The organism is Spongiibacter sp. IMCC21906 (genome assembly GCF_001010805.1).
Taxonomy (GTDB): domain Bacteria; phylum Pseudomonadota; class Gammaproteobacteria; order Pseudomonadales; family Spongiibacteraceae; genus Spongiibacter.
Map to the genome: position 1 here is coordinate 114,638 of NZ_CP011477.1, position 825,363 is coordinate 940,000.

Consider the following 825,363-nt stretch of genomic DNA (forward strand, 5'->3'; position numbering starts at 1 on the left):
AATGCCTCCCTTGGGCATATTGCAAAAAACATTATCCAGCGTCTCCACCACAACCGGATAGCCCGAAAGCCTTGTCTTAAAACAGCTTTAACACGAACTAGTGACTAATCATCCACGGTCGCTGGCTAGGAAAAACTTTGCTGCCATCGGCTAAGTAGATCGCTTTTTGACGCAGCGAACTGCGATCCGGATTTCCGCTCTCTGCATCATGACTGCAACCACAACCGCCTTTTTTAGCCGCGTACAATTTCCGGTCCGCCGCCTCTGCCCGGGTATCCAGGGTCGATCGCCTTGGGGCATGTATTGCTGCTTCATTTTTTGCGGCAGCTTGACGCTTATTAGGCGCCATAGCCAAAACTTCTGGTGGAATCATAATGACCCTTGCACTCGGCACTCCACACTTAGGGCAGGCGCAGGGTAAGTGCGCCGCCTCCATGCTCGCCAACTCATGGAACAGGCCATGATCTTTACACTTGTAGTCATATACCGGCACGACAGTGCTCCTTAATTTATCATTCGTCTCTTACTTATCTTTCGCCCCTTATTTATCTTTCGATAAGGGAATATCGACGCTGCCATCCAACTCAATCTTCGGCCCATCAACGTTGGGGTTCACATCAAAGTCGAAGATATCGGTGGGCAACCACAACGTCGCGCAGGCATTAGGAATATCCACCACACCACTGATATGACCTTGCACCGGCGCCACCCCAAGTATCGCGTAGGCCTGTGCTTTGGTGTAACCAAACTTGGTGAGGTACTCAATCGCATTCAAACAGGCTTGGCGATAAGCAATGTGTACATCTAAATAATGCTGGGTGCCTTCTTCGTCTACCGAGATACCTTCAAAGATTAAATAATCATCGTACTTAGGCGTGATTGGGCTGGGTTTAAAAATTGGATTTTTAATGCCGTATTTGCTCATGCCGCCCTTGATCAGGCTAACTCGCATATGAATCCAGCCGGCCATTTCAATGGCACCACAGAAGGTGATCTCGCCATCGCCCTGGCTAAAGTGTAAATCGCCCACGCTCAGGCCCGCGTCTTTCACATACACCGGAAAGTAAACTTTAGAGCCGCGGGACAAATCCTTAATATCACAGTTACCACCATGCTCACGGGGAGGCACCGTTCGAGCACCTTCAGCCGCTGCTGCTTTAGCGGCTTCGCCCGTCATCTTGCCCATATGGGCGGTATCGGCATAGGGGAGCGTAGCCAGTTCAGGCACCCGGGTTGGATTAGTATCGACCAGCCCCTTCTCCCGTGTATTCCAAATATCCAGCATTTCCTTTGAGGGCAGACAACCGATCAATCCCGGATGGATCAAACCAGCAAACTCCACGCCGGGCACATGCCGAGAACTGGTGAACATGCCTTTAAAATCCCAAATCGATTTTTGAGCTTCGGGAAAGTGTTCCGTTAAAAAGCCCCCACCATTCTGCTTAGAGAAAAAACCATTAAAGCCCCACTGACTATCGTCAAAGGCGCCAATATCCAAAATATCTACCACCAACAAATCGCCGGGCTCAGCACCCTCTACACCCACCGGACCCGACAAAAAATGCACCTTACTTAAATCGACATCCCGCACATCGTCGGCGCAATCATTGTCTTCAATCTGCCCGCCTGTCCAATCAACACATTCAATAATAAAATCATCACCCGGCTTCACCATCGAGGCCATGGGAATATCGGGGTGCCAGCGGTTATGGATGTTTTCGTTCTCGTAAGGGGACTTTTTTAGATCGACTTTTATGATGGTTTCAGCCATTGCGACGCTCCTGATAGGTCTTGATGCCTCGGCAAGATGAACAGCGACAGCGTCATCACCCAGCCACGAAATAGGTCGAGGCACTACTATCTAAAATCCCAGACAAGTCGACCATTCGGCAAAGCACCCCGGCGATTACGTCAATTGACGTAGAGCTCTAAGCAACAGCTCTGAACCCTGCTGGCAGTAAATGCCAACTCTGCACGACAAACTACGCGCTTAATAAAATGAATATCAGTATTTAAAGTGCAACAGAAATGCTCCCAAGCACCTCATGAAAGAGTGCTAATCACAGTAACAGATGGAATAAAACCGTCACCCCGAACGCGATGGCGATCCGGGATCCAGCCGCTCGAAGTTTAAATTACCCTTCAGTATGTATATGAAGCACGGTGGTTGACTGGATACCGGCTCGGGGCCGGTATGACGACAAAAATAAAAAGCATCACAGTTAAATATTAAGATACTACATTCTCGTCATCCCGGACGCCCCTTCTACACTTTGTCATCCTAAGCGCACCCTCCATACTTCGTCATCCCGGACGCGATTAGCGATCCGGGATCCAGTTGCTCAATGTTCCAATTACCCTCCAGTATGTATATGAAGCACGGTGGTTTACTGGATACCAGCTCGGGGCCTGCCCCGGCCTACGAGCCGGGGGCCAGCATGACAACAAAAAAAGGGGAATATGGCAGGACGTGGAGGACATGACGCAAAATATACCTGTTGCAATGACCAATTGAATCTACACCCCCCCTTAATTGCTTGTGAATTGCCGAAGCAGTTTCAAACTTTATAGTCATCCCGGACGAGATAGCGAGCCGGGATCCAGTACGACAAGGTAGGGTATGAAACCGCCAACCAAGGCGCCCAATTCATAAAAAGCCGTTAGAAAAATTAAAGCTGCTGCAAAAATGACAACAGCAAGGCATTGGTTTGCTCTGGATACTCTTGCTGAATCCAGTGGCCGCTGCCTTTAATAATTTCGCCGCCCATATAGTTGTCAATGTGCTGCGGCGCCAATGCAATGGCCTCTTTCCCCCAGCATGTCGCAACGTCGTATTCACCTCCGATAAAAAAGGCCGGAGGCGTCAGCGGTTTATCCGCCTGGGATTCAAGAAATTGCCAACTGGCATCGATATTAGCGTAATAACTTAGCGGCCCAATCAAACCTGAGCGGGTGAATTCTTGAACATAAAAATTTAAATCCGTTTCGCTCAACCATTTAGGCAACACCTCGGGTGCCAACATAGCATCGCCTAAACCGCCACCATGGGGCACGCACATTCCCCCATTACGAATTCCTTCAACCGTTGTTTGACTGGCCAAAAGCTGCAGCACTTCATTAGGCGCACTACCCGACAATGTATAAATCACCTTGGTCAGCCAGCCTTTCAAATCGGTTTCGACTTCATCAATAACTGCAGCCCGCGCGCCAAAGTAGGTCTGATAAAAATCGGCTCCCGGACCTGCCAGTTCTGCATGATATTCGTCGGGACGACGCTCACCAAAAGGACTACCCGGTAGCGCCACCAAACCACGCCCGGCAAAGGGTACACTCACCCCAACCACGCCACGAAACACCTTTGGGTGCAGCCACGCGCAAGTCCACGCAATGGGTGCGCCCCAGTCATGCCCAACCACCACAGCCTGACTCTCCCCCAGAGCGCGGACAACACCAACGGCATCGGCCACCATATTATCGATGCGGTAGGCGTCGGTTTTATAGAACTTGGAAGACTGGCCGTAGCCTCGCTGATCAATGGCCACGGCGCGATAGCCCGCATTCGCCAACGCCACTAATTGATGCCGCCACGAGTACCATGATTCGGGAAATCCATGCAGCAGCAACACCATAGGCCCTTCGCCTTGTATTGCGGCATGAATACGAACGCCATTAACATCTAACAGTTGAAATTCCGGATCCAGTGTCATTATTTTTGTCCTAACTAAAAGAAAAAAGCCCTTTAACAAACGGCATTGAATTACTCGCCCTGAGCTTAGCAAGTACGGATACAAAAACGCCATACTCAAGTATGGCGTTTTTGTATAATGAGAGCTTGAAACAAATCGGTAACACGACCCCGTGTTTATTTCATAGCGTCGTACCAGTCTTGCAGTACTGCTTTATGAACCCTGCCTATCGGCGAAGCCAGCGCTTTTTTAATCGTCTCTAGCGATTTATTCTTGCTGTGCCATTCTTTAAATACGTCTTTAACTGTAGCGTAATCCTGTTCAGTTTTTGTTACCCGCAATTCATCGCCAACCGCAACCGTACCCGGCGTAATAACCCGAACATAAGCGCCGGGCCGAACCGCCTGAACAAACTGCTTAACGATTTTGCTATCCCCCATTTTGACGCCGAGCTTAAAACAAGGGACTCGGGGTGCCGTAATCTCTAGCTCCACCCCATTGATGTTAATATGGTCGCCAATGACCCAATCAATATCTTTAGCGCCAGCGATGGTGAGATTTTCACCAAAGGCGCCCGGCTCTACACCTTTACCCAGCTGTTCAGACCACCAGTCATAATCTTCTTGATGATAGAGATAAACCGCCTGATCCAGGCCACCATGAACAGCTGTATCGATAATACTATCGCCCTCAATGCCGGTGGAATTAATAGCCACTGGTCCAGTCACCGACTGTTTATAAATGCCGGTACTGACATTCTCATTGTTAAATTGGATATTCGTCGGCACTGCGATATTAATAGATACAATTTTCATCATGCGCACCTTGGTAAGATGTTTGACGTGATCGTCTAACTGGATCCCGGCTCGCTATCGCGTCCGGGATGACGGAAATGTAGCATCTTGGTATTTAGCCGTGATGACAACAAAACGTAGGAGACTTGAGACTGTTCCGGTAATACAAACTACTGATGACAGGGGAACACCTAAGAATATCCAGCAATACCCTTATTGTTCCAGTCATGCCCCTCTCTTCCCGTATCACCCTTCCTTCTTTGTCGTCATACCGGCTCGTAGGCCGGGGCAGGCCCCAGGCCGGAATCCAGTCAACCACAGTGCTTAACGTATATCCCGAAGGGTTATTTGAACCTCGAGCAGCTGGATCCCGGCTCGCTAATCGCGTCCGGGATGACGAGAAACCTTAGGGCACTTAAAGCTGTTCCAACAATACCTAACTGATCGCTAAGGAAAGCCTAATGGCTATCCAGCAACACCCTTCCTCTCTTAGCGTTCTACCTTTTCCTTTTTGTCGTCATACCGGCCCCCGAGCCGGTATCCAGTCAACCACTGTGCTTAACGTATATACCGAAGGGTAATTTAAGCCTCGGGCAGCTGGATCCCGGCTCGCTAATCGCGTCCGGGATGACGAGAAACCTTAGGGCACTTAAAGCTGTTCCAAAAATACCTAACTGATCGCTAAGGAAAGCCTAATGGCTATCCAGCACTCCAATTCACCTTTTAACGCTCTACCTTCCTTTTTGTCGTCATACCGGCCCCCGAGCCGGTATCCAGTCAACCACTGTACTTAACGTATATACCGAAGGGTTATTTGAACATCGAGCAGCTGGATCCCGGATCGCTATCGCGTCCGGGATGACGAGAAACCTTAGGATATTTAAAGCTGTTCCAAAAATACCTAACTGATCGCTAAGGAAAGCCTAATGACTATCCACCACTCCAATTCACCTCTTAACGTTCTACCTTCCTTTTTGTCGTCATACCGGCCCCCGGCTCGTAGGCCGGGGCAGGCCCCGAGCCGGTATCCAGTCAACCACCGCGCTTAACGTATATACCAAAGGATAATTTGAACCTCGAGTAGCTGGATCCCAGCCTAACTCTGAGGCACCGACTCTCTCAGACTATCAGCTGCGACTGAAATTTTACTGTTCTGAAATACAGCAACAAATCGCTGCACATCGGCATGCGCGAGCATGGCTCTGGCGATTTCAGGTTCAAGGATTTGGCGAATGCGTCGAGCGATTTCTCGGGCACCGTAGCGTCGGTCTATGCTTTCTAATAAGAAATCATGACAGCAATAATCTATTTCAAGTTGGACACTGCGCTTGGCCAGTCGACGATGAAGCTTTGTTAGTTCAACATCTAATACCAAACGACACTGACCTGGGGATAAGCGTTGATAATCAACAATACGGTCAATGCGATTGAGAAACTCTGGATCAAAGTGAGATTCCAGCGCCTTAGCAGCAATTTTCTTTTCATTGCCGGAAAAAAATACTGAAAAACCAGCACTTCGACGCCGTTCAATTTCCTTGGCGCCAATATTACTGCTCATAAAAATCAGGGTATTGGTAAAATCAAGGGACTTGAGACCATTGGATAAAACCAAACGCCCGGTATCAAGTACATTCATCAACGCCCGAATAACATCATTATTGGCTTTCTCCAGTTCATCAAACAACACAATACCTGGCCTTGCAAAACTCCCTTTGATTTTATCCGGATCAAAAAGCGTCTGCCCTTCTTTACTGCCAACATAACCCGGCGGCGCGCCAGTCAGAGCCGCCGCGTAATGTTCTTGGGCCAGGGTGTTCATATCAATGCGACACAAAGCGTCGGCGCTGCCGTGAATAGCCTCAGCAATAAGCCGAACGGTTTCGGTTTTGCCTACCCCCGTTGGTCCCATCAACAACATGACAGACAAAGGTCGCTGACCTGCAGTAATGTCGGCCTTCACTACATGCAACATATCATCTACTGCGGTGAGCGCGGCATCCTGACCAACAATTTGACTTTTGAGCAGCGCCATAACCTCAGCAGGTTCAAAATAAAACCGAGACTGCCGAACGGGATGCTCTTTATAGGTCTTGGCCTCAGCAATCTCATGCTGCGCAGCCAAGCGATCATTAATATAGGGCATGGCAATGCTCACTGCTAAAAAGAAGTACGATGTCAGAGATAAATCTCACCCGGCGTTCTGAAGAGAGACCAAGGTAAAGCTGATCTTACTCCCTCGACACTAACCGGCTTCATTCTCCTTGCCATCATAAGGCAGCTTACCCACTGGGCATTCCGCCACGCCAATACTGCTGCGAGTAATCTCTTCAACCTGTTGCTGGGTTTTTTGCGCATCCATCACCCAACTGCGATAAAACTCAAAGGGACAATCTGCGACGCCTTTGTCACCGTCCCCCGAATTATGAACCCCGGTATACCCCCGGTGAAGCAGTTTGAAGAGATGATTTTGAGATTGGTCATTGGCGCGGGCGTCACGGATTTGACTGACTGAAAGCTGGGCATATTGCACGCCCATATCTTCTTCACCACACTCACCCAGAGTCCGGCCATCAAAACCAATAATAGCGGAGTGACCAAAATAGGAATATACGCCGTCAAAGCCGGTGGCGTTCGCAACTGCCACATAACTATTGTTAGCCCAGGCCATGGACTTGGCCATCATTACCTGCTGCTCTTTGGCCGGGTACATATAGCCCTGACAACGCACAATTAACTCGGCACCTTTCATGGCGCAGTCTCGCCAAATTTCAGGGTAATTACCGTCGTCACAAATAATTAAGCTGATCTTTAGACCCTTTGGCCCTTCAGAGACATAGGTTCTATCTCCTGGGTACCAGCCTTCTATCGGGCACCAGGGAATACACTTGCGGTAGCGCTGGACGATTTCGCCTTGATCATTAATCAAAATTAAAGTGTTATAAGGGGATTTCTTGGGGTGTTCTTCGTGACGCTCACCCGTCAGCGAAAAAATGCCCCAGGTTTTGGCCTCTCTGCAAGCGGCACTAAAAATCTCAGTTTCTTCACCGGGAATAGTAGCTGCTGTTGCCATCATCTCCTCGGGATCATACATAATCCCCATAGTGCTGTATTCCGGGAAGACCACCAAGTCCATCCCCGGCAGCCCCACTTTCATTCCCTTGATCATGTCTGCAATATTGCGGGCATTATCCAAGACTTCTGCCTTGGTATGCAGTCTCGGCATTTTATAGTTTACAACGGCAACGCCCACGGTATCGGCGCTGCTGGATATATCACCGTGTCTCATTGTGCCTCCGCGCTCTCTTCACAAATACATGTCACTAAAATCTTAAAAATAATTTACACCGACAGGTAGGCCCTGATCTTGTCGGTATCAACCTGATCCCTCAGATCTTCATGAATAAAATTGCCCTTATCAATTACAATTACCCGGTCAGCAATGGCCATGGTAAAACTCAACACCTGCTCAGAAACGATAATAGTGATATCCCGAAGTTTTTTAATTTCATTAAGAACATTGGCGATGTCTTTAATAATTGACGGCTGAATCCCTTCGGTTGGCTCATCAAGCAATAACACTTTGGGATTGGTCACCAGTGCTCGAGCAATAGCTAACTGCTGTTGCTGTCCCCCTGACAGGTTGCCACCCTTGCGCTTACGCATGTCTTGCAACACGGGAAAAAGCGCATAAATATCATCGGGAATTTTTTTAAGCTTGGAGACAGCCATACCCGTTTCAATATTTTCTTGCACGGTTAAATTTGGAAAAATCATTCGTCCCTGAGGTACATAAGCGATACCGCTTTCTACGCGCTGATAACTTTCTTTTTTGGTTACATCTGCCCCATCAACCGAAATGCTACCTTCCGAAACAGGCAACACCCCTATTAACGATTTAAATAAAGTGGTCTTCCCCATGCCGTTGCGGCCCATAATTGCCAATGTTTCGTTTTTAGGCACGTCAAAGTTTAAGCCGTGAATGACTTCACTTTGGCCGTAGCTTACCTTTAAGTTTTTAACATTCAGCATGTTGGTGTTCCTCTAAATATTCTCTAGCCTGTTTGGCGAAATGTAGATTTTCTCTATTGCTAAGCTGATTCATGAAGTTCGCAGTCTTCTCGTCACATTCTCGCGAGGTTGACTAATTCACTTTGTAGCACTGGATCCCGGATCATGTCCGGGATGACTCACTACTCAGTTTTAACTTTAGTTCAATGCCATTCCTGTTCTACTCGGCAGCCCGAAATCAGCTGCGCAATTGACTAATTCACTCCGTTGCGCTGGATCCCGGATCATGTCCGGGATGACTCAGGATTCAGTCTTGGCTTTGACCCTATGCCATTCCTGTCCTACTCGGCAGCCCGAAATCAGCTGCGCAATTGACTAACTCACTTCGTCGCTCTGGATCCCGGATCATGTCCGGGATGACTCACTACTCAGTTTTAACTTTAGTTCAATGCCATTCCTGTCCTACTCGGCAGCCCGAAATCAGCTGCGCGATTGACTAATTCACTTCGTCGCGCTGGATCCCAGATCATGCCCGGGATGACTCAGGATTCAGTCTTGGCTTTATTCCTATGCCATTCCAGCTCTACTCGGTAGCCCGAACTCAGCTTTGCGATTGACTAATTCACTCCGTCGCGCTGGATCCCGGATCATGTCCGGGATGACTCAGGATTCAGGTTTGGCATTGGCCCTATGCCATTCCAGTCCCACTCGGCAGTCTGAACTCAGTTGCGCGATTGACTAACTCACTTCGTCGCGCTGGATCCCGGATCATGTTCGGGATGACTCAGGATTCAGGTTTGGCTTTCCTCCTATGCCATTCCAGCTCTACTCGGTAGCCTGAAATCAACTGCGCGATTGACTGTCTCACTTCGTCGCTCTGGATCCCGGATCATGTCCGGGATGACTCAGAATTCAGCCTTGGCTTTGACCCTATGCCATTCCTGTTCTACTCGGTAACCGAAATCAACTGCACGATTGGCTGTCTCACTTCGTCGCGCTGGACTTCGAATCAACTCCGGGTAACTCCATATTTGTCTTCAACTCTGAAGTAACGTCATACCGGGCTTGAACCGGTATCCAGAAACGGGCTAACAGTTGGCACTAATGTCCCAGATACACCTCGATCACTTTAGGATCTTTTTGCACTTCATCCATGGGGCCTGCCGCCAATATTTTGCCTTGATGTAATACCGTTACCTTGTGGGCAATACGGGCAACAAACTCCATGTCGTGCTCAATCACCAACACCGAACGTCCGGCACTGATCTTGTTTAACAGCATCGCGGTTTGCTCCCGCTCTTTTACGCTCATCCCTGCGACAGGTTCATCGAGCATCAATAACTCAGGGTCTTGAATCAGCAACATGCCAATTTCCAACCACTGTTTTTGTCCGTGGCTGAGCAGTGCAGACTCGGTATCCAGAAAATCTTCCAGCATGATTTCCTTAGCAACCGCCAATACCTTGTTGTGAACCGTCTCATCCCGTTTAAAAACCAGCGAGCCAAACACGCCCCGGCCTTCTGGATAAGACACTTCTAAGTTTTCATATACCGTCAAATTTTCATAAATTGAGGGTGTTTGAAACTTACGCCCCACGCCGGCCCGAACAATTTCGTGCTCAGCCAGCTTGGTTAGCTCTTTGTTCATAAACTTAATGCTGCCAGACGTGGCTTTAGTTTTACCGCAGATCAAATCCAACACGGTGGTTTTACCGGCCCCATTAGGGCCGATCACCACGTGCAGTTCATTTCTATCCAGATAAAAATTAAGGCTATCCACTGCCTTAAAGCCATCAAAAGACACCGTCAAATCTTCTACTGAGAGGGTGAAATCTGTATTTGTAGTCATTGCCGACACCTTTCAGAAACTGTTTGATACACAAGAGCGTTTATAGACTAGTTGCTACCTTCAAGCTTGCCTTCACTTTCTGAGCTAGCTGACTTCTTAAACAGCCCCGTAATAAAACTCAGTCGATTCTTAAGGTGATGACCATAGTCTTCCCACAAACCTGCCAAGCCATTGGGGAAGAACATCACCACCGCAATAAACAAGCCGCCCATGAGGAACAACCAAAGCTCTGGGAAGGATTCTGAGAAAGCCGTTTTACCAAAGTTAATCAGTAAGCAACCATATACCGCGCCAATCAGGGACATACGCCCGCCAACTGCAGCAAAGATAACCATTTCGATGGAAGGCACAATGCCGACAAACGACGGTGACATGAACCCAACTATCAGGGTGAACATGGCGCCGCCAATGGCCGAGATCATCGCCGCCACGCAGAAGATAAAGATTTTAAAATTAGCGACGTCGTAACCGGAAAATCGCACTCGATCTTCTTTATCTCGCATAGCCAATAACAGGCGTCCAAACTTGCTGGTCAAAATAAACCGGCCGCCCATTACCACCGCCAATAACAAGAAGCAGTTGATATAGTAGAACAGGGTTTTGGCACTATCGCTGGTGATATCCCAACCATTCAGAGTGCGGAGATCGGTAATACCGTTAATGCCACCGGTGTAGCCCTGCTGGCCCACAATTAATACGGTAAGAATCAGCGAAATAACCTGAGTGATAATGGCAAAATAGACCCCACCTACTCGACGCTTAAACATGGCCACACCAATCAGGTAGGCAAATATTGTCGGTATCACCAGAATGGCAAGCAAAGTAAATGTGAAGCTATTAAACGGTTCCCAAAACCACGGCAGTGATGTGATTTGGTTCCAATCCATAAAGTCGGGAATGCCCGGCGTAGACTGAATCGCAGTGTTTTCGGGTGAGGATGCTTCCAGCTTCAGAAACATCGCCATGCCATAACCACCCAGGCCGAAGAAAATTCCCTGTCCCAGGCTCAGCGTACCGCCATAGCCCCAGAGCAAAACCAAACTGACTGCAGGGAAGGCGTAGGTCAGATACTTCGCCACCAAGTTTAAGCGGAAGGCATCTAACACCAGCGGAAACACCACGAGGATAATGGCGGCCAAAATCGCAAAGGCGATCGTGCCACTTTTACCGCCCATCAATTTTTCATAAAAGAAGCTCATAGAACTCTCCCAAACATACGTCGAAAGCGGAGAAAGGCGCGCATTAACGGCGCACCTTGCTGGCAAACAAACCTTCCGGCTTGAACATCAAGATCAATACCAAAGTGAACAAGGTGAAGACCTTGGCCATAGAGCCACTGATAAAGAACTCCAGAATGGACTGAGCCTGGGCGATAGAGAATGCCGAGGCGATTGTGCCAAGCAGACTTGCCGCACCACCAAACACCACCACCATAAAGGTATCGACGATATAGAGCGCCCCGGTGGTCGGACCAGTAGAGGCAATGGTTGTAAATGCAGCGCCAGCGACACCGGCGATACCGCAACCCAAAGCAAAGGTATAGCGGTCTACCTTTTTAGTGTTGATTCCGACAGCACTACTCATTAAGCGATTTTGCGTTGTCGCCCGAACCTTTAAACCCCAATCGGATTTAAACATGAGATAAAAAACACCAAGGGTAATGAACAACGTAAGTCCTAAAACAAACATACCGTTGATAGGAATATCGATCATATCGGTAGGCTGCACCGACCCCATCAGCCAGTCTGGCAGTGTCGGGCTAACCTCGCGGGCACCAAATATGGAGCGAAAACCCTGCTGCATAATCAAGCTCAAGCCCCAGGTTGCCAGCAAGGTATCCAGCGGCCTTTTATAGAGAAATCGTATGAGTGCAAACTCGGCGATGTAGCCCAATATCGCCGAAACAAAAAACGCGGCGACAATGGAGAAGAGAAAATAGTAAGGCAAAAAACCGGGAAAATATGTCTCGGTCAGGGTAGAAAGCAAATAGGTGGTGTAAGCGCCGGCGGCCATGAACTCGCCGTGGGCCATATTGATTACACCCATCTGCCCAAAAATAATGGCCAGCCCTAAGGCCATCAGCAAGAGAACGCTAAACAAACTAATGCCTGCAAATCCTTGCATGGCAAATATCGCGCCCAACTCGTTATATGTATAACCAAACATGATGGCGTCTCCCTAGGTATATCGGCTTGCAATGGGAATGAAGTCTTAGAAACGTCATTTTGAGCTGAAAGCCAGGCTCTTTATGATGCGTCAAGTTAAATACGTTTGATGTTTCTGGATCCCCGCTTGCGCGGGGATGACTGAGGTTTTACTTAGCTAAACAGTCTGTTGATATCGCCGACCACCATAAATAAAGCCTGGAGGTCGACGACAAACACTTACTGGTAGCCTTCTGGGAATGGATCTGGCTCAATCAGGTCAGAGGTAAAGACCACTTCTGCTTGGCCATCTTTCTTCCATTTAGCGACACGTGCCTTGCTCCACAAGTGGTGATTGGGATGCAGTTTCACGTAGCCTTCTGGTGCCGTCGTCAGCTCGATATCGCCTTTCTCTGATACCGCAACCACTTTATCGACATCGAAAGAACCTGCTTTTTCTACCGCGGCTTTCCACAACCAAGGACCAAGATAAGCCGCCTGGGTTACGTCACCGATGACGCTGTCATCGCCCCACATTTCCTTAAACGCTTTAACGAAAGCTTTGTTGTTTTCGTTATCCTGACTTTGGAAATATTTCATGATGGAGTAAAAACCTTCGAGGTTCTCACCGCCAATACCCAGCACTTCGTCTTCAGTAACCGAGATGGTCAACAACGTTTGTTTCTTAGCCGTGATACCCGCCGCTTTCAACTGTTTGAACCAGGCAACGTTACTGCCACCCACCACCGCTGCGTAGATCACATCAGGCTTTTTCAAACGGATTTTGTTGATAACGGAGCCGAACTGGGTATCGCCCAACGGCTTGTATTCTTCACCCACAACCTTGCCACCCAGCACGTTTTCAATATGCTTACGGGCAATTTTCATAGAGGTACGTGGCCAGATGTAATCCGAACCAATCAGGTAGAAGGTTTTAGCGCCCTTCTCTTTAGCTACCCAATCCAAACCTGCAAGAATCTGCTGGGTCGCTTCCTGGCCGGTATAGATTACGTTGTGAGACTGCTCAAGCCCTTCGTAAAAAGTAGGGTAGTAAAGCAAGCCATTTTCTTTCTCAAAAACCGGTAGTGCCGCTTTACGAGAGGCCGACGTCCAGCAGCCAAACACTGCCGCCACCTTATCATTCACCAACAGCTTGCGGCTTTTTTCAGCAAAGGTTGGCCAATCACTGGCACCATCTTCCTGAATGACTTTAATTTGACGGCCCAATACGCCGCCCATTTCATTGATCTGCTTAATGGCCAGCTTCTCGGCTTCTTGTGCACCGGTTTCACTGATTGCCATGGTGCCGGTCAACGAGTGTAAAATGCCCACGGTGACTTCATCGTCTGTCACTGCCAAACCGGTGCTATTCACCTCACTTGCAAAGGACAGCTGAGATGCCAGCAATGCCCCAACGGGCAGTAAACTCAAAGCCCTGAGGAGCTTACGGCGCCCCCAACGGCTATGATCTTTTTGATCGCGCATATTGTTGTCTCCTAGGATTAACAAGGTCAGATGTCCTGAGCCAGAACACTGCTAGTCTCTATTTGTGCAATCAATAAAGACATTCGCCGGATGCTCCCCCCAATTACGTCAGATGACGTATATCGCTAACCACCCCATTCACCACTCACACCTAGCACCAGCTTCGTTATCCCAGATACCCCTACTCCTCCGTCATTTCGAACGCTTACTTCCACCCCCGTCATCCCGGACGCACTTACCCCTCCGTCATCCCGGACGCGATAGCGAGCCGGGATCCAGTTACTCGGTGGCATGTTTTACCCTAGGCAGATATTCAAAGTGCGGTGGTTTACTGGATACCGGCTCGGGGGCCGGTATGACGACAACGGGGTTACCGACATGCAGAAAGCTTTGCCCAAACTTTCTCAGTATCTCAGACACCCCCACCCCCACTTTCCTCATCCCGGACACGCTGAACCCCACCTTCGTCATCTCGGCCACACTTACTCCCCTCGTCATCCCGGACGCGATAGCGAGCCGGGATCCAGTTGCTCGGTGAAATGTTTTACCCCAGACAGATATTCAAAGTGCGGTGGTTTACTGGATACCGGCTCGAGGGCCGGTATGACGAAATAAAACCAATGACCCGCAACCTTCGTTATCCCATACGCGCCGATCCCCACTTTCCTAATCCCGGACGTGCTAACCCCCACCTACGTCATCTCGGATGCACTCCCCCTCTGTCATCCCGGACGCTATAGCGAGCCGGGACCCAGTTGCTCGGTGAAATGTTTTACCCCAGACAGATATTCAAAGTGCGGTGGTTTACTGGATACCGGCTCGAAGGCCGGTATGACGAAACAAAACCAAGGGCCCGCAACCTTCGTTATCCCAGATACCCCTACTCCTCCGTCATTTCGAACGATTACTTCCACCCCCGTCCTCCCGGACGCGCTGATCCCCACCTTAGTCATCTCGGATGCACTTCCCCCTCTGTCATCCCGGACGCGATAGCGAGCCGGGATCCAGCTGCTCCGGGGAATGCTTTACCCCAGGCAGATATTCAAAGTGCGGTGGTTTACTGGATACCGGCTCGGGGCCTGCCCCGGCCTACGAGCCGGGGGCCGGTATGACGACAACGGGGTTACCGGCATGCAGAAAGCTTTGTCCAAATTTTCTCAGTATTTCAGATGCCCCCATCTCCACTTACGTCATCCCGGATGCACTCCCCCTCTGTCATCCCGGACGCGATAGCGAGCCGGGATCCAGCTGCTCCGGGGAATGCTTTACCCCAGGCAGATATTCAAAGTGCGGTGGTTTACTGGATACCGGCTCGAGGGCCGGTATGACGACAAAAACCAAGGGGCCGCAACCTTCGTCATCTCGGACGCGCCGATCCCCACCTTCGTCATCTCGGCCACACTTACTCCCCCCGTCATCCCGGACGCGACAGCGAGCCGGGATCCAGCTGCGCCAGGTAATGCTTTACCCTAGACAGATATTCAAAGTGCGGTGGTTTACTGGATACCGGCTCGGGGGCCGGTATGACGAAATAAAACCAATGTCCCGCAACCTTCGTTATCTCGGACGCGCTTACCTCCCACCTACGCCATCTCGGACGCACTTCCCCCTCGTCATCCCGGACGCGACAGCGAGCCGGGATCCAGTTACTCCGTGGCATGAGGCGGTGTATGCAAAACCCAAACATGGTTCGGCTTTTGCAGTAATCCTCACAAGATAGTGGCCATAATTCGATCTTAGCTGGGCATAAGCCAGGCAGGGATCTAACCACTTAACGACAAAAATTAGCTTCCATTTTATTTATCGAGGGAGCCTGTAACTCGCCAAAGCTCAGGCACATCTTTTTTTATGACTAAGCAGCGCCAGAACAATGCCCCCGCATCTCCCCCGGCGCAGCAGCGCGTATTTCGGGTGCGGCGCAGCTATAACCGCTGGGTAGCAAACCAAACCCTGGAAGATTACGCGCTGCGCTTTACTGCAAAAAGCGCCAGAAAATGGTCGCCTTCACGGGTTTCTCATACCGCATTAGGGGCTATTTCTTTCTTAGCATTGGAGGCTATTGGCGGGGCTATCACGCTGAGCTACGGCTTTAGTAACACCGTGGCGGCAGTGATGGTGGTCGGGCTAATTATCTTTTTGACGGGCCTGCCAATTTGCTATCACGCCTCAAAACAGGGCGTAGATATTGATCTGCTCACTCGTGGTGCAGGGTTTGGTTATATCGGCTCCACCATCACTTCACTTATCTATGCGTCGTTCACGTTTATTTTCTTTGCCATCGAAGCCGCCATCATGGCCTTGGCGCTGGAACTGACCCTGAACATTCCCTTGGAATACGGCTACTTCATCAGTGCGGTGGTGGTTATTCCGCTGGTGACCCACGGTATTACCCTGATCAGTCGCTTTCAGGTCTGGACCCAACCCCTGTGGGTTGTGCTGCAATTACTGCCGCTGATATGCATTGCTTTTCAGGCTGACGAAGCCATGAGTAATTGGACCAATTTCACCCCCGCCGGTCAGTCATCTGGCTTTAATCTGCTCGCTTTTGGCGCAGCCTCGGCGGTCATTCTGTCGCTGGTCGCGCAAATTGGTGAGCAAGTCGATTTTCTCCGCTTTTTACCCCACCAAGACAAACCCGATATGCGTTGGTGGCTGTCACTAATTGCCGCTGGTCCCGGTTGGATTATCAGCGGCATTATTAAAATTCTGATCGGTTCGTTTTTAGCGGTACTCGCACTGCAGCATGGCATCCCGATAGAAGAAGCCTCTGACCCTAACCGAATGTATCTGATTGCATTTAGTTATCTCAACGGCAGCCCTCAATTGAGCCTGTTGTTGGTAGGCGTATTCGTGGTGTTGTCGCAGCTTAAGATTAACGTTACCAATGCCTACGCGGGATCAATTGCCTGGTCCAACTTTTTCTCTCGCCTTACCCACAACCATCCTGGTCGAGTGGTCTGGCTGGTCTTTAATGTCGCCATTGCTTTGTTATTAATGGAACTGGGAATTTACCGGGTACTGGAAGAAATTCTCAGCGTCTATTCCATTATTGCCTTGGCCTGGGTGGGTTCATTGGTTGCCGATCTGGTTATTAATCGTCCTCTTGGGCTTCGGCCTAAAACCATGGATTTTAAGCGCGCCCATCTCTACGACATCAACCCAGTGGGAGTAGGCTCGATGATCATCGCCTCTACCCTGGGATTTATGGCGCATCAACATCAGTTTGGCGAAATCGCCCAGGCATTGGCCTCGTTCATCGCCCTTGGCAGCACCTTTATCACCGCACCTCTTATTGCCTGGATCACCAAAGGCAAATACTACATTGCCCGAGAGCCGGTAATATTCAGCGACCGCAAAGATATGCGTTGCTGTATTTGCTACCATCATTTTGAAGTGGAAGACATGACCCATTGCCCGGCCTATGCCGGAGCTATTTGCTCGTTGTGCTGCTCGCTGGATAGTCGTTGCCACGATATGTGCAAGACCAACTCGCGCTTGGCCGAGCAGCTCACCAGCACGTTAAGCTTTCTGTTACCTACCAACTGGATCCGTATACTCAACACCCGAATGGGCCATTTTCTGGGTCTGTTTTTGCTGAACAGCTTTATGATCGCCGGGGTATTGGGGGTGGTCTATGTACAGATCACCATTGATGAAGGCATGGACGGTGCCGCCGCAGCCAGCGCGCTAAGCAATGTCTTTTTTATTCTGCTGATTGTTTCCGGCGTACTCGCGTGGATGTTTGCCTTAGTCCATGACAGTCGCCGGGTCGCGCAGGAAGAAACCCAGCGACAGACAGAGTTGTTGACCACCGAAATTGAAGCCCACATCCAAACCGACCTAAAACTGCAACAAGCCAAGGAAGCAGCGGAAGCCGCGAACAAAGCCAAAAGCCGCTACCTAACCGGGATCAGTCACGAGCTGCGCTCACCGCTAAATGCCATATTGGGTTACGCCCAGTTATTGGAAAAAGACCCCGCCATTCCCCGCAATCGCCAAGAAGCACTTAGCGTCATTCGCCGTAGCAGCGAGCACCTTGCCGACTTGATTGAAGGACTGCTGGATATTTCCCGCATAGAAGCGGGGCGTCTCGACTTGGCCAGCGGCAACGTTCATCTCGGCAATCTGCTCGACCAAATCGTGAGCATGTTTCAGATGCAGGCCCAAAGCAAAGGGATTCGCTTTCAGTTTGATCGTAAAACACCACTACCCGAAACCGTCCGCACCGATGAAAAACGGCTGCGGCAAATTCTGATCAACCTCATCTCCAATGCCATTAAATACACCCACCAGGGCAGCGTGGAATTTACCGTCAGCTACCGCAATCAAGTGGCAGAATTCTCCATTCGCGATACCGGCGAGGGCATTGATAAAGACGATATGGAACGGATCTTTCGCCCCTTTGAACGAGTCCGCAAAACCGGCGCGGTACATGTTGCTGGCACCGGGCTCGGTCTCACTATCACCCGGCTGCTCACCGACATTATGGGCGGTGACTTGAGCATTAGCAGCCAACCGGGGCAAGGCACCCACGCCAAGACGATGTTAATGCTACCCAGCAGTAATAAGCTGACCAGCACATCCCCCGCCGAACGCAAAATATGGGGATATCAGGGCGAGCAAAAAACCGTGTTTGTTGTCGACGACGAACCCAGCCACCGCGGCTTACTCAACGATATATTAACGCCCCTAGACTTTGACGTAATACAAGCCCCCGACGCTGAAACCTGCTTAGATATGCTGAGCTACTTTGACAATAAACCACAAATTTATCTGCTGGATATTTCCATGCCCGGCATGAGCGGCTGGGAATTAGCCCAGGTACTGAGAAGAGACAATCCCGCTGCTTGTATTATTATGATTTCTGCAGACGCTATTGCCGAGCCACCGCCAGAAATTTCCCCGCCGCCCCATAGTGCCTATTTGCTGAAACCCGTGCGCATGGTGGAGCTGCTGGACACCCTCGCCAACCACGCTGGTATTCAGTGGATATACAAGGCAAGCGATACGCCTCCGGCGGCCACACAAAAAGCCAAGGAAAACACACCCTCCATACGGCAAACCTTAACCGAAGAGCACCGCGCCGAACTATTGCGCCTCGCTAAAATTGGTTACACCAAGGGAATAAAAAATTGTCTGGAAAAATTGGAAACCGAGTACACTGCAGCACCGGAATCTCTCAGCCAGTTACGCATTCTGGTCAACAGCTTCCAATACAACGCCGTCATCAAACTACTGGAGGACGAGGTAGCGTGAGTGTGGTTAAGCGCAAAAAAGATGTGGTACTGATAGTCGACGACTCCCCGGAAACCCTGGGGATGCTTAACGACACCCTGGACGAAGCCGGTGTGACAGTGCTGGTTGCACTCGAAGGTAATCAGGCCCTGACCATCGCCGCCAACATCACCCCAGATGTAATTTTAATGGATGCGCAAATGCCCGTTATGGATGGCTTTGAAGCCTGTCGGCAAATTAAAGCCAACCGGGATTTAGCCCACATTCCCGTTATTTTTATGACCGGCCTTAGCGATACCGAAAGCATTGTTAAAGGCTTTGAAGCGGGCGGCGTAGACTACATCACCAAGCCCATTCGAGGCGAAGAACTCATTGCCAGAATGCGCGTGCATCTGAGCAACGCCAGACTCACCCTTAGCGCCAGACTCGCGCTAGACTCGGCAGGACAGTATCTGATTTCCGCCTCGCCAACCGGCAACTTACTCTGGGCCACCCCGCAAGCCTATCAACTGTTTGAAAACGCCGGGCTGGATGAAGACTGGCTGGCCAGCGAACTCCCCACCCAGTTACGACAAGTACTTGCGCCCCACTACAACAAAGAAAAAAGTCTCAAGCTAAACGCCGGCAACAAGCCGCTGGAAGTACGCTACATCAGCCAAACCGAACCCGAAGAATTTTTACTGCAAATCATCGACCTTGAACGACCCAGTGATATTGAAATGCTCCGGGCCGCCCTACCCGTCACCGAGCGAGAAGGTGAAGTCTTACTGTGGATCGCCAAAGGCAAAACCAATCGGGAAATAGGCACCATCCTCGGCACCAGCCCCCGTACCGTTAACAAACATTTAGAACAATTGTTTAAAAAACTGTACGTAGAAAATCGTACCGCCGCCGCCATTATTGCCCTCAAACACCTGCAAAACTAAATGCTTTCCTTAGGCCAATGAATGGAGATTGGCGACAGTTGCAAGGAAACATATTGTTCGGAGGGTTATGTACTCCGTAACACTGGATACCGGCTCGGAAGCCGGTATGACGGCACGATAGTTGTGACGGTAAACTTTCGCCATCCCAGACACGCCTGCCTCTCGGCACCCCCACGCCTAGCCTCGCTCGCCATCCCGAACGCGCTCTCCACACTCCGTCATCCCGGACGCGTTCTCCATACTCCGTCATCCCGGACGCGATAGCGAGCCGGGATCCAGCTGCTCGATGGCATGTTCTACCTCAGGCAGATATTCAATGTACGGTGGTTTACTGGATACCGGCTCGGGGGCCGGTATGACCGAAAAAGCAGCGATACGAACTCCTGCGCAACAACGCGCCCTGCTCACCACAAACTCTCTCATCATCCCAGACGCGCCTTCCCTCTGGCACCCCCAACACTCCTACCCTCGTCATCCCGGACGCGTTCTCCATACTCCGTCATCCCGGACGCGACAGCGAGCCGGGATCCAGCTGCTCGGTGGCATGTTCTACCTCAGGCAAATATTCAAAGTGCAGTGGTTTACTGGATACCGGCTCGGGGGCCGGTATGACTACAAAAGGAACACGATGATCAGAAGGTCTTACAAAGCTTTCGTCATCCAGAGTGTACCCTTCACACTTTGTCTTCCCGGACGCACCCTCCACCATGAAAGCCTTCGCACCTTTACCAAAGCCAGACTTTGTCACCCCAGACGCCCTCCCCACCTCGTCATCCCGGACGCGTTCTCCATACTCCGTCATCCCGGACGCGACAGCGAGCCGGGATCCAGCTGCTCGGTGTCATGTATTACCTCAGGCAGATACTCAAAGTGCGATGGTTTACTGGATACCGGCTCGGGGGCCGGTATGACTACAAAAGGAACACGATGAGCAGAAGGCCTTACAAAACGTTCGTCATCCAAGGTGCACCCTCCACACTTTGTCGTCCCGGATGCACCCTCCACCATGAAAGCCTTCGCACCTTTACCAAAGCCAGACTTTGTCACCCCAGACGCCCTCCCCACCTCGTCATCCCGGACGCGTTCTCCATACTCCGTCATCCCGGACGCGATAGCGAGCCGGGATCCACCTGCTCGACGCTCAGTTTTACTGATAGCCTATTTACACATCGGTAGCTTTTATCGTCGCTGGCTAAGCCACGCTGTTATTTTTAAAAAGCAGGACAAATAGATTAGGCTAGGTTTCACGCCCCCTTACAGCAAGAGGCCAAAAACCACATGAAATACATCTTCGAAGTGCACATTAAACCCGGTCACAGCGCCGAGGAGTATGCCGATGCCTGGGTACGGGCGAGTGAGCTGATCCAACAAGCGCCGGGGGCAAAAGGCACCGAGCTGCATCGTAAAATGGACGACCCCAATGTGTTAATTGCCATCGCTAGCTGGGAAAGCAAAGCTCAGCGAGATGCCATGGAGAGTCAGCCCAACGAAACGATAAAAGCCATTATCCAAAGTGCGGGGCCCTGCTGTGAAGTTCATCCAATTGGTGAATTTGACGAGCCGGAATGGGTCGTGATGCCACCCGGAATGAGCCAATCATCGTGAAACAAGCGGTGGGCATACATTACCCACCCTGCTTTCAAGAAACGCGTTCAAACAACAAATCCCACACTCCGTGGCCTAGCCTTTCACCACGTTTTTCAAACTTGGTCACTGGCCGATAATCAGGTCGTGGTGAAAACGCGCCATCCCCGGCTTGGTTGCTAAAACCCTCGGCACTGCCCATCACCTCCATCATATGTTCAGCGTAATTTTCCCAATCCGTTGCCAAATGCAGTACGCCGCCGATCTTGAGTTTTTGACGAAGCATTTGCACAAACGGGGACTGTATTAAGCGACGCTTATGATGGCGCTTTTTATGCCACGGATCAGGGAAGTAGATTTGCACCCGGCTTAAACTGGCATCGGCAATACAACGCTCTAAAACCTCAACAGCGTCATCGCAATAGGCGCGCAGATTTTCCAGTTCCGCCTCATCAATCAAATGCATCAACCGACCCACGCCGGGACTGTGCACCTCTACACCAATAAAATCCTGATCTGGAGCCGCAGCAGCCATGGTCGCCAATGAATCGCCCATGCCAAAGCCGATTTCCAGCGCAACAGGCGCCTCCCGACCAAACACCTGCGAAAAATCCTGCAAGCCATTTTCAAGCAACAAGCCTTTGCTCGGCCAATGTAGGTCGTAGGCCCGCTTCTGCCCTTCCGTCATCCGACCGGTACGAAGCACAAAACTGCGGATACGGCGCAGGGGTCGTTCTTGTAGTTGTTCAGTCATTAAAATGTCTTCCATGCCGCAACCGCAAGGCAGACCCAAGCCGCCATAAACAACACACCGCCGATGGGTGTTATCGCACCAAGAATACGAATATTGGTCAGCGCCAGCGCGTACAAGCTGCCACTAAACACCACAATCCCTAAGGCAAACAGCCAAACACAAGCCTTTAACGTAGGATGCTGCACTCCTTGCTGCTGCAACAACACCGCCACCCCCAATAATGCGAGCGTGTGAAAAAAGTGGTACTGCACCGCGGTCTGATAAACCGTCATCATCTCAGGGCTGAGCTTGGCCTTAAGACCGTGGGCACCAAAAGCCCCTAGCGCAACGGCCAAAAACCCAAAAATGGCGGTAAGAAAAAGGCTAATAGAGGCCATGATAATTCCAGTGTTTAAAGCAAAGGCCGCTATTGTAGACAAAATCGCTTAACCAACCAAAAGTCTTTCTGTAATCACGCATAGAGCAGAGCTGGTATGGAGGGGTAATCTCTGGATACCGGCTCGGAGCCTACGAGTCAGTAGCCAGTATGACGATACGATGGCTGTGAAGATAAATCCTCGTCATCCACGGTGCACTCCCCACACTTTTTCACCCCAGACGCGCCCTCCACACTCCGTCATCCCGAACGCGCCCTCCACACCCGTCATCCCGGACGCGATAGCGAGCCGGGATCCAGATACTCGGTGGAATGTATTACCTCAGGCAGATAGTCAACGTGCAGCGGTCTACTGGATACCGGCTCGGAGGCCGGTATGACGACAAAGGAGCACGATGAGCAGAAGGTCTTACAAAACGTTCGTCATCCCAGACGCCCCCTCTACACTTTGCCATTCTAGGTGCGCCCTCCACACCCGTCATCCCGGACGCGACAGCGAGCCGGGATCCAGTTTCTCGGTGGAATGTCTTACCTCAGGCAGATATTCAAAGTGCGGTGGCTTACTGGATACCGGCTCGGAGGCCGGTATGACTACAAAAAGAACACGATGAGCAGAAAGCCTTACAAAACTTTCTGCATCCCAGACACGCCTGCCTCTACACCCCCACGCCTAGCCTCGCTCGCCATCCCGAACACGCTCTCCACACTCCGTCATCCCGGACGCGACAGCGAGCCGGGATCCAGCTGCTCGGTGGCATGCCTTACCTCAGGCAGATATTCGAAGTGCGGTGGCTTACTGGATACCGGCTCAGGGGCCGGCATGACAAGAAACACATTTTCTCCAGACACAAAAAACCCCGCCGCAGCGGGGTCTATACTTTTCCTTCAGAAGTGCAACAGACGCTATGCTTCCATTGCCGCCCGAAGTTTTTTCATTGCCGCTTGCTCTAATTGGCGAATCCGCTCAGCAGATACACCATAGCGGTCAGCCAAGTCATGCAAGGTGGACTTGTTCTCGCCCAGCCAACGACATTGCAGAATATCCCGGCTCCGCTCATCCAGCTCACTCAAAGCATAGCTAAGCTGCTGATGGTTACTCGCTTCCCAGTCGCTGGATTCCAGCAGGTCAGCGGGGTCATTACTGCGATCCTCAAGATAATGGACGGGAGCAACCGGACCGGTTTCATCATCCGCATCGGCATCAAAACCAATATCAACCGAGCTGAGCCGACCTTCCATACGGCGGACTTCAGCCACATCCACACCCAAATCTTCTGCAACAGCTTGGACTTCGCTATTGTTCAACCATGCCAGCTGCTTCTTAGCGCCGCGTAGATTAAAGAACAACTTACGCTGAGCCTTGGTGGTAGCCACTTTTACGATGCGCCAGTTACGCAGCACATACTCGTGAATCTCGGCTTTAATCCAATGCACCGCAAAAGACACCAAACGCACGCCTTTTTCGGGATCAAAGCGTTTAACGGCCTTCATCAGGCCCACATTACCTTCTTGAACCAGATCAGCCTGAGGCAAGCCATAGCCGTTGTAGCTTTTGGCAATATGCACTACAAAACGCAGATGGGACATAACCAGCTGACGCGCGGACTCTAAGTTGCCTTGGTAAAACAACTCTTCGGCCAGTTCTTTTTCCCGCTCAGCGGTCAGAACCGGAATACTGCTTACAGATTGAATATATGCAGAGAGGTCACCACCTGGCACAAGCTGCTGTAGCGGCTGCAGTTGGGTGCTGCTCATTGCACATCCTCCTAAATTCGTGTTGTTACCCTTTTCAGGGCGGGCACTTATTAGAGTACCATTTGCCGCAAAGTTCAAGGGGCACGGGGTTTATGACAGGTAACAACGGATAAAAAAATAACGTATTTTGCCCTTCTGCAACGATCAGAGAATCAGAGCCGATTCAGACAGAGTATAAAACCCTTATCATCACGCCCTTCGTCATCCTAGGCGCGTCCTCCACCTCCACACTCTGTCATCCCGGACGCGCCTCCACACCCGTCATCCCGGACGCGACAGCGAGCCGGGATCCAGCTGCTCGATGGAATGTTTTACCTCAGGCAGATATTCAAAGTGCGGTGGTTTACTGGATACCGGCTCGGAGGCCGGTATGACAACAAAAGGCAGTAACGAAAAGGCTTACAAGGCTAAAACTTAACCTCTTAAGTTATTCCGATCGCGTCTTCTCTCGTACACTCGCCACCGGATACCATCTCCACTCCTTTCACTTCCCGCGACTAACCTCTTCGTCATCCCCGACGTACCTTCCACACTCCGTCATCCCGGACGCGACAGCGAGCCGGGATCCAGCTGCTCGGTGGCATGTTTTACCTCAGGCAGATAGTCAACGTGTGGTGGTTTACTGGATACCGGCTCGGAGGCCGGTATGACGACAAAGGAGCACGATGAGCAGTAGGTCTTGCAAAACTTTCGTCATTCTTGGCGCGCCCTTCAGACTTCGACCCTCTAAGTTCCCTCCACACTCCGTCATCCCGGACGCGACAGCGAGCCGGGATCCAGCTGCTCGGTGGCATGCCTTACCTCAGACAGATATTCAAAACGTGCGGTGGTTTACTGGATACCGGCTCGGAGGCCGGTATGACGACAAAGGAGCACGATGAACAGAAGGCCTTACAAAACGTTCGTCACCCAAGATGGACCCTTCACACTTCGATTCCCAAAGCTCCCTCCACACTCCGTCATCCCGGACACCACAGCGAGCCGGGATCCAGCTGCTCGGTGGAATGTTTTACTTCAGGCAGATATTCAAAGTGCGGTGGTTTACTGGATACCGGCTCAGAGGCCGGTATGACCGAAAAAGCAGTGATGCGAACTCCTGCGCAACAACGACGCCCTTCTCACCACGAACTCGCCCGTCATCCCGGACGCGACAGCGAGCCGGGATCCAGTTGCTCGGTGGCATGTTTTACCTCAGGCAGATAGTCAAAGTGCGGTGGTTTACTGGATACCGGCTCGAAGGCCGGTATGACGACAAAGGAACACGATGAGCAGAAGGTCTTACAAAACGTTCGTCACCCAAGATGCACCCTCCACACTTCGTCATCCCAGACCCTCCCTACACACTCTGTTATCCCGGACGTGCCCTCCACACCCATCATCCCGGACGCGGCAGCGAGCCGGGATCCAGCTGCTCGGTGGCATGTCTTACCTCAGGCAGATAGTCAAAGTACGGAGGTTTACTGGATACCGGCTCGGAGGCCGGTATGACGACAACGGAGCACAATGAGAGAAGGTCTTGCAAAACTTTCGTCATTCTTGGCGCGCCCTTCAGACTTCGACCCCCTAAGTTCCCTCCACACTTTGTCATCCCAGACGGCGCCCTCCACACCCGTCATCCCGGACGCGGCAGCGAGCCGGGATCCAGCTGCTCGGTGGAATGTCTTGCCTCAGGTAAATATTCAACGCGCGGTGGTTTACTGGATACCGGCTCGGAGCCTGCCCCGGCCTACGAGCCGGGGACCGGCATGACAAGAAACACATTTTCTCCAGACACAAAAAACCCCGCCGCAGCGGGGTTCTCTACTTTCCCTTCAGAAGGATAACAGACGCTTACGCTTCCATTGCCGCCCGAAGTTTTTTCATTGCCGCTTGCTCTAATTGGCGAATCCGCTCTGCAGACACACCATAGCGATCAGCCAAGTCATGCAAGGTGGATTTGTTCTCGCCCAGCCAACGACATTGCAGAATATCCCGGCTCCGCTCATCCAACTCACTCAAAGCATAGCTAAGCTGCTGATGGTTACTCGCTTCCCAATCGCTGGATTCCAGCAGGTCAGCGGGGTCATTACTGCGATCCTCAAGATAATGGACGGGAGCAACAGGACCGGTTTCATCATCCGCATCGGCATCAAAGCCAATATCAACCGAACTGAGCCGACCTTCCATACGGCGGACTTCAGCCACATCCACACCCAAGTCTTCGGCAACAGCTTGAACTTCGCTATTGTTCAACCATGCCAGCTGTTTCTTAGCGCCGCGTAGATTAAAGAACAACTTACGCTGAGCCTTGGTGGTAGCCACTTTTACGATGCGCCAGTTACGCAGCACATACTCGTGAATCTCGGCTTTAATCCAATGCACCGCAAAAGACACCAAACGCACGCCTTTTTCGGGATCGAAGCGTTTAACGGCCTTCATCAGGCCCACATTACCTTCTTGAACCAGATCAGCCTGAGGCAAGCCATAACCGTTATAGCTTTTGGCGATATGCACTACAAAACGCAGATGGGACATAACCAGCTGACGCGCGGACTCTAAGTTGCCTTGGTAAAACAACTCTTCGGCCAGTTCTTTTTCCCGCTCAGCGGTCAGAACCGGAATACTGCTTACAGATTGAATATATGCAGAGAGGTCACCACCTGGCACAAGCTGCTGTAGCGGCTGCAGTTGGGTGCTGCTCATTGCACATCCTCCTAAATTCGTGTTGTTACCCTTTTCAGGGCGGGCACTTATTAGAGTACCATTTGCCGCAAAGTTCAAGGGGCACGGGGTTTATGACAGGTAACAACGGATAAAAAAATAACGTATTTTGCCCTTCTGCAACGATCAGAGAATCAGAGCCGATTCAGACAGAGTATAAAACCCTTATCATCACGCCCTTCGTCATCCTAGGCGCGTCCTCCACACTCTGTCATCCCGGACGCGCCCCCACACCCGTCATCCCGGACGCGACAGCGAGCCGGGATCCAGCTGCTCGGTGGCATGTTTTACCTCAGGCAGATATTCAACGCGCGGTGGTTTACTGGATACCGGCTCGGAGGCCGGTATGACAACAAAAGGCAGTAACGAAAAGGCTTACAAGGCTAAAACTTAATCCCTTAAGTTATTCCGATCGCCTCTTCTCTCGTACACTCGCCACCGGATACCATCTCCACTCCTTTCACTTCCCGCGACTAGCCTCTTCGTCATCCCCGACGTACCCTCCACACTCCGTCATCCCGGACGCGATAGCGAGCCGGGATCCAGCTGCTCGGTAAAATGTATTACCTCAGGCAGATATTCAATGTGCGGTGGTGTACTGGATACCGGCTCGGAGGCCGGTATGACGACAAAGGGGCACGATGAACAGAAGGCCTTACATAACTTTCGTCATCCAAGGTGCACCCTCCACACTTCAATCCTCAAAGCTCCCTCCACACTTTGTCGTCCCAGACGCGTTCTCCACACTCCGTCATCCCGGACGCGACAGCGAGCCGGGATCCAGCTGCTCGATGGAATGTTTTACCTCAGGCAGATAGTCAATGTGCGGAGGTCTACTGGATACCGGCTCGGAGGCCGGTATGACCGAAAAAGCAGTGATGCGACCCTGCGCAACAACGACGTCCTTCTCACCACAAACTCGCCCGTCATCCCGGACGCGATATCGAGTCGGGATCCAGTTGCTCGATGGAATGTTTTACCTCAGGCAGATAGTCAATGTGCGGAGGCTTACTGGATACCGGCTCGGAGGCCGGTATGACGACAAAGGGGCACGATGAACAGAAGGCCTTACATAACTTTCGTCATCCAAGGTGCACCCTCCACACTTCAATCCTCAAAGCTCCCTCCACACTTTGTCGTCCCAGACGCGTTCTCCACACTCCGTCATCCCGGACGCGACAGCGAGCCGGGATCCAGCTGCTCGGTGGCACGTCTTACCTCAGGCAGATAATCAAAGTGCGGTGGTTTACTGGATACCGGCTCGGGGGCCGGTATGACGACAAAGGAGCACGAGGATCAGCGCGGCTCAATCAATTTCAGTTCCCGCCCCACTACCAGCCAGGCGCCGCCCAACCCCAGCAGTGCACCAAAGGCCCACATCAGGATCGAGTCGATAAACCCTAAACCCAGCAACGAGAATTGGCTGCCATATAACGCACTTAAATGGCTAACCGGGCCAGAGAGCCAAACCAGGCTGCCTTGCACTAATATCCACGCCAGTAATCCTCCGCCAAGCCCATACCACAAACCGGTATAAAGGAAGGGGCGCCTGACAAAGGCATTGGTGCCACCAACCAGCTTTACCACCAAGATCTCAGCCCGGCGGCTTTCAATGGCCAGTTTGATGGTGTTGCCGACAATCAATAACACCCCCATCCCCAGCATCGCGGCCAGGGCTAAGGTCATTCGACCCAGTAGTTCGGTGATGCTGTTCAGGCGCTGAATCCACTCCATATCCAGCTTGATCAAATCCACCTCGGACAGTTGCGAAAAGTCTTTCTCTAACGCCGCGACGGCCTCGGCAGAGCTATGATCAAATGTCGGGCTAATAATCAGCACCCCCGGCAAAGGGTTGGCATCCAGCTCATCCAACACCTCGCCAAAGCCAGAGCTTTGCCGAAATTCTTCCAACGCCTGCTCGGGCGACACATAATCCACCTTGGCAATGCCCGACTTTGCTGACAAGGTCTGGGCGAGCTCTTGGGCTTGCGGGCCTGATACCCCGGCTTTTAAAAACAACGACAGCCGTGCCGCCCCTTCCCAGCCACCACTTAGCGCTTCAACATTTTTCAAGCCAACATGTAGCCCCGCCGGCAACGCCAGTGCAATGGCAATCACCAGCCAAGTCATTAAGGTCGTAGCAGGACGGCCGGTCATGCGTTTAAGGCTATCTAAAGCTACTTGGCGATGATGACTGCGGTAACTGGCCAGCCGATCTCGCAACCCCTGCTTACGCATCCGCGCACCGGGAGCGTCTCGCCGAGCAGGCTTAGGCGCGGTTAACGCGCCAAGGCGACGTTTTTTAGTCATCTGCCACCCCCGCTGTTATCAGCTGCCCTTGCCGTAGGGTAATCAGCCGATAAGGCATACGGGCGATGAGCCCCAAATCATGACTGGCAATTAATACGGTGACACCTACCTGATTAAACTGCTCAAAAAGACGCATGATTTCAGCAGACAGCTGAGGATCCAGGTTACCCGTGGGCTCGTCGGCCAACAGCAACTCGGGCTTATTAACCACCGCCCGGGCGATCCCCACCCGTTGCTGCTCACCGCCCGACAGACTGATCGGGTTTTGGCGCTCTTTGTCCAGCAACCCAACTTTATCCAACGCGGCCCGCACTCGGCGGCCCACATCCCGGTGGGCATAACCGGCAATAATCAATGGCAAGGCGACGTTATCAAACACACTGCGATCAAACAGTAATTGATGGTTTTGAAATACCACCCCCACTTTACGACGCAGTTCAGGAATATGCCGAGCCGACATATTGGTGAGGTTACGCCCACCCACAATCACCTGACCTGACGATGGCCGCTCCATCATCATAATCAACTTCAACAAACTGCTTTTACCCGCGCCACTATGGCCGGTTAAAAAGCGCATGTCGCCACGGGGAATATGAAAGCTCAATTGTTTGAGCGCCTCAAATCCTCCAGGGTATCGCTTGCTGACCTGATCAAACTGAATCATGTGATTCGCCAATATCCTCGCTTGCTACACTTATTCAATACTGGATCCCGGATCGCTATCGCGTCCGGGATGACACTTGTGGTGATATTGCGTTGCTTCAGCATGTAGCTTTGAATCCAGTCTAGGACGACAAATATTATGCTAACACTCGCAACACCATTTTCTGTCACACAAGCGAACGTCATGTTTTTCGTCACCCAGCATCGCTTTGTCATCAACCCGGCTTCACCTTCTTAGTTAGCCCAGCCTCGTTTTCTTCATCACCCCGGCCTCATTTTCTTCGTCATCCCGGCCCCCGAGCCGGGATCCAGCAGACCTCGCAACCATCCACATCCACTGTGCCACAAGCCAACACCGCAGCAGGATCCCGGATCGCTGTCGCGTCCGGGATGACACTTGTGGCGATTACCTCACTCAGGCCGCTCTTCCCGCCTCTATGCTCTTCGTCACCCAGCATCGCTTTGTCATCAACCCGGCTTCACGTTCTTAGTTAGCCCAGCCTCATTTTCTTCGTCATCCCGGCCTTGTTTTCTTCGTCATCCCGGTCCCGTTTTCTTCGTCATCCCGGCCCCCGAGCCGGGATCCAGCAGACCTCGCAGCCATCCGCATCCACTGTGCCACAAGCCAACACCGCAGCTGGATCCCGGATCGCTGTCGCGTCCGGGATGACGCTTGTGGCGATATGGCGTTGATTCAGTACTTAGCTCTGAACCTGGTCCAGGATGGCGCACTTAAACAATCCAGATTTTTCCGATTTGGCTAACGCTGTTCTCCGCCGACCAAACAACGCACCACTAAACCCATCGGCCTCAGCGCGACCTCCTACACCGCTCCCTGTAGGAGCGGGCGCCGACCGCGACAGCCTACCTCAGCACCACCAAAACCCATCGGTCTCAGCGCGACCTCCTACACCGCTCCCTGTAGGAGCGGGCGCCAACCGCGACAGCCTACCTCAGCACCACCGAAACCCATCGGCCTCAGTGCGACCTCCTACACCGTTCCCTGTAGGAGCGGGCGCGCCGACCGCGACAGCTTACCTCTGCACCACCAAAACCCATCGGCCTCAGCGCGGCCTTCTACACCGCTCCCTGTAGGAGCGGGCGCCGACCGCGACAATAAACCGTCTAATCCTGCGGTGGAGCAGTTCTCCGCCAACCAAATAAAGCACCGACAAACTCTTCCGCCCGAAAAGGCCGCAAATCGAGAATCCCTTCACCCACACCGATAAAACGGATGGGCATTTCCAACTGTTTAGAAATCGCAAAAACAATACCGCCTTTGGCAGTGCCGTCCAATTTCGTCAACACCAACCCAGTCACGCCAACGGCTTCCTGAAAATGTTTAGCCTGAGACAAGGCGTTTTGCCCGGTGCCCGCATCCAACACCAACATCACTTCATGGGGAGCTTCAGGATCAATCTTCTTCAAGACCCGAACCACCTTTTTAAGCTCTTCCATCAAGTTGTCTTTGTTGTGCAGACGGCCCGCGGTGTCGGCAATCAAAATATCCACACCTCGCGACGTGGCAGCTTGCAGGGCGTCATACAACACTGAAGCACTATCCGCGCCGGTATGCTGGGCGATCACCGGTACATCATTACGCTCGCCCCAAACCTGCAATTGCTCAACCGCGGCAGCCCGAAAGGTATCCCCCGCCGCCAACATGACCGAACGCCCGCCCGCCTGAAACTGCTTGGCCAGCTTGCCGATCGTCGTGGTTTTACCCACCCCATTCACGCCCACCATTAAAATAACGTAGGGCTTATCACTATGGGGAATCACCAGCTCCTGCTCTGCAGGCTCCAGCAACGCGCTCAATTCTTTTTGCAGGGCAATATACAGCGCTTCAGGGTCAGCCAACTCTTGGCGAGACACCTGACGGGTCAAGTTGCCAATAATCTCCTGGGTCGCATCCACGCCCACATCGGCCATTAATAAATGGGTTTCAATTTCTTCCAGTAACTCGTCGTCGATCTCTTTGCGGCCAAGAAACAAATTGGCCATGCCCTCGCCAAGCTGGGCACCGGTTTTACTAAGCCCATCGCGAAAGCGCACCAACAAAGAAGCCTGCTCTTCTGGCGATAACTCCAAGTGTTGCCAGGGAGCAATTTCTTCATCATTAATAAAGCCTTCAGCGGCGGCCAGGTCTTCCTCTGAGCCCACAAAGCTTTCTTTTAGACGCGCAAATAAGCCCTTTTTCTTTTCTGGGCCTTGAGATAAATCGGTATCCTGATCAGTCATGCAGAGTTAAACATCCTGGGTAACGGGCTTGGCCAACAATGGCAAGCCAAACAACAATGATGCCACCAAATCAGTCCAATAAATGCTCGCAAGGCAAGCGTACAAAGGACAAGAACTGGTAGGAGACCTCCCACACCGAGGGCGGCTGGGGGTTTACAGCAAAAGTAAAAACCGTATGCTACCACTTCTCTCTTTAGCAGGCACTGGAATCACCATGGCCGCCAGGCACAAGCCCCGTAAACCCTCCCAAACTCAAGGTCAGCTGCGCATTATTGGCGGGCAGTGGCGGGGGAGAAAGCTGCAATTCACCGAAGCAGAAGGCCTTCGCCCCACTGGTGATCGCATTCGTGAAACCCTCTTCAACTGGCTGGCACCCTCTATACAAGGTGCCCACTGCCTGGATTTATTTGCCGGTTCCGGCGCATTGGGGCTAGAAGCCCTCTCCCGCGGCGCGGCCAGTTGCGAGCTCGTTGAGCTTAACCGCAACAGCGCCCAACACATTGCCCACCACCTGCAGACCCTTAACGCCAGCAATGGCAGCGTGCATGTACGCTCGGCGGAAGCGCATTTGCAGCAAAGCCATTCTCACTACGACATCATCTTTCTCGATCCGCCGTTCAAACAAGACCTGATAACCCAGATCCTGCCATTACTTGCAAAGTGCTTAAAAAACGGCAGCCTGATTTATTTAGAAACCGCCAAAGATGAAGTCATACCCGCACTGCCCAAAGAATGGCAGCCGCTAAAGCAAAAACAGGGAGGACAGGTGGGCTATCAATTGTTCGAGGTTATTGCAGAGTCATAACCCCCAGCTCGACAAGCGAACTGGGGGCCGCGCAAACTTATACTTCCAGAGTTTGCCAATCCACTTTCAATTCTTTAGCCCATGTCTTAATGGTTTTATCCACCTGCGGGGCTTTCGATTTGGTGATTTCGCCGGTTTTAGGGTGCTTAAATTGACGAACCGGCCGCGGGCTTTGCTTTTTGCGTGCCTTAGGCTTAGCCGCACTTTTAACAGCCCCTTTCGTCGCTGCTTTTTTAGGACGACCTTTTTTAGCCGGTGCCACCGCACTCTCCGTTAAAATAGCCAACAGCTCGTCTGTGCTTTGACCATGTTTTTTCATTAACGCCTGCAACTCAGAAATAAACTTAAACTTTAAGTCGAGCGCTTTATGCTCTGCTTCCAATTGTTTTTGAAGCTGTTCAATATTCATCGTTATGGATAACCTTTTTAATTAAAAACCGAAGTCATAAAGACCATTATCAATTGTAAAAGTGCTTATTTATTGAAAATAATTAAAACAGCGCAATCCTTGCGGCTTTATAATTCGGCCGGATTTTACCGAATAATTTTATTAATCACAATTTCAGCTTATTAACTCATTATGCCGAGCTACTAATTATTTAAACGGATTTTTATTTTTTATCAGACAGACCATATCCGCTTCATAAATATTTTTTACTTCAACACTTCATTATTCAGAATAGCCCAGCACTACAATACTTCGCTGTGGTCATACCGGCCTATCTCTTTATACTGGCACCTTTCTTTGCTTTACACCGTCATACCGGCCTCCGAGCCGGTATCCAGTAAACCACCCAGCGTAATATAAACACCGAGGGTAATTTAACTTCCGAGCGACTGGATCCCGGATCGCTATCGCGTCCGGGATGACTAGATACGGCGATAATTCTTTGTCATCATACCGCCCTATCTTTATACCAGCACCTTTCTTTGCTTTCACCGTCATACCGGACTCTCTCTTTATACCGGCACCTTTCTCTGCTTTACATCGTCATACCGGCCTCCGAGCCGGTATCCAGTAAACCACTCAACGTAATATAAACACCGAGGATAATTTAACCCGAGCAGCTGGATCCCGGATCGCTATCGCGTCCGGGATGACTAGATACGGCGATAATTCTTTGTCGTCATACCGCCCTATCTTTATGCCAGCACCTTTCTTTTCTTTACATCGTCATACCGGCCTCCGAGCCGGTATCCAGCAAACCACCCAACGTAATATAAACACCGAGGGTAATTTAACTTCCGAGCAGCTGGATCCCGGATCGCTATCGCGTCCGGGATGACGAAAAGCTTTGGCAAAACCTCTTCCCAAATTCTGACAGAATGACAAAACACTAAAACGCCTCTTTGCAGTCATACCGCCCTCTCTCTTTATACCGACACCTTTCTGTGCTTTACACCGTCATACCGGCCCCCGAGCCGGTATCCAGTAAATCACCCAACGTAAGATAAACACCGAAGGTAATTTAAATCCCGAGCAACTGGATCCCGGATCGCTACCGCGTCCGGGATGACAAAACACTAAGAGGCCTCTTTGCAGTTATACCGGACTCTCTCTTTATATCGGTACCTTTCTTTGCTTTACACCGTCATACCGGCCTTCGAGCCGGTATCCAGCAAACCACCCAACGTAATATAAACGCCGAGGGTAATTTAATCCGAGCAGCTGGATCCCGGATCGCTACCGCGTCCGGGATGACTCATGCAGAGTAGACGCACCCGGAATGACGAAAAGCTTTGGCAAAACCTCTTCTCAGATTCTGACAGGATGACAGAGCATTAGGACACCTCTTTGTAGTCATGCCACCCTCTTTATTTATCCCGACACCTTTCTTTGCTTTACACCGTCATACCGGCCCCCGAGCCGGTATCCAGTAAACCTCCCAACGTAATATAAACTCCGAGGGTAATTTAATCCGAGCAGCTGGATCCCGGATCGCTACCGCGTCCGGGATGACTCATGCAAAGTAGACGCACCCGGAATGACGAAAAGCTTTGGCAAAAGCTCTTCCCAAATTCTGACAGGATGACAGAGCATTAGGACATCTCTTTGCAGTCATACCACCCTCTTTATTTATCCCGACACCTTTCTTTGCTTTACACCGTCATACCGGCCTCCGAGCCGGTATCCAGCAAACCACCCAACGCAATATAAACTCCGAGGATAATTTAAATCCCGAGCAACTGGATCCCGGATCGCTATCGCGTCCGGGATGACAAAACACTAAGAGGCCTCTTTGCAGTTATACCGGACTCTCTCTTTATACCGGCACCTTTCTCTGCTTTACATTGTCATACCGACCCCCGAGCCGGTATCCAGTAAATCACCCAACGTAATATAAACACCGAGGGTAATTTAACTTCCGAGCAGCTGGATCCCGGCTCGCTACCGCGTCCGGGATAACTCATGCAGAGTAGACGCACCCGGAATGACGAAAAGCTTTGGCAAAACCTCTTCCCAAATTCTGACAGGATGACAGAGCATTAGGACATCTCTTTGTAGTCATACCGGCCTTCGAGCCGGTATCCAGTAAACCACCCAACGTAATATACACACCGCAGATAATTTAACTTCCGAGCAGCTGGATCCCGGATCGCTATCGCGTCCGGGATGACTCGGGGAGAGCTAGCGGCATCGATGACTTGGGTAGGGGTAGTCGCCGGGACGACTACAATGGAGAAAAGAATCCAGAATAAGCAAAGAAAAAGGGCGTACCTAGGTTGACGATAAAACACAACAACCTAGAACAAAGGAACCCCATTACGCCCTACCGTAACGATCCTCAAAACGGACAATATCATCCTCACCCAAATACGATCCCGATTGTACTTCTATCAATTCCAAGGGGATCTTACCGGGGTTTTCCAAAGCATGGACTTCACCTATTGGAATATACGTTGACTGATTTTCGGTCAGCATAATCGTTTTTTCGCCAATAGTGACCTTGGCTGTACCCGACACCACAATCCAATGCTCGGCCCGGTGATGATGCATTTGCACCGACAATTTGGCACCCGGTTTTACGGTAATACGCTTAACCTGATAGCGATCGCCATTGTCAATGGAGTCATAAACTCCCCAAGGGCGATAAACATGACGGTGATGCAAAAACTCACTGCGGTTTTGCGCCTTTAATTCATTAACAATGCTTTTTACTTCCTGCACTTTATCTTTGGCCGCGACTAACACCGCATCGTTGGTTTCCACCACCACCACATTATCCAAGCCCACAGTGGCAACCAAGCGATGTTCTGCACGCACATAGGAGTTTGTGGTGTTATGACTTAACACATCACCGCTAAACACATTGCCCGACGTATCACCTTCACCCACTTCCCATAATGAAGACCAAGCACCAACATCACTCCAGCCTGCAGATAAAGGCACAACCGCCGCTTTATCAGTTTTTTCCATTACGGCGTAGTCAATAGAATCATCTGGGCAAGCCGCAAACGCCGCTTTATCTACCCGCAAAAAATCTGCATCGCGGCTCTTGCCTGCATAAGCCTTTTCGCAAGCGTCATAAATATCCGGTCGATGGGCTTTTAATTCTTCCAAATATAACTGGGCAGAAAATAAAAACATGCCGCTGTTCCAGTAATACTCACCTTCATCGACATAAATCTTCGCCGTCGCTTCATCCGGCTTCTCAACAAACCGTGACACCACAAAGGCATCATCCGCCAATGCGGCACCACGCTGAATATACCCATACCCGGTATGGGGCGACTCCGGCACAATACCGAATGTGACGAGCTTACCCGCGTCAGCCTGAATTTTGGCCTTAGCCACTGCCGCATGAAAGGCATCAACATCTTCAATTAAATGATCCGCCGCCATTACCAGCAGAAGGCAATCACCACCAATAGAATCCAGCGCCTCAAAGGCAGCCAGTGCAATAGCCGGCGCCGTATTACGTCCTTGGGGTTCAAGAATAATAGCGTCTGAACTCGCACCAAAAGCCTGAGCCTGCTGGGCCACAATAAAGCGATGCTCTTCATTACAAATGACCGACAAACCATCATCATTCAAGCCCGCAACCCGCTGCAAGGTGGTCTGTAACATCGTCTCATCACCACATAGCGACAAAAACTGCTTGGGATACAACCCCCGACTTGAAGGCCATAAACGACTGCCACTTCCACCAGCCATAATTACTGCACGCATATCATAACTCCTTTAAAAATAGTTTTTGTTCAACGTGTTCCTGTACTGAACCAAGGTGAGCATACAAAAAGATATTTGCTCTACCTATCGCTATTGGGACTCTTTCATTCCGCGCCAAGTATAAACACCAAATGTTAAACTCAACCCCGAGCAACTGGATCCCGGATCGCTACCGCGTCCGGGATGACTCATGCAGGGTAGGCGGCCCCGGAATGACGAAAGACTTTGCGCAAAACCTCTTCCCAAATCCTGACAGAATGACAGAGCATTAGGACGCATCTTTGTCGTCATGCCCGCACCTTTCTTTTCTTTACATTGTCATACCGACCTCCGAGCCGGTATCCAGTAAACCACCGAGCGCAATATAAACACCGTGGTTACATTCAACCCGAGCTGCTGGATCCCGCCCGGATCGCTATCGCGTCCGGGATGACTCATGTAGGGTAGGCGACCCCGGAATGACGAAAAGCTTTGCGCAAAACCTCTTCCCAAATCCTGACAGAATGACAGAGCATTAGGACGCATCTTTGTCGTCATGCCCGCACTTTTCTTTACATCGTCATACCGGCCTCCGAGCCGGTATCCAGTAAACCACCGGGCGCAATATAAAAACCGCGCTTAAATCCCACCCCGAGCAACTGGATCCCGGATCGCTATCGCGTCCGGGATGACTTGGGCGGGAGTAGGCACGAAGGTCAGAGGGTAATCCCCCAGTAGGCGCACCTATCCCTTTTCTTACAGCGGTCACCCCGGTCCCCGAGCCGGGGTCCAGTAAACCAGAGGACTCAAGCCATACTTTTACACATAGCCATCGGGGTTCTGACTTTGCCATCGCCAAGTATCTTCCATCATTTTCTCTAAACTGCTATCCGCAGTCCAACCTAGCAAAGCTTTTGCCTTTTCAGCATCCGCCCAAAACGCTGGCAAGTCACCACCGCGTCGTGGTGCAAATTGATAAGCAATTTTCTGACCAGTGACGCTTTCAAAACTATTCACCATCTCAAGCACTGAAACGCCTTTGCCCGTGCCTAGGTTTAATGGGTACAACCCCGGTTCATCCAATAAGCTTAATGCTCGACAATGGCCATCGGCCAAATCCATAACATGCAAATAATCCCGTACACAGGTGCCATCCGCTGTGTCGTAATCATTCCCAAAAATCGCCAACTCCGGCAACTTTCCTACCGCCACCCGGCTAATAAACGGCATTAAATTATTGGGAATTCCCTTTGGGTCCTCGCCAATTAAACCCGACGGGTGAGCGCCAATGGGATTAAAATAACGTAGCGCCGCTATCGCCCAGCGCTCGTCGGCAACCGACAAATCCATTAACATCCGTTCGACCATCGCCTTTGATGCCCCGTAGGGACTGGATGGCTGGCCAAGCGGCATGGACTCTTCATAAGGAACCGGCGCATCGGGCCCATACACCGTAGCCGAAGAACTAAACACCAGCTTAAATACGCCCGCTGCCGCCATCGCCTCACACAAGACCAAGGTGCCATGCACATTGGTCTCGTAATACAACAGTGGTTTTTCGACACTCTCACCAACCGCTTTAAGCCCCGCAAAATGAATAACCGCATCAATATTGTGGTTAGAAAATATATCCGACAACACTGCAGTATCACGAATATCCCCTTGGATAAAAAAAGGACTTTCGCCGATAATCTTTTCAATACGATCAAATACAAGTGCAGAGCTATTTACCAAGCTGTCTAAAACCACCACATCATGGCCTAAAGCCAGCAACTCCACTACAGTGTGGCTGCCAATATAACCAGCGCCACCTGTTACTAATATCTTTGCCATAAACAACGACCTAAACTAAATCTGATAGACATAAACACCTTGGTTACATTCAACCCGAGCTACTGGATCCCTGATCGCGTCCGGGATGACTAGGTGTGACGATACCTCCTTGTCGTCATACCGGCCTCCGAGCCGGTATTCAGTAAACCACCGAGCACAATATAAACACCGTGGTTACATTCAACCCGAGCTGCTGGATCCCGGATCGCGTCCGGGATGACTAGGTGCGACGATACCTCCTTGTCGTCATACCGGCCTCCGAGCCGGTATCCAGTAAACCACCCAACGTAATATAAACACCGAGGGTAATTTAACTTCCGAGCTGCTGGATCCCGGATCGCTTATCGCGTCCGGGATGACTAGGTGCGACGATACTTCCTTGTCGTCATACCGGCCTCCGAGCCGGTATCCAGTAAACCACCCAACGTAATATAAACACCGAGGGTAATTTAACTTCCGAGCTGCTGGATCCCGGATCGCTTATCGCGTCCGGGATGACTTCGGCGGGAATAGGCGCGTCTGGGATGGCTTCGTCGGGAGTAGGCGCGTCTGGGATGGCTTCGTCGGGAGTAGACGCGTCCGGTATGACGAAGGTTGGAGCAGGCGCCCGAGGATGACGAAAAAGTAGCCTCTACCCTTCGCAGTCATCCCTGTTTTGAGCCTGGCTCCAAAATACTCACACTCCGCCCACGCCCTATTCCGTAATAGGCGATGCCGTAAGACTCAAGCAATTCAGGGTCATAAAGATTTCGTCCATCCACAATGACTGGATGCGCTAATGTCTCTTTAATTAAATCAAAGTCAGGCGCTTTAAAAACATTCCATTCGGTGCAAACTACCAAAGCATCCGCTCCATTTAAGGCAGATTCCTTTGTTCCCATTAAACTTAATTCTTTTCTATTACCGTAAATACGCTGGGTCTCATTCATCGCTTCAGGATCATAAGCCTGCACTGTCGCGCCCGCGTCCCAAAGCGCCTCCATCAAGACCCGACTCGGCGCATCGCGCATATCATCGGTATTTGGTTTAAACGATAACCCCCACAATGCAATTTTCTTACCGTTTAAATCACCATCAAAATATGCAGACAAGTTAGCAAACAGCTTACTTTTCTGACGAGCATTAACATCCTCAACTGACTTCAATAGTACCGGGCTATAACCCACTGATTCTGCCGAACGTACCAAGGCCTGAACATCTTTCGGGAAGCACGACCCCCCATACCCACAACCAGGATAAATAAAGTGATAACCGATGCGAGGGTCAGAGCCAATCCCTTGCCGCACTTTTTCTATATCCGCGCCCAAACGCTCAGCCAGATTAGAAATTTCATTCATAAAACTGATCTTGGTCGCCAACATACAATTAGCCGCATACTTGGTCAGCTCAGCCGAACGCACATCCATCACAATCAGTTTTTCATGATTACGATTAAACGGCGCATACAACTCCCGCATACGCTCTTCGACGTTAGGATTATCTGTACCAATCACAATACGGTCTGGTCGCTGACAATCGGCAACCGCCGCCCCTTCTTTTAAGAACTCGGGGTTTGATACCACATCAAAACCAATCTCCACACCCCGCTGCGCTAACACAGCGGCCACACAAGCAGAAACCTTATCCGCAGTGCCTACAGGCACCGTGGATTTATTAACAATAATGCGATGCTCGGCCATATGTGTAGCAATCGTGTTGGCTACAGCCAGCACATACCGCAAATCAGCCGAGCCATCTTCATCAGGTGGCGTACCTACCGCAATAAATTGAACGCGGCCATGCTTTACGCCAGCCTCAGCATCAGTAGTAAAGTGCAGGCGACCTGCCTCATGATTTTTTTGCACCAACGGTGCCAAACCCGGCTCAAAAATAGGCACTATGCCTTTTTTCAGGTTTTCGACTCGCTCAGCGTTCACATCCACACAGACAACAGAGTGGCCGACCTCGGCAAGAACAGCGGCCTGCACAAGGCCCACATAACCAATACCAAATACGGTGACTTTCATTAGAAAACAAGCTCTTATGGTAGGGAAAATGCAATATTAACACGTATAAAGCAGCTTGGGCCTTCTCGCTGCAACACAAACATCGCAAAAAATGATTGTAGTAACTATCACAACAAACCAAGCTCAGGCCAAGACCTTCCTGCCACTAAAGGCTTATCAAGTTGCAGCCATTGCGGCATGAAGTCTGCAAAGATCCGGCAGGTTTTCGACATGCTCGGTAAGGGCCTGATGGCACAAGCCTGCGCGATTGAGGATTACGCCCAACGCAGACCTGCCTTCAATGCAGTGGGCCGTGCCATGGTGGAAACCTTCAGCCGGTCGGCCAACGCCCCCTACACACACTGCCTATAGAATTTTAATTGAATTCTCCCGTGCTTCAAATACTCCAATATTTGCCGAATGGTATCATCGGCTGATACCATTCGGCATGGAGAACGATGGCGGAATAGAAAATCTATTATTACTGGATGGATCGATCCTAGATCAAGGTGATGGCTACTGGGTAAAAATTGAAGCTCGGCAGCTTGCGCCAAATCAGGACATTCCGCATGGCATTCGGTATTCACTGACGCTCCATAACCGTTATGGAACTAGGTTGATTGGTTACGACAATGCCCATGCGGTGAAACCACCAAAAAAATTTAAGTACGCAGGCCAGAAACTACCGTACGACCACAGGCACCGTAGCGCAGTTGATAAAGGGGTGCCCTATTTATTTGAAACCGCCCACCAGATGCTGAAAGATTTTTTCAAAGACGTTGATGACGCCATGAAAAGAGAAAAGAAATGAAGACACTCAAAATTGGGATTATGCCCAAAGACAAAATTCGCGAGCGCACGCTGGCTATCGCCAAAGGCGAACTCACACCAAAACCCGGCGACCCAAAAGTATGGTTTACCTCCATGAAATCAATTGCCGAGGTGTTAAGTGACGAAAACAGAGCCCTGCTGCATGTTATTGCACAGACCGAGCCGAATACGATCGCAGATCTTGCGCGGTCAACAGGGCGCAAACCAAACAACCTATCTCGCACCCTAAAGACAATGGCTAACTACGGGATTGTGGAACTGAAAAAGAAGCATAACCGAGTTACTCCTCGCGCGAAGGCGACAGAATTTACCGTGTTAGCCAACTAGCCTAGCCTTTAACGTCTGGCGCTGAACCTGTAGGAGGCCGCTGGCCCAGGCCACCTTCTCTTGCGATGAACCCGCAATTCACCTTGGCCGAGGCCGATGAATTACGCATCGATCCAACCCAAACCCCATCGCGGTCGGCCAAGGTGAATTGCGTAGCAAGAGAGGGCAGCCTGGGCTGGCCCGCTCCCACCAAACAGGTACGCTGTAACACATCACGACACGATTGGGTGGTTTTGTAGGAGGCCGCGCCCGAGGCCGATAGAATTACGCACCAACCCAGTCCAAAAACGATCGCGGTCGGCGCCGCTTCTACACGCTCGGAATTGAAGGCTCTGCCTTACCTTCCAAGGCAGCTTGAACAAGTAACCCCAAAAATTTCGTGAAAGGCTCTATGTTTTGGTTTGTGCTGGCCTCTTCAAGTGCAGCCATGTAATCGTTGCGCTTTTCTAGCGGCACAATCGTCCAAGGGTAACCGCCACTGGCAAGCATCGCATTCATCAAAAAGCGCCCTGTACGGCCATTGCCGTCCATATAGGGATGAATATAAACAAATATAAAATGCCCTAGCACAACGCGCACAGCGGCATTTTCTTCTGCTTTTAATAACTCAAAAAACGCTGGCATTGCATCGCGCACCGCTTCTTTACTGGGCGGAGTGTGCATGGAGCGGCGGATAAAAACGGGCGCATTTCGATAACCCGCCAGATCGGCGGGCTTGTGAATGCCAGCCGCTACTCCGGGCGCAAACATTTCGCGATACCATACGCGATGATCGTTATCGACGACTTCCCCTGCATTATGCCCATCGAGTATTTGCTCTATACTTTTACGCACGGCTTGATAAGCTTGCCAATAGCCTCGGGCGGCCAAAGCATTCAGCCGCTCTTTATCATCGGTATTTTGTTCTGGGTTCCAGTCTCCAGTGCGAACGCGGTTGATCAGCTCTGGCGTGACGCGATAGCCCTCAATAGAGAGCGAGTGATAGGCGTCTGTTACATACACATCTTCAATGTGCTTCATGTATGCGGTTTTATCAACGGTTAGTGAGGGAGATGCAGGAAAGTGCGCTATCACGGTTTCTCTCATATCCTGCCACATAAGCCGAATACGATTCACAGATGGAGATTGCTCGCGCCGCGAGAAGCTTAGGCTTGATTGTTGCTCAAACGGGTCTGTTTCGCGCAAATCATACCCCGCCGCGCGCATTGTACCCATAATGTCGTCGGCAATTTGATTGCGGCCAATATTCCTGAATGCACCCGCCAAGCGGCCAGCAATAGAGCTATGTCCTCCCTCTAGCAATTGCTCCAAGACTTCAGAGGCATCACTGACCATGGATAATGCCGCGCGCATATCGGTTGGCTTTTGAGTGAAGCTTTGTTTACTACAGGCAATCAAAGCAGCGGGAAGGCTATACATACGCAACCCGTTTTTAGTCGTCACCTGAGCCGGTTCAGGGAGTGCAGCGCGAATATCTAATAGTGACGTGCCATGAGGTAATCCGGTTACATTGTTCCGTGCCTTAGTGGCTCGAACTAATAACTGCTTGGGTACAACCATATTCTCGGTATGAAGCGCGATAGATTGCTCAGGTGACAAGCACCAATCGTCGCCTTTTAAATAATTAAGATAAGCTGCACAAAATTGCCAAAAGGACGCATACCAAGCCGTGCTCTCCCCGCGCGTTTCATCAGGGCGTGCAGGCACATACCAGCCCTTGATAACCTCCTCAAGAAAGCCATTTTGAACGAGGCGCTCGCGGTGAGTACGCGAGAGATCGGCAGAACGTATGGCAACTGAACCATTTGCCTGAAGGCCGTAAAGGGCATCTAATGCATCAGCCAGCTTTTCGGAAGGGGTTGCCATAGTGGCTCTTCTCGCTTATCGCGCGCACCTATTGCTCGCTTATTGCGTTGTACCATTATTCGCTTATTATGTCGAACGATAATTCGCTTAATGACCGATATGCTTTGTAGGAGGCCGCTGGCCCAGACCACCTTCTCTTGCGATGAACCCGCAATTCACCTTGGCCGAGGCCGAGGCCGATGAATTACGCACCAATCCAACCCAAACCCATCGCGGTCGGCGCCCGCTCCTACCAAACTGGTACGTTGTATCACATCACGACACAATGGGGTGAACCTGTAGGAGGCCGCGCCGAGGCCGATGAATTACGCTCCAATCCACCCCAAACCCCATCGCGGTCAGCCAAGGTGAATTGCGTAGCAAGAGAAGGCAACCTGGGCTGGCCCGCTCCTTCACGTGGTGATACGGTGCTTTTGTACCATCGCGGTCGGCGCCCGCTCCTACCAAACTGGTACGTTGTATCACATCACGACACAATGGGGTGATCCTGTAGGAGGCCGCGCCGAGGCCGATCGAATTACGCACCAATCCAACCCAAACCCATCGCGGTCGGCCAAGGTGAATTGCGTAGCAAGAGAGGGCGGCCTGGGCTGGCTCGCTCCTACGCATTTTGGTGGTTTTGTAGGAGGCCGCGCCTGAGGCCGATCGAATTACGCGCCCTCACCCCTTGGGAACCCGCCCATACCGATCTTCAAAACGCACTATATCGTCTTCACCCAAATACGAGCCAGACTGTACCTCAATCAATTCCAAAGGTATTTTACCGGGGTTTTCTAAGGCATGAACAACGCCAACGGGAATATAGGTCGACTGGTTTTCCGTCAGCATTAATTCTTTATCACCATTCGTGACTTTGGCAATACCCGACACCACAATCCAATGTTCAGCGCGGTGATGATGCATTTGCACAGACAGCTTAGCACCCGGCTTTACGGTAATGCGCTTAACCTGATAACGCTCACCATTATCTATAGAATCAAACACACCCCACGGGCGATACACATGACGATGCTGACTCACCTCACTGCGGCCTTGCGCCTTTAATGACTCAACAATCTTCTTAACATCTTGAACCTGATCTTTAGCTGCAACCAAAATGGCATCATTGGTTTCAACCACAACAATATTATCTAAACCCACCGTCGCCACTAAACGGTGCTCTGCTCTAATATAAGAATTAGATGTGTTATGGCTTAACACATCACCGCTGCTGACATTGCCAGATGCATCTTGATCGCCAATCTCCCATAAAGAAGACCACGCACCCACATCACTCCAACCGGCAGACAACGGCACCACCACCGCCTTATCGGTTTTTTCCATTACCGCATAATCTATCGACTCATCTGGGCAGGCTTTAAACGCGTCGGCATCAATCCGTAAAAAATCGACATCACGGCTTTTACCCAAATAGGCTTTCTCACAAGCGTCATAAATATCAGGGCGAAAGGCTTTTAGCTCTGCCAAATACACATCAGCAGCAAACAAAAACATACCGCTATTCCAGTAATAGCCGCCGTCATCCAAATACGATTGCGCTGTTGCTTCATCAGGTTTTTCGACAAAACGTGAAACCGCATAAGCACCGTCGCCACTTTCAACACCACGCTGAATATAGCCATAACCAGTATGCGGGGACTCCGGCACAATCCCAAAGGTGACCACCTTGCCAGCCTCAGCTTGTAACTTGGCTACTGAAACGGCAGCATGAAATGCAGCCACGTCTTCTATAACGTGATCCGCAGCCATCACCAACAATAACGGCGCAGCACCATCAGAAGAATCCAGCGCATCGAAAGCCGCAAGCGCTATCGCTGGTGCGGTATTTTTGCCTACTGGCTCTAAAATTATTGAACCTAATTTCTCGCCCATTTCCTGAGCTTGCTGGGCGACTATAAAGCGGTGTTCTTCATTACAGATAACAGAAGTGCTGTTCGACAATCCCTGAACACGAGACAAGGTTGCTTGGAGCATAGTTTCTTGATTTGGAATTGATAAAAATTGTTTGGGGTATAAACCACGACTTGAAGGCCATAAACGGCTACCACTGCCGCCAGCCATAATTACTGCACGCATACTGCGATTCCTTTGCAAAAATAATTGAAACAGCCTGAGGTTGTAAGCAAAAGCCGCCCACTTAAAGCGCAGCGAATGCCTTGCGTCCGACTTCCGATCAGCACGTTTAACATGGCAGCCCCATGTCAAATAATAGCTTGCAAGCCCTTGTCAGCAATGACGTTAAGCAGTTTGAGCGCTGGGCCGGCTGGGCGCGTTTCGCCATGCTCCCACTTGCGTACCGTCGAAGCGGTGGTGTGCAAGTGATGGGCAAATACGGGTTGGCTAAAGTGTAATGCCTCACGCAGGTGTTTAATGTCGCTTGCACTGAACTCGCGCACTGGCGGCGGACAAAGTGCGTCAAACTCTCGCATCGTCACTTTGCTAACCGCGCCAGCCTCGTGCAATGCGGCCAAATCACCCCGCAGCGATTCAATGATTTTACTCGTCACAACATACCTCCAATAAAACACCAGCTTGTAATGCTGCTACCAACTCCTTAGACGAAAGCGCCAGAAATACCTTGCCGACATAGTGCAGCGCTTTTTTCTCGTCCCGTGTAATATTCGCCTTGTCGCGTTTCGGGAACCCATGCAGGAAAACATAACGACAACCGACACGGGCCGATAGTAGCGTACGGTAGCCGCCACTCTTACCCGCCCCCGGACGGGCTATCCGCTTTTTGTAGAGATGGCCGCCTAAATCGGCATCTATCAGCCCCCGCTCCATCTCCTGGGCCGCCTTGCACAAGACCTCATTGGGCAGCTTTTCGCTCGCCTGCCACCGTGCGAAGTCCTTTCGCTTTAAGATTGCCATATCTCTTCAGCCTCAAAACTATACCCGTAACGGGTATTATTATCTACTCCTTGTAAACAGATCGCCACCCAAGCCACCCGTAAAAGCTACTTCAGCTGCGACGAATCTTGAATCTAATACCACAACCTTTCTCGTCAGTCCTCCAGCATCCGGCGTACTGCTTCTGACCTTCTCGTCAGACTTCCGACACCCGGCGTCAGACCTTCTTTTACTCTATCGCCAAACTGCCAAGGTATTAAAACCCAAACGCTTTTTCACAAAATAAACCGCAAGTAAATTTTGAGTCGCTACGGCAATCGCTGTGCCAATCGCAGCACCAACAATACCGAACTGCGCCGTTAAAAACCAAGTGAACAGTAGCGCCAACGTTCCCGAGATTAACGTCACATTGCGCATATCTCGTTCGTGGCCAGACATCATCAGCAGAAAACCAACGGAACCCGTCATCGCATTAATAAATTGGCCAATCGCTAAAATCTGCAATAATGCGGCACCTTCTGTAAATTCCGCGCCAAATAGACTCATCAAAAATGAAGGGAAAACCAACATGACACCAATAACGGGAAGGGCGAATAAGCCAATCAATTTAACCGACTTAATCGCCAAACTTTCTAGCTGAGCCATGTCATTGTTGCGGTACAACTTAGCAAATCGTGGCGCCACAACCAAATTAACCGCTATCAATATAAAACTACTCAGCATCGCAGTCCGTTGCGCAACCGCCAATTGCGCTAAAGCCTCACTGCTCACATAGGCGCCCGCCATAAACTGACCTGACCACTGCACCATTTGCGACATAATCACAACGACCCATAATGGGCCGCAGCTAGCAAACAACTCACGCCATGAGATCGTTGACCTGCCTTCACGGGGCCGAAACCAATAAAACAGACTAAAACCGATAGCACCCACCGCAATAGAGGCAAAAGCATATACCCCCGCCAATTGCGCTGCAGATGAATATCCAACCAGATATAAACTAAGAATAAGTAATAAATTGATCGCAATATTGAGCACAAAAATAGACGCAGACACACGCCTCAATCCCTGCAATGCCATTGCTGAAATAGTCAATACAGACAGGCCAACAACCCCGAAAGCCATATATTGCAATACCGGCGCAAGCTCGGGCTTAGAAAAAAGCGTTTCAGCAAACAATGGCGCACAGAAATATAAAACTATCGCGCTGAATGAGCCAAGTAACAGGATTAAAAATACAGATTTTAACGTTGTATTTACCGCAAGATCCGGTGCACTTCCGGTATAACGCAAAACCGTATTATCTAAACCAGCACGTGAAAATGCAGAGATAATGGTAATAACAGAGAAGGCTAAAAAATAGTAGCCTGACTCAGCCGCACCTAAATGGCGAGCTATAAAAAAGGTCGCGGCAAAACCACTTATCGCACCTAAAACGCGGATGACAAAGGCGGCCGCACTACTGACTAATAGGTCTCGATTATCAGCGTTCGCTAAAATATGCTTTACTTTTGAAGGAAGCAAAAGGATTACTCATGAAAAAATTAAAAATGCATGTCTAATATTAGCGACTCGGCACCCATCTCATTCAACTAGAAAGCACATACTACTAATTAGTCGGAGCAAGACAATCTACATAAACTGAAAATCTCCCTTTCAAAATTTCGTAGAACTTTCTCACAATCGATATTCTCTTGAGCGTAATCCGCGGCCATTTTATTGGGAGTGTCACGTTTCAAAGCACACTCAATCCCATCAATTAAGGCGTCTACATCTTCCGGCTCAACCAACTCAGCAATTCCCGCGTATTCACTGCAAAGTATTCCTAGCTCTGTATCAGCCTCCGCAGTAATAACAGCATTGCCGCCAACAGCTAGTATATTCGTTAATTTAGAAGGTAGCACGGCATCAGCTACCCCACGCTTTTGAATCACCAAATGGCAGTCCGCAGATGCTAATAAAATTGGCAACTGCTCAAATGGCAACAATGATGCAAAGTGGACATTTTTTAAATCTTTACTAGCTGCTAAAGTCTTTAACTTGTCTTTGCCCGCACCATCGCCAACAATTACAAAATCATACGGCTTATCACATAATTTCTCAGCAGCCTCTATGACTTGCTCGAGTCCTTGCTTATCGCCAATATTGCCAGAGTATAGAACCATTTTATTTCCGGCAGTAACACCTAGCTCACTCCGTAATTGTTCAGAAGGGGTAACTCCAATAAACTTTGAGGTATCAGACCAATTTGGAAAAAATATAAGCTTCTCTTTAGAAACTCCTTTTTCCAGCGCTTTGCTCATCATAGAGAGTGAGATTGTAGACACTCGCTCAAAACTACGCAGCACCAAATTCTCAAAAACTCTCGCAAACTTACTAACTAAACCATCATTCGCCATACCAAGACCAAACATAGCGTCAATTTCATAGTCTTGAATATGTAAAATACTTTTGGCGCCACACAAGCGAGACACTAACGCACACATAGGCGAGGAAAAGAGCGAAGGAACTGGATTTATAATAATAGTTGGCCGCCAAAATAACTGACCAAGTAAAACAGGAAACGTAGACAACGCGAAACTAAGCAAATGTATTAGTCGTTTAATTGTTGTTATATCACTTGGTACGTATATTGGGCAGCGGCGCACATGAACACCATTAAGCACTTCTACTCTATAGCGGAAGCGACTATACGGGTGTTGAATTTTCCACTGGGGGTAATAAGGTGGCGCGGTAATCACCCTAACTGAATGCCCTTGCTCAGCAAGCCACTCAGCCATCTCGCCAGTATATTTTCCAATACCCGTCATTTCAGGCGCGTAATTTAATCCAACTATCAGTATTTTCATTTACGCCTTGCCACAAGCAGTATAAAAGTAGTCTTTACTGTACTGATGAACATCTGGACTACTGAGAATTTCATCAGCCGAGCGCCACGTATAATCACTGTGCTGGACAACGGGTAAATTAAGCTTGTCCTTATCCATTACAATTTCATAAGCCAATACAACATAATGAGTGCTTACATCCTCACCAAATACACAGTCGTCATAAAAATGCTGAAAAACGCCTACCCAATTGGCTTTTTCTCTAGAAAACACTAAACCCAGCTCAGTGCCACTTATGCGAAAAAAAGCATCATCTAAACGCTCATTTTTCTGAATCCGCCCTCCAGGTACAAACCAATGATTAGCCGCAGGCCTATTACGCCGCCAGCCTAATAAATAGCCGCCACTAGACGCGTCCTTTACTAGTAAGTCAATTGAAACTAAGGGGAGAGTTGCAATGCCTTGGGAGAACACTTGCTCATCAAGCCAGCCGCTCACAGACGAATATCCGACTCATGCTTCAAAAACCAAGCATAAGTTGAACGCAAACCTTCTTCTAATGATGTTTGAGCCTGCCAACCCATAGCCCCTAAACGTGAAACATCCATTAATTTACGCGGTGCACCATCTGGCTTACTTGTATCAAAAACAACTTCCCCTTTAAATCCGACGACCTTGGCCAAGGTATGTGCCAACTCTGCAATAGTGCAGTCAACACCTGTACCCACATTAATATGTGACAGCATAAGCTGAGTATTAGCATCGTAGGTTTCTTTATCGAGATTCATAACAAAAACAGATGCTTCCGCCATATCATCCACATGCAAAAATTCACGCATCGGCTTACCCGTGCCCCACACAACAACCTCAGCGGCGTTACTTTTAGCAGCCTCGTGAAAACGACGCATCATCGCTGGTATTACATGACTATTTTCAGGATGAAAATTATCATTCTCGCCATAGAGGTTTGTCGGCATCACGCTACGATAATCAACACCATATTGGCGGTTGTAAGATTCGCACAATTTAATGCCTGCAATCTTGGCAACAGCGTATGGCTCATTGGTTGGTTCGAGTGCTCCGGTTAGCAATGCAGTTTCTTGCATTGGCTGCTCAGCCAACTTTGGATATATGCAAGAAGAACCGAGAAACAATAATCGTTGTACACCAGACTTAAACGCTGAGTGAATAATATTGCACTCGATCATCAGGTTTTCATAAATAAAATCAGCGGGGTAACTATTGTTCGCCACAATCCCGCCCACTTTTGCCGCCGCCAGATACACTTCATCAATCTTCTGGGTAGCAAAAAAATCCGCCACCATTTTTTGATTAAGTAAATCCAAAGAGCCTCGATCTGCTGTGACTATGTCATAACCACCTAAAGACACTAAACGACGCACAATGGCAGAGCCAACCATACCTCGATGACCAGCAACAAATACGCGTTTCATTTAAAAAGCCTCTTAGTTTTCACGAGCAACCGACACATCAAAACCATGGTCTTTTAATAAAGCATGGCGTTTTGCTTTATCAAGATCAGATGCAACCATCTCAGCGCACATTTCTTCAACAGTGATCTCAGGAACCCAGCCCAGCTTGGCTTTTGCCTTACTCGGATCGCCTAACAAGGTTTCAACCTCGGCTGGGCGGAAATAGCGAGGGTCAACACGAACAATCACATCACCAACTTTAACACCTGGCGCTAAATCCGCATTTACGGCAACAACATTGGCCTGCTCATCTACGCCGCTACCAGAAAATTCAAGCTCAATACCGGCCTCCTGAGCAGACATACGAACAAACTCACGAACTGAGATTTGCTTACCCGTCGCAATCACAAAATCTTCTGCCTGCTCTTGCTGCAACATCATCCACTGCATGCGCACATAGTCCTTCGCATGCCCCCAATCCCGCAAGGCATCCATATTACCTAGATACAAACACCCCTCTAAACCTTGGGATATATTTGCAATAGCACGAGTGATTTTACGAGTCACAAAAGTTTCACCACGACGCGGTGACTCATGGTTAAACAAAATCCCATTACAAGCATACATACCGTATGACTCTCGGTAATTTACCGTAATCCAGTAAGCATATAGTTTCGCAGCGGCATATGGAGAGCGAGGATAAAATGGCGTGGTTTCTTTTTGTGGAATCTCTTGGACCTCACCGTACAACTCAGACGTAGAGGCCTGGTAGAAACGTGTCTTCTTCTCTAAGCCCAATAGGCGAATAGCCTCTAAAATACGCAATGTACCTAAAGCGTCGACATCAGCCGTATACTCTGGACTTTCAAACGACACCGCGACATGAGATTGTGCACCTAAGTTATAAACCTCGTCAGGCTGAACTTCTTTCAAGATACGCGTTAGATTAGATGAATCAGACAAATCGCCGTAATGAAGAATAAAGTTCTTATTGTCGGTATGAGGGTCTTGATAGATATGGTCAACGCGCTCAGTATTAAACGAAGAGGCGCGGCGCTTAATACCGTGAACCTGATACCCTTTTCCGAGAAGAAACTCAGCCAAATACGAGCCATCCTGCCCTGTAACACCGGTAATAAGGGCTACTTTTCCAACCATAGTAATACTCCAAATTCACTTTTTAACGTTAAAAATTTCTTTTGCTTTATCAAGCGGTATCTTCTCAAAAATCTGTAACTTTCCACCGATAGTGGCGTCATAAACTACTCGCCCATCTCGCTCAAATGCATCCCTCGCCATTTGATATTCCACTTCGCTCTGGTCGAGATTAGGAATCCCCCAAAATTGACCCTTCGCAAAATAATTTGGATCAAAATGATCTACGTCTTCTGTCTTTTTCTTTTCTATATCATGCGGCTTACCTTGGGCTTTAAACGAATGATCAACCCCAAAAAGGACGACAGGGTTTGCGCCTGTATAATATGCAAACTGAAGCGCTATGTAAGTGACCGTTGCTGACGATCCAGCCCCCATCGCCAAGTCTTCACTAAATTGGTTGTCCGAATTTGCGAGAAAATAATTCATCGCCTTTCGCTGGCTTCGCGGCAAAAAGTGCCGACATTTCCAGCCTATAAACACTGGGACAAGGGATGACTTAAATGCCTGCCAATTTTGTTGTACAACCAAGTTATTCAAGCAAACAACCAAAGAAGGGCGCCACTTCGTTTTTGAGTAAATCAAGTCGATTTTATTCATACCAATCGACGCACACCCTTCAAAATCGTCAAGCGGGGTGTTATTCAGGCTCGGGCCATTTCCTATAATCAGCAGAGGCCGTCCTTCATAACAGCCCTTCCACTGCTTAATTTTAGGTATCTCGCGAGGAGCAGGGTAAGTGATCCTATCCCACGCATATCGGATAGGCTTAGTCGCAAAAATCAAGAACCTAAGCATAATATACCTACCATCTCCAAAAAAATCTTCGTCACAATAACCTACGCAAAATTTCACTATGATCAAAGCTAACCCTGCTCGCAGGGTCTACAAAACCAAGAGGCTCTCCGGCCAACATTTTTCCCAAATACTCAAGCGAAGACAGAGATATTATTTTTTCATAATTCCCATATTGCCTTTCTAAATACCCACCTTTACGAATAACAACAGGCAATCCTAGCTGCACCGCCCTACCAAATATACCAGACGGCCTGTTCACTGACTGGTCATAGTATGCATAAACGAAGCCAGCATTGGCATAAAGAGCCAGAATCTCAGCATCACTCACATATCGATTCACTAATGTAATGTTAGGAATATTCTTTAACTTTTTTTCGTCCTCTAAATCCATCTTCCCAGCAAAAACCACAGGTATATCCCCAAAGGACGACACACTAGAAATCAACTCATTTTTACAACGCTTTTCATTGAGCGCGCCGAGCACCAAAAGATACCCCTTTTGGCCTAGCACCTCGCAAGGTGTCTCAGACTTACTTTCAATAAAAGGAAGATCCCACAATTGCGGATCATATATGCATTTTGTAACGTAACGCCCCTCATACTGACAGAGCTGCGGATAGTGGATTGATACATAACTTACGCGTTTAAACTTCAAAAGCAACTGTATCAACCGTCGCTTTACCCTTGACTTCAGGCGACTACCTAATAAATCCTCTGTTCTTACAGAAAGGAATAGTGAAGGCCGCCCCAGCAAAGCCCTCAATATAACAAAAGGAGCAAGCGCCAGATGTTGGGAATCTCCATCAATAAGAACAAGTGATTCGCAGCCTATGATATCAGCTATATTAGCTGACTCAGCAACATTGCCCTCTCCCGCTAAAGAATGGCATAGCTCTCCATAACTTTTATAGTGTCCGAGCTTATTTGTTGTAAGAAACAAAAAACCATTAGTCATTTTTATAATCAACCCTAAACAACCACAGACCCTTATTTGCCATCACACCTACAGCGAGCCCGCTAACAACGGCGATTTCAGGAACAAAAAATATTTCAGTTGTCACAAAGAAGTAAACCGCAGCAACAAAAAACAGAAAACTAAACCCCCTTCCATCAGGGTGATTAAGTGACAAAGAAAAAATAACCATTCGGTGAAAAACAAAAAAAACGAGAAAAATAGAAGAGATCAATCCGTAATGCAAGCTCATATAAAGCACCCCGCTATCTATACTATTTAGCAGAGGGAAATCACTATACAATCTCGGCCCTACAGATCGATCACCAAGACCTATTGGGAATAAAAAATAATAAATATGCGAAACAAGGTATTCCAAATAATAAAACCGCTGCGAAAACGACTGCTCAGACGCAACTCCACTACCTGAAAACACTCTAACCAAAGCATCACTTTTAGCAATAATTTGAGAGTATCTTGCCTCATCATCAAAAATTAAATTATAGACGTAGTCAAAAATACCAACCCTCTCCGAGACCCACGCCCCAGATAGAAAAATCGCGACGAGAAAAAATGATTTTTTTGCTGCTCCACTTTTAGATAAACCGCTATAATGCCAAACAGGAAAAACTGACATTGCCAACAAAAATAGATAAATTCTATAATTTGACAACATAGCAAGATAAAAGAAAAATCCTGACAAAATAATAAATACGATTGGCAACCCTAACCTGGATGCTGAAACCAACAAAGCAAGCATAAGCAGAAATGGAAGACGGTATTTATTTGAATACTCTTCATTCAATATCACACCTTGGTGATTAATATAGAAAAGCAAATACAGCGCGAGAATCCCTGAACCAAAGACCAGAAACCAAACTAAGGAGCGACTATCAATCTCGACTTTTTTCACCAACACAAAAAACACAAAAAAATAAATTATCGACCTGACGTGAGAAACTTGATCCGAAAGTGATATCCCATAAAGCAAACCAAGCAAAATAGCCATAAATGGGACAAGAATAAAAGTCGCGTACCCCCACAAGGACAACGCTGAAATAAAGCTGCTCAGCACAGCACGACTGTTAGCGAGCACCACAAAAAGAAGCGAAGGAACCAACAGCAGTTCAAGAAAGTAGAACCCATTAAAATTCAATAAAAGACGAGGGTAATAGGTTCCCGACAAAAGCGCAGACACAAGAATCAGCAGAAAATACACTCTACCTCTGCCTAAAGATGACACATCAAAGCGCGTCATTCTATGTATCCATATTCTTTCATTTCTTTCCGAAAAGTATCCTCAATCAATCGCACGGATTCTTCAGAAAGATGATCTACCCAGCCACCGCTAATCCCCTGCCTCATGAACATTATGTCACTTCTAGTATTGGCAACTTCCTTCCATTTTTTTTCTGACTTTTTTTCCGCCTCCTTCATTGACTCAAATGAAATTTTCTCAGAAATAATATGAAGGGCTCCTCCGGCAGAGACATCAACTCCGACAAAACTAGCAACCTCTGATATCAACTCCATAGGACGAAGCCGAATGTCCTCGTATCTAACCAGAAGATATTTTTTACTATTTTTGTTTATAGACGCCCAACTCCCGACATGCTCCGACCAGCTAGAAAAATTATCAACCTCTCCATTAACAAAAATCTTGCAAAAATCGTCAATTCCCATTTCGTCCGATATTGCGTAATTTTTCTTTAGATAAAAATAGTACGAAACACATACATCCCTCGGGTCGCGCACAACATTAATTACGCACTTGTATCTATCATCAAAATATTCATGACTTTTTAAATATCTTCGCCCCGTCATTGCTCTCAATTTGTATTGGCGAGTTTTATAGACATCAGGGACGTATTTATCTATCGCCTCGATATCAAGCTCCTGCCCATGGTATACCAAGTTTGCAATTAAGTTCCTGAGCCAAGTATTTCCAGACTTGGGGTATGAAACCAAGAAAATATCGGTAGGTCGAAAGTCAATATTATTGCGTGCAGCCAAGCTCAAACCAAGCATAGACTTTACGCCTTGAAAAAAATCATCCATAAACTCTAGAGCTCCATTCTCATGCAGGATCATGCAACTTACCGCTTATTCCACCTGAAATATCGATTATCGAACCATTTAAGAATGGACCTGCCTGCTCTATAACAAAATAAGCGATATCAGCCACCTCTGAAGGACGTCCAAGTACCCCCGCTGGATGACATGCCGCTAGCTCTTCATATTTTTCAGGCGCATCTTTAAAACCATCAACAAGCATTTCTGTTTCAATAGCAGCAGGTGAAATCATATTCACTCGAACCTCCCCAGCCAAATCCACAGCCATCGCTTTTGTCATCGTCTCCAATGCACCTTTAGAGGTTGCATAAGCAACAAACTGTTTTTTTGTCAGCCCCGAATGAATACTACCGATATTAAGAATTGCCCCCTTGTTGAGCTTCAAATTTTCAGCACAAATTTTTGCCAAAAAAAACGGGACAACGACATTCACATTCAATGAGACCTGAAAAGAATGCACACCAAGCTCAGACAAAGGAGCCAGTATTTGTACTGCTGAATTATTTATAAGCCCTTTAAGCTTATAATTAGAAAGCACATCAGCAAGCCAAGCCTTTGCTTGGCATTGAAGATCATCATTTTTAGCCAGATGATCAAAGTCGACTTGAAAATACTCTTCGCAGGAAGCTTTATCCGCACTCAACCCAATACCGATTACAGCATAGCCTTGAGCCGAGAACTTTTCTTTCAAGGCTCGTCCTATGCCACCGTTCGTTCCGGTAATAACCACAGCATTTTTCATGCTTTTATGCCCAGGAATTCAGCAATATGCCCAATAGCTTTGAAATTTGTTTTCTCCACAGCATCTTTGGTGTTTGAACTGTTATGGGAGCCGAACACACACAAAGGGTGACTACGCAAATAACTATCCATAGGAAGCGGCTCAACTTCAAACACGTCTAAAGCGACTGAATGCACCTTGCCCTCTACCAAGGCCGATTCAAGTGCAGTCTGGTCAATTAGTGGACCACGAGCCACATTAACCACTCGAACTCCAGGTTTGCATTTATCGATAACTGACGCATCCAACATATGGAAGTTATGTTTATTAAGTGCACAGGTAAAGACTAAGAAATCGCAATCTTCAACACCATCTGGCCAGGATTTCAACGAAGCAACCTCTGGGGCTATATCTTTTACACCTGGATCCCAAACAATCGAGTTCATACCACAAGCATTTAGGCGTCTTACAGCGTTAGAGCCGATATCGCCAAAGCCAATGACACCGACGGTTTTACTTTCAAGGGAGATGCCGCGATTTTTAGGCCAGCGCCCTTCACGAATACCTCTATCAATGGCAAACGTCTCTCTTGCAAGCGCTATCACGTAACCCAGTGCAACATCAGCGACTTCCGCTCCGAACATATTCGGCGTATTGGTTATTGGTATACCCAGCTCATGGCAAGCGTCGAAATCGACGTTATCTACCCCTATGCCCCACTTAACCGCTGCTTTCAGCTTACCAGCTATACCGGCCTTAAAAACTTCGGCGGTCGCAGGGTCATCACCAATAATCCAGCCATCTACGGTAGGCACCAACTCAATAAGCTCTTCCACCGACAGCGTTTGTGTTACTTCTGGGCATACCGCCTCGAGCCCCATAGATTCCATAATAGGAATAAACTGCTCTTTCATCCCTAGCATCGGCGGGCAAGTTACTAATATACGCATTGAGACTACCTTTTAGCGGTGTTTTAAATGGAGTGCCAAAGCTTCGGCCATAACCCAGTCTTCTGGCTCGTCGATATCTACTGATTCTAAAGCCGAAGTAATATACATCATCGGTTTTTCGCCAATTCTTGCATTTGTTTTGGAGAAAGACTCGCGGCTAAACAAGTACAGACATGAATTTTCTTCAAACCAGGGTTCTAAATCCTGAGTACGCACTAGATCTGCCGGATTGTGATTCACAGGCGTGATATCTTCTTTATAAAATCGAGTTTGAATCTTGTTTACGCTAAATAACGAGTCACTTGCTTTGTCGCGAGCGAAAACCTCAATAGCATCACGTATTGTAGTGCTAGAAATTAACGGATTTGTTGTATGTGTCATTAAGTACAATTCAGACTCCACGTTTCTTATGTCGTCTTCTAAAATAAGATTCATAGACACAAAGTCACCGCATAACTCTTGCTTTCTTTCACGGATGATTATTCGATCAGAAGGAACTAAGCCATTCTCTAATAAAATATGTTTTGCATCGGTATTAATTACCACACAATCAATTTCAGGGACTGCTAACAAAGCATCTAATATCCATTGAAATAATGGCTTACCTGCTAACAATCTAAAATTCTTCCCTTTTACACGCTCACTATTTGCCTTCATTGGCAATAATGCGACTACTCTCTTTTTCATACTCTTCTCTTTCAATATCTTTCGGGTAGAAGTATCTATACTTCATTTCTTGTGAGGCTTTGCGATGCTCATGGTGACCGCGATACGTACCCCAATATTGCATCAGTCTAAACAAAATAATGGATGGGAGCTTTTTTACTAGCACTCCTTTGTCTACGGCTGAAGCCATGTCTTGAAGCACACCGGCAAAGTAGAACCGAAAGAGGTCGGTAAGATTAAAATGCATACCCGGCATGATCTTTTGAAGCGCGTAAGCCTCACGCTCGTAGCGTATTTTTACTTGCCGCCAGCTTTCGTCATGTATGTGGTATACCGGCGCATCCGCTCTATACGCCACACACCCACCACCCTCTTCTACTATGCGACGCGCAAGATACATATCTTCCAAGCCCGTCAATTCTTCGTTAAATTTATACCGCTGCCATGCGCTGCGACTTACCGCCGCATTCGCATTATTGCAAAAGTAGCCCTCTTGCGGTTGCTTAGAATACTCAGGATAAAATTTATTAAATAATTCATTCTCAGAAAATTTTGTTGTATCTCTAGCAACTTGACGGCCGTAGGAATATTCGGCCGTACGATCTCTTAACGGCTGGATTAAATTTTTAAGCCAATTTTCTGTCGCGGGAATACAGTGCCCACTAATAAATATTAAATAATCACCAGAAGAAAATTCACAACCGATGTTTAATGATCGGCCAAATGTAAAATCTTCTTTTTTGATATATGTAATTCGACAACCGAATGATTTTGCTATCTCAATAGTTTTATCTGTAGAGCCTGAGTCAACAAGTACAACTTCAACATCGAAATCTTCTTTCGACTGATCACGGATAGTGGTTAATAGTTCAGGAAGATAGCGCTCTTCATTTAAGGTCCGAATCACTATGCTAGCTATTTCTTTCATACAGCACCGATTTCAAATTCATCTAAACTAACCAGAAAAGTCTTACCGGAGCAGGGGAACTGTTTCATCTCAATATCTGTCAATCCAACGCTAGCCGTTGTGACAAGGATTTTATTCCCCGCAACTGCACAGCTAGTAGGTTGCGGTACCGGTAATTTAAAGTCAGCGACCAATTTACCATCATGTAAACGTCTTTTTGTAACCCGCCAGCCACCCCACTCAGCGTTATAGAGGAATCCATTTTCAATAGCTGAACCGTCTGGCGTAGCGCCATTACTTAAACTAAAGAGCTCATGGCGGGAACTAGTAACACCAGAATATTCCGCATGAAACATGGTTTGAATGTACGAGTCGGCAAAGTAAATAACTGAACCATCTTCCGGCCAAACGAAAGTGTTTGGTATACCTATTTTTTCAATAAGTGTTTCAATAGTGCCGTTTAGATTAATTCTAGAAACCCATCCATTTAGTCCTGAAGGCTCCCACTCCATAACACCAAAAACAATACGCCCTATTGAATCAAGACCCGCATCGTTTGTTCTATGAGTATCTGGCAAATTATAAGAGTACTTTACGAAAGAAATCCCCGTGTCTAAGTTAAACTCGTAAACACCATTATTAGCGACCAATAAAACAACTGCGCCAGCTTCTCCAAAAGGAATTAATATTGCTGACGCCGTATATTGCAATTTATGAATAGATGTTGAGGCAGACCCAAGAACTGATTTTTCAAATAGCTTCCGAGAAAGAATATCAAGCCAAACAAACGACTGTCGAGCTTCTATCCAAACCGCACTTTCTCCCAGCTCACATGAAGTATCATCAAAAATAAAATAGCCCATATTTAGTAAGCGCTTTTACTTGCAAAGCCTCTGAAAATAGTTACAAACACTATTTTTAGATCCAACCAAATCGACCAATTCCGAATATAGTAAAGATCAAATTCAATCCTCTTTTCCATCTTACGAATTGTGTCAGTCTCTCCACGCCAGCCATTCACTTGCGCCCAACCTGTAATGCCAGGCTTGACCAAATGACGCTGCATGTAGCCACTGATTTGATCACGATATAACTCATTGTGAGCAACCGCATGGGGGCGAGGGCCAACAATACTCATTTTGCCCTGCAATACGTTGATGAATTGAGGGAGTTCATCAAGCGAGGTTTTTCTAATAAATGCACCGACTTTGGTAATGCGCGCATCGCCTTTGGTTGCCTGCACCACCACATCGCCATTATCGCAGGTGGTCATGGAGCGAAACTTCCACACGGTAATTTCTTCGCCGTTAATGCCGTAGCGGCGTTGTTTAAAAATTATGGGGCCTTTTGAGGTGAACTTTACTGCGGCCGCAATAAACAACATTGGTACAGCAATCAAACAGAGGATAACCGAGCTTAACAGCACGTCTTCTACGCGTTTAATAACGGCATCAAAAGAGTCAAACGGTGTATCATACACACTGACTACTGGTAGCCCACCTATTTCCTTACTGCGGGCATTGAGCATTTTAAAAGTGAACACATCCGGGACAATATGCACGCAAGAGGAACTGTTAGCCAATTCTTCTACCAACGTTTTAATAGCTTCTTCTTCCCGCATGGGCAGGGCGATATAGATATCATCAAAGTCGCCGTTACGGGCCTGCTTTTTGAGTTGATCAATATTCCCCGTAACTTGCAGGTCTTCTTCCAGCAGTGGATATTGACCAACTGGGACAGTGTCATCGTAAAAGCCAGCTACCTGTATTCCCATCCAGGGACTACCGATAAGACTAGCTGCCAGGGTCACACCGGGCTCCTTGGCGCCGACAATAGCAACTTTGCGGGTGTTAACCCCAGCCCGACGGAACTCCCTCAAGACAATCCGAACAGACACCCGGTAAAAACTGACAGTAATCGGTACCGCAATGGCCCAACTGACCATGATGGCACCACCGTATTCATCGGTGAGATTAAACAGAAAGGCAACAGTCAGCAACGTGCCAAGAACCACTAACCACGTAGTAGCTACCGTGCTAACTTCTTTTAATAAGGATTGACCACGCCATGAAAAATACAAACCGTTTTTATGCGCCACAACATGGTAACTAATAGAAGCGACAAAAGCGGCCACTTGGTAGCACATTTCCCAAGCAATCCCAGCAATGCCAACAAAAATGGACAGCAACCCCCAAATCACCAGTACGTCTGCCAGCTGATGCGCTGCTGTTAGCATTGAATGATGCTGTTTGATAAATCCACCACTGGCAGTGCTTCCCACTGCGCTGACTGGCTCAGACTTCACTGCAATTCCCTCGCATTCCCGTTCTGCTGCTCATATCAATCAGCACCCATTCCATTTCAAAGCAACCTTGCGTGCTATGGCATTAAACACAAATTAACGAGCTTAACCGTCTTCAATCACACGTTTTGGGCATCCGCCTCAATGAGGGGCGCAATTTTGCGCCATTTTCGCGCAAATTCCAACAAAATACGGTAATCGTTAATATCTTGACTTCAGTTAGTTGGCCAGCAATAGCCACTTAGATACGGAATCTGGCCGTACTAGAGTACTCACCGCAACATAGAGCTAGCAATTAATGCGCCACCAAACCAATTTGCAAAAGATATCATCACTAAGCAGACCTCAAGCACTTTAATTAAGACATGTATTGAAGCAACACACGTCGTCGCTATTCATTTGAAGGGCAGAATTGTGGCAGCCCATTGCTACAAAACGATGACGCTAGAGCGCGCCCGCGTTTAATCGCTGGCAGCAAGCCGCTTGAGAATGCCAGCGGCTCAAACCCCAACACCACCCCCGCTTGCACCACAGCTCCGGTCACAAGAAAGAGGCAACGTTTTTACTCGCTAAGAATATGCACAAACTGCATGCCTTGGCACAATTACTGCTTTTCGTCACCCTATTGCCCCATATAATGTGACACCAACAAGGTGGCATCCTGACGCCAGTGGCCGTATGATTGCCAAGCTCCATGCCCCGGTGCGCCCGGCTTACCGCGCTGGTAGGTCATTTAACCAGGTCAAATAAATACGCTCACGGAAGATTTATGCTTACATTGCGCTCTCGTTATTGGTTTGCCGCATCATTGATGCTAGCGCCACTCTTTAGCCACGCAGCCCCTTGGATAAAAGCCACTGACATTAGTGCCCGCAAACACATCGAGTTTCTGGCGGCCAGTGGGATTATCCACACACCCATTACTCAATGGCCTCTGATGTGGGGCAGTATTTTGCCAGATCTGCGGGAGGCACAATATCGAAAGCTCACAGCCCAACAGCAACGAGCTGTAGATCAATTAATGTCGCAATTTGATGAAGACCGTGCACCCAAACAACTCAGCATGAGTGCCGGTTGGGCAGACCAAGACAATACGGTGTTTGGCGGCTTCGGCGACAGCAACAATACCCCGCAATTTGCCAGCGTGTCGGCCAGCTTTGTAGGCAAACGCTGGGCTGGCGAGCTGAATGTTAGTTACGACATTTCCGACTACCCCAGAGAGCAACGCAAGCTGGACCAAAGCTATTTAGCCGGCGCCTTTGGCAACTGGGGAATCACCATTGGCGCTATTGATCGCTGGTGGGGGCCAGGTTGGCAATCTAGCGCGATTCTATCAAATAACGCGCGCCCAGTTCCGGGCGTTTCTTTACAGCGCAACAAAGCCACGCCCTTTGATAGTGCATTGCTTTCTTGGTTAGGCCCATGGCAACTCCAAGCGTTTATTGGACAAATGGAATCAGATCGGGCGGTCCCCGAAGCAAAGCTGCTAGGGCTGCGTATTGCCGTCAAGCCTTTGCAATGGCTTGAGCTGGCTGCTTCACGAACTGCTCAGTGGGGAGGCGACGGCCGGCCAGAGGGTTTCAGTAACTTTGGCGACTTGGTATTGGGTAAAGACAACCGCGGCAGCAGCGGCATTACCCAAGAAAACGAACCCGGCAACCAGCTTGCAGGACTGGATATTAAACTGGCGTTTGCCGTGCCCTGGGGCACCCAAGGTGCCTATGCCCAGCTAATTGGCGAAGATGAAAGCGGTTATGCACCCTCCAGGTACATTTACACGGCGGGATTGGATGGTAGCATCAGGCTTGGCAATAATAGTCTGCAATGGTTTTTTGAGCGCAGCGACACCCGCGCGGAAGCCCTAAAAAGCGAACAACGTTTTAACTATGCCTATGAGCATGGCGCGTATAAATCCGGTTACCGATATCAACGCCGAGCGCTAGGAGCCAGTATTGATAGCGACAGCACCATTAATACCCTTGGGCTGATTTTATTACTTCCCAGAGCCGACTTAGTGCAGTTCAAATGGTCGTCCATTACGTTGAATGCCGACGGCGGCAAAAATACCGGTTTTAGTGGTGAAGGTGACGTAGTGGAGTTGAGCTATCGCACTACGTTATTGAGTAGCGATATTGAAGTAGGGTATCGCCACATTGATGACAGCATTCGCGCACCGGGCCTTGGCGATAATGGCACCGATACCTTGTTTGTTGAAACAACTTGGCATTGGTAATGAACATAGGCGCTATTGCATTGCTTGGCTCTACTAGCTGCTCATATCTTGACTGGATTCCGGATCGCAAAAAGCGCGTCCGGAATGACAACGGTTTGCTATTCTCGTCACAGCTCCCTCACTTTCCGTCTTTCCCGCGAAAGCGGGAATCCAGCAATGACATAAAGCCTATTGCACTGCATAGCGCTACTGGCTCGTATTTTGACTGGATTCCGGATCGCAAAAAGCGCGTCCGGAATGACGGCGATATTAAGTGCTTTAGCAAGACAGAGCTGGCAGCGCAGGCTCGGAATGACGACTATGCTGAGCGCTTTAATGAGATAGGAGCAGCAGGGCACGTCCGGAATGACAGCGATTTGGTATTCTCGTCACAGCTCCCTCACTTTCCGTCTTTCCCGCGAAAGCGGGAATCCAGAAATGACATAAGAGCTATTGCACTGCATAGCGCTACTGGCTCGTATTTTGACTGGATTCCGGATCGCAAAAAGCGCGTCCGGAATGACGGCGATATTAAGTGCTTTAGCGAGACAGAGCTGGCAGCGCAGGTTTGGAATGACGGCGATGTTGAGCGCTTTAGTGAGATAGGAACATCAGGGCACGTCCGGAATGACAGCGATTTGGCATTCTCGTCACAGCTCCCTCACTTTCCGTCTTTCCCGCGAAAGCGGGAATCCAGAAATGACATAAAGTCTATTGCATTGCATAGCACTACTGGCTCATATCTTGACTGGATTCCGGATCGCAAAAAGCGCGTCCGGAATGACGGTGATATTAAGTGCTTTAGCGAGACAGAGCTGGCAGCGCAGGTTTGGAATGACGGCGATATTAAGTGCTTTAGCAATACAGAGCTGGCAGCGCAGGCTCGGAATGACGGCGATATTGAGCATCATAACGAAACGGGACTGGCAACAAGGTGCGTCCGGTATAACAATGATGCTGAGCACTTTAGTAAGGTGACGGCGCAATGAAGATGCATTCAACTCAATTTTATTATTTGGCAGGCAAGGAATAACTGCATGAAAGTTTCAACATTTTTGGCAGGCGCGCTAATTTTAACCACCGCAGGCTGCACGGTGGTGCCTGGTAGTGACATGGGGCGGATCAATTCTGTGTGGTTTGATGACACCCCTGAGGACTATAAACCTGCCAGTACAAACATCGATTACATTCCCATTAATGCCACGGTGTTAAGCCACTTAAAAAGTCAGCCTGACTATATCCCCCAACGCAATGCGGCCTTGGAACAAGCGATAGACAATTATAATTACCGTATTGGCCCTGGCGATGTGTTAACTATTATAGTTTGGGAGCACCCTGAGCTGACAATTCCCGCAGGTTCATTTCGAACAGCCGCTGAAGGGGGGAATGAGGTTAAAGCAGATGGCACCATTTTCTATCCTTATGCAGGCACCATGGCTGTGGCGGGCAAAACCACAGCCGAAGTTCAGCACCTTCTTCGCGATAAATTGAAAGAAGTTATTAAAAAACCGCAGGTAGATGTTCGTTTAGCTGATTTCCGCAGCCAACGTGTTTATGTTAGCGGTGCTGTACAACAACCTGGAGTGGTTCCTGTTACTGCGGTACCGCTAACACTACTGGACGCCATTGAACAGCAGGGTGGCCTGGCTGCTAATGCGAGCTGGCAGAATATTCAATTCACAAGAAATGGTGAAACACGCACGATCTCACTTCAAAAGCTGTATGAAAAAGGCAGCTGGTCAGAAAACCTGTTATTACAGAACGGGGATTTAATTCATGTTCCTAGAAACGATGCCGATAAAATTTTTGTATTGGGTGAAGTCAATATCCCACAAGGTATGCTGATGTCCCGCAACGGCACCACCTTGGCAGAGGCCCTTGCTACCGCCCGAGGAATTAATGAAAACCGTGCTGATGGTCGAGGTATTTACGTGCTACGCAACGCAGGTGTCAGTACAGATGAAGATGGCTTGCCCGTCTATAACGCAACCGTATACCATTTGAATGCTAATTCAGCAGTCGGCTTTATGTTAGCGGACAGCTTTCCGTTGCAGGCCCGCGATGTGGTCTATGTTGCGCCTGCTCCCATTACCAAATGGAACCGTTTTTTAAGCCAGTTGCTACCCACTATTTTGGCGACAGATAGTATTGGTGATGTTGAGAATAATTAATACGCTCCTTGTAGGTTACATAGCTATTTTTATGCCTACCAATTAAGACAGCGCTGCGCATTTATTAATGGAGAGATTTACAGTATGGATTTTTTTGTAGTTGAGGCTTCTTTATGACAAGTCAGAGCTCGGCGCCAACATCTGGGACGCGTCATCAACAGCAAGACGATGAGATTGATTTGCTGGCACTGTTTGGCACTTTGTGGGATCACAAGTTTTTTATTGCTGCTATCACTGCTGTATTTATGGTGCTGGGTGTTGCATACGCTCTGTTGGCGGCGCCGGTATACCGATCCAATGCCATTATTCAAGTAGAGGAGCAAAAACCATCTTTGCCAGGCATGGACGATGTTACCGAAATGTTTGGCGGCGAGTCTGCCGCTGTCACAGAAATTGAGCTCATAAAAAGCCGCGCCGTTATTGGCACAGCGGTGAACAAGCTCAACCTCGATATCATCACCCAACCCCACTACTTTCCGGTTTTTGGTGCAGCAGTATCGCGCCGATTTAACGGGCTGAACGGCGAAATAGCTTCTCCCCTCTTTGGTTTGAATAGCTATGCTTGGGGCGGTGAGAAAATTTCTGTCAGCCAATTTGATGTGCCCACCCGCTTATTCAGTGAAGAACATACTCTGATTGCTGGCGATAAGGGCAACTTCAGTCTTTACTCCCCTGACGATGAACTCATACTTGAAGGCCAGATTGGGCAACTGGCACAAAGCTCGGGCTATGCGCTTTATGTCGCCACGCTTCAAGCCAACCCCGGCACTCGTTTTGAGCTAATCCGCAAGCGCCGATTGAGCGCCATCATTGATTTCCAAGCGGCTGTAGGGGCCAGCGAACGCGGCAAAGACTCTGGCATTATTGCTCTGTCACTGGAGAATACCGACCCCGAAGAAGCAAGCAATATATTAAATGTCATTACAGAAGCCTATGTCCGACAGAATGTAGAGCGACAATCTGCCGAGGCGGCTAAAAGCCTGGAATTTTTACGGGATCAACTTCCTGGCATAAAGAAAGAGTTAGAGCAAGCAGAAAGCCAGCTTAATGAGTATCAAGTAAAAGTAGGGTCGGTGAATATTAGCGCCGAAGCCGAAGTCTTACTGGAACAAGTGGTAGAAATAGAGTCTGCTATTGCAGAACTACAATTACAAAAAGCCGAGCTGGATAGAAAGTACACCTCAGATCATCCCGCCTATCAAGCATGGCGTGAGCAGATGGCCGAGCAAAAATCACGCAAAGCAGAATTGAGCACGCGTATAAAAGATTTGCCAGAAACCCAGCAAGAGCTCATTGGCTTGAAGCGCGACCTGGAAGTGGGCACAGAAATTTACACGCAGATGCTCAATAATATTCAAGAGCTGGATATTGTTCGCGCTGGCACTGTAGGCAACGTACGAATCGTTGACGATGCCGCTGTAAATATTGAGGAACCCGTTAAACCCAAAAAAGCGTTGATTGCAGTTATCGCTACGTTATTGGGTGGCTTTTTGGGCGTCGCCCTTGTATTGGTACGCGCAGCCTTAAATCGGGGCATTGAAAACCCAGAAGATATTGAAGCGTTAGGGCTACCCGTCTATGCATCTATTCCGCTATCTGACGAGCAAAGAAAGCTAGACCGTGTAGATGACAAAGGCAAGCGCCTTCGCAAAGCAAAACACTTACACCCCAATGCCTTGCTCGCGCAACGCAACCCAACCGATATTACCATTGAGAGCCTGCGAAGCCTTCGCACCAGCTTACACTTTGCCATGATGGAAGCACCCAATAACATCATGATGATCTCTGGCCCCAGCCCCAATGTGGGTAAGTCGTTTGTTTCAGGCAACCTTGCCGCCGTGGTAGCCCAGGCAGGCCAAAAAGTGCTACTGATCGATTTGGACCTTCGCAAAGGCTATATGCACAAAATGTTTGATACCAGTCCAGAAAATGGCGCATCAGATGTTTTAAGTAAGCGCATTTCATTAGCTGAAGCTATCAAATCCACCAAGGTTGGCGAGCTCTCCTTTTTACCTCGAGGCACTATTCCACCCAACCCTTCGGAATTATTAATGAGCCAAGGCCTTAGTGATTTATTAAACGAAGTGAAGGATCAATACGATCTGATTATTGTCGATACCCCACCGGTTATGGCCGTTACTGACGCGGCCATTGTCGGTCGGCATTGTGGCGTAACTATGCTGGTGACCCGTTTTGCAATGAACCCAGTGAAAGAGCTGGAAGTCACCAAACAACGCTTTGAACAAAATGGCATTACCGTTAAAGGCGTTGTTTTAAATGCCGTAGAACGAAGGGCATCAGCGTATGGATATGGCTATGGCTATGGCTACTACCATTACGAATACAAATCCGATAAAACTTAAGGCACAAAGGGCTTGATATGCGGATAGCAAGTTGCGCATTTTGCAATGCAGGCTTGCTTGAGGCATTGGGGAAATTTCGCTAGTATTCCCCGCCCATAGCCCTTAGGCTGAACTTATGAAACGTATCGTCTATCCAGGCACTTTTGATCCCATCACTCGTGGCCATATCGACTTGGTTGAGCGGGCCAGCCGTCTGTTTGACACCGTTGTACTGGCGGTGGCCCACAGTGAAAAGAAAAAGCCTATGTTTGACTTGGCCGAGCGGATGCAGCTTTGTGCTGAAGCACTGTCTCATTTAAACAATATTGAGGTATGTAGCTTTACGGGGCTCACCGTTGAGCTGGCGAAAGCGCAAAACTGCGGCATTATTTTGCGCGGGGTGCGCACTGTGGCTGACTATGAATATGAGCTGCAGCTAGCCAATATGAACCGGGCGCTAGACCCCAGCATTGAGACGGTCTTTTTAACGCCTGGGGAATCCCTTTCTTACGTGTCCTCTTCGCTACTCCGGGAAATTGCTGGCATGGGCGGTGACGTGTCCCGGTTTGTGCCTGACAACGTCATGCGCGCCCTGAACTCCCGATTTGCTAAACGAACGTAATCGGGGCTGTTATGGCGTTAATGATCACCGATGAATGCATCAATTGCGATGTCTGCGAACCGGAATGTCCCAACGAGGCCATTTACCAAGGCCTGGATATTTATGAGATAGACCCCAGCCGCTGCACTGAATGCGTCGGACATTTTGATGAGCCCCAATGTCAGCAGGTTTGCCCAGTTGATTGCATCCCCCTCAACCCTGAGCATATTGAGACTGAAGACCAGCTTTTGGAGAAGTACGAAACGCTGATTGCTGTTGGATGAGCCGATTGCCTTCTGCTGCTACCTACGGCCTGATTTATTGAGCCTCCGGGATGACGGGGGTAGCGTGTCGCCATTTTCCCTAATGTCGTCATACCGGCCTCCGAGCCGGTATCCAGTAAACCACCATGCCATAAATATTCTCTGAGGTTGAATTCAGGTCCGAGCAACTGGATCCCGGCTCGCCTGCGGCGTCCGGGATGACAGGGGGGTACATCCGGGATGGACTATGGCGAGGCCCCGAGGGTCAGGATGACGGGGCGCTACAACCACCCTTGTCGTCATACCGCCCCCTCTACGTCATACCGGCCTCCGAGCCGGTATCCAGTAAACCACTGTGCCATGAATAGTCACCGCGGTTGAGTTCAAGCCCGAGCAGCTGGATCCCGGATCGCTGCGCGTCCGGGATGACGGGGGGGAGTTGGTACACCCGGGATGAACCATGGCTAGGCCCCGAGGGTCAGGATGACGGGGCGCTACAACCACCCTTGTCGTCATACCGACCCCCGGCTCGTAGGCCGGGGCAGGCTCCACTCCGTCATACCGGCCTCCGAGCCGGTATCCAGTAAACCACTGTGCCATGAATAGTCTCTGAGGTTGGATTCAAGCCCCAGCAGCTGGATCCCGGCTCGCTGCGCGTCCGGGATGACGGGAGGGGGAAGTTGGTACGCCCGGGATAAACTATGGCTAGGCCCCGAGGGTCAGGATGACGGGGCGCTACAACCACCCTTGTCGTCATACCGCCCCCTCTACGTCATACCGGCCCCTCTACGTCATACCGGCCCCTCTACGTCATACCGGCCCCTCTACGTCATACCGGCCTCCGAGCCGGTATCCAGTAAACCACTGTGCCATGAATAGTCTCTGAGGTTGGATTCAAGCCCCAGCAGCTGGATCCCGGCTCGCTACGCGTCCGGGATGACGGGAGGGGGAAGTTGGTACGCCCGGGATAAACTATGGCTAGGCCCCGAGGGTCAGGATGACGGGGCGCTACAACCACCCTTGTCGTCATACCGCCCCCTCTACGTTATACCGGCCTCCGAGCCGGTATCCGGCAAACCACTGTGCCATGAATAGTCACCGCGGTTGAGTTCAAGCCCGAGCAGCTGGATCCCGGATCGCTGCGCGTCCGGGATGACGGGGGGGAGTTGGTACATCCGGGATGGACTATGGCGAGGTCCCGAGGGTCAGGATGACGGGGCGCTACAACCACCCTTGTCGTCATACCGGCCCCTCTACGTCATACCGGCCTCCGAGCCGGTATCCAGTAAACCACCATGCCATGAATAGTCCCCGAGGTTGAATTCAAGCCCCAGCAGCTGGATCCCGGATCGCTACGCGCCCGGGATGACGGGATTTACAGCATCTCTTTGTCGTCATACCGACCCCCACTCCGTCATACCGGCCTCCGAGCCGGTATCCGGCAAACCACTGTGCCATGAATAGTCACCGCGGTTGAGTTCAAGCCCGAGCAGCTGGATCCCGGATCGCTGCGCGTCCGGGATGACGGGGGGAGTTGGTACATCCGGGATGGACTATGGCTAGGCCCCGAGGGTCAGGATGACGGGGCGCTACAACCACCCTTGTCGTCATACCGCCCCCTCTACGTCATACCGGCCCCTCTACGTCATACCGGCCTCCGAGCCGGTATCCAGTAAACCACCATGCCATGAATAGTCCCCGAGGTTGAATTCAGGTCCGAGCAACTGGATCCCGGCTCGCTACGCGTCCGGGATGACGGGAGGGGGAAGTTGGTACGCCCGGGATAAACTATGGCTAGGCCCCGAGGGTCAGGATGACGGGGCGCTACAACCACCCTTGTCGTCATACCGACCCCCGGCTCGTAGGCCGGGGCAGGCTCCACTCCGTCATACCGGCCTCCGAGCCGGTATCCAGTAAACCACTGTGCCATGAATAGTCTCTGAGGTTGGATTCAAGCCCCAGCAGCTGGATCCCGGCTCGCTGCGCGTCCGGGATGACGGGAGGGGGAAGTTGGTACGCCCGGGATAAACTATGGCTAGGCCCCGAGGGTCAGGATGACGGGGCGCTACAACCACCCTTGTCGTCATACCGGCCCCTCTACGTCATACCGGCCTCCGAGCCGGTATCCAGTAAACCACCGTGCCATGAATAGTCCCTGAGGTTGAATTCAGATCCGAGCAACTGGATCCCGGATCGCTACGCGTCCGGGATGACGGGAGGGGGAAGTTGGTACGCCCGGGATAACAGGAGGAAGTTGGCACGTCTGGAATGACGGCAAGTTTGGGTGGGGCGCTGCACGTCCGAAATGAAGGAAGATTGAGAGCATTTCTACACGTCCGGAGCAACAAAATATTGAAGCGATGACTACCGTATTTGAGTAAAAAATAAAAAGTAAGGATTTAAATCAAAAAAATTTACAGATTTCTTTGCAAATTCTGACACGGCGTCTATATTCTTAAGGTGGCTTAGGATGAGCCTTTGGCATGGAAGGCACTCTCAGGACGAGAGGTCAACACGGGATGGTTTGGCGTTGCCAAGGAGGCGACTGCTTTTCTGCCACCTTTTTATTAGCCGGCTTCTTTTAACAAGAAGCTTACGCACTTTGCTTTACAACATCTGACATAATTATCTGCCCCTGCTTGATCCTTCGCTTTAGCAAGGAGGCTAGCGTATGCATCAACCTGCTGTTTATATTTTGGCCAACCGCCGAAATGGCACTTTGTATACTGGGGTGAGCGCCGATTTGCCCGGCCGGATTTGGCAACATAAACAGCATTTGGTAGAAGGATTCAGTAAACGCTATCAAACACATTTACTAGTGTACTTTGAATGCCATAGCTCTATGTATGAAGCGATTGCCAGAGAAAAACAATTAAAGCGATGGCGGCGGCAATGGAAGCTGGAATTAATAGAAACAATGAATCCTAATTGGCAAGACCTGTACGACACCTTATTTTAAGGCCTTTCCCGAATTTTAATGTATTACCCACTGCCATTATTTCTTTAAAAGGCTTCAGGCTAAAACACTAAGACCTCGCCACATCGAAGGACTAGACAATACACAAAGACCCCGTCATCTCAGCCGGGATATAGATACACTGCGCTAAACTAACTCCCCATGCCCTTTTCTCGCACAGTGGTTTACTGGATACCGGCTCGGAGGCCGGTATGACGACATTAGGGAGGATCGGCAACATGCTCCCTTCGTCATCCCGGACACCGCAGGTGAGCCGGGATCCAGCTACACGGTGCTAAACTAACTCCCCATACCCTTTCCTGCACGGTGATCTACTGGATACCGGCTCGGAGGCCGGTATGACGACATTAAGAAAAATCGGTGACACGCACGTTCCTTTCGTCATCCCGGACGCGACAGCGAGCCGGGATCCAGCTGCTCGGGCTTGATTCAACCTCGGGGACTATTTATGAGACGGTGGTTTACTGGATACCGGCTCAAAGCCTGCCCCGGCCTACGAGCCGGGGGCCGGTATGACGACATTAAGAAGAATCGGTGACACGCTCCCTCCGTCATCCTGGACGCCGCAGGTGAGCCGGGATCCAGCTACGCGGTGCTAAACTAACTCCCCATGCCCTTTTCTCGCACGGTGGTTTACTGGATACCGGCTCGGAGGCCGGTATGACGACATTAGGGAGGATCGGCAACATGCTCTCTTCGTCATCCCGGACACCGCAGGTGAGCCGGGATCCAGCTACACGGTGCTAAACTAACTCCCCATGCCCTTTTCTCGCACAGTGGTCTACTGGATACCAGTTCAAAGCCTGCCCCGGCCTACGAGTCGGGGGCCGGTATGTCGACATTAAGAAGAATCGGTGACACGCACGCTCCCTTCGTCATCCTGGACGCGACAGCGAGCGAAAAGGACATGGAAAAAGCCAAAAACCTGTTCTTCGTCATCCCGGACGCGATAGCGAGCCGGGATCCAGCTGCTCGGGCTTGATTCAACCTCGGGGACTATTTATGACACGGTGGTTTACTGGATACCGGCTCGGAGCCTGCCCCGGCCTACGAGCCGGAGGCCGGTATGGCGATATAAGGAAGTAATCCCCCTGGGAATACCGAGCGAGCTGGTGACACTCACTGCCGTTACTATCGACATTTTGAGAGGCCTTCTAACTTTCCGATAGGGCTTGGACTCAGTACTATGGCTCATCCCACCAACAAAACACGGTCTGACAATGCGATTGTTTCTGTTTTTTACCATCCTGCTCATCTCCTTCGCGGCCCGCGCCAGCGATCCGTTGATTGTGCCGGAAGCGGCTAGCGGTCTGACCGAGAACAAATCGGCAAGCTACAAAACAGCCATCGCCGTCACGGCTAATCCTTACGCCAGCGAGGCAGCAAAGGCGATTCTTGCCCAAGGGGGATCTGCCGTAGACGCCGCGATTACCGCGCAGCTGGTACTGGGTTTGGTTGAACCCCAGTCCTCGGGAATTGGTGGCGGCGCATTTATGCTGCACTGGGATGCCCAGACACAGCAATTGAGTAGCTGGAACGGCAGAGAAACGGCACCAATAGCAGTGGAGGAGTCGCATTTCCTCAATCAACACGGGAAGCCCATGGGCTTTTTTGACGCGGTAATCGGCGGCCATGCGGTGGGCGTGCCGGGCGTCATCGCCATGCTCGACGCAGCCCATAAAGAGTATGGGAAGCTGCCTTGGGCAAGACTTTTTCAGCCAGCCATTGATCTTGCTCAAACCGGTTTTACCCTCTCTCCTCGCCTCCATACCTTGCTGAGTAAAATGCCAAAGGTTGCGGTAAACCCAGAGATCAGCCAATATTTTTTTAACAATGGCCACGCTAAGCCAGTCGGCACCTTGCTAAAAAACCCCGCCTACGCGGAAAGTTTGGCCCTGATTGCGCAAGAAGGAGCAAGCGCGTTTTATCGTGGTGCCCTGGCTAAAAAAATCGTCGCCGCCGTGCAGAGCGATCCAAACCGTTCGGGCAAATTGCAACTCACCGACCTCGCCGATTACCACGCTCAACGTAATGAAGCCGTGTGCACGAGTTTTATGGCATATCAGGTTTGTGGTGTGCCGCCGCCCTCTTCTGGTGGCACAACCGTGTTGGCAATTCTTGGAATACTGCAGTCTTTGGATATTGCCGATAAGCCTTCAGCAACACCCCATGCATTTATAGAAGCCTCCCGTTTGGCCTTTGCTGATCGCAATCATTATGTGGGAGATCCGGATTTTGTGCCGGTCCCAACACTCGGCATGGTGGACCACCGTTATTTAAAACAACGAGCGGCACTGATTGGCACAAAAGCCCACCAAGGAAGCTTTCTCCCCGGCAAGCCACCCGGAGCGCAGCCCAGACAAACAACGCCCTCTCCCGAGCTGCCTTCTACCAGTCATTTCAGCATTGTAGATACGCAGGGTAATGTGGTCAGTATGACCACCAGCATCGAAACCGCCTTTGGCTCCCGGATCATGGTGGGCGGCTTTTTGCTGAACAATCAGCTGACGGACTTCTCCTTTTCACCCATCAACGACGAGGGCGAAAAGGTCGCGAATCGCATTCAAGCAGGCAAACGCCCTCGCTCGTCGATGTCGCCCACTATTGTTTTTAAAGATGGTCAGCCCGTACTTGCTATAGGTAGTCCTGGCGGCGCCAGAATTATCGATTATGTTGCCCTGAGTTTGTATCGGATTCTCGCCCAAGGTGACAGCCTTAGTAATGCCATTTCCGAAGGGCATATTGTGGCAATGGGCGAGCAGGTAGAACTTGAGCGTGGACGGTTTACTCCGGGTAGTGTCACATCACTACAACAACTAGGGCACCGCGTAAAAGAAAGCGATCAAACCAGCGGTATTCATGCTGTTCGTATTACAAAAGACGGTTTAGAAGGCGTTGCAGACCCTCGGCGCGAAGGCACCATAGCCGGGTTTTAAGCTCGCGGTGTTCTCTTGGCCCCGGCTAGGAGGAATGTTTTGGTACCGGCGCTTACTCAACGTCTGGCGGCTTTCTGGATACCGGCTCAGAGGCCGGTAGGACGACGTAGGGCAGGTTGATGGCACTCACAGCTTTTACCGAAGGGCGGCATCACAAAACAAAAACGCTGGTACACACTCCCTCCGTCATCCCGGACGCGATAGCGAGCCGGGATCCAGCTGCTCGGTGTTATGTTTTTACTACAGGTAGATATTCATAGCGCGGTGGCTTTCTGGATACCGGCTCGGGGGCCGGTATGACGACATGAGGGCTGTCATCCACGTCTTACCGAAGACTGGCATGACTACACGAGGAGAGTCGGCCAAGCTCTCCCCCACTCATCCCCGCAGAATAATAACCCTCACCCCGTCATCCCGGACGCGATAGCGAGCCGGGATCCAGCTGCTCGGTGTCATGTTTTACTACAGGTAGATATTCATAGTGCGGTGGTCTTCTGGATACCGGCTCGGAGGCCGGTATGACGACATGGGGAGAGTCAATAGTAAGCACTGTCTTTACCGAAGACTCGTATAGCGACACGAGATGAGTCGGCGGCACACCTCCTCACTCATCCCTCGAAGAATAATAACCCCCACCCCGTCATCCCGGACGCGATAGCGAGCCGGGATCCAGTTGCTCGGTGTCATGTTTTTACTACAGGTAGATATTCATAGTGCAGTGGTCTTCTGGGTACCGGCTCGGGGGCCGGTATGACGATGCAGGGAGGGTTGATAGTAAGCACTGTCTTTACCCAAGGCCCGTATGACGACATGGGAATTGTCATCCACGTCTTACCGAAGACTGGCATGACGACACGAGGAGAGTCGACCAAGCTCTCCCCCACTCTCCCCCGCAGAATAATAACCCTCACCCCGTCATCCCGGACGCGATAGCGAGCCGGGATCCAGCTGCTCGGTGTCATGTTTTACTACAGCTAGATATTCATAGCGCGGCGGTCTTCTGGATACCGGCTCGGAGGCCGGTATGACGACATGGGGAGAGTCAATAGTAAGCACTGTCTTTACCGAAGACTAGTATAGCGACACGAGATGAGTCGGCGGCACACCTCCTCACTCATCCCTCGAAGAATAATAACCCTCACCCCGTCATCCCGGACGCGATAGCGAGCCGGGATCCAGCTGCTCGGTGTTATGTTTTATTACAGGGAGATATTCATAGTGCAGTGGTCTTCTGGATACCGGCTCAGAGGCCGGTATGACGATGCAGGGAGGGTCGATCGTAATCACTGTCTTTACCAAAGCCCTATGACGACGTAGGTAGGATTGAACCTACAAAACGACAAGGCACGTTTTTTAACTTATTGGTTATTTTTTCCGTATGCGCTGGCCATTCAGTTAATTAGCGCTACACTTATTTTTACATTCTTTGCAACGCCATGGATTGGCATTATGAAAATAGCGGCAATTTATATTCTTTATGATCCATCGGCCGGAGGTCGGTTGTATTTAGATGCCACGGCGGATTTGCAAAAGCGCCTTTGGGCACACAAGCATGCCCCGCCCAATCACGCAATTCGTAGCCTGCCAGAGCACACGCTCGTCTATTACGAAATTTTAGAAAACATGCATCAGGCGCTAATGCGAAAACGAGAAATTAAGCAAAGTGGCTCCCACACTAATATACGAATGATCAAGCAAAGCAATCCGGAGTGGCGGGACTTGTCTGCAGAGATTGCCAAGCAAGCCGGAGCTGTACATCCGAACCCACTGACTTAACGCTGGCAGCGACCACAATATACGGTTGTTCGCTGAGCGAGGCGTACCTCTTTCAAAACCGCTCCGCATGCAGGGCAGCCCTGCCCGCCTCGGCCATAAACCTGTAGTTCTTGTTTAAAATAACCGGGCTTACCATCGCCGCCGACAAAATCTTTTAAGGTGGTACCGCCTTGAATAATGGCGTTTGCTAGTACCTGTTTAATAGCCTGCACCAACAGCAGCAAACGGGCACGGCTCACAGAACCCGCACTGCGGTTGGGATGAATGCCCGCCATAAACAGCGCTTCATTCGCATAGATATTACCCACCCCGACCACTATCTTGCCATCCATCAAAAAGCTTTTGATGGGCTGTTTTCGACCTTTAGCTTTGGTCTGTAAATACTCGGGGGTGAAATCCTCCGACAACGGCTCAGGGCCTAGATGACTCAACAGTACGTGCTGACTGTATTCCGTTCCTGGCATCCACAGTACTGCGCCAAAGCGCCGAGGATCTGTATAGCGCAATACCCGACCGCTATCGAGCAGCCAGTCGATATGATCGTGCTTGGCCACTGCCGCATCGGCCTCTACCAAATACAGTCGCCCCGACATGCCCAAATGGATAATGAGCCAACCGCTGGCAAACTCAAGGAGCAAGTATTTTGCCCGTCGCTGAACAGATAGCACTTGCTGCCCTATCAACACATCGCCCAAGTCATCTGGCACCGGCCATCGCAAACTGGCATTGCGCACGGTAACGGCACGAATAGCGCGCCCCAATAAATGCGGTGACACGCCTCGGCATACGGTTTCGACTTCGGGTAACTCGGGCACGCGACTCTCTCAATATGAAATTTAATGACAGGCAGCAAGATACCAGCAGCGTCACAGCAACAAAAGTGTGATCTTGACCAGGTTTTGGGCACAATAAGGCCTTTTATATGAAACAGGCGGGGCATGAAGAACGCGACCAGCAACACTTTTCTCGGCGTGGATACCGGGGGCACATTTACTGATTTCGTGACGGTCAACGAAGATGGTCTGCGCAGCTATAAATGCCCCTCCACCCCCGACCACCCGGAACAGGCTATTCTCAGTGGTATTGCCGCGCTAGGTTTAAACGATCATGTTACCGATGGTTCTCTGGTGGTCGTTCATGGGTCGACCGTCGCCACCAATGCCGCGCTAGAAGGCAAGGGCGTTAAAACCGCCTTTATCACCAATCGCGGCTTTGCCGATATGCTCAGTATTGGCCGACAAACCCGCGCTGAACTCTATAACCTTCGTCCCGAATATACGCCACCGCCCGTGCCCGCTGAACTTTGTCTTGAAACCGGCGGCCGCCTTGATGCTCAAGGCAATATGATTGAGCCACTGACCGAAGCGGATCTCGCCGCTCTGCAAAACCAAATAGCCAAACTCCAGCCTGAGGCGGTAGCGATTAATCTGCTGTTTTCATTTCTGGACGCCAGTGCCGAACACGCCATTGCCGCCGCCATGCCCGCCTCGGTTTTTGTCAGCCGCTCCTCTGCCATTTTGCCGGAATACAAAGAATATGAACGGGGTATGGCTACCTGGCTTAACGCCTGGCTGGGACCCAAAGTGGCCGATTATTTAACCGCATTACAACGCGCCCTGGCGGGCACACCCTTGTCGGTGATGCAGTCCTCCGGCGGCACCCTGGATGCTGAAAATGCTGCCCAACGCGCGGTTAATTTATTGTTATCCGGCCCCGCCGGCGGCCTTGCTGCCGCCCGCCAACTGGGTATTGACCTGAACCGTCCCAAATTAATGACCTTTGATATGGGCGGCACCTCCAGTGATGTTGCGTTAATCGATGGCGATATCAAACTGACCAGCGAGGGCAAAATCGGCCCCTATCCCGTGGCGGTTCCCATGGTTGATATGCACACCATTGGCGCGGGCGGTGGCTCCATTGCGTTTATTGACGATGGCGGCCTGCTTCGAGTCGGGCCGGAATCTGCGGGGGCAAGCCCCGGCCCGGCCTGCTATAACAAGGGCGGCCTTTGCGCCACCGTGACTGACGCCAATATGGTGTTAGGGCGCATCCCCGCCGACGCTAAACTGGGCGGCGATATGCCCCTGAAACTCGACCTTGCCCAGCGCGCCGTCGCGAACCTGGCCCAACAGCTATCGCTGGGGATAGAAGCAACCGCTCAAGGCATTATCGACATCGCCAATGAACATATGGTGCGAGCACTGCGCGTGATCTCTGTACAACGCGGCCACGATCCAGCCGACTTCAGTTTGAGCTGTTTTGGGGGAGCGGGCGGCCTCCACGTTTGTGCGCTGGCAGAAGCCCTCGGCAGTCGTGAAATTATTATCCCCAACAATGCCGGTGTCTTTTCTGCATTGGGCATGCTCCAGGCTCCACGGGAGCGACAGCTATCGAAAACCCTGAACCAAAGCCTTAAGCAAGATAAAAATCTAGCCCAGACCCTAGGGGCAGAGCTAAGTAAACTAGCTGATACTGGCAGAGAGCAACTGCTTAAAGAGGGAGCCATCGCGAATACGCTACACACCTCAGCCAGCGTAGACCTTTGCTACCAGGGCCAAAGCTACACCCTCAACCTGCCCTGGGACCAAAACATCGCTGCATTACAAAAGGCATTTCATCGCGCCCATCAAGACCGCTACGGTCACGAGTTAGCATTGCCCGTACAATTAATTAATCTTCGTCAGGCGGTGCGTGCGCCCTCCGCGCTGGCATCAATACCTCAGCACAAGTACCTCACTGCCGGGGAAGCCAGCGATACACTCACCGTCGCCTTTCTCAATCAAGCGGTACCTCGCTATCAACGAACTCAATTAGCCATCGGCCAACGCATTGCCGGACCCGCACTAATTTGCGAAGAAGTTGCCACCAGTTGGCTGGCACCAAACTGGATCGCAACGGTGGTCGATAACGGCCATTTACTGCTGCATCCAACTACCACCGACAAAGCCACTGTAGACAGCCACTAGCGATAAGGCGTAAAACTTAAGGCACCTCTTATTAATTCGATGATATCTCAAGCTTAGCCAAAAGCGGCTCAACAAGGCGCCGACATGAAGGAATGCTGGTTGCCTTTCAAGTGGCGGCAACGCAGTTGAGCCGCTTTTGGCTAAGCCCCGAGGGGCGGGCCTCTGGCGCACACTGGACTGCGTTGCCATGCTCATTAAGGACAACCAGCCTTAATCTCGGCAACTGCTCCTGCGTTGCGCTATCTCCTGCATCCATGCAGTCGTTCGCATCGCGCCTTGCCAGTGCGCGCCAGAGACTCCGTTGAAACATTACCGAATTAATCAGAGGTGCCTTAATATACAAGCAACCGTCATCATAATAATCACCGTTATTTAAAGGAGAACCGGATCTGCTATGCCCAGCGATCCCTCAATACCAACACTGTTTGAACGCGGCATTAACAAAGACCGCCTCGCACAGGTTCGTGAGCGTTTTTTTGCCTTGAACCGCGAACGCTTGCTGCGCACAAGAACCGTCCTTAAATCTCGGCAACAACTGGTACTGGATCTGCTTCCGTTACTCTTTCACGTCAATCACCCAGTACTGCCTGGCTATGTCGGCGCCGAAACACCTTGCGGACTCAATAATTACCAACCCAGCTCCGACACTTTGGCCAGAGTCAAAACTCACCTCTCCGCCAGTTTTGATTACCGCCGCAACAAACAACCCCAAGCCATCCACAGTATTTTTCTGATGGGCTCCTGCGGCACCGTCGCCCAATCTCCCAGCTCAGACCTGGATGTCTGGCTATGCCACCAAGCTCGCTTAAGTGAACTGGCCCGGGAGCTACTGCAGAAAAAAGCCACCGCCATTTCACGCTGGGCAGAAAGTTTAGGCCTAGAAATTCATATATTTTTGATGGAAAGCGAGCAGTTTCGTCGAGGCCAGCGCAGCCAGCTCAGTGGTGAGGCGGCAGGCACTAGCCAGCATTATTTACTACTTGATGAGTTTTATCGCAGCGCGATTTTGCTCGCCGGGCGCTATCCTGTTTGGTGGCTGGTACCACCCGAAGAAGAAATTAACTACCCCGAATACACTGCCATTTTGCGCAGTCAAGGCTTCGTCAGCCCAGAAGAGTCCATCGATTTTGGCGGCGTGGCCGACATCCCCGCGGGGGAGTTTATCGGTGCCGGGGTATGGCAGTTATACAAAGCGATTAGCGCGCCGTACAAAGCGATTTTAAAGCTCTTACTGACCGAGGCCTATGCCCGAGAATTCCCCCACGTCACCACCATCAGTATGCAATTAAAGTCCTACCTTTATCGTGTCGATAATATTACTGATTCCTTGGGCACGAATACGCTAGACGCCGACCGGCTAGACCCCTATGCCATGGTCTATCGCAAGCTGGAGCGCTATTTATCTGAGCGCAATGAGACCGCCAGGCTCGAGTTGATCAGGCGGGCCTTTTATTTCAAAACGGCCCAGCACCTCTCCAACCCCGCCGCTAACCGGCCAGAATGGCAACGTAAACTGTTAGAAAATTTAGTCACCTCGTGGCAATGGCCCAGCGAGCGGATTATGAACCTTGACACCCAGTACCGATGGAAGCTGCGCCGGGTAAGAGAAGAACACAAACTGCTCGTTACAGAACTCACCGAAAGCTACCGTTTTTTGCAGGACTTTGCGCAGCAAGTTCAAAGCCCCGCGCTTATCAACTCACAAGAAATGAACCTGCTGGGCAGAAAACTCTACGCCGCCTTTGAACGAAAACGTTTTAAGGTAGAGTGGTTAAGTCCCGGTATTACTTTGAGTTTGGCAGAAGAGCAGTTGTTTTTTAGGGCCAGTGGTTACGGTGAAAAAAGGCAGTGGCTCGTCAGCAATCACGCTATTGACGGACAAGGCCAAGACGATGTGCTCAACAGCAGCGACCACCTTTGCGCGCTACTCTGCTGGTGCCATTGCAACGGTTTGATTGGTTCACAAACACGGCTTCGCCTCGGCGGTAACCCCGGCGGTATGAATGAGCGCCAACTGTTGTTGCTCAGCCAAGATTTAAAACATCATTTGCCAGCAAAAGCCGCCGCCGGAGACCCGCTCCAACACAATGCCTTTAAAGAACCCAAAAAGCCGCACACGCTATTGGCCTACGCCAATCTTGGCCACGATGCCCTAAGCAGCCTTGGCGGTAGCGGCTCCCCCAATGCGGATAATGCCTTTCCTGTCACCTACCTCGAAATGGTCGTTATTAACAGCTGGGGCGAAGTTTCTTCCTTAGCGTTCAGCGGTCCAGAAGCGCTTATTAACGGTCTTAAAACCTACCAACAGCTGATTTTAGCTAATGGCAAAAACGGTAAGCTCTGGCATTATTTTCGCTGTTTTAACGACAGCCAAGGCAAGCTTTACAGCAATATTAAGCAACTCGCTGAAACCATCGCGCCGCTCATCAAAAACCGTGAGCCCGCCATCCGTTTTGTGCTGAAACTCAGCAATGGTTATTACACGCTTTACCGTCAAGACGATGAGTTACATGCCCTGCATGCACCCGATTACCCTAGCCTGATTCAAAGCCTTGGTCGACGGCAGTCACAATACAGCCCCATCATATTAGAACAACACTGCCTGCCAGACTCAGCCCTCAAAACCGTGCTCGCCCACACTCAGCCTGATGCCTGCCAAGTTTTTTTAATAAAAGATGGCACTGGTGTCGAGGTATTTATCAGCGATGAGAAAGCCTCGCTCACTCAGTTTTCATACCCGCATATTACCGTTAGCGAGCTGACACCTGCGCTAGCGCTGTTTTTAACCCGAATCAAAATTGAGCAAGGTGCCGAACACCAAATAAGCGTTTTTTTGTTGCATAGAGAACTACTGCAATGGCGCGCCGAAAATATCAGTACTCAAGGTGAGATTACACTTCCTTTTATCATTGATGCTACCGCCGCCCCCCATCAAAGCGGGCGCTCGGTATTTGATATCACCTGTAACGGTGAGCTATTCCGCTTTGCTGAATACGGGCCAAAGCAACTTAAAGCCGTGGCAGAGGCGCTACTCAAACAGGCACATCCTGATCAAGTTCTCACTGCTCCCCGAGTCTGGCTTCGCACGCTGTCACTGGGCGAGCAACAACTTCAGAGTAGTGTCTATTTACGCTACAAACGACACCTGGAAGAACTGCTCCAAGCCGTTATCGCAGAACCCTCGCAATAACGAGGCTTTTAAAAACGACTTGTCCCTCGCGACACGCTTCCACTGCAAACAGCATCGTCATCCCGGACGCGATAGCGAGCCGGGATCCAGCTGCTCGGAGGAACGTTTTACCCCCGGCGTGAGTTCAAAGTGCGGCGGTTTTCTGGATACCGGCTCGGAGGCCGGTATGACGAAGCTCGGGAGAACTTTTTACCCTCGGCGTGAGTTCAAAGTGTGGCGGTTTTCTGGATACCGGCTCGGAGGCCGGTATGACAACCAAACAACACCGTCATCCCGGACGCGCAGCGAGCCGGGATCCAGCTGCTCGGAGGAACGTTTTACCCCCTGGGGGGGATTCAAAGCGCGGTGGCTTTCTGGATACCGGCTCAGAGGCCGGTATGACGAACCAAACAACACCGTCATCCTGGACGCGCAGCGAGCCGGGATCCAGCTGCTCGGAGAACGTTTTACCCCCGGCGGGAGCTCAAAGTGCGGTGGCTTTCTGGATACCGGCTCGGAGGCCGGTATGACGACATGATGAGAATCGACGACATACTCACCCTGCTCTGCAAATACGAACGCTGCAGGATAATACCCTCACACCGTCATCCCGGACGCGCAGCGAGCCGGGATCCAGTTGCTCGGAGAACGTTTTACCCCCGGCGGGAGTTCAAAGTGCGGTGGCTTTCTGGATACCGGCTCGGAGGCCGGTATGACGACATGGGGAGAATCGACGACATACTCACCCTGCTCTGCAATTACGAACGCAGCAGGGCGGCACCTTCCACCCCACCATGCCCAAAGCCACATCACATTCCAAACAACACCGGCATCCCAGACACCACAAGATAGCCCCCTCTTCGTCATCTCGACCACTGCAGGATAATACCCTCACATCGTCATCCCGGACGCGCAGCGAGCCGGGATCCAGCTGCTCGGGGAGCGTTTTACCCCCCCGCGGGAGTTCAAAGTGCGGTGGCTTTCTGGATACCGGCTCGGAGGCCGGTATGACGACATGGAGAGAATCGACGACATACTCACCCTGCTCTGCAATTACGAACGCAGTAGGATGGCACCTTCCACCCCACCATGCCCAAAGCCACATCACATTCCAAACAACATCGTCACCCCGGACGCGATAGCAAGCCGGGATCCAGTTGCTCGGAGAACGTTTTACCCCCGGCGGGAATTCAAAGTGCGGCGGTTTTCTGGATACCGGCTCGGAGGCCGGTATGACGACATGGGGAGAATCGACGACATACTCACCCTGCTCTGCAATTACGAACGCAGCAGGGCGGCACCTTCCACCCCACCATGCCCAAAGCCACATCACATTCCAAACAACACCGGCATCCCAGACACCACAAGATAGCCCCCTTTTCGTCATCTCGACCACTGCAGGATAATACCCTCACATCGTCATCCCGGACGCGCGGCGAGCCGGGATCCAGTTGCTCGGGGAGCGTTTTACCCCCGGCGGGAATTCAAAGTGCGGTGGCTTTCTGGATACCGGCTCGGAGGCCGGTATGACGACATGATGAGAATCGACGACATACTCACCCTGCTCTGCAAATACGAACGCTGCAGGATAATACCCTCACACCGTCATCCCGGACGCGCAGCGAGCCGGGATCCAGTTGCTCGGAGAACGTTTTACCCCCGGCGGGAATTCAAAGTGCGGCGGTTTTCTGGATACCGGCTCGGAGGCCGGTATGACGACATGATGAGAATCGACGACATACTCACCCTGCTCTGCAATCACGAACGCTGCAGGGTGGCACCTTCCACCCCACCATGCCCAAAGCCACATCACATTCCAAACAACACCGGCATCCCAGACACCACAAGATAGCCCCCTTTTCGTCATCTCGACCACTGCAGGATAATACCCTCACACCGTCATCCCGGACGCGCAGCGAGCCGGGATCCAGCTGCTCGGGGAGCGTTTTACCCCCGGCGTGAGTTCAAAGTGCGGTGGCTTTCTGGATACCGGCTCGGAGGCCGGTATGACGACATGATGAGAATCGACGACATACTCACCCTGCTCTGCAAATACGAACGCTGCAGGATGGCACCTTCCACTCAGTCATACCCGACACCACAAGATGGCCCCTCTTCGTCATCCCGATCGCTACAGGATAATACCCTCACACCGTCATCCCGGACGCGCAGCGAGCCGGGATCCAGCTGCTCAGGGAACGTTTTACCCCCGGCGGGAGCTCAAAGCGCGGTGGCTTTCTGGATACCGGCTCGGAGGCCGGTATGACGAAGCTCAAGGGAACGTTTTACCCCCGACGGGAGCCCAAAGTGCGGTGGCTTTCTGGATACCAGCTCGGAGGCCGGTATGACGAAGCTCGGAGGCGTGAGGACGAAGTGCATAAATTCTCTAGTGGCAGGAGTGACGAAGCGCGGCGGTCATCTAAAGACGGGGTTAACGCGCGAGAAGATCGCTATGACAGGCTTAACGGAGATGCATTGAATCGGCCAGGCATAACAGCCCTTTCAGCCCAGTACCTGAGCTGGGTATAATGCCCGGCTTACTTACCCATTGGAGGCCCGCTGTGGCTGCAATTCGCCTGCTAATCTGCGCTGTTCTGCTACTGCAAGCCTGTGGTCAGACCGGGCCGCTGATTTATCCCGCCGACAAAAAAGCGGAAACAAACAAAAATTCAGCGCCCAACGCCAGCGAGCCAAATAGCCAAGAGCGCGATGATAGCTCTGCCGTCATGCCCTCCTCTTCACAATAGAGCGTTTAATGAATCCCTTTAATTACCAGAACGGTGAGCTTTACGCAGAGGCCGTCCCCCTTAGCACCATTGCCCAGCACTATGGCAGTCCTTGTTATGTGTATTCTCGCCAGTATTTTGAGCAGCGCTATTTGGAGTACGCGGAGGCGCTAAAAGGCCAAGACAGCTTGGTCTGCTATGCGGTAAAAGCCAACTCCAATATTGCAGTATTAAATGTGTTGGCCAGACTCGGCGCCGGTTTTGACCTGGTTTCTGTGGGCGAATTAGAACGGGTATTGGCCGCCGGTGGCAGCGCCGACAAGATCGTGTTCTCCGGCGTAGGTAAAACCGCCGATGAAATGCGCCGAGCATTAGACGTGGGAATTTACTGCTTTAATGTGGAATCAGAAGCTGAATTGGAGCGCTTAAACACCGTCGCGGCAGAAATGGGCAAACAAGCGCCTGTTTCCATCCGGGTCAACCCCGATGTCGATGCCAAAACCCACCCTTATATCTCTACGGGTTTAAAAGATAATAAATTTGGTATCGATTTTGAGTTGGCCCCGGCGGTTTACCAGCGTGCCGCCGCACTTCCCAACATCGCTCTTAAAGGCGTAGATTGCCATATTGGCTCCCAGCTAACCGAAACCAAGCCGTTTCTGGATGCAATGGAGCGAGTGCTGGTGCTTATCGATCAACTCGCCGAGCAAGGCATTATTTTAGAGCACCTTGATTTGGGCGGCGGCCTGGGGGTGTGTTACCGGGACGAAGTTCCACCATCAACTGCCGACTATATTGCCCAAGTGCGTCAGCAATTGGGCGATCGCAAACTCAAACTGATGTTTGAACCGGGTCGCTCGATTGCCGCCAACGCTGGCGTCTTGCTCACCAAAGTCGAATATTTAAAGCTGAATGAGCATAAGAATTTTGCCGTTATCGATGCGGCCATGAACGATATGCTCCGACCTGCGCTGTATTCTGCCTGGATGAACTTACAGCCCGTGCAGCAACGCAGCACAGCCGAGCCCCGCCATTACGATGTTGTTGGCCCAGTATGCGAAACTGGTGACTTTTTAGCCAAAGATCGTGAATTAAGTATTGAGGCCGGCGACTTACTGGCCCTGGGGTCTAGTGGAGCCTATGGATTTACCATGAGTTCCAATTACAATAGTCGTGGACGTGTCGCGGAAGTCATGGTCGATGGTGACCAGCATTATTTAATCCGCGAACGAGAAACTGTCGCCGACCTGATGCGAGGCGAAACGCTGCTTCCCTGAGCATTGCTCAGACTTAAAGCCAGCCTGCATCGATTCAGACAGCCTCTGACTTAACTCAAGTTTAAATAGAGGCTGTCTTCAGCGCCCTCGGCGAGGCGCAATAATTGGATAATACGATGCTGTTACGCTTTACCAAAATGCACGGACTGGGCAATGATTTTGTCGTCATTGACCTCATTACCCAGCGCTTCAAAATCAAGCCCCATCATATACGCAAAATTGCCGACCGCCATTTTGGCATTGGCTGCGATCAAGTATTACTGGTCGAAATTCCGACCCAGCCCGACGTCGATTTTCAGTACCGCATTTACAATGCCGAAGGTAGTGAAGTTGAACAATGCGGTAACGGCGCCCGCTGTTTTGCCCGCTTTGTTCGGGACAAAAGGCTCACCGGTAAAAAAAGCATCAAGGTTGAGACACTCGCTGGCATTCTTGAGCTGGAAGTAACCGACAATCGTCAAGTACGGGTGGATATGGGCCAACCGATTCTAGACCCTATGCGCATCCCGTTTCAGGCAGAGGAAGAACAAGCGAGCTATAGCTTGACGGTACATGATCAGCAGTGGCAAGTTGGTGCGGTCTCTATGGGCAACCCTCATGTGGTGCTACCCGTCGACGACGTTGACAACGCCCCCGTTGAAACACTCGGCCCCAGTATCGAAAGCCACAGCCGCTTTCCCCAGCGGGTTAATGTCGGCTTCGCTCAAATCGTCAATCGGCAAACACTACGGCTGCGGGTGTTTGAACGCGGCGTTGGCGAAACTCTCGCTTGTGGCACTGGCGCGTGTGCAGCCGTTGTCAGCGGTATTGTGCAAGGCCAGCTCGATAGTAAAGTCAACGTCAGCTTACCCGGCGGTGAGCTGAGTATTGAGTGGCAAGGACTGGGACAGCCCGTTATCATGACCGGGCCCGCAACCACCGTTTTTGAAGGTCAAATTCAACTATAGGACTCACCGTGGACTCTAGTCAGAAAAAAACCGAGCTTCCCAGTGAAGAGGAAGTCACTCGTTATTTACGCAACCATCCCGGCTTTTTTCTTGCTAATGAAGACTTGCTGGTAGACCTGAAGCTGTCCCACAAAACCGGTAAAGCTGTAAGCCTGTTGGAACGACAAGTTGCCCTATTGCGAGAACGCAATATGGATATGCGTAACCGTCTTAGTAAATTGCTCGATAATGCCCAACGCAACGAGCAACTCTTTGAGCAAAGTAAGGCGCTGATCTTGTCGTTGCTGGAGGCCAAGCGCGCAGATGAATTAAGCAATACCCTGTGTCGCCACTTGGTGAGTGACTTTGAGCCGGTAGATTACGCCAGCCTAATTTTATTTGCTGACCCTAACAAACTTGGCGGCAGCCAATTGCGCGTCGAAAATCCCGAGCAAGCCCGAGAGCATATTGGCGGGCTATTAGGCAGCCACAAAGCCGTCTGCGGTGTTTTGCGTCCCCAAGAACTGGGGTTTCTGTTTGGCAAACATGCTGACCATATTGGCTCTGCTGCAATTATGCCCATCAAACCCGGCAATATTGACGGCGTCATTGCCATCGCCAGCAAAGACCCCGAGCATTTTAAATCAAGTATGGGGACCTTGTTTTTGGACTATATCGTCGAAGTCGTCAACCGCAGCCTACCCAAACTAATGCGCAGCCCCTTTGGTTAATCAAGACGCCTTCATCCCGAACGTCGCAGGACTCCACACTCCGTCATACCGGAGACCAAAAGATGTCCCCTCTTCGTCATACCAGATACGCCTTCCTCTTCGCCATCCAAGACACGCCTCTCTTTTCGTCATCCCGGACACGCCTCCCTTGCCGTCATCCCGGACGCGCCCCCCCTTTTCGTCATCCCGGACGCGATAGCGAGCCGGGATCCAGCTGCCCGGAGGCACGTTTTAACACTGGCGCTAATTCAGAGTTCGGTGGCTTTCTGGATACCGGCTCGGAGGCCGGTATGACGACATGGGGAGAATCGACGATATACTCACCTTACTCGCCGCAGAACCCCACCTTCTACTCCATCACCCCGAGCGCCGCTGAATGGCACCTTCCACTCAGGCATCCCCAACACCGCAGGATAATACCCCCACTCAAGTCATCCCAGACACGCCTCCCTTTTGGTCATCCCGGACGCGACAGCGAGCCGGGATCCAGTTGCTCGGAGGCACGCTTTAACACTGGCGGTGATTCAGAGTACGGCGGCTTTCTGGATACCGGCTCGGAGGCCGGTATGACGACATGGGGAGGATCGACGATATACTCACCTTACTCTACAGTCACGCAACAGAACCCCACCGTCTACTCCGTCATCCCGAGCGCCGCAGGATAATTCCCCCACTCAGTCCTCCCAGGCACCACAAAATAACCCCTCTTCGTCATCCAAGATATGCCTCCCTTTTGGTCATCCCGGACGCGATAGCGAGCCGGGATCCAGCTGCTCGGAGAAACGTTTTAACACTGGCGCTAACTCAGAGTACGGCGGCTTTCTGGATACCGGCTCGGAGGCCGGTATGACGACATGGGGAGAATCGACGATATACTCACCTTACTCTGCAGTCACGAACGCAACAGAACCCCACCGTCTACTCCGTCATCCCGAGCGCCGCAGGATAATTCCCCCACTCAGTCCTCCCAGGCACCACAAAATAACCCCTCTTCGTCATCCAAGATACGCCTCCCTTTTGGTCATCCCGGACGCGATAGCGAGCCGGGATCCAGCTGCTCGGAGGCACGCTTTAACACTGGCGGTGATTCAGAGTACGGCGGCTTTCTGGATACCGGCTCGAGGGCCGGTATGACGACATGGGGAGAATCGACGATATTCTCACCCTACTCTACAGTCACGAACGCCGCAGGATGACACTTTCTCCTCCGTCATTCCGAGCGCCGCAGGATAATACCCCCACTCAAGTCATCCCAGACACGCCTTCCTTTTCGTCATCCCGGACGCGACAGCGAGCCGGGATCCAGCTGCTCAGGGGCACGTTTTAACACTGGCGGTGATTCAGAGTACGGTGGCTTTCTGGATACCGGCTCGGGGGCCGGTATGACGACATGGGGAGAATCGACGATATACTCACCTTACTCTGCAGTCACGAACGCCGCAGAATGACACTTTCTCCTCCGTCATTCCGAGCGCCGCAGGATAATACCCCCACTCAATTCATCCCCAACACCGCAGGATAATACCCCCCACTCAAGTCATCCCAGACACGCCTTCCTTTTCGTCATCCCGGACGCGACAGCGAGCCGGGATCCAGTTGCCCGAGACACGTTTTAACACTGGCGGTGATCAAAGTACGGCGGCTTTTTGGATACCGGCTCGGAGGCCGGTATGACGACATGGTGAGATTCGACGATATACTCACCCTACTCTGGCAGTCACGAACGCAGCAGAACCCCACCTTCTACTCCGTCATCCCGAGCGCCGCAGGATAATTCCCCCACTCAGTCCTCCCAGGCACCACAAAATAACCCCTCTTCGTCATCCAAGATACGCCTCCCTTTTGGTCATCCCGGACGCGATAGCGAGCCGGGATCCAGTTGCCCGAGACACGTTTTAACACTGGCGGTGATCAAAGTACGGCGGCTTTTTGGATACCGGCTCGGAGGCCGGTATGACGACATGGGGAGAATCGGCAAAGTTAGTAGTGAAGCCGGTATGACGATATGGGGAGATTCGGCAAAGTTAATAGTAAAGTTGCTGTTCGTTGTCTGACAACATTCCCTGGCAATGGCTGTCCATAAATCGCAACATCAATTTTAAATACTCGCCTTGTCCCCAGTGCATCATGTGATTGCCAGGAAACCAGTGCAGGTGGGATTCGGGCCAATGAGAATGCATCAACCGGACAAAACGAGGGGGCGTAAAGCGGTCTCCTGCGCCACCAATGATCATCACCTTTTCGGGATCGAGTTTGGGCTGGTAGGTTAAAGGACTATGAATGGCCATTCCCTGCCGCAGATCTAACGGGGTAATGCCACTGTGCTGGCTAATTAAGTCTAATAAATGGCCCGTGGGTTGCCAGCCGCGCATCGTATCCACCGGCGCAACCAAAGGCGAGTTGGGAATACAGAAGGCCAAGCGATGCTCAACCACTGCCATCAAGGCGCTAATATAACCACCTAAGCTCAGCCCGGTAATGCCTACACTAGGCGTACCGCGCTCAACTAAATAATTGAAGAGTACCCGTAGGTCACTCACCGCATGTAGCACTGCCTCGTTTATCTGTGAAAACCCACCCGAAAACACCCCAAAACCATTAAAGAGACGATAGCTATCCGCGCGTTTGCCATGAAACGGCAGGGTAAACATCACCACGTCATAGCCTTGATCATAAAAAGACTTTAAGGAGAAAAATACGCTATTAACGCTGTACCAGCTCTCGACCACCCCGTGCACAAAAATCATGGTGGGGCGGGGGCCTTCGGGATGACGCCAGTGCAAAGCCCGTGCTCGACGGTTGTTTTTATGACTGAGGTAGCTGGCAGTGATATCTGGATTGAGGGGTGTAAAGGGGCTATCAAAACACAGCTCCACCGCCGGAATATCTTTCGGTATGCGGGTAAAAAAAGAGGGCTTGCACTCTTCTACGTAAACATCAGCCGGGGGCTGAAACACTTGATTAATGTCCCGGGCTTCGGCCATCTCTGTATAAAAATCCAGCCAGTGACGCTCTTTGCTTCCCATCGCTCCCTTGAGCAGCTTTGGTAACATTGCCGCAGTCACCATTGCCCCTAAGCCACTGCGAAGCACCCGATCAATGGCGGCAGAGCCATAAACCTTAACCGGATACTCTGAATCCAGCTCGGTACCATCTGATTGACAGTAAAAATCTTCTGGCAAGGTTCGCCACCACGGCGGTGACTCAGTCACCAAATGAAGGGCAGATTCCCGCATAGCTATGTCCTATTACGCTCTATCTTGCGCTCAAAAGTTCACCTCTCAAACGCCCAATATATTGATTATCCATGAAAATACGATGGCAGCCTATGACCATCAGCGGCAGTTTTGTTAAGCTACGAAGTAAGCCTCACCCCCGACTCCAGCTATGACAAGCCTAAGCATTGAGCCTGTACCCAACGCGAGCAGTGTTATGCCCCTCTCCTAATCATCAGCTTTCAATCCACCGGAACGCCTCAATGAATGATGTAAAGTTAATTTGTTTTGACCTAGACGACACCCTTTGGCCCGTTAGCACAACCATCAAACAGGCAGAAGCCGTATTCTTTGAACACTTACAAAAGCTGGCCCCCAAGCTCACGGCGCAATACAGTCAAGATGCTATTCGCGCTCACCGGCTCGATTACCTAAAACACTACCCAGAGCTAAGACACAACATTAGTGCCTGGCGGCGAGAAAGCTTAACCGCGCTGCTAAAAAGTTCTGGTCATGGGCTCCATAGTGAAAGTATTGCCGAAGAGGTTTTTATACATTTTTTAGAAGCCAGACAGCTAGTTACGCCTTTTGACCACTGCGAGACCACTCTGGAAGCATTGAGCAAGAACTATCAATTAATAGGGCTGACCAATGGCAATGCTGATTTGGCAAGAATAGCGGTGGGACAACACTTTACAGCGTATTTCAGAGCAGAAGAGTTTGGGGCGAGTAAGCCAGAGCCAGCACTGTTTAAAAAAGCACTGGAAGTCGCCAACTGCTCGCCTCATCAGGCCGTTCACATTGGCGATCATATAGAAGATGACATTGGCGGCGCTAAGGCACTGGGGTTTTATACTTTACAGGCAAGACTGACAGCAAAAGCCCCTTTGCCCAGCGACGAGGCTGACGGCCATTTTGATGACTGGCGCCAGCTACCTGAGTTAATTAAAGGGCTAGGGAAGCCCGCGCTAAAAAATATCTTGATCTGAATCGCTTAGCGCACTGTGCATATAAGATTCAAGATGCTGAATTTCGCCACCTTGCGCTAAGAAATCTTCGACATCTTTTGCCAACTGATCCCGCATTCTATCGTGGGAAGTCAGCACATTTGCCGCGCCTCTATTAAGCTGTTTTTTATTTTGATAGGTATTAATACGGGATTCCATAACGCCTCCTTCAGGAACAAAGAACACCCTATACAAGAGGCTTTATACTGCTAGCCCATATCAAAAGACAACGCCGTTTTTAGTATTTTTTATTCTTAAAAAGAAAAAATTGATAGCTATTTATTGAATACCCCGAAAACGCTACTGCCACAGGCCGATCCGCATTAAAAAATCGCAAAAATTTTTACGCGACCTGCTCGCAAACAAGCTTTTTCTCCCTCGCAATCGCATACCGCCAAAGACCATGTTGCCGCCAAAATTCTGTGTTTTACACGACGAAGACTACGCTACCGCAGAAACGCGATCTTAAGGCCAACAAAGAGGTGATTAAAGAGTGTTCTGGATATTCCGCAAAAGTTTAAATTGAACAGCCGCGGATACAGAAGTAGGCTGGCCGCGAACGGGCCAGCCTGAAAGTGCTAAATAGCGTCTTCGCCGGTTTCGCCGGTACGAATACGAATAACCTGTTCTAGCTCTGTCACAAAGATTTTGCCATCACCAATCTTACCCGTGCTAGCTGCCTTGGTGACCGTATCAATAACCTTGTCTAAAAGAGAGTCGGCTACCGCAATTTCTAGCTTTACCTTTGGCAGAAAGTCCACCACATACTCCGCGCCACGATACAGTTCGGTATGGCCTTTCTGACGCCCAAAACCTTTCACTTCCGTAACCGTAACGCCTTGCACACCGATCTCAGATAGTGCAGCGCGCACATCATCCAATTTAAACGGTTTAATCACAGCACTGACTAATTTCATACCCGAACAATCCCCCTGGCGGTGTTCTTTTGTTTGACCCGCTAACTTAGCCCAGGCCCGCTGGCTTGGCAAGCCACCCTTAAGGCATCTGATTAATTATAGCGGAACGATTAATACCAAGACCCTAAACCGATTACAAGCACAGGGCACAATCGTCAATAACCCCTGAAACATAAAAAAGGGCGCTCATTGCTGAGCGCCCAGTATCATCACCAAACGGGGGAGACTTACTTGTTGGTGAACTCAGGATAGGCTTCCATCCCACACTCGGAGATGTCGACACCCTCGTACTCTTCCTCTTCGGTCACACGCAGTCCCATAACCGCTTTGAGGATAGCCCAAACCACCAGGCTTGCACCGAAGGCCCAGGCAAAGATGATCACTGTGCCATAGATTTGTGAACCAAATGCCGTGTCACTGTTAGTTAATGGCACCGCCATCAAGCCCCAGATACCCACAACACCGTGAACCGAGATCGCACCGACAGGGTCGTCGATTTTGAGCTTGTCCAAGGTCAGGATGGCAAACACAACCAGCACACCACCAACCGCACCAATCAGAGTCGCCTCGATAGGGCCTGGTGTCAGCGGTTCAGCCGTAATAGCAACCAGACCAGCAAGCGCGCCGTTCAGTGCCATGGTTAAGTCCGCTTTACCGAACAGGATGCGTGCAACAATCAGCGCTGCAATCAAACCACCACTTGCCGCAGCATTGGTATTCACAAACACCTGTGATGTTGCGTTGGCTTCATCGATGTTGGATATCATCAACTCAGAACCGCCGTTGAAACCGAACCAACCCATCCACAGAATGAAGGTACCCAGCGTTGCCAAGGGCAAATTTGCACCGGGAATCGCGTTGACCTGGCCCGCTGCGCCGTATTTGCCCTTACGAGCACCCAGCAGCAGTACACCAGCAAGTGCGGCAGAAGCACCACACAGGTGAACTACACCAGAACCCGCAAAGTCAGAGAATCCAGCCGCGTCAAGGAAACCGCCGCCCCACTTCCACATACCTTGCAGCGGGTAGATAACACCTGTCATTACCACCGCAAAAGCGAGGAAAGTCCAAAGCTTCATACGCTCAGCAACCGCACCAGATACAATGGACATTGCCGTTGCAACGAACACCACCTGGAAGAAGAAGTCTGATGAGCCTGAGTAGTAGATATCGCCATTAGACGCGAGTACTTCTTCTACGCTAGCGTCGGCAATACTGTTGCCAAACCAGCCGTCAGGCAAAAAGCCACCCGCACTGCCACCATACATGATGGTGTAACCCATCAGCAGGTACATAGTACAAGCGATCGCAAACAGCGCGACGTTTTTAGTCAGAATTTCAGTTGTGTTCTTAGCCCGAACAAGGCCGGACTCCAGCATGGCAAAACCTGCCGCCATCCACATTACGAACGCACCACAGACCAAGAAGTAGAATGTGTCCAGGGCGTATTTGACTTGTATGATGTCTTCCATCACATGCCCTCCAAAGGGAGTTTGTTACAGAATATTTTTGTTAGAGCGAAAGCTCGACAACTCAATAATTTAGATTGCGTCTTCGCCAGTTTCACCAGTACGAATACGAACAACCTGTTCCAGCGGGGCAACAAAGATCTTGCCATCACCAATTTTGCCGGTGTTGGCAGACTTGCTAATCGCCTCAATGGTTGAGTCAACGCTACCGTCAGCGACCGCCACTTCAATTTTCACTTTGGGAAGAAAGTCCACGACGTACTCTGCACCTCGGTACAGCTCGGTGTGACCTTTCTGACGACCAAAACCTTTTACTTCTGTCACGGTGATGCCCTGAACACCGATATCAGACAGTGCTTCACGCACATCGTCGAGTTTGAAGGGCTTAATAACAGCCGTAATCAATTTCATCGGATATCTCCTATCAATGTGCGTCAACCACACATGTGAAATTGCTTATTAAAATTGGCTGGCGACCCAAAAGGGTCACCAGCCCCTGAAATTACATTGAGATAGGCAGGCTGTAAGAAACAACAAACTTCAGATCGTCATCGTTGTCTTCATCCATCATCTGGCTAAATGTGAACGCCAAATTGTCGTTGTAAGCATACGAAACGTCGAAGTGTGCATAGTTTGCATCTTCGTTGTTGTTCTCAGTACCGCCAAGCAAGAAAGAGAAGCTGCCAACGTCATAACCTAATGTGTAATAGTTATAACCCTGTGCACCCGCAATATTGTCATAAATGGTCAAGCTGACAGGCCCCACACCCAAACCAAGAATGACTTCACTCAGGTCACCATAGGTGTCGCCGTTGTCGACAAAGCCCGCGCTAGAACCGGGGTAGACATAGTTCCAAACACTCAAGTCGATACTAACTGGGCCCGCTTCAGTGGCGAAACCAGCATAGTAGTCAACTTCTTGGCCGTTAGTATCATCGCCGCTAGAACCCCAAACACCGGCATAGAAGCCAGCTTCGCTAATCGTGATATCACCAGAAACAGCAGGAGAGCCGTCGCTGAGATCAAAACCACGCCACAAATACAAACTGGCTACACTGGCACTCGCAGACACATCAACAGCAGACGCTGGAGCAGCAACCAAGGTCATTGACGCAGCCGCTACGCTAGCTGCAAGAAGGTTTTTTACGTTTTTCATGTCTTAAGTCTCCACTTAGGTTTGTAAGAGAGTGATCACACACAATCTTGTCGTTGTAATAGCATTTTCGATGCCAACATTATTTTTATAATTAAAATTCAATGACTTATGCATTAATTGCTATTCGTTTAAACGACTTTTACAAAGCTCAAAGAGCACATTAAGGGTGCATTTAATGTGGCCGCACAACTTAGGTGCATTTTTTTATAGCTTTAAAGGGGAATGCATCAAAACTAAGCAGCCTGCTCCGAGTAGACATGGAGGCAGAAAGGGAATGAAAACCAAAATGGTATAATTTCACAATTTAAAACAAGTGCTTAGTGAAACTTTCTGTGTCGCAACGTAGACGCTCTTGCAAGCGCCCCCGTAAATCGCACCACGATAGAACCACTGCACCGATGCGCACCACTCAAGCAGAATGGGCTAAGGGCATCACAATCTTTTAGCACCAAAATAGAATGGCATCAGTATGACTGGGCAGAAATGGAGCAGGCCCAGAGCTGGGCCTGCTGAAAAGATTTATTTTGCGTTTTCTAAAACTTTAACCCGGCGCTCCAAGGCCTCTAGGCGCTGCAATAGCGAGCGATTTTCTTTGGCTGATGATTGACTAGCCGCAGGGGACTGCATCATCAATGAATCAATCATGACGGCTCCGCTACTCCCTGGCTCACCGGACAAGCCCACGCTGCCTGATAAACCGGCCTCACCTCCTGAAACCCATTGACGGTTTCCCGCCAAGGTTTTCTTGGTAATGTAGTGACCACCACCGCCCTCACCGCTGCTGCCACCTCGGCCACCCGCACCGCCTTTCCCAGGCTCTGCACTGACCTTGACTCGCTGTGATACATCGATCGGCTCCAGATCACTGCCAAGCACTCTATACAAAATGGTGATTTCGCCACCGCTGCCACCTACGCCGCCATCACCGCCGTCGCCGCCATCGCCACCGCGCTCGCCGGCACAATCATCGTTATTATCAGCGCCATTACCGCCGCTGCCACCGTTACCCCCGTTTCCGCCATCAGCGAGAATATTGAGGCTACCCAGCGACTCGATTCCCAGTTGCAAGCGCATCGACACACCATCTGTGCCCGGCGCCCCATGGGCACCACCTTGGCCGTTTAACTGGTTTTTGCAATTATTAGCAGACACCCCACTGATGCCAGATTCGCCAACACTGCCACGACCATCAATAACAACATTGTCACCAATGACAGCCGTTTTAGCTTGAACTCGCCATGCCGCGATTCCCTCAGCAAAACGAATATGGGCGGCATCACCGATTTCCAAATAATCAAGAACCAGCTGAGAGTTGTCTTTCTCAACCAGATAACTTTGACCAGGCCCAATCTTCAGCTCAGCGGCTAAAGTCATTGCAGGCAATAAGCCCAGCATCATTACTGCAAAGGATCGCATCGTGTCATCATCCCAAATATAAATGTGGCAAAAGTGTAACCCGTAGTGGCTTTCATCGTCACACCTCTTCGCCACTGCTGTCGTTGTTTATTGCAGATACAAGCATGAAGTTAACAGCCGCCTTTATTAACCTAACAACAAAAACACCCCAAAACCCACCGCAAAACTGGCCAAGCTACCTTGTAACGAAATTTGCAAACGGCCATCGCGATTAGCGGCAATCAACAAACCTCTGCGAAGCGTCGCGCCAACCCCGAGCATGGCCAGCAACAGACCAAAATTAAACAATAAGATATGCAACATCCCCCACGCAGGGGAGGAAAAGTTAGCTGCGGGTATCAAGGCCAGCAACGGTGCCGAACCGGCACTGCCATGCACAAGCCCCACCAACATCGCATTGCTCCGCTTACCGTCATGGACGGTATTACCTTTATGCTGTTGCCAGAGGTGATAAAAAGTATGTACGCCGATCAATATCAACATCCACGCAACGGCAGACTCAGCAAACGCACTAAAGCGCTCTGGAATAGCCGCACCAAAGACAATCACTGCCGCGGCAATAATAATAACAGCGACACCGTGGCCCAAGCCCCAGTGTAATGCAAAGCGAACACTGCGCTTACCATCACTGCCACTGAGCCCACTTACCGCCGCCAGATGATCTGCATCAAAGGCGTGAAGTACACCGGCCGCAAACCCCATTGCCAACATACTCGGCAGAAAACCGATATCCATGTGCTAAATTCCTCTAAACCTTTTTAAGCTGCGCTTGTCAGCATGCCCTGCTCAATAACAAAAGTAACCACCTCATCAAGTCCCGACTCGTCCTTTAAGTTTGTGAACACAAAAGGCTTGCTGCCGCGCATTCTTGTAGCGTCTTTGTCCATAACATCAAGACTTGCACCAACTAAAGGCGCCAAGTCAGTTTTGTTGATAATCAGCAAATCTGAACGCGTGATACCCGGGCCACCTTTACGGGGAATTTTATCGCCCGCGGACACATCAATGACGTACAAGGTTAAATCGGACAGCTCCGGACTAAAGGTCGCCGCCAGGTTATCGCCACCGCTTTCAATCAAAATCAACTCAAGGTCAGGAAAGCGTTTATTTAATTCTGCTACCGCAGAAAGATTCATCGACGCATCTTCTCGAATTGCCGTGTGGGGACAGCCCCCGGTTTCCACCCCTAGAATACGATCTTGCTCCAACACCTCGTGGCGCAGCAAAAACTCCGCGTCTTCTCGGGTATAAATGTCATTGGTGATAACAGCAATATTGAAGCGGTTTTTCAAACGAGCACAAAGGGCTTTCACCAAGGCGGTTTTACCTGAGCCCACCGGGCCACCAATACCCAGACGCAATGCCGGTTTTTTCATTTCTTGTAAACTCCTTATTCGCGTTTATGAACGAAACAGCCGCGAGTACTGCGTTTCATGTTGTGCCGAGGCAACCGCCAAGCGGGGCAAACCCACACCTAACTCATCGTCCTCGCGTTGTTTTGCATTTATTACTGTTTGCTCAAGCAGAGGCATTAATCTCAGCAACAAACGCTGGCCGTCGGTCTGCCCCAGCGGCACTAATTTAATGGCCGCAGCAACTTGGTTTTCTAACCAGCTCCAAGCAAAGCCCTGCATGGCATCGGCCTCGGTCAACTGCCAATAACAGGCCGCCATGGCAAAGGCAGTGGCAAAGCTGGGCGTGCTTGCTTCAGGCCAACGGGCGGCAATATCCAAATTTAATGACAGCAGCAAACGCTGCAGCGCTTCACCCATTTGCCTATCTTCCAATAGCAGCTCATGGGATTCCCGAGATGCCTGCAGATAATCGTTCCAGTATTCAGCCTGAGCCAAATCGCCATTGCTAAAAGCCCGATACAAACGTTGCAATACCGGCAAATCCAAGCCACCCACGCTATGACTCAACACCGAACCAATCCAGTCTTCGGCCTCAGCCAAGGACGAGACCCAATGTTGCTCAACGGCAAATTCCAAACCCTGGGAATAGGCGTAGGCCCCCACAGGCAACGCCGGACTGACCAGATGCAATAAGTGAAGCAACGGCGCACTAGCCATGGGCGTGTCCGTGATGATGATCGTGAGAATCATGACCGTGACTGTGGCGATGCTCAGCGCCGCCATCATGGCTATGATAAGCACCATTTTCAGGGTGAAAAGGCTTCTCGGTCACCACAACCTGCAGCCCCAAGCCTTTAAGCATATCGTCCAGTACATGGTCGTGTTGGTAGCGAAGCTCACCAGCCATGATCTGCAGAGGCACATGGCGATTACCTAAATGGTAAGCCGCCCGGGCCAACAGCAAAGCATCCGCTGATTTCACTTCACTGACTGTCTCATCTGCCGCCAATATCGCGATTTTTTCGCCCGTACTGGCAACCAGTACGTCGCCCTGGGCCAACACCTCGCCACGCTCCACAAACCAACCCACGTCCTTGCCGCATAGGGTTTTGGCACGAAAGCGACTGCGCTGACGCTCTTGATAACAGAGCACTAATTGCAACTCCAGCTGAGTTTCTGCGCCCCTGTGGTGTTCAAAGCATTCGAGCATATATCTTATTCATCCTGATCCATTTCATTTTTCCCGCCACCTTACTTACTGGAGGGAGCGGGCACCGACCGCGATTCGTGCAAATCTCTTTCGGCCTCAGCGCGGCCTCCTACAAACCCTTCACCCCGCCCTGTAGGAGCGGGCGCCGACCGCGACAGAAGCGACTTCAACCCCTGCCAACCCCTTCGGCCTCGGCGCGGCCTCCTACAAGCCCATCACTCCGCCCTGTAGGAGCGGGCGCCGACCGCGACAGAATCGACCTCAATCCGTGCAAACCTCTTTCGGCCTCAGCGCGGCCTCCTACAAACCCATTACCCCACCTGTAGGAGCGGGCGCCGACCGCGACAGAATTTACCTCAAGCCCTGCCAACCCCTTCGGCCTCGGCGCGGCCTCCTACAAACCCATCACCCCGCCTTGTAGGAGCGGGCGCCGACCGCGACAGAATCGACCTCAATCCATGCCAACCCCTTCGGCCTCGGCGCGGCCTCCTACAAACCCATCACCCCACCTGTAGGAGCGGGCGCCGACCGCGACAGAATCGACCTCAATCCCTGCCTACCCCTTCGGCCTCGGCGCGGCCTCCTACAAACCCATTACCTCACCCTGTAGGAGCGGGCGCCGACCGCGACAGAATCGACCTCGATCCATACAAACCCCTTCAGCCTCGGCGCGGCCTCCTGCAACCCCATCACGCCGCCTGTAGGAGCGGGCGCTGACCGCGACAGAATTTACCTCAAGCCCTGCCAACCCCTTCGGCCTCGGCGCGGCCTCCTACAAACCCATCACCCCGCCTTGTAGGAGCGGGCGCCGACCGCGACAGAATCGTCCTCGATCCGTGCAAATCTCTTTCGGCCTCAGCGCGGCCTCCTACAAACCCATCACCCTCCCCTGTAGGAGCGGGCGCTGACCGCGACGTTCTCCCCAACATTAAAACAAGCAATAACGCTGCGCTAATGGCAACTCGGTTGCGGGTTCGCAGGTGAGCACCACACCGTCTGCTTTCACTTCATAGGTATTGGTATCCACTTCCATTACCGGCTGATAATCGTTGAGGACCATGTCGGCTTTAGTAATATTGCGGCAATTTTTAACGGCGACCAGCGGCCGCTGTAAACCCAGCGTTTCAGCCAAATTCGACGCCAGCGCCGCCTGGCTGACAAAGCTCACCGAGGTAGCCGTACAGGCTTTACCAAAGGCACCAAACATCGGCCGGTAATGCACCGGCTGCGGGGTGGGAATGGAGGCATTGGGGTCACCCATCGGCGCGGCGGCAATCATACCGCCCTTGATAATCATTGATGGTTTTATGCCAAAGAACATCGGCTTCCACAGTACCAAGTCCGCTAATTTCCCCACTTCAATCGAGCCGACTTCATGAGCCAGACCCTGGGTAATCGCCGGGTTAATGGTGTATTTGGCAATATAGCGCCGGGCGCGAAAATTATCGCTGTACGCCGAATCTTCAGGCAGCGGTCCCCGTTGCACTTTCATTTTGTGGGCGGTTTGCCACGTCCGGCAAACCACTTCACCCACCCGCCCCATGGCTTGAGAATCTGACGAGATCATTGAGAAAGCACCGAGGTCGTGGAGAATATCCTCTGCAGCAATGGTCTCTTTACGAATCCGCGAGTCGGCAAAGGCCACATCCTCAGGAATATTGGGATCAAGATGGTGGCAGACCATCAACATATCCAAGTGTTCGTCCACGGTGTTGATAGTATAAGGGCGGGTGGGATTGGTGGATGACGGTAAAACATTGGCGCTACCACAAGCCTTGATGATATCTGGCGCATGACCACCCCCGGCACCCTCGGTATGGTAGGTGTGAATAGTGCGCCCTTTAAACGCCGCCAACGTGTCCTCTACAAAGCCAGATTCATTCAAGGTGTCAGTATGAATCGCGACCTGCACGTCGTACTTTTCGGCCACACTCAAGCAACAGTCGATGGACGCTGGCGTCGTACCCCAGTCCTCATGAAGCTTAAGCCCCATCACCCCCGCTTTAACCTGCTCTTCCAGCGATTCGGGAAGACTGGCATTACCTTTACCCAAAAAGCCCAGGTTCATGGGAAAACTTTCAGCGGCCTGCAACATTTTGCCAATATGCCACGGTCCCGGTGTACAGGTGGTGGCATTGGTACCCGTGGCCGGACCAGTGCCACCACCAATCATGGTGGTCACACCGCTCATCAAGGCCTCTTCAATCTGCTGGGGACAAATAAAATGAATATGGGCGTCAATGGCACCGGCCGTCAGGATTTGCCCTTCACCGGCGATCACCTCGGTACCGGGGCCAATAATAATGGTCACATCCGGCTGAATATCCGGATTACCGGCCTTGCCAATCGCCGTGATACGCCCCGCTTTGATGGCTACGTCGGCCTTGACGACGCCCCAGTGATCCAAGATCAAGGCATTGGTAATCACCGTATCTGGGGTATGGGCACTGCCCAGCTGGCCTTGCCCCATGCCGTCGCGAATCACTTTGCCACCGCCAAACTTCACTTCTTCGCCGTAGGTAGTAAAGTCCTTCTCCACCTCAATCCATAGCGCCGTGTCGCCCAGGCGGACCCGATCGCCCACAGTTGGGCCATACATATCCGCGTAGGCGCGGCGGTCTATTTTGCTCATGATTTACCTCCAGCCTGACCATCCAACGGCCCCATCACATCGCCGCGAAAACCGTAAATTCGGCGCTCGCCGCTTAGCGCCACCAGCTCTACCTCACGACTTTGGCCGGGCTCAAACCGCACGGCTGTACCTGCGGCAATATTCAAACGAAAACCTTTGGCGGCCTCGCGATCAAACTGCAGTGCTAAATTGGTTTCATAAAAATGATAATGCGACCCCACCTGAATAGGCCGGTCACCACTGTTAGTCACCTCAACAATAAGGGTTTGCCGACCGACATTAAGTTCTATCTCGCCCTTGGCAACGTCAACTTCTCCGGGAATCATGGTGTTTATCTCCCTTTAAACAATGGGGTTGTGGACGGTGACCAGCTTGGTGCCGTCGGGAAAGGTAGCCTCGACCTGCACCTCATGAATCATCTCTGCCACACCGTCCATCACATCCTCCCGCCCGAGCACCTGCTTGCCTGCGCTCATCATTTGCGCCACGCTTTTGCCTTCACGGGCACCTTCCATCACCTCGGCAGTGATCAAGGCAATGGCTTCCGGGTAGTTCAATTTTAAACCCTTAGCCTTGCGCCGTTCGGCTAACAAGGCTGCCGTAAAAATCAGCAACTTATCTTTGTCTCTGGGACTTAATTCCATCGTTGTGCTTCCATTTTGTTGTCTTCGTCATAGTAGCCAGCACCGACCACGATATTCTTCACCAAAACCCATCGGCCTCAGCGCGGCCTCCTACAAACTCGGCATTGCCTCTAATCCCGTAGGAGCGGGCGCCGACCGCGACATTCTTCACCAAAACCCATCGGCCTCAGCGCGGCCTCCTACAAACTCGGCATTGCCTCTAATCCCGTAGGAGCGGGCGCCGACCACGATATTCTTCACCAAAACCCATCGGCCTCGGCGCGGCCTCCTACAAACCCGGCATTACCTCTAACCCTGTAGGAGCGGGCACCGACCGCGAGACCTCGATCCGCGCAAACCTCTTTCGGCCTCAGCGCGGCCTCCTACAAACTCATCACCCCACCTGTAGGAGCGGGCGCCGACCGCGACAGAATCGACCTCGATCCGTGCAAACCTCTTTCGGCCTCAGCGCGGCCTCCTACAAACCCGGCATTGCCTCTAATCCCGTAGGAGCGGGCGCCGACCGCGATGGATCAACACCCCACAGGCCAGGCCTTAGGTATTCCAAATTCTCGGTCGACAGGCTTCGCGACCATTCAACAACGGCCGCAACTGCCCCCATAAATATTCAAAGCCTTTGCGACAATGCTCCGGCGAGTTGCCAAGATAGCGGGCCATAAACACATCTCGACGTTGAGACAAACCCCACTCAGCCTGGCATTTGTCAAAATAAGGCTGCGCCGCCAAACCCTCTCGCAATACGTCCAAGGTGGCCCGGTCGGCCTCAAGCGTGGCAAACAGGCTGCCGCTCACCCAGCGATTCGCCATTCCCCAATTCGCGCGAAGCATATCGCTACCGCCTTCCCATAGGGTGCGCTCGTTCAGCAAAGGTCGGCCATCGCGCAGGATAGTAAATCTTTGCAGGCAACGCCCTGCGTCAAATGACTCACCACTGGCCCGACGACCCAGTACCACGATATCCCAAGCCAGTAATTTTGCATTACCGCTGAGGTGAAAATCATTGCGCAATTCAGCTTCAGCACCGTCAAAAATAATGGTTTCTTGGGGCAGCCATTCCAGACAAGCATCGCTGCTAATATGCGCGGTAATGCCTTGGAGCTGGGCCGTTTTCTGTTTGTCGCTTTTATAGGCCTTGCCCGCCGAAGGTGTGGTTAACAAAGCTTCGGCGCCAGTGCCCAGATCGATAGCCACCTGCAATTCATCTCCTGGCACCATGCCGCCAGGGGGGTGCAATAAATACACATGGCAACACTCACCTTCGGGATAAAAGGGTCGCTGAATACGCAGTGGCCCTTTATGCAAGACATGACGAATATCAGTTCGTCCAGGCCCCTTTAGCAGCTCCAGCTCAATAGCTGCTGACCAAGACCGGGCAATCTTGTCTGACTGCTGGCCAGCCACATCGGCGACGACTGCATAGGGAATGTTCAAGTAAAATCCTTCTTTTCATTGTCATCCAGAAGCAATATGCCCCCAAACTATAGCGGCGAAAAAGCAATATCTATACCAGCAAAATTGAACTGGCTGCTCTAAAAAGAATACAACAGTAAATGCCTTGCTGCTTTTGCGCTACACTTAGAACCAAGATACAGCCCCTACCACCAAAGCATTGAGTTAGTGGATTTATGAGTAAACCCGATTTTTTTAGTCAGCTTGCCGAACAGGCAAACCGCATCATTAAAGACGGCCCAGACATTCAGCAAGATATTGAGGAAAAGATTAAAGTACTGCTGCAAAGCAGATTACGCAAAATGGATATCGTCTCCAGAGATGAGTTTGATGCTCAGCTGGCCGTACTCAACCGAACCCGCGCCAAGCTGGAGGCCATGGAAGTGCAGCTGGCCGAACTAAGCCGCCAACTGGAAGCCTTGGAAAACAACAAAAGCGCCGACTAAGGCCTGCTACACCACACTAAAAATTCGCCACGGCCAAAACTCAAGGATGAGTCTATGCCCCTCGCCACTGTTTTTAGCCGAGCCAAGCTCGGCGTTAAAGCGCCATTGGTTACGGTAGAAGTCCACCTCTCATCGGGCTTACCGGCCTTCCATATTGTCGGCTTGCCAGAGGCCACGGTCAGAGAAAGCCGCGACCGGGTGCGCTCCGCACTCATTAACTCCCGTTTTGACTTTCCCGTCAGCCGCATCACCGTCAACCTGGCCCCAGCAGACCTGCCCAAAGAAGGTGGCCGCTTTGACCTGCCCATTGCCATTGGCATTTTGCTGGCGTCAGCTCAAATTCCCGTCAAGGCTGTTGATGGTTACGAATTTATTGGTGAACTGGGACTCAGTGGCGAGTTGCGCGCCGTAGATGCCGCGCTACCCGCCGCCGTGCAGACCCACCACGTTAACAAGGTGCTCATCCTCCCCGCCAGCAACGCAGGCTTGGCCGCCATTGTCGATAGCCAGCACCTCCGAGAAGCTCAATCCCTACTTGACGTTGTCGCACACCTACAAGGACAGAGCAGTCTGCCCTTTGGCTCCGATGCGCCTCCCGGCACAGGCACAACCAAAACCATCGACTACCCCGATCTTAGCGATGTATTGGGCCAGCAAACCGCCAAACGCGCACTGGAAATTGCCGCCGCTGGAGGCCACAGCCTGTTGCTAAGCGGCCCTCCCGGAACCGGCAAAACGCTGCTGGCCAATCGACTGGCCGGTATTTTGCCGCCCTTAAATGAGCAGGAAGAACGGGATATCGCTATTGTGCAGTCCATTGCAGGCAAGCCATTAAACCTACACCGCCCCTTTCGGGCGCCCCACCACACCGCCTCTGCGGTAGCGTTGGTTGGCGGCGGCAGTCAGCCGCGACCCGGCGAAATTAGCTTGGCGCACGGCGGCATTTTATTTTTAGATGAGCTGCCCGAATACCCACGCAAAGTACTAGAAGTGCTACGAGAACCTTTGGAGTCTGGCGAGGTGATGATTTCCCGCGCTGCGCAACAGCTGACGTTTCCTGCAAGATTCCAACTCGTCGCAGCGATGAACCCCTGCCCCTGTGGCTACGACGGTGACCCCACTCAAGACTGCCGCTGTACCCCGGACCAAATACAACGGTATCGGCAAAAAATCTCCGGGCCTTTACTAGACCGTATCGATCTGCGCATCACCGTGCCTCGACTACCACCAGGCGTATTGCAGTCCCTCTCAGCTGGCGAAAGCAGCGCCATGGTGCGAGAGCGGGTTTGCGCCGCAAGAGCACTACAGCTAATACGCAGCGGCGACTGCAATGCCAATTTAAGCGCAACCGAAGTGCGTCAGCACTGCGTACTTGGCCAGCAATGCAAAGAGCTAATGGTAAAAGCTGAGCAGCGTTTGGGCTTAAGTGCCCGGGCCCACCATCGCATTATCAAAATTGCCCGAACCATTGCCGACCTCGCCAGTGAACCGAAAATCACGCTGCCCCACCTACAAGAGGCCATTGCTTATAGGGGCGACTTCTAACCCCCTGCAAGTCTCGGTCAGCGCCCGATCTTACAAAGCGGGGAGTCGATGTGTAGGCGGCCACGCCGAGGCCGAAAGCGGGATAGCATAAATTGAGCGCAGTCAACGCTCTACTAAAACCCACCGAAGGTGGCCTACAACATTGTGTGAACCAAGGAAGGCGAGCAAATGACATATCAAGCCCACAGCAAAAATCTCCGCCAGGGCCGCCGCTCCTTCCCCGGACAAATCTATTTAATTACCACCTGCACCGAGCATCGGCGCCATTACTTTAGCAATTTATGGGTCGGACGCTGTGTGGTTAACGCTCTACGAGACGCTCAGTACGCGTCCACTCTGGCCTTTGTGGTCATGCCTGATCATCTACATTGGTTGATGGCCTTAGAGGATAAGTCGAATTTGTCCCAAACCGTACAATTCGTCAAAACCCATGCTGCCCGCCAATGTAATCGACTTATTGGGCGCACAGGCAAACTCTGGCAATCGGGGTTTCATGACCACGCCCTGCGGCGAGATGAAGATATTCAAGCCTGTGCTCGTTATATCATTGCCAACCCACTGCGAGCCGGTTTGGTGAAAGAAATTGGCCATTACCCACTTTGGGATGCCGTGTACTTTTAGACCTTTGTCGTCGCGGTCAGCGCCCGCTCCCACACAGGGGGGGGCAACATGTAGGAGACCGCGCTGAGGCCGAAGGGGTTGGCATGGATCGAGGTCAATTCTATCGCGGTCGGCGCCCGCTCCTACAGGCGGGGTGAGGGGGCTGTAGGAGGCTGCGCTGAGGCCGAAGGGGTTGGCATGGATCGAGGTCAATTCTATCGCGGTCGGCGCCCGCTCCTACAGGCGGGGTGATGGGGCTGTAGGAGGCCGAAAGCGGGATGGCACAGATCCAGGGAAGTTCTATCGCGGTTAGTGCTCGCTCCTGCAATGAACAAGAAATGGCCGTTGATGAATTTTCAACGTCAATGGTTCTTCCGCTTTGCTGCCGCTGCTACAATACCCGCCCCTCCAGTTTGATTTCGGAAGCCCCCCAGGCGTGAGTAAGCTCAACGACAGACAGCGCGAAGCCGTTCACTATATTGATGGACCACTTTTGGTATTAGCTGGCGCTGGCAGCGGCAAAACTAGCGTGATCACCCGCAAAATGGCTTATCTCATTGAGAAGTGTGGTATTCCTGCCCGCCATATTGCTGCGGTGACATTTACCAATAAGGCCGCAAGAGAAATGAAGGAGCGGGTCTCGCAGTTGGTAAAAGGCCAGGCGGCAAAAGGCTTAACGGTATCGACTTTTCACAATCTAGGCATGAATATTCTGCGCAAGGAATATCGTGCGCTGAACTACAAATCGGGCTTTTCTATTTTCGACAGCCAGGATGCCCAGGCGCTGATTCGCGACCTGCTCATGCAAGAGCATGGCGGAGAAACTGACAAAGCAGAATTAATCCAAAGCCGCATCTCCAACTGGAAGAATGATTTCATCCTGCCTGAGCATGCCATCCAACTGGCAGAAAGCCCCGCCGATATGCTCTGCGCCCAAGCTTATGCTCGCTATCAAAACGCCTTAAAGGCCTATAATGCCCTCGATTTTGATGATCTCATTATGCTGCCGGCCCAGTTATTTGATGACCGGCCGGATATTCTCGACAAATGGCAGCAGAAAATTCGCTATATGCTGGTAGACGAATATCAGGATACCAATACCTCCCAATACCGCTTGATCAAACAGTTAGTTGGCAACCGCCAAGGCTTAACCGTGGTGGGGGATGACGACCAATCCATCTACGCTTGGCGTGGTGCCAAACCGGAAAATTTGTCGTTACTGGGCAAAGACTACCCCCATTTAAAAGTGGTGATGCTGGAACAAAACTACCGCTCCACCGCCCGCATACTCAAAGCGGCCAATGTGGTGATTGCCAACAACCCTCACGAATTAAACAAAGCCTTATGGTCCGAGCTGGGTTACGGTGATCCCATCCGCATCATTAAATGTCGCAACGAAGATGCCGAATGCGAGCGCGTCGTCACTGAAATTCTCAGCCATAAAATAGCGAGCCAGCAAGGCCGATTTGGTAACTACGCGGTGCTTTATCGGGGCAACCACCAATCAAGATTGCTAGAACTAAAGCTGCAGGCCCACCAAATTCCTTACAAACTGAGTGGTGGCACGTCCTTTTTTGGCCGCAACGAAATTAAAGACATCATGGCCTACCTGCGACTCATCATTAACCAAAGTGATGACAATGCCTTTCTGCGCATAATCAATGTACCTCGCCGAAAAATCGGCACCAGCACCTTGGAATCATTGGGACGTTATGCAACCGAGAGAGAAATCAGTCTTTATAGCGCCTGCGAAGAATTTGGCCTTGCCCAGCAGCTCCCCGAGGCGGCGCTAAAACGACTTCAGGAATTTACCCAATGGCTGGATAAACTGCGTCGCCGTTGCTATGAAGATGACGCCATTACGGCCATTCGTCAGCTTTGCAATGATATTAATTACCTCGACTGGCTGATTCAAAACAGTTCATCCGTAGCCGTGGCAGAAAGACGCATGGCCAACGTCACTACGCTGATTGACTCACTGGAAAAAAACCTGAAAAACGATGAAGAAAACGCCGGCTTTGAAAATGCCATCAGCCGTTTAGTCTTGCGAGATTTATTAGAACGGCAAGAAGACGAGCAAGAAAGCCCCGACCAGGTTCAGCTAATGACGCTGCACGCCGCAAAGGGTTTGGAGTTTCCCTATGTGTTTATGATTGGCATGGAAGAGGGTTTACTCCCCCATCAAAACAGCATTGACGACGGCATGGTCGAAGAAGAGCGACGGCTTTGTTACGTTGGCATTACCCGCGCCCAAAAAGTATTAACACTGAGCTATTGTGCAAAACGTAAAAGCTTTGGGCAATTTACCAGCTGCGAACCCAGCCGCTTTTTAGACGAATTACCCAAAGACGATGTGGAGTGGGAAGGCCGAGGTGACAACAACCCCGCTGTAAACCAAAAAAAGGCCGACCAAACCTTGGCCAGCCTCAAGAGTATGTTTGATTGACCTCTGCGATTACCTGCTTCTGCTGAAACTCATAACAGCGGTCGCGTAAAATCAGCCCAGGTCAGCAAGGATACACCGGGCTGAATAAAGCCATTGTCTTTGGCGTATTGCAATGCCATATCCAGATTCACGGCCCCTCCCCGAACCGGAGGCGACAATAAGTTATCGGTACCAAAGACCAGACCAAAGGTATTGATAACCGCCAATGCCCGACCATCACCGGTTAACACTGGACCACCGCTATCACCCGGTGCCACCAACCCATCTAACAGCAGGTCGTAAGACCAGCCATTGCCTAATACATCAACAATCTCGCCCTGACGCACGACCAATGGATCCGCATCTAATGTGGCAGAAGATCGGCCATAGATCAGCACAGGATCACCGACACTGGCCACGCCAGAAAATAAAGAAATAGGACCACCCACAGAAAATACGGCGGGATGAATATTGGCAATATCATCTGGGTGCAATTTCACCAGCGCGAAATCATTAAACTGACAGGTATTAGACCCCGGTTGCTCCCCCGCCTGCTGCATGGCACTCCAACTGGAATACGCCAACTCAGCTGGCTGGCTCGCATTTTCGACAATGACCTGATCAAAGCCAATTGCCAGATTAGCCGTCTCACAGGGGTCAATCCCGGCATTGGTGTCGAGGCTGAAGCAGTGGGCCGCTACCCCGAGGTAAACCGTCTCGTCGTTAAGCGCAAATAAAAAATTACTGGTGCATTGAGATCCACTGGCTTGTACCAAAACACCAGGCCGGATTTGGTTGTTGTTCGGCTCGGAAAATTCAAAACGACTGGAGCTCTCACCGCCATCGTTAGCGGAACTAACACCACCACTTGACGAATCTCCACCGCAAGCCATCAAGCTCACAACACAGGCCGCTAGCCCAAACACGGCAAGGTCTTTTATTACCATTTAAGTTCTCCAGAAATACTATTATTGGTTTTCTACGTCTGATTTATCTATTTTAGACCTTAATCCGCCTGGTGACAGGCACAAAAAAGCCGCGACAAGCGCGGCTCTCGGCAAAGCTCGCTGGATGATTACTGGCTATTTTCAACCATATAGTCAACCGCAGCTTTAATTTCGTCGTCTGAACAACTCATGCATAAACCTTTGGCTGGCATCATGCCGACGTTATTCAAGCCTTCAATCGCATGGGTATAAAGCGTGTCTTTACCCTGAGCAATGCGATCACTCCAGGCTGCCGCATCACCAAATTTGGGAGCATTACCTGCGCCAACGGCGTGACAGCCCTGACAGCTACCCTCATACACTTCTTTACCTGATTTTTCACCGCCACCCGCAGAAGCGGTGGCAGCGCCGCAGCTGCTATCGCCCTGCAGACACACTTTACCGGCCGGTTGAATGCGTGACGTCACTTCATCACGCTGAGAATCACTCAATGCCCAAGCTGACACGGCAACGCACAGCATAGCTACAACCGCTGCAATTTGTTTTAAAACCACATTTTTCACTTTTATGTCCTCTCCGCTTGCAAGGCCACTGCCCCTGCACAGTACCAGCCGCGCATTATAGCGATATGACCGTCATTACTCCACTTACTTTCCATTGCCCCACCCTCTGCCTAATGACCCGCCGGTTGGGCTTGAAACACCGAAACCGCGATAGATTTGAATTGCGGCGTGTGACTACGAGGATCACTCAAGCGAGATGCCAACACATTCGCTTCTGGGTAATAGGCGGCCAAACAGCCCCGGGGCAAATCAAATATATGCACTTGCACGGCCTTCATTTCACCAAAATCCGATTGCAGATTCACCCAACTGCCTTCTTCCAGTCCCATAGCAACGGCGTCCTGCTGGTTCATTAATACCGTTTGGCGATGGGTAACGCCGCGGTAGCTATCTTTTTCTTCATAAATAATCGAATTAAACTGCCCCTCGCTGCGCAGCGTCGCCAACACAAAAGGGCGCTCTCCAGAATCAGCTTCAATCAAGGTCTCAGGCACCACAAATCGTCCTCGACCGTCTTTAGTCTTAAACTGCGGCGTATGCAGAACCTTGCCTCGCACCACAAACTCTTGCTTAGCGACGTCAATATCAGCTAACTCTTCAAGCCCCGGCACCACTTTAGCAATAGCTTCCCGCACCCGCCGATGGGCTTTAAAGGCTCTGAAATCAATGGCATTGCCCGGCAACAAACGGCTAGCAATATCTGCCAAAATGGCCACCTCCGAGCGAACGGAGGCGATACGCTGAATGCCGCCATCGCTCAATCTCACGTAATTAAACATCGACTCTTGGGTCGTTGGCTCAGGTTCTTCGTCTCGGGCACAGACGGGCAAAATCAAGACTTCGCCTTTATCAACACCAGTGATATGACCGCGATTCAGTGTGGTAGTCAAAAATAACTTAAAGCCTATATTATCCAGCGCCTCCGCAGCCCAGCGACTATCTGGGGTGGCTTCAAACAAATTGCCACCCAACATTAACGCCGCATCAATTTCACCACGATGGGCAGCCTCAAGAGATTGAAGCGTATGCATGCCTGGGCCCGTCGGTAAGCTAACTCCAAAGGATTTCTCTATTCGCTTAAATACCTCTTCCGGCAAAACCGGTTTCACCCCAATGGTGCCAATACCTTGCACATTACTGTGGCCCCGCAATGGCAACAGGCCCGCGTATTGCTTACCGACCATGCCTCTCATCAAGGCTAAATTACTGATCCATTCAATATTATCAACGCCGTGGCGGTGATGGGTCATGCCCATTCCCCAGGCAAAAATGGTATTTTCAGAAGCAATATAGAAGCTTGCTACCTGATCAACTTCGGCGCGACTCACCCCACAGTTTTGTAAAAGCTCATCCCAACTTTGCGCTTCAATATGGGCGTGTAAATCAGCAAAGCCATCGCCGTGTTCAGCAATAAACGTTTTTGCTTCGCCACCTTGCTCAAGTATGGCTTTGGCAATGGCTTTAAACAGAGATATATCGCTACCGATGCGGGGCTGCAAATACAGGCTGGCCACCTCGTCACCGCCTTTAATCAGTGAACTCAGCATTTTGGGCGCAGCAAACTGTAGCAAACCCGCTTCTCGCAAAGGGTTAATCACAATCACCTTGCCGCCCCGACGCCGCAATTCAATGAGTTTATGCAATAACCGGGGATGATTAGAGGCAGGGTTAGCGCCAATCAAAAAGAACAGGTCGCAACCTTTAATATCATTTAGCTCAACCGTAGAAGTCCCGGTGCCAATGGTATTTCCCAGCGCTTCGCCGGTGGCTTGATGACAATAATATGAGCAGTTACTGATGTTATTTGTGCCATACATTCTGGCCATTAACTGCAATACAAATCCGGCCTCATTCGAGGAGCGACCGGAACTGTAAAAGAAACTCCGCTTGGGGCTTACTAACGCAAATTTCTGTGCCGCTTGCGCAATCGCCCAATCCCAATCAACTTCTTGAAAACGGTCTTCGCTCTTGGCTTTGTATATTGGCTGACCCAATCGCCCCAAGTGCTCCAACTCTTTAGCGCTTAACTCTCGAAACGCCGCTAAATCATGCTTAAAAACGTCTTTAGGGATGGGTGGCTGAATATCAGTGGACTGGGCTTGAATACTTTTATTGCATACTGAAGGAAATTCATCCAGCTCGTTGGTCATCCCACCGTGCTGCCCGCCCATCCCTAAACCACAGGCCTTGCAGGCATTTTTTGCCTTTAGCGCCTTGGCTGAGTCGAGCAAACCAATACTACGTGCTGTATTGAGTGTGTATAAAACCTTCTTTGCACCGCCACCAATAATTTTCATGTATTTTATCCACGGAACTAACCCCCCCAGTTTTTCTAACGCAGGGCCTTAGGTCAACTCACACAGTTCAATTTAGCCGTATTGCGGCAAAACCTAAGCTTGATTTGCAGTGATTTAAGTCGAAGATTGAGAGTTTGGTCATAGCGTTTATGAGAATACACCCATATCAACCACGAAGCGATAACGCACATCCGAGGCTTCCATACGCTCATATGCGGTATTTATGTCTTCCATACAAATGGCTTCAGTTTCCGGCAGAATATTCATACGACCACAAAAATCGAGCAATTCCTGAGTTTGTTCAATACCACCAATAAGAGAGCCGGCAATACGACGTCGACCAAAAATCATAGGCAATGTAGAGGGCTCCGACAGTGGACCAAGCTGCCCCACCATCACCAAAGTAGCGTCAATATCTAACAGCGGGGTATAAATATTTACATCATGCTTAACAGGGACGGTATCTAATATGAAATCAAAACTAGACCGCTTCTTGACCATACTCTTATCATCGCCAGATACTAAAAACGCATCGGCTCCTAACTCCAAGGCATCAGACTCTTTATCTCTAGAACGACTGATAACAGTGACATGCGCACCTAAGCCAACCGCTAGTTTAATACCCATATGACCCAGCCCACCCATACCGATAACGGCAACACGACTGCCCGGTCCAATGCCCCACTCCCGCAAAGGTGAATAGGCCGTTATCCCTGCACAAACCAACGGCGCCACTCTGGCCAAATCCAAGTTTTTTGGCACCTGTAAAACAAATTCTTCACGAACTACAATGTGCTTAGCGTAGCCACCGAACGTTTGGCTACCGTCCACCCTATCCCGGCCACCGTAAGTCATCGTATTGCCTTGCCGACAGTACTGCTCATTCCCTTGGTGGCATTGGTCACATACCTGACAGCTATCCACCATGCAGCCCACAGCAACCGAATCGCCAATGTTAAAACGGCGAACATCCGAGCCAACCGCGCTCACACGACCAACAATTTCATGGCCGGGTACGCAAGGGTAAAGTGTCGACCCCCAATCGTTACGTGCATGATGCAAGTCACTGTGGCAAACACCACAATATAAAATATCTATAGACACGTCGTTGGCTCGTGGCGTACGACGCTCAAAACTAAATGGTGCCAATGGCTCACTAGAGGATCGGGCAGCATATCCTGAAACTTTCATCGCAATGTTCCTCTGTATTAATCGACAATACGGGGGCAATCAAAATTACCGTAGTTCTGTTATCCATACAGTTTGTCAGTCAGTAGCTCTATTCATTCCACCATTTTGCTATCAATCCGGTGCTGGGGGCGCTATAGCCAGCAAAAAACCTCCCCCAATATCGCTTAGTTTGAAACGAGGAACAGACCAAGTCCTAAGAATGTGCTTATGAAGACACACTCAAATCAAGTTAATCGGGAATACAGTTAACTGGGAATACAAAAATAGGCATTTGTGATCACGGTCTGCCCCCAAACCAATCGTGATAAATTATTCGCAAGCAAATCGGCAGGGTTGATTGAGGCGGAAAGCGCGCTCTGTTATAGTGTCGCGCTTCGCAAAATATGCGTTTTCCGCCCGTAGCTCAGCTGGATAGAGCGCTGCCCTCCGGAGGCAGAGGTCAGAGGTTCGAATCCTCTCGGGCGGGCCATTTATTGGTTTTAAACCATCGGCCATTCCTCTTTCCATCTATTTATATTCCTGCCACCAGCGATGCGTCCCCCTTACTGAGGGGTAACACTCATCACGCAGCTCTACCCCCATAAACAGGAACTGGCACTCATCTCTCGTCATACCAGCTTTAAGCCGGTATCCAGGCAACCTCGGTGCAATAAATTTCCGTCGTAGTAAATACCTTGCTCCGATGCTGGATCCCGGATCGCCTGATGGCGTCCGGGATGACGACAAATATGTGCGTCTGGTATTTACGAATCGTCTGCGTATTCCGCAAGTGCGCGCTGGTGACGTATATGTGATTTTAATCATTGAGAATCGCCGCTGTATTCCACAAATGGGCGTTGGTAACGCCTATATTCAATATTCCTTAATCACTTCGTCATACCGGCTTTAAGCCGGTATCCAGTCAGCCTCGGTGCAATACACCTCTGCCTTAGTAAATACCTTGCTTCGATGCTGGATCCCGGATCGCCTGATGGCGTCCGGGATGACGACAAATATGTGCGTCTGGTATTTACGAATCGCCGCAGTATTCCACAAGCGCGCGTTGGTGACGTATATGTGATTTTAATCATTGAGAATCGCCGCTGTATTCCACAAATGGGCATTGGTAACGCCTATATCCAATATTCCTTAATCACTTCGTCATACCGGCTTTAAGCCGGTATCCAGTCAACCTCGGTGCAATACACCTCTGCCTTAGTAAATACCTTGCTCCGATGCTGGATCCCGGATCGCCTGATGGCGTCCGGGATGACGACGTATATGTGCGTCTGGTATTTAGGAATCGTCTGCTGTATTCCGCAAGTGCGCGCTGGTGACGTATATGTGATTTTAATCATTGAGAATCGCCGCTGTATTCCACAAATGGGCGTTGGTAACGCCTATATCCAATATTCCTTAATCACTTGGTCATACCGGCTTTAAGCCGGTATCCAGTCAGCCTCGGTGCAATACACCTCTGCCTTAGTAAATATCTTACTCCGAAGCTGGATCCCGGATCGCCTGTTGGCGTCCGGGATGACGACAAATATGTGCGTCTGGTATTTACGAATCGTCTGCTGTATTCCGCAAGTGCGCGCTGGTGACGTATATGTGATTTTAATCATTGAGAATCGCCGCTGTATTCCACAAATGGGCGTTGGTAACGCCTATATTCAATATTCCTTAATCACTTCGTCATACCGGCTTTAAGCCGGTATCCAGTCAGCCTCGGTGCAATACACCTCTGCCTTAGTAAATACCTTGCTCCGATGCTGGATCCCGGATCGCCTGATGGCGTCCGGGATGACGACGTATATGTGCGTCTGGTATTTAGGAATCGTCTGCTGTATTCCGCAAGTGCGCGCTGGTGACGTATATGTGATTTTAATCATTGAGAATCGCCGCTGTAATCCACAAATGGGCGTTGGTAACGCCTATATTCAATATTCCTTAATCACTTCGTCATACCGGCTTTAAGCCGGTATCCAGTCAACCTCGGTGCAATAAATTTCCGCCATAGTAAATACCTTGCTCCGATGCTGGATCCCGGATCGCCTGATGGCGTCCGGGATGACGACAAATATGTGCGTCTGGTATGTACGAATCGCCGCAGTATTTCACAAGCGTGCGCTGGTAATGCCTATACTCAACATTCCTCTACCCCCGAGCCATAACGGCTTAAAGCCGTTATGGCTCGGGGGATGGCACTCATCTCACTCTGTTAATCACACCGTCCATCTATTTATATTCCTGCCACCAGCGATTCGTCCCCCTACTGAGGGGTAACACTCATCCACTACTTAAAGCGCCTTCAAGAGCAGCGCTTGACACTTCAAAAACGTACGCTAAAGACGCTCACTTTATTATTGGAATAAACTTCGTAACTCATCCACCTCGCGCCTTGCCTGTAGCAGAAATTCTACACCTACCGATGGCGCAGTACTGCCCAGCCCTAATTTATGAAACGCGGGTAAATCGTGCAACTTTGGAAGATGCCTGTGTTGAGAGGTATTCAGGTAAGTATGAAAACGGGCTATCAACACAAGGTCTACTAGCGTCTTTGAAGATTGACTGTCATGCAGCCAATTCTCTCGATACAGGGTAGTAGCAATAAGGTCACTATCAAAAGCCCATTTGTGTAAAACTAAACTGCCAATTTTACCCGTGAACTCGTGAATCAATTGTTTCAAACCTGTTGCAGAATTCAGCAGCTCAGGAAAGGCTTTTAAATTACTAAGCAAAGGAAGCGCACCGATGTCTTGCAGCAAACCCGCTAACATTGCCCGCTCAGGATCAAAGCCGCAGTGTTTAGCCAGAACATAACTTAATGCCGCAGTATGAACGCTTCGCTGCCAGCACTCTCGCATTTCTCGTTTAATGGCAGGATCATTAATGGAAAACAGCGTTTTAAGCGCATAACTCATCGTTAAGTCACGCGCCAAGTTCAAGCCCAAGCGATTAATGGCCGACTGTAGACCGGTAATTTTATTGCCACGACTATAAACCGCACTCAAACTGACTTTCATTAAATAAGCTGAAAGCCCTGGATCTTGTTGAATTAAGCGAACAAGATCGTTAATTTCAAGATCAGGGTTGGCCACAGCAACTCTAACTTCAATGGCAACATCAGGCAGGCTGGGTAATTCAATACTGCCATTGCGCAGCCTTTCCGACACTTGGGCCAGAAGACGCGATTTAGATCTGGCTAATACTTCAGTGCTCCCAGCAATCATAAAGCCACAAATGCTATAAATGGTGACTTTATAGCATCCCAATCCTGCGCAGGAGCCACAATAAGTACTTACCGCAGCCCACGTTGCTAATGCGGAAGCCAAAAACAAAAAAAGCGGCAACATACCAAAAGATCATTAATCTTCAGATATGGCCGCAAGGGTGGAATATTAAACCTGCTAGCGCCAGCTTATTGCTATCAATCAGCCCTGCAAGGGCATTAAATACAAACCTATCACTGCGAGGGTTATTGCCGCCGTCCACGCTTCAAACACCATTCTAAGCAATGTCGGCGCCTCTTTCAAATCCATAAAATGAACCAAAACCAATCGTATCTTGAACGCCGCGATAGCAATACTCCCCACCGCAGCGGCCTCAGCGGTAAAGCTGTCTTTAGATAGCAACCATGTGGTGGCGATACTCGCTACCATCAGCAGAAGCCAAACAATTGTCGCGCTGCCGCCATAAATTCTCGTCGACATACTCTTAGCTACCTACCTCAACAAATACAACAGAGGAAACAACATAATCCAAAGCAGGTCTACCATATGCCAATAAATCGTTCCCGCCTCTAGATTATTGATACCCTCGCCACCAATTAAACCAGCCTTGGCTCGTCGATAAAAAATAAATAACACAATAGTGCCAGCAATCACATGCAATAAATGCAAGCCTGTGAGGGCATAATAAAACATAAAAAAGTCATTGCTGATGGGCGTATAACCCGAGCTTAATTTGCCTTGATACTCAAATGCCTTTGAGGCAACAAAAGCCAAACCGCACAAAATACCCCAAAATAAATAGCCATGAACCTTCTTAAATTTGCCCTGTTTGGCGGCTCGCATTCCCAACACGACAAACCAAGAACTGGTAAGAAGAATCAAGGTATTGATACCGCCTATATCTTGATTCAACAGTTGCCGTGAAGACTCAAATACCGCTAGAGCTTTACCCCGCTCCATCATAAATGAGACAAACAACACGGAAAAAAAGAACATATCAGCGCCAACAAACACCCAAATACCTTCTACTCCGGGAATGCGCCGTTCTTTATTTTCCACCACTGTATCCATTCAACAACCTAACCGCCCTTACCCGTAAAATATTAAGCAGTCGCTGCCGATGAACTCATGTTCGATACCCTATCGCCTGCCTTTTCCTCTGCCTCTAAGCGATAAACAGCCTTGATGATAAAGAAGGACATTAACACAATCCAGATATACCAGGTCGGAAAAGCGACCCAAAAATTAAACAAGCCATCAAAGGCAAACGGGCCTGTCTTGAAGAACGGAATCAAACTAACTGGAAAGAAAGACGCAACCGTTACAAAACCCCACCAGCTCACATAGTTTGGTACCAGCTTTTTCTCGCGCTTGTCACGCATAAAGCAAACGGAACACGCGATAATTTGCCAGCTGGTCACCATATAAGCCAAGTCGATAATCATCCAAGCGCCAATGTACAGCATGCGAATTGTTTCTGGCGCAAGGGAGTCAACCAAAATTGAGCCCGTCAGCCATAGGCCACAAGCAACAATAATTGGACAGCAGGTAATTGTTGCACCCAGCATTTCCAGGTTAGACAACATCCCCTCTTCGCCATCTTCAATGCGGCGCATTACCCGAGAGACTGCAGACCCGAAAGTCATATAACAGGAACCCAACACGATACAAACAGACATCCCAATCATAATTGCCATTTGGTTGTCTTTATAATGCTGCCACATCCCTTCCGCGGGAACATTTGGAGACATCGGAGGGAAATTAAGCGCCAATAAGCCCCACATGACAAAAAAACCGATAAAGAACAACGGCCCAGTCCAAGTCATCAGCTTCCACATGCCATATTGTCTCGGGAGTGACTTACTATCCATATTACTGTCCTTTAAGGTATCAATAACTACCAGCTTTGCTTTTAAAACGCAGCTTTCTTTATGAAAGTCATGGTGCGAGTTATCAGTTAAGGCGGCAATCAGAAATCTGTTTCGATTTTGTAAGCAACAATTATTTTTATATCCGTTCTAAACCTAGTGACGGCAAATAATTCAATTTCTTTCCACTCGGATTATAAAAGTACCCTTTATTGACAATCCAGTCAACTACCTGTTGTTAATTCAGTCAATAAATATTTGCAAAGAGGATTGCAAGAGGGTGGACAACCCACTTGCAAATAATTGGCAGGAAAACACAGAACAAAAAAATTAAGAACACTTAGCGATCGCTAGAGCGACACTCATAACGAAATTTTAAGAAAGGATTTCTACCTGTTAGGCGCAATATAACTTAACACCAAAGAGTGTACTGTTTTCTGAATAACTTTCTGCGAGCTTCCAGAATAGCGCATATGCGCAATAGTGTGGGCCATCCCCATAATAACCCGAGAGGCGTCTACCGCATTAATTGTTGATGAAATAGAATCATCCTTACGACCCTGCAATAACATCTTACGAATTGCCGACGTAGCATCACGATAAAAGTTTTGATAAAGCTCCCACGTAAATCCGCGGGTAAAACCACTCCACTCTAACCACACCGTCACATAAGCTTTATCGCGACCTTCCATTGCTTCGCCAAAAGAAACAAGCAACCTTTCAATTTTTTCATACGCGGGCAAGTTTTGATAAAGTACTTTACCTATTAAACTTTCCATGAAGTGGTGGTGAATTTCTTGCAGAACCGCTGCCTGAAGTTCTTCAAGCGTCGGGAAATAATGGAACACTGTGGGGATAGAAACTTTAGCTCGAGTAGCAACATCAGTATGCTTGGCATTGATTAACCCGGTATCGGCAAAAACATCAATGGCGCACATCAAAATCTGGTGATGCCGCGCCTCTGCAGACATTCGTTTTGCGCGCGGCTTCCCATCTGATTTCTCTTGTAGGTCGCTATTATCAAGCACTGCTGACAACTCCATTTGGGTCCTTCTATAAATTAAGAAGTTTACAGAACTCGTTACAATAGGTACATCACAACGTAACCTGCGGTATCAATGCTTAAATAAAAAAGGTGGGCATAAATGCCCACCTTTAAGCCTCCTTTAACTCAGAGTGAATTACATTCACATACCAAGAAAAGAAAGCCCACCCACATCACCACTTAAAATCTCACCAATTGTCGGAACTGCACCCGTACCCAAATCAAGCCCTTGGGTAGCTAGAGCAGAAAAAACCACGGGACCTAACACCTGTACAGGATTTCGACCAACCACAGGAAGGCCAATAGGTAGAGTATAGTTCATCACCAAATCTTCCAAGCCTGACACTAAGCCCTCAGGAGTTAAAAAGTTACTCAGATCAACACCGACCAAAGGAATTGCAGCGATTCCACCTCCGCCAAGAACATTGCTCACAATATCCAGGCCTAAGTCAAGAACCGTATCCAGCCCACCTGTTAGCAGGCCAGTTGCAACAGGCGGCAACTCAAGACCCAGCACATCAGTTGCCGATACTAAGGAGCCAATCCCATCCAAAGACAAGGCGTCCAGGCCGTCTAAGCCACCCAGACCAGTACCCCCAACCAGCGGTATCGCGCCCAACAAATTATCGGACAACGATTCCAAGGAAAGAATGTTCAGCGGTAAGCCACCAGAAAGCAGCGGTATACCACCGCCAGACAGCAGGTCTAACAGCAACACCGCCAGTAATCTCCACAATAGCAGCGCCACAGACCACCGCCCAGTAAATCTCCCACAATAGGCAGGCCGCCACCAGACAAACCACCGCCCAGTAAATCTCCCACAATAGGCAGGCCGCCACCAGACAGACCACCGCCCAGTAAATCTCCCACAATAGGCAGGCCGCCACCAGACAGACCACCGCCCAGTAAATCTCCCACAATAGGCAGGCCGCCACCAGACAGACCACCGCCCAGTAAATCTCCCACAATAGGCAGGCCGCCACCAGACAGACCACCGCCCAGTAAATCTCCCACAATAGGCAGGCCACCACCAGACAGACCACCACTCAACAAGCTTCCAACCACTGGAATTTGCGCAGATGCAGGACCAGACATCAATGCCGTTGCACAAGCAACGCCATAAAGAGCAGATTTAGCTTTCTTAAATTTTACTGCCATTTTGATAACCTCATTATTTACGTAATAACGGCGCTAGCCACACCACTAATGTACGTCGTTATATCTCGTCTCGTCAATTTTGTAATCAAACCTACGTCACAAATTTGACCAATTGCTTAGGGATGCTCGGCTCCATCAGGCAGCGAAGTCATCTTAACTCGCCGCCCAACAACTACTCCCATAAGCCCGCTCAGGCTTTATAGTGGAAACCTGATACCCACATTAAATTGCACTTCTTCAAACTGACCCGGAGCGTTAATGTCTGCTTCAAAATCATTTTCTCTCTCAAGAAAACGATCCTTTATCAAATAAACAGCTTCTGCACGAATACCAAATTCTGTTTCGCCTAGCTGCAATGGCAACACATAACCCACGCCACCGCCGTAGTTAACAGTGATAAAGTCATCATCCGAGTCTTCAAATGCATCTGGCGTTTGGGTTAAGGGATACTCTACGTACCGTGTGGCACCCATCGCGATTTTGAAGTACAAATTAGAGTCATTAAAGGGGTACAAAAGCGTATTAAAATCGATACCCTGCTTCTGCACATCAGCGTCCTCGCCATCTTTGGCATAAGAGAAACCAAGCTCAAAGCCGTACCAACCCTTGCGCCGGAAACCCGCCAGCACGCTAATACCATGCGCCCTATCCAGCACTGGATCGAAGGTCGTGCTGCTGCCGCCACCCAAAAGGCCACCGGGCTCAGAGACCGTCTGAACGTCATCATCTTGGTTGAACTGTGTCAAAAACAGAACATCTACATAGCTTACAAACTCTGTAGACCCCGTTGAGCCACCGGAGGAAGCGCCGCCACCAGGCGCACCACCTCCACCCTCGCCGCCATACTGGGCGAAAGATGGGTTTGCCATTAGCAGCATAGAACCCGCTACCGGCATCATAATTTTCTTAACTAAATTCTTCACAGAGATCACCTCTAGTGCTGTTATTTTTGGAGTTTGAATTAAAGAAGTCCGCATAACTCACACTCAAAATTCGTAATCGACCGCCAGACCCAATGAACGTCTCGCGCCCAATGAACCAAGCGCACCAAAGTCCAACTTCAGCATACCTGCAGTGTAGAACTCATCCGCCAAGTTCTGGCCTGACAATGTCACACGCAAGTTGGATTCTTCAAGGAAGTAGCTCAAATGCGCACCCCAAAGATCATATTTTGGCTGAGAGAAGCGTGGATCGTTGGTTGCTGCATAAAAGAAGCCGTCGTTATAGTAATAACTCACTGTTGCTTCTAGCGGGCCACCAGGAATAAACCACGTGTTTGATAATGACGCAGAACCACTGAACTCAGGCGTACGCGTTACAGTATTACCCGTAAAGTCATTGTTCGGAGTAAAGATACCTGTTACAGGATCGTGACCGGCACCGTCAATGTATTCGGTATATTCCGCATCCAGGAAGGTGCCATTGATCGTCGCGATCAGGCTGCCTTCAAAGATACTGGGGAAGACATCTGCTTTAATGTCAAATTCCCAACCGTTAGACTCAGAGTTACCTGCGCTATCCAGTGACAATGCACCACCGTTGGTCAAGGAGATAGACTGAGATTGAAGGTTTTCAAGTTCGTAGCGGAAGGCCGCCAAGTTCAACTGAACCGTATCGTTAAAGAGACGAGTTTTGATACCCACTTCATATGCGGTTGTTTCTTCAGCAGGTACATAAGCCGGGTTCAAATAAAACGCAAATGCGTTGTACGAGTGCGCTTTAATCGCCTCTTGATATGACGCGTATATCAGCGTGCCATCTTCAAACGGCGTAAAGTCAACTGCAACCTTAGGGGTGAACGCTTTGGTGCGGTCACCCAGAGGGTAAGGCTCGTTGTTTTCATCCCGCGCCTGTTGCCAGTCAAACAGCGGGATTTCTTCGCCATTTAATATCCGCGCAGTGGTTCCGGATTCTGCGACACCAACATACTCATCCTGATAACGACCCCCCAGCGTCACCGCCATCCATTCAGTGACCTGCGCGGTAGCTTGCATAAACACCGACCACGACTCACCTTCAACCATGCCGATGTTAGACAGGGCGTAAACCGGGACTTTAACGCCATCCAGGACCTCACCAAGTACCGGAGTGAGAGCGCCTAGCAGATCCCCAAGCAGGCCGCCGGGGTTACCCAAGGCTGCGCTAAGGTTGGTCAAGTCTGCGCCACCCACGGTGAGCTCTACAGGGTCAAAGCCTTGCTCTTTCTTAAAGTAGAAGGCACCCCCCGTCAACGTCAGCCAATCCGAGAACGGCGTACCGTCATTAGATAAAAACTGAATCTCAGCTTCATCAATATCGGCATCATGACGTTGTACGATGAAAGACGCACTAGGAAATGACGTGCCATCATAGTCATAGTTGTAAGGGTTGCTGTGAGCCTGTTGACTCGCCAGAAACTTTACATCCATATAGGGCAAATACAACTCAGACTGACTGGAGATAACAAACGACTGCAGATGGCCAAAAATTGGCAGATCGGGGTCAACCTCGTAATTGCGGCCTTTATCTCCGTCAATACCTATCACCGTACCTAAAGGTGTGGGGTCGATGTTAGCCGCCAAAGTTGAAGTACCGTCACGCTTAGCACCCTGTATTGTCAGGCGAGTGTCAAACATGTCATTAGGTTGCCAACGCAACATAGCGCGACCCGCAAATATTTTATCTGCCGGAACTTCGCTACCCGCAATGGTACTAGAGTCAGAAAAAACCTTGTCATCTTGACCCACGCTACCGGCAAAGTTCATTGCCACAGTATCAGTCAGTGGCACGTTTACAAACATACCCACTTCATACTTATTGCGATCTTCTGCCTGACTAGCAGAAACAGATACTTCAGTCCAAGTATCTTCAAAATCAGGTTTTTTAAGAATAACGTTAATCGCGCCGCCTACAGCGTTACGACCAAACAAGGTACCTTGAGGCCCTTTCAACACCTCAAGCCGCTCAACACCTTTAAGATCTTGCGCCACTGAAGGAGCAAATGGGTAGTAAACACCATCGATGTAAGTTGCAACACTGGGGTCTGACGTCAACCACGCTTCAGAACCGATACCGCGCATAAACACACTGGTAAAGTCGCCAGCCTGAGTACCCATATCCAAACCTGGGGTCACCTTCATCAAGTCAGTAGTCGACTCAACACCAAAGGCCGCAAGCTGCTCAGGGCTAAATGCCTGAATAGAAATTGGTACATCGTTAGCATTTTCTTCACGTTTCTGAGCCGTCACGACCACTTCTTCTAGTGCTCGAGAAACCCGACGAGGTTTTTTCTCTTCTACAGCACCCTCTTGGGCGAAAGTCGCCAAAGGTAATGCTAAGACTGCGGAAGCTGTTACAGCCGCCAGCACATTCCGGTTACGAATAACCATTTCTCCTCCAATACATTGACTAAGCAAGGCAACTGCTAATGCAGGCGGACACCCACCCAACATATTCCATAGAGGTAAAAACCCAAATTAAGGCGAGACCGATCCACCCCAAACCATAGAACCTAACAGCTACATTACTGTTTTTATTGTGAAACCCTCACTACACCCACAAGGGAAACGCCACTAGCCTCGCAGGAGAACCTGCTGAAATAAAGATCGACAAATGAATCTTCCCTTATACATACCTACACCCCATTCACTATTGATATTTTTTATAGCATTGCATAGTACTCATATTGAAATTCTTGTCAACTAGTTTATTGACCATTACTTCAATACCAAAGCCGCCAGCAAAAAAGTGTGACGCAGTTCTAGTTTTTATCGCCGCCGAGTATGCCCCCAACAAAAAACCACGCCCATTTAGTTAGATTAGCCTAAATTGCGTAAAAATGCCGCATCCCGCTTTTTTAATCCAAAGTACATTCAGCTTTATGACCTCAATTGAAGTCTTTATCTCGCCACCTAGCGACACAGCAAGGAAGAGAACTCGCTGTTGAGTTTCGCTCAATAATGCGCTAGTTTCTACGCTATAAAATAAGTAATGAAAAAAACGAAAACCCGCAAAGCCCTACCCAAATGTCTCAGCGGCACTTCGTTAGCAAGCCCAGCGGGCAGTACCCGCAACGCTCAAATACACACGCTATCTAAAAGTACTCGAGCCTGATTCCACGCCTTTTGGCTCAAACAATAAGGCCACCACTTTGAGTTCAACAACAAAAAATAGCCCTCGGGTTCGTCATTCGCGGCAGTTCCGAGAAAAGCAGATTATTGACGCGGCACGCGGGATATTTGAGAAAAAGGGCTATGAAGCGGCTACGATATCCGAAATTGCCGACAGTGTCGGCGTCGTAGAAGGGACCGTACTCCATTACTTTCACAACAAACGTACTCTTATCGTAAGAGTTATCGAAAACTTCTACGCTGAAACACAGGCATCTATGGAGGGTGGCCTCAAAGCCATTCATGGTAGCCAAGATAAACTGCGCTACGCCATTCTCAGCCATATGACCTTTCTCAAAAATAACGCCTACCTGTGCTCGGTTATTTTGAATGAATCCAGAGGCGCGCAGCTAAAGCTCTCGGACAAGATGCATCAATTCAACCGCCTCTATACCAGCAGCGTGATTAATATCGTGAAAGAAGGCCAAGCAGCTGGCGAGATTTCGAAAACGCTCCCCCCAGACCTGCTCAGAAATATCGTGTTTGGCACCACCGAGCACTACCTTTGGGACTTTCTGAGCAATCCTGAGGCAGCAGAAGAAAACAGTTTAAAAGTGGCCGAGCTCTTAACCGCACTACTCTTTAATGGCATTCATCCCCAAGAATCAAACAAAAACGCTGAAATTAAACACCTAATCAACAAGCTTAATACGCTTATCTCCTAAAGAAACCTTAGCCACTCACCACCCCGATGCCACTGATCCACCCCAACAAACTTACACGTAATACATTCAAATCAGGTACATGGGTGTGTGATGAAGCAAGTATTAGAAGAGCGTATTGTCGTCAACCGCCAACTCGAAGACTGTTTTGAATACTTACGCGATTTTTCCACCATAGAACAGTGGGACCCGGGCGTGTATCGAGCAGAAAAGCGTACCCCAGGCGCAGCTCAAAACGGCACCGAATACGTACTCACCTTAAAACTGCCTTTAGGCCAACGTGCAGCAATGCGCTACGTCCAGCAAAGTACCCGAGAAAATAGTGAAATCATCTTACAAGGCTTGGGCGAGGACATAAGCGCGCTGGATAGCTTGCGCTTTGACGCACTAGGGCCAAGCTGTACCGCCATTCACTACCGAGCAGAACTGAAGTTGCTTTCACTTTCGGCTGTAACAAAGCTTGCTATCAAACCAATACTCAAGCGGGTCGGCAAGCAGGCTGCGACGGGGCTATATCATGCGCTATGTAACAACAACCCACCAACACCAAGAACATTTACCGAGCGATTAAGCGATAGACTGATTGCCCCAAAAGCACTGAGCTTTGGTAAACGCGGCTACCTCAACATGCCCAACAAAGCCCATTCACACCGCATGGATGGCAAAGTCGTGCTCATTACCGGCCCTACGGCCGGCCTGGGATTGGCCGCCGCCTGCGAACTCTCACGATTAGGCGCAACTCTGGTTCTGCTGGGCAGAGATCAGGAAAAACTCCATTCTGCCAAACAAAAAATCTGTGCATTTTCGGGTGGCAGCCCCAGCAGCATCACCATTTTTCACGCAGACTTTAGCGAACTCCAAGAAACCGCCAAGGCCGCTGAGTATATTGCAGAGCGGCATCACCACATTGATGTCGTGATTAACAACGCTGGTGCAATACTCCCTGAGCGTCAGGAGAACCGTGACGGGCTAGAACACACAATAGCCGTTAATTTACTGTCGCCGCTACTACTTATCGACTTACTACAAACAAGGCTGACATCCAAAAGCCGGGTGATTAATGTAGTGTCTGGCGGACTTTACCTTCAGGGGCTGGATGTTAATGATATACAGTTTTCTAATCGCCCCTTCAGCGGCACAAAGGCCTACGCCAGTGCCAAGCGCGCATTACTGACAATGACCGAGCTCCTTAGCAAAACTCGAGAGTTTCACCTCTTTGCCATGCACCCAGGCTGGGCTGCAACCCCCGGTGTAGCCAAGTCACTACCCGGTTTTCAAAAAAGAATGCAAAACCAGTTACGCGACGCCCGCATGGGTGCGGACACCATGATTTGGCTAGCTAGCAACCCAGCTTTAAATTCAACGGCAAGCGGACAATTTTGGTTCGACAGACGCCCACAAATCAGCGATATTTTACCCGGTACCGCAGTCAACAGCGCAGATCAGCAACGCTTAGCGCACTGGATCGACAACATCCTCTCGCACTATCGCAAGAACAACTAACAAAAGGACCTTTCTCTAATGGAGTCGAAAGAATTTAGCCATCATGGATGAACTCAATCACGATATAGACAACTGGGTTGCCATTTCTGGGGCTACCGGCTTTATTGGTCGAGCACTCTGCATTGCCCTGCAACAGCAAGGCTATGGCATTATTGCATTAAGCCGCGATCCTGCCCGCGCGCGTCGCGTCCTACACAAGCTCGACAAAAAGCGCTCTGTTATGTGTTCGTATAACCATTTAGATCAAATCACGCCACGCATTTTGATCAACCTTGCCGGTGCCAATATCGCAGCTAAACGCTGGACCAAACGACGCAAAAAAACATTAAGAAACAGTCGCTTACAAATCACTTCTCGTTTGACAGCCGCAGCAGAGTCACACTGGCGCGACAAGCTGGAGCTCGTTATCAGCGGCTCTGCCATTGGTTATTACGGTGATGGAGGCGACACTGTCCTCGACGAAAGCACTCCTCCTGGCAACGACTTTGCCGCAGAGCTTTGCCATGACTGGGAACAGAGCGTTCCAGTAAGCGAGAGTTACCGCAGAGTCATTATAAGATTGGGCATAGTACTGGGACCCACCGAAGATGGCGGCGCGCTAGCCTCAATGCGCTTACCCTTTGCGCTAGGTTTAGGCGCTCAATTTGGCAACGGTCAGCATTGGCAATCGTGGATCAGTCGCGATGACGTCATTCGCGCAATCATGCATTTAATAACTCACCCCGAACTGAATGGGCCATTTAATCTCGTTTCACCACAGCCTGTCAGCAATCGTGAGTTCAGCTTATGTTTGGCAGACACCTTGGAGCGCCCCATGTTACTCAGCATTCCCAATGCTGCTTCAACGCTTCTGTTTGGTGAAATGCGTAGCTTACTGCTGGCTTCCCAGCGGGTATTACCCACAGCCTTGTTGGCAAGCGGCTTTAAATTTCGCTATCCAGAACTGGATCGCGCCATGGCCAAGGCACTTAGGGCCTGTTAACACTAATTGGATTACGCCTGCTGGAGCCAAGCATCTCAAGAATCAAAGCGCTGATCTCTCACAACAGGCAAGGCAAATCTCGGCTGTTGCTTTTTAAGCAAAGCACTACACTTACAAGCGTCAGGGATGACGTAGGTGCGACAAGGACGTCTTGCACCGCTTGATCGGCCTGATCAGGCGATCACTTTGAAATATATTGCATTACCTTCAATAAAACTCCCAGCGCCAACAGTGCCGGGAGTTTTATGCTTCGTATTTTCCTTTCAGGCTTACTCAGCAGCGGCTTCTTTCTCTGCGTCTGCGTCAGCCTCTGGGTCAACAATGTCAATCAACTCAACTTCAAACACTAGCGCAGCGTTAGGGCCAATCATTTCACCAGCACCACCTGCGCCATAAGCCAGCTCAGAAGGGATGAACAATTTATATTTAGCACCTTCAGACATCAGCTGCAGTGCCTCAGTCCAACCCGGGATCACCCCCTTCACAGGAAAGCTAACCGTTTGACCACGCTCATAAGAGCTATCAAAAACAGAGCCATCTAGCAGCGTACCGCGATAGTGCACCTCAACCTTGTCTTCCGCAGTAGGCTTCTCGCCCTCACCCTCGGCCAAAACCTTGTACTGCAAACCAGATTCGGTGGTAACAACGCCTTCTTCAGCGGCATTTTTGGCAAAGAAGGCCTCCGCTTTAGCTTTATTCTCTGAACCCAACGCTTTGGCTTCCGCTTGACGCTCAGCCATTTGCTTCTGCTGATAGGCTTGCAGGGTGCTCATAATTTCTTCGTCGGTCATCTTCAGCTCACCGCCGGCCATAGCGTCTTTTACACCAGAACTAAACGCGTCCACGTCCAACGGCAGGTCATCGCCAAAACGAGAGCCTATATTTGCACCAATGCCATAACTCACTTTGGAGATTTCTGAGTCCAATGTTGGTTCGGCACCCTCGCCACAGCCGACCAATAGCCCTGTCGCCATCGCGACACAAAACAATGATTTTTTCATGTAACTCCCTAATATCGGTAAGATTCGATAGTGCCACTGAATATAAAGGACCACAGTCTGCCATAAGCGTTCCCCCATAGACACCGGGTCATAGATTCTGGTAAACAAGTTTGTATAATGCAAAACGATGTTATTACACATTATCTCAAGGTCTAAGAGCATGATTCGCAATAATAAAAAGAGCGATCCCCTTGCAGAGCTAAAACAACTGCAATCCAAGCTGGATTCACTCCGGGATAAGCACGTAGCAACACTGGATGCCCAACTCCAAGCTATTGAAAAGAAAACAGAAAGCTTGAAAGCAAAGGTCGACAAAAGTCGCGAGGCAGTCAACAGCACCAAGCAAAAACTGAATGCTGCCACGGGCGCCCGAGCCGGGGTGCAAAAGCGCGCCCAAGCCGCATTTGACAAGGCCAATAGCCAATTTGAGCAATACCAGGGCGAATTGGCCCAGCTACGTAGCGAAGGAATTGAGTTACGCTTAGAAATTCGCCGAGAAAAAGCCGTTCTCAAAGCAATTCAAGACGCAGAGCGCTCAATAAAGCGACAAAAACCATCCGCCTCGAAAACAGCGGCCACAAGCAAAGTACAAAAAAATACCGCAAAAAAATCGGCAACACCGGCCAAAAAAACCTCGACGGATAAAGCGCCAGCCCCAAAAACCAAAGCGGCGAGCGAGCCAGAGAACAGCCCAAACCAAAAAACGACTACCCCTGTAAAAGCAACAGCAACAAAGCCTGCCCCTCCCGAACAAAAAGCCCCAGTAGAAAAGGCCCCGCCAAAAAAAGCGGACCCTGAGACAGCAATAAGCAGCAAAAAAGCCAGCCCAGCTATCGACGCAGTCAAACCCAGACCTCGTCGTAGCAAATTGCCCATGAGCGACATCCCCAGCCATCCCGATAAAGCAGAAGACCGATTGGTCAGTTTATTCGATGACTTTAAAGATTAAGCGCGGCCACCAAGGCCAACAATTGATCACGTTCAGCTGCCTCAGCCGAAATCGCGCACAACAGAATATTTGAATTGTGCTGTTTCATGTCATTGCTAACGTCAGCCTTCAGCAATGACGCATATTCCTCTGACAATTTCTCAGCCAATATCGACAGCTGCCACTGTTCAAGCGCCAACTCCGCGTCCTTTAGCGCTTGATATGCTCTATCGGGAGCCTGAGCTTTAGCCGCGACTCGCATAGCCCGCATGGGTAAAATATAGCTCTGCCGCAGCTCAGCACAGGCCTTGCGAAGCCGCGCCACCGTCGCTGTGGACCACACCATCCCCTTGAGGTCGCTAAAACCTGCCGCCAGTAACATATTTACGTCCTGGCCAAATTGCGTTTGCAAAGCCAAACATAATTCTGCAACTTCAGGCTGGCCATAACGCGCCAAAGCATAGCGCCACAGCGCATCCGTGAGATTTTCTTTACTAAAGCCTTCTTTCACACCCCCGCTCCCACGCTATAATCCCGCCCTATGATTGAACTCCAAGAACTCAGCTTACAACGCGGTGGCAAGCCCTTGCTAGAAGAGGCCAGCCTGCGCATTAATCCCGGCGAGCATATGGCGCTGGTAGGCGCCAACGGCAGCGGCAAATCCAGTCTATTCCTGTTGCTTACCGGGGCACTGCATCAAGACCAGGGGGATTGCAGCATTCCCAGCCACTGGCAAATCTCCGAGATGAAGCAGGAGCTGGACAGCAGCGATCGTCCCGCGGTGGATTACGTCATGGACGGTCACCGCCGTTTTCGTGAGTTAGAAACAGCCATTGCCGACTGCAACAACGACAAACAGCTGGCTGAATACCACGCCGAACTGGATTTGATCAAAGCCTATCAAATTCCCAGCGACGCCGAGCGCTTGCTGCAAGGGCTCGGTTTTAAACAGTCAGAACTCCAACACCCCGTGAACAGCTTTTCTGGTGGCTGGCGTATTCGTTTAAATCTTGCCCAAGCATTGATGTGTCCCTCAGAGCTGTTATTGCTAGACGAACCCACCAACCACTTAGACTTGGACGCCAGCCTGTGGCTGGAGCAGTGGCTGCGGCGCTATGAAGGCACCTTGTTGTTAATCTCCCATGACCGGGATTTTATCGATGCCTGCTGTGATTTTGTGGTTCATCTGGAACAGCACACCCTGACCCGATATCGTGGCAACTACACGGCCTTTGAGCGCCAACGCGGCGAACGCTTGGCTCAGCAACAGCAAGCCTTTGAAAAACAACAAGCTGTACGCGCCCATATGGAAGACTTTGTACGTCGCTTCCGGGCACAGGCCAGCAAAGCCAAACAGGCCCAGAGCCGCCTGAAAGCCTTAGAAAAAATGGCTGAGATTGCCCCGGCCCACGTTGACTCGCCCTTTAAGTTTCAGTTTCTGAGCCCCAAACAGTTTTCCGATCCGCTACTCACCCTGTCCCAGGCCGACCTGGGCTATGGTGATACGGCAATATTGCGCAATATTAACCTCAGCCTGCATCCCGGCAGCCGGGTGGGTTTATTGGGGGCCAACGGTGCCGGTAAATCAACATTGATGAAAGCCCTGGCAGGCGCCGTGCCCTTAATCGCGGGGCAGCGCCAACAGGGGGAGCATTTTTACGCCGGTTATTTTCATCAGCACCAACTGGAGTCATTGGACCTCAAGGCCAGCCCCATGCTCCAGTTGCAGCGCTTGCGACCAGACGCGCGGGAACAAGATATTCGCAATTATATTGGCGGCTTTAATTTTCATGGCAAACGTGCCGAAGAAAGCTGCGAGCATTTTTCCGGCGGCGAAAAAGCGCGACTGGCCTTGGCCTTAATCGTATGGCAGCGACCCAATCTCTTACTACTGGACGAGCCCACTAACCACCTCGACTTGGAAATGTGCCAGGCCTTGACCAGCGCGCTACAAAACTTTGAAGGCGCGATTGTGGTGATTTCTCACGATCGTCACTTAATTCGCAATACCGTCGACGAACTCCTGCTGGTAGACAATGGGATCGCCGAAGCCTACGAAGGCAGCCTGGACGACTACCGCCAATGGCTGCTCAGCCGGGATAAGTCCAACCCCGCCGAACCGGGTAGCGACAACGGCAATAGCACAGAACCCATGGTCGACAAAAAGCAGGCGCGGCAACAAGCGGCTCAACGTCGCCAACAACTGGCGCCGGTGACCAAGCAAATCAAGCAGCTCGAAAACCAAATGGAAAAACTGGCCACCGCATTAAACGGTATTGAAGAGCAGCTTTCCGACGCGAGTCTCTACGACGCAGAAAACAAGGAGCAGCTCAAAACCTTGCTAGGCAAGCAACAGCAACTCACACATGAGAACAACGATGTAGAGGCGCGGTGGCTCGAATTACAAGAACAGCTGGACACCCTGGAAGCCAGCCTCTAAGCCATGAGTATTCTTCTCGATAACCTTAATATTGACGCGGTTAAGGGCTTTCTTTCCCGTACCGAAGGCAACGCCCTTTATCACTATGCCCTCAGCAGCAGCCACCTCGGCCCCATACTGGAAGTCGGCAGCTACTGTGGCAAATCCACAATCTACCTCGCCGCAGCCTGCCAGGCACAAGACAACCTGGTTTATGCCGTGGATCATCACCGGGGGTCTGAAGAGCATCAACAGGGTGAAATGTTTCATGACCCTGATCTTTTTGACCTGGCTCAGCAGCAACTCGACAGCTTCGGAGAATTTCGTCACAACTTAGCGCGGGCAGGGCTAACGAATTGGGTCGTCCCCATTGTCGCCAGCTCCACACAAAGTGCTAGATTTTGGCAGACACCGCTGGGCATGGTATTTATTGACGGAGGTCACAGCCTAGACGCAGCAGTCAATGATTACCGCTGCTGGGCTGGTCATATTCAACGCGGCGGTATACTCGCCATACACGATCTTTTTGCCAACCCGGACGAAGGTGGCCAGGCCCCCATCGCTATTTACCGACTGGCGTTAGCATCGGGCTTATTTGAAGAAGTGGAAAAAGTCGATAGCCTGGGAATACTGCGGCGCTGCTAAAGACCGCACGCGCTTAGCGCGGCGGATCAAGCTGGTGATTAACGCTGGCATTGACCCGAAACCAACCCGCAATACTGTAGCGACTGCGGTTTGCCGCCAACACCTCATGGGGCACCCGGTCGCTTAAAAACACCACCAAACTGCCAATTAACGGAATCACCCGACTGGCTTCGGCACCGTCATCACCGTAAATCACCAACTGACCACCATCACTGCTTAGCCAACCGGGGTTTAAATAAAACACCGTCGACAGCACCCGATTGCTGCGGCCCTTAAAAGCATCGACATGTTTTTTATAAAAAGCACCGGGAAAATAACGGGCAAAATGGGCCTCGTAATCAAACAGCCCCATAAACAAACGACGATTAATGCCCTCTCGCAAGCCTTCCATCCAATGCAGATAATCCGCCTCCGCATGATCGCCCTCGTTCAGCCAGCGAATTTCATCACTGCGTACAAAAGGGTTCACCGCAAAATCGCTTTGCCGCCCGACTCCTGCAGGACGAAAATGCGTATCGTCCAGCTGCGTCACCCGTATAAAGAGCCTATCCGTCAAGGCTGGCGGCAAAGCTGCGGGCACCACTGCATAACCGCGCAGGGTTAATGCCTCGGCAATATCGTCGAACAGCGCGTCGCGCAGATTGGGAAATTCAAGCAGTTCGGCGGACATCAGCTGGCAGCCCTCAAAGAAAGGCGTATTAACACCCAGACTCACGGCACTGTCACCCATTATTTCTGCTTAATTTTAGCAACACACGAAGGACACGGGGTTAGCGATCAAAACAGCTAGCACAGTGTTTATTTAAGGTGTTTTAGCAATTGAATAATATCGGGAATAAACTGCAAATAACCGCCAAATTGCAGCAGCCGTTCACTCACCGGCGCACGTAACTCCTGATGCACTCCGTCTATCATTGCCAATAATCGCCGCCTTGTTCCATAACGATTAAAGCCGTATTCAATAAAGGGGGACAGCAATGGCGTCGCCGCCACTACCACCGCCAAGCCGCCAACAGCACCACTTACCGCCACCCAGCCAGGCACACCAAACCAACTAGCCCACATAGCCGACAACACGCTTTGCTGACTGATATACACACTACTGGCCGCTAACACCCCAAGAATAGAGGCGCTGCCAAACAAAATCTTGTCGCTCAAACCTCGTCCCAATAACCCCAAGCCGAGGAACAGCAACAGCTCACGACTGCTGTCATGGCGTTGCCCCCACTGGGCAACCGCCTGCTGTAAACGCTGGGCAGCCTGCTCGCTATCATAGGGGGCCAGCAAACTTTTTAATTCTTCAAAATCTTGGCGATGATAATCGGGATGTCGCCTCAATTGCGCTAAAAGCAATTGCTGCAAGCCCGGCAAGTCCAAGACCTCATTGGCCATAATATCGGCCACCGCCTGCTCTTTGCCGGTCAGTGGACGAGAAACAGGGTGCCGCCCCCGCTTCAGGGCATGCCAAACCCCCCGGGGCATCGCCAATAAATCTGCGGGCACATCCCGACGGTGTTGCCAATGCCGAGCCAGCACCGCACGCAATGACGCAAAATGTTGACGATAAGCAATATCTACGCGAGTGCGGGCAGCACTGAAATGGCCATCCAGCTTGGCCAGTAGCTCAGCTCGCCATCGCTCCTCCGATTCATGGCCATTGGCGTCACTCATTTGCCCCCACTCTGGATGGTCCACATTTTCTCCGTAAAAATGCCTTGTAAGCCTATGACATTGCACACAAAATAGGCGTTCATTCACGGCAATCCCGGCACCGGCCATGTCAGAACAAACCGACTACGTAAAATGGTTTCGCAATTCCGCACCCTACATCAATGCCCACCGCGGCAAGACCTTTGTATTGATGTTTGGTGGCGAAGCCGTGGCACACCCCAATTTTGCCAATATTGTGCACGACATTGCGCTACTAAACAGCCTCGGCGTACGCATGGTATTGGTTCATGGTGCCAGACCCCAAATTGAAGAACGGGTAAGCAACGCCGGCTTGAACAGTCAGTATCACAATGATCTGCGGGTCACGGGCGAGGCAGAACTCGGTTGCGTCACCGCGGCTGCCGGGTCATTACGCGCCAATATCGAAGCCCTGCTATCTATGGGGGTCGCCAACTCACCCATGCACGGCGCCGCCATCCGGGTGTGTTCGGGCAATTATGTCACTGCCCGGCCCATCGGTGTGGTGGACGGTGTCGATTTTAAGCATACCGGCATGGTCCGGCGGATTGACGCCGCCGCACTGCAACAGCAATTAAATAACCAACACATTGTGATTTTGTCGCCACTGGGCTATTCCCCCACTGGCGAAATTTTCAATTTAGCCTCAGAAGATGTCGCTGTGCATACCGCTGTTGCTCTAAAAGCCGACAAACTTATTTTATTTACCGAGAGCGACGGTTTACACACCGCCGACGGTGCACTGCTACGGCAATGTGAATACCGGGACGTAGATGAGCTGGTTGATCAAAGCAGCGAATTAAGCAGAGACAATATTGTGCAAGCAGTGGTGGACGCCGGTGATTTAGGTATTCAACGCTGCCATATTGTGTCTTACAGCGCCGATGGTGCTTTGCTTCGGGAACTCTACACCCGAGATGGTTCTGGCACGCTGGTCACTCAAGAGCACTACGAGCAAATGTGCACCGCCGATATCGATGACGTTGTTGGCATTCTTGGCATTATTGAACCGTTAGAGGCAAAGGGCGTATTGCTAAAGCGCTCCCGAGAATTGCTCGAAAATGAAATAGACCATTTCAAAATTTTAGTCCGAGACGGCATGGTGATCGCCTGCGCGGCGCTCTACCCCTACCCCGAGCAAGCCACTGGCGAAATTGCCTGCGTAGCCACTCACCCCGACTATCGCGGCGCAGACCGGGCAGAAAGACTACTGGAACAACTCGAGCGAGATGCCAAGCAAACAGGGCTAAACAGTGTATTTATTTTAACCACCCAAACCGCTCACTGGTTTCAAGAACAGGGCTACCAGCAATGCACTGTCGACGAACTGCCCCCGGCTAAAAAGCAGCTGTATAATTTTCAGCGTAACTCAAAAGCGTTTATCAAAACTCTGTAATGCGCATCCCGAGAATCTATACTTCACTCCCATTAGACGCTGCAACCGAGCTAGCCTTAGATCCCCGTGCCGCCCATTATTTAGGGCAAGTGCTAAGGATGAAAGTCGGGCGGGAGCTGTTGCTGTTTAATGGCGACGGCTTTGCGTATCCCGCTGTCATCACCACCGCTAGCAAGAAAAATATTAGCTGCAAAATATCCGCACCCATTGCGCCAATCGAACCATCACCTACACTGCCCTTAGAGCTCGGCATCGCTATTTCTAAGGGCGACCGTTTAGATTGGGTTATTCAAAAAGCCACCGAGCTGGGGGTTCAACGTATTAGTCCCCTCACTACCGAGCGGGTGGATGTAAAGCTGAATGGCGAACGTCTGCACAAAAAGCAGCAGCATTGGCAGCAAGTTATGATCAGCGCCTGTGAGCAGTGTGGACGCAACCGTCTGGTCGACATCGCGGAACTGCAAACCCTGGACAACTGGCGACAAACACTTAACGCTGATTTAAAGCTTGTGCTCTACCCCATTGCCGAAACAGGCCTTGCCGAAAGAGCAGCACCAGCCTCTGCGGCCTTACTCATTGGGCCAGAAGGCGGTTTAAGCGAGGCGGAGATTATCGCCAGCAGACAATCTGGCTTTGAAGCACTACAGCTGGGGCCGCGGGTGTTGCGTACCGAAACCGCACCGCTGGCCGCACTCAGTATTTTACAATTTCGCTGGGGAGATATGGGCTAAGCTCGCTCTTAACCAAGCTTATTACTCAAAAGACGACTTACTCTGGATGCAAGTCATTTAAAATGCGCGCCTCTATCTGATCGCAGTCAGGAAGCATCATCGCCCTGCCCGCAATACTAACGTGCTGTCGACAACCGACGCGCTCTTCACCCTCAATACCCTTTACATCGTCTGCAGAAAGATGCAGCACCTGCGGAATAGCCGACACGACAATACCGTAAAACGGCAGTCTCTCGGGGTTTTGCAAACCCTTGATAATAGCCACTCGTCGCAGCGCTAAATTATTGGGAATCTGACCATCACAAAGCCCTTCAAAACTGATTATGGGCAGCTGGACATTCCGCCAGGGCAGCATCCCCAAAATAAACGTCGAAGACAGCGTCGAGCTGAGCTGCCGGGCTAAAATAATCTCTGGCACACTCGCATTGGGAAGGAGCAAGCCCCCTTTTTGCAGCGGCAATAACAGGCATGGAAGACTTTGGGGCAATTCCTTTCTATCCGCCGCGTCATTCATGGACTTTCTCATCACTGACGTCCTGGATAGCTCGCAGTACTTGTGTTTCTTGATAAGGCTTACCAAGGAAATGCGTCACCCCCAAAGACGCCGCTCGCTCACGGTGTTTATCACCCGAGCGAGAGCTAATCATCACCACAGGAATAGCCTGGGTTCGAGGGTTGCCCCTCAGCCTTACCAATACTTCAAAGCCATCCATTCTCGGCATTTCAATATCCAACAAGATGACATCGGGCAGCCGCTCAATATCCTGCAACACCGTCACGGCCTCCATACCGTCTCTAGCCAGCAAGACATCCATTTGCTGCCGCTCTAAAAACCGAGAGGTTACCTTACGCACGGTCACCGAATCATCCACCACCATCACCAAGCGATTTCCACTCACGGCGGTAGAGGGCAACAACGCCTGCTCACCGACCATCAGGCGGCGGGCAACATCATCACGGATACTGGCCAGTACATCCAAAATCACCACCACGCGACCATCACCTAATACAGTGGCTCCCGACAGCGAAGGCACCGAGGCAAACTGCGGACCCAGGGTTTTCACCACCACTTCCTGGGAGCCCAACAATGCGTCGACCTGCACGGCCGTTGGCGGCTCAGCATTACGAATCAACAGCACCGGCTTGGGATCAACCTGCCCCTCCATATGCGGAGCAGCATGACCCACAAGCTGGCCTAAATAACGTAGATTATATTGCTGACCGGCATATTCGTACTGGCTGTTGGCATCTTGATAATAAACTTCCAGCTCATAGGGACTCACCCGCACAATGCCTTCAATATTATTTAACGGTACCGCATAAGCCTCACCCGCTACACTGACCATTAGCGCCCGGTTCACCGACACCGTAAAGGGCAAGCGCACTTCAAAACGGGTACCCCGCCCAGCCTCGGTACGAATATCGATGCTGCCGCCCAGCTGTTTAATTTCGTTACGAACAACATCCATGCCAACACCGCGACCCGATATCTGGGTCACACTGCTGGCCGTACTAAAGCCCGCATGGAAAATATATTCCAACAATTGCCGGGTACTCAAAACAGCATCTTCTGTAATTAAACCCAAATGCTGTGCTTTGGCTCTGACAGCCTGAAGATCGATACCACCGCCATCATCACTGATGGCAATAACCACATCGCCGCCCTGGCGATCAAAACGCATGGCAATCTCGCCAACCGGCGCTTTTTCTGCCGCCAGCCGCGTCGACTCATCCTCGATACCGTGACCAATGGCATTGCGCAGCATATGTTCCAACGCCGGAATAATCCGCTCCAGTACCCGGCGGTCCATCTCACCTTCGGCGTTATACACTTTAAAGTCGACGTTTTTGCCCAGCTCCGACGCTATTTGACGAACCCCTCGCCGCAAGCGCGGGACCATCCTCGAAAAGTGGACCATTTGCGAACGCATTAAACCTTCTTGCAAATCGCCGTGAATCCGCGACTGTTGTAACAACAAGGTTTCCATGTCTCGACTTTTTTCTAGCAAGGTGCTCCGCAAATCCACCAAATCAGAGGCGGATTCCAGCAGCGAGCGAGAGTATTGCTGTAACTTGGAGTAGCGGTCGAACTCCAGTGGATCAAAGCCATCGGCGCCGTCACCACCAACTTGCTCTTGGCGGAAAAGGATCTGCGCCTCTGTTTCCATATCCATCCGTCGTACTTGGTCTTGAAGACGCTCGACGGTAATTTCCATCTCTTCCAAAGAGGCATGAATCTCGCTCACCTGCTCTTCACTACGCGCTCGCGAAATAGATGTTTCACCGGCGAGGTTAATGAGTTTTTCAAGCAGTTGAGATGACACTTTAATCATCTCTTGGGGTGCCCGAGCAGTCACAGGGACCGCGACTTCTTCTTTATCGGCCGCCACCAGCAAATTTTCTGCTGGCTGCTGATTCACCTTGCGACCAAACGCTGCCGCAAAATCAAACTCGCTTAATTCATTTGTCGGTACAGCTTGAACCGCATCAGTTTGCGGCGGCTTCTCGGCAGTATCCCCGGTCGCCTCTATCATGGCCACCAACTGATCCTGGTACTGGTGTATTCTCGCAAGCAGACTGGCTTTATCGGTTTGCTCTAAAGCGGCTGCGTCGGTAAGCGCCGCTTCAAATTCATGACTGACATCCCCCAGCTGAGACAAACCAACCAGCCTCGCGCCACCCTTGAGTGTATGTAAATGGCGCTGGATTCTATCGAGCTGCTCTAGCTCGTCGACATTGTCTGCCCACAAATGAATAGCCTGATCAATGCCCTCCAGTAAATCCCCCGCCTCTTCGAGGAAGATATCCAGAATCTCTTGATCGACATCATCGTCAAAAACAGTGCCCGGATTCGCAAGCGCAGGCGGCAGGCTTAAATCATGAGGGTTATCGACAGGCGAAAGAGGTGTCGTTGCGTTAAACGCTTCGATGCTAGATGCAAAATCTTCCTCAGCATCGACGTCACTATCCTGTTCAAGATGATCAGTACTGGCATGAGCTTGGCTTGCTCCGTCATCAATCGCAAACCCCGTGGAGGCCGAAGGCTGCGCATTGGCATCATAATCTCGCAAGCGGTTAAGCAGTTCAGCGCTTTCCTGCGGCGCCTGGTCCGCGGCAATTTGATTCAACTGCCCCAGTAAATGCTCAACGGCATCTGCAGCCAAACTCACCATATGCGAGGGAACAGGATCACTGGCGTGACCCAATAACACTTGCAAAGACTGGCTGAGTTCGGCCACGGTCTCTACCGAAAGCTCCTCGGCACGATAGGCAAATGCCCCCAACTCCGGTGCCATGTCTCGGAGCTTCTGGGCAGTGGGCAACGCTGGCGCGGCCAGTTCGTCAGCGAGGACAAATAGCGCCTCACTGTAGGTCGATAGAAAATGGTTTAAGACCCCTGGCGCTAACTGCCCATCTCGTCGCTGGAAAGCTGACATTTCAGCTTGATCAAGTAATGTGGAAGACAACGCTTCCAACCGTTGCAGCAAGTCTGCCGGTGTCCGCAAGGACGTCACCGGTTGGTGGCGAAGCGACTCCGTGAGTTGGCGACTGTAAGCAACAATATCCGCCATCATACTGACAAGCGATTTATCCGCCCCGATGCGCATAGAGCGCAGCTCTTTAACCAGCGCTTCCAGCGGCGCAATCAAATTGGCGATGGCCCACACCTCAGCCATATTTGAGGCACCCTTCAAGGTATGCAAAGACCGTTGAACCTCATCGCTTAAACTGGCAGGAAAGCTATCAACATCTGCCAAAAAATCTTCTAGAACGTGAAGGTGGGTGTCAGATTCAATAATAAAAATGCCCAGCAAACTATCGTCTGCTGGAGGAGCGGGCAGTTCAGAGCCACCATCGCTGGAAGCGTCCTGCTCGGAAAAAGTCTCCAAAGACCGTGCTGGTTCAGACAATTCGTTTTCCAAGGTTGCCGGCGTCTCGTCGGTCTCGGCAAGATCGTCAGCGACAGTATCAGCCGCTAGCAAATCATGTTGCCCAGCCAGAACACTCGCCCGCTGCTGAAGCTCAAACAGCTCGTCACTCAGCTGTTGTGGCTGCCCTAAGCGGTAATCTTCCAATAAGCGGGGTAAGGCGGCTGTAACGCCATCAATCAGCTCAAGTCGGGCAAGGTCCATTTGCACGCCCCCGTCTATTACCCGGTTGAGCATGTTTTCTATGGCCCACGACAATTCACTAATTTGCTCGGCCTGCACCATACGGCCGCTGCCTTTTAAAGTATGGAACCCTCGGCGAGCTTCCGTCAGCAGTGGTAAGGAATCTATATCGGCCCGCCACTTGGGAAGCACCTCCTCAAGCTGGGCCAGCACTTCAGCCGCCTCTTCTAAAAATACTGCGGCAATCTCAGGATCAATTTCGCTCGCGGACTCGATACTTTCCGAGCCATCCGTATTGGTCGTCGGCACCTCATCATCCGATGGCAAGGCATCGGCATCGGCCACATCATCTGACGCTTTCCGCCAAGGAATAACCGTGGCCAAAGGAGCAAAAGATTCCTCAACCGCTGGCACGGGGTAACCCAGCCGCTCAACACAATCCTCAGCAACGGACATTAACGCGCCGTCTTCACTCTCTGGACCAGTGGCGATGCGCTCAAGATAATAATCAACGGCGGCAATGGCGTCAGCGAGACAATCTAATTTTTGCCAACTGGGCTTTTCGTCCTCTAAGAGCAGGCTTTCGCTCATATATTTTGCACACTGGCCGAGCACTTGCGCCGGACGAGACAGCCCCGCCACCAACAAGGTAGAAGCCAAAGTCTGCAGTTGTTCTGGCAAGGGAGATAACAGCTCTTTACGAAACTGCTCCGCCACAAAACTGAGCAACCGCTCTTGGGCATCAACTAAAACGTCGCGGCTTTCAATAGAAACCGCTTGCAGCGCTGAATTCAGTTGCAGCTGCGCCTCGGGGTCATTATTCAGCAATGCCGGGGCAACATCAGGCTGTTGCGTTTGCACAAGCAAGGCAGCCAGTTTCTGTAAGGTTTGTGCAGCAGAATATTGCTGGGCCGGTGTCAATTCTTCGGCCAGCAAAGGTGTCATCGCATCCAGTGCATAGAGCACATCGCTATACCCCATAACGGCCACAGCATCGGCTACTTCTTTTAAATCAATATGCCCAGCTTGATAGCTTTCTGACTCCAGCCGCTGGCCAAGCTCGGTTAATGCCGCACTAATCGCATCCGACACGGCGACATCCGATTTCTCTGCCTCACCGCTGGCAGACAAGTTATCGCCATCGCTAACCACCTTGTTCAATACAAAAATGCGCTGAGCCTCGAGAATAAAGCGAGAGTCAGATGGTGAACAGGACACATAGAACAGGATATCTTTGCACAGCGCCCGATTGACCGACAGCGCCCCGTCCCGACCCAGTTCTGCCAACAACCCTAATGCAGAATCCAAACGTTCTAAAATACTTTCAACGGCAATGCTGCTGGCAATAGATTCGTTTTCCAGTCCTTCAAAAAGCGCTAACGCTGCCAGCCAAAGTGATTCTTGTGGTGTGCCTGCGCATAAGCGGGTAACCCGGCCAGCCACCTTCGCCATGTAAATAACACTTTTTTCCGGCGCTTCGCCCCGTTGCCAAGCGGCAACCGCAAGCTGATACATTTTTCGAAGTTTGGCAGACAAATCGATAAAACTGTCCGCAGTAAGATCCGTTGGCTGCTGGCTGTAATTAAGTTGTTCTTGCAGCTGAGGGGTAAACAATAAGGTTGAGGACAGCAGCGGTTGACCACAGGCCCCCCGTATTTCGTTAAACATCATGATCAATGACGCAGGCAATTCTCTGCGACTGCGCCGCAAACGAATAAGATAAGCCGGGACTTCATCACATAGGTTACGCAGAGCTTCCAGCCGCCGTTCGCGAGCTATATCGTCTAAGGTGTCGTCATCGAGTGTGGCAACTACCGCTAGCATTTCACCCAGTAAGCGCTGCGCGCCACTGAATTCAATCATGCGCAGACTGCCCTGCACTTGAGATAGCAAGCCCTCAGCACGCTCTAGCGCAATATCAGCACGGTGGTTTTGTTGATACTCATCAAGAACCTGCACGCACAGGCTTAAGCTGGTGGATATTTCTCCAGCCAGCCAGTCCAGCGCAATATAGTCCCGTTGATCAATCATCAATAACTCCGGCAGCGAGTAGGCGTTAACACGCCCTAGCTACCCTGCTCCGGCAGAGTAAAGCCCGCCACCGAGCTGCGCAGGTCATTGGTCATTTCCGCAAGGGCACCAATAGAGCGGGCCGTTTCGGTGGAGCCCGCCGAGGTCTGCGAGGTAATTTGCTGAATAATTTTCATGGTGCTGGATATCTGGCCCGCAGACTCGGCCTGATTTGCTGCCACGCTGGAGATATTCTGAATCAGTTCTGCCAATTCTTGAGATACCGTTTCAATCTCGTTCAAGGCCGCACCGGCGTCTTGGGCCAGTCGCGCTCCCCGCACCACCTCAGATGTGGTTTGCTCCATCGAGATAACGGCTTCATTAGTGTCAGACTGAATTGTTTTAACCAACGCTTCAATCTGTTTGGTTGCACCCGATGAGCGTTCAGCAAGGCGCTGTACTTCGTCGGCAACCACCGCAAAACCCCGCCCGGCATCACCAGCCATCGACGCCTGAATGGCGGCGTTCAGTGCCAAAATATTGGTTTGGTCCGCAATATCATTAATCAAAGAAACGATGTCGCCAATTTCCTGTGACGATTCACCCAGGCGTTTAATCCGCTTGGAGGTTTCCTGAATTTGCTCACGAATATTGTCCATGCCGTTAATGGTGTTCTGCACCACCTCAGCCCCCGTGCCCGCGATCACAACGGACCGCTGGGCTACCGCGGCAGAATCTCGTGCATTAGACGAGACTTGATCGATACTAACCGCCATTTCGGTAATAGCGGCCGATGCACCGGCAATCTCTTTGGCCTGACTTTCTGAGGCCTGGGCCAGGTTGAGCGCCGTGGTTTGGGATGTCTGCGCCGCGGTAGATACCCCCACCGCCGTGTCATTAATCTGAGAAACCAGTACCCGCAACTGGTCAATGGTGTAGTTGATTGAGTCGGCAATGGCACCGGTAAAATCTTCAGTTACTGTTGCCGAGGTAGTCAGGTCACCATCGGCCAAGTCAGCCAGCTCATCGAGCAAACGCAAAATTGCAGTTTGATTTCGCTCATTGGTATCCGCCGTGGACTGAAGTCGACGCTGGGTACTCTGCACCGACTGCCAACCCAATAAACCCAAGGAGATAACAATCAAGCCGACAAATAACAGTGCTGTTAAAACAGAGAGCGGCCGTTTATTTTCAAGCTCGGTAATCGCTGCCGATAACTGGCTACTGATCTGCATGATTTTTGGTACATCGACTGCAATAGCGCTACTAGCCTGTGTCGAGCGCAGCAACTGAGGCGAGACCTCGCGAATGTGTTTAACCGGTTCTCGAACAGTGTCGTAACTGGCGATTAGATCGGCGAGCAAAGCGCGAGCGGCGCTATTGTTTACCCGCTTAACACCAATACTGCTATCACCCTCTTGCATACCAACTAATACCGACACAAAGGTTAAGGTATCAGCATTAAACTGCGTCACCGCCTCCGCAGAACCCGTCGTCCCCGCCAGCACTCGATCAATATTTCTACCAATACGCTCTGCCAGCCAAAGCTGTTGCTGGGCAAGTGCGACTTGATTTGCTGTGGCGCCGTTATTAAGTAGTATCTCAACCAGCTCACTGTATTTAGTCTGCACCACCGGCAACAAAATATGGAGCTGATCGGCGATGTTATTTAAAAACAGAATTTGCTCACGATTACCCAGAATCGTTTGGGCTGCACTATCTACCCGTAACCATAACTGATCAAGCTGTTGAAGCTCCTCCCCCAGCATGGCCCTGGGGGCGGGCAAATCGCGACTGCCTTCACTCAGCTGCTTACGCACGGCATTAAAACTCGCCGTGGCAGTCGCCAATTCATCAAAAGCGGAGGGGGCACCTGCATTCGCCTCTTTGGAGGTATTGGCAATTTGCTGGGCATAAAGACGCATTTCGCTACTGAGCTCCAGGTAACGCTGGTCATAACCTGCATCCCGCAAAATAATAAAGGTATTAAGACCCGCGCCAACAAAACCAATGAGGATCAATATGACTAGGACACTGACCGCTCTATTGCTTCGCAGTCGCGCCAACGCGCCCTGATTTGTTGTTTTCATTTGCCCTGACTCCGGCAGAATTTAAAGTTAAACGTATTGACCGTTTGACGTAACTGCAGGTAGAAAACCGGCAGCTCGCTATGCGGCAACTTGAAAAAATTGACTACTCGAAAGGAGACGGTTGACCCGAAAAACCGACCATTCTTGCCCCTCATGCTGATAGCTGCCCCGCACATATTTACCCAGCTCGGCGTGGGCAAGGCCACGATCATCGCTATAGTCAGCAGTGTCAAAGTGCTGCAAGCCCAACACCTCTTCTACAATCAGCCCGGCGTACAACTCACCGTGTTCCAGCACCAACACCCGCCCACGGGAACAAGGCGGCTCACCCAAAAAACCATTCATGTCGATAAGTGGCAATAAACGTCCACGAACATTCGCCACACCCCGTACCCAGGGCTTAACGCCGGGCAACCGAGTCGAGGCCGGTTCGTGTAAGACCTCTGTGATATCCCCCATGGGCGCAACGCAGAAATGCCCGGCAATACGAAAACCGATGCCGTTCCATAAAGTAATATCGTCATCTTGTTGGGAGGGAAGGCGCGCGCCCGGACCCTGGGCCCGACTGGCAAGCTCGTTCAAATAGTGGAAGGCAGATTGATGAATATCGCTCACACAAACCTCAATTGATCACCGAGCGAATCTCGTCAATCAACGCCTTGGCTTCGATTGGCTTAGTCAAATACCCTTTTGCGCCCTGGCGCTGACCCCAGAGGCGGTCGGTTTCCTGATCTTTCGTCGTCACAATAATGACGGGAATCCCACTAGTATCAGGGTCGCGACTGAGCTGCCGCGTTGCTTGAAAACCATTGAGGCCAGGCATAACGATATCCATCAACACTAAATCGGGCTGTTCACGCTTGGCCATTGCTACGCCCGCCTCACCGGTTTCTGCGGTCAGTACTTGAAATCCATTTTTATTGAGAATCTCCGTCATCTTGAAGATTTCAGTAGGCGAATCATCAACAATCAACACGCGCGGCATTTATTCCCCCTCTATTGACTAAGCCAAGAACCATCATGTGGTTTCTTATACCAAATACCCGTAAGCAAAATACTAACAAACAAAGTTAGCAAGGATTATGCCTACGCAAGTGAAACGTGCACACTAATGGCATCGAGCAGTTCGGACTTACTAAACGGCTTGGTCAAATATTGATCTGACCCGACAATGCGCCCCTTCGCTTTATCAAAGAGACCATCTTTGCTAGACAGCATGATGACGGGAGTCGATTTAAACTCACTGTTATTTTTGATTAGTGCACAGGTTTGGTAACCGTCCAAACGAGGCATCATAATATCGACAAAGATAATATGGGGCTTGGTATCGGCAATTTTGGCGAGAGCATCAAAGCCATCAATGGCTGTCACCACCGTACAGCCCTCTTTAGCCAACAGGGTTTCTGTGGTGCGACGAATTGTTTTGCTATCGTCAATAATCATCACTTTCAGATTGGAGAAATCGGCATCCATATGGTCAAGCCCTTACATTCAGCGGGAAAATACGGCGCCACGCTACATGCTAAAATTGCCTCAGCATCCGCAACCGTGGTGAGCAGCACATTACACCCCTAGGAATATTCAACCTAAAGGTCCTAAAAAGTCCACGCCTAAGCTAATGTCCATATCAGATCAGGAAAGACGAAATTGCGGCGGTAAGCCACAATACGTTAATTTAGCGTTCTTAACTTACAATATGCGTCACCATTACGCACGTAATGGCAGTCAGTTTTTACCACCTAACCATAGGCAAAACAATGAGTATAAGTCTGGGGGTCGTGATGGACCCCATAGAAGCAATCACTTACAAGAAAGATTCTACGCTGGCCATGCTATGGGCGGCACAGGACCGAGGGTGGAAAGTCTTCTATATGACACCCGCCGATTTATACATCAGCAATGCTGAGGCGCGGGCAAGCTGTAAACAGATAACCAGCTTTCGCGACCCTACGCATTTCTATGAGCTGGGTGATAGCAGTGACCTGGCCCTGGGAGATTTAGACGCGATTTTGATGCGCAAAGACCCGCCATTCGACAATGAATTTCTCTACGCGACCCACGTATTGGAAATGGCCGAGTTACAAGGCGCAATGGTGGTCAACCGCCCCCAAAGCCTTCGTGATTGCAACGAGAAACTCTTTGCTCTGCAATTTCCCGACTGCGTCCCCACCCATTTAGTCAGTTGCGACCCGGCCCGGTTGCGGGCCTTCCATGCCGAGCATCAAGATGTGATCATGAAACCGCTAGACGGCATGGGCGGCAGCTCTATTTTCAGGCTTCCCCCCGACGAAAAAAATCTTGGCGTCATTATCGAGACCCTCACCGCACACGGCACCACCAATATTATGGCGCAGGTGTATCTACCAGAAATTAAAGACGGTGATAAACGCATCCTACTCATTGATGGTGAACCAGTTTCCCATTGTTTGGCGCGTATTCCGGCCAAAGGCGAAACCCGCGGCAACCTCGCGGCCGGAGGCACTGGTCGAGCCCAAGCGATTAGCGACAGAGATCGCTGGATTGCAGAACAAGTTGGCCCTGTAGCAAAAGAAAAAGGCCTGTTGTTTGTTGGCTTGGACGTGATCGGCGACTCATTAACCGAAATTAACGTAACCAGCCCCACCTGCATCCGCGAGATCGACGACCAAACTGGCAGCGATATTGCCGGTCAACTTATGGATTGCATTGCCAGCAAACTCGCTCAACGAGATAGCGCGGTTTAATGGCAGCCAGCCCTTCCCCTGAGGCAGTGTTAGCTGCCCAGCATCTGCCTCGACCACCAGAGCGACTGGGCTTTATGCTTTGCGTGGCCACGGCAATGCACTTAGCGTTGATTCTTGGGATTCGTTTTGCGCCAGAAGATCGCGACGTCAAAATGCCCACGCTTGAGATTACCCTTGCCAACTACCAAAGCCTTAGCGCTCCAGAGAAAGCCGACTACCTAGCCCAGCACGATCAGCAAGGCAGCGGCAGCCTCAACAAAAAAGCCGAGCTTAGCGCCGTTGCCAACAGCGACTTTCATGACAACGACGCCCGGCAAGAAGCCTTAAAAATGGCAAAAACCCAGCCCCTCAATCAGCAATCCGAAATTCTCAGCACCCAGCGTCAACAACCACGACAAACCCGTTCGCAAAGCAGTAAAACCATTTTGCAGCAGCGCCAATGGCAGCAACAAGACGAGGTCACCGAGCTGAGCGACAATATCTCAGCACTAGAGGCTCAATTGGCCCAATTAAATCAAACCTACGCTAATATGCCCCGGCCCAAATTCATTACCTCGGTTGCCACCAAAGGCTCCCCAGATGCTCTGTATTTAAACCGCTGGGAAGAGCGAGTAGAAAAAATCGGCAATGCCCACTACCCCGAAGAAGCCCGGCGAGACGGCATTGAAGGTGAGTTGCGATTACTGCTCATGCTAAAGCCCGACGGCAGCGTAGACCAGGTCAGAATTTTACGCAGCTCAGGCAAAGCCTTGTTAGACCGGGCCGCTAACCGCATTGTTCGTCTTGCCGCCCCGTACGAAGCCATTCCTGCCGATGTCCTGGACGGCAAAAACCGCTTAGGCATTGTCCGCACCTGGCGCTTTGAACAGACGGGACTCAGCGCAACCGGAAGTTAAAACGCCTGCGGAACACGACAATTTAAGCGGCAAGGCTATTCGGTGTTTATCGTTAAAAGCAAAAACTGACCGTCTTGTGAGCTTAAGCAACAAAACCGGCGTGTTCCCGATGCCCTGACACGTTTATCCCTTGTGTTTAAGCAAACTTCACTCATACTAGCGCTATGAGCGAAGCCTTTCCGTCACTAAAAAACCAATTTTTGATCGCCCTTCCCAGCTTGCGGGAGGGCATTTTTGCACACAGCATTACCTACCTGTGTGAGCACGACGAAGATGGCGCCATGGGCATTATTATTAATCGCCCATTGGATATGAACGTCGACGAGGTGCTGGATCAACTAGAACTGGACGAGCACCATCACACCCACCACCAATCTGTTTATGCGGGTGGACCGGTGCAAACAGACCGCGGATTTGTGCTGCACCGGCGCAGCCCGGAAGACTGGGAAGCCACGCTGTCGGTGAGTAATGAAATTAGTCTGACCAGTTCGGTGGATATTCTCGAAGCCATTGCCCGCAATACCGGCCCAACCCAAAGCCTGATTGCGCTGGGCTACGCAGGCTGGGCTGCTGGTCAGCTGGAAGCCGAATTGGCTGAAAGCTCGTGGCTAACGCTTCCTGTTGATGACCGTATTTTGTTTGATGTTCCCGCCCCCGCCAGGGTCGATGCCGCACTGGCAAAACTGGGAATCAGCTTTGCCCAGCTAGGCTCGGACAGTGGTCACGCGTAGACAATAATGATCATGAACAAGACCCGCTCACTCCTCGCCTTCGATTACGGCACCCGCTGGATTGGCGTCGCTGTCGGCCAGACTCTGACCGCAACCGCATCAACCCTGCCAGCATTAAAAGCCAAAGATGGTATTCCTCGTTGGGAAGAAATCGAACAGCTCATTAAGCAATGGCAACCCGATACGGTGGTGGTTGGGCTGCCGCTAAACATGGACGGTAGCGAATCTGATATGTCTCTTCGGGCCAAGAAATTTGGCAATCGCATTCACGGCCGGTTTGGCGTGAATGTGGCCTTTGCAGATGAGCGTCTTTCCAGCTTTGAAGCCAAAGGCGATATCTTAGAGAAACGTGGCTCCAGAGATTTTAAAAACGAGTCGGTAGACAGCCGTAGTGCCGTAATCATCTTGGAAAGCTGGCTACGAAGCGGCATTGCCCACAACACCGACTAGCGCCACCCTTATCGGCGGCGCCCTAAGATGCCATTGTTGCCGTTGTCACGGCTATCCTCACTGTCATCTTGCATCGTTAACCTCCCCGCCATGGCGTTAATATTATCGGGGCGATTGTCGGCCCCCAACTTTATTAACAAGCGCAAATCATTGGCAGAATCAGCATGGGCAATCGCGTCTTCGTAAGTAATTTCACCCTGCGAATACAGCTCATATAAGGCTTGATCAAAAGTCTGCATACCGTGTTCAGTTGACTGGCTCATCAACCCTTTTAAACCCGCCACATCCCCTTTACGAATTAAGTCGGCAGCCAGCGGCGTATTCAACAGTATTTCAACACAAGCCCGGCGACCATCACCGCTACGGGTTGGCACCAGCTGCTGTGCGACCATAGCCCGCAGATTAAGCGACAGATCCATCCACAACTGGGGGTGCCGCTCCGCCGGGAAGAAATGCAGAATTCGATCCAAGGCTTGGTTAGCATTATTGGCGTGCAGGGTACACAGACATAAATGCCCGGTCTCGGCAAAGGTAATCGCATTTTCCATGGTTTCGCGAGAACGCACCTCGCCGATCATAATCACGTCGGGGGCCTGGCGAAGCATATTTTTCAGTGCGGTTTCAAAGGACTCGGTATCAATCCCCACTTCACGCTGGGTGACAATGCAGCCACGGTGCTGGTGAAGAAACTCAATGGGATCTTCTACCGTAATGATATGACCTTTGGAATTATTATTTCGGTGACCGATCATCGACGCCAAGGAAGTCGACTTACCGGTACCGGTAGCACCCACAAAAATAATCAAACCACGCTTACTCATGGCAAGGTCTTTGATCGTATCGGGTAAACCTAAATCATCCGTGGTGGGAATTTTGGTCTCGATGCGCCGCAACACCATTCCCACTAAATTGCGCTGATAAAATGCACTGACCCGAAAACGACCAATCCCTCGGGCGCTGATGGCAAAATTACATTCTTTGTCCCGCACAAAGTCTCGGCGCTGCTGCTCGGTCATCACCCCCATCACCACTTCACGCGTTTGCTCGGGACTAAGTGCATTGCTGCTGAGCGGTCCAATCTGGCCATTAATTTTTATCGACGGCGGCACCCCAGCCGAGATAAATAAATCTGAGGCACCCTTCTCCTGCATAATTCGCAGCAGCTTTTCAATGTCCAAGTGACAACTCCTGTTTTAATCTAGCCGAGCAGGTCTTAAAAATTTTCCGGGAACCGCGCTTTCAGCTTGGCTGCGTCTCGGCTAATTTGACGAGACTCCACTAGATTCTTCAAGCACTGGTCTATGGTCTGCATACCGACATTGGCACCCGACTGAATGGCCGAATACATCTGGGCGACCTTGTCTTCTCGAATTAAATTACGAATTGCCGGTGTACCAATCATAATTTCATGGGCGGCAACCCGTCCCCCTTCCGGCTTTTTAATCAAGGTTTGAGAAATAACCGCCTGCAGCGATTCGGACAACATCGACCGTACCATGGCTTTTTCTTCACCGGGAAACACATCAACTACCCGGTCAATCGTTTTTGCCGCCGAGGTAGTGTGCAAGGTGCCAAATACCAAATGCCCCGTTTCGGCAGCCGTCAGCGCCAAGCGAATCGTTTCCAAGTCCCGCAGCTCACCCACCAAGATAATATCGGGATCTTCCCGCAGCGCCGAACGCAGCGCTTCGCTAAAACCGTGGGTGTCGCGGTGAACTTCACGCTGGTTAACCAGGCATTTTTTGGAGTCGTGAACAAATTCAATAGGGTCTTCTATAGTAAGAATATGCTCAAATTTATTGTCGTTGATATAGTCGATCATCGCCGCCAAGGTCGTGGACTTACCTGAGCCAGTAGGCCCCGTCACCAGCACCAGACCTCGGGGCAACATCGATACGTCTTTAAATACCTTGCCCATGCCCAAGTCTTCAAGGGTTAACACCTTGGAAGGGATGGTTCTGAATACCGCACCGGCACCCCGATTTTGGTTAAAAGCATTGACCCGGAAACGGGCAACCCCCGGCACTTCAAAAGAGAAATCCGTTTCCAGAAACTCTTCAAAGTCTCGGCGCTGGCGATCATTCATAATCTCGTAAATAAGCGAATGAACTTCCCGATGCTCCAACGGCGGCAGATTAATTCGCCGCACATCACCATCTACCCGGATCATCGGCGGCAGGCCCGCCGACAAATGCAAATCTGACGCATTTTGCTTGGCACTAAAGGCCAGCAATTCAGTAATATCCATAAGTTTCCTTAGCATCTAACTCATTGGCATCCAGTAACAGGGCTACGCCAATATTTTGCATCTGTATATTGTGCTCAGTAATGAAGCGATTGCATCAACGCGCTTTACATTTTCAATGCGAGCAAGGACATTATTAACCCGACAAGCTAGGCGTTTCCAGCAATCACAACCGAGACATTATGACTAACGGCTTCATCACTGAGAATATAGCAGCAATACAGCAGAGAATCCGCGTTGCCGAGACAGAATACAATCGTCAGCAGGGCGCGGTGACCTTGATGGCGGTATCCAAAACCCGCAGTGCCAATGAGGTGGCCGTCGCCGCCGAGGCAGGCATTGTGGATATTGGCGAAAATTACCTGCAAGAAGCATTGGACAAGCAAGCTCAACTTACCGACCGCGGATTGTGCTGGCATTTTATTGGGCCCATTCAATCCAACAAGACTCGGGCCATTGCCGAGCACTTTGACTGGGTACACAGCCTTGACCGCATTAAAATTGCCAGGCGCTTGAACGAGCAACGGCCCTCAGACTTGCCTCCCCTCAATATTTGTCTGCAGGTCAATATCAGCCAAGAGGACAGTAAATCCGGCTTTGCGCCACAGGCGGTATTAGCGGCGGCAGAGGACATCGCGCAGCTACCTCGCTTAGCGCTTCGAGGCCTAATGGCCATACCCCAAGCCAGTGATGATGAAGCGCAGCAGCGTCGTAGTTTCGCCGCCCTCCGGGAGCTACTTGAAGAAATAAAACACGCTCTCCCAGCTCAGCCATTGGATACATTGTCCATGGGCATGTCGGGAGATATGGCTGCAGCCATTGCCGAAGGCGCCACTATAGTCCGCATTGGCAGCGACATTTTTGGCCCCCGACAGTAAACAAGACAAGCAACAATTACTGGGCATGAATACTGGGCATGGCTTCGCTCTTAGCCTCAGACTGATATACTGCGGCCACTTTCAAAAACACGGCTAAGCCCGCTGGCGCACACCGAGCAAAGGACGTGCATCAGCAAAACAGGAGATATTGGTGAGTTTACCCACAATCGCATTTATTGGTGGCGGCAATATGGCGGCCAGCATCCTTGGTGGCCTCATCGCCAGCGGCGTAGATCCAAGCCGCCTTTGGGCCAGTGACCCCAACCCCGAAAGCCTGACAGCCCTGCAAGCGCTGGCGCCCATTAACACCACCGCTAATAATGCGGATGCCATTGCTGCTGCCGATATCGTCGTGCTCGCCGTTAAACCACAAATTATGGCAACCGTCGCCAAGGCCATCGCGCCGCTATTGACTGATACCCAACCGTTGTTTATTTCCATTGCCGCTGGTATTACCAGTGCCAGCTTGGATCAATGGCTGGGCGGCAAGCAAGCGATTGTGCGCTGCATGCCCAACACCCCCGCTTTAGTACAAACAGGTGCCACCGCACTATTTGCCAACAATCAGGTCTCAGATCTGCAGCGACAGCAAGCCCAGCACATCCTCGAAGCAGTGGGCATTGCCATGTGGGTCGAACAAGAGGCCGAGCTGGATATCGTCACGGCGGTATCGGGCAGTGGCCCCGCCTATTTTTTTCTAGTCATGGAGGCCATGCAGGCCGCCGGCCGTGAAATGGGCCTGTCTGCGGAAGTGGCCGAAAAACTCACCCTGCAAACCGCATTGGGGGCTGCAAAAATGGCCACCCAAGGCGGCGTCGACGCCGCTGAACTTCGTCGCCGTGTTACCTCACCCAATGGCACCACCGAACGCGCCCTGGGGATTTTTGAAGAAGGCGACCTGCGAGGACTATTTTTGAGCGCGCTTACCGGCGCCAAATTACGCTCAGAAGAACTAGCTAAAGAACTGGAAGACAACTAATGGCAGCAATAAACGAAATCACTATTTTATTACTCAACACCGCAATCAGCTTGGTCATGTTGGCCTTTCTCTTGCGCTTGCTATTACAGTTAGTCAGGGCCGATTTTTACAACCCCATTACCCAATATCTGGTCAAGGCCACCAACCCTGTCGTGCTGCCTCTGCGACGTATCATTCCGCCCGTGGGTATCATCGACAGCGCCTCGTTAATTTGCGCCCTCATTGTTCAAGCCATTGGTGTCACCTTGCTCGCCCAACTTTATTTTGGCGTTTTCCCCAACCCCGCGCAGATTTTTATCTGGGCCATCATCGGCATCTGTGGGGCGCTACTGAATATTTACTTTGTTGCCATTATCGCCAATATCATCATGAGCTGGGTCTCTCAAGGTGGCAGCCATCCTGCTGCCCAGCTGTTATACCAACTGACGGAGCCCGTTATGGCGCCGTTTAGAAAACTGCTGCCTAATATGGGCGGTTTGGATTTTTCACCGATCTTAGTATTTTTAATGATCAATGTGTTGGAAGTGCTACTGCGCCACTTAGCCGCCACTGTTGGACTCCATCCCGCTTTGGTTTTAGGAATATAACTTGGCAACATACGCTACTGAGTAATGAGCGATGACTTTTATCACTGGCAAAACCGCGACCTGATTCTGCACTGCCATCTTCAACCGGGCGCCAAACAGAGTTCGATCTGCGGCCGTCATGGCAATCGACTAAAGTTGCGCATAGCCGCTCCGGCGACAGAGGGCAAAGCCAATACCGCTGCGATCGCGTTTTTAGCACAACGCTTTGGCGTCAGCAAAAGCCAAATCAGCATCACTGCAGGCGCGCAAAGTCGGCAGAAAACTCTTAAAATTACCTCGCCTCAGCGGCTGCCAGAAGAACTGACCATTGCTTCACCCCTATAAGTGGAAATCTAGAGTGAAAATAAGGACACCGGGCTAAATGACAAACACCTCCTCCAACCGCCTCAACCAGAGCGACAGCGTGGGTATTGTCACACCTCAAACATTGCACTTTGATCAGCCCTTGCGGCTGGCCTGCGGCCAAGACCTGCCCGAGCACGACATCGTCTACGAAACATACGGCGAGTTGAACGCGGACAAATCCAACGCCATCTTGATTTGCCATGCCCTCAGCGGCCACCATCACGCCGCCGGTTTCCACAGTGCTGATGATCGTCGGCCCGGTTGGTGGGATAGTTGCATTGGCCCCGGCAAGCCCATTGATACTGATCGTTTCTTCGTGCTCAGCATTAACAATATTGGCGGCTGTCATGGTTCCACTGGCCCGCGATCAATCAATCCCGCAACCGGCAAACCCTGGGGCTCTGATTTTCCCCACCTGCGCTGCCGGGATTGGGTTGAAAGTCAGCGCCTGATGATGCATCACTTTGACATCAGCCAATGGGCGGCCGTCATTGGGGGCAGCTTGGGAGGTATGCAAGCCATGCGCTGGTCGTTGGAATATCCCAACGAACTGCGGCACTGTATTGTCATTGCTTCTGCAATGAAGCTGTCTGCCCAGAACATCGCCTTTAATGAAGTCGCCAGGCAAGCCATTACCTCGGACCCCGAATTTCACGGCGGTCATTATTTAGACCACGAGACCTTGCCCCGCACCGGCCTATCGCTGGCAAGAATGGTGGGGCATATCACCTACCTTTCTGAAGACGGCATGAAACAGAAATTTGGCCGGGAGCTAAAGGCTGGGGATTTGCGTGTGGGTTCAGTCGGCCCGGTGGAGTTTCAAGTCGAAAGCTATTTGCGTCATCAGGGTGAAACCTTTGCCAATAGCTTTGACGCCAACACCTATATTTTAATGACCCGAGCGCTGGACTATTACGACCTGGCCAGAGAATATAACGATGATCCGGTAGAGGCATTTCGTCACGCAAAATGCTCCTTTTTTGTGGTGTCTTTTACCTCTGACTGGCGCTTCTCGCCGGACCGCTCCCGAGAAATTGTCGACGCCTTGGTGGCAGCAAACCGACCCGTCAGCTACACAGAAATTGAAGCCGACCACGGCCACGATGCCTTCCTCATTCCCATTCCCCGTTATATGCAGGCCTTTAATAGCTATATGCAACGGATTATTGAGGAGATCAGCCATGCGTCATGATTTGGCATTGATCAAACCCTGGATTAAAGAAAACGCCCGCGTGCTGGACTTAGGCTGCGGCGATGGCACATTGCTGGCTGCCCTGCGAGATGAGCGCAAGGTTTTTGGGGTTGGCCTTGAAATTGACCACGACAATATCAACAAGGCACTGTCACTGGGGGTCAACGTTATAGAACATGACCTGAACACCGGGCTGGCCAATTTTCAGGATAATAGCTTTGATGTGGTGGTCATGACCATGGCCTTGCAAACGCTACGCTACCCCCACTTGGTCATTGACGAAATGCTGCGAGTGGGTCAGGAATGCGTAGTGACATTCCCCAATTTTGGTTACTGGCGCAGTCGCTGGCACTTGGGCATTAAAGGCCAGATGCCAGTCTCTAAATTCTTACCTTATACTTGGTACGATACTCCCAATATTCACTTTTGCACCGTCAAAGATTTTCAGCAACTGTGCCAAGACAAGGGCATACAAATACTGAGCAGCAGCTTTGTTGACGCCAACAATCGTCAAAGTGAGCTGTGCTCCCGCTTTCCAAATTTATTAGGCATCACTGCCGTTTATCACATCAGCAAGTGACGCTTGAGGAGAATTTTATGTTGCGACATTTTTTGCTGTCAGCCTTGTTATCACTAAGTTGCCTTACTGCCATTGCCCAACAACAAGCTGAACCCAGCACCCCTACCGAAAAGCAGTTTGGCGCCGATACCGTTTACTTCAGCGTGTTAAATACCAGCTTTCTCAGCCCTGACGTTGCCCGTAGTTACGGACTGGTTCGGGGCGACAAGAAATTTTTAATTAACGTCGCCATTCGCCGCCAGCAAGCAGGCAAAGACGTGGCTGTAGAAGCGCAGGTAACCGGCTCTACCTCGGACCTGATTCATCGCACTGAACTGGAATTTTTAGAAGTGGCCGAGCAAGACGCCCTCTATTACATCGCCAGCTTTGAAATTGACAACACCGAAAAGCGCGATTTTCGATTACAGATTCAAGCTGAAGGGCAGCGCCAAAGCTACGATATTAACTTCAACAAAAAACTTTATGTCGATGAATAAATCACCAGACCGTCACGTCGTGCTGGCCAGCGGCAACAAAGGTAAATTAAAAGAATTGGCCGCCATTCTTTCCCAAGCTGATTTGCAGCTTCACAGCCAAAGTGAGTTTGCCGTGATAGAGGCCGAAGAAAATGGCCTCAGCTTTGTCGAGAATGCCATTATCAAAGCCCGCAACGCCGCCAGGCAGACGGGGCTGCCCGCTATTGCAGACGACTCCGGCTTATGCGTTGACGCCTTACAAGGCGCCCCCGGTATTTACTCTGCCCGCTACGCCGGTGAAAACGCCACCGACCCGGACAACAATCGCAAGCTGCTGGCTGCTATTACGGAGCAAGACAACCGCCGCGCCCACTTTCACTGCGCACTGGTTTTTGTGCGTCACAGCGACGATCCCGCCCCCATTATTTGCGAAGGTATCTGGCAGGGCGAGATTATCGATAACCCCAAAGGTGACAACGGTTTTGGCTACGACCCACTGTTTTATATTCCCGAGCTGGCATGCTGCAGTGCTGAGTTACCGCCAGAACAGAAAAATCGCCTCAGCCATCGCGGCCAAGCCTTAAGTCAGTTATTACCTAGATTGAAAAAGGAATTGGGGTAAAACACCCCTGATACCACCCTAAACAAAAATAGCCCCAGGTCTAAATAAGCGCCACTTGCGTAGTTAGCCCTAATGGTTATGCTGGGCAACAGCGTATATTCGCCCAGCAACATCGTGTTCACGTGCAGAAATCCTTCTGAATTTGAAGTCGATACTGCAATAAGTACATCGTTATCAGTCTGGAGAGACAATCATGTGGAAATGGATTCTTCGCGGCCTATTAGCCATTGTCGCGTTAGTTGTCATCGTTGCAGTCTTCGCCCTTGAACCAATTGCCAAGTTCATGATCGAGTCCGAAGGCAGCAAACAAGTCGGCGCCAAAGTCGAAGTCGACAGCGTGGATATTCAATTTTACCCTACCCACGTTGCCCTCAACGGCCTGACAGTGGCCAATCCACAAGAGCCCATGCGCAACCTTTTTAACAGCGAGAAAGTATCTGCCGATGTGGATATCAAAGCGCTACTCAAGAAACAGGTCATTGCCGATAAAGTCGTGCTGTCTGGTCTGCAAATGTACACCGAGCGCAGCACGCCCGGCACCCTGGATGGCTCCATGCCGCCCCCCAAAGAAGAGGAAGGCAGCGGCCTCCCCAGCATTCAAATTCCCAACGCCAATGCCTTGATTGCAGAAGAAAAAGCTGAAATTCAAGCGGAAGTCGACGGTATTAAAACCGACCTCACCGCCATTCAATCGCGCTGGAAAGACAAATCACAAGAGGCCCCAGACAAAGCCAAAGTAGAAGAGTTTAAACAGCGCTGGGAAGCCCTCAAAAAGAAAAATGCCTTTGAACGCCTCGCCGGTGCCAAACAGCTCCGGGACGACATTAAAGCTGAACTGAGCCAGTTCAAATCATTAAACAGCGACCTAAAAACTGATATTGCTCAAGTTGGCCAGCTCACCAGCCGGGCGGCAAATTTGCCCGCCAACCAAGCAAACCGCATGCTGCAAAAATACGGTTTGGATCAAGGCTCCGAAGGCATGCTCAAGTTTTTATTGGGCGACGAGGTAAACAACTTCGTACAGCGCGGCCTCACCCTTTACAAAGAAACCGTGGGTGACATGGCCAAAAGCGAACCCGCTCCCGAGCCCCAGGGCAGCGGCGAGCTACCAGTAAATATTTTGATTCGCCAGATTCTCATCGACGGCTACCAAGTTATTGGCGGTGAAAAATTGGCATACAACGGTGAAATTAACGATGTCACCGACAAGCAGGATTACTGGAACAAACCCATTACCATGGCCATAAAAGGCGGTATGGAACAAAAAGCCCAGCTATTAATTGACGGGGTTTTTGATCAACGCAACGACACCCTGAAAAGTGTTTTTAACATGGGCTTGGAGCAACTGGCATTACAGGGTGTGGCTCTGTCCAAAAGTCCCGACCTGCCATTAAAGCTGGAAAAAGGCTTGGCCAATATTGCCGCTAATTTCTCTATCAACGGCGACAATCTTAGCGGTTCTGTTGAAGGTTTAGTCAACCAAGCTAAGCTGCTGGTCAGCGATGCTGCCGGCGATAATGAAACTGCCAAAATCCTCGCTCAAGCACTGGAAGGCGTTTCTAAATTAGTCATGGACCTTAACGTTAACGGCACCGTCGACGATCCCATTGTTAAACTCAAGTCTAACTTGGATAGCATTTTGGGCGATGTCCTCGGTGCCAAACTCAAATCAGAATTAGCTGAGGTAAAAACCAAGGTCCAACAACAAATTCAGGCTGACTACGGTGATGACATCGCCTCGCTCAAAGAAAAGCAAAATATCCTGGGCGAATACCAGCAATTATTGGGCGACAGAGAAGCTGCCTTTCAGGCACTGTTGAAACAGCTTTTATAATATCGACCAGACCTGCGCTACCGGGGAGAACTCTGATAGCGCAGGAAGACACCCACCAGCCTCCCCGAGCTCGTCACAGTCACCACCTTCGTCAGCCCACACCACTGTCGTCGGCCAACAGCAGCGGCCGTCACGCCACACCACCCGTCGTCATCCCGGACGCGCATAGCGATCCGGGATCCAGCTCCCCAAACCTCAAGCCAACAACGCAGTTAATTCAAAGCGCGGCGGGCATGGATACCGGCTCAAGACCGGTATGACGATGGTAATTGCGCTAAAGATAAAGCCCAAACCACCTTCATCATCCCACACCATCTTCGCCATCCCACATCGCCCGCGTCGGCCAACAGCAGCGGCCGTCACCCCACATCCCCCCTCGTCATCCCGGACGCGCATAGCGATCCGGGATCCAGCTCCCCAAGCATCACGGCAACAACGAGGTTAATTTCACTCACAAAGGGTATGGATACCGGCTCAAGGCCGGTATGACGATGGGAATTGCGCTAAAGATAAAGCCCAAACCACCTTCATCATCTCTCACCGCCTGCGTCAGCCCACGCCTTCACATCCCACACCGCCTGTATCAGCCCACGCCAGCTTCACCACCCCCCACCGCCTTCGTCGGCCAACAGCAGCGGCCGTCACTCCACATCACCCGTCGTCATCCCGGACGCGAATAGCGATCCGGGATCCAGCTCCCCAAACCTCAAGCCAACAATGGAGTTGATTCCAACCACTGTGGGCATGGATACCGGCTCAAGGCCGGTATGACGATGGGAATTGCGCTAAAGATTAAAGATAAAGCCCAAACCATCTTCGCCATCCCACATCGCCCGCGTCGGCCCACGCCAGCTTCACCATCCCCCACCGCCTTCGTCGGCCAACAGCAGCGGCCGTCACTCCACACCACCCGTCGTCATCCCGGACGCGGATCCAGCTCCCCAAACCTCAAGCCAACAACGCAGTTAATTCAAAGCGCGGCGGGTATGGATACCGGCTCAAGGCCGGTATGACGATGGTAATTGCGCTAAAGATAAAGCCCAAACCATCTTCATCATCTCTCACCGCCTGCGTCAGCCCACGCCTTCACATCCCACACCGCCTGTATCAGCCCACGCCAGCTTCACCATCCCATACCGCCTGCGTCGGCCAACAGCAGCGGCCGTCACCCCACATCCCCCCTCGTCATCCCGGACGCGCATAGCGATCCGGGATCCAGCTCCCCAAGCATCACGGCAACAACGAGGTTAATTTCACTCACAAAGGGTATGGATACCGGCTCAAGGCCGGTATGACAATGGGAGTTGCACTAAAGATATGGCCACTGGGTTAAAGATCAAACTCACCGCAGGCTTATCCAACTTGCATAAAAAAACCCCTTATAGCTACGGCAATAAGGGGTCAAGCATCGATCAATAAAACCTGGGTGTAACGTTGTTTACGTTTGAGTTTTAAGCGTGGGACAGCTGCTCGTCAGAAGACTCGTTTTCAAACCAGTCTGGCCAGCCGGCGTCTAGATTTTGTTGGCGCGCCATTTCACGCTCTTCCGCACTCGCGTAGTTTAAATCCCAATCTTTCAACGCTGGCTGAATAACAAACTTGTACCAAACGGGTGGAATCAGCGCCGACAAGAAGCAGACAAACACACTTGGCAGTTCCACAGAAGACGTATCTGGCTTCAAGCGATAGTAAGGAATATACGCATCCAAGTGATGGTCCGCATGGTTGGTAATTTCAAACGCAGTTACTCGGCTCAGCGGCTGCAAATGATTCCATACGTGACGACGACCTACTGGTTTGCCGGTAACCCGAACTTGTCCGTAGTGTTGGAAATAGTTGAAGGTCTCAACCCAGATACGTGCCAGTGATGCACCCGCCACACCGCAGATAACAGCTGTTACGCCACCCAGAATAAAAAGTGCTACCAAAAACACGGCCAAGGCAACAACCGCTTTCCAAACCCGGTGATGAATACCCCAGCGGGCATAACCACGTTTTTCAAGGGCATCGCTTTCCAGGTTCCAAGCCGTTTTCGTGCTGTGAATCACCGCAGCTGGCGCAAAAGAGTAAAGCGATGTACCGCGCTTAGCCGTATCACTGTCTTGCTCTGTACCCACATCAAGGTGGTGGCCGACCATGTGGGCAATATTCCGTGAAGAATCCAAGTAAATAACTTGCGAATATATGCCGATAAACTGCTGTAGCACACCTTGCTTATGGTAGAGCTCGTGGGTAGTAGGTACACCCACAATGACACCCAGCCAAGACACTGAGAGAGTTGCGCCAATCATTTCAGCAAGGCTCATACCACCTTGACCAATGTTGTAGGCCAATACCAAGTAGAGCCCAACAGCAAAGATCGCACCCAACCAAACCGGGATCTCGGCCAATTTGCGATTACGAATACTGCGCGGTTTTATATCCCGTGGCAGCAGCGAATCCACCACCGCAAAAATCACCAACGTAGAAACACCAAACCAGCAGTAAATACCGCCCGCAAAAATGCTTATCGCAGTCAGCACCTGTATTAGGGGAGAAAAATAGTAGCGTAGATAATCGAACATGACTGATGTCACCTCCATCAATGTTTATTATGTATCGGCGGCAAAAAGCATCTTCCGCCTGTCCGTCTTTCGGAGTTGATATGTATTATCCGCCCGGCAAAGAAAAGAAACAGGTCATTTTTTGCCAAATAGGAGTCATATCTTGCCATTCGGAGGTCATTTGTTGACAATAACCCCATTAAAGCCCGCTGCATCGTTTTATTTATGTCGCAACGACCAATTTTATCTTCTCAGCCAAGCTCGCCAGCCCAGGCTGGCTTTATCCAGCAATGGCGACTAATTAGTTAGCCTTAGAACAAAGAGTAGCATTTTAATGGATCATGTCGATATAAATCTCACTACTCCATCGATCCCCACAACCTACTCTCGGCTCGCCGCCCGGACACTCAACTTAAATGAAAAAAATTTAGGGCGAATGCTGTTTGGTGCCGGAATTACCAGCAAGGCATTACTCCGTGACGACACCTTGCTCACAGGTCGACAGCAAATCCAAATTCTTAATAATGCTTTAGAGATTGCCGGTGACGATGCCTTTGGTTTGTACTTCGGGCAAAAAATCACCCCATCTACTCACGGGCCACTGGGTTTTTTGGTCAATAGCAGTCCCACGCTGATTGATGCGCTAGAAGCCTTTAAGGATTATTTACCCGTACGAATGAACCTCACCCAGTTTACGATTAACCGCACCGATCGATGGCTGGAGTGTCATCTGCTGGTCAGTGCTGGCTTCACCGATAAAGTTCACCGTTTGCAAATGGAGGCATTAAGTTTAGGGATATTTGCTATTGCCGAATCGATACTGGGCAGACCTTTAACAGAGGGTCAGCTCAAGCTGAGCTATCCTGCACCCGGCTATCAGCAACTTTATAATAAATTTTACCCCGGCACAGTTGAGTTTGCGGCTCACGAAAATGTGTTGCGTATTCCAGCCAGATTAGGCAGTACGGTTAATGTCTCCGCAGACCATCACAATTATGAACACGCGCTGCAACAATGTAGAGAACTGTTAAAACATTTTAAAGAAGATCAGCACACCACGCTGACCCAGGTACGACGATTACTACTATCAGACCCCAATCACCAAATGTTAGAACAAGATGTTGCTGCCGCCTTGTTCGTCAGTAAGCGAACCCTTGCTAGACGGCTCAACGATGAAGCCACCAGTTTTAGAGTAATCAGAGATGAGGTGCTGACCTCCCTCGCAAAAAGCTATTTATTAAACACCCAGCTTTCTGTCGACGCTATTGCCAGTCTTTTAAATTACCACGACAGCTCAAACTTTAGACGGGCTTTTAAACGCTGGCTCGGCACGACACCCGAACAATTTCGAAAGCGCCAACATTCAATCTCACATACAATTTCCTAATCTCGCTCGCCAATAAAATACCGTTTAAATAAACTTTACTGGCGAGATATAAGGCAGTTGTTTATATTTCGCATACAAACAACATTGCCACCAAAATAATAATGGAGCTTGTAATGGGGAAGCGTTTAAAGGAACTCGTAAACTCACTCATCTTTCTTAGCGTATGCACCGCCAGCAATTTTACTCATGCGGGTCTAGGCAGTTACCTCAATGGTGCCGGCACAAATAATCGCGCGCTTTCTGGCGCCGGTGTCGCCTTTGCAGAAGATGCTATGGTTATTGCCACCAATCCCGCTGGCGCAGTGCAACTGAAAAAAGACCAATGGCTGGTAGGCTCCATCTTTTTAACTGCCAAGCAAACAGCCAATGCTAGCGAGGTGAATCCCGCTACCGCGCCCCCGGTGCCTTCGCTTTAGCACCGGGCAAACGCGAGGCGGAGCCTGATGTCCCCGCCGAAATCGACGGCATATTTCCTATCCCCTTTGGAGCCATAACCCAGCGTCTAGACGCTAAAAATGCTATTGGCCTGGCGATATACGGAAATGGCGGTATTAACATTAACTACAAAGCCTTTGATAATCCGGGCTGCCCGCCGGGCACACCAGCTCAGGGCTACCTCTGTTTTGGTGATGCCGGTTCGGATATTGCGCAAATTTTTATCGCCCCCACATGGTCTCACCAAGTCAATGATCGTCTCAGCATTGGTATTAGCCCCGAACTGATATACCAAACCATCGAGCTAAACGGCTACCAGCTATTTGCACCCGCCTCTGCTCGACCAGATAAACTCAGCAACAATGGGCATTCAAGCAGCTTCGGTTACGGACTAAAGTTAGGCGCCAACCTTCAAGCGAGCGATAGCCTCAGTCTAGGATTAAGCCTGCAGTCCCGTGGGTATATGCAAAAACACAAAGAATATGCTGGATTGCTAGCCGAGCAAGGCGACTTAGATATTGCACCTTTTATTCAATTTGGCTTGGCGTGGCAAGCGACCAACAAACTGCATTTTTTAGTGGATTTTCAGCGTATTTATTTCTCTAACATCAACGCCTATGGCAACGCCGGCAACGCTCCAGGTCGCTACGGCGATGATAATGGCCCCGGTTTTGGTTGGAGCGATTTATCGGTTATCAAACTGGGCGTACATTACCAATACAATAATCGCCTCACTCTGCGCTTAGGTATGTCTGACGTTATCAGAGAACCAGTGAGCCAGCAGCAAGTGCTGAATAACCTCAACTCCACTGCCGTATTTGATCAGCGAATTAATGCGGGTGTTTCTTGGGTACTAGATAAGAAAAACACCCTGGACCTGGCCATCAACTACATTCCCAAGCAGGATATTACCGGGGAGAACCCCCAATTTCCCGGTCAGGAAATCACCTTGTCTAACCAGCTATTCAGTGTAGATATTGGCTGGCGAAGAGCGTTTTAAGCACCGACTCCACATACAACTTACTTGCTAACCATAAACTACTGCAACCCGCGCCCCTACCCAACGCCACTCTCAAATATGATTGAGAGTGGCGTGCGTCTATCGCCTCTAAAAACCTTCTACTTTTGCCATTGAATTAAAGCAAACCCAATGCAACTAGTTGACAAAATCTTTCACCTGAAATATGATTGACATTATCAACCATATTCGAGACAACCATGCCCATCACGTCACTGAATGATACCCTTCATCAACTCATGCACACTTATAAAAAGCAGCTTCGTGCCGGTATCCAAGAGCATCAGATTTCTCTGCCAATAAATCATATTCGGGTACTAAAAGGCATCTGTCGGCTGCCAGACAGTACCGCACAGTCTATCGCTCATAAAATGAATCAAGATAAAGCGCAGGTGACCCGAGTGCTGAATGCGTTACTACAGTCCGGGTTTATTGAAAAATCAGAAAAACCCAGTGATCGACGCAGCCAATTGCTTATCCCGACAATAGCCGGGCAAAAAATGCTGTCAAAAATCGATGCTATTGAAGAGCAAGCTGCGGCTTATATGACCCGCAACTTAAATACCCAAGACCTGGAAGCATTTGTTCGTATAAGCAACGCCATGCTTGAGAAACCAAGTAAAGCCCACACCTCATCAACAGGAGGCACAGCCAATGGCTAAATCTATACCACGTGAGCTTTCAGTGATTCGCTCCACCCAAATCACTGAGCATATGCTCCGTATTACGCTAGGAGGCGACTCACTTACATCACTCCCCCAAGATCAAGAAAGCGCGTATATAAAACTGATTTTCCCTCAGGCTGATAGCGAACGCGCGGTGATGAGGACCTACACCATCAGACACCAACGCGGCACAGAGATTGATGTCGACTTTGCCCTGCACGACCAAACCGGACCCGCTTCAACTTGGGCAATCCATGCACAAGCGGGAGACCGGATTCTAGTTGGCGGCCCCGGCCCCAAAAAACTTATCAACCACGATGCCGACTGGTACTTGCTGGCGGGAGACATGACCTCACTCCCAGCGATTAGCGTAAACCTGAGCCAACTCCCGCCAAACGCAATAGGCTACGCCGTGATTGAAGTACTGAGTGAGACCGACATCCAGCCGCTGGAGCATCCGCAAAACATTGCATTGCACTGGGTGATTAATCCACACTCAAACCGCAGTGATACGGCTCTCCTTTCAAAGATTCAAACACTGCCATGGCTAATAGGACAACCCGCTATCTGGGCTGCTTGTGAATTCAACAGTATGCGGGCGCTCAGGTATTTCTTTCGACAACTCAATATCCCTAAAACCCATCTGTACATTTCTAGCTACTGGAAAATGGGGCAAAACGAAGACAATCACAAAATAGCCAAACGGCAAGACAGTGAGTTCAACGAATAGATTAACGGGGGTCGCAAAGGCCTTATTTCTCCAAACGTTTAAGAAACACAGCAATTTCCCGCTCGGTTTGTTTATCGCCTTTTTCTTTGGCGGCAGCCAAACCTTGTAACCAAGCCGTTCTCGCTTCGGCTTTTTTATCTGCCCCTAACAAAGCCTTACCCAATAGCTTCCACGCGGCAGAATAGTTGGCATCCATTTCGACGCAGCGCTGCAAATGTTCAGCTGCTGCCGCCACGTCTTTTGCATCTAAATAGGCTTTGCCTAAACCAAAACGGAGCATGGTGCTGTCTTGACCTTTGGCAAGCATGGCTTCTAATGTGTCTATATTCATGAGTCCCCTCTACGTCAAAACTGATTACGTCCACGCACGCCAGGCTGACATTTTACGAATCAACCATGGTCGCAGTTCGCGCTTTACACCGTAAGCCCTTGCAGGAGGCGCAACACCTGCACTATTCTTCCTCGCTCACTTACTTGCCCCAATAAGAAAGTCGTAAAGCCCATGCCCTTTAACGCACGAACGATCATTGCACTGCTGATTTTTCTCGCCCCCAACGGCTATGCTGCCCCCTCAGCGATGGGCTGCCTGTCCGTAAAAAATGACGAGAATGCGATGTTGTGGCGCAACAAATGTGGCCACGCTATTCGAGTTGCGTACTGCTCACCAAATAAAGACGCGTTAGACGCTACATGTGGCGAAGGTAAGAGCGCAGATAATCCCTTTTATACCCACGAATTTGTGATTGCAGCCGATGGCGTGCAAGCTCGTTACCACCACCAGATTTTTCGCTACGACTACGCCGTGTGCCCCGCCTCGCCTGACATCAAAATCACCAGCACCCCCGACGGCGGTTTTCTCTGCGAATAACCGGGCCGCCGAAAGCCTCAGGCTTTTTTGGGTGGTTGAGGCAGTGCGGGCAGCGCGTTGGAAAAATTATCTACGGCTTCGCGGGTGTAATGACTGCCAAGATCTTGCTCGCCCATATTGCTTAACAAACGACCCAGTTCAAGGCACACCTCATAGCTGCGACCATTCATATACGCGGTTTCGAAATATTCTCGGGCTTTGCCCCACAGCTGATTACGCAAGCTGATACGGCCCAGCGCCAACAGTAACTCAGCATTGCCGGTATGTTCTCGCAGCCACAATTCGGCAGTGGCCAATTGCTTATCGGTATCTTTAGCCTGCAGCCTGCCATAGATGGCAACCAATTCATCAGACCACTGGCTTTTAAGGGTCTGTCGCAGCAATTGCTCCGCTTGCTCGTCTTCGCCCAACTGATGCAATTTTGCAGCGTAAGCCGCCAGCACGGGTAGATCTCGCTGGCTGTTTTTGCTCAAGGACTTCCACCAGTTTTGCAGATCCTCAATGTCACCTTTTTGGCCAGCCTTTTCCAGGCCACCCATCAAGGCTTGGCGCTCCAAGGTCTGAATATCGTCTTCGGGGTAGACGTTAAATTTGCGTAACTCCGGAATTAACGCCAGCAAACCACTCCAGTCTTCTAAGCCTAAATAAACATGTTTTAACAGGCGAAGTGCCGAGGGATGACGAACGGCATTGCGGCGCACCCGAGTCAAGGTAGCCAGCGCTTCTTCCAACTGGCCATTTTTAAGTAATAACTCCGCCTGGGTAAGCTCCACAGCAATACCTGCCCGCGAGCTGCTGCCTTCCGCCAAACCCAGGTAACGGCGAGTAGCTTTGCTCTCACCCAGTGCCTGACTGGCTCTGGCCGCAAGCAGGTAATTCACTAAGGGGGCGTCGGTTTCTTTAGCGGCTTCAATAAGCAGCCGCCGGGATTTAACCCAGTTGCCTTCTATATAAGCGATTAAACCCAGCGTGGTTTTGCTCCGGCCACGCCGCAACCGACGTCGACTCCAAAAATTGCCGACGCTGTCGGAAAGTCGCGCCCCCCGTCGCAAACCAATAAACAGCGCAATGGCAATAATCAGTAAGATAACCAGCGCAGCAATACCGACCCACAGGGTCATTTCTACTGTAGTTTGACCGTAGGCAATAAGAATATAACCGGGGTCGTGCTGAATGGCCGCGGCCAGCCCTGCGGCCAGCAACAGAACGAGCAATACCGCAAAGAATACGCTCATCCCCGCACCTCTTGCTGCCAGCGACGGCTGTCAATATAGACCTTTAAGGCCGACAATGACGCAGAAATATCTGGCATTGTTCGGGTCAGCGGTAGCGTCAACAGCGCGTCAAGCTGCTCCAGCTGAGCCGTTACCGCATCGTCAAGCTGATAGTATTTTTTCAGCCAGTCCCGCGCCTGCTCCAAGGAACGACGATATAAGTCCGGACGCTCGGCAAGCAAGGCCATTTGCGCCTGCTCAACCATAAGCCGCAGGCTGTAACGCAAAGCGGCTTCCTGCTCTGGCGCTAACACTGGTTCAAAATTATCTTCGCGATGACTGATGCGGATATAGCTACTCAGCTTTTCCCACGCTCTGCGAAACCCACTGGCAAGGCGGTCTTGCCAGTTACCGTCCTCAGCCACCGGTTTTTCGGTCTCATAGCTGGGGGGCGTAAACAACGTCAAGGCTTCCAGCGCCTCGCCCAAACCCTCTAGCTTGAGGTACACGCCCTCAACATCAAAGTCGGCCACATTCTGTAACGTGGCAATTTCCTTGGCCAACTCAGCCCGCACCTTGTGCAAACCCGCGTCGTCCATTTCTTTTAATACCGAATCGGCACTGGCCAGAAGTTGGGCAGCAGATTTGGCATCCCGGCCCAATTGCAGACGCTGGTTGGCCAAACGCAGCAAATACTCAGCTTCGGCAATCAACCAGTCCTTGCGATCGACCGTGGCAAGTTTTTCTAGCTGGGATTCTAGCGCTTGGCTGCGGTTTAGCAGCTGAGCAAGCTGACTTTGCTGGTCGCTGCGTAATTGCGAGAGAGCTTCTCGCTGATTAGCCACCTGGCTTAACACCTCGCGCTGCTGCTGATCCAATCGCGAGAGATTGGTTTTAAGCGACGCCAGCGCCGGGTCGGCCTGCGGCGGCAACATATATTGCTCGCGATACATCCAAGCACTGGCCGCCAGCGCCACCACCGCGACAATAAAGGCCAACAGCGCCAACAATAACGTACCCCCACCGCCTTTGCGGCCAGGTTTTTTCTCGGTTTTCGCGTTGCCGCCTTTCTTTGCGTCAGGCTTGGCTTCCGGCGTGGGTTTCTGCTCGGCGCTAGGGTTCTGAGTTGTCGAACTAGGCGGAGTAGCCGGTTCTGTTTTATCGCCGCTCATTATATTCTCTCATCCATTTTACCAAGGGCGGCGAGGGTCGCTGCCGTGCCGGCATTTTCTGCCTGAATTATTCGAGTGTAGCCCAATTCGCTGGCCAGACCTGCCACACGCTGGCCGGGTAACACCAGTGCCAAAGTCTCTGAACAGGACGTTGGCGGACAATGCTGATAAAAATAGTCCAAGGTTTCACCGCTGTTCAAGCACACCGCATTTATCTGCTGTTTTACCAGCAATGCGTGTAATTCGCCATGTTCTAAAGTCGGGCTTTTGCGCTGATAGCACTCGGCGTAGTCCACAACCGCGCCACGCTCGCGAAGGCTAGTGGCAAGGGCTTCTCTGCCGCCCAAGCCGCGCACAATCAATACCTTGTCATGGTCTAAGTTTTGCAATTCTTTATGGCCAAGCAAGCTTTCGCTATTCATGGCGCCCCCCGCACTTTGGCAGGTAATGCCCCATTGTTGTAGCGCCGCCGCAGTGGCCTCGCCAATAGCATAGGCACTGAGACGCTGGGGCCACTGGGGCCAGAACTCGTCGATCAACGCCATGCCATATTCCACCGCATTCACGCTGATAAAAATAATCCGCCGATAATTATCCAAATCCATTATGCGGCTACGAGTCAGCCGAATAATGTCCAGGTGCTCCGGCTCTGCCAGTGCGTCAATCTGCATTAACGGCAGGTGGCTGCACACCGCCCCCGCCGCTGCCAAAGCTTGTAACAAAGTATCAGCCCGACCCGGGGGACGGGTGACCAGAATCCGCAAGCCACGAAGATCAGGCGGGTTTTTGATTGCCATACACCGCCTTCAGAATCTCTCCAGCGCCTTGGGCAATTAAGGCTTCGGCTACCGCAATCCCCAACGCTTCCGGCTGATCTAAAGGCCCATACTGTTCGGCCAATAACAGCTGACTACCATCGGGCTGCCCTACTCGGGCACGCAACCAAAGCTGCTCGGCATTATTGGGATCGACAATGGCATAACCGGCGATGGGCACTTGGCAGCCCCCTTCCAGTCGGCGGTTCATGGCCCGCTCTGCCCGCACGTCCCGATCAGTATCGGCATGATGCAAGGGTTGCAACATGGCAATCAGCTCGTGGTCATCGCTGCGGGTTTCAACCCCCACCGCACCCTGTCCACAGGCTGGTAAACTTTCGTCTACAGGCATAAATGAGGCAACACGCTCGGTAAGCTTAAGACGAATCAAGCCCGCGGCAGCCAGCACAATGGCATCAAACTGGCCTTCATCTAACTTGCGCAGCCGGGTTTGCACATTGCCCCGCAGGCTGCTGACTTTAAGGTCGGGGCGCAAAGTGCGCAGCTGACACTCACGACGTAAACTCGAGGTGCCCACATGGGCGCCTTGGGGCAAATCATGTACTGACGAAAAGTGATTGCTGACAAAGGCATCACGAGGATCTTCCCGCTCACAGATCACCGCCAACCCCAAGCCCTCAGGAAACTCCATCGGCACATCTTTCATGGAATGCACGGCAATATCTGCCCGGTCTTCGAGCATGGCCTGTTCAAGCTCTTTAACAAATAGCGCCTTACCGCCAATTTTGGACAGGGGCGAGTCCAGCAGCTGATCGCCACGGGTGGTCATACCCACCAGTTCTACCGTTAAGCCGGAGTGGGCCTTTTCCAGCTCTGCTTTAATATATTCGGCCTGCCACAGTGCCAACAGACTTTCTCGGGTGGCAATGCGGATGGTTTGGCGGGGCATATGCTAAATCCTGCTATTCATTGGGCCGCCTATGATACGCCAGCCAAGGGAGTCGATAAAACCGTGGTTACGGCAACCGAGCTTTAAAAGCCGCCAAATGACGACGACTAATGATGGGACCTTCCGTTACCCCTTCGATCATAACCCGGTAGCGACCTTGGGTAATCCGCTGCATACCCTGCACTCTGGCCCACACAACCAGGGCATTGCGATGTACGCGTTGCAAACGCTCACCAAATAATTGCTCCAGTTCTTTGAGGCTTTCATCCAGCAGTAACTCGCCACCACCATACACAGCAGTAACGTATTTATTATCAGCGTAAAAGAAGTGTACAGCGTCTAAAGCCAAACGCTGTATACCGCCACCTTGACGGGCACTTAGCTCTAACTTCTGCGTGGCAGCCAACTCAAGTTCATTAATTCGCTCAGAATCAGCAGGCTCAGTGGTGGCAGGAGTCAGTGACGCCAGCTGGGCGCGATTCAGTTGGGTGGCAGCGGCCAACACCTCAGTTAAACGCTGGGCCTTTACCGGCTTCAGCAGATAGGCAATGGCTTTTGCTTCAAAGGCGGCAATCGCATGGGCGTCATAGGCGGTGCAAAAAACAATGGCGGGCGCAGGAGACTCTGCCGCCAGCAACTGAGCCAATTCAATGCCGTTTTTACCCGGCATTTCAATATCCAGCAATAACAGCTCAGGCTTTGTCGATGCGTAGCGCTCTAACGCTTGCTGAGCATTTTCAGCTTCTGCCACCAACTCAATATGTGGCAACGGCTCAAGCAAGCGTTGCATTCGCAGCCGGGCCAGTGGCTCGTCATCTACAATCATTACCCTCATGCACTGGCTCCGCCTGTAATAGGTACGCTGAGGCGAGCGATGTACACCTTATTTTGACAACGCTCCGTTAATGAAGCGGCAGCGCCAAAGACATGCTGTAAGCGCTGGCGAATATTGTTATTGGCCATACCACTGCCTTCTGCGCTCGCGGTTTCTGGCACGGGGTTTTTCACCACAACCGTTAGCCTATCGGGCCGCGCAGATACCTGCACGTCTAGCACACCACCTGCTGTCAAACATTGAATGCCATGAAGCACGGCATTTTCCAAAAGCGGCTGCAAAATCAACGAGGGTAATTTGGCCCCGCTGAGCTCACCCTCTTCATGCCATTGAATTTGCAGGCGATCGCCCAAGCGATGCTGTTCTATACGCAGATAGCTTTCGCAAAGCTCCCGCTCCTGAGACCACGGCACCACGCGCTGACTACCGCCGAGGTTGGCCCGAAACAAACTGGCCAAATCTTCCACCGCCTCTTCGGCTTTAACGGGATTAATCGCAATCAAACTGGAGATACTGTTTAAGGTATTAAACAAAAAATGTGGACGAATGCGAGACTGCAAGGCATCGAGCTGAGCGTTGAGGGCGCTCTGTTGTCGCAGCCGCAACTGCTGGCTGAGGTAAGCATAACGCAGGCCAATGCCAATAATAATCGTCGCCATAACCAGAGTATCTAATATCCACCACCAATCCAGCTGGACGGACCGCCCGGCCATGACAGAGATGAGCCATTGACTGGCGACACTGAGCACGGCCACCCAGCACAAACAAACGGCAAAACTAAATCCGGCGCTGGCGGCAATGCTTAGCTTGCTAAAAACGGGTTTTAATCTGCACAACAACGCCGCGCCGCCCAAAGCGGCCCACAGCAAAAACAATGAGGCATAGGCGAGAATCAAAAAATTAAAGGCCGCGACACCCGAAGACAACACGGTATAGGCCACCGCCAGTAACTCGGAGAGCAGCGTTAGCATCAACAACGAGGTGGCGTTACACAAATCGCCAACAAAGGGCACGGCGCAGCCAAGCTCATCGCTGGAGCCTGACGTTGACGAAGTCTGTTTTGTTATCGAGGAGCTGTGTCGCACATCACGCGCCCATCCAATGCCGTTAAAAGCATGATAGCAGGACGGGGCCGTTATCGAAGCGAAATAGCAAAACAAACACAGGTCGCCGCGCCTCTACGACCGGCCCAAACGCTCGGTTCTAATTTAAACTGTAGTCAGACCAGCCATCAAACCAATGCTGTTGACTGCCGGGGCGAACCGCGCCTTGATAATTTGCACCTTCATCCCAAAACTCACCTTCGGGAATAGCGACAGCGCCTTGGGCCAACGCAGAGTTTGCAGGCACATCAAATTTAATTTCATTGAGCGCCTCTGCATTGCGCTGCCATAACGGCTCCCGCAGCAACTGTGCATGCTCATTGAAATAACGACTTTCATCCAAACCATTGTCGTCGTCTTGCGGGCCTTGCTCCGCAGAAAAATAACGACGTCCGCCTTCGCCAATATTGCTGATTGATACACCCGCAAAACTCAAACTGCCGTTGCCTAAGTTAACGCTGGTGGCGGTATCTTTAATATCGATGGCCTCCCCAGAAAAACCGCTGATCACCATATTATTAAAATGCCCCGCCGTACCCCGGCGCAAGGTCATCGCGCGTTGAAATTTTTCTCCGCTGGACAGACTCAGCAAGCTGACATTGTAAAACACGGGCTCTGAACGTGGTTGAGCAAGATGATCGCTCTGTAAATTATCTGCTTCAATGCCGTTGTCACCCATGCCCGGATATTGCAGTACCAACAAATGCTGTACCCGGCCCTGCCACCCCATATCCCAATCCAGTGAGTCATCACCGGCACCAGTGACAATGATATTTTTCAAATCCACATTGCCACCAAATACCTCGACACCGTCGTCCAATGCGCGATGCACCTGCACATTTCTGACAATGGTATTACTCCCGCAGCCACCCAGCGTTAGGCCATTGAGCTCATTATTGGCGTAGACCTCAAAGCCCGCGTACTCAATGCGCACAAACTCCAACACACCGCAGCTATCTTCTGCACTGCCCCCACCAAATGCGCCTCGGCTATCACTGGCGGGTACACCTTCTATCTGTGCGTATCGGGCGTTCACTGGCGCTGCGCCCAGCAACACCAAGCCACCCCAATCACCCGCACTGCGGCTGCCGGTATCTTTAGCACTGGTAAAAATCACCGGGGCATTGGCGCTGCCTCGGGCCAGAATAGTGGCGTCACGGGTCACCACCAGCGCACTGCCTGCCCGACCAGCCACGACGGCACCAGCCTCGATAGTCAGCCGTGCACCGGCTTCTACATAGACAATGCCATCAAGCAACCAGGTTTTATCACTGCCCCAATACTGGTCGCCGTAAATAGAGCCGCTAACCACTTCGGTTCTGGTATCCGCCGCCCAAAAAAATTGGTACATCAACGCCGAAACAATGCCCAGCAAGATCAATAAACCCGCACCCAAAACAACCGGACGGGGCCCCGGTTTTTTCTCTATATCAGCAGGCGATGCCGCCACCATTGTTTCGGCAATATCCGGATTAAACACCGGCCGCGCTGCAGCACTGCTATAACTTTGGGTGAGCTCGCCCTCTATATTCAATTGCCGCAGACGTTGGCCCAACTCCCGAATCTCTGGGTTACCGCTAATCACGGCCTGATCGATTAATTCTCGTCGATAACCCGTGTCTTTGAGCAAGGTACTAAAATGCACATAACGCACGCCACCATCGCCGTGTTTGTCATAGGTCTGCTTAAGCTGCCAGAGCAATTCCACTAACCTTGCTCTTGGCGCGTGTACCTCGTTCATACCGGTCCTTACTCTTCGACACAAAATCAATGGCAAGTATCGAGGCAAGGTATGACAGCGATGTGACGCTGGCCCAAACTTATTCCACCCTCTCAACGCATGGCATCCATTACTGCTATAATGCCGCCCTTTTAACGCCCGCCACGGCGGTATATTGCGAGTACAGGACAGCATCCATGACCGACAAAGAATCCAGCATCAAACCCTGGGGCGGCCGCTTCTCTGAAGCTACCGACCAGTTCGTGGAACGATTTACAGCTTCTGTCGGTTTTGACCAGCGCCTTTACCATCACGATATCAATGGTTCATTAGCCCATGCGGCAATGCTGGCCAAGGTTGGCGTGCTAAACCAAGACGAGTTGACACAAATTCAAAACGGCTTGGAAGAAATTCGCAGCGAGATCGAAAGCGGTCATTTTGAGTGGTCGGTCAGCCTTGAAGATGTCCACATGAACATCGAGGCCAAACTCACCGAGAAGATTGGTATTACCGGCAAAAAGCTTCACACCGGCCGCTCTCGAAACGACCAGGTCGCCACCGATATCCGCCTGTATTTGCGGGATGAAATTGGCGTGATTGTCGGCGAGCTCACCCGCCTGCAGTCAGGCTTGATTGAACTGGCCCAACGCGAAGCCAGCACCATCATGCCCGGTTTCACTCACTTACAAACAGCGCAGCCTGTCACCTTTGGCCATCACATACTGGCGTGGAACGAAATGCTCGAGCGGGACTTTAGCCGCCTGCAAGATTGCGTCAAACGCTTAAACCAGTGCCCCTTAGGCGCCGCGGCCCTTGCCGGTACCACCTACCCTATAGACCGGCACTACAGCGCCGAGCTGCTAGGATTTGATGCACCGACAGAAAACTCTCTGGACTCAGTGAGCGACCGGGACTTTGCCATTGAATTTGCGGCGGCTGCCAGCCTGATCATGACCCACCTCTCCCGCTTCAGTGAAGAACTGGTGTTATGGACCTCGGCGCAATTTAACTTTATCGATCTGCCTGACCGCTTTTGCACCGGCTCCAGTATCATGCCCCAAAAGAAAAACCCCGATGTGCCCGAGTTAGTGCGGGGTAAAGTCGGCCGGGTGAATGGTCACTTGTTTAGTCTGCTGACCTTGATGAAGTCACAGCCACTGGCGTACAACAAAGATAACCAAGAAGACAAAGAGCCGCTGTTTGATATTATCGACACCCTGCGCGACAGCCTAAAAGCTTATGCCGATATGGCCCCCGCCATTACCGTGAATGCCGACGTCACTCGCGAGGCGGCACTGCGCGGATTTTCCACCGCCACGGATCTTGCCGATTACCTGGTTAGAAAAGGCCTGCCTTTTAGAGACGCCCATGAAGTGGTCGGTAAGTCTGTCGCCTTCGGTATTAAAGAAGGTCGGGATCTGTCGCAAATGAGCCTGGCCGAGCTGCAACAGTTTAGCGATACCATCGGTGAAGATGTCTTTGATGTGCTAACACTGGAAGGCTCAGTAAATGCCCGCGACCACATTGGCGGCACCGCACCTGCTCAGGTAAAAGCAGCAGCCCAGCGCGCCAGCGAACGCCTTCAGCGTCGCAACTAAACTCTGCGAAGCTCACCACCGCGAACAAACCCAGCCGCAACCCGATATTTTTTCGGGTTGCGGCGTCGTCGTGAACACGCCAGAGCAAGCATCCCCACCCTCTTTTCTCCACTCTTGTACAAGTCGCTTTATCTTTCTTGGAAGGAAAAATGCGGTAACGGTGTTAAAGTATTTGTGGCACAGCCTTGTAACAGCGGATTGGATTCCCACTAACAGCGGATTTTTTCTGTTGTAGAAATACAGATTAAACGATTGCAAAACCCCGGCCATGAACGAAAATTTCGCTAGCCGCGTAAACTAGCAGCCTGTACACGTTTAATGCCCAACAAATAATGTTCGCTAAGTCATACCCAGCAAACTTCACCTTTATCGATAAGGAGCTACCCGACGATGCCCAAGCGTGCACGCCGATTGCTGTCTCTGATTACCCCCATCTTTCTTATCGCCGCTTGCAGCGGTGATACCACAAGCAGTGCCAGCCCCCAGCGGCCGCCCACCGCTGTGGCGGTAAAAATCATTACCCAGCAAGATGTGCAACGCCGTATTCAAGCCTTGGGCACCCTGCTGGCACGAGACTCCATCGACATCACCACCAATGTCAGCGAGAAAATTACCGCCCTGCATTTTCGTGATGGTGAGGTAGTGAACAAAGGCCAGTCGCTGGCCACACTCGCCCAGCAGGAAGAGCGCGCATTACTGGCCGCTGCCGAGGCGAACCTTGCCGAACAAGAACGCGAATTACAGAGATTAAAAGGCTTGATCGAGCGCAAAGTAGCGGCGCAAACAGAATACGATCAGCGCCAAACTGCCAAACTACAGGCGCAAGCCAGAATAAAAGAAGTGGAAGCCATGATTGCCGAGCGCAATTTACGTGCGCCGTTTGCCGGTCACGTCGGCCTGCGCCGAGTGAGTCCCGGTGCCTTGATCACGCCGGGGCAAGTCATTACGACTCTAGATGACATTCAGGTAATGCGAATGGATTTCCAAATTCCAGCATTGTTCTTAACTGCAGTTACCCAAGGGCAAACGGTAGAGGCTTATAGCGAAGCGCTGCAGCAAAGCTTCTCGGGAAAGATTACCGCCGTAGACAGCCGTATTGATCCCATTGCCCGCAATATTAATGTTCGCGCTGAATTGCCCAACCCGGAGCTGCAGCTCAAACCCGGCATGCTCATGCAGCTATCTTTAATTACCGAACAGCGCCCAGTCTTGATGGTGCCAGAAGAGGCACTGCAAAGCATTCAAGACCAGCATTACGTATGGGTGATGACAAACGAACAGACCGCTCGACAACAGCAAATTGAACTGGGACTTCGCAAACCCGGATTGGTCGAAGCCAGTAGCGGCCTGAGCGAAGGAGACAAGGTCATTTACGAAGGCTACGACATGCTCCGTGAGGGTGCTCCGGTAGCCCCTCAGGAGGAGAGCTAAACCATGCTGCTCTCCGATCTATCGGTAAAACGACCGGTATTTGCTTCCGTCATCAGTCTGCTGCTGGTGGCCTTTGGTCTGCTTTCATTTGACCGCCTGCCGTTGAGAGAATACCCCGATATCGATCCCCCCATTGTCTCGATCACCACTGAATATGTTGGTGCCTCAGCCGAGGTGGTGGAGTCGCGGGTGACCCAAGCCATAGAAGAACGTATTTCTGGCATCGAAGGCATTAAAACCATCAGCTCCAGCAGCCAGGATGGATTCTCGTCTATCAATATAGAATTTGAGCTGGACCGGGATATTGATTCCGCCGCCAACGACGTCAGAGACCGGGTGTCCCGGGTAATGGGCAACCTTCCTGACGAAGCCGAAGCGCCCGAAGTACAAAAAGCCGATGCCGACGATCAAGTTATTGTCTGGTTCAACCTCACCTCCACTACCCTTGATCGATTGGAACTGGCCGACTACGCCAACCGCTATGTAGTGGATCGCTTCTCGGCAATAGACGGTGTAGCTCGAATTAGAGTGAGCGGTGGCCCCAACTACGCCATGCGCATCTGGCTGGACCGGGAAGCCATGGCGGCCAGAAACATCACCACCGGCGAAGTCGAAAATGCACTGCGCTCCCAAAACGTCGAATTGCCAGCGGGTACCCTCAAGTCCATCAACCGAGATTTTACGGTCAAAATTAAGCGCCAGTATCTCACTGAAGAGGACTTTTCTAATCTGGTGCTGCGCAAAGAAGACAGCGGCTACCTGCTAAGGCTGGGGGATATTGCCCGGGTGAGCCTTGGCGCCGAAGAATACCGCAATATGTTCAGGGGCAACGGCGTGCCCATGGTCGGCGTGGGTATTATTAAACAAAGTACCGCCAACACCCTAGCGGTGGCCGACGCCGTTAAAGCCGAAGCAGAGAATGTGCGGCGCTCACTGCCCAACGGCACCCAGCTGCGCTCCAGCTACGACAGTTCGGTGTTTATCAGCGGTGCCATTAGTGAGGTATACAGCACCTTGTTTATCGCCGCTGCCCTGGTTGTTATTGTTATTTTTATATTTTTGGGCGACTTCCGGGCAATGTTGATCCCGGCTATCACCGTGCCAGTATCACTGGTTGCCACCTTCACCGCGCTGTATGCATTGGGCTATACCATCAACTTGCTCACCTTGCTGGCACTCGTACTGGCAATTGGCTTAGTCGTAGACGACAGCATTGTCGTACTAGAAAACATTCATCGCAGACTAATCAACGGCGAGCCACCTTTAGTTGCCGCCTATCGAGGTGCCCGCCAAGTCGGCTTTGCGGTTATTGCCACCACCGCTGTACTGGTTGCGGTGTTCATTCCTATTAGCTTTTTGGAAGGCGATATAGGCCGATTATTTGGTGAGTTTGCTGTTGCCATGGCCGTCGCGGTTATTTTCTCCAGCATTGTTGCTCTCACCCTGACACCCATGCTGTGTTCAAAATTACTGAATCGGGATGCTATGCATGGCCGCTTGGCTAATTTTGTCGAAACACTACTCCACAATATGGAAAGCCGTTACCGCCGGACGCTTGAATCCAGCCTGAAAAGGCCCATTCTTTCAGGCAGTGTGCTGCTGATCATGGTTGGTCTCTGCGTATTTTTTCTACAAAAAGTGCCTTCTGAATTCGCCCCCACTGAAGACCGCGGGGTGATTTTTATGATCATCCGCGGGCCAGAGGGCTCATCGTTCAACTACACCACCGAGCAACTGCGAAAAATCGAAAGCCGTTTAATGCCCCTGGTAGACGAAGGAGAAGTTCGTCGCCTGCTGCTAAGAGCACCCGGCGGCCGGGGCGGCGCCGATGTTTATAATGAAGCGATCGGCATTGTGGTATTAGACGACTGGGCCAAACGGCGACCCAGTGGTGAAATTGTCGCCGACATTCGAAAACGCCTCGGCGGGTTCACTGGCCTCAGCGTCTTTCCGATACAACCTCAAGCATTGGGCGGCCACGGCTTTAACAAGCCCGTGGAGTTTGTATTAGGTGGCAGTAATTATGACGAGCTGGCCAAATGGCGAGATATTGTGCTGGAAGAGGCTAGAAAAAATCCCGGCCTGATTTCAGTAGACAGCGACTATCGTGAAACCAAGCCCCAGTTGTCGATTACCGTAAATCGAGATCGCGCAGCCACACTGGGCGTCTCTACCGAAGAAATCAACCGAACCCTGGAAACCCTATTGGGCTCACGTCGCGCCACCACCTTTATGATGGATGGCGAGGAGTACGACGTGATTTTAGAAGGCGAGTTAAGTAGCCAAAGAAGTCCGTCCGACCTGGAAAACATCTACGTCAGGGCAAACAGTGGTAGCCTCATCCCCCTGGCGAATTTAGTTACCCTGGAAGAACGAGGCGATGCCGCCGTGCTCAATCGCTTTAACCGTGTACGAGCCATCACCATTGAAGCCAGCCTTGCCGAAGGCTATTCACTGGGTGAGGCCTTAAGCTTCCTTGAACAGACCGTACAGGACAAAACCCCCGAAGCGGTCATCGACTACAAGGGCGAATCGCTGGACTACATGGACGCAGGAGGGACGGTATTGTTTACCTTCGCCCTTGCGCTACTGGTGGTGTATCTGGTGTTGGCCGCCCAATTTGAGAGCTTTATCCATCCACTGGTCATATTGCTAAGTGTGCCCTTGGCCGTCGCTGGCGCCTTGCTGGGACTGTATGTAACCGGCCAAAGCCTAAATATTTACAGCCAAATTGCCTTAATCATGCTTGTCGGACTAGCTGCTAAAAACGGGATTTTATTAGTGGAGTTTGCCAACCAGCTACGGGATCAAGGGGTCGCTTTTAACGAGGCTGTATTGCAGTCAGCACAACAGCGGCTACGCCCCATTGCCATGACCGCCATTACGACTGTTGCCGGGGCAGTGCCCTTGATTCTGGCTGCCGGCGCCGGCAGTGAGTCACGCATAGTAATTGGTATTGTGGTGATATTTGGCGTCTGCGCCGCCACGGTCTTCACTTTGTTTGTGATTCCCATGGCTTACCAACTCATGGCCCGCCACAGCAGCTCGCCAATGGCGCTGAGCAAAAAGCTGGACGATCAGCTAGCAGCCCACAAAGATAAAGAAGGCTCTTAAACCAACGGGCTCTCATCCTAAAAAACGCGTATTGCCAAGTAACTACGGGCTCTCGGCAATACGCGTTTTTAAGCGATTACGGCTCATGCTGAATTGAGGGTATCCACCAATGCAATTAAGTAATTGCTGAATTCGTCTAACAACCCCTACCGTTTATTAAAAGCTTCTTTTCAACTTAAAAAATACCCCGTCCCAAAGTATATACGCGGTATCACGATTTGATTTTATGAATGTTGAGCCGGGTGCTGTCCACGTCAATGGGCACCCCACTTGCACCACCTCTGCTAAATCCCCCTCGAGGCTTAATTCAGAAAAGCTGGCTCGATAACGCTTTTTGAAATCATCTTCCGTTAGTAATTCAACGCTAAAAACAGGGCCGCTGCACACCTCATTGCGAAAACGCACTAATGAAGAAGAGTACACGGCTTTAGAGCCAAACCACTCCCTAGCCTCATCCAAGCCCATTGCGCTAATACCGGGAAACGTTGCGTCTGATACTGTCCACTCCCCAACATACCAATATTTAGCACACCCCGACATAATCAGAGCCGATATGAATAAAAGGAGATGACGCATTTAAGAGCCTTATAAATCGCTTTTATGTGCAAGGTACTTTTAAGATTATTAAAAATATTTTGCCAATCTTATTTTTTGTTCAGCTACGTTTTCAGCTTCTGCTTCAAAGGTTTTGACAGCGCTCGCCCCTTAGCTTTTTCTATAAATTACACTGCGGCCGTTGGAATAGAGTGCTTCAAACCTGAAGGCCTAGACATAAAAAAACCGGGCATCAAGCCCGGTTTTTTTATCGTGCAGAGAGTGCTTACAGCAAGCCACCGATAACAGGGATGCCACCGCCTAGCAGACTGCCAATAACAGGGATACCGCCGCCAGACAGACCACCGATGACGGGAATACCGCCACCCAGCAAGCTGCCTACAACGGGAATACCGCCCCCACCTAGGCCACCAATGACAGGAATACCGCCGCCAAACAAACTACCCACTACAGGCAACGGGCTGCCATTCAAAAGACCGTCAACAACAGGGATGCCGTTGGGCAAGAAGGTGCCATTAGAAATGTCGCTGACAACAGGAATCCCATCAGCCAAAATATCGCCGCTTAGCAAAATGTCAAAAATAGGAAATCCAGGCGTGACCAAACTTCCGATCACGGGCAGTCCAGATGTCACATCTGATGCGATATTTCCTAATTGAGCACCGATATCACCCAATGGATTTGAACCGCCAGACAAAAGATCAAGCCCGGGTAGGCCGCCATTGAGAAGACTACCGATAACGGGAATACCACCACCAGACAGTAAATCAAGACCTGGTAAACCGCCGCTAGTTAGACTACCGATAACCGGGATGCCGCCATTGAGAAGACTACCGATAACGGGAATACCACCGCCAGACAGTAAATCAAGACCTGGTAAACCGCCACTAGTTAGACTACCGATAACCGGGATGCCACCACCAGACAGTAAATCAAGACCTGGTAAACCGCCGCTAGTTAGGCTGCCGATAACAGGGATACCGCCGCCAAGTAAATCACCACCCAGCAAGCCGCCTACAACAGGGATGCCGCCACCAAGTAAATCACCACCCAGCAAGCCGCCTACAACAGGGATGCCGCCACCAAGTAAATCACCACCCAGCAAGCCACCTACAACAGGGATGCCGCCACCAAGTAAGTCGCCACCCAGCAAGCCGCCTACAACAGGCAGCTGCGCTTGAGCAGATACTGCAGAGCCAGCCATTGCCAGGCCAGCCACCAAACCTTTCATTTTTGCATTCATTTTATAATTCCTTATGTTTTAAAACTCTATGGGGCCCACCAAAGTGGCTAACGTGCACCACAACCCCAGAATATCGAGAACTGTGCATTTTGCACACTTCTCTTGTTGGTTACAATATTGTCAATATGTATATTTGATAATTGTGAAGCCTGCCCGTCTCGGATGGTGAATGAAGGTCGCTGAAACGCATTTATTGCCAGCACTTTCAACGCCTTCGCAAAAAGCGTAAGTAATGAAAGAGATGCTCATGCAATAAACCGATTCGGCTTCCGTTTTTATTACCGGCTTTATTAAAAGCTGCTTTCTACCTTGATTCTGCATATCGCATCACCTACCGACAAGCAAACTCTGACATTAATGGTAAGTTTTGTGAAAACGGTCATGTTTAGCGGTGATTTTTTGCTAGCAAACACGATAAAAATGAACGACCACCGTGATCCACGATATCGAAGCAGGGGGAGGTAAAGAAAATCAAAGGTCTCAACCAGACAGTTGTTTAACTCGACTAAGGTCCACATCTAATAGCCGAACCTCGGTAAACAACCGGCAAGCATTCGTATATTCGGTTAATGCATCCGCAGCCAAAAGAATGGCGGCAGCGGTCCACGTTGGACGCTCTTCCGGCCACAGCAGCTCATCTACAAACTGATAGCCTGTCCAGTATTCACCCTCATCGCCACGCCATTGCTGCAGCCAGCTAAATAATTGCACCGCTCGGGCGTGATCGCCAGCTGCCAACAAGGCAAGACATAACTCGCAAGATTCGGCCACGGTCACCCAGGGCTGATCGGCAACGCAGCGGCACCCCAGTTCCGGTTCAACAAAGTCGTGCCAACGCCGCTGTAAATGCCGACCCGCCAGGGATGCGGGAATCACCCCGGTAAGAACAGGATAAAACCAGTCCATTGAAAAACGCGACTTGCTTTCCCAGGTTCTGTCAAAGCGCTGGGGTTTATGCAGCAAGGCTTTTGCTAAAGTCTCTCGTGCACTCCGCCAACTCGTTTGAGGTCGATCCAACACAACCGAGATATTAAAAGCACACTCCAAGCTCTTATATATAGAAGAACAACCGGTGCGTAAGGCGTCTTCCATGGCCTCGCCGTTCGCATCAACGGCCCAGTGGATATCGCCGTGGGAGGTTTGCAGGGACAACACAAATTCTGCGGCTGCATAGAGGCAAGGCCACATTTCCAGCAAAAATTCACGATTACCGGTCACTAAGTAATGGTGCCATAGGCCTGTGGCGATATACGCCACAAAGTTGGTTTCTCGACGTGGCTCAGCGACTGGCTCGGTGCCACCATAACTGGACCACCAGCTACCGTCGCTAAGCTGTTCTGATTGCAACCAGCGGTACGCCTTCTCGGCAGCGCTCCATTCACCGCCAATACTTAAACCCATAGCGGCCTCAACGTGGTCCCAAGGGTCAGTGTGCCCCCCGTCAAACCACGGAATAGCACCATTGCTCTGCTGGCTACGAAGCAAAAACTCGACACAAGGCCGAAAAAAATCGACTGGAAACAAGCCTCGACTCAGAAACAGACCGCTCATTGATTAAGTTCTTTTTGAAAATACATCACCACCGACTTACCCATTATCGGGTTTAAACCCTGCTCCATAACGTGGCTTAGTCGCGGTTTTTCCAGCAGATCCCAAACAAGAAATCGGTGGTAATGTCGAATCAGAAAATGCTCGTCTTGCTCCCACAGCAAACACTTCAACCACCAATACGGCGAGTGCAGTGCATGGGCCCAATGGCGACGATAAAATCGAAATCCCAATTGCTGAATATTTGCCTTGAGGTGGCGGGCATGAAAGATACGCAAATGGCCTCCCTCAACCTGGTGGTAGGCCTTGCTCAAGCGCCAGCATATTTTTTCTGGCCAGCGCCGAGGAACAGAAGCACAAAACAAACCACCAGGGCGCAACACCCGAGCGATCTCCTTTAAAACCCCTTGATAGTTATCGATATGCTCCAATACCTCAGAGCAGATCACCTTATCAAAACTATGGTCTGCAAAAGGCAGTTGCAAGGCGTTGGCATTACTAAGGCAAAACTGCCGGAGCGAAGTATCTGGATCGATAAAATCGGCAGCGCGTTGGGATGCCGTCTTTAGGTCTGCAAAATTCAGATCGACGCCGACCGCGGTCACTTCAGCTTCTACATAAGCAGCAATGACATGCCGCCCTTCGCCACAACCCAAGTCGAGTACCTTGTCACCGGGCTGAAGTTTGAAATAGCGAAAATCAACGGTTTTCACTATCGATAACCTTTGTGTACAAAACAGCCATCTCTTGGGCTGCACGCTGCCAAGAAAAATTATTTTCTATCCGGCGACGTCCCGCTGCTTCAAACGCCTGGCGCTTGGGAGCATCGTTTAACAAATCGGCCACCGCAGCGGCAATGGCTTTGCTGTCTTTAATGGGAACCCGCTCAGCAGCGTCGCCAACCACTTCGGGAAGGGCACCGCCTTCGCTAGAGACTACCGCAGTACCACAGGCCATTGCTTCTCCCGCTGGCAGGCCAAAACCTTCATAGACAGACGGCACAACGACCACCTCTGCCTCATTGTAATAATGCACCAGCTGCTCTGTGCTAATACCGCTAACACACTGGATGTGGCCGCCAATTCCCAACTCATTAATCAGGCGCTGACTTTCCCCGTCGGCCTTGGGTTTGCCTACCAGTAGCAGCGTTAACTCTGGGTAATGCGGCAGCAATTCAGCCATCGCCTCAAGCAAGTATTTCAGCCCTTTTAAGGGTTGATCTGCCGATACCGTAGCCATAATGCGATATGGTTTTTTAACAATTTCAGGAATCGGTCTAAAGACGTCGGTATCAATACCGCAATGCACCAGATGTATTGCTGACGGCTGAATATCGAAGGCGGCAGCAATGTCCTGCCGAGACCGCTCTGACACAGTGACGATGTGGTGCAATTTGGCCGCGACTTCGCGCTGCATATCGATAAAGCTATGCCAACGACGAATCAACATGCGTTCAGTACTATCTTTTGCCGCCGCCAAGGCAATACTCAAGTCGCTGCTGATGGGATGATGTACGGTAGTCACCAGAGGAATGCCTGCTTTTTGTAACGCCAAAATGCCGTAACTCAAGCATTGATTGTCATGAACAATATCGTAACGGCGACCATGATGCCGAAGATACTTATAAACCCGACGACCAAAGCAATAAGGTTCGCTGAAAGCCCCCGTTAACTTGCCGGTCCACTCCACAATATTGGTCCATGACCGTAAATGCCCCCAACGCAGTGAACCCAAGCCGGTTTCGTAAAGATTCATACCTGGCATTTTAATCAACCGAACACCGGGGTCTAATTCAGGGTAGGGCTGGCCAGAAATAACATCGACCTCATGCCCCGCTTCAAGCAAGGCTTTACTGAGGTATTTAAGATAGATTCCCTGACCACCACTATAGGGCGCACTGCGATAGCCCAATAAGCAAATTTTCAGTGCTGGGATACTGTTGTTATTGTGATGGACTGGCACCACCGGTGAAGTAACTGGCGTGGAAATCGCCGTCGCAGGGCTAGTCATATAGGCATATTACTGAAGGTTCCGCCGTGGTTGTCTGGCGCGCTAACTATTTTTGTTACAGGATTGTAACCAGCGGATAAACAGAAATCCACATCGCTACCGACAAACCCGTGCCGCTGGCCCTACAGCAACAGCGTGATACACTCGCGGCTGCCTTGCCAACACTCTGAGAACGCGTTTTATGCCGCAATGCTTTATACCTCAATGCTTCAAATTCAACCTCGGTTTAGCCGCGCTATGTATGGTGTTAATAACAGCCTGTGCCAGTAAACCCGCAGGGATACAAGACGAAGGGCTTAACGGTAAGTTATTTACCAACATTGTATCGGGCGATATTCGGCTATTTCGCTTTGTCGTAGACGTACCCGAACAATCGGTTAGGCCAATCACCCAAAGAAATCAGAGCGGCCAACGGCGCGAGGCGCTGCAAGACAGGGCCGAGTTGCACAAAAAACAGCTGGAAAATATTGAAAAGGCATTAAAAGATGAACAATCGCTAACGGAGTTCTGCCCGAACGGCTTTACCGTGATAGAACGCTATGCGGTACTGAATGAGTTGGTGATAAGAGGCGAGTGTCAATACAAATGAGGAGGCTCGAACGAGCCCCCTCGAACAAAAGCACTTAGCGAACGGGCGAACACCACTGGGGATATTGCTCTCGGCAGCCTTTAACTTGATCAAAGTACATGCTTTGCAGCTGAGTGGTAATCGGGCCGCGCTTGCCCTCTCCAATCATCCGGCCATCCAGTTCACGAATCGGTAACACCTCTGCCGCCGTTCCAGTAAAAAAGGCCTCATCTGCCACATAAACCTCGTCCCGCGTAATACGTTTTTCACGCAGCTCAATTCCCAACTCCTGGCAGAAGTTAAAAATGGTATTACGGGTAATACCATCCAAACAGCTGGTCAGTTCTGGGGTATACACAACATTGTCGCGAATAATAAAGACGTTCTCGCCGCTGCCCTCAGCAACATAGCCTTCGTTATCCAGCAACAGTGCTTCTTCACAGCCGCTATCCAATGCTTCCCGCAATGCCAACATCGAGTTGATGTAATGACCATTGGCCTTGGCTTTACACATGGAAATATTAACGTGGTGGCGCGTGTAGCTGCTGCAACGCACTTTAATGCCCAAGTCTCTGGCTTCTGGGCTCATATAGCTTGGCCAATCCCATGCTGCCACAATCACGTGGGTTTGCAGATTGTCGGCACGCAGCCCCATACCTTCTGAGCCGTAAAACACCATTGGCCGCAGATAGGCTTCTTCTAGGTCGTTCTCTCGAACCACCGCCCGCTGGGCTTGGTTAAGCTCTTCTTTGCTGAAGGTCATAGGCATGTTCATAATATGCGCAGACCGAAACAGGCGGTCAGTATGCTCTTGCAAGCGGAAAATGCAGGTGCCGCGGTCACGGGTTTTATACGCTCGTACGCCCTCAAATACACCCATGCCATAATGCAGAGTGTGGGTGAGTACGTGAACCTTGGCATCACGCCAAGGCACCATTTCGCCGTCAAACCAGATCAGGCCATCGCGATCAGCCATGGACATGTTTTTTTACTCCTAATACGCAAACGCTAACAACGCGGCCTTTTTACCGGCGCTTAAGCTCACGGTAGGCAACGTTTACTCAAAGACTGGGTTCCATCAACGAATGCCAGAGGCGGACAACCGCTGCCCGTTGTTCAGGCAGCGCGGAGGCAGCAACACGGCCTTTTTGTTCTTGCAAACTAAGGCGGTGTGCCTGACTGCGGAACGCTTTGTAAGCGTCGATCAAAGCCTGCGCATCTGCATCTGAAATTAGCTTCTCGGTTTGGAGCGATTCCAGTATGCGAATGTTGTCAGTAAATTCGGCGAGCGGCGGGTGCTGATGGGCCCACGTTAAAACCGCGTATTGCACCATAAATTCGATGTCGACGATACCTCCAGGACTCTGTTTCAAATCAAATCCCGTGTTTTTTTCTTTATCTCCGGCAGGCAACAGGTGTTTGCGCATTTTCTCGCGCATGGCCACCACCTCTGTTCTCAGCTTTTGGGCGTTGCGGTCCCGGCCCAGCACCTCCTGCCGAAGAGCCTCAAAGCGCGCTGCCAACTGAGAATCACCAGCGGTCACTCTTGCCCTGACCAGGGCCTGATGCTCCCAGGTCCAGGCCTGATTGTCTTGATACTCTTTAAACCCTTTAAAAGAACTCACCAGCAAACCGGAGTTACCCGAAGGTCTTAGCCGCATATCCACTTCATAAAGGTTACCCATCCGAGTATGGGCGGTCAGAATATGAATAATGCGCTGCCCCAGGCGAGTAAAGTAAGTGCCGCTGTCCAAGGGTTTGTCACCGTCACTCACCGCGCCACTGTCGACGTCGTGGAGAAACACCAAGTCCAGGTCGGAGCCATAACCCAGCTCAATGCCCCCCAACTTGCCATAGCCAATCACCACAAAATGGCGCCGATCATCTGCGGACAGTACACCGTGTTTTTCGCTGAGATTCTGCCAGGCAATATCCAACACTGCCTCTAACACCACTTCGGCTATATAAGTAAGGTAATCACTGACCTTCATCAACGGCAGGCTACCCGTCACCTCTGACGCCGCCACGCGCAGCACATGGGCCAAGCGAAAATAACGCAGCGCTTCCATTTGCGCTTCAAGATCGTCTTCATCAATACGCAGCAATCGCTGACGCAACTCGCTGCGGAGGCCGTCTTTTTTGGGTAAATGAAACAAGCTGCGAGCATCCAGCAATTCATCCAACAGCACCGGGTTAGCCGCGAGCTGGCGAGAAATCCATGGACTGGCATCACAAAGCTGAACCAGCCGCGCCAAAGCGCCGGGATTTTCCATCAGCAACACAAGATAGGCGGTACGCCGCAAGACTGCCTCTATTAAGGGAATAATCCGCAGCAGGGCTGTCGCCGGGTGCTCAGCTGCCCTCAGGGCTTCTAATAAAAGCGGCATAAAATCGTCGAGCCGGTCTTTGCTGCTGGGCTGCATACGCTGCACCGCAGCGCCATTTAACAGAGCGATTAACAACCGGGCTGCTTCTTGACCATCATCAAAATCTGCCGATTCTAAAGCTACCTTCAGCTCGTTCTGCTCTGGCTCATCCAACACTGAACGCCATTGCCGAAGCTCATCTTGGCTAGCGGAGTCATCCTCTTCAGGTGGAGAAATTAATTGAGAGAAGTGGTTTGCAACCCGCTGACGATGCTCCTCCAGACTGTCAACAAAGCCTGTCCAGTCTGTAAAACCCATGGCAAAAGCCAGGGCCGCACGGACATCATCAGCCGTCGGCAATTGCTGTGTTTGCTGATCTCGCCAAGCCTGAATCGCGTGCTCGGTATTGCGTAAAAAGCGGTAGGCATCTCGAAGCTCGGCCACTGCTGCTGCGGGCAAAAACTCCCCGGTTAATAAATGCTGTAGAACCTGCTGCAACCCCCGAGCCTGTAACTCTATCTCTTGGCCACCGCGAATAAGCTGAAAACACTGGGCGATAAATTCAATTTCTCGAATGCCCCCAGACCCCAGCTTGATGTTGTCTTTTAAGCCCCGGCGCTGCACCTCTCGCTGAATCATGCCCTTCATATCTCGTAGTGATTCAAAGGCAGAGAAGTCCAAATAACGACGATAGATAAAGGGCCGCAAGTTGGCCATGAGCGTCTCACCCGCCGCAGCATCCCCGGCAATCACTCGGGCTTTGATCAGGGCATAACGCTCCCAATCTCGACCTTGATCCTGGTAGTACTCTTCCAGCGCATCGGCACTGACCACTAAGGGGCCACTCTGCCCATACGGCCGCAGACGCATATCTACCCGAAAGACAAACCCATCGGGGGTAGGCGCATCCAAGGCTTTAATAAGCCGCTGGCCCAAGCGGATAAAAAACTCCTGATTATCGCCGCTGCGCTTGCCGCCAGAGGTTTGCCCAGCTTTGGGGTAGGTGAAAATCAAATCGATATCTGACGACAGGTTCAACTCGCCCGCACCCAACTTACCCATGGCGATGACCAGCAAGCGTTGTGGCTCACCGTCGCGTGATAAAGGCTGCCCCCAATCTTTAACTAATTCATCGTGATGATAGTCTGTGGCAACCTGCACACAGGCATCGGCAAGATGGGATAAATCTGCAACCGTCTCCTCCAGCTCTGCCAGCCGGTTCAGATCTCGCCACACCACCCTCACCCAATGCCTGTTGCGAAATGCCCGCAGCAGCGAGGCAAACTCCTCTGCCGACGCGGCAGATGCACAATACCTGGCTAAGGATTCACCCCAAAAAGTATGATCCAGCCGTTGGTCTAATTCACCACTTTCAACCAGCATAGGGAGCAAATCAGGCTGACGAACGCAGTAATCCATTAACGCCGGGCTACAAGAAAAGGCCCGTAGCAACTCACCCCTGCGAGAAGACTGGGCAAACTCCCGATACCATTGTTGCTGGCTGGGTTCGCTCCGTTCCATTAAGGTCAACCAGCGATTATCCACTTCGCCATGCAAGCTCGCTGGCAGCTCAGTGTCGCTAATATTCAAAGATTCCGGGGCGCTTTGCTGTTTTTTCACATTATTCTCACTTTTCCCGATTTCACTGCCCTCACACCGAGTCCGGCTATCGAGGGATAACTAATCTATAGATGCACGACTCACCAAGAGCGGAGCATAGCGATAAATCTCCACCTCTAGTTTTGTACCGGCGGAGCCACACGCAGCACTTCGGCAACCGTTGTTTCACCCCTGGCCACTTTTTGGGCACCGCTCAAACGCAATGTGCGCATGCCATTTTTCATTGCACTCCGCCGCAACTCATCCAAGCCCATGCCATCAACTACCGCGCTTTGCACCCCACCATCTATTGCTAGAATTTCATAAATGCCCTGACGGCCATAAAAACCGGTATTGCGACATTCTAAGCAACCTGGCGCCTCATAAAACTGCTGGGGCGGCGGCGCTTTCCATGGCGCGGTCAACGCAGTCCACGCACCTTCATCTACCTCACAAGGGGTTTTACAGTGGGGACAGAGGGTACGCACCAAGCGCTGGGCCATGACGCCCAATACCGTCGCACGAATTAAATATGCTGGCACCCCCAGCTCGGTTAATCGTGTCACTGCAGACGGTGCATCATTAGTGTGTAGCGTAGACAGCACAAGATGGCCGGTTAATGCCGCTTGGACGGCCATTTCTGCCGTTTCTACATCGCGGATTTCACCGATCATGATGATGTCCGGGTCTTGGCGCAGCAAGGCCCGCACCCCTCGGGCAAAATCCAGATTAATGTTGTGCTGAACCTGCATTTGGTTAAAGGCGTCTTCCACCATTTCGATGGGGTCTTCAATGGTGCAAACATTCACTTCACTGCTGGCGATTTGTTTGAGGCTTGAATACAAGGTCGTGGTTTTACCCGAACCTGTTGGCCCCGTAACGAGAACAATACCGTGGGGAGCCCGAATCATGTTTTGCCAGCGATTAAGGTCCTCGCCCCGCAGCCCCAGCTCATCAAAACTGCGCAACAGCACTTCTGGATCAAAAATCCGCATTACCATTTTTTCGCCAAACGCGGTGGGCAAGGTGGACAGGCGCAGCTCAATCTCTTCGCCCACAGGGTTTTTGGTTTTCAGGCGGCCATCCTGGGGCCGACGCTTTTCTGCCACATCCATACGCCCCAATATCTTCAGGCGACTCACCACCGCGGTCAGCACTGCGGCGGGCAGTTCGTAGACATTGTAGAGCACGCCATCTATCCGAAAGCGGACATTGCCCTGATCACGCCTAGGCTCAATATGAATGTCGCTGGCCCGCTGGTCATACGCATATTGCAGCAGCCAGTCGACAATATTCACCACGTGACCATCGTTGGCGTCTAAGTCTTTAAGGTTGCTGATTTCCAGCAACTGCTCCAAATTTCCTGAACCCTTGCCACTAGTCCGGGCGCTGCCGTTGGCGCTGCGCACCGAGCGAGCAAGACTGTAAAACTCCACAGTGTAGCGATCAATATCCTCCGGGTCGGCGAGTACCCGGCGAATAGGTTTGTGTAAAATCTGCTGCAGGTCGGCTTCCCAGCCTTTTACAAAGGGCTCGGCTCCCGCCACCACAACCTCTTTATCAGTGACCGCCACCGCCAATATCCGATGCCGTTGGGCAAAAGCAAAAGACATGACTGATGTCACCGCAGTGACATCTATTTTTAAAGGGTCTATACGCAGGGTTTGCTGACCACAGTGGCTAGATAGGTTGTTCAGCAACACATCTACCGTCAAATGTCGCCCCGTCTGCCGGGCATCGGGAATCTGCTGTTTCGCTAAATGGTTGACGGGATGCAGGTATTTATCCCCTCGACGCTCTGGCTCCAGCCGAACCGCCTTAGCTGCTTCAGCATCGATCAAGCCATCGGCTACCAGCTGGCTCAGCAACACACCGGTATCTAACAGTTCTTTATTGTTCATTTGGCCGAGCATCATATTTCTGCCATATAACGAGGTTAGTATCCCCATTATGACAATTGCAGCACCAACTCGGCTAGGCCGATGACGTTGACTGACAACATTGATTTTATCTCGGCAAAAACTGGTGACAGGCCAATGGGGCACCTATAATCCCCCGACTGACCACTATCGATGACAGGAGCCGTCTTGTGCCATTAAATCGACTGAACAACCTGTTCGGAAAATCCCCTTTTGGTCCCATCCAGGACCATATGCTTGTCGTTCACCAGTGCGCCCAAACTCTTCCGGCTTTTTTCGAGGCGGTATTAGCTGATGATTGGGATGCCGCGGCCCTTCAGCACAAAGAGATTGTCGAGCTGGAAAATAGAGCCGACGACTTAAAGAAGAATATTCGCCTACAGCTTCCCAATAACTTCTTCTTGCCGGTTCCTCGTTCCGACCTGCTCGACTTGGTTGCCATGCAAGACCGTATCGCCAACAGCGCCAAAGATATAGCGGGCCTGACGATAGGCCGACGCATGAGTATTCCGTCCGTCTTGGCCGACAGCATGAAAGAATTTATTGAGCAAACAGTGGCGACCTCAAAACAAGCGCAGGCCGCTATAGAAGAGCTGGACGAGTTACTCGAAACCGGATTTCGCGGCCCCGAGGTCAAATTTGTCGAAAAGCTAATCGAAGAGCTGGATGACCTGGAACATAAAACCGACCAGTCCCAGATCAGTATCCGCTCCACCTTGTTCAAGGTTGAAAAAGATCTGCCACCGGTAGACGTAATGTTTTTCTACCAAGTTATCGATCTAATCGGCGAGTTGGCAGACCGTGCGCAGAAAATTGGCGCCAGACTGCAAATTATCATTGCACGTTAGAGCTAACTAAAGCCTAGCGGTAATTTCGTTATAAGGATCTTTCATGGATATCATTGCTGAGCACGGGCAACTCTTGCTCATATTGGCCTGCCTTTTCGGCTTTTTTATGGCTTGGGGTGTCGGCGCTAACGATGTTGCCAATGCCATGGGCACATCAGTGGGCGCCAAAGCCCTTACCATCAAACAGGCAATTTTGATTGCAATGCTGTTTGAATTTTGCGGCGCTTACTTGGCTGGTGGTGAAGTCACTGACACCATTCGCAAAGGCATCATCGACCCCGCTATTATTCAAGACACGCCTGGGCTACTCGTTTTCGGGATGCTTTCAGCCCTGCTCGCAGCAGGTACCTGGTTATTTGTTGCCAGCTTAATGGGCTGGCCGGTCTCTACCACCCACTCCATTGTCGGTGCCCTGGTCGGTTTTGCTGCGGTAGGCATTGATGTCAACGCTGTTGCCTGGGGCAAAGTTGGCCAAATTGTGGCCAGCTGGGTGGTGTCTCCGGTTTTGGCGGGCACCTTGTCTTTCGGCTTATTTATGAGTGCTCAACACTTTATTCTTAGTGCCGAAAAACCTTTTGAGGCCGCCAAAAAATACATTCCCTTCTACCTGTTTCTGGTCGGTTTTATGATCTCCATGGTCACCATGACCAAAGGTCTAAAACATATTGGTTTGGGCCTCAGCTTCGGTGAATGTATTTTAGCCTCACTGGTAGTCGGCCTTGTCGTCACCGGGATTGGCCAGTTGTTTTTGCGCAGAATTAAAGATGAAAGCAGCAGTGATGACCGCTTCCGTTTTGCCAGTGTCGAGCGGGTCTTTGCCGTATTAATGGTATTCACCGCCTGCGCCATGGCTTTCGCCCACGGCTCCAACGATGTGGCCAATGCTATCGGTCCGGTAGCGGCAGTGGTTAGCGTTATCCAGTCTGGCGGTGAAATCGCTGCTAAATCTGCTCTACCGTGGTGGATATTGATATTAGGGGCAGGCGGTATCGTTTTTGGTCTAGCTACCTATGGGTTTAAAGTTATCGCCACCGTCGGCACCAAAATCACCGAGTTAACGCCAAGCCGTGGTTTTGCCGCTGAAATGGGCGCGGCCTCTACGGTGGTACTGGCTTCGGCAACCGGCTTACCCGTATCCACCACCCACACCCTGGTCGGCGCGGTATTAGGCGTTGGCCTGGCACGAGGAATTGGCGCCCTCAATTTAAGTGTTATCCGCAATATCTTTATGTCGTGGATCATCACCCTGCCAGCGGGTGCCGGTTTAGCCATCGTGTTCTTCTTTATCTTCAAAGCCTTTTTAGGCTAAGTCTCTACTCTTAAGCTCAATCTAAACTCCCCCATCCTGCCACCATAAAACAGTGGTGGCAGGATGAATCGCGCCAATCTTGGCGCTACAATAGCCGCCCACACCTCCAGCGGCCGCCCATAATGTCCACCCCCTCGCTTATCAAAATGATCTCCCAGTTAGTTGGCACTCCGTCGGTCAGCTCTACCATGCCCAGCCGAGATATGGGAAATCGCCCGGTGATTGATGCATTGGCAAACTGGTTAGAGCCATTAGGTTTTGACGTAAAAGTCATGCCTCTCAAAACCCAGCCCCACAAGGCGAATTTAATCGCCACGCTGGGCACTGGCACTGGCGGGCTGGTGCTAGCCGGACACACTGATACTGTTCCCTGCGATGACGCACTGTGGCAAAGCGACCCCTTTGCACTAACAGAGCGAGATAACCGTTTATACGGTTTAGGCAGCGCCGACATGAAGGGCTTTTTTGCTATTGCAATAGAAGCCATAAAACCGCTGCTTGATAGCAAACTTAAGGCACCGGTTATTATTTTGGCCACCGCCGACGAAGAAAGCAGCATGGATGGTGCTAGAGCACTAGTAAAAGACGATTTATTGGGCGCTCGCTACGCTATTGTTGGTGAACCCACCGGCCTAAAACCCATCTATGCCCATAAAGGCATAATGATGGAAAGCATCGTCATTGAAGGCCGCTCAGGACACAGCTCCAACCCGCTGTTAGGCAACAACGCGATGGAAGCAATGCATGAGGTCATCACGGAGCTACTTACTTTACGAGGTGAGCTACAAGCCAAATACCAACATCCCGGCTTCGCCTACCCCACCCCCACACTGAACCTGGGTTGCATTCATGGCGGCGACAACCCCAATCGAATTTGTGGTCGCTGCGAGTTACATTTTGACCTACGCACCATTCCCGGTATGGGCAACGAGGAAATGCGTGAAAAAATCAGCGCCAAACTCAGAGAAGTCGCCCTGCGTCGACAAATCAATATTGGCATTAACGCCTTAATGCCCGGCATTGATGCCTTTGAACAACCGCTGCACTCCGAGCTGGTAACCGGCGTACAAGAACTGACCAAAACCGAGCCCGAAACCGTTAGCTTCTGCACCGAGGCCCCCTTTTTCCAAAAACTCGGGCTGCAAACCCTCGTTATGGGCCCCGGCCACATTGATCAAGCGCATCAGCCAGATGAGTTTATGCCGCTAGAACACATCAAACCCAGCATCGCCTTGCTTCAACAACTCATAAAACGATACTGCCTTGCGTAATACCCTACCCAAGTTACTTATCGTTAGTAGCAGCAATTAAGCAGGGTAAGAGATTTATAATAAAATGTATTATTTCCTGATATCTTCTTGAAATGTGAGCCACTTCAAGCTAAAAGTTACAGTGTAGGCGACCCAATAAGAATCTAATAAAAATTGTTAGAAGCATATTTACCGTCGTCTCTGGATCAGAGACAAAACTGCAGTCTCCATCCCAATAAAACAAGAATACCTACCTCAGGTAGGACGGCTTCCTGTTGTTCCGTTTTAAGCCAAGGTAGGCACGGCGCTGGTTTTAGCGCTATTTACTAGGAGTAGTAAAATGATAAACAAACCCGCATTTCGCAAAATGATCCTACCCATAGCCATTGCAGCTTCCCTTACCGCGTGCGGTGGTGGCGGAGGCGGTGGTGGCGGCAGCTCTGCACCAAGCGGTAGCGTTACCGGTAGCAGCTCTAAGGGGATTATTATTGGCGGCATTGTTAATGCCTACGGCCTGACAGAAACTGGCGAAGTCGATAGAGACACACCACTAGCCGAGCCAGCAACTACAGCTGATGATGGTAGCTACGCCTTGTCACTAAATGATGACTATGTCGCTGGCTCAGCAATTTACATTGAAATCACTGCTGAAGACGGCACCGTAATGAAATGCGACTTGCAGCAATGTAGCGAAGGGGTCGTTTTTGGCGACACATACCCGCTGGCCAGCGATTTTAAAATGTCTGCTGTGGCACCCAGCGCCAGCGGTGACAGCATTTCGGTTAATGTCACCCCTCTCACAGATATTGCCGCCCGCCTCACTAAACAAAAAGTCGTCTCAGGCGCCCGGGCCTCCGACGCGGCCGCAGCCTCAAACTCACAAATTGCCGACAGATTTAAACTGACCGGCGGCCTGATAGGCCAGCCCATAGTGGATATCACCTCTGCCGACGCCGTAAACGGTGCTACCAAAGCTGCGCTTGAATACAACTTGAAAGCTGCAGGTGCAGTCGCCGCGGCACTGGCAGCCAATAGCGGCGCTACCGTTGAAGAAGCGCTGGAAAGCTTCGCTACACAATATGCTGACACGGGTATTGCTGACCGGGAAGCCGAAGCCGCTGATAGTGTCAGCTTGGAAGAGCTGCTGGAACAATCTCTAGCCATTTTGGGTGAAGTTCAGGGTCTTGAAGGCATCGATAACTCGGAAGAGAGTGCGCTTGCCCAAACCAATACCAGCATTCAAAATTCCGAAGCCACTGCATCTGAAAGTGAAAATACTGAACCAACACAAGGTGATATAGACCCAGATGCTGGCAGCGCGGGGGTTGTGGCAGCGAAACTATTTGTAAAACAAATAAGAGATTTGGCAACCGCCACCACAATTGGCACCAAGCAACAGGCCTTTGCTGATGAAGTTGAGCTCGCCTCCGATGCGATTTCCGGTGATGCTAACGCTGTTGCAGAGGCAATGGGCCTGGCACTCAACGCTATTGCCGTTGCCGCGGGTCAATATGAAGATGCTGATGAAGGCCAGGAACCAAGCAGCGCCACCACCGATGGCATCACAGTAAGCATTAGCGAAAGCAACGGCGCGGTTACCTACAATATCGACCAAGATGTCACCATTGCTGATACTACCGTTGTCGCCTTGGACTTTACTGCGGTTAATGCCAATGACATTAGCTTTGAAGAAACCGAAGATGAAGACGGCGACTCAACTTTTGACGGCAACGCCACAATTGACATGTCTTTAACTGGCAGTGCTGCCAGCTCAGGCGTATCACTGGCAATTTCTGAAGGTTCTCTCTCTGGCTCAATTACTATTGATGAGAATGCCACCGTTAACCAAGATGACGAAGACGGCTTCGATGAAGATTTTGATGGCAACATTAACATCGCCAATATTAATGCCGATTTAGAAGTTGTTTTAACTCAACTCGGAGGTGATAACCCGGTTACCTTCACTGGCAATTTTGGTTTTGAGCTTGACGCACTGTCTGCTACCGAAGATGGGAATTACGCTGACAATAACAACGGCGTATTTGAAGAAAGCTACACCGAAGTCCTGTCGCTTGATAATGCTGTGCTTAGCTTGTCAGGTGCATTCAGTAATGAAAGCGGTGACTCCTCACTCAGCGCATCACTAACAGCGATGCTAGGAAATGTCTCTGAAACCTGTGTGATAACGGATGAAGGCAATTACAACACGAACCAGTTTAGTTACTCCGAAGAATGCACCGACGAAACGGAGCAGGATTTCGCAACGGCTAATCTCTCTATTAACTTCGCCTTAGATGTACCCGGTGTAGACGAAGATGTATCGGTTGACTTTGATGCCAGTCGCACAGGGCTAGAAACTGGAGAAGGTACTATCCAGCTCAGCTACAACGGTATGCAGCTGAACCTCGCTTACGAGGGTGGCGACTCTGTAACCTTAAGCAATCAAAACAATGTTGTGCTGACATTGACGGAAGCAGAAGATGAAAGTATCTCTGGCGCAATCACTCAAAACGATGTTGAGTACGCCACTGTCTCTAATGAATCCGGCACCATTATTGTTCGCTACACTGACGGCAGTTTTGAAAGCGCGATGTAAGCAACCACTGTAGCTTGCTATGACCCAAGGGGAGGCAATGCCTCCCCTTTTTATAACCTGATAAACAGGCTTTCACTTGAAGCTAAAATACCTAGCAATCACATTTCTTGCGGTTAGTAACACATCTATCGCTAACGCCTCAGGCAGGCTGTTATTTACTCAATTTGAGAGCGAAAGTTTCAGCGAAATAGCGCCAATAGAGCAAATCATTCACGACTTGGAAGGCGACCCTGTAAACCCGGGACACTTCGCATTTACCCATAATCAGATTGAAGTGGGACAGCAGCAGGGCAATATTGAACTGAGCTATTTTTTGCGCTACGACTACTTTGTCGAGTTCAGCCGCGACACTGCAGAACTAGCATATTTATTACGCAATGACTTACCATTGCCAGACAACAAAACCTACGACGTTGACCTGCGCGCCAACCATATTTTTGCTCAAGGCATTGCTGCAGCCTATCGATTTGAATTTCAAGAAACATTAAGCGGCAAAATAAAACTCAATTACTTAAACGTATCCAAGACTAAAGACGGCTCTCTTAGAGGCCTCCTAAGCAGTCAAGAAGACAGCTATAACGCCAATCTACATCTCGATTATGGCTACACAGAAGACACACTTTTAGACCGCCCTAAAAGCGCCAAAACCGGCCACGGTGTATCGCTGGATTTGGATCTATTCTGGCAAGCTAGCGACAAACTAACGTTGGGGCTGCAAGCCCGAGACATGCTGTCGTGGATACGCTTCTCTAAGCTCACCTACACCACCGCCGATGCAGACACCAACAATGTTTCCTTTGATGAGGATGGCAGAATTAGCACCAAGCCAGCAGTCGTCGGTGTAGAAGGATTTAGAAATCAAACACAAAAACTACCCCATCGCTACAGCGCATCCGCAAAATATTTTATTAACCAAAGCGATTACTTACGCGCCGAGACATTCAGCTATAACCGCAACGTGTTTCCGCGCCTGGCCTACGGCCGACAGTTTTCTGAGATTACGACTCAACTAGAATATGACTTCAGAAGCAAGGCGTTAGGATTGGCATTTACCGGTAAGTATTTGTCACTAAAGCTGCGCAGCGATGATTTAGACTGGGAAAAAGCAACTCATCTTGAGTTAGCAATAAGCTTTAAAATTCAACTATAAAAAAAGCCGCGACAAGCGCGGCTTTTTCAGAAGAAGCGTAACCAAGTGAATTTACTTGATTTTGGCTTCTTTGTAGGCAACGTGTTTACGTACTACAGGATCGTACTTGGACATTTCAAACTTGTCCGGAGTGTTACGCTTGTTCTTAGTAGTAGTGTAGAAGTGACCGGTACCGGCACTGGATACCATGCGGATCTTCTCACTAGCGCCTTTTTTAGCCATGACCGTTCTCCTTAATATTTTTCGCCGCGAGTGCGCAAGTCAGCTAGCACTTCGTCGATACCCTTTTTGTCAATAATACGCATGCCTTTGCTAGAGACACGCAGTGTCACAAAGCGTTTTTCTGCCTCAACCCAAAAGCGGTGGCTGTGCAAATTAGGCAGGAACCGACGACGGGTACGGTTCTTGGCGTGTGATACGTTGTTTCCTGTTACCGGACGCTTGCCCGTAACTTGGCATACTCTGGACATGATACTCTCGCCTCTTCAACCCTGATAGTCTCAGGATTTGTAAAATCGAATTCTTTACGGGCCCGCCGCGCAATCATGTTCAGACTAGCGGAATTTCCGCAAGCTGGAGGGACACGGCCCAAATGGAGCGCGACTTTATACCAGAAGCGTAGCCGACGCGCAACTTAATATGCAAAATCAGCTTGTTTTTATTCTCGGCTGCAAACTTACAACAAGCCCTTTTCAGCCATCGATACCACCACTGGACCCGCCACAATACAGTGATCCAGCAAGCGCATGTCCATCAAACCCAAGGCCTCCCTGATTCGGCGAGTAATTCGCTGATCGGCATCACTGGCCTCCGCCACCCCCGACGGATGATTGTGCGCCACGATCAAGGCCGCAGCGTTTAACTCCAAGCCTCGCCGCACAATTTCTCGGGGATACACTGCCGCCGCATCCAGTGTGCCAAAAAATAGTGGTTCATATTGAATCAGTTGGTGCTGACTATCCAAATACAGCACCACAAATACCTCTCGTCGCTCACCCCGAAGCTGGGTCGACAAAAACTGCCGGGTAGCCGTAGCCGAACTTAATACCGGCGCATTACGTAACTGCTCTTCATTATAGCGACGCGCCATTTCCAACACTGCCTGCAGCTGCACATATTTGGCATCCCCCAAGCCCAAGCCCCGGCAGAAATGGGCCCGGCTGGCACCCAGGAGCGCTCCTAAGCCACCAAACTGTCCTAACAGTTCGCGAGCAACATCCACTGCAGACTTCCCGGCAACCCCTGTGCGCAAAAAAATCGCTAACAACTCGGCATCAGATAGCGCCATAGCCCCGCGCTGCATTAATTTTTCTCTAGGACGCTCCTGCGCGGGCCAATCTCTAATCGCCATACTCCCTCCTTGGATTTGGCTTTTATTTAACAAATAGTTTAACAGCGGCATTGCAACATTTTGCGAGGCCGTCATAACTGTCATAATAGACGCCGAATTCCATGTCGGCACATACCATGAAGCAATTAAGCAATCGACAAATTTTATTAGGCGTCACCGGCGGCATCGCCGCTTATAAGAGCGCCGAACTCATTCGCCGTTTAAAAGATGCTGGCGCCGACGTTCGCGTGGTCATGACCCCAGCTGCACAGGAATTCATCACCCCATTAACGCTTCAAGCCTTGTCCGGCAACCCTGTCCACACCACCTTGCTGGACCCCGAAGCTGAAGCCGGTATGGGGCATATTGAATTGGCCCGCTGGGCGGACCTCATTCTAGTTGCCCCAGCCAGCGCCAACTTCATGGCCCGGCTTGCAGGGGGCCGAGGTGACGATCTGTTAACCACCCTCTGTTTGGCCACCGATGCGCCAATTGCCCTGGCCCCGGCCATGAATCAAGCAATGTGGCGCGACCCTGCCACCCAAAGTAATGTAGCGCTTCTCAAACAGCGCCACATTCACCTTTTTGGTCCTGCGGCAGGAGAGCAAGCTTGCGGCGATGTTGGGCCGGGGCGAATGATGGAAGCCGAGGCGCTGGCCAGCCTCGCTGCCAGCCTGTTTAAAACTCGCGATCTTGATGGCCTGTCAGTGGTTATTACTGCCGGTCCAACCCGAGAAGCGATTGACCCCGTCAGATACATCAGCAACCACAGCTCCGGCAAAATGGGCTATGCCCTCGCCCAAGCCGCCGCAGACGCGGGCGCACAGGTCACCCTCATTAGCGGACCGACCAACCTCGCCTGTCCTGAACGCGTGAAACGTATGGATGTCATCAGCGCCCAAGATATGTTGGCCGCGGCCACCGACACCGTTGTTGCCGCCGATATATTTATTGCTTGTGCCGCCGTAGCCGACTATCGTCCCGCTGAATTTATTACCCAGAAAATCAAAAAAAGCACTGACACCCTACAGCTAGAATTACAGCGTAACCCCGATATCGTCAGCACCGTTGCCAACCATGCAAACCGGCCCTTTACTGTTGGTTTTGCCGCAGAGACGCAAGACCTTGAGCACTATGCAAAAGATAAAATGCGCCGTAAAAACCTGAATATGATCATTGCCAACGATGTCTCGGACACCAGCATCGGCTTTAATGCAGATCAAAATCGAGTCGTCGTATTCTGGCCTGAGGGCCGCACTGAACTGGCAGAAATGGCAAAATCCCAACTGGCTAGACAATTAATCGCCATGCTTGCCAAGCACTACCACCAATACGCTGCCGCGGCACTAGACAGCTAAACCCTCGCCGTCGATGATAGGCAACGACTCACTGCGGCTGAGACAGGGAACATCACCAGAATATGAATAAAAAAGCCCGTGCGGGAAAACAAAAAATAAACGTGGGCTTCAATGCCAACCAACGCGACATTCTGCTGTCAGCATTGATTTGTATCAGCGCTATTTTGGGCGCCTTTTATTGGGTAGTGTATATCGAACAACCCAAAGCCTTGGCGCAACGAATCAGTGCCGTTACCGCCACCAGCGCCGACCACCAAACCCTCATCCTCCGCAACGTTATCAAGCAGCTCAGCGAGCGGGTCAGCAGTCAAGCATCCCGCAACGACCTCAAAGACGCTGTCCTAACAGGCCAACACGCCAGCACCAGCGATTTTGAAAAGGGCTTAAAAAATGCCTTTCCAGAAGCCACCAGCACCCAGCTTATTTTTATTGCAGAGCAGGGCGTAGCAGACGAAAAAAGTGAAACTGACCGCCTCCGCAACCACATAGAGATTGACCTGCTCCGCAAAACCATCGCAAGCAAGACCCTGGAAATTGAAGCTTACCGCTATCAAGACCAGTGGCTCATTAGCTTCAGTCAACTGGTGTCACCTCGGTTAGCTATTTTTGTCTCCTTTCCTGCCAGCTACTTTCAAGGGCTGCTCACGAGTTTGGCTGGCGAAGCGCTAAACCACCAGCTAGTACAAACCTATAAAAATCGCCGGGACGTAATTATTGCTGCCGCCAACACCGCTAACCAGCAATATATGGCAAGCCGCCCCTTGCCCGTGCCAGGCTGGACACTTGAAGTGATTCCACAAGCCGCCATGATCCGCTCACTGGAAAGCGAGGGGATCTTCTTATGGCTGGCCTGCCTACTCTGCGTCGCCCTGATTGCAGCCAGTCATGCTGTGTTTTTTCTACGCAGCAGTGCCATGCACCGCGCCACCGCAGCAACTAAACCTACGCCACCCACCGCCAAAGACACCATCCCAACGGCAAGCGCGGCACCAGAAACAACAGCAAGGCAAAATCCAAAGCCCAAGCCTGCAGACCAAAACACCGCTAAAACCGACTCGCCGCCGCTGCCTCAGCACAACGACCCTCAACAACTTGCCTTAAATGCTTTTCGTGCCTACGACATTCGCGGTGAGGCTGACCGAGACCTGGACGACTACAGCTGCAAACTGATCGGCCAAGCCATAGGCAGCGAGGCACTGGCCCGGGGCGAAAGCAAAATACTACTTGGCCGAGATGGCCGCTTAAGCAGCCCCAGAATTCGCGAAGCACTATTAACAGGGCTGCAAAGCACCGGCATCAACGTGATTGATTTGGGGCTGCTTGCCACCCCCATGCTCCAGTATGCCTGCCGTGAACTCAACGTCGGCAATGGCGTTATGATTACCGGCAGCCACAATCCCGGCCACCACAACGGCATGAAAATCTACATGCAATTCAACACCCTTGCCGCTGATGACATTCAAGCCCTGCGTCGCCGTATCGAAGCGCAAGACTTTTGCCAAGGCGAGGGCAAGCTTGATCAAGACAGCATTCAACAGCGCTATATCAATCGCATTACCAGTGATGTCGTTATTGCTCGCCCCCTCAACATCGTCATTGATGCAGGCAATGGCGCCACCTCCACAACGGCACCGGAATTATTTGAAGAATTGGGTTGCCATGTCAGCACCCTGTTTTGCGAAGTTGACGGCAACTTCCCCAACCACCCACCCGACCCCACCATTCCAGAAAATTTGGCCGCACTGAAAGAAGCCGTACTCGCTAATAATGCCGATATCGGCCTGGCCTTTGACGGCGACGGCGACCGTGTCGCCGTTGTCACTGCCGAGGGACAATGCCCGGCTGCCGACGAATTATTATTGGTCTTGGCTGAAGATATGGTCAGCCGCAACCCCGGCGGCCAAATATTGTTTGATATCAAGTGCTCTCGCACCCTGCAAAAACGCATCATTGACCGAGGCGGGCGGCCACTCATGTGGAAAAGTGGCCACGCTTATATGAAACAAAAAATGGTCGAAACGGGCGCACTGCTAGGCGGCGAGTTCTCCGGTCACATCTTTTTCAATGAGCGCTGGTATGGTTTTGACGACGGCATGTACGCTGCCGCCCGATTACTTGAGGCCCTGACGCTGGCCGACACATCTATGGATAAAGCACTGGCCAGCCAGGAGAAAATGTTTGCCACCGAAGAAATCTTAATCGCCGTAGCTGACGATAAAAAGTTTCAGTTAGTAGAGGCGTTTAAAGAGGCTCATAATTTTGACGATGCAAGCCTCACTGACATCGACGGCTTACGCGCCGATTTCCGCAATGGCTGGGGGCTGATTCGGGCCTCCAACACCGGACCCGCCATTACCTTGCGGTTTGAGGCGGACAGCGAAGTGGGCTTACAGGGAATACGCGAGCGCTTCTCTAAGCTACTCACAAAGATTGATCCCCAACTGGCAGATAGTCTTTAATAGCGCCCATTTAGAATGCATTCTTCTGGCGGCCTTCTCATATAGCGTCAGAAATAGAGTCAACAACACAGCGAGATCACCATGTCTATCAATCGCAAAGCAGCGGAAAATATCGCCCAGGTACTAACCGAGGCGCTGCCCTACATCCAGCGCTTCACCAATCGCACAATTGTCGTAAAGTTTGGCGGCAATGCCATGATAGACGACGAGCTGAAGGCCCATTTCGCCCGAGACATTGTGTTAATGAAACTGGTGGGGATGAACCCCATTGTCGTTCACGGCGGCGGCCCGCAAATTGGTGACTTGCTCAAGCGCTTGCAGATAGAGTCCCGGTTTGTCGATGGTATGCGCGTCACCGATAGCGCCACCATGGATGTTGTGGAAATGGTACTGGGCGGCACCGTGAACAAAGAAATTGTGTCCCTGCTCAACCACAATGGCGGCAAGGCTATTGGCCTCACCGGTAAAGATGGTCAGCTGATCCGCGCAAAAAAACTGACCGTTACCCAAAAAACCCCAGAAACCTCGGTCCCAGAAATTATTGATATTGGTCATGTTGGTGAAGTGGCCAGCATCTCTACCGACGTTTTAGACATGCTGATTAACAGTGATTTTATTCCTGTCATTGCACCTATCGGGGTCGGCCCTGATGGAAACTCCTACAATATCAACGCCGATTTGGTGGCCGGTAAAATAGCTGAAGTGTTACAAGCCGAAAAACTGATGTTGCTAACCAATATTGAAGGTCTAAAAGACAAATCTGGCACAGTTCTAACTGGCCTGCGCACTGAAAGAGTCGACGAGCTGATTGCCGACGGCACCATCTACGGTGGCATGTTGCCCAAAATTCGCTGCGCACTGGATGCGGTCAATTCCGGCGTGCAAAGCGCCCACATCATTGATGGTCGCGTCCCCCATGCGGTGCTATTAGAAATTTTCACCGACACCGGCGTAGGCACACTCATTACCAATAAACGCTCTTTGCTTGAGCCCTAGGAATTCACAACGATATGGCAAACCGCACCTCCCGCCGGGACGATATTCTCCAAGCTCTCGCCACCATGCTGGAAACTCAACCGGGAACACGCATAACAACGGCTAAATTAGCGGCCGAAGTCGGCGTCTCCGAAGCGGCGCTGTATCGTCACTTTCCCAGTAAAGCAAAAATGTTTGAAGGCTTGATCAGCTTTGTTGAGGACGCGATTTTCAGCCGGGTGGCGCTAATCCTCAAAGAAGATAACGGCGCCCTTCAACAAACCAGTAATATACTGCAGCTGCTACTGGGCTTTACTGAGCGCAACCCCGGCATTACTCGCATCATTAATGGCGACGCCCTTGCCGGGGAACAAGCGCGCCTTAAAGACCGAGTTGTGCAATTTTATGATCGGCTAGAAACCCAAATAAAGCAGGTTTTACGTGAAGCCGAAGTGAGGGAAGGTTTACGCACCCAGGCTACCGTCACGGCAACGGCAAACCTTTTACTATCCACCGCAGAAGGTCGCATCAGTCAATTTGTGCGCAGCGATTTTAAGCGCGCACCCACTCAGGGCTGGGACGAGCAGTGGCCGCTATTAGCAGCAATGATCTTTAGACAGTAGACAAGGACTTACTGAGCAAGCGCCCGACGCTTATCCACTTGCTCTTGCAACACAGAAAAACGGGCTTTGTCTCGCTCATACGCCTCGGCGACCGTATCCAGCTGTTCCGTGCGTACACTAATTTGCTCTTCCGTCGCTGCCAGCTCTCGCCGCAACAACATTTGGGTTTCGGCCATACTGCTTGGCACCGCAACGCCGCCACGCTCTAGCTCCGCTGCTTCTTTCTGGTTTTTCAATACCTGCTCTTTCACTACCCGCATATTGCTTTTAAGGATGCTAATTCGCACTTTAATATCATTGAGTGCCCGTTGTTTGGCAACCTCAATATCCGCTATGTCGCTATAGCGTAGCAGTAGCGACTCATCCCACTCGCGCATTTTTTGCGCCGCCTCGGCTCTCGCCCGGGCAATCGCGGCTTCCTGTGCATGGGCTTTACGTTGCCCCTCGGTCAACTGAGGAGCCACCGTTTTAACAATGCTGCCATCTTTGCGAATTACATCGTAACCCCGGGGAACCGCCTCAGGCGGGATACGGTCATCAATCACCACATTACCGCTAACACCAGGATAACGGTAATAGAGCTTCTCTGCTGCAGAAGCACCCAAGCCCCACAACAGCAGCCCGATAACGATGATGGACTTTATGAGCATACGTTTTACGTTCCTATCCAGCTACAAGCCGGACTCGTTTTCCATGAAGCCGGGCGATCATGGTAGCCGCACTTCCACTTAAGCAATACCATACTGCTGACGGTACGCATTAATGCTAGACAACAGTTTTTTATCGTTAGACTCACTATTTAAATACTCAACAATATCAGCAAGTTTGACAATGCTAACCACACTTAGTTTTTTGTCTTGCTCCAACTCCTGTATAGCAGAGCGTTCCCCCTGACCCCGTTCTTGGCGATCCAAGCCAATCGCCACCCCCGCCACCGAGCCACCCTCGGCAGAAATCATTTCAATAGCTTGGCGAATGGCAGTACCGGCAGTAATCACATCGTCAATAATCAAAACCTTACCTTTTACCGGTGCGCCCACGAGGCTACCGCCTTCACCGTGGTCTTTTTTCTCTTTGCGATTATAGCTATAAGGCACATCTCGGCCGTGATGCTCCGCCAGGGCATAGGCCGTTACTGCTGCCAAAGAAATACCTTTGTAGGCTGGCCCAAACAAAAGATCAAACTCTATACCTGAGGCGACAATGGCATCCGCATAACAGCGCCCCAAGGCGGCCAACGCGGCGCCACTGCAAAAACGGCCCGCATTAAAGAAATAAGGGCTAATGCGTCCAGACTTTAGGGTAAATTCGCCAAAACACAGAGCCTCACTTTTAATGGCCTGCTCGATAAATGCTGTTTGATATGCCGCTATACTCATTCTCAATCCTGAAATACTGTTTCATTACGGGGTGCATTTTACGCATAACGCAGCAAAAGCTCATCCACTCTGCTGCCAGTCTCTGTGAAAATGCAGCGAAATTGCTAAATCGCTCTCCAAATATGCTGCATTTCTCGGTAGAATCGCCATTTGATTGTCGTGTCTAATTTTTCGTTGTAGTCTACATTTAAACTTAACAACGATCAGTAATAAGCAGCTTTCAACTCTCACTTGCATAAGTTATTCAAAGACTTGGCAGCTAACTCTTAACGCTGCGCGCCGCCTTTGCGGCTCGATATGGGTAGAACAGGAAACCGATGAGAATTATCAGCTTTTGTGCTGACAGCATAGTCGATGCCGCTGAACGTGGTTTTTTTGACTGGATTGTAGAGCAGGATGCAGACGTCGTTTGCATCCAAAATCTCGGTATCGCCGAATACAAACTCCGGGACGACGTCTACTTCCCCAGAGAATACAACCCGTACTTCTTTGATTCTGCCGACGGCAAAAGCAACGGTGTGGCGATTTACACTCGCAAGCTGCCCAAAGCCATTATGACCGGCCTGGGATTTTTAGACTTCGACATGGACGGTCTTTATATTCAAGCCGATTTTGACGATATCAGCATTGGCAGCCTGTTGGCGCCCAGCGCCTACGACAAAGATGCCAGCGAGCAATCTCGAAAAAACCAGTTTTTTGAACAATATATGAATCACCTGACAAAAGTGCGCAACAAACGTCGGGACTTCATCATCTGTGGCAACTGGAATATTGCTCACCGCAGCATTGATATTCAAGACGTCAAAGGCAACCACGGCGTTTCCGGTAGTTTGGCAGAAGAACAGCAGTGGATGGATAGGCTGTTCAGAGAGCAGCACTACTCCGATGCCTTTAGACTGGTAACCACCGACGCCGATGAATTTAGCTGGTGGCCAAAAGGTGAACCCGGTAAAGATGGCTGGCGGGTTGATTATCAAATTGTCTCCGAGCGCTTAAAACCCAAAGTGGAATTTGGCGCGCTGTACAAAGTACAGCAGTTTGGTAGCCACGCCCCACTCATCATGGACTACGACTACGAACTGCCCGAAGCAGAGTTTTAGTCTTTATTGTTAGCTATTTAACAAGAAGGGAGGCCAAATGGCCTCCCTTCTTGATTTTAGCAAATCACTACCGCCATACAATAAAGCGGCTACAACGCCAGCGCTTCTCGCTGAGCCACGATAAGCTCACCAATTCCCTTCTCGGCCAGGTCCATCATCGCGTTCATTTCAACGCGACTGAAGGTCGCCCCCTCTGCGGTACCCTGCACCTCGATAACGCCCCCTTGGTCATCCATCACCACGTTCATATCGGTTTCAGCTGCCGAGTCTTCGAGATAATCCAAGTCCAGCACCGGCTGACCCTGATAAATACCCACGGAAACCGCAGCCACCATTTTTTGCAGTGGCTGCCCGGTCACCAAACCTTGTTTTTGTAATGTCGCAATCGCATCGGCCAGCGCCACATACGCCCCGGTAATGGAAGCAGTACGGGTACCACCATCGGCCTGAATGACATCACAATCCAAAGTAATGGTATTTTCTCCCAGTGCAGACAAGTCCAGCGCAGCCCGCAACGAACGGCCAATCAAACGCTGAATTTCTTGGGTACGACCACTTTGCTTACCTCTCGCGGCTTCGCGGCCCATCCGGCTGCCAGTAGAACGAGGCAACATGCCATATTCAGCGGTGACCCAACCCTGCCCTTTGCCACGCAAAAACCGGGGCACGCTGTTTTCCACCGAAGCGGTACAAATCACCTTGGTATTGCCCGTTTCAATAAGGACAGAACCTTCTGCATGACATGTGAAATGACGCTGAATACGCAGAAGACGCTTTTCATCAATAGCGCGCTGACTGGGTCGACTCATATTTACTCCTGATTTTGGGAAGGATTGGCAGGACCAACAAGGCGCAAAGTATATAGGTCAGCAGCAAACAACACGAACCCCAGCCGCCAAAATGGCTGCCCAGCTCAGCAGATAGTCGGCGCACAAACTGCTAGAATGCTCGTCTCATTTAAACGTTATAAGGGTTTCCAGTGACTATTTGCAGCATGACCGCCTTCGCCCATCTGCGCAACGAATACCCTTGGGGCACCGCCACCTGGGAACTGCGCTCGGTCAATCATCGCTACTTGGAGCTCAGCTTCAAACTCCCCGAATCGTGGCGCCAACTTGAACCCAGCTTGCGCGACGGGCTACGCAAACGCCTGCAGCGGGGCAAAGTGGAATGCAGCTTAAAAATTCAACTGCAAGACCAAGAGCAAGAATTAAAGCTCAATGACGCTCTGCTTCACCAAATTTTAGACGCCGCCAATAAGCTGCGCTCGGAAATCGCCCACTCCGCACCCGTCAATATCCTGGAACTGCTGCGCTGGCCCGGCGTAATAACGAACGCCGAATTAGACGGCGACACACTACAAGCCAAGCTGTTGGAGTGCTTCAAGCAAACATTAGACCTCCATATAGAAAACCGACAACGGGAAGGTGCAGCGCTTGCAGAACTTATCCACCAACGCCTGAACAGCATTGAAAATATCGTCACTGAAGTTCGGGGAAAAATGCCCGACATCGTCAAAAAACAACAGACAAAACTCCAGCAGCGCCTAGCCGATCTAAAAGCCGAACTGGATGCCGACCGGCTTGAGCAAGAAATTGCCATGATCGCCCAAAAAGCCGACGTCGACGAAGAACTAGACCGACTAGACACCCACGTGACAGAAGTGCGCCATATACTCAAAAAAGGCGGTGCCGTAGGCCGACGCTTAGACTTCTTAATGCAGGAACTCAATCGCGAAGCCAACACCCTTTCCTCAAAAGCAGTGGTGGCAGACAGCACCCAAGCCGCTGTCGAACTAAAAGTACTTATCGAGCAAATGCGGGAGCAGATTCAGAATATCGAGTAAAACCCAGCTACAAAAAAAAGAATACCCAAGCCCTCCAATTCAATATAAGCAAGCTCACTTAACAAAACCCACCTCGCCAGCAACGACGAGGTGGTGAAGTATGCTATGCTGCACGTCCATTTGTTCCAAACAAATATGTTGCTCTCAGACGCAGGTAAGCCCGGTGCCCATATCCACCACCGCCACACATAGCTCCACTCACCTCAAAGCTGATTTACTTCTATTGGCGGCAACCGTTGTGGCGGCAGCTGGCTGGATATTCTCCCGAGAGGCGCTTGCGGGCTTTCCGCCGTTAATGTTTATGGCGTTACGATTTACTGGCGCGGGGTTGTTGTTATCAGTCATTGGTCGCACTGGCCTGCGGCGACTCACCGCTCAGCAATGGCGGCAATCGGCTTACGTCGGTGTGTTATTTGGTATTGCCATGGTGTTTTGGATCATGGGCTTAAAAATGACCCAGCACATCGGCGTGGGGGCTTTTTTATGCAGCCTTGGGCTCGTTTTGGTGCCTCTTATTACGCTGTTTTTTGGCGAGCGTTCCAGCCTCTCTGTTTATCTGGCCATTCCCATCGCGATTGCCGGTTTGGCGTGTTTGTCGCTGGATAGCCACTTTAATCTCGGTCCAGCAGAGTTGTGCTTTTTAATGGCCGCGCTCTTTCTTGCCTTGATGTTTGTACTCAACAGTCATGCCGCGGCGAAAATTCCCGCGCTACCTCTAACAGCTATACAACTGCTCGTTACGGGTTTGATCACTGCCATCTGCTCAACCGTCGCAGAAGACTGGCAATTCAGCCAACCTCTTAATATTTGGGGCTGGTTTTTTGCCAGCCTGCTAATTGCGACCAGTCTACGGTTTCTCATTCAAACCCGGGGCCAAGGTATGGCGCCGCCCAGCCACAGCGCTATTATCATGACACTGGAACCGGTATGGACCGCATTATTAGCCAGCGTCTGGTTTGCTGAGCGCATGACCACTATGCAGCTGGCGGGCTGCGGGCTGATATTTGCCGCGATGCTGGTCAACCGCTGGCCATCGTTACAGCTATGGTTAAAGAGCGTACTGAAATAGGCTCGACGAGGTAAAAACAATTTTTTTTTAGTACACTGATCAAAGCCCTTGGGGACTGCTAAAAATTCGGTAGAATAATACGTTTTCTGCGCCCGTGACTCGCCTTCTATAATGGTGAGCATAAATGCGAGCAGCAGCTGATCGGGATCAAACATGAGTCAACAAGGCAGGCTTTACACCATTTCTGCACCCTCTGGCGCGGGCAAAACCAGCCTGGTGACCAAGCTCATCGAAAGTGTTGATCAACTCGGCGTATCTATTTCTCACACCACGCGCGCCATGCGCCCCGGCGAACAAAATGGCGTGAACTACCACTTTGTATCCCATGACGAATTTCAGCAAATGCTGGCGCAGGTGGCATTTTTAGAACACGCAAAGGTCTTTGATAACTTCTACGGCACCTCCCAAAAATGGGTAGAATCTCAACTTGCCGCTGGTGAAGACGTAATTTTAGAAATTGACTGGCAAGGTGCCGAGCAAGTGCGCCGCCTAATGAAAGACACCATTTCGATTTTTATTCTGCCCCCCTCTAAAGAGGCATTACGGCAACGGCTAACCGGACGCGGTCAAGATGACGACGCCATTATCAGTCGACGCATGCAAGACGCTGTTGCGGAAATGTCCCACTATAACGAGGGTGATTACATCGTAATCAACGACGATTTTGACACCGCGCTCGCCGACCTCTGCGCAATTATTCGCGCCCACCGCCTGCAACTTGCTCCGCAAAGCGCCAGAAATAAGGCACTACTAAACGAACTCCTATCATAAGCCTCTATTATAAGCGCATCGATTTTGGTAGACTCACTTTACTTGTCGGCGCATTTTCTGCGCCGTTCTATCGTTTCAGGAAACAGGTTTCATGGCTCGTATTACTGTTGAAGACTGCCTATCGGCAGTGGATAACCGCTTCGAACTGGTTATGGTTGCCAGCAAACGTGCTCGCGCACTCGCTACCGGCGGTAAAGATCCTTTGGTTCAAGAAGATGGTGACAAGCCAACTGTCTTGGCCTTGCGTGAACTTGCTGAAGGCAAAATCACCAAACAAGAAATCATGGCAGCAGACCGCAAAGTTGAAGAGCCTGAGCTAGATCTGGATGCCGAAATGGGTAACGCGGCAGTTTAATCGTGAATGGCCGGGGTGCTGATGCATCAGTACAGTATTTTTAATCCTGCACAGAGCAGACCTGAGCCAGCGCAATCTATTGACGCCCTAGCTCAAACCCTCGCCGAATACCTTCCCAACGATCAGGTTCAACAAATAAAGCGCGCTTACTTCTACGCCGAACAAGCCCACGAGGGCCAAAGTCGGCGTAGTGGCGAGCCCTACGTAACCCATCCCCTCGCCGTTGCCAGTATTCTTGCAGAAATGCATATGGACGCCCAAAGCTTAATGGCGGCCATGCTCCACGACGTCATTGAAGATACCGCCGTTTCCAAGCAAGCTCTGAGCAATCAGTTTGGTGAAGTGGTGGCCGAACTGGTGGATGGCGTTTCTAAGTTAACCCGAATCGAATTTCAATCCAAAGCCGAACAACAGGCCGAAAACTTTCAGAAAATGGCCTTGGCCATGGCCAAAGATATCCGGGTTATTCTGGTAAAGCTGGCCGACCGCTTACACAATATGCGCACCCTTGGCGTGTTGCGTGCCGACAAACGCCGCCGCATCGCAAGAGAAACCCTGGAAATCTACGCACCCATCGCCCAACGTTTGGGCATGCATAAAGTCCGGGTCGAGTTTGAAGATCTTGGTTTTCAAGCCATGCACCCCATGCGTGCCCGGCGCATACGCAAAGCAATAGAAGCCCGTTACGGTGACCGCAAAAAGGTCATGGAATCTATTCGAGAGAGCTTAGAAAACTGCCTCTTAGAAGAAGGCCACAATGCGCAAGTAATCGGCCGAGAAAAGCATCTGTTCAGTGTTTACAGCAAGATGCGCAACAAGCGGAAGTCACTCAAAGAGATTATGGATCTCTACGCCTTTCGCATTGTTGTCGATTCGGTTGACAGCTGCTATCGCGTCTTGGGCTGCGTACATGGCCTCTACAAACCAGTGCCCGGCCAGTTTAAAGATTACATAGCCATTCCAAAAGCCAACGGCTACCAATCTCTGCATACCGTATTATTTGGCATGCAGGGCGTCCCCATCGAAATCCAGATCCGCACCCAGGAAATGGAAGAAATGGCCGACAACGGTATTGCTGCCCATTGGCTATACAAAGCCAATGAACCCGAGCCCAAGCGCAACTCCAGCCACGCCAGAGCCCGCCAATGGGTGCAGGGGCTACTGGAAATGCAAGAACGCGCTGGCGATTCGCTAGAATTTATCGAAAACGTCAAAATCGACTTGTTCCCCGATGAGGTCTACGTCTTTACTCCCCGTGGCGACATTATGGAATTGCCCGCTGGCGCCACCGCCGTCGATTTTGCTTATGCCGTGCACAGCGATATTGGCAACAGCTGTGTCGCCTGTCGCATCAACCGTCGTTTAGCGCCCCTGTCAGAACCCCTGCAAAGCGGCGAGACCGTCGAAGTTATTACGACACCCGGCGCGCAACCCAATCCGGCGTGGATGCACTTTGTCGTGACGGCTAAAGCCCGCAGCGGTATTCGTCACTTTCTTAAACACCAGCGCCGTAACGAAGCCCTCAATCTTGGCAAGCGCATGCTCGACCGAGCGTTAGCCAGCCTGTCAGAGAACTTAGCTGACTTCAGCGACAGTCAGTTAAAAAAGCTGGTTAATTCCACCCACGCCCGCTCTATCGACAATATTTATGAGCAAATTGGCATGGGTAACCGCGTGGCTTATCTCACTGCCAAACAGTTAGTTAATCTGCGTGATGAGATTCGTGATACCGGCCGCGAAGATGTACCCCCTGCGCTCATGCGCGAAGCCATGATCATCCACGGCACGGAAGGCTTCCTGGTTAATTTTGCCCGCTGCTGCTACCCCATACCTGGCGACCACATTGTCGGCATCGTCAGTTCTGAAAAGGGCGTAGTGGTCCACTGCGAAAACTGTCACAACAGCATTGCCCTCAGCAGCCAACCCGAACGCGTCGTCCCCCTCACCTGGGCCGAGCAAATTGACCGTGACTTCTCAGTAGAACTGAAAGTAGAACTCAGCAAGCAGCGCGGTATTATTGCCGTATTAGCGACTCGCGTGAACGGCGCTGATGGCAGCATCGAAAAAATCAGTGTTGAAGATGAAAATCCAAAAATCAGCACCATCCATCTTATTATTGGCGTGCAGTCGCGCGTGCATCTTGCCCGAATAATGCGCCGCATTCGCAATATCCCCGCTGCCATTAAGGTAGAACGCGAAAAGCATTAATTGCTTATTATCCTGTCAGCCCTCCTGAAACAGCCGCTCACCTGGTCTGGTCTGCAAGACAAGCCAAGGCTCTTTCTCATTTGGGATAAAACAGAGAAAATTCAGCCTGTCGAAATTAACCTTTACCATCTCATAAAAAGGAGCGCCCCTTGAGCAAGAAAGAAATCATCAGCACCGACAATGCCCCCGCCGCCATTGGACCCTATTCGCAAGCGGTTAAAGTTGGCGATACGGTCTACCTCTCGGGGCAAATCCCCCTGATCCCGGCAACCATGCAAATGGTAGAAGGCGGTGTGGTAGAACAAGCCAAACAAGTTTTTGCCAACCTTTCTGCAGTGGCTGCGGCAGCAGGCGGCAGTTTGGACGATGCGGTAAAAGTGAATATTTCTTTGACCGATTTAGGAGATTTCACTCAGGTCAACGAGGTGATGGCCAGTGTGTTTAAGCAGCCCTTCCCTGCCCGCGCCTGTGTACAGGTTGCCGCGCTGCCTAAAGGCTCAATGATTGAAGTGGAAGTCATTTTAAGCCTGTAAAAAAACGTTTTCGCCAAGTCTTAGGCTTGGCGAAGGTCCTTTATCATTTCTTGAAAACCACTTCGAAAGTTGGGGTATTTCAGCTGATAGCCACTGTCTCTTAATCGCTTATTAGAACAACGTTTGCTACCGGTGCGCTTTACTGCTTCGCCATCGGCGCGATACTCCACCCGCAACAAATCAGCCAACCACGACTGAACATCTTGAATACTGGCTGGCTCATCATCTACCCCCAAATAACAGGCCTCAACCTTTTCTCCGGCTTCAGCTTTTTCCAGCAAGAAAGCAAGAAAGCCAACACAGTCATCGCGGTGAATGCGATTGGTGAAATGCTCTGGCTCAGGTGGCGCGCATTCACCATCAATCACTTTATTTATCATCTGCAAGCGCCCTGGCCCGTATATGCCACCAAAACGCACTACGCTATATGGCCAGCCGGTAGCTGCAATACGCTGCTCTGCCGCCAATAAACTTTGACCGGAGAAACGCCGGGGAATCGTGTCACTCTCTTCGTCAATCCACTCGTGATCGTGCTGGTCATAAACCCCTGTACTGGTAACAAAAAGTAATTGCTTGGGTGCACTAAGAGCATGCAAGACGTGATCAAGACCTTGCTCAAAAATAGTCTCATAGCCTTCTGGGCGATAGCTTTGCGGTGTCAGCGTCATCACCACATAATCGGCTTTTAATTTGCCCAAGCGGGCCATAGACTCTGCACTGCTAATATCGGCCTCAAGCGGCTCGACGCCTTCTGGCAAAGCATCGCAATTGCGACGCAAACCTATAACGCGCCAATTCTTAGCCAAAAAATATTTCGCTAGCCCAGAACCAATATCGCCGCAACCCACAATAAGAAGACTATTTTGTGCCATTAATAAAGCGATCCCTGTAGCAGAACATTGGATAAATATATTTGGTATGCAATGTGTTAATTGCACACTAGCGTAAACTTTGGCAGATTCAACAAACCTTTGCCAACCGATACACCAGCGTTGTTACTAATCGAAAGTTCACAAACAATAGCCAACCGAGCTTAACAAATTTCATCTACACCCGTGGAGCTAAAATGCCCAACAATAGCAAAAGTCGTCGTGTCGTACTGGTCGACAGCAATAACCGAAGCCTGTCCATTGGCAGCGAAGCACTGCCAGAACCTGCCGCCGACGAGGTACTGCTCAAGGTCTTTGCAGCCGGGGTCAACCGCCCAGACCTGATGCAGCGGCAGGGAAAGTATCCCGCCCCAAAAGGAGCCAGCCCAATTTTGGGGCTGGAAGTGTCGGGAGAAGTCATTGCCGTAGGCAAAGACGTAAAGCGCTGGAAAAAGGGCGATCTACTTTGCGGTCTTTGCAATGGCGGCGGCTATGCCGATTTTACAGTGCTCCCCGCCCGGCAATGTTTGCCCATTCCCAAAGGGCTCACCCTCACTCAGGCCGCAGCCCTGCCGGAAGTGTTTTTTACGGTTTGGCATAATGTGTTTCAACGAGGCAAGTTAGAAGCAGGAGAAAACGTACTGATCCACGGTGGTAGCAGCGGCATCGGCAGCGCCGCTATTCCACTGGCTAAAGCGATGGGCGCACGAGTTTACGCCACCGCAGGCAGTGCAGAAAAATGCGCAGCCTGCGAAGAATTGGGCGCACTCCATGCCGTAAATTACAAAACCGAAGATTTTGTCAGTGTATTACAAGATGCCACCAATGGCCGGGGCATGGACGTTATTTTAGATATGGTGGGCGGCGAGTATATTCAAAAAAATCTGGAGCTGGCCACACTGGACGGACGCATCGTCAATATCGCATTTCAGCAGGGCGCTAAATCCCAAATTAATTTTCTACCGGTGCTAATGAAACGGCTTACCCTGACGGCATCAACGCTGCGGGCTCAAAACGCCAGCCAAAAGGCCAGTATTGCCAAAGAGCTTGAAGAACAAGTCTGGCCCCTGATTGCCAGCGGTGAAGTGCTGCCCAAAATTGACAGCGTGTATGCCTTTGAAGACATCGAAAAAGCCCATGCCCGAATGGAAAGCAGCGAGCATATTGGCAAAATCATTGTGGAAATCAATCACTGAATTGTCTTGTTCGAGGCGCTATTATAGTCAAATTCTATTGCTTTGGAATTTTCGATGACGCTCACTGAATTGCGCTATATTTTGGCACTGCAGGATACTGGCCATTTTGGCAAAGCTGCCGAAAAGTGTTTTGTCAGCCAGCCCACACTTAGCGTTGCGGTAAAAAAACTGGAAGACGAGCTTGGTGTTTCCCTGTTTGAACGCAGCCGGGGGCAGGTTAAAAATACGCCTATTGGCGAGCAAATACTTCGCCAAGCGCAAGTTGTATTACAGCAAAGCGATCGAATTTATGAGCTGGCCGAACAGGGCCGCGATCCACTAGGTGCGCCACTGTCACTGGGCGCGATCCACACTGTTGGCCCCTACCTCTATCCGCGCTGCGTACCCGTTATTCGTGGCGAAGCACCCGACATGCCACTCTACATTGAGGAAGATTACACCAGCGTACTTAGAGAAAAACTCCGCAATGGCAAGCTAGATGCCATCGTCATCGCCCTGCCTTTTAACGAAGCCGAGGTGGTAACCCAACCACTCTATGACGAACCCTTTGTTGTATTGCTACCCTGCGACCACCCGCTAGCCAAAAAGACCGCCATCAACAATAAAGATCTGGAAAGAGAGAATGTGCTATTGCTAGGCGAAGGACACTGCTTTCGAGATCAGGTCATGGCGGCTTGTCCCAACCTGCGCAAACACGCCACGCGAGATGAGCGACTATTGCAATCCGTCGTTGAAGGCAGCTCCCTAGAAACCCTGAAACATATGGTGGTATCCAAGCTAGGCATCACTATTTTGCCCATGTCCGCTGCCCAAGTAGCGCCTTATGGCCAAGGGGTACTCTGTACCCGACCCTTTGAAAAACCACCCTATAGAACCGTGGCCTTAGCGTGGCGTAGCAGCTTTCCTCGGCACCAAGCCATCGACGTGGTTAGCCAAGCCATCAAAGCCGCCGCACCGGGGCTCGCTACAGCCACCGCCGCCTGATGTCAGATCCATTACACAATATTAGTGTCTTGCAATTAAAGGGCGTTGGCCCGCGATTGCGGGATAAGCTGACAAACTGTGGCATAAAGACTGTGCAAGACCTGCTGTTCCATTTACCCCTGCGCTACCAAGACCGTACCCGCATCACCCCCATTGGCGCTGTTCGCCTTGGCGATGATGTGGTGATTGAAGGCAGCGTGGCCGGCGCCGATATAGTCTTTGGCCGCCGCCGTAGCTTGGTGTGCCGACTGCAAGATGGCACCGGCACCACCACCCTGCGTTTTTTTCATTTTAGCGCCGCGCAAAAACAGCAACTCAGCAACGGTGCCAGAGTACGCTGCTACGGTGCCGCTCGACGCGGTGGTAGCGGCCTTGAGTTCTACCACCCCGAATACACCGTGCTACAAACCGAAGACAGCATGCCAGTTGAGGAGCGCCTCACACCTATTTACCCCACCACCGAGGGTTTAGGCCAAGCCAGCCTACGCAAACTTTGCGATCAGGCACTTGCGATATTAGACACCCATGTCGTAACGGAATGGCTACCAAACCGCGTGCAGCCCGGCCGCTGGTCGCTGGCCGATGCCCTGCGCTACCTGCACCACCCTCCTACCGACGCCTCGCTCAGCCAATTACAGGACGGGCTGCATCCCGCACAACAGCGCTTAGCCTTTGAAGAGCTACTCGCCCACAACCTCGCTTTGCAAGAGCTGCGCAAAGAAACCAGACAGTTTGGCGCGCCTGCTATGACCGAAGGTAAAAACCTGCAAAAGGAGTTTCTTAAAAATCTCGGCTTTAAACTGACCGGGGCTCAGAAACGCGTCAACCTGGAGATTAGCCAAGACCTCGCCAGCCCCAGCCCCATGCTCAGGCTTATTCAAGGCGATGTTGGTAGCGGTAAAACCGTGGTGGCAGCACTAGCCGCACTGCGAGCGGTAGCTAGCGGCTACCAAGTGGCGATTATGGCTCCCACCGAGATTTTGGCAGAACAGCATTATCAAAGTTTTTCTGACTGGTTGCTTCCCTTGGGTTTAAACGTCGCGTGGTTAAGCGGCAAGCTGGGGGCCAAAGCTAAACGCGAACAGAACCACGCCATTGCCGAGCACAGCGCCCATGTCGCGGTGGGGACCCATGCCCTATTTCAAGATGAAGTCAGCTTTGCCAAGCTGGGGTTGGTCATTGTCGACGAGCAACATCGCTTTGGCGTGCACCAACGATTGGCCCTTAGGCAAAAATCCGGCGCAGACCTGGGCCAGCCCCATCAATTAATTATGACGGCCACCCCCATTCCCAGAACCTTGGCGATGACCGCCTACGCCGACCTCGATACCTCCGTGATCGACGAGCTGCCTCCGGGCAGAACCCCCGTCACCACTGTGGTACTAGACAACAATCGCCGCGAACACATCATGCAACGCTTGCAAGCGGTCTGCCAACAAGGCCAGCAAGCGTATTGGGTGTGCACCTTGATTGAAGAATCCGACAAGTTACAAGCCCAGGCCGCCGAAGCAAGCTGGGAGCAATTAAAAAATACCCTCCCCGACCTCAACGTCAGCCTTGTTCACGGCCGCATGAAGCCCGCCGAAAAGGCTCAGGTGATGGCTGACTTTAAAGCTGCCAAAATCGACTTATTGGTAGCCACCACCGTTATTGAAGTCGGGGTCGACGTCCCCAATGCCTCATTAATGATCATTGAAAATGCCGAGCGGCTGGGCCTGGCCCAACTCCATCAGCTCAGAGGCCGAGTCGGCCGTGGCAGCCTGCAAAGTTATTGCGTACTGCTGTATCAAGCACCACTATCCCGCAATGGACGCCAACGCTTATCGGCCCTGCGTGACAGTAACGACGGCTTTGTCATTGCAGAGCAAGACCTGCAATTACGCGGCCCCGGCGAAGTGCTGGGCACAAAGCAAACCGGTCTGATGAGTTTTAGAATTGCTGACTTACAGCGCGACGATGCATTGCTAGATAGTGTCAAAGAGGCCGCTCAATGGATACTCGACTATCAACCGGAAAATGCCTCGCCGCTTATTGACCGCTGGCTGTCAGACAAAACCCTATATGCATCTGTATAGGTTTTTAACCAGCTAATAATATCAATTACGCATAACTCATATATTTAATATGTATTTTTGCCTCAATTTGCTATACTTTACCTAATCTTGGCATTTGCCTTTGATCCGAAACAGCGCTTATCCTAATCAGAAAGCGCCAACATTGTTTTAATTTCAAAACATAATCAAATAATACTCGCAGGCTTTCACTATGACTGTCACTACCAATCAATCTGTTCGAGAAGTTCTGAACCAGATCACCCATGATCCTCGCTATAAAAACGTGATGCGCATGGATAAGTATGATATTCCTCAAACTTTTCTGACTCTTGCGTGCCTGAGCATCTTCACGCTCAGCTGTTATTGGTATTTAACCGGCACCATTCCTTGGTGGCTGGCAATTCCCTTTAACATTGTCGCGGTGTTCCTGGCCTTTACGCCCATGCACGACGCCTCTCACCGGGCCGTGTCATCAGATAGTTTTGTCAACGACTTGCTTGGTACCGCCGCCGGACAAATTCTGCTGCCGGGTATGAATATGCCCGCCTTCCGCGCTATTCACATGGACCACCATCGCTATGTGGGCCAAGATGGTCGCGACCCCGATTGCGGACTGGTCAATGTTCCCAAGTGGGCGGGCTTGTCTTACCTGATGTTTACCGATATTCACTGGCTGACGTGGTTCTTTAAACACGGCCGGGATAACTGGTCGCCCCGCATCAAAATGTATGTCTATGTGATGATTGCGACCGTAGTTGGTCTGCATGCGGCCTTCCTGCTATCGCCTTACTGGGCAGAGTTTTTACTTCTTTATGTAGTGCCGCAACGCTTGGGCCTGGGTTTGGTTGCCTACACTTTTGCCCATATCCAACACCCCCACGGCATGACTTGGGAGAAAGAGCCATTCCAGTCAACGGTGCATATTTACGAGAGTTCACCGCTGCGCGGCTTGATGTTTGGTCAGGAAAACCACCATATTCACCACCTGCTGCCGCATCTGCCTTGGTACCGCTACCGTCGGGTGTGGGAACTGGCAAACGGCATTCTGCACAAGCAGCCTATTCCCCAGCGTGGTTGGCTGAAGCCCGCTCCAGAGCCTATTTATGTGCCGGGCGCAGAAGCCTTCGCGCCTGTAGACGTCCGGGTTGTCAGCATCAAAGAAGTGGGTGAAGGTATTCGCTCCTTTGAGTTTGAACCCACTGACAGCGACACCTTATTACCCGAAGGCGCCGCTGGCGCGCATATGGATGTCTATATTGCCGACGGCCTCATCCGTCAGTATTCACTGGTCTCACATGATGAAGTAACCAACCGCTACCGCATCGCCGTTAAACGCGAAGATAACGGTCGCGGCGGTTCACGCGCCATGCATGAGTTAACAGAAGGTCAGGTCATCAAAATTGGACCACCTAAGAACAACTTCATGCTGTACGAAAACGCCACACGCTTTATTCTGGTTGCTGGCGGTATTGGCATTACCCCAATGCTGGCCATGGCCCATCGCCTGATTCGACTGAATAAAGACTTTGAACTGCATGTTTGTGCCCGCAACGAAGACGCCGTGCCCTTCCAAGAAGAGCTGAGCGTAAGCCGTTTAGCCAAGCATGTGCACATTCATTTGGATCAAGACAATGGCCGTAGCGCCCTGTCACCAGAGAAGGTTCTTGCCAACCCCGGCGAAGGCACTCAGGTCTATATCTGTGGCCCGGGTGGCTTTATGAACTGGTTGCGTGAGTCAGCCATTGGTTTGGGTTGGAAGGATGAAAACATCCGCATCGAATCCTTTGCCGCACCAATTGCTAAAGATGTGGAGAATCACCCCTTCACCTTGCACTTAACCAAAACCAACAAAGAAATCGAGGTTAAGGCCGATCAATCCATTTTGGACGCACTCCAACATTCCGGTGTTGAACCCGCCTATGCCTGCATGCAAGGCACCTGCGGAACGTGCATCACCACCGTAGTGGAAGGTGAAGTCGATCACCGGGATGCATTCCTGTCAGAAAGCGAGAAATCCTCAAACACTGCTATGTGTATGTGTGTATCTCGTGCCAAAGGTGACCGCTTGAGCGTGGAGTTGTAAATCGACTAAATTCGATTCTTCAAGCGACTCAACATTGCGCTCCCCAGACCGAAAGGCTGGGGAGCGCTTTCGTTTGGAGCCTTAAAAACTATAACGGGCACAGAAGCATTGCAGCCCCTTGTCATCCCGGGTAATCCCCCCACACCTTGTCATCCCGGACGCGTTAGCGATGAGGGATCCAGCGGCTCGGTGTTCGCGGCAAGCACGGCGTATGTATCACGCTCGGTGGTTTACTGGATACCGACTCGGGGGCCGGTATGACGGTATAGGTGCATCGCTCCTCCCTGTGTCATCCCGGACGCGTTTAGCGATCCGGGATCCAGCGGCTCGATGTTCGCGGCAAGCACGGCATATGTATCACGCTCGGTGGTTTGCTGGATACCGGCTCGGGGGCCGGTATGACGACATAGGTGCATCGTTCCTCCCTATGTCATCCCGGACGCGTTTAGCGATCCGGGATCCAGCATGGAGCTCAGGGTTTACTTCAATGATTATTCACCAGATCGTCACCCCGTCTAATTCCACAATAACTAAAACCGTATACACTAAATAACAGCAACCCCGATTATTGTAATCTCTCATTCTTTTAGCCATTACGCTTTTGGACACGACCATGAGTCCACTTGAACTGCTTAATCTTTTTGCTGCGATGACGCTGTTGGCGTTAATCCCCAGCACCAGCGTTGCACTGGTTGTCAGCCGTGCCTCTACGAAGGGATTTGCCAACGGCGCAGCGGTTACCGCCGGTATTGTGTTGGGCGACCTTGTTTTTATCATGCTCGCGCTGTTGGGATTGTCGGCCTTGGCTGAGGCCATGGGTGAGTTATTTTTGATTCTCCGATATCTCGCTGGAGGCTACCTCATTCTTTGGGGTATCCAGCTACTGCGGTCCAAGCCAGCCACACCACATCGGCCTGCAGGTGCGCCGCTGGTCAACTTATCAACCAGTTTCATTGCCGGTTTAATGCTGACGCTAGGAGACGTTAAAGCCATATTGTTTTACGCCAGCCTGTTTCCTGCCTTTATCGACGTAACAACACTCAGTGCAGTCGACATTTCATGGATCATATTCATCAGCTTGATTGCGGTTGGCGGCATCAAACTCGGCTATGCCTATGGCGCGCAAAAAATAACATCCCTCAGCTGCGGTAGTACCAAAACTCATTTTATTCAGCGAGCCACTGGCGGCGTTATGATTACCGCCGGCGGCTATCTTATAATGAAAGCCTAGAACCATTTTAAAAATGAGGCCCTATGAAATACCTTCTCGTCTTTGCCCTGCTCATTGGCGGTTATTTTCTGTTTTTGAACAAGCAACCAGCCCCTGCGGCATTTAGCGGTAAAAAGCATAAACAACTCATTATGTATTCCCTCACTACCTGCGGTTATTGCAAGCAAAAAGCCAAAGCTTTAGAAGCGGCAGGTATTCCTTACCAAGAATATTTTATTGATGTTGATCAGAACCGACGAGAAGAACTGGATAAAAAACTGACGCTATCGGGTCTGCCTGCCAAAGGTTATGGCACACCTATTTTTGATGCCTACGGTTATATACTGCCGAACAACCCCTCTATATCCACATTGCAGTCATACCAGAATGACGGCTAACCCCATCTCTTTGGAGAAATACCATGCCCGCGCATGAGACTATTAATTATCTTCAATTTCCCGTCCGGGATTTAGACGCCAGCAAGCAGTTTTTTAGCTCGGTGTTCGCTTGGTCATTTACAGATTACGGACCGGATTACACGACCTTTTCAGCACCGGGCATAGAGGGAGGATTTTTCCGTTCACCGTTGGCAAGCAACACCGAAACCGGCGCAGTACTCGTGGTGTTCTATAGCCAACAAATTGAAAATACCTTGGCGAAGGTCATTGCCGCGGGAGGCGAAGTAATCAAACCAATTTTTTCATTCCCCGGTGGTCGCCGCTTTCATTTTAAAGAACCCAGCGGCAATGAGCTTGCGGTGTGGTCAGAGCCCGAGGTTTAGCACCCAGCCAAAAAACACAGCCGGTTACTCCAACGCTGGCGGCGATAACTGGTTTCCGGCAGCCCAGTTCACCAACTGATTAAAGCTATCAAGATAAGGCCTGACTGCAGGCCAGTCGGGACGTGTTATCTCAATATAGCGATTCTCTTCAGCCATATACTGAGCCGTCGCTGGCTTAGCGCTTTGACATTGCTCAGTGCGAATCTCTGCAAGAGTGGGCATGCCTTGTATCTGACTAAGCATTTCTTTTATTTGCGCCTCAGGCAAGCCCGCCGCACGCATCTGCTTAGCAATCTCTTCAGCTTTTTGCTGCTGCTCCTCTTCTAACTTATGCTTCTGGGCAGCGTACTCCTTCGCCTCTTGGCAGATTCGCAGGTCATCTTCAGCGCGTCTTGCCTGCGCCTGGCGAATGTCATCATATTCCTGAAGCATATTGGCCGCATTCACAACTCGCGCTTCTAATGCATGCCACTCATCAACGCTATAACCCTTGCTCTGTAAGTAGCTAGCCTCAGCGAGAGCATAGGTGCGCGGAGCATCCTTATATTGATCAGCATTTGCCTTGTAGTCCCGCAATAAATACTGCAATTCAAGCTCTGTCCGCAGGTAATCCTTTACTTGCGCTTCGCTTAGCGCAGCCGACTCGGCCAATGACCCAGCGCTAAGCCCAAGCATAAGCAACGCCACCAACAACGCTCTAGAGATACCCAACATATTCCCTACCATCTCGTATATTTCAACTCGGCCCAAGAATACGAATTTGCTGCAAAAGCCTCAAGCTTATTAAGGCACCTCTGATTAATTCGGTGATATCTCAAGCTTAGCCAAAAGCGGCTCAACAAGGCGCCGACATGAAGGAATGCTGGTTGCCTTTCAAGTGGCGGCAACGCAGTTGAGCCGTTTTTGGCTAAGCCCCGAGGGGCGGGCCTCTGGCGCACACTGGACTGCGTTGCCATGCTCATTAAGGACAACCAGCCTTAATCTCGGCAACTGCTCCTGCGTTGCGCTACCTCCTGCATCCATGCAGTCGTTCGCATCGCGCCTTGCCAGTGCGCGCCAGAGACTCCGTTGAAACATTACCAAATTAATCAGAGGTGCCTTAACTTATGGTGAATCGGTATTATTAATAATCTGACTTTATCGGCAAACCGTTATTTCTTTCACCAAGCCGATATATGTAACAATTAGCTCAGGGCGTATAAAGCCAATCAAAACGCTGCGGCGACAATAAGCACTTGAGGATTAATCAATGAGTCATTGGAGCAGCAAACCTCCTTTTCGCCACGCGGCACTTTCACTACTCCTTTTCATACTGGTCGGTTGCGCAACCTATATGGCAATGGACTTCGATAGCCGCTTTGGGCCCGCAGATGCGGAACAGTTTGAAACCCCAAAAACCACTGGCAGTGTCGACTACCAAGCAGATATTAAACCTATTCTTGAAAGTCGCTGCATTGTTTGCCACGCCTGCTACGACTCGCCCTGCCAACTCAAACTCGGCTCCTACGAAGGTTTAACCCGGGGCGGAAGCAAAGCACCCGTTTATGACGGTGCCCGTATCTTTGCCGCTGACCCAAGCCGTTTACACACCGACGGTATGAGCGTAAGTGACTGGCGAGAGAAAGGGTTTTTTCCTGTTCTAAATGAACGTGAAGACAGTCCCGAAGCTAATATCGAAGCAGGTTTAATGGCCCAACTGTTGCTGCAAAAACAGGCACACCCTCAGCCTAGCTCTGGCATTCTGCCCGACAGCTTTGATTTTAGCTTGGGTCGAGACCAACAATGCCCACAAATAGAAGAATACGCTTCCTATTTAGAGGATTATCCTCTGTGGGGGATGCCCTATGGCTTACCTGCACTCGACTCACACGATCACTCACTGTTAATGCGCTGGCTTGAAGAAGGGGCGCCTTATAAAGCTAAAACCCCCACGGTCTCTGCCGAGCTGCAGAAAACTCTCGATCACTGGGAATCTTTTTTTAACCAAAACAGCCCCAAAGCGCAGCTCATGTCTCGCTATATTTATGAGCATCTTTTTTTAGCGCATTTGTACTTTAGCGATGCCATGGAGGGTAGCGATGGCACACCGCAATTTTATGAACTGGTTCGTTCCTCTACGCCACCCGATAAGCCCCTTAAACTTATCAGTACCCGATTACCCTTCGATGACCCCGGCGTAGATCGCGTTTATTACCGCTTGCGCGCTGTGCAAGATACCCTAGTAGTAAAGGCTCATTTGCCCTACCAATTGAATAAAGAGCGAATGGACTTTTGGACTTCGTTGTTTATCGATGCGGATTATAGCGTCAGCTCACTGCCCTCTTATGAGCCTGCCAAGGCTGCCAATCCTTTTGTAACGTTTAAGCAAATTCCTTTTCGGTCTCGCTATCGCTTTATGCTAGAAGAGGCGGCGTTCACCATCATGGGCTTTATCAAAGGCCCGGTTTGCCGCGGCCAAACCGCCCTCAACGTTATTAACGATCACTTCTGGGTTACGTTTATGAACCCCGAGTTGGAATATGGCAAAGAGAGTGAAGCCAACTTTGGCAAGGTTCTAAGAACCATGGGCCTACCCGCCGAAAGCGAAGAAAATGCCTCGGTAGTACGCTGGATGAAATACGCCGAGCAAGAAAAAGAGTATTTAAAAGCCAAGTATCAATTTATAAACAAATTGGATGATCACGTTGACCTCGACCGCTCGCTAATCTGGAATGGCGACGGTGATAACGACAATGCCAGCTTAACAATTTACCGCCACTTCGACAGCGCCACCGTGATCAAAGGTCTGCATGGCGACAAGCCTCAAACAGCCTGGGTAATAAGCTACCCACTGCTGGAACGTATCCACTATTTATTAGTCGCCGGTTATGACGTTTATGGCAATGTCGGCCATCAACTTAACACCCGAATTTATATGGACTTTTTGCGTATGGAAGGGGAGTTCGATTTTCTGCTGCTAATCCCAAAAGATCGGCGACAAGCCGTTAGAAAACAATGGTACCAAGGTTCGGTGAGTGTGCTGGAAAAATACCTCAATGTACAAATGGATCGTATTCAACCTGATTCGGGCATTGAATACAGCAGCAACGACCCCTTAATGGAGTTGTACGGGATTCTGAAACACACTCTCAAAACCGTTCAGCCCACGCAATATGAACTTAGTAATGGCTTTACAGACAAAGCCTCTATCGACGCCTTGGATGCAATAGAGAATTTACCCGCTGCTGCCATTGCGCGACTGCCCCAAAGTGCTATTTTAGCCATTGAGTCAGACGACGAAAAACAGCGTCATTACTACACTGTGCTGCACCACAATAAATACACTAACATATCGCATATGTTTGGCGACGAAGATCGGCGACAACCTCAGCGGGATACGGTATCGGTGCTCTATGGCATAGCAAGCGCCTATCCCAGTGTCTTTATAAGCGTAAAAAAAGCCGAACTAAGCACCTTGGTTAAGCAGCTCCAAAACATAAGCAACGAAGAAGACTATGCCAGCTTACTAACACACTTTGGCGTGCGCCGCAGTAACCCAAGGTTTTGGGATTTCAGCGACACCCTGCATAAAACCTTTAAAAAAGCCCAACCCATTACCTCAGGTTTGCTTGATTACAATCGTTTAGAAAACCGCTAAAACATCTTATGTCGTGTTTGGAGAAGCAATGGAACATAATCCCCAGGGTCGCCCCATTCCTCAAGAAGCCTTTGACTGGTATGACGAATACGCCCATGGCTTGATTGACCGCCGAACGTTTTTGGCCAAACTCAGCGGCTTAACGGCATTGGGGTTTAGCATGAGCATGCTAGGCACTGCATTGATTCCCAACTATGCGCTGGCAGCGCAAGTGTCTTTTAACGACGCAAGCATTAAAGCTACCTACCAGACATTTTCATCGCCCAAAGGCTATGGCGAATGTCAGGGCTATTTGGTGCAACCTAGCGAACTCAATGAGCAAGCTGCAGTAGTGCTCGTGGTACATGAAAATCGTGGCCTTAATCCCTACATCAAAGACGTAGCAAGACGCTTGGCAAAACATGGATTTATTGCTTTTGCCCCCGATGCTCTTTATCCCGTCGGCGGTTATCCCGGCAATGATGACGATGGCCGTGCTATGCAAAAAGAACTAGATAAGACCAAGCTAGAAGAGGACTTTATTGCCGCCGCTCGATTTGCCAAAGCACTGCCGAATAGCAGTGCTAAACTCGGTGCCGTGGGCTTTTGTTTTGGTGGCTATATCGTCAATATGCTGGCGGCATCCATGCCCGACGAACTGGATGCTGGCGTAGCGTTTTATGGTACTCCGCCTGCAGAAGCACTTCGCGACAAGGTCAAAGGACCCCTCATGCTGCAATTTGCTGGCTTGGATACCCGCGTTAATAACACTTGGCCAGACTATGAAGCAGCATTAAAAGCCAATAAGGCAAATTACCGGGCTTTTACTTATGACGATATAAACCACGGTTTTCACAACGACTCCACCGGCCGCTATGCCAGAGACGAAGCCGAACAGGCATGGACCCGAACCCTCGATTTTTTTGAAAAGCATTTGCTGGAAAAAACCGTTAAAACGCTAGTCATGTGATTGACAGCCGGTAGCCTTGGCGTTAACGGCAAACGGCCGTGTCTGAACGCTTGTACTATTGATCTACGGACGAAAATATAATTATTTACTTCTTAGCTTAGCTACACTCTCTCAGATTTTTTCTGGAAGGCAGTCCATGAGCATCACAACTCACAAACCAACCGAAACCGTCCCCCGCATTGTTATTTACGGCACCGGCCAATACGGCTGTCATATTGCTCGTCTTGCCTTGCAACGGGGCTGGACAATTGTTGCCGCCGTGAACCGGGCTGGTAACAAAGTTGGCAAAGATCTAGGCCCACTTGCCAAACTGGGTAAAGACATTGGCGTCGTCGTGCAAGATTGCGACACCGTGGATTTCCGTGAACTCTCGGCAGACATCGGCATTGTCACTGTGAGTAATTTACTCAGCGTTAACGCCGATGCCCATGAGCGGCTGTTATCGGCAGGCATAAATGTCCTCTGCCACGGCTCCGAGTCGTACTTTCCCTATGGCTGCGATTCTAACCGAGCAGAAGCCCTCGAAGCGCTAGCCCTCAGCAATCAAGTCAGCTTCACCGGCGGCGGTATCTGGGACATGTCTCGGATCTGGAGTGGCATATTACTCCTTGGCCCCTGCACTGACATTAAATCGCTTTACCACAGCAGCATCACCGACATTCACGGACAAGTTGCCGCCTTTGAGCAGGCCGCTTTTATCGGCGTGGGTCTCAGCAAAGATGGTTTTTATCAGCGCGGCTTAGACAAAGCGCCGTTTGGGGTTTCTTACAAAACCATTGTTGAGCATGTGTTATGGGCCAGTGGTTACACCGTCAACCAATCCGATGTCACGATTGAACCCGTTATTTACTCAGACGCCATTGATAACCCCTGGGGGGGCGAACCAATTGCTGCGGGCGTTTGCGTCGGCACGCGTATTGTCGCCACGATAAATACCGCTGAAGGCGTAACTGCCAAGCTCAAGATTGAGCTGAAGCTCTTTCAAAGAGAGGAAGTGGAGCATGTATTTTGGTCGGTAGATGGCAACCCCAGAAACGAATTGCTTAACAACCGTAAAGACAGCGACCTCACCACGGCAGGCTGTTTATTTAACCGTATAAAAGATGTGATTTCTGCACCACCCGGCATCGTTCCCGTATCCAAACTCGGTCCGTTAAAACACAGCGCAATGACCGATTAACCACAATATAACTGATTATTATTTGGTCTAATAAAAAATAGGAAAAACCATGAGCGAGCATTATCTCATTGCCATGACTCTAGAAGAGTTAATGGCCGAAGCAAGACGCATCAGCCAAGTTGATATCCATGACCAAGAAGCCATTGAGCCCTTGGGGGTTTTATTGCACGCCCTCAACCATGACAGCCGACTGCATAAAGAGGGTGCGGTTGCCATGCAAAATAAAATACTTCGGCTGCTGAGTAATCGCTTAAGAATGCAGCGTGATTTTGCCGCGCATCCGGAGATTTCTGACGAAAAAATTGAGCAAGTCGTTTTTATTTTAGGCATGGCAAGAAGCGGTACCACTAAAACTCACCGGGTATTGTCTTCCACCGGCGACTTTAACTATATGCCTTTTTGGCAAGTACAGTACCCCGCCCTTATCAGTGGCGATCGCAATGAATCCCCCCAAACTCGCATTGACGCTGCAGAAGCATACTGCCGCTGGCTTGACGCGACCGTACCCGAAAGCAAGCTGGGCCATAATTTTGAAACCCATCTTGCCGAAGAAGACTCGCTGCTCACCGAGCAATGTTTGATCGCACCGTCATTTTTTGCCTATTCAGAAGTAGACAGTTACAGCGCCTGGTTTGCCGAGTTGGGCTCCGCAGGCATGGTTAGCAATTTTGAATTTTTGAAAAACGTATTGAAATACCTTCAATGGCAGGGTCTAGCCAGTGCAGACAAACCCTGGGTACTAAAAGCACCCACCTATTATGGTTTTGAGCCCGAACTCCTCAAGGTTTTTCCCGATGCCAATATTGTCATGACCCACCGCACGCCATTAAGTACAGTGCCCTCCATTTGTAAACTACTAGACTATTTTCATGCCCCCTTCGATAGTGCCCGCCTTGACCCAGCGGCTTTACAAAGCGGGCTTGCCGGACTGCTAAACCTACACTTACAAAACCGAAAAACCACCCCCGGCCTGAACATGCTTGATTTTGCTTTTGAAGATGCAGTAGCAAATGTCGAGGCGGTGGTTAAACGCATCTATCAACACGCAGGCATACCCCTCTCTGAACAAGCGCTAGAAAACGTACGACAATGGGATAACAACAACCCTATTCACAGCAAAGGCAAGTTTGAATATTCTCTGGACGAGTTTGGCCTGACGGCCGAGGGGATTGAAAAAGAAATGAGCAACTATATTGAATTTGTCAGCAAGCTACCGTGACTTGCCTGAAAGGAAACTCCGACTGTTATTAATAACAGTCGGAGTTCAAAAAAACTATTGATTAATACCTTCATACAGGTACGTCGAGGAATTCAGCATGTCATCCATATCCGGCAGGTCTCTCACATCCGGATCAAGGTTATTGCTTTTAAACCAGGTACGCTCTCGGGCTGACTGACAACGATTATAGTCCAACACCGTCGTAAACAGCGCAGCTTTAAATTCAGGGCTACCATCACTGTAAGCCGCACGAATCAGCGCATCTACCGCATGCCCCAGGTCGGCAATTAGCGTACTAATGGCACTTACCGTCAGGGGTAATATATCAGGTAGATTTGCCAATAAATCGACCAAGGTTTTATTGCTCAGCTGGCTTTGCTGCCCGCCCTCGGCGTAGTGACTCAAGGTACTTGCCAGAGCCACCATATTGTCAAAAGAACCCTTCTCGTAAAGGTAGGCCTTGTCCCACTGCTGATCAAGCATCTTTAAATGCCCTAACATCAGTGCAGCCTGTTCGGCCGCAAAGCTTTCGCCTTCGCCAATCGCAGGAATAATAACGCCTTCCAATGCCTTACTGAGATTATTTATCCGGTTTGAAATATCAGGCAACATGAGCCACTTCCTCCCGCAACAGTTTTTCAATTTGCTCTAAAAATACCGCCCCTGCAGAACCTAACCAAGTGATCAACAGGTCCTGATGATTATTCCCCCGCTGACCGGCGATGATCGCGCTGGATAAATCCATAATTGCGCACTTCCAGGCATTTAATACTTCGTAGTAACGCAAGGCTTCTGGGTTTATTTTTCGACCAGAAAGTCGCTGATACTCTTCTGTAAATTTATTGCGTTCCATCAACCCACAAACTAGAAACTGACCGTTCGCATTCCAGCTGCCAAACAGTTTTTGTAAAATCCATGCGAGGTCTTCATGGAAATCACCAAAGTGCGCCAGCTCCCAATCGAGAATGGTCGTAATATTGCCGCTGGGCTCTTCAAACATGAAGTTACCCACCCGGTAATCACAATGCACTAAGCAAGGCTCTTCACATACAGGTGCATTTTCACGCAACCACTGTTCTGTAAGCGTAATCATCGGCACCGGCTCAACACAGTCTTGTCGCCAGGTTTCAGCCCAAAGGTTTACCTGATACAAAGCTGCTTCCGTGCTATTCGGCTTAGGCATGGCATAATTAGGCAGTTCAGCGCTTTTCCAACCATTCCATGAATGAAGCCTAGCCAGAATATCCAAAAACTGCGGGGCAATAAGCTCGGCATAGTGGCCATAACTGGAACCAATGCCCGAAACACTTTGTCCTTCAAGGCTACTCGGTTTAGTCACTCCTGAAACAAAACCGGTAATCAAACCCGGATTGCCCAGTGAATCGCCTTCTGCGTCAATGGCCAAAATAGGTGGCACCGGAAAATGCCCCGATAGGGCCTGTAATAATTCGGCTTCACGCAAGCGACATGTTTCGACAATGCCTTCTAAGGGATCCATTCGCAAAACAAAACTTTGCGCAGGATTCATTTCGCTATGCTGCAATTGAAATAAAAATTGCTCCTTAGAAGCGCCCCCCGTCATCCGTTTAACGCCGCTGATTTTTATTTCAGACAGACCTTCCGCTTCAAACAAACGTGTCAGTGCTTGCTCGATCTCTGCTGCGGTTTTGGGTTGGTAAGGACCCAGCTTGCTGCGCTTTAGCTTGCGCTCAAGAATATAGGCCATTCTAGGTTCCATTAGGGTGGAACGCGTGTCATGTGCTACCGACATTGCTGACTTCATCATTTTCCTGCCTTGGGTGTTAACACCCATTTTTGTTATCGCTTTAGTTACCGTTTCCCTGCCAGGGAAAACTAAATCCACCCTCGCCCATGCCATACCCTTTAGTGCCATCGGCCAGGGTGTATTCCATCATTTGCTCTACAAACATGAAGGAGTCATAGGGGAACTGCCAACGGAATAGCGGTGTACCAGTAAATTCCCAGAGCTTGCCGTTCTCATCCCACACTTTCCAATGAACATGTTTGAAACCAATGTCATCGTCTTCGTAGGTAATCGTTTCTTCGACTTTTTCCAGGGCCAACCAACGCTCACCATCGTGAAGTATCTTTTGATAGCTGTCGCCTTGCGTCGTAATACCATGCACCGCGACACAACCAACACCATTGTCAAAAATCGGCCAAGCCAGACGATAGTGGATTAAGCCGGTCCAGTTTCGTGGCCCCACACTTAGATCACGAAAGCCTTTATCGTTAATGCTAATGGTTTCACCGGTGCGTAAATGAATATCACCTACCACATTGCAAAACCCCTCAGGGTGCACATAGGTTAATTCTTTGGCGATGGCATCCTCACCTTCATTTTTACTGAGCGCAATACTATCGCCCATGGGGTGAATCAGATCCCATTCTAATTCAGCATTGAAATCATCAGTTTCAATTTTAACAATGGCTGTTTGTTGGGATTTGGTAGATTTCATCGTCATACCTGCCACAGTAATACCTGGATCAAGACGTTGATCGGTATACGGCAGATTCATGTTTACCCGGGTAAAAAGTGGCTTTCCATCCCGAAAAAAAATGGCAAAGCAATTCACTTCACCCACGTTTTCTAAAATTCCTATGCGGAAAAATCCACCGGTTTTTTTGTGACGATCATAAAAATTAAAATAGAAGCTTTGATTCCACTTATAAATATCAGGGTTGGGTATATAGCGCTCAATATTTTCTGCCAGATATTCATTGCTAAGTTCAGCCATGATTCTCTCCTCGCATCAGTAAGCTTTGAAAGTAGTGAAAAAGGGCGACTCACTAAAAGAGTGGTGAGCCGCCTAAGGTTAATACTAGAGATTCGCTCTAACGATTTAGTAGCTGTAACCTACCGTCAAACCGAATGTTCTTGAGCGACCGATGAACCGTGCAGAAGTATCTGAGGAAGCAATAACGTTGGTGGTGTAATACTCATCAAAGATGTTTTTACCCCACAGGGTGACACGCCATTTTCCATCTTCAGAGCGGTAACCCAAGCGTGCATTCACAACGCTGTAAGCCTCCATCTCGTTAAATTTTGGCGTAATCGCTTTAGCACCCGCGCTCATTTGTGCGGCGGTATAACTCAGCCGGCTACCACCAAAGGCTGCATCCGATTCTGATTGACCATTGATATTGACACCCGCATAGACATCCGCACCGCCCGCTAAGGGGATGGTATATTCCGCATCCAGCATATACGTCAGCTCAGGCGTAAAGGGGATTGGGTCGCCAGAGAAGTCTTCTAAACCTGTCGCCAATACCAAGGCACCACTGCCATCTGTTACTGCTTCACTGGTAAAGCTCACACCTTGATAATCTTTAACTTCTGATTGCAAGTATGTAAATGCAGCCGAAAGGCGGAGTCGCTCAGTTAGCTGTGCAGTCACATCCGCTTCAAAACCGTAGATCTCTGTTTTGGGTACATTGTCCAAGGTATCGAGGAAACCAAAGATAGGATCAAGCACTTTGGTTCTCAGCTGCTTATCTTTATAGTCATAATAAAAGGCCGCCGCATTTAGCTGTACAGAGTTATCTCTCAATGAGCTTTTAAAACCAATTTCATAGGCCTGAACAGATTCCTGTGTTACAGGATCCAGCTGGAAAAAGTTTGCCGCAGCCAGGGCGGGATAGCTTCCCGATTTAAACCCCTTGGAGAAGTTAACGTAGACCAGTGTGTCATCGGTGAGAATGTAGTCTGCACCCAAACGCCATGACACATTGTCTTCATTCAGCTCGTCAACATAGGGGTCGCCAGGTACACCATTATCATTGAGGGTATAGCAACCATTGATGCCGATGGGTGTGAATGGCACCGTGCCTAGAGCATTACCCAAAGTGTTAAACAGTGTAGCCGTGTTGGCACCATCGCCTACATCAATTGATCCCGGTGCATTGGCCGCCGCATAGTTGCAACTATTTACGTCGATGGTGGAATCGGTATAACGCGCACCCACCTTAACGGTAAGCTGATCAGTCAGGCTGTAGTCTAGGTTGCCAAAAAAAGCGTAGGTTGAAATCTCTTGGTCTAACGCAATACCGCTTCTGTGAATATAGGCGTTTTGATCGGTGTAGTTGGTAGAGTCGATGTAGTTAAGGGTTTGGTCTTCAGAGGTGTTACTTTCTTCAAAATTAGCCCCAATCACCCACTTGCTGGTTGCATTAACCGACGACAAACGGATTTCACTAATCCAAGTATCAATGGCGCCGTGGCTGGGAGACAAGTCAAACAATTCCAATGGCAAACCATCACCGTCTGTGGACTGTTCCTGTTCAAAATCCTGATAGGTGGTTAAGGCCGTCAACGTGATCTCATCATTCAGGTCCCAATCGCCTCGACCAACCAACTGTAAATAATCTCGCTCAGATGAAGGGTCAATAAAGGGAGACCAATCTGCTGCTTCGGTGTCTTCATCAGTAAAAGGTTGCGCTTCAATGGCCGCCAATGTGCCGGGAGGATTACCCGTGGCAGCATCAACTTTGATTGCCGGGTTATAAGCAACATATTGCTGGGCTTGTGGATCACTGTCATCTTGCCAGGCATTGATATTAAACAAATAACTAGAGCGGTCAGTTGGTGTAAATTCCAGAACCAAGCGGCCAGCGAAATAATCCTGGGCGCCGTTTTCATCATTCCGGCTGGCACTTTTTTGCCATTCATCGGCTTGCAAAGACGTGAACGCAAAACGCGCGCCCAGGGTGTCGGTAACTGGACCACTCACAAAACCATTCAATTCTTTTCGAGAATAGTTACCGATAGAAACATCCCCGCCAGCTTCAAACTCTTGACCGGGTTTTGCTGTAATAAAGTTAATGGCACCACCGGTTGAATTCTGGCCAAAAAGAATACCTTGCGGGCCTTTCAAAACTTCAACCCTCTCCAGATCATATGCCGCATGGCTGGCCAACACGGGAAACGGCATTGGCGCTTCATCTATATATAGGCTCGTTGCCGGATAGGCGCCCAGACTTTGCTCATTAAAACCGATACCACGAAGCGTAAAGATGGGCGTATTAGATGTGCTTGAGGAGAATACCAGACCCGGCACCACTGAGGTGATCTCTTCCAGAGAGGTCAGCTTCTGCTCCGCCATTTGATCGCCGGTCACTGCAGAAATGGAAAGGCCTACGTCGTTGATATTTTCTGCTCGTTTATTGGCCGTAACGATAACCTCTTCAAGTGCAGGTGCAGCATAGACATTTGTAGATAACATCACTGCACTGGCAATACCCAATACAATGGGGTTCTTTTTACGAAAGTTATTCATGTGATACCCTCTGTTTATCGCAGCTAGAGGTCTGATATAGCTCATCTGTACTTTTAGAAACTGCCAAAAGCTGCTGGATTGTTACTATCTTTTACTTAGAGTTATTTAGCCCAACCATCCGATCTTTTATGTGCCATAGTCTTTTATTGATTGGCGATAAAAGATATTAGCTGGGTCTAGATACACAGTAGCAAGCAGTATGAGTTGTGTATATTGACGGATATCCGTTATTTTTATGTCCGTGTGTTAAAGAAATAATAGTTAAAATATCTATAAGTCATTGATTTATTATATATTGTCAATTCTAAGTAGGTATAAGTACTTATTATTACTTACGCTAAGTCATATACTCTTCGTTACATAAAGAAGGCCTTATGCAATGAACAATTATAATTTTGAACTCAGTAATCACAGTCACAGCCAAAAGATACTTCATCGTTCTAAGGCTGATGGGATATCGCTGTTTATTTTTGACAAACGCCAGCAAGATGATCAGGCGGTCAATTTTCTATACCAACGGTATACCAAGCCAGAGGCAATGGATGACTATCGTCTTCGTCTATACAAAGTCGATTCCTTTCTTCAAAAAATGGCCGAGCCCGGCGCACTTAAAAACGCAGAAGTTGCGGTTAAAACAAAACAGAACATCCAATCCAATCAATTGCCTAGCACTAACGACCCTACCAGTATTTATTGGCGTGGCCTTGGTAATTATGGCTATCGCCAAACTGCCTGCATGATCCACCCACTCAGTAAAAATCTGCAACTAATCATTGGAATGCAGATGCTACAACCACGGAAAAATCTCCAAGTTGAGCAAGCCTTATCTGCCATGGAGGATTGGATCTCCGACAGCAGTGATTATATCTTGGAGCATTCAATCAATGCCCTAAAGAACAATCATGTGGTGGTTTCCCCGCTACACGATCTAGAGACTGTCGCCGAGGGCATTAGCCCGAGAGAACAACAGGTTGTTTTTGAGATATTGCAAGGAAAGAGTAATAAGCAGATTGCAGACTCACTGTCCTTATCCTATTACACCGTAGAGAATCATTTACGCCGAATTTACAAAAAATTTGGTGTGCATAGCCGTACCGCTCTTATTGCTATTCTCAGGTCATGAACAGAATATAAGGCGTTAAGCTAATCCCGGTAGCAGCCCCGGTAACGAAAACAAAAGCCCAGGGTTGAGTCGGGATGGCGCTCAAACTGAAAATCTATCGTCATATCTCCAGCAAGATCGTAAACCCGGTCTTCAGTACCCCGCTCGCCATTAATAAAAATGCGATTCTGGGCATCGACATAAACCTCGTAGCTGGCCTGATTGGGCGTTCCATCTAAAAACAACGACGCGGCAAAGGCCAGCAACACAATTGCCGCCGCCGCTGACAAAATCGCAATCAGTAAACGTTTCAACACAAGTTAGTCCTTAGCTTCTAATCGCAGCGCCTGCAGCCCTTCCTCTATCGTGGCTAAATGTTCGCGAAGTCCTTTTTTATTGGTGGCAATCCCCACCGTCAGGATATCCAACACCGCCATATGGGCCAAGCGCGAGGGCAACGGCGTGTAGTTGCCGCCGTCTCTATCGAGATCAATATAAATCGGCACATCGCTGGCATCCGCAACTGGCGTGCCGCTTGGGGCTAAGGCGATCACCGGGGCGCCATTGTTCTGCGCCAGCTTGATCACATCTAACAATGCCCGGGTGCGGCCCGATTGGGAGATAGCCACCACCACATCGTGGCTGTGTAATGACATAGCCGACATCGCTTGCATATGCGGGTCAGAATAAACACTGGCACTGATCTGCAGGCGAAAAAAGTTGTGCTGAGCATCGCTGGCCACCGCGGCCGAGGCACCAAAGCCATAAAATTCCACCCGCCGGGCATTGGACAATAGCTCCACCGCTTTCTCGACCGCATCTAATTCAATGGCGTCTCGAACCTTCTTCATTGCCTCCATAGTCGCGTCAAACACTTTAAAGGTGTACTGGCGAGCACTGTCTTCATCGGTGAAGGTAAAGGCTTCGTACTCGGGGCTATGAGCGAGGTGTTGAGCCAAAGAAAGTTTGAAATTCTGAAAACCATCGCAGCCCACCGCTCGGCAAAACCGCACCACCGTGGGCTCACTGACATGCGCCTCTTGGGCCAAGTCCACAATGCGCATATGGATCACTTCACGCTGATTGGCCAAAATATAATCCGCCACCAATCGCTCACTGCGACGCAGTGAGTCTCTGGCAGTTTCAATAGCGCGAATGACATTTCTGGGTCTCAAAGTCGACGTATCCTCTTAGTATCACACGAGAAGTGTGCGCCCTCGAATTGTAACCCAAGCGCAAGTCAGAAGCCGCAGACCCGACAAAGATTCGGTTTTTCAGGTAAGCATTATGACAAGACATGAAATGTGATCTCGGCCATACACGCGAAGCCTGCTAGAATACCGCGCCATGGACGTATCTTATATTCTCGATGATCTCAACGATGCCCAGCGCGACGCGGTAACAGCCGATAGCCCCGGCACCCTAGTGCTTGCCGGTGCCGGCAGTGGCAAAACCCGTGTGCTGGTACACCGCATTGCCTGGAAGATTCAGGTCGAAAACCTGTCACCCTACAGCATTCTTGCCGTGACCTTTACCAATAAGGCTGCCAAGGAAATGCGGGGCCGCATTGAATCACTGCTGGGCACTGGCTTGCATGGCGGTATGTGGGTGGGCACCTTTCACGGTCTGGCTCACCGCTTACTAAAGGCCCACGCACCTGAGGCCAAACTGCCTGATAACTTTCAGATCTTGGACAGCGACGATCAGCTACGGTTGCTAAAGCGTATTCACAAAGAGCTGAGCCTTGATGACGCGCGCTGGCCACCCCGGCAATCTTGCTATTTTATCAACGGCCACAAAGATGAAGGCCGTCGAGCCGCGCATATCGATGATGCCGGTGGCGATCTGTATATCAAAACCATGCTGCAAGTTTATCGCCGCTATGAAGAGATCTGCCTACAACAAGGCGTGGTGGATTTTGCCGAGCTGCTGCTGCGGGCATTAGAGCTATGGCGAGATAACCCCGCTGTGCTGGATCATTATCAACAGCGGTTTAAACACGTGCTGGTAGACGAGTTTCAAGACACCAACGCGGTTCAGTATGCTTGGCTGCGACTGCTAGCGGGTAAGGGCATGGCCATTACCGCAGTTGGTGACGACGACCAGTCGATTTATGGCTGGCGTGGGGCGCGAATTGAAAATATTCAGCAGTTCTCCAAAGACTTCAGCGATACGCAAATTGTGCGGCTGGAACAAAACTACCGCTCCACCGCGAATATTCTACAGGCTGCCAACGCGGTTATTGTCAATAACAGCCAGCGGCTGGGCAAAGAGCTGTGGACCAGTGGTGAAGAAGGCGACAAGATCGTGCTCTTCTCTGCCTTTAATGAGCAGGACGAAGCCCGCTATATTACCGATCGCATTGAGTCCCTACTGAAAGAAGATTACCGACGTTCAGACATTGGTATTCTCTACCGCAGCAACGCCCAATCCCGGGTACTGGAAGAATTCCTGATTCGGGCCGGGCTACCCTATCGCATCTATGGCGGTCAGCGATTCTATGATCGTTTAGAAATTAAAAACGCCTTAGCGTATTTGCGGCTAATCGCCCTGCGAGATGATGACACGGCAGTGGAGCGCATCATTAACACGCCCACCCGCGGCATTGGCAACCGCACCGTAGAAATTCTTCGGGATTACGCCCGTCAACATCAATTATCGTTGTGGAAGGCTGCCGCTGCCATTGTCCAACAAGACCTGCTCGCCGCCAGAGCCAGCAATGCCCTGCGTAACTTTCTGTCCTTAATCGAAAACTTAGCTCAACAAACCCAAGAAATGGGGCTGGATGCACAAGTCGATCACATCATTGAACATTCCGGCCTGATTCCCTTTCACGAGAAAGAAAAAGGCGAAAAAGGCCAGGCCCGGGTAGAAAACCTCCATGAGCTGGTCAGCGCTGCCCGTAGCTATCAGGCCGAAGACGAAGAAGCCGACATCCTCCGCCAGTTTCTGGACGATGCCGCGCTGGATGCCGGCGACAAACAAGCTGACGAGCACGAAGACTGTGTGCAGCTCATGACGCTGCACTCGGCCAAAGGTTTGGAGTTTCCCGTGGTCTTTATCGCCGGGGTGGAAGAAAACCTCTTTCCCCACAAAATGTCGATGGAAGACCCCATACGTTTAGAGGAGGAGCGCCGACTGGCCTATGTTGGCATTACCCGAGCTGAACAAAAACTGTTTCTGACTTACGCCGAATCCCGTCGTCTGCACGGCCAGGAAAATTTCAACAGCCTCTCTCGCTTTATCCGTGAAATCCCCAACGAGCTTATTGACGAAGTGCGTATAAACAATACCGTTAGTCGCCCCAGCAGTTTTGCCAGCTCAACCATTTCTCAGCAAGCCGCCGCTGACAGTGGTATTGCCTTAGGCCAACGGGTTTTACACAGTATTTTTGGGGCTGGCATCGTCCTCAGCTTTGAAGGCCAAGGCGCCAGCGCCCGGGTACAAGTCAATTTTGAAGATGAAGGTAGCAAGTGGCTGGTGCTGCAATACGCCAAGCTAGAACTGCTTTAGTTTCCAAGCAACACCGAGTCTGACTAAGAGCCCCAATAAATGAGTCGCACACACAATAACAATTATTATCCGCTGGTGATTTTACTTTTGGTCGCCGCGCTTGTCGCCATAAGTTATTTATATGTGGCTGAGCGCGGCCGTCATTATGTAGACGATAGCAGTCTCAGTAATACTGAAAAAACCGGACTGCAAGGCCAGAAAGTATTTCACTGGAAACTGGTCACCACCTGGCCTAAAAATTTTCCGGGCTTGGGTACCGCCCCCGAAAAATTTGCCAAAGCCGTCGACACCATGAGTCAAGGGCGGCTTAAAGTCCGGGTCTATGGTGCCGGAGAATTAGTCCCCGCCATGGGCGTGTTCGATGCCGTTTCTGCAGGCAGCGTTCAAGCCGGACATGGCGGCGCGTATTATTGGAAAGGCAAAATACCTGCTTCAATCTTTTTCACCACCGTCCCCTTTGGCATGAACGCGCAAGAGATGAACGGCTGGCTTTATCACGGCGGCGGCATGGAGTTGTGGCGAGAAGTGTATGCGCCCTTTAACCTGATCCCCTTTGCAGCGGGCAACACTGGCGTGCAAATGGCGGGGTGGTTCAATAAAGAGATCAATAGCGTCGACGACATTAAAGGCCTGAAAATGCGCATTCCGGGTTCCGGTGGCGAAGTTTGGAGTCGTCTTGGCGGCGCGGCTATCAACCTGCCGGGGGCGAGTTGTATACCTCGTTGCAAACCGGCGTGATTGACGCCACCGAATGGGTCGCGCCTTACAATGATCTGGCCTTTGGTTTTCATGAAGTAGCCAAGTACTACTACTATCCCGGCTGGCACGAACCTGGCTCTGCCATGGAGCTCATTATTAATAAAGACGCCTATGGGGCACTGCCCAAGGACTTGCAGAAAATTGTGGAAATAGCCGCCCGCTATGCCAATGCCGATATGCTGGACGAGTATACCGCTCGCAATAACGCTGCATTAACCGAGCTGGTTGAACAGCATCATGTGCAACTAAAGCGCCTGCCTGACAAGGTTATCAAAGCGCTGCATAATGAGTCCGACGCCTATCTTGAGGAGCTTGCCGCCCAAGACCCTCTCACCGCAAAAGTCTACAAAAGCTGGAAAGCGTTTCGGGATGATGCCAAGGAATATCATCATATTTCTGAGCAGTCGTATATTAACGCCCGGGATTTATAGGAAGTATTTATGATGGTCACAGTAGCGCAGCTAAACCGCTTTCTTGCAGAAGAATTTCCGCAAAGTAAATGTGTGGTAGAAACGCTGGGAAAGCTGAGCGCGGTTATTCGCTACCCGGTTGGTGAGGCTGAACTTCGACCCGGTGGAACCGTGTCTGGACCAGTGATGATGGCGGCGGCAGACTTGGCTTTATATGCCGCCATTCTCGGCACGATTGGTATTGTGCCTCTGACCGTGACCACCAGCCTAACTTTTAATTTTTTGCGAAAGCCTTCGGCTGAGCGGGATATTATAGCCCATTGCGAATTGCTCAAATGCGGTAAAACCTTGGCGGTAGGAAACGTGCTGATTTATTCGGAAGGGGATGAGGCAGTGGTTGCTCAGGCGTCCGGCACTTATGCCATTCCGCCCAAGCAAGCCACTCAATCAAACCACTGAACGAGTGCGGCCATTATCATCAATTGCCACAAAGATAAAATCGCCTTCGGTGACCTTAGCTGGGTCATGGTGGTCTTTGTCAGTGATCCACACTTCTACTCGAATCCGGATTGAGCTGCGACCCACATCAACAATTTCGGTATAGCAGCTCACTACCGAGCCAACGCTGACTGGCGTCAAAAAAGCCATGCCTTCCACCGCAACGGTTGCCACTCGGCCACCCGCGCGACGGCCAGCGGTAATGCCTCCCGCCAAATCCATTTGTGACATCAACCAACCACCAAAAATATCACCATTGGCATTGGTATCTGCCGGCATGGCGAGTGTTTGTATGGCCAACTCGCCCGTAGGGAGTGGAGTATCATCGATGTCACGCATAGCGTTTGTCTTCCTTTTGCTTATTTAATCGCGGCCTAGTTAACGTGGAGGCCAAACTAATGTCAATGGCGAATACATCGTCACTCGCGACAAACTACGCTTAAATGACTAGAAAGCGCGTACTAATCCGCAATTGTCTCCGAACGTGAAGAATCTGTTTCCAGTCCACCCCTAATAAAGCGCAGAATAAATATAACCATATCAGCTGCTTAGCTTATCTACGTCGCCATTTCTACGTCGCCATTACCCCCTTACCCAAGCGGGCAGCCACGTAGCCAATTGCGGCCACTTGGCCAACACCAACAACATAAGCAACTGCATGATAATAAAAGGAATAACTCCCCGGTATATATCGCTGGTACGCACCGAGACTGGCGCCACCCCACGCAAATAAAACAGCGCGAAACCAAAGGGCGGGGTTAAAAATGAGGTTTGTAGGTTTAACGCAATCATAATGCCCAGCCAAATAGGGTCCACCCCCATCGCCAGCAATATTGGCCCCACAATGGGCACGACAACAAAGGTAATCTCAATAAAATCGAGAATAAAACCCAGCAGGAAAATGACCAGCATAACGATCAAGGTGGCTGCCACCACCCCACCGGGTAAATCGGCAAAAAAGGCCTCGATCAGCTCATCACCGCCAAAACCTCTAAACACCAGTGAAAACACCGCCGCCCCTACCAAAATCATAAAGACCATGCAGGTCACTTTCAGCGTATCCCGGCTGACCTCGGCAAGCCGTGCCCAGTTTAACTGGCGTTTTGCCACCGCCAGTATTGCTGCGCCCAGCGCACCCACCCCGGCCGCCTCGGTGGGTGTCGCCGCGCCCAGCAAAATGGAGCCAAGCACGGTAAAGATCAGTAATATCGGCGGCAACAGCCCTTTGATGATATCGAATAGCGGTGGTGGATTGAGATCAGATGCCGGGGGCACCCGTTCAGGCTGACGAAACGACACCCAGAACATATAGCCCAGATAAAGGCCCACCAAAATAAAACCTGGCACCAGCGCACCAATAAAAAGATCGCCCACCGACAGGGTTTTTGGGCTAAACACCCCCATATCAAGCTGGGCTTGCTGGTAGGCACTAGAAAGGGTATCCCCTAACAAAACCAAGGCAATCGAGGGAGGAATAATTTGGCCTAAGGTGCCAGTGGCGCAGATCGCCCCGGTAGCCAAACGGCTGTCATACCCCCTCGCCAACATGGTGGGCAGTGAGAGCAAGCCCATGGTAACCACGGTGGCCCCAACAATACCGGTGCTGGCGGCCAGCAACATTCCCACCAATATCACGGAAAAGCCCAAGCCGCCGGGCCTGCGACCAAATAACGCGGCCATATTTCCCAGCAATTCTTCGGCTAAGCGACTTTTTTCCAGCAGCACGCCCATCAATACAAATAATGGCACCGCAATCAGGGTACTGTTATTAATAATCCCAAATAACCTGTTGGGCAGAGCAGCAAGGAAGCTGGGGTCAAAGTGGCCAGCGACAATGCCTATGCCGGCAAACAGCATAGCCGTACCTGCCAGGCTAAATGCCACCGGATAGCCCAGCAGCAACACCAGGCAAATGGCAACAAACATTAATAACGGCATATATTCCATTAACATGGATCGGCCTCACCGCAAATTAGAACGCGGGCATTTTTAACTAATTCCAACACGCCCTGCAGTGCTAAGGTAATCGCCATTAACGGAACAAGGGATTTCAGCAAAAACACCAGCGGCAAACCGCCAGGTTCAACAGATGCCTCCCGGATCGACCATGATTTAAGAGTGAATTCCCAGCTACTGAGCAAAATCAGCCCACAAAGGGGCAGTAAAAATATCAAAGTACCCAAACAATCCACCCAAGCCCGATTGCGGGGAGAAAAATTCCGGTAGAGAATGTCCACTCGTACATGGCCATCGTGACGCAAGGTGTAAGCCGCGCCTAACATAAATACTGCGCCATGCAGGTAAGTGACTGATTCCTGAAGCCCGGTGGCCCCCAGCTGAAAGCCATAGCGCATCACCACAACAATAGCGGTAATAATCATCATTGAGGGAATTAACCAAGCCAGCGTACGTCCAAGACCCTCAGTAAAGCAGTCTATTATTTTGAGGCTGTTCATTATTTTTAATCGTCCAATATGAGCGGCACATTATAGCCAGCCTGATGCCGAGGAGCACTAATGCTTAGGAGCACACCATGCGCAAGCTACTGATAATCATAAGCCTGGGACTATTTAGCGCAACGATTCACGCCGATATCGTTGCTCGTTATACCTTGGGTAAAGAAACGGTTGTTCTCAGCTACAAAGATGCCGAACACATTCGCTTAGATACCAGCCGCGGCGGCTACTCGCTAATCAGCGGTGATCGAGCCGTTGCCGTGATTAACCAGGGCGGCCGACAAATGGTGATGGATGTCGATCAAATGGGTGCAGTCATTAGCGCGCTACGCAACAAGCCCAAAACCGAAGCGATTCCGACAAATGATCAAGTTACCATTACCGATACGGGTGAAGCACGCCAAGTGGCCGGTATTGAGGGCAAAGTGTTTATGGTTAACGATGGTCGCCAAGACTACCAAGTGGTGCTCACCGACGACAAGACTGTCGTGAAAGCTGGCGAGGCCATGGCAAAATTCTTTCGCCGCTTTGCCAACTCCATGAACAATGAACAGGGTGACAGATTACTCGCCCTTGAAGAAGTGTATCGAAATCACAGCCACCGCGGCCTACTGCAAGCCCAAGGCGGCTTAAAATTGATTTCTATAGGCGAAGAAGAACGCCCCGATAAAATCTACAACGCCCCCGCCAGTGCCATCAGTTTTACCATGCCGGGCTTAACCGCGCCCAGTAATCGCTAATAAAGTCCGCTCAACCAAGCGTCACCGCCACGGTCCGTGGCGGTGACCTTTCCCCCCAAAAATCGTTATTATATGCGCCCATTTAAAAGGTGATGCGCAGTACAAGCTGTAATGCAGCCGTAGCCGTAGAGCTTGCCAGCGGGCGTCCTGCCATAAGGTCGTCACAAAGCTGACTGCGGGCAACATCACCTTGAAGGAGTATCCGACATGAGTAGCGACGATTTTTCTGCCACAGAAACCCGTATCGAGTTGTTAGCTGGCATTCACCCCAGCAACCGCCAGCCCATTTTTGAGCAGGTATTGGTCACCCCCACCGACACAGAAGATCAGTACAAACTGCTGAAATCACCCTTATTTGTCCGCGGCGTGGCAGCCCAAGACGTCGTCTCCCTGCAGAAAGCCTCGCGGGGGCGCTTCGACGTGGTTTCCCGCAGTGGGGTTTTAGCGCTGCGCGTGTTTTTTAAATCTCCGGACCCAGACCTGGAAACCCAACTCAGCGCCGAAATGGAAAAACTAGGCGGCAGCTTAGATATTCAAAGCGAACGGGCGCTGGCCTATAGCATTCATTTTGGTGTGGGATTTAGCAGTATAGAAGGCCTCATCAGCCAATGGATTGGCGACAAGCAAGTGCAGTGGAACTATGGCAATGTCTACGACCCGAAAACTGGCGAGCCCCTAAACTGGTGGCAAGATATGCTCAACGCTTAATAAGAGGGAACACTAAGCATGTTAATTGTAATATCCCCAGCCAAAACGCTGGATTTTGAAACGCCTTCCCATGTTGAGGCATATAGCCAACCGGATTTTCTGAAGCAATCCCGTCAGCTCATTCATCAGCTACAGGACTTAAGCCCCGCTGATATTTCCTCTTTAATGAACATCAGCAGTAAGCTTGGCGAGCTAAATCACCAGCGGTTTATGAATTGGAAAACACCGTTTAAACCCAGCAATGCCAAGCCCGCAGCGTTGGCCTTTCGGGGCGATGTTTATACTGGCCTGGATGCCGACAACTTTGACAGCAGCGACTTTGAGTTTGCCCAACAACACTTACGGATTCTCTCTGGCCTGTATGGCTTGCTCAAACCGCTAGATTTGATCCAAGCCTATCGACTAGAAATGGGGACCAAGTTCAAAAATGATCTCGGCGACAACCTCTATCAGTTTTGGGGAGAGGAGCTCACCAACGCCTTAAACAAACAGCTGAAAAAGGTGGGCCCCGTGTTGATTAACCTCGCCTCTAAAGAATATTTCTCCGCCGTACACCCTAAGGCCTTAGGGGCTGAGGTGATAACGCCGGTGTTTAAAGACTATAAAAACGGAAAATATAAAATCATTAGCTTTTACGCCAAAAAAGCCCGGGGCTTGCTCAGCGCCTTTATCATCAAAAACCGCATAAGTGACCCCGAGCAAATTAAGGGCTTTGATAGCGAGGGCTATTACTTCTGCCCCGAGCAATCCACTGCACGCGAATGGGTATTTCTGCGGGACGAAGTAGTGTAAAACCTCAAACACCCGCTATTCCATCGCGAGAATAAGCCGCCACTCATCTTCGCTAACCGGCATAATGGATAAACGATTCCCCTTCTTGAGCAGCTGCATCCCCTCTAGTGCCGGATTTTCTTTTAGCTCGCTGAGGGGAATCAATCGCTTCAATTTGCGCTCAAACTTCACATCCACCATAAACCAGCGAGGATCCTCCCCACTGGCCTTGGGATCGTAATATTTAGACTCCGGATTTTGTGCGGTGTGGTCAGGGTAGGATTCTTTAACTATTTTGGCGATACCGGCAATACCCGGTACTTTGCAAGCAGAGTGATAAAAAAAGACTTTGTCGCCCTTCTTCATTTTATCTCGCATCATATTGCGCGCTTGATAATTACGCACCCCATCCCAGTGCTCGGTGCCTTTATCACGAGATTTTAAATCATCAATACCAAAGGTATCCGGTTCTGATTTCATCAGCCAGTACTGCATTCCAACCCCCTTAGACTTGCGGCTTGATTAAACACAATTGGTTTGAAAACAATAATAGTAGCCAGTGGTCGCTCACACCATCGGCTATGCAAGCAAACTCTGCTCAGTTACCCTGCCGTGACTGAATGTCAGGAATATCATCATGCACAAACCGTTCTCCCAAGCTTGCGAAAACAATAAAGGCCCCATTTTAGCTGCGCTTTCACCCCACTTGGCAACGGCAGGAAATGTCTTGGAAATTGGCAGTGGCACCGGCCAGCATGCGGTGTTTTTCGCCGCCAATATGCCTCAGCTCAACTGGCAGTGCAGCGACCAAGCCGAGAACCTAGCGGGCATTAAACTGTGGCTTGACGAAGCCGATTTACAAAACCTCCCAGCACCCCTCGCCTTAAACGTACTGGCGCAATGGCCAAGCTCAAACTCTGGTCCTAAAAGCTACGATGCAATCTACTCGGCCAACACCTGTCATATTATGAGCTGGGCAATGGTAGAAGCCATGTTTAAAGGCATTAACTTCGCGCTCAACCCTGGCGGTATAGTGGCCATTTATGGCCCATTTAACTATGCTGGGGAGTTTACCTCAGACAGCAACGCCGCCTTTGATCAGTATTTACGGGACGTGCACCCTCAGCAAGGCATTCGCGATTTTGAAGCGGTTAATGCTCTTGCAGAAGCCATTGGCACCCGCCTGGTAGCCGATTACGCCATGCCCGCAAACAACCGCCTGCTGATCTGGCAGAAAGCTTAAAAACCCTAGGTATTTCGCCAACCCTTCAAGCACACCACCAAGAAGATCTTACAAAACCTGCGCTCACAAAAAAGCCCGGCAAAATGGCCGGGCTTTTAACGGTGCTTAGAAGAGTATCAATTCATCCTTATGGGATGTAATCGAAATCCTCTGCTTCTTCAGCTGCATCAGAAGAGCTTTCTTCTTCCTCAGCAGGAGCAGCTTCTTCAGTTGAAGACTCTTCTTCATAGTCGTAGTCATAATCGTAAGAGGTCTCTTCAGCAGCTTCTTCTTCGGCTGCTTCCTCTTCCATCATTTCTTCGTCAGCTGCCTCTTCTTCGTCAGCTGCTTCGTCTTCAGGCATATAGTTATAGGGGTCTTCGTCTTCTTCATCAGAAGGCATGTAGACCTCTTCTTCCATCATCACGCCTTCGTCTTGACCAACGACTTTAAGCTCAACACGACGGTTTTCAGAACGTCCCGCGCGGGTTTCGTTGCTGGCAACCGGCTGAGTCTCACCGTAGCCTTTAGCCGTCAGGCGGCTTGATGATACACCTTGGTCAGATAGGTAGTTTTTAACAGACTGAGCACGGTTTTGAGACAGGTTCATGTTGTAGCTATCGCTACCTGTGCTGTCAGTGTGGCCTTGAAGCTCAACATCAAACCCTGGAGAGTCGTTCAGCGTTGTCGCAACACTATCAAGGATAGTTTCCGCATTAACCGTCAACTGAGCGCTATCCAGCTCAAAGTTTACACCGCGCAGAACTACAGACTGCTGTTCAGCACAGCCATTTGACATGACACGCTCACCCGCTGGGGTGTTAGGACATACGTCATCGTCGTCAGCAACACCATCGTTGTCGCTGTCGATGCTGCAACCTTCCGCGTTCACTTTAGCGCCAGCTGGCGTATTAGGACATTTGTCCAAGTAGTCAGCCACACCATCGTTGTCGCCGTCCAGAGGACAACCTACGCTATCAACTTGAACACCTTTAGGTGTGCCCAGGCACTGATCGCTTTCATCAGGTACGCCATCGCCATCTTCATCTTGAACACCATATTGGGCGTCAAAGAAGTTGTAGCGCACACCAGCCATCACACTTTGCGAACCGTATTCGCTATCAACTTTGGTGCCACCATTCTCGTAGCTAGGATCGTCAGCCATCGCAAAACGATAACCGATATCCAGTGCTAAACGTGGACTCAGGAACCAGCTCACACCAGCACCCAACTGACCGATAACCACATCGTCGTCACCAGAACCGGTATCGACATTCGCCATACCTAAACCGAAACCAACATAGGGACGAATCGCCTCTTCCATGTTGAAGTCGTACCAGAGGTTACCCAGCATAGACGTTGTTTCAAGCGTGCTGTCACTGCTAAACGAAGCAACGCCGGAATCTACGCTATCAATATCGTTTTCTTGTGAGCGGTACTCAAATTCTGCGCGCCATGGGCCTGTAAATTTGTAACCCAAGGTCAGACCATAACCGATGTCTTCGTCGTAGGAGGTTTCGAAGTTGGCTGAACCAGAAGTGCCACCCAACAAACCGCCAAGCAAGTCACCCAGAAGGGGCAGACCATCAAGTACTCCGCCAGCCTCGACAGTGGCAGTGCCATCGGCATCAAAAACTTGTGTATAAAAGGCGTTACCGCCCACATAAAACCCTTTTTCTTCTTCTGCATTTGCTGCGCTCGACAGCGAAGCAGCTACAACGCCTGCGGCTATCGCAGACTTCCATAGCATTTTCATAGCAATCCCCTGATTTTTGAAACTAATTGCGACTTATTTTTCAGTATGTAGCAAAACATGTTTATTGAGACGTGCCGATAGAACACCATATTCCCCCCTGTTTTCGCAACGGTTTTGTGGTGTTCAGCAGCAAAATTCACGGCTTTGCTAATAAATTCACTAAAAATAAGCCCCTAATTCACACTCGTTTCCGCAATTTGAGCAATTGCAGTATTGCACTAGAGAGCCATCTGGCTTCTCGACGAGGGGCACATACAGCAAAAAATCACTGATTACTCTGCCTCTCAACCAGCATGACGCAATACCAAGCTTACTCTGGTACCCAGCCTGTAGCGTATGCGCCAGATTGGCTCAGACGTTAGGACCGCCAATTTCGTAAATTGATCCATTCGTGCAGCAGCAAGTCTAAAGGAAGATGGCTCGCAAATCATTGTACTTATGTGCAGCGACCGACAACGCCGTACTTATCAAGCATGATTTACCCGTGCTTTTCGCCTATTTAAAACGCCTTTAAAACGCCAGCTACAATCAGGAACATTTAGAGCTACGCTCCTTTGCGGTACTATAGCCTCTTTGTTAAACACGGATACCCATGGCAACCGAACTCCTCTCCCCCGCTGGCAGCCTGCGCAATATGCGCTACGCCCTCGCCTATGGCGCCGACGCCGTTTACGCTGGCCAACCCCGTTACAGCCTGCGGGTGCGCAATAATGAATTTAAAGATTTGGCGGTTCTGGCCCAAGGTATCGATGAGTGCCACTCTCAGGGCAAGCAATTTTATCTCGCCTCTAACATCTCCCCCCATAACGACAAAATTCGCAGCTACCTCAGAGACCTTGAGCCAGTGGTCGAACTCGGCCCAGACGCCCTGATTATGGCCGACCCCGGCCTGATTATGTTGGTGAAAGAGCGCTGGCCAGACCTGCCCATCCATTTATCGGTGCAGGCCAATGCGGTTAACTGGGCGACGGTAAAATTTTGGTATCAGAACGGCGTTAGCCGGGTAATCCTATCCCGGGAGCTATCGTTGGATGAAATTGGTGAGATTCGCCAACAAGTCCCTGAAATGGAATTAGAAGTCTTTGTCCACGGTGCCCTCTGCATTGCCTATTCCGGTCGCTGCCTGTTATCCGGCTATATGAACCACCGGGACTCCAACCAAGGCGCTTGCACCAATTCCTGCCGCTGGCAATATCAGGCCCACGAGGCCAAAGAAGACGAAAGCGGCGACCTGATTGCGGTACAACAATTTCAACCCGAGCCCAGTCCAGAGCCCGTGCTGCTGCAACAGCGAGAGCGCCCCGGCGAATTTATGCCCGCCTACGAAGATGAGCACGGCACCTACATTATGAACAGCAAAGACTTGCGAGCCATTCAGCATGTCGAGCGGTTAATAGAAATGGGCGTACATTCCTTAAAAATCGAGGGCCGCACCAAATCCCATTATTACGCCGCCCGCACCGCCCAGGTCTACCGCCGGGCGATCAGCGACGCAGAATCGGGCCGCCCCTTTGACATGGGCTTGATGGATCAGCTGGAAACCCTGGCAAACCGGGGCTACACCGAAGGTTTTTACCGCCGCCATCCGCCCAAGGAATACCAGAACTACGAAATGGGCTTGAATAACAGCCAACAACAGCAGTTTGTAGCAGAAGTGGTGGACTGGGACGGTCAATTTGCCACCGTCGATGTTAAAAACCGCTTTGCCTTGGGCGAAACCCTGGAATTAATGACCCCTATGGGAAACCATCGCTTTGCACTAGAGTCTTTACTGAATAAGCATGGTAAGGCAATTGATGTGGCACCCGGCTCAGGTCATCGGGTAAAAATCCCGCTGAATATTTCAGCCTCTGCCGAAGCCATGCGCTTTGGTCTACTCGTAAAAAATATACAAGACGCTGCTGAATCAGCAGCCTGACTGCTGGGGGATTTATGGAACGACGGAAGCTTCGTCTTTTACGTGGTTTGGCCAACATCAGCCTGTTGAGTCTGGTTTTTGGCGCCATTCTCAATCTATTGGCCGGTTTATTGGGCAACTACTATGCCCTCACTGTCGCCATTTTGGTGGTATTGGTTACCTTTTACTGCTATCGCCGTGCCGACGCCGAAGAGGCCAGCAACCCAGCGTATTATCTCTGGCGGTATTTACCCACACTGCTGTTTGTCGCCATGCCCATTGGCGTTTACTGGTATGGCAATGACCAACAATGGACGCTAACCGAGGTTCTGTTGCTCACCCAGATTGTTGCCAGCTACGTTTTGCCAATTCTCTGCCTGTTATATGTAGAGCGGGCCTTGAAAAAAGCGCAGCAATAACCGCTTTGGGGGACCCTCGCTTAACCCCGCTTAAATGGCAGCATTGTCGCTGCATCTTCCAAATAAGCGTCGATATGAATGCGCTCTTCTTCCAAAAACCGCGCTACCGCCTCACTAAATGCTGGCTCAGCCAACCAATGATTAGAGTAAGTGGTAATCGGCGTGAAGCCCCGCTGGATTTTATGCTCGCCTTGAGCGCCGGGATCAAAATGTCGCAAACCATTGGCGAGACAGTAATCAATACCTTGGTAGTAACAGGCCTCAAAGTGCAGAAACTCAAACTCTCTGACGCAGCCCCAATACCGACCATATAGCGTCTCGCCACCGCGAAAATTCAAAGCCGCTGCCACCCGCTTGTCATCGTGATAGGCCACGACCATTACCAGCGCGTCAGGCATATCTGCCGCTAAGCGACGAAAAAAGTCCTCAGGTAAATAGCCGCCGTGACCACTGCGTTTAGCATAGGTTAGCTGATAGCAATGGAAGAAAAATTGCCAGTCACTCGCACTGATGGCCTCGCCTTCCAAACGCTGCAAAACCAAGCCCTGCTCGGCAACGACCCGGCGCTCCTTGCGCAGGGTTTTGCGTTTACGGGAACTAAAGCTGGCCAGAAAGCCGTCAAAGTCATGATAGCCCTGGTCAAACCAATGGTATTGGGCGCCCACTCGTTGCATCAAACCCTGACCCTGCCACTGCTTGGACCAATCCGCATCTGAAAACAGAATATGTACTGAAGACGCGGCAAGTCGCCGGGCTTCTTGCTGCAGGGCCTGAACAAGCAAATTTTGCAGCGCTGACACTCTCTCCAGATTCAACTCGGCAGCCAACAACAGCCGAGGTCCGGTAGCGGGGGTAAAAGGAATAGCCGACAGCAATTTAGGATAATAGGCCTGGCCGTGGCGCTGATAGGCATCGGCCCAAGCCCAGTCAAACACATACTCGCCGTAGCTGTGGCCTTTTAAATAGAGAGGCAAGGCCCCCAGCAATTTGCCCTCAGACCGGATAATAAGATGATGGGCCTGCCAGCCTTTGTCGGTCGCCACCGCGCCGCTGCTCTCCAACGCGGACAAAAAAGCATGCCGCACAAAGGGATAGCCATCACTCACCAAAGCGTCCCATTCCGTGGCGGACACCTCGGCAATTGCGGCGATGAAATTGAACTCCAGTTGCGTTACATCAGAGGCCATCATGGCGCCAATAAGTAATGGCAGACAATACCCACAAAGATCACAGCGCCCACCCAATTATTATTGAGAAAGGCCTTAAAGCACTGATCTCGATCCCGGTATTTAATTAACTGCTGCTGGTATACAAACAAACCTGCCGCCGCCATCAAGCCTGCATAATAAATAAAGCTCAGCGAAAACTGTACGCCCACCAACACCAGAATCACCAGCACACACAGCTGCAACATGGCGGTAATGGTTTTATCGTCGTCACCAAACAGAATCGCCGTCGACTTAACGCCAATCTTCAAATCGTCGTCCCGGTCTACCATGGCGTAAAAGGTATCGTAGGTCACGGTCCACAACAGCACCGCCATATACATCAGCCACAAGGCGGGGGGTAAGCTGTCAGTCTGGGCGGCAAAGGCCATGGGAATGCCCCAGGCAAAGGCGGCACCCAATACCAGCTGGGGCAGGTGAGTGTAGCGCTTCATAAAAGGATAACAGGCGGCCAAAGCCACCGCGCCGAAGGACAGCAAAATGGTCAGGCCATTGGTAAATAACACCAACACAAAAGAGATTAAGCACAGACTGGCAAACAGCATCAGGGCTTCTTTCTCGGTGACCTTACCCTGAGCAAAGGGTCGCTCGGTGGTGCGGCGAACATGGGCGTCGATATCGCGATCTGCATAGTCATTAATGACACAGCCCGCCGAACGCATTAGAAACGTCCCCAAACAAAAAATCAGCAATAAATGCCAGTCCGGAAACCCTTCAGCGGCAATCCACAGCGCCCACAGAGTCGGCCACAACACCAGATACGTCCCAATGGGACGAGACACTCGCATCAAGGCAAGATAATGGGGTAACTGGGCGCGCAAGATCTGGAATTGTGACTTCATGATATTTTTAAGGTTGAAAAGCAGAGTGGCAGTATAACGCTGCTGATGGCTTGAGCCAGAATCACGGCTGAAATGCAGGCAGAAAAATTTCGCTGACCATAATGGGCCGATCGCGCAAATCAAACCGAGATCGCCGTCCCCACAAGGCCTGCTCGTCACCGCCGACAATATCCTGTGACAACATAGCGACGGGCATTTGGCAAAACTGGTAGCCACCTCGGCGCATACTTCGCGTGTTAAACAGCAACGGCCCCAAGGGCCGGGAATCTAACTGCCGCAGCTGTCGCAGATCACCTACCAGCGACCGGGCAGGCATAACACTGCGGGCAAACACCCAAGGCTCGCCCCGCCCGCAAAGCAGGACTTCGCGAACCAGGCCCCACTCCCGCTCTCCCATCTCCAGCAACTCTCTCTCAGAGAAATGCGGCAAGGCCCAAGCCTGATTAAGCACCCTCACACTAAACTGCCCCGCCGATTTTTTGCGCAGCCGAGCCGTTAAGGAGCCAGTGTCTTCCAGCCAGGCACGCATGGGCAATGGCAGCTTGGTGGACAAAAAATGTCCGGCATCACGCCATTGCGGCTCGGTCGGCTGGCAGAATTTTGTCCGAAGGGTGTACAATCGCGAGCTTCCAATTGTTGGGAGTGGTCTGTAAAGCACGGCTTTTGGTAACACCAACCTGCACTTTATGTATCCCATCCCACAAGCTATTCGAGCGGATATTGGCAACAATATCGATTAAAACGAGGCGGCAGAATGCGTGATCCCCGGGCGACTTGCAAGCCTGCAGCGCCGGATTACAACCGCCAGTATCAAAGCAGAACTGTCAAAACGGAGAAAGGTACTCAACATGCGCAAGTGGGAATGTATCGTCTGTGGCTGGGTTTACGACGAAGAATTAGGCGATCCTGAGTCGGGGGTAGCACCGGGTACCGCATGGGAAGACGTTCCCGATGACTGGATGTGCCCAGATTGCGGCGTAGGCAAAGAAGATTTTGAAATGATTGAAATTAGCTAAACCCAAACAAACTCTGTGCCGAGCCGCCATCAGTGGCGGCTCCTGTTTTCCCTTTCCAGTTACACGTTCTTTGCCTCCTCTCTGCAACACTGTAAATTCACCCAAAAACTGCTCGCGTACTTAAAACCTACATTGCACTAGAAATAGGCATTGTCGCTATGTTCAAGCCCGAGACGCTGGATCCCGGATCGCTAAACGCGTCCGGGATGACAAAGCGCGGTAATCTTTTTTAGTCGTCCAAAAAGCCGGAACGGTGATAAGTCGAAAATTCCATTAAACTAAAGCAAAGGAGTTTTCTATGGGTAACAACGTCATCACGAAAATTACAGAAGCGCAGCAAAGAGAAGCTCAGCAAAGAAAGGCACTTGAGCGCCTGGAGAAATTCAGTCATTTTACCGACAGCAGTATTGGCATCCCCTTTACAAAGTTTCGACTTGGCGCAGACTCTGTAATTGGGGTGTTGCCGGTGGGGGGCGATATTGCGGGCCTGCTGTTATCGTCTTATGTGCTAGTCGAGGCACAACGTATAGGTGCCAGCAAGGAAGTGAAGCGGCAAATATTGCGCAATATGGTGATCGATTTTGCAGGTGGCCTGCTGCCAGTAGTGGGAGACGCCTTCGATGCTATTTTTAAGGCCAATACCCGCAATACCCATTTGCTAAAAAACTACCTGGAAGGACAGCTTGCAGTAGCGCCACCCCCAGCGCCTTTCCCTTGGAAAACCTTGGTCGTATTGTCTATTTTATTGGCACTGATTACGGCTGGAGCGATGCTACTTTTCTGACATCATGTAATGACAGTCACCAATGCCGAAACATAAATGGACTTTATTTATAAAGCACTCAAGGCAAACAGCTTATCAATAAAACTACATCACATTTGCCAGCGTCTTGAAATGTTCCTGCCAACAAGCTGCAGACTATTCCCACCGAGATAAGCAAGCGCTATGCTCTGAACAAGCCCTACAAATAATCACAATAACGCTGGAAAACCACTATGAGCTTTTATGAAAACCGCATTTTGCCAAGGATGATTGATACCCTGTGCAGTCAAAAAGCGGTAATGGAGATGCGCGAAAAAGTCGTGCCCAAAGCCTATGGCGTAGTGTTGGAAGTTGGCATGGGTAGCGGCATCAACCTTCCCCTCTACGATCCCGACAAAGTGGATTTTGTTTGGGGGCTAGAGCCGTCAGAAGGAATGCGCCGCAAAGCCCAAAAAAATCTCCAAAACGCCCCCGTTGAAGTCCGCTGGCTGGATTTACCGGGAGAAAGCATTCCGCTGGACGACAATAGCGTTGACACCGTGTTGCTCACCTACACCCTCTGCACCATTCCAGACTGGCACAAAGCCCTGGAACAAATGCACCGGGTACTGAAGCCAGATGGCGTTTTATTATTTTGTGAGCACGGCCAGTCTTGCGATCACGACGTCGAAAAATGGCAGCACCGCATCACCCCAATGTGGAAAAAACTGGCCGGTGGTTGTCATCTAAACCGGAATATTATCGAACTGATTGGCCGCGCCAATTTCAACGTCACCCGCTACGAAAATTGCTATATGACTGGCATGCCCCGTATTGCCAGCTATATGTATATTGGGGAGGCGCAAAAAGCCTAAACCTCAAACATACTGTCGCAAATCAAGGAGGATTTGCCATGCCTATACTGCTGCACTGGCCACAAGGGTTTCTGCTCGGTTTTTTACTCAGCCTCTCGACCGCAATTGCCGCCGACACCAATTCAAACCACGCGATACCAAGCAACACCGACTCGCCCCCACTGATGTTGGCCAATAGCTACCACAGCGCCATCGACCTTGACGATTATTGGGTAAGCGAAAAGCTCGACGGGGTCAGAGCGTACTGGAACGGCCGCCATCTCATCAGCCGGGGTGGCCAGGTGTTTACCGCTCCTAGCTGGTTTACCCAGGATTTTCCCGATCAACCGCTAGATGGCGAGCTGTGGATGGGGCGGGGCCGCTTTGCCGAAGTCTCCGGTGCCGTCCGACGGCAAACACCCAACCCGCAACAATGGCGGCAAATTCACTTTATGGTTTTTGATTTGCCAGCCCACAAAGGCGATTTCAATCATCGCCTGGCAGCCATGCAGACACTATTTGCAAAAACGTCCTCTCCGTATATTCAGCTAGTTAAACAACAGAAAATGGCGACCAAAGCACAATTGATGACGCATTTAGATACCCTGATTGCCCAAGGCGCCGAAGGGCTAATGCTTCACCTTGGCACTGCGCCCTATCGAGCAAAACGCAGCGATGATTTACTCAAACTCAAACGCTATCAAGATGCCGAAGCCACCGTCGTTAAACACCTTCCTGGCAAGGGTAAATATCAGGGAATGATGGGCGCCCTGTTAGTCGAGATGCCCAACGGCAGGCAGTTTAAACTTGGCAGCGGCTTCTCCGACGATCAACGCCGGCAGCCTCCCGCCCCCGGCACCACAGTAACGTATAAATACTACGGCTTAACCAACAGTGGCCTGCCCCGTTTTGCCAGCTTTATGCGGATTCGTCGCGGCCATTAAAATGGCCGTAGCCCCTATCCAAACCGCTCAATCATTGCCGATACTGGCCTTGATCTGGTCACCGCGCTAGAGTGTTGGGCAAATCACTATCATCGGAGTCCGCCCCTATGCCCAAACTCGCCCTGCACTGGCAAATTGCCATCGCCATTGGTCTGGCGGTGCTCCTTGGTAGCATTACCAGCGCAGACAGCAGCCTGCTTGGCGTATCTATTTTGGGCAGCTACGACTTTGTGGGCACTCTGTTCCTCAATGCTCTGAAAATGCTGATTGTGCCCTTGGTAATGTCCTCTATTATCAGTGGCATGGCAGGGCTGGGTGGCCCGGGTCTTGAACGTCTTGGCGGCAAAACTCTGTTGTTTTACGCTTGCAGTAGCTTGCTCGCCATACTGATTGGCTTAACCGTAGTGAACCTGATTGGTCCCGGCACCGGCGACAACCAGGCTCTGGCCGAAAGCATGCGCCCCGACGACGCCGTACTCAACGACACAATGGACAAAGTCGCTGGTCGCGATGCTAGCGATGTGATTCAAGTCTTTATTCGGATGGTGCCTACCAATGTGGTCGCGGCAGCCGCTGAAGGGCAAATGCTGGGGCTGATTTTTTTCAGTTTGTTGTTTGGTATCTTTTTGGCCAAGAGCGACAGCAAAGCGACCAAATTGGTCGGCGACTTCTTTCAAGGGGTCATGGATATCATGACCGACATCACTATGTGGGTCATGCGATTTGCGCCGCTTGGGGTATTTGGTCTGGTGGCAGAAACCGTCACCAATACCGGTTTTGCCGCCTTTAAACCCATGATGCTCTTCTTTGTTACCGCCTTACTCGCGCTGATGCTCCACGCCTTTGTCGCCTTGCCATTGGTATTGCGCTATGTGGGCAGAGTGCAGCCCCACAAGCATTATTCCGCCATGGCTCCCGCCATGCTAACGGCATTCTCTACCGCATCCAGCTCCGCCACGCTGCCGCTAACCATGGAGTGTATTCAAGAAAAATCTGGGGTATCCAAACGCACCAGTGGTTTTGTGTTGCCCTTAGGCGCCACTGTCAATATGGATGGCACTGCATTGTATGAATGTGTTGCCGCCATGTTTATCGCTCAGGTCTATGGTCTGGATCTGAGCCTGGGTCAGCAGTTTATGGTGGTGATGATTGCCCTGCTCACATCCATTGGTGTCGCCGGTATCCCCGCTGCCAGTCTGGTTGCCATCTCAGTCATTCTAGGTGCGATTGGTCTGCCACTGGAGGGCATCGGCTTATTGCTCGTCACCGACCGAATTCTGGATATGATCCGCACCGCCGTCAACGTCTTCAGTGACTCCTGTGCCGCCGTGGTGATCGCCCGTAGCGAAGGCGAAGAAACCCATATTGCCGTAACGAAATAGACACACCTATTCACTACGCCGGGGAGGCTTTATCAGCTTCCCCGGCCCGTAATTTTGCGCAGTTTTGTTCTCAATCCGTACTCGAGCTCCTTTCGGCCACAACCTCTGCCGACCTCTCTTATAGTATTTAACGCTTATCAATAACGCTGCCTTAGCATATTTGCTATAGTAGTACGCCAAATTTCTGTGGTCGTAGATGCTACACTGCAGGGCTGCCCTCACCTAGCAGGCTGTTGATTTTCGTTTTCGAGGTGGCCAATGCAAGGCAAAAACAGGCGAAAAAGCGGAGTTTACACGTAGTAAATGAGCATTTTGAGCCTGTTTTTAACGCCGCAGTGGCAACGCAGATAGAAAATCAACAGCCTGCTAGGCATACACTATTATTTACTAATCTCGCTGTTCCAATGACAGCCTCGATATCGGCAAGACGGAATACCTTTGATGAAAATGCGCGAACTGGAAACACGCACCGGCGTCAGCCGACAAATGATTCAGTTTTATTTTAAAAATGGCATGCTGCCCGATCCCGAGCGGCCAAAGCGCAATGTCGCTATTTATAATGAAAATCACGTTAACGCGATTTTATCCATCCGCCAGCTGCAATCCGAAGGCCGTCTTAGCATAGAAGAAATTAAGCAATTTCTAGCGGGGAACACCAACAACAAAACCACACGAGCGGCGGTGTTTACGCACCTTGATGAGCTGTTCGCTGCCCACGCCGGCGTTGACCTGCAATTGGTGCCGCTTAGCTCAATTACATCCCGCAACCCGCTGGCAGAACAAGACGCCCCCATTCTCCAACAAGTCGGGGCAATCGAGCTTATCGAACGCAATGGCGAACTCCACCTCAGCCATGTCGACGCCCAAATTATCGGTTGCTGGGGCGATATGCGTGCCGCTGGTTACACAGAGGAAGACGGTTTCGGTCCCGATATCGTATCCGCCCACGTTGAGTCCGCCGAAAAGCTCGCCAACGCCGAAGTCGATATTTTCTTAAGCCATGTACCAGCCGATTATCCCACCGAGAAAAAAGCCACCATGGCTCAAGCCGGTGCCAAAGTGATGCTCGACCTGTTTACGCTATTGAGGATGAAGGCGACCATCGCCGCCTTCGGACGAATAGACAGCCCCCAGTCATAACAACATCTTTGGCGGTGTCAGGCTCAGCCTTCCACTAACACCACGCCCTGGGTGGACACCGCAACAGCTCGTCCGCCATGTTGTTCTGCATGGCGTTGTGCCTGGTCAAAACTCGAAAACCAAAGATTGGGATAGCCTGCGTCTCTCAAATGTTTATCTGTATCGATAACACTATGGCCTTTGCCCGCCACCAAGAGACGGCGATAGTCTTGCCAGTTCGCTTCACCAGCCTCCATCGCCAGCATATGTAACAAGTGTTTACGCTGAATCATTGCCCGTTGTTTAAATAACGCAGGCAAAGACACATCTCGAATTACCTGACTAGCAAGCAAACGACGCAATATCGGCAGCGCAGTAACTTTAGCATCCGAGCACGCCCCTCGATGAAGTCGTTTTGCTTGCCAAAGAAGAGCGCTAATCACTGCCTCAGCAGCGTCAGAAGAAGTATGTGCAGAAGTCATAGCATATCGCCTCAATATGTTGGCCTGCTCGCTTTTGGCCAGAGAGATACGCGGTGATATAGAAATGGATGGTGTTAACACTTTTGCGAGGCGGGCGCCCATCACACCCTCGCTAAACTCTACAATGCCTGAAAATAAGATTCAATCCTTGCTTAGCCAGTGGGAAAATCCCCTCAACGGAGAGTCGAGGCTATTATGCTATTGCACTGCTTGGGAGAACTCCCGGCGCAGGGTTTCCAGTCGTTCACGATTCACAGCAAAATCATAATAGCCAATCCGAGACAATGACCGCTGCTGTATCTCACCATTGGGCTCGATCAAAAACTCAACATCGTCGTGATAACGCATAATGGCACTCACCACCACCGCATGAATATAGCGTGGTGTTTCTTCAACAATTTGCGTTCGCGGCTGGGCCAGAAGCAGGGCTTTCAGGCGGGCTTTCGCCGCTGCAACATCACCACCATATTTCAGCGCTGGAATGTGATACTCCTCATCCCTTGCTTTAGAAGAAACGCAACTCGGCCGGGGCGGGCAAGAAGGAAAAATGCCTGTCTTTGACCAGAGATCGTCTCGCTTACCCACCGTCGAGCAGGCGCTTAACATTAGCAACAACGCCAACACTGGCAATATTAAAATGCGTCTTACCATCATCGTTATTTCCTGACTGTCTGGTGACGAATTCCCATACTCACAAAGCATAGGTCTCTTTCAAATAACGAATAATATCCTGAGACTCAAACATGCCAATACCCGTGTTGGAATCAATCAGATAAGGCACTTGCGAGCGGCCCGTTAAGTCTCGTAAACGGATGCGATTAACGCTGGTAATCGGCGCATCTGAAAACCACTGATTTCGCACACTCGGCGGCCCCATTTCCTGCCAGCGCGATTTGGCAAAGTTGCGTAAAATATAAGGAATTTCCAACTCACATAGCAGTTCACGAACAGGGCGAGAGTAGGGGCTGGATTCAAAGCTAAACAGCTCCAGTGGTTGTGCCGGCAACTGGGAAGGCTTGGCCTTATACCCGCCCTTACCAATACTGCTTCGCAATAACGTCGCCGCCACAGAACCCGATAATTGCAAACCGCGTTTTACCCCCCGTGGGGCCCGGCGACGCCCCCTCGCGGAGTAGTGCTGATAGAGATGATCAATAATCTCAGCGGATTCCAGAATTTCATCGCCAGTATTCGGATCAATCAAAAACGGAAACTGGCTGATGCCACTCAATGCGGTCGCTTCTGGCCGATAGCGGCTTCCGCCCCGTGGGCAGGGATAAATCATGGCGTCCAAATCCAGTTCGCTCAGCACTTCACGCACTAATCGACAATAGGGGCTGCCCTCATATTCATACAGGACCAGCAGTTGTTCTGGGCGCGGGGCAGCACCTGCATGAAATGCCGCCGTTCCCCGCCAAGCGGCAACACTGCTCGCCAATAAGGAATTACTTAAGTCAATTAAGGCCATAAAAACCCCGACGCTCTGTGTGTTGTATAAGATACGCGCTCAATGTGCCTGTTTGGCACTCAACCGCCGCTGCCAATTGCCAGAATGCGCTTGTTGGCAGGCTTCTTCACTATCAAAATGAATCGTTCTTTTAGCATGACGCATCACAATACCCACCGATGCTAAGTGCTGCTTTATGACGCTACGTAAATAGTCGTCTTGTTGACCCCGAATGGCGGCCGATAATGCTGCCTCGGTGTCAAACACAGCTGTTACAACAAGAGACTGGGGGAAACGGCTATAGTTTAGCTGATGTGTTAACCAGCTAAAGCCTGGCACCTCTTCTAAGGCAATATTGCAGGCATCGCTTAGTGCTTCACGGATAGCCTTGTCATATTTTTTGTCCGTTTTTTTCATACACTCAACAATCTGTTTTAAAAAGTAAAACAGAAAGCGCATTTTTACGGCGCTTTCCTGCAAACTTGGCAGTCCCTGAACGGGATGCTATTCCCCCTCAAGCTTGCGATATAGTGACCGGGCGCTAATCCCCGCGATATCCGCTGCCATCTGTTTATCGCCATGACAATGTTGCAAAAGACGATGTAAATAGCGGCGTTGTTGGGTTTTTAAATCTGTCCACGTAGAAAGCTCATCACCTTCATTTTTAGCAATATCACCAAGGGAGGCATGGTTTTTCAAACTGCGTTCCAGTACGGACAAATCCAAGATATTAGATCGCGCAAAGATCATTCCCCGCTCCAGAACATTTCGCAGCTCGCGAATATTGCCCGGAAAGTGCTCTGACTCCAGGCGCATGACCGCTTCTTTCGTCAGCCGGTAGCTTGCTTTGCCTGCTAGTTTGTCGAGCAGCGATTGACTGAGCAGCGCCATATCACCCGACCGATCGCGCAAGGGCGGCAACACGATAGGAAACGCATTAATACGGTAGTACAGATCTTCGCGAAACTCTCCCCGGGCAATCATTGCCGGTAAGTCTTTATTGGTCGCGCTGACCAGCCGAAAGTCTGCCCGTTTTAGCTGGGTGCTTCCCACCGCGCGATAGGTGCCGGTCTCCAAAAGGCGGAGCAGTTTTACCTGCATACCCATGGGAACGTCGCCAATTTCATCCAAAAATAAGGTGCCACCCCCGGCCGCCTCCAGCAGTCCGGGTTTGTTTTGGCTGGCCCCAGTGAAGGCCCCTTTTACATGGCCAAATAATTCACTTTCAAACAAGGTTTCGGTCAGCCCTGCACACTCCACGGTAATCATGCTTTGATTGGCGTTTGGGCTGGCATCGTGAATAGCCTTGGCGGCCAATTCTTTACCCGTGCCAGATTCACCTAACAGTAGCACCGAGGTTTTTCGTGGTGCCACTAACTGAATCAACTCCAGCATGTCATTGAACGCTGGGCTGCGACCCACCATTTGCTCGCCATTAGTTTCTGCGCTGGCAATCGTGACCGGCTTAAGGATTTCTATAAAATAACTGGGTTGGCCACTGCGGTTTTTTAACGGCAGCATTTCTACATCAATGTGCTCCCGCCCCCTTGGGGTATTGTGAATATGCAGCACCCGCTCTTTGGCTTTTGACTCCCGGCAGGCTTGGAGCGGGCAGCTTTCACCCGCCTGATCACAGGGACGATCATAACCATGAGAAACCTGATAACAGTTTTGGCCTTCGCTCAACTCACCAAAACTGTCTAAGTACTTTTGGTTCCAAGCCAGAATCTCATATTCGTCCGATAGCAAGATGGCGGGATAGGCCACACTCTCCAATAATGAACTTACATCTAAGTCTGGGACAATTTGTCGCATCGCGTTTTGCCATATTTGTCATTTACTCTGTCGATTATGGCAACACCTCAAGGGGAATTGATAGCCCCACAATTGACACAAGTTCTAGACATTGAAATAACTATTTATATTTCAATGTCTTATAGTTTTTTACCTTAAAAAATACCGCTGGCATAAAGTTTGCACTTAACACCCAGCTCATGCGTGACGAACCTGGCAAGACCGGTTCAGCCAATCCGTCACAGGCCGCACAATGCATTGTGCTAATCGTGCTTTATAGGACGAACGCTATGGACCTCGACCCCTTTGTACTGGCACGGATTCAGTTTGCCGCCAATATCAGCTTTCATATTTTGTTTCCGGCCATTTCCATTGGCCTTGCCTGGCTGTTGCTGTTCTTTCGTTTGCGCTACAGCCAAACCGGTGACAAAGCCTGGGAGTTCGCCTATTTCTTCTGGGTAAAAATCTTTGCCCTCACCTTCGCGATGGGTGTGGTATCTGGCATCACCATGAGCTTTCAGTTTGGCACCAATTGGCCGGGGTTTATGGAAAAAGCCGGTAATGTCGCTGGACCACTGCTGGGCTACGAGGTACTGACCGCCTTTTTTCTAGAAGCTTCCTTTCTCGGCATTATGCTGTTTGGCAAAAACCGAGTATCCAACCGCCTACACTTAACCAGCACCTTTTTGGTGGCTTTTGGCACCACCTTATCTGCCTTCTGGATTCTGAGTTTAAATTCCTGGATGCACACGCCTACAGGTTACCGCTTGGAGAACGGCGTGGTAATGGTAGAAAGCTGGATAGACGTGATCTTTAATCCTTCGTTTCCCTATCGATTTTTTCACATGCTGACCGCTTCTTTACTCACCAGTGCGTTTTTAATTGCCGGGGTGAGTGCATGGCGAACGCTGAAAAATGTCGACGGCCCTGCTACCTGGAAAGTCTTAAAAACCGGGGTGATTTTGGCCGCAATATTGGCGCCGCTGCAGATCTTTATTGGTGATCTTCACGGCCTCAATACGCTAAAGCACCAACCCGCAAAAGTAGCGGCAATGGAGGCGATCTGGGATACCCAAGAAAGCGCCCCTTTTACGGTATTTGCGCTCCCCGATGAACAAAGCCGCAGCAACAAATATGCCCTTGAAGTGCCCTACGCGGCCAGCCTGATCCTAACCCACAACGTTAACGGTGAGGTCAAAGGTTTGAACGACTTTAAAGATCAGCATCCCCCTGTCGCCATGGTGTTCTGGTCCTTTAGAGTAATGCTTGCTATGGGTGGGCTCATGCTGCTTGTTTCCTGGTGGGGCATAATTGAAATCCGAAGTAAGCGCTCACCAAGGCGTGTGTTTCTTACCACACTATCAGCCATGACCTTCTCTGGCTGGATCGCGGTTCTGGCAGGCTGGTATGTCACTGAAATCGGTCGCCAACCCTGGATCGTCAACGGTGTACTGGCAGTAAAGGACGTAGTTGCTGATCACAGTGGCGCTACCGTTGCGGGCTCTTTAACCGGCTATATTCTGCTGTACCTGTTCTTGCTGGCATCCTATATCGGCGCCTTGCGTCATCTGTCTAAAAAGCCTGCAGCCTCTTTAATTATGGGGCCGGCCAATCGTAAACAAGACCCTGCCAACCACGTCTCTGGAGAGGCCTGACATGGAATATTATCTACCTATTATCTACGTTGGCATTATGGGACTTGCCCTGCTGATTTACGTCATTCTGGATGGCTTTGACCTGGGCGTGGGCATGTTGCTGCCATGGGCGAATGCCTCAGAAAAAGACACCATGATTGCCTCTATTGGCCCTTTTTGGGACGCCAACGAAACCTGGATTGTGTTGGGTGTCGGCGTTTTGCTCATTGCCTTTCCCATGGCCCACGGCATTATTCTCAGCAAGTTATATATCCCGGTCACGATTATGCTGATGGGGCTGATACTGCGAGGCGTGGCGTTTGATTTAAGAGTGAAAGCGGGGGATCAACATAAAGCCCTCTGGAACAAAGCCTTTTTTATAGGCTCGCTCACCGCATCGGTAGCCCAAGGTTGGATGCTGGGCGCATTTGTCAGCGGCCTGCAAGGTGATGCACTCAGTTTGTTGTTCTCGGCCTTGATTGCCCTGACACTACCTGCGCTGTACTTAATACTGGCCTGCGGCTGGCTGATGATGAAAACCGAGGGCGCCCTGCTCACAAAAAGTATTCACTGGGCCAGAAGTGCTATTTGGCCGATGGGGCTGGGCTTATTGCTGGTCTCCATCGCCACCCCCATTGTTAGCAGCCACATCGCTGGCAAGTGGTTTAGTCTTCCTAACGCTATATTACTGGCGCCAATTCCGATTCTCACCGCGCTTTGTTACGGCGGTATCTTGCTGCTGTTAAAAAACGATAACTGGATTTACCGGGGCCGAGGCTGGCTGATGTTTGCCGCCACCGTCACCATTTGTCTCACAGCCACTCTCGGTTTAGCCTACAGTTTATTTCCCGATATTCTTTTAGGGCAGATGAGCATTTGGGAGGCCGCTGCATCCGTTAAGTCGCTGAGCTTCACGTTGGTCGGGGTGCTTATCACGGTACCGATGATTTTGATTTATACCTTCTTTGTGTATCGGATCTTTCACGGTAAAGCCACCGAGTTGTCTTACGAATAAGCGACGCCGCACTGACAGCCGCTGGCGGTGTATACTGCTCCCTGCCAAGGTAATTTTGATAGCGATCGCATGACTACAGACTGGGACAAAAAACGCAAAGGCCTTATTTCACGACTCCGTCGAGTAGAGGGCCAGCTTCGCGGCATTCAAAAAATGATGGAAGAAGAGCAGGATTGTGAGCGCGTCGCCCAGCAACTTTCCGCCGCCCGCAAAGCATTGGATAAAACCTTCTTTGAAACCATGGCCTGCGCCATGCAGCAAGAGCTCGCCAAAGCCGACGGCGAAGACCCCGCAATGCAATCCTCGGCAAAACGGGATGAGCAAATTCAACATATTACTGCCCTACTCACCAAATATGGTTAGGGCAGCGCTTCACGCTTACAATTGATAGCTGATCTGACTATATACGTAGCTGGTGTCGCCAGTATCTGGCGCATTGGGCGCATCCTCAAGAAACTCTCCTTTTAATAAATACGCGCCCCCTAGCTCAAGCTGCAACTGGGCTGACAGAGCCCACTGCCAGCGGACTTCTAATTGATTTCCGGCAAAGCGGCCACTATCCCCAGCAGTATCCCGCAAACCAGACCGAGCCTGAGCCGCCTTGGCCGAGTCCAACCAAATCGCGCGATAAGCGAGATAGGCCGCGCTATTACTGCTGGGTTTGAAATCCCACTTCACCCCCGGCGACAGGATATTAGCCCGGGCAAAAGCACCATAAATTGCAGTGGGGCCAAAATCAAAACGGGTCACGCCAAACAGGGCGTTAAATTGATTGGATTCGTCATCGTTAGGATCATCATCACCGCTGGCATAATCCGCCATCAACTCAATCCGCGACGACAGCGGATCATCAAATTGATAACCAACGGCAGCGTGCAGCATAGCCGCACTCACATCCAAATTGCCGGTTTCACCAAACTGGTAGGCTGCCTCCACTTCGTAATGCCATTGCAAGGGAATAGCGGGTTTTAGGTTTCTAAACCCCACGGTGCTGATTTCAGCGCCATTATCGTCTTCATCCAGACCGTAGTAATACAGCTCTAGATCCGTTATCTCACTGCGGCTGACATGCAGCCCCCAAAAACGGTCGTCGCCCTGCTTGTCGAGTTTGATTTGATTGTCGTCTAAATCTTCCCGTTCGGCTGGACGGGGCTCAACAGGCTTTAAATAAAATGCCTGCCACTGCCACTGCTCCTGTTGGTAACTACCGTAAACCCCGTCGAAGGCATTGATGGTGTTACGAAACCGTTGCCGAGCCATTAACCGACGGCTGCCAATATCAAAATTTAAGCGGCCGACCTTGGCAACAAACGCCTCTTGTCGCCAACCAAGCCACGCCTGCAAAGGTTCAAGGGTGTTGACGTCATCTGTGCCCAACGGCGTGCCATTATCATCCAGCCAGGAGCGGGCATCCTGTATTTCCAGCTCGCCAAATACATGTTCACCGTTGGCTTTGACGCTGGCCAGCAGCTGTGACACCAAAATCTGGTCGCCGCCGCGGGTATTGGCACGATACGCATTATCCAAGGTTTCATAACGCAGCTTATAACTGCCATCAATACGCCAAACCGGATTGGTCTCGGCCATGATAAGCGAAGAAAACATCAACAATAGCGGTAAAAAAAACAGGGCCCGTGCCACAGCCATAAAAAATACTCCGTAAATGTATATCCTGATTTTTTGCGCATTTCAGCAGGTTATCCAATGCTCTGCATAACAGAAAAAGGCTTGCGCAACAGGGTTATGTCATGAATTATGTCTACGCAGACGTGACCTAAGCGGCGAGGAATCTACGATTAACAGTCTAAAAAAACTGCCGGTGATTTTACTCAGTTATTTACTGAGCATCACGGCAAGCGCCGAAAATATTCATATTGCCGTCGCCTCTAATTTTACTGCGGCGATGAAGTCGATTGTCACCGCGTTTGAAGAAGACACCGGCCACAAGGTCATTGTGTCCTATGGCTCATCGGGCAAAATATATGCTCAAATTCAGCACCACGCGCCTTTTCAGCTGTTTCTGTCAGCGGACCAGAGCAAACCCAAAGCCCTTGAAGAAGACGGGTTGACCGTCCCAGGCAGTCGCTTTACTTATGCTATTGGCGCACTGGCGCTGTGGTCGGCAAAAGTGGATTTTATCGATAAAGAATACCGCCCTTTAAAACAGGGCCGTTTTGACAAACTGGCGTTGGCAAACCCCAAACTAGCCCCCTATGGGGTTGCCGCACTTGAGGTGCTGGAAAAGCTGAACTTAAAAAGTAGCACCCAAACAAAATGGGTTCAGGGGGAAAACATCGCCCAAACCTATCAGTTTGTGGCGTCAGGGAATGCCGAACTGGGCTTTGTGGCGCTATCCCAAATCATGGACAAGGGCCATGTTAGCACTGGATCGAGCTGGCTGATTCCTCACCACCTCTATAACCCCATTCGGCAAGATGCCGTACTATTAAAATCGGCGCAACACAGTGCCGCTGCCAAAACCTTGTTGATGTATTTACGCAGCGATAAAGCCCGAGAGATTATTCATTCTTACGGTTATCAAACCGAGTAAGGCATCCATACCCTACAAACCCGCCTTGAATAAACAGAATTATTTCAGCCCCTGCTCACCGATTTTTATCGGCAGCACTGGCGGCCTTATCCGCATTATTGACAGTAGTGGCAATAATGTTGACAGATTTGACGAAAATCTTGCTGTAAGAACAAAAATTCTTAGCCTAAGACAGCTTTTTAAAAACATAAAACCCAGTAAAAACAAGCAACTACACTGCTCCCACAAATAGCCCGGCAAGCTGGCACACTTTGTGATATATCATAAAGGAATTAATATATTCTTTTTTTGTATATGGCATTGCGATAAAGGTCGCTATTCGCCATCAGGAGGACCGCATGAACAGCGCCATTCCCTTCACCCCCGACCTCAGCCAACAGCCCGAGGTAGTCCCGTTTTTTGATGCGCCAAGCAATACGTTTTCCTATGTTGTAAAAGATCCTGCGTCCAAGGCCTGTGCGGTGGTGGATTCGGTTATGGAGATCGACTACGCCGCTGGCCGTCTAAGCCTGGACGGGGCCGACAAAATTATTGACTACATCCAAGGCCAACAGCTCGAACTGCAATGGATTATTGAAACCCATGTCCATGCCGACCATCTTTCTGCCGCGCCTTATATCCAAGAAAAATTAGGCGGCAAAATCGGCATTGGCGCGGATATTGTGACGGTACAAAACACCTTCGGCAAAATCTTTAATGAAGACACTGACTTTGCCAGAGACGGTTCCCAGTTTGACGCCTTGTTCAACGATGGTGACCAATATCATGTGGGGCAGTTGGTTTGTCATGCGCTGCACACCCCCGGCCATACCCCCGCATGCATGAGCCATGTTATGGGTGATGCCTGCTTTGTCGGCGACACCTTATTTATGCCTGACGGCGGCACCGCCAGAGCCGATTTCCCCGGTGGCGATGCAACCACACTTTTTCAATCCATTCGCCGTTTACTGTCCTTGCCCGGCGAAACCCGGCTGTTTATGTGCCACGACTATATGCCCAATAATCGCGAAGTGGCCTTTGAAACCACCATTGCCGAGCAACGCGCTTCTAATATCCACGTTCATGACGGTGTCAGTGAAACCCAGTTTGTTGAAATGCGCGAAGCGCGGGATGCCTCACTGGGCATGCCCCGGCTGATTCTGCCCTCGCTACAGGTCAATATGCGCGCCGGTCACCTCCCCGCCAGTGATACCAACGGGGTGGTGTATTTAAAACTGCCCATCAACCAACTTTAGCCGGGGAGACAAGGCCATGCAATACAAAACCCTCGATGCGCAACTAAGTGTATCTGGACAAGTCAATGCAGATGATGTTGCAGCTCTTGCCAAGCTGGGAGTGAAAACCCTGATCTGTAACCGCCCCGACGGAGAGGCTGTAGATCAAATAGGCTTTGAAGACATTGCCCGGGTCGCCGCTGAACACCATATGAGCTGCCACTACCTGCCCGTTCAGTCTGGCCAGGTCCAAGACGACGAGGCAGCCCATTTTGGCACATTACTGGCCACCAACCCTGGTCCGATTCACGCCTATTGCCGCAGTGGTATGCGCTCTACCACTCTATGGGCGCTGAGCCAAAGTCAACAGCGACCGTTAAGTGAAATCAGCAATATGGCCAAACAGGCGGGTTACGACATCCACGGCCTGGCCACCCGCATCGCCAGCCATGGCAACAACTTTGGCAACCATGTTTTGGGGAGTTTTGATGTAGTCATTGTGGGTGGTGGCGCAGCTGGCATCGCTACCGCATCCAGTATTTTGGCTCGCCAACACAATATCTCTGTCGCCATTATCGATCCGGCAGATGTTCACTATTACCAGCCCGGCTGGACCTTTGTCGGCGCGGGCATTTTCAGCCCCAGCCAAACCGCCAAAACCATGGCGTCGTTGATCCCCAAAAATGTCGAATGGATTAAAGCGGGCGTTGCCGCCTTTGACCCTGACCGAAACAGTGTTGTTTTAGAAGGTTGCCGTTTAATAAGCTACAAACGGCTTGTTGTTGCGCCGGGTTTAAAGCTGGATTGGGCCGGTATTGAAGGGCTGCCAGAGACCTTGGGACGCAACGGTGTTACCTCCAACTATCGCTTTGATCTAGCGCCATACACATGGGAGCTTGTGCAAAACCTGCGGGAAGGACGGGCGCTGTTTACCCAACCCCCGATGCCCATTAAATGTGCTGGCGCGCCACAAAAAGCCATGTACCTCTCTGCGGATTATTGGTATCGCAATCATCGCTTGAACAATATCAATCTGGCTTTTTATAACGCGGGGCCAGTGCTGTTTGGGGTGGCCGATTATGTGCCTGCTTTAATGAAATATGTTGAAAAATATCAGGCCCAACTTAATTTCAGTCATAAGCTGGTCAAAATTGACGGCGAGACCAAAACCGCCTGGTTTGAAGTTGCAAAAGATAATGCCGAACCAGAATTAGTCTGCCGTGAATTCGATATGATTCATGTATGCCCACCCCAAGCAGCACCTGATTTTATTCGTGTCAGTCCATTGGCAGATGCCGCAGGCTGGGTCGATGTCGACCAGCACACCCTGCGGCATCTGCACTATGACAACATTTGGTCGCTGGGCGATGTCATGAATGCTCCCAATGCCAAAACTGCCGCTGCGGCACGCAAACAAGCGCCGATAGTCGCCCACAATGTGTTGGCCGATATGGGAATGTCCAAAGGCATTGCCCACTATGATGGTTACGGTTCTTGTCCGCTCACGGTCGAGCGCGGCAAAATCGTGCTGGCTGAATTTGGTTACGGCGGCAAACTGCTCCCCAGCATGCCTCGCTGGTTGCTTGATGGCACCAAACCCACCCGGCTGGCCTGGCTTCTGAAAGAATCAATGCTGCCACCCATTTACTGGAAGGCGATGCTACGCGGCAAAGAATGGCTGGTGAAACCGGTTATTGAGGACGCTTGATGGCGCCGACAAAACCCACTCACAAGCCAGGCTGCTTATACAGCCCCTGTACGCTAAAGGACATAACATGGTGAAAATACTCGCCAGGTATTTCCCCATACTGAGCTGGGGCCAGGAATACAATAAAGCGTCTTTGATCAGCGATGGGCTCGCGGCGGTCATTGTCACCATTATGTTAATCCCACAGTCGTTGGCCTATGCGCTGCTAGCCGGCCTGCCAGCCGAAATGGGGCTGTATGCCAGCATGCTGCCACTGGTGGCCTACGGTATATTTGGCACCAGCCGCACTTTGTCGGTGGGGCCGGTGGCAGTGGTGTCGTTAATGACCGCCTCTGCGGTGGGGCAAATCGCCAGTAGCGGCGATGTGAGCTATATGGCAGCAGCCATGTTGTTGGCGCTGATGTCGGGATTTTTTCTGCTGGCTATGGGACTGTTAAAAGCCGGATTTTTGGCCAATTTTTTATCTCATCCTGTCATTGCAGGCTTTATTACTGCCTCGGGAATAATTATTGCCTTTAGTCAGCTCAAACATATTTTGGGCGTCAATGCCCAGGGCGAAAACCTGCTGCAATTGTTAATCAGTCTGTTTTCTCAGCTCCAATATACAAACCTGAGCACTTTGGCAGTGGGCTTGCCGGTACTGGTTTTTTTATTTTGGGTACGCAGTGGTCTCAAGGCACTGCTGCTTACCCTAGGCATGACGGAATTCAGCGCCAGCATGCTGGCCAAAACCGGTCCCGTGGTTGGGGTCATTGCGACCAGTGTCGCTGCTTACGGTTTTGAGCTGGGCAATCAAGGCGTCGCGTTGGTGGGCCAGGTTCCGGTTGGCCTGCCCGAATTGCAGCTTCCCGCCATGGACAACCCCGCCTGGAAACATCTGCTGATCTCAGCCATTTTTATTTCGATTATCGGCTTTGTTGAGTCGGTCTCTGTGGGGCATACCTTGGCCGCCAAACGTCGCCAAAAAATTTCACCGGATCAAGAGTTGATTGGTTTGGGCGCGGCCAATATCGCGTCATCCCTGTCGGGCGGTTATCCGGTTACTGGTGGCTTTGCCCGCTCCGTGGTTAATTTTGATGCCGGTGCCGTCACCCCGGCAGCGGGGATCTTTACCGCCGTGGGCATTGCCCTCGCCGCCATTTTTTTCACCCCTTATTTAGCCTATTTACCAACGGCAACACTGGCGGCCACCATTATTGTCGCCGTGTTGTCACTGGTGGATTTTTCAATACTGAAAAAAACCTGGTCTTATGCCAAATCCGACTTTATTGCCGTCACCACCACCCTATTGGTAACGCTGATTTTTGGTGTAGAAATCGGGGTTGCCTGCGGGGTATTCGCCTCGCTGGCACTGCATCTGTATAAAACCTCAAAACCCCATATGGCCGTGATAGGCGAAGTGCCCGGCACCGAACATTTCCGCAATATCCATCGTCACAAAGTGATTACCCATAGCGATATACTGTCGCTGCGCATAGATGAAAGCCTGTACTTTGCCAACGCCAGTTATATTGAAGACCGCATATATGCTTTGCTGGAACAGCAGCCAAAAGTAAAACACGTTGTGCTAATGTGCACCGCCGTCAATGAAATTGATTTAAGTGCGCTGGAGGCGTTGGAATCGATCAATATGCGCCTCACTGACAGCGATATAAAACTGCATCTATCGGAAATTAAAGGGCCGGTGATGGATATGCTTGAACGCACGCATTTTTTAAGTAAATTAAGCGGTGAGGTGTTTTTAAGTCATCATCTTGCCGTGAGCAAGCTGGCCGATTCACCCCGTCAAACCCAGCCGCTGAACTGGGAAATTTAAGGAGTCTTTAGTGTCAGACCATCAGGATAATCAGCCAAAGTCCCAATCTAAGTCAGGGCCACTCACGGTGTTACGCAGTGTTATTTCTGCTGCATTTGGTGTGCGCAACAGCCGTCACCGGGGCAAAGAAGCCAAGTTTCGCCACTATGTATTAGCAGCCGTTATTTTTGTGGTGCTGTTTTTAATTGTGGTCAATTCCGTAGTGCGACTGGTACTCAGCCAAACCGCCTAACGCGGTTTTTTATCAATACGCCTGATCGAGCCTCAAGCATTTCTGCGTATTGATTGCATGACCCATTCCTCCGCCCAAACGACCCATTCCACCAACGAGCTGCTCACCAAACTGTGGCGGCCCACGCTGCTGTGCTGGATGGTTATTAGCTTGGGGCTGTGGTCGGGCTTACCTGCCGGTGGTCTTATCAACATTACGCCATGGGTATGCGGGATATTATTAGCATCTGTTGGCGCAAGCCTGTCGGCCATGCTGTGGCCTCTTCGAGAATCAGCCCGCCAAGTCCCAGGGTTTTGGGCAGTATTGCTATCAGCACTAGCAGCCCCTATTGCTGGTATTGCCTTTGCCCTAGAAGCCAAATCGCTGCTAAGCCTTTACCCCACTATCAAACTGGCAGGACTGCTGTGGATGATATGCTCGATGGGTGCGGTGTTAACCTTGGTGGTCTGTCGATTTATATTAGCCCTACAACAACCTCAGCGCATCATCGATAAGCCAACATTACCTACCGGAGAGAGCTTACAAACGGATTGAAGGACGGGGGAGGTTAAAACGTAAATCGGGTAAATTGCCGGCAATCCATCGTTCCAACAACAGCAGTGCCACTCCGATTAGTACGAGCTAGCCTTAAGAAACCAGTACCCCCTCCACCACCCACAAACCCAGAAAACTCAACAGTAAAATAGCAAACAGATTTATCATCAATCCTGCCCGCACCATATCTTTAATACTCACCTGCCCACTGGAAAACACCACCGCATTTGGCGGCGTCGCCACCGGCATCATAAAAGCGCAGGAGGCTGCCAGGGCAACGGGCACCGCATAAAGTAATGGCGAGTGGCCTTGAGCAACAGCCAAAGCACCCATCAATGGTAAGAAGGCAGCTGTTGTTGCCGTGTTGGAGCTCAACTCGGTTAGAAAGACAATGACCGCCACCAAACCTAAGATAATAAATAGCATTGGCATAACCGCCAACAAATCTAAGCTTTGGGCAATCCATTCAGCCAACCCGCTGCTTTTAATAACCGCCGCCAATGCCAGGCCACCACCAAACAGTATCAGTACGCCCCAAGGCAGACTTTGCAGATCACCCCATGTTAGTAAGCGCTTACCTTTTATTCCTGATGGCAAAATAAAAAAAGCGACGGCGGCGATAATCGCAATAACCGTATCGTTTAATCCCGGCAAGTATTGGCTTAACAATGGCCGAAGAATCCACGCCGTGGCGGTGAGTAAAAACACCGTCAATACCCGCTGTTCTGCTTTGCTTATGCTGCCCATGTCACTCAGTTCGGTATTGAAAAGCTGGTCTGAGCCTTGCGCCTTTAGCGTGGGCAGCGGGCCCCGGCACAGCCACCACCACACAAAGACCAACAAGCACAGGGAGATAGGCAAGCCGACCAGCATCCATTGCGCAAAGCCAATTTCAATACCGTGGCTGTCTTTAATATACGCCGCCAGCAAGGCATTTGGCGGCGTGCCAATTAAAGTAGCCATGCCGCCAATGCTGGCACTATAGGCCACAGCCAATAAAAGGGTTTTACGAAAATTATTGGCCTGGCGGCTATTACCTGAATGATAAGCCAGCACTGACAGGGCAATGGGTAACATCATCACGCTGGTGGCGGTATTGCTGACCCACATGCTCAAAAAAGCTGTCGCCAGCATAAAGCCAGCAATCTGCGCCCTCGCTTCACCTCCAGATCGTTTTAAAATAAACAGCGCAATACGCCGGTGTAAATTCCAGCGCTGCATGGCAATACCCAGCACAAAGCCACCAAAAAACAAAAAGATAATCGGGTGCGCGTAAGCCGGTGCCACTTCGGTCAAATCCGCTATACCCAATAACGGGCAAAGGATGAGGGGCAGCAGTGCCGTGGCGGGAATCGGGATTGCCTCACTGGCCCACCAAACCGCCATCCACAAGCCCATTCCTGCCACCCGCCAAGCGGGGTCCGCCAAACCCGCTGGCGCAGGAAGCAGTAAAGTCACTGAAAATACTAATGGCCCAAGTAATTGAGGAAACCATGCCATTAATTGTAGGCGCGTAACTTTCATGCTTGAGCCAACCATAACAAGGTGATTATTGTTTGCGACTGCCGGTCTGCAAGGCTACCATCTTTGCCGTAATCTATTTAAATCGTAGGGCTTATGAATTTTATCCGTATCTGTACAACCGTGTTACTGCTGGGAGGTCTTATTGGCTGCCAGTCCACTTACTACAACGCCATGGAGAAAGTCGGTGTTCACAAACGCGATATTCTGGTTGATCGCGTAGACGAAGCCAAAGAATCTCAGGCAGATGCTCAGGTAGAGTTTCAAGACGCCCTCACCCAATTTCGCAGCGTGGTCAATTTTAAGGGCGGCGACCTAGAAGAGCTCTACGACCGCCTCAACGGCGAATATGAAGATAGCGTCGAGGCCGCCGAGGAAATCCGCGACCGCATTGATAAAGTCGAATCGGTGGCCGAAGCCCTGTTCGATGAGTGGCAAGACGAATTAGAACTCTACAGCAATGCCCGTCTGCGCAACGAGAGCAAAGCCAAATTGGCAGACACTCAACGCCGCTACAAAAGTCTGATCAGCAGCATGCGCAAGGCCGAAAAAAGCATGGAGCCAGTCCTGTCAGCACTGCAGGATAATGTGCTTTACCTGAAGCACAATCTTAATGCGTCCGCCATTGGCGCCCTGAAAGGCGAGCTGAACAGCATCGACCGGGACGTCTCTTCGCTGCTTAATGCCATGAACAATGCCATTAAAGAATCGGATAGTTTTATTGCTCAATTGCGTTAGTGAACTTGGCGTCGTGTTCGACGTGCTCAAGCAGAATTGCAAATGCGCGTAGAACACACGCCATTCACAAAAGAGTACGCCTGCGTTGTCATTTTCACAGGGGTTTAGTGACTCCGAGTCCAGAAAATCCAACTCCGCCAGCCACTTACTGGATACCTGCAGACGTGGGTATGACTGCGTTTTAAACTTTATGAGCCGGGTCCTACTCGGCAACATTCGGTTTTCGTTACTTTTTAAGCTCCGATGAAGCAAAACCAGAGTGTTTCCGAACAAACTGTCGACGCAATACCGGGGAGACAAAAATCTGGTCGACTCCCTTACATCAAGCTCGTCATTCCGAACCCGCTTTACAGCGATCCGGAATCCAGAAAGCCCGGCGACGTCAGTTACTCGCCTTCGCGGCTCTGACGGGATTGAGACTTTGCTGAATCGAATCTCCACCTCAAATCCAGTCTTGTTGTCATCAATTGTCCAAACCTTGGAAACAATCTCCACAGTCCCCACTCTTATAGGTACCATGGTGTAATCGATACTATGGTGGTGCCTTTGGAACGGGAGATTTCCGGCAATGACGACAATGATCACTGGGCGCAAGATGCAACGCCTCACATTAATCAGTTTTATCCTCAGTATGCTGATACTTAGCGGCTGCGGTATTAACAATATTCCCACCTACGACGAACAAGTAAAATCAGCGTGGGGACAGGTCGAAAACCAATACCAGCGCCGAGCGGATCTGGTGCCTAACCTGGTATCAACAGTGAAAGGTTTTGCCGCTCAAGAGAAAGAAACGCTTACCGCCGTTATTGAAGCGCGCGCCAAAGCCACGTCCATTCAGTTGAATACCGATGATTTGGGCAATGCCGAAAAAATGCAGGCTTTTGATAAAGCCCAGAACAAACTCAGCGGTGCCTTGAGCCGTTTAATGGTGGTGTCAGAACGCTACCCCGATCTCAAGTCCAACCAGAACTTTCTCGCCCTGCAGTCTCAGCTTGAGGGGACCGAAAACCGCATCGCGGTGGCTCGCCGGGATTACATTAAGTCTGTGGAGAAGTACAACACCGAGATTCGTACCTTTCCCGGCCGGCTCTGGCACAGCATGATGTACAGCGATCTGGAAATTCGCGAAAGCTTTGAAGCCACTACCGAAAACGCCGAACAAGCGCCCAAGGTTGAATTCTAATGTTTTTTCTCCGTCCCCAGCTTTGGCTACTCAGCGCATGCATGTTGTTTAGCAGCTTAGCCTTAGCAGAAATCGACTTTCCCAAACTGAGCGGCCGGGTAGTCGATGAAGCGAATATGCTTTCTACCGCCACTGAGCGCAGCCTGAGTGAAAAGCTTGCCGGTCACGAACGCGCCACCAGCAACCAGCTGGTAGTGGTCACTGTTAATGACCTTCAAGGCAACAGCATTGAAGACTACGGTTATCAGCTTGGCCGCGAGTGGGGCATCGGCCAAAAAGACCAAAACAACGGCGCACTGCTGATTGTTGCCAAACAGGAGCGTGAAGTGCGGATAGAGGTGGGTTATGGCCTTGAAGGCCAGTTAACTGACGCCATCAGCTCACAAATTATCTTTCAAATCATCACCCCTGCTTTTCGCCAAGGTCAGTTCGACACCGGTATCAGCCAAGGCGTAGATGCCATGATTAAAGTGCTGGGCGGAGAGAGCCTCCCAGCCCAAGGCAATGCCAAACAAACAGGCAAAGCGCCCCCTGCTCTGGGCGGCTTACTGATGCTGTTTGTTGTATTAATGATGCTGGGCGGTGGCGGCCGTGGTGGTCGAGGCTTGCTGGGCGGGTTATTGCTAGGCTCCATGCTGGGCGGCAGTCATCGCGGTGGCTTTGGCGGTGGGGGTGGATTTGGCGGAGGCGGCTTCGGTGGAGGAGGCGGCGGTTTCGGCGGCGGCGGTGCCAGCGGTGGTTGGTAAGTTCCCCGTGCTTGATCCAAAACACGTCCCCACGGTTTCTATAATGGAGTGCAAATGAGCCTACTAAGCCAAACAGAACAAGATCAGGTCGCCGAGGCAATTCGCAATGCCGAAGCACAAACCGATGCGGAGCTGGTTACCGTGCTCGCGCGGCAATCCGACGATTACAGCTATATCCCCCTGCTTTGGGCGGGAATGATGGCGCTGATCCTGCCCGGTGCCATTAACTATTATTCCGGCTGGCTGGGTATGCATCAGTTAATTCTCAGCCAATGGAGTTTGTTTATTATTTTGGCATTGCTGTTTAGGCTGCCTTTTTTCGGCCCGCAACTGGTGCCAAAATCGGTTCGCCACTGGCGCGCCAGCAACATGGCCCGGCGGCAGTTTTTACAGCAAAACCTTCACCACACCAAAGGCGAAACCGGCATGCTGATTTTTGTGTCAGAGACCGAGCGCTATGTAGAGATTCTGGTCGACCGGGGCATTTCGGCCAAAATCCCCGACAGTCAATGGCAGAGCATTGTGGCGCGTTTCACCCAGCAGGTTAAAGAAGGTAAAACCTTGGATGGCTTTCTGCATTGCATCGCCAGCTGTGGCGAAGAACTCGGGCGGGCACTGCCTGCCAGCCAAACTAAAAATGAATTGCCGAATCACTTGGTGATCCTGGACTGACCCTTCCTGAATGGGGCCGGTTTTGCTCGGCCCCACATGCACCCACATCAGCACGGCAAAACTACCAGTCTTAAACTATTGACCGCTCCCTGAAGCTGCCCTAAAAAGGCAGACCTTTTCTTTCTGTGCAAACATCATGGCATGGGTTTCTTTCGATATTTTTCGCACCCTGGGCTTTGCAGATACCCTGCAGCTCAAACCAGAACAACTCTTTAAATACCGAGATCAAATCGGTGCTGCTGACTGGGTGTTGTTTCCTGAATACTGGCAGCTCAATGCCTTACGCTACGGCCTGAATGCCAAAGTCTTTCCCAGCGAAGCCAGTTATCACCTCGGCCATAACAAAATTGAAATGACCCGGGCCTTTGAGTTGGTCGCGCCCTCCCATACTCCATTAACCATTATCCAAGCCAATACCCCTGACAATGCCGAACAACTGTGGCAACAAATGCTGCTGCCCTTTGTCGCCAAGCTGCCCAAATCTTCTCAAGGTGACGGCGTCTGGCTAATCAATGATAAACAGGACTGGCGCGAGTATCTCCATCGCAGCGATGTACTCTATGTACAGGAATACCTGCCCATCGACCGGGATATCCGCATTGTCATTATTGGCGATCAACTTATTGCGGCCTATTGGCGGCAGCAGGCAACAAGAGGGTTTTATAACAACGTCAGCAAAGGGGGCTTTATTGATCGCAGCCCTGTTCCCCAACCCGCCATTGATTTGGCACTGAACCTCGCCAAAACCTTGGGGATTAACCATGCCGGGTTTGATATTGCTATGGTCGGTGATCATCCCTACATACTGGAATTTAACCGTCTGTTTGGCAATCAAGGTATAGAAGGAGGAGATGCACGACTGCGGGACGCCATCATTGACTATCTGAACCGGGAATCTACACCTACAGGACCAAACTTTCCTAATCGTCCAATAAGCAACCGTCGGCCACTCAAGCGGGCTGCCTAACTCAGCAAAGGCACTATTTTAGTGCGAATACTTGCCTTCCACACCCCATTAGTGCACCATCTTGATTCGTTCAAAATTCATGCATCTTTCTTCTGGGCTACGAAATAAACAGCTCAAAAATTTTACTGAGAAAGCCGCACTGCCATGGCGATATGAGAGTAGCGTTCTCCCATAATCGGTACACATTATAAATGGCGTTGCCTGCATTAAAAATTTTAGATTAGTAATAAAAAATAAATCATGTTGATTTAATTTCTAATATGTCCACTATGACAGAGATGAATCAGAACAATAAATTACCGCCAAAATCTTCTCGCCAGCCTACGGTAAAATTTGTCGTTAGGGCCTTTCTCTCTTTCGCCGACTAAAAGCAGAATTTTAGTCGGCAGACACAAAAAATCACACCGCGTTACTAAGCTCAAACTTGGGCGGTTTTTGCACACCTGTGTTTTTTTAAAGAGAAAATGTTGCCATGAATTACGAAAGCGATCTTGTTATCAGTGAATCAGACTACTTAAAAATTAAAAAATTAATTTCAACAAATCGATCAACCGCAACAATGGAGCTGCTCAGTAAGCTTACGCGCTGTGAAATTGCTAAAGACGAGGACACACCTACTACCGTTGTAAGATTGTTTAAAGAAGTTCTCTACCAAGAAATTGCCACGGGAAATACCCGCAAGGTCTGTATCGTAATGCCTTGGGAGTCCGACGTTATAAAAATGCGGGTGTCTATATTATCGCCCGTTGGCATTGCCTTACTCGGCACCTCCATCGGCGATACCGTTTGCTGGCCACTGCTCCACGGCAAATCACTACTTCTTAAAGTAGTGTCAGTTGACCTACCACAGCAAGATTATTCTGAGAGTATTAAATACGTCTATTAACACCATCACTAATGTTCACAGGTATGGAAAATCTCGCAGCATTACAAAGTTGTAATGCATTGCGTTATAGACACTGAAATAAAGGCACACGCGTCCAAATTAGGCATGACGTTCTGAGCTTGTCGCAACATTATTGATATTTTACTCAATTGCTTATTGACAAAATATTCAACAGGGTGTAATTTCCAGCCATTGATATATGCAATGATAATAAGCTAAGAATTTCGCCATCAAGGAGCAATGTTATGAATGTTCTTCCACATATGAGTAATGAGGAATATTTCAAGTACTGGCGCGTATGCTGCGCTATGGGTCCCGTTTTTCTCGCCTGTTTTTTATTTTTTTGGGGGTATCTGGGCTTCAATGTTCCACCCATTCCTGCGGATTGGACAGCTGATCAGATGGCCGCCCATTTTAGAGAAAACTACAATTCCACAAGAGCTGCCATGGCGGGTGCCATGTTGTTTGGCGTACTTTACTTACCTTGGACCCTATCCATTACAAAAGTGATGCAATGGATAAACCCCAATAAAAACGATATTTGGTCAACACTGCAAATGTGGGGTGGCGGCCTGACAGTGGTACCGCTAATTACATCATCCGTGTTCTGGTTAACGGCTTCTTATCGACCAGAATCCTTGCCTCCCTATATGCTGCAAATGCTGTATGACCAGGGTTGGCTGCTGATCGACATGTTCTACGCCATCACCACTATTCCAATGGTCGCCATCGGTGTTGCAGGCTTAACTGACCGACGCAAAAACGTGCTGTTTCCAAAGTGGGCGTGTTGGTTTTCTATTTGGGCTGGCGCCAGCTTTCTTTTTGAATTGTTAATGCCATTTTTTAAATCTGGTCTTTTTGCTCGCCAGGGCTGGTTGAATTTTTGGGTTGAATTTTTAGTGTGGTTTTTTTACATCGTCATTATTTCTTACTACACATGGAAAGCTATTCCACGCTTATATAACGAGAGAGAAACCTTGTTAAAAATGAATAATCTCTCACCCTCAGCTCATGATTTCAGCCCCGTTCAAAAAGAGGTGGCCTAATGTCAAATTCTCAAAATTCAACACTCCCCTGGAATGAAACCAAAGATCAATCCATATCCAGCCAAATTTCAGCGGGTGTGCATTTTTTTATGCTTGCCGACATTTTTGTGTTTAGTGGGATATTTATTGATTTTATGCTGAAACGGTCCCAAGACCTGGAAACATTTAATCAGTCTGCAGCTCTTCTCAACCCCTGGTCAGGAATTATCAACACACTGATACTTATCACCAGTGGTTTCTTTGTTGTGCTTGCATTTAATGCGGGTAAAGCTGGCAAAGTTGCAGATATGCGGCGCTGGGTGTTATTCGCTATTGTCATTGGTGCAGGTTTTGCCGTTAGCAAAGGCTTTGAATATAGCGGCAAAATTGCTGATGGTTTAACCATGCATAGCAATGAATTTTTTATGTTTTACTACACTCTGACAGGAGCGCATTTTCTTCACTTCATTGGCGGAATGATTGCATTATCAGCAATATTTCATAAATCTAAAAAAGAAGTCATCGATGAAGAGTTTCTTGGCAACTTCAAATCCGTTGCCCTCTACTGGCATATGGTCGACTTTCTTTGGATCTCCATCTTTCCACTTCTCTATTTGTTGGGGGCATAATGAACAGCACACAAATGAGTACTAAAACGGCTGCCGTGGTTTGGTTGTTATTAATTATAGCCAGCCTTGCAACAACCTGGGTGGGGGATCATAACCTTATTTTTGCACAGTGGGGCGCGGTTATTGTAATGCTGGTAGCGGCATTCAAAACACGGTTAATCCTCAGCTATTATATGGAGCTGAGATCAGCTCCTCTAATATTACGATTAAGCTACGATGCGTGGATATTGCTTACCACGGCTATCATTCTCTATCTTTGGCTTACAGCTTAAGGCACCTCTGATTAATTCGGTAATGTTTCAACGGAGTCTCTGGCGCGCACTGGCAAGGCGCGATGCGAAGATTAAGGCTGGTTGTCCTTAATGAGCATGGCAACGCAGTCCAGTGTGCGCCAGAGACCCGCCCCTCGGGGCTTAGCCAAAAACGGCTCAACTGCGTTGCCGCCACTTGAAAGGCAACCAGCATTCCTTCATGTCGGCGCCTTGTTGAGCCGCTTTTGGCTAAGCTTGAGATATCACCGATATTAATCAGAGGTGCCTTAATATTTATACGTTAACTCTCGATGATCAGCCATCTCGGTGAGATGGCTGATCTTTTTTTTCGATAACCCTAATAATATTCTATTCTCCCAACCCAAATACGGTTTTTGATTTCTCAAAAATCAGGCTTGCTTATTCAATATACTAACGGAAATTATTAACTATCTTATTAGAGATAATATTTCCCCTGCTGTCACAGTTCTTTTGCCTCTTTGTCACACTCGCTCTATAAACTCAAGCGTTCAAAAATATTCAGCGTGCTGATAAGAATTAAACGGGGAGGCCATAATGAAGAAACTACTAGCCACTACATTGATGCTAAGCAGCTTGTCTACGCAAGCCCTAGTCAGTAATGGTGATTTTGAAAACTGGACAGGTAATTCAGCAGACGGCTGGACCACAGTAGACAGTGGTATCAGCCTAAGCCCATCTTCTTCGGAAGTTCATACTGGCAGCCACTCCGCTAAAGTGACTGTCAATACTGCCACTCAGAGTAATACCGATTTTCGTCAGAATGTCAGCATCACCTCCGGCAGCAGTTATACTTTTAGTGTTTGGGTAAAACACAGCGAAGGCGGTGTAAAAGCTCGCCTCTATGTCGATGGTTATCAAGCTTACTCTGACCCTTCCGAAGTTAATCAGTGGCAAAAAATTTCGTATAGCTACACGGCTAACACCACTGGCACCATAGAAGTGGGGCTACGATTTTATGACGTAAGCGGATTTGACGGCAGTGAGGACGTCTACGTTGACGACTATGCCCCCGTAACCAGCAGCTCCAGCGGTGGTAGTTGCAACGAAACTGTAGGAACACTGGCACTAGACACTGACAACTACGGCGGCGAAACCAGTTGGGAAATTGCCAATAGCGTCAATGCCATAATAGCCAACGGCAGCGGCTACAGCAGCAATACGAGCTACACTGAAGAATTCTGCCTGAGCAATGACAACTACCGCTTTACCATCTTTGACAGCTATGGCGATGGTATTTGCTGCAATGTAGGCAGCGGTGCTTATACCCTTACAATAGACAGTAATATCGTCGCAAATGGCGGTCAATTTGCGAGTGCAGAAACCACAAGCTTTAATGTTGGGGGAAGCCCTTCTGGCGACGGCGCTAATCTCAGCGGCTATTACGCCAGTGCTGACGGGCTTAGTGGATACGCGCTTAAAACCGAACTCTATAACATCATCAAGGGACATTCATCTCAAGGTTACAGCGCGTTGTGGAGTTTTTATAATAACAACGAGCGTGATAACTACTTTGAAAATGACGGTTCTCTACTGGATATTTACTCGGAAAATCCTACTGGTAGTGACCCCTACATTTACAGCAACAGTGGCTCACAATGTGGAAACTACAACAGTGAATCTGACTGCTATAACCGTGAACACAGCTTTCCACGTAGCTGGTTTGGCGGCTCCCTAGAACCCATGAACTCTGACGTTCATCACATTTTTGCCAGCGACGGCTATGTCAACTCCAAGCGAGGTAGCTACCCTTATGGTGAAGTGGCATCAGCAAGCTTTACCTCACAAAATGCCTCCAAACTTGGAAGTGCGACTTCAAACCTAGGATACGGCGGCACCGTATTCGAACCCATCGATGAATTCAAAGGCGACTTAGCTCGCGCGTATTTTTACATGGCAACACGCTACGAAAATGTTATTGCTGGATGGGAAAATAATACCAGCAGCAGCGATGCCGTACTAAACGGAAATGCCAATACCGTATTTGAACCTTGGGCTCTGGATATGCTGAAAAGATGGCACGCTCAAGACCCCGTCAGCCAGAAAGAAATCGACCGTAATAACGCTGCTTATTCCTATCAAGGTAACCGCAACCCCTTTATCGATCACCCTGAACTGGTTAGTGAAATCTGGGGGAATTAAGCAAACTTACTTCACTGCGGTAGCATTGCTGCCGCAGTGATATTCATATTGTTTTTAGGTGCTTTCAAGATTATTTAATAATTTTTCCAGCTTAACCCGATGATCACTAAGTGATTCACGAACTTTTGCTTTAGCATTTTTATAGTCGCCAGCATTGTCAGATTTTTCCCATCGCTCATAAGGCAACAGAGCACAGTCAGCCTCTTGAATTAATGCGCTTAAAGCCATGATTTCTAATGACTGACGATTAGCTTACATTGATTTATTTAGGCTCTCCTGATTCGTTTTTACATCCAGCGACTGAAGCCATACCGTAAAAATTACCTAGCAAAAATGTCGCCTGCCTTTGATGCATTTAGTGGAATCCCATACTTTTATAAAAAATAATCCTGAGCCGATCCACAGTGCAGTGACAATAACAGCAAGAATAAAAAACCCTGAAAACCTTTTTATTAATAAAGCGTCCTTACTTATTTTCTAAAGTAACTCGATAAATTATTCTGTGAACGTTAACAGAATGTGCTTAATGCTTTTGGTCAAGCTGTCGAACTCAGCCTGTTCATTAAGCCTGCCGTCAAGAATATGGGGAACATGCACAAATAAGGCTTTGCTGGAAAGTTGCTTTTCCTTGATATCTGACAGCACATTGTAATAAAGAAAATTACATACATAGTCACCACAATCTTCCGATATCACGCAATGCTGCTTCTGATTGGCCAATGTAGCTTGGAGCTTTTTAGTATCAACAGCGGTGTGCAAAACGTCGCAAGCACTCGCAGAAATATAGGGTGCCTGGGGTACATAACCATCGTTATCTTCTATTTTGGTGGATAACCGGTTATGGGCCTGCTGCTCAATTCTAATATCCTGGCTGCTTGAGGCTACACCGAGCATAACGATAAAATCGGGTTGCAACTCTGTGATCAGCGCGCTTAAGGTAACAAAAGATCTCTCATACGAGGTTGGCAAAATGGCGCTATAAAGAATGCTTCCGCTTGTTTGCGTGGCGATAATGGCTTCAACAATGGCTTGCGAGGTATTACGATGCAGCTTGCCGAAAGCATCAAAGCCGCTGAGCAGAATTTTTGACCGCTGTGTCATGTTCCTAATACTCTTAAAAAAGTATGATTGCCCAGTTAAGCCGTTTTACGGGTTTGCGGTGTTAGCATTTTCTGCTCAGTGTTTTTTTGAGCAATTGCGTTCAATGGCACACTCTTTTTCAAGGTCTTACCTCAGCTTATACGCTTATATCCACCTAGTTCTCCCGAGGGAGAAAACACCCACTGCCACAATTGAATATCCCTGGCCCGAAACGCGCCCGCACAACTCAGTAGATAATAACGCCACATGCGATAAAAGCGCGTATCAAATTTTGGGGCGAGTGTTTCTGGCCAAGCTATTTCAAAATTGCGATGCCATGCCATTAAGGTTTTGTCGTAATCGGCCCCAAAATTATGAACATCTTCGGTGACAAACAGATTATCGGCGGCATCGCCAATTTGTCCCATACTGGGCAGATCCCCGTTGGGAAAAATATAGCGGTCTACCCAGGCATCGGGCACCGAGCGACGGTTATTTTTGCCAATGGTATGCAATAACATCAAGCCGTTGTCTTTTAAACAACGCCGGGCGACATTCATAAACGTCTGGTGATTTTTGCGTCCCACATGTTCAAACATGCCCAGACTGATGATGCGATCGAACTGGCCTTGAACCTCTCGGTAATCTTGCAACCAGAATGTTAAAGGCAGACTTTGATACTGTTGCTTGGCCCAATCCGCCTGTTCTTTTGACACTGTGACTCCGACACACTCCACACCATAGTGCTCGGCGGCGTAGGCCATAAAGCTGCCCCAACCACAGCCGATATCCAATATTTTCATGCCGGGTCGCAGGGCCATTTTTTTGCAGACCAGATCCAGCTTATCGGTTTGAGCCTGTTCAAGATTGGCGGCATTTTTCCAGTAACCACAGGTGTAGGTTAGCCGAGAGTCCAGCATGGCCTCATACACGGTATTACCAATATCGTAATGCTGCTCACCCACCTGAAAGGCGCGGGATAAACTTTGCAGGTTAAACAAGCGCGCTCGCAGTGAATCAATCAACATCTGTCGGGGTTTAATTTGCCGATCGATACCGTGGCGTAATATTCGAAAGAAGAATTCATCCAACCGTCGCACATCCCACAGACCTGCCATATAGGCTTCGCCCAGCGCCAGATTGCCTTGGGTGATTAACCTGGGAATAAAGCGTTTATCATGCAATTGAAGATCCCAACTGCGTGAACCGTTGATTTCGATATCCGCTTTGTTTAACAAGGCTTCAAAAACAGCATAGGGGCTGCCTTTAAAGGTAGTTTTCTCATTGCGCGTTTTAACGACACTGCCCACTGCTTCGCCTCCTCAATCCTATTGGATGTGAATCAATGCTGTGCTCAGTACTTAAAAGGCCTAGCTGCGCGCAGGCCCCTCAAGCCACCATCGGGTTTCTTAAAAAACCAGCAAAAAACGGGCCCATTCCATGGGCTGCTTGCGCGACGGTATGGCTCTAATACTGCAATGCGTTGGCGGGAATGTCTAATCAATACCGAAGAATAGGCAACAATGCCAGGTTCAATATGCCCAACAACGACGGCAAATACCGCCGCTGCCAGCCAGTAATTATGCGACCTGAGCTTTACGCAAACTAGGTGTTTGCCAATGGGTGAAACCCGTCGCCTGACCCGTGTCGTAAAGCGTTTTACCCAGCACACTATTCACCACACAGGCTGCCCGCCATGCGGAAAGACTCAGCTGAGGCTCAGCAATACCGTGGGAGTGCCGTCCCATATTTAAAAGATAGAGCCGACTTTGTTTCTGGCCGGGTAGCCTTGCCGAAAAATCATCTTGGAGCTGTAGCTGGCCACCCTCGTCTCGTGCAAGTAGGTAGCCAATATCCCCCAAGCAGGCAGGCAGACACTCTTCCAATCCCGTACAGAGAATAATCATATCGGCATTCAATAACTCTGCATCGCCATTAAAATTATTTTGCAGAGCCAATTGATATTGACCGCTGTGGCTCAGCTTTTCCAAACAGCGTCCCGGATATAGCCCCAAGCGGGTGCCGTCTTTCTGCAAATGGGTGAGTTGATAAAATCGCTGGTACAACGCCTTTAAGGTGATAGGGGAGATACCGTCAGAAGCCAGCTTTTGCTCCCTAAGCAGTTTTGCACGTTGCTGGGTATTCCACTGTCGAAAGCAGGCAACGTAATTGGGTGTAAACCAGTCGTTGCTAAATGGCGTTTCATCCAAGGGCAAAAAATTGCTGCGGCGTGACACCCAACTAACCTCGGCTGGCTCACCCCAATGATGATTGAGCAGATTTAATACGATTTCGGCACCGGTTTGACCACCTCCAATCACCGCCACCCGTTTAGCCGCGACGTTTAGGTTTCGCTTGGCTATATCTATAGCATGAAAGCACTTTGGTGAAAGTAAGTGCTTACAGTTTTCTGGTACATACGGACGTTTCCCCGCCCCTACACAAAGCCGTCGACTACGAACCTGCCCTTCTGGCAGCTGCAATAAAAAGTGGTCGCCTCGGTCCTCCACAGATTCCACCGAGCTGGAAAACTGTAAATTGGGCAGCTTATTGGCCACCCACCCCAAGTAGTCTGCATATTCCTGACGACTCACCGCGTCCTGCTCTGCATTCATAAAATCATAAAAACGCCGCTTGGCCACCAAGTAATTTAAGAAGCTGTAGGGGTTGGTCGGGTCAACCGGGGTCACCAAATCTTTCAGATAGGAGGTCTGCATCATGGCATTAGGCAACATCAAGCCGGGGTGCCAATCAAATTGTTGCTTGGCCTCAAAAAACTGACTACGGCAGGCTTGGCCTTGTAGCAAGGCGGCAACAGCCAGATTAAAAGGACCCGCACCTATACCAGCAAAATCCAATATCTCACTCATATTGATACCTCCTTTAATGTTGTTTCAGAATCTGCTTTCAAATGGCAATCAGCGAGATACAGCGGGTTATCAACAAAGCCATCGACAATCGGTACTGGACGCTGGGCGCTGTCGCCATAACCCTCTTTAAGCCGCACCCGGTTGATACACACCCGTTCAATTTTGGCGGCAAATAAATTTAGCTCCGCAAAAACCGGAGCTAAGCCCGGATGCCGCCCCTGATAATCTCGCAACACCTTGGCAAGCTGTCGATAAAAATCCAGCTCCGCAATCACCCCTTCTTTTGCCAACTGAGCCGATAAAAAACGCAGCACCGTGACACAGTGGCCGGTGTAAAGATCGTGAATCAAATAATTGCTGGGGAGGCGCTTCACCACATCGGCACTTGCCGGTAGGCCCGCCCGCTCTGCAACTCCAGAGTCCAACACCCGCAGGTCGCCCTGAAAGTCTTTTAGTAACACACGTTTTGGACGGTGCTGCGCTAGCATTACTGTGAGGTTTTGGGCATGGGCCACTAATCCCACACCGTAGGCACACAGCAAATGATAAAGGGGCACCATGACCGCCGTGAACAACTCGGACAACCATTGCTCCGGGCGGATTCCCGATTCCTCAATCAATGCGGAGGCGATGGACTTTCCAGACTCGTCACACTGTAAGAGGGCGGCCATTAACATATGTCGCTCACCGGCTTTACAGTGGCTAGCGGGGCTTTGTCGCCATGTCGCGCCAAGCATTTCTTTATAACGATAAGGACTGGCATCAAGCTGATTGTGCAGCACTTGCGGAACATGGACCCCGGCGATTTCTTCCATCACTGCTGTTCCCCGCTGCTGCAACTCAGCATCTTTTGCACACAGCGAAGCCATCCATGCAGACAACTCAGGACCACAGTGAATAAAGTCGCCTGGAATGCCTCTAAAACAAGAGGTGTTTAAAATGGTTATCGGCAGTTTGATATGCAGCGCGCCGGGGCGATCATGATTGGACAAGGTACGTAATGACACCTGCGGTAAATATTCGTCGCCAACCGGACCAAGATAAATTAATTGCTCCGTGGCCAACAGGGCCGCGTAATGATGGCGAATATAGTGTTGCCACTGCCAAGGATGCACCGGCAAAGGTAAATAACCTTGTCCAATCAAGCTCTGTAACCTGGCTGCGACCGGATCGCCAGTGCTGAAACTGTCATCCAATAACGACGCCCAACCGAGCTCGACACCAATACCACTTACATAGCGTGGCGTCTACGGCCAACCATACCAAGGCCCGGGGCTTTGAGCATTCAGGCGCATAGCGCTGGTAGTCCTCTGCCCCCCAGCCAATCCTACCTTTGTTAACAATGGCTTTGGGGTGACCGTCCAACAAGCACTGCAACTGCTCGTCAGCCATAAACGCCATAGCTCTGGCACTATGATTTTTGCGGGCTTGGCGCAACAACATATCTGCCGCTAACGTGTTTGCGGTCTCATGTAGCAAGTTGCCTAAATCGGCATCACTGAGTTCTAACTCAGACTGGGCATTTACAAAAAATTGCCCGGCATCCAAAGCATCACCACCGGCTTGATTTTCTGCTTGCCTTGCTGAAGTGGATGTCATTATCAAACTGCCCGGATCAATATTGAGACGACCCCAAATTCCTTCATTGGCACTAAAGCAATATGCTCGACCTGATTTTAAGTGCAACGCATACTCACCCGGCTTATAGCTGACAACTGAAAGGGCTTTTTCGTAATGCAGCTCGGCAATACTCTTCGCAATTAGCGCTAGATTTACCTGTTTCCAAAGTGTCGAATCAATCATCCCAGCTTGGCCTCCGCAAAAAATCGCGTCCTATCACACAGCAAAAGCCGGGCGCGCTTATGAGGAAAATCAAATTCTTTATCTAAAGTCCAACCGGGTAATTTGGGAATATAACGAAGCAAAGCTTTGTTGTCGTAGCGAGGCTCGCCAACTAAACACTGGGTACGGGGCTCATCCAAAAACATAAAATGACTGATGCTGTGCATCCAGGCATAAAAATATTTTGTCCCTAAAAAGCGCTTATCACCTACTAATAAATGCACTCCTCGGTCATAGGGCTTGGCGTTATAATAGGGTCCTAAACGATCTTCCATTGCCCAGTAAACTTCAAAGTAAGCAAAGGGCTGATTGCCAAAACAGGCAATAACAGGTTGTTTATGCGGGTCAGCCAGGGTTTTTTGAAGATATTCCCGCTGCTGCGACTTGGGCCAGGCTTGCTCCCAAAATTCGGCCACTCTGGGTTGATTCATCCACTCGGTGAATATGTCTAAATCGCTATCTATATTGAGCAGTCGCAAGCTGATATCAAGATCAAGACTGTGAATATGGCGCCGATAAAGTTCGCCCTCTGGCAAAAATTTTCGTTGCGGGTGACGCAGGCCATTTTCTGCGGTTACCCATATCTCAGGGTGGCTGCCACCATTATCACCGCGATACCAAAGCGCCGCTGATTCAAAAAATGCACTGCGAGAGATTTCTTGATCACCAATTTGATCACTCTTGCTGCGAATGGACAGATTTTTGATATCTAAATTTCGACTAAATACCCATTGAGCAATATGATTAGATAGCTCGCGATGATTAAGACCATCAATGCTTGAGTTTGGCTCCTCATCTAAACTCACTGAAGCCACGCTCCCTATGATATCCATCTTTAAAGCATCTTCTAAAACACGATAAATTTTGGCCTGTTTTTCTTTGCTTGCAATACTGGATTTTTGGCTTGGTGAAAATGGGGCCTCCATGTTTAAGGCACTTACAGCAGACATAACAACTCCTTCTAACTTAAATCTTTAGCGGATTGGCCATAGGGTGATAGATGGCCAACGGGTCTTCAGTTGTACTTTCATTCATACCCACAACAGAACATAAGAAATTGCCCTTGGACCAAAGTTGATCTGACTCCAAAAGGTAATCAAAGCAACTCCGGTCCTGGCGTGGACCATTTCGAAGCGCAATTAAAAAATCTCGCATCTGCTGAAATAACTTTTTTTCTGAACAGAGGCCATAAGACGCCAAGGCAGAAACAAGACCAAAGCTGCTGTTGATGAAAAGGTAATAAACAAAAAGAAGATTCGCCATACGCTCATCTAAGGTGTTCTCACTGGCTCTTCCTAATTCGGGTAGTTCGGGTTTCAGCAAGGTAATGCCCAAATTACTATAGGCGGTGCCCTGACAATCTCTAAAATAAGCACCGCTTGGCAATAGCCTATCAAAACGGATAATGAGGTTTTGTTGGTGGGCGCCGTATAACAATCCGTAATCTGCTTGGGCAATCATCAAGGGTTCAACGACCCGTTCTAAATAACGCTGGAACCAGGTTTTAACGGCTTTTTCTATCGGTAAATTTTGGCTTATGGCAAATTGTCTAACCAAACGCGCTGCTCGACACTCTTCTGCATAAGGATGATCTTGAGTAAGCGTCGCCAACAAGCACACATTATCCGCGCTGGATCCTATAAAAGGATTTTCTCGAAGCAACACCAAGGTTTCTGGAATGCCTTCAGTGGCGCCTTTTGGCTTTAGCATGGCATAGGCAGGCTCAGCTAATATCTGAAAATATGGATAGCGACGGGAAAACTCTTGCCCCACCGTCGTATTTCTTATCCGGCGAACCTCCAAGCCGCGACGCATCTCCTTGGGTAGTAGCACGCGCAAAGAATTGGTTAAACGCAAACTAAGCGAAAACTTAAGCATATAATCGCTGTCTGGCGAATATATTGCCCGTAGTGACGAGGTTGCGCGCCAGTCATTACTTGAATGACCCAGCACATAAATATCACCACGTCCCAGCATGTCGTTAATAATGGAATGACGCTGCAGTTGCTGCCACTGCCACGGATGAGCGGGGAAAACGCTGTAATTATCTAATAATTCCGTCGCCGGATGGGTTGACTTGTCATTTCGCCATAGTTCATAAAAATCACCAGCTACCACTGCTTGCGCGTTACTACTTCTTTCACTTCCCCCTTCACTGCTTTCACCCACCCAACATTCGTTGGCGACAGCCAACCAAATAATCGAAAATTTCCCAGCAAATTCTGGCGCATAATGTATCGCCTCTTGGGTGGAAAGCGGCTCGCGGCTTTTTGGGACTGGATGAATTGAATGGCCGCAGAGCAGACCTTGCTCTGCTTGCTGAAAGTTTATTGACTCAGAAAACAGCTTATCAAGATCATCCTGACGATGAGCCATAACCTCCCGCATATTATCGATACTCTGGCGACATCGATTTAAAAATGCAGCACGCTGCCCGGCGCTAGCATCAGGGAAATAGCTGGACTCAGCCAATAGCTCAGCCATTGCATCCAGCAACGCAATCTCTTGCCAATCACCACCCTCTTCCACAATAAATAGCGGCAGTTTAAATTGATGCCGAGAATTACCACCGCGACTGGCCAATGGTAAATACAGCTTGCGGTGGCTTTCTGTGAGCGGCACTACCAGCAATAACTGCCGACTCTGCATACAGCTTACATATTGACCCGTCGCCGTTTCGCGTATAAACGCATTAAAAAAACTGTTTGCCGAAAGCTGGTCTGCACCATGCTTTACCGCTGATTCTCCGCTGTCGATAAGTGATAGCGGCAACCCAGACTGTCGTTGATCGGAATATGGCTGTGTAATAGTATTCATAGGCCAATCATGCTAATAATAACTGTTCTCATTTGCAACTACTGTCATACAATCCTAGTGCCTTTTGTGACCAAGCGCATAGAACAGCATTGCTTAGCAGCGCGATATAGCCTTGCAAGCTTGATCTTTTATACGCTTTGCCACAGGCTGCCCCGGCCTATCTACCACCCACAATGAGATGTTTCATGAATCAAGCCAGTTATGGCAAAGCATTAATCAAGCGGCTTAGCGCGCTGGTGATCACCATTGGCGCCAGCCAAATGATTATCCTCAGTCAAATCAGCTTAATTAGTGAGTATTGTGGGCTCAGCGTTGCCGAATTGGGAATGTTGGTGGCCATCGGCACGGCTTGCATTATGTTTGCCGGACCCTACTGGGGGCAGCGCATTGACAGACTAGGTGCCAAACCCGTTTTACGGTTTGGTTTAATCACAAGCCTTTTGGCCAATGTTGTTTTTGTTGGCGTTATTCTGTTGCTAGGTTTACAACGTTTAGATCCAAGTCTAGGTTTTGCTATCTTAATCTGCAGTCGCATCGTCAACGGCATTGGCGCCGCGGGTATTTATCCTTCCTGCCAAAGCTGGGGGGTAAGCCACACACCGCCAGAACAACGAATGAAGGTGCTATCGTCACTGTCCGCAGCGGTCAACATTGGTCGCGTGATTGGCCCGCTACTGGCGCTGCCAACATTGGCGCTGCTGTCTTTACTCAAGCAGTTCCCTCCTTCACTGCAACTCACCACCTTATTGTGGATTTTAATTCTGCCTCTCTTTGGTTTATGGGCACTGGGTGGCCTGCAAGGTCAGGCCGTCAATACCGACGATAGCAAAGAGTCAACGGCGAAAGAACCATTCGCTGTCACCCCGTATTTATTATTCTTTCTGGCCGCTTGCTGCACAATCACCGTATCCCAATTACAGGTGCTGCTGGGGCCAGTATTAGAAGATTTTTATCACCTTTCTGCACTGGCTGCGAGTAAAGGCAGTGCTGCGCTGTTAGTCGCCATTGCGGTTGTTGCTGCAACCATTCAGCTCACTGTTGTACGCCGAATTCGCTCTGCACGATTTGGACTCATCCTTGGGGGTAGCTTGCTAACTGTTGGATTGATATGCATGCAAGCATTGTTGGGTGGTTGGGGAGCGTTACCGGGCTTGCTGCTTATTGTCGCCGGAATAACCTTGATGATTCCGGCTTACACCAGCCTGATCAGCGCCAGCGCTGGAACCAAGCAAGGTCGTATTTTTGGGCAGCTATCGATGGTCCACACTGGGGGCTTTACCATCGGCTTTGGCTTGGGCAGCTGGTTGTACACCCATGTTCACAGCTTCCCTCTTATCGGGCTACTGAGTTCCGCAGCGCTGTTGATAGTGGTATTGCTAATATGTTTACAAAGCAAGCTCACCGCTGAGGGTGCAACACAGGAAGTCAATTAAGATATAGGTTTTGGTGCACCGCGTTCTGCCAAAAACAAACCGCTTAATACAAACAAAATCGCCAGCATATGAAACCCCTCCAGCGATTCACCCAATAGCGTCACCGCCAGCAATGAACCAAAAATTGGCACCAAATTAATAAAGAGGTTAGCGCGGTTTGGCCCGATCAATTCCACCCCGCGAATATACAGTGATTGAGCAAACAAGGATGGAAAGATGGCGATATACAGAACCACACCCCAGCCTTGCAGATCGGGCCAACGTCCATAGCCTGCGGTCCATTCATATGCCGCAAAAGGTATCGCGGTAATCAGTGCTGACAGCGCCAGAACAAAAATGGTCGAACGCCAATGTAATGCCGGCTTGTATCGCAGCGCCAAGGTATAACTGCCATACATAAACACCGCTATCAACATTAGAGCATCGCCGCGATTTAAATCTAGCTGCAGTAATGCCTGGGGATGGCCATGGGTCACCGTCAGCACGACACCAACCACCGTGAGCAAAAATCCCACTACCTGTAGCAAGGTAAAACGGATGTGAAATAGCAGCAGATTTCCCAAAAAAACCATCAACGGCATTGCTGACTGTTCAATGGTGACATTAATTGCGGTGGTATGGTTTAACGCCCAATAAAACAAGGCGTTAAACCCCGTAAACCCCACACCCCCGAAGACAAACATCAATGCCAGATGTCGACGCAGTATTGGCCACTCCCTGCGTACATCTCCCCAGGCAAAGGGCGCAATAAGCAGCACCGCAAATATCCACCGCAGCAGGGTCAGTAGCATGGGTGAGACATGCCCTGCGGCAAGCTTTCCTGCAACAGCGTTGCCTGCCCAAATAATGCAGACCGTTGTCATGACCAGATAGGGATTGCGCAAATAAGTATTCATAAAAACACATTGCAAGTTACCAAGGGTCGTCATGGTAAGCCAATGTGGCTGGCTCCGCACTTCTAGCCGCTAATTAAGAACAGCAATGCCAGCGGTTTACCCGCAATTCATAGCAACAAGCTTATTATTTTTGCAATGAAGCTACGGCATCGTGAATAGGTGTATCGCCGTCGGTTAGCTCAATAATGTTGCGTTTAATTTCGGGAGTATCGATAAGTGCCGCCAACATAGCTGCAACATTACCTCGGGCAACCGATCCATAAGGGATGGCAAAATTTGCATTCACCAAGCCATCACCCTCCTCACTAAGCAAGGTGCCAGGTCGAAGTATCACCCACTCAAGACCAGAGGCAACCAATGCGTTATCGGCTTGTTTTTTAACGCGCATATAATGTTCAAAGCCGTCTTTTCTGGGTTTGTCGCGGCCGGCATCCATAAATACAGAGACAAGATAAAAACGGGAGATTCCATTCGCCTTTGCTGCTGCAATGGCTTTAACAACACCCTCACCATCTATTGCCGTTGTTCGATCTAAACCACTGCCAGCCGCACCGGCGGTGAAAACAATCACATCACAATGCTTTGCCTCGCTTGCCAAATCATCGCTGGTCATCGTCATAATATCGCCAAGACAAGGCGTGGTACCGGCCTCGGACAATTGTTTGGCCTGTTCCGGTTTACGATGAAGGGCTGTGACGTTGTGGCCCGCTTTTATCAGCATAGCTGTCAGCCTAGAGCCGACTCCACCGGTTGCGCCAATAATAAAAACATGACTCATATATTGAACCTTTCGCTTTGGGTACCCTTTAAAAGTACTTTTTAAACCCGTATTTTCTCACCTGGCCTAACATGCTTTAAAAATTGAATTTAACGGCGCGGTCCATCCCAGCAGTATCTTCTTTATAGAAGCCACTACCGACGCAGGTCTTTGTATGCCTGATAGTGATGAACAGCGTAACCCAGGTAACTGCTGTGGTTTTGTGGAAGCTGACTATCTACGCTACGCAAAATTGACTCCATATTTGTGCTGCCCTCTTCACAAAAAGTAATTAACTCTGGTGGAATACACATGGTTTCTACACCGACCACCACTTTTTTGTTACGCGCTGTTGCATATCGCAGCTCGGCATCTGCATCATTTACTATACGTTGCTCCGTATCCCGATAATCCATCAACGCAACTCGATCACTGGCATCAATTACCCATTGGTGCAGCGGCCGCGACACACCAGAACGGCTAACATTAAAGCTATCCCACCACACTGGCATATCGACCACCAGCTGCAAGGCCACGTCAGCAGCACGCCCCTTGACCAAGGTGATTAAATCCACCAACTGATTAGCAACCCAAGCCCGCTGATTTTGCCACTGGGAAACCAAATGCGCTTCAATATCCAAATGAATTGCCGTTGGTTTAGCGTCCGGATATCGACGAGTGTATTCAACCGCTTGATCGACCAAATCTAACACTTCGTGATGATTGTCCCGCAACGCCCACTCAGGCTTGCCAAACATGAGCTCCACAGCAATACCCCGGGACTGAAACGTGCGGATAAATTCCGATAACATATAGTGGTTATAGAGCACCGGAATTCTGGCGTCGATATAGGCGGTATTCAGTTCTTTGTTAAGCATAAACGTCAGCAGTTCGGTTCGCTTCTGCACATCCAAAACCGGATCTGCACGCCACACCCATAATCCCTTCTGAGAGACATTACTGGAGGAAGTGCTGGGCTGACTGGTGCTGGCATTTAAATGACTGCCCGCAGTGGAATCCGTAATGTGTGGCGACGAAAAAAAGACTCGGTCAATACTGGCTTGGGCATTGAAATACGGCGCTGAATTTCCTTGGGCGATGCCGAAATGCACACTAGTGACATTGATCGCAGAATAACGAATATTGACCCGATACCAACCGCCGCCTATTTGAGTGATTGCTGCATTATGTTCGGCACTGCTTGCTCCAAGCGAGCCATTGAGTAAATCAAAATAACTGCGATGAATCACGCCACTTTTTCGAGTCGCGAGGTAAACCCAGCGACGCCCTGTGTCTTTAAAATACGCAGACAGTACTTTATTACCTGTTCGCTGTGCTGCAGGAACATCATAAATTAAATCGTGGCCCCCTTTATTAAACGCTCTTACGGAATAATATCGATCGCCATTTGGACCACTCTCTCCAGCGATCACGGATTCTATTTGAAATGGGGTTAATCCAGACAGCGGTTCTGCTATAACAATATTGGAAAGCAGAAAAATTATTGCCAGAAAAAATGATTTACAGAAAATGGTTCTCATAGGGACCGGGTCCAATCAGGTCTTGCAGCGCCTTCTTTTTATTTTCAGATACTAAAATCGGCCGCAATATCCAGCACATCAGCTGATTACATTGTGTTACCAGAAATTTAAAATCGGATGGATAAAACCAAGGGATCGACAAGGCGAAAATGTAGAATTTTACAATTATAAAAAGGCCCTAGCGCCTTTGTATAACTATCATTCCCGTAAGCCTAAAAACTTACTACCCTGTAGCGCAAGGGTGATTTATTATTTTTTCTCACGCTGTGTTGCAGGTCAAACTTAACGATTACCCCTAGTGTCGAGCTGTTCTATAACAGCAACATGTAAATTGACAAAAAAGTATCATACTTTGAAAGCTCTAACTTATTGATTTTATTACAGTGCATATTTCGTCAAATTCGAAAAGTATCATACTTAGGGAATCTCTGCACAACCCCCAAAATTTGAGATAATTTCGCGATCGCCCCTTTCAACCGGAATATAGCATGAGCCAACTGACTTTCGCCGAAGCCGAATACCAAAACAAGAAGCGCAAGACGCGGCGGGAGCTGTTCCTCGAGAAAATGGATGGCTTGATTCCCTGGGCGAAGTTGGAGAAGAAACTCCGCAAGCACTATCCCAAGGGTGAGAACGGGAATCCGCCGTACCCGCTGGCAATAATGCTTCGGGTCCACTGCCTGTAGTTGTTCTACAACCTCAGTGATCCTGCGATGGAAGATGCCCTGTATGAGATCGAGTCGATGCGCCGCTTTGCCGGGCTCCGCTTGTCTGATCGCCTGCCAGACGAGAGCACCATTCTCCGCTTCCGCCATTTCCTTGAGCGCTACAAGCTGGGCAAAGTGATCTTCGATACCGTCAGCGCACAGCTCCGCCAGCAAGGCCTGATGATGCGTGAAGGCAGAGGGGATCAAGGCCAGCATTCGCGCCAAGGTTGAGCATCCGTTCCGGACGATCAAGCAACAGTTTGGCTATGCGAAGGTTCGCTACCGTGGGCTGGCGAAAAACACTAACCGCCTGTATGTGTTATCGGCGTTTACCAACCTGCTGAGAGCGGAGAAATACCTGCCCTCATAGGGTAGGTGCGCCTGTAGTCAGCCAAATGGCTGCTTACAGGCTGAAATAAACCGCGGATTGCTGCGTTTTACGCCGCTGAAGCGGAAATTTGGCGATATTTTATGAAAGCGGGAGGTTGTGCAGACCTTCCCTAGGAGTTACAAGTAATCCTAGAAAAAGTTTAACCAACTTATTACAAAATGTAGCTGAAATTCCTAACTGCGTTATCGTCTAACCACAATGCTGAATAACGTAGAACATTTCTGTACGAGCATGGAATATGTCTATTCTGCATATTCCATGGGCAGGCACTCCACAACATCCCATCAAGGTAATCATCTATCAATATCGCGATGGCTTTACTCTTCAGTTTTAAACTGAGGAGTAAACTCCTACGCATGTAATTCATGTACATCCTTTCACTATCATATGGCTACATAGAAAAAGAATTTCAGCAAAGCTGACTGTGTCGATGTGCCTTCACAAACAAACTAGTGACTCTTGATATATATGTAGAACATACATATCAAGCCTTACGGTGATGGTCATCGATCTGATAAGCGTATACGAAATGCCAATTCCAAAATAAAGCCGGAGCTAACAAGATTGAAACGGTCTCTATGAATCACGTAACTAATTTATCCAATTAATAACGCAATTTCATCAAGAATAATCGGATCATCAATTGTCGCAGGTACATTAAACTCTTCTTTATCTGCAATTCTTTGTAACGTCGCGCGGAGTATTTTACCTGACCTTGTTTTTGGCAACCGTTTTACAACAATCGCTCTTTTGAAGAATGCTACTGGTCCTATTTCATCGCGAACCTTAGAAACAACTTCAGCAACAATATCATTATCCGCTCGCAGTGTTCCTGAATTTAAAACGAGCAATCCTAGCGGTATCTGCCCTTTCATTTCATCCTTAATTCCAAACACTGCGCATTCTGCAACATCTGGATGTTTAGAAATTACTTCTTCCATCTGGCCGGTCGATAGGCGATGGCCTGCTACGTTTATTACATCATCAGTCCGACTCATTATGTAAACGTAGCCGTCGCAATCTATATATCCAGCATCACCAGCGCTGTAATAGCCGGGGTATTCTGAAAGATATTTATCAATAAATCCTTGGTCATTCTTCCATAAACTTGGCAATGTTCCTGGTGGCAATGGCAGGCGAATTGCGAGTGCTCCCATTTTTCCCGACTCTGATTCGCGGCCGTCCTCCGCCAACACCACTACATCGAAACCCGGTACTGGCTTCCCTGACGAACCATACTTAACCGGTAACAATTCAATACCAATACAATTCGCGACAGCCGGCCAGCCCAACTCTGTTTGCCACCAATGGTCGATAACCGGTATACCTAATTGCCTCTCGGCCCACTGTATAGTGTCTGAATCTGCGCGTTCGCCTCCCAAAAACAAATGTTTAAGGCTAGATAGGTCAAAGTTTTGCGGCCCTTCACCCGCTGGATCTTGCTGCTTTATTGCCCTTATTGCTGTTGGTGCCGTAAACATAGCCTTAACTTTATGGCGTTCTATTAATCGCCAGTAAGTTGCCGCATCTGGCGTTCCAACCGGCTTCCCTTCAAACATGATAGCTGTAGCGCCGCGAATGAGTGGTCCGTAAACGATATAGGAGTGCCCAACTACCCAGCCGATATCAGAAGCCGCCCAAAATACGTCACCGGGATTAATTCCATAGACATTTTCGAGGCTCCAGTTCATGGCAACCATGTGGCCACCATTATCCCTTACCACACCCTTGGGATTCCCCGTAGTTCCAGAGGTATAGATTATATAGAGTGGATCAGTAGACTTAAGAGGCTCGCAATCACATGGATCACCACCTTTCTCTACATCATGCCAATTGAGGTCACGACCGGCTAACATTGTTACCTGCAACTCTGGTCGCTGCAAAATTATGCAATGCTCCGGCTTATGCATAGCTCGATTTATTGCCTCATCAAGCAGTGGTTTGTATGGGACTAATCGACCAGGTTCAATACCGCAAGACGCCGATAAAATGAGTTTTGGCTGGCAGTCGTCAATTCGTGATGCTAGCTCATTAGCCGCAAATCCCCCGAAGACCACCGAATGAATTGCGCCTATTCTGGCGCAGGCCTGCATTGCAACTGCAGCCTCGGGCACCATCGGCATATAAATTACAACACGATCGCCCTTACAGACTCCCAGCTCTTTAAGTGCACCTGCAAATCGACTAACTCGATGCAAGAGCGTGCTGTACGAAATATGCTCAATAGTATTGGTAACAGGGCTATCATAAATAATAGCAGTTTGATCGCCACGATTATTTTGTACGTGCCTATCTAGACTGTTGTAGCAGGTATTACATTCGCCATCACTGAACCACTGATAGAGTGGCGCCTGACTGTCGTCAAGTGTTATCGAGGGCTCCTTAAACCAGTCAATTGATTTGGCAGCCTCAGCCCATATTTTTATATTTTGTTGTTGATCCATTCCTATTTTCCAACTCAATATTAGTCATTAGCTCGAAAACCACACGCAACATAAAAATGATAAACGAATCTAGTTAACGAACTTTAAATTTAGGCTACCAATATCGCTTATTTCTAACGACATTTGATCACCAACTGAAACTGGCTCTAGCGGTACTAGCGACCCAGATAAAATAATATCGCCTTTACAAAGACTGATTCCATATTTTCCTAACGTATTTGCAAGCCACGCGACACACGTTAGGGGATTACCCATTGCCTCAATCCCGCGCCCTTCGCTAATAATTTGACCATTTTTGTAAACCTGCATATTGCAATTCACAAGATCTACGGTTCTTGGGTCAATCCGACAATCTTGATTAACGGCAAACAAACCACATGAGGCATTATCGGCAATAGTGTCTTGAATTTTTATTTTCCAATTATCAATTCTGGAATCAACAATTTCGAAACAAGGCATAACCCATTCCGTTGCGTTAAGAACATCCAATTCACTTACCCCTGGCCCCACCAAGTCGCTTTTCAACACAAATGCGATTTCACCTTCCGCGCGCGGTGCAATCATATTCGAAATATCTGCTTCGGATTCACACAGCATTTGATTAGTAAGAAAGCCAAAATCTGGTTGCGGAACCCCTAACATCTCTTGAACGGCCCGACTGGTAACCCCAATTTTTTTCCCTATGACCCGCTCTCCATCTGATTCACGTTTGCTAAGAAAATGGAGAGATATTTTATACGCATCATCTATACTTAAATCGGGATAGCGGTCGGTTATTGGCTCTATGGCGGCGCCGTCCTTTAAAGCGCCATACAGCTCGTCGCCAATACTCTCAATATAATTTTTAGGCATATCAATAATTCAACTCTAGATTAAACAAACTGCTTTAATACATTTTCCACTATGCTGAGCTGCGACCGCATCATTAATTTTTTCGAACGGAAATTGTTGACACAATTTGTTAAATGGAAACTTATTATCCAAATATAAGTCTACCAATGTCGGAATAAACTCATGAGGATCTGCATCTCCCTCACAAATCCCCTTAACTTTAATCCCCTTTAATATCATCGTTAAAACATCAAAACTTGCGGCGCTGGCCTCTGGCTTAGGCATGCCAACTAAACCTAGCGTGCCACTAAATCCCATCGCGCTAAATACGGCTGAAATCACCGACTGAATACCGCTAGTGTCTAGCGCATAATCAAAACCGCCAACAGCAATTTCCAATAAAGCGTCACTTAGGCTACTTACGTTATTCGGGTCGACTACATGAGTAGCTCCCAACTCCAGCGCTAACTCCCGCCGATTCTGATGTGGCTCAATAATAACAATTGGATTACAGCCCTGGACAACGGCTCCCAATACGGCACTTAGGCCCACAGCGCCACCACCTGAAATCACTACCGAGGTACCTGCCTTACAGGAAAAGGCGCGCATGATTGCACCTGCACCGGTTTGGATGCCACATCCCAGCGGACCAAGGAGATCCAAGGGTGCATCATTTCTAACCTTTACAACATTATCCTCGTACGCTAAGGCAAAATTAGCAAAGGAAGACTGGCCAAAAAAGTGGCCCGATATCCTCTTCCCACCAGAAGACAACGCGGAGCTACCATCAGCACGTCCACCCGACATATTTAGAGGTGCAAAGCTCTCACAATAACTGTAATTATCTCTGCTACAACTTCGACAAATCCCGCAATGCGAGTAAGATAAAACGACATGGTCACCAGGCTTAACAGAACGCACTTCACTACCAACCTTTTCTACAATACCCGCCCCTTCGTGCCCAAGAACGGCTGGCAGTGGTATAGGGAGCTGCTGATCTCGCGCGACAATATCAGTATGGCAAATTCCAACACCAACTATTCTTACTAATACCTCATTTTTTCTAGGTTCCTCCATCTGGAGGCTTTCGATAGAAAAATCTTTACCAGCTTCTCGCACAACTGCAGCATTGATTTCCATAATAAATCCTAGTTACGTAAAGTTTAATTAACAATAATAAAATCTTACTCTAGATATAAAAAAGCGACTTGTAACACCAAATTTATAACTTAATATTAAAGTCGCAAGCTGGGTGAAGTTTCAACACAACTAATTAATCACTCTAAAACTTAACTTTCTAACGACATGCAAACTGATTTTGACTCTGTGAACATGAGCACACCATCTTCACCAACTTCTCTACCTATACCTGACTGTTTGAAACCACCAAATGGCATTGCTGGATCAAGGACAAAATACGAGTTCACCCATACTGTACCGGCATTTATTGCACTAGCCATACGATGGCTGGCTTGACCATCTCTGCAGTAAAGGTTTGCACCCAAACCAAAGCAACTCTGATTCGCGAGTGCTATCGCTTCGTCCTCTGTCTTAAATTTCGTAGCCGTCAATACGGGGCCAAAAATTTCTTCATTAAACACCCGAGAATCAGGAGAAACCCCAGACAAAATTGTAGGAGCCACAAAATATCCTTGCTCAGGAATCTTACTATTAGCACTAATTGCTTCGGCCCCTTCTTCTTGACCAATCCTTATATAATTCTCAATCCGATCCTTCTGCTTTTTATTAACTACCGGACCAATCATTGTCTCAGCTGCCTGACCATGGCCAATAGGCAAGTTTTTAGCTACCTCCTTTATACCGGCAATTACTTCGTCATAAACTGAGTCATGGCAGAGAAGGCGAGACCCCGCAAAGCAGGTTTGTCCCGAATTAAAGAAGATAGCCATCGCGGCATCAGGGATCGCCTTTTCTAAATTTGCATCTGGCATAATGATAGTGGGCGATTTCCCGCCGAGCTCAAGGCTAACCCTTTTCAAATCATTTGCAGAGGTACGTAAAATGTGTTTTCCAACGGGAGTGGAGCCTGTAAATGCAATTTTATTCACATCCAAATGCGTAATTAACGCTTCACCAACGGTTTCACCCTTACCCGTAACAACATTCAGTACACCAGGGGGAACACCGGCATCTAACATTAATTCAGCCATACGCAATGTGGTTAACGAGGTAATTTCTGATGGCTTTAATACTACTGTACATCCCGCAGCCATTGCTGAGGCAACCTTCCAGGCGGCCATCGGCAATGGATAATTCCAAGGAGTGATCGCGCCAATCACGCCGACAGGTTGCCGAATTGTATATGCATGATACCGGCTCCCATCACCAGAAACTGGCAATGTTTTGCCATAGATCTTAGTACACCAACCCGCCATATAGCGAAACACTTCTACAGCTGTGGGCACGTCTACCATCAGAGCCAAATGCTTGGGCTTACCATTATCGTAGCTTTCTAGCAGCGCCAACTCGTCTGCATGTTGTTCCAACTTAAGCGCCACCTGCTCTAGCAACCGACTACGATCAAGCGGCCGCATTCTTGACCATTCTATCGATTCAAATGCTGCACGAGCCGATTTAACTGCGAGATCGACCTCCAACGCGCTCCCCGAAGCAATCTGAGCAAAAATATCACCGTTGGCGGGATTTTCCACAGCGAGTGTCTCACCCGACTGCGCGCTTACCCAACTACTGCCAATCAACATTTTTCCTGCAGGTGCTTTTATGTTATCTAGATTATACATCCCGTGTTTAATCTCCATTTTTATAATTGGATTTTCATTTCATTAATTGTGGCGAGAAAGACCATGGCTCGCGTCTAGAAATTTATCTGCATGAATATTGTTGGCAGTAACACCTAATGCACCAACCGTCTCCGATACAGCATCAATCATTGGCGGCGGGCCACATACGTAAACTTGCGTTTCACCACTTAAATACTGACTTGCCGCTGACTCTATCGCAGAATTTACAAACCCGCGCATACCTGTCCAATCGCTGTCTTCAGGTTCATTGGACAACACCGGTATAAACTTGAACGGACTGTCCCAAGATTTTTCAATCTCATTTATTCTATCAAGACAATAAAGATCTTCCCGAGTACGTGCGCCAAAGAACATAACACAAGGGCGCCCCTGGCTACTTTTTGCAGCTTGTTCTAGTAAACTCACAATAGGCGCCAACCCACTACCGCCAGCAACACAAACAATTGGGCCAAGACCTTCACGCAACCAAAAGTTTCCCGCAGGACCATGAACTTTAACTGTACCTTGATCCAACTTCCCGTCGAACAACATACCAGTGAATTCGCCGCCTGGCACATGACGAATAAACAAGTCTATCTCTCTACATCCCGCATCTTTAGGCGCCATCGCGAATGAATATGACCGCGCACCATATATAGCTTCGTGATGAATTTGAACATATTGTCCTGCATCAAAATGAATCGGCCGATCAAGCTTAATCCTTACGCGTTTGGTATCGTGGGTTAGATCTTCTATTGCAACAATTTGACCATCAAAATCTTCGGGAGGAGTAAGCTTTTTTATTTCAAAATCAGGGACGCTCAAGGTGACATCCGATTTCAACGCAGCCTGACAGGTCAATATAACGCCATCTTTAAGTTCTTGCCCGTTCAATATATAAGCAAAATTACTTAGCTCACGAATACGCCCCTGCTGCAACTTACACTTACATGTACCACAAGTTCCTACAGTACAACTATGCGGCATTGCATAACCTGCGGCCAAGCCTGCCTCTAGTATGGACTGCCCCGGCTTCACCGAGAAACTAACGCCTGACGGATTAATAGTTACACGGTTACTTGATGACTTTAAAAATCGAAATAACGACAAATCTCATAATCCTGTATATTCAATGTAAACGATTTTTTATAAATTCAAATTTCGCAATCACCTCTATATACATAGACAACCTTAATCTCAAGTTTGAATAGGTAGGCAACGCGAATCGATTCAACACTCAATGAAGGCTCTCAAGAATCTCTTTGGTTAAATTATCAGGTGAAACCAAAACAGACAACTCATTAAAAATATCGAATGAATCCAATAAAAGCGTTCCATTTCCAGCGAGGGGCAAGGGAGACGATATTAACGGAATTGGCGGTAATACTATAAGCGATGAAGATAGCAGCGTCCCACCTCCGCTGAGATACGTAACTATATCGGAAGGTCGATCAAATAAAACCTCGACCCCAGGTATAAAGCCAAAAATCAACGTTGAACCAATTGATGACGGGACCTGAGCGCTAGGATCTCCAAGAATACCTTCTACTGCACCAATAAGTAGCCCCCCCCGATCTAACAGAAAAGGTATATCGGTCAATGAAGATTGTATATTTTGTAGACTCAATGTACCCGTAGATACATTGCCAACAATAGGAATTTCACCTAATTGTGGAACTAGAATTCCACCTAATTGTTGAACTAGATTCTGAGAAAATGTATAGAAACTCATAATAGACAACACCATAAACAATAATGCCTTTTTTATTTTATTCATCGTCTAACTCTCCACTAATAGTAAATTTAACTCTAAAACTAACTGTTTTTATTAGAGCTTTTCATATTATAAATACAACATGACTGCTATAGCAGAACATCAAAATTCCATTTAATTCGCATTCCATATGTCATAGGCGGAGCTAAGGTAACTGATCTTCCAAAATCATGTTGTAATATTGCGCTATAATAATCTTTATCTTTTATGTTATTTACAAAAGCAGTAAGCTGAATACCGGTAGGGTTATAAAAATATGAGACTCTTGCATTCCACAATTCATACTGATCCTGCACATAGAATTCTGAGTTTTGCGGAGTAGCGTAAAATCCACTGTTATAATAATAGTCCAGACCTAGCTCGATATCAGAATTATCAGTAACGCCAACGAACTGATTAACTGACATACTTGAACTAAATCTCGGAGTTCGAACTACTCTGTTGTTGGTAAAATCTCGAGAAGTATCGCCCACGACACCGTCTGGCCCAAAGTACAATCCAGTATCATCGTCAAATCCAGCACCATTTTTATAATCGGTGTATGTCGCGTCAATATAAGTTGCATTTCCCGCTATAGCCAAACCGGGATTGAGGACCGGCATTGGCTGCCACATAAAATCTGCTTCAGCACCCTCCGTCTCTGCTTCTCCTGCATTATCAAACCGGACAATGCCTCCGGAAGTAATCGATAGAACTGCAGTCAGAAGATCTTTTGTTTCCGTTTTAAAATAAGCTGCATTTAAACGAAGATTGCCATCAAATAGATCGCTTTTCACACCGATCTCGAAGGCTGTCACCTCCTCCCTGTCGACGCTCTCTGGACTGGAGAAGAAATTCACAATATTGTAAGTTGGGCTTTTATATGCACGCTGAAGCGATGCGAACATCTGCACTTGGTCTGCAGGGAAATATTGAACAGATACCTTAGGAGAAAATGTTTTATCCTCAACATCATCAACCTCGAACTCTGCCAACCTTACATTCCTGGAATAATCATTTCCCTCGAAGTATGAAGCCGGCGGCGGTGTAGGAAGGGTGTTTACCAAATCCAAGTAGCTTTCACTGATACCTCTTGTTTCCTCTTGATAACGTGCACCAAGCGTAAGCGACCATTCACTGTTAAATGACCATGTGCCCTGGAGATAAGCAGAATTTGACTCCGTTTCTAAAATTCCCGCAGCCTCCAATATTATATCTTGGTTTTGATTTACGAGAAGATCACTTACTATTTCTGGTAACCCAACAACATTTGAAACGAAGCCTAGGGCATTCAGAGATAAAAGCAATCTCCCATAACCTCCCTCCCCTTCTAGCCGATAAAGTCCCGCCACCCACTCAAGATTACTGCTTAGCCATGAGTCTTCGTTAGACAACAACTGAAGCTCATAGGTAGTTTGCATATTATATTGATCGTACGATGAGAATGTTGCTTGACTATTTTCTGATGAGTCAAAGTCGTACTGTGTCCAATCGACGTCCATATTTGTGTCTGCATAAATAAATTTCAGATCAACTGGACCTGGACTCCAATCTACGATAAGTCCGTATAATGTGCTTATATTTGCGCTTCCACCGTCATAGTTATGCTTAAAATCTCTGTCTTCTTCTTCTGCAGGAACACCCCCCGCTAAAATTGCGCTTGGGCGTGAGTTTTCCTGGCTCATCAATGATTTTCCATTAAATTGATTGATATAAGACCCTATGAAGGTTGCACTTATAGTATCTGAAATATCCCATTTTAATTTCAGTCTTGCTCCCTCTGAAAATTCATCTCTTATGGGCCCTGGCTCACCATTAACTATAGCTAAGTTTTTCCCATACGGATCATTTGAATCCTTGAATAACGCAACCGTCGCACCCAGACTGCTTGTTACCATTCCCCCCATAAACAATTGATATGATTCTGAATTGTATTTACTTTTTTCGGCCTTTAAATTACCTATAAATTCTTCACTAGGATCTGCCGTTACAATACTAATTGCACCACCTGTTGCGTTACGACCAAACAATGTGCCTTGCGGGCCCTTTAATACTTCCACACGCTGTACCGGCCCAAGGGAATCCATTTTTCCTTGACTCGCAGGTAAATTAATCCCATCAATATAAGTAGCTATACTAGGATCAGTATTAGCTAGAAATGCATCTGTACCAACTCCTCTTAAATAGATAACTGCGTATCCATACGTATAGGTAAAGGTTAATCCAGGTGTGATTCTAGCCAAGTCAGCCGTATTTTCTATACCAAAAGCATCTAGTTTATCTTCACTAAATGCCGTAATCATTATTGGGACATCCTGTGAATTCTCTTCTCTCTTTTGCGCGGTAACCATAACCTCTTCTATTAGCCTGCTAGATCGTCCAATCTCATCGGAAATCGCTAGTGACGAAACATATATCGAACAACAGACTGCCATAAATTTCTTCATAGTTTAACCCTTATTTTTATAATTAATTTAATAATACTAACATTATTTTTATTTATTTGCTGATATCGTTAGTGCCAGATCTTCGATCATATCTTCTTGACCACCGACCGTGCCGCGCCGTCCCAATTCAACCAATACATCGCGAGCCGAAATGCCGTAGCGCTGCTCGGCGCGTTTAGCAAATAGCAAAAACGAGCTGTAAACACCGGCGTAGCCAAGCGTGAGCGCATCCCGATCAATACGAATCGGGCTATCCATCATGGGTACGACGAGGTCTTCCGCCACATCCATGATTTTGTATAAATCTATGCCGGTTTTCATATCCATACGTTGTAAAACCGCGACCAACACTTCTAACGGGGTATTGCCTGCCCCAGCGCCAAGCCCAGCTACTGAACCATCAATCCGCGCCGCACCCGCGTTAATGGCGGCAACCGAATTAGCCACGCCCATCGCAAGATTGTGATGACCGTGAAAACCAATCTCGACGTTATCTGGCAAGCCATTTCTAAGCGTTGATATTTTCTCGGTGACTTCTTCTGGCAACATAAAGCCCGCCGAGTCTGTGCAGTAAAGACAGTTAGCGCCGTAGCTCACCATTAGCTTTGCTTGTTCTAATAAGGCGTCTGCAGAAATCATATGCGCCATCATCAAAAAGCCAACAGTGTCTAAACCCAGCTTTGCTGAGTAGGCGATATGTTGCTGAGACACGTCAGCTTCTGTGCAATGAGTTGCGACTCTTAAGGTGCTTACGCCACAGGCCTGCGCCATGCGAATGTGGTCAACCGTACCAATTCCCGGCAATAGCAGGGCCGACACTTTTGCCTGTGTCATTTTGGGGATAACCGCATTGAGATATTCTTCGTCGCTGTGCGCCGGAAAACCATAGTTAACCGACGCGCCACCCAAGCCGTCACCGTGAGTGACTTCTATTAGCGGCATACCCGCAGCGTCTAATGCCGTTGATACCGCAACCATTTGCTCAATGGAAATCTGATGGCGTTTTGAATGCATGCCATCGCGCAGGCTCATGTCATGCAATTTCACAAATTTATTTGTCATACTCTGCACCTTTCACTGGTCGGCTATTACAAGGTAGCGGCGTAAATTATTAGGCCGTAATAGCACTCGCTTCCGCGAGCTTTTGGGCAATCATTTCCGCTGTGCGCAATGCTGCCGCCGTCATGATGTCGAGGTTGCCCGCATACTTAGGCAAATAATCACCCAGCCCCTTAACTTCCATATACATAGAGACACGCTGGCCATCAAATACCGGCCCATTCACCAAGCGATAGCCCGGTACATAGCGCTGCACTTCACTTACCATTTCATGCACCGATGCGGTAATGGCGGCTTGATCCGCCTCGCCTTCAACCAAGCAGTGAATGGTATCGCGCATAATGAGTGGTGGCTCAGCAGGGTTAATCACGATGATCGCCTTACCCTGTTTCGCGCCGCCTACCTTCTCCACCGCGCTAGCGGTGGTACGGGTAAATTCATCAATATTGGCGCGAGTACCCGGACCAATTGAACGCGAAGATACCGTGGCTATAATCTCGCCGTAACTAACCGCTTGCACCCGCGACACCGCCGCCACCATCGGAATAGTCGCTTGACCACCGCAAGTGACCATATTGACGTTTTGAATATTGCCTTGGCTTAAGGCGTCTAAATTAACGGGAGGAATACAATAAGGGCCAATGGCTGCAGGTGTGAGATCGATCATCGTCACCCCAAGCTCATTCAGTTTGCGACTGTTTTCCGCGTGGACATAGGCAGAGGTCGCATCGAAGGCGAGAGTAATACCATCTGCTTTAATAAATGGCAGCACGCCATCCACGCCCTCTGCACTGACTTTAATGCCCATTTCTGCAGCGCGTTTTAGACCGTCGGACTCGGGGTCTATACCCACCATCCACACCGGCTCAACCCACTCCGAACGCAGCATTTTTATCAACAAATCGGTACCGATATTACCGGGACCAATAATGACTGCTTTCAGCTTCTTATTCATATTTCACCTATGATTAATCCTAGAATATTGAGAGATCAATATTTAAAGAATCAAAAAACTTTTTACTAAGTTAGAAAATTCAGCTGGCTTTTCAACTTGAGTCCAATGCCCGCATTCACCGTATATATGTATCTGTGAATTTTTTATTAGGCGATGTGCTTTGATGGAGTTTTCCATTGGCACAATGACATCTTCTCGGCCATGAACCATCAAGGCCTTATGCTGAATTTGTGCGATTTCGTCTTCAGGTATACCCAAGCCGTCCAGCTTTTCTTGCATGGGTTCTGGGAATAACTTCTCGTAAGCTTCTTGGTAGCCGGGGCGAATACTAGCTTCATAACGCGACTTGATAATTTCTTCGCTGACCAGATCTTGTCTATACGCAAAAATAGACATTAGGCTGCGCATTGCGTCTACCGAGGGCTTATAACCCCACACTTCGCGCAGGCCATCGGTTATTTCAAAATGAATACCCGCAGCGCCCATCATTACGAATCGGTCAACGCGCTCGCCGTGGCGTGCGGCCATGGCAAGACTAATTGCACCACCGAAGGAGTTACCCACAAAATGCGCTTTATCAACCTTAATCGCGTCCATGAACTGGCACATAAACCGCAACCAGTTATCTAAATTGTATTCAAAGCCGTCTGGGTTGTCGGTATAGCCAAAGCCAATGACATCCGGTGCAATCACGTGAAAATCATTTTCTAAAGCTGGAATAAGCAAACGCCAATTAGCGTAAGCCGTTACGCCGGGGCCTGAACCGTGTAATAAAATTACGGTGGGATTACTGCGGTCACCCGACTCTAAATAGTTCGCTTCGTAGCCGTCTGCCAATTCAACTCGTTTTCCCATTTCCGGGTTTAGATTGCTCACATTTACGCACCTTAATTTACGTATAATTTGTACAAATAAATTACACTGAGTAGATATCCAAAACATTGGGAATTATTTCATTCATCACCAGAACTTTACGTTTAGCGATCTTCATTTTATCGTTGTCTAAAAACAGGGTATGTATTTGACCGCCGAAAAAATAATGCTCAGTCCCATTTTTATAACTAAAAGTCGCCCAGTTTGACTTCACTTCAAAAAATGAGTTGCCTATATCTTTAAAGCTTGTGGGTGTAATAATATGACATGTGCGCGGCAAAGGAGTCGACGCCAAAGATCGCCCAGTTTTTATCCGATAAACACGATCTTCTAGCCCAGCTCGCTCGGAATAATAGATCATCGACAACTCGGTTTTAGGATCGTTGGTGCTGTCTAGTTCGTCGCGCCAACATGGAATCCAATACTCGGCATTGGTCAAATATAAATCCAACCAACCATCCCAATCTCTGCTATCCAACAACTGACCCTCAGACACAACTAAACGCGTTGCCAATCGTTCATTCTCAAAATTCATGATTTATTCCTAGTTTCTTAGTCTAGTCGTTAAGCGCTTGAAGCAGCATATCTTTCCACCGTCTATGTTGATTCAGGTAAATTCCCTCATCCTCTAGACCAGTGCCGTAAAACTGAGGTTTCAAATCTAATTGAAGAGTTCTTTCATCTGGAACTGTAAGTAAATTTTTAGCGCCACGAGAAATATCACTCCACTCAGCGCGCATAGCCATAAACCCTTCTTGACTATAATTAAACGCAGCAAGATCATCCGGCGTTGCCATTCCGGCTGCGTTAAAAAAGTCTTCATATTGACGAATCCGAAGGGCCCTTGCTTCTCGGCTTTCATTTTTTGGCGCAAAGCATAATGTCTGAATTTCTGTTTTATTCACAGAAATAGGCTGAATAATTCGAATCTGAGTGCTCATTTGATCCATAAGAAATACATTTGGATAGAGGCACAAATTTCTCCAACAATTATGCATCCACCACGAACGCACACCTCCTACTCGGGCCTCACGCTTTTCTCTACTAGCCCAAGTCGGTCTCGCATCAGGATTAGGCGTTTGATTCCAGAGTACAACATGACCATTTTCAAATGCATAATAGCCACCCGGCAGCTTTGAAAACCCACTGACATCCATGGGCTTTACGGCACTTTCAGATTCAAGCTTAGTGCGATTATTAACGGTCATCACATAATTGCCGTGTATTGAGCCTATGTGATATCCATCAACTCCATTTTCACACTGAAGCTTCCAATTGCCATCAAAAGTATACTTCTGGACACCCGGAATCACTTCTATTTCCCCATTAGGATCCTGATCAATAATGAGATCTATAAATTTTTTCGCCTCGCCCAAATGATCACTCAATCTCGGAACGTCATCCGCAAGACTCCCAAAAATGAACCCACGATAACTTTCAATTTTTGCTATAGGTGTTAGGTTTAACTTTGCTTTATCAAAATTATCACTGTATCCGGCTTTTTCCACATCGCCGCAACTTTGCAACTTGCCATCTGCATCGTACGACCACGAATGAAAAGGGCAAACAAACCGGCGCTTATTCCCCGCCGCAGTTAAGGCCAATTTCGCCCCACGATGCGCACACGCATTGAGGAGGCCACCTATTTTGCCTTGCTCATTACGATTAACTATTACCGGCTGCCGACCTATTTTACTTGTTACAAAATCACCTGGAGCCGGCAACTGACTCTCATGAGCAAGATATACCCAACCAGCCTCAAAGATATTTTCCATTTCAAAATTAAAAATATCTTCGTCTGTGAACATAGAACGCTTCACTCTATAAATTTGTCTTTCTTCATCCTCAGACAGAAGATCTTCTATTAAAATTTTATCGACGCTCATAGATATACCTTACAAAGAATCTCGATTTTATTTTAGTAATGCTAGCATGTCAGTTTATGGGTGACTAGCCTGAATTTTATTTATTTTCTATTATTGTAGTACATAGTTTGCTACGAAATAATACATCGGCTTCCGATATTTAATTAAAGCTGGCAAGTAGTCTTATCAAAAAAATCTCCTCGGCTACTTCTCATCTTCGGCAACCAATAAGGCAACTTACTCATCATACCGCCATCAACATCGATGGCCTGCCCCGTCACCATAGCTGACATATCTGACGCCAAAAATATAGCTACATTTGCAATATCAGACGGCGACGCAATTCGTGGTAACGGAGTTTCTGTTGCAAACAATTCAAATGCTCCATTATCCAATGTCTTTCGTCCTCGCTCTGTTAATACAGCGCCTGGCACCACAACATTGCAGCGAATATTATTGCGGCCATACGTGACTGCAACCTCTTTACTTAATTGATTCACTGCCGCTTTTGAAGCACTATAAGCTGCCAAATCGACCGTAGCAAAACGCGATGCAGCGGAAGAAATATTGACAATGGCACCACCACCAGCATCTATCATATGTTGCAATACATATTTACAGGCTAACATTGCACTAGTCGCATGGGCCCATAATGTCTTATTCCAGTCTTCCACCAACATATCTTTAATTTCACTATCTGGAGCAACTGTACGAGGCACACCCACACTATTAATAAGTACATCCACTCTTGAATATGTCATTGCTGTAAAATCGAATAGACCTTTTATTTGATCTTCATAAAAAATATCTAATTTAAAGAACTCAACTTCGCCGCCTTTACTTTTTATGCGATTTTTGAGCTCTATACCAACCCCTTCATTTATATCTGCAATCATCACTTTTGCACCAAGATCAGAAAGCTTATTTACACAAGACTCGCCGATACCACTCGCCCCTCCCATCACTACTACTACTTTTCCACGCAAGTCATTCATAGCAAGCCCTGTATAATTTTTAAAATTGATACCTATAAAGTTAAAGATATTTTTAATTAGCAAACCAATCGGGCCAGCCCGCCGCCTTATTCTGAGTTTTGGCGATAGCACGCTCACTATCATTCGCATGATTTAGATCCCACTCACGTAGCGCCGGCATAATGATAAATTTTGTCCACACTGGCGGTATAATTGCCGCCATAAAACAAGTAAATACACTAGGCAGCTTCACCGCATCCACATCAGGTTTTAACTCATAATATGGCATATATGAATTTAGATGATGATCAGCGTGATTTGTGATCTCAAATGTCATTGCACGACTTAACGCACCAAGATGATTCCATACATGGCGCTTTTCTATAGGCTCACCCTCTACTCGCACCTGACCATAATGCTGAAAGTAGTTAAACGCTTCCAATAAAAATCGAGCGAGGATACCAGCTACATAGCAAGCCGCCATTCCTTGCCACCCACCAATTAGGAACATCACAACCCCAAACACAATTAATGCTGCAAGCCCTTTCCAAATTCTATGACGGATAGACCACCGGCCAAACCCTCTTCTCTCCATTGAATCAGACTCCATGCGCTGCGACGTCACAAAACTATGTATCATCGCCTCAACTCCAAATGCATACAGAGATTGACCGCGCCTTGCAGTATCACCATCTTTATTGGTCCCTACATCAATATGATGCCCAACCACATGCGCTATGTCCCGAGTGGGATCCATATAGAACACCTGAAAACACAATCCAAAATTTCTTAAAAAAGAATCTCTGCGATGGAACATTTCATGGAAAGCAGGTATACCTACGATAGTTGCTGTCCAACCTGTAGAAATCACAGCGCCAATTGTATTAAAGGCCGTTAAACCACCTTCACCCACTCGCATAGATAATAGAAAATAGGCGGATGCAGCCAGTATCGAAGTAATAACTACTGGAACGTAGGCTAGCCACATTATTTTGATATTTCGTGTTCTTAAATCTCTGGGGAGAATTGCATCACCCAACGCTAAAGCAGGTAACGTTGCTAATCCTAGCCAGACATATCCTCCCCCTAAAACCAGACCAACAACACTTACCAATATTGTCAGCGGGGAAAGGTAATATATTATGTAATCTTTCATTATTATCACCAAATTCTATTTATCATTAATCACATAAGAAATATTATTATTTGATTAAAAATTAAAGTTCGACATCCAATCCCATTCCGGACGCCTCAATTTGGTGTCCAAAAACATCATTCTCGTGGTATTGCTGCTGCGATGACGCCACCACGCCACCCCACCCCAACTCCATCAACCATCCAGAAGGCGTTGCCGAATAGAAAGTTAAAGCCTGATCATTTGCATGTTTTCCAAGATTAAGCGCAACATCAATTTTCTTTGTACGAATAATGTCATGGGCCATACCTAAGTCATCAAGAGAACGGTATTCGATCATGAAATGATTTAGTAGTTTTTGGCTTGGAACTCCGAATGCAATAGAATGCTGTCGATTATTGCAATGCATGAATATTGGCTTCGCCACTCCATCAGGGGTTTTCAAGTGATACTCGATTGACCCACTCAAGCCCAGAAGCTCATAGAACTTATATGACGCGATTGGATCGTCACTTGCTACGAGCGCATGCCCCATCCCCATATCATCGGTAACAAACCCACTATGCATTCGACGACCAGGGTAAAGCGGCAGATGACCATCAACCTGTGGACCGTAAAATATTTCCGTTGGAACACCCGCTGGATCCCGGGTCTTAATCAACCCCAGAACACGCCGCTCTTTGGCCTCAGCCGAACTTCCTACCTTATATGCGATTCCCGCTTCTGAAAGCTTAACCGCCATAGCACTTAACTCAGCTGCGCCAGCTACTCTCCAACCCAAATAGGCGAGGTCATCCTCACTACCGACACGCAATTCTATACGGTGATGCCAATAGTCCATCCTTAGATAGAATGTATCGGCAACTTCGCTTTCCAGCAGCTCCATACCAAGGCAACTCGTAGCATAACTTTTCCAAGCATCAGCATCCGAAATACTCAAACCCATATACCCAAGCTCAGTTACCTTTGCCATACACTTCTCACTCACTATTATTAATTATCGTCGTTTTCATTTAACTCAAAACAACATCTGCTTAAGTTCTTACAAATGCTAGCATGCTAGTTTGGCGCCTGTCAAACTTCCTAAAGTTATGATTCCGACCTCACGCTAAGTTAGAATTTTCATACCACTAACCTGCCACTGCCACTGCCACTGGGATTGGTCAATACACTGCTCACCTCAGTTTCAAAAATCGATATATGACTTTATCCGCAGGCATCAATTTTGCGTGTCGCGCTTCAACCAGCCATATAATATCTATACCGATTATATTTGTAGGCTGGCGCTACACAATAGGATTCTTGCATCACTACACGTTCTCCTAGTGATAAATAGCTGAATGCATGATAGATTTATCGTCTTTAAATCTAAGCTACAAATTGTAGCCATGCGTCTGCTTCCAATGTTGGACTCCACCCTAATGGCAAATTACTTATTAGATGCTTCAAGCATCCAACCTGATCGAAGTCGCATAGGCTTTCCAACTGGAAAAGCGGGACAAATTGCATCATTACTTGAGCAAAGGCTCACTCTTGGCTACTACGATGCCGGGCAAAAACTGTCCTTTCAACAAATTGCTGAGGAGTTTAACGTTAGTAGACAGCCAGTTAGTGTGGCAATTTCTCATTTAAGAGCGTCCGGCTACCTAGAAGTCTCTCCGCAAGTAGGCTGCCATGTCGTGCGTCCAAAAGCATCTGAAGTAATTGATTTTTTTATGGTTTTAAGCAAACTTGAAAGCTGCGTAGTTAGAATGGCTTGCTCAAGACATAAAGACGGCGAGGCTCAGCTTTTACAAGCCATCAAACCAGCCCAAACCATTGATAGCCTCGATAAACTAGTATCCCGAACAGCCTACATTCAGTATATAGACAAATATCATGACTTTATCTGGAAAATGGCAAAAACTCCGTTGTTGGAATATAAATTATCCAGCCTCCGTAAACTCTCAAACTTTTTCTTGTGGCAAGGTAACCCATCAGTTACTCATAAGGCGGCACTTAAACTGACAAACGAGAGAAATGACATTGCTATCGCGATAGCATCTCGGAACGCAGATATTGCTGAAAAACTGATGGAAAAACATATCGTAGGTAAGCTTGAAGCCATCGACTTGATATAAAGTATCTTCACTACTTTATATCATATGGCATCCGTCAGTGGTGCGGAATGTAGAAAGATGGCTCCCGACCATCACCATGCTTTGAACTTGAATAACCGTCCCCGCTCACCTTCATCGTGCAATGTCACGACGATTTCTTCTGCCGCGAAAACTGGCTCATCATCGGTACGCCCCGGCAAGTCCGAATCGATCAGCGTGATGATAGGCTGTAACCCCAGTTCAGTGTATCGACGAATGACCGCTATAAGATTCTCCTTCTTGCGATCATCTAATGACTCGAATACACCATCGTGATAGACAAAACGTGGGAATTTGTCGTCGAGATGCGCACGTAAAACTGCAAGATCGAAGGCAATACACAGTAACTTGCGATAAGTGTACCCAAGGTCGGCGCTGGTCGCATTACCCGACTCATCCAAAATCTCCGCCTTGAACTCAAGGTGCCCCGCCTGATTTGGAGAAACACTCAACAATGCCTTTCTGTCGATCATTTCTTCAACAATTTCGCTGAAAAAAACTCGAATCGACGAAAACAAACTATCCGGGTCCGAGTTCTGTTTCTCGACATCAACCTCTATTTGGGTTTACAGATGACCACGCGATTCAGTTAACGCTCTAATGTCTGTGCGTAACTCTTGTAAACGGTGCAAAAAGCCTCGTTGGCGCTCTAAGGATGTGATGTCTGCACGCAGTGTTACCATTTCGTCAGAAACTTGTCTAAATTTTCCGAAAACGTCGGTTTCGCTCAAAAATGAAAGCATGTCCGAGCGCTTTTTCCCCAGCGCCCCAAGTTCAGCGCTAACACATTTCAGTTCAGCTTCGATCTCACCACGCTCCTCCTGAAGATAGCCACGGCGCTCATCCGTTATCGCCCGATTGAAGGCGATCAATTGCTGAAAGTCCTTCTTGACCTGCCCCTTGAAAAGGACACCCGCCTCCTCAAATAAGCGTTGTGCGTCCTCCGGATTAAATAAAATCTGATCTTCCTCCAACAAAGGGCTTATAATCTTTGCCGAATCCTTGGCCACACTTTTCCTTCTGTAACCTTTTTAGTATGGCCGGTTTAAGAAGGCCTTTGATCTCTTTAGGAAAGGGACTTAGGAAGGAAGTTTTAGGGTTCATATTGAAGCATCCAAGCTATGCCATATAGATTAAGCATAGCTTGAAAACGCAATAGTATGATAGTTTTTTGTTTAGTATGATAGTTTTTTGTTTAGTATGATGGTTTTTTGTCAATCTACACAACACTGTGAGGCGATTTTTTGTTTATTCTACTGTTACAGACTTGGCCAAATTTCTGGGTTGATCGACATCTGTGCCTTTTAAAATCGCAACATGATAAGACAATAACTGAAGGGGAATAGTATAAATAATTGGTGCGATAATATCGTCTACATGGGGCAACTCAATAATATCTAAGCCCGGCGCTTCTTTAAAACCCGTCGATTTGTCGGCAAAAACAAATAATTGTCCACCCCGAGCCTGCACTTCTTGAAGATTCGACTTCAGTTTTTCTAACAATTCATCATTGGGTGCGACTGCAATAACCGGCATATCGCCATCGACTAGTGCCAATGGACCGTGTTTTAGCTCACCCGCCGGATAGCTTTCTGCGTGAATATACGAAATTTCTTTCAGCTTTAACGCCCCTTCCATTGCCACCGGCCACTGCACACCCCGGCCAAGAAATAATGCATGTTGCTTTTCAGCAAAGGCATTGGACATGTTTTTAATATCGTCATCCAACGTCAGGGTTTCGCTAAGCAGCTCCGGCAAGGCATGAAGGGCTGCAACAATCGTTTCTTCTTGTTGTTCGCTCAGGTCATGGTAACGACCAAGGGCGACCGTTAACAAGATCAGGGCGACTAACTGAGTGGTAAAAGCTTTGGTAGAGGCCACACCAATTTCTGGCCCGGCTTCTGTCATCAAAAATAAATCTGACTCCCGTACCAAAGAACTTTGGTTAACATTGCAGATAGCCAAAGTAGCGGCGTAATTTAAGGTTTTTGCCAGCCTTAAAGCTGCCAAGGTATCGGCGGTTTCACCCGACTGGGAGATAGTAACCAGTAAGGTATTGGGCTGAACTTTAAATTTTCGGTAGCGGAATTCACTGGCCACTTCAACACGGCAAGTTAAACCCGCATAACCCTCTATCCAATATTTAGCTATCATGCCGGCGTGATAGCTAGTGCCGCAGGCTACAATCTGTACAGTTTCTATTGAAGAAAGTATCTCTCCCGCTTTTGCACCCAAGGCTTCGGCCAAGACCTTACGGCTTCCTAAACGGCCTGCCAAGCTGCGGCGAATCACCTCGGGCTGCTCGTAAATTTCTTTTAGCATGTAATGGCGATAACTGCCTTTGTCTGCAGACTCCGCCGCGGTATCAATCTGATTTACGGTGCGAATAACTGGTTCGTTGTGCTCGTCCCATACCCGAAAATGGCCTGCCGCTACTTCGGCAATATCACCTTCTTCAAGATAGGCAAAACGATCTGTAACTTGTCGTAATGCCAGTTGATCAGAGGCAATAAAGTTTTCACCAATACCAATACCAATCACCAACGGACTACCCTTTCGAGCACACACCAAGCGATCCGGTTGATCCGCATGGATCACCGCCAAACCATAGGCACCTTCAAGTTCTGTAACCGCCAACTTTACTGCACCCAACAAATCTCGTTGTTGTTGATAATAGTGATGCACTAAATGAACAATCGTCTCGGTATCGGTTTGCGATTGGAATTCGTAACCCAGTCCTTCAAGACGCTCTTTAAGGGCTGCATGGTTTTCAATAATGCCGTTGTGCACCAACGATAATTTTTCGGATTGGTGGGGATGGGCGTTTTTCTCTGAGGGTTGACCGTGGGTTGCCCAGCGGGTGTGAGCAATGCCAGTATGCCCCGGCAGTGGACTGCTATCTAAAGCTTCGGTCAGCGCCGATACTTTGCCGACTCGCTTTAAGGCCGACATAGTGCTGTCGGTATCGATGACCGCCATGCCTGCAGAATCGTAGCCGCGATATTCTAAGCGCCGCAAACCTTCTAACAATATTGCCGACACTTCACGCTGAGCGACAGCGCCTACGATTCCACACATAGTGATTCCTTTTTACATCTGTTTTTACAACGGTGGCTACTTTGACAACGGTAGTTACGGCTGTTTTTTAGTTGGCCGCTTCCAACCTGTAATATTACGCTGTTTGCCTCGGGCAACGGCCAGTTCGCCGTCGGCAATATTGCCGGTTATGGTGGAGCCTGCGCCAATGGTCGCGCCGACACCAACATTGACCGGCGCAACCAATGCCGTATTAGAGCCGATAAAGGCATTGTCACCCACTTTAGTTTGATGTTTGTTTACGCCGTCATAGTTGCAAGTAATGGTACCGGCACCAACATTGACACCACTGCCTAGCTCACTGTCACCAATATAGCTTAGGTGATTGGCTTTGCTGCCTTTGGCAAAGGTGGATTTTTTTACCTCAACAAAGTTACCAATGCGAACCTCTTCAGCCAACACGGTGCCAGGACGCAATCGAGCAAAGGGACCGATGATACAATTGGCGGCAAGGTGACTGTCTTCGATCATGGAGTTGGCTTTCACTTCTACCCCCTCTTCTATCTTGCAGTCTACCAATACACAGTTGGGACCTATTTTACAGTTCTCGGCAATTTCTACATTGCCTTCAAACACACAGTTCACATCTATGCTCACATCAGATGCGCAGGACAAGGTGCCACGAATATCAATTCTGCCAGCATCTGCCAGGGTGACGCCCGCTTCCATCAATTGTTGGGCACGGCGCAACTGCAATGCTCGTTCAAGCTCCTGAAGCTGCACCCGACTGTTGACACCCTGAATCTCCAGTTCGCTAGTGGGTTGCGCCACTGCAATCTGATAGCCCTCAGACACAGCCATTGCAATGGTGTCAGTAAGATAATATTCGCCTTGAGCATTATCTGACTTCAGGGCAGGCAACCAGCGGTTAAAGGAGGACGCCGACGCGGCAAGAATGCCTGTGTTCACTTCATTGATGGTCAGCTGTTCTGCACCGGCATCTTTTTGCTCAACAATGCGAATAACATCGCCATTATTATTGCGAACAATACGTCCGTAGCCATTGGGATTATCGAGGCTTGCCGTCAGCAGCGCCAAGCTCTGATCGCTTACTTTGTTCAATAAATCCTGCAGCGTAGCGGCCGAGATTAAGGGAACATCGCCGTATAATACAGCAACCGTTGCGTCCTTAGAGATATGTGGCAGTGCTTGTGCCACGGCGTGGCCGGTGCCGTTCTGTTCACGTTGCTCCACCCAGTTTACCTGGGGTATATCAATCGCTTGTTTTACCTGATCTGCACCGTGACCGACCACCACATGGATCTTTTCTGCACCTACTTGCAACGCAGCTTCGATTGCCCATTGCAGCAGGGATTTGCCAGCAAGTTTATGCAGCACCTTGGGCTGGCTTGACTTCATACGGGTGCCTTTTCCGGCGGCGAGGATGACGATTTCCAGTGACATAAAACAGTTCCTTGCTTAAAGGCGACCCAAAGCTAGGAATGGTAACCAATGCTCTTCTAGCTGGCCACGTCTTTGCAGCTTTGCAGACCAGGTTTTCACCCAGCAATAAGGTCGCGGTTTCAACTCATCGCCGTGTTGGACACAATGCCACGAAAAAAGTTATCCATGATCTGCGCTAAAAACCCGCTATTATTGCCACGATCTGTGCATTTGTCGCCATTATCCAACAGTTTCTATTTTATTAGCGTCGCTTTTTCAAGGCAGGTCTTTCTTGTTTCTGACTGGTGACGGACTTCGGTTAAGCAGATTTTGCAAACTACTGATTTAAAACACTATTTTTTAAAATTAATTAATTTCCGAATATGACCCGTTATTTCTTCAAAACTCTTTCTCGTTTCTAACGCTTTGTGTAGGATGCGCCACGCAGCTGCAGGTGCCCTTGGGGGTGGCAGTCGTACTCATCTGCAAACATGAAAAGGACGGTGCTTAATTGCACCTTATAGGGCAAATATTAATGCATGGCTTGAAACGTTTTCTCCTCCACTTTTTTCTTCCAATTTTTATCGTTAACGGTTTTCTTTCATCTTCGCTTCACGCACTGGAACTTGATCCGGCTGATTTTATTGCAGCACCACCCGGTACCAACCTAGTACTAATGTACAACCAGTTTTCCAGCTTCAATTCTCTATACAGTGATGGCAACAAACTGCCCATTAATGCAGGGCTTCGTACTAATGTTAATCTGCTCCGGGTCGTACATTTTATGGAATATAAGGGGATAACCTTTGATCCCCAATTTATCCTGCCTTTTGGTCGCCTGGAGGGCCGTAGAGATAACTCGAATTTAGGCGGTGAAGGTGGCACTGGCGACCTGTTAATTACTGCAGCAGCCTGGTTGGTTAATAAGCCTGCCAGTGGCCAATACTTTACTATTATCCCCTACCTGTTTTTACCCACTGGCAGCTACGATAAACGCTCCCCTTTAAATCTTGGTGAAAACCGCTACAAAGTGGCTTTGCAAGCCGGGGGGACTGTTGCGCTTGGTCCACGTTATCTTGTGGATTATGCCGCTGATGTCAGCTACTTTGGTGACAATGATGAGTTTGGACCGACATCACAGTTACTTGAACAAGCTCCCTTGTATCAATTGCAAACAAAGCTAAGTCGCATCATTAATGGCCATTGGAAAATTAGTACCGGCTTAACGTATACCTATGGCGGCGAAGAAAAAGTATCTGGGGTTGCGCTTGAGAATGAGAAAAATGATTGGCGTTTTGAAGTGGGAGCTACCCTGAATATCACTCCGGCGCATCAAATCATCGCCCTCTATAAACGTGACTTAAAGGTCGAGAATGGTTTCCGCATGGATCATGGTCTTTATCTACGGTTTCTGTACGCCTTTTAATAGCCTGGATGCTTTGGTTTTTAACCGACTTCAGGCTTTTTATAATTATTTTTTGTCGTTGTAGCCAATTATTTCTATAACAATAATGCCATTTCTTCTCTAATTTCCTCGCATAAAAAAAGGCAGCCGAAGCTGCCTTTTTAAACAAAATCTAAATAAATTAGCTTTTGTTCATAGTCTTGCGAATCTGCTGCAAGGTACGAAGTTGAGCCGAAGACGCGGCCAACTGAGCGGCCGCACGGCCGTAGTCGATGTCGCCACTTTGGTTCATCATATCTTGCTGTGCCTGCTTCTGGGCTTCCAGGGCAGCGGCCTCGTCTAAGTCGCCGGCGCGCAGTGCCGTATCGGCAAGAATGCTGACTACGTTGGGCTGCACTTCCAGGAAGCCACCGGATACGTAGTAGATCAATTCTTCACCGCTGTCCAACACAACACGAACCGGACCAGGCTCTAACGAGGTAAGCAGAGGCGCGTGACCGTAGGTGACACCCAGGTCACCATCAACACCGTTCGCGACAATTAATTTGGCACGGCCAGAATAAATTTCTGCTTCGGCGCTTACAATGTCACAGTGAATAGTCATAGCCATATCTTCTGCCTCTTAGGCGTGAAGCTCGCAAAGCGAGCTTACAATTTACCTGCTTTCTCAACTGCTTCTTCAATGGTGCCGACCATGTAGAAAGCCTGCTCTGGCAGGTGATCGTAGTCACCAGCAAGAATGCCTTTAAAGCCAGTAATGGTATCTTTCAAAGATACATACTTACCTGGGCTACCGGTGAAGACTTCTGCAACGTGGAAAGGCTGAGACAGGAAGCGTTCGATTTTACGAGCGCGTTCAACAGTCTTTTTGTCTTCTTCAGACAGTTCATCCATACCCAAAATGGCGATGATGTCTTTCAGCTCTTTAAAGCGCTGTAAGACCATCTGTACACCACGGGCCACTTCGTAATGCTCAGCACCAATGATCAGCGGGTCGAGCTGACGAGATGTAGAGTCCAGTGGATCTACCGCAGGGTAAATACCTTTAGACGCGATGTCCCGGCTCAATGTTACCGTTGAGTCCAAGTGAGCAAAGGTGGTGGCTGGCGAGGGGTCAGTCAAGTCATCTGCAGGTACATATACCGCCTGGATAGACGTGATAGAACCCGTCTTGGTGGAGGTAATACGCTCCTGAAGAACACCCATCTCTTCTGCCAGTGTTGGCTGATAACCTACCGCTGATGGCATACGACCCAACAGTGCAGATACTTCGGTACCGGCCAGTGTGTAACGGTAGATGTTATCGACGAAGAACAGTACATCACGACCTTCATCACGGAATTTCTCCGCCATGGTCAGACCTGTCAGAGCAACGCGCAGACGGTTGCCTGGGGGCTCATTCATCTGGCCGTAAACCATCGCAACTTTAGATTTGCTGAATTCTTCAACGTTAACAACGCCAGCTTCCTGCATCTCGTGGTAGAAGTCGTTACCTTCACGAGTCCGCTCACCCACACCGGCAAATACGGACAAGCCGCTGTGCTCAGTCGCGATGTTGTTGATCAGTTCCATCATGTTGACGGTTTTACCAACACCGGCACCACCGAACAAACCAACTTTACCACCCTTGGCGAAAGGACAAACCAGATCGATAACCTTGATGCCGGTTTCGAGGATATCTGAAGAGGCGGCTAATTCTTCGTAGGCAGGTGCCTTACGGTGAATTTCCATACGCTCTTTTTCACCAATAGGACCGCACTCATCGATAGGGTTACCGAGTACGTCCATGATGCGTCCCAGGGTTTCAACACCCACGGGTACTTTGATTTTTTCTTTGGTGTTGTTGACGTCAAGACCGCGACGAAGACCTTCTGAAGAGCCTAGTGCGATGGCGCGTACTACGCCGTCGCCCAACTGCTGCTGCACTTCAAGGGTCAAACCGCTGTCAGTCACTGTCAACGCGTCATAAACCTGCGGTACCGCATCGCGTGGAAATTCCACGTCGATAACGGCGCCGATGACTTGTACGATACGTCCGCTGCTCATGTCCGGTTCCTCTTAAAAACCTTAAAATTTCGAAATCTATTTCCGGGCCCGTCTAATCTCAAGGATTAAGACGATACCGCCGCCGCGCCACTTACAATTTCTGACAACTCTTGGGTAATTGCTGCCTGACGGGCTTTGTTGTAAACCAGCTGCAAGCCGTCAATGATATCGCCCGCATTATCGGTAGCGCTTTTCATTGCGATCATTCGTGCAGCCTGTTCACAGGCGCCGTTTTCTACTACGGTCTGGTAAACCTGCGACTCAACGTAACGAGTCAAAAGCCCTTCCAGTAATTCTTCCGGAGTAGGTTCGTAGATATAATCCCAGTGATGCTTAAGCGCATCATCCTGTTCCGCTTCCAGGGGCAATAACTGACGTACAAACGGGTTTTGAGTCATGGTGTTCACAAACTCATTCCCTACCAAAAACAAGCGGTCAATTTTGCCTTCGCTGTAGGCTTCTAGCATGACTTTAACGCTGCCAATCAGGTCTGAAACCGAAGGCGCTTCGCCTATGTCTCTCACTGAGGCAACCACGTTGCCGCCGAAATTTTTAAAGAAGCCTTGCGCCTTGGCGCCCACCAAGCAGAGGTCAACTTCTACAGATTGCTCAGACCACTGCTTCATGCCTTTGAGCGCAGCTTTGAACATATTGGTGTTCAAGCCGCCACATAGGCCGCGGTCTGTAGAAACAATCACAAAGCCAACGCGCTTAACGTCGCGCTCTTCCATGTACTGGTGGCGGTATTCGGGATTTGCATTGGCGATATGCCCAACCACCGCGCGCATGCGCTGCGCGTAGGGTTTACCCACTTCCATACGATCTTGAGCTTTGCGCATTTTACTGGCGGCCACCATTTCCATGGCGCTAGTAATCTTTTGCGTGCTCTTGATGCTGGAAATCTGGGTGCGTATTTCTTTTGCACCTGCCATGATTCAAAATCCTCAAAGCAGAAATGCTGCAGCGACTAGCAGTCATTGCAGCAGATCCGAATTACCAAGTTTGCGTTGACTTGAACTTCTCAACCAGTTCTTTGAACTTGCCTTCCAAGTCGTCGTTCCAGCTACCTGTATCGTTAATTTCTTTCATTACCGCGCTGTATTCTGCGTGGGCGAAAGAAATAACCGCACTTTCAAAATCCAGTACTTTGGCAACGTCGATATCTTTCAGGTGACCTTCGTTTGCGCAGTACAAAGACAGTGCCATATCGGCAATACTCATTGGGCTGTACTGTTTCTGCTTCATCAGCTCAGTAACACGCTCACCCTGAGACAGCTGGGCTTTGGTTGCTTCATCCAGATCAGAAGCAAACTGAGAGAATGCCGCCAGCTCGCGGTATTGAGCCAGCGCGGTACGAATACCACCAGACAGCTTCTTAATTACTTTAGACTGAGCAGAACCACCTACACGCGATACCGAAACACCCGCGTTCATTGCCGGACGAATACCGGAGTTGAACATGTCAGCTTCAAGGAAGATCTGACCGTCGGTGATAGAGATAACGTTAGTCGGTACGAAAGCCGATACGTCACCTGCCTGAGTTTCGATGATAGGCAGTGCGGTCAAAGAACCGGTTTTGCCTGTCACTTTACCGTCGGTAAATTTCTCAACGTAATCAGCAGATACCCGAGCAGCACGCTCTAGCAGACGCGAGTGGAGGTAGAAAACGTCACCGGGGTAAGCTTCACGGCCTGGCGGACGACGCAGCAACAGGGAGATCTGACGATAGGCCCATGCTTGCTTAGTCAAATCATCATAGATGATCAACGCGTCTTCACCGCGGTCACGGTAGTACTCACCGATAGTGCAACCTGTGAAGGGAGCAATAAACTGCATAGAAGCGGGATCAGACGCGGTGGCCGCAACGATAACCGTGTGGTCCATCGCGCCATGTTCTTCTAGTTTACGTACTACGGCTGCGATGGATGAAGCTTTTTGGCCTATCGCAACGTAGATACATTTAATCCCAGAATCTTTTTGGTTGATAATGGCGTCAACCGCAATAGCGGTTTTACCAATCTGGCGGTCACCGATAATCAGCTCACGCTGACCACGGCCGATGGGTACCATAGAATCAACCGCTTTCAGACCAATCTGTACAGGCTGGTCTACTGATTGACGCCAGATAACACCGGGGGCCACTTTCTCTATCGCGTCAGTTTCTTTGGCGTCGACAGGGCCTTTGCCATCAATAGGGCTACCCAGAGCGTTCACTACGCGGCCTTGCAGTTCAGGGCCAACGGGAACTTCCAGGATACGGCCAGTACATTTACAGGTCTGGCCTTCTGCGATACTGAGGTAATCGCCCAACACTACAGCACCGACGGAGTCGCGCTCTAGGTTAAGGGCCATGCCAAAGTGGCCGCCTTCAAATTCGATCATTTCGCCGTACATTACCTCGGTCAAACCGTGGATACGTACGATACCGTCGGATACCGATACTACCGTGCCCTCATTTTGGGCTTGGGCAGATACATCTAACTGATCGATGCGCTGCTTGATAATATCGCTAATCTCGGATGGATTCAGTTGCTGCATGCTCTGTTCCTCAATCCTATTCTCTAAACGCTCAGGAAGTTAATGCTTCAGCGAGTTTCGCCAAGCGACCGCGCACCGAGCCATCAATTACCAAGTCACCTGCCCGTACCACGACACCACCTAATAACTTGGGGTCGACTTGGTTGTGGATTTTGATCTCGCGCTTTAACTTCTCACGCAATTTCTCTGCTAGGCGTTTTTCAGACTCGGGGTCTAGTGCCAGTGCAGTGGTTAATTCCACATCTACAGTTTGTTCTTGGATGGCTTTTTGTGCTTCAAACAACTCGCTGATTAGCGGTAGCAAACTCAAGCGTTTGTTCTCTGCGAGAATCCTGATGAAATTTTGACCACCTGCGTTAAGCGCGTCGCCACAGACTTCTATAAAGCTCTGCGCCTGTTCGTCAGTAGTCTTTGACGGTGATGACAGCAATTTTTCTACCGCCTCACTGCTAGAAACTGCCGCTGCAGTTGCCAGCATAGTAGACCACTCTGCTAACGCAGATGATGCCAGGGCGTGTTCAAACGCCGCCTTGGCATACGGTCTTGCCATTGTGCTCAATTCAGCCATGATCAACCTCGCTTATAGGCCTGCGGCCAGCTTGTCGACCATGTCTTTGTGAACAGACTCATCGATTGACGCTTCGAGGATCTTCTCAGCACCCGCAAAAGCCAGTGTCGCAACCTGTGAACGCAGTGCTTCTTTTGCACGATTCACTTCTTGTTCAACTTCAGCTTGTGCAGACGCTTTCAGGCGATCGCCCTCAGTGCGTGCAGTGTCTTTTGCTTCTTCAACGATTTGACTGGCTCGTTTATTAGCAGCATCAATGATGCCTGCTGCTTCTGCTTTTGCCTCGCGCAGTTGTTTGGCGGCTTTTTCTTGAGCGAGCTCAAGATCACGGCCGGCACGATCTGCGGCATCTAAACCGTCGGCAATCTGCTTCTCTCTTTCTTCCATCGCGCTGCGGATAGCTTTCCAAACGAAAGCGTGGCAGAACCATACGAAGAATAGAAAGGTTATCGATTGTCCAATCAGTGTGAGATTAATATTCACGCCGATACCTCTGCTATGTGTGTTTGCTGGACGTAGTGTTTACGTGCGATACCTTAGGCAGGCAGGCCGGGAACAACGACGAACAACACATACATAGCGATACCTACACCGATCATTGGAACCGCATCAAGCAGACCTGCGATCAGGAACATTTTGCCTTGCAGCATAGGGGCCAATTCGGGCTGACGTGCAGAGCCTTCCAACAACTTACCGCCCAACAGAGCGAAGCCGATAGCAGTACCCAGTGCGCCAAAACCAATCATCAAAGAAACAGCGATCAGTGCCAAACCCATGGTAGTTCTCCTAGTTCATTTAAAGTTAAAAAGTAAGTAAAGCTTAAAAAATCAGTGGAACTGGTCTTCTTCTTCAATTTGGTGAGCCGTTGCCATATAAACAATGGTCAACACCATAAAGACGAAGGCCTGTAATGTAATGACGAGGATGTGGAATACGGCCCACGCCCACTGCAATACACCTGCGAATGCGCCCAGTAACAAACCTGCACCAAACATAGTCGCAATCAGGATAAAAATCATCTCACCAGCGTACATATTGCCGAACAACCGTAAACCGAGTGAGATTGGCTTGGATACCCAAGAAATTGCTTCCAATGCAAAGTTGATGGGCACCAGGAACACATTCACGAACCACTTGGGGTGGTGGAATGGGTGTAAGGTCAGTTCTTTGACAAAGCCCATCAAACCTTTTTTGGCGATGGTGAAATACACCATTAAGCCAAATACGGTAAAGCCCATGCCCAAAGTTACGTTGGGGTCGGTAGTCGGTACGACTTTAAAGAAGAAATGCGGGTTGCCAGTGATTTGGCCCATGGCCCACGGTAGCCAGTCGACAGGTACCAAGTCCATGGTATTCATCAACAAAATCCACACAAAGATGGTCAGTGCCATCGGTGCAATCATGGCATTTTTGTAGTGGAAGCCGTCTTTTACTGTCTGGTCGATAAAACCAACGACCATTTCGACAAAATTTTGCATGCCGCGAGGAACGCCGCTGTGCGCACGCTTGGCAATGCGGGCAAAAATCAGTAGGAATAATGCGCCTAGGCCAATGGACCAAAGCATGGAATCTACATGAAGGGCCATAAAGCCCATATCGGAGGCTTCGGCGCTGCTGTGAGCCAGCGTCCAGGTGTCGTTTTTGAGCACTTCATGAACGTGTCCGGATTCGTCCACACGCTCATAACCGGCAGGGAGCTTGCCAAAAGTGAGATTGGTTAGATGGTGTTGGATATATCCAACGGTGGTTTGGGATTCACCTGCCATGTGTCACTCTCGTATTGAATTACGCGGTTCGGCGCTCACGTTGTTTTTCCACCCGGCCGTAAAAGGCAACCAACAGAGTGTTTAACAGTAGCGCAGCTAAATAGGCTAAAAATAAGAAAAGCACGTTTAATGGAGAAAGCGCAGCAAAAACCCCGGCGAACAAAGCCACCGTGGTGATATATTTCCCCGCCTCTCCTCGATAAAAGGATTGGCTAATCTCCCGGGCATACAGCGCTCCCGAATAACGAAACGCTTGGCGTGCAAAATAGGCATTGGGTCCAATGGAAATCAACCCGCCCGCAAATACTGAGTACGCCTCTACCCAATCAAAGGGAAATAAAACTGCGACGCTCGCCATCACCAGCAACAATAATTGCAAAGCATAGATTTTAAACAACGGCGGTCTGGCAATCGTATGGGCAGCGTGCGGCGCTGAGATATGTGTCTCTACTAGTGTCATACGCTGCGTATTGCTAACCAATTTGCCGATGCGGCATCTGTTTTGGTGATGAAACGGCTTGTCTAAAAAGCGGGGCGAATTATAGGGTCTGTTTGGCTAAGTATCAACCAGTTTGCAGCTACATCGCGCCTAAAGTATGAAGCTGGGCCCTTTCATTTGCCCGCTACAATCAAGTAGTTAGCATCATAATTTTGTCATTTTTAAAAAGTTATACCAGATCAGGTGTATCTGCTAACAACCCTATACTATATAAGCTATTTAATATGAGCGAGAATTCCGTCCAGCTCGTCGAGACTACTGTATTGAATTACCAGCTTTCCTCGACCCTTATTGCCATGTTGAATCGCTACGGGAGACCCGACTCGCTCCGATAACTCTTCTTGAAGCTTGAGAATATCGGGATCTTTTTCTGCTGGCTTGGTTTGATCGGCTGACTTTTCTTCGACCAATTTTCGTACCAGCGCTTCAGTTTGGCGCACCGACAAGCCGCGGCTTACCACTGTATTCGCCGCAGAAGACTGCTGTTCCGGGGGCAAACCTAACAACGCCCGGGCGTGGCCCATTTCAATATCACCATTCTCCAGCAATTTTTGTACCTCTTCCCGCAAACCGGTCAGACGTAGCAAATTGGTGATGGTGGTTCTGGATTTGCCCACCAGACGGGCTATTTCCGCGTGGGTCAATTCAAATTCTTTTTGCAGGCGAACCATGGCGAGGGCTTCTTCCATCGGATTGAGGTCTTCCCGCTGGAGATTTTCGATCAGCGCCATTGCCGCTGCGGTCTCGTCGGGGACCTCTCGGATCAAGGCCGGTACCGTGTCCAATCCGGCCAGCTGGGAGGCGCGCCAGCGCCGTTCGCCGGCAATAATTTCGTATCGGTCCACGCCCAGCAAACGCACCACAATTGGCTGCATAATGCCTTGGGACTTGATGGATTCAGCCAGTTCTTCCAGCGCTTCGGGTTGCATATCCCGGCGTGGCTGATATTTACCCCGCTGTAAAAATTCAATGGGCAAATTGCGCATGCTACCTTCGACCACTGATTCTGACACCGAATGTTCCGTTATAGCGGGCGTTGGCGCATCACCGCTGTCAGTGATATCTGGCAATGGCGCGGGCTGTACCGCAACCGGTTCGGCAGATGCACCCAGCAGGGCATCTAATCCCCGTCCTAATCCTCGTTTTTTAGCCATCGATCTGTTCAGCCTGTGCACTGTTATTTTCAAGGACGCCACTTGGCGGCGTGGTACTAAGTCGCCGCAGCATTTCTCCAGCCAATGCCAGATAGGCTAGGGCACCTTTGGACTGCTTGTCGTAATACAACACAGGCAATCCATGACTGGGGGCTTCTGCCAACCGCACATTTCTGGGGATAACGGTGCTATAAACCTTATCGCCAAAATGGCGTTTTAATTCGTCGGTAACCTGATTGGTCAAGCTGGTGCGACCGTCATACATGGTGCGCAAAATACCTTCCACTTCCAGCTCGGGGTTTATCAGTTGCTTGACCCGATTCACTGTGTTGAGCAAGGCACTTAAACCTTCCAAGGCATAATATTCGCACTGCATGGGAATGATTACGCCGTGAGCTGCAGCAAGAGCATTGACGGTGAGCATATTCAGCGATGGAGGACAATCGATCAAAATATAATCATAGTCATCTAATATCGGATGTAATGCTTCTTTAAGACGAAATTCCCGGCCAATTTCATTAATCAGCTCAACTTCTGCCGCGGTTAGATCTTGGTTTGACGGTACAACACTAAAACCGCTGTCTTCGGCGTAGGTCAAAGTATCCGCAATACTTCGCCCGCCCACCAACACGTCGTAAACAGAGTATTCAACGTCGTCTTTATCGACACCGCAACCCATAGTGGCATTGCCTTGGGGATCGAGATCAATCATCAAGACCCGACGTTTGGTCGCCGCCAGCGACGCAGCCAGGTTAACGGTAGTAGTCGTTTTACCGACACCGCCTTTTTGATTGGTGATTGCAAAGACCTTGGCCACGAGCCGTCCCTTTTGGTTATGCAGTCAAACAGGAAACGCTGCGCGGTCGGGAACGAGTAGCAGCAAATGACGAGCTTCGTCCAAACCTGGAACACTGAGCGAATGATAGCGCTTGACGATAAAGTGTTTTGGCAGCTGACTCAACTCCTGCTCTGGGTATAAGCCCTTCATAGCGTATAAATACCCCGATTCACGAAGCAGCGGGCCACAGGCCTGAGCCATATCGCTCAGAGAGGAAAAAGCCCGGGACAGAATACCATCAAACTGCTGCGTTCTTTCAAAGTCTTCGATTCGCTGACAGTGAACACTCACATTTTTTAGATCTAAACGCGCTTTGCTTTCAATTAAAAAGCGGGTTTTTTTACCGTTACTATCCAGCAATGCAAACTGACGCTGTGGAAAAACAATGGCCAAAGGAATACCGGGTAAACCCGGTCCGGTGCCCACATCGAGAAAATCACTCCCCTCAATCAAATCAGTAATACTGAGACTGTCGAGCAAATGTTTAATCAGCATTTGCTCAGGGTCGCGAATGGCAGTGAGATTATAGGCCTTGTTCCACTTTTGCAGCAGCGCCAAATACGCTAGCAGTGCTTGTATTTGCGCGTCACTAAGAACGAGATTCAGCGCAGTGCAACCAGCACGCAGGCGTGATTCCAGGGCATTCACTCAGGCTGACTTCCTTTTTTCCAGCAAGCCGCGTTTTTTTAAATAAACCAGTAATAGCGAGACCGCAGCTGGAGTGACACCGGGAATTCGGGACGCCTGGGCCAGTGTTTGTGGCCGGGTATCCAATAGCTTTTGCTTCACTTCGTTGGAAAGCCCTTCGACAATGCTATAGTCAAAATCCACCGGCAAACAGGTATTCTCATGCCGGCGCAGACGCTCAATTTCGTCTTTTTGCCTGTCTATGTATCCCGCGTACTTCACACCAATCTCTAGCTGTTGAGCGACGCTTTCGTCCACTGCCTCAACACTGCCCAACAAATTTGCCAGATCGTGATAATCCAACTCAGGCCGCTTTAGCAATTCCAGTAAGTTGTATTCATGACTGAGAGGTTTACTGATTTTTTCTGAGAGTTTTTCTGCCGCTGGCGTACCGGGTTGAATCCAGCTGCTAGCAAGGCGTTGACGCTCTTTGGCGATTTGCTCGCGTTTTTCGCAAAACGCGGCCCAGCGCTCGTCGTCTACCAAGCCCAGTTCGCGGCCTTTTTCGGTTAATCGCAGATCGGCATTATCTTCCCGAAGCAATAAGCGATATTCCGCCCGAGAAGTAAACATGCGATAGGGCTCTTTGGTACCCATGGTGATGAGGTCGTCCACCAAGACACCAATGTAAGCTTCGTCCCGACGAGGACACCAAGGGTCTTTGCCTTGAGCCTGCAATGCTGCATTGGCACCGGCTAACAGCCCCTGTGCAGCCGCTTCTTCATAGCCCGTGGTGCCGTTAATTTGCCCTGCGAAAAATAGCCCGTGCAAAAATTTGGTTTCCAACGAGGATTTTAGGTCTCGTGGCTCAAAAAAATCATACTCAATGGCATAACCCGGTCGGGTCATATTGGCATTTTCGAAGCCCTTAATAGATCGCACCAGGCTCAATTGCACGTCAAAAGGCAGGCTGGTAGAGATGCCGTTGGGGTATAGCTCGTGGGTACCAATTCCCTCTGGCTCAATAAACACTTGATGGCTGTTTTTATCCGCAAAGCGATGCACTTTGTCTTCAATCGACGGGCAGTAGCGTGGGCCAATACCCTCAATCACCCCGGTATACATGGGTGAGCGATCTAAACCACCACGAATAATTTCATGAGTGCGCTCATTGGTGTGGGTAATCCAACAACAAACTTGCTGGGGATGTTGATTGCGGTTGCCAAGGTAGGACATAACCGGTTCTGGTGTGTCGCCCCACTGTTGCTCTAGACCATCAAAATTAACGGTTTTGGCGTCTATTCGAGGTGGGGTACCGGTTTTTAGACGATCTACTCGAAACGGTAACTCGCGAAGGCGATCAGCCAAGGCAATAGACGGTGGATCCCCTGCTCGACCACCACTGTGGTTATCAAGACCAATGTGGATTTTACCGCCCAAAAATGTTCCTGCTGTCAGGACGACGGTTTTGGCAAAAAATTTCAAGCCGATATTGGTAACCACGCCGCGAACAGTTTCACCCTCAACAATCAGGTCATCGACGGCTTGTTGAAAGATCGCTAAATTTTGCTGGTTTTCTAGCTGATTTCGCACGGCGGCTTTGTAAAGTACTCGATCTGCTTGTGCACGAGTTGCTCTTACAGCGGGGCCTTTACGGGCATTTAATACCCTGAACTGGATGCCACCTAAGTCAGTAGCTTTAGCCATGGCACCACCCAAGGCATCAATTTCCTTCACCAAATGGCTTTTACCAATGCCACCTATTGCAGGATTACAGGACATTTGCCCTAAGGTTTCTATGTTGTGGGTTAACAACAGCGTTGCACAGCCCATTCGAGCGGCCGCCAGTGCAGCCTCAGTACCGGCGTGACCACCACCAATAACGATAACGTCGAAGCTTTGCGGATAATCCACGATGCACCTGATTTTAGCTGGATGGAAAGAGGCGAAATTATACGGGTATCAGAGGCTGCTGCAATGAAATTGATGAAAATTTAATCAGTTAGTTTTAAGAATAAAGAAGTATATAAATATGTTGATATATATATGTTTTTTTATTCTTGTAGTAATTATTACTGAGTGCTCTTTTTGTTGGTAACTTACCTAAATAATTGATTTATATAACAAAATTCATTGTATAACCCTGCGATTTATCCACATTTTTCTTGTTGGCAGGCTGGGATGTAACTGGGGATGAAATGTGGATAACTTTGCTGTTTTCTGTGGCTTGTGGGTAAGCCACTCATTTTTAAGGGTTTGTATACATTCTGGAGAGAGCTTATGCCCTAGTTTTTCCCCAGGCAATTTAGCAATTTTTCTTTAAGTAAGGGCAATGAAACAGGTTTGCTTAAATAATCGTTCATGCCACATTGAAGTGCTCGGTCTTTATCTTCCTGAAGGGTATTGGCTGTTAAGGCAATAATAGGCAGTAATGCTAGATCGGGGTTTTGTCTTATTTTTTGGCAGGTTTCAAAACCATCCATGACGGGCATTTGCAAATCCATTAACACGACATCGGGCATATGATGCGCCAATACCGCTAGTGCTTCGCCGCCATGGTTTGCGGTAGTAACTTGTATACCCCACTTTTCGAGTACACGACTCACTAACATTAGATTAACGGGATTATCCTCTACGACTAAGGCTGAAAGCCCCACTAAGCTATTATTGACGGTAGGTTTAGCGGTTTTTAGTGGTCTTTTTGTCCGGTATTCACAATGCCACTGCAACGTGAATGTGGAGCCACTCCCTACATTACTATTTAATTGCAGCGATATATTCATTAGCTCGCAGAGCCGTTTTACTATCGCCAATCCTAAGCCGGAGCCACCGTAACGGCGTATAGTTGAGTTGTCTGCTTGGCGAAAGCTGTCGAAAATAACTTTTTGTTGATTTGGGCTAATGCCTATACCCGTGTCTTCGATACTTATTTCAACTAGCAGTTGTTTACTGGTTTTCTCTTTGCAAGCAATACCCAGCGTAACCTGACCATTTTCAGTGAATTTAACAGCATTACTGCTTAAGTTAAGTAGTACTTGCCTAAGTCGAGTCTCATCCCCTAATAGCTGTATCTCGTTGAGTGTTGTCTCTATATTCAGCTTTAAACCAATACCTTTGCTATTGGCCTCATAGCGGAGGGCGTTAACAGTTTTTTCCAGAAGCTCATCAATATTAAAGAAGTCATTGATGATTTCGAGTTCTCCTTTTTCTATTTTAGAAAAATCGAGAATGTCATTTACAATCCCAAGCAGTAATTCGCTGGAATCGCGAGCTACTGCCACATAGTGACTTTGTTCTTGGTTAAGTGACGTCTCTTCCAGCAGTTGCAACATACCCAGAGCGCCATTCATTGGTGTGCGGAGTTCGTGGGTCATCGTTGCCAAAAATAAGCTTTTTGCCCGGTTGGCTTCTTCGGCCTCTGCTTTGGCCAGTTCTAACTGGCTAACATGGGTTTTGATAGCCAGCTGCTGTTCATCGAGGCTGGCTGACATATTATTGATGTGTTTCTGTAGTTCACCGAGTTCACCCGATTGAACATTATTAATACGCACTCCAGTGCGACCGTTTGCTATGTCTCGGGTTGCGGCATTGATATCATCAAGAGGACTGGCGAGACGTCGACTAATTCGCCATGCCAAACCAATACTGATTATGATTACCAGTATGGCAATTGAACTGGAAACAAGAAAAATTTGCTGCTGAAGGCGTCTTAGCTCCAAATTAGATTGTTCTACGGCTACCGACCCCAGTAATTTGGACTCGCCGTTATTTAATGTTTCGCCTGTTATGGCGTCTTCCATCAACACACTACGTTGAAAAATATTGGCAAACACCATCTCACTTTTTTCGTCGAAGCGCTTTTTATTCACTACCCGCCATTGCTGGTTACTATCTACTTGGCTAACCGTAATGGAGATAATGTCTTCGGATAAAACGGACGGTAGAAGATCTTTTATTTGTTGTTGATCACCGCTAATAAGAGCCAGCTCAGCAAGAGCTGCAATATTCTCTGCTACTCGTCGGCCTATCTCCCGCTGACTTTGTTCAGCATCGTTGAGTCGAGCAGCCAGGCTATAGCTGAAAAGTGAAATAAACATTAACAGCATTGGTATCAGTCCAACCAACAGAATTTGTTGAAAGAGGCTGTGTTTTCGCAAGCTGTTTAGTAGTGGCATTGTCTACTGTTCCAACATTCGAGTTAGCAACGTTGCTTCACTAGGTAAAACAAGGCCTAGTGATCGTGCCACAGAATAATTCAGTTTGACCTCAAACTGGCTGGGAGGCCTGGGAGGAGGAATTTCTCCAGAGCGAATAAAATGATTGATCATGAGTATCACTTCATTGGTGTAATGATGTGTTTGAGATATCACCGATGCCAGTGCGCCAGCATCAACAAAACCCTGGCTAGGTCCGATCAGAGGAGTTTGGTGTCGATAGCTACTTAATAAAATCGCCCGGATACTTTGGGGGTTATATAAGTCTTGTTCTGGAGTCGCTAACAATACTTGGTTTTTTTGAATAATTTGATTAATTTTTCGAGTGCTGTCAGCACTCGCTATTTGCCTGGCATCTAAGTGAATTTCGTCTTGATTATTTATATTTTCTAGTAAGTGTTCATAGTAATAGGCATTTTTGTAGGCCATACCGATCTGAATACTTTGTCCGGAAAACAAAGTTTTTATTAATACCAGTTGCCGGGAAAGGGGTTGGTCAGAATATACGGCGGTGGTTTTATCCTGTGGAGTTGTTGTACTGAGAAAGTTGGCAGAATTAACGTATAAGGCAAATTTAGCATCGTATGAATTACTTTGGGTGAGAGGCAATAAAGCATCGGAAACCACCAGTAGTATATTGCCTCGCTCTTCGGGTTTGGGAAGATTTCCTATATAGGTTCTGATATTTAAATGACTATCTTTTGCTATCTTTGTGGCAATAGCCTGCAATACCTGATTTTTAACAGGTAAAATTAAATCCACAGCAGCGCTACTCTCCTGTCCTTGAAGAGTAGTGCTAAAAAATATCTGCGACACAAAAAATACGAGTGCCGTTATTATCGATCGGTAAATTTTCAAGAGACTAATCCTTAGTCCTCGTGCTTTTAAAATTTAACAATGCGTTAAAACTGGACACTAAGACTGAGCCACTGTCTTAGCTTATTATCATAAATATTGTTTGCCAATAATTCTGTATCGTTGTCATGCCGATACTGCGCTGTATAAGCTACTTCTATACGGCTGTGGCCAAGACGAAATCGTTTAGCTAACCGGATATCGCTACGCGAAAATTTGTTTAAATCAGTACCAATTGGTCGCGCGTAATACTGACTTATTGATAGTTGTAAGCTCGGTGTAAAGGAATAGGATAGCAAAGTACTACCAGCGGATGTTGGGGTGAAACTGAGTTCTTGGTATACATCACTTTGGGCGTCGATGTAGGCGTAACTAAAATGGAATAACCATTTGTGATTGGGTCGGAAATCGACCTCTGTTTCTATCCCTCTTTGAGAAAGCTCATTCTCATTAGTGGGATCGAAGGAAAAAAGAGCGATCGATTTAGAGATTAGTCGATCAAGCTTATCGTCAAATAATTTTACATCCCATTGCAAATTGTAATGGCGAAAATTTCCGTAGTAACCAATCTCTTTTGATTTTATTCTTTCGGGTTTTAAGTCTGGATTACCTTCAGCGGTAAAATAAAATTTTGCAGTTGTGTTGTTATTTGTAGAGGGCCGAATATTTCGGCCAGTGTATTGCCATTTTGCAGAGGTTTCTAAAAGATCAGGTGTGCGTATTGCTTCCGAGTAAATTGCCCGAAAACTGTGATCGGGTGAAATATGGTAATGAAGTGTGATACGAGGTGAGAAATTTTTCCCATTATTTTCTTCATATTCATAAGAACCTCCGCCATTAAGCGTTATTTTTTCTGTTATTTTTAACTCACCATTAAAAAAAAGTTGGTAACTATGATTATCAATAGTTCCGTCGTAGTACGTTTCTGAACTTACCCGAGATTGTTTTAAATGGAATCCTGCAATTGTTTGAAATTTCTCGCTCCATATATAGCTATCTTGGAAGTCTATGTCTTTTCGATTGATGGCAATATCTTCATCTGCATCGGCAAAAACAAGCGGGTTTGGGTTATCGTTGAGATTAAATCCTGCAGGTGGGATAGCAACAAGTAATTTTGTTTCTTGATCTTGACTGGAAAAATCAACACGTAAACTTTGGGTATGGAACGGAGAAAAATCCCAATCCAATTTTCCAGAAAAATAATAATCTACATTGTCTGATCTCGGTATAATTGTATCTATATCGGAAGGGTCATCATTGGTCCAACCTTTCTTATAACCAAATCCAAAACTGCCATTTATGGATTCTGAAAGCTGTTTTTCATAACGGCTATTAATCAGTTTTACACTTTTTGAATCTATTCGTTCGCCGCCATCTTTATTGCTATCAAAACCATTATCTTTACGGCTGTTTACAGTTATTTTATAAAAGCCATCTGCATACTCTCCAGCGTGACTAATGCGATAATCTTCACTATCTTCTGTACCCCGTCGAGCGCTCATTATTAGTTTTTCGCTATCGGCGGGATGTCGGGTAATTATATTAATGACGCCGAGAAAGGCATTGGCGCCGTAACTTGCAGTGGCGGGGCCGCGTACAACTTCGATACGTTGAATGTCTTCAATACTAATAGGGATATCAGTCCAGTCCACGGTGGCTAACCCGGCCTGATACACTGAGCGACCATCGATCAGCACCTGCATTCTTCTTGAATCCCGATAATTGCTCCCGTGGTAACTTACTACGTAATTGTAACCGTCTCTGGCACCTACGGAGGTGCCGGGGATTAATCTGAATAATTCGGGGATTTCTCGCAGGCCGGAGGCAATTATCATGTCTCTGTCGATAACCGATACACTGGCAGGCACTTCGGTTCTATTTTGTTTCAATCTTGCTGGTGTTAGTACGACTGGCAGGTTTTCGTCGCCGAGTAAACTGGCAGACGTATTATTAGTGGTAAGACCAATAGCAAAAAGCAGCACTAAACTGCCTGGAAGACGCGGGCAATGCATCCTCTCTCCTTTCATTTTTATAAAGTGATATTTAGCAGTTTATCCTTTGTTGCTGGAATACGGCTAGGCCTGTCACTTATATTTAGTGGCGATAGTGAGTCGTTGTTATTTTTATAGGGGGAGTCGCGTTATTTACCGATGCAGAAACTGGAAAATATTCGGCCGAGAAGGTCGTCGGCGCTGAATTCACCGGTAATTTCTGATAAGGCGTTTTGAGCGAGGCGAAGTTCTTCGGCCAGCAACTCACCAGCTTGATAATATTTGAGTTGTTCATCACTGGCTTGTAGATGTTGGCGGGCTTGCTCTAGCGCATCGAGATGGCGGCGACGGGCAATAAAATTAGAATCGCTTTCTTCAAAACCCATGCAATTCTTAAGGTGTTGACGAAGAGCATCGATGCCCTCGCCTTGTTTGGCAGCAATTTTCAAGGATGGGATGCCGTCAATTTCTGCTGTGATGTCATAGCCCAAGTCACATTTATTAAATAATACGGTGAGCCTGCCATCTTGCGCAGCGTTATGAAACTCTTTAGGGATAGCGCGATGATCTTGCGTGGTGGTGATATCGACAACAAGCAAGATTCGGTCAGCTTTATCTATTTCTGACCAGGCGCGCCGAATTCCTTCTTGTTCTACAGGATCTGCACTGTCTCGCAGACCGGCGGTATCGATGATATGTAAGGGCATACCATCGATAAGAATATTCTCTCTGAGAACATCTCTTGTGGTACCGGCTATGTCGGTAACAATGGCAGATTCTCGTCCAGCCAAAGCATTAAGTAAACTGGATTTCCCAGCATTGGGTTGGCCGGCAATGACAACGGTCATTCCCTCTCGCAGTAAACTGCCTTGCTTTGCTGATTTAAAAACAGCTTCTAGTTCTTGGCGAATAACAGAAAGATCAGTGGCGACTTTACCGTCACTAAGAAAATCGATTTCTTCTTCGGGGAAATCAATTGCAGCTTCTACATAAATACGCAGTACGGTGATGGCTTCTACCAAGGCGTAGATATGCCGACTGAATTCCCCTTCTAAGGATCGCATAGCCTGCTTGGCGGCTTGTTCAGAGGCGCTGTCGATAAGATCGGCAATCGCCTCAGCTTGGGCTAAATCTATTTTGTCGTTTAGAAAGGCTCGCTCTGAGAATTCACCTGGCCTTGCCATTCGGGCACCTGAGCGCAGTACTTCTCTAAGGAGTAGATCCATAATTACGGGGCCGCCGTGGCCTTGAAGTTCTAGTACATCTTCTCCAGTAAATGAGTTGGGGCCAGGAAAATACAGAGTAATTCCGCGATCTATTAGCTCAGACGGTTTGTTTTCTAGCTGTCGGTAGAAACTAGCAAAGTGTGCATAACGGGGTTTGAGCGAAGGGAGGTTGAGCAGTTTATCGGCGATATCAATACAAGCTGGGCCAGAAATACGCACGATACCGACACCGCCCTTTCCTGGGGCTGTTGCAATTGCAGCAATGGTGTCAGATATCGTGCCAGCCATAATGGCTTTACCAGTCCTTTACGTTTTCGCCAGCTCTTTTTTCTCAATACCTTTGGTAATGATGTATTGCTGAATAATTGAAAGGGTATTGTTTACAACCCAGTACAACACCAGCCCTGCGGGGAAAAACAGGAAGAAGAAGGTGAATATCAATGGCAGCCACTGCATTACTTTGGCTTGCATTGGATCTGGTGGTGGCGGATTGAGCTTTTGCTGAATAAACATGGAAATCCCCATCACTACTGGCAGGATGAAATAGGGATCCATAGCAGATAAGTCATTAATCCACAGCATAAACGGGGCATGACGAAGCTCTATACTTTCCATCAATACCCAGTACAGAGAGATAAATACTGGCATCTGCACAATCATAGGTAAGCAGCCGCCAAGTGGGTTTATCTTCTCTTTTTTGTATAGCTCCATCATCGCTTGGGATTGCTTTTGACGGTCGTCAGCGTAGCGCTCTTTAATATCCACAAGCTTGGGCTGTACTTTGCGCATATTGGCCATAGAGGTAAAGGCCTTAGCATTCAACTGGAAGAATGCGGCTTTAATTAATACCGTAACGGCAATAATTGACCAGCCCCAATTACCTAGAAAGCCATGAATTTTGGTGAGTAACCAAAACAACGGTTGGGCTATCCACCACAGCCAGCCGTAATCGACTGTTAAATCTAAACCGGGTGCAATGCCTTCAAGGCGGTATTGGTCTTTAGGACCTGTATATAAAGACGCGCCTATTTTACCTTGCTGGCCAGCGGGGACAGATACTTCGGCACCGGTCATGCGGGCGATATTCATACCCTGTTTAGTAACCACAGTGTTGAGCTGATTGGTTTGGTCCTGGGGTGGCACCCAAGCGCTCAGAAAATAATGTTGGCTTATACCAATCCAGCCACCGTCAACACTTTCTTTTAGTGGCTTGTCCTTCATTTTAGGAAAAGCCAATTTGCTGTAGAGGTCCTCGTTATTGGCATAGGCGACGCCCATAAAGGGCTTCATAGAGAATAGCCCGCCTTTATCATCAACACTGGGGTCGACGCTGTTGTCTCTTTTTAATTGACCAAAAAACTTGGCTTGGAAGTCAGTGCTGCTGCCGTTATCGATCAGGTACTCAACGTTAATAAGGTATTTTCCACGCTCAAAGATAAAGCGTTTTACCAATCTCACTTCCTGGTTGTATTGATAATGGAGATCAACGTTTAGTGTATCTTGGCCGTCTTGAAGTGAAAAACGAGTGGCGCTGGTTGAGAATGTGGGTCGACCATTTGCGGTATCGGTGGCGTTTTTACCGATTAAGCCACTTTGTGCAACATACGTTCTTTCCGCGTTGTTACTCAATACGACAAAGGGGTCATTAGATTCGAGTTTTGCGGTGAAATTAGGTAAAGCGCTGTATACGACATCGCCACCCTGTAAGGCAATTTCTATATTCAACACGTCGGTGGTGATTTTGATGCGGTCAGCATCAGTGACCACAGGGCCGTTTTCTTCTGGGACCTCGGTTGATTCACTGGCAACGGGTATATCTATAGAAGAAGGTGAGTCATTTGTGCCAGTGGAGTCGCTTTCGCTCGGGCTTTGCTTTTTGAGCGCTGCACTTTGTGTGGTTGAGTCAGGCAATTCAAAGTTGCGCCACTCTACCAGCAGCATGAATGACAGGGCGGCAATAGCGGCGATCAATAGATAGCGCTGAAAATCAATCATTGTGTGAGGGCCTAGAAAGTTGGAATTGTGGTTTTTTGCATTGGCAGGGCGGAACGGGGTCGTAACCGCCGTCATTTAAGGGGTGACAACGAGCTATGCGGCAAATACTCAGCCAGCTGCCACGGAGCGCACCGTATTCCTGGAGCGCTTCAACAGTATAGTGGGAACAACTGGGATAGAACCGACAGCGCCCAGCCATTACGGGGCTAAGAAGTAATTGATAGGCTTTAACCAGCAAAATTAGCAGCCGCCTCATGGAGCTTTAGACCTCTTTTTTGTCGCGTCTAACCTGCTTTTCTGCGCGTCGTTGTAGTTGCGACCAAAGTTGGTTACAGATGTCGTGAAGCTGATGGTTATCCATTTTATCTAAGCCACGTCTTGCTAGCACGATTACATCCAGACCGCTTAATTGGTTTTGCTGCAAACGAAAAGTTTCCCGCACAATACGCTTTATTCGATTACGCTGCACCGCTAAACGCACATTTTTCTTGGCGATAACCAATCCCAGACGAGGATGGTTGTTCTGGCTGGGTAGTGCAAGGAAGAGAATTTCGGGTGAAGAAACCTTCAGGCGAGACTGATCAAACACCGATTGATAATCGCTGGATTGAAGAAGACGCAGTGTTTTACCAAATTGAAAACTCACTGCGCCGCCAGCGGAATCCCTATCGGTTTCTGGCTTATGCAGAAAGGCTAGCGCGGCCTTTTGCACGACGGCGGTTAATCAGTTTGCGGCCGTTTTTTGTTGCCATGCGCGCACGAAAACCGTGGGTACGGGCGCGTTTCAGGTTGCTTGGTTGAAATGTTCTTTTCATGACTTAATCCGTCTATCTGTCTTTTGCACCCTAGTTTGGCGCATGGCCCAACACCGGTATGGCGCTGGACACAGTAAAATTGGATCGCGAATTTTAGTTGAGTAGCGCGTGAATAGCAACGGCTAAGCCCTTCCCTATTAAAAGAAAAGCTAAGGCTTAGCAGCTCTTAGTGTTATTTGTACTTTTAAACAAATTACGCACTAGATATCCACAGCTATCAAGCATAGTTATACACAGTGTGTGTTGTTTTGATTTTAGCGCTTGAAAGTTTTAAAAAAACCTGTATCGTTATGAATATAAAGAAGTTTTTATTTTTAAGCCAATAATAATATCTGTTAATTAATTGTGGATAAGTATTGGTTTCGAAGGTAGAATTCAGTCTTAATTACGTCTTTTTGGCTTAAATCGAATCCACGTTCCAAGCATTAAAATCAATAACAGCTCCCGCTATATATTTAGTGCCGGAGGCTGCATTACACCCCTGTTCATATGGAGAAAGCAGTGTCAGAAGCTACTTGGCAAAAGTGCGTGGCGCATTTGCGTGATGAGTTGCCCAGTCAACAGTTTAATACTTGGATCAAGCCGTTACGCTTTGATGCTCAAGAAGGGCGTATTGATTTAATTGCGCCTAATCGTTTTGTGCGCGATTGGGTGAGTGACCGTTTTCTCGAAAGAATTTTGGAGTTGGTGGCTGAATTGGCGCCGGCGGATAGTCGCCCAGAAGTTGCCTTGGGTGTTGGTCAGCGCAATTTGCAAACTGGAGCGGCAACGGTGGGCTCTATGCGGGTAGCCAGCACCAGCAGCTCTCCGCTTGAACCATCTGGAGTGTTGTCCTCTTCTTCTATAAATAATAAATTTTCTATTGGTTCTTCATCGTTACCTCAATCTGAAGATGATTCTCGGCAAGACTTTGTCTCTGACGCTGCTGCTAGCCCTGCAGCAGCTCAAGAGTCGCCAGAATTACCGGGAATGCAGCTGCGGGGAAATGGAAGCGGAGGACGGCGTTCGGTCGAAGTTGAAGGCCGCATTCGACATCAAAGCTCTTTAATGGAGGCTTATACCTTTGAAACCTTTGTCGAAGGTAAGTCTAACCAGTTAGCACGAGCTGCGGCTAGCCAGATTGCAGAAAACCCTGGTAAGGCCTATAACCCGCTCTTTTTGTATGGGGGGGTAGGTCTGGGTAAGACTCACTTGATGCACGCTGTCGGTAATGCTTTGTTGGCTCAAAACCCAAACGCTAAAGTGGTGTACTTGCATTCTGAGCGCTTTGTTGCCGATATGGTTAAGGCTTTGCAGCTCAACGCGATCAATGAGTTCAAGCGCTATTATCGCTCGGTAGATGCTTTGCTTATTGATGATATTCAGTTTTTCTCAGGTAAAGAGCGTTCCCAAGAAGAATTTTTCCATACCTTTAATGCGCTGCTAGAAGGCGGCCAGCAAATGATTTTGACTTGTGATCGTTATCCCAAAGAAATTAAGGGCTTAGAAGAACGACTAAAGTCTCGGTTTGGTTGGGGCTTAACCGTCGCCGTTGAGCCGCCAGAACTTGAAACCCGGGTGGCTATTTTGCTTAAAAAGGCAGAACAAGAAAAAATCACCCTGCCCTCAGATGCGGCTTTTTTTATTGCCCAGCGGGTGCGCTCTAACGTAAGAGAGTTGGAAGGTGTGCTGAAGCGAGTGATTGCCAGCTCCCGATTTATGGCAAAGCCCATAGATGTTCCGTTGATAAAAGATTCCTTGAAAGATTTGCTTGCGCTACAAGATAAGCTGGTGAGTTTAGAGAATATTCAGCGCACGGCTGCAGAATATTACAAAATTAAGATTTCTGATTTAATGTCGAAACGCAGAAGTCGCTCTGTCGCGCGCCCACGGCAGGTAGCGATGGCGCTGTCAAAAGAGCTGACTAACCACAGTCTGCCTGAAATTGGCGAGAGTTTTGGTGGCAGAGACCATACTACAGTGCTGCATGCCTGCAAAAAAATTAAAGAGTTACGCGAATCTGATGGTGATATTCGAGAAGATTATCAAAATTTGATAAGACTGCTGACAACTTGATGCCTGTCGTCCAAGAATATAATAAAGTGTCGTTATAGCTTCAAGCATTGCGACAGCACACGGCTACCATGTGGGGTGTTGCGGTGTGAGTTGAAAACTCCAATAGACTTTTAGTCATTACTCTTTACCTAGACGGACTCGATATAAGGAACGCTGGAGACATGAAATTTTCTATTCCTAGGGATGCGCTTATTAAGCCATTAAATTTGGTTGCGGGCGTGGTTGAGCGTAGACAAACCCTGCCGGTACTCGCAAATGTTCAAATTGTTACCGATGGCAATGAGCTGTCTCTTACTGGAACAGATTTGGAAGTCGAGCTGATTGGCCGGGTGTCGCTAGAACCGTCATCGGGCGCCGTCCCTGGTGAGATTACGGTACCTGCTAAGAAGTTGGTGGATATTTGTAAGGCACTACCAGAAGGTGCTCAGGTAGATATACAGCTAGATGAGCAAAAGCTGATTATTAAATCCGGCCGTAGCCGGTTTCAATTGTCGACGCTTTCTGCGAGTGACTTCCCCAGTGTTGAGCAAGGTAAAGGTGGGCAGCGCTTTACTGTTAAGCAAGGTGATTTAAAGCGGCTGATTGAAAAAACTAATTTTGCTATGGCCCAGCAGGATGTTCGTTATTATCTCAATGGTATGTTGTTTGAGGTAGAGAGTGGGCATTTACGCGTGGTAGCAACGGATGGTCATCGCCTTGCCATGGCTACCCTGCCCTGCGATATCAACGTCGATCAACCCTCTCAAGTTATTCTGCCTAGAAAGGGTGTCATTGAGTTGTCTCGCCTTTTGATGAATGAAGATCAAGATGCAGAGGTTATTGTTAGTAACAATCATATCCGGGTGGTTACTCAAGATTTCACGTTTACCTCAAAGCTCATTGATGGAAAATTCCCGGATTATGAGCGAGTTTTACCCCGTGGTAGTACTAAGCTGGTGTTGGGTTCACGGTCTGAATTAAAACAAGCCTTTGCGCGCACCGCGATACTATCCAATGAAAAATACCGCGGAATTCGTATCGTCTTAAGCTCTGGTAATTTACAAATTATTGCGAATAACCCAGAGCAGGAAGAAGCTGAAGAGACGGTTGCTGTCGATTATCAAGGTGAGAGCTTGGAAATCGGTTTTAATGTAAGTTACTTGCTGGATGTTTTATCTGCTGTATCAGGAGATACGGTTAAGTTTTCTTTGTCAGATGCCAATAGTTCGGCTTTGATAGAAGAATCTGAGAGTGAAGATTGCCAGTACGTTGTAATGCCAATGCGGCTTTAATCCACCATCTCCTCGTTTTTCTTTTTTGGGCAGGCTACTTTGCGATCTTCTAAGTATTTAAGGTTTCGCTGCCCCCTCTCCTCCCCTCTTTTTTATTTCATTTCGGTGGTCATTGTCTTCCAACAATGCTGGGCTTCTTCTTGGGCGGTTTTATGAGGTTGCAGCAGCTTTGTATTCGTCATTTTCGTAATATTATTAAAGCAGATTTGACCGGGCTTGCTGATTTTAACTTTATTCATGGCTTAAATGGCAGTGGCAAAACTAGCGCGCTGGAAGCCCTGCACACATTATCGGTAAGTCACTCATTTCGTAGTCGTAAAATAAAATCGGTAATTACTGAAGACCAAGATGCTTTGCTTGTACGAGGGGCATTGTCACCTAATAATCAAGCTGTTGAAAATGGCGAAGACTGGTTGGCCGTGCAACGTTCTCGAAGCCGAGGAACGTTGGTTAAATATAGACAGGAGCGCTTAGCTTCTGTGGGTGATATGGCAGGGTTGCTCCCTGTTCAACTAATTAACCCTGATAGCTTTGCCCTAATCGAGGGCTCCCCTTCCGTGCGACGACAGTTTTTAGACTGGTCGGTGTTCCACGTGAAACATCTAGACTTCTATATGTTTTGGCAACGTTATCGGAAAGCGCTACAACAGCGTAATTCTTTACTCAGACGTGGTAAAATAGACAAGGCTTTACTCGCAGCATGGGATAACGAAATTGCGGTGGTTGGCGAAAAAATAGCCCTTCAACGCCAACAACAATTCAATGACCTGGCTGTAAGGTTTGAATCAGTGTATTCCCGCTTGGGCGGTATTGAACCAAGCGAAAAAGACTACCCTGCTTTCAATATGCGCTTTAATGCTGGCTGGGATAATAGCCAAATTAGTTTGCTTGATAGTTTGGCTTCGTCTTTTGAGGGTGATCTTAGGCAGGGTTTTACCCGTCATGGCCCTCATCGCGCGGATATAGATTTTAGAGTGAATGGTCGCCCTGCGGCAGAATTATTGTCCAGGGGACAAATTAAAACCGTAGTGTGTGCTTTAAAGATTGCCCAGAGCCAGCTGCTAGAGGCTGCGGGTGTTACAGGTATTATGTTGATAGATGACTTACCTGCAGAATTGGATGCTAATCGCCGGGCAGCGCTTTTTGCGGAGTTAAGAAATATGCAGTCTCAGGTTTATGCGACCTCTATTGAATCGTCGGAGCTTGATTCGTCGTGGTGTGGAGGTAAAACCTTAAAAAGGTTCCACGTGGAACGTGGCAGTTTCTTTTAGGGTAGTTAGTACTCTTCTATCGTAAGTGGCTAGGAGAGGTAGGGCCAAAAAGGCTTTTTGCAGTATAGGCGAGAGAGTGAAGCTTGGGTTGAAGAAAATTTACCGAGCAAATTTGTGTTTTAGGTGGCGACTTTAGAGGTTATTACCGAGTATGGATGAGAACAAAAATTACGATTCTTCAAGTATCAAGGTGCTTAAAGGTCTGGACGCCGTCCGTAAGCGACCCGGAATGTATATCGGTGATACCGACGATGGTAGCGGCCTGCATCATATGGTGTTTGAAATCGTTGATAACTCTATTGACGAAGCCTTAGCAGGGCACTGTAGTAAAATAATGATCACTATCCATCCTGATGAGTCCGTATCTGTCGTTGATGACGGCCGTGGTGTCCCTACCGAGATGCATGAAGAAGGGGTTTCTGCAGCTGAAGTTATTATGACGGTACTTCATGCCGGTGGTAAATTTGACGACAATACCTACAAGGTTTCTGGTGGTTTACACGGCGTTGGTGTGTCGGTGGTAAATGCGCTTTCAGAAGAATTGCGGTTAACCATCCGTCGCGGTGGAAAAGTACATGAACAAGTTTATAAACACGGCGTACCACAGTCGCCTTTGAGTATTACGGGCGAGACTGAACGTACTGGCACAGAGGTTCGCTTTAAGCCCTCTGCAGAGACGTTTAGCAATATTGAATTCCACTTTGATTACCTGGCTAAGCGCATCAGGGAGCTCGCGTTTTTGAACTCGGGCGTCAATATTGAGTTGAAAGATGAGCGTAGCGGCGAGTCTGAAGTTTTTTGTTACGAAGGGGGGTTGAGCGCTTTTGTTGCCTACCTAAACCAAAATCGTAGTGCGGTAAATAAAGTTTTCCACTTTAGTACAGAAAGTGAAGATGGTGTGGGTGTTGAAGTTGCGCTGCAATGGAATGATGGCTTTCAGGAGAATATCTTCTGCTATACAAATAATATTCCTCAGCGCGATGGCGGTACGCATTTAGCGGGTTTTCGTGCGGGGCTAACCCGTAACTTAAACAATTATATTGAGCGTGAAGGCTTAGCCAAAAAAGCCAAGATCAGCACCACAGGTGATGATGCTCGTGAAGGTTTAATCGCCGTTATTTCGGTAAAAGTCCCCGATCCTAAATTTTCCTCACAAACAAAAGACAAGCTCGTATCCAGTGAAGTTAAAACCGTTGTAGAACAGGCAATGAGTGCCGAGTTTGGTGATTTTCTTATGGAAAATCCCAGCGAGGCCAAGCTTATTGTGCAAAAAATGCTGGATGCAGCCCGGGCTCGGGAAGCCGCCCGAAAAGCGAGAGAGATGACTCGCCGTAAAGGGGCGTTGGATATCGCCGGTTTGCCAGGAAAGCTAGCAGACTGCCAAGAGAAGGACCCTGCCCTCTCAGAAATTTACTTAGTGGAGGGTGATTCTGCAGGAGGCTCAGCCAAGCAAGGTCGCGATCGCCGTACTCAAGCTATTTTGCCGTTAAAAGGTAAAATTCTTAATGTTGAGAAAGCTCGCTTTGATAAGATGCTTTCCTCCGTTGAAGTTGGAACCATGGTGACCGCATTGGGCTGCGGTATTGGCAAAGATGAATTCAACCTTGATAAACTCCGTTATCACAGCATTATTATCATGACAGATGCTGATGTGGACGGCTCGCATATCCGTACCCTCCTCCTCACCTTCTTTTTCCGGCAAATGCCTGAGTTGATCGAAAATGGGCACGTTTTTATTGCCCAGCCACCCTTGTATAAAATTTCTCGGGGCAAGCAGCATCAATACCTAAAAGATGAACCTGCACTGGCCAATTATTTAACCCAATCTGCTCTAGATGGCGCTGCACTTTATGTGCATCCCGAAGCGGCACCAATTACCGGTACTGGGCTTGAGGTGTTAGTTAATAAATACCGTAAAGTCGAGTCGGTTATTAATCGCTTATCTCGAATTTATCCACCGGCAATTTTACGAGAAACGATTTATTTGCCGAGCCTAAAAGTAGAGTCACTTGCTGATAAATCAGCTGTGGATAGCTGGGCAACGGAGCTTGCTGAAGCTTCTGTAGAGTTAGAAGCAAAAGATCAGCGTTTTCGCTACGATGTCAGGGTAGTGGATAATCAAGAGCTGCATATTTTTGTTCCTGAAATTGAAGTTACTTCTCATGGAGTAAGCACCCACTATCAGTTTGGTCGTGATTTCTTCGGGTCTGGAGACTACCAAGCAATTGCAGATTTGGGTGAAAGCCTACAAGGTCTACTTGAAGAAGGCGCCTATATCCAGCGTGGTGAGCGCAAAGAAGAAATTGATACCTTTGATGAAGTTATGAGTTGGTTGATGCGTCAGGCAGAGCGTGGCTTTAACGTACAGCGTTATAAAGGGCTAGGTGAAATGAACCCAGACCAGCTATGGGAGACAACCATGGACCCCGATGCTCGGCGTATGTTGAGAGTCACTATTGAAGATGCAATCGCCGCAGACCAAATCTTTATCACCCTTATGGGGGATCAAGTTGAACCTCGACGGGCATTTATTGAGAGCAATGCACTTAAGGTCGCTAACTTAGATATTTAAGTTAGCCCTCCCCTTGAGCCAGACTATGTAATGGCCACAAAAAACCCCGCATTTGCGGGGTTTTTTGTGGGGAAAATATTTTCTGAAGGATACACCCTGCTATCTAAACCATTTCATCGCAGCGTTGTTCTATCCAGTTTGCTACTTCAACGATAAGCTCTTTGCTATTGCGCCCAACGGTTGGAATGGGTTCGCCAATGACTAAGGTGATGGTTCCGGGATAGATAAGTAAGCTTTTGGCTGGCCAGCAATAGCCAGCGTTGTGGGCAATAGGTAGTATCGGAACTTGACCGGCAACAGCGATATTGGCTCCACTGCGAGCATAATTCCCTCTGGTACCTACCGGGACGCGGGTACCTTCAGGAAAAAGCAATACATTGTAGTTTTCCTTTAAGCGAGCGACACCTTGCAGGGTAGCTTGTTTTAGCGCCTCTCGTGGGTTGCTGCGATCAATGCCGATAGCGTTCATCATTTTTAGCGCCCAACCAAAAAAAGGCACTTTAAATAACTCTCGTTTAACGACAGTCGCTACTGGGGATAAAAACCATTGAAGGTAGAAGGTTTCCCATTGGCTTTGGTGTTTAGAAAGTGCGACATAAGGTACTTGTTTGGGTAGTGTGCCAATAACTTTAATTTTGACGCCGCAGCAAATTCGTAGCCACCAAATAATCCAGTGATTACCAATAACAAAGTAACGGCTACGCACATGAAAGGGTAAATAAAAAGTGAAGACAACACCGGTGAGGCTGAAAAAAGTGGTTAATAGTGCGTAGCCTACGAAAAACAGCATCGACCGAGGATAAGCTAAAATTTTAGTGAGCGTGGTCATCCACATATTCCCAGTGCGTAAACAAAGCTATGGCCACCCTCTCCCACGCCCGGCGGTTAAGAGGTGGGAGGGATGACCGGTTTTAATTTTTGTTAACCAACCTCGAAATGTCAGCTGCTTGTAGAAATAAGGCTTGCAGCTGGCTTAATAAGGCCAGTCTATTATTCCTCACTTCAAGATTATCGGCATTCACCATGACCTGATCAAAGAACTGGTCAACGGGTTGTTGCAAACCAGCCAAGCCCTTTAAGGCTTCTTCATAGCGATGTTCAGCAAATAATGGCGACACACTTTGTGATTGCTTTGCTAGAGCGTCAGCCAGTGATTTTTCTGCGGGCTCTTGTAGCAATGCAGTATCCAGCGACAATGTTGAGGTTTCCGCTTTGGCAAGAATATTGGAGACGCGTTTGTTAGCCGCGGCCAAGGCCTCTGCTTCAGGAAGTTGGGCAAAACTTTGCACTGCATGTACCCGGGCATTTATGTCACTAGGTTGACTAAGTCCTTTGGCACTAACAGCTAAAAAGACTTCTCCACGAATGCCTTGGTCTTCATACCACGCTTTAAGACGCTCCAATATATAGTTAAGAATTTGCTCGCTTAACGCATTGCTGGCTTCAACCTTGGGATGTTGAGCGATGGCTTGCTCAACCAGTGGTCGTAAATCCAAAGCTAAATTCTTTTCGATAATTAACCGCAGTACAGCTAAAGAAGCACGGCGAAGTGCAAAGGGATCTTTGGAGCCACTCGGTAACTGGCCGATACCAAAGATACCGGTAATGGTATCTAGGCGATCTGCTAGTGCTAGCACCGTACCAACTTCAGACTCGGGAAGTGAATCGCTGGCGAAGCGCGGCATATATTGCTCGTTCATTGCGAGTGCAACAGACTCATCTTCACCGTCATTGCGGGCATAGTAATAGCCTGCAATACCTTGCATATCGTCAAACTCACCCACCATTTCGGTGACCAAATCACTCTTGCATAGCAGGCCTGCGCGAGTTGCTTTTTCTGCGTCAACGCCCAGCTCTAATGCTATTAGTTGAGCAAGTTTAGCTACTCGTTCTGTTTTTTCAAAAACAGTGCCGAGCTTATCTTGAAACACAATCTTGTGAAGTTTTTCTCTTTGTTTTAGTAAGCTTGTTTTGCAATCTGTTTCAAAGAAGAACGCCGCATCACTTAAACGAGGACGAATAACACGCTCATTACCGTCGATAACTTTTTGTGGATCGCTGCTTTCAATATTGGCAACAGTGATAAAATGCGGCATAAGTGAGCCGTTTTTATCTTCAACATGAAAGTACTTTTGATGTTCTTTCATAGATGATATTAATGCTTCGGCAGGGACTTTTAAGAAGCGCTCTTCAAAGCTGCCTGATAAAGCAACCGGCCATTCAACCAATGCAGTAACTTCGTTGAGAAGGTCATCAGCAATAACCGCATTACCGCCGAGCGCAACTCCGGCAGCAGAGACTTGATTGCGAATCATATCCTGGCGACGCTGGAAGTCAGCAATAACCTTCCCTTGCTGTTCCAGCAGGTTTTCGTAATCAGCGGCTTTACTTAAGGTGAGTTCACCTTGACTATGAAAGCGGTGACCGCGAGTGGTATTGCCGCTTTTGAGTCCGGGCACGGGCTCGCAGTTAAGGGTCTCTTCGCCAAACAAAACCAACAACCAGTGAACTGGGCGAACAAACTCTGCGCGAGAAGCACCCCATCGCATACGCTTAGGAATAGGCAGGCTCGCCAATGCTTGGCTGATCAGCTCCGACACAATATTTGCCGTGCTTGCCCCTTTGGCCAGGGAACGGTAGCAAAGCTTGTCTTGTTTTCCATCGTTAGCCACACAGTCTTTTAAAGACTCGACAGCAATGCCATTTTTGCTGGCAAAGGCTTGGGCTGCACGGGTGGCCTCTCCGTTATCATCAAAAGCAACTTTGACAGGCGGCCCCCATATTTCTAGCGATTTATCGGGAGCATTTTCGGCTAAGCTTGAAATCAACAGAGCAAGACGCCGAGGTGATGCAAAGATTTTAATACCGTCATGCTCAAGCGCTAATTCGGCAAGCTGCTGGCTGACTGAATCGCGGAAGGCTTCAGACAGGTTTTTGAGTGCTTTGGGTGGCAGCTCTTCAGTGCCAACTTCAATTAATAAATCACGATGGCTCATACCTTGTCCTCCAAGCTGGCAAGAACTTCCTTGCGAAGGGATTCCTCTGCCATAGGGAAGCCCAGCGCGGCTCGGGAATCAAAATAAGCTTGGGCAACGGCTCTTGCCAGCCCACGCACCCGCAGAATAAACCGCTGCCGTTCGGTAACCGAGATAGCGTGTCTGGCGTCGAGAAGGTTAAACGCATGAGAGGCCTTCATCACCATTTCGTAAGCAGGTAAAGGTAGGTTTTTTGTAATTAGGCGCTGGCTTTCCGTTTCATAGTGGTCAAATTGTTTAAACAACTGCTCAACATCGGCTTCTTCAAAATTGTAGCGGGACATTTCCACTTCGTTTTGATGAAACACATCGCCATAGCTGACGGGGCCAGACGGGCCGTGTGTCCACACTAAGTCATAGATGCTATCCACGCCTTGCAGGTACATAGCAATGCGCTCCAGGCCATAAGTGATTTCGCCGCTAACGGGGTAACACTCCAAGCCACCTACTTGCTGAAAATACGTAAACTGGGTGACTTCCATGCCGTTCAGCCATACCTCCCAGCCCAATCCCCAGGCGCCCAAGGTTGGGGACTCCCAGTTGTCTTCAACAAAGCGAATATCGTGCACGGTGGGATCAATACCCAGCATGCGCAAGGAGTCCAGATAAAGCTCCTGAATATTCAGAGGCGATGGTTTCATGATGACCTGAAATTGATAGTAGTGCTGAAGGCGATTGGGGTTTTCGCCATAGCGGCCATCAGTCGGTCGGCGGCAGGGCTGTACATAGGCGGTATTCCAGCCCTCAGGGCCGATCGCCCGCAAAAAGGTGGCTGGATGGAAAGTGCCGGCACCGACTTCCATATCCAATGGCTGCAAAATGACACACCCCTGTTCTGCCCAATATTGTTGCAGTGCCAGGATGAGTCCTTGAAATGTGCCAAGGTCTGCCTTGCTCACAGTGTTTCCCCGCTGTTCAAACAAAGAGACGAATTATACAGAGTTGGGCCCGGCAGCGGTAAACATGGGCGGAATTTCCTTTTCTGCGCTTAAATTGCATTGCCGCTGGTGCCTACTCGGGGGTAATTGTTACTATCAGTTAGCATTTTTAAGGGCGGTATTCTGATGGGAAAAATTATCGGCGCGGTTCTCGGTTTTATGATGGGCGGGCCATTGATGGCGCTGCTGGGCTTGGCAGTGGGACATTTCTTTGATCGCGGCTTGGGTAAAGCCATGCGCTTTAATTACGGTGCCGAGCGGGAACACATAGAAAAAGTGTTTTTTGACACCGTGTTTCGGGTGATGGGTCACTTGGCCAAAGCAGACGGGCGAGTGAGCGAATCGGAAATTGCTCAAGCCGAAGCCATCATGACTCAGCTTGGCTTGAGTGGCCAACGTCGTCAGGACGCGATTAGCCGTTTTAAAGAAGGGAGTGGCAGTGACTTTTTGCTGGAGCCACAGATTGCCGAATTTGTGCGTGTGGTTGGACGGCAAAACTTGTTGCGCCGCTTATTGCTGGAAGCGCTACTGGCCATGGCGTTAGCTGATGGTCATTTTGATGCGGCTGAAAAAGACGTTTTACAAAAAGTTGCCCAGTATTTAGGGGTTTCTGCGGCAGACTTTGAACGGCTTTTGCAAATGGCCAGTGCCCAGCAGCGTTTTCATCAAGGCGGTGGTCAACAACAGGGCTGGGGAAGCAGCCCCCGGCCGAACGAGCTTGATGAGGCATATCAAGCTTTGGGCGTTAGCAAAAGCGCGACTGATGCAGAATTAAAACGCGCATATCGAAAATTAATGAGCGAGCATCACCCCGACAAGCTGATTGCTAAGGGGGTACCGGATGAGATGGTTAAGCTGGCTACGGAAAAATCCCAAGAAATTCAGGGCGCCTACGAGCTGATAAAGAAGAGTCGCGGAAAATAACAGCCTGCTCAAATGTATTGGGCGGCTTGAATCTCCTGATAGCGTTTGGCCCAGGTTGTAAAGTGGTCTGCGGGAATAGCGGGAGAGTACAAAAACCCTTGGGCTTTATCGCATTGGCGTTCTTTTAATATTCGTCGCTGTTGCAGGTTTTCTACCCCTTCGGCGACCACTTCCATCTTAAAACTATGGGCCATGGCAATAACAGCATTGGCCAAGGTGACGCTGTCCTGGCTGGCCTCTATCCCATGAATAAAGCTTTTGTCGATTTTTAATGTATCAAAAGGGTAGCGTTTAAGGTAGCTGAGTGAAGCATAGCCCGTACCAAAATCGTCTATGGATAAGCGTACGCCCAAGGCTTTCAGGCGTTGAAAGCATTCCCTGACATAGGGCGCATCATTAATTAATAGGCCTTCGGTAATTTCCAGTTCCAGCATGGCGGGATCCATTCCCGTACGCTTTATGGTCTCTTCGACGCTATTTACAATATGGCCATCTTTAAATTGTCGTGATGAAATATTCACGGCCACCCGGATGGGTGGCAAGCCAGACTGCCGCCATTGCACAGCTTGTTGGCAGGCGTTCTGCAGGACCCAATCACCAATGGGAATAATTAAGCCGCTGTCTTCGGCTATGTGGATAAAGTCGTCGGGACCGGGGTTTAGTAATTTATCGTTGTGCCATCGCAACAATACTTCTACCCCAACCAATTGGTTATTTTTCAGGTCAATCACAGGTTGGTAGTGAAGACTGAGCTCTTCCCGCTCTATAGCATGCCGCAGATGGTTTTCGGTCAACATGCGTTGCTCGACACGGAAACTCATGGTCTCGTCAAACACGCAGTAGCGATTGCCCCCCTCTTCTTTAGCCGCAAACATGGCGGCTTCAGCGCTGCGAAGCAAGGATGCGGCGTCGCTGCCGTCGCTGGGAAACTGGGTTAAGCCGATACTGGCGGTGAGGTTGATCTCGTTATTATCAATGTAAAAAGGCCGTTTAATATCGTCAAGAATGACATCGGATATGGCCATGGCCTCGCCAAGAGAGCTTCCTTCAGATAATAACAGCAGAAACTCATCCGCGCCGACGTGGGCAAGGATTTGCTCGTCGCCAATGCAGGCACGGAGCCGTTCGGCTATAGCATTGAGCAATTTATCGACAACAATATGACCCAGCGAGTCATTGAGGTAGCGAATACGATCTATATCGATATGCGCCAGGCTAAAAACATCGCTACTATTGTGACAGCTGGCAGCGCAATTGTTGAGTTTTTTGATAGCCAGATGGCGGTTAGGCAAGCCGGTTAATACACTGTAATGCTCTTGAATAAACAGCCTATCTGCAATGGATTTGTGTTCAGAAATATCTTCGCAGTTGACCAGTAATTGTTCCCAGTGGTCGGCGGTATCTAGCAACGGTGTCACCGTAACCAACATATGTTTATCGTGGTCAGAGACGGGAAAGCGCAGTTCACCCTTCCATGATTTGCCTTGGTCTATACTTTTTTGTATTCGAGATTGGATCTTTTCGGGGATGTTTTTTCCCAACTCAAGAACGTTAAAATTATTGTAAAGCGTTTTGATATCAAGCTGTATCATCTCTGCAAAGCAGCAATTACAGTAAGTAATTTTAAATTGGCGGTTTACCAGCATTATTGCAGTTGAGCCCTGTTCTAATAATTGCTCTAGATAGCGACTGTGTTTTCTGGCTGATTGTAGCTGGCGGCTTTGTCGCTGCAGATAAATAGCGACACCGATTAGACTTAAAAACAAGCTTACAACCACGCCGGCAAGAGCTTGCTGTTCAGACGATAGGGTTTTTAGAGGTAAGAGGTAGGCGGCGCCAGCTAAGGCGATACCCGTACTTACTGTTAGGGCAAAGACAAGAAAACCCATCGACAACCTGTTAAATGATGTTGCTGTTACTATTACCAAGCATAGCCTAGCTTGAGTAGCAGTGGTACCAAAAGGATAGTGGTGCTTTTAATTGTTATTCAGGGCCAGGCTCAGCAACGCAGCTTTTGGGCCACCATGAGGGCGAGATCCGCGCCGCTATGGTCGAGCTTCGTTTCCTCGCTTCGTTCCTCATAATAACATAATTGTAAGCTTTGAATTTGCGAGGGTAGCTCGCCTTTTTGAAGGATGAAAGCGGGGTTGCTAGGTCCGTTATTTTTGCCCTCAGCGGCCAGAAACGTTTGATAAAACAACATACCGCCGGGCTTTAAGGCCAAGGCCAGCGCCGGTAATAGTGGGCGGCTCAAAAAATAACTCACGACAATAACATCAAAGCTGTGTTGGCTTAAATCAATATTGTCGAGGTTGGCAACACGGCTTGTTATGGGTAGCTGATGTTGTTGGGCATATTGATCCAGACGCTGCAACGCCATATCGGAAATATCCCAAGTCTCGCAATGCCAGCCCCGTTCAGCTAGAAATACCGCATTGCCGCCAAGGCCACAGGCTAAATCCAGTGCGGTCCCCGGTGATGCAGGTAAACGTGCGGCCTGCTCTTGCAGCACCGCGCATGGGGGTTTTGGCAGAGGCGTATCGCGGTGACGGTGGTTCCATTTTTTGCGCAGCTCATTCATGCGCTTAGCGGCGCCAAAATGAAGGTAGAAATAGCACCAGTAAAGTGAATATCTCTAGCCGTCCCAGCAGCATGGCGTAGCAAAGAATCCACTTGCCCGTGTCGCTGACACTGCGATAGCTTTGGGCAACATCGCCCAAGCCGGGCCCTAAATTATTGATTGAAGCGGCTGTAGCAGAGAATGCGGTAATGGCGTCTAACCCGAAGGCCATCATGGCCAAGGTGATGAGCATAAAAGAGATGATATAGATTGCCACAAAGCTCCATACCGCACTAACAACCTTGGCCTCTACTCGGTGGCGCCCGACTTTAAGAGGAATAACGGCATTGGGGTGTAATAATTGCCGCATTTCTCGCAGACCTTGTTTGGCCACCAGCATAACGCGAATGACTTTTATCCCGCCTCCAGTGGAGCCTGAGCAGCCGCCAACAAAGGACAGCATAATCAGCGCCATGGGTAAAAAGCTGGGCCAAATCGAGAAGTCTTCGGCACCAAATCCCGCGGTTGTAGCGACGGATACCGTGTGAAAGATGCCGTGGATAAAGCTGTCTTTAAGGCTGAATGTCTCGCTGTGATATAGCTCTAGACTAATGGCCATCGTGGCAATAGCTAGCAGCGAGAGATAAAACTTGCTCTCTGAATCTTGTAGATAATAGCGCCACCGGAAGCCTCGACAGGCGTGAAAGTGGGTGGCGAAACTCATACCGGAAATAACCATAAATCCGCTACAAATCATTAAAATCAACGAGCTGTCAAAATAGCCCATGCTGGCGTCATGGGTAGAAAAGCCGCCAATGGCGATGGTAGAAAACGCATGGCAGATGGCGTCGAATGCACTCATGCCAGCTAGCCAATAGCTGAGTGAGCAAATGATGGTAAGACCCAAATACATCAGAAATAAAAGTTTTGCGGTGCCAGCGATACGCGGGGTGAGTTTAGTGTCTTTTACCGGTCCGGGGATTTCAGCTCGAAACAGCTGCATGCCCCCTATTCCCAAAATAGGCAGGATAGCCACGGCGATAACGATAATGCCGATGCCGCCCAGCCACTGTAAAAACTGCCGGTAGAATAAAATGGATATAGGCAGTTCATCGAGGCCCACAATCACCGTGGCACCGGTGGTGGTCAGGCCAGAAATAGACTCAAACACCGCTTCGCTGATGGATAGATCGGGTTGATCAGAGAGGAGAAATGGCAGCGCACCGAATAAACCGAGAACAGTCCAAAACAGCGATACCACCAAAAAACCATCGCGAATGCCCAAGTCACGTTTTTGGCTGCGGCGGTTGGGAAGCCAGAACACAAGCCCGCTTAAAAATGTCACCGCAAACGCGGTGCCAAAAGCGTGGCTGGCGCCGTCGTGGAACAATAATGACAAACCGCCGGGCACAGCCATGGTCAAGCTGAATATCATCAACAGTACGCCGATAATGCGGGAAATAATGTTGAGATGCATGGCGGTTGCTGGGTCTCTTTAAACGTTGGTTACCTTTAAAAGAAGGTAAATCCGACTTGAAACAGTTTTTCTACCTGTTTGATCTTAGATTTATCAATCAAGAACAGAATGAGGTGGTCTTCCGACTCTACTACCAAGTGGCTATGGGCAATTTGCACTTCTTCACCCCGGACCAGCGCACCAATGCTCACTCCTTCTGGCAAATCAATTTCATCCAGCCGACGGCCGACCACTTTTGATGATCGACTATCGCCATGGGCGATAATTTCCAGCGCCTCGGCGGCACCCCGGCGTAGCGCGTGAACATTATAAATATCGCCTCGGCGCACGTGGGTAAGCAGGCTGCCGATGGTGATTTGTTGGGGCGACAGGGCAATATCAATATCACCCCCTTGCACCAAGTCGACATAAGCCGGGTTGGTGATCAGAGTGATGACTTTTTTGGCCCCCATCCGCTTGGCCAGCAGTGATGACATGATGTTGGCTTCATCGTCGTTGGTCAGGGCGAGAAAGACATCGGTTTCGTCGATGTTTTCTTGGGCGAGCAGGTCGTGATCAGAGGCACTGCCATGCAATACAATCGCGCGGCTTAAGTGCTCAGATAGGGTGCGGCAGCGTTCGTAGCTGCGTTCGATAATTTTAATGTGGTAGCGACCTTCGGTTGCCATTGCCAATCTTTCGCCAATATTGCCGCCCCCGGCAATCACCAAGCGTTTGTAATTGGTGTCGACTTTTCGCATTTCACTCATTACCGGCATGATGTTTTTCTTGGCGGCAATAAAAAAGACTTCGTCTCCGGCTTCCACCACGGTATGCCCTTCTGGTGCGATGGCGGTACCCCGCCGAAAAATGGCGGCGACTCGGGTGTCGACATTGGGCATATGATCGCGGATAGCAGAAAGCTCATTGCCGACCAAGGGGCCGCCGTAATAGGCCTTAACTGCGACCAGCTGTACTTTTCCGTCGGCAAAATCCAAAACCTGTAACGCACCGGGGTATTGCAACAACCGGCCGATGTATTTGGTTACCAACTCCTCTGGGCTAATAAAGACATCGATGGGGATGGCATCGTTGCCAAACAGCTTCTCAACATTGGTGTAAGCGTTGGCGCGGATACGGGATATTTTGGTGGGGGTTCTGAACAGTGTTTGGGCAACCTGACAGGCCACCATGTTGATCTCGTCGCTGTTGGTGACGGCAATAAGCATGTCGGCATCATCTGCCCCGGCCCTGGCCAATACGTCAGGGTGCGAGGCCGAACCCGTTACCGTTCCTATATCTAGACGGTCTTGCAGCTCCCGCAAGCGGTCCTGATCTCGGTCCACTACGGTAATGTCATTGTGCTCGCTGGCAAGGTTGGCCGCGAGGGTGCCGCCCACTTGTCCGGCTCCGAGAATAATGATTTTCATGGCAGGCGCTGGCCCCGGCTTGTTGTGGTGCTGTGCATTGTGCGACTAAGGTCCATCAGGACTCAAGCCTTGCGGCGTAGTTGCGCATAAAAGAAACCATCGGCCCCGGCTTTTGTCGGCAAAATTTGTCTACCAGCAGCTTGGGGTATGCCCCAGTCTGCTGAAATAGGGAGTAACTCTGCGTCAGCGTGATCGGCAAGAAAGGCGACGACGGTGTCGCTGTTTTCTTGAGGTAGCACTGAGCAGGTGGCATAAACCAGAATACCACCGGGTTTTAGCGTGACCCACAATGCCTGCAACAACTGTTGTTGTAATTGGGCAAGGGCAGCAATGTCGTTGGCGCGCCGGTGTAACAGGATGTCTGGATTGCGGCGGAGCACACCCGTGGCGCTGCAAGGCGCGTCCAGCAAGATTCGATCAAAGCCCTCTCCGTCCCACCAGATATCGGTTTCAGTGGCGTCGGCGGCCAGCAAAGTGGCATTAAAAGACAGCCTTGTCAGATTGCTTTCCACCCGAGCCAAGCGGCTGTCGTCAATATCCAGGGCAACGAGTTCGGCCAGTTCTGGTTGCGCTTCTAAAATGGCGCCGCTTTTGCCGCCGGGGGCTGCACAGGCATCTAATACCCGTTGGCCGGGGGCCAAATCGAGCAAGGTGGTACAGAGTTGGGCGGCTTCGTCTTGAACACTGGCCGCACCGGATTCAAATTCGGGTAGCTTATCAACCCCACAAGGCTGGTGTAGGCGCAGGCCGTGGTTGGCGAAATCACAGGGGCTGGCGTCTATTTCGACGGCAGCCATCGCTTGGGCATAGTCGGCGACCGAGTATTGTTGCCGATTAACCCGTAAACACATGGGTGGATGGCTGATATTGGCCGTGGTGATTTGCTCAATATGGTCGGGCCAGGATTCGGCTATGGCCTTGTACAGCCAGTCGGGGTGTGCGGTCGCAGCTGCGGGCTTGAGGTTTGAAAACAGCGCCTCGCCTTCTCGTTGGCAGCGCCGTAACAGCGCGTTGATCAAACCCGCTGCCCAAGGTTTGCCTAAAGCTTTGGCAGCGTCGACGGTGGTGTTGATAACTGCGTGGCTGGGTACCCGCGTGTAAAACAGCTGGTAAACGCCGATGTAAACCAATAACCGGATGTCGTCGTCTTTGCTTTTAAAGGGTTTTTTGAACAAGGGCATAAGGGCGGCATGTAAACGCCAGTAGTGCCGTAAGGTGCCGTAGCACAGTTCTCGAAACAGCGGACGTTGTTCTGGTTTGAGTGGTTTTTCATCAATGGGGAGCTGGCGGCTGAGAGACGCACCAGCCAGGACGGCGGCAAGACATTTTGCAGCGGCTTGTCTGGGATCAGTTTTTTTGTTTTTCACGCGCGACCCAACTGTGTGCCAGGGGCAAATAGTTGTGCTTTTGAGTTTAAAATTTCGGCGGCAGACATGGCTCTGGCTCCTGGCAATTGGATGGCGAGGAGGCGGAGCGCGCCGCTGCCACAGGCCACCGTAATGCCCTGTTTGTCGGCTTGCAAAATAGTGCCAGCTTCGCCGTCAGCGTCAGCGTCAGCTACAGGCTGAGCCTGCCAAATTTTAATTCGGGTCTCTGCCAAGTTGGTGTAACAACAGGGAAAGGGGTTAAACGCGCGGATTTTTCTATCTAGAGTCGCTGAACTTTGGCTCCAATCGATCTCGGCTTCTATCTTGTCAATTTTTGCCGCGTAATTGCTGTCGTCGTCATTCTGGGCCTGGGCGATTGCTGTACCGGTCGCCAGCGAATTAATGGCGTCAATCAGTGCGGGGCCGCCAAGTTTTGCCAAGGTGTCGTGCAACTCGGCAGAGGTGGTGGTGCTGGTAATCTCGCATTTGGCGATGCGCAGCATGTCACCGGTATCAAGCCCGGCATCCATCTGCATAATCGTTACCCCGGTTTCACGGTCGCCCGCTTCGATGGCCCGCTGAATCGGTGCGGCGCCGCGCCATCTTGGCAAGATCGAACCGTGTACATTGACGCAGCCAAAGCGGGGAATATCCAAAACCGCTTGGGGCAGAATCAAACCGTAGGCCACCACAATCATTAAGTCGGCACGGAGCCCAGCCAGTTCTTGCCGGGCGCTATCTTCTTTAAAATTAATAGGCTGAAACACCGGGAGTTCAGCACGTTCTGCCAGCTGTTTTACCGGGCTTGGTTTGGGTTTTTTGCCCCGGCCCGCAGGGCGATCAGGCTGGCTGTAAACGCCAACAATGTCGTGTTGTCCATTGTCCAAAAGCGCTTGCAAGTGCGCGGCGGCAAAGTCCGGGGTGCCGGCAAAAACCAGCCTCAGACGGGGTGTATCCATAAGGCTGATTTCCGATTAGGCTTGGCGCCGATGCTGTTTTTCCAGCTTGCTGCGAATGCGGTTGCGTTTTAACGGCGAGATGTAATCCACAAAGAGCTTGCCCAGCAGGTGGTCTTGCTCGTGTTGAATGCACACGGCTAACAATCCGTCGGGCTCAATCTCAAAGGCATCGCCATTGCGATCCAGCGCTTTTACGCGAATATGCTTGGGGCGCTCTACGGTCTCGTAGTATCCCGGTACCGATAAACAACCCTCGTCGTATTGAAAGTGTTCATCGTCCAGCACGGTGATCTCAGGATTGATAAAGACCAGCGGCTCGCTGCGATCTTCGGAGATATCGATGACAATAATTTGTTCGTGGACATCCACCTGACTTGCGGCCAGGCCGATACCTGGCGCCTCGTACATGGTGTCGAACATATCGTCGATCAGTTTGCGTACCCTGTCATCCACGGTTTTTACCGGTACTGCGATATTACGAAGACGTGGATCGGGAAATTCCAGAATTTCAAGCACTGCCATAAGCTGCTATGACCATTTCAGTATATTTGCGTATTTTACTGTCATTAACCCAGCTAAGGTAATGACAAATAAGGTAATCAGGCTATAAAAGCTTCGCCAGCTATGGCGAATGCTCTATATTATACAGTCAGCGATTAAGAAATGCCTGATTATGCGCGCCGGGATTTGGCGGGATAAAAAAAGGCCAGGGTAAGGATCGATGAGTAATATGAAAAAAACGTTGTTGGGACTCGCTCTGGTGCTGTGTGCCGCCGTGCTTCATGCCGGAGATGTGTTAAGCCTTAAGGCGGGCCACCCGGAGACGTATGTGGTTAAGAAAGACGACACCCTCTGGGATATCTCGGGTGTGTTTTTGGACGACCCCTGGCTGTGGCCCGAGCTTTGGTATTACAACCCCCAAGTCGATAATCCGCATCTGATCTACCCCGGTGATATTCTTAAACTGAGGTGGGTTGATGGTCGGCCGGTGCTGGTAAAAGACAGTGGCGGTGGCGTGGTTAAGCTTAACCCGCAAATGCGCATATCCGACCTCAATGACGCCATTCCGCCGATTCCGCTGGATGTGATCGCCCCTTTCCTAACCCGTAGCCGGGTGGTTAATCCCGAGGAGTTAGAGCAAGCGCCTTATGTGCTGGCGGGCCGCGACGGCAATATTGTCGCGGGTGCGGGTGATCAAGTGTTAGGGCGAGGTGATTTTTCCCAAGAAGATAGCTACGGCGTTTATCGTGCCGGTCAGTTATACCAAGATCCAGTGACAGGCGAAGTGCTGGGCATTGAAGCTAAGGATATTGGCACGGCTAATTTGCTCAGCAGCGAGGGTGAAATATCGACCCTGGAACTGAATCGCAGCACTGAAGAAATTCGCCGAGCGGATCGCTTTTTACCTCTTGAGCGCCGTGAGCTCTTGGCGCGTTTTGACCCCAAGGCCCCTAATGACGATGTAGGCGGCTTTATTATTGCGGTTGAAGGTGGTGTTTCCCAAATTGGCAGCATGGATGTCGTGACCCTTAACTTGGGTGAGCGCAATAATATGATGGCCGGCGACGTCATGGCCATTTACACCACGGGGGTCATGGTTCGGGACCCCATCACCAACGAGCGCTTAAAAGCGCCGGATGTCCGCGCTGGGATATTGATGGTGTTTCGCACTTTTGAAAAAACCAGCTACGCTTTGGTATTGAAAGCGGAGCAGGCGCTGAAAGTGGGGGATCGTGTTAGCCCACCCTAGCGGCTGATTCCTTACCGACAATTGTGAAGAGCCCGGTTGTGATATGACCGGGTTTTACCACCGACAGCAAGGATGCTAGATGTGGAAACCCTCGCCCTTGATTGGCTGATTGCCCAATCCCATACAGACCTGCCGCCAGCAGCGTTTCGCCGGTTGATACAGACCGTTTCCCACCCCGCTAATTTACTCAATCTCCCTGCAAAAACGGCCTCAGAATTACTGCTGTGCGCCCAACGTCTGCGACGACTTGAGCGGGCGCTAAGTTCGGTCAGTATCCGCGACCAGCTATCCGCGGAGTTGCGACGCGCGGGGGCGGGCCTAATCTGTTGCCATTGCCCTGGCTATCCCCTGTTGTTAAAAGAAATCCATGATCCACCGCCGCTGCTTTACTATCGAGGTGAGTTAGGATTACTGAGCCAACCACTGTTGGCGGTGGTGGGGAGTCGCAGGCCCAGCCGTGGTGGCGTGAGAGATGCAACGGACTTTGCTAAGGCATTGAGTAATAGCGGCTTAACCGTGGTGAGTGGTATGGCCATGGGTATTGATAGTGCGGCTCATCTCGGTGCGTTAGCGGGTAAATCAGCAAGCATTGCGGTGCTGGGTACCGGGATTGATATTTGCTATCCCCGTCGTAACCAAGGGCTTTATGAAGAGCTTGGTCAATCAGGTTTACTGCTCAGCGAGTTTGCGCCGGGCACCGGGCCTCGCCGCCACCAATTTCCACTGCGAAATCGGGTTATTAGCGGTATGAGTTTGGGGGTGCTGGTGGTTGAGGCGGCAATCAATAGCGGCTCGTTAATTACCGCTCGCCAAGCCTTGGAGCAAAACCGGGAAGTGTTTGCGTTGCCGGGCTCGATTCACAACCCTGCCAGCCGAGGCTGCAATAGTTTGATTCGCCAAGGGGCCAAATTGGTCGACTCATTGGGCGATATTATTGAAGAGCTTAGTGGCTGGAGTGGCAATAGCTGCGAAACAGCGGAAGCTCAGGAGCCGTTGCCGCCAGAGGCGGTGGTGCTAGACTTGGGCTTTGAGCCCACGCCATTAGATGTGCTGGCTCAGCGAGCCGAGTTGTCGACAGCAGAAATGCTGAGCATGTTGTCAGATCTGGAATTGTCGGGGTGGGTTGAGCAAACCGCTGGTGGGTGGCAACGCTGCCGCTGAGTCCTATTGCTAATACGCTATGAATGAAAGGTACCTAAGCGCCCCGCCTTGCATTGTGCGCTCAGCTTGGTTAATTTGCCGGTCTCTATCAGCCAGCGGCTTGTTGATCGCCCCCGGATACCCGTAATGACACGCAATTACTCCCAATTTCGACTGCGCTATGCCGCTGATGTGCTTTATTCGGGTGGTGTGGTCAGCCACCCTACCGAAGCGGTGTGGGGCTTGGCAGCCCTCCCGAGCAACCCTGTTGCGGTACGTAAAATCCTGCAGATGAAAAAGCGTGATCCGGCGAAAGGCTTGGTGTTGGTGGCGGACAGTGTGCAGCGGGTGGCAGAGCTGCTCGCGCATTTACCTGAGGATCGACGGGAGATTGTTGTGGCAAGCTGGCCGGGGCCGGTGACTTGGGTTATTCCCGACCAAGACTTATTGCCAGTGTGGGTGCGAGGTTCCTTTGAAAGCGTTGCTATAAGAGTAAGTGATCACCCACTTACGTCAGCGTTGTGTCACGCGGTTGATAGCTGGCTGATTTCAACTTCTGCAAATCCTGTAGCATTGCCACCAGCGCGAAATCAGCGCCAAGTACAGCGTTATTTTGGCACGCAGCTTGATTACATTCTGCCCGGGGCAACGGGTGAACGCAGCCAGCCCAGTGAAATTCGCGATGCTTTAAATGGCGAAATTCTGCGTCCCGGTTAACGGCCTTAAGACTTTGCGGCCCAACTATTTGAAAGGCTAACCCGTGCAAGAAATCGATATAGCGGCAGTAAAAACGTTTTTGATGTCTCTACAAGATCGTATTTGTCAGCGTTTAGAAGAAATCGATGGCAATGCGCGTTTTGTTGAAGACGACTGGGGCCGGGGGCGCAGTCGGGTGATCACCGATGGCACCGTGTTTGAAAAAGGCGGTGTTAACTTCTCCCATGTGCAAGGCGACTCCATGCCGGGCAGTGCTACCGCCCATCGTCCAGAACTGGCCGGTCGCAGTTTTCAGGCCATGGGTGTCTCTCTGGTCATGCACCCGCAAAACCCCTACGTCCCCACGAGTCATGCCAATGTCCGATTTTTTGTGGCAGAAAAACCCGGCGAAGCGCCGGTGTGGTGGTTTGGTGGCGGCTACGATCTCACCCCTTATTATGGTTTCACAGAAGACTGCCAACATTGGCATGCCACTGCCCAGGCCGCCTGCGCGCCCTTTGGCGACGAGGTTTATGGCCGTTATAAGAAATGGTGCGATGAGTACTTTTATTTAAAACACCGGAATGAGGCCCGTGGTATTGGCGGCCTGTTTTTTGATGATTTAAACGAATGGGGTTTTGAGCGCAGTTTTGCTTTTATGCAGTCGGTGGGTGAATCCTTTCTCAAAGCCTATTTACCTATTGTGGCTCGACGTAAAGAGATGCCCTGGGAGCAGCGTCAGCGGGACTTTCAGCTGTATCGCCGGGGACGCTATGTGGAGTTCAATCTGGTCTATGATCGGGGCACGTTATTTGGTCTGCAAAGCGGTGGCCGCACAGAATCTATTCTTATGTCGATGCCGCCGCTGGTCAGATGGGAGTATAATTGGCAGCCTGATGACAACAGCCCCGAAGCGGCACTGACTCGGGATTTTCTCCCAGTCCGGGATTGGTTGCGGTAAAACAATAAGCCCGTTGAAGTAGAGCTCAGGTTTAAAGACATATGACAGATCAATACGCCGTGTTCGGAAACCCCGTTAAGCACAGCAAATCCCCGCCCATTCACGCTGCCTTTGCCGAGCAAACCGGCCAAGAGTTGCATTATCGCGCGCACAAAGTGGAAATAGGTCGCTTTGCCGAGGCCGCTAAGCAGTTTTTTGAGCATGGCGGCAAGGGCTTGAATATTACGGTGCCCTTTAAGTTGGATGCTTTTGAGTTTGCCGACGACCTCAGTGATCGGGCTCGGCGCGCGGGGGCGGTTAATACGCTCGCGCTGGAAGAAAATGGCCGAATCTACGGTGATAATACCGACGGTATCGGCATGGTTCGGGACATTCAGCAGAATTTGGGCTGGGAGCTGCACAACCAGCGCATTTTGGTATTAGGCGCGGGGGGCGCGGTGCGTGGTATTTTGGGCCCGCTGTTGAAACAGCGTCCAAAACACATTTTGATCGCTAACCGCACTGTTGAAAAGGCGAGCCGTTTAGCTGAGCAATTTGCCGATTTGGGTGAGGTGAATGGCTGTTCTTTTTCTGACTTAGCGGGCGGCCAGTTTGACCTGATTATTAACGGCACCAGCACCAGCATGAGTGGCGAGCTGCCGCCACTGCCCTCCTTTATTCTCAGTAATGAAGGTTGTGCCTATGACATGATGTACAGTGATCAGCCTACGCCATTTATGAGCTGGGCTGCCTCAGAGACGGCTTGGGCCGTGTCCGATGGCTTGGGTATGTTGGTGGAACAGGCGGCTGAGTCATTCTGCATTTGGCGCGGTGTGCGCCCCGATACCAAGCCGGTAATGGAAATGCTCCGGCAAACACTCTCTGGTTAAGCTTCTTCGTTAAATCTGGAACACATTTTATGTTGCTTTCTACACTGGCCTTAATTTTGGGCTTGGTTCTCTTGGTCTGGAGTGCAGACCGCTTTGTAATAGGGGCGTCGGCCACCGCGTCTATTCTTGGGGTGTCTACCCTTGTGGTGGGCATACTCGTGGTGGGCATTGGCACCTCGGCCCCAGAAATGCTGGTATCGGCTATTGCCGCGGCCGACGGCCAAACTGGCTTGTCGGTGGGCAATGCACTGGGTTCAAATATCACCAATATCGCGTTAATTCTTGGCATCACCGCGGTGCTAATTCCCTTGAAAGTGCAATCTCGCCTCATCACTAGAGAAATCCCCTTGCTGATTCTGGTGATGCTCTTGGGCTACTTTTTGCTTCAGGACGGTCAGCTAGATTTGGTGGATGGCTTAATTCTGGTGGCAGGTTTTGCCGGGGTGGTGATTCGTCAATTGTGGGAGGCCAAACACGGTAAGGGTGATGCGCTGGAGGCGGAGTTAGAAAACGAAATTCCCAAAGATATGCCCTTAAAAACTGCGTTGATGTGGTTGGCAATTGGATTTGTGTTGCTGATTGCTTCGGCGCGGCTGTTGGTTTGGGGGGCAGTGGATATTGCCCAGTATTTTGGGATTAGTGACTTGGTGATTGGCCTGACGGTGGTTGCCATTGGCACTAGCTTGCCTGAGCTGGCGGCCTCGGTGGCGGCGGCTCGCAAGAATGAGCACGACATTGCTATTGGTAATGTGGTGGGCTCCAACCTGTTTAATTTGTTAGGGGTAATGGCGATGCCTGGCCTGCTGGCACCCGGGGCGGTCGATGCCGAAGTGCTTAACCGGGACTATCCCATCATGCTGGTATTAACCCTGTTGTTTTTCCTGGTTGCGTGCGGACCCCGAAAAGACCGTCGTATCACGCGTCTTGAAGGGGCCGGTTTGCTGGTCTTTTACTTTGTCTATCTCGGCTATCTACTGGTGGATTCCGGTGCTGTGGGTGCCGCCATCGCCGTGAGTTAAGGTGGGTTTGTTTAGCTTTCTTTGTTCAGTGCAGCGATATGGCGGTCTTTTAGCTTGGCGTAATTGGCCGCGCTGTAACTAAAGTATTCGCGCTCGCCCTGGCTGAGTTCACGCTGGGGTTTGGCGGGGCTGCCCACATAGAGCCAACCGCTTTTTAAGGTTTTTCCCGGTGGCACCAAGGAGTTAGCTCCCACCACCACCTCATCTTCAATCGTCGCACCGTCCATCACAATGGTGCCCATGCCGATTAGCACTTTGCTACCGATGGTGCAGCCGTGCAGGGTTACCGAATGGGCCACCGTCACATCGTCGCCCATATTTAACGGAAAGCCATCTGGGTTATAGGGCCCCGCGTGGGTGATGTGCAACACGCTATTATCCTGAATGCTGCAGCGGGCGCCAATTTTAATGCTGTGCATATCGCCGCGAACCGTGGTCTGGGGCCAGATAGAGCTGTCGGTACCGATAGTTACATCGCCAATTACCACGGCGCTGGGATCGACAAATACCCCTTCTGCCAAGTTGGGGTGGTGGCCTTCAAAGCTGCGGATAGAGTGTTGCTTGAGATAGGTCATAGGGTTGGCCTCATGAAATTATGTGTAGATTCTCTGTCAAAGAGCTTGCTTAAAACAAGCTACAGCAGCCAAGCGAGGACGGCATTTGCTACACTAGACAGCTCGAATTTCTAGAAATTTAGAATAGGTTTTGATTATGACTGCAGTTGCATCCCTGCCCCAGTTTAGCACCTTGAGCCCTGACTCTTTGCCCGACGTTTGCGAGGCTCTGCTCAATGAGGCCCGTCAAGAAGTGGCCAAGCTGCTGCAAAGCGATGCCCCGCCCAGTGCAGATAATCTCTTGCTGCCTTTAGAGGTGCTGGACGATCGTATTGGTCAATTTTGGGCGCCACTCAGTCATCTGCACGGTGTGATGAACACGGAACAGTGGCGGCAAGCTTATAACGAATGTCTGCCATTGTTGACGGCGTATAACAGCGAGATGGGCCAAAATCGACCCCTGTTTGAGCGAGTTCAAACCTTGGTAAATAGTACGGCGTTTAGCGAATTGTCGACACCGCAGCAGCAATCGCTGCGGCATATGCTCCGGGACTTTACTTTGTCGGGGGTGGCGTTAGAAGGTGAGGCGGCCAAGCGGTTTGCGGATATTCAGCAGCGCTTGAGCGAGCTATCTACCCAGTTTTCTAATAATGTTTTGGATGCCACCGATGGGTGGGAAAAGTTTGTCAGCGACCCGGCTGAGTTAGCGGGCGTGCCAGAAATGGTGCTTGAAAACCTGAAAGAAGCCGCTGCCGCTAAAGACCAGCAAGGCTACCGCCTCAGCTTGGATATTCCCAGTTATTTGCCGGTTATGCAGTTTGCCGAGAACCGCGAATTGCGTCGGGAACTGTATGAGGCTTACGTCACTCGTGCATCCAAGCACAGCCCCAGCGGTGACAAATGGGATAATGGCCCATTAATGGTCGAGATTCTGCAATTGCGGCAAGAATTGGCCGAGCTGTTGGGCTTTGAGCACTACGCTGACGACTCTTTGGCGAGCAAAATGGCAGAGTCCAGCGATCAGGTCGTGGCGTTTTTAGAGGAGTTGGCAATTGCCAGCAAACCGGTTGCCGAAAAGGAGTTTACCGAGTTGCGTGCCTTTGCCGCCGCCCAGGGCCAAGAGGATTTACAGGCTTGGGATGTGCCGTTTTTTAGCGAAAAACTAAAAGAGGCAAATTACGCGATCTCCCAAGAGCAATTGCGCCCCTATTTTCCTGTTGAGAAAGTGATTAGCGGTTTGTTTAGTGTGTGCAGCCAATTATTTGATTTGCATATTCAAGCTGTTGAGAGCGCAGACCTGTGGCACAAAGACGCCCAGTGCTATGAAATTCAGCGCAATGGTGAACCCCTCGCTCATTTCTATCTGGATTTATATGCCCGGGCCAATAAACGCGGCGGTGCGTGGATGGCCAACTGTCGGAGCCGCTGGCGGATGCCCAGTGGCGAGGTGCAACTGCCGGTTGCGTTTTTGGTGTGCAACTTTACTCCGCCTACCTCTGAGCGTCCTTCGCTGTTAACCCACAATGAAGTCACCACCCTGTTTCATGAATTTGGTCATGGCCTGCACCATATGCTGACTAAAGTAGAAAGTTTGGCTGTATCGGGAATTGGTGGTGTCGCTTGGGATGCAGTAGAGCTGCCTAGCCAGTTTTTGGAAAACTGGTGCTGGGAAAAGTCTGTAGTGCCCGAAATTTCGGCCCATTATCAAACCGGTGAGCCTTTACCTGAGGCGCTTCTTGATAAGTTGTTGGCAGCCAAGAACTTCCAATCAGGTATGCAAATGCTTCGGCAGTTAGAGTTTTCGTTATTTGATTTCCGTTTGCATATGCAAACAGATATTGCCAACGAGGACGGTATTTCTGACATTATGGCAGGCGTACGTCAGCAGGTTTCAGTGTACTCACCACCGAGTTTTAATCGTTTTCAAAATAGCTTTTCGCATATTTTTGCAGGTGGTTATGCGGCGGGCTATTACAGCTATAAATGGGCAGAGGTGTTGTCGGCCGATGCGTTTTCCTTGTTTGAAGAACAAGGTGTAATGAACCAAGCAGCGGGTCGAAAGTTTTGTCAGGAAATTCTTGAGCGCGGCGGCTCAGAAGACGCCGCCGTGCTGTTCAAAAACTTTCGAGGTCGTGAACCTGCCAACGATGCCCTGCTACGACATTGCGGTATTGTGCAAGAAAAAGGGGCGTAAACAGTGGCCGAAAAATATCAAAAACGCTTTATTGCAGGCGCGGTTTGTCCTAAGTGTGCCGAAATGGATAAAACTGTTATGTACCGGGTGTCTGACAAAGAACAGGTACGGGAGTGTGTGCGCTGTGGTTTTAAAGAGTCTATTCGGGACGATAAAAACCAGCCAGAAGAAGTGACGACGCGGGTTAATCAGCCAAGGGTGGGCGAACAACCCCTGCCCCACGAGGATGAAATCAGCGTGGTGAAATTGATGGACCCAAGTGATGGGCGCAACCGGCGGGACCATTAACAGGCGTTGCTGAGCCAAAGCTGATTGGTGTTAAAGCTCAGTATCGCCGCTTTTTTTGCCGCAACTTTTGTCTCTTTTACTATTTTCAGGGCTAAAACCTGTAAAAGTACCTACAACTATTCGGAACGCAAATCACCGGGACTTATCTATACTGTTAAATGAAGCAGTGTCCCGGAGGACGTATGATGCTCAAATTGTTGTCAGTCTCATCACCCCATGCGGTAGGTGTTCGGCTGTCTGGTAAGGTGAACCATAATGATATGGACACCATTGTTAATGAAGTGGAGCGCAAGCTTAAAGACGAGGATCGGCTGGGTATTTATATTGAGCTGGATCACTTTGAAGGCTTTACGCTGCGGGGATTTTTACGAGAAACGCGATTCGCATTGCGCTATATGGGGCATATCACCCGGGCGGCAATGGTTGGCGAGAGCCGTTGGTTTAATCGCGCCTCAACGGTGATTACGCGTTTCTTTCCCAATGTAGAAATCGAACATTTTACGCCGATTCAAAAAGACGAAGCCCTGATTTGGGTGGCAGAAAAAGACGTAGAACATTTCTCGTGATTTTTGTGAATAGTTGCTAGCGACATGATCAAGGGTCTTTTATTGGACATCGGTGGCGTCTTAACAGAAGACGGCGCCGCCCTACCCGATGCGGTATCGGCTTTATCGCAAATACGGGCTAGCGGCCTGCCTCTGCGCCTGCTGACCAACACCTCCCGGCGTAATGCCAGCCAGGTGTTGAATGAGTTACGGGCACTAAAATTTGATGTCGCTGATGACGAGCTGATAACAGCGCCTATTGCTGTAAAACATTACCTGCAACGGCGTCAGCTGCGGCCCTATATTATTGCGACCCCAGCTTTGCAACAGGATTTTGTCGATATCGATGACACTAAGCCCAATGCTGTTGTGGTGTTTGATGCAGCCGAGGGCTTCAGCTACCAAACATTAGATGCTGCCTTTCAATATTTGCAAGACGGGGCGGAATTGGTTGCGGTGGGCGACAATAAATTTTATCGCAGTGCGGGTAGGCTGCATCTTGACGCAGGGCCATTTATAAAAGCCCTGGAGTACGCTGCTGGTACTCAAGCTGAGGTTATCGGTAAACCTTCAAACGCCTTCTACCAAAGTGTTGTTAATGAAATGGGCTTGGCCCCCGACCAAGTGATGATGGTAGGGGATGACGTGGTCAGCGATGTTTTGGGGGCCAGTGCTGCGGGGCTTCAGTCGTGTTTGTGTTGCACCGGTAAATATCAGCGAGGGGATGAACTCAAAGCCCCCAATGCGATAATGATTGCCGAAATCTCCCAGCTGCTTCCTGTCATTGCGGCGGGGTAATGACCCCGCCTCTGGTTTTTAAAACATATCACTGTCTATTTGCGGCTTATTTCCTGTTTGTCTCCACTTAGGGTGTTATTCCTGAATGCTAAATTCGAGCCCGGCATGGGCTTCCAGTCGGGCCAGCAATGGGTCACTAAGCAGGCTGGCTGGTGTCCAGAATCCGCCTCCAGCATTGGGTCCCAAATCATCTCTTGCTAAGCAAATGGCGGCTTGGCCTAGCATTTTTCCTGTTGAACCATAACCGGGGTCGCGATCTCCGCTGACTTGAGTGATGATGGTGTTCCCCGCAGGGGTTGTGCCGTAAAAGCGGAGCTTAAAAAAGCCATTCTTTTGCTGATCTGGTGTGGGACCGTCGCCCGGCGCAGGCAATAAAAAGCGCTCCAACAGCCAGCGCCCCGGTTTGATGTTGCTGCCGAGCATTACGCCAGCGAGCCCGCCGTAGACACTCCAAGCGTTAAATCTGCCTTTTACCCCTTTGCCGGTATACATCGCCTCATCGTAGCGAAAGCCTTTACCGTAGCGGTGGCCTAGCAAGTCATTGCTGCGTTGCACTACCCGGGTATTAATGGCGGCCATCACAAATGGCGCTATCCAACCACCGCTGGCCTCGTCATATTTCGGGCCGTTGGTATTAGTTTGTCGAGTGGCGTTATCGGTGTGACAGAGCAGGTAGGGGTTGGCGAGTTTCTTTCGTAGCGTTGGGTCTTGTTTGGTCTCATCAATCAGGTTCATCATGCTGGCGACGGTACCGCCCGAAAAGCCCCCTTTGGCGGCAAAGACGCGCATGTTGATCTGTTCGCAGTACTCACCCAAGCGATGCAAGGCATGTTGCTGGGTAAAGAGTACGCCCAAATCTGAGGGTATGGAATCAAAACCACAGCAATGCACAATTCTGGCGCCAGAGGCTTTTGCGGCCTCTTCATGCTCATCCAGCATACGTCTAATCCATTGCGCTTCGCCGGTAAGGTCACAGTAATCAGTACCGGTTTCTACACAGACTTTAACCAATGGGCTGCCATACAATGCGTAGGGTCCCACGGTGCTGACGATCACTCTGCTTTGCTCACATAGGCTGCGCAATGCCACTTCATCGTCGGCATCTGCGATTAAGCTGGGAAGGTCCTCTCTGCCTAACTCCGCTTTGAGGGCGGTGAGCTTCTCTGCCGAGCGACCCGCAATGGCCCAGCGCAACGGCGGTTGCTCGTCGATATCGCTCAGATAGCGGCACAGTATTTTGCCGACAAAGCTGCTTGCCCCAAAAACGATTAAATCGTAGCGATGATCCGTCATACCCTATCCTCTTGAAATCAGGTCTTTTGCTATCGGTTGCTGTGACAAAAATAACGCTAAGCGTCTCCATCTTGAAACAGATAGCCATTTAAATAGTCTGTTAAAGTTAGATCAAACTGTAAAAAACGCACAGCAAAGGGGAGTAAATGGCTGAAATTTCGGTGCTAATCCAGCAGTTTCGCAATGTCCGCCAGCAAACAGAGCGCTTGGTAGCGCCTTTAAGCGAGGCCGATGCACAGCTTCAGTCTATGCCAGATGCCAGCCCGGCCAAATGGCACTTGGCCCATACCAGCTGGTTCTTTGAGAGCTTTTTGCTGCCGGGGCTTAACCCGAACTACCAAGTGTTTGATCCCTATTTTAGCTATTTGTTTAATTCTTATTACAACGGCATTGGCGAACAATATCCCCGGGAGCGACGTGGCATGATTAGCCGCCCCTCTTTGGCCGAGATACTGGAATACCGCCACTATGTGACTGAGCAAGTCATTGCGGCTGTGCAAGCACCCTCGTCGCAACAGATTTTTACCTTAGAGCTGGGAATTCACCACGAGCAACAGCATCAGGAATTGTTATTAACAGATATTCAGCATGGGCTTTGGCAAAACCCCATGTTACCCGTTTACCGTCCTCGTGATAGCAGCAGTATATCGTTAAATCCAGGCCCTATGTCGTGGGTATCTTGTCCAGAAGGTTTATACCGCATTGGTGCCGAGGGGGCTGGGTTTTGCTTTGATAATGAGCAGCCCCGCCACCGGGTTTTTTTAGATGCCTTTGAATTAGCCAATCGGCCGGTCAGCAATCGAGAGTTTTTGACGTTTGTTGAAGATGGCGGTTACCACAACCCTTTGCTGTGGTTGGCAGATGGTTGGGCGATGTTGGAGCAGCAATCAATTCGACACCCTCTTTATTGGCGCAAGGATGACAATGAGGGCTGGCAGCAGTTTTCTCTGCACGGTGAGCAGCCTTTAAATCTAGATGCGCCGGTGAGTCAGCTTTCATATTATGAAGCCAATGCGTTTGCCCAATGGGCCTCTGCACGCTTGCCTCGAGAAGCCGAATGGGAGCAGCTACTCAGCGCTTGTAATTTAGATACGCCTTGCACGCTACAAGCAGAATTTTATGATTTAAAGCCCCATAACTTGTATTCGGGAGGGGTGTGGGAGTGGACTCAAAGCAGCTATCAACCCTATCCCGGCTATAGAGAGTTTAGCGGGAAGGCTGGGGAATATAACGGTAAGTTTATGTCCTCTCAATTTGTATTGCGGGGTGGATCTTGCGTAACGCCACAGGGCCACATTCGTTCTAGTTACCGAAATTTCTTTTATCCCCATCAGCGCTGGCAGTTTAGTGGCCTGCGACTTTGCCGTGACAGCGGAAACCAATAATTAAAAGGAGATTGCTATGTCGATTGCGACCGCGTTAACGCCACAGAAAACAAACCAGACATTTTTACATGATGTTATTCAGGGCTTGTCTCAAAGTCCCAAAACGTTGCCTTGCAAATATTTTTACGATGAGCGTGGATCGGATCTTTTTGAAAAAATATGTGAAACCCAAGAGTATTATGTGACCCGCACTGAAATGGCAATTTATCGTGATCGGGCAGCCGAAATGGCCGCATTGATTGGCCCCAATGCACAAATTATTGAACCCGGTGCAGGCGCTTTAAAGAAAGTGAGTTTGTTGTTAAATGCCTTGCAAGATCCTTTGGCCTACACGCCAATGGATATCTCGGCAGATTTTTTGCGACAGTGCAGCGATAAATTGCGGCATCAATTTCCCTTCTTAGATATTGACCCGATTGCTGTCGATTTTAATAACCATGAGGCACTTATAGATGGCCTGCGTCGGCGGGATTTTGATGCCAGCCCGCGGGTGATATTCTTTCCCGGCTCAACAATTGGCAACTTTGCTCCAGCAGCAGCAACGACATTCTTGGCGGCGATTGCAAAAGGTCTGAAATCAGGTGATGGTTTGCTGATTGGGGTAGATCTTTTGAAATCAGAAGCGGTACTAGAAGCGGCCTATAATGATGTTGATGGCTTTACTGAAGCATTTAATAAAAATTTATTGCGCCGCATTAATGTAGAGTTAGATAGTGATATCGACGCGGAATATTTTTCCCATATAGCTTGCTTCAATCAGAACCAGCAGCGTATTGAAATGCATTTGCGAAGCGATCGAGAGCAATACTGTCAGGTTGGCGATAAGCGATTTTACTTTGCCGAAGGCGAGACTATCCACACTGAAAATTCTTATAAATATAGCAGTGAAGATTTTATTGCATTAGCTGCAGGGGCGGGGTTTAAATCCGAGACAGTATGGATGGATGCTGAACAATTATTCAGTGTGCACTTTATGCGCCGAGTATAAGTTTAAAGCTTGCGCTCAGTTGTGCTTAATTAATTGAACACGGGCGCTTATTAATGTGGTGTGGTCAGGGTTTAATTGGCAACGATATTCGCCGCCGCGGCCAGATAATTGCTGCACCGACATTTTTTGGCCGCTGGGTATAGAAAATAATAACAGCAAACAGGGTGCCGCTGAGCCGGTTGCTGAATCTTCAATAACGTCTATCTGAAGCGGTATCTTGGATTTGTTACTGAGGTGAGATGGATCGCGTAAACACCGAAAGTAGCGAAAATAAATATGGTTCTTATCCTGAGTTGCCACAATGAGAGAAGCGTTTTCACAGTGTTGCATTATGTGAGGATGGGGATTAAAGCGTGCAAGCTGAGCGACCGAGCCAAGTTTTAGTGCAATATATCCGGCCTCACCGCCGAGGCTTATCATATCAGTTGCGCCGCATAAGCTTGCTAATATCTGCCCGCGCTCATTTTGAATTGGCGTGCCGTAATCTGGCAATGTGAGCGTATATTCAGAGCCGTCGGCGCCAACATAAAATCTTTCACCAACGTGACTGTGAAGTACCGCTGTGGTTTCGACGAGTTTGTTGTGTCCATGGAGATAAGCCGCTGCTGCGAAGGCACCATGACCGCAGCGTTGAATGTCACCGTGGTAATCAAACCAGCGAACGTAAAACTCGCCCGCCGTTCTTGGTGACAATAGGCTTAACACCGCATTGTTCGGCAGGCGATTTACGAAAAGCTCTTTTGATAATGAGCGCGGGTCTTGTTGCTGTGAGCAAAAGCTAACTGCGGCGATATTGCCATTGGCTTGTGGGCCGCTAAAAACGCGATATATAAAAAAAGTCTGAGTCATTTTTTGAAGGACTACAGATAGTCTGGGGTATTTTTTCTACAGGCTGTTTTGTCTTCTTCGTAGAGTAGTTTTTCACATTGGCGTAGTCGCCACTCGCGTTGAGAGTCGTATTCAGGGTTGCTGCTGCAACCACTAAGCGACATGCAGGCCATGAGTATGGTTATAAAAATACGGAACGTGGACGCTGTCATTGTTGGTTTAACTCTTTTATCCAGAAGCGCAAGGGTTTAGTGCTGTTCTCGTCTGTCCCTACATCGGGCCAATCGAAGTGGCACATAATTTCGGTGGGCCGATAGTGGTGGCGCCGCCAGAATGCCTCGTTGCCTCGGTAGTTTAAGGGTTTTCGCGGATCGTCGGCGTGCCTTTCTACAGCACAAAAGCAGCCATTTTTCTTGCCGAGATGTATGCCGTGGTTTTCTCTTAGTTTAAAAAAATGCCCACCTAAACCCTGGCCCCGATACGGTCGAAGAATCAAGGATTCGCCGTAATAGAGGAATTCGTCAGCCGAATACCCCGCGCTTATCATAGGTTTTTGCATTTCTGTTTCAGCATGTTCTAGTGGCAGTGCGGTGGAGGCAGCAACCAATGTGTCCCCATCAAAGCAGAGCATACTGATACTGTCAGCGCAGTCGGCATAGCGTTGTAAATACATCGCCTCGTAGTGCATGTTGCCCTCGTAAAGATAGGGCCATTCCCGAAAGACAGACATACGTAACTGGGCTAAGGCGTTGAGATGTTCGCCGATTGCGCTGCCATTCAGGGTTTTGATGTTTAGAAAATTGAGCATTTTTCTCGGAGCACTTTGCACAGGAATTTATGGTATCAGCTTTGGGTAAGTATGGTGCCTAGCATGGCCAGGGCAAAACCGATAACAGCGCCGAGGGGCGGCCCCCAGTGTTTTTCTAGTTTGGCCTGTGGCGCAATATCTTGAAAGATGAGATAGAGAATACCGCCACTTGCCAATAGCAGCACACTTCCAAGCGCCATTTCCTGGCCTGCTAATACGCTGTAGCCCAATACTGCAAACAACGGCCCCAAAGGAATTAACACTAGCATTAAAAGTAAAATATTGCGCCGGGAATGGCCTGCGTCCTGTAACTCCCGAAAGGCGTTGAAGCCTTCAGGTAAATTTTGTAGGCCGATCAGTATTGCCAGCAGTGCGGCATCACTGGAGCCGCTGGCGATAATACCGCCCAATGCTAAGGATTCAGGGAGGTAGTCCAGCAGCATGCCGGTGAGTTGTGGAGCCGCTTTTTTCCTGACGCCAAGTTGTTGTTCCAGCAGAAAAAACAGTAATCCGCCGGACAAAAATAAGGCAATGGCACCCAGAGAGTAGTCCATGGCGGTGAGCGCTTCAGGCACCAATACCATGGCGACAGCGCCAGCTAGAATGCCGCCACCCAAAGCAATAACAAAGTGGCGAAACTCTTGCTCAAGCCAGTCGCGCTGAAACCGCGCCATGCCTGCGAGAGCGCCGCCTATTACAATACAGGCACCGGCTCCGGCGCTGTAGAACACGAGTAACCAGTGGCTAGCATTCATGGTTGATTTTTGAAGTTGGTGAGTTGGAACATAAATTTTTCCACCGCTTCGGTGTACTCGCCCTCGCTTCCCAAATTGCTGTTGATCGCCAGATGACTCAGGTTTTGGGGCAGTACGGTAGTGGCAACACCAAGGGCTTTGCCTTTTGCAGAAAAGGATTCCGCTTGATTGCAGCTATCGCTGCGACGGTTTGAGCATACCAAAAGTATGGGCTTCACTTTGGCGTGGAGGTGATGCGTCGCCGAATTTTGCCGCCAATATTCGGGTTCATCACCAAAGGCCCGGTCATAGAGTTTCGGGTGGCGCTTCTCCATGATTTGAGTGATATCGAGGGCGGCGCTATCCAACAATATGGCGCCTTGCCAGTGCAGTTTTGGATAAGCTGATGTCAACGCGGGATTCGTTGCGATGATGGCGACGAGTTGTGCTCCCGCTGAATGCCCCATTAACACCATTTGCTTTGGATCGGCCTGCCATTGGGGGGCAAGCTTTTGCACCTCGGCTAAGGCGCTGGCAATGTCCTTTGCTTGTTGATCCGGAGGTGTATCTGGCAGCATGCGGTAGTTGAGGGAAACCAGAACCCAGCCCTGTTCAACCCAGCGTTGGATTTTGTTTTTGACCACGGCGCGATTTTTCTTATCGCCAAAACGCCATGCGCCGCCATGCACCATTACCAACAACGGACGTTGCGAGGAGGCTTGATCGGGAAGATATACGTCCATGCGCTGGGCGGGATCGTTTCCGTAGGCGATATCTTCCAGTTTACTGGCGTTGGCAAGGCCGGTGAGTGAGAGAAGAAAAATCATGGCGATGCCAGCGCGGCGTCGGTGCCAGCAGTTTTTCATCTGCACGTCCCTGTTTTGGGCTTGGAATGTATTTAGGGAGCATCGCAGCTGGCGCGACTCTCCCAGAGTGCCGTCAAAATGGCACCGCGGGTTAGCAGACCAAGCAAAACGCCGTCTTCAATGACCGGATAGGATTTGGGGCGGTTTTTACCCATTGTTTGGGCAATGTCGACAATTGAGCGGTCGGGACTCACCGATAAAACTTCATTGTGCATCACGTCGCTGACGGTGGGCGAGCCTTCGCAGTGATAGCTGCTCACGAGCATAGCGTGAATGCAGTCTTGCTCAGAGACAAAGCCAATGACGGTGTTTTGATCATCGACCACCGGTAGGCCTGTGAGCTGGTGCTTAATGAGCGTGTCGACAACTTCACCCAGCGCCGCGTTGGCTTTTATCATTGGGGCGGGGCTGATCATAATACTGCTGGCTAAAAGACTTGTGCTCATAACATCACTCCTTGAAACGGATAATAAAATCATATGCCCGTTTTAGAGCTAGGCAAAGTCGAAAAATTCGATGGTGATCAATAATGGTGAACCTTAGGCCAAGTTAATCGCGTTCAATTTTAAGGCAGTGCCAAACGACCATCCCGGTAATCTTGAAGGGTTTGTTCAATTTCTTCGCTGCTGTTCATCACAAAAGGACCGTATTGCACGATGGGTTCATTGATGGGGCGTCCGGCAATGAACAAGGCCTGAACCGCGCCTTGACGGGCGCTAAGTTCGAGCGTGTCGCCCTCCCCCAATACGGCTGCGTGGGCCTCTGGGACCAGCTTGCTGCCGATAGTTGCTTCGCCTTCATAGACGTAAATGACCGCGTTGTGATGGGCGGGAGTTGCCAGCTGCAAGGTCTCGCCAGCAGCCAAGCGCAGGTCTGCATAAATGGGCGCGGTGCTTAAGGTTTTGCCCTCATGTTGGGTCAGGGCGCCGCTGAGCAGCTTATTGGCCAAGGTCAGCTCACCGGCGATCAATTTTATTTCGCCGCCGTGTGGGGTGGGATAATGAGGAATTTGATCCGCTGGTAAGTCTCGGTACCACGGGGCCTGCATTTTTTCTGTCGCAGGCAGATTGATCCACAGCTGAAAGCCACGCATGCGACCCTGATTTTGTTGGGGCATTTCTGAGTGGATGATCCCTCTGCCCGCCCGCATCCACTGGACGCCTCCGGACTTCAGGTCACCTTTATTACCCAGATGATCTTCATGGAGCATATGGCCGTCGAGGATATAGGTGACGGTTTCAAAGCCCCGATGTGGATGAGAGGGAAAGCCCGCTAGATAATCGGCAGGTTCGTCGGAGTAAAACTCGTCCAGCATTAATAACGGATCCAGGCGCGCGCCAGCGGACTGGCCCAAGCTGCGCCGCAGTTTTACGCCGGCACCGTCGCTGGTGTCGATGGCGCGGATGAGTTGTTTTACTTGGCGAGCAGGCATGTTTAACCCTCCCATTGCGATATCGTCATCAAGGTTTGGCTTTTAGGCCGCTAAAGTTGTAGCAATTTTACTTTGCGCATCTTTTAAGGCTGTGGCAGCAGTATCTTCGCCCAAGTTCAGTCCCTCGGCGTAGATAAATTCCACCTTTGTTAAACCCATTAAGCCTAAAATATGGCGCAGATACGTGCTTTGGGTGTCCATTTCGGTACCCTGATATTGACCGCCTCGAGCAGCGAGTACGTAAACGTTGGTATCGCTATTTAGCAGGCCTTGAGGGCCATTTTCAGTATAGCGAAAAGTTTGGCCAGCTCTGGCTACATGGTCGATCCAGGCCTTGAGCGTGGACGGCACACCGAGGTTGTACATGGGCACACCCAGAATCAGCACTTTGGCAGCTTTTAATTCGCTAATAAGGGTGTCAGAGAGGGCCAGCACCTCTTTTTGGTAGTCGTTAAGTTCGGCTTCCGGGCTGCTAAACGCGGCAAAGCGCTCACCGTCTAAATGGGGGATGGGTTGGCTGTGCAGGTCCCGGTATTGATACTGGCTGGCGGGGTTGGCGTTCAGCAAGGTATTGGCGAATTCGGCGGCCAGTCGGCTGGATTTACCCTCTTGGCCAAATAAACTGCTGTCGATATGAAGAATGTTAGTCATGGTTATTGGTCCTTCTGTCCTGTAATGGGTTTTGCTTTGCCATGTGCCCTATTTAATGATTGATTTAGTTGTTTAAAAAGCGCAATTTACTGGCTTAACCAATCAAGAAATTGAATATTAATGCTGGCGCATGATCGATGGCAGGGTTTACTGGCTGAGAGACAGGTGATCCAGGAGATTGTTCTTACGGAGCAGGATTCAGATACCATACGGCGGCGCTGACTCGGCTTAACAGAACACCGTTTTCGAAAGGTAAATCTAAAGGGCTACATACGCATGGAACAATAGGAGCCAGCGGGAAGGCGTTCACTGCTTTGAAGAGGCTTTACCGCCATTGCCGTAGGCGCTCCCAAAGTTACTGAAAAACAACCAAAATTCGAAATCGAACATGTTTTGCAATGGTGGGGCTCACTGGAATGCCCTCAGAGCCATATCTTGGGCGTCACGCCTGCAGGGCGACTTCCGCCATAATTCGGCGCAGCTGCGCGCCCAAATAAATAATTGACTAAGGGACCTGAATGGATCACAGCGCACACAACAAACTCGTATCCTTTATATGGAATATAGCCGATGACTGCCTGCGCGACGTCTATGTACGGGGCAAGTACCGGGATGTCATTCTGCCGATGGTCGTTCTACGCCGCCTCGATACCCTCCTGATGCCCACCAAGGAGACCGTGCTGGAGGAGGTGCGGTACCAGAAGGAGGAGATGGAAGCCACGGAGCTTGACGAGGAACCCCTCAAGGAGGCCTCAGGCTATGTGTTCTACAACATCTCGAAGTGGACGCTCACTAACCTGTATAACACCGCCACCAATAACCGCCAGATCATGCTGGCGAATTTTGAGGAGTACCTGAACGGGTTCAGCCCCAACGTTCAGGAAATCATTGAACGCTTCGAGCTCAAAAGTAAAATCCAGCATATGGCCCACAAGGACGTGCTTCTTGATGTGGTCGAGAAATTTGTCTCTCCCAAAATCAATCTTACCCCCAATGATGCTGTGGATCCTGATGGCTACAAGCTGCCCGGACTGTCCAACCTTGGCATGGGCTATGTATTTGAGGAGCTGATCCGCAAGTTCAACGAAGAAAACAACGAAGAGGCCGGTGAGCATTTTACTCCACGGGAAGTGATCGAGCTGATGACTCACCTGGTTTTCGATCCCGTCAAAGATTCGCTGCCGCTGACAATGACGGTGTACGACCCCGCCTGCGGCAGCGGCGGTATGCTCACCGAGTCACAGAACTTTATTGAAGAAAAGTACCCCTCAGGTTCTTCATCTCAAAGTCAGCGTGATATTTACCTCTACGGCAAGGAGATCAACGACGAGACTTACGCCATCTGTAAGTCCGATATGATGATCAAGGGCAACAACCCGGAAAACATCAAAGTCGGCTCCACCCTGTCCACCGATGAATTCGCCTCAAATCGCTTCGACTTTATGCTCTCCAACCCGCCCTACGGCAAGAGCTGGGCGTCAGAGCAGAAGTACATCAAGGAAAATGGCGATGTGATTGATGCCCGCTTCAAGGTCAAGCTGAAAGACTATTGGGGAAATCTGGAAGACTGCGACGCCACGCCTCGTTCCAGCGATGGTCAGCTGCTGTTCCTGATGGAAATGGTCAGCAAGATGAAAGACCCGGCCACAGGTACCAATGGCAGTAGAATCGCATCCGTCCACAACGGCTCAAGCCTGTTTACCGGCGACGCCGGCGGTGGCGAAAGCAATATTCGCCGGTACATTATTGAAAATGACTGGCTCGACGCCATTGTGCAACTGCCCAATAACCTGTTCTACAACACCGGCATTACCACCTATATCTGGCTGCTCAATAACAACAAACCGGAATCCCGCAGGGGAAAAGTACAGCTGATTGATGCCAGCCTGTTGTACCGCAAGCTCCGCAAGAACCTGGGCAACAAAAACTGCGAGTTTGCACCGGAACATATCGAAGAGATTACCCGCGCCTATCTGGACTGCGCCGCCATTGAGCGCAAGCTGGATGCAAACGGTAACCCGACCGGTATTGCCAGCCAGGTATTTCGCAATGAGGATTTCGGCTACTACAAAGTCACCATTGAACGGCCCGACCGTCGCAAGGCCCAATTCTCTGCAGAGTGCATCGCCAGCCTGCGTTTCGACAAGCAGCAAAGTGAAGTCATGGCGCATTTTTATGCAGAGCATGGTGACAAAGTTTACGATAAGACCGGACACGGCAAAGACAACAAGCAAAGCTTCCTGAAAAGCATTGAGAAAGCCATTCTTGCCTGGTGTGAAGAAAATGACATCAACCTCAATGCCAAGGCGAAAACCAAGCTGCTGGATGTAAAGTATTGGTTAGCACTGAAGGCTATTTATGAAACTGCCGGTGAGCTGATGGCGGCCATCGGTGAGCAGCAGTTCGATGACTACAACGTATTCAAAGAGCAGGTGGATACTGCGCTGAAAGCCAGAAAGATCAAACTCTCCGTCCCAGAAAAAAACGCCATTCTCAATGCCGTTAGCTGGTACGACGAATCTGCGGCCAAGGTGGTTAAAAAAGTCCTTAAGTTAAGTGGCGACAAATTGGATGAAGTGCTGGAGCGCTACGGCTGCACCCAAGCGCAACTGCCGGATTTTGGGTTTTACCCAACTAATAAGAAAAACGAATACATCACCTATGAAGCCAGTAGCGATCTGCGTGACAGTGAATCAGTGTCATTGTTGAAAGATGATGAGCGGCAAAGCATTCATCAGTATTTCCTGGATGAAGTAAAGCCCCATGTAGAGGAAGCCTGGACCAATCTGGATTCCGTCAAAATCGGCTACGAGATTAGCTTTAACAAATACTTCTATCGCCATAAGCCGCTGCGTTCATTGGAGGACGTTGCAAAGGACATTATCACCCTGGAGCAAAAGGCTGAGGGCTTGATTGCTCAGATTCTGGGTGTGGATATTGAGCAGGTGCAGGGGTGATATGAGTATGACGAGTATTGTTGAGCTGCCCAAGTATGAGGCTTATAAAGATTCCGGCTATGGGTGGATCGGCAACGTCCCATCAAAATGGGAGGTGTCAAAACTTGGTAGTTGTTTGTCTCCGATTTCAATCAAAAATCATCCAGATTTGCCCCTGCTGTCTATAACGAGAGAAAAAGGGGTAATTGAGCGGGACATAGAGGATCAAGATTCAAATCATAATTTCATTCCTGATGATTTGAGTGGCTATAAATTGCTCAAAGAGGGGCAGTTTGGAATGAATAAAATGAAGGCATGGCAAGGCTCTTACGGTGTGTCAAATCATACCGGAATCGTTAGCCCCGCATACTTCGTTTTTGATTTCGTAAAGCCTATATGTCCGTCATTCTTTAATTGGGCAATACGGAGCAATTTATATGTTTCGTACTTTGGTAGCGCTTCGGATGGTGTTCGAGTTGGTCAATGGGATTTGTCGAAAAGCAGAATGAAGTTTATTCCATTTCTGATTCCTTCTGAGCAAGATCAAAAGTTAATTGCCAATTTCCTCGACAAAAAAACCACCCAAATCGACGAAGCCATTGCCATCAAAGAGCAGCAGATCGCCCTGCTGAAAGAGCGCAAGCAAATCATTATCCAAAAAGCCGTCACCCAGGGGCTTGGTTCCACAAATTCGTCTGGAACGAATTTGAACAGCGGCTCTGCCGCTGGCCCGCAGGGCGAGGGCATGGATAGCTCGAGTAATGTGCCTATGAAAGATTCCGGCGTGGATTGGATTGGGGAGATGCCGACGCATTGGGACTTAGTTAAGTTGCGTGGATTGGGCAATATAGTTCGAGGCGGATCGCCACGACCGGCTGGACATCCGATGTACTTTTCTGACGAGGGTGTTCATTGGATTACGGTGGGCGAGGTGACCAAAAACGAAAATGCCTTTTTAGAAAAAACAACAGGATTTCTGACTAAAAGAGGTGTTGAGCAAAGCAGGTATATTGAGAGCGGTACTTTCTTGTTAACGAACAGTGGTGCAACTTTGGGGGTGCCAAAGATTTCCAGAATTTCCGGTTGCATAAATGACGGCGTACTTGCATTTCTCGGAGTAAATGAGAGCAGAATATCAAAAAATTTCTTGTATTACTTTTTTTCTTCTCAAACTATGAGGATTCGAGATGAGATGAATCAAGGCGCCACGCAGCCGAATTTAAACACGAATTTGGTTAAGAATATGAAGTTGCCGTTGCCTCCCGTTATTGAACAAGAAAAAATCGTCGAGTGGTTGAATAAGTTCACCATTGATGTTCGGGTGTGCATCACTATTCAAAATGAACAAATCAAAAAGCTAAAAGAATACAAAACCACCCTGATCAACAGCGCAGTGACCGGCAAAATCAAAGTCACCCCTGAAATGGCAGAGATGCAGGAAGCAGTGGAGGCATAAGGATGTTCACCGTCAATCACCAGACCAACCGCATTAGCCCGGTAAAAATCAAAACCTTCAGCGAGCTGGGTTTTAGCGAACGAAAGCACCTACAGGAGTGGTTGGCCTATCAGCCCGATGCATTGGGTGAAGAACTGCTGATTATCCAGAAGGAGTTTGATGGCTTTGACGACACCCGTGAGCGCCTTGACCTGCTGGCGCTGGATAAAGACGGCAACCTGGTGATTATCGAAAACAAGCTGGATGACAGTGGCCGCGATGTGGTGTGGCAGGCACTGAAATACGCCTCCTATTGCGCTAGCCTCACCAAAGGACAAATAGTCGAAATTTACCAGCAGTACCTGCACCGCTACCAACCAACAATTCAGGCTGGCGAATCCTTGGCCCAGGCAGGGCAGCCTTCTGATGCCGCATCACGAATTTGTGAGTTCCTTGATGCGCCAGATCTGGATGAAGTAAAACTCAATCTGGGCAATAGCCAGAGAATTATGCTGGTAGCTGCTAACTTTAGAAAGGAGGTCACCAGCACCGCCCTTTGGCTGCTCGGTCAGGGAATAAGCGTTCAATGCTTTAAGGTCACACCCTACTCCCTCGGTGAGCAGTTATTAATCAATATCGACCAGATTATTCCCACGCCGGAAGCCAGAGAGCTGATGATTGGTATTAGCGCCAAGGAGGCGGAGGAGAAAACCACGGAAGTGGTGCGAAGAAATGCCCAGAGCATCAGAAGGGAGTATTGGGAGCAGGCACTGGAAGTCTTCCAGAAAAGTGCTTGTACCCTGTACAACAATATCAGCCCCAGCAAAGATCACTGGCTTTCTGCGGGGTCGGGTTTGAGTGGCTGCCCCTACAATCTGATTTTCTTGCAGAAGGAGCTTCGGGTAGAGCTTTGGATAAGCCGAGGTAATACGCTTGAGAACAAGTTTTTGTTCGATTCTCTGATGGCAATGAAGCAGGAGGTTGAACAGAGCTTTGGCGCGGAGCTGGAATGGATGCGACTGGAAAGCAAAAAATCCTGTCGAATTCAGTTCTCTTGCCCAGCGGATGCTTTTAATAAGGACGCATGGCCGGAATCTGTTACTTGGCACCTGGCGCATATGAGCAAGCTGGAGCAGGCGCTGAAGCAACCGCTGCAAAAAGCCGCCGACGCATTGAAACAGCATGGTTTTGAGTAGGGTTATTCGATGACCGTAGACCGCAGCCAAGAGTACTTACAATCCCTGCTAAAAGAACTGTGCTCACTGCCGCAGGAAACCGAATGGGTGGAGTTCAAGCACAACAACGATGACGCGCCGCTGATCGGTGAATATATTTCGGCGTTGGCGAATTCGGCGGCTTTGCTGGGCAAGCAATCTGCCTATGTGGTTTGGGGTGTTGAGAATGATACCCACGAGGTGATCGGCACTACGTTCAAGCCTTCGGCGGCTCGTCACAAGCAGCAGGAGTTGGAAAGTTGGTTGTTGCAAAAAATATCGCCAAAGATTCACTTTCGCTTTTTTGAGTTTGTCAGTGCTAATGGGTTGTCGGTCGTTATTCTGGAAATGCAGGCTGCTACCAATAATCCGGTGCAATTTGAAGGCATCGAGTTTATTCGTGTTGGCTCCTATAAAAAGAAGTTAAAGGAGTATCCAGAGAAAGAGCGAGCACTATGGCGGATTTTCGATAAAACGCCTTTTGAGCGTCAAATGGCAGCCTCTAATTTAAGTGCCGATGAGGTGCTGAAATTGCTGGATTACCCGGCCTATTTTGAGTTAACCAGCTTGCCTTTGCCGGATAATCGTGCCGGTATTTTAAATGCTTTAAAGGCAGATCAGTTGATTCAGGAAGTGCCCGGTGGTCAATGGGGTATCGCGAATCTGGGCGCCATTCTGTTTGCGAAAAAGTTGCAAAATTTTCAGCACCTTGGGCGCAAGGCGGTGCGCCTGATTTTATACCGGGGTAACAGCCGTATCGAAACGGTGCGAGAATTTGGCGGCAACAAAGGTTATGCCGTTGGCTTTGAAGGGCTTATCGATTATATAAAGACCCTGTTGCCCTCCAATGAAGAAATAGGCAAAGCGTTCCGTAAAGAAGTGCCTATGTATCCAGAGCTGGCTATTCGTGAGTTGGTAGCGAATGCCATTATTCATCAGGATTTCACCCTGACGGGTACCGGCCCCATGATTGAGCTTTTTGACAAGCGGATGGAGATTACCAACCCCGGGGTGCCATTGGTGGATACCCAGCGCTTCTTGGATAGCCCTCCTCAAAGCCGCAATGAAGCCCTGGCGTCATTTATGCGCCGAATCAATATTTGTGAGGAGCGCGGTAGCGGTGTTGATAAGGTTATTGGTCAGGTGGAGGTTTATCAATTACCCGCCCCTATCTTTGAAAAGACGGATCAACATACCCGTGTAGTATTGTTCACATATAAAGATTTCAAGGATATGGAGTCAGAGGATCGGATAAGAGCTTGCTATCAGCATTGCTGCCTGAAATATGTCAATCGGGAGCCCATGAATAATACCTCTCTGAGAGAGCGGTTCCGTATTGAGGAGGGAAACAGCGCAATGGCAAGCCGCATTATCAAGCAAACGGTGGAGGCTGGGCTGATTCGACTCCATGACTCCACTGCGAATAGAAGAGCCTATCGTTATGTCCCCTTTTGGGCATAGCGCTGTTCTCATGTGACGGTCATTTGACGGGATACAGGGTTGATTTTGTCTGTCCTTTTAAAATCAATGTGTTGCGGTTGTTTTTCATTTGATGGTCATTTGACTAGAAGGTTGAATGTTGGAACTAAATATAAGTAAATCAATTGGTTAGCTTGTTGTTCCCATTTGATTGAGGCTTTATTCTAAAGGCGAGTAAAGACAGATAGATAGGATGTTTTATGGTCAGCAACACCAAGGAACAGGCGCTGGAGGCCGCGATTGAGCAGGCTTTGACTGGCACCACCATAGAAGCCGTCAAGGCTGCGGGGGAGATTGCCGATGGTGCCCACACCCAGGTCAGGGAGACGCCAGCTGACTATCTGGTGGGCAATCAGCGTTTTAAGCTGGGGCTGCCGACCGATTTCAACGCTCAATACGCCATCGATAACCGATTTTTCTGGCGTTTCTTAGAACAGACCCAAACGCTGGAGCTGGCTAAGCTCCAAAAGCACAACCCGTCGGATTGGCAGCGCAAGCTGTTAGAACGCTATGACCGGCTGATGAAAAAGCATGGAATTCTGCACTTGCTGAAGAAAGGGCTGAGTGTGGACGATGCCCACTTTCACCTGATGTACCCTGCCCCACTGGCCAGTAGCAGCGAGAAGGTGAAGCAGAACTTTGCTGCCAACATCTTCAGCTGCACGCGCCAGGTTTGTTACTCCCTGGCCAATCCCCTTCAGGAAATCGACATGGTGCTGTTCCTGAATGGCATCCCCCTGGTGACGCTGGAGTTGAAAAACGCCTGGACGGGGCAAACGGCCCGTTACCACGGCCAGAAACAGTACCGTGAAGACCGTGATACGAATCAGCCACTACTGAATTTCGCGCGCTGCCTGGTGCATATGGCGGTGGACACCGATGAAGTGTATATGACCACCAAGCTGGCTGGGAAAGGCACTTTCTTTTTACCCTTTAACAAAGGCCACAATCACGGCAAAGGTAATCCGCCGAATCCAAGTGGCCACAAGACAGCCTATCTCTGGGAGCAGGTGTTCACCAAGGACAGTATGGCGAACATCATCCAGCACTTTGTAAGGCTGGACGGAAGCAGCAAAGATCCGCTGGCCAAACGCACCCTGTTTTTTCCTCGCTATCATCAGCTTGATGTGGTTCGTAGGCTGGTAAAGCACGCTGCAGAATACGGTGTTGGACAAAGTTACCTGATTCAGCATTCCGCTGGTTCGGGAAAATCAAACTCGATCACCTGGGCCGCCTATCAATTGATCGAAACCTATCCGCTCTCTGAGACGGTTGAGGGCAACCGGGGCATGGAGCAGCCGCTATTCGATTCTGTGATAGTGGTCACTGATCGGCGGCTTCTGGATAAGCAACTGCGTGACAATATCAAGGAATTCTCAGAGGTTAAGAATATTGTCGCCCCGGCATTCAAGTCCTCAGAGCTTAAGCATGCTCTGGAAGCGGGCAAAAAAATTATCATCACTACCATTCAGAAATTCCCCTTCATTATTGATGGCATTGAAGATCTCAGCGACAAACGCTTTGCCGTAATCATCGACGAAGCTCACAGCTCTCAGTCTGGCTCGGCACACGACAATATGAATCGGGCTATGGGGCAGTCGGCCATTGAGGAAGAGGAAGACGCCCAGGACAAAATCCTGATGGCAATGAAGTCCCGAAAAATGCGCGGCAATGCCTCTTACTTGGCGTTCACTGCTACGCCCAAAAACACCACGCTTGAAAAGTTTGGTGAGCAGCAAGCTGACGGCTCTTTCAAGCCATTTCACCTCTACTCGATGAAGCAAGCCATAGAGGAAGGCTTTATTCTTGATGTGCTGGCCAACTACACCACCTACAAAAGCTACTATGAGATTGAAAAATCGATAGCCGAGAACCCCGAATTCGACACCAAAAAGGCGCAGAAGAAGCTGCGCGCCTATGTTGAGCGCAGTCAGCACACCATCGACACCAAAGCCGAGATTATGCTCGAGCACTTCATTGCCCATGTGATCAACGGTAAGAAGCTGAAAGGCAAAGCGAAGGCCATGGTGATTACTCAGAACATCGAGACCGCGATTCGCTACCACAAAGCGCTGACGAGACTGCTGATCGCCAAGGGGTCGCCCTTTAAAGCCTTGATAGCCTTCTCAGGTACAAAGGAAGTGGACGGCATTGAGTACACCGAGGCCGAAATAAACGGGTTTTCCGAGTCTGACACCAAAGACAAATTCGACACGGATGAATATCGCATGCTCGTGGTGGCGAACAAGTACCTGACGGGCTTTGACCAACCCAAACTATCCACTATGTATGTGGATAAGAAATTGGCTTCGGTGTTGTGCGTTCAGGCGCTGTCACGCTTGAACCGATCGTCTCAAAAGCTCGGTAAGAAAACGGAAGACCTCTTCATTCTGGATTTCTTTAACAATGTGGACGACATCAAAACCGCCTTTGACCCCTTCTATACCGCGACTTCACTATCGCAGGCGACTGACATCAATGTACTGCATGAGTTGAAAGATGCACTGGACGATGTGGGAGTGTATGAGTGGTACGAAGTCGAAGACTTTGTGAAGCGGTATTTCAACAACGAAGATGCTCAGAAGCTTAGCCCCATTATCGATGTAGCAGCTGCCCGCTTTGAGCACGAACTTGAGCTGGAAGACAGCGAGAAAATCGATTTCAAAATCAAAGCCAAGCAGTTTGTGAAGATCTATGGCCAGATGGCGTCGATTATCCCCTATGAAATCGCCGTTTGGGAGAAGTTGTTCTGGTTCCTCAAGTTCCTGATACCCAAGCTGAAAGTGAGCGACCCTGATGCAGACGCCATCGACGAGCTACTGAGCTCGGTAGATCTGAGTTCCTACGGGCTTCAGAGAGTCAAGCTCAACCAGGCGATTGCGCTGGATGCCGGAGAAACTGAGGTTGATCCGCAAAACCCCAATCCGCGCGGCGCGCATGGTGTGGAGGTGGAGACCGATCCACTGGATGAGATTGTCCGGAGCTTCAATGAGCGATGGTTTCAGGGCTGGAGCGCAACTCCTGAAGAGCAGCGTGTTAAATTCGTCAACATCGCAGAAAGTATTCGTCAGCATCCAGACTTTGAAGATAAGTACAAGAACAACCCTGATCCTCATAATCGCGAGCTGGCTTTCGAGAAAATTCTAAAGGAAATTATGCTTCGCCGTCGTAAAGACGAACTTGAGTTGTACAAGCTGTTTGCGGGGGATGTCGCTTTCAAGGCCTCGTGGATGCAGAGTATGCAGAGGGTTATTGACCGAGGCTAGAAAATTCGGAGCCTTTGGCGGCGTGGGGCTTTGCCAAAAAGTTTCGAAAAGTCACAATGGAGTGAGCGTTGGAAGTTAAAAATAATCCTGCAGGTCGACTTTATGATTTGTTAAAGGCGGCGAAAAAGCAACCACCGAGAGAGAAAGTGAGAGATGTTTGGGCGAAGGTGTTTGATGTCGACCCAGCTGATACGGCCTTACTTTTAACGATGATTGCTGACTTAATAATTTTGGTAGCCAATACGAAGGCTTCCATAGAGCGGCTGGAGAATGTAGACAATACGTTATATCTCAAGCCATTCGTTAAATTAGAAAACCTATTCTCTCAGGTTAATTTAAATCGTGAATGCTAGTTGGGAGCCATGGCACAAACAATTGGACGAGCCGACGTTGTACGGTTTGCAGTTTGCGGCTGATCAGCTTTCGCGTAGCTCTGGCAAAACAGCATTGCCTGGTAAAGACATCGAGTCATTGCAGAGTGAGCTTGAGCAACTGTTAGATAATGTCATTGGATCTGATATTCCTCAGGGTTTGAAGGCCTTATTTTTGCGTAACTTAGAATCTATCCGCCATTCTGTTCTTGTGTATCGAATCAAGGGTATTGACGGCCTTGAAGAGGAGTTAGAACGTGCTGTCGGGTTCTTAGTGTTGAATCGTCAAGATATTCCTGCAGAAGGTGATCCATCCGAATCAAGGAAATATTGGGAGAAATTTTTCTCATTGGTTGATCGAATCAATCAGTTGGTCGCTCTAGGTCGTGGAGTGAAGGAGTTGTCGGGGCCTGCAATGCATGCGATCAGTCATATTTTGGGTAAATAGTGTTTTTCCGTAATGAATACTCTGTGTTCATTTAACGATTGATTTTTCTGTTTAAAAAGCGCAAATATACGCTTTAACCAATCAGAAAAGTTGATCAACTATGGCAGCACCGCGAACAACTTTGGATCAATGGCATTGCTTTTTGGCGGTGGTGGACGAAGGCAGCTATGCCCGAGCAGCTGATGCCCTGCATAAAAGTCAGTCGGCTGTGACTTATGCCGTGCAAAAACTAGAAGAACAATTGAATGTGCCGGTCTTTGAGATTAAGGGTCGAAAAGCGGTGCTGACAGAAGCCGGTCAAAGCTTGTATCGGCGGGGCCGGGGCCTGATTGATGAGGCGATGCGGCTGGAGAAAAGTGCAGCGTCGGCTGCTGCGGGTTGGGAGCCCCAGCTACGCATAGTGGCTGATGCTTTGTTTCCGTCGGCGGCGATGCTGGATTGCTTAAAACACTTGGCGGAGGAATGCCCAGATACTCGTCTGGAATGCATAGAAACTGTACTCAGCGGGGCAGAAGAAGCATTGCTGGAGCGGCGTTGCGATATCGCGATTACGGGCATTGTGCCGCCGGGGTTTTTGGGCGATCACCTGATGCGAGTGCGCTTTAATGCGGTTGCACATCGAGACCACCCTCTTCATCAATTGGATCGGGTGCTGGATTTTCGGGATTTACGACCTTTTCGGCAGTTGGTCGTACGGGATTCCGGGGCGAGGAAGCCGCGGGACTCAGGCTGGCTTGATGCGGCGCAGCGATTGACGATAAGCCGTATAGACCTCTCTGTGCAAGCAGTTTCAGAGGGTATTGGCTTTGCTTGGCTGCCAGATATTGCGATGCAGAAAGAGCTTGCTGAGGGCGTTTTAAAGCCGCTGCCGATGGCCGAGGGGGGTGAGCGGTTTGCAGATTTGTTTATTGTCATGCCAGACCGTGAGTTGGCCGGCCCAGCTGCGTTGCGGGGTGAGGTGCTGATTCGTGCGGCGGCAAAACAGCTAGTGGCGGCCTGCCATGAGCACTGGGGGAATGAAGCGCTCTTAGAATCTTAGTTTCTGCCAGGGCCTGTTAGTGTTTACAGGCCTTAAGCGGGTTCTTCTGAAGCAGAACGCGACTTATCGTAATTGGGCTAAGTCTTGGTTATACGCTTGGGTAAGGTCATTGTAACGGCTGGCAATGTCTTCCAGTTCTGCTACGGCAGCGTTGTATAGCAAGCTGTTGTCGGTTTTTGGGCAGGCGGCCAGTTTGCGGCTAGCCTGCTGCAGATAGTGCTCAACTTCTGGTCCTAATGCCTTCACTTGCTCGTAATTGGTATCGGCAATTCCGGGGATGGGGGGCGCGCCAGCGGTTGCTTCAAGGGGGCAGTGGGCCAGGCTGCTTAGGGGCAGTAATAGCGCGGTGGTGATAATGCCGCAACGAATAAACAGTGTCATGCAAGGTGTCCTTCTGCCGCTATGGCGCAGAAAAAGCCAAATGGATAATAACTAAAATACACATATTATGCTCTATGTGCACTATCGGCGTGGCTGAATTTCTTGAAAATGCGACTTGCTTGGCCGTTAGCTTGTGTTATTGCGGATGATGGCGGAATTTGCCCGGTGTTTGGCAGCGCTGTGGGTGGGTGAGGATCTGCGAACTAGGTCAGTAAGTAGGGATGTTATTGCCGGCAACCCAGTGGTTGCTGCGGGTAAGAAAATAGAAGGCAATGCCGAGGCTGAGGCCCCTGGCAAGGTTAAAAGTCGCAAAGCTCAACCATAGACCGTGATTTAACCAAGGCTGGCTGACATACCATAAGGGCAGGTACACGAGGAACACGCTGCCCAGCATGCCCCATTGCATGGCGCGGGTGCGCAGACAGCCGATAAAAATACCATCCAGCAAATAACTCCACACCGATAATATCGGCATGGCGAGTAACCATGGGTAATAGGTTTTGGCGAGTTCGCGCACCGAGTCGAGCCCGGTCATCAGTTGCAGTAACGGAGATTTCGTAATGAGCAGGATGGCCGTGGCCAGCAGAGCGCTGATCAGCGACCACTTTCCGCAGGCACGGCAGCAATCTAAAAATCGGCGCTTATCTTTTTGGCTGTAGGCTCGACCGCAGAGAGCTTCGGCGGCATGGGCAAAGCCATCTATGCCGTAGGCTCCGGCGAGCACCAGTTGAATGAGAATGGCATTGGCGGCCAATATATTTTCACCCAGTGCAGCGCCTTGGGCGGTAAAAAACGCAAAACTAAATAGCAGCGCTGCGGTACGCATAAAAATACGCCCATTGTCTGCGAGAAAGTGGCTTAGAGGCTGGCCTTGTTTAAAGGCGTTGCTTAAACCTTGCTGCCAGCTGGTCTTCAGTGCCGCTCGGGTGGCGAGTAAGGCAATACCGAAACCACAATATTCACTGATGACGCTGGCCCACGCGGCGCCTTCGCTCCGCCAGTCCATGTGCACAATAAAAAGGTAATCCAAACCAATATTGAGACTGTTTACGGCAACGGCAATGATCAGCGGGGTGCGGGTGTTGTGCTGGCCAATCAACCAGCCGCTGACGGCATAGGTGCACAGAACGGCGGGAGCGCTGAGCAGGCGGATGTGCAAATATGCGTCGGCCAGCGGGTGTAGCTTGGCGGGCGTGTCCATTAATGACAGGCCGGTGTTAATTAAAAATGGCTGGGCAATAACAATGGTGACGCCAATCGACAAGCCAACGGTCAGCGCTTTCAATAATAGTGCGGCGCTATCCTTGCCTTCGGCTTGGGCGCTTGCTCCGGTTGTGCCCATTCTCAAAAAGCCAAAACTCCAATAAATGAAGGCCAGCAAGCTGCTGCCGATGGCAACGGCGCTGAGAAAGCGGCTGCTTTCTAAGTGGCCGAGCATGGCGGTGTCCGCAAGACCGAGTGCGGGAACGGATAGGTTGGCCAGAATCATCGGCCACGCTAGCTGCCAGATTTTTTGGTCAACGGGTTTTTGAGTTAATGCAGTCCGCAAAGTATTGCCGAGTTGTCTGGGAAGGTTGGCGATAGCCCACATTGTAGTCGATCATTGTGCGGATTAGGGCGATGATTTTGACATCGGTGGCGCCGATATCAAGGTTTGCGACGAGCAGCGGAAAGCTGAAAGACTTAGGTTTTGTGCTCAGCAAGCTTAGCTTGCTCGCTGAGGGTAATTTGGGTGGGAGACCTCGTCAGTTTGCAAAAATTCAATTTTTTGCGAGATAAAATTATCCCTTAATCACTCTATATATTGTGTTGCAACAAGGACTGCCCCCCCTTCACTAGTGTAAAGAACCGATGCCGCCACGGTAAATCATGCACTTACATCAATTCTTGGGGTATGGAGAGTAGCCTTGTTGAGCGTATCAGGTTTATAATTGCGGCGTTTTGTCGCACCCAAAGCCATTGGCGTGGTGCCGCAGTGTGTAATTCTCGGGGGAGATTTCAATTACTCACCACAGTTATTGTGGTGGCTTGCTCTCGCCCGGTCTGTTTTAGCATCCAATGTAAATTGTGTTTTCTAAACAGGGGGTTGCGTGTTGCGCGTACTGCAAAAAATTGCGCCTAGGGGTTTAATAAACTGTACACGGAGACACGGGAGATGCTTCAACAAGCGAAACGGCTTTCAAAGCTGGCGCTTAGTCCTGTGCTAATGCTGCTGAGCCTGTCTAGTACTAGCGCTTGGGCCGCCGAGTCGGCACAGCGTTGGCAAACCAATATGACGCCTGGCGTGACTGAAGTAGGGACGAAAATTTACGACCTGCACATGTTAGTTTTTTGGATATGTGTTGTTGTAGGTATTCTGGTTTTTGGGGTGATGTTTTATTCGGTATTCGCATACCGCAAAGAGCGTCATCAAGAGCCTGCTACTTTTCACGAAAACACACGACTGGAAATTGCGTGGACAATTGTCCCCTTCATCCTGCTGATTTTCATGGCGGTACCCGCCACGACGACGCTGCTTGAAATCTATGATACCGACGATGCCGATATGGACATCTTGGTAACGGGTTATCAGTGGAAGTGGAAGTACGAGTACATTAACCCCAATGGCGACAATGTCAGTTACTTTTCTACTCTGTTGACCGATAAGTCTGAAATCGGTAACAGCGAAGAGAAAGGCTCGAATTATCTGCTAGAGGTCGATGAGCCCCTGGTATTGCCTGTCGATAAAAAAATTCGCTTTTTGGTGACTGCAAATGACGTGCTTCATGCTTGGTGGGTTCCCGCCCTGGCAGTGAAGCGCGATGCGATTCCTGGCTTTATTAATGAAGCTTGGACCAAGCCAACTGAAACCGGTGTTTACCGTGGTCAGTGTGCTGAGCTTTGTGGTCGCGACCACGGCTTTATGCCAATTGTGGTAAACGTCGTTAGTGATGACGAATACCAGGATTGGATGGCTGGCAAGCAAGCAGAAGTTGCCGAGCTGAAAAAGCTGATGGAAAAAGACTTCAACATGGACGAGCTTGTAGCCCGCGGTAAGCAGGTATACGACCGTGCATGTGCAGCTTGTCATGGCGGCAATGGTGAAGGCGGCGTGGGTAAAGCCATCGCTGGCAGCCCAATTGCTACTGGCTCCGTCGACGAACATCTTGATGTCGTTGTAAACGGCGTGCCGGGTACTGCCATGCAGGCGTTTGGTACTCAGCTGAATGAAGTGGATCTGGCAGCAGTTATCACTTATCAGCGCAACGCGTTTGGCAACAACATGGGCGACCGGTTGCAGCCAGTTGATATCTACAAATTCAAGAAAGGTCAGTAGGAGGATTCACCATGGGTGCTCACGGACCTGCTAAAGGTTGGACCCGGTGGTTATTTACCACCAACCACAAAGACATCGGTACGATGTATTTGTGGTTTAGTTTCGCAATGTTCTTGCTTGGCGGCTCGTTCGCCATGATCATCCGCGCCGAGCTGTTTCAGCCCGGTTTGCAGATTGTACAGCCAGAGTTTTTTAACCAAATGACCACCATGCACGGCTTGGTGATGGTCTTTGGTGCGATCATGCCCGCGTTTGTCGGTTTGGCTAACTGGATGATTCCGATGATGATCGGTGCTCCAGATATGGCCCTGCCGCGGATGAATAACTGGTCGTTCTGGATTTTGCCGCCAACCTTTGCGTTGCTGGCATCTACCCTGCTTATGGAGGGTGGTGGCCCTAACTTCGGTTGGACGTTCTATGCGCCGCTATCAACAACGTATGCGCCGCCTAGTGTCACCTTCTTTATCTTCGCGGTCCACGCGATGGGTATTTCCTCCATCATGGGGTCTATCAACATCATTGCAACGATTGTAAACATGCGCGCGCCTGGCATGACTTACATGAAAATGCCGATGTTTGTGTGGACCTGGTTGATTACAGCGTTCTTGCTAGTAGCGGTTATGCCGGTATTGGCTGGCGCAGTCACCATGATGCTGATGGATATTCACTTCGGTACCAGCTTCTTTAACGCCGCTGGTGGCGGTGACCCGGTTTTGTTCCAGCACGTATTCTGGTTCTTTGGTCACCCCGAGGTTTACATCATCATTTTGCCAGCATTTGGTGTGGTGTCTGAGGTTATTCCTACTTTCTCTCGCAAGCCTTTGTTTGGTTACGACTCTATGGTTTACGCCACAGCGTCTATCGCCTTCCTGTCGTTTATCGTGTGGGCTCACCACATGTATACGGTGGGTATGCCGATTGCGGGCGAGCTGTTCTTTATGTACGCCACCATGCTTATCGCGGTGCCGACAGCGGCCAAGGTGTTTAACTGGATCACGACGATGTTCAAGGGTTCGATTACTCTTGAAACGCCGATGCTTTTTGCCATCGCCAAGGTCTTCCTGTTTACCATCGGTGGTCTGTCTGGCCTGATGCTGGCGATTGCGCCCGCTGACTTCCAGTACCACGATAGCTATTTCGTTGTTGCTCACTTCCATTACACAATGGTGGCTGGTGCAATCTTCGCCCTGTCTTCTGCGGTCTACTACTGGATTCCAAAGTGGACTGGCAAGATGTACAACGAAACGATGGGTAAAGTGCACTTTTGGGTATCGTTTATCGGTTTCAACCTGACCTTCTTCCCGCAGCATTTCGTGGGTCTGGCAGGTATGCCGCGTCGTATTCCCGATTACAACCTGATGTTTGCAGACTTCAATATGATGTCTTCAATCGGTGCCTTTATTTACGGTACTAGCCAGCTGTTGTTCTTGTTCAACATTGTTAGAACAATTACCCACGGCAAGCCGGTTAACTCGGATAAAGTTTGGGAAGGTGCAACAACATTGGAGTGGACTGTTCCGTCTCCTGCGCCCTATCACACTTTCACGACGCCACCGGAAGTGAAGTAATAAGGCATTGATGTCAGGACAGGTAGCGGTATGAGCCAGGTACATAACAGCAAAGTTGCAAAAACCAGCGCCAAATTGGCTGTGTTGGTTGTCGCTATGTTTGTTTTTGCTATTTGGGTGATGCCGCCACTCTATAATGCCCTGTGTGAAGTATTGGGTATTAATGGTAAAACCGGCGGTCGTTATGAGGTGGTGGAAAGCGGTATTGATACCAGCCGAACGATCAAAGTGCAGTTTGTGGCTCAAAACAACGAGCTGATGCCTTGGGAGTTCGCTCCCAATACTAGCCAGATTGAAGTTCATCCTGGCGAGCCGGCACAAGTCACCTACTATGCTAAGAATACCCAGGGCCATGCGATGGTTTCTCAGGCAATTCCGAGCATAGTGCCTTCTCGGGCGGCAGAATTTTTCCATAAAACGGAATGTTTTTGCTTTAACCAGCAGCCGCTGGATGCCGGAAAAGACACAGACTTAGCACTGCAGTTTATTGTCGATAGGGATATCCCTGCAGATATTCATGTGATTACCCTGTCCTACACGATTTTTGATGTAACCGAGATGGCGGCCAAGCAACAAAGTGCTGTTGCAACGGCATCTAATTAGGAAGAGATTTTTCTCTGATCGAGAAAACGGAGATATAACAATGGCAGGTCAAAGCAATACCGGGCACGAAACCTACTACGTGCCAGAGAGTAGTAAGCTTGCTATAAGTGCAACTATTGGCATGGTAGCGTCAGTTTATGGCGCGGCCAGCTTTATTAATGACAGCAGCTACGGCGCGGCAGAAGGCAGCAATTCCGGGTTTATTTTATGCGCCGGTTTGGCTTGGTTGTTTGCCACGTTGTTTGTGTGGTTTCGCACTACTATCACAGAAAACCGTGCGGGCATGAACAGTGCTCAGCTGAAGCATTCCTATGTTATTGGCATGCAGTGGTTTATTTTTTCTGAAGTGATGTTTTTTGCGGCTTTCTTCGGTGCACTGTTCTACGTTCGTAATTTAGCTGGTCCCTGGCTTGCCGGTGAAGGTGACGGTGCCATGAACACGTTGCTGTGGCCTGGCTTTGAATACAGCTGGCCGTTGATGCAAACGCCGCAGGATGCGATCGGTGGCGTTCAAGCGCAAGCCTCAGCAGGACATTTGGCTAACGCCGGTGAGTTTACTGGCGCAGAAAAGCATTTGTCCTTCCCCGGCTTTGCTAACATGAGCCACTGGTTGCCGTTGTACAACACCATTATTCTGTTGGCATCTAGCTTTACTTGCCATATTGCCCACGTGGGTATCAAAAACAACGACCGCAAAAAATTCAACACATGGTTGATTGTGACTGTGGCATTGGGTTTGATCTTCCTGTTCTTACAGTACAAGGAATATCACGAAGCCATCTTTGAATACGGCATTCGTCTGAATAGCGGTGTGTACGGCACGACCTTCTTCATGCTGACCGGTTTCCACGGCTTCCATGTGGCGATGGGTACCTTCATGCTGTTGGTGCAACTGCTGCGCTCGCTGAGCAAGGGCCACTTCAGTGCCACCGATCAGTTCGGCTTTGAAGCCTCTAGTTGGTACTGGCACTTTGTTGACGTGGTATGGGTGTTCTTGTTCCTGTTTGTTTACATCTTGTAAGCCAGCAACACACACCAAAAGCGACAGGGAGGCCGGGAGTCGATAGCATCGATCCCGGCCTCTTGTTTGAGGGGTTTGAAGGATTTATTGAGCCGGTTCCAATTGTTCGATGGCTTCACCGCGGTCGAGATAGCGTTGATCCCATGGGGCGTTCGATCCCAGTTGGCCTGTATAAACGCCGTAAAACAGAAAGCCCATTAACAGGGTGGCCAATATCAAGCGAACGCTCAATGAATGCCAGGTGCGCATGGTCTTTCCCTGATCTTTCATCAAAAAAGCCAGCCCGCTAAACAGGCTGATGACCAAACCGATGAATAGGATTACGATGACGACTTTTAACCACATTTGTAAGCACCTCCAAAAACTTCGTCGCAGTATACACAAGCCTTGTTAGTCCAACGATAATGACCCAGCCCTCTTCACGTTTTCAATGGCAATTAGACTGGAAATCGCTTTTAGCCATCGTACTTATGTTGCCGGTTTTGCTCAGCTTGGGTAGCTGGCAGTTGCAGCGTGCTGATGAGAAAGAGGCATTGTTACTGGATTTTCAGCAACGACAAGCATTGCCGCCCGTGGCTATTACTGGTCTTGAAGAATATCTTAATTACCGGCCGGTAACGGCCAAAGGTGAATTTGATTCAGCACGCTATTGGCTGCTGGATAACCGGATAGTCGATGGCCGTTTTGGTTACGAAGTGGTTGGCCTTTTTACCTTAAAAAACGGCAGAAAGCTGCTCGTGAATCGGGGCTGGATACAGGGTGATCCGGGTCGACAGCAACTGCCGCTGCCGCCTGTGCCCGCCGCTGAGATAGAATTACAAGGGCAGTTATATCTGGGTAAAGAAAAGCCCTTTAGCTTGGGCGAGCAAGTGGTAACGGAGTGGCCCCGGCTACAGCAGTGGTTGAATCCCGAAGCGCTCCATGCGGAGTTTCCGGCGTTGTTACCAACGGTGCTGCAGTTAAATCAGCAAAGCCCTGCTGCGCTGAAAATAAAGCGGATCGTCGTTAATGTCAGCCCGGAAAAGCATATTGGCTATGCTGTGCAGTGGTTTGGCATGGCGTTGGTGCTGGCGATTATATTTTTATGCCGAAACAGCAATATTGTTCCCTTGCTGCGGCGTTCATCGACATTGAGAAAATGAACAATGAGTGACATCGCAAACTCAAATAGCAAAAAACAGCTTGGCTTAATATTGGGTATCCCCGTGGTGGTGGTGCTTTTTTCCAGTATTTTGTTTTTTCTGGCTAAGGAAAATGTCATCAACTTCGGCACGGTTAATCAAGGAACCTTGATTCGACCACCAGTGCAGCTAGGTGAGCTGCATCCAGTGCGCAATGACGGTGGTGAATTTCTCTTCGACCTACCTGAATCAAAATGGGTATATATCATTGTTGGTGGCCGCCAGTGTCGGGATGCCTGTGAACGCATGCTCTATTTGACCCGCCAAACCCGCATTGCTCTGGGTAAAAAAACCGATCGGGTGGAGAGGATTTATTTGGCGTTAGATGGGCCGGTATCCGCTTCGCTGCGCGATTTCATCGAGAGTGAACACGACGACCTAACGATACTCCACGCCGATGGCAATGCTTTTTTAAAAGCCTTTGAGGGAATGGAAATTAATCCCAGAGATCCCCAGGTTTTTTATGTGGTCGACCCTTTGGGTTGGGCAATGATGTACTATCGCGCAGCCGACACAAATCAGCAAACACTGACGGCGCTTGGCAAAGATGTACTGAAGGATATGAAGCGTCTTCTTAAATAGAAGGCTACCCCAGGGTGGGCTTTTAATGGACTGTTTTGGTAAATGATAATGCGTTTTTTTAACTCAGCAGCGGAACGTAAATCGGGTTTTCGGCTGACCTTAATAGCTTGCTTTGTGGCGATTGTGGTATTGGCTTTGGGTGTATTTACCCGTCTGGCTGATGCGGGTCTAGGCTGTCCTGACTGGCCTGGTTGCTACGGACATGTATTGTGGCCAACAGCCGATCATGAGGTAGCGCGGGCAAATGAAGCTTACCCGGATATGCCGGTGGAGCATGACAAAACGTGGCCGGAAATGGTGCATCGCTATTTTGCGTCGAGTTTAGGCCTGTTCACTATTGCTATTTTGGCGTTATCGGTGCGCAATCGCCGACAAGATCCCAGTCAGCCGATAAAGCTCCCCGCCTTTTTATTGGGCTTTATTATTTTGCAGGGCATGTTTGGCATGTGGACGGTCACCTTAAAGCTGTGGCCGCAAGTGGTGACTTCGCATTTGTTGGGTGGCTTTACCACCCTTAGTCTGCTTTGGTTGCTTTGTTTGCGTTTAAACAATCAGCATTGGCAATTACCTGCGGTAAAAGAACCTACGTTAAAAATGCTTAAGCCCTTGGCAGCCTTTGGCTTATTTATTGTGGTGGTTCAAATTGCCTTGGGCGGTTGGACTACATCGAACTATGCGGATATAGCGTGCCCTGATTTCCCCCAATGTCAGGGTGATTGGTTGCCGCCGATGGATTTTGCAAATGGCTTTAATGTGTTTCAGCATATAGGCCCGAATTACTTAGGTGGCACTTTGGATAATGCAGCGCGGGTTGCGATCCATTTCAGTCATCGTGTCGGTGCTATTGTCACCACGTTATTTTTATTATTTTTGATTTTTAAATTGCGGCATCTTGCGACAAGCCCCGCCAAGCGTATGGCGACCATCACCTTGCTGGTATTAGCGGCCCAAGTCGCTCTTGGGGTGAGCAATGTTGTCTTTCATTTTCCCATTGCAGTGGCGGTTAGCCATAACTTGGTGGGAGCTATTTTGTTGTTGTGCATGGTGACGTTGAACTACCTATTACGTACCGCCGTGGTTCATCGTGGAGGAGTTCGTATATGAGTACCCAAGCAGCCGTAAGCTGGCGCGATTATTACGAGCTTTGTAAGCCCAATGTGGTATTGCTGATGTTACTCACATCCGCAATTGGTATGTTTCTGTCGACGCCGGGAATGGTACCTATAAAGGTTTTGATTTTGGGCAATGCGGGTATTGCCTTATGCGCCGCTGCCGCCGCTGCCGTCAATCATTTGGTAGACAGACGTATTGATTTAGTGATGGCCCGTACGCGTAATCGTCCTATCGCAACCGGCCGTTTGAAAACGGCTAATGCAGCGATTTTCGCCGGGGTGCTCGGTTTGGCCGGTATGGCGATTTTGCTGGTGTACATCAATGCGCTCACGGCATGGCTGACTTTGGCCTCGTTGCTGGGTTACGCAGTGGTTTATACCCTGTTTTTAAAACGCGCCACGCCGCAAAATATTGTGATTGGTGGTATCGCTGGTGCGGCGCCGCCGTTGTTGGGTTGGACGGCAGTGACGGGAGAAATTCACGGCCATGCTCTGTTACTGGTGTTGATTATCTTTGTGTGGACGCCGCCGCATTTTTGGGCGTTGGCTATCCATCGTCGAGATGACTATGCCAAGGTCGACATTCCCATGTTGCCGGTCACCCATGGTATTGGCTACACCAAATTGCACACTCTACTTTATACGGTGCTGTTATTTGTTGTGACATTGCTGCCCTTCGCAACGGGCATGAGCGGTGTTTTGTATCTCTTGGGCGCGGTATGTTTGGGTGCTGGCTTTATTTACTGGGCGGTGGTGCTAATGCGAGGGCAAAACCCCAAAGCCCCAATGGCTACCTTCAAGTATTCCATCATCTATCTTATGGCGCTGTTTATTGTCATGTTGCTGGATCACTACCTGATTCCCAGTGTCACCGTATTTGAGGTAAGACAGTAATGGCAGGTTCAGAAAACAGAGCAAACAGTCAAAAGCAGAATCGAGGCATTAGGCTGACGGTGACGATCATCCTGGTGATCGCGTCGATATTGGTCGGTGGATTCTTCTATGCCTTTACCAAGGCGCGGGTGATGACCGTTGACGAGCTAAAAGCAGAGGGTGCCTATCTTTATGAAAACCCTCGTTTATTGCCTAAGTTCAGCCTGGTAGATGACCTTGGTAAAAGCATGGGGCCTAAGTCGCTGCAAGGGCAGTGGAACCTACTGTTTTTTGGTTTTACTTACTGCCCTGACGTGTGTCCGACTACCCTTGCTCAGCTTAAGAATTTTTATCAGGAGCTAGACCCCGAGGTACAGGCAAACACGCAAATTTGGTTGGTTAGTGTAGACCCCGCCCGGGATACACCAGAGCAGCTACATAGCTACCTGGAGTTTTTTCATCCGGAATTTCGCGGTGTGACCGGCGAGTTTTTGGAGATTCACCGCTTTGCAACGGCGCTGAATATTCCTTTTTCTAAAGTTCCGGGTGGCGGCGACAATTATATGGTGGATCACAGTGCCAATATTGCTCTGGTAAACCCGAAAGGCCATTCGATGGGCTTTTTTAAAGCGCCATTAGAAATCAGTCGTTTGACGAGAACGTATCTGGCGATTCGCGAGCACTACTGATTATTGAGTGACGTAGTGGCGATGTGTGGGGCCTACTGGCCCCGCCGATAGGCGGGCCAAAACTGCGCGAAGACAAATAATAACGCCGCGCCACAGACAATGGCGGGACCCGCCGGCAAGTCCCAATACCACGCTCCACCCAGTCCACTGAAAACCGCCAGCGTGCCAATCACACTGGCGATTATGGCTGTTTGCTCCGGGCTTCTGGCCAGGCGCCCCGCCGCAGTTGCAGGAATAATCAGCATGGCGGTCACCAGCAGCACACCGACTATTTTCATGGCGATAGCCACCGTGGTGGCCACCATCAGCATCATCAATAGCCGCAGCCGGTTGACTGCCAGGCCTTCTATGGCTGCCAGTTCGTGATGGGCTGTGATCGCGACCAAGCTCTTCCAGTAGCGCAGCAATAGCAACAGAACAACCGCATCAATAATCGCCAATTTGATGACATCTTCAGCCATAACCGCCATTAAATCGCCAAATAAAAAGGCGGTGAGATCCAGTCGCTGTTGGTCGAGCAAAGACAGGCTCACCAAACCAATGGCCAAGCTGCTATGGGAGAGAATCGCTAGCAAGCTGTCCAGCGGTGTGTCTCGCCAGTATTGTAGGGCGAACAGCGCCACGGCCAGCAGTAGGCAGCAGATCAGCACTGAAAATTGTAAATCTACTTGTAGGGCGACGCCCAGTGCGACACCTAATAGCGCGGAATGGGCTAAGGTATCGCCGTAAAAAGCCATGCGCTGCCACACCACCAGACTGCCTAATGGGCCAGCGGTGACAGCAAGCAGGAGGCCAGCTAATAAGGCATTTAAAAGAATATCAGTCATGTTGGTGATCGCAGACGACATCGCCATGAATGTCGTGATGATGGTCGTGGTGGTGTTGATAAAGGGCGACGGCCTCGGCGTGGCGACGGCCAAATAACGAAAGGTAAGCCGGATCGTTGCTGACTTGTTCTGGATGACCGTGGCAGCAGATATGCTGATTCAGGCAGATAACCGTATCGGTCTGGGCCATGACCCAATGTAAATCGTGGGACACCATAAGAACGGCGCAGCCGAGATCGTCACGCAGTTGGCCGATCAGCTCATACAGCTCAGTTTGCCCGGTAATATCCAAGCCTTGGGCGGGTTCGTCCAATACCAGTAGCTGGGGTTGTCGCAGCAGTGCCCGGCTTAGCAAAACGCGCTGGGTTTCGCCACCAGAAATATCGTGTAGCGGGGATTTGCGCAGATGGGTGATATTGGTTTGTGCCAGTGCTCGATTGATGTCGGCCTCTCCCCGGCAGGACATGGCCAGAAACCGTTCAACGCTAACGGGCATCAATGGATTGAGGCTGAGCCGTTGGGGCATATATCCAATACGTAAGCCCTTGGCGCGAATAATGTTACCTGCATTGAGCTTGATCAGTCCCAGCGCGGCTTTTATCAAGGTGGTTTTACCGGCGCCATTGGGACCGATGACGGTCATGATTTCGGCAGCATGTAAGCTCAGGTCAATGTTATCCAGCAGCAACTGCCGCCCTTGCTTTAGCGTGAGGTGTTCTAACTGTAACAGGGGGGGGGTCATGGGCGCTGATCCCCGCGACACCGCTGGCAGTAACCGGTCACTTCAACGCACTGGCTGCTAATACTAAAACCTTGATGGTCGGCAGCGTCACCAATGGCGTGGCTGATGGCTGGCGATGCCATTTCTATGGCGACATTGCAGTCTTGGCAGATAAGAAAGTGACCCTCATGGTTGTGGGCGGGGTCATTACAGCCGACAAAGGCGTTCAAAGAGGCTATTCTATGCACCAATTTGTTTTCCAGTAGAAAATCCAGCGCCCGATACACCGTGGGTGGGGCGGGAGGCTTTTGATTTTTTTCGGCAAGATGCTCAAGAATACTGTAGGCCCCAATAGGTTTATGGCTGGACCAGACAATGGTCAGTACATCTTCTCGAATGGTCGTCAGTCGGCTATCACGCTGCCGACAGATATCCCGGGCCAGCGTCAATGCTTGGTCTACGCAAACCTGATGATTGTGGGGAGCGGTAATATTGTGGGCCATAATCTATGCGCTGGGTGGTATGCGGCAGCGGTCTGTTAGTGAAGCTGCCATCAGCTTAGGCAGAAAGAAAGAGTCTTTCGCTAAGCTTGAAAATAAAATGTTATAATATTGCAATTAAGATTTTAAGACAATGGGAGTTGGGTGTTGAAGCAGGTTTGTGTATTGATGATGTTGTTGATCTGGATGGTTGCGCCGGTCAGTGCTCAAGATCGTCCCATCGTATTGAGCAGCGTCATGCCATTGCATCTGCTGGTGGCTGAAATTGGCGGTGATGCTATTGATAGCCAGTTGTTGATACCGGCCACTCTGTCTCCCCATGATTTTCAGCTTAAACCTTCCGATGCCCAGCGTATGCATGATGCTACTGCCGTGATCTGGGTGGGACCGGGCTTGGAGCCAGGTTTACGAAAGCTGCTTAAAAAGCTAGATCAAGCGCAAGCGCTGTATCCGGTAATGGAAGTGGGAGAAGACCCACACGTGTGGTTGGATGGGGCGCTGGTTCAGCAGATTGCCCATAAAATTGCCCGGGTTTTATCTAGCAATATGCCTGCAAGAAGTGCTTTTTTCCACGCTAATGCTGCTCGGTTCGGCGCAGAGTTTCGGGCTTTTGATAAGCAGTTAGCGCAACGGTTTAAGCAATCAACGGCGCTTCCCTATCTGCTGCTTCATGATGGCTTTTCGCGGTTTGAGTCGCATTACCAGCTTCCCAAGGGTGAGGTGGTGATGTCATCAGATGAGCAAATGCCAGGGGCTAGACACATTGTGGAGTTGCGAAAGCGTTTGCAGGCCGGTGAGTTTGCTTGCGTGTTTCGGGAGCCGCAATATTCAGAGTCATTGCTGGAGGCCTTAACTGCGGGTTTAGAGGTGCCGGTAATAGAGGTTGACCCACTGGGCTATGATTTGAATACAGCTGACGGCTTTTTAAGTTTATACCGTCAGCTTGGCGAGGCCTTTCTTTCTTGCTTTAAGTCTTGAGGCCTTTCGGCCCTTCGTATTACCACGCCGCAGTGTTATTTGGCGAACGTTGGCATTGTTGCAGCGATTCTCTCATCTAGTGCAACGCTGAGGTTGGCAGAAACTTCTCCCAATGTCTCATTGAGTGCACGCTCGCTACGAGTGCGGCTGACAGTCGAGGTGGCCGCATTATTTTTTGCGGTGCTCGTGCTGTTTTCGTTGCTGTTGTAGGCCAATACCAGCGACTGTTCGGCAGCTTTTTCTTGTGGCTCGTTGGCAGTCGCCAAGGTACTGGCTAACAAAAGCATCATTACGCTGGTTACATATTTCATGGTACGTACTCCTATTGAGAATGGGCTTATTGCCCGGCACAAGATGAATTTTTCACCTTGTGTTACTTAATGTAACACAACTGCTTTGAGCGGTAATCTTAAAGATTGGTAATTTCTGTTATTTTGCGAGCATCAGGGCTTTTGGGGCGAGTTTTTAATGTTTATTTAAGTAACACTTTGCTTTGCTAGGCTGATGAGCGGAGAGTCGGGCAGCATGCTACACTCCGCCTCTGCTTAAACTCACAGACGATCCCTACTGCTTATGACGACAACAGCTCCTCTTGTTCTGGTCGATGGTTCCTCATACCTCTATCGGGCTTTTCACGCGATGTATAAAGCGGATTTGAGAAATACCAAAGGAGAGCCAACCGGGGCAGTGAGGGGGGTGATCAGTATGTTGCGGCGACTGCAAAAAGATTACCCGGATAGCCCCATTGCGGTGATTTTTGATGCCAAGGGCAAAACCTTTCGCGACGAGCTGTTTGACCAGTACAAGGCTCAGCGCCCGCCTATGCCTGATGATCTGCGGCTACAGATTCAGCCTATCAACGATATTATTGACGCCATGGGCTTGCCCCGGCTGGTTATAGATGGGGTTGAGGCCGATGATGTTATTGGCACCCTTGCTGCCCAGGCTTCTGGTGATTTACCGGTGATTGTGTCCACTGGCGACAAAGATATGGCTCAGTTGGTGAATGGTCATGTCACCCTCGTTAATACCATGACCGAAACAATGATGGGTGAGGAAGGAGTAAAAGAGAAATTTGGCTTGCCGCCTAACTTGATCATTGATTATCTCGCCCTGATGGGCGACAAAGTCGACAATATTCCAGGTGTTCCCGGCGTGGGGGAAAAAACCGCACTGGCCTTGATTCAGGCTTTGGGTGGAATTAAAGACATTTACCAGAAGCTTGATCAGGTTCCCGAGTTAAGCATTCGCGGCGCGAAAAGCTTGGCCAAAAAGCTGGAAGATAACCGGGAAATGGCCGAACTCTCCTACACATTGGCGACGATAAAGTGCGATGTTGAGCTGGAGTTGGATCTGGCTGCTCTCACCCCCACCGAGCCCAACAAAGAAAAGCTGCTGGCCTTGTTCCAAGAAATGGAATTTAAATCTTGGGTGGAGGAGCTTGCGTCGGGTGAGGCTGAGCAAGGTGGCGACCCCGTTGCTGCGCCAGCTAGCAACTATGAGCTGGTGCTGACCCAGGAGGCCTTTGAGGCTTGGCTTAAAAAGCTGGATGCTGCGGCTTTGTTTGCTTTCGATACCGAAACCACCAGCTTGGATTATATGCAGGCCCGGGTTGTGGGAGTGTCCTTTGCGGTGGAGCCGGGCGAGGCAGCGTATGTGCCCTTTGGCCACGATTATATGGATGCGCCCGATCAATTAAGTGAAGGGCAGGTGCTGGGGGCTTTAAAGCCACTCTTGGAAAATCCCGATAAGGCTAAGCTAGGTCAAAATCTTAAATACGACGCGAATGTGCTTTTAAATCACGGCATTTCCTTAAATGGCATCGCTGAAGACACTATGCTGCAATCCTATGTGCTGGACTCCACTGCCAGTCGGCATGATATGGATAGTTTGGCGCTGAAGTATCTAGGTCACTCGACCATCCATTTCCAAGACATCGCCGGCAAAGGCGCTAAGCAGCTGACGTTTAATCAAATCGCGCTCGATCAGGCTGGCCCCTACGCTGCCGAAGATGCCGATATCACCTTAAAGCTACATAGCGAGCTGTCATCCCGCCTGGAAAAGCATTCGCCACTGGTATCGGTATACCGCGATATCGAGCTGCCGCTGGTGCCGGTGTTGTCCCGCATTGAGCGTAATGGCGCGCTGGTCAGCCGGGAAATGCTGGCCAAGCAAAGTCAGGAGTTGGGAGAGAAAATTCAGGCCTTGGAGGCGCAGGCCCATGACTTGGCCGGCGGCCCTTTTAACTTGTCCTCGCCCAAGCAGCTTGGCGAAATATTGTTTAATAAGCTGGAAATCCCGGTCATTAAAAAAACCCCCAAAGGCGCGCCTTCTACCGCAGAAGAAGTGCTGGCGGAGCTGGCCCACGACTACCCTCTGCCCAAAGTGATTTTGGATTACCGGGGTTTGGCAAAGTTAAAGTCCACCTACACCGACAAGTTGCCACTGCTGATTCAGCCAACGACAGGCCGAATTCATACCTCCTATCATCAGGCCGTTGCTGCCACGGGCCGACTGTCGTCATCAGACCCCAATTTACAAAATATCCCCATTCGTACCCCAGAAGGGCGGCGTATTCGCAAAGCTTTTATTGCTGATAAAGGCAATAAAATACTGGCGGCGGATTACTCTCAAATTGAACTGCGGATTATGGCCCATTTGTCAGAAGATAAAGGCTTGATCGACGCATTTGCCAACGGCGAAGACATTCACCGGGCCACTGCTGCTGAGGTATTTGGGGTCGAACTGGACGACGTTAGCGACGAGCAGCGCCGCAATGCCAAGGCCATCAATTTTGGTTTGATATACGGCATGTCCGCTTTTGGTTTGGGCCGACAGCTGCATATTGGCCGCAATGAAGCTCAGCAATATATCGACCTCTACTTTGCGCGTTACCCCGGCGTACTCCGTTACATGGATGACACTCGCAAGCTGGCGGCTGAGAAAGGCTATGTCGAGACGCTATTTGGCCGTCGTCTGCACTTGCCCGAAATTAATGCCAAGAATGGTCAGCGTCGCCAAGCTGCCGAGCGGACTGCGATTAACGCGCCAATGCAAGGCACCGCGGCGGATATTATCAAGCGAGCGATGATTGCCGTGGATGCGTACCTTATGGATGAGCAGCCTAAAGCGAAAATGATTATGCAGGTGCACGATGAGTTGATTTTGGAAGTGGCAGAAGAGCAGCTCGAAGCAGTGACCAATAAAGTAGAGGCCCTGATGGCCGGAGCGGCAAGTTTGAATGTGCCGCTGGAAGTGGGTTTAGGTGTAGGGGATAACTGGGATGAGGCGCATTAGCGTCTCACCGCTATCGGTCTAGCTGAAAAATTCGCAGGTCATTGTTTGGGCCGTAGTTGGTTACTGCTACTTTGCCGCCTGGGCTGATATCCAATCCGTGAGGCATATCGAAGCCGGTAAAGCGCCGTTGTAGGTTGAGAGTGTTTTGTATGGGGTCGTAAACGAACTCGTCAACACAGCTGTCATGTTGGTTCGCAGCGTAGATCGCACCTTTGTAGGCTTTGATGGCGTCCAGATGACCAGGGAACTGCTCAGTTAATATTAGCTCGGGGAGGTCTTGTTCTAGGTTTTTAGGCAATCGATAAACAAACATCGTTACATAGATATTTCTTTCGTTGGGCTGATTAACTGTAATATGGTCTGTTCGTGCGGCCTGTACAGCGAAGGTCTCTCCTTCGATTTCCAAAAACGCGACGTCTTGCCCCTGTTCGGGTAGCGCTATCGAGTGCACTGGATCGCCATTGAGTTTTACTATTTCTACTCCTTTGTGCCGAGCATCACAATAGGACACCCAGAGCAGGTCTTCATAGCCGGGTACAAAGATGGCGCCGTGAATTTTTCTGCGATCGGTCAGTTTTTTGCCTTTTATTTTGCGAATCCAAGTACGGATCGGTCCCCGTTTATTTTCAATTAAAGAGGGAGGCAATATAGTGTGTGAAAATGTCAGCTGTTCAGCCCCCACGTTATAGAAGGCGACTTCCCCTTTATAAAAATTGGTTAGGATCATGGTTTGTCCGCGGATATCCATAAGATCGGTTTCCGTCGGGTTACCGCTGCCATCTGGGGTGGGAATGCTTTCTGCAATGGGCTTGTCAGAAAAGGGTTTTACCCTATATACGGTCTTGGCGGCAAAGTCACCGGCAAATAGTGTCTCGTTGTCAAACCAGCGCACTGAGGTGAGGCCCGAGTTGCGTCGTAGTGTTCTAACATAGGCGTAGTGCGGGCTGGGTATGGGGAAGTGAATCGGTGGGCAGTTGTCTAGGAGCTTGACTGCAACAGTCTCGGTGCTGGAGAAGTCGAATTGGTAGGCTGTTGCAGGCATGGTAAACCGTCCGTGGCAAGATAAAATAGTTAGACAATCATAGAGCGAGGGCGGATGGTCGGCAATAGTTAAGGTGATGCCCAAACGTTTTAGGTTAGCTCGTAGGTTGCTCTTCTATACATTTTCGCCAGATATGCTGCTGGTCAATTAGTTCTTGCATCCGTCGCTGGTGGCCGGAATTGCGTTTTGGCTTGTCAGCAAAATTTGGATTGGCTGGAAGCCTGAGAAGCTCATTCAATAAGGAAGCAGTCGTGTCGGCTCAAACACTATTTCTCAATGCCACCCCGGTCCTCGCCTCCCAGGATATCGAGAAGTCGGTAGGCTTTTATTGCGGCCAGCTCGGTTTTACGAAGGTCTACGCCGAGGTCGGAGTGTACGGCATTGTCTCCCGGGGCGAAGTAGCCCTGCATTTTTGGGCCTGCCAAGACCCGGCGATTGCCGAGGCCACCAGTTGCCGTATTGGTGTGGCGGGCATTGAGTCTCTCTAGCAATCTTGTTCTGATCTAGGCATTGTTCATCCCAATGCACTTTTGGCGGAAAAGCCTTGGGGGTCTAAGGAGTTTGGGGTGCTTGATCTGGATGGGAATTTGATTACCTTTCATGAGTGATCTGGCGCCGACCGGGATGCGCCGGGCCTGGATTGTGGTGGGAAATTCTTTCGGCCTCAGCGCGGCTTCCTACGAAAAGCAGGTCGGAGCGATGTTTCTTGTAGGAGCGGGCGCTGACCGCGATGGGGTATTAGATGACGTTTGGATGTGCCCGACACGCTGCATGGTCATGTGTTGGGCACCCTGTGGTTGAGTTTCCAGTACAGCTCAGTCTTCGTCAGTCTCGATGGGAGGCTCGTCTTCGACGTGTTCCAGCCAGATATCGAGCTGCTCGATAAGTTCTTGGAGGCCGTCGCCCTTGGTGGCTGAAAACACTTGTACGCTGACCAGTGCGCCGTAGCTTTGCAGTTGCTTGCGGACGCTCATCAGGGTGTTGGTGGCGGGGCCACGTTTTAGCTTGTCGCATTTGGTTAGCAAGATGCGGATGGGCATGGCGGCCTGAGAGGCCCATTCAATCATGGTGGTGTCGAAGTCGGTCAGGGGGTGGCGAATATCCATCATCAACACCATGCCTCGCAGTGACTGTCGGTGTTGGAAGTAGGTTTCTAGGTTTTTTGCCCATTCCCGCTTGACCGCCAAGGGGACTTTGGCAAAACCGTAGCCGGGTAAATCGACAATTCGTTGCCGATCGCCTGGGCCTAGGGTAAAAAAGTTTATGAGCTGGGTGCGACCAGGTGTTTTACTGGTACGTGCCAGTTTGCCGTTGCCGGTAAGGCGATTAATGGCGCTGGATTTACCGGCGTTGGAGCGACCGGCAAAGGCGACTTCGGCGCCACTGTCTTCCGGGCATTGATCTAGTTTGGGAGCGCTTTTAAGGTAACTGGCGCGGCGGTAATTAACTGCTGGAGAAGATGACATTAGGACTTCGCTGTAAAAAAGAACGGTGAGCGGACAATTTCTGGCCTTGGGCCGGGACCCAAGAATGGCCCTCGGCGTAACTAGTTGTGTATAATGCCGCAGTTTTTGGATGGGGTCATCCGCTGTGCGGTTTGTCCAATTGCCCATGTTCGAGGGGGACAAGGCATGAAAAAAATTCTGATGGCGGTTTCTGTGCTTGTGATGGCAAGTGCTGCTGGGGCCGAAGATCGCGACCTGCAAGCCTTATATAAAAAAAGCTGCTTTGCCTGTCATGCCTATGGTGCCAATAATGCTCCTAAAACGGGGGCTGCTGATCAATGGGCGCCGCGCTTAGAAAAAGGCATGGAAACACTGGTTGCTCATGCCCGCGACGGCTTTAACACCATGCCGCCCAAGGGCTTATGTTTTGATTGCAGCGATGCTGAATTCAAGGCTTTGATTGAGTTTATGTCCGAGCCGCAACAATAAGCTTGTAATAGAGATCTTCACGAGTCGGGATTTTTTCTCAGCAGAGAGAAAACGCCAATCGTACAAAGAGCCTCAATAGATTCCACTGATTAAAGAGAAAGTGACAATGAAGAAACCACTGCTAGTTCTTTTAGCCTCTATGCTGTTTGCCTCTGCGGCGGCGGCGGTAGAAGGTAATGCCTCTGCCGGTAAGGCCAAAACTGCATCCTGTGCGGCTTGTCACGGCGCTGATGGCAACAGTCCCGCACCTAATTTTCCTAAGCTGGCGGGTCAGGGTGAACGCTACTTGGTTAAGCAAATCACCGATATTAAATCGGGCGCACGCCCAGTGCCGCTAATGGCGGGTCAAACCGACGATTTGTCTGAGCAGGACATTGCGGATATTGCGGCCTACTATGCGTCTAAAACCGTTACGGTTGGTCAGGCTGATCCTGCGCTGGCCGAAAAAGGTGCGGCGATTTATCGTGGTGGTATTGCCGAGCGTAATATTCCTGCTTGCGCGGCATGTCATTCGCCTACGGGCTTAGGCATGGCTGCGGCGGGCTTTCCCGCATTGTCAGGTCAGTATGCTGAGTACACGATTGCCCAGTTGAAAGCGTTCCGCGCGGCTGCTGATGGCCGTGAAGGTCGCGACAACGATGGCGAGACCAAGGTTATGCGCACCATTGCTTTCCAGCTAAGCGACTCCGAAATTGAGGCAGTGGCCAGCTTTATTCAAGGCCTGCACCGCTAAGACGCGGTGTGTAAGAAGGCGGCTTAGGCCGCCTTTTTTATTGCAAACTGCCAGCACTTGAGTAATAAAATAAACCCCCTTCGTGGTGGTTGAGTCATAACACCGCCGCAACCAATATTGGTGCCAAAAGGAGCAATAATGAAACGTATCGTTACCCTGCTGATTTTGTCCTTGAGCTTGCTGGCAGTTTCTGCCTGCGGCAAAAGCGCAGACGCGCCTGCCACTCCTACGCAATCAAGCGGCAGTGAGCCTGTAACAAGTGCGGCGGCTGCTCAACCGGCTAATGCTAAGGAAGGCGAAGGTTTTATTCGCATAGCACAACCCGTTCGCACCTCAGACCCTGACAAAATCGAAGTTACCGAAGTGTTTTGGTACGGTTGTAGCCACTGCTTTGACTTTGAGCCTATGGTTATGGCTTGGGCTAAAAAGCTGCCTGGCGATGTGGTCTTCCAGCATTCTCCCGCTATGTGGAACGAATTAATGGTGACCCATGCGCAGGCGTTTTATGCTGCCAAAGCTCTTGGGGTTTTAGAGCAGATGCACCAGCCTATTTTTGATGCCATTAACCTCAAGAAGAACCGCTTGGATAGCCCTGAGGCCATCGAAAAGTTATTTATGGCGCATTCGGATGTGAAAGCTGAAGACTTTCAGAACACCTTTGATTCCTTTGGTGTGACCTCTCAGGTTAAGCAAGCTGATGCCCGGGCTCGGGCCTATGGCATTGCCGGAACCCCTGAGTTGATCATCAATGGTAAGTATCGAGTGACGGGCCGCTCTGCGGGTGGCAAGGCGGCGATGTTAAAGGTGGCAGAAGAGTTGATCGCAAAAGAACGCGCGGCAATGTAATTGCCATCGCTGTTGTTAAGGTTTGTGGGGAGGCTTGCCCCTCCCCCTAGTTCTTAAACGGCACGAATCGTTTAAGGATTGGGCAGCTTAGTACTATTTGTTTGTTCCTTCGCTTTTTGGCGTAGCAGCGTCAGTTTCTTTTGGCTCTGTTGCTGCCGTTTCTGTGCCCCCTGCCGCTAAAGGAACGCTGCCATCTTCTGTAGACGGGGTAATGGCTTCATAGCGAGAGTCTGCAAAGGTCTTTTGACAGAACGCCATGCGCTTTTCTGGTGAGGGCTTTTGAATGCCCTTTGCGGCCAATCTATCTATCTCTTTCTCAACCTTCTCGCAACGCATTCCGAGCCCGGTGTCGTTGGCGATTTGAATATTCAGGCCCGGCCTGGCGTTGATCTCCAGCATCAACGGCCCTAGATCTTTATCCAGCACCATATCCACACCTAAATAGCCCAGTCCGGTCAGCTCATAGCAGCGAGTGGCCAGGCTCATAAAACCGTCCCAGAAAGGCAACTGTACACCGCGAACAGGGTTGGTGGTGTCGGGGTGGGTTCGGATCTTTTTGTTTAGCCAGGTGCCATCCAGGGTGATACCGGTGGCGAGGTCGACGCCGACCCCTATCGCACCTTGGTGCAGGTTTGCCTTGCCACCCGATTGCCGGGTGGGCAGGCGTAACATGGCTAAAACCGGATAGCCTCGCAATACGATAATGCGGATGTCCGGTACGCCCTCATAGCTAATGGAGCTGAAAATTGGGTCTGGTCGCACCCGATATTCCACCAGTGCCCGATCTCGGTGTCCGCCCAGCGAGTAGATGCCGGAGAGAATGCCCGAGAGATGAAACTCGATATCCTCTCCGCTAATCATTTTTCCTGAGGTGGTGCGGTAATAATCTTCAAATTGGTCAGCGATTACCATAATACCGTCGCCACCGGCACCCTGGGCGGGCTTAATAACAAAATCACGATGAGACTTAACAATATCGCCAATCAGGCCAATATTTTTTTCGGAGTCGATCACGCCATACATGGGGGGGACATGAATACCGGCATCGCTGGCTTTGCGCTTGGTTCTGATCTTGTCATCCACCAGCGGATAGAGATGTCGGGCGTTGTAGCGCAGCACATAGTCGGCATTGCGCTCATTGATGCCCATGATGCCTTTGCTGCGAAGCTCCTTCCAGGTCCGAATGAGTGACATTATTTACGTCCTTCAATCATGGCTTTAAAGCGAAATAGCTCCATCAGTCGGTAGCCCCGATAGTGGCCGAGGGCCAGCATGATAGACATAAAGATCAACAGCGTGCCGGGGAAGGTGAAGATAAAATACACCCAAGGCTCGTAGGTCATCATCAGGTGAGCCAGCGTAGCGGCAATCAATGTGCCTATACCTACCTTCATACTGTGCAGGCCGCCCCGCTCTTCCCAGACAATCGACAGGCGCTCAATTGACATGGTGAGAATAACCATGGGGAACAGCGCGATAGACAAGCCCTTGTCCAGCCCAAGTTGGTGGCCCAGTACAGCGATCATCGCCATGACAATGACCACAAAGGTGAGTACCACCGATAGCCGGGATAGTAGCTGTAAATGCAAATGTTCAAGATAAGATCGCAGCGATAGCCCCAGTGCAGAAATAAAGCTGAACAGGATAATGCCCCACAGGACCTGGGTCTCTCTAAAGGCCAGGCCAATCAGCACGGGCGTAAAGGTCCCCAGGGTTTCGATGCCGATGATATTGCGCAAGAATAGAATCAGCAGCACGCCAATGGGGATCATCATAATGATCTCAAAGGTTTGTTGCGCTTGAAGCGGCAGGTCATAGAGCGACAGCGCCCAGAGCATATTGTTTTTGCGCTCGGCGATGGACTGGGCCAGCATAATGGAGTTCATGGTTTGCTGGTTGGCAGTAATTTCCACCTTCAGTTTGGAGCCACCATCCACATCGGCAATAGACTCTGAACCTGTCCACCAGACTATGCGGTCGTTGGGCAGACCCTGGGTGCCGGTTTCCGGATTAAAGTAAAGCCAGCGTTTGCCGTTATAGCTGCGCATCCACAGTTCGGGGCTTTGGCTGGTGCCGGTGATCAAGCGCAGAGTACGAACTTTTTCGACTGGGATATGGGCGGCGGACAGCAGCAGCTCCAGCACCTCGGATTTACTCTCCTGAGAGTAGTCATTGGCCAGTAGCAAGCGGGCGTTGTGATTGTCGGTGTCGTTGATTAGCTTAATGGCTTCGCGAATAAAGGTTTCGATATCGGCAGAGTGTTCACGAATCGGCTTGAGCAAGGCTTCCACTGCAACCTTTTCGACGCCTTCAAGCTGAGGGCTTTCACGAAACTGAGGGCCAGGTTCCTCTGCAGAAAGGCGTGCATTGCTACGCTGGGTGAGCATCAGGCGATAGAAGAGCTGCTGCTCTCCTTCGGCCCGACGAGCTGACCACACTGCTTGGCGATTGTGCTCTTTGACGTCGATATTGACGCCATAATTTTTGGAGATGAAGCTTTCGTTCAAAGTGATGAACTTGCTCCAGCTGGGAGGGACAAACATCTCCACCTTCACTGGCGTGTTGGGCCGGGCATTAAAGCTGAGCTTGGTGTCGATGACCCAAACTGGCTCGGTGGTTTTTGAGGAAACCGGGATATTGGCAACAAATAATTGCCAGGCAACACTGATGGCGCCGAGCAAAAGCAGGGTGCCGGCGAGTATTTTTACGTGCAGCTTGACGCCTTTCATTCTTCTGGGTCCTTTTCTTCGGGGATGGCTTCACCCGAGCTGTTGCAGAGATTGATGTCCTGTAAAAATTCTTCACTGGGGTCGACTAGCGCATTGAAATCAACCAGTGGCTCTGAGCCGATTAACACCGGCTTAGAAAATTGTCTTCGGTCTGCTAAATTGGCTTCCACAGTGCGGTGTTGGCCGCCAATACAAAGATCCAGCTCTAGCACCGGGCGTCGAGCATAGTCCTTCTCATGGTCTTTGTAATCGGTGGCGCGACGCTTGATGCGAATATGCTTTTTTAACGGCAGTGTTAGTGACTTCAGGCTGTTGTCTGGCCGTATCAAGTCAAAATGCACGAGGTCGTCTTCGTCCTTGCTCTGGGCTTTTTCTATCCGTACGTTGATGGCATTAATCGAGACACTTTCGGCACCAGTATCAATTTTTGCTTCAAAGTGGGTGTCGAAGGCTTCGATATAGACTTTTTCAGTTAAGCCAAAAATTTTATTGGTATTGGCAAAAACGGGTTGAATCAGGGTAACAAGTAATAACAAACCTAGTTTTATGCGAGGTTGGTGCACATAGTCCTCCTGATCCTTTTTGGATTTTTATACATCCTCAATTAAGCGAGTAGGATAGAACAGGGCGAAGCATAATAGCCAGCCGTACGGACTTAAATCCTTGCTGCTTTTGGGTATTCTTTGCCTTGCGTGGTGAGGATGTCCATATTGTCTTAATTGTCGCTCTTTGACGTCGGTGTTAGTCAGCAAGATTTTGAAAAAGTGCGAGGCTGATTTTTCTCGCCACAGCGTGGTCAACTATCTGCGCAGGATAGTGATCCATTGCTGGCGGCTGGTGCAGTGCCTTGCCACTTAGGGCATTTAACTCGGGCACATAGCGCAGAATAAAGCGGCCGTCTGGGTCAAAGCGCTGGCCTTGGGTGGTAGGATTAAAGATCCTAAAATATGGCGCGGCGTCGGTGCCCGTCGAGGCTGCCCACTGCCAGCCGCCGTTGTTGGAGGCAAAATCTGCGTCCACCAGGGTTTCCAAAAAATGCTTTTCTCCCCACCGCCAATCTATGTGTAAATCTTTACACAGGAATGACGCGCTTATCATCCGTAGCCGATTGTGCATCCAGCCGGTTTCTTTCAGTTGGCGCATCGCGGCATCGACAATGGGGTAGCCGGTGTTGCCTTCTCGCCAAGCATCAAAATCTTTTTGATCGTAGCGCCACGCGACCTTGTCGGTGTGGGGTTGGAAGGCTTTGCCTTTAACGACCCGGGGAAAATGAAAGGCAATATGCCGATAAAACTCACGCCATAACAGCTCATTAAACCAGCAACCGGGGCCAGACTTGGCCTCCCAGATCTGTTCACCAGCCTCTGCCTGCAGTCGTGCTAAACACTGTCTGGGGCTGATGATACCCAAGGCCAGCGCAGGAGATAGCGTCGAGGTGCCTTGTTCGGCAGGAAAGTCTCGTTGTTCTTGGTAGTCCTCTGCGCGCTCGGCACAGAATGTGCGAAGCTGATTAAGAACCGCCTCTTCTGTTACCGGCCAGTCTGTTGAAGGTTTTTCGTCGCCAAATACCGGGCATTGGCTGGGTATAACTGACACGCCTTTGGTGGTAGGTCTGCGTAAGCAGCGGGGGAACTGCTGCTGCAAATACGTTCGGCAACGTTTGGAAAACGGTGTAAATACTTTATAGGGGTCGCCGTCGTCTTTGCTAAGTGCGAGCGGATTAATCAGGCTGTCATCGATAAGCTGTAATTTGCCGTTCAGTGCTTGCTGGCAGGCCTCATCTCTGGCGATTTCATCTACCAGCCACTCTTTGTGGGCGTAAACCGCTTCAAGTTGGAATTTATCGGCGTAGGCGCTGAGGGCTTGAGGGAGTGCTCGAAAATGCCCAGCGTTGACAATATCTAACTCAATACCCAACGTAGCCAGCTGGGTGGCCAGTTCGTCCAGTGCTCTGCGTAAATAGTGACGACGGATGGGGGCAATCACGTGCTCGTCGAGTTGCTCGGGGCAGAGAAAATAAACCGCGCGAACCGAATCTGCAGCTTCACAAGCCGCGCTTAGGGCCCTGTGGTCCAGGCAGCGCAGGTCGTGACGAAACCAAACGGCGACGGTGCTCATATCACAGCCCAATTCGCAGTTTTAAATTTCGGGGGTAAGGGGCGAAGTAGTACTGATCTTGTAGATAGTCGATCTGATACTTTTTCAAAAACAGGCTTAGCAGCTCAAGCGGTACTAAAAGCGGCAGGAGTCCCTCTGAGTAGTCATGGATGACTTGAGTGAGTTGGGCGCGGTCGTCGTCTTCCAGATGGTTTTTGAAAAAGCCTTGAATGTGCATCAGCGTGTTGGTGTGGTTCTTGGCGCTGGCGGGGTTATTGAGTGCGGCCATGAAGGCAGCAATATACTCATCGGCAGCTTGGTTCAGGTTCTCGGGGTTGGCGACCATTGGTCCGAGTTCCCGGTAGATTTTTTGGTTATGGGCCAACAGTAAAAACTTATGACGGCGGTGAAATTCTTGCAAGGCGTGGCGACTAAGCCCTTGCGTCATCATCGCCTGCCAACGGGCGTAGGCGACCACCCGCAGGACAAAGTTTTCTCGCAGGTGTACATCATTCAGGCGGCCGTTTTCCTCAACCGGTAGCAGTGGTAGTGCTTCCATAAGTTGCCGGGCATAGATTCCAACGCCGACTTTGCCAAGCCCGGTACCCTGCTCAGATACAACCGGCACTCGCTCCATGCCGCAGCTGGGTGATTTGGCGCAAAAAATATAGCCGCTGATGTGCTGAAGGTGTTGGACGGTATCTTTGGCGAAAACCTGCATGGCTTCAGTTACATCCAGCGAAGCGTCTTTACTGCCCTGCAAGCGGGGAGCGTCCGCGTCGCCGACCAAGCGGATGGTAGGCCTGGGAACCCCCAAGCCGATGGCCTGCTCCGGGCAGACCTTGGTGAACTCAAAATGTTGGGCTAGTGAATCGGTGGCGAAGGGCAGGCGCTTGTGGCCGCCGTCATAGCGTACCGGCTCGCCCATTAGGCAGGCGCTGATACCAATGTTGATGGGCGAGGGTAGCTCCATAATCACATCTTCGGCGTAGTGTTTAAGAGTCATACTACGCCTGAAATTATCTTGTGGATCAAGTGGCTAGCGCAGAATTACCGCTGTGGAATGCTGGTTTTTGCAATCACTTGCTCGTTCCGGATGTGTCGCGAGCCAGTTGCTCCGCGGAGGCCGATTAAGGTTAAGGCTGGGGTTTTTGTTCATTTTCTTTTCCGGCCATAAAGCGAATCAGGGCGTTGAGATCCGTGTCGCTGCAGCTCATGCACATCCCTTTTGGAGGCATGTTTTTAAAGCCTTCTTTGGTATGTTTTAGCAGCATCGGCAAGCCTTGTTCCCATCGGCTTTGCCATTCCGCGACTTCGCCTGTGCGGGGTGCATTGCCCGCACCAGAACTATGACAACCATAGCAGCTTTGAATATACAGGCTCTTGATGGCGGGGTCGGACGGCATTCTGGATTTACTGTTGGCCGCTTTGGGCGCAGCCGGGTCACTGCTGGGGCCGCAGGCAGACAGCATGGCGATGACAGCAATACTCAGAAAGCCGTGCACAAGGGAGAAATGCATTTTCATGGCAGCCTCAGTTTTAGCTAGCTTGTTTTTGATCGCCAGGCTCAAAACCAAAGTGGGGTTTTTCATCTTCACTTTGACGGTCAATGGCACCCACATCCAAAAGTGGCGCTGCATCGATATGCTGGGCATCCATCATGTGGGCTAGCCGCTGCAAAGAACTGATGATTTGGGTCTGCTCCCAGTCTTGAAGGTCACCAAACTGGCGCTTGAAATATTCCTGCAATGGCGTTGGGGCGTTGCGGATTATGTCGTAGCCTGCGTCGGTGAGGCAAGCAAACACTTTGCGTTTGTCTTGGCTGGAGCGGGCGCGTTTGACCAGCCCGCGTTTTTCGAGGCGGTCAATAATGCTGGTGACGGTGGCTAAGCTGAGGCTGACTTGGCCGGCAATTTCGCTAATGATGGCATCACCCTGATCGCGTAGCGTCTGCAAGATCAGCATTTGCGGCGCGGTCAGGCCAGCGGTTTTCATCAAAAACTTGGAATGAAGATCGATAGCGCGGGTGACCCGGCGCAGTGAAACCAGTACTTCGTCTATTCGGTCTACCAAAATATTCTGCATTGTCTGAGATGCCCTAGTATTAGCCCTTTGCGGGGGTTTCGCACACTAGTTGTGCCCTGTTGTCAACATTTACATTTGGCATAGGCCGAATGTGTCGTTATAATACTTCGTATTCAAAGTAATTGAAACGGAGGTTGCGTTCATACTTAGCGCGGTGGAGCGCCAATGCTGCAGAATCATGACAGCTTGGTGGCCAGATGCCCGCAAAAATACTATGAACACAAATGAATTGTGTTGAACACAAATAAAGCGAGTTCGGAAGACGCTACACCCCATCATTTTCGTCAGCCTACGGCGGAGGATGGTTACGTACTCAATCAATTGGTGGAGAACAGCCCTCCTCTTGACCCCAATTCTGTCTATTGCAATTTATTGCAGTGCACCCACTTTGCTGAGACGTCGGTTGCCGTAGAGGAAAACGGTGTCTTGGTGGGGTTTATCTCCGCATATATTCCCCCTGCCAAGCCCGATACCGTGTTTGTGTGGCAAGTAGTGGTGGACAAGAGCCAGCGCGGTCGCGGCCTGGCCAAGAAAATGCTCCATGCGATTGTTGATCGTCCTGCTTGTTCAGCCGTCAGCCATATGGAAACCACTATCACCCCGGACAATGAAGCGTCTTGGGCATTGTTCCGCAGTTTTGCGCGGGATAAAGGCACCGAGATTAATGACCATATTTGGTTTGAAAAAGACGCCCATTTTGGTGGAAAGCACGACAGCGAGGCGTTGCTTCGTATCGGGCCTTTTTCAGACGACAGATCATCCTAAGAACGCCAAAGAGGACCAGAATTATGACTATCTTCGATCAACTTGAATCGGAAGTACAAAGTTACGCACGTTCGTTTCCCGTTACCTTTAACCGGGCTAAAAACGAGCATCTTTATGACTTGGACGGCAAGGAGTACATCGACTTCTTGGCAGGCGCTGGCACGTTAAATTACGGTCACAACAACGATGTGCTGAAAAAAGCCTTGGTTGAATATATTCAAGAAGACGGTGTTACCCACGGTTTGGATATGCACACCGCTGCAAAAGCGGAGTTCCTGAAGGCCTTTAATGAAATAATTTTAGCGCCTCGGGGCCTTGAGTATACGTTTCAGTTTACTGGCCCGACGGGTACCAATGCGGTTGAAGCGGCAATGAAATTGGCCCGTAAAGTAACAGGTCGGAATACTATTGTGTCCTTCACCAATGGTTTTCACGGAGTGACATTGGGCAGTGTTGCTGCCACAGGTAACAGTCATCACCGCGGTGGCGCAGGTGTTGCGCTGGGTGATATTAATCGCATGCCATTTTGTGGCTACCACGGCCGTGATGTGGACAGCTTGAAGATGATGGACAAGCTCTTGAGCGATCCTTCATCAGGCATCGATTTGCCTGCAGCAGTATTGGTTGAAACGGTTCAGGGTGAAGGTGGTCTAAATGTGGCGACCAACGAATGGTTGCAAGGCCTTGAAAAACTCTGCAAAAAACATGACATCTTATTGATTGTGGATGACATTCAAGCAGGTTGTGGCCGCACGGGTACCTACTTTAGTTTTGAGCCTGCGGGCATTAAGCCAGACATCGTTACCCAGTCTAAATCACTCAGTGGTTACGGTTTGCCTTTTGCCATCGTGTTGTTGCGTCCAGATTTGGATATTTGGGAACCCGGTGAGCACAACGGTACTTTCCGTGGTAATAACCACGCTTTTGTGACGGCTGCGGCTGCGGTGCGCCACTTCTGGAGTGATGACAGCTTTGCGAAAGAAGTGGTCGAAAAATCCGCCATTGTTAACGAGCATTTCAAGAAAATTGCTGACCGTATTGGTGTTACCCGACTGCAGCTTAAAGGTCGCGGCATGATGCAGGGCTTGTCTTGTCAGAATGGTGATATTGCGGATGCGATTGCCAAAGCCTGTTTTGAGCGCGGTCTAATTATTGAGACCTGCGGCAGTCTAGGCCAAGTAGTGAAATGCTTTGCTCCGTTAACCATTAAGAAGGAAGAGTTGGTTAAGGGTTTAGAAATTTTATCTGACAGTGTTAACGAAGTATTTAAAGACGAAGTAAGCCAGGCTTCTTAAGCGCGCCGGCAAGCACGTTAAAAGTGCCGCCGAAAGGCGGCCTTTTTACAACAGTCAAATATAAGCAACAGAATTGTTAAACAAGAATTGAAAGGAACTGAAAATGATTGTTAGAACTTTAGCGGAATGTGAAAACTCAGAGCGCAGCGTAGAAGGCGGCAACTGGAAAAGTGTTCGTATGTTGCTTAAAGATGACAAGATGGGCTTTTCTTTTAATATCACAACAATTCGCGCTGGTACAGAAACACTGATTCACTACCAAAACCATTTAGAGTCAGTGTATTGCATGTCAGGTAATGGCGAAATAGAAACCATTGCCGATGGCAAAGTTTACAAAATTGAAGCGGGTACACTCTACAACCTAGATCAGAACGACAAGCATTTCCTGCGTGGTGGTACTGAAGACATGATGATGGTTTGTGTTTTTAATCCACCACTGAGCGGTAGAGAAGTACATGACGAAAATGGCGTTTACCCAGTAGACGACGCGAGTTAAAGCAGGATTGACTCATTCACTTTGAATCAGCCAATCAATGGAGATTAACATGACACATAGTGTCGAAAAAATCGGTGGAACATCCATGAGTGACTATACCGCTGTGCGGGATAACGTCATTCTTGGTGGTAGTCATTCTGAAGACCCCTACGGCCGCATCTTTGTGGTATCTGCTTACGGTGGAGTGACAAACTTATTGCTGGAAAATAAAAGCAATGGTCACCCTGGTGTGTATGCCCTGTTTGCCGAAGAAGACGATGGTGCGTTGTGGCGGGATGCCTTAAAAGATGTAGATAAATATCTGCGGGAAATTAACCGCGCTCTGTTCGGCAAGGAAGATGAATTAAAAGAAGCCAACGAATTTATCGACGGTCGCTTGAAGGAAGCCGAGCGCTGCATGGATAATCTGCACAAGCTTTGCCAGCATGGTCACTTTGGCCTGGAAGATCATCTTCTTACTGTACGTGAAATGCTGGCCAGTATTGGCGAGGTACATAGCGCGTGGAATACTGCAAAACTGCTTAAGCGCGATGGTATCAACGCTCGCTTTGTTGACTTGTCTGGCTGGCGAATGGAAGTCGCGGTACCATTAGATGAGCATATCGCGCAAGAGCTTGCCGGTATTAATTTAGAGCGCGAGTTGCCTATCGTAACGGGTTATGCCTACTGCAAAGAAGGCTTGATGGCCACATTTGATCGCGGTTATAGCGAAATGACCTTTAGTCGGATGGCGGTTATCAGCCGCGCTGCCGAGGCGGTTATTCATAAGGAATATCATCTTAGTAGTGCTGACCCTCGTTTAGTGGGTGCCGACAAAGTGGTGCCGATTGGTCGTACTAATTATGACGTTGCCGATCAATTAGCTAATCTTGGTATGGAAGCGATTCATCCTCGTGCGGCAAAAGGCCTCCGTCAGGACGATATTCCTCTGCGTGTGAAAAATACGTTTGAACCTGAGCACAGCGGTACCTTGATTACCTGTGGCTATACCAGCGAAAGTCCTTGTGTGGAAATTATTGCTGGTCGCAAGCAGGTTTATGCCTTAGAGGTATTTGATCAGGATATGGTGGGGAGTCTTTGGCAGTATGAGCAGAAGGTGCTCAATCACATTCAGCGCTTTAAAGGCACGGTGATTACCAAAGATATTAATGCCAACACCATTACTCATTACCTGGGTGCTAGTCTGAAAACAGTTAAGCGCATTGTTAAAGCGGTAAGTGAAGACTTTCCTAGCGCGGAAGTCAGCACTCGTAAAGTGGCGATTGTCTCTGCTATTGGTAGTGATATGAAGGTGCCCGGTATGCTGGCCAAAACGGTGTCTGCTCTCGCCTCTGCCGATATCAGTATTTTGGCTATGCATCAATCCATGCGCCAAGTCGATATGCAGTTTGTTATCAATGAAGATGACTACGAGCAAGCTGTGGCAAATCTGCACCGTTGTCTGGTCGAGGTCCATGACCATGGTGACGCAATATGCGCCGCATAGGCGCAATACTGCTGCTAATTGTAATTTCGCCCCTGACACTGGCTGCTTCTGCATCTGACAATAAAAGTCAGGCGCCGACGCAGCAGCAAGTGGATGGGGCGATTGACCAACTCGACGAGCCGCTCTACTCTCCTTTTATCGAACGTTATATGCTGGACGAAGTCCGACAGCTGCGTATTGATATGGAGCGAAAGCATCGTGAGCTTGCCGAGCAAATTGTCGATCGCGAGTTATCAGCCGCCGATAAAGCCCTGAGCTATTCCAATACCACCGTTACTTATTTCTTCTATTTGATTGCTGCCGTCAGTTCTGCGCTGGTACTCATTGGTTGGAATTCGCTTCGGGAAGTAAAAGAAAAAGTGCAAAACATCGCCCACGAGCAGGTGGCCGAACTGATTGAGAAATACGAAGATCGCTTGCGTAAAGTAGAGAGCCAACTACAGCAAGAGACCGAGCTTATTGAAGTTAACCGCACCCAGATCAGTCTTACCCAAGAAGTACATTCCCTGTGGCTGAAAGCCAGTCAGGAAAGTTCGATTGCGGGCAAAATTGCTATCTACGATCAAATTATTGCTCTGCGCCCCGCAGATGTAGAGGCCTTTACCTTTAAGGCCGATGCGGTATTAGAGCAAGGTGAAGCCCAATGGGCCATAAACCTTTGCCACCAGGCGCTGGCAAGAGAAGAAAGCAATGCCCACGCGTTTTATCAGCTCGCCTGCGCCCATAGCAGTTTGGGACAAATTGATGAAGGTGCGCGTTATTTTGCCAAAGCTGTGGAGCAGTCAGAGGCGTACCGAGAAGAGCTGGATAGAGACGAAGCCTTGGCTGGCCTTAAAGACAGCAAGCTTTTGCAAGAGCTGTTAGATGCCGCTATCGTGGAGCAAACCTAGTCCCCATTCATCGACAATAAACCAAAGAGATACCGACAATGATGATCACCGCCTGGAGTTTTTTTGCCTTTTTGCTGATCTTTGTCGGTATTGGTTTGTCCTCCGTATTTGCCAATAAACACCATAGTAGCGACTACTACCTCGCCAGCAATTCGGTTAAACCTTGGTTGGTGGGACTTTCTGCGGTTGCCACTAATAACAGTGGTTATATGTTTATTGGTGTTATTGGTTACACCTATACGGTTGGCCTCTCGGCATTTTGGATGATGGTGGGCTGGATTGCCGGTGATTTTATCGCCTCGAGTTTTGTTCACCGACGCTTGCGTCGCATGACCAGTGATACCGGTGAGGTCAGTTATATTGGCGTGTTGAGCAACTGGGGCGGCAACAAGCGTATTGCCTATCAGCGCATGGCAGCGATTGTGTCTCTCACTTTGTTGCTGGCTTATGCCGGTGCACAGCTACTCGCGGGTAGTAAAGCACTGGAAGTGTTGTTTGGCTGGCCTAGCTGGATGGGTGCGGTAGCAGGCGCATTTCTGGTTGCGTTGTATTGTTTAGCAGGCGGCATACGTGCATCTATCTGGACCGACGCTGCCCAGTCCATTGTGATGATTAGTGCTATGGCAATATTGCTGTGGGTAGCGGTAGCCAACTTGGGTGGCATGGGTGCCACAGTCGATCAGCTTCAAGCGGTGCCCGATTACATGAACTGGTTCCCCGAAGATCTGGCGTTTCCCGGATTGTTTGGCGCGGTTTTATTTGCGGTGGGTTGGTTATTTGCGGGTATGTCAGTAGTGGGACAACCCCACGTGATGGTGCGGTTTATGACCTTGTCCGACGGCGACAGCATGGGTCGGGCACGGTTTTGGTATTACACTTGGTTTACCGCGTTTTATATTATGGCGACCAGCGTGGGTTTGTTATCAAAGCTCTATTTGCCAGATATTGGTAGTTTTGACGCGGAGTTGGCGTTGCCGACCATGGCCCAAGAGCTGTTGCCGCCGGTAATGGTAGGTTTGATTCTGGCAGGTATTTTTGCAGCGACGCTTTCAACCGCAGATTCCTTAATTCTTAGTTCTTCAGCGGCATTTACTCACGACCTTCTACCTCAGAATGTTGAGCGGCCTTTGCTGATAAAATTGGCAACCTTGTTTGTGACCTTGTTTGCGTTGGCGTGGGCTTTGCTGAGTGCGCAAAGTGTATTTGCCATGGTCGTTATGGCGTGGTCGGGTTTGGCCAGCTTCTTTGTGCCGCTATTGGTCGTGCTGATTTTTGGTGGTCGTCCCGGCACTATACTAAGTTTGGCAATGGCGTTTACCGGACTATTAACGGCCCTGTTGTGGCGCTATTTTGATCTGCATAATATGATTTATGAAGGCTTGCCAGGTATGGTCTCGGGTGTGCTTTGCTATTTGTTTTTTCGGGGTATTGGCAGAGTGCCAGCGGTGGCAGAGAAAATTTAATAGCGGCTGAAAAGAGCAACAAAAGTAAATATATTGCTCTTTTCTACTGAGATCTAAATAGCTTAAAGCAGGGTGGATTCTTGTCTGTTATTCACATAAAACGCGGCCACCAAAGAAAAATTCATAAACGCCGCGCAGGTTGTTAAATAATCTGTCAGCCAATATGACACTTTCTCTTGGTATGCCGCTGGGTTTTGCAAGCCAGTAAAATCACACCGTACGAGATGTGGTGAATCCTGATTTTTGTCAGCATCGCTTACCACAATATTCAATTGTGAATGCTCTTTATTCCATTCAAATAATAGAAATAGTGAATCATCTTGAATGTTAACTGGTAATAGCTCGGCGGCTTTTTCTACGCACTGTCCTAACGCTGCTTTAATACTTTGATCGGTATCGCCTAAACATTGACTTACATGCTGATGCTGTTGGCTACCCGTGTTGCTTTGAATTGTATTTTCTTGCCAGTGTAAATGCATATCGTACCTTGTCAGGACTGTCGACGGATAAAATCGGCGTTATTGTAAACCCACAACGTGGTTACCGCAGCGTTTTCGCCGATAAAAGACGTGGGCTTAGTCGCGTTAAGATATTGAGTCTTGTTCTGGAATATTTATTTTTGTGCAATGTGAGGCTTTGTTGTTTGCCAGTGATCAATACGCACGCAGGCAGAGGCAAACAGCGAGCCGGTGATGTTGAGCCAAATGCTAAAAATAGCACCGGGCAAGGCTGCGCCAACACCGAAAAACTTGAGTGCCAATGCGGTGGCCAGTCCGGAGTTTTGCATGCCAACTTCTATCGCTATGGTTCTGCATACAAGCTTATTAAAGCCAAGTAGGTAGGCTGACACATAGCCCAAAAGCAGGCCAGATAGATTATGTAGCAAGGTCGCCAGAAATACCCAAGCGGCAATGTCGTTAAAGCGTTGGGCATTGAGGGCTACAACAATGGCAATAATAAGCACAATAACCAGTACCGAGATAGCGGGTAATGCAGCTTCGATTCGCTTTACGCCACGGTCCCAGAAGATACTGATAAACACGCCCAGAGCGACTGGTAATAAAATTATTTTAAATAAACTTATTAGTATATCCAGTGCGGGAACGGCTACCTCTGAGCCAAGTAGCCATACCATTAGCAGCGGCGTCATGGCGACACTGGCTAAGGTCGACATGGCGGTCATTGAGACCGACAGCGCTACATTTCCCTTTGCCACTAGAGTCATTACATTTGAGGCTGTGCCGCCGGCAACGCTGCCGACCAATACCAGTCCGGCGGTGAGTTCGGTATCCAGTTGGCAGAGTCGCGCAATGAGCAGAGCCATTATCGGCATTACGCTAAATTGCAGCAGAATGCCGGTAGCAAAAGCGGCCTTGTATTGGCGCAGCTCGATAAAGTCTTTAGGCTTGAGTGTCAGTCCCATGCCTAGCATTACCAGCATCAAGAGCGGCACAATCAGTGTTTGCAAGCTGGCAAAGACAGCGGGAAAGAGTTTGGCAGATATTGCCGCTGTGATTACCCAGATTGGGAAACATTTTACAATCATGACAAGTTGGCTGCTCTGCTGAGATATATTTCTTATTTGTTGATGTTTAAAAGCTTGTTGCTTCTTGTATGTCAACTCGGCTTGTAAGCGAAGTTGCATCTTTGGCTCTCATCGCGTCACAAACTGTTTTGTTGCCACGGCCTTGTTATTCATAGGTCATAGCATAGATGAATGCCTGTGGTTGAAGGATAAGCTCGTAATGCTCTATAGCTAAAATAGCCACGTTAATTCAACTTTGAGGCCAAGTTTTGATCTTTATGGAAGTCAAAATAAATGGTGTGTTTTTCGACCGTTCCAGTCCGAAGGGACGGTAGTGATTATTTGTGCCCAATACTTATTGGGAGGCTCTCTTTTCCTGCAATTCTTTTTTCAGCTCTTCTGAAATAGACCGAATTTCAGGAAGGAATGACTGCATCATTTCTTGTGATAATTTTATAGAATCTCCAATGACGGCAGGCATTTTGTTTACCATAGAGCGGCCTGATTCAGATTTATAGAAACGTAACATATCTTGGATTTCTTTCTCAGTATAATGCTTTAGATAAATATCAATCATGGGGCCTTTCATCTTTTCCCAGCTCATATGTTCTTTCATGGAGTCGAAGATGTTCTTCATATAAGAATCAAATAGTTGTTGCTCCGAAGGCTTGATGCCAAATTGGTCTCCCATGTTTGCTAGCATTTGGTCCATCTGATCGTACATGCTATCAATCATTGAATCTGCTTGGGTGGCGCGCAGAAGTTCTTCCACGCTTTCTCGTTTGCTTTCTTGCGCGACTGATGCTGTTGAAATTAAAAATCCAAGAACGAGCAGCATTATTTTTTTCATTATTCTTCCTTGGTCCAGTTTATTTACCTAAAGGCTAAAGCTTAGTGCAGCGCAATTTCAGCGTCTTGCTCTAAGGCTGTATACAATTTCCACAAAATTTCTTATAGGTATTTTGAGTCTAGAATTATAAATCCTCGTCAGCTTCCCGTATGCGCTCTTGCCGTTCTTGTTCCTCTTGCATCACCGCTTGGATTTCTTCCAGTACGGCATCAACATCGGCGCTGACGTTAGCATCTTCAAAAATACCAGTGAGCCTGGAGTTGGGTGTTAAATTACCTTCTTCAAACAAGGCCCACATTTCTTTAGCGTATTCTGTATGCAATAAAGCGGGAGCGAATTCGCCATAATAGCGGCGCATATTATTAACATCCCGGGCAAACATTTCTTGGGCATTGTTATTAGCGGAGGCATTTACCGCTTGTGGCAAGTCGATAACCACGGGACCATAATCATCAACCAGCACGTTAAATTCAGATAAGTCGCCGTGTACCACTCCCGCACAGAGCATGAGCATAATGTAATGCATCATCAGCGCGTGATCTTCAAGCGCTTGTTGTTCAGACATGGTGACATCACCGAGCCGGGGTGCAACATCTCCCTCATCGTCAGTGACCAACTCCATTAATAATACGCCATCAACACAGCCGAAGGTTTCCGGGACCCGAACCCCCGCATTCGCTAATCGCGATAGCGCATCGATTTCGGCATTCTGCCAAATTTCTTCCTGCTGCTGGCGGCCATAATTAGAGCGTTTTTCCATGGCTCGTGCTTGGCGAGCATTGCGAACTTTGCGGCCTTCTTGGTATTGCGCGGCTTTTTTAAAACTGCGTTTAATTGCATCTTTATACACTTTGGCGCAGCGGATATGGTCACCGCAGCGAACAATGAAAATATCGGCTTCTTTGCCACTCATAAGGCGGCTGATAACTTCATCGATTAAACCGTCATCGACAAGGGGCTGTAGGCGTTTAGGGATCTTCACGGGTTCTCTGCTATCGGCATTCCATTTGGATTATATCGAGAATGCACTGTGCGTGTTTGTGAATGTGGATCAAGACAATGTGAACTGTCAGAGGCTAATGGCAGCTATATTACAGGTTCGGAGCGATAAATGGCGCATTTTGAAATAGATAAGACCCTGTATTTTTATGAGAACAATAAAAAGGCGACCCGAAGGCCGCCTTGGTAAGAGGTCATGACGTTTATTTGATAAACAGCATCTCGCGGTATTTAGGTAATGGCCAAACCTCGTCTGACACCTCCCCTTCCAGCGCGTCGGCGTGTTCCCGTACGTCATCCATCAGGGCACGCACGTCATAGGCGAGGTACTGCATATGCTCGTTAGTGTCAGCGAAGTCGTGCTTGTTCAGTGCCGCTTCCAGCTTGGTCGTGACGTCCATCATGCTCTCTAGTAAACCGGCGATTTTTTGGGCGCTGGTATTGCTGATGCTGACGCCAATTTCTTTGAGTGACAGGCTGGTTTCGCTAATGTCAGATAAATAGCCCATGGCAGCGGGATAGATTATTGTTTTAGCCATGTCAGTGATCAATTTGGCCTCCACTTCTATCGACAATATATATTGCTCAGAATACACCTCGTAGCGGCTTTGAAGCTCTACGGGGGTGAATACACCGGCGTCTGAAAATAGCTTGATGACTTCTTCGCTGCACAGTTCTGGCAGCGCATCGGCGGTGGTTGGCAGGTTTTTCAGGCCGCGTTCTTCTACGGCCGACTTATGCCATTCTGATGAGTAACCGTCGCCACCAAAAACCACATTGCCGTGAAGTTCCATCAATTCTTTTAGCACGGTAATAACAGCAGCGGTTTTGCTTTCGCTGCTGGCCAGTGCTGTTTCCAGTGCGTCGGCCACCCAGTTGAGCGAGTCGGCGAGCATGGTGTTCATGGCAACAAGTGGGCCGTGTACCGAGGCGGATGACCCCACTGCACGGAACTCAAAACGGTTGCCGGTAAAAGCAAAGGGCGAAGTGCGGTTGCGATCACCTGGATCTCGTTCAAATTTTAGGATTTGTGATAATCCTAAATCCATATAGCCCCCTTTTTCGGAGGCTTCGAGTTTGCCGGTTTTAATGTCGTTAAAGAGCCGTTCCAGTTGGTCGCCAAGGTAGACAGACAAAATTGCTGGCGGGGCTTCGTTGGCACCCAAGCGATGGTCGTTTGATGCTGAGGCGATAACCGCCCTGAGCAGCGGGCCAAAAAGGTGCACCCCTCGAATTACTGCACCACAAAAGAGCAGAAAATTCAGGTTCTCGTTGGGAGTGCTGCCGGGATCTAGCAGGTTGCCTTGAGTGCTGTTGCCCACGGACCAGTTCACGTGTTTTCCTGAGCCGTTCACGCCTTTAAAGGGCTTTTCGTGCAGTAGGCAGACAAAGCCATGCTCTTTGGCGGTGCTTTTTAACAGTGTCATTAATTGCTGTTGATGATCTGCGGCAACGTTGGCTGCCTCAAAATAGGGCGCAATTTCGAACTGTCCTGGCGCAACTTCGTTGTGATGGGTTTTGGCGGGAATCCCCAGCTTGTAGAGCTTGTCTTCCAAATCTTGCATATACAGCTGGACTCTAGCCGGAATTGCGCCAAAGTAATGATCGTCAAATTCTTGCCCTTTAGGTGATGGCGCGCCAATCAAACTGCGGCCAGTCAGCAGCAAATCGGGTCTGGCATTGGCGAATGCCGTGTCGATCAAAAAATATTCCTGCTCGGCACCGCAGCTGGAATTTAGGGGCGCAATATCGTCTTCGCCCATTAAGGCCAGCACGCGCTGCCCGGCTTTGTTCATGGCAGCGTTGGAACGTAGCAATGGAATTTTCTTATCCAGTGCTTCTCCTGTCCACGACATAAACACGCTGGGGATCATCAGCGTAGCGCCGTTGGCGGTATGCATGATGTAGGCAGGGCTAGTGGGATCCCAGGCGGTGTAGCCTCTGGCGGCGTTGGTCATCCGCAGGCTGCCATTAGGGAAGGAGGAACCGTCAGGCTCGCCCTTAATCAGCAGACTACCGGTGAATTCGGTAATGGCTGCGCCGTCGGGATTGGTGATAATAAAGCCGTCGTGCTTCTCGGCGGTGGCATTGGTCATGGGGTAAAAAATATGGGAGAAAAACTTGGCGCCTTTGGCCATTGCCCATTCTTTCATGGCAGCCGCGACCACATCAGCGGTGGCGGGGTCTAAAGCCGCTCCCGTTTGCACCGTGTTTTTCATTGCCTTGAAGGCATTTTTTGATAAGGCCTCTTCCATGGAGGCGAGGTTAAACACGTCACTGGCCCAGATTTTATTCAGCGGCTGCGTCATGGTCAGCGGCATAGGCTCGCGTTGGTTGATCGTTGATATAGCGGCAGCTCGGCCGGGATTGACACTCATAAGGCGCTCCTGAAGTCGGATAATCGATAAGGTAAATAGTGACTAGAGAGGTCGATGGCGGAGGGCAAAAGTGCAGCGAGGCCGGTGGTCAGCGATTTTTCCCATGAAGGGTCTCTTATCGAGGTTTTATGCCAGCAATTTTCGGTCCAAAACGTTTGGTTTGCGCTGAGATTTAGTATTTTCGCCCATTTTATTTATGGGAGGGGCGGCGTTTGTACTGTGGGTGTGGCGTTTTAGGGTTCGCGAGCAGTGGCAAAAGGAACTTGAGCATGTCGGTTTTAGACCAAGTGGGTAGGCAGCTGCTCCGGAGTGGTGAGTCACTATTGTTATTCTATACTGGAGCAGTGTGTTACACGGGAAGGCAAGGAGTCGGTTATGAAAACCATGTTTAAGTTAATGAGTGTCGCCGCGCTGTGTAGCTTGGTGGCTTGCGCGTCGGGTAATGCCAAGCTCAGTTTTGAAGAACAGCTTGCCAAACGGGAGTACCGCCAAGGCGAAGAGGTTAAAGAGGTGCATAACTATCGGATTAATGGTTGGAATTATCTGGATGAAAAACATGTGATTTTTAATGCCGGTCCCGGTAGAGATTATTTGCTTGCCCTCAAAATTCGCTGCATCGATTTGAGATCGGCGGATACCCTGGGGTTTACCTCAACAAATACTCGTTTGAGCCGTTTTGACAAAGTCGTGGTAGCCACAGAAACCGGTGACCGCAGCTGCCCCATTGATAAAATCTACGAGCTGGACAAAATTGAATAAGAATGTCGGCTGTGTGGCTGGATTCCGGTGCGGTGGTTTGCTGGATACCGGCTCCGAGGCCGGTGTATAACGACATAGGTGGATCGCTCCTCCCTATGTCATCCCGGACGCGTTGAGCGATCCGGGATCCAGTTGCTCGATGTTCACGGCAAGCACGGCGTATGTATCACGCTCGGTGGTTTACTGGATACCGGCTCAAGGCCGGTATGACGGTATAAAGGTGTTGCCCATCTCTATGTCATCCCGGACGCGTTTAGCGATCCGGGATCCAGTTGCTCGATGTTCACGGCAAGCACGGAGTATGTATTACGCTCGGTGGTTTACTGGATACCGGCTCAGGGCCGGTATGACGACATAGGTGCATCGTTCCTCCCTATGTCATCCCGGACGCGTTAGCGATCCGGGATCCAGTTCCTCGATGTTTACGGCAAGCACGGAGTATGTATCACGCTCGGTGCGTTTGCTGGATACCGGCTAGGAGTCTGGTATGACGACACAAAGGTATCGCGGCTACAGCGCAGTAGCATAATCCGGGTCGCCAACGAGGCTGTGGCGCTATAAGCTGGCTTTGTCTTTTTAGTGTGTATGTCTACGCCAATGTCTAATTCTGTTCAAGACTATCAGCGGGTTGCCGACGCCATCGGTTTTCTCGTTAACCATCGTCAGCAGCAACCTTCGCTAGCGGAATTGGCGAGCCATTGTGGTTTGAGTCCTCAGCATTTTCAGCGATTGTTTAGTCGCTGGGCGGGCATCAGTCCGAAGCGTTTTTTGCAGCTATTAACAGTGGAGCGCGCCAAGCAGTTGCTTGATGACCATCATGTTTTGGGGCTATCGGATGAGCTGGGTTTAAGCAGCGGTTCTCGGTTATACGACCACTTTGTACAGCTTGAGGCAGCAAGCCCCGGCGAGTTCAAGTCGGGTGGGCTGGGTTTGACTATTGAGTACGCAGTACAGGTCAGCCCCTTTGGCGAGGTATTTATTGCTCGTAGCCCTCGGGGTATTTGTAGTCTGCAATTTTTAGATGCTGGCGGAGAGGCTGCGGCCTTGCAGGCGCTGGCGACCCAATGGCCCAAAGCGCTTATTTACCATAATCCAACAATAGGGGCTGATGATGTGGCGGCGATTTTTGCCTCTGGAGTGGCTGCGGGGAAACCTATCTCGTTACATGTTCGCGGCACCAATTTTCAGGTGAGTGTGTGGCGGGCGCTGCTGCGTATTCCACCCTCTCATTTTGCCAGTTACGGGCAAATTGCCACGGCGCTGGATAAGCCTCGAGCTTCGAGAGCGGTAGGTACGGCAGTGGGTGCAAACCCGATAGCAATGCTCATTCCCTGCCACCGGGTGATCCAGCAAAGCGGCGCTTTGGGCGGCTACCGCTGGGGCTTAAACAGAAAGCAAGCTATCCATGTCTGGGAAGCAGCTAGAGGAGATGGCGAGCGCTCACTCTCTGCTTAATGCCAGTGGTTGCTCGTGGCAGCAGACAAATTGCTCGCTGTTAGTTTGAAAATCCCAGCGTTGGATATGGCATTGGTGGTGGTCGTTTTGCAGTCGATGCTCTATCACATTGACGGAATTGGCTTGCTGGTCGCGTAGCCGCCATGACAGAGCGGTTCCTGCCTGGGCAGTCCAGCCGTAACGCTCTGCACCGCTCAGTTTATGCACATAGGGTAAATGAATATGCCCTGCTAGCAGCAAGTCCAATCCGGCATCGACCCAGGTGCTGACGGCTTTTTCGTGGCCGTGCACCAAGTTGTCGATATCCTTCTCTTCTACGGCTCTTACTGGGTGATGGAAGGTGACCACTTTAAGCTGGTTTGCTGATGCGGCGGAGAGACGGTTGCTTATGTATTGAATTTGTTTGCTACTCAGTTCGCCGTCGATATGGCGCTTGGGGCGACTGGAGTTAACGCCCAGCAGTAGCAGTTGGTCAGTTTCATATTCGGGGGCTAAATTGCGATTAATGGCACGGCGATAATTGGCGTAGGGCCACAGGCTGCGGGCAACAAGGTTAAAAAGTGGAATATCATGATTGCCCGGTACGGCCAATACGGGTGCGGGTAATGCCTTAATAAAGTCACTGGCAGCGGCAAATTGGCTGCGCCTGGCCCGCTGGGTAATATCGCCACTGAGCACAATAATGTCGGGTTGTAGCTTTTTTGCCAGCGTCAGCAGGGCTTGCTCAACCTCGACTAAGACCGTGCCAAAATGGGTGTCTGAAATGTGGAGAATGCGGGTCATGCCGTTTGTCCTGTTACGGGTTTGGCGGGGACTAAAAGGGGTAATGCCGGTTTGGCGACCTTAAACACTAACGGGCTACGCATCCAGATAATCTCACCATCAGTTGCTACCTTTACCCGCTTTCGCCGCCGCCCCAGGCTGACGTTCATCTGCTTGAGAGCAAAGCTATCAATATGCTCGGCCTCACCCAAGCGGCTCACTAAACCTCTTAATAACAGACCGTACAAAGATAGCCGGTGGCGGGGTTTGGCAAAGATGGCAATCAGTTTACCCTGTTCTACTTTTTCGGCCTCTTCAATGCCGATTTGAGACAGTTGCAAGGCGTTGTTGTTGACCAAAATCGAGACGCTACGCAGCTCGCCCTGGGTGTTGTCACTATTAAAGCTAAGATGAAAACGTCGATGGGCACGTGCCAGTGTCGCTATGGCTGAAACCAAAGCCACTAAACGGCTGCGGCCGTAGCGTTGTTTGTAGGCTTCTCTGTCTTCCAATAACTTGGGGTAAAGTCCCAGGCTGGCGTTCACTAAAAATACCCGGTCGTTGATCAAGCCGATTTGCACCGGTTTAACCTCTGCGTGGAGCAAGGCGTCTATTGCCTGCTCAGGATCTTCGGGAATGCCCACATTGCGGGCAAAATAATTAAAGGTGCCACCGGGAATGACCCCCATTTTCAAACCGGTTCCCAGCACGGCTTGGCAAACCGCATTGATGGTGCCATCGCCGCCCACTGCTACCACCGTGCCCTTTACTGGGATAGCACGTGTTACGGCGTCTTTGGCTGCGAGGCTGATATCTCGATTTTGGCTGGGTGAAAAAAACTCGGCGGACTGATTGTTCTCCGCCAGTTTTGCGGTCAACCACTGTCGAATTTGTTGACCCTGGCCGGTGCCAGAAGCCTGATTAAGCACCACAAAAAAGTTAGATGGCTCCGGCGTGGAGTGCGACTCGGTTGAGGTTGAGGTTGAGGTACTCATTTTTTGCCATCCATATTGAGGCCTTCTGTGTTGTTGGGGCGTTTCTGCTGTCTACTGACAAAGTCCAAGGCTAAGACAAACCACCGTCTAAGCTGGACTGTCAGTCTGGCATTGGGTTCCAACCCCGAGTGGATTTAACAGAGTATTCGCCTGTATGACGTTAAGCCGATACACTTTGTGGCTGAATTGATGTTGGGAGCTATATGCAATGAATGTTACCGAGGCGGTGAAAGCACGCCGTTCCATTCGTGGATTTAAACCGGACCCTGTTTCTGATGACAAACTGCGAGAAATTCTTGAGGTGGCACGGTTTGCACCGTCTAATTGTAATACCCAGCCTTGGCACTTAACCGTTGTATCGGGTGAGGCGCGTCACAAACTGCAGGAAGCTATTTTCGCCGAAATTAACGCGGGTAAAGCCCCTAATCCGGCGTTTACCCCCGGCGATCAAGGCCTTGCAGATGTGTATAAAGACCGGCAATTTCAATGTGCCATGGATTACTACCGGGTGATGGGTATAGAGCGCCATGAGCGGGACAAACGCACGGCGTTGGTGATGAAAAACTGGGAGTTTTTTGATGCCCCCCATGTGGGTTTTATCTCTATGCCGCTGGACTTTGGGCCCGCCAATGCAGTGGATGTGGGGATTTATCTGCAAACCCTGATGTTGATTCTGGTTGAAAAGGGTTTGGCGAGTGTGCCCCAAGGTGCGCTGGCCCTTTACCCAGATCCCGTTAAGGCAATGGGTGGGGTGCCAGAGGGGAGTGGCATTCTTTGCGGCTTATCTTTCGGTTACGAAGATAAGGGCGAGCGTATTAACGATGTCATTATGGACCGAGCACCGTTAGAAGAGACCGTTACGCTGATTAGTTAGGTAGCGTCTGCATAAGCTGTTCATGCCTCAGCGGCGGCGTCTTTGGGGTGTACTGGCAAAGGCGCCGCGAACGACTGCATGGATGCAGGAGGTAGAACAAGACCAGGAGCCGTTGCCGTTATCCTTAATGAGTGCGGCAACGACGTCCAGTACGACCCCAAGGGCGCCCTCTTCGGAGATTTGCCTTAAGCTTGGGCCACAGTCATGTCATAAAAGGTGAGTTTGTACGAGCCGCGCTGGGCGATAGCCATTAGGGCGCTTCCATAAATCAGTTTCAGCTGCGAGGATGGTGCGTATGTGGATAGAAACGCGTTGCGAACTTCATTTTGATATTGCCGTCCCTTCTCCATTTATGCTGATGCTGCGCCCTCGCAGTGGTAAGCAACAATGGATTGCGCGGGAGGAGTATCATCTTTCGCCTATGGTGCCAGTAGAAGAGTTTACGGATCTCTACGGCAACCTTTGCCAGCGGCTTGTGGCCCCAGTGGGGGATTTTAGAATTGAAACCACAGCGCGGGTATTTGTGGCAGACAAAATGGACCGAAGCCCTGGGGCGCCTTTTATAGAAGTTCAGAACCTTCCCGATGCGGTGTTGATTTACCTGCTACCCAGTCGTTTTTGTGAAACAGAAAGCTTTAATGACATGGCTGGACAAATTACCGCCGGGCATTGGTTGGGCTATGATCAAGTAGCGGCCATTGAAAATTGGCTGCGAGATAATATTCATTTTTCGCCTGGTAGCAGCACGGTGCCGGTGTCCGCAGAAGAGGTAAACCAACGGGGCTTTGGGGTGTGCCGAGACTTGGCCCATTTGGGCATTTCCCTGTGTCGCAGCTTGAGTATTCCCGCACGCATGGTGGTAGGTTGCCTGGACGGTCTCGAGCCCATGGACCTGCACGCATGGTTCGAAGCTTATGTGGGCGGACGCTGGTATACCTTTGATGCTACTCAGCAGCAATTGCGGGGCGGTTATATTGCCTATGGCTATGGCAGAGATGCCGCTGATGTGGCAATTTATACCCAGTTTGGGCCACCGGTACTGCCCCGTTACCAACATCTTTCTGTGCAGCGCCAACCCTAAACAGTACGCCTTCCTTCCCTATTTATTTCTGAGATTGAAACATGTTTGAGTGGATAGCCAGTCCTGAAGCGTGGGTTGCCCTGGGCACCTTGATCGCTCTTGAAATTGTGTTGGGTATCGACAACATTATTTTTATTTCCATTTTGGTGTCTCGCCTTCCCGAGCCCCAGCGCCAAAAGGCCCGCCAAATTGGCTTGGGCTTGGCTATGCTGGCGCGGCTGGGCTTGTTGTTCAGTCTCGCCTGGGTGATGGGTCTGGTTGATCCCCTGTTTACGATATTGGGTCAGGCCATTTCGGGTAGAGATATTATTCTGATCATTGGCGGACTGTTTTTGCTGGCCAAATCGACTCATGAAATTCACGGCAGTTTAGAGGTGGATGGCGATGAGCACAGTGGTGGTAAAAAAGTAGCGAGCTTTACCTCGATACTGGTGCAAATTGCCTTATTGGATATCGTCTTTTCCTTGGATTCGGTCATTACTGCGGTGGGTCTGGTAGATCATTTACCGGTGATGGTCATTGCCATTGTTATCTCGGTTGGGGTAATGCTCTTTGCGGCAAAGCCCATCGGTGATTTTGTGGACGCCAATCCGACCATTAAAATTCTCGCACTATCGTTTTTGTTGATGATTGGTTTGACACTAATGGCAGAAGGCTTTGATGTGCATGTGCCCAAAGGCTACATCTACTTTGCGATGGCGTTTTCCTTTGGGGTGGAATTGCTCAATATGCGCGGGCGTAAAAAAAGGGCCTCAGCGGCCCTGTCTTTGCAGAAGAAAATAGTGGATACCTCTGAGCATCCTTAGCTCGGCACTTTCTAGGTGTTTTTAAGCGCCTTTAACTTCTGGGTCAGTGTCGATGGCTTTGAGCAGGTAATAGCTCATCACAATGATCCAGACAAAGAAATCTATGACGGGTACCCAGAAAGTGATCAAGCCGTTCCACGCGAAGGGGCCCGTCTTGAAGAAGAAAATAATACAGGCCGGAACAAACAGACTGGCTACCGCAATATTGTAAAATCCCAACCACTGGGGAAATACTGGTGTCGGGCTTTTATCTGAGATAATTGCCATGCCAATACTCACAACCTGAGCCAAAAATGGTGCCAAGGTTGTGGTGAATAACAACCAGCCCATGTCATTAATCAGGTAGGTGACGTCAATTGGGCGGTCAGGGCGAAACGTTCCCAATAACCAAATGAACGAAGCGAAATAAATAATCATCACTCCCGCAGTACCCGTTGCTAACTGTGTCCACGCATATAGTGGTCTTGAGCCTTCAATTCGCTTCAGTTGTAGCGATATCATTGATACCCAGGGAAATAGCAGCGTTACGCTGATTACCGTGAGGATCAGCCCAAATTGGATTCTCCAAGTGTTGGTTTGATACTGGTTGGCAATTTCTGATGCTGTTGATGTGGGCAAGGGTGGGGGAAAGAACCCGGCAGTGGGCCACCAGCCTATACCATAGAGAACACAGAAGATGAGTCCGCAGTAAACTGCTATTTTTTGATGGTTCATAATGTCCGTCCAGTGAGGGTTGAGGATGTATTATTGATTTTTATTTATTGTGTTAAATATCAATAATACTCTCAAAAGTTGCCGGGCTTCATCTTTTAATGTCTATATATCTTAAAAAAATCTACGTTTTTTCTGTTGATTGAAAAAAATAAGGGGCTGGGTGGGTGAGGCATTGGCTAGAATAGCTTGCTGTTATTTTGCCTAAATGACAGCAATATCCCCAAAAAACGGCTAAAGTTGTCGTTGCAAACTTCTAATATCAATAATCAAATGAGGATGTTTTATGATTGGTTATACCACCGTGGGCACCGTAGATATGGCCCGGTCCGAGGCATTTTATAATCAACTGTTTGAGGCGATGGGTTACAAGCAGTTGATGAAAATGGATCGTCTGATTGCCTGGGGCGATGGCGCAGGTCCCATGTTTTGTGTGTGTACCCCCTACGATGGTGAAGAGATGCACAGTGGCAATGGCACAATGATCGCGTTGGCGGCGACCAGCCGAGATCAGGTCCACGAGCTATATGCTTTGGCTCGCGAACTGGGCGCCAGCGATGAGGGCGAGCCCGGGATGCGCATGGAGCCGTTTTACTGTGGTTATGTGCGAGACCTGGACGGCAATAAGCTCAATTTTTACTGTACCCAGTGAGCCAGAATTAAGCTCGCTAAAGCCGGTGTCTTAGCTTGCACTGGCTTTCATTTTTAATCAGAGGTGCCCTAGGTTTTTGCGAGCAATAAAATCGATAAATTCACTCAAGTGTCGTTGCAAGCGCATGGCAACGTGCTCGTCTACGACTTGGTGCTGCGCATTAATCGCCTTTGATACGTCGGTCACCATCATTTCGTGGCAGGGCTGAATGATCGACAGTGTAGAATCAAAAACCAGCTTAAAGTGCGCCTGTGCCCTTGCCCCACCCACCGGACTGTTAGCCTGGGTGATAATCGAAATAGGTTTGTCTTTTAATACCGACGTAAAGGCCGGGCGAGATGCCCAATCTATCGCATTTTTGATCACAGCCGGAATACTGTGATTATATTCGGGCGAACACACCACAATGCCATCGGCAGATTTAATAGACTGGATCAGCGCCACTACCGATACTGGTAAATTAGCGCTGAGATCTTCATTGTAAAATGGCAGCGCATCCAATTTAGGCAGTTCAAAATCCTGCTCGGGAAAATACCCTTGTAGCGCGTTTAAAATAGCCAGGCTTTTGCTGCCAGAGTGAAAACTGCCTGACATCAATAATAGTTTCATATCTTTCTTCTTTCTTGGTGGACCTGTGAGGCATTACCGAGTTGCGGGGCGATCCCTCAGTGTAATATGTTTTTGTGTCGTGTTGCTGCTACGGTTTTGATCCTATTGGACGAATAGCCAAGGTAAACGCAAGGCGAGGTTGAGATGTTGTTCTTTACTTGCCGTATCCGAGTCGGTGATGGAATGTTGAAACACTATTTACTCTTTATTTTCATAATGTTGCTGAGTATCTCCCCTTCGTCGGCAGAGGAACAGAAGCTTACTGAATTGGCTTGGCAGACCTCGCCGAACATTGCGGCTTTGTTTGAAGAGGCTGGCGTTAATGGCGCCTTTGTTGTTTACGATGTGATCGAGCAGCGACTTATCGGCTTTAATCGTCAGCGAGTAATGCAGCAATTTGTTCCTGCTTCAAGCTATAAAATTCCCCATACCTCAATTGCTTTAAACAGTGGCGCGATTAGTAGTGTGGATGAACTTCTGTCTTGGGATGGTAACCCCGCCCCTTTTAAAGCTTGGGAAAAAGATATGAGCTTGCGGGAAGCGATTGGGGTTTCTAATGCGGCCATTTATCAGCAAGTATCTCGGCGTATTGGTATGACCGCAATGCAGCACCATATCGACAAGCTCGGTTATGGCAATGCTTTGCTCGGTGAGACGGTCGATCGCTTTTGGTTGGATGGCCCCCTAAAAATTAGTGCTCTAGAACAAGTTCGGTTTTTAGCCAAGCTGGCGAACTCAGCGTTGGATTATCCCTCTGAGCAGCAGGCAATAGTGCGGGAGATTATTCAGCAGCCAAGCTCAGCGGGCACTGCATTATTTGCTAAATCGGGCTGGCAAAATGCTCCAGATCCCGGAATAGGTTGGTGGGTGGGCTGGGTAGAAACGCGCGGCCAAATCTATGCCTTTGCCCTAAACCTCGATATCCGTAGCGCTAAAGAGGCCGCGTTGCGGGAGCCGCTGGCACGACGAAGCTTGGCATCGATGGGCTTGTTGTAAACCAAGCTGATCCAAGCGATATAGTCTTTACTCTACCCCGCAAAGCTTGCTAGCTTGAGTTGGTCTCTTGCTGCGCCGCAGGATTATTATGGTCTACCGTATTGCACTGGGCTCAAGGCAGTATCAATTCGCCAATTTAAAAACGCTGATGGCCAAGGCCAGTCCGCTGCGTAGCGGTGATGTGCTGGCGGGTCTTGCGGCTCAAAGCAACGAAGAGCGGGTTGCGGCGCAAATGTTGTTGGCCGACCTTCCTTTAAAAGTGTTTTTAAGCGAAGCCCTTATTCCCTATGAGCAGGATGAAGTTACCCGGCTGATTCTGGATCACCACAACGCCAAAGCCTTTGCGCCGGTGAGCAGTTTAACGGTGGGGGAATTAAGAAACTGGCTGCTGAGTCACGATGCTGACGGTGATGCCTTGCAAGCGTTGGCACCGGGTTTAACCCCGGAGATGGTTGCCGCGGTCAGCAAACTTATGCGGGTGCAGGACTTGGTGCTGGTGGCCAGTAAATGCGAAGTTGTCACTCGGTTTCGGAATACCATTGGTCTTAAAGGGCATTTTTCTACCCGCTTGCAACCCAATCACCCTACGGATGACCAGGCTGGAATTGCTGCCAGCATTGTTGATGGCTTGTTATACGGCAGTGGCGATGCGGTGATTGGTATTAATCCGGCCAGCGATAATGTGCAAACCGTTAGCCGCTTGTTGCACTTGCTTGACGAGTTAATTCAGCGCTTTGACATTCCTACTCAAGCCTGTGTGTTGACCCATGTGACCAGCACGCTGAAAGCCATTGAGCGAGGTGCCCCGGTGGATCTGGTATTTCAGTCTGTTGCGGGTAGTGAGGCGGCCAATCGCAGTTTTGGCATTGATCTGGCGGTGCTGGCCGAAGCCCGTGAGGCGGCATTGAGTCTGCAGCGGGGGTGCGTTGGCAATAATGTAATGTATTTTGAAACTGGTCAGGGCAGCGCCCTGTCAGCCAATGCGCATCATGGTGTTGATCAGCAAACCATGGAGGCACGGGCCTATGCGGTGGCCAGAGCTTTTGATCCTTTATTGGTAAATACCGTGGTGGGGTTTATTGGTCCCGAGTATCTTTACGACGGTAAACAGATTATTCGGGCGGGGCTGGAAGATCACTTCTGCGGCAAGTTGCTGGGGCTGCCAATGGGCTGTGATATTTGTTATACCAACCACGCTGAAGCGGATCAGGATGATATGGATATGTTGCTGACCCAATTTGTGGCAGCGGGGGGCAACTTCATTATGGGCATTCCCGGTGGCGACGATATTATGCTGAATTACCAGACCACGTCCTTTCATGATGCCTTGTATATCCGCGAGCTGTTTCAGTTGCGCCCGGCGCCGGAATTTGAACAGTGGTTGCTTGAAACGGCGATATTCGACAGCCCTACTCGACTGGGTCGAGGTACTGAATTGCCGAGTCGCTTTGCTGCGCTATTGCAGCTGGATAAAGGCCAAGATCATGCTTGATCTCTGGCAAAGCCTGAAGCAATTTACTCCAGCGCGTATTGCGCTAGGGCGTGCTGGCGCTGCGCTGCCAACCACGGCAAATTTACAGTTTCAGTTAGATCATGCCCGAGCCAGAGACGCGGTGCATTTGCCGATGGATGTGCCAGCATTGGTCAGTGGTATAGAGGCGCTGCAGCTAAGCCCGGTGTTATTACAAAGCTTGGCTGGGCATCGACAGCAATATTTACAACGGCCTGATTTGGGGCGGCAGCTGGCCGAAGTAGACTGGCAGCGCTTGGCTGGGTTAAAAAATGAAGCTGGGTTTGATATTGCCATAATTGTGGGGGATGGTCTTTCTGCGGCGGCGGTTAACCATCACGCTTTGCCGGTGTTAGCGGAGTTGTTGCCATCATTAGGCAACGCTGGCTACTCCCTTGCACCACTCTGTATTGCCCGCCAGGCGAGGGTGGCACTAGCCGATGATATTGGCGAGGCGTTGGGGGCGCGGTTGAGCTTAATGCTTATTGGTGAGCGTCCCGGCTTAAGCTCTCCTGACAGCCTTGGTATTTATCTCACATATGAGCCTGAACGAGGTTGCCACGATGCCCAGCGCAACTGTATTTCGAATATTCGCCCCGACGGCCTGAGCTACCAGCAAGCCAGTGAAACCTGTTTGTATTTGTTGGTCGCAGCGTTAAGGAAAAAATTGAGCGGGGTGGAACTGAAAGATGATTCTCACCGTCTTGATGAGCTAGGTTCTGACTATATCCCCTTTCTTAAACAAGCGACTTGACGGTATTGTCTGCGCCTGTCATTTATTATCAGTCATTGCATGAATAGCACTAATACTAGGCATTAAAGCGCTACCTCATAACGGCATTAGGGAATGCGCGTATGGTAAGCGAAGGTATATTAGGCACAATTGACCCTCTGCAAAATGGATCCTTTGCAGGCTGATGCTTTTGCTGTCATAGCCATGCTATTGAGTTTGCAGGTGTCACAACTCAAAAGACTTGGAGATCCGCAGTGCACAGTCCTGACAGCCCCGAAGATGAGAGTATGCGACTACGCGCCCTGCGCGCGCTGAACATTCTCGACACCCCTGCAGAAGAACGCTTTGATCGTCTGACACGAATAGCCCAGCGTTTATTCAATGTGCCAATTTCGCTGGTCAGTTTGGTGGACGGGCATCGTCAGTGGTTTAAATCCAAACAAGGATTGGATGCTCAAGAAACGCCCCGGAATATTTCATTTTGTGGCCATGCCTTATTGGGCGATGGCATTTTTATGATTCCAGATGCCACACAAGATGAGCGTTTTCACGACAACCCATTGGTTACCGGCGGGCCTGAAATACGGTTTTATGCGGGTTGCCCACTGCATTCTCTGGACGGCAGCAAGCTTGGTACATTGTGCATTATTGACCGAGAGCCCAGAGTGCTGAGTGACTCAGATTTACAACTCTTGGCTGATCTGGCCCACTTGGTAGAGAGTGAGCTGGTGGCGGTGGAATTGGCAACGCTGGACGAGTTAACCGCCATTGCCAATCGCCGCGGTTTTGCCATGTTGGCGCAGCACACCTTGGATTACTGCGAACTGAAAAGTTATAACGCCACCTTGGTGTTTTTTGATTTAAATAAATTTAAAGCGATTAACGATTCTTACGGCCATGCTGCTGGAGACCGGGTGTTGGTGACATTTGCCGAGATGCTCAAATCTCAAACACGGGGCAGCGATGTGCTCGCTCGTTTGGGCGGTGATGAGTTTGTTGCACTATTGCCTAAAACCAGTGCCGAACAAGCAAAGCAAATGATCACCGGATTTAGAGAAAGGGTTACCACTAAAAACCGGGAACTGAACGAACGTTACGGTTATAAAATTTCGTTTGCCTGTGGCATTGTTGAATTTGATCCGCTGAATCACGCCGGCATTGATGATTTGCTGGCCGAAAGTGATACGCTAATGTATACCCGCAAGCGACGGCGACACAGTGAGTCGCTTGCCTAGCGTCGCAAATACCAATGCCGAAGTGCAATACAAGGCCTATGCTGGGAGTGTTTTGTGTCTGATATCCAATACCCTTTACGCGGAGCCTGCCAATGTGGGCAGCTTCGCTATACTTTGTATGCGGCACCGGCCAAAGTGGTGGCCTGTCATTGCAAGCAGTGCCAAAAACTTTCCACCAGCGCGTTTAGCATTACCGCTTTGGTAAAGGCAGACGATGTGGCGTTTGAGGGTGAGCTGGCAGAATGGCAGCGGGTTGCTGAAAGTGGAAATAAGAATTACGCCAAATTTTGTCCCCAGTGCGGTAACCGTATTTATCACTATAATCCCGATGCGCCGGAGATGATTAAACTCAAAGCGGCCAGCTTGGACGACACTCGAATTCTGCAGCCTACGGTACATCTTTGGGTTAGCCAGAAGCAGGATTGGTACTGCATCCCCGATGACGTTGACGTCTTTGATACCCAGGGTGGTGTTTAGCCATCCTCCATTAATATTTTGCTAGCGGTGGTTTGGTGTAAAGCGCAGCTCTGCCTGCAGGCCGCCCAGCTGCGCTTTTCCCAAGCTAAGTGTGCCCCTGTAAAGCTTGACCAGGTCATTGGCAATGGCCAAGCCCAGGCCTGAACCCGAGCGGCTTTCATCAAGCCGTAGGCCCCTTGTTAAGGCATGCTGGCAGTCTTCCTCCGACATGCCCGGTCCATCATCGCTGATGCTAATGATCAACGACTGGCTATTTTGATGGCAGTGCAAGGCTATGTTTTGACTGGCCCACTGGCTGGCGTTTTCCAATAAATTACCCACCATTTCTTGCAGGTCTTGAGGGTCAATTTTTACCCGTAGCTGCTCTGGACAATAATGGGAAAAATGGAGCTGACGCCTTTCCGCCAGACGGGCAATGCCGTTGATGACCGGGGCAAGGGCTTTGCCAATATTGCAGTCGCCAACCAAGGAGGTTGGGCCTGCCGCAGAGGCCCTCGCAAGATGATGGCGCACGGCCTCATTGAGTCTGACTAGCTCTTGCTGAATGGCACTGCGTTGGGGCTCGTCTAAGCGTTCGGCTTGGGTAAACAACACGCTTACAGGCGTTTTCAGGGCGTGGGCAAGATTCCCCGCCGCGTGGCGTCCCCGCTCAATCAGTTTTTGATCCCGCTCAATCACGGTGTTGATGGCTTCGGCAAGGTGACTTAATTCTTGCGGGAGTTGGGTATCTAAGCGTTCAAGCTCGCCCTGCTCTACGGCGCGCAAATTGCGCCGGATGCGTCGCAGCGGTGATAGTCCCCAGCGAATTTGTATGGCCTGCCCCAGCAGCAACAGTACCCCCAGTGTCGCCAACGAGGAATAAAGCAGTTGTTTAAAATGCAACACTTCGGCGTCAAGTTCATTGCGGGTTGCCGCTACCGTCACATGCAGGGTTTGGGATAGGGAGGCAATTTGAATATCCCGCTCAATTTTACGCAGCTGTTGATTTCTAGGACCGCCAATATCCGCAATATCGATACCGGCTTTGGGGCTGGTTGGAAGGCGCTGATCCCACAGCGAACGGGAGGTCAGGTTAAGGTCGCCGCCATCACTTAACTGCCAGTACCAGCCGGAAAATACCCGCTCAAAGCGCGGGTCTCCCAAGTCTTTTTGCATGAGCAAGCGGCCGCTAATGGGGTCGTAGGCAATGCCCGCCAACACCACGTTTAACAGAGACTCAAGGCGCTGATCAAAGGCGGTGGTGGCCGAGCGTTGAAAGTTATATGCGAGCATAGCGCCCGCAATTGGCAGGATAAGTACAACCAGTAACAGCGCGGCGGACAATAGTCGGGTGGTAATGCCCAAGCGGCGACGGTTAAGCATTACTATCGCCAATTTCCAGCAGCCGATAACCTTTGCCGCGCAGGGTTTCAATACGGTCGTTGCCCAGCTTTCGGCGCAGGCGACTGATATGCACGTCAATCACATTGGAGTCGGGTTCTTGATCGCGGTCATAAACGTGCTCTGACAGCTCGGTGCGGCTTACCACTCGGGGTGCTGCGTGCATGAGGTAGCCAAGCAGCCGAGATTCTTGTGCGGTTAAGGTGACGGGCAGCCCTTCAAGGCTGACTTGACCGCTATGGGTGTCGTAACTGAGATTACCCACTGTCAGTACGGGATGAGCGTGACCGTGACTGCGGCGAACAATAGCCCGGAGCCGGAACAGCACTTCGGCGGTGTGAAAGGGTTTGGTTACATAGTCATCTGCCCCGGCCGAAAAACCGGCGGCCTTGTCGGACCAGCGTTCTCTAGCGGTGAGCACCAGTACCGGAATATCAATGCCTTCGTCACGCCAGCGGCTCAGCCAATGGGTGCCGTTGCCATCGGGCAGTCCCAGGTCGAGAATCATCACATCGTAGCGTTCTGTTTTAAGGAGAAAGTCGGCATCGGCAGCCGATGCTACCGGCTCCACCAGCACCCCCGCATCTTTCAGCGATTCAGACAGCGCGGCCGCCAAGGGCTGATCATCTTCTACGAGCAGTGCTTTCATTGGCGTTCCATTCCTTTGATATTGCGCCCTTCTATGCTGACGACATCACCACTGACGGCATCGATCTCAAACTCAACGACTTGCCCTGCTGGACCTATCATTTCTATTTCGTAAATGGCCTGGCCATCTTCTTGCTCAAACTCCACTTCGATGACTTGGCCAATATAGTTTTTTTCCAAATTGCTGAGTACGGTGGCAAGGGATTGAATTCGCCCTGCCTCCACCTCTTTGTGCAAGTTTCGCCAATGTTCGTCGGCCAACGCCAAGCCCCCTGTGAGGAGCAAGCTAAGCGGCAGCAGCCAGCGTATGACACGAAAGCATGTAGTCAGTTGTTTTTTCATTGTTGCATTTTCGCAAATACCACATGAATGGAATATGACGGTTTTGATCAGCACCGGGAAAGGCCAGCAATGTAAAACTGCAAGCGAGTTAAAAAATAGAACTGATTCAATATACAAAGGAGCAAGCTATTATGACTAAAACATTGATTAGTGGTTCGGCGCTGGCCTTTCTGATGGTTCCTATGGCTTACGGCCAGGTGCCGGTAGATCAGGTAAGCAAGTCTCTTAAAGCTGCCCAGGAATACGGCATCGTTCAGTATCAAGAAGTGGAGTTTGATGATGACGGTAGCGCAGAGGTTGAAGGTTGGTTGGATGCCGAGTGGTATGCCGAGGTTGAAATTTCGGCTAATGGCGAAGTGATTCAAGAAGAACGCAAACGTCGAGATGGCGGGCCAATGGGAATGACATTGAGTGATGTGCAAAGTCTCATCGACTCTGCCAAGTCCCAAGGTATTATCCTAATTGAAGAGATTAGCGTAGATGAATCAGGCCAGATTGAGCTGGAAGGTGAAAATGCGCAGGGCCGGGAGATTGAGTTGAGCAATGCCAAAAGTGCAATGGATGCCGCCAAGTCGGCTTTCTAGTTCACAACGGTTCTTCATAACCACAGCAACGCCCTGCTCAGTTTGATTGAGCTGGGCGTTTTTTGTGGTGTGACGGTGTGCTGCATTTGATGCTATCAGGGGCTTAAGCAGCCCCTTGCCTGAATTTCCGGAGCCGGGTAGCGTGACGCTTTGGTCAACTCGGTGCACTACTCATGGTGCATCTGCTGCAGGCGGCCGGAATTTTGTTTCCTCTGTTAGATAATAGTCTGCCAACAGCGATGTTAAGTGCTGTGTTGTTCGGTGGCACGTTTATTGGGGTTGTTAGCTAGGTACTGACTATGGCGAACCGGTTTTACTCTATCAAGCCCGCCAGGCTTATGGGCAAGATGATCTTGTCTTATGGTGCTGCCCAAATTATTGGCCCTTGTTAATTGGCTTTATGGCAGAGCGCTTTGGCAATTACAATTCAGGTTTGTGGCTGGCTGTGGGCTTTACTCTACTACCTACTAGTAGGTGCGGTGTTGATTTTGGTTTTACGTTTAAGCAGTCAAGATGAAGAGTCCGTATTCGCACCCCAAGGGAGGGACTGAGGTATAAGCAAGGTTTATGTCGGCAAGCCTTACGTTTTGGGGCTATAAAAAATTATCCCTGCAATGCCCTGCCGCTGACTCACTCTAGAATCGATCATGCCTAGAGCCTGCAGTTGACTAACGGGTGTTTTGAATCAATCCATCGTGAAAATGTGCTTCGAGGCTGGATCCCGGATCGCTAATCGCGTCCGGGACGACATAGGGAGGAGCGATGCGCCTATGGCGTCATACCGGCCCCCGAGCCGGTATCCAGTAAATCACACCGAGCGTGATATATACATCGTGCTTGCCGCGAACATCGAGCCGCTGGATCCCTAAACGCGTCCGGGATGACACAGGGAGGAGCGATGCACCTATGTTGTCATACCGGCCTTGAGCCGGTATCCAGCAAACCACCGAGCGTGATACATACAGCCATGCTTGCCGTGAACATCGAGCTGCTGGATCCCGGATCGCTAAACGCGTCCGGGATGACACAGAGATGAGAAAACACACTTATGTCGTCATACCAGCCATCGAGTCGGTATCCAGCAAAACCACCGAGCGTGATACATACGCCGTGCTTGCCGCGAACACCGGGCTGCTGGATCCCGGTTCGCTAAACGCGTCCGGGATGACACAGGGAGGAGCGATGCACCTATGTCGTCATACCGGCCTTGAGCCGGTATCCAGTAGACCACCGAGCTTCAGGCACATGCCGTGCTTGCCGCGAATATCGAGCAACTGGATCTCGGCTCGCTAATCGCCTCTGGGATGACGAGGTGTCGACGTTGGTGGATTTACGATGGCATTAGGCTACCTGATGGTGAAGCGGGTTCGGGCTCACGAGGTCTTTTCGTTTCAGTATTGTCTGCGTTGCTTCAGTTACGGCTGGCAACCGTAATATGCGCACCGTTATATCGCCATAGCGCCGCAAGCCAAAATAATTGCAGGTTTAACAAGCCCAGCAACCACCACTCGAAAGCGTTTTCGATTCGGTCGTATTCGTCGCCCATGGCGGCATCCAGCACTAGGCTGAAAAGTGCTACTGCTAGTAATCCTTTGGAGTAGATCAGCATGGCTTTACCGGCAGATTTTAAATGACTTTGCAGTAGCCCCGATTCCACACTGATAAAGCAGATATAGCTTAGGCCGATATACAGAATGACGCCGAAACGACGGAGCAGGCGAAAGGTGTCGCCACTGTGGCCCAGGGACAGGGTATAAATAATCAATGCCACGGCCGCCGCCCAGCCTAGATACGGCAGTGCGCCACCCTTTTTTGTGCCCAGAGACAACAGCCAATAGCGGCAGAGTTGCCAGATCATCCCCTGTAATACGCAGGCACTGATAATGCCGCCTTTGAAGAAGAAGTAGGCAATGCCGTTGCGGCCGGTTTTACTGATGCTGACGCAGTCCGCCCAATAGGGGTTACACCAGTCAATAAAGCCTTGGCTGGACGCGATTAGCCAGCAGAGATGGATAATAAATAAGGTAAGGGCTGCGGTGAAAAACCCCAGTGGTGCCAATTTAATGCGTTGATCAGACGGCATGTTGAGTGGCTCCCCTGCTCCTTTGTTGGCTGTCTTTGTGTTCAGATCAGGCTCTTGGCTATGTGATTAAAGCGCTGAAAAATCATGCTAAGCGACATTTAAAAGTCGACCCGGCCTTTAATTAAAATTTGATAATTGTCGATATTGTCGCCCTCGTCCAAGGGCCAGGCAATGTCGATATGGGCAACCCGGTTTATACGGAACTTGGAAGGGCTGATTCGCAAGCCCAAGCCGATGTTGCTTAACACGCGCTCATCAACGTTGGGGGTGTTGTTGTCGGTATCCCATGTACGGCCGGTATCGTAGTAAATTGCCCCGCCAAGCCAAGCCAGGTTTAACAAGTGAATATCGGTGAAGTGGCGGCGTTCTACGGTGAAGGTCCACTGCCGGTTGCCCCGTTGAATGTCGCTAGGATAACCCCGCAATGCATCGCCATCACCGGTACTAAAAAACTGATCGTCGCGAATATTGCGGGCGATCTGATACTGCAGGTTTAAAAACCAGCGGTTGTTGGGGTCAATAAATTTAAAATAATCGAGGTTAAGGCTGTAAATGGCATTTTCGGGGTGTTGAGTATCGACATTATAGCGCCCGGTGCCCTCTGCGCTGCCTCTAAATAAATGGTTTTTCCCCGCGTTGAGGGTGTAAGCCATAGTGGCACCATAGATTGCCGCGTTGCGATCGCTGCCAGTCTCTTCACTGGCATAACCCAGGGTGACACTGGACCGCATCCCCAGTGGGATATCTTCCTGGCGATGACTGCGGGTGATATTACTGGTGGTCCAGTAGCGGTCTTCTATGTACTCCCAGCTTACCCACGGGTAGCGAAGTTCTACATCAGCAGGTATTTGGGAGAGTGCCTGAGCTGGTTCTTGCGGTGGTGCTGTAGCGGTCACCGCTGAAAAGGTATCAAGCTTCTCGGTAAAGCCGACGCGCCAGCGGTGAACCCGATGATTTTCTAAACCGTCAGACCAGCCCCAAAATACGCTGTTGGTGGTGGACTCCCGTTGATATCGATTGATGACTTCATCGTCTCTGTCGATGTTCTCGGTGAGGTTTTCTATATCGGTAGACACACCGGCGGCCCAGTGGCTGTTCAGCTCATAAAAAGGCCGGGTGAAATTAACTGACACCACTTCGCCATCGGAGTTATCGTAAAAATCAACGCCAAGTTCAAAGCGATTGGTCAGCAGGTCTGGGGCAAAGTAAGAAAATCCATAACCTGTACGGTCATCGTTTTCGTAATAGCCAAGCGAGAGTTCATGGCCGGTGCCGAATAGATTGTTTTCGGTAATCCCTGCGCCGACGCTGTTATCCCCTCCTGATCGGGACGCTGACGCGCTGGGGTAAAAGGTCCAGACATCCCGCACCACCGTGCGTAGAGTAATGCCATCGTCACAAATTTGATCTGGCACAATCATGGCGTCAACGAGATAGCCATTTTCCCTGAGTTGGCGCTCGTTTTCGTAGAGAGTTTCCGGGTTGAGGGGTTCACCGGGCGCAATCAGCATTTGCTTGGCTAAGGTGTCGTGCTGGGTATTAATGTGAAGAAAGTTAAAGGCGCGATAAATAGCGTAGTTTTCGTCGGGATTATTTTCATCAAATACGGGGAGGACTTGATAATCAATACCCTTGATGGGCATGCCCGCATATTGGCTGTAGTCGATACGCTTTCGGGTTTTTACAAATTTAAACAGCGCTGGGTCTTGGCGGCTAAAGCCCTGCTGACAATGACTTGACGGGGTGTTGCCCTTGTCGGTGATAACAGTGTCTTCTGCATAGGTGGTCAAGGCTGTAATGAATAAAGCCAGAGAAAAGCCAAATCTGAGGCTATAAGGGTACGACATAGTAATGACAGCAGCCTTTTCAGCATATTCAGTCGTTGGCGTGTATTTGAATTACTATCGCCAAGGTTTCTATAAGATTCGACTGCATTGGGCTGGCTGTCAACCAGCAGACCAGCGTCTTAATGCCAGATAATCTTGAAGAAGGCGCTGAGGCTCATAATATTTGCTGCCGTCCCGGTCAGAACTGGGAGAAAAAGTAGCGCGCAGTTGCGCTTTGGGGTCGATGAGGTAAAGGCGAAAGCCGTGGGCAACTTGGTAGTTATCTAGCGGGTTATTTTGGTTTGAAGGCGGGGCATCCGCGTCATCGTTGAACTCAATAAAAGCCGTTATGCCAAGACTTTGTTCAAAGCGCTTTGCGTTTTCTGGGTTGGCAGCTCGCCAGCCGATAAAACGCTGGTCAAACCAAGGAACGTAGGCGGCCAGCTGCTCGGCAGAATCGCGCTGAGGATCGACGGTGTAGAAGATCACTTGCAGATCTTCGTACTTGGGGTTTTGTTCTAATAATTTTCTGAATTGAGCCAGCTCAGAAAGGAGTGTTGGACAAATATCGGCGCAATGGGTGAAGCCGTAAGCAATCAACAGCCAGCGATGCTTAAAATTTTGGGGCGTGGTTTTTTTACCTTCATGGTTGATGAGTTGTACTTCGGGTAAGGGCTTGGGGGTGGCGAGTACAGCGCCTTGAATATTGGGCGGCCCGCTGTGCCGAGGCCAAAGCAAAAATCCAGCAATAAGCAATAAGCTTAACAGCAGCGCAGGTAATATAGCGCGGGGGGTCATTTCCCACCCGACATAAAACTCATGCGATTAAAAAAGGTGTAGTCGGCTTCGATAGCAAAAAATAAAATGCCCACCAAAATGGCAAAGATCGGTACGAGTAAGGCAATTTTAAGGGTGGCGGGCTCCCACATAAAATGCATAAACACAGAAATAATTAACCCTGCTTTAAGAAACATAAACAACAGAATGAGGGTCCAGCGTAGATAGCCCTGCACTTGAAAATAATCCACCATGTAAGATAGGCCGCTGAGCACAAATAAAAGTATCCAGACCTTAAAATAAAGGCCAATGGGATGTTGTTGGCCTTCGCCATGGGATGCCTGTTCAGAATTCATGGTCGCTCCTCACCACAGATAGAAAAATGCAAAAATGAATACCCAAACTAAATCGACGAAGTGCCAATAGAGCCCGGTAATTTCGACGATTTGAAAGCCTTTTTGATCGTAGTGCCCTCGTAATACTTTGATGGCGACAACCAATAAATAAATCACGCCAATGCTCACATGCAGGCCGTGAAATCCGGTAATCATAAAAAAGGCTGAGCCAAATTGAGCAGCACCCATTGGGTTTGACCACGGGCGCACGCCTTCATCGACGATGAGTTTGGTCCACTCAAATGCTTGCATGCCTACAAAGCTGGCACCCAGAATGGCGGTGATCAACATCAGCTTGAAGGTGGCGGCTTTATTGCGTTGATAGGCGCAATTAACGGCCATGGCCATCGTGCCGCTGCTAGTGATAAGGATGAAAGTCATGATGGCAATTAGCAGCAGCGGAATATCTGCGCCACCCACATGCAGGGCAAACACCTCACTGGTAAGGGGCCAGCTGTCGGTGGTGCTCATGCGAACATTCATATAGCCGATCAAAAATATACTGAAAATAAAGGTATCACTGAGCAAAAAGATCCACATCATCAATTTGCCCCAGGACAGCTTGAAAGTTTCTTTATCAGCTGACCAGTCCGAGACCATGGTATGCCAGTAACCTTGTTTTTGTTCTTGCGGTGCAACGGTAGCCATCGTTTTATCCCAGGCCGCAGGCTGCGGCGATAAATGCGTAGGTTTCCGGGGTGCGAGTCAATATAAAGAACAGTACCAGCCAGAGCACAAACAGATAGTGCCAATAGCGGGTACAGGCCTCGATGATGGCCCACTGTTTTTGAGGGTGATGGTTTTTAGCGAGGCTGTTTAGTATTCGGCCCAGTGCGATAAGCCCACCAAATAAGTGCAATCCATGAAGCCCGGTAAGAATATAAAAATAGCTGTTGGCAGGGTTGGCGGCGACGCCGTATCCCAGGTTAAGCAAATACTGCCATACCGAAATTTGCAGAATAATAAAAAGCCCGGCAAAAAAACCGCCCGCGGCTAAATACCCGTGAAGGTATTGGCGATTACCGCGACGCAGTGATGTGACCGCTTTGTGCATAGTCATGCTGGCAAGCAATAGCACTGCGGTGTTGATCCACAATCGCCAGGAATCGGTAAATGGTTGCCAAGGCTCGCCTGCCAGAGCACGAAAGTCGGCATATTGAGAGCGGGTGATAAAGGTAATAAAAAATAATAAAAAGAACACGCTGATAATGATCATCAATACGTTGACCGTAATTTTTATCGGCGGCATATAGCTGGTTTGACCCAGTTCAGGAACGATACCAGCTGCTTCGGGCAACCAGGGTTTCTCTGATAACACTTTTAACCATTTCATGTTGGCTCCCCTTCTTGGCGTTTGCCGCCTTCATAGTCCACATCTTCCTCTGCGACATGTTGGGGGATGAAATCTTGTTTGGCGCCGGGAACACTGTAGTCGTAGGCCCAGCGGTGGGTGGTGGGCAATTCGTCGCCCCAATTACCATGGCCAGGTGGCACATCTGGGGTGTGCCATTCTAAAGAGGCCGCCCCCCAGGGGTTAATCTCACTGCGTGGTCCTTTTTTTAGAGTCCAAAAAACGTTGACGATAAACACCAGTTGAAACAGCGCGACGATAATGGCGGCGATGGTAATGTCTTCATTCAATGCATGGGCCGAATCGGGGATAAACTCAGTGTCACCCAAGGCAAAGTAACGTCGGGGCACACCGAGAAAACCCAAATAGTGCATAGGCAAATAAATGGCGTAGGTGCCTAAAAAAGTACCCCAAAAATGAATTTTTCCCATGCCAGTATGAAGCTGTTTTCCTGAGATAAGTGGAAACCAGTGATAAATGGCGGCAAACAAAACCAAAATGGGAGACACGCCCATCACCATATGAAAGTGGGCAACCACAAACATGGTGTCAGACAGAGGTAGGTCAATAACCACATTGCCTAGGAACAGACCACTGAGGCCGCCGTGGGTAAAAGTGAAAATAAAACCGATGGCAAACAGCATAGGAACGGTGAGATGAATATTGCCCCGCCACAAGGTGAGTACCCAGTTATACACTTTGATGGCAGTGGGCACGGCAATAATGAGGGTAGTGGTGGCAAAGAAGAAACCGAAATACGGATTCATACCACTGACATACATATGGTGAGCCCAAACAACAAAGCTTAAGCCACCGATGATAACAATGGCCCAGACCATCATTCGGTAACCAAAGATATTTTTGCGGGCGTGGACGCTGAGTACATCGCTGACCATGCCAAAGGCAGGCAAGGCAACGATGTAAACTTCGGGGTGACCAAAGAACCAAAATAAATGCTGGAACAGAATGGGGCTGCCACCTTCGTGATCTAGCGGCTCACCTAAAGAAACAATGGCAGGCATAAAAAAGCTGGTGCCAACTATGCTGTCAAACAGCATCATAATCGCGCTAACCAGAAGGGCTGGAAAGGCAAATAAACCCAAAATGGTTGCAGTAAAAATACCCCAGATGGTTAGCGGCATGCGCATTAAGGTCATGCCCCGGGTGCGGGCCTGAAGAATGGTCGTGACGTAGTTCAAGCCGCCCATGGTAAAGGCGACAATAAAGATGGCCAGCGATAACAACATTAATACAATGCCGCCACTGGCACCGGGTGTACCGGGTAAAATGGCCTGGGGTGGATAAAGTGTCCAGCCTGCCCCGGTGGGGCCGCCGGTAACAAAAAAGCTGCTCAGCAACACAATGACCGATAATAAATAAAACCAGTAACTGAGCATGTTCAGGTAGGGAAACACCATGTCTCGAGTGCCCACCATTAAGGGAATCAAATAGTTGCCAAATCCCCCCAGTAATAACGCGGTAAGAAGGTAAATCACCATAATCATGCCGTGCATGGTGACAAACTGAAGATAGGCATTGGGATCAATAAAACTAAACTGATCGGGAAAGCCTAATTGCAGGCGCATTAATACCGAGAGCAACAAGGCGACCAAACCAACAAAAATTGCGGTGCCGCCGTATTGAATGGCAATTACCTTGTGGTCCTGGCTCCAGATATATTTGCCAATAAAGGTCTTGGGGTGATGGAGGTGTGGGGTTTGGTCGGCAATGGCGACATGGCTCATGGCGTGGCGTCCCGTGTAGTGTGGTTACAGCGTGCTGATGTAAGCCAGGAGATCGTCCAGGCGTTCTGGGTTTTGGATGCTGCGGGTCATCAGCCGCATTTGGCTGCCGTATTGATCCTCGGGGTGTTTGCCCCGGATGCCCATGCTGAAATGTTTTAACTGTTCGTAGAGGTACCAGTCGGCCTGCCCCGCCAAGCTGGGTGCCCCCAGTGCGGGTTTACCCTTGCCCTGCCCGCCGTGGCATACCGAGCAGGTCTGATAAACTTTGGCGCCTTTGTGAGCAGTGCCCTGCTCTCGGTTATTGGCTGCGCGCTGGGTGGGTAGCGAGTCGATATAGGCCAGAAGGTTGCGGATGTCCGCTTCTTTGTTGATCGATTTGGCCATGGCGGCCATTTGCTGACCATGGCTGTCGGCGGGATGAGTACCGCGTATCCCTTCGCGATAATGGCGCAGTTGGCGGGCCATATAGTCGCGGTCCAGCACCGTTAAATTGGGGGCGTTCATTGCAGGGTTGCCTCGGCCAGCCATGCCATGACAAGCGCCGCAGGTGTTGTATAGCTGCTTACCTGCGGCGATGTTGACCGGTTTGCTTTGTTGGGTTTCGGCAAAGGTGGGCTGCTTGGCGAGCCAGGCGTTAAAGTCTTTTTCTGACTCCACCACCACTTCGCCGCGCATGGTGTAGTGGGCTATACCGCACAGTTCCTCGCAGAGAATATCGAAGGTGCCAGTTCGGTTTGCCTCAAACCATTGATAGGTTTGGGTGCCGGGGACCAAGTCCATTTTGACTCGAAACTGGGGCACTGCAAAATTGTGCAATACATCGTTGGAACGCAGCAGCAGATGGATCGGGACATTCACGGGTAAATGCAGCCGATGACTTGCAACAATTAAATCGTCTTGGGATTTGGGGTCATCGGGGTCAATGCCGTAGGGATTGTCTTTGCTGACAAAGCGGGCATCAGCACCGCCCATTTCGCCATCGGCGCCGGGAAAACGATAAGTCCATTGCCATTGTTGGCCAATGGCCTCCGCTTGAATGGCGTTGTCGGGAACATTTACAACTTTGGCCCAGGTAATCAGGCCGGGGGTGAGCATGGCTATTACACCTACGGCGGTAATAATGGTCAGCCAGCTTTCTAAGGGTTTGTTCTCGGGTTCGTAATGGGCGCTATGTTTACCTTGGGCTCGGTAGCGCCAAATCGCCCATGCCAAAAACAGATTTACTGCGATAAAAACAATGCCAGTAATCCAGAAAGAGATTTCGATAGTGGTGTCAATGGCGCCCCAGTTTGAGGCTAGCGGGGTTAGCCACCAAGGGCTGTATAAATGAAACAGCACGGTGACAACAACCAAAGCTAATATAATCAGCGCAATAACCATGATCCATCCTTGTTAAGAACGTATCAGGTTGCAGCCAATCCCGGTGTGGTTCCGGACGGCGCGTTGAACTGCATCCCATTTTCAGCCACTGGCAGCTTGTTAAATTTTTCTGTCCAGCGGAGAAGCGGCGGCATAAAACTGTCGTCGTTTCGCTTTGTAGATAATGCAAAATAATCGGAAGGCGGCTTATTTTAAACGGTTCCGTCTTGTGTAAGCTGTAAAGTCGTTTGGACGATTTATGTTGTCGAGGTCAGCACTTTACAGATTCTTGCTTGTTCTTATTTCGGCAACTCAATGCCTTGTTTCACTGAAAAGCCCCCTGCTTCTCTCTTGCTGTATTTAAAACTACTTTAAATTTCGGGTATTTCAAGTTCACGCTGCATTTCTAAGTCGGTGCGGTGTTAATAGAGAGTTTTATAAGTGTCTTTTGGAATGAAGAAAATTTTTTAAGCTAAAACAGTGAGTTGGCGATTTAAGTGAGGGGGAAATGAGGCTTGAGTTTTGGTTTTACAGCATTTGTAGCTATTAACAATAAAGGGTTAATCTGAAAATAGTATAAAGAATTCTCTTTGAATCGCGGTCATGCGTCTTGTTTACGATCAATAGAGCATTAAATCAGGAGGGATTTAATATACTGATCGTTTACCCAGAAACATTTCGGCAATTTATCACAGTGTTGATGAGTGGTAGCAGCATTTTGATATTTCCGCTGTCTGCTAAGGATGAATAAAATAAATGCCATAACCTCGTTCTCGCTCTACCTGACCCTGCTGACGGGTGTGGTGGGTACCTCCCATGCCCAGGTGGGGGAGCTCAATGTTGTGCACAAAACCGGGATCGTGGCCGGGAGTCGTTGCGCCGAGGTTGAGTTTGATGACAGTTATCCCGCTCCTCGGGATGAATGCCTTTCCATAGAAGTAGCTGAAGAAACTCATCAGCTTAAAGGTGAGCTTGGCGCGAATTTTGGTGTGGAATATGCCCTTTCCGGCCTGGAAGATCGCTGCTACACCCTTAGTCATGTTTTGTTGCATCCGGATATGATCACGCCCAAAGGTGAAAAACGTCGCTATTATCAAAGAGAGCAGAAAATTGGTGCCTGTCAGGGTGGCGGTGATCGTTATGCGGATGTCTACAGCTGGTATATTGAAGAGCCTTGGGAGCTGGTGACAGGTGATTGGACGTTTAAAGTGCTATTGGATGGCGAGGAACTTGTTAGTGAGACAATCACCGTCGAATAAGCCAATATTTGTCGCGATAAGCTGATTATTTCTGCAATTCTTCTAGGCGTGCTTTAATGTGCGCGATCATTTGCGGACTGCCCCAGTCTGCCTTGCCCTCAAATCTAAAGCGAACCTGACCTTGGCTATCTACTAAATACGTCGTCGGTAGGCCTAATGGCTTCAGCCGTTGTGAATACAGCGTGGTGAGATCCATTAATATTGGAAAATCGATGGGGTTTGCGGTCACGAAGCGCCTTACTTTTGGCAGTGTATCGCCATAGTTCAGCGCCAGCATTCCCAGCTCTTGTGGCGAAATGGTTTGCCTAAGTCTATTGAGGGCGGGTAGCTCTTCTAGACAAGGTCCGCACCAACTGGCCCAAAGGTTGATTAATAACGGGGTGCCGCTTGGGATATCGCTGACTTGGTCGTCAAGGTTCAGCAGCTTTAAATCCTTCGGTAAATATAGGTCAGCTACCGGGATAAACGCTTTTTCTGCGAGTACAGGGGGGGCGAACATTGCCATTGCCAACACTAGAATCATGCCGGGAAAGTGAACGCAGCGGGGCATAGCCTGATAACTCAAGGAAAACATATGGGGAATTATCGCATAGGCCCCTGCCCTTGAAATCATTCTGTACGAGTATTCTTTCTTTAAGGCTGGGTTGTCTTGTCTCCACGTCTTTGTACTGATTCAGGATTACTATGGCGGCCTCTGCCCTCAGTCATTACCATATGGCCTTTGGTCGGGATGTCACCAGGCCGGTTTACTTGAGGGATGAATGTTGAGGTCAATTGGCTTGGATGAGCTGCTCTCCTTGCAGGGCGAATGCGTGGTGTTAATGCCTAATGACGCTGCGGCGCGCCAATGCCGAGACGCGCTGGCGACGTTGCGGGGTGGCCACGACCAAGCCTTTCTGGAGACGATCTCTGTTATGCCTGCCGATCAGTGGCTGGCCGAACTGTGGGATAGTAGTTTTCCCGACAAACAAGTGTTGCGCCCTATTCAGCTGCTGGCCTTAGCCCGCAAGATTATTGAAGATAGTGAGTACTTCCCTGCCAATTGTCTTAACCCATTGGCGATTACACGCCAGTTTGTGGATGCCTTTCAGCTGCATGCTGAGTATCAGCTGGAAACTCGTCGGGAAGATTATTTGTTTTCGCCGGAGTTTCAGGGTTTTTATCATTGGCGAATCGCTCTGCAACAGCAGTTAGACCAGCAGCAGGCTTTAAGTAGTCAGCAGTTGCCAGCGCATTTGTTGGCCTTGCTTGGCGACGGTCGTCTGCCTCTGCCGGACTATGTCATTTGTAGTGAGCAGCTGCAGTTAAGTCCCGCTATGGCAGAGTTTGTTACGGTTTGTCAGCAACAAAGTCAGGGGCTGCAGTTGCGTTCTGTCGAAGCCGCACCCTCCCCTGATGTTAAGTTGCTTGTTAGCCAACAGCTCCAGCAAGAATGTGAGGCGGTTGCCCAGTGGTTGGTCGAGCTGTTGCCTACGCTGCCTCAAGCAGCCAGTGTGGCGATAGTGGTGCCAGATATGACGCGCTATCAACATGCCCTAAACAGTGCGTTATCCCGTCAGCTCCACCCCGCCAGTTTATTTCCAAAACTTGCGCCGTCGTCAGCTGAACCCTGGTTGTTTGAGGGCAGCGAAAAGATTTTATCTTTTCCTCTGATTCGTGCAGCCTGGGATGTGATATCGCTTAATACTAATAAATTAGAAACAGAACATTTAAGTCGCATATTGCGCTCTAGGTTTGTACGAGGATGGCCTGAAAAACGCAGTGAAAGAGCGAGCTTGGATTTACGCTGGCGGGATCGAATGGGGCCTGAATCAAGTTTAAAGTCGGCGCTTGCTTTATCAACAAAAATTATTGCTGAAGATCCAGAAATTCTCGCGCCGTTACAGGAACTCGATGAACTCATAAGCGCCGCACCTAATCGTCAGCTCCCGTCAGTTTGGGTACGTTTTTTCGACAATTTATTGCTTTGTTCTGGCTGGCCAAATGCTGACGATAATGATTTGGTGGTTATGCAGTGTCGCCGTGGTTTTAGTCAGGCAATGGACGTGTTTCGTGCACTGGATAGGCAGCTGGGGCCAATTAATCACGGCGATGCGCTGTCTTGGTTGCAACATATACTGTCTACCAAGCGCTTTTCTATTACTCGTGATTGCCATTGCCCGGTGCGAGTGATGTCCTATGACGATGCCTTTGGTCGACAGTTTGATGCAACTTGGATCATGGGTTTGGATGATTCGGCCTTGCCCAGAAGAGCCGAGCCGTCGGCGTTTTTACCCCTTCACTTGCAGAAAAATTCAGGTATTCCTGATAGCCAGCCCGCATTAATGTTGAAACGAGACCAGCGCTTGTTAGATGCCTTATTGCTTAGTGCCCCCATTGTTTACGTTAGCTATTGCCGTCAAAATGAAGCGGGTAGTCCATTGGCGTTAAGCAGTCTTTTGAATGAATTTTCTGAGCACAAATTTAGCGAAATAGCGCTATCTTATACGTGTTCTGCCGATTTAATTAAGACGCAAAATGATGATGTAAATAGTGTTGATGTTGAGGAAAGAAAAAAGTTAAAAGGCGGCACAGGATTGTTTAAAGAATATGCTTCAAGTCCCTTTTTTGCCTTTTTAAAATACCGTCTTAATTTAAAAGAATTTCCGGCTTCGGAGGAAGGCTTGGACCATCGGGTTCAGGGTATTTTAGTACACGATAGTCTGCAGTATTTTTGGGAAGAGGTCGTCGATAGCAAAACCCTGTTAGCGATGACGGATGCACAATTTACTGAGATGGTAAGTCGCTGTGTGCAAAAGGCATTTACCTACCCTGAGTTAAAAAGCAGTCGTTATGGTGAAGCCCTTAAAGGTTTGGAAAAGCGTCGTTTAATAAGCTTGCTTAGCGCATGGTTGCATGAAAAAGAAAAACAAAGAATAGAGGCTTTTGAGGTTGTGGCTACCGAGCAGGAGCGGGAGTGTGAGTTTATGGGGATCCCCCTCCGGCTGCGGATAGATCGCATCGACAGGGTGGGTGAGCATACGTTGCTGATCGACTACAAAACCGGGCAAGTTCAGGGTAAGGCGCTAAACGTTGACGAAATGACTGAGCCCCAGCTACCGATATATGCCTTGGTCGAGGCCGAGGCCGGGCGAGGTGTCGATGGGGTGATGCTGGCGCAGGTGAAAAGCCCGGAGGACCTGGCTATTCATATGCGCAGTAATTGGGCTAACAGCGTGATTCCTAAGCGGGCCAGCAAAAATACCGATGTCGATAGCTCCGACAAATGGGATGCGGAAATGGCGGCGTGGCAAAAGGCCTTGTCGGCAATGGCTCAAGGTATTCTTGGGGGCAACATTGCCCACGATTTTAGCCGTAACCACAGTCGGGGGTTCAGTAGCTTTTTGTTACCGCTGCTCCGGGGTGAGGATCAGCATGGGGAGGCTGAAGAATGAGTCAGCAACTTCCCCCCGATCAAGCCCAGCGCGATCGTGCTGTAGATCCGAGTAAATCTGTATTAGTGAGAGCGCCTGCGGGCTCAGGCAAAACCGGCGTGTTGTTATTGCGCTACCTGCGCTGCTTACTCACCGTGGAGCAGCCTGAGCAGGTTGTCGCCATTACGTTTACCAATAAGGCCGCCGGTGAAATTAAAGAGCGGGTGATGACCGCATTAATGGCCGACCCGGCGGGCTCCTCAGATAACCCCTTTGAACAGGCTATAAATGACGCGGTGGCGGCGGTGTTGGCGAGGGACGCCCAGCGCCAATGGCAGTTATTGGAAAACAGCGCCCGACTTCGTATTGCTACTTTTGATAGTTTTTGCGGCAGCATTACACGGCGTTTGCCGCTGCTGTCTGGCATGGGCGCGGCTAGCCCCCTGACGGACAGCGACGCACTTTATCGCAATGCAATTTTGCAGTTGTTCAGAGAGTTGGATGATCCCAGTTGCCCAGAAGATTTAAAAGGCGCTTTGGAGCGACTGCTTGCCTATGGCAGCAACCGTATCGAAAGTCTGCTGCCTTTGTTGTCTTCGTTACTGGCGAAGCGGGATCAGTGGCTGGACGATATTGTGAATGGCGATGCCGAGCTTATGGAAGAGGCACTTCAGCAAGAAGTGTTAGGAATTTTTCACCGTGAAATAGCGGTGCTGAAAAAGCGTGATATCAGCACATTGCTCTCGGCTTTTGTAGAATCATCCGGTTTTAATGATCAGCACGCTTGGGCCGCCGATGTAGATGTATCAATGGCCGATCCGGTTCAACAGTTTGATCTGATGCAACAGCTTGCAGCTACGATGCTCAGCGGTAAGGGCGAACTGTATAAACCCGGCTCAGTTCACTACGCCAAATTTATTAAGGGTGAGCCCGGCACTCAAATAGCCAAAGATTGGTTGAGTCGCCGTCAAGACAATGACGACTATGAGCCGCTGTCTGCGGCCTTTGTTAATCTTGCCAGTTTGCCACCGCTTGTTATGCCTGCCAGTAGTCGCCAATTGGTGGATGATTTCCGCTGCGCACTGAAATACCTGGTCGCGTATTTGCGCTTAGAGTTTGAGCGTCGGGGCGGGGTGGATTTTGGCGAAATTGCCCAGCGGGCGATTTATGCGCTGCGCCCTGGTGAGCTTGATGTTGGTGAGGCCATTCTGGAGGAAGATCGCATTGCGCATATTTTGGTGGACGAAATGCAAGACACCTCCGTTAGCCAAATTCAGCTGCTAAAAAACCTCTGCCAAGATTGGCAGGAAGGCGATGGTCGCAGCGTATTTTTCTGCGGGGATTTGCAGCAGTCTATCTACGCGTTTCGGGGCAGTCTGGTCGAGTTGTTTGACGAGTTGATTCAAGAGGGGCGATTTGCCAATCGCACTTTAGAGCAGCTGCAGCTTACGGCAAATTTCCGGTCTGCAGCCATGCTGGTGAATTGGGTGAATCACAGTTTTCAGCAGATATTTTCGAATAAAGGCCGCAGCTATACGGCAGCTGAACCCCAGCGAAACATGCCGGGACAGCTACATATTCACCCTCAGCGGCAGGGCTTTAATGTTAAGGCAAAGGTTCAAGCTGGGAATGCCGAGGCCGACGATATTGTTGCGCTAATTAAAGCTTATCAAGCTGAAGATGCTCAAACTGGGCAGGAGCGGCGTATCGCCATTCTGGTTCGTAGCCGTAGCCATTTAGCTAGAATTATCCCCGCGCTAAAACAAGCCGATATCCCTTTTTCTGGGCAGGACATCGATACCTTGTCGCAAACACCGGCGGTGCTGGATTTTACGGCCTTGTTACGGGCGCTCTGGCATGAGGCTGACGATGTGGCGTGGGCAAGGCTGCTGCGGGCACCCTTTGTCGGTTTGAGTTGGGATGATATACGTCGTCTGCGAATGGCCGGGGGCTTATTGCGAGATGCGCTGATTCATGGCGAGCTTGCTCTGAGTGAGGCGGGCGAAGCGGCACGAGCAAAGCTGGTGGAGATAGTTTTGTGGATAGAGGCGCAGCCCCAAAGCCGGGACTTACGCTGGGCTTTGCGTAGCAGCTGGCATTCATTGGGTGGTCCTGCCTGCGTCAGTGACGCCGAGTATCGTGATGTAGACCGGGTGCTAGCGTTGCTGAACGAGCATGCTCCAGCGGGCATATTGGAAGATATCCATGCCTTTGAGGCGGCAATTGCTCGCTTGTTTGCCACTCCGCCAGCGAGCAATGTTGAGTTGATGACTGTACATAAATCTAAGGGGCTGGAATTTGATGTGGTGATGCTGCCGGGGCTGGGTGGGCGAGGGCGCAACGAAGACAGTCCGCTGCTGGTGTGGCGGCGGCTTCAGGGGCACATGGTGTTTGCGCCCAAACCCCAAGCTGGTGATGAGCCAGCAAGCCGGGTTTACGCGTTTTTAGACGCCCAACGTCGACAAGCGTTGGACGAAGAGCTAGACCGGCAACTCTACGTGGCCCTCACTCGAGCCAAAGCCCACCTGCATCTCTTTGGTTTGGTGAGCGAAGACAAGGCAGGGGAGTTAAAGCCAGAGTCTTCGTCTTTTTTAGGTCGGTTATGGGACTCGGTGGCACCGGCTTATGATGATGCGCGTTGCTTCACTGAAAGCGATGAGGAAAACCAGCTCCGGGTGCCGATGGCACCGCGATTAAAGGCACTGGATATGAGTTTGCAGTCCATTTTTGAGCCTCCAGCGCTGACGCTGTCACCACTGCAGCAAGCTCAGCGGCACAGCGAGAATGCGGTATTAGAAGATAATATCGAGCAGCGTGCTGTGGGTATTGTCTTCCATGAGTTAATGGAAAAGCTTGGCAAGAACGGGGAGCGTAATTATTTATTTACAGACCGCGAACAGCTGCGGTCGCGAATATTGCTGCGGCTGCGGCATCACTGCCACCCCGAGCCGGGCTTGGATAACAGCGCAGATCAACTGCTGCAATTGTTGGATAATACCCAGCGTTGTCCTTCGGGCCAGTGGATCTTGTCAAGCTACCAATGGCAGGCTAATGAACAAACTCTGCGGCGCTTGGTGGGCGGGCAATGGCAATCGCTTATTCTGGACAGGATTTTTATCGAATCTTCAGCCGATGGCGACAAATGCTGGATTATTGACTATAAAACAGCAAGGGCTAAGGGCAATGTGGAGGCGTTTTTCAGCAATGAGGCTGACCGTTATCGTTCAAAAATGGCAATATACCGTAATGCTTTGCTCGCAACTGGGGTAGAATGCCCGGTTTCCACGGCCTTGTACTTTCCAGCCCATCAACGGTTAGTGGTTTTAGACTAATTTAATAAGCACTATTGGTGCCCGTAATAGGAAGATTGGACTGCGTGAAATCTACGTTTTCACTAATATTAAGCGCGCTGCTGCTTTGTGGCTGTGCAAGCCTGGGCGGTGGTGATGTCAGTACTCGCCAGCCCGATGCTGAGCGCCCTCATAATTTAGAGGCGACAGTAGAGAAGGTGGCGGCGGAGCAAGAGCCGGCGTCAGAATCTGCCGCTGGCGAGCAACCTCCCACTAATGCCAGTACAAGGCCTGCCCCCACGTTTACTATGCCCACGCCTTCGGCGCGGCGGGCGCTGCTGGGTAAATGGTACGGTATTGCTAAAGGCAATGATGGCGGTAGCAAAGAATGGCTGATCGAAAGGTTAACTGACGGCACCTATCGCATTGATTTTCGTTTTACCTCTGCCAGCGGGGCCATTACCTCCCAGTCTGAGGTAGGCTTTTGGGGTGTGTCGGAAGATATTTATTTCCGTATTTTTCGGGGTTGGGCGGAGTTAAATGGGATGAGATCTGCCGATCCCACTGACCCAGATCATTATGATGCCTATGAAATACTGGCCTTAAGCAGCAATTACTTCCGTTATCGACACCTGGGCTTGCGGGAAATCTATACCGTGAAAAAAATGCCCAATAACTTTAAGTTGCCGGTGGCGGCTAATAGCCAGCCCAGTCAACCGCTTAAATTCGAATACTAGAGCAGGAAGCTTTACCTGCTCTAGTTTCGGGTTCATCTTTTCAAACGCAGCCTGCCAGCAACATTGTCTCGCCAATCGATAGAGTTGAGCGAGACTTTGCATGTGTTTTAATATCGATAACGGCTGCCCTTCAATTAGATACTCAGATTCAGTAGATCAATGACACCAATGGCAATTAAGTAACCGGCGACGATGTAGTTAAGCAGCCGTGGCCTAATAAGAATGGCGACCCCTGCAGCAATGGAAAGAATGGGGATAAGATCTAAGGTAATCGTCATTGAAAAGTCCCTGTGTTGTCATGTTTAGAATATGGATCGCAACGCCGCAATTTAGTTGCGTCATAGCTGTCGTACGACGGTTTTGCAGCCCTGCGAAGACGGTCATGAAAGGCCTGTATCTCGGCTCTTCATTACTAAAGTAGCACGTTGGCCGTATTTTTCCGCTTCTTATTGAATGTTGTCATTTTTTTAGACAAGGCTTTGAGGGGGGAGATACATACGTGGGGCTGAATAGCTTGTTTGGCCGTTATCCAGAGAAGAAAGATAACAGCCAAACCCGTCGACATTCTTAAATTAAATAGCCTCCCCTTGGTCCGCAATATCTTTGCGGATAGATTTGGCAGCTAATAATAAGTGCACAATACCCATGATTGCCGCTATTGGAATAGTGATAAGCATGGCATATCGAAGACCGTCGTTACCCAAACTGGGAGTGAGCAAATCGCTAATAAAGCCAATGCTGAGGGGGCCCAAACCTAAACCAATCAGATTTAAAATCAGGTAAACAATCGCTGAGGATAAGGCTCGCATTCTATTGGGGACGAGATTGTGGGTAACGGCGATAATTGGCGGCAAATAGGTAGTGAGAAAAATGCCGGGAATGATGTAGCACATCAACCCGAGTGTTGGGTTGTCGACCAGAAATATACCGATTAAGAAAGGTAAGTAAACAGCGATCGATATGGCGGTGATCCATAAATACCAGCGTTCGTCCCGGCGACCAAAGCGATCAGAGAAGTAACCAACAAACCACGTCCCCAGGCCACCACCCACACCTAAAATAAGCGCAAACCATGTGCCGACGGTGGCAGTACTAAGGTCGTGCACCCGAATAAAAAATGATGGCAACCAGTTGAGCAAGCCGTAGCCCGCAAAGGCGATAAACGCGGCTGCAGCACCCATATGCCGGAAGGTTTTTAAGCGCCATAGCTTGTTAAATACAAACCCTAAAGAGGGAGCCGGCGCACCCGTTTCTTGCATCGTCTCGGGTTCGGTGCGGCCGCGTTTGGGCTCGTGTAAAAACACGCGAATACAGATAGCGAGAATAACACCGGGTATGCCCACGGCAAAAAAAGCGACTCGCCAGCCAAAGAATTCGTTGAGCCAGCCGCCTGCCAAAAATCCCAGCAACACACCGATGTTGACGCCAACCGTGTACAAGCCAATGGCGGTTGCTCGCTCGTAGCGAGAAAAGATGTCGGAAATAATAGAGTGGGACGGCGGGCTACATCCCGCTTCGCCAACCCCGACGCCAATTCGTACCAGCAGTAATTGAAAAAAACCGGTGACTAAACCACTGAGTGCGGTAAATAAACTCCAGATACCTACAGCAAGCGAGACAATATTCCGGCGATTGCCTCGATCTGCCCAGCGGGCAATGGGTAGCCCCATCACCACGTAAAACACGGCAAAAGCAAAACCGGTTAATAAACCCAGTTGTGTATCGGAAAGGAGTAATTCCTCCTTAATGGGTTCTTGCAAAATAGATAGAATTTGCCGGTCAATAAAATTAAAAACATAAGCCGTCATTAATAAGCACAGCGAAAAATATTGATATTTTTTACTGTCGTAGGGGTCGTCGCTAGCGGCATTGTGCACGACAGTTTTTGAATTTGCTTTCATTGTTATTCTCACTTGATCATGTGTGATGGACTACAGTTTTGCAAGATCACTTGCCGCGTTTAAAAATCGTTCGACTAGACCGGGTTCTGCGTAGTAAGCGTCTTCGCCGCGTTGTCTTGAGTATTCGTAAAGAATAGCTAATTTCCAATTAACAAAAACCCGGTACCACTGCAGGCCGCTAATATTTCTACCGCTTTGCTGGGCGTAGCGTTCTGTTAATGATGCGGGGCTTGGGTAGCCTTGTTCCAGCACCGCCGTTGCCAAGTCTTCGGTAGGTGTGCGGGACTGACCATGTTCGGGATAACAGTTGAGAAAATAGGCCAGATCCATCAGCGGATCACCGAGCGTGGCCAGTTCCCAATCCAAAACGGCCAGCAATGTTGCCGGGGCTTGGGCGCCCCACATAATATTGCCAATCCGAAAGTCGTTGTGGATGATGCAGGCGCCACTCTCTTCGGGTATTTGTGCTGACAGCCAGTTGTCCAGCGCGGCAAAGTTTTCAGGCACTTGGCCTTCATCATTACTGATTAAACTGCGGATGCGCTTATAGTGGCGGCGATTAAAGCCGTCGGGTTTGCCGAAGTTGCCGAGACCTTGCTTGGCCCAATCGACTTTGTGCAGAGCCGCCAAGGTATCGATTAAAGCTTCGCCAATAGCCTGTCGAGTTTTGGGTGCCGATAGGGCGTCAGGCGTACGCTCGGTAATTACTTCGCCGGGCACGTACTCCATGACATAAAAGGGCACATCCAATACCTGTAGCTGATCATCCACTGCCAGCACTCGGGCAATCGGCACGTCGCTGCCCTCTAGTGCTTTAATCAACCGGGCTTCACGCAGTACATCGTGAGCGCCGGGTGGCAGTGGCGGAGGTGGTGGCCGGCGGACCACCATGCTGCGCTTACCATCGCTAACCAAGTACGTTAAGTTTGAGTGGCCATCGCCAATCGGCGTGGTGCTAATCTCGCCTTCGCATAGGCCTTTTGCAGACAAAAATGCTTGCAGGCGGCTCAGTGTTTCTTCCGTCCAGGTCCAGTTCATGATTTTTTATTCAAAGCTGATAAGTATTCGATATAGGATTTAGGCCAGTGGGTTTCAAACTGCCCGGCAGCGGCATGACCATCAATTTTGGCGTGGCAGGCAGCCTCCATAATCATGGTGTCCATCTTGTCATTGGTGGGAAGTCTGACCAGGGCAAAGCGATCCATTTCTAAATGGGTTACCCCGCCTCGGGTATCAATAATGTCGGCTTCAAGATGCATTTGGCCCATATCATCATCGTAGTCGGCGTGGTGCTTGATGTGGTCGATCGGCAGCAAATCACCGTCTTTGACCACGTAACCGGCAAAGCCGATTTCGCCTTTGGCGATGTAAATCCAGCCATTAACAATATGGCGGCCATCTGGGCTGTAGGCAATGAGCCATTTCCAGTGGTGGGGGACACCCCATTGCCGGGTACCCCATGAATGGTCGCGATGGCCAATGCGATCCCATTCTATGCGGCGACCATCAAATTCTAAAAAGCCCTTAACATGGCCGGTTTGCTCAAAGCGATTAAGGGCAAACCACTTGGGTAGTCCTTGGGGATTCTGCCGAAAACTAAAGGCATCGTGCAGCGCGGTAAACTGGTATTCCAGTTTTACCTTGTCGCTCTCATAACGCAGGCAAGCGGTTTTACGCAGCTCAGGTTGGCTCAGTGAGAGACCTTGTAACTGAAAATTATCAAAGTCCATATCATCGCTGACTTCGCCATGACCTAGCTCCAATACATAAGGTTTTTCTTGCTCACCCCAGACAATGACATTGAAGCCCGCTTGGCCAGTGCCCGCCAAATAAAGATAGGCCTGAAAGCCTAGCTTTTCATCGGGCATGATCATTTCCCAAAACAGCGAGTCACGCATCTTGCCGCCGGGAAGAGGGCGGTGGCGAAGATCATCTTCAGCTTGGTAGCCCGCATCTGGGGCTTCAGGAATCACATTTATGGTGAAGTCTGATGTATTACTCATAATATTCTGCCATTGGTCTGGTAAATTATTTCGATGTGTTTTTAATACTGGATAGCTGCTCGGCCAACTCGTTCTCTGGCGATAATCTGTTTCATGATGCCAGCGGTGCCGTCGCCTATTTCTAAGCCCATCACATCTCGCAAGCGCTGTTGGTGGGGCAGGTCTTTGCTCCAACCGTAGTGGCCAAAGGTGAGTAGACACTGGTGAATAACGTCGTGGGCTTTTCTGGGCCCCATCCATTTGCACATGGCGGCTTCTGCGGTATGGGGAAGGTCGGCGTCTCTCAATGCCAAAGTGTGGTAGCAGAGTTGGCGAATGGAGGCGATGGTGGATTCACCTTCGGCCAAGGGAAAGCTCACTCCTTGAAACTGAGCGATGGGTCGGCCAAAGGCTTCGCGTTCTTTGCTATAGGCCCAGGCTTCGTCTAAAGAGGCTTGCGCGGCGCCGCAGCATTGCAGGCCGATAAGTGCGCGGCTGTAGTCAAAGCCCTGCATCACTTGGGTAAAGCCTTTGCCTTCGTCGCCCAGTAAATACTCTTTGGGAATACGGACATTGTCGTAGAAGATAGAACCTCTGCCAATAACAGCACTGCCCAAATCGTCGTAACGCGTTTGAGAGATACCGGGCAGCGTGTGGGGAACAAAAAAAGCGCTGATGCCCCTTGCACCGGTACCGTTGTCGGTACGGGCGAAAACCAGAGAAGCATCAGCGCAAGCGGCGAAAGTGATGGATGCCTTTTCGCCGTTGAGGAGATAGTCACTGCCATCGCGTGTTGCTCGAAATTGCAGTGCGGCGGCGTCAGAGCCGCCTCGGGGTTCGGTGAGGCAGATAGCGACCAGCGCTTCTCCCGAGATCATTTTGGGTATCCATTCAATGGCCACATCGGGGTGGGCGTGGCGTTGAATAATAGATCCCAGCAAGGAAACATTGACTGGCAAGGCGCTAATATTAAAGTCGCCATAGCCCATTTCTTCGGCAATGATACCGGCGGTAACTGCGTCCATACCCATGCCACCCACTTCTTCGGCAAGATCGACACCAAGAAACCCAAGCTCGCCAATTTGCTTAAGCAGTTGACGGTCTAGCACACCAATCCGCTCCCGCGTTTGATAGTCAGGTAGCAGTGTTTTGCGAGAAAATTGCTTAACCGCCTCGGCGAACTCACGCTGGGTTTGATTAAAGATCATGGCGTAGCTCCTAAAATTCCGCAGCCGCCGATTGGCCAAATCGTTGGCGCAACGCCAATTTATTGATTTTGCCTGTGGGGGTAAGAGGCATTGTGTCGATAAACTTTATTTCTTCCGGCAGCCACCATTTTGCGAGTGTTAAGGCCATGTGATTTTTTAGGGTTTGGCTATCCACCTTGGCATCAGCTTTAAGGGTGCACAGCAGAAGTGGGCGCTCTTGCCAGCGGGGGTGTGGGACGGCAATGGCTGCGGCCAATTCGATATCCGGGTGACTGATCGCAGCGGCTTCCAGCTGGGGCGAGCTAATCCATTCACCGCCTGATTTAATAACATCTTTGGCGCGATCAACGATTTGCATCGTGCTGTCCGGATAAATCTTGGCAATATCGCCAGTCTCCAGCCAGTCCATGGTTTTCTCTTCGGGTTCACCAACATAACGAGCGGCAACAGTGGGGCCTTTAACCTGTAATGCGCCAGCCACTTCGCCGTTGTGGGGTAAAGGCTTGCCATTGTCATCGACAATACGTAAATCGGCTTGAAAAGCCACACGGCCTTGGCGGGAGGTGGTCAAGACGCGGCGCTGGGCATCGGTTAAATCTTGAGAACCTGGGGGTAGACTGGCGCGAGTGGCACCGGGGACTTCAGTCATTCCCCACGTTGTGCGTACGGCAATATACCGTGATTCCAGAGCGTCAAATAATCGTTCTGGAATAGCCGTGCCAGCGACTAATGCGGTGCCCAGTGATGACAGTGTAAGGCCGCGCTTATCCACTTCTTTGAGAAGATCGTTCCAGACAGTGGGAACCGCGCCAGCAATAGTGACCTGCTCGCTGTCTAACATTTCTACAATGCTTTGAGGGGTAAAGTCTCTGCCGGGTAATACTAGTTTGTGGCCATTCATCGGGGCAGAGAAGGGCATCATCCAACCATTGGCATGAAATATTGGCGCGACGGGCATGGCGCAAATGCGCTCGCCGTTATTGGCACTACCGTACATATCTACCATGGTCATATTCATCGCGCACAAGGTCAGGCTGCGATGGCTGTAAGCAACGCCTTTGGGTCTGCCGGTGGTGCCAGAGGTGAAGCACACTGTGGCGGCATCACGTTCATCAAACACCGGCCATTCAAAGTTGTCATCAAAGCCTTTTTTCAATTCTGATAACGCAATGCTGTTACGTAAACTGCTTGTAGGAAGTGGCTCGCCTTCATCTAAGTAAATCCAGTGTTGGATTGCGCTGCAATGTTGATCAATTTGCTCGGCAAGTGGCTGGGTATCGGCGTCATAAAAACACACGGTGTCTTCCATTAAACCGATCATATAGCCAAGGTCGTTAACGGTGAGTCGAGGGTTTAGGGTATGGAGTGGTGCGCCTAAGCCCAGCACACCGTAGAACACTTCCATATGGTTAGCGGTGTTCCAGGTAAGGGATGAAAATCGGGTTTCACTATTGAAGCCATTGGCTAACAGCGCCTTTGCCAGGCATTTGCTACGAGAGCGAATGTCTTGCCAGTTGCTGCGTTCAATCTGGCCATTAATTTTTCTGGCTACAACTTCAGTTTTACCGTGATGATCTGCTGCGTAGTCGATGAGCCGTGAAAGCAGCAAGGGCTCATCCATCATTAAACCTTTCATAATTTTCTCTCTACTCAGCAGTTCTTATATTCAGGGCGGCGCTTTTCACGGAATGCTTGAACGGCCTCTTTATGGTCGGCAGTTCCCATTAGCAGATTTTGCTGCCGGTCTTCTATGGCAACAGCCGACTCGAGGCTGGGTGCATCGATCAGGGCATTAATGGCATCTTTGGTCAGGCGTAAGCCCAAGGGTGAGGCTTGGAGCATTTCGTCGGCCAGACTCAAGCCGCTCTCAAGCAATTGCTCAAGCTCAACGACATCAGAAACCAGGCCCATTTGCAGCGCTTGCTCAGCTTTGACAAAGCGGCCGGTGTATAGAATTAACGATGCATTAGAAAGACCGATTAATCGGGGTAGAAAATACCCGGATCCCATATCGTTGCCACTTAGACCTATTTTTATATAGGCCGCGTTCATACGGGCGCAAGTTGAGGCAATGCGAACATCTGCAGCCAAAGCCAGAGAGAATCCACCACCACAAACAGGACCGTGGCAGAGGGCAATAATGGGTTGGGGGCAGCTGCGCATCAAGCGAATAAGAGATGACGCTTGGCGCTGGGTTTCATATTGCTGTACTTCGCGACCTTCACCCTCGGCAAAGGCACTTGAGTTGAGATCGCCGCCAACGCAAAAGGAGCGACCCTCGCCGCGCATAATGACGAGACGAACGTCGTAGTTATCTTGCAGGCTGGTATAGTAATTCTGTAAGTCTGAAAATAACTGCTTATTTAAGGCGTTCATTGCCTCGGGGCGATTCATGGTCAGAATATCTATTTGCCCCCGATGTTCTATTTTCAGCGTTGGGTATTGATTAGCCATTTTTTACTCCAGCGAGCTTTATTCTGTCATGGGTCGTAGCAACCAGGCCGCGACCCATGATGGTTTTGCATTTACAAAGTGGGTGGACAAAAAACCTTGCTGTTTAGTAGGTCCATGATACTGAGGCACCAAAGGTTCTTGGCAGGCCGTAGATATTAATCACCTGACCGGGCAGCGCGAGAATAGTGCTGCGGTACTCTTCATCCAGCACATTGTTTGCCCAGAGGCTAAAACGCCATTCATCATTGGTTACGGTGGCTCGCAAACTGGCTAAGCCATAAGCGTCTTCTTTGGTGAAAGGCGCTGTGCTGCCGTATTTGGCATCGGCTTCACCGGGCTCATGGAAGAACTCATCGTTGTAGGCATAATCTGCCCGCAGGATAAGATCCATACCGTTACCAATAGGCGTGTAGTATTCGGCACCAATATTGAAGGAGTGCTCTGGAGCGCGAACCATTCGGGTGTCGGAGTAATCAACACCTTCGCTAGCGACGTAGCTCAAGTATTTGGCATCGGTATAGGCGTAGGCAAAGCTCAAGGTGAGAGAAGCCAGTGGACGATATAACAGGTCCAATTCAAGGCCGCGAATACGGCTTTCACCCGCGTTATCTATCAGTGAAGGTGTGCTGCCATCGGCTAATTCAACGACCCGGGATACCTGAATATCGGTGTAATCGAATTGATATACTGAGCCATTAAAGGTTAATGAACGGCCTAGCCATTGTGATTTAAAACCAACTTCGTAGGCTTCCAGCTCTTCAGGATCAAAAACAATACTGGCTTGTGATGCGGTTAATGGTGTGTATTGATAACCACCCGATTTAAAGCCTTGGCTATAGCTGGCAAAGACGCTGGCATCTTCACCTAGGCGATAATTAAACACGATTTTGGGATCAGTAGACGTAAATTCACTTTCAGGGTTCACCACGTTGAAGTCGGCGCTAACTAGCGGTGAAGCGTCTGTGGTAGTACCAAACATGACTGACTCTTTTTGATCTTTGGTGTAGCGTAAGCCCAATGTCATATCCAGATTTTCGCTCAGGTTGATAGTGGCCTGACCGAAATACGCGGTGCTGGTAGTATCAAAATCACCACCCGTTACATCCACTTGATCAATGCTGGGGTCGTAAATGACGGCATCTTCGCCATAGAGAAAGGTATCGGTGTGAACACTTTCGTCCTGGAAGTAGTAGAAGCCAACAATCCAGTCCACTTTGCCATCGAATGACAAACTGCTATCAGGATTGGACACAAAGCGAATTTCTTGTGTCAGCTGCTCAGAGTCTTCATCTGAAATCTGACGCATTACGTCCAGGTCGGTGTTGTCAAAGTCCCGGTCATCGACATACGTCATGTCTCTGAACGTTGAGATAGATACCAATGTGCCAGCATCAAAATCGTATTCAATCTTGGCATTAAAGGCATTGATTTCCCGGTTGTAGTCGGTGTCAGTGTTGTAAAACTGCTTAAATTTATTGCCAGACTTGGTTGGCGAGCCCGTACCTAGCAGCGTGCCGTCTGGGTTGGTGGTGGAACCGATGCTTTCACCTTGGAATGAATCGCCGCTGTCTTCGGCAAATTCACCAATAAGGCCAATACGAAGTCTGTCAGTTGGTGTGAAATCTAACCGCAGGCGACCGCCGGTGTTATCTAAACCCTGGGGATGCTCGCCGCTGTTCAGGTTAGTCATATAGCCTTCGCGGTAGCTGTGCCAAAGTGCGGCGCGGCCTTTTATCTTGCCTTCTTCATCTAGCGGGCCAGAAACAGCACCAAACAGGTTTTTACTGTTGTAATTACCGATGCCTGCTTCAACTTCGGCTTCAAATTCATCAGTTGGCCCTTTGGTGACAACATTGATAACACCGCCAATCACGTTGCGGCCGTACAATGTGCCCTGGGGCCCTTTTAAGACTTCAATACGTTGCACATCTTTTAATGTGCCCAATACCCCACCCGTTCGACCTAGGTAGGCGTCGTCCACAAATACACCAATAGAAGACTCTGAGCCGGGATCAAATTGACGGGTACCAATCCCGCGAATATAAAGTTGCGGTCTGCTGGTACCAAAGCCACCCGCATAAAAGCCCGGGACCTTGGGTGCTACTGCAGAGACGTCGACAATACCGCCATCGCGAATAGCATTTTCGTCAAAGGCAGAGATGCTGGCAGGAATGTCCTGAATACTCTGGCTACGTCGCTCAGCCGTCACAACAACCTCCTCCAGTGCAGTACTCTCGCGAGATGCCGCATGAAGGTTAGCTGCTGCTGGCAGAGTTAAACAGATGAGGCTTAGCTTACCTATGGTGTTCTTCATGGATCTGACCTTTATGAAGTTATTTTTTAAATGTTGTTCTCAGAGTGATGGGGGTATGCCCCTACTCGGCAAGACCTGTTGTCTTGTTGCTCAAACGGTTGTCTAAATATGCTGGTGTTACTTGCTTTGGCACCGGGACAACACAGGTCTTTTTATTAGCGCAGCTCTTGTCTGTCGTAATTGCCGAGGGACTGCAGGACTTTGCTGCCACATCTCTCATGTTGGGCATCCTATCTGGCTTTTCTATAGGACGTCAATATATTTGTTTGGAGCAAACAAGTTTATATTGGTATATGAAGATCTATTTTTCTAATATTTTTTTATATCAAATTATGTCCGAGCGTAGCTGTCCATGTTTCTAGTTCTCATATTAGCTGAATAGAGAAAATTATTTAAAATCATGATCTTGTGTCGATTTTTTGCCATTTTTTTTGGTCGTATTAATTGTTCCTGGCGTGGGTTTGGTCAACCCCGGTAGGGCTAAATGGATACTAATTTATTTGTTTTAAACAAATAAGTTGATTATTATAGCCAAACTCGCCGCTATAACCGCCAATACTAACAGCGGCATTCTGTTTGAAAGTGATGAGTCAGCAATACCCTAACTGATAACGTATTACGTGATGACCTATTATGAGCCGATCTGATACCCAACCGAGATTAACCCAGGCCGAGCGCGTGGCGATTTCAGATCAGAAAATGCTTGAGGTGGCCACTGAGCTAGTGCTGGAACTGGGCACTGAGAAGACCACACTTAAAGAAGTGGGTGAGCGGGCCGGCTATAGTCGAGGCTTGGCCAGCGCCCGTTTTGGTTGCAAAGAAGAATTGTTTTTACGGATTCTGAAAATGCACCGCGAGCTTTGGTACTGCGTGTTACAAGAATACACCGGTGGCCGGGAGGGAATGGACGCAGTGCTTCATCGCATCGATGCGGTTGGCGCTATTATCGACAAGGACCCCAACAACGTTAAGGTCATGTATACCCTGTGGTTCGACTCGTTAGGGCACCCATCTGTGTTGACGGAGCAGTTGGTTAAATACAACACCGAATCTCGTAACTCCCTGGGCCAAATGTTGATACAGGGTGTCGTGAACGGTGAGCTGCGGGAAGACTTGGACGTGCCCCAATTTACGATTGACTACTACAGTCACATTTATGGCATGGTTTATCAGTGGTTGGTTTCGCCAGAGGCAGTCAATATTCCTCGAACCTTGGAATCTTTAAAAGACTATTGCCGCTATTTTTTACCTAAGAAGAAAGCCTAGCTTCAAACTCTAAACCACTGCGCTGCTAATGGTACCGCTATTGCGGTAAACGAACCGGTTAAGCAGAGTGCCAAGCTGGAAAACGCTCCGGCTACAGGGCTGCGTTCAAATGCTCGAGACGTGCCAATGGCATGAGCAGCCAACCCTAGGCAAAACCCCCATAGCCGATCATCCTCAATCCCTAGTTTTTTGAACAGCCACTCGATACTGGCAATGGCAACCACGCCGGTCAGAATCACTGACGACACAGCAACGGCAATCACGCCGCCAATCCCTTCTGTCACTACGATGGCAATTGGGGTCGTGACCGATTTGGTGGTGAGTGATAATAAGGTTTGGTGGTTGGCGCCAAAAATCCATGCCAGAGCCAGCGCGGAGAGACAGGCAAATGAGGCCCCTAATATCGTAGTGATAAGCAGCGGCGCCGCAATATCTTTAAGCAAATGCAATTGCCGATACAGTGGAATGGCGAGGGCCACGGTGGCGGGGCCCAGGAAAAACAACAACCAATCGACATTGGCGTAGTAATCGTTAAAGGAGCGATCTAAGGCGTAGAGAGCCGCGGCGATAATACAGGCGCCACTAATGGTCGGGTGGAGCAGGGCAAAGCGACCACTGTGTTGATAGGCTTTTAAGGCCAATATATAGGCCGCCAGGGTTAGGGTTACGGCAAAAAGGGGACTGTGTAACAGCTCAGTCATGTTTTGCTCGTTTACGACTGAGGGCTTTCAATAGCAAGCCGCTAAAAATTAAAGTGGCCAAAGTGCCTAGCGATATTGCGGCAATAAAGCCCGGCCATTGATCGGCAAAGCCCGCGCCGAGAAAAAACATACCGGCGGCGGGTACCATAAGTAGCAGGGGCAATAAATTGATTAGCCGCTGGCTGCCCTGTTCTAAATCGTCGGGCACATCCCCTTTCAGCATTAAAAATAAAAACAACAGCAGCATGCCAATAACCGGGCCGGGTAACGGCAGCCCCAGCCCACGCTGCAGGGCCTCGCCTAATAACTGGAAGGCAAAAAGGGTAAAAAAACCCGCCAGCATTACCGCTTGACCCAGGGCAGGGCGGCGACGATGGCTGCAAGCCCAAGGCCGATATAGGCGATAAGCGCCCAATTGGGCATGCTTAAGCCGAACAGTGTCCAGACGATTTCGGCGCAGTTGCCATCCCCCATCATCAAGGTTTGAAAGGCCTCGCTAAAGGGCAGGTTGGAAAACATATATTCCAGGCTGGGGCCGCAGGCGGGCACTTGATCTGCCGGGAGGGATTGCAGCCATACTTGGCGTGCGGCCACGGCCCCGCCGCCACCACAAAATAAAACGATGAGTCCTGAAGCAATATTACGGCCTTTACCGTTGGGGTGGATGAGGGCGGTGACCAAGGCAGTGAGCCCGGCCAAGACAAAAAAGGCACGTTGGGTCATGCAGAGGGGGCAGGGGTGCAGGCCGTCAAAGTACTGGGTATAAAGCGCGTAGCTGAGCAGTGCGGCACAGGTGGCGGCAATCAATGCGTAAATCCAGCGCGAGGTCACGGGTGTGTAGCTCCTAGAGTGATTAAGTCACGATTGAAGGTATTGTACTGTCAGCCAGCGGTGATTGTCTGTGCGCTTTAGCTTGAAGCTGGTGTAGAAAATTCGTTTTGTAGCTGCTGCAGTAGCTCGGGGTATAGACAATGAAAGCGCTGATCAATTTCGGGTAAATGCACGGCCAATACATCGCCGCATTTGGCCAAGGGGTTTTCTCGCTTCAAGCGTTGGCCAATTCGTTCCAACATAGCGACGATGCGCTGCCAGTCGCCCATGCCGCTAAGCACATCATATTGGGCCAAAATGCTAATTTGCCGGGCGGCCGCTTTGGGGTAGCGATGCTGTTCTGCCAGCACTTTATTGTAGGCCCTGCGATTGAATTCAAGTAGCGGCTCAGCATGGTAGCGTGACCAGTGTTGGCTCAAACAGTGGTCAAAACAGAGGTCCAGCATAATGCCGCCATAGCGGCGGTATTCCCGGGGTAGCAAGTCTAGACATTGTCGTGATAGTGGGTGGTGGTCGGTGAGGGCATCGATACGTCGATGCAGGCGAATGCCCGCTTCCCAGTCGTCGGGCCACTCGCCTTTTAATGGCCCTTTTACAAAATCGCCCAGCAGCCCCCCAACTAGCAAAGCCTGTTGGCTATAAGGGCTTTGTGGGGCGATGGTGGCAGCCAGATGAAAGTGAGCGAGGTAATTCACAGCTGTTGGTATTGCTCGTAGAAGCGCTGCAAATAAGTGTCAAAAGATTCCAGGTCGGCGGTTTCTTCCAGTGCCTGCAGCTCAGCTTGGGATTGGGCGTTAAGATCCGCAAAGCGCTGTGCTTCTGCGCTGCTTAAGCCTCGACGACGGAAGCTGTCGGCATGTTGCTGAGAGCTTTGCAGGGCAAAATCATGGTAGCTAAGGGTGTGTGTTTCCAATTGCGCAACAATTTGTGCCGACGGCGTGAGGCTGGAGTCGCTCAGTTTCGCGCGCTGTTTGCGACTGCTTTGCAGATAGTTGTCGCCGCCGTGGGCCTTGTCTAGCAGAGCGGCTAATTGATCGACGCCATCAAGTAGTTCATTTCCCCAGTCAGCCAAGGTGCGTTTTTGACCTTTATCGCATAACTGCAGGTTTGCTTCGCGGCCGCTGTCCACTACTTTTAGCATATTGGCGATGGTGGCGGCATTCACATCGTCATCGCAATAGGGGCTGTCATCGCAGAGGCAGAACATTAAGAAGGCATCAAGAAAGCGAATCTGTTCGGCATCGATGCCGACCGGCAACATAGGGTTAACGTCCAGGCAGCGCACTTCAATATATTCGACACCGCCACGTTGCAGTGCCCCCAGTGGAATCTCGCCACTGGCGGTGACCCGCTTGGGCCGAATCGGGCTGTAAAATTCATTTTCTATCTGTAACAACCCCGTAGAAAGCTGCTGGTCTTTGGGAAATCCCTCGTAATCTGGATGAGAGGTGATAATGGCCTCGCGCAGGGTATTAATGTAATTATCCATGCGGTTGTAGCAGATATTCAGGTTTTTCTGGGCGTCGCTTTGGTAGCCCAAATCGCCCATGCGTAGCGAAGTGGCCTTGGGTTTGTAAAGGGTGATATCGCCCAATGGCTGTAGACTGTTTGGTTTGCCGTTTAAAAAGCAGCGCGATACCGCCGGTGCGGCGCCAAACAGATACACCAGTAACCAGGCGTAGCGACGGAAGTTACGAATCAGCGCAAAATAGCGTTCGGTGACAAAATCATCGAAATTGCCGCCACCGCCCTCTTCGGCATACAGGGCTTGCCACAGCGCGGGGGGGAGCGAAAAATTATAGTGAATGCCAGAGATGGTTTGCATTTTGCGGCTATAGCGATGGCCCAGGCCCAGTCGATAGCGGGTTTTCATTTTGGCGGGGTTGCTGTTGCCGTATTGGGCAACGGGAATGTCGTCGTCTTGTTTGCCCAAGATACAGGGCATGCTGGCATTCCAGAGTATTTCTTCACCCAGCTCTGCATAGGCAAAGCGGTGGATGGCATCCAGTTCATTGAGGGTGTCGTCGATGGAACGGCTTACCGGTGTAATAAATTCCAGTAAGGCTTCAGAAAAGTCCGTGGTGATAGACGGATGCGTCATGGCTGAGCCAAAGGCCGCCGGATGCGGGCTTAGGGCCAGTTTTCCAGAGGCATCGGTCCGGAGACTTTCTTTTTCTATCCCCCGTCTAAGCTCGGTTAACAGGGAGGTGTTGTTTGCCCGCTCAAAAAAAGCGAGGCGTTGTGCTAGCGGTGTCGCCAAAATCCTGTCCTCGTGGGAGCAGCAAAAGGCCGCTCAGTGTAATGTCGTGTTTAAGGATGAACAATGCTCTGGGTGAAAATGGCTGCTTGATAGACGCTTGAAGGTGGCGGCAATTATCGTTCTCGTAGAGAAACAGTCTATTTTTTGAGGTGATGCTGAACTTTGTTGAGAAGCCTGTCTCTAATCATTTGAAGTCTCCTACTCTAGGTAAATTAGGGCGCTCTAATGAGCGCCCATTTTTTTTGCCTGTAGAAAACCCCAGTAACTGCCAAATTAGCGTTATTAGCCCCGCCAATAAGTGGGCATTAATATCAGTATTACAGTCATAAACTCCAAACGGCCCAACAGCATACCGACACTCAGCAGCCATTTTGCGCTATCTGGCAAACTGGCAAAATTTCCTGCTGGCCCAATAATATCGCCCAAACCAGGTCCTACATTCATTAGCGCGGTGGCGGCGCCGGTAAAGCTGGTGACCAAGTCTAAACCACAAAGTGACAGCAGCAGAGTTAACGCAACAAGGCTAATAATTACGGTAAAAATAAAGGCCGCCGTTGAAAAAATAATGCTGTCGTCCACGGGTTGAGAGTTATAGCGCCGACGTAGAATGGCGCGAGGATGGACTGCCCGCATGGCGCTTTCTTTCAGCATCATAAAGAACAGCTGAAAACGAAATATTTTGATTCCCCCGGCAGTGGAGCCAGAGCAGCCGCCAATAAACATAACAAAGAAAAATACCACCACCGAGAAGCTGCCCCACAAGGTGTAGTCGCTGCTGGCATAGCCGGTAGTGGTGATCACCGAGACAATATTAAAGGCGGCCAGGGTGATGGCGTGGGGGGTGTCTAACTCGCTATTGGCCGCCAGATAAATACCCAGCACTAGACTGATTACTGTGGCGGTGAGCAAAAAACCGCGAATTTGCTGGTCTTTAAATACCTGCCAGTTTCGCTTAATCAAAAAGTGGACATATATGCTAAAGGGCATGGCCCCAATCAGCATAAAGATCACGGCAATCCAGTGGCTGGGAATATCGACAAACTGGGCAAAAGATTGGTCAGAGGTGGAGTAGCCGCCGGTGCTGATGGTGGTCATGGCATGGTTTACTGCGTGGAAGCCGTCCATGCCCGCCAGCATATACGCCAGCGTGCAAATAAAGGTCAGAATGATGTAGGCATAAATGATCCATGTCACCATGGCTCTGGACTGAGGTATGGCTTTATCTGACCAGTCGGAGGATTCGGTTTGGAATAGCTTCATGCCCCCCACCCGTAAAAAGGGCAGTATCGCCACGGCCATACCGATCACGCCCAAGCCGCCGACCCACTGCAGCATGGAGCGCCATACCAAAATGTCGTGGGGCATATTGTCTAGTCCGACCATTACGGTAGAGCCGGTGGTGGTGAGGCCAGACACCGATTCAAAGACGGCGTCGCTGAGGGTGGGAAAGCCGTCAAAGAAATAAAATGGCAATGCGCCGGTAAGGCAAATCACCAGCCAGGACATGGTGGTCATTAAAAACATATGTCTAGGTGCGAGGGTTTGGGTTTTATGGCCGCGGGACAACAACCACCCACCGCTGGCCAGTAGTTCGGTGATGGCAATGGACAGGGCAAAATTTTCGCCGTTGCCGGTGCCATAAATCAGCGCCAGCAATAGTGGCACGCTCATCATGATGCCGAACACAAACAACACAAAACTGCTGACCTTTAACGCCGGTCTGAGCAGGCTTATAGGCACGAAATGGCCTCCGCGTAGCGGGACATTAGCTTGGCTCAAGGTCGACGACACCAGCGGTAATGTTTAGCTCGGCAGAACCGGCACCACAGGCGATGATGGATTTAAAAGCGGTATCCAGCTTGATATCGGGACGGGGCTGAACACACTCTGGAGGCAGATGATAAACAAAGCCCGAGGTGGGATTGGGGCCGGTGGGAACAAAAACGCTAAACCAGCCATTGTCGTGGCGGCTGGTAATGATGGCGGTTGCCATGGTGGGAATATCGACGCCATAGAGTTTGACCACGGCCACCTCGCCGCGATTAAAGGGCGAGTTGCTGTCATTGCCGAGCATTTGCTTAAGGATATCCCGCACCATACGGTAGCCTGGAGCAAAGCGGGAAAGGTGGCGATCGATAAAATTCTGTATCAGCCGCCCTGCGCTGGTGGCAACTAAGGTGCCCACCACAAAGCAGGTAAATAAAATGCTGAAGACCACTAGGATGTCTATCAGCAGTGGCGGCGCCCCTGAGGCGTTAGCCAGTGGTGTTGCCAGCGGGGCAATCAAATCTCTGACCCCATTTACCGCCCAGCGAAACGCCAGCAAGATGATCACTGCCGGGGCAATAACCAAAAAACCACCGATAAAGGATTGGCGAATGAAATGCTTGATTCTGTTCATAGCGAAGTCAGTTGATTAGAACTGCGCCCATCTTAGTGAGAAGGATTTGCTAACACTACTTTAATTGCGACTATTGTACTGAACATAGCCGACTGTCAGCCCGGAATTATCGTGTTAATGCAGCACCGTGAGCAGATCATCTAGTAGTCGCTCCAACTGCCGAATGCTACCGCATTCAGCAATATGGTGGCAGGCGCTGCGAAACCGGCGTATTTCTGAATCACCCGTGTCCCAACGATTGCGCGCTTCGGGATTGAACCACAAAACCAACCGTGCGCGTTGGTAAATTTTACGCAGTGATTCAATACCGGTTGCCGAACCGTTGCAACGACCATCACCTAAAATAATCACGGTGGAGTGCCGGCTGATATCGGCACCGTGGTTAGTAAAAAAGCCATCCAAGGCACTGCCATAGCCACTGCTGGCCATGCCGTGTTGGCGGAAAATCTCGCTGATGGCTTGCTCAGAGCTAAAGCGTTGAAAGTAATCGCTTACCTCTACACTTTCATTACAAAATACAAAGCTGCGGGTTTTGGGGATGACGTCGCTCAAGGCGTGGAGAAAGACCAGCAGTAACTCGGACCAGGTGGCCACTGAGCCGCTGATGTCGCAGAGCACAAACAACTCACTGCGGGTTTTGCGAGTGCTTTTCCAATGGCGGCGAAACGGTACGCCATCGTAGGCGATGTTTTGTTTGAGGGTTTTGCCCAGATCTAAGCGACCACGATGACTGCGGCGATAATGCTGGCGATGCCGGGAGGCCAGCTTTCGGGCGAGCTTGCGAACCAGTTCTGGCAGCTGCTTGCGGTAGTAACTGTCGATGGCACCAATGGCCATATCCTTCATTCTGGCTTCTTGGTGTTGGCGGGTTTCCGCCTGGTTGTTAAGTTGCAGTTGGCGGTCAACGAGCTCACCGGCTTGCTGCAGAGCCTGTTCTCGTCGCTGCCGCAACCAGCGCGCCCGTTGTCGATCTTCTTGCTTGCCCTGTTCAAGTTGGTGAAGCTCAAGGCCGGTGACGGAGTGGGCTAGCGCCTGTTCTAAGCGATTACGATAGAGATTGCGCTGGCTGGGATAGCGAATATTTTCAAGGCCGATCTCGGCGGCAGCCTGCATTAATTCGAGTTGTAGACTTTCGCCTTGGCCTCCACCGCCGCTGCCTCTACCCGGTAGGGCTGGAGTGGAATTGCCATGGCTACCGGGTTCACTATTGTTGCCGGGTTCACGGTTGCCAGAGGCGTCGTGCTCTGCAGTGCTAGCTTCAGCGTCTGAATCTTGCTGTGGTGGAGTCGAGGCGTTAGTGAAATTAAAAAATTTTACAAAGCACTCGGCAAACTGCGCCTGCTCTTGGCAGGATTTAGCTAGACAGCTTTGCAAGCCATCGTAGAGTAGCTGTTTATTGCTATAGCCCAGCGTTGCCGCCACTCGCATGGCGTCCAAGGTTTCAGCGGGGGATACCGCGATGCCGTGGTGGCGCAAATGACGAATAAACTGTAGAAGAACCGTATCCACAAAATGACCTGCGGGCGAAGTGTTGGATTTAATGCCGGGCTTTCAGCAACTGGGATATTTCTGGCGTCACCAGCGCAATATCCTCCTCGTATTTGAGCAATACGTTCAGCGTGTCTTGCACCAGGTCAGTGGAGAGTTCTTGGCTATGCAGCAGTATCAAGCTGCGTGCCCAATCAATGGTTTCACTGATAGCGGGGAGTTTCTTCAGATCCATCTCCCGCAATTGTTGTACAAAGTTGACCAGTTGTTGACGCAGTTCTGCGGGTGCATTCGGCACCCGGCTTTGCACAATTTGCGCTTCCAGCTTGGCTTCTGGAAAAGGGATGTACAGGTGGAGGCAGCGGCGTTTAAGGGCATCACTTAATTCCCGGGTATTGTTGCTCGTGAGCATTACCAGTGGATTGGCCTTGGCTGTGATACGGCCAATTTCGGGAATGCTAACCTGAAAGTCGGCAAGAATTTCCAGCAGCAATGATTCAAATTCGTAGTCGGCTTTATCAATTTCATCAATCAACAGGAGTGCGGGGGTTTCGGTTTGCAGTGCTTTGAGCAACGGCCGTGGCTCAAGAAAATTTTCTGAGTAAAAGATGTCGTCAAAATTATGCAGCCGCTCCACCGCTGCGTGCAGGCCGCTGGCCCCCGCTAACAGCTCATGGAGCTGCTCTTTCAATACCTGCACATAGAGTAGTTGCTTGCTGTATTTCCAGTCGTATAGCGCCTTACTTTCATCTAGACCTTCGTAGCATTGCAAGCGCAGCAGCGGCGAGCCCAGCATGGCCGAGGTGGCGTTGGCCAGTTCGGTTTTACCGACCCCGGGTGGGCCTTCTATCAGAATAGGCCGTTCTAGCTGCTGGGCTAAATATAAGGTGGTGGCAATACTCGAACTGGCGATATATCCCTGAGTCGCCAAGTTGGCGATAAGGTCTTGAATGGCTTGGGGTGGTTTCATGGACGGTTCTCGTTATGCGGCAGGGCTTTGACCAGATGGGCAAGGGTTGGCCAGTGCTGAGAAAATTGGGATTGTATGTCGATGGGGGTGGCGAGTTGGTGGTCTTGGTAATCAAAACCGGGGCAGACCGCCTCGGAAATTAAGCCGTAGTCATAGTGACTCGCAATAAGCTCGCTGGCCTTCCAGCAGTTAGCGGGAGCCAGTAATTGGAGTTGCTGCCCGGCGAGCAGGTCTGGTCCCAACACGGCACAGCGTAAACTGCCATCCTGCAGCAGAAGGGTATAGCGAATGGCGCCGCCGCCCTGCCAGTAATGCATGATTTCTGAGCGATTGCGGTGCAAAAAACCGGTGGGACTGTGATTGCTGAGCAGATAATAAATGCTGCTCATTGCCGGTCGTGATGCTGCCGTGCCAGGCAGAGACGATATCTCGGCTTGGGACGTTGCTGATGAGGTATAGCTGCGGCGAAAAAAACCGCCCTCGATGTGGGGTTCTAGCTGTAAATGCTCGATAAGGCGGGCCGCGTCCATTAATGAACTCCGGCTAGCCGCCGGTCATATTCATAAAGCGGACGATTTGTGGAGAGTCGTCCAAGTCAAAATGGTGACGCTCAGGCTTGAGGGGCATGGCATCTAAAATCGCCTGTTCAAGTCGTTTTTGGTTGCCGGGGAACTGGTCAACCACACTTTTTAAATCGGCGGAGTGTTCATTGCCCAGACACAACAGTAGCCGGCCTTCTACGGTGAGTCTCACCCGGTTACATAGATGGCAAAAATTGTGACTGTGGGGAGAGATAAAACCAATGCGGCTGGTGCTATCGGTCATGCGGTAATAACGGGACGGACCGCCGGTTGTTTCGTCTGATGCGGTTAATGGGTAACGTTGCTGAATTTGCTGACGAATCTCTTCACTGCTGCAAAAAGCGAGGGCTCGGTTGTGCTCGTCAATTTGACCTAAGGGCATTTCTTCAATAAAGCTGATGTCTATTTCCCGATCCCGGGCAAATTCTACCAAATCCACCACTTCGTCATCGTTGCGGCCTTTGAGTACCACTGCATTGAGCTTGATGCGTTTAAACCCCGCATCTCGGGCGGCATCAATTCCTGCCAGCACCTTGTGCAGGTCGCCGGTTCGGGTGAGCTGTTTAAAGCGCTCGGGCTGCAGACTGTCTAAGCTAATATTGATCCCACTCAGTCCCGCGGCCTTTAGGGGTTTGGCAAATTTATCCAGCCGAGAGCCATTGGTGGTGAGGTGTAGCTGCTCTAAGCCGTCGAGCTGCCCCAGCTGCTCAACGAGTTGTAACATATTGTTGCGAACCAGGGGCTCACCGCCGGTCAGGCGAATTTTTTTGACGCCCAGGCGAACGAATGCGCTGGAAATATCGTAAAGCTGCTCAAGGCTGAGAATCTGCGAGCGTGGCAGAAACTGCATATCTTCTGCCATGCAGTACACGCAGCGAAAATCGCAGCGATCAGTGACCGACAGGCGTAGGTAATCAACTCGGCGGCCAAAGTCGTCTTGTAATGGCAACGTAGGTTCAGTCATGGCTTTATGCTACCACATCGCCACTGAAGTCTCTGAATGGGGTCGTGGTGAATTTGCAGGTATGATGGAAAGAAATTAAAACAATGCTAAGGAGATCAACATGGGTAAAGGTTTAGTGGCGGTACTGGCGGGGGTGTCATGGCTGGCAAGTGCCTCGGTGCTGGCTGACGCTGGCAATCAAAACACCGGCCGCGAAGCTGCGCCAACACAACAGCAAACCCAAGCTTACAGCCACTGGCAGCTATATAATCGTGCTGGCCAGCCAGTCACCGGCCAGCAAATTGCTAAAGCTAGAGCGGTAGAAATGGCGGTGGAAAAAGCCAACGCACCAGAGGATTCTAAAGAAGCGGCGCTGATTCGTATGGGTATGGGGCAATCTCCAGAAATAGCATATCAGCGTAATGATGCTGTTTTTGACGAAGATGGCCGCCAATTAAACGACGATGAAGTCGCAGAATACCTCGCCATTCAAGAGGCGATGGCCAGAGGTGGTGTCGCCCCCGGCTCCGAGCAAGAAGCCGAAATTGTGGCGGCAGCAAAAGGTGAGCGAAAAACCGAAGATGGCGAGCCTGTTGCGCAAAAAACCTACGAAGACATGGCTAAGGAAATTGCAGTACAAGAAGCAATTATGCGTTCTGGCGCCCAGCCCGGTTCTGCCAATGAAGCAATGATTCGTACCGGTGCTGATGTGTTAATGGAAAGAATGAAGTCTTGGTGACGGCTGAGTCCTGCGTACAGCGGGGCTTATATCGCTAAATTACCCGCCGTACAGAGGATGTGGGCATGCAATTAAAATGGTTTATTGGTTTGATCATAATGGTAACGGCTGGGGGTGTTGCTGCCCAGTGCAAGCAGCCAGTGCAGCCGGAGCTGGAGATAGACGGAACCCAAGATCGCCGGGTGGATATGATGTCTGCTAAACAGGTTTTGCAGACCTATTTGACCCAGGCTGATCGGTATTTAGATTGTTTAGATCGAATGGGAACCATCGCCATGACCAGCGGTAAGGATACCGAGGCTAGTCGCGATCAACGCATTGCGGCGTATAGTCGGGTGATGGCGGAAATGAATGCCGAAGTCGATGCGTTTCGGCAACAGGCCGAGCTTTTTAACGGCCGCTGAGTAGACGAATTCCACGGTTTTTTAATACCGCTGCCAAGCTGTCGCTGTCCTCGGGCTCGCCGAGGAGTAGGGCCTCTTGGCTGCCGGTTTGCTTCAATTCTCGTGTTGTCCCGGATTCGTTCAGCAGCTGTGCCACGCGCCTGGCAATGGCTTGCCCCGAGTCGATCCAGCTGACCTCCTTACCGAACAGGGTTAATTCTTTAGCCAGTTGCTGTTGCACCAGGGGAAAATGGGTGCAGGCCAGTACGACCGTGTCCATCTCGGCGAATCGTGGTTTTTCTGCAAGGTGCATAATGGCTTGTCGCCACGCCGCTGGTGAGTTTTCACCCCGCCAAAAAAAGGTTTCTACTGCGCTTGCTAGGCCGGGGTCACCAGCGGTAATAACGTGGCAATGGCTGGCAAAATCAGCAATGAGTTGCGCGGTGTAGGGGCGTGAAATGGTACCGGGTGTGGCCAGCAGACCGATGACGCCACTGCTGCTTTGTTGGGCTGCGGGTTTAATGGCAGGTACCACGCCCACCACGGGAATAGCAACTTGGGACCTCAGTGACGGTAATACGGCCGTGCTGGCAGAGTTACAAGCGACCACGAGCATATCGCAGGGGTGATCGATTAGTACGTCGAGGATTTTGCGACAAATATGCTCAGCCAGTGGCTGTTCTTGCCATTGACCGTAAGGAAAGCCGCCCCGGTCCATTGCATAAAGTAGATCAAGATCGGGAAGCAGACGATGAATTTCGGCGCCGATACTCAACGAGCCGACGCCGGAATCAAAGACCAGCACGCGGGGCGCGTGCGGGATAGGTTTCACAGTTGTTTGAGGATTTTTTCCGCGGCGCTAACATCAACGCCACCAGCGGGTTCTACGGCTAAATGAGAGATTTTACCGTCGTCGACAATCATCGCGTAGCGTTGTGAGCGCAGCCCCATGCCAAAACCACTGCCGTCCATTTCCAGTCCTACCGCTTTGGTAAACTCGGCGTTGCCGTCGGCTAGCATCAGCAGCTCTTCTGCATTCGAGGCTTTGCCCCAAGCGTCCATAACAAAGGCATCGTTCACGGCCAGGCAGGCAATGGTGTCTACGCCCCTGGCTTTGATGGTATCGGCATTAACGACGTAACCGGGCAGGTGGGTTACGCTGCAGCCGGGGGTAAATGCGCCGGGGACGGCAAACATCACGACTTTTTTACCGCTAAAAATACTGTCAGTACTAATGTCTTCAGGGCCCTTTTCTCCCAGAACCTTCAAGTTTAAAGAGGGAATCTTGTCGCCAACTTGTATGCTCATTTGATCGTCCTTTTACCTTGTAGAGTGAAATGGGCTTATTGCTTCAGGCAGGTATTTAAACCTGTAGCCCTTATGCTCGAAGCGCTTTGGCAGTTTAGCAGAGCTTGGAAACTCTACCATGCTTAAATGCCTCGTCTTTGTGCTGACAACGACAGTAACTCGGAATTCAATAACCGTGTTTGCGTTATCATGGTAGCGTCACCGCTCTAAACGGTTGGTGTTTATATGGGCTGCAAAACAATTTATTCGGTAAGCACCTCAATACAAAAGGATACGTCATCGATGATTCACTGGCGCCGGGAGTGGCAAACATTGCTACTGGCAATAGGTTTTTTAACTCGGATTCCGGTTCCGAATGACCCGGATTTTAGCGAGGAAAAGCTCAATCGCGCCTGTCTGTATTTTCCGCTGGTGGGGTTATTGTTAGCTGCTGTTGGCGCAGGGGTGTTTGTCATTGCCGATCAGCTTTTCCCCTCTATTACCGTTGCTGTGCTGCTGTCGATGGCAGCTACCTTGTTTGTGAGCGGCGGGTTTCACGAAGATGGTCTCGCAGATTGCGCTGATGGTTTTGGGGGTGGGCAGACCGTCGACGATGTGCTGCGCATAATGAAAGATTCCCGCTTGGGTAGCTTTGCCGTACTGACCTTGTTTTCAGTGCTGGCTATTAAAGCGGCCAGTCTGGTGGCATTGGCAGAAGCCGGGAAACTGGTGGGCGCACTGCTTTTTGCCCATGTGCTCAGCCGCTGGTTTGCCATCTCCTTTATGTTCGATCTTGTCTATGTACGCTCTCAAGGTAAAGCTCAGCCACTAGCCAGACAAATGACCAGAGCTGAGTTCTTGCTGGCGGGCTTGCCCGTGCTACCGCTGTTCTTGTTCTGCTCGTGGGCGAGCTTGTTGATGCTTATCGTCGTTTTACTGGTGCTTAAGCTTGCTGCGACGCTGTGGCTGAAGCGCCGCTTGGGGGGCTATACCGGCGATGTGCTGGGTGGCTTGCAACAACTGTCTGAACTGGCTGTCTATTTAGTGCTTCTAGCTTATATTTAGTCATTGAACCGAGTTTGCTGCTCTAGTACGTGCTGAATAGGGCTGCAGCTGCTGTTTTACCGGGGAAGTAGGGCTGCGGCTTTAAGTGTGAATAGTGCCGATTTTGATGCTCTCTGAATTGGCACTCATAGACCGACTGGCGGTCGTAGTTAGAACAAGATCGATAAGCAAAGAGGGCAAGACAATGGATAAGTCCATGCTAGTAGGCGGTATTTTTGGAGCCGTTGCGGTAACGGCGGTGGGCAGTTATGCAGGTTATAGTTACTTGGACAGCTCGCCAGAGTTTGCCGAGGTGATCAATGTCCAACCTGTAGTAGAAACTTATTTTACAGACCGGGAGCAGTGCTATGACGAAGTAGTACAGCGCCAGGCGGAAGTAAAAGACACAAATCAAATTACCGGCGCTGTGATTGGTGCGGTTATTGGTGGCGTACTAGGCAACCAGGTTGGTGGCGGCAATGGTAAAAAAGTGGCCACGGTTGCGGGTGCGGCCGCAGGTGGTTACGCGGGTAAAAAAGTTCAGCAGCGTCAGCAGGCGGGTAATGTGGTTTCCACCACTGAGCGCCGTTGTGAAATGGTTCAAGATCGGCACGAAAAAATCACCGGTTATGAAGTGGAATATAGCCTTGATGGCGAAGTGGGCACGGTTACCATGGACAACAAACCTAACGGCAATACCATTCCTGTTAGCAAAGGCCAATTGGTGTTAAATGCCATTACGCCGAACCCAGAAAGTTAAGTAAAAATGAATACGCATTCAGCGCGTTTTATTGATTTAAAGAAGCTAAACCAAAAGGGAGTAGCACTATGAGAAAAACGACGCAGAAGTCGACAGCCGCACTAATTATGAGTCTTTTCATTGCATGGGCAGGCTTGGTCTCGAGTGCAGCCACCGCGGCCGTTATCGATACTGAGCAGATGATTACTCAGCAACAACTCGCTTCCGACAAGGCCGATATGAAACAAGCTCTCGCTAAGGGCGATGTGAAGGAGCGCTTGCTGGCTTTGGGAGTTTCTCCAGAAGATGTCGATTCGCGGATTGATTCACTAACGGCGAGTGAGCTGGCAATGTTGCAAGATAAAATGGACGACATGCCTGCGGGTTCTGGTGCATTAGGTCTGTTAGCACTGTTGGTTCTGATTTTCTTTATCACTGATATTATTGGTGTGACGGATATTTTCCCCTTTGTGAACCCAGCTAATTAAGTTGTGGTGAGGTATGCCATTATGCTGTTGTGCATGGCGCTTGGCGCTTGCACAACAGTTCCTTCGTTTGAACAACCTCAGGATATATCACAGCAAGCGCTGTTAGATGTTCCTTTCTTTCCTCAGCAAGATTATTACTGTGGCCCGGCCGCGCTCGCGGAAGTGGCTAATTTCCGTAATGTTGAAACCGATCAAGATGCGGTTGCCAGCAAAACCTTTATTCCTGGGCGCAAAGGTTCCCTGGCAATAGAAATGTCTGCCGCTACTCGGCAATTAGGGCTTTTGCCTTATCCTCTTGAAAAAGAATTTGGCGCATTACTGTCAGAGTTAGATTCGGGTAATCCTGTTCTGGTATTGCAGAACTTAGGTTTTGGCTGGTATCCCAAATGGCATTATGCGTTGGCGGTTGGCTACCGTCTGGGCGACAACACGTTAATTTTGCATTCGGGCGAACAACGCAATTACGAAATTCCCTTTGCGACGTTTATTCGCACATGGCAGCGGGCAGATCAGTGGGCAAGGGTCGTGGTGGATTCGACAACTGTCCCGACAACAGCTGAACCGCTACGTTATTTGCGCAGCGCATTGGCTTTTGAGCAAACGGGTCGTCCAGAATTGGCTTATGTGTTTTACCAACAAGCGCTAACGCAATGGCCGAAGGAGCCTGCGGTATTAACCGCTGCGGCGAATGCGGCCTTGAATACGGGTGATAGCCGGCGAGCCCGCAATTTATTTGAATCGCTGCTGCGCAATAATCCTAAAGAGCCTAATATTTGGAATAATTACGCTTACGCCTTGCAAGCCGACGGCTGTGATATGGCCGCGAGTATGGCAATTTCTGTTGCGTTACAGCTTGCTCCAGACGAAGAGGCCTTTAAACAAAGTGCCAAGGACTTCTTGTCAGGCCGTGGCTTCGATCCCGAACATTGCCCACAACCAGATGGTCCCCTACCTTTCTAGCGCCTGTTACAGGCGCTTATTTTTATTGCTTTTAGCCTGAGCAAATAATGCCGCCATTGTGCCTTCCGCGGCTGTGGATTTGGCGGCGTTGTTGGCGCTCTTGCTATTGTGCCGCTTAGCTGCATTGCTATTATTACTGCGGTCTCTAGCGGCGCCAGCCGTTTCGTGTTCGCTGGCTTTATCTTCAAGGCGCATGGATAGCGCGATGCGCTTGCGCTGGGTATCCACATCCATCACTTTGACTTTGACAATATCGCCTGCTTTAACGACGGTATGCGGGTCTTTTACAAAGCTGTTGGATAGCGCAGAAATATGCACCAGACCATCTTGATGCACGCCGATATCGACAAAGGCGCCAAAGTTGGTGACGTTGGTGACGACGCCTTCAAGAATCATATCGGCTTCAAGGTCGGAGATTTTTTCAATACCGTCTTTAAAGGTGGCGGTTTTGAAGTCGGGTCGGGGATCCCGGCCGGGCTTGTCTAGCTCAGAGATAATATCGCTAACCGTGGGGACACCAAATTGCGCGTCAGCGAATTCAGAGGCATTTAGTGTTTTTAGAAATGCACTATCGCCCATTAAATTAGTGATGGGCCGACCACAGGCTTTCACAATTTTCTCTACTACTGAATACGATTCAGGGTGAACCGCAGAGGCATCGAGTGGGTTGTCGCCGGCACTGACCCGTAAAAAGCCCGCGGCTTGTTCAAAGGTTTTGGCACCAAAGCGACTGACATCTTTCAGGGCTGTCCGGGTTTTAAAGGCGCCGTGTAGATTGCGATGGTCAACAATATTGGCAGAGATAGCGCTGTTCAAGCCGGATACTCGGGCCAATAGGGCAGGAGAAGCCGTGTTGACGTCAACGCCTACCGCATTCACACAGTCTTCTACCACCGCATCCAGCGAGCGAGATAAGGCTGTTTGTGATACGTCATGTTGGTACTGACCCACACCGATAGATTTGGGGTCAATTTTTACCAGCTCTGCCAAGGGGTCTTGCAAGCGGCGGGCAATAGAGATGGCGCCCCGGATCGTTACGTCCAAATCGGGAAATTCTTTGGCGGCATATTCTGATGCTGAATAAACAGATGCGCCAGCTTCATTGACCATTACGCTGCTACAGTTCAGCTCGGGGTGGGCAGACAAAAGATCTTTAACAAAACGCTCGGTTTCCCGGCTGGCGGTGCCGTTGCCGATCGCGATAAGAGCAACGTTATGTTTCTTGATCAGCGGCAACAAGGTCGCTGCAGACTCTGCGACTTTGTTTTGAGGCGGAGTGGGAAATATCGCGCAGTGATCCAGTACTTTGCCAGTGGCATCAATGACCGCGACTTTGACGCCAGTGCGCAAGCCGGGGTCTAGGCCGATGGTGGCCCGAAGACCGGCGGGGGCGGCCAGTAACAAGTCTTTTAAATTTTGGGCAAACACGTCAATGGCGCCTTGGTCTGCGCGCTCTCTGAGTTGTCCCATTAGATCGGTTTCTAAATGGGTATACAGTTTGATGCGCCAAGTCCAGCGCACCACTTCTTTTAACCAGGAGTCTGCCGGGCGGTTTTCGTCACGAATATGCCAGTGCTCTGCCACCATGACTTCGCAGGGGCTGCTTTGGCTTTCGTCGTCGCCGACTTTAATACTGAGGTTCAAAATTCCTTCGTTGCGACCTCTAAACATGGCCAAAGCACGATGGGAAGGGGTGTTTTTTAGCGGTTCGCTGTGCTCAAAATAGTCCCTGAATTTTTCGCCTTCTTGTTCTTTACCCGTCATTACAGCACTGTTTAAGCGGCCTTCCTCCCATAGGTAGCTACGCAGCCGGCTGAGCAGGTTGGCGTCTTCGCTAAAGCGCTCCATCAAAATATATTTGGCACCATCCAGTACCGCTTTAATGTCAGCAAAAGCCTGTTCGGGGTTTAAGTAATTCGCGGCTTCTGTGGCAGGATCTAAATTGGGATTTTCGTAAAGTGCATTAGCCAGTGGCTCGATGCCTGCCTCAATGGCAATTTGTCCCTTGGTGCGACGCTTTGGCTTATAGGGAAGGTAGAGATCTTCCAGGCGGCTTTTGGTGTCGGCTGATAGAAGTTCTTTCTCCAGCTCTGGGCTGAGTTTTTCCTGTTCGCGGATACTGTCGATAATCGTGCTGCGTCGGCTTTCCAGTTCTCGCAGGTAGGTCAGTCGTGTTTCCAGGTCCCGCATTTGGGTATCGTCCAGTCCGCCGGTGACTTCTTTTCGATAGCGGGAAATAAACGGGACGGTAGCACCTTCGTCCAGCAGGGCAATGGCGGCGCTGATTTGGCTTTCTTTAACGCCTAGTTCGTTGGCGATAATCTGCGATAGTGAATTCATTACTCTTCAATTCTTTACGATGAAAACGGTGGGGCATTATGCAAAATGCAGGGCGTTGAAGCGAGGCTTGGTAGGGATTTTATGTGCTTTGAATAGGCTGATGCTTATTCACTTTGCACCAGCGCTTCAAACAAGGCGCAAGATTCATCATAAAAATATCTGAACTCGGGCCGCAAGTACGGTGCAACCAAGGACATAAGCTGAAAGACACCTTGATGGATCAGTATTTCGTTGCTGGCTTGGTGTTCTCGTAGTTGGCTGTAATTTAACCAAAACGTGAGGTTGAGTGCGATGCTGTCGCAGAGCCTGGCCAATTGGGTTTCGCTGATTTCCACAAAGCCTTGATTGAGCAGTTCGTCCATTACTGCTCTGGCGGCATTCACCTTGAGATCAAGCAGTTTGTTGAAGCGCCTGCTGATTTCTGGGTAGCGTTGCAGAAGGTCATTGAGATTGCGGTAAAGGTAGCGATGGTTAAATATTTGCTCGTATACGATGTAGAGATAAAACCATGCATCTTGGGCGCTGATGCTTTTTTGACTGGGAGCACCGAGAATATCTCGAAGTTCCAATTCGAAGGCGTCAAACAGTTCCGCGATAATTTCTTCTTTACCATGAAAATGGTAATAGAGGTTGCCGGGGCTAATATCTAATTCGTTAGCGATATCAACGGTGGTGACGCTGGGTTCCCCTTCATTGTTGAATAGGGCCAGGCTGGTTAGTAGAATTTTTTCCCGAGTTTTCATTCTATAGAGGCTCCTCGTCTTCGCGAACTAAAGTGCCACGACTAAGCCGGTGGTGTCTATGAATTAGTTTGCTGAGGAAGCGGGAGGCGAGTTGGAGCTGAGCGACTATTAGACATAATCAAAGGAGAGAAGAAAGCGAACAGAGCAGTGCGGGTCTCTGTTCGCTCTGGAGTACTAAGCCTTTGGCGCGGCTTTAGCAGGTGCTTTTTTGGCAGCAACCTTTTTAGCGGCTACTTTTTTAACAGGCGCTTTGGCAGCGGGCTTATCCGCTTTGCTTAAAGAATCGACTTTTTTGCTCAGGGCATCAAGTTTCTTCTCTAAACGCTCAAGGTCAGTAGCGCTAGCCGTGTGACCAAAGCCCAAGCTGGCACGCATTTTACTGATGCGCTCTTCGATAGAAACCGTTTTACCCAATGAGCTGGCTTCGCCGAATTTATCTTTAGCTTGTTCTTCGAGCTTATTGCCTTTGGAAACCAGCTCTTTGAAAAGCTTTGGTGTGTCTTTGCTGGCTTTTTCGTAACGTTCATGGGCTTCATCATAGGCACGACCATAGGCACCCAAGCCAGCCAACCAAATGCTTTTGGCGAGTTCACTTGCCTGTGACGTCACCTCTTTGAGGTTCTTTTTGCTGTCTTTGCTCATGCGGTTCTCCACTGCACTTTACTGTTACCACGTTCCTTCATCGTAAGCTGAGCGCGAAGACATTGGGACGTGCGTAACGAATGTGAAAAAAGCACGGTGGCCGTTAAGCGCACCGTGCAAAAGAAGATCTAAAGACCTGGGTGGTGGCGATGCCAAAGGGGCAGCGCCGAAAACTTGCGGTGCGATTTACTCGGTTACTGCGGCTTCAGCTTCTTCAGCCTTGCGAGAAATCGTACCTTTAACTTTGCTAAAGCTGCTGCGGAGATCTTTCATGCGATCTTCAACAGCGGCGTTGCTTTCGTTTTTCAATTCTTCAAACTTTGATTTAGCTTGAGTCTTGGTTTCTTCAATTTTTGAAGTCGCTTTAGACTTAGTATCTTCGAACATCGATACGGCTTCGCTTTGGACTTTCTCGCCACGGGTGACCAGTTTGTCAAAAATTTCGTTGCGCTTGCTGTAGAGATCTTTTGCTTTGGCTTCAGTTTCTTTCAGCTTTGATTCGGTTTGCTTCAGCAGGTCTTGACCTTGCTCATAAGCGCTACCTGCTACGCCAAGATTTGCGAGATATACTTCTCTGACAAATGTGCTGGCTTTGCTGAAAACTTCGTTCTTTGCTGCCGCCATAAGATAATCCTCTCATGTTGATATTGCGCGAAAAAAGGTTTGGGCGAATGGTCTGTGACCAATTCGTCTCACTTGGCAGCTAAGATACGTAATATTTTTAGAATTAACATACTAGGAATAAACGAAGGGAATTGGAGGGCTGCGTGGCCCGCGCAAACAAAAAAGGGCAGCCTAAGCTGCCCTTTGGGATGTGACATGCTAAGCGTGTTGCATGAACGCTTAGCTTTTTGGACCAGCGGCAATAATAGCGTCGGAGACGTCAAACTTGGTGATGTTCTCTTGGAACAGTTTTGCCAGTTTGCTCGCTTCGGCGTCGTATGCTGCTGTGTCACCCCACGCGTTACGGGGATTGACGTATTTCTCGTCGACACCGGGAATCGCTTTAGGGATGGTTAAGTTAAGAATATCCAACTGCTCTGTGTCGGCACCGACCAGGGCACCGCTCTGGGCCGCTGCAACAACGGCACGCGTGACCGGAATGGGGAAGCGTGAACCCGTGCCGCCAGCAGCGCCTGAACCGCCGGTCCAGCCGGTGTTGATTAGGTACACTTGGCTGTCGAAGTCTTCGATACGCTTCATTAACAGCTCGGCGTAGTCCCCGGCAGGGCGTGGCATAAATGGCGCGCCGAAACAGGTGGAGAAAGTGGGGTGGATACCCGCTTCTGCGCCTAACTCGGTGGAGCCAACCCGAGCGGTATAGCCGCTCAAAAAGTGAAATGCTGCCGCTTCTTTAGAGAGAATCGAGATGGGAGGCAGTACACCAGATACGTCACAGGTAAGGAAGATAACGGTTTTGGGCTCGCCCGCGGCATTTTCGATAACGCGTTTTTCAACGTTCTCAAGGGGGTAGCAGCAGCGGCCATTTTCTGTGAGGGCGGTGTCATCGTAATCGGCGTGACGGGAGTTTTCGTCGATGACGACGTTTTCAACAATGGCACCAAAGCGAATGGCGTCCCAGATAATGGGCTCATTCTTTTGGCTCAAGTTGATTGTTTTAGCGTAGCAGCCGCCTTCGATGTTGAACACAGAGCCTTTGGCCCAGCCGTGTTCATCATCACCGATCAGATAGCAGCTAGGGTCGGCAGACAAGGTGGTTTTGCCTGTGCCAGAAAGCCCGAAGAACAAGGTGGTGTTGCCTTCTTCGTCAACGTTAGACGAGCAGTGCATAGACATGACGTCTTTCTCTGGCAGCAAAAAGTTTTGCACAGAGAACATGGCTTTTTTCATTTCGCCTGCGTAGCGCATGCCGGCAAGCAAGACTTTGCGTTGGGCAAAGTTGATTAAGACACAGCCATCAGAGTTGGTGCCGTCCCGCTCTGGGTCACAGGTAAAACCTGCACAGTTAAGAATGGTCCACTCTTCTTTGCTTTTGGGGTTGTACTTGCTTGGACGGATAAACATGTTGCGGCCAAACAGACCTTGCCAAGCAGTTTGTGTGTTCATGACAACGGGGATGTAATGGTCGTCGTGGGCACCTACGTGGAGGTGAGACACAAAGCGGTCATGCTCTGCCAGGTAATCTTCAACTCTAGTCCATAACGCATCGAACTTGTCGGCATCGAAGGGGCGGTTAACGCTACCCCAGTCAATAGAGTCTGCTGTCGAAGGTTCTTTTACAATAAAACGGTCACCGGGTGAACGGCCGGTGCGTTTTCCGGTGGTGACAACCAATGCTCCGGTGTCTGCCAGTTGGCCCTCACCGCGGCTAAGAGCCTGTTCAATCAATTGGGCGGGGGATAGATCTGTATAAACGGTAGTTTCAGCGCTCATTCTCTGCATTCCTGTTACGTGGTCCTGAGAGCAGCCGGTGAAAGCCGGATGGGATTCGAGGGTGGCTGGCAATTTGGGGCGGCCATTATTACAAAAAATTCTCGTTCGCGCTAATGCCCCTGACAAGAGGGGCGTCAGTAGATCGAAATAACATGGTTTTTGAGTCTGTGATCTTGGGTATTTGAATCAGTGCCGAGTTGCCTGATTGCTGTCAGGGCTGATGTTCCCCAGGTCTTGACCGGTAAACACGTAACGGCGATTACAAAACTCGCAGTGGGTTTCAATTTCATTCTGCTCTTCTAAGATGCTGTTGATTTCGTCCTCGCCTAGGCTGCGAATGGCATTTTCAAAGCGGGCACGAGTGCAGCTGCATTTAAAAGAGAGCCCTTTGGTTTCAAATAATCGTAGTGGGTCTTGATGATAGAGCCGATATAGCAAGGTTTCGGTGGGGGTGGATAACAACTCCTCTGTGGACACGGTATCGGCCAAGGTAGAGAGGTGTATCCATTGGGCCGGGTTAGGCTCTGTGCTGGGAAGCTCTTGGAGCATTAGCCCGGCAGCACGCTGACCATCGGCACTAATCCAAAGTCGAGTGGAAAGCTGCTCGCTTTGGCGAAAGTAGTTTTCTAAGCATTCTGCGAGAGAGTCCCCGTCCAGGCTCACAATACCCTGATAGCGGTTGCCTTGGCGGGGCTCTATGGTAATGGCCAGTTGACCCGTTCCAAGGAGGTGATGAAAATCTTTACTGATGGCCTGCTCGGCATTTTGGGCGATGGCCCGTAGTTCTTGCTTGGAGTTGGCCTCGGCCATAATTAATGGCACTTCACCGTTACCCCGCACTTGCAGAATTAAACTGCCCTCAAATTTTAAGGTGGCGCTAAGTAAACTGGCAGCTACTAAAAACTCTCCCAGCAGTTTGGCCACGCCGGGGGGGTAATGATGACTGGCAAGAATGTCCTGATAGGACTGTTCAAGATAGACATGCTCGCCGCGAACATCGCATTCTTCAAAAAGAAAGCGCTGCAAAGAATCGGTCATAATTTCGGTGTCCGCTGTTGTTTACCGCCAGAGGGCGGTTAATCGTTTTGATTTTTAAATCGATGGATTTGTCGGCGCTGCTTTTTGTTGGGCCGCTCTGTGCTGATAATACCTGCCGCTTGGCCATAGGCTTTACGCTCGGCGGCCTTTTGCTCTCGCTCTTTGATGCTGGACGTGGTTTCTTCGTATAACAGTGCGGCCTCGGGTGCTCCACGACGCTGGTCTGAAATAGCGAGAATGCGCACTGTTTTGTCATCCCAGCCACAGCGAATTTTTAACTCGGCATCCAGTTCTACTTCTTTGCTGACTTTGCAGCGGGCGCCATTGTAATGCACTTTGCCGCCTTCTATCGCCTGTTTTGCCAGGTTGCGGGTGCGGTAAAAACGCGCGGCCCATAGCCATTTGTCTAGACGAACTCCCGATTTAGGTGCCTGGCTACTCATGATACTTTGCGACTCATGATGGGGAGAATCTCATCAAAGCCATGAATCGCGGGATAGCTTAAGGTGCTGGTGTCACGGATGGTTTGGCTGCTGTCGGGTTGTGTCAGAGTGAGTAGGTGACGAATACCAAATTTGGCGGCTGCATCCAGTACGGTGGCGGTATCGTCTATCAACAGGCTGCGGTCAGGATCAAAGGATTGCATTTTTTGCAGACGCTCCCAAAATTTTGGGTCTTCTTTGGGGGCGGCAAGATCGTGAGAGCTAACAATATGCGTCATCCATTTTTGCAGATCAGTTTGGCGCAGCTTTATATTTAAACCGCCTCGGTGGGCGTTGGTTACCAACCAGGTATCGCAATGGCTGTGGTGCAAGGCGCTGAGAAAACCGGCGGTGCTGGGGAATGGACGAACCAGGTGGGCTATTTCTTCTTTTAAAGCGGTAATGTCCAGTTTGAGCTCTGAAGACCAGTAATCTAAGCAGTACCAGTTGAGTGAGCCGCGTTCAGACATGATGCGATCTATTAGGGTTTGGGTAATGTCTTCGAGATCGCCGCCGTGAATGTCGGTATAGCGTTTGGGTAGGTGCTGGGTCCAGAAGAAATTGTCAAAATGCAGATCGAGAAGGGTTCCGTCCATGTCTAAAAGAACGGTGTCGATATCTTGCCAGTTGATCATAGTCTGCCGCGCTCTTTAAGGCACGGCAGCAAGCGTTTAGCTTGCGGCACGCGCCCTTAATGCTTGAATTCCAACGGCGTCTCGCACTTCGATAAGCTCTGCATAATTGACGTTCAACCACCATTCAGTTTGGCATAGGCCGTATTGGTTGATCGCCTCGCGGGGCTGGCGAGACTCCGAAAACACTTGGGAGTACTGTTGTTCAGTTGACCCCATTTTACCACCTCAATAAGTTTGAATCGCATAACTTACAGTAGCGTAATGGGTCTCTGGCGAAGTATACGGAGTATCGCCTATTTGCTGAAGTTAAAGCGCAAAATGCGAGCTTAATCACATTTTGCGCTTGGCGGTTTTGGGTTGGAGCTTGGGTTTAAGCTGGGGAAATCTTACAGGCGAAAGGTTTGCAGCATGCTGTTGAATTCTGCTCTGCTGGCAGGGTGCTGACGAAAAGACAGGACGAGGCGTGCAACGATGGCAATTAAGTCTTCCAGGTCCAGTGTCTTGTTGTGCTCGCGGTTATATTGTTTTAGCGGCTCGGCAAGGATTTTGTGCCAATGCTCAGACGATTCGTCGGAATATAAAAAAGGTGACGCTTCTGAGGCGTTAATGCCTGAAACCAAGTCGGCCTTGCCTTCTTCTGGCGGCAGGTACGTAGCGGCATACCAAATTGATTCATTAAGCAGCGTCGAAAAATCGACATCCATGCCCTGGAGGTGTTCTTCCAACTTGTGGAACATTCTGCTGCGCTCAACCTGTATCAGCGCTGCGATAATATCGGTCTTGCCATTAAAGTACCGATACACTGTTCTACGGGTGACATTCGCTTCTTGGGCAATGTCCTCAATGGTCGTTGCTTTTATGCCCCGAGTAACAAAACATTCTACGGCTGAGCGTAGAAGGATTTTTTTACCGGTTTCCAGATCGTCGACCCGCGCACCATTGCCCCATCGTTTTTTTGCTGCAGTCATTTTCTTACCACTACGTTTGTTCACATTGATAATGCCTCAATCCTACCATGGCGTGTCTTATGAGTAGCAGCCGATCTAATACGGGATTGTACGTACTTTGCTGCTATATTCGTTGATAGTGACAGATTGGTCACATAAAAAAGACTCGGCAAATACTCACAAACTTGAAAGGTGACGCCGAATACATAGCTAGGCATAATGCCATCACTTATTGGCTCAGGGGAGTACTTTGATGCATGCGAATATCACCGGTTGGGGCAAGTGTCTGCCACCAGCAGTTCTGAGCAATCAGGATTTAACGACGTTTCTCGATACTTCTGATGAGTGGATATCCAGTCGTAGTGGTATTAAAGAGCGACGCATTTCCCATGTTTCTACGGCGAGTTTAGGCGTGTTGGCGTCTAAGCGAGCCCTGGCTGCTGCAGGGTTGCAAGCAGGGGAAATTGATTTGCTGATTTTGTGCACAGCTTGTCCTGACACACTGATTCCCAATGCGGCGTCGTTTGTTCAAAAGGAAATTGGTGCCGACAACGCTGCAGTTTTTGACTTGAATGCAGCGTGTACGGGGTTTGTTTATGGTTTGAGCGTTGCCACGGCGATGATCAAAACTGGGGTCATGAAAAAGGCGTTGGTTGTGGGCGCTGATCGTATTCCCTGTTTTATTGATTACAGCATGCGTGATGTGGCTGTACTCTTTGGTGATGGTGCCGGGGCCGTTGTATTGGAAGCCAGTGAAGAAGAGTGCGGTTTGCTGGCAGAGAAGCTGGGCTGTGACGGTGAGGCCAGAGACGTGTTAGCCGCCCGGGATAGCGGTACAGTGCGGGAACGTTTTGCCGGTATTGACGGTTATTTTGATGTTAACTTTGAAGGCCAGGAAATTTTTAAACGCGCTGTAAAAGGCATGGGCAGCGCGGTCAGTAGTGTGCTTGAGCAACGTCAGCTTAAGGCTGAAGATATTGATTTGCTAATTCCTCATCAGGCCAATATTCGTATCATCGAAACCTTGATGAAGCGCTTGGGCACACCGGCAGATAAGGTGGTGGTGAATATAGAAAAATACGGCAATACCTCAGCCGCCACCGTCCCCATTGCTCTCTGCGAGGCACTAGAGCAGGGCCGTATTAAACCCGGGGATACGCTACTGACAGCGGCTTTTGGTGCGGGTTTGACATGGGGTGCAGGTATTATCAAATGGGGTGATCGCGTCACACCGCTGCAAGAGTGCAATGAAGCGTTGCCGCCCTGCGAAAAGACCGCGCTAGAACTATTGCAGCCCTGGATTGATGGTTGCAAAGCGGCGGCAGCGGCAAAAACAGCTTAGTCAGTTTGCGAGCATAGCCAGCAGAGCGCGCTCTGCTCGGCCAACGCTTTTCAACACGCCGTCGATGTTCTTCCCCGAGGTCCAATCTCCCGCCAGTACTAAGCGATGCTCTGGGTCCGCAATATTGGCGATTGGCTCGCTCAGTGAATGCTCGGCCAGGTTCCAGCGCTGCACACTGCTGTTTTTAACGGCAGGCAGATCAATGAGTTGCCCTAACCGCTCCAATACGTCTTTGATTAATGCACTATCGTCACTCGTTTTTGCCTCCTCGCAAAACGTTGGCGTTAAGCTGACTTGATAGCAATGTTGGTGATTGCGCTGGGGCAGATTCGATAAATCGACCATGCGGCGTAGCTGGGGGTGGTCGACGAAATCAATCAATCCAACAGCCTCAAAAATAGCGACTGCCGCTGAAAATTGCAGGCTGATTGTCCAGTTTGGCCGCATTTGAGGGAGTACTTGCTGACGTAATGGGCTTGTTACGGGGAGTAGCGCGATGCTCTGCGCCGCTGGTGCGGTGAGGGCTGCAGCGTCAAAGTCGACTGCTTGAGCGGGTTGATTTACGCTTTCGCTATAAAGCCTGAGGTGTTGCTGCTGATATTTAATTTTATGGATTTGCTGCTGGCGGTGAATAGACAGGCCTTCAAGCAGTTGGTGGCAGAGCTGATTGTTGCTGCCAGCAGCGGAATAAGCCAATACATCAGGCCCTGCTTGCAGCTTTCCACGCTTAAATATAAGGCTGTGAATCAGGTGCTTGCCGAGCCAGTCTTGATCGCAAAAGTGGTCTAGAAAACCCTGAGTCACGTGGTGAGTTGGGGTGAGAAAAGGCGCGCCGATATCGAGTTCAGCCCATGGCGTGCTGCGTCGAGAGAGGCGGCCGCCCAACCCACGGGACTTTTCAAATATATGGCAGTCATGCCCTTGGCCGCGCAGGCACTGACCCAGTATCAGCCCGCTGAGACCTGCGCCAATGATGCCGATCTTTGCCATTTACGCAGGTTTTTGTAGTGTGAACTGGTAGACGTCGATGGTTTCTTGTTTAAAGCCCGCGCCACAATACGCCAGGTAATAATGCCACATCCGTTTAAAATGCTGATCAAAGCCCAGGGGTTCGACCCGGGTCCAGGTGTCAGAGAAACGGGCGTCCCATTCGGCCAGGGTTTTTGCGTAGTCCTTGCCGAAGGCCAGCTCATTGGCAACAGTCAGACCGACTTGGTTAGCCTGTTGCCGACAAATATCTGGGGTTGGCAGCATGCCGCCGGGGAAAATATATTTTTGAATAAAATCTGGGTTAGCCCGATATTCTTCAAAGCGTTCGGGGGCAATGGTAATAACCTGAATAAGCGCTTTGCCACCGGGTTTGAGCCGGTTGGCCAGGGTTTCAAAATACGTTGGCCAATATTTTTCGCCCACTGCTTCGAGCATTTCAATAGAGACGATTTTGTCGTACTGGCCTTTGACATCACGATAATCGGTGAGTGAAAAGCTGGCGCTATCGCTTAAACCCGCCGTTGAAATTCTTTCTCGGGCAAATGCCAGCTGCTCGGTAGATAAGGTGATGCCTTGGATTTTCGCGTTCTTTTGTTGGCAGAGTTGTTCGGCAAAGCCGCCCCAGCCACAGCCAATCTCCAACACCCGGTCGCCATCTTTCACGTCTAATTCATCAATGGCACGCTGGTATTTGTTGATCTGGGCTTGTTGCAGTGACTCTTCTCCGGTCAGGTACAGCGCCGACGAATAAGTCATGCTGTCATCCAGCCAGAGCTTGTAAAAGGCATTGCCTAAATCATAGTGATAGGCAATATTTTTGCGGCTACCGCGCTTGCTGTTGGCTTTGCTGCGGTGACGGCGTTTTTGCATCCATTGGCTGAAGCGACCGCTATCCAATGCGCCGCTAATATGGCGTTCATTTTCCACCACCCAGTCGATCAATGTGGTGAGAGAGGGGCAGTCCCAGTCGCCAGCGACATAGGCTTCTGCCCAACCTACCGAACCGCCAGACAGGGCCTTTTTAAGGGCTTTCCAGCTGTTGAGTTGAATAATGGGGCTCAATTCTTCGCAGGGCTGGTCACCAAAAAACAGTTTGTTGCCATTAGGAAGCTGCAGCTCAAGGATACCGCGGCGGGCATTGGCCAAGGGTGACAGTACGGTGGTCAATATTTGGGCTTGGCGTTTTGCCCACCAAGACGATCCCATGTTGACACCCAGAGAGGCGGTTGCTGATTTCATGAACGGTGTTCCTTTATAGATCACTTACTTTATTGATCGATACGAGAAACAGGCGAAGATGGTTCATCGGGTCGGCGAACTAATTTCACGCCTTTTAGGAAGAGTCTGAGTGCTTCCCAGTGAATCGCTGCGGTGACTTTGAGGGTCATAAGCGGCAGGCGACAAAAACCTTTGACAAGTTGGGCGTCGTTGAGGGGCTGCCGTTTACCGCGAAATACGGCGTGTAGCAGGGCCTCATCCTCTTGGGTTTCTCGGATCGCGACCGTGAGGCGTTCACCGGGTTGGGACATCCGAAAATGGTAGCGGGCTTGCATCGCGATAAACGGCGAGACATAAAACGACTTGTCACAGCTTTGGCGAATGTATTGGTCGTGCTGCTGCGATGGCTTGACCGGAATCAGATAGCTGTGCCGTTGCGAGAAGGTATTGCTGACTTCGTAGATGATCGCAAATAGCCGCTCATTGTCACTGTAGCAGTAATAAACGCTAAGGGGGTTAAAGCTATAGCCGAGGATTTTGGGGTAGCAGAGCAGCTGGGCTTTGGCTAATGGCTGCTCAAAACCTTGTTCGCGGAGAATGCGCTCCAGGTATTGTCGAGGCGGGTTGCCGCTGCCATCGCCAAAGTCTCGATAGTAAAAACTGAACAAGTTAAAGCGGTTTAGTGAGAACCAGCGGCAACGCTTATCCAGTCTTTCCAGGGCATCAATATCAAATAGAAAGGATTGAATTTTATAGACAAAGCGATGGCGTTTGGGGCGAAAGCGATGGTGCATGACTTCGCCATCGTAAATACTGCCATCATGATCTGCGGTCACGCCGCCGCGTCCACACCTGGGTTTGTCTCCAGGATGATGCGGCCGCTCTCGTTTTCTACTGACCATGGCCGGCGCTCACCGCCGAGGGCTTCGGCAACGGCGAGACCGGATTGAATACCGTCCTCGTGAAAGCCGTAGCCAAAATAGCTGCCGCAATACCAGCTGCGTTGCTGGCCCTGAAGCGACCACAGTTTTTGCTGGGCTTGGAGTGCTTTGCGGTCAAACACCGGGTGGTGGTAGTTAAATTCTTGGTAGGTGAGGTGGGGACGTGGCTCCCGCAGCGGATTGAGAGTGACGATGATCGATTCGTGGCAGGGCAGGTGTTGCAGCGCATTCATCCAGTAGCTTACAGACACTTTTTGCTGTTGGTCTTGGCTGCCAGATAAATAATTCCAACTCGACCAGACCTCACCGAGCTTGGGCATAAGCCGTTCGTCACGGTGCAAAATGGCTCGATTTTCTTCGTATTGGAAGCTGCCCAGCAGTTGCTGCTCTTCTTTGCTGGGGTCTTCAAGCATTGCTAAGGTTTCATCTGCGTGGCTGGCAAATACCACATGGTCGAAGCTGTGGGTGTCACCGTTGTCATCGGTAATAAATACCTTGTCAGCACTGCGTTTAACCGACTTTACCCCGCAGTTTAATTTCACATCATTTAATGAGCCGCTGATTTTGCGTACGTATTCCCGGGCACCGCCGATAACACTTTGCCATTGCGGCCGGTTTTTGACCTGAACCAAGCCATGATTAATACAAAACCGCAAGAAGGTTTTAGCGGGATATTGCAGCATCTGATCGGCAGGTGTGGACCAGATAGCGGCGCTCATGGGGAGCAAATGATCTTCGCTGAAGCCTTTGCTAAAGCCCTCTTTCTTTAACAGCTCGCCCAGGGTCATGTCGTTGGGCAGTTGTTCTAGCCAGTGCTCACTTTTCCGGTAGAAGCGCAATATGTCCAATACCATCCGCCAAAAGCGCAGGCTAAAAAGGTTTTTGCGTTGGGCAAACAAGCTGGAAATAGAGTCCGAGCCGCTGTATTCCAATCGCCCCTTATCCAGAGACACCCCAAATGACATGGTGGTGCTGGTATAGGGCACACTGAGATGCTCGAATAAAGCCACAAGGTTGGGGTAGCAATGCTTATTGAAGACGATAAAACCCGTATCAACGGCGATGGTGCCGGCGCTGGTCATAATATCGACGGTATTGCTGTGGCCCCCTAGGCGGCTGTCTTTTTCAAACAAGGTGACGCGGTGATTTCTGCTCAATAGCCAGGCGCTGCTGAGTCCAGAAATGCCTGAGCCGACAACGGCGATGTTAAGGGCGTTATTCATATCTAATCTGATCTTATTTCCACTTAGGTCCGTAGTTTACACATTCATGACAGATTGCCGCCACGCGTGAGCTCAATATTTGTGCGCAGCGTCAATCCCCTGGTCGAATCCCTAAATAGATAAGGTGGTGTATGCACGATTCTGGCTCTTGGCTCCGCTATTTACGCTATGCGTTGCCAGGGCTACCGCTTGCTGCGCTAATGTTACCATTTTACATATACGTGCCATTATGGCTATCAGAGCATGGTAATTATGGTTATACGCTGGTGGGGGCGTTGTTTTTTATTGCCCGCATCAGCGATGTGCTAACAGATTTGCCCGTAGGTGCGTGGATAGACCGTAAGGGTTGTGGTGCGCCGTGGTGGCTTTCTAGCTGGTTTTTGCTGGCAGTCAGCGCCTTGGTCTTGTTTCTTCTTCCTCATCCTTGGCCAGCTTGGGCGCTGTTGCTTGTACTGGTGTTGCTGATGTTGGGTTGGACCGGGATTAACGTGCCCTGGCTGGCGCTGCCTGTTTCTTTGGCGCGCAACAATGGCGAGCGTTTGGCTTATAACAGCGCCCGAGAAGCCATGTTGCTGTTTGGCACACTGGTCGCGATGCTGTTGCCTGGTATTTTAAGCCCGGATGCGCTGCGTTGGATGCTGATGCCAATGCTGGGTTTTCTGTTATTTACGGCGCTGCTTCAAGGACGCCATAAAGGTGTGACGTCATCCCATACTGCTACTTCGATTTGGCCTTTAATTAAGGAGCCGAGGGTGCTGTCGCTGGCGCTGCCCTGGTGTATCAATATGCTCGCCAATGCGATTCCCGGCACTATTTTAGTGTTGTTTATGCGTGAGGTGCTGGTGGCAGAAGATGCGGTTCCTGCGGCGTTGCTGGTCTACTTTTTGTCGGGTTTGATCGGCGTGCCGTTCTGGTATGCACTGGCTCGGCGTATTGGCAGTTTAACGGCCTGGCGGTTGGGTCTGTGTTTGTCGGCGCTGCTGTTTGGTTTTGCGGCCTTATTGGGTGAAGGCGACCTGTATTGGTTTATCGCCATTTGTGTTGGTACCGGGCTGATGCTGGGAGCGGATCAAGCACTGCCCTCGGCTATGCAAACGGGTCTTGCCCAATCGCTTGCGTCCAATGGCGGTAACAAAGATATGGGCGCCAGGTTGTTTGCCCTTTGGAGTATGTTGAGTAAAGGGGCGATGGGGATTGCGGTAGGGGTCGCCTATCTGTGGCTGGGTAGTCAAACCAGCATGGAAAATGTTCCCCCAGCATGGGCGATTAGCTCAGCGTATGTACTGGCACCGGTGCTATTAAAAATGGTGGTGTTTTTTATGCTGGGGCAGTCGTCCTTAGCATGGCTGGCAAAGGAGTGGGAGCATGAAGAGACAGCTGCTTAACGGCTTGCTGATGGTGGTATTTTCAATGTCGGCGCTAGCGGAACCTGCGCAATGGCAGACCGCCGCCAGCGCGGAGTATAAGTTACTGTGGAAGCGTCTGACCTACACTGAGCTGCAGATAAAATCCGACCAGCTCGACACGGTGCCTGACGATATTCTGAGCACCGACTACGCTAAACGCATTGTCATTCAATATGGCGTTGGTGTGTCTGCCGAACGCTTTCGAGATATGACCCGAGATTCCCTCGATGATGCTTTCTCTAAGCAAGAGCTGGCACCATATAATCGGCAAATTGAGGAGTTTTGTGGCTGGTTTGACGCGGTTGAAAAAGACGATCGCTACAGTCTTACCTGGGAGCCAAATCAGGGGCTGACCTTGGCGAGAAATGCTAGCCCTGTGGGTGTTGTGAAGGACGCGGATGCCGCCGCGATTATTTTAAGTGTCTGGTTGGGGCGTGCGGCGATTAGTGAATCGCAGCGCGACGATATGTTGGCCCAATGGCGACAATTTATACAAAGTCATCAGGTCTCGGCGTCGAAATTACTGCGGTAACTATTTATTAATAATATTATCGGCGCGCTTGGCATTTAGACGCTATATTATCGAGTAGATTGGCCGAGGCTTACCGGCCTGTGTTGACAGGATACGTCGTCATTACTACTGAAACTTTTTTACAAAGCTTAAGCTTTTATCTCTCGTACCCATTGGTCACCCTGGGCAGCCGCCCGGTTACGCTTTATACCTTGCTGGCCGGTGCGGTTATTTTTGGCGTGGCGATGCTGTTGTCCAGAGCGATTCGCCGCAGTTTACGGGGTGTTGCTTCTCGTCGCCCAACCTTATCCAGCAGCTCGCTTTATACCGTTGAACGCTTGGCCCATTACACCATTCTTATTATTGGTTTGGTGATTGCGCTGTCTACCGTGGGCATCGATTTTAGCAAGCTGGCACTGATCGCCTCAGCGCTGTCGGTGGGGATTGGTTTTGGTTTGCAGGCCATTTTCAGCAACTTTGTGTCAGGGCTGATTATTCTTATCGAACGGTCATTAAAGGTGGGTGATTATGTGCAATTGGAAAGCGGCGTGCTGGGAGTAGTGACCGAGATTACTGTGCGGGCCACCATTATTACCACCCTCGAAAACGCAGAAGTGATTGTGCCCAACTCGGAATTTGTCAACGGCAAAGTCACCAACTGGACTCACACCAATAATTTTTGCCGACTGCGCATTCCTTTTGGCGTGGCCTATGGCACAGATAAACAAGAAATGCGTGAGGTGGTATTGGCTGCGGCGGCCAAGCAAACTCAAACATTAACGGGCACCCCTGGCCGGGAGCCCGTTGTCGTGATGAAGGGTTTTGGGGATTCCAGCTTGGACTTTGAATTGCTGGTGTGGGTGAAGCCTGAATACGCCGCCCAACAGAGTGGCACTCGGTCTGTGTATTTATGGGCCATTGATGACGCCCTGGCTGATGCTGGCATTAGCATTCCGTTCCCCCAGCGCGATCTTCATCTGATTTCGGGATTTAATTCGGTCGAAACACCTCAAAGTTAATATCGGTATTCCATGCAATCCCGCATTAGGGTGGGTAGCATGGTCCACACTGCTTTCTACTTTCGTAGCAAAGGACAAGGAGACCACTATGACCGGACTACTCAGCGTACTTTTTCTACTTGTCGTCTTTATGAGTATTTTCTACCTCGGCTTGTCATTGCGTCGAGGTAGCGCGGTGTTTTTTCTCGCCTGGCTATTAGCAGGCAGTGGCTGTGAATTTTTTCTGCACCCGCTGAGTTTATTGCTGCTGCTTGCGGTATTGGCGGTGTTGAATGTGCAGAGCCTGCGGATGCGATTTTTATCGGCGCCCGCCAAAAAAATGTTGGCGGGGATGATGCCCAGTTTGGGTGACACCGAACGAGAAGCGCTGGAAGCGGGTACCACCTGGTGGGAAAAAGACATGTTTTCCGGTCGGCCCGACTGGGACAAATTCGCCGCCATTGATCTTCCGGTCATGACGCCTGCTGAGCAATCCTTTATTGATAACGAAGTGGAAGAACTTTGCGCCATGTTGGACGAGTGGGATATTTACCACCGCCGCAAAGATCTGCCAGAAGAAGTGTGGCAGTACATTAAAGACAAGGGCTTTCTCGGCCTGATTATTCCCGAAGAATACGGCGGCAAGCATTTTAGTCCTTATGCGCAAAGCCGTACCGTGGGCAAAATAGCCAGCCGCTCCACCGTGGCGGCGGTATCTGTCATGGTGCCCAATTCATTGGGCCCCGGTGAGCTGTTGGTGAAATATGGCACGGACGAGCAGAAGCAATATTGGCTGCCCAAACTGGCGGTGGGTGAAGAAGTCCCCTGTTTTGGGCTGACCAGCCCGGAAGCGGGCTCTGATGCGGGGGCCATTCCCGATGTGGGGATTGTCTGTCGGCAAGAATACGAGGGGCAGGACACCCTCGGCGTTAAATTGAGCTTTTCTAAGCGCTGGATCACGCTGGCACCGATTGCCACTGTGGTGGGTTTGGCGTTCAAATTGCGCGATCCAGAGGGGCTGATTGGCGATCAAGTCGAACGGGGTATTACCTGTGCGCTAGTCCCCGCTTCACAACCGGGTATGGAAATTGGTCGTCGCCACAATCCCGGCTCGCCGTTTATGAACGGGCCGATGACGGGGGTGGAAGTGTTTATCCCCATGTCGATGTTAATTGGCGGTCAAGAGCGTGTCGGTCAAGGCTGGCGAATGCTGGTGGAATGTCTGGGTGCTGGCCGGGGTGTGTCGCTTCCTGCGTTGTCCACCGCTGGCGGTGAAATGAGTTATTTAATGGTGGGGGCCTTTGCCCGCATCCGTCGCCAATTTGGTATTTCGGTGGGTAAGTTTGAGGGGGTTCAAGAAGCCACCGCGGATATTGCGGCCAGCGGCTATACCTTGGAAGCCTATCGGGCATTTGTTACCCGGGCGCTGGAAGATGGTGCGCCCTCAGTGCTGACCGCCATGGCCAAATATCACGCCACCGAAATGATGCGTGAAGTGGTTAACGACAGCATGGATGTACTGGGCGGACGCGGTATTCAAATGGGGCCACGTAATTTTATGGCGTTGGTATACCAATCTATTCCCATTGCTATCACTGTTGAAGGCGCCAATATTCTCACCCGTTCTATGATTATCTTTGGTCAGGGCGCGATTCGCTGTCACCCCTATTTGGCAGAGGAACTGGTGGTAATACAAGAAGAAGGCGAAGAGGCACTGTTACGCTTTGACGAATTGCTCACCGCACATCTCGGTCATGCAATTGGGGTGATCTGCAGGGCCATTGCCAAAGGTGTGACGGCTGGTTGGTTGGCCGCACCCAAGAAGGACACGGCATTTTCTAAACGCTGGTATCGCTACTTGGATCGCTACAGCGCGGCGTTGGCGGCCAGCGCTGATATTGCCTTGGCTACCCTGGGCGGTGATTTAAAACGTAAAGAACTGCTATCGGCTCGACTCGGTGATGTGCATAGCCAATTGGTGATTGCCTGTGCTTTGCTGAAATATCAAGAAAGCCTGCCAGACACTGAGGCTAACCGCTTGCATGCTGAGTACTCTCTGCGTCGCTGCTTTAAGGCCCTGAATATTTCCTTGAATGCGTTTTACGACAATCTACCCGTTCCCGGTTTGGGCATGGTTATGCGGCGCTTGTTTTTCCCTTGGGGAACGCCTGTACCGACATTGCGAGACAGCCAAATTCGGCGCTTGGGTAGCTTGATTATGGAGCCCAATGATGTGCGTAAAGCGCTTTCAGAAGCGGTTTTTATCAGCAAAGATCCTGAGGACAGCACCGGCCGGGTGAATGTGACTTATCAAGAGTTGATCGAGTTGGAAGATGATTACGATCGTTTTCTTAAAGCCGAATCAAAAGGTGAGCTCAGTGGTAAGTCGGTGGATGACCGCATTGATAACGCTGCGGAAAAAGGCCTGTTCAGTGCCGAGATGGCAGAGCGCTTAAAGCGCTATGAAGCACGTCGCTACGACTGTCTGTTGACCGATGCCTTTGATCCGACTCTTGAAAATGTCGATATTCGAATTGCTCGACCCTAAAAACAAGAATGTCAGAGGTTATTTTTAGCCATCCCAACCCCATGATTGTCGCCAATGCGGAAAATGTATTGGCGGCAGCCGGAATTGAATGTGAACTGAGAAACAGCTTCGCTATTGGTGCCAGCGGTGGCTTGGCCTGTCAGGATGTGTGGCCACAGTTACTGGTGGCCGATAGTGATATAGAAAAAGCCCAGTGCCTGTTAAAGAAAATTGCTCATCATGACGGCGATGATTGGCAGTGTTCGGCATGTGGCGAAGATAATGCCCCAGCGTTTGAACTGTGTTGGCACTGCGGTGCAACATTGCCCCATAACTAGTTGCCACAGGTGCATCTTATTTGGCTTGGGTTCGCATTTTTGGAATGCCAAATGCATTTCATGTGAATTAGGGGAAATTGCTTACTGTTTTAGTGTGGCAAGTTTCGTATATTTACCCTAGTTATTTGGAATTGCGAACATCCAGGTCGTGATTTGGGACGGGTGGCTTCTTGATCACTAAGTTTTTGGCTAACGCCAAAGGCGATCGCGGTAGGATGACACCATTTTTGGGGACCACAGTGTGGTCCCCTTTTTTGTGTCTGAATGGTGCTGGTTTATGTCCTAAACAGCGGCAGAATTAGAGTTGGCTAATATCCCGCACCGCACCGCGATCGGCGCTGGTCACCATTTTGGCATAGGCTTTGAGTGCCGCAGAGACTTTGCGAGGACGCTCATTGACGGGCTTCCAGCCGTCAGCGCCTTTCGCATCCATGGCTTTGCGGCGTTTGGCCAATTCACTTTCGTCCAGCAAGACATTAATGCTGCGGTTAGGAATATCGATGCGAATAATATCGCCTTTATTGACCAGCGCAATGGCGCCACCAGCGGCGGCTTCGGGAGAAGCGTGGCCAATCGACAGGCCAGATGTACCACCCGAGAAGCGACCATCGGTGAGCAAGGCGCAAGCCTTGCCCAAACCTTTGGATTTGATATAGCTGGTGGGGTAGAGCATTTCCTGCATGCCCGGTCCGCCTTTAGGTCCTTCGTAGCGAACAATAACCACATCGCCGGCTTTAACCCGGTCGTTGAGAATATCGTCAACCGCGCCCTCTTGGCTTTCGCAGATATGAGCAGGGCCTTCAAAGACCAAAATGCTCTCGTCGACGCCAGAGGTTTTCACCACGCAGCCATCAACAGCGATATTGCCGTAGAGCACGGCCAAGCCGCCTTCTAGAGAGAAGGCGTGCTCAATAGAGCGGATGCAGCCATTTTCCCGATCGGCGTCCAAAGAGGGCCAGCGCGTGTTTTGGCTGAAGGCTTGCTGGGTGGGGATGCCTGCCGGACCAGCCTTATAAAAGTCTTTTACCGCTTCCAGCTCGGTCTGCATGATGTCCCACTGGGCCAGCGAGGCGGCAACGCTGCTGGCGTGAACAGTGGGTAGATCGGTGTGTAACAGACCTGCCCGGTCCAATTCACCCAAAATGGCCACAACACCGCCAGCGCGGTGTACGTCTTCCATGTGATACAGCGGGGTGTTGGGTGCGACCTTACACAGCTGAGGGACTTTGCGAGACAAGGCGTCAATATCCTTCAGGGTGTAATCCAGCTCGGCTTCTTGGGCTGCGGCCAGCAAATGCAAGATTGTGTTGGTAGAACCACCCATGGCGATGTCGAGGGCCATCGCATTTTGAAAGGCCTCAAAATTGGCGATGTTGCGGGGCAAAATAGAATAATCATCTTGCTCGTAGTGGCGGCGTGCCAGCTCGACAATGCGGCGGCCCGCTTCTAAAAACAGCTTTTCACGATCGGCATGGGTGGCCAGCATCGAACCGTTGCCGGGCAGCGAAAGTCCCAGTGCTTCGGTGAGGCAGTTCATCGAGTTGGCGGTGAACATGCCAGAGCAAGAGCCGCAGGTAGGACAGGCAGAGCGTTCGTACTCAGCGACTTGCTCGTCGGTGGCGCTGTCGTCCACGGCAATTACCATGGCGTCGACCAGGTCCAGCTTGTGCTCAGACAGCTTGGTTTTACCGGCTTCCATTGGGCCGCCAGAAACAAAAATAACGGGAATGTTCAAACGCATGGCGGCGTTGAGCATCCCCGGCGTGATTTTGTCGCAGTTGGATATACACACCAGCGCATCGGCGCAGTGGGCATTGACCATATATTCTACGGAGTCGGCAATAATATCCCTACTGGGCAGGCTGTAGAGCATGCCGTCGTGACCCATGGCGATGCCATCGTCGACAGCAATGGTATTAAATTCTTTGGCGACGCCGCCGGCAGCTTCAATTTCTCGTGCTACCAATTGGCCCATGTCCTTAAGGTGGACATGGCCGGGCACAAACTGGGTAAAGGAGTTGGCAATGGCGATAATGGGTTTTTCAAAGTCGCCATCTTTCATGCCGGTGGCCCGCCACAAAGCGCGGGCACCCGCCATATTGCGGCCTGCGGTAGATGTTTTTGAACGATATGCGGGCATGATTGGCCTCAGACTGTCTAGCATTGAAATAAGGGTCGAAAGTTTATCACAGCACAGCCAGTGGCAATAATCCCGGCATGCTGCGTCAGCGGCTACAATCCGCTATTGTGGTCAAAAATAACGGCAGTAAAAATCTTTTTTGGGGGACATGTGGAAGAAACAGTAGATCAGGCCGTCGGCGCATTGGGCTCGACTGTGCCGGACTGGTTAATGGACTGGCTCCCATTTGTATTAGTGATGGCGCTGCTATTTTGTGTCTGGCTTTTTACCCGCAAAGTGTTTGCGGTACAAAAAGATCACGGCACGGATATTCGTTATCGTGAGCAGGGCAGCAAACTGCTGTTTCGCTTGGCGGGGGTGGTGTTGGCCATTGCCACACTGCCAATGGAAAGCGAGCTGCGTGGTCAATTGCTCAGCCTGGTGGGGCTGCTGGCATCGGCAGCTATTGCGCTGTCGTCGACCTCGGTGATGGGTAACCTGATGGCGGGATTTATGCTCCGCACCGTCAACAGCTTTCGGGCGGGGGACTATATCGAGTTTCGCAATGAATTGGGGCGAGTCTCCCAGCGTGGTTTATTGCATGTTGAAATTCAAAATGAAACCAGCGAGTTGGTTACCGTTCCTAATTTGCTGCTGGTGCAAGAACCCTACAATGTCGTGCGGGCTTCTGGCACGGTGGTATCTGCCGATGTGTCTTTGGGCTATGACGTTGACAGGCGGGATATTGAAAAAGCGCTGCTGGCCGCAATTGAGCAAGCCGAGCTGGAAGATGGCTTTGTACAGATTCGAGAGCTGGGGGATTTTTCGGTCAGTTATCGGGCCAATGGCTGGTTGAATGAGGCCGGTTTGCTGGTCAGTGCGCGTTCGCGGCTACGGGCCATGATCTTGGACGCGATGCATGGTGCCGGCATTGAAATTGTCTCCCCCACGTTTATGAATCAACGCCAGTTAAAAGGCGAGGGTAAGGTGATTCCGCAAGCGCCTCGTATTCCGCAAGAAGAAAATAATAATCATGGTCATGCTGAAGAAGTCCTCTTCAGCAAAGCGGAATCTGCCAGTGCAGTGGAAAAACTGGAAGACAAAATTAAAAAATTAAAAAATGCTCTTAAAGAAGAGGGCGATGCGACGGACGACGGCGAAGCTATGGATCGGGAGAAAGTAAAAGCAGAGTTAGCCGTGTTAACGGCAGAGCTGGAAGTTGCCCGGAACGAAGCCAAGCAGGAGGCGGAAAAAGATCGGGCGCAGGCAAAAGAAGAGGATGCTGACACAAAATCCGGGTAAAACATGGCAGGCATAAAGTTGTAGCATTGACCATTGCGAGAGAGTTGCAAGCTCTGCTGCAAAGATATTTTAACATGGATACTGTTAAATGAGTTATCGCTGTCAGTTGTGACAAAAGTGCGCAGTCTGATACCGCATTAAGATGTGCCTGGTAGTTAGCCCAAGGTTGGGTAAAGTCCCAAAAAAGAGGGATAGATTTATATGTGTCATTTTTTAGATTTTGGGTATTTGTAGGCGACCAAATAATATTGGAGGGAAGGGATGACCAAGGCTACGAGGATTTTATGGGCGTTGTTGATCGCTGGATCATGTACTGTTGCCCATGCTTCACCGCCAGCAGAACCGTCCGAGCCTTTGCCGTTGTCGGTGTATAGTGCCGAACCGGGGATTGAACAGATGGCGCTGTCGCTAACGGGTAAGTACCTCGCTTTTGTGACCTCGATGAACAATATGCGTCTGTTTGTAGTGGCGGAGGTGGGAGGCAAGGTACTGCACAAGATTGCTTTGGATGATCTTAATCTGGAGTACCTGAGCTGGGCGGGGGATGATTTTGTTCTTATTCACTCTCGCTCTGTGCAAAAACTGGGCTATTCGGTTGCTGGGCACTTTCAGTTGCATAATCTTCTGGTAGTAAATCGTCACAGCGGCAAGCTCGATGTACCGCTGAGCAACTCCAAGAAAGTGTTTAATGCGGCTTTTCATTTCTATATGCCGGTGCAGAAAAAGGGGCGCTGGTATCAGTGTCTCGATACCCTGTCTACTAATAGCAGCGCGTATACCCGCCAGGTGTGGATTAATGATTCAGAATTTCAACTCAGTTGTATCGATCTGAAAAGTGGTCGGATGTCATTGCTGGCTGGCAGTCGCGAAGATGGTGATGGCTGGTTGTTGGGCCCAGGTCTGCAGGTGCTGGCTACCGCCAGTTACGATGACTTAAAGCAGGAGTGGAAGCTTCAGCGAGATTGGCGTAGCAAAGCACTTTATACAGCGTCGTCCCGATATGGTGGTCATGAGATTGAGGGGCAGGGGCGAACCCCCGACACTTTAATTTTTAGCGCCAATACTGAGCACTATTACGAAATGCCTCTCAGCGGTGGCAAACCACGTCAGATTTATGCCAACTCGGTGGTTGAATGGCTCTATTTTGACCCTATAACCGGTTTGAATAGTGGCTATCTGAAGGCTGATGATGTGCCAGAGTTAGTGATGTTAGATCCGCTCCACAAGGCGCGTATTGAGGGCGCCAGAAAAGCGTTTCCCAATCTTAATGTGCATTTTCGCTCTTGGAATCAGGATGTCAGCCGCTTGGTGGTTTACACCGATGGTGATACTGATTCGGGTACTTGGTGGTTGGTGGATATCGCGGCGGGCAGTGCTGAAATATTGGGGGTCAACCACCCGTTGATAAAGTCCGCTCACGTTGCGCCGTTCAAAATGTGGCAATACAAAGCGGCAGACGGCTTGGATATTCACGCGGTGCTGACATTGCCGCCGGGTAAGCGTGCCGAAAAGCGGCCGCTGATTGTGTTGCCTCATGGCGGCCCGGAATCTCGGGATTACCTTCAGTTTGACTGGCTGGCCCAGGCCTTTGCGAGTCGGGGTTATGTTGTGCTGCAAGCTAATTTTCGCGGCTCCGACGGGTATGGCAGCAGGTTTCGCGACGCCGGTTTTGGCGAATTTGGCCGCAAAATGCAGAGTGATTTGTCAGACGGTGTTGCCGCACTGGCGGAGACTGGCATGATCGACCCAGCGCGGGTTTGTGTTGTTGGCGGCAGCTACGGTGGCTACGCGGCTCTGGCAGGTGTGTCTCTGCAGAAGGGTATTTATCGCTGTGCAGTGTCTATTGCTGGCATCAGCGATTTGCAATTGTTTCTCAGCAAAATGGAGCGGAATCGTTTTCACGCTGGACTGCGTTACTGGAAGGATTATTTAGGAGTGACGAGCTCGAAAGATGACCGGCTGCAAGCGCTGTCTCCTCGGGATAAGGCAAAGCGGATAAAAGTACCAGTGCTGCTAATTCATGGCGAATACGATACGGTGGTGCCGGTTGAGCAAAGCAGATTGATGGCCCGTCGTCTAAAATCGCTGGATTCGGAATACCAGTACGTCGAGTTGGAAACGGAAGATCATTATCTCTCTCAAGCCGCAACGCGACTGCAAGCATTGGAAGAGGCTATGGCCTTTGTGATGAAGCACAATCCACCAGATTAATATTCAATGTTGTGTTAAGGGGATAAAGAAAGGGGTGCATCTAAGTAATGCACAAGCATGTCGTAATATTAGCTGTATTCTTTAGTATCGTTTGTTCTGGCCTGGCCCAGGCAGGCTGTTCTGGTCAACAAAACCGGACACATTAATTTGGTGTCTGTCTTACAGATTCGATGAGAGGAAAAGAGAGAAAGAACTTAGCAAAGTGGATTTTTATGGGTATGTCAGCTCATAGCATGATTAAGCCTTGTTCAAATGTCTCAGAAAGTGAAATCGATAATTCTAATCAATATGCTGGTAGGTTAATTACACGACTGATAACAGAAGATTGCCCGGAACAAGTCAGGACGGCTTCCGAGGTTATGGGCTCCGCAGCATTTGAGCAAGCATTCAAAGTCGTCGGCGAGCTTGCAATGCAGGAATTAATGGCCGAGCTAAGCGTAGGATAATCTATAGGCGGTTTTGAAAAGTACCTTGATGATACTAGCGCTTGGGGGCCGTGGGGCTACACAATGATTGACTGAATATATGGCTGACTTGGTATAAGGAAGACTGAGAATGTTTGTAGTACGCGCCGTAGTGCTTTTTTTCATCGCGATCACGTTTGCACATGGGGACGAAGCCCCTATTCCACCTAGTATCGATAGCTACGCGATACTTCCGAGCATTGACGATGTGGCCTTGTCGATTTCTGGTCAATATATGGCAATGACCTCTACCGTCAAAGGGCGACGGATTTTAGTTATAGCCGAGAGTAGCGGCAAACTGCTGAACAGTTTTGGTTTGGGTGGCATTAAAGTGCGGTCGTTATTTTGGGCGGGGGATGATTATCTCATTGCCAGAACCAGCTCTACCCAAAATTTAGGTTTTGCCTATGGCGGCCGTTACGAACTGGGAAATTTGATGGTGATCCAGCGCGGTAGTGGCGAACTTAGTTGGCCGTTACACGAATCCGGTAGAGTTGTTAATGCCGCTTTTGGTTTTCAGCAACCCGCCCAAAAAAACGGTAAGTGGTATCAGTGTGTCGGTACTCTACCGCTATCTCGTAGTTCGCGCTCGGGGGAGGTCTGGATTGGCGACGATGAGGTGGATTTGAGCTGTATTAACCTAGAAACAGGCAAACTTAAAATTTTAAGAAAGGGGCGCAAAAACGGCGATGGTTGGTTGCTGGGTCCAGAGTTAGAAGTGCTGGCTCATGCATTAAATAATACTGCTCAGCAACGCTGGGTATTGAAAGCGAGCAATCAAGCCGACACTATTTTTAGTAACGCAACAATACTTGCAGAAGGGCCGTCACGCTACGGGCATAATGTAATTCTGGGTCGGGGCCGCACACCGGGCACAATTTTGTATTCCCTCGCCGATGCTCGCGGAAGTCACCGGTTGATGGAATCACCTCTGAGCGGTAAAGGCGAGGCGGTGGAGCTCTATGCAGATATCGACACGACTTCGCTAGCTTTTGATCCTCTGACGGGATTTTTCAGCGGTTATTGGGCTGAGGGGCCAGTTGAAGAATTAACAATGTTGGATGATAAAGCACAGGCTCGAGTCGTGGGCACACGCAAAGCTTTTCCCAATAGTACGGTACGGTTTGTTTCATGGAGCAAAGGGCTTGATCTTATTATTGTTTACACCGAAGGCAGTGACGATTCTGGTACTTGGTGGTTGGTGAATATTGGTGAAGGCAGTGCCACGCCTATTGGTGAAAGCTATCCAGGTATTAAGGCGAACCAAGTAGGAAAATTTAGTCTTTGGCACTACACCGCGCAAGATGGTCTCGCGATTGAGGCGATTATCACCGAGCCTGCTAGCGGTACAACAGAAAATATGCCGTTAATCGTGATGCCCCACGGCGGTCCGCAAGTAAAAGATCGGTTGCACTTTGATTGGATGGCTCAAGCTTTTGCCAGCCGTGGCTACTTGGTATTACAGCCAAATTTTCGGGGTTCCAGTGGCTACGGTCTAGGCTTTCGTAATGCCGGGTTTAATGAATGGGGGCGAAAAATGCAAAGCGACCTGTCCGACGGTGTTGCCGCGCTAGTGAAAGAGAAGCGCGTTGACCCTAATCGAGTGTGTATCATTGGTGGTAGTTATGGAGGCTATGCCGCACTTGCTGGCGTAACCTTACAACAGGGAATTTACCGGTGCGCGGTGTCTATTGCTGGCGTATCAGACCCTGTCGCTATGTTGCGTGAGCTAGAAGTGGACCGGCGGCGCAACTCACAGCGTTACTGGCAAGATTTTATGGGTGCAAAAAATTCGAGGGATGATGTTTTGGAAAATATTTCGCCATTGGCTCACGCGAAAAAAGCGGATGCCCCCATATTGTTGCTACACGGTGAAGATGATCTCGTTGTACCGATATCCCATAGCACGCGTATGGCAAAAAAATTAAAACGTGCAGATAAACCGTATAAATTTGTAAAGTTGAAAACCGAAGACCATTACTTGTCCCGAGAGGCCACCCGTCAACAAATGCTTCAAGAGGCGATGAACTTTGTGATGAAGCACAATCCACCAAGCTAGTATTCAATGTTGTATTAAAGGAATAAAGAAAGGGGAGAATCTAAGTAATGCACAAGCATGTCGCAATATTAGCTGTATTCTTTAGTATCGTTTGTTCTGGTATGGCCCAGGCAGGCCAAGAGGCACGGCAATTTGGTGTCTGTCTTACAGATTCGATGAGCGGAAAAGAGAGAAAAAATTTAGCAAAATGGATTTTTATGGGTATGTCAGCTCATAGCATGATTAAGCCTTATTCAAATGTCTCAGAAAGTGATATCGATAATTCTAATCAATATGTTGGTAAGTTAATTACACGACTGATAACAGAAGATTGCCCGGAACAAGCCAGGACGGCTTCAGAGGTTATGGGCTCCGCAGCATTTGAGCAAGCATTCAAAGTCGTCGGCGAGCTTGCAATGCAGGAATTAATGGCCGATCCAAGTGTAGGACAATCTATAGGCGGTTTTGAAAAGTACCTTGATCAGGAAAAATTCAAAGAGGTTTTTCAATAGTCGCCATGTCTGACAATCGGCTGAAATTTGCTCAGAATAACTAACTTCAAATGCTGGGGCTCATGAGAATGAAATAAATCTCCCCCTTTTTCTTCTGCTTTGACTCAGTTGGCCTAAGGCTTGGCGCGCTTAGCCAGCCAATCATTAATTGCCAGGCCGGTGCCCATATTCCAGCCTTTGAGTTTTTCTGGGGGAATAATTTTGTAGTCGTCTAGCTCTTCGTTGAGTTTGATCTCTCCGTGAGCCTGAATGTGATAGGCGATAATGACTTGGTTTTGCTGGGGAAATCCGTAAACGCCAAGCAGTTCAGCGGTCTGTGCATGGAGGTTAAGTTCTTCCAGCGTTTCGCGCTTGGCGCATTCCAGCGGGTCTTCTCCAGCTTCTAAAAAGCCGGTGATGATGGAGTAGAATTTCTCAGGCCAGCTGACGTTGTGGGCCATGACGACGCCACCTTCAAGCTCAACAATCATCGCCACAACCGGCGTGGGGTTATTGAAGTGAATAAAACCGCAGTCATGCCCGGCGCAGGCTGAGCGAATTTCTCCTTCAATCAGTGTGTCGTTGAGGGGAGTGGCGCAGTGTGGGCAGTATTTCATATCGCTTCCAGAGTCAGGTCTTTTTGAGGCTGATTTTGAGTGTTATGTATCCCAGTATGCCGAATAGCAGTGAACTGATAATAATGCCCAAACGCTTGTCAAAACCCGGTTAACCCCGGACTCTTCAACGGCGAGTGAGCCAATAAACAGGCTCATGGTAAAGCCTATTCTGCACAGTGCTGTGTGCCATGCAGGCTTGCCCAGTTCATATGGCTGCTGTTTATTTTTTTTCTAGGGAGGCGGCCCAAAGCGCTAAGCGATGACGGATGGTCTGCTGTGAAATCTGTAATTCGGGCATGGGTTGGATCAGTTTATCTCGCACTAGCAGACGGTAGATAAATTCGAGCCGCTCAGTTACGGAATCCCCTTCTTCAAATTTAGCGGCGCCGCGTTTTTCTGCGTAGGCACCACCCACTGCTAAGGCTTTGCGTACCAGTTCTTTCTCGTTGGCGAGCTTCTTCATAGGCGACTCCGCTGGGTGTTTGCATTGTGCTCTATCATCGGGCATTCAATATAAAATGCAATGCTTCTGGTTTTTAAGGCGGGGTTGGTTTTATTCGTGGGGTGAGCTGCCTACTCGGCTAAAAACTCGCCTAAAAGACTATCGAGCATGACAAAGCCTCGTTGAGTGGCTTTAAATTGCCCGGCCTGTTCTTGAATTAAGCCGCGAGCTTGCAGGGTTTTTATGGTATCGGCGACGATGGTCCAGTTGAGGCCGCTGCGTTGTTCAAACAATGTTTGGCTAAAGCCTTCGCTGAGGCGCAGGGCGTTCATCATAAACTCTAATGGAATATCTTCAGGCGCGATAACTTCAGACTTGCTGCTTCGGGAAGGGCTGCGTTTTAAGTAGTCTTCGGGCTTGCGGGTTTTTTGGTAGCGCAGAATGTCGCCGTTGGCGGTGGTGATTTTGCCGTGGGCTCCTGCGCCCAGAGCAAGATAGTCGCCAAACTGCCAGTAGTTGAGGTTATGGCGTGCTTGATGGCCAGCTCGCGCAAAGGCCGATACCTCGTAGCGCTGGAAACCCGCCTTCGCCAGCAAGGCAAAGCCTTGCCGTTGAATGGTCATAATTTCGGTTTCTACCGGCAGCGTTGGTGGCCGGGAGTAAAACTCGGTATTGGGTTCGATGGTGAGCTGATACCAGGAAATATGTGGGGCACCGGCATCGATAGCGATCTGTAGGTCTTGCAGCGCATCAGCCTGGCTCTGCTCATTGAGGCCGTGCATCAAATCGATATTAAAGTTTGAGTAGCCTGCCGCTTGGGCGGTGGCGATGGCTTTTAACGCATCGTCACTATTGTGAACACGGCCCAGCTTTGTCAGTTGTTCGCCGTCAAAGCTTTGCACACCTATCGAGAGTCGGTTGATACCTGCTTCCCGGTAGCCTTCAAATCGGCCTTGTTCCAGCGTACCGGGGTTGGCTTCTAGGGTGATTTCAATATCGTCGCTAAAGTGTAACCGTTGTTTTAACGCCGCTAATAATCGTTGATATGCCGTGGCGCTAAACAAGCTAGGCGTGCCGCCGCCAATAAAAATACTTTGCAGGGGGCGGTCTTGAATGAAGCTTACATCTTGATCCAGGTCTTCTATAAGGGCATCAATATAAGCGCTTTCTGGCAGCTCAGCCGTTTTTGCGTGGGAGTTAAAGTCGCAGTAGGGGCATTTGCGAACGCACCAAGGCACATGCACATATAAAGACAGTGGCGGTAGGCTCATTGTGGCCCAATCATTTGGGGAGGGTGATGCCCAGTTGGTCCCAAATGTCGTCAATTTTTTGGGTGACGGCGGGATCTTTGGCAATGGGGCGACCCCATTCCCGCTCGGTTTCGCCGGGCCATTTGTTGGTGGCGTCCATTCCCATTTTTGAGCCGAGGCCCGATACCGGCGAGGCAAAATCTAAATAGTCGATAGGGGTGTTTTCGACCATTACCGTGTCGCGTTGGGGATCCATACGGGTGGTGATGGCCCAAATCACATCGTTCCAGTCTCTGGCATTCACGTCGTCATCGCAGACGATAACAAACTTGGTGTACATAAATTGGCGCAGGAATGACCACACCCCAAACATGACCCGCTTGGCATGGCCGGGGTATTGTTTTTTGATGGTGACAACCGCCATTCGGTAAGAGCAGCCTTCTGGGGGCAGGTAGAAATCAATGATTTCTGGAAACTGGCGGCGTAATAACGGCACTAACACTTCGTTTAAAGCGACGCCCAGTACGGCGGGTTCATCTGGCGGCCTGCCGGTGTAGGTGGTGTGATAGATCGGCTGCTTGCGATGGCTGATATGGGTCACGGTAAAGACCGGGAAGCAGTCGACTTCATTGTAATAACCGGTATGGTCGCCATAGGGGCCTTCGTCGGCCATGTCGCCGGGGGCAATATAGCCTTCCAGAATAATTTCTGATGAGGCGGGCACCTGCAGGTCATTGCTCAGGCTTTTGATCAGTTCGGTTTTTTCACCCCGGAGCAATCCTGCAAAAGCGTATTCGCTAAGGGTATCGGGTATTGGGGTGACAGCGCCCAGCGTGGTGGCGGGGTCAGCGCCTAGCGCAACGGAAACAGGAAAGTTTTCGCCGGGATGGGCTGCCTGAAATTCCTGAAAGTCCAGTGCGCCACCGCGATGGGATAGCCAGCGCATAATCAACTTATTACGGCCGATCAACTGCATGCGGTAAATGCCGAGGTTCTGGCGTTCTTTGTTGGGTCCCCGGGTAATCACCAGCGGCCACGTTATTAATGGCGCGGCATCGTCGGGCCAGCAGGTTTGAATAGGCAGTTTGTACAGGTCTACCGCCTCGTTTTCTAGCACCACATCTTGGCAGGGCGCTTTGCTAACGAGCTTGGGCCCCATGTTTAAAACTTGTTTAAACACCGGCAATTGTCGCCACGCGTCTTTCAGGCCTTTAGGGGGATCGGGTTGGCGCAGAAAGGCCAGCAGTTCGCCTACCTCGTGCAGGGCTTCAATGCTGTCTTGCCCCATACCCATTGCCACCCGTTTTTCGGTGCCAAATAAATTAGCCAATACGGGCATGTCGTAGCCGATGGGGTTTTCAAACAATAGCGCGGGACCGCGAGCGCGTAGCACCCGATCACAGATTTCGGTCATTTCAAGGTTGGGGTCAACAGGGTGAGTGACGCGTTGCAACTCACCCTGTTTTTCCAGGTAGCTAATGAACTCGCGAAGATCTTTGTGCTTCATAGCCGAATGCCAAAGTTAGGTCGAAAGCGCCTAGGGCCTGTTAACGCTAATTAGTGTTAACAGGCCCTAGCTTATTTCCTTTTCATTGAGTCGAAGAATTCGCTGTTGGTCTTGGTGTCCTTCAGCTTGTCGATCAGGAATTCGATCGCGCCGGTGTCTTCCATGCCGTGCAGCAGTTTGCGCAAAATCCACATCCGTTGCAGTTCGTCTTCGCCGGTGAGGAGTTCTTCACGACGGGTGCCCGAGCGACGAATATTGATGGCAGGGTAAACGCGCTTCTCGGCGATCTTGCGGTCGAGATGCAGTTCGTTGTTGCCGGTGCCTTTAAATTCTTCGTAGATCACTTCGTCCATTTTCGAACCGGTATCGATCAGCGCGGTAGCGATAATGGTCAGGCTGCCGCCTTCTTCGATATTCCGTGCCGCACCGAAGAAGCGCTTGGGGCGCTCCAGCGCGTGAGCGTCAACACCGCCAGTGAGTACCTTGCCGGAGCTAGGAACAATCGTATTGTAAGCTCGGGCCAGGCGGGTAATGGAGTCGAGCAGAATCACGACATCTTTTTTGTGCTCAACCAGGCGCTTGGCTTTTTCGATTACCATCTCGGCCACTTGCACGTGACGGGCAGGGGGTTCGTCGAAGGTTGAGGCAACCACTTCGGCCCCTTTTGCACCCACCGAGCGTTGCATCTCGGTGACTTCTTCTGGGCGCTCGTCAATCAGTAGCACGATAACGTAGCATTCGGGGTTGTTGCGAATAATGCTTTGGGCGATGTTCTGCAGCATTAAGGTTTTACCGGCTTTGGGTGGCGCTACAATCAAGCCGCGTTGGCCCTTACCGATGGGTGCCGCCAAGTCGATGATCCGGCCGGTCAAATCTTCTGTTGAGCCATTACCCTGTTCCAGCGTCAGGCGCTCATTGGGAAACAATGGGGTCAGGTTTTCAAACAGGACTTTATTCTTGGATTGCTCAGGTCTGGTGTAGTTAACCTCGTCTACTTTGAGCAGGGCAAAGTAGCGTTCGCCTTCTTTGGGGGGGCGAATTTTGCCAGCGATGCTGTCGCCAGTGCGCAGATTAAAGCGGCGGATTTGGCTGGGCGACACATAGATGTCATCTGGGCCAGCCAGGTATGAGCAGTCTGCAGAGCGCAGAAAACCAAAACCGTCTTGGAGAATTTCTAGTACGCCGTCGCCGTGAATATCTTCGCCGCTTTTGGCGTGGCGCTTCAGGATGGAGAAGATAATATCCTGTTTGCGAGAGCGGGCGATGTTGTCGAGGCCAATTTCTTTGGCAATATCGAGCAGTTCTTGGGCAGGCTTGGTTTTAAGATCAGTAAGATTCATAGGTTTGAAGTTGTTAATTCAATGGAAGAGATATCCGAGGACGCAGGAATGGCGGGAACAGAAGCCGGTACGTACTCGACAAATTCGGTAGAAGCGAAAAAAATAAAAGGTTAATTATTTGAGTAGTCTTTGCAGGAACAGCCGCACTCTATCATCGAACGGAGGGGGCGTCCAGTGTTGTAAATACCCAGTCCAATAAGGGCTTGGACTGGGTAAGGTCGTTATTTTACAGCGCGCTGTTGACGAACTCGGTCAGTTGGGTCTTGGATAGAGCACCGACTTTGGTCGCTTCAGAGTTGCCGCCTTTGAAGATCATCAGCGTAGGGATGCCACGAACGCTGAACTTGGCAGGGGTTTCTGAATTGGCGTCGACATCAATTTTGCAGATCTTGATTTTGTCGCCTAGTTCACCCGCAAGCTCGTCGAGGACGGGGGCGATCATTTTACAGGGGCCGCACCACTCCGCCCAAAAATCAACCAGTACCGGCACCTCGGACTTCAGTACTTCTTCTTCGAAGCTGGCGTCGGTGACGTGAACGATGTTCTCGCTCATCTTTAATCTCCGCATTAAACATCAGAATGAAATGATGTGAGATCATATCACAGGTGTAAACACGATGTGAAAAGGCTGTGGTGGTAATGGCTCAGAATAATTTAGCGGTAATCGACATGGGCTCCAATAGCTTTCATCTGTTAATAGCCGCGCCGAAAGCCAGTGGTTGGGAGCCGCTCTGTCGAGATGAGCGCAAAGTACAGTTGGCGGCGAACCGGCAGGGGCGGCGCCTGTGTGATGAGGCTGTGGTTCGGGCACTAAGCTGCTTGCGCCTCTATCTGGCCCGTATTAAAGAACACGGGCCCTGCCAGTTGCGTATCGCCGCCACTGCGTCTCTTCGTGGGGTGGACAGTGCCGCTTTTTTACAGGCAGCTGAGGACCTGTGCGGCGTGCGACCGCAGATTTTAAGTGGTGAAGATGAGGCACGGTTTGTGTATCGCGGCGTGTGTGCCGAATTCACCGGCGAGAAAACGTATTTGGTGGTGGATGTGGGTGGCGGTAGCACGGAGTTAGCGTTGGGGCGCGGCAAGACCTTGCTGGCGCATCGAAGTTTTGATGTGGGCTGCCTGAGTTATTTGCGATTCTTTGTGGATAATGCCTTGAGCGCGTCGGCATTTTTGGCGGCGCAACAAGAAGCGATGGCACAGTTTGTTGAGTTTTTGCCGCATATCCCCCCAGAGCCGGTGACGGTGGTTGGCAGCTCAGGTTCACTGCTGGCGGTGGAGGCGGTACTGAAGGCGACTAGCAAAAGCAGGGCGGGCATTCATGTCGCGGACCTGACATGGTTGGCAGAGGATATTTCGCGTTTTGATGCCTTGGGCGAAGTGGCATATGGTGGCTTGAGTGAAGACCGGCGCGGCGTGTTTGCGTCGGGGTTGGCGATTGTTGTCGCGTTGTTTGGCAGTTTGCGTTTAACAGAAATGCAGCTTTCTTTGCTGGGCCTTCGGGAAGGGCTTTTGGCGGTGTGGTTAGACGAGTTGCAGGGCCTGGAACAGCTGGATGAATCTTGAGGTCAGGATGAAAAGCGCCGCTACAAACATCGCCGTTACACTGAGCTGGTATGGTTACCGGCCCCGCTCTAAAATGACCCTCCGTTCACCACAGAAAGTTTGCTAATGCCCCGGTTTTTATACAGCGCGCTGCTGTACCTACTTACGCCATTCATTCTTTTGCGCTTGTTTTTGCGGGGCCGAAAAGCCCCCGCCTATCGCCAGCGTATTGCTGAGCGTTTTGGTTTTTTTGCCGCACCGCTTAGCTCGCGGGGGGGCTTTGGGTGCATGCCGTATCAGTGGGCGAAACCATTGCGGCGGCGCCACTCATTGAGCATTTCCTCCGTGTGCACCCGCAGCTTCCGGTGATGGTGACCACCATGACGCCGACGGGCTCTGAACGCGTCACTGCATTGTTTGGCGACCGGGTTTGTCACGTATATGCGCCTTACGATTTACCCTGTGCGGTGAATCGGTTTTTGGCCAAGGTGCAGCCGAAAGTGGCGGTAATCATGGAGACCGAAGTCTGGCCAAATATGGTGTGTCAGACGGCGGCTCGGGGGGTTGATGTTATTTTGGCCAACGGCCGAATGTCTGCGCGCTCGGCGGCGGGTTACCTCAAATTAAAGGGCTTAAGCGCTTCTGCTTTTGCCGCGTTTGCGCATGTGGTGGCCCAGGGCGACGACGATGCTAAACGCTTTATCGCCTTGGGGGCGTCGGCAGAGAGGGTGTTGGTATCCGGCAGTATCAAGTTTGATGTGACGATTGCGCCATTGCTGCGGGAGCAAGCTGGTGTCTTCAAAGCGGCAATAGGCTCCCGGCCGGTTTGGATTGCCGCCAGCACCCATCCTGGTGAGGATGAAATTATTATTGCAGCCCATGACCGTTTATTGCGTATTTTGCCAACCGCGCTGCTTATTTTAGTGCCGAGGCACCCCGAACGATTTGACGCAGTGGCTACATTGCTTGCTGACGCAAAATTATCTTTTCAGCGTCGCAGTGGCAGCAGCGCTATTGAGGCTGGCAGCCAGGTTTTGTTGGGCGATACCATGGGCGAGTTAATGATGTTTTATGGTGGCGCAGCGGTGGCGTTTGTTGGTGGCAGTCTTGTTGATCGAGGTGGCCACAATATGTTGGAGCCTGCTGCCTGGGGGCTGCCGTTGGTAACCGGGACCAGTGATTATAACTTTGCTGAAATCAGTCAATTGCTCTGCGAGCGGGGCGGTTTGCGTAAAGTGACAACGGTTGAACAGCTGGCTGAGCAAGTGGGGAAGTGGCTTGGTGACAGTGACCTGAGTCAGCGTCAGGGCGCTGCTGCTCTAAATGTAGTGGAGCAAAATCGTGGCGCCCTCGACAAGCTTATTGCGATTGTCGAAGGCGCGTTGATGAGTGACTGAGTTTTAGCTGCTCACTCGGTCAGAGACGGTGGGGGCAGTGGGGGCGCTCAGCCACTTGTTGAGTTCGTTGATGTCAGCGGGGCTGAGGGTACCGGCGTTTTGCTTCAGCTTTAACACATCCAAAACGTAGTCGTAGCGGGCGTTGGTGTAGTCGCGAATGGCGGCATACAAATTACGCTGCGCCTCAAGCACATCGACGATATTCCGGGTTCCCACTTCATAGCCTGCTTCTGTTGCATCCAGCGCGCTGCGTGCTGAAATAATATTCTGTTTGCGGGCTTTTACCGTTTGCACATCTGTATTCACCGCGATGTGTTGGGCGCGGGTGCCTGCGATAACCTGACGCTGAACGCTAATGCTATTTTGCTGGGCAGCGTTGTACTGCTCATACGCTTGGCGTCGTGCGGCACTGATGCCGCCACCAGCGAAGAGCGGCACGGTCAGCGTTATGCGAGCGGCCTCGGTTTCTGTGTAACTGTCGGGCGGGGTGGCAAACGAGCTGGTGGGGTTAAAGGTGGTGCTGCCGTCAAGGTCTTGCTTGCTGTAAATCAGGCTGCCGGTGATTTTTGGCAGGTGCTCCATCTTTTTAGAGCGGGCATTTTGGTAGGCCGAATCCCGGCCGGAACCAGCTGCTTTTAACAGGTGGTTGTTGGTCAGGGCAAAGTCTACCCATTTGGCCCGGTCTGCAGGTTCGGGCATGGCGATGGGGAAGTTGTCCTCTAAAGACCAAAGATTGTGATGAGCTTGGCCGGTGACCGTGCTCAGGTTTTCTCTGGCGATTGCTAATGTGCCTTCAAATCCAAGGCGTTGGGCGACGATGGTGTCGTATACGGCTCTCGCTTCGTGGACATCGGTGATGGCGATCAGGCCGACATCAAACCGTTGTTGGGTTTGTTCCAGCTGGCGCTGGGCTGCTTTTTCTTCTGCTTTAGCGGCGTCGAGGTTCTCTCTGGCCCGCAGTACATTAAAGTAGGCGTCAGAGACCCGCACGATTAAGTCTTGTTGATCATAGGCGAGTTGAGCGGTGGCTTGTTCGCTGAGCGCCTTGCCTGCTTTAAAGCTAAACCAGGCGGGTAAATTAAAAATCGCCTGATTTAATGACACCGAGTAAGCCTCGGTTTCAGAGTCGGTATTACTGCTTTGGTCGATGATGGCCGCGGTTGTGCCGCCCATGCCGTCAGGGGCGATGGTCGTGCTTTTGCGATTACTGTCGGTTTCCGCGTCCTCGTAATAGGCTTCGCCGACCACTTGAGGCAATAAACTGGAACGGGCTATGTTTTCAGATTCTATGTTTGCGCGGTAGTTGGCTTCTGCGGCTTTTAATACGGGGTCGTTTTGCAGGGCCAGCTCGTATACGTCCAGCAGCGTATCTGCCTGGCTTGCAGGGCTGATGAATGCTTGGCTAAACAGTGTTGCGGCCATAATTGCGGCGTATAAAGGATGACGTTTTACAATCATTGAGGGTAACCTGTTCTGAATTCGGAGAGCTTGGCGCCCAAGTTGAGGTGTCAGTGATCAGTGTAACAAAGGAATACAGGACGATAATGATTATTACATTATCGTAAATTTACGTAGGCCACTAACTAAATTCTGGGAGCAGTGTGCGGATTCAAGGCTACCAAGTCAATCTTAGCGAGCATCTAGCCGATTGTGAGCTTAACTATTTGCGGCTTCAGAAGCTGGTGCCCCGTCATTGCCGGGCAGATAGCTGCCTGGAGTTTGGTCTAGTGGATTCCACTGTTTACTTTCGAGTTGTGGAATGTGCCCCTTATACCACTTCTTTGGAAGTCGAGTTGGCCAAGCCTTTGGTGCCAGATTGGTCACCACCAGTGCTCTCGGTGCAGGTTTATCACGATGCAGGTCTGGCTGAAGTCGTCGCAGTGGAGGGGATTCGTATCAAGAAGGCTAGATTGCCCTATCCCAACCCGAAAATGCTACAGCGGGATGAAAAGCGCCAGCTTAACCGCTATCTCGGTGAGATTCTTTGTCACTGTCTTGCGCAAGGTCATTCTTTGGACGATCCGTTAAAAATACTGGAAATATGACCGACTACGCGAAAATTGCCTGACCGTGGCTAGATTTGGGTAGTTCCTTACCGTATAAACGGAGTTATGTTAACGGTGAAAGGTTCCCGCTCAGTGTCAGCTGTTCCCCTTAAAAAATCGCTGCGTATCGCGCAGATTAGTGATTGCCATCTCGGCGAGCGAGAGGGCGATACGCTATTGGGCATGGATACTGATCATAGTGCTAACGCGGTAATTGAGCAGCTGCGGGCGGAGAATGAGCAACTGGATTTGTTAGTTGTATCAGGCGACGTCTCCAGCGATGGTCACATGGCGGCTTATTATCGCTTACAACCGCGGTTAGCGGGTTTGGCAAAGCATATTGTCTGGTTGCCGGGAAATCACGATGACGCCGTAGAAATGCGTCGCGCCCTGGGGGAGGATCTAATGCCCTCGGTGTTGCTGCTGGATACTTGGCAGTGTGTATTTTTGAATTCTGCTGTGCCAGGGCAAGTGGGCGGCCATTTGGCTGATTCTGAGTTGGCGGCGTTGCGCACTGCTTTGAAGACACCCAAACCCACGTTAGTGTTTATGCACCACCATCTGTTTGCGGTGGGTTGTGCGTGGCTGGATGAGCAAAAGATTGCAAACGGTGATGCACTTTGCGAATTATTACAGGGCCAGGCTCAGGTGAAAGCGGTGGTGTGCGGTCATGTGCATCAGCAAAGTGATCAAACAATTAATGGTCTACGTCAACTTTCCACGCCGTCTACGTGTATTCAGTTTGCGCCAAATAGCGCTGAGTTTGCCTTAGATACACTCAATCCTGGTTATCGCTGTTTTCGGCTCGATGCGGATGGCAGTGTCGAGACGCAGGTAAAACGCGTTGAGGGTTTGGCGTTTTTTGTAGATCGTTCGGCAAGCGGGTATCAATGAGCGCAACACTGATTTATTTCCACGGGTTTATCTCCTCTCCCCAGTCACATAAAGCCGTTATTACCGGGGAGTATTTACAAGAACATCATCCCAGTATCCACTACCGGGTCCCTGCTTTGGGGGATACGCCGGATGTGGCTGCGCAAACAGCCGAGGCCGTGGTTAAAGAGTGTCTTGAGCGCGCTGACGGTCCGGTGGCATTAATCGGCAGCTCAATGGGTGGTTTTTTAGCGACGGTATTGGCGCAGCGCTACGGGCTTCGAGCGGTGGCGATTAATCCGGTGGTGCACCCGCAACGATTGGTGACGCGCTTAATTGGCGATCACTCAAACCCCTATACCGGCAGTGAATTTAGTATTGGCCAGACGCATGTGCTGGCGTTGCATGATTTAGCTATCACCGAGTTACGTAGCCCGGATGACTATTGGGCGCTGCTCCAAGAAGGTGATGAAACCTTGGATTATCGTGATGCACTGGCGTTTTATCGCGGGGCACGGGTCACCTGCGAGCCGGGTGGTGACCACAGTTTTCAAGGCTTTGAGCGCTATTTGCCCGAGGTGGTGGAATTTCTGGGCCTGCTTGGTTAACAATACACACCTTTTTGAGCCGCAGGGCGCTTTGACTGCGTCGCCTCTTTTGTACGCAAATAGCGGCATAACACCGCAACACGGAAACACATGGCTGAATATAATTCCCAATCGATAGAAGTCCTCACCGGTCTTGAGCCCGTTCGCAAACGTCCGGGTATGTACACCGATACCACTCGCCCCAATCATCTCGCCCAAGAAGTCATTGATAACAGTGTCGACGAGGCATTGGCGGGCCACGCCAGTCAAATTGTTGTCACCTTGAAAGCCGATGGCTCTTTGGTGTGTGCGGATGATGGTCGGGGCATGCCTGTGGATATTCACCCTGAACAGGGCTTGCCGGGGGTTGAGGTGATTATGTGTACCCTCCATGCTGGCGGTAAATTTTCCAATGACAACTACCAGTTCTCCGGGGGCTTGCACGGGGTTGGGGTGTCGGTGGTCAATGCGCTTTCCAGTCGCTTGAATATCGAAATCAAACGCGATGGCAGTGTGTATCGAATGAGTTTTGCCGGCGGCGATAAGGCTTCTGAGTTGGAAGTAGTCGACAGCTGCGGCAAACGTAATACCGGCACCTCTATCCACTTCTGGCCGGACCCAAAATACTTTGATACCGCAAAGTTTTCAGTGCGTCGGCTCAAACATGTGCTCCGGGCCAAGGCGGTATTATGTCCAGGCTTTAAAGTTTTCTTTAAAGACGAGACTGGCGACGAGAGCGAGGAATGGTATTACGAAGATGGCTTGTCTGATTATTTAGCTAGCCACACCAAAGAATTTGAAACCCTGCCCGCCGTGCCCTTTATCGGCCAGTTTAGTGGCCGCAGTGAAGCGGTGGACTGGGCGGTGCAATGGATGCCAGAGGGCGGTGAATTACTCACGGAATCCTACGTTAACCTGATTCCTACCGCCCAAGGTGGTACTCATGTGAATGGCCTGCGCAGTGGCTTGTTAGATGCCATGCGGGAGTTTTGTGAGTTTCGCAATTTGCTGCCTCGGGGCATCAAGCTCAGCCCCGACGATATTTGGGATCGCTGTAGTTATGTGCTGTCATCCAAGCTGGCTGATCCGCAGTTTTCCGGTCAAACCAAAGAGCGTTTAAGCTCCCGAGAAGCCGCCGCCTTTGTGGCCGGTGTTGCTAAAGATGCCTTTAGCTTATGGCTGAATCAGCACACTGAAGAAGCCGAGCGGCTGGCTGAGCTGTGTATTGACAGCGCCCAAACCCGGTTGCGTAAATCGAAAAAAGTGGTGCGTAAAAAAGTTTCTGCGGGTCCGGCATTACCCGGTAAATTGGCCGACTGCTCGGGGGTAGATACCGAGCGTTCAGAGCTGTTTTTGGTTGAGGGTGACTCGGCAGGGGGCAGTGCCAAGCAGGCGAGGGATCGTCAGTACCAGGCGATACTGCCGTTGCGAGGTAAAATTCTGAATACCTGGGAAGTCGACTCTGCCGAAATTTTAGCCTCGCAAGAGGTGCACGATATTTCTGTGGCCTTGGGCATTGAGCCCGATAGCGATGACATTGCAGGCCTGCGCTATGGCAAGGTGTGTATTCTCGCCGACGCCGATTCGGACGGCCTGCACATTGCTACCTTGCTATGTGCGCTTTTCTTGCGGCACTTTCGCCCGCTTGTCGAACAGGGTCATGTTTTTATTGCCATGCCGCCGCTGTACCGCATCGATGTGGGCAAAGAGGTGTATTACGCCTTGGATAATGCCGAGAAAAGTGGCGTTTTAGACCGTATCGAGGCCGAGAAAAAACGCGGCAAAGTGTCAGTTACCCGCTTTAAGGGTTTGGGCGAAATGAACCCGCTCCAGCTCCGGGAAACCGTTATGGACCCCGACACGCGACGTCTGGTCCGACTGTCAATTGAAGATAACGACGACACCATGGGGCAGATGGATATGATGCTGGCGAAAAAACGCGCCAGTGATCGCAAAATCTGGCTGGAAAAATACGGTGATGAAGCCGAGTTGATGATGTGAGCCAGGGGCTTATCCCTTGCTTGTGTTTTAGGGTCTGTTGAAAGGTCCTGGATTTTCCTTCCCTTGAATATCGGGGCTCGGTGCTGGCCCCACCCTCTCTGTGATTCCGTTATAATGCCGCCGGAATTTTCACGGTGATCTTTATGAGTATTGAACAGTCTTTGGCCCAGCGCGCTGGACAGTGCTGCGAGTTATGCGGCAGCGGCGATGAGCTGGCAGCCTATTTTGTGGCGCCGGTTGAGCCGCGCGTTGATAAAGCGATTTTTGCCTGTGGGCTGTGTCGAAGCCAAATTGATACGGTCGACAACCGCGACCCTAATCATTGGCGCTGTTTAAACGGCAGCATGTGGAGCACCGAGCCCGCGGTGCAGGTTGTGGCGTGGCGAATGCTGAATCGCTTGAGTGCCGAAGGCTGGCCGCAAGAATTGCTTGAGCAGATGTATTTAGATGATGAAACCTTGGCGTGGGCTAGGGCCGAGGGTGACGGGGTTGCCGAGTCGGACCGGGTGATTCACAAAGACTGTCACGGCACGGTGCTTGAGGCGGGCGATACGGTAACGCTGATTAAAGATTTGGATGTAAAGGGCGCCAATTTTACCGCCAAGCGTGGTACAGCAGTGCGGGGCATTAGTCTGGTGGCTGATAATGCCGACCAGATTGAAGGTCGGGTGAGCGGTCAGCGTATTGTTATTTTGTGCGAGTTTGTTAAACGATCCGCGTAAGGGCCGGGGGCCTATGTTGCCCCCGGCACCCAGTGTTAAAGCTCTGCGTTGTGATAGACGTTTTGTACGTCATCCAGCTCGTCCAGCATATTGAGAAATTTCTCAAACATGGGCATATCTTCTTCGCTGATGGGGGTGGTGGTTTGGGGGATGAATTGAATCTCTTCCACCTCAAATTCCACCTCGCCAAACTGGTCTAATATTGCCTGTTTGGCTTTAAAAAAGTCGGTATGGGGCGCAAAGACTGAAATTTTGTCATCTTCAGCTTCAATATCCGTGACGTCGACGTCCGCTTCCATCAGTGCTTCCAAGACCGCTTCTTCGTCGGTACCGGCAAAGACCAAAATAGCAGAATGATCAAACATATGGCCGACGGTGCCGGGGGTGCCAATTTTGCATTTGGTTTTGGTAAAAGCCAGGCGCACATCACCAAAGGTGCGATTGGGGTTATCTGTCAGGCAGTCAACAATCACCATGCAATTGCCTGGGCCGTAGCCCTCGTAACGGGCGGGGGAGTAGTCTTCCCCCGCGCCGCCCTCGGCTTTGTCCAGTGCATTTTTGATAACGTGACTGGGGACCTGGTCTTTTTTTGCCCGATCCAGCAAGCCCCTCAGAGCTAGGTTGGCCGAGGGGTCAACACCACCCGATTTAGCCGTGACATAGATTTCCCGGCCGTATTTACTGTAGACCTTGGTTTTGGCATCAGCCGTTTTGGCCATGGAGTCTTTGCGATTTTGGTAGGCGCGGCCCATTGCGATATTCCACTGAAAATTTTTGAAGGGGGGCATTTTAAAGGCAGTACCGGGGAGTTGGAATCCCTTTCTGCGCAGATGCCTTGTTGATTGCTGAGTTTGAGGGGGCTAAACGGAGACTTGCCTAGCTTGGCGATGCTCGTAAAAGTATTTGATTAGCTGAAAACTTATAAGGTAGCATGCTATCTTATAAGATAGCTTACGAACAATTTTCCGTGGTTAGTCATTACTGGCACTCACCCAGTGTGGTGCTCCGACTCTGTCGCGGTCCAATATACCCCGTACAATAAAATGCTCAGGAGAAACACATAATGGCAGTTCATCAGGAAACTCTGTTCATCGGTGGTGAGTGGGTTAAACCCGCCTCGACAAACCGCATTGAGGCGATCAGTGCCTCGACAGAAGACGTCATCGGCAGTGTGCCTGAAGGCAGCCCGGCCGATATGGACCGGGCGATTGATGCCGCACGCAAAGCTGTAAAAGATTCTGCCTGGAGTCAAGCCACTCCCGCTGAGCGAAGCGCTGCCATGCATCGTTTCGCCGACGCCATTGAAAAACGCGCCCCCCAAATCGCTGAGGCGGTGAGTAGCCAAAACGGTATGCCGATTGTGATGTCGGAGCAGCTGGAGGCGGGTTATTGTGTCGCATTGCTGCGCTACTATGCCGAGTTAGCTGCAGGTCTTGAGCTGGAAGAAAGCCGTCCTTCACCGCTGGGTTCGACGACGCTGGTACGCCGCGAGCCTGTTGGGGTTGTTGGTGCCATCGTGCCTTGGAATTTCCCGGTTATTTTGTCAATGATGAAAATTGCGCCAGCGCTGGCTGCAGGATGCAGCATCGTGTTGAAGCCTTCACCAGAAACGGTTCTGGACAGCGTGCTGATTGCTGAGGCGGCTGAAGAGGCACAATTACCACCGGGTGTGATTAGTTGGGTCCCCGGCGGTCGTGAATTGGGCGCCTACCTTGTTTCTCATCCGGGTATCGACAAAGTGGCCTTTACTGGCTCTTCAGGGGCGGGTCGTATTATTGCCCAGGAGTGTGCCAAGTTACTGCGTCCGGTGAGCTTGGAGCTGGGTGGTAAGTCAGCGGCGATCTTGTTGGATGACATGGACTTGGATGCGTTTGTCCAGGCGGTACCGTCGGTGTCTATGCTGAACAGCGGTATGGCCTGCTTCTCTTGTACGCGTATTCTGGCACCCGCCAGCCGCTACAATGATGTGGTTGAAGCCATTGCCGCCGGTGTCTCGTCTTTCCCTGTGGGCAATCCCTTGGATCGCAACACCGTGGTTGGACCAATGGCGTCTTCTGCGCATCGTCAGCGTGTTGAGTCCTATATTGCCAAAGGTAAAGGCGAAGCGAAATTGGTGACAGGGGGTGGTCGTCCGGCTAGCCAGGAGAAGGGTTGGTTTGTTGAGCCGACCGTCTTTGCTGATTTGGATAACTCTGCGGTCATCGCCCAAGAAGAAATTTTTGGCCCTGTATTGTCGATTATCTCTTATAAGGATGAGGCCGATGCGGTTCGCATTGCCAATGACTCTGAGTATGGTCTGGGCGGCACCGTATGGTCAAAAGACAGCGAACATGCAGCGCAGGTTGCCCGTTTGATGGAGTCGGGCACCATTGGGGTGAACGGCTATATGCCAGATCTTAATGCGCCTTTCGGTGGTATTAAGTCCAGCGGCTTGGGTCGTGAAATGGGGCCAGAAGCGATTTCTGCGTATCAGCAATATAAGTCAATTTATATGATGGGCTGATAAGCGGGTTTTACGCGCTTTACAAAAAAGGCGCGGTGCATATGCACCGCGCCTTTTTTTATGTCAGGTTTTAGCGCCTGACAAACACGGTTTAACCCTAAGGCTATTGATTGGCTTGGTGTGCCAGAAGCTCTTCGTAGCTGCCTTGGAAATCGTGAACCTGCTGATCGCGAATCTCGACAATACGGGTGGCCAGAGAGGAAACAAATTCCCGGTCGTGACTGACAAAAATCAGTGTTCCCTCGAAATGTTCCAAAGCCATGTTCAGCGATTCGATAGATTCCATATCCAGATGGTTAGTGGGCTCATCCATGATGAGTACATTGCAATCCATCATCATTAATTTGCCAAATAAGAGGCGGTTTTTTTCTCCTCCTGAACAGACCTTGGCTTTTTTGTTGAAGTCGTCGGCAGAGAAGAGCAGGCGTCCCAAAGTGGCCCGCACAATTTGATCGTCGTGATTGGGTTTGCGCCACTGGCCCATCCAGTCAAACAAATTTAAATCATTGTCAAAGTCGCTGCTGGCGTCTTGGGGGCAGTAGCCAACGCTGGCGTTTTCGGCCCATTTCACGACACCATTATTGGCTTCAAGCTGGCCGATCAGGCAGCGTAGAAATGTGGTTTTACCCGCACCGTTTTCACCAATGACTGCCAGTCGGGTGCCAGCATCCAGGATTAAATTGCCGCCGCTGAACAGCGTTTCTTCGTTTTCAAAACCGTGGCTGAGCTTCTCTAAGGTCAGTGCTTGGCGGTGGAGTTTTTTATCCTGTTTAAAACGGATGTAGGGCGATTGTCGGCTGGAGGCTTTAACCTCGTCCAGCTGAATTTTGTCGATTTGCTTGGCCCGGGACGTTGCTTGCTTGGCCTTGGAGGCGTTGGCGGAGAAGCGGCTGACAAATTGTTGTAGATCAGCAATTTGGGCAGATTTTTTAGCGTTTTGAGATTGTAAGCGCTCTCTGGCGGCGGTGGCAGCGGTCATGAAATCGTCGTAATTACCGGGATAGACCCGCAGTTCGCCATAGTCGATATCGGCCATATGCGTACAAACAGAGTTCAAAAAATGGCGATCGTGGGAGATGATGACCATGGTACTCTTGCGCTGATTGAGTACATCTTCCAACCAGCGAATGGTATTGATATCAAGGTTGTTGGTAGGCTCGTCCAGCAACAACAGATCTGGATCGGAAAATAGCGCCTGGGCCAGCAGCACCCGTAATTTCCAGCCGGGAGCAACCTCGCTCATGGGGCCAAAATGCAGGGCTTCTTCGATACCTGCACCCAGCAAAATTTCGCCGGCGCGGCTCTCGGCGCTGTAACCGTCCATTTCGGCAAAAGCCACTTCCAGTTCGGCGACCTGCATGCCGTCGTCTTCGCTCATTTCCGGCAGGGAATAAATCCGGTCCCGCTCTTTTTTCACTTCCCAGAGTTCGCTGTGACCCATAATGACGGTATCGATTACCGAGTATTGCTCAAAGGCAAATTGGTCTTGATGTAGCTTGCCAAGACGTACATTGGGTTCGGTGGAGACGTTGCCAGCGCTGGGGGCGAGGCTGCCATCCAGTATTTTCATCAGCGTGGATTTGCCACAGCCATTGGCGCCGATCAGGCCGTAGCGGTTGCCACCACCAAATTTGACGGAGATGTTTTCAAAAAGCGGTTTGGCACCAAATTGCATGGTGATGTTGGCAGCAGAAATCACAGTGTTGTCCTGAGGAAGTGAGCGTTAGATAGATGTGCGCGGGGCGCGCACTATAGAGGTTTTGGGGAGTAAAATCGAGGAAGTTCGGCTAAATCAAGCGGAAAGTCCTAGTTTCTGAGGGCGGTTGCAGCGCTCATTGCTTCCCGTATACAGGCCACGACTGTGCGAATACAGGCCATGCGGGAGTAATTGGGTCGCACCAGAAGACAAATTTCTCGACTGGGTGGCGGTGACTTGAAATGCACATAGCTTAAGCCTCGCTCGCTATCGGCAGCATTGATAGCCAGTTCGGGCATCAAGGTAATTCCCAAACCACTGGCGACCATATAGCGCAGGGTTTCCAAACTGGTAGCTTGAAAACGGGTGTCTTCTTGAGCGCCAGCAGTAAAACAGTAATCCAATGTTTCGTCTCTCAAACAGTGGCCGTCTTCTAAAGTGAGCACCCACTGACCGTCGAGGTCAGCTAGTGTGGCTTCTTTTTTTGCGGCAAGCGGGTGTTTCTGATGGGTAGCCAACACCAGTGGTTCTTCAAATAAGGCATAGCGCTCAACGCCGCTCATGGTGTTGAGCCAGGACAGAATGACGGCATCGAGTTTACCGTCGTCCAGTTGCTGCATTAATACGTCGGTCTGATCTTCGTGCAGAAAGAAGTTTACGTTAGGCAGCGCGGTGGTTAGCGCCGTCATAATGTGGGGCAAAAGATAGGGTGCGACAGTGGGGATTAAGCCTAAATGGATATCGCCTGCCAATGGATCGGACAGATTTTTGGCCGCTTCCTGAAAGTCGTCGGCTGCCCGCAGTACCGTTCTTGCCCGCAAAATGAGCTCCTCTCCTGCAGGGGTCAGCATAATACGTTTGCGGTGGCGCTCAATCAGCGTCAGGCCAAGTTGTTCTTCCAGCTTCATAATTTGCCCGCTAAGAGTGGGCTGGCTGACAAAGCAGGCCTCTGCGGCCCGGCCAAAGTGCTGGTGGCGGGCAACGGCATCTAGGTATTGCAGGTCTCGGATTTTAACCATCGGTAGCACCTATCAAAATAATAAAGACAATCGATTAGAGCTTTGTTTTCGGAGTTTATAGGATAGTCCCCGAGTTAAGCAAAACCTTCAATATTTAGGAGTGAGATTATGTTTCCAAGAATCATCAACACTGAAATTCTACCGTTTAAAGCGACGGCGTATCACAACGGCGATTTTATAGATGTCAGCGATGCTGATCTGAAAGGTAAATGGTCTGTGGTGATGTTTTACCCTGCTGACTTTACCTTTGTTTGCCCCACTGAGCTGGGTGATATGGCAGACCATTATGCACAGTTGCAAGAAATGGGCGTAGAAGTCTATTCGGTATCAACCGACACTCACTTTACCCACAAAGCGTGGCATGACAGCTCTGACACCATCAACAAAATTCAGTACCCGATGATTGGTGACCCCACCGGTCAGATTTCACGCAACTTTGGGGTGATGATTGAAGAAGATGGTCTGGCGTTGCGAGGCACTTTTGTGATCAACCCAGAAGGCGAAATCAAAGTGGCCGAGTTGCACGATCTGGGTATTGGTCGCTCTGCTAAAGAGCTGGTACGCAAAGTACAAGCGGCCCAATACGTTGCTGAGCACGATGGCGAAGTTTGTCCGGCAGCATGGCAACCCGGTGGCGATACTTTGTCTCCGTCGCTGGATTTAGTCGGCAAAATCTAAGAAGCGACTAAATATTGTTGCGTATTGAGAGCATTATTTTGCTATCACTGCTAACAATTTTATTTCGCTTTGAATGAAGAAACCCCCATGTTTGGCCTCGTCCGCGAGGCCTTTTTTAAGGGCGAGTCCCTGAACATATATCGAGTTTTCTGGAGTTATTATGTTAGACACAAATATGAAGGAACAGCTGCAAGGCTACTTACAGAACCTGAAGACCCCGGTCGAGCTGCTGGCGTATTTGGGTGATGATGATAAGTCCCGTGAGCTTGGCGAACTGATCGATGAACTTACATCGTTGTCGCCGCTGGTGACTGCGGCCAGAGGTGATGACAGCGAAGCTAGAGTGCCGTCGATGACTGTGCGTTCGGTGGCTAAAAATACCGAGCTGCGATTTGCTGGTATTCCGCTGGGGCATGAATTTACGTCACTGGTATTGGCGTTGCTACACAGCGGTGGCCACCCTATTAAGCTGGACGAAGAGGTGATTAGACAGGTTGCAGAACTCGAAGGTGAGTACAGCTTCGAGACGTTTATTTCTTTAAGCTGCCAGAATTGCCCCGACGTCGTTCAGGCACTGAATATGATGGCGGCCATCAACCCCAATATTCACCATGAAATGATCGATGGCGCCTTGTTTCAAGACGAGGTTGATAGCCGCAAAGTGATGGCGGTGCCATCGGTCTTTTTGAATGGCGAAAGTTTTTCTCAAGGTCGGGTGAGCATTGGCGATATCCTTAAAAAAGTGGATAAAAATGCTGCTGCCCGCAGCGTTAAAAAGCTGGCTGAAAAAGACCGTTTTGATATGTTGGTGGTTGGTGGTGGTCCCGCTGGTGCAGCGGCGTCGATTTACTCGGCGCGCAAAGGGATTCGCACTGGGATTGTAGCCGATCGCTTTGGTGGTCAGGTGCTGGACACGGTCGGCATTGAGAATTTTATCTCGGTGAGCGCCACCGAGGGTCCGAAGCTGGTGGCCAATCTGGAAGAGCACGTCAAAGATTATGACGTCGATATTATGGCGGGCCACAGCGCGGAAGGGTTAAGCGTTCAGCAAGATGGCAGCCTTGAAGTGGCAGTTGAAGGGGGTGTGAGTTTGCGCAGCCGTTCGGTGCTGCTGGCAACGGGTGCCCGCTGGAGAGAAATGAATGTACCCGGTGAACAAGAATACCGCGGTAAGGGTGTTGCCTACTGCCCGCATTGCGATGGGCCACTGTTTAAAGGTAAATCTGTTGCGGTGATTGGCGGTGGTAATTCTGGCATTGAGGCAGCGATTGATTTGGCAGGCATTACCGAGCACGTCACGGTGCTGGAGTTTGATCGTCAGCTCCGGGCCGATGAGGTTCTGCAGCGCAAGGCGAAGTCCATGGCCAATATCGAGATTATTCTCAACGCCCAAACAACGGAAGTTGTCGGCAATGGCGAGAAAGTCACCGGTTTGAACTACATTGACCGCGTGAGCGGTGATGCCCGCAGCGTCAAATTGGCGGGGATATTTGTGCAAATTGGCTTGATACCTAATACCGAGTTTCTTAAAGACAGCGGTATAGCCTTGAGTCCTCGGGGTGAAATTATTATCAATGAAAAAGGCGAGACCTCTATTCCCGGCGTGTTTGCTGCAGGCGATGCCACCACTGTGCATTATAAGCAAATCATTATCGCGATGGGTGCGGGGGCCGCTGGAGCTTTAAGCGCCTTTGATTACTTGATTCGCAGCTCTGTCGCTGGCGAAGAGGAGCAGGCAGCTTGAGTAGAATATTCCGCCGCAAGTGTTGGCTTAACTAAGGGCTGGGCGATGGCGACTCAGCCTTGAGTTACCCTTGAAAATTCCTGATTGCGCAGCATCAGGAATTTTTCTATTGGCTCACAATAAGTGTGTTTTAGCTGGCGATGATCGGTGGATCCTGGTCGCTTTCGTTGGGGTAAGGGTAGGCCTCTGGTTCAAAGGCTTCCCTGAACTCGCTGATATGATCAAAGGCATCGTCGGTATCGCCTTTGTATTTTGCAATATGGAACAGCGCGTCGCCTTCGTACACCAAGGGTAAAAAGGTTCTGCCGATGACGATGCCTTCGTCGTTGGCAAAAACTTCCACATCGCCACTGCTGTCGCCAATGGGGTCTGAGATGATGCCAATGACGGCGCCTTTGGGAACAAATGCCCCCAGCGGCACCAGTGCTCTTAATACCCCGCTGACGCCAGCTCTCACCCAATAAGATTGGTCGGTGACCATCGGTTTGCGGCGGGTGCGTTTACTGCGGGAGGCAGGCAGCATACCAATGTTGCGCATGACGCTGATAATGCCTGATACCCCGGCGCGAATGGCTACCTCGTCAAAGCGCAGGGCTTCACCCGCTTCATAGAGCAGAATAGGGATGTTCTCGTCGCTGGCGACTTCTCGTAGAGAACCGTCTCTGGTGCGGGAGTGGAGAATAACCGGCGCGCCAAAGCTTTCTGCCATGGCGCGGGTTTCGGTATCTTGAAGGTCGGCGCGAATTTGCGGGAGATTACTACGGTGTCTGGCACCGGTATGCAGGTCGATGCCGTGGCTGCATTTTGCGACGACTTCATTGAAAAAAGTATACGCCATACGCCCGGCCAAGGAGCTTTTGGGAGAGCCCGGAAAGGAGCGGTTGAGGTCGCGGCCGTCTGGTAGATAACGTTCGTTGTTTAAAAAACCATGGACATTGACTATCGGAATGGCCAGCAGCGTTCCTCTAAGAGAACGAAGGGCCTTGTGTTCAAGCAGTCGCCGAACAATTTCTACCCCATTAATTTCATCACCGTGAATGGCAGCACTGACAAACAGGGTCGGTCCTTCCCGTTTGCCTCGCAGGGCTTTGACGGTGATGGACAGTTCGGTGTGGGTATACAGTTTGGCGACCGGGAGTTCTATATGACTGCGGCTGCCGGGCAGTATTTCGGTGCCAGCAATGGTTATTTCTTTGCGGCTTTGGCGTGGGCTTTTCTTCTCGCTCATAGACTGCTTTGGCCCTGTTTAAAATTCTGGTCCTGATTTTACACGTAATTATGTTTTGGGGGGGGAAGGGCGAATGCAGCCGCGTCGCTACATCGGGCCACTGCTGGGTGGGTGTTCACAGCAGCGGCTCAGGTGCCAGTGGACGTTACCCCTTGCCGCGGGTTTTATTGCGGTAGGGCGCGGCATTTTCTTCGATAAATTTAACGATCTCGGCCCCGACATTTTTGCGGCTGGCATTTTCTATTCCTTCCAGCCCCGGTGACGAGTTCACTTCCATTACCAGTGGGCCCCGGGACGAGCGCAAAATATCCACCCCGGCGACGTTTAAGCCCATTATTTGGGCGGCCTTGACGGCGGTTGCTCGCTCACTGGGGGTGAGACGGGTTAGCTCCGCGGAGCCGCCCCGGTGAAGGTTGGAGCGGAACTCACCGCTGGCTGCAGTGCGTTGCATGGCGGCCACCACTTTTTTGCCAATGACGAGACAACGTACATCTGAGCCGCCCGCCTCTTTGATAAATTCCTGCACCAAAAAGTCGGCTTTTAGTTCTCTAAAGGCATCGATAACCGATTCGGCAGCTTTGGCTGTTTCTGCCAAGACCACCCCCCGACCCTGCGTGCCGGCCAATAATTTAACGACTACAGGTGCACCGCCGACCAGCTTGATTAGCTCTTTCGTGTTGTGAACTTCGTGGGCAAAACTGGTTACCGGCATACCGATTTTTTTCCGGGACAGTAACTGCAGGGCGCGCAGTTTGTCACGGGAGCGACCAAGGGCAACCGATTCTGTAAGGCTGTAAGTGCCCATCATTTCGAACTGGCGGATAACGGCGAGACCATAGGTGGTAATAGAGGCGCCGATACGGGGGATGACCGCGTCAAAATCTTCCAGTCGCTCACCTTTGTACCAAATGGCGGGTTCATGGGAACTGAGTTCCATATAGCATTTTAAGGTGTCTAGCACCCGTACTTCATGGCCTCGCTCTTTGCAGGCTTCCACAAGGCGACGAGTGGAGTACAAGCGACTGTTACGCGACAGAATGGCGATTTTCATAATGACAAAACTCGTGGGTTATTCAGAAATTTGGCTAGTGCAGTACGAGCGGCTGGAGTCGACTAAATAGCGACCTTTCATGGCCGTGCGGCCTACCAGCATTCGGAACAGCATGTTGCTTCGGTCGGCCAAGGTGACTTCTATTGGGAAGCTATCCTGACCCAGTTGGATAGTGGTTTCAATTACATAACGCATGCTTTTGTGGCCACCTGAATCGGTGACTTGCCGAAAATCTTTTACTGGGGCCTGGCACTGCAAAATGGTTTCTTGATTGTGCTGGGCGGGATGAATTTTAAATTCAACCCAGTCTTGGCCATTGCGATCAAAGGTTTGAATATCAAAGGCGTGCAAGCTAGAGCTGCGGGCGCCAGTATCTACCTTCGCTTTTATGGTGTCGATGCCCAAATCAGGGAGTGATAGCCACTCTCGCCAACCCAATGTCTTTAGTGCCAAGCAAACCTCCGAAACCCGCGTTTAATTCAGCCTAGCATAGCCTTAAGTGTTTGTAGCTAATAGTGACTTCTGACATTGTTATTTGTTCATCTCGGATGGGCTGCTATGGTGAAGCTGTACTGGCCGGGCACTCTTTTTTATTGTTGAGGTCTGACGTCAGCACTCAGTTAGAAAAGCGGTCAGGTACCAAGATACCTTTTTTGTGACGGTGACAACACGTTTGTATAGAGGATAAATAACCATGCCTAGTGTCATAAAACGATTTTCAATTTTTTTACTGGCGTTTGCGCCAATGGTGGCCTTGGCCGCAAGCCTGCCAGATCAGCCTCATATTGTTGTTGCGGCAGAGGGGGAAGTAGAGGCTGTGCCGGATATTGCCCATTTGCATCTGCAAATCTCTGAAACTCGGGATACCGCCAGTGCGGCTAAGGCTGAGGTCGATAAACGTACCAAGATGGCGCTTAATGCTGCTCGAGAGCAGGGTGTGAGCGAAGAAAATATCCGCGCCTCACAGATTCGTGTGTACCCTGATTATGAGTGGAACGAGGGCAAGCGCTTGCTGCGTGGTCAGCGGGTTGAGCGCACTGTTGAGCTGAAATTAACAGACCTCAGCCGCTACGGCAGCCTCTTAGATGGCTTGGTGCTGGCAGGCATTACCGAGTTGGGGAGCGTCAGCTTTGATCTTTCTAATCTTGATGAGCTGGTCGGACAAGCATTGGAGGCGGCAGTGGCAAACGCCAAGGCCAAGGCCGAGGTGTTGGCAAAGGGCTTTGGGCGTAAGTTGGATGGTGTTTTCCATGTCGACGAATCTGGCGCAGCGCCGGTTATGCCAGAGCGGGCGCGATTGATGATGGATGCAAAAGGGAGCAGTGAATCGTCTATGCTCTTTGGTAAGCAAGCTGTCACGGCTAAGCTTCAGGTGGTGTTTCTGCTGAAATAAGGCTGCGTGACTTGCGGCAATGTTGTTTTGCTACAGCGGTTTAATTTTGGCCAAAAAAAAGCACTCGAAATTCGAGTGCCAAGCGGGGGTGCTACTATGGAGACGCTAATCACTGGCTCAATCAGTGATAGCTGGATTCATAGTAGATCGCTGGGTCAAAAAGAAATATGCGTAATTACCCGTAGTGGCGGTGGTGGGTAGAAGGTAAGCCACCCTGCTCCTTGCCTTGTTTCATCTCGGCTATTACCTCCCTCTCAGTATTAATTCCTCCCTACATGCGTGTTGAATTTCCAGTCTATACTGTACGCCTACGTATAGAGGGTAGAACTATTACTCCCGAATTTGCACTTGGAGAAGCCTTTTGGACGAATATCAACAGTTAATTAGCGTGATCTCCCTCACTATGGGGGTGGCTTGGGCCAGTGGTCTCAATTTGTACGCCGCTATTCTGGTGCTGGGTTTGGGCGGTTCTAGCGGTGGCATTGATCTCCCCGAAAATTTACAAATAGTGCAAGACCCTGCGGTCATGTTGGCTGCGGGGCTGATGTTTTCGGTGGAGTTTTTTGCCGATAAAGTGCCGGGCTTAGATACGGGTTGGGATGCCTTGCATACCTTTATCCGGATTCCTGCTGGCGCCCTGTTGGCGGCCAATACAGTGGGGGATGTCAGTCCCGCGTTACAGCTGGCGGCGGGGATTGCCGGGGGTTCGGTGACCTCGGTCACTCATGCGGCAAAGGCCAGTACCCGGGTCTTGATCAATACGTCGCCGGAGCCGGTGACAAACTGGGCGGCCTCTATAAGTGAGGATTTGGCGGTGTTTGGCGGGCTTTGGTTGGCCTTGAACCATCCGCTACTATTTTTAGTGCTGTTTGTCGTGTTTCTGCTGCTGCTTATTTGGTTGCTGCCCAAGCTCTGGCGGGGCATTGCCCGTATTTTTCGTAAGATTGGGCAATGGCTGGGGCTGAGTAAGGAAATGGAAGAAGAAATTGCAGATGCTGAACCCGCCGATGGCGAAGAAATGGTGGGGGCGCTGCAGAAACTAGACGCAATGCGGCGGGCGGGTAGCCTGACAGACGATGAGTTTGAAAAGGCGAAAGCGACCGTGATCAACCAAGAAAGCCGTTGATTGACCAAGATGTTATCCCTTTGGTAGCGTTTTTTCTCTGACTGGGGCACATTAGTGGCCTGTTCGCTGTTGTTGTCCTAATCAGGTTTATTGCGAAGGAGCGCTTCCTCAGTCAGCATGTCGTATCACACAAAAATGACAAAACCTCTCCCGATTGTCTTCGCCCTTGCGATGACGCTTGCTTCTGCCAGCAGTCAGGCCGGGGTTCTTGTCTCCTTATTAAAATTAACGGGGCTGGACGTATTGATTGCGCCCCTTGCCAATACCACTGGTTTGGCTCTGGACAATGACATCCAGTCTTTAGATACCCTGCTCGCGACTTTGTTAAATAGTCCTGCCACATTGCCCCTGGAGATGAGTAGCGCCGAGCAGAGTAAGCTTGCCGCCATGGATTTATCAGAGGCAGACTTTGCCGCGCTGCAACTGTTTGCCGATGAGGCACCGGTGGCCGTTGTGGTTGCCCGGCAGGCTAATGATCAGCCTGCGGTGGCGGTTAGGCCCGAATTAAACCCCCGGTATCAAGGCGGACAAGTACAAATTGCCAAGCTTTCCTGTTCGGATAAAGATCAGGACGGTGTCTGTGATCAAGAGGATCAGTGCCTGAATACCCCAGATGGGGTTGCCACTATGGATAATGGCTGCCATTTGGACGGCCCGGTATCACTGCGGTTGGATGGGGTGGTGTTTTTGCCGGCTAGTGCGACACTCACCAGTGCCGCAGAGTTTGAGTTGCAGCGAGCCGTTGCCCTGTTGAAGCAGAATCGAGGCTACCGGGTGTTGGTGGCTGGGCATACGGATGACCAGGGCAGTGCTGACAGTAATCGTCGCTTATCCCAAGCCCGGGCGGCCGCAGTGGTTCAATTCTTACAATCCCAAGGGATTAATAAGGATCGGCTTAAGGCCAAAGGTTTTGGTGAAGAGCAGCCGATTGCGGATAACAGTGGCGAAGTGGGGCGTGCTAAAAATCGCCGTGTTGAGCTTCAGCTGATTAAAATGGGCGCTGCGGGTTAGGCTGGGACCATTTTTGCCCCCAGTCTTGTTGGAATTCGTTTATTTAGCATGATTAAGCCTCACTCACTCCGCCTAGCTGGAGGCAAAATGACCGCCAGCAGTGGCAATTCAGTCAGTGTTAACAGGCCCTAAGGAGATTTTGATGGCAATTGATTTGCCGCCGGTGATGCCCCCCCAGTTGGCGAGCCAGCAAGAAATAAATGCCGTGGCTGACAGTTCGGCGTCCGTGGTGAGCGCCACCATCGCGGGGGTTCAGCTTAAGGTCTTGGGTAATACCTTGCTTTCTGCTGATCAAGTGCAGTCAGTGCTGGACCGGGCAAAGGCGCCTTCTGAGGCCATTACCGCGTTAACGCGCCGCTATTACAGTGCGGGTCATTTGCTGGTGAGTCTGCGGTATTTTCGCAGCGGCAATACGGTGACGGTATTGGTGAGCCAAAGTGCTGTGAAAGGCCTGCGGGGCGATCCTCAGGTGACTCGTCATTTTCAATCTTTAATTGGCGATACGGATTTGAGCCTGGCGGAGTTTGATCGGGCCCGGGTGCTGGCAGATCTGCAGGCCAAGCGTCGGGGCCTTAGCTACAATATTAGCTATGAACAGCATTTTGATGACCAGGTCATTCTTAACTTCCAAACCCAAGACGCGCCAGCCTATCAGCCCCGTGAGTTCACACTGGATGCCAGCAATCGCGGCAGCCGGTTTTTAGGGCGTTATTTTGGGGCTGCAGGCCTCCGGCAGCAATTTTCTAGCGGCACCGAGGCGGCGCTGGTGTATCAAACGGCCTTTCCAGATTTGGGTGAGGCCGGGGATGGCGATCAGTACCACCAGCTGGAGCTTCGTTTAGATCACCCCTTTACTTTTGGCTTGTACGGCATTGATGTCAGTCATATCCGCTATGAGCGTGAGCCTGAAATAACCATGGCTGAGGGCGGCATTTTAGGGGGCATCTGTCTGCCGCCGTTAATCAGCTGCGAGCCGGATACGGCGTCAGTCCAGCTGGATGCCGAAATCACCGAGTTGGCGTTGACCGGCGAGCAGGTGCTGTACAGCAATCCGGTGCGCCGCTTGAATTTATTTCAGCGTCTTGAGCATACTGACTCGTCGATTGAGTTGGCGGGAAGCAGTGCTGAGCTGTTGGATGAGTCCTACGAAACGGCCACTGTGGGGCTGCGGTATTCATCTCGGGCAAATCAGCTGAATGTTACGCAGTTTTTGAAAGCGGAGCTGGAGCTGAGTGTGGGCTTGGGCGACGATGATGGTAGCTTTGGTACGAACTCTGATGCGGGGTCTGGCAATGACGTTAGTATCGGTAAACGTTCTGCCGAATTTGTGATTCTTCGGCCCCAAGTTGCGTATCAACGAGATCTGACTGCGGGCTTGCAGTTGGATGCGAGCTTTCAGGCTCAGTTGACGGACGATAAGCAGTTGCCCCAGCAGCAGCAGTTTGTGCTTGGCGGCATGGAAAGTTTGTCGGCATATTTACCGGGGGTGTTGATTGGCGATGCAGGTTACTACCTCAAGCTGGAGCTAAGCAGTAAGCAGCAGTGGTGGGGCCTGGATTGGGAGCCGGGGGTATTTTTTGAGTACGGCGCCAGTCAGTTTGTCGATGCCAGCTCTACACTTGGCGAGACGCAAAGTCTCAGCGATGCGGGGGTGCGCTTGAAGCTCGCGCTCCCCAAAGGCTTTGAAACCGAGCTGTTGGCAGCGGCGTCTCTGCATGAAGACGTAACTGATGAGCGCCGCGGTGGCGATATGGAGGCGGACTTCTTTTGGCGGTTGCGCTGGCGCTACTAGTCGCCGCAATAAAAAAACCCGCGGCTGGTTCAGTTAGCCGCGGCTCGCTCGGCGGCTTTCTGCAACATTTTTTCAAGCAGCGTGTTTAAAGTGTCTTGCTCGGCGTCGTCCAGCATATTGATTTGGCGGTGATGCAGGCCCATTAATTCTACGGTCGCTGCTTCGACGCGTTGCTTTCCTGTTTCTGTCAGTGCCACCAATAAACTGCGGCCATCACTGGGATTGTTTGGACGACTGATGAGTTGTTGGTCTTGCAGCCGGTACAACACCTTGGTCAGCCCTCCTGAGCTGATCAACAAGGCTCGGCACAATTCGGTTGGGCTGATGGTGTGGGGTGGGGGCTGGCGGCGCAATGCGGCCAGTACATCAAACTCGGCGGAGAGAAGATTGACTTGTTGCAGCGTTCTCGCGCCTTCCCGGAGCACATAATCACTCAAACGAAGAAAACGCAGCAGTGCAGGCTTGCTGGCAGCGTGCATTTCAGGCCAGTTGTCCTGTTGCTGCTGTCTTAATTCGTCAATGCTAATTCGTCTGTCGTCCACGTTTGTCGCCGCCTAATTGGTAAATACTGGTTGTGAATAGTAGATGGATTTTATCTTGCCAGAAAGATAAAATCCATCTACTATTATTTTGCGATACATTCTGTGAGTTTCCCCCCGTATGTCCTCTACCCGATTGGCCGCTACTTTAGCGCTGGTATTTGCGCTTTCGCCACTGGCCATTGATCTTTATTTGCCTACCTTTACCGCCATTGCGGACACCTTGAGTGTGCCCACGCAAGATATTGCCCTGACGATTAGCATTTATATTTTGGGCTTGAGTTTAGGCCAGTTTATCGGCGGACCATTGAGTGATTATCGTGGCCGTCGGCCGGTCTTGTTTTGGGGGCTTGGGGTGTTTTGCGTTGCCAGTATTGTCTTGGCTACGACCCAATCCATTGCCGTATTTTGGGGGGCGCGGTTTATTCAGGCGGTGGGCGGTGGCTTTGCCTCAGTAGTGGTGCCCGCGATGATTCGTGATCGCACCGAAGGTCAGGAGACCGCCAAGTTATTTGCGTTGATTGCACTGATTACCATTATTGCGCCGGGAATCGCGCCGGCGGTGGGCACGCTGATTTATGCCTTAAGTGGCTGGCGGGCCGTGTTTTTTGCGTTGGCAAGCTATGCCGCGGTGGTGGGACTTATTACGTGGCGTTTCTTGCATGTGCAGCCTCGGGCACAGTCGCCCGCGGTGGGCAGTTTATTAACCCGTTATCGATATGTATTGGGTAATCCCATTGCCATGCGCTACTTGTTGGCCCAGGGCTTGGGCTTTGGTGTGATGATGACGTTTTTGGCGAACGCCTCCTTGGTGTATATCGAAAGCTACGGGGTGAGCGAGAGTACGTTTTCTATCTTGTTTGCCTGTAATGTCGCCACGCTGGCGGTGCTGAACCGGGTTAATCGCGTACTGTTAAACCGGATGGCGTCGGCGCGCATTTTAACGGCGTCGGTGGCTCTGCAGTTTCTGGCTTGTTTGGCGCTGTTTGCGATGACGGCATTTAATCCGCCGTTGTGGCTGGTGGTGCCAATGGTGATGCTGGCGGTGGGGGCGCTGGGTGGGGTCATGGGTAACTCTCAGGCCTGTATGCTGCAGTTTTTCCCCCATCACAGCGGCATTGCATCGGCGTTGTTGGGCAGTGGCCAATACCTTATTGCCGCAGTGGTGAGTGCGATCTCTACCCAGTTTCATAGCCAGCAAATGTGGCCGATGACGACGACCATGCTGGTGTCAGCATTACTGGCGTTGTTGATTGTGCCTTCTTACGGGGCCTTGCTCCGTTATCAGCAGCGAATGGGTATCACGGATTGACGGTTTAGCTTTCTTTGCACATATCCAGCCAGCGTAGAATGCCTTCGCTGAGGTATTTCTGGCGATGCAAAATAAAGTAAAAGCTGCGGCGAAAGTCCCGGTCTGGGGCATTGAGTGGTATCAGGCGGCCGCTGTCGAAGGCGGTTTGCAGCGAGACTCTGGACAGGCAGCCAATTCCCAGGCCGGTTTCTACGGCGCGCTTTATCGCTTCGGTGTGTTGTAGTTCCAGGCGAATATCCAAATCTGGCAGCAGGTCGTACATGGCGCGGTCAAAAGCTTGTCGGGTCCCTGAACCGCTTTCGCGCAATATCCACTCTGCAGCTAATAAGTCCTTGGCGTTGAGCTTGCTTTTGTTTGCTAGCGGGTGCTCGGGACTGCAGAAAATTTGCAGTTCGTCTTCTCGCCAGCGACTGACCTTGAGGTCGGGGTGCTGGAGTTCACCCTCAATAAGACCGAGGTCTAAATCAAAATTTAACACTTGTTGGGTGATGGTGGCGGTGTTGGCAACATTGAGATGAATGCGCGCAGACGGGTATTGATTGATAAAGCGGGCAGTAATATCCACGGCAATGTAATTGCCAATTGTCAGGGTGGCGCCGACTTTCAATTCGCCAATTTGGTTGTGCTGACGAAACCCCTGTTCCAGCGCCTTGGCTTGTTCCAGCAGTGCCTCGGCTTGTGGGCGTAGCGCCCGGCCTAGCTCGTTGAGCTGTAAACGCTTGCCTATGCGGTCAAAGAGCTGAATGGAAAATTGCTGCTCCATGTCCTTGAGGGCGCTGGAAGCGGCTGACTGGGACATGGCTAAAAGCTCGGCGGCCCGGGTGATATTTTCTGTGTGGGCGGCGGCGAGAAAGACTTCGAGCTGTCTTAATGTATATCGCATATCAGTAAATCCGATTATTAATATCGTAATAAATCATTTTGCCGATATGGTAGTCTGCCCTTACAGTATTGGCAAGCAAAGGGGAGATTCCCGAGAACGACGATTTTAGGAGTGATTGCAATGAGTAATATTATGCGAGAGCGAGTGTTGAGTGTTCATCATTGGAATGACACCCTGTTCAGCTTTAAAACCAGCCGTGACCCCTCCTTTCGTTTTGAAAACGGCCATTTCACCATGATTGGCCTGCAACAGGAAGATCGGCCGCTGATGCGCGCTTACAGCATTGTCAGTGCCAACTATGAGGAAGAGCTGGAGTTTTTCAGCATTAAAGTGCCCGATGGTCCGTTAACATCAAAACTGCAAAATATCCAAGTGGGCGATGAAGTGCTGGTCAGCCGCAAGCCTACCGGCACTTTGACGGTCGATAATATCCTTCCCGGCAGAAACCTATATTTGTTGGCCACGGGAACGGGCTTGGCGCCGTTTATGAGTATTATCAAAGACCCTGACGTTTATGAGCGCTTTGATAAAATTATTCTGACCCATGGCGTGCGTTATGAAAACGAACTGGCGTATCAAGAATTTATCAATGACCACTTGCCCAACCATGAATATTTTGGCGAAGCCGTGCGAGAAAAGTTAATTTACTATCCCACCGTCACCCGCGAGGCTTATGTGAATCGGGGACGGCTCACTGACTTGATCAGCAGCGGTAAATTGATGCGTGATATTGGCTTGCCAGCGCTGGATACTGAACATGATCGGTTTTTGCTGTGTGGCAGTCCGGCCATGCTGAAAGACAGTGGCTTATTACTTGATGCCGCCGGATTTAAAGAAACCCGCAAAGGTATCTTGGGCGAATACGCGATTGAGCGAGCGTTTGTAGAGCACTAATCGCCACGCTTATACCGCTGTTGTTTGTGCCCTGGTGGGCTGCTCACCAAACGTTGACGACTGCTTTGCCAATGGCATGGCGGTCGTTTTTGTTATAACGGCTTTAAAATAAGGAGTGGAGTCTCAGAAGCAGCCTTGTTAACTTAAAGGGCCTTATAATTTGGGCTGCAAAATGGAATGTTTAAACGCGCGCTGGTAATTTTTTTACTCCTGCTTATTGCAGGTTGGGCTTACGTCGAGTTTGGCGGCTTGCCCGACCCACTGCCAAAATCCTCCCAAAGTCGACAGTGGTTAAAAAGTGGCCCTGAAGACAGCAGTTATTTTGATGTTAGTTTAGTTGATAGTACCCGCCCGACACCGGCCAATGGTGATTATGCGGGCAGCGATCAACGCGTATTAAAAACCCGCATCTGGCATCCCAAGCGTCTGGATCTACCGCATCCACTGGTGATCTATAGCCATGGTTTTATGTCGATGCGCAGTGGCGGTAGTTATCTGGCTGAGCACCTTGCCAGTCATGGCTATATCGTTGCGGCGATGGATTACCCCCTTAGTCATTTTGGTGCGCCGGGGGGCCCTTCAGTAAATGATGTGGCAAATCAACTGGGTGATATTCGCTTTTTGCTGGATCAGTTTTTGTCTTGGAATCAGCAGCGTGGCCACCAGTTTTTTGCTGCGGTGGACGCAAACCGCATCGCGCTTGTTGGCTTTTCCTTGGGGGGCTTAACAAGCACATTGGCCGGTTACCATCCCCAATTGGGTGACTCTAGAGTAAAGGCCGTCGTGTCGATCGCGGGGCCGAGTTATGGTTTGCCTCATGCCTTTTTTACGGGGCGCCAACTTCCCTTTATGATGATTGCCGCCCCGGATGATGCCATGGTGAACTACCAGCGCAATGCGGCGGATATACCCCAGCGGGTGCCGGGTGCGGTGCTGGTGCGAATGGAGAATGCTTCGCACACAGGTTTCACCGCCTTGAGTCGGTATTTACGTTGGCTGGATAATCCTGACTGGTTAGGTTGCAATCAGTTGCGTAGCGAACTGGCTCAATCTAATAATCCAGCGTGGCAAGACACCATGGGCGAGGGGCTGGGTGGCATCCAGGCACCGACAGATTTATGTGAGCAACAAGATTTTGCCAAAGCCATGAACCCTGTGCGCCAGCAATGGCTCACCACCTTGGCGGTGTATGCGTTTTTAGAATCGCAATTTGCACTGGGTGTTGGTCGCCAGCAGGATGCGGAGCATTTTCTGCTGAAGGTGTTACCTGAAGAAATGGCCGAGATTATGGTCAATCGATAACAACAGGGAAAGCATGGTTATTCAACACTGAGGCTATTCGTTGTCCCGGCAGCTGTTTATCTTTATGCCGCGCGGTTTTGGTGCGTGAATGATGAAAACCAAAATAATTTAAAGGAAGGTCTCAGCATGACTATCGCATTTTGGTGTGTTTTTGTTGCCTGCTTACTGCCTGTTTTAACGGCGTGGCTTAGTAGCTGGTATCGGTATCAGCAGTTTGGATCTATCGATAATAAACACCCGAGAACGCAAAGTGCGGCAATGGAAGGCGCGGGTGCCCGGGCAGTGGCAGCCCAGCAAAATGCTTGGGAGGCATTGCCTGTTTTTGTTGCTGCGGTGGTAGTGGCTTATCTTGCTGGCCTGGATCAAACTAAAGCGGATATCGCCGGGGTGATATTTATTGTCGCGCGGTTGCTCTATCCCGTGTTTTATATCTGTAATTTAGACATTTTGCGGTCGCTGAGTTTTATTGTTGGCTTTTTCTCCTGTGTGTCTTTATTTGTGATGGCGGCTTAAAGCAGATGATGTTGTACCGGATGTTAAAAGTGACCGCTTTGCTGGTTTTGTCTATGCCGGTTTGGGCTGAGACGCCACAGGAAAGTACGCCGGCCGAATTAAAGGCAAAGCTGGAAGCGTTTCTGACGGCGGTTGATGAGCCTGAGAGCAGCTCGCTGTTAAGAGCGGAGCAGATTCGAGAAAGGAGGCTGGATAGCTTTCCGAGAGGTGGCCCCGACGCCGTGGCGGGGGTGGGCGACTGGTGGTTGTCCAATGGCAAGGTTTGCGCTGCGGTCAGTGATATTGGCCACGATGGTGGCATTGTTGGCGGTGGTGGCACCTTGGTCGATGTATTTTCTTGCGATGGGGCTAACGACCAGTGGACCTACGCGAATATGCTCACCGGCCTTGCCAAAGAAACCGCCATCATTAACCAAAAAATCTCTGCCGAAGTCACCGACGGTTACGCTGAAATCACGACAGTAGGCGAGGCGGATGGTTTGCGACAGACCATTCACTACCGGCTCAGAGAAGATAGCGATGCCCTCGATATTGAGGTGCAGATTCTTCGCATTGGCGATGGTCGCGCGGTGCGTATGAGTGGCCTGTTTACCCTGTATTCCCAGCGCAGTCTCACTCCTTTCTCGCTGTCTAGTTACACGCCTGAAGCCACCCTGGGCTTTCAGCATCCGGAAATAGATCGCAGCAGTATCAGTTCTTTAATCAACGGCCTCAAAGCCAGTGACTGGAATATCTTGGTGGGGTCGGACAATTATGAATCTGCCATCAGTTACGGGGTGCAGCTACGCTCCGCCGAGTTGATAAAAGCCAATGGCAGCCGGCAAACCTTGCCGCGATTTTTGGCGGTGTTCCCCAATTACAGTTTGCACGGTTGGATGAGTCGGCCGCTCTGGCTCAATAGTGACAAATTGAATTGGATGTCCATGCTGCAAAACCAGTTTATGGATATTGAGCAAGGTGAACGGCTGATTGCGAGCTTTCAAGTCTTGCTGGGTGGTCGTGCCGATGTGGCCAGTGTGACTGATCAGATTTACCGTGGTGCTCAGCTTCGGGGTTATAGCAACCATCCGGGGGTGAGCTTTGCGGTGTGGGATCAGAACGAGCGGCCTGTCAGTCAGACGAGGGTGGATAAGGACGGCAGTTTTAGTATCCGGTTACCCAAGGGCACGAGTCGCGTCAGGTTAAAAGCGACGGCCCCCTGGGGGCAGGAGATGACCCGAGAGCTCAATATCAGCGATGCCCGCAACGATAGCGGTCGCTGGTTCTTTAAAAAGAAAGGTCAGTTGCAATTGCCCCAGGGCAAAGCAATGAGTATGACTTTTTTTGGTATTGGCGATACCCCAAATCCTGAATTTGGCCGGGACTTGCTGGGCTTTACCGAGAATGCTCTGCCGGTGCATGGGTCGATGTATCGAAATCGGGTTGATTTAGCAGGTGTTGACAGTGATCCGTTGTTATTGGATTTGCCGCCTGGGCAATATCGGGTTATCGGCAGCCGGGGTATTGAGTACGAAACCCAAGAGTACCTGCTAACCATTATTCCGGGTATGACCAGCGTGTTGCCGATGGTGGCGCCCAAGCGGATATGGCAAGGGGAAGATTGGTTAAGCGCCGACCTTCATGTGCATAGCGGGGCCAGTTTTGATAGCACGCTGCCATTTTCTGAGCGGTTGCGCAGCTTTGTCGCCCAAGGGGCAGAGCTACTGGTAGCCAGTGAGCATAATCGGATTGTGGATTATCAGGATTACCCCGAGAAAATGGCACTGACGGATCAGGTTCAGGTCGTGACAGGCACGGAATTGACCGGTTTGGCTCGAAGTGCCTCGGCGCCCTTTACCATTGGTCATAGTAATGTGTTTCCGGTTAAGGCTGAAGCAAAGGAGTATTCCGGTGGCATTATTCCGGTTGAAAATCAGCGTTTGAGAGAGGTGATTGCCGGGGCTAAACAGCACTGGCCCGAGGCGGTATTTCAGCTTAATCACCCGCGAGCCATGCCTGGTATCGACGCGGATCTGGCCTTTTTTGATCACCTTTCCATCGGCAGCAACTACGACCCCGATCAGCTGTTGGTGGCGGATATTAATCGAAGTTTGCTCGAGGTAGATCAACGCAGCGGCTTTAGAGATATCGATTTTGATGTTATTGAGGTGCTTAATGGCTCGGAGTTTTCGGTTTATGCGCAATTACGCAAGGATTGGTTTTCGTTATTGAATCAGGGTGCGGTGCGTACCGCCACGGGCAATAGTGACTCGCATGATTTACACAGTCCGGTGGCCGCGCCTCGAAATTACATTTACATGCCCAGTCATGGAGCGCTGCCGGTTTCCGAGGCTGACTTTACCCAAGCCTTGCTTGAGGGCCGTAGCTTTTTTACCACGGGCCCGTTAATTGATGTGGTGATGCGCAACGGCGAAGGTGACGAAGCGCGTTTGGGCGATGTGCTCAAGGCGAAACGTGCAGAGCTACATGTGCAAATTGAAGCGGCAAGCTGGGTGCCGGTAGATACCTTGAATGTTTGGGTTAACGGTGAACTGTATCGCAGCACTGACGCGGCAGCGGGTGATCACGCGGTTATTGAGCTGATCAGCCAACAAGATGCGTACATCGTGGTTGAGGTTAAAGGTAAAGGAAGTGCAGCTTATAAGCAGCTGCTTCCGGAGCTGGAACCTTTAGCGGTGAGCAATCCTATTTTTCTTGATGCCGATGGCGACGGGAAGTGGTCACCGCCTATCCCATTAAAACCCGCGTCTTTAAAAGGGAATGGTTAAAGGATACATTGGGTGCAATAACTGGCTGCACGCATCCACGTCTCAATATCGTTGCAACTGTTGTGTAATATTTTGGTCATAAGCTTAATAAGATCGGCATAGACTCAGTGACATGATTCAAAAGCTGTGAATAATGCTATGTTTTTTTTAACAGGCGTTGTGTCACTATTGAAGCTATCAGGAAGAAAACTAAAACCGCACAAGGGGGTTACACATGAAAGCATTACAAGCCAGCCGTTGGATGGCCGTTCTGGCAGTAGCAGTATTCGCGACTGCGTGTACTATCGATCCGTACTCTGGTGAGAAGAAAACCAGTAATACGGCTAAAGGTGCTGGATGGGGTGCCTTAGGTGGTGCCGTATTGGGTGCCGCTGTTTCTGATAAAGATCACCGCGAGCAAGGCGCTATTATCGGCGCGGCAGCGGGCGCAGCAGCCGGCGGTGGCTACGGTTACTATATGGACCGTCAAGAAGCTAAACTGCGGGCTCGCCTGGAAGGGACTGGCGTGGGTGTTCAGCGTATTGGCGATACCATTAAGCTGATTATGCCGGGCAATATCACCTTTGATACTGGTAGCTCTGCAGTGAAGGGCGGCTTTACGTCTGTGCTGGATAGCGTTGTCTTGGTTGCTAAAGAGTTTAATAAAACCCTTATGCAGATTAACGGTTACACCGACTCAACGGGTAGCTTTCAGACTAACCAGAAATTGTCTGAAGATCGTGCCAGCAGCGTTGGTCGCTACTTTATGAATCAAGGCGTGGCCGCATCGCGTATTCGCACCGTAGGTTATGGCCCGCGTGATCCGATTGCTGACAACAGTACAGCAAGCGGTCGTGAGCAAAACCGCCGCGTTGAGATTGAAATGCTGCCTGCGCAGTAATTAGCCTCAACCCTTTGAGCTGCTCGCTCCTGGCGAGCAGCTCGTTATTTTTAGGTGAGCTTTATTCTGAAGTTCATTTCTATGTGCCGCTGAATACTGCGGGAGATCTCTTGTGAAAAGACTCTATGCTCTAGCATTGCTGGTGTTGTTGTCAGCCTGTTCTGCACTCAATCCGATTGAAAAGCCCAACGTGGCTATTACCAGCTTAAATATGGGGACGTCCAATGGCTTTCAGCAGCAGCTTCTGGTTGGTTTGCAGTTAGATAACCCCAATGCTTTTGCCCTGAATCTGGGTCGTTTACGCTATACCATTAGCTTGGCAGGTAACTCTCTGGCAGGTGGGCGTTTTAATGAGGCGCTGATGATACCGGCCAATGACCGGGCCAATATTGTGGTGCCGGTGGACGTGAACTTGCTGAGTGGATTGGGCTTGATTCGCAGCTTGATGTCGACGACGGGAGATCTTGATTACAAACTGAGTCTCACCGCTGCCGTTGAGAATTTTGGTGTGGGCGATATTACGGTGAACAAATCTGGCAATATTGGCTTGGGTACGCCAGCCCCTTAATGCTGATCAGAGGCTGGCCTTGGTATTTCGTTTAAGCCGATTTGGCGCGTCTCGCCTCCATGAGTTCGCCCAAGCTATCGTGAAGGGCGCAGAGCTGTTGCGTTAGCTTATGGGATGGGGCCAAGTAGATCAGCGGCGTTTGCTGGCTGCGTGATTCCTTCATTTTTACTGAGCTGCTCAGGTATTGATCAAAAACGGGCAGCCCCTCTTCAATCATTTCGGCAATCAATTGCTGGGGCAGCTTGGCCTGGGTTTGAAATTGATTGACGACAATGCCGTCCAAACCCAGCTCTGGGTTGTGATCCTCGCGAATTTCTTCAACCGTTTCTAACAGGCCTATTAGTGCGACCTTAGAAAAGCTGTCGCAGTCGAAGGGTATCACCAGGGTATCTGCAGCGATTAGCGCCGAGCGGCTGTAAAAATTCAGCGCCGGTGGGGTATCAATGTAGATGTGCTCATACTCGCTTTCTAGCTTATTGAGGGCATCTCTGAGTTTGTAAATTTTATGGCGGGATTCCAGCTCCCGTTCGATTACCGCTAGTTCGGGGTTTGACGGCATGACAAACAGGTTTTCAAACTCGGTTTGGTAAATGAAGTCGCCAGCTTCTTTGGCTTTGCCAAACAAGGACAACTTTTGTTTGAAGAAGTCGGCAGCGTTGTCTTCAAGGGTTCGATATTGCTCTCCCAGCAAGTATTCGCTGCTATTGCCTTGAATATCCAGGTCAATCACTAGCGTTTTGAAGCCCTTCGATGCGCTGATAGCGGCAAGGTTGCAGCTGATACTGGTTTTGCCTACGCCCCCTTTTTGATTGAAAATAACCCGTTTCATTGTACTGCCCTGTTATGTCGGTGTGCGGAGTTGCCCTTTGTGGGCAAGCTGAATATACAGAATGCTAGCAGCTCTCATGCCAAGCTGCTATCACCCAGTTATGCACTTTGATGCGGGGTGGCTGTGGTGGATTCGGTGGCCATAATAATTGGCGGCTAGTGTTATAGTGCGACCCTTAAAGAATGCGGGCAAATTTGCTCAGGAGAACAGAGTTTAATGTATACCGGAATTGTTCATGGTGCTTATACAGTGACCAAGATTCGTCGTCGTCCGGGCTTGAATAGCCTCTCGCTGACCTTGCCTGCGGTGTTGCTGGAAGGCTTAGATATTGGCGCTAGCGTGGGTATTGATGGTGTCTGTATGACGGTGACGTCAATTGACGGCGCCTTGGTGAGCTTTGATGCCATGCAGCAAACCTTGTCGTTGACCACATTGGGTGACCTTGAAGAGGGGCAGTACGTGAATGTGGAGCGTTCGGCAAAGCAGGGGGCAGAGATAGGTGGGCATTTAATTTCTGGCCACGTTGATGCCACGGCAGAATTGGTCGCTATAGAGCAGCCAGAGAATAATTGCACGCTACGGTTTAAATTGCCCAGTGACTTAATGAAGTATGTTTTTGCAAAAGGCTTTATTGGTTTACACGGTTGCAGTCTCACTGTGGCCGAGCTAGAAAAAACAAGCGGAATTATGTCGGTCTGCCTGATTCCTGAGACCCTGCGCAGTACCAATTTAGGTCGTTTGGGGGTCGGTAGTCGGGTGAATATTGAAGTGGATAGGCAAACCCAGGCCATTGTCGATACGGTGGAACGAGTGTTGGCTGAGCGCGAGCTTCAAGGATAAATTTATAAAGGGGCTTGTGCCAAGGTCTGGCAGCAGGTAAAACGGTGACATTGCTAGCAGTGTTGCATAAGGCGACCTTACATGGAATCCCCAACGTCTCTAAGTGCGCGATTGCTGGAATTACAGCGTAAGCATCGCTCATTGGACGAAGAAATAAAGCTACTTTCAGACAACCCTTATCAAAATCAGCTGCTGTTGCAGCGGCTTAAAAAAGAAAAGCTGCGGCTGAAAGACAATATCAGCTGGATAAAAAACGCATTGATTCCCGATTTAGATGCCTAGCAGATCAAATAGTGACTGCTTGTGAGATATGTCTCACAAGGCCTGTAGGGAATGTCGCCTATTAAGTATTTGTGCCTAGGGCATAATAGCCGCTGTCAGGAAGACCTCGGCGCGCAATGGATTGCGTGCGACACAAGGAAGTCTTAAACATTAAAAGCCAGAGCATTGCTCTGGCTTTTTTTTCGCCTGAATTCCCCGTATTCTCCGCTGCTCCCTGTTTTGATGCAGCCAGTCTTCCAGATGACCAACAAAGATCGTAGTTTTGACGGATTAAGTCAGCGGTTTCGTAAAAATATTTACGATAGCCCCAAGGGACAGCTGCGGCTGGCCTTGTGCTGGCGGGAATTGTTGGAGCAGCTTCCTGGCTTGAAAGGCGAGGCGCCGTTACACATTTGGGATGCCGGTGGTGGCTTGGGGCAGATGAGCCTGCGCTTGGCAGAGTTAGGTCATCAATTACTTTACAGTGACCTTTCGGGTGAAATGGCAGACGGCTTTACACTGGAGCTAGCCAGTCATTCTGCGGCGGAGAGGGTGACGGTTCTTCAGCAATCGATTCAGGACGTGGCTGCACAGCAAGCTATGGCTGGGCGATTTGATGTCATCGTCTGTCACGCTGTGTTGGAATGGGTCGAGGACGGGCCGGCTTTGCTGGCAGCGCTCAAACGTTGCCTGAAACCTGGTGGTGTATTGTCGCTGATGTTTTATAACCTCAATGCCTTGGTGTTGAGCAATATTGGCAAGGGCAATCTCTATAAGCTTCGGGACGAGGCTTTTGCGGGGCATCCGGGGAGTTTCACGCCGCCTTCGCCCCGGCGACCCCACGAAGTTATTGATCAGCTACAGCAGCTGGGCCTTGAGGTGCAGGCCAAGCGGGGTATACGTTTGGTTTATGACCTAATGCCACGGGCCATTCGCGATGCCCGTAGCTACGACGATGTCGAGGCCATCGAATGGCAGTATGGTGCTCAGGAACCCTTTTGGGCCCTTGGTCGCTATGTGCATGTGTTGTGCAAAAATACGCTGCACAAAACGAGCAGCGACTAACTAGTGGTAGCGCATCCCCAATCGTTGCATAAGCGCCGCTAATATCCACAATGGACCAATTAATAAAAATAAAACGTCGGTGAAAAAAGACGGCTGTTTGGCCTCGGCCTTGTGGCCCACAAACTGAAAATACCACGCAATCAACCAAATAACGCCTGCGGGAATCCATAGCGCCAGCTCGATATGCGCCTGATACGCCATAATGCCCACAGCGATGGCGAGCATAAAAGGTAGCATTGCAAGGGCTAGTCTGAGCGACAATAGGCCATAAAAACCCATCGCAAAAATCAGCAGTAGCTGACCGATATTGGCGTCAGTGTAGGGAAGGGGTATCAGCCACAGTAGCGCCACAGTGCAGACGACAATTGCCGGAACACACCAGTAATGAATACGCTTGTTGCGCGGATTTTGGTGGGACTCGCTATACTCGTCCAGCCACTGCTGCAGATCGCGCATGGGCCATTTCCTCTCACGGTGTTGTTATTTTAGCTAACAAAATAACGCCCACCGTTGTGAGGAGCAATGGCCGTCTTGCCACTGACCTGCTGGCGTATCGGTCAGTGGTGTGCCGGGCAGCTGGTCTTCGGTGTTAAACGAGGCTGATCAAGCAGGCCGCGACCACGACGGTAACACCTAGAAATAGGCTGAATCTAGCAGCGATTTCGGCGGCAACGTCGGAATTCTGTGCGTAAGTAAGCAGTTTCTCTTGTGACATAATGTAACTCCTAGGTTTTGTGCTTCACTGGTATCCAGTATACGGGGATAAAGTGTTACCTATGGTTACGTAAAATTTATGTATTGGTGTGGGCCAGAAGCCATTGCTGCGGATTTTGGATGGGGTGGATTTAGATTATATCTATTTAAATCAATAGCTTAATAATATTTTTTGGCGGGATCACCGCCTTTTAATAGAAAGTAAACAAGCTTTTCCATTATTAAAAGGCGGTAACATTTGCTGCCGCTAGCTGCTTTGTTCGCTGCTTTGGGGCAAGGGGCTCAACGGCAATGTGCGGGTATCAGCTACATTCTCTCTTTTGCCAAGGCTTTTGATAATGTAGTCCATCACTCGCTCTGCCGTGTGGCGGTAGCTGGTGAGCTTGCCACCGTAGACGGCAATGAGAGAGGCCTGCTTGGGGTCGTCGCACAAAAAGAACGTATCTCGGTCACGTTTATTGGCGAGCTCGTCGGATTTGGCAAGCACCCGTAAGCCTGCCCAGCTGTCAACAATCGTGGCGTCGTCATTTTTGAAAAAGTGCCCGAAGGTTTCTTGCAGGTAACTAAGCTCTTCGTTGCTGGGGGTGACAGCATCCGCGCTTTCTTGGTGAACCACTTCGGTGGTGCCTATCAGTGCTTTGTCGCCCCAGGGCATCGCAAAGACGGCTCGACCATCTTTGGGCGACTCCATATAGAACACGCCGTTATCCAGCTTTTTATTCACTAGAATATGGCTTCCCCTGACTAAATCGATGGCTTTGGGGGTGGTGTCAGATTCTATGCGTTTGGCAATATCGTTAATCCAGGGACCGCCAGCATTCACCAAACATTTGCAGCGGCAGTTTATTTTTCCTTCCAGCGTGCGAATATTGAGCAGGTAGCCATCGTCAGTTTTGCTGGCTTCCATCAGTTCTGCGCTGGCCAAGGTGGTCACGCCCATTTCCTGGGCGGAGCGAATGACCGCTTCGGTGAGAAGTTTATCGTTGGTCTGGCCATCCCAGTATTGAAAAACCGCTTGCAAGCCATCGGTGCTTAAACCGTCCAGCTGTTCCCACTCGGCCTTGGGCAAACTGCGGAAACGCGCCAGCGGGCCGCCACCGCTGAGAATGTAGTAAAGGCTCAGGCCCGCGCGGATTTGCCAGGGACGACGGCTGGTGTCTTTGTAGATAGGAATAAAAAATTTCACGGGTTTAACCAGTTCTGGCGCATTCTTCAGTAGGCGCGCGCGTTCCCGCAAGCTGTGGTACACCAAGGGGATTTGCCCGGTTTCCAGGTAGCGCAAGCCGCCATGAATCAGTTTGCTGGAGCGTTGAGAGGTGCCTGCGGCCCAGTGGTGACGTTCAAATATCGTCACTTTGTAGCCGGCGGCAGCGGCAGCTTGTGCAATTCCTGCGCCTTGAACACCGCCGCCAATGACGGCTACTTCGGTTTCAATATGCTGCTCAGACAAGATTAAACTCCTGTAGTAATTCTCCAATAAGATAGGTCTCAACGGCGCTGGCGCCGCGATCAAACCACGTTTTTGCCTCTACGCCAGTGCCCACTTCATAGACCACAATGGGCCAGGGAAGTGCGCGGAGGTCGGCGTCGGTGGGTATGCAGTTGCGATCGCAATACACCACTTCGGGATTAAGCTTGGCCAGCGAGGCTAATTGCCAATCTGGCCAATAATCAAAAACAGCGCCGAGTCGCTGCCAGCCTTGGTTTTTTGCTAGCAATAATGCGTCCAGCTCAAAGCTGATCAGCACACATTGCTGGGCAACTGGTTTTAAAATCCGACATACCGCCGCCACGACAGTGCTCACATTAAAGTGGCGAATACTTTCGGCCTTCAGTTCTACAAACGCTGTGACCTTGGGAAACTCTTGCAACAGTGATACCACTTCACTCAGTGGGCACATCGGGTTGTTAGCAAATTGATCGCCAAAACGGATGGCCTCACCCGCTCGAAAGCTGAGCAGGGTGTCCGCTGGGTAATCCCAAATCATGCCGGGTTGCTGGCAGAGTCGTTCTAGGCTGGCGTCGTGAAAAACAAAAACATCTTGGTCTGCGCTGAGCTGCACGTCCAGTTCAATATTTACCGCGCCAGCACGAATAGCCTGACGCAAAGCGAGTAAGGTATTTTCTGGGTAGTGCTGGCGCCAGCCGCGGTGTGCAACAAAATTATCGGCGAGCATGAGAGGTCCAAAAGTGTCGGGGCCGTGACTACTGTAGTCTTTATCGCGCGACGCTTAAAGTCGGCGGCGGGGTATTTATGTTGAGCTACCCTAAAGTTGCTGCGCTCATGCTTATTCATAAGCCGTTACCATGGCTATAATGCCGACTAATTTTGAAAGCGCGATGACAGTTTTTAAGGGGAGGGATATGACCGTATATTCGATCAAGGCGCTATTAGCTGGCGAAGCGGAGATAGGTTCAGCGGTTACGGTTAAAGGCTGGGTGCGTAGCCGACGTGACTCTAAGGGCGGGTTCTCTTTTTTGGCCGTGCACGATGGCTCTTGCCACGCTGCCATTCAGGCTGTCTTGCCCGGTGAGTTAGAAAACTATCAGCGCGAACTGCTGCAGCTTACTGCGGGTTGCTCCGTTATTGTTGAGGGCGAGCTGGTTGCGTCCCAAGGCAAGGGGCAGGCGGTGGAGATTCAAGCTGCCAAGGTCGAGGTAGTGGGCTTGGTGGATGACCCTGATAGTTATCCGGTGGCCAAAAAACGCCACAGCTTTGAGTATTTGCGCAGCGTGGCCCATTTGCGCCCGCGAACCAATACCTTTGGCGCGATCACTCGGGTGCGCACGGTCTTGGCTAATGCCGTTCATCGTTATTTCTTTGAGCGGGGTTTTCAGTGGATTAACAGTCCGCTTATCACCGCCAGTGATTGCGAGGGTGCTGGAGAGCTGTTTAGGGTATCGACGCTGGATTTTATGAATTTGCCCAGAGACGAAAAAGGCGGGGTGGATTTCGGTGAAGACTTTTTTGGCCGGGAGGCATTTTTAACCGTGTCGGGCCAGCTCAACGCCGAGGCTTATGCGCTGGCGATGTCGAAGGTCTATACCTTTGGTCCTACGTTTCGGGCGGAAAACTCCAATACCAGTCGCCACTTGGCAGAATTTTGGATGGTAGAGCCGGAAATTGCGTTTGCCGATTTAAATGACGATGCCGCATTGGCCGAAGATTTTCTCCGCTATTTGTTGGGGCAGGTTCTGGAGCAGTGTCAGGAGGATTTGGCATTCTTTAATGAGTTTATCGACAAGGGCGTATTGGCGCGATTGCAGCAAGTGGCGGAAACAGGCTTTGCGCGCATGACCTATACCGAGGCGGTAAAAATCCTCGAGACCTCGGGGCAAAAATTTGAGTATCCGGTGAAGTGGGGCGCCGATTTGCAATCGGAACATGAGCGTTTTCTCTGCGAGCAGCATATAGGCGGCCCGCTAGTGGTGACCGACTATCCCAAAGAGATTAAAGCGTTTTATATGCGCATGAATGATGACGGTAAAACCGTTGCCGCCATGGACGTGCTGGCGCCGGGAATTGGCGAAATTATTGGTGGCAGTCAGCGGGAAGAGCGTTTAGATGTGTTGGATGCCCGCATGGCTGAGCAGAATGTACACGGTTTGGGCTGGTATCGGGATTTGCGCCGTTACGGCACGGTGCCCCATGCGGGGTTTGGCTTGGGCTTTGAGCGCTTGCTCAATTATATAACCGGTATGGAAAACGTGCGGGATGCGATTCCTTTTCCAAGGGTACCCCGGCACGCTGAGTTTTAAGGACGGCAGCCTTGCCTCTTTCGGCTGGAAAGGGCAAGGGCCTTAGCTTCGTTCTTCTGTTTTAGCTGCTTTCTTTCGTGTTTGTGGCGGCTTCTGCCGGGTCGCTTGGCGTTGTCGCTTCGTCTTCGACGACATTGAACAATAGCTTGCCTGCAAAGGGATCGAGCTCAGCGACTTTCACTGTAACCGGCGTTTCCAGCTGGAACAGGCGCTTGTCATTGAATAGACGCAGGCTATTGGCGTCAAAGCTGAGTTTCTCGGGAATGGAGCGCGCTTCGACAAAACCGTTAATGCCAGTGTCGTCCAGTTCGACTGTAAAGCCGCCACCGTTTAAGTGGGCGATATGGCCTTGGTAGACCTGATCCTTTGGCTGCTTGGCCAAAAACTGGTAATGCAGCCAGCGTTCCATATTGCGGCTGGCCTGACGAGCGTTGCGGAGAGTGTCTTGTAATGCCTGCAGTGCGTCACTGCTGGGTAAGCTGGCTTGGGTGTTGTCGAGCTTGGCGCGAATGCAGCGCTGGGCAATTAAGTCATTGTATTTGCGCAGCGGCGACGTAAATGTGCTGTAGCGTTCCAGTCCCAGGCCAAAATGCGGTTTTGCCTCCAGGCTAAGTTCGCCGGGTTGTAGCATTCTGGCGAAAATACTCCGCAGCGGCAGGTTTGAGCTGCTGGTGCTGGTTGCATTGATCAGCTGGCGATAGCCGTCTAAGGTGCTGATGTCGCAATCCTGTAGCTCGGGCAGCGCCTCGGCCATCACCGCGCGAACATTCGCTAATCGGTCTTCCCGTAAACCAGCATGACTACTAAATATGGCTGGACCGTCGGCAAACCACTCAGCGACGCTACGGTTTGCCGCCAACATGCATTCTTCGACTAGGCGGTGAGCATCGTTGCGTAAAACCTTGGTAATGGCTGCAATCTGGCCGGCATCGTCTAATTCATAACGGAAGTCGGCTTGCTCGGGCATGATCAACGCATGTTCGGTCCGGTAGCTATTGAGTGCTTTGCTGACCGCTTCAAGTGTTTTGAGCTGCGGGTGCTCTAGCGTTTCATCGCCATTTAGCTGGGCTTGCACGCCGTTATAGCTGAGCTTGGCATGGGAGCGGATCAGTGCTTCACAAAAGCTGACTTGGCTAATTTCGCCGTGTTCGCTGACTTGCATTGTGCAAACAAGGGCGGCTCGATCTTGTTCTGGCAGCAGCGAGCACAGGTCTTTGGTAATGGCTTCGGGAAACATGACCTGGGTTTTGCCGGGCAGATAGACGCTAGTGCCTCTTGCGGCGGCAGCTTTATCTAATGCGCTGCCAGGCAGGATGTAGGCACCGGGGTCTGCCACTGCGACTTGTAGACGCCAGCCTTGCTCATTGGCTTCAGCCCACAGCGCGTCATCGATGTCCCGGGTTTCTGCAGAGTCGATGGTGACAAAGGGTGTCGCTCTAAGATCGTCACGCTTGTCTGCGCGCTGATCGTTCAGTGTCTCTGTGCCTTTGGGCCACTCTCTGGGCAGGTTGAATTTGTACTGGGTGTAGCGGGCCTCGACCCCCGGCTCGTTCAGGCTGCCAATGCGTGCCAGCACGTTGACTTGTGATTTGCCGTCACGGAAGGGGTGGCGGCTGACCTTGCAATGCAGCAAATCACCCTCGGCGGCTTTTTTGCGTTGCGAAGGGGGAATGAATAACAGCTTATTGAAACGCGGCAGATCGGGCTCTACAAAATGGCCTTGGCCGCGAATAACGTAACGGCCGGTAAAGGTATCCAGCGGGCTTTTGAGCAGTTTTTCCAGCTCGGCTTTGAATTTGCCCTTGTCGTCGGTGTGGACGGTTATTTTTACTCGATCGCCAGGGAATACGCGCTGCATATCATCCGGCGCAAGAAATACATCGCGACCATCGTCGAGCTTGACAAAGCCAAAGCGCCTTTGGCTACCCCTGACCTCGCCTTCGCCTTGATCCTTAGATTCGATGATGTCGGTCTTTAACTGATTAAGTTGCGCCAGCGAATTTGGGTCTAGCATGATGCCGTCTTACCTGTCTGTGCTGCGAAAAATGGGGCTACAGGGTAGCGGAAAACAGCGGTGGCGTCTTCCGTTAAAGACCATGTAGCGCGAATATGGTGCGTATTCGTGGGCGTTCGCCCCAGCGTAATGCAAAATGCGATCTAAGCGAGGATTCCTATAAAGTTTGGTTGACAAGTTGCGCCTTGGCTCCCAATAATCAAGACACATCTCGCTTTTGGACTGGTCGATTGTTTTCAGTGCAAATTTGCCTTTTGGCTAACAGCAAGACATATACCCCCGACTGTGCTTTAACGCGACGGCCGCAGTCCCCTACGATTCAGTTCAAATCTTCGTGTACCTCAAATTTCGGGCAGCTTCGCCCCCATGCTCTATCAATAAAAACGGCCGCTGGCCGACTTACACTTCCCTGCCTGCAGAGAGAGCCTTATGGAAAAAATCTTTGTTCTTGATACCAATGTATTGCTGCACGATCCCATGGCAATTAGCGCATTTAAGGAACACCGGGTGGTTATTCCGATGACGGTGTTAGAAGAGTTGGATCATATCAAGGACAGGCGAGATAAAGACGTGAGCCGGGAGGCTCGAATAGCCATTAATGCCATCGATAAAATTCTGTTTAATGCCAGCCCTCGGGCAATTCAAGAAGGGGTGGAAATTCCCAACAGTCTGGAGGGAGATAAAAACGGCTTGTTGGCTATTTTTCCCGACCAGCTTATTAATCACGATACGGCTGCGGCGTATCTGGATGGCAGTCAGCAGCAGGCCAACGATAACCGCATTATCAATGTTGCCTTGCATTTGCAGGTTAAAAACCCGGGAGCTTATGTATGTCTGGTCACAAAAGACATTAATATGCGCTTGAAGGCTAAAGGGTCCGGACTGGAAAATGTTGAGGACTATCGGCGGGACCGAGTGCTGGATGATATTCAGTATATGGCCAAGGGCTATGAGCATTTGCCGGGGCGTTTTTGGGATCAGGTGGATACCGTTGACACCATTCGTGAAGGCAGTCAAACGGTGCATGTGTTGAGCCGAAACGTGTTGCCCCATGCCCATGTTAATCAGTTTATTTTCGACGATAGTGGCTTTGTGGGACAGGTGCGATCGGTAGAGGGCGAACGCATTGAGCTGTTGGACCTCTGCAAAGAGCAGATGATGAATCAACATATGTGGGGGCTAAAACCCCGTAACTTTGAACAAGCCATGGCTTTTTTTATGGTGTCGCGGCCTAATATTGATATGACCGTGTTAACTGGTCCGGCCGGGTCGGGTAAAACCTTGATAGCGCTAGCTTACGGGCTTCACGCGATTTTGGAAGAAAAACGTTACGACAAGTTAATTGTAGCTCGCTCCACGCCGCCAATTGCAGAAGACATCGGCTTTCTGCCCGGGACCGAAGAAGAGAAAATGGCGCCGTGGCTTGCCGCATTTGACGACAATCTTGAAGTGCTGCATGGCAGCGATGAGTCACCGTTTAGTAGCATTGAATATGTAAAAGACAAAGCTAACATTCAATTTAAATCGCTAAACTTTATGCGAGGAAGGTCGTTTAATAACGCGTATATTGTAATTGATGAATCTCAGGGTTTAACGCAGTTTCAGTTAAAGTCTATTATTACTAGGGTAGGTTCTAATTCAAAAATTGTGGTGTTGGGTAACTTGGCCCAGATTGATAACAAATATATTTCGCCGTTGACGTCAGGCTTAACGTATCTGGTAGAAAAGAGTAAGCATTTTCCCCATGCGGGCATCATGCATGTGAACGGTATTGAGCGTTCGCGATTGGCGGCATTTGCGGAAGAAAACTTATAAGGTAAAGGCGTTGACCCTCGGGGTTGCTTATGAGTAACAACTAACGCCGGGGGTTTGTCAATAGGGTTAACTCACGCTGTATTGCAGAGTTGTTGAGGTGCTAAATTACCCTCACCCAATTACTGTACCTGTCGCAGCCATGATTTTTGAAAAACGATTTAAAAAGCCACCCGTTCCCGGCAACCTTGAAGCCTTGCTGACTGATGGTCAGGTTAAAAGTTTACGCCGTGTTGAGAATTTTGGCTGGACGCTTAAATTTGTCAGGCAACCGCATTTTGAGCCGCCCACTGTGGTGGTAGAGAATGCCTCAGGCTTGCGCTTGGGTTTGCTGGAAGAAAATGGTGATTTAAAGTTTGACCCTATTCTCAATATGCGGAGTTAAGCAAAAGCCCGTTTTTGTGATGATGCCCTCTGGCTAAGCGCTTCTGTTTTGCAAATTCCCCAGCAAAAAACAGCCTAGCCAAAAAATTTAACCACCTGCTCGTCGGGGTCGCGGCTGGCACCTGCTGCGTCCAGCTCTTGTAAATACTGCTCCCACTTAGACTCTTGGTTCTGGCACAGCTCGTATAAATACGTCCAGGAATAAATACCACTATCGTGTTCGTCGCTAAATACCAGCTGTAAGGCGTAATTGCCTACTGGGATCAGGTCTTTGATCTCAACATGCAGTTTTCCGGTTTGAAGCTTTTCCTGGCCGCTACCGTGGCCCCGCACTTCCGCAGACGGGGAGTAGACCCGTAACAATTCCGCGCTCAGACGATAGCTGCTGCCATTGGCGTATTGCAGCTCTAGCTCGCGGGTTTTTTTGTGAAGGGTAATGTCGCTGGGTATCATGTTGCTGCCCTATTGTAGGGTCGGTGCTGGCACCGACCCTACTGTGACGTGCCATGGGGTTTGAGGCACTGATAACGTTGATGTGCTTACAGTATAAACCGGCTTAGATCTTCATTTTTTGCCAGTTCACCCAACTGGGTTTCGACATAGGCGGCATCGACTACCAGCTTCTGCTGGCTGTTGCTGGCTTCATAAGACAGCTCTTCCAGCAAGCGCTCCATGACAGTATGCAGGCGGCGGGCACCAATATTCTCGGTGCGCTCATTTACTTCCCAAGCGGTTTCGGCAATGCGACTAATGCCTTCGGCAGCAAATTCTATCTCGGTGCCTTCGGTGGCTAGCAGGGCTTGATACTGCTCAGTTAGCGACGCGCGGGGCTCGGTTAAAATGCGTTCAAAATCATTGGGCGTCAGCGCTGCCAGTTCTACCCGGATTGGCAGACGACCCTGAAGTTCAGGAATCAAGTCTGAGGGTTTGCTGAGGTGAAAAGCACCAGAGGCAATAAACAAAATATGGTCTGTTTTGATCATGCCGTGTTTAGTGCTGACCGTACAGCCTTCTATCAGCGGTAGTAAATCCCGTTGCACCCCTTCGCGTGAAACGTCACCGCCACTGCCTTCCTGGCGTTTGGCGACTTTGTCTATTTCATCGATAAAGACAATACCATTTTGTTCCACTGCGTGGACGGCGCGCGCCTTAAGCTCTTCTTCATTAACGAGTTTGGCGGCTTCTTCGTCTTGAATTTGTTTGTAGGCGGCTTTAATTGTCAGGCGGCGGGATTTTTTACGATCATTGCCCATTTTTGAAAACATGCCTTGGAGTTGATTGGTCATCTCCTCCATTCCCGGTGGCGCCATAATTTCTATACCCGCGGGAGCCATGTTTAGTTCAACGTCGATTTCCCGGTCGTCCAGTTCGCCTTCCCGGAGTTTTTTACGAAATATTTGCCGGGTATTGCTGCCTTGCTCTGTTTCACTTTCGCCGCGGGCCTGGGGAAGCAGCGCGTCAAGAATCCGCTCTTCGGTGGCATCCTGGGCGCGATGGGACACTTGCTCCATCGCTTCCTCACGGTGGAGCTTGATAGAGGCGTCAACCAAATCACGAATAATCGATTCTACGTCTCGGCCAACATAACCGACTTCGGTAAATTTAGTGGCTTCTACCTTGATGAACGGCGCTTTAGCTAATTTTGCCAGACGGCGGGCAATCTCCGTTTTACCTACCCCGGTGGGGCCGATCATCAGGATGTTCTTGGGGGTAATTTCGTTGCGTAGCGACTCATCCAGCTGCATGCGACGCCAGCGGTTGCGCAGGGCAATGGCCACGGCGCGTTTGGCATCTTGCTGGCCAATAATATGTTTATCCAGTTCGTGAACAATTTCACGGGGTGTCATGTTGGACATGCGGACTCCGGTATCTCTGGCCTGGGGGCAGGCCGCTAATATTCGAGGGACTCAATGGTCCGGTTGTGATTGGTGTAAATGCAGATGTCACCGGCAATGTTCAGGCCTTTTTCGACAATATCCAAGGCGCTTAACTCGGTGTTATCCATGAGTGCCCGAGCGGCGGCAGTGGCAAAGGCGCCGCCGCTGCCGATGGCAATCATATTGTCTTCTGGCTCTATCACATCACCGTTGCCGCTGATCACCAGGGTGGTTTCGGTGTCGGCGACGATCAGTAGTGCTTCCAGTTGGCGCAGCGAGCGTTCGCTGCGCCAGGCCTTGGCCAGCTCCACGGCGGCACGGGTGAGTTTGCCCTGGTGTTTGCTGAGTTCTTTTTCAAATAACTCAAACAGCGTGAAGGCGTCGGCAGTGCCTCCGGCAAAGCCGGCGATAACGGTGCCGTTATGCAGGCGGCGTACCTTGCGGGCATTGCCTTTCATAACGGTGTTGCCCATGGTGACCTGTCCGTCACCGCCAACGACAACTTGGCCTTGGCGGCGTACAGAAAGAATGGTGGTGCCGCGAAACTGTTCCACGCGGGGCTCCTTTTGATTTTCTGAGGATAAAGTTCTATGGATTCCCTTTTAAATGGTGGCTGCAAGTGCGTATTTCAAGGGCGAAGTTGCGGATTCATATTGCTTGCTGTGAAGTGGTGAGGCCAAAGGGGAGGGGCGCCTCCCTATCGTGAGAACAACGATAGGGAGCGCTAACTTACGGTATTTTTTGAGATGTGTTTTGGCGATGCGGACTGACTATGGTTTCTTTTGTCTGACCACCAAGGTGTCAATGCTTTCGTCAATGAGTTTGGCGCGGGCATCGGACAAGGTGTTGTGAGACGTGAAGGGGCCAACGTAAACCCGGTGCCAGCGATCACCATTGGCTTCTACGGCCTCAACCTTGGCGTCTAAGCCCAGCAATAAGATCTGAGCTCGGCGTCTATCGGCATCGGCTGATTGGCGGAAGGAGCCAGCTTGTAGAATGTATTTTTCACCGTCTGGCAAAGCGGGCTTCTGTGGCTGGGGTTTATTGTCGGGTGCCGGTTTGCTGGCCACGGCTTTTGCAGCGGAGGCTTCATCGGGGACAATAACTTCCCGCTCGGGCAGGAGGGTAAAGAAATCAAATTTGGTACTGGTTGTAACGGGCTTTTCGTCTGCTTTTTTCTTTGTGGCTGGCGCAGGTTTAGCGACAGTGGCCACCGCGGGTGAGCTGTCATTGCCCATTTGGAAAACCAATACCGAGCAGATAACACCGGCGATAAAGCCGACCCCCAGCAATACGGAGGCAGGTACGCCCTGTTTTTGTGGCGCGCGGGAGGCGCCTCGGGTGGTTCGCTTTCCTTGAGCCATGCTTACATTTCCTCTGGTGCTGTTACGCCCAGTAAGTGCAGCCCGTTGCGTAGTACTTGTTGTACCGCCACGGACAGGGCGAGTCGGGCATCCCGAAGCTGCTTGTCTTCGCCCAACATCTTATGGGCGTTGTAATAGGTGTGGAAATCCCCTGCCAGCTCACGCAAGTAGTGGGCCAGTGTGTGTGGCTCAAATTGCTCGGCTGCTCCGGATAAGACTTCTGGGTAGCGGCTGAGTTTCACTAACAGCGCTTTTTCTGTGTCTTCGGTCAGCAGCGGCAATTGTGCTAGTCCTGCTTCTTGGGACCAAGCCTGGCCGGATTCTGCCAGTTTGCGAAGAATGCTGGCAACCCGAGCGTGGGCGTACTGGATGTAATATACCGGGTTATCTTTACTTTCTGATTTCGCCAACTCCAGATCGAAGTCGGTGGCTTGGTCGGCTTTGCGCATAATATAGAAAAACCGCGCCGCATCGTTGCCAACGTCGTCCCGTAATTCTCGAAGCGTCACAAAAGACCCGGAGCGGGTGGACATTTGTACTTGCTGGTCGCCGCGAAATAGCGACACAAATTGCACCAGTCGCACCACAAGTTTGTTCTGGTCAATTTTTAAAGCCTGAAGGGCTGCTTTAACCCGGGCAATATAACCGTGGTGGTCGGCACCCCAGATATTAATGACCTTATCAAAGCCCCGCTCGAATTTATTCTTGTGATAAGCAATGTCAGAGGCAAAGTAGGTGGTTTGGCCATTTTCGCGTTTCACCACCCGATCTTTGTCGTCGCCAAACTGGGTAGACAGAAACCACAGCGCGCCGTCCCGCTCTTCGATAAAGCCGTTTTCTTGCAGCTTGCTGATAGCTGCTTCGACTTGATTGGGGTTTTCCGTGAGGCTGCGCTCAGAAAACCACTCTTGGTAGTTGACGCCAAATTCAGCCAAATCGACCCGAATACCGCTAAGAATGGCATTCAAGCCCTTGTCGAAAACGATTTGATAATCGTCACCAAGCAGGTTTTTGGCTTTGTTGATCAGCTCGTCGATATGGGTTTCTTTGTCGCCTTCTGGGGCGTCGGCGCAGATGCCGCTAAATACCTCAGCCGCACTGTGGCGGAGTTTTTCGCCTTCGGCGGCCAGTAGCTCTCGGCCGTAATCTTCGATGTAATCGCCCTGATACGCATTTGAAGGAAAGGACAGTTCTTCGCCGCAGGCCTGCAAATAGCGTAGCCAAACGCTGGTGCCAAGAATATCCATCTGGCGGCCAGCGTCATTAACATAGTATTCCCGGCAGACTTCGTAACCTGTCGCTTCCAGCATATCGGCAACACAGGCACCGTAGGCTGCACCGCGACCGTGGCCGACGTGCAGCGGCCCGGTGGGATTGGCCGACACAAATTCGACTTGGACTTTTTGGCCGTTGGCGGGCAGGCGTCCAAAGTCGTCGCCCTTGGCGAAAATATCGTGAATTACCTGGTAGGCGCTGGCTTCATTGAGAAAGAAGTTGATAAAGCCGGGGCCAGCAATCTCTACTTTAACTACCGCGTCGCTGGCGGGGAGGGCATCAATAATTTGCTGGGCGATGACTCTGGGGTTGCTGCGCAGGGGTTTGGCCAGGGTCATGGCAATATTGCAGGCGAGGTCGCCGTGGGTTTTGTCCCGGGTGCGCTCAATTTGAATATTGATGGGCAGGTCTTCGGGCCAATCGGCGCGGCTACGCAGACTTTGCACGGCCTGGTTAATAAGGTCGGCGACGGTGTCTTTCATGGTTAGTTTGATGCTCTCTTACTTGGCAGTCATCCGCCATTTGTAGTGGGCGGAGCAGGGTGCCGTTTTAAGTGCCCGCTGGGATTAAAAAATACGGGGCCGCATATTATGGCGGCTTAGCTTTAAAAATGCACCAGCTGGGCGGCGCGTGTGCCAAGCCTTTTAAAACATCTCAATGGGATCGACATCGATAGACCAGCGCAGGTCGCCAAGGCGCCGCTGTTGTTCCGCGACGTGGCAGGCTTGGTTTAAGGCCGTGTGAAGTTGACTGCGTTTTGCGGCCTGAAAGAGCAGGCTGCAACGAAAGCGCCCCGCCCGCCGGGCCATTGGCGCGGGCAGAGGGCCGATAATATCGCATTGCTTGTGATTTTGAAGACCTTGACTCACGGTGGTGAGAAATTGCTCGGCACTGCTGAGTTGCTTGGCGTCGCAACGCATCACCGCCATAAAACTACAGGGCGGCAAGCCCATCAATTCCCTCTCGGCCATTAAAGTGTTGGCAAAACCGGCATATCCGCTGTGTACCAGTTGTTGCAATACGGGATGGTCGGGGCAGTGGGTTTGAATCAGCACCGTGCCAGGTTTGTCACCTCGCCCGGCCCGGCCAGCGACTTGTAACAGTAATTGCCCGGTGCGTTCTCCCGCCCGAAAGTCCGGGCTGAACAGACCGCCATCGATATCGACAACGGCGACGAGGGTAACATCGGGAAAGTGATGACCTTTGGCCAGCATTTGGGTGCCTACCAATACCGCAGGATCGCCATTGTGAATACGGTCCACCAAGGTTTGCATGCTGCCTTTGTTGGAGGTGGTGTCCCGGTCAATGCGAATAACAGGCGTGTCGGCAAAGCGCCTTTTTAACGCCATTTCTAAACGCTCGGTGCCGGGGCCCTGAAACGTCAGGCTGCTGTTCTGGCATTGGGGACAGTGGCTGGGCAGTGCCCCTCGGGCGTCGCAGTGGTGGCAGCGCAGTTCCCGCCGATTAAAATGCACAGTCATGCGGGCATCGCAGGATTCACATTCGGCCATCCAGCCGCAACTGTGGCACTGCACCAGCGGCGCAAACCCCCGGCGGTTGAGAAATACCAGCGCTTGATTGCCGGCGTTGAGGGTGTCCTCTATTTGCTTGAACAGCAGCGGACTTAAGCCTTCGTCTAAGGGTTGTTGGCGAATATCGATGAGCCGTTGGCTGGGCGGCTTGGCGTCCCCGGCCCGTTGCTGCAGTACCAATTGTTGATAGCGGCCCTGCTTGACGTTATAGAGGCTGTCCAAACTTGGTGTGGCGCTCGCCAGCAGCACCGGGCAAGACCAGTCCGCGGCGCGTTTAACGGCGATGTCTCTGGCCGAATAATGCCAGCCGTCTTGTTGTTTGTAAGAGGCATCGTGCTCTTCGTCGACAATGATCAATCCGAGTTCGGCAAAGTCGCAAAGCACCGCGGAGCGGGTGCCGAGAACGATAGCGGCTTTTCCGTGTTTGATTGCCTGCCAATTGCGGTAGCGCTCGTTGTCATTGAGGCCGGAATGCAGCGCGACTACCTGGCCGGGGTAGCGTTGTTCAAAGCGGGCCAGGGTTTGGGGCGTCAGGCCGATTTCGGGGACCAGCACCAGCGCCTGTTGGCCGCGTTGCAATACGCTGTGAATTGCTTGCAGGTAGACCTCGGTCTTGCCGCTGCCTGTTACACCTTCTAAAAGGAAACGCTCAAATCGGCCCAGTGCTGCCGTAAGTGTATTTACGGCGGCCGCTTGCTCTGGGTTGGGGGTGAGTGGTGGTTGAGGCGCTGGCGGCGCTGGAGTAGTTTCTGCACAGGGGCTTAAATAATGTCCTTTGATTAGGGCGTTGAGGACGCTGTTGCTAAAACCCATGTCTTTAATTTGGCGCCGACTGAGCTGACCGTTTTGCTGAATGGCCTTGAGTAGCGCACGTTGCTGGTGAGCCTGCTTGGGTAACGGAGCCAGTTCGTCTGTATTGCCATGTGCCTGCCAGGCGGTGGTGGCGATTTTGGGTGGTGTGGCTTTGCGCAGGGCGACTGGCAGTATCTGTTGCAGGCACTCACCTATGGGGTGGTGATAGTAGCTCGCTGCCCAGCGCGCCAGTGCGAGCAGATCCTTGCTGATGGCGGGTTCGCCTTGATCCAGTCGCTCTAATACGCTTTTGAGTTGCTTGGTCGGAACATCGCTGCTGGCCAGTGAATCGAGTACGGTGGCAACAAGGCGGCGGTTGCCAAAGGGCACGAGTACCCGTTCGCCGGGTCTGGGCGCAGTCAGTTCCGCTGGCCACAGGTAGTCAAAGTGGCGGCGCAGAGGGCTGGGAATGGCAATGGAAACCAGTGTATTCATGCCGGTGGCGATAAAATTCAGGGTAAAATTAAAGCCAGCAGTGTATAAGAAAAGTGTGGCGACGTCTGATGGCTTGATAAACCGAGACGGCAAGGGGCCAAACTCTTGCTTCTGGCTAATATTCTGTTAATATTCGCCGCCTAATTTTTAACCACGTCATTACCCGGCGCGGTGCCCGGCAAAGAGAGATCGGGTTAGCGGCGCACTATGAGGAACGACCCATGAGAGCGGATATCCATCCAAAATACGAAGCAATGAACGTCACTTGTAGCTGCGGCAACAAGTTTGAAACACGTTCTACACTGGCTGAAGACCTGCACGTTGATGTGTGCTCGGCTTGCCACCCTTTTTACACTGGCAAGCAGAAAATGCTGGATACCGGTGGTCGCGTGGATCGCTTCCGCAAACGTTTCGGTAGCCGCGGCAGCGTTAAATCCTGATTGTGACTTTTTTAGAGTGGCGAGGTTTTGCCGCTCTGAAACGCAGAATGCCCGGCCTTTATCCGCCGGGCATTTTTGTTTTTATCGTTTGCTTCCTAATGACCGCTTGGGCTCAGGCCGAATGTTTGCCGGGTACTGCTAGTCTTAAGTCTGCTCAAGTGTCTGTGGTGACAGATGGTGATAGCCTGCGCTTACGGGATGGTCGACGAGTGCGTCTGCTCTCGGTGAACGCCCCGGAGCTGGGCAAAGATGGCAAGGCCGATGAGGCCCATGCTGTCATGGCTAAGCAAACATTGGCGGCTATGCTAAGCCCAGGTCAGCGGGTGTATCTGCAAGAGCAGGGTCTGGATCGCTATGGTCGCAGCTTGGCCACTGTGTTTTTACGCCGGGAGGGTGGTCATCTTGGCGAAGCACTGCTGAAGGCCGGAGCGGCTTGGCATATTGCTGTGCCACCCAGTCCGCAGCCATATCGACAGTGTTTGCGTGCCGCAGAGTCTGAGGCGAAGTCGAAGGGTCTTGGCGTGTGGTCGCAAGCAAGCTTGTCGACGACAGCGCTGACAGCGGCGGATCAAGGCTTTCGCCTTGTACGGGGACAGCTCCAGTCCATCGGCAATAGCCGTTCGGCATTGTGGTTGAGGCTGGACGGTGATTTAGTGTTGCGGTTGGCAAAATCAGAGCTAAGATATTTTTCGGTGCCGTTAGACAGTTATATAGGGCACCAGATTGAAGTCCGGGGATGGCTGCGCAAAAGAACGCCGCCGCGGACGGGGATGGCAGGTTTTAAAATGGACTTACGCCACCCCGATATGCTGGTCTGCAATGATTGCAGAGCGCATTAATACAGGCCCAGAGAAGGCCGCAGTGCGAAGCGCAAAAAAGCCGACATATGACATACTGACATGTAATGTGGTGGGCTTTGCACAGGGGAGCTACCCGGGCGGGTAGTTTATTGGTCCCCGTTCATTTATTTAAGCCGCCTTCCCCTTAGGGGAAGTGGCGCAATAACTGGGAATTGAGCATGTCCAAAGATGTAAAACAAGCGGCTCTGGATTATCACGCATTGCCTACACCGGGCAAAATTGCAATCTCCATTACCAAACCCGCTGAAACTCAGCGCGATTTATCACTGGCTTACAGCCCCGGTGTTGCGGAACCTGTGCGGGAAATTGCCAGAGATCCGGTCAATGTTTACAAGTACACCAGCAAAGGCAATCTGGTGGCGGTCATCTCTAATGGCACGGCCATTCTTGGTTTGGGTGATCTGGGCCCGCTGGCCAGTAAGCCGGTGATGGAAGGGAAGGCTCTGCTTTTTAAGCGTTTTGCCGACATCGATTCGATTGATATCGAAGTTGATGCTGAAGACAGCGATGCATTTGTCGATACGGTGAAACGTATTGCCGGCACCTTTGGTGGTATTAATCTGGAAGATATCAAAGCCCCTGAATGCTTTGAAATTGAACGGGTTTTAATTGAGCAGTGCAATATCCCCGTGTTTCATGACGATCAGCACGGCACGGCCATTGTTACCGCTGCAGGCATGATCAATGCGCTTGAGATTCAAGGCAAAAACATTGAGACCGCAAAAATTGTTTGCTTAGGTGCTGGCTCTGCGGCTATCGCCTGTATGCGCCTGTTAGTTTCTTTGGGTGCAAGCTACGACAATATTTATATGATCGATCGTCGCGGGGTGATTTACCCTGGCCGCGAAGGTCTTAATAAATACAAAAAAGAATTTCAAAACGATACGGGTGCGCGCACTTTGAGCGATGCTATTAACGGCGCCGATGTCTTTGTTGGCTTGTCTGGCGCCAATCTTCTCAGCGAAGAGATGCTGCGTACAATGGCGCCCAAGCCTATTGTTTTTGCCTGCTCCAACCCTGATCCCGAGATCGAACCCGAGCTGGCACTGTCGATACGGGATGACTTGATTGTCGCTACCGGTCGTTCGGACTACCCTAACCAGGTGAACAATGTATTGGGCTTTCCGTTTATTTTTCGGGGTGCGCTAGATGTTCGCGCCACCGCGATTAATGAAGAAATGAAAGTGGCTGCGGTGCACGCTATTCGTGAGCTGGCAAAAGAAGCGGTTCCTCAAGTGGTGATCGATGCCTGCGGAGTAGAGAGCCTGAGCTTTGGTCCAGACTACATCATTCCCAAGCCGGTGGACCGCCGTTTGCTGGGTGTGGTCTCGGCAGCTGTCGCCCAGGCGGCAGTTGATAGCGGCGTGGCCATGCTGCCGTACCCTTCCCACTACCCACTAAGTTAAGCGCATTGCTTGATAACCTGGCTCAATATTCCTATTGGGTCAGGTTAATGTGTCTTCTCCCTCGATTCTAAATCGCCTCTATTTGTCGTTTGACCTGCTATTGTCGCCCTGTTAATGTTGCGGCCTCTTTCAGGTGTCCTGCTTGTGGTTCTTCGCAGTGGGATTAAACGGGAAGTTGGTGAGCGGCTGTTATGCAGCGCAAATCCAACGCTGCCCCCGCAACGGTAAGTGAGTGCAGGGTGATCTCATGCCACTGTATCTTCGGATATGGGAAGGTGATCACCTCGGGTTTTTTGCCCACTCATAAGCCCGGAGACCGGCCTGATATTAAGCCGAGCGTTGCGGTGGGCGACGACAGGCCGGTTGGATTCTTCACTGGTGCTTGTTCCGCTTCGTCCGCCGCCTGTTATCCCTGTTTACCGCACGCCTGTATTTAGTTTCGCCAAAGCGCGAGCTAACAGGGAGTTGTACATCGTGTGTAAACAGTATTCTCTTAACTTGGTTTATCCCACGTTTCACTTTTCGCCGCTGTCTTTTTGTTAGGGTTGCTGGCGAATATGTCTGCCCCCAGCTTGCGCCCAGAAACAACAGAAAATAATGGCACACTACGAACGGGTTTAACCACTGGCGCCTGCGCAACGGCGGCGTCGTTGGCGGCTGCACGCTTGCTGCTTCAAGGCCAGCATACCGAGGCCGCGCGAATTCGCCTGCCCAGAGGTGAGTTTAGAGAGTTACTTATCGCTGACTTGCAGTTAACGGCTAATGCCGCACTGGCTGCGGTAATTAAAGATGCCGGTGACGATCCCGATGCGACGCATGGCGCCCGGCTGTGGGTAAAACTCCAGCTAAAAGCGGAACCCGGCGTGGCGTTCTTGGCTGGCCAAGGGGTGGGAACGGTCACCCGTAAAGGATTGGTATTGCCGGTAGGCGAGCCCGCGATAAACCCGGTGCCTCGACAGATGATAGTGGCGCATTTGCAGCAACAGGCGATGGACGCCGATTACCAAGGCGGATTTTTGGTGACGGTGGGTATCGACAACGGCGAGCGTATTGCGCTGCGAACCATGAATGGTCGCCTGGGCATCGTCGGTGGTTTGTCGGTGTTGGGGACCACGGGCATTGTTCGTCCTTTTTCCTGTTCGGCCTATATCGCCTCAATCCACCAGTCCATCGATGTTGCTAACGCAAATAAGCTGCAAAGAATTGCGGCTTGTACGGGCGGCACGAGCGAGGCTTACGCTCAGCAAAGATTTAATTTATGTGATGCCGCTATTGTGGAAATGGGCGACCTGTTTGGTGCCGTGCTCAAGTATCTGCGCCGTCACCCTGTACCCGCGCTTATCCTGGCGGCGGGCTTTGGCAAACTCACTAAATTCGCCGCCGGACATCTGGATACCCACAGCCGCCGGTGCGCGATTGATTTTCCGTGGCTGGCGGAGCAGGCCATGTTGCTGAACGGTGACGAGGTTCTCCGAGAACAAATTCTGCAATCCAATACCAGTTTGCAAGCCCTGAATTATTGCCAGCAACAGGGTGTGCCGTTGGCAGAGCATATCGCCTTGAAGGCTGTCCAGGTGGCGCGTCGCTATCTTCCCCAGTCTATTGCCTTAGAGGTGTGTGCTGTCGATCGGCAAGGCAAATTGCTTGCCTATGTCGGTGAGGCATGTCAGTGACCAATCATGTTTGGAGAAATAATGCATAGCGCGGCGATTGAAATCCAGCAGCTTTATAAGCGCTACGGTGATGGCGAGCCGGTGATCTCGGGTATTGATCTACGTATTCCCCAGGGGGCGTTTTTTGGTTTGTTGGGCCGAAACGGCGCAGGCAAAAGTACCTTGATCGGCTTGATAAGTGGCCTGCTCAATATGCAGCAGGGCAAAATTTTTGTGCAGGGCTTTGATAATCAGCGTCAGGCTATGCGAGCCAGACGCTGTGTTGGTGTGGTGCCCCAAGAGGTCAATTTTAATAGCTTTGAGCCGGTCCGGGAAATTATTGAAAGCCAGGCAATGTATTACGGATTGTCGCTGAAAAAATCACGCCAACGCAGCGCTGAATTGCTCGACAAGGTTGGACTCAGTCATCGCGCTGACAAAAAAGCATGGGGTTTATCCGGGGGCATGAAGCGTCGATTGATGCTCGCCAGGGCGCTGGTGCATCAACCCCAAGTGTTAATTCTGGACGAGCCCAGCGCGGGCTTAGATGTGGAAGCCAAGCAACAAACCTGGGCATTACTTAAAGATTTGAATCGTGACGGCACCACCATTTTGCTAACCACGCATTACCTGGAAGAAGCAGAATCGCTGTGTCGGGATATCGCCATTATTGACGAGGGAAAAATCATCGCCAGAGATGCGCCGCAACAATTGTTATCAGGCCTGCAATCTCGAAAGTTAACGCTCAATTTACACCGCGAAATTGCCGGGCCTCCGGTGTTGAACTATGGCCAGTTGTTGGCATGGCGAGCAATGGAGCTGGAAGTAGATTGGCCTTTGAAACTACCGCTAGCGCCGCTGTTTGAAAAGCTATCCGAGCAGGGGGTGGAGGTAGCCAGTGTGCAAGATGGTGGTAAGCGTTTGGAGTCTCGGTTTTTAGAGTTGTTGGCCGCAGATCAGCAGGTGGCGAAATGAGTATGGCAAGTGTGTATTGGTATGCATATCAAGGTCTTTTAATAAAACAGCTTAGGCGCTTTCTGCGGAGCTGGGTGCAAAGCCTGCTGCCGTCGCTGGTGACGGCGGGATTGTTCTTGCTGATATTCGGGCATTTGATGGGCAAGGACTTGCCCGCCAGAGACGGCGTCGCCTATGTCGAATTTTTAATGCCGGGGTTGATCATGTTTGCAGTGATTAGTAATGCCTACAGTAATTGCACCTTGGCTTTTTATGGCGCGCGCTTGCAGCGACATATCGAAGAAATGCTCATTGCTCCCATGCCAGCTTGGATCATTGTGGCAGGCTTTGTCAGTGCGGGGGTAATACGCGGTTTACTTGCCGGCAGTTTAGTGGCGCTAATGGCAATGCCCTTTACCTCTTTACAGCTACATCATGCAGGGTTTGCTGTCGGGGTGGCAGTCATGAGTGCGCTGTTATTTTCATTGGCCGGGGTGATCAACGGCGTCTACGCCCGCAGTTTTGATGATACCTCGTTGATTAGTACCTTCATCCTCACACCCTTAATTTATTTGGGCGGCGTTTTTTATCCGGTGGAATCCTTAGCTGCTCCCTGGGCAGATATTTCTATGATCAATCCCATGCTCTACGTTGTGGATGGTTTTCGTTATGGCTTATTAGGGATTCCGGGTCATGGCGGCACGATCACCTTTGTCGTGCTGACATTATTAACGCTGCTAATGGCAGGACTCGCTTGGTTTTTAATAGATCGTGGTGTGCGAATTAAATCGTAGTGGCCCGAAGTTTTTGCTTGGGGTTTTAAGGAATTTATGGAGAAGGAATATTGAAAGAGCGACATGATTATATTCGTAATGGGCAAGAAATCTATAAGGCCTCATTCGCCACCATTCGCAAAGAGGCTGAGCTAAGCCGCTTTCCGCCGGATATGGAAAGCTGTGCGGTACGGATAATTCACGCATCAGGCATGATTGATATTGCAGAGGATATCGATTTTTCTGACAGTGCTGGCAGCTTGGCCAGAATGGCGCTGGCCGCAGGAACCCCGATATTTTGTGATAGCGAAATGCTGGCCCACGGTATTACCCGAGCGAGATTGCCAGCAGAGAATCCAGTGCTCTGCACCTTGCGGGACCCTCGGGTACCTGCGATGGCAGCGGCGATAAATAACACCCGCAGTGCCGCTGCATTGGGTTTGTGGCATGAGCAGTTAGAAGGCGCCATCGTGGCGATAGGCAATGCCCCTACGGCACTTTTTCATTTGTTAAATCTGATTGCCAAGGGCGGTCCAAAACCCGCTGTGGTGCTGGGTTTTCCAGTGGGTTTTATCGGTGCGGCAGAAAGTAAGTTGGCGCTGTCACAAACAGAAAATTTACCTTTTATTACTGTTCACGGTCGCCGTGGCGGCAGTGCAATGGCGGCTGCGGCTATTAACGCCTTGGCAACAGAGCGAGAAATTTAATATGGAAATTAAACAGCGTGGACATCTCTACGGTATTGGCGTTGGTCCCGGAGATCCTGAGCTGCTTACCTTAAAAGCTGTCAGGTTAATTGGTGAGTCTCCGGTGGTGGCCTACTTTTGCAAACGTGGCAGCTTGGGACGAGCAAGAAACAACTGTGCTGCACACCTATCAATTCAGCATAAAGAACTGCCGTTAGTGTACCCGCTTACCACCGAGCTATCTCATCACAGTCAAGAGTACCGTGACCGCATAGAACAATTTTTTGATGAGGCGGCAGAGATGGTGGCCGTTGAATTAGATGCCGGTAGAAATGTGGCGCTGCTGAATGAAGGTGATGCTTTTTTCTACGGCTCGTTTATGCATGTGTTTCTGCGCTTAAAAGAGCGTTTTGATATTACCGTGGTTCCCGGTGTGAACTCGGTGATGGCCTGTGGTGCGCTGCTGCCCCAGCCTTTGGTGATGCGCGACGACGTGCTTACCGTTATCCCCGGTACCCTGGACGACAGCGCGATGGAAGCGGCGATGGCGGCCAGCAAGGCAACGGTGATAATGAAGGTGGGTAGTAATTTGGCGCGGATCTGCAACGCTGCCAAAAAGCTTGGTGTGGATGATCGGGCGTGGTATGTGGAAAAGGCGAGTTTACCCGACCAAAAAGTGCAGCGTTTATCCGAGGTGGGGGTGACAAAAGCACCTTACTTTTCAATGGTGCTTATTCCCGGTGTAGGAGAGCGGGTATGACTGGCGCCGTGTGGGTCGTAGGAACCGGTCCTGCGGGGGCGGCGTGGCTGAGTCCCGAGACCCGAGAAATTTTAGCGCAGGCGACGGACTTGGTGGGTTATGGCCCTTATATCAACCGAGTGGCCGAATCACATCACTGCTGTCATATTTCGGATAACCGTCAAGAATTAGCAAGAGCAGAAGTGGCGCTGGATATGGCTGAGTCTGGTCGTCAGGTTGCTGTGGTGTCTGGCGGTGACCCCGGTATTTTTGCAATGGCGGCGGCGGTATGCGAATGCATTGCCTCGGCACCCGAGGGGCGTTGGCAGAATGTTGAGTTGGCTGTGTTTCCTGGTATTTCCGCTTTGCAGGCCGCAGCGGCCCGAATCGGTGCGCCACTCGGACACGACTTCTGTGTTATATCGCTATCGGACGTGCTTAAGCCTTGGTCAGTTATTTTTAATCGCCTGCGCCTTGCCGCACAGGCGGATTTTGCCATGGTCTTTTATAACCCCCGATCCTCTCAGCGATCGTGGCAGCTTGGTGAAGCGCTTAATTTGCTGGCTCAAGAACAAGCGCCAGACACGCCAGTGGTGTTTGCCCGGGCTATCGGTCGCGAGGATGAAAAGTTGCATTTTACAAGTTTGGCAGAGGCTGACCCCAGTCTAGTGGATATGAGCACCTTGGTGTTGGTGGGCAATTCTCAGAGCCGATATTTTAACCACGGGGGTCGGCAGTGGATGTATAGCCCCAGAGATTACCCCGCTGATTTACGTTCTAAACAAACGATGACATCCCGGTAGTGAAAATACTCGATGTCGGCTGGGGGTATTTCTGGACGATTAACGATAATCACCGGCAAGCCCAACTCTCGAGCGGCGGTGAATTTTGCTTCGGCCGCCTTACCACCAGAATTTTTACAGACCAAAATATGAATGTTTTCTGCACGAAGCAGCTGGCGTTCATCGGCTAACAGGAAGGGGCCGCGCTGAGTGAGTAAGGTCCAGCTGTCAAAATTAGGTGGAGGTTGCGGAGGATCGACACAACGCACAATTAAATGTCGTTCGCTAATGTCTTCAAAATGCTGCAGAGAGCGGCCGCCGGTAGCCAACAACACCCGGTCGCCAGCCTTGCTGTGTTGTTTAAGTAGCATTGCAGCATGGGGTAAATCCTGGGCGGCAAGCCAATTGTCACCGTTAATTGCAGCCCAAGGCTGGCGGCTTAAACGCACTAGCGGGAGTTGATTTTTACTGCAGGCGGCAACGGCATTGGCGGACATTTGCGCGGCAAAGGGATGAGTGGCATCTACCACGACATCGACTTTATGTTGTTTGAGATAGTTGCAAAGACCGTCGACGCCGCCAAAGCCGCCTCGGCGGGTTGGCAGGCCAGAGGGCAGAGGTCGACGAGTTCGTCCTGCCAGTGAGTAAGTGGCGCTGAACTTTGGGTGATCAAGCAAGGCCCCGGCAAGGTTCATTGCATCTCGGGTGCCGCCCAAAATTAGAACATGCATTACAAGCACTCATCGATGAAAAGGAGCAGCATTTTACAATGAGAAAAGAGCAAAATGCGTTGTCGATATCAAAATTTCAGCAACCTTGGTTGAGTTTGGTTGGGCTAACAGAGGCGGGCTGGCAAGGATTGGCCGCCGATGCAAAACAGGCAGTTGAGCAAGCCTCGTTGTTAGTGGGTAGTGCGCGACAGCTTGGTCTTATTCCAGAGATAAGCGGTCAGCAGCGATTGCAGTGGTCATCACCTCTTCAAGACGGTATTGATGAAGTTTTGCAGCACTCAACAGAAATGGTCTGTGTATTGGCCAGTGGCGACCCTTTTTGGTTTGGTATTGGTGCTACCTTGAGTCGGCAATTACCGGCTTCTGCCATGCGTTGTTTTCCTGGTCCGTCAGCTTTTTCATTAGCCGCTGCGCGGCAGTCGTGGCCACTTCAGGACTGTCTTTGTCTTTCCGTGGTAGCAAGAGATGTTGACCGCTTGCGCAGTGTTTTGGCACCGGGGCAAAAACTGCTGGTGTTAAGTGAAGATGGCAGCAGTCCATCAGTGGTGGCCAAAACCCTGTGTGCTGTCGGCTACGGCGCCAGCCTGATAAGTGCGTGGCAACGCTTGGGAGGCAGCGAAGAAAGTCGTTACTCAGCGGTGGCTAATCAATGGGGTGATGTTCAGGTTGATGCGCTAAACACACTAGCTATAGAGTGTATACGCGATCACTCAGACAATATTTTACCCAAGCTTGCTGGGCGAAATGAGTCTCTTTTTGTGCACGATGGTCAGATCTCTAAGCGAGAAGTCCGGGCGGCTATTATTGCGTATCTTGCACCACAGGGGGCTGAGGTTTTGTGGGATTTAGGCTCAGGCTCGGGAGCTATTGCTGTTGAGTGGCTGTTGGCTGATAACCGCAATACGGCCTACAGCGTCGAGCAGAAGGAATCGCGTTGTCACAATATAAAAGAAAACGCCCGGCGTTTTGGCGTGAGTTCTTCATTGCATTGTTTTCACGCTGCCAACATGGATGTGCTTGCTGACTTGCCTCAGCCTGACGCCATTTTTATTGGGGGTGGTATTAGCGCTCCGGGGTTGTTGGCTTGCTGCTGGGCGGCATTAGCTGACAATGGCCGATGTGTGGCCAGCGCCGTTAGTGTAGAAGGTGAAGCTGCACTCTATGCTGCCAGAGAGCGTTATGGTGGTGAGTTGACTCGTATTGGCGTTGAGCGCAGTGAGGCTTTGGGTCGCTTTACTGGGTGGCAGACATTGCGCACCGTTACGGTGTGGCATGCGCAAAAAATTGTGGACTCAAAAAGCTTGAACTCAAAAGGCGAACACTAGATGACCGTTCACTTTATTGGCGCCGGGCCAGGCGCGGCAGACTTAATTACCCTGCGGGCCCGAGACTTGTTGGCGAGTTGCCCGGTGTGTTTATACGCCGGTTCTATTATTCCCGAACCAATTTTGCAGCATTGCCCTAAAGATGCTCGCTTAGTGAATACCGCGGGTATGGCCTTGGATGACATTATAGAGGCGTTCCGACAAGCCGAGGGGCAGGGACAAGATGTGACTCGTTTACACTCGGGTGATCTATCTATTTATTCTGCCTTGGCAGAACAACTCCGTCGCTTAAGAGCTGAAGGCATTCCTTACACCTTGTGTCCGGGGGTGCCTGCTTTTGCTGCTGCCGCAGCAGTATTAGGGCAGGAACTAACACTGCCTGAAGTTGCTCAGTCGCTGGTGATAACCCGCACCCAAGGCCGGGCTTCAGCCATGCCGGATAAAGAGTCTTTAGAGATGTTTGCCCAGACAGGCACAACACTGGCGATACATTTATCACTGCATGGAATCGAGAAGGTCGTGGCACGACTGCGGCCTTTTTACGGCGACTGCTGCCCTGTTGCGGTGGTGTTTAGGGCGAGCCACACAGATGAAAAAATACTGCGTGGTAGCCTGACAACGATAGTGGCTGCGGTAGAGGTGTTAACTGAAAAACGCTCGGCATTGATTTTTGTCGGCCCGGCGCTGGGTGAGACAGGCTTTCGTGACAGTGCGCTTTACGATGCTACACATCAGCGCATGTTCAGGCCCAGTGGCGGAGAGAATGTTTGGACTTAAGTTTAAGACGATAAGGTGAGTCGATTCAGTATGGCGGGCACTTCTTCTGGTGCAATATTCTTGGCAAGACAGTGATCGTCGTCAATCGGGTCGGCGCAGTCATTTATAATAATATCGTAGCGTCCTTGCCTGGCGGTAAGGGTTAACGGGCTGGGGCGGGGGTGCGCGCAGCCTTTACCGCAGCCTGAGATGTGGATGTTAGCGGTGGTCGAGAACAGCTCGGGACAGGCTTTGGCCCAACGCAGTGCATCCCCTCTTGTGTCGCTACTGCCAGAAAGACAGGAGGGCGAACCCGGGCAGGCGTGAAGTGAGAGGCGGGGGTCTTCTGCAGTAATAATCATATCCAGCTGTTTGAGTGCTGGCCCCAGTGCGGCGCTGCCATTGGGAAAAACGAGCTGTTTGTTTGGGGTAATGCGTAGCTCGGTAATATTATTGGCAAGAGCCAGTGCGACGATTGCTTTGGCGTTGTCACTGCTTAACACGCCAAACGTCGGCGCGCAGGCAAACCAATTTTTGTGCTTGCCGAGCACTGCGTTGTGCGGATTTTGCGTTATCGCAGATGGGCTAATCTCTTGCTTGTTAATATTGTCGGCTTGTTGAGCCTTTATTGTTGTCGATAATAAAGATGCTTTAAAAGCTGCAGTGCTTTGTGCATCGATCAAAACATCTTTCAGACGTTGAGCATGATTACCCTGTTGTTTGTTTAAAGCGATGAAACAACGCAATAAGGCCTCAATAGCTTCTGAACATTCCCTGGCGGCGCAAAGCCCCAAGTTAATAGCCTTGGGTGTTGCGGTTGCGAGCAGTATTTCAAAGTGTAAGCCTTGAGGTGTGTCGATTGCTCGGCAGCAAATATCTGCCTTGAGCTGAGATAAAGACGAAACGCCACCCCCATCCAAAACAAGTAAAAACTTACTGGGTAATTGCCACAGCGAGGCTTGGTTAACAATGCGGTTTTCCAGTTGTTTGGCAATGGGGTAGGGATCCGTTATCGCGAGGGGGTCGAGGTCTGCCAGCGGGGAGCAAAGTACTTTTCGGGCGGCTTCTGCCGCTGGGGTTGCAGAAGCCAAGCCTTGCTGTTGCAGCTGTTGGGTAAATTGTGCCTCGCTGATTTCAGAAAATCCCCGTAGCTGCAGCTTGCCTCGGCTGGTAATTTCAATAATGGGCTGTGCCAGCGTCTCGGCCCACTCTGCTAATCGCTGCAAGTCTTTTACTTGAAGTCGGCCGCCAAGAAGTTGCACCCGGCTCAGCAAGCCATCGCCACTTTGCATAGGTTTGCCCGCGCTAGGGCAAAAACCACGTCGGTAAGTGTTTGAAGCGGATGACATAAGACACTCGTTGCATAGATAGAACGGATAAGCTTTCTAGCTTAAAGATGGATGGCGAATGTTGAAAGCGCAGTGTGATGTTATTTGGCTAAATGGTCGTGTTGTCAGCAGCTTGTGATGCGTCGTGGCATTAGCCACAATGAGGGGAAAGTCGACGAGGAAAATAATAATGACTAAACGGGTTTTTATCACCGGAGGTGCTTCGGGCTTGGGCTTAGCATTGGCGCACTGTTTTGCCGAGGTGGGCTATCTGGTATGCATTGCCGATATTAACGATGGTCGCGGCGAAATTGCCGAAGCCGACCTGGCTAAAAAAACCACTACCCAGTATTTGCACTGCGATGTACAAAAAGAAGCAGACTTGCAAGCCGCTGCCAATTGGCTGGAGGTGAACTGGGACGGGGTCGACGTGGTAATTAACAATGCCGGTATTGCCAGCGCGGGTAATATTGATGCTTTTAGCCTTGAAGACTGGCAGGGTGTGGTGAATGTTAATCTGTTGGGTGTCGTGCGTGGTTGCAAGGTGTTTACGCCGCTGCTAAAGCGTTTGGGCGGGGGTCATATTGTCAATGTTGCTTCGCTGGCTGGTTTGATTCATCCGCCCAAAATGGCTTCTTACTGCGCCACAAAAGCGGCGGTGGTGGCCTTGTCTGAGTCTATGAGTGTAGAGCTTGATCGCGACAATATTAACGTTTCGGTAGTGTGCCCGTCGTTTTTTAGAACCAATCTATTCGAGTCGGTGAAAGCTTCTGATGCGGATTCAAAAGCCTTGGCAGAAAAGCTGGTCAGTAAGGCAAAGGTTGGCGCTGACGAAATTGCCAGCCGGGTCTTTGCAGGCATTCGAAAAGGAGATTTTTACATTCTTCCCCATGCGGAGGCTCGCCGTTTATGGCGCTTAAAGCGCTGTCTGCCTTACCGCTTATATCGTGGCTTAATGCTGAAAGCTAGTTCGTCGATGATGAAAGGTCGTTTACCTGCGTAACGGTAGACGACCTTCACCCGTTCTGTGGTTACAGTGCCGCGAGTAAACCATTTACCGCCATAATTAACAGCGCAAAGGTGCCCAGCATAAAGACTGAGAAGCGCAGCATAACGATATTGGCAGTACAATGAATTAAGCTGTGCACAATGCGGCTGGCAGTATAAAACCACGCTAAATAAAGATTTAATCCACTGTCCATGCCTGTGAGCGCAAATGCCAGCGCCATGGCATAAAAGATAGTCGGTTGCTCTAAAAGGTGGTTGTAGTTGTCAGCTTTAAATTGCACTTTGCGATCAAGCTGTGTGGCTAGCTCTGCGGTGCGCTCGCCAGCACTGGGACCAAGCCGCGCTTTTTTGATGGCTGGCAGGCGGACTGAGCCCATCCAGAACAAGATCAATATGGTCCAAATGACCAGTAGAAACACGGGGGCGAGGATGGGGGAAATTTCTGTCATAGTTGTGGCTCCATATCTTGTTATCTTGAATGTTTACATAGTAGCAGCTGATACTTAAAACGATAATATTGGAGGTCTCTTGAGCGTGTTTCGTAAAAATATTCTTATTACCGGTGCCAGCTCTGGATTGGGTGAAGGCATGGCCCGTGCCTATGCGGCTAAGGGCCATAATCTGGCGCTGTGTGCTCGCCGCCTAGAGAACCTTGAGTCACTTAAGACGGAACTGCAAGTACAGCACCCTCGTATTACGGTAAGTATCAAAGCATTGGATGTTTGCCAGTACGATCAGGTGTTTGAGGTTTTTCATATCTTTGCCGAAGAACTGGGCAGTCTCGATAGAATTATCGTTAACGCGGGAATGGGTAAAGGGGCGTCGGTAGGCACTGGGTATTTCCACGCCAATAGGCAAACAGCGGAAACCAATTTTGTTGCAGCGCTGGCCCAGTGCGAGGCGGCGATGGCCATTTTTCGGGCTCAAAACAGCGGCCATTTAGTCACCGTGTCATCGATGAGTGCGCTGCGGGGGCTACCGCGTTCGGTGTCAATCTATGCCGCAACAAAGGCAGGTCTGCGTACCTTAACAGAAGGCATTCGCGCAGATGTGCATGGCACGCCGATAAGCGTCAGCTGTATTTTGCCCGGCTTTATTCTCACTCCTATCAATGAAAATTTAAAACGCGCTCCATTAAGAGTGGATCTTGATACCGGGGTGCGGGCTATTGTGAAGGCCATTGATAGAGAAAAAGGTGAGGCATGGGTGCCCGCGTGGCCGTGGCTGCCGGTCGGCTTGTTGATGAAAGTACTGCCATTGCGGCTGATTGCTAAAATGACCTAGCAGTCACTATAAATGGCGGCGTGATTGGCTGGGTCAGATCGATAGTGTGGGGAGAAAAAACGCACCACCCAGAAATGAGGTTTGGGCCGGTGGTGCGTGTGGTAAAAGGTGATTACAGCTTGGCAATAAAGGCTTTTTTCGCGGCTTGATATTGCTCAATGAGTTCGGCAACCAGCTCGGCGGTTGGCCGAATTTTCTTCACCGCATTGATGCCTTGGCCACAGCCCCAGATATCCTTCCAGGTGTTAAAGCTTTGGCTGCTTTCGCTAATATCAATAGCCTTATCTTCTTCGCGCTTCAGCTTGTTAGGGTCGAGTCCGGCACGGGTAATTGACCCCACTAAGAAATTAGCCGGTACTCCACTAAAGGCGTCAGAGGTAATAATGTCTTTGGCCGTGCTGGCAACAACCATGTCTTTGTATTCTGGAACTGCATTGGCTTCGTCGGTGGCAATAAAGGGTGAGCCGATATAGGCCAAGTCGGCACCGGTGGCCAGGGCGGCCAACACGTTTTGGCCGGTGGCGATGCAGCCGGACAGTGCCAGTGGGCCGTCCCACCATTCGCGAATTTCTGATACCAGCGCAAAAGGTGAGATAGTGCCAGTGTGGCCGCCCGCGCCTGCCGCCACGGCGATCAGGCCATCTACGCCGCCTTCAACCGATTTTTTGGCTTGGCGGTTAGAGATAATGTCGTTAAACACGACGCCGCCATAGCTGTGTACTACCTCGCAGATTTTCGGCGCCACATACAGGCTGACAATCACGATGGGCACTTTGTGTTTGGCAATAATATCCAAGTCGCCCATCAAGCGATCGTTGCTGGGGTGGGATATCTGGTTAATGGCAAAGGGCGCAGCGGGTTTATCTGGATTTTCTGCGTCGTACTTGGCCAGCTCTTCCTTAATATAAGTAATCCATTCATCCAGCTGGCTTTGGGGGCGGGCATTAAGCGCGGGGATGGAGCCGATCATGCCAGCTTTACATTGTTCAACCACCAACTCAGGGGTAGAGGCGATAAACATGGGCGCGGCCATCGCTGGCAGGCGCAGATTTTGGGTCATAAATTTGGGGAGAGACATCGTATAAGCTCCTTGTTCTTTAAATAGACCGGCTGATCAGGTCTTTCATGATTTCGGATGTGCCGCCATAGATCCGCATTACGCGAGCGTCTCTCCACAACCGAGCAATTTCATATTCTTCGATATAGCCGTAGCCACCAAACATTTGCAGACAGTCGTCCACCACCTTGCAGCGCAGTTCGCTATGCCAGAGCTTGGCGGCCGCGGCTTCATTGGTGCTTAATTTCTTTTCTACCAGCGCTTCAATACAGGCGTCCAGGTGGGCCCAGCCCACTTGCAGTTGGGCCTTCAGATTGGCTAATACAAACTTGGTGTTTTGAAAGTCGAATACCGCTTTGCCAAAAGCCCGACGTTCCTTGACGTAGTCAACGGCAATGTCGTAAGCGTGTTGTGCCGCCGCCTGGCAGGAGATAGCAATGGAAAGACGCTCTTGGGGCAGTTCCTGCATCATGTAAATAAAGCCTTCGCCCTGTTTACCGAGCATGTTTTCGGTAGGGACGAACATATCTTCAAAAAACAGCTCGGCGGTGTCAGAGGAGCGATTGCCTACTTTGTCCAGCTTGCGACCTTTGGTGAAGCCGTCGACATCACAGCCAGTAACAAACAGTGAGATAGATTTGGCGCCACTGTCGTCACCCACCCGAGCGGCAATGACGGCAACATCAGCGTTAATGCCGTTGGTAATAAACGTCTTGGAGCCATTCAGGATAAAACCGCCGTCAACGGGGGTGGCTTTGGTTCTGACTTCTTTCAGATCGCTGCCGGTGCTGGGCTCACTCATGCAAATGGCACCAATGGCTTCGCCGGTGGCCATTTTGGGCAGCCATTCGTGTTTCACTTTTTCGCTACCATAGTTATGGATATAGTGGGCAACGATATCGTTGTGCACACCAAAGGCGGGGCCGGTGGTGCCAGCCAGCGCGGTTTCTTCAAGAATGATGGCGTTAAATTTAAAGTCCAGTCCCATGCCGCCGTATTGCTCTGGAATATCGGGAAGCAGCATGCCGTTGTCGCCACAGGCACGCCAAAATTCTCGGCTGACAAGGCCTTCGGTTTCCCACTGTTCGACAAAGGGGACCAGTTCTTTGTCATACATTTTTTTAACGCTCTCTCTAAAGAGCTGATGATCTTCGTTGTAAAGTGAGCGTGCTAGCATCGAGCTTCCCCTAGGTTAAGTCGTTGTGTTTGCTGTCCTTAAGGCCAAAAATAGTGAGGCTGTGAGGATCAGGTCTTGTAGACTATCGCTAGACTGACAAATGCACGGCATTCCGTCTAATGATATTATTTCAGCATTATTCATTTTAGGAATAGCTATGAACCCGGCAAAGTTGAAGCATATCGTCGCGGTTGATCGTTTTGGTTCCTTCACCGGGGCGGCAAAAGCGGTGCATATCACCCAGTCGGCACTCACCAAGTCGGTTGCAGAAATAGAAGCAGAAGTAGGCTTTGCGTTGTTTGAGCGTCACGCCAAAGGCGTGTTCACTACCAGCGAGGGGCGAACCTTTATTGATCGCGCTGCAAGAATCGTCGCGGACATTGACCAATTATCTGCAGACACCAAAGCAGGGCGTCAGTTGAGTGGGTCGCGTATTCGGGTTGGGGTGTGTCCGCCGTCACTGGTGTCGTTGCTGAATATGGCTATGCCCCAATTAATTTTACAATTTCCTGAGCTGCGGCTAGAGCAAACTGCGGGTTGGATAGATCAAAGCGTGCAGTATCTTAAAAATCGCGATATCGATTTGCTGGTGGGGCCCGCTCCGTCGATTCTTCAGCAGTCCCAATTTACCGTGCATCCGCTGGCGGACTTTGCCATCTGCTTTTTTGTTCGAAAGGGGCATCCCTTAGAAAAAAAAGCGCGGCCCCAAGCCAAAGACCTCAATCGTTACCCCATGGCGCTGGCCGATAAAAGTGTCGCCACCCCGGAGTTAACCCGACAGCTATTTGGTGCGCCAGAGGTGCCCCCAGAGCAGCGCTTGCATATCATTGGCCACTTTCCGTCTGCCTGCAAAATTGTGGCGGCCACCGATACCATTGGCACCGTCGGCGCTAATTACCGCAACAACGAGGCGTTTCAGCAAAGTTTTACTATTCTTGATATCGATACAATCGAGCCTATTCCACTGGCGATTGCCTACCATTCTAAGTGGCTTCCAAGCCCGCCAATGCTGAGTTTAATCCGTATTTTGGAGAGTGAGCCGCACTGGGCTGCAGGTAATCAAGGCGATAGCTGAGTTAGGCTTTTCTTGGCTTGTGATTCAGTGGAATAAATTTTTCGTATTAAATAACAATAATTATTGACTTCATAACTCTTTGTAATAAAAGAATTTTTAGCTGAAGCAGCGAAAATAGATTCACGATGTGTCCTCAATATGAAGCTGAGTCAGACTCACATTTTATGGTTTTTACACATTGTTTTTGTTGACATGGTGAGTAGCCCTCAGCTATCGTGGTCCAAAATTACAGCCGTAAGTGTTAGCGCTGGTGAAATAAAAGCGGAGAAAGAAGCCAATGGCGAAGCAGGTTTTTCAGAAAGAAATTAATGAGTGCGCGGTGGTCATCGTGGGTGGAACATCCGGCGTCGGCTTGGCGACTGCCGTGCAGTTTGTGGAGGCAGGAGCGACTCGCATTGCTTTGGTTGGTCGAAATAGTGAGCGTGGTAACGCTGCTGTTGAGGTGCTTCGCAAGCAGAATGCGGATATTACGGTCGTGTTTATCTCGGCAGATGCCAATGTTCCCAGCGAGGCTGAGCGTGTTGCTGAGCAGGCGCATCAAGATTTGGCCGGTTTGGATATTTTGGTTAATACCACCGCGGCATCCTATGTTCCCAAATTGTTATTCAAAACAGATATCAATGAGATTCCAGGCATACTTAATCAGCAGGCATTGGCTCCGTTGCTGATGAGTCGAGCTGTACTGCCTTATATGCGCGAGCAGAAATTTGGTGTGATCACAAATATTGCATCGGACGCTGCCAAAGTGCCTACCCCAGGTGAGACCATTATTGGTGCGGCGATGTCTGCGATCACGCTGTTCAGTCGGACGCTGGCGGTAGAGGCTAAGCGTGACGGTATTCGGGTCAATACACTGACACCTTCGCTTATTGACGGCACTCCGGTGTATGACCGGGTGATGGATGATCCTTTTAGTGCCAAACTTTTTGAAAATGCAGCTAAGCTGGCAAGTTTGGGTGTGGCAGATCCTGAAGATTTGGCGGCGATGATTGTGTTTTTGTCGGGTCCGGGAGCAAAACGGGTTACCGGCCAAACGATAAGCGTCAATGGTGGTATTTCAGCTGGGTAATCATTCTGGCTTTCTCTTTAAAGAGAAAGGGTCGAGGGACGGTTTGTAAATTAAACGGAATTTTTACAACCATAAGTTAAAAATAACGGTGATAAAAATGAAGAATAGTTCAACGTTGGTGCTCGGCACTTCAAAGTTTTCATTGCGGTACATTTTGGCACTGCCTAGTGTCATTCTTCTGGGGTTGGGCGCTAGCAGCACTTACGCTGCTGGCGGTGCGGCCAGTGCCATGATGGAAGAGGTTGTCGTTACGGCTCGTAAGAAAGGGGTGGAAGATGTACAAGACGTTCCATTAACCCTTAAGGCCTTTGGTGAGAGTCAGCTTGAAGCGCTTAATTTCAAGAATATTAGTTCTCTGGGATTTACCATTCCCAATGTGGCATTAGATACCAATGGTGCCACAGTCGGTTTTCAAAACTTTGCGATTCGTGGTTTGGGTGTGAATAGCGGTAGCCCATCTATTGATCCCACTGTCGGTGTGTTTATAGATGGTGTTTATTTAGGGACTAACGCCGGTGTCTTGCTGGATAACTTTGATTTAGAAGCGGTAGAAGTGCTGCGGGGTCCGCAAGGGGTGCTGTTTGGTCGTAATGTGACGGGTGGCGCTGTTTTGGTAAGAACCAAGCGGCCGACGGATGAGTTTAGCTTTGATGCGCGTTTTACTGCAGAGACGGGTTTGCAGACTACGTCTGATTTCACAGTGTCTGGCCCACTTGGAGAGAGTGGCTGGAAGGGCAAGCTGGCCATGTATTATACCGATGACGATGGCTGGTATACCAACGACTTTGATGGCTCTGATCACGGTGCCGCACACCAGTTAACCGTGCGTCCGGCATTAGCTTGGGATATCAATGACGATGCAGAGTTGTTGATTCGATATGAACATACCACTGCCGCCAGTGATGGTTCTATTGGTCAAAACCGCGCACTGTTTGATCGTGATAGCTTTGACTTTGCGATGAATGAATCAGGTTTTAGTGAGCTGGAAGTGGACGGTCTTACCACCGAGCTTAACTGGAACGTGGGCTTTGGTACCTTTACCAATATCCTCGCTTGGCGTGAGCTGACTAATGATGCCTTGGGCGATATTGATAGCACGCCTATGACATCTTTCCATTTTTATCAAATTACCGAACAAGAGCAGTTCAGTAATGAGTTTCGTTTTACCGGTAGCTTTGGTGACTTTGATGTGACCAGTGGTCTTTATTACTTTACCCAGTCACTGCTGTATATCGAAGAGCGGATACTGGCTGGCGGGGATGTGATTCGCGGCGGTGGCGGCGAAGGTGATACCGATGTGCTGGGGATTTTTAATTCGGTAGATTGGCATGTAAATGATAAGTTGACCTTGAACTTTGGTCTGCGCTACACCGAAGAAGAAAAAGACGTCGATATCGGTACAATTAGAACGGATGGGGGAAGTTACGCGAGTCGGGACTTTATACCAGACTTTAACGACGATGAATCATGGCATGACCTTTCGCCCCGCATTGGTTTTCAGTACTTTGTAAATGATGATATCAATCTGTACGGTGCGTTTTCCCGGGGTTTCCGTAGTGGCGGTTATAACTTCCGTTCTACTGTACCTGGTGCACCTCCTGGACCTTTTGACTCGGAAGAGCAGGATTCATTTGAGCTTGGCCTTAAGTCCAAGTTCTTGGGTGGCCGGGGCCAATTGAATGCAGCGATTTTTCACAATACGATCAAAGATATTCAGCGTGAAGTTCAGGTGCCTATCGAAGGCGCGGGTATTGCGCAGCTTATTCAAAATGTCGGCGAAGTTGAGATTCAAGGTATTGAGTTAGATGGGCAGGTGGCTATTACAGACTACATCATCGTTGGTGGTTTCGTGGGTTATCTAGACGATCAATACAAGTCGCTACGTTTTGATATTGATGGTGATGGCGAGATAAACTCAAAAGATAAAAACTTGCATTTGCCACGAGCGTCCAAACTGACTTATGGCGCACATGTAATAGTCGATACGCCGGTGAAAAATTTCGGTATGGTGTCTTCACGCTTGTCTTATAGCCACCGAGATAAAGCCTATCACTTAGAAAATAATTTGGGGTATTACAACCCGGTAGATATGTTGGATCTCAATATTTCTATCCTCCCTGATGACAGCAAGTTCCGCTATGCAATTTTTGCGAGAAACTTGTTAGACGAAGTGAACAGCACCAACGATTCATTGCTGCCGGATATTGAAAGCTTTGGTGGTGATGGCGATGGTCCGCTACCCACTCCCAGTTTTACCTCCTTTAACGAAGGTCGGGTGATTGGTGTAGAAGTTCGGTATCAATTTTAATAAACAATAACAGTTCAAGCTTAAAAGGTGATCGACATGGCGCAGACGTTTCCGTTAACGCAATCCTATTGGCAAGCGGATAAATCTGAGGATTTATGGGAATTAACGATGGGAGATTTGCTGCGAAAAGCCGCAGCTGAATGCCCGGATCGTGTCGCCTTGGTCGATGGTGTCGCTGATATACATCAGCGACGTCGCTGGACATATCGAGAACTGTTGGCAACCGCTGAAGCGCTTGCCCGGTCGCTGCTTACAGAGTTTGACGTGGGTGACCGGGTTGCCATCATCTCTGCTAACAGTGCGGAATGGATTTTGTTACAGCATGCCATGAGTTTGGCGGGGATTGTTTTGGTTTCTGTTAATCCTGCCTATGGTGAGCAGGAAGTAGAAACGATTTTAAGTCGCTGTGGTGCCAAGGGTGTTTTCTATCAGCCGGAATACCGGGGCCGAAACCTTGGTGATTTATTGAAAAAGGTGGGTGAGAAGCATCCCTGCTTGTGTTTTTCTATGGAAGAGCTGGAAGGCTTTGCAGGCAAGGCCGATGGGTCTGTGGCGCTGCCTGAAATCCGCCCTGAATCTATTTTACAAATTCAGTTTACCTCAGGTACTACCGGTGTCCCCAAAGGGGCTTGCTTGCATCATCTTGGCGCGGTTAATACCTCGCGCTTTGTGGCAAAGCGGGCGGGGTTTCCTCCCGGTGGGGTTTGTGTGAATGCCATGCCTATGTTTCATATTGCCGGTACGGTGGTGACCTCCTTGGGAACGCTGTCTCAGCAGGGCACCTACGTTATTGTGCCGGGCTTTGAGCCAGAGTTAATACTGGATTTATTTGAGACCGAGAAAGGCAATATCTCATTGCTGGTGCCGACCATGATTTTGGCGATGATGGAGAGTCCGTCATTTTCCAAGCGCAATCTTTCTTCGGTAACGACGCTGCTTACTGGCGCTGCCGATGTACCGAAAGAGTTGGTATACCGCACGAAAGAGGCTTTTGACTGTAATCTGGTTATCTTATTTGGCCAAACCGAAGTGAATGGCGTTGTGAGTCAAACTCGGGTTGAGGATACGGCAGAAGATCAAAGCAGCACATTAGGTTTGCCTCTTCCCCATGCCGAGGTTTGCATCAGCGATCCTGAAACGGGAGAGATACAGCCTATTGGTGAACCCGGCGAAATTTATGTTCGGGGCTATCAGAATATGCATGGTTACTTTAATGCCGAGGAAGCCACCCAAAAAACCATTCGTGAAGACGGCTGGCTTTGTACTGGCGATGCCGGAATTATGGACGAGCGGGGCTATATTAAAATTACCGGTCGTTTGAAAGATATGATTATTCGCGGTGGTATGAATATATATCCCCGTGAAATTGAAGAAGTGCTGTTTAATCACCCCGCAGTGAATCAGGCCAGCGTTATCGGTATTCCCGATCCGTATTGGGGCGAGGTGATTGCGGCGGTGATTATTCCTGAAAAAGGGTTGGCAGTGCCTGGCTTTGATGAGCTGTTCGCCTATTGTCGGGCGCATTTGTCACCCCATAAATCACCTATAAAATGGGCTGTTGTCGAAGAGTTCCCGTTGACACCAACTGGAAAAGTGCAGAAGTTTGCTTTGCGTGATGCCGTCACCAAGGGTGATTTAACACTGCAGGATATCGATAAAAAAGCAGCGGTGAAGTCGTAAATCGTAAATGTGACTAAATGGCATCGGCGCGTTTCCTGCTGCTTGTGATAATATTTGCGCTTGCGTAGTAAGGAGCACCAAGTGGCGGAAAAGAAGTTAAGTAGTAATACCCGGATGTCCAAGGATGAGCGGGTTGCCAGTATTTTGCTGAAGGCGAAGCAGCATCTTCGGCAGGTAGGACATGAAAATTTTTCGCCCGTTGAAGTGGCTCAGGATTGTGGCGTGTCAGAAGCGACAATCTATCGCTATTTTGCCAGCAAGCAGGACTTGCTGGTGAGGGTGGCAGAATTCTGGGTTGAGGAGCTGCTGGCAGGATCGCCAGTACTGAATAAGAACGACAGTATTTATGACCGTCTTCGTCAGGTCGTGCGGTATAGCCTTTGGGTTATTCATTCCGAGCCCGCTTTGTCCAAATTTGTACTTATCGTAATCCGGCGTGAGCCGGGCTTCCGAGCCTCCCGAATCTACTCGCTTAATAAGCGTTTTACCTCAAACACCACGCTTGTTGTTCAAGAAGCGATTGACCAAGGGGTCTTTCGCAATGATGTGCCTCCGACTATGGTCCGCAATATGATCTTTGGCACCATTGAGCACGAGGTGTGGTCTTATCTTTTGGCCGACGGTGATTTTTCCTTGGATGAGTCAGCCAGGCTGATCGCCGATATTGTTTTTAAGGGTTTGGCGGTAGAGCCAACGATAAATGTCGAGACTTTCAATCGTTCCTTAGAGGCGATTGAAAAAGGGGTTAGAGATATAGACGCCGCGGTTGCTAAGCTGCGAGATTAGCCTTGGTGTAGTGCTCGCGGCGGCGACTTGGGTGCTATAAATCGCACTTAATACAGTCGGGTACGCTGCGATTTTGAGGCTTAAACGCAGCTTCTACTTTGCTTTCCAGCGCGTCTATTTTTGCGGGATCATATTCAGTGACTTGGCGACCCGTGGATAACTCCAACGCTAGCAAGGCTGCGCCGTAGGCACCCATAATTTGAGGATCATGGGGAACCTGCATGGGCTGTTTTAATGCGGTTTCCAAAAAATGCACCGCTGCAGGGTTTTTGGCTACGCCCCCCGTCATGATAATGGAATCCCGTTTTCCGACTTGTGCAACCAGGCCCAAGGCTCGATGGGCAATGGCGCGATGTACCGAGGCTGCCACATCGGCGGGATCTGCCCCTTCTGCCAGTAGCGATATAATCTCGGTCTCTGCAAAGGTGGCGCACATGGTGCTCACTTCCAAATCCTTGCCGCCTTGCATGGCTAATGCACCAACGTCACTAATATCACATTCCAATGCCCGGGCCAGTACTTCATAAAAGCGGCCCGTGCCGCTGGCGCAGCGATCATTCATGGCAAAGTTATCTACCAGGCCTTGTTCATCCAGGGCGATGACTTTGCTGTCTTGGCCGCCAATATCGATAACCAGTTTTGCATCGGGAAATAGCGCAGCCACGCCTCGGGCGTGGCAGGTGATTTCCGTAAAAGTGCGGCCGACACCGGGCACCAGCCGCCGACCATACCCTGTGCCAATAATATAGCTAAGGTCTTGCTGGCTAATGCCCGCGCTGTCAAGGGCGCTCTCCACGGCCTGCTCCATACCCCGTCGACTGACCGCGCCCATCTGTACAATGCGAGCGCTCAGGACTTTGGCGTTGTCGTCCAGTATCACCGCTTTAGCGGTGGTGGAGCCAAGGTCGACACCCATAAAATACGCGGTGCTCATAGTAGATTCCTTTTGTTCTGGCGCGGGTCCCGGAGTGTGGTTAGACGGCTTAGGCCGAAGCAATAAAGTCTCGAGACCGGCGCACGTCAATGGTTTCTAACATGGCTTCTAAGCGGCTTTCCAGCAGTTCGCCTTTGTAAAAAGATTCATCGGCCACATCGCCTTCAAAGAAGATAGATGGTATGCCCATTTCTTTTTGCATGGCGCGGGCCAGCATTTGCTGGGGACCGGTAAAGGCGCGACAGGTACGGGTGGAGTGGAAGACAATGCCGTCCAGGCCGTAAAACTCGCAGTCGTTTTTAGTGAATTCTTTAATGGTCTGAAAGCCGTGGTTAGTCGGGCACAGCAAATAATGTTGAGCCATGCCGCGGATTGGGTCATCGGTATCTATTAGCTGGGGCTCTTGCCAAAAGGCGTTGTGGGTGTAGCGCCCGGCAACAATGGCGACCTTGCGTTCGGCAAACACTCTGGCAAGGGTGCCCAGTTTGTTCCAGTTCATAATGCCGTCAAAGTAGAGCCGATATTTTTCATCTTTAATCGCGCTCTCGTTATTCGCGACACGGGCAGCCACTTCGTCGCGGATATTGCTGAAGTACTCCACCAACTCAGGGCCTGCAGGCAAAAAGTTAATATGGGCAACGCTGGCAATCCAGTCCCAAAAGGTCGCGGGTGCGGGCTTGTTGGCACACATGGCCATGGCTTCCCGGCGGATTTCCGAGGCTTGTTTAATGTAGGTCATGCCTTCGCGCAGAGCGTCCCAGTCAAAAGGTCGGCCAGTTTGTCCTTCGATAAAATCAATCAGTTTGTAAAGTTGGTCGGCCACATAATCAGAGGCCTCTTCCCACTCTTTGCCTTTTAGATAGCCAGCGTCGTCGCCGTTGCCCCAGAGATAGGGCAGCGACACATTAAAAATGGGCGTGTCTTTACCCAGTACCCGGTGGGTAATGTCATCCCATTGCTGGCCGGTGCTGCAACCGGCATAGCAATTAACAATAAAGTTGGGCATCGGGAGGCGGCTGGCGAGATCATCGCGGTCGGCCTCATCAACTATTCCTTGCTTGGACTTCTCTCTGGCCTGTTTGGCTAGCAGTGCTGTTCCTAAATGGGTGCGGGCGTAAGAGCATAGTTCGCCCACATAGCCGTATTCCTGGGCCGCTAGTTGAGCAGATTTTTCCAGTTTTTGTGCAGAAAGGCGGGCGGCAAAGGCTTCGCCGTGGGCCCATTCAAGCCCCGCTGCCTGAAAAATGGGGTTTAAGGCCGCGCCGTTGTACCACACCAGTTGGGCGTCGCGCTCATTGGCAGAAAAAATACGATCCCAGTAATCGCTGATCATATGGCGTCCAGCATCGTTGCTTTTTAAGCGGTTTACACTGCTTTGTGTTGGCTTGCTCATTACGCTGACTCCTGAGTAGTTTGGCGGCTGGGTGATTTACGACGAATTCGTTCGATCATCGCTTCGACCCGGGTGCGAATGGTTTCCACCGGCATGCCTTCGTGTTCGGTTTCGATGAGTAGGTGGGGAATGTTTTGGCTGTTTAGGGCCTTGCGTAACTCCGGGTAATAAAACATATGGGCTTCGCAGAACTTGGCCATTAGCACAATAACGCCCTCGGCGCCGTTGTTGTTCAAAACGTTGAGCAGGTAACTGTCCCAGTTCACGGATTTTTGCACGCGGGTCGGGCAGGGAATATTTTCGTTTCTGGCAAAGTACCAGTCTGCCATTGCGATTCTGGGGTCTTGTGATTCGTTGATATCGGTAGAGATGTAGCGGGCGCCGGTGTACAGGTCGTCATCGACAATAACCGCGCCGCAGTCTTCGAGTAAATCAAACAGTTCCACTCGGGGCGCGTGGCAGAAATGGCCAGACAGATGCAGGCGAATGCGATTATCTCGGGGTTTGCTGGCGGCATCAGCCAAAATGGTTTCTAGCAGGGCGGTATGTTCGTCTTTGTCCATAATCATGCTGGAGACAATCATGGTTTGCAGTTCTGCGGGGGTGAATTGAGCGTCGCCGTTGCGGCGTGCCTCAAAAACCTGTCTTAGCAGCTGCCGGTTTCTGTTGTTGGACTTGATGCAGCGCGCCAGAGCTTCATTGCTAATGGCTTGGCCTGTGACACGTTCGGCTTCGGCTATAAATGCGTCGATTTTTTCCTGCACCTGAACCTTGGTCCAGGAATCGTCCATGGCCGCTATCAGGTGTTCAAAATAAACCGGCTTGTCAGACAGCATTTCTCGAACCACGTCCACTGACCCCAATAACTGAATGCAGTGATCGGCATTCATAAAGGCGTCAAAAATATCCAGCTGGCCCTTCATGGCTTGATCCGCAATGCTGCGGGTGTAGCCACAATAGAACTCGGCAAGAATGGTGTTGCCTTCTGAGATGGGCTCTCGGCTATCTTGGATAATGACAGGTAGGGCGCCCGTGGCGGCAATGATTTCCACGGGGAAATTCATTGGGAAAATGCCAATAATGGGCTTTTGGTGTTTGGCTTTCCACTCGGCGAGATAGGCGTCGGGGTGGTTTGCGATATTTTCCAGAATTAGAAGCGCATCGGCGCTGTGCTTGCTCATAAATCGGTTGCTCTTGTTTGTAATGCAGCAGGCGCACCATTTGGGGCTGCTGTTGCTGGTAGCGCGGCGTTGTGCGAGCAGCTTGCCGAGGCGCTACGCTTGTTTCTCTATGGAAATTTCAGATTAGCTGAGTATTGCTCAGCATGTCAATAGGCTGTGGGCTTTATTGCATCGGGCCTAATAGTTTGATTTGCTTTGTTACTAATTAAATCTCTTTAAAAACAGTAATTTATCGGTATTTATGTGTTTTTGTATTTGGTGAGCGATGCTCACTAGATTGTTTTTTTAGCGGTTTGAAAAACTGCGGCTTATCTGCAAAGGCCGCTTGTTAGGTGGGAGAAGTATAGGGGTGAGGGGGAAGAGAAGGGCGGAATAAGTTGAGGTGCCTTGCCAGCAGTGAGCTTGGCAGGGGCTGTCGACAAATGTGTGACTGGGATTGCGCTACTGACGAACTCTATCGAGAGTTAAGCACCTTGCCAAAGGTTTGCTGCTTGGCGGTTCGGCCTCTGTCGAGGCATAGATGCTGCCTGCTTTTCGCAGGCAGTGTTAGCGGATAGATTAAGGCAGGCGGTTTGTGCCAAAAGGCTTATTTAAATATGCCGCAGCAATAAAAATACGGCCAGCAGTGCGCACATCCAGGCCACCATGCTGCTGGTGGATATGGTCCGGGACAGCAGACCATTGTTTTGATGCAGCTTGCTCAGCCGTTGTTCAAAAGCTGTCAGCGCCGACATTGCCCCGCCCCGCAGTCGAGCATCCGTTGTCCACAGTATTCGACTCAGGGTGTTCATCAGTCGTGGCAGCGGGCGGCGGTAGAACCAGTCGCTATCGAGGTTGGTGGAGGGCAGCTCCGGGGGGTACATGCCTTTCAGATTGAGCCACACAAAGGCCAGCGCCGAGAAAAACAGCAGTTGGGTCTGGGTCAGCACATGGGTCACGTCATAGGCGCTATAGGTGGTGGCAAAGGGCAGATTGCGGTACAGCAGCTCGGGGAAACAGCCAATACCAATACACAAGGCCGCGGCAATGCTCATTGCCACCAGCATATTGGTGGGGGCTTCCTTGCAGCGGATACCTGAGTCGTGGGCAAAAAACGCAAAGTAGGGAATCTTGATACCGGCGTGGTGGAACACCCCCGCTGAAGCAAACAGCAGTAGCAACCAGATGATGTTGTAGTGCTCTTCCAGGGCTGCCGACATGATCATTGATTTGCTGACAAAGCCGCTGAACAGTGGGAAAGCCGAGATCGAGGCCGCGCCGACGATGCACAGGATGGTGGTCTTGGGCATGGATTTATAGAGCCCGCCCAGCTCCGAGCCGTTGATCCGACCGGTACGGTAGAGCACCGCGCCCATGGACATAAACAGCAGGCCTTTGAAAATAACGTCATTAAAGGCGTGGGCCACGGCGCCATTGATGGCGAGTTCGGTGCCAATGCCAATCCCGACAATCATAAAGCCCAGCTGGTTGATCAGGCTGTAGGCCAGCACGCGGCGCAAGTCGTTTTCGATCACCGCGTAAAAGATGGGGAAGCAGGCCATGGTGGCGCCGATATAAATCAGCAGCTCGGTGCCGGGAAAGCCCCGGGCCATCGCGTAGATCGCTACCTTGGTAGTGAAGGCACTGAGAAAAACCGTACCGCTGGGGGTGGATTCGGGGTAGGCGTCGGTTAGCCAGGTGTGCATGGTTGGGAAGGCGCATTTGATACCGAAGGCGATGAACATCAGCCAAGCGGCAGTCCCTTCCAGGCCAATATAGTTAAAGGCCAGTGAGCCAGTTGCCCGGTAGTGAAGAATGATCCCCGCTAGCAGTAACAGTCCCGAAATGACCTGTATCAGCAGATAGCGCATGGCAGCTGAGTAGGCCTGCTCACTGCGCCGGGCCCAGACCAGAAACGCCGAGGTGAGGGCCAGCATTTCCCAGAATACGAACAGGGTCAGCAGGTCCCCGGCGAATACGGCGCCCAGGGCGCTGCCTGCGTAGAGCATGGCGGCCGACTGCTGCAGGGTGTCTTTTAGGTGGAGGGAGTAGATCACCCCGATCAGCGCGGCGATGTGGAACAGATAGCCAAACAGTATGTTGAGTCGATCCAGGCGCACTGGCTCCAAGTCCATCCCCAGTAGCGATGACTGGATGGTGAAATCGGTAGGTAGCAGCCACAGGTTGGCCGCACTCAGTGCAATGGTGGCCAGCAACAGAACGGTCCGCAGTGGCCCGCGACTGAAGACGGCTAGCACGCCGCCGAGGTAGAGCAGCAGAAAAGGCGGTAATTCAGTGATTGGCACGGCCGTCCTCCTCGCTGGTTTCCTGGTAGTAATCTTCGGGGCGCATTAGCCCCCGGCGCATCAGTCTGGCCACAAGCACTAACACCACGCAGCCGACAAAGCCATACAGGGGATAAAATCCGTACAGCCCCTCCCAGGGGTGCTTAGTGTGACGATGGATAATAAAGTCCAGCGCCACCAGCAGGCCGCAGATAAGGTAAAGGCTGCGCAGAATCCATTTGATGGTTTCCGGTCTGTCGAAAAAGTCCTGGGAATGGCTCATGGTGTTGGGCTCTCAGGGAAAATACTGCTGGCCAGGTTGAAAAGAAAATCTGGGCAGATGAATAGTGCGATACAGGCGAGGCTGGTCACGCCCATGGCAATCAGAGACGGCAGTGGCGCCTCTTTGATCTGCCAAGGCTCGCCGCCTCGGGCGGGGAAAAAGCCCCGCAACGGAATGGGGAGCAGGTAGGCAATATTGAGCAGAGAGCTGATCAGCAGTACGCCCATCAGCGCCAGTTCGCTGGCATCCAGGGTGGCGGTCAGCAACAGCCACTTACTCCAGGTGCCGCCGGTGGGCGGCAGGCCAATAATACTGAGGGAGCCGATAAAAAAGGCCGCCATTGTGAATGGCATCTGGCGGCCAAGTCCCCGCATCTGACTGATTTCGCTCTTGTGGGCCGCTACCAGAATGGCGCCGGCACAGAAGAACAGCGTGATTTTGCCCACTGCATGCATGGCGATGTGCATGGCGCTGCCCACCACCCCACTTTGGGTGGCCAGTAACACCCCGAGGCTGATATAGCCCAGTTGGCTGACGGTGGAATAGGCCAGTCGGGCCTTGAGGTTGTCCTGACGCATGGCCACCAGTGAGGCCAGCAGAATTCCCGCTCCTGCCAGATATAACAGGTAGTCGGCGATGGCGATGCTCTGCAGGCGTTCAATGCCAACAATAAACACCAGGATTTTTACCAGGCTGAAGACCCCGGCCTTTACCACCGCCACGGCATGCAACAACGCGCTCACCGGGGTGGGGGCAACCATGGCCGCTGGCAACCAGCGGTGAAAGGGCATCATCGCCGCCTTGGCGACGCCAAACACGAACAGGGCCAGTAGCAGCGACAGCATCGGGCCGGACAGCTTGTCTGGCAAAATGCCGCCGAGGTGGAAGTCCAGGGTGCCGCTGACGACCCAGGTAATCACCATGGCCGGCAGTAGGAAGGCAATGGAGGTGCCCATTAGAATGCCCAGATAGACCCGGCCGCCCCGGCGGGCCTTGTCGGTGCCGGCATGGGTCACCAGCGGGTAGGTGCACAGCGACAGCACTTCGTAGAACACAAACAAGGTGAAGAGGTTAGCGGCAAAGGCAATGGCCATTACAGCGGCGATGGCCACCGCAAAACAGGCATAGAAGCGGGTCTGATTAACTTCGCCGTGACCTCGCATATAGCCGATGGCGTAGACAATGGTGACCGGCCATAGACTGCTGGCAACCAGGGCGAAAATCATTCCCAGCGCCTCTACCTTGAAGCTCAGGCCCAGTCCGGGCAGCACATCGAGCCAATGGACGTCGAGGTTAACCCCGGCCTGCCACTGACGGTAGATGGCGATGTTGACCAGTATCAGCAAGACGCCGATAAGAATGGAACAGGCTTCCCGCAGGTTGGGGAAGCGGCCGCTAATGGCAATGCCCATTGCTGCCAAGAGGGGGAGGGCAATAGCCAGATTGATCAGGATGCCGGGACTCATCATTGCACGGCCTCCAGCAGACTGCGGGCGGCGTCGGCGGTAATCGCCAGTGGCAGTCGGGTATCAATGCCGAAATACAGGTTGGCGGTAATCATCAGCCACAGGGGCAGCAGCACCAGCAGCGGTGCTTCGCCAGTGGCGCTGCCAGTGGGCGCGGCCTTGAAGTACATGGCTTCTACCACCCGCCAGATATAGGCGATGGCCAGCAGCGAGCCCAGTACCACCAGCAGGGCCAGCGGCCAGCGGCCGTCGGCGATAGCTGCAGTCACCAGATACCATTTGCTGATAAAACCCACGGTCAGGGGGACACCGATCAGACTCAGTCCACCGACTACAAAACTGAAGGCGGTTATCGGCATGCGCTTGCCCAGCCCGTGGAGATCGGCAAGCTGGGTGCTACCCAACCGCAGGGCCATGGCCGCCAGCGATAAAAACAGGGCCGATTTCATCAATGCGTGGTTGAACAGGTGCAGCAGGGTGGCTTGCAGGCCCAGCAGGCCACCGATGCCAAGGCCCACAACCATATAGCCGATCTGGCCAATACTGGAGTAGGCGATGGCGCGTTTGATATCCGCCTGATAGATGGCCGCTGTTGAGGCGGAGAATACCGCGATAATCCCCAGCCCAATTAAAATATCTGGCAGAGGTAAACCCGCGCTGCGCAGGTCGCCACCAAAAACGGTATAGCTAAAGCGAATCAGCAGGTAAATGGCAACCTTGGTCGAGCTGGCGGCCAGAAAGGCGGTGACTATTGAGGGGGCGTAGGTATAGGCATTGGGCAGCCAGAAGTGCAGCGGGAACAGCGCCAGCTTCAGGCCGATGCCCACCACGATAAAGGCGTAGGCAGCAAACACCGTATGGGAACTGCTGGCGTCGGGCAGGCGCTCTGCCAGGTCCGCCAGGTTAAGAGTGCCGGTCATCATATACATGAAGCCGATGCCGATCAGGATAAAGGTCGCGCCGATGGTGCCCATAATCAGGTAGCGAAAGGCGGCCCACAGCGCTTGGCGTTTTTGCCCCAGCGAGATCAGGGTGTACGTGGAGAGGGAGGAAATCTCCAGAAACACGAATATATTGAAGGCGTCGCCAGTGGCCAGAATTCCCAACAAACCGGCAAGGCACAGCAGCCAAGCCACGTAAAAATACAGCTGTTTGTCGTCAGCAATTTCGCGGCTGATGCTGGTGTGGGCGGCAATCAGGCTCGCGGTGCTACTGAGGCTGACAATAAATAGCAGCCAGCCGTTGAGGAGGTCGATGCGGTACTCGATCCCCCAGGGCGCTGCCCAGCCGCCCAGTTCATAGCTTAGGGTGCCAAGGCTGTAGACCTGATTCAGTAGCAAGGCAGAAATAACCAGCGCCAGGGCGCTGACCAGCAGGGCAAAAACCCAAGCTAGTTTTGCCCGGCCCAGTATCAGACAGGCAGGGGCGCCCAATAAGGGCAAAATAACCTGAAGAATGGCGAGGTGGCTTAACACGTTTGATCCTGTTGCTGAATGTTTGGTTCTTCTATACTGCCGTAGGCTTTATTGATGCGAATAATCAGCGCCAGGCCTAAGGCGGTGGTGGCGATCCCCACCACGATGGCGGTCAGAATAAGTACGTGGGGTAGCGGGTTTGAGTAGAGATTGAATGACTCGTTGAGAATGGGCGCGGTGCCCCCCGCCACTTTACCGGCGCTGATATAAAGGATGAACACCGAGGTCTGGAAAATATTCAGGCCGACCAGTTTTTTGACCAAATTGCGCTGGGCGATGACCACAAAGAAACCGATCATCATCAGGGCGATCACCACCCAATAGTTATAGTGAGAAAAGATCAGGCTCATTGCCCATCCTCCTGCGCAGGTGCGAGCTGGCTAACGAAGCAGTAAAAGATCAGTATCATGACCGCCGCCACCGTAATGCCGACGCCGAGTTCAATCGCGATAATGCCAATGTGTTGGCCCGCTGTGGCCGACTGGGCCAGCACTGAATAGTCGAGGAAGTTGCCGCCATTAAGCATCGACACCACCCCTACCGAGCCGTATAGCAGCACGCCGCATGCGGCCAGCACCCTAAGCAGAGTAGACCCCATTACCCGACGGGCCATATCCACGCCAAAGAACATGGTGTAGAGAATGATTGCTGCGGCGAAAATCACCCCGGCCTGAAAGCCGCCCCCTGGGCCGTAGTCGCCATGGAATTGCACATAGAGAGCAAAAATCAGGATGGGCGGAATCAGAATCTTACTGACCACCCGCAGTATTTTGTGGTCGTGGGCGCCTTTTGCCTTGGGCGTGGCCGGTACTGGGCGCAGGGCTAACAGCGATAACACACCGATCCCTGCGGTAAAAATCACCACTACTTCGCCAAAGGTGTCAAAGCCCCGGTAGCTGGCCAGCACCGAGGTCACCATGTTGGGAATGCCAATCTCGGCGCCCGAGTCGTTAATGTAGCGGGGCCCCACATGCTGATGGGCTGGCGCAGTTGCATCGCCGAAGGCTGGCATATCAAGAGTGCCGATAATAAGCAGGGCACCGGTAATGCTCACCAATGTCAGTGCTGGCAGAGTCCGGGAACGGGGGCCGGATTCGTAGCGGCCAACCAGGGCCAGGGTCAGCAGCATTAGCAATGGTGATATCCCTGAGCCCACCGCAGCTTCGGTAAAAGCGACATCCACCGCATCCATTAATACAAAGAAACTGGCCGATAGAAAACCGTAAATGCCAGATAGCATCACCACCGCCAGCAAGTCGCGACTCAGTACAATACCAAGCGCGGTGGCCAGCAGCAGGCTTAACAGACTAATGTTGATAAACAGTTCTATGACGCTACCCTCCTTGGCTGTTTCACTTGCCATCCTCTTGTTGATTGCGCCAGGTGGCTTTGGCCAGGGCGTAACTGGCTGTAGGGCTGGTGAACAGAATGAACAGCAGAATCATCAACAGCTTGAGCAATACCAAACTCCAGCCTGCCAGCAGCATAAGTCCCGCCAGCAGCAGCGTAGTGGCCAGGGTTTCGGTGACCCCGGCGGCATGCATCCGGCTGAGGGTATCGGGAAAACGCAATACGCCTAAGGCGCCGGTAAAAATCAGAAAGCAGCCACTCAGCAGCAATAAGGCGCTCATTATTTGGATAAGATCGTTCACTCGGATTGCCTACCCTGGTCAGGTTTACGGGTGTGTTCGAAATAACGCAGTAGGGCGATAACGCTGATAAAATTCATCAATGCATATACTAGGGCAATGTCGAGAAATTCTGGTCGTCCAAACAAAAATCCAAGTACGGCTATTAGCAGCACCGTCTTGGTGCCAAACAGGTTGGCGGCCAGTACTCGGTCAAATACCGTGGGGCCAGCCAGGGCTCGAATAATGGCCATGGCCATCACGACAAGTAGGGTGATAGCGGTAATAGCGAGAATCATTGTTCCAACTCACAGATTCTGCGGCTCATTTCGCCTTGCTCCAGCTCGTCGATATTAGCGGGCACCAACGCATGAACCAGCACGGTGTCGTTGCCCAGCTCTATTGATACCGTACCCGGGGTCAGGTTAATAGAATTAGCGTAAATAACCCGGCCGATATCCGTGGTTTGGGCCACGGGCAAAATTTTCACGGTCGGTTCGATAGCGCTGTTGCCTCGCCACACCCGCTTGGCAACATCAATATTGCTCAGCAGGATTTGCCAGGCCAGCCAGGCGTAATAGCTGGGAATGCGGCGAGTGAGATGTATGGGTTGGGATTCGTGGTCAACAACGTCCATCCGATGACAAATCCATACCACAAGCACCACTGATAGCAGGCCAAACCCAAGAAGCAGCGGGTTGTAATGCCCGGAATTGGCCAGCCATATTGTGGCCAGTAGTGCAAAAACACTCAGTGTGTGGCGCATAGGTCTCCCTCAGCGATGGGGTAAGGTGTCGAGCGTAAAACAAGTGCTCTGTTATTCTGGTGTTAACAGGGGTAGTGGCTTTTCAGAACTTGTTGCATCAGCGACGTGGCTGCGCCGCGGTAGGCGTCCCCAGCTTCCTGCACAATACGCTGCGCCAACTCTCTGGAGTCGGTGTTGTTGGGAAGACAATACCTGGCATTTTTAAGCGCCGCTATTCCTGGTGATACGCTCGACCCGCGGGTAGCCATTGCTTGCTCAGTGAATGTCATCTCAGCCTTGTCAGTGATACGAACAGCAGGACTGGCACTCACATAGCCATTAATGTAAGCGTCACAAGCCGACTTTTCAGCGCTGCTTTCAAGTTGCAAACCTTTTTCACAAATTAAATGTAACTGGGCACCGCTCATTATTTCAAGGGCCTGACTGTGTTGTGTCATGGCAAAAGTTGTCAAAAATGTAATGAGCAATGGGGAGTTAAGTGCCGATTTTATATTTTTCATAAGCCTATCCGCTGCCAAGTTCCTCAATAAATTTACTTTGGCACTGCATTTGTGAAATGTATTGTCAGATTTGTAAAAAAGTGTGTGATGGTGTGCGAAGGTGTTGCGCGCGTGAATTTGCGTGAGAAGTCTTGGAATTTAGTTTGAAATTTGTAGAGACTATGGCGGGATTTACTTTTTTGTAGTGGTGGGAGTTCTGTGAGCAACGACAATAAATCATGCATTTTGCTTGTTGATGACAACGAAGATATTTTGCAATTAGTGTCAGGCTTGCTGATAGCCGAAGGCTTCTCTGTTGTCACTGCGACTCAGGGCGAGCAAATGTACGCCCGGCTATCCCAGTCCCGGCCAGATCTGATTTTGCTTGATGTGATGTTGCCGGGTCAGGATGGTTTTGTACTGTGTCGTCAGCTTCTGGCGGACCCAGGAATGCCGCCGGTAATCATGCTTAGCGCAAAAGATGAAGAAATTGATCGGGTTGTCGGTTTAGAACTGGGGGCTGACGACTATGTGGTAAAGCCCTTCGGTCGTCGGGAACTGGTTGCGAGAATTAAAGCCGTTTTACGTCGTGTCGGCCAGCAATCACATCAGCGAGCCAGTGGCGACTATTGCTTTAGCGGATGGCGCTTTAAGCCGACAAGAATGGAGTTACTGGATCCGGAGGGGACCTTGATCCCGCTGTCTTCCAGTGAAAATGAGCTGCTGCTGGTCTTTGTCCAAAACCCCCGGCTTCCCATGTCTAGGGACCGGCTGCTGGCACTGACCAAGGGGCGAAACAGTACGGCTTTTGATCGCAGTATCGACTCCCACATCAGTCGATTGAGACGCAAATTGTGTGAAGACGCCAAACACCCCGAGATTATCAAAACCGCATGGGGCTCGGGTTATTTGTTTACCCCCTCAGTAGAAGTTCTGTGATCGTTCTCCCCGAGAGTCTCAAGGCCCGCAGCCTTCTTATGCTGTCCTTGATCTTTGTGCTATCCCACGGTTTAAGTATTTTTATTTATGAGAGTAATCGGGAGCGATCAATTCTGCTAACCGAGGCCGCGGATTTGGCGGCAAGAATCAGCGGTATTGTGGATTTGGCGTTTGGTTTTGCCCCCAATGTGAGGCAGGGTATTTTAGACGCTGCTCAAACCCAGTTCATTGTCACTTCGCCCGATATCGTGCCGTTGAACACATTCGATTGTCTTGATAATGATTTTGCGGGGGAGGTTAAGACAAGAATTGAAAACGCTTTTGCGCATCATCCAGATTATCGTGTTGAAGTGTGTGTGATGAGTTTTGACAGCCCGGCCTTGTTGGTTGGGCTTGGTTCTGAAAATACGCGGGACCTGTTGGTAAACATCCAATTTCCAGATGGCGAGACGGCGTCGTTCCGCGCCACGCTGCCGTTGCCCAATTCCTTGTACGGCGAAGCTATTTTGCTTTATTTAATCGTGGTGACGATTGCTGCGGTGCTGCTTGCCTGGTTCTTGATTCTGAGGCTGATCGAACCGATTCATCTTTTGGGCAAGGCGGCTGAAGATATCGGTAGCAACCTCAAAGTCCCACCTCTGCCAGAAACCGGGCCCCGGGAACTGAGAGTGACCTCGGCGGCGTTTAATGTGATGCAGAGTCGCTTGCAGCGACTGATGCAAAGTCAGACTGAAATGGTGGCGGCAATCTCTCACGATCTCAAATCCGCCATTACAAGGTTGCAGTTGCGCGCAGAAATGCTGGCCGATGAACATGAGCGTCAGGGGATGGAGCGGGTGGTGGCCGACATTCAGAAAATGGTCGCCTCAATTGTCACGTTTGTGCGGGGAGGCGCTAGTCGTGAGCCGCTTCAAAAAACTAATTTAAGCTATCTTATTGAGAGTGTTGCGGAGGATTTTCGCGATGAGGGCAAGGCGGTTAAAGATGATGTTGAAGACGGCATACAGCTGCTATGTCAGCCCAGCGAGTTGCGGCGGGCTATTCACAATCTGCTTGAAAATTCGCTGATCTATGCCGGTTCAGTAGAGATTTCGCTAACAAAAAAAGACGGTAACGTGATTATCGCAGTGCAGGATAATGGTCCGGGTATTCCAGAGGCACATTTGAAAAATGTTCTGCGCCCCTTTTTTCGCTGTGAGCCTTCACGAAGTGATTCGACTGGCGGTCAAGGGCTGGGTTTGGCCATTGTTAACAGTGTGGCCCAGTTTCATGCTGGCAGTCTTGAATTGAAAAATCGCTCTTCAGGGGGGCTGTTGGCGGAGCTGCGATTGCCCCTTAAAGTTTCACCAAACTCTCAACATCGCGCCAAAAAAATTGACCCGCTAGCTTGAGCATTTTCCTCAAGGGCTGCCTATTCGGTGAGTCGAGTCAGTTGAAAAGCGATGGCGTTAAATTAATCAGAGGTGCCTTAACTGCACAAAAAACATGGGAATAAAAATGAGCTGCAGAACATATGCTCTGCAGCTCATCTCATAACGGTATAAAAATTATTTAAGTTTCTTGTACTTCATTCTTTGCGGTCCGGCGTTTTTGCCTTTGCGCTGCACAAAATCCTCGTGATATTCCGTGTAGTTGCCTTCAAAGAACACCACTTCGCTGTCACCTTCGTAGGCGAGGATATGGGTGGCGATACGGTCGAGAAACCAGCGATCGTGAGAGATCACCATGGCGCAGCCGGGGAAGTCCAACATGGCATCTTCCAGCGCCCGTAGGGTTTCTACATCCAAATCGTTTGAGGGTTCATCCAGCAGCAACACATTGCCGCCTTCTTTTAGCGTGCAGGCCAGTTGCAACCGGCCGCGCTCACCACCAGACAGTTCGCCAACCCGTTTTTGCTGGTCGCTGCCTTTAAAGTTAAAGCGGCCAAGATAAGCCCGAGAGGGAATTTCGTAACCGCCAATTTGCAATATATCTCTGCCGTCAGATACGGCTTCCCATACGGTTTGCTTGTCATCCAATGCATCGCGCATCTGTTCAACAGAGACCAATTTAACGGTGTCGCCAATATCAATGTTGCCGCTGTCGGGTTGCTCTTTGCCGGTGATCATTCTGAACAGGGTAGATTTACCCGCACCGTTACCGCCGACAATACCGACGATGGCGCCCTTGGGAATAGAGAAGCTCAGATCGCTAATCAGCAGGCGGTCGCCGTAGCTTTTATTGAGATTGTTTACCTCAATCACTTTGTCACCAAGCCGGGGGCCGGGCGGAATATAAATTTCGTTGGTTTCGCTGCGGCTTTGAAATTCTTGAGACTGCATTTCTTCAAAGCGTGCCAGCCGTGCCTTACTTTTGCTTTGGCGACCTTTGGCATTACTACGTACCCATTCCAGCTCGGTAGAAATGGCTTTTTTGCGGGAGGCTTCTGACTTGGCTTCTTGTGCTAGTCGGGCTTCTTTAGCTTCAAGCCAGTCGGAGTAATTGCCTTCGTAGGGAATGCCACGGCCCCGGTCCAGCTCCAAAATCCAGCCAGCGGCATTGTCCAGAAAGTAGCGGTCGTGGGTAATGGCGACCACAGTGCCGGGGAAGTCACAAAGAAAGCGTTCCAGCCAGGCCACCGAGTCGGCGTCCAAATGGTTGGTGGGCTCGTCCAGCAGCAACATGTCGGGGGCAGATAACAGCAGGCGGCAGAGGGCAACCCGGCGGCGCTCACCACCAGACAGCTTGCTGACGTCGGCGTCCCAGGGTGGCAGGCGCAGCGCATCGGCAGCCACCTCCAATTTGTGATCAAGGTTGTGGGCGTCGGTGGCCTGAATAATATCTTCTAACTCTGCTTGGCGCTTTGCCAGTGCGTCAAAGTCAGCGTCTTCCTCTGCGTAGGCAGAATAGACTTTGTCCAATTCGGCCAAAGCGTTTTTGGCATCGGCAACGCCATCTTCGACATTGCCGCGTACGTCTTTTTCTGGGTCTAGCTGAGGCTCTTGTGACAGGTAACCGATATTAATGCCGGGCTGGGGACGGGCTTCGCCGTTAAATTCGCTGTCGATCCCGGCCATAATCCGCAACAGGGTGGATTTGCCCGAGCCGTTTAAACCCAATACACCGATTTTGGCGCCGGGGAAAAAAGACAAGGAAATATCGCTGAGGATTTCGCGCTTGGGGGGCACAACCTTGCCCACGCGATTCATGGTATAGACGAACTGCGCCATCGTGACTCCTGGGTGGTGAAAAAATGCCAATTATAGCAGGGTAATTTTGCAGCGAACGGTAGCGAATTCCACCAGAGAGTGCAATGTCGCCGCCGCGGTTTAGGGCCGTTCAGCCGCAATGATCCATCGATCTGGGCTAAAGATCGTGCAGAGGGCTGATAACCGCTCGCCCACCGCGTTTTATTACATGGGTGTAAATCTTTGTGGTGCGAACATCACTATGACCGAGTTGCTCCTGAACGGTGCGGATGTCGGAACCTCTTTCCAGCAGATGTGTGGCAAAACTGTGACGAAGCGAGTGGCAGGAAGCCGGTTTGGCAATATCGGACGCTATCACCGCTCGCCTCGCCACCCAGTGTTGAGGGGTGTACCTTTTTGTGAAAACGGATAAAGTAAAGAATCCAATAAATGTAGGTTTCCTCGGTGCGCTTGCTGTCAATGCCGCGCCCGCAAGTGATTGCGAATGGATTGGATAAAAGCAGAGGTCATGGCACACTCCTTGTGCTGTAGTGGTTTTATACCGTGTTAGCCGGTTCTGCCGTTTCTGCAAGGATAGGTGTCACATTGATGTTTTTGGCCGGGTGACTGGGGCAGATCAAGAAAGGAATTCGATGAATAAACAAAGGGATAGCCAATGAATTTAAAAAAACCTTCCGTGGATACATGTCAGGTTGACGTGCTTAAACACGTCATTTTGATGTTGAATTAGCTGTTATGTTTTCAAGGAGGTTAAATGCCAGTTCCAGACACAGTAATTGAAAAAATTAGAAGTGGTGCAAAAGACGCGTGGCCTGAAGACAAGGAGATGCAAACCTATACAGTCAAGGAAGAGCTTGATGCGTACAGAAATTTCGTGGCTCTAGATTATTCAGGTGTTTCTGATGAAGAAAAAGAGTCGTTAATCCAAGAAGCCAAGGAAAGTTTTGACAGCTGGGAAGAGCGTTTTTCTTCAATTCAAGACGAACTAGAAGCAATCATAGGATTGAAAGAGCTTTCAAGCCGCAATCATGGGAGCGAATTATTTAGCCAATGGCTGCTGGAAGCTCAAGCAGAGAATGAAAATTATTTTCAGGGACAGCTCGAATATTTACAGAACAAGGTCTCAAGTTGTGAGGCTATCCAACGTACTCGAGCCGAAATTGATCCGCTGAAAAATATTTTGATCGATATCGAAAACATCATAGGTAGCGAATGTTACAACGGTAATATTCAAAATTACGGAAGCTGGGGCGAACTAGAAAGTGAAGGTCGCTCATTTCGTTATCCAGTCAAATTTTATGATGGTGAAAATGAATACAAACAAAAAACCGTGCCCCGAGACATACCCGCCGAACAGTTAATCAGTGGATATTACCCATTTGGTGCTAATGAGTTAAATATATATAGAGCACTACATAAGGTTCTTAAATATCTAGAGGCCGAGCATGGGCTTAAACTACCAAAAACATAACAAACGCATGTTGTCGGACTGGTTTTCCGCTGCGCTTCAAACCAGCCGCAAATACGGACGTTAGATTAAAGGAGCAGTGAGTAAGGAAGCAGCAAAGAGAGCTCTGGATATAATTAACAACTTGGGCGGTGCTGCTCAGGACTTTCGCGGAGGGTGGCTTACTATTCAGGCGTTTTCAAGCGAATTTGATCACTCCAATCAACGCCACTGCCTCATTGAAGCTATCGAGTCGTCTGTTAGAGCAAGGATCGGGGTCATATATGGTCCGCCCGATGTACAAAACAAGTTGTTTTTGTTGAGGACAGAGATTTCGAGTATTACCTAGAAACCTTGTCAGAGTGGAAGGACATTCTGGGTATTGCGAAGTCGGGTTGTAAAGAATGAAAATAAATCTGTGCCCTTTTTGCATATAGGCAGAAAGCCCCTTGTCAAAGTCTCCGGTGCAGGCATTCCAAACGTGTTTTATGTTCCGGTGGTATTGAGCATTAGCCCTTGCGTCAGTTTACATAATCGAATTATCGAGACATAATCGTCGAGACTAAACGGATTAGAGATATTGGATGTCTTTATTGTTTGGTTTTCAGTGTTAGCAGGCACTGAGTCAAATATGCATCGACAGATTAGGGATAATTTCGTGCAGCACTATTCTTACCTTCGTTTGTTCTCTCTGTTAACTGCGATTATTTTATTTATAGCCGGTTGCGCGGTAGACCCAGAGAAGCAGCCGTGGCTGGCAGATTCGTTGGCTCACCCTGAGCGGGTGGAGCTAGATGAGTCTGATCTGGCGATAGACCGGGTAAGCTATGTCGCTCGCTACCTTTTACCGAGTGATGATAGAAGTAAGTTCATCAATAACCTTCTAGAGAAAAAGTCCGGGGGCTGCTCGAATTGCATATTTTCCTCAGGACTATTCGTTTCTAATAGCGCCAGCAGTGTCACCGGATCAGGTCTTGGAGTGGGGCTGATGGCTCTCGATATGGGTCTGTCCGTTATTAACTTTTTTGCTGACGGCTCGCTAGATAGAGTTAGCGGTTTTGTTATGCCAAAGGAGTTTAATGGCGTAGCGATATCCTCTACCGAGCAAGCCCAAAGTCTGGCCGCAAGTTATTCCGAGGCCAAGCTGATCTCAGCCGCCGAAGGGATTGGTTACAGTATCTCCTGCGTTTACGGATGTGACGGTATGCGTCGCATTTATCGCCTCATTTCGGTCAATCCATCCAAGCAGGCCCATTACATCTACAAACCTGACGATATTGCCGTTCTAGCAATTTTCGGCGAAATGAAGGAAGTTGCCAATCCCAGCGAAATTGATATAGCAGTCTATGGATTTGAGCCAAAGTTCACGACCACTCCAGGCAATCAATGGTTTTTTTCTTTCGGCGGAGATCCTGTGCTTGACGAGACGGGCCAAATCAATATTTCAATTGGCGAAAATGGCGCGAGCTTTCAAATGAGGAAGGGGCTTGAGGGCACTAAAATTCACCGAGATTTCCTCAAGAATATCTATAGTGACTCATACTCTTTCTATGGCAATTCCGATGACTACCCCAGCGTAATCGCTTACGAGGGCATCCTCTATTCATACATAGTTGATAGCAGCAATGGCTTTGTCAAATATAGGCTTGTTGAGAGGTAGGAATAAAAGGAACAGATTTGTTTTTTGTAATTAAAAGGAGGCAAGGATGCCCCGTCGAGCGAGAGTTATTGTGCCAGGGCTGCCGCAGCATATTGTGCAGCGCGGCCACAATCGGCAAGTTGTTTTTGTTGAGGACAGAGATTTCGAGTATTACCTAGAAGCCTTGTCAGAGTGGAAGGATATTCTGGGTATTGAGGTATTCAGTTACTGCCTGATGACAAATCATGTGCACCTTGTTGTGGGTGCGCCAGAGGAGTTGGCAGCGATCCCGCAGTTAATGAAGCGGCTGGCTGGACGACAGACGCGCTACGTAAACAAGATAGAGCGTCGGTCGGGTTCGTTGTGGGATGGTCGTTATAAAGTTAGTCCCATAGATACTGACGCCTATTTGTTGTGGTGTTGCCGCTATGTTGAGCGGAATCCAGTAAAGGCGGGGATGGTGAAGAAGGCGGAGGACTATGCTTGGTCTAGTGCTCGGGCGCGTTTTACATACAGCCTGGTGGCGTGCTATCCGAACAACTCACTATGCGTTCCAATTCTTGCAAGTTTTAAGGAGTTGGAATCAATTTTATAAATTAAAACCAGATCTGGTTTAACGTGACAATCTCGATAGTTTTGCCAGTCACCAGATAGAGAGTGGTCAACGTATTTTTCGGGCAAGGTTTCACCAAGCTGGAGTTGTTTTATCACGTGACCAACTTCAACAATGTCGGGTATTGAAAGTTTTGCTATCTTCTTAAAGTCTTTTTTAAATTGCGTAGAATATTCAAGTTTAAGCATCTTTTAGCTTTTCGATGTTTAAATCACTAAATAGCGCCTCAACATCTTTAGCTGTGTTGGCCTTACCTGCTTCAATCTCGTCTATAGCTGCTGCGGTAAGCTTGTTAGGCTGTTTCACTTTAAGCTCAAAAGGTATTCCTCCATAATTTACTACCGCCTTTGCAAATAGTTTTATAGCTTGGGAGGGGCTAATGCCCATATCCTCGCACACGCTAGTGAAGGCTAACTTGGTATTACTGTCTATGCGTGTACTTAACATTTCAGTCTTCATAATGCCACCTATGGTATAGCAATGTATTACAATGTTTTCAAAAGTGTAGCAAATAGCATGTGGCGAGGCCATCAAATTCGTTCCGGCCGCAAAAAGGGCGGTTTCCCCCGAATAAAAGAATAAAAGGGGACAGATTTATTTTTGATGGATACTGACGCCTATTTGCTGTGCTGCTGCCGCTATGTTGAGCGGAATCCAGTAAAGGCGGGGATGGTGAAGAAGGCGGAGGACTATGCTTGGTCTAGTGCTAGGGCGCGTTTGGAGGTGGAGCATTGTACTTGGCTGGACGAGCCGCCTACTTTTCTTGAATTGGGTAGTGACGAGGCGTCACAAGTTAAGGCGTATCGTAGGTTTTTGTCTGATACGTCAGTTTCTGCAGAAGATAAGGTGATTAGTGCTGCGATCCAAAGTAATCAGCTTACTGGTGGTGCTAAATTTATCGAAGAAATTGAGCGTCACACGGGTTTTAGGATTGAAGCGCGAGGCCGGGGTAGGCCGAAGTCGGGTTGTAATGAATGAAAATAAATATGTCCCCTTTTTGCTTCTATGACCCCCGATGTCGTTTTTCGGGATGGCAGGAATTTAGAGGCTAAAAGTACCGTTTGCTGTTACATATCTGCCACCCATCTCGTCATACCGGCCTCCGAGCCGGTATCCAGTAGACCACCGTGCGTGAAATGATTACGGCAATTAATTTAGTATTGTGTTGCTGGATCCCGGCTCGCTATCGCGTCCGGGATGACAGGGCAAGATCGGTGATTTTTATTGCTGGCATGGCTGCTCGCTATCGCGTCTGGGATGACAGGGTCTTTGTGTATTGTCTTAGCCCTTCGATGTGTCGAGGCTTTAGTGTCTTAGTCTCGAGCCTTTTAAAGACATAATGACAGTGGGTCATACGTGAATTAAAAATTAACCACTCCCCGTTCCATTCCCGCCCATCACCTTCCCTGCCGTTTATGTACGGGCATGCCGTAGGGTTATGCTCCGAAATTCTAATTGAAGCCACGTGTTGCGTCAGGGTCGGTTCCTTAGGTTTTGTGAGGCGCTGCATTGCATGAGCTTGGGGCGTATCCACTGTAGCGGCGGCGCTGAAATCGCGACAAAACGGTGCCGCATCCACGCATTTATTGTACAATGCGCGGCTTTTCAAGCCTGTATGCCTTGCGGGGGTAGTGATGTTTAGTAAAGAGATGACTGTAGCCGGATTCGACGACGAAATCTGGTCGGCAATTCAAGAGGAAGAAGTGCGTCAGGAAGAGCATATCGAGCTGATCGCTTCTGAAAACTATACCAGCCCGGCGGTAATGCAGGCGCAAGGTACCGTTCTGACCAACAAATACGCTGAGGGCTACCCCGGTAAGCGTTATTACGGTGGTTGTGAGTACGTTGATAAAGCCGAAAATCTGGCTATCGAGCGAGCTAAGAAGCTGTTTGGTGCCGACTACGCCAATGTGCAGCCCCACTCGGGTTCGCAGGCAAATGGGGCGGTTTATCAGGCGTTGGTGCTACCCGGTGAAACCGTGTTGGGTATGAGTCTGGATGCCGGTGGTCATTTAACCCACGGTGCCAAGCCTAACTTCTCTGGCAAAACCTATAACGCGGTTCAGTATGGTTTGAACAACGAGACTGGCTTGATCGACTACGATCAGGTGGAAGCCTTGGCTTTGGAGCACAAGCCCAAGATGATCGTGGCGGGTTTCTCTGCGTATTCGGGTATTGTTGATTGGGCCAAATTCCGGGAAATTGCCGACAAAGTGGGCGCTTACCTGATGGTGGATATGGCCCACGTGGCCGGTTTGGTTGCTGCGGGTGTTTACCCTAATCCGATGCCGTTTGCGGATGTTGTCACCACAACGACCCATAAGACATTGCGCGGTCCTCGCGGTGGTTTGATTCTGGCTAAGGCCAATGAAGCTATTGAGAAAAAGCTGAATTCGGCGGTATTCCCCGGTGGTCAGGGCGGCCCCTTGATGCATGTTATTGCAGCCAAGGCCGTGAGCTTTAAAGAAGCCATGAGCCCAGACTACGTGACCTATCAAAAACAAGTTGTGGCCAATGCCAAGGCGATGGCCAAGGCGTTTATCGACCGGGGCATTAACATTGTGTCTGGCGGTACCGAAAATCACCTGATGCTGGTGGATTTGATCGGTAAGTCGTACACCGGTAAAGATGCTGACGCGGCTTTGGGCGCGGCGAATATTACCGTTAACAAAAACGCGGTGCCTAACGACCCTCGCTCTCCGTTTATTACCAGCGGCCTGCGTGTGGGTACCCCAGCGGTGACCACGCGGGGCTTTAAAGAAGCCGAGTGCATCGAGCTGGCTGGCTGGATGTGCGATGTATTGGAAGCGCTGGAAGCGGGCGATGCCTCTGCCAAGATCGATGAAGTGAAAGGCAAGGTGCTGGAAATTTGTAAACGCTTTCCCGTTTACGGCTAAGCGAGCCCAAATAAATGCGCGGCAGGTGGTCATTCTGCCGCGCATTTTTGCTTTGGGCTGCGTAACGGCGTAAAACTGCAAGCTGCTAAAAACCGAAGAGGCTCAGTCACATGCGCTGCCCGTTCTGCAATTTTGATGACACTAAGGTAATCGATTCCCGGTTGGTCGCCGAAGGCGGTCAGGTTCGTCGGCGTCGGGAATGCCTGTCCTGCTCCGAGCGTTTTACCACCTACGAAAGCGCCGAGCTGTTAATGCCCAAAATCATTAAAACCGATGGTTCACGCGAACCGTTTAATGAAGAAAAAATGCGCTCCGGTCTGTTAAAAGCGCTGGAGAAACGCCCGGTCAGTGTCGAGCATATCGAGGCAGAAATTTCTGGTATCAAGCGCGCCCTGCAGGCGACCGGGGAGCGGGAAATTGCCAGCCGGAATCTGGGCGAGCTGGTAATGGAGGCCTTGCAGGCGCTGGATCACGTTGCCTATGTGCGCTTTGCGTCGGTGTATCGCAGTTTTCAGGATTTAGATGAATTCCGCGCTGAAATTGATCGTCTTTCCTCTGAACCCGGCTCTGCCAAACTCGATCAGGTATGAGCGCTTCCGCCTTTGATAGCCAAATGATGGCCAGAGCAATTCAGCTGGCCCGACGGGGCCGTTACGGCACCAGTCCTAATCCCTGTGTGGGTTGTGTCATCAGCCAAGGCGACAGCATTATTGCCGAGGGCTGGCATCAACGCGCGGGTCAGCCCCATGCAGAAGTCAATGCGCTTGCTACGCTCTCGGCAACGGCCGTTGCCGGTGCCACGGCCTACGTCACTCTGGAACCCTGTAGTCATTATGGTCGTACCGGACCCTGTGCCGATGCCTTGGTTGCGGCGGGTGTGGCGCGGGTGGTGGTGGCGATGGTCGACCCCAATCCGCTGGTTGCGGGGCAAGGCCTCGCTAAATTGACCGCGGCGGGTATCGACGTTGAAACGGGGGTGTTGATGCAGCAAGCATTAACGCTGAACCCCGGTTATATCCGCCGGATGCAGGGCGGCCTACCCTGGGTGCGAATGAAGTCGGCGATGAGCTTGGATGGCCGAACTGCTATGGCCTCTGGCGAGAGTTATTGGATTACCGGCCCGGAAGCGAGGGCGGATGTGCAGCGCTTGCGGGCAGAGAGCTGCGGGATAATCACCGGCGTGGACACGGTACTGGCAGATGATCCGGCCTTAACCGTACGTCCTGCCAGTTTTCAGGATGACAGCGCCGACCCGGTATGGCGCCAGCCTTTGCGGGTGGTGCTGGATAGTCAGCTGCGAACCCCGCCTCAAGCTAAACTCTTTAAAGAAGGCGGCGCTGTTTTAGTGATTACTGCCGAGGGTGGGGCAAGCACCGATAAAGCCCAGGCACTGCTTGAGGCTGGGGCCGAGTTGGCAACAGTGGCGATGGATGGCCAAGGCTTGGATTTAACCGCGGTGCTTACCTTGCTTAGTGAGCGGGGTTGCAATGAGCTAATGGTTGAAGCTGGGGCAACCGTCAGTGGGGCTTTTTTGCAGGCGAAGCTGGTTGATGAATGGTTTGTGTATATGGCACCAACGCTGATGGGTAGCGCTGGCAGACCGTTGATGGGCTGGCCAATGCAGGCCATGGCAGAGCGGCAGGATGTACAAATTGTGGATATACGGGCGGTGGGCCAAGACTGGCGTATTCACTGCCGCCCTGCGATTTAGGAGCGTGAATGTTCACCGGCATTGTTGAAACAGTGGGAGAAATTGCCGCGCTGTCGCCCAAAGACGGTGATGTGCGTTTGCGCGTTGCCAGTGGCGCATTGCCGCTGGAAAGCGTAAAACTGGGTGACAGTATTGCTTGCAACGGGGTTTGCTTGACCGTGGTGGCGCAGCTCGATGATGGCTTTTGGGCCGATGTATCCCGTGAGACACTGAGTCACAGCAGCTTTGCCAAGGCAAAGCTTGGCGACAAGCTTAATTTGGAGCGAGCGATGGCGGTGGGTAGCCGTTTTGATGGCCATATCGTCAGTGGCCACGTTGATGCGGTGGGAACCGTGCTCAGCGTGCAAAAAGATGCCCGTTCCATTCGCATTAAAATAGAGGCCCCGGCTGAGTTGAGTCGCTATATTGCCGTAAAAGGCTCGATTACGGTGGATGGGGTAAGTCTGACTGTGAATGCCCTTGAAGGACGGCAGTTTGACCTCAATATAGTACCTCACACCGCCGCCCAAACAACGATTGCTCAATACACCCCAGGGTGCGGGGTAAATCTGGAAGTGGATATTATCGCGCGCTATCTGGAGCGGCTGCTGCAAGCGGGCGAAGGCCCGGCATCCGGTGGGCTGAGCATGGCCAAACTTGCCGAGCACGGATTTTTAAAATAGAGGTTTTGTATGGCACTGAGCAAAATTGAAGACCTGATTCAGGATATCCGTCTGGGTAAGATGGTGATTCTGATGGACGATGAGGACCGGGAAAACGAAGGCGACCTCGTGATGGCGGCTGAGTGCTGTCGTCCCCAGGATATCAATTTTATGGCGATGCATGGGCGGGGTTTGATTTGCATGCCTATGACGCGGGAGCGCTGTGAGCAGCTGAAGCTGCCCTTGATGGTCGACCGCAATGCCTCCGGGTTTGGCACCAAGTTTACCTTGTCTATCGAAGCGGCCAAGGGCGTGAGTACCGGTATTTCTGCGGCAGATCGCGCTCATACCGTACGCACAGCGGCAGCTCGCAATGCCGTGGCGGCCGATATTGTTCAGCCAGGGCATATTTTTCCGTTGATGGCTGAGCCGGGTGGCGTTTTGAGCCGGGCCGGACACACCGAGGCGGCCTGTGATATGGCTCGCTTGGCGGGCTTTGAGTCTACCGGGGTGATCTGCGAGATCATGAACGAAGACGGCAGCATGGCGCGGATGGGGGATTTGGAAAAATTCGCCCAGCAACACGACCTGAAAATGGGCACCATCGCCGATCTTATCCATTACCAAGTGGTGAACGAGCAAACCATTGAGAAGGTCAGCAGCGGGCCGATCACCACCGATTTTGGCGATTTTACCCTGCATGCTTACAAAGACTCCGTGGCGGGTGAAATCCATTTTGCGATTCAAAAAGGGGACATCTGCGCCGAGCAGCCAACCTTGGCCCGCGTGCATTTGGGCAGCTCGGTGCGAGATTTATTGCAGACTCAGTCGCCGGGCACGACCGGTTGGAATATGAGCCGCTCGCTGGCGGCAATTGCCGAGCAGGGCGGTGTGGTGGTGTTACTGGCTCAGCGCGAGAAGCCGGAGGATATTTTGGCCGAGCTGGACATCGCGCGGGGTAATAAGTCGGCGTTACAGGGTGATAGCGCCCAGTATCAAAACACCTATTTTAATGTTGGCCTCGGTTCGCAGATATTGCGGGACGTGGGCGCCAGAAAGCTGCGCCTCATGGGCGCGCCAGTGAAGTATAATGCGATCTCGGGCTTTGATCTTGAGGTGGTAGAATTTGTCAGCCCCGATGGCGAAACGCTGGAGCCAGTGGCGTAACAAGGGTTTTGCTGGTTTACGCCGGTACCCGCTACAAAGATTGGATTAAGGAAATACGATGAAAACAATTGAAGGTAACTTCACCGCTGCCAGCGGTAAATTCGCCATTGTTGTGGGCCGCTGGAATAGCTTTGTGGTTGAGAGCCTGCTGGAAGGCGCACTGGATGCCTTGCGTCGCCACGGCGTCAGCGAAGACAGCATTACTATCGTTCGTGCCCCTGGCGCGTTTGAAATTCCATTGGTTTGCCAGAAAATCGCAGAGCAGAAACAATTTGATGCCATTATTGCGCTGGGCGCAGTGATTCGTGGCGGCACCCCCCACTTTGAATATGTGGCCGGGGAGTGCACCAAGGGCTTGTCCCAGGTGTCTATGCAGCACAGCGTGCCCGTCGCCTTTGGCGTTTTAACCGTCGACAGTATTGAGCAGGCGATTGAACGTGCCGGCACCAAGGCAGGCAATAAAGGTGAAGAAGCCGCCATGTCTGCGCTGGAAATGGTTAGCTTGCTAAACCAGCTTTAAGTGTCAGTCTGCCGCAGTGTGTTGCAGACCGGACCATTCTAATTTAAGAGATTTTATTGTGGCTAAACGTGTACCCACCACGCCCCAGCATTTGCTTGCGGCCCGTCGTCGCAAAGCGCGACATTATGCGCTGCAGGCCTTGTATCAGTGGCAAATTGCCGGTCAGGGCTTGAATGATATTGAGGCGCAATTCCTTACCGACTACGACATGACCAATGTCGACGTGGAGTTTTTTCACGATCTGGTTCACAACATTCCCGCGCAAGTTGCCGAGTTGCAAGAGCGCTTTGAAAAGCATCTGGACCGAGGCATTGATGAGCTTGATCCCATCGAGCTGAGCCTGCTGCGGATGGGCAGCTATGAGCTGCTGCGCCGCATTGATGTGCCGTATAAAGTCGCCATTAATGAAACCGTGAATTTGGCCAAGCGTTTTGGTGCCACCGATGGCTACCGCTATATTAATGGTGTGTTGGACAAGGTGGCCATGGAGTGTCGGGCTGTTGAAGTCGCCGCTGAAAAGCGCGCTTAGGCTGCCGCCTTCGGTATGCCGGTATCTGAGTTTGAGCTGATTGACCGCTATTTTCGTCATCGTTATCAGGGTGGCGATCAGAGCGCGAATTTACAGGACCAGCGTTTCCCGGTCGCCATTGGCGACGACTGTGCGGCATTGATACCGCCAGAGGGAGAGCAGTTGTTGATCTCTGTGGATACCCTTGTTGAGTCAGTGCATTTTCCCCGTCAATTTGATCCTGCTTATTTAGGGCGCCGAGCACTGGCGGTTTGTGTCAGTGATTTAGCCGCCTGTGGTGCCAAGCCGCTGGCGTATACCCTTGCGTTAACCTTGCCGGTTGTAGAAGAGGCATGGCTGGCGGCGTTTTCCCAGTCGCTGCATACCGCCGCCGATGAATTTGGCATTAGCCTGATTGGTGGCGATACCACCCGTGGTCCCCTTAGTCTCAGTATTCAAGTGATGGGCTCGGCACCGCCGGGGCAGGCCTTGCTTCGCAGTGGTGCGCAAGCGGGGGATGATATTTATGTCTCTGGCGCCTTGGGCGATGCCGCTGCTGCCTTGGCATGTTTGGATCTTCGCGCCCCAAGCGAGCATCAACAACAGTTGTTAAATCGCTACCGCGCACCGTCGCCACGGTTGCAACTGGGCATGGCGCTGCGTGGCATTGCCAGCGCAGCTGCCGATGTGTCCGATGGTTTGGCGGCAGATTTGGGCCATATCCTCAAGGCCAGTGGGGTAGCGGCAACGCTGCAACTTAAGGCCTTGCCTTTGTCTGAGGCATTGCTTGCTGAGGCTGGAGTCAAGGCTGTGGATTACGCCTTGGGTGGCGGCGATGACTACGAGCTGTGTTTTACGGCGCCAGTGATGTACCGAGATGAGATTGCAGCCCTATCGGCAGACTTGCAGCTGCCGCTAACTCGAATAGGCTCGGTGGCAGAGGGGCGCGGTTTGCGCTGCCTCGACAGCCAAGGTGCGGTGTATCCGCTGCCCGCTGGCTACCAACATTTTTAAGGATGCTCAATGAGTAAAGACATTCCCGTTGCTTTGTTAAAAAACCCGACCCATCTTCTTTCCCTGGGGTTTGGCAGCGGTTTGGCGCCAAAAGCGCCGGGTACTTTTGGTACTTTAGCGGCACTGCCTATCTGGTGCGCCATGCATTTTTTAGCCACCCCTACGTATATTGTGGTGTTGGTGGTCGCTTTTGCGGTGGGAATTTATCTCTGCGGCGAAACCGCAAAAGCGCTGGGTGTGCATGATCACGGCGGCATTGTGTGGGATGAATTTGTCGGCCTGTGGATCGCCTTATTTCTAGCGCCCTTTGAGATTCTCTGGGTGGCTCTGGGCTTTGCCCTGTTTCGTCTGTTTGATATTTGGAAGCCGTGGCCCATTCGGGTATTAGACGCCAAAGTGCACGGTGGTTTGGGAATTATGATCGACGATGTACTGGCCGGGTTTTACGCCTTTGTGGTGTTGCAGCTGATTTATGTCTGGGTGTAAAGCTGTGCTCCTTGTCTGCCCCGGTGTTATTTCCGCCCCGAGGTAAGCGTTACGCGAGTCATGTGAGTTCTTGAGCAAGCGCTACGTGAGTCTGTCAGTCCTCGAACAAGCTTTGTGTGAGTCATTCCCGCCTCCGAGCGGGAATCCAGATTGAACGCCTCCGACAGATACGGATACAGGCTTTTTAATATTTTTAGCAGCTAGAGGTAACGAAATGGTTTCAATTGGTACTCCGTTTTCAGACACCGCGTGTCGTGTGTTGCTGTGTGGTGCTGGTGAGTTGGGCAAAGAGGTGGTGATTGAATTACAGCGCCTGGGTTGCGAAGTGATTGCCTGCGACCGCTATGAACATGCACCGGCGATGCAGGTTGCCGACAGAAGCCACAGCTTTTCTATGCTTGATGGTGCCGAATTGCGCCGTGTGATTGAGCTGGAACAGCCGCATTTTATTGTTCCAGAAATAGAAGCGATTGCCACCGATGTATTGGTCGACCTTGAATCCGAAGGTTTTAACGTGGTGCCGTCGGCCCGTGCTGCGCGGCTGACCATGAACAGAGAAGGTATTCGGCGCCTGGCGGCAGAAGAGCTGGAGCTGCCTACATCGCCTTATATTTTTGCAGACTCCTTTGACGAGTTTGAAAAAGCCGTCGCGACGATTGGTTTGCCCTGTGTGATCAAGCCGATTATGAGCAGCTCTGGCAAAGGTCAAAGCTTGCTGCGGGATATGGCCGATTTACAAAAGGTTTGGGATTACGCTCAGGAAGGTGGCCGTGCTGGCGCGGGCAAAATCATTGTTGAAGGTTTTATTGAATTTGACTATGAAATTACCCTGTTAACGATTCGTCATCGCGGTCCCAGCGGCGATGATACCGCCACCAGTTTCTGCGCCCCCATTGGTCATTTGCAAAAAGATGGCGACTATCAAGAATCCTGGCAGCCGCAGCCTATGTCTGAACTGGCCTTGCAGCGGGCAAAAGACGCGGCAGAAAAAGTCACGTCGGCCCTTAGCGGCTGGGGCTTGTTTGGTGTGGAGTTTTTTATCAAAGGCGATGACGTTTATTTCAGCGAAGTCTCGCCGCGTCCTCACGATACCGGCTTGGTGACGCTTATTTCGCAAGACCTGTCTGAGTTTGCGTTACATGCGCGGGCCATTTTGGGTTTGCCGATTCCTAATATTGTTTTGCACGGCCCTTCAGCATCGTCGGTATTGCTGGTTGAAGGCGATAGTCGCAAGGTGACCTTTAGTGGCTTGCAGCAGGTGTTGGCTGACCCGGATACGCAGCTGCGTCTGTTTGGCAAACCGGAAGTCACTGGCAAACGCCGCATGGGTGTGGCGCTGGCTCGGGCAGAAAGTGTTGACGCGGCCCGTCACAAAGCGGCGGCGGCGGCCAGCAAAATTAATGTCAGTCTGTAATGGAAATAGACTTTTGCCATTCGTCTGTTTGAACATTAGTCTACATTTTTGATCAATAGCCTGATTGCCACTGTTAAGGAAGAACGATGAAAAAATACTCGTTAGTTGCCAGCCTTGTTGCCGCATTAATGCTCTCGGCCTGTGGAGAAAGTGAACTGCATTCTGCAATGGAAGGCATGGGCGGTTCATACAAAGCCATGAAAGAAGCGAAGTCGTTGGCGCCGATCAAAGAAGAGCTGGAAGTGTTTAAATCGAATTTTGAGGTGGCTCGGCAACAGCAGCTGCCCCCTGAAGACCAGTCGACCTTTGACGAAGGCATGGAAAAAATTGATGGCTTGGTAACGAAGCTCGATGCAGCGGTAAAGCTGGGTGATCTGGTTAAAGCCCAAGCGTTGCTGGCGGAATTGCGCGAGGTGAATAAGGAATATCACAAAAAACTTGAGGTGAAAAAACACTAATCACAGTTAGTGTGAGCAGCACTTAAGTGCTGGGCGTGTCTGTGCGCCCGGCACTGGCCGCACTTATCAATATTAAAGGCGTATAATGGCTTCCTGCTAAGGATCTGTTTATGCCGCTTTTAGATCAATTCCTGCTTTTTATTATTTCGCTAGTTGCCAATATCCTGTCGTCGATGGCGGGTGGCGGCGCTGGTTTGCTGCAGTTACCCGCCCTTATTTTTTTAGGTCTGCCGTTAAGCGTGGCCTTGGCCACGCACAAAATTGCCACGGTGGCTTTAGGCGTGGGTGCTACGCTCAAGCATGCTCGCGAGGGTAATACCGCGCTGGGTTTTTCCTTGCTGATGTTGGCGGCGGGTTTACCTGGGGTCGTGTTGGGCGCCAATACTATTTTGAATGTACCGCCACAGTTAGCCCAGTTCTTGCTGGGCATTCTTACGTTGGGCTTGGGCGTCTATTCATTTTTTAAAAAGCAGTTGGGGCAGCATCAACAGTTAACGCACCAGAATGTATCCGGTTTTGTCCTCGGGGCGCTTGGCCTGTTTTTGTTGGGAGTACTCAATGGCTCCCTCACGTCTGGTACTGGGCTTTTTGTCACTTTGTGGTTAGTGCTCTGGTTTGGCTACGATTTTAAACGCGCTACCGCCTACACCATGATTTTAGTGGGCTTGTTTTGGAATGGCACGGGGGCTTTGACGCTGGCACTGCAGACCCAAGTGAAATGGCAGTGGCTTCCTGCTTTGCTGTTAGGCTCTTTGCTTGGGGGGTATCTGGGTGCTCATCTGGCGATTAAGTACAGCAACCCGGTGATTAAACGGGTGTTTGAGGCGGTGACGATTGCGGTGGGGCTGGCGCTGATTGTTAAGAGTGTTTAGTGACTGCCATCGGTCATGACGTCGCGCTTAACAATCAGTGGAAACGTGATTGGAATACGGTGACAGGCATTCTCTCATTGTTGATCGATCGCTGTGGGACGGGTCCGTTTTTATTATTAAAGGCATTCGCGTTGCTCACCTGGATCCCCGGTCGATGCCGGGGATGACGAAGAGCTAACGACGTATGCTGCTCGGTGCCGGAGATGACGAAGAGCTAACGACGTATGCTGCTTGGTGTCGGGGATGACGAAGAATTAACGACGTATGCTGCTTGGCGTCGGGGATGGCGAAGAATTAACGATGTAGGCTGCTTGGTGTCGGGGATGGCGAAGAATTAACGATGTAGGCTGCTTGGTGTTAGGGATGGCGAAGAATTAACGATGTAGGCTGCTCGGTGTCGGGTCGGAGCAGCAGGGCAACCGGGTTTTCACAGGTATACACTGCGTTTAAAACTGAAACCGATATCCCAACGACGGAGTAAACTGCCGGTTACGTGCTTCTATCGCTGGAGTGCTGCCCACGGTATTGCCGGGGTTCTTAATGGGTTTAGTCCAGGCAAAGGTCATCCCCGCCGTAAATTCATGACGCTTTTGCCAGCGGTAACTGCTGTTCACCACTAAATGATTTTGGGTGATGGTGGGAAAAGTGCCGCTGAGGTTTTCGTTTTTTACCAGCTGTTGCAGTGCGCGGGATAGGCCACTTCTCAAGGTCCATTCTGGAGAGGGTGACCACTCTGCGCCAAGGGTGATGGTGGTAGCGTGGTTAAAGCCAAGGGGGATCAGCACGTTCAGGTTTTGGCCATCGAACAAACCGCCTTCTGCGGTGAAGGCAAAGGCCGCATTGCCCAGCATATGCTTCCAAAAGCTCCTGCGAATACCCCCTCTGTCAGGATAGTTGTCGTGTCCAATTTTCAATTAATACTCGGGGGGCGCTCAGGAATGAGCAATGAAACAATACCCAGAAGAACGCAAGCAGGCGGTGCTTAGAAGAATGATGCCGCCAGAAAACACCCCGGTACGCGTGCTATCAGAAGAGACGGGAATCTCCGACGTGACCCTGTATCATTGGCGCAAACAAGCCCGATCAGGAGGGATGGTAGTGCCAGGGGATGGAAGGAATCCGGAAGGTTGGTCGCCCGAAGACAAGTTTGCAGTCGTGCTGGAGACCGCCGCTCTGAACGAGGCGGAGGTGGCCGAGTACTGCCGCAAGAAGGGGCTGTATGCGGAGCAGATACTGGCGTGGAAAGAGGTTTGCATGCACGCCAATGCCACGGCAGTAGAACAGGCCAGGTCAGCGCGGGATCAGGCTCGATCGGCGAAGAAAGAGATCAAGGAGCTGAAGCGCGATCTGCGTCATAAAGAGAAGGCGCTGGCGGAAACCGCTGCGTTACTGGTGCTTCGAAAAAAGATGCATGCGATCTGGGGCGAGGGAGAGGACGAATGATTAGCACCCCAGATCGCGAGCGAGCCGTCAGGCTGATCAAGGAAACAACCGATGCTGGTGCCCGGACCTTCAGGGCGTGCGCAGAAATGGGCATAGCCATGCGCACCTATCAGCGCTGGACCCGGGAGGGGGATGTTAAGGCAGATGGTCGCCCTGGTGCGACCCGTCCGCCACCGGTTCACAAACTGACACAGCAAGAGCGCGAGGCCGTGCTGGTCGCCGTGAATAGCCCAGTACACAGAAGCCTGCCACCCAGCCAGATTGTACCGGCCCTGGCGGATGAAGGGTGCTTTATCGCCTCTGAGTCCACGTTCTATCGTGTGCTTCGTGAACAGAGCCAACAGCAGCACCGGGGCCGCAGTAAGGCACCGACCGCCAAGCCACTCAACACGCACTGTGCCACCGGCCCGAATCAGGTGTGGTGTTGGGACGTGACCTGGTTGCCCGGTCCTGCCAAAGGAATCTTCTTCTACCTGTACCTCATCCTCGACCTGTACAGCCGCAAGATTGTGGGCTGGGAAATCCATGAGGGAGAGTCCAGTGAACTGGCGTCAGAACTGGTAACCAAGGCGTATTTACGTGAGGGTATTGCCGGTGTACACCTGGTTCTGCACTCGGACAACGGCAGCCCGATGAAAGGCGCGTCACTGATGGAAACCCTGTACCGACTGGGTATCATGTCGTCCTATAGCCGCCCTCGGGTCAGTAACGATAATGCCTATGCTGAGTCGATCTTCCGAACGTGCAAGTACCGCCCTGATTACCCTTACAAAGGCTTTGCAACACTGGGCGATGCCCGGGCCTGGGTACTCCAATTTGCGACCTGGTATAACCAGGAACACAAGCACAGCGGGTTGAAGTTCATCACTCCGGCGCAACGGCATAGTGGCCAGACGACAGAAGTCATACAACAGCGAAAGGCCGTTTACGAGGCCGCGAAAGCAGCCAATCCGAAGCGCTGGTCGGGGAGAACTCGGAATTGGGATTTGCCAGAAGAGGTCTGGTTGAATCCTGAGAAGGAGAGTCGCAGCTTAGAGGCCGCTGCGTAAAAAACACGACAACTATGCTGACAAACAGCGAATATCGCCAACCAAGCTGAATTTTGAGGAAAAGGCATGGGAAAACCCTGCGGTGATCGAGGCGGGGAGTTGCAGGTCTTGGAAGCGTCCTGAGCCATTAAGCTGTATTTGAGTGTTGAGAATGTCGATGGCGGTAAGCTTGCCCTTGCCGCGAAGGTCGGCAATATGGGTTTCGAAATCGTAGCTTATCGCCAGATTGGTTTTAGCGGTGGCTTGCCAGCTGAGGCCTAGCCGACCACCGATGCCCCAGGCTTGCAGCTCGGAGTCGAGGGGGTCTTCTTTAACAAAATCCAGGTGTACTCCTGCGAGGGTGGGCAGGGCTGTCAGTGCTGCCAGACCACCGCCGACACGGCCTTGGTTGCTGAGCATTCGTATCTGTTGAACGTCATACAGCGTGGCGACGTTTAAGCCTACTCGCACAATATCGACGGCAGCGCCAAACTTTAGCGTATCGGTGGCCTGCCAAGCGAGGGCAAGGGGGATTTTCAGGGCAAATATTCTGGAGGTCGTATCCAACCCGGTCTCGACATTGCCTGTGGAGGTGCGGGATAAAAATGTGCGGTCTCTGTATTCGGTGCCAAACCCGGCTGCGGCAAACGCGCCAATGCCAAATGCCCAATTTTCTGTGCGATAGCTGTAGGCAATTTCGGGCAAATCGTAGGGGCCGCGGTTATTTCGTTGATGGGAATTGCGGGCGAACTCGTGGGTATCAAGATTACGGATGTCGATATTGACGTGTATCTCTGAGATTTGCAGCATGAGTTCGTGCCCCGGCTTTTGCGACAGGAGCTCAGCGGGGTTAAGGATAATTGCCGCTGCCCCTGTATTGTGTGCGACGCCAGCGCCGGCAAGGCCTCGTGCCACTGGGCCAAAGCCCTCGATTCTTGCGGTTTCAACACTGTGGCCAGCGAGGCTGAAGGCAATCAACCCAGAGGCAAAGAGGGTTTGTAAACTTAAACGTTTCAATCGCATGCGGCGTTTTATCCTTAACCCTGTTGTTTAGCGGCGCGCCAATTATCCCCAAAGCGTGGGTTAAAGGGAAATTGCTTTGGCGTAGTCTGGTTTTCACTCTTGTCATCACCGTGGGCGAAGCCTACACTGCCTGTTACTTGTCGGGGCGCCCAGCCCAGTTGAAACATGACTGGCCGTGGCTGAGATCGTAATACGGGTCCCGTTGTACCTGATCTGGATAATGCCAGCGTAGGGAACAAGGTTCCGGGCGCAATCCGTCCGTCTCTGCGAAACCTTTTCCCTGCTTTTAATGCTAATACGCGCCCACAGGGCGAGGGGGAAATATGAGTTCATCTGATTATCCATTGCTGCGAGACACCGCCCAAGTAGATGCGGCGGCAGTGGAGCCGTTGCCCGGTTCTTTTAAAACCTATGTGCAGGGCAGCCGCGAAGATATGCAGGTGCCCATGCGTGAGATTAAACTGACGCCAACGCCGGTCGCTGCCGACGACGGTACCACCCGCCTTGAGCCCAACCCGTCGGTGTTTGTGTATGACACTTCGGGCGCTTACACCGACCCCAAAGCCAGTATCGATATTCGCAAAGGTTTGGCACCGCTCCGTGAACAGTGGATTGTGGATCGCAATGACACCGAACTGCTGTCAGGTGACTCGTCTGAATATACCCGCAAGCGGGCTGCCGATTTGAGCCTTGAGCAACTGCGTTTTGATCTGAAGCGCAATCCCCGCCGGGCGTTACCCGGTAAAAACGTCAGCCAGATGCACTATGCCAAGCAGGGCATTATTACGCCGGAGATGGAATACATTGCCATCCGCGAGAATATGGCCTTGGCCCAAGCCCAGGAGTCGGGCGAGCTGGGTGTACAACACCCCGGCAACTCCTTTGGTGCCAGCATTCCCAAAGAGATTACTCCGGAATTTGTCCGTGACGAAGTCGCTCGTGGCCGCGCCATTATCCCTGCCAATATTAACCACCCTGAGTTGGAGCCAATGATTATTGGCCGTAACTTTTTGGTGAAGGTTAACGGCAATATCGGTAATTCGGCGCTGGGCTCCTCGATTGAAGAAGAGGTTGCCAAGTTGACTTGGGGTATTCGCTGGGGCGCCGATACCATGATGGATTTGTCTACGGGCAAAAATATCCACGAAACGCGGGAGTGGATTGTGCGCAACTCGCCAGTGCCGGTGGGTACCGTGCCTATTTATCAGGCCCTGGAAAAAGTGGATGGCGTTGCCGAAGACCTGACCTGGGAAGTATTTCGGGATACCTTGATCGAGCAAGCCGAGCAGGGCGTGGATTACTTCACCATTCATGCCGGTGTGCTATTGCGCTATGTGCCGCTGACCGCCAAACGGGTGACCGGCATTGTGTCTCGAGGTGGTTCTATCATGGCCAAGTGGTGTTTGGCGCATCACAAAGAAAACTTCCTCTATACCCATTTTGATGACATCTGCGAGATTATGAAGGCCTACGATGTGTCCTTCTCGCTGGGTGATGGCTTACGTCCCGGCTCCGTCGCTGACGCCAATGATGAGGCGCAGTTTGGTGAGTTGCGCACGCTGGGCGAATTGACCAAAAAAGCCTGGAAACATGATGTGCAGGTGATGATCGAAGGCCCCGGCCATGTGCCCATGCAAATGATTAAAGAGAATATGGACGAGCAGCTTAAGCACTGCGACGAAGCGCCATTTTATACTCTTGGGCCGCTGACTACGGATATTGCCCCCGGCTATGATCACATTACCTCTGGTATTGGTGCCGCCCAAATCGGTTGGTACGGCTGCGCCATGCTTTGCTATGTAACCCCGAAAGAGCATTTGGGTCTGCCCAATAAAGACGATGTTAAAACCGGCATCATCACTTATAAAATTGCCGCCCATGCGGCGGATTTGGCCAAGGGGCATCCCGGTGCCCAGTTGCGTGATAACGCCTTGAGTAAAGCGCGCTTTGAATTTCGTTGGGAAGATCAGTTTAACCTGGGTTTAGATCCCGATACGGCTCGGGCTTACCACGACGAAACGCTACCCAAAGAGTCGGCCAAGGTCGCGCATTTTTGCTCCATGTGTGGCCCTAAATTCTGCTCGATGAAAATCAGCCAGGACGTGCGGGATTACGCGGCCAAGCAAGAGGCCGATGCTTTGGCATCAGAAGAGCTCGAAGCCGAAATGCAGAAGAAGTCTCAGGAGTTTAAAGAGCAGGGCAGCGAGATTTACAGCAAGGTGTAAACCCGGTTGATGCTGGCAAAGAGGCGCAGTTAACTCCGCCTCTCTATTGCCATTATTCGCTAACTCGCACTCAGGAGTCGTTGCGTTGAGTACGCCGCCCTTACATATCGGCATTGCCGGCGCAGGTTTATTGGGCCGGCTATTGGCGTGGAAGCTGTTGCAGCAAGGCCACAAGGTCAGCCTTTATGACAAAGGCAGCCGGGTCGGCGAAGGCAGTGCGGCCCGAGTGGCAGCGTCCATGCTGGCCCCCTATACCGAAGTGGTGCACGCCGAGCGGCAAGTGTTTGACTGGGGGTTGATGGCCCTGGGTTGGTGGCCGGAACAATTAGCGCGCTTGAATGCCGAGACGGGGCTGACGATTGATCATGCCATTAACGGCAGTGTCGCGGTGGCCCATGAGCTGGATAAGTCCAGCATGACGCATTTTTACCAGTCGCTAAAAACTTTGCTGCCAGACCGGCTGCAACACGTGCGTCAGTTGGACCGGCAACAACTGGCAGCGTTAGAGCCCGAACTGGCTGAGGGTTTTCAACAAGGACTTTATTTGGCCGAAGAGGGTTATCTGGATAACTGGGCGCTGCTCAGTGCTTTAAATGCCGCCATTGATCGACTGGGTGGTGAGTTTGTTGAATACGCCGAAATACACGATATTCAGCCCGGACAGCTGAGCGTTGGTCACGAGCAGCGACAGTTTGATTGGGTAGTAGATAGTCGTGGTATTGGTGCCAAGTCGGCGCTGCCGAAACTGCGAGGTGTACGGGGCGAAATATTGTGGGTGCATGCGCCGGAGGTGCAATTAAGTCGCCCGGTGCGTTTGATGCACCCCCGTTACAAACTTTATATTTCTCCCAGACCTCATCGACATTATGTGATTGGTGCTACCGAGATTGAGAGTGAGTCAATGGCACCGGTAACCGTGCGCTCGAGTCTGGAACTGTTGTCGGCGTTATACAGTGTGCATAGCGGTTTTGCCGAGGCAAAGGTCGAGCACAGTTTTGCCCATTGCCGCCCCGCTATGCCAGATAATTTACCCGTGGTTGAGGTGCAGCCAGGATTGATAACGGTTAATGGGCTTTATCGCCACGGCTATTTGCTCAGCCCCTATGTTGTAGAAAAAGCCTTGGCCAGCTTTGCAGACTTTGTCGTGTAATGTGCCGGTCTGTAGGATGACGTAGTCGTTTTTAAAAAACAGTGTAATTGGAATAACGATGATATCGGTAAGTGTTAATAATGATGCCAAGCAATGTGATCCTCAGCAGCCGTTAACCGTATTGTTGGCGGAGTGGGGGTTTGAACGTGAGAAAATTGCGGTCGCGGTTAACGGTGACTTTGTGCCGCGCTCGCACTATCAGCAGTTTACCTTGAGCGATGGCGACAATGTTGATGTGCTGGCACCGGTACAAGGCGGGTAATGATGAATACCGATAGTTGGACACTTTACGGGCAACAATTTAACAGTCGCTTGTTGATCGGCTCGGCACTGTACCCGTCTCCCAAAGTCATGCAGGAAGCCATTCAAGCATCCGGCGCCGAAATTATCACTGTATCCTTACGTCGGCAGTCGCCAGAGCAGGACGGGGGCGCGGGATTTTGGGACCAACTTAAAGAATTAAATAAAACGCTTTTACCCAATACCGCGGGTTGCCACACCGTGAAAGAAGCCGTCACCCTGGCCGAAATGTCGCGGGAATTGTTTGAGACAGATTGGTTAAAACTGGAAGTGGTCGGTGACGATTACAATTTACAGCCGGACCCCATTGCCACCATTGAAGCCGCCAATCTTCTTATTAAATCGGGCTTTAAAGTCTTCCCCTACTGCACCGATGATCTAGTGATTTGCCAGCGTTTGCGAGACGTGGGTTGTGAAGTGCTGATGCCCTGGGGGTCGCCCATCGGCACGGGCAGAGGCTTGATGAATCCCTATAACTTACAAGCTATTCGGGAGCGTATTCCCGAACTGCCTTTAATTGTGGATGCCGGTATCGGTAAACCCTCCCATGCGGTTCAAGCACTGGAGCTGGGTTACGACGGTATTCTTCTTAATACTGCCGTGGCTCAAGCGAATGCCCCGGTGATGATGGCCAAGGCATTTAAATCTGCACTGGAGTCTGGGCGGCAGGCTTTTTTGGCGGGTGCTATGCCAGAGCGGCAAACGGCTTCGCCCTCTACGCCAACTTTAGGGATGCCGTTTTGGCATCAACGCTAAGCTTTTCTAGGGAGGGAGATTTTGGCGATGACGATAGGTTTTCGTCAAAGCAAGGCCGCTAACGACGAGTAAAGCGCCTCAGTGAATTAGTTTACATCTAAGTTTCATTGTGATTTTATATTGGCAAATAATGAATGAGCTTGCTTATTGATTTCTCCTAAGGAATAGGAGAAGGACAAGAATTACTACACTACATGGAGGTTTCCTCATGAAAGTTTATAGACTTTCACTTTTTCTGTTGTTCCTTGTTTCGACTCTTCTCGTTGGCTGCGGCGGTGGTAGTAGCGGTGGCGGTGGCTCTTCTGACGTGGATACACCTGACGGTGTAGAAGAGCAGCGAACAGGGTCTGTCGCAGGTATTGTTTCCAACACGGTTACGGGTGAGCCGTTGTCAAACGTTACGGTTTCATCTGGTGAGCGAAGCGCCCAAACAGATAGCAATGGTGCGTTTGTACTTTCAGGAATTCCAGAAACATCTCGGGCTGTTATCCAGTTTGCATTAGAGGGCTATGAGTCAGCTTTCCGCCCAGCAGAAGTTAATGAAAATGAGCAAACTGATGTAACCGCACTAATGGTGCCTGTAGGTATCGCTGAATCGGTTGACCCTATGATGGGTGGTGAGATTGCTATTCCGAACTCTGCTGCGAGGGTGATATTTTCACCAGGTACGATAAATTCTTCTGAGGCAGTGTCGGTGAGTCTTACTGATATTGATCCAGCTAGTTCAGCAGGGAATATGCCCGGTGATTATACAGCAGGAGATGATGACAACCCGTTGCCAATAGAGTCGTTTGGCGCTATTTCGGTCAATATTACTTCCGAGTCTGGCGAAGAAGTCGATCTTATACCTGGCGCTTCGGCCACTATTCGTATTCCGCTCAGCTCTAGAAATGCTAACCCACCTACCACAATCCCTTTGTTTTATTTTGACGAAGAGACGGGGCGTTGGGTTGAGGAAGGAACGGCAACATTGCAAACCGTTGATGGGGAATCGTTCTACGAAGGGACGGTCGAGCATTTTACTGTATGGAATGCTGATGACTACTTGCAAACTGTACAGGTGATGGGTTGTGTAGAAAATTCTGACGGTGAGCGTTTAAACAATGTACGTATTACCTCTAACGGGATTGATTACACGGGTACTTCCCAGGCTGTTACTAACAGCGAAGGCGTGTTTACGATCCCTGTTCGCTCCAGTTCAAGTATGACTCTACGTGGACAAAGAGGCGGAGATATCACCTCTACTCGAGCGATAACAACCACTGGAGAGGATTTGGATATCCGAGAACAATGTTTGACCACCATCACTCTGGGTGAGCAGCGACCGATTTCTATTCAGTTAACTTGGGGGGAGCAGCCAAGAGACTTGGACTCGTGGTTATACCTTCCTGAAGGTGGCTATATTTCTTATCAAGATCGAGGTTCTTTGGAGGCGGTTCCTTTTGCTAATTTAGATGTGGATGATGTCAGCTCGTATGGACCCGAGGTGGTAACCATTTTGCGACCACGAGTTGGTCGTTACCGTTATTTTGTGGATAACTACTCAGGGACTGAGCCGGGGATCTCAGGTTCGCCAGCGCGAGTTGAGTTAACGACGACAAATGGAACTCGGGTTTTTGTACCCCCTATGGGTGAGACGCCAACGCAAACTAATTATTGGACGGTTTTTGATTTACTTGTTTCTGAAGATTGCAGCGTGACAGTGATCGCTGCATCATCACCCGTTTATAGCACCACATCGCCAGCGCGACCTGAAAATGATTCGGCAGCGCCTGACTTTTGCCAAGTTAATAACTAGAAAAAAACCGGGCAGAGAACCTGCCCGGTTTTGAAATTACCTTTCTTTAAACTGGTTTACTTTAGATAGATCTGCCGCAAGGTTTTGATATCGTCAGAGCTTAGACCTACCACCTGTTTTAAATAACCTTCTGCTGAGCCGTAGTCTGCTTCAATTTGTGCCAATGCAAATTCGATATAAGGCGTGTTGTCTTTTGTTAGAAGTGGTTTTGGCTTTTTGGGTTTACCATTGTCGGTGTACTTCAACATCATTTTTGCAAAGGCATTGGTTTCGGCGGCTTTCTTTAAGTCCACGTCGCCAGCCTCTATTTCGGGTTTTCTGAACTGCGTGGATAAAAGATAGTCTTCAATCACTTGTTGCTTTGGTACGCCTAATGCAGATAGCAGCACTGCTGAAGCAAAACCTGTGCGGTCCTGTCCGGCAGAACAATTCACCACCACGGCGCCGTCGTTATTCAGCAGGGCTTTATAATACAGCTTCATTTGTGGCTCAAACTGCTCGGGCATGGCGCGATAAAAAACCTCTGGGTTGTATGACGGTTTTTTATCTTTAGCGGTATTGGCAGCCATCATTTTGGCCATGCTGTAGTTGTGATGGCGATAATTGATCTCTTGGTTATGGCTTACCCAATGATTAGGGTAAAGCTCTAGCTCTTCATCAGAACGTAAATCCACTACGTCTGAAAAATTAAATTGATTTAAATACGCTTCATCTTTTTCCGTGAGGCCGCTCATCACGCCAGAGCGAAATAGCAGTCCCTTTTTTATTGTTTTGCCATCCTGGGTTTTGTAGCCCCCCATGTCTCTAAAGTTACTGCCACCCTCAAGAGGCAACAACCGTTGATAGCTGTCGACCGGTGCGTGTATCGGCGCTTGACTGGCCGGGTTGCTCGTTGCCGAATCGGCAAGGCTGGAGCTGCAAAAGTTTGCCAGAACGATACTTGCGACCAAAGCACTTGCCCGGCCAAAACCATTAAATTTACGCATACCTTATCTCCTTGCTTAGCTCTAATTGTTAAAAGTTAAGACGCAGGCCAACTAAATAGCGGCGGCCGTAGCTTTCTGATTGATTGATGGTGCCATTGGCGGCATAGCGAACATCGGTTTCATCGCTAAGATTGTTGGCGTTGAAGTACAGAGACAGGATGGCGCCATTAAAGTCGAAAGGCAGTTCGTAGCTAATCGAAAGGTCTACCCGTTTTTGTTCGCCCCACACTTCATTGGGGTCTTCGATAGGTGAAACCCATTCGTCGCGGTATTGGTAATTAACCCGGGCAGAAAATCCGTAGTTCTCGTAAAAAACGGATACGTTGTAGATCATGTCTGAGGTGCCAGGCAGGTCGAACTGGGTACCGTCTAAACCTTCAAATTCGCTGTCTAGCAAGGTCACATTGGCGGCAACACCAAAGCCATTCAGTGCAGGACCGATAAGGTCGATGGCGTGACCGACAAAGTTTAATTCCAGCCCCTGCATTTTGCCGTTGTCGCTGTTGACAGCACCGTTATATGTCCAGGTTTCGCCTGCCGCGCTGGGCAGGTAACGACCGCCGTCGATGGATGTGCTGTCGACGTAAATAACATTATCGATTTCTCGATAAAACGCCCCGGCGGACAGGATACTTGCGGGCGCGAAGTACCACTCCAGCGCAGTATCAAACCCTATCGCTTCTTCGGCCTCTAGATAGGGATTGCCGCCATTCACTTCCTGGTCGGCAATATTGACGCTGGCAGCGGCGCGCCACTCATCGTAAGTCGGACGGTTAACCCCAGTGGAGCCAGAGATGCGGAGCTTGATGTCGTCACTGAGATTGATGTTCACATGAGCTGATGGCAACAGGTTGTTAAAGTCATCGGCAACATCAATGGCGTTTCCCTCGATAGTGCCTTTGCTGCGGTAGTCGGTTTGTTCAAGACGAGCGCCAACCACAACGTTACCCCATTCAAACTCAGTGGTGCTCATGGCGTAGGTGGAAAGAATTTCTTCGTCAATGCTGATTAAGGACTCTGGGCCAGGGTTAAAGCCGTTTAAACCACCGGCCGCTTCCCAGGCATTTCGGAGTCCGGGGTTGTCGTAGTAGGTGCCGCCAATGGTATTACTGGTATTGGCATCCCAGCGCCGTCCGGTATTAAAACTGTCTATGTTGACTGAACCGGGAAATTCTATAACCGCAGGTGTGGAGATAAAGCCGTTGGCGTCTCGGTTGTCGCGTTGAACCCCAATGCGTAATACCGCGTATTGGCCAAACCATTGATAATCCCGTTCGGCATCGAGCTTAAATTTAAAGGCGTCAATGTCGAGGCGCTGGCCGTAATGAATACCGATGGTGGCGGCATAGTCTATCTCGGAAAGATTTTGATCCAGAAGCAGTTTGGGATCTTCAATGTCGCTCAAATCATAGCTTGCAATCGCGCTGCCACCAACGCTTCTTGGAATGGGCAGGTTCATGCTGTATTCGGTTTCGGCGCCGTTGACTCTTGCTTCAATGCGCCAGTTTTCAACTTGAAAGTCTGCACCGATAGTGTTGCTTAGTGTGGAGTTTTCGTAGCGGCCCGATTCCAGCAAGCGTGAAACGCTTACCGCTTTGTTGTCGGCACGGATGCCAGCTTCGGGGTCGTCGATGGCGAATACAAACTGATTGCGCTGTTCCTTGTCGACAAACTCGCTGTACAAGGTGCTGATAAATAAGCTTTGTAATACATCGTCGCCGCGATATTCAAAGCGGCCGCCGTAGGCGCTGTCTTCTCGGGTGATTTTGTAGCTGCGAAAATCCAGTTCATTAACAATAATCTCACCGCTGTCGCTGCGGCCTAAGTCGTACTCTCGGTTGTCGGTAATTTGTTCGCGGCTGTTTTCAGAAGCAAAGACGACAAAGCCATAGTTGTCGTTGGACCAGGATGTGCGTAGCCCTGACTTTTCAATATCGCCGCCGCCCAAGTCTTGCTCACCAAGGCCAATGTCGCCAGCCATTGACCAGCCTTCTTTTTCAAAGGGGCTAAAAGTGTGGATGTTGATAAAGCCGGCAACGGCTTCGCCGGGCATGCTGGGCAAAATGGCTTTGTTGGCCTCAACCCGGCTGGTGATAACAGAGGGGAAACTGTCGAAACGGGGAATGCGGCCATTTTCTGCCCCCGGTAGATCAAGACCGTCGAAGGCAATGCTGGTGTAACGGAATGGCGCGCCTCGAAGGTTGATATAGCGAGCCTGACCTTGGTCCCGCTCAATGGCCAAGCCGGGTAGGCGGCCAAGTGAGTCTGCTAGATTCTGGTCTGGAAACCGGCCGATGGTATCGGCAGAAATAATATCAACGTAGTTATCGGCCAGTTTTTTTGCTTCAAAGGCGGCTTGTTGACTGTCTTTTATTGGCGCCGCGGTAACGGTGACAAATTCCATTTGTTTTTTCGGTGTGGCTGCTTCCTGTGCTTGCAGTAATAGTGGCGCTGATGCGGCCAGTGCTACCGCAGTAATTTGCTTAAATCGTCGCTGAAATTGCTTGTCCATGAGAGTCTCCTTTTTGGGACGGAAAAGGGCCCTTGATTCACTCTGCGGGAATTTGGGTTGCGGAGATTCTCGGAGTTGAAGATGTATTCTGTGTGACAAAGATGTCTTTCTCGGTGTTAGAGATGTCTCTAAGACGGTTTCAAATTTTTTCTGATTTTTTAAGTCATTAACTATCAATGACTTGGGGAGGTTTTTACGATAGTCAGATATTGGCGGCTGGGTTCGTGCTTTTTCTGGGTCATGCTTGATAGAGTGGGGTTTTTGTTTGGCAGATAAAGCAACGGAGGTCAGTCGTGGAGTTACAGGGATCTTGTTATTGCGAAGCGGTTCGGTTTTCGGTGGAGAGTCCCCACCCCTATCCGTATATGCATTGCTATTGCAATATTTGTCGCAAGACGGCGGGCGGTGGTGGTTTTGCCATTAATTTGGGGGCGGTTTACGTGTCACTTAAGGTAGACGGACAAGACGCGCTATCGGTGTTTAACACTGCTAGTGCGGGTAAGTCAGATAGTCCGGGGCAGCGACATTTTTGCCGTCACTGTGGCAGTGCACTTTGGGTCTGGGACCCTCGCTGGCCGGAGTTAGTCCACCCTTTTGCTTCTGCAATTGATACGCCTTTGCCTGCTGCACCGGAACGCTCGCATATTTTTATGGAAAGTAAGCCGGAGTGGGTGCCCGTGCCAACGGGGGATAATGATGAATGCTTTCTGCACTATGAGCCGGATATGAGTCTGGCGGCTTGGCACGAAGCGAGAGGGCTGGTGAGCAAATAATGACGCTCGTCATCATCATCGTTAATGCTAAGGCATCGCTGAATTAATCAGAGGCCCCAAGCTGAATATGTGGGGGAGCGGTGGCCAGTCGATATTTAAACCGAGCGGTGCTGGCATCGCGTTCAACGTCGAATAAATAGTCGCTGGCGAGTTCTTCGCCCAGTGCTGAGATCAATTCGTCTTTAAGTTTACTTCTGTTCTGGTCCAGTGTTTTTGCACGCAGCCCTTTCTCTTCCAGGTCATTAATGGCCTTGTGATGACCATTGTGGGAACGCATCAAATTAATGAGCTGGGTCGCGTGGTGTTGGTCGGCTCTATTAGACGGTGGATTGATAAACCAACCACCGGGATATTTTTCGGCGCAACGCAATTGGGCATACCAGAGGTAATAAATAAACGGTGTAGTGGAAAGCTGGATCGCAATACCATGTATTTCTACGTGACTGGTTTTGGTAAAGAACCGCAAATTGGGCTGATGAGTACTGCAATGCAGTGCTTGATCTGGCGCGTTTGGGTAATGCTTCAATGCAACGTTTAACCAGGCTAGCGCCGATTCATCCGTAAATGTGGTTTTGCCAATACAGTGAAGGGCATATTCAAGATCAGTAACATTGTGATCTACAAAGATGGCCAATGCGCGTTGCTGGAGCTGCGATAAGGACGGTATGGATCGGCTAATGGCTAAGGCCTTTTTTCTGGAGACCCCTTGGTCAATCAGGCGATTGAAAACCTGCTGAGATGGACGCGGCAAGGACGGTGCGATGATGGAGGCGATACCAAAGCTAATAAGACATAGCCCAAAAGGTAAGCCGAATAATATTGGCCAGTTTGCTTCGCAATTAAAACCCAGAGACAGTGATTCTTGTTGTCCTGTGGTATCGACGTCCCAGCTGATTTGCAGATATTTTTGTATTGGACCCGCGGGTGTAAAGGGCAGGCCGCGTATTTGTAATAGCTGAGCGCGGCAAAACTTGACCGGGCTGAGTGCTGACTGAATGGCTATTTTTTCTAGGTCTTTATCCAGTTTCTGCTGAAAGTAATGTGCTAGCCCACTCTGCTCAAGGCGGTTGACGCTTGCGCGCATTATTTTGTCAGGAAGAGAGGACTGCAAATTTTCATACAGCTGTTGGCTTAAGCGCTCGACAGAGATCCAATAACAGAGAATAGAGAGCAGCAGACTACAGGGCAAAAGTGCTATCACGAAAATAGTCGGCTTATTCATTACAACTTTCCCCTGCTAAGGGATGGAGCGGTTGCTTAAATAATGGTGACATCAGAGAAATCGCATTCAGTATCGCGCAGCTAATGTCGGGATTCTTTACGCCTTGATGCAGGAACCAGCTGCCTGAGGGGACGTTGTTGGCTAATAGGCTGAACTTCATATCAGCCTGGTCCAGGTTCAGGGCAAACATTTTGCTGGTGCTGATAATATCGACGTCGCCAATTAAAAAGGCTTTGTAGAGACTGGATGGCGTTGGGTAAAACCGTTTTTGTTCTGTTTTCAGTTTAATTCCCGCGTGGCGAAGCGCATTCATGGGTTGTAGAAAGTAGGTTTGGCTTTGCTGGTCTTTGGAGAAGCCAATGACTTTGTCGCTCAGGTAGGCTTGAGTTAACTCGACTTCTGATCCGCGGCTGAGCCAATAAAGTTGGTAATGGGGCGTATCAGCAATCACCCGGTAATAGTCCAGTGTCTCGGGAACAAGCCCGAGCACAATATGGCGCCGGTTCCAAAACAGCTCATAATGGGTGGTGAGGATATCTTGGGGTTGTAAAAAAGCCCGTGCTTGCCAGCTTATCTCTACGGATGAATATTCTGTGGCCAAGGCTTGGGACTGACAAAGGCTATCGGCTATTTCCAGCGCGTATATCGACGCCAAGGTTAGAATTCGAAAGGTTTTTTGGTTTTGATCTGCGCCGCTAATATCACATTGGTACGTTTGATAGTCACTTAAAGAAACCTCAGAAAGTGAGGGCTTGGCCAGCAGAACGCAGCCCAGAATGGGAATTGTGATCAGGGCGATGACAATAAAACAGTATGCTGAGTAATGCCTGATAAGTAAGGGAAGCTGCCACATAGGCCTGTTTGCTACATAAAACCGACATACTAAGTGTTTTAGTTGACGGTTTTATGACGAAAGCTAATTGCTTGCCGATGTTGGTTTTGGCCAAGATGTGGCTTTACATAAGTGCGAGACATAAGTTCGAGATATAAGTGCGGGGTTTATTGAGGCTGAGTGTTTTTTAGTCTCGAAAACTCATGTTGTGAGCCATGTTGATAGTGCCATCTTGCTCCAGCACACCGCATTTCGTTTGCTCAATGTTTTCAACTACCACGGTTGGTGTTTGAAACAGTGGCCGCCGAATAAATTTTAAGCGATAACCAAAGCCCTCAATCTCTGACAATGTGTTGCGTTGATTGATAGACAAGTGCTGGTTAGGGTCTGTCGGGATTGGAGGTAACCTGTCGCGTCGATTAATCATGATGAGTATAGCTCCGAGCATTGTTGCATTGCGTACTAAAAGAAAGATATCAGTACGGCGACGCTATATTTTCTCGTTAGATCTGTGGAGAGGCTATACGTAAATACCGTAATAGGAAATCAAGCGATTATAAAAAAGCATTTAAAGTAAGGACTTATGCGGGTCACTTATATTGCTTAGCTATTTTTTTGTTCTTTTTCTAGCGCTTTGACTAAGGCACTAAACTCTAGCCAAGTGGTGTCGTTTAAATTGGCCAGGTTTTTGTGGGCCTCCAATACGACCTTGGCTGTTTCTTGGTCTGATGGGTTTTGCTCAGGCAATGCCAGGTCCTCCACGGGCAAACTTGGGTCGCGGTTTATCAGTACAAACACCTTATCGAAAGCCATGCTTTGTAGAGTGCGGTTGATATCAGGATGAGTGGAGAATATAACGGTTTTATGGTGAAACTTGTCTGCAACGTGGTTGTTGATTCTGGCAAGCAGGCCAAGGCCGGTACTGTCTATGCTGCTGGCTTGTGTTAAGTCTATGAGTACCGAATTAATCACGGTATCGCTAAAAATTTCGTTTAGCAGCTCATTGAGCGGTGCGCATTCGGTATATCTGACCTCCCCCAAAAAGCGCAGTATCAAGCAGTGTTCTGTTTTGGCGTAGCGGATCATTCGAAGTTACCTCGTTACCAACAAAAAGGTGATGTCGTCGGGTTTGTTGCGCTGCTCGCTAAGGTGTTGGCGACCAATAAAATCAGATAAGTTACGGTTGCTGTGTTGCCAGCTATCTAAAAATGCGGCCTCTCGCTGTTCTAAGCTTGCGTCTTCCCCAAGCTCAAATATGCCATCGGAGCTGAGTAAAATGTGGGCGTTTTTGCTGAGTGCAATCTCGACATTAGGGTAGTTTGTATTTTGAAACAAACCCAGTGGTGGGCTTTGGTAGCCCTCATAGCGACAGGATGTTTTGTCACCAATAATCGCGTAGGGATAGTGTCCTGCGCTGGCATAACGCAGCTGAGATTGGCCGGTATGTATCACGCCATAAAATAGGGTCAGGTGTTTGTTTACACCGTCGTTACAGAATTGCGTATTTAGCTTTTCAAGTGTGGCGCTGGGGTTTAACAGTGTAGAGTCATTTTCTTGCAGGCAATCTTGTAAAAAACGACACATTGTATTTTTTAGCATAACGGTGACAAGCGCAGAGGGTATGCCGTGTCCCGACACGTCGGCCAAATAAAAGCCGATGTGATTATGGTCTATTGCGAAGTAGTCTATAAAATCGCCGCTCAGGGTGTTGGATGGAAAGAGCGCGTAGTGAAACTGAAATGAGGCGTAGGTTTGGCCCTGTTTGGGAAGTAGCTGAAACTGCAGTTCTTGCTCCGCGGTTTCGTCGGCACGCATGCGCAGTAGCGCTGAGGACAGGTTTTTGTTGGCGGCTTCCAGCTCCCGTTGATGGGCTTGATTCTCCGCCAGCAGGCGGGCGCGTTCCAGCGCGAGTTCAATGGAGTGTTCCAGTACTTCAAGGTCGGTGATGGGCTTGGTGACATAATCCCATGCCCCCAGTTTAAGGGCCTGGATAACATCGCTCATGTCGCCTTTGCCGGAGACGATAATCACCGGAATTTTAGGGTGGGCCGTAGCCAGCTGTTTCAGCAACTCCAAGCCCGTCATACCGGGCATATTGAGATCGCAAAGGATTAGATTGGGGAGTTGTGCTGCGCAACATGTCAGCGCCTGGGCCCCACCGCTAGCTTGGCTAACGACAAAACCACTTTGTTCAAACCAGACGGCAAGTGACGCTCTTACGGCCTCATCATCGTCGATAATTAACAAGCGGGCTTGGCCCTTGGGCATTGGCTGTTCCTGTCATTATTGTTGCGAATGGCGCCTGCTAAGCTGTGCCGAAACTCTGTGCAGCATGGCAATTGGCTGGGTCTTATTCAAGCACCCTTGTTTAGATACGCACATTTAATAAGCGATATCTAAGTGGCCATATCCAAACCAGTCTATTCAAGTACTATGTTTTGCGACCAGTGTGACCGCTATACTGAGGGTAGTGAACAGAAAAAGAGGCATTATGGCAACGCACAGTAAACCGATAGTTTGGAGCATCGCCGGTTCAGATTCTGGCGGTGGTGCCGGAATACAGGCTGACTTGGCTACATTTCATGATTTTGGCGTTCATGGCTGCACGGTTATCACTGCCATTACCGCACAAAACAGTTTTACGGTCGGCCATGTGTCAACGACACCTCGCCGCGCTTTGGCCGCGCAAATTAATGCACTGGATAGCGACTTACAGGCCGATGCGATAAAGCTGGGCATGCTGGGCGGTGTCGATGTTGTAAAAATGGTAGCAAAGTATCTGGAAGATTACCCCGGATTTGTCGTCTGTGATCCGGTGATGGTCTCGACCAGTGGTGGCGAGCTGATGGAATCGGGTGTGGCGGAGGTGCTGATTGAGCAGTTATTGCCCCGGGCCGATTTATTGACCCCGAATCTGAGTGAGGCAGAAGCACTGCTGAACCGGAAAATAGACGGTCTTGAGGAGGTGGAGCGAGCGGCGGCTGATATTGTTGCCTTGGGCGCCCGGTCGGTATTAATAACCGGCGGCCACCTCAGTGCTCGCAATAACCAGCGTCATGATTACTGGACCGACGGTCTCAATGGTTTTTGGCTCAGCGGCCAAAACATCGACACCCTCAATACCCATGGCACGGGTTGTACGCTGTCGTCGGCGATTGCGGCCTTGATGGCTCGGGACTTCGATTTGAAAGATGCACTGGTGTTGGCTAAGGCTTACGTCAGCCAGGGTTTGCGGATGTCGGTCCAGTTGGGCGGTGGCCCTGGTCCGGTTGCGCATGTGGGTTGGCCCCAGCGGTTGGCGGATTTTCCCGGTGTCAGCCGACGTTTGCCCGCGGCGGGAAAGGTGTTGGCATTTCCCGCTTGTGATGGACCGCTAGGTTTGTACCCGGTAGTAGACAGCGCGGAATGGATAGCTCGCTTGTTGAAATGCGGTGTTAAAACCATCCAGTTGCGGGTCAAGGAAGTAAGCGGTTCTGATTTGGAGAAAGAAATTACTGAGGCCGTTGCGCTAGGCCAGCAATACAACGCCAGGGTTTTTATTAATGACTATTGGCAGCAGGCGGTGGCGGCGGGCGCTTATGGTGTCCATCTTGGTCAGGAGGATCTAGACGGCACTGATCTCCATGCCATCGCGGAGGCGGGCTTGCGCTTAGGTGTGAGTACCCATAGTTATCATGAAGTGGCGAGAGCTCACGGCATTCGCCCCAGCTATATTGCCATTGGCCCGATTTATCCAACTACCAGCAAGCAGATGCCCTTTAGCCCCCAGGGCGTGGCAAAGTTGCAGCGCTGGGTAAATATCTTGGCACCGCACTACACCTTGACTGCCATTGGCGGCATTGATGTTAAGCGGGCAGACGCGGTATTGGCTACGGGTGTGGGCAGTGCCGCGATGATCAGCGCGATAACCCAGGCGGAGGATCCAGAAGCTGTTGTGGCAAGCTTGCTGGCGTTGCATGAGCATCATCAGCAGTGAGGCTACTGGCCCTTGCCGTGGCGCTATTAATGAGCGCCCAAGCCTTGGCGGCCGGGCCTGCTATTGTAGTGCGTGGACTATTTAAAAACGCGGTGCTGCTGGAGGTTGATGGCGAACAGCGTTTTATAAAGGTGGGTGACACTGATGGCCACGGTATTACGCTCCTCAGTGCAGACAGTAAACAGGCGATTGTTGAAATGGATGGTCAGCGTGAAGTCTTAACATTGAATGCCCGGGTGGGTGGTCGCTACTCAGCGCCTGTGGCGCATTCTGTTACCTTGCATCGCAATTTGCGTAAGGAGTATCGGGCAGCAGTGCAGATTAATGGTCGAAGTATGGAAGCGATAGTCGATACTGGCGCAAATCTAGTGGCGCTGAGTGGCCGCCATGCCGAGGCCCTGGGCCTGGATTATAAAGCGGGGCGACCAACGGTAGTGGCAACTGCATCCGGACATGTGAAGGGATTTCTGTTAAGTCTGGATAAGCTGGCAATGGCCGGTATTATTCGTCATCACGTACCTGCGGTGGTAGTGGAGGGAGGTTTTCCCAAGGATGTGTTGCTGGGGATGAGTTTCTTGGAGCAACTGAATATGCGCGAAGAAGAAAACATTCTCACCTTGAGTCCTCGCTATTAAAGCGCGGCAATAGTCGCCTGATGGCAGCGGTGCTGATAAAATGCGCGACCGGTTTATTTTGGAGAAGCCCGTGGCGGTACGGTTTGTAGAATCCTCAAAGCTCCCCACCCCTTGGGGGATATTTGATATCCACGGATTTGAGGATGTAGAAAATAGCAAAGAGCATGTAGTGCTTACCCTGGGTGACGTGGGTAGTGGCGAGCCTGTATTGGCGCGGGTGCATTCTGAGTGCCTTACGGGTGATTCACTGTTTAGTATGCGCTGTGATTGTGGCTCGCAGCTGCGTGGTGCCTTGGAACGGATTGCTGAAGAAGGGCGCGGTGCGCTGTTTTATTTGCGTCAAGAAGGTCGGGGTATTGGCCTGCTGAATAAAATTCGTGCGTATAAACTCCAAGATGCCGGGGCGGATACCGTAGAGGCCAACGAGCGTTTAGGCTTTGGCGCGGATATGCGGGATTACAGCCTACTTAAAACCATGTGCGAAGAGCTGGCCATTAGCAAAGTGCGGTTGATGACCAATAACCCCCGCAAAATCAATGCGCTGACGGATCAGGGGATTGAGGTGGTTGAGCGCTTGCCGCTGCAGACCGGGCAAAACCCGCATAATGCTAAATATCTAGCCACCAAATCCGGCAAGCTGGGTCATCTGTTTTAAACTCCCCCGACTTAAATCATCCCGAACGGCTTTGACTATGCCAAGGCCGTATGCGGGACCGGGGTACCTTGCGATGCCGGTATGACGCCGGTTTCCTGCAATTGTTGGTATATCGCGAGTAAATGAGCGTCATAGCTTTTTACTGCTTGCCAGGGTGAGACGCGATAGTCGTTAAACCGGGCAATATCCCAGCTCTGCAATAAGCCCATTTGCTGCAAGTGAGCCAATGCGGCGCCGTGGGTTGGAGTAGCTTGAGCTTGTTCGGGGCGCAAACTGATCACAGGCTTATTCATGCTGACCGCTTCCGATACCATGCTCAAGCTGTCTTCAGTACAGAATATGCGCTCGCCACGGCCGAGCAAGGCTTTAATGTTTGGTCCCTGGTCGTCGTTCACGTCAACAAACTGCTGGCAATGCTTTGGGCTCAGGTGGCTCAACAATATCTTGCCCACTTCTATCCCGCTGCGTCTGGAATTGCTGATTAACCAGCGAATGCCGTAGCGTTTGGCGATAGCTTCTGCGGCTTGAGCCAATTGATGCCAGTCGCTGGTCGTGTATTGATAGCCGCTACCGGTTCCGCCTATTAACAGTGTCCATAAACGACGGTTTACGCCAGCGAATGCTTTTTCCGCTTCACGTCGGCAGTGTTCAACTTGTATCCGATTGAGAACGATGGTGGAAGCAATCGCGCGGGGGTTGCCTTCTTCGCCTTGCAAGGTGAGATGCGCTGAGATGCGTTCTTTGGGAATGTGGTAGCGGTTACCGATTACAATATTGGGAATGCCCCAATACTCGCTGAGGGCAATATTGAGGGCGAGCACGTCGCCGCCAAAGGAAATCAGCAAATCCGGACGTGAAGGAAATGGGCGTTTGCGTCGATAGGCCAGTGGCAGTAACGACAGCAGCGGTTTGTGGGTTGAGGTTGAGCAGCTTCGCAGTGGCCGATTAAGCAGTTTTAAGCGGGGGCTAAATTGCGCTTTTTCGACAAAAACCTGGCGATTTTCGCTAAAGCGGTTGATTAGCTGCGCTAAACCAAGAGATTGGCTCAGGTGTCCGGCTTTGCCGTCGTAAAGAACAAGAATTCGCAGTGGTGACATGGGCGGCTTTCAACTCGTTTGGCATGAGATTGAAAGCCTAGGGTGGGCGCGTGACAGCAAGATCACGCCATTTTGACAGCGAGATAAAAGTTATACGACAAGCCTGTGAAACGGCGGCGGGCGGTACATTAGTTTATTGAGCTGAGGGGTGGCGCCAGCGCGAGCTGTTCAAGCTTGGTTTGAATGCTGGCGAGAATGCCAGGGCGATCCAGTCCTACTGCGCTTAACATGAGATTGTGTTTGCCGTGATCAATAAAGGCATCGGGCAGGCCTAAATGGAGAATGGGCAAGCAGTAACCGGCTTGTTGCAGGTATTCTGCCACTGCGCTACCGGCTCCACCGGCAATGGCATTTTCTTCTACTGTGACGATGAGATCGTGGCTTTGCGCCAGCGAATCGATCAGCGCAGTATCCAGCGGTTTTACAAAGCGCATATCCGCCACGCTGGCATCCAGTGTTTCAGCGGCTTCCGTGGCTGCGCTGAGGAGGGTGCCAAAGCAGAGAATGGCGGTGGTTTTACCCTCTCGACGCAATACGCCTTTGCCGATTTCCACGGCTGTCATGTCTTCTATCATGGCCACGCCTGGACCGGTGCCGCGGGGATAGCGAACGGCGGCTGGGCCGGGGTAGGCATACGCAGTATGCAGCAGTTGCCGGGTTTCATTTTCATCTGAGGGCGCGGCAATCACCATATTGGGAATACAGCGTAGAAAACTTAAGTCAAAGGCACCGGCGTGGGTGGGACCGTCTTCGCCGACGAGTCCTGCGCGGTCAATGCCGAAGGTGACATCGAGGTTTTGCAGAGCGATATCGTGGATTAACTGGTCATAGGCGCGCTGCAAAAAGGTCGAGTAAATGGCCACAACTGGCTTTAGACCGTCGCAGGCCATGCCTGCAGCCAGTGTCAGGGCGTGTTGCTCGGCGATGGCGACATCATAAAACCGGTCTGGGAAGCGCTCAGAAAACGCTAACATCCCCGAACCTTCGCACATGGCTGGTGTAATACCCACCAACGATGGACACTGCTCAGCTTGGTCGCAAAGCCATTTGCCAAACACATCTTGATACTTGGGGGTACTGGGTTTTTTGCCGTTGCTGGTTTTGGGCTCGATTTTAGAAATGGCGTGAAAGCCGACTGGATCTTGTTCGGCGGGCTCAAAGCCTTTGCCCTTTTGGGTCATGATATGCAACATCTGGGGGCCTTTTAGCTCACGCAGATTGCGTAGCGTCGGCACCAGAATATCCAGGTCGTTGCCGTCTATTGGTCCTATATAGTTGAAACCCAGCTCTTCAAACAAGGTCGCTGGTGACACCATGCCCTTCATATATTCTTCCAGCCGCGCCGCGATATTGGTGGCGGGGCCGGGAATTTTGCGCAGCACACTTTTACCGCTGCTGCGTATTTGGTTGTAGGTTTTGGAGGCCCACATTTTGGAAAAATAGGTGTTGAGGCCGCCAGTGTTTTTGGAAATCGACATTTGGTTGTCGTTGAGTACCACCAGCATATTGGCGCCGGTGTGGGTGGCGTGAGTAATGGCCTCAAAGGCCATGCCCGCCGTCATGGCACCATCACCAATAATGGCAACGGCATGGCGGTCAATACCTTGCTGGCGGGCGGCAATGGCCATACCCAGCGCGGCGCTGATGCTGGTGCTGGAATGACCGACGCCAAAGGTGTCGTATTCGCTCTCTTCCCGTTTGGGAAAACCTGCCAAACCGCTGGGTTTGCGCATGGTGTTCATACGCTCGCGGCGGCCAGTCAGAATTTTGTGGGGATAGCATTGGTGGCCCACATCCCAGACAAGGCGGTCTTCTGGAGTGTTGTAGATATAGTGCAGGGCAATGGTTAACTCGACCACGCCAAGTCCGGCACCAAAGTGGCCGCCGGTCTGGCCCACAGTGTAGAGCAGGAACTCCCGCAGCTCCCGAGAGAGCTGGGCGAGCTCGGTCTCTTCCAGCTCCCGAAGCTGGCTGGGACTGTCAATTGTGTCCAGTAACGGTGTGGCTGGACGCTCTAAGGGGATTTCCCGAAACATTGATGCTAAAACCTGATGTCTTTAAAGGGCCGAATTGTAAACGAATTTACCTGCATTACCCATTTTTGATGTTAATGCTCGGTATACCGCATTTGCTTCATTGCTGCGCTCGGCCATCGACGCAGCGGCGGTATGAATGGTTTTGAACCGTCACGCTCATGGCCCGTATATCAAGGGTAGCTCAATGCGTGGATTGTGCATCTGCTGTGCTGAACGCGAACGGTGATGGGAACTCAGTGCTGCCGGGTAACAATGTAGTCGGCAAGCCCTCGCAGTGTATCTGCTTGGGGGCCAAAATTAACCAGTGCGTCTAAGGATTGTTGGTGCAAGGTTTTGGCGAGATCTCGCGCACCCTCTAGCCCCAGTAGCGAGGGGTAGGTCGGTTTGTTCAGTGCCAGGTCTGCGCCCTGGGTTTTACCCAGGGTTTCGGTGTTGCTTTCAATATCGAGAATGTCGTCTTGGACTTGAAATGCCAAGCCTATTGCCTTGCCGTAATCATCCAGGGCTTGGCGTTGGTGCTCATTGGCATCACTCCAGTGGGCCGCCATGGCAATGGCGCCGCGGATTAACGCGCCGGTTTTGAGTTGATGCATGCATTGCAGGGTGGCCAAGTCCAGTTGCTTGTCTACCGATGCCAAGTCTATCGCTTGTCCGCCTACCATCCCTCTGGCGCCTGCAGCACTTGCCAGCTCTTTGATAATCTCGAGAGTGGTTTGCGGCTTGGTTGCAGACAGTGTTGTCAGTAGTTCAAATGCACGGCTCTGTAGGGCATCGCCCACTAAAATAGCAGTCGCTTCGTCGAAGGCGATATGACAGGTGGGTTTGCCCCGGCGTAATACATCGTTGTCCATGGCCGGAAGGTCATCGTGCACGAGTGAGTAGGCGTGAAGCATTTCTACCGCTCCGGCAACGCGATCTAAATCCTCGCTATCGGTCTGGCCTAAAGCCTGGGCCGTAGCGTAGACCAGTGTGGCTCTAACTCGTTTGCCGCCATTGGTGAGACTGTATAAACAGGCGTCAAAGGTTCTTTGAAGATGGGCTTGGGCATCGCCGTATTCGCTCTGGACTTGCCCCAGTAATTCGGGTAAGCGTTGGTCGATACGATCTTTACAGCATTGCAGGTAAGCGAAAAAATCTTGATCCATTGTTAGCTGTCCAGATCCAGTTCTTGGCTGAGAATTTCGCCATTTTTCTCGGTGAGCACTTTCACTTTTTGTTCGGCATCGGCCAATGCTTGCTGGCAGTCACGGCTGAGCTGCATGCCTTTTTCAAAGGCTTTGAGTGAGTCTTCCAATGTCAGATCGCCGGATTCCATTCCCTGAACCAGTTTTTCCAGCTCGGTGACGGCGTTTTCAAAATTGATGGTTTTTGCCTTGGGCATGGGCATCTCCTGGGCCGGTTTTCGCTTATTTGCTGTAACTACACTGCTCTTGCTGCGCTTAGATTGACGCGCTTTTAATCATCACAGTGATTATCTCATCAGTGTGAGCAGGCTCGACGTGTTTGAGCGAGCCGCTATTCTATCAGTACCGGTGGGCCTGTGGGCGCAGTTGTGGTTCCTTCCGGTTGACTATTGTATGCTGCTTGGCCGTAATGAGGCGGTGAAATGGGATATCAACAGGTTTTAGAATTTTGGTTTGCGGAGTTGACCCCCGCAGACTGGTGGCGAAAAGACGCCGAGATAGATCGAACCATACAACAGCGTTTTTCTGCGTTGCACCGGGCAGCTTGTGCCGGGGAGTGTTACTCTTGGCGACATTCAGCTAAGGGCCGATTGGCTGAGATTATTGTGTTGGATCAGTTTTCCCGGAATATTTTTCGGGATTCTGCCGCAGCCTTTGCGGCCGACGGTCAGGCGTTGGTTTTGGCGCAAGAGGCGTTGCGAGTTCAAGCTGATAAAGAGCTAGAGGTGTCGCTACGGGCGTTTATGTATATGCCTTATATGCATAGCGAGTCCTTGGCCATCCAGCGGGCGTCGCTGAAATTGTTCGAAGATTTAGCTCAGGATAATAACTTACAGTTCGCCATTGCCCATTATGGGATTATTGAGCGGTTTGGCCGCTATCCCCATCGCAATGCTATTTTGGGGCGTGTCTCCAGTCCGGAAGAATTAGCGTTTTTACAGCAGCCGGGTTCATCGTTTTAAGCAACAGGAATTATTGTCATGACGTTTGTAAAATCTGCCCGCCAAGCCGGCTTAATTATGATGGCGGCATTTATGTTCAGTGGGGCGGTGTGGGCTGAGTGTGGCTTTCCCAATAGTGACCGTGGTCAGGCACCAGACTGGCTCTGCGGTGAGCCAGCGTTTGAGAACACAGATTTTCTGTTTATTGGTGACAAGAGCCGTTTGCCGTCTATCTCGTTACAGAGTCGCTTAGCGGGTAAAGAGGCGATGGCTGGGGTAGTCGAAAAGTTACTCAACTTTGTCGCCAAAGATTTGCAGTCTCACCTTGGCAGCGAGGTCGCGTTGGACCTGGAGATGCCCAACTCACGAGATTGGAAACGGGTGGCGCGTTTTAAAGGTATTAAAGTGGTGGATAAAACCACTAGCCCGGTTCGGCATTTGTACGTGCTGGCGGGTGTGCCCAGCGAGCAGCGGGGTGAGCTGCTGAAACAGGCAAAAGTAGAGCTGTTAAAAACCAACCGTGGTCGTTTGAAAAAATCGTTGGACGAAAATCAGTGGCAGGCAGTGCAAAGCTGGAGCAAAAGCGGCGAATAATCGCCGCCGGGCTCGCTTCTGTCAGCTTAACTGACAGATAAATCTGAAGTGCATTGTGGGCAGCGTGTTGCTGCAATCGGAATGCTGGTCACGCAATAAGGGCAGTCTTTGGTAGTGGGTGCGGCTGGGACGGCTTCTTCTTTCTTTTCTTGCTCTCTTAGCCGGTTAATGCCCTTTACTAATAAAAAGACAGCAAATGCGACAATAATAAAACTGATTACTGAGTTAAGAAACAGGCCGTAGTTTATCGTTACTGCCCCTGCAGCCTTGGCGTCTGCCACGGTCAGATAGGGCATAGGAGTGGTGCCTTCGCTTATCACCAGCATCAGGTTGGCAAAGTCGACCCCGCCCAGTGCCAGCCCGATAGGCGGCATAATCACATCGGCGACTAAGCTTTTTACGATGGTGCTAAAGGCGCCGCCAATGATAATGCCAACGGCCATGTCAACAACATTGCCACGTACGGCAAACTTCTTAAACTCTTCGAGCATGATGGCATCTCTGGGTAAGCGTGGCTTTTAAGATAACCATTTTATAGAAGCTTGTCTTCTCCCATTGAGGTAGGCAGTGACTTTTGTTGGGAGTATCTTGTGGTAGCGAAATCGTGTCGCACACGTTTGCGTGCTATTCATTTGGTGAAAGTGAGTGGCGGTAAGACGTATTCTGAGTGGGGTAATTACCCTAAAAACAATAAAAGCAAAAGGAGGTGAAATGTCTGAAATTGCATTAATCACGGGTGCTTCCGCTGGCATCGGTAAGGCTTTTGCGCTGCAATTGGCGCCACGATGTAAGGCGATGATTTTGGTTTCTAGAGATGCTAGCAAGCTCAATGTCTTGGCCCAACAGCTACAAGATTTGGGGGTGCGCTGCGTTTGTATCGCCGGAGATCTTACTGACCCGCTGCTGGTGAGCGAGGTGGTGGAGGCCATTCGCCAACAAGGCCCCGTGTCTATTTTGGTGAACAATGCGGGTTTTTCTACCCACGGTTTGTTTGCCGAGTCAGATATCGACGCCCAGCAAAAAATGGTCAATCTGCATTGTAATACCAGTTTGGCACTGTGTCGGGCGGTATTGCCTTATATGCGGCAAATGGGTCGGGGCCAGATTATCAACGTGGCGTCGCTGGGCAGTTTTTTCCCGATGAAAAAGACAGTGGTTTACGGCGCGAGCAAAGCTTTTTTGGTGGCGTATTCCCAGGGCTTGGCTGCCGAGATGCAGCGAGAGGGAATTCGCGTGCAGTGTCTTTGCCCGGGTTATACCCATACCGAATTTCACGACCGGGCGGAATTATCGAATTTTGATAAAACGGCAGTGCCGGATAGCTTGTGGTCCAGTAGCGAACAGGTTGTGGCGGAAAGTTTGCGGGCGTTGGACCAAGGTGGCAACGTCGTGACGCTTATTCCGGGTGAAAGCAATGTAGCCAGCGCCCGGTCTGCTATCGCAGGCTTTTCTGAGCAGCTGGCTTGAGCTTGCTGGAGTCCGACGGAACGACTTAGTACTCGATCACAATTTTACCAAAGTGCGCGCCGCTGGCTTGGTATTCAAAGGCCTCGGCGAGTTGTTCAAATGCAAAACTGCGGTCGATAACGGGCTTTAGCCCTGTCGCTTCAATGGCTTTCACCATATCTTTTTGCATTTGGCCGCTGCCCACGGCAATACCGTTGAGTTTCAACTGCTTGAAAAAAATGGTGGGCAGGGCGAGGTTGACTTCGCGACCACCGAGAATACCGATTAAATTGATATTGCCTCCCACTTTAGCTGCCGCAATCGATTGGTGGAGGGTGGCCGCGCCCCCGGCATCAATAACGTGGTCAACGCCGCCCTGTGAGAGACGATGAACCGTTTCGCCCCACTCCGGGTCGGTTTTGTAGTTAATAATCTCATCGGCACCCAAGGCTTTTAATTTCGACATTTTGTCTTCAGACGAAGTGGTGGCATACACATAGGCACCACTGGCTTTGGCAATCTGTAAAGAAAATATCGATAAACCGCCGGTCCCTTCAACCAGCACACTGTCGCCAGCTTTTATCTTGCTTTCTACTACCAACGCACGCCATGCGGTTAATGCTGCACAGGGCAGGGTGGCGGCTTCGGCAAAGCTGTAGTTTTCGGGCATAGCTGTGAGCGCCCCAGCGGGCAAACAGCTGACATCGACCGCAAAGCCATCGACGCTATCGCCAGCAATATCGGCGAGCCGTTTGGCGGTGGCTGCGCCTTCTTGCCAGTGTGGGAAAAAGGTGGATAACACTTTGTCGCCAACTTGCCATTGGCTGACGCCCTCACCAACCGCAATAATTTCGCCGGCACCATCTGACATGGGAATGCGGCCATCTTCAGCGGGGATGGCACCGATGACTACCGCGTAGTCGTGGAAGTTCAAAGAGCTGGCTTTCCAATTGACCAACACTTCTCCCGGGCCTGCGGTGGGTTCTGGGCGTTGGCTTAGGGATAGGGCGCTAAGGCCGCCAGGTGCTTTCACTTCGATAACACGCATAGATTCTCCAATTGGTTTTAGCTTGAAACAAAGAGGTGGATTTATAGCGGAGTCAGTTGACGATCCCGCTCTAGCTGCACGCAGAAAAAATCTTCTGCCATCAGCAAATTGCCCGCATAGACTGTTTGGGCTTCTGTTCTTAAGTCATCAATACTGCGTTGATGTTCAGGATGACGTACAGTTTTTTGGTAGCGCTGGCTAAAGTGGGTGAGGATTAAATGCTGCAAGCTGGCTTCTTCCGCCGCTTTAGCCACCATTGCTGCGGTGCTGTGCATATATTGCGGTCCGACCTTGGCGAGCACATCTTCGGTGAAGGTTGCCTCGTGCACCAACAGGTCCGCTTCGCGCAAGGCGTCGTTTAACAGAGCGGGTTGATCGTTGTCGCCGCCAATAATCACCCGGCGAGGTTGCCACGCGGGGCTGCGTACCTCGTCTGCCAATACCTGCCGACCATCGTCTAGTGTGACATCGTTGCCTTGCTGTAGCTGATGCCACAGCGGGCCCTGTGGCACGGCGTGTTGCTGCAAGGCGTCTTCGTTTAGTTTGTAGTGGGGTAACTCACTAAACTGGTAGGCAAAACAGGGGACGCGATGTGACAAGGCCAGCGCTGAAACCTGAAATTGACCATCTTGCCAACAAAAGTCAGGTTGATCACTGCGAATAAATTCCAAGGGAAAGCGCAGCTCCCGAATATCGGTATGCTCAAATACGCTGCGAACAAATTGCTCCACCCCGTCGGGAGCGCAAACCGTAAGAGGTGCCTTGCGGCCATGCATATTGGCACTGGCAATCAGTCCCGGCAGGCCGTAGCAGTGGTCGCCGTGAACATGGGTGATAAAAATGGCCCGTAATCTGACCGAGGAATATCGGCTTTGCAGCAGCTGGTGTTGGGTGCCTTCGCCGCAATCTACCAAATACCAGTCACGGCTGTCTTCATTGGCCAAGGCCAATGCGGTGACATTTCGATGAGCGGTAGGGCTCCCAGCGCTGGTACCAAGAAAAGTGAGTCGCATAAGCCTAGTGTAAGCCAGTCGTATAAAACGCGGTAGCGTATCTTTTATCTCGACCACGTATTTTTGCTGGCTTGTGATGGCAGTCAGTGCTCAATACTATGGTCCTGTCCCTTTATCACCGGCACTTAAACCCTGTTTGGAGTATCCGATGGCGGAAGCCGAAACTGAGCATTACACACTGGCAAAAGACAATACCGACCTGGCTCATATTCCGGGTTCGTTTGGCCCGCCAATAATCGGCCACACTATTGCATTGGTGCGGGACCTTCACGGCACCATAAGCAAACAACAGCAGCAGTATGGCGCAGTGTCACGGTTTGGTCTGGCTGGTTTTAAAGGGGTTTTGTTGTTGGGCCCGGATTTGTCGCAGGAGGTTTTACGTGACCCCCAGCGTAATTTTTCGGCAGAGATGGGTTATCGGCGCTCTCTGGGGCGCTATTATTTGGGTTCATTGTTACTGCGCGATGGAGAGGAGCACCGGTTTCAGCGGCGTATGATGCAAACTGCCTTTAAGGCCGAGGCCATGCGGGGCTATGCTGAACGCATGGGGGCCATGATGGCCTCGGCAATTGATAGCTGGCGGTATACGCCAGAAATGAAGGGCTTTCCCGCGATTAAAGATATTCTGCTGGACAGTGCAGCACAGATTTTTGTGGGTGTGGACCCCGGTGAAGCCGCAGCAAAAAACATGAATCGCGCTTTTACCGATGTGGCCAATGGCATGCTTGGCATTATCCTCAAGGAGCTTCCTGGAACCCGCCATGCCAAGGCCAAAAAGCAGGAGCGGTTTCTGCAGTCGTTTTTTAATCATTTAATTGATGAGCGCCGTCAGGGAAGCGCGTCGGATGTTTTCAGTTACCTTTGTCGAGAGCGAACTGAAGACGGGGCCTTCTTTGCAAAGGCTGATATCAGTGTGCAGATGAGTTTTCTGCTCTTTGCCGCCCACGACACCACCACAAGCGCACTAAGCCACTTGCTGTATTACCTCGGTCAGGATATGGAAACTCAACAGCGGCTGAGGGATGAAGTGATGGCGCTGGATAAGTCGCTGCTGGAATACAGCGATTTAGAAAAAATGCCCCTCGCTGAAGTGGCGCTGAAAGAGGCATTACGGCTGCACCCCTCGGTGATGATGATGCAGCGTCGAAGCATTAAAGCCTGTGAACTGGGTGGTTATCACATTCCTGAAAATACCCTGATTTTTCTCGCCCCTCAGCATACCCACCGCATGGCGGATTATTGGGATGCCCCTGACAAATTTGATTTAGATCGCTGGTTGGCACCAAGAGAAGAACATAAACGTCACAGTTTTAGTTTTGTTGGCTTTGGCGGTGGTGTTCATAAATGTATAGGTATGCACTTTGCGCTGATGCAGAGCAAAATATTTCTGCACCAGTTTTTGCGGCGTTATCGATTTAAGCTGGCGGATAATTTCAGCAGCAAAATGCAAACGGTGCCGCTGCCCAAGCCGGTGGATAATCTGCCGGTGGTCTTGGTGCCGATCAAGGCGGTTTAGCGTCCTTGGTACTCTAGCTCCCATGTACCTTGGTCGTTGTCGCCCAGTATTTGGGCAAGCAAGGGCAGCGCTTCGTTTAATTGCTCGGCTAGCCTCCAAGGTGGATTAATGACAAACATGGCGCTGCCATACATTCCCGATTCCGGATTATCGGAATTTGTCACTTCAAGGCTGCAGTGGAGCCAGTTGTCGGCCGCCAGGCCTTTCAATTTTTCGGCCAGTGATTGGGATTCTTCCCGTGCTAGTAGCGGATACCACAGCGCGTAAACGCCGCTGCTGAAGCGCTTCAGGCATGTTTTCAAACTGGCAACGGCGGTTTGATAATCGGTTTTGACCTCAAAGGGGGGATCCATCAACAACATGGCCCGGCGGCTGGGCGGCGGCAGCAGGGCCTTGATACCGGTAAAACCATCGGCCTGTTGAATGTTGGCTCGTCGATAAAAGCGTTGTTGCAGGGCTTTGTAGTCGGCGGGGTGCAACTCAAACAGTTGAGCCCGGTCCTGGGGGCGCAGCATTGCTAGCGCAATCGCGGGGGAGCCGGGGTAGCCCAGGGGTTGATTACGGCGACACAGTTCAACGACGTCCAGGTAGCGTTGCAGGCTGGCCGGGAGAGCAGTTTGCGCTTGCAGGCGTGTAATGCCGGTGTCGAATTCTCGGTTTTTTGCGGCAAAGGCATCGTCGAAGGCGTAGTAACCTGCTCCCGCATGGGTATCGATGTAGCTGATTCCCGTCTCTTTGCTAAGCATATGGTCCAAGCTTAATACCTGAACCAAATGTTTAAGCACGTCGGCATGATTGCCAGCGTGAAAACCGTGTCGGTAGCTGAGCATGTATCAGCGTCTCGCTGCTATTGATCTAGTCTATGAGCTTAGTTGTGGTATGACACGCAGGTATTTACTTCTTCAGCTGCCCCCAGAATAACGGGCACTCGCTGATGGATGTTGTCTGGCTGAATGTCCAAAATTTTGCCTTCGGGTGTCCAAATCTCGCCGCCTGCTTGTTCCACTAAAAAGCCCATCGGGTTGGCCTCATACATCAAGCGGAGCTTGCCTGCCTGCTCGGGTTTACGGGCATCCCATGGGTAGGTGAATAAACCGCCGCGACACAGAATGCGGTGTACATCTGCCACCATGGCCGCGACCCAACGCATATTGTAATTCTTGCCCCGAGGGCCTTCTTTGCCCGCCATTAACTCGCTGATGTAGCGCTGCATGGCCGGGTCCCAGTGGCGTTGGTTGGACATGTTCACCGAAAACTCAGCGGTTTCTTTGGGGATGTTGATTTGATCATCGGTGAGCAGGTAAGTGCCGGTGTCCGGGTCGAGGGTAAACATGGCCACGCCGTTGCCGGTGCTGATAACCAACATGGCAGAGGGGCCGTAGAGCACGTATCCCGCCGCTTTTTGATGGCGCCCAGCTTGTAAGAACTCGCTCTCGGTTACCGGGCCATCAGCGTCGCTGCTTAGCACGGAAAAGATAGTGCCGACCATGCTGTTGATGTCGATATTAGAAGAGCCATCCAAGGGGTCGAAGGTAACCAGAAACTTACCGTCCAAGTTACAGGCTACCACGGCGGTTTCTTCTTCAGAGGCCAAGCCGCGCACCGCAGAGAGCGTTGCCAGGTCGTTTTTAATTAAGTCGTTGGCAATAACATCCAGCTTCTTTTGATCTTCACCCTGTACATTTTCCGCACCTGCGGCACCCAGTACACCGGCCAAAGCGCCCTTGGCAAGGGCTTTGCTGATATTAATGCTGGTGTCGGCTAGGCCGAGCAGTACGCTTTGAAGGTCGGCAGCGGTATTTTGCTGGTTTAGGTAATCGGCAAGGCTGGGATACTTCATTAAGGACGTTCCGTGTGGCGAGGAGAAAACCCCATTATGCCATTGGCGGCAAATTGGTGACAGTCGCTTTGCAAGGACCGCTAGAATGGCCTACGTTTAATGGTGGTTACATTACTTCAAACGACGAGAGGGACCTTGTCATGAGAACTGTCATTACTGCGTTACTTATAGGTGTTATCTTAATATCCCAGTCACAGGCGGCCAGCTGGAAGAGTTGCAAAAAACGCAAGCAGGAGGCTGTGCGCTTGGAGCAGGCGCTGGGCAAAGGCAAAAAACTCAAGGGCTATAAAAGTGGGGCGGCGATGAAAAAGGCCCGCCGTAACCATGAGCAATGGCTCTGGAAAAACTGCCGTTATTACTCCAGTCGTTTACGAGACTTGGAGCAAGAGTTAATGTGAAAAAAACGCCGCGGTTTGCTTGAAAGCTGCGGCAGGTGTTGATGGGGTCAAACTGAAGGCAGAAGGAGAATAGAATGCGATTTTTGACAGGCTTGGCATTATTAGCAACGGTTTTTGTGTCTATGGCCCACGCCGGGGTGAAAGAACAAACCGTTACGTTGCCAAATAACTTAGGTTCTGGTGTGGTTTATCAAAGCGATAAGAAAGCCCAGCAAGGCCCTGCCGTCGTGGTGGTTCACGAATGGTGGGGCTTAAATGATTACGCCCGCAGCCGGGCTAAAATGCTGGCAGAGGCAGGTTATACCGCCATTGCGGTGGATATGTATGGCACCGGTAAAATCGCGGATCACCCCAAAGACGCCACTGCCTTTATGAATGCGGCGCTGGCCGAGCCCGAAAAAATGAACGCTCGTTTTGATGCCGCGATGGCTATTTTGGCGAAGCAGCCCGGTGTGAATAAAGACAAGCTCTATGCCATTGGTTACTGCTTTGGCGGTGGTGTGGTATTGAATCAGGCTCGCCGGGGATTGGATTTGGCAGGGGTGGCCAGTTTTCATGGTGCCTTGGCAACCAAGACTCGCGCGACGCCGGGTACGGTAAAAGCCGAAATACTGGTGGCCACTGGTGGTGCTGATCCTATGGTGCCAGCCAAGCAAGTGGCGGCGCTCACCGGTGAAATGGCCTCGGCGGGGGTCAAGTTGACGGTATTAAACTTCCCTGACGCTAAGCATAGTTTTACCAACCCGGGGTCGACCGCAGTGGGTAAGAAATACGATATGCCGCTGGCTTACAATGAGGCTGCCGATAAAGAAAGTTGGGCTGCCCTGATGCAGATGCTGGCAAAATAAGCGCGTTCATCGCTGCCGGCGATGGTTTAAGAGGCACAAATAATCGGGCGACTTAATGTCGCCCTTTGTTTTTATGGCATCTGTGTAACACTTTTATCATTGTAATATTGCTAGGGGGAGATACATGGCTAAGGCCTACCGAGTCGCAAAAAGTCCTGTGCACGGCAAAGGCCTTTTTGCGACAAAGAAAATTGCTGGTGGTGAGTTGTTGGGTTATTGCAAAACCCGGAAGACAAAGGAAGCGGGTCTGCATACTCTGACCTTGGAAGACGGCCGTTTATTTGATGTGACCTGCTCGCTCAAATATATCAATCACTCTAAAAAACCGAATGTCAGCTACTACGACGATTTCTCGGTAGTGGCACTGCGCAACATCAAGCCGGGTGACGAGTTGCTTCACGACTATGGCGATGAATGGGAATAGCGCTTTGTCGGCTATCTCTCTAAAGCAGTTTTACCGCTCCCACCGCCACAAACAACAGCAATGCGACGAGCAGTAAGCTATTGCTGAGCAGGCCATTGCGATCCGGTTTGGCAAGCTTGCGGTTATTGAGGTACAACAGCGCCAAGGCTAAAAAGGGCATAAAAAACGCCCCGGTGACTGAATACAGCAATACCAACCAAACCGGTTTGCCAAATAGCAGCAACGTTAATGGAGGCAGTGCCAAAAACACCAAAAAATTGCGGTAGGCCTTGCTGTTGACCTCCACCGGGCTGCTGTCACGGCCTCGGCTTTGCCACTGCTTTAGGGTGTCGGCAAAAAGATAAGGCACGCCCTGCCACACGCCAAGCATGGAACTGAATACCGCTGCCCAAAAGCCGACGAGAAAGAGCAGTCGAAAGTTTTCTCCCAAGATTTTTCCGAGGGCATCGGCAATGCCGAGCAGAATGGCCAGGCCGCCTGTCTGGCTGGGGGAAGCTTTAGCTGCCAGCAACATAATGCCCATCGCAAACAGTGCCGTAAGGCTATAGGCAACAGTCAGGTCCCATCTGGCGAGGCTGAGTTGCCCCGTACCTTGCCAGCCTTTTTCCCGCATCCAATAGCCGTAGCACAATAAGGTCACGCTGCCGCCGACGCCCCCGAGCACAGCCAGTAACATGTTTAATGCCTTGTCGGGAATAAGGCTGGGTATTAAGTTTTGCGCAATCGCCAGGCCGTTTAAGTCCATGGCGAATACCGCGACCATCACGGTGATAAACATCAGGCCGATCAGCCATTTCATCAGGTTTTCCAGGAGCTGGTAACGACCGAATGCAATTAACAGTGCAGCGATAATAGATTGAATGGCTGCCCAGAGGGTGACGGATATACTGGGGATGAGTGCGTGTGCCGCCAGCCCGCAGGCGGCCATGAGTGCGGCGGCAACCAGAAAGCTCCAGATGATCAAATAAATGAAAAAATAACCCGCCACCCAGCGGGGTAAAAACCGATTCCAGCCACTGAGCAGGCTGCTGCCAGCACTGAGCTGCCAGCGCGCCAAGCCCTCGTTTAACGCGAGTTTGATAATGGCGCCCGCGATCACTGCCCAGAGCAGCAAGCTGCCAAACTCGGCACCCGATGCCGCAGCGGTAACCATATCGCCAGCGCCCAAGCCGGTTGCGGCAATGACAATACCCGGGCCAATTTGGCGTAAAGCCAGTAATTTTCTCAATGCAGCATTTCCATCGGTTTTGGGGAATCCTTAACAGGCAATACAGTCTGTTATAGTAGAAAACGCCCGCAACGAATATCCCCATACATTTTTATTTTCTTTCAGGAATGCCTTTTTATGGCCGACGACAAGAGTTTGCATCGTTTGAATACTGGCGCTTTTTCGCGCCGCTTTCAGCTCTCCAAGGCGGGATTGCGTTATGGCAGTCGCGCACTGCGTCATTCTTTAATGGACCGTTTCAGCGACGATGAAGAGGCGTCTGCCACGCGGCGCCGAGAGAATATTGAATACTTTGTTGCCGAACTGGGGCAGCTCAAGGGCAGTGTCGTTAAAATTGGCCAAATCATGGCGACCTATGGTGATTATCTGTTGCCGCCGGAGGTGGTGGAGGCGCTGCATTCCTTAGAAGACGACACGCCGCCCATGTCTTGGCAAGCCATTCAAAAGGTGTTGGCCAAGGAGTTGGGAGAAGAGCGGCTGGCCGATTTGGAGATTGAAGAACAAGCCTTGGCCGCTGCGTCCTTGGGGCAGGTGCATAAAGCAACGCTGCGCAGTACTGGCGAAAAACTGTGTATTAAAGTGCAGTACCCCGGCGTCGAAAACACCATTGATGCGGACTTTAATGCGGTGCTGCGCTTGCTGAAAATTTCCCGCTTGCTGCAATCTACTCGTAGCGCCGAGGAATGGTTTAGTGATATTCGCACTTTGCTTTACAAAGAGGTGGATTATGACCAAGAGCGCCGGGATATGGACTTTGTCAGAGAGTCCTTAGTGGATGACAGCAGGTTTGTGGTGCCGATGAGCTTCCCCGAATACAGCACCCGGCGGGTATTAACGATGAGCTATGAGTCTGGTCATGCGGTAGGTTCGGCAGACGTCGCCGCCCTGTCGCAGCCCAGGAAAAATCGGCTGGGTAAAGCCATACTGGATGAGTTTTTAACCGAGCTGTTTAGCTGGCGACGGATGCAGACGGACCCCAACTTTGGCAACTTTCGGGTGCGAATTGACCAAGACGGCGAGATTGATCAGCTGATCTTGTTAGATTTTGGTGCTATGCGCTTATTGCCCGAGGAGTTTGCCGCAGAATTCTGCGACATGATGCTGGCGGCTTATCACTGTGACCGGGAGATGTTTTTGGAGCGGTCGATCAGTTTAGGATTTATGAAGGCACACTTCCCTGACAAGGTGTTGCAGAACTTTGTCGATATCGGCATGGACATTGGCGAGCCACTTCGCAAACCGGATGATCGTGTTCCTAGTCAGGCGGTCAATGAACTGGGTGAGTATGATTGGCGTGGCAGTAAACTGCCAAAACGGATTGCCAAGCGCGCGCTGGAAGCCTCGATGAGCAAATACTTTGCGCTGCCGCCAAAAGAGTTTCTGTACGTGATGAGAAAGTTGATGGGCGTATATGCCTTGATCTCTCAGTTGGATGCTCAATTTAATGGCGATGAATCCATGGCCCCCTTTTTATAGAGGCGGCTCGCTACCGAAAGGGCAAGAAGAAAGAGGGAGGTGGCGGCTTACACATGATTTAACAGTAAGGCATAAAAAAGGGACCTGCTAGAGGTCCCAAGATCGAGGGTATTGAGGATAATCACTTACTTAGTGCCTGGGTGGGCAGTAAAGTTCAATCCATCGACATATTTACATCATAGATTTTGCAATGCCTTCAACATCTAAGATTAGCTCAACCGTGCGTGATGCCGGTCCCAAATCATAATCGATGCCGAAGTCTTTCAGCGCAAACTCCGTTGTTCCGGTAAAGCCTTGGCGATAACCGCCCCAAGGGTCTTTGCCGCCGCCTACTTCGGTCACATCAATGGTGATGGTCTTGGTTACGCCATGGAGTGTGAGCTCGCCTTTGAGTTCGGCGGTGTCCTCGCCGGTAGGGGTAAAACTGGTGCTTTTAAAACGGGCGGTGGGGTATTTGTCTGTATTTAAAAAGTCGTCGCCGCGCAGGTGTTTGTCGCGCTCGGCATGGTTGCTGTCGATGCTGCTGACGTCAATTTCTACATTCACTGATGCGTCTTTGGGGTGCTCAGGATCATAGTTAAAGCTACCTTCAAAATCATTAAAGCGACCGTATAGCCAGCTGTAGCCAAGATGTTTAATTTTAAATTGAATAAAGGCGTGGGCGCCTTTGGTGTCGATAGTATATTCAGTTGCGTGTAACTGACTGCTGAGCCCGAGCAGTAAGGTTAATCCAAATGCTAAAAAGCGTGTCATGGTCGTATTCCTTTTGTGGGGGTTAGCGCTTAGGTCGACGAGCGCGGCCCAGCATTTTTACCAGGGTCGTGTCGTCATCGATAAAGTGGTGCTTTAATGCGGCTGCGGCATGTACGCCAGCCAAAATAATCAAGATCCAAGCCAGTATTTCGTGAACGTCCCCGGCAATATCTTCCTGATTCGGTATGTCTTTGATGGTGGCAGGCACCGAGAACCAGTCAAATACGCTAATTGCTCTGCCATCAGCGGTAGAGATTAAATAGCCCGCCGCCATTAATGCCAGCATCAAAATATAAAGTGAAACGTGAGTGAGAGTTGCAGTACGTTTTTCCCAAGGCTTTAGCGATGGGTCGTGGTGCGGACGGATATTAAAGGCCTTCCACAACAGGCGAAAGAGTAAAGCCCCCAGCAGTAAGATACCGATGCTTTTATGTATGAACGGCCCTTGACGATACCAGGGGTCGTAGTAGGACAGGTCTCGCATCCAAATGCCCAGCGCAAACATACCGATTACCGTTATGGCCATTAGCCAGTGCAGGCTGACGCTGCCCCAGCCATAGCGGTCTTTGGTGTTTTTGAGTGGCATGCACCGCATCCTTTGCGATAAATGTAATGCCTACCAGTATAGAAAAGTATTGTTGATAAAAAAGCGCAAAAACTGCGGGTAAATAATCTAAATTTTTGATGGGTTATGTGTGTTAGGTGCAAATGCTTATGGGGTTGCGTGAGGTTTGTGTGTACTGTTCTGTGAAATCAAGCCTAGAACTGGAAAGCATAGATCATGGAATGCTCACCTCTTTTTACCGCAAGCAGACCCATTTTACGCCAAGGCGAACGGGGTACGGCACCACCGCCCCGGAGTCGGCGGGTTTTTTCTGTGGAGGGAGTGGGTGGTGAGGCTTGTTGGTATTTCAAGACCCGTGAAGGCTCACTGATTGGCGCCTATCGATCAGAGCTAGAGGCCGAGCGTGGTGTTGCAGATTTTGTCAGTTTTATGGTCAGCGCCCCAGCAGATTTGAGAGCACGCTTTCTTCAGCATTTACAAGACGGTAACAGCGTCCCGACTCCCCCGCATTCCACTTAAATTATTCTGTTCCACGCAATTTTGTTTCCTTAATGTAGCCACCTCAATATGTACTATGGTTTGGGGCTTTTTCCTGTGCGATCATCAGAAAAATTTTCGGGGTGACGTACTGTGATGGATGATTTTTTAGTCTATGCCTATCTGCTAGATGGTCGTGGTGGCGCGAAGCACTTGAGTCATGCGGAAGTTGACGCGTGGACGCCGGATCAAGGTTTGCTGTGGCTGCATATGGATTACAGCGCACCGGGCACAAAAGGCTGGTTAGAGCAGCAGGACTATCTTGACGATATTGCAGTTAATGCCTTAACCGTAGAAGACACTCGCCCTCGGGCTACCTCGCATAATGGCGGTTTACTCGTGGCGCTTCGGGGAGTGAATATGAACCCTGAATCCGACCCCGAAGATATGGTTTCTATTCGCTTGTGGCTAGATGAAAACCGAGTAATAAGTTCCCGCAAGCGGCGCTTGTTGTCGGTGGACGATATTCTGGATGCCTTTAAAGAGAATGAAGGGCCAGAAAGCAGCGGTGATTTTTTAGCGATGCTTTGCAATCGCTTGGCATGGCGAATGTCCAATGCAATAGACAATGCCGAAGACCGTGTAGACGAGCTGGAGGAGTCGGTGCTTACCGTGGCCCGGGGCAAGTTGCGCCATGAGCTTAGTGAGTTACGACGGCAGGCGATTTCGCTGCGACGTTATCTGGCGCCCCAGCGTGAAGCTTTATCATGGTTGCAAACGGTCAGGTTGGCTTGGTTTGACGATAAGTCCAAGCTGGAGGTTAGAGAATCCGCTGACCGGCTTTCTCAATATATCGAGACCTTGGACAGCATTCGGGAGCGGGCCGCCGTCACCCAAGAGGAGCTAATCAACCAGATTTCTGAAGAGTCCAACGCGCGAATGTATTTGCTGTCTCTGGTGTCAGCCCTGTTTTTGCCTTTGGGCTTTGCCACAGGTCTATTGGGGATTAATGTTGGAGGGATACCTGGGGCCGATAATGACAGTTCCTTTATGATTTTTGTCGGGATTTTGCTGACGATTACCGTAGGGATTTTGTTGTACTTCCGTTTTAAACGCTGGGTCTAAGCCCGGCGTTTAAAACTAGAATGAATAAAATAAGAGTGCGAGGGTATTCCAAGTTGTCATCCCCGACGCCCTCTCTACACATTGCCATCCGTGGCGCCCCTCCACACTCCGTCGTCCCGGACGCGATAGCGAGCCGGGATCCAGTTGCTCGGTGGAATGTTTTACCTCAGACAGATAGTCAAAGTGCGGAGGCTTACTGGATACCGGCTCGGAGGCCGGTATGACGACAAAAGGCAGCAGCGACAAGGCTTGCAAGACTAAAACTTAACCTCTTAAGTTATTCTGGTCGAGCCTTCCCCCATACACTCGCCATCGGATACTATCTCCACTCCTCGCACTTCTCGCGCCTAGCCTCTTCGTCATCCCCGACGTACCCTCCATACTCCGTCATCCCGGACGCGACAGCGAGCCGGGACCCAGCTGCTCGGTGGTATGTTTTACCTCAGACAGATATTCAATGCGGGGTGGTTTACTGGATACCGGCTCGGAGGCCGGTATGACGACAAAGGAGCGCGATGAGCAGAAGGCCTTACAAAACTTTCGTCATCCAAGGTGCACCCTCCATACTTTGTCATCCCAGATGCACCCTCCACACCTCGTCATCCCGGACGCGATAGCGAGCCGGGATCCAGTTGCTCGGTGGAATGTTTTACCTCAGGCAGATATTCAATGCGGGGTGGTTTGCTGGATACCGGCTCAGAGGCCGCCATGACGACAAAGGAGCACGATGAGCAGAAGGCCTTACAAAACTTTCGTCATCCAATGTGCACCCTCCACACTTTGTCATCCCAGGCGCGCGCTCCATACTCCGTCATCTCGGATGCTCTTACTCCCACTCTGTCATCCCAGGCGCGTCCTCTATACTTCGTCATCCCGGACGCGATAGCGAGCCGGGATCCAGGTGCTCGGTGGCATGTTTTACCTCAGGCAGATATTCAATGCGGGGTGGTTTACTGGATACCGGCTCGGAGGCGGGTATGACGACAAAAGGCAGCAACGACAAGGCTTACAAGGTTAAAACTTAACCTCTTAAGTTATTCCGGTCGAGCCTTCCCCCATACACTCGCCATCGGATACCACCTCCACTCCTTGCACTTCCCGCGCCTAGCCTCTTCGTCATCCCCGACGTACCCTCCATACCTCGTCATCCCGGACGCGACAGCGATCCGGGATCCAGTTGCTCGGTGGCATGTTTTACCTCAGGCAGATATTCAATGCGAGGTGGTTTACTGAATACCGGCTGCTCTAATCAACTTTGCAGTTCTTGCAAAATGCTTTTTACCGGTTCAACTTGGTTCATGGTGTAAAAGTGAATACCGGGGGCGCCACCTTCCATTAAAATTTGACACATTTCGGTGACAAACTCGGTGCCAAACTCAATCACGCTTTGCTTATCGTCGCCGTAGCCTTCCAGTTTTTGGGTTAGCCATCTGGGAATATCGGCGCCGCAGTTGCGGGAGAAGCGTGCGAGGTTGGTGAAGTTGGTAATCGGCATAATGCCGGGATAAATCGGCTTGTCGATACCGGCTTTTTCGCAGTCTTCCAGAAAATAGAAATAAGCGTCTGCATTAAAGAAGTACTGGGTGATGGCGCTATTGGCACCGGCGTCCAGTTTCTGTTTTAAAAACTGAATATCGGCAACATAGCTTGGCGCATCTGGGTGGATTTCCGGGTAGGCGGCGACTTCAATCTCAAAGTGATTGCCGGTGTGTTTGCGAATAAATTCCACCAGTTCTTGGGCATAAACCAAGCGGCTTGCCCCCATGCCTGAGGGAATGTCACCACGCAGGGCGACAATCCGGTCTACGCCTGCGTTCTGATATTCTTTAAGCAGTGCCAGTACGGTGTCTTCGTCATCGCCGCCAAAAGATAAATGCGGGGCGACGGCTAAGCCAGCGGCTTTGGCTTCCATCACAATGCTTTTGGTGTTGTCTCGAGTGCTGCCACCGGCGCCGTAGGTAACGGAAAAAAAGCTGGGGTCGAGGGTGGCAAGCTCGCTACGCACCGTCTGAAGTTTTTCTCGTCCGACCGGTGTCTTGGGGGGAAAGAATTCGAAGCTAAATCGTTTGCTCATGGATAGTGGTTCCACAATCTGTGCGTTAACGGTGGTAAATCAATGCCACCGAAAGTTCTTCGCCAAGGGGTTGCAAATGGTGCAAGCCCCTCGGCGGTTTGCGTGCTTAGTATTTATAGCTGTCGGGTTTAAAGGGACCTTCAACGGTCACGCCAATATACTCCGCCTGGTCGGGCTTAAGCTGAGTGATCACACCGCCAAAGCCATTCACCATATGCGCAGCCACTTCTTCGTCTAATTTCTTGGGCAGGACTTCAACGGTAATGGCGGCAGGTTTCAGGTTCTCTTCCAAGTCGGCAAACCGGCGCTCATACAAGTAAATTTGCGCCAATACTTGATTGGCAAAAGAGCCATCCATAATCCGGCTGGGGTGGCCAGTGGCATTGCCAAGGTTCACCAGGCGGCCTTCTGAAAGCAGGATCAGATGATCGTTGCTGGCTTTGTCGCGATACACCACGTGAACCTGGGGTTTGATTTCGTCCCACTCCCAGTTTTTACGCATAAAGGCGGTATCGATTTCATTGTCGAAATGACCGATATTGCAGACCACGGCGCCGCTTTTCAGAGCCTTCAACATATTGTCATCGCAGACGTTGATATTGCCTGTAGTGGTGACCAGTAAGTCGGTGGTGCCGAGCAGCAGAGTATTGATGCTGGCTTCGCTGCCATCGTTAATGCCGTTGTTATAAGGCGACACCACTTCAAAACCGTCCATACAGGCTTGCATCGCACAGATAGGGTCAACTTCGCTGACCTTAACGATCATGCCTTCTTGGCGTAGTGATTGAGCTGAGCCTTTGCCCACATCGCCGTAGCCAATCACCAAGGCTTTTTTCCCAGATAACAAATGGTCTGTGCCGCGTTTGATGGCGTCGTTCAGGCTGTGGCGGCAGCCGTATTTGTTGTCGTTTTTAGATTTGGTGACCGAGTCATTCACGTTCACGGCGGGTACTTTAAGGGTGCCTTTCTTCAGCATCTCCAATAGGCGATGAACACCTGTGGTGGTTTCTTCGGTAATGCCGTGAACGTTATTTAATACTTCAGGGTATTTGTCGTGGAGTAGCCCGGTAAGGTCACCGCCATCGTCCAATACCATATTGGCTTGCCAAGGTTGGCCATCTTTGAGAATGGTTTGCTCAAGACACCAATCGTATTCTTCGTCGGTTTCGCCTTTCCATGCAAAAACGGGAATGCCCGCAGCGGCAATGGCCGCGGCGGCATGGTCTTGGGTAGAGAAGATATTACACGATGACCAGCGCACTTCGGCACCCAAGGCGATCAGTGTTTCGATCAATACCCCGGTTTGAATGGTCATGTGGATGCAGCCCAGAATCTTAGCGCCGGCCAAGGGCTTGCTGTCACCGTATTTTTCCCGCAGTGACATCAGCGCTGGCATTTCGCCTTCGGCGATATTCAGTTCTTTACGGCCCCAATTGGCTAATGAAATGTCGGCGACTTTGTAGTCATTAAAATTTTCTACCGCGTTTGCTGTTGCAGTCATGATTCTTTCCTCGTTGCGTGAGTGTGCGTGGCGCGAGTTTAAAGCGCTGCTTTCAAGTCGTCGGCGCGATCTGTTTTTTCCCAGCTAAAAGCCGTGCTGGTTTCCGATTTTTGCTGGCCGTTTTCTTTCCAGTTATAGGTGTGTTCATAAGGCTCGCGGCCAAAGTGACCGTAGGCCGCAGTGGGCTGGTACATGGGGTGAGCCAGGTCCAGCATTTTGGTAATGCCATAAGGCCGCAGGTCAAAGACCTCACGAACGGCGCTAATTAATTTGTCGTCGCTGACCTTGCCAGTGCCAAAGGTGTTAATAGAAATAGAGGTGGGCTCGGCTACGCCAATGGCATAAGACACTTGAATTTCACAGCGGTCAGCCAGGCCTGCCGCCACGATGTTTTTGGCGACATAGCGGCCAGCGTAAGCCGCGCTGCGGTCAACCTTTGACGGATCTTTGCCAGAGAACGCGCCGCCGCCGTGACGGGCCATGCCGCCGTAAGTGTCGACAATAATTTTGCGACCGGTCAGGCCGCAATCGCCTACTGGCCCGCCAATGACAAATTTGCCGGTGGGGTTAATGTGAAATTTGGTACCGGCATGCAGTAATTCAGCGGGCAGCACCTGTTTGATGATTTCTTCTTGCACGGCTTCCTGTAGATCGCTTTGAGAAATGTCCGGGTTGTGTTGTGTGCTTAGCACCACTGCGTCTACGGCAACGGGTTTGCCATTTTCGTAGCGCAGGGTAACCTGGCTTTTGGCGTCGGGGCGTAGCCAGGGCAACGTACCGTTTTTGCGCAATTGAGCCTGACGCTCAACTAAACGGTGGGAGAAAAACAATGGCGCAGGCATCAGTGATTCGGTTTCATTGGTGGCGTAGCCAAACATTAACCCTTGGTCACCTGCGCCTTGATCTTCGGGTTTGGCCCGGTCAACGCCTTGATTGATGTCTACCGATTGTTTGCCGATGGCGTTAAGCACCGCGCAGCTGGCACCGTCAAAACCCACGTCGGAGCTGTTGTAGCCGATGCCGGTAATGACGTCGCGAATAATGTCTTCTAAGTCCACATAGCAGGAGGTGGTGACTTCGCCTGCGACGACGGCCATACCGGTTTTTACCAGGGTTTCTACCGCGACACGGGCGAACTTGTCTCTGGCTAAAATGGCATCCAGAACAGCGTCAGAAATCTGATCGGCCATTTTATCGGGATGACCCTCGGAGACCGACTCGGAGGTAAACAGGCTGTAGTCAGACATGGTTGTCACATTCCTCATTAAAATTGGTAGTCAAAAGTTGTGATTAAGCCGGGTGTTCAAATGCTATAGGGTTAAGAAAATGCTTCCGGTTTTATAAAGTGCCGAACCTGTACGCGAAAGCCGTTCAATTGGGCTAAATAGGCGGCGGCACCTTCTTGTAGTCCGGCTGCCTTTGCCCATTCACTTAAATCATCGGGTTCAAACCCCAGCCACACATCGCCGCAGGCTTCTTTTGCCCAGCTTTGATCGTGATGACATAAATCTGTTACGCAAAACACACCGCCGCCGCGAAGCAAATTGTGGGCGTCGGTAAAAATATCCGCAGGTGATGGCACATGGTGCAGCACCATATTGGCTACCACGCAATCGGCCTCGCCCTGGGGCAATTCGCGGTTGCGGCTGTCTCCCAATAGCGGGGTGACGTTTTTTAAGCCTTGCTCATCAATAAAGGCTTGGGCTCGGCTCAGCATGGCGTTGGCGTTGTCCAGGGCAATCACTTGCTGGTAGCGACTGGCCAGCTCGCCTAAAAAAGCACCTTCGCCGGGGCCAATTTCAATCGCTAGCTGGCCGCCTTTGGGCTGATAGTTGCGCAGCAGCTCGGCGGTGCTTTGGCCGTAGACCTCAAAGGCCACCATTTGCTCCTGCTGTTGGCGAAACTCACCGGCGTGTTGAGCAAAAAAAGCGCGTGATGACGCAGCGCGCTCGGCTACGACCGTATCAAGTCGATCTTGAGCACGGGTGTTCAGCACGGTGGCATCAATGTTATTCATTAATACGGTGTGCAAGCTGGCTAAGCTACCCTCGGTAGAAAAGGTGCGCCGGTAAAACAAGCTATTGCCTTCTCGGCGTTTGGCCACCAGTCCTGCATTGGCAAGAATTTTTAAGTGATGACTCATCCCCGATTGGCGAATATCGAGAATGGTGCATAGCTCCTGCACGGTATAAGCATCTTGGTTCAGTACGCGTAATATTTGCAGGCGCAGGCTGTCCCCCGCTGCCTTGCAGACTTGTAGCAAGGTGTCGCTGTGGCTGTCGGTCTCGGCAAATGTTTGGGGGCTACTTAACATGCGAGGCAGTGTAACAACTTTTGCACCTATATCAAAATATTTTGATATAGGTTTTTGTGCTCAGTAAATCCCTGTCGTGGTTGCGTGGGGAGGCGTAAAGGGAGGGGTGTAGCCACAGCCGGGTGCTGACAGCGCTAGGGTATAAAAACGAAGGCGTCGTGCTATGTTAGGACGACGCCTGCCGGTTAAGCGGTGTTACAGATATTTCAGCCAGTCGTCGGTAAATTTATCCATTTGCTTGTAGACGTGATCAAAGGCTTCGCGACTTTTGCGGTAAGGGTCGGGAACCGCGTCATTATTTGACCATTTGCCCAGCAAAAAGGCTTTGCCGCTAACTTGTGGGGCAATATCGCTAATGCCTTTAAGGTGGCTAGGTTCCATTGCCAAAATCAGATCAGCGCCCAGCAAGAGCTCTGAGCGCAGCTGTCTCGCTTTATGGGGGCTGGGGTCAATACCGTTTTCCAACAGAATGGCACCGGCTGTTGCATCAATGGGTTTGTCTACCAGCGCACCGAGCCCTGCTGAATGAATGGTCAGCCCCGGTTTGTTGGCCAGTTTATGTTTGAGCATATATTCGGCGGTGGGACTGCGGCAGATATTGCCGATACACACCACAAGAATGTTTTTAAACATGAAGTTAGCCCGGTTCAGCCTTAGAAAAACGCAATTTTCACCGTCTGAGAGCAAAGTCGCAAGATAAATGGCTATTTTTACGGTTCTGCTATTTGCTGTGTAGGCTCCGGTAGGGGAAAATACCGCCTCTCTTTATGACCAGCTAAATTCAGGAGCCTTCGATGCCCTCTCGTAGCGACCTCGCTAACGCCATTCGCGCACTGAGTATGGATGCCGTTCAAAAAGCCAATTCCGGCCATCCCGGTGCCCCCATGGGTATGGCCGATATCGCCGAGGTGTTGTGGCGAGATTACCTGCAGCATAATCCGGCCAACCCCGAATGGCCCAACCGTGACCGTTTTGTCCTGTCGAATGGCCACGGCTCAATGTTGATTTATTCGCTGTTACACCTGACTGGCTACGATCTGTCCATCGACGACCTTAAAAGCTTTCGTCAGTTGCACAGCAGAACGCCAGGTCATCCGGAGTACGGCTATGCACCGGGTGTTGAAACCACGACCGGCCCCTTGGGGCAGGGTATCGCCAATGCCGTGGGTATGGCGGTGGCTGAAAAAGTGTTGGCAGCGCAATTTAACCGCGACGATCACCGCATTGTTGACCACTACACCTATGTGTTTTTGGGTGATGGTTGCATGATGGAAGGCATCTCCCACGAAGTCAGTTCACTGGCGGGTACACTGGGCTTGGGTAAGTTGGTGGCGTTTTATGATGACAACGGCATTTCTATCGACGGCGAAGTAGAAGGCTGGTTTACCGACGATACTCCAGCGCGATTTGCCGCCTACGGCTGGCATGTGGTGCCAAATGTCGATGGTCATAACAGTGCCGAAGTTGCAAAAGCGATTGAGGCGGCCCGGGCTGAGACCGATAAGCCGACCCTGATTTGCTGTAAAACGATTATCGGCAAAGGCTCACCCAACAAACAGGGCAAAGAAGCAAGCCATGGCGCGGCGCTGGGTGAAGACGAAATTGTGCTCACCCGTGAAGCATTGGCTTGGCCCCACGGCGCCTTTGAGATTCCCGACGATGTCTACGCCTCCTGGGATGCTAAAGAAGCGGGTGCGAACGCCGAGGCCGATTGGAATGCTCGCTTTGCCGAGTACGCTAAAGCCTATCCTGAGTTGGCAGAGGAATTTACCCGTCGCAGCAGCGGCAAGCTGCCCGCAGATTTTGAGGCGCGCTCGCAAGACTTTATTGCTCGTTGCCAAGACGAGGGCAAAGACATTGCCACTCGCAAAGCCTCACAACTGTGTTTGGATGCCTACTCTGAAATGCTCCCAGAGTTGTTTGGTGGCTCAGCTGACCTGGCGGGCTCTAATCTCACGATTTTTAAGGATGCCAAGCCGATTAGCGCGGCTGATGCCAATGGCAACTATCTGCATTACGGGGTGCGCGAATTTGGCATGTCGGCAATGATGAACGGTATTGCCCTGCACGGCGGTTTTATCAATTACGGTGCTACGTTCCTGGTATTTATGGAATATGCCCGGAACGCGGTGCGTATGGCCGCCATCATGGGTCAACGCAGTATTTTTGTTTACACCCATGACTCTATTGGTTTGGGCGAAGACGGGCCAACCCACCAGCCCATCGAGCAAATTGCCTCGCTGCGCGGCACCCCCAATATGTCATTGTGGCGACCCTGTGATATGACCGAATCGGCGGTAGCTTGGCAGGCGGCGTTGCAGCGTAATGACGGCCCAAGCTCATTGATCTTTACACGCCAGGGTTTACCACATCAGCGCCGTAGCGCCACTCAGGTAGCGGCTGTTGCCAAGGGCGGTTACGTGTTGAGCGACTGTGATGGCGAAGTCGAAGCGATCATTATTGCCACTGGTTCTGAAGTGAAGCTGGCTATGGCCGCCCAAGAAAAACTGGCCGAGCAGGGGCGTCGGGTGCGGGTGGTGTCCATGCCTTGTACTGACGTTTTTGAAAGCCAGGATGCCTACTACCGGGAGTCGGTACTGCCTAGCAATGTGTTGGCACGGGTAGCTGTAGAAGCGGCTCATAAAGACTACTGGTATAAATACGTTGGTCTGGACGGTCGCATTGTCGGCATGGACAGCTTTGGTGAGTCTGGCCCAGCCGATGCGTTGTTTAAGCATTTTGGCATTACAACTGACGCGGTTATCGAAGCCGTTGAGGAAGTGCTTGACTGATGTTGCGTTTGGCCATTAATGGCTACGGCCGAATCGGCCGCTGTGTGCTGCGGGCGCTCTATGAGTCGCCCCTGCGCGACACTCTGCAGATTGTTGCTATTAATGAACCGGCAGATCTCGCCACCATTGCGCACTTAACCCGCTACGACAGCACTCATGGCCGATTCTTTGGTCATGTCGAGGCGGGCATTAACGAATTGCGTATTAATGGTGATCAGATTGCGGTGACCCACCATAGCAATCTGCAAGACCTGGATTGGACCCGTCACAACATTGATGTCGTGCTGGAATGCTCTGGCACCATTAGTCGTTACGACGAGCTGGAGGGGCATATAGAACGGGGTGCTAGACACGTATTATTGTCTCAGCCCGGTGAGGCGACCTTGCCCACCATTGTTTACGGCCTGAATCATCAAGAGCTAAACAGTGAGATGCGTATTGTCTCTAATGCGTCGTGTACCACCAATGGTATTGTGCCCATTATCGATGTATTACATCAGGCTTTTGGCGTGCGCTCCGGCTGCATCACCACCCTGCATTCCGCGATGAATGATCAGCCGGTGCTGGATGGATATCACCATACCGATTTGCGTAAAACCCGGGCAGCGGGCATGTCGATGATTCCGGTGGATACCGGCTTGGCGGCGGGTATTGGCCGAATATTACCCGAGCTGGACGGCCGTTTTGCCGCCCGGGCAGTGCGTATCCCCATCAACAATGTCTCGGCAATGGAGTTGAGCGTTAGCTTAAAAGCATCGGTGTCGCAATCTGACGTCAATGCCGCTTTGCAGATGGCGGCTAGTGGTCGCTTGGTGGATATTCTTGGCTACAGCGATGAGTTGCTGGCGTCTTGCGATTTTAATCACGATCCGCGTTCAGCCATTGTCGACGCCGGAGAAACCCGAGTGGCGGGGGATCTGGCCAGTGTCTTAATTTGGTTTGATAATGAGTGGGGCTATGCCAACCGAATGCTGGATGTAGTGGCACACTGGTTGCACTAAAATATTGGCTGACTCATACGGCGCAACTGAGGGCTTGTATTAATATCGCCCAAAAGCTGAGCTGGCAACAACAGGTGTAAAAGGTGTGGGCTAATTGCTGGCAATGGCTTAGGCGATTGGTGCTCATCGCCCGCTTTCAAGCCTCATTGTAGCTGAGGAAAGACAGCTAAATAGTTTGATAAATCTTACAGGGAAACAGCTATGTCAATTTTGAAAATGCGCGATCTAGAGCTTTCTGGAAAGCGGGTTTTGATTCGTGAAGATCTTAATGTCCCCATCAAGAACGGTGTTATCACCTCTGATGCCCGTTTGCGGGCGGCGCTGCCAACTTTAAAGCTGGCTTTGGAGCAAGGTGCCAAAGTCATCGTGATGTCTCACTTGGGACGGCCTGCCGAAGGCCAGTTTGAAGAGCAGTATTCCTTAAAGCCCGTTGCCGATTACCTTAGTAAGGCGCTGTCCCAGGACGTGGCCCTTGTTGCTGATTGGCAACAGGGCGTCGAGCTGGCCGAGGGGCAGCTGGTATTGCTGGAAAATGTTCGCTTTAACGCCGGTGAGAAAAAAGACCAGGAGTCACTGGCCAAGGCCTATGCCGCGCTCTGCGATATTTTTGTAATGGACGCTTTTGGTACCGCTCACCGGGCCCAGGCATCAACCCACGGTGTGGCCAAATTTGCCCCCGAAGCTTGCGCTGGGCCGCTGCTGGCCGATGAGTTAGATAACTTAGAGAAAGCACTGAAGGCGCCCAAACGGCCGATGGTGGCGATTGTCGCAGGCTCGAAAGTGTCTACTAAGCTCACCGTATTAGAAACCCTGTCCGATAAAGTCGATCAGTTGATCGTTGGTGGTGGCATTGCCAATACCTTCTTAGCGGCTGCGGGGCACAATGTTGGCAACTCTCTGTGCGAAGATGAGCTAATTCCCAAAGCTAAGTCGTTAATGGAAAAATGCGACATTCCTTTGCCTAGCGACGTTGTGACCGGCAAAAAATTTGATGAAAATGAGCCTGCGAGTCTTAAACAGGTCGCTGATGTCGCCGATGACGACATGATTTTTGATATTGGCCCCGACTCTGCTGCACAATTGGCTGACATTCTCAAAGATGCTGGTACCATAATCTGGAACGGCCCGGTGGGTGTTTTTGAGTTTGAGCAGTTTTCCGCTGGTACCGGCGCCATCGCTGCCGCCATTGCCGAATCGGCCGCCTTTTCTATTGCTGGTGGTGGTGACACACTGGCCGCCGTCGACAAATTCGGTATTGCAGATAAAGTTTCCTATATCTCCACGGGTGGTGGTGCATTTCTTGAATACGTAGAAGGCAAGGTATTACCCGCCGTCGCGGTATTAGAAGCACGAGCAGCCAACTAAACGATTTCACTGGAATTAAGCAAGGATTGAGTCATGGCACTTATTAGTATGCGCCAAATGCTGGACCACGCCGCCGAATATGGTTACGGCGTGCCGGCGTTTAACGTCAACAACTTAGAGCAAACCCGCGCGATTATGGAAGCCGCAAGGGAAACCAACAGCCCGGTGATTATGCAGGCCTCTGCCGGCGCTCGGAAGTATGCGGGTGCGCCCTTTCTGCGCCACATGATTCTGGCGGCGATTGAAGAGTTTCCAGAGATCCCTGTGGTCATGCATCAAGATCACGGTACCAGTCCCGCTATTTGCCAGCGTTCTATTCAGTTGGGTTTTAGCTCGGTAATGATGGATGGCTCACTCGGTGAAGACGGTAAAACCCCCACCGACTATGATTACAACGTCAACGTTACCCGCAAAGTCGTCGACATGGCTCACGCCTGTGGCGTGTCTGTAGAGGGTGAGCTGGGTTGCTTGGGTTCTTTGGAAACCGGTCAAGCTGGTGAAGAAGACGGCGTGGGCGCTGAGGGCACTTTGTCTCACGAGCAAATGTTGACCGATCCGGAAGAAGCCGCGGACTTTGTTGCCAAAACCGGCGTCGACGCACTGGCCATTGCCTGCGGCACCAGCCACGGCGCCTATAAATTTACCCGCCCACCCTCTGATGACATTCTGGCGATTGGGCGCATCAAAGACATTCACGCCCGCATCCCAGATACACATCTGGTTATGCACGGTAGCTCCAGCGTGCCCCAAGACTGGTTGGCCATTATTAATGAATATGGCGGCGAGATTTCTGAAACTTACGGCGTTCCCGTTGAGCAGATCGTGGAAGGTATTAAATACGGGGTTCGCAAGGTTAATATCGATACCGACCTGCGGCTGGCGTCCACGGGTGCGATTCGCCAGTTTATGGCTAAAAACCCCAGCGAGTTTGATCCCCGTAAATACCTGAAAGAAACCATTAAAGAGATGAAGGCTATCTGTGTGGCTCGCTATGAAGCTTTTGGTACTGCAGGTAATGCCAGCAAGATTAAACCCATGAATCTCGAAGCCATGTTTATGGAATACGAGTCAGGGCGCTTAGATCCAAAAGTGAAGTAATGACTCATTGTGATTGTGTATTAGAGCGGCTGCCAATTGGCAGCCGTTTTTGTTTGTGGTTGAGATGCGTACATTTATAAAGTGTTTAATTCCGTTCCGGGCCAGCGGAGGCAAAATTTACCGCGTAAGTTGATGATGTGCCGCTGAAGGGAATTTCTACTTATTTTGGATTGGCGAAGGTGTGTCAGCGGTTTCGCCGATAGTAAAAGCAGGTACAGGTAGGATATATGGATAACTCAAAAGCTCTCCCGCCAGGCCAAGTTCAAGTGCCCGAAATGCTTCGTTTTGGCTTGCCAACCTTTGCTAAGAAAATAACAAAGGGGCTCGATAAAGTTGAAATTAAAATTAATGGGGATGTGAAGTCGCCTTTATTGGTAACGGATCAATTGCGCACCCTGGTGAGAGTGGATCAAGTTTCGGATTTTCATTGCGTAACAACATGGTCGGTGGTCGATTTAAACTGGGGTGGTTATCGATTCAAAGAGTTTTATGAACAAATTGTTGTTCCGAATGCGCAACCAAATGACACGGTAAAGTACGTGGTGTTTGAAGGGCTGGATGGTTATCGAGTCAGTATGGTGTTAGCTGATTTATTGAATGAGGATGTTCTTCTGGCCGACTCGCTATATGGCCAGGATTTGGGCTTGGCGCATGGCGCACCTATGCGATTGGTGGCACCAGCACACTATGGCTATAAAAATATAAAGCATATTGTGTCTATTCGCTTTTTGGCGAGCCTGGATGCGTATTCCTTTCCATTTCCCTATCCAAATCGTATGGAGCATTTACGTGCTCGAGTGGCACTTGAAGAGCGGGGGCTGCTGGAAAATAAAAAGCTGATACGGCGGCTATATAGAATGCTGATTCCAGTGGTTCGATACTGGTTTAAGTTAATGGGTTGATGGTTGCTTATTAGCCTTTTTGGGTAAGGGCTTAATGCCACTTACCTGGGAGAGTTTGGGTTTGGTGAGGCCGTAGTCGTAAAAAGGGTTATCAGTATTTACCCGTATTGCTGTTCCTTGCAAAAACGGGTCTTGTAGCACCTTATGTTTTCATTGAAAACTTTAGGTGTTTAGCCGGTCTATTTCTTAAGCTGGGATAGCTGCTGAATCAACAATAAGTTAGTTAATAATAAAAAGGTAAATGCGATGAGAAAATTGACTGCACTTTGTGTGGCTACCCTGCTTTGTTCTCCTGTTTCTGCGCAGAGCTATTTTAGTGAGTTACTTATTTTTGGTGACAGTTTGCTCGATAGCGGAAATTTGGGGCGCCGCTTTACCAATCGACTGGGGGATGGCAGTGGTGATTACGCCGTTGGGCCTTACGCCAATATTGCTCCCCAGTACTTAGGTTTGGCGCTTGGCTTGGCAACTGATCCGGCGGCGGCTGGTGGCACAAACTACGCGGTGGGGGGGTATGAAACTGCAGATATTTTAAATTCTATTAATGGTTCTGGTTTAGCTTTACCTGCTGGGGGTACGGTGGCACGGCCCGCTTATTTAACGGAGTTCAATCGTGTTGATCCTAATGCGCTTGTTTTGATTGACGGCGGTGGCAATGACTTTCTGAATGGTACTGCGACGGATCAGGCCAGCATTGTCATGTCTGCACAAACTTTACTTGCTGGAGTGTCTGCAGTGAGTGGTGCAGGCGGTCGATACATTATGCTCAGTAATTTGCCCGATCTTGGTAAAACACCCGCGGCGCAAGCGCAAAATTTGAGTTTGCCCGGTTATGCAGAAACCGTGTCGGCGGGGGCGGCGGGCTATAATCAGGCGTTAACAACCTACGCGAATTTCAACCAAGCGAATATTATCCCGGTGGATTTGGCAGGGGTGATTAGCTACGTGTCAGATAATGCGGAAGATTACGGCTTTGCTAACGGCACAAATGCTGCGTTTGGCCCACTGGCGGGCTTCGATCAGCGGTATATGTGTTTTGATGACAGTGGTGGAGACTGTGTAGAGCATCCTGTCTACGGTATTGATGGCGTTAGCCCCGATCCAGATAAATTATTATTTAACGATGGCGTTCACCCCACTGCTAAAGTCGGCGCTATTACCGGCGACTATTTGATTGATGTCGTGGTGGCACCGCAATTGGTCGGTCAATTATCAGGTATTGCGCTAGGTATGGCGCGGACCCAGCACAATAGTTTGGCGCAAACGCTGCGGGAAAATCGCTGGGCTGCTAATAATGTTGACCGTTTTTTTGTTAGTGCCAGCGGCGTCAATGAAGATGTGCCGAGTGGTGGCGACCAGCAAACAAAGCACTTAACCCTTGGCTACAATAATGCGGTGTCGTCCGCGATGAGTCTGGGCGCTGCGGTTAGCATGGCAAAGCATGAGACTGACAGTGACGGCGCAGATTTTTCTGCCAGCAGTCTTGGTGTTAGCGGTTTGCTCAATTACCGCGATGGAAATTGGTTGGCAGAAGGCAGTGTGGGCTTGAGTATTATTGACTACAGTGACTTGGACCGTCATTTTAATTTAGGTGATCGGATGCTGACCGCGAGTGGTGGCACAGACGGTTATGGTTGGCACTTTGATGCTCAGCTTGCCTATCAGTTAACGGCAACTGAAAACGTGAGTGTGGCACCTGCTTTGGGGGCGCGTCTGCTAAGCGCTAATGTGGATGGTTATACTGAATCGGGTGGCGCGGTTTCAAATTATCGCTGGGGCGAGCAGCGTCGCCAAAGCCGTCAGCTCCGCGCGGGCGTGTTGGCTAATTTGGTAGTGAGTGACAAGGTTAATGTTTATGCAGAGTTGTTCTCGGTGTCTGAGCTGGAAGATGCTGACGAAACCATTGACGTTACTAACACCAATTTAGGTTTTAGCTCTTATCACATGCCAAGCTATCGGGCTGATAGCGATACCTTTGTCGATGCGACTGTGGGTGTGTCGGTGGCTTTGGATAAATCCCGTTTAGCGTTGAATATTCTTTACAGTGGTGAAGGCGAAGGTAGAGAGAGCGTTGTGCTTAATTACTCCCGCCCTTTCTAAAGACGCTTGAGTTTGACCTCCAGGAGGCTATCAGGCTGGGCTGTGGGGGTCAAAGAAAACCGTAATTGAGATGGCTGCAGTTGTGAGCATTTGTTTTGCCCTCACAACTGCTTGCCTACGTTTTCCGGTATTAAAAAATCAACACCGGTTTGATTACGTCCCCACGAATAGAGGCATTAGCAGCCTCGTTAATATCCTCAAAGGCAAATTTCTGAATTAATTTATCAAAAGGAAACTTCCCTTCTTGATACCAGTTGGCCATGCGGGGAATAAATTCCTGAGGATCGGCGTCCCCTTCGATAATGTATTTGGCGCCAACCCCTCGTCCCAGCATGCTCATCATATTGGCCGGTAAGGTGGCCTCGGCTGGTGGCACACCGAGCAAGCCGAGCATGCCTTTGGGGAGCAGAATCTCCATGGCCACAGCAACAACACTAGGGATGCCGGTGGTGTCGATGGCGTAGTTCACCCCGCCGCCACTGAGTGTTTGCAGAGCTTCCAGTACATTGTCATTGGCCATCGGGTCTATGGTGTCTGTGGCGCCAAGCTCCATGGCCAGCGCTCTGCGGCTAGCATTGGGTTCAATTACAAACACCTTGTCGGCGCCAACGGCTTTGGCACCCATTAAGGCGCTGAGGCCCACCGCGCCGCCACCAAAAATAGCTAAACTATCGCCGGGTTTAATAGCTAGCGAGTTTACCGCGGCGCCCGCCCCAGTTTGAATGCCGCAACCTAGCGGCCCCATGATTTCTAGGGGTAAGGATTTGTCGATCACAACGGTGTTGGCTTCTCTGGCGACGGCGTAGGTCGCAAAAGATGATTGGCAGAAGAACACCGCGTTAATGGCTTCGCCATTTTGGGTTACGGTGGCGCTGCCGTCGCTGGCTCGGGTGCCAGAAATATTTCTGGGATAGAAGTCGAAACAGTATGCAGGCTGATCTTGTTTGCAGTTTTGGCATTCGCCACAGGAGTCAAAGCTCAGTACCACATGGTCGCCCGGTTCCACACCGGTGACGGCATCGCCTATTGCCTCGACAATCCCCGAGCCCTCATGGCCTAGAACAATAGGCATCGCAGTGGGGAATTCACCCGTACGGCAGGCTTCGTCGGTATGGCAAATGCCACAACCAACAACGCGTATTAGCACTTCGTCAGCCTGAATGGGGGCGAGTTCTACCTCTTCAATTTGCCATGCTTGGTTTATATCACGAACGATGGCAGCTTTAGCTTTAGATGGCAGCTTTAGCTTTAATAGTGGATTGGCTCATTTGTAGGCCTTTCTTGGTTTTTTGTTGTAAGTTGACTGATCCAAATTCTGCTTGTGTAACAGAGACAACTTAGAGTGAGAGTGAATACCGTATTACGATTTTGTATTCAGTGTAGCAAGATGGCAAGAAGGGCCCCAGTTTTTTTGTAATGCTTACACCAAGTCAGTAGCAATCAAGTCATGTTAATGGCAAGAGTGGGTTTTGCCTGTTATTGCCAGGTTGGGCAGAGAATTATAAGTGTATTTGAAAAAGTGAGAGTGAGACTTATGAAGTGTATTGCTTTATTGCCGGCCTTCTTAATATGCCTCGTCGGGCTTGCTGGCTGTGCTACGGAAATGAGCGAAAGCCTTTATGTATTTAATTCAGAGCAGTCTAAGCCGGTGGTAACGTCAGCTCAGCACGGCGAAACTCTGGCTCAACGTGTTCCTGCTTCAAGTGAGAGCTTAACGTTCAGCGGGCGTCTAATTGGTCGCCTCGAAAAAAATGGAACAATTTATCCGGGCCCTAGTTTTGCCCGTGGATATCGATCTCAATATGGGTTTAAAACTGAAACCAGTGAGCTGAAGCGTAGAGGCCTTATCGATGTGGCTGTTGAAGTTGATATGCGAGGTGGTGTGCCTGTCTACCGCTTTTTGCTGACACCACAGCGCAGTATTAAGAGTAAGCATGTTGCACATTGGGACCCGATTGCTCGGGTTAGGGTTGAAAATAAGCGTGGTAAAAATAAATCCTTTTCTTTATTAGCCCCCCTGCCTGAAGGGGAGCGTTTGAAGAATGGGCAAATTATTACCCCGTGGGTTTATTGTGGGCGCTGTTTTGTGAATGAGGGTTCATATTCGTTGAAAAACGATGACGAATACTTTCGGCTTTACAATGAGCGGATAGACTGGCTAAAACCGATGCGCAATTATAAGCGCTCTATCAACATCGTTGGTGGATTCTCATTGCTGCCTGAGAATTCCAATATGTTGAAGAGGCAGGGTATCGAGGATTTGTCGGTTGGCGATGATTTGGCTGAATCTGCGCGACAGGCATTTATTCACGACTACGCCGACTACAAGGCACGCGTTGAACAATCAAAGCTAGCTAATCGAGCCTACCAATTTTTTATCGATAATAAGTATGCTCCTCTAACAATGTGGGCGCAGTTTGAAAAAGCGGATTGCCCAAAGTATCTGACGGGGGCCAACATTAATCAAACGCCGGATTACAATCGTAGATATATCCGCCAAAATAAAGAGTTTATTCGCTGTGCCCGCAGCAGTGTAGATAGCTATAATTTTGAAGCTTTTGTTGCAGTTTATCCTGAATTAATTGCGCGTGAAGAAACGCTGTGGGAGAAAACCTATGGCATTGAACGGCAAAAAATCGACAATGCTGAAGGCCAGCTTCAATACGCAAAGAATGTAATTGACGGCGCGTATAACGGCATCGAAAACATTCAACGCTACATCAATGTTAAAGAAGAGCGGTATGCCCGTGAGCGGCGTCAGCGCGAAATAACAATGAATGCATTCAATGAGGTTAGCCAAAAATTTGCAGGAATGATGGCAGAGTCCCGCAATAAGCAGGTGGTCGTGACGGCTGATGGACGAGTTTCCACTGTTGGCAGAGAGCAAGCGCGGGCCGTTGAGCAAGGGCGAATGCAGGCTTACCTCGATGCAAATAAAAAAGAAGAGAAGCCGAGAGATGCTGATGTAAAGTTTAAGTCATCTGAGCTGACAAAGCCCCCAGAGGGTGAGAAAGCTGATAGGGAAAAAAACGCAGTACCATCGGCTGCCCCGTCTGCTCAAAGTCAAAAGGTGAAGCCTGCTGTCGCCCCGGTAGCCAGTGATGGTGACGACACCTTGGCCAATCAGGAGCAGGATCAGCGAATGACAAAGCTCGAAAGCCAGATCGCTAAAAAGAAGGCGCGGGAGCAAGAGTTGCAGCAACAGCTGGAAGAAAGAAAAGAGCGTGAGTTTGAGGTTGCGACAGCAAGGGTAAAAGAGAAGCCTCAGGCTGTGGTGCCGATGTCTGGTGGTATGAATGGCTGCGTAACGTTATTAGCAGTTAAACGCTATCCAGGAAAATCTCCCTTGGGTTCTTGTAGCTACGATCAGCCCGAGCGACTTTCCACAGAATTTCGCTTTCGCAACAACTGCGAGCTTCCCGTTGATATTCATCTTGAGATTGACTACGACGACGGCAGTAGTAAACCAAGTGCTGAATACGGCATTAAAGCAGGTAAAGCCCGCACTACTATTTCCCACTGTGGACTGTCGGATTATTCCTTCACGTATGAAGAAACGGGGGAGTCTGTGAGGCGTCGCAGTCAATGAAAATGAGAAAAGCTAGGTCGTTGTTGTGACGCTAATGTTGACCGATGAGTTCAATCAAAAGCTGGCTGTTGCGACATTCGGTTCAGGTGTTTGCTTTGTCCGTCGCAATATCTCTTGCTGCAGTAGGATGATCATGTTTTGGATATCAATATGATTTGGCCGAAAGAAGTTGATCAAAATGCATTGCCGGAATTGCCACCACTGTCGCTGGCTAACACGGTAGCGGGTTTAGAGTGGGGGCCAAGTTACGCTGAGTTTTACGGTATCGATTTTGCTAAAGACTTTGCGGGTTTGCGTCACTACTTGGGTTATTTTGAGAGTGCGGGGGAGCGTATCGCTGCTCAGGTGTTTGCTTTGCCGGAAGCAAGCCGTACCGCTTATCTCTATCACGGATTTTATGACCACGTAGGTTTATATAACAACGCCATTGCTTATTGCCTGCGTCACGGCTGCTCTGTGGTGGCCTACGATCTGCCTGGACACGGTCTGTCGTCGGGGCCTAGAGCGTCCATCGAGAGTTTCCAAATGTATCTTCAAGTACTGCGAGATGCATTTGTTGCGGTGGCAGCTTTTGGCTTGCCCGAATCGCGGCTAGCCCTTGCTCAAAGTACTGGCTGTGCGATTTTGATGTCGCATCTACTGGATGGTGGTGAGGCCGATTTTGATAAATCGGTATTGATGGCGCCGCTGGTAAGGCCAGTGGATTGGTGGTGGGGGCGTCCAGCCCATGCTGTATTAAAATATTTTATTCCCAGTCTGCCCCGAAAGTTTGCTGATAATTCCGATGATCAGCTTTTTTTAGAATTTTTGCGGGAGAAAGATCCGCTGCAACCACGCACACTGCCGCTAAGTTGGGTGGGTGCGCTGAAGAAATGGCTGCCTTGGTTTTTGGGGCTGCCCGCAAGTGAAAGTCAGATACTGGTGGTGCAGGGGGATGCCGACGACACCGTGGACTGGCGATTTAATTTGCCGGTAATTCGCAAAAAGTTTCCACAATTAAAGGAACATCATCTCTCTGGTGCTCGGCATCATCTGGTAAAAGAAGGTGAGAGCTATCGTCGGCAGCTGTGGCAGGCCTGTGATGATTTTCTATTTTAGTGTTTGTGGGTTTGATGAAAATGAGGGCTTAGCCGTAGCGGCCTAGCCCACAGAAGGAGGGGTGGTATTGGCAACCCATTCCCACCATTGGTGTTCGCCTTCGGGTTTGTCGTTGTCTTGGCAGCGGTGCACATTCCAGGTAACCAGGTACTCGGGGTTATCGATGCTCTCACCATCACTGGTTTTATAATTTCCCGCTGGTGCCTTAAACCAAGGTGCCAGCGAAGACGGAACGGTAAATTCCTCTTTATTGGGCTGGCTCAGGGTAATGCCGTCTTTCGGTGTTACCCGTACGACAACGCCGGACAGCACGCGCTGCTGTAGTGCTTCGCCACCAATGTCAAAGTAGCTCAGTCCGACGAGTGCCGTTTTGTCCAGCAGTGCGGCGAGTTCTGGATCGAGGATATCGCTCATGAATAAACCTTAGAACAGAATCCGACATTTAATGGTGTCGGGAATCTGAGCCAGTTTTTTCAGGGCGATCTCGCTAGAGGCTTGGTCGATATCCATTACCACATAACCCACAGTGTCATTGGTTTGCAGATACTGACCAGAGATATTGATTTGATTCTCTGAAAAGATCTGGTTAATGGCGCTGAGGATGCCGGGAACATTACGGTGTATGTGCAGCACACGATGTTTGCCAGGGTGGGCAGGCAGGGCGACTTCGGGGAAGTTGACCGACGATGTGGTGGTGCCGTTGTCGGAATACTTCACCAGTTTGTCTGCTACTTCCAAGCCGATGTTTTGCTGGGCCTCGGCGGTGGAGCCACCGATATGCGGCGTCAGAAAAACATTGTCGAATTCGCGCAATGGTGAAATGAATTCGTCGTTGTTACTGCGGGGCTCTTCTGGAAATACATCAATGGCGGCGCCAGCCAGTTTATTGTCCCGCAGCGCGTTGGCCAAGGCGTCGATATCTACCACCGTGCCCCGGGCGGCATTGATAAAAATACTGCCGGTTTTCATTTGTGCAAATTCGCTGGCACCAATCATATCTTGGGTAGAGGCCGTTTCTGGCACATGCAAGGTGACGATGTCAGAGGTGGCCAGCAGCTCGCCCATGCTCACTTGTATGGCATTACCCAGTGGCAATTTGTTGACCACGTCGGTAAAGCATACCTCCATACCTAGGCTTTCAGCGATAACCGATAGCTGCATGCCGATAGAGCCGTAACCGACAATACCAAGACGCTTGCCGCGAATCTCATAGGAGCCCACGGCAGTTTTCATCCATTCGCCACGATGGGCGGCGGCGTTTTTCTCGGCAATGCCCCGCAGCAATAGGATGGCTTCGGCAATCACCAGCTCGGCAACTGAGCGGGTGTTGGAGAATGGCGCATTAAACACGGCAACGCCATGTTCGGTGGCGGCCTGTAAATCCACCTGATTGGTGCCGATGCAGAAGCAGCCGACAGCAATCAGCTTTTTGGCTTCGGCAAAGACGTCGTTGGTGAGCTGGGTGCGAGAGCGAATGCCGACAAAATGGGCATCAGCAATCTTTTGCTTTAGCTCTTCGTCGGGCAGGGCTTTCTGATAATAGTCGATATTGGTATAGCCGGCGGCATGCAGGGCGTCGACGGCGGATTGATGCAAACCTTCAAGTAGAAGGAATTTGATTTTCGCCTTGTCGAGGGATGTTTTGGGCATGGGAGTGATCACTCACGCTGAGGTACAGGAAAGCGCGGTATGATATCATAGATCCCTTTCCCAAGTGCTATTCTGTGAGGCTTTACCGCTATGTCGGCCAGTTCTTCTCCTTCCTCTTTGGACCCTATTATTGAAGCGCTTCAGGCGATTGTTGGCAGCGACAAGGTACGCACCGACGAAGAAGTGCTGGGCACTCATGGTCGCGACTGGACCAAAGCCTATCAGCCCGCACCACTGGCGGTGGTTTTTCCCCGTACCCTCGATGAAGTACAGGCCATTGTAAAACTGGCTAACGACAAGGCTTTTGCGGTGGTGCCGTCCGGTGGCCGCACCGGCTTAAGTGGTGGTGCGGTGGCAATGAATGGCGAAGTGGTCGTGTCTTTTGACTACATGAACCGCATCAGCAATTTTGACCCTATTGATCGCACTGTGGTTTGCCAGGCCGGGGTAATTACCGAGCAGCTTCAGGACTTTGCCGACGAAAAAGGTTTGTTTTATCCGGTGGATTTCGCCTCGGCGGGTTCGTCGCAAATTGGTGGCAATATCGCCACCAATGCCGGTGGCATCAAAGTGATTCGCTACGGCATGACCCGTGATTGGGTGGCAGGCTTGAAAGTTGTGACTGGCGCAGGCGAGGTGTTGGATCTGAACCGTGGCCTGTTGAAGAACAACGCGGGCTATGACTTGCGGCAATTGTTTGTGGGCGCCGAGGGCACATTGGGGCTGATTGTAGAGGCCACCATGCAGCTGACCCGGCCGCCAAAAGACCTGACGGCCTTTGTATTAGGTGCCAGTGACTTTGACGGCATTATGAATTTGTTTAATCGCTTTCAGGCGGAGATGGATTTAACCGCCTTTGAGTTTTTCTCTGAGCAAGCCTTGCAAAAAGTGGTGGCCCATTCTGGTTTGGCCAGACCTTTTCCTGATGCCTGCCCGTATTATGCATTGTTGGAATTTGAGCGCCTGACCGACGACACCGAGGCTCAAGCTATGGCCTTGTTTGAAGACTGTGTGGAAGAAGGCTGGGTGCTGGACGGGGTGATGAGTCAGAGTCTGGAGCAGTTGGCCAATCTCTGGCGATTGCGAGAGGATATCTCCGAAACAATCTCTCAATGGACACCCTATAAAAATGACATCTCGACGGTCATCTCTAAAGTACCAGGGTTTTTGACTGCAGTAGAGGAGCTGGTAACCAAGGCGTACCCAAACTTTGAAATCATCTGGTTTGGTCATATTGGCGATGGCAATTTACATTTGAATATCCTTAAGCCCGAAGATATGGATAAAGACGAGTTCTTTGAAAAATGCGGTCGGGTTAGCACTGGGGTGTTTGAAATCGTTCAGCATTACGGCGGGAGCGTGTCTGCCGAACATGGCGTGGGTCTGCTGAAGAAGAACTATCTTGGTTATTCCCGCAGTCCTGAAGAAATTGCGCTGATGAAGCAGGTTAAACAGGTCTTTGACCCCAATGGGGTCATGAACCCCGGCAAAATTTTTGATTAAAGTCAGTCCGTAATTGGGCGATTTGGGAGTGGTAAATGACACGGGTTCAGCGTGGCCAACACATCAGGGAGCTCAAACTGCCCAATATTGATGGGACCTCGTTTAGCATCGAGCAGGTGCAGGGTAAGCGTTACCTGCTGTCGTTCTTTCGCTTTGCCAGTTGCCCGTTCTGCAATCTGCGGGTGCATCAGCTTATTCAGCATTTTCCCAACTTCGGGGAGGAGTTTACCGTGGTGGGGGTTTTTGATGCCTCGTTGGAGGAGCTGCAGCGTAGCAGCGACAAACAGCAATCGCCCTTTCCGATACTGGCCGATGAAGACAATATTTACTATCGGCGCTTTGCTGTTGAACGCTCTTACTTTGGCGTCTTGAAGGGTATGGTGCTGCGCTTTCCCCAGTTGTGTTATTCCATGATTGTTAAAGGCAATGTCCCACTGCGGATTGGTGGCCACGTGGCGACCATGCCGCTCAATATACTGGTCGATGAGCGGGGTGTGATCCAGCATGTGCATTACGGTCGGGATGAGGGTGATCACTTGTCGCTGGAGAGTGTTAAGCGCTTTGCGCTGACCGGCGCGGTGCCAGAGCTCGGATAATTCCGTCTTGCTGGCATGCCCAAACAACGCCTAACATTCGTCGTCAAAGACGCGGCTAAGCGATCCGGGAACCTGTTGCTCGAGCTTAAGTTTAATTGCAGTGTATATATTACATTGGCTGGTTCGCTGGATACCGGCTCGGGGGCCGGTATGACGATGAGGGGCGTCGGAGTGCATTAGTATGCCGAGGCCTTGTCTCAAGTGCTTCGCCATTATGCCAGTAGAAGGCAGGAGTGCTGCTCAGCGTGTTTCGTCATTCCGAACGCGATAGCGAGCCCAGACTTCGGCATAGGCCTTGTTTTGATCACTTCGCCATCCTGGACGCGATAGCGAGCTTGATGGCGCAATACCCGTACAGTTAACGGAACTTCGTCATCCCGGACGCGATAGCGAGCCGGGATCCATGTAACAAGGGCAAGTTTTATCTCGCATTGTAAACCGTGTGGGATCGTGAATAACGCTAATGGGCCAAGTGGCAAATTTGCTGGCTAAGCTGAGTGGTTAAGTGGTTGAGTGGCTAAGTTTGATGCTGAAGGAGCACAGCCAGAGCGGAACGGTCTGGTATGACAAAAACAGTTACTTAATTTTCCGTATGGCCCACTAAGATGAATGGGAGTCAACGTGACCTATAAACATGTATTTTTAAACGGCGGTGACGCTGATTTTCTGCCGGGTAAAGCCGTCTGTGTGGGTCGCAATTATGCGGAACATGCCAAAGAACTTAATAATCCTATTCCAAGTTCACCGATGCTGTTTATCAAGCCCGCTAGTGCTTTTGCCAATATGGCGGAGAATATCGCGATACCCTCTGGGCTGGGGGACTGTCATCACGAACTGGAGGTGGCGCTGCTAATCGGTAAGACCTTGTCTGAGGCGAAACCTGATGAAGTAATGGCTGGGGTGTTGGGCTACGGTTTGGCGCTGGATTTAACCCTGCGGGATTTGCAGTCAGAGTTAAAAAAGAAGGGCCATCCCTGGGAGCGGGCGAAAGCTTTTGATGGGGCCTGTCCGCTATCGCCTTTTGTTTCCGCCACTGCTATTCCCGACTGGTGTCAATTGCAACTTCGGCTGACGCGTAATGGCCAGTTGCAGCAAGAGGGTCAGGCGAAAGATATGATCTTTGGCATTGAAGCATTGCTGAGTAATATCAGTCACAGCTTTACCTTAAACCCCGGTGATATCGTGCTGACGGGAACGCCTGCAGGAGTGGGGCCGTTGCGCTCGGGTGATCAGTTAAAGGCTGAATTGCTGGGGCATATTTGCGTAGAAAGTCGGGTCATCTAGCAACGAGGGGCTGCTTTAATAACGAGGGGCTTTAATGAGATGCCGCCAATGAGACGTCGCCGGGACGTTAAATAAAAACTGCGGCCTCAATAATGATAAACCTGAGGCCGGGTTTTCGATAATTTCCTGTATCAAGGTTTGAGAGTTTTAACGCCATTCGCGGTGCCGAGCAGCAGTACATCGGCGGGGCGCAGGGCAAACAAACCGTTGCATACCACCCCAGTGATATTGTTTATCTGTTCTTCGGTTTTCATGGGGGTGGCAATCATAAAGTCGTATACGTCGAGAATAATATTGCCGTTGTCGGTGGTAACGCCTTCTCGGTAAACCGGGTTGCCGCCCAGTTTGACCAACTCTCGAGCGACATAGCTGCGGGCCATGGGGATGACCTCAACCGGCAAGGGAAAGGCGCCTAACTGATTGACCAATTTGCTTTCGTCTGCAATGCAGATAAATCGCTGACTGGCGGCGGCGACAATTTTTTCTCGGGTTAGCGCTGCGCCACCGCCTTTGATCAACTCCAGTCGTTCATTACTCTCGTCGGCACCGTCGACATAGACGGCAATGCTGCCGGTGCTGTTTAGATCTAGCACTTCAATGCCGTGGCCGCGTAGGCGATTGGCAGAGGCTTCGGAACTGGCAACGGTGCCGCGAATATCCTGTTTATAGTCGGCTAGCAGGTCAATGAAGTGGTTTGCCGTTGAGCCAGTGCCAATGCCGATGATTTCGCCATCTAGAATACTGTTTTTAACTTCTTCAATGGCGGCGGCGGCCACGGCGCGTTTCATCTCGTCCTGATTCATTGCCAAACCTCAATATGTGCGGTGAGTGCTACGGGTGGGTAAGGGGGATGAGTATAAAAGTGCAGGGTGGCAATTGCGAGGGCTCCAGCTGTGATACGAGGGTTTTGTCGCGGGAGTTACGTTGAGCCTAATAAGGGAATGACGGCTGTCATTACTGCGAATTTCCCTCAGAACCGGTAGACTTGCGCTCTTGTATTTTGTTGCAACTGACAACGGAGCGCGATAATCGTTATGCCCCAGAGCTATATCAAAAGAATCCTCGATGCCCGGGTTTATGACGTGGCGATTGAAACCCCCGTTGATGCTGTGCCCTTGTTGTCAAAGCGCCTAAAAAATACGGTGCTCCTTAAGCGTGAAGATTTGCAGCCGGTGTTTTCCTTCAAGCTCCGGGGCGCGTACAACAAAATGATAAAGCTTAGCCAAGAAGAGCTGGATCGTGGTGTGGTCGCTGCGTCGGCGGGCAACCATGCGCAGGGCTTGGCGTTGTCGGCGATGCGTTTGGGAGTTAAGGCTACGATTGTCATGCCTAAAACCACCCCGCAAATCAAAATTAATGCGGTGCGGGCTAGGGGCGGAAAAGTGGTGTTGCATGGCGATACCTATGACGAAGCCTCTGCGTTTGCCAAAAAATTGGTGGAAGAAAAAGGTATGGTCTATGTCCATCCCTACGATGATCCTGATGTCATTGCTGGCCAGGGTACGGTGGGTATGGAAATTCTGCGGCAGGTGACCGGGCCGCTGGATGCGGTGTTTGTGCCGGTTGGCGGCGGCGGTTTGGCTGCGGGGGTGGCAGCGTATATCAAATATGTGCGGCCCGAAGTGAAGGTCATTGCGGTAGAGCCCGAAGATGCGGCTTGCTTAAAGCTGGCGATGGAAAAACAGCGCCGTGCAATATTGCCTGAAGTGGGTATCTTTGCCGACGGCGTCGCGGTAGGACAAATCGGTAAAGAAACCTTCAGGGTGTTACGCAAAACCATCGATGGGGTGATCACGGCGACGACCGATGAGATCTGCGCGGCGATCAAAGATATTTTTGATGACACTCGCTCGATTGCAGAGCCTGCTGGTGCATTGGCATTGGCGGGGTTGAAAAAGTATGTGGAGGAGAATGGCTGCGAAGGTCAAACGCTGTTGGCCATTGATAGTGGCGCCAATACCAATTTTGACCGCCTGCGTTATATCTCTGAACGTACAGAAATTGGTGAGCAACGCGAAGCTATTCTCAGTGTCACGATTCCTGAGAAAGCGGGTAGCTTTAAAAAGTTTTGCTCGGCGCTGGGTAAGCGCAATATTACGGAATTCAATTATCGATTCAGTGACCAACACGATGCGCAAATTTTTGTGGGTGTAGCGGTAGCTGAGGGCGGTGCAGATCGTTTGGAACTGGTTGATAGCCTAGAAAAACAAGGTTATTCCGTGCTGGATATGACTGACAATGAAATGGCCACGCTGCATATTCGGCATATGGTGGGCGGTCATCGGCCTGCGGTGGTGAAAAATGAACTGCTGTATCGCTTCCAGTTTCCCGAGCGTCCAGGTGCGTTGATGAATTTTTTAACCAAGCTGGGCAATCGCTGGAATATTTCCTTATTCCATTATCGCAATCATGGCGCGGCTTATGGTCGGGTGTTAGTTGCCCTTGAGGCCAGTAAGGCCGAGCGTAAAGAGATTGAGCCCTTTCTTGATAAGCTGGCCTACCGCTATAGCGAAGAGAGTGACAACGAAGCCTATAATCTTTTTTTGAGCTAAGCGCTTTGGCGAAACGGATATAATTTAGCGTTTGCAGCGCAGTATCTGTTGGTCGGTGATGATTAAGTCCAGCGGAATATCCCAGCTATCGGTGGGTACGGCTCCAGTCTCTTGCAGACTGTGGGCCAGGCCGATTAATAGTGGCCTGGCTTGATTGCGTAGATGTGTTTGCAGCGTCCTGTCATAAAACCCGCCGCCCATTCCTAGACGCCGACCACTGCGGTCAAAGGCCACCAATGGCAAAAAAATAATATCCAAATCGCTGATATTTTGTGGGCCTCGCCGATGGCTAGGTTCGCCAATGCCAAAGTGATTACTGCGTAAGAACTGGCCGGGATAATAGCGATAAAACTGCATCTTTCCTGTGGCTTTTATCACCGGCAGATAGCTAGATTTATTCTTGAGCTTGGCGTGGCGAAACAATTCAGACAGGGAAATTTCACCATCGTTGGCAATATACCCCGCTATACGCTTGGCGCGTCGATATTCCGGTAAGCGTCGCAGTTGCTGCAACAGCTTTTGGCTGGCCTGTTGTTGCTGTTGGGGCGAAAGACGTCGCCGTAATTGGCGTTTGTCTTGTCGTAATTGGCGTTTGGCGTCGCTGCTCATAGTCGCCAGTATAGTCGCAGTGCCATATAGTGACAGTGTCAAAAATGGGAAAATAAGCGGGAAGGTAGAAAGGCCCCGAGATACCGCCGGCCGCGTGGCCCTTGAACCCAGCGGTTCAAGGTGGATCGTTCCGCGCCATCTTTAGGCTTTCCGACTTGCGGACATGCACACGGATGACGGCTAGAACTCTCCGGGTATAAAAGCATCGGCTCAGGGGTCTGACGGCCTAGCAAATATCCCAGGGTTGACCAGATTATACCGATTAGATCCGCTCCCTCATAGGGTTGTGCGGTCAGATATAAACGAAGAGTGGATCCGAGCCTAGCTTATTTCCAGCTGTCGGCAATGCTGCAGGGTTTCTTCAATTCGCTCAGAAATGCGCTCTACTGTGGCCGCTTCATTTTTGTTGGGCGCGCCTTCTGCCTTGACGGTCAGCAGCTCGTAGCTAATATTGAGCGCCGCCATTACGGCAATGCGCTCTAAGCCAATCACTTTGCCCGAGGTGCGGATATGGCGCATTTGCTGATCTAAATGCTGGGCAGCTCGCATTAAGGGGGCTTGCTCATCTGTTGGGCAGGCGACTTGATATTCTTTGTCGAGAATTTTTACGACGACGGTATTTTGATTCACGCTTCTTTCTCCAGAGCACGCAGCCGTTGGATCATGGATTCAACCTTGGCCCGAGCGGTATCGGTTTTTTCAATGAGCTGTTCCCGCTCTATCTTCCAGTTTTGTTTTTCGGTTTTGAAGCTGCGGTTTTCTTTGTCCAGTTGCTCGCACAGCTGAATCAGCTCTTCTATTTTTCGTTCTAGCAGCTGTAATTGACGGTCGTCCATCTTCTGGCGATTTCCTGTGGGGCATGAGTACTTGGCAATAGTAGATTGGCCGCTGTGATGGGGTCAATGCCATCGATGCTGGCTTGAGGTTAAGCTGCTTGCAGGCGTCAAGTCTACTAGAACAGATGAATATGCATTTGGGCGCTTCTGTTTCGAGGGTTTCTAGACCATAAACCCCGGAAATAATTCGATTTTCATCGTCTACAAGGCTACCATTTTGCGCTTTGCAACGCGTGAGATCTTTTATGTCCCCTGATCACGATGAATTGGCAGACTTGTTTTTGGCGCTGGGTGCCCTGCATCCCCCGGCCGAGTTAGACGGTTATGCGGCTGGTTTTCTTTCTGCTGGTGGCCGTTTGGAAAAAGACGCTTGGCTCAAACACTGCGGTGAATTACTGGATTGTGATATCCCTAACCCGGACGATGCGGTGCAGTTATTTAAGGTGTATCAAGCTGCGCTTGAGTCAATGACCGCAGGAGATATTGCCTTGGACTTGCTATTGCCTGGCGATGATTTTGGTTTAGACCAGCGTATCGCCAGCCTGGGACAATGGTGCCAAGGTTTTTTGACTGGCTTTGCTATGGCGGGTAAAACCGGTGCGCTGGCAGTGGGTGAGATTTCTGAGGATCTTTCTGAGGCCTTAAGTGATCTTGCGGCCATTGCGCAGATTTCCCCGGATGAATCGGGGGATGAAGACGGCGAACAAGATTTTTTCTCGGTATGTGAATATGTGCGAGTGGCCGCGATGAGCGTGTTTTTGGAGTGCAATCAAAAGTCTCGCCAAACGGCGGTTGAGCCACCGCGGCTGCACTGAAACTACCCGCTCCGGCTATGCTAAGCTGGCTTATCCGCAGTCAATAGAGATGCTTATGAAGATTAGTGCTCAGGAATTCACCCGTCGTCGCAAAACCCTGATGGCGTTAATGGAACCCGGCAGTATTGCGATTGTGCCCTCTGCCAAAATGGTGGTGCGCAGCCGGGATTCGGAGTTTTCCTTTCGCCAAGATAGCGACTTTTATTATCTTACCGGTTTTGATGAGCCCGAAGCGGTGCTGGTGTTAATGCCCGGTCGGGAAGTGGGTGAAGTCGTGATGTTCTGTCAGGACCGGGACCCGGCCATGGAACAATGGACGGGTTACCGGGCTGGCCCCGATGGGGTGTGTAAAAATTTTGGCGCGGATGACGCTTTCCCAATTGGTGATATCGACGAGATTTTGCCGGGGCTGATCGAAGGCCGTCAGCGGGTGTACTACGCCATGGGCAAGCATGCTGAATTTGATCAGCAAGTAATGCACTGGGTCAACCTGATTCGCTCCAAGGTCCGCAGCGGTGCGATTCCTCCCGGTGAATTTCTGGACCTGGATCACTATCTACACGATATGCGGCTGTTTAAAAGCGCCGCAGAGCTGAAAATTATGCGGCGGGCGGGGGAGATTTCTGCCGCGGCCCATTGCCGGGCCATGCGCTTTTGCCGTCCTGGCGTGTATGAATATCAACTGGAAGCCGAAATTCTCCACGAATTTGCGATGGCGGGAGCACGCTCGCCGGCCTACAGCAGCATTGTGGGGGCCGGTAAAAATGGCTGTATTCTTCACTACATTGATAATCGTGATCAGATAAAAGATGGCGATTTGGTGTTGATTGATGCGGGCTGTGAGTTGGGACTTTACGCCGCCGATATTACCCGCACCTTTCCTGCCAATGGTCGTTTCTCGCCCGAGCAAAGGGCTATTTACAATATCGTTTTAAATGCTCAAAAAGCAGCGATTGCCGTTACGAAGCCAGGTAATCATTGGAATCAGCCCCATGACGCCACCGTGCAAGTGATTACCGAAGGCTTGGTCGAGCTGGGGATTTTAAATGGTGATGTCGACGAGTTAATTGCTCAAGAAGCGTATAAGCCCTTTTATATGCACCGCGCTGGCCACTGGCTGGGCATGGATGTGCATGATGTGGGCGACTATAAAGTGGGCGGCGAGTGGCGAGTGTTAGAAGAAGGCATGGTGACCACTGTGGAGCCGGGTATTTATATCAGTCACGACGATGACCGGGTTGACGCCAAATGGCGGGGCATTGGCATTCGTATTGAAGACGATGTGGCGGTAACGAAAACGGGCTGCGATGTACTGACCGATGACGTTCCCAAAGAAATTGCGGATATCGAAGCCTTAATGGCGGAGGCCGCTGTTGCCTAAGCACGATTATGATGTGGTGATTGCCGGTGGCGGTATGGTGGGGGCCAGCTTGGCGCTTTGCCTGTCGCGTTATAGCCAAGGCAAGCTGCGAGTGCTGGTGGTGGAGCAGTTTGCTCTGCAGCCCCATGAGGGTGAAGGCTTGCCATCTTATCATCCCAGTTTTGATGCTCGCAGCACCGCGCTGTCGTATGGTAGTCAGCGTATTTTTGACGAGCTGGGTGTTTGGTCGAGTTTGGCAGAACACGCCTGCCCCATTGAGCAAGTGCATGTGTCTGATCGCGGTCATTTTGGCAGCGTGTCTATTACCGCTGCGGAGCAGGGTTGGCCGCAATTGGGTAGCGTGATTGAAAATCCCTGGTTGGGTAATGTCTTATTGGCAGCGTTGGCCCGAGCCGCCGGGGTGTCCTTTTGCAGTCCGGCAAGCTTGACCGAGGTGATATTTAAAGACGACAGCGCCGAGCTTGGCTTGACGCGTGACGGCGTGACGGAATCACTCACCACCGCTTTGCTGGTTATTGCCGATGGTGCTGAATCGGGGCTTCGTCAGCGTTTGGGGATCGATGCCGAGGTCAGTGATTATCAGCAGCGGGCTTTTATCGCCAATATCGCGACCCAGAAACATCACGCGGGCTGCGCTTATGAGCGTTTTACCGAATATGGTGCCTTAGCTATGTTGCCGCTAACGGCGGACGAAAACGGTCGCTCTCGCTCTGCGCTGGTGTGGACCTTTGCTGACGATGTGGCCGATGATGTTGCCGCGCTTTCTGATGTGGCTTTTTTGCAGCGTTTGCAAACCGACTTTGGGTTTCGCTTGGGGCGGTTGTTGGCGGTGGGTCAGCGGGTATCGTTTCCTTTGCGCTTGAGCTGCGCGACGGAACAGCTTCGCCGCAATGTTGTGGTAATGGGCAATGCGGCGCATTCTTTACACCCGGTGGCGGGGCAGGGCTTTAACTTAGCGCTGCGAGATGCCGCAAGCTTAAGCGAGTTGCTGGCGGGGGCGCTAAAATCTGGAGAACCGTTGGGCAGCTTGCATGTGTTGCAACGTTATCTGCAAACCCAGTCTCGTGACCAATGGCTGACCACAAGGTTTTCGGATCGCTTAACCTCCGTGTTTGGCAATCGTAAACCCATGCTGAGCTTGGCCCGAAATATGGGGTTGAGTGCCTTGGATATTTTGACTCCGGCTAAAGCGCAATTTGTTGCCCAGACCGCTGGTATGGCATCGGGCCAAAGGGGCTGAGGGCATGGTTTTGGACAATTCTTCTGCAAACACATCTTCTGCGAACACTGCCCCTCAGCAATTTGATTTGCTGATCGTTGGTGGGGGCTTGGCCGGTGCGGCATTGGCGCTGGCTATGTCATTGAACTCAACATCGACACCGTTACGGATTGCCTTGATAGAAGGTGGGCCCCTGCAGACGTGGCCTGAGCTTGAGGAGTCGGTTTGCGACTACGATGCCCGAGTCAGTGCGTTAACGGATGCCAGTCGACAGCTGTTGGATGAGATTGGGGTTTGGCCCTTGGTGGCAGCACAGCGGGTTTGTGGTTACCGGGACATGGATGTCTGGGATGCCGAAGGTACGGGCCATATCCACTTTTCGGCTGAAGAAGTTCAGCGGCCGGCATTGGGCCATATTGTTGAAAACCGTTTGGTGTTGGCGGCAATGCATCAGTGTTTGCAAGGCTGCGGTGTTAGCTTGATGTTTGGCTGCAAGGTGGCATCTTTTCAGCGTAGTCATGATGGTCCCCGTTTAAGTCTTGCTGATGGCCGTGTGTTAACCGCGCCATTAGTCGCAGCTGCGGACGGTGCCCGTTCCAAAATTCGTGAGTGGGCAGGCTTTGATACCCGGGAGTGGGACTATCACCACCATGCGATAGCGTGCACGGTAGAGACGAGCTTGCCTCATCAGGCCACGGCCTGGCAGCGTTTTTTGCCAGAGGGGCCCTTGGCCTTTTTGCCGTTGGCAGATGCAAACGCTGAGCAGCGGTATTGCTCGATTGTTTGGTCGGCCAAGCCTGAGCTGAATCAGCAGCTTATGGCAATGAATGATCAGGATTTTTGCCATGCGTTGGGGCGGGCTTTTGAGCATCGCTTAGGGGATGTTATGGCCTGCGGTAAGCGCGTTAGTTTTCCGTTGCGTCAGCGTCATGCGCCAGAGTACGTGCAGGATGGGGTAGTGTTGTTGGGTGATGCGGCTCATAGTATTCATCCATTGGCGGGGCAGGGTATTAATCTCGGTTTTGCCGATGTGAAGGTCTTGGCTGAGGAGTTAAAACGAGGCCAGGCCCGCCAGCTAACATTAAGCGATGCATCGGTTTTGGGGCGTTATCAGCGTCGTCGCAAAGGTGATAACTTGGCGATGATGGCGGCGATGGAAGGCTTTCAGCACTTGTTTGAAAGCAATGCAATGCCGCTGCGACTGCTTCGCAACGTGGGCATGAGTTGGCTCAATGGCCGACAGCCAATCAAACGTGAACTGATTGCAAGGGCAATGGGTTTGTCATAGCCGTGTTGGCTTACGCCTCCGGCATTCGTCGTTTTTATTGTACTTTCCATGATGCCTCGCCAGTGATGGCGGTGCTTATTTCGAAGGGATCATTGTGATATTTAATGATAATAATTATCATCCGTCGCCTTGTAGCGGTCTTGTGACAAATAAGGGGCAGAGATGATGTTAAGGCTTAGAAATTTTTTGATGACAGCGTCAGTCTTGATGCTGACGTTGGGTGTGACTGCCTGCGGTGATAAAAACGAGCTTGCCGGTGAGAGTGCGGGTCCTGAGCTGGTGGTCTATAGCTCCCGGATTGAGCAGCTGATTAAACCTATTTTTGATGATTTTACCGCCAGTACCGGAATACGTGTGCGTTATGTAACTGACTCCGCGGGGCCGTTGCTGGCGCGGTTAAAAGCCGAAGGGAGTAATTCCCCGGCTGATGTACTGCTGACAGTAGATGCGGGCAATTTATGGCAGGCGGCGGAGATGGGTATTTTGCAGCCTACAGAATCTGAGGTGCTGGAGAAGTATATTCCTTCAGCATTGCGTGATGCTCAAAACCGCTGGTTTGGCTTTTCAATCCGCGCCCGCACCATTGTGTATTCTACGGATCGTGTTGATCCTGCTGAGCTGTCCACCTATGCCGATTTGGCCCAGCCCAAATGGTCGGCGCGTTTGTGTTTGCGCACGTCTAAAAAGGTGTACAACCAGTCGCTGGTTGCCACCATGATGGTGGCCCGCGGTCCAGAGGCAACCGAGGAGGTAGTTAAGGGCTGGGTCAATAATTTATCTGTTGCTCCCTTTTCCAGTGATAACAAAGTGATTGAAGCGATTGCCGCAGGGCAGTGCGATGTCGGTTTGGTAAACACCTATTACCTGGCACGTATGCTGGAAGATGACCCCGAGTTGGCGGTGGGGCTTTTTTGGGCCAACCAGCAGGGCGATGGTGCCGATGGCCGGGGTGTTCATGTGAATATTTCTGGTGCAGGCATTACCAAGGCGAGCAAACATAAAGCTGAAGCAAAACAGCTCTTGGAGTGGTTGTCTGGCCCCGAGGCCCAGTTTGATTTTGCCAGTCTGAATAAAGAATACCCGGTGAATAATCTCGCTAAACCCTCGGAGCTGATTCAGGCATGGGGTGAGTTTAGAGGCGATGACATTCCTATTAGTGAAGCGGGACGCTTGCAGGGTGATGCTATTCGACTAATGGATAGGGCGGGCTATCGCTAGTGAGCCGCTCTGCTGTCAACGCCACTTATCGGCCCGGCTTACCGCTGGGCCGATTGCTATTGCGAGTGACAGGTGTGCTGGCGGTATTGGCGGTGTTGGCGCCGGTGTTGATCGTCGTTTTTAGTTGGTCGAACTCCGAAACCGAAATTTGGCAGCATCTTATTGCCACCCAGTTGGGTTCGCTATTGGCCAATACCCTGACGCTATTAGTGGGGGTGGGGGTATTGGTGACGGTGTTGGGGGTCAGCTTAGCCTGGTTTGTGGTCATGTTCGATTTCCCCGGGCGGGGGGCTTTTGAATGGCTGCTAATGCTGCCAATGGCCGTGCCGGCGTATGTGATGGCATTTGTCATGCTGGGGGTTTTTGATTTTGGCGGGCCGTTGCAGTCTAGCCTGCGGGAGATGCTGGGGCCAGAGTGGGGGCGTTTTGATGTGCGCAGTGACTTCACGGTTATTCTGGTGTTTGCACTGGTGCTTTATCCCTATGTGTACATGCTGGCGCGTAGTGCGTTTTTATCCCAGAGCAGTGACACCATCGAGGCGGCCAGGGCGTTGGGTTGTTCGGCTTGGCAGTCGTTTTATCGAGTGGCTTTGCCGATGGCGCGCCCCGCGATTATCGCCGGTGTGAGTTTGGCGTTAATGGAGACTTTGGCCGATTTTGGCACGGTATCGGTGTTTAATTACGATACGTTTACGACGGCGATTTATAAGTCGTGGTTTGGTTTTTTTAATCTGCAAGCGGCGGCGCAGCTGGCATCGATACTGCTATTTTTTGTGGCACTGACCTTGTATGCCGAACGTCGCTCCAGAGGTCAGCGGCGTTTTACCCAAAGTGGGCGTTTACAGCATCGTCATCGTATCTGCCTTACCGCTTCCCGAGGCTGGTTGTTATCGGCTTACTGTGTATTGGTGTTGTCTGCGGCATTTGCGCTGCCGTTGCTGCAGCTGATTATGTGGGCATGGCAGCGTGGTGTTGAGCAATTAGATAGCCGGTTTTTTGATCTTATTCAACACTCGCTGGTGTTGGCGGTTATTGCGGCTTTGATTACGGTGGTGTTGGCGGTGGTGTTGGCGTTTAACCGGCGTTTATCGAAAGGCAGCCAATTTTTTGCTGCGGCCCAGCTTGGTTATGCGCTGCCGGGGTCGGTGTTGGCGGTGGGGATCATGCTGTCATTTACGTTTATCGATAATCGCCTGCTTATCCCTCTTCAAAGTTGGCTGGGTATGGACGCCAAGCCGGTGCTGCTGGGCGGCATTCTTAGCTTGTTGGCGGCGTACTGGATTCGGTTTTTGGCGGTGGCGAGCGGTCCGGTGGAGTCCAGCCTGGAACGGATTAAACCCAGCTTGCCAGAAGCGGCCCAAACGTTGGGGGCACGATCAAGACAGTTGTTGACTCGGATCTATTTACCGATGCTACGGCCTGGCTTATTAACCGCGCTGGTGTTGGTGTTTGTCGATGTGATGAAAGAAATGCCAGCAACTTTGTTACTGCGCCCCTATGGCTGGGATACCCTGGCGGTGCGGATTTTTGAACTGACTTCAGAGGGGCAGTGGCAGCTTGCGGCGTTGCCCGCGCTAAGCTTGATTGCGGTGGGCTTGGCACCGGTAGTGATTAGTATTCGGCGCAGTCGTTAATCCCGGCGAAGCGGTTTGTACAGAAGAAATGCCTAGAGTGGTTTTTATTTCCTCCCTGCGACGGTAAAATGCGCAAAAATTCTACTATCTCCCCAGAGGACTGTCTGATGAGTAACACCCCAAGCGAATTGAAATACGCCAGCACTCACGAGTGGGCGCGCCTGGAGGCGGATGGCACAGTGACGGTGGGTATTACCGATCACGCCCAGGATGCTTTGGGTGATGTGGTATTTATTGAGTTACCTGAGGTTGGCTCAGAGGTCAGTGCCGGGGCCGAGGTAGCTGTGGTCGAGTCGGTAAAAGCCGCGTCGGATATTTATGCCCCGGTTAGTGGTGAAGTGATTGCGGTGAATGAGGATCTTGAGGATTCGCCAGAAACCGTGAATGAATATCCCTATAGCGATGGTTGGTTTTTTAAAATTCAACCAAGTGCGGTAGCGGAATTGGAAAACTTGCTGGATTCTGAGGAGTACGATGCCCAAGCTGAGGGCTAAACCTGCTTACTAGAATGTATAAATACCCGGTTTTTTAGCCGGGTATTTTTTTAGCTGTAGCCCGGGTTTTTGTTAGCGCAAACTGAGAATTTGCCAGTTGTGTTGTTCGGCATAGGCTCGCAGCCGGTCATCGGGGTCGACTGCAACCGGGGTCTCGACTTGTTTTAACAGCGGCAGGTCATTATGCGAGTCACTATAAAAATAACTGCCAACGAGTGATTCCTTGTTGTGTTGCAGCCATTCTTTAAGTCGTACGACCTTGCCCTCTTGAAAGCAGGGTATACCGCTGGGTGCACCGGTATATTGGCCTTGAATGAGCTCTGCATCACTGGCCATCAGTTCTTCAATACCCAGTGCCTTGGCAATAGGCGTGGTGATAAAACTGTTGGTGGCGGTAATGATGAGTAGTCGGTCGCCAGCTGCGCGGTGCTTCTCTATGAGTGCTATTGCTTTAGGCAGCATCAATGGCTGAATATGTGACTGCATAAATTGTTGGTGCAGAGGTGCCAGTTCGGCGGGTGTTTTGCCTTTTAATGGCTGGAGGGCAAAACGAAGGTAAGCGTCTATATCGAGTCCGCCTTCGCAGTACTGACGATAAAATTCATCGTTTTTTTGGCGATAGTATTCAACGTCGACCAGTTGTTGTTCGACTAAAAATTCGCCCCAAGCGTGGTCACTGTCGCCACCGAGCAAGGTGTTGTCGAGATCAAATATCGCCAAAGCCATGGGAGGGTCTTCTTTAAATTGTGTGGACTGGGTGTAGAGCGTGGCAGAGTTTAGCATCTGCAAAGCGCGAATTCCCAGACCGAAGGATTTGTGGAACAATGACTGAACAAGCTTTGTAGGGCTTGTTTAAATAAATATTTGATTCTTTAAGTAGGTATGGCAAGTGATTGATTCAGACGGCTTTCGCCCAAATGTTGGTATCGTGCTCGCCAACGAGCACGGTCAGGTGCTGTGGGCGCGCCGGGTGGGTCAAAATGCTTGGCAGTTCCCCCAGGGTGGGATCCATCAAGGCGAAACGCCTGAGCAGGCGCTTTACCGTGAGCTGTACGAAGAAGTGGGCCTGCGAGAAGCCGATGTTGAAATGCTGGCATGTACCCGTGGGTGGCTGCGTTATCGCCTTCCTAATCGCTTGATCCGCAAAGAAAATAAGCCGCTGTGTATCGGCCAAAAACAAAAATGGTTTCTTCTGCAAATGCGAGCAGATGAAAATAAAGTCTGTTTTCATTGTGGTGACAAGCCGGAGTTTGATCACTGGCAGTGGGTGAGCTATTGGTATCCCCTTGGTCAAGTAGTGGCCTTTAAACGCGAAGTGTATCGTCGAGCCATGAAAGAGCTGGCGCCGCGTCATGTGCGCCTGGTACGTGATTATGCAGGTGATTTTCGATGATGTTGGAGGCACTTCGCAGCATCGTGCAGGCGGTTAATTCTGCCGGCGATTTGCAGACAGCGCTTGATATTATTGTCGGCCGTATTGCCGAGGTGATGAATACTGAGGTTTGTACCGTCTATCTGCGCGATCCTGAATCAGGCCGCCTTATCTTTATGGCTAACCAAGGTTTGAACCCCAAGTTAATTGGCAAAATCAGCTTGAGCCCGGACGAGGGCCTGGTTGGCCAGGTGGCGCGTCGAGAAGAGCCGTTAAATCTCGATCATGCCGAAAAGCACCCCAACTTCCTCTATTTGCCGGGTATTGGTGAAGAGCAGTATCACTCATTTTTGGGGGCGCCAATTATTCACCAGCGTAAAGTGCTGGGTGTGTTGGTGGTGCAGCAAAAAGACAGCCGCCGTTTTGATGAAGATGAAGAGGCCTTTTTAGTAACCATGTCGGCCCAGTTGGCCGGGGTTATCGCCCATGCTCGCGCGACAGGTTCGATTGCGGCAGCAAAAAATGCGGTTAGTTCTTCGGCCAGTTTTAAGGGTATTGCTGGCGCCTCGGGTATTGGAATGGGGCGAGCGGTCGTGGTTGTGCCGCTGGCAGACCTGAACTCGGTGCCGCGTCGCGCCGCCGATGACGTAGAGTCTGAATTAGCCGCCTTTAGTAGTGCCCTGGAGACTGTGCGGGAAGATGTTCGTCTGTTAAGCGAGCGTTTGTTTAGTCAGCTTTCTCCAGAGGAGCATGCGCTGTTCGACGTGTATCTTCGCTTGCTGGACGATAGCGCTTGGATTTCTGAAGTTAACAAGATTATTCGGGATGGCGAGTGGGCTCAGGGGGCGCTGAGCCAAGTCATGTCCAGCCATGTTCGTACCTTTGAGATGATGGATGACGCCTATTTCAAAGAACGGGCGACAGATATCAAAGACTTGGGTCGCAGGGTGCTGAGCTACCTGCAAACCTCCAGTGTCGAGCCTGTGGAATACCCAGATCACACCATTTTGGTCGGTGAAGAGCTCACTGCGTCGATGCTGGGTGAGGTGCCTAGAGAGAAATTGGTCGGCATGGTGTCGGTGAAAGGTTCGAGTAATTCCCATGTGGCGATACTCGCCAGAGCAATGGGAATCCCAACCGTTATGGGGGCCAGTGATCTTCCCTATACACAGATAGAGAATGCGACCTTGGTAGTGGACGGCTATAACGGCGCTGTTCATTACAACCCGTCCCAAGAGCTGTTTGATCATTTCAAGGCGGTGTCGGAAGAGGATCAGGCCCTGACTCAGGGCTTGGAAGCACTGCGAGACCTGCCCAGCGAAACCCTGGATGGTCATCGGGTGCCGCTGTGGGTGAACACCGGTTTGATCGCGGATGTTGCTCGCTCTCTTGACCGTGGTGCTGAAGGGGTTGGCCTGTACCGAACCGAAATTCCCTTTTTGCTGCGGGAGCGCTTTCCCAGTGAAGAGGAGCAGCGGGCCATTTATCGTGAGCAGCTGCTGGCTTTTGCACCGCTACCAGTCACTATGCGTACGCTGGATATCGGTGGCGATAAGTCTCTGCCCTATTTCCCTATTGAAGAAGAAAATCCGTTTTTAGGGTGGCGGGGTATTCGGGTTACCTTGGACCATCCAGAGATTTTCCTGGTGCAAGTTCGCGCCATGCTAAAAGCCAGTGAGGGCTTGAACAATCTGCGTATTATGCTGCCAATGATCAGCAATGTGCAGGAAGTGGATGAGGCGCTAAAGCTGATAAATCGAGCCCATAACGAGCTGTTGGAAGAGGGGCTTAGTATCTCTTTGCCGCCAATTGGCGTAATGGTGGAAGTTCCCGCTGCTGTTCAGCAGTCCCGGCAGTTGGCTCGCCGAGTCGACTTTTTGTCGGTGGGCAGTAATGACTTGACCCAGTACCTGCTGGCGGTAGATCGAAACAATACTCGGGTGGCGGACTTGTACCATGCGTTTCATCCAGCGGTGTTGCACAGTTTGCAGTCCGTTGTGGAGTCTGCGCATCTGGAAGGCAAGCCTGTGGGCATTTGCGGCGAGCTGGCGGGGGATCCTGGCGCGGTGTTGCTGTTGATGGCGATGGGGTACGACATGCTATCAATGAATGATAGCAGCTTGCTCAAAGTGAAAGCCGTTATTCGCAGTGCCCGTTTTGCTGATTTGCCGCCTTTGCTGGAGGCCGCTATGGCGGCTGAGTCTGCTGATGAAGTGAAATCTTTGTTGCGGGCGGCTATGTCGGAAGCGGGAATGGAGCGCTTGCTACAGCCCCTTGAGGGGAATTAATTGTCGGCTGTAATATGGTGATGCCGCAGCGGCAATGCAGATTGCTGGGCGTCAAAGTTCTGCTCCCAAAAGTCACTGTCGCCATTTTGCTGTTGAAAAACCACGCTGCACGATCGCGTACCGTATTCCTTCATCGACACAAAGCGCCGAGATAATTCCTGATAAAGCAGATTGTTGTCGGGCTCGCTAACCGCGCTGTCTGTTAGCATTGCCAGTAACGATGTTGCATCAAGTTGTTGCCCTAGGCATTGTTCAAAGTCTGTGAGTCCTTTTTCTCGTTTAATGCTGGGGGTGCTTATGGGCAGGTTGCCAATAGCGTGGGTGCCGGGGGCGAGGCTTACCCAGCCGGGGCTGACATTGTCGGTGAGAAACAGTTGCTTGCCGTCGCTGGCGACTAGATTAAAGGGGCGGTAATTGCGCTTTTGATTTTCAAGTTCATCAAAGAATACCGTCGCCGAGCGTGTATCTTGCAGAAAATCCCGAACTAAATTGCCGCGACTCATTTTGCCTAATTCGCTTTGCTGGCGCAAATTGGTGACGGCGGCAAAGCGACCATTGCGGCTTAACCCCATCCACGTGCCACCAAATTCTTGGTCGCGGCCTGCAAAGATAGCGGGCGCATCCGGCCAGAAATGCGCTGTTTCGCTGGGGCGGGCGAAATGCTCGTCTCTATTGGCAGCAACCACGAGTTTATGATTTGCCTCGGGCTGCCATGACAAGAGTATTAAACACATAGGAAATGAGCTGTCGTTTCTAGCTTGGGCTGGTCATAATAGCAGCTTTGCGCGGTGTAATTTGTTAGTAAGTTTGTGGCTTTATCCTCTGATTGGAATGGCAGCGGGTTTGTCGGCGGGTTTGTTTGGGGTCGGCGGCGGTTTGGTTATTGTTCCCGCGTTGGTGGTGTGTTTTTCAGCGCTTAGCGTGTCTGAGTCGGTGTTGATGCCCTTAGCCATTGGGACGTCCCTTGCCACGATTGTGGTGACATCAATGAGTTCGGTGCGGGCGCATCACAAACTCGGTAATGTTGACTGGCGGGTTTGGATGGCGTTGACGCCAGGCATTGTTCTTGGTGTGGTGTTTGGGGTAAATACCGTCGCCGCGTTGCCGGCGGCTACGCTTAAGCTGGCGTTTGGCATTTTTGCTGTTGCCGTGGCCATTCAAATGGCGGCGCAATTGTCGCCACCAGCGTCCAGGGTCTTGCCTGGGCGTACGGAGCTTTCAATGGCGGGACTGGTAATTGGTTATGTGTCGGCTTTGTTTGGCATTGGTGGCGGCTCGCTGACGGTGCCGTTTTTAAGCTTTTGCAATGTGCGCATGCAACGTGCTGTGGCAACTGCTGCGGCCTGCGGCTTGCCCATTGCGGTAGCGGGGATGGTAAGTAATATTTTGCTAGGCGTGGGCGATGCTCGGCTACCCGCGTATAGTACCGGCTTTGTATATTGGCCGGCTTTTATCGGGATTGTCGTTTTTAGTGTGCCCTTCGCTAAGCTTGGTGCGAGGCTTGCTCAGCGTTTGTCATCGCTGATGCTCAAGCGTATATTTTCCGGCTTCTTGTTTATCGTTGGTATTTTCTTTTTCTGGGGAGCGTAGGTGGCATGTTGGTGCACCCAAATATAGATCCGGTGGCATTTTCTTTGGGGCCATTGTCGGTGCACTGGTATGGGCTAATGTATCTGGCTGGCTTTGCCGCGGCTTGGTATGTTGCGAAGCTCAGGACTCGCCAGCCTTGGAGCCCCATTCGTGCAGATCAGATTGAAGATCTGGTTTTTTACGGCGCGGTGGGGGTGGTGCTGGGCGGTCGCTTTGGTTATGTACTGTTTTACAATTTCCCGCAGTTTCTGGACGATCCCCTGTGGTTGTTTCGCGTATGGGAAGGCGGCATGGCCTTTCATGGTGGCCTGCTTGGGGTAATTGTGGCGGTCGCTCTCTACGCTCGGCGGATTAACGCGCCTATCGCGTCAGTGTGGGATTTTATTGTGCCCCTCGCACCTATTGGGCTTGGTTTGGGTCGCGTAGGGAATTTTATTGGCCAGGAATTATGGGGTCGCCCCAGCGATGTGCCTTGGGCGATGGTGTTTCCCCGCGATCCCTTGGGCCTGGCTCGGCACCCGTCGCAGCTCTATCAGTTTGCCCTTGAGGGAGTGCTGCTGTTTGTGATCGTGTTTTTATATACCCGCAAGCAGCGGCCACGGTTAGCGCCGGGTGGTTTGTTTCTTCTGTGCTACGGTAGCTTCCGCTTTTTTGTGGAGTTTTTTCGGGAGCCGGATCGGCATATTGGTTTTGATGCGATGGGATGGCTTACCCGCGGGCAAATCCTCAGTTTGCCGATGATTATTGGTGGTGGCCTTCTTATGATTTACGCATATCGGCGCGCAAGAACAAGGGGTGAGGGCTAGCAGTATGCAGCAGTATTTAGACTTGATTCGGGATGTCCGGGATAACGGTGTTGAAAAGGGCGACCGTACCGGGGTGGGTACGCGGTCTGTTTTTGGGCGTCAGCTTCGCTTTGACTTAAGCAAAGGGTTTCCGTTGTTGACGACCAAAAAGGTCCACTTGCGCAGCATTATTTATGAGTTGCTGTGGTTTCTTCAGGGCAGTTGCGATAACGATTGGCTGCGGGAAAAAGGCGTGAGTATTTGGGATGAATGGGCGCTGGAGAGTGGCGACCTTGGGCCAATTTACGGCAAGCAGTGGCGTAGCTGGGCTTGTCCGGATGGGTCAACGATTGATCAAATCGCCGAACTCATTGACATGATTAGGCGTAAGCCTAACTCTCGGCGCTTGCTGGTTAATGCCTGGAACCCGGCCGATTTACCTGACGAGACAGTGTCGCCTCAGGATAATGTGCGTAATGGCAAGGCGGCGTTACCGCCTTGCCACACCTTGTTTCAGTTTTATGTGGCGAATGGTCGCCTGTCTTGCCAGCTGTACCAACGTAGCGCTGACTTGTTTCTAGGGGTGCCTTTTAATATTGCTAGTTACGCGCTGTTGACCCATATGGTAGCCCAGCAGTGTGACCTGGATGTGGGCGACTTTGTTCACACCTTTGGTGACTGCCATCTTTATTTAAATCATCTGACGGATGATATTGTCGAAGAGCAGCTGCGGCGCTCGCCTAAAGCGCTGCCACGTTTAAGTATTAAACGCCGCCCGGAATCGATATTTGATTACGATTTTGATGATTTTGATGTGCTTGGTTATGAGCCGCATCCAGGAATAAAAGCACCGATAGCGATATGAGCGTAGTAGTAGAAACTCAGCCTCGTGTGTCCATGATTGTCGCAATGAGCAATCAGCGTGTTATTGGTGTGAATAACACCTTGCCTTGGCACCTCTCTGATGATTTGAAGCGCTTTAAGGCGTTGACTATGGGCAAGCCTATCATTATGGGGCGAAAAACATGGGACTCCATTGGCCGACCGCTACCGGGTCGGGTCAATATTGTTATCAGTCGGCAAGTGGGGTTTGCATTGGCGGGTGCGCAAGTGTGTTCTGGGCCAGAGGTCGCTTTGGAACGAGCTCTGCAAGAGGCTAAAGCGGCGGGGCTGGATGAAGTATTTATCATTGGTGGTGACGCTGTTTATAAGAAGATGCTCCGTTTTACGGATCGAATTTATCTGACTGAGGTCGATATATCCGTTGATGGTGATGCCTGGTTTCCTGAGTTGGAGTCAAAAACTTGGCTAGAGCAAGACCGGCAGTGTTACCCAATGAAACCTGAAGGGCAGCCGGGTTTTTGCTTTGTCACTTATCAGCGAAAACATAGCGACTGACCTTTCTTTGTAACATATAAAAATTATTCTGCGAATGTGTAGTTTGCGCTGTGGAAGAAAACATTTGTTACTGAATGAGACCTGTTTGTTACCGGTTTTCTCGTTGAGCGTAACTCAATTACACGCGAAATATTCGCTAACGTACAGATTACGAAACATTTAGTTTTGTCGTTGATTCTTTGAAGAGCACGTGATTAAAATAAGGCCCGCTGTAATAAACCCGAGGTCTGCGGACTGGTGTTACGGCTCGAAGAAGATAATAAGCTCTGCTTTCACTAAACGTCCCAAATAGGAAAAGCAATTCCCATGAAAACGCATCGATTGAAGACAATCGCGCTGACGGCCGCTGCTACTTTTGCACTGCTGGCCGGATCGCCGGTTTATTCAGCTGAAAAAGCTGATTCTGAAGCTGCTGCGGCTCCAAAACCGAAACCCAAAGTTCCGGTAGGTGCCGTAATAAATGTTGGCGAAAGACGTGTTGCTGACGCCAAAAAATCCCAAGCGACAATTGATCGCTTGGCAGCAGAGACAGGAGATCTGCTGCAAGACTATAAAACCATCATGAAGCAAGTTGATGGCCTGCGAGTTTATAACGCACGTCTGGAAAAGCAGATTGCGGGCCAGTTGCGCCGTATATCCAGCTTGGACAAGTCCATCTCTGAAGCCACTATTATCCAGCGCCAAATTACACCACTGTTGATTCGTATGATCGATGGCTTGGAGCAGTTTGTTGAGTTGGATGTACCTTTCCACAAAGAAGAGCGTGAAAAGCGCGTTGAATTCCTGCGCAAAAACATGGATCGCTCTGATATCACCATCGCGGAGAAATTCCGTCAGGTGCTGGAAGCGTACAAAATTGAAAACGAATATGGCCGCAAAATCGACAGCTACAAAGGTGTTGCCGAAGTTGAAGGTTCTGAGCGTGATGTAAACTTCCTGCGTATCGGTCGTATCGGTTTGCTTTATCAAACTACCGATGGCAAGCAGTCTGGTGCCTGGGACAAAAATAAAGGCTCTTGGGTTGAACTGGACGAAGGCGATTATCGCGGTGCGATTCAAAAAGGTCTGCGTATTGCACGCAAACAGGCCTCAATTGACATCATGAAACTCCCGATTCCGGCTCCGGAGGCAGCAGAATAATGAAACACAAATTTCTCAAGGCCGCAGTCATTGCGGCGAGCGGAACTCTAGCGATGATTGCCGGGCCGGCGATGGCTGCCGATGAGGCGTCGTCTCTAGATGATTTGTTGAAAATGGTCAAACAAGGCCATGCAACTGACATGAAAGAAGCGCGTGCTCGTGAGCAGCGTTTTGTCGCGGCTCGTTCTGAGCAGAAAGCGATGCTGGAAAAAGGCAAGCAAACTCTGAAAGACGAAGAGAAGCGCTCTGCTGATCTGGAAGCTACTTTCGAAGAAAATGAGACGATTCTTACTGAGAAACAACGTCAGTTAAAAGAGCGTCTGGGTACCTTGACTGAGCTGTTTGGTCACTTGACCTCTACCGCCGGTGATATGCGTACTAACTTCCAAAACTCGTTGATCAGCGTTCAATACCCTGGTCGTGATGAGTTCGTAACAACGTTGATCGATAAAATGTCTGGCGCTGAAGAGCTGCCAAGCATAGAAGAGATCGAGCGTATGTGGTTTGAGATTCAGCGCGAAATGACTGAATCTGGCAAGGTGGTTAAATTTGACACCACTGTAACGACTGCAGACGGTAAGAAAGAAGAGCAAACAGTTGTTCGTATAGGTACCTTCAACTTGGTTAACACCAATGGTGAATACCTGCAGTACGTGCCTGAAACAGGTGCATTGCAAGTTCTGGCTCGTCAGCCTTCTGGTTCATACATGGACTGGGCTGAAGAACTGGCCAGCGCAAGCTCTGGTATGTCAGCTTTCGGTGTTGACCCCACAGGTCCTACCGGTGGTTCTTACTTGGCAGCGTTAATTGATAGCCCGACTATCAAAGAGCGTTGGCACCAAGGTGGCGTGGTTGGTTACGTCATTACTGCAGTAGGTTGCTTGGCATTGCTGATTGCGATTTGGCGTCTGGTGGTTCTGACTATCGAAGACATGAAAGTGGGTGCTCAGCTGAAGAGCAGCCAAGCCATGACTAATAACAGTCTGGGTCGTGTTATCAAGGTTCATGAAGATAACCCGAGCATGGATTCTGAAACCCTTGAGCTGAAGCTGTCAGAAGCCATATTGAAAGAGACTCCACGTCTGGAGCGCTCTCTCAACTTGCTTAAGATCATTGCTGCGGTTGCGCCGTTGCTGGGTCTGCTTGGTACGGTTACCGGTATGATCATCACCTTCCAGGCAATCACGATCTTCGGTGCTGGTGATCCTAAAGCAATGGCTGGCGGTATCTCTGGTGCATTGGTAACTACCGTACTGGGTCTGATTGTAGCGATTCCAACTGTATTGCTGCATACCTTTGTTAGTGGTCGTGCTAAGAAAATCATGCACATCCTTGATGAGCAGAGCACTGGCATTATCGCTGAGCACACAGAAGGACGGGCGGGGTAATAAACCATGTACCAACTGAATGAATGGATAGACATCATTCGTCGGTTCATGGAGGCAGGCGGCGATGTTCTTTGGGCCATCGCCGGCCTAACCTTCCTGATGTGGACGTTGTCTATCGAGCGAGTTTGGTATTACAAGTTTGGGCTGTCGAAAGATGTAAATGCCGCAATCAACACCTGGGAAGGTCGTTCTGAACGTAAAAGTTGGAATGCCCACCAAATCCGCGAAAAGCTGATTTCCGAGGTGGCTATTAAGATTGAGGCAAGCTTGCCAATGATTCAGACCATGGTGGCACTATGTCCGCTGCTGGGTTTGTTGGGAACTGTAACCGGGATGATTGAAGTATTTAACATCATGGCGGTAACAGGTGGCGGCGATGCTAAGTCGATGGCTGGCGGTGTTTCAAAAGCAACAATTCCCACTATGGCGGGTATGGTTGCCGCGTTGTCTGGGGTGTTTATCAGCACCTATATCAAAGGCATTGCGAATCGCGAAAGCGAACTTTTGGAAGACCATCTGACAACCGATCACTAAGAGAAATAACATGAGCAGAAAAAAGAGAGGCGGAGCCGAGGAGTCCTCGGGAGAGATAGATTTGACGCCAATGTTGGACGTCGTATTTATCATGCTGATTTTCTTCATTGTTACTGCATCTTTCATTAAAGAAGCGGGTGTGGAGGTCAACAGGCCAGAAGCGTCAACGTCGAATAAGAAAGACAATGCAAATATTCTTATTGCTGTTACCGCGACAAACGAAATATGGATCGATAAACGTCGGGTAGATAAGCGCGCAGTACGTTCCGTTGTTGAGCGTATGCATGCTGAAAACCCCAAAGGTGCTGTTGTTGTTCAGGCTGATATAGCTTCGAACACAGAAACAGTAGTTTCGGTTATCGACGCTAGCCGTGCGGCTGGTGTATACGATGTTTCTTTGTCCACGGAAGATAGCTGATCGATTATGAGCATTCGAATCCTGATCGGTGCCGCACTGGCGTTTTTGGTAACAGCTGCGCTGTTTATCATCATGCCATATCTGATCGAGTCAGCCGATAAAACGCTGGACGAAAAGCCAGCGACTAAGCTGGCCGATATTCAGATGCCGGATACCGATATCGACGTAAGAAAAGAGAGTAAACCAGATAAACCCAAGGTGCCTGATGAGCCACCACCCGATATGGCCCAGCCCGATATGGATGATGCAAATCCAGATCTGGAAGCCGTCAACATGACTCCTTCACAGGATTTTCAGTTGACCAATGATACGGGTGGTTTATCAGCTTCCGATGGTGAGTACCTGCCGATTGTTAAGGTGGCACCAATTTACCCACGTCGTGCACAATCACGTGGTGTAACGGGTTACTGCACAGTGGAATACACTGTGACTAAATCAGGCACAACGCGGGACATCGTTCCTGTTGATTGTGACCCCTCTGGTTACTTTGAGCGTGCTTCTGTAAAGGCCGCAGAGAAATTTAAATACAAGCCGCGGGTTGTAGACGGGGAGCCAATAGAGGTTCCTGGTATTCAAAACCGCTTTACCTATGAGTTGGAAAAATGATGACTGATTATCACTTGAGTAGACGGTTACTACGTCCGGTGCTGGTCAAGCTAGGTTGTTCCGTAGCTCTTGGTGCTGCGGCAATGCTTACCGTTCCGGTTGCAAGTACCGTTCTACAGCCAATGATGGGGGACGCCGTAACTGGCGTCGCTCACGCGGCTGAAGAGAAAGAAAAGAAACGTCAGGAAACGCGTAAAACACCTGCGATTCGCGCCAAAATTTTCGAAAAATTGAACGAGGCGCAGGTTGCAACCGAGGAGAAGCGTTATAACGACGCGATTAAACACCTCGATGAGCTACGTGATACTGAAGGCAAAAAAGCCCTTAATAGCTATGAGTTGGCTAACCTTTATAACCTCTATGCCTTTGTATATTTCACCCAAGAGAAATACGATCTTGCGTTGAAAGCATACGAAAACGTTGTAAAGCAGCCTGATATCCCCATAGCGATGGAGCTGAACACTAAGTACACGATTGCGCAGTTGTACTTTATTTCAGAAAACTACGACAAAGGTGTTAAAACCCTTTTGGAGTGGTTTAAGTTCAAAGATCAGCTAGGTGAAGACCCAGGTGCAGGCGCATATGCTCTGTTGTCGCAAGGTTTTTATCAGCTGCAGAAAATGGACTTAGCGCTTAAGTACATTGAAGTCGCAATTGATGACTATCAAAAGCGTGGAAAAGTGCCTAAAGAACAGTGGTGGAGTTTGCAGCGTTTTCTTTACTACGAAAAAGGCGACACCAAGCGCGTAGTGGCGATTCTTGAAGAGACGCTCAAGCACTATCAGAAGAAGGCGTACTGGTTACAACTTTCTTCTATGTACAATGAGCTGAAAAAAGAGACTGAAGCGACTGCTGCAATGGAAGCGGCCTATGAAGATGGTCTTCTGACGAAAGATAAAGAGCTAATTAATATGGCTTATTTATTTTTGCAGTCTGAAGTACCTTATAAGGCAGCTCGGGTGATGGATAAAGCCATTAAAGATGGCAAGGTTCCTCCGACCTCCAAAAATCTAGAATTGTTGGCTAACTCCTGGCGTCAATCGCAGGAAATCAAGAAAGCCATTCCAGAAATGGAAAAAGCAGCGTCTAAATCTGAAAAAGGTGAGCTGTGGTCACGTTTGGGTAGTGTCTACCTGGACAATGAGGAGTTTGAAAAGGCTGAAGAAGCGATTCAGAATGCCTTTAAAAAAGGTGACATCAAGCGCCCGGACAACGCCTATTTAGTACTTGGTATGGCCCGTTTCAATCTCAAGAAGTACGACGGTGCTCGCAGAGCTTTTGACGAAGCAATGAAAAGCGACGATACCAAGGAATATGCTTCCTCTTGGTTGCAGTTCATGGAAAACGAGCTAGCTCGCCAGGAAGCGTTAAAAGATTAGTCCAGCTTCTTTATAACTCGATTCATAAGGCACCACGACGGTGCCTTTTTTATGCCTGTTGTATTCTCAGCACGGTTCGTGAAGGTCTAATATTAATTGTTTATTGCTCAGAAACTTTCGAGTGTTGGCTTTAACCGTCATCTTCTTTAAAAGTCTGTATGTGAAAATCACGCTTACAGCTATTATCTGTAAGACATTGCTTTTATAGCCCGTTGCCGTTTATACGCTTTTTGATCATTGGCGTAATAAATGCATTCAAGTTCATAAAGGGAATAAGCAGCACTGGAGCTGTGGCTGACTTCGATTGGTATCGATATCCCCATATTTCCAATTCCGTTGTTAAGTATTTTTGTGTTCGGGCAGGAGCCGGTATGACGATCCGTATAGCGATCCATCACAAGACAGATTACGATTTTGACCGATTAGTAAAGCTTTCACCGCACGTCATAAGGTTGCGGCCTGCACCTCATAGTCGAACGCCAATTCACAGCTATAGTTTAAAAATTGAGCCAAAAGAACATTTTATAAACTGGCAGCAAGATGCGTTTGGAAATTATTTGGCACGTTTAGTTTTTCCAGAGAAAACGAAGCGTTTTTCAGTCGATGTCGAAGTCGTCGCTGATATGACGGTGATTAATCCATTCGACTTTTTCCTTGAGGAATACGCGGAAAACTTTCCATTTACTTATCCTGATCAGCTAAAGAAAGAATTAGCCCCTTACCTTGAAAAACAAACTCAAGGGCCTTTGTTTAAGGCACTTCTAAAGACGATACCGCGCAAAAAACGTCGAATGATCGACTTTATGGTTGAGTTGAACCAGATAGTCGAAAAGAAAGTGGAGTATTGCATTCGCTTTGAACCCGGTGTCCAGAAGCCTGAAGAAACACTAGACTTGGCTTTGGGCTCCTGTCGGGATTCCGCATGGTTGTTAGTGCAATTGTTTCGGCATATGGGCTTGGCGGCCCGTTTTGCGTCCGGGTATTTGGTGCAATTATCCTCAGATGAAAAATCATTAGATGGGCCCAGTGGGCCAGAGAAAGATTTCACCGACTTGCATGCCTGGTGTGAAATTTTTGTTCCCGGTGCTGGTTGGATAGGCTTAGACCCCACCTCTGGGCTCTTCGCGAGTGAAGGCCATATTCCATTAGCATGTACTCCCGACCCGGTTTCTGCTGCGCCTATTGAAGGTTTTTCGGATGAGTGTGAAGTCGAGTTCGGCTATATCAATGACGTTTCGCGGGTGCATGAAGATCCTCGGGTCACCAAGCCTTATAGCGAGGATCAATGGGCTGATGTATTGCTGCTTGGCGATGAGCTTGATAAAGAGCTGGTCGCATCTGATGTTCGATTAACAATGGGTGGCGAGCCGACCTTTGTGTCAATCGACGACATGGAGTCTGAGCAGTGGAATACTGGCGCACTTGGCACCGACAAACTTCGGCTGGCTAAGTCGCTGTTGCTGCGTCTTAGAGATCACTTTGCGCCTAAAGGGCTGCTTCATTACGGCCAAGGTAAGTGGTATCCCGGCGAAGAAGTGCCACGCTGGGCATTGGGCTTATATTGGCGAAAAGATGGTGAACCATTGTGGCGTAATCCGAAGTGGTTGGGCCGGATAGATGAGGATTACGGGCATAAAGTTGATGATGCCCAGCGCTTCTCTTGTGCTTTGGCGTCTATGCTGGGTTTGGAAAAGCAGTATGTGCAAGCTGCCTACGAAGATGCTCTTTACTATCTTCTGCAAGAACAGAAAATCCCCGAAAATATTGATGTGCTCGCAGCCAAAATTCACGATGACTTGGGGCGGCGGCGGTTGGCGCGGTTGTTAGAAAAGGGCTTGAATAAACCCACCGGTTTTGTAATTCCATTGGAATGGAGTGACAAAGCCGCTGGTTGGCAGAGTAGTGTGTGGGAGTTAAAGCGCGAGCGAATAATACTGATTCCTGGTGATTCGCCCATGGGACTGCGTTTGCCTTTGGGGGATTTGCCGCCTGCCAGTGAGCATGAAGTCACTGTGGAACGTGATCCTTTTGAGCAAAGAGAGGCTCTGCAGGCAAGGGAGGAATACCAGTTTCCTTTGCCCGCTGCATCGCCAATGACTCCCCAAATACAGCAGCCTCAAATTAAGGCCAAGAAAAAATCAACATCAGAAAAAAGCGAGGTGCGCAAAGAGTGGCGAGAGATTATTCGCACCTCGATGTGTATCGAAGCGCGGGGCGGCAAAGTCCATATATTTATGCCGCCGGTTTATGATTTAGAAAGCTATGTCATGCTGGTTGCGGCCATTGAAGATGTCGCGGAAGAATTAGAGTTGCCGGTAATTCTTGAGGGGTATGAGCCACCTCGTGATGCGCGCATGGAAAAACTTCTCGTGACGCCAGACCCAGGTGTTATTGAGGTGAATGTTCACCCATCGTCTTCTTGGCGGCAACTTGTAAGCACTACAACTGAGTTGTACGGTGCGGCTCGCGAATGTCGCTTGGCGGCAGAAAAGTTCATGTTAGACGGCCGCCATACCGGTACAGGCGGTGGTAACCATATCACCCTTGGCGCATCGACCCCTGCAGATAGCCCCATTCTTCGTCGGCCAGATTTACTGCGTAGTTTAGTGACGTTCTGGCAGCATCATCCTAGTCTTTCTTATATCTTCTCTAGCGCGTTTATAGGCCCAACTAGTCAGGCGCCTCGCTCAGACGAAGGGCGAGACGAAATGCTGTATGAGATGGAAATTGCGTTTCAGCAAATGCCGGAGGGATTATCTGATCAGCCTTGGTTGGTTGATCGTTTGATGCGCAACTTGTTAATTGATTTAACAGGGAATACCCATCGCGCTGAATTCTGTATAGATAAGTTATTTGCACCCGGTACGGCTAGTGGCCGTTTAGGTATCTTAGAATTTAGGGGCTTTGAAATGCCGCCCCATAGCCGAATGGCTTTGGTGCAAGCACTTTTAATTCGAGCATTACTCGCAAGGTTTTGGAAGGAGCCTTACAAAAAACCACTGGTGCGATGGGGCACTGCATTGCACGATAAATTTATGCTGCCCCATTATCTTTGGCAGGATATGAAAGAAGTCACAGATGACCTCCAAGCACATGGCTACGACTTTAAACTGGAATGGCTGTTACCGTTTGAAGAATTCCGTTTTCCGCATTATGGCCGGGTTAAGCTGGATGAGATTGAACTGGAATTACGCTGGGCAATAGAGCCTTGGCATGTGTTGGGCGAAGAGGTAGGGAGCTTTGGCACGGCCCGCTATGTCGACTCATCGGTTGAACGCTTGCAAGTAAAAGTCTCTGGCTTAACAGATAACCGCTATGTGCTAGCCTGTAACGGCCGTCGAGTCCCACTGCGAAAAACAGGGCGCCATGGCGAACATGTTGCCGGTGTACGTTACAAAGCCTGGGCGCCGCCGTCAGCGCTTCACCCCAGTATCGGTGTGCAAACGCCCTTGGTGTTTGATTTGATTGATACATGGAATGGCCGATCCATTGGCGGTTGTAGCTACCATGTTTCCCATCCTGGCGGTCGTAGCTACGAAACATTTCCTGTTAATGCCTTTGAAGCTGAATCTCGCCGTGTGAACCGCTTTGAAACCTTAGGACATACACCGGGTTCGTACACGCCCCGTCCAGATCAGGATGCGATAAGAGAATTTTTCTCTGAGCCACCCAGGCCAATGGAGCCGCCTAAAGAAGAGTCTCCAGGCGAGTATCCGCATACTTTGGACTTGCGCCGTCAGGCAAACTGGATTGGTTGACAGGCGAGGATGTAGAGAGATTACGCACTATCACCTTAGGGTGATAGTGCGTAAATTTTAACGATGAATTGCCGCCAAATAGAGTTCAGCAAATTTGGGTGGCTGCTGAATGGAAATCGCAATTTTTAATTTTCTGGCAATATCACTAGCAGAGATAATCCCCCGAATCTGGTGGTGGGCATGTTCTACAACTAAGCAGTGCTGATGCCCGTATTGCTTAAGGACATTTAGCACTTGTTCTACATTCATGCGCTCCAAGTCGTCGTAATGGAAAACCTTCAAGTCCTGTTTACGCCGCATCATGTCTGATACGCGTAGTTCTTTCCGGACAAAGCCGTTGGCGACTTTCTTAATAACTTCACTATCACTAAGGTCTTCAAGGGCAATGACACCAACACATTCTGCATCCCGATCAATGACAAGCTTTAGCCGAACATGAGACCGCTTCATCATTTGTTCTGCATCTAGCGCCAGTGTATCGGCATCAATGACCAGTGGTTCGTAGTGGTGGAAGTCGGTAAACACCGATATGGCAGGTGAGTCTGCAGTAATGTCTTGAACGTTTTCGGGCCATACCAAGTGGTCTACCTGGTCGGCATCGTACAGTGCGATATTTTTCATAATTGCCTCAAAAGCGAGTAATTCTTTGGTTACACACATTACTTCCAGCCATGGGTTAGCCAGCTGTGAGTAAGGGAATAAAAGAAATCGTCTGTCAGCTTAAAGAGGCGGAGCCCGAATAGACCCAATGCGGGTGGGGGCAACTTTGGGAGAAAGGTAGGCGTCACTGTTAGTGACATAGTCTATTGCTGGGGAAGAGCCGAGTTTGGTCGAAGCGGAGGCTTCCTCACTATCTGGGTCATTATCAATTCCAGGTAGCAGGCTGCTTTGGACATGATCGGCTTTGACCGCAAATTTCCCGGACACATCTTTGCCGTTGCCTGCGTAAGCAAGGCTTGCGCTACAGGCAATCAGCAACAGTAGATGTAATCCAATTTTAAACAAGATAAATCCTCGTTTGTTCTTTTGGGTCTCTATTGATGATATACCGATTTTTGAGGCATGCAACACGCAAAATGCGGGCGCAAGTATTTTGGAGTGCTTGATGAGTAGATTAGTGAGTTAATGGTGTGAATGAGTGCTGACGCGTAAAAAGGTCAAAAAACTAGGGAAATAGATGGTGCCCAGAGGCGGAATCGAACCACCGACACGAGGATTTTCAATACTACGTTCAAGTCTCTGTAATGCCTGCAGTTGTTGGAATTTTCATGCCTGTCAAAGTTCACGTAGACGGATCACGTAGACTTTCTATTTCCCAGTAGCAGGCCTCACTGGTCCCCTTCAGTCTAACAGATGAAATGTGCCTATTCGCAGCCGGCCTTAGAAAAATTGGGTAAGCGGATTAAATGGTTGATCTTACCTTTGCATGAGAGTGAGACAGACCGGCATCTCATCGGATTATCTGGTTGATGCTTCACCTACTGCTGGTGCATGTTTCCTTCGCTAATTCCAGCAAGAACCCCACACGCCTCAACTTCCCGGTCATCGTTGCAACTCGCTCTCAGTGAAACGAGTTGTTTCTCAAGCGCTTGCAGAGCGGTTATCTGCGACCGCACATGAGAGATGTGATCATCGAGCAAGGCGTTGACGGCGGTACAAGGCTGATGAGGGTCGTCCTGATAGCTCTGTAGTTCGTGAATCTCAGCCAGTGACAGGCCCAGGATTCTGCAGCGACGGATGAAGGCCAGCCCCTCACCATGCTTCTCGGTATAGACACGGTAACCGTTGTCCTGCCGATCAGGCGGCGGCAACAAGCCCTGCTGTTCATAGAAGCGGATCGTCTGTGTTTCGACCCCTACCAACTGCGCCAACTGACCAATGCGCATCAGCCTCCTCCCCAACGGATTCTTTACTCTATTGACCTTATAGTAGCTTTATAGTTTTAAATGGTACCACAACATTGTTCAAGTGGAGTCGTATCATGAGCAAATCCTGTGGTGGCGCCTGTGGCGGTGATGCAACGTCCGCAGCGGATACCGATATACAGGCCTCCTCCGAGGCGCCAGGGAGATGGGTCAGTGTTTATGCCGTGCCGAAGATGGACTGTCCATCAGAAGAACGAATGATTCGCCTAGCCCTGAACGGCTTTGAGGAGATTCGGGCGCTGTCCTTCGACTTGTCGAACCGCCGGCTGAAGGTCGTGCATGACGGCGAGGTCGAGCCCGTCACCTCGAAACTGAAGACCTTGGGGCTAGGCGCCTCGCTTCAGGAAACCGTCGCTGCAAATCCGGAGACCATCAAGGCCGCCGAGTTTTCGGCAGCTTCTGCTAAGCAAGAATCCGGGACCCTGCGCTGGTTGCTCGGCATCAATGCACTTCTGTTCGTGGTGGAAATGACTGCCGGTCTGATCGCCCAGTCCACCGGCCTGATTGGAGAATCCCTGGACAATTTTGCCGATGCGGCGGTGTACGGGCTTGCCCTTTATGCGGTTGGACATAGCGTGAAAATGCAGGTACGTGCCGCGCATCTTGCTGGTGTACTGCAACTGATCTTGGCTGTGGGCGTGCTCGTAGAGGTGGTGAGACGCTTTGTATTCGGTAGTGAGCCTGAATCGCTGGTGATGATGGCTATCGCATTCGTCGCATTGATTGCCAATACCAGTTGTCTGCTGCTCATATCCAAACATCGGGAAGGCGGGGCGCACATGAAGGCAAGCTGGATATTCTCGGCCAACGACGTGGTGATCAACCTGGGGGTCATCACCGCCGGCGCCCTGGTCGCGTGGACCGGTTCCAATTATCCGGATCTGATTATCGGCACCATCGCGGGGGGCATTGTACTTAACGGTGCCAGACGCATTTTGGCGTTGAAGGGTTAAATAATGCTCATTATTGGCAAAAAGCTCTCGCCGTATGCCCTATTGTCCATATCGGGCCTGCTGGCAGCGTCTGATCAGGCTGTAAAGTGGCTGGTGCAGCAATCAATGGCCTATGGCGAGTATGTTTCGGTGACCCCGTTCTTTAACTGGGTGCACCTATGGAACACCGGTGCCGCATTCAGTCTTTTTGCGAATGGTGGAGGCTGGCAGCGCTACTTTTTTATCGGAATCGCGGTAGTGGTCTCGATTTTTCTGATCAAGCTGATCCTTGAAAATCGTCATAAAGGAGAAGCCATCGCTTACAGTCTTATCCTCGGTGGCGCCATGGGCAATCTGATTGACCGGGTCTTTCGCGGCTATGTTGTGGATTCCTTTGATTTCTATTGGCGAGACTGGCATTGGCCGGCCTTCAACCTGGCTGATATTGCAATTGTCCTCGGTGCCTTACTTTTCGTTTCCAGCAGCTTGTTGGGTAAAAAAGCAAACACCAATGCCGAGCCGGATGGATCTGACTGACACCTACGCCTATACAACACCATGACCGAACTTCCCGACAACATCCTTCACCTGCCGCAATACCAAGTACTGGGCTGCAAATCAACCGACGACGAAATGCACTTCCAGGTGGACGTGCCCGATCCCATCGCCTGCGAGGAATGCGGCGTGCAGGGTGAGTTCGTACGGTTCGGCAAGCGTGACGTTCCCTATCGTGATCTGCCCATCCACGGCAAGCGGGTCACTCTCTGGGTGGTCCGCCGCCGATACACCTGCCGGGCCTGCAAGACAACATTCAGGCCCCAGCTACCGGAGATGGTGGACGGATTCCGTATGACACTGCGGCTGCATGAGTACGTGGAGAAGGAATCCTTCAACCACCCCTACACCTTTGTGGCGGCACAGACCGGCCTGGACGAGAAGACGGTGCGCGACATCTTCAACGCCCGCGCCGAGTTCCTGGGGCGCTGGCACCGCTTCGAGACGCCCCGCATCCTGGGCATTGACGAGCTATACCTGAACAAGCGCTACCGCTGCATTCTGACCAACATTGAGGAGCGAACCCTGCTCGACCTGCTGGCCACCCGCCGCCAGGACGTGGTGACCAACTACCTGATGAAGCTGAAAGACCGGCAGAAGGTCGAGATCGTCAGCATGGACATGTGGAACCCCTACCGGGCAGCGGTCAAGGCTGTGCTGCCCCAGGCCCGTATCGTGGTCGATAAGTTCCATGTGGTGCGCATGGCCAACGATGCCCTAGAGAGAGTGCGCAAGGGCCTCAGAAAGGAGCTGAAACCGTCCCAGAGCCGGACTCTCAAGGGAGACCGGAAAATCCTGCTGAAACGCGCTCACGAAGTCTCAGACCGGGAGCGCCTCATCATGGAGACCTGGACAGGCGCGTTCCCGCAACTGCTGGCCGCCTACGAGCACAAGGAGCGCTTCTACGGCATCTGGGACGCCACCACACGGCTCCAGGCAGAAGCCGCCCTGGACGAGTGGATAGCCACCATCCCGAAGGGCCAAAAGGAAGTCTGGAGCGATCTGGTCAGGGCAGTGGGAAACTGGCGCGAAGAGACCATGACCTACTTCGAGACGGACATGCCCGTCACCAACGCTTACACGGAGTCCATCAACCGACTGGCCAAGGACAAGAACCGTGAAGGGCGCGGTTACTCCTTCGAGGTGATGCGGGCACGAATGCTCTACACCACGAAGCACAAGAAGAAGGCACCGACTGCGAAGGTCTCTCCTTTCTACAAGAAAACCATCGGTTACGGACTGCCGGACTTCGCAGAGGAACTCAACTACGGAGTCGATCTATCAACCATCTGAGGGTGGTATCAGATTGATGGGGTGAAGGTGCCCCATCAACCATTAAATCCGTATACCCGAAAAATTGTGGGGGGTGGGGGCTGTGTAGTGTACTTCTGGCTCCAGAAAAATATCTCGCAAAAAATATTGATCTCTGGAGGTTGGTCCTGATTCGTCTGGTAGGTGTGGTTTAGAAAGAAGAGGGGATTTCTCCCCTCGTAAGGAAGGTTATCGACGATTTACATTGTCACTTCGTGAGTGGTCAGGATTGTCTCTGGCGTATTTTCGACCGTTGACTTCAACGACGTGAGCGCCTGAATGGTTGCCTTTCTCAATTTCTCGCACCACCTGACTTCTTGGCACTTTTTTACGCTGGCCGATGTCGTAGTGTTCATTGCGGCCACCGGGGCCATCGTTGCGACCTTTGATTCTAGTCATGGCTGGTGGTCTCCCTATCGAGAATGGCACGCATTGGCGCAGTGAATGCAACCGTCGAACCGGTCCTTTGACCACTTGAGCCTGGCTGCTCGGAGAGCTTCAGAGCAGTGGTTGAAATAACCAATCTTCTCACGGTTCTCTGGGTTAGGAGGGTGGGGGCAGGTCCCATCATCACGATGGACTTCGTGTTCGCCAGTGGGTTGGGGGTTTCGATTTACAATATATCTCGTCATGGTTGGTAGCCTTAAGTTTCGAAAGAGAAAATCGGCAGAAGGCTCAACCTGAAGAGTCAAGTCTTGACGCTGGTTACCAAACAATCGAATATACGAGAGCACGTCGTTCGGATGTTTGGGTCAGCCCTTCTGCCCCTGCACGTCCTTGCGGTTAAGGTCGCTATTGTCGAGTTGCAGCTCGGTAGTAGCGGCCTTATTTCTTCTGTACCCGCCCCTAAGTAATTGCCAAAAATACTGGCTGTCTTGGGGTGGTTAAGAATCGTCCATCGGTACAAGATAGTGCGGTTTTGCTGGGGGTGCAAGCACTAGATGCTGTGTGCGGGGCGTGGATAACATGTGAGTAAGTCTGTGGGTATGTATCGACTTTGCCGCAAGCCAATTATTACGGGGTCTGTATGGATACTCAGTGGTGGCAGGCTGACAGTTTCGCCTCGGAAATTGGCCGAAAATTATGCGTCCCTCGAGCCCTAGTATCCTGTCACTACGTTACTATCCCGGCTTAACAGCTGCACCAACTTCGGGTGAATGAACAGCTTCTCCTTACCTACCTGCCGCTCCTCCAGTACGCCCACCTCACACAGCTGCTTTAGATAGACAGAAGCTGTCTGGCGTTTGGCAATGCCCGCATCCACAAGATTATAAATGCGGCAGTAAGGCTGCTGAAAGATCACTTGCAACAGTTCATGGCTGTATATCTTGGGCAGTTGGGCTTGCAGGTATTGCCCCGTGTGCTCCATCAGCTGGCGGGTAGCGGCAATCTTGGCGGTGGTCCACTGGGATGTGTGTTCTACTGCCGCCAACATATACAGAATCCAATCCTCCCAGTTCTGTTCCCGTGTCACGCCCAGTAATAGCCTGTAGTAGTCGGCTTTGTTCTGGACGATATGGCGACTCAGGTAAAGAATGGGCAGGGTAATCAGCCCCTGTTGAATCAGGTACAGAGTGTTCAGCACGCGCCCGGTGCGACCATTGCCATCGGTGAAAGGGTGGATGGCTTCAAACTGGTAATGGGCAATCGCCATCTTGATCAGGGGGTCGAGCCCGTCGTCGGCGTGGAGGAATTGCTCCCAGTTGCTCAGCAGTCTCTTTAGCTGGTCCTCGCCCTCTGGTGGGGTATAGATGACTTCGCCTGTGGCAGGGTTCATCAACTTGGTGCCGGGCACTCGGCGCACCTGCATATCCACGGATTTGATGGTGCTGCAAATATCAATCGCCGTGTTAGCGGTAAGTGGTCGCTCACTCAGCCTACGAAACCCCGTTGCTAGAGCGGTGCGGTAGCGCAGGGCTTCACGGGTGGCGGGGTCGGCGCTATCGTCCTCGTCGGCATACTGGAACAGCTTGTCGGTAGTGGTGACAATGTTCTCGATCTCCGACGAGTCCTTCGCCTCCAATAGCGGCAGCAAATTAATCAGCAGGCCCTGGTTAGGTAATAGCTCGCCTGCTTGCTTCAGCTCTGCCAGCGCCGCTCTGGCGGGAATGCAGGCTTTCAGTATGGCGATCGTCTCCATCGCCGCTCTGGTCGGGGGTAGTGGGGGCAGGGTATTGTAGGGCTGGTCGGCATGCCACATCGTGTTTAAGCTACGCTCTTTTGTCGACATGATGTCAGCATAAGTCGATTGCATCGACATGACAAGAAAATGTGTCGAAAAAATATAACAATATCGACATGATATCGTGGGGTGTGTAGTATCAGCTCGTAAAAATGCCAATGCTGCCAAGCACCTTAGAAACTTTGAGAATTATCGATTACGTGTGCTGGCCCATTGTGGATGGGACGGTGTAATTAACAGAGTGAGATGAGTGCCATCCCTCGTTAATGGGGTAGAGTCTGAATATAGGGGAAAGCCACTAATGATGGTGCCCAGAGGCGGAATCGAACCACCGACACGAGGATTTTCAATCCACTGCTCTACCGACTGAGCTATCTGGGCATCAGATGCGTGGCTGATCAGCTACGCAAGAGGCGCGTATTAAACCCGTTCCAAAACGGGGAGTCAAGTCTTTGAAAGCAAGGACTATTCACTTGGTGGTACATAGCCTTCTGCTTGTTCAAAATCATCGCCTGCAAAGAATTTATCCATCTCTGCCTGGAGGAATTTACGGGATTGTGGGTCCATCATGCTGAGCTGTTTTTCGTTGATCAGCATGGTTTGATGGGTTTGCCACTCTTCCCAGGCTTGTTTTGAGACATTTTCATACACATCCTGCCCTTTGGGGCCGGGGTAGGGAGGCTTCGCTAGGCCTTCCATGTCTTTTTTGTATTTTTTGCAGAATACGCTGCGAGTCATATTTGAGCTTCCGTTAGTAGGTCTGTCTGCACTGCCGCGTTCAGTAGTTTTTTGACGGGTGCGGCAAGGCCGATTTTTTGTTGAGGCTGACCGTTATACCAGAGCTGGGATTCACCTTCCATGACGCAGCCGGGTTCACGGTTGAGCTTTATGTGAATTGGGTGAATATCCAGGTGGAAGTGGCTGAATGTATGGCGAAGCTGTGCCCAGGGTTGGATGCGGCCACTGCTGTTGAGCTGTCTAGTCAAAAAGTCTTCTATCGAGGCGTCAACTTCCAGTTCAGGTAAACACCATAGTCCGCCCCAAATGCCGCTGCCGGGTCTTTGTTGTAGGAGTATTTCACCCTGTGGGTTTTCAATGATCAGCATGGTGGTCTGCCTGACGGGGATTTGCTTGCGGGGTTTTTTGCCGGGGAAATCGCTTTGTTGACCTAGCGCGAGTGCCTGGCAATCTGCTGAAACGGGGCAAATCTCACACTGGGGGCGGCTGCGGCTGCAGAGGGTGGCCCCTAGGTCCATGATGGCTTGGGTGTAATCCGCCACGCGCTGTTCAGGGGTGTAAGTCTCGGCCATTGCCCATAGCGTTTGTTCTACGCTTTTTTGTCCTGGCCAGCCGGTAACCGCACCATGGCGGCTGAGTACACGCTTTACGTTGCCATCGAGAATGGCGGCGCGGCCACCACAGGCAATACTGAAAATGGCGCCAGCGGTGGAGCGGCCAATACCGGGCAGAGACTGAATGTCGTCGACGGTACCCGGGAAGTTGCCCGCAAAGTCGTTAATGATGATTTGGGCGGCTTTGTGAAGGTTGCGGGCGCGGGCGTAATAACCGAGTCCCGTCCAGAGTGATAGCACTTCATCGCTGGGAGCATCGGCCAGATCGCTGACGTTAGGGAATCGCGCCATAAAACGTTGGTAATAGGGGATGACGGTGCTGACTTGTGTTTGCTGCAGCATGATTTCTGACACCCAAACCCGATAGGGTGAGATGTGTTGCTGCCACGGTAGGTCTTTGCGGCCGTGTTGGTCAAACCAGTCCAGGAGCCTGTTGCTGAAGCTGTTTTTAGTCACTTGGCCTTCTTTGGTCGAGTTGTTTGGAGGTGCTTAGGCGTTGCCAGTTAGGGTCGTTGCCAGCGCCAAGTGTTCCCTTGGGCTTTAAACCCCATTTCTGTGAACAGCTCGCTGAGTTCGGCTGCGTTGCCTAAATCAGCTGATAGGGTCTCTAGCTCTTCTGGCAGAATTTTGAAGGTTTGGATCAGTAGCTGTCGGGCGACGCCCCGGCGCCGGGTTATTGCACGAACCGTCAGCCTGGCCATCTCAAAGTCGCCGCCATGGATGGGGGTTAAGGTCAGTGCGCCTAGCAGGCGACCATTAAAACGGCCACCGATGAGCAGCAGTTTATCGCTCTGGGCTCTCGCCAGAAGTTGCTCGCTCTCACCCGGATAGAGAATTTCTAGGTCTGAGGCGTCTTGATCTGGACAGTTCTTGATGATTTCTGCGTATATGGGCATCTATTAAGGGTCTGCTTGATGTAATGCGGGTCGGGATTTTTTATAATGGGCTATTGTAAGCAATTTAACACTGAGGCGTCGATGAGCGAGCGCAAGGCGACAGTTAGTCGCAACACCCTCGAAACACAAATTACCGTAAGCGTAAATCTGGACGGGATTGGTCAATCTCAGTTCGAGACTGGCGTGCCCTTTCTTGATCACATGATGGACCAAATTGCCCGTCACGGTATGATTGATTTGATGGTCAATGCCAAAGGTGATTTGCATATTGATGCCCACCACACGGTTGAAGATATCGGCATCACCCTTGGTCAGGCTTTTGCTGAGGCCGTTGGCGATAAAAAGGGTATTGCCCGTTACGGCCACGCCTATGTGCCCTTGGACGAAGCGTTGTCCCGGGTGGTGATTGATTTTTCTGGTCGCCCAGGTATGGAATACCACGTGCCTTATACCCGTGGCAGCGTGGGCGGCTTTGATGTGGATTTGTTCTCTGAGTTTTTTCACGGCTTTGTCAATCACGCCAAGGTAACCCTGCATATCGACAATCTGCGCGGTGTTAACACCCATCACCAGGCTGAGACGGTGTTTAAAGCATTCGGCCGGGCGCTACGTATGGCGCTGTCGGTGGATGAGCGTATGGCGGGTATCACCCCGTCCACCAAAGGTTGCTTGTAGAGGTTGTAATGGCGAAAGCATCAGTTGCCGTTATCGACTACGGCATGGGTAATCTGCACTCTGTTGCCAGTGCCCTAGAAAAAGTTGGTGACGGGGTAGTCGTTCACGTCACCGATTGTCCCGATACTATTTTGTCCGCCGACCGGGTTATTTTCCCCGGTGTTGGCGCCATCCGCGATTGCATGGCAGAGCTAAAGGCGCGTGATTTGGATGAGGTCATTCAGGAAGTGGCCGCACAAAAACCGCTGCTGGGTATTTGCGTCGGTATGCAGGCAATGATGGAAAGCAGTCAGGAAAATGGCGGCGTGGCTTGCCTGGATATTCTGCCCGGCGAGGTAAAGTTTTTTGGCAAAGACCTGCGGGATAATGCTGGCGAGCGTTTGAAGGTTCCCCACATGGGCTGGAACAACGTCAAACAATGTGGTGCCCACCCTTTGTGGAAAGACATTGCTGACGACAGCCGTTTTTACTTTGTGCATAGCTATTATATCGATGCGCCGGAGTTTGTGGCGGCGACGTGTCAGTACGGTGTCGAGATCCATGCTGCCTTGAGTTGCGATAATGTTTTTGCAGTACAGTTTCACCCAGAAAAAAGCGGTGATAACGGCCTGCAATTACTGCGCAATTTTCTGGCTTGGGATCGTCCCCAGCAGTTTTTTCCAGTCTCTGAATAATTTATTAGGTCTTTAATATGTTGATAATTCCCGCGATTGATCTCAAGGATGGCGCCTGCGTGCGTCTTCGTCAGGGAGAAATGGATGACGCCACGGTATACGGCAGTGATCCGGTAGAAATGGCAGCCCGCTGGGTGGCTGAAGGTGCCCGCCGCTTGCATTTGGTAGACCTGAATGGCGCCTTTGATGGCAAACCGATGAACGGTGAAGCTGTGATGGCCATTGCCAAGGCTTATCCCGATCTGCCCATTCAAATTGGTGGCGGCATTCGCTCACTGGATACCATTGAGCAATATCTGGCGGCGGGGGTTAATTACGTCATCATTGGTACCAAAGCGGTGAAAGAACCGGAATTTGTCGCCGAGGCCTGTCGTGAATTTCCCGGTGCGGTCATTGTGGGTTTGGATGCAAAGAACGGCTTGGTGGCTACCGATGGCTGGGCCGAGGTGTCTACTATTCAGGCTACTGAGTTGGCTAAGCGCTTTGAGCAAGACGGCGTTAGCTCTATTGTTTACACCGATATCAGTCGCGACGGCATGATGCAGGGCGTCAATATCGATGCCACTGTTGCTATGGCTCAAGCCAGTAGCTTGAAGGTGATTGCCTCGGGTGGCGTGACCAATATGGACGATATTCGCGGCCTTAAAAAGGTCGCTGATGCGGGTATTCTTGGTGCGATAACTGGTAGAGCTATTTACGAAGGCGAGTTGGACCTGAAAGAAGCGCAGACGTATTGCGACGGGTCGGCATAGCTTTAGCGTTATTTATTGTAAAAGGTGCAGATATGGCATTGGCTAAGCGAATTATTCCCTGTCTTGATGTTGATAAGGGCCGGGTCGTAAAGGGCGTTAACTTTGTAGGCATTCGCGATGCTGGCGACCCAGTAGAAGTGGCCAAGCGCTATAACGAGCAAGGCGCGGATGAAATCACTTTTTTGGATATCACCGCTACTCACGAAGGCCGCGAAACCACGGTGCATACGGTTGAACAGATCGCGGCGGAGGTGTTTATTCCTCTCACCGTGGGCGGCGGTATTCGTGAGATCAAGGATATTCGCGCGATGCTTAATGCCGGCGCTGATAAAGTCGCCATCAATTCTGCGGCCATCACTAACCCCGATTTTGTGCGCGAAGCAGCGGAGCGGTTTGGCTCCCAGTGCATCGTGATTGCCATCGATGCCAAGCAGGTCGATAACGAGGCTGACGGCAGCCCCCGTTGGGAGATTTTTACCCACGGCGGCCGCAAGCCTACCGGAATTAATGCGGTGGCGTGGGCCGTGCAAATGGTTGAAAACGGCGCTGGAGAAGTGTTGCTAACCAGTATGGATGGCGACGGTACCAAGAAGGGTTACGATCTTGCATTGACTCGCGCCATTGCCGAAGCCGTGTCGGTGCCAGTTATTGCGTCGGGTGGCGTCGGTAATTTAGATCATTTGGTCGACGGTATTATTGAAGGTAAAGCGGATGCGGTATTGGCGGCCAGTATCTTCCACTTTGCGGAATACAGCGTGCCAGAGGCCAAGGCCTATATGGCCGAGAAAGGTATCGAAGTGCGTTTATAATCTAAATCAAGGAATTCCCGCGCCGCTACAATAGCCGCGCGGGTCGTTGGTTCAGCCTTCTTTATCCGTAAACATATTGGGCACTGCTTTTTTAGCTTTGCTCATAAAGTGCAGGCCCTTTAGCAGGTTTAAGGCTTCATACAGTTGGTTGTCGTCTTCGGCGAGCTTGTTGTTACGCTCCCCGTTAACGCGGCTGGCCCCGGTACTTTCTTCTCCTTTATCTGCGCCCAAATGCCCGGCTAAATCAGCCTCGGTCACTTGCTTGTTAGCCCGCAAGGTTTCGACTTTGGCGCGCTCTACAAAGATGTCGGGAATAATGCCCTGGGCCTGAATAGAGCGACCACCAGGGGTGTAGTAACGGGCCGTGGTGAGCTTAATCGCGCTTTTCTCAGACAGCGGCAATACCGTTTGTACCGAGCCTTTGCCAAAGCTTTGGGTGCCCATGATGACTGCCCGGCGATGGTCCTGAAGAGCCCCGGCGACAATCTCAGAGGCCGAGGCAGAGCCACCGTTGATAAGCACCACCATGGGAGTCTCGTCGGCAGGTTGACGTTTGCCGGCCATAAACCGGCTGTAGGCGTTGGGCAATCGGCCTTCGGTGTAGACGATCAGGCCTTCGTTCAAAAACAAATCCACTAGCTGCACCGAGGCTTGCAGTAAGCCACCGGGATTGTTGCGCAGGTCTAGTACCAGGCCCTGAAGCTCTTCTTTGTGGGCATGGAGTTTTGCCAGCTCTTTGCGGGCATCTGCGCCGGTGCGATTTTGAAATTGAGAGATGCGAATATAGCCGTAACCGGGTTCCAGCATTTCACTGCGGACACTGGCAACGGTGATGATGTCCCGTTTCAGCTCGACATCAAAGGGCGTGTTTTTACCATTGCGAAGAATGGTCAAAATGATTTTGCTGCCCTTGGGGCCGCGCATCATGGTGACGGCTTCTTGCAAGTTGAGGCCTTTAATGGGTTTGTTGTCAATTTGAATAATGAGGTCGCCGGGCTGAATACCGGCTTTTTCCGCGGGAGTGTCGTCAATGGGGGCGATGACTTTTACAAAGCCATTTTCCATGCCGACTTCAATGCCCAGGCCGCCAAACTCACCCGTGGTATGGCTTTGCAGGTCTTCAAATGATTCTTCGTCAAGATAGTCTGAATGGGGGTCGAGTCCACTGAGCATGCCGCGAATGGCGTTTTCCAATAAGGTTTCGTCGTCGACTTCTTCAACATAGCTTTGACGAATCTGATTAAAAACATCGGCGAAGTTTCGCAGCGATTGTAGTGGCAGCTGACCCTGTTCTTCGGGGTTTTGCTGCGCACTGCTCTGGTCCTGAGCCCAGGTGGCTAAGGGGGCCAGCAAGCTCAGGGTAAGGAGGGTGATAGCACTGAATCGACGAGATTCCCGCATGGACTAAATCCTGATTAATAACAAAAACAGCGGCCATTGTAGCCCGCTTTACTGGTGGATGACGATGCTGCGCCGCCAATACGCGTGCTTAGCGGCACCATTGGGAGGGATTTACGGGGCGGCCTTTGTAGCGGATTTCAAAATACAGCCCCGCTTGGCGTTTGCCGCCGCTATTACCCAGGGTGGCGATGGATTCTCCCCCTTTAACCCAGTCGCCTTCTTGGCGGAGCAGGCTCTGATTGTGGCCATATAAACTGAGGTAGCCGCCGCCGTGATCAAGAATAATCAGCAGCCCTGTGCCCCGTAACCAGTCGGCAAACACTACCCGGCCATTGTGTATTGCGCGAATGGTATTGCCTTGATTGCCGCTTATTTGCACTCCTTGCCAAGTTACTGCGCTGCCTTGGCGAGGGCTGCCGTAGCGATTGAGGTGCTTGCCGGAGGAGGGCCAGCGGAGTTTGCCTCGCATTTTTGCAAAGGGCTCGTTGTTGGTGGGGATGGCAATATTGGCAATGTCGTCGTCGATGCGGCGTAGTACATCTTCCAGGGCTTGGCGCTCTTCCCCTAAGTTCTTTAACGAGCCCTTTTGGCTCCCCAGTTCTTTGTCCAATTTGGCAATCTGCTGACGGCGGTCGCTCTGCTGTTCTTTTAATTCTTCTTGCTGATCCTTGAGGTCTTTGCGGGTGTCTTCAAGCGCTTCTTGTTCGGCAATGATCGCGGGCAGGAGACGCTCTAACTCCTGCAAGGTGCTTTTATACTCGGCGACTTTTTTGCTGCGGGCCTTATTAAAATATTCGTAATAAGTGAGATTGCGGGTGAGGGCGTCGGGGTTCTCTTGATTCAGCAGCATTTTGAGCGGCGTTTCTTGATTCAAGGTATAAGCTTTGCGAAGTTGTTCGGCGATTTTCTCTTTTTGTTGCGCTTGTTGAGCTTGCAGCGTGCGTTGGCGCTGGTGCAGCGTATTCAGCTTTTGGCTTTGCTGTTGGTATTTGGTTTCGGTGCGGTGCAGTTTTGCGGCCAGCGCGCCAATTTCTGTTTCTATACGCTGCAGTTTTTTGGCGGCCCTGCTGCGATTGCCCTGGGTGCTGTTAATGTCATTTTTCAAACGCTCAATTTGTTTGTTGAGGGCCTCCAGCTGTTGCTGGGTAGAGGGCCCTTCTGCTTTTGCAGGGACGCAAAAAAATATTAGCGCAAAAACGTAAACAACTAACCGCAGGCAAGGTTGCAAGATGCCGCTTCCCTGTTATTGAGTGGCAAGTAGGTTGCGCCCTGTCATTTCTGCGGGCTGCTCAATGTCTAATAGTGCCAGCATGGTGGGAGCAATATCGGCCAGGCGGCCACCTTTTTCCTGCAGTTTGACATTGTCATGGCTACCTACATAAACCAGTGGCACCAGCTCAGTGGTGTGTTGGGTGTGGGGCTGGTTGGCGTCGTGGTCGACCATTTGTTCGCAGTTGCCGTGATCAGCGGTAATCAGGCAGTGGCCCCCCACCTCTAAAATGGCGTCGGTCACGTGTTTGATGCAGTCATCCAGTGCTTCTACCGCTTTTACGGCGGCATCAAATACCCCGGTATGGCCAACCATATCGCCATTGGCGTAGTTACAAACGATGGTGTCGTACTTGCCGCTGCGAATGGCCTCGACCAGCTGGGCCGTTACCTCGGGGGCACTCATTTCTGGTTGCAAGTCGTAAGTGGCAACGTCGGGAGAGGGGATTAGCTTGCGATCTTCGCCGGTGTAAAGCGCTTCACGGCCACCGCTAAAGAAAAAGGTCACGTGGGCATATTTTTCGGTTTCGGCAATTCGCAGCTGAGTTTTGCCCGCTTTCTCCATTAATTCGCCGTAGCTGTTGACGATGTTGTCGGGTGGGTAGGCCACGCTGCCGTCAATGTTGTCGGCATATTGGGTGGTCATAACAAAGCTGGATAGGGCGGGTCGCTGGCCGCGGTCAAAACCGTCAAACTCGTTGTCGACAAAGGCGCGACTGATTTCTCTTGCCCGGTCGGCGCGAAAGTTCATAAAAATAACCGCGTCGCCATCGGCAATTTTGGTGGCCTCTTGGCCTTGGCTGGCAATAATGGACGCGCTGACAAACTCGTCATTTTCGTCACGGGCGTAAGCCGCCGCTAGAGCGTCGTCAGTGTTGGCGTACTGAAATTCAGCTTGGCCGTCGCGCAGCAGGCGATAGGCTTTTTCGACCCTATCCCAGCGGTTGTCGCGATCCATGGCGTAATAGCGACCAATCATCGATGCGGTGCGACCGCATTTAAGCTCGGCAAATTTGGCGTCGATTTTTTCCAGCGAGGCTTTGGCGCTCCGGGGTGGCGTGTCCCTGCCATCTAAAAAGGCGTGCAGGTAAACGTTTTTGGCGCCACGCTCTGCGGCCAGATCAATCATGGCGAGTATATGATTTTGGTGGCTGTGTACGCCCCCGTCTGAAAGCAGGCCGAGAATATGTACGGCTTTGTCGGATTGTACGGCTTTATCGACGGCGTCGGTGTAAACGGGGTTTTTAAAGAAGTCACCGTCAGCTATTTCTTTGTCAATTTTGGTAATGTTTTGATACACCACCCGGCCGGCACCTAAGCTCATATGGCCCACTTCCGAGTTACCCATTTGTCCTTCGGGCAAACCAACGTCTAAGCCCGAGCCAGAAATTAGCGTGTGAGGCGCAGATTTCCAGAGCCGATCCCAAGTGGGAGTGGCCGCGTGATAAATGGCGTTGTCCTCGGGGGCTTCCCGGTAGCCAAAACCATCTAAGATGATTAGCGTGACGGGTTTCTTTGCTTGGGATTGGTCTGGGGCTTGGTTATCAGTCATGGGTCTCGGGTCTTGAAATTTTTAGAGCGGGCCCCATTGTAACTTTTCGAGTGCGGCGAGGCTATGTGAGCGGGTGAGAAAAGCGAGGCGCACGTGTATACTCGCGCTTTTGCCTGCTGCGTCTGTTGGCTGGCGTTAACAGAGAGTTTTCATGGAAAAGTTGATTCTATTTATCGGTGAGCAGTGGATTTTGGTCGGCGGCTTGGTGAGTTGCGTTATGCTGCTGAGTTTTCACGAGTCTCGTCGTGCCGGTAAAGCTTTGTCGCCCCAGCAGGTGGTAAACCTTGTAAACCAGCAGCAAGCGGTGGTGATTGATCTGCGAGATAAGGCGGAATACAGCAAAGGACATATTATGGACTCTGTGAATGTGCCCTTTAATAAGTTGGATGCCGACATTGATCGTCATGCTGGCGATAAAGACAAGCCAGTTGTGTTGGTTTGCAAGTTGGGGCAGCATTCCAGTGCAGCTGGGAAAAAGCTGGCTGCAAAAGGCTATTCTCAAGTACATCGCCTTAAAGGTGGTGTTGGTGAGTGGCAGCAAATGCAAATGCCTTTGGTAAAGTAAGAGGGCGAGCAAATGACAGACGTAACAATTTATACCACTCGGTTTTGCCCTTTCTGCGTTCGCGCCAAACACGTGCTTACGAATAAAGGCGTCGCGTTTAAAGAAATTCCGGTAGATGGTGACAATGCCATGCGTCGCGAATTGCAAGAGCGCAGTGGTCAGCGCACCGTGCCGCAAATTTGGATAGGTGAGCAGCACATTGGTGGCTGTGATGAATTAATGGCCCTTGATCGTCAGGGGCAGTTAGATGTGATGCTCGCAGAATAAATCGAGCGTTATTAATTATGAAAAATCGAAACAGGAACCCCCATGGCTGATCAAGATCCGGCTCAAGCAAAATTTGCTCTGAAGCGTATTTACATCAAAGACTTATCTTTTGAGTCTCCCGCTGCTCCGTTGGTGTTTACCAAGCCTTGGCAGCCCAAAATGCATGTGGACTTAAATACCCGCAGCGAAAAAATCGGCGATAGCGATTATGAAGTGGTGCTTAGCGTCACCGTGACCGCCAAGCTAGAAGAAGAAACGGCATTTTTGATTGAAGTCCATCAGGGCGGTTTGTTTCTGGCTGAGGGTGTAGAGGGTGAGCAGCTGCGCCAAATTTTAGGTATTGCCTGCCCAAATATGTTGTTCCCCTATGTACGTGAAGCTGTTGATTCAGCTGTTGTTAAAGGCGGTTTTCCAGCATTGGCATTGCAGCCAGTGAATTTTGAAGCGCTGTATCGCCAAGCCCAGCAAGATGCTGCCAAACAGCAATCTGCTGAAAGTACTACTCATTAAGTAGAGGCGCGGTCGTGTTTCATATTGCTTTGCACGAACCGCGTATTGCCCCGAATACCGGTAACATCATTCGGCTGGTTGCCAATAATGGCTGCCAGCTGCATTTGATTGAGCCGCTCGGTTTTGATCTTGAAGAAAAAAAGCTGCGCCGGGCCGGTCTGGATTATCGAGACATGGCTCGGGTGCATCGCTACCCCGATTACCCTTCTTTTTTGGCTGCCATGGCGGGCCGCCGTATTTTTGCCCTGACCACTAAGGGTTCTCGCAATTATGCCGATGCCGCCTTTCAGGCTGATGATGTGCTGTTATTTGGTTCTGAAACAGCGGGGCTGCCGCAAGATATTCGCGATGCACTTGGCGTCGAGCACTGCTTGCGGGTGCCGATGATGGCGGGGGCGCGGAGTTTGAACCTGTCTAACACGGTTGCATTGGTGAGTTATGAAGCCTGGCGGCAGCTGGGGTTTTTAGGCAGCTAATTTGCTGTGTTGTTGCTGTTGGCAGCAGGGTGGATGACTCCCAGTTGTGAATGAGCTTGGCCCTACTAGACCTTTGCCCTATGTGGGCATCCCATCACTCGCCCTTCGGATGCGTTGCGGTTGATTCGGGGCTGTGCCCCTCACTCTTCGGGCGCCTATCGGCGTCCAAAACGATAAAGCCGTTTTGTCTCAAAATTCAAAGGGAAAACGCTGCGGAACTCGCCTGCGGCTTCAACAGTCCTCGCTAAAAGTTTTCCCCTTGAATTTCTGCAACGCTTGGTGAGTTCAAAGGGGGGGAAACCAAAAACCAAAGCCGCGAAGCGCGCAGGGCACCGATGGCAGTTTTTCGCCATCGGCAGCGGAATTGGGGTGTGCTTTTCTTGCTTACTTCTTTTTCACACAAAAAGAAGTAAGTCGCCCAGCGGGGCGAAACAATAAAGACTCGAAAAAGAAATTCGATGGGCTGGTTCAGGTGCGAAGAAAAACCACGCTAGTGATGAGTCTCAAGTGGGGCAAAGTCGCGGTCGGCGCCCGCTCCTACTGGGCCGTATTCGGTGTGGAAGAAGGCGGCTGCTGCGACAAAAAAGATGTGACGAGGACTTAATCCTCGTCATCGCCTCCCATGCCGAGTTCTTTGATCTTGCGAGTCAGGGTATTGCGCCCCCAGCCCAGTAAGTTGGCGGCATCCCGCCGACGGCCATGGGTATGACGCAGCGCGGCTTCTATCATAATGCGTTCAAATTGCGGTACTGCGCGATCGAGCAGTTTGTCGCGGCCTACCATGAGTTCTTGATCGGCCCAACGCCGCAAATTGTCCTGCCAGTTGGAAGCGGGAGCGGCTTCACCTTGAGGGCGTTCCAATAGTTCGGGTGGCAGGTCGTCAATATGGATTTCACGGCTGGAGGCCATCACGGTCAACCAGCGGCAGGTGTTTTCTAATTGCCGAACGTTGCCGGGCCATTCCAGTTGGCTTAGGTATTCTTCAGTTTCGGGGCGTAGCCGCTTGGGTTCAACGTTCAGTTCTTCGCCGGCACTGATAAAGAAGTGCTGCATAAGTTTGGGGATGTCTTCCCGGCGCTCGGCGAGTCGTGGTAAGTGAATGCGAATGACGTTGATGCGGTGAAATAAGTCTTCCCGAAAGGTGTTGTTTTGCACCAGTTTTTCTAAGTTTTGGTGGGTGGCGGCAATGATGCGCACATCCACTTTTACCGGAGTGTGGCCGCCGACACGATAGAATTCACCGTCGGCTAATACGCGTAGCAAACGAGTTTGGGTGTCGGCAGGCATATCGCCGATTTCATCTAGGAATAATGTGCCGCCATTGGCTTGCTCAAAGCGGCCTCGGCGCTGGGCGCTGGCACCGGTAAATGCTCCTTTTTCATGGCCAAATAATTCAGATTCCATCAAATCTTTGGGGATGGCGGCCATGTTTAGTGCAATAAAGGGTTTGCTGGCGCGGGGGCTGTGGCGATGCAGTGCTTGGGCGACCAGCTCTTTACCCGTGCCGGATTCGCCGTTGATCAGCACGGTGATGTTGGATTGTGACAGTCTACCTATGGCCCGAAAAACTTCTTGCATGGCTGGGGCTTCACCGATGATTTCAGTGCTTTCCAGTGGCGGTTCTTCTGGCAGGAGATTTTTGTTTTTGTTGGCGTGTTGCAATGCCCGCTGGGTGGTGGCCACCGCGTCATCTACATCAAAGGGTTTGGGCAGGTATTCAAAGGCGCCGCCTTGATAAGACGCTACGGCACTGTCCAGGTCGGAGTGGGCGGTAGTGATAATAACCGGTACATCGGGGTGGATTTCGTTGATCCGGGACAGCAACTGTAGTCCGTCTATGCCCGGCATGCGAATATCGCTAATGATGGCATCGGGCACTTCGCCTTGCAGCTCGCTCAACAGGGCGTCGCCGTTTTCGAAGCTGCGGGTAACAATGCTTGCTTGGTTTAATGCTTTCTCTAGCACCCAGCGAATTGATCGGTCATCGTCTGCAATCCAAACTACATGGGTTTCGCTCATGATGCTTGCTCCAAAGGTATAAACAACGAGAACTCCGTGCGCCCGGGTTCGCTATTACACTCTATTAATCCGTTGTGATGATTCAAAATTGATTGGGCGATGGATAAGCCTAACCCCGAGCCTTGAGCTCGGCCGCTGACCATAGGCAGGAAGATCGAGGCGCGTAGGTCTTCAGGAATGCCTGGGCCGTTGTCGATAATGTCTACTCTGGAGACGAGTCGGTAGCGATGTGAGCCAATGGTGAACTGGCGCATGCTGCGACTGCGAATCACAATAGTGGGTTCATCGTCTTCGGGGGGATCTTGTCCCAGCGCTTGCTGGGCATTGCGCATAACGTTGAGAAAAGCCTGAATAAGTTGTTCTCGGTCGCCCAATACATCGGGAATGCTGGGATCGTAGTCGCGTATGACCCGAATACCCCCATCGCTTTCGGCTTCTACCAGTTGACGCACGCGTTCTATTACTTCGTGAATATTCGTGTCTTGTTTCTCTGGCGCTTTGTGGGGGCCAAGCATGGTATCGACTAAGTTGCGTAACCGGTCAGCTTCTTCAATGATGATGTTGGTGTAGTCGTGGAGCTTGGGTTCGCTGAGTTCTCGGGCCAGCAATTGAGCTGCGCCCCGCAGGCCCCCCAGGGGATTTTTGACTTCGTGGGCGATGCCGCGAATCAAAGCTTGGCTGTTTTGCTGAGAAGAGAGCAGGCCTTCTTCGCGGCTAATACGCAGCAGTCTGTCTAGGGGTTGTAGCTCAATAATCAAGGAGGTGCGCTGGCCTTCTAATACAGGGGTTACGGCATAGTCGACGGTAATTTCTGCGCCAGAGCGAAGTGTCAGCACGGTTTCGCGCTTGGTATAAGCTTCGCAGTTGTTGATGGCATCCAGGAGTTTGACTAGCGTGTCTTCTTGTTCGTGAAATAAGCGCGTAATAGCTTCGCCGTGTATGCGTTGATCCGATACGGCTAGCAATGATTCTGCCGCCGGATTGATATAGCTCACCGTCAGATTAGGCTCAACCAGCAGAATTGCTGTTTTGAGGTTGTCCAGAATGTGGTGGTGAATGTTATTCGGGGGCATAGGGTCGCCAGTGCTTTCATTATGTTCAGGTTTAGCAATTTCCAGGCCAAGCCGGGGGCATTTGTTGGTGTTGAGATAAAGTCTGCAAATGCGCTGAAGTCCCATAATGGTGCGGCCTGGTGCGATGTGCTTGGTCGGCTTTTTATCAGCCTTGGCAAGGCAGTATACGCGAGAGTGCGCAAGTTTGGTGCACGAAGAAGAAGGGTGGTGCGCGCCTATGCTTAATTGTTGGGCCAGTAAACCATGATTCGAATGCTGTCGCTGCCAATCGACCTGTTTTTCTCGTCAATCAGCTGGACTTTTATGTGATGGGGGCCGCGGCTTAATTGTGGGATGTCGATGTGAGTTTGTCGTCCTGAGGCAAGTACCTGACCGTCTAGGCTTATTTTAATTTGAAAGTCTTTCGGCAGTGGTTTGCTCAGGGCGACTTTAACTTGAGTGCCGATTAAGCCATTAGCTAAAATTTGTCCGTCTTTCGGGTGGCGGATGCTTAAGTTGGGTATGTCCTCCGAAACAGCGGGACGCTTGTTTTTTGGGGGAGGCGGGGTCTCGACTGCCGGGCTTGTGTTGGTGTCTGGAATATCGATAGCAACCGCATTTTTGGCTTTGGTGTCGCTAAAAACGGGATTACCGTGTTTGTCTACGGAGCGGTAGATTTCTGCGCTAACACTGGCAGAGAGTAGAAGGCTGAAAATCCCGAGGATAGTGACTAAGTGCATGCGTTTGTCCGGGCAGGGCCGTGTTGGCTGTGGTTGAGATGTTACTAGTATTTCTTGCCTGATGGTGATCTTGCAAGGCAAATTTCAGGCACAAAAAAGCCCGCCATAGAGCGGGCTTAAAAGACCCTTGTGGGAGAGTTACACGCTGTAGTACATATCAAACTCAACCGGGTGAGTTGTCATGTTCAGGCGCTCGATTTCTTGAGATTTCAGGTCGATGTAAGCATCGATCATGTCGTCGTCAAATACGCCGCCAGCTGTCAAGAAGGCGCGGTCAGCATCCAGTGCTTGCAGAGCCATGTCCAGGCTAGAGGCAACGGTTGGAATGTTAGCTGCTTCTTCTGCAGGCAGGTCGTAAAGATCTTTGTCGGCAGCATCGCCGGGGTGGATCTTGTTCTGGATGCCGTCCAGGCCGGCCATCAGCATACAGGCGAAGGCCAGGTATGGGTTAGCTGACGCATCTGGGAAGCGAACTTCTACGCGGCGAGCTTTAGGGTTGCTGATGAAAGGAATCCGAATAGAAGCGGAGCGGTTGCGAGCCGAGTAGGCCAGCATAACGGGTGCTTCAAAGCCGGGAACCAGGCGTTTGTACGAGTTGGTAGACGCGTTGGTAAATGCGTTGATTGCGCGAGCGTGCTTGATGATACCGCCAATGTAGAACAAGGCTGTTTCAGACAGGCCGCCGTAAACGTCACCGGTAAACAGGTTCTGACCGTCCTTGCTCAAAGACTGGTGAACGTGCATGCCGCTACCGTTGTCGCCAACGACAGGCTTGGGCATGAAGGTCGCTGTTTTGCCGTAAGCGTGTGCAACGTTGTGTACGCAGTACTTAAGAATCTGTACTTCGTCCGCTTTTTTCACGCCCGTGTTGGGGCCAACACCGATTTCACACTGGCCCGCAGTACCCACTTCGTGGTGATGTACTTCAATGTCCAGTCCCATGTCGGTCATGGCGTTACACATGGCGGCACGCAGATCGTGCAGGCTGTCTACTGGCGGAACGGGGAAGTAACCGCCTTTAACGCCGGGGCGGTGACCGATGTTGCCTTCTTCAAAGTTGTCGCCTGATTTCCACGCAGCTTCGTCAGAAGCAATAGCGTAGCTGGCGCCTTCCATGCCGATTTTCCATTTTACATCGTCAAATACGAAGAATTCGGGCTCGGGTCCAAACAATACGTTGTCGGCAATGCCGGTAGAGCGCATGTAATCTTCAGCGCGCTGAGCAATGGAGCGAGGGTCGCGGTTGTAGCCCTGCATGGTGGTGGGCTCAACGATACCGCAACGGATAATAATGGTGACTTCTTCGGTGAAGGGGTCGAGTACCGAGGCTTCGTCGTCTGGCATCAAAATCATGTCTGATTCGTTAATGCCTTTCCAGCCAGCGATAGACGAGCCGTCAAACATTTTGCCATCTTCAAAGAAGCCTTCGTCAATTTCGCCAACAGGCATGGTGACGTGCTGTTCTTTACCCTTGGTGTCGGTGAAGCGCAGGTCAGCCCATTTAACATCATTATCGGCGATTAGCTTCAGAGTTTTCTCTGACATTCGTTATGTCCTCCAAAAGAGAGTATTTTTAGAATCGGTAGGCCCGAATTTTGCGATTATATTCTCATTGCACGGGGCCAGCATAGCGGCCTTTTGTGTGACCTGCATTACAGCAAAATGCGTGCCATTAAACTGAGCGTTATTATGCGTTGTTTTTAGGGGGTTTTGCTAGTTATGCGTAAAAAGCGCGCAATAAATATTAGCTTGAGACCCTTTTTGGTGCGATTCTGGGTTTTTGTGTTCAGTTTTGGTGCGGTATGTTTGTTTCTGACTGGGGCATTCAAAGTCGGTATAATGCGGCGCTGTTTTTATCATTCCCTCCGGTGCGTTAATGAAGTTCATCGTAAAGCTGTTTCCTGAAATTATTATTAAAAGTAAGCCTGTGCGAAAACGCTTCACTCAGCAGCTTAAAGATAATCTGCGTAAATTGCTGAAGCCGCTGGATCCCCAGGTGCAGGTTATTCGGGAGTGGGATCGCATCATTGTTGAAACCCGGGTGGAGGAGGTCGGAATTGTTCAATCGATGGTTGAAGTATTAAGGAATACCTCCGGCATCGCCCATTTTTTAGAAGTGGTTGAGCATCCGCTGGGAGATTTGGACGAGATTTATCAGCATACCAAGGCGGCAGTAGGTGAGAGTTTAAAAGGGAAAACCTTTGTGGTGCGCTGCAAGCGCAGCGGTCAGCACGACTTTGGCTCTGGGGATGTTGAGCGCTATGTTGGCGGCGGTTTATTTCAGTTTTGTGAGACCGGGGGGGTAAGCCTCAGCAAGCCTGATATCACGGTACGACTGGAGATACGTAAGGACCAGCTCTATGTTATTCGCCGTCGTCATGAAGGGCTGGGCGGCTTTCCCATGGGCAGTGTCGATTCGGTTATGTCGCTGCTCTCCGGGGGCTTTGATTCCACCGTGTCGAGTTACATGACCATGAAGCGGGGTTTGCGAACCCATTATTGCTTTTTTAATCTGGGCGGTCGTGAACACGAGATGGGCGTGCAAGAGGTGGCATTGTATCTTTGGCAAAAATTTGGGGCATCTCATCGCGTCAAATTCATCTCTGTGCCCTTTGAAGATGTGGTGGCGGAAATTTTAAAGAACGTCGAGAACTCGCAAATGGGGGTGATACTGAAGCGCATGATGTTGCGGGCGGCCTCCGAGCTCGCCGCGCAGTTGGAAGTGCCGGCATTGGTGACCGGGGAGAGCGTGGCGCAGGTGTCGAGTCAGACGCTGACCAATTTGAGCGTGATCGACAGCGTTACCGACACCTTGGTGCTGCGGCCATTAATTACCATGGATAAACTGGATATCATCAAAATAGCGGCGCAGATTGGTACCGAGGAATTTGCGGCTAATATGCCCGAATACTGCGGGGTGATATCGGTTAAGCCAACGACCAAGGCCAAGCCCGAGAAGATTGCGGCACAGGAGGCGTTGTTTGATTTTACTGTGTTAGAAAAAGCAGTCTCTTCTGCGCGCTTGATTAATATTGATGCCCTTGTCGATGAAGAATTTGCTCGCACAGAGGTTGAAGTGTTGCCGATCCCCTTACCTGGTGCAGTGATTATCGATGTGCGTCATCCCGATGAGATTGAGCGGCAACCCTTAGCGGTGGCTCAGGCTGATGTGGCGGAGATTCCCTTTTACGAGCTGCACCGGCGGGCGGCCTCCCTGGATCGCACAAAAATCTATCAGCTTTACTGCGACAAGGGGGTGATGAGTCGTCTTCACGCCGCCCATTTAATGGAGCAGGGATTTGAAAATATTAAGGTGTACCGTCCATCATGACTGATCAGAATATTACCCCCTTATTTGAATTTACTATCGAGCCGCGCTGGTTTGATGCCGACCCCTTGGGGCATATCAATCACGTTCAGTATTTTCGCTACCTGGAAGAAGCCCGGGTTAAATGGATGAGCAGTGCTGACTATCTACGCGCTTTAAGCAACGATGTCGCCTACGTCATGTTGATGGTGAACGTGGGTTTGGATTTTCGCCGCGAGCATCATCACCCAGAAGCATTGAGTGCGCTGGCCTATGTCAGTCATGTCGGTAATAGCAGTTTTCGTCTGCATCAGCAGCTGTTTGCAAAAGATAGCGGAGAATTAGTCGCCGAGGGGCCTGCAAGTTTGGTGTGGGTCAGACTGGAAGATCATAAACCTGAGCGTATAAGCGATGCTATGCGAGAATTGTTAGGCCGACATTTGCGGCCAGAATAATCCATTCGTCTTAACTTTCGGTCTTGTTTTTGCTCGCTTCACTCTGCCCAAGGCTAAAGTTGTAGAGCTTAAAGCGCTGGTTTTCTACTGTCAGGGTAGCGGTCATGATGGCGCTGCCCTCGCTAAAGCTTACCCGGCTGCTATAGCTCAGTTTGGCTTGGTCGCTAAATATCGATAGTGCGGCGCTGAGTCGTGATAGCTGCGGCGAGTCCATACTTTGATAGCGACCTAAATGACGGTAGTGATCCATGAGGGTTTGCAATTGCTCATCGCTGACTTGGGCCTTGGCCTCGCGGGCTAACTGGTCTTTAAGCACTTCTGCATCCCAGCGCGAAATCTCGGTTAACGCTAAATCCAAGTATTGGCTGGCGTTGTCTTGGTAGTGATCTTGTACTTCTCCGCTGTAGTAATACAGGCTGCCAAACAACACTAAGCTGGCAATCACAAAAATCCGCAGGCTAATATTTTTCACGTTGATCTCGTTGTTTTTGGTCGATGAAAGTGTTGTTGCTTTAGATGAATCGGCCCTAATCAAAGAGCGCTTGCAGAGCGCTAAAAAGGCCGAGACTATGCAGGAAAACCACCAGAATGCCAAATGGGGCAATAAACCGCAGCACAAAACGCCACGCTGAAAAGAGGGGCCCGTTGGCCATGCCGGTTTCATCCAAAACGCGTTTTGGGTCCAGTCGCCAACCGACAAATAAGGCAATAAGCAAGCCGCCCAGTGGCAGCATAATGTTGGCTGTTATGTAATCCAGTGCATCAAATACTGCGCTGTAATGAATCGAAGCAACCCCGCCTACCCAGGCAATCAGTCCCAGCCCGTAGGTGGATAGGCGCCGATTGATGTTTTGTTTTTCCAGCCAGGCGACGCCGGGCTCGATCAATGAAATGGACGAACTTAGTGCGGCAATGCTGACCAGGGCAAAAAACAAACTGCCAAAAAACACGCCGCCGGTCATATTGGAAAAGGCTACTGGCAGTGTCACAAACATCAATCCTGGCCCTTGCCCCGGTGTCAGTCCGTTGGCAAAAACCAGCGGAAACATGGCCATGCCGGCCAGCAAGGCAATGACAGTATCCAGCACGGCAATGGTCATGACGGTTTTGCCGATTGAGGCGTGGCCGGGAAAGTAAGCGCCGTATGCCATGATGGCACCCATGCCTAAACTCAGGGTGAAAAAAGCGTGGCCCATGGCGATCAGAATGGCGTCTCCGCTTAAGCGGCTGAAGTCAGTGTCGAACATAAAGTGCAGGCCAGCGCTGAAATCACCGTTAATGGCGCTGTAGCCCACTAAAATAATCAGAAACAGAAATAACAGCGGCATAAGAATTTCTACCGCCTTGCCAATGCCTTTGGCCACGCCAGCGGCGACAACGGTGGCGGTGATAAAGCTGAACAGGCTGTGCCAGATAAGTTGTTGGGAGTCGCTGGTAAGCAACTCGTTGAAATGGGCCTCTATTTGCGCGGGGTCGGCACCGTGATAGTTGCCAGAGACGCTTTGGAATACATATTCCAGTGCCCAGCCCGCCACGACACTGTAAAACATCATAATCATCAAGCCGGCAATCATGCCGATGCCGCCGACAAGTCCCCACACTTTCGTGCCGCCTGATTCGCGGCTCAATGCAAGCATGCTGTGAATCGGGTCGCTACGGCCTGTTCTGCCCACCATAATTTCGGCAATCATGACCGGTATGCCGATGAGCAAAATGCAGGCAAGGTAAACCAGTACAAAGGCGCCGCCGCCGTTTTCGCCGGTAATATAGGGAAACTTCCAGATGTTGCCTAAGCCTACGGCAGAGCCGGTAGCGGCGAGAATAAAGGTCCAACGAGATTTCCAGGTAACAGGCGCGGGCTGATTCATGGTGGGTAAGCGGTCCCTTTTGTTGGTGTGGGGTAGGCCCCTGTCTGTTGCGATTGTAGCGATATTCCCATTGATGCCCAAATGTCGGCTGTCCCGTGCGGTGGTTAATTCTTGATTGCGCCATAGTGAGCGGGTATTTCGGGCGTTTAAAACGAGACCTTACTTAGTGGCTGGTGTATACTGCGCGCCCAATTTCTCCAACGATGTTCTTCCCCATGATTGATGACCTGCGCAATATCGCTATTATTGCCCACGTTGACCACGGTAAAACTACTCTGGTCGATAAACTGCTTAGCCAGTCGGGCACCCTAGACCGCCGCAACCAGGATGCCGAGCGCATCATGGACTCCAACGATCAGGAGAAAGAGCGGGGAATAACCATTCTGGCGAAAAACACCGCCATTCGTTGGAATGGCTACCGTATTAATATCGTAGATACCCCAGGACACGCCGACTTTGGTGGCGAGGTCGAGCGGGTTATGTCTATGGTAGACAGCGTGCTACTGCTGGTCGATGCCGTTGACGGCCCCATGCCCCAAACGCGCTTTGTAACTCAAAAAGCTTTTGAGAGTGGCCTTAAACCTATTTTGGTCGTTAACAAAGTTGATCGCCCCGGTGCCCGTCCAGACTGGGTTATCGATCAGGTGTTTGATCTGTTTGATCGTCTTGGTGCCACCGACGAGCAGTTAGATTTTCCGATTATTTACGCCTCGGCACTGAACGGCGTAGCCGGGCCGGAAGCGGACCAGCTGGCAGAGGATATGACGCCGCTGCTTGAAATGATCATAGACAAAGTCCCCTCGCCACAGGTGGACGGAGACGGTCCTCTGCAAATGCAGATTTCGGCATTGGACTACAATAGCTATGTTGGTGTTATTGGTCTCGGCCGTATTACCCGTGGTTCGATGAAGCCCAACGAGCAGGTTGTTATCGTCGGTGCCGATGGCAAACAGCGTAAGGGCCGGGTATTGACGGTGATGGGCTATCACGGCCTGGAGCGGGTTGAGGTCGAGAAAGCCGAAGCGGGTGATATTGTTTGTATCACCGGTATCGAAGGTCTGAATATTTCCGACACCGTCTGTGCCCAGACTACCCCCGAGGCATTGCCACCGCTGACGGTGGACGAGCCCACTGTTAGCATGACTTTCCAGGTTAACGATTCGCCTTTCGCTGGTTTGGAAGGTAAGTACGTCACTTCGCGAAATATCCGTGAGCGCCTGGATCAAGAGTTGATTCACAATGTCGCGTTGCGGGTTGTGCAGGGTGATAGCCCTGATAAGTTTAAAGTGTCTGGTCGTGGTGAGCTCCACCTGTCGGTTTTGATTGAAACCATGCGCCGTGAAGGCTTTGAGCTAGGTGTGTCCCGGCCGGAAGTGGTTCAAAAAGAAATCGACGGCGTCATGATGGAGCCTTACGAGCAAGTCGTTATCGATGTGGAAGAACAGCATCAGGGTTCGGTGATGGAAGAGCTTGGTCTGCGTAAGGCTGAGCTGACCAATATGGAACCCGATGGCAAAGGCCGGGTTAAACTGGAGTTTATGGCGCCTGCGCGGGGGCTTATTGGTTTCCGTGGCCATTTCCTCACGCTCACGTCGGGTAGCGGCATTATGACTACCGTCTTTGATCACTATGGTGAAGTGAAGATGGGTGAGATGGCCGGTCGCCAAAACGGGGTATTGGTGTCAATGGTGAAGGGTAAAACCCTGGCCTATGGTCTGTTTAATCTTCAGGATCGTGGTCGTTTGTTCCTGGGCCATGCTGAAGAAATTTACGAAGGTCAAATTATTGGCTTGCATTCGCGCTCTAACGACTTGGTGGTTAACCCCACCAAGGCCAAGCAGCTGACTAACGTTCGTGCTTCTGGTACGGATGATGCTCTGACCCTGTCGCCCCCAGTGCGCCACACGCTAGAGCAGGCACTGGAGTTTATTGAAGACGATGAGTTGGTAGAAGTGACCCCAAAAAGCATTCGTCTACGCAAAAAGCTGCTGACCGAAAACGAGCGCAAGCGCGCTGGTAATAAGTAAGCACCGCTATTCCTTCGGGACGAAGTTTCCTCACTGCGCTACACTCAGATAGTGCGCAGTGAGGAGATTGAGATATGCAGGCTCTATACCCCGACATCAAGCCTTTCCGCAGTCACCATATGGCCGTTGAGCCTCCCCATATTTTATATGTGGAAGAGGCGGGCAATCCCGACGGTATTCCGGTTGTATTTCTTCATGGCGGCCCCGGTGCCGGGCTAAGCCCTAAAGCCCGATGCTTTTTCGATCCTGAACGCTATCGCATTATTTTATTTGATCAGCGTGGCAGTGGTCGCTCTGAGCCCCATGCCTGTTTAGAAAATAACACTACCCAGGGCTTGATCACGGATATGGAAGTGATTCGAGATAGCCTGGGTATTGAGCGCTGGATTTTATTTGGTGGCTCTTGGGGCTCAACCTTGGCGTTGGCCTATGCCCAGTGTTATCCCGAGCGGGTCAATGCCATGATTCTGCGGGGCATCTTTTTGTGTCGCCTCCGTGAGTTGAACTGGTTTTATTGCGAAGGCGGGGCCAGCCGTATCTTCCCTGACTATTGGCAAGACTTTACTGAGGGGGTTGTTCGCCGCGACAAAGAAAGCTGGATTGAGGCTTACCATCGTGCCTTACATGCTGACAACGAAGTGGCGAGAATGGCCGCTGCAAAAGCGTGGAGTCAGTGGGAGGCGCGGTGCTCAACATTGCGCCCAAATCACGATATAGAAGAAGGTATGACCAGTCCGCATGCGGCGGTGTCGATGTCTCATATTGAAACCCATTATTTTATGAACGGAGCGTTTCTTGAAGAAAACCAATTACTGAAAAATATGGATCGCATCGCGCATATTCCCGGCATTATCGTTCATGGCCGATACGACATGATTTGTCCGTTAGAAAATGCAGTTGAAGTTCATCGTCGCTGGCTTGCTGCCGAGTTACATGTTGTTCGCGATGCCGGACACTCGGCCTATGAACCTAGTATTGCCGATGCCCTTGTTAAAGCAACAAATGATATTGCGGATATGTTCGACGATGTTATGTAGAGAGAATACAAAGGAAGTTTGAATGAAAGCCTTGTTACAAAGGGTGCGGCACGCAAAAGTCGAAGTTGAGAAAACGGTAACAGGAGAAATTTCTACAGGGCTGTTGGTTTTTTTAGGGCTTGAACGTCATGATGATGCCGCTGCGATTGAAAAAATGATAACGCGCTTGCTGGCCTATCGAGTGTTTTCTGATGAGACTGGCAAAATGAATCGCTCGGTGGCGGATATTAATGGCGGCCTGTTGCTGGTGTCTCAGTTCACTCTGGCGGCAGATACAAAAAAGGGGTTGAGGCCGGGCTTTTCAACTGCGGCTGCGCCCACTGATGCTAAAGCATTATATGAACATGCATTAGCGTTTGCGCGAACAAAACATGAAAAGGTAGAAGCGGGCATTTTTGCGGCAGATATGCAGGTGTCGCTGTTAAACGACGGCCCGGTAACCTTTATGCTCGAGTCATAGGTTTGCTCGGCTAAGATCAAGTGTTAACTGTTGAAAATTCACATCCTCTATCAAATCAATGAACTGAAACGATTTGCCAGGTCCTAAGTAGCCAGTGGTCGCGCGGTGTTTAACACGGCGCTCCCTCCAGGTTTTGGACTAAAAGAGGAAAGGAATATGAGATCTTCATCGAAATTCATTTGGGCAATTGGTTTAGGTAGCGTGTTGTTGAGCGGTGCCGCAATGGCAAAACCCTTTAGTTATAACTATGTCGAGGGTGGAATTGCTGACGTTGAAGACGACGACAATAACGACGCCGATTATATGTTTGCCGGCGGTTCTCTGGCTCTTGATCCGCAGCAACAAATTTTGCTTCGGGCCTCTGCGTCTAACCTCGATTACGACAACAATGTTGAGCTTGATGCTATCAGTATTGGCGTTGGCCACCCCATTAGTCTTTCAGAGCGCAGTGATGTGCTGATGGCATTAGATTACAGCATGGCGGAAACGGACAGCCCCAACCCGGTATTGGATGGCATTGATGTCGACACGTTGACGGCCTCGGCGACTAGCCGCACTTGGTTGACCAATAATATTGAAGGCAACTTGATGGTGGGTTTGGCGCATCAGGAAACGGATCGCGATGATGACACCGGTGCTGAAATTGGTGCGGGTGTGCGGTTGTATATTATTCCTCAGTTTTCGGTAGCCGCTAATATCAGCCGCAGTTTTGTTGGTGATTTAGATCGTGATCTTTTAGGCCTTAGCGCAAGATTGCAGTTCTAAGTTTAAGCTAATTAGGCCTAGCCTAAAAGGCGAGAAAAACGCCGACGCTTTTATAAAGTCGTCGGCGTTTTTTGTGCGGTATTTAATTCTGCGACGTATTCTTTTTTGCTTGCAGTTTTTCAGCCAGGGTTTTGCCGCTGATTAAGCAGGGCGTTTCCAGTAAGGCGGGCACCGACATAAATTTGCGCATCGCCGCGTTGCTTTCCAGCCGTTCATTTAGCAATTGAAAATCCCAGCGCAATCGCTCTGGGTCATCGCAGTTAAATACCAGTCGCTTACTTTCTGCCGAGATGGGCGAGATCACTTCCAGATACGTTTTACGGCGCTGATTGGCGTAGTCATCAAGAATGCTGTCTGATATGTCATTTTTACAAACAGCGGCCAGGGGCTCTATCAGGGCGAAGGCATCGTAAAGGCCGCCCATTAAGCCAAAACCACTGGTGGGGTTGGTGACATGAGCGGCATCTCCGGCGAGTAAAACGCGATTTTGCCGATAACGTGGCGCAGTGCGTTGATGCATATTGTAAGCGGAGTAAAGCGCCATCTCGTAGTGTTTGCTGCCGGGGAGAATGGTTTCCATAAAATGGGGGATGCGTTCGCTTACGGTTTCTACCGGGAGGGTTGTGCTTTCAGAAAAAGTGACTCGCCACAGATCTTCTCTGCCAAGGTGGTAAACCACGCCGCCGTAGACCGGGTCGATTAAATATCCCGAATCCCAGCCGTGGGCGGCAAAGTCGTAGTGAATATCGGTAGCGACAAAACGTTCTGGCCAGGTAAAGCCCTGAAAGGCTAAGCCCAGTGCTTTGCGGACCCCGCTGCGGCCGCCGTCACAGCCAATAACCCAGTCGGCCTGGTATTGTTTGGGGCCACTTTGGGTACGGGTTTCGACGGTAACGCTGTGTTGATCTTGGTGTAGATTTTGAAAATCATTGCCCCATTGAATACTGGCATTGGGATATTTTTGCAGGTGTTGGACTAAAATTTTACCAATAAGGTCTTGGCCTAAGGTAAGGCTGTAAGGCCGGTCGGTAAGTTCCCGTACTGAGCTGTGGTCGTAAGCGACGGTTTCGTTGCTGGCTAATATTCGCCAGCTGCGAACATCGACAATACTGCCTTGGGCGAGCATATCGTCAATAACGCCAAAATATTCCAGTCCGCTAAAAATAGGCCAGGCGTAAGCAATCGCTCTAGGGGTGTAGCTGATGGCATCGTCTTTCTCCAAAACGACGACGTTTATGCCATTTTGGGCCAGACCCAAGGCACACATCAAACCTACGGGCCCACCGCCGACAATAATTACCTGCGTCTTCATCGTTAACCTGCTTATTATTACTATTAGGTTTTGTTTACGTTATGTTTTTCTTTGAGTATTGCTTCAATTTTAGCATTGCTTTGGCAAGCGAGCAGTGACCGCCGAGATCTGTCGGCCTCTGCCCGGAGCGCCGTTTATTTAATGAGGCCGTTGTTGAAAGCGTTGTTTTTTACGGTACGGGAACACATCGGCGACATAGCCACTGCGAATGCGGTCTTGCAGATCTCGCCAATAGTCAGGGTCGTAAAGGTCGCTGTGAAGTTCGTCAAACACTTTTTTGGCGCGTTGGTTACCCGAAAAGAAGAGCCGGAACTCTTCTGGAAAAACGTCTTCCGGTTTGACCTCATACCAAGGATGGGTCGCCATTTCTTGTTCTTCGGTTTTGGGTTCTGGCAAGCGGCGAAAGTTGCAGTCGGTAAGGGGGCAAATTTCGTCGTAGTCGTAAAACACTACCCGGCCGTGACGGGTTACCCCAAAGTTTTTCAACAGCATATCGCCGGGGAATAAATTACCCGCGGCCAGCTGCTTAATCGCCTTTCCGTATTCGTCCATTACGCTGTAGAGCTGGGCTTCGTTGCACTCTTTAAGATAGAGATTGAGCGGTATCATTTTTCTTTCGATGTAAACGTGTTTAAGCACCAACACATTGCCGTTTTCTTCGATGAGAGAGGGGGCTTCTTTGTAAAGCTCCGCGATCAGCTCATCAGAAAAGCGGCGTCGATCAAAGGCGAGGTTATTGAATTCTTGGGTGTCAGCCATACGACCCCCTCTGTCCCAGCGTTTCACCAAGCTATAGCATTTTTTAACGTGCTCCCGGCTCATTTCTTTGGGTGGGGTGAAGCGGTCTTTAATGACCTTGTAAACGTAGTCAAAGCCGGGGCGTGTGAATACCAGCATCACCATGCCTTTAATGCCGGGGGCGATAATATACTGGTCATCACTATTAACGGTGTCGTCTACCGCAAAGCGGAAAAACTCGGTTTTGCCGTGCTTGGGCATTCCCAGCGCGTTGTACAGCTCAAATACTTCCTTATGAGGCATTAAACGCCGCAGAAAGGCGACATACTCGGAGGGAATGGAGGCGTCGACCATAAAATAACTGCGGCTAAAACTGAACAGAATAGAAATATCGTCGGGGTCGTACAGCACCGTATCGACAAAAATAGATTGTTCTTCCGAGTGCAAAATCGGCAGCACGAAGGGCAGGCTGAATTTGCCGCTGACCACCCTGCCGACAAGATAAGCGGCTTTATTCCTGAAAAACAGCGACTCCAAGGTTTCTACCCAGATTTCACCGCTTTTTTTGGGGATGCGGGGAATCAGTTTGTTGGTTACCTGTTCGAGAATAAGGCCAATGTCACGATCGAGGTTTTCCCAGGGGATATTAAATTCACAGCTAAGCAGCAGTTTGCGGATAATATCGGCGGCGTTGCCTCCGTCAAAGCGGTGGATGTTCAGAATAGACTGACTGGAGATGGGGCCGCCGTGCCCGACTGGAGTCATGGCAAAGGTGTGTTGATCGCGAATTTTTTCGTGGTGAAAAACGTGGCAATAAATAGAATTAAAAAAGGATTGGGCGATCTCGTAGTTGTCGTGGTTTTGGATTAGCTCAGCGTATTCTTCTTTGGCTATTGCCCAGTTTTCCCGGTCTTCTACGCTGCCGCCGGTAATGGTGTAAGCGGCCTCGGCGACAATGGCGCGTTTTTGTTTCCATAAATCCAGCCGCGCCCGCATGGCATTTTGGCAGGCATGCCAGTCTGCCGCTTCAAACCGAGCCTGTGCCCCAAGGGTGATATTTTTGTATTCGGCAAAGAAGGCATCAAAGCCGTTGAGTATGGCCATGGCCAGGCGGCGAGTTACTGCAGTCACGTTTCAGATTCCAGTTTCAGTGTGGAGTGTGAAGCGTAGCGAATACTGAGCCGAGGTTGTAGCGGTATTTTGCCAGACTGATGCCATTGCCGGGTATTGCGCCATGGCGTCAGTCTCGCGTTAAGGGTGAACAAGCCCTAGTTCAGCAGTGAGTCGCTGCTGATGATAACGCCTGTCTCGTCAGCATAGAGGTAGTTACCACTGCTGATTTCAACGCCACCGAATTTTACGGTCACGCCGAGCTGGCCTTCATTGCGCTTGTCGGTTTTGCGGGGCACGCTGCCCAGTGCCAGCACGCCCAATTTCATTGGTGCGATTTCTTCTACGTCACGCAGGTAGCCAAAGATAACAATTCCTGCCCAACCATTTTTGACCGCCGCCGATGCCAGGTTGTCGCCCAGCAATGATCGCCGGGTGGAGCCGCCACCGTCGACGACCAATACCCGTCCTTCACCGGGTTGTTTTACCTGTTCGGCCACCAATGAGTTGTCTTCAAAGCATTTGATAGTTTCTACCTTGCCGCCAAACTGGTGGATGGCGCCGTAATGTTTGAACTGAAGCTCGATGACGCTGACCGCGTCACCGTGGTCGTCACAAAGGTCGGGAGTTGAAATAGTCATGGAGGCTCCTTGTGGGGAATATTCCTGTTGGTGAATGAACCGCAAGCATTTTTATCCTACAGCAAGGCTTGATGGTATGGGGTGGTGTTTTTGTACGTCCTTGCTCAGGCGCTGATCAGTTCCAGGCAGGACGTGTCGATGTCAGCATTAAAATAAGCCATGCCTAACTTCGCCAAGTATTCCAGGCGGTCAGCTTTCATCAGATCTATTTCGGGCACCTTGAGCCCATTTGCCTGATAAATGCCTGCCAGGTAAGCTATAAATTTTTCGCCTTCTGGTATCAGCAGCAGGCTGGCGGCACCGACATCAGGTTTTACCTTCGCATTGAGTTCTTCTGGGAGGGTAACGGCAAACACGGCGGGTTGCTCGTCGCCTTCTACTCGTACGCTGCGGTTTCTGACAGTCTGTTCTGCCCAGTAAAAAGCGAGTTCTTTACTCTGGGTTAAAAAAACCGGTTCGATGGATTCGGTATAGCTATTGCCAATCGTGGCCATGGTTTTCTTGGCGGCGGCTTTTTGTGCCTTATCGCCAGAACGCTTTAAGCCCTGTTCTTTGATGGAGTTGACCAGTGCAGATGAGGTGCCGTGATACCAAAGATTGCTGGTGGCGAAGCCTTGTTCGCTTAGTATGTCTTTAGCGTCTTTAAGAAAAGCGGGAGTATCAGTCATGGTCGATATCACTTAGTCCGATGGAAATAGTCAGTATGTGGAGATTCTAGCGTAAAAACCCCGTTGATTCTTTTGTCGGGATAGCTGAGGGGTGCTTCCTATAATGAATATAAAAGGAAGGGTAAATAAAAAAGGCGACCCCTTTTGCAAGGAGTCGCCTCGGTATTCAGCGACGTTGCTCGTAGCTGGAGAATCCAGTGCTGAGCCAGCCCCTTTGATTATGGTATAACCAGTTGCCAAAGGGGCTCACGTCAACGCAAATTCAGCTTAGCTGAACTGGTTTGATGTGTTTTTCGCGCCACCTGCTTTCAGTGCCATTTCGCCAGCATAGTACTCTTTGTGGTCATCACCGAGGTCAGAGCCTGACATGTTTTGGTGCTTAACACAGGCAATACCCTGACGGATTTCTTTGCGCTGTACGCCAGCAACATAACCTAGCATTGCTTGCTCACCGAAGTACTCTTTTGCGAGGTTGTCGGTAGACAATGCTGCAGTGTGGTAAGTCGGCAGCGTGATCAGGTGATGGAATACGTTCGCTTCACGTGCAGTATCTGCTTGGAAAGTCTTGATGCGTGCATCAGCAACCGCTGCCAGCTCAGACTCGTCGTACTCTGCAGACATCAGGTTTGCGCGATCATAAGCAGAAACGTCTTTTCCTTCTTCTACCCATGTATCGTAGGTTTGCTGACGGAAGTTCAGCGTCCAGTTGAAAGAAGGTGAGTTGTTGTAAACCAGCTTCGCATCTGGGTGGACTTTACGAACGTCATCCATCATGCCTTTGATTTCGTGAACGGTTGGGACGGCGGTTTCAATCCACAACAGGTCCGCACCTGCGTTCAGGGCTTCAATGCAATCAAATACACAGCGCTCATGGCCAGTGCCTTCGCGGAACTGGTATAAACCAGAAGGTAGACGCTTAGGACGAACCAGCTTGCCGTTACGGTTAAGACATACGTCGCCTTCTGCCATATCAGCCACGTCGATTTCTTCAACGTCCAGGAAGGAGTTGTAAACGTCGCCTTGGTCGCCGGGCTCTTTAACAACGGCGATTTCTTTTGTCAGGCCAGCGCCTTCAGAGTCAGTACGTGCAACGATAACACCGTTGTCGACACCCAGCTCAAGGAAAGCGTAACGCAGCGCGCGAAGCTTGGCATGGAAGTCGGCGTGGGGTACGGTCACTTTACCGTCTTGGTGGCCACACTGCTTCTCGTCAGCTACTTGGTTTTCGATCTGCAGGCAGCATGCGCCAGCTTCAATCATTTGCTTGGCCATCAGGTAGGTCGCTTCCGCGTTACCAAAGCCGGCATCGATATCGGCAACAATGGGGACAACATGAGTGACGTGGTTGTCGATCTGGTCTTGGATTTTTGCTTCTTCTGCGCTGTCACCGGCTTCGCGTGCGGCATCCAGTGCGCGGAACAGGCCGCCCAGTTCACGAGCATCAGCTTGACGCAAGAAGGTGTAAAGCTCGCGAACCAAATCAGCAACAGAGGTTTTCTCGTGCATTGACTGGTCGGGCAGCGGGCCGAATTCAGAACGCAGTGCAGCGACCATCCAGCCAGACAGGTACAAGTAACGACGGTCAGTTTGGCCGTTGAAGTGTTTTTTGATAGAGATCAACTTCTGTTGACCGATAAAGCCATGCCAGCAACCCAGTGACTGAGTGTACTTGGTTTTGTCTTTATCAAATGCCGCCATGTCCGCACGCATTACGTTGGCGGTGTACTTGGCGATATCTAAACCCGTTTTGAATTTGTTCTGGGCACGCATGCGCGCTGCAGATTCTGGGTTGATGGCGTCCCAGCTGCTGCCTGCTTGTTCCTTGAGTGAGGCAACTGCCTGGATGTCTGCGTCTAGAGTGGACATATTGGATCCCTATATTGTTGCGTGTTGGGTGATTTAACGATGGCAAGTCTACGCGCGCTATTTAAATTTTTCTAATTTATAGTTTTTATGTTCGTTATTTTATGGGGGAATGTGGCCGTTGTTTTGGCGCCGCTGAGAATTTTTGTTAAAGCTTTGTTGCAAAAAGGAATTTTATTCACTTTGAGCAGTGAATTAACATTCGCACTGTGAATATCAGTAATAATATGGATAAATTTGTGGAATTATCCTCTCATCGATAGGATGTGGTCTACATTATTGGGTAATGGCTTTCGCCGTTTTACAGCAAATATAAGGAGCTTTCATGTCCACCAGTCGCATACAACACAGTGGTCTTCAGATTGAAGATGTGCTTTATCGCTTGGTGAATGAGGACATTATTCCCGGTACCGGCATTGAAGCAGACGCATTTTGGGCCGCATTGGCGGAGCTTGTTAATGAGTTGGGCCCGGAAAATGGCCAGTTGCTGGATAAACGCGATCAAATCCAAGCGCAAATTGACACTTGGCATCGTGATAATTCTGATTTTGATGCCGCCCAGTACAAAGCCTTTCTAGAAGATATTGGCTACCTTCTGCCAGAGCCTGCCGATTTTAGCATTAGCACTGAGAATGTTGACGACGAAGTGGCGCGTCTCGCTGGCCCTCAGTTGGTGGTGCCGGTAATGAACGCCCGCTATGCCCTGAACGCCGCCAATGCCCGTTGGGGCAGTTTGTATGATGCTCTTTACGGCACCGATGTTATCTCTGAAGAGGGCGGTGCAGAAAAAGCGGGTGCCTATAACCCGGTGCGGGGTGACAAGGTTATTGCCTACGCCAAGCAATTTCTGGATCAGCATGCACCACTGGCCGCGGGCAGTCATGCCGATGCCAAGGCGTATCGCTTGCTTGGTCAAGCATTGCAGGTTGAATTGAAGGATGGCTCTGTCACCGAGCTGCAAAACGCCGATCAATTTGTGGGCTATATCGGCGCTGCCGATGCATTAGAGAATATTTTGCTGGTCAATAACGGTCTGCATATCGATATTCAGATTGATGCCAGCCACCCCATTGGTAAAACCGATGCCGCAGGCGTGAAAGATGTCGCGCTAGAGTCGGCCTTGACGACGATTCAGGACTGCGAAGACTCTGTTGCTGCTGTCGATGCCGAAGACAAGGCGCTGGTGTATCGCAACTGGTTGGGCTTGATGAAAGGCGACCTCCAGGAGAAATTCCAAAAAGGGGGTAAAGAGCTGGTTCGTGAGCTGAGCGCTGACCGGGTATTTAACGCGCCTGCTGGCGGTGAAAAAGTCCTCCACGGTCGCAGCTTATTGCTGGTGCGCAACGTGGGTCACTTGATGACCAACCCTGCTATTTTGGATGCTCAGGGTAATGAGGTACCAGAAGGCATTATGGATGCCATGGTAACTGCCCTGGCATCGATTCATGATCTTAAGCAAACCGGTAGCCTGCGCAATTCACGTACCGGCAGCGTGTATATTGTAAAACCGAAAATGCACGGTCCAGAAGAAGTGGCCTTTGCAGCCAAACTGTTTGGTCGGGTGGAAGATGCCTTGGGCCTGGCGCGCAATACCTTGAAGATTGGCATTATGGACGAGGAGCGCCGTACCACGGTTAACCTCAAGGCTTGTATTGCTGCGGCAAAAGAGCGGGTTATCTTTATCAACACCGGTTTTCTTGATCGTACCGGTGACGAGATTCATACCAGCATGGAAGCCGGCGCATTTGTTCGCAAGGCTGACATGAAACAGCAGGCGTGGATTAAAGCTTACGAAGACTGGAATGTGGACATCGGCTTGAACTGCGGTTTAAGCGGTCGTGCTCAAATTGGTAAAGGCATGTGGGCGATGCCGGATGAAATGGCGCAGATGATGGATGCCAAAATTGGCCACCCTAAAGCCGGTGCCAACTGCGCATGGGTGCCTTCGCCCACGGCGGCTACTCTGCATGTTATGCATTATCACCAAGTTAATGTGCTGAGCTTACAGCAAGAAATTGCCCAGCGTCAGTGTGCTGCACTGGACGATATTTTGAGTATCCCGGTGGCGGCTGAAGCCAACTGGTCTACTGATGAGATCCAGAACGAGTTGGACAACAATGCCCAAGGCATCCTCGGCTACGTGGTGCGCTGGATCGATCACGGTGTTGGCTGTTCCAAGGTTCCTGATATCAACGATGTGGGCTTGATGGAAGATCGCGCTACTTTACGCATCTCTAGCCAGCATATTGCCAATTGGCTGCGTCACAATATTTGCAGCGAAGCGCAAGTGATGGAAACCATGAAACGGATGGCGGCGGTGGTTGATCGTCAAAATGCGGGTGACCCTGACTATATCAATATGGCTCCCAACTTTGATGACAGCGTTGCCTTTCAGGCGGCTTGCGAGCTGGTATTTCAGGGTTGTGAACAGCCCAATGGTTATACCGAGCCGGTATTGCATGCGCGGCGTCGCGAGTTCAAAGCCCGCAACGCCAAGTAATACCTCCGAAATTTCCTGTCAGTGAGGTTTGGCCCGGACTTGTTCCGGGTCTTTTTTTGTCTGTTGTTTTATCCCTGGGGCCGCGACCTCTTATAGAAATAAGCTGGGTTTTAACGGCGCGTATTTCCATAGCTCTTTGATGCCCGGCTCTGCGGATAGAACATCGGGGGTACGGTTAAAGAGACTGCTGGCTGATGCAAGATGTGAGGCTTCGCGCACCACTCTGATTTCCATGCTGGGTTCTCCTTCCACTTTCCAAATCATTTGCTCCACTTCGTCGGGTTTAAAGTCGCGGTATTCAAAGCAGTTGCGAATGGTGATGCCTTCTACAGTGCTGATATCCACTTTCATCCGGGTGCCGATAACGTGTCCTGCAGGGATGGTTTCGTTCAGCCAGTGGCTTTGGTGATCCTCTTCCCAAATGATGGGCTCAAGCTGTTCTTTTACGTCCTTCACTTCAAATCCAAGCGCATCTACCACGCAAAGGGGAGGGATAATCGCGATGCCGCCAAGACCACCGCCGCCGGCTACATCTTTGGCTTTAAACTCGTCGACAGTTAGGCCTGCGCCGCAAAAACGCAGTAAGTGCACGCCCTGGCGGGCAATGTCGGTAAAGGAGGTGTGGGTCATGGTGTTAATGCTGATATTGGGGCCAACCGACAAAATGCCTGCCCAAATGCGAGTCATGTCCCAAATGCCGCCACCAGTGAAGGTCACCTTGTGCTGCAGCGCTAAAGCGTGAATTTTTTTGGCAACGTCAGGGTTGAGCCGGAATGGATTGCAGGATTCTGCACCATGACAAAGTATGTTAGCGCCAGCAGACATCAGGCGTTGGTAGGAAATCAGGTTATCTTCAAGTCGGTCTGAGACCGCGACAAAAGCCAAGTCGGCGTCGAGCTTGCTGTAATCGGCGTGGTCGCAGTCTTCGACTAACAAGCCAATTGCTTCACGGCCCAGCAGGGTTCCCAGGTCTTGGCCGACTTTGTCGCCAGCGCGGTTATAGGCACCTACAATGTCCCAGCCTTTATCCAATGCAAAGCCCGCAAGCTGTTTGCCGACAAAGCCAAGGCCGTATACTGCAATGCGTGGCGAGATTTTTGGAGGTTTCATGCTAGTATTTCCTGTCTGAGTTATTGGTTTTAGATGTTTTGCCCTTGGCGACTAAAATAAAATGCAGAAAGACACACAGCACCAGCTTATTCGTCCCAATGACGCCATGCGTCGTCGGCCAAAGCAGGGGCGTTCCATAAAAGTGGTCAATGCCATTGTCGACGCCGCTTATCGTATTCTGGTTGAGCATGGCCGCGATGCCTTATCAACGACCTCTATCGAGGTTGTTTCTGGTGTGCCCAAGTCGTCTATTTATCAATACTTTCCAAATCTTGATGCCATTGTTTTTGAGGTTTACCGCTTAGTTATACGAAAGCAGCATCTCAAAGGTTACAGTGAGTTTCCCAGCGACAAAGACCTTACCGTCATGTCGTTTATTTATTGGTTGCTAGACTGGTCTATTGAAATTCATCGCGAAGTTTTAGAAATTGATAAAACTTTACTGTTGGAGCACAAGGGGTTTTGGGATGCATGGCAAGAGCTTGATGCCAATATCGCGCCCGATAGTTCTACAGAATCGTTTATCTATGACAAGCTAAAATCCTGCTCTGATTTCAAACCCTCCAATAATGATATGCTGCGTGTTCATGCCTTGGGTCGCGCTGTTCAGCTTCTTGTCTATTCGTTAATTAGCGACAATATAGACTTTATTGATGACCCCGAATTCCGCAGTACGCTAGCTAAAATGTGCTACGCCATTTTTTCAGAATAATGTCGAAATATTAGAAAAAACGGATGTTTCGAATTTTATGAAAATAACTTACCCATTTTTTTTACTTAAATCCACAATAAACAAAGTGCTTTGATCTTGTAGGGTGTCTGCGCATGCCTGAAAAATATGTATAAACATAAATGTAAACGAAGTGGTGTTTTTATTTTCTTTTAAATCAGTAGCTTGGCGTTGATTTTTGTTGTCTGGAAAGCTGACCTGCATTTCCTTGTTCCCATCTTGTTGTCGTTGCTATATTGATCCTCGAAATAAAAATAACCCGGTCTTCAGAATTTTCTTAGAAGTCCTTATATAAAATAACGAAGTGAAATTTTCAGTTTCCGTATGATTATCTGCGTGGCTAATTTCAGTAGTTAGATTCTGTGGTCGGTGTTATATCGCGAAACTCCAGTGAGTTTTAATCTTTAATAATAAATTCAGGTGATGTAATGACAAGTCAAACAGAAAGTGCCGATGCTCCAGTAATGCCAGACCCGATTCCGTTTTATGTTAATGATTTACTTGCGGCCGCAACGGAAGCAACAGGGTTGTCTGATTTTGGTGATAGGGGCTTTACCAAAGGTTTGGAGATTCTGTGTAATTCCCTTCGTAATGAGGCAAGCCTTCATGAGGGTGGTGTGATCGGGCAGGGCCAAGAAATTTTACGCTTGTTGGTAAACCGCTTGCGCTATATCGATGATGTAAAACGTCACCCAGAAATTCTCGATGAGAAGATCGAAGCCCCAATTGTGGTGGCAGGTCTGCCTCGAACCGGCACGTCTAAGTTGCAGCGCGTTATGTCAGGCGACCCTGATGTGCAGCGTTTGGAAGTGTGGCGCTTGTTAAATCCCGCACCGTTTCCCGGTGAAGAAGCGGGCAATCCAGAAGGCCGGATCGAGTTTGCGAAATTTGTTGAAGATACTTTTCGAACCCAGTTTCCGGGTTGGATGGCGCGCCACCCCATGGAAGCGCAGGAGCCAGACGAAGAGTTGTTCATCATGGAGATGTCTTTTGAATCATCCGTCTCCGCGATGCTTGCCAGGGCGCCAACTTTCCGGGAGTTTTCAGTAGAGTGCGACCCGCGGCCCACCTACAAAATTTTATTTGAAATGATGCAGTATTTGCAGTGGCAAGATGGTGGAGCGAAAGGTCGGCCATGGATTATGAAGTCGCCGGTACACGTCGGTTACCTCGATATTTTGTTTGAGTTTTTCCCTGATGCAACGGTTGTTCATTGCCATCGTGACCCGGTAAAAACAGTGCCTTCTTTCGCCACGACGATTTATGAGCTGCGCAAAACCACAACCAATGATATTGATGCAGAGGAAGTGGGGCAGGAGTGGTTTGAATACTGGGCATCGTTGACGGACCGCTATTTGAAGGTGCGAGACAGTTTGCCGCTAGACCGTATTGTGAATGCAAACTTTTCAGAAATTTGTGATGACCCTGTGGCCGTTATTGAGCGCATTTATGAAAAGGCTGGGCGAAAAATGACGCCGGAAGCGATTGAGGGCTGCAAAAATTATAACGAGAGTCGCCCTGCTCACCACTGGGGTAAATACAGCTATACCTTAGAGGAATACGGCTTGAGCGAAGACGCGATTAAAGCGCGGTTTTCTGAGTACCTGAAAATTTTTGGCTAACGACTCGTTACATGTCTTTTAAGCTGGTGTAACCATTGGGGAGTTATCAAAAATGATCAGTTATCAACTTGAAAATTGGCGTGCTAGCGCGCCTCTCAGTACAGAGTCGCCAGAAATATGGGAGGCGCTGTCAGCCGCTATTAATCAGTTGCAGGGGATAGTCTGGGATGATCCTCGAATAGCCGATGAAATGGCCCGGGCAGAAGGTGTGCGGTATTTAACTCGACTTATTGCCGGTGCAATCCCAATGACGATGGAGGCGTGGAACCCGGAATATCCGAGCTTCTTTACCTTTTTATCCTCTCGTATTCAGTATGGCCTTCCGGCTACCGATGCGCTGTATCAATGGGCGCCGATACATGGCGACTATGTGTATCGTATTAAGGGCCGCCGTGGTTCCGCGCATATGATGGATATAGAAACCCGCGAGGGACATTTTGCGCATATTGGCAGCTGGGCGCTGTGTGATCGCTGCAGTGAATTTGAATGCGATGAGGATGGCAATCTTGAAATTGTGCTGAGCAAAACCGAGCAACCCGGCAACTGGGTGAAAATTCCCGATGGCCTGGGTGATCTTATTTTTCGTCAATATTTTTATGATTGGGTAAACGAAGAGCCGGTACAGCTGCAAATAAGCCGTGACGGAGCGCGTTATCCGGCGCCACCGATCAGTCCAAAACTGATTGCCCAGCGCACACAGTTACTCATCGATTGGTTGTATAACCTGCCCGCATTTTTTGCTGAGCAGGTGAAAAGCTATTACCAAGATGCGGTAAACACCTTGCGAATCGATGAGGTTTCTATTGGTTGGGCAGAGCTGCGTTATGGCAAAGCCTGCTATGAATGTGAGCCGGATGAGGCACTGATAATTGAAGTGGTGCCGCCCGAAGCCAAGTACTGGAGTATTCAACTTTACAGCCAATATTGGGATGCGCGGGACTGGAATCTTCGGCAGACGTCTGTCAATGGCTTTCAGGCAGTGTTGAGTGATGATGGTGTGTTTAGGGCGGTTATTTCCCATGAAGATCCGGGGGTTGTCAATTGGCTGGATGCAGCAAATCATCGCACTGGATTGCTGTCGTTGCGTTATTTTCGGGCCAAGACGGCACCTGTTCCAACGATCCGTCGCGTGAAGTTGTCAGAGCTGTCTTCCATTATCACTGACCCAAAACTTCTTATTTCTGTTGATCAGCGAAATGAGGTGTTGAGAGAACGGGCTGAGTCAGTGGTGAGGCGAGCATGTCTTTAGTTTTAGGCTGAGTTACCTGGTTAGATTCAGGTTGTTTATCTACAATAACAGTAAGGAAAAATAGCATGTCTTATTTAGAAGAGCTTTTTAGTAATAAAGGTCGCGTTGCACTGGTAACGGGTTCGGGTAGTGGTATGGGCGTAAACTTTGCCAAAGCGCTGGCAAAATCAGGTGCAAGCGTTATCTGTGCTGCTCGCCGGGTGGATAAGGTTGAAGAGGTCGCCAAAGAAATTAATGCTGCGGGTGGTAAAGCGGTCGCTTTCGCGCTGGATATCGGTGATTCGGCGAGCGTTAAAAATGTTTTTGATCAAGCCGAAGAAGCATTTGGGCCGGTCGATATTTTGGTTAATAACGCAGGGCAAATTCAGTTTAAGCCTTTTCCTGATGTTGAAGACGATGAGTGGAGTAACCTAATCAATGTAAACTTGACGGGCACTATGCGTATGGCCAGAGAGTTTTCCAAACGGCTTACGCCACTGGATAAGCCGGGCAGCATTATCAATATTACTTCTATCACCGGCATGCAGACCTTAAAAAATGTGCCATGCTACGGCAGTGTAAAAGCGGCCTTGAATCAGCTGACCAAGCAGATTGCGGCGGACCTCTTTGAGACCAAAATTCGGTGTAATGCGATTGCCCCCGGTTATTTCATGACCGAAATGGTGGATTGGTATTTTGAAACCGAGCAGGGCCAGGCGGAAGTGGCAAGATTGCCATCCAAGCGCATTGGTGATGTGAAAGAATTAGAGGGCACCTTATTGTTGCTCAGCAGCCAAGCTTCAAGTTTTGTGAACGGTGCGGTTATTCCGGTTGATTACGGCCACAGCATTGTACTTGCTTAATATGGTGCTTGCTTAATCTGGCTGGAACACAATACCGGTGGCCACAGTAGCCATCGGTATTGTGGTTTCTTGCGTCTTTTCGGGTGCAGCTTACCTTGGGATATATGGGTCACTCTCCTGTTGCAGGCCCTAGCTCCCCTTTCTTAATTGGCTCTGCGCGTTTTTGGATATGTGCCCAATTGAATGCGTCGGTGGCCTCTAATCTGTCCTTTGTTGCACTGGTTCCCGTCTGCATAAACAGTCATAATCCCCAGCTATTTTAAAGGCGCGGAGCATTCGCTTCATGAATTTATCCCGTATCGATCTTAATTTACTGGTCTACCTCGATGTATTGCTGCGGGAGAAGAATGTTACCCGTGCTTCCGAGCAGTTGGGTATTACCCAGCCTGCTTTGAGTAATGGTTTGCGGCGGCTGCGTGACTTATTCAATGACCCTTTGCTGGTGCGTACCAGCGAGGGCATGACACCGACTGAGCGGGCGTTGGAATTGCAGCCGCAGGTTAGAAATATTTTGGCCTCGGTGGAGCAGGCGGTATTGCCGGTCTCGGCGTTTAATGTGGCGGACAGTTCGAGAATTTTCAGGGTTATGGCCAGCGATTATGCTGAGTCCACCTTGCTGACCCAGTTGTTATTTAGGCTTAGAGACGAGGCGCCAAATGTGACGCTGGATATTCTCACGCCCAGTGATGTGACTTTTCAAGATTTGGAACAGGGTAAAATCGATATGGCGTTAAATCGCTTTGATCGGTTGCCCCAGTCATTCCATCAAGCGACGGTATGGCGGGATAATTTTTCTTGTTTGATGAGTAAAGATAATCCCGCTGCGCAGCATTTTGATATGGATGCTTTCCTGGCTGCGCCGCATATTTGGGTAAGTAAGACGGGGATGGGTGTGGGCCGGGGCATGAGCCAGCGCGATTCTCAGCGTCTGGGTTGGGTAGATGAAGCGTTGGCAGAATTTGGCCACGAGCGACAAATTCGGGTATTTACTCGGCATTATCAAGTGGCGGCGCTGTTAGCTCGACATCAAGATTTGATTGTGACCCTGCCTAGTCAAATGGCCCGGCTTTATGTGGAAGATACCCACCTGGTGGAGCGCAAACCGCCGTTTATGATTATCCCTATCGAGCTGAAGTTAGCTTGGAGTCCGCTGTTACAACATGATCCGGGGCACATTTGGTTGCGTCGGCGCATTGTCGATATCGGTCAGGAAATTATTGCTAATTCCCAAGTGTAGGGCGGCTTTAACTCATTCTGTAGTGTCTTTGGCTGCGTGGCTAAGGTGGCGAGCAGCAGGGTCATAGATGGTTTCTTTGGCGGAGCTTGAGGCCCTCCCTGACTTAATTAGAGCGGTCTTGGCATTCAAAGTGACCCTTTAATGGGCGTATTCCTTGCCTCGCACATGACCTGCGCCGGCAAAACTGGCATCATGGTCCGTTCACTTTTAAGGGAGGCTCCTATGAATATTGCGAACAACTGTGTTGTTGCATTTCACTACACACTAACTGATGACGAAGGTAACGAACTCGATTCGTCCACGGGCAAGGAGCCATTGGCCTACCTGCACGGTCATCGTGGCATTATCCCCGGCCTTGAAAAAGAGCTGGAAGGCAAAGCCGCTGGCGATGCGATGAAAGTTACCGTACAACCTAGCGAAGGCTACGGCGAATTAAACCCTGAATTGGTGCAAGCGGTTCCCCGGGAAGCTTTCCAGGGCGTTGACCAAATCGAAGTGGGGATGCAGTTTCAAGCCCAAGGCGAAGGCGGTCAGGCGCAAATGGTTGTGGTGAAAGACGTCAATGACGAAAGCGTCACCGTTGATGCCAACCATCCTCTGGCAGGTCAAACTCTGCATTTTGACGTAAGCGTTGAAAATGTACGCGAAGCGACAGAAGAAGAGTTGTCTCACGGACACGTACATTAATTAAGCGTCCGTCGCGATTATGAAAGGGGCGTCTTACGCCCCGTTCTTTTCCATTCCCATCTTATCCCCAAGTTTGCGCTGAAACATTAGCGAATTCAGGCGTGGCAGCCTAAGCTGGCAAGAAACCTGCTTACTTTTATAGAACATCAGTAAGGATGCTAGAAGGGGATTTTGCGTTTGCCTGTGTCGACACGCTATTCGGATTTCGCGGTTTTTTTGCAGCAAGAAGCGCTGCCGGAAAGCTATGCGCTGCAAGCAGAAGCTTACCTGTTACCGTTTTTAGATCGGCTCTTTGATGCGGTGCAAAGCGGGGCTGTGACCTGCTTTGGTGTGCACGGTGCTCAGGGCAGCGGTAAATCGACCTTTGCCGCCCTAATCAAATGGTATCTTGAGGCGCAGCGTGGCTTGAGGGTTGTACAGCTTTCTTTAGATGACTTTTATCTTGCTCGTGACCAACGGCAAGTCCTTGCCGAAACGGTGCACCCGCTCTTTGCGACCCGAGGGGTACCTGGCACCCACGATGTTGAATTAGCGATACACACTATTCATTCGTTGGTGAAGTTATCTTCCCATGAGAGCTTGGCTATTCCTCGGTTTGATAAAGCGCGTGACGATCGCTGCCCAGAGGCTGAGTGGCCTATACAGAGCGGACCAGTGGATCTGATTGTATTTGAGGGCTGGTGCGTAGGTGCCCCGGCTCAAACTGCTGCAGAGTTGCTCCCCCCCGTCAATGCCCTTGAAGCGAATGACGATGCCGACGGGCGCTGGCGCAATGCTGTAAATGACGCCTTAGCCGGGCCATATCAGCAACTGTTTGCCCACATTGATTATTTGCTGATGCTCAAGGCTCCGGGGTTTGATTGCGTGGCCGGTTGGCGGCTTGAGCAGGAGCAAAAACTGGCAGCTCGCTTGTTGCAGCGCGGTCAACTCGGTGAGGCGAGTGAGCTCATGGATGCCGACGGCATTGCACGGTTTGTGCAGTTTTATCAACGACTAACGCAGCACTGCCTTGCCTGCCTACCCAGTGAGGCAGACTGTGTGATGACGATGGCTGATAACCGCGATATTACCGCGGTGCAGTATCTTCGGGAGCCGACAGATGACTGATACACGTCCTGATATTGTTTTTACCGATTTAGACGGCACCTTGCTGGATCACGACGATTATTCCTTTGCCGCCGCCAGTGAGGCGCTGGCGCTGTTAAATAGCAACGCTGTGCCCTGGATCATGAATACCAGCAAAACCTGTGCGGAATTGCGGGTGCTAGGTCGCCAGTTGGAGAATACGCACCCCTTTATTGTTGAGAATGGCGCTGCCGTGGTGGGGGATTTCCCCGGTGCTGACGACAGACTTGGCGGCTTGCCGTGCAAGCGTTTTGCTCCCGCCAGGGCAGAGATAGTCACGCTGCTTGAACAGTGGCGGGAGCAGTATAAATTCACCTTTTATGGTTTTTTCGATTTAGATACCAAGGCCTTGGCAGATATTGCTGGTTTAACGGAAGAGCAGGCGGCACTGGCCTTGCAGCGGGATTTTTCTGAGCCTATTAATTGGCAAGACAGTGACGAACGCCTGCAACAATTTTTGGGTATGCTGGAGGCGGTCGGTTTACAGGCATTGGGGGGTGGTCGCTTTATCCATGTGATGGGAAATACCGACAAAGGTAAGGCCATGCGTTGGCTGGCAGCGCAACTGTACCCGGAGCAGACGCCGCGGATCATTGCGTTAGGGGACAGTGGCAACGATGTGGCGATGCTAGCGGCTGCCGATGTGGGAGTGGTGATTCGCTCTCCACATCACTCGGCTCCCGATATTCCCAAGCCCTCAGGTAGACTGATTTACAGCGAAGAGTTTGGTCCCGCTGGCTGGAATACGGCAATAAAAGCTTTGTTGGGTGGCTCCTGAAACCAGGAGCCAGCGGATAACGATAAGACAGTTTAATAGGATGTGAAATGGGCGATTTTTATCAAAACGGCGTGATTACGACGCTACATAATTTAGTCGACCGGCCCATTGCGGCTTTAGAAAAAGATCTGGAGAGTTTTGCTAAGCAACGGCCTATGGCCTTGGTGTTGCCGTCGTTGTTCTCAGAGCTGGAGGGACCGGCTCTTGCCGCCATTATCGATGAAATTGCCAAGGTGAAGTACATCGATGAAATTATTATTGGTTTAGATCAAGCTGATGAGGCCCAGTATCGCTATGCGCTGAAGTTTTTTAGCCGCTTACCCCAGCGTCACCGGGTGCTTTGGAATGATGGCCCGCGCCTGCGGGCTATTGATGAACGCTTGCAAAATCGTGGTATTTCGCCAAAGGAGCCGGGAAAAGGCCGCAATGTTTGGTTTTGCTTGGGCTACGTACTTAGCTCGGGTCGTGCCGAAGCCGTCGCGCTGCATGACTGCGATATTCTGACCTATGATCGTCGTTTGTTGGCGAATTTGTTTTATCCAGTGGCGCATCCGGGCTTTAGCTATGAGTTTTGCAAAGGCTATTACGCCAGAGTAGCCGACGGCAAAATCAACGGGCGGGTGAGCCGCTTGTTGGTGACGCCATTAATCCGTTCACTGAAAAAAGTCTTTGGCGACTTGGAATATTTAGAATACCTGGACAGCTACCGTTACCCGTTATCGGGTGAGTTTTCCATGCGTAAAGACGTGTTGACCGACCTGCGCATTCCCAGTGACTGGGGCTTGGAAATTGGGGTGTTGTCAGAGATGTATCGCAACTACTCCACTAACAAAATCTGCCAGATTGATATTGCAGACACCTATGATCACAAGCATCAGTCGTTGTCGGCGACAGATGACAGCGGCGGTCTGTCCAAAATGTCGATTGATATTTCTAAGGCCATTTTTCGCAAGCTCGCTACCAATGGCGTGGTGTTTACTAACGAGACTTTCCGCTCTATTAAAGCGACTTATTTTCGGGTGGCGCTGGATTTTGTCGAGAGCTACCGCAACGACGCTATTGTTAACGGCCTGGATTTAGATTTGCATCGAGAAGAACAGGCCGTGGAGCTGTTTGCTCATAATATTGTTAAGGCGGGGAGTACCTTTCTAGAAAACCCAATGGAAACCCCGTTTATTCCCAGTTGGAACCGGGTTAGCAGTGCTGAGCCTAGTTTGCTGGCCGATTTACTGGCCGCTGTCGAGGCCGATCAGGAGGAGTATAGCTAGTGGATAGCTCACCCCAGACCCATTTGCGTCAACGCTTGCATACCCATCTTGAGGTTTTGTACCCCGAACTGGATATCGCAGCGCTGGGCGAGGAAATTATCTCGCTGATGTATTTGGATCAACGCTGCTTTATGCCTGAGGCTCATAAAAACCTCTGGGACGAAAGTAGCGTGATGGTGATCAGCTATGGCGATTCGATTTTGCGTGAGGGTGAATGGCCGCTGCATACCTTGCACGATTTTTTGCGCAAAGAGTTAAAGGGGCTGCTCAGTGGCGTGCATATTTTGCCGTTTTACCCTTACAGCTCCGATGATGGTTTTGCGGTGATCAATTATGTAGAAGTGAATCCATCCTTGGGTGAATGGCAGGATGTGAGCGCCATTGCCCGCGACTTTGATTTGATGGCAGATCTCGTGATTAACCACTGTTCTAGCCGCAGTCAGTGGTTTGAAAATTTTAAGCAGCGCAAGGACCCCGGCCAACATTATTTTGTTGAGGCTGATCCGCAGCTGGATTATTCCGCCGTGGTGCGGCCGCGGACGAGTCCATTGTTGGCAGAGGTGCAGACCCTGGATGGCAAACGCCATGTTTGGTGTACCTTTAGTCACGATCAAGTGGATTTGAATTTTCAAAACCCCGATGTGCTGTTGGAGTTTATTCGTATCGTTCGGCATTACCTGGATCAGGGGATTAAAATTTTCCGTCTTGATGCGGTGGCCTTTCTTTGGAAGGTGCCGGGCACAAGCTCACTAAACCTTGATGAAACTCATGAGGCGGTTCGCTTGCTGCGGACCGTTATTGAGCACGCCGCCCCCGACGCCATTATCATCACGGAAACCAATATTCCGCTGCGGGAGAATCTGGCGTATTTTGGCAACGCCAATGAGGCTCATCTGGTTTATAACTTTTCGCTGCCGCCGTTGCTGCTTAACACCTTGGTCAGCGGCAGCTGCCGGGCGCTAAAATCGTGGATGATGGGGATGCCCGCCGCCCAAGACGGCACGACCTATTTTAATTTTATTGCTTCACACGACGGCATTGGGCTGCGCCCGGCTGAAGGCTTGCTGAGTGATGATGAGCTGGGCGATTTAGTGAAGCTGATGCAGGAAAGTGGCGGCAAAGTGTCTTGGCGGGCATTGGGTAACGGCGAGAATCGCCCCTACGAAATTAATATCAGCTTGTTTGACGCCATGCGGCGGCGTATGGACCAGGGTGCGGGTAGTGACGAAGACGGTTATCAGGAGGCGCGGTTTCTTTGTGCCCATGCCTTAATGCTGGCCATTCAAGGTTTGCCAGCGTTTTATATTCACAGTTTGCTGGCAACAGAAAATGATGAAAAACGGGTGTTGCATACCAGTCACAATCGCTCTATCAATCGTCACCAGTGGCAGTTAGAGGAGTTGGAAGAAAAACTGGCGTCATCGACCCATCACGCTAGAATTTTTGCCGAGTTGAAGACCTTGATTGCGCTGCGCGCCAAGCAACCGGCATTTCATCCCAATGCCGCCCAGTATCCTCTGCACCTGGGGGACCAGGTGTTTGGTATTCGCCGGGAAACCCGCAGCAAAGATGAGCGCCGTTCTCAAACGATTCTGGCCCTGTACAACGTCAGCGCGGAGGTACAAAAAATTCCGATGGCGGAGCTGAACTTGGGCGAAGCGACATGTTGGCGTGATTTGTTTAGCGGCGCCGATGTGGTGGGGGATGATGGCCATCTCCGGTTGCCGCCTTATGCGTATTGCTGGCTTGAAGCTCAGTATTAATTGCTGCTGATGTACAGATGAGAGCGTTGAGCTTGCAGAGTGTTATTGGCTTTGCAGCCAGTAAAAAGATAGTGAAACGGCCCCTGCTACCCTACTAAAAGGGCCGTTTTGGTTTGTGTCTTAATTAGCGATTGTGGCGATTCTCAATGAGTTCATCGACCACTGACGGGTCGGCAAGCGTCGATGTGTCGCCCAAGCTGTCTAGCTCGTTGGCCGCAATCTTTCTCAAAATTCGGCGCATGATTTTACCCGAACGGGTTTTTGGCAGCCCCGGCGCCCACTGTATTAAATCGGGTTTGGCAATGGGGCCGATCTCTTGAACGCAGAGTTTGGTGAGCTCGGCGCTTAATGCCTCGTCGGCTGCTACGCCGTGCATCAAGGTAACGTAGGCGTAAATGCCCTGACCTTTTACGTCATGGGGGTAGCCAACTACCGCCGCTTCAGCAACTTTGTCATGCAGTACCAGTGCGCTTTCTACCTCGGCGGTGCCCATGCGGTGGCCGGAGATGTTAAGTACGTCGTCGACGCGACCGGTAATCCAATAGTCGCCATCGGCATCTCGACGGGCACCGTCACCGGTGAAGTAATAGCCTTTGTAAGCGCTAAAGTAGGTGTCGATCATGCGCTGATGATCGCCGTAAACGCCGCGAATTTGCGCGGGCCAAGATTGTTTGATAACCAGTAAGCCCTCGCCGGGTCCTTCGACTTCATTGCCTTCGGTGTCTAGCAAGGCAGGCTCAACCCCGAAGAAGGGTTTGGTGGCGGCCCCTGCTTTCATTTTGGTGGCGCCGGGTAAGGGTGTGAGCATATGTGCACCCGTTTCGGTTTGCCACCAGGTATCGACAATGGGGCAACGCTGGTTGCCAATCACTCGGAAGTACCATTCCCAGGCTTCTGGATTAATGGGTTCGCCAACCGTGCCCAACAGGCGCAGGCTGCTGCGGCTGCTGTTGTTCACAAACTCGTCACCGGCACCCATTAATGCACGGATGGCAGTGGGTGCGGTATAAAAGGAGTTAACCTTGTGTTTGTCTACCACTTGCCAGCAACGAGATGCGTCGGGATAGGTGGGGACGCCTTCAAACATTAATGTCGTCGCGCCGTTGGCCAGGGGGCCATAAATAATATAGCTATGGCCGGTGACCCAGCCGACATCGGCGGTGCACCAAAAAACTTCGCCTTCGCGATAATCAAAAACATATTTGTGGGACATGGCGGACTGCAGCAAGTAACCGCCGCTGGTGTGCATGACACCCTTGGGCTTGCCGGTAGAGCCTGAGGTATACAGAATAAATAAGGGCGCTTCACTGTCCATCGATTCGGCTGGGCAGTCGGCGCTGGCGTCGGCAATGGCCTCGTGATACCAAATGTCTCGGCCATCTTGCCAAGCAATATCACCGCCGGTGCGTTTGACGACTAAGCAGCTTTCTATGCCGGGACACTGGGTCATTGCTTGGTCGGCATTGGCTTTGAGAGGAATGTTTTTGCCCGCTCTTACGCCTTCGTCCGCGGTGATCAGCAGTTTGCAGTCGGCGTTAAGAATGCGGTCTTTGAGGGCCTCTGGTGAGAAACCGCCAAATACCACCGAATGTATGGCGCCAATACGGGCGCAGGCCAACATGGCGTAGGCCGCTTCGGGAATCATCGGCATGTAGATGCAAACCCGGTCGCCGGGGCCGACACCTTTGGATTTGAGCACATTGGCAAGCTTGCACACGGCCTCGTGCAATTGCCGGTAGCTGATATGTTTACTGTCGGCAGGATCGTCGCCTTCCCAGATGATGGCGGTTTGATCGCCCCGGGTTTCTAAGTGGCGGTCAATGCAGTTATAAGCCACGTTCAGCTTGCCGCCGTCAAACCATTTGGCGATGCCTTTGGGAAAGTCGTACTCGCGTACGGTATGCCAGGGAGTATCCCAGTCGAGAAAGGCGTTGGCTTGTTCGGCCCAGAAGGATTCGGGCTCTTCAATGGATTGCTTGTAAAGGCGCGAGTAACTTTCAGCGTTAATGTGGGCGTTTTTAGCAAAATCTTCAAAGATCGGATGGGTAATGACTTCGCTCATAATACGACTCTCTTTGGCGTTGTTATGTTTTGGTATCAAAAGGGTGGGCATCGAAATGCGGCACCGCAGTGAGATGACGTGTACGTCGTTATCTTACTTGGTTTGGTTAGCTGTTCTTTATAATCCCAGCATAACCAGTCAGCATTCTGTATTGAAGGCCTTATAGACCAAAGTGTGGGGGCAAAATTCGATTTTCTTGACGCTGCTGTGCGCTTTGTCGCGGCGAGAAGCCTGCGCCGTAATAGAATTGCTGGCGTGAATCGAGCAGGGGTGGGGCGCTACAAGCGCTACGGTGTTTGGCTTGAGAGATGATCGATTTGATCTTAAAAGACGCCTGGCTTCAAACTGGGCGTCTTTAGCGGGTTTGCGGCAAAGAGTTAATTTTCGACCGAATTTGTCGCTAATAGCGTCGTTAATTGCTTCTCAAGTTGCCTGATGCGATTAGACATTTCATCTAGCTGAGTATATCGCACGGAACTGCGGCGCCATTTTTTAACTTCTTGCATGGGGGCTGTCGAGGCAAATACACCGGGCTCACAGTTGCCCTTGGTGACGATGGTGCCGCCATGAAAGTGGCTGTTATCGGCAATGCTAATGTGGCCGTTAATTGCGACTGCGCCTGCCACAGTACAGTTTTCACCGATGTTTGCACTGCCGGCAATTCCCACGCAACCGGCGATGGCTGAGCGTTTGCCAATTTTGACGTTGTGGGCAATGTGAACAAGATTGTCGATAATCACGCCGTCATGAATAATCGTGTCGCCCAACGCGCCTCGATCTATCGAGCAGTTAGAGCCAATTTCGACGTTGTTGCCGATAATGACTGCGCCAAGTTGATGAATTTTTTTCCAGCCATCTCGGCTGGGGGCAAAGCCAAAACCGTCGGAGCCGATGACGGTGCCACTGTGGATGATGCCGTTTTTGCCGATGCAGACACCATGATAAATAACGACATTGGGGTGAATCAGGGTGTTGTCGTCAATATGGGCTCGATCACCGATGGATACCCCAGAGTAAATACGAACGCCACGACCAATTCTGGCATGCTCGCCGATAACGCAGTTGGCGCCAATGGCTGCGCTGGGGTCAATGTCGGCGCTGCTCGCAACAACGGCGGAGGGATGGATGCCTGTTGGGAGTACTGACAGAGATTCAAACAGAACTGAGACCTTGGCGTAAGCAAGATAGGTATTGGCTACGATCAACTTATTACCGGCGTATTTATCGGCAAAATCGCTGTTAAGGATGACGGCGCCAGTCTTGGATTGGGGTAGATGCTGCAAATAGGATTCTTGATTGATAAACGACAGCTCGGAAGCTGAGGCGCACTGCAGATCAGCGATGCCGCTGATACGATGATCAGGGTTGCCTACGAGCTCTGCGTCGAGGTATTCAGCTAATTCTGACAAGCTTTTTTCAGTTTTATTACCCATTGGGTTCACTCCGTCGATGCCCAATGAATTGCGCGTGAAGCAGGTGCGCGAAGCTGGGGATGTTAATAGGGTTGTTGGCTTGAATCGCAGCGCTCGTGGTCCACAGCATTTAATGAACGCTCGACGCTGTGGGTGGATTTCTTGGCCGACACCTTGGTGATTTTGCAGACATTGTACGCATCACTTGAGCATGAAATTTTAGTTATTTTGGTAAAATTTTAGATTCTGGTGATATCGGGTTTATTTTGATCTATTCCGAATCGGGTCAGCTTATCCGAGTATTTTTTGTAGGGCGATTAGCTTTTGAGTGCAATCGTCCACAATAGCATATTGGACTGATTCAGTGCCTTGGCAAATCTATCTTTTGAGAGGTAAATCCCAAGTTGGGCTGCTGCCTGCGGTGATATTGACCGCATTTGTAGGGGCTGGATTCACTTGCCGGGCACCTTCTTGACCTTGTGCCAGATGGAAGTGCTTTTAAACGAGCGTTAAGACGGTTATGGGGTAGGCTTGGGGCGAACCGGACAAGAAACCCCCCAACGTCAGTTCGGCGTCGGGGGGGTTAGCGAGCGGTTTTAGTATTTATATACTTGGCGTGTGAGCATTCTTCAGCGCCAGAGCTGGCGAACAGAGAATGGCTTAGGCAACCTGAACCGGAATGGCATTACTGGAATGGCTAACGGTGTTGTCAGGGTTCATGTAGATCAGCCGGGGCTTAAAGTTAATCAGCTCCGCTTCGGTGTAGCTGGCATAGGCACAAATAATGATGACGTCATCCACGTTTGCTTTGTGGGCGGCCGCGCCATTAACAGAAATAATGCCGGAGTGATCTTCACCGCGAATTGCATAGGTGGTGAAGCGCTCGCCATTGGTGACGTTGTAAATTTGGATTTGCTCGAACTCGCGGATTCCCGCCATATCGAGTAATTTGCCATCGATTGCACATGAGCCTTCATAGTCCAGTACCGCATGGGTAACTTGGGCTTTGTGAAGTTTCGCTTTCAGCATGACAGACTGCATAACGCTGTTCCTTTACTTTCGCGTGATGGCGTTTTAGTTAACGGCCAACATGCCCCAGTCGGAGCTGGGATTTACATTCAGGGTAACATTGTCGATAAGACGCGTGTTGCCCAGTTTCGCTGCGGCTAAGATAACGATTTCCTCGGTATCCAAGTTTATTTCCCGTAAGGTGCGGGCATCGCAGATGGAGAAGTAATCTGGTTTAAAGCCACCTTCCAGTAGCATCGCCTTGGCGTGTTGCTCTAGTTCTCGGTAGCTGTCATAGCCGCAGGCAATGGCATCTCGGCATTCTTGCAGCACTCGGTGGAGCAGCGGCGCTGTTTGGCGCTGGGTCTGTTCCAGATAACCGTTGCGAGAGCTTAATGCCAAACCATCCTCGGCTCTGGCCGTGGGCACACCTACAATGTCAATTGGCATGCACAAGTCACTGACCATTTTACGGATGATGCTCAGCTGTTGGAAATCTTTCTGGCCAAATATGGCTACGTCAGGCTGCACAATATTAAACAGCTTGTTTACAACGGTGGTGACACCGTTGAAGTGTCCAGGCCTACTTTCGCCGCAATGGGTTTCTGAAAGCTGGGGCACTGCTACTTTGCTATGTACCGCCATCCCTTCTGGATAAATTTCATCAACAGTGGGAAGGAATAGGCACTGAGTGCCTTCTGCAAAGAGCTTCTCTTTGTCAGCGGCAATCGTTCTAGGGTACGTGCTTAAATCCTCGCTGGCAGCAAATTGCAGAGGGTTAACAAAAATGCTGACCACGACGACATCGGCCAATGTACGGGCGCGGCGAACGAGTTGAAGATGGCCTTCATGGAGGTTGCCCATGGTCGGCACAAAAGCAACGCTTTTGCCAGCTCGCTTTGCGGCGAGCAGGGCCGTACGGAGTGATGCGGCTGTGCTGTACGTTTTCATACCACCCAACTTCCCAATCTCATACTTCGCTATAGTCAGCGAAGGCAGTTTGCTGTGAAGTCAGTCCGCGCACACCGCGGGCTGGCGACCTAAACACTGGCTGATCAAACCCATATAAATGCTACTCAGATTGCTCATAATCTGATCAGGCTGGCCAGTGGCGGGCAAGTATGCCGTAATCAGAATAGGGGTTCAATCCTTTGTCAGCAAAAAATTACAGCTTTGTTACCAGCTGTTTTGTTCCTTACGGTAACGGCCAACAGATTCAAGTAGTTAGGTGAATGTGTGCTCATCACCGGGAAAGCTGCGGTCTTCTACAGCGATTCGGTAGCGAAGTAGAGCATCTTCAACGCTAGCACTGCCATCGGCAAAATTGCGTACAAACTTGGCGGTTTTTTCAGTAACGCCAAGCAAGTCGTGTAATACCAATACTTGGGCGTCTGTTTGGTTGCCCGCGCCGATGCCGATAACGGGAATGTCTAAGGCTTCACTGATTCGCGCTGCAAGGGTTTTGGGGACGCATTCAAGCACGAGTAGTGAAGCGCCAGCAGCCTGCAAGGCTTTGGCGTCTGCCAGCATGGCTTCTGCTTGCTCGTCCTCTCTGCCTTGTACCCGGTAGCCGCCGAGAAGATTAACCGATTGGGGGGTTAAACCGAGGTGACCGCACACGGGGATACCTGCGCGATTGAGCTGAACAATGCTGTCGCAAAGCCAGCTACCACCTTCCAGCTTGACCATTTCTGCGCCTGCTTGCATGAGGGCGGTGGCATTGCGCAAACAATCCTCGACACTGTTATAGCTGCCAAAGGGGAGGTCGGTAATGATCAGCGGCCGCGATGCGCCCTTAGCGACGCAGCGGGTGTGGTAAGCCATGTCTTGCACGGTTACGGGCAGGGTGGATTCCTGTCCTTGTACTACCATGCCCAGTGAGTCGCCAACCAGAATGGCGTCGATACCGGCTTTTTCAACCCGGGTGGCAAAGCCTGCGTCGTAGCAGGTCACTACTGCAAAGGGCTCTTTGTTGAGCTTCTTTTTTAGCAGACTGGTGATGGTCACTTGGCTCATGATTTGCCTCGGGGTTGTTCAGAAAAAAGTGGGATTAAAATAATGCCGACCGCTGCGAACTTCCAGCAGGTATGCCAGAAGTTTCTGGTATTCGTCATCATTGTTAGCAAAGTCAATTTCAGTGGCATTGATAATGACCAGTGGGGCGGCATTGTAAGAGAGAAAGAACTGGCTGTAAGCCTCGTTAACATTCTCCAGGTAACGATCATTAATAGATTGTTCAAAGTTGATGCCCCGACGTTGAATTCTGTCTTGCAGCACGTTGACGGGGGCTTGCAGGTAGATCACTAAATCGGGCCGGGGTATATCTACTTCAACTTGTTGATATACCTTGCGATAGAGTTCGAGTTCGTGAGGGTCGAGGGTGAGCTCGGCAAACAGGGCGTCTTTTTCAAATAAAAAGTCGGCAATGTAGGTTCCTTCAAACATATCTTGCTGACGTAAATCGCTTAGCTGTTGGGCTCGCTGGAATAAAAAGAACAGCTGAGCAGATAGTGCGGCATGGGCTTTATTGGCATAAAAGCGCTCCAGGAAAGGGTTTTCCTCCGCTTTTTCCAGTAGTAGCTCATACCCTAGGGAGTGGGCTAGTTTTTTGGCGAGGGTGGTTTTCCCTACCCCAATAGGGCCTTCTACAGCAACAAAGCGCGGTGGCTGGGGGCCGCCAAGAATGGGTTCTGAGAGTAGATGCTTATTCGTCATTAAGAGGCGTTATTGGCAGTGTCGTTGGAGAATATCATTAAGGTGATATGAGCCAGAGCTTGTCAGCTGACAGGTAGTCTACTGCTTGGCCAATATGGATGCCAGGTGCTTGAGCGTCAAGTTCGGCCAGTGGGGCGAGTACAAAGGGCCGCTCTGGGATTGCCGGGTGTGGCACGGTCAAGGTATGACTGTTTATACGGGCGTCGCCATAGAGGAGTAAATCCAGGTCTAAAGTGCGTGCGCCCCAGCGTATGGCTCGCTGGCGACCCTGTTGCTGTTCAATCCCCTGTAGTGCCGTCAGTAGTGCGTGGGGGTCGAGTGATGTTGATAATTTGGCTGCGGCGTTAACGTAGTCGTCCTGCGCGCCGGGGCCAATCGCTTTGGAGCCGTAAAATCGTGAAACCGCGTCGAGCCGGCAGCTGGGTAGCGCGGCAAGCGCGTCGATTGCCCTGAGTAATTGTTGTCTGGGCTGGCTAAGGTTGCTGCCCAGCCCTATAAAACACGGAATCATTCCGGGTTGCGGGCCGCATTGGGTGGTCTGCGACGGCGTCTGCGAGGACGTTTTCGCGGTTCTTGGCTGCTGCTGGTTTTGAGCATAGCGTCGCGTAATTCGGGACGGCTTTCCTGAAAAGCCAGCCACCATTGCCCGAGTTCGGGTTCAATCTCTTCGGCCTGTTCTCTTAGCAGAAGGAAATCAAAACCAGCGCGAAAGTAACGGTGCTCCAGTAGTTGTTCTGCGCGTTTGCCGTTGCGTTTGGTGAGCCGGAACTGCAGTTCCCAAATGTCGCGCATTGGCAGGGAAAACCGCTTGGGAATCGCCACAGTTTGTTGTTGCTTGTGCAGAACGCGCTCAGAGGCTTGATGCAGTGCAGGGATTTCGGGCACACCAGAAGCGGCGATTTCAGCTTGCAGTGATTTCACCAAGGGCCAAAGGATCACGGCGTAAATAAAAGCCGGGGTGACGGATTTGCCTTCGGCAATTCGCGCATCGGTGTTAATCAAGCCCTGTTGGATAATGGCTTCTGCCGCGGGGGTTTGCTTGTTTAACATGGTCTGGGTGGCAGGAAACAAGGGTTGAAATAAACCATAGCGCTGTAATAAGGCATAGGTTTGCAGGCCATTCCCAGCCATAAATAATTTCAAGACTTCGTCAAATAATCTCGCGGGGGAGATGTCTCTGAGCAGCGGTGCCAGTCGTTGAATTGGTTCTTCGGTAGCGGCTTCAATATCAAAATTCAGTTTTGCCGCAAAACGTATAACCCGCATCATTCTTACTGGGTCTTCGCGGTAACGAGTTTCGGGGTCGCCAATAACCCGGATAAGTTTATCGTTCAGGTCTTGCAGGCCGCCCATATAATCGTACACACAAAAGTCTTTGCTGGTGTAGTACAGGGCGTTAATGGTGAGGTCTCTGCGCTCAGCGTCTTCAGTAACCGAACCATAGATATTGTCTCGCAGCAGCATTCCACTTTCGTTGCGAGCAGAATGTTGCTTGCTGACTGTTCCGCCGGTGTCGCTATGATTACCTCGGAAAGTGGTGACCTCTATCACTTCTCTGCCAAAACGCACATGGACAATCTTGAAGCGCCTGCCAATGATGCGGCTGTTGCGAAACAGGCCGCGCACTTGCTCGGGGGTGGCATCGGTGGCGACGTCGAAGTCTTTGGGTTGGCCGCCGAGCAAAATGTCTCTCACGCCGCCGCCAACAAGGTAGGCGTCATAGCCAGACTGGTTCAGCCGGTGCATGACTTTTAGCGCGCTATCGCTAATAAGTCGACGGGATATGTTGTGATGATCCCTGGGGATTATCACGGGCTCCCTTGCGGCAGTGCGCCTATTGGATTTGGGGAGTTTCTTGGTGAGCTTTTTCCACAGCCCGGCAACGGAGCTAGATGTCATCGTAAGAGTGCTTGGCCATTAACAGAAGGCAGGCATTCTATCATAGCAAGAGAAACTGTGTGGGGGCGGTAAGTGGACAAATTTTGATAGTCTAGAAATGAAGAAGGGGAAAACATAGTCTTCCCCACCCAGGTCTTTTTATTGCTCTTTTATTGTTATTGTTCTCGTTTTCTTATTTTTATTAGTTAAGGTTTTATTCTTCTTTGACAATACTAAAGCATGTGCTGTGCCATGTTTTAGTATTTGTTTAAAAACAATGACTTAGGAATATTTGGGTGGTTTTTGTTTTGCTTTTTTTTGCCTGCTTGTTACCGATGTAAACGGCTTTTGTTACACAGGTCTTGAATGGGTAACGCTTGCTTAGCTACCTGAGCGGGTGCTGGCCTTTTTACGTGGGATGCCTAGTCGTTGCCGACGTTCCCACAGGCACTTTCTACTGACCCCCAGTTTTTGCGCGAGTTCGGTTTCGCTCATGGAGTCTTGATGTTCAAGTACAAAGTGTTGGAAATAGTCTTCTAGTGACAGATCTTCGCTGGGGTCGGCGGTTCGTCCTGCGGAGGTCTTGTTTCGGCCGGTATCTTTTTTGTTGGCATCTCTGGTTTGGCGGGATGCGGGATCTGCTTGTCTACCGCGAATTTGGTTGATGTCGACCAGTTCTAGGTCGATGTCGAGTAACTCGTTGTCGATTTCGTCGCCGTCACAGAGAATAACCGCACGCTCTACGGCATTCTCTAACTCGCGAATATTTCCCGGCCATACATAGGTTGTAATCGCCTGGATAGTTTTGGGGCTGAAGTGCATGGCCGGTTTGCCCATGGCTTCACAACGACTGCGTAACATGGTTTCAGCAATTTCTAAAATATCCTTACCGCGCTCTCTCAGGGGCGGCAGCTCTAATTTCATGACATTAATACGGTAATAAAGGTCTTCTCTAAAGTGGCCAGCGTGAGCCATTTCTTTCAGGTTGCGGTGAGTGGCGCAAATCAGTCGCACATTAACCTTGCTGGATTCGACTGCACCGATGCGGCGAATCTCGTCTTCTTGGATGAAACGCAGTAATCGGGCTTGGGCCTCAAGGGGAAGCTCGCCAATTTCATCCAGAAACAAGGTGCCGCCGTCGGCGGCTTCTATTAAGCCGATTCGATTGCTGTTGGCGCCGGTAAAGGCGCCTTTCTCATAACCGAACAGCTCTGATTCGATAAGGGTTTCTGGAATGGCAGCGCAATTGACGCAAACGATGGCTTTGCCTGCTCGGTCGCTTTGGGCATGAATAGCCCGGGCGACTAATTCTTTGCCCGTTCCTGTTTCACCATGAATCAGAACGGTGGCGTTAGTTGGGGCGACACGTTCAATGCGCTCATACACCTGGCGTATGGCTTGGCAGTTGCCGATCATGCCATTGGCATTGGCGACTGCTTTCCCCTGTCGGTTTGTTCCGGTTTTATGGGGAGGATTGTTCTCGCTATTGGTTTGAATAATGCGGGCGACGGTTTCTAGCATTTCATCGTGGTCGAAAGGCTTGGCGATATAGTCGATGGCACCCATCTTCATGGTATCAACGGCGGACTTCAGGCTGGCGTAGCTGGTCATTATCAACACCGGCGACTCGGTTTTGTTGATAATGTCAGTGCCGTTGGCGCCGGGCAGTCTTAAGTCGCTGATAATTAAATCGTAATTGTTGACTTGCTGGGAGGCGAGGGCTTCTTTGACGGAGGTGGCTACATCGACTGCGTAGCCGTTGTGCTCCAATAACCGTCGCAATGCCAAGCGGATGACATCTTCATCTTCGACGATCATTATTCGTGCCATAGAGTTCTCCCGATGTATCTATACGCCAGCGCGTGTTTGTCAGCCGAACAACATACCCCGTCCCCGGTATTTTTTCTAGACCGAAGGCCGTGCAAGATGTTTGCTGGCTGGCGGCTGGTACGCATTAATTGGCTGTTTAAGATCACTTTTTGTTGATCTATTGTTGATGCGCCTCATTGCTGGGGCTCGATAATAGGCAGGTAAATATGCAGCCGTGTTCCTACGCCCCTTTCGGTGACAGGACTCTCAATGCTGATTTCGCCGCGTAGGTCGCGGATGATGCTATAGACTAAGGCGAGACCGAGGCCCGTGCCTTTGCCCGGTTCTTTGGTGGTAAAGAAGGGCTCGAAAATTTGGTCTTTTAACGTACTGTCTATACCGTGGCCTTGGTCGGTAACGGTGATATGGGCGCGCTCTTGGTCGGCATTGGCACAAATGGTGATTGTGCCATCAAGCGGGCTGGCATCTCTGGCATTAGATAAAATGTTGATAAACACTTGTAGTAACCGTTGAGTGTCGCCGGTGACCCAAATACTGTCGTCACAATCATTGTTGAAATGTACTTTATGGGCGGTACTGTCAAGGTTGAGCAGTTGCAACGCTTCATCTACAGAGGCGCGTATATGTACAGGTTCTATTGCCTGGGTCGGGTCTTCCCTTCCTGTGTGGGCAAAGTTCACTAAGCTGCGGACAATAGTGGTAATACGCTGGGTTTGCTTAATAATTTGAGATGCGGTTTCTAGACTCTCGGGGTTATCGGTGTCGTAACGCAGGTTTTGGGCGAGTGAGGCGATGCCGGTGACTGGGTTGCCAATTTCGTGGGCAACCCCTGCAGCTAAACGACCAATCGAGGCAAGACGCTCCTGGTGGGTTAGCTCATTTTCGAGTAGCTGGTTTTCGGTGACATCCTCGACAACCACGATAAGTTCATCCCGGCCCATTATCCCTGACTCAGTTTTGTGCAGGTTTAGCCAGCGTAGCCCGCGGTCAGTGTCGATGCTGCGTTTACTCCAATGCAGATCTTCGCTGATAAAGAAGTCTTGCAGCAAACCCGCCCAAGCACTGGGAAGGCCGCTTAGATGGGAGCCGGTAATATCGCTTCCCGTGATGCGGGTGGTGTCTGACATAGACATATTCCACAGCAAAATTTCTTGGTCTTGCCCCAGAGCGCAGACCCCAATGGGCAGGTTCTCTAATGTTTCGCGGTGGTAGCGTCTGAGGCTGTCTAAGTCGGCAGCCAGGCCGGTTAGGTGGCTTTGGTAATGCTCTAGACGCTCCTCGATAAAGTTAATGTCTTCGCTTTCGCCCATAATGTTTTCGGTATAGGGCAGCGTGCGGTCAATGACGCGGCGGGCACTGGAGGGGCCGATTAATGATGACAGGTTAACTTCGATACGGTCTCTAATACGGCGCAGTGCATAGGGTCGAGTCTCAGACTCTTTGAGTTTGAGCTCTTCCAGTGCGCGGTGGAATTCTTGGTTGGCGGCACTTTCCCCCAGCACTTGCTGTAAGCGCAGTTTCATTTGTCGGGCATCTTGCAGGTTGAGTGCCGCGCGGCTGGGCCGGTTTAGATCGTCTAATGTACAAGCTTCGGCGGCGCTGCGTTCTTCTGCTGGAGTATCGCTAATCAATGAGACCAGTACAAACACAGCAGCGTTAAGCGTTAATGAGGTGGCGGCAACAGTAATCCAATGCTGTTCGGCTGCAAGAGAGAAAATATTGAGGGGGCCAGAGAAAATGCTCTCGATGCCAGCCAGCATGGGTAGCAATAGACCGATAAACCAGACCACAAAACCGGTACTTAAACCACTGATAAAGCCGGTTCGGTTGGCGGAGGGCCAGTATAAGACGGCAACAACTGCGGGCAGGAACTGAGCGCCACCAGTAAGGGAGATCATTAGCAAGTCGGTGAGGGTCTCTTGCTCGGGGACCATCTCATAAAATAAAAACGCGACTAAAATAATCGCGCAGATAAGCAGTTGCCGCGTCCAGAGCAGCCAGCGGTAAATATTCACTTCTTGGCCCGGTGGACGATAAACCGGCAGCACTAAATGATTGAGGCACATAGAGGCCAGCGCCAGCGTCGCAACAATAATGACGCCACTGGCTGCCGACATGCCGCCAATGTAGGCGGCAATGACTAGAAAAGGGTTATCTATATGCAGCGGAACGCCCAGCGTGAAATAGTCGCTGGGCATGGTTAGCCCCACCGCTTGGCCCGCCCATAAAATAGGTAATATTGGCAGGCTGATTAAAAGCAGGTAGAGCGGCATGCCCCAGCTGGCAGTGTGTAAATTGTCGCTTTCGGGGTTTTCGGTAAACAGCATGTGGAATAAGTGCGGCATACATACGGCGGCGGCAAAGAACATGACCAGCATTAGGCGGTGCGCGTCTGCCTGGGTATTGGTGGTGAGGGCTTGCAGCACCTCGGGCCGGCTTGTCAGCCATGCCTGCATTTCATCGAGGCCGCCAAAAATAGACCATACGGCGGCGGCACCGATGAGTAGCATTGCAATGAGTTTGACGGCCGACTCAAAGGCAAGCCCCACGACTAATCCTCTGTGGCTATCTTTATAGGTAAGGCTGCGAGAACCGAACAAGATGGTAAACAGCGTAATGATTATGCAAAAACCAAAAGCGCTGAGTTCCTTGAAGTGAAAGCCTTTAAATGCAAGATGCCCGCTACTGCTCAGCATGCTTGTGGAGTCGGCAAACGTGCGAATTTGTATGGCCAGTAATGGCCAGATTGATGCCGCTAAAAATAAAGTGGCAAGCGACCCGACAAGCTGGCTGCGAAAACGGAAACTGAGCAGGTCTGCCAGCGAGTTGAGGCGATAGGTTTTGCAAATTCGGTGAAGCGGGGTGAGCAAAATAGGCAGTAGCACCATCGCCGCTGAGATGCCTAAGTAATAGTTCAGAAAGGCATAGCCATAGTGTTGTGCAAAGCCCACGGCGCCGTAGACAGCAAAGCTGCTGGCGTATACGCCTAGAGACAAAACGTAAATTAAAGGGTGGCGAATTAAGCGGTCTGGTAATAGCTGTCTTTCTGCTGCGTAGGCAATGGCAAACAGCAACATAAGGTAGCCGATGCCAATAAGAAAGAGTCCATCTATGTCAAAGTTCATTTTACGTGCTTTTGGCGATGGCTAAGGTAGATAAAGGCAATGACAACCAGCCAGAGCAGGTGATGGCGATACCACGCACTGCCGCTGTCTTGCAGCCACTGGCTTAAGGTGGGGGCAAAAACAAAGGTAAAGCTAACCAGCAATAAAAGAGATGATTGTATTTGCATGGGTCTGCGGCTGTCGTCAGTGGCGAAAAGATGGTACTGGAGGCGTGGCTAAACTGCAAAGCAGTATGTGCCTTTAACGTTTTGGCAGAGTAACAGAGTCAGGCCAAGATATGGGTTTGGGCGGGAATATCTTCTACTCGCCAGTGGGCGGTAGCCCAATGAAGGATATCTTCGCAATTTTTCAGCGATGCGGGTGGCGTTGGCTGGCCAAGGTGCTGGAGGCAGCGTCGAATATTGCTGACTGAAAGGTTGTTGTCCAGCGCAGGCGCTGCTCGTTGTTTGCTGAGTTTGTCGCCGGATGTGTCGGTTAACACCGGGATGTGCAGGTAGCGTGGTGTTGGCGCGCTTAGCTTTTGTTGTAAGTAAATTTGCCGGGCGGTGGAGTCCAGCAAGTCGACCCCTCTGACGATGTCGGTAATGCCACTGCTGATATCATCGACGACAACCGCCAGCTGGTATGCATAAAGACCGTCCCGGCGTTTTAAAATAGTGTCACCCACAGCGTTGCTCATGTGTTCGTGCTGGGGGCCTTGGAGGCGATCAATAAAATGAATTTCTCGCTGATCGGCCTTAAGCCGCAAGGCAAAGCTGTCAGGATTTAAGGGCGCAATGCAGGGGCGTTGATGCAAGCCATTGTTGCGAGCGAGTTGACGTCGAGAGCAGCTGCATTGAAAGAGTTCGTCGGCGTGTAAGAGTGTTTCTAGCGTTTGCTCAAAAGCATGACTGTGTTGATGCTGCCAGCTGATCTCGCCATCCCAAATAAGGCCGTGGCAACGCAAGCTGTCAATGATCGACTGGGCGGCGCCTTGTTCTTCTCGGGGCGGATCAATATCTTCGATGCGTAGCAGCCATGTGCCGCAATGTGCCTTGGCGTCGAGGTAGCTTGCCAGTGCAGCCAGCAGGGAGCCGATATGCAAGGGGCCGGAAGGAGAGGGCGCAAAGCGGCCCACATATTTGGGTCCGTTTTGAGGCATTGTCCTCTCTTTAATTGGGGGCAGAAATTGCAGATAAAGGCGAGGCTAGCCTCGCCCACGGTATCAGCCGCGCTCTTGACGCTCTTTGATTTCGTCTAGGGTTTTGCAGTCAATGCACAGGGTTGCTGTCGGACGAGCTTCCAGCCGTTTTATGCCAATTTCGACACCACAGGTGTCGCAAAAACCATAGTCGTCTTCGTCGATCAGGTCGAGAGTCGAGTCAATTTTCTTAATAAGTTTGCGCTCGCGATCGCGGGTGCGCAGTTCAAGACTGAACTCTTCTTCCTGGGTTGCCCTATCTGCAGGGTCGGGGAAGTTGGCGGCCTCGTCTTTCATATGAGACACCGTTCTATCGACCTCTTGCATCAATTCCGATTTCCAGCTGTATAGAATCTCCCGAAAGTGATTCTTCTGGTCTTCGTTCATATAGGCTTCGCCCTTCTTCGCTTTATAGGGAACGAAGGGTTTTAGCGTTTCTGCTTCTTTTTGCTTTGCAGCCATGTGTGGCCCTCTTCTCACAAGCCTTTTAACCGCGTTCTGCGGACTTGTTAGGCGGGTGCTATGCCGCCAAACCGGCAAAGCTACCAGATAAATGCACACCACGCCACACGAAATTGCCTGTTGTTTGTCTCTGGCGGCTTTGGGTGGGCCTCTCGTGTGTTTGAGTTGCCGACCGCAGTTGCTATGATCGCGACTTTAACAATAGCTGGAGACGCTAGAGTGACAGCAAAATTTGCAGCCAGAGTCGCCGACATCGAGCCATTTCGCGTGGTTGAGGTGTTGACTCGTGCCAAGCAGTTGGCGTCCCAGGGCCGAGACATTGTGCATATGGCCGCAGGCGAGCCAGATTTTGCAACGGCAGAGCCGATTGTCGATGCGGCGGTGAAAGCGCTGCGCTGTGGTCAAACGCATTACACGCCAGCGGTGGGGATTCCCGAATTGCGAGAGGCAATTTCGGACTACTACCGCAGCGATTACGGTCTAGATATTTCCCCTGAGCGGATCGTTGTCACCCCCGGTGCATCTGGTGCTTTGTTGTTGCTGTCAGCGCTGTTAATGGCCCCGGGTGAGGGTATGTTGATGGCGGACCCTGGGTATCCTTGCAATCGTCACTTTTTGCGACTGGTGGAAGGTGAAGGGCAATTGGTACCGGTTGGGCCGCAAGATCGCTTTCAGCTGAATGCAGCGTTGGCTGAGGCGGCGTGGCAGCGTAATACCAGCGGCGTGATTGTGGCTTCGCCAGCTAATCCCACCGGCGAAATTTTGAGCCGTTCACAGCTGCAAGGCCTGCATGAACTCTGCCAACGGCGCGGCGGTCATTTGATTGTGGACGAGATCTATCACGGCCTGAGTTACAACGGGGCTGCGCCAAGTATTTTGTCTATTACTGATGACGCTTTTGTGATTAATAGCTTCTCGAAATATTTTGGCATGACCGGGTGGCGTCTTGGTTGGATAGTGGCGCCGGAGGCTGCGGTGCCTGAGCTGGAAAAAATGGCGCAAAACTTTTTTATCTCGCCTTCAACCGTAGCGCAATATGCTGCCTTGGCGGCCTTTCTGCCAGAAACCCGCCGCATTTTGGATCGGCGGCGTGAGGAGCTTGTGCAGCGCCGAGACTTTTTGTATCCGGCGCTGACGGCCTTGGGTTTTGATATTCCTCACAAGCCTGAGGGTGCGTTTTACCTCTATGCTGGCATCGACAAATTTGAGCAAAGTACTGAGGCGTTTTGCTTGCAGCTGCTTGAAGAGCACGGCATTGCGATTACCCCCGGTATTGATTTTGGCAAGCATAATGCCCAGCGTCATGTGCGTTTTGCTTACACTACGAGTATGGCGCAGTTGGAAAAAGCGGTTGCTCGACTCGAGGCGCTGTACTCCTGATGTTGAATGGCGGGAGGAATAAAGATTCCCTCTGCTTCACCTAAGGTTGTTGCCTGTTTGCTCAGTGCTGTGGCCATGGAGGTGGCGATAGTTTGAGCGCGGTGCTTCAGTGCGTCGGCATTTACACCAGCGTACCGTGCGTCAATGCTGGTAGAAAATAAATGCAGCCAGCGATGAAAGTGGTGACGGGTGATGGCGGTATGGCGATGCAAGGCAAGGTGAGTTTCAAAGGTGCGGCCTTGGTAGTTTAGACTGCCAAAAAGTTGAGCTGTCCAGAAGTCGGCCACTTTAGGGATATGCTCTGCAAGGGAGAAATGCACGACGTCGGTAAAATAAAAGCCAATGATAGGATCGTTTAACACTTGAGCGTAGAAGGCGTTAAGCAAATCGACTAGATCGTCGCGATTGCAGATGTCTGGGTTTTCGGTGGAGTGCTTCATGGCTGACAGCTACCTTGTGTAGAGTTGCGAGTGCTATTATCTCCCACAGTTAAATAATAGCGGATCAGACAGTTTGGAAATGCGTTTTGCAATCAGTAGTTGATGGACTTAAACATTTTCGCCCCCGACGGCGGTGGTGGCGACGCTGGGTAAAACGCTCGGCTGTGGCTCTCATTATGCGCCAGCGCGGCGATGAAATGCAGGTGTTGATGATTGAGCGGGCCGAGCGAGAAGGCGACCCATGGTCTGGGCACATGGCTTTTCCCGGTGGTCGTATGGACAAGGGGGATATGACCGGCTTGCGCACGGCGATGCGCGAGACAGAAGAAGAAACCGGGATCTATCTTGGTCGAGCGGGACACTGTATTGGTCGCTTGTCGGATATTGTCAGTCGCCCCCACTCTGGTCGTCGGCCAATGGTGGTGACGCCATATGTTTTCCATCTGCATACAGCGGTGAGTATTACCCCCAATTACGAAGTGGCCGAGGCGGTTTGGGTGCCGCTTGATTTTTTGCAGAACGAGGAGCATCGGCAGTCAATGCAATGGCAGAGAGGGACGCTTAAGCTCACCTTACCCTGCTATTTTTACGAAGGTAAACGGATTTGGGGAATGTCGCTGCGAATGCTGGATGAGCTTATGACCGTGATAAAATCCTGAGTCTTAATCGGTAGCTTCTGTCTCGTCTGCTGCTTCGGCATTTTTGCTTTCTTCCCGACGCTGCTGCAAAAGAAAAATGCGGGTGTTGTTCAACAGTTGTCGGGCCTCTGGGCGAGGCTTGCTGGCTTCGGCAATTTGCTGATCGCCGATGTCGCCGTTCAGCCAGCTTTTAAAGAGTGATAGCAGTACCGGCGATTTTTTCTTGTCTTCATATTGCCAGCGAGAACCCGCGACAATATTGCCAGACACCCGTCCGCTGTTTACCTGTAGCCAGTAAACGCCACAGCTGGATAGGCTGTAGTCTTCTTTTCGGCCATAGCTGATATTGGGGCGGAAGGGGTCAAAGCCGTCTTCGGGCACCGTGTTGATACGCTGTAAGGCCATGACCCACTGGCTGCCAATGGGAAAGTTTTCGACTTCGGGGCGGCATAAATCATCCTTCTTCCCCCAAATGCGCAGTGTGTCTCGGTAGTCCTCGCCTTGCAGGTACTCGTCCACCGTTAAATCCAGGCTATTACCTTGTTGTTGGCTAACCGTGCCTTTCACCACGACGTCTGCTTCGGGCAAGGCCGCGTTAAAAGGGCCTTGCCATAGGCATTCGCAGCCAAAGCTTGCAGAACTGGCAAGTAGAAAAAAAATAAGACTGAACCAAGGGGAAATGCGCATGAAGTGTGTAATTCAAAACGTAGTGAAAGCTTAGGATAGGTGAAGCCCAAGGCGCTGGCAACCATTGCCGGGTGGTGGTTTAGCGGGAGATTAAAGCGGGTGGAAAAGGGCGGTGCACGCCAGTGGCGCGCACCGATTAAGACTTAAATGTCGATAACAACACCCAAGTAAATACCGTCAACAGTGATGCCGGCTTCTTCGTCGCCGTCTTCTAGGCTGACATCAAAATTGCGATAGTTAAGTTCAATGGCGGTAATGCCCACTTCGTAGCCGATACCCATAGTGATATCCGTGACGCTATTGCCGTCAAAGGCAACGACGTTGCCCACCGCTGAAGCGTACAGGCCACTAAAGGGCAAGTCGAAGCGAGCGTTGGCATAGGCCATGGGGAGTGGTGCATCTAAGTCTAATGACTCATCGAAGGCACTGGATTTCAGGCGCACTTCACCGTCAAATACGCGAACGCTAAAGCCTACGTCCAGATTTACCCAGTTGTCTAAAATTTCATAGTAAAAGGTGGCGTCAGTGTGGCCGAGGTCGGTGGTGGAGTCTACGGTATCGCCCGCTGTGTAAACTCTATCTTCAAATGTGAAGCTGCGGTTCAAGGTTGAGCGCTCGGAAATCTCAAGCTCAGTACGTTGTAGACGGACATTGGGCAGTAACGGCACTGGATGTTCTAAGGCTACAAAAAAGCTATTGCCGGTTTCGTCGTCGTAGCCGAAATCGTCTTTAAGGCTAATTTCATCGTTGGCAGTGGGGCCGGAACGAACATCACCGTCCCAGCTTTGTTTCCATATATAAGCACCGGCGGTTAGGCCTACGATATCTGCTTGGGCTACGCCAGTCGCGGTGGCCAACACGGCAGCGGCCAGTAATTCCTTCTTCATGAGCTTCCCCTCGGTTTGTTGTTTTTCAGTAAAGACAATAGTGGCAAAAAAAGACAGGGTAAAGACTAGGCATTCAGTAATATTGCCACGTCTTTGGCAAAGTAACTGAGTATGCCGTCGGCGCCAGCGCGTTTAAAGGCCAGTAGAGACTCCATCATGACCGCATCTTTGCTGAGCCAGCCTTGGGCGAACGCGGCGCAATGCATGGCGTATTCACCACTGACTTGGTAAGCGTACGTGGGTACGGCAAGTTCGTCTTTTACCCGGCGCACAATATCCAAATAGGGCATGCCGGGTTTGACCATAATCATATCGGCACCTTCGGCAATGTCCAGGGCGCATTCGTGCAGGGCTTCGTCGCTGTTGGCGGGGTCCATTTGGTAGCTGTATTTGTTACCGCCGCCCAAATTTCCCGATGACCCCACGGCGTCTCGAAATGGCCCGTAGTAGCTTGATGCATATTTTGCGGAATAAGCCAGAATACGGGTGTTGATATGAGCTGCTTCTTCCAAAGTATGGCGTACGGCGGCGATTCTGCCATCCATCATATCCGAGGGGGCAACCACATCAGCACCAGCATCGGCTTGCGCCAGTGCTTGGCGGCTAAGCGTTTCTACGGTTTGGTCATTCAGCACATAGCCGTTGTCATCAGTGATACCGTCTTGGCCGTGAACGGTGTAGGGGTCTAAGGCTACGTCGGTGATGACCCCCAGTTCAGGGGCAGCGTCTTTGATGGCTTTGATCGCCTGCTGGGCAAGACCATTGGGGTTGTAGGCTTCTTCCGCTAGCAGGGATTTTTTTGTCGAGTCGACGACCGGGAACAGCGCGATTGCGGGAATGCCCAGGCTGACTAGCAGCTTGGCTTCTTTGACAAGGAGGTCAATGCTCAGGCGTTCGATGCCGGGCATTGAGGCGATGGTTTGCCGGTTTTCTTTGCCTTCACAGACAAACATGGGATAGATCAAGTCATCTACCGTCAGGGCATTTTCTCGCATTAAACGGCGGCTGAAATCACTGGCGCGCATGCGCCGCATTCGAGTGGCGGGAAAGCTGCCCCGCTGCAGTGACTTGCTCATAAAGGTCTCATTTCAGTGTGGAAAAAACGTGCTCGGCAGCATCTAGGGTAGCGGCAATATCCTGCTCGCGATGGGCAGCGGATAAAAAGCCTGCCTCAAAGGAAGCGGGGGCGAGGTATACCCCGGCGTCGAGCATGCCATGAAAAAAGCGATTAAAGCGATCACCGTCGCAGGCCATCACTTGTTGGTAATTACAAACTTGTTCTTCTTCGGTAAAGAAAACCCCGAACATGCTACCCACGTGATTGCTGGTCATGGCGATGCCTGCTGCGTCGGCGCGCTGACGGAGGCCTTCGACGAGGGTTGCGGTGTTGGCAAACACGGGTTCGTAGAAACCGGGTTGCTCAATGTGCTCCAGCATACATAGCCCCGCCGCCATCGCGACAGGGTTGCCTGACAGCGTACCGGCTTGATAAATCGGGCCGCTAGGGGCGAGCTGGGTCATGATTTCTTGCTTGCCGCCAAAGGCCGCGACAGGCATGCCGCCACCGATCACTTTGCCCAAGCACGTAATGTCGGCGGTAACACCGTAATGACCTTGGGCGCCCTGCAAGCCCAAGCGAAAGCCGGTCATGACTTCGTCAATAATGAAGAGGCTGCCGTACTGATCACAGGCTTCGCGCAGGCTTTCTAAAAAGCCGGGAATGGGTGGCACGCAATTCATATTGCCTGCTACGGGTTCAACAATGACGCAAGCCACTTGCTCGCCAATTTCAGCAAACGCTTTTTTCACGCCGTCGATATCGTTGTAGCTCAGAGTGATGGTGTGCTCAGCCAGTGCCGTGGGCACCCCTGGTGAGCTGGGGGTGCCAAAGGTGAGCGCACCGGATCCCGCCTTAATAAGCAGTGAGTCTGAGTGGCCATGATAGCAGCCTTCAAACTTGATGATTTTGTCCCGACCAGTGGCGCCGCGAGCTAGCCGAATGGCACTCATCGTCGCTTCGGTGCCAGAGTTCACCATGCGGACCATGTCCATGCCGGGCATGATGTCGCAAATTTTATCGGCCAGCCGAGTTTCGATTTCGGTAGGGGCGCCAAAGCTAAGGCCGTGTTGAAGCTGTTCTGTCACAGCGGCAATGACGGCGGGGTGGGCGTGCCCTAGCAACATTGGCCCCCAAGACAAAACGTAGTCGATATAGCGTTTGCCGTCGGCATCAAAAATATAGGGACCTTCGGCCCGCTCAATAAAGCGTGGGATGCCGCCAACTGCGCGAAAGGCGCGTACCGGTGAATTTACACCGCCGGGAATGTGGCGCTGGGCAGCCAGGAAAAGTTCTTCGTTGCGAGACGGGGTAGTGCTGGACATGTCGACTCCTGAATAAAGCGAGGGGCTATTATCCTGACAATGCGGCTGTCTGGCCATCCCGCTGTTAAAGCTGTTGTTTTAATTGCCGGAAGTAGGCCTTGCTCGCTTGGTTAACCTTGGGTGCTAATAGCAGTGTTGACATCATGGTGGGCAACGCCATCACCGCATACATGCCAATGATTAAGCCATTAACCAAATTGAGAGACACCAAGCCGCCAATCACAATTAAGCTGATATAGAGCGGGGTGTAATATTTTTGATTGTGGGCGCCAAACAAGAAACCCGCGCACTTGGCACCGTAAAACCAGAACGAAACAATGGTGCTAAAGCTAAGCAGAGCCACCATCAGTAACAGAATGTTACTGCCAATGCTGGGAAATAATAAGCCAAATGCGTCGGCGGTGAGAGAGACCCCGGCAATGCCCTCGGCGTCTTGCCAGACCCCGGTTAATAAAATGATCAGTGCGGTGCAAGTGCATACGATTAAGGTGTCAATGACGGGGCCGGTCATCGCAACCAGGCCTTCTCGAATGGGTTGATCGGTTTTGGCTGCGCCGTGGGCCATGGACTCGGTGCCAATACCAGCCTCATTAGAGAAGGCGCCGCGACGCACCCCTACCATAATCATGCTGCCGATTAAGCCACCTGCTACCGCCTGCCCAGAAAACGCATCAGAAATGATCAGTGCGAATACGCCGGGCACAGCGTCGAGGTTTTCAAAAATCGCAACGGCCGTAACCGCAAGGTAGAGCAGAACCATCGCGGGGACCAGGCGTACGGTTAGCTTACCAATACGCTGGATTTTTCCGGCCACGACCAGTGCCACCAGTGTTGCCAGGACGAGGCTGCCGACTAGGTTAAAATAAAAAACCGTGTTGCTGTCGCTGCCGATCTCAGGGCTGACAAAGCTGTGGCGAAGTAATTCTAAAAATTGATTGGCCTGAAAAACCGGTAGGGTGCCGAGCATGCCCGCCACCGCAAATAAGACCGCCAGCGGATACCAGTGTTTCCCCAGGCCTTCGCGAACCACATACATCGGCCCGCCTTGTAATACGCCCTCGGAGTCGTGGCCGCGATACATAACCGCGAGAGAGGCAGTGTAAAATTTTGTGGTGACGCCAATGAGTGCAGTCGCCCACATCCAGAAAACGGCACCGGGCCCACCGGTGCTAATGGCAATGGCGACGCCAGCAATATTGCCAAGGCCAAGGGTGCCAGAGAGTGCCGTTGATAAAGCTTGGGCGTGGGAGATTTGGCCAGGATCGTTTTTGTTATCGAATTTGCCCCGGAGAATGGCCACGGCATGGGTAAAGTAGCGGAAACACTGCAGGCGAGAATAAATGCTGAGGAACAGTCCGCCGCCCACCAGCAAGATGACCGTGGGAGTACTCCACATAAAGTCGGCAAATTGGTTGGCGAGGGTTTCCAGCTCGGCGGCAATCGTCATTTTAGTCGTTAGCCCTTTGCTTGGATGGCGCTTGGCCTGAATGTGGTTTCATCATATGGCGAATTAGCCTAGCAGGCTTTGCGGTGAGGTGGAATGAGGTGTGGAGAATGCAGAGGCGAAGTGGCTAAAAGGGTTTCACCACGACCAAAATAACCACAGCAATCAGTAGCAATACCGGAGCTTCATTAAACCAGCGATAAAACACATGACCGTGTTTGTTACTGTCATTGGCAAATTGCTTTAGAAACCGCAGGCAGAGGTGGTGATAAGCGATCAGTAAAACCACCAGCGCAATTTTGGCATGAAACCAACCTGCCGCGAGATAGTATTGGGGGTTTAGCGCGACCATCCATATACCAAAAATCAAGGTGGCGATCATGGACGGGTTGCCAATGCCCCGATAGAGTTTTCGCTCCATAGTTTTAAAGCGTTCTTTGCTAATGTCGTCTTCAGCGCTGGCGTGGTAGACAAACAAACGCGGCAGATAAAACAATGCGGCGAACCAGCAGATAACGGCAATGATGTGCAGTGCTTTAAGCCAAAGCATGTTGGGGCTTCCCAGTGTAGGTAAAATCTATGCGGTCCCGGCAGCCCTAGGCTGGGGCTAACGAAGGAAATAGCATACAATAGCGGCTCGTAAAATGCGGTAGCTTGCCGCAAAACTAATCTACTTTCCCTTGCAGTCCCCCTGCATTGAGTGGTCCGCGCCGTAATGAGTCCAAAAACACGTTCCCGTGCAAAGCGTCAGCTTCGACTTTGGTGGCTTTTAAGTCATCGTCATACTCGACGCCAACTCGGCACCATTGAAGACTGGAAAACCCGGCTGGTTTTTTGGGTGGGCGCGTTAAGCGTGGGCTTGGTTATTCAAGGTTTTGCCTGGTTGTCAGAAGAAAGCTTCGAGGTTTTTCGTCATACCTTTGATCGCTATCCTTGGCATTTTCTGTGGATTACCCCGTTGGGGCTGGCGGCCATTGTCTGGGTGATGAACAAGGGAGGGAAAGCCTCTAAGGGCAGTGGTATCCCGCAGGTATTACTGGTTCACAAGCAAAGCTATCATTGGCTGAGGGGTTCATTCTTATCGCTGCGGGTAGCAACCTTAAAAGTTTTGCTTACCTGCGCGGGACTGCTGGTGGGGGCCACCGTAGGTCGAGAAGGCCCCAGTGTTCACGTTGGCGCAGCGCTAATGTACAAGCTGGGCACCTGGGCCAAGTTAAAGCAGCGCCAAGTTGAAAGCGGCTTGATTGTCGCCGGGGGGGCGGCGGGGGTGTCGGCGGCCTTTAATGCCCCTCTTGCCGGAATTGTGTTTGCTATTGAAGAGTTGCAGCAATCTATGGAGGCTCGCAGCTCGGGTACGCTTATTTTAGCGATCATTCTTTCGGGGGTGGTGGTGTTGGCCTTTGCTGGGCATTACAGCTATTTTGGGGTGCCTTATGTAGAGGCGATGAGCTTTCGTCACTATCCTTATCTGATTGGCACCAGCCTATTTTGTGGCTTACTTGGCGGCTTGTTTAGCTTTTTTCTCGTGCAGAGTAATCGTGCAATTGCACCGTGGGTGGCGAAGGCGCCATTGCGGGTTGCCTTGGTGATAGGTTTCATTTTGGCGGCAATGGGCATTGCGTCTGGCGGTTTGACCATGGGCAGTGGTTACATGGAGGCTAAAGATCTGCTTGCAGGAGAGTCTGCTGGCAGTTGGTATACGGCTTTTGGCAAAATACTGGCAACAATGCTGACGTATTTAAGTGGCATTCCCGGCGGGATATTTTCTCCTAGTTTGGCCTCGGGAGCGGAATTGGGGGCGGCAATCGGTTCTGTTTTTGACACGGTACCTGGCACACCGTTGATTTTGGTTGGAATGGCGAGTTACTTTGCTGGCGTTGTCCAGCGCCCGATTACGGCCTTTGTGATAGTGTTGGAGCTAACTGGGAATAACCACGATATTTTGCCCGCGTTGATGGTCAGCGCCTTAACGGGATCGGTGATTTCCAAGCTGGTCATGCCTCAGCCGATCTATCATATTTTGGCTCGAGATTTGTTAAAGGGCTGGGAGGCAATGATGAAGCCAGTTGACGCTGAAGAAGCCTCGCTAGGGCGGGAAGAGGGAACGCTAGAAACCAGCGGTCCCCAGCTTAACGAGAAAGATAAGTGAGTCTGGATTAACAGCATTACTCGAATATATATTTGTTGTAAGCGCTAAATTAGGTAAGGAGAACAGCGTGTTAAAAGTTGGAATCGTTGGTGGCACAGGGTATACCGGCGCAGAGTTGTTGCGGTTAATCGCGAGCCACCCCGATGCGGAAGTGGCCATGATTACCTCCCGTGCCGAAGATGGTGTGCCTGTAGATGAGTTGTTTCCCAGTTTGCGGGGCTTTTCGGATTTGCGTTTTACTGTTCCTGACGTCGCTGCGCTGGCGACCTGCGATGTGGTGTTTTTTGCTACTCCTCATAATGTCGCCATGAACATGGTGCCAGAGTTGCTGGCGGCGGGTTGTCGGGTAATCGATTTGTCTGCGGATTTCCGTATCCGCGATGCGGGTCTGTGGTCTAAATGGTACAACGAAGAACATCTTTGTCCCGAGATTTTGGAGCAGGCTGTCTATGGTTTGCCCGAAGTGAATGCGGCAAAAATTGTCGATGCCAAGTTAATTGCCTGCCCGGGTTGTTACCCCACGGCGATTGAGTTGGGCTATCTCCCCTTGCTAGAGAAGCAGCTGGTTGATAACCAGCGTTTGATTGCCAGTGCGGTCACTGGGGTGAGCGGTGCTGGTCGCCAAGCTAAAGTTGATAACCTGTTTTCTGAGTTGTCAGAAAGTTTTAAGGCTTACGGCGTTAGTGGCCATCGTCATTTGCCTGAAATTGAGCAGGAGTTAAGCGTGGCAGCAGGAGAGTCGGTGTCGTTAACCTTTACTCCCCATTTGTTGCCTCAGGTGAGAGGCATTCATGGGACCTTGTATTCTGAATTACTTGATCCTGCCGTAAGTCTTGAAGAACTGCAGGCTATATTTGAAGCACGTTATGCTAATGCGCCATTTGTGGATGTGATGCCGCTGGGGAGTATGCCCCAGACCCGGACAGTACGCGGCTCCAATATGTGTCGAATCGCCTTGCATCGTCCCCAGGATCGCAACACCCTGGTGGTGCTGTCTGCCATTGACAATCTGGTGAAGGGCGCGGCGGGCCAGGCCATTCAAAACATGAATATTATGTTTGGTCTTGATGAAACCGCCGGACTTCAAGGTGTTTCACTGCTCCCGTAGCGGGGATGGCAGGGGTAAATCCTATTCTTGATCAATTTGCTCAGGAATAGGATAATCACAGCGATGTGCAATGTGGCGCATCAAGTTTGTAAGAGGTGACTGAATGTCCGCGGTTGAGCAATTTACGCCATCCGTACTGGCCTTAACAGAGAGTACGGTAGCAAAGGTGAAAAGCCTTGTGGAAGAAGAGGCCAACGAAGACCTGAAGTTGCGCGTGTTTGTGACGGGCGGCGGCTGCTCTGGTTTTCAGTATGGTTTTACCTTTGACGAGCTGGTTGATGAAGAGGATACCTTGGTCGAAAAAGACGGTGTGACGGTGCTTGTCGACCCGCTGAGCTACCAGTATCTTGAGGGAGCCCAGCTTGATTACACAGAAGGCCTTGAAGGGGCTCGTTTTGTTGTGACTAATCCTAACGCCGCCACGACCTGTGGTTGCGGCTCATCTTTTTCGGTATAAATTTCCCCACGCTTTTGGCGCTATGGGCTATTGAGCACTTGGCGCCCCGCCTATCCTTTATCTTGAGTTAATGTTTGTGTCGCCGCGCTACGCTGGTGATATTGTTCCCAATACCCTGGGACCCTTGGCGCCAGTGACTGCGGCAACATTGCCGGGTGAGTTTTCCAGGGCTTGATGAGCCAGCCAGGCAAAGGCCACCGCTTCTACCCAATCTGGTTCAATTCCTAAGTAGCCAGTGTTGTGGATAGTGCAGCTTGGCAGTTGTTCTTCAAGGGCGTGCATCAAGCTGAGGTTGTGGGCACCGCCACCACAGATATAAATTTCTTTATAATCTTTGGCATGTTGAGTAATTGCCTTAGCAATACTTTGGGCAGTAATTTGTAGCAAGCTATGTTGTACGTTTTCTGGCGGTGCGACAGGCATACCGCTAAGTATTGTTTCTAGGTTTTGCAGGTTAAATTTTTCTCTCCCGGTACTTTTGGGACCTTGCAGCGAAAAATACTCATCCCTCAAAAAGTGTTCTATAAGCGCCGGAATGGCCACGCCGCTGGCAGCCCATTGGCCGTTTGTATCGTAGGGTTTGCGCTGATTTTTTTGAATCCAGGCATCCAGCAGGACGTTGCCTGGCCCTGTATCAAAGCCGCTGATTCCGCCATTGCTATCGAGCACCGTGATGTTGGCCATGCCGCCGATATTGACGATCACTCGGTTGGTGCCTGCCTTCGCAAATGCCGCTGCATGGAATGCGGGCACCAGTGGTGCGCCTTGGCCGCCTGCGGCAACATCTCGACGTCGGAAATCGCTAACCGTGGTGATGCCGGATAGCTCGGCCACGGTATTGGGGTCTCCAATTTGTAAACTAAAGGCAGTTTGCTCGGCCTGATTTGTGGATGGCGGGCGGTGGCGAATGGTTTGGCCGTGACTACCGATAGCGCAGATTTGTGCTGAAGACAGGCCTGCGCCGTCACACACTGTTAAGGCGCTTTTGGCCAGTTCGGCACCAAGTAGTCGGTCTGCGGCACCCAGCCGTTCTATCTCATTGTCGCAGCCGTGACAGAGGGCGAGAAGTTCTTGGTGGAGGCTGGGGGGGATAGCGCTGGAGGCCGTGTTGAGCAGCTCGATTTGGCCGTTATCGATCGACACCAGTGCGGCATCTATGCCGTCAAGACTGGTGCCGGACATCAGGCCAATGTAGAGCTTAGGCATCAGCCTGCGTCGCTGTCGACCGTGTAATTCCGTTGCGCCGCATAGGTGCGTAGCTGCATTTGCATGCCGCTAATCTGCTGTTTAAATGCCGGCATTTCTGAGCTGCCGACCTTAGTCGGAGGCGGTAGTTTGTTGACGATGGTGGCGGGGTTGCGATGAACGCCATTCATCAAAAACTCGTAATGCAAGTGTGGTCCGGTTGCGTAGCCTGTAGAGCCGACCCAGCCGATAGTTTCATGCTGGCGAACCCGGCTACCCTTGGAAACGGCTCGTTTGTGTAGGTGCAGATACTTGGTGACATAGGCTTCGCCATGTTTAATAAACACATAGTTGCCGTTGGCTTTAGAGTATCCTGCGGCCATGACGCGGCCATCACCTGCAGCATAAACTGGCGTGCCTCGGGGGGCTGCGTAATCTACGCCGCGATGAGGGCGAACCGTTTTAAATACGGGGTGCAGGCGCTTGGGATTAAAGCCAGAGCTGATGCGGGTGAAGTCCAGTGGCGCGCGCAAAAAGGCTTTGCGCATGCTCTCGCCTTTCTCGGAGAAGTAATCGACATCGCCTTCTTTATCGATGTAGCGATAGGCCTCGAAAGAGCGGCCTTGATTGAAGTATTGAGCCGCTAGAACCTGTCCGCTACCCAGCTTTTCGCCGTTCAGGTAAAGCTCTTCATAGATAACAATGAAGTAGTCGTCTTTGCGCACGTCGTAAACAAAATCCAATACGCCGCCAAAGATATTGGCCAATTCCATAATAATGTTTTGGCCAACTCCGGCTTCGTGTGCGGCTTTATATAGCGAGCTGGTAATGGTGGCGCTGGCCACGCGTTGTCGAACCTCTGGGGTTTCGGCCAGTTCGGTGGTAGAAAAGCCAGACACGCTGCGTTCAAAAACCAAGCTGTTAAGTTTGTCTACTTGAAAGCTCATGGCTTCCAGTTTGCCTTCGTCGTTAATTTGGAAGGATAGTTTTTGGCCAGGACGAATTTTGCTCAAGGCGGTGGCCTTCTTGGCGCCGCTTAGTAATTCGTGCAAGTCCTGGGGGCTGAGGTTGGCGCGGCCAAAAATGGCAGATAATGAATCGCCGGGCTTTACGGTAACTTCCAGCCAAGGTTGTTCTTGTTCAACTTCGGTAATTGGGGCTTCTGTTGCGGGATTTTGTTGGCGCACAGGGCTCAGTTCTAAACTGAGAGGAATGGCAGTGCGTTTTGCCTCGGCATTTTCTCCGGGCAAGATAAGCAGGGCAAGTCCCACGGCAATCAGTGTCGATGCCGCCAAAGCGAGATGGTGGCGGGGAAATTTGGCAGTAATAGGCTTGCTTTCAGCGTGCCGTTTTATTTTCCAGTTTCGCATAGGCTTAGTAACGTAAATTTGTCACAGTGTTTAAATTTCGGGCAGTATAGCAAATTCATTCCGCTACTGAAGCCCGTATAAACCGAAAGTTAAAGTAATTTCTA

At 50.6% G+C, this 825,363-nt stretch carries 753 protein-coding genes, 2 tRNA genes, 1 other RNA gene, 5 pseudogenes and 2 riboswitches; of the genes and pseudogenes, 355 read left to right on the forward strand and 406 right to left on the reverse strand.

Translation table 11 applies throughout. The annotated features are described in order from the left end of the window. Window positions 1-97 precede the first annotated feature (97 nt). The 12 genes and pseudogenes from IMCC21906_RS00525 to urtA form a co-directional block, all read right to left on the reverse strand. Window positions 98-373, reverse strand: coding sequence for a hypothetical protein (locus IMCC21906_RS00525; protein WP_231580356.1), 276 nt, complete (start codon window positions 371-373; stop codon window positions 98-100). Between the two features lie 9 nt (window positions 374-382). Beyond that, window positions 383-493: pseudogene (locus IMCC21906_RS17210) on the reverse strand (zinc ribbon domain-containing protein); the annotation flags it as partial. 48 nt (window positions 494-541) lie between these two features. Next, window positions 542-1,771 carry a formamidase gene (gene fmdA / locus IMCC21906_RS00530; RefSeq protein WP_047010521.1) on the reverse strand — a complete coding sequence of 410 codons (1,230 nt, stop codon included), beginning with the start codon at window positions 1,769-1,771 and terminating at the stop codon, window positions 542-544. Window positions 1,772-2,669: 898 nt separating this feature from the next. Next, the gene (locus IMCC21906_RS00535; protein WP_047010522.1) at window positions 2,670-3,707 is read right to left on the reverse strand and encodes an alpha/beta fold hydrolase; all 1,038 of its coding nucleotides are present in this window, start codon (window positions 3,705-3,707) and stop codon (window positions 2,670-2,672) included. Between the two features lie 155 nt (window positions 3,708-3,862). Then, window positions 3,863-4,501 carry an MOSC domain-containing protein gene (locus IMCC21906_RS00540; protein ID WP_047010523.1) on the reverse strand — a complete coding sequence of 213 codons (639 nt, stop codon included), beginning with the start codon at window positions 4,499-4,501 and terminating at the stop codon, window positions 3,863-3,865. A 1,075-nt stretch (window positions 4,502-5,576) separates the two neighbouring features. Further along, window positions 5,577-6,623, reverse strand: coding sequence for an AAA family ATPase (locus IMCC21906_RS00545; RefSeq protein ID WP_047010524.1), 1,047 nt, complete (start codon window positions 6,621-6,623; stop codon window positions 5,577-5,579). A gap of 99 nt (window positions 6,624-6,722) precedes the next feature. After that, window positions 6,723-7,766, reverse strand: a complete 1,044-nt coding sequence (locus IMCC21906_RS00550; RefSeq protein ID WP_047010525.1) for an aliphatic amidase — start codon at window positions 7,764-7,766, stop codon at window positions 6,723-6,725. A 53-nt stretch (window positions 7,767-7,819) separates the two neighbouring features. Continuing rightward, window positions 7,820-8,509, reverse strand: a complete 690-nt coding sequence (gene urtE / locus IMCC21906_RS00555; protein ID WP_047010526.1) for an urea ABC transporter ATP-binding subunit UrtE — start codon at window positions 8,507-8,509, stop codon at window positions 7,820-7,822. Window positions 8,510-9,589: 1,080 nt separating this feature from the next. Then, on the reverse strand, window positions 9,590-10,336 hold the full coding sequence (urtD, locus tag IMCC21906_RS00560; RefSeq protein ID WP_047010527.1) for an urea ABC transporter ATP-binding protein UrtD: 747 nt from the start codon (window positions 10,334-10,336) through the stop codon (window positions 9,590-9,592). Window positions 10,337-10,383: 47 nt separating this feature from the next. Beyond that, window positions 10,384-11,535 (reverse strand): urea ABC transporter permease subunit UrtC, encoded by a 1,152-nt coding sequence (gene urtC, locus IMCC21906_RS00565; RefSeq protein WP_047010528.1) that lies wholly within the window; start codon window positions 11,533-11,535, stop codon window positions 10,384-10,386. Window positions 11,536-11,578: 43 nt separating this feature from the next. Continuing rightward, window positions 11,579-12,502: an urea ABC transporter permease subunit UrtB gene (gene urtB, locus IMCC21906_RS00570; protein WP_047010529.1), complete on the reverse strand. Its 924-nt coding sequence runs from the start codon at window positions 12,500-12,502 to the stop codon at window positions 11,579-11,581. A gap of 218 nt (window positions 12,503-12,720) precedes the next feature. Beyond that, window positions 12,721-13,965 carry an urea ABC transporter substrate-binding protein gene (urtA, locus tag IMCC21906_RS00575; protein WP_047010530.1) on the reverse strand — a complete coding sequence of 415 codons (1,245 nt, stop codon included), beginning with the start codon at window positions 13,963-13,965 and terminating at the stop codon, window positions 12,721-12,723. A 1,848-nt stretch (window positions 13,966-15,813) separates the two neighbouring features. On the opposite strand from urtA, the gene IMCC21906_RS00590 reads away from it, so the two are divergent. Both IMCC21906_RS00590 and IMCC21906_RS00595 read left to right on the forward strand, forming a co-directional pair. Continuing rightward, window positions 15,814-19,221 (forward strand): ATP-binding protein, encoded by a 3,408-nt coding sequence (locus IMCC21906_RS00590; protein ID WP_047010533.1) that lies wholly within the window; start codon window positions 15,814-15,816, stop codon window positions 19,219-19,221. After that, window positions 19,218-20,126 (forward strand): response regulator transcription factor, encoded by a 909-nt coding sequence (locus IMCC21906_RS00595; protein WP_047010534.1) that lies wholly within the window; start codon window positions 19,218-19,220, stop codon window positions 20,124-20,126. Before IMCC21906_RS00590 ends, IMCC21906_RS00595 begins: the two co-directional genes overlap by 4 nt. A 499-nt stretch (window positions 20,127-20,625) precedes the next feature. Here IMCC21906_RS00595 and IMCC21906_RS00600 read toward each other — a convergent pair whose 3' ends face one another. Further along, window positions 20,626-20,928, reverse strand: coding sequence for a hypothetical protein (locus IMCC21906_RS00600; protein ID WP_047010535.1), 303 nt, complete (start codon window positions 20,926-20,928; stop codon window positions 20,626-20,628). A 476-nt stretch (window positions 20,929-21,404) separates the two neighbouring features. Between IMCC21906_RS00600 and IMCC21906_RS00610 the strand changes: the two genes are divergently transcribed. Next, entirely contained in the window at window positions 21,405-21,731 is a 327-nt protein-coding gene (locus IMCC21906_RS00610) for an antibiotic biosynthesis monooxygenase (RefSeq protein ID WP_047010537.1), read from the forward strand. A gap of 34 nt (window positions 21,732-21,765) precedes the next feature. On the opposite strand, the gene trmB is transcribed toward IMCC21906_RS00610, so the two are convergent. The 7 genes from trmB to ftsY form a co-directional block, all read right to left on the reverse strand. Continuing rightward, window positions 21,766-22,464 (reverse strand): tRNA (guanosine(46)-N7)-methyltransferase TrmB, encoded by a 699-nt coding sequence (gene trmB / locus IMCC21906_RS00615; RefSeq protein WP_082117516.1) that lies wholly within the window; start codon window positions 22,462-22,464, stop codon window positions 21,766-21,768. Further along, window positions 22,464-22,841, reverse strand: coding sequence for a DUF423 domain-containing protein (locus IMCC21906_RS00620; RefSeq protein ID WP_047010539.1), 378 nt, complete (start codon window positions 22,839-22,841; stop codon window positions 22,464-22,466). The genes trmB and IMCC21906_RS00620 overlap by 1 nt, the downstream gene beginning before the upstream one ends. A gap of 902 nt (window positions 22,842-23,743) precedes the next feature. Beyond that, window positions 23,744-24,595 (reverse strand): RNA polymerase sigma factor RpoH, encoded by an 852-nt coding sequence (rpoH, locus tag IMCC21906_RS00625; RefSeq protein WP_047010540.1) that lies wholly within the window; start codon window positions 24,593-24,595, stop codon window positions 23,744-23,746. Between the two features lie 1,830 nt (window positions 24,596-26,425). Further along, the gene (gene rpoH, locus IMCC21906_RS00630; RefSeq protein ID WP_047010540.1) at window positions 26,426-27,277 is read right to left on the reverse strand and encodes an RNA polymerase sigma factor RpoH; all 852 of its coding nucleotides are present in this window, start codon (window positions 27,275-27,277) and stop codon (window positions 26,426-26,428) included. A 1,314-nt stretch (window positions 27,278-28,591) separates the two neighbouring features. Beyond that, the gene (ftsX, locus tag IMCC21906_RS00635) at window positions 28,592-29,605 is read right to left on the reverse strand and encodes a permease-like cell division protein FtsX (RefSeq protein ID WP_197085926.1); all 1,014 of its coding nucleotides are present in this window, start codon (window positions 29,603-29,605) and stop codon (window positions 28,592-28,594) included. Then, window positions 29,598-30,269 (reverse strand): cell division ATP-binding protein FtsE, encoded by a 672-nt coding sequence (ftsE, locus tag IMCC21906_RS00640; RefSeq protein ID WP_047010541.1) that lies wholly within the window; start codon window positions 30,267-30,269, stop codon window positions 29,598-29,600. Before ftsE ends, ftsX begins: the two co-directional genes overlap by 8 nt. A 1,124-nt stretch (window positions 30,270-31,393) precedes the next feature. Beyond that, entirely contained in the window at window positions 31,394-32,509 is a 1,116-nt protein-coding gene (ftsY, locus tag IMCC21906_RS00650; RefSeq protein ID WP_047010543.1) for a signal recognition particle-docking protein FtsY, read from the reverse strand. 214 nt (window positions 32,510-32,723) lie between these two features. On the opposite strand from ftsY, the gene rsmD reads away from it, so the two are divergent. Next, complete coding sequence (gene rsmD, locus IMCC21906_RS00655; RefSeq protein ID WP_047010544.1) at window positions 32,724-33,314, forward strand: 16S rRNA (guanine(966)-N(2))-methyltransferase RsmD; 591 nt, start codon at window positions 32,724-32,726, stop codon at window positions 33,312-33,314. 37 nt (window positions 33,315-33,351) lie between these two features. Here rsmD and IMCC21906_RS00660 read toward each other — a convergent pair whose 3' ends face one another. From IMCC21906_RS00660 to IMCC21906_RS00680, 4 genes are all read right to left on the reverse strand, one after another. Next, entirely contained in the window at window positions 33,352-33,723 is a 372-nt protein-coding gene (locus tag IMCC21906_RS00660) for a hypothetical protein (protein WP_047010545.1), read from the reverse strand. Between the two features lie 2,355 nt (window positions 33,724-36,078). Further along, the gene (locus tag IMCC21906_RS00670; protein WP_047010547.1) at window positions 36,079-37,485 is read right to left on the reverse strand and encodes a mannose-1-phosphate guanylyltransferase/mannose-6-phosphate isomerase; all 1,407 of its coding nucleotides are present in this window, start codon (window positions 37,483-37,485) and stop codon (window positions 36,079-36,081) included. Between the two features lie 798 nt (window positions 37,486-38,283). Continuing rightward, complete coding sequence (galE, locus tag IMCC21906_RS00675) at window positions 38,284-39,297, reverse strand: UDP-glucose 4-epimerase GalE (RefSeq protein WP_047010548.1); 1,014 nt, start codon at window positions 39,295-39,297, stop codon at window positions 38,284-38,286. A 644-nt stretch (window positions 39,298-39,941) separates the two neighbouring features. Beyond that, entirely contained in the window at window positions 39,942-41,303 is a 1,362-nt protein-coding gene (locus IMCC21906_RS00680; RefSeq protein WP_047010549.1) for a UDP-glucose/GDP-mannose dehydrogenase family protein, read from the reverse strand. Window positions 41,304-41,583: 280 nt separating this feature from the next. Between IMCC21906_RS00680 and IMCC21906_RS00685 the strand changes: the two genes are divergently transcribed. Both IMCC21906_RS00685 and IMCC21906_RS00690 read left to right on the forward strand, forming a co-directional pair. Continuing rightward, window positions 41,584-42,093 carry a DUF6516 family protein gene (locus tag IMCC21906_RS00685; RefSeq protein WP_197085927.1) on the forward strand — a complete coding sequence of 170 codons (510 nt, stop codon included), beginning with the start codon at window positions 41,584-41,586 and terminating at the stop codon, window positions 42,091-42,093. After that, window positions 42,090-42,440 (forward strand): winged helix DNA-binding protein, encoded by a 351-nt coding sequence (locus tag IMCC21906_RS00690; protein ID WP_047010551.1) that lies wholly within the window; start codon window positions 42,090-42,092, stop codon window positions 42,438-42,440. The genes IMCC21906_RS00685 and IMCC21906_RS00690 overlap by 4 nt, the downstream gene beginning before the upstream one ends. 309 nt (window positions 42,441-42,749) lie before the next feature. Here the strand turns inward: IMCC21906_RS00690 and IMCC21906_RS00695 are convergent, their stop codons facing one another. From IMCC21906_RS00695 to IMCC21906_RS00785, 19 genes are all read right to left on the reverse strand, one after another. Then, window positions 42,750-44,306 (reverse strand): Fic family protein, encoded by a 1,557-nt coding sequence (locus IMCC21906_RS00695; protein WP_047010552.1) that lies wholly within the window; start codon window positions 44,304-44,306, stop codon window positions 42,750-42,752. 660 nt (window positions 44,307-44,966) lie between these two features. Further along, window positions 44,967-46,382, reverse strand: a complete 1,416-nt coding sequence (locus tag IMCC21906_RS00700) for a mannose-1-phosphate guanylyltransferase/mannose-6-phosphate isomerase (protein WP_047010553.1) — start codon at window positions 46,380-46,382, stop codon at window positions 44,967-44,969. Window positions 46,383-46,507: 125 nt separating this feature from the next. Beyond that, on the reverse strand, window positions 46,508-46,813 hold the full coding sequence (locus IMCC21906_RS00705) for a DNA-binding transcriptional regulator (protein WP_047010554.1): 306 nt from the start codon (window positions 46,811-46,813) through the stop codon (window positions 46,508-46,510). Then, a complete protein-coding gene (locus IMCC21906_RS00710; RefSeq protein WP_047010555.1) occupies window positions 46,803-47,177 on the reverse strand; it encodes a type II toxin-antitoxin system RelE/ParE family toxin in 375 nt (124 codons plus the stop codon). The genes IMCC21906_RS00705 and IMCC21906_RS00710 overlap by 11 nt, the downstream gene beginning before the upstream one ends. A 213-nt stretch (window positions 47,178-47,390) precedes the next feature. Further along, on the reverse strand, window positions 47,391-48,680 hold the full coding sequence (locus IMCC21906_RS00715; RefSeq protein WP_047010556.1) for a flippase: 1,290 nt from the start codon (window positions 48,678-48,680) through the stop codon (window positions 47,391-47,393). Between the two features lie 89 nt (window positions 48,681-48,769). Beyond that, window positions 48,770-50,005, reverse strand: a complete 1,236-nt coding sequence (locus IMCC21906_RS00720) for a glycosyltransferase WbuB (RefSeq protein ID WP_047010557.1) — start codon at window positions 50,003-50,005, stop codon at window positions 48,770-48,772. After that, window positions 50,006-50,482: a GDP-mannose mannosyl hydrolase gene (locus IMCC21906_RS00725; protein WP_047010558.1), complete on the reverse strand. Its 477-nt coding sequence runs from the start codon at window positions 50,480-50,482 to the stop codon at window positions 50,006-50,008. It lies immediately after the preceding gene. After that, window positions 50,479-51,438 (reverse strand): GDP-L-fucose synthase, encoded by a 960-nt coding sequence (locus IMCC21906_RS00730; RefSeq protein ID WP_047010559.1) that lies wholly within the window; start codon window positions 51,436-51,438, stop codon window positions 50,479-50,481. The genes IMCC21906_RS00725 and IMCC21906_RS00730 overlap by 4 nt, the downstream gene beginning before the upstream one ends. Window positions 51,439-51,450: 12 nt before the next feature. Next, window positions 51,451-52,575: a GDP-mannose 4,6-dehydratase gene (gene gmd, locus IMCC21906_RS00735; RefSeq protein ID WP_047010560.1), complete on the reverse strand. Its 1,125-nt coding sequence runs from the start codon at window positions 52,573-52,575 to the stop codon at window positions 51,451-51,453. 15 nt (window positions 52,576-52,590) lie between these two features. After that, the gene (locus tag IMCC21906_RS00740) at window positions 52,591-53,436 is read right to left on the reverse strand and encodes a 6-hydroxymethylpterin diphosphokinase MptE-like protein (protein WP_156165950.1); all 846 of its coding nucleotides are present in this window, start codon (window positions 53,434-53,436) and stop codon (window positions 52,591-52,593) included. Beyond that, window positions 53,402-54,325, reverse strand: a complete 924-nt coding sequence (locus IMCC21906_RS00745) for a hypothetical protein (protein ID WP_047010561.1) — start codon at window positions 54,323-54,325, stop codon at window positions 53,402-53,404. Before IMCC21906_RS00745 ends, IMCC21906_RS00740 begins: the two co-directional genes overlap by 35 nt. Continuing rightward, window positions 54,318-55,580: a hypothetical protein gene (locus tag IMCC21906_RS00750; RefSeq protein WP_047010562.1), complete on the reverse strand. Its 1,263-nt coding sequence runs from the start codon at window positions 55,578-55,580 to the stop codon at window positions 54,318-54,320. Before IMCC21906_RS00750 ends, IMCC21906_RS00745 begins: the two co-directional genes overlap by 8 nt. Further along, the gene (locus tag IMCC21906_RS00755) at window positions 55,577-56,380 is read right to left on the reverse strand and encodes a sulfotransferase domain-containing protein (protein ID WP_197085928.1); all 804 of its coding nucleotides are present in this window, start codon (window positions 56,378-56,380) and stop codon (window positions 55,577-55,579) included. Before IMCC21906_RS00755 ends, IMCC21906_RS00750 begins: the two co-directional genes overlap by 4 nt. Window positions 56,381-56,399: 19 nt before the next feature. Beyond that, window positions 56,400-57,137, reverse strand: coding sequence for an SDR family NAD(P)-dependent oxidoreductase (locus IMCC21906_RS00760; RefSeq protein ID WP_047010563.1), 738 nt, complete (start codon window positions 57,135-57,137; stop codon window positions 56,400-56,402). Then, a complete protein-coding gene (locus IMCC21906_RS00765; protein WP_197085929.1) occupies window positions 57,134-58,030 on the reverse strand; it encodes an NAD(P)-dependent oxidoreductase in 897 nt (298 codons plus the stop codon). The genes IMCC21906_RS00760 and IMCC21906_RS00765 overlap by 4 nt, the downstream gene beginning before the upstream one ends. A 48-nt stretch (window positions 58,031-58,078) precedes the next feature. Continuing rightward, complete coding sequence (locus IMCC21906_RS00770; RefSeq protein ID WP_082117292.1) at window positions 58,079-58,753, reverse strand: cytidylyltransferase domain-containing protein; 675 nt, start codon at window positions 58,751-58,753, stop codon at window positions 58,079-58,081. Continuing rightward, on the reverse strand, window positions 58,710-59,660 hold the full coding sequence (locus tag IMCC21906_RS00775; RefSeq protein WP_047010566.1) for a glycosyltransferase family 2 protein: 951 nt from the start codon (window positions 59,658-59,660) through the stop codon (window positions 58,710-58,712). Before IMCC21906_RS00775 ends, IMCC21906_RS00770 begins: the two co-directional genes overlap by 44 nt. Continuing rightward, window positions 59,657-60,502, reverse strand: coding sequence for an SMP-30/gluconolactonase/LRE family protein (locus IMCC21906_RS00780; RefSeq protein WP_047010567.1), 846 nt, complete (start codon window positions 60,500-60,502; stop codon window positions 59,657-59,659). The genes IMCC21906_RS00775 and IMCC21906_RS00780 overlap by 4 nt, the downstream gene beginning before the upstream one ends. Before the next feature lie 2 nt (window positions 60,503-60,504). Continuing rightward, on the reverse strand, window positions 60,505-61,944 hold the full coding sequence (locus IMCC21906_RS00785) for an undecaprenyl-phosphate glucose phosphotransferase (RefSeq protein WP_052763287.1): 1,440 nt from the start codon (window positions 61,942-61,944) through the stop codon (window positions 60,505-60,507). Window positions 61,945-62,710: 766 nt separating this feature from the next. Between IMCC21906_RS00785 and IMCC21906_RS00790 the strand changes: the two genes are divergently transcribed. The 9 genes from IMCC21906_RS00790 (at window position 62,711) to IMCC21906_RS00830 (ending at window position 77,219) form a co-directional block, all read left to right on the forward strand. After that, a complete protein-coding gene (locus IMCC21906_RS00790; protein WP_052763288.1) occupies window positions 62,711-64,174 on the forward strand; it encodes a capsule assembly Wzi family protein in 1,464 nt (487 codons plus the stop codon). After that, window positions 64,174-65,142, forward strand: coding sequence for a hypothetical protein (locus tag IMCC21906_RS00795; protein ID WP_047010568.1), 969 nt, complete (start codon window positions 64,174-64,176; stop codon window positions 65,140-65,142). The genes IMCC21906_RS00790 and IMCC21906_RS00795 overlap by 1 nt, the downstream gene beginning before the upstream one ends. 48 nt (window positions 65,143-65,190) lie before the next feature. Then, a complete protein-coding gene (locus IMCC21906_RS00800) occupies window positions 65,191-66,324 on the forward strand; it encodes a polysaccharide export protein (RefSeq protein ID WP_047010569.1) in 1,134 nt (377 codons plus the stop codon). Between the two features lie 113 nt (window positions 66,325-66,437). Then, window positions 66,438-68,687: a polysaccharide biosynthesis tyrosine autokinase gene (locus tag IMCC21906_RS00805; protein ID WP_047010570.1), complete on the forward strand. Its 2,250-nt coding sequence runs from the start codon at window positions 66,438-66,440 to the stop codon at window positions 68,685-68,687. 115 nt (window positions 68,688-68,802) lie between these two features. Continuing rightward, complete coding sequence (coaD, locus tag IMCC21906_RS00810) at window positions 68,803-69,288, forward strand: pantetheine-phosphate adenylyltransferase (protein ID WP_047010571.1); 486 nt, start codon at window positions 68,803-68,805, stop codon at window positions 69,286-69,288. An 11-nt stretch (window positions 69,289-69,299) separates the two neighbouring features. Beyond that, on the forward strand, window positions 69,300-69,551 hold the full coding sequence (locus IMCC21906_RS16540; RefSeq protein ID WP_082117294.1) for a YfhL family 4Fe-4S dicluster ferredoxin: 252 nt from the start codon (window positions 69,300-69,302) through the stop codon (window positions 69,549-69,551). 2,650 nt (window positions 69,552-72,201) lie between these two features. After that, entirely contained in the window at window positions 72,202-72,489 is a 288-nt protein-coding gene (locus IMCC21906_RS00820) for a GIY-YIG nuclease family protein (protein WP_047010573.1), read from the forward strand. Between the two features lie 1,238 nt (window positions 72,490-73,727). Beyond that, a complete protein-coding gene (gene ggt / locus IMCC21906_RS00825) occupies window positions 73,728-75,443 on the forward strand; it encodes a gamma-glutamyltransferase (protein WP_047010574.1) in 1,716 nt (571 codons plus the stop codon). A 1,323-nt stretch (window positions 75,444-76,766) separates the two neighbouring features. Further along, window positions 76,767-77,219 (forward strand): hypothetical protein, encoded by a 453-nt coding sequence (locus IMCC21906_RS00830; RefSeq protein WP_047010575.1) that lies wholly within the window; start codon window positions 76,767-76,769, stop codon window positions 77,217-77,219. Here IMCC21906_RS00830 and mutM read toward each other — a convergent pair. Continuing rightward, the gene (gene mutM / locus IMCC21906_RS00835; protein WP_047010576.1) at window positions 77,216-78,034 is read right to left on the reverse strand and encodes a bifunctional DNA-formamidopyrimidine glycosylase/DNA-(apurinic or apyrimidinic site) lyase; all 819 of its coding nucleotides are present in this window, start codon (window positions 78,032-78,034) and stop codon (window positions 77,216-77,218) included. The genes IMCC21906_RS00830 and mutM overlap by 4 nt on opposite strands. A 123-nt stretch (window positions 78,035-78,157) precedes the next feature. On the opposite strand from mutM, the gene IMCC21906_RS00840 reads away from it, so the two are divergent. The 6 genes from IMCC21906_RS00840 to IMCC21906_RS00880 all read left to right on the forward strand — a co-directional run bounded on the left by IMCC21906_RS00840 (window position 78,158) and on the right by IMCC21906_RS00880 (window position 89,014). Beyond that, entirely contained in the window at window positions 78,158-80,185 is a 2,028-nt protein-coding gene (locus tag IMCC21906_RS00840) for a hydantoinase/oxoprolinase family protein (protein WP_047010577.1), read from the forward strand. A 394-nt stretch (window positions 80,186-80,579) separates the two neighbouring features. Further along, on the forward strand, window positions 80,580-83,375 hold the full coding sequence (locus IMCC21906_RS00845; RefSeq protein WP_052763289.1) for a class I adenylate cyclase: 2,796 nt from the start codon (window positions 80,580-80,582) through the stop codon (window positions 83,373-83,375). A gap of 2,540 nt (window positions 83,376-85,915) precedes the next feature. Next, window positions 85,916-86,101 carry a lipoprotein gene (locus tag IMCC21906_RS00865; RefSeq protein ID WP_047010581.1) on the forward strand — a complete coding sequence of 62 codons (186 nt, stop codon included), beginning with the start codon at window positions 85,916-85,918 and terminating at the stop codon, window positions 86,099-86,101. Window positions 86,102-86,109: 8 nt separating this feature from the next. Continuing rightward, complete coding sequence (gene lysA / locus IMCC21906_RS00870; protein ID WP_047010582.1) at window positions 86,110-87,357, forward strand: diaminopimelate decarboxylase; 1,248 nt, start codon at window positions 86,110-86,112, stop codon at window positions 87,355-87,357. Window positions 87,358-87,473: 116 nt separating this feature from the next. Next, window positions 87,474-88,304, forward strand: coding sequence for a diaminopimelate epimerase (gene dapF, locus IMCC21906_RS00875; protein WP_047010583.1), 831 nt, complete (start codon window positions 87,474-87,476; stop codon window positions 88,302-88,304). 8 nt (window positions 88,305-88,312) lie between these two features. Beyond that, window positions 88,313-89,014 carry a DUF484 family protein gene (locus IMCC21906_RS00880; protein WP_047010584.1) on the forward strand — a complete coding sequence of 234 codons (702 nt, stop codon included), beginning with the start codon at window positions 88,313-88,315 and terminating at the stop codon, window positions 89,012-89,014. A gap of 2,024 nt (window positions 89,015-91,038) precedes the next feature. On the opposite strand, the gene IMCC21906_RS00885 is transcribed toward IMCC21906_RS00880, so the two are convergent. After that, window positions 91,039-92,250: a S9 family peptidase gene (locus IMCC21906_RS00885; protein WP_047010585.1), complete on the reverse strand. Its 1,212-nt coding sequence runs from the start codon at window positions 92,248-92,250 to the stop codon at window positions 91,039-91,041. A 242-nt stretch (window positions 92,251-92,492) separates the two neighbouring features. Here IMCC21906_RS00885 and IMCC21906_RS00890 point away from each other — a divergent pair, with 242 nt between their 5' ends. Then, a complete protein-coding gene (locus IMCC21906_RS00890; RefSeq protein WP_047010586.1) occupies window positions 92,493-93,218 on the forward strand; it encodes an HAD family hydrolase in 726 nt (241 codons plus the stop codon). On the opposite strand, the gene IMCC21906_RS00895 is transcribed toward IMCC21906_RS00890, so the two are convergent. The 14 genes from IMCC21906_RS00895 to IMCC21906_RS00960 form a co-directional block, all read right to left on the reverse strand. Continuing rightward, window positions 93,198-93,395, reverse strand: a complete 198-nt coding sequence (locus tag IMCC21906_RS00895) for a hypothetical protein (RefSeq protein WP_047010587.1) — start codon at window positions 93,393-93,395, stop codon at window positions 93,198-93,200. The two genes, IMCC21906_RS00890 and IMCC21906_RS00895, sit on opposite strands and share 21 nt — an antisense overlap. A gap of 419 nt (window positions 93,396-93,814) precedes the next feature. Then, a complete protein-coding gene (glnK, locus tag IMCC21906_RS00900) occupies window positions 93,815-94,153 on the reverse strand; it encodes a P-II family nitrogen regulator (protein ID WP_047010588.1) in 339 nt (112 codons plus the stop codon). A gap of 227 nt (window positions 94,154-94,380) precedes the next feature. Continuing rightward, window positions 94,381-95,625 (reverse strand): ammonium transporter, encoded by a 1,245-nt coding sequence (locus IMCC21906_RS00905; RefSeq protein ID WP_047010589.1) that lies wholly within the window; start codon window positions 95,623-95,625, stop codon window positions 94,381-94,383. Window positions 95,626-95,694: 69 nt separating this feature from the next. Next, complete coding sequence (gene glnK, locus IMCC21906_RS00910) at window positions 95,695-96,033, reverse strand: P-II family nitrogen regulator (protein WP_047010590.1); 339 nt, start codon at window positions 96,031-96,033, stop codon at window positions 95,695-95,697. Between the two features lie 91 nt (window positions 96,034-96,124). Further along, window positions 96,125-96,778 carry a TorF family putative porin gene (locus tag IMCC21906_RS00915; RefSeq protein WP_047010591.1) on the reverse strand — a complete coding sequence of 218 codons (654 nt, stop codon included), beginning with the start codon at window positions 96,776-96,778 and terminating at the stop codon, window positions 96,125-96,127. Between the two features lie 519 nt (window positions 96,779-97,297). Further along, the gene (locus tag IMCC21906_RS00920) at window positions 97,298-98,194 is read right to left on the reverse strand and encodes a hypothetical protein (protein ID WP_156165952.1); all 897 of its coding nucleotides are present in this window, start codon (window positions 98,192-98,194) and stop codon (window positions 97,298-97,300) included. A 126-nt stretch (window positions 98,195-98,320) separates the two neighbouring features. After that, window positions 98,321-98,929: a hypothetical protein gene (locus tag IMCC21906_RS00925; protein WP_047010593.1), complete on the reverse strand. Its 609-nt coding sequence runs from the start codon at window positions 98,927-98,929 to the stop codon at window positions 98,321-98,323. A 23-nt stretch (window positions 98,930-98,952) separates the two neighbouring features. Beyond that, entirely contained in the window at window positions 98,953-99,570 is a 618-nt protein-coding gene (gene ureG, locus IMCC21906_RS00930) for an urease accessory protein UreG (RefSeq protein WP_047010594.1), read from the reverse strand. A gap of 24 nt (window positions 99,571-99,594) precedes the next feature. Next, complete coding sequence (locus IMCC21906_RS00935) at window positions 99,595-100,266, reverse strand: urease accessory protein UreF (RefSeq protein WP_047010595.1); 672 nt, start codon at window positions 100,264-100,266, stop codon at window positions 99,595-99,597. Next, window positions 100,259-100,759 carry an urease accessory protein UreE gene (ureE, locus tag IMCC21906_RS00940; RefSeq protein WP_047010596.1) on the reverse strand — a complete coding sequence of 167 codons (501 nt, stop codon included), beginning with the start codon at window positions 100,757-100,759 and terminating at the stop codon, window positions 100,259-100,261. The genes IMCC21906_RS00935 and ureE overlap by 8 nt, the downstream gene beginning before the upstream one ends. A gap of 928 nt (window positions 100,760-101,687) precedes the next feature. Beyond that, complete coding sequence (gene ureC, locus IMCC21906_RS00945; RefSeq protein ID WP_047010597.1) at window positions 101,688-103,391, reverse strand: urease subunit alpha; 1,704 nt, start codon at window positions 103,389-103,391, stop codon at window positions 101,688-101,690. Next, on the reverse strand, window positions 103,388-103,717 hold the full coding sequence (locus tag IMCC21906_RS00950) for an urease subunit beta (protein ID WP_047010598.1): 330 nt from the start codon (window positions 103,715-103,717) through the stop codon (window positions 103,388-103,390). The genes ureC and IMCC21906_RS00950 overlap by 4 nt, the downstream gene beginning before the upstream one ends. Window positions 103,718-103,732: 15 nt before the next feature. Beyond that, window positions 103,733-104,035: an urease subunit gamma gene (locus IMCC21906_RS00955; RefSeq protein WP_047010599.1), complete on the reverse strand. Its 303-nt coding sequence runs from the start codon at window positions 104,033-104,035 to the stop codon at window positions 103,733-103,735. 534 nt (window positions 104,036-104,569) lie between these two features. Next, window positions 104,570-105,466, reverse strand: a complete 897-nt coding sequence (locus tag IMCC21906_RS00960; RefSeq protein ID WP_052763290.1) for an urease accessory protein UreD — start codon at window positions 105,464-105,466, stop codon at window positions 104,570-104,572. Between the two features lie 194 nt (window positions 105,467-105,660). Here IMCC21906_RS00960 and IMCC21906_RS00965 point away from each other — a divergent pair, with 194 nt between their 5' ends. The 4 genes from IMCC21906_RS00965 to rep all read left to right on the forward strand — a co-directional run bounded on the left by IMCC21906_RS00965 (window position 105,661) and on the right by rep (window position 110,521). Further along, window positions 105,661-105,930 (forward strand): accessory factor UbiK family protein, encoded by a 270-nt coding sequence (locus tag IMCC21906_RS00965; protein ID WP_047010600.1) that lies wholly within the window; start codon window positions 105,661-105,663, stop codon window positions 105,928-105,930. Between the two features lie 54 nt (window positions 105,931-105,984). Then, entirely contained in the window at window positions 105,985-107,475 is a 1,491-nt protein-coding gene (locus tag IMCC21906_RS00970; protein WP_047010601.1) for a YifB family Mg chelatase-like AAA ATPase, read from the forward strand. Between the two features lie 168 nt (window positions 107,476-107,643). Next, window positions 107,644-108,096 (forward strand): transposase, encoded by a 453-nt coding sequence (locus IMCC21906_RS00975; RefSeq protein WP_047010602.1) that lies wholly within the window; start codon window positions 107,644-107,646, stop codon window positions 108,094-108,096. 415 nt (window positions 108,097-108,511) lie between these two features. Beyond that, window positions 108,512-110,521 (forward strand): DNA helicase Rep, encoded by a 2,010-nt coding sequence (gene rep, locus IMCC21906_RS00980; RefSeq protein WP_047010603.1) that lies wholly within the window; start codon window positions 108,512-108,514, stop codon window positions 110,519-110,521. Between the two features lie 29 nt (window positions 110,522-110,550). Here the strand turns inward: rep and IMCC21906_RS00985 are convergent, their stop codons facing one another. The 4 genes from IMCC21906_RS00985 to IMCC21906_RS01000 form a co-directional block, all read right to left on the reverse strand. Further along, the gene (locus IMCC21906_RS00985) at window positions 110,551-111,447 is read right to left on the reverse strand and encodes a trypsin-like peptidase domain-containing protein (protein ID WP_047010604.1); all 897 of its coding nucleotides are present in this window, start codon (window positions 111,445-111,447) and stop codon (window positions 110,551-110,553) included. A gap of 128 nt (window positions 111,448-111,575) precedes the next feature. Next, complete coding sequence (locus IMCC21906_RS00990; RefSeq protein ID WP_047013019.1) at window positions 111,576-111,968, reverse strand: cytochrome c5 family protein; 393 nt, start codon at window positions 111,966-111,968, stop codon at window positions 111,576-111,578. A 152-nt stretch (window positions 111,969-112,120) separates the two neighbouring features. After that, window positions 112,121-114,307, reverse strand: a complete 2,187-nt coding sequence (locus IMCC21906_RS00995) for an FdhF/YdeP family oxidoreductase (protein ID WP_047010605.1) — start codon at window positions 114,305-114,307, stop codon at window positions 112,121-112,123. A gap of 147 nt (window positions 114,308-114,454) precedes the next feature. After that, window positions 114,455-115,498, reverse strand: a complete 1,044-nt coding sequence (locus IMCC21906_RS01000) for an NAD(P)-dependent alcohol dehydrogenase (RefSeq protein WP_047010606.1) — start codon at window positions 115,496-115,498, stop codon at window positions 114,455-114,457. Window positions 115,499-115,890: 392 nt separating this feature from the next. Here IMCC21906_RS01000 and IMCC21906_RS01005 point away from each other — a divergent pair. The 4 genes from IMCC21906_RS01005 (at window position 115,891) to IMCC21906_RS16945 (ending at window position 117,454) form a co-directional block, all read left to right on the forward strand. Next, window positions 115,891-115,967, forward strand: a tRNA-Arg gene (locus IMCC21906_RS01005). Window positions 115,968-116,180: 213 nt separating this feature from the next. Further along, complete coding sequence (locus IMCC21906_RS01010; RefSeq protein ID WP_047010607.1) at window positions 116,181-116,387, forward strand: hypothetical protein; 207 nt, start codon at window positions 116,181-116,183, stop codon at window positions 116,385-116,387. A 626-nt stretch (window positions 116,388-117,013) separates the two neighbouring features. Continuing rightward, a complete protein-coding gene (locus IMCC21906_RS16765; RefSeq protein WP_156165953.1) occupies window positions 117,014-117,187 on the forward strand; it encodes a hypothetical protein in 174 nt (57 codons plus the stop codon). A 93-nt stretch (window positions 117,188-117,280) separates the two neighbouring features. Beyond that, window positions 117,281-117,454, forward strand: coding sequence for a hypothetical protein (locus tag IMCC21906_RS16945; RefSeq protein WP_197085930.1), 174 nt, complete (start codon window positions 117,281-117,283; stop codon window positions 117,452-117,454). Window positions 117,455-117,840: 386 nt separating this feature from the next. On the opposite strand, the gene IMCC21906_RS01035 is transcribed toward IMCC21906_RS16945, so the two are convergent. The 9 genes from IMCC21906_RS01035 to IMCC21906_RS01075 form a co-directional block, all read right to left on the reverse strand. Continuing rightward, a complete protein-coding gene (locus IMCC21906_RS01035) occupies window positions 117,841-118,833 on the reverse strand; it encodes an HDOD domain-containing protein (RefSeq protein WP_047010612.1) in 993 nt (330 codons plus the stop codon). 78 nt (window positions 118,834-118,911) lie between these two features. Beyond that, window positions 118,912-119,190, reverse strand: a complete 279-nt coding sequence (locus IMCC21906_RS01040; protein ID WP_047010613.1) for a cytochrome C oxidase subunit IV family protein — start codon at window positions 119,188-119,190, stop codon at window positions 118,912-118,914. Window positions 119,191-119,202: 12 nt separating this feature from the next. Continuing rightward, the gene (locus tag IMCC21906_RS01045; RefSeq protein WP_047010614.1) at window positions 119,203-119,781 is read right to left on the reverse strand and encodes a cytochrome c oxidase subunit 3; all 579 of its coding nucleotides are present in this window, start codon (window positions 119,779-119,781) and stop codon (window positions 119,203-119,205) included. A 32-nt stretch (window positions 119,782-119,813) separates the two neighbouring features. After that, window positions 119,814-120,581, reverse strand: coding sequence for a hypothetical protein (locus IMCC21906_RS01050; protein WP_156165954.1), 768 nt, complete (start codon window positions 120,579-120,581; stop codon window positions 119,814-119,816). A gap of 386 nt (window positions 120,582-120,967) precedes the next feature. After that, window positions 120,968-121,621 carry a TetR/AcrR family transcriptional regulator gene (locus IMCC21906_RS16125; protein WP_052763291.1) on the reverse strand — a complete coding sequence of 218 codons (654 nt, stop codon included), beginning with the start codon at window positions 121,619-121,621 and terminating at the stop codon, window positions 120,968-120,970. Window positions 121,622-121,765: 144 nt separating this feature from the next. Next, window positions 121,766-122,341 (reverse strand): hypothetical protein, encoded by a 576-nt coding sequence (locus tag IMCC21906_RS01060; RefSeq protein ID WP_047010616.1) that lies wholly within the window; start codon window positions 122,339-122,341, stop codon window positions 121,766-121,768. Next, on the reverse strand, window positions 122,329-122,781 hold the full coding sequence (locus IMCC21906_RS01065; RefSeq protein WP_047010617.1) for a hypothetical protein: 453 nt from the start codon (window positions 122,779-122,781) through the stop codon (window positions 122,329-122,331). The genes IMCC21906_RS01060 and IMCC21906_RS01065 overlap by 13 nt, the downstream gene beginning before the upstream one ends. A gap of 197 nt (window positions 122,782-122,978) precedes the next feature. Further along, the gene (locus IMCC21906_RS01070) at window positions 122,979-123,704 is read right to left on the reverse strand and encodes a hypothetical protein (RefSeq protein WP_156165955.1); all 726 of its coding nucleotides are present in this window, start codon (window positions 123,702-123,704) and stop codon (window positions 122,979-122,981) included. A 63-nt stretch (window positions 123,705-123,767) separates the two neighbouring features. Next, window positions 123,768-126,149 (reverse strand): TonB-dependent receptor, encoded by a 2,382-nt coding sequence (locus tag IMCC21906_RS01075; RefSeq protein ID WP_047010619.1) that lies wholly within the window; start codon window positions 126,147-126,149, stop codon window positions 123,768-123,770. Window positions 126,150-126,910: 761 nt separating this feature from the next. On the opposite strand from IMCC21906_RS01075, the gene IMCC21906_RS16130 reads away from it, so the two are divergent. The 3 genes from IMCC21906_RS16130 to IMCC21906_RS01090 all read left to right on the forward strand — a co-directional run bounded on the left by IMCC21906_RS16130 (window position 126,911) and on the right by IMCC21906_RS01090 (window position 130,076). Continuing rightward, window positions 126,911-127,594, forward strand: a complete 684-nt coding sequence (locus tag IMCC21906_RS16130) for a TetR/AcrR family transcriptional regulator (RefSeq protein WP_082117296.1) — start codon at window positions 126,911-126,913, stop codon at window positions 127,592-127,594. A gap of 90 nt (window positions 127,595-127,684) precedes the next feature. Continuing rightward, window positions 127,685-129,094 carry an SDR family NAD(P)-dependent oxidoreductase gene (locus tag IMCC21906_RS01085; protein WP_047010620.1) on the forward strand — a complete coding sequence of 470 codons (1,410 nt, stop codon included), beginning with the start codon at window positions 127,685-127,687 and terminating at the stop codon, window positions 129,092-129,094. 43 nt (window positions 129,095-129,137) lie between these two features. After that, a complete protein-coding gene (locus IMCC21906_RS01090; RefSeq protein WP_047010621.1) occupies window positions 129,138-130,076 on the forward strand; it encodes a TIGR01777 family oxidoreductase in 939 nt (312 codons plus the stop codon). Between the two features lie 269 nt (window positions 130,077-130,345). Here the strand turns inward: IMCC21906_RS01090 and IMCC21906_RS01095 are convergent, their stop codons facing one another. Next, on the reverse strand, window positions 130,346-131,077 hold the full coding sequence (locus IMCC21906_RS01095; RefSeq protein ID WP_047010622.1) for an FKBP-type peptidyl-prolyl cis-trans isomerase: 732 nt from the start codon (window positions 131,075-131,077) through the stop codon (window positions 130,346-130,348). Window positions 131,078-131,237: 160 nt separating this feature from the next. Between IMCC21906_RS01095 and IMCC21906_RS16135 the strand changes: the two genes are divergently transcribed. Next, complete coding sequence (locus IMCC21906_RS16135; protein ID WP_052763293.1) at window positions 131,238-132,026, forward strand: hypothetical protein; 789 nt, start codon at window positions 131,238-131,240, stop codon at window positions 132,024-132,026. Here IMCC21906_RS16135 and IMCC21906_RS16140 read toward each other — a convergent pair. Further along, window positions 132,016-132,516 carry a TIGR02444 family protein gene (locus IMCC21906_RS16140; RefSeq protein ID WP_052763294.1) on the reverse strand — a complete coding sequence of 167 codons (501 nt, stop codon included), beginning with the start codon at window positions 132,514-132,516 and terminating at the stop codon, window positions 132,016-132,018. The genes IMCC21906_RS16135 and IMCC21906_RS16140 overlap by 11 nt on opposite strands. 30 nt (window positions 132,517-132,546) lie before the next feature. Here IMCC21906_RS16140 and IMCC21906_RS01110 point away from each other — a divergent pair, with 30 nt between their 5' ends. Next, complete coding sequence (locus IMCC21906_RS01110) at window positions 132,547-134,445, forward strand: ATP-binding cassette domain-containing protein (RefSeq protein ID WP_047010623.1); 1,899 nt, start codon at window positions 132,547-132,549, stop codon at window positions 134,443-134,445. A gap of 3 nt (window positions 134,446-134,448) precedes the next feature. Further along, complete coding sequence (locus tag IMCC21906_RS01115) at window positions 134,449-135,069, forward strand: class I SAM-dependent methyltransferase (RefSeq protein WP_047010624.1); 621 nt, start codon at window positions 134,449-134,451, stop codon at window positions 135,067-135,069. Window positions 135,070-135,082: 13 nt separating this feature from the next. Here IMCC21906_RS01115 and IMCC21906_RS01120 read toward each other — a convergent pair whose 3' ends face one another. Then, window positions 135,083-135,799, reverse strand: a complete 717-nt coding sequence (locus IMCC21906_RS01120) for a 2OG-Fe(II) oxygenase (RefSeq protein ID WP_156165956.1) — start codon at window positions 135,797-135,799, stop codon at window positions 135,083-135,085. Between the two features lie 68 nt (window positions 135,800-135,867). Further along, on the reverse strand, window positions 135,868-136,764 hold the full coding sequence (locus IMCC21906_RS01125) for a hypothetical protein (RefSeq protein WP_156165957.1): 897 nt from the start codon (window positions 136,762-136,764) through the stop codon (window positions 135,868-135,870). Window positions 136,765-136,846: 82 nt separating this feature from the next. On the opposite strand from IMCC21906_RS01125, the gene argA reads away from it, so the two are divergent. After that, on the forward strand, window positions 136,847-138,154 hold the full coding sequence (argA, locus tag IMCC21906_RS01130; protein WP_047010626.1) for an amino-acid N-acetyltransferase: 1,308 nt from the start codon (window positions 136,847-136,849) through the stop codon (window positions 138,152-138,154). Then, window positions 138,154-138,885 carry a 16S rRNA (uracil(1498)-N(3))-methyltransferase gene (locus IMCC21906_RS01135; protein WP_047010627.1) on the forward strand — a complete coding sequence of 244 codons (732 nt, stop codon included), beginning with the start codon at window positions 138,154-138,156 and terminating at the stop codon, window positions 138,883-138,885. Before argA ends, IMCC21906_RS01135 begins: the two co-directional genes overlap by 1 nt. Window positions 138,886-138,922: 37 nt before the next feature. On the opposite strand, the gene IMCC21906_RS01140 is transcribed toward IMCC21906_RS01135, so the two are convergent. From IMCC21906_RS01140 to pilG, 6 genes are all read right to left on the reverse strand, one after another. Continuing rightward, entirely contained in the window at window positions 138,923-139,411 is a 489-nt protein-coding gene (locus IMCC21906_RS01140; protein ID WP_082117297.1) for a chemotaxis protein CheW, read from the reverse strand. Beyond that, window positions 139,392-145,028: an Hpt domain-containing protein gene (locus IMCC21906_RS16145; RefSeq protein ID WP_052763295.1), complete on the reverse strand. Its 5,637-nt coding sequence runs from the start codon at window positions 145,026-145,028 to the stop codon at window positions 139,392-139,394. Before IMCC21906_RS16145 ends, IMCC21906_RS01140 begins: the two co-directional genes overlap by 20 nt. Before the next feature lie 35 nt (window positions 145,029-145,063). After that, window positions 145,064-147,097, reverse strand: a complete 2,034-nt coding sequence (locus tag IMCC21906_RS01150; protein ID WP_052763296.1) for a methyl-accepting chemotaxis protein — start codon at window positions 147,095-147,097, stop codon at window positions 145,064-145,066. Window positions 147,098-147,175: 78 nt separating this feature from the next. After that, a complete protein-coding gene (locus tag IMCC21906_RS01155; protein WP_047010629.1) occupies window positions 147,176-147,712 on the reverse strand; it encodes a chemotaxis protein CheW in 537 nt (178 codons plus the stop codon). 7 nt (window positions 147,713-147,719) lie between these two features. Further along, window positions 147,720-148,082 (reverse strand): PleD family two-component system response regulator, encoded by a 363-nt coding sequence (locus IMCC21906_RS01160; RefSeq protein WP_047010630.1) that lies wholly within the window; start codon window positions 148,080-148,082, stop codon window positions 147,720-147,722. 101 nt (window positions 148,083-148,183) lie between these two features. Beyond that, the gene (gene pilG / locus IMCC21906_RS01165) at window positions 148,184-148,570 is read right to left on the reverse strand and encodes a twitching motility response regulator PilG (RefSeq protein ID WP_047010631.1); all 387 of its coding nucleotides are present in this window, start codon (window positions 148,568-148,570) and stop codon (window positions 148,184-148,186) included. A 284-nt stretch (window positions 148,571-148,854) separates the two neighbouring features. On the opposite strand from pilG, the gene gshB reads away from it, so the two are divergent. The 4 genes from gshB to ruvX all read left to right on the forward strand — a co-directional run bounded on the left by gshB (window position 148,855) and on the right by ruvX (window position 151,897). Continuing rightward, a complete protein-coding gene (gene gshB / locus IMCC21906_RS01170) occupies window positions 148,855-149,820 on the forward strand; it encodes a glutathione synthase (RefSeq protein ID WP_047010632.1) in 966 nt (321 codons plus the stop codon). After that, the gene (locus tag IMCC21906_RS01175) at window positions 149,820-150,716 is read left to right on the forward strand and encodes an energy transducer TonB (RefSeq protein WP_047010633.1); all 897 of its coding nucleotides are present in this window, start codon (window positions 149,820-149,822) and stop codon (window positions 150,714-150,716) included. Before gshB ends, IMCC21906_RS01175 begins: the two co-directional genes overlap by 1 nt. Before the next feature lie 164 nt (window positions 150,717-150,880). Further along, window positions 150,881-151,447, forward strand: a complete 567-nt coding sequence (locus tag IMCC21906_RS01180; protein WP_047010634.1) for a YqgE/AlgH family protein — start codon at window positions 150,881-150,883, stop codon at window positions 151,445-151,447. A gap of 12 nt (window positions 151,448-151,459) precedes the next feature. After that, the gene (gene ruvX, locus IMCC21906_RS01185; protein WP_047013027.1) at window positions 151,460-151,897 is read left to right on the forward strand and encodes a Holliday junction resolvase RuvX; all 438 of its coding nucleotides are present in this window, start codon (window positions 151,460-151,462) and stop codon (window positions 151,895-151,897) included. 8 nt (window positions 151,898-151,905) lie between these two features. On the opposite strand, the gene IMCC21906_RS01190 is transcribed toward ruvX, so the two are convergent. Both IMCC21906_RS01190 and IMCC21906_RS01195 read right to left on the reverse strand, forming a co-directional pair. Beyond that, window positions 151,906-153,075 carry a PilT/PilU family type 4a pilus ATPase gene (locus tag IMCC21906_RS01190; RefSeq protein WP_047010635.1) on the reverse strand — a complete coding sequence of 390 codons (1,170 nt, stop codon included), beginning with the start codon at window positions 153,073-153,075 and terminating at the stop codon, window positions 151,906-151,908. Between the two features lie 35 nt (window positions 153,076-153,110). Next, window positions 153,111-154,145, reverse strand: a complete 1,035-nt coding sequence (locus IMCC21906_RS01195; protein WP_047010636.1) for a type IV pilus twitching motility protein PilT — start codon at window positions 154,143-154,145, stop codon at window positions 153,111-153,113. 179 nt (window positions 154,146-154,324) lie between these two features. On the opposite strand from IMCC21906_RS01195, the gene IMCC21906_RS01200 reads away from it, so the two are divergent. From IMCC21906_RS01200 to IMCC21906_RS01240, 9 genes are all read left to right on the forward strand, one after another. Next, on the forward strand, window positions 154,325-155,020 hold the full coding sequence (locus IMCC21906_RS01200) for a YggS family pyridoxal phosphate-dependent enzyme (RefSeq protein ID WP_047010637.1): 696 nt from the start codon (window positions 154,325-154,327) through the stop codon (window positions 155,018-155,020). Window positions 155,021-155,165: 145 nt separating this feature from the next. After that, window positions 155,166-155,999 carry a pyrroline-5-carboxylate reductase gene (gene proC / locus IMCC21906_RS01205; protein ID WP_197085983.1) on the forward strand — a complete coding sequence of 278 codons (834 nt, stop codon included), beginning with the start codon at window positions 155,166-155,168 and terminating at the stop codon, window positions 155,997-155,999. Continuing rightward, window positions 155,999-156,586 carry a YggT family protein gene (locus IMCC21906_RS01210; RefSeq protein WP_047010639.1) on the forward strand — a complete coding sequence of 196 codons (588 nt, stop codon included), beginning with the start codon at window positions 155,999-156,001 and terminating at the stop codon, window positions 156,584-156,586. Before proC ends, IMCC21906_RS01210 begins: the two co-directional genes overlap by 1 nt. 24 nt (window positions 156,587-156,610) lie before the next feature. Beyond that, window positions 156,611-156,910 carry a DUF167 family protein gene (locus IMCC21906_RS01215; RefSeq protein ID WP_047010640.1) on the forward strand — a complete coding sequence of 100 codons (300 nt, stop codon included), beginning with the start codon at window positions 156,611-156,613 and terminating at the stop codon, window positions 156,908-156,910. 37 nt (window positions 156,911-156,947) lie between these two features. Then, window positions 156,948-158,123, forward strand: a complete 1,176-nt coding sequence (locus IMCC21906_RS01220) for a homoserine O-acetyltransferase (RefSeq protein WP_047010641.1) — start codon at window positions 156,948-156,950, stop codon at window positions 158,121-158,123. Then, window positions 158,113-158,703: a methionine biosynthesis protein MetW gene (gene metW, locus IMCC21906_RS01225; RefSeq protein ID WP_047010642.1), complete on the forward strand. Its 591-nt coding sequence runs from the start codon at window positions 158,113-158,115 to the stop codon at window positions 158,701-158,703. Before IMCC21906_RS01220 ends, metW begins: the two co-directional genes overlap by 11 nt. Before the next feature lie 17 nt (window positions 158,704-158,720). Next, window positions 158,721-159,179 carry a DUF4426 domain-containing protein gene (locus tag IMCC21906_RS01230; RefSeq protein WP_052763297.1) on the forward strand — a complete coding sequence of 153 codons (459 nt, stop codon included), beginning with the start codon at window positions 158,721-158,723 and terminating at the stop codon, window positions 159,177-159,179. Next, the gene (rdgB, locus tag IMCC21906_RS01235) at window positions 159,172-159,780 is read left to right on the forward strand and encodes an RdgB/HAM1 family non-canonical purine NTP pyrophosphatase (protein WP_047010643.1); all 609 of its coding nucleotides are present in this window, start codon (window positions 159,172-159,174) and stop codon (window positions 159,778-159,780) included. The genes IMCC21906_RS01230 and rdgB overlap by 8 nt, the downstream gene beginning before the upstream one ends. 193 nt (window positions 159,781-159,973) lie before the next feature. Next, window positions 159,974-161,614 (forward strand): TIGR03545 family protein, encoded by a 1,641-nt coding sequence (locus IMCC21906_RS01240; protein ID WP_047010644.1) that lies wholly within the window; start codon window positions 159,974-159,976, stop codon window positions 161,612-161,614. Between the two features lie 1,451 nt (window positions 161,615-163,065). Here IMCC21906_RS01240 and IMCC21906_RS01245 read toward each other — a convergent pair. Continuing rightward, complete coding sequence (locus tag IMCC21906_RS01245) at window positions 163,066-164,178, reverse strand: alkane 1-monooxygenase (RefSeq protein WP_047010645.1); 1,113 nt, start codon at window positions 164,176-164,178, stop codon at window positions 163,066-163,068. A 313-nt stretch (window positions 164,179-164,491) separates the two neighbouring features. Between IMCC21906_RS01245 and IMCC21906_RS01250 the strand changes: the two genes are divergently transcribed. The 5 genes from IMCC21906_RS01250 (at window position 164,492) to IMCC21906_RS01275 (ending at window position 168,392) form a co-directional block, all read left to right on the forward strand. Next, on the forward strand, window positions 164,492-165,544 hold the full coding sequence (locus tag IMCC21906_RS01250) for an AraC family transcriptional regulator (RefSeq protein WP_047010646.1): 1,053 nt from the start codon (window positions 164,492-164,494) through the stop codon (window positions 165,542-165,544). 113 nt (window positions 165,545-165,657) lie between these two features. Beyond that, on the forward strand, window positions 165,658-165,960 hold the full coding sequence (locus IMCC21906_RS01255; protein ID WP_047010647.1) for a hypothetical protein: 303 nt from the start codon (window positions 165,658-165,660) through the stop codon (window positions 165,958-165,960). Between the two features lie 227 nt (window positions 165,961-166,187). Continuing rightward, the gene (locus tag IMCC21906_RS16545; RefSeq protein ID WP_369795837.1) at window positions 166,188-166,979 is read left to right on the forward strand and encodes an OmpP1/FadL family transporter; all 792 of its coding nucleotides are present in this window, start codon (window positions 166,188-166,190) and stop codon (window positions 166,977-166,979) included. A 218-nt stretch (window positions 166,980-167,197) separates the two neighbouring features. Continuing rightward, on the forward strand, window positions 167,198-167,659 hold the full coding sequence (locus tag IMCC21906_RS01270; protein WP_047010650.1) for a MarR family winged helix-turn-helix transcriptional regulator: 462 nt from the start codon (window positions 167,198-167,200) through the stop codon (window positions 167,657-167,659). Further along, a complete protein-coding gene (locus IMCC21906_RS01275; RefSeq protein WP_047010651.1) occupies window positions 167,652-168,392 on the forward strand; it encodes a siderophore-interacting protein in 741 nt (246 codons plus the stop codon). The genes IMCC21906_RS01270 and IMCC21906_RS01275 overlap by 8 nt, the downstream gene beginning before the upstream one ends. A 22-nt stretch (window positions 168,393-168,414) precedes the next feature. On the opposite strand, the gene IMCC21906_RS01280 is transcribed toward IMCC21906_RS01275, so the two are convergent. Continuing rightward, window positions 168,415-168,723, reverse strand: a complete 309-nt coding sequence (locus tag IMCC21906_RS01280; RefSeq protein WP_047010652.1) for a tetratricopeptide repeat protein — start codon at window positions 168,721-168,723, stop codon at window positions 168,415-168,417. A 171-nt stretch (window positions 168,724-168,894) separates the two neighbouring features. Between IMCC21906_RS01280 and IMCC21906_RS01285 the strand changes: the two genes are divergently transcribed. Further along, window positions 168,895-169,260 (forward strand): hypothetical protein, encoded by a 366-nt coding sequence (locus IMCC21906_RS01285; protein WP_047010653.1) that lies wholly within the window; start codon window positions 168,895-168,897, stop codon window positions 169,258-169,260. Between the two features lie 17 nt (window positions 169,261-169,277). On the opposite strand, the gene IMCC21906_RS01290 is transcribed toward IMCC21906_RS01285, so the two are convergent. The 7 genes from IMCC21906_RS01290 to IMCC21906_RS01320 all read right to left on the reverse strand — a co-directional run bounded on the left by IMCC21906_RS01290 (window position 169,278) and on the right by IMCC21906_RS01320 (window position 177,050). Beyond that, window positions 169,278-170,495, reverse strand: a complete 1,218-nt coding sequence (locus IMCC21906_RS01290; protein WP_047010654.1) for a heme biosynthesis HemY N-terminal domain-containing protein — start codon at window positions 170,493-170,495, stop codon at window positions 169,278-169,280. Then, on the reverse strand, window positions 170,492-171,646 hold the full coding sequence (locus IMCC21906_RS01295; RefSeq protein ID WP_047010655.1) for a uroporphyrinogen-III C-methyltransferase: 1,155 nt from the start codon (window positions 171,644-171,646) through the stop codon (window positions 170,492-170,494). Before IMCC21906_RS01295 ends, IMCC21906_RS01290 begins: the two co-directional genes overlap by 4 nt. Continuing rightward, entirely contained in the window at window positions 171,646-172,443 is a 798-nt protein-coding gene (locus tag IMCC21906_RS01300; RefSeq protein WP_052763298.1) for a uroporphyrinogen-III synthase, read from the reverse strand. The genes IMCC21906_RS01295 and IMCC21906_RS01300 overlap by 1 nt, the downstream gene beginning before the upstream one ends. Further along, window positions 172,421-173,371 (reverse strand): hydroxymethylbilane synthase, encoded by a 951-nt coding sequence (gene hemC / locus IMCC21906_RS01305; protein WP_047010656.1) that lies wholly within the window; start codon window positions 173,369-173,371, stop codon window positions 172,421-172,423. Before hemC ends, IMCC21906_RS01300 begins: the two co-directional genes overlap by 23 nt. 67 nt (window positions 173,372-173,438) lie before the next feature. Next, window positions 173,439-174,206, reverse strand: a complete 768-nt coding sequence (locus tag IMCC21906_RS01310; protein WP_047010657.1) for a LytTR family DNA-binding domain-containing protein — start codon at window positions 174,204-174,206, stop codon at window positions 173,439-173,441. Beyond that, complete coding sequence (locus IMCC21906_RS01315) at window positions 174,203-175,291, reverse strand: sensor histidine kinase (RefSeq protein WP_156165958.1); 1,089 nt, start codon at window positions 175,289-175,291, stop codon at window positions 174,203-174,205. The genes IMCC21906_RS01310 and IMCC21906_RS01315 overlap by 4 nt, the downstream gene beginning before the upstream one ends. 118 nt (window positions 175,292-175,409) lie before the next feature. After that, entirely contained in the window at window positions 175,410-177,050 is a 1,641-nt protein-coding gene (locus IMCC21906_RS01320; protein WP_047010658.1) for a hypothetical protein, read from the reverse strand. 176 nt (window positions 177,051-177,226) lie between these two features. On the opposite strand from IMCC21906_RS01320, the gene argH reads away from it, so the two are divergent. The 3 genes from argH to IMCC21906_RS01335 all read left to right on the forward strand — a co-directional run bounded on the left by argH (window position 177,227) and on the right by IMCC21906_RS01335 (window position 183,172). Continuing rightward, the gene (gene argH / locus IMCC21906_RS01325) at window positions 177,227-178,627 is read left to right on the forward strand and encodes an argininosuccinate lyase (protein WP_047010659.1); all 1,401 of its coding nucleotides are present in this window, start codon (window positions 177,227-177,229) and stop codon (window positions 178,625-178,627) included. Window positions 178,628-179,017: 390 nt separating this feature from the next. After that, window positions 179,018-180,058 (forward strand): efflux RND transporter periplasmic adaptor subunit, encoded by a 1,041-nt coding sequence (locus IMCC21906_RS01330; RefSeq protein WP_052763300.1) that lies wholly within the window; start codon window positions 179,018-179,020, stop codon window positions 180,056-180,058. Between the two features lie 3 nt (window positions 180,059-180,061). Then, on the forward strand, window positions 180,062-183,172 hold the full coding sequence (locus IMCC21906_RS01335) for an efflux RND transporter permease subunit (protein WP_047010660.1): 3,111 nt from the start codon (window positions 180,062-180,064) through the stop codon (window positions 183,170-183,172). An 820-nt stretch (window positions 183,173-183,992) separates the two neighbouring features. On the opposite strand, the gene IMCC21906_RS01345 is transcribed toward IMCC21906_RS01335, so the two are convergent. The 4 genes from IMCC21906_RS01345 to IMCC21906_RS01360 all read right to left on the reverse strand — a co-directional run bounded on the left by IMCC21906_RS01345 (window position 183,993) and on the right by IMCC21906_RS01360 (window position 188,528). After that, the gene (locus tag IMCC21906_RS01345) at window positions 183,993-184,970 is read right to left on the reverse strand and encodes a hypothetical protein (protein ID WP_047010662.1); all 978 of its coding nucleotides are present in this window, start codon (window positions 184,968-184,970) and stop codon (window positions 183,993-183,995) included. 480 nt (window positions 184,971-185,450) lie between these two features. Beyond that, on the reverse strand, window positions 185,451-186,521 hold the full coding sequence (locus tag IMCC21906_RS01350) for a prenyltransferase (RefSeq protein WP_047010663.1): 1,071 nt from the start codon (window positions 186,519-186,521) through the stop codon (window positions 185,451-185,453). Next, window positions 186,518-187,231, reverse strand: a complete 714-nt coding sequence (locus IMCC21906_RS01355; protein ID WP_047010664.1) for a class I SAM-dependent methyltransferase — start codon at window positions 187,229-187,231, stop codon at window positions 186,518-186,520. The genes IMCC21906_RS01350 and IMCC21906_RS01355 overlap by 4 nt, the downstream gene beginning before the upstream one ends. Beyond that, on the reverse strand, window positions 187,218-188,528 hold the full coding sequence (locus IMCC21906_RS01360) for a glycosyltransferase family 4 protein (protein WP_052763301.1): 1,311 nt from the start codon (window positions 188,526-188,528) through the stop codon (window positions 187,218-187,220). Before IMCC21906_RS01360 ends, IMCC21906_RS01355 begins: the two co-directional genes overlap by 14 nt. A gap of 241 nt (window positions 188,529-188,769) precedes the next feature. Between IMCC21906_RS01360 and IMCC21906_RS01365 the strand changes: the two genes are divergently transcribed. Then, a complete protein-coding gene (locus IMCC21906_RS01365; RefSeq protein ID WP_047010665.1) occupies window positions 188,770-189,117 on the forward strand; it encodes a hypothetical protein in 348 nt (115 codons plus the stop codon). A 34-nt stretch (window positions 189,118-189,151) separates the two neighbouring features. Here the strand turns inward: IMCC21906_RS01365 and IMCC21906_RS01370 are convergent, their stop codons facing one another. From IMCC21906_RS01370 to IMCC21906_RS01380, 3 genes are all read right to left on the reverse strand, one after another. Further along, window positions 189,152-190,078 (reverse strand): branched-chain amino acid transaminase, encoded by a 927-nt coding sequence (locus IMCC21906_RS01370; RefSeq protein WP_047010666.1) that lies wholly within the window; start codon window positions 190,076-190,078, stop codon window positions 189,152-189,154. 79 nt (window positions 190,079-190,157) lie between these two features. Continuing rightward, the gene (glnE, locus tag IMCC21906_RS01375) at window positions 190,158-193,082 is read right to left on the reverse strand and encodes a bifunctional [glutamate--ammonia ligase]-adenylyl-L-tyrosine phosphorylase/[glutamate--ammonia-ligase] adenylyltransferase (RefSeq protein WP_047010667.1); all 2,925 of its coding nucleotides are present in this window, start codon (window positions 193,080-193,082) and stop codon (window positions 190,158-190,160) included. A 116-nt stretch (window positions 193,083-193,198) separates the two neighbouring features. After that, on the reverse strand, window positions 193,199-194,962 hold the full coding sequence (locus tag IMCC21906_RS01380) for a GspE/PulE family protein (protein ID WP_231580298.1): 1,764 nt from the start codon (window positions 194,960-194,962) through the stop codon (window positions 193,199-193,201). 188 nt (window positions 194,963-195,150) lie between these two features. Here IMCC21906_RS01380 and IMCC21906_RS01385 point away from each other — a divergent pair, with 188 nt between their 5' ends. The 5 genes from IMCC21906_RS01385 (at window position 195,151) to IMCC21906_RS01405 (ending at window position 202,133) form a co-directional block, all read left to right on the forward strand. Continuing rightward, window positions 195,151-195,828 carry a TIGR00153 family protein gene (locus tag IMCC21906_RS01385; protein WP_047010669.1) on the forward strand — a complete coding sequence of 226 codons (678 nt, stop codon included), beginning with the start codon at window positions 195,151-195,153 and terminating at the stop codon, window positions 195,826-195,828. A 43-nt stretch (window positions 195,829-195,871) separates the two neighbouring features. Then, window positions 195,872-197,137 (forward strand): inorganic phosphate transporter, encoded by a 1,266-nt coding sequence (locus tag IMCC21906_RS01390; RefSeq protein ID WP_047010670.1) that lies wholly within the window; start codon window positions 195,872-195,874, stop codon window positions 197,135-197,137. A gap of 122 nt (window positions 197,138-197,259) precedes the next feature. Continuing rightward, window positions 197,260-198,408: an acetylornithine deacetylase gene (gene argE, locus IMCC21906_RS01395; RefSeq protein ID WP_047010671.1), complete on the forward strand. Its 1,149-nt coding sequence runs from the start codon at window positions 197,260-197,262 to the stop codon at window positions 198,406-198,408. A gap of 319 nt (window positions 198,409-198,727) precedes the next feature. Beyond that, a complete protein-coding gene (locus tag IMCC21906_RS01400; protein WP_047010672.1) occupies window positions 198,728-200,983 on the forward strand; it encodes a hypothetical protein in 2,256 nt (751 codons plus the stop codon). A gap of 76 nt (window positions 200,984-201,059) precedes the next feature. Then, a complete protein-coding gene (locus tag IMCC21906_RS01405) occupies window positions 201,060-202,133 on the forward strand; it encodes a hypothetical protein (protein ID WP_047010673.1) in 1,074 nt (357 codons plus the stop codon). Between the two features lie 51 nt (window positions 202,134-202,184). On the opposite strand, the gene rpmG is transcribed toward IMCC21906_RS01405, so the two are convergent. From rpmG to radC, 3 genes are all read right to left on the reverse strand, one after another. Next, a complete protein-coding gene (rpmG, locus tag IMCC21906_RS01410) occupies window positions 202,185-202,355 on the reverse strand; it encodes a 50S ribosomal protein L33 (protein ID WP_047010674.1) in 171 nt (56 codons plus the stop codon). An 11-nt stretch (window positions 202,356-202,366) separates the two neighbouring features. After that, complete coding sequence (gene rpmB, locus IMCC21906_RS01415) at window positions 202,367-202,603, reverse strand: 50S ribosomal protein L28 (RefSeq protein WP_047010675.1); 237 nt, start codon at window positions 202,601-202,603, stop codon at window positions 202,367-202,369. Between the two features lie 206 nt (window positions 202,604-202,809). After that, window positions 202,810-203,484, reverse strand: coding sequence for a DNA repair protein RadC (gene radC / locus IMCC21906_RS01420; RefSeq protein WP_047013032.1), 675 nt, complete (start codon window positions 203,482-203,484; stop codon window positions 202,810-202,812). Window positions 203,485-203,600: 116 nt separating this feature from the next. Between radC and coaBC the strand changes: the two genes are divergently transcribed. The 4 genes from coaBC (at window position 203,601) to slmA (ending at window position 208,878) form a co-directional block, all read left to right on the forward strand. Continuing rightward, the gene (gene coaBC / locus IMCC21906_RS01425) at window positions 203,601-204,821 is read left to right on the forward strand and encodes a bifunctional phosphopantothenoylcysteine decarboxylase/phosphopantothenate--cysteine ligase CoaBC (protein ID WP_047010676.1); all 1,221 of its coding nucleotides are present in this window, start codon (window positions 203,601-203,603) and stop codon (window positions 204,819-204,821) included. A 62-nt stretch (window positions 204,822-204,883) separates the two neighbouring features. Further along, window positions 204,884-207,280 carry a phosphomannomutase/phosphoglucomutase gene (locus IMCC21906_RS16550; protein ID WP_082117299.1) on the forward strand — a complete coding sequence of 799 codons (2,397 nt, stop codon included), beginning with the start codon at window positions 204,884-204,886 and terminating at the stop codon, window positions 207,278-207,280. Window positions 207,281-207,361: 81 nt separating this feature from the next. Continuing rightward, window positions 207,362-208,276, forward strand: a complete 915-nt coding sequence (argB, locus tag IMCC21906_RS01435; protein ID WP_047010677.1) for an acetylglutamate kinase — start codon at window positions 207,362-207,364, stop codon at window positions 208,274-208,276. Between the two features lie 14 nt (window positions 208,277-208,290). Next, window positions 208,291-208,878, forward strand: a complete 588-nt coding sequence (slmA, locus tag IMCC21906_RS01440; RefSeq protein WP_047010678.1) for a nucleoid occlusion factor SlmA — start codon at window positions 208,291-208,293, stop codon at window positions 208,876-208,878. An 8-nt stretch (window positions 208,879-208,886) separates the two neighbouring features. Here the strand turns inward: slmA and IMCC21906_RS16150 are convergent, their stop codons facing one another. Both IMCC21906_RS16150 and pyrE read right to left on the reverse strand, forming a co-directional pair. Continuing rightward, the gene (locus IMCC21906_RS16150) at window positions 208,887-209,528 is read right to left on the reverse strand and encodes a hypothetical protein (protein WP_052763302.1); all 642 of its coding nucleotides are present in this window, start codon (window positions 209,526-209,528) and stop codon (window positions 208,887-208,889) included. Window positions 209,529-209,606: 78 nt separating this feature from the next. Beyond that, window positions 209,607-210,257: an orotate phosphoribosyltransferase gene (gene pyrE / locus IMCC21906_RS01450; RefSeq protein ID WP_156165959.1), complete on the reverse strand. Its 651-nt coding sequence runs from the start codon at window positions 210,255-210,257 to the stop codon at window positions 209,607-209,609. A 317-nt stretch (window positions 210,258-210,574) separates the two neighbouring features. On the opposite strand from pyrE, the gene IMCC21906_RS01455 reads away from it, so the two are divergent. Then, window positions 210,575-211,357 carry an exodeoxyribonuclease III gene (locus IMCC21906_RS01455; RefSeq protein ID WP_047010679.1) on the forward strand — a complete coding sequence of 261 codons (783 nt, stop codon included), beginning with the start codon at window positions 210,575-210,577 and terminating at the stop codon, window positions 211,355-211,357. An 89-nt stretch (window positions 211,358-211,446) separates the two neighbouring features. Here IMCC21906_RS01455 and rph read toward each other — a convergent pair whose 3' ends face one another. Next, a complete protein-coding gene (gene rph, locus IMCC21906_RS01460) occupies window positions 211,447-212,166 on the reverse strand; it encodes a ribonuclease PH (protein ID WP_047010680.1) in 720 nt (239 codons plus the stop codon). A 185-nt stretch (window positions 212,167-212,351) separates the two neighbouring features. Between rph and IMCC21906_RS01465 the strand changes: the two genes are divergently transcribed. The 6 genes from IMCC21906_RS01465 (at window position 212,352) to IMCC21906_RS01490 (ending at window position 218,139) form a co-directional block, all read left to right on the forward strand. Next, window positions 212,352-213,203, forward strand: coding sequence for a YicC/YloC family endoribonuclease (locus tag IMCC21906_RS01465; RefSeq protein WP_047010681.1), 852 nt, complete (start codon window positions 212,352-212,354; stop codon window positions 213,201-213,203). Window positions 213,204-213,366: 163 nt separating this feature from the next. Then, on the forward strand, window positions 213,367-214,272 hold the full coding sequence (locus IMCC21906_RS01470; RefSeq protein WP_047010682.1) for a DMT family transporter: 906 nt from the start codon (window positions 213,367-213,369) through the stop codon (window positions 214,270-214,272). Window positions 214,273-214,425: 153 nt separating this feature from the next. Further along, complete coding sequence (gene gmk, locus IMCC21906_RS01475) at window positions 214,426-215,043, forward strand: guanylate kinase (protein WP_047010683.1); 618 nt, start codon at window positions 214,426-214,428, stop codon at window positions 215,041-215,043. A 91-nt stretch (window positions 215,044-215,134) separates the two neighbouring features. After that, the gene (gene rpoZ / locus IMCC21906_RS01480) at window positions 215,135-215,398 is read left to right on the forward strand and encodes a DNA-directed RNA polymerase subunit omega (RefSeq protein ID WP_047010684.1); all 264 of its coding nucleotides are present in this window, start codon (window positions 215,135-215,137) and stop codon (window positions 215,396-215,398) included. Window positions 215,399-215,419: 21 nt separating this feature from the next. Continuing rightward, the gene (locus IMCC21906_RS01485) at window positions 215,420-217,606 is read left to right on the forward strand and encodes a bifunctional (p)ppGpp synthetase/guanosine-3',5'-bis(diphosphate) 3'-pyrophosphohydrolase (protein ID WP_047013036.1); all 2,187 of its coding nucleotides are present in this window, start codon (window positions 215,420-215,422) and stop codon (window positions 217,604-217,606) included. A gap of 149 nt (window positions 217,607-217,755) precedes the next feature. Continuing rightward, a complete protein-coding gene (locus IMCC21906_RS01490; protein WP_047010685.1) occupies window positions 217,756-218,139 on the forward strand; it encodes a RidA family protein in 384 nt (127 codons plus the stop codon). A gap of 20 nt (window positions 218,140-218,159) precedes the next feature. Here the strand turns inward: IMCC21906_RS01490 and IMCC21906_RS01495 are convergent, their stop codons facing one another. Continuing rightward, entirely contained in the window at window positions 218,160-219,011 is an 852-nt protein-coding gene (locus IMCC21906_RS01495; RefSeq protein ID WP_047010686.1) for an SDR family oxidoreductase, read from the reverse strand. A gap of 194 nt (window positions 219,012-219,205) precedes the next feature. On the opposite strand from IMCC21906_RS01495, the gene IMCC21906_RS01500 reads away from it, so the two are divergent. The 7 genes from IMCC21906_RS01500 to IMCC21906_RS01530 all read left to right on the forward strand — a co-directional run bounded on the left by IMCC21906_RS01500 (window position 219,206) and on the right by IMCC21906_RS01530 (window position 227,316). Further along, window positions 219,206-220,204: an NAD(P)H-quinone oxidoreductase gene (locus tag IMCC21906_RS01500; RefSeq protein ID WP_082117301.1), complete on the forward strand. Its 999-nt coding sequence runs from the start codon at window positions 219,206-219,208 to the stop codon at window positions 220,202-220,204. 54 nt (window positions 220,205-220,258) lie between these two features. Next, window positions 220,259-221,188 carry a hydrogen peroxide-inducible genes activator gene (locus tag IMCC21906_RS01505; protein ID WP_047010687.1) on the forward strand — a complete coding sequence of 310 codons (930 nt, stop codon included), beginning with the start codon at window positions 220,259-220,261 and terminating at the stop codon, window positions 221,186-221,188. Beyond that, window positions 221,188-223,263 carry an ATP-dependent DNA helicase RecG gene (gene recG, locus IMCC21906_RS01510; RefSeq protein WP_047010688.1) on the forward strand — a complete coding sequence of 692 codons (2,076 nt, stop codon included), beginning with the start codon at window positions 221,188-221,190 and terminating at the stop codon, window positions 223,261-223,263. Before IMCC21906_RS01505 ends, recG begins: the two co-directional genes overlap by 1 nt. Window positions 223,264-223,453: 190 nt before the next feature. Further along, the gene (locus IMCC21906_RS16155) at window positions 223,454-225,325 is read left to right on the forward strand and encodes a fatty acid desaturase (protein ID WP_052763303.1); all 1,872 of its coding nucleotides are present in this window, start codon (window positions 223,454-223,456) and stop codon (window positions 225,323-225,325) included. Between the two features lie 613 nt (window positions 225,326-225,938). Beyond that, window positions 225,939-226,556, forward strand: coding sequence for a LysE family translocator (locus IMCC21906_RS01520; RefSeq protein WP_047010689.1), 618 nt, complete (start codon window positions 225,939-225,941; stop codon window positions 226,554-226,556). Window positions 226,557-226,579: 23 nt separating this feature from the next. Then, the gene (locus tag IMCC21906_RS16160; protein WP_052763304.1) at window positions 226,580-226,933 is read left to right on the forward strand and encodes a glutaredoxin family protein; all 354 of its coding nucleotides are present in this window, start codon (window positions 226,580-226,582) and stop codon (window positions 226,931-226,933) included. A 23-nt stretch (window positions 226,934-226,956) separates the two neighbouring features. Beyond that, on the forward strand, window positions 226,957-227,316 hold the full coding sequence (locus IMCC21906_RS01530) for a VOC family protein (protein WP_047010690.1): 360 nt from the start codon (window positions 226,957-226,959) through the stop codon (window positions 227,314-227,316). 24 nt (window positions 227,317-227,340) lie between these two features. Here the strand turns inward: IMCC21906_RS01530 and IMCC21906_RS01535 are convergent, their stop codons facing one another. Beyond that, a complete protein-coding gene (locus IMCC21906_RS01535; protein WP_047010691.1) occupies window positions 227,341-228,030 on the reverse strand; it encodes a hypothetical protein in 690 nt (229 codons plus the stop codon). A 535-nt stretch (window positions 228,031-228,565) separates the two neighbouring features. On the opposite strand from IMCC21906_RS01535, the gene IMCC21906_RS01540 reads away from it, so the two are divergent. From IMCC21906_RS01540 to IMCC21906_RS01555, 4 genes are all read left to right on the forward strand, one after another. Then, window positions 228,566-230,953, forward strand: coding sequence for a fatty acid cis/trans isomerase (locus IMCC21906_RS01540; protein WP_047010692.1), 2,388 nt, complete (start codon window positions 228,566-228,568; stop codon window positions 230,951-230,953). Between the two features lie 28 nt (window positions 230,954-230,981). Beyond that, window positions 230,982-231,902: a dienelactone hydrolase family protein gene (locus tag IMCC21906_RS01545; RefSeq protein WP_047010693.1), complete on the forward strand. Its 921-nt coding sequence runs from the start codon at window positions 230,982-230,984 to the stop codon at window positions 231,900-231,902. Window positions 231,903-232,038: 136 nt separating this feature from the next. Continuing rightward, window positions 232,039-233,082: a hypothetical protein gene (locus IMCC21906_RS01550; RefSeq protein ID WP_047010694.1), complete on the forward strand. Its 1,044-nt coding sequence runs from the start codon at window positions 232,039-232,041 to the stop codon at window positions 233,080-233,082. A gap of 49 nt (window positions 233,083-233,131) precedes the next feature. After that, entirely contained in the window at window positions 233,132-234,301 is a 1,170-nt protein-coding gene (locus IMCC21906_RS01555) for a sulfotransferase (RefSeq protein WP_047010695.1), read from the forward strand. A gap of 54 nt (window positions 234,302-234,355) precedes the next feature. On the opposite strand, the gene IMCC21906_RS01560 is transcribed toward IMCC21906_RS01555, so the two are convergent. From IMCC21906_RS01560 to IMCC21906_RS01575, 4 genes are all read right to left on the reverse strand, one after another. Beyond that, entirely contained in the window at window positions 234,356-234,913 is a 558-nt protein-coding gene (locus IMCC21906_RS01560; protein ID WP_047010696.1) for a hypothetical protein, read from the reverse strand. Beyond that, window positions 234,903-236,087, reverse strand: coding sequence for a phosphotransferase family protein (locus IMCC21906_RS01565; protein ID WP_231580299.1), 1,185 nt, complete (start codon window positions 236,085-236,087; stop codon window positions 234,903-234,905). The genes IMCC21906_RS01560 and IMCC21906_RS01565 overlap by 11 nt, the downstream gene beginning before the upstream one ends. 40 nt (window positions 236,088-236,127) lie before the next feature. Continuing rightward, window positions 236,128-237,060: a hypothetical protein gene (locus IMCC21906_RS01570; RefSeq protein WP_047010698.1), complete on the reverse strand. Its 933-nt coding sequence runs from the start codon at window positions 237,058-237,060 to the stop codon at window positions 236,128-236,130. 105 nt (window positions 237,061-237,165) lie between these two features. After that, the gene (locus IMCC21906_RS01575) at window positions 237,166-239,598 is read right to left on the reverse strand and encodes a TonB-dependent receptor (RefSeq protein ID WP_052763305.1); all 2,433 of its coding nucleotides are present in this window, start codon (window positions 239,596-239,598) and stop codon (window positions 237,166-237,168) included. 379 nt (window positions 239,599-239,977) lie between these two features. On the opposite strand from IMCC21906_RS01575, the gene IMCC21906_RS16165 reads away from it, so the two are divergent. Further along, window positions 239,978-240,721: a response regulator transcription factor gene (locus tag IMCC21906_RS16165; protein ID WP_052763306.1), complete on the forward strand. Its 744-nt coding sequence runs from the start codon at window positions 239,978-239,980 to the stop codon at window positions 240,719-240,721. 20 nt (window positions 240,722-240,741) lie between these two features. On the opposite strand, the gene IMCC21906_RS01585 is transcribed toward IMCC21906_RS16165, so the two are convergent. Next, window positions 240,742-241,017, reverse strand: a complete 276-nt coding sequence (locus tag IMCC21906_RS01585) for a hypothetical protein (protein WP_047010699.1) — start codon at window positions 241,015-241,017, stop codon at window positions 240,742-240,744. 3 nt (window positions 241,018-241,020) lie between these two features. Next, window positions 241,021-241,875, reverse strand: coding sequence for an SIS domain-containing protein (locus IMCC21906_RS01590; protein WP_047010700.1), 855 nt, complete (start codon window positions 241,873-241,875; stop codon window positions 241,021-241,023). Window positions 241,876-242,047: 172 nt separating this feature from the next. On the opposite strand from IMCC21906_RS01590, the gene uvrD reads away from it, so the two are divergent. From uvrD to IMCC21906_RS01605, 3 genes and pseudogenes are all read left to right on the forward strand, one after another. After that, window positions 242,048-244,213, forward strand: coding sequence for a DNA helicase II (gene uvrD / locus IMCC21906_RS01595; protein ID WP_047010701.1), 2,166 nt, complete (start codon window positions 242,048-242,050; stop codon window positions 244,211-244,213). A 39-nt stretch (window positions 244,214-244,252) separates the two neighbouring features. Continuing rightward, window positions 244,253-245,403, forward strand: a pseudogene (locus IMCC21906_RS01600) (TRAP transporter substrate-binding protein). Window positions 245,404-245,412: 9 nt separating this feature from the next. Continuing rightward, the gene (locus IMCC21906_RS01605) at window positions 245,413-245,841 is read left to right on the forward strand and encodes a PaaI family thioesterase (protein ID WP_047010702.1); all 429 of its coding nucleotides are present in this window, start codon (window positions 245,413-245,415) and stop codon (window positions 245,839-245,841) included. On the opposite strand, the gene IMCC21906_RS01610 is transcribed toward IMCC21906_RS01605, so the two are convergent. The 3 genes from IMCC21906_RS01610 to IMCC21906_RS01620 form a co-directional block, all read right to left on the reverse strand. Beyond that, the gene (locus IMCC21906_RS01610) at window positions 245,830-246,219 is read right to left on the reverse strand and encodes an acyl-CoA thioesterase (RefSeq protein WP_047010703.1); all 390 of its coding nucleotides are present in this window, start codon (window positions 246,217-246,219) and stop codon (window positions 245,830-245,832) included. The genes IMCC21906_RS01605 and IMCC21906_RS01610 overlap by 12 nt on opposite strands. 243 nt (window positions 246,220-246,462) lie before the next feature. Continuing rightward, a complete protein-coding gene (locus tag IMCC21906_RS01615) occupies window positions 246,463-247,833 on the reverse strand; it encodes a TRAP transporter large permease subunit (protein ID WP_047010704.1) in 1,371 nt (456 codons plus the stop codon). Then, a complete protein-coding gene (locus IMCC21906_RS01620) occupies window positions 247,827-248,336 on the reverse strand; it encodes a TRAP transporter small permease subunit (RefSeq protein ID WP_047010705.1) in 510 nt (169 codons plus the stop codon). Before IMCC21906_RS01620 ends, IMCC21906_RS01615 begins: the two co-directional genes overlap by 7 nt. A 77-nt stretch (window positions 248,337-248,413) precedes the next feature. On the opposite strand from IMCC21906_RS01620, the gene IMCC21906_RS01625 reads away from it, so the two are divergent. The 3 genes from IMCC21906_RS01625 (at window position 248,414) to yaaA (ending at window position 250,576) form a co-directional block, all read left to right on the forward strand. Further along, window positions 248,414-249,076, forward strand: a complete 663-nt coding sequence (locus IMCC21906_RS01625; protein ID WP_047010706.1) for a hypothetical protein — start codon at window positions 248,414-248,416, stop codon at window positions 249,074-249,076. 207 nt (window positions 249,077-249,283) lie between these two features. Further along, complete coding sequence (locus tag IMCC21906_RS01630; RefSeq protein ID WP_052763307.1) at window positions 249,284-249,784, forward strand: DUF4265 domain-containing protein; 501 nt, start codon at window positions 249,284-249,286, stop codon at window positions 249,782-249,784. Window positions 249,785-249,802: 18 nt separating this feature from the next. After that, the gene (gene yaaA, locus IMCC21906_RS01635; RefSeq protein ID WP_047010707.1) at window positions 249,803-250,576 is read left to right on the forward strand and encodes a peroxide stress protein YaaA; all 774 of its coding nucleotides are present in this window, start codon (window positions 249,803-249,805) and stop codon (window positions 250,574-250,576) included. Window positions 250,577-250,591: 15 nt separating this feature from the next. Here the strand turns inward: yaaA and IMCC21906_RS01640 are convergent, their stop codons facing one another. Continuing rightward, window positions 250,592-251,050: an EVE domain-containing protein gene (locus IMCC21906_RS01640; RefSeq protein WP_047010708.1), complete on the reverse strand. Its 459-nt coding sequence runs from the start codon at window positions 251,048-251,050 to the stop codon at window positions 250,592-250,594. Window positions 251,051-251,192: 142 nt separating this feature from the next. On the opposite strand from IMCC21906_RS01640, the gene IMCC21906_RS01645 reads away from it, so the two are divergent. Next, complete coding sequence (locus tag IMCC21906_RS01645; protein ID WP_047010709.1) at window positions 251,193-251,798, forward strand: DUF938 domain-containing protein; 606 nt, start codon at window positions 251,193-251,195, stop codon at window positions 251,796-251,798. 127 nt (window positions 251,799-251,925) lie between these two features. Here the strand turns inward: IMCC21906_RS01645 and IMCC21906_RS16950 are convergent, their stop codons facing one another. Next, window positions 251,926-253,533, reverse strand: coding sequence for an OmpA family protein (locus IMCC21906_RS16950; RefSeq protein ID WP_052763308.1), 1,608 nt, complete (start codon window positions 253,531-253,533; stop codon window positions 251,926-251,928). Window positions 253,534-254,125: 592 nt separating this feature from the next. Here IMCC21906_RS16950 and yegQ point away from each other — a divergent pair. Both yegQ and IMCC21906_RS01660 read left to right on the forward strand, forming a co-directional pair. Continuing rightward, on the forward strand, window positions 254,126-255,451 hold the full coding sequence (gene yegQ, locus IMCC21906_RS01655) for a tRNA 5-hydroxyuridine modification protein YegQ (protein ID WP_047010710.1): 1,326 nt from the start codon (window positions 254,126-254,128) through the stop codon (window positions 255,449-255,451). Between the two features lie 14 nt (window positions 255,452-255,465). Next, complete coding sequence (locus IMCC21906_RS01660) at window positions 255,466-255,849, forward strand: hypothetical protein (RefSeq protein ID WP_047010711.1); 384 nt, start codon at window positions 255,466-255,468, stop codon at window positions 255,847-255,849. Window positions 255,850-255,869: 20 nt separating this feature from the next. Here the strand turns inward: IMCC21906_RS01660 and IMCC21906_RS01665 are convergent, their stop codons facing one another. From IMCC21906_RS01665 to IMCC21906_RS01675, 3 genes are all read right to left on the reverse strand, one after another. Continuing rightward, entirely contained in the window at window positions 255,870-257,036 is a 1,167-nt protein-coding gene (locus tag IMCC21906_RS01665; protein ID WP_047010712.1) for a GNAT family N-acetyltransferase, read from the reverse strand. Then, the gene (ubiA, locus tag IMCC21906_RS01670; protein ID WP_047010713.1) at window positions 257,036-257,917 is read right to left on the reverse strand and encodes a 4-hydroxybenzoate octaprenyltransferase; all 882 of its coding nucleotides are present in this window, start codon (window positions 257,915-257,917) and stop codon (window positions 257,036-257,038) included. Before ubiA ends, IMCC21906_RS01665 begins: the two co-directional genes overlap by 1 nt. 61 nt (window positions 257,918-257,978) lie before the next feature. Then, complete coding sequence (locus IMCC21906_RS01675; protein ID WP_047013044.1) at window positions 257,979-258,470, reverse strand: chorismate lyase; 492 nt, start codon at window positions 258,468-258,470, stop codon at window positions 257,979-257,981. A 295-nt stretch (window positions 258,471-258,765) separates the two neighbouring features. On the opposite strand from IMCC21906_RS01675, the pseudogene rd reads away from it, so the two are divergent. From rd to IMCC21906_RS01705, 6 genes and pseudogenes are all read left to right on the forward strand, one after another. Further along, window positions 258,766-258,930: pseudogene (rd, locus tag IMCC21906_RS01680) on the forward strand (rubredoxin); the annotation flags it as partial. 301 nt (window positions 258,931-259,231) lie between these two features. Beyond that, the gene (locus tag IMCC21906_RS01685) at window positions 259,232-259,717 is read left to right on the forward strand and encodes a DUF4112 domain-containing protein (protein ID WP_047010714.1); all 486 of its coding nucleotides are present in this window, start codon (window positions 259,232-259,234) and stop codon (window positions 259,715-259,717) included. 212 nt (window positions 259,718-259,929) lie between these two features. Next, window positions 259,930-260,550, forward strand: a complete 621-nt coding sequence (locus IMCC21906_RS01690; protein WP_047010715.1) for a class I SAM-dependent methyltransferase — start codon at window positions 259,930-259,932, stop codon at window positions 260,548-260,550. Window positions 260,551-260,588: 38 nt separating this feature from the next. Continuing rightward, window positions 260,589-261,473 (forward strand): DNA ligase, encoded by an 885-nt coding sequence (locus IMCC21906_RS01695; RefSeq protein WP_082117304.1) that lies wholly within the window; start codon window positions 260,589-260,591, stop codon window positions 261,471-261,473. A 107-nt stretch (window positions 261,474-261,580) separates the two neighbouring features. Further along, window positions 261,581-262,855 (forward strand): dicarboxylate/amino acid:cation symporter, encoded by a 1,275-nt coding sequence (locus IMCC21906_RS01700; RefSeq protein WP_047010716.1) that lies wholly within the window; start codon window positions 261,581-261,583, stop codon window positions 262,853-262,855. Between the two features lie 441 nt (window positions 262,856-263,296). Further along, window positions 263,297-263,995, forward strand: a complete 699-nt coding sequence (locus IMCC21906_RS01705) for a MerR family transcriptional regulator (protein WP_047010717.1) — start codon at window positions 263,297-263,299, stop codon at window positions 263,993-263,995. Between the two features lie 23 nt (window positions 263,996-264,018). Here IMCC21906_RS01705 and IMCC21906_RS01710 read toward each other — a convergent pair whose 3' ends face one another. The 5 genes from IMCC21906_RS01710 to IMCC21906_RS01730 form a co-directional block, all read right to left on the reverse strand. Then, window positions 264,019-264,456, reverse strand: coding sequence for a hypothetical protein (locus tag IMCC21906_RS01710; protein ID WP_047010718.1), 438 nt, complete (start codon window positions 264,454-264,456; stop codon window positions 264,019-264,021). A 198-nt stretch (window positions 264,457-264,654) separates the two neighbouring features. Beyond that, on the reverse strand, window positions 264,655-265,110 hold the full coding sequence (locus tag IMCC21906_RS01715; RefSeq protein ID WP_052763310.1) for a DUF1499 domain-containing protein: 456 nt from the start codon (window positions 265,108-265,110) through the stop codon (window positions 264,655-264,657). 37 nt (window positions 265,111-265,147) lie between these two features. Then, entirely contained in the window at window positions 265,148-265,924 is a 777-nt protein-coding gene (locus IMCC21906_RS01720) for a glutathione S-transferase N-terminal domain-containing protein (RefSeq protein WP_047010719.1), read from the reverse strand. A 39-nt stretch (window positions 265,925-265,963) separates the two neighbouring features. Continuing rightward, window positions 265,964-266,362: a hypothetical protein gene (locus tag IMCC21906_RS01725; RefSeq protein ID WP_231580300.1), complete on the reverse strand. Its 399-nt coding sequence runs from the start codon at window positions 266,360-266,362 to the stop codon at window positions 265,964-265,966. A gap of 45 nt (window positions 266,363-266,407) precedes the next feature. Beyond that, entirely contained in the window at window positions 266,408-267,718 is a 1,311-nt protein-coding gene (locus IMCC21906_RS01730) for a sigma-54-dependent Fis family transcriptional regulator (RefSeq protein ID WP_047010720.1), read from the reverse strand. A 269-nt stretch (window positions 267,719-267,987) separates the two neighbouring features. Between IMCC21906_RS01730 and IMCC21906_RS01735 the strand changes: the two genes are divergently transcribed. The 3 genes from IMCC21906_RS01735 to IMCC21906_RS01745 all read left to right on the forward strand — a co-directional run bounded on the left by IMCC21906_RS01735 (window position 267,988) and on the right by IMCC21906_RS01745 (window position 270,709). Next, complete coding sequence (locus IMCC21906_RS01735) at window positions 267,988-269,352, forward strand: cytochrome ubiquinol oxidase subunit I (protein WP_047010721.1); 1,365 nt, start codon at window positions 267,988-267,990, stop codon at window positions 269,350-269,352. Between the two features lies 1 nt (window position 269,353). Next, a complete protein-coding gene (locus tag IMCC21906_RS01740; RefSeq protein ID WP_047010722.1) occupies window positions 269,354-270,346 on the forward strand; it encodes a cytochrome d ubiquinol oxidase subunit II in 993 nt (330 codons plus the stop codon). Window positions 270,347-270,415: 69 nt separating this feature from the next. Continuing rightward, window positions 270,416-270,709: a metal-sensitive transcriptional regulator gene (locus IMCC21906_RS01745; RefSeq protein WP_047013049.1), complete on the forward strand. Its 294-nt coding sequence runs from the start codon at window positions 270,416-270,418 to the stop codon at window positions 270,707-270,709. Between the two features lie 15 nt (window positions 270,710-270,724). On the opposite strand, the gene IMCC21906_RS01750 is transcribed toward IMCC21906_RS01745, so the two are convergent. After that, window positions 270,725-271,993 carry an alginate export family protein gene (locus IMCC21906_RS01750; protein ID WP_047010723.1) on the reverse strand — a complete coding sequence of 423 codons (1,269 nt, stop codon included), beginning with the start codon at window positions 271,991-271,993 and terminating at the stop codon, window positions 270,725-270,727. 172 nt (window positions 271,994-272,165) lie between these two features. On the opposite strand from IMCC21906_RS01750, the gene modA reads away from it, so the two are divergent. The 6 genes from modA to IMCC21906_RS01780 all read left to right on the forward strand — a co-directional run bounded on the left by modA (window position 272,166) and on the right by IMCC21906_RS01780 (window position 278,401). Continuing rightward, a complete protein-coding gene (gene modA, locus IMCC21906_RS01755) occupies window positions 272,166-272,897 on the forward strand; it encodes a molybdate ABC transporter substrate-binding protein (RefSeq protein ID WP_231580301.1) in 732 nt (243 codons plus the stop codon). 338 nt (window positions 272,898-273,235) lie between these two features. Then, window positions 273,236-274,132 (forward strand): MBL fold metallo-hydrolase, encoded by an 897-nt coding sequence (locus IMCC21906_RS01760; protein WP_047010725.1) that lies wholly within the window; start codon window positions 273,236-273,238, stop codon window positions 274,130-274,132. A 16-nt stretch (window positions 274,133-274,148) separates the two neighbouring features. Beyond that, window positions 274,149-275,819, forward strand: coding sequence for a bifunctional protein tyrosine phosphatase family protein/NAD(P)/FAD-dependent oxidoreductase (locus IMCC21906_RS01765; protein ID WP_047010726.1), 1,671 nt, complete (start codon window positions 274,149-274,151; stop codon window positions 275,817-275,819). 67 nt (window positions 275,820-275,886) lie between these two features. Next, window positions 275,887-277,635: a SulP family inorganic anion transporter gene (locus IMCC21906_RS01770; protein WP_047010727.1), complete on the forward strand. Its 1,749-nt coding sequence runs from the start codon at window positions 275,887-275,889 to the stop codon at window positions 277,633-277,635. A gap of 10 nt (window positions 277,636-277,645) precedes the next feature. Then, a complete protein-coding gene (locus IMCC21906_RS01775) occupies window positions 277,646-277,867 on the forward strand; it encodes a DUF2970 domain-containing protein (RefSeq protein WP_047010728.1) in 222 nt (73 codons plus the stop codon). Window positions 277,868-277,924: 57 nt separating this feature from the next. Next, window positions 277,925-278,401, forward strand: coding sequence for a hypothetical protein (locus IMCC21906_RS01780; RefSeq protein ID WP_047010729.1), 477 nt, complete (start codon window positions 277,925-277,927; stop codon window positions 278,399-278,401). A gap of 93 nt (window positions 278,402-278,494) precedes the next feature. Here the strand turns inward: IMCC21906_RS01780 and IMCC21906_RS01785 are convergent, their stop codons facing one another. Continuing rightward, window positions 278,495-279,925 (reverse strand): DASS family sodium-coupled anion symporter, encoded by a 1,431-nt coding sequence (locus IMCC21906_RS01785; protein ID WP_156165960.1) that lies wholly within the window; start codon window positions 279,923-279,925, stop codon window positions 278,495-278,497. Window positions 279,926-280,018: 93 nt separating this feature from the next. Between IMCC21906_RS01785 and IMCC21906_RS01790 the strand changes: the two genes are divergently transcribed. From IMCC21906_RS01790 to IMCC21906_RS01835, 10 genes are all read left to right on the forward strand, one after another. Further along, window positions 280,019-280,660: a DUF2959 domain-containing protein gene (locus IMCC21906_RS01790; protein WP_047010731.1), complete on the forward strand. Its 642-nt coding sequence runs from the start codon at window positions 280,019-280,021 to the stop codon at window positions 280,658-280,660. 568 nt (window positions 280,661-281,228) lie between these two features. Then, on the forward strand, window positions 281,229-281,843 hold the full coding sequence (locus tag IMCC21906_RS01795; protein WP_047010732.1) for a LemA family protein: 615 nt from the start codon (window positions 281,229-281,231) through the stop codon (window positions 281,841-281,843). Beyond that, the gene (locus IMCC21906_RS17135; RefSeq protein WP_047010733.1) at window positions 281,843-282,589 is read left to right on the forward strand and encodes a YgcG family protein; all 747 of its coding nucleotides are present in this window, start codon (window positions 281,843-281,845) and stop codon (window positions 282,587-282,589) included. The genes IMCC21906_RS01795 and IMCC21906_RS17135 overlap by 1 nt, the downstream gene beginning before the upstream one ends. 54 nt (window positions 282,590-282,643) lie before the next feature. Continuing rightward, window positions 282,644-283,261 carry a TPM domain-containing protein gene (locus IMCC21906_RS01805; RefSeq protein WP_047010734.1) on the forward strand — a complete coding sequence of 206 codons (618 nt, stop codon included), beginning with the start codon at window positions 282,644-282,646 and terminating at the stop codon, window positions 283,259-283,261. 136 nt (window positions 283,262-283,397) lie between these two features. Next, window positions 283,398-284,228 carry a RimK family alpha-L-glutamate ligase gene (locus IMCC21906_RS01810; protein WP_047010735.1) on the forward strand — a complete coding sequence of 277 codons (831 nt, stop codon included), beginning with the start codon at window positions 283,398-283,400 and terminating at the stop codon, window positions 284,226-284,228. Window positions 284,229-284,700: 472 nt separating this feature from the next. After that, complete coding sequence (locus tag IMCC21906_RS01815) at window positions 284,701-285,114, forward strand: GreA/GreB family elongation factor (protein ID WP_047010736.1); 414 nt, start codon at window positions 284,701-284,703, stop codon at window positions 285,112-285,114. A 245-nt stretch (window positions 285,115-285,359) separates the two neighbouring features. Beyond that, complete coding sequence (locus IMCC21906_RS01820) at window positions 285,360-286,160, forward strand: hypothetical protein (RefSeq protein ID WP_156165961.1); 801 nt, start codon at window positions 285,360-285,362, stop codon at window positions 286,158-286,160. After that, the gene (locus IMCC21906_RS01825) at window positions 286,160-286,768 is read left to right on the forward strand and encodes a cytochrome c oxidase subunit 3 (RefSeq protein WP_052763311.1); all 609 of its coding nucleotides are present in this window, start codon (window positions 286,160-286,162) and stop codon (window positions 286,766-286,768) included. The genes IMCC21906_RS01820 and IMCC21906_RS01825 overlap by 1 nt, the downstream gene beginning before the upstream one ends. Next, window positions 286,768-287,040 (forward strand): cytochrome C oxidase subunit IV family protein, encoded by a 273-nt coding sequence (locus IMCC21906_RS01830; RefSeq protein WP_052763312.1) that lies wholly within the window; start codon window positions 286,768-286,770, stop codon window positions 287,038-287,040. The genes IMCC21906_RS01825 and IMCC21906_RS01830 overlap by 1 nt, the downstream gene beginning before the upstream one ends. A 555-nt stretch (window positions 287,041-287,595) precedes the next feature. After that, on the forward strand, window positions 287,596-289,200 hold the full coding sequence (locus IMCC21906_RS01835) for an endonuclease (RefSeq protein ID WP_047010738.1): 1,605 nt from the start codon (window positions 287,596-287,598) through the stop codon (window positions 289,198-289,200). 54 nt (window positions 289,201-289,254) lie between these two features. Here IMCC21906_RS01835 and IMCC21906_RS16770 read toward each other — a convergent pair whose 3' ends face one another. The 8 genes from IMCC21906_RS16770 to IMCC21906_RS01865 form a co-directional block, all read right to left on the reverse strand. Next, window positions 289,255-289,428 carry a hypothetical protein gene (locus tag IMCC21906_RS16770; protein ID WP_156165962.1) on the reverse strand — a complete coding sequence of 58 codons (174 nt, stop codon included), beginning with the start codon at window positions 289,426-289,428 and terminating at the stop codon, window positions 289,255-289,257. Window positions 289,429-289,695: 267 nt separating this feature from the next. Further along, window positions 289,696-290,301 carry a hypothetical protein gene (locus tag IMCC21906_RS01840; RefSeq protein WP_047010739.1) on the reverse strand — a complete coding sequence of 202 codons (606 nt, stop codon included), beginning with the start codon at window positions 290,299-290,301 and terminating at the stop codon, window positions 289,696-289,698. Between the two features lie 131 nt (window positions 290,302-290,432). Beyond that, on the reverse strand, window positions 290,433-291,590 hold the full coding sequence (gene cfa, locus IMCC21906_RS01845) for a cyclopropane fatty acyl phospholipid synthase (RefSeq protein WP_082117306.1): 1,158 nt from the start codon (window positions 291,588-291,590) through the stop codon (window positions 290,433-290,435). A gap of 270 nt (window positions 291,591-291,860) precedes the next feature. Next, entirely contained in the window at window positions 291,861-293,150 is a 1,290-nt protein-coding gene (locus tag IMCC21906_RS01850) for a lysine N(6)-hydroxylase/L-ornithine N(5)-oxygenase family protein (protein ID WP_047010740.1), read from the reverse strand. Further along, window positions 293,147-294,346 (reverse strand): IucA/IucC family siderophore biosynthesis protein, encoded by a 1,200-nt coding sequence (locus IMCC21906_RS17140; RefSeq protein WP_052763313.1) that lies wholly within the window; start codon window positions 294,344-294,346, stop codon window positions 293,147-293,149. The genes IMCC21906_RS01850 and IMCC21906_RS17140 overlap by 4 nt, the downstream gene beginning before the upstream one ends. Further along, window positions 294,339-294,953 (reverse strand): IucA/IucC family protein, encoded by a 615-nt coding sequence (locus tag IMCC21906_RS17145; RefSeq protein WP_052763314.1) that lies wholly within the window; start codon window positions 294,951-294,953, stop codon window positions 294,339-294,341. Before IMCC21906_RS17145 ends, IMCC21906_RS17140 begins: the two co-directional genes overlap by 8 nt. Continuing rightward, on the reverse strand, window positions 294,950-295,942 hold the full coding sequence (locus tag IMCC21906_RS01860; RefSeq protein WP_052763315.1) for a GNAT family N-acetyltransferase: 993 nt from the start codon (window positions 295,940-295,942) through the stop codon (window positions 294,950-294,952). Before IMCC21906_RS01860 ends, IMCC21906_RS17145 begins: the two co-directional genes overlap by 4 nt. Window positions 295,943-295,958: 16 nt before the next feature. Further along, window positions 295,959-297,809: an IucA/IucC family siderophore biosynthesis protein gene (locus tag IMCC21906_RS01865; RefSeq protein WP_047010741.1), complete on the reverse strand. Its 1,851-nt coding sequence runs from the start codon at window positions 297,807-297,809 to the stop codon at window positions 295,959-295,961. Window positions 297,810-297,994: 185 nt separating this feature from the next. Here IMCC21906_RS01865 and IMCC21906_RS01870 point away from each other — a divergent pair, with 185 nt between their 5' ends. Continuing rightward, the gene (locus tag IMCC21906_RS01870) at window positions 297,995-299,242 is read left to right on the forward strand and encodes an MFS transporter (RefSeq protein WP_047010742.1); all 1,248 of its coding nucleotides are present in this window, start codon (window positions 297,995-297,997) and stop codon (window positions 299,240-299,242) included. Here IMCC21906_RS01870 and IMCC21906_RS01875 read toward each other — a convergent pair. The 3 genes from IMCC21906_RS01875 to IMCC21906_RS01885 form a co-directional block, all read right to left on the reverse strand. Continuing rightward, window positions 299,239-300,138: a DMT family transporter gene (locus IMCC21906_RS01875; RefSeq protein WP_082117308.1), complete on the reverse strand. Its 900-nt coding sequence runs from the start codon at window positions 300,136-300,138 to the stop codon at window positions 299,239-299,241. The genes IMCC21906_RS01870 and IMCC21906_RS01875 overlap by 4 nt on opposite strands. Before the next feature lie 124 nt (window positions 300,139-300,262). Then, a complete protein-coding gene (locus IMCC21906_RS01880; RefSeq protein ID WP_047010743.1) occupies window positions 300,263-300,916 on the reverse strand; it encodes an SDR family oxidoreductase in 654 nt (217 codons plus the stop codon). 134 nt (window positions 300,917-301,050) lie between these two features. Further along, complete coding sequence (locus IMCC21906_RS01885) at window positions 301,051-302,436, reverse strand: hypothetical protein (protein WP_047010744.1); 1,386 nt, start codon at window positions 302,434-302,436, stop codon at window positions 301,051-301,053. Window positions 302,437-302,924: 488 nt separating this feature from the next. Here IMCC21906_RS01885 and IMCC21906_RS16560 point away from each other — a divergent pair. Further along, window positions 302,925-303,513 (forward strand): annotated as a pseudogene (locus IMCC21906_RS16560) (transposase). Window positions 303,514-304,130: 617 nt separating this feature from the next. On the opposite strand, the gene IMCC21906_RS01895 reads toward IMCC21906_RS16560, so the two are convergent. From IMCC21906_RS01895 to IMCC21906_RS01965, 15 genes are all read right to left on the reverse strand, one after another. Continuing rightward, a complete protein-coding gene (locus tag IMCC21906_RS01895) occupies window positions 304,131-305,978 on the reverse strand; it encodes a propionyl-CoA synthetase (protein ID WP_156165963.1) in 1,848 nt (615 codons plus the stop codon). 69 nt (window positions 305,979-306,047) lie between these two features. After that, window positions 306,048-306,830, reverse strand: a complete 783-nt coding sequence (locus IMCC21906_RS01900; protein WP_047010747.1) for a fumarylacetoacetate hydrolase family protein — start codon at window positions 306,828-306,830, stop codon at window positions 306,048-306,050. A 15-nt stretch (window positions 306,831-306,845) separates the two neighbouring features. Next, window positions 306,846-307,949, reverse strand: coding sequence for an NAD(P)-dependent alcohol dehydrogenase (locus IMCC21906_RS01905; RefSeq protein WP_047010748.1), 1,104 nt, complete (start codon window positions 307,947-307,949; stop codon window positions 306,846-306,848). Window positions 307,950-308,098: 149 nt separating this feature from the next. Continuing rightward, complete coding sequence (locus IMCC21906_RS01910) at window positions 308,099-309,571, reverse strand: aldehyde dehydrogenase (RefSeq protein WP_197085932.1); 1,473 nt, start codon at window positions 309,569-309,571, stop codon at window positions 308,099-308,101. 42 nt (window positions 309,572-309,613) lie between these two features. Next, on the reverse strand, window positions 309,614-310,681 hold the full coding sequence (locus IMCC21906_RS01915; protein WP_047010749.1) for a 2Fe-2S iron-sulfur cluster binding domain-containing protein: 1,068 nt from the start codon (window positions 310,679-310,681) through the stop codon (window positions 309,614-309,616). A 127-nt stretch (window positions 310,682-310,808) separates the two neighbouring features. After that, complete coding sequence (locus tag IMCC21906_RS01920) at window positions 310,809-311,348, reverse strand: hypothetical protein (RefSeq protein WP_047010750.1); 540 nt, start codon at window positions 311,346-311,348, stop codon at window positions 310,809-310,811. A gap of 86 nt (window positions 311,349-311,434) precedes the next feature. After that, entirely contained in the window at window positions 311,435-313,771 is a 2,337-nt protein-coding gene (locus IMCC21906_RS01925) for a TonB-dependent receptor (RefSeq protein WP_047010751.1), read from the reverse strand. 48 nt (window positions 313,772-313,819) lie between these two features. Continuing rightward, a complete protein-coding gene (gene dmpG / locus IMCC21906_RS01930; RefSeq protein ID WP_047010752.1) occupies window positions 313,820-314,833 on the reverse strand; it encodes a 4-hydroxy-2-oxovalerate aldolase in 1,014 nt (337 codons plus the stop codon). A 49-nt stretch (window positions 314,834-314,882) separates the two neighbouring features. Then, entirely contained in the window at window positions 314,883-315,785 is a 903-nt protein-coding gene (locus IMCC21906_RS01935; protein ID WP_047010753.1) for an acetaldehyde dehydrogenase (acetylating), read from the reverse strand. 42 nt (window positions 315,786-315,827) lie between these two features. Further along, window positions 315,828-316,661, reverse strand: coding sequence for an alpha/beta fold hydrolase (locus IMCC21906_RS01940; protein WP_156165964.1), 834 nt, complete (start codon window positions 316,659-316,661; stop codon window positions 315,828-315,830). Between the two features lie 40 nt (window positions 316,662-316,701). Beyond that, complete coding sequence (locus IMCC21906_RS01945) at window positions 316,702-317,193, reverse strand: aromatic-ring-hydroxylating dioxygenase subunit beta (protein WP_047010754.1); 492 nt, start codon at window positions 317,191-317,193, stop codon at window positions 316,702-316,704. Between the two features lie 22 nt (window positions 317,194-317,215). Further along, window positions 317,216-318,544, reverse strand: a complete 1,329-nt coding sequence (locus IMCC21906_RS01950; protein ID WP_082117310.1) for a Rieske 2Fe-2S domain-containing protein — start codon at window positions 318,542-318,544, stop codon at window positions 317,216-317,218. 143 nt (window positions 318,545-318,687) lie between these two features. Beyond that, the gene (locus IMCC21906_RS01955; RefSeq protein WP_047010756.1) at window positions 318,688-319,581 is read right to left on the reverse strand and encodes an SDR family NAD(P)-dependent oxidoreductase; all 894 of its coding nucleotides are present in this window, start codon (window positions 319,579-319,581) and stop codon (window positions 318,688-318,690) included. Further along, entirely contained in the window at window positions 319,571-320,653 is a 1,083-nt protein-coding gene (locus IMCC21906_RS01960; RefSeq protein ID WP_047010757.1) for an alkane 1-monooxygenase, read from the reverse strand. Before IMCC21906_RS01960 ends, IMCC21906_RS01955 begins: the two co-directional genes overlap by 11 nt. A gap of 61 nt (window positions 320,654-320,714) precedes the next feature. Next, the gene (locus IMCC21906_RS01965; RefSeq protein ID WP_047010758.1) at window positions 320,715-321,605 is read right to left on the reverse strand and encodes a VOC family protein; all 891 of its coding nucleotides are present in this window, start codon (window positions 321,603-321,605) and stop codon (window positions 320,715-320,717) included. A gap of 448 nt (window positions 321,606-322,053) precedes the next feature. Between IMCC21906_RS01965 and IMCC21906_RS01970 the strand changes: the two genes are divergently transcribed. After that, window positions 322,054-322,752: a GntR family transcriptional regulator gene (locus IMCC21906_RS01970; RefSeq protein WP_197085933.1), complete on the forward strand. Its 699-nt coding sequence runs from the start codon at window positions 322,054-322,056 to the stop codon at window positions 322,750-322,752. A 71-nt stretch (window positions 322,753-322,823) separates the two neighbouring features. Here IMCC21906_RS01970 and IMCC21906_RS17030 read toward each other — a convergent pair whose 3' ends face one another. The 4 genes from IMCC21906_RS17030 to glmU all read right to left on the reverse strand — a co-directional run bounded on the left by IMCC21906_RS17030 (window position 322,824) and on the right by glmU (window position 327,270). Beyond that, window positions 322,824-323,288 (reverse strand): DUF2326 domain-containing protein, encoded by a 465-nt coding sequence (locus IMCC21906_RS17030; RefSeq protein WP_231580302.1) that lies wholly within the window; start codon window positions 323,286-323,288, stop codon window positions 322,824-322,826. A 48-nt stretch (window positions 323,289-323,336) separates the two neighbouring features. After that, window positions 323,337-323,780, reverse strand: a complete 444-nt coding sequence (locus tag IMCC21906_RS17035; protein WP_231580303.1) for a hypothetical protein — start codon at window positions 323,778-323,780, stop codon at window positions 323,337-323,339. 238 nt (window positions 323,781-324,018) lie between these two features. Beyond that, entirely contained in the window at window positions 324,019-325,848 is a 1,830-nt protein-coding gene (gene glmS, locus IMCC21906_RS01980; protein WP_047010760.1) for a glutamine--fructose-6-phosphate transaminase (isomerizing), read from the reverse strand. A 54-nt stretch (window positions 325,849-325,902) separates the two neighbouring features. Then, a complete protein-coding gene (glmU, locus tag IMCC21906_RS01985; protein WP_047010761.1) occupies window positions 325,903-327,270 on the reverse strand; it encodes a bifunctional UDP-N-acetylglucosamine diphosphorylase/glucosamine-1-phosphate N-acetyltransferase GlmU in 1,368 nt (455 codons plus the stop codon). Between the two features lie 514 nt (window positions 327,271-327,784). On the opposite strand from glmU, the gene IMCC21906_RS01990 reads away from it, so the two are divergent. Beyond that, the gene (locus IMCC21906_RS01990; RefSeq protein ID WP_052763317.1) at window positions 327,785-328,675 is read left to right on the forward strand and encodes a transporter; all 891 of its coding nucleotides are present in this window, start codon (window positions 327,785-327,787) and stop codon (window positions 328,673-328,675) included. Window positions 328,676-328,835: 160 nt separating this feature from the next. On the opposite strand, the gene IMCC21906_RS01995 is transcribed toward IMCC21906_RS01990, so the two are convergent. From IMCC21906_RS01995 to rpmH, 21 genes are all read right to left on the reverse strand, one after another. Beyond that, on the reverse strand, window positions 328,836-329,264 hold the full coding sequence (locus IMCC21906_RS01995; RefSeq protein ID WP_047010762.1) for a F0F1 ATP synthase subunit epsilon: 429 nt from the start codon (window positions 329,262-329,264) through the stop codon (window positions 328,836-328,838). 38 nt (window positions 329,265-329,302) lie between these two features. Continuing rightward, window positions 329,303-330,700 carry a F0F1 ATP synthase subunit beta gene (gene atpD / locus IMCC21906_RS02000; protein WP_047010763.1) on the reverse strand — a complete coding sequence of 466 codons (1,398 nt, stop codon included), beginning with the start codon at window positions 330,698-330,700 and terminating at the stop codon, window positions 329,303-329,305. A 65-nt stretch (window positions 330,701-330,765) separates the two neighbouring features. Continuing rightward, window positions 330,766-331,632 carry a F0F1 ATP synthase subunit gamma gene (gene atpG / locus IMCC21906_RS02005; RefSeq protein ID WP_047010764.1) on the reverse strand — a complete coding sequence of 289 codons (867 nt, stop codon included), beginning with the start codon at window positions 331,630-331,632 and terminating at the stop codon, window positions 330,766-330,768. 61 nt (window positions 331,633-331,693) lie between these two features. Beyond that, a complete protein-coding gene (gene atpA / locus IMCC21906_RS02010; protein ID WP_047010765.1) occupies window positions 331,694-333,238 on the reverse strand; it encodes a F0F1 ATP synthase subunit alpha in 1,545 nt (514 codons plus the stop codon). Between the two features lie 31 nt (window positions 333,239-333,269). Further along, entirely contained in the window at window positions 333,270-333,806 is a 537-nt protein-coding gene (locus IMCC21906_RS02015; RefSeq protein WP_047010766.1) for a F0F1 ATP synthase subunit delta, read from the reverse strand. Between the two features lie 12 nt (window positions 333,807-333,818). Further along, the gene (locus IMCC21906_RS02020; protein ID WP_047010767.1) at window positions 333,819-334,289 is read right to left on the reverse strand and encodes a F0F1 ATP synthase subunit B; all 471 of its coding nucleotides are present in this window, start codon (window positions 334,287-334,289) and stop codon (window positions 333,819-333,821) included. A 53-nt stretch (window positions 334,290-334,342) separates the two neighbouring features. Further along, window positions 334,343-334,582, reverse strand: a complete 240-nt coding sequence (atpE, locus tag IMCC21906_RS02025) for a F0F1 ATP synthase subunit C (RefSeq protein WP_022958922.1) — start codon at window positions 334,580-334,582, stop codon at window positions 334,343-334,345. A gap of 51 nt (window positions 334,583-334,633) precedes the next feature. Continuing rightward, a complete protein-coding gene (gene atpB, locus IMCC21906_RS02030) occupies window positions 334,634-335,572 on the reverse strand; it encodes a F0F1 ATP synthase subunit A (protein WP_047010768.1) in 939 nt (312 codons plus the stop codon). 19 nt (window positions 335,573-335,591) lie between these two features. After that, the gene (locus IMCC21906_RS02035; protein WP_047010769.1) at window positions 335,592-336,032 is read right to left on the reverse strand and encodes an ATP synthase subunit I; all 441 of its coding nucleotides are present in this window, start codon (window positions 336,030-336,032) and stop codon (window positions 335,592-335,594) included. Window positions 336,033-336,286: 254 nt separating this feature from the next. Further along, window positions 336,287-337,225 (reverse strand): ParB/RepB/Spo0J family partition protein, encoded by a 939-nt coding sequence (locus tag IMCC21906_RS02040; protein ID WP_047010770.1) that lies wholly within the window; start codon window positions 337,223-337,225, stop codon window positions 336,287-336,289. Next, on the reverse strand, window positions 337,218-338,042 hold the full coding sequence (locus IMCC21906_RS02045; protein WP_082117312.1) for a ParA family protein: 825 nt from the start codon (window positions 338,040-338,042) through the stop codon (window positions 337,218-337,220). The genes IMCC21906_RS02040 and IMCC21906_RS02045 overlap by 8 nt, the downstream gene beginning before the upstream one ends. A 24-nt stretch (window positions 338,043-338,066) precedes the next feature. Then, window positions 338,067-338,711, reverse strand: a complete 645-nt coding sequence (rsmG, locus tag IMCC21906_RS02050) for a 16S rRNA (guanine(527)-N(7))-methyltransferase RsmG (protein WP_047010771.1) — start codon at window positions 338,709-338,711, stop codon at window positions 338,067-338,069. Beyond that, window positions 338,712-340,604 carry a tRNA uridine-5-carboxymethylaminomethyl(34) synthesis enzyme MnmG gene (mnmG, locus tag IMCC21906_RS02055; RefSeq protein WP_047010772.1) on the reverse strand — a complete coding sequence of 631 codons (1,893 nt, stop codon included), beginning with the start codon at window positions 340,602-340,604 and terminating at the stop codon, window positions 338,712-338,714. It abuts the gene before it with no gap. Between the two features lie 371 nt (window positions 340,605-340,975). After that, the gene (locus IMCC21906_RS02060; protein ID WP_047010773.1) at window positions 340,976-342,865 is read right to left on the reverse strand and encodes a response regulator; all 1,890 of its coding nucleotides are present in this window, start codon (window positions 342,863-342,865) and stop codon (window positions 340,976-340,978) included. Window positions 342,866-342,868: 3 nt separating this feature from the next. Beyond that, the gene (locus tag IMCC21906_RS02065; protein WP_047010774.1) at window positions 342,869-343,666 is read right to left on the reverse strand and encodes a hypothetical protein; all 798 of its coding nucleotides are present in this window, start codon (window positions 343,664-343,666) and stop codon (window positions 342,869-342,871) included. A gap of 140 nt (window positions 343,667-343,806) precedes the next feature. Beyond that, window positions 343,807-345,771 carry a TonB-dependent siderophore receptor gene (locus tag IMCC21906_RS02070; RefSeq protein WP_047010775.1) on the reverse strand — a complete coding sequence of 655 codons (1,965 nt, stop codon included), beginning with the start codon at window positions 345,769-345,771 and terminating at the stop codon, window positions 343,807-343,809. Window positions 345,772-345,899: 128 nt separating this feature from the next. After that, the gene (mnmE, locus tag IMCC21906_RS02075; protein ID WP_047010776.1) at window positions 345,900-347,264 is read right to left on the reverse strand and encodes a tRNA uridine-5-carboxymethylaminomethyl(34) synthesis GTPase MnmE; all 1,365 of its coding nucleotides are present in this window, start codon (window positions 347,262-347,264) and stop codon (window positions 345,900-345,902) included. Window positions 347,265-347,282: 18 nt separating this feature from the next. After that, window positions 347,283-348,971, reverse strand: a complete 1,689-nt coding sequence (gene yidC / locus IMCC21906_RS02080; RefSeq protein ID WP_082117314.1) for a membrane protein insertase YidC — start codon at window positions 348,969-348,971, stop codon at window positions 347,283-347,285. Next, the gene (gene yidD, locus IMCC21906_RS16565) at window positions 348,964-349,227 is read right to left on the reverse strand and encodes a membrane protein insertion efficiency factor YidD (RefSeq protein WP_082117315.1); all 264 of its coding nucleotides are present in this window, start codon (window positions 349,225-349,227) and stop codon (window positions 348,964-348,966) included. Before yidD ends, yidC begins: the two co-directional genes overlap by 8 nt. A gap of 6 nt (window positions 349,228-349,233) precedes the next feature. Continuing rightward, window positions 349,234-349,617 carry a ribonuclease P protein component gene (rnpA, locus tag IMCC21906_RS02085; protein ID WP_047013060.1) on the reverse strand — a complete coding sequence of 128 codons (384 nt, stop codon included), beginning with the start codon at window positions 349,615-349,617 and terminating at the stop codon, window positions 349,234-349,236. Window positions 349,618-349,651: 34 nt separating this feature from the next. Continuing rightward, window positions 349,652-349,786, reverse strand: coding sequence for a 50S ribosomal protein L34 (gene rpmH, locus IMCC21906_RS16570; protein WP_082117316.1), 135 nt, complete (start codon window positions 349,784-349,786; stop codon window positions 349,652-349,654). Between the two features lie 501 nt (window positions 349,787-350,287). Here rpmH and dnaA point away from each other — a divergent pair. The 4 genes from dnaA (at window position 350,288) to gyrB (ending at window position 356,955) form a co-directional block, all read left to right on the forward strand. Then, the gene (gene dnaA / locus IMCC21906_RS02090; protein ID WP_231580304.1) at window positions 350,288-351,841 is read left to right on the forward strand and encodes a chromosomal replication initiator protein DnaA; all 1,554 of its coding nucleotides are present in this window, start codon (window positions 350,288-350,290) and stop codon (window positions 351,839-351,841) included. Window positions 351,842-352,002: 161 nt separating this feature from the next. Next, complete coding sequence (gene dnaN / locus IMCC21906_RS02095; protein ID WP_047010778.1) at window positions 352,003-353,112, forward strand: DNA polymerase III subunit beta; 1,110 nt, start codon at window positions 352,003-352,005, stop codon at window positions 353,110-353,112. Between the two features lie 152 nt (window positions 353,113-353,264). Beyond that, window positions 353,265-354,383, forward strand: a complete 1,119-nt coding sequence (gene recF / locus IMCC21906_RS02100) for a DNA replication/repair protein RecF (protein ID WP_047013061.1) — start codon at window positions 353,265-353,267, stop codon at window positions 354,381-354,383. Window positions 354,384-354,534: 151 nt separating this feature from the next. Continuing rightward, entirely contained in the window at window positions 354,535-356,955 is a 2,421-nt protein-coding gene (gyrB, locus tag IMCC21906_RS02105; protein WP_047010779.1) for a DNA topoisomerase (ATP-hydrolyzing) subunit B, read from the forward strand. 103 nt (window positions 356,956-357,058) lie between these two features. On the opposite strand, the gene IMCC21906_RS02110 is transcribed toward gyrB, so the two are convergent. The 3 genes from IMCC21906_RS02110 to glyQ form a co-directional block, all read right to left on the reverse strand. Continuing rightward, window positions 357,059-357,784, reverse strand: a complete 726-nt coding sequence (locus IMCC21906_RS02110; RefSeq protein WP_047010780.1) for a 1-acyl-sn-glycerol-3-phosphate acyltransferase — start codon at window positions 357,782-357,784, stop codon at window positions 357,059-357,061. A gap of 82 nt (window positions 357,785-357,866) precedes the next feature. Then, on the reverse strand, window positions 357,867-359,951 hold the full coding sequence (gene glyS, locus IMCC21906_RS02115; RefSeq protein ID WP_047010781.1) for a glycine--tRNA ligase subunit beta: 2,085 nt from the start codon (window positions 359,949-359,951) through the stop codon (window positions 357,867-357,869). Then, on the reverse strand, window positions 359,948-360,889 hold the full coding sequence (gene glyQ / locus IMCC21906_RS02120) for a glycine--tRNA ligase subunit alpha (protein ID WP_047010782.1): 942 nt from the start codon (window positions 360,887-360,889) through the stop codon (window positions 359,948-359,950). Before glyQ ends, glyS begins: the two co-directional genes overlap by 4 nt. 165 nt (window positions 360,890-361,054) lie before the next feature. Here glyQ and djlA point away from each other — a divergent pair, with 165 nt between their 5' ends. Next, on the forward strand, window positions 361,055-361,852 hold the full coding sequence (gene djlA, locus IMCC21906_RS02125) for a co-chaperone DjlA (protein ID WP_047010783.1): 798 nt from the start codon (window positions 361,055-361,057) through the stop codon (window positions 361,850-361,852). Window positions 361,853-361,860: 8 nt separating this feature from the next. Here the strand turns inward: djlA and IMCC21906_RS02130 are convergent, their stop codons facing one another. From IMCC21906_RS02130 to def, 7 genes are all read right to left on the reverse strand, one after another. Beyond that, window positions 361,861-363,741: an EAL domain-containing protein gene (locus tag IMCC21906_RS02130; RefSeq protein ID WP_052763319.1), complete on the reverse strand. Its 1,881-nt coding sequence runs from the start codon at window positions 363,739-363,741 to the stop codon at window positions 361,861-361,863. Window positions 363,742-363,851: 110 nt separating this feature from the next. Further along, the gene (locus IMCC21906_RS02135; RefSeq protein ID WP_047010784.1) at window positions 363,852-364,433 is read right to left on the reverse strand and encodes a methyltransferase domain-containing protein; all 582 of its coding nucleotides are present in this window, start codon (window positions 364,431-364,433) and stop codon (window positions 363,852-363,854) included. Window positions 364,434-364,437: 4 nt separating this feature from the next. Further along, window positions 364,438-365,889 (reverse strand): TrkH family potassium uptake protein, encoded by a 1,452-nt coding sequence (locus IMCC21906_RS02140; protein ID WP_047010785.1) that lies wholly within the window; start codon window positions 365,887-365,889, stop codon window positions 364,438-364,440. Window positions 365,890-365,924: 35 nt separating this feature from the next. Further along, the gene (trkA, locus tag IMCC21906_RS02145; RefSeq protein ID WP_047010786.1) at window positions 365,925-367,298 is read right to left on the reverse strand and encodes a Trk system potassium transporter TrkA; all 1,374 of its coding nucleotides are present in this window, start codon (window positions 367,296-367,298) and stop codon (window positions 365,925-365,927) included. A gap of 62 nt (window positions 367,299-367,360) precedes the next feature. Then, window positions 367,361-368,665 (reverse strand): 16S rRNA (cytosine(967)-C(5))-methyltransferase RsmB, encoded by a 1,305-nt coding sequence (rsmB, locus tag IMCC21906_RS02150; protein WP_047010787.1) that lies wholly within the window; start codon window positions 368,663-368,665, stop codon window positions 367,361-367,363. Continuing rightward, window positions 368,662-369,624, reverse strand: a complete 963-nt coding sequence (gene fmt, locus IMCC21906_RS02155; protein ID WP_047010788.1) for a methionyl-tRNA formyltransferase — start codon at window positions 369,622-369,624, stop codon at window positions 368,662-368,664. Before fmt ends, rsmB begins: the two co-directional genes overlap by 4 nt. A 15-nt stretch (window positions 369,625-369,639) precedes the next feature. After that, on the reverse strand, window positions 369,640-370,146 hold the full coding sequence (gene def / locus IMCC21906_RS02160; RefSeq protein WP_047010789.1) for a peptide deformylase: 507 nt from the start codon (window positions 370,144-370,146) through the stop codon (window positions 369,640-369,642). Window positions 370,147-370,345: 199 nt separating this feature from the next. Here def and IMCC21906_RS02165 point away from each other — a divergent pair, with 199 nt between their 5' ends. The 6 genes from IMCC21906_RS02165 to IMCC21906_RS02190 all read left to right on the forward strand — a co-directional run bounded on the left by IMCC21906_RS02165 (window position 370,346) and on the right by IMCC21906_RS02190 (window position 376,059). Then, on the forward strand, window positions 370,346-371,374 hold the full coding sequence (locus IMCC21906_RS02165; protein ID WP_369795806.1) for a LysM peptidoglycan-binding domain-containing protein: 1,029 nt from the start codon (window positions 370,346-370,348) through the stop codon (window positions 371,372-371,374). Between the two features lie 72 nt (window positions 371,375-371,446). Further along, on the forward strand, window positions 371,447-372,535 hold the full coding sequence (dprA, locus tag IMCC21906_RS02170) for a DNA-processing protein DprA (protein WP_047010790.1): 1,089 nt from the start codon (window positions 371,447-371,449) through the stop codon (window positions 372,533-372,535). A gap of 126 nt (window positions 372,536-372,661) precedes the next feature. Beyond that, window positions 372,662-373,231: an L-threonylcarbamoyladenylate synthase gene (locus IMCC21906_RS02175; RefSeq protein ID WP_047010791.1), complete on the forward strand. Its 570-nt coding sequence runs from the start codon at window positions 372,662-372,664 to the stop codon at window positions 373,229-373,231. 43 nt (window positions 373,232-373,274) lie between these two features. Beyond that, complete coding sequence (hemF, locus tag IMCC21906_RS02180) at window positions 373,275-374,171, forward strand: oxygen-dependent coproporphyrinogen oxidase (RefSeq protein WP_082117317.1); 897 nt, start codon at window positions 373,275-373,277, stop codon at window positions 374,169-374,171. Window positions 374,172-374,212: 41 nt separating this feature from the next. Beyond that, the gene (gene aroE, locus IMCC21906_RS02185) at window positions 374,213-375,040 is read left to right on the forward strand and encodes a shikimate dehydrogenase (protein WP_047010792.1); all 828 of its coding nucleotides are present in this window, start codon (window positions 374,213-374,215) and stop codon (window positions 375,038-375,040) included. A gap of 29 nt (window positions 375,041-375,069) precedes the next feature. Continuing rightward, a complete protein-coding gene (locus IMCC21906_RS02190) occupies window positions 375,070-376,059 on the forward strand; it encodes a calcium/sodium antiporter (protein WP_047010793.1) in 990 nt (329 codons plus the stop codon). Window positions 376,060-376,070: 11 nt separating this feature from the next. Here the strand turns inward: IMCC21906_RS02190 and IMCC21906_RS02195 are convergent, their stop codons facing one another. Then, window positions 376,071-376,634, reverse strand: a complete 564-nt coding sequence (locus IMCC21906_RS02195) for a gamma carbonic anhydrase family protein (RefSeq protein ID WP_047010794.1) — start codon at window positions 376,632-376,634, stop codon at window positions 376,071-376,073. Window positions 376,635-376,770: 136 nt separating this feature from the next. Here IMCC21906_RS02195 and IMCC21906_RS02200 point away from each other — a divergent pair, with 136 nt between their 5' ends. The 4 genes from IMCC21906_RS02200 to IMCC21906_RS02215 all read left to right on the forward strand — a co-directional run bounded on the left by IMCC21906_RS02200 (window position 376,771) and on the right by IMCC21906_RS02215 (window position 380,438). Further along, window positions 376,771-378,807, forward strand: coding sequence for a M3 family metallopeptidase (locus tag IMCC21906_RS02200; RefSeq protein WP_047010795.1), 2,037 nt, complete (start codon window positions 376,771-376,773; stop codon window positions 378,805-378,807). Between the two features lie 3 nt (window positions 378,808-378,810). Further along, a complete protein-coding gene (locus IMCC21906_RS02205) occupies window positions 378,811-379,095 on the forward strand; it encodes a YheV family putative zinc ribbon protein (RefSeq protein ID WP_052763320.1) in 285 nt (94 codons plus the stop codon). Between the two features lie 182 nt (window positions 379,096-379,277). Next, the gene (locus tag IMCC21906_RS02210; RefSeq protein ID WP_047010796.1) at window positions 379,278-379,661 is read left to right on the forward strand and encodes an STAS/SEC14 domain-containing protein; all 384 of its coding nucleotides are present in this window, start codon (window positions 379,278-379,280) and stop codon (window positions 379,659-379,661) included. Between the two features lie 24 nt (window positions 379,662-379,685). Beyond that, window positions 379,686-380,438, forward strand: a complete 753-nt coding sequence (locus IMCC21906_RS02215; protein WP_047010797.1) for a TIGR01458 family HAD-type hydrolase — start codon at window positions 379,686-379,688, stop codon at window positions 380,436-380,438. A 75-nt stretch (window positions 380,439-380,513) separates the two neighbouring features. On the opposite strand, the gene IMCC21906_RS02220 is transcribed toward IMCC21906_RS02215, so the two are convergent. Then, window positions 380,514-381,731, reverse strand: coding sequence for a trans-acting enoyl reductase family protein (locus IMCC21906_RS02220; protein WP_047010798.1), 1,218 nt, complete (start codon window positions 381,729-381,731; stop codon window positions 380,514-380,516). A 146-nt stretch (window positions 381,732-381,877) separates the two neighbouring features. On the opposite strand from IMCC21906_RS02220, the gene egtB reads away from it, so the two are divergent. Then, complete coding sequence (gene egtB, locus IMCC21906_RS02225) at window positions 381,878-383,116, forward strand: ergothioneine biosynthesis protein EgtB (protein WP_047010799.1); 1,239 nt, start codon at window positions 381,878-381,880, stop codon at window positions 383,114-383,116. 16 nt (window positions 383,117-383,132) lie between these two features. Then, window positions 383,133-384,104: an L-histidine N(alpha)-methyltransferase gene (gene egtD, locus IMCC21906_RS02230; protein ID WP_047010800.1), complete on the forward strand. Its 972-nt coding sequence runs from the start codon at window positions 383,133-383,135 to the stop codon at window positions 384,102-384,104. Between the two features lie 15 nt (window positions 384,105-384,119). Here the strand turns inward: egtD and IMCC21906_RS02235 are convergent, their stop codons facing one another. From IMCC21906_RS02235 to IMCC21906_RS02265, 8 genes are all read right to left on the reverse strand, one after another. Further along, complete coding sequence (locus tag IMCC21906_RS02235; protein WP_047010801.1) at window positions 384,120-384,953, reverse strand: PhzF family phenazine biosynthesis protein; 834 nt, start codon at window positions 384,951-384,953, stop codon at window positions 384,120-384,122. Window positions 384,954-384,964: 11 nt separating this feature from the next. Next, entirely contained in the window at window positions 384,965-385,144 is a 180-nt protein-coding gene (locus IMCC21906_RS16775; protein ID WP_156165965.1) for a hypothetical protein, read from the reverse strand. Next, a complete protein-coding gene (locus tag IMCC21906_RS02240) occupies window positions 385,141-385,740 on the reverse strand; it encodes a hypothetical protein (protein ID WP_047010802.1) in 600 nt (199 codons plus the stop codon). The genes IMCC21906_RS16775 and IMCC21906_RS02240 overlap by 4 nt, the downstream gene beginning before the upstream one ends. Window positions 385,741-385,775: 35 nt before the next feature. Beyond that, the gene (locus IMCC21906_RS02245) at window positions 385,776-386,495 is read right to left on the reverse strand and encodes a ZIP family metal transporter (RefSeq protein ID WP_047010803.1); all 720 of its coding nucleotides are present in this window, start codon (window positions 386,493-386,495) and stop codon (window positions 385,776-385,778) included. Next, window positions 386,492-387,340 carry an alpha/beta hydrolase gene (locus tag IMCC21906_RS02250; RefSeq protein WP_052763321.1) on the reverse strand — a complete coding sequence of 283 codons (849 nt, stop codon included), beginning with the start codon at window positions 387,338-387,340 and terminating at the stop codon, window positions 386,492-386,494. The genes IMCC21906_RS02245 and IMCC21906_RS02250 overlap by 4 nt, the downstream gene beginning before the upstream one ends. Window positions 387,341-387,372: 32 nt before the next feature. Beyond that, window positions 387,373-387,786, reverse strand: coding sequence for a CBS domain-containing protein (locus tag IMCC21906_RS02255; protein ID WP_052763322.1), 414 nt, complete (start codon window positions 387,784-387,786; stop codon window positions 387,373-387,375). A gap of 119 nt (window positions 387,787-387,905) precedes the next feature. After that, window positions 387,906-388,772: a pirin family protein gene (locus tag IMCC21906_RS02260; protein WP_047010804.1), complete on the reverse strand. Its 867-nt coding sequence runs from the start codon at window positions 388,770-388,772 to the stop codon at window positions 387,906-387,908. Window positions 388,773-388,814: 42 nt separating this feature from the next. Continuing rightward, window positions 388,815-389,423, reverse strand: a complete 609-nt coding sequence (locus tag IMCC21906_RS02265; RefSeq protein WP_047010805.1) for an FMN-dependent NADH-azoreductase — start codon at window positions 389,421-389,423, stop codon at window positions 388,815-388,817. Window positions 389,424-389,941: 518 nt separating this feature from the next. Here IMCC21906_RS02265 and IMCC21906_RS02270 point away from each other — a divergent pair. From IMCC21906_RS02270 to IMCC21906_RS02305, 8 genes are all read left to right on the forward strand, one after another. Continuing rightward, window positions 389,942-392,380 carry a class I SAM-dependent DNA methyltransferase gene (locus IMCC21906_RS02270; protein ID WP_047010806.1) on the forward strand — a complete coding sequence of 813 codons (2,439 nt, stop codon included), beginning with the start codon at window positions 389,942-389,944 and terminating at the stop codon, window positions 392,378-392,380. A gap of 7 nt (window positions 392,381-392,387) precedes the next feature. Beyond that, window positions 392,388-393,815 carry a restriction endonuclease subunit S gene (locus IMCC21906_RS02275; protein ID WP_047013068.1) on the forward strand — a complete coding sequence of 476 codons (1,428 nt, stop codon included), beginning with the start codon at window positions 392,388-392,390 and terminating at the stop codon, window positions 393,813-393,815. Window positions 393,816-393,817: 2 nt separating this feature from the next. Beyond that, window positions 393,818-394,990: a DUF4268 domain-containing protein gene (locus tag IMCC21906_RS02280; RefSeq protein WP_047010807.1), complete on the forward strand. Its 1,173-nt coding sequence runs from the start codon at window positions 393,818-393,820 to the stop codon at window positions 394,988-394,990. Window positions 394,991-394,999: 9 nt separating this feature from the next. Beyond that, entirely contained in the window at window positions 395,000-396,469 is a 1,470-nt protein-coding gene (locus IMCC21906_RS02285; protein WP_047010808.1) for an ATP-binding protein, read from the forward strand. Between the two features lie 218 nt (window positions 396,470-396,687). Further along, window positions 396,688-399,753 carry a type I restriction endonuclease subunit R gene (locus tag IMCC21906_RS02290; protein WP_047010809.1) on the forward strand — a complete coding sequence of 1,022 codons (3,066 nt, stop codon included), beginning with the start codon at window positions 396,688-396,690 and terminating at the stop codon, window positions 399,751-399,753. A 68-nt stretch (window positions 399,754-399,821) separates the two neighbouring features. Continuing rightward, entirely contained in the window at window positions 399,822-400,106 is a 285-nt protein-coding gene (locus IMCC21906_RS02295; protein ID WP_047010810.1) for a hypothetical protein, read from the forward strand. Next, complete coding sequence (locus tag IMCC21906_RS02300) at window positions 400,096-400,572, forward strand: hypothetical protein (protein ID WP_156165966.1); 477 nt, start codon at window positions 400,096-400,098, stop codon at window positions 400,570-400,572. The genes IMCC21906_RS02295 and IMCC21906_RS02300 overlap by 11 nt, the downstream gene beginning before the upstream one ends. A 100-nt stretch (window positions 400,573-400,672) precedes the next feature. Beyond that, a complete protein-coding gene (locus tag IMCC21906_RS02305; RefSeq protein WP_047010812.1) occupies window positions 400,673-401,611 on the forward strand; it encodes a LysR family transcriptional regulator in 939 nt (312 codons plus the stop codon). 63 nt (window positions 401,612-401,674) lie between these two features. Here the strand turns inward: IMCC21906_RS02305 and IMCC21906_RS02310 are convergent, their stop codons facing one another. Together IMCC21906_RS02310 and IMCC21906_RS02315 are read right to left on the reverse strand one after the other, a co-directional pair. Further along, window positions 401,675-401,992 (reverse strand): hypothetical protein, encoded by a 318-nt coding sequence (locus IMCC21906_RS02310; protein WP_047010813.1) that lies wholly within the window; start codon window positions 401,990-401,992, stop codon window positions 401,675-401,677. A 208-nt stretch (window positions 401,993-402,200) separates the two neighbouring features. Further along, window positions 402,201-403,583 carry an MATE family efflux transporter gene (locus IMCC21906_RS02315; RefSeq protein WP_231580305.1) on the reverse strand — a complete coding sequence of 461 codons (1,383 nt, stop codon included), beginning with the start codon at window positions 403,581-403,583 and terminating at the stop codon, window positions 402,201-402,203. A gap of 564 nt (window positions 403,584-404,147) precedes the next feature. On the opposite strand from IMCC21906_RS02315, the gene coxB reads away from it, so the two are divergent. The 4 genes from coxB to IMCC21906_RS02335 are packed head-to-tail and all read left to right on the forward strand — an operon-like array spanning window position 404,148 to window position 408,500. Continuing rightward, window positions 404,148-405,308 (forward strand): cytochrome c oxidase subunit II, encoded by a 1,161-nt coding sequence (coxB, locus tag IMCC21906_RS02320; protein ID WP_047010814.1) that lies wholly within the window; start codon window positions 404,148-404,150, stop codon window positions 405,306-405,308. 11 nt (window positions 405,309-405,319) lie between these two features. Next, window positions 405,320-406,876: a cytochrome c oxidase subunit I gene (gene ctaD, locus IMCC21906_RS02325; RefSeq protein WP_047010815.1), complete on the forward strand. Its 1,557-nt coding sequence runs from the start codon at window positions 405,320-405,322 to the stop codon at window positions 406,874-406,876. Window positions 406,877-406,906: 30 nt separating this feature from the next. Further along, window positions 406,907-407,479, forward strand: coding sequence for a cytochrome c oxidase assembly protein (locus IMCC21906_RS02330; protein WP_047010816.1), 573 nt, complete (start codon window positions 406,907-406,909; stop codon window positions 407,477-407,479). Between the two features lie 40 nt (window positions 407,480-407,519). After that, window positions 407,520-408,500 (forward strand): cytochrome c oxidase subunit 3, encoded by a 981-nt coding sequence (locus IMCC21906_RS02335; protein WP_047010817.1) that lies wholly within the window; start codon window positions 407,520-407,522, stop codon window positions 408,498-408,500. 84 nt (window positions 408,501-408,584) lie between these two features. Here IMCC21906_RS02335 and IMCC21906_RS02340 read toward each other — a convergent pair whose 3' ends face one another. Then, the gene (locus IMCC21906_RS02340) at window positions 408,585-408,845 is read right to left on the reverse strand and encodes a DUF2909 domain-containing protein (RefSeq protein ID WP_047010818.1); all 261 of its coding nucleotides are present in this window, start codon (window positions 408,843-408,845) and stop codon (window positions 408,585-408,587) included. 59 nt (window positions 408,846-408,904) lie between these two features. Here IMCC21906_RS02340 and IMCC21906_RS02345 point away from each other — a divergent pair, with 59 nt between their 5' ends. From IMCC21906_RS02345 to IMCC21906_RS02365, 5 genes are read left to right on the forward strand one after another with little or no spacing between them, the layout of a single operon-like run. Beyond that, entirely contained in the window at window positions 408,905-409,642 is a 738-nt protein-coding gene (locus IMCC21906_RS02345; protein ID WP_047010819.1) for an SURF1 family protein, read from the forward strand. Between the two features lie 3 nt (window positions 409,643-409,645). Next, entirely contained in the window at window positions 409,646-410,263 is a 618-nt protein-coding gene (locus tag IMCC21906_RS02350; RefSeq protein ID WP_047010820.1) for a hypothetical protein, read from the forward strand. A 42-nt stretch (window positions 410,264-410,305) separates the two neighbouring features. Continuing rightward, a complete protein-coding gene (locus IMCC21906_RS02355; protein WP_369795807.1) occupies window positions 410,306-411,367 on the forward strand; it encodes a heme A synthase in 1,062 nt (353 codons plus the stop codon). Continuing rightward, window positions 411,364-412,269, forward strand: coding sequence for a heme o synthase (cyoE, locus tag IMCC21906_RS02360; protein WP_047010822.1), 906 nt, complete (start codon window positions 411,364-411,366; stop codon window positions 412,267-412,269). The genes IMCC21906_RS02355 and cyoE overlap by 4 nt, the downstream gene beginning before the upstream one ends. Next, window positions 412,269-412,937 carry an SCO family protein gene (locus tag IMCC21906_RS02365; protein ID WP_047010823.1) on the forward strand — a complete coding sequence of 223 codons (669 nt, stop codon included), beginning with the start codon at window positions 412,269-412,271 and terminating at the stop codon, window positions 412,935-412,937. The genes cyoE and IMCC21906_RS02365 overlap by 1 nt, the downstream gene beginning before the upstream one ends. 32 nt (window positions 412,938-412,969) lie before the next feature. Here the strand turns inward: IMCC21906_RS02365 and IMCC21906_RS02370 are convergent, their stop codons facing one another. From IMCC21906_RS02370 to IMCC21906_RS02380, 3 genes are read right to left on the reverse strand one after another with little or no spacing between them, the layout of a single operon-like run. After that, window positions 412,970-413,764, reverse strand: coding sequence for a metal ABC transporter permease (locus IMCC21906_RS02370; RefSeq protein ID WP_047010824.1), 795 nt, complete (start codon window positions 413,762-413,764; stop codon window positions 412,970-412,972). Beyond that, window positions 413,757-414,506, reverse strand: a complete 750-nt coding sequence (gene znuC, locus IMCC21906_RS02375) for a zinc ABC transporter ATP-binding protein ZnuC (protein ID WP_047010825.1) — start codon at window positions 414,504-414,506, stop codon at window positions 413,757-413,759. The genes IMCC21906_RS02370 and znuC overlap by 8 nt, the downstream gene beginning before the upstream one ends. After that, window positions 414,503-414,988: a Fur family transcriptional regulator gene (locus IMCC21906_RS02380; protein ID WP_047010826.1), complete on the reverse strand. Its 486-nt coding sequence runs from the start codon at window positions 414,986-414,988 to the stop codon at window positions 414,503-414,505. Before IMCC21906_RS02380 ends, znuC begins: the two co-directional genes overlap by 4 nt. A 144-nt stretch (window positions 414,989-415,132) precedes the next feature. On the opposite strand from IMCC21906_RS02380, the gene IMCC21906_RS02385 reads away from it, so the two are divergent. Continuing rightward, entirely contained in the window at window positions 415,133-415,963 is an 831-nt protein-coding gene (locus IMCC21906_RS02385; protein WP_156165967.1) for a metal ABC transporter solute-binding protein, Zn/Mn family, read from the forward strand. 35 nt (window positions 415,964-415,998) lie between these two features. Here the strand turns inward: IMCC21906_RS02385 and IMCC21906_RS02390 are convergent, their stop codons facing one another. Further along, window positions 415,999-416,274 (reverse strand): hypothetical protein, encoded by a 276-nt coding sequence (locus IMCC21906_RS02390; protein ID WP_047010828.1) that lies wholly within the window; start codon window positions 416,272-416,274, stop codon window positions 415,999-416,001. A 262-nt stretch (window positions 416,275-416,536) separates the two neighbouring features. Between IMCC21906_RS02390 and polA the strand changes: the two genes are divergently transcribed. After that, window positions 416,537-419,260 carry a DNA polymerase I gene (polA, locus tag IMCC21906_RS02395; protein ID WP_047010829.1) on the forward strand — a complete coding sequence of 908 codons (2,724 nt, stop codon included), beginning with the start codon at window positions 416,537-416,539 and terminating at the stop codon, window positions 419,258-419,260. A 10-nt stretch (window positions 419,261-419,270) separates the two neighbouring features. Here polA and IMCC21906_RS02400 read toward each other — a convergent pair whose 3' ends face one another. Then, window positions 419,271-420,302, reverse strand: coding sequence for a hypothetical protein (locus IMCC21906_RS02400; RefSeq protein ID WP_156165968.1), 1,032 nt, complete (start codon window positions 420,300-420,302; stop codon window positions 419,271-419,273). 251 nt (window positions 420,303-420,553) lie between these two features. On the opposite strand from IMCC21906_RS02400, the gene IMCC21906_RS16955 reads away from it, so the two are divergent. Then, complete coding sequence (locus tag IMCC21906_RS16955; protein ID WP_197085934.1) at window positions 420,554-420,790, forward strand: hypothetical protein; 237 nt, start codon at window positions 420,554-420,556, stop codon at window positions 420,788-420,790. A 327-nt stretch (window positions 420,791-421,117) separates the two neighbouring features. Here IMCC21906_RS16955 and yihA read toward each other — a convergent pair whose 3' ends face one another. Beyond that, window positions 421,118-421,768 (reverse strand): ribosome biogenesis GTP-binding protein YihA/YsxC, encoded by a 651-nt coding sequence (gene yihA / locus IMCC21906_RS02410; RefSeq protein ID WP_047010831.1) that lies wholly within the window; start codon window positions 421,766-421,768, stop codon window positions 421,118-421,120. A gap of 165 nt (window positions 421,769-421,933) precedes the next feature. Here yihA and IMCC21906_RS02415 point away from each other — a divergent pair, with 165 nt between their 5' ends. The 3 genes from IMCC21906_RS02415 to IMCC21906_RS02425 all read left to right on the forward strand — a co-directional run bounded on the left by IMCC21906_RS02415 (window position 421,934) and on the right by IMCC21906_RS02425 (window position 423,815). Then, entirely contained in the window at window positions 421,934-422,236 is a 303-nt protein-coding gene (locus IMCC21906_RS02415; protein ID WP_047010832.1) for a cytochrome c5 family protein, read from the forward strand. 106 nt (window positions 422,237-422,342) lie between these two features. Beyond that, entirely contained in the window at window positions 422,343-422,969 is a 627-nt protein-coding gene (locus IMCC21906_RS02420) for a cytochrome c4 (RefSeq protein ID WP_047010833.1), read from the forward strand. Between the two features lie 138 nt (window positions 422,970-423,107). Then, window positions 423,108-423,815, forward strand: coding sequence for a thiol:disulfide interchange protein DsbA/DsbL (locus IMCC21906_RS02425; RefSeq protein ID WP_047010834.1), 708 nt, complete (start codon window positions 423,108-423,110; stop codon window positions 423,813-423,815). 93 nt (window positions 423,816-423,908) lie between these two features. On the opposite strand, the gene IMCC21906_RS02430 is transcribed toward IMCC21906_RS02425, so the two are convergent. From IMCC21906_RS02430 to IMCC21906_RS02460, 7 genes are all read right to left on the reverse strand, one after another. Further along, entirely contained in the window at window positions 423,909-425,009 is a 1,101-nt protein-coding gene (locus IMCC21906_RS02430) for an alpha-L-glutamate ligase-like protein (RefSeq protein WP_082117319.1), read from the reverse strand. Then, entirely contained in the window at window positions 425,009-426,544 is a 1,536-nt protein-coding gene (locus IMCC21906_RS02435) for an inactive transglutaminase family protein (protein ID WP_047010835.1), read from the reverse strand. Before IMCC21906_RS02435 ends, IMCC21906_RS02430 begins: the two co-directional genes overlap by 1 nt. Continuing rightward, the gene (locus IMCC21906_RS02440; RefSeq protein ID WP_052763324.1) at window positions 426,541-427,107 is read right to left on the reverse strand and encodes a RimK/LysX family protein; all 567 of its coding nucleotides are present in this window, start codon (window positions 427,105-427,107) and stop codon (window positions 426,541-426,543) included. Before IMCC21906_RS02440 ends, IMCC21906_RS02435 begins: the two co-directional genes overlap by 4 nt. Window positions 427,108-427,285: 178 nt before the next feature. Continuing rightward, window positions 427,286-428,662, reverse strand: a complete 1,377-nt coding sequence (gene phrB / locus IMCC21906_RS02445; RefSeq protein WP_047010836.1) for a deoxyribodipyrimidine photo-lyase — start codon at window positions 428,660-428,662, stop codon at window positions 427,286-427,288. 1 nt (window position 428,663) lies between these two features. Beyond that, complete coding sequence (locus tag IMCC21906_RS02450) at window positions 428,664-429,647, reverse strand: DUF523 and DUF1722 domain-containing protein (protein ID WP_231580306.1); 984 nt, start codon at window positions 429,645-429,647, stop codon at window positions 428,664-428,666. Between the two features lie 130 nt (window positions 429,648-429,777). Continuing rightward, window positions 429,778-430,167 carry a cytochrome c5 family protein gene (locus IMCC21906_RS02455; RefSeq protein ID WP_047010837.1) on the reverse strand — a complete coding sequence of 130 codons (390 nt, stop codon included), beginning with the start codon at window positions 430,165-430,167 and terminating at the stop codon, window positions 429,778-429,780. 13 nt (window positions 430,168-430,180) lie between these two features. Then, window positions 430,181-430,726: a MarR family winged helix-turn-helix transcriptional regulator gene (locus tag IMCC21906_RS02460; protein WP_047010838.1), complete on the reverse strand. Its 546-nt coding sequence runs from the start codon at window positions 430,724-430,726 to the stop codon at window positions 430,181-430,183. Between the two features lie 234 nt (window positions 430,727-430,960). Here IMCC21906_RS02460 and ectA point away from each other — a divergent pair, with 234 nt between their 5' ends. The 6 genes from ectA to IMCC21906_RS02490 all read left to right on the forward strand — a co-directional run bounded on the left by ectA (window position 430,961) and on the right by IMCC21906_RS02490 (window position 437,121). Beyond that, the gene (gene ectA, locus IMCC21906_RS02465) at window positions 430,961-431,491 is read left to right on the forward strand and encodes a diaminobutyrate acetyltransferase (RefSeq protein ID WP_156165969.1); all 531 of its coding nucleotides are present in this window, start codon (window positions 430,961-430,963) and stop codon (window positions 431,489-431,491) included. A gap of 23 nt (window positions 431,492-431,514) precedes the next feature. Then, the gene (gene ectB / locus IMCC21906_RS02470) at window positions 431,515-432,786 is read left to right on the forward strand and encodes a diaminobutyrate--2-oxoglutarate transaminase (protein ID WP_047010840.1); all 1,272 of its coding nucleotides are present in this window, start codon (window positions 431,515-431,517) and stop codon (window positions 432,784-432,786) included. Between the two features lie 103 nt (window positions 432,787-432,889). Further along, window positions 432,890-433,282 (forward strand): ectoine synthase, encoded by a 393-nt coding sequence (locus tag IMCC21906_RS02475; protein WP_047010841.1) that lies wholly within the window; start codon window positions 432,890-432,892, stop codon window positions 433,280-433,282. Window positions 433,283-433,331: 49 nt separating this feature from the next. Next, complete coding sequence (locus tag IMCC21906_RS02480) at window positions 433,332-434,768, forward strand: aspartate kinase (protein ID WP_047010842.1); 1,437 nt, start codon at window positions 433,332-433,334, stop codon at window positions 434,766-434,768. Next, window positions 434,756-435,658 carry a hypothetical protein gene (locus IMCC21906_RS02485; protein WP_047010843.1) on the forward strand — a complete coding sequence of 301 codons (903 nt, stop codon included), beginning with the start codon at window positions 434,756-434,758 and terminating at the stop codon, window positions 435,656-435,658. The genes IMCC21906_RS02480 and IMCC21906_RS02485 overlap by 13 nt, the downstream gene beginning before the upstream one ends. 41 nt (window positions 435,659-435,699) lie before the next feature. Then, complete coding sequence (locus tag IMCC21906_RS02490; RefSeq protein ID WP_047013073.1) at window positions 435,700-437,121, forward strand: sodium/proline symporter; 1,422 nt, start codon at window positions 435,700-435,702, stop codon at window positions 437,119-437,121. Between the two features lie 62 nt (window positions 437,122-437,183). Here the strand turns inward: IMCC21906_RS02490 and IMCC21906_RS02495 are convergent, their stop codons facing one another. The 5 genes from IMCC21906_RS02495 to IMCC21906_RS02515 form a co-directional block, all read right to left on the reverse strand. Then, window positions 437,184-437,600 (reverse strand): hypothetical protein, encoded by a 417-nt coding sequence (locus IMCC21906_RS02495; RefSeq protein WP_047010844.1) that lies wholly within the window; start codon window positions 437,598-437,600, stop codon window positions 437,184-437,186. A gap of 134 nt (window positions 437,601-437,734) precedes the next feature. Continuing rightward, window positions 437,735-438,667 (reverse strand): bile acid:sodium symporter family protein, encoded by a 933-nt coding sequence (locus IMCC21906_RS02500; protein ID WP_047013074.1) that lies wholly within the window; start codon window positions 438,665-438,667, stop codon window positions 437,735-437,737. Window positions 438,668-439,001: 334 nt separating this feature from the next. Then, window positions 439,002-439,496: a DUF2059 domain-containing protein gene (locus tag IMCC21906_RS02505; protein WP_047010845.1), complete on the reverse strand. Its 495-nt coding sequence runs from the start codon at window positions 439,494-439,496 to the stop codon at window positions 439,002-439,004. Between the two features lie 124 nt (window positions 439,497-439,620). After that, window positions 439,621-440,478: a PA4780 family RIO1-like protein kinase gene (locus tag IMCC21906_RS02510; RefSeq protein WP_047010846.1), complete on the reverse strand. Its 858-nt coding sequence runs from the start codon at window positions 440,476-440,478 to the stop codon at window positions 439,621-439,623. Between the two features lie 220 nt (window positions 440,479-440,698). After that, on the reverse strand, window positions 440,699-442,873 hold the full coding sequence (locus IMCC21906_RS02515; protein ID WP_047010847.1) for a glutamine synthetase III: 2,175 nt from the start codon (window positions 442,871-442,873) through the stop codon (window positions 440,699-440,701). 375 nt (window positions 442,874-443,248) lie between these two features. Here IMCC21906_RS02515 and IMCC21906_RS02525 point away from each other — a divergent pair, with 375 nt between their 5' ends. After that, complete coding sequence (locus tag IMCC21906_RS02525; protein WP_047010849.1) at window positions 443,249-443,632, forward strand: DUF6491 family protein; 384 nt, start codon at window positions 443,249-443,251, stop codon at window positions 443,630-443,632. A 597-nt stretch (window positions 443,633-444,229) separates the two neighbouring features. Next, entirely contained in the window at window positions 444,230-445,087 is an 858-nt protein-coding gene (locus IMCC21906_RS02530) for a methylated-DNA--[protein]-cysteine S-methyltransferase (RefSeq protein ID WP_047013075.1), read from the forward strand. Here the strand turns inward: IMCC21906_RS02530 and IMCC21906_RS02535 are convergent. Then, window positions 445,073-445,870 carry a metallophosphoesterase gene (locus IMCC21906_RS02535; RefSeq protein WP_047010850.1) on the reverse strand — a complete coding sequence of 266 codons (798 nt, stop codon included), beginning with the start codon at window positions 445,868-445,870 and terminating at the stop codon, window positions 445,073-445,075. The two genes, IMCC21906_RS02530 and IMCC21906_RS02535, sit on opposite strands and share 15 nt — an antisense overlap. Next, window positions 445,867-446,844 (reverse strand): diacylglycerol kinase family protein, encoded by a 978-nt coding sequence (locus IMCC21906_RS02540; protein WP_047010851.1) that lies wholly within the window; start codon window positions 446,842-446,844, stop codon window positions 445,867-445,869. The genes IMCC21906_RS02535 and IMCC21906_RS02540 overlap by 4 nt, the downstream gene beginning before the upstream one ends. A gap of 208 nt (window positions 446,845-447,052) precedes the next feature. Here IMCC21906_RS02540 and IMCC21906_RS02545 point away from each other — a divergent pair, with 208 nt between their 5' ends. The 3 genes from IMCC21906_RS02545 to IMCC21906_RS02555 all read left to right on the forward strand — a co-directional run bounded on the left by IMCC21906_RS02545 (window position 447,053) and on the right by IMCC21906_RS02555 (window position 449,605). Then, window positions 447,053-447,718, forward strand: coding sequence for a nitroreductase (locus IMCC21906_RS02545; protein WP_047010852.1), 666 nt, complete (start codon window positions 447,053-447,055; stop codon window positions 447,716-447,718). Window positions 447,719-448,013: 295 nt separating this feature from the next. Continuing rightward, entirely contained in the window at window positions 448,014-448,799 is a 786-nt protein-coding gene (locus tag IMCC21906_RS02550; RefSeq protein WP_047010853.1) for a transglutaminase family protein, read from the forward strand. 41 nt (window positions 448,800-448,840) lie between these two features. Beyond that, complete coding sequence (locus IMCC21906_RS02555; protein ID WP_047010854.1) at window positions 448,841-449,605, forward strand: TerC family protein; 765 nt, start codon at window positions 448,841-448,843, stop codon at window positions 449,603-449,605. Between the two features lie 21 nt (window positions 449,606-449,626). On the opposite strand, the gene IMCC21906_RS16780 is transcribed toward IMCC21906_RS02555, so the two are convergent. After that, window positions 449,627-450,319: a hypothetical protein gene (locus IMCC21906_RS16780; RefSeq protein ID WP_156165970.1), complete on the reverse strand. Its 693-nt coding sequence runs from the start codon at window positions 450,317-450,319 to the stop codon at window positions 449,627-449,629. A 283-nt stretch (window positions 450,320-450,602) separates the two neighbouring features. On the opposite strand from IMCC21906_RS16780, the gene IMCC21906_RS02565 reads away from it, so the two are divergent. Continuing rightward, the gene (locus IMCC21906_RS02565) at window positions 450,603-450,968 is read left to right on the forward strand and encodes a VOC family protein (RefSeq protein ID WP_047010856.1); all 366 of its coding nucleotides are present in this window, start codon (window positions 450,603-450,605) and stop codon (window positions 450,966-450,968) included. Window positions 450,969-451,025: 57 nt separating this feature from the next. Here the strand turns inward: IMCC21906_RS02565 and IMCC21906_RS02570 are convergent, their stop codons facing one another. Next, on the reverse strand, window positions 451,026-451,577 hold the full coding sequence (locus IMCC21906_RS02570; RefSeq protein ID WP_047010857.1) for an NADPH-dependent FMN reductase: 552 nt from the start codon (window positions 451,575-451,577) through the stop codon (window positions 451,026-451,028). A gap of 183 nt (window positions 451,578-451,760) precedes the next feature. Between IMCC21906_RS02570 and blaOXA the strand changes: the two genes are divergently transcribed. From blaOXA to IMCC21906_RS02595, 5 genes are all read left to right on the forward strand, one after another. Further along, window positions 451,761-452,573: a class D beta-lactamase gene (gene blaOXA / locus IMCC21906_RS02575; protein WP_197085935.1), complete on the forward strand. Its 813-nt coding sequence runs from the start codon at window positions 451,761-451,763 to the stop codon at window positions 452,571-452,573. 88 nt (window positions 452,574-452,661) lie between these two features. Continuing rightward, window positions 452,662-454,065, forward strand: a complete 1,404-nt coding sequence (locus IMCC21906_RS02580) for an ethanolamine ammonia-lyase subunit EutB (protein WP_047010858.1) — start codon at window positions 452,662-452,664, stop codon at window positions 454,063-454,065. Next, entirely contained in the window at window positions 454,058-454,837 is a 780-nt protein-coding gene (gene eutC, locus IMCC21906_RS02585) for an ethanolamine ammonia-lyase subunit EutC (RefSeq protein WP_047010859.1), read from the forward strand. The genes IMCC21906_RS02580 and eutC overlap by 8 nt, the downstream gene beginning before the upstream one ends. A 233-nt stretch (window positions 454,838-455,070) precedes the next feature. Next, window positions 455,071-456,051 carry a sensor domain-containing diguanylate cyclase gene (locus IMCC21906_RS02590; protein WP_047010860.1) on the forward strand — a complete coding sequence of 327 codons (981 nt, stop codon included), beginning with the start codon at window positions 455,071-455,073 and terminating at the stop codon, window positions 456,049-456,051. A 54-nt stretch (window positions 456,052-456,105) separates the two neighbouring features. Then, on the forward strand, window positions 456,106-456,528 hold the full coding sequence (locus IMCC21906_RS02595) for a GFA family protein (RefSeq protein WP_047010861.1): 423 nt from the start codon (window positions 456,106-456,108) through the stop codon (window positions 456,526-456,528). 21 nt (window positions 456,529-456,549) lie between these two features. Here the strand turns inward: IMCC21906_RS02595 and IMCC21906_RS02600 are convergent, their stop codons facing one another. The 3 genes from IMCC21906_RS02600 to IMCC21906_RS02610 are packed head-to-tail and all read right to left on the reverse strand — an operon-like array spanning window position 456,550 to window position 458,898. After that, complete coding sequence (locus IMCC21906_RS02600) at window positions 456,550-457,890, reverse strand: ATP-binding protein (RefSeq protein ID WP_047010862.1); 1,341 nt, start codon at window positions 457,888-457,890, stop codon at window positions 456,550-456,552. Beyond that, on the reverse strand, window positions 457,883-458,557 hold the full coding sequence (locus IMCC21906_RS02605; RefSeq protein WP_047010863.1) for a response regulator transcription factor: 675 nt from the start codon (window positions 458,555-458,557) through the stop codon (window positions 457,883-457,885). Before IMCC21906_RS02605 ends, IMCC21906_RS02600 begins: the two co-directional genes overlap by 8 nt. Further along, window positions 458,554-458,898 carry a PepSY domain-containing protein gene (locus tag IMCC21906_RS02610; protein ID WP_047010864.1) on the reverse strand — a complete coding sequence of 115 codons (345 nt, stop codon included), beginning with the start codon at window positions 458,896-458,898 and terminating at the stop codon, window positions 458,554-458,556. The genes IMCC21906_RS02605 and IMCC21906_RS02610 overlap by 4 nt, the downstream gene beginning before the upstream one ends. A gap of 131 nt (window positions 458,899-459,029) precedes the next feature. Between IMCC21906_RS02610 and IMCC21906_RS02615 the strand changes: the two genes are divergently transcribed. After that, entirely contained in the window at window positions 459,030-459,482 is a 453-nt protein-coding gene (locus IMCC21906_RS02615) for a hypothetical protein (protein WP_052763325.1), read from the forward strand. A 1,411-nt stretch (window positions 459,483-460,893) separates the two neighbouring features. On the opposite strand, the gene IMCC21906_RS02620 is transcribed toward IMCC21906_RS02615, so the two are convergent. From IMCC21906_RS02620 to IMCC21906_RS02655, 8 genes are all read right to left on the reverse strand, one after another. After that, on the reverse strand, window positions 460,894-461,565 hold the full coding sequence (locus IMCC21906_RS02620; RefSeq protein WP_047010865.1) for a hypothetical protein: 672 nt from the start codon (window positions 461,563-461,565) through the stop codon (window positions 460,894-460,896). 98 nt (window positions 461,566-461,663) lie between these two features. Then, complete coding sequence (locus IMCC21906_RS02625) at window positions 461,664-463,412, reverse strand: hypothetical protein (RefSeq protein ID WP_047010866.1); 1,749 nt, start codon at window positions 463,410-463,412, stop codon at window positions 461,664-461,666. A gap of 99 nt (window positions 463,413-463,511) precedes the next feature. Then, a complete protein-coding gene (locus IMCC21906_RS16180) occupies window positions 463,512-464,189 on the reverse strand; it encodes an SCO family protein (RefSeq protein WP_052763326.1) in 678 nt (225 codons plus the stop codon). Then, a complete protein-coding gene (locus tag IMCC21906_RS02635; protein WP_047010867.1) occupies window positions 464,186-464,524 on the reverse strand; it encodes a cytochrome C oxidase subunit IV family protein in 339 nt (112 codons plus the stop codon). Before IMCC21906_RS02635 ends, IMCC21906_RS16180 begins: the two co-directional genes overlap by 4 nt. A gap of 9 nt (window positions 464,525-464,533) precedes the next feature. Continuing rightward, window positions 464,534-465,211 (reverse strand): heme-copper oxidase subunit III family protein, encoded by a 678-nt coding sequence (locus IMCC21906_RS02640; protein WP_047010868.1) that lies wholly within the window; start codon window positions 465,209-465,211, stop codon window positions 464,534-464,536. Between the two features lie 4 nt (window positions 465,212-465,215). After that, window positions 465,216-465,896 carry a cytochrome c oxidase subunit 3 gene (locus IMCC21906_RS02645; protein ID WP_052763327.1) on the reverse strand — a complete coding sequence of 227 codons (681 nt, stop codon included), beginning with the start codon at window positions 465,894-465,896 and terminating at the stop codon, window positions 465,216-465,218. Then, window positions 465,893-467,659 carry a cbb3-type cytochrome c oxidase subunit I gene (locus tag IMCC21906_RS02650; RefSeq protein ID WP_047010869.1) on the reverse strand — a complete coding sequence of 589 codons (1,767 nt, stop codon included), beginning with the start codon at window positions 467,657-467,659 and terminating at the stop codon, window positions 465,893-465,895. Before IMCC21906_RS02650 ends, IMCC21906_RS02645 begins: the two co-directional genes overlap by 4 nt. A gap of 24 nt (window positions 467,660-467,683) precedes the next feature. Further along, the gene (locus IMCC21906_RS02655) at window positions 467,684-469,039 is read right to left on the reverse strand and encodes a c-type cytochrome (protein WP_047010870.1); all 1,356 of its coding nucleotides are present in this window, start codon (window positions 469,037-469,039) and stop codon (window positions 467,684-467,686) included. A 722-nt stretch (window positions 469,040-469,761) separates the two neighbouring features. Between IMCC21906_RS02655 and IMCC21906_RS02660 the strand changes: the two genes are divergently transcribed. Further along, complete coding sequence (locus IMCC21906_RS02660; protein WP_047010871.1) at window positions 469,762-470,277, forward strand: DUF3859 domain-containing protein; 516 nt, start codon at window positions 469,762-469,764, stop codon at window positions 470,275-470,277. 25 nt (window positions 470,278-470,302) lie between these two features. Here IMCC21906_RS02660 and IMCC21906_RS02665 read toward each other — a convergent pair whose 3' ends face one another. Beyond that, complete coding sequence (locus IMCC21906_RS02665) at window positions 470,303-470,827, reverse strand: TlpA disulfide reductase family protein (protein ID WP_197085936.1); 525 nt, start codon at window positions 470,825-470,827, stop codon at window positions 470,303-470,305. Between the two features lie 211 nt (window positions 470,828-471,038). Here IMCC21906_RS02665 and IMCC21906_RS02670 point away from each other — a divergent pair, with 211 nt between their 5' ends. From IMCC21906_RS02670 to IMCC21906_RS02680, 3 genes are read left to right on the forward strand one after another with little or no spacing between them, the layout of a single operon-like run. Continuing rightward, the gene (locus IMCC21906_RS02670; protein WP_047010873.1) at window positions 471,039-473,711 is read left to right on the forward strand and encodes a PD-(D/E)XK nuclease family protein; all 2,673 of its coding nucleotides are present in this window, start codon (window positions 471,039-471,041) and stop codon (window positions 473,709-473,711) included. Beyond that, window positions 473,708-477,022 carry an exodeoxyribonuclease V subunit beta gene (locus IMCC21906_RS02675; protein WP_047010874.1) on the forward strand — a complete coding sequence of 1,105 codons (3,315 nt, stop codon included), beginning with the start codon at window positions 473,708-473,710 and terminating at the stop codon, window positions 477,020-477,022. Before IMCC21906_RS02670 ends, IMCC21906_RS02675 begins: the two co-directional genes overlap by 4 nt. Before the next feature lie 44 nt (window positions 477,023-477,066). After that, window positions 477,067-477,717 (forward strand): hypothetical protein, encoded by a 651-nt coding sequence (locus IMCC21906_RS02680; RefSeq protein ID WP_047010875.1) that lies wholly within the window; start codon window positions 477,067-477,069, stop codon window positions 477,715-477,717. A gap of 134 nt (window positions 477,718-477,851) precedes the next feature. Here the strand turns inward: IMCC21906_RS02680 and IMCC21906_RS16575 are convergent, their stop codons facing one another. From IMCC21906_RS16575 to IMCC21906_RS02715, 8 genes are all read right to left on the reverse strand, one after another. Then, complete coding sequence (locus tag IMCC21906_RS16575; protein WP_082117322.1) at window positions 477,852-477,995, reverse strand: DUF3096 domain-containing protein; 144 nt, start codon at window positions 477,993-477,995, stop codon at window positions 477,852-477,854. A gap of 294 nt (window positions 477,996-478,289) precedes the next feature. Beyond that, the gene (locus IMCC21906_RS02685; protein WP_047010876.1) at window positions 478,290-479,618 is read right to left on the reverse strand and encodes an MFS transporter; all 1,329 of its coding nucleotides are present in this window, start codon (window positions 479,616-479,618) and stop codon (window positions 478,290-478,292) included. A 30-nt stretch (window positions 479,619-479,648) separates the two neighbouring features. After that, on the reverse strand, window positions 479,649-480,656 hold the full coding sequence (locus IMCC21906_RS02690; protein WP_047010877.1) for a phosphotransferase family protein: 1,008 nt from the start codon (window positions 480,654-480,656) through the stop codon (window positions 479,649-479,651). Further along, window positions 480,653-481,621, reverse strand: a complete 969-nt coding sequence (locus IMCC21906_RS02695; protein WP_047010878.1) for a hypothetical protein — start codon at window positions 481,619-481,621, stop codon at window positions 480,653-480,655. The genes IMCC21906_RS02690 and IMCC21906_RS02695 overlap by 4 nt, the downstream gene beginning before the upstream one ends. A 41-nt stretch (window positions 481,622-481,662) precedes the next feature. Next, window positions 481,663-482,808, reverse strand: coding sequence for an acyl-CoA dehydrogenase family protein (locus IMCC21906_RS02700; protein WP_047010879.1), 1,146 nt, complete (start codon window positions 482,806-482,808; stop codon window positions 481,663-481,665). A 10-nt stretch (window positions 482,809-482,818) separates the two neighbouring features. Further along, on the reverse strand, window positions 482,819-484,444 hold the full coding sequence (locus IMCC21906_RS02705) for an AMP-binding protein (RefSeq protein ID WP_047010880.1): 1,626 nt from the start codon (window positions 484,442-484,444) through the stop codon (window positions 482,819-482,821). A gap of 14 nt (window positions 484,445-484,458) precedes the next feature. Continuing rightward, a complete protein-coding gene (locus IMCC21906_RS02710) occupies window positions 484,459-485,262 on the reverse strand; it encodes an enoyl-CoA hydratase/isomerase family protein (protein WP_047010881.1) in 804 nt (267 codons plus the stop codon). A 103-nt stretch (window positions 485,263-485,365) separates the two neighbouring features. Next, a complete protein-coding gene (locus tag IMCC21906_RS02715) occupies window positions 485,366-487,576 on the reverse strand; it encodes a TonB-dependent receptor (protein ID WP_082117323.1) in 2,211 nt (736 codons plus the stop codon). Window positions 487,577-488,209: 633 nt separating this feature from the next. Here IMCC21906_RS02715 and IMCC21906_RS16185 point away from each other — a divergent pair. Next, a complete protein-coding gene (locus IMCC21906_RS16185; RefSeq protein WP_082117324.1) occupies window positions 488,210-488,842 on the forward strand; it encodes a TetR/AcrR family transcriptional regulator in 633 nt (210 codons plus the stop codon). A gap of 2 nt (window positions 488,843-488,844) precedes the next feature. Here IMCC21906_RS16185 and IMCC21906_RS02725 read toward each other — a convergent pair whose 3' ends face one another. The 11 genes from IMCC21906_RS02725 to moaA all read right to left on the reverse strand — a co-directional run bounded on the left by IMCC21906_RS02725 (window position 488,845) and on the right by moaA (window position 499,038). Beyond that, window positions 488,845-489,543: an LrgB family protein gene (locus IMCC21906_RS02725; protein WP_047010882.1), complete on the reverse strand. Its 699-nt coding sequence runs from the start codon at window positions 489,541-489,543 to the stop codon at window positions 488,845-488,847. Continuing rightward, the gene (locus IMCC21906_RS02730) at window positions 489,536-489,886 is read right to left on the reverse strand and encodes a CidA/LrgA family protein (protein ID WP_047010883.1); all 351 of its coding nucleotides are present in this window, start codon (window positions 489,884-489,886) and stop codon (window positions 489,536-489,538) included. Before IMCC21906_RS02730 ends, IMCC21906_RS02725 begins: the two co-directional genes overlap by 8 nt. Then, window positions 489,886-490,374, reverse strand: coding sequence for a disulfide bond formation protein B (locus IMCC21906_RS02735; protein WP_047010884.1), 489 nt, complete (start codon window positions 490,372-490,374; stop codon window positions 489,886-489,888). The genes IMCC21906_RS02730 and IMCC21906_RS02735 overlap by 1 nt, the downstream gene beginning before the upstream one ends. Before the next feature lie 77 nt (window positions 490,375-490,451). Continuing rightward, window positions 490,452-491,069: an ACP phosphodiesterase gene (locus IMCC21906_RS02740; protein WP_082117325.1), complete on the reverse strand. Its 618-nt coding sequence runs from the start codon at window positions 491,067-491,069 to the stop codon at window positions 490,452-490,454. After that, window positions 491,066-492,634 (reverse strand): glutamate--cysteine ligase, encoded by a 1,569-nt coding sequence (gshA, locus tag IMCC21906_RS02745; RefSeq protein ID WP_047010885.1) that lies wholly within the window; start codon window positions 492,632-492,634, stop codon window positions 491,066-491,068. The genes IMCC21906_RS02740 and gshA overlap by 4 nt, the downstream gene beginning before the upstream one ends. Window positions 492,635-492,916: 282 nt before the next feature. Further along, on the reverse strand, window positions 492,917-494,374 hold the full coding sequence (locus tag IMCC21906_RS02750; protein ID WP_231580307.1) for a TrkH family potassium uptake protein: 1,458 nt from the start codon (window positions 494,372-494,374) through the stop codon (window positions 492,917-492,919). A 25-nt stretch (window positions 494,375-494,399) separates the two neighbouring features. Beyond that, entirely contained in the window at window positions 494,400-495,035 is a 636-nt protein-coding gene (locus IMCC21906_RS02755; RefSeq protein WP_047010886.1) for a DUF502 domain-containing protein, read from the reverse strand. Between the two features lie 114 nt (window positions 495,036-495,149). Beyond that, a complete protein-coding gene (locus tag IMCC21906_RS02760) occupies window positions 495,150-496,544 on the reverse strand; it encodes a VWA domain-containing protein (RefSeq protein WP_047010887.1) in 1,395 nt (464 codons plus the stop codon). Window positions 496,545-496,572: 28 nt separating this feature from the next. Then, window positions 496,573-497,493, reverse strand: a complete 921-nt coding sequence (locus IMCC21906_RS02765) for a MoxR family ATPase (RefSeq protein ID WP_047010888.1) — start codon at window positions 497,491-497,493, stop codon at window positions 496,573-496,575. Then, entirely contained in the window at window positions 497,490-498,023 is a 534-nt protein-coding gene (locus IMCC21906_RS02770; RefSeq protein WP_047010889.1) for a cupin domain-containing protein, read from the reverse strand. The genes IMCC21906_RS02765 and IMCC21906_RS02770 overlap by 4 nt, the downstream gene beginning before the upstream one ends. Before the next feature lie 13 nt (window positions 498,024-498,036). Beyond that, on the reverse strand, window positions 498,037-499,038 hold the full coding sequence (gene moaA / locus IMCC21906_RS02775) for a GTP 3',8-cyclase MoaA (protein WP_047010890.1): 1,002 nt from the start codon (window positions 499,036-499,038) through the stop codon (window positions 498,037-498,039). A gap of 100 nt (window positions 499,039-499,138) precedes the next feature. Here moaA and IMCC21906_RS02780 point away from each other — a divergent pair, with 100 nt between their 5' ends. Both IMCC21906_RS02780 and IMCC21906_RS02785 read left to right on the forward strand, forming a co-directional pair. Then, window positions 499,139-499,756, forward strand: a complete 618-nt coding sequence (locus tag IMCC21906_RS02780) for a hypothetical protein (protein WP_047010891.1) — start codon at window positions 499,139-499,141, stop codon at window positions 499,754-499,756. Between the two features lie 65 nt (window positions 499,757-499,821). Then, complete coding sequence (locus IMCC21906_RS02785) at window positions 499,822-500,160, forward strand: hypothetical protein (RefSeq protein WP_047010892.1); 339 nt, start codon at window positions 499,822-499,824, stop codon at window positions 500,158-500,160. Here the strand turns inward: IMCC21906_RS02785 and murI are convergent. Then, entirely contained in the window at window positions 500,147-500,944 is a 798-nt protein-coding gene (murI, locus tag IMCC21906_RS02790; RefSeq protein WP_197085937.1) for a glutamate racemase, read from the reverse strand. The two genes, IMCC21906_RS02785 and murI, sit on opposite strands and share 14 nt — an antisense overlap. A 23-nt stretch (window positions 500,945-500,967) precedes the next feature. Further along, entirely contained in the window at window positions 500,968-501,447 is a 480-nt protein-coding gene (locus IMCC21906_RS02795) for a peroxiredoxin (RefSeq protein WP_047010893.1), read from the reverse strand. 282 nt (window positions 501,448-501,729) lie between these two features. On the opposite strand from IMCC21906_RS02795, the gene IMCC21906_RS02800 reads away from it, so the two are divergent. From IMCC21906_RS02800 to IMCC21906_RS02815, 4 genes are all read left to right on the forward strand, one after another. After that, complete coding sequence (locus IMCC21906_RS02800; protein ID WP_047010894.1) at window positions 501,730-502,491, forward strand: adenosylcobinamide-GDP ribazoletransferase; 762 nt, start codon at window positions 501,730-501,732, stop codon at window positions 502,489-502,491. A 184-nt stretch (window positions 502,492-502,675) separates the two neighbouring features. Next, complete coding sequence (locus tag IMCC21906_RS02805) at window positions 502,676-503,230, forward strand: glycine zipper 2TM domain-containing protein (protein WP_047010895.1); 555 nt, start codon at window positions 502,676-502,678, stop codon at window positions 503,228-503,230. Window positions 503,231-503,298: 68 nt separating this feature from the next. Beyond that, the gene (locus IMCC21906_RS02810; RefSeq protein ID WP_156165971.1) at window positions 503,299-503,697 is read left to right on the forward strand and encodes a PA2779 family protein; all 399 of its coding nucleotides are present in this window, start codon (window positions 503,299-503,301) and stop codon (window positions 503,695-503,697) included. Between the two features lie 21 nt (window positions 503,698-503,718). Continuing rightward, window positions 503,719-504,657 carry a PA2778 family cysteine peptidase gene (locus IMCC21906_RS02815; RefSeq protein WP_047010897.1) on the forward strand — a complete coding sequence of 313 codons (939 nt, stop codon included), beginning with the start codon at window positions 503,719-503,721 and terminating at the stop codon, window positions 504,655-504,657. Window positions 504,658-504,663: 6 nt separating this feature from the next. On the opposite strand, the gene IMCC21906_RS02820 is transcribed toward IMCC21906_RS02815, so the two are convergent. The 10 genes from IMCC21906_RS02820 to IMCC21906_RS02865 form a co-directional block, all read right to left on the reverse strand. Then, window positions 504,664-506,997 (reverse strand): Tex family protein, encoded by a 2,334-nt coding sequence (locus IMCC21906_RS02820; protein ID WP_047010898.1) that lies wholly within the window; start codon window positions 506,995-506,997, stop codon window positions 504,664-504,666. A gap of 104 nt (window positions 506,998-507,101) precedes the next feature. After that, on the reverse strand, window positions 507,102-507,740 hold the full coding sequence (locus IMCC21906_RS02825) for a TetR/AcrR family transcriptional regulator (protein ID WP_047010899.1): 639 nt from the start codon (window positions 507,738-507,740) through the stop codon (window positions 507,102-507,104). 174 nt (window positions 507,741-507,914) lie between these two features. Then, the gene (locus tag IMCC21906_RS02830; protein ID WP_047010900.1) at window positions 507,915-508,382 is read right to left on the reverse strand and encodes a phasin family protein; all 468 of its coding nucleotides are present in this window, start codon (window positions 508,380-508,382) and stop codon (window positions 507,915-507,917) included. Between the two features lie 186 nt (window positions 508,383-508,568). After that, entirely contained in the window at window positions 508,569-509,006 is a 438-nt protein-coding gene (locus IMCC21906_RS02835) for a hypothetical protein (RefSeq protein ID WP_047010901.1), read from the reverse strand. 219 nt (window positions 509,007-509,225) lie between these two features. Further along, window positions 509,226-510,785: a phosphoenolpyruvate carboxykinase gene (locus IMCC21906_RS02840; protein ID WP_369795808.1), complete on the reverse strand. Its 1,560-nt coding sequence runs from the start codon at window positions 510,783-510,785 to the stop codon at window positions 509,226-509,228. A gap of 177 nt (window positions 510,786-510,962) precedes the next feature. After that, complete coding sequence (hslO, locus tag IMCC21906_RS02845; protein WP_047010903.1) at window positions 510,963-511,814, reverse strand: Hsp33 family molecular chaperone HslO; 852 nt, start codon at window positions 511,812-511,814, stop codon at window positions 510,963-510,965. 38 nt (window positions 511,815-511,852) lie between these two features. Then, a complete protein-coding gene (hslR, locus tag IMCC21906_RS02850) occupies window positions 511,853-512,257 on the reverse strand; it encodes a ribosome-associated heat shock protein Hsp15 (protein WP_047010904.1) in 405 nt (134 codons plus the stop codon). After that, a complete protein-coding gene (gene yrfG, locus IMCC21906_RS02855; RefSeq protein ID WP_047010905.1) occupies window positions 512,254-512,931 on the reverse strand; it encodes a GMP/IMP nucleotidase in 678 nt (225 codons plus the stop codon). Before yrfG ends, hslR begins: the two co-directional genes overlap by 4 nt. Window positions 512,932-512,967: 36 nt before the next feature. Continuing rightward, window positions 512,968-513,147 carry a hypothetical protein gene (locus tag IMCC21906_RS02860; RefSeq protein ID WP_047010906.1) on the reverse strand — a complete coding sequence of 60 codons (180 nt, stop codon included), beginning with the start codon at window positions 513,145-513,147 and terminating at the stop codon, window positions 512,968-512,970. Window positions 513,148-513,317: 170 nt separating this feature from the next. After that, window positions 513,318-513,923 carry a TetR/AcrR family transcriptional regulator gene (locus IMCC21906_RS02865; protein WP_156165972.1) on the reverse strand — a complete coding sequence of 202 codons (606 nt, stop codon included), beginning with the start codon at window positions 513,921-513,923 and terminating at the stop codon, window positions 513,318-513,320. Window positions 513,924-514,131: 208 nt separating this feature from the next. On the opposite strand from IMCC21906_RS02865, the gene IMCC21906_RS02870 reads away from it, so the two are divergent. Beyond that, a complete protein-coding gene (locus IMCC21906_RS02870; protein WP_197085938.1) occupies window positions 514,132-515,220 on the forward strand; it encodes a ketoacyl-ACP synthase III in 1,089 nt (362 codons plus the stop codon). Here IMCC21906_RS02870 and IMCC21906_RS02875 read toward each other — a convergent pair whose 3' ends face one another. From IMCC21906_RS02875 to IMCC21906_RS02890, 4 genes are read right to left on the reverse strand one after another with little or no spacing between them, the layout of a single operon-like run. Beyond that, a complete protein-coding gene (locus tag IMCC21906_RS02875; protein ID WP_047010909.1) occupies window positions 515,221-516,210 on the reverse strand; it encodes an NAD(P)-binding protein in 990 nt (329 codons plus the stop codon). Beyond that, on the reverse strand, window positions 516,211-517,449 hold the full coding sequence (locus IMCC21906_RS02880; RefSeq protein WP_052763331.1) for a cyclopropane-fatty-acyl-phospholipid synthase family protein: 1,239 nt from the start codon (window positions 517,447-517,449) through the stop codon (window positions 516,211-516,213). 29 nt (window positions 517,450-517,478) lie between these two features. Beyond that, complete coding sequence (locus tag IMCC21906_RS02885; RefSeq protein ID WP_197085939.1) at window positions 517,479-518,264, reverse strand: DUF1365 domain-containing protein; 786 nt, start codon at window positions 518,262-518,264, stop codon at window positions 517,479-517,481. Continuing rightward, window positions 518,261-519,592 (reverse strand): NAD(P)/FAD-dependent oxidoreductase, encoded by a 1,332-nt coding sequence (locus IMCC21906_RS02890; protein ID WP_047010910.1) that lies wholly within the window; start codon window positions 519,590-519,592, stop codon window positions 518,261-518,263. The genes IMCC21906_RS02885 and IMCC21906_RS02890 overlap by 4 nt, the downstream gene beginning before the upstream one ends. Window positions 519,593-519,723: 131 nt before the next feature. Here IMCC21906_RS02890 and IMCC21906_RS02895 point away from each other — a divergent pair, with 131 nt between their 5' ends. The 5 genes from IMCC21906_RS02895 to IMCC21906_RS02915 all read left to right on the forward strand — a co-directional run bounded on the left by IMCC21906_RS02895 (window position 519,724) and on the right by IMCC21906_RS02915 (window position 525,372). Next, complete coding sequence (locus tag IMCC21906_RS02895) at window positions 519,724-520,977, forward strand: MFS transporter (protein WP_047010911.1); 1,254 nt, start codon at window positions 519,724-519,726, stop codon at window positions 520,975-520,977. Beyond that, window positions 520,958-521,530 (forward strand): chalcone isomerase family protein, encoded by a 573-nt coding sequence (locus IMCC21906_RS02900; RefSeq protein ID WP_047010912.1) that lies wholly within the window; start codon window positions 520,958-520,960, stop codon window positions 521,528-521,530. The genes IMCC21906_RS02895 and IMCC21906_RS02900 overlap by 20 nt, the downstream gene beginning before the upstream one ends. A gap of 80 nt (window positions 521,531-521,610) precedes the next feature. Beyond that, window positions 521,611-522,528: a mechanosensitive ion channel family protein gene (locus IMCC21906_RS02905; RefSeq protein WP_052763332.1), complete on the forward strand. Its 918-nt coding sequence runs from the start codon at window positions 521,611-521,613 to the stop codon at window positions 522,526-522,528. A gap of 88 nt (window positions 522,529-522,616) precedes the next feature. Then, window positions 522,617-525,055, forward strand: a complete 2,439-nt coding sequence (locus IMCC21906_RS02910; RefSeq protein ID WP_047010913.1) for an acyl-CoA dehydrogenase — start codon at window positions 522,617-522,619, stop codon at window positions 525,053-525,055. 8 nt (window positions 525,056-525,063) lie between these two features. After that, window positions 525,064-525,372 carry a DUF2007 domain-containing protein gene (locus IMCC21906_RS02915; RefSeq protein ID WP_047010914.1) on the forward strand — a complete coding sequence of 103 codons (309 nt, stop codon included), beginning with the start codon at window positions 525,064-525,066 and terminating at the stop codon, window positions 525,370-525,372. A gap of 298 nt (window positions 525,373-525,670) precedes the next feature. On the opposite strand, the gene ilvD is transcribed toward IMCC21906_RS02915, so the two are convergent. Then, a complete protein-coding gene (ilvD, locus tag IMCC21906_RS02920) occupies window positions 525,671-527,512 on the reverse strand; it encodes a dihydroxy-acid dehydratase (protein WP_047010915.1) in 1,842 nt (613 codons plus the stop codon). A 150-nt stretch (window positions 527,513-527,662) separates the two neighbouring features. On the opposite strand from ilvD, the gene IMCC21906_RS02925 reads away from it, so the two are divergent. The 5 genes from IMCC21906_RS02925 to IMCC21906_RS02945 all read left to right on the forward strand — a co-directional run bounded on the left by IMCC21906_RS02925 (window position 527,663) and on the right by IMCC21906_RS02945 (window position 534,018). Beyond that, entirely contained in the window at window positions 527,663-528,793 is a 1,131-nt protein-coding gene (locus IMCC21906_RS02925; protein WP_047010916.1) for a mechanosensitive ion channel family protein, read from the forward strand. 261 nt (window positions 528,794-529,054) lie between these two features. Beyond that, the gene (locus tag IMCC21906_RS16190) at window positions 529,055-531,004 is read left to right on the forward strand and encodes a S9 family peptidase (RefSeq protein WP_052763333.1); all 1,950 of its coding nucleotides are present in this window, start codon (window positions 529,055-529,057) and stop codon (window positions 531,002-531,004) included. 170 nt (window positions 531,005-531,174) lie between these two features. Continuing rightward, a complete protein-coding gene (locus IMCC21906_RS02935) occupies window positions 531,175-531,450 on the forward strand; it encodes a hypothetical protein (protein WP_052763334.1) in 276 nt (91 codons plus the stop codon). Window positions 531,451-531,559: 109 nt separating this feature from the next. Then, complete coding sequence (locus IMCC21906_RS16195) at window positions 531,560-533,527, forward strand: S9 family peptidase (protein WP_052763335.1); 1,968 nt, start codon at window positions 531,560-531,562, stop codon at window positions 533,525-533,527. Window positions 533,528-533,574: 47 nt separating this feature from the next. Next, a complete protein-coding gene (locus tag IMCC21906_RS02945; RefSeq protein ID WP_047010917.1) occupies window positions 533,575-534,018 on the forward strand; it encodes a hypothetical protein in 444 nt (147 codons plus the stop codon). 113 nt (window positions 534,019-534,131) lie between these two features. Here the strand turns inward: IMCC21906_RS02945 and IMCC21906_RS02950 are convergent, their stop codons facing one another. From IMCC21906_RS02950 to trxA, 7 genes are all read right to left on the reverse strand, one after another. Then, window positions 534,132-534,614: an NUDIX domain-containing protein gene (locus tag IMCC21906_RS02950; protein ID WP_047010918.1), complete on the reverse strand. Its 483-nt coding sequence runs from the start codon at window positions 534,612-534,614 to the stop codon at window positions 534,132-534,134. 42 nt (window positions 534,615-534,656) lie between these two features. Continuing rightward, the gene (locus tag IMCC21906_RS17215) at window positions 534,657-534,770 is read right to left on the reverse strand and encodes a hypothetical protein (protein ID WP_369795809.1); all 114 of its coding nucleotides are present in this window, start codon (window positions 534,768-534,770) and stop codon (window positions 534,657-534,659) included. Window positions 534,771-534,834: 64 nt separating this feature from the next. Further along, window positions 534,835-535,077, reverse strand: a complete 243-nt coding sequence (locus IMCC21906_RS02955) for a DUF5062 family protein (protein WP_047010919.1) — start codon at window positions 535,075-535,077, stop codon at window positions 534,835-534,837. Between the two features lie 110 nt (window positions 535,078-535,187). Then, the gene (gene hemW, locus IMCC21906_RS02960) at window positions 535,188-536,327 is read right to left on the reverse strand and encodes a radical SAM family heme chaperone HemW (protein WP_047010920.1); all 1,140 of its coding nucleotides are present in this window, start codon (window positions 536,325-536,327) and stop codon (window positions 535,188-535,190) included. A 10-nt stretch (window positions 536,328-536,337) separates the two neighbouring features. Beyond that, a complete protein-coding gene (gene ubiD, locus IMCC21906_RS02965) occupies window positions 536,338-537,813 on the reverse strand; it encodes a 4-hydroxy-3-polyprenylbenzoate decarboxylase (protein ID WP_047010921.1) in 1,476 nt (491 codons plus the stop codon). Window positions 537,814-537,884: 71 nt separating this feature from the next. Beyond that, the gene (gene rho / locus IMCC21906_RS02970) at window positions 537,885-539,153 is read right to left on the reverse strand and encodes a transcription termination factor Rho (protein ID WP_047010922.1); all 1,269 of its coding nucleotides are present in this window, start codon (window positions 539,151-539,153) and stop codon (window positions 537,885-537,887) included. A gap of 226 nt (window positions 539,154-539,379) precedes the next feature. Beyond that, the gene (gene trxA, locus IMCC21906_RS02975) at window positions 539,380-539,706 is read right to left on the reverse strand and encodes a thioredoxin TrxA (RefSeq protein WP_047010923.1); all 327 of its coding nucleotides are present in this window, start codon (window positions 539,704-539,706) and stop codon (window positions 539,380-539,382) included. A gap of 86 nt (window positions 539,707-539,792) precedes the next feature. Here trxA and IMCC21906_RS02980 point away from each other — a divergent pair, with 86 nt between their 5' ends. Both IMCC21906_RS02980 and waaA read left to right on the forward strand, forming a co-directional pair. Further along, window positions 539,793-540,716, forward strand: coding sequence for a Ppx/GppA phosphatase family protein (locus IMCC21906_RS02980; RefSeq protein ID WP_047010924.1), 924 nt, complete (start codon window positions 539,793-539,795; stop codon window positions 540,714-540,716). 263 nt (window positions 540,717-540,979) lie between these two features. After that, window positions 540,980-542,092: a lipid IV(A) 3-deoxy-D-manno-octulosonic acid transferase gene (gene waaA / locus IMCC21906_RS02985; RefSeq protein ID WP_231580308.1), complete on the forward strand. Its 1,113-nt coding sequence runs from the start codon at window positions 540,980-540,982 to the stop codon at window positions 542,090-542,092. Window positions 542,093-542,095: 3 nt separating this feature from the next. On the opposite strand, the gene IMCC21906_RS02990 is transcribed toward waaA, so the two are convergent. Beyond that, complete coding sequence (locus IMCC21906_RS02990; RefSeq protein WP_047010925.1) at window positions 542,096-543,550, reverse strand: TolC family outer membrane protein; 1,455 nt, start codon at window positions 543,548-543,550, stop codon at window positions 542,096-542,098. A gap of 143 nt (window positions 543,551-543,693) precedes the next feature. Here IMCC21906_RS02990 and IMCC21906_RS02995 point away from each other — a divergent pair, with 143 nt between their 5' ends. The 5 genes from IMCC21906_RS02995 to IMCC21906_RS03015 all read left to right on the forward strand — a co-directional run bounded on the left by IMCC21906_RS02995 (window position 543,694) and on the right by IMCC21906_RS03015 (window position 548,320). Then, the gene (locus IMCC21906_RS02995) at window positions 543,694-544,137 is read left to right on the forward strand and encodes a DUF1249 domain-containing protein (protein WP_047010926.1); all 444 of its coding nucleotides are present in this window, start codon (window positions 543,694-543,696) and stop codon (window positions 544,135-544,137) included. 75 nt (window positions 544,138-544,212) lie between these two features. Then, window positions 544,213-545,031 carry a 3',5'-cyclic-AMP phosphodiesterase gene (gene cpdA, locus IMCC21906_RS03000; RefSeq protein WP_197085940.1) on the forward strand — a complete coding sequence of 273 codons (819 nt, stop codon included), beginning with the start codon at window positions 544,213-544,215 and terminating at the stop codon, window positions 545,029-545,031. Continuing rightward, window positions 545,028-545,618, forward strand: a complete 591-nt coding sequence (locus tag IMCC21906_RS03005) for a YqiA/YcfP family alpha/beta fold hydrolase (protein ID WP_047010928.1) — start codon at window positions 545,028-545,030, stop codon at window positions 545,616-545,618. The genes cpdA and IMCC21906_RS03005 overlap by 4 nt, the downstream gene beginning before the upstream one ends. 90 nt (window positions 545,619-545,708) lie before the next feature. Beyond that, window positions 545,709-547,598 (forward strand): DNA topoisomerase IV subunit B, encoded by a 1,890-nt coding sequence (parE, locus tag IMCC21906_RS03010; protein WP_047010929.1) that lies wholly within the window; start codon window positions 545,709-545,711, stop codon window positions 547,596-547,598. Between the two features lie 143 nt (window positions 547,599-547,741). Beyond that, a complete protein-coding gene (locus IMCC21906_RS03015) occupies window positions 547,742-548,320 on the forward strand; it encodes an alkylphosphonate utilization protein (protein WP_047010930.1) in 579 nt (192 codons plus the stop codon). 35 nt (window positions 548,321-548,355) lie between these two features. Here the strand turns inward: IMCC21906_RS03015 and IMCC21906_RS03020 are convergent, their stop codons facing one another. Beyond that, window positions 548,356-549,072: a YebC/PmpR family DNA-binding transcriptional regulator gene (locus IMCC21906_RS03020; RefSeq protein ID WP_047010931.1), complete on the reverse strand. Its 717-nt coding sequence runs from the start codon at window positions 549,070-549,072 to the stop codon at window positions 548,356-548,358. Window positions 549,073-549,383: 311 nt separating this feature from the next. On the opposite strand from IMCC21906_RS03020, the gene IMCC21906_RS03025 reads away from it, so the two are divergent. Next, entirely contained in the window at window positions 549,384-550,823 is a 1,440-nt protein-coding gene (locus IMCC21906_RS03025; RefSeq protein WP_047010932.1) for an aldehyde dehydrogenase, read from the forward strand. 103 nt (window positions 550,824-550,926) lie between these two features. Here IMCC21906_RS03025 and IMCC21906_RS03030 read toward each other — a convergent pair whose 3' ends face one another. Next, entirely contained in the window at window positions 550,927-552,522 is a 1,596-nt protein-coding gene (locus IMCC21906_RS03030; RefSeq protein ID WP_047010933.1) for an ABC-F family ATPase, read from the reverse strand. A gap of 107 nt (window positions 552,523-552,629) precedes the next feature. Then, entirely contained in the window at window positions 552,630-553,538 is a 909-nt protein-coding gene (gene oxyR, locus IMCC21906_RS03035) for a DNA-binding transcriptional regulator OxyR (protein WP_047010934.1), read from the reverse strand. A 108-nt stretch (window positions 553,539-553,646) separates the two neighbouring features. Between oxyR and ahpC the strand changes: the two genes are divergently transcribed. Both ahpC and ahpF read left to right on the forward strand, forming a co-directional pair. After that, window positions 553,647-554,216, forward strand: a complete 570-nt coding sequence (gene ahpC / locus IMCC21906_RS03040; RefSeq protein ID WP_047010935.1) for an alkyl hydroperoxide reductase subunit C — start codon at window positions 553,647-553,649, stop codon at window positions 554,214-554,216. Window positions 554,217-554,376: 160 nt separating this feature from the next. Beyond that, window positions 554,377-555,960: an alkyl hydroperoxide reductase subunit F gene (ahpF, locus tag IMCC21906_RS03045; protein ID WP_047010936.1), complete on the forward strand. Its 1,584-nt coding sequence runs from the start codon at window positions 554,377-554,379 to the stop codon at window positions 555,958-555,960. A 130-nt stretch (window positions 555,961-556,090) separates the two neighbouring features. Here the strand turns inward: ahpF and IMCC21906_RS03050 are convergent, their stop codons facing one another. From IMCC21906_RS03050 to IMCC21906_RS17040, 3 genes are all read right to left on the reverse strand, one after another. Continuing rightward, window positions 556,091-557,188 carry a succinylglutamate desuccinylase/aspartoacylase family protein gene (locus tag IMCC21906_RS03050; RefSeq protein ID WP_047010937.1) on the reverse strand — a complete coding sequence of 366 codons (1,098 nt, stop codon included), beginning with the start codon at window positions 557,186-557,188 and terminating at the stop codon, window positions 556,091-556,093. 145 nt (window positions 557,189-557,333) lie between these two features. Beyond that, complete coding sequence (gene rimK, locus IMCC21906_RS03055) at window positions 557,334-558,239, reverse strand: 30S ribosomal protein S6--L-glutamate ligase (protein ID WP_047010938.1); 906 nt, start codon at window positions 558,237-558,239, stop codon at window positions 557,334-557,336. An 18-nt stretch (window positions 558,240-558,257) separates the two neighbouring features. Beyond that, window positions 558,258-558,692, reverse strand: coding sequence for an ATP-dependent zinc protease (locus tag IMCC21906_RS17040; protein ID WP_047010939.1), 435 nt, complete (start codon window positions 558,690-558,692; stop codon window positions 558,258-558,260). Between the two features lie 241 nt (window positions 558,693-558,933). On the opposite strand from IMCC21906_RS17040, the gene IMCC21906_RS03065 reads away from it, so the two are divergent. The 4 genes from IMCC21906_RS03065 (at window position 558,934) to IMCC21906_RS03080 (ending at window position 563,561) form a co-directional block, all read left to right on the forward strand. Continuing rightward, window positions 558,934-559,632 carry an SIMPL domain-containing protein gene (locus tag IMCC21906_RS03065; protein WP_047010940.1) on the forward strand — a complete coding sequence of 233 codons (699 nt, stop codon included), beginning with the start codon at window positions 558,934-558,936 and terminating at the stop codon, window positions 559,630-559,632. A gap of 361 nt (window positions 559,633-559,993) precedes the next feature. Next, the gene (locus IMCC21906_RS03070) at window positions 559,994-560,758 is read left to right on the forward strand and encodes a DUF4126 family protein (RefSeq protein ID WP_047010941.1); all 765 of its coding nucleotides are present in this window, start codon (window positions 559,994-559,996) and stop codon (window positions 560,756-560,758) included. Window positions 560,759-560,893: 135 nt separating this feature from the next. Further along, complete coding sequence (locus IMCC21906_RS16200; RefSeq protein WP_052763336.1) at window positions 560,894-561,769, forward strand: OmpA family protein; 876 nt, start codon at window positions 560,894-560,896, stop codon at window positions 561,767-561,769. A gap of 142 nt (window positions 561,770-561,911) precedes the next feature. Further along, window positions 561,912-563,561, forward strand: a complete 1,650-nt coding sequence (locus tag IMCC21906_RS03080) for a ShlB/FhaC/HecB family hemolysin secretion/activation protein (RefSeq protein ID WP_047010942.1) — start codon at window positions 561,912-561,914, stop codon at window positions 563,559-563,561. A 29-nt stretch (window positions 563,562-563,590) separates the two neighbouring features. Here IMCC21906_RS03080 and IMCC21906_RS03085 read toward each other — a convergent pair whose 3' ends face one another. Next, window positions 563,591-564,103 carry a MarR family winged helix-turn-helix transcriptional regulator gene (locus tag IMCC21906_RS03085; RefSeq protein ID WP_052763337.1) on the reverse strand — a complete coding sequence of 171 codons (513 nt, stop codon included), beginning with the start codon at window positions 564,101-564,103 and terminating at the stop codon, window positions 563,591-563,593. A 118-nt stretch (window positions 564,104-564,221) separates the two neighbouring features. Here IMCC21906_RS03085 and IMCC21906_RS03090 point away from each other — a divergent pair, with 118 nt between their 5' ends. Then, window positions 564,222-565,412, forward strand: a complete 1,191-nt coding sequence (locus tag IMCC21906_RS03090) for a multidrug effflux MFS transporter (protein ID WP_047010943.1) — start codon at window positions 564,222-564,224, stop codon at window positions 565,410-565,412. Window positions 565,413-565,416: 4 nt separating this feature from the next. Here the strand turns inward: IMCC21906_RS03090 and IMCC21906_RS03095 are convergent, their stop codons facing one another. Further along, entirely contained in the window at window positions 565,417-566,295 is an 879-nt protein-coding gene (locus tag IMCC21906_RS03095) for a LysR family transcriptional regulator (RefSeq protein ID WP_047010944.1), read from the reverse strand. 120 nt (window positions 566,296-566,415) lie between these two features. Between IMCC21906_RS03095 and IMCC21906_RS03100 the strand changes: the two genes are divergently transcribed. The 6 genes from IMCC21906_RS03100 to IMCC21906_RS03125 all read left to right on the forward strand — a co-directional run bounded on the left by IMCC21906_RS03100 (window position 566,416) and on the right by IMCC21906_RS03125 (window position 573,220). Beyond that, window positions 566,416-567,189 carry a ferredoxin--NADP reductase gene (locus tag IMCC21906_RS03100; RefSeq protein ID WP_047010945.1) on the forward strand — a complete coding sequence of 258 codons (774 nt, stop codon included), beginning with the start codon at window positions 566,416-566,418 and terminating at the stop codon, window positions 567,187-567,189. 177 nt (window positions 567,190-567,366) lie between these two features. After that, the gene (locus IMCC21906_RS03105; RefSeq protein WP_047010946.1) at window positions 567,367-568,491 is read left to right on the forward strand and encodes an alpha/beta fold hydrolase; all 1,125 of its coding nucleotides are present in this window, start codon (window positions 567,367-567,369) and stop codon (window positions 568,489-568,491) included. 126 nt (window positions 568,492-568,617) lie between these two features. Continuing rightward, window positions 568,618-569,004 (forward strand): MAPEG family protein, encoded by a 387-nt coding sequence (locus IMCC21906_RS03110; RefSeq protein ID WP_047010947.1) that lies wholly within the window; start codon window positions 568,618-568,620, stop codon window positions 569,002-569,004. 5 nt (window positions 569,005-569,009) lie between these two features. Further along, the gene (locus tag IMCC21906_RS03115; protein WP_047010948.1) at window positions 569,010-571,772 is read left to right on the forward strand and encodes a CehA/McbA family metallohydrolase; all 2,763 of its coding nucleotides are present in this window, start codon (window positions 569,010-569,012) and stop codon (window positions 571,770-571,772) included. A gap of 214 nt (window positions 571,773-571,986) precedes the next feature. Then, window positions 571,987-572,652 (forward strand): OmpA family protein, encoded by a 666-nt coding sequence (locus IMCC21906_RS03120; protein ID WP_082117329.1) that lies wholly within the window; start codon window positions 571,987-571,989, stop codon window positions 572,650-572,652. Between the two features lie 112 nt (window positions 572,653-572,764). Continuing rightward, on the forward strand, window positions 572,765-573,220 hold the full coding sequence (locus IMCC21906_RS03125) for an LEA type 2 family protein (protein WP_047010949.1): 456 nt from the start codon (window positions 572,765-572,767) through the stop codon (window positions 573,218-573,220). A gap of 31 nt (window positions 573,221-573,251) precedes the next feature. Here IMCC21906_RS03125 and IMCC21906_RS03130 read toward each other — a convergent pair whose 3' ends face one another. Next, on the reverse strand, window positions 573,252-574,049 hold the full coding sequence (locus IMCC21906_RS03130; RefSeq protein ID WP_047010950.1) for a ParA family protein: 798 nt from the start codon (window positions 574,047-574,049) through the stop codon (window positions 573,252-573,254). Between the two features lie 216 nt (window positions 574,050-574,265). Here IMCC21906_RS03130 and IMCC21906_RS03135 point away from each other — a divergent pair, with 216 nt between their 5' ends. The 3 genes from IMCC21906_RS03135 to IMCC21906_RS03145 all read left to right on the forward strand — a co-directional run bounded on the left by IMCC21906_RS03135 (window position 574,266) and on the right by IMCC21906_RS03145 (window position 576,215). After that, window positions 574,266-574,889 (forward strand): riboflavin synthase, encoded by a 624-nt coding sequence (locus IMCC21906_RS03135; RefSeq protein ID WP_047010951.1) that lies wholly within the window; start codon window positions 574,266-574,268, stop codon window positions 574,887-574,889. 81 nt (window positions 574,890-574,970) lie between these two features. Next, window positions 574,971-575,171, forward strand: coding sequence for a YdcH family protein (locus IMCC21906_RS03140; RefSeq protein WP_047010952.1), 201 nt, complete (start codon window positions 574,971-574,973; stop codon window positions 575,169-575,171). A 240-nt stretch (window positions 575,172-575,411) separates the two neighbouring features. Continuing rightward, the gene (locus IMCC21906_RS03145; protein ID WP_047010953.1) at window positions 575,412-576,215 is read left to right on the forward strand and encodes a methyltransferase domain-containing protein; all 804 of its coding nucleotides are present in this window, start codon (window positions 575,412-575,414) and stop codon (window positions 576,213-576,215) included. On the opposite strand, the gene IMCC21906_RS03150 is transcribed toward IMCC21906_RS03145, so the two are convergent. From IMCC21906_RS03150 to IMCC21906_RS03160, 4 genes are all read right to left on the reverse strand, one after another. Then, on the reverse strand, window positions 576,216-576,671 hold the full coding sequence (locus IMCC21906_RS03150; protein ID WP_047010954.1) for a DUF962 domain-containing protein: 456 nt from the start codon (window positions 576,669-576,671) through the stop codon (window positions 576,216-576,218). A gap of 133 nt (window positions 576,672-576,804) precedes the next feature. Next, a complete protein-coding gene (locus tag IMCC21906_RS17150) occupies window positions 576,805-576,930 on the reverse strand; it encodes a hypothetical protein (protein WP_255353592.1) in 126 nt (41 codons plus the stop codon). Window positions 576,931-577,176: 246 nt separating this feature from the next. Beyond that, complete coding sequence (locus IMCC21906_RS03155) at window positions 577,177-578,379, reverse strand: glycerol-3-phosphate dehydrogenase/oxidase (protein ID WP_047010955.1); 1,203 nt, start codon at window positions 578,377-578,379, stop codon at window positions 577,177-577,179. Continuing rightward, entirely contained in the window at window positions 578,372-579,106 is a 735-nt protein-coding gene (locus IMCC21906_RS03160) for a glycerophosphodiester phosphodiesterase family protein (RefSeq protein WP_047010956.1), read from the reverse strand. The genes IMCC21906_RS03155 and IMCC21906_RS03160 overlap by 8 nt, the downstream gene beginning before the upstream one ends. A 187-nt stretch (window positions 579,107-579,293) precedes the next feature. Between IMCC21906_RS03160 and asnS the strand changes: the two genes are divergently transcribed. Continuing rightward, window positions 579,294-580,688 carry an asparagine--tRNA ligase gene (gene asnS, locus IMCC21906_RS03165; protein ID WP_047010957.1) on the forward strand — a complete coding sequence of 465 codons (1,395 nt, stop codon included), beginning with the start codon at window positions 579,294-579,296 and terminating at the stop codon, window positions 580,686-580,688. Between the two features lie 61 nt (window positions 580,689-580,749). Here asnS and IMCC21906_RS03170 read toward each other — a convergent pair whose 3' ends face one another. After that, window positions 580,750-582,702 carry a VacB/RNase II family 3'-5' exoribonuclease gene (locus IMCC21906_RS03170; RefSeq protein ID WP_047010958.1) on the reverse strand — a complete coding sequence of 651 codons (1,953 nt, stop codon included), beginning with the start codon at window positions 582,700-582,702 and terminating at the stop codon, window positions 580,750-580,752. Between the two features lie 429 nt (window positions 582,703-583,131). On the opposite strand from IMCC21906_RS03170, the gene IMCC21906_RS03175 reads away from it, so the two are divergent. Both IMCC21906_RS03175 and IMCC21906_RS03180 read left to right on the forward strand, forming a co-directional pair. After that, window positions 583,132-584,517 (forward strand): PhoH family protein, encoded by a 1,386-nt coding sequence (locus tag IMCC21906_RS03175; RefSeq protein ID WP_047010959.1) that lies wholly within the window; start codon window positions 583,132-583,134, stop codon window positions 584,515-584,517. Between the two features lie 97 nt (window positions 584,518-584,614). Beyond that, a complete protein-coding gene (locus IMCC21906_RS03180) occupies window positions 584,615-584,899 on the forward strand; it encodes a hypothetical protein (protein ID WP_156165974.1) in 285 nt (94 codons plus the stop codon). A gap of 74 nt (window positions 584,900-584,973) precedes the next feature. On the opposite strand, the gene IMCC21906_RS03185 is transcribed toward IMCC21906_RS03180, so the two are convergent. The 6 genes from IMCC21906_RS03185 to IMCC21906_RS03210 all read right to left on the reverse strand — a co-directional run bounded on the left by IMCC21906_RS03185 (window position 584,974) and on the right by IMCC21906_RS03210 (window position 592,326). Next, a complete protein-coding gene (locus tag IMCC21906_RS03185) occupies window positions 584,974-585,351 on the reverse strand; it encodes a gamma-butyrobetaine hydroxylase-like domain-containing protein (RefSeq protein ID WP_047010961.1) in 378 nt (125 codons plus the stop codon). Between the two features lie 86 nt (window positions 585,352-585,437). Further along, window positions 585,438-586,754 carry an ATP-dependent protease ATPase subunit HslU gene (gene hslU, locus IMCC21906_RS03190; RefSeq protein ID WP_047010962.1) on the reverse strand — a complete coding sequence of 439 codons (1,317 nt, stop codon included), beginning with the start codon at window positions 586,752-586,754 and terminating at the stop codon, window positions 585,438-585,440. 35 nt (window positions 586,755-586,789) lie between these two features. Continuing rightward, entirely contained in the window at window positions 586,790-587,329 is a 540-nt protein-coding gene (hslV, locus tag IMCC21906_RS03195) for an ATP-dependent protease subunit HslV (protein WP_047010963.1), read from the reverse strand. A gap of 216 nt (window positions 587,330-587,545) precedes the next feature. Further along, the gene (locus IMCC21906_RS03200; protein WP_047010964.1) at window positions 587,546-588,139 is read right to left on the reverse strand and encodes an SPOR domain-containing protein; all 594 of its coding nucleotides are present in this window, start codon (window positions 588,137-588,139) and stop codon (window positions 587,546-587,548) included. A 2-nt stretch (window positions 588,140-588,141) separates the two neighbouring features. Beyond that, window positions 588,142-589,896, reverse strand: coding sequence for an arginine--tRNA ligase (gene argS / locus IMCC21906_RS03205; RefSeq protein ID WP_047010965.1), 1,755 nt, complete (start codon window positions 589,894-589,896; stop codon window positions 588,142-588,144). Between the two features lie 162 nt (window positions 589,897-590,058). After that, window positions 590,059-592,326, reverse strand: coding sequence for a primosomal protein N' (locus IMCC21906_RS03210; protein ID WP_231580309.1), 2,268 nt, complete (start codon window positions 592,324-592,326; stop codon window positions 590,059-590,061). A 128-nt stretch (window positions 592,327-592,454) separates the two neighbouring features. Here IMCC21906_RS03210 and rpmE point away from each other — a divergent pair, with 128 nt between their 5' ends. The 9 genes from rpmE to cobJ all read left to right on the forward strand — a co-directional run bounded on the left by rpmE (window position 592,455) and on the right by cobJ (window position 600,546). Then, window positions 592,455-592,673, forward strand: coding sequence for a 50S ribosomal protein L31 (gene rpmE / locus IMCC21906_RS03215; protein ID WP_047010966.1), 219 nt, complete (start codon window positions 592,455-592,457; stop codon window positions 592,671-592,673). 47 nt (window positions 592,674-592,720) lie between these two features. Further along, a complete protein-coding gene (locus tag IMCC21906_RS03220; RefSeq protein WP_156165975.1) occupies window positions 592,721-593,512 on the forward strand; it encodes a thermonuclease family protein in 792 nt (263 codons plus the stop codon). Window positions 593,513-593,691: 179 nt separating this feature from the next. Further along, window positions 593,692-594,939, forward strand: a complete 1,248-nt coding sequence (locus IMCC21906_RS03225) for a malic enzyme-like NAD(P)-binding protein (RefSeq protein ID WP_047010967.1) — start codon at window positions 593,692-593,694, stop codon at window positions 594,937-594,939. Window positions 594,940-595,053: 114 nt separating this feature from the next. Continuing rightward, window positions 595,054-595,279, forward strand: a riboswitch (cobalamin riboswitch). A 217-nt stretch (window positions 595,280-595,496) separates the two neighbouring features. After that, window positions 595,497-596,612 carry a cobalt-precorrin-5B (C(1))-methyltransferase gene (locus tag IMCC21906_RS03230; protein WP_156165976.1) on the forward strand — a complete coding sequence of 372 codons (1,116 nt, stop codon included), beginning with the start codon at window positions 595,497-595,499 and terminating at the stop codon, window positions 596,610-596,612. Between the two features lie 21 nt (window positions 596,613-596,633). Next, window positions 596,634-597,566, forward strand: a complete 933-nt coding sequence (locus IMCC21906_RS03235) for an ABC transporter ATP-binding protein (RefSeq protein WP_047010968.1) — start codon at window positions 596,634-596,636, stop codon at window positions 597,564-597,566. Further along, complete coding sequence (locus IMCC21906_RS03240) at window positions 597,563-598,339, forward strand: ABC transporter permease (protein WP_052763340.1); 777 nt, start codon at window positions 597,563-597,565, stop codon at window positions 598,337-598,339. The genes IMCC21906_RS03235 and IMCC21906_RS03240 overlap by 4 nt, the downstream gene beginning before the upstream one ends. A 50-nt stretch (window positions 598,340-598,389) precedes the next feature. Then, window positions 598,390-599,025: a precorrin-8X methylmutase gene (locus IMCC21906_RS03245; RefSeq protein ID WP_047010970.1), complete on the forward strand. Its 636-nt coding sequence runs from the start codon at window positions 598,390-598,392 to the stop codon at window positions 599,023-599,025. A gap of 1 nt (window position 599,026) precedes the next feature. Further along, window positions 599,027-599,764: a precorrin-2 C(20)-methyltransferase gene (locus IMCC21906_RS03250; protein WP_047010971.1), complete on the forward strand. Its 738-nt coding sequence runs from the start codon at window positions 599,027-599,029 to the stop codon at window positions 599,762-599,764. Continuing rightward, the gene (gene cobJ / locus IMCC21906_RS03255) at window positions 599,761-600,546 is read left to right on the forward strand and encodes a precorrin-3B C(17)-methyltransferase (protein WP_047010972.1); all 786 of its coding nucleotides are present in this window, start codon (window positions 599,761-599,763) and stop codon (window positions 600,544-600,546) included. The genes IMCC21906_RS03250 and cobJ overlap by 4 nt, the downstream gene beginning before the upstream one ends. Here the strand turns inward: cobJ and IMCC21906_RS03260 are convergent. Further along, window positions 600,501-601,256, reverse strand: coding sequence for a cobalt-precorrin-6A reductase (locus IMCC21906_RS03260; RefSeq protein ID WP_052763341.1), 756 nt, complete (start codon window positions 601,254-601,256; stop codon window positions 600,501-600,503). The two genes, cobJ and IMCC21906_RS03260, sit on opposite strands and share 46 nt — an antisense overlap. Window positions 601,257-601,294: 38 nt before the next feature. Here IMCC21906_RS03260 and cbiE point away from each other — a divergent pair, with 38 nt between their 5' ends. Together cbiE and cobM are read left to right on the forward strand one after the other, a co-directional pair. Then, on the forward strand, window positions 601,295-602,581 hold the full coding sequence (gene cbiE, locus IMCC21906_RS03265) for a precorrin-6y C5,15-methyltransferase (decarboxylating) subunit CbiE (protein WP_047010973.1): 1,287 nt from the start codon (window positions 601,295-601,297) through the stop codon (window positions 602,579-602,581). Beyond that, window positions 602,582-603,358 carry a precorrin-4 C(11)-methyltransferase gene (gene cobM, locus IMCC21906_RS03270; RefSeq protein WP_047010974.1) on the forward strand — a complete coding sequence of 259 codons (777 nt, stop codon included), beginning with the start codon at window positions 602,582-602,584 and terminating at the stop codon, window positions 603,356-603,358. A 2-nt stretch (window positions 603,359-603,360) separates the two neighbouring features. On the opposite strand, the gene cobG is transcribed toward cobM, so the two are convergent. Further along, entirely contained in the window at window positions 603,361-604,686 is a 1,326-nt protein-coding gene (gene cobG, locus IMCC21906_RS03275; RefSeq protein WP_082117332.1) for a precorrin-3B synthase, read from the reverse strand. A 169-nt stretch (window positions 604,687-604,855) separates the two neighbouring features. Here cobG and IMCC21906_RS03280 point away from each other — a divergent pair, with 169 nt between their 5' ends. After that, window positions 604,856-605,668 carry an SDR family oxidoreductase gene (locus tag IMCC21906_RS03280; protein ID WP_231580310.1) on the forward strand — a complete coding sequence of 271 codons (813 nt, stop codon included), beginning with the start codon at window positions 604,856-604,858 and terminating at the stop codon, window positions 605,666-605,668. 28 nt (window positions 605,669-605,696) lie between these two features. Here the strand turns inward: IMCC21906_RS03280 and IMCC21906_RS03285 are convergent, their stop codons facing one another. Further along, the gene (locus IMCC21906_RS03285) at window positions 605,697-606,122 is read right to left on the reverse strand and encodes an MAPEG family protein (protein WP_047010976.1); all 426 of its coding nucleotides are present in this window, start codon (window positions 606,120-606,122) and stop codon (window positions 605,697-605,699) included. Window positions 606,123-606,207: 85 nt separating this feature from the next. Here IMCC21906_RS03285 and IMCC21906_RS03290 point away from each other — a divergent pair, with 85 nt between their 5' ends. Further along, window positions 606,208-606,957 (forward strand): SDR family oxidoreductase, encoded by a 750-nt coding sequence (locus IMCC21906_RS03290; RefSeq protein ID WP_082117523.1) that lies wholly within the window; start codon window positions 606,208-606,210, stop codon window positions 606,955-606,957. 112 nt (window positions 606,958-607,069) lie between these two features. On the opposite strand, the gene IMCC21906_RS03295 is transcribed toward IMCC21906_RS03290, so the two are convergent. Together IMCC21906_RS03295 and IMCC21906_RS03300 are read right to left on the reverse strand one after the other, a co-directional pair. Beyond that, complete coding sequence (locus IMCC21906_RS03295; protein ID WP_047010977.1) at window positions 607,070-608,035, reverse strand: nitronate monooxygenase family protein; 966 nt, start codon at window positions 608,033-608,035, stop codon at window positions 607,070-607,072. A gap of 19 nt (window positions 608,036-608,054) precedes the next feature. Continuing rightward, entirely contained in the window at window positions 608,055-609,191 is a 1,137-nt protein-coding gene (locus IMCC21906_RS03300) for an acyl-CoA dehydrogenase family protein (protein WP_047010978.1), read from the reverse strand. 157 nt (window positions 609,192-609,348) lie between these two features. On the opposite strand from IMCC21906_RS03300, the gene IMCC21906_RS03305 reads away from it, so the two are divergent. The 5 genes from IMCC21906_RS03305 (at window position 609,349) to IMCC21906_RS03325 (ending at window position 616,109) form a co-directional block, all read left to right on the forward strand. Continuing rightward, window positions 609,349-610,266, forward strand: a complete 918-nt coding sequence (locus IMCC21906_RS03305) for a LysR family transcriptional regulator (RefSeq protein ID WP_047010979.1) — start codon at window positions 609,349-609,351, stop codon at window positions 610,264-610,266. A 277-nt stretch (window positions 610,267-610,543) separates the two neighbouring features. Continuing rightward, complete coding sequence (locus tag IMCC21906_RS03310) at window positions 610,544-611,335, forward strand: SDR family NAD(P)-dependent oxidoreductase (protein WP_047010980.1); 792 nt, start codon at window positions 610,544-610,546, stop codon at window positions 611,333-611,335. A gap of 97 nt (window positions 611,336-611,432) precedes the next feature. Beyond that, window positions 611,433-613,643, forward strand: coding sequence for a TonB-dependent receptor (locus IMCC21906_RS03315; protein ID WP_047010981.1), 2,211 nt, complete (start codon window positions 611,433-611,435; stop codon window positions 613,641-613,643). Window positions 613,644-613,679: 36 nt separating this feature from the next. After that, entirely contained in the window at window positions 613,680-615,323 is a 1,644-nt protein-coding gene (locus IMCC21906_RS03320) for a class I adenylate-forming enzyme family protein (protein WP_047010982.1), read from the forward strand. An 81-nt stretch (window positions 615,324-615,404) separates the two neighbouring features. Next, window positions 615,405-616,109, forward strand: coding sequence for a TetR/AcrR family transcriptional regulator (locus IMCC21906_RS03325; RefSeq protein ID WP_052763343.1), 705 nt, complete (start codon window positions 615,405-615,407; stop codon window positions 616,107-616,109). 34 nt (window positions 616,110-616,143) lie between these two features. Here the strand turns inward: IMCC21906_RS03325 and IMCC21906_RS03330 are convergent, their stop codons facing one another. The 13 genes from IMCC21906_RS03330 to IMCC21906_RS03390 form a co-directional block, all read right to left on the reverse strand. After that, entirely contained in the window at window positions 616,144-617,043 is a 900-nt protein-coding gene (locus tag IMCC21906_RS03330; RefSeq protein ID WP_047010983.1) for an acyl-CoA dehydratase activase, read from the reverse strand. Window positions 617,044-617,092: 49 nt separating this feature from the next. Continuing rightward, on the reverse strand, window positions 617,093-618,436 hold the full coding sequence (locus tag IMCC21906_RS03335) for a 2-hydroxyacyl-CoA dehydratase subunit D (RefSeq protein WP_047010984.1): 1,344 nt from the start codon (window positions 618,434-618,436) through the stop codon (window positions 617,093-617,095). Continuing rightward, window positions 618,436-619,617 (reverse strand): 2-hydroxyacyl-CoA dehydratase subunit D, encoded by a 1,182-nt coding sequence (locus IMCC21906_RS03340; protein ID WP_047010985.1) that lies wholly within the window; start codon window positions 619,615-619,617, stop codon window positions 618,436-618,438. The genes IMCC21906_RS03335 and IMCC21906_RS03340 overlap by 1 nt, the downstream gene beginning before the upstream one ends. A gap of 590 nt (window positions 619,618-620,207) precedes the next feature. Next, a complete protein-coding gene (locus tag IMCC21906_RS03345) occupies window positions 620,208-621,902 on the reverse strand; it encodes a Na(+)/H(+) antiporter subunit D (RefSeq protein ID WP_047010986.1) in 1,695 nt (564 codons plus the stop codon). After that, entirely contained in the window at window positions 621,889-622,164 is a 276-nt protein-coding gene (locus IMCC21906_RS03350) for a hypothetical protein (RefSeq protein WP_047010987.1), read from the reverse strand. Before IMCC21906_RS03350 ends, IMCC21906_RS03345 begins: the two co-directional genes overlap by 14 nt. Next, window positions 622,161-623,630, reverse strand: coding sequence for a proton-conducting transporter membrane subunit (locus IMCC21906_RS03355; protein ID WP_231580311.1), 1,470 nt, complete (start codon window positions 623,628-623,630; stop codon window positions 622,161-622,163). The genes IMCC21906_RS03350 and IMCC21906_RS03355 overlap by 4 nt, the downstream gene beginning before the upstream one ends. Continuing rightward, window positions 623,630-625,105: a monovalent cation/H+ antiporter subunit D family protein gene (locus IMCC21906_RS03360; protein ID WP_047010989.1), complete on the reverse strand. Its 1,476-nt coding sequence runs from the start codon at window positions 625,103-625,105 to the stop codon at window positions 623,630-623,632. Before IMCC21906_RS03360 ends, IMCC21906_RS03355 begins: the two co-directional genes overlap by 1 nt. After that, window positions 625,099-625,455 carry a cation:proton antiporter subunit C gene (locus tag IMCC21906_RS03365; protein ID WP_047010990.1) on the reverse strand — a complete coding sequence of 119 codons (357 nt, stop codon included), beginning with the start codon at window positions 625,453-625,455 and terminating at the stop codon, window positions 625,099-625,101. The genes IMCC21906_RS03360 and IMCC21906_RS03365 overlap by 7 nt, the downstream gene beginning before the upstream one ends. Beyond that, entirely contained in the window at window positions 625,452-626,468 is a 1,017-nt protein-coding gene (locus IMCC21906_RS03370) for a DUF4040 domain-containing protein (protein ID WP_082117334.1), read from the reverse strand. The genes IMCC21906_RS03365 and IMCC21906_RS03370 overlap by 4 nt, the downstream gene beginning before the upstream one ends. Continuing rightward, a complete protein-coding gene (gene mnhG / locus IMCC21906_RS03375; RefSeq protein ID WP_047010991.1) occupies window positions 626,458-626,757 on the reverse strand; it encodes a monovalent cation/H(+) antiporter subunit G in 300 nt (99 codons plus the stop codon). The genes IMCC21906_RS03370 and mnhG overlap by 11 nt, the downstream gene beginning before the upstream one ends. Next, window positions 626,754-627,032: a monovalent cation/H+ antiporter complex subunit F gene (locus IMCC21906_RS03380; RefSeq protein WP_047010992.1), complete on the reverse strand. Its 279-nt coding sequence runs from the start codon at window positions 627,030-627,032 to the stop codon at window positions 626,754-626,756. The genes mnhG and IMCC21906_RS03380 overlap by 4 nt, the downstream gene beginning before the upstream one ends. Further along, the gene (locus tag IMCC21906_RS03385) at window positions 627,029-627,499 is read right to left on the reverse strand and encodes a Na+/H+ antiporter subunit E (protein WP_047010993.1); all 471 of its coding nucleotides are present in this window, start codon (window positions 627,497-627,499) and stop codon (window positions 627,029-627,031) included. Before IMCC21906_RS03385 ends, IMCC21906_RS03380 begins: the two co-directional genes overlap by 4 nt. Before the next feature lie 62 nt (window positions 627,500-627,561). Next, entirely contained in the window at window positions 627,562-627,999 is a 438-nt protein-coding gene (locus IMCC21906_RS03390; RefSeq protein ID WP_047010994.1) for a Rap1a/Tai family immunity protein, read from the reverse strand. A 198-nt stretch (window positions 628,000-628,197) separates the two neighbouring features. On the opposite strand from IMCC21906_RS03390, the gene IMCC21906_RS03395 reads away from it, so the two are divergent. Then, on the forward strand, window positions 628,198-628,917 hold the full coding sequence (locus IMCC21906_RS03395; RefSeq protein WP_047010995.1) for a response regulator: 720 nt from the start codon (window positions 628,198-628,200) through the stop codon (window positions 628,915-628,917). Then, a complete protein-coding gene (locus IMCC21906_RS03400; protein ID WP_197085941.1) occupies window positions 628,914-630,308 on the forward strand; it encodes an ATP-binding protein in 1,395 nt (464 codons plus the stop codon). Before IMCC21906_RS03395 ends, IMCC21906_RS03400 begins: the two co-directional genes overlap by 4 nt. Before the next feature lie 156 nt (window positions 630,309-630,464). On the opposite strand, the gene ettA is transcribed toward IMCC21906_RS03400, so the two are convergent. Together ettA and IMCC21906_RS17045 are read right to left on the reverse strand one after the other, a co-directional pair. Continuing rightward, entirely contained in the window at window positions 630,465-632,126 is a 1,662-nt protein-coding gene (gene ettA / locus IMCC21906_RS03405; RefSeq protein WP_047010996.1) for an energy-dependent translational throttle protein EttA, read from the reverse strand. A 136-nt stretch (window positions 632,127-632,262) separates the two neighbouring features. Further along, window positions 632,263-632,490 (reverse strand): annotated as a pseudogene (locus IMCC21906_RS17045) (tyrosine-type recombinase/integrase); the annotation flags it as partial. A 369-nt stretch (window positions 632,491-632,859) separates the two neighbouring features. On the opposite strand from IMCC21906_RS17045, the gene IMCC21906_RS03410 reads away from it, so the two are divergent. From IMCC21906_RS03410 to IMCC21906_RS03425, 3 genes are all read left to right on the forward strand, one after another. Next, a complete protein-coding gene (locus IMCC21906_RS03410; RefSeq protein WP_047010997.1) occupies window positions 632,860-633,576 on the forward strand; it encodes a hypothetical protein in 717 nt (238 codons plus the stop codon). Window positions 633,577-634,132: 556 nt separating this feature from the next. Beyond that, window positions 634,133-635,212, forward strand: a complete 1,080-nt coding sequence (locus IMCC21906_RS03420) for a hypothetical protein (protein ID WP_156165977.1) — start codon at window positions 634,133-634,135, stop codon at window positions 635,210-635,212. A 46-nt stretch (window positions 635,213-635,258) separates the two neighbouring features. Then, on the forward strand, window positions 635,259-635,786 hold the full coding sequence (locus IMCC21906_RS03425) for a transposase (RefSeq protein ID WP_197085943.1): 528 nt from the start codon (window positions 635,259-635,261) through the stop codon (window positions 635,784-635,786). On the opposite strand, the gene IMCC21906_RS16585 is transcribed toward IMCC21906_RS03425, so the two are convergent. Together IMCC21906_RS16585 and IMCC21906_RS03430 are read right to left on the reverse strand one after the other, a co-directional pair. After that, window positions 635,720-635,992, reverse strand: coding sequence for a type II toxin-antitoxin system mRNA interferase toxin, RelE/StbE family (locus IMCC21906_RS16585; protein ID WP_082117337.1), 273 nt, complete (start codon window positions 635,990-635,992; stop codon window positions 635,720-635,722). The two genes, IMCC21906_RS03425 and IMCC21906_RS16585, sit on opposite strands and share 67 nt — an antisense overlap. Continuing rightward, window positions 635,985-636,263: a type II toxin-antitoxin system RelB/DinJ family antitoxin gene (locus tag IMCC21906_RS03430; protein WP_047011000.1), complete on the reverse strand. Its 279-nt coding sequence runs from the start codon at window positions 636,261-636,263 to the stop codon at window positions 635,985-635,987. The genes IMCC21906_RS16585 and IMCC21906_RS03430 overlap by 8 nt, the downstream gene beginning before the upstream one ends. Before the next feature lie 144 nt (window positions 636,264-636,407). On the opposite strand from IMCC21906_RS03430, the gene IMCC21906_RS03435 reads away from it, so the two are divergent. The 13 genes from IMCC21906_RS03435 (at window position 636,408) to IMCC21906_RS03495 (ending at window position 647,492) form a co-directional block, all read left to right on the forward strand. Then, window positions 636,408-636,782 (forward strand): hypothetical protein, encoded by a 375-nt coding sequence (locus tag IMCC21906_RS03435; RefSeq protein WP_052763345.1) that lies wholly within the window; start codon window positions 636,408-636,410, stop codon window positions 636,780-636,782. Between the two features lie 656 nt (window positions 636,783-637,438). Beyond that, window positions 637,439-638,701, forward strand: a complete 1,263-nt coding sequence (gene glyA / locus IMCC21906_RS03440) for a serine hydroxymethyltransferase (RefSeq protein ID WP_047011002.1) — start codon at window positions 637,439-637,441, stop codon at window positions 638,699-638,701. A gap of 110 nt (window positions 638,702-638,811) precedes the next feature. Continuing rightward, window positions 638,812-639,291 carry a transcriptional regulator NrdR gene (gene nrdR / locus IMCC21906_RS03445; RefSeq protein ID WP_047011003.1) on the forward strand — a complete coding sequence of 160 codons (480 nt, stop codon included), beginning with the start codon at window positions 638,812-638,814 and terminating at the stop codon, window positions 639,289-639,291. After that, entirely contained in the window at window positions 639,288-640,412 is a 1,125-nt protein-coding gene (ribD, locus tag IMCC21906_RS03450; RefSeq protein WP_047011004.1) for a bifunctional diaminohydroxyphosphoribosylaminopyrimidine deaminase/5-amino-6-(5-phosphoribosylamino)uracil reductase RibD, read from the forward strand. The genes nrdR and ribD overlap by 4 nt, the downstream gene beginning before the upstream one ends. A gap of 8 nt (window positions 640,413-640,420) precedes the next feature. Further along, window positions 640,421-641,074, forward strand: coding sequence for a riboflavin synthase (locus IMCC21906_RS03455; protein ID WP_047011005.1), 654 nt, complete (start codon window positions 640,421-640,423; stop codon window positions 641,072-641,074). A 9-nt stretch (window positions 641,075-641,083) separates the two neighbouring features. Next, window positions 641,084-642,220, forward strand: coding sequence for a bifunctional 3,4-dihydroxy-2-butanone-4-phosphate synthase/GTP cyclohydrolase II (gene ribBA / locus IMCC21906_RS03460; protein ID WP_047011006.1), 1,137 nt, complete (start codon window positions 641,084-641,086; stop codon window positions 642,218-642,220). 58 nt (window positions 642,221-642,278) lie between these two features. Continuing rightward, a complete protein-coding gene (gene ribE, locus IMCC21906_RS03465; protein WP_047011007.1) occupies window positions 642,279-642,740 on the forward strand; it encodes a 6,7-dimethyl-8-ribityllumazine synthase in 462 nt (153 codons plus the stop codon). A 58-nt stretch (window positions 642,741-642,798) separates the two neighbouring features. Beyond that, window positions 642,799-643,269, forward strand: a complete 471-nt coding sequence (gene nusB, locus IMCC21906_RS03470) for a transcription antitermination factor NusB (RefSeq protein WP_082117338.1) — start codon at window positions 642,799-642,801, stop codon at window positions 643,267-643,269. 15 nt (window positions 643,270-643,284) lie between these two features. Then, the gene (gene thiL / locus IMCC21906_RS03475; RefSeq protein WP_047011008.1) at window positions 643,285-644,262 is read left to right on the forward strand and encodes a thiamine-phosphate kinase; all 978 of its coding nucleotides are present in this window, start codon (window positions 643,285-643,287) and stop codon (window positions 644,260-644,262) included. A gap of 9 nt (window positions 644,263-644,271) precedes the next feature. Beyond that, a complete protein-coding gene (locus tag IMCC21906_RS03480; protein ID WP_047011009.1) occupies window positions 644,272-644,748 on the forward strand; it encodes a phosphatidylglycerophosphatase A in 477 nt (158 codons plus the stop codon). A 214-nt stretch (window positions 644,749-644,962) separates the two neighbouring features. Beyond that, window positions 644,963-646,162: a formate-dependent phosphoribosylglycinamide formyltransferase gene (gene purT, locus IMCC21906_RS03485; RefSeq protein WP_047011010.1), complete on the forward strand. Its 1,200-nt coding sequence runs from the start codon at window positions 644,963-644,965 to the stop codon at window positions 646,160-646,162. 86 nt (window positions 646,163-646,248) lie between these two features. Further along, the gene (locus IMCC21906_RS03490) at window positions 646,249-646,620 is read left to right on the forward strand and encodes a cytochrome b562 (protein ID WP_047011011.1); all 372 of its coding nucleotides are present in this window, start codon (window positions 646,249-646,251) and stop codon (window positions 646,618-646,620) included. 110 nt (window positions 646,621-646,730) lie between these two features. After that, the gene (locus IMCC21906_RS03495) at window positions 646,731-647,492 is read left to right on the forward strand and encodes a sulfite exporter TauE/SafE family protein (protein ID WP_047011012.1); all 762 of its coding nucleotides are present in this window, start codon (window positions 646,731-646,733) and stop codon (window positions 647,490-647,492) included. A gap of 446 nt (window positions 647,493-647,938) precedes the next feature. On the opposite strand, the gene IMCC21906_RS03500 is transcribed toward IMCC21906_RS03495, so the two are convergent. Next, window positions 647,939-648,406 (reverse strand): hypothetical protein, encoded by a 468-nt coding sequence (locus IMCC21906_RS03500; RefSeq protein ID WP_156165978.1) that lies wholly within the window; start codon window positions 648,404-648,406, stop codon window positions 647,939-647,941. Between the two features lie 31 nt (window positions 648,407-648,437). On the opposite strand from IMCC21906_RS03500, the gene IMCC21906_RS03510 reads away from it, so the two are divergent. Then, window positions 648,438-649,984, forward strand: a protein-coding gene (locus tag IMCC21906_RS03510; RefSeq protein ID WP_369795754.1) for an IS3 family transposase whose coding sequence is annotated in 2 segments (ribosomal slippage) — window positions 648,438-648,900 and window positions 648,900-649,984 — 1,548 coding nt in all. Because the reading frame shifts where the segments join, the coding sequence is not laid out codon by codon here. Between the two features lie 12 nt (window positions 649,985-649,996). Here IMCC21906_RS03510 and IMCC21906_RS03515 read toward each other — a convergent pair. Next, window positions 649,997-650,986, reverse strand: coding sequence for an OmpP1/FadL family transporter (locus IMCC21906_RS03515; RefSeq protein WP_052763346.1), 990 nt, complete (start codon window positions 650,984-650,986; stop codon window positions 649,997-649,999). Window positions 650,987-651,117: 131 nt separating this feature from the next. Beyond that, window positions 651,118-651,238: riboswitch (TPP riboswitch) on the forward strand. Between the two features lie 71 nt (window positions 651,239-651,309). On the opposite strand from IMCC21906_RS03515, the gene thiC reads away from it, so the two are divergent. The 5 genes from thiC to IMCC21906_RS03540 all read left to right on the forward strand — a co-directional run bounded on the left by thiC (window position 651,310) and on the right by IMCC21906_RS03540 (window position 657,215). After that, complete coding sequence (gene thiC / locus IMCC21906_RS03520) at window positions 651,310-653,211, forward strand: phosphomethylpyrimidine synthase ThiC (RefSeq protein WP_047011015.1); 1,902 nt, start codon at window positions 651,310-651,312, stop codon at window positions 653,209-653,211. Between the two features lie 85 nt (window positions 653,212-653,296). Then, the gene (gene thiO, locus IMCC21906_RS03525; RefSeq protein ID WP_047011016.1) at window positions 653,297-654,361 is read left to right on the forward strand and encodes a glycine oxidase ThiO; all 1,065 of its coding nucleotides are present in this window, start codon (window positions 653,297-653,299) and stop codon (window positions 654,359-654,361) included. A gap of 58 nt (window positions 654,362-654,419) precedes the next feature. Further along, a complete protein-coding gene (gene thiS / locus IMCC21906_RS03530) occupies window positions 654,420-654,623 on the forward strand; it encodes a sulfur carrier protein ThiS (RefSeq protein WP_047011017.1) in 204 nt (67 codons plus the stop codon). Window positions 654,624-654,625: 2 nt separating this feature from the next. Beyond that, window positions 654,626-655,417 (forward strand): thiazole synthase, encoded by a 792-nt coding sequence (locus IMCC21906_RS03535; protein WP_047011018.1) that lies wholly within the window; start codon window positions 654,626-654,628, stop codon window positions 655,415-655,417. 208 nt (window positions 655,418-655,625) lie between these two features. Continuing rightward, window positions 655,626-657,215: a carboxypeptidase regulatory-like domain-containing protein gene (locus tag IMCC21906_RS03540; protein WP_047011019.1), complete on the forward strand. Its 1,590-nt coding sequence runs from the start codon at window positions 655,626-655,628 to the stop codon at window positions 657,213-657,215. A gap of 56 nt (window positions 657,216-657,271) precedes the next feature. On the opposite strand, the gene IMCC21906_RS03545 is transcribed toward IMCC21906_RS03540, so the two are convergent. Together IMCC21906_RS03545 and IMCC21906_RS03550 are read right to left on the reverse strand one after the other, a co-directional pair. Beyond that, window positions 657,272-658,201, reverse strand: a complete 930-nt coding sequence (locus IMCC21906_RS03545; protein ID WP_052763347.1) for a tyrosine-protein phosphatase — start codon at window positions 658,199-658,201, stop codon at window positions 657,272-657,274. Between the two features lie 28 nt (window positions 658,202-658,229). Then, entirely contained in the window at window positions 658,230-660,713 is a 2,484-nt protein-coding gene (locus IMCC21906_RS03550; RefSeq protein ID WP_047011020.1) for a TonB-dependent receptor, read from the reverse strand. A 293-nt stretch (window positions 660,714-661,006) separates the two neighbouring features. Here IMCC21906_RS03550 and IMCC21906_RS03555 point away from each other — a divergent pair, with 293 nt between their 5' ends. Then, entirely contained in the window at window positions 661,007-661,486 is a 480-nt protein-coding gene (locus IMCC21906_RS03555; RefSeq protein WP_047011021.1) for a GFA family protein, read from the forward strand. A gap of 43 nt (window positions 661,487-661,529) precedes the next feature. On the opposite strand, the gene IMCC21906_RS16205 is transcribed toward IMCC21906_RS03555, so the two are convergent. The 5 genes from IMCC21906_RS16205 to IMCC21906_RS03580 form a co-directional block, all read right to left on the reverse strand. Further along, window positions 661,530-662,708: a hypothetical protein gene (locus tag IMCC21906_RS16205; protein WP_052763348.1), complete on the reverse strand. Its 1,179-nt coding sequence runs from the start codon at window positions 662,706-662,708 to the stop codon at window positions 661,530-661,532. Further along, a complete protein-coding gene (locus IMCC21906_RS03565; RefSeq protein WP_047011022.1) occupies window positions 662,701-663,561 on the reverse strand; it encodes a hypothetical protein in 861 nt (286 codons plus the stop codon). The genes IMCC21906_RS16205 and IMCC21906_RS03565 overlap by 8 nt, the downstream gene beginning before the upstream one ends. Before the next feature lie 166 nt (window positions 663,562-663,727). Then, window positions 663,728-663,967 carry a hypothetical protein gene (locus IMCC21906_RS03570; RefSeq protein WP_052763349.1) on the reverse strand — a complete coding sequence of 80 codons (240 nt, stop codon included), beginning with the start codon at window positions 663,965-663,967 and terminating at the stop codon, window positions 663,728-663,730. 176 nt (window positions 663,968-664,143) lie between these two features. After that, window positions 664,144-664,626 (reverse strand): STAS domain-containing protein, encoded by a 483-nt coding sequence (locus tag IMCC21906_RS03575; RefSeq protein WP_047011024.1) that lies wholly within the window; start codon window positions 664,624-664,626, stop codon window positions 664,144-664,146. Between the two features lie 6 nt (window positions 664,627-664,632). Next, window positions 664,633-665,808 (reverse strand): SpoIIE family protein phosphatase, encoded by a 1,176-nt coding sequence (locus IMCC21906_RS03580; RefSeq protein WP_047011025.1) that lies wholly within the window; start codon window positions 665,806-665,808, stop codon window positions 664,633-664,635. A 223-nt stretch (window positions 665,809-666,031) separates the two neighbouring features. Between IMCC21906_RS03580 and thiE the strand changes: the two genes are divergently transcribed. The 3 genes from thiE (at window position 666,032) to ribA (ending at window position 668,806) form a co-directional block, all read left to right on the forward strand. Further along, entirely contained in the window at window positions 666,032-667,516 is a 1,485-nt protein-coding gene (gene thiE, locus IMCC21906_RS03585; protein ID WP_047011026.1) for a thiamine phosphate synthase, read from the forward strand. Window positions 667,517-667,545: 29 nt separating this feature from the next. Next, window positions 667,546-668,151, forward strand: a complete 606-nt coding sequence (locus IMCC21906_RS03590) for a TIGR02281 family clan AA aspartic protease (RefSeq protein WP_047011027.1) — start codon at window positions 667,546-667,548, stop codon at window positions 668,149-668,151. Between the two features lie 70 nt (window positions 668,152-668,221). Then, window positions 668,222-668,806 carry a GTP cyclohydrolase II gene (gene ribA / locus IMCC21906_RS03595; RefSeq protein WP_047013108.1) on the forward strand — a complete coding sequence of 195 codons (585 nt, stop codon included), beginning with the start codon at window positions 668,222-668,224 and terminating at the stop codon, window positions 668,804-668,806. 35 nt (window positions 668,807-668,841) lie between these two features. On the opposite strand, the gene IMCC21906_RS03600 is transcribed toward ribA, so the two are convergent. The 4 genes from IMCC21906_RS03600 to IMCC21906_RS03615 form a co-directional block, all read right to left on the reverse strand. Then, on the reverse strand, window positions 668,842-669,903 hold the full coding sequence (locus tag IMCC21906_RS03600) for a mitochondrial fission ELM1 family protein (protein WP_047011028.1): 1,062 nt from the start codon (window positions 669,901-669,903) through the stop codon (window positions 668,842-668,844). Between the two features lie 128 nt (window positions 669,904-670,031). Further along, entirely contained in the window at window positions 670,032-671,939 is a 1,908-nt protein-coding gene (gene dxs, locus IMCC21906_RS03605; protein ID WP_047011029.1) for a 1-deoxy-D-xylulose-5-phosphate synthase, read from the reverse strand. 233 nt (window positions 671,940-672,172) lie between these two features. Next, window positions 672,173-673,084, reverse strand: coding sequence for a polyprenyl synthetase family protein (locus IMCC21906_RS03610; RefSeq protein WP_047011030.1), 912 nt, complete (start codon window positions 673,082-673,084; stop codon window positions 672,173-672,175). Between the two features lie 2 nt (window positions 673,085-673,086). Then, entirely contained in the window at window positions 673,087-673,320 is a 234-nt protein-coding gene (locus IMCC21906_RS03615) for an exodeoxyribonuclease VII small subunit (protein ID WP_047011031.1), read from the reverse strand. Window positions 673,321-673,545: 225 nt separating this feature from the next. Here IMCC21906_RS03615 and IMCC21906_RS03620 point away from each other — a divergent pair, with 225 nt between their 5' ends. Beyond that, complete coding sequence (locus IMCC21906_RS03620) at window positions 673,546-674,085, forward strand: DUF924 family protein (RefSeq protein ID WP_047011032.1); 540 nt, start codon at window positions 673,546-673,548, stop codon at window positions 674,083-674,085. 18 nt (window positions 674,086-674,103) lie between these two features. Further along, window positions 674,104-674,658 carry a hypothetical protein gene (locus tag IMCC21906_RS03625; protein ID WP_047011033.1) on the forward strand — a complete coding sequence of 185 codons (555 nt, stop codon included), beginning with the start codon at window positions 674,104-674,106 and terminating at the stop codon, window positions 674,656-674,658. Window positions 674,659-674,684: 26 nt separating this feature from the next. Here the strand turns inward: IMCC21906_RS03625 and mscL are convergent, their stop codons facing one another. Further along, window positions 674,685-675,149: a large-conductance mechanosensitive channel protein MscL gene (mscL, locus tag IMCC21906_RS03630; RefSeq protein WP_047011034.1), complete on the reverse strand. Its 465-nt coding sequence runs from the start codon at window positions 675,147-675,149 to the stop codon at window positions 674,685-674,687. 220 nt (window positions 675,150-675,369) lie between these two features. On the opposite strand from mscL, the gene IMCC21906_RS03635 reads away from it, so the two are divergent. Continuing rightward, on the forward strand, window positions 675,370-676,125 hold the full coding sequence (locus IMCC21906_RS03635) for an SDR family oxidoreductase (RefSeq protein ID WP_047011035.1): 756 nt from the start codon (window positions 675,370-675,372) through the stop codon (window positions 676,123-676,125). Window positions 676,126-676,150: 25 nt separating this feature from the next. On the opposite strand, the gene IMCC21906_RS03640 is transcribed toward IMCC21906_RS03635, so the two are convergent. Continuing rightward, window positions 676,151-677,152: an NAD(P)-dependent alcohol dehydrogenase gene (locus IMCC21906_RS03640; RefSeq protein WP_047011036.1), complete on the reverse strand. Its 1,002-nt coding sequence runs from the start codon at window positions 677,150-677,152 to the stop codon at window positions 676,151-676,153. 41 nt (window positions 677,153-677,193) lie between these two features. Beyond that, entirely contained in the window at window positions 677,194-678,165 is a 972-nt protein-coding gene (locus IMCC21906_RS03645; RefSeq protein ID WP_047011037.1) for a ribonuclease Z, read from the reverse strand. 148 nt (window positions 678,166-678,313) lie between these two features. On the opposite strand from IMCC21906_RS03645, the gene IMCC21906_RS03650 reads away from it, so the two are divergent. Continuing rightward, entirely contained in the window at window positions 678,314-679,681 is a 1,368-nt protein-coding gene (locus tag IMCC21906_RS03650; RefSeq protein WP_047011038.1) for a cytochrome P450, read from the forward strand. Here IMCC21906_RS03650 and IMCC21906_RS03655 read toward each other — a convergent pair. Both IMCC21906_RS03655 and IMCC21906_RS03660 read right to left on the reverse strand, forming a co-directional pair. Next, a complete protein-coding gene (locus IMCC21906_RS03655) occupies window positions 679,678-680,511 on the reverse strand; it encodes a 23S rRNA (adenine(2030)-N(6))-methyltransferase RlmJ (protein ID WP_047011039.1) in 834 nt (277 codons plus the stop codon). The genes IMCC21906_RS03650 and IMCC21906_RS03655 overlap by 4 nt on opposite strands. A 38-nt stretch (window positions 680,512-680,549) precedes the next feature. Continuing rightward, complete coding sequence (locus IMCC21906_RS03660) at window positions 680,550-681,521, reverse strand: class 1 fructose-bisphosphatase (protein WP_047011040.1); 972 nt, start codon at window positions 681,519-681,521, stop codon at window positions 680,550-680,552. 140 nt (window positions 681,522-681,661) lie between these two features. Between IMCC21906_RS03660 and IMCC21906_RS03665 the strand changes: the two genes are divergently transcribed. From IMCC21906_RS03665 to IMCC21906_RS03675, 3 genes are all read left to right on the forward strand, one after another. Continuing rightward, the gene (locus IMCC21906_RS03665; protein ID WP_047011041.1) at window positions 681,662-681,919 is read left to right on the forward strand and encodes a hypothetical protein; all 258 of its coding nucleotides are present in this window, start codon (window positions 681,662-681,664) and stop codon (window positions 681,917-681,919) included. A 74-nt stretch (window positions 681,920-681,993) separates the two neighbouring features. Continuing rightward, window positions 681,994-682,767 carry a dienelactone hydrolase family protein gene (locus IMCC21906_RS03670; protein ID WP_047011042.1) on the forward strand — a complete coding sequence of 258 codons (774 nt, stop codon included), beginning with the start codon at window positions 681,994-681,996 and terminating at the stop codon, window positions 682,765-682,767. Between the two features lie 124 nt (window positions 682,768-682,891). Next, window positions 682,892-683,191, forward strand: a complete 300-nt coding sequence (locus IMCC21906_RS03675) for an SET domain-containing protein (RefSeq protein WP_047011043.1) — start codon at window positions 682,892-682,894, stop codon at window positions 683,189-683,191. A 19-nt stretch (window positions 683,192-683,210) separates the two neighbouring features. On the opposite strand, the gene IMCC21906_RS03680 is transcribed toward IMCC21906_RS03675, so the two are convergent. Beyond that, a complete protein-coding gene (locus tag IMCC21906_RS03680) occupies window positions 683,211-684,419 on the reverse strand; it encodes an Nramp family divalent metal transporter (protein ID WP_052763350.1) in 1,209 nt (402 codons plus the stop codon). 117 nt (window positions 684,420-684,536) lie between these two features. Here IMCC21906_RS03680 and IMCC21906_RS03685 point away from each other — a divergent pair, with 117 nt between their 5' ends. Continuing rightward, a complete protein-coding gene (locus tag IMCC21906_RS03685; protein ID WP_047011044.1) occupies window positions 684,537-685,895 on the forward strand; it encodes an AarF/ABC1/UbiB kinase family protein in 1,359 nt (452 codons plus the stop codon). Window positions 685,896-686,066: 171 nt separating this feature from the next. Here the strand turns inward: IMCC21906_RS03685 and IMCC21906_RS03690 are convergent, their stop codons facing one another. Together IMCC21906_RS03690 and IMCC21906_RS03695 are read right to left on the reverse strand one after the other, a co-directional pair. Next, on the reverse strand, window positions 686,067-686,648 hold the full coding sequence (locus tag IMCC21906_RS03690; RefSeq protein WP_047011045.1) for a YceI family protein: 582 nt from the start codon (window positions 686,646-686,648) through the stop codon (window positions 686,067-686,069). 22 nt (window positions 686,649-686,670) lie between these two features. Further along, window positions 686,671-687,234 carry a cytochrome b gene (locus IMCC21906_RS03695; protein ID WP_047011046.1) on the reverse strand — a complete coding sequence of 188 codons (564 nt, stop codon included), beginning with the start codon at window positions 687,232-687,234 and terminating at the stop codon, window positions 686,671-686,673. A gap of 195 nt (window positions 687,235-687,429) precedes the next feature. Here IMCC21906_RS03695 and IMCC21906_RS03700 point away from each other — a divergent pair, with 195 nt between their 5' ends. Further along, window positions 687,430-687,732, forward strand: a complete 303-nt coding sequence (locus tag IMCC21906_RS03700) for a DUF6316 family protein (RefSeq protein WP_047011047.1) — start codon at window positions 687,430-687,432, stop codon at window positions 687,730-687,732. A 114-nt stretch (window positions 687,733-687,846) separates the two neighbouring features. Beyond that, window positions 687,847-688,815, forward strand: a complete 969-nt coding sequence (locus IMCC21906_RS03705) for a zinc transporter ZntB (RefSeq protein WP_047011048.1) — start codon at window positions 687,847-687,849, stop codon at window positions 688,813-688,815. A gap of 1,249 nt (window positions 688,816-690,064) precedes the next feature. Here the strand turns inward: IMCC21906_RS03705 and metF are convergent. The 5 genes from metF to IMCC21906_RS03730 form a co-directional block, all read right to left on the reverse strand. Next, window positions 690,065-690,889: a methylenetetrahydrofolate reductase [NAD(P)H] gene (gene metF / locus IMCC21906_RS03710; RefSeq protein WP_047011049.1), complete on the reverse strand. Its 825-nt coding sequence runs from the start codon at window positions 690,887-690,889 to the stop codon at window positions 690,065-690,067. A 106-nt stretch (window positions 690,890-690,995) separates the two neighbouring features. Beyond that, window positions 690,996-692,390, reverse strand: a complete 1,395-nt coding sequence (gene ahcY, locus IMCC21906_RS03715) for an adenosylhomocysteinase (RefSeq protein ID WP_047011050.1) — start codon at window positions 692,388-692,390, stop codon at window positions 690,996-690,998. 38 nt (window positions 692,391-692,428) lie between these two features. Then, window positions 692,429-693,637, reverse strand: a complete 1,209-nt coding sequence (gene metK, locus IMCC21906_RS03720; RefSeq protein WP_047011051.1) for a methionine adenosyltransferase — start codon at window positions 693,635-693,637, stop codon at window positions 692,429-692,431. A gap of 71 nt (window positions 693,638-693,708) precedes the next feature. Next, window positions 693,709-694,704 (reverse strand): metalloregulator ArsR/SmtB family transcription factor, encoded by a 996-nt coding sequence (locus IMCC21906_RS03725; RefSeq protein ID WP_047011052.1) that lies wholly within the window; start codon window positions 694,702-694,704, stop codon window positions 693,709-693,711. Window positions 694,705-694,899: 195 nt separating this feature from the next. Then, window positions 694,900-695,337, reverse strand: coding sequence for a low molecular weight protein-tyrosine-phosphatase (locus IMCC21906_RS03730; protein WP_047011053.1), 438 nt, complete (start codon window positions 695,335-695,337; stop codon window positions 694,900-694,902). 161 nt (window positions 695,338-695,498) lie between these two features. Between IMCC21906_RS03730 and tkt the strand changes: the two genes are divergently transcribed. From tkt to IMCC21906_RS03760, 6 genes are all read left to right on the forward strand, one after another. Beyond that, the gene (gene tkt / locus IMCC21906_RS03735) at window positions 695,499-697,496 is read left to right on the forward strand and encodes a transketolase (protein WP_047011054.1); all 1,998 of its coding nucleotides are present in this window, start codon (window positions 695,499-695,501) and stop codon (window positions 697,494-697,496) included. Further along, window positions 697,496-698,497 (forward strand): type I glyceraldehyde-3-phosphate dehydrogenase, encoded by a 1,002-nt coding sequence (locus tag IMCC21906_RS03740; protein WP_047011055.1) that lies wholly within the window; start codon window positions 697,496-697,498, stop codon window positions 698,495-698,497. The genes tkt and IMCC21906_RS03740 overlap by 1 nt, the downstream gene beginning before the upstream one ends. A gap of 201 nt (window positions 698,498-698,698) precedes the next feature. Next, a complete protein-coding gene (locus IMCC21906_RS03745; RefSeq protein WP_047011056.1) occupies window positions 698,699-699,862 on the forward strand; it encodes a phosphoglycerate kinase in 1,164 nt (387 codons plus the stop codon). Window positions 699,863-699,895: 33 nt separating this feature from the next. Beyond that, entirely contained in the window at window positions 699,896-700,960 is a 1,065-nt protein-coding gene (gene fba, locus IMCC21906_RS03750) for a class II fructose-bisphosphate aldolase (protein ID WP_047011057.1), read from the forward strand. Window positions 700,961-701,187: 227 nt separating this feature from the next. Continuing rightward, window positions 701,188-701,862 carry a molybdopterin-dependent oxidoreductase gene (locus IMCC21906_RS03755; RefSeq protein ID WP_047011058.1) on the forward strand — a complete coding sequence of 225 codons (675 nt, stop codon included), beginning with the start codon at window positions 701,188-701,190 and terminating at the stop codon, window positions 701,860-701,862. A gap of 246 nt (window positions 701,863-702,108) precedes the next feature. Further along, window positions 702,109-703,962: an autotransporter outer membrane beta-barrel domain-containing protein gene (locus tag IMCC21906_RS03760; RefSeq protein WP_047011059.1), complete on the forward strand. Its 1,854-nt coding sequence runs from the start codon at window positions 702,109-702,111 to the stop codon at window positions 703,960-703,962. A gap of 130 nt (window positions 703,963-704,092) precedes the next feature. On the opposite strand, the gene IMCC21906_RS03765 is transcribed toward IMCC21906_RS03760, so the two are convergent. Next, window positions 704,093-705,109 (reverse strand): NAD(P)-dependent alcohol dehydrogenase, encoded by a 1,017-nt coding sequence (locus IMCC21906_RS03765; RefSeq protein ID WP_197085945.1) that lies wholly within the window; start codon window positions 705,107-705,109, stop codon window positions 704,093-704,095. 387 nt (window positions 705,110-705,496) lie between these two features. Between IMCC21906_RS03765 and IMCC21906_RS03770 the strand changes: the two genes are divergently transcribed. Next, window positions 705,497-707,551 (forward strand): hypothetical protein, encoded by a 2,055-nt coding sequence (locus IMCC21906_RS03770; RefSeq protein WP_156165979.1) that lies wholly within the window; start codon window positions 705,497-705,499, stop codon window positions 707,549-707,551. A gap of 150 nt (window positions 707,552-707,701) precedes the next feature. Next, on the forward strand, window positions 707,702-708,649 hold the full coding sequence (locus tag IMCC21906_RS03775; protein WP_047011062.1) for an alpha/beta hydrolase: 948 nt from the start codon (window positions 707,702-707,704) through the stop codon (window positions 708,647-708,649). 42 nt (window positions 708,650-708,691) lie between these two features. Here IMCC21906_RS03775 and IMCC21906_RS03780 read toward each other — a convergent pair whose 3' ends face one another. After that, entirely contained in the window at window positions 708,692-709,063 is a 372-nt protein-coding gene (locus IMCC21906_RS03780; RefSeq protein ID WP_047011063.1) for a hypothetical protein, read from the reverse strand. A gap of 9 nt (window positions 709,064-709,072) precedes the next feature. Further along, window positions 709,073-710,299 carry a phosphoglycerate dehydrogenase gene (gene serA, locus IMCC21906_RS03785; RefSeq protein ID WP_047011064.1) on the reverse strand — a complete coding sequence of 409 codons (1,227 nt, stop codon included), beginning with the start codon at window positions 710,297-710,299 and terminating at the stop codon, window positions 709,073-709,075. Window positions 710,300-710,389: 90 nt separating this feature from the next. Between serA and IMCC21906_RS03790 the strand changes: the two genes are divergently transcribed. The 3 genes from IMCC21906_RS03790 to IMCC21906_RS03800 all read left to right on the forward strand — a co-directional run bounded on the left by IMCC21906_RS03790 (window position 710,390) and on the right by IMCC21906_RS03800 (window position 713,682). Continuing rightward, window positions 710,390-711,802 carry an FAD-binding oxidoreductase gene (locus IMCC21906_RS03790; RefSeq protein ID WP_047011065.1) on the forward strand — a complete coding sequence of 471 codons (1,413 nt, stop codon included), beginning with the start codon at window positions 710,390-710,392 and terminating at the stop codon, window positions 711,800-711,802. Between the two features lie 35 nt (window positions 711,803-711,837). Further along, a complete protein-coding gene (locus tag IMCC21906_RS03795; protein ID WP_047011066.1) occupies window positions 711,838-712,398 on the forward strand; it encodes a peroxiredoxin in 561 nt (186 codons plus the stop codon). A gap of 621 nt (window positions 712,399-713,019) precedes the next feature. After that, complete coding sequence (locus tag IMCC21906_RS03800; protein ID WP_052763351.1) at window positions 713,020-713,682, forward strand: fumarylacetoacetate hydrolase family protein; 663 nt, start codon at window positions 713,020-713,022, stop codon at window positions 713,680-713,682. A gap of 131 nt (window positions 713,683-713,813) precedes the next feature. Here the strand turns inward: IMCC21906_RS03800 and rpiA are convergent, their stop codons facing one another. After that, window positions 713,814-714,485 (reverse strand): ribose-5-phosphate isomerase RpiA, encoded by a 672-nt coding sequence (rpiA, locus tag IMCC21906_RS03805; RefSeq protein WP_047011068.1) that lies wholly within the window; start codon window positions 714,483-714,485, stop codon window positions 713,814-713,816. A 231-nt stretch (window positions 714,486-714,716) separates the two neighbouring features. Here rpiA and ilvA point away from each other — a divergent pair, with 231 nt between their 5' ends. Continuing rightward, window positions 714,717-716,234, forward strand: a complete 1,518-nt coding sequence (gene ilvA, locus IMCC21906_RS03810; protein WP_047011069.1) for a threonine ammonia-lyase, biosynthetic — start codon at window positions 714,717-714,719, stop codon at window positions 716,232-716,234. A 24-nt stretch (window positions 716,235-716,258) separates the two neighbouring features. Here ilvA and IMCC21906_RS03815 read toward each other — a convergent pair whose 3' ends face one another. From IMCC21906_RS03815 to IMCC21906_RS03825, 4 genes are all read right to left on the reverse strand, one after another. Then, on the reverse strand, window positions 716,259-716,843 hold the full coding sequence (locus tag IMCC21906_RS03815; RefSeq protein ID WP_047011070.1) for a 5-formyltetrahydrofolate cyclo-ligase: 585 nt from the start codon (window positions 716,841-716,843) through the stop codon (window positions 716,259-716,261). Window positions 716,844-716,911: 68 nt separating this feature from the next. After that, window positions 716,912-717,091: non-coding RNA, 6S RNA (gene ssrS / locus IMCC21906_RS16590), on the reverse strand. Window positions 717,092-717,164: 73 nt separating this feature from the next. Beyond that, on the reverse strand, window positions 717,165-717,473 hold the full coding sequence (locus IMCC21906_RS03820; protein WP_047011071.1) for a cell division protein ZapA: 309 nt from the start codon (window positions 717,471-717,473) through the stop codon (window positions 717,165-717,167). After that, window positions 717,470-717,679 carry a TIGR02449 family protein gene (locus IMCC21906_RS03825; RefSeq protein ID WP_047011072.1) on the reverse strand — a complete coding sequence of 70 codons (210 nt, stop codon included), beginning with the start codon at window positions 717,677-717,679 and terminating at the stop codon, window positions 717,470-717,472. Before IMCC21906_RS03825 ends, IMCC21906_RS03820 begins: the two co-directional genes overlap by 4 nt. 245 nt (window positions 717,680-717,924) lie before the next feature. Here IMCC21906_RS03825 and IMCC21906_RS03830 point away from each other — a divergent pair, with 245 nt between their 5' ends. The 7 genes from IMCC21906_RS03830 (at window position 717,925) to gcvH (ending at window position 725,728) form a co-directional block, all read left to right on the forward strand. Further along, a complete protein-coding gene (locus tag IMCC21906_RS03830) occupies window positions 717,925-718,494 on the forward strand; it encodes a UPF0149 family protein (RefSeq protein WP_047011073.1) in 570 nt (189 codons plus the stop codon). A 55-nt stretch (window positions 718,495-718,549) separates the two neighbouring features. Then, a complete protein-coding gene (gene pepP / locus IMCC21906_RS03835; protein ID WP_047011074.1) occupies window positions 718,550-719,875 on the forward strand; it encodes a Xaa-Pro aminopeptidase in 1,326 nt (441 codons plus the stop codon). Beyond that, window positions 719,868-721,115 carry a 2-octaprenyl-6-methoxyphenyl hydroxylase gene (gene ubiH, locus IMCC21906_RS03840; protein WP_052763352.1) on the forward strand — a complete coding sequence of 416 codons (1,248 nt, stop codon included), beginning with the start codon at window positions 719,868-719,870 and terminating at the stop codon, window positions 721,113-721,115. Before pepP ends, ubiH begins: the two co-directional genes overlap by 8 nt. A 4-nt stretch (window positions 721,116-721,119) precedes the next feature. Next, on the forward strand, window positions 721,120-722,382 hold the full coding sequence (locus IMCC21906_RS03845; protein WP_047011075.1) for an FAD-dependent monooxygenase: 1,263 nt from the start codon (window positions 721,120-721,122) through the stop codon (window positions 722,380-722,382). A gap of 189 nt (window positions 722,383-722,571) precedes the next feature. Further along, a complete protein-coding gene (locus IMCC21906_RS03850; protein ID WP_197085946.1) occupies window positions 722,572-723,600 on the forward strand; it encodes an extracellular solute-binding protein in 1,029 nt (342 codons plus the stop codon). Then, the gene (locus IMCC21906_RS03855; protein WP_197085947.1) at window positions 723,600-725,234 is read left to right on the forward strand and encodes an iron ABC transporter permease; all 1,635 of its coding nucleotides are present in this window, start codon (window positions 723,600-723,602) and stop codon (window positions 725,232-725,234) included. Before IMCC21906_RS03850 ends, IMCC21906_RS03855 begins: the two co-directional genes overlap by 1 nt. 107 nt (window positions 725,235-725,341) lie before the next feature. Continuing rightward, complete coding sequence (gcvH, locus tag IMCC21906_RS03860) at window positions 725,342-725,728, forward strand: glycine cleavage system protein GcvH (RefSeq protein WP_047011076.1); 387 nt, start codon at window positions 725,342-725,344, stop codon at window positions 725,726-725,728. 72 nt (window positions 725,729-725,800) lie between these two features. Here gcvH and IMCC21906_RS03865 read toward each other — a convergent pair whose 3' ends face one another. Beyond that, window positions 725,801-726,454 (reverse strand): HAD family phosphatase, encoded by a 654-nt coding sequence (locus tag IMCC21906_RS03865; protein WP_047013113.1) that lies wholly within the window; start codon window positions 726,452-726,454, stop codon window positions 725,801-725,803. Window positions 726,455-726,617: 163 nt separating this feature from the next. Here IMCC21906_RS03865 and rppH point away from each other — a divergent pair, with 163 nt between their 5' ends. Together rppH and ptsP are read left to right on the forward strand one after the other, a co-directional pair. Continuing rightward, window positions 726,618-727,121 carry an RNA pyrophosphohydrolase gene (gene rppH, locus IMCC21906_RS03870; RefSeq protein WP_047011077.1) on the forward strand — a complete coding sequence of 168 codons (504 nt, stop codon included), beginning with the start codon at window positions 726,618-726,620 and terminating at the stop codon, window positions 727,119-727,121. Continuing rightward, window positions 727,121-729,388 carry a phosphoenolpyruvate--protein phosphotransferase gene (ptsP, locus tag IMCC21906_RS03875; RefSeq protein WP_047013114.1) on the forward strand — a complete coding sequence of 756 codons (2,268 nt, stop codon included), beginning with the start codon at window positions 727,121-727,123 and terminating at the stop codon, window positions 729,386-729,388. The genes rppH and ptsP overlap by 1 nt, the downstream gene beginning before the upstream one ends. Here the strand turns inward: ptsP and IMCC21906_RS03880 are convergent. Further along, on the reverse strand, window positions 729,385-730,122 hold the full coding sequence (locus IMCC21906_RS03880) for an NRDE family protein (RefSeq protein ID WP_052763353.1): 738 nt from the start codon (window positions 730,120-730,122) through the stop codon (window positions 729,385-729,387). The genes ptsP and IMCC21906_RS03880 overlap by 4 nt on opposite strands. 61 nt (window positions 730,123-730,183) lie before the next feature. Between IMCC21906_RS03880 and IMCC21906_RS03885 the strand changes: the two genes are divergently transcribed. From IMCC21906_RS03885 to IMCC21906_RS03935, 11 genes are all read left to right on the forward strand, one after another. Beyond that, the gene (locus IMCC21906_RS03885; RefSeq protein WP_231580313.1) at window positions 730,184-730,978 is read left to right on the forward strand and encodes a sulfite exporter TauE/SafE family protein; all 795 of its coding nucleotides are present in this window, start codon (window positions 730,184-730,186) and stop codon (window positions 730,976-730,978) included. 5 nt (window positions 730,979-730,983) lie between these two features. After that, the gene (gene lgt / locus IMCC21906_RS03890) at window positions 730,984-731,784 is read left to right on the forward strand and encodes a prolipoprotein diacylglyceryl transferase (RefSeq protein ID WP_047011079.1); all 801 of its coding nucleotides are present in this window, start codon (window positions 730,984-730,986) and stop codon (window positions 731,782-731,784) included. A gap of 4 nt (window positions 731,785-731,788) precedes the next feature. Further along, a complete protein-coding gene (locus IMCC21906_RS03895) occupies window positions 731,789-732,628 on the forward strand; it encodes a thymidylate synthase (protein WP_047011080.1) in 840 nt (279 codons plus the stop codon). Further along, entirely contained in the window at window positions 732,625-733,161 is a 537-nt protein-coding gene (locus IMCC21906_RS03900) for a dihydrofolate reductase (protein WP_047011081.1), read from the forward strand. The genes IMCC21906_RS03895 and IMCC21906_RS03900 overlap by 4 nt, the downstream gene beginning before the upstream one ends. 306 nt (window positions 733,162-733,467) lie before the next feature. Further along, on the forward strand, window positions 733,468-734,301 hold the full coding sequence (locus IMCC21906_RS03905; RefSeq protein WP_047011082.1) for a DUF3450 domain-containing protein: 834 nt from the start codon (window positions 733,468-733,470) through the stop codon (window positions 734,299-734,301). Beyond that, window positions 734,301-735,689, forward strand: coding sequence for a MotA/TolQ/ExbB proton channel family protein (locus tag IMCC21906_RS03910; protein WP_047011083.1), 1,389 nt, complete (start codon window positions 734,301-734,303; stop codon window positions 735,687-735,689). The genes IMCC21906_RS03905 and IMCC21906_RS03910 overlap by 1 nt, the downstream gene beginning before the upstream one ends. Window positions 735,690-735,695: 6 nt before the next feature. Further along, window positions 735,696-736,223 (forward strand): MotA/TolQ/ExbB proton channel family protein, encoded by a 528-nt coding sequence (locus tag IMCC21906_RS03915; RefSeq protein ID WP_047011084.1) that lies wholly within the window; start codon window positions 735,696-735,698, stop codon window positions 736,221-736,223. A gap of 10 nt (window positions 736,224-736,233) precedes the next feature. Next, on the forward strand, window positions 736,234-736,641 hold the full coding sequence (locus tag IMCC21906_RS03920) for a biopolymer transporter ExbD (RefSeq protein WP_047011085.1): 408 nt from the start codon (window positions 736,234-736,236) through the stop codon (window positions 736,639-736,641). A 6-nt stretch (window positions 736,642-736,647) separates the two neighbouring features. Continuing rightward, the gene (locus IMCC21906_RS03925) at window positions 736,648-737,247 is read left to right on the forward strand and encodes an energy transducer TonB (protein ID WP_047011086.1); all 600 of its coding nucleotides are present in this window, start codon (window positions 736,648-736,650) and stop codon (window positions 737,245-737,247) included. Beyond that, window positions 737,244-738,626, forward strand: coding sequence for a tetratricopeptide repeat protein (locus IMCC21906_RS03930; protein ID WP_231580314.1), 1,383 nt, complete (start codon window positions 737,244-737,246; stop codon window positions 738,624-738,626). The genes IMCC21906_RS03925 and IMCC21906_RS03930 overlap by 4 nt, the downstream gene beginning before the upstream one ends. Window positions 738,627-738,997: 371 nt before the next feature. After that, entirely contained in the window at window positions 738,998-742,384 is a 3,387-nt protein-coding gene (locus IMCC21906_RS03935) for a DUF2126 domain-containing protein (RefSeq protein WP_047011087.1), read from the forward strand. A 57-nt stretch (window positions 742,385-742,441) separates the two neighbouring features. On the opposite strand, the gene IMCC21906_RS03940 is transcribed toward IMCC21906_RS03935, so the two are convergent. The 3 genes from IMCC21906_RS03940 to cadR form a co-directional block, all read right to left on the reverse strand. Further along, window positions 742,442-743,005 carry a CBS domain-containing protein gene (locus IMCC21906_RS03940; RefSeq protein ID WP_047013117.1) on the reverse strand — a complete coding sequence of 188 codons (564 nt, stop codon included), beginning with the start codon at window positions 743,003-743,005 and terminating at the stop codon, window positions 742,442-742,444. 99 nt (window positions 743,006-743,104) lie between these two features. Next, entirely contained in the window at window positions 743,105-743,389 is a 285-nt protein-coding gene (locus IMCC21906_RS03945) for a hypothetical protein (RefSeq protein ID WP_047011088.1), read from the reverse strand. 473 nt (window positions 743,390-743,862) lie between these two features. After that, the gene (gene cadR, locus IMCC21906_RS03950; protein WP_004364961.1) at window positions 743,863-744,270 is read right to left on the reverse strand and encodes a Cd(II)/Pb(II)-responsive transcriptional regulator; all 408 of its coding nucleotides are present in this window, start codon (window positions 744,268-744,270) and stop codon (window positions 743,863-743,865) included. A gap of 95 nt (window positions 744,271-744,365) precedes the next feature. Here cadR and IMCC21906_RS03955 point away from each other — a divergent pair, with 95 nt between their 5' ends. From IMCC21906_RS03955 to IMCC21906_RS03965, 3 genes are read left to right on the forward strand one after another with little or no spacing between them, the layout of a single operon-like run. Further along, the gene (locus IMCC21906_RS03955; RefSeq protein WP_004574643.1) at window positions 744,366-745,262 is read left to right on the forward strand and encodes a cation transporter; all 897 of its coding nucleotides are present in this window, start codon (window positions 744,366-744,368) and stop codon (window positions 745,260-745,262) included. Window positions 745,263-745,265: 3 nt separating this feature from the next. Next, complete coding sequence (gene lspA, locus IMCC21906_RS03960) at window positions 745,266-745,778, forward strand: signal peptidase II (RefSeq protein ID WP_004863699.1); 513 nt, start codon at window positions 745,266-745,268, stop codon at window positions 745,776-745,778. A gap of 21 nt (window positions 745,779-745,799) precedes the next feature. Then, window positions 745,800-747,089, forward strand: a complete 1,290-nt coding sequence (locus IMCC21906_RS03965) for an ISL3-like element ISPpu12 family transposase (protein ID WP_004574636.1) — start codon at window positions 745,800-745,802, stop codon at window positions 747,087-747,089. 207 nt (window positions 747,090-747,296) lie between these two features. Here the strand turns inward: IMCC21906_RS03965 and IMCC21906_RS03970 are convergent, their stop codons facing one another. The 6 genes from IMCC21906_RS03970 to IMCC21906_RS16210 form a co-directional block, all read right to left on the reverse strand. After that, complete coding sequence (locus tag IMCC21906_RS03970; RefSeq protein ID WP_047011089.1) at window positions 747,297-747,506, reverse strand: DUF3892 domain-containing protein; 210 nt, start codon at window positions 747,504-747,506, stop codon at window positions 747,297-747,299. A 700-nt stretch (window positions 747,507-748,206) separates the two neighbouring features. Next, window positions 748,207-749,337, reverse strand: coding sequence for a protein adenylyltransferase Fic (gene fic / locus IMCC21906_RS03975; protein WP_369795813.1), 1,131 nt, complete (start codon window positions 749,335-749,337; stop codon window positions 748,207-748,209). A 257-nt stretch (window positions 749,338-749,594) separates the two neighbouring features. Continuing rightward, window positions 749,595-749,670: transfer RNA gene (locus IMCC21906_RS03980), tRNA-Phe, on the reverse strand. Window positions 749,671-749,754: 84 nt separating this feature from the next. Beyond that, complete coding sequence (locus IMCC21906_RS03985; protein WP_047011091.1) at window positions 749,755-750,027, reverse strand: oxidative damage protection protein; 273 nt, start codon at window positions 750,025-750,027, stop codon at window positions 749,755-749,757. After that, window positions 750,024-751,097: an A/G-specific adenine glycosylase gene (gene mutY, locus IMCC21906_RS03990; protein ID WP_047011092.1), complete on the reverse strand. Its 1,074-nt coding sequence runs from the start codon at window positions 751,095-751,097 to the stop codon at window positions 750,024-750,026. Before mutY ends, IMCC21906_RS03985 begins: the two co-directional genes overlap by 4 nt. 47 nt (window positions 751,098-751,144) lie before the next feature. Next, complete coding sequence (locus IMCC21906_RS16210; RefSeq protein ID WP_052763355.1) at window positions 751,145-751,537, reverse strand: acetyl-CoA sensor PanZ family protein; 393 nt, start codon at window positions 751,535-751,537, stop codon at window positions 751,145-751,147. Window positions 751,538-751,618: 81 nt separating this feature from the next. On the opposite strand from IMCC21906_RS16210, the gene hisB reads away from it, so the two are divergent. The 4 genes from hisB to hisF are packed head-to-tail and all read left to right on the forward strand — an operon-like array spanning window position 751,619 to window position 754,447. Beyond that, a complete protein-coding gene (gene hisB / locus IMCC21906_RS04000; RefSeq protein WP_047011093.1) occupies window positions 751,619-752,212 on the forward strand; it encodes an imidazoleglycerol-phosphate dehydratase HisB in 594 nt (197 codons plus the stop codon). 8 nt (window positions 752,213-752,220) lie between these two features. Next, a complete protein-coding gene (hisH, locus tag IMCC21906_RS04005; RefSeq protein WP_047011094.1) occupies window positions 752,221-752,886 on the forward strand; it encodes an imidazole glycerol phosphate synthase subunit HisH in 666 nt (221 codons plus the stop codon). Window positions 752,887-752,903: 17 nt separating this feature from the next. Continuing rightward, window positions 752,904-753,638, forward strand: a complete 735-nt coding sequence (gene hisA, locus IMCC21906_RS04010; protein WP_047011095.1) for a 1-(5-phosphoribosyl)-5-[(5-phosphoribosylamino)methylideneamino]imidazole-4-carboxamide isomerase — start codon at window positions 752,904-752,906, stop codon at window positions 753,636-753,638. A 32-nt stretch (window positions 753,639-753,670) separates the two neighbouring features. Beyond that, the gene (gene hisF / locus IMCC21906_RS04015) at window positions 753,671-754,447 is read left to right on the forward strand and encodes an imidazole glycerol phosphate synthase subunit HisF (protein ID WP_047013119.1); all 777 of its coding nucleotides are present in this window, start codon (window positions 753,671-753,673) and stop codon (window positions 754,445-754,447) included. A 51-nt stretch (window positions 754,448-754,498) separates the two neighbouring features. Here hisF and IMCC21906_RS04020 read toward each other — a convergent pair whose 3' ends face one another. The 3 genes from IMCC21906_RS04020 to gpmI all read right to left on the reverse strand — a co-directional run bounded on the left by IMCC21906_RS04020 (window position 754,499) and on the right by gpmI (window position 758,669). After that, on the reverse strand, window positions 754,499-755,848 hold the full coding sequence (locus IMCC21906_RS04020) for a S41 family peptidase (RefSeq protein WP_047011096.1): 1,350 nt from the start codon (window positions 755,846-755,848) through the stop codon (window positions 754,499-754,501). A gap of 88 nt (window positions 755,849-755,936) precedes the next feature. Further along, window positions 755,937-757,076, reverse strand: coding sequence for a murein hydrolase activator EnvC (locus IMCC21906_RS04025; RefSeq protein ID WP_082117343.1), 1,140 nt, complete (start codon window positions 757,074-757,076; stop codon window positions 755,937-755,939). Between the two features lie 15 nt (window positions 757,077-757,091). Next, window positions 757,092-758,669, reverse strand: coding sequence for a 2,3-bisphosphoglycerate-independent phosphoglycerate mutase (gene gpmI, locus IMCC21906_RS04030; protein ID WP_047011097.1), 1,578 nt, complete (start codon window positions 758,667-758,669; stop codon window positions 757,092-757,094). Window positions 758,670-758,820: 151 nt separating this feature from the next. Here gpmI and IMCC21906_RS04035 point away from each other — a divergent pair, with 151 nt between their 5' ends. The 4 genes from IMCC21906_RS04035 to IMCC21906_RS04050 are packed head-to-tail and all read left to right on the forward strand — an operon-like array spanning window position 758,821 to window position 760,487. Further along, window positions 758,821-759,234: a rhodanese-like domain-containing protein gene (locus IMCC21906_RS04035; RefSeq protein ID WP_047011098.1), complete on the forward strand. Its 414-nt coding sequence runs from the start codon at window positions 758,821-758,823 to the stop codon at window positions 759,232-759,234. A 12-nt stretch (window positions 759,235-759,246) separates the two neighbouring features. After that, window positions 759,247-759,501, forward strand: a complete 255-nt coding sequence (gene grxC / locus IMCC21906_RS04040) for a glutaredoxin 3 (protein WP_047011099.1) — start codon at window positions 759,247-759,249, stop codon at window positions 759,499-759,501. A 42-nt stretch (window positions 759,502-759,543) separates the two neighbouring features. Next, complete coding sequence (secB, locus tag IMCC21906_RS04045) at window positions 759,544-760,011, forward strand: protein-export chaperone SecB (protein WP_047011100.1); 468 nt, start codon at window positions 759,544-759,546, stop codon at window positions 760,009-760,011. 14 nt (window positions 760,012-760,025) lie between these two features. After that, window positions 760,026-760,487 (forward strand): tRNA (cytidine(34)-2'-O)-methyltransferase, encoded by a 462-nt coding sequence (locus IMCC21906_RS04050; protein WP_047011101.1) that lies wholly within the window; start codon window positions 760,026-760,028, stop codon window positions 760,485-760,487. Between the two features lie 600 nt (window positions 760,488-761,087). On the opposite strand, the gene ntrC is transcribed toward IMCC21906_RS04050, so the two are convergent. The 4 genes from ntrC to glnA all read right to left on the reverse strand — a co-directional run bounded on the left by ntrC (window position 761,088) and on the right by glnA (window position 765,843). Then, on the reverse strand, window positions 761,088-762,506 hold the full coding sequence (gene ntrC, locus IMCC21906_RS04060; RefSeq protein ID WP_047011103.1) for a nitrogen regulation protein NR(I): 1,419 nt from the start codon (window positions 762,504-762,506) through the stop codon (window positions 761,088-761,090). Next, complete coding sequence (glnL, locus tag IMCC21906_RS04065; protein WP_047013121.1) at window positions 762,503-763,579, reverse strand: nitrogen regulation protein NR(II); 1,077 nt, start codon at window positions 763,577-763,579, stop codon at window positions 762,503-762,505. Before glnL ends, ntrC begins: the two co-directional genes overlap by 4 nt. A gap of 221 nt (window positions 763,580-763,800) precedes the next feature. Beyond that, on the reverse strand, window positions 763,801-764,298 hold the full coding sequence (locus IMCC21906_RS04070; RefSeq protein WP_047011104.1) for a DUF4124 domain-containing protein: 498 nt from the start codon (window positions 764,296-764,298) through the stop codon (window positions 763,801-763,803). A 138-nt stretch (window positions 764,299-764,436) separates the two neighbouring features. Continuing rightward, on the reverse strand, window positions 764,437-765,843 hold the full coding sequence (gene glnA, locus IMCC21906_RS04075; protein ID WP_047011105.1) for a glutamate--ammonia ligase: 1,407 nt from the start codon (window positions 765,841-765,843) through the stop codon (window positions 764,437-764,439). A gap of 331 nt (window positions 765,844-766,174) precedes the next feature. Here glnA and thiI point away from each other — a divergent pair, with 331 nt between their 5' ends. Together thiI and IMCC21906_RS16215 are read left to right on the forward strand one after the other, a co-directional pair. After that, window positions 766,175-767,629, forward strand: a complete 1,455-nt coding sequence (gene thiI / locus IMCC21906_RS04080) for a tRNA uracil 4-sulfurtransferase ThiI (RefSeq protein ID WP_047011106.1) — start codon at window positions 766,175-766,177, stop codon at window positions 767,627-767,629. Continuing rightward, on the forward strand, window positions 767,626-768,060 hold the full coding sequence (locus IMCC21906_RS16215; RefSeq protein WP_052763357.1) for a thioesterase family protein: 435 nt from the start codon (window positions 767,626-767,628) through the stop codon (window positions 768,058-768,060). Before thiI ends, IMCC21906_RS16215 begins: the two co-directional genes overlap by 4 nt. Window positions 768,061-768,070: 10 nt before the next feature. On the opposite strand, the gene IMCC21906_RS04090 is transcribed toward IMCC21906_RS16215, so the two are convergent. Further along, window positions 768,071-768,532: a hypothetical protein gene (locus IMCC21906_RS04090; RefSeq protein ID WP_156165980.1), complete on the reverse strand. Its 462-nt coding sequence runs from the start codon at window positions 768,530-768,532 to the stop codon at window positions 768,071-768,073. 55 nt (window positions 768,533-768,587) lie between these two features. Next, window positions 768,588-769,928, reverse strand: coding sequence for a sodium-dependent transporter (locus tag IMCC21906_RS04095; protein WP_047011108.1), 1,341 nt, complete (start codon window positions 769,926-769,928; stop codon window positions 768,588-768,590). 215 nt (window positions 769,929-770,143) lie between these two features. Here IMCC21906_RS04095 and typA point away from each other — a divergent pair, with 215 nt between their 5' ends. The 4 genes from typA (at window position 770,144) to IMCC21906_RS04115 (ending at window position 774,217) form a co-directional block, all read left to right on the forward strand. Then, a complete protein-coding gene (typA, locus tag IMCC21906_RS04100; protein WP_047013123.1) occupies window positions 770,144-771,955 on the forward strand; it encodes a translational GTPase TypA in 1,812 nt (603 codons plus the stop codon). A 74-nt stretch (window positions 771,956-772,029) separates the two neighbouring features. Next, window positions 772,030-772,992 (forward strand): prolyl aminopeptidase, encoded by a 963-nt coding sequence (gene pip / locus IMCC21906_RS04105; RefSeq protein WP_047011109.1) that lies wholly within the window; start codon window positions 772,030-772,032, stop codon window positions 772,990-772,992. A 22-nt stretch (window positions 772,993-773,014) separates the two neighbouring features. Then, window positions 773,015-773,452 carry a D-aminoacyl-tRNA deacylase gene (dtd, locus tag IMCC21906_RS04110; RefSeq protein ID WP_047011110.1) on the forward strand — a complete coding sequence of 146 codons (438 nt, stop codon included), beginning with the start codon at window positions 773,015-773,017 and terminating at the stop codon, window positions 773,450-773,452. A 156-nt stretch (window positions 773,453-773,608) separates the two neighbouring features. Continuing rightward, window positions 773,609-774,217, forward strand: coding sequence for a hypothetical protein (locus tag IMCC21906_RS04115; RefSeq protein ID WP_047011111.1), 609 nt, complete (start codon window positions 773,609-773,611; stop codon window positions 774,215-774,217). Window positions 774,218-774,299: 82 nt separating this feature from the next. Here IMCC21906_RS04115 and IMCC21906_RS04120 read toward each other — a convergent pair whose 3' ends face one another. From IMCC21906_RS04120 to IMCC21906_RS04140, 5 genes are all read right to left on the reverse strand, one after another. Beyond that, window positions 774,300-775,529 carry an NAD(P)/FAD-dependent oxidoreductase gene (locus IMCC21906_RS04120; RefSeq protein ID WP_047011112.1) on the reverse strand — a complete coding sequence of 410 codons (1,230 nt, stop codon included), beginning with the start codon at window positions 775,527-775,529 and terminating at the stop codon, window positions 774,300-774,302. Between the two features lie 138 nt (window positions 775,530-775,667). Beyond that, complete coding sequence (gene aceK, locus IMCC21906_RS04125; RefSeq protein ID WP_082117344.1) at window positions 775,668-777,398, reverse strand: bifunctional isocitrate dehydrogenase kinase/phosphatase; 1,731 nt, start codon at window positions 777,396-777,398, stop codon at window positions 775,668-775,670. 137 nt (window positions 777,399-777,535) lie between these two features. After that, a complete protein-coding gene (rraA, locus tag IMCC21906_RS04130) occupies window positions 777,536-778,018 on the reverse strand; it encodes a ribonuclease E activity regulator RraA (RefSeq protein WP_047011113.1) in 483 nt (160 codons plus the stop codon). A 104-nt stretch (window positions 778,019-778,122) separates the two neighbouring features. Further along, window positions 778,123-778,686 carry a hypothetical protein gene (locus IMCC21906_RS04135; protein WP_047011114.1) on the reverse strand — a complete coding sequence of 188 codons (564 nt, stop codon included), beginning with the start codon at window positions 778,684-778,686 and terminating at the stop codon, window positions 778,123-778,125. A gap of 267 nt (window positions 778,687-778,953) precedes the next feature. Continuing rightward, on the reverse strand, window positions 778,954-780,552 hold the full coding sequence (locus IMCC21906_RS04140) for an isocitrate lyase (protein WP_047011115.1): 1,599 nt from the start codon (window positions 780,550-780,552) through the stop codon (window positions 778,954-778,956). A gap of 322 nt (window positions 780,553-780,874) precedes the next feature. Here IMCC21906_RS04140 and IMCC21906_RS04145 point away from each other — a divergent pair, with 322 nt between their 5' ends. Further along, window positions 780,875-783,049, forward strand: a complete 2,175-nt coding sequence (locus tag IMCC21906_RS04145) for a malate synthase G (protein ID WP_047011116.1) — start codon at window positions 780,875-780,877, stop codon at window positions 783,047-783,049. A 90-nt stretch (window positions 783,050-783,139) separates the two neighbouring features. Here the strand turns inward: IMCC21906_RS04145 and IMCC21906_RS04150 are convergent, their stop codons facing one another. Further along, window positions 783,140-784,159 carry a hypothetical protein gene (locus tag IMCC21906_RS04150; protein WP_047011117.1) on the reverse strand — a complete coding sequence of 340 codons (1,020 nt, stop codon included), beginning with the start codon at window positions 784,157-784,159 and terminating at the stop codon, window positions 783,140-783,142. Between the two features lie 61 nt (window positions 784,160-784,220). Between IMCC21906_RS04150 and IMCC21906_RS16220 the strand changes: the two genes are divergently transcribed. Then, complete coding sequence (locus IMCC21906_RS16220; RefSeq protein ID WP_052763358.1) at window positions 784,221-784,871, forward strand: TetR/AcrR family transcriptional regulator; 651 nt, start codon at window positions 784,221-784,223, stop codon at window positions 784,869-784,871. 48 nt (window positions 784,872-784,919) lie between these two features. On the opposite strand, the gene IMCC21906_RS16795 is transcribed toward IMCC21906_RS16220, so the two are convergent. Then, window positions 784,920-785,093 carry a hypothetical protein gene (locus IMCC21906_RS16795; protein ID WP_156165981.1) on the reverse strand — a complete coding sequence of 58 codons (174 nt, stop codon included), beginning with the start codon at window positions 785,091-785,093 and terminating at the stop codon, window positions 784,920-784,922. 224 nt (window positions 785,094-785,317) lie between these two features. On the opposite strand from IMCC21906_RS16795, the gene IMCC21906_RS04160 reads away from it, so the two are divergent. The 9 genes from IMCC21906_RS04160 to IMCC21906_RS04200 all read left to right on the forward strand — a co-directional run bounded on the left by IMCC21906_RS04160 (window position 785,318) and on the right by IMCC21906_RS04200 (window position 795,460). Then, complete coding sequence (locus tag IMCC21906_RS04160; RefSeq protein ID WP_047011118.1) at window positions 785,318-786,511, forward strand: sulfotransferase; 1,194 nt, start codon at window positions 785,318-785,320, stop codon at window positions 786,509-786,511. Window positions 786,512-786,563: 52 nt separating this feature from the next. Next, the gene (locus IMCC21906_RS04165; RefSeq protein WP_047011119.1) at window positions 786,564-787,760 is read left to right on the forward strand and encodes a DUF1214 domain-containing protein; all 1,197 of its coding nucleotides are present in this window, start codon (window positions 786,564-786,566) and stop codon (window positions 787,758-787,760) included. 65 nt (window positions 787,761-787,825) lie between these two features. Next, a complete protein-coding gene (locus IMCC21906_RS04170; RefSeq protein ID WP_047011120.1) occupies window positions 787,826-788,602 on the forward strand; it encodes an SDR family NAD(P)-dependent oxidoreductase in 777 nt (258 codons plus the stop codon). Between the two features lie 283 nt (window positions 788,603-788,885). Next, entirely contained in the window at window positions 788,886-789,839 is a 954-nt protein-coding gene (locus IMCC21906_RS04175; protein WP_047011121.1) for a LysR family transcriptional regulator, read from the forward strand. Between the two features lie 222 nt (window positions 789,840-790,061). Beyond that, the gene (locus IMCC21906_RS04180) at window positions 790,062-790,526 is read left to right on the forward strand and encodes a peptidylprolyl isomerase (protein WP_047011122.1); all 465 of its coding nucleotides are present in this window, start codon (window positions 790,062-790,064) and stop codon (window positions 790,524-790,526) included. Between the two features lie 183 nt (window positions 790,527-790,709). Beyond that, window positions 790,710-791,633, forward strand: coding sequence for a hypothetical protein (locus IMCC21906_RS04185; protein WP_047013126.1), 924 nt, complete (start codon window positions 790,710-790,712; stop codon window positions 791,631-791,633). Next, window positions 791,626-792,429 (forward strand): mannosyl-3-phosphoglycerate phosphatase, encoded by an 804-nt coding sequence (locus tag IMCC21906_RS04190; protein ID WP_047011123.1) that lies wholly within the window; start codon window positions 791,626-791,628, stop codon window positions 792,427-792,429. Before IMCC21906_RS04185 ends, IMCC21906_RS04190 begins: the two co-directional genes overlap by 8 nt. 47 nt (window positions 792,430-792,476) lie before the next feature. Beyond that, window positions 792,477-793,697 carry a glycosyl transferase gene (locus IMCC21906_RS04195; RefSeq protein WP_047011124.1) on the forward strand — a complete coding sequence of 407 codons (1,221 nt, stop codon included), beginning with the start codon at window positions 792,477-792,479 and terminating at the stop codon, window positions 793,695-793,697. Next, window positions 793,697-795,460, forward strand: coding sequence for an alpha-amylase family glycosyl hydrolase (locus tag IMCC21906_RS04200; RefSeq protein ID WP_047011125.1), 1,764 nt, complete (start codon window positions 793,697-793,699; stop codon window positions 795,458-795,460). The genes IMCC21906_RS04195 and IMCC21906_RS04200 overlap by 1 nt, the downstream gene beginning before the upstream one ends. Before the next feature lie 124 nt (window positions 795,461-795,584). On the opposite strand, the gene acs is transcribed toward IMCC21906_RS04200, so the two are convergent. From acs to dksA, 13 genes are all read right to left on the reverse strand, one after another. Continuing rightward, on the reverse strand, window positions 795,585-797,522 hold the full coding sequence (gene acs, locus IMCC21906_RS04205) for an acetate--CoA ligase (protein WP_047013127.1): 1,938 nt from the start codon (window positions 797,520-797,522) through the stop codon (window positions 795,585-795,587). Window positions 797,523-797,899: 377 nt separating this feature from the next. Then, window positions 797,900-798,955, reverse strand: a complete 1,056-nt coding sequence (lpxD, locus tag IMCC21906_RS04210) for a UDP-3-O-(3-hydroxymyristoyl)glucosamine N-acyltransferase (RefSeq protein WP_047011126.1) — start codon at window positions 798,953-798,955, stop codon at window positions 797,900-797,902. Between the two features lie 639 nt (window positions 798,956-799,594). Then, the gene (gene panD, locus IMCC21906_RS04215) at window positions 799,595-799,975 is read right to left on the reverse strand and encodes an aspartate 1-decarboxylase (RefSeq protein WP_047011127.1); all 381 of its coding nucleotides are present in this window, start codon (window positions 799,973-799,975) and stop codon (window positions 799,595-799,597) included. Window positions 799,976-800,008: 33 nt separating this feature from the next. Continuing rightward, window positions 800,009-800,893 (reverse strand): pantoate--beta-alanine ligase, encoded by an 885-nt coding sequence (gene panC, locus IMCC21906_RS04220; RefSeq protein ID WP_047011128.1) that lies wholly within the window; start codon window positions 800,891-800,893, stop codon window positions 800,009-800,011. 273 nt (window positions 800,894-801,166) lie between these two features. Continuing rightward, window positions 801,167-801,958 (reverse strand): 3-methyl-2-oxobutanoate hydroxymethyltransferase, encoded by a 792-nt coding sequence (gene panB, locus IMCC21906_RS04225; protein WP_047011129.1) that lies wholly within the window; start codon window positions 801,956-801,958, stop codon window positions 801,167-801,169. Window positions 801,959-801,976: 18 nt separating this feature from the next. Then, window positions 801,977-802,657, reverse strand: a complete 681-nt coding sequence (locus IMCC21906_RS04230; RefSeq protein ID WP_047011130.1) for a deoxynucleoside kinase — start codon at window positions 802,655-802,657, stop codon at window positions 801,977-801,979. Window positions 802,658-802,694: 37 nt separating this feature from the next. Continuing rightward, the gene (gene folK / locus IMCC21906_RS04235; protein WP_047011131.1) at window positions 802,695-803,168 is read right to left on the reverse strand and encodes a 2-amino-4-hydroxy-6-hydroxymethyldihydropteridine diphosphokinase; all 474 of its coding nucleotides are present in this window, start codon (window positions 803,166-803,168) and stop codon (window positions 802,695-802,697) included. Next, window positions 803,165-804,556, reverse strand: coding sequence for a polynucleotide adenylyltransferase PcnB (gene pcnB / locus IMCC21906_RS04240; RefSeq protein WP_156165982.1), 1,392 nt, complete (start codon window positions 804,554-804,556; stop codon window positions 803,165-803,167). The genes folK and pcnB overlap by 4 nt, the downstream gene beginning before the upstream one ends. A gap of 360 nt (window positions 804,557-804,916) precedes the next feature. Beyond that, on the reverse strand, window positions 804,917-806,365 hold the full coding sequence (locus tag IMCC21906_RS04245) for a sigma-54 dependent transcriptional regulator (protein WP_047011132.1): 1,449 nt from the start codon (window positions 806,363-806,365) through the stop codon (window positions 804,917-804,919). A gap of 173 nt (window positions 806,366-806,538) precedes the next feature. Beyond that, window positions 806,539-809,490 carry an ATP-binding protein gene (locus tag IMCC21906_RS04250; RefSeq protein WP_047011133.1) on the reverse strand — a complete coding sequence of 984 codons (2,952 nt, stop codon included), beginning with the start codon at window positions 809,488-809,490 and terminating at the stop codon, window positions 806,539-806,541. Then, the gene (locus tag IMCC21906_RS16965) at window positions 809,487-809,657 is read right to left on the reverse strand and encodes a hypothetical protein (protein WP_197085948.1); all 171 of its coding nucleotides are present in this window, start codon (window positions 809,655-809,657) and stop codon (window positions 809,487-809,489) included. The genes IMCC21906_RS04250 and IMCC21906_RS16965 overlap by 4 nt, the downstream gene beginning before the upstream one ends. A gap of 98 nt (window positions 809,658-809,755) precedes the next feature. Continuing rightward, complete coding sequence (gene gluQRS / locus IMCC21906_RS04255; protein ID WP_047011134.1) at window positions 809,756-810,631, reverse strand: tRNA glutamyl-Q(34) synthetase GluQRS; 876 nt, start codon at window positions 810,629-810,631, stop codon at window positions 809,756-809,758. Between the two features lie 63 nt (window positions 810,632-810,694). After that, a complete protein-coding gene (gene dksA, locus IMCC21906_RS04260) occupies window positions 810,695-811,132 on the reverse strand; it encodes an RNA polymerase-binding protein DksA (protein WP_047011135.1) in 438 nt (145 codons plus the stop codon). A 219-nt stretch (window positions 811,133-811,351) separates the two neighbouring features. On the opposite strand from dksA, the gene IMCC21906_RS04265 reads away from it, so the two are divergent. Further along, window positions 811,352-812,512, forward strand: a complete 1,161-nt coding sequence (locus IMCC21906_RS04265; protein WP_197085949.1) for a pyridoxal phosphate-dependent aminotransferase — start codon at window positions 811,352-811,354, stop codon at window positions 812,510-812,512. Here IMCC21906_RS04265 and IMCC21906_RS16800 read toward each other — a convergent pair. Beyond that, entirely contained in the window at window positions 812,449-812,952 is a 504-nt protein-coding gene (locus IMCC21906_RS16800; protein ID WP_156165983.1) for a group III truncated hemoglobin, read from the reverse strand. The genes IMCC21906_RS04265 and IMCC21906_RS16800 overlap by 64 nt on opposite strands. An 86-nt stretch (window positions 812,953-813,038) precedes the next feature. Here IMCC21906_RS16800 and IMCC21906_RS04270 point away from each other — a divergent pair, with 86 nt between their 5' ends. Then, window positions 813,039-813,611 carry a CoA pyrophosphatase gene (locus IMCC21906_RS04270; RefSeq protein WP_047011136.1) on the forward strand — a complete coding sequence of 191 codons (573 nt, stop codon included), beginning with the start codon at window positions 813,039-813,041 and terminating at the stop codon, window positions 813,609-813,611. A gap of 3 nt (window positions 813,612-813,614) precedes the next feature. Here IMCC21906_RS04270 and IMCC21906_RS04275 read toward each other — a convergent pair whose 3' ends face one another. The 6 genes from IMCC21906_RS04275 to hemJ form a co-directional block, all read right to left on the reverse strand. Continuing rightward, window positions 813,615-814,277, reverse strand: a complete 663-nt coding sequence (locus IMCC21906_RS04275) for a hypothetical protein (protein WP_052763360.1) — start codon at window positions 814,275-814,277, stop codon at window positions 813,615-813,617. Between the two features lie 143 nt (window positions 814,278-814,420). Next, the gene (locus IMCC21906_RS04280; protein ID WP_047011137.1) at window positions 814,421-815,164 is read right to left on the reverse strand and encodes a TIGR04219 family outer membrane beta-barrel protein; all 744 of its coding nucleotides are present in this window, start codon (window positions 815,162-815,164) and stop codon (window positions 814,421-814,423) included. A 65-nt stretch (window positions 815,165-815,229) separates the two neighbouring features. Next, the gene (gene hemB / locus IMCC21906_RS04285; RefSeq protein WP_047011138.1) at window positions 815,230-816,240 is read right to left on the reverse strand and encodes a porphobilinogen synthase; all 1,011 of its coding nucleotides are present in this window, start codon (window positions 816,238-816,240) and stop codon (window positions 815,230-815,232) included. 7 nt (window positions 816,241-816,247) lie between these two features. Continuing rightward, on the reverse strand, window positions 816,248-817,546 hold the full coding sequence (gene hemL, locus IMCC21906_RS04290) for a glutamate-1-semialdehyde 2,1-aminomutase (RefSeq protein WP_047011139.1): 1,299 nt from the start codon (window positions 817,544-817,546) through the stop codon (window positions 816,248-816,250). Between the two features lie 64 nt (window positions 817,547-817,610). After that, window positions 817,611-818,993, reverse strand: a complete 1,383-nt coding sequence (locus IMCC21906_RS04295) for a sodium:alanine symporter family protein (RefSeq protein WP_047011140.1) — start codon at window positions 818,991-818,993, stop codon at window positions 817,611-817,613. Window positions 818,994-819,117: 124 nt separating this feature from the next. Then, complete coding sequence (gene hemJ / locus IMCC21906_RS04300; RefSeq protein ID WP_047011141.1) at window positions 819,118-819,540, reverse strand: protoporphyrinogen oxidase HemJ; 423 nt, start codon at window positions 819,538-819,540, stop codon at window positions 819,118-819,120. Window positions 819,541-819,705: 165 nt separating this feature from the next. On the opposite strand from hemJ, the gene IMCC21906_RS04305 reads away from it, so the two are divergent. From IMCC21906_RS04305 to erpA, 3 genes are all read left to right on the forward strand, one after another. After that, a complete protein-coding gene (locus tag IMCC21906_RS04305; protein WP_047011142.1) occupies window positions 819,706-821,139 on the forward strand; it encodes a chloride channel protein in 1,434 nt (477 codons plus the stop codon). A gap of 67 nt (window positions 821,140-821,206) precedes the next feature. Next, the gene (argC, locus tag IMCC21906_RS04310; RefSeq protein WP_082117345.1) at window positions 821,207-822,247 is read left to right on the forward strand and encodes an N-acetyl-gamma-glutamyl-phosphate reductase; all 1,041 of its coding nucleotides are present in this window, start codon (window positions 821,207-821,209) and stop codon (window positions 822,245-822,247) included. Window positions 822,248-822,350: 103 nt separating this feature from the next. Next, window positions 822,351-822,704 carry an iron-sulfur cluster insertion protein ErpA gene (gene erpA / locus IMCC21906_RS04315; protein WP_047011144.1) on the forward strand — a complete coding sequence of 118 codons (354 nt, stop codon included), beginning with the start codon at window positions 822,351-822,353 and terminating at the stop codon, window positions 822,702-822,704. An 87-nt stretch (window positions 822,705-822,791) separates the two neighbouring features. Here the strand turns inward: erpA and IMCC21906_RS04320 are convergent, their stop codons facing one another. Further along, the gene (locus IMCC21906_RS04320) at window positions 822,792-823,910 is read right to left on the reverse strand and encodes an anhydro-N-acetylmuramic acid kinase (protein WP_047011145.1); all 1,119 of its coding nucleotides are present in this window, start codon (window positions 823,908-823,910) and stop codon (window positions 822,792-822,794) included. Next, window positions 823,910-825,259 (reverse strand): OapA family protein, encoded by a 1,350-nt coding sequence (locus IMCC21906_RS04325; protein WP_047011146.1) that lies wholly within the window; start codon window positions 825,257-825,259, stop codon window positions 823,910-823,912. The genes IMCC21906_RS04320 and IMCC21906_RS04325 overlap by 1 nt, the downstream gene beginning before the upstream one ends. Window positions 825,260-825,363: the final 104 nt, after the last annotated feature.

Bases quoted from the DNA above. Each gene is read 5' to 3' on its own strand.
- IMCC21906_RS00525 (WP_231580356.1), bottom strand. From the start codon at position 373: ATGATTCCACCAGAAGTTTTGGCTATGGCGCCTAATAAGCGTCAAGCT.
- fmdA (WP_047010521.1), bottom strand. From the start codon at position 1,771: ATGGCTGAAACCATCATAAAAGTCGATCTAAAAAAGTCCCCTTACGAG.
- IMCC21906_RS00535 (WP_047010522.1), bottom strand. From the start codon at position 3,707: ATGACACTGGATCCGGAATTTCAACTGTTAGATGTTAATGGCGTTCGT.
- IMCC21906_RS00540 (WP_047010523.1), bottom strand. From the start codon at position 4,501: ATGAAAATTGTATCTATTAATATCGCAGTGCCGACGAATATCCAATTT.
- IMCC21906_RS00545 (WP_047010524.1), bottom strand. From the start codon at position 6,623: ATGCCCTATATTAATGATCGCTTGGCTGCGCAGCATGAGATTGCTGAG.
- IMCC21906_RS00550 (WP_047010525.1), bottom strand. From the start codon at position 7,766: ATGAGACACGGTGATATATCCAGCAGCGCCGATACCGTGGGCGTTGCC.
- urtE (WP_047010526.1), bottom strand. From the start codon at position 8,509: ATGCTGAATGTTAAAAACTTAAAGGTAAGCTACGGCCAAAGTGAAGTC.
- urtD (WP_047010527.1), bottom strand. From the start codon at position 10,336: ATGACTACAAATACAGATTTCACCCTCTCAGTAGAAGATTTGACGGTG.
- urtC (WP_047010528.1), bottom strand. From the start codon at position 11,535: ATGAGCTTCTTTTATGAAAAATTGATGGGCGGTAAAAGTGGCACGATC.
- urtB (WP_047010529.1), bottom strand. From the start codon at position 12,502: ATGTTTGGTTATACATATAACGAGTTGGGCGCGATATTTGCCATGCAA.
- urtA (WP_047010530.1), bottom strand. From the start codon at position 13,965: ATGCGCGATCAAAAAGATCATAGCCGTTGGGGGCGCCGTAAGCTCCTC.
- IMCC21906_RS00590 (WP_047010533.1), top strand. From the start codon at position 15,814: ATGACTAAGCAGCGCCAGAACAATGCCCCCGCATCTCCCCCGGCGCAG.
- IMCC21906_RS00600 (WP_047010535.1), bottom strand. From the start codon at position 20,928: ATGACGGAGTATGGAGAACGCGTCCGGGATGACGAGGTGGGGAGGGCG.
- IMCC21906_RS00610 (WP_047010537.1), top strand. From the start codon at position 21,405: ATGAAATACATCTTCGAAGTGCACATTAAACCCGGTCACAGCGCCGAG.
- trmB (WP_082117516.1), bottom strand. From the start codon at position 22,464: ATGACTGAACAACTACAAGAACGACCCCTGCGCCGTATCCGCAGTTTT.
- IMCC21906_RS00620 (WP_047010539.1), bottom strand. From the start codon at position 22,841: ATGGCCTCTATTAGCCTTTTTCTTACCGCCATTTTTGGGTTTTTGGCC.
- rpoH (WP_047010540.1), bottom strand. From the start codon at position 24,595: ATGAGCAGCACCCAACTGCAGCCGCTACAGCAGCTTGTGCCAGGTGGT.
- rpoH (WP_047010540.1), bottom strand. From the start codon at position 27,277: ATGAGCAGCACCCAACTGCAGCCGCTACAGCAGCTTGTGCCAGGTGGT.
- ftsX (WP_197085926.1), bottom strand. From the start codon at position 29,605: ATGACTAAAAAACGTCGCCTTGGCGCGTTAACCGCGCCTAAGCCTGCT.
- ftsE (WP_047010541.1), bottom strand. From the start codon at position 30,269: ATGATTCAGTTTGATCAGGTCAGCAAGCGATACCCTGGAGGATTTGAG.
- ftsY (WP_047010543.1), bottom strand. From the start codon at position 32,509: ATGACTGATCAGGATACCGATTTATCTCAAGGCCCAGAAAAGAAAAAG.
- rsmD (WP_047010544.1), top strand. From the start codon at position 32,724: ATGGCCGCCAGGCACAAGCCCCGTAAACCCTCCCAAACTCAAGGTCAG.
- IMCC21906_RS00660 (WP_047010545.1), bottom strand. From the start codon at position 33,723: ATGAATATTGAACAGCTTCAAAAACAATTGGAAGCAGAGCATAAAGCG.
- IMCC21906_RS00670 (WP_047010547.1), bottom strand. From the start codon at position 37,485: ATGCGTGCAGTAATTATGGCTGGTGGAAGTGGCAGTCGTTTATGGCCT.
- galE (WP_047010548.1), bottom strand. From the start codon at position 39,297: ATGGCAAAGATATTAGTAACAGGTGGCGCTGGTTATATTGGCAGCCAC.
- IMCC21906_RS00680 (WP_047010549.1), bottom strand. From the start codon at position 41,303: ATGAAAGTCACCGTATTTGGTATTGGTTATGTGGGCCTTGTGCAGGCC.
- IMCC21906_RS00685 (WP_197085927.1), top strand. From the start codon at position 41,584: ATGCAGTGGGCCGTGCCATGGTGGAAACCTTCAGCCGGTCGGCCAACG.
- IMCC21906_RS00690 (WP_047010551.1), top strand. From the start codon at position 42,090: ATGAAGACACTCAAAATTGGGATTATGCCCAAAGACAAAATTCGCGAG.
- IMCC21906_RS00695 (WP_047010552.1), bottom strand. From the start codon at position 44,306: ATGGCAACCCCTTCCGAAAAGCTGGCTGATGCATTAGATGCCCTTTAC.
- IMCC21906_RS00700 (WP_047010553.1), bottom strand. From the start codon at position 46,382: ATGCGTGCAGTAATTATGGCTGGCGGCAGTGGTAGCCGTTTATGGCCT.
- IMCC21906_RS00710 (WP_047010555.1), bottom strand. From the start codon at position 47,177: ATGGCAATCTTAAAGCGAAAGGACTTCGCACGGTGGCAGGCGAGCGAA.
- IMCC21906_RS00720 (WP_047010557.1), bottom strand. From the start codon at position 50,005: ATGAAAATACTGATAGTTGGATTAAATTACGCGCCTGAAATGACGGGT.
- IMCC21906_RS00730 (WP_047010559.1), bottom strand. From the start codon at position 51,438: ATGAAACGCGTATTTGTTGCTGGTCATCGAGGTATGGTTGGCTCTGCC.
- gmd (WP_047010560.1), bottom strand. From the start codon at position 52,575: ATGGTTGGAAAAGTAGCCCTTATTACCGGTGTTACAGGGCAGGATGGC.
- IMCC21906_RS00745 (WP_047010561.1), bottom strand. From the start codon at position 54,325: ATGACTAATGGTTTTTTGTTTCTTACAACAAATAAGCTCGGACACTAT.
- IMCC21906_RS00750 (WP_047010562.1), bottom strand. From the start codon at position 55,580: ATGACGCGCTTTGATGTGTCATCTTTAGGCAGAGGTAGAGTGTATTTT.
- IMCC21906_RS00755 (WP_197085928.1), bottom strand. From the start codon at position 56,380: ATGGATGATTTTTTTCAAGGCGTAAAGTCTATGCTTGGTTTGAGCTTG.
- IMCC21906_RS00760 (WP_047010563.1), bottom strand. From the start codon at position 57,137: ATGAAAAATGCTGTGGTTATTACCGGAACGAACGGTGGCATAGGACGA.
- IMCC21906_RS00765 (WP_197085929.1), bottom strand. From the start codon at position 58,030: ATGAAAGAGCAGTTTATTCCTATTATGGAATCTATGGGGCTCGAGGCG.
- IMCC21906_RS00770 (WP_082117292.1), bottom strand. From the start codon at position 58,753: ATGAAAAAGAGAGTAGTCGCATTATTGCCAATGAAGGCAAATAGTGAG.
- IMCC21906_RS00775 (WP_047010566.1), bottom strand. From the start codon at position 59,660: ATGAAAGAAATAGCTAGCATAGTGATTCGGACCTTAAATGAAGAGCGC.
- IMCC21906_RS00780 (WP_047010567.1), bottom strand. From the start codon at position 60,502: ATGGGCTATTTTATTTTTGATGATACTTCATGTGAGCTGGGAGAAAGT.
- IMCC21906_RS00790 (WP_052763288.1), top strand. From the start codon at position 62,711: ATGCTTACATTGCGCTCTCGTTATTGGTTTGCCGCATCATTGATGCTA.
- IMCC21906_RS00795 (WP_047010568.1), top strand. From the start codon at position 64,174: ATGAACATAGGCGCTATTGCATTGCTTGGCTCTACTAGCTGCTCATAT.
- IMCC21906_RS00800 (WP_047010569.1), top strand. From the start codon at position 65,191: ATGAAAGTTTCAACATTTTTGGCAGGCGCGCTAATTTTAACCACCGCA.
- IMCC21906_RS00805 (WP_047010570.1), top strand. From the start codon at position 66,438: ATGACAAGTCAGAGCTCGGCGCCAACATCTGGGACGCGTCATCAACAG.
- coaD (WP_047010571.1), top strand. From the start codon at position 68,803: ATGAAACGTATCGTCTATCCAGGCACTTTTGATCCCATCACTCGTGGC.
- IMCC21906_RS16540 (WP_082117294.1), top strand. From the start codon at position 69,300: ATGGCGTTAATGATCACCGATGAATGCATCAATTGCGATGTCTGCGAA.
- IMCC21906_RS00820 (WP_047010573.1), top strand. From the start codon at position 72,202: ATGCATCAACCTGCTGTTTATATTTTGGCCAACCGCCGAAATGGCACT.
- ggt (WP_047010574.1), top strand. From the start codon at position 73,728: ATGCGATTGTTTCTGTTTTTTACCATCCTGCTCATCTCCTTCGCGGCC.
- IMCC21906_RS00840 (WP_047010577.1), top strand. From the start codon at position 78,158: ATGAAGAACGCGACCAGCAACACTTTTCTCGGCGTGGATACCGGGGGC.
- IMCC21906_RS00845 (WP_052763289.1), top strand. From the start codon at position 80,580: ATGCCCAGCGATCCCTCAATACCAACACTGTTTGAACGCGGCATTAAC.
- lysA (WP_047010582.1), top strand. From the start codon at position 86,110: ATGAATCCCTTTAATTACCAGAACGGTGAGCTTTACGCAGAGGCCGTC.
- dapF (WP_047010583.1), top strand. From the start codon at position 87,474: ATGCTGTTACGCTTTACCAAAATGCACGGACTGGGCAATGATTTTGTC.
- IMCC21906_RS00885 (WP_047010585.1), bottom strand. From the start codon at position 92,250: ATGCGGGAATCTGCCCTTCATTTGGTGACTGAGTCACCGCCGTGGTGG.
- IMCC21906_RS00890 (WP_047010586.1), top strand. From the start codon at position 92,493: ATGAATGATGTAAAGTTAATTTGTTTTGACCTAGACGACACCCTTTGG.
- IMCC21906_RS00895 (WP_047010587.1), bottom strand. From the start codon at position 93,395: ATGGAATCCCGTATTAATACCTATCAAAATAAAAAACAGCTTAATAGA.
- glnK (WP_047010588.1), bottom strand. From the start codon at position 94,153: ATGAAATTAGTCAGTGCTGTGATTAAACCGTTTAAATTGGATGATGTG.
- IMCC21906_RS00905 (WP_047010589.1), bottom strand. From the start codon at position 95,625: ATGGAAGACATCATACAAGTCAAATACGCCCTGGACACATTCTACTTC.
- glnK (WP_047010590.1), bottom strand. From the start codon at position 96,033: ATGAAATTGATTACGGCTGTTATTAAGCCCTTCAAACTCGACGATGTG.
- IMCC21906_RS00915 (WP_047010591.1), bottom strand. From the start codon at position 96,778: ATGAAAAACGTAAAAAACCTTCTTGCAGCTAGCGTAGCGGCTGCGTCA.
- IMCC21906_RS00920 (WP_156165952.1), bottom strand. From the start codon at position 98,194: ATGCGATCCTTTGCAGTAATGATGCTGGGCTTATTGCCTGCAATGACT.
- IMCC21906_RS00925 (WP_047010593.1), bottom strand. From the start codon at position 98,929: ATGGATATCGGTTTTCTGCCGAGTATGTTGGCAATGGGGTTTGCGGCC.
- ureG (WP_047010594.1), bottom strand. From the start codon at position 99,570: ATGAAAAAACCGGCATTGCGTCTGGGTATTGGTGGCCCGGTGGGCTCA.
- IMCC21906_RS00935 (WP_047010595.1), bottom strand. From the start codon at position 100,266: ATGGCTAGTGCGCCGTTGCTTCACTTATTGCATCTGGTCAGTCCGGCG.
- ureE (WP_047010596.1), bottom strand. From the start codon at position 100,759: ATGCTCGAATGCTTTGAACACCACAGGGGCGCAGAAACTCAGCTGGAG.
- ureC (WP_047010597.1), bottom strand. From the start codon at position 103,391: ATGAGCAAAATAGACCGCCGCGCCTACGCGGATATGTATGGCCCAACT.
- IMCC21906_RS00950 (WP_047010598.1), bottom strand. From the start codon at position 103,717: ATGATTCCCGGAGAAGTTGACGTTGCCAAGGGCGAGATAGAACTTAAT.
- IMCC21906_RS00955 (WP_047010599.1), bottom strand. From the start codon at position 104,035: ATGGAATTAAGTCCCAGAGACAAAGATAAGTTGCTGATTTTTACGGCA.
- IMCC21906_RS00965 (WP_047010600.1), top strand. From the start codon at position 105,661: ATGAGTAAACCCGATTTTTTTAGTCAGCTTGCCGAACAGGCAAACCGC.
- IMCC21906_RS00970 (WP_047010601.1), top strand. From the start codon at position 105,985: ATGCCCCTCGCCACTGTTTTTAGCCGAGCCAAGCTCGGCGTTAAAGCG.
- IMCC21906_RS00975 (WP_047010602.1), top strand. From the start codon at position 107,644: ATGACATATCAAGCCCACAGCAAAAATCTCCGCCAGGGCCGCCGCTCC.
- IMCC21906_RS00985 (WP_047010604.1), bottom strand. From the start codon at position 111,447: ATGGTAATAAAAGACCTTGCCGTGTTTGGGCTAGCGGCCTGTGTTGTG.
- IMCC21906_RS00990 (WP_047013019.1), bottom strand. From the start codon at position 111,968: ATGCTGTGCGTTGCCGTGTCAGCTTGGGCATTGAGTGATTCTCAGCGT.
- IMCC21906_RS00995 (WP_047010605.1), bottom strand. From the start codon at position 114,307: ATGAAAATTATTGGTGGCGGTGCAAAGAAGGTTTTATACACACTCAAT.
- IMCC21906_RS01000 (WP_047010606.1), bottom strand. From the start codon at position 115,498: ATGAAAGTTTCAGGATATGCTGCCCGATCCTCTAGTGAGCCATTGGCA.
- IMCC21906_RS01010 (WP_047010607.1), top strand. From the start codon at position 116,181: ATGCTGGATCCCGGATCGCCTGATGGCGTCCGGGATGACGACAAATAT.
- IMCC21906_RS16765 (WP_156165953.1), top strand. From the start codon at position 117,014: ATGACGACAAATATGTGCGTCTGGTATTTACGAATCGTCTGCTGTATT.
- IMCC21906_RS16945 (WP_197085930.1), top strand. From the start codon at position 117,281: ATGACGACGTATATGTGCGTCTGGTATTTAGGAATCGTCTGCTGTATT.
- IMCC21906_RS01035 (WP_047010612.1), bottom strand. From the start codon at position 118,833: ATGTTGCCGCTTTTTTTGTTTTTGGCTTCCGCATTAGCAACGTGGGCT.
- IMCC21906_RS01040 (WP_047010613.1), bottom strand. From the start codon at position 119,190: ATGTCGACGAGAATTTATGGCGGCAGCGCGACAATTGTTTGGCTTCTG.
- IMCC21906_RS01045 (WP_047010614.1), bottom strand. From the start codon at position 119,781: ATGGATACAGTGGTGGAAAATAAAGAACGGCGCATTCCCGGAGTAGAA.
- IMCC21906_RS01050 (WP_156165954.1), bottom strand. From the start codon at position 120,581: ATGGATAGTAAGTCACTCCCGAGACAATATGGCATGTGGAAGCTGATG.
- IMCC21906_RS16125 (WP_052763291.1), bottom strand. From the start codon at position 121,621: ATGGAGTTGTCAGCAGTGCTTGATAATAGCGACCTACAAGAGAAATCA.
- IMCC21906_RS01065 (WP_047010617.1), bottom strand. From the start codon at position 122,781: ATGGCAGTAAAATTTAAGAAAGCTAAATCTGCTCTTTATGGCGTTGCT.
- IMCC21906_RS01075 (WP_047010619.1), bottom strand. From the start codon at position 126,149: ATGGTTATTCGTAACCGGAATGTGCTGGCGGCTGTAACAGCTTCCGCA.
- IMCC21906_RS01085 (WP_047010620.1), top strand. From the start codon at position 127,685: ATGAAGCAAGTATTAGAAGAGCGTATTGTCGTCAACCGCCAACTCGAA.
- IMCC21906_RS01090 (WP_047010621.1), top strand. From the start codon at position 129,138: ATGGATGAACTCAATCACGATATAGACAACTGGGTTGCCATTTCTGGG.
- IMCC21906_RS01095 (WP_047010622.1), bottom strand. From the start codon at position 131,077: ATGAAAAAATCATTGTTTTGTGTCGCGATGGCGACAGGGCTATTGGTC.
- IMCC21906_RS16135 (WP_052763293.1), top strand. From the start codon at position 131,238: ATGATTCGCAATAATAAAAAGAGCGATCCCCTTGCAGAGCTAAAACAA.
- IMCC21906_RS01110 (WP_047010623.1), top strand. From the start codon at position 132,547: ATGATTGAACTCCAAGAACTCAGCTTACAACGCGGTGGCAAGCCCTTG.
- IMCC21906_RS01115 (WP_047010624.1), top strand. From the start codon at position 134,449: ATGAGTATTCTTCTCGATAACCTTAATATTGACGCGGTTAAGGGCTTT.
- IMCC21906_RS01120 (WP_156165956.1), bottom strand. From the start codon at position 135,799: ATGGGTGACAGTGCCGTGAGTCTGGGTGTTAATACGCCTTTCTTTGAG.
- argA (WP_047010626.1), top strand. From the start codon at position 136,847: ATGTCAGAACAAACCGACTACGTAAAATGGTTTCGCAATTCCGCACCC.
- IMCC21906_RS01135 (WP_047010627.1), top strand. From the start codon at position 138,154: ATGCGCATCCCGAGAATCTATACTTCACTCCCATTAGACGCTGCAACC.
- IMCC21906_RS01140 (WP_082117297.1), bottom strand. From the start codon at position 139,411: ATGAGAAAGTCCATGAATGACGCGGCGGATAGAAAGGAATTGCCCCAA.
- IMCC21906_RS16145 (WP_052763295.1), bottom strand. From the start codon at position 145,028: ATGATTGATCAACGGGACTATATTGCGCTGGACTGGCTGGCTGGAGAA.
- IMCC21906_RS01150 (WP_052763296.1), bottom strand. From the start codon at position 147,097: ATGAAAACAACAAATCAGGGCGCGTTGGCGCGACTGCGAAGCAATAGA.
- IMCC21906_RS01160 (WP_047010630.1), bottom strand. From the start codon at position 148,082: ATGCCGCGCGTGTTGATTGTTGATGATTCGCCTACTGAAATCTTCAAG.
- pilG (WP_047010631.1), bottom strand. From the start codon at position 148,570: ATGGATGCCGATTTCTCCAATCTGAAAGTGATGATTATTGACGATAGC.
- gshB (WP_047010632.1), top strand. From the start codon at position 148,855: ATGAGTATAAGTCTGGGGGTCGTGATGGACCCCATAGAAGCAATCACT.
- IMCC21906_RS01175 (WP_047010633.1), top strand. From the start codon at position 149,820: ATGGCAGCCAGCCCTTCCCCTGAGGCAGTGTTAGCTGCCCAGCATCTG.
- IMCC21906_RS01180 (WP_047010634.1), top strand. From the start codon at position 150,881: ATGAGCGAAGCCTTTCCGTCACTAAAAAACCAATTTTTGATCGCCCTT.
- ruvX (WP_047013027.1), top strand. From the start codon at position 151,460: ATGAACAAGACCCGCTCACTCCTCGCCTTCGATTACGGCACCCGCTGG.
- IMCC21906_RS01195 (WP_047010636.1), bottom strand. From the start codon at position 154,145: ATGGATATTACTGAATTGCTGGCCTTTAGTGCCAAGCAAAATGCGTCA.
- IMCC21906_RS01200 (WP_047010637.1), top strand. From the start codon at position 154,325: ATGACTAACGGCTTCATCACTGAGAATATAGCAGCAATACAGCAGAGA.
- IMCC21906_RS01210 (WP_047010639.1), top strand. From the start codon at position 155,999: ATGGCAGCAATAAACGAAATCACTATTTTATTACTCAACACCGCAATC.
- IMCC21906_RS01215 (WP_047010640.1), top strand. From the start codon at position 156,611: ATGAGCGATGACTTTTATCACTGGCAAAACCGCGACCTGATTCTGCAC.
- IMCC21906_RS01220 (WP_047010641.1), top strand. From the start codon at position 156,948: ATGACAAACACCTCCTCCAACCGCCTCAACCAGAGCGACAGCGTGGGT.
- metW (WP_047010642.1), top strand. From the start codon at position 158,113: ATGCGTCATGATTTGGCATTGATCAAACCCTGGATTAAAGAAAACGCC.
- IMCC21906_RS01230 (WP_052763297.1), top strand. From the start codon at position 158,721: ATGTTGCGACATTTTTTGCTGTCAGCCTTGTTATCACTAAGTTGCCTT.
- rdgB (WP_047010643.1), top strand. From the start codon at position 159,172: ATGAATAAATCACCAGACCGTCACGTCGTGCTGGCCAGCGGCAACAAA.
- IMCC21906_RS01240 (WP_047010644.1), top strand. From the start codon at position 159,974: ATGTGGAAATGGATTCTTCGCGGCCTATTAGCCATTGTCGCGTTAGTT.
- IMCC21906_RS01245 (WP_047010645.1), bottom strand. From the start codon at position 164,178: ATGTTCGATTATCTACGCTACTATTTTTCTCCCCTAATACAGGTGCTG.
- IMCC21906_RS01250 (WP_047010646.1), top strand. From the start codon at position 164,492: ATGGATCATGTCGATATAAATCTCACTACTCCATCGATCCCCACAACC.
- IMCC21906_RS01255 (WP_047010647.1), top strand. From the start codon at position 165,658: ATGGGGAAGCGTTTAAAGGAACTCGTAAACTCACTCATCTTTCTTAGC.
- IMCC21906_RS01270 (WP_047010650.1), top strand. From the start codon at position 167,198: ATGCCCATCACGTCACTGAATGATACCCTTCATCAACTCATGCACACT.
- IMCC21906_RS01275 (WP_047010651.1), top strand. From the start codon at position 167,652: ATGGCTAAATCTATACCACGTGAGCTTTCAGTGATTCGCTCCACCCAA.
- IMCC21906_RS01280 (WP_047010652.1), bottom strand. From the start codon at position 168,723: ATGAATATAGACACATTAGAAGCCATGCTTGCCAAAGGTCAAGACAGC.
- IMCC21906_RS01285 (WP_047010653.1), top strand. From the start codon at position 168,895: ATGCCCTTTAACGCACGAACGATCATTGCACTGCTGATTTTTCTCGCC.
- IMCC21906_RS01290 (WP_047010654.1), bottom strand. From the start codon at position 170,495: ATGAGCGTATTCTTTGCGGTATTGCTCGTTCTGTTGCTGGCCGCAGGG.
- IMCC21906_RS01295 (WP_047010655.1), bottom strand. From the start codon at position 171,646: ATGAGCGGCGATAAAACAGAACCGGCTACTCCGCCTAGTTCGACAACT.
- IMCC21906_RS01300 (WP_052763298.1), bottom strand. From the start codon at position 172,443: ATGGCAATCAAAAACCCGCCTGATCTTCGTGGCTTGCGGATTCTGGTC.
- hemC (WP_047010656.1), bottom strand. From the start codon at position 173,371: ATGCCCCGCCAAACCATCCGCATTGCCACCCGAGAAAGTCTGTTGGCA.
- IMCC21906_RS01310 (WP_047010657.1), bottom strand. From the start codon at position 174,206: ATGAGGGTAATGATTGTAGATGACGAGCCACTGGCCCGGCTGCGAATG.
- IMCC21906_RS01320 (WP_047010658.1), bottom strand. From the start codon at position 177,050: ATGAACGAGGTACACGCGCCAAGAGCAAGGTTAGTGGAATTGCTCTGG.
- argH (WP_047010659.1), top strand. From the start codon at position 177,227: ATGACCGACAAAGAATCCAGCATCAAACCCTGGGGCGGCCGCTTCTCT.
- IMCC21906_RS01330 (WP_052763300.1), top strand. From the start codon at position 179,018: ATGCCCAAGCGTGCACGCCGATTGCTGTCTCTGATTACCCCCATCTTT.
- IMCC21906_RS01335 (WP_047010660.1), top strand. From the start codon at position 180,062: ATGCTGCTCTCCGATCTATCGGTAAAACGACCGGTATTTGCTTCCGTC.
- IMCC21906_RS01345 (WP_047010662.1), bottom strand. From the start codon at position 184,970: ATGAATGCAAAAATGAAAGGTTTGGTGGCTGGCCTGGCAATGGCTGGC.
- IMCC21906_RS01350 (WP_047010663.1), bottom strand. From the start codon at position 186,521: ATGAGCGGTCTGTTTCTGAGTCGAGGCTTGTTTCCAGTCGATTTTTTT.
- IMCC21906_RS01360 (WP_052763301.1), bottom strand. From the start codon at position 188,528: ATGACTAGCCCTGCGACGGCGATTTCCACGCCAGTTACTTCACCGGTG.
- IMCC21906_RS01365 (WP_047010665.1), top strand. From the start codon at position 188,770: ATGGTGTTAATAACAGCCTGTGCCAGTAAACCCGCAGGGATACAAGAC.
- IMCC21906_RS01370 (WP_047010666.1), bottom strand. From the start codon at position 190,078: ATGTCCATGGCTGATCGCGATGGCCTGATCTGGTTTGACGGCGAAATG.
- IMCC21906_RS01380 (WP_231580298.1), bottom strand. From the start codon at position 194,962: ATGAACAATAAAGAACTGTTAGATACCGGTGTGTTGCTGAGCCAGCTG.
- IMCC21906_RS01390 (WP_047010670.1), top strand. From the start codon at position 195,872: ATGGATATCATTGCTGAGCACGGGCAACTCTTGCTCATATTGGCCTGC.
- argE (WP_047010671.1), top strand. From the start codon at position 197,260: ATGTCCACCCCCTCGCTTATCAAAATGATCTCCCAGTTAGTTGGCACT.
- IMCC21906_RS01400 (WP_047010672.1), top strand. From the start codon at position 198,728: ATGATAAACAAACCCGCATTTCGCAAAATGATCCTACCCATAGCCATT.
- rpmG (WP_047010674.1), bottom strand. From the start codon at position 202,355: ATGGCTAAAAAAGGCGCTAGTGAGAAGATCCGCATGGTATCCAGTGCC.
- rpmB (WP_047010675.1), bottom strand. From the start codon at position 202,603: ATGTCCAGAGTATGCCAAGTTACGGGCAAGCGTCCGGTAACAGGAAAC.
- radC (WP_047013032.1), bottom strand. From the start codon at position 203,484: ATGGCGATTAGAGATTGGCCCGCGCAGGAGCGTCCTAGAGAAAAATTA.
- coaBC (WP_047010676.1), top strand. From the start codon at position 203,601: ATGAAGCAATTAAGCAATCGACAAATTTTATTAGGCGTCACCGGCGGC.
- IMCC21906_RS16550 (WP_082117299.1), top strand. From the start codon at position 204,884: ATGAATAAAAAAGCCCGTGCGGGAAAACAAAAAATAAACGTGGGCTTC.
- argB (WP_047010677.1), top strand. From the start codon at position 207,362: ATGTCTATCAATCGCAAAGCAGCGGAAAATATCGCCCAGGTACTAACC.
- slmA (WP_047010678.1), top strand. From the start codon at position 208,291: ATGGCAAACCGCACCTCCCGCCGGGACGATATTCTCCAAGCTCTCGCC.
- IMCC21906_RS16150 (WP_052763302.1), bottom strand. From the start codon at position 209,528: ATGCTCATAAAGTCCATCATCGTTATCGGGCTGCTGTTGTGGGGCTTG.
- pyrE (WP_156165959.1), bottom strand. From the start codon at position 210,257: ATGAGTATAGCGGCATATCAAACAGCATTTATCGAGCAGGCCATTAAA.
- IMCC21906_RS01455 (WP_047010679.1), top strand. From the start codon at position 210,575: ATGAGAATTATCAGCTTTTGTGCTGACAGCATAGTCGATGCCGCTGAA.
- rph (WP_047010680.1), bottom strand. From the start codon at position 212,166: ATGAGTCGACCCAGTCAGCGCGCTATTGATGAAAAGCGTCTTCTGCGT.
- IMCC21906_RS01465 (WP_047010681.1), top strand. From the start codon at position 212,352: ATGACCGCCTTCGCCCATCTGCGCAACGAATACCCTTGGGGCACCGCC.
- gmk (WP_047010683.1), top strand. From the start codon at position 214,426: ATGAGTCAACAAGGCAGGCTTTACACCATTTCTGCACCCTCTGGCGCG.
- rpoZ (WP_047010684.1), top strand. From the start codon at position 215,135: ATGGCTCGTATTACTGTTGAAGACTGCCTATCGGCAGTGGATAACCGC.
- IMCC21906_RS01485 (WP_047013036.1), top strand. From the start codon at position 215,420: ATGCATCAGTACAGTATTTTTAATCCTGCACAGAGCAGACCTGAGCCA.
- IMCC21906_RS01495 (WP_047010686.1), bottom strand. From the start codon at position 219,011: ATGGCACAAAATAGTCTTCTTATTGTGGGTTGCGGCGATATTGGTTCT.
- IMCC21906_RS01500 (WP_082117301.1), top strand. From the start codon at position 219,206: ATGCCCAACAATAGCAAAAGTCGTCGTGTCGTACTGGTCGACAGCAAT.
- IMCC21906_RS01505 (WP_047010687.1), top strand. From the start codon at position 220,259: ATGACGCTCACTGAATTGCGCTATATTTTGGCACTGCAGGATACTGGC.
- recG (WP_047010688.1), top strand. From the start codon at position 221,188: ATGTCAGATCCATTACACAATATTAGTGTCTTGCAATTAAAGGGCGTT.
- IMCC21906_RS16155 (WP_052763303.1), top strand. From the start codon at position 223,454: ATGACTGTCACTACCAATCAATCTGTTCGAGAAGTTCTGAACCAGATC.
- IMCC21906_RS01520 (WP_047010689.1), top strand. From the start codon at position 225,939: ATGAGTCCACTTGAACTGCTTAATCTTTTTGCTGCGATGACGCTGTTG.
- IMCC21906_RS16160 (WP_052763304.1), top strand. From the start codon at position 226,580: ATGAAATACCTTCTCGTCTTTGCCCTGCTCATTGGCGGTTATTTTCTG.
- IMCC21906_RS01530 (WP_047010690.1), top strand. From the start codon at position 226,957: ATGCCCGCGCATGAGACTATTAATTATCTTCAATTTCCCGTCCGGGAT.
- IMCC21906_RS01535 (WP_047010691.1), bottom strand. From the start codon at position 228,030: ATGTTGGGTATCTCTAGAGCGTTGTTGGTGGCGTTGCTTATGCTTGGG.
- IMCC21906_RS01540 (WP_047010692.1), top strand. From the start codon at position 228,566: ATGAGTCATTGGAGCAGCAAACCTCCTTTTCGCCACGCGGCACTTTCA.
- IMCC21906_RS01545 (WP_047010693.1), top strand. From the start codon at position 230,982: ATGGAACATAATCCCCAGGGTCGCCCCATTCCTCAAGAAGCCTTTGAC.
- IMCC21906_RS01550 (WP_047010694.1), top strand. From the start codon at position 232,039: ATGAGCATCACAACTCACAAACCAACCGAAACCGTCCCCCGCATTGTT.
- IMCC21906_RS01555 (WP_047010695.1), top strand. From the start codon at position 233,132: ATGAGCGAGCATTATCTCATTGCCATGACTCTAGAAGAGTTAATGGCC.
- IMCC21906_RS01560 (WP_047010696.1), bottom strand. From the start codon at position 234,913: ATGTTGCCTGATATTTCAAACCGGATAAATAATCTCAGTAAGGCATTG.
- IMCC21906_RS01565 (WP_231580299.1), bottom strand. From the start codon at position 236,087: ATGATGAAGTCAGCAATGTCGGTAGCACATGACACGCGTTCCACCCTA.
- IMCC21906_RS01570 (WP_047010698.1), bottom strand. From the start codon at position 237,060: ATGGCTGAACTTAGCAATGAATATCTGGCAGAAAATATTGAGCGCTAT.
- IMCC21906_RS01575 (WP_052763305.1), bottom strand. From the start codon at position 239,598: ATGAATAACTTTCGTAAAAAGAACCCCATTGTATTGGGTATTGCCAGT.
- IMCC21906_RS16165 (WP_052763306.1), top strand. From the start codon at position 239,978: ATGAACAATTATAATTTTGAACTCAGTAATCACAGTCACAGCCAAAAG.
- uvrD (WP_047010701.1), top strand. From the start codon at position 242,048: ATGGACGTATCTTATATTCTCGATGATCTCAACGATGCCCAGCGCGAC.
- IMCC21906_RS01605 (WP_047010702.1), top strand. From the start codon at position 245,413: ATGATGGTCACAGTAGCGCAGCTAAACCGCTTTCTTGCAGAAGAATTT.
- IMCC21906_RS01610 (WP_047010703.1), bottom strand. From the start codon at position 246,219: ATGCGTGACATCGATGATACTCCACTCCCTACGGGCGAGTTGGCCATA.
- IMCC21906_RS01615 (WP_047010704.1), bottom strand. From the start codon at position 247,833: ATGTTAATGGAATATATGCCGTTATTAATGTTTGTTGCCATTTGCCTG.
- IMCC21906_RS01620 (WP_047010705.1), bottom strand. From the start codon at position 248,336: ATGAACAGCCTCAAAATAATAGACTGCTTTACTGAGGGTCTTGGACGT.
- IMCC21906_RS01625 (WP_047010706.1), top strand. From the start codon at position 248,414: ATGCGCAAGCTACTGATAATCATAAGCCTGGGACTATTTAGCGCAACG.
- IMCC21906_RS01630 (WP_052763307.1), top strand. From the start codon at position 249,284: ATGAGTAGCGACGATTTTTCTGCCACAGAAACCCGTATCGAGTTGTTA.
- yaaA (WP_047010707.1), top strand. From the start codon at position 249,803: ATGTTAATTGTAATATCCCCAGCCAAAACGCTGGATTTTGAAACGCCT.
- IMCC21906_RS01640 (WP_047010708.1), bottom strand. From the start codon at position 251,050: ATGCAGTACTGGCTGATGAAATCAGAACCGGATACCTTTGGTATTGAT.
- IMCC21906_RS01645 (WP_047010709.1), top strand. From the start codon at position 251,193: ATGCACAAACCGTTCTCCCAAGCTTGCGAAAACAATAAAGGCCCCATT.
- IMCC21906_RS16950 (WP_052763308.1), bottom strand. From the start codon at position 253,533: ATGAAAATGCTATGGAAGTCTGCGATAGCCGCAGGCGTTGTAGCTGCT.
- yegQ (WP_047010710.1), top strand. From the start codon at position 254,126: ATGGCAACCGAACTCCTCTCCCCCGCTGGCAGCCTGCGCAATATGCGC.
- IMCC21906_RS01660 (WP_047010711.1), top strand. From the start codon at position 255,466: ATGGAACGACGGAAGCTTCGTCTTTTACGTGGTTTGGCCAACATCAGC.
- IMCC21906_RS01665 (WP_047010712.1), bottom strand. From the start codon at position 257,036: ATGGCCTCTGATGTAACGCAACTGGAGTTCAATTTCATCGCCGCAATT.
- ubiA (WP_047010713.1), bottom strand. From the start codon at position 257,917: ATGAAGTCACAATTCCAGATCTTGCGCGCCCAGTTACCCCATTATCTT.
- IMCC21906_RS01685 (WP_047010714.1), top strand. From the start codon at position 259,232: ATGGGTAACAACGTCATCACGAAAATTACAGAAGCGCAGCAAAGAGAA.
- IMCC21906_RS01690 (WP_047010715.1), top strand. From the start codon at position 259,930: ATGAGCTTTTATGAAAACCGCATTTTGCCAAGGATGATTGATACCCTG.
- IMCC21906_RS01695 (WP_082117304.1), top strand. From the start codon at position 260,589: ATGCCTATACTGCTGCACTGGCCACAAGGGTTTCTGCTCGGTTTTTTA.
- IMCC21906_RS01700 (WP_047010716.1), top strand. From the start codon at position 261,581: ATGCCCAAACTCGCCCTGCACTGGCAAATTGCCATCGCCATTGGTCTG.
- IMCC21906_RS01705 (WP_047010717.1), top strand. From the start codon at position 263,297: ATGAAAATGCGCGAACTGGAAACACGCACCGGCGTCAGCCGACAAATG.
- IMCC21906_RS01710 (WP_047010718.1), bottom strand. From the start codon at position 264,456: ATGACTTCTGCACATACTTCTTCTGACGCTGCTGAGGCAGTGATTAGC.
- IMCC21906_RS01715 (WP_052763310.1), bottom strand. From the start codon at position 265,110: ATGATGGTAAGACGCATTTTAATATTGCCAGTGTTGGCGTTGTTGCTA.
- IMCC21906_RS01720 (WP_047010719.1), bottom strand. From the start codon at position 265,924: ATGGCCTTAATTGACTTAAGTAATTCCTTATTGGCGAGCAGTGTTGCC.
- IMCC21906_RS01725 (WP_231580300.1), bottom strand. From the start codon at position 266,362: ATGCGCTTTCTGTTTTACTTTTTAAAACAGATTGTTGAGTGTATGAAA.
- IMCC21906_RS01730 (WP_047010720.1), bottom strand. From the start codon at position 267,718: ATGCGACAAATTGTCCCAGACTTAGATGTAAGTTCATTATTGGAGAGT.
- IMCC21906_RS01735 (WP_047010721.1), top strand. From the start codon at position 267,988: ATGGACCTCGACCCCTTTGTACTGGCACGGATTCAGTTTGCCGCCAAT.
- IMCC21906_RS01740 (WP_047010722.1), top strand. From the start codon at position 269,354: ATGGAATATTATCTACCTATTATCTACGTTGGCATTATGGGACTTGCC.
- IMCC21906_RS01745 (WP_047013049.1), top strand. From the start codon at position 270,416: ATGACTACAGACTGGGACAAAAAACGCAAAGGCCTTATTTCACGACTC.
- IMCC21906_RS01750 (WP_047010723.1), bottom strand. From the start codon at position 271,993: ATGGCTGTGGCACGGGCCCTGTTTTTTTTACCGCTATTGTTGATGTTT.
- IMCC21906_RS01760 (WP_047010725.1), top strand. From the start codon at position 273,236: ATGAACAGCGCCATTCCCTTCACCCCCGACCTCAGCCAACAGCCCGAG.
- IMCC21906_RS01765 (WP_047010726.1), top strand. From the start codon at position 274,149: ATGCAATACAAAACCCTCGATGCGCAACTAAGTGTATCTGGACAAGTC.
- IMCC21906_RS01770 (WP_047010727.1), top strand. From the start codon at position 275,887: ATGGTGAAAATACTCGCCAGGTATTTCCCCATACTGAGCTGGGGCCAG.
- IMCC21906_RS01780 (WP_047010729.1), top strand. From the start codon at position 277,925: ATGACCCATTCCTCCGCCCAAACGACCCATTCCACCAACGAGCTGCTC.
- IMCC21906_RS01785 (WP_156165960.1), bottom strand. From the start codon at position 279,925: ATGAAAGTTACGCGCCTACAATTAATGGCATGGTTTCCTCAATTACTT.
- IMCC21906_RS01790 (WP_047010731.1), top strand. From the start codon at position 280,019: ATGAATTTTATCCGTATCTGTACAACCGTGTTACTGCTGGGAGGTCTT.
- IMCC21906_RS01795 (WP_047010732.1), top strand. From the start codon at position 281,229: ATGACGACAATGATCACTGGGCGCAAGATGCAACGCCTCACATTAATC.
- IMCC21906_RS17135 (WP_047010733.1), top strand. From the start codon at position 281,843: ATGTTTTTTCTCCGTCCCCAGCTTTGGCTACTCAGCGCATGCATGTTG.
- IMCC21906_RS01805 (WP_047010734.1), top strand. From the start codon at position 282,644: ATGAGCCTACTAAGCCAAACAGAACAAGATCAGGTCGCCGAGGCAATT.
- IMCC21906_RS01810 (WP_047010735.1), top strand. From the start codon at position 283,398: ATGGCATGGGTTTCTTTCGATATTTTTCGCACCCTGGGCTTTGCAGAT.
- IMCC21906_RS01815 (WP_047010736.1), top strand. From the start codon at position 284,701: ATGAATTACGAAAGCGATCTTGTTATCAGTGAATCAGACTACTTAAAA.
- IMCC21906_RS01820 (WP_156165961.1), top strand. From the start codon at position 285,360: ATGAATGTTCTTCCACATATGAGTAATGAGGAATATTTCAAGTACTGG.
- IMCC21906_RS01825 (WP_052763311.1), top strand. From the start codon at position 286,160: ATGTCAAATTCTCAAAATTCAACACTCCCCTGGAATGAAACCAAAGAT.
- IMCC21906_RS01830 (WP_052763312.1), top strand. From the start codon at position 286,768: ATGAACAGCACACAAATGAGTACTAAAACGGCTGCCGTGGTTTGGTTG.
- IMCC21906_RS01835 (WP_047010738.1), top strand. From the start codon at position 287,596: ATGAAGAAACTACTAGCCACTACATTGATGCTAAGCAGCTTGTCTACG.
- IMCC21906_RS16770 (WP_156165962.1), bottom strand. From the start codon at position 289,428: ATGGCTTTAAGCGCATTAATTCAAGAGGCTGACTGTGCTCTGTTGCCT.
- IMCC21906_RS01840 (WP_047010739.1), bottom strand. From the start codon at position 290,301: ATGACACAGCGGTCAAAAATTCTGCTCAGCGGCTTTGATGCTTTCGGC.
- IMCC21906_RS01850 (WP_047010740.1), bottom strand. From the start codon at position 293,150: ATGAGTGAGATATTGGATTTTGCTGGTATAGGTGCGGGTCCTTTTAAT.
- IMCC21906_RS17145 (WP_052763314.1), bottom strand. From the start codon at position 294,953: ATGATTGATTCGACACTTTGGAAACAGGTAAATCTAGCGCTAATTGCG.
- IMCC21906_RS01860 (WP_052763315.1), bottom strand. From the start codon at position 295,942: ATGTCTGCTGTAAGTGCCTTAAACATGGAGGCCCCATTTTCACCAAGC.
- IMCC21906_RS01865 (WP_047010741.1), bottom strand. From the start codon at position 297,809: ATGAATACTATTACACAGCCATATTCCGATCAACGACAGTCTGGGTTG.
- IMCC21906_RS01870 (WP_047010742.1), top strand. From the start codon at position 297,995: ATGAATCAAGCCAGTTATGGCAAAGCATTAATCAAGCGGCTTAGCGCG.
- IMCC21906_RS01875 (WP_082117308.1), bottom strand. From the start codon at position 300,138: ATGAATACTTATTTGCGCAATCCCTATCTGGTCATGACAACGGTCTGC.
- IMCC21906_RS01880 (WP_047010743.1), bottom strand. From the start codon at position 300,916: ATGAGTCATGTTTTTATTATTGGCGCAACCGGTGGAGTCGGCTCTAGG.
- IMCC21906_RS01885 (WP_047010744.1), bottom strand. From the start codon at position 302,436: ATGAGAACCATTTTCTGTAAATCATTTTTTCTGGCAATAATTTTTCTG.
- IMCC21906_RS01895 (WP_156165963.1), bottom strand. From the start codon at position 305,978: ATGGATCAACAACAAAATATAAAAATATGGGCTGAGGCTGCCAAATCA.
- IMCC21906_RS01900 (WP_047010747.1), bottom strand. From the start codon at position 306,830: ATGCCTAAAAATTATATTGAGAGTATTGGCGACGAGCTGTATGGCGCT.
- IMCC21906_RS01905 (WP_047010748.1), bottom strand. From the start codon at position 307,949: ATGGAAATCAATGCTGCAGTTGTGCGAGAAGCTGGTAAAGATTTTTCT.
- IMCC21906_RS01910 (WP_197085932.1), bottom strand. From the start codon at position 309,571: ATGTATAATCTAGATAACATAAAAGCACCTGCAGGAAAAATGTTGATT.
- IMCC21906_RS01920 (WP_047010750.1), bottom strand. From the start codon at position 311,348: ATGAATAAAATAAAAAAGGCATTATTGTTTATGGTGTTGTCTATTATG.
- IMCC21906_RS01925 (WP_047010751.1), bottom strand. From the start codon at position 313,771: ATGAAGAAATTTATGGCAGTCTGTTGTTCGATATATGTTTCGTCACTA.
- dmpG (WP_047010752.1), bottom strand. From the start codon at position 314,833: ATGACAAATAAATTTGTGAAATTGCATGACATGAGCCTGCGCGATGGC.
- IMCC21906_RS01935 (WP_047010753.1), bottom strand. From the start codon at position 315,785: ATGAATAAGAAGCTGAAAGCAGTCATTATTGGTCCCGGTAATATCGGT.
- IMCC21906_RS01945 (WP_047010754.1), bottom strand. From the start codon at position 317,193: ATGAATTTTGAGAATGAACGATTGGCAACGCGTTTAGTTGTGTCTGAG.
- IMCC21906_RS01950 (WP_082117310.1), bottom strand. From the start codon at position 318,544: ATGAGCGTCGATAAAATTTTAATAGAAGATCTTCTGTCTGAGGATGAA.
- IMCC21906_RS01960 (WP_047010757.1), bottom strand. From the start codon at position 320,653: ATGAAAGATTACATAATATATTACCTTTCCCCGCTGACAATATTGGTA.
- IMCC21906_RS01965 (WP_047010758.1), bottom strand. From the start codon at position 321,605: ATGGCAAAGGTAACTGAGCTTGGGTATATGGGTTTGAGTATTTCGGAT.
- IMCC21906_RS01970 (WP_197085933.1), top strand. From the start codon at position 322,054: ATGGCAAATTACTTATTAGATGCTTCAAGCATCCAACCTGATCGAAGT.
- glmS (WP_047010760.1), bottom strand. From the start codon at position 325,848: ATGTGTGGAATCGTAGGCGCTGTCGCTCAGCGTGAAGTGTCGGCAATA.
- glmU (WP_047010761.1), bottom strand. From the start codon at position 327,270: ATGTCACTGGAAATCGTCATCCTCGCCGCCGGAAAAGGCACCCGTATG.
- IMCC21906_RS01990 (WP_052763317.1), top strand. From the start codon at position 327,785: ATGCATGGCTTGAAACGTTTTCTCCTCCACTTTTTTCTTCCAATTTTT.
- IMCC21906_RS01995 (WP_047010762.1), bottom strand. From the start codon at position 329,264: ATGGCTATGACTATTCACTGTGACATTGTAAGCGCCGAAGCAGAAATT.
- atpD (WP_047010763.1), bottom strand. From the start codon at position 330,700: ATGAGCAGCGGACGTATCGTACAAGTCATCGGCGCCGTTATCGACGTG.
- atpG (WP_047010764.1), bottom strand. From the start codon at position 331,632: ATGGCAGGTGCAAAAGAAATACGCACCCAGATTTCCAGCATCAAGAGC.
- atpA (WP_047010765.1), bottom strand. From the start codon at position 333,238: ATGCAGCAACTGAATCCATCCGAGATTAGCGATATTATCAAGCAGCGC.
- IMCC21906_RS02015 (WP_047010766.1), bottom strand. From the start codon at position 333,806: ATGGCTGAATTGAGCACAATGGCAAGACCGTATGCCAAGGCGGCGTTT.
- atpE (WP_022958922.1), bottom strand. From the start codon at position 334,582: ATGGGTTTGGCACTGATCGCTGTTTCTTTGATGATTGGTTTTGGCGCA.
- atpB (WP_047010768.1), bottom strand. From the start codon at position 335,572: ATGGCAGGTGAATCCCAAACCACCGTTGGATATATCCAACACCATCTA.
- IMCC21906_RS02035 (WP_047010769.1), bottom strand. From the start codon at position 336,032: ATGACACTAGTAGAGACACATATCTCAGCGCCGCACGCTGCCCATACG.
- IMCC21906_RS02040 (WP_047010770.1), bottom strand. From the start codon at position 337,225: ATGGCTAAAAAACGAGGATTAGGACGGGGATTAGATGCCCTGCTGGGT.
- IMCC21906_RS02060 (WP_047010773.1), bottom strand. From the start codon at position 342,865: ATGCCACTACTAAACAGCTTGCGAAAACACAGCCTCTTTCAACAAATT.
- IMCC21906_RS02070 (WP_047010775.1), bottom strand. From the start codon at position 345,771: ATGCATTGCCCGCGTCTTCCAGGCAGTTTAGTGCTGCTTTTTGCTATT.
- mnmE (WP_047010776.1), bottom strand. From the start codon at position 347,264: ATGGCTGGCACGATATCTGACACCATTGCTGCAATTGCAACAGCCCCA.
- yidC (WP_082117314.1), bottom strand. From the start codon at position 348,971: ATGATTGATTTTCAGCGCTATCTATTGATCGCCGCTATTGCCGCCCTG.
- yidD (WP_082117315.1), bottom strand. From the start codon at position 349,227: ATGAGGCGGCTGCTAATTTTGCTGGTTAAAGCCTATCAATTACTTCTT.
- rpmH (WP_082117316.1), bottom strand. From the start codon at position 349,786: ATGAAAAGAACATTTCAACCAAGCAACCTGAAACGCGCCCGTACCCAC.
- dnaN (WP_047010778.1), top strand. From the start codon at position 352,003: ATGAAATTTTCTATTCCTAGGGATGCGCTTATTAAGCCATTAAATTTG.
- recF (WP_047013061.1), top strand. From the start codon at position 353,265: ATGAGGTTGCAGCAGCTTTGTATTCGTCATTTTCGTAATATTATTAAA.
- gyrB (WP_047010779.1), top strand. From the start codon at position 354,535: ATGGATGAGAACAAAAATTACGATTCTTCAAGTATCAAGGTGCTTAAA.
- IMCC21906_RS02110 (WP_047010780.1), bottom strand. From the start codon at position 357,784: ATGACCACGCTCACTAAAATTTTAGCTTATCCTCGGTCGATGCTGTTT.
- glyS (WP_047010781.1), bottom strand. From the start codon at position 359,951: ATGAGCCATCGTGATTTATTAATTGAAGTTGGCACTGAAGAGCTGCCA.
- djlA (WP_047010783.1), top strand. From the start codon at position 361,055: ATGGGAAAAATTATCGGCGCGGTTCTCGGTTTTATGATGGGCGGGCCA.
- IMCC21906_RS02130 (WP_052763319.1), bottom strand. From the start codon at position 363,741: ATGGGTTTTCTTGTCTTTGCCCTAACAGTAAGTACGGGTATCGCCTTA.
- IMCC21906_RS02135 (WP_047010784.1), bottom strand. From the start codon at position 364,433: ATGAATGAGCTGCGCAAAAAATGGAACCACCGTCACCGCGATACGCCT.
- IMCC21906_RS02140 (WP_047010785.1), bottom strand. From the start codon at position 365,889: ATGCATCTCAACATTATTTCCCGCATTATCGGCGTACTGTTGATGATA.
- trkA (WP_047010786.1), bottom strand. From the start codon at position 367,298: ATGAAAATCATTATTCTCGGAGCCGGACAAGTGGGCGGCACCCTCGCG.
- fmt (WP_047010788.1), bottom strand. From the start codon at position 369,624: ATGGATACACCCCGTCTGAGGCTGGTTTTTGCCGGCACCCCGGACTTT.
- def (WP_047010789.1), bottom strand. From the start codon at position 370,146: ATGGCAGTGCTTGAAATTCTGGAATTTCCCGATCCACGTCTTCGTAAT.
- IMCC21906_RS02165 (WP_369795806.1), top strand. From the start codon at position 370,346: ATGAGTAATATGAAAAAAACGTTGTTGGGACTCGCTCTGGTGCTGTGT.
- dprA (WP_047010790.1), top strand. From the start codon at position 371,447: ATGCTAGATGTGGAAACCCTCGCCCTTGATTGGCTGATTGCCCAATCC.
- IMCC21906_RS02175 (WP_047010791.1), top strand. From the start codon at position 372,662: ATGACACGCAATTACTCCCAATTTCGACTGCGCTATGCCGCTGATGTG.
- aroE (WP_047010792.1), top strand. From the start codon at position 374,213: ATGACAGATCAATACGCCGTGTTCGGAAACCCCGTTAAGCACAGCAAA.
- IMCC21906_RS02190 (WP_047010793.1), top strand. From the start codon at position 375,070: ATGTTGCTTTCTACACTGGCCTTAATTTTGGGCTTGGTTCTCTTGGTC.
- IMCC21906_RS02195 (WP_047010794.1), bottom strand. From the start codon at position 376,634: ATGACCTATCTCAAGCAACACTCTATCCGCAGCTTTGAAGGCCACCAC.
- IMCC21906_RS02200 (WP_047010795.1), top strand. From the start codon at position 376,771: ATGACTGCAGTTGCATCCCTGCCCCAGTTTAGCACCTTGAGCCCTGAC.
- IMCC21906_RS02210 (WP_047010796.1), top strand. From the start codon at position 379,278: ATGATGCTCAAATTGTTGTCAGTCTCATCACCCCATGCGGTAGGTGTT.
- IMCC21906_RS02215 (WP_047010797.1), top strand. From the start codon at position 379,686: ATGATCAAGGGTCTTTTATTGGACATCGGTGGCGTCTTAACAGAAGAC.
- IMCC21906_RS02220 (WP_047010798.1), bottom strand. From the start codon at position 381,731: ATGACGGATCATCGCTACGATTTAATCGTTTTTGGGGCAAGCAGCTTT.
- egtB (WP_047010799.1), top strand. From the start codon at position 381,878: ATGGCTGAAATTTCGGTGCTAATCCAGCAGTTTCGCAATGTCCGCCAG.
- egtD (WP_047010800.1), top strand. From the start codon at position 383,133: ATGTCGATTGCGACCGCGTTAACGCCACAGAAAACAAACCAGACATTT.
- IMCC21906_RS02235 (WP_047010801.1), bottom strand. From the start codon at position 384,953: ATGACTCAGACTTTTTTTATATATCGCGTTTTTAGCGGCCCACAAGCC.
- IMCC21906_RS16775 (WP_156165965.1), bottom strand. From the start codon at position 385,144: ATGACAGCGTCCACGTTCCGTATTTTTATAACCATACTCATGGCCTGC.
- IMCC21906_RS02240 (WP_047010802.1), bottom strand. From the start codon at position 385,740: ATGCTCAATTTTCTAAACATCAAAACCCTGAATGGCAGCGCAATCGGC.
- IMCC21906_RS02245 (WP_047010803.1), bottom strand. From the start codon at position 386,495: ATGAATGCTAGCCACTGGTTACTCGTGTTCTACAGCGCCGGAGCCGGT.
- IMCC21906_RS02250 (WP_052763321.1), bottom strand. From the start codon at position 387,340: ATGAAAAACTGCTGGCACCGACGCCGCGCTGGCATCGCCATGATTTTT.
- IMCC21906_RS02255 (WP_052763322.1), bottom strand. From the start codon at position 387,786: ATGAGCACAAGTCTTTTAGCCAGCAGTATTATGATCAGCCCCGCCCCA.
- IMCC21906_RS02260 (WP_047010804.1), bottom strand. From the start codon at position 388,772: ATGCCTGCTCGCCAAGTAAAACAACTCATCCGCGCCATCGACACCAGC.
- IMCC21906_RS02265 (WP_047010805.1), bottom strand. From the start codon at position 389,423: ATGACTAACATTCTTCATATCGACAGCAGTTTATTTGGCCAAGAGGGT.
- IMCC21906_RS02270 (WP_047010806.1), top strand. From the start codon at position 389,942: ATGGATCACAGCGCACACAACAAACTCGTATCCTTTATATGGAATATA.
- IMCC21906_RS02275 (WP_047013068.1), top strand. From the start codon at position 392,388: ATGACGAGTATTGTTGAGCTGCCCAAGTATGAGGCTTATAAAGATTCC.
- IMCC21906_RS02280 (WP_047010807.1), top strand. From the start codon at position 393,818: ATGTTCACCGTCAATCACCAGACCAACCGCATTAGCCCGGTAAAAATC.
- IMCC21906_RS02285 (WP_047010808.1), top strand. From the start codon at position 395,000: ATGACCGTAGACCGCAGCCAAGAGTACTTACAATCCCTGCTAAAAGAA.
- IMCC21906_RS02290 (WP_047010809.1), top strand. From the start codon at position 396,688: ATGGTCAGCAACACCAAGGAACAGGCGCTGGAGGCCGCGATTGAGCAG.
- IMCC21906_RS02305 (WP_047010812.1), top strand. From the start codon at position 400,673: ATGGCAGCACCGCGAACAACTTTGGATCAATGGCATTGCTTTTTGGCG.
- IMCC21906_RS02310 (WP_047010813.1), bottom strand. From the start codon at position 401,992: ATGACACTGTTTATTCGTTGCGGCATTATCACCACCGCGCTATTACTG.
- IMCC21906_RS02315 (WP_231580305.1), bottom strand. From the start codon at position 403,583: ATGTGGGCTATCGCCAACCTTCCCAGACAACTCGGCAATACTTTGCGG.
- coxB (WP_047010814.1), top strand. From the start codon at position 404,148: ATGCTTCAACAAGCGAAACGGCTTTCAAAGCTGGCGCTTAGTCCTGTG.
- ctaD (WP_047010815.1), top strand. From the start codon at position 405,320: ATGGGTGCTCACGGACCTGCTAAAGGTTGGACCCGGTGGTTATTTACC.
- IMCC21906_RS02330 (WP_047010816.1), top strand. From the start codon at position 406,907: ATGAGCCAGGTACATAACAGCAAAGTTGCAAAAACCAGCGCCAAATTG.
- IMCC21906_RS02335 (WP_047010817.1), top strand. From the start codon at position 407,520: ATGGCAGGTCAAAGCAATACCGGGCACGAAACCTACTACGTGCCAGAG.
- IMCC21906_RS02340 (WP_047010818.1), bottom strand. From the start codon at position 408,845: ATGTGGTTAAAAGTCGTCATCGTAATCCTATTCATCGGTTTGGTCATC.
- IMCC21906_RS02345 (WP_047010819.1), top strand. From the start codon at position 408,905: ATGACCCAGCCCTCTTCACGTTTTCAATGGCAATTAGACTGGAAATCG.
- IMCC21906_RS02350 (WP_047010820.1), top strand. From the start codon at position 409,646: ATGAGTGACATCGCAAACTCAAATAGCAAAAAACAGCTTGGCTTAATA.
- IMCC21906_RS02355 (WP_369795807.1), top strand. From the start codon at position 410,306: ATGATAATGCGTTTTTTTAACTCAGCAGCGGAACGTAAATCGGGTTTT.
- cyoE (WP_047010822.1), top strand. From the start codon at position 411,364: ATGAGTACCCAAGCAGCCGTAAGCTGGCGCGATTATTACGAGCTTTGT.
- IMCC21906_RS02365 (WP_047010823.1), top strand. From the start codon at position 412,269: ATGGCAGGTTCAGAAAACAGAGCAAACAGTCAAAAGCAGAATCGAGGC.
- IMCC21906_RS02370 (WP_047010824.1), bottom strand. From the start codon at position 413,764: ATGACTGATATTCTTTTAAATGCCTTATTAGCTGGCCTCCTGCTTGCT.
- znuC (WP_047010825.1), bottom strand. From the start codon at position 414,506: ATGACCCCCCCCCTGTTACAGTTAGAACACCTCACGCTAAAGCAAGGG.
- IMCC21906_RS02380 (WP_047010826.1), bottom strand. From the start codon at position 414,988: ATGGCCCACAATATTACCGCTCCCCACAATCATCAGGTTTGCGTAGAC.
- IMCC21906_RS02390 (WP_047010828.1), bottom strand. From the start codon at position 416,274: ATGAAATATGTAACCAGCGTAATGATGCTTTTGTTAGCCAGTACCTTG.
- polA (WP_047010829.1), top strand. From the start codon at position 416,537: ATGACGACAACAGCTCCTCTTGTTCTGGTCGATGGTTCCTCATACCTC.
- IMCC21906_RS02400 (WP_156165968.1), bottom strand. From the start codon at position 420,302: ATGCCTGCAACAGCCTACCAATTCGACTTCTCCAGCACCGAGACTGTT.
- yihA (WP_047010831.1), bottom strand. From the start codon at position 421,768: ATGTCATCTTCTCCAGCAGTTAATTACCGCCGCGCCAGTTACCTTAAA.
- IMCC21906_RS02415 (WP_047010832.1), top strand. From the start codon at position 421,934: ATGAAAAAAATTCTGATGGCGGTTTCTGTGCTTGTGATGGCAAGTGCT.
- IMCC21906_RS02420 (WP_047010833.1), top strand. From the start codon at position 422,343: ATGAAGAAACCACTGCTAGTTCTTTTAGCCTCTATGCTGTTTGCCTCT.
- IMCC21906_RS02425 (WP_047010834.1), top strand. From the start codon at position 423,108: ATGAAACGTATCGTTACCCTGCTGATTTTGTCCTTGAGCTTGCTGGCA.
- IMCC21906_RS02430 (WP_082117319.1), bottom strand. From the start codon at position 425,009: ATGTCACTCATTCGGACCTGGAAGGAGCTTCGCAGCAAAGGCATCATG.
- IMCC21906_RS02435 (WP_047010835.1), bottom strand. From the start codon at position 426,544: ATGAAAGGCGTCAAGCTGCACGTAAAAATACTCGCCGGCACCCTGCTT.
- phrB (WP_047010836.1), bottom strand. From the start codon at position 428,662: ATGAGCACCGTCGCCGTTTGGTTTCGTCACGACCTGCGCTGCCTGGAC.
- IMCC21906_RS02450 (WP_231580306.1), bottom strand. From the start codon at position 429,647: ATGACTCTTAAACACTACGCCGAAGATGTGATTATGGAGCTACCCTCG.
- IMCC21906_RS02455 (WP_047010837.1), bottom strand. From the start codon at position 430,167: ATGAAAATGCATTTCTCCCTTGTGCACGGCTTTCTGAGTATTGCTGTC.
- IMCC21906_RS02460 (WP_047010838.1), bottom strand. From the start codon at position 430,726: ATGCAGAATATTTTGGTAGACCGAATAGACGAAGTACTGGTTTCACTG.
- ectB (WP_047010840.1), top strand. From the start codon at position 431,515: ATGACTATCTTCGATCAACTTGAATCGGAAGTACAAAGTTACGCACGT.
- IMCC21906_RS02475 (WP_047010841.1), top strand. From the start codon at position 432,890: ATGATTGTTAGAACTTTAGCGGAATGTGAAAACTCAGAGCGCAGCGTA.
- IMCC21906_RS02480 (WP_047010842.1), top strand. From the start codon at position 433,332: ATGACACATAGTGTCGAAAAAATCGGTGGAACATCCATGAGTGACTAT.
- IMCC21906_RS02485 (WP_047010843.1), top strand. From the start codon at position 434,756: ATGCGCCGCATAGGCGCAATACTGCTGCTAATTGTAATTTCGCCCCTG.
- IMCC21906_RS02490 (WP_047013073.1), top strand. From the start codon at position 435,700: ATGATCACCGCCTGGAGTTTTTTTGCCTTTTTGCTGATCTTTGTCGGT.
- IMCC21906_RS02495 (WP_047010844.1), bottom strand. From the start codon at position 437,600: ATGCATTTACACTGGCAAGAAAATACAATTCAAAGCAACACGGGTAGC.
- IMCC21906_RS02500 (WP_047013074.1), bottom strand. From the start codon at position 438,667: ATGATTGTAAAATGTTTCCCAATCTGGGTAATCACAGCGGCAATATCT.
- IMCC21906_RS02505 (WP_047010845.1), bottom strand. From the start codon at position 439,496: ATGAAAAAAATAATGCTGCTCGTTCTTGGATTTTTAATTTCAACAGCA.
- IMCC21906_RS02515 (WP_047010847.1), bottom strand. From the start codon at position 442,873: ATGAGTGTCAATCCCGGCCGAGCTGCCGCTATATCAACGATCAACCAA.
- IMCC21906_RS02525 (WP_047010849.1), top strand. From the start codon at position 443,249: ATGAAAACCATGTTTAAGTTAATGAGTGTCGCCGCGCTGTGTAGCTTG.
- IMCC21906_RS02530 (WP_047013075.1), top strand. From the start codon at position 444,230: ATGTCTAATTCTGTTCAAGACTATCAGCGGGTTGCCGACGCCATCGGT.
- IMCC21906_RS02535 (WP_047010850.1), bottom strand. From the start codon at position 445,870: ATGACCCGCATTCTCCACATTTCAGACACCCATTTTGGCACGGTCTTA.
- IMCC21906_RS02540 (WP_047010851.1), bottom strand. From the start codon at position 446,844: ATGAGTACCTCAACCTCAACCTCAACCGAGTCGCACTCCACGCCGGAG.
- IMCC21906_RS02545 (WP_047010852.1), top strand. From the start codon at position 447,053: ATGAATGTTACCGAGGCGGTGAAAGCACGCCGTTCCATTCGTGGATTT.
- IMCC21906_RS02550 (WP_047010853.1), top strand. From the start codon at position 448,014: ATGTGGATAGAAACGCGTTGCGAACTTCATTTTGATATTGCCGTCCCT.
- IMCC21906_RS02555 (WP_047010854.1), top strand. From the start codon at position 448,841: ATGTTTGAGTGGATAGCCAGTCCTGAAGCGTGGGTTGCCCTGGGCACC.
- IMCC21906_RS16780 (WP_156165970.1), bottom strand. From the start codon at position 450,319: ATGAACCATCAAAAAATAGCAGTTTACTGCGGACTCATCTTCTGTGTT.
- IMCC21906_RS02565 (WP_047010856.1), top strand. From the start codon at position 450,603: ATGATTGGTTATACCACCGTGGGCACCGTAGATATGGCCCGGTCCGAG.
- IMCC21906_RS02570 (WP_047010857.1), bottom strand. From the start codon at position 451,577: ATGAAACTATTATTGATGTCAGGCAGTTTTCACTCTGGCAGCAAAAGC.
- blaOXA (WP_197085935.1), top strand. From the start codon at position 451,761: ATGTTGAAACACTATTTACTCTTTATTTTCATAATGTTGCTGAGTATC.
- IMCC21906_RS02580 (WP_047010858.1), top strand. From the start codon at position 452,662: ATGGTCTACCGTATTGCACTGGGCTCAAGGCAGTATCAATTCGCCAAT.
- eutC (WP_047010859.1), top strand. From the start codon at position 454,058: ATGCTTGATCTCTGGCAAAGCCTGAAGCAATTTACTCCAGCGCGTATT.
- IMCC21906_RS02600 (WP_047010862.1), bottom strand. From the start codon at position 457,890: ATGCTTAACCGTCGCCGCTTGGGCATTACCACCCGACTATTGTCCGCC.
- IMCC21906_RS02605 (WP_047010863.1), bottom strand. From the start codon at position 458,557: ATGAAAGCACTGCTCGTAGAAGATGATCAGCCCTTGGCGGCCGCGCTG.
- IMCC21906_RS02610 (WP_047010864.1), bottom strand. From the start codon at position 458,898: ATGAAAAAACAACTGACTACATGCTTTCGTGTCATACGCTGGCTGCTG.
- IMCC21906_RS02615 (WP_052763325.1), top strand. From the start codon at position 459,030: ATGACTAAAACATTGATTAGTGGTTCGGCGCTGGCCTTTCTGATGGTT.
- IMCC21906_RS02620 (WP_047010865.1), bottom strand. From the start codon at position 461,565: ATGCCGTCTGATCAACGCATTAAATTGGCACCACTGGGGTTTTTCACC.
- IMCC21906_RS02625 (WP_047010866.1), bottom strand. From the start codon at position 463,412: ATGTCGTACCCTTATAGCCTCAGATTTGGCTTTTCTCTGGCTTTATTC.
- IMCC21906_RS16180 (WP_052763326.1), bottom strand. From the start codon at position 464,189: ATGACCCCCCGCGCTATATTACCTGCGCTGCTGTTAAGCTTATTGCTT.
- IMCC21906_RS02635 (WP_047010867.1), bottom strand. From the start codon at position 464,524: ATGAATTCTGAACAGGCATCCCATGGCGAAGGCCAACAACATCCCATT.
- IMCC21906_RS02640 (WP_047010868.1), bottom strand. From the start codon at position 465,211: ATGGCTACCGTTGCACCGCAAGAACAAAAACAAGGTTACTGGCATACC.
- IMCC21906_RS02645 (WP_052763327.1), bottom strand. From the start codon at position 465,896: ATGAAATGGTTAAAAGTGTTATCAGAGAAACCCTGGTTGCCCGAAGCA.
- IMCC21906_RS02650 (WP_047010869.1), bottom strand. From the start codon at position 467,659: ATGAGCCATGTCGCCATTGCCGACCAAACCCCACACCTCCATCACCCC.
- IMCC21906_RS02655 (WP_047010870.1), bottom strand. From the start codon at position 469,039: ATGGTTATTGCGCTGATTATATTAGCTTTGGTTGTTGTCACCGTGCTG.
- IMCC21906_RS02660 (WP_047010871.1), top strand. From the start codon at position 469,762: ATGAATAAAATAAATGCCATAACCTCGTTCTCGCTCTACCTGACCCTG.
- IMCC21906_RS02665 (WP_197085936.1), bottom strand. From the start codon at position 470,827: ATGCCCCGCTGCGTTCACTTTCCCGGCATGATTCTAGTGTTGGCAATG.
- IMCC21906_RS02670 (WP_047010873.1), top strand. From the start codon at position 471,039: ATGTTGAGGTCAATTGGCTTGGATGAGCTGCTCTCCTTGCAGGGCGAA.
- IMCC21906_RS02675 (WP_047010874.1), top strand. From the start codon at position 473,708: ATGAGTCAGCAACTTCCCCCCGATCAAGCCCAGCGCGATCGTGCTGTA.
- IMCC21906_RS16575 (WP_082117322.1), bottom strand. From the start codon at position 477,995: ATGACGATTACCTTAGATCTTATCCCCATTCTTTCCATTGCTGCAGGG.
- IMCC21906_RS02685 (WP_047010876.1), bottom strand. From the start codon at position 479,618: ATGAAAGCAAATTCAAAAACTGTCGTGCACAATGCCGCTAGCGACGAC.
- IMCC21906_RS02690 (WP_047010877.1), bottom strand. From the start codon at position 480,656: ATGAACTGGACCTGGACGGAAGAAACACTGAGCCGCCTGCAAGCATTT.
- IMCC21906_RS02695 (WP_047010878.1), bottom strand. From the start codon at position 481,621: ATGAGTAATACATCAGACTTCACCATAAATGTGATTCCTGAAGCCCCA.
- IMCC21906_RS02700 (WP_047010879.1), bottom strand. From the start codon at position 482,808: ATGATCTTTAATCAAACCCAGCGTGAGTTCGCCGAGGCGGTTAAGCAA.
- IMCC21906_RS02705 (WP_047010880.1), bottom strand. From the start codon at position 484,444: ATGAAAGGTTTAATGATGGATGAGCCCTTGCTGCTTTCACGGCTCATC.
- IMCC21906_RS02710 (WP_047010881.1), bottom strand. From the start codon at position 485,262: ATGGCTAATCAATACCCAACGCTGAAAATAGAACATCGGGGGCAAATA.
- IMCC21906_RS02715 (WP_082117323.1), bottom strand. From the start codon at position 487,576: ATGAAGAACACCATAGGTAAGCTAAGCCTCATCTGTTTAACTCTGCCA.
- IMCC21906_RS16185 (WP_082117324.1), top strand. From the start codon at position 488,210: ATGAGCCGATCTGATACCCAACCGAGATTAACCCAGGCCGAGCGCGTG.
- IMCC21906_RS02725 (WP_047010882.1), bottom strand. From the start codon at position 489,543: ATGACTGAGCTGTTACACAGTCCCCTTTTTGCCGTAACCCTAACCCTG.
- IMCC21906_RS02730 (WP_047010883.1), bottom strand. From the start codon at position 489,886: ATGCTGGCGGGTTTTTTTACCCTTTTTGCCTTCCAGTTATTAGGCGAG.
- IMCC21906_RS02755 (WP_047010886.1), bottom strand. From the start codon at position 495,035: ATGAACAGAATCAAGCATTTCATTCGCCAATCCTTTATCGGTGGTTTT.
- IMCC21906_RS02765 (WP_047010888.1), bottom strand. From the start codon at position 497,493: ATGAAACCACCCCAAGCCATTCAAGACCTTATCGCCAACTTGGCGACT.
- IMCC21906_RS02770 (WP_047010889.1), bottom strand. From the start codon at position 498,023: ATGGACGCGGCCCGCCTTATCGAGCATTTACAGCTAGAACCCCACATC.
- moaA (WP_047010890.1), bottom strand. From the start codon at position 499,038: ATGACTGAACCTACGTTGCCATTACAAGACGACTTTGGCCGCCGAGTT.
- IMCC21906_RS02780 (WP_047010891.1), top strand. From the start codon at position 499,139: ATGGGTAAAGGTTTAGTGGCGGTACTGGCGGGGGTGTCATGGCTGGCA.
- IMCC21906_RS02785 (WP_047010892.1), top strand. From the start codon at position 499,822: ATGCAATTAAAATGGTTTATTGGTTTGATCATAATGGTAACGGCTGGG.
- IMCC21906_RS02795 (WP_047010893.1), bottom strand. From the start codon at position 501,447: ATGAGCATACAAGTTGGCGACAAGATTCCCTCTTTAAACTTGAAGGTT.
- IMCC21906_RS02800 (WP_047010894.1), top strand. From the start codon at position 501,730: ATGATTCACTGGCGCCGGGAGTGGCAAACATTGCTACTGGCAATAGGT.
- IMCC21906_RS02805 (WP_047010895.1), top strand. From the start codon at position 502,676: ATGGATAAGTCCATGCTAGTAGGCGGTATTTTTGGAGCCGTTGCGGTA.
- IMCC21906_RS02810 (WP_156165971.1), top strand. From the start codon at position 503,299: ATGAGAAAAACGACGCAGAAGTCGACAGCCGCACTAATTATGAGTCTT.
- IMCC21906_RS02815 (WP_047010897.1), top strand. From the start codon at position 503,719: ATGCTGTTGTGCATGGCGCTTGGCGCTTGCACAACAGTTCCTTCGTTT.
- IMCC21906_RS02820 (WP_047010898.1), bottom strand. From the start codon at position 506,997: ATGAATTCACTATCGCAGATTATCGCCAACGAACTAGGCGTTAAAGAA.
- IMCC21906_RS02825 (WP_047010899.1), bottom strand. From the start codon at position 507,740: ATGAAAACTCGGGAAAAAATTCTACTAACCAGCCTGGCCCTATTCAAC.
- IMCC21906_RS02830 (WP_047010900.1), bottom strand. From the start codon at position 508,382: ATGAGCAAAGACAGCAAAAAGAACCTCAAAGAGGTGACGTCACAGGCA.
- IMCC21906_RS02835 (WP_047010901.1), bottom strand. From the start codon at position 509,006: ATGGCGGCAGCAAAGAACGAAGTTTTCAGCAAAGCCAGCACATTTGTC.
- IMCC21906_RS02840 (WP_369795808.1), bottom strand. From the start codon at position 510,785: ATGCAGAGAATGAGCGCTGAAACTACCGTTTATACAGATCTATCCCCC.
- hslO (WP_047010903.1), bottom strand. From the start codon at position 511,814: ATGACCGATTCTTTGCAGCGCTTTCTTTTTGAAGAATGCGATGTTCGC.
- hslR (WP_047010904.1), bottom strand. From the start codon at position 512,257: ATGAGTAGCCAGGCACCTAAATCGGGAGTTCGTCTAGACAAATGGCTA.
- yrfG (WP_047010905.1), bottom strand. From the start codon at position 512,931: ATGATCAACTGGCAAGATATCGACACCGTTCTTTTAGACATGGACGGA.
- IMCC21906_RS02860 (WP_047010906.1), bottom strand. From the start codon at position 513,147: ATGGGGTCAACTGAACAACAGTACTCCCAAGTGTTTTCGGAGTCTCGC.
- IMCC21906_RS02870 (WP_197085938.1), top strand. From the start codon at position 514,132: ATGCATGCGAATATCACCGGTTGGGGCAAGTGTCTGCCACCAGCAGTT.
- IMCC21906_RS02875 (WP_047010909.1), bottom strand. From the start codon at position 516,210: ATGGCAAAGATCGGCATCATTGGCGCAGGTCTCAGCGGGCTGATACTG.
- IMCC21906_RS02880 (WP_052763331.1), bottom strand. From the start codon at position 517,449: ATGAAATCAGCAACCGCCTCTCTGGGTGTCAACATGGGATCGTCTTGG.
- IMCC21906_RS02890 (WP_047010910.1), bottom strand. From the start codon at position 519,592: ATGAATAACGCCCTTAACATCGCCGTTGTCGGCTCAGGCATTTCTGGA.
- IMCC21906_RS02895 (WP_047010911.1), top strand. From the start codon at position 519,724: ATGCACGATTCTGGCTCTTGGCTCCGCTATTTACGCTATGCGTTGCCA.
- IMCC21906_RS02900 (WP_047010912.1), top strand. From the start codon at position 520,958: ATGAAGAGACAGCTGCTTAACGGCTTGCTGATGGTGGTATTTTCAATG.
- IMCC21906_RS02910 (WP_047010913.1), top strand. From the start codon at position 522,617: ATGACCGGACTACTCAGCGTACTTTTTCTACTTGTCGTCTTTATGAGT.
- IMCC21906_RS02915 (WP_047010914.1), top strand. From the start codon at position 525,064: ATGTCAGAGGTTATTTTTAGCCATCCCAACCCCATGATTGTCGCCAAT.
- ilvD (WP_047010915.1), bottom strand. From the start codon at position 527,512: ATGCCCGCATATCGTTCAAAAACATCTACCGCAGGCCGCAATATGGCG.
- IMCC21906_RS16190 (WP_052763333.1), top strand. From the start codon at position 529,055: ATGACCAAGGCTACGAGGATTTTATGGGCGTTGTTGATCGCTGGATCA.
- IMCC21906_RS02935 (WP_052763334.1), top strand. From the start codon at position 531,175: ATGAGAGGAAAAGAGAGAAAGAACTTAGCAAAGTGGATTTTTATGGGT.
- IMCC21906_RS16195 (WP_052763335.1), top strand. From the start codon at position 531,560: ATGTTTGTAGTACGCGCCGTAGTGCTTTTTTTCATCGCGATCACGTTT.
- IMCC21906_RS02945 (WP_047010917.1), top strand. From the start codon at position 533,575: ATGCACAAGCATGTCGCAATATTAGCTGTATTCTTTAGTATCGTTTGT.
- IMCC21906_RS02950 (WP_047010918.1), bottom strand. From the start codon at position 534,614: ATGAAATACTGCCCACACTGCGCCACTCCCCTCAACGACACACTGATT.
- IMCC21906_RS17215 (WP_369795809.1), bottom strand. From the start codon at position 534,770: ATGAGCCTGTTTATTGGCTCACTCGCCGTTGAAGAGTCCGGGGTTAAC.
- IMCC21906_RS02955 (WP_047010919.1), bottom strand. From the start codon at position 535,077: ATGAAGAAGCTCGCCAACGAGAAAGAACTGGTACGCAAAGCCTTAGCA.
- hemW (WP_047010920.1), bottom strand. From the start codon at position 536,327: ATGAGCCTACCGCCACTGTCTTTATATGTGCATGTGCCTTGGTGCGTT.
- ubiD (WP_047010921.1), bottom strand. From the start codon at position 537,813: ATGAAGCACAAAGATCTTCGCGAGTTCATTAGCTACCTGGAAAAACAG.
- rho (WP_047010922.1), bottom strand. From the start codon at position 539,153: ATGAATCTTACTGATCTTAAAACCAAGCCTGCCCAAGAACTGCTCGAT.
- trxA (WP_047010923.1), bottom strand. From the start codon at position 539,706: ATGAGCGAGAACATCGTTCACGTCACCGACGCCAGCTTCGAAGAAGAA.
- IMCC21906_RS02980 (WP_047010924.1), top strand. From the start codon at position 539,793: ATGGCTCAGAATAATTTAGCGGTAATCGACATGGGCTCCAATAGCTTT.
- IMCC21906_RS02990 (WP_047010925.1), bottom strand. From the start codon at position 543,550: ATGATTGTAAAACGTCATCCTTTATACGCCGCAATTATGGCCGCAACA.
- IMCC21906_RS03005 (WP_047010928.1), top strand. From the start codon at position 545,028: ATGAGCGCAACACTGATTTATTTCCACGGGTTTATCTCCTCTCCCCAG.
- parE (WP_047010929.1), top strand. From the start codon at position 545,709: ATGGCTGAATATAATTCCCAATCGATAGAAGTCCTCACCGGTCTTGAG.
- IMCC21906_RS03015 (WP_047010930.1), top strand. From the start codon at position 547,742: ATGAGTATTGAACAGTCTTTGGCCCAGCGCGCTGGACAGTGCTGCGAG.
- IMCC21906_RS03020 (WP_047010931.1), bottom strand. From the start codon at position 549,072: ATGGGCCGCGCCTACCAAAATCGCAAAGACTCCATGGCCAAAACGGCT.
- IMCC21906_RS03025 (WP_047010932.1), top strand. From the start codon at position 549,384: ATGGCAGTTCATCAGGAAACTCTGTTCATCGGTGGTGAGTGGGTTAAA.
- oxyR (WP_047010934.1), bottom strand. From the start codon at position 553,538: ATGGTTAAAATCCGAGACCTGCAATACCTAGATGCCGTTGCCCGCCAC.
- ahpC (WP_047010935.1), top strand. From the start codon at position 553,647: ATGTTTCCAAGAATCATCAACACTGAAATTCTACCGTTTAAAGCGACG.
- ahpF (WP_047010936.1), top strand. From the start codon at position 554,377: ATGTTAGACACAAATATGAAGGAACAGCTGCAAGGCTACTTACAGAAC.
- IMCC21906_RS03050 (WP_047010937.1), bottom strand. From the start codon at position 557,188: ATGAGCGAGAAGAAAAGCCCACGCCAAAGCCGCAAAGAAATAACCATT.
- rimK (WP_047010938.1), bottom strand. From the start codon at position 558,239: ATGAAAATCGCCATTCTGTCGCGTAACAGTCGCTTGTACTCCACTCGT.
- IMCC21906_RS03065 (WP_047010940.1), top strand. From the start codon at position 558,934: ATGCCTAGTGTCATAAAACGATTTTCAATTTTTTTACTGGCGTTTGCG.
- IMCC21906_RS16200 (WP_052763336.1), top strand. From the start codon at position 560,894: ATGACAAAACCTCTCCCGATTGTCTTCGCCCTTGCGATGACGCTTGCT.
- IMCC21906_RS03080 (WP_047010942.1), top strand. From the start codon at position 561,912: ATGGCAATTGATTTGCCGCCGGTGATGCCCCCCCAGTTGGCGAGCCAG.
- IMCC21906_RS03090 (WP_047010943.1), top strand. From the start codon at position 564,222: ATGTCCTCTACCCGATTGGCCGCTACTTTAGCGCTGGTATTTGCGCTT.
- IMCC21906_RS03095 (WP_047010944.1), bottom strand. From the start codon at position 566,295: ATGCGATATACATTAAGACAGCTCGAAGTCTTTCTCGCCGCCGCCCAC.
- IMCC21906_RS03100 (WP_047010945.1), top strand. From the start codon at position 566,416: ATGAGTAATATTATGCGAGAGCGAGTGTTGAGTGTTCATCATTGGAAT.
- IMCC21906_RS03105 (WP_047010946.1), top strand. From the start codon at position 567,367: ATGTTTAAACGCGCGCTGGTAATTTTTTTACTCCTGCTTATTGCAGGT.
- IMCC21906_RS03110 (WP_047010947.1), top strand. From the start codon at position 568,618: ATGACTATCGCATTTTGGTGTGTTTTTGTTGCCTGCTTACTGCCTGTT.
- IMCC21906_RS03115 (WP_047010948.1), top strand. From the start codon at position 569,010: ATGATGTTGTACCGGATGTTAAAAGTGACCGCTTTGCTGGTTTTGTCT.
- IMCC21906_RS03120 (WP_082117329.1), top strand. From the start codon at position 571,987: ATGAAAGCATTACAAGCCAGCCGTTGGATGGCCGTTCTGGCAGTAGCA.
- IMCC21906_RS03130 (WP_047010950.1), bottom strand. From the start codon at position 574,049: ATGAAACGGGTTATTTTCAATCAAAAAGGGGGCGTAGGCAAAACCAGT.
- IMCC21906_RS03135 (WP_047010951.1), top strand. From the start codon at position 574,266: ATGTATACCGGAATTGTTCATGGTGCTTATACAGTGACCAAGATTCGT.
- IMCC21906_RS03140 (WP_047010952.1), top strand. From the start codon at position 574,971: ATGGAATCCCCAACGTCTCTAAGTGCGCGATTGCTGGAATTACAGCGT.
- IMCC21906_RS03145 (WP_047010953.1), top strand. From the start codon at position 575,412: ATGACCAACAAAGATCGTAGTTTTGACGGATTAAGTCAGCGGTTTCGT.
- IMCC21906_RS03150 (WP_047010954.1), bottom strand. From the start codon at position 576,671: ATGCGCGATCTGCAGCAGTGGCTGGACGAGTATAGCGAGTCCCACCAA.
- IMCC21906_RS17150 (WP_255353592.1), bottom strand. From the start codon at position 576,930: ATGTCACAAGAGAAACTGCTTACTTACGCACAGAATTCCGACGTTGCC.
- IMCC21906_RS03160 (WP_047010956.1), bottom strand. From the start codon at position 579,106: ATGCTCGCCGATAATTTTGTTGCACACCGCGGCTGGCGCCAGCACTAC.
- asnS (WP_047010957.1), top strand. From the start codon at position 579,294: ATGACCGTATATTCGATCAAGGCGCTATTAGCTGGCGAAGCGGAGATA.
- IMCC21906_RS03170 (WP_047010958.1), bottom strand. From the start codon at position 582,702: ATGCTAGACCCAAATTCGCTGGCGCAACTTAATCAGTTAAAGACCGAC.
- IMCC21906_RS03175 (WP_047010959.1), top strand. From the start codon at position 583,132: ATGGAAAAAATCTTTGTTCTTGATACCAATGTATTGCTGCACGATCCC.
- IMCC21906_RS03185 (WP_047010961.1), bottom strand. From the start codon at position 585,351: ATGATACCCAGCGACATTACCCTTCACAAAAAAACCCGCGAGCTAGAG.
- hslU (WP_047010962.1), bottom strand. From the start codon at position 586,754: ATGTCCAACATGACACCCCGTGAAATTGTTCACGAACTGGATAAACAT.
- IMCC21906_RS03200 (WP_047010964.1), bottom strand. From the start codon at position 588,139: ATGGCTCAAGGAAAGCGAACCACCCGAGGCGCCTCCCGCGCGCCACAA.
- argS (WP_047010965.1), bottom strand. From the start codon at position 589,896: ATGAAAGACACCGTCGCCGACCTTATTAACCAGGCCGTGCAAAGTCTG.
- rpmE (WP_047010966.1), top strand. From the start codon at position 592,455: ATGAGAGCGGATATCCATCCAAAATACGAAGCAATGAACGTCACTTGT.
- IMCC21906_RS03220 (WP_156165975.1), top strand. From the start codon at position 592,721: ATGCCCGGCCTTTATCCGCCGGGCATTTTTGTTTTTATCGTTTGCTTC.
- IMCC21906_RS03225 (WP_047010967.1), top strand. From the start codon at position 593,692: ATGTCCAAAGATGTAAAACAAGCGGCTCTGGATTATCACGCATTGCCT.
- IMCC21906_RS03230 (WP_156165976.1), top strand. From the start codon at position 595,497: ATGTCTGCCCCCAGCTTGCGCCCAGAAACAACAGAAAATAATGGCACA.
- IMCC21906_RS03235 (WP_047010968.1), top strand. From the start codon at position 596,634: ATGCATAGCGCGGCGATTGAAATCCAGCAGCTTTATAAGCGCTACGGT.
- IMCC21906_RS03240 (WP_052763340.1), top strand. From the start codon at position 597,563: ATGAGTATGGCAAGTGTGTATTGGTATGCATATCAAGGTCTTTTAATA.
- IMCC21906_RS03250 (WP_047010971.1), top strand. From the start codon at position 599,027: ATGGAAATTAAACAGCGTGGACATCTCTACGGTATTGGCGTTGGTCCC.
- cobJ (WP_047010972.1), top strand. From the start codon at position 599,761: ATGACTGGCGCCGTGTGGGTCGTAGGAACCGGTCCTGCGGGGGCGGCG.
- IMCC21906_RS03260 (WP_052763341.1), bottom strand. From the start codon at position 601,256: ATGCATGTTCTAATTTTGGGCGGCACCCGAGATGCAATGAACCTTGCC.
- cbiE (WP_047010973.1), top strand. From the start codon at position 601,295: ATGAGAAAAGAGCAAAATGCGTTGTCGATATCAAAATTTCAGCAACCT.
- cobM (WP_047010974.1), top strand. From the start codon at position 602,582: ATGACCGTTCACTTTATTGGCGCCGGGCCAGGCGCGGCAGACTTAATT.
- cobG (WP_082117332.1), bottom strand. From the start codon at position 604,686: ATGTCATCCGCTTCAAACACTTACCGACGTGGTTTTTGCCCTAGCGCG.
- IMCC21906_RS03280 (WP_231580310.1), top strand. From the start codon at position 604,856: ATGACTAAACGGGTTTTTATCACCGGAGGTGCTTCGGGCTTGGGCTTA.
- IMCC21906_RS03285 (WP_047010976.1), bottom strand. From the start codon at position 606,122: ATGACAGAAATTTCCCCCATCCTCGCCCCCGTGTTTCTACTGGTCATT.
- IMCC21906_RS03295 (WP_047010977.1), bottom strand. From the start codon at position 608,035: ATGTCTCTCCCCAAATTTATGACCCAAAATCTGCGCCTGCCAGCGATG.
- IMCC21906_RS03300 (WP_047010978.1), bottom strand. From the start codon at position 609,191: ATGCTAGCACGCTCACTTTACAACGAAGATCATCAGCTCTTTAGAGAG.
- IMCC21906_RS03305 (WP_047010979.1), top strand. From the start codon at position 609,349: ATGAACCCGGCAAAGTTGAAGCATATCGTCGCGGTTGATCGTTTTGGT.
- IMCC21906_RS03310 (WP_047010980.1), top strand. From the start codon at position 610,544: ATGGCGAAGCAGGTTTTTCAGAAAGAAATTAATGAGTGCGCGGTGGTC.
- IMCC21906_RS03315 (WP_047010981.1), top strand. From the start codon at position 611,433: ATGAAGAATAGTTCAACGTTGGTGCTCGGCACTTCAAAGTTTTCATTG.
- IMCC21906_RS03320 (WP_047010982.1), top strand. From the start codon at position 613,680: ATGGCGCAGACGTTTCCGTTAACGCAATCCTATTGGCAAGCGGATAAA.
- IMCC21906_RS03330 (WP_047010983.1), bottom strand. From the start codon at position 617,043: ATGAGCACCGCGTATTTTATGGGTGTCGACCTTGGCTCCACCACCGCT.
- IMCC21906_RS03335 (WP_047010984.1), bottom strand. From the start codon at position 618,436: ATGAGCAAGCCAACACAAAGCAGTGTAAACCGCTTAAAAAGCAACGAT.
- IMCC21906_RS03340 (WP_047010985.1), bottom strand. From the start codon at position 619,617: ATGAGCAAGCACAGCGCCGATGCGCTTCTAATTCTGGAAAATATCGCA.
- IMCC21906_RS03350 (WP_047010987.1), bottom strand. From the start codon at position 622,164: ATGAGCCATTCCCAGGACTTTTTCGACAGACCGGAAACCATCAAATGG.
- IMCC21906_RS03355 (WP_231580311.1), bottom strand. From the start codon at position 623,630: ATGAGTCCCGGCATCCTGATCAATCTGGCTATTGCCCTCCCCCTCTTG.
- IMCC21906_RS03365 (WP_047010990.1), bottom strand. From the start codon at position 625,455: ATGAGCCTGATCTTTTCTCACTATAACTATTGGGTGGTGATCGCCCTG.
- IMCC21906_RS03370 (WP_082117334.1), bottom strand. From the start codon at position 626,468: ATGGCAAGTGAAACAGCCAAGGAGGGTAGCGTCATAGAACTGTTTATC.
- IMCC21906_RS03380 (WP_047010992.1), bottom strand. From the start codon at position 627,032: ATGATTCTCGCTATTACCGCTATCACCCTACTTGTCGTGATGGCCATG.
- IMCC21906_RS03385 (WP_047010993.1), bottom strand. From the start codon at position 627,499: ATGCGCCACACACTGAGTGTTTTTGCACTACTGGCCACAATATGGCTG.
- IMCC21906_RS03390 (WP_047010994.1), bottom strand. From the start codon at position 627,999: ATGAAAAATATAAAATCGGCACTTAACTCCCCATTGCTCATTACATTT.
- ettA (WP_047010996.1), bottom strand. From the start codon at position 632,126: ATGGCGCAGTTCGTCTATACCATGAATCGCGTGGGCAAGGTTGTGCCC.
- IMCC21906_RS03410 (WP_047010997.1), top strand. From the start codon at position 632,860: ATGCCAGTTCCAGACACAGTAATTGAAAAAATTAGAAGTGGTGCAAAA.
- IMCC21906_RS03425 (WP_197085943.1), top strand. From the start codon at position 635,259: ATGCCCCGTCGAGCGAGAGTTATTGTGCCAGGGCTGCCGCAGCATATT.
- IMCC21906_RS16585 (WP_082117337.1), bottom strand. From the start codon at position 635,992: ATGCTTAAACTTGAATATTCTACGCAATTTAAAAAAGACTTTAAGAAG.
- IMCC21906_RS03430 (WP_047011000.1), bottom strand. From the start codon at position 636,263: ATGAAGACTGAAATGTTAAGTACACGCATAGACAGTAATACCAAGTTA.
- IMCC21906_RS03435 (WP_052763345.1), top strand. From the start codon at position 636,408: ATGGATACTGACGCCTATTTGCTGTGCTGCTGCCGCTATGTTGAGCGG.
- glyA (WP_047011002.1), top strand. From the start codon at position 637,439: ATGTTTAGTAAAGAGATGACTGTAGCCGGATTCGACGACGAAATCTGG.
- nrdR (WP_047011003.1), top strand. From the start codon at position 638,812: ATGCGCTGCCCGTTCTGCAATTTTGATGACACTAAGGTAATCGATTCC.
- ribD (WP_047011004.1), top strand. From the start codon at position 639,288: ATGAGCGCTTCCGCCTTTGATAGCCAAATGATGGCCAGAGCAATTCAG.
- IMCC21906_RS03455 (WP_047011005.1), top strand. From the start codon at position 640,421: ATGTTCACCGGCATTGTTGAAACAGTGGGAGAAATTGCCGCGCTGTCG.
- ribBA (WP_047011006.1), top strand. From the start codon at position 641,084: ATGGCACTGAGCAAAATTGAAGACCTGATTCAGGATATCCGTCTGGGT.
- ribE (WP_047011007.1), top strand. From the start codon at position 642,279: ATGAAAACAATTGAAGGTAACTTCACCGCTGCCAGCGGTAAATTCGCC.
- thiL (WP_047011008.1), top strand. From the start codon at position 643,285: ATGCCGGTATCTGAGTTTGAGCTGATTGACCGCTATTTTCGTCATCGT.
- IMCC21906_RS03480 (WP_047011009.1), top strand. From the start codon at position 644,272: ATGAGTAAAGACATTCCCGTTGCTTTGTTAAAAAACCCGACCCATCTT.
- purT (WP_047011010.1), top strand. From the start codon at position 644,963: ATGGTTTCAATTGGTACTCCGTTTTCAGACACCGCGTGTCGTGTGTTG.
- IMCC21906_RS03490 (WP_047011011.1), top strand. From the start codon at position 646,249: ATGAAAAAATACTCGTTAGTTGCCAGCCTTGTTGCCGCATTAATGCTC.
- IMCC21906_RS03495 (WP_047011012.1), top strand. From the start codon at position 646,731: ATGCCGCTTTTAGATCAATTCCTGCTTTTTATTATTTCGCTAGTTGCC.
- IMCC21906_RS03515 (WP_052763346.1), bottom strand. From the start codon at position 650,986: ATGCGATTGAAACGTTTAAGTTTACAAACCCTCTTTGCCTCTGGGTTG.
- thiC (WP_047011015.1), top strand. From the start codon at position 651,310: ATGAGTTCATCTGATTATCCATTGCTGCGAGACACCGCCCAAGTAGAT.
- thiS (WP_047011017.1), top strand. From the start codon at position 654,420: ATGATATCGGTAAGTGTTAATAATGATGCCAAGCAATGTGATCCTCAG.
- IMCC21906_RS03535 (WP_047011018.1), top strand. From the start codon at position 654,626: ATGAATACCGATAGTTGGACACTTTACGGGCAACAATTTAACAGTCGC.
- IMCC21906_RS03540 (WP_047011019.1), top strand. From the start codon at position 655,626: ATGAAAGTTTATAGACTTTCACTTTTTCTGTTGTTCCTTGTTTCGACT.
- IMCC21906_RS03545 (WP_052763347.1), bottom strand. From the start codon at position 658,201: ATGCGTAAATTTAATGGTTTTGGCCGGGCAAGTGCTTTGGTCGCAAGT.
- IMCC21906_RS03550 (WP_047011020.1), bottom strand. From the start codon at position 660,713: ATGGACAAGCAATTTCAGCGACGATTTAAGCAAATTACTGCGGTAGCA.
- IMCC21906_RS16205 (WP_052763348.1), bottom strand. From the start codon at position 662,708: ATGAATAAGCCGACTATTTTCGTGATAGCACTTTTGCCCTGTAGTCTG.
- IMCC21906_RS03565 (WP_047011022.1), bottom strand. From the start codon at position 663,561: ATGTGGCAGCTTCCCTTACTTATCAGGCATTACTCAGCATACTGTTTT.
- IMCC21906_RS03570 (WP_052763349.1), bottom strand. From the start codon at position 663,967: ATGATTAATCGACGCGACAGGTTACCTCCAATCCCGACAGACCCTAAC.
- IMCC21906_RS03575 (WP_047011024.1), bottom strand. From the start codon at position 664,626: ATGATCCGCTACGCCAAAACAGAACACTGCTTGATACTGCGCTTTTTG.
- IMCC21906_RS03580 (WP_047011025.1), bottom strand. From the start codon at position 665,808: ATGCCCAAGGGCCAAGCCCGCTTGTTAATTATCGACGATGATGAGGCC.
- thiE (WP_047011026.1), top strand. From the start codon at position 666,032: ATGGCAACGCACAGTAAACCGATAGTTTGGAGCATCGCCGGTTCAGAT.
- IMCC21906_RS03590 (WP_047011027.1), top strand. From the start codon at position 667,546: ATGAGCGCCCAAGCCTTGGCGGCCGGGCCTGCTATTGTAGTGCGTGGA.
- IMCC21906_RS03600 (WP_047011028.1), bottom strand. From the start codon at position 669,903: ATGTCACCACTGCGAATTCTTGTTCTTTACGACGGCAAAGCCGGACAC.
- dxs (WP_047011029.1), bottom strand. From the start codon at position 671,939: ATGTTTCGGGAAATCCCCTTAGAGCGTCCAGCCACACCGTTACTGGAC.
- IMCC21906_RS03610 (WP_047011030.1), bottom strand. From the start codon at position 673,084: ATGGATCAAGATTTTTTCGCTTACCTGCAATGCTGTAAAGATCGTATC.
- IMCC21906_RS03615 (WP_047011031.1), bottom strand. From the start codon at position 673,320: ATGCCCAAGGCAAAAACCATCAATTTTGAAAACGCCGTCACCGAGCTG.
- IMCC21906_RS03620 (WP_047011032.1), top strand. From the start codon at position 673,546: ATGGGATATCAACAGGTTTTAGAATTTTGGTTTGCGGAGTTGACCCCC.
- IMCC21906_RS03625 (WP_047011033.1), top strand. From the start codon at position 674,104: ATGACGTTTGTAAAATCTGCCCGCCAAGCCGGCTTAATTATGATGGCG.
- mscL (WP_047011034.1), bottom strand. From the start codon at position 675,149: ATGCTCGAAGAGTTTAAGAAGTTTGCCGTACGTGGCAATGTTGTTGAC.
- IMCC21906_RS03635 (WP_047011035.1), top strand. From the start codon at position 675,370: ATGTCTGAAATTGCATTAATCACGGGTGCTTCCGCTGGCATCGGTAAG.
- IMCC21906_RS03640 (WP_047011036.1), bottom strand. From the start codon at position 677,152: ATGCGTGTTATCGAAGTGAAAGCACCTGGCGGCCTTAGCGCCCTATCC.
- IMCC21906_RS03645 (WP_047011037.1), bottom strand. From the start codon at position 678,165: ATGCGACTCACTTTTCTTGGTACCAGCGCTGGGAGCCCTACCGCTCAT.
- IMCC21906_RS03650 (WP_047011038.1), top strand. From the start codon at position 678,314: ATGGCGGAAGCCGAAACTGAGCATTACACACTGGCAAAAGACAATACC.
- IMCC21906_RS03655 (WP_047011039.1), bottom strand. From the start codon at position 680,511: ATGCTCAGCTACCGACACGGTTTTCACGCTGGCAATCATGCCGACGTG.
- IMCC21906_RS03660 (WP_047011040.1), bottom strand. From the start codon at position 681,521: ATGAAGTATCCCAGCCTTGCCGATTACCTAAACCAGCAAAATACCGCT.
- IMCC21906_RS03665 (WP_047011041.1), top strand. From the start codon at position 681,662: ATGAGAACTGTCATTACTGCGTTACTTATAGGTGTTATCTTAATATCC.
- IMCC21906_RS03670 (WP_047011042.1), top strand. From the start codon at position 681,994: ATGCGATTTTTGACAGGCTTGGCATTATTAGCAACGGTTTTTGTGTCT.
- IMCC21906_RS03675 (WP_047011043.1), top strand. From the start codon at position 682,892: ATGGCTAAGGCCTACCGAGTCGCAAAAAGTCCTGTGCACGGCAAAGGC.
- IMCC21906_RS03685 (WP_047011044.1), top strand. From the start codon at position 684,537: ATGGCCGACGACAAGAGTTTGCATCGTTTGAATACTGGCGCTTTTTCG.
- IMCC21906_RS03690 (WP_047011045.1), bottom strand. From the start codon at position 686,648: ATGACACGCTTTTTAGCATTTGGATTAACCTTACTGCTCGGGCTCAGC.
- IMCC21906_RS03695 (WP_047011046.1), bottom strand. From the start codon at position 687,234: ATGCCACTCAAAAACACCAAAGACCGCTATGGCTGGGGCAGCGTCAGC.
- IMCC21906_RS03700 (WP_047011047.1), top strand. From the start codon at position 687,430: ATGGAATGCTCACCTCTTTTTACCGCAAGCAGACCCATTTTACGCCAA.
- IMCC21906_RS03705 (WP_047011048.1), top strand. From the start codon at position 687,847: ATGGATGATTTTTTAGTCTATGCCTATCTGCTAGATGGTCGTGGTGGC.
- metF (WP_047011049.1), bottom strand. From the start codon at position 690,889: ATGAGCAAACGATTTAGCTTCGAATTCTTTCCCCCCAAGACACCGGTC.
- ahcY (WP_047011050.1), bottom strand. From the start codon at position 692,390: ATGACTGCAACAGCAAACGCGGTAGAAAATTTTAATGACTACAAAGTC.
- metK (WP_047011051.1), bottom strand. From the start codon at position 693,637: ATGTCTGACTACAGCCTGTTTACCTCCGAGTCGGTCTCCGAGGGTCAT.
- IMCC21906_RS03725 (WP_047011052.1), bottom strand. From the start codon at position 694,704: ATGTTAAGTAGCCCCCAAACATTTGCCGAGACCGACAGCCACAGCGAC.
- IMCC21906_RS03730 (WP_047011053.1), bottom strand. From the start codon at position 695,337: ATGTTTAAAAACATTCTTGTGGTGTGTATCGGCAATATCTGCCGCAGT.
- tkt (WP_047011054.1), top strand. From the start codon at position 695,499: ATGCCCTCTCGTAGCGACCTCGCTAACGCCATTCGCGCACTGAGTATG.
- IMCC21906_RS03740 (WP_047011055.1), top strand. From the start codon at position 697,496: ATGTTGCGTTTGGCCATTAATGGCTACGGCCGAATCGGCCGCTGTGTG.
- IMCC21906_RS03745 (WP_047011056.1), top strand. From the start codon at position 698,699: ATGTCAATTTTGAAAATGCGCGATCTAGAGCTTTCTGGAAAGCGGGTT.
- fba (WP_047011057.1), top strand. From the start codon at position 699,896: ATGGCACTTATTAGTATGCGCCAAATGCTGGACCACGCCGCCGAATAT.
- IMCC21906_RS03755 (WP_047011058.1), top strand. From the start codon at position 701,188: ATGGATAACTCAAAAGCTCTCCCGCCAGGCCAAGTTCAAGTGCCCGAA.
- IMCC21906_RS03760 (WP_047011059.1), top strand. From the start codon at position 702,109: ATGAGAAAATTGACTGCACTTTGTGTGGCTACCCTGCTTTGTTCTCCT.
- IMCC21906_RS03770 (WP_156165979.1), top strand. From the start codon at position 705,497: ATGAAGTGTATTGCTTTATTGCCGGCCTTCTTAATATGCCTCGTCGGG.
- IMCC21906_RS03775 (WP_047011062.1), top strand. From the start codon at position 707,702: ATGATTTGGCCGAAAGAAGTTGATCAAAATGCATTGCCGGAATTGCCA.
- IMCC21906_RS03780 (WP_047011063.1), bottom strand. From the start codon at position 709,063: ATGAGCGATATCCTCGATCCAGAACTCGCCGCACTGCTGGACAAAACG.
- serA (WP_047011064.1), bottom strand. From the start codon at position 710,299: ATGCCCAAAACATCCCTCGACAAGGCGAAAATCAAATTCCTTCTACTT.
- IMCC21906_RS03790 (WP_047011065.1), top strand. From the start codon at position 710,390: ATGTCGGCCAGTTCTTCTCCTTCCTCTTTGGACCCTATTATTGAAGCG.
- IMCC21906_RS03795 (WP_047011066.1), top strand. From the start codon at position 711,838: ATGACACGGGTTCAGCGTGGCCAACACATCAGGGAGCTCAAACTGCCC.
- rpiA (WP_047011068.1), bottom strand. From the start codon at position 714,485: ATGAATCAGGACGAGATGAAACGCGCCGTGGCCGCCGCCGCCATTGAA.
- ilvA (WP_047011069.1), top strand. From the start codon at position 714,717: ATGCCCCAGAGCTATATCAAAAGAATCCTCGATGCCCGGGTTTATGAC.
- IMCC21906_RS03815 (WP_047011070.1), bottom strand. From the start codon at position 716,843: ATGAGCAGCGACGCCAAACGCCAATTACGACAAGACAAACGCCAATTA.
- IMCC21906_RS03825 (WP_047011072.1), bottom strand. From the start codon at position 717,679: ATGGACGACCGTCAATTACAGCTGCTAGAACGAAAAATAGAAGAGCTG.
- IMCC21906_RS03830 (WP_047011073.1), top strand. From the start codon at position 717,925: ATGTCCCCTGATCACGATGAATTGGCAGACTTGTTTTTGGCGCTGGGT.
- pepP (WP_047011074.1), top strand. From the start codon at position 718,550: ATGAAGATTAGTGCTCAGGAATTCACCCGTCGTCGCAAAACCCTGATG.
- IMCC21906_RS03845 (WP_047011075.1), top strand. From the start codon at position 721,120: ATGGTTTTGGACAATTCTTCTGCAAACACATCTTCTGCGAACACTGCC.
- IMCC21906_RS03850 (WP_197085946.1), top strand. From the start codon at position 722,572: ATGACAGCGTCAGTCTTGATGCTGACGTTGGGTGTGACTGCCTGCGGT.
- gcvH (WP_047011076.1), top strand. From the start codon at position 725,342: ATGAGTAACACCCCAAGCGAATTGAAATACGCCAGCACTCACGAGTGG.
- IMCC21906_RS03865 (WP_047013113.1), bottom strand. From the start codon at position 726,454: ATGGCTTTGGCGATATTTGATCTCGACAACACCTTGCTCGGTGGCGAC.
- ptsP (WP_047013114.1), top strand. From the start codon at position 727,121: ATGTTGGAGGCACTTCGCAGCATCGTGCAGGCGGTTAATTCTGCCGGC.
- IMCC21906_RS03880 (WP_052763353.1), bottom strand. From the start codon at position 730,122: ATGTGTTTAATACTCTTGTCATGGCAGCCCGAGGCAAATCATAAACTC.
- lgt (WP_047011079.1), top strand. From the start codon at position 730,984: ATGTTGGTGCACCCAAATATAGATCCGGTGGCATTTTCTTTGGGGCCA.
- IMCC21906_RS03895 (WP_047011080.1), top strand. From the start codon at position 731,789: ATGCAGCAGTATTTAGACTTGATTCGGGATGTCCGGGATAACGGTGTT.
- IMCC21906_RS03900 (WP_047011081.1), top strand. From the start codon at position 732,625: ATGAGCGTAGTAGTAGAAACTCAGCCTCGTGTGTCCATGATTGTCGCA.
- IMCC21906_RS03905 (WP_047011082.1), top strand. From the start codon at position 733,468: ATGAAAACGCATCGATTGAAGACAATCGCGCTGACGGCCGCTGCTACT.
- IMCC21906_RS03910 (WP_047011083.1), top strand. From the start codon at position 734,301: ATGAAACACAAATTTCTCAAGGCCGCAGTCATTGCGGCGAGCGGAACT.
- IMCC21906_RS03915 (WP_047011084.1), top strand. From the start codon at position 735,696: ATGTACCAACTGAATGAATGGATAGACATCATTCGTCGGTTCATGGAG.
- IMCC21906_RS03920 (WP_047011085.1), top strand. From the start codon at position 736,234: ATGAGCAGAAAAAAGAGAGGCGGAGCCGAGGAGTCCTCGGGAGAGATA.
- IMCC21906_RS03925 (WP_047011086.1), top strand. From the start codon at position 736,648: ATGAGCATTCGAATCCTGATCGGTGCCGCACTGGCGTTTTTGGTAACA.
- IMCC21906_RS03930 (WP_231580314.1), top strand. From the start codon at position 737,244: ATGATGACTGATTATCACTTGAGTAGACGGTTACTACGTCCGGTGCTG.
- IMCC21906_RS03935 (WP_047011087.1), top strand. From the start codon at position 738,998: ATGACGATCCGTATAGCGATCCATCACAAGACAGATTACGATTTTGAC.
- IMCC21906_RS03940 (WP_047013117.1), bottom strand. From the start codon at position 743,005: ATGAAAAATATCGCACTGTACGATGCCGACCAGGTAGACCACTTGGTA.
- cadR (WP_004364961.1), bottom strand. From the start codon at position 744,270: ATGCGCATTGGTCAGTTGGCGCAGTTGGTAGGGGTCGAAACACAGACG.
- IMCC21906_RS03955 (WP_004574643.1), top strand. From the start codon at position 744,366: ATGAGCAAATCCTGTGGTGGCGCCTGTGGCGGTGATGCAACGTCCGCA.
- lspA (WP_004863699.1), top strand. From the start codon at position 745,266: ATGCTCATTATTGGCAAAAAGCTCTCGCCGTATGCCCTATTGTCCATA.
- IMCC21906_RS03965 (WP_004574636.1), top strand. From the start codon at position 745,800: ATGACCGAACTTCCCGACAACATCCTTCACCTGCCGCAATACCAAGTA.
- IMCC21906_RS03970 (WP_047011089.1), bottom strand. From the start codon at position 747,506: ATGACTAGAATCAAAGGTCGCAACGATGGCCCCGGTGGCCGCAATGAA.
- fic (WP_369795813.1), bottom strand. From the start codon at position 749,337: ATGTCGACAAAAGAGCGTAGCTTAAACACGATGTGGCATGCCGACCAG.
- IMCC21906_RS03985 (WP_047011091.1), bottom strand. From the start codon at position 750,027: ATGACTCGCAGCGTATTCTGCAAAAAATACAAAAAAGACATGGAAGGC.
- IMCC21906_RS16210 (WP_052763355.1), bottom strand. From the start codon at position 751,537: ATGCCCATATACGCAGAAATCATCAAGAACTGTCCAGATCAAGACGCC.
- hisB (WP_047011093.1), top strand. From the start codon at position 751,619: ATGAGCGAGCGCAAGGCGACAGTTAGTCGCAACACCCTCGAAACACAA.
- hisH (WP_047011094.1), top strand. From the start codon at position 752,221: ATGGCGAAAGCATCAGTTGCCGTTATCGACTACGGCATGGGTAATCTG.
- hisA (WP_047011095.1), top strand. From the start codon at position 752,904: ATGTTGATAATTCCCGCGATTGATCTCAAGGATGGCGCCTGCGTGCGT.
- hisF (WP_047013119.1), top strand. From the start codon at position 753,671: ATGGCATTGGCTAAGCGAATTATTCCCTGTCTTGATGTTGATAAGGGC.
- IMCC21906_RS04020 (WP_047011096.1), bottom strand. From the start codon at position 755,848: ATGCGGGAATCTCGTCGATTCAGTGCTATCACCCTCCTTACCCTGAGC.
- gpmI (WP_047011097.1), bottom strand. From the start codon at position 758,669: ATGACTGATAACCAAGCCCCAGACCAATCCCAAGCAAAGAAACCCGTC.
- IMCC21906_RS04035 (WP_047011098.1), top strand. From the start codon at position 758,821: ATGGAAAAGTTGATTCTATTTATCGGTGAGCAGTGGATTTTGGTCGGC.
- grxC (WP_047011099.1), top strand. From the start codon at position 759,247: ATGACAGACGTAACAATTTATACCACTCGGTTTTGCCCTTTCTGCGTT.
- secB (WP_047011100.1), top strand. From the start codon at position 759,544: ATGGCTGATCAAGATCCGGCTCAAGCAAAATTTGCTCTGAAGCGTATT.
- ntrC (WP_047011103.1), bottom strand. From the start codon at position 762,506: ATGAGCGAAACCCATGTAGTTTGGATTGCAGACGATGACCGATCAATT.
- glnL (WP_047013121.1), bottom strand. From the start codon at position 763,579: ATGCCCCCGAATAACATTCACCACCACATTCTGGACAACCTCAAAACA.
- IMCC21906_RS04070 (WP_047011104.1), bottom strand. From the start codon at position 764,298: ATGCACTTAGTCACTATCCTCGGGATTTTCAGCCTTCTACTCTCTGCC.
- glnA (WP_047011105.1), bottom strand. From the start codon at position 765,843: ATGTCAGAGAAAACTCTGAAGCTAATCGCCGATAATGATGTTAAATGG.
- thiI (WP_047011106.1), top strand. From the start codon at position 766,175: ATGAAGTTCATCGTAAAGCTGTTTCCTGAAATTATTATTAAAAGTAAG.
- IMCC21906_RS16215 (WP_052763357.1), top strand. From the start codon at position 767,626: ATGACTGATCAGAATATTACCCCCTTATTTGAATTTACTATCGAGCCG.
- IMCC21906_RS04095 (WP_047011108.1), bottom strand. From the start codon at position 769,928: ATGAATCAGCCCGCGCCTGTTACCTGGAAATCTCGTTGGACCTTTATT.
- typA (WP_047013123.1), top strand. From the start codon at position 770,144: ATGATTGATGACCTGCGCAATATCGCTATTATTGCCCACGTTGACCAC.
- pip (WP_047011109.1), top strand. From the start codon at position 772,030: ATGCAGGCTCTATACCCCGACATCAAGCCTTTCCGCAGTCACCATATG.
- dtd (WP_047011110.1), top strand. From the start codon at position 773,015: ATGAAAGCCTTGTTACAAAGGGTGCGGCACGCAAAAGTCGAAGTTGAG.
- IMCC21906_RS04115 (WP_047011111.1), top strand. From the start codon at position 773,609: ATGAGATCTTCATCGAAATTCATTTGGGCAATTGGTTTAGGTAGCGTG.
- IMCC21906_RS04120 (WP_047011112.1), bottom strand. From the start codon at position 775,529: ATGAAGACGCAGGTAATTATTGTCGGCGGTGGGCCCGTAGGTTTGATG.
- rraA (WP_047011113.1), bottom strand. From the start codon at position 778,018: ATGACTATTTCAACTCCCGACCTTTGTGACGACCACGGTGACGCGGTC.
- IMCC21906_RS04135 (WP_047011114.1), bottom strand. From the start codon at position 778,686: ATGACTGATACTCCCGCTTTTCTTAAAGACGCTAAAGACATACTAAGC.
- IMCC21906_RS04140 (WP_047011115.1), bottom strand. From the start codon at position 780,552: ATGTCCACTCTAGACGCAGACATCCAGGCAGTTGCCTCACTCAAGGAA.
- IMCC21906_RS04145 (WP_047011116.1), top strand. From the start codon at position 780,875: ATGTCCACCAGTCGCATACAACACAGTGGTCTTCAGATTGAAGATGTG.
- IMCC21906_RS04150 (WP_047011117.1), bottom strand. From the start codon at position 784,159: ATGAAACCTCCAAAAATCTCGCCACGCATTGCAGTATACGGCCTTGGC.
- IMCC21906_RS16220 (WP_052763358.1), top strand. From the start codon at position 784,221: ATGCAGAAAGACACACAGCACCAGCTTATTCGTCCCAATGACGCCATG.
- IMCC21906_RS16795 (WP_156165981.1), bottom strand. From the start codon at position 785,093: ATGCAGGTCAGCTTTCCAGACAACAAAAATCAACGCCAAGCTACTGAT.
- IMCC21906_RS04160 (WP_047011118.1), top strand. From the start codon at position 785,318: ATGACAAGTCAAACAGAAAGTGCCGATGCTCCAGTAATGCCAGACCCG.
- IMCC21906_RS04165 (WP_047011119.1), top strand. From the start codon at position 786,564: ATGATCAGTTATCAACTTGAAAATTGGCGTGCTAGCGCGCCTCTCAGT.
- IMCC21906_RS04170 (WP_047011120.1), top strand. From the start codon at position 787,826: ATGTCTTATTTAGAAGAGCTTTTTAGTAATAAAGGTCGCGTTGCACTG.
- IMCC21906_RS04175 (WP_047011121.1), top strand. From the start codon at position 788,886: ATGAATTTATCCCGTATCGATCTTAATTTACTGGTCTACCTCGATGTA.
- IMCC21906_RS04180 (WP_047011122.1), top strand. From the start codon at position 790,062: ATGAATATTGCGAACAACTGTGTTGTTGCATTTCACTACACACTAACT.
- IMCC21906_RS04190 (WP_047011123.1), top strand. From the start codon at position 791,626: ATGACTGATACACGTCCTGATATTGTTTTTACCGATTTAGACGGCACC.
- IMCC21906_RS04195 (WP_047011124.1), top strand. From the start codon at position 792,477: ATGGGCGATTTTTATCAAAACGGCGTGATTACGACGCTACATAATTTA.
- acs (WP_047013127.1), bottom strand. From the start codon at position 797,522: ATGAGCGAAGTCATTACCCATCCGATCTTTGAAGATTTTGCTAAAAAC.
- lpxD (WP_047011126.1), bottom strand. From the start codon at position 798,955: ATGGGTAATAAAACTGAAAAAAGCTTGTCAGAATTAGCTGAATACCTC.
- panD (WP_047011127.1), bottom strand. From the start codon at position 799,975: ATGCAGTCTGTCATGCTGAAAGCGAAACTTCACAAAGCCCAAGTTACC.
- panC (WP_047011128.1), bottom strand. From the start codon at position 800,893: ATGAAAACGTACAGCACAGCCGCATCACTCCGTACGGCCCTGCTCGCC.
- panB (WP_047011129.1), bottom strand. From the start codon at position 801,958: ATGAGCCAAGTGACCATCACCAGTCTGCTAAAAAAGAAGCTCAACAAA.
- IMCC21906_RS04230 (WP_047011130.1), bottom strand. From the start codon at position 802,657: ATGACGAATAAGCATCTACTCTCAGAACCCATTCTTGGCGGCCCCCAG.
- folK (WP_047011131.1), bottom strand. From the start codon at position 803,168: ATGATTCCGTGTTTTATAGGGCTGGGCAGCAACCTTAGCCAGCCCAGA.
- pcnB (WP_156165982.1), bottom strand. From the start codon at position 804,556: ATGACATCTAGCTCCGTTGCCGGGCTGTGGAAAAAGCTCACCAAGAAA.
- IMCC21906_RS04245 (WP_047011132.1), bottom strand. From the start codon at position 806,365: ATGGCACGAATAATGATCGTCGAAGATGAAGATGTCATCCGCTTGGCA.
- IMCC21906_RS04250 (WP_047011133.1), bottom strand. From the start codon at position 809,490: ATGAACTTTGACATAGATGGACTCTTTCTTATTGGCATCGGCTACCTT.
- IMCC21906_RS16965 (WP_197085948.1), bottom strand. From the start codon at position 809,657: ATGCAAATACAATCATCTCTTTTATTGCTGGTTAGCTTTACCTTTGTT.
- gluQRS (WP_047011134.1), bottom strand. From the start codon at position 810,631: ATGCCTCAAAACGGACCCAAATATGTGGGCCGCTTTGCGCCCTCTCCT.
- dksA (WP_047011135.1), bottom strand. From the start codon at position 811,132: ATGGCTGCAAAGCAAAAAGAAGCAGAAACGCTAAAACCCTTCGTTCCC.
- IMCC21906_RS16800 (WP_156165983.1), bottom strand. From the start codon at position 812,952: ATGAAGCACTCCACCGAAAACCCAGACATCTGCAATCGCGACGATCTA.
- IMCC21906_RS04275 (WP_052763360.1), bottom strand. From the start codon at position 814,277: ATGCGCATTTCCCCTTGGTTCAGTCTTATTTTTTTTCTACTTGCCAGT.
- IMCC21906_RS04280 (WP_047011137.1), bottom strand. From the start codon at position 815,164: ATGAAGAAGGAATTACTGGCCGCTGCCGTGTTGGCCACCGCGACTGGC.
- hemB (WP_047011138.1), bottom strand. From the start codon at position 816,240: ATGAGCAAGTCACTGCAGCGGGGCAGCTTTCCCGCCACTCGAATGCGG.
- hemL (WP_047011139.1), bottom strand. From the start codon at position 817,546: ATGTCCAGCACTACCCCGTCTCGCAACGAAGAACTTTTCCTGGCTGCC.
- IMCC21906_RS04295 (WP_047011140.1), bottom strand. From the start codon at position 818,993: ATGACGATTGCCGCCGAGCTGGAAACCCTCGCCAACCAATTTGCCGAC.
- hemJ (WP_047011141.1), bottom strand. From the start codon at position 819,540: ATGCTTTGGCTTAAAGCACTGCACATCATTGCCGTTATCTGCTGGTTC.
- IMCC21906_RS04305 (WP_047011142.1), top strand. From the start codon at position 819,706: ATGAGTCCAAAAACACGTTCCCGTGCAAAGCGTCAGCTTCGACTTTGG.
- erpA (WP_047011144.1), top strand. From the start codon at position 822,351: ATGTCCGCGGTTGAGCAATTTACGCCATCCGTACTGGCCTTAACAGAG.
- IMCC21906_RS04320 (WP_047011145.1), bottom strand. From the start codon at position 823,910: ATGCCTAAGCTCTACATTGGCCTGATGTCCGGCACCAGTCTTGACGGC.
- IMCC21906_RS04325 (WP_047011146.1), bottom strand. From the start codon at position 825,259: ATGCGAAACTGGAAAATAAAACGGCACGCTGAAAGCAAGCCTATTACT.